The sequence below is a fragment of the [Ruminococcus] lactaris ATCC 29176 genome (genome assembly GCF_025152405.1).
Taxonomy (GTDB): Bacteria; Bacillota; Clostridia; order Lachnospirales; family Lachnospiraceae; genus Mediterraneibacter; species Mediterraneibacter lactaris.
The window spans coordinates 288,357-1,211,102 of record NZ_CP102292.1 but is presented as its reverse complement, the minus strand read 5'-3'; the positions used below and the strand labels follow the sequence as shown (position 1 = coordinate 1,211,102).

At 43.0% G+C, this 922,746-nt stretch carries 817 protein-coding genes, 24 tRNA genes, 9 rRNA genes, 2 other RNA genes, 9 pseudogenes, 1 CRISPR repeat array, 2 riboswitches and 3 other annotated features (2 of these 867 running past the window's edge); of the genes and pseudogenes, 159 read left to right on the top strand and 702 right to left on the bottom strand.

Going from position 1 to position 922,746, the window contains the following annotated elements:
- The 5 genes from NQ541_RS05675 to NQ541_RS05655 all read left to right on the top strand — a co-directional run.
- Nucleotides 1-49 carry the end of a peptidoglycan D,D-transpeptidase FtsI family protein gene (locus NQ541_RS05675; protein WP_005609970.1) on the top strand. 1,301 nt of this gene lie to the left of the window's left edge, so only the last 49 of its 1,350 coding nucleotides appear in the window; the start codon falls outside the window, past its left edge; it ends in the stop codon at nucleotides 47-49.
- A gap of 22 nt (nucleotides 50-71) precedes the next feature.
- Entirely contained in the window at nucleotides 72-425 is a 354-nt protein-coding gene (locus tag NQ541_RS05670; protein WP_023922567.1) for a hypothetical protein, read from the top strand.
- Nucleotides 422-1,375: a DUF2953 domain-containing protein gene (locus NQ541_RS05665; protein WP_005609972.1), complete on the top strand. Its 954-nt coding sequence runs from the start codon at nucleotides 422-424 to the stop codon at nucleotides 1,373-1,375. Before NQ541_RS05670 ends, NQ541_RS05665 begins: the two co-directional genes overlap by 4 nt.
- Before the next feature lie 19 nt (nucleotides 1,376-1,394).
- Nucleotides 1,395-1,796, top strand: coding sequence for a GerW family sporulation protein (locus tag NQ541_RS05660; RefSeq protein WP_023922565.1), 402 nt, complete (start codon nucleotides 1,395-1,397; stop codon nucleotides 1,794-1,796).
- Between the two features lie 97 nt (nucleotides 1,797-1,893).
- Nucleotides 1,894-2,031 (top strand): hypothetical protein, encoded by a 138-nt coding sequence (locus NQ541_RS05655; RefSeq protein ID WP_005609974.1) that lies wholly within the window; start codon nucleotides 1,894-1,896, stop codon nucleotides 2,029-2,031.
- An 85-nt stretch (nucleotides 2,032-2,116) separates the two neighbouring features.
- On the opposite strand, the gene rpmB is transcribed toward NQ541_RS05655, so the two are convergent.
- On the bottom strand, nucleotides 2,117-2,302 hold the full coding sequence (rpmB, locus tag NQ541_RS05650; protein WP_023922561.1) for a 50S ribosomal protein L28: 186 nt from the start codon (nucleotides 2,300-2,302) through the stop codon (nucleotides 2,117-2,119).
- 184 nt (nucleotides 2,303-2,486) lie between these two features.
- Between rpmB and NQ541_RS05645 the strand changes: the two genes are divergently transcribed.
- The 7 genes from NQ541_RS05645 (at nucleotide 2,487) to NQ541_RS05615 (ending at nucleotide 8,909) form a co-directional block, all read left to right on the top strand.
- Complete coding sequence (locus NQ541_RS05645) at nucleotides 2,487-2,846, top strand: Asp23/Gls24 family envelope stress response protein (RefSeq protein WP_044905490.1); 360 nt, start codon at nucleotides 2,487-2,489, stop codon at nucleotides 2,844-2,846.
- Between the two features lie 12 nt (nucleotides 2,847-2,858).
- Nucleotides 2,859-4,520 carry a DAK2 domain-containing protein gene (locus NQ541_RS05640; RefSeq protein ID WP_005609976.1) on the top strand — a complete coding sequence of 554 codons (1,662 nt, stop codon included), beginning with the start codon at nucleotides 2,859-2,861 and terminating at the stop codon, nucleotides 4,518-4,520.
- A 110-nt stretch (nucleotides 4,521-4,630) separates the two neighbouring features.
- On the top strand, nucleotides 4,631-6,691 hold the full coding sequence (gene recG, locus NQ541_RS05635) for an ATP-dependent DNA helicase RecG (protein ID WP_005609978.1): 2,061 nt from the start codon (nucleotides 4,631-4,633) through the stop codon (nucleotides 6,689-6,691).
- Between the two features lie 194 nt (nucleotides 6,692-6,885).
- Nucleotides 6,886-7,092 carry an alpha/beta-type small acid-soluble spore protein gene (locus NQ541_RS05630; RefSeq protein WP_005609981.1) on the top strand — a complete coding sequence of 69 codons (207 nt, stop codon included), beginning with the start codon at nucleotides 6,886-6,888 and terminating at the stop codon, nucleotides 7,090-7,092.
- 166 nt (nucleotides 7,093-7,258) lie between these two features.
- The gene (rsmD, locus tag NQ541_RS05625) at nucleotides 7,259-7,828 is read left to right on the top strand and encodes a 16S rRNA (guanine(966)-N(2))-methyltransferase RsmD (RefSeq protein ID WP_005609982.1); all 570 of its coding nucleotides are present in this window, start codon (nucleotides 7,259-7,261) and stop codon (nucleotides 7,826-7,828) included.
- Nucleotides 7,822-8,316 (top strand): pantetheine-phosphate adenylyltransferase, encoded by a 495-nt coding sequence (gene coaD, locus NQ541_RS05620; RefSeq protein ID WP_005609984.1) that lies wholly within the window; start codon nucleotides 7,822-7,824, stop codon nucleotides 8,314-8,316. The genes rsmD and coaD overlap by 7 nt, the downstream gene beginning before the upstream one ends.
- Nucleotides 8,316-8,909, top strand: a complete 594-nt coding sequence (locus tag NQ541_RS05615; protein ID WP_005609985.1) for an ATP synthase subunit B family protein — start codon at nucleotides 8,316-8,318, stop codon at nucleotides 8,907-8,909. The genes coaD and NQ541_RS05615 overlap by 1 nt, the downstream gene beginning before the upstream one ends.
- 35 nt (nucleotides 8,910-8,944) lie before the next feature.
- On the opposite strand, the gene NQ541_RS05610 is transcribed toward NQ541_RS05615, so the two are convergent.
- Complete coding sequence (locus NQ541_RS05610; RefSeq protein WP_005609987.1) at nucleotides 8,945-9,895, bottom strand: hypothetical protein; 951 nt, start codon at nucleotides 9,893-9,895, stop codon at nucleotides 8,945-8,947.
- 213 nt (nucleotides 9,896-10,108) lie between these two features.
- Here NQ541_RS05610 and NQ541_RS05605 point away from each other — a divergent pair, with 213 nt between their 5' ends.
- From NQ541_RS05605 to rsfS, 33 genes are all read left to right on the top strand, one after another.
- Nucleotides 10,109-10,918: a M23 family metallopeptidase gene (locus NQ541_RS05605; RefSeq protein ID WP_233417823.1), complete on the top strand. Its 810-nt coding sequence runs from the start codon at nucleotides 10,109-10,111 to the stop codon at nucleotides 10,916-10,918.
- Nucleotides 10,919-10,987: 69 nt separating this feature from the next.
- Nucleotides 10,988-12,370, top strand: coding sequence for an RsmF rRNA methyltransferase first C-terminal domain-containing protein (locus tag NQ541_RS05600; protein ID WP_044940317.1), 1,383 nt, complete (start codon nucleotides 10,988-10,990; stop codon nucleotides 12,368-12,370).
- Complete coding sequence (locus tag NQ541_RS05595) at nucleotides 12,367-13,107, top strand: pseudouridine synthase (RefSeq protein ID WP_005609996.1); 741 nt, start codon at nucleotides 12,367-12,369, stop codon at nucleotides 13,105-13,107. The genes NQ541_RS05600 and NQ541_RS05595 overlap by 4 nt, the downstream gene beginning before the upstream one ends.
- A complete protein-coding gene (locus tag NQ541_RS05590) occupies nucleotides 13,104-14,984 on the top strand; it encodes a YgiQ family radical SAM protein (protein ID WP_005609998.1) in 1,881 nt (626 codons plus the stop codon). Before NQ541_RS05595 ends, NQ541_RS05590 begins: the two co-directional genes overlap by 4 nt.
- A gap of 7 nt (nucleotides 14,985-14,991) precedes the next feature.
- Nucleotides 14,992-15,750: an SDR family NAD(P)-dependent oxidoreductase gene (locus NQ541_RS05585; protein ID WP_044940368.1), complete on the top strand. Its 759-nt coding sequence runs from the start codon at nucleotides 14,992-14,994 to the stop codon at nucleotides 15,748-15,750.
- Between the two features lie 36 nt (nucleotides 15,751-15,786).
- Nucleotides 15,787-16,365, top strand: a complete 579-nt coding sequence (locus NQ541_RS05580; RefSeq protein ID WP_005610000.1) for a hypothetical protein — start codon at nucleotides 15,787-15,789, stop codon at nucleotides 16,363-16,365.
- Between the two features lie 28 nt (nucleotides 16,366-16,393).
- Entirely contained in the window at nucleotides 16,394-17,389 is a 996-nt protein-coding gene (locus NQ541_RS05575; RefSeq protein WP_044940371.1) for an RluA family pseudouridine synthase, read from the top strand.
- A 1-nt stretch (nucleotide 17,390) separates the two neighbouring features.
- On the top strand, nucleotides 17,391-17,924 hold the full coding sequence (locus NQ541_RS05570) for a Holliday junction resolvase RecU (protein ID WP_005610002.1): 534 nt from the start codon (nucleotides 17,391-17,393) through the stop codon (nucleotides 17,922-17,924).
- Between the two features lie 81 nt (nucleotides 17,925-18,005).
- Nucleotides 18,006-19,256, top strand: coding sequence for an ATP phosphoribosyltransferase regulatory subunit (hisZ, locus tag NQ541_RS05565; protein ID WP_005610005.1), 1,251 nt, complete (start codon nucleotides 18,006-18,008; stop codon nucleotides 19,254-19,256).
- A 13-nt stretch (nucleotides 19,257-19,269) separates the two neighbouring features.
- The gene (hisG, locus tag NQ541_RS05560; RefSeq protein ID WP_005610008.1) at nucleotides 19,270-19,914 is read left to right on the top strand and encodes an ATP phosphoribosyltransferase; all 645 of its coding nucleotides are present in this window, start codon (nucleotides 19,270-19,272) and stop codon (nucleotides 19,912-19,914) included.
- Nucleotides 19,915-19,916: 2 nt separating this feature from the next.
- The gene (gene hisD, locus NQ541_RS05555) at nucleotides 19,917-21,206 is read left to right on the top strand and encodes a histidinol dehydrogenase (RefSeq protein WP_005610010.1); all 1,290 of its coding nucleotides are present in this window, start codon (nucleotides 19,917-19,919) and stop codon (nucleotides 21,204-21,206) included.
- A 16-nt stretch (nucleotides 21,207-21,222) separates the two neighbouring features.
- Nucleotides 21,223-21,816, top strand: coding sequence for an imidazoleglycerol-phosphate dehydratase HisB (gene hisB, locus NQ541_RS05550; protein WP_044940319.1), 594 nt, complete (start codon nucleotides 21,223-21,225; stop codon nucleotides 21,814-21,816).
- 52 nt (nucleotides 21,817-21,868) lie between these two features.
- Nucleotides 21,869-23,152, top strand: a complete 1,284-nt coding sequence (gene hisIE, locus NQ541_RS05545) for a bifunctional phosphoribosyl-AMP cyclohydrolase/phosphoribosyl-ATP diphosphatase HisIE (RefSeq protein WP_005610013.1) — start codon at nucleotides 21,869-21,871, stop codon at nucleotides 23,150-23,152.
- A 239-nt stretch (nucleotides 23,153-23,391) separates the two neighbouring features.
- Entirely contained in the window at nucleotides 23,392-23,721 is a 330-nt protein-coding gene (locus tag NQ541_RS05540; RefSeq protein WP_005610014.1) for a hypothetical protein, read from the top strand.
- A gap of 352 nt (nucleotides 23,722-24,073) precedes the next feature.
- Entirely contained in the window at nucleotides 24,074-24,448 is a 375-nt protein-coding gene (locus NQ541_RS05535) for a hypothetical protein (protein ID WP_005610016.1), read from the top strand.
- 86 nt (nucleotides 24,449-24,534) lie between these two features.
- Entirely contained in the window at nucleotides 24,535-26,034 is a 1,500-nt protein-coding gene (locus tag NQ541_RS05530) for a hypothetical protein (protein ID WP_044940322.1), read from the top strand.
- A 3-nt stretch (nucleotides 26,035-26,037) separates the two neighbouring features.
- Nucleotides 26,038-26,934, top strand: coding sequence for an ATP-binding cassette domain-containing protein (locus NQ541_RS05525; RefSeq protein WP_005610021.1), 897 nt, complete (start codon nucleotides 26,038-26,040; stop codon nucleotides 26,932-26,934).
- Nucleotides 26,915-29,050, top strand: a complete 2,136-nt coding sequence (locus tag NQ541_RS05520; protein WP_005610023.1) for an ABC transporter permease — start codon at nucleotides 26,915-26,917, stop codon at nucleotides 29,048-29,050. Before NQ541_RS05525 ends, NQ541_RS05520 begins: the two co-directional genes overlap by 20 nt.
- Nucleotides 29,043-30,194 carry a hypothetical protein gene (locus NQ541_RS05515; RefSeq protein WP_005610025.1) on the top strand — a complete coding sequence of 384 codons (1,152 nt, stop codon included), beginning with the start codon at nucleotides 29,043-29,045 and terminating at the stop codon, nucleotides 30,192-30,194. The genes NQ541_RS05520 and NQ541_RS05515 overlap by 8 nt, the downstream gene beginning before the upstream one ends.
- An 87-nt stretch (nucleotides 30,195-30,281) precedes the next feature.
- Entirely contained in the window at nucleotides 30,282-32,159 is a 1,878-nt protein-coding gene (locus NQ541_RS05510; protein ID WP_005610026.1) for a TIGR03960 family B12-binding radical SAM protein, read from the top strand.
- A complete protein-coding gene (locus tag NQ541_RS05505) occupies nucleotides 32,143-32,853 on the top strand; it encodes a TIGR03936 family radical SAM-associated protein (RefSeq protein WP_005610027.1) in 711 nt (236 codons plus the stop codon). The genes NQ541_RS05510 and NQ541_RS05505 overlap by 17 nt, the downstream gene beginning before the upstream one ends.
- Nucleotides 32,850-34,040: a ribonuclease E/G gene (locus NQ541_RS05500; RefSeq protein WP_259936621.1), complete on the top strand. Its 1,191-nt coding sequence runs from the start codon at nucleotides 32,850-32,852 to the stop codon at nucleotides 34,038-34,040. The genes NQ541_RS05505 and NQ541_RS05500 overlap by 4 nt, the downstream gene beginning before the upstream one ends.
- A 19-nt stretch (nucleotides 34,041-34,059) precedes the next feature.
- Entirely contained in the window at nucleotides 34,060-34,539 is a 480-nt protein-coding gene (gene ybaK / locus NQ541_RS05495; protein ID WP_023922514.1) for a Cys-tRNA(Pro) deacylase, read from the top strand.
- Nucleotides 34,540-34,801: 262 nt separating this feature from the next.
- Nucleotides 34,802-36,121 carry an aspartate kinase gene (locus NQ541_RS05490; protein ID WP_023922512.1) on the top strand — a complete coding sequence of 440 codons (1,320 nt, stop codon included), beginning with the start codon at nucleotides 34,802-34,804 and terminating at the stop codon, nucleotides 36,119-36,121.
- 72 nt (nucleotides 36,122-36,193) lie between these two features.
- Complete coding sequence (locus NQ541_RS05485; protein ID WP_005610034.1) at nucleotides 36,194-36,616, top strand: CBS domain-containing protein; 423 nt, start codon at nucleotides 36,194-36,196, stop codon at nucleotides 36,614-36,616.
- A gap of 106 nt (nucleotides 36,617-36,722) precedes the next feature.
- A complete protein-coding gene (gene rplU, locus NQ541_RS05480) occupies nucleotides 36,723-37,031 on the top strand; it encodes a 50S ribosomal protein L21 (protein ID WP_005610036.1) in 309 nt (102 codons plus the stop codon).
- An 11-nt stretch (nucleotides 37,032-37,042) separates the two neighbouring features.
- Complete coding sequence (locus tag NQ541_RS05475) at nucleotides 37,043-37,375, top strand: ribosomal-processing cysteine protease Prp (protein WP_005610038.1); 333 nt, start codon at nucleotides 37,043-37,045, stop codon at nucleotides 37,373-37,375.
- Nucleotides 37,376-37,380: 5 nt separating this feature from the next.
- Entirely contained in the window at nucleotides 37,381-37,665 is a 285-nt protein-coding gene (rpmA, locus tag NQ541_RS05470; RefSeq protein ID WP_005610039.1) for a 50S ribosomal protein L27, read from the top strand.
- Nucleotides 37,666-37,797: 132 nt separating this feature from the next.
- A complete protein-coding gene (gene obgE, locus NQ541_RS05465; protein WP_005610040.1) occupies nucleotides 37,798-39,081 on the top strand; it encodes a GTPase ObgE in 1,284 nt (427 codons plus the stop codon).
- 54 nt (nucleotides 39,082-39,135) lie between these two features.
- Nucleotides 39,136-39,426 (top strand): ribosome assembly RNA-binding protein YhbY, encoded by a 291-nt coding sequence (gene yhbY, locus NQ541_RS05460; protein ID WP_005610041.1) that lies wholly within the window; start codon nucleotides 39,136-39,138, stop codon nucleotides 39,424-39,426.
- Nucleotides 39,427-39,436: 10 nt separating this feature from the next.
- Nucleotides 39,437-40,051, top strand: a complete 615-nt coding sequence (gene nadD, locus NQ541_RS05455) for a nicotinate-nucleotide adenylyltransferase (protein ID WP_005610042.1) — start codon at nucleotides 39,437-39,439, stop codon at nucleotides 40,049-40,051.
- Nucleotides 40,052-40,657, top strand: coding sequence for a bis(5'-nucleosyl)-tetraphosphatase (symmetrical) YqeK (yqeK, locus tag NQ541_RS05450; protein WP_005610043.1), 606 nt, complete (start codon nucleotides 40,052-40,054; stop codon nucleotides 40,655-40,657).
- 35 nt (nucleotides 40,658-40,692) lie between these two features.
- On the top strand, nucleotides 40,693-41,043 hold the full coding sequence (gene rsfS / locus NQ541_RS05445; RefSeq protein ID WP_005610044.1) for a ribosome silencing factor: 351 nt from the start codon (nucleotides 40,693-40,695) through the stop codon (nucleotides 41,041-41,043).
- 101 nt (nucleotides 41,044-41,144) lie between these two features.
- On the opposite strand, the gene lexA is transcribed toward rsfS, so the two are convergent.
- A complete protein-coding gene (gene lexA / locus NQ541_RS05440) occupies nucleotides 41,145-41,762 on the bottom strand; it encodes a transcriptional repressor LexA (RefSeq protein ID WP_005610045.1) in 618 nt (205 codons plus the stop codon).
- A gap of 194 nt (nucleotides 41,763-41,956) precedes the next feature.
- Here lexA and NQ541_RS05435 point away from each other — a divergent pair, with 194 nt between their 5' ends.
- A complete protein-coding gene (locus NQ541_RS05435) occupies nucleotides 41,957-42,271 on the top strand; it encodes a LysM peptidoglycan-binding domain-containing protein (protein WP_005610046.1) in 315 nt (104 codons plus the stop codon).
- Nucleotides 42,272-42,624: 353 nt separating this feature from the next.
- Complete coding sequence (locus NQ541_RS05430) at nucleotides 42,625-43,752, top strand: tyrosine-type recombinase/integrase (RefSeq protein WP_005610047.1); 1,128 nt, start codon at nucleotides 42,625-42,627, stop codon at nucleotides 43,750-43,752.
- Between the two features lie 93 nt (nucleotides 43,753-43,845).
- Here the strand turns inward: NQ541_RS05430 and NQ541_RS05425 are convergent, their stop codons facing one another.
- From NQ541_RS05425 to NQ541_RS05395, 7 genes are all read right to left on the bottom strand, one after another.
- Nucleotides 43,846-44,493: a cytidylate kinase-like family protein gene (locus tag NQ541_RS05425; protein WP_005610048.1), complete on the bottom strand. Its 648-nt coding sequence runs from the start codon at nucleotides 44,491-44,493 to the stop codon at nucleotides 43,846-43,848.
- Nucleotides 44,494-44,655: 162 nt separating this feature from the next.
- Nucleotides 44,656-45,570 (bottom strand): RluA family pseudouridine synthase, encoded by a 915-nt coding sequence (locus tag NQ541_RS05420; protein WP_005610050.1) that lies wholly within the window; start codon nucleotides 45,568-45,570, stop codon nucleotides 44,656-44,658.
- 1 nt (nucleotide 45,571) lies between these two features.
- The gene (lspA, locus tag NQ541_RS05415; RefSeq protein WP_005610052.1) at nucleotides 45,572-46,099 is read right to left on the bottom strand and encodes a signal peptidase II; all 528 of its coding nucleotides are present in this window, start codon (nucleotides 46,097-46,099) and stop codon (nucleotides 45,572-45,574) included.
- 26 nt (nucleotides 46,100-46,125) lie between these two features.
- Nucleotides 46,126-46,938, bottom strand: coding sequence for a YlmH/Sll1252 family protein (locus NQ541_RS05410; protein ID WP_005610054.1), 813 nt, complete (start codon nucleotides 46,936-46,938; stop codon nucleotides 46,126-46,128).
- 8 nt (nucleotides 46,939-46,946) lie between these two features.
- Complete coding sequence (locus tag NQ541_RS05405; protein WP_005610057.1) at nucleotides 46,947-47,501, bottom strand: cell division protein SepF; 555 nt, start codon at nucleotides 47,499-47,501, stop codon at nucleotides 46,947-46,949.
- 74 nt (nucleotides 47,502-47,575) lie between these two features.
- Complete coding sequence (locus NQ541_RS05400; protein ID WP_005610058.1) at nucleotides 47,576-48,268, bottom strand: YggS family pyridoxal phosphate-dependent enzyme; 693 nt, start codon at nucleotides 48,266-48,268, stop codon at nucleotides 47,576-47,578.
- Nucleotides 48,269-48,298: 30 nt separating this feature from the next.
- Entirely contained in the window at nucleotides 48,299-49,693 is a 1,395-nt protein-coding gene (locus tag NQ541_RS05395; RefSeq protein WP_005610060.1) for a biotin/lipoyl attachment domain-containing protein, read from the bottom strand.
- Nucleotides 49,694-49,810: 117 nt separating this feature from the next.
- Between NQ541_RS05395 and NQ541_RS05390 the strand changes: the two genes are divergently transcribed.
- Complete coding sequence (locus NQ541_RS05390) at nucleotides 49,811-50,014, top strand: DUF378 domain-containing protein (RefSeq protein WP_005610061.1); 204 nt, start codon at nucleotides 49,811-49,813, stop codon at nucleotides 50,012-50,014.
- Nucleotides 50,015-50,078: 64 nt separating this feature from the next.
- Here the strand turns inward: NQ541_RS05390 and NQ541_RS05385 are convergent, their stop codons facing one another.
- The 27 genes from NQ541_RS05385 to NQ541_RS13130 all read right to left on the bottom strand — a co-directional run bounded on the left by NQ541_RS05385 (nucleotide 50,079) and on the right by NQ541_RS13130 (nucleotide 82,402).
- Nucleotides 50,079-51,098 (bottom strand): D-alanyl-D-alanine carboxypeptidase family protein, encoded by a 1,020-nt coding sequence (locus NQ541_RS05385; RefSeq protein ID WP_005610062.1) that lies wholly within the window; start codon nucleotides 51,096-51,098, stop codon nucleotides 50,079-50,081.
- A 2-nt stretch (nucleotides 51,099-51,100) separates the two neighbouring features.
- Nucleotides 51,101-51,496, bottom strand: coding sequence for a methylglyoxal synthase (locus tag NQ541_RS05380; RefSeq protein WP_005610063.1), 396 nt, complete (start codon nucleotides 51,494-51,496; stop codon nucleotides 51,101-51,103).
- A 16-nt stretch (nucleotides 51,497-51,512) separates the two neighbouring features.
- Nucleotides 51,513-52,622, bottom strand: coding sequence for an FtsW/RodA/SpoVE family cell cycle protein (locus NQ541_RS05375; RefSeq protein ID WP_005610064.1), 1,110 nt, complete (start codon nucleotides 52,620-52,622; stop codon nucleotides 51,513-51,515).
- Between the two features lie 17 nt (nucleotides 52,623-52,639).
- A complete protein-coding gene (locus NQ541_RS05370; protein WP_005610066.1) occupies nucleotides 52,640-52,849 on the bottom strand; it encodes a cell division topological specificity factor MinE in 210 nt (69 codons plus the stop codon).
- Nucleotides 52,850-52,861: 12 nt separating this feature from the next.
- The gene (minD, locus tag NQ541_RS05365; RefSeq protein WP_005610067.1) at nucleotides 52,862-53,653 is read right to left on the bottom strand and encodes a septum site-determining protein MinD; all 792 of its coding nucleotides are present in this window, start codon (nucleotides 53,651-53,653) and stop codon (nucleotides 52,862-52,864) included.
- Between the two features lie 34 nt (nucleotides 53,654-53,687).
- Nucleotides 53,688-54,332, bottom strand: a complete 645-nt coding sequence (locus NQ541_RS05360; protein WP_005610069.1) for a septum site-determining protein MinC — start codon at nucleotides 54,330-54,332, stop codon at nucleotides 53,688-53,690.
- 18 nt (nucleotides 54,333-54,350) lie between these two features.
- Complete coding sequence (locus NQ541_RS05355; RefSeq protein WP_207744693.1) at nucleotides 54,351-57,230, bottom strand: penicillin-binding transpeptidase domain-containing protein; 2,880 nt, start codon at nucleotides 57,228-57,230, stop codon at nucleotides 54,351-54,353.
- Nucleotides 57,223-57,756, bottom strand: coding sequence for a rod shape-determining protein MreD (gene mreD, locus NQ541_RS05350; protein WP_005610073.1), 534 nt, complete (start codon nucleotides 57,754-57,756; stop codon nucleotides 57,223-57,225). Before mreD ends, NQ541_RS05355 begins: the two co-directional genes overlap by 8 nt.
- A gap of 13 nt (nucleotides 57,757-57,769) precedes the next feature.
- On the bottom strand, nucleotides 57,770-58,639 hold the full coding sequence (mreC, locus tag NQ541_RS05345; RefSeq protein WP_005610074.1) for a rod shape-determining protein MreC: 870 nt from the start codon (nucleotides 58,637-58,639) through the stop codon (nucleotides 57,770-57,772).
- 4 nt (nucleotides 58,640-58,643) lie between these two features.
- Nucleotides 58,644-59,669 carry a rod shape-determining protein gene (locus NQ541_RS05340; RefSeq protein ID WP_005610075.1) on the bottom strand — a complete coding sequence of 342 codons (1,026 nt, stop codon included), beginning with the start codon at nucleotides 59,667-59,669 and terminating at the stop codon, nucleotides 58,644-58,646.
- Nucleotides 59,670-59,692: 23 nt separating this feature from the next.
- Entirely contained in the window at nucleotides 59,693-60,409 is a 717-nt protein-coding gene (gene radC, locus NQ541_RS05335; protein WP_005610076.1) for a RadC family protein, read from the bottom strand.
- Between the two features lie 104 nt (nucleotides 60,410-60,513).
- Entirely contained in the window at nucleotides 60,514-62,094 is a 1,581-nt protein-coding gene (locus NQ541_RS05330; protein ID WP_044940379.1) for an NAD(P)/FAD-dependent oxidoreductase, read from the bottom strand.
- A gap of 25 nt (nucleotides 62,095-62,119) precedes the next feature.
- Nucleotides 62,120-63,352, bottom strand: a complete 1,233-nt coding sequence (locus NQ541_RS05325) for a BaiN/RdsA family NAD(P)/FAD-dependent oxidoreductase (RefSeq protein WP_005610078.1) — start codon at nucleotides 63,350-63,352, stop codon at nucleotides 62,120-62,122.
- A gap of 11 nt (nucleotides 63,353-63,363) precedes the next feature.
- Entirely contained in the window at nucleotides 63,364-64,662 is a 1,299-nt protein-coding gene (locus NQ541_RS05320) for a methionine gamma-lyase family protein (RefSeq protein WP_370742243.1), read from the bottom strand.
- Between the two features lie 25 nt (nucleotides 64,663-64,687).
- A complete protein-coding gene (miaA, locus tag NQ541_RS05315) occupies nucleotides 64,688-65,692 on the bottom strand; it encodes a tRNA (adenosine(37)-N6)-dimethylallyltransferase MiaA (RefSeq protein WP_005610081.1) in 1,005 nt (334 codons plus the stop codon).
- Nucleotides 65,658-67,799: a DNA mismatch repair endonuclease MutL gene (gene mutL / locus NQ541_RS05310; protein WP_005610082.1), complete on the bottom strand. Its 2,142-nt coding sequence runs from the start codon at nucleotides 67,797-67,799 to the stop codon at nucleotides 65,658-65,660. Before mutL ends, miaA begins: the two co-directional genes overlap by 35 nt.
- Nucleotides 67,800-67,825: 26 nt before the next feature.
- Nucleotides 67,826-70,477: a DNA mismatch repair protein MutS gene (gene mutS, locus NQ541_RS05305; protein WP_330362689.1), complete on the bottom strand. Its 2,652-nt coding sequence runs from the start codon at nucleotides 70,475-70,477 to the stop codon at nucleotides 67,826-67,828.
- A gap of 156 nt (nucleotides 70,478-70,633) precedes the next feature.
- Nucleotides 70,634-72,397, bottom strand: a complete 1,764-nt coding sequence (locus NQ541_RS05300) for a 1-deoxy-D-xylulose-5-phosphate synthase (protein ID WP_005610084.1) — start codon at nucleotides 72,395-72,397, stop codon at nucleotides 70,634-70,636.
- 3 nt (nucleotides 72,398-72,400) lie between these two features.
- Nucleotides 72,401-72,790, bottom strand: a complete 390-nt coding sequence (locus NQ541_RS05295; protein ID WP_044905482.1) for a MerR family transcriptional regulator — start codon at nucleotides 72,788-72,790, stop codon at nucleotides 72,401-72,403.
- Nucleotides 72,791-72,892: 102 nt separating this feature from the next.
- Nucleotides 72,893-74,212 (bottom strand): MATE family efflux transporter, encoded by a 1,320-nt coding sequence (locus NQ541_RS05290; RefSeq protein WP_005610088.1) that lies wholly within the window; start codon nucleotides 74,210-74,212, stop codon nucleotides 72,893-72,895.
- A gap of 155 nt (nucleotides 74,213-74,367) precedes the next feature.
- Nucleotides 74,368-75,624 (bottom strand): ABC transporter permease, encoded by a 1,257-nt coding sequence (locus NQ541_RS05285; protein ID WP_005610089.1) that lies wholly within the window; start codon nucleotides 75,622-75,624, stop codon nucleotides 74,368-74,370.
- A 12-nt stretch (nucleotides 75,625-75,636) separates the two neighbouring features.
- Nucleotides 75,637-77,364, bottom strand: a complete 1,728-nt coding sequence (locus NQ541_RS05280) for an HlyD family efflux transporter periplasmic adaptor subunit (RefSeq protein WP_005610091.1) — start codon at nucleotides 77,362-77,364, stop codon at nucleotides 75,637-75,639.
- Nucleotides 77,351-78,043, bottom strand: coding sequence for an ABC transporter ATP-binding protein (locus NQ541_RS05275; RefSeq protein WP_005610092.1), 693 nt, complete (start codon nucleotides 78,041-78,043; stop codon nucleotides 77,351-77,353). The genes NQ541_RS05280 and NQ541_RS05275 overlap by 14 nt, the downstream gene beginning before the upstream one ends.
- A complete protein-coding gene (locus tag NQ541_RS05270; RefSeq protein ID WP_005610093.1) occupies nucleotides 78,043-79,368 on the bottom strand; it encodes an efflux RND transporter periplasmic adaptor subunit in 1,326 nt (441 codons plus the stop codon). The genes NQ541_RS05275 and NQ541_RS05270 overlap by 1 nt, the downstream gene beginning before the upstream one ends.
- 22 nt (nucleotides 79,369-79,390) lie before the next feature.
- Entirely contained in the window at nucleotides 79,391-79,558 is a 168-nt protein-coding gene (locus NQ541_RS05265; protein ID WP_155813739.1) for a hypothetical protein, read from the bottom strand.
- A 64-nt stretch (nucleotides 79,559-79,622) separates the two neighbouring features.
- A complete protein-coding gene (gene thrS, locus NQ541_RS05260; RefSeq protein WP_005610095.1) occupies nucleotides 79,623-81,590 on the bottom strand; it encodes a threonine--tRNA ligase in 1,968 nt (655 codons plus the stop codon).
- 629 nt (nucleotides 81,591-82,219) lie between these two features.
- Nucleotides 82,220-82,402 (bottom strand): hypothetical protein, encoded by a 183-nt coding sequence (locus NQ541_RS13130; protein WP_081442928.1) that lies wholly within the window; start codon nucleotides 82,400-82,402, stop codon nucleotides 82,220-82,222.
- Between the two features lie 35 nt (nucleotides 82,403-82,437).
- On the opposite strand from NQ541_RS13130, the gene NQ541_RS05250 reads away from it, so the two are divergent.
- The gene (locus NQ541_RS05250; protein ID WP_005610099.1) at nucleotides 82,438-83,961 is read left to right on the top strand and encodes an aminotransferase class I/II-fold pyridoxal phosphate-dependent enzyme; all 1,524 of its coding nucleotides are present in this window, start codon (nucleotides 82,438-82,440) and stop codon (nucleotides 83,959-83,961) included.
- Nucleotides 83,962-84,426: 465 nt separating this feature from the next.
- Here the strand turns inward: NQ541_RS05250 and NQ541_RS05245 are convergent, their stop codons facing one another.
- The 4 genes from NQ541_RS05245 to NQ541_RS05230 all read right to left on the bottom strand — a co-directional run bounded on the left by NQ541_RS05245 (nucleotide 84,427) and on the right by NQ541_RS05230 (nucleotide 89,386).
- The gene (locus tag NQ541_RS05245; protein ID WP_081442929.1) at nucleotides 84,427-86,163 is read right to left on the bottom strand and encodes a carbohydrate-binding domain-containing protein; all 1,737 of its coding nucleotides are present in this window, start codon (nucleotides 86,161-86,163) and stop codon (nucleotides 84,427-84,429) included.
- 51 nt (nucleotides 86,164-86,214) lie between these two features.
- Nucleotides 86,215-86,907 carry a DUF4956 domain-containing protein gene (locus NQ541_RS05240; RefSeq protein ID WP_005610105.1) on the bottom strand — a complete coding sequence of 231 codons (693 nt, stop codon included), beginning with the start codon at nucleotides 86,905-86,907 and terminating at the stop codon, nucleotides 86,215-86,217.
- Nucleotides 86,900-87,610: a polyphosphate polymerase domain-containing protein gene (locus NQ541_RS05235; RefSeq protein ID WP_005610106.1), complete on the bottom strand. Its 711-nt coding sequence runs from the start codon at nucleotides 87,608-87,610 to the stop codon at nucleotides 86,900-86,902. Before NQ541_RS05235 ends, NQ541_RS05240 begins: the two co-directional genes overlap by 8 nt.
- Before the next feature lie 291 nt (nucleotides 87,611-87,901).
- Nucleotides 87,902-89,386 carry an AAA family ATPase gene (locus NQ541_RS05230; RefSeq protein ID WP_005610107.1) on the bottom strand — a complete coding sequence of 495 codons (1,485 nt, stop codon included), beginning with the start codon at nucleotides 89,384-89,386 and terminating at the stop codon, nucleotides 87,902-87,904.
- Between the two features lie 141 nt (nucleotides 89,387-89,527).
- Between NQ541_RS05230 and NQ541_RS05225 the strand changes: the two genes are divergently transcribed.
- Nucleotides 89,528-90,067 carry a DUF4234 domain-containing protein gene (locus NQ541_RS05225; RefSeq protein WP_005610109.1) on the top strand — a complete coding sequence of 180 codons (540 nt, stop codon included), beginning with the start codon at nucleotides 89,528-89,530 and terminating at the stop codon, nucleotides 90,065-90,067.
- A 65-nt stretch (nucleotides 90,068-90,132) separates the two neighbouring features.
- Here NQ541_RS05225 and NQ541_RS05220 read toward each other — a convergent pair whose 3' ends face one another.
- The 40 genes from NQ541_RS05220 to NQ541_RS05025 all read right to left on the bottom strand — a co-directional run bounded on the left by NQ541_RS05220 (nucleotide 90,133) and on the right by NQ541_RS05025 (nucleotide 138,258).
- On the bottom strand, nucleotides 90,133-92,571 hold the full coding sequence (locus tag NQ541_RS05220; protein ID WP_044940334.1) for a cation-translocating P-type ATPase: 2,439 nt from the start codon (nucleotides 92,569-92,571) through the stop codon (nucleotides 90,133-90,135).
- Nucleotides 92,572-92,728: 157 nt separating this feature from the next.
- Entirely contained in the window at nucleotides 92,729-94,597 is a 1,869-nt protein-coding gene (ftsH, locus tag NQ541_RS05215; protein ID WP_005610111.1) for an ATP-dependent zinc metalloprotease FtsH, read from the bottom strand.
- 46 nt (nucleotides 94,598-94,643) lie between these two features.
- A complete protein-coding gene (locus NQ541_RS05210) occupies nucleotides 94,644-97,256 on the bottom strand; it encodes a cation-translocating P-type ATPase (protein WP_044940337.1) in 2,613 nt (870 codons plus the stop codon).
- 352 nt (nucleotides 97,257-97,608) lie between these two features.
- Nucleotides 97,609-98,943 carry an NADP-specific glutamate dehydrogenase gene (gdhA, locus tag NQ541_RS05205; RefSeq protein ID WP_005610115.1) on the bottom strand — a complete coding sequence of 445 codons (1,335 nt, stop codon included), beginning with the start codon at nucleotides 98,941-98,943 and terminating at the stop codon, nucleotides 97,609-97,611.
- Between the two features lie 351 nt (nucleotides 98,944-99,294).
- Nucleotides 99,295-99,471, bottom strand: a complete 177-nt coding sequence (gene rpsU, locus NQ541_RS05200; RefSeq protein ID WP_004054229.1) for a 30S ribosomal protein S21 — start codon at nucleotides 99,469-99,471, stop codon at nucleotides 99,295-99,297.
- A gap of 167 nt (nucleotides 99,472-99,638) precedes the next feature.
- Nucleotides 99,639-102,278 carry an alanine--tRNA ligase gene (alaS, locus tag NQ541_RS05195; RefSeq protein WP_005610119.1) on the bottom strand — a complete coding sequence of 880 codons (2,640 nt, stop codon included), beginning with the start codon at nucleotides 102,276-102,278 and terminating at the stop codon, nucleotides 99,639-99,641.
- 98 nt (nucleotides 102,279-102,376) lie between these two features.
- Nucleotides 102,377-104,764: a homocysteine S-methyltransferase family protein gene (locus NQ541_RS05190; protein ID WP_005610123.1), complete on the bottom strand. Its 2,388-nt coding sequence runs from the start codon at nucleotides 104,762-104,764 to the stop codon at nucleotides 102,377-102,379.
- An 85-nt stretch (nucleotides 104,765-104,849) separates the two neighbouring features.
- Entirely contained in the window at nucleotides 104,850-105,491 is a 642-nt protein-coding gene (locus tag NQ541_RS05185) for a vitamin B12 dependent-methionine synthase activation domain-containing protein (RefSeq protein ID WP_023922464.1), read from the bottom strand.
- A 25-nt stretch (nucleotides 105,492-105,516) separates the two neighbouring features.
- Nucleotides 105,517-106,386 carry a methylenetetrahydrofolate reductase [NAD(P)H] gene (gene metF / locus NQ541_RS05180; RefSeq protein ID WP_005610129.1) on the bottom strand — a complete coding sequence of 290 codons (870 nt, stop codon included), beginning with the start codon at nucleotides 106,384-106,386 and terminating at the stop codon, nucleotides 105,517-105,519.
- A 17-nt stretch (nucleotides 106,387-106,403) separates the two neighbouring features.
- The gene (gene glgA / locus NQ541_RS05175; RefSeq protein WP_044940341.1) at nucleotides 106,404-107,852 is read right to left on the bottom strand and encodes a glycogen synthase GlgA; all 1,449 of its coding nucleotides are present in this window, start codon (nucleotides 107,850-107,852) and stop codon (nucleotides 106,404-106,406) included.
- A 105-nt stretch (nucleotides 107,853-107,957) separates the two neighbouring features.
- On the bottom strand, nucleotides 107,958-108,749 hold the full coding sequence (gene spo0A, locus NQ541_RS05170) for a sporulation transcription factor Spo0A (RefSeq protein WP_005610135.1): 792 nt from the start codon (nucleotides 108,747-108,749) through the stop codon (nucleotides 107,958-107,960).
- A gap of 127 nt (nucleotides 108,750-108,876) precedes the next feature.
- Entirely contained in the window at nucleotides 108,877-109,980 is a 1,104-nt protein-coding gene (gene spoIVB, locus NQ541_RS05165; protein WP_005610138.1) for a SpoIVB peptidase, read from the bottom strand.
- Between the two features lie 89 nt (nucleotides 109,981-110,069).
- Complete coding sequence (recN, locus tag NQ541_RS05160; RefSeq protein ID WP_044940391.1) at nucleotides 110,070-111,746, bottom strand: DNA repair protein RecN; 1,677 nt, start codon at nucleotides 111,744-111,746, stop codon at nucleotides 110,070-110,072.
- Nucleotides 111,747-111,755: 9 nt separating this feature from the next.
- Nucleotides 111,756-112,214 (bottom strand): arginine repressor, encoded by a 459-nt coding sequence (locus NQ541_RS05155; RefSeq protein ID WP_005610144.1) that lies wholly within the window; start codon nucleotides 112,212-112,214, stop codon nucleotides 111,756-111,758.
- 3 nt (nucleotides 112,215-112,217) lie between these two features.
- Nucleotides 112,218-113,054 (bottom strand): NAD(+)/NADH kinase, encoded by an 837-nt coding sequence (locus tag NQ541_RS05150; protein ID WP_005610145.1) that lies wholly within the window; start codon nucleotides 113,052-113,054, stop codon nucleotides 112,218-112,220.
- Nucleotides 113,055-113,067: 13 nt separating this feature from the next.
- Nucleotides 113,068-113,874 (bottom strand): TlyA family RNA methyltransferase, encoded by an 807-nt coding sequence (locus NQ541_RS05145; RefSeq protein ID WP_005610147.1) that lies wholly within the window; start codon nucleotides 113,872-113,874, stop codon nucleotides 113,068-113,070.
- A 2-nt stretch (nucleotides 113,875-113,876) separates the two neighbouring features.
- Nucleotides 113,877-115,751 (bottom strand): 1-deoxy-D-xylulose-5-phosphate synthase, encoded by a 1,875-nt coding sequence (dxs, locus tag NQ541_RS05140; protein WP_005610149.1) that lies wholly within the window; start codon nucleotides 115,749-115,751, stop codon nucleotides 113,877-113,879.
- 14 nt (nucleotides 115,752-115,765) lie between these two features.
- A complete protein-coding gene (locus NQ541_RS05135; protein WP_005610151.1) occupies nucleotides 115,766-116,656 on the bottom strand; it encodes a polyprenyl synthetase family protein in 891 nt (296 codons plus the stop codon).
- On the bottom strand, nucleotides 116,646-116,858 hold the full coding sequence (gene xseB, locus NQ541_RS05130; RefSeq protein WP_005610153.1) for an exodeoxyribonuclease VII small subunit: 213 nt from the start codon (nucleotides 116,856-116,858) through the stop codon (nucleotides 116,646-116,648). The genes NQ541_RS05135 and xseB overlap by 11 nt, the downstream gene beginning before the upstream one ends.
- A gap of 1 nt (nucleotide 116,859) precedes the next feature.
- Nucleotides 116,860-118,065: an exodeoxyribonuclease VII large subunit gene (gene xseA, locus NQ541_RS05125; RefSeq protein ID WP_044940394.1), complete on the bottom strand. Its 1,206-nt coding sequence runs from the start codon at nucleotides 118,063-118,065 to the stop codon at nucleotides 116,860-116,862.
- A gap of 29 nt (nucleotides 118,066-118,094) precedes the next feature.
- Nucleotides 118,095-118,517: a transcription antitermination factor NusB gene (nusB, locus tag NQ541_RS05120; protein ID WP_005610157.1), complete on the bottom strand. Its 423-nt coding sequence runs from the start codon at nucleotides 118,515-118,517 to the stop codon at nucleotides 118,095-118,097.
- A 23-nt stretch (nucleotides 118,518-118,540) separates the two neighbouring features.
- Entirely contained in the window at nucleotides 118,541-118,924 is a 384-nt protein-coding gene (locus NQ541_RS05115; protein ID WP_023922457.1) for an Asp23/Gls24 family envelope stress response protein, read from the bottom strand.
- 70 nt (nucleotides 118,925-118,994) lie between these two features.
- Nucleotides 118,995-120,587, bottom strand: coding sequence for a peptide chain release factor 3 (locus NQ541_RS05110; protein WP_044940344.1), 1,593 nt, complete (start codon nucleotides 120,585-120,587; stop codon nucleotides 118,995-118,997).
- 144 nt (nucleotides 120,588-120,731) lie between these two features.
- Complete coding sequence (locus NQ541_RS05105; protein ID WP_187115609.1) at nucleotides 120,732-121,343, bottom strand: SpoIIIAH-like family protein; 612 nt, start codon at nucleotides 121,341-121,343, stop codon at nucleotides 120,732-120,734.
- Nucleotides 121,344-121,356: 13 nt separating this feature from the next.
- On the bottom strand, nucleotides 121,357-121,965 hold the full coding sequence (locus tag NQ541_RS05100) for a hypothetical protein (protein WP_005610163.1): 609 nt from the start codon (nucleotides 121,963-121,965) through the stop codon (nucleotides 121,357-121,359).
- Nucleotides 121,958-122,335 (bottom strand): stage III sporulation protein AF, encoded by a 378-nt coding sequence (locus NQ541_RS05095; RefSeq protein ID WP_005610164.1) that lies wholly within the window; start codon nucleotides 122,333-122,335, stop codon nucleotides 121,958-121,960. The genes NQ541_RS05100 and NQ541_RS05095 overlap by 8 nt, the downstream gene beginning before the upstream one ends.
- A gap of 15 nt (nucleotides 122,336-122,350) precedes the next feature.
- Nucleotides 122,351-123,490 (bottom strand): stage III sporulation protein AE, encoded by a 1,140-nt coding sequence (locus tag NQ541_RS05090; protein ID WP_233417825.1) that lies wholly within the window; start codon nucleotides 123,488-123,490, stop codon nucleotides 122,351-122,353.
- Between the two features lie 14 nt (nucleotides 123,491-123,504).
- Complete coding sequence (locus tag NQ541_RS05085) at nucleotides 123,505-123,891, bottom strand: SpoIIIAC/SpoIIIAD family protein (protein ID WP_044940347.1); 387 nt, start codon at nucleotides 123,889-123,891, stop codon at nucleotides 123,505-123,507.
- 11 nt (nucleotides 123,892-123,902) lie between these two features.
- Nucleotides 123,903-124,097: a stage III sporulation protein AC gene (gene spoIIIAC, locus NQ541_RS05080; protein ID WP_005610168.1), complete on the bottom strand. Its 195-nt coding sequence runs from the start codon at nucleotides 124,095-124,097 to the stop codon at nucleotides 123,903-123,905.
- 15 nt (nucleotides 124,098-124,112) lie between these two features.
- Complete coding sequence (locus NQ541_RS05075) at nucleotides 124,113-124,631, bottom strand: stage III sporulation protein AB (RefSeq protein WP_005610169.1); 519 nt, start codon at nucleotides 124,629-124,631, stop codon at nucleotides 124,113-124,115.
- Nucleotides 124,616-125,557: a stage III sporulation protein AA gene (gene spoIIIAA, locus NQ541_RS05070; RefSeq protein WP_005610170.1), complete on the bottom strand. Its 942-nt coding sequence runs from the start codon at nucleotides 125,555-125,557 to the stop codon at nucleotides 124,616-124,618. The genes NQ541_RS05075 and spoIIIAA overlap by 16 nt, the downstream gene beginning before the upstream one ends.
- Before the next feature lie 158 nt (nucleotides 125,558-125,715).
- On the bottom strand, nucleotides 125,716-127,803 hold the full coding sequence (locus NQ541_RS05065) for a polyribonucleotide nucleotidyltransferase (RefSeq protein WP_005610172.1): 2,088 nt from the start codon (nucleotides 127,801-127,803) through the stop codon (nucleotides 125,716-125,718).
- A gap of 309 nt (nucleotides 127,804-128,112) precedes the next feature.
- The gene (locus tag NQ541_RS05060; protein ID WP_023922444.1) at nucleotides 128,113-129,276 is read right to left on the bottom strand and encodes a phosphoglycerate dehydrogenase; all 1,164 of its coding nucleotides are present in this window, start codon (nucleotides 129,274-129,276) and stop codon (nucleotides 128,113-128,115) included.
- Between the two features lies 1 nt (nucleotide 129,277).
- A complete protein-coding gene (gene serC, locus NQ541_RS05055; RefSeq protein WP_005610174.1) occupies nucleotides 129,278-130,360 on the bottom strand; it encodes a 3-phosphoserine/phosphohydroxythreonine transaminase in 1,083 nt (360 codons plus the stop codon).
- 65 nt (nucleotides 130,361-130,425) lie between these two features.
- Nucleotides 130,426-132,111: a biosynthetic-type acetolactate synthase large subunit gene (gene ilvB, locus NQ541_RS05050; RefSeq protein ID WP_005610175.1), complete on the bottom strand. Its 1,686-nt coding sequence runs from the start codon at nucleotides 132,109-132,111 to the stop codon at nucleotides 130,426-130,428.
- Between the two features lie 24 nt (nucleotides 132,112-132,135).
- On the bottom strand, nucleotides 132,136-133,809 hold the full coding sequence (gene ilvD, locus NQ541_RS05045) for a dihydroxy-acid dehydratase (protein WP_005610177.1): 1,674 nt from the start codon (nucleotides 133,807-133,809) through the stop codon (nucleotides 132,136-132,138).
- A 38-nt stretch (nucleotides 133,810-133,847) separates the two neighbouring features.
- Nucleotides 133,848-134,933, bottom strand: coding sequence for a 3-isopropylmalate dehydrogenase (gene leuB / locus NQ541_RS05040; protein WP_005610178.1), 1,086 nt, complete (start codon nucleotides 134,931-134,933; stop codon nucleotides 133,848-133,850).
- Between the two features lie 210 nt (nucleotides 134,934-135,143).
- Nucleotides 135,144-135,419 (bottom strand): preprotein translocase subunit YajC, encoded by a 276-nt coding sequence (gene yajC, locus NQ541_RS05035; RefSeq protein ID WP_005610180.1) that lies wholly within the window; start codon nucleotides 135,417-135,419, stop codon nucleotides 135,144-135,146.
- Between the two features lie 97 nt (nucleotides 135,420-135,516).
- Entirely contained in the window at nucleotides 135,517-136,644 is a 1,128-nt protein-coding gene (gene tgt, locus NQ541_RS05030) for a tRNA guanosine(34) transglycosylase Tgt (RefSeq protein ID WP_005610181.1), read from the bottom strand.
- Between the two features lie 21 nt (nucleotides 136,645-136,665).
- Nucleotides 136,666-138,258 (bottom strand): L,D-transpeptidase family protein, encoded by a 1,593-nt coding sequence (locus tag NQ541_RS05025; RefSeq protein ID WP_005610182.1) that lies wholly within the window; start codon nucleotides 138,256-138,258, stop codon nucleotides 136,666-136,668.
- Nucleotides 138,259-138,623: 365 nt separating this feature from the next.
- Between NQ541_RS05025 and aroC the strand changes: the two genes are divergently transcribed.
- Genes aroC through NQ541_RS05005 form a run of 4 tightly spaced genes read left to right on the top strand, consistent with a single transcriptional unit; the run spans nucleotide 138,624 to nucleotide 143,484 of the window.
- Nucleotides 138,624-139,727 carry a chorismate synthase gene (aroC, locus tag NQ541_RS05020; protein WP_005610184.1) on the top strand — a complete coding sequence of 368 codons (1,104 nt, stop codon included), beginning with the start codon at nucleotides 138,624-138,626 and terminating at the stop codon, nucleotides 139,725-139,727.
- 1 nt (nucleotide 139,728) lies between these two features.
- Nucleotides 139,729-140,802, top strand: coding sequence for an ABC transporter ATP-binding protein (locus NQ541_RS05015; protein ID WP_023922430.1), 1,074 nt, complete (start codon nucleotides 139,729-139,731; stop codon nucleotides 140,800-140,802).
- Nucleotides 140,792-141,607, top strand: coding sequence for an ABC transporter permease (locus tag NQ541_RS05010; protein WP_005610187.1), 816 nt, complete (start codon nucleotides 140,792-140,794; stop codon nucleotides 141,605-141,607). Before NQ541_RS05015 ends, NQ541_RS05010 begins: the two co-directional genes overlap by 11 nt.
- On the top strand, nucleotides 141,604-143,484 hold the full coding sequence (locus tag NQ541_RS05005; RefSeq protein WP_005610188.1) for an extracellular solute-binding protein: 1,881 nt from the start codon (nucleotides 141,604-141,606) through the stop codon (nucleotides 143,482-143,484). Before NQ541_RS05010 ends, NQ541_RS05005 begins: the two co-directional genes overlap by 4 nt.
- Nucleotides 143,485-144,202: 718 nt before the next feature.
- On the opposite strand, the gene NQ541_RS05000 is transcribed toward NQ541_RS05005, so the two are convergent.
- The 17 genes from NQ541_RS05000 to NQ541_RS04920 all read right to left on the bottom strand — a co-directional run bounded on the left by NQ541_RS05000 (nucleotide 144,203) and on the right by NQ541_RS04920 (nucleotide 158,560).
- The gene (locus NQ541_RS05000; protein WP_005610189.1) at nucleotides 144,203-145,879 is read right to left on the bottom strand and encodes a nucleoside kinase; all 1,677 of its coding nucleotides are present in this window, start codon (nucleotides 145,877-145,879) and stop codon (nucleotides 144,203-144,205) included.
- A gap of 22 nt (nucleotides 145,880-145,901) precedes the next feature.
- Nucleotides 145,902-146,687: a Nif3-like dinuclear metal center hexameric protein gene (locus NQ541_RS04995; protein WP_005610191.1), complete on the bottom strand. Its 786-nt coding sequence runs from the start codon at nucleotides 146,685-146,687 to the stop codon at nucleotides 145,902-145,904.
- Nucleotides 146,677-147,477, bottom strand: a complete 801-nt coding sequence (locus NQ541_RS04990) for a tRNA (adenine(22)-N(1))-methyltransferase (protein WP_005610192.1) — start codon at nucleotides 147,475-147,477, stop codon at nucleotides 146,677-146,679. Before NQ541_RS04990 ends, NQ541_RS04995 begins: the two co-directional genes overlap by 11 nt.
- A complete protein-coding gene (rpoD, locus tag NQ541_RS04985; RefSeq protein ID WP_005610194.1) occupies nucleotides 147,477-148,595 on the bottom strand; it encodes an RNA polymerase sigma factor RpoD in 1,119 nt (372 codons plus the stop codon). The genes NQ541_RS04990 and rpoD overlap by 1 nt, the downstream gene beginning before the upstream one ends.
- 58 nt (nucleotides 148,596-148,653) lie before the next feature.
- On the bottom strand, nucleotides 148,654-150,426 hold the full coding sequence (dnaG, locus tag NQ541_RS04980; RefSeq protein WP_023922426.1) for a DNA primase: 1,773 nt from the start codon (nucleotides 150,424-150,426) through the stop codon (nucleotides 148,654-148,656).
- A 93-nt stretch (nucleotides 150,427-150,519) separates the two neighbouring features.
- Nucleotides 150,520-152,061 (bottom strand): polyphosphate:AMP phosphotransferase, encoded by a 1,542-nt coding sequence (gene pap, locus NQ541_RS04975; protein WP_044940349.1) that lies wholly within the window; start codon nucleotides 152,059-152,061, stop codon nucleotides 150,520-150,522.
- 142 nt (nucleotides 152,062-152,203) lie between these two features.
- A tRNA-Leu gene (locus tag NQ541_RS04970) sits at nucleotides 152,204-152,287 on the bottom strand.
- Between the two features lie 15 nt (nucleotides 152,288-152,302).
- Nucleotides 152,303-152,386 (bottom strand) — tRNA-Leu (locus NQ541_RS04965).
- Nucleotides 152,387-152,576: 190 nt separating this feature from the next.
- Nucleotides 152,577-152,933 (bottom strand): 50S ribosomal protein L20, encoded by a 357-nt coding sequence (rplT, locus tag NQ541_RS04960; RefSeq protein ID WP_005610199.1) that lies wholly within the window; start codon nucleotides 152,931-152,933, stop codon nucleotides 152,577-152,579.
- A 31-nt stretch (nucleotides 152,934-152,964) separates the two neighbouring features.
- Nucleotides 152,965-153,162 (bottom strand): 50S ribosomal protein L35, encoded by a 198-nt coding sequence (rpmI, locus tag NQ541_RS04955; protein ID WP_023922423.1) that lies wholly within the window; start codon nucleotides 153,160-153,162, stop codon nucleotides 152,965-152,967.
- A 58-nt stretch (nucleotides 153,163-153,220) separates the two neighbouring features.
- The gene (gene infC / locus NQ541_RS04950) at nucleotides 153,221-153,715 is read right to left on the bottom strand and encodes a translation initiation factor IF-3 (protein WP_005610202.1); all 495 of its coding nucleotides are present in this window, start codon (nucleotides 153,713-153,715) and stop codon (nucleotides 153,221-153,223) included.
- Between the two features lie 353 nt (nucleotides 153,716-154,068).
- A complete protein-coding gene (locus tag NQ541_RS04945) occupies nucleotides 154,069-154,455 on the bottom strand; it encodes a hypothetical protein (protein ID WP_005610204.1) in 387 nt (128 codons plus the stop codon).
- 67 nt (nucleotides 154,456-154,522) lie between these two features.
- Nucleotides 154,523-156,100, bottom strand: a complete 1,578-nt coding sequence (locus NQ541_RS04940) for a recombinase family protein (protein WP_005610205.1) — start codon at nucleotides 156,098-156,100, stop codon at nucleotides 154,523-154,525.
- Nucleotides 156,101-156,245: 145 nt separating this feature from the next.
- On the bottom strand, nucleotides 156,246-156,440 hold the full coding sequence (locus NQ541_RS04935; protein ID WP_002334813.1) for a hypothetical protein: 195 nt from the start codon (nucleotides 156,438-156,440) through the stop codon (nucleotides 156,246-156,248).
- Between the two features lie 71 nt (nucleotides 156,441-156,511).
- Entirely contained in the window at nucleotides 156,512-157,456 is a 945-nt protein-coding gene (gene mobV, locus NQ541_RS04930; protein WP_005610211.1) for a MobV family relaxase, read from the bottom strand.
- Nucleotides 157,457-157,639: 183 nt separating this feature from the next.
- A complete protein-coding gene (locus tag NQ541_RS04925; RefSeq protein WP_044940354.1) occupies nucleotides 157,640-158,035 on the bottom strand; it encodes a replication initiator protein A in 396 nt (131 codons plus the stop codon).
- A gap of 111 nt (nucleotides 158,036-158,146) precedes the next feature.
- A complete protein-coding gene (locus NQ541_RS04920) occupies nucleotides 158,147-158,560 on the bottom strand; it encodes a cysteine-rich VLP domain-containing protein (protein WP_044940356.1) in 414 nt (137 codons plus the stop codon).
- Nucleotides 158,561-158,912: 352 nt separating this feature from the next.
- Here NQ541_RS04920 and NQ541_RS04915 point away from each other — a divergent pair, with 352 nt between their 5' ends.
- The 4 genes from NQ541_RS04915 to NQ541_RS04900 all read left to right on the top strand — a co-directional run bounded on the left by NQ541_RS04915 (nucleotide 158,913) and on the right by NQ541_RS04900 (nucleotide 161,584).
- Nucleotides 158,913-159,470, top strand: coding sequence for a hypothetical protein (locus tag NQ541_RS04915; RefSeq protein WP_005610216.1), 558 nt, complete (start codon nucleotides 158,913-158,915; stop codon nucleotides 159,468-159,470).
- Nucleotides 159,471-159,515: 45 nt separating this feature from the next.
- Entirely contained in the window at nucleotides 159,516-160,316 is an 801-nt protein-coding gene (locus tag NQ541_RS04910) for a helix-turn-helix domain-containing protein (RefSeq protein ID WP_005610219.1), read from the top strand.
- A gap of 40 nt (nucleotides 160,317-160,356) precedes the next feature.
- The gene (locus NQ541_RS04905; RefSeq protein ID WP_005610220.1) at nucleotides 160,357-160,809 is read left to right on the top strand and encodes a hypothetical protein; all 453 of its coding nucleotides are present in this window, start codon (nucleotides 160,357-160,359) and stop codon (nucleotides 160,807-160,809) included.
- 229 nt (nucleotides 160,810-161,038) lie between these two features.
- On the top strand, nucleotides 161,039-161,584 hold the full coding sequence (locus tag NQ541_RS04900) for a P-loop nucleotide/nucleoside kinase family protein (RefSeq protein WP_002578721.1): 546 nt from the start codon (nucleotides 161,039-161,041) through the stop codon (nucleotides 161,582-161,584).
- A gap of 732 nt (nucleotides 161,585-162,316) precedes the next feature.
- Here NQ541_RS04900 and NQ541_RS04895 read toward each other — a convergent pair.
- Nucleotides 162,317-162,433, bottom strand: a pseudogene (locus NQ541_RS04895) (helix-turn-helix transcriptional regulator); the annotation flags it as partial.
- 154 nt (nucleotides 162,434-162,587) lie between these two features.
- Between NQ541_RS04895 and NQ541_RS13330 the strand changes: the two are divergent.
- A complete protein-coding gene (locus NQ541_RS13330) occupies nucleotides 162,588-162,656 on the top strand; it encodes a hypothetical protein (RefSeq protein WP_117688744.1) in 69 nt (22 codons plus the stop codon).
- Nucleotides 162,657-163,414: 758 nt separating this feature from the next.
- Here NQ541_RS13330 and NQ541_RS04890 read toward each other — a convergent pair.
- The 40 genes from NQ541_RS04890 to NQ541_RS04695 form a co-directional block, all read right to left on the bottom strand.
- Nucleotides 163,415-163,654: an RDAC family protein gene (locus NQ541_RS04890; protein ID WP_005609801.1), complete on the bottom strand. Its 240-nt coding sequence runs from the start codon at nucleotides 163,652-163,654 to the stop codon at nucleotides 163,415-163,417.
- Between the two features lie 53 nt (nucleotides 163,655-163,707).
- The gene (locus NQ541_RS04885) at nucleotides 163,708-164,433 is read right to left on the bottom strand and encodes a DNA alkylation repair protein (protein WP_005609800.1); all 726 of its coding nucleotides are present in this window, start codon (nucleotides 164,431-164,433) and stop codon (nucleotides 163,708-163,710) included.
- 98 nt (nucleotides 164,434-164,531) lie between these two features.
- The gene (locus tag NQ541_RS04880) at nucleotides 164,532-165,395 is read right to left on the bottom strand and encodes a DegV family protein (RefSeq protein WP_005609798.1); all 864 of its coding nucleotides are present in this window, start codon (nucleotides 165,393-165,395) and stop codon (nucleotides 164,532-164,534) included.
- Nucleotides 165,396-165,713: 318 nt separating this feature from the next.
- On the bottom strand, nucleotides 165,714-167,081 hold the full coding sequence (locus NQ541_RS04875; protein WP_005609796.1) for a spore germination protein: 1,368 nt from the start codon (nucleotides 167,079-167,081) through the stop codon (nucleotides 165,714-165,716).
- A gap of 69 nt (nucleotides 167,082-167,150) precedes the next feature.
- Complete coding sequence (locus tag NQ541_RS04870) at nucleotides 167,151-167,663, bottom strand: dCTP deaminase/dUTPase family protein (RefSeq protein WP_005609795.1); 513 nt, start codon at nucleotides 167,661-167,663, stop codon at nucleotides 167,151-167,153.
- Between the two features lie 30 nt (nucleotides 167,664-167,693).
- Nucleotides 167,694-168,875 (bottom strand): aminotransferase class I/II-fold pyridoxal phosphate-dependent enzyme, encoded by a 1,182-nt coding sequence (locus tag NQ541_RS04865; protein ID WP_005609794.1) that lies wholly within the window; start codon nucleotides 168,873-168,875, stop codon nucleotides 167,694-167,696.
- Between the two features lie 68 nt (nucleotides 168,876-168,943).
- The gene (locus tag NQ541_RS04860) at nucleotides 168,944-171,703 is read right to left on the bottom strand and encodes a YfhO family protein (RefSeq protein ID WP_005609793.1); all 2,760 of its coding nucleotides are present in this window, start codon (nucleotides 171,701-171,703) and stop codon (nucleotides 168,944-168,946) included.
- On the bottom strand, nucleotides 171,693-172,643 hold the full coding sequence (locus tag NQ541_RS04855; protein WP_005609792.1) for a glycosyltransferase family 2 protein: 951 nt from the start codon (nucleotides 172,641-172,643) through the stop codon (nucleotides 171,693-171,695). Before NQ541_RS04855 ends, NQ541_RS04860 begins: the two co-directional genes overlap by 11 nt.
- Nucleotides 172,644-172,729: 86 nt before the next feature.
- Nucleotides 172,730-175,222, bottom strand: a complete 2,493-nt coding sequence (locus NQ541_RS04850; protein WP_005609791.1) for an ABC transporter permease — start codon at nucleotides 175,220-175,222, stop codon at nucleotides 172,730-172,732.
- Entirely contained in the window at nucleotides 175,215-175,916 is a 702-nt protein-coding gene (locus NQ541_RS04845) for an ABC transporter ATP-binding protein (protein WP_005609790.1), read from the bottom strand. The genes NQ541_RS04850 and NQ541_RS04845 overlap by 8 nt, the downstream gene beginning before the upstream one ends.
- 100 nt (nucleotides 175,917-176,016) lie before the next feature.
- Nucleotides 176,017-176,892 (bottom strand): sensor histidine kinase, encoded by an 876-nt coding sequence (locus tag NQ541_RS04840; RefSeq protein ID WP_226969729.1) that lies wholly within the window; start codon nucleotides 176,890-176,892, stop codon nucleotides 176,017-176,019.
- Nucleotides 176,893-176,933: 41 nt separating this feature from the next.
- Nucleotides 176,934-177,602 (bottom strand): response regulator transcription factor, encoded by a 669-nt coding sequence (locus tag NQ541_RS04835; protein ID WP_044940243.1) that lies wholly within the window; start codon nucleotides 177,600-177,602, stop codon nucleotides 176,934-176,936.
- A 263-nt stretch (nucleotides 177,603-177,865) separates the two neighbouring features.
- Nucleotides 177,866-178,564 carry a transglutaminase-like domain-containing protein gene (locus NQ541_RS04830; protein ID WP_044940240.1) on the bottom strand — a complete coding sequence of 233 codons (699 nt, stop codon included), beginning with the start codon at nucleotides 178,562-178,564 and terminating at the stop codon, nucleotides 177,866-177,868.
- 283 nt (nucleotides 178,565-178,847) lie between these two features.
- The gene (locus NQ541_RS04825; protein ID WP_005609785.1) at nucleotides 178,848-179,438 is read right to left on the bottom strand and encodes a hypothetical protein; all 591 of its coding nucleotides are present in this window, start codon (nucleotides 179,436-179,438) and stop codon (nucleotides 178,848-178,850) included.
- Between the two features lie 327 nt (nucleotides 179,439-179,765).
- Nucleotides 179,766-180,164, bottom strand: coding sequence for a hypothetical protein (locus tag NQ541_RS04820; protein ID WP_005609784.1), 399 nt, complete (start codon nucleotides 180,162-180,164; stop codon nucleotides 179,766-179,768).
- A gap of 12 nt (nucleotides 180,165-180,176) precedes the next feature.
- Complete coding sequence (locus NQ541_RS04815) at nucleotides 180,177-180,698, bottom strand: hypothetical protein (protein ID WP_147644475.1); 522 nt, start codon at nucleotides 180,696-180,698, stop codon at nucleotides 180,177-180,179.
- Nucleotides 180,699-180,800: 102 nt separating this feature from the next.
- On the bottom strand, nucleotides 180,801-181,136 hold the full coding sequence (locus NQ541_RS04810) for a hypothetical protein (protein WP_005609781.1): 336 nt from the start codon (nucleotides 181,134-181,136) through the stop codon (nucleotides 180,801-180,803).
- Nucleotides 181,137-182,558: a toxin C-terminal domain-containing protein gene (locus tag NQ541_RS04805; RefSeq protein ID WP_044940234.1), complete on the bottom strand. Its 1,422-nt coding sequence runs from the start codon at nucleotides 182,556-182,558 to the stop codon at nucleotides 181,137-181,139. It lies immediately after the preceding gene.
- A 314-nt stretch (nucleotides 182,559-182,872) separates the two neighbouring features.
- Nucleotides 182,873-183,415: a hypothetical protein gene (locus tag NQ541_RS04800; protein WP_005609777.1), complete on the bottom strand. Its 543-nt coding sequence runs from the start codon at nucleotides 183,413-183,415 to the stop codon at nucleotides 182,873-182,875.
- A 54-nt stretch (nucleotides 183,416-183,469) separates the two neighbouring features.
- Nucleotides 183,470-184,156, bottom strand: a complete 687-nt coding sequence (locus NQ541_RS04795; protein ID WP_005609776.1) for a hypothetical protein — start codon at nucleotides 184,154-184,156, stop codon at nucleotides 183,470-183,472.
- Nucleotides 184,157-184,541: 385 nt separating this feature from the next.
- Nucleotides 184,542-184,712, bottom strand: a complete 171-nt coding sequence (locus NQ541_RS04790; protein ID WP_005609773.1) for a hypothetical protein — start codon at nucleotides 184,710-184,712, stop codon at nucleotides 184,542-184,544.
- Nucleotides 184,713-184,770: 58 nt separating this feature from the next.
- Complete coding sequence (locus NQ541_RS04785; RefSeq protein ID WP_005609771.1) at nucleotides 184,771-185,181, bottom strand: contact-dependent growth inhibition system immunity protein; 411 nt, start codon at nucleotides 185,179-185,181, stop codon at nucleotides 184,771-184,773.
- Entirely contained in the window at nucleotides 185,181-186,323 is a 1,143-nt protein-coding gene (locus NQ541_RS04780) for a polymorphic toxin type 28 domain-containing protein (RefSeq protein WP_233417821.1), read from the bottom strand. Before NQ541_RS04780 ends, NQ541_RS04785 begins: the two co-directional genes overlap by 1 nt.
- 34 nt (nucleotides 186,324-186,357) lie before the next feature.
- Nucleotides 186,358-186,588 carry an RHS repeat-associated core domain-containing protein gene (locus NQ541_RS04775; protein ID WP_233417822.1) on the bottom strand — a complete coding sequence of 77 codons (231 nt, stop codon included), beginning with the start codon at nucleotides 186,586-186,588 and terminating at the stop codon, nucleotides 186,358-186,360.
- Nucleotides 186,589-186,902: 314 nt separating this feature from the next.
- Entirely contained in the window at nucleotides 186,903-187,226 is a 324-nt protein-coding gene (locus NQ541_RS04770) for an integrase core domain-containing protein (RefSeq protein WP_259936580.1), read from the bottom strand.
- Complete coding sequence (locus NQ541_RS04765) at nucleotides 187,205-187,720, bottom strand: DDE-type integrase/transposase/recombinase (RefSeq protein WP_259936578.1); 516 nt, start codon at nucleotides 187,718-187,720, stop codon at nucleotides 187,205-187,207. The genes NQ541_RS04770 and NQ541_RS04765 overlap by 22 nt, the downstream gene beginning before the upstream one ends.
- A 47-nt stretch (nucleotides 187,721-187,767) precedes the next feature.
- On the bottom strand, nucleotides 187,768-188,055 hold the full coding sequence (locus NQ541_RS04760) for a transposase (RefSeq protein ID WP_259936577.1): 288 nt from the start codon (nucleotides 188,053-188,055) through the stop codon (nucleotides 187,768-187,770).
- An 86-nt stretch (nucleotides 188,056-188,141) separates the two neighbouring features.
- The gene (locus NQ541_RS04755) at nucleotides 188,142-188,588 is read right to left on the bottom strand and encodes a hypothetical protein (RefSeq protein ID WP_005609766.1); all 447 of its coding nucleotides are present in this window, start codon (nucleotides 188,586-188,588) and stop codon (nucleotides 188,142-188,144) included.
- Between the two features lie 327 nt (nucleotides 188,589-188,915).
- A complete protein-coding gene (locus NQ541_RS04750; RefSeq protein ID WP_005609763.1) occupies nucleotides 188,916-189,314 on the bottom strand; it encodes a hypothetical protein in 399 nt (132 codons plus the stop codon).
- A gap of 18 nt (nucleotides 189,315-189,332) precedes the next feature.
- Nucleotides 189,333-189,497 carry a hypothetical protein gene (locus NQ541_RS04745; RefSeq protein ID WP_167528442.1) on the bottom strand — a complete coding sequence of 55 codons (165 nt, stop codon included), beginning with the start codon at nucleotides 189,495-189,497 and terminating at the stop codon, nucleotides 189,333-189,335.
- A gap of 115 nt (nucleotides 189,498-189,612) precedes the next feature.
- Nucleotides 189,613-189,738, bottom strand: coding sequence for a hypothetical protein (locus tag NQ541_RS04740; RefSeq protein WP_005609761.1), 126 nt, complete (start codon nucleotides 189,736-189,738; stop codon nucleotides 189,613-189,615).
- A 119-nt stretch (nucleotides 189,739-189,857) separates the two neighbouring features.
- Nucleotides 189,858-190,214 carry an integrase core domain-containing protein gene (locus tag NQ541_RS04735; RefSeq protein ID WP_259936573.1) on the bottom strand — a complete coding sequence of 119 codons (357 nt, stop codon included), beginning with the start codon at nucleotides 190,212-190,214 and terminating at the stop codon, nucleotides 189,858-189,860.
- Between the two features lie 51 nt (nucleotides 190,215-190,265).
- Nucleotides 190,266-190,676, bottom strand: a complete 411-nt coding sequence (locus NQ541_RS04730) for an IS3 family transposase (protein ID WP_259936572.1) — start codon at nucleotides 190,674-190,676, stop codon at nucleotides 190,266-190,268.
- Entirely contained in the window at nucleotides 190,666-191,013 is a 348-nt protein-coding gene (locus NQ541_RS04725; RefSeq protein WP_005609354.1) for a transposase, read from the bottom strand. Before NQ541_RS04725 ends, NQ541_RS04730 begins: the two co-directional genes overlap by 11 nt.
- A gap of 140 nt (nucleotides 191,014-191,153) precedes the next feature.
- Nucleotides 191,154-191,588: a hypothetical protein gene (locus tag NQ541_RS04720; RefSeq protein WP_005609760.1), complete on the bottom strand. Its 435-nt coding sequence runs from the start codon at nucleotides 191,586-191,588 to the stop codon at nucleotides 191,154-191,156.
- A gap of 11 nt (nucleotides 191,589-191,599) precedes the next feature.
- Entirely contained in the window at nucleotides 191,600-200,971 is a 9,372-nt protein-coding gene (locus NQ541_RS04715; protein ID WP_259936570.1) for a DUF6531 domain-containing protein, read from the bottom strand.
- Entirely contained in the window at nucleotides 200,955-201,611 is a 657-nt protein-coding gene (locus tag NQ541_RS04710; RefSeq protein WP_147644477.1) for a hypothetical protein, read from the bottom strand. Before NQ541_RS04710 ends, NQ541_RS04715 begins: the two co-directional genes overlap by 17 nt.
- A gap of 8 nt (nucleotides 201,612-201,619) precedes the next feature.
- Nucleotides 201,620-202,333: a class B sortase gene (locus tag NQ541_RS04705; RefSeq protein WP_005609637.1), complete on the bottom strand. Its 714-nt coding sequence runs from the start codon at nucleotides 202,331-202,333 to the stop codon at nucleotides 201,620-201,622.
- 223 nt (nucleotides 202,334-202,556) lie between these two features.
- Nucleotides 202,557-202,889 (bottom strand): acyl-CoA thioester hydrolase/BAAT C-terminal domain-containing protein, encoded by a 333-nt coding sequence (locus NQ541_RS04700; protein ID WP_005609635.1) that lies wholly within the window; start codon nucleotides 202,887-202,889, stop codon nucleotides 202,557-202,559.
- Nucleotides 202,890-203,005: 116 nt separating this feature from the next.
- The gene (locus NQ541_RS04695) at nucleotides 203,006-203,848 is read right to left on the bottom strand and encodes a DegV family protein (RefSeq protein ID WP_005609633.1); all 843 of its coding nucleotides are present in this window, start codon (nucleotides 203,846-203,848) and stop codon (nucleotides 203,006-203,008) included.
- Nucleotides 203,849-204,066: 218 nt separating this feature from the next.
- Between NQ541_RS04695 and NQ541_RS04690 the strand changes: the two genes are divergently transcribed.
- From NQ541_RS04690 to NQ541_RS04680, 3 genes are all read left to right on the top strand, one after another.
- Complete coding sequence (locus NQ541_RS04690) at nucleotides 204,067-204,576, top strand: TetR/AcrR family transcriptional regulator (protein WP_005609628.1); 510 nt, start codon at nucleotides 204,067-204,069, stop codon at nucleotides 204,574-204,576.
- A 68-nt stretch (nucleotides 204,577-204,644) separates the two neighbouring features.
- Nucleotides 204,645-204,887, top strand: coding sequence for a hypothetical protein (locus NQ541_RS04685; protein WP_005609625.1), 243 nt, complete (start codon nucleotides 204,645-204,647; stop codon nucleotides 204,885-204,887).
- The gene (locus NQ541_RS04680; RefSeq protein WP_005609623.1) at nucleotides 204,887-205,159 is read left to right on the top strand and encodes a hypothetical protein; all 273 of its coding nucleotides are present in this window, start codon (nucleotides 204,887-204,889) and stop codon (nucleotides 205,157-205,159) included. Before NQ541_RS04685 ends, NQ541_RS04680 begins: the two co-directional genes overlap by 1 nt.
- Before the next feature lie 78 nt (nucleotides 205,160-205,237).
- Here NQ541_RS04680 and NQ541_RS04675 read toward each other — a convergent pair whose 3' ends face one another.
- From NQ541_RS04675 to NQ541_RS04655, 5 genes are all read right to left on the bottom strand, one after another.
- Nucleotides 205,238-205,459, bottom strand: coding sequence for a hypothetical protein (locus NQ541_RS04675; protein WP_005609621.1), 222 nt, complete (start codon nucleotides 205,457-205,459; stop codon nucleotides 205,238-205,240).
- A gap of 358 nt (nucleotides 205,460-205,817) precedes the next feature.
- The gene (gene metA / locus NQ541_RS04670; RefSeq protein ID WP_005609619.1) at nucleotides 205,818-206,738 is read right to left on the bottom strand and encodes a homoserine O-acetyltransferase MetA; all 921 of its coding nucleotides are present in this window, start codon (nucleotides 206,736-206,738) and stop codon (nucleotides 205,818-205,820) included.
- Nucleotides 206,716-208,095: an AI-2E family transporter gene (locus NQ541_RS04665; RefSeq protein WP_005609617.1), complete on the bottom strand. Its 1,380-nt coding sequence runs from the start codon at nucleotides 208,093-208,095 to the stop codon at nucleotides 206,716-206,718. Before NQ541_RS04665 ends, metA begins: the two co-directional genes overlap by 23 nt.
- Nucleotides 208,096-208,278: 183 nt before the next feature.
- On the bottom strand, nucleotides 208,279-208,602 hold the full coding sequence (locus tag NQ541_RS04660; protein WP_005609615.1) for a DUF1540 domain-containing protein: 324 nt from the start codon (nucleotides 208,600-208,602) through the stop codon (nucleotides 208,279-208,281).
- Nucleotides 208,603-208,672: 70 nt separating this feature from the next.
- Complete coding sequence (locus NQ541_RS04655; protein ID WP_005609613.1) at nucleotides 208,673-209,188, bottom strand: SEC-C metal-binding domain-containing protein; 516 nt, start codon at nucleotides 209,186-209,188, stop codon at nucleotides 208,673-208,675.
- A gap of 181 nt (nucleotides 209,189-209,369) precedes the next feature.
- On the opposite strand from NQ541_RS04655, the gene NQ541_RS04650 reads away from it, so the two are divergent.
- A complete protein-coding gene (locus tag NQ541_RS04650) occupies nucleotides 209,370-209,585 on the top strand; it encodes a hypothetical protein (protein ID WP_005609611.1) in 216 nt (71 codons plus the stop codon).
- Between the two features lie 3 nt (nucleotides 209,586-209,588).
- Here the strand turns inward: NQ541_RS04650 and NQ541_RS04645 are convergent, their stop codons facing one another.
- On the bottom strand, nucleotides 209,589-209,744 hold the full coding sequence (locus tag NQ541_RS04645) for a hypothetical protein (RefSeq protein ID WP_005609609.1): 156 nt from the start codon (nucleotides 209,742-209,744) through the stop codon (nucleotides 209,589-209,591).
- Between the two features lie 189 nt (nucleotides 209,745-209,933).
- Nucleotides 209,934-211,214: an adenylosuccinate synthase gene (locus NQ541_RS04640; RefSeq protein ID WP_005609608.1), complete on the bottom strand. Its 1,281-nt coding sequence runs from the start codon at nucleotides 211,212-211,214 to the stop codon at nucleotides 209,934-209,936.
- Nucleotides 211,215-211,436: 222 nt separating this feature from the next.
- Between NQ541_RS04640 and NQ541_RS04635 the strand changes: the two genes are divergently transcribed.
- On the top strand, nucleotides 211,437-211,658 hold the full coding sequence (locus NQ541_RS04635; RefSeq protein ID WP_023922340.1) for a hypothetical protein: 222 nt from the start codon (nucleotides 211,437-211,439) through the stop codon (nucleotides 211,656-211,658).
- A gap of 126 nt (nucleotides 211,659-211,784) precedes the next feature.
- On the opposite strand, the gene NQ541_RS04630 is transcribed toward NQ541_RS04635, so the two are convergent.
- From NQ541_RS04630 to NQ541_RS04615, 4 genes and pseudogenes are all read right to left on the bottom strand, one after another.
- Nucleotides 211,785-213,452, bottom strand: coding sequence for a glutamine--tRNA ligase/YqeY domain fusion protein (locus tag NQ541_RS04630; RefSeq protein ID WP_005609606.1), 1,668 nt, complete (start codon nucleotides 213,450-213,452; stop codon nucleotides 211,785-211,787).
- 56 nt (nucleotides 213,453-213,508) lie between these two features.
- On the bottom strand, nucleotides 213,509-214,240 hold the full coding sequence (locus NQ541_RS04625; RefSeq protein ID WP_005609605.1) for an NUDIX domain-containing protein: 732 nt from the start codon (nucleotides 214,238-214,240) through the stop codon (nucleotides 213,509-213,511).
- Entirely contained in the window at nucleotides 214,221-214,631 is a 411-nt protein-coding gene (locus NQ541_RS04620) for a hypothetical protein (protein ID WP_005609604.1), read from the bottom strand. Before NQ541_RS04620 ends, NQ541_RS04625 begins: the two co-directional genes overlap by 20 nt.
- 214 nt (nucleotides 214,632-214,845) lie before the next feature.
- Nucleotides 214,846-215,340 (bottom strand): annotated as a pseudogene (locus NQ541_RS04615) (transposase); the annotation flags it as partial.
- Here NQ541_RS04615 and NQ541_RS13125 point away from each other — a divergent pair.
- Nucleotides 215,272-215,772 (top strand): annotated as a pseudogene (locus NQ541_RS13125) (ATP-binding cassette domain-containing protein); the annotation flags it as partial. The pseudogenes NQ541_RS04615 and NQ541_RS13125 overlap by 69 nt on opposite strands.
- Here NQ541_RS13125 and NQ541_RS13120 read toward each other — a convergent pair.
- The 3 genes and pseudogenes from NQ541_RS13120 to NQ541_RS04595 form a co-directional block, all read right to left on the bottom strand.
- Nucleotides 215,771-216,004 (bottom strand): annotated as a pseudogene (locus NQ541_RS13120) (site-specific integrase); the annotation flags it as partial. The pseudogenes NQ541_RS13125 and NQ541_RS13120 overlap by 2 nt on opposite strands.
- A gap of 125 nt (nucleotides 216,005-216,129) precedes the next feature.
- Nucleotides 216,130-216,765: a 2-hydroxyacid dehydrogenase gene (locus NQ541_RS04600; protein ID WP_005609600.1), complete on the bottom strand. Its 636-nt coding sequence runs from the start codon at nucleotides 216,763-216,765 to the stop codon at nucleotides 216,130-216,132.
- A gap of 78 nt (nucleotides 216,766-216,843) precedes the next feature.
- Nucleotides 216,844-218,187, bottom strand: a complete 1,344-nt coding sequence (locus NQ541_RS04595) for an MATE family efflux transporter (protein WP_023922327.1) — start codon at nucleotides 218,185-218,187, stop codon at nucleotides 216,844-216,846.
- Nucleotides 218,188-218,405: 218 nt separating this feature from the next.
- Between NQ541_RS04595 and NQ541_RS04590 the strand changes: the two genes are divergently transcribed.
- Entirely contained in the window at nucleotides 218,406-218,864 is a 459-nt protein-coding gene (locus tag NQ541_RS04590) for an Lrp/AsnC family transcriptional regulator (RefSeq protein ID WP_005609597.1), read from the top strand.
- A 349-nt stretch (nucleotides 218,865-219,213) separates the two neighbouring features.
- Here NQ541_RS04590 and NQ541_RS04585 read toward each other — a convergent pair.
- From NQ541_RS04585 to NQ541_RS04495, 19 genes are all read right to left on the bottom strand, one after another.
- A tRNA-Thr gene (locus NQ541_RS04585) sits at nucleotides 219,214-219,286 on the bottom strand.
- Nucleotides 219,287-219,384: 98 nt separating this feature from the next.
- On the bottom strand, nucleotides 219,385-219,831 hold the full coding sequence (gene dtd / locus NQ541_RS04580; protein WP_005609594.1) for a D-aminoacyl-tRNA deacylase: 447 nt from the start codon (nucleotides 219,829-219,831) through the stop codon (nucleotides 219,385-219,387).
- A complete protein-coding gene (locus NQ541_RS04575; protein ID WP_005609593.1) occupies nucleotides 219,828-220,682 on the bottom strand; it encodes a CPBP family intramembrane glutamic endopeptidase in 855 nt (284 codons plus the stop codon). The genes dtd and NQ541_RS04575 overlap by 4 nt, the downstream gene beginning before the upstream one ends.
- Nucleotides 220,683-220,703: 21 nt before the next feature.
- Nucleotides 220,704-221,324, bottom strand: a complete 621-nt coding sequence (locus NQ541_RS04570) for a sigma-70 family RNA polymerase sigma factor (RefSeq protein WP_005609592.1) — start codon at nucleotides 221,322-221,324, stop codon at nucleotides 220,704-220,706.
- A 26-nt stretch (nucleotides 221,325-221,350) separates the two neighbouring features.
- Complete coding sequence (rlmB, locus tag NQ541_RS04565; RefSeq protein ID WP_044940146.1) at nucleotides 221,351-222,148, bottom strand: 23S rRNA (guanosine(2251)-2'-O)-methyltransferase RlmB; 798 nt, start codon at nucleotides 222,146-222,148, stop codon at nucleotides 221,351-221,353.
- Nucleotides 222,135-222,620, bottom strand: a complete 486-nt coding sequence (locus tag NQ541_RS04560) for a Mini-ribonuclease 3 (protein ID WP_005609589.1) — start codon at nucleotides 222,618-222,620, stop codon at nucleotides 222,135-222,137. The genes rlmB and NQ541_RS04560 overlap by 14 nt, the downstream gene beginning before the upstream one ends.
- Nucleotides 222,605-224,011 (bottom strand): cysteine--tRNA ligase, encoded by a 1,407-nt coding sequence (gene cysS, locus NQ541_RS04555; RefSeq protein WP_005609587.1) that lies wholly within the window; start codon nucleotides 224,009-224,011, stop codon nucleotides 222,605-222,607. The genes NQ541_RS04560 and cysS overlap by 16 nt, the downstream gene beginning before the upstream one ends.
- Nucleotides 223,998-224,693 carry a serine O-acetyltransferase EpsC gene (epsC, locus tag NQ541_RS04550; protein ID WP_005609586.1) on the bottom strand — a complete coding sequence of 232 codons (696 nt, stop codon included), beginning with the start codon at nucleotides 224,691-224,693 and terminating at the stop codon, nucleotides 223,998-224,000. Before epsC ends, cysS begins: the two co-directional genes overlap by 14 nt.
- Before the next feature lie 58 nt (nucleotides 224,694-224,751).
- Nucleotides 224,752-224,972, bottom strand: a binding site (T-box leader).
- A 131-nt stretch (nucleotides 224,973-225,103) separates the two neighbouring features.
- Nucleotides 225,104-226,309, bottom strand: a complete 1,206-nt coding sequence (locus NQ541_RS04545; RefSeq protein WP_005609584.1) for a GNAT family N-acetyltransferase — start codon at nucleotides 226,307-226,309, stop codon at nucleotides 225,104-225,106.
- 24 nt (nucleotides 226,310-226,333) lie between these two features.
- A complete protein-coding gene (gene ispF / locus NQ541_RS04540; RefSeq protein ID WP_005609582.1) occupies nucleotides 226,334-226,879 on the bottom strand; it encodes a 2-C-methyl-D-erythritol 2,4-cyclodiphosphate synthase in 546 nt (181 codons plus the stop codon).
- 1 nt (nucleotide 226,880) lies between these two features.
- Complete coding sequence (locus NQ541_RS04535) at nucleotides 226,881-227,393, bottom strand: hypothetical protein (RefSeq protein ID WP_005609580.1); 513 nt, start codon at nucleotides 227,391-227,393, stop codon at nucleotides 226,881-226,883.
- On the bottom strand, nucleotides 227,386-228,696 hold the full coding sequence (locus NQ541_RS04530) for an ABC transporter ATP-binding protein (RefSeq protein ID WP_005609578.1): 1,311 nt from the start codon (nucleotides 228,694-228,696) through the stop codon (nucleotides 227,386-227,388). The genes NQ541_RS04535 and NQ541_RS04530 overlap by 8 nt, the downstream gene beginning before the upstream one ends.
- An 11-nt stretch (nucleotides 228,697-228,707) precedes the next feature.
- Nucleotides 228,708-229,556: an ABC transporter permease gene (locus tag NQ541_RS04525; protein ID WP_005609576.1), complete on the bottom strand. Its 849-nt coding sequence runs from the start codon at nucleotides 229,554-229,556 to the stop codon at nucleotides 228,708-228,710.
- Between the two features lie 138 nt (nucleotides 229,557-229,694).
- A tRNA-Met gene (locus NQ541_RS04520) sits at nucleotides 229,695-229,768 on the bottom strand.
- 14 nt (nucleotides 229,769-229,782) lie between these two features.
- Nucleotides 229,783-229,855 (bottom strand) — tRNA-Val (locus NQ541_RS04515).
- 6 nt (nucleotides 229,856-229,861) lie between these two features.
- Nucleotides 229,862-229,935, bottom strand: a tRNA-Met gene (locus tag NQ541_RS04510).
- A gap of 14 nt (nucleotides 229,936-229,949) precedes the next feature.
- A tRNA-Val gene (locus tag NQ541_RS04505) sits at nucleotides 229,950-230,022 on the bottom strand.
- Nucleotides 230,023-230,266: 244 nt separating this feature from the next.
- Nucleotides 230,267-234,022, bottom strand: a complete 3,756-nt coding sequence (locus NQ541_RS04500; RefSeq protein ID WP_005609573.1) for a phosphoribosylformylglycinamidine synthase — start codon at nucleotides 234,020-234,022, stop codon at nucleotides 230,267-230,269.
- Between the two features lie 132 nt (nucleotides 234,023-234,154).
- Nucleotides 234,155-234,943, bottom strand: a complete 789-nt coding sequence (locus NQ541_RS04495) for a TIGR01906 family membrane protein (protein ID WP_005609571.1) — start codon at nucleotides 234,941-234,943, stop codon at nucleotides 234,155-234,157.
- 77 nt (nucleotides 234,944-235,020) lie between these two features.
- On the opposite strand from NQ541_RS04495, the gene NQ541_RS04490 reads away from it, so the two are divergent.
- Nucleotides 235,021-235,911 (top strand): LysR family transcriptional regulator, encoded by an 891-nt coding sequence (locus NQ541_RS04490; RefSeq protein WP_005609569.1) that lies wholly within the window; start codon nucleotides 235,021-235,023, stop codon nucleotides 235,909-235,911.
- Between the two features lie 86 nt (nucleotides 235,912-235,997).
- Here the strand turns inward: NQ541_RS04490 and NQ541_RS04485 are convergent, their stop codons facing one another.
- The 8 genes from NQ541_RS04485 to NQ541_RS04450 form a co-directional block, all read right to left on the bottom strand.
- Nucleotides 235,998-238,379, bottom strand: coding sequence for an ATP-dependent DNA helicase (locus tag NQ541_RS04485; RefSeq protein WP_005609567.1), 2,382 nt, complete (start codon nucleotides 238,377-238,379; stop codon nucleotides 235,998-236,000).
- Nucleotides 238,380-239,330, bottom strand: a complete 951-nt coding sequence (locus NQ541_RS04480; protein WP_005609565.1) for an SPFH domain-containing protein — start codon at nucleotides 239,328-239,330, stop codon at nucleotides 238,380-238,382. It lies immediately after the preceding gene.
- Nucleotides 239,321-239,779 carry an NfeD family protein gene (locus NQ541_RS04475; RefSeq protein ID WP_005609563.1) on the bottom strand — a complete coding sequence of 153 codons (459 nt, stop codon included), beginning with the start codon at nucleotides 239,777-239,779 and terminating at the stop codon, nucleotides 239,321-239,323. Before NQ541_RS04475 ends, NQ541_RS04480 begins: the two co-directional genes overlap by 10 nt.
- 204 nt (nucleotides 239,780-239,983) lie before the next feature.
- Complete coding sequence (ptsP, locus tag NQ541_RS04470) at nucleotides 239,984-241,606, bottom strand: phosphoenolpyruvate--protein phosphotransferase (RefSeq protein ID WP_005609561.1); 1,623 nt, start codon at nucleotides 241,604-241,606, stop codon at nucleotides 239,984-239,986.
- A gap of 2 nt (nucleotides 241,607-241,608) precedes the next feature.
- Nucleotides 241,609-241,866: an HPr family phosphocarrier protein gene (locus tag NQ541_RS04465; RefSeq protein WP_005609559.1), complete on the bottom strand. Its 258-nt coding sequence runs from the start codon at nucleotides 241,864-241,866 to the stop codon at nucleotides 241,609-241,611.
- A 59-nt stretch (nucleotides 241,867-241,925) separates the two neighbouring features.
- Entirely contained in the window at nucleotides 241,926-243,842 is a 1,917-nt protein-coding gene (locus NQ541_RS04460; RefSeq protein WP_005609558.1) for a PTS fructose transporter subunit IIABC, read from the bottom strand.
- Between the two features lie 12 nt (nucleotides 243,843-243,854).
- Nucleotides 243,855-244,775 (bottom strand): 1-phosphofructokinase, encoded by a 921-nt coding sequence (pfkB, locus tag NQ541_RS04455; protein WP_005609557.1) that lies wholly within the window; start codon nucleotides 244,773-244,775, stop codon nucleotides 243,855-243,857.
- Nucleotides 244,772-245,542, bottom strand: coding sequence for a DeoR/GlpR family DNA-binding transcription regulator (locus NQ541_RS04450; RefSeq protein WP_005609556.1), 771 nt, complete (start codon nucleotides 245,540-245,542; stop codon nucleotides 244,772-244,774). Before NQ541_RS04450 ends, pfkB begins: the two co-directional genes overlap by 4 nt.
- A 234-nt stretch (nucleotides 245,543-245,776) precedes the next feature.
- Here NQ541_RS04450 and NQ541_RS04445 point away from each other — a divergent pair, with 234 nt between their 5' ends.
- Nucleotides 245,777-245,974, top strand: coding sequence for a cold-shock protein (locus NQ541_RS04445; protein ID WP_005609555.1), 198 nt, complete (start codon nucleotides 245,777-245,779; stop codon nucleotides 245,972-245,974).
- A 59-nt stretch (nucleotides 245,975-246,033) separates the two neighbouring features.
- On the opposite strand, the gene NQ541_RS13115 is transcribed toward NQ541_RS04445, so the two are convergent.
- The 23 genes from NQ541_RS13115 to NQ541_RS04330 form a co-directional block, all read right to left on the bottom strand.
- Nucleotides 246,034-246,216 (bottom strand): hypothetical protein, encoded by a 183-nt coding sequence (locus NQ541_RS13115; protein WP_226969468.1) that lies wholly within the window; start codon nucleotides 246,214-246,216, stop codon nucleotides 246,034-246,036.
- Nucleotides 246,217-246,351: 135 nt separating this feature from the next.
- The gene (locus tag NQ541_RS04435; protein ID WP_005609553.1) at nucleotides 246,352-246,798 is read right to left on the bottom strand and encodes a hypothetical protein; all 447 of its coding nucleotides are present in this window, start codon (nucleotides 246,796-246,798) and stop codon (nucleotides 246,352-246,354) included.
- Between the two features lie 16 nt (nucleotides 246,799-246,814).
- Nucleotides 246,815-248,146: a phenylacetate--CoA ligase family protein gene (locus tag NQ541_RS04430; protein ID WP_005609552.1), complete on the bottom strand. Its 1,332-nt coding sequence runs from the start codon at nucleotides 248,144-248,146 to the stop codon at nucleotides 246,815-246,817.
- Between the two features lie 17 nt (nucleotides 248,147-248,163).
- Complete coding sequence (locus NQ541_RS04425) at nucleotides 248,164-248,583, bottom strand: ACT domain-containing protein (protein WP_044940143.1); 420 nt, start codon at nucleotides 248,581-248,583, stop codon at nucleotides 248,164-248,166.
- Between the two features lie 28 nt (nucleotides 248,584-248,611).
- The gene (locus NQ541_RS04420; RefSeq protein ID WP_005609549.1) at nucleotides 248,612-249,181 is read right to left on the bottom strand and encodes an indolepyruvate oxidoreductase subunit beta; all 570 of its coding nucleotides are present in this window, start codon (nucleotides 249,179-249,181) and stop codon (nucleotides 248,612-248,614) included.
- Nucleotide 249,182: 1 nt separating this feature from the next.
- Nucleotides 249,183-250,928, bottom strand: coding sequence for an indolepyruvate ferredoxin oxidoreductase subunit alpha (iorA, locus tag NQ541_RS04415; protein ID WP_044940140.1), 1,746 nt, complete (start codon nucleotides 250,926-250,928; stop codon nucleotides 249,183-249,185).
- A gap of 1 nt (nucleotide 250,929) precedes the next feature.
- Nucleotides 250,930-252,240, bottom strand: a complete 1,311-nt coding sequence (locus NQ541_RS04410; RefSeq protein WP_005609547.1) for a phenylacetate--CoA ligase family protein — start codon at nucleotides 252,238-252,240, stop codon at nucleotides 250,930-250,932.
- Nucleotides 252,241-252,314: 74 nt separating this feature from the next.
- Nucleotides 252,315-255,542 (bottom strand): AAA family ATPase, encoded by a 3,228-nt coding sequence (locus NQ541_RS04405; RefSeq protein ID WP_167528441.1) that lies wholly within the window; start codon nucleotides 255,540-255,542, stop codon nucleotides 252,315-252,317.
- A 13-nt stretch (nucleotides 255,543-255,555) separates the two neighbouring features.
- Nucleotides 255,556-256,692: an exonuclease SbcCD subunit D gene (locus NQ541_RS04400; RefSeq protein WP_044940137.1), complete on the bottom strand. Its 1,137-nt coding sequence runs from the start codon at nucleotides 256,690-256,692 to the stop codon at nucleotides 255,556-255,558.
- Nucleotides 256,693-256,751: 59 nt separating this feature from the next.
- Nucleotides 256,752-257,987 (bottom strand): serine hydroxymethyltransferase, encoded by a 1,236-nt coding sequence (glyA, locus tag NQ541_RS04395; RefSeq protein ID WP_005609544.1) that lies wholly within the window; start codon nucleotides 257,985-257,987, stop codon nucleotides 256,752-256,754.
- Nucleotides 257,988-258,051: 64 nt separating this feature from the next.
- Nucleotides 258,052-262,605, bottom strand: coding sequence for a PolC-type DNA polymerase III (locus tag NQ541_RS04390; protein ID WP_005609543.1), 4,554 nt, complete (start codon nucleotides 262,603-262,605; stop codon nucleotides 258,052-258,054).
- On the bottom strand, nucleotides 262,593-263,651 hold the full coding sequence (gene ispG, locus NQ541_RS04385; protein WP_044940155.1) for a flavodoxin-dependent (E)-4-hydroxy-3-methylbut-2-enyl-diphosphate synthase: 1,059 nt from the start codon (nucleotides 263,649-263,651) through the stop codon (nucleotides 262,593-262,595). Before ispG ends, NQ541_RS04390 begins: the two co-directional genes overlap by 13 nt.
- Before the next feature lie 30 nt (nucleotides 263,652-263,681).
- A complete protein-coding gene (locus NQ541_RS04380; RefSeq protein ID WP_005609540.1) occupies nucleotides 263,682-264,137 on the bottom strand; it encodes a hypothetical protein in 456 nt (151 codons plus the stop codon).
- 29 nt (nucleotides 264,138-264,166) lie between these two features.
- On the bottom strand, nucleotides 264,167-264,676 hold the full coding sequence (locus NQ541_RS04375; RefSeq protein WP_005609539.1) for a COG2426 family protein: 510 nt from the start codon (nucleotides 264,674-264,676) through the stop codon (nucleotides 264,167-264,169).
- A gap of 5 nt (nucleotides 264,677-264,681) precedes the next feature.
- Complete coding sequence (hisC, locus tag NQ541_RS04370; RefSeq protein WP_044940134.1) at nucleotides 264,682-265,749, bottom strand: histidinol-phosphate transaminase; 1,068 nt, start codon at nucleotides 265,747-265,749, stop codon at nucleotides 264,682-264,684.
- Between the two features lie 82 nt (nucleotides 265,750-265,831).
- A complete protein-coding gene (locus NQ541_RS04365) occupies nucleotides 265,832-267,019 on the bottom strand; it encodes a pyridoxal phosphate-dependent aminotransferase (RefSeq protein ID WP_044940152.1) in 1,188 nt (395 codons plus the stop codon).
- Nucleotides 266,958-267,095 (bottom strand): hypothetical protein, encoded by a 138-nt coding sequence (locus tag NQ541_RS04360; protein WP_155813738.1) that lies wholly within the window; start codon nucleotides 267,093-267,095, stop codon nucleotides 266,958-266,960. The genes NQ541_RS04365 and NQ541_RS04360 overlap by 62 nt, the downstream gene beginning before the upstream one ends.
- A 2-nt stretch (nucleotides 267,096-267,097) precedes the next feature.
- Complete coding sequence (gene prfA, locus NQ541_RS04355) at nucleotides 267,098-268,168, bottom strand: peptide chain release factor 1 (RefSeq protein WP_005609536.1); 1,071 nt, start codon at nucleotides 268,166-268,168, stop codon at nucleotides 267,098-267,100.
- 50 nt (nucleotides 268,169-268,218) lie between these two features.
- Nucleotides 268,219-269,139: a peptide chain release factor N(5)-glutamine methyltransferase gene (gene prmC, locus NQ541_RS04350; protein ID WP_005609534.1), complete on the bottom strand. Its 921-nt coding sequence runs from the start codon at nucleotides 269,137-269,139 to the stop codon at nucleotides 268,219-268,221.
- On the bottom strand, nucleotides 269,139-270,053 hold the full coding sequence (locus NQ541_RS04345; protein WP_005609532.1) for a DUF1385 domain-containing protein: 915 nt from the start codon (nucleotides 270,051-270,053) through the stop codon (nucleotides 269,139-269,141). The genes prmC and NQ541_RS04345 overlap by 1 nt, the downstream gene beginning before the upstream one ends.
- Nucleotides 270,054-270,154: 101 nt before the next feature.
- Entirely contained in the window at nucleotides 270,155-270,355 is a 201-nt protein-coding gene (gene rpmE / locus NQ541_RS04340; protein ID WP_005609529.1) for a 50S ribosomal protein L31, read from the bottom strand.
- A 91-nt stretch (nucleotides 270,356-270,446) separates the two neighbouring features.
- A complete protein-coding gene (gene rho / locus NQ541_RS04335) occupies nucleotides 270,447-271,796 on the bottom strand; it encodes a transcription termination factor Rho (RefSeq protein WP_005609527.1) in 1,350 nt (449 codons plus the stop codon).
- Between the two features lie 445 nt (nucleotides 271,797-272,241).
- Complete coding sequence (locus NQ541_RS04330; protein WP_005612165.1) at nucleotides 272,242-273,990, bottom strand: IS1634 family transposase; 1,749 nt, start codon at nucleotides 273,988-273,990, stop codon at nucleotides 272,242-272,244.
- Nucleotides 273,991-274,349: 359 nt separating this feature from the next.
- Between NQ541_RS04330 and NQ541_RS04325 the strand changes: the two genes are divergently transcribed.
- Genes NQ541_RS04325 through NQ541_RS04315 form a run of 3 tightly spaced genes read left to right on the top strand, consistent with a single transcriptional unit; the run spans nucleotide 274,350 to nucleotide 276,970 of the window.
- Entirely contained in the window at nucleotides 274,350-275,498 is a 1,149-nt protein-coding gene (locus NQ541_RS04325; protein WP_005609405.1) for an NAD(P)-dependent malic enzyme, read from the top strand.
- A gap of 1 nt (nucleotide 275,499) precedes the next feature.
- The gene (mnmL, locus tag NQ541_RS04320; protein ID WP_005609404.1) at nucleotides 275,500-276,465 is read left to right on the top strand and encodes a tRNA modification radical SAM protein MnmL/YtqA; all 966 of its coding nucleotides are present in this window, start codon (nucleotides 275,500-275,502) and stop codon (nucleotides 276,463-276,465) included.
- Nucleotides 276,458-276,970: a DUF4364 family protein gene (locus NQ541_RS04315; protein ID WP_005609401.1), complete on the top strand. Its 513-nt coding sequence runs from the start codon at nucleotides 276,458-276,460 to the stop codon at nucleotides 276,968-276,970. The genes mnmL and NQ541_RS04315 overlap by 8 nt, the downstream gene beginning before the upstream one ends.
- Here NQ541_RS04315 and NQ541_RS04310 read toward each other — a convergent pair.
- From NQ541_RS04310 to NQ541_RS04300, 3 genes are all read right to left on the bottom strand, one after another.
- On the bottom strand, nucleotides 276,947-278,263 hold the full coding sequence (locus tag NQ541_RS04310) for a replication-associated recombination protein A (protein ID WP_023922277.1): 1,317 nt from the start codon (nucleotides 278,261-278,263) through the stop codon (nucleotides 276,947-276,949). The two genes, NQ541_RS04315 and NQ541_RS04310, sit on opposite strands and share 24 nt — an antisense overlap.
- Nucleotides 278,264-278,340: 77 nt before the next feature.
- A complete protein-coding gene (locus NQ541_RS04305; protein WP_005609398.1) occupies nucleotides 278,341-279,045 on the bottom strand; it encodes a polysaccharide deacetylase family protein in 705 nt (234 codons plus the stop codon).
- A gap of 109 nt (nucleotides 279,046-279,154) precedes the next feature.
- Entirely contained in the window at nucleotides 279,155-280,030 is an 876-nt protein-coding gene (locus NQ541_RS04300; protein WP_023922275.1) for an AraC family transcriptional regulator, read from the bottom strand.
- Between the two features lie 184 nt (nucleotides 280,031-280,214).
- On the opposite strand from NQ541_RS04300, the gene NQ541_RS04295 reads away from it, so the two are divergent.
- Together NQ541_RS04295 and galT are read left to right on the top strand one after the other, a co-directional pair.
- A complete protein-coding gene (locus NQ541_RS04295) occupies nucleotides 280,215-281,384 on the top strand; it encodes a galactokinase (RefSeq protein WP_005609394.1) in 1,170 nt (389 codons plus the stop codon).
- A 38-nt stretch (nucleotides 281,385-281,422) separates the two neighbouring features.
- The gene (galT, locus tag NQ541_RS04290) at nucleotides 281,423-282,913 is read left to right on the top strand and encodes a UDP-glucose--hexose-1-phosphate uridylyltransferase (RefSeq protein ID WP_005609393.1); all 1,491 of its coding nucleotides are present in this window, start codon (nucleotides 281,423-281,425) and stop codon (nucleotides 282,911-282,913) included.
- A gap of 760 nt (nucleotides 282,914-283,673) precedes the next feature.
- On the opposite strand, the gene NQ541_RS04285 is transcribed toward galT, so the two are convergent.
- From NQ541_RS04285 to NQ541_RS04265, 5 genes are all read right to left on the bottom strand, one after another.
- On the bottom strand, nucleotides 283,674-285,110 hold the full coding sequence (locus NQ541_RS04285; protein ID WP_044905450.1) for a polysaccharide deacetylase family protein: 1,437 nt from the start codon (nucleotides 285,108-285,110) through the stop codon (nucleotides 283,674-283,676).
- A 176-nt stretch (nucleotides 285,111-285,286) separates the two neighbouring features.
- On the bottom strand, nucleotides 285,287-285,955 hold the full coding sequence (locus NQ541_RS04280) for a YkgJ family cysteine cluster protein (protein ID WP_044905448.1): 669 nt from the start codon (nucleotides 285,953-285,955) through the stop codon (nucleotides 285,287-285,289).
- A gap of 171 nt (nucleotides 285,956-286,126) precedes the next feature.
- Entirely contained in the window at nucleotides 286,127-287,143 is a 1,017-nt protein-coding gene (gene galE, locus NQ541_RS04275; RefSeq protein ID WP_005609166.1) for a UDP-glucose 4-epimerase GalE, read from the bottom strand.
- Between the two features lie 125 nt (nucleotides 287,144-287,268).
- Nucleotides 287,269-288,384 carry a phosphotransferase enzyme family protein gene (locus tag NQ541_RS04270; RefSeq protein ID WP_023922269.1) on the bottom strand — a complete coding sequence of 372 codons (1,116 nt, stop codon included), beginning with the start codon at nucleotides 288,382-288,384 and terminating at the stop codon, nucleotides 287,269-287,271.
- Between the two features lie 2 nt (nucleotides 288,385-288,386).
- A complete protein-coding gene (locus NQ541_RS04265) occupies nucleotides 288,387-289,313 on the bottom strand; it encodes a sugar phosphate nucleotidyltransferase (protein WP_023922267.1) in 927 nt (308 codons plus the stop codon).
- A 181-nt stretch (nucleotides 289,314-289,494) separates the two neighbouring features.
- Between NQ541_RS04265 and NQ541_RS04260 the strand changes: the two genes are divergently transcribed.
- Nucleotides 289,495-290,460 (top strand): AraC family transcriptional regulator, encoded by a 966-nt coding sequence (locus tag NQ541_RS04260; protein ID WP_005609159.1) that lies wholly within the window; start codon nucleotides 289,495-289,497, stop codon nucleotides 290,458-290,460.
- 123 nt (nucleotides 290,461-290,583) lie between these two features.
- On the opposite strand, the gene eno is transcribed toward NQ541_RS04260, so the two are convergent.
- The 4 genes from eno to NQ541_RS04240 form a co-directional block, all read right to left on the bottom strand.
- Nucleotides 290,584-291,882 (bottom strand): phosphopyruvate hydratase, encoded by a 1,299-nt coding sequence (gene eno / locus NQ541_RS04255; RefSeq protein ID WP_005609157.1) that lies wholly within the window; start codon nucleotides 291,880-291,882, stop codon nucleotides 290,584-290,586.
- A 240-nt stretch (nucleotides 291,883-292,122) separates the two neighbouring features.
- Nucleotides 292,123-293,145: a threonine aldolase family protein gene (locus tag NQ541_RS04250; protein ID WP_005609155.1), complete on the bottom strand. Its 1,023-nt coding sequence runs from the start codon at nucleotides 293,143-293,145 to the stop codon at nucleotides 292,123-292,125.
- Nucleotides 293,146-293,742 carry a flavin reductase family protein gene (locus NQ541_RS04245; protein ID WP_005609153.1) on the bottom strand — a complete coding sequence of 199 codons (597 nt, stop codon included), beginning with the start codon at nucleotides 293,740-293,742 and terminating at the stop codon, nucleotides 293,146-293,148. It abuts the gene before it with no gap.
- 16 nt (nucleotides 293,743-293,758) lie between these two features.
- The gene (locus tag NQ541_RS04240) at nucleotides 293,759-295,405 is read right to left on the bottom strand and encodes a putative manganese-dependent inorganic diphosphatase (RefSeq protein ID WP_005609151.1); all 1,647 of its coding nucleotides are present in this window, start codon (nucleotides 295,403-295,405) and stop codon (nucleotides 293,759-293,761) included.
- A gap of 174 nt (nucleotides 295,406-295,579) precedes the next feature.
- Here NQ541_RS04240 and NQ541_RS04235 point away from each other — a divergent pair, with 174 nt between their 5' ends.
- Nucleotides 295,580-296,269 carry a S1 RNA-binding domain-containing protein gene (locus NQ541_RS04235; RefSeq protein WP_005609149.1) on the top strand — a complete coding sequence of 230 codons (690 nt, stop codon included), beginning with the start codon at nucleotides 295,580-295,582 and terminating at the stop codon, nucleotides 296,267-296,269.
- A gap of 460 nt (nucleotides 296,270-296,729) precedes the next feature.
- Nucleotides 296,730-297,920: an IS630 family transposase gene (locus tag NQ541_RS04230; RefSeq protein WP_005609147.1), complete on the top strand. Its 1,191-nt coding sequence runs from the start codon at nucleotides 296,730-296,732 to the stop codon at nucleotides 297,918-297,920.
- 611 nt (nucleotides 297,921-298,531) lie between these two features.
- On the opposite strand, the gene NQ541_RS04225 is transcribed toward NQ541_RS04230, so the two are convergent.
- The 11 genes from NQ541_RS04225 to NQ541_RS04175 form a co-directional block, all read right to left on the bottom strand.
- Nucleotides 298,532-298,813 (bottom strand): DUF2325 domain-containing protein, encoded by a 282-nt coding sequence (locus NQ541_RS04225; protein ID WP_005610618.1) that lies wholly within the window; start codon nucleotides 298,811-298,813, stop codon nucleotides 298,532-298,534.
- A 297-nt stretch (nucleotides 298,814-299,110) separates the two neighbouring features.
- On the bottom strand, nucleotides 299,111-301,207 hold the full coding sequence (locus NQ541_RS04220; protein WP_005610615.1) for a heavy metal translocating P-type ATPase: 2,097 nt from the start codon (nucleotides 301,205-301,207) through the stop codon (nucleotides 299,111-299,113).
- Nucleotides 301,208-301,213: 6 nt separating this feature from the next.
- A complete protein-coding gene (locus NQ541_RS04215; RefSeq protein WP_005610612.1) occupies nucleotides 301,214-301,525 on the bottom strand; it encodes a DUF6110 family protein in 312 nt (103 codons plus the stop codon).
- A 97-nt stretch (nucleotides 301,526-301,622) separates the two neighbouring features.
- The gene (locus tag NQ541_RS04210; protein WP_005610610.1) at nucleotides 301,623-302,030 is read right to left on the bottom strand and encodes a Fur family transcriptional regulator; all 408 of its coding nucleotides are present in this window, start codon (nucleotides 302,028-302,030) and stop codon (nucleotides 301,623-301,625) included.
- A 21-nt stretch (nucleotides 302,031-302,051) separates the two neighbouring features.
- Nucleotides 302,052-302,414: a heavy-metal-associated domain-containing protein gene (locus tag NQ541_RS04205; RefSeq protein WP_005610607.1), complete on the bottom strand. Its 363-nt coding sequence runs from the start codon at nucleotides 302,412-302,414 to the stop codon at nucleotides 302,052-302,054.
- A gap of 34 nt (nucleotides 302,415-302,448) precedes the next feature.
- Complete coding sequence (locus NQ541_RS04200; RefSeq protein WP_023922261.1) at nucleotides 302,449-302,589, bottom strand: hypothetical protein; 141 nt, start codon at nucleotides 302,587-302,589, stop codon at nucleotides 302,449-302,451.
- A 14-nt stretch (nucleotides 302,590-302,603) separates the two neighbouring features.
- Nucleotides 302,604-302,780, bottom strand: a complete 177-nt coding sequence (locus NQ541_RS04195) for a FeoB-associated Cys-rich membrane protein (RefSeq protein ID WP_023922260.1) — start codon at nucleotides 302,778-302,780, stop codon at nucleotides 302,604-302,606.
- A 101-nt stretch (nucleotides 302,781-302,881) separates the two neighbouring features.
- Nucleotides 302,882-305,065: a ferrous iron transport protein B gene (gene feoB / locus NQ541_RS04190; RefSeq protein WP_005610602.1), complete on the bottom strand. Its 2,184-nt coding sequence runs from the start codon at nucleotides 305,063-305,065 to the stop codon at nucleotides 302,882-302,884.
- A gap of 51 nt (nucleotides 305,066-305,116) precedes the next feature.
- Nucleotides 305,117-305,335 (bottom strand): FeoA family protein, encoded by a 219-nt coding sequence (locus NQ541_RS04185; RefSeq protein WP_023922258.1) that lies wholly within the window; start codon nucleotides 305,333-305,335, stop codon nucleotides 305,117-305,119.
- Between the two features lie 56 nt (nucleotides 305,336-305,391).
- Nucleotides 305,392-305,601 (bottom strand): FeoA family protein, encoded by a 210-nt coding sequence (locus NQ541_RS04180; protein ID WP_005610599.1) that lies wholly within the window; start codon nucleotides 305,599-305,601, stop codon nucleotides 305,392-305,394.
- 493 nt (nucleotides 305,602-306,094) lie between these two features.
- Entirely contained in the window at nucleotides 306,095-306,526 is a 432-nt protein-coding gene (locus NQ541_RS04175; protein WP_005613052.1) for a cytidine deaminase, read from the bottom strand.
- A 223-nt stretch (nucleotides 306,527-306,749) separates the two neighbouring features.
- Between NQ541_RS04175 and NQ541_RS04170 the strand changes: the two genes are divergently transcribed.
- Nucleotides 306,750-307,121 carry a metal-dependent transcriptional regulator gene (locus tag NQ541_RS04170; RefSeq protein ID WP_005613057.1) on the top strand — a complete coding sequence of 124 codons (372 nt, stop codon included), beginning with the start codon at nucleotides 306,750-306,752 and terminating at the stop codon, nucleotides 307,119-307,121.
- Between the two features lie 72 nt (nucleotides 307,122-307,193).
- On the opposite strand, the gene NQ541_RS04165 is transcribed toward NQ541_RS04170, so the two are convergent.
- Complete coding sequence (locus tag NQ541_RS04165; protein WP_005613059.1) at nucleotides 307,194-308,132, bottom strand: L-lactate dehydrogenase; 939 nt, start codon at nucleotides 308,130-308,132, stop codon at nucleotides 307,194-307,196.
- 189 nt (nucleotides 308,133-308,321) lie between these two features.
- On the opposite strand from NQ541_RS04165, the gene NQ541_RS04160 reads away from it, so the two are divergent.
- Nucleotides 308,322-308,407, top strand: a tRNA-Ser gene (locus NQ541_RS04160).
- 592 nt (nucleotides 308,408-308,999) lie between these two features.
- Here NQ541_RS04160 and NQ541_RS04155 read toward each other — a convergent pair.
- A complete protein-coding gene (locus NQ541_RS04155; protein WP_044941218.1) occupies nucleotides 309,000-310,694 on the bottom strand; it encodes a GLUG motif-containing protein in 1,695 nt (564 codons plus the stop codon).
- A 610-nt stretch (nucleotides 310,695-311,304) separates the two neighbouring features.
- Between NQ541_RS04155 and NQ541_RS04150 the strand changes: the two genes are divergently transcribed.
- On the top strand, nucleotides 311,305-311,760 hold the full coding sequence (locus NQ541_RS04150) for a sporulation initiation factor Spo0A C-terminal domain-containing protein (protein ID WP_005613065.1): 456 nt from the start codon (nucleotides 311,305-311,307) through the stop codon (nucleotides 311,758-311,760).
- A 63-nt stretch (nucleotides 311,761-311,823) separates the two neighbouring features.
- On the opposite strand, the gene NQ541_RS04145 is transcribed toward NQ541_RS04150, so the two are convergent.
- The 8 genes from NQ541_RS04145 to NQ541_RS04110 all read right to left on the bottom strand — a co-directional run bounded on the left by NQ541_RS04145 (nucleotide 311,824) and on the right by NQ541_RS04110 (nucleotide 318,864).
- A complete protein-coding gene (locus NQ541_RS04145) occupies nucleotides 311,824-312,537 on the bottom strand; it encodes a queuosine precursor transporter (RefSeq protein WP_005613067.1) in 714 nt (237 codons plus the stop codon).
- Nucleotides 312,530-313,276, bottom strand: a complete 747-nt coding sequence (locus NQ541_RS04140; RefSeq protein ID WP_044941223.1) for a radical SAM protein — start codon at nucleotides 313,274-313,276, stop codon at nucleotides 312,530-312,532. The genes NQ541_RS04145 and NQ541_RS04140 overlap by 8 nt, the downstream gene beginning before the upstream one ends.
- Before the next feature lie 476 nt (nucleotides 313,277-313,752).
- Nucleotides 313,753-315,327 carry an ABC1 kinase family protein gene (locus tag NQ541_RS04135; RefSeq protein WP_005613074.1) on the bottom strand — a complete coding sequence of 525 codons (1,575 nt, stop codon included), beginning with the start codon at nucleotides 315,325-315,327 and terminating at the stop codon, nucleotides 313,753-313,755.
- On the bottom strand, nucleotides 315,317-315,718 hold the full coding sequence (locus NQ541_RS04130) for a phasin family protein (RefSeq protein WP_005613076.1): 402 nt from the start codon (nucleotides 315,716-315,718) through the stop codon (nucleotides 315,317-315,319). Before NQ541_RS04130 ends, NQ541_RS04135 begins: the two co-directional genes overlap by 11 nt.
- A 72-nt stretch (nucleotides 315,719-315,790) precedes the next feature.
- Nucleotides 315,791-316,177 carry a diacylglycerol kinase family protein gene (locus NQ541_RS04125; RefSeq protein WP_005613078.1) on the bottom strand — a complete coding sequence of 129 codons (387 nt, stop codon included), beginning with the start codon at nucleotides 316,175-316,177 and terminating at the stop codon, nucleotides 315,791-315,793.
- A gap of 12 nt (nucleotides 316,178-316,189) precedes the next feature.
- Nucleotides 316,190-316,963 carry a histidine phosphatase family protein gene (locus NQ541_RS04120; protein WP_044941226.1) on the bottom strand — a complete coding sequence of 258 codons (774 nt, stop codon included), beginning with the start codon at nucleotides 316,961-316,963 and terminating at the stop codon, nucleotides 316,190-316,192.
- A gap of 72 nt (nucleotides 316,964-317,035) precedes the next feature.
- Entirely contained in the window at nucleotides 317,036-318,031 is a 996-nt protein-coding gene (locus tag NQ541_RS04115) for an alpha/beta hydrolase (RefSeq protein ID WP_005613082.1), read from the bottom strand.
- Between the two features lie 2 nt (nucleotides 318,032-318,033).
- Complete coding sequence (locus NQ541_RS04110; protein WP_044941229.1) at nucleotides 318,034-318,864, bottom strand: Mrp/NBP35 family ATP-binding protein; 831 nt, start codon at nucleotides 318,862-318,864, stop codon at nucleotides 318,034-318,036.
- 190 nt (nucleotides 318,865-319,054) lie between these two features.
- Between NQ541_RS04110 and NQ541_RS04105 the strand changes: the two genes are divergently transcribed.
- The gene (locus NQ541_RS04105; RefSeq protein ID WP_005613086.1) at nucleotides 319,055-321,172 is read left to right on the top strand and encodes a glycogen debranching protein; all 2,118 of its coding nucleotides are present in this window, start codon (nucleotides 319,055-319,057) and stop codon (nucleotides 321,170-321,172) included.
- An 11-nt stretch (nucleotides 321,173-321,183) separates the two neighbouring features.
- On the opposite strand, the gene NQ541_RS13110 is transcribed toward NQ541_RS04105, so the two are convergent.
- The 23 genes from NQ541_RS13110 to NQ541_RS03990 form a co-directional block, all read right to left on the bottom strand.
- Nucleotides 321,184-321,366 (bottom strand): hypothetical protein, encoded by a 183-nt coding sequence (locus NQ541_RS13110; RefSeq protein ID WP_081442907.1) that lies wholly within the window; start codon nucleotides 321,364-321,366, stop codon nucleotides 321,184-321,186.
- Nucleotides 321,367-321,485: 119 nt separating this feature from the next.
- Complete coding sequence (dnaJ, locus tag NQ541_RS04095) at nucleotides 321,486-322,676, bottom strand: molecular chaperone DnaJ (RefSeq protein WP_005613088.1); 1,191 nt, start codon at nucleotides 322,674-322,676, stop codon at nucleotides 321,486-321,488.
- Between the two features lie 124 nt (nucleotides 322,677-322,800).
- Complete coding sequence (gene dnaK, locus NQ541_RS04090) at nucleotides 322,801-324,663, bottom strand: molecular chaperone DnaK (protein ID WP_005613090.1); 1,863 nt, start codon at nucleotides 324,661-324,663, stop codon at nucleotides 322,801-322,803.
- Nucleotides 324,664-324,710: 47 nt separating this feature from the next.
- Nucleotides 324,711-325,376: a nucleotide exchange factor GrpE gene (gene grpE, locus NQ541_RS04085; protein WP_005613092.1), complete on the bottom strand. Its 666-nt coding sequence runs from the start codon at nucleotides 325,374-325,376 to the stop codon at nucleotides 324,711-324,713.
- A gap of 27 nt (nucleotides 325,377-325,403) precedes the next feature.
- On the bottom strand, nucleotides 325,404-326,453 hold the full coding sequence (gene hrcA / locus NQ541_RS04080; protein WP_005613093.1) for a heat-inducible transcriptional repressor HrcA: 1,050 nt from the start codon (nucleotides 326,451-326,453) through the stop codon (nucleotides 325,404-325,406).
- A gap of 882 nt (nucleotides 326,454-327,335) precedes the next feature.
- Nucleotides 327,336-328,508, bottom strand: a complete 1,173-nt coding sequence (gene hemW / locus NQ541_RS04075) for a radical SAM family heme chaperone HemW (protein ID WP_005610267.1) — start codon at nucleotides 328,506-328,508, stop codon at nucleotides 327,336-327,338.
- Between the two features lie 32 nt (nucleotides 328,509-328,540).
- On the bottom strand, nucleotides 328,541-330,355 hold the full coding sequence (gene lepA, locus NQ541_RS04070) for a translation elongation factor 4 (RefSeq protein WP_005610266.1): 1,815 nt from the start codon (nucleotides 330,353-330,355) through the stop codon (nucleotides 328,541-328,543).
- A gap of 107 nt (nucleotides 330,356-330,462) precedes the next feature.
- Complete coding sequence (holA, locus tag NQ541_RS04065; protein WP_005610264.1) at nucleotides 330,463-331,449, bottom strand: DNA polymerase III subunit delta; 987 nt, start codon at nucleotides 331,447-331,449, stop codon at nucleotides 330,463-330,465.
- A gap of 64 nt (nucleotides 331,450-331,513) precedes the next feature.
- Nucleotides 331,514-333,796 carry a DNA internalization-related competence protein ComEC/Rec2 gene (locus tag NQ541_RS04060; protein WP_167528447.1) on the bottom strand — a complete coding sequence of 761 codons (2,283 nt, stop codon included), beginning with the start codon at nucleotides 333,794-333,796 and terminating at the stop codon, nucleotides 331,514-331,516.
- Between the two features lie 17 nt (nucleotides 333,797-333,813).
- A complete protein-coding gene (locus NQ541_RS04055; protein WP_005610262.1) occupies nucleotides 333,814-334,746 on the bottom strand; it encodes a GerMN domain-containing protein in 933 nt (310 codons plus the stop codon).
- 10 nt (nucleotides 334,747-334,756) lie between these two features.
- The gene (locus NQ541_RS04050) at nucleotides 334,757-336,232 is read right to left on the bottom strand and encodes a sensor histidine kinase (RefSeq protein WP_005610261.1); all 1,476 of its coding nucleotides are present in this window, start codon (nucleotides 336,230-336,232) and stop codon (nucleotides 334,757-334,759) included.
- Nucleotides 336,189-336,878 carry a response regulator transcription factor gene (locus NQ541_RS04045; protein WP_005610260.1) on the bottom strand — a complete coding sequence of 230 codons (690 nt, stop codon included), beginning with the start codon at nucleotides 336,876-336,878 and terminating at the stop codon, nucleotides 336,189-336,191. The genes NQ541_RS04050 and NQ541_RS04045 overlap by 44 nt, the downstream gene beginning before the upstream one ends.
- A 25-nt stretch (nucleotides 336,879-336,903) precedes the next feature.
- The gene (locus NQ541_RS04040) at nucleotides 336,904-337,581 is read right to left on the bottom strand and encodes a ComEA family DNA-binding protein (RefSeq protein WP_005610259.1); all 678 of its coding nucleotides are present in this window, start codon (nucleotides 337,579-337,581) and stop codon (nucleotides 336,904-336,906) included.
- Nucleotides 337,582-337,745: 164 nt separating this feature from the next.
- A complete protein-coding gene (locus NQ541_RS04035; protein ID WP_005610258.1) occupies nucleotides 337,746-338,186 on the bottom strand; it encodes a DMT family transporter in 441 nt (146 codons plus the stop codon).
- A gap of 124 nt (nucleotides 338,187-338,310) precedes the next feature.
- Nucleotides 338,311-339,492, bottom strand: a complete 1,182-nt coding sequence (locus NQ541_RS04030) for an aspartate aminotransferase family protein (RefSeq protein WP_005610257.1) — start codon at nucleotides 339,490-339,492, stop codon at nucleotides 338,311-338,313.
- A complete protein-coding gene (gene argB, locus NQ541_RS04025; RefSeq protein ID WP_005610256.1) occupies nucleotides 339,479-340,381 on the bottom strand; it encodes an acetylglutamate kinase in 903 nt (300 codons plus the stop codon). Before argB ends, NQ541_RS04030 begins: the two co-directional genes overlap by 14 nt.
- Nucleotides 340,382-340,396: 15 nt before the next feature.
- Nucleotides 340,397-341,620, bottom strand: coding sequence for a bifunctional glutamate N-acetyltransferase/amino-acid acetyltransferase ArgJ (argJ, locus tag NQ541_RS04020; RefSeq protein WP_023922227.1), 1,224 nt, complete (start codon nucleotides 341,618-341,620; stop codon nucleotides 340,397-340,399).
- Nucleotides 341,621-341,668: 48 nt separating this feature from the next.
- Complete coding sequence (locus NQ541_RS04015) at nucleotides 341,669-342,115, bottom strand: GNAT family N-acetyltransferase (RefSeq protein WP_005610254.1); 447 nt, start codon at nucleotides 342,113-342,115, stop codon at nucleotides 341,669-341,671.
- Between the two features lie 21 nt (nucleotides 342,116-342,136).
- Nucleotides 342,137-343,177 (bottom strand): N-acetyl-gamma-glutamyl-phosphate reductase, encoded by a 1,041-nt coding sequence (gene argC / locus NQ541_RS04010; protein WP_005610253.1) that lies wholly within the window; start codon nucleotides 343,175-343,177, stop codon nucleotides 342,137-342,139.
- Between the two features lie 308 nt (nucleotides 343,178-343,485).
- Nucleotides 343,486-344,736, bottom strand: a complete 1,251-nt coding sequence (locus tag NQ541_RS04005) for a glutamate-5-semialdehyde dehydrogenase (protein ID WP_044940418.1) — start codon at nucleotides 344,734-344,736, stop codon at nucleotides 343,486-343,488.
- Between the two features lie 40 nt (nucleotides 344,737-344,776).
- The gene (locus NQ541_RS04000) at nucleotides 344,777-344,989 is read right to left on the bottom strand and encodes a FeoA family protein (RefSeq protein WP_005610250.1); all 213 of its coding nucleotides are present in this window, start codon (nucleotides 344,987-344,989) and stop codon (nucleotides 344,777-344,779) included.
- A gap of 117 nt (nucleotides 344,990-345,106) precedes the next feature.
- A complete protein-coding gene (locus NQ541_RS03995) occupies nucleotides 345,107-345,631 on the bottom strand; it encodes a GNAT family N-acetyltransferase (protein ID WP_005610249.1) in 525 nt (174 codons plus the stop codon).
- A 21-nt stretch (nucleotides 345,632-345,652) separates the two neighbouring features.
- Complete coding sequence (locus NQ541_RS03990; protein ID WP_005610248.1) at nucleotides 345,653-346,927, bottom strand: chloride channel protein; 1,275 nt, start codon at nucleotides 346,925-346,927, stop codon at nucleotides 345,653-345,655.
- Between the two features lie 204 nt (nucleotides 346,928-347,131).
- Between NQ541_RS03990 and NQ541_RS03985 the strand changes: the two genes are divergently transcribed.
- On the top strand, nucleotides 347,132-348,061 hold the full coding sequence (locus tag NQ541_RS03985; protein ID WP_005610247.1) for a DUF7916 family protein: 930 nt from the start codon (nucleotides 347,132-347,134) through the stop codon (nucleotides 348,059-348,061).
- Nucleotides 348,062-348,330: 269 nt separating this feature from the next.
- Nucleotides 348,331-349,560: an argininosuccinate synthase gene (locus tag NQ541_RS03980; protein WP_005610246.1), complete on the top strand. Its 1,230-nt coding sequence runs from the start codon at nucleotides 348,331-348,333 to the stop codon at nucleotides 349,558-349,560.
- 103 nt (nucleotides 349,561-349,663) lie between these two features.
- Here NQ541_RS03980 and NQ541_RS03975 read toward each other — a convergent pair whose 3' ends face one another.
- From NQ541_RS03975 to NQ541_RS03960, 4 genes are all read right to left on the bottom strand, one after another.
- Nucleotides 349,664-349,921, bottom strand: coding sequence for a helix-turn-helix domain-containing protein (locus NQ541_RS03975; RefSeq protein WP_023922215.1), 258 nt, complete (start codon nucleotides 349,919-349,921; stop codon nucleotides 349,664-349,666).
- 18 nt (nucleotides 349,922-349,939) lie between these two features.
- Complete coding sequence (locus NQ541_RS03970) at nucleotides 349,940-350,839, bottom strand: hypothetical protein (RefSeq protein ID WP_005610244.1); 900 nt, start codon at nucleotides 350,837-350,839, stop codon at nucleotides 349,940-349,942.
- 298 nt (nucleotides 350,840-351,137) lie between these two features.
- Entirely contained in the window at nucleotides 351,138-352,400 is a 1,263-nt protein-coding gene (gene uraA / locus NQ541_RS03965; RefSeq protein ID WP_005610243.1) for a uracil permease, read from the bottom strand.
- 178 nt (nucleotides 352,401-352,578) lie between these two features.
- Nucleotides 352,579-353,550 (bottom strand): dipeptidase, encoded by a 972-nt coding sequence (locus tag NQ541_RS03960; protein ID WP_023922211.1) that lies wholly within the window; start codon nucleotides 353,548-353,550, stop codon nucleotides 352,579-352,581.
- 125 nt (nucleotides 353,551-353,675) lie between these two features.
- Here NQ541_RS03960 and NQ541_RS03955 point away from each other — a divergent pair, with 125 nt between their 5' ends.
- The 3 genes from NQ541_RS03955 (at nucleotide 353,676) to NQ541_RS03945 (ending at nucleotide 354,991) form a co-directional block, all read left to right on the top strand.
- The gene (locus NQ541_RS03955; RefSeq protein ID WP_005610240.1) at nucleotides 353,676-354,386 is read left to right on the top strand and encodes a gamma-glutamyl-gamma-aminobutyrate hydrolase family protein; all 711 of its coding nucleotides are present in this window, start codon (nucleotides 353,676-353,678) and stop codon (nucleotides 354,384-354,386) included.
- Nucleotides 354,387-354,490: 104 nt separating this feature from the next.
- Nucleotides 354,491-354,673 carry a hypothetical protein gene (locus tag NQ541_RS03950; RefSeq protein ID WP_005610239.1) on the top strand — a complete coding sequence of 61 codons (183 nt, stop codon included), beginning with the start codon at nucleotides 354,491-354,493 and terminating at the stop codon, nucleotides 354,671-354,673.
- A 69-nt stretch (nucleotides 354,674-354,742) separates the two neighbouring features.
- A complete protein-coding gene (locus tag NQ541_RS03945) occupies nucleotides 354,743-354,991 on the top strand; it encodes a spore coat protein (protein ID WP_023922209.1) in 249 nt (82 codons plus the stop codon).
- A 94-nt stretch (nucleotides 354,992-355,085) separates the two neighbouring features.
- On the opposite strand, the gene NQ541_RS03940 is transcribed toward NQ541_RS03945, so the two are convergent.
- The gene (locus NQ541_RS03940) at nucleotides 355,086-356,480 is read right to left on the bottom strand and encodes a radical SAM/SPASM domain-containing protein (RefSeq protein ID WP_044940422.1); all 1,395 of its coding nucleotides are present in this window, start codon (nucleotides 356,478-356,480) and stop codon (nucleotides 355,086-355,088) included.
- A gap of 133 nt (nucleotides 356,481-356,613) precedes the next feature.
- Entirely contained in the window at nucleotides 356,614-357,186 is a 573-nt protein-coding gene (locus tag NQ541_RS03935) for a manganese efflux pump MntP (protein WP_005610236.1), read from the bottom strand.
- Nucleotides 357,187-357,422: 236 nt separating this feature from the next.
- Between NQ541_RS03935 and NQ541_RS03930 the strand changes: the two genes are divergently transcribed.
- Nucleotides 357,423-357,998 (top strand): TetR/AcrR family transcriptional regulator C-terminal domain-containing protein, encoded by a 576-nt coding sequence (locus NQ541_RS03930; protein ID WP_005610235.1) that lies wholly within the window; start codon nucleotides 357,423-357,425, stop codon nucleotides 357,996-357,998.
- An 87-nt stretch (nucleotides 357,999-358,085) separates the two neighbouring features.
- On the opposite strand, the gene pyk is transcribed toward NQ541_RS03930, so the two are convergent.
- Both pyk and NQ541_RS03920 read right to left on the bottom strand, forming a co-directional pair.
- On the bottom strand, nucleotides 358,086-359,522 hold the full coding sequence (pyk, locus tag NQ541_RS03925) for a pyruvate kinase (RefSeq protein WP_005610234.1): 1,437 nt from the start codon (nucleotides 359,520-359,522) through the stop codon (nucleotides 358,086-358,088).
- A gap of 122 nt (nucleotides 359,523-359,644) precedes the next feature.
- The gene (locus tag NQ541_RS03920; RefSeq protein WP_023922202.1) at nucleotides 359,645-360,490 is read right to left on the bottom strand and encodes a rhomboid family intramembrane serine protease; all 846 of its coding nucleotides are present in this window, start codon (nucleotides 360,488-360,490) and stop codon (nucleotides 359,645-359,647) included.
- A gap of 270 nt (nucleotides 360,491-360,760) precedes the next feature.
- On the opposite strand from NQ541_RS03920, the gene NQ541_RS03915 reads away from it, so the two are divergent.
- The gene (locus tag NQ541_RS03915; protein ID WP_005610232.1) at nucleotides 360,761-365,008 is read left to right on the top strand and encodes a 2-hydroxyacyl-CoA dehydratase; all 4,248 of its coding nucleotides are present in this window, start codon (nucleotides 360,761-360,763) and stop codon (nucleotides 365,006-365,008) included.
- A 954-nt stretch (nucleotides 365,009-365,962) separates the two neighbouring features.
- On the opposite strand, the gene NQ541_RS03910 is transcribed toward NQ541_RS03915, so the two are convergent.
- From NQ541_RS03910 to NQ541_RS03850, 12 genes are all read right to left on the bottom strand, one after another.
- Nucleotides 365,963-366,955 carry an Rpn family recombination-promoting nuclease/putative transposase gene (locus tag NQ541_RS03910; protein ID WP_259936506.1) on the bottom strand — a complete coding sequence of 331 codons (993 nt, stop codon included), beginning with the start codon at nucleotides 366,953-366,955 and terminating at the stop codon, nucleotides 365,963-365,965.
- A gap of 1,014 nt (nucleotides 366,956-367,969) precedes the next feature.
- Entirely contained in the window at nucleotides 367,970-368,164 is a 195-nt protein-coding gene (locus NQ541_RS03905; RefSeq protein ID WP_044940544.1) for a hypothetical protein, read from the bottom strand.
- A gap of 277 nt (nucleotides 368,165-368,441) precedes the next feature.
- Complete coding sequence (locus NQ541_RS12920) at nucleotides 368,442-369,776, bottom strand: histidine phosphatase family protein (protein ID WP_005610593.1); 1,335 nt, start codon at nucleotides 369,774-369,776, stop codon at nucleotides 368,442-368,444.
- A 64-nt stretch (nucleotides 369,777-369,840) separates the two neighbouring features.
- Entirely contained in the window at nucleotides 369,841-370,062 is a 222-nt protein-coding gene (locus NQ541_RS03890; RefSeq protein WP_005610592.1) for a hypothetical protein, read from the bottom strand.
- Nucleotides 370,063-370,088: 26 nt separating this feature from the next.
- Nucleotides 370,089-372,521 carry a leucine--tRNA ligase gene (gene leuS, locus NQ541_RS03885; RefSeq protein ID WP_044940554.1) on the bottom strand — a complete coding sequence of 811 codons (2,433 nt, stop codon included), beginning with the start codon at nucleotides 372,519-372,521 and terminating at the stop codon, nucleotides 370,089-370,091.
- Nucleotides 372,522-372,620: 99 nt separating this feature from the next.
- Nucleotides 372,621-372,852: a binding site (T-box leader), on the bottom strand.
- 246 nt (nucleotides 372,853-373,098) lie between these two features.
- Entirely contained in the window at nucleotides 373,099-374,058 is a 960-nt protein-coding gene (locus tag NQ541_RS03880) for a bile acid:sodium symporter family protein (RefSeq protein WP_005610589.1), read from the bottom strand.
- 52 nt (nucleotides 374,059-374,110) lie between these two features.
- Nucleotides 374,111-374,653, bottom strand: coding sequence for an anaerobic ribonucleoside-triphosphate reductase activating protein (gene nrdG / locus NQ541_RS03875; RefSeq protein WP_005610588.1), 543 nt, complete (start codon nucleotides 374,651-374,653; stop codon nucleotides 374,111-374,113).
- Nucleotides 374,654-374,747: 94 nt separating this feature from the next.
- Nucleotides 374,748-376,907 carry an anaerobic ribonucleoside-triphosphate reductase gene (nrdD, locus tag NQ541_RS03870; protein ID WP_023922193.1) on the bottom strand — a complete coding sequence of 720 codons (2,160 nt, stop codon included), beginning with the start codon at nucleotides 376,905-376,907 and terminating at the stop codon, nucleotides 374,748-374,750.
- A 298-nt stretch (nucleotides 376,908-377,205) separates the two neighbouring features.
- Entirely contained in the window at nucleotides 377,206-378,618 is a 1,413-nt protein-coding gene (locus tag NQ541_RS03865) for an alanine/glycine:cation symporter family protein (RefSeq protein WP_005610585.1), read from the bottom strand.
- Between the two features lie 2 nt (nucleotides 378,619-378,620).
- Nucleotides 378,621-378,758: riboswitch (glycine riboswitch) on the bottom strand.
- Nucleotides 378,759-378,890: 132 nt separating this feature from the next.
- A complete protein-coding gene (locus tag NQ541_RS03860; RefSeq protein WP_005610584.1) occupies nucleotides 378,891-379,673 on the bottom strand; it encodes a ZIP family metal transporter in 783 nt (260 codons plus the stop codon).
- Nucleotides 379,674-379,837: 164 nt separating this feature from the next.
- Nucleotides 379,838-380,269, bottom strand: a complete 432-nt coding sequence (locus NQ541_RS03855; protein ID WP_023922191.1) for a flavodoxin — start codon at nucleotides 380,267-380,269, stop codon at nucleotides 379,838-379,840.
- 1 nt (nucleotide 380,270) lies between these two features.
- Complete coding sequence (locus NQ541_RS03850) at nucleotides 380,271-380,879, bottom strand: DUF3793 family protein (protein WP_044940540.1); 609 nt, start codon at nucleotides 380,877-380,879, stop codon at nucleotides 380,271-380,273.
- Nucleotides 380,880-381,122: 243 nt separating this feature from the next.
- Here NQ541_RS03850 and NQ541_RS03845 point away from each other — a divergent pair, with 243 nt between their 5' ends.
- Nucleotides 381,123-381,542, top strand: coding sequence for a P-loop NTPase family protein (locus NQ541_RS03845; protein WP_005610581.1), 420 nt, complete (start codon nucleotides 381,123-381,125; stop codon nucleotides 381,540-381,542).
- Between the two features lie 141 nt (nucleotides 381,543-381,683).
- Here the strand turns inward: NQ541_RS03845 and NQ541_RS03840 are convergent, their stop codons facing one another.
- The 4 genes from NQ541_RS03840 to NQ541_RS03825 all read right to left on the bottom strand — a co-directional run bounded on the left by NQ541_RS03840 (nucleotide 381,684) and on the right by NQ541_RS03825 (nucleotide 388,453).
- Nucleotides 381,684-383,294 (bottom strand): hypothetical protein, encoded by a 1,611-nt coding sequence (locus NQ541_RS03840; RefSeq protein ID WP_005610580.1) that lies wholly within the window; start codon nucleotides 383,292-383,294, stop codon nucleotides 381,684-381,686.
- A gap of 76 nt (nucleotides 383,295-383,370) precedes the next feature.
- Nucleotides 383,371-384,816: a TrkH family potassium uptake protein gene (locus tag NQ541_RS03835; RefSeq protein ID WP_005610578.1), complete on the bottom strand. Its 1,446-nt coding sequence runs from the start codon at nucleotides 384,814-384,816 to the stop codon at nucleotides 383,371-383,373.
- A 10-nt stretch (nucleotides 384,817-384,826) separates the two neighbouring features.
- Complete coding sequence (gene trkA / locus NQ541_RS03830; protein ID WP_023922186.1) at nucleotides 384,827-386,185, bottom strand: Trk system potassium transporter TrkA; 1,359 nt, start codon at nucleotides 386,183-386,185, stop codon at nucleotides 384,827-384,829.
- 192 nt (nucleotides 386,186-386,377) lie between these two features.
- Entirely contained in the window at nucleotides 386,378-388,453 is a 2,076-nt protein-coding gene (locus NQ541_RS03825) for an elongation factor G (protein WP_005610575.1), read from the bottom strand.
- 280 nt (nucleotides 388,454-388,733) lie between these two features.
- Between NQ541_RS03825 and NQ541_RS03820 the strand changes: the two genes are divergently transcribed.
- Both NQ541_RS03820 and aroA read left to right on the top strand, forming a co-directional pair.
- Entirely contained in the window at nucleotides 388,734-389,831 is a 1,098-nt protein-coding gene (locus NQ541_RS03820; protein ID WP_005610574.1) for a prephenate dehydrogenase, read from the top strand.
- A 54-nt stretch (nucleotides 389,832-389,885) separates the two neighbouring features.
- Nucleotides 389,886-391,184, top strand: coding sequence for a 3-phosphoshikimate 1-carboxyvinyltransferase (gene aroA, locus NQ541_RS03815; protein ID WP_023922180.1), 1,299 nt, complete (start codon nucleotides 389,886-389,888; stop codon nucleotides 391,182-391,184).
- A gap of 165 nt (nucleotides 391,185-391,349) precedes the next feature.
- Here aroA and NQ541_RS03810 read toward each other — a convergent pair whose 3' ends face one another.
- The 8 genes from NQ541_RS03810 to NQ541_RS03775 form a co-directional block, all read right to left on the bottom strand.
- Entirely contained in the window at nucleotides 391,350-392,732 is a 1,383-nt protein-coding gene (locus NQ541_RS03810; protein ID WP_005610570.1) for an NCS2 family permease, read from the bottom strand.
- A 128-nt stretch (nucleotides 392,733-392,860) separates the two neighbouring features.
- On the bottom strand, nucleotides 392,861-393,706 hold the full coding sequence (gene folK, locus NQ541_RS03805; protein ID WP_005610568.1) for a 2-amino-4-hydroxy-6-hydroxymethyldihydropteridine diphosphokinase: 846 nt from the start codon (nucleotides 393,704-393,706) through the stop codon (nucleotides 392,861-392,863).
- A 2-nt stretch (nucleotides 393,707-393,708) separates the two neighbouring features.
- Complete coding sequence (gene folP / locus NQ541_RS03800) at nucleotides 393,709-394,515, bottom strand: dihydropteroate synthase (RefSeq protein ID WP_005610566.1); 807 nt, start codon at nucleotides 394,513-394,515, stop codon at nucleotides 393,709-393,711.
- Nucleotides 394,512-395,003, bottom strand: a complete 492-nt coding sequence (locus NQ541_RS03795) for an HD domain-containing protein (protein WP_081442941.1) — start codon at nucleotides 395,001-395,003, stop codon at nucleotides 394,512-394,514. Before NQ541_RS03795 ends, folP begins: the two co-directional genes overlap by 4 nt.
- A 55-nt stretch (nucleotides 395,004-395,058) precedes the next feature.
- On the bottom strand, nucleotides 395,059-395,616 hold the full coding sequence (folE, locus tag NQ541_RS03790; protein WP_005610562.1) for a GTP cyclohydrolase I FolE: 558 nt from the start codon (nucleotides 395,614-395,616) through the stop codon (nucleotides 395,059-395,061).
- Nucleotides 395,613-396,980: a bifunctional folylpolyglutamate synthase/dihydrofolate synthase gene (locus NQ541_RS03785; protein WP_023922176.1), complete on the bottom strand. Its 1,368-nt coding sequence runs from the start codon at nucleotides 396,978-396,980 to the stop codon at nucleotides 395,613-395,615. The genes folE and NQ541_RS03785 overlap by 4 nt, the downstream gene beginning before the upstream one ends.
- A gap of 82 nt (nucleotides 396,981-397,062) precedes the next feature.
- Nucleotides 397,063-397,575, bottom strand: a complete 513-nt coding sequence (locus NQ541_RS03780) for a DNA-deoxyinosine glycosylase (protein ID WP_005610560.1) — start codon at nucleotides 397,573-397,575, stop codon at nucleotides 397,063-397,065.
- A 23-nt stretch (nucleotides 397,576-397,598) separates the two neighbouring features.
- On the bottom strand, nucleotides 397,599-398,378 hold the full coding sequence (locus tag NQ541_RS03775; protein WP_005610559.1) for a DUF6198 family protein: 780 nt from the start codon (nucleotides 398,376-398,378) through the stop codon (nucleotides 397,599-397,601).
- 165 nt (nucleotides 398,379-398,543) lie between these two features.
- On the opposite strand from NQ541_RS03775, the gene NQ541_RS03770 reads away from it, so the two are divergent.
- A complete protein-coding gene (locus NQ541_RS03770) occupies nucleotides 398,544-399,437 on the top strand; it encodes a LysR family transcriptional regulator (RefSeq protein WP_005610558.1) in 894 nt (297 codons plus the stop codon).
- Nucleotides 399,438-399,645: 208 nt separating this feature from the next.
- Here the strand turns inward: NQ541_RS03770 and NQ541_RS03765 are convergent, their stop codons facing one another.
- The 14 genes and pseudogenes from NQ541_RS03765 to cobT all read right to left on the bottom strand — a co-directional run bounded on the left by NQ541_RS03765 (nucleotide 399,646) and on the right by cobT (nucleotide 412,922).
- Nucleotides 399,646-400,275, bottom strand: coding sequence for a precorrin-8X methylmutase (locus NQ541_RS03765; protein WP_023922168.1), 630 nt, complete (start codon nucleotides 400,273-400,275; stop codon nucleotides 399,646-399,648).
- Nucleotides 400,276-400,370: 95 nt separating this feature from the next.
- Complete coding sequence (locus NQ541_RS03760; protein ID WP_005610556.1) at nucleotides 400,371-401,420, bottom strand: bifunctional adenosylcobinamide kinase/adenosylcobinamide-phosphate guanylyltransferase; 1,050 nt, start codon at nucleotides 401,418-401,420, stop codon at nucleotides 400,371-400,373.
- Nucleotides 401,417-402,217, bottom strand: coding sequence for an MBL fold metallo-hydrolase (locus NQ541_RS03755; protein ID WP_005610555.1), 801 nt, complete (start codon nucleotides 402,215-402,217; stop codon nucleotides 401,417-401,419). Before NQ541_RS03755 ends, NQ541_RS03760 begins: the two co-directional genes overlap by 4 nt.
- A 66-nt stretch (nucleotides 402,218-402,283) precedes the next feature.
- Nucleotides 402,284-402,817, bottom strand: coding sequence for a DUF3877 family protein (locus tag NQ541_RS03750; RefSeq protein ID WP_005610554.1), 534 nt, complete (start codon nucleotides 402,815-402,817; stop codon nucleotides 402,284-402,286).
- A 96-nt stretch (nucleotides 402,818-402,913) separates the two neighbouring features.
- Nucleotides 402,914-403,897, bottom strand: coding sequence for a choloylglycine hydrolase (gene bsh, locus NQ541_RS03745; RefSeq protein ID WP_005610553.1), 984 nt, complete (start codon nucleotides 403,895-403,897; stop codon nucleotides 402,914-402,916).
- Entirely contained in the window at nucleotides 403,875-404,606 is a 732-nt protein-coding gene (locus NQ541_RS03740; RefSeq protein ID WP_023922160.1) for a class I SAM-dependent methyltransferase, read from the bottom strand. Before NQ541_RS03740 ends, bsh begins: the two co-directional genes overlap by 23 nt.
- Nucleotides 404,607-404,682: 76 nt before the next feature.
- A complete protein-coding gene (locus tag NQ541_RS03735) occupies nucleotides 404,683-406,710 on the bottom strand; it encodes a beta-galactosidase (protein WP_005610551.1) in 2,028 nt (675 codons plus the stop codon).
- Nucleotides 406,711-406,727: 17 nt separating this feature from the next.
- Nucleotides 406,728-408,236, bottom strand: coding sequence for a cobyric acid synthase (locus NQ541_RS03730; RefSeq protein WP_005610550.1), 1,509 nt, complete (start codon nucleotides 408,234-408,236; stop codon nucleotides 406,728-406,730).
- A 4-nt stretch (nucleotides 408,237-408,240) separates the two neighbouring features.
- Nucleotides 408,241-409,287, bottom strand: a complete 1,047-nt coding sequence (locus NQ541_RS03725; RefSeq protein ID WP_023922156.1) for a pyridoxal phosphate-dependent aminotransferase — start codon at nucleotides 409,285-409,287, stop codon at nucleotides 408,241-408,243.
- A gap of 3 nt (nucleotides 409,288-409,290) precedes the next feature.
- A pseudogene (locus NQ541_RS03720) lies at nucleotides 409,291-409,515 on the bottom strand (N-acetyltransferase family protein); the annotation flags it as partial.
- Nucleotides 409,516-409,518: 3 nt separating this feature from the next.
- Nucleotides 409,519-410,481 carry an adenosylcobinamide-phosphate synthase CbiB gene (cbiB, locus tag NQ541_RS03715; RefSeq protein WP_005610546.1) on the bottom strand — a complete coding sequence of 321 codons (963 nt, stop codon included), beginning with the start codon at nucleotides 410,479-410,481 and terminating at the stop codon, nucleotides 409,519-409,521.
- Nucleotides 410,472-411,071, bottom strand: a complete 600-nt coding sequence (locus NQ541_RS03710; RefSeq protein ID WP_005610545.1) for a histidine phosphatase family protein — start codon at nucleotides 411,069-411,071, stop codon at nucleotides 410,472-410,474. Before NQ541_RS03710 ends, cbiB begins: the two co-directional genes overlap by 10 nt.
- Before the next feature lie 16 nt (nucleotides 411,072-411,087).
- Complete coding sequence (gene cobS, locus NQ541_RS03705; RefSeq protein WP_005610544.1) at nucleotides 411,088-411,843, bottom strand: adenosylcobinamide-GDP ribazoletransferase; 756 nt, start codon at nucleotides 411,841-411,843, stop codon at nucleotides 411,088-411,090.
- 11 nt (nucleotides 411,844-411,854) lie between these two features.
- Nucleotides 411,855-412,922, bottom strand: a complete 1,068-nt coding sequence (cobT, locus tag NQ541_RS03700) for a nicotinate-nucleotide--dimethylbenzimidazole phosphoribosyltransferase (RefSeq protein WP_005610543.1) — start codon at nucleotides 412,920-412,922, stop codon at nucleotides 411,855-411,857.
- A 322-nt stretch (nucleotides 412,923-413,244) separates the two neighbouring features.
- Between cobT and pckA the strand changes: the two genes are divergently transcribed.
- From pckA to NQ541_RS03685, 3 genes are all read left to right on the top strand, one after another.
- Nucleotides 413,245-414,849 carry a phosphoenolpyruvate carboxykinase (ATP) gene (gene pckA, locus NQ541_RS03695; protein WP_005610542.1) on the top strand — a complete coding sequence of 535 codons (1,605 nt, stop codon included), beginning with the start codon at nucleotides 413,245-413,247 and terminating at the stop codon, nucleotides 414,847-414,849.
- A gap of 219 nt (nucleotides 414,850-415,068) precedes the next feature.
- Nucleotides 415,069-416,109, top strand: a complete 1,041-nt coding sequence (locus NQ541_RS03690) for an SPFH domain-containing protein (RefSeq protein WP_005610541.1) — start codon at nucleotides 415,069-415,071, stop codon at nucleotides 416,107-416,109.
- Between the two features lie 5 nt (nucleotides 416,110-416,114).
- Entirely contained in the window at nucleotides 416,115-416,324 is a 210-nt protein-coding gene (locus tag NQ541_RS03685; protein WP_005610540.1) for a type II toxin-antitoxin system antitoxin, read from the top strand.
- A 105-nt stretch (nucleotides 416,325-416,429) separates the two neighbouring features.
- Here NQ541_RS03685 and NQ541_RS03680 read toward each other — a convergent pair whose 3' ends face one another.
- The 26 genes from NQ541_RS03680 to NQ541_RS03555 form a co-directional block, all read right to left on the bottom strand.
- Nucleotides 416,430-416,852, bottom strand: coding sequence for a hypothetical protein (locus NQ541_RS03680; RefSeq protein ID WP_005610539.1), 423 nt, complete (start codon nucleotides 416,850-416,852; stop codon nucleotides 416,430-416,432).
- Between the two features lie 29 nt (nucleotides 416,853-416,881).
- A complete protein-coding gene (locus NQ541_RS03675) occupies nucleotides 416,882-418,213 on the bottom strand; it encodes a hypothetical protein (protein WP_005610538.1) in 1,332 nt (443 codons plus the stop codon).
- Nucleotides 418,214-418,261: 48 nt separating this feature from the next.
- Complete coding sequence (locus NQ541_RS03670) at nucleotides 418,262-419,695, bottom strand: cobyrinate a,c-diamide synthase (RefSeq protein ID WP_005610537.1); 1,434 nt, start codon at nucleotides 419,693-419,695, stop codon at nucleotides 418,262-418,264.
- Nucleotides 419,692-420,969 (bottom strand): precorrin-6y C5,15-methyltransferase (decarboxylating) subunit CbiE, encoded by a 1,278-nt coding sequence (gene cbiE, locus NQ541_RS03665; protein WP_005610536.1) that lies wholly within the window; start codon nucleotides 420,967-420,969, stop codon nucleotides 419,692-419,694. Before cbiE ends, NQ541_RS03670 begins: the two co-directional genes overlap by 4 nt.
- 52 nt (nucleotides 420,970-421,021) lie before the next feature.
- Nucleotides 421,022-421,768 carry a precorrin-3B C(17)-methyltransferase gene (gene cobJ / locus NQ541_RS03660; RefSeq protein ID WP_005610535.1) on the bottom strand — a complete coding sequence of 249 codons (747 nt, stop codon included), beginning with the start codon at nucleotides 421,766-421,768 and terminating at the stop codon, nucleotides 421,022-421,024.
- Nucleotides 421,765-422,523 carry a precorrin-4 C(11)-methyltransferase gene (gene cobM, locus NQ541_RS03655; protein WP_005610534.1) on the bottom strand — a complete coding sequence of 253 codons (759 nt, stop codon included), beginning with the start codon at nucleotides 422,521-422,523 and terminating at the stop codon, nucleotides 421,765-421,767. Before cobM ends, cobJ begins: the two co-directional genes overlap by 4 nt.
- Nucleotides 422,520-423,278 (bottom strand): precorrin-2 C(20)-methyltransferase, encoded by a 759-nt coding sequence (locus NQ541_RS03650; RefSeq protein WP_005610533.1) that lies wholly within the window; start codon nucleotides 423,276-423,278, stop codon nucleotides 422,520-422,522. Before NQ541_RS03650 ends, cobM begins: the two co-directional genes overlap by 4 nt.
- The gene (gene cbiD, locus NQ541_RS03645) at nucleotides 423,275-424,441 is read right to left on the bottom strand and encodes a cobalt-precorrin-5B (C(1))-methyltransferase CbiD (protein WP_147644465.1); all 1,167 of its coding nucleotides are present in this window, start codon (nucleotides 424,439-424,441) and stop codon (nucleotides 423,275-423,277) included. Before cbiD ends, NQ541_RS03650 begins: the two co-directional genes overlap by 4 nt.
- Nucleotides 424,442-424,496: 55 nt before the next feature.
- Nucleotides 424,497-425,024 carry a cob(I)yrinic acid a,c-diamide adenosyltransferase gene (locus NQ541_RS03640; protein WP_005610531.1) on the bottom strand — a complete coding sequence of 176 codons (528 nt, stop codon included), beginning with the start codon at nucleotides 425,022-425,024 and terminating at the stop codon, nucleotides 424,497-424,499.
- Between the two features lie 7 nt (nucleotides 425,025-425,031).
- Nucleotides 425,032-425,835, bottom strand: coding sequence for a precorrin-6A reductase (gene cobK, locus NQ541_RS03635; protein ID WP_005610530.1), 804 nt, complete (start codon nucleotides 425,833-425,835; stop codon nucleotides 425,032-425,034).
- A gap of 20 nt (nucleotides 425,836-425,855) precedes the next feature.
- Nucleotides 425,856-426,962 carry a cobalt-precorrin 5A hydrolase gene (locus NQ541_RS03630; protein ID WP_005610528.1) on the bottom strand — a complete coding sequence of 369 codons (1,107 nt, stop codon included), beginning with the start codon at nucleotides 426,960-426,962 and terminating at the stop codon, nucleotides 425,856-425,858.
- Nucleotides 426,963-427,791: 829 nt separating this feature from the next.
- The gene (locus NQ541_RS03625) at nucleotides 427,792-428,820 is read right to left on the bottom strand and encodes an Rpn family recombination-promoting nuclease/putative transposase (RefSeq protein ID WP_259936499.1); all 1,029 of its coding nucleotides are present in this window, start codon (nucleotides 428,818-428,820) and stop codon (nucleotides 427,792-427,794) included.
- Between the two features lie 1,065 nt (nucleotides 428,821-429,885).
- Nucleotides 429,886-430,914 carry a tRNA preQ1(34) S-adenosylmethionine ribosyltransferase-isomerase QueA gene (queA, locus tag NQ541_RS03620; RefSeq protein ID WP_005609249.1) on the bottom strand — a complete coding sequence of 343 codons (1,029 nt, stop codon included), beginning with the start codon at nucleotides 430,912-430,914 and terminating at the stop codon, nucleotides 429,886-429,888.
- 130 nt (nucleotides 430,915-431,044) lie between these two features.
- A complete protein-coding gene (gene pheT, locus NQ541_RS03615) occupies nucleotides 431,045-433,465 on the bottom strand; it encodes a phenylalanine--tRNA ligase subunit beta (protein WP_005609250.1) in 2,421 nt (806 codons plus the stop codon).
- 94 nt (nucleotides 433,466-433,559) lie between these two features.
- Entirely contained in the window at nucleotides 433,560-434,579 is a 1,020-nt protein-coding gene (gene pheS / locus NQ541_RS03610) for a phenylalanine--tRNA ligase subunit alpha (protein ID WP_023922114.1), read from the bottom strand.
- A 73-nt stretch (nucleotides 434,580-434,652) separates the two neighbouring features.
- Nucleotides 434,653-434,880: a binding site (T-box leader), on the bottom strand.
- Nucleotides 434,881-434,914: 34 nt separating this feature from the next.
- Nucleotides 434,915-435,796 carry a YihY/virulence factor BrkB family protein gene (locus NQ541_RS03605; protein WP_005609252.1) on the bottom strand — a complete coding sequence of 294 codons (882 nt, stop codon included), beginning with the start codon at nucleotides 435,794-435,796 and terminating at the stop codon, nucleotides 434,915-434,917.
- 73 nt (nucleotides 435,797-435,869) lie between these two features.
- Nucleotides 435,870-436,052, bottom strand: a non-coding RNA gene (ssrS, locus tag NQ541_RS03600) — 6S RNA.
- Between the two features lie 114 nt (nucleotides 436,053-436,166).
- Nucleotides 436,167-442,454, bottom strand: coding sequence for an endo-alpha-N-acetylgalactosaminidase family protein (locus NQ541_RS03595; RefSeq protein WP_005609253.1), 6,288 nt, complete (start codon nucleotides 442,452-442,454; stop codon nucleotides 436,167-436,169).
- Between the two features lie 156 nt (nucleotides 442,455-442,610).
- Nucleotides 442,611-447,917 carry a discoidin domain-containing protein gene (locus NQ541_RS03590; RefSeq protein WP_005609254.1) on the bottom strand — a complete coding sequence of 1,769 codons (5,307 nt, stop codon included), beginning with the start codon at nucleotides 447,915-447,917 and terminating at the stop codon, nucleotides 442,611-442,613.
- 241 nt (nucleotides 447,918-448,158) lie between these two features.
- Nucleotides 448,159-449,646 (bottom strand): threonine synthase, encoded by a 1,488-nt coding sequence (gene thrC, locus NQ541_RS03585; protein WP_044940040.1) that lies wholly within the window; start codon nucleotides 449,644-449,646, stop codon nucleotides 448,159-448,161.
- 67 nt (nucleotides 449,647-449,713) lie between these two features.
- Nucleotides 449,714-450,994 carry a Na+/H+ antiporter NhaC family protein gene (locus NQ541_RS03580; protein WP_044905429.1) on the bottom strand — a complete coding sequence of 427 codons (1,281 nt, stop codon included), beginning with the start codon at nucleotides 450,992-450,994 and terminating at the stop codon, nucleotides 449,714-449,716.
- Nucleotides 450,995-451,069: 75 nt separating this feature from the next.
- Nucleotides 451,070-451,567: a 3-isopropylmalate dehydratase small subunit gene (gene leuD, locus NQ541_RS03575; RefSeq protein WP_005609257.1), complete on the bottom strand. Its 498-nt coding sequence runs from the start codon at nucleotides 451,565-451,567 to the stop codon at nucleotides 451,070-451,072.
- The gene (gene leuC / locus NQ541_RS03570; RefSeq protein WP_005609258.1) at nucleotides 451,567-452,841 is read right to left on the bottom strand and encodes a 3-isopropylmalate dehydratase large subunit; all 1,275 of its coding nucleotides are present in this window, start codon (nucleotides 452,839-452,841) and stop codon (nucleotides 451,567-451,569) included. The genes leuD and leuC overlap by 1 nt, the downstream gene beginning before the upstream one ends.
- Nucleotides 452,842-452,896: 55 nt before the next feature.
- A complete protein-coding gene (asd, locus tag NQ541_RS03565; protein ID WP_005609260.1) occupies nucleotides 452,897-453,982 on the bottom strand; it encodes an aspartate-semialdehyde dehydrogenase in 1,086 nt (361 codons plus the stop codon).
- Between the two features lie 48 nt (nucleotides 453,983-454,030).
- Complete coding sequence (argH, locus tag NQ541_RS03560; protein ID WP_005609263.1) at nucleotides 454,031-455,407, bottom strand: argininosuccinate lyase; 1,377 nt, start codon at nucleotides 455,405-455,407, stop codon at nucleotides 454,031-454,033.
- 188 nt (nucleotides 455,408-455,595) lie between these two features.
- On the bottom strand, nucleotides 455,596-456,234 hold the full coding sequence (locus NQ541_RS03555; RefSeq protein ID WP_005609266.1) for an epoxyqueuosine reductase QueH: 639 nt from the start codon (nucleotides 456,232-456,234) through the stop codon (nucleotides 455,596-455,598).
- 91 nt (nucleotides 456,235-456,325) lie between these two features.
- On the opposite strand from NQ541_RS03555, the gene NQ541_RS03550 reads away from it, so the two are divergent.
- The 3 genes from NQ541_RS03550 to NQ541_RS03540 all read left to right on the top strand — a co-directional run bounded on the left by NQ541_RS03550 (nucleotide 456,326) and on the right by NQ541_RS03540 (nucleotide 459,692).
- Nucleotides 456,326-457,102, top strand: a complete 777-nt coding sequence (locus tag NQ541_RS03550; RefSeq protein ID WP_005609268.1) for an ABC transporter ATP-binding protein — start codon at nucleotides 456,326-456,328, stop codon at nucleotides 457,100-457,102.
- Nucleotides 457,086-457,961, top strand: a complete 876-nt coding sequence (locus NQ541_RS03545) for an ABC transporter permease (protein WP_005609270.1) — start codon at nucleotides 457,086-457,088, stop codon at nucleotides 457,959-457,961. Before NQ541_RS03550 ends, NQ541_RS03545 begins: the two co-directional genes overlap by 17 nt.
- A gap of 468 nt (nucleotides 457,962-458,429) precedes the next feature.
- Complete coding sequence (locus NQ541_RS03540) at nucleotides 458,430-459,692, top strand: IS630 family transposase (RefSeq protein WP_005608582.1); 1,263 nt, start codon at nucleotides 458,430-458,432, stop codon at nucleotides 459,690-459,692.
- A gap of 633 nt (nucleotides 459,693-460,325) precedes the next feature.
- Here NQ541_RS03540 and NQ541_RS03535 read toward each other — a convergent pair.
- Complete coding sequence (locus NQ541_RS03535; protein ID WP_005609279.1) at nucleotides 460,326-461,696, bottom strand: sodium-dependent transporter; 1,371 nt, start codon at nucleotides 461,694-461,696, stop codon at nucleotides 460,326-460,328.
- A gap of 2 nt (nucleotides 461,697-461,698) precedes the next feature.
- Nucleotides 461,699-462,295, bottom strand: coding sequence for a TetR/AcrR family transcriptional regulator (locus NQ541_RS03530; protein WP_023922103.1), 597 nt, complete (start codon nucleotides 462,293-462,295; stop codon nucleotides 461,699-461,701).
- Nucleotides 462,296-462,538: 243 nt separating this feature from the next.
- Here NQ541_RS03530 and NQ541_RS03525 point away from each other — a divergent pair, with 243 nt between their 5' ends.
- Together NQ541_RS03525 and NQ541_RS03520 are read left to right on the top strand one after the other, a co-directional pair.
- Nucleotides 462,539-465,073 (top strand): YhgE/Pip domain-containing protein, encoded by a 2,535-nt coding sequence (locus NQ541_RS03525; RefSeq protein ID WP_005609281.1) that lies wholly within the window; start codon nucleotides 462,539-462,541, stop codon nucleotides 465,071-465,073.
- A 3-nt stretch (nucleotides 465,074-465,076) separates the two neighbouring features.
- A complete protein-coding gene (locus NQ541_RS03520; RefSeq protein ID WP_005609282.1) occupies nucleotides 465,077-467,263 on the top strand; it encodes a YhgE/Pip domain-containing protein in 2,187 nt (728 codons plus the stop codon).
- 123 nt (nucleotides 467,264-467,386) lie between these two features.
- Here NQ541_RS03520 and NQ541_RS03515 read toward each other — a convergent pair whose 3' ends face one another.
- From NQ541_RS03515 to pdxR, 3 genes are all read right to left on the bottom strand, one after another.
- Nucleotides 467,387-467,944: a GNAT family N-acetyltransferase gene (locus tag NQ541_RS03515; protein ID WP_005609283.1), complete on the bottom strand. Its 558-nt coding sequence runs from the start codon at nucleotides 467,942-467,944 to the stop codon at nucleotides 467,387-467,389.
- A 69-nt stretch (nucleotides 467,945-468,013) separates the two neighbouring features.
- Nucleotides 468,014-469,870, bottom strand: coding sequence for a glycoside hydrolase family 2 protein (locus NQ541_RS03510; RefSeq protein WP_005609284.1), 1,857 nt, complete (start codon nucleotides 469,868-469,870; stop codon nucleotides 468,014-468,016).
- Between the two features lie 15 nt (nucleotides 469,871-469,885).
- Nucleotides 469,886-471,346, bottom strand: a complete 1,461-nt coding sequence (gene pdxR, locus NQ541_RS03505) for a MocR-like pyridoxine biosynthesis transcription factor PdxR (protein WP_005609286.1) — start codon at nucleotides 471,344-471,346, stop codon at nucleotides 469,886-469,888.
- A 149-nt stretch (nucleotides 471,347-471,495) separates the two neighbouring features.
- Between pdxR and pdxS the strand changes: the two genes are divergently transcribed.
- Nucleotides 471,496-472,374: a pyridoxal 5'-phosphate synthase lyase subunit PdxS gene (pdxS, locus tag NQ541_RS03500; RefSeq protein WP_005609288.1), complete on the top strand. Its 879-nt coding sequence runs from the start codon at nucleotides 471,496-471,498 to the stop codon at nucleotides 472,372-472,374.
- A 4-nt stretch (nucleotides 472,375-472,378) separates the two neighbouring features.
- Nucleotides 472,379-472,960, top strand: coding sequence for a pyridoxal 5'-phosphate synthase glutaminase subunit PdxT (pdxT, locus tag NQ541_RS03495; RefSeq protein WP_005609289.1), 582 nt, complete (start codon nucleotides 472,379-472,381; stop codon nucleotides 472,958-472,960).
- Between the two features lie 264 nt (nucleotides 472,961-473,224).
- On the opposite strand, the gene NQ541_RS03490 is transcribed toward pdxT, so the two are convergent.
- From NQ541_RS03490 to NQ541_RS03470, 5 genes are all read right to left on the bottom strand, one after another.
- Nucleotides 473,225-478,921, bottom strand: coding sequence for an endo-alpha-N-acetylgalactosaminidase family protein (locus NQ541_RS03490; RefSeq protein WP_005609291.1), 5,697 nt, complete (start codon nucleotides 478,919-478,921; stop codon nucleotides 473,225-473,227).
- Between the two features lie 286 nt (nucleotides 478,922-479,207).
- Nucleotides 479,208-482,101, bottom strand: a 23S ribosomal RNA gene (locus tag NQ541_RS03485).
- A gap of 475 nt (nucleotides 482,102-482,576) precedes the next feature.
- Nucleotides 482,577-482,694, bottom strand: a 5S ribosomal RNA gene (gene rrf / locus NQ541_RS03480).
- A 239-nt stretch (nucleotides 482,695-482,933) separates the two neighbouring features.
- Nucleotides 482,934-484,464, bottom strand: a 16S ribosomal RNA gene (locus NQ541_RS03475).
- Together the 16S, 23S and 5S rRNA genes form the textbook arrangement of a ribosomal RNA operon.
- Nucleotides 484,465-485,243: 779 nt before the next feature.
- On the bottom strand, nucleotides 485,244-485,612 hold the full coding sequence (locus NQ541_RS03470; RefSeq protein WP_005610522.1) for a VOC family protein: 369 nt from the start codon (nucleotides 485,610-485,612) through the stop codon (nucleotides 485,244-485,246).
- A 134-nt stretch (nucleotides 485,613-485,746) separates the two neighbouring features.
- On the opposite strand from NQ541_RS03470, the gene NQ541_RS03465 reads away from it, so the two are divergent.
- Nucleotides 485,747-486,349, top strand: a complete 603-nt coding sequence (locus NQ541_RS03465) for a pseudouridine synthase (protein WP_147644468.1) — start codon at nucleotides 485,747-485,749, stop codon at nucleotides 486,347-486,349.
- 157 nt (nucleotides 486,350-486,506) lie between these two features.
- On the opposite strand, the gene malQ is transcribed toward NQ541_RS03465, so the two are convergent.
- Together malQ and NQ541_RS03455 are read right to left on the bottom strand one after the other, a co-directional pair.
- Nucleotides 486,507-488,075, bottom strand: coding sequence for a 4-alpha-glucanotransferase (gene malQ, locus NQ541_RS03460; protein WP_005610519.1), 1,569 nt, complete (start codon nucleotides 488,073-488,075; stop codon nucleotides 486,507-486,509).
- 25 nt (nucleotides 488,076-488,100) lie between these two features.
- Nucleotides 488,101-490,353, bottom strand: a complete 2,253-nt coding sequence (locus NQ541_RS03455; protein WP_044940527.1) for a glycogen/starch/alpha-glucan phosphorylase — start codon at nucleotides 490,351-490,353, stop codon at nucleotides 488,101-488,103.
- A 421-nt stretch (nucleotides 490,354-490,774) separates the two neighbouring features.
- On the opposite strand from NQ541_RS03455, the gene NQ541_RS03450 reads away from it, so the two are divergent.
- Nucleotides 490,775-491,656, top strand: coding sequence for a helix-turn-helix transcriptional regulator (locus NQ541_RS03450; RefSeq protein ID WP_005610514.1), 882 nt, complete (start codon nucleotides 490,775-490,777; stop codon nucleotides 491,654-491,656).
- 58 nt (nucleotides 491,657-491,714) lie between these two features.
- Here the strand turns inward: NQ541_RS03450 and NQ541_RS03445 are convergent, their stop codons facing one another.
- Together NQ541_RS03445 and NQ541_RS03440 are read right to left on the bottom strand one after the other, a co-directional pair.
- A complete protein-coding gene (locus NQ541_RS03445; protein ID WP_005610512.1) occupies nucleotides 491,715-492,530 on the bottom strand; it encodes a PHP domain-containing protein in 816 nt (271 codons plus the stop codon).
- Nucleotides 492,531-492,572: 42 nt separating this feature from the next.
- Nucleotides 492,573-493,622, bottom strand: a complete 1,050-nt coding sequence (locus NQ541_RS03440) for a TMEM198/TM7SF3 family protein (protein WP_147644467.1) — start codon at nucleotides 493,620-493,622, stop codon at nucleotides 492,573-492,575.
- A gap of 194 nt (nucleotides 493,623-493,816) precedes the next feature.
- Here NQ541_RS03440 and asnA point away from each other — a divergent pair, with 194 nt between their 5' ends.
- Complete coding sequence (gene asnA, locus NQ541_RS03435; RefSeq protein ID WP_005610508.1) at nucleotides 493,817-494,827, top strand: aspartate--ammonia ligase; 1,011 nt, start codon at nucleotides 493,817-493,819, stop codon at nucleotides 494,825-494,827.
- 92 nt (nucleotides 494,828-494,919) lie between these two features.
- Here asnA and NQ541_RS03430 read toward each other — a convergent pair whose 3' ends face one another.
- From NQ541_RS03430 to NQ541_RS03415, 4 genes are all read right to left on the bottom strand, one after another.
- On the bottom strand, nucleotides 494,920-495,618 hold the full coding sequence (locus NQ541_RS03430; RefSeq protein ID WP_005610505.1) for a C39 family peptidase: 699 nt from the start codon (nucleotides 495,616-495,618) through the stop codon (nucleotides 494,920-494,922).
- A 1-nt stretch (nucleotide 495,619) separates the two neighbouring features.
- Nucleotides 495,620-497,137 carry a Na+/H+ antiporter NhaC family protein gene (locus NQ541_RS03425; RefSeq protein ID WP_005610503.1) on the bottom strand — a complete coding sequence of 506 codons (1,518 nt, stop codon included), beginning with the start codon at nucleotides 497,135-497,137 and terminating at the stop codon, nucleotides 495,620-495,622.
- Between the two features lie 112 nt (nucleotides 497,138-497,249).
- Entirely contained in the window at nucleotides 497,250-497,912 is a 663-nt protein-coding gene (locus NQ541_RS03420; RefSeq protein WP_005610502.1) for an HAD family hydrolase, read from the bottom strand.
- Nucleotides 497,906-498,034, bottom strand: coding sequence for a hypothetical protein (locus NQ541_RS03415; protein ID WP_005610500.1), 129 nt, complete (start codon nucleotides 498,032-498,034; stop codon nucleotides 497,906-497,908). Before NQ541_RS03415 ends, NQ541_RS03420 begins: the two co-directional genes overlap by 7 nt.
- A 117-nt stretch (nucleotides 498,035-498,151) precedes the next feature.
- Here NQ541_RS03415 and NQ541_RS03410 point away from each other — a divergent pair, with 117 nt between their 5' ends.
- Nucleotides 498,152-499,159: a YeiH family protein gene (locus NQ541_RS03410; RefSeq protein ID WP_005610498.1), complete on the top strand. Its 1,008-nt coding sequence runs from the start codon at nucleotides 498,152-498,154 to the stop codon at nucleotides 499,157-499,159.
- Nucleotides 499,160-499,267: 108 nt separating this feature from the next.
- On the opposite strand, the gene NQ541_RS03405 is transcribed toward NQ541_RS03410, so the two are convergent.
- The 5 genes from NQ541_RS03405 to NQ541_RS03385 all read right to left on the bottom strand — a co-directional run bounded on the left by NQ541_RS03405 (nucleotide 499,268) and on the right by NQ541_RS03385 (nucleotide 507,834).
- Complete coding sequence (locus NQ541_RS03405; RefSeq protein WP_005610496.1) at nucleotides 499,268-500,554, bottom strand: aspartate aminotransferase type Ic; 1,287 nt, start codon at nucleotides 500,552-500,554, stop codon at nucleotides 499,268-499,270.
- Nucleotides 500,555-500,952: 398 nt separating this feature from the next.
- Complete coding sequence (locus NQ541_RS03400; protein WP_023923101.1) at nucleotides 500,953-502,071, bottom strand: C40 family peptidase; 1,119 nt, start codon at nucleotides 502,069-502,071, stop codon at nucleotides 500,953-500,955.
- 437 nt (nucleotides 502,072-502,508) lie between these two features.
- A complete protein-coding gene (gene sdaAA / locus NQ541_RS03395) occupies nucleotides 502,509-503,426 on the bottom strand; it encodes an L-serine ammonia-lyase, iron-sulfur-dependent, subunit alpha (protein ID WP_005610491.1) in 918 nt (305 codons plus the stop codon).
- A 2-nt stretch (nucleotides 503,427-503,428) separates the two neighbouring features.
- Entirely contained in the window at nucleotides 503,429-504,097 is a 669-nt protein-coding gene (sdaAB, locus tag NQ541_RS03390; protein ID WP_005610490.1) for an L-serine ammonia-lyase, iron-sulfur-dependent subunit beta, read from the bottom strand.
- A gap of 158 nt (nucleotides 504,098-504,255) precedes the next feature.
- On the bottom strand, nucleotides 504,256-507,834 hold the full coding sequence (locus NQ541_RS03385) for a sialidase family protein (protein ID WP_044940510.1): 3,579 nt from the start codon (nucleotides 507,832-507,834) through the stop codon (nucleotides 504,256-504,258).
- 291 nt (nucleotides 507,835-508,125) lie between these two features.
- Here NQ541_RS03385 and NQ541_RS03380 point away from each other — a divergent pair, with 291 nt between their 5' ends.
- Nucleotides 508,126-509,505 (top strand): aldehyde dehydrogenase, encoded by a 1,380-nt coding sequence (locus NQ541_RS03380; protein WP_044940507.1) that lies wholly within the window; start codon nucleotides 508,126-508,128, stop codon nucleotides 509,503-509,505.
- A 13-nt stretch (nucleotides 509,506-509,518) separates the two neighbouring features.
- On the opposite strand, the gene NQ541_RS03375 is transcribed toward NQ541_RS03380, so the two are convergent.
- From NQ541_RS03375 to NQ541_RS03345, 7 genes are all read right to left on the bottom strand, one after another.
- A complete protein-coding gene (locus NQ541_RS03375) occupies nucleotides 509,519-510,067 on the bottom strand; it encodes a CDP-alcohol phosphatidyltransferase family protein (protein WP_167528450.1) in 549 nt (182 codons plus the stop codon).
- A 60-nt stretch (nucleotides 510,068-510,127) separates the two neighbouring features.
- The gene (locus NQ541_RS03370; RefSeq protein WP_005610485.1) at nucleotides 510,128-510,973 is read right to left on the bottom strand and encodes a pyridoxamine kinase; all 846 of its coding nucleotides are present in this window, start codon (nucleotides 510,971-510,973) and stop codon (nucleotides 510,128-510,130) included.
- The gene (locus NQ541_RS03365; RefSeq protein ID WP_005610484.1) at nucleotides 510,945-512,294 is read right to left on the bottom strand and encodes a putative ABC transporter permease; all 1,350 of its coding nucleotides are present in this window, start codon (nucleotides 512,292-512,294) and stop codon (nucleotides 510,945-510,947) included. Before NQ541_RS03365 ends, NQ541_RS03370 begins: the two co-directional genes overlap by 29 nt.
- Entirely contained in the window at nucleotides 512,291-512,518 is a 228-nt protein-coding gene (locus NQ541_RS03360; RefSeq protein ID WP_005610483.1) for a diguanylate cyclase, read from the bottom strand. The genes NQ541_RS03365 and NQ541_RS03360 overlap by 4 nt, the downstream gene beginning before the upstream one ends.
- Before the next feature lie 180 nt (nucleotides 512,519-512,698).
- Entirely contained in the window at nucleotides 512,699-513,118 is a 420-nt protein-coding gene (locus tag NQ541_RS03355) for a response regulator (protein ID WP_005610481.1), read from the bottom strand.
- A 119-nt stretch (nucleotides 513,119-513,237) separates the two neighbouring features.
- The gene (locus NQ541_RS03350; RefSeq protein WP_005610479.1) at nucleotides 513,238-515,031 is read right to left on the bottom strand and encodes an oleate hydratase; all 1,794 of its coding nucleotides are present in this window, start codon (nucleotides 515,029-515,031) and stop codon (nucleotides 513,238-513,240) included.
- 169 nt (nucleotides 515,032-515,200) lie between these two features.
- Nucleotides 515,201-515,767 (bottom strand): TetR/AcrR family transcriptional regulator, encoded by a 567-nt coding sequence (locus tag NQ541_RS03345; protein WP_005610478.1) that lies wholly within the window; start codon nucleotides 515,765-515,767, stop codon nucleotides 515,201-515,203.
- Between the two features lie 258 nt (nucleotides 515,768-516,025).
- Here NQ541_RS03345 and NQ541_RS03340 point away from each other — a divergent pair, with 258 nt between their 5' ends.
- The 5 genes and pseudogenes from NQ541_RS03340 to NQ541_RS03320 all read left to right on the top strand — a co-directional run.
- Nucleotides 516,026-516,373, top strand: coding sequence for a transposase (locus NQ541_RS03340; RefSeq protein ID WP_005609354.1), 348 nt, complete (start codon nucleotides 516,026-516,028; stop codon nucleotides 516,371-516,373).
- Nucleotides 516,363-517,181 (top strand): IS3 family transposase, encoded by an 819-nt coding sequence (locus tag NQ541_RS03335; protein WP_005609355.1) that lies wholly within the window; start codon nucleotides 516,363-516,365, stop codon nucleotides 517,179-517,181. Before NQ541_RS03340 ends, NQ541_RS03335 begins: the two co-directional genes overlap by 11 nt.
- A 216-nt stretch (nucleotides 517,182-517,397) precedes the next feature.
- Nucleotides 517,398-517,640 (top strand): annotated as a pseudogene (locus NQ541_RS03330) (terminase TerL endonuclease subunit); the annotation flags it as partial.
- Nucleotides 517,641-517,754: 114 nt separating this feature from the next.
- The gene (locus NQ541_RS03325) at nucleotides 517,755-518,801 is read left to right on the top strand and encodes a Fic family protein (protein WP_005610476.1); all 1,047 of its coding nucleotides are present in this window, start codon (nucleotides 517,755-517,757) and stop codon (nucleotides 518,799-518,801) included.
- Nucleotides 518,802-518,930: 129 nt separating this feature from the next.
- Nucleotides 518,931-519,362, top strand: a pseudogene (locus tag NQ541_RS03320) (phage portal protein); the annotation flags it as partial.
- Between the two features lie 146 nt (nucleotides 519,363-519,508).
- Here the strand turns inward: NQ541_RS03320 and NQ541_RS03315 are convergent.
- From NQ541_RS03315 to pcrA, 8 genes are all read right to left on the bottom strand, one after another.
- Nucleotides 519,509-521,227: a DUF262 domain-containing protein gene (locus tag NQ541_RS03315; protein ID WP_044940519.1), complete on the bottom strand. Its 1,719-nt coding sequence runs from the start codon at nucleotides 521,225-521,227 to the stop codon at nucleotides 519,509-519,511.
- Nucleotides 521,228-521,253: 26 nt separating this feature from the next.
- Complete coding sequence (locus NQ541_RS03310; protein WP_005610472.1) at nucleotides 521,254-522,684, bottom strand: hypothetical protein; 1,431 nt, start codon at nucleotides 522,682-522,684, stop codon at nucleotides 521,254-521,256.
- A gap of 21 nt (nucleotides 522,685-522,705) precedes the next feature.
- The gene (locus NQ541_RS03305) at nucleotides 522,706-523,170 is read right to left on the bottom strand and encodes a hypothetical protein (RefSeq protein ID WP_005610471.1); all 465 of its coding nucleotides are present in this window, start codon (nucleotides 523,168-523,170) and stop codon (nucleotides 522,706-522,708) included.
- Nucleotides 523,171-523,348: 178 nt separating this feature from the next.
- The gene (locus NQ541_RS03300) at nucleotides 523,349-524,194 is read right to left on the bottom strand and encodes a KilA-N domain-containing protein (protein ID WP_044940502.1); all 846 of its coding nucleotides are present in this window, start codon (nucleotides 524,192-524,194) and stop codon (nucleotides 523,349-523,351) included.
- Between the two features lie 75 nt (nucleotides 524,195-524,269).
- Nucleotides 524,270-524,395 carry a hypothetical protein gene (locus NQ541_RS03295; RefSeq protein WP_005610468.1) on the bottom strand — a complete coding sequence of 42 codons (126 nt, stop codon included), beginning with the start codon at nucleotides 524,393-524,395 and terminating at the stop codon, nucleotides 524,270-524,272.
- A complete protein-coding gene (rlmD, locus tag NQ541_RS03290) occupies nucleotides 524,395-526,074 on the bottom strand; it encodes a 23S rRNA (uracil(1939)-C(5))-methyltransferase RlmD (RefSeq protein WP_005610467.1) in 1,680 nt (559 codons plus the stop codon). Before rlmD ends, NQ541_RS03295 begins: the two co-directional genes overlap by 1 nt.
- A 103-nt stretch (nucleotides 526,075-526,177) precedes the next feature.
- Nucleotides 526,178-526,420 carry a hypothetical protein gene (locus NQ541_RS03285; RefSeq protein WP_005610466.1) on the bottom strand — a complete coding sequence of 81 codons (243 nt, stop codon included), beginning with the start codon at nucleotides 526,418-526,420 and terminating at the stop codon, nucleotides 526,178-526,180.
- A gap of 162 nt (nucleotides 526,421-526,582) precedes the next feature.
- Entirely contained in the window at nucleotides 526,583-528,886 is a 2,304-nt protein-coding gene (gene pcrA, locus NQ541_RS03280) for a DNA helicase PcrA (RefSeq protein WP_005610465.1), read from the bottom strand.
- Between the two features lie 204 nt (nucleotides 528,887-529,090).
- Here pcrA and NQ541_RS03275 point away from each other — a divergent pair, with 204 nt between their 5' ends.
- Nucleotides 529,091-529,705 (top strand): DUF1836 domain-containing protein, encoded by a 615-nt coding sequence (locus NQ541_RS03275; RefSeq protein ID WP_005610463.1) that lies wholly within the window; start codon nucleotides 529,091-529,093, stop codon nucleotides 529,703-529,705.
- Nucleotides 529,706-529,826: 121 nt separating this feature from the next.
- On the opposite strand, the gene NQ541_RS03270 is transcribed toward NQ541_RS03275, so the two are convergent.
- Nucleotides 529,827-530,150, bottom strand: coding sequence for a YerC/YecD family TrpR-related protein (locus tag NQ541_RS03270; RefSeq protein ID WP_005610462.1), 324 nt, complete (start codon nucleotides 530,148-530,150; stop codon nucleotides 529,827-529,829).
- A 203-nt stretch (nucleotides 530,151-530,353) separates the two neighbouring features.
- Between NQ541_RS03270 and NQ541_RS03265 the strand changes: the two genes are divergently transcribed.
- The gene (locus NQ541_RS03265; RefSeq protein WP_005610461.1) at nucleotides 530,354-531,616 is read left to right on the top strand and encodes a hypothetical protein; all 1,263 of its coding nucleotides are present in this window, start codon (nucleotides 530,354-530,356) and stop codon (nucleotides 531,614-531,616) included.
- Nucleotides 531,617-531,765: 149 nt separating this feature from the next.
- Here NQ541_RS03265 and NQ541_RS03260 read toward each other — a convergent pair whose 3' ends face one another.
- Nucleotides 531,766-532,017: a hypothetical protein gene (locus NQ541_RS03260; protein WP_005610459.1), complete on the bottom strand. Its 252-nt coding sequence runs from the start codon at nucleotides 532,015-532,017 to the stop codon at nucleotides 531,766-531,768.
- A gap of 534 nt (nucleotides 532,018-532,551) precedes the next feature.
- Between NQ541_RS03260 and NQ541_RS03255 the strand changes: the two genes are divergently transcribed.
- Entirely contained in the window at nucleotides 532,552-533,844 is a 1,293-nt protein-coding gene (locus NQ541_RS03255; protein ID WP_023921410.1) for an IS110 family RNA-guided transposase, read from the top strand.
- A gap of 340 nt (nucleotides 533,845-534,184) precedes the next feature.
- Here NQ541_RS03255 and NQ541_RS03250 read toward each other — a convergent pair whose 3' ends face one another.
- From NQ541_RS03250 to metE, 5 genes are all read right to left on the bottom strand, one after another.
- On the bottom strand, nucleotides 534,185-534,445 hold the full coding sequence (locus NQ541_RS03250) for a hypothetical protein (RefSeq protein ID WP_005610455.1): 261 nt from the start codon (nucleotides 534,443-534,445) through the stop codon (nucleotides 534,185-534,187).
- A gap of 148 nt (nucleotides 534,446-534,593) precedes the next feature.
- A complete protein-coding gene (locus NQ541_RS03245; RefSeq protein WP_044940498.1) occupies nucleotides 534,594-535,043 on the bottom strand; it encodes a DUF1648 domain-containing protein in 450 nt (149 codons plus the stop codon).
- 67 nt (nucleotides 535,044-535,110) lie between these two features.
- Nucleotides 535,111-536,115, bottom strand: a complete 1,005-nt coding sequence (locus NQ541_RS03240) for a helix-turn-helix domain-containing protein (protein ID WP_044940515.1) — start codon at nucleotides 536,113-536,115, stop codon at nucleotides 535,111-535,113.
- Nucleotides 536,116-536,398: 283 nt separating this feature from the next.
- Nucleotides 536,399-536,533 (bottom strand): hypothetical protein, encoded by a 135-nt coding sequence (locus NQ541_RS03235; RefSeq protein WP_259936744.1) that lies wholly within the window; start codon nucleotides 536,531-536,533, stop codon nucleotides 536,399-536,401.
- Nucleotides 536,534-536,622: 89 nt separating this feature from the next.
- Nucleotides 536,623-538,890: a 5-methyltetrahydropteroyltriglutamate--homocysteine S-methyltransferase gene (gene metE, locus NQ541_RS03230; RefSeq protein ID WP_005613099.1), complete on the bottom strand. Its 2,268-nt coding sequence runs from the start codon at nucleotides 538,888-538,890 to the stop codon at nucleotides 536,623-536,625.
- Nucleotides 538,891-539,187: 297 nt separating this feature from the next.
- Here metE and NQ541_RS03225 point away from each other — a divergent pair, with 297 nt between their 5' ends.
- Nucleotides 539,188-540,261, top strand: coding sequence for an ABC transporter substrate-binding protein (locus NQ541_RS03225; protein WP_005613100.1), 1,074 nt, complete (start codon nucleotides 539,188-539,190; stop codon nucleotides 540,259-540,261).
- Nucleotides 540,262-540,478: 217 nt separating this feature from the next.
- Nucleotides 540,479-540,787: a hypothetical protein gene (locus NQ541_RS03220; protein WP_005613102.1), complete on the top strand. Its 309-nt coding sequence runs from the start codon at nucleotides 540,479-540,481 to the stop codon at nucleotides 540,785-540,787.
- Between the two features lie 297 nt (nucleotides 540,788-541,084).
- On the opposite strand, the gene pflA is transcribed toward NQ541_RS03220, so the two are convergent.
- Both pflA and pflB read right to left on the bottom strand, forming a co-directional pair.
- The gene (gene pflA, locus NQ541_RS03215) at nucleotides 541,085-541,834 is read right to left on the bottom strand and encodes a pyruvate formate-lyase-activating protein (RefSeq protein ID WP_005613174.1); all 750 of its coding nucleotides are present in this window, start codon (nucleotides 541,832-541,834) and stop codon (nucleotides 541,085-541,087) included.
- A 194-nt stretch (nucleotides 541,835-542,028) separates the two neighbouring features.
- Nucleotides 542,029-544,281, bottom strand: a complete 2,253-nt coding sequence (pflB, locus tag NQ541_RS03210) for a formate C-acetyltransferase (RefSeq protein WP_023923186.1) — start codon at nucleotides 544,279-544,281, stop codon at nucleotides 542,029-542,031.
- 283 nt (nucleotides 544,282-544,564) lie between these two features.
- Here pflB and NQ541_RS03205 point away from each other — a divergent pair, with 283 nt between their 5' ends.
- Complete coding sequence (locus NQ541_RS03205) at nucleotides 544,565-545,047, top strand: GNAT family N-acetyltransferase (RefSeq protein WP_005613180.1); 483 nt, start codon at nucleotides 544,565-544,567, stop codon at nucleotides 545,045-545,047.
- Between the two features lie 201 nt (nucleotides 545,048-545,248).
- Here NQ541_RS03205 and NQ541_RS03200 read toward each other — a convergent pair.
- Nucleotides 545,249-545,321: transfer RNA gene (locus NQ541_RS03200), tRNA-Thr, on the bottom strand.
- 421 nt (nucleotides 545,322-545,742) lie between these two features.
- A riboswitch (Lysine riboswitch) is annotated at nucleotides 545,743-545,915 on the top strand.
- An 80-nt stretch (nucleotides 545,916-545,995) separates the two neighbouring features.
- On the opposite strand from NQ541_RS03200, the gene dapA reads away from it, so the two are divergent.
- Complete coding sequence (dapA, locus tag NQ541_RS03195) at nucleotides 545,996-546,883, top strand: 4-hydroxy-tetrahydrodipicolinate synthase (RefSeq protein WP_005613139.1); 888 nt, start codon at nucleotides 545,996-545,998, stop codon at nucleotides 546,881-546,883.
- Nucleotides 546,884-547,092: 209 nt separating this feature from the next.
- On the opposite strand, the gene NQ541_RS03190 is transcribed toward dapA, so the two are convergent.
- From NQ541_RS03190 to NQ541_RS13105, 4 genes are all read right to left on the bottom strand, one after another.
- Nucleotides 547,093-548,862 (bottom strand): ABC transporter ATP-binding protein, encoded by a 1,770-nt coding sequence (locus NQ541_RS03190; protein ID WP_005613141.1) that lies wholly within the window; start codon nucleotides 548,860-548,862, stop codon nucleotides 547,093-547,095.
- Nucleotides 548,855-550,603, bottom strand: a complete 1,749-nt coding sequence (locus tag NQ541_RS03185) for an ABC transporter ATP-binding protein (RefSeq protein WP_005613144.1) — start codon at nucleotides 550,601-550,603, stop codon at nucleotides 548,855-548,857. The genes NQ541_RS03190 and NQ541_RS03185 overlap by 8 nt, the downstream gene beginning before the upstream one ends.
- An 80-nt stretch (nucleotides 550,604-550,683) precedes the next feature.
- Nucleotides 550,684-551,289 (bottom strand): type IV toxin-antitoxin system AbiEi family antitoxin domain-containing protein, encoded by a 606-nt coding sequence (locus NQ541_RS03180; RefSeq protein ID WP_005613147.1) that lies wholly within the window; start codon nucleotides 551,287-551,289, stop codon nucleotides 550,684-550,686.
- Between the two features lie 196 nt (nucleotides 551,290-551,485).
- Nucleotides 551,486-551,671 carry a hypothetical protein gene (locus tag NQ541_RS13105; protein ID WP_226979145.1) on the bottom strand — a complete coding sequence of 62 codons (186 nt, stop codon included), beginning with the start codon at nucleotides 551,669-551,671 and terminating at the stop codon, nucleotides 551,486-551,488.
- 38 nt (nucleotides 551,672-551,709) lie between these two features.
- Between NQ541_RS13105 and NQ541_RS03170 the strand changes: the two genes are divergently transcribed.
- The 4 genes from NQ541_RS03170 (at nucleotide 551,710) to NQ541_RS03155 (ending at nucleotide 555,433) form a co-directional block, all read left to right on the top strand.
- Entirely contained in the window at nucleotides 551,710-553,068 is a 1,359-nt protein-coding gene (locus NQ541_RS03170) for a M20 family metallopeptidase (RefSeq protein ID WP_005609336.1), read from the top strand.
- A gap of 37 nt (nucleotides 553,069-553,105) precedes the next feature.
- Complete coding sequence (locus NQ541_RS03165; protein WP_005609338.1) at nucleotides 553,106-553,963, top strand: YitT family protein; 858 nt, start codon at nucleotides 553,106-553,108, stop codon at nucleotides 553,961-553,963.
- Nucleotides 553,964-554,030: 67 nt separating this feature from the next.
- Nucleotides 554,031-554,867: a YitT family protein gene (locus NQ541_RS03160; protein WP_023923189.1), complete on the top strand. Its 837-nt coding sequence runs from the start codon at nucleotides 554,031-554,033 to the stop codon at nucleotides 554,865-554,867.
- Nucleotides 554,868-554,896: 29 nt separating this feature from the next.
- Nucleotides 554,897-555,433, top strand: a complete 537-nt coding sequence (locus NQ541_RS03155) for an LOG family protein (RefSeq protein ID WP_005609342.1) — start codon at nucleotides 554,897-554,899, stop codon at nucleotides 555,431-555,433.
- Nucleotides 555,434-555,440: 7 nt separating this feature from the next.
- On the opposite strand, the gene NQ541_RS03150 is transcribed toward NQ541_RS03155, so the two are convergent.
- The 4 genes from NQ541_RS03150 to NQ541_RS03135 form a co-directional block, all read right to left on the bottom strand.
- Nucleotides 555,441-556,208: a zinc ribbon domain-containing protein gene (locus NQ541_RS03150; protein WP_005609344.1), complete on the bottom strand. Its 768-nt coding sequence runs from the start codon at nucleotides 556,206-556,208 to the stop codon at nucleotides 555,441-555,443.
- Nucleotides 556,209-556,481: 273 nt separating this feature from the next.
- Nucleotides 556,482-556,664, bottom strand: coding sequence for a phospholipase D-like domain-containing protein (locus NQ541_RS03145; protein WP_005609347.1), 183 nt, complete (start codon nucleotides 556,662-556,664; stop codon nucleotides 556,482-556,484).
- Nucleotides 556,665-556,805: 141 nt separating this feature from the next.
- Nucleotides 556,806-559,187: a GmrSD restriction endonuclease domain-containing protein gene (locus tag NQ541_RS03140; protein ID WP_005609349.1), complete on the bottom strand. Its 2,382-nt coding sequence runs from the start codon at nucleotides 559,185-559,187 to the stop codon at nucleotides 556,806-556,808.
- A 12-nt stretch (nucleotides 559,188-559,199) separates the two neighbouring features.
- Nucleotides 559,200-560,834 (bottom strand): hypothetical protein, encoded by a 1,635-nt coding sequence (locus tag NQ541_RS03135; protein WP_005609352.1) that lies wholly within the window; start codon nucleotides 560,832-560,834, stop codon nucleotides 559,200-559,202.
- 77 nt (nucleotides 560,835-560,911) lie between these two features.
- Here NQ541_RS03135 and NQ541_RS03130 point away from each other — a divergent pair, with 77 nt between their 5' ends.
- Together NQ541_RS03130 and NQ541_RS03125 are read left to right on the top strand one after the other, a co-directional pair.
- Nucleotides 560,912-561,259, top strand: a complete 348-nt coding sequence (locus tag NQ541_RS03130; protein WP_005609354.1) for a transposase — start codon at nucleotides 560,912-560,914, stop codon at nucleotides 561,257-561,259.
- Nucleotides 561,249-562,067: an IS3 family transposase gene (locus NQ541_RS03125; protein WP_005609355.1), complete on the top strand. Its 819-nt coding sequence runs from the start codon at nucleotides 561,249-561,251 to the stop codon at nucleotides 562,065-562,067. The genes NQ541_RS03130 and NQ541_RS03125 overlap by 11 nt, the downstream gene beginning before the upstream one ends.
- A 65-nt stretch (nucleotides 562,068-562,132) precedes the next feature.
- Here the strand turns inward: NQ541_RS03125 and NQ541_RS03120 are convergent, their stop codons facing one another.
- The 10 genes from NQ541_RS03120 to NQ541_RS03065 all read right to left on the bottom strand — a co-directional run bounded on the left by NQ541_RS03120 (nucleotide 562,133) and on the right by NQ541_RS03065 (nucleotide 572,891).
- Nucleotides 562,133-562,489, bottom strand: a complete 357-nt coding sequence (locus NQ541_RS03120) for a DUF262 domain-containing protein (protein ID WP_005609357.1) — start codon at nucleotides 562,487-562,489, stop codon at nucleotides 562,133-562,135.
- Between the two features lie 556 nt (nucleotides 562,490-563,045).
- Nucleotides 563,046-564,584, bottom strand: a complete 1,539-nt coding sequence (locus tag NQ541_RS03110) for an ATP-grasp domain-containing protein (protein ID WP_005609361.1) — start codon at nucleotides 564,582-564,584, stop codon at nucleotides 563,046-563,048.
- A gap of 74 nt (nucleotides 564,585-564,658) precedes the next feature.
- On the bottom strand, nucleotides 564,659-565,192 hold the full coding sequence (locus NQ541_RS03105) for a hypothetical protein (protein WP_207635035.1): 534 nt from the start codon (nucleotides 565,190-565,192) through the stop codon (nucleotides 564,659-564,661).
- A gap of 148 nt (nucleotides 565,193-565,340) precedes the next feature.
- Complete coding sequence (locus NQ541_RS03100; RefSeq protein ID WP_044940001.1) at nucleotides 565,341-565,580, bottom strand: hypothetical protein; 240 nt, start codon at nucleotides 565,578-565,580, stop codon at nucleotides 565,341-565,343.
- A gap of 367 nt (nucleotides 565,581-565,947) precedes the next feature.
- Nucleotides 565,948-566,262 (bottom strand): hypothetical protein, encoded by a 315-nt coding sequence (locus tag NQ541_RS03095; RefSeq protein WP_044940005.1) that lies wholly within the window; start codon nucleotides 566,260-566,262, stop codon nucleotides 565,948-565,950.
- A gap of 44 nt (nucleotides 566,263-566,306) precedes the next feature.
- Nucleotides 566,307-567,815, bottom strand: coding sequence for an ATP-binding protein (locus NQ541_RS03090; RefSeq protein ID WP_044940008.1), 1,509 nt, complete (start codon nucleotides 567,813-567,815; stop codon nucleotides 566,307-566,309).
- A 116-nt stretch (nucleotides 567,816-567,931) separates the two neighbouring features.
- Nucleotides 567,932-569,704 carry a S8 family peptidase gene (locus NQ541_RS03085; protein WP_005609368.1) on the bottom strand — a complete coding sequence of 591 codons (1,773 nt, stop codon included), beginning with the start codon at nucleotides 569,702-569,704 and terminating at the stop codon, nucleotides 567,932-567,934.
- Between the two features lie 61 nt (nucleotides 569,705-569,765).
- Nucleotides 569,766-570,512, bottom strand: coding sequence for a GTP pyrophosphokinase (locus tag NQ541_RS03080; RefSeq protein ID WP_005609370.1), 747 nt, complete (start codon nucleotides 570,510-570,512; stop codon nucleotides 569,766-569,768).
- 355 nt (nucleotides 570,513-570,867) lie between these two features.
- On the bottom strand, nucleotides 570,868-571,497 hold the full coding sequence (gene rbr, locus NQ541_RS03075; RefSeq protein WP_005609372.1) for a rubrerythrin: 630 nt from the start codon (nucleotides 571,495-571,497) through the stop codon (nucleotides 570,868-570,870).
- Nucleotides 571,498-571,874: 377 nt separating this feature from the next.
- The gene (locus NQ541_RS03065; RefSeq protein ID WP_023923233.1) at nucleotides 571,875-572,891 is read right to left on the bottom strand and encodes a glycosyltransferase family 2 protein; all 1,017 of its coding nucleotides are present in this window, start codon (nucleotides 572,889-572,891) and stop codon (nucleotides 571,875-571,877) included.
- A gap of 198 nt (nucleotides 572,892-573,089) precedes the next feature.
- Between NQ541_RS03065 and NQ541_RS03060 the strand changes: the two genes are divergently transcribed.
- Complete coding sequence (locus NQ541_RS03060) at nucleotides 573,090-574,313, top strand: 6-phosphofructokinase (RefSeq protein ID WP_005609375.1); 1,224 nt, start codon at nucleotides 573,090-573,092, stop codon at nucleotides 574,311-574,313.
- An 843-nt stretch (nucleotides 574,314-575,156) separates the two neighbouring features.
- Here the strand turns inward: NQ541_RS03060 and NQ541_RS03055 are convergent.
- Together NQ541_RS03055 and NQ541_RS13095 are read right to left on the bottom strand one after the other, a co-directional pair.
- Entirely contained in the window at nucleotides 575,157-576,026 is an 870-nt protein-coding gene (locus tag NQ541_RS03055; RefSeq protein ID WP_005609376.1) for an aldose 1-epimerase family protein, read from the bottom strand.
- A gap of 41 nt (nucleotides 576,027-576,067) precedes the next feature.
- On the bottom strand, nucleotides 576,068-576,253 hold the full coding sequence (locus tag NQ541_RS13095; protein ID WP_081717135.1) for a hypothetical protein: 186 nt from the start codon (nucleotides 576,251-576,253) through the stop codon (nucleotides 576,068-576,070).
- A gap of 106 nt (nucleotides 576,254-576,359) precedes the next feature.
- Between NQ541_RS13095 and NQ541_RS03045 the strand changes: the two genes are divergently transcribed.
- Both NQ541_RS03045 and NQ541_RS03040 read left to right on the top strand, forming a co-directional pair.
- Nucleotides 576,360-577,223 carry a DegV family protein gene (locus NQ541_RS03045; RefSeq protein WP_005609704.1) on the top strand — a complete coding sequence of 288 codons (864 nt, stop codon included), beginning with the start codon at nucleotides 576,360-576,362 and terminating at the stop codon, nucleotides 577,221-577,223.
- Between the two features lie 18 nt (nucleotides 577,224-577,241).
- Nucleotides 577,242-578,339: a pyridoxal phosphate-dependent aminotransferase gene (locus NQ541_RS03040; RefSeq protein ID WP_005609705.1), complete on the top strand. Its 1,098-nt coding sequence runs from the start codon at nucleotides 577,242-577,244 to the stop codon at nucleotides 578,337-578,339.
- A gap of 40 nt (nucleotides 578,340-578,379) precedes the next feature.
- Here the strand turns inward: NQ541_RS03040 and NQ541_RS03035 are convergent, their stop codons facing one another.
- The 4 genes from NQ541_RS03035 to NQ541_RS03020 all read right to left on the bottom strand — a co-directional run bounded on the left by NQ541_RS03035 (nucleotide 578,380) and on the right by NQ541_RS03020 (nucleotide 585,013).
- Nucleotides 578,380-579,732, bottom strand: coding sequence for an MATE family efflux transporter (locus NQ541_RS03035; RefSeq protein ID WP_005609706.1), 1,353 nt, complete (start codon nucleotides 579,730-579,732; stop codon nucleotides 578,380-578,382).
- A gap of 25 nt (nucleotides 579,733-579,757) precedes the next feature.
- Nucleotides 579,758-582,025, bottom strand: coding sequence for an ATP-dependent helicase (locus tag NQ541_RS03030; protein ID WP_044940203.1), 2,268 nt, complete (start codon nucleotides 582,023-582,025; stop codon nucleotides 579,758-579,760).
- Complete coding sequence (locus tag NQ541_RS03025; protein ID WP_005609709.1) at nucleotides 582,015-584,747, bottom strand: DEAD/DEAH box helicase; 2,733 nt, start codon at nucleotides 584,745-584,747, stop codon at nucleotides 582,015-582,017. The genes NQ541_RS03030 and NQ541_RS03025 overlap by 11 nt, the downstream gene beginning before the upstream one ends.
- Nucleotides 584,748-584,824: 77 nt before the next feature.
- Nucleotides 584,825-585,013, bottom strand: coding sequence for a DUF6472 family protein (locus NQ541_RS03020; protein WP_005609710.1), 189 nt, complete (start codon nucleotides 585,011-585,013; stop codon nucleotides 584,825-584,827).
- Nucleotides 585,014-585,909: 896 nt separating this feature from the next.
- On the opposite strand from NQ541_RS03020, the gene NQ541_RS03015 reads away from it, so the two are divergent.
- Nucleotides 585,910-587,241: an MATE family efflux transporter gene (locus NQ541_RS03015; protein ID WP_005609711.1), complete on the top strand. Its 1,332-nt coding sequence runs from the start codon at nucleotides 585,910-585,912 to the stop codon at nucleotides 587,239-587,241.
- A 142-nt stretch (nucleotides 587,242-587,383) separates the two neighbouring features.
- Here the strand turns inward: NQ541_RS03015 and NQ541_RS03010 are convergent.
- Nucleotides 587,384-587,454: transfer RNA gene (locus NQ541_RS03010), tRNA-Trp, on the bottom strand.
- 211 nt (nucleotides 587,455-587,665) lie between these two features.
- Nucleotides 587,666-588,745 (bottom strand): DNA/RNA non-specific endonuclease, encoded by a 1,080-nt coding sequence (locus NQ541_RS03005; protein WP_044940206.1) that lies wholly within the window; start codon nucleotides 588,743-588,745, stop codon nucleotides 587,666-587,668.
- Between the two features lie 275 nt (nucleotides 588,746-589,020).
- Between NQ541_RS03005 and lepB the strand changes: the two genes are divergently transcribed.
- Nucleotides 589,021-589,584: a signal peptidase I gene (gene lepB, locus NQ541_RS03000; protein ID WP_044940209.1), complete on the top strand. Its 564-nt coding sequence runs from the start codon at nucleotides 589,021-589,023 to the stop codon at nucleotides 589,582-589,584.
- Nucleotides 589,585-589,617: 33 nt separating this feature from the next.
- Here the strand turns inward: lepB and NQ541_RS02995 are convergent, their stop codons facing one another.
- The 15 genes from NQ541_RS02995 to NQ541_RS02925 form a co-directional block, all read right to left on the bottom strand.
- Nucleotides 589,618-590,229 carry a 5-formyltetrahydrofolate cyclo-ligase gene (locus tag NQ541_RS02995; protein WP_044940216.1) on the bottom strand — a complete coding sequence of 204 codons (612 nt, stop codon included), beginning with the start codon at nucleotides 590,227-590,229 and terminating at the stop codon, nucleotides 589,618-589,620.
- Between the two features lie 16 nt (nucleotides 590,230-590,245).
- Complete coding sequence (locus tag NQ541_RS02990) at nucleotides 590,246-590,950, bottom strand: hypothetical protein (protein WP_044940212.1); 705 nt, start codon at nucleotides 590,948-590,950, stop codon at nucleotides 590,246-590,248.
- A gap of 87 nt (nucleotides 590,951-591,037) precedes the next feature.
- Nucleotides 591,038-591,670, bottom strand: a complete 633-nt coding sequence (locus tag NQ541_RS02985) for a cytidylate kinase-like family protein (RefSeq protein WP_005609719.1) — start codon at nucleotides 591,668-591,670, stop codon at nucleotides 591,038-591,040.
- Nucleotides 591,671-591,682: 12 nt separating this feature from the next.
- On the bottom strand, nucleotides 591,683-592,393 hold the full coding sequence (locus NQ541_RS02980) for an ABC transporter ATP-binding protein (RefSeq protein WP_023923262.1): 711 nt from the start codon (nucleotides 592,391-592,393) through the stop codon (nucleotides 591,683-591,685).
- A gap of 13 nt (nucleotides 592,394-592,406) precedes the next feature.
- A complete protein-coding gene (locus NQ541_RS02975; RefSeq protein ID WP_005609722.1) occupies nucleotides 592,407-593,168 on the bottom strand; it encodes an ABC transporter ATP-binding protein in 762 nt (253 codons plus the stop codon).
- Nucleotides 593,169-593,170: 2 nt separating this feature from the next.
- On the bottom strand, nucleotides 593,171-594,250 hold the full coding sequence (locus tag NQ541_RS02970; RefSeq protein WP_023923265.1) for a branched-chain amino acid ABC transporter permease: 1,080 nt from the start codon (nucleotides 594,248-594,250) through the stop codon (nucleotides 593,171-593,173).
- A gap of 9 nt (nucleotides 594,251-594,259) precedes the next feature.
- Nucleotides 594,260-595,144 carry a branched-chain amino acid ABC transporter permease gene (locus NQ541_RS02965; RefSeq protein ID WP_005609724.1) on the bottom strand — a complete coding sequence of 295 codons (885 nt, stop codon included), beginning with the start codon at nucleotides 595,142-595,144 and terminating at the stop codon, nucleotides 594,260-594,262.
- A gap of 147 nt (nucleotides 595,145-595,291) precedes the next feature.
- Nucleotides 595,292-596,290: a TRAP transporter substrate-binding protein gene (locus NQ541_RS02960; protein ID WP_023923269.1), complete on the bottom strand. Its 999-nt coding sequence runs from the start codon at nucleotides 596,288-596,290 to the stop codon at nucleotides 595,292-595,294.
- A 44-nt stretch (nucleotides 596,291-596,334) separates the two neighbouring features.
- Complete coding sequence (locus NQ541_RS02955; RefSeq protein ID WP_005609726.1) at nucleotides 596,335-597,624, bottom strand: TRAP transporter large permease; 1,290 nt, start codon at nucleotides 597,622-597,624, stop codon at nucleotides 596,335-596,337.
- 1 nt (nucleotide 597,625) lies between these two features.
- Nucleotides 597,626-598,117: a TRAP transporter small permease gene (locus NQ541_RS02950; RefSeq protein ID WP_005609727.1), complete on the bottom strand. Its 492-nt coding sequence runs from the start codon at nucleotides 598,115-598,117 to the stop codon at nucleotides 597,626-597,628.
- A 340-nt stretch (nucleotides 598,118-598,457) separates the two neighbouring features.
- Nucleotides 598,458-599,762 carry a GntP family permease gene (locus NQ541_RS02945; RefSeq protein WP_005609729.1) on the bottom strand — a complete coding sequence of 435 codons (1,305 nt, stop codon included), beginning with the start codon at nucleotides 599,760-599,762 and terminating at the stop codon, nucleotides 598,458-598,460.
- Between the two features lie 2 nt (nucleotides 599,763-599,764).
- Complete coding sequence (locus tag NQ541_RS02940) at nucleotides 599,765-600,754, bottom strand: alpha/beta hydrolase (RefSeq protein WP_005609730.1); 990 nt, start codon at nucleotides 600,752-600,754, stop codon at nucleotides 599,765-599,767.
- A gap of 50 nt (nucleotides 600,755-600,804) precedes the next feature.
- A complete protein-coding gene (aroD, locus tag NQ541_RS02935) occupies nucleotides 600,805-601,566 on the bottom strand; it encodes a type I 3-dehydroquinate dehydratase (RefSeq protein ID WP_023923276.1) in 762 nt (253 codons plus the stop codon).
- Between the two features lie 89 nt (nucleotides 601,567-601,655).
- Nucleotides 601,656-602,867 (bottom strand): MFS transporter, encoded by a 1,212-nt coding sequence (locus tag NQ541_RS02930; protein WP_005609734.1) that lies wholly within the window; start codon nucleotides 602,865-602,867, stop codon nucleotides 601,656-601,658.
- Between the two features lie 34 nt (nucleotides 602,868-602,901).
- Nucleotides 602,902-603,780, bottom strand: a complete 879-nt coding sequence (locus tag NQ541_RS02925; RefSeq protein WP_005609736.1) for a shikimate dehydrogenase — start codon at nucleotides 603,778-603,780, stop codon at nucleotides 602,902-602,904.
- Between the two features lie 250 nt (nucleotides 603,781-604,030).
- Between NQ541_RS02925 and NQ541_RS02920 the strand changes: the two genes are divergently transcribed.
- Nucleotides 604,031-604,915 (top strand): LysR family transcriptional regulator, encoded by an 885-nt coding sequence (locus tag NQ541_RS02920; RefSeq protein WP_005609739.1) that lies wholly within the window; start codon nucleotides 604,031-604,033, stop codon nucleotides 604,913-604,915.
- A gap of 63 nt (nucleotides 604,916-604,978) precedes the next feature.
- Here NQ541_RS02920 and NQ541_RS02915 read toward each other — a convergent pair whose 3' ends face one another.
- On the bottom strand, nucleotides 604,979-605,860 hold the full coding sequence (locus NQ541_RS02915; RefSeq protein ID WP_023923278.1) for a LysR family transcriptional regulator: 882 nt from the start codon (nucleotides 605,858-605,860) through the stop codon (nucleotides 604,979-604,981).
- A 238-nt stretch (nucleotides 605,861-606,098) separates the two neighbouring features.
- Between NQ541_RS02915 and NQ541_RS02910 the strand changes: the two genes are divergently transcribed.
- On the top strand, nucleotides 606,099-608,099 hold the full coding sequence (locus tag NQ541_RS02910) for an oxidoreductase (RefSeq protein WP_005609746.1): 2,001 nt from the start codon (nucleotides 606,099-606,101) through the stop codon (nucleotides 608,097-608,099).
- A 205-nt stretch (nucleotides 608,100-608,304) separates the two neighbouring features.
- On the opposite strand, the gene NQ541_RS02905 is transcribed toward NQ541_RS02910, so the two are convergent.
- The 69 genes from NQ541_RS02905 to NQ541_RS02565 all read right to left on the bottom strand — a co-directional run bounded on the left by NQ541_RS02905 (nucleotide 608,305) and on the right by NQ541_RS02565 (nucleotide 693,382).
- Complete coding sequence (locus NQ541_RS02905) at nucleotides 608,305-609,480, bottom strand: ABC transporter substrate-binding protein (RefSeq protein WP_005609750.1); 1,176 nt, start codon at nucleotides 609,478-609,480, stop codon at nucleotides 608,305-608,307.
- 238 nt (nucleotides 609,481-609,718) lie between these two features.
- A complete protein-coding gene (locus NQ541_RS02900) occupies nucleotides 609,719-615,514 on the bottom strand; it encodes a beta-N-acetylglucosaminidase domain-containing protein (protein WP_005609752.1) in 5,796 nt (1,931 codons plus the stop codon).
- 320 nt (nucleotides 615,515-615,834) lie between these two features.
- Nucleotides 615,835-618,728, bottom strand: a 23S ribosomal RNA gene (locus tag NQ541_RS02895).
- Between the two features lie 475 nt (nucleotides 618,729-619,203).
- Nucleotides 619,204-619,321, bottom strand: a 5S ribosomal RNA gene (gene rrf, locus NQ541_RS02890).
- 239 nt (nucleotides 619,322-619,560) lie between these two features.
- Nucleotides 619,561-621,091 (bottom strand): 16S ribosomal RNA (locus NQ541_RS02885).
- 691 nt (nucleotides 621,092-621,782) lie between these two features.
- Nucleotides 621,783-623,510, bottom strand: a complete 1,728-nt coding sequence (locus NQ541_RS02880) for an ABC transporter ATP-binding protein (protein WP_044905309.1) — start codon at nucleotides 623,508-623,510, stop codon at nucleotides 621,783-621,785.
- A gap of 8 nt (nucleotides 623,511-623,518) precedes the next feature.
- On the bottom strand, nucleotides 623,519-625,309 hold the full coding sequence (locus NQ541_RS02875) for an ABC transporter ATP-binding protein (protein ID WP_005608882.1): 1,791 nt from the start codon (nucleotides 625,307-625,309) through the stop codon (nucleotides 623,519-623,521).
- Nucleotides 625,310-625,426: 117 nt separating this feature from the next.
- Nucleotides 625,427-626,062: a TetR/AcrR family transcriptional regulator gene (locus NQ541_RS02870; RefSeq protein ID WP_005608885.1), complete on the bottom strand. Its 636-nt coding sequence runs from the start codon at nucleotides 626,060-626,062 to the stop codon at nucleotides 625,427-625,429.
- Between the two features lie 149 nt (nucleotides 626,063-626,211).
- A complete protein-coding gene (locus NQ541_RS02865; RefSeq protein ID WP_005608888.1) occupies nucleotides 626,212-628,038 on the bottom strand; it encodes an ABC transporter ATP-binding protein in 1,827 nt (608 codons plus the stop codon).
- A complete protein-coding gene (locus tag NQ541_RS02860; RefSeq protein ID WP_005608891.1) occupies nucleotides 628,031-630,277 on the bottom strand; it encodes an ABC transporter ATP-binding protein in 2,247 nt (748 codons plus the stop codon). Before NQ541_RS02860 ends, NQ541_RS02865 begins: the two co-directional genes overlap by 8 nt.
- A 1-nt stretch (nucleotide 630,278) precedes the next feature.
- The gene (locus NQ541_RS02855) at nucleotides 630,279-630,722 is read right to left on the bottom strand and encodes a MarR family winged helix-turn-helix transcriptional regulator (RefSeq protein WP_005608894.1); all 444 of its coding nucleotides are present in this window, start codon (nucleotides 630,720-630,722) and stop codon (nucleotides 630,279-630,281) included.
- Nucleotides 630,723-630,927: 205 nt separating this feature from the next.
- Nucleotides 630,928-631,620 carry an ABC-2 transporter permease gene (locus NQ541_RS02850; RefSeq protein ID WP_005608896.1) on the bottom strand — a complete coding sequence of 231 codons (693 nt, stop codon included), beginning with the start codon at nucleotides 631,618-631,620 and terminating at the stop codon, nucleotides 630,928-630,930.
- On the bottom strand, nucleotides 631,617-632,468 hold the full coding sequence (locus NQ541_RS02845) for an ATP-binding cassette domain-containing protein (RefSeq protein ID WP_005608898.1): 852 nt from the start codon (nucleotides 632,466-632,468) through the stop codon (nucleotides 631,617-631,619). Before NQ541_RS02845 ends, NQ541_RS02850 begins: the two co-directional genes overlap by 4 nt.
- Before the next feature lie 2 nt (nucleotides 632,469-632,470).
- Nucleotides 632,471-632,842 carry a GntR family transcriptional regulator gene (locus NQ541_RS02840; RefSeq protein WP_023922074.1) on the bottom strand — a complete coding sequence of 124 codons (372 nt, stop codon included), beginning with the start codon at nucleotides 632,840-632,842 and terminating at the stop codon, nucleotides 632,471-632,473.
- 323 nt (nucleotides 632,843-633,165) lie between these two features.
- The gene (radA, locus tag NQ541_RS02835) at nucleotides 633,166-634,530 is read right to left on the bottom strand and encodes a DNA repair protein RadA (protein ID WP_005608905.1); all 1,365 of its coding nucleotides are present in this window, start codon (nucleotides 634,528-634,530) and stop codon (nucleotides 633,166-633,168) included.
- Between the two features lie 33 nt (nucleotides 634,531-634,563).
- A complete protein-coding gene (locus NQ541_RS02830) occupies nucleotides 634,564-634,977 on the bottom strand; it encodes a hypothetical protein (RefSeq protein WP_005608907.1) in 414 nt (137 codons plus the stop codon).
- Nucleotides 634,978-635,106: 129 nt separating this feature from the next.
- A complete protein-coding gene (locus NQ541_RS02825; RefSeq protein ID WP_005608908.1) occupies nucleotides 635,107-637,545 on the bottom strand; it encodes an ATP-dependent Clp protease ATP-binding subunit in 2,439 nt (812 codons plus the stop codon).
- A 25-nt stretch (nucleotides 637,546-637,570) separates the two neighbouring features.
- Entirely contained in the window at nucleotides 637,571-637,939 is a 369-nt protein-coding gene (locus NQ541_RS02820; protein WP_005608910.1) for a GntR family transcriptional regulator, read from the bottom strand.
- An 87-nt stretch (nucleotides 637,940-638,026) separates the two neighbouring features.
- On the bottom strand, nucleotides 638,027-639,379 hold the full coding sequence (locus NQ541_RS02815; protein ID WP_005608912.1) for a sensor histidine kinase: 1,353 nt from the start codon (nucleotides 639,377-639,379) through the stop codon (nucleotides 638,027-638,029).
- Entirely contained in the window at nucleotides 639,379-640,050 is a 672-nt protein-coding gene (locus tag NQ541_RS02810) for a winged helix-turn-helix domain-containing protein (RefSeq protein ID WP_005608915.1), read from the bottom strand. Before NQ541_RS02810 ends, NQ541_RS02815 begins: the two co-directional genes overlap by 1 nt.
- Nucleotides 640,051-640,064: 14 nt before the next feature.
- Nucleotides 640,065-640,733, bottom strand: a complete 669-nt coding sequence (gene phoU, locus NQ541_RS02805; protein ID WP_005608916.1) for a phosphate signaling complex protein PhoU — start codon at nucleotides 640,731-640,733, stop codon at nucleotides 640,065-640,067.
- Nucleotides 640,734-640,736: 3 nt separating this feature from the next.
- Nucleotides 640,737-641,486 carry a phosphate ABC transporter ATP-binding protein PstB gene (pstB, locus tag NQ541_RS02800; protein WP_005608918.1) on the bottom strand — a complete coding sequence of 250 codons (750 nt, stop codon included), beginning with the start codon at nucleotides 641,484-641,486 and terminating at the stop codon, nucleotides 640,737-640,739.
- 13 nt (nucleotides 641,487-641,499) lie between these two features.
- On the bottom strand, nucleotides 641,500-642,372 hold the full coding sequence (pstA, locus tag NQ541_RS02795; protein ID WP_005608919.1) for a phosphate ABC transporter permease PstA: 873 nt from the start codon (nucleotides 642,370-642,372) through the stop codon (nucleotides 641,500-641,502).
- Entirely contained in the window at nucleotides 642,365-643,258 is an 894-nt protein-coding gene (gene pstC / locus NQ541_RS02790; protein WP_005608921.1) for a phosphate ABC transporter permease subunit PstC, read from the bottom strand. The genes pstA and pstC overlap by 8 nt, the downstream gene beginning before the upstream one ends.
- A 52-nt stretch (nucleotides 643,259-643,310) precedes the next feature.
- Nucleotides 643,311-644,234: a substrate-binding domain-containing protein gene (locus NQ541_RS02785; protein ID WP_005608922.1), complete on the bottom strand. Its 924-nt coding sequence runs from the start codon at nucleotides 644,232-644,234 to the stop codon at nucleotides 643,311-643,313.
- A gap of 387 nt (nucleotides 644,235-644,621) precedes the next feature.
- On the bottom strand, nucleotides 644,622-646,460 hold the full coding sequence (glmS, locus tag NQ541_RS02780; RefSeq protein WP_005608926.1) for a glutamine--fructose-6-phosphate transaminase (isomerizing): 1,839 nt from the start codon (nucleotides 646,458-646,460) through the stop codon (nucleotides 644,622-644,624).
- A 137-nt stretch (nucleotides 646,461-646,597) separates the two neighbouring features.
- Nucleotides 646,598-647,329 (bottom strand): LPXTG cell wall anchor domain-containing protein, encoded by a 732-nt coding sequence (locus NQ541_RS02775; RefSeq protein ID WP_044939927.1) that lies wholly within the window; start codon nucleotides 647,327-647,329, stop codon nucleotides 646,598-646,600.
- A gap of 133 nt (nucleotides 647,330-647,462) precedes the next feature.
- Nucleotides 647,463-648,266: a class B sortase gene (gene srtB / locus NQ541_RS02770; RefSeq protein ID WP_005608931.1), complete on the bottom strand. Its 804-nt coding sequence runs from the start codon at nucleotides 648,264-648,266 to the stop codon at nucleotides 647,463-647,465.
- On the bottom strand, nucleotides 648,266-649,777 hold the full coding sequence (locus NQ541_RS02765) for an LCP family glycopolymer transferase (RefSeq protein WP_005608932.1): 1,512 nt from the start codon (nucleotides 649,775-649,777) through the stop codon (nucleotides 648,266-648,268). Before NQ541_RS02765 ends, srtB begins: the two co-directional genes overlap by 1 nt.
- 51 nt (nucleotides 649,778-649,828) lie before the next feature.
- Nucleotides 649,829-651,277: a polysaccharide biosynthesis tyrosine autokinase gene (locus NQ541_RS02760; protein ID WP_167528439.1), complete on the bottom strand. Its 1,449-nt coding sequence runs from the start codon at nucleotides 651,275-651,277 to the stop codon at nucleotides 649,829-649,831.
- A gap of 4 nt (nucleotides 651,278-651,281) precedes the next feature.
- Nucleotides 651,282-652,691, bottom strand: a complete 1,410-nt coding sequence (locus NQ541_RS02755; RefSeq protein ID WP_044939929.1) for a polysaccharide biosynthesis tyrosine autokinase — start codon at nucleotides 652,689-652,691, stop codon at nucleotides 651,282-651,284.
- An 11-nt stretch (nucleotides 652,692-652,702) separates the two neighbouring features.
- Nucleotides 652,703-653,578 (bottom strand): hypothetical protein, encoded by an 876-nt coding sequence (locus NQ541_RS02750; RefSeq protein ID WP_005608938.1) that lies wholly within the window; start codon nucleotides 653,576-653,578, stop codon nucleotides 652,703-652,705.
- A gap of 17 nt (nucleotides 653,579-653,595) precedes the next feature.
- Nucleotides 653,596-654,318: a tyrosine-protein phosphatase gene (locus NQ541_RS02745; RefSeq protein WP_005608940.1), complete on the bottom strand. Its 723-nt coding sequence runs from the start codon at nucleotides 654,316-654,318 to the stop codon at nucleotides 653,596-653,598.
- 65 nt (nucleotides 654,319-654,383) lie between these two features.
- Nucleotides 654,384-655,529, bottom strand: a complete 1,146-nt coding sequence (locus NQ541_RS02740; RefSeq protein WP_005608942.1) for a nucleotidyltransferase domain-containing protein — start codon at nucleotides 655,527-655,529, stop codon at nucleotides 654,384-654,386.
- Nucleotides 655,530-655,542: 13 nt separating this feature from the next.
- Complete coding sequence (locus tag NQ541_RS02735; RefSeq protein WP_005608944.1) at nucleotides 655,543-656,199, bottom strand: NUDIX hydrolase; 657 nt, start codon at nucleotides 656,197-656,199, stop codon at nucleotides 655,543-655,545.
- Between the two features lie 56 nt (nucleotides 656,200-656,255).
- Entirely contained in the window at nucleotides 656,256-657,647 is a 1,392-nt protein-coding gene (locus NQ541_RS02730; protein ID WP_005608946.1) for a hypothetical protein, read from the bottom strand.
- A complete protein-coding gene (locus NQ541_RS02725) occupies nucleotides 657,644-658,504 on the bottom strand; it encodes a metallophosphoesterase (RefSeq protein WP_005608947.1) in 861 nt (286 codons plus the stop codon). The genes NQ541_RS02730 and NQ541_RS02725 overlap by 4 nt, the downstream gene beginning before the upstream one ends.
- 14 nt (nucleotides 658,505-658,518) lie before the next feature.
- Nucleotides 658,519-659,529: a dTDP-glucose 4,6-dehydratase gene (rfbB, locus tag NQ541_RS02720; RefSeq protein ID WP_023922043.1), complete on the bottom strand. Its 1,011-nt coding sequence runs from the start codon at nucleotides 659,527-659,529 to the stop codon at nucleotides 658,519-658,521.
- Between the two features lie 421 nt (nucleotides 659,530-659,950).
- Nucleotides 659,951-660,790, bottom strand: a complete 840-nt coding sequence (locus NQ541_RS02715) for an SDR family NAD(P)-dependent oxidoreductase (RefSeq protein WP_147644487.1) — start codon at nucleotides 660,788-660,790, stop codon at nucleotides 659,951-659,953.
- A gap of 451 nt (nucleotides 660,791-661,241) precedes the next feature.
- A complete protein-coding gene (locus tag NQ541_RS02710; protein ID WP_005608800.1) occupies nucleotides 661,242-663,005 on the bottom strand; it encodes a thiamine pyrophosphate-binding protein in 1,764 nt (587 codons plus the stop codon).
- A 10-nt stretch (nucleotides 663,006-663,015) separates the two neighbouring features.
- Entirely contained in the window at nucleotides 663,016-663,831 is an 816-nt protein-coding gene (locus NQ541_RS02705; RefSeq protein WP_005608802.1) for a hypothetical protein, read from the bottom strand.
- Between the two features lie 31 nt (nucleotides 663,832-663,862).
- Nucleotides 663,863-665,416 (bottom strand): oligosaccharide flippase family protein, encoded by a 1,554-nt coding sequence (locus tag NQ541_RS02700; protein ID WP_023922039.1) that lies wholly within the window; start codon nucleotides 665,414-665,416, stop codon nucleotides 663,863-663,865.
- Between the two features lie 46 nt (nucleotides 665,417-665,462).
- Nucleotides 665,463-666,584 carry a hypothetical protein gene (locus NQ541_RS02695; RefSeq protein WP_259936446.1) on the bottom strand — a complete coding sequence of 374 codons (1,122 nt, stop codon included), beginning with the start codon at nucleotides 666,582-666,584 and terminating at the stop codon, nucleotides 665,463-665,465.
- A 55-nt stretch (nucleotides 666,585-666,639) separates the two neighbouring features.
- Nucleotides 666,640-668,259, bottom strand: a complete 1,620-nt coding sequence (locus NQ541_RS02690; protein WP_005608810.1) for a lipopolysaccharide biosynthesis protein — start codon at nucleotides 668,257-668,259, stop codon at nucleotides 666,640-666,642.
- 24 nt (nucleotides 668,260-668,283) lie between these two features.
- Nucleotides 668,284-669,393 (bottom strand): polysaccharide pyruvyl transferase family protein, encoded by a 1,110-nt coding sequence (locus NQ541_RS02685; protein WP_005608812.1) that lies wholly within the window; start codon nucleotides 669,391-669,393, stop codon nucleotides 668,284-668,286.
- 21 nt (nucleotides 669,394-669,414) lie between these two features.
- Entirely contained in the window at nucleotides 669,415-670,329 is a 915-nt protein-coding gene (locus NQ541_RS02680) for a glycosyltransferase family 2 protein (RefSeq protein WP_005608814.1), read from the bottom strand.
- A 1-nt stretch (nucleotide 670,330) separates the two neighbouring features.
- Entirely contained in the window at nucleotides 670,331-671,323 is a 993-nt protein-coding gene (locus NQ541_RS02675) for an acyltransferase family protein (RefSeq protein ID WP_005608818.1), read from the bottom strand.
- A gap of 24 nt (nucleotides 671,324-671,347) precedes the next feature.
- Nucleotides 671,348-672,238, bottom strand: coding sequence for a glycosyltransferase family 2 protein (locus tag NQ541_RS02670; RefSeq protein WP_416390686.1), 891 nt, complete (start codon nucleotides 672,236-672,238; stop codon nucleotides 671,348-671,350).
- A 123-nt stretch (nucleotides 672,239-672,361) separates the two neighbouring features.
- Entirely contained in the window at nucleotides 672,362-672,916 is a 555-nt protein-coding gene (locus NQ541_RS02665; RefSeq protein WP_005608824.1) for an HAD family hydrolase, read from the bottom strand.
- A gap of 12 nt (nucleotides 672,917-672,928) precedes the next feature.
- Nucleotides 672,929-673,903: a glycosyltransferase family protein gene (locus tag NQ541_RS02660; protein ID WP_005608825.1), complete on the bottom strand. Its 975-nt coding sequence runs from the start codon at nucleotides 673,901-673,903 to the stop codon at nucleotides 672,929-672,931.
- Complete coding sequence (locus tag NQ541_RS02655) at nucleotides 673,903-674,778, bottom strand: phosphotransferase (RefSeq protein ID WP_023922029.1); 876 nt, start codon at nucleotides 674,776-674,778, stop codon at nucleotides 673,903-673,905. Before NQ541_RS02655 ends, NQ541_RS02660 begins: the two co-directional genes overlap by 1 nt.
- Before the next feature lie 22 nt (nucleotides 674,779-674,800).
- A complete protein-coding gene (locus NQ541_RS02650) occupies nucleotides 674,801-675,547 on the bottom strand; it encodes an NTP transferase domain-containing protein (RefSeq protein WP_005608829.1) in 747 nt (248 codons plus the stop codon).
- Nucleotides 675,548-675,551: 4 nt separating this feature from the next.
- A complete protein-coding gene (locus NQ541_RS02645; RefSeq protein WP_005608830.1) occupies nucleotides 675,552-676,778 on the bottom strand; it encodes a glycosyltransferase in 1,227 nt (408 codons plus the stop codon).
- Nucleotides 676,775-677,512, bottom strand: coding sequence for a glycosyltransferase family 32 protein (locus tag NQ541_RS02640; protein WP_005608832.1), 738 nt, complete (start codon nucleotides 677,510-677,512; stop codon nucleotides 676,775-676,777). The genes NQ541_RS02645 and NQ541_RS02640 overlap by 4 nt, the downstream gene beginning before the upstream one ends.
- 22 nt (nucleotides 677,513-677,534) lie before the next feature.
- Nucleotides 677,535-678,617: a non-hydrolyzing UDP-N-acetylglucosamine 2-epimerase gene (wecB, locus tag NQ541_RS02635; RefSeq protein WP_330362678.1), complete on the bottom strand. Its 1,083-nt coding sequence runs from the start codon at nucleotides 678,615-678,617 to the stop codon at nucleotides 677,535-677,537.
- A 150-nt stretch (nucleotides 678,618-678,767) separates the two neighbouring features.
- Nucleotides 678,768-679,871 carry an EpsG family protein gene (locus tag NQ541_RS02630; protein WP_005608837.1) on the bottom strand — a complete coding sequence of 368 codons (1,104 nt, stop codon included), beginning with the start codon at nucleotides 679,869-679,871 and terminating at the stop codon, nucleotides 678,768-678,770.
- On the bottom strand, nucleotides 679,868-680,674 hold the full coding sequence (locus tag NQ541_RS02625) for a glycosyltransferase family 2 protein (RefSeq protein ID WP_005608838.1): 807 nt from the start codon (nucleotides 680,672-680,674) through the stop codon (nucleotides 679,868-679,870). The genes NQ541_RS02630 and NQ541_RS02625 overlap by 4 nt, the downstream gene beginning before the upstream one ends.
- A gap of 12 nt (nucleotides 680,675-680,686) precedes the next feature.
- Nucleotides 680,687-681,829 (bottom strand): glycosyltransferase, encoded by a 1,143-nt coding sequence (locus NQ541_RS02620; protein ID WP_044939939.1) that lies wholly within the window; start codon nucleotides 681,827-681,829, stop codon nucleotides 680,687-680,689.
- A gap of 530 nt (nucleotides 681,830-682,359) precedes the next feature.
- Entirely contained in the window at nucleotides 682,360-683,646 is a 1,287-nt protein-coding gene (locus NQ541_RS02615; protein WP_005608692.1) for an IS110 family RNA-guided transposase, read from the bottom strand.
- 163 nt (nucleotides 683,647-683,809) lie between these two features.
- The gene (locus NQ541_RS02610; RefSeq protein ID WP_005608843.1) at nucleotides 683,810-684,673 is read right to left on the bottom strand and encodes a beta-1,6-N-acetylglucosaminyltransferase; all 864 of its coding nucleotides are present in this window, start codon (nucleotides 684,671-684,673) and stop codon (nucleotides 683,810-683,812) included.
- A complete protein-coding gene (locus tag NQ541_RS02605; RefSeq protein ID WP_005608846.1) occupies nucleotides 684,670-685,296 on the bottom strand; it encodes an HAD family hydrolase in 627 nt (208 codons plus the stop codon). The genes NQ541_RS02610 and NQ541_RS02605 overlap by 4 nt, the downstream gene beginning before the upstream one ends.
- 170 nt (nucleotides 685,297-685,466) lie before the next feature.
- Entirely contained in the window at nucleotides 685,467-686,438 is a 972-nt protein-coding gene (locus NQ541_RS02600; protein ID WP_005608848.1) for an ATP-grasp domain-containing protein, read from the bottom strand.
- Nucleotides 686,435-686,713 (bottom strand): PglD-related sugar-binding protein, encoded by a 279-nt coding sequence (locus NQ541_RS02595; RefSeq protein ID WP_005608851.1) that lies wholly within the window; start codon nucleotides 686,711-686,713, stop codon nucleotides 686,435-686,437. The genes NQ541_RS02600 and NQ541_RS02595 overlap by 4 nt, the downstream gene beginning before the upstream one ends.
- Nucleotides 686,714-686,719: 6 nt before the next feature.
- Nucleotides 686,720-687,403 (bottom strand): sugar transferase, encoded by a 684-nt coding sequence (locus NQ541_RS02590; protein ID WP_005608854.1) that lies wholly within the window; start codon nucleotides 687,401-687,403, stop codon nucleotides 686,720-686,722.
- A 15-nt stretch (nucleotides 687,404-687,418) separates the two neighbouring features.
- Nucleotides 687,419-688,687 carry a DegT/DnrJ/EryC1/StrS family aminotransferase gene (locus tag NQ541_RS02585; protein WP_005608856.1) on the bottom strand — a complete coding sequence of 423 codons (1,269 nt, stop codon included), beginning with the start codon at nucleotides 688,685-688,687 and terminating at the stop codon, nucleotides 687,419-687,421.
- 95 nt (nucleotides 688,688-688,782) lie between these two features.
- Nucleotides 688,783-690,927, bottom strand: a complete 2,145-nt coding sequence (locus tag NQ541_RS02580) for a polysaccharide biosynthesis protein (protein ID WP_005608861.1) — start codon at nucleotides 690,925-690,927, stop codon at nucleotides 688,783-688,785.
- Between the two features lie 407 nt (nucleotides 690,928-691,334).
- Nucleotides 691,335-691,871, bottom strand: coding sequence for a hypothetical protein (locus NQ541_RS02575; protein ID WP_005608867.1), 537 nt, complete (start codon nucleotides 691,869-691,871; stop codon nucleotides 691,335-691,337).
- The gene (locus NQ541_RS02570; RefSeq protein WP_005608869.1) at nucleotides 691,862-692,509 is read right to left on the bottom strand and encodes a DnaJ domain-containing protein; all 648 of its coding nucleotides are present in this window, start codon (nucleotides 692,507-692,509) and stop codon (nucleotides 691,862-691,864) included. Before NQ541_RS02570 ends, NQ541_RS02575 begins: the two co-directional genes overlap by 10 nt.
- The gene (locus NQ541_RS02565; protein ID WP_005608871.1) at nucleotides 692,510-693,382 is read right to left on the bottom strand and encodes a DUF5685 family protein; all 873 of its coding nucleotides are present in this window, start codon (nucleotides 693,380-693,382) and stop codon (nucleotides 692,510-692,512) included. It lies immediately after the preceding gene.
- A gap of 280 nt (nucleotides 693,383-693,662) precedes the next feature.
- Here NQ541_RS02565 and NQ541_RS02560 point away from each other — a divergent pair, with 280 nt between their 5' ends.
- Nucleotides 693,663-694,241, top strand: coding sequence for a biotin transporter BioY (locus NQ541_RS02560; RefSeq protein WP_005608873.1), 579 nt, complete (start codon nucleotides 693,663-693,665; stop codon nucleotides 694,239-694,241).
- Between the two features lie 483 nt (nucleotides 694,242-694,724).
- Here the strand turns inward: NQ541_RS02560 and NQ541_RS02555 are convergent, their stop codons facing one another.
- The 22 genes from NQ541_RS02555 to NQ541_RS02450 all read right to left on the bottom strand — a co-directional run bounded on the left by NQ541_RS02555 (nucleotide 694,725) and on the right by NQ541_RS02450 (nucleotide 717,592).
- Entirely contained in the window at nucleotides 694,725-695,741 is a 1,017-nt protein-coding gene (locus tag NQ541_RS02555; protein ID WP_259936440.1) for an Rpn family recombination-promoting nuclease/putative transposase, read from the bottom strand.
- 733 nt (nucleotides 695,742-696,474) lie between these two features.
- Nucleotides 696,475-697,242, bottom strand: a complete 768-nt coding sequence (gene trpA, locus NQ541_RS02550) for a tryptophan synthase subunit alpha (RefSeq protein ID WP_005610341.1) — start codon at nucleotides 697,240-697,242, stop codon at nucleotides 696,475-696,477.
- Complete coding sequence (gene trpB, locus NQ541_RS02545) at nucleotides 697,235-698,419, bottom strand: tryptophan synthase subunit beta (RefSeq protein WP_005610338.1); 1,185 nt, start codon at nucleotides 698,417-698,419, stop codon at nucleotides 697,235-697,237. Before trpB ends, trpA begins: the two co-directional genes overlap by 8 nt.
- 42 nt (nucleotides 698,420-698,461) lie before the next feature.
- Entirely contained in the window at nucleotides 698,462-699,172 is a 711-nt protein-coding gene (locus NQ541_RS02540) for a phosphoribosylanthranilate isomerase (protein ID WP_023921995.1), read from the bottom strand.
- A gap of 2 nt (nucleotides 699,173-699,174) precedes the next feature.
- A complete protein-coding gene (gene trpC / locus NQ541_RS02535; RefSeq protein ID WP_005610333.1) occupies nucleotides 699,175-699,978 on the bottom strand; it encodes an indole-3-glycerol phosphate synthase TrpC in 804 nt (267 codons plus the stop codon).
- Nucleotides 699,979-700,020: 42 nt separating this feature from the next.
- Nucleotides 700,021-701,031: an anthranilate phosphoribosyltransferase gene (gene trpD, locus NQ541_RS02530; RefSeq protein WP_023921994.1), complete on the bottom strand. Its 1,011-nt coding sequence runs from the start codon at nucleotides 701,029-701,031 to the stop codon at nucleotides 700,021-700,023.
- A gap of 27 nt (nucleotides 701,032-701,058) precedes the next feature.
- Entirely contained in the window at nucleotides 701,059-701,631 is a 573-nt protein-coding gene (locus tag NQ541_RS02525; protein WP_005610329.1) for an anthranilate synthase component II, read from the bottom strand.
- Entirely contained in the window at nucleotides 701,628-703,124 is a 1,497-nt protein-coding gene (trpE, locus tag NQ541_RS02520; RefSeq protein WP_005610327.1) for an anthranilate synthase component I, read from the bottom strand. Before trpE ends, NQ541_RS02525 begins: the two co-directional genes overlap by 4 nt.
- Before the next feature lie 512 nt (nucleotides 703,125-703,636).
- Nucleotides 703,637-704,782 carry a lactaldehyde reductase gene (gene fucO, locus NQ541_RS02515; RefSeq protein WP_023921992.1) on the bottom strand — a complete coding sequence of 382 codons (1,146 nt, stop codon included), beginning with the start codon at nucleotides 704,780-704,782 and terminating at the stop codon, nucleotides 703,637-703,639.
- Nucleotides 704,783-705,914: 1,132 nt separating this feature from the next.
- The gene (locus NQ541_RS02510; RefSeq protein WP_044905289.1) at nucleotides 705,915-706,532 is read right to left on the bottom strand and encodes a TetR/AcrR family transcriptional regulator C-terminal domain-containing protein; all 618 of its coding nucleotides are present in this window, start codon (nucleotides 706,530-706,532) and stop codon (nucleotides 705,915-705,917) included.
- A 13-nt stretch (nucleotides 706,533-706,545) separates the two neighbouring features.
- Nucleotides 706,546-707,202 carry a DUF4317 family protein gene (locus NQ541_RS02505; RefSeq protein ID WP_005610310.1) on the bottom strand — a complete coding sequence of 219 codons (657 nt, stop codon included), beginning with the start codon at nucleotides 707,200-707,202 and terminating at the stop codon, nucleotides 706,546-706,548.
- A gap of 3 nt (nucleotides 707,203-707,205) precedes the next feature.
- Nucleotides 707,206-707,463, bottom strand: coding sequence for a diguanylate cyclase domain-containing protein (locus NQ541_RS02500; protein ID WP_005610309.1), 258 nt, complete (start codon nucleotides 707,461-707,463; stop codon nucleotides 707,206-707,208).
- A gap of 334 nt (nucleotides 707,464-707,797) precedes the next feature.
- Complete coding sequence (locus NQ541_RS13365; RefSeq protein ID WP_465241252.1) at nucleotides 707,798-708,043, bottom strand: YodL domain-containing protein; 246 nt, start codon at nucleotides 708,041-708,043, stop codon at nucleotides 707,798-707,800.
- A gap of 119 nt (nucleotides 708,044-708,162) precedes the next feature.
- Nucleotides 708,163-708,777 carry a hypothetical protein gene (locus tag NQ541_RS02495; RefSeq protein WP_005610303.1) on the bottom strand — a complete coding sequence of 205 codons (615 nt, stop codon included), beginning with the start codon at nucleotides 708,775-708,777 and terminating at the stop codon, nucleotides 708,163-708,165.
- Nucleotides 708,761-708,955 (bottom strand): hypothetical protein, encoded by a 195-nt coding sequence (locus NQ541_RS02490; RefSeq protein WP_005610301.1) that lies wholly within the window; start codon nucleotides 708,953-708,955, stop codon nucleotides 708,761-708,763. Before NQ541_RS02490 ends, NQ541_RS02495 begins: the two co-directional genes overlap by 17 nt.
- Nucleotides 708,956-709,068: 113 nt before the next feature.
- A complete protein-coding gene (locus NQ541_RS02485; RefSeq protein ID WP_005610298.1) occupies nucleotides 709,069-709,200 on the bottom strand; it encodes a hypothetical protein in 132 nt (43 codons plus the stop codon).
- Nucleotides 709,201-709,832: 632 nt separating this feature from the next.
- Nucleotides 709,833-712,460 carry a pyruvate, phosphate dikinase gene (gene ppdK / locus NQ541_RS02480; RefSeq protein WP_005610296.1) on the bottom strand — a complete coding sequence of 876 codons (2,628 nt, stop codon included), beginning with the start codon at nucleotides 712,458-712,460 and terminating at the stop codon, nucleotides 709,833-709,835.
- 408 nt (nucleotides 712,461-712,868) lie between these two features.
- Nucleotides 712,869-713,585 (bottom strand): trimeric intracellular cation channel family protein, encoded by a 717-nt coding sequence (locus NQ541_RS02470; RefSeq protein ID WP_005612201.1) that lies wholly within the window; start codon nucleotides 713,583-713,585, stop codon nucleotides 712,869-712,871.
- A 23-nt stretch (nucleotides 713,586-713,608) separates the two neighbouring features.
- The gene (locus tag NQ541_RS02465) at nucleotides 713,609-715,006 is read right to left on the bottom strand and encodes an aminopeptidase (RefSeq protein ID WP_023921989.1); all 1,398 of its coding nucleotides are present in this window, start codon (nucleotides 715,004-715,006) and stop codon (nucleotides 713,609-713,611) included.
- A gap of 207 nt (nucleotides 715,007-715,213) precedes the next feature.
- The gene (locus tag NQ541_RS02460; RefSeq protein ID WP_044940975.1) at nucleotides 715,214-716,614 is read right to left on the bottom strand and encodes a glycine--tRNA ligase; all 1,401 of its coding nucleotides are present in this window, start codon (nucleotides 716,612-716,614) and stop codon (nucleotides 715,214-715,216) included.
- Between the two features lie 110 nt (nucleotides 716,615-716,724).
- Nucleotides 716,725-717,465, bottom strand: a complete 741-nt coding sequence (recO, locus tag NQ541_RS02455) for a DNA repair protein RecO (protein WP_226968682.1) — start codon at nucleotides 717,463-717,465, stop codon at nucleotides 716,725-716,727.
- Nucleotides 717,407-717,592 carry a hypothetical protein gene (locus tag NQ541_RS02450; protein ID WP_005612185.1) on the bottom strand — a complete coding sequence of 62 codons (186 nt, stop codon included), beginning with the start codon at nucleotides 717,590-717,592 and terminating at the stop codon, nucleotides 717,407-717,409. Before NQ541_RS02450 ends, recO begins: the two co-directional genes overlap by 59 nt.
- Before the next feature lie 344 nt (nucleotides 717,593-717,936).
- Here NQ541_RS02450 and panD point away from each other — a divergent pair, with 344 nt between their 5' ends.
- The 3 genes from panD (at nucleotide 717,937) to NQ541_RS02435 (ending at nucleotide 720,257) form a co-directional block, all read left to right on the top strand.
- On the top strand, nucleotides 717,937-718,332 hold the full coding sequence (gene panD / locus NQ541_RS02445; protein WP_005612182.1) for an aspartate 1-decarboxylase: 396 nt from the start codon (nucleotides 717,937-717,939) through the stop codon (nucleotides 718,330-718,332).
- A gap of 90 nt (nucleotides 718,333-718,422) precedes the next feature.
- On the top strand, nucleotides 718,423-719,268 hold the full coding sequence (panC, locus tag NQ541_RS02440; protein ID WP_005612178.1) for a pantoate--beta-alanine ligase: 846 nt from the start codon (nucleotides 718,423-718,425) through the stop codon (nucleotides 719,266-719,268).
- Nucleotides 719,265-720,257: a bile acid:sodium symporter family protein gene (locus NQ541_RS02435; RefSeq protein WP_005612174.1), complete on the top strand. Its 993-nt coding sequence runs from the start codon at nucleotides 719,265-719,267 to the stop codon at nucleotides 720,255-720,257. Before panC ends, NQ541_RS02435 begins: the two co-directional genes overlap by 4 nt.
- Before the next feature lie 159 nt (nucleotides 720,258-720,416).
- Here the strand turns inward: NQ541_RS02435 and NQ541_RS02430 are convergent, their stop codons facing one another.
- From NQ541_RS02430 to NQ541_RS02375, 12 genes are all read right to left on the bottom strand, one after another.
- On the bottom strand, nucleotides 720,417-720,554 hold the full coding sequence (locus tag NQ541_RS02430) for a hypothetical protein (protein WP_005612172.1): 138 nt from the start codon (nucleotides 720,552-720,554) through the stop codon (nucleotides 720,417-720,419).
- Nucleotides 720,523-721,782, bottom strand: a complete 1,260-nt coding sequence (locus NQ541_RS02425) for a thioester domain-containing protein (protein WP_005612168.1) — start codon at nucleotides 721,780-721,782, stop codon at nucleotides 720,523-720,525. Before NQ541_RS02425 ends, NQ541_RS02430 begins: the two co-directional genes overlap by 32 nt.
- Before the next feature lie 99 nt (nucleotides 721,783-721,881).
- Nucleotides 721,882-722,664: a hypothetical protein gene (locus NQ541_RS02420; protein ID WP_005612166.1), complete on the bottom strand. Its 783-nt coding sequence runs from the start codon at nucleotides 722,662-722,664 to the stop codon at nucleotides 721,882-721,884.
- Nucleotides 722,665-723,273: 609 nt separating this feature from the next.
- Entirely contained in the window at nucleotides 723,274-725,022 is a 1,749-nt protein-coding gene (locus NQ541_RS02415) for an IS1634 family transposase (RefSeq protein ID WP_005612165.1), read from the bottom strand.
- A 549-nt stretch (nucleotides 725,023-725,571) separates the two neighbouring features.
- Nucleotides 725,572-726,999: an ISLre2 family transposase gene (locus tag NQ541_RS02410; protein ID WP_167528451.1), complete on the bottom strand. Its 1,428-nt coding sequence runs from the start codon at nucleotides 726,997-726,999 to the stop codon at nucleotides 725,572-725,574.
- Between the two features lie 485 nt (nucleotides 727,000-727,484).
- On the bottom strand, nucleotides 727,485-727,715 hold the full coding sequence (locus NQ541_RS02405) for a PIN domain-containing protein (RefSeq protein ID WP_005612160.1): 231 nt from the start codon (nucleotides 727,713-727,715) through the stop codon (nucleotides 727,485-727,487).
- A gap of 6 nt (nucleotides 727,716-727,721) precedes the next feature.
- Nucleotides 727,722-728,510 carry a Fic family protein gene (locus tag NQ541_RS02400; RefSeq protein WP_005612157.1) on the bottom strand — a complete coding sequence of 263 codons (789 nt, stop codon included), beginning with the start codon at nucleotides 728,508-728,510 and terminating at the stop codon, nucleotides 727,722-727,724.
- A 4-nt stretch (nucleotides 728,511-728,514) separates the two neighbouring features.
- The gene (locus NQ541_RS02395) at nucleotides 728,515-728,796 is read right to left on the bottom strand and encodes a recombinase family protein (RefSeq protein WP_005612155.1); all 282 of its coding nucleotides are present in this window, start codon (nucleotides 728,794-728,796) and stop codon (nucleotides 728,515-728,517) included.
- Nucleotides 728,797-728,961: 165 nt separating this feature from the next.
- Nucleotides 728,962-730,059 (bottom strand): IS200/IS605 family element RNA-guided endonuclease TnpB, encoded by a 1,098-nt coding sequence (tnpB, locus tag NQ541_RS02390; RefSeq protein WP_005612153.1) that lies wholly within the window; start codon nucleotides 730,057-730,059, stop codon nucleotides 728,962-728,964.
- Nucleotides 730,059-730,481: an IS200/IS605 family transposase gene (gene tnpA / locus NQ541_RS02385; protein ID WP_044905287.1), complete on the bottom strand. Its 423-nt coding sequence runs from the start codon at nucleotides 730,479-730,481 to the stop codon at nucleotides 730,059-730,061. The genes tnpB and tnpA overlap by 1 nt, the downstream gene beginning before the upstream one ends.
- Before the next feature lie 53 nt (nucleotides 730,482-730,534).
- Nucleotides 730,535-731,224, bottom strand: a complete 690-nt coding sequence (locus NQ541_RS02380; protein ID WP_005612149.1) for a Gfo/Idh/MocA family protein — start codon at nucleotides 731,222-731,224, stop codon at nucleotides 730,535-730,537.
- A 51-nt stretch (nucleotides 731,225-731,275) separates the two neighbouring features.
- The gene (locus tag NQ541_RS02375; RefSeq protein ID WP_044940964.1) at nucleotides 731,276-732,256 is read right to left on the bottom strand and encodes an Rpn family recombination-promoting nuclease/putative transposase; all 981 of its coding nucleotides are present in this window, start codon (nucleotides 732,254-732,256) and stop codon (nucleotides 731,276-731,278) included.
- 979 nt (nucleotides 732,257-733,235) lie between these two features.
- On the opposite strand from NQ541_RS02375, the gene NQ541_RS02370 reads away from it, so the two are divergent.
- Nucleotides 733,236-733,508 carry a hypothetical protein gene (locus NQ541_RS02370; protein WP_005612145.1) on the top strand — a complete coding sequence of 91 codons (273 nt, stop codon included), beginning with the start codon at nucleotides 733,236-733,238 and terminating at the stop codon, nucleotides 733,506-733,508.
- A gap of 52 nt (nucleotides 733,509-733,560) precedes the next feature.
- Here NQ541_RS02370 and NQ541_RS02365 read toward each other — a convergent pair whose 3' ends face one another.
- From NQ541_RS02365 to NQ541_RS02355, 3 genes are all read right to left on the bottom strand, one after another.
- A complete protein-coding gene (locus tag NQ541_RS02365; protein WP_005612143.1) occupies nucleotides 733,561-734,340 on the bottom strand; it encodes a DUF2238 domain-containing protein in 780 nt (259 codons plus the stop codon).
- Between the two features lie 531 nt (nucleotides 734,341-734,871).
- Nucleotides 734,872-736,158 (bottom strand): IS110 family RNA-guided transposase, encoded by a 1,287-nt coding sequence (locus NQ541_RS02360; protein WP_005608692.1) that lies wholly within the window; start codon nucleotides 736,156-736,158, stop codon nucleotides 734,872-734,874.
- A 293-nt stretch (nucleotides 736,159-736,451) separates the two neighbouring features.
- On the bottom strand, nucleotides 736,452-740,282 hold the full coding sequence (locus NQ541_RS02355; protein WP_005612141.1) for a phosphatidylinositol-specific phospholipase C domain-containing protein: 3,831 nt from the start codon (nucleotides 740,280-740,282) through the stop codon (nucleotides 736,452-736,454).
- 229 nt (nucleotides 740,283-740,511) lie between these two features.
- Between NQ541_RS02355 and NQ541_RS02350 the strand changes: the two genes are divergently transcribed.
- Complete coding sequence (locus tag NQ541_RS02350; RefSeq protein ID WP_005612139.1) at nucleotides 740,512-741,231, top strand: LytR/AlgR family response regulator transcription factor; 720 nt, start codon at nucleotides 740,512-740,514, stop codon at nucleotides 741,229-741,231.
- The gene (locus tag NQ541_RS02345) at nucleotides 741,231-742,550 is read left to right on the top strand and encodes a sensor histidine kinase (protein ID WP_005612137.1); all 1,320 of its coding nucleotides are present in this window, start codon (nucleotides 741,231-741,233) and stop codon (nucleotides 742,548-742,550) included. Before NQ541_RS02350 ends, NQ541_RS02345 begins: the two co-directional genes overlap by 1 nt.
- Before the next feature lie 334 nt (nucleotides 742,551-742,884).
- On the opposite strand, the gene NQ541_RS02340 is transcribed toward NQ541_RS02345, so the two are convergent.
- Complete coding sequence (locus NQ541_RS02340; RefSeq protein ID WP_005612136.1) at nucleotides 742,885-743,214, bottom strand: cupin domain-containing protein; 330 nt, start codon at nucleotides 743,212-743,214, stop codon at nucleotides 742,885-742,887.
- 11 nt (nucleotides 743,215-743,225) lie between these two features.
- Entirely contained in the window at nucleotides 743,226-743,939 is a 714-nt protein-coding gene (locus NQ541_RS02335) for a 4Fe-4S binding protein (RefSeq protein ID WP_005612134.1), read from the bottom strand.
- A gap of 87 nt (nucleotides 743,940-744,026) precedes the next feature.
- On the opposite strand from NQ541_RS02335, the gene NQ541_RS02330 reads away from it, so the two are divergent.
- The gene (locus NQ541_RS02330) at nucleotides 744,027-744,674 is read left to right on the top strand and encodes a Crp/Fnr family transcriptional regulator (protein WP_005612132.1); all 648 of its coding nucleotides are present in this window, start codon (nucleotides 744,027-744,029) and stop codon (nucleotides 744,672-744,674) included.
- Between the two features lie 85 nt (nucleotides 744,675-744,759).
- Here NQ541_RS02330 and NQ541_RS02325 read toward each other — a convergent pair whose 3' ends face one another.
- From NQ541_RS02325 to NQ541_RS02295, 7 genes are all read right to left on the bottom strand, one after another.
- Entirely contained in the window at nucleotides 744,760-745,632 is an 873-nt protein-coding gene (locus NQ541_RS02325; RefSeq protein WP_023921971.1) for a phosphatidylserine decarboxylase, read from the bottom strand.
- 25 nt (nucleotides 745,633-745,657) lie between these two features.
- On the bottom strand, nucleotides 745,658-746,278 hold the full coding sequence (locus NQ541_RS02320; protein ID WP_005612128.1) for a CDP-alcohol phosphatidyltransferase family protein: 621 nt from the start codon (nucleotides 746,276-746,278) through the stop codon (nucleotides 745,658-745,660).
- On the bottom strand, nucleotides 746,262-747,311 hold the full coding sequence (locus tag NQ541_RS02315; protein WP_005612127.1) for a lysylphosphatidylglycerol synthase transmembrane domain-containing protein: 1,050 nt from the start codon (nucleotides 747,309-747,311) through the stop codon (nucleotides 746,262-746,264). The genes NQ541_RS02320 and NQ541_RS02315 overlap by 17 nt, the downstream gene beginning before the upstream one ends.
- Before the next feature lie 4 nt (nucleotides 747,312-747,315).
- A complete protein-coding gene (locus NQ541_RS02310; RefSeq protein WP_023921969.1) occupies nucleotides 747,316-748,014 on the bottom strand; it encodes a phosphatase PAP2 family protein in 699 nt (232 codons plus the stop codon).
- 80 nt (nucleotides 748,015-748,094) lie between these two features.
- Nucleotides 748,095-748,997 carry a GTPase Era gene (era, locus tag NQ541_RS02305; RefSeq protein ID WP_005612123.1) on the bottom strand — a complete coding sequence of 301 codons (903 nt, stop codon included), beginning with the start codon at nucleotides 748,995-748,997 and terminating at the stop codon, nucleotides 748,095-748,097.
- A 31-nt stretch (nucleotides 748,998-749,028) separates the two neighbouring features.
- Nucleotides 749,029-751,953 (bottom strand): insulinase family protein, encoded by a 2,925-nt coding sequence (locus NQ541_RS02300; RefSeq protein ID WP_005612121.1) that lies wholly within the window; start codon nucleotides 751,951-751,953, stop codon nucleotides 749,029-749,031.
- Nucleotides 751,954-752,148: 195 nt separating this feature from the next.
- Nucleotides 752,149-752,877, bottom strand: coding sequence for a hypothetical protein (locus NQ541_RS02295; protein WP_005612117.1), 729 nt, complete (start codon nucleotides 752,875-752,877; stop codon nucleotides 752,149-752,151).
- 276 nt (nucleotides 752,878-753,153) lie between these two features.
- Between NQ541_RS02295 and NQ541_RS02290 the strand changes: the two genes are divergently transcribed.
- Together NQ541_RS02290 and NQ541_RS02285 are read left to right on the top strand one after the other, a co-directional pair.
- Complete coding sequence (locus NQ541_RS02290) at nucleotides 753,154-753,630, top strand: MarR family winged helix-turn-helix transcriptional regulator (protein ID WP_005612115.1); 477 nt, start codon at nucleotides 753,154-753,156, stop codon at nucleotides 753,628-753,630.
- Nucleotides 753,621-754,949 (top strand): MATE family efflux transporter, encoded by a 1,329-nt coding sequence (locus tag NQ541_RS02285; protein ID WP_005612114.1) that lies wholly within the window; start codon nucleotides 753,621-753,623, stop codon nucleotides 754,947-754,949. The genes NQ541_RS02290 and NQ541_RS02285 overlap by 10 nt, the downstream gene beginning before the upstream one ends.
- Before the next feature lie 9 nt (nucleotides 754,950-754,958).
- On the opposite strand, the gene NQ541_RS02280 is transcribed toward NQ541_RS02285, so the two are convergent.
- The 15 genes from NQ541_RS02280 to NQ541_RS02210 all read right to left on the bottom strand — a co-directional run bounded on the left by NQ541_RS02280 (nucleotide 754,959) and on the right by NQ541_RS02210 (nucleotide 772,558).
- Complete coding sequence (locus NQ541_RS02280; RefSeq protein ID WP_044940961.1) at nucleotides 754,959-755,375, bottom strand: stage V sporulation protein AB; 417 nt, start codon at nucleotides 755,373-755,375, stop codon at nucleotides 754,959-754,961.
- On the bottom strand, nucleotides 755,375-756,025 hold the full coding sequence (locus NQ541_RS02275; protein WP_005612110.1) for a stage V sporulation protein AA: 651 nt from the start codon (nucleotides 756,023-756,025) through the stop codon (nucleotides 755,375-755,377). Before NQ541_RS02275 ends, NQ541_RS02280 begins: the two co-directional genes overlap by 1 nt.
- Entirely contained in the window at nucleotides 756,015-756,257 is a 243-nt protein-coding gene (locus tag NQ541_RS02270) for a hypothetical protein (protein WP_147644446.1), read from the bottom strand. Before NQ541_RS02270 ends, NQ541_RS02275 begins: the two co-directional genes overlap by 11 nt.
- A 219-nt stretch (nucleotides 756,258-756,476) precedes the next feature.
- Nucleotides 756,477-757,190 carry an RNA polymerase sporulation sigma factor SigF gene (gene sigF / locus NQ541_RS02265; RefSeq protein WP_005612103.1) on the bottom strand — a complete coding sequence of 238 codons (714 nt, stop codon included), beginning with the start codon at nucleotides 757,188-757,190 and terminating at the stop codon, nucleotides 756,477-756,479.
- Nucleotides 757,169-757,624 carry an anti-sigma F factor gene (gene spoIIAB / locus NQ541_RS02260; RefSeq protein ID WP_005612101.1) on the bottom strand — a complete coding sequence of 152 codons (456 nt, stop codon included), beginning with the start codon at nucleotides 757,622-757,624 and terminating at the stop codon, nucleotides 757,169-757,171. The genes sigF and spoIIAB overlap by 22 nt, the downstream gene beginning before the upstream one ends.
- Complete coding sequence (locus NQ541_RS02255; protein ID WP_005612100.1) at nucleotides 757,621-757,935, bottom strand: STAS domain-containing protein; 315 nt, start codon at nucleotides 757,933-757,935, stop codon at nucleotides 757,621-757,623. Before NQ541_RS02255 ends, spoIIAB begins: the two co-directional genes overlap by 4 nt.
- Before the next feature lie 77 nt (nucleotides 757,936-758,012).
- Nucleotides 758,013-759,386 carry a tetratricopeptide repeat protein gene (locus tag NQ541_RS02250; RefSeq protein ID WP_005612098.1) on the bottom strand — a complete coding sequence of 458 codons (1,374 nt, stop codon included), beginning with the start codon at nucleotides 759,384-759,386 and terminating at the stop codon, nucleotides 758,013-758,015.
- Nucleotides 759,387-759,402: 16 nt separating this feature from the next.
- Nucleotides 759,403-759,546 (bottom strand): hypothetical protein, encoded by a 144-nt coding sequence (locus NQ541_RS02245; RefSeq protein ID WP_005612096.1) that lies wholly within the window; start codon nucleotides 759,544-759,546, stop codon nucleotides 759,403-759,405.
- A gap of 76 nt (nucleotides 759,547-759,622) precedes the next feature.
- Nucleotides 759,623-760,942 (bottom strand): bifunctional folylpolyglutamate synthase/dihydrofolate synthase, encoded by a 1,320-nt coding sequence (locus NQ541_RS02240; RefSeq protein ID WP_005612094.1) that lies wholly within the window; start codon nucleotides 760,940-760,942, stop codon nucleotides 759,623-759,625.
- A gap of 76 nt (nucleotides 760,943-761,018) precedes the next feature.
- A complete protein-coding gene (locus NQ541_RS02235) occupies nucleotides 761,019-763,235 on the bottom strand; it encodes an LTA synthase family protein (RefSeq protein ID WP_005612093.1) in 2,217 nt (738 codons plus the stop codon).
- Nucleotides 763,236-763,255: 20 nt separating this feature from the next.
- Nucleotides 763,256-765,904, bottom strand: coding sequence for a valine--tRNA ligase (locus tag NQ541_RS02230; protein WP_005612092.1), 2,649 nt, complete (start codon nucleotides 765,902-765,904; stop codon nucleotides 763,256-763,258).
- A gap of 536 nt (nucleotides 765,905-766,440) precedes the next feature.
- Entirely contained in the window at nucleotides 766,441-770,373 is a 3,933-nt protein-coding gene (locus NQ541_RS02225) for an exo-alpha-sialidase (RefSeq protein WP_005612091.1), read from the bottom strand.
- Nucleotides 770,374-770,639: 266 nt separating this feature from the next.
- Nucleotides 770,640-771,356 (bottom strand): hypothetical protein, encoded by a 717-nt coding sequence (locus NQ541_RS02220; RefSeq protein ID WP_005612086.1) that lies wholly within the window; start codon nucleotides 771,354-771,356, stop codon nucleotides 770,640-770,642.
- Nucleotides 771,357-771,623 carry a PqqD family protein gene (locus tag NQ541_RS02215; protein ID WP_005612083.1) on the bottom strand — a complete coding sequence of 89 codons (267 nt, stop codon included), beginning with the start codon at nucleotides 771,621-771,623 and terminating at the stop codon, nucleotides 771,357-771,359. It lies immediately after the preceding gene.
- A gap of 116 nt (nucleotides 771,624-771,739) precedes the next feature.
- On the bottom strand, nucleotides 771,740-772,558 hold the full coding sequence (locus NQ541_RS02210) for a glucosaminidase domain-containing protein (RefSeq protein ID WP_005612077.1): 819 nt from the start codon (nucleotides 772,556-772,558) through the stop codon (nucleotides 771,740-771,742).
- Between the two features lie 344 nt (nucleotides 772,559-772,902).
- Here NQ541_RS02210 and ymfI point away from each other — a divergent pair, with 344 nt between their 5' ends.
- On the top strand, nucleotides 772,903-773,634 hold the full coding sequence (gene ymfI, locus NQ541_RS02205; protein WP_005612071.1) for an elongation factor P 5-aminopentanone reductase: 732 nt from the start codon (nucleotides 772,903-772,905) through the stop codon (nucleotides 773,632-773,634).
- Nucleotides 773,635-773,688: 54 nt separating this feature from the next.
- On the opposite strand, the gene hflX is transcribed toward ymfI, so the two are convergent.
- From hflX to NQ541_RS02180, 5 genes are all read right to left on the bottom strand, one after another.
- Nucleotides 773,689-774,930: a GTPase HflX gene (hflX, locus tag NQ541_RS02200; protein WP_005612068.1), complete on the bottom strand. Its 1,242-nt coding sequence runs from the start codon at nucleotides 774,928-774,930 to the stop codon at nucleotides 773,689-773,691.
- A 1-nt stretch (nucleotide 774,931) separates the two neighbouring features.
- The gene (locus NQ541_RS02195; protein WP_005612065.1) at nucleotides 774,932-775,495 is read right to left on the bottom strand and encodes a tetratricopeptide repeat protein; all 564 of its coding nucleotides are present in this window, start codon (nucleotides 775,493-775,495) and stop codon (nucleotides 774,932-774,934) included.
- A gap of 142 nt (nucleotides 775,496-775,637) precedes the next feature.
- On the bottom strand, nucleotides 775,638-776,411 hold the full coding sequence (locus tag NQ541_RS02190; RefSeq protein ID WP_005612059.1) for a GTP pyrophosphokinase: 774 nt from the start codon (nucleotides 776,409-776,411) through the stop codon (nucleotides 775,638-775,640).
- Between the two features lie 102 nt (nucleotides 776,412-776,513).
- Nucleotides 776,514-777,557, bottom strand: a complete 1,044-nt coding sequence (locus tag NQ541_RS02185; RefSeq protein WP_005612058.1) for a PTS sugar transporter subunit IIC — start codon at nucleotides 777,555-777,557, stop codon at nucleotides 776,514-776,516.
- A 29-nt stretch (nucleotides 777,558-777,586) separates the two neighbouring features.
- On the bottom strand, nucleotides 777,587-778,018 hold the full coding sequence (locus tag NQ541_RS02180; protein ID WP_005612057.1) for a hypothetical protein: 432 nt from the start codon (nucleotides 778,016-778,018) through the stop codon (nucleotides 777,587-777,589).
- 221 nt (nucleotides 778,019-778,239) lie between these two features.
- On the opposite strand from NQ541_RS02180, the gene NQ541_RS02175 reads away from it, so the two are divergent.
- Entirely contained in the window at nucleotides 778,240-778,503 is a 264-nt protein-coding gene (locus NQ541_RS02175) for a hypothetical protein (protein WP_005612056.1), read from the top strand.
- Nucleotides 778,504-778,644: 141 nt separating this feature from the next.
- Nucleotides 778,645-778,718: transfer RNA gene (locus NQ541_RS02170), tRNA-Arg, on the top strand.
- 142 nt (nucleotides 778,719-778,860) lie between these two features.
- Here the strand turns inward: NQ541_RS02170 and trpS are convergent.
- The 11 genes from trpS to NQ541_RS02115 all read right to left on the bottom strand — a co-directional run bounded on the left by trpS (nucleotide 778,861) and on the right by NQ541_RS02115 (nucleotide 790,099).
- Nucleotides 778,861-779,946, bottom strand: coding sequence for a tryptophan--tRNA ligase (gene trpS / locus NQ541_RS02165; protein WP_005612055.1), 1,086 nt, complete (start codon nucleotides 779,944-779,946; stop codon nucleotides 778,861-778,863).
- A gap of 119 nt (nucleotides 779,947-780,065) precedes the next feature.
- Nucleotides 780,066-780,749: a phosphatase PAP2 family protein gene (locus tag NQ541_RS02160; protein ID WP_044940958.1), complete on the bottom strand. Its 684-nt coding sequence runs from the start codon at nucleotides 780,747-780,749 to the stop codon at nucleotides 780,066-780,068.
- Nucleotides 780,750-781,125: 376 nt separating this feature from the next.
- Nucleotides 781,126-781,971, bottom strand: a complete 846-nt coding sequence (locus NQ541_RS02155) for a glycerophosphodiester phosphodiesterase family protein (protein WP_023921941.1) — start codon at nucleotides 781,969-781,971, stop codon at nucleotides 781,126-781,128.
- Nucleotides 781,972-781,986: 15 nt separating this feature from the next.
- Nucleotides 781,987-782,907: a diacylglycerol/lipid kinase family protein gene (locus NQ541_RS02150; protein WP_005612050.1), complete on the bottom strand. Its 921-nt coding sequence runs from the start codon at nucleotides 782,905-782,907 to the stop codon at nucleotides 781,987-781,989.
- Complete coding sequence (locus tag NQ541_RS02145) at nucleotides 782,907-783,524, bottom strand: TetR/AcrR family transcriptional regulator (RefSeq protein WP_005612047.1); 618 nt, start codon at nucleotides 783,522-783,524, stop codon at nucleotides 782,907-782,909. The genes NQ541_RS02150 and NQ541_RS02145 overlap by 1 nt, the downstream gene beginning before the upstream one ends.
- Before the next feature lie 208 nt (nucleotides 783,525-783,732).
- Complete coding sequence (mutY, locus tag NQ541_RS02140) at nucleotides 783,733-785,469, bottom strand: A/G-specific adenine glycosylase (RefSeq protein ID WP_005612045.1); 1,737 nt, start codon at nucleotides 785,467-785,469, stop codon at nucleotides 783,733-783,735.
- 345 nt (nucleotides 785,470-785,814) lie between these two features.
- Nucleotides 785,815-786,645: an amino acid ABC transporter ATP-binding protein gene (locus NQ541_RS02135; protein WP_117687802.1), complete on the bottom strand. Its 831-nt coding sequence runs from the start codon at nucleotides 786,643-786,645 to the stop codon at nucleotides 785,815-785,817.
- On the bottom strand, nucleotides 786,629-787,339 hold the full coding sequence (locus NQ541_RS02130; protein ID WP_005613044.1) for an amino acid ABC transporter permease: 711 nt from the start codon (nucleotides 787,337-787,339) through the stop codon (nucleotides 786,629-786,631). Before NQ541_RS02130 ends, NQ541_RS02135 begins: the two co-directional genes overlap by 17 nt.
- A gap of 118 nt (nucleotides 787,340-787,457) precedes the next feature.
- On the bottom strand, nucleotides 787,458-788,306 hold the full coding sequence (locus tag NQ541_RS02125; protein WP_005613042.1) for a transporter substrate-binding domain-containing protein: 849 nt from the start codon (nucleotides 788,304-788,306) through the stop codon (nucleotides 787,458-787,460).
- Nucleotides 788,307-788,438: 132 nt separating this feature from the next.
- Nucleotides 788,439-789,263, bottom strand: a complete 825-nt coding sequence (locus NQ541_RS02120; RefSeq protein WP_005613041.1) for an undecaprenyl-diphosphate phosphatase — start codon at nucleotides 789,261-789,263, stop codon at nucleotides 788,439-788,441.
- Nucleotides 789,257-790,099: a Cof-type HAD-IIB family hydrolase gene (locus tag NQ541_RS02115; protein WP_005613040.1), complete on the bottom strand. Its 843-nt coding sequence runs from the start codon at nucleotides 790,097-790,099 to the stop codon at nucleotides 789,257-789,259. The genes NQ541_RS02120 and NQ541_RS02115 overlap by 7 nt, the downstream gene beginning before the upstream one ends.
- Before the next feature lie 380 nt (nucleotides 790,100-790,479).
- Here NQ541_RS02115 and NQ541_RS02110 point away from each other — a divergent pair, with 380 nt between their 5' ends.
- Nucleotides 790,480-791,574, top strand: a complete 1,095-nt coding sequence (locus tag NQ541_RS02110) for a cell wall hydrolase (RefSeq protein ID WP_005613036.1) — start codon at nucleotides 790,480-790,482, stop codon at nucleotides 791,572-791,574.
- Between the two features lie 204 nt (nucleotides 791,575-791,778).
- On the opposite strand, the gene NQ541_RS02105 is transcribed toward NQ541_RS02110, so the two are convergent.
- From NQ541_RS02105 to hydF, 34 genes are all read right to left on the bottom strand, one after another.
- Nucleotides 791,779-792,534, bottom strand: a complete 756-nt coding sequence (locus NQ541_RS02105; protein ID WP_005613034.1) for an aminoglycoside phosphotransferase family protein — start codon at nucleotides 792,532-792,534, stop codon at nucleotides 791,779-791,781.
- A gap of 371 nt (nucleotides 792,535-792,905) precedes the next feature.
- Nucleotides 792,906-795,542 carry a bifunctional acetaldehyde-CoA/alcohol dehydrogenase gene (gene adhE / locus NQ541_RS02100; RefSeq protein WP_023921935.1) on the bottom strand — a complete coding sequence of 879 codons (2,637 nt, stop codon included), beginning with the start codon at nucleotides 795,540-795,542 and terminating at the stop codon, nucleotides 792,906-792,908.
- Nucleotides 795,543-795,788: 246 nt separating this feature from the next.
- Nucleotides 795,789-796,307, bottom strand: a complete 519-nt coding sequence (locus tag NQ541_RS02095) for a bL17 family ribosomal protein (RefSeq protein ID WP_005613032.1) — start codon at nucleotides 796,305-796,307, stop codon at nucleotides 795,789-795,791.
- A gap of 155 nt (nucleotides 796,308-796,462) precedes the next feature.
- On the bottom strand, nucleotides 796,463-797,422 hold the full coding sequence (locus tag NQ541_RS02090; protein WP_005613031.1) for a DNA-directed RNA polymerase subunit alpha: 960 nt from the start codon (nucleotides 797,420-797,422) through the stop codon (nucleotides 796,463-796,465).
- Between the two features lie 113 nt (nucleotides 797,423-797,535).
- Nucleotides 797,536-798,129 carry a 30S ribosomal protein S4 gene (rpsD, locus tag NQ541_RS02085; protein ID WP_044941200.1) on the bottom strand — a complete coding sequence of 198 codons (594 nt, stop codon included), beginning with the start codon at nucleotides 798,127-798,129 and terminating at the stop codon, nucleotides 797,536-797,538.
- Between the two features lie 90 nt (nucleotides 798,130-798,219).
- Nucleotides 798,220-798,615 carry a 30S ribosomal protein S11 gene (gene rpsK / locus NQ541_RS02080; protein ID WP_005613028.1) on the bottom strand — a complete coding sequence of 132 codons (396 nt, stop codon included), beginning with the start codon at nucleotides 798,613-798,615 and terminating at the stop codon, nucleotides 798,220-798,222.
- Between the two features lie 37 nt (nucleotides 798,616-798,652).
- Nucleotides 798,653-799,021, bottom strand: a complete 369-nt coding sequence (gene rpsM, locus NQ541_RS02075; protein WP_023921933.1) for a 30S ribosomal protein S13 — start codon at nucleotides 799,019-799,021, stop codon at nucleotides 798,653-798,655.
- A 417-nt stretch (nucleotides 799,022-799,438) separates the two neighbouring features.
- Nucleotides 799,439-799,552, bottom strand: a complete 114-nt coding sequence (gene rpmJ / locus NQ541_RS02070) for a 50S ribosomal protein L36 (protein WP_003497809.1) — start codon at nucleotides 799,550-799,552, stop codon at nucleotides 799,439-799,441.
- Between the two features lie 281 nt (nucleotides 799,553-799,833).
- Nucleotides 799,834-800,052 (bottom strand): translation initiation factor IF-1, encoded by a 219-nt coding sequence (infA, locus tag NQ541_RS02065; protein WP_005613024.1) that lies wholly within the window; start codon nucleotides 800,050-800,052, stop codon nucleotides 799,834-799,836.
- The gene (locus NQ541_RS02060; protein ID WP_005613022.1) at nucleotides 800,039-800,284 is read right to left on the bottom strand and encodes a KOW domain-containing RNA-binding protein; all 246 of its coding nucleotides are present in this window, start codon (nucleotides 800,282-800,284) and stop codon (nucleotides 800,039-800,041) included. The genes infA and NQ541_RS02060 overlap by 14 nt, the downstream gene beginning before the upstream one ends.
- 2 nt (nucleotides 800,285-800,286) lie before the next feature.
- Nucleotides 800,287-800,931 carry an adenylate kinase gene (locus NQ541_RS02055; protein WP_005613020.1) on the bottom strand — a complete coding sequence of 215 codons (645 nt, stop codon included), beginning with the start codon at nucleotides 800,929-800,931 and terminating at the stop codon, nucleotides 800,287-800,289.
- An 82-nt stretch (nucleotides 800,932-801,013) separates the two neighbouring features.
- Nucleotides 801,014-802,366, bottom strand: a complete 1,353-nt coding sequence (gene secY, locus NQ541_RS02050) for a preprotein translocase subunit SecY (protein ID WP_005613018.1) — start codon at nucleotides 802,364-802,366, stop codon at nucleotides 801,014-801,016.
- The gene (rplO, locus tag NQ541_RS02045; protein ID WP_005613016.1) at nucleotides 802,366-802,806 is read right to left on the bottom strand and encodes a 50S ribosomal protein L15; all 441 of its coding nucleotides are present in this window, start codon (nucleotides 802,804-802,806) and stop codon (nucleotides 802,366-802,368) included. The genes secY and rplO overlap by 1 nt, the downstream gene beginning before the upstream one ends.
- A gap of 21 nt (nucleotides 802,807-802,827) precedes the next feature.
- Complete coding sequence (gene rpmD / locus NQ541_RS02040) at nucleotides 802,828-803,010, bottom strand: 50S ribosomal protein L30 (RefSeq protein WP_005613014.1); 183 nt, start codon at nucleotides 803,008-803,010, stop codon at nucleotides 802,828-802,830.
- Nucleotides 803,011-803,053: 43 nt separating this feature from the next.
- Nucleotides 803,054-803,563: a 30S ribosomal protein S5 gene (gene rpsE, locus NQ541_RS02035; protein WP_005613012.1), complete on the bottom strand. Its 510-nt coding sequence runs from the start codon at nucleotides 803,561-803,563 to the stop codon at nucleotides 803,054-803,056.
- Nucleotides 803,564-803,578: 15 nt separating this feature from the next.
- Nucleotides 803,579-803,947 carry a 50S ribosomal protein L18 gene (gene rplR, locus NQ541_RS02030; RefSeq protein ID WP_005613011.1) on the bottom strand — a complete coding sequence of 123 codons (369 nt, stop codon included), beginning with the start codon at nucleotides 803,945-803,947 and terminating at the stop codon, nucleotides 803,579-803,581.
- Nucleotides 803,948-803,964: 17 nt separating this feature from the next.
- Complete coding sequence (gene rplF / locus NQ541_RS02025) at nucleotides 803,965-804,507, bottom strand: 50S ribosomal protein L6 (RefSeq protein ID WP_005613009.1); 543 nt, start codon at nucleotides 804,505-804,507, stop codon at nucleotides 803,965-803,967.
- 229 nt (nucleotides 804,508-804,736) lie between these two features.
- Nucleotides 804,737-805,138 (bottom strand): 30S ribosomal protein S8, encoded by a 402-nt coding sequence (gene rpsH / locus NQ541_RS02020; protein WP_023921930.1) that lies wholly within the window; start codon nucleotides 805,136-805,138, stop codon nucleotides 804,737-804,739.
- Nucleotides 805,139-805,240: 102 nt separating this feature from the next.
- On the bottom strand, nucleotides 805,241-805,426 hold the full coding sequence (locus NQ541_RS02015) for a type Z 30S ribosomal protein S14 (protein ID WP_005613006.1): 186 nt from the start codon (nucleotides 805,424-805,426) through the stop codon (nucleotides 805,241-805,243).
- A 13-nt stretch (nucleotides 805,427-805,439) separates the two neighbouring features.
- Complete coding sequence (gene rplE, locus NQ541_RS02010) at nucleotides 805,440-805,979, bottom strand: 50S ribosomal protein L5 (protein ID WP_005613003.1); 540 nt, start codon at nucleotides 805,977-805,979, stop codon at nucleotides 805,440-805,442.
- 23 nt (nucleotides 805,980-806,002) lie between these two features.
- On the bottom strand, nucleotides 806,003-806,314 hold the full coding sequence (gene rplX / locus NQ541_RS02005; RefSeq protein WP_023921928.1) for a 50S ribosomal protein L24: 312 nt from the start codon (nucleotides 806,312-806,314) through the stop codon (nucleotides 806,003-806,005).
- Between the two features lie 12 nt (nucleotides 806,315-806,326).
- On the bottom strand, nucleotides 806,327-806,695 hold the full coding sequence (gene rplN / locus NQ541_RS02000) for a 50S ribosomal protein L14 (protein ID WP_005613000.1): 369 nt from the start codon (nucleotides 806,693-806,695) through the stop codon (nucleotides 806,327-806,329).
- Nucleotides 806,696-806,718: 23 nt separating this feature from the next.
- The gene (gene rpsQ, locus NQ541_RS01995) at nucleotides 806,719-806,922 is read right to left on the bottom strand and encodes a 30S ribosomal protein S17 (RefSeq protein WP_207744695.1); all 204 of its coding nucleotides are present in this window, start codon (nucleotides 806,920-806,922) and stop codon (nucleotides 806,719-806,721) included.
- Nucleotides 806,923-807,008: 86 nt separating this feature from the next.
- A complete protein-coding gene (gene rpmC, locus NQ541_RS01990) occupies nucleotides 807,009-807,212 on the bottom strand; it encodes a 50S ribosomal protein L29 (RefSeq protein WP_023921926.1) in 204 nt (67 codons plus the stop codon).
- Nucleotides 807,202-807,639, bottom strand: a complete 438-nt coding sequence (gene rplP, locus NQ541_RS01985) for a 50S ribosomal protein L16 (RefSeq protein ID WP_005612996.1) — start codon at nucleotides 807,637-807,639, stop codon at nucleotides 807,202-807,204. The genes rpmC and rplP overlap by 11 nt, the downstream gene beginning before the upstream one ends.
- Nucleotides 807,639-808,295, bottom strand: a complete 657-nt coding sequence (gene rpsC / locus NQ541_RS01980; protein ID WP_005612995.1) for a 30S ribosomal protein S3 — start codon at nucleotides 808,293-808,295, stop codon at nucleotides 807,639-807,641. Before rpsC ends, rplP begins: the two co-directional genes overlap by 1 nt.
- Before the next feature lie 9 nt (nucleotides 808,296-808,304).
- Nucleotides 808,305-808,691, bottom strand: coding sequence for a 50S ribosomal protein L22 (gene rplV / locus NQ541_RS01975; protein WP_005612994.1), 387 nt, complete (start codon nucleotides 808,689-808,691; stop codon nucleotides 808,305-808,307).
- A 31-nt stretch (nucleotides 808,692-808,722) separates the two neighbouring features.
- Nucleotides 808,723-809,004, bottom strand: coding sequence for a 30S ribosomal protein S19 (gene rpsS / locus NQ541_RS01970; RefSeq protein ID WP_005612993.1), 282 nt, complete (start codon nucleotides 809,002-809,004; stop codon nucleotides 808,723-808,725).
- A 26-nt stretch (nucleotides 809,005-809,030) separates the two neighbouring features.
- A complete protein-coding gene (gene rplB, locus NQ541_RS01965; protein WP_023921924.1) occupies nucleotides 809,031-809,873 on the bottom strand; it encodes a 50S ribosomal protein L2 in 843 nt (280 codons plus the stop codon).
- Between the two features lie 182 nt (nucleotides 809,874-810,055).
- Nucleotides 810,056-810,355 (bottom strand): 50S ribosomal protein L23, encoded by a 300-nt coding sequence (gene rplW, locus NQ541_RS01960; RefSeq protein ID WP_005612991.1) that lies wholly within the window; start codon nucleotides 810,353-810,355, stop codon nucleotides 810,056-810,058.
- On the bottom strand, nucleotides 810,355-810,975 hold the full coding sequence (gene rplD, locus NQ541_RS01955) for a 50S ribosomal protein L4 (protein ID WP_005612990.1): 621 nt from the start codon (nucleotides 810,973-810,975) through the stop codon (nucleotides 810,355-810,357). Before rplD ends, rplW begins: the two co-directional genes overlap by 1 nt.
- A 30-nt stretch (nucleotides 810,976-811,005) precedes the next feature.
- Entirely contained in the window at nucleotides 811,006-811,689 is a 684-nt protein-coding gene (gene rplC / locus NQ541_RS01950) for a 50S ribosomal protein L3 (RefSeq protein WP_023921922.1), read from the bottom strand.
- Between the two features lie 84 nt (nucleotides 811,690-811,773).
- Nucleotides 811,774-812,091 (bottom strand): 30S ribosomal protein S10, encoded by a 318-nt coding sequence (gene rpsJ / locus NQ541_RS01945; protein WP_005612986.1) that lies wholly within the window; start codon nucleotides 812,089-812,091, stop codon nucleotides 811,774-811,776.
- A 780-nt stretch (nucleotides 812,092-812,871) separates the two neighbouring features.
- Nucleotides 812,872-814,125 (bottom strand): [FeFe] hydrogenase H-cluster maturation GTPase HydF, encoded by a 1,254-nt coding sequence (gene hydF, locus NQ541_RS01940; protein WP_005612983.1) that lies wholly within the window; start codon nucleotides 814,123-814,125, stop codon nucleotides 812,872-812,874.
- Between the two features lie 165 nt (nucleotides 814,126-814,290).
- On the opposite strand from hydF, the gene NQ541_RS01935 reads away from it, so the two are divergent.
- Nucleotides 814,291-815,553, top strand: a complete 1,263-nt coding sequence (locus NQ541_RS01935) for a dihydroorotase (protein ID WP_044941197.1) — start codon at nucleotides 814,291-814,293, stop codon at nucleotides 815,551-815,553.
- A 131-nt stretch (nucleotides 815,554-815,684) separates the two neighbouring features.
- Here NQ541_RS01935 and NQ541_RS01930 read toward each other — a convergent pair whose 3' ends face one another.
- From NQ541_RS01930 to NQ541_RS01920, 3 genes are all read right to left on the bottom strand, one after another.
- Nucleotides 815,685-816,863 (bottom strand): FprA family A-type flavoprotein, encoded by a 1,179-nt coding sequence (locus tag NQ541_RS01930; RefSeq protein ID WP_005612981.1) that lies wholly within the window; start codon nucleotides 816,861-816,863, stop codon nucleotides 815,685-815,687.
- A 65-nt stretch (nucleotides 816,864-816,928) separates the two neighbouring features.
- The gene (locus tag NQ541_RS01925) at nucleotides 816,929-817,165 is read right to left on the bottom strand and encodes a putative Se/S carrier protein (protein WP_044941193.1); all 237 of its coding nucleotides are present in this window, start codon (nucleotides 817,163-817,165) and stop codon (nucleotides 816,929-816,931) included.
- Between the two features lie 39 nt (nucleotides 817,166-817,204).
- On the bottom strand, nucleotides 817,205-818,599 hold the full coding sequence (locus NQ541_RS01920; RefSeq protein WP_005612977.1) for an alanine/glycine:cation symporter family protein: 1,395 nt from the start codon (nucleotides 818,597-818,599) through the stop codon (nucleotides 817,205-817,207).
- 268 nt (nucleotides 818,600-818,867) lie between these two features.
- Here NQ541_RS01920 and NQ541_RS01915 point away from each other — a divergent pair, with 268 nt between their 5' ends.
- Nucleotides 818,868-819,728 carry a class I SAM-dependent methyltransferase gene (locus tag NQ541_RS01915; protein ID WP_005612975.1) on the top strand — a complete coding sequence of 287 codons (861 nt, stop codon included), beginning with the start codon at nucleotides 818,868-818,870 and terminating at the stop codon, nucleotides 819,726-819,728.
- 137 nt (nucleotides 819,729-819,865) lie between these two features.
- Here NQ541_RS01915 and NQ541_RS01910 read toward each other — a convergent pair whose 3' ends face one another.
- From NQ541_RS01910 to NQ541_RS01695, 44 genes and pseudogenes are all read right to left on the bottom strand, one after another.
- Nucleotides 819,866-820,594, bottom strand: a complete 729-nt coding sequence (locus NQ541_RS01910; RefSeq protein ID WP_044941210.1) for an NAD-dependent protein deacylase — start codon at nucleotides 820,592-820,594, stop codon at nucleotides 819,866-819,868.
- Between the two features lie 78 nt (nucleotides 820,595-820,672).
- Complete coding sequence (locus tag NQ541_RS01905; protein WP_005612970.1) at nucleotides 820,673-821,326, bottom strand: DUF6465 family protein; 654 nt, start codon at nucleotides 821,324-821,326, stop codon at nucleotides 820,673-820,675.
- 147 nt (nucleotides 821,327-821,473) lie between these two features.
- The gene (locus tag NQ541_RS01900) at nucleotides 821,474-821,929 is read right to left on the bottom strand and encodes a MarR family winged helix-turn-helix transcriptional regulator (protein ID WP_005612964.1); all 456 of its coding nucleotides are present in this window, start codon (nucleotides 821,927-821,929) and stop codon (nucleotides 821,474-821,476) included.
- Nucleotides 821,930-822,086: 157 nt separating this feature from the next.
- The gene (locus NQ541_RS01895; protein WP_044941206.1) at nucleotides 822,087-823,865 is read right to left on the bottom strand and encodes an acetyl-CoA carboxylase carboxyl transferase subunit; all 1,779 of its coding nucleotides are present in this window, start codon (nucleotides 823,863-823,865) and stop codon (nucleotides 822,087-822,089) included.
- A gap of 45 nt (nucleotides 823,866-823,910) precedes the next feature.
- Entirely contained in the window at nucleotides 823,911-825,260 is a 1,350-nt protein-coding gene (locus tag NQ541_RS01890) for an acetyl-CoA carboxylase biotin carboxylase subunit (protein WP_005612954.1), read from the bottom strand.
- Nucleotides 825,261-825,298: 38 nt separating this feature from the next.
- Nucleotides 825,299-825,730, bottom strand: coding sequence for a 3-hydroxyacyl-ACP dehydratase FabZ (fabZ, locus tag NQ541_RS01885; protein WP_023921902.1), 432 nt, complete (start codon nucleotides 825,728-825,730; stop codon nucleotides 825,299-825,301).
- A gap of 22 nt (nucleotides 825,731-825,752) precedes the next feature.
- Nucleotides 825,753-826,211, bottom strand: a complete 459-nt coding sequence (gene accB, locus NQ541_RS01880; protein ID WP_005612948.1) for an acetyl-CoA carboxylase biotin carboxyl carrier protein — start codon at nucleotides 826,209-826,211, stop codon at nucleotides 825,753-825,755.
- 3 nt (nucleotides 826,212-826,214) lie between these two features.
- Nucleotides 826,215-827,453, bottom strand: coding sequence for a beta-ketoacyl-ACP synthase II (gene fabF / locus NQ541_RS01875; RefSeq protein WP_005612946.1), 1,239 nt, complete (start codon nucleotides 827,451-827,453; stop codon nucleotides 826,215-826,217).
- Nucleotides 827,454-827,471: 18 nt separating this feature from the next.
- Nucleotides 827,472-828,221 (bottom strand): 3-oxoacyl-[acyl-carrier-protein] reductase, encoded by a 750-nt coding sequence (gene fabG, locus NQ541_RS01870; protein WP_005612943.1) that lies wholly within the window; start codon nucleotides 828,219-828,221, stop codon nucleotides 827,472-827,474.
- Nucleotides 828,206-829,135, bottom strand: coding sequence for an ACP S-malonyltransferase (fabD, locus tag NQ541_RS01865; protein WP_005612941.1), 930 nt, complete (start codon nucleotides 829,133-829,135; stop codon nucleotides 828,206-828,208). Before fabD ends, fabG begins: the two co-directional genes overlap by 16 nt.
- Nucleotides 829,128-830,069, bottom strand: a pseudogene (gene fabK, locus NQ541_RS01860) (enoyl-[acyl-carrier-protein] reductase FabK); the annotation flags it as partial. The gene fabD and the pseudogene fabK, both read right to left, overlap by 8 nt.
- Nucleotides 830,070-830,082: 13 nt before the next feature.
- The gene (acpP, locus tag NQ541_RS01855; protein ID WP_005612935.1) at nucleotides 830,083-830,307 is read right to left on the bottom strand and encodes an acyl carrier protein; all 225 of its coding nucleotides are present in this window, start codon (nucleotides 830,305-830,307) and stop codon (nucleotides 830,083-830,085) included.
- 63 nt (nucleotides 830,308-830,370) lie between these two features.
- Nucleotides 830,371-831,294: a beta-ketoacyl-ACP synthase III gene (locus tag NQ541_RS01850; RefSeq protein WP_023921893.1), complete on the bottom strand. Its 924-nt coding sequence runs from the start codon at nucleotides 831,292-831,294 to the stop codon at nucleotides 830,371-830,373.
- Between the two features lie 108 nt (nucleotides 831,295-831,402).
- Nucleotides 831,403-831,741 (bottom strand): DUF3221 domain-containing protein, encoded by a 339-nt coding sequence (locus NQ541_RS01845; protein ID WP_023921891.1) that lies wholly within the window; start codon nucleotides 831,739-831,741, stop codon nucleotides 831,403-831,405.
- Between the two features lie 177 nt (nucleotides 831,742-831,918).
- Entirely contained in the window at nucleotides 831,919-832,509 is a 591-nt protein-coding gene (locus NQ541_RS01840; protein ID WP_005612926.1) for a cytidylate kinase-like family protein, read from the bottom strand.
- A gap of 13 nt (nucleotides 832,510-832,522) precedes the next feature.
- Nucleotides 832,523-833,890, bottom strand: a complete 1,368-nt coding sequence (locus tag NQ541_RS01835) for an MATE family efflux transporter (RefSeq protein ID WP_005612924.1) — start codon at nucleotides 833,888-833,890, stop codon at nucleotides 832,523-832,525.
- Between the two features lie 287 nt (nucleotides 833,891-834,177).
- On the bottom strand, nucleotides 834,178-834,711 hold the full coding sequence (locus tag NQ541_RS01830; RefSeq protein ID WP_005612922.1) for a methylated-DNA--[protein]-cysteine S-methyltransferase: 534 nt from the start codon (nucleotides 834,709-834,711) through the stop codon (nucleotides 834,178-834,180).
- 268 nt (nucleotides 834,712-834,979) lie between these two features.
- Nucleotides 834,980-835,065 (bottom strand) — tRNA-Leu (locus NQ541_RS01825).
- 27 nt (nucleotides 835,066-835,092) lie between these two features.
- Nucleotides 835,093-835,166: transfer RNA gene (locus NQ541_RS01820), tRNA-Asp, on the bottom strand.
- 54 nt (nucleotides 835,167-835,220) lie between these two features.
- Nucleotides 835,221-835,294: transfer RNA gene (locus tag NQ541_RS01815), tRNA-Ile, on the bottom strand.
- Nucleotides 835,295-835,322: 28 nt separating this feature from the next.
- A tRNA-Thr gene (locus tag NQ541_RS01810) sits at nucleotides 835,323-835,395 on the bottom strand.
- A gap of 6 nt (nucleotides 835,396-835,401) precedes the next feature.
- Nucleotides 835,402-835,473 (bottom strand) — tRNA-Glu (locus tag NQ541_RS01805).
- Between the two features lie 169 nt (nucleotides 835,474-835,642).
- Nucleotides 835,643-835,714 (bottom strand) — tRNA-Asn (locus tag NQ541_RS01800).
- Between the two features lie 76 nt (nucleotides 835,715-835,790).
- Nucleotides 835,791-838,684: ribosomal RNA gene (locus tag NQ541_RS01795) — 23S ribosomal RNA — on the bottom strand.
- A 216-nt stretch (nucleotides 838,685-838,900) separates the two neighbouring features.
- A tRNA-Ala gene (locus NQ541_RS01790) sits at nucleotides 838,901-838,973 on the bottom strand.
- A gap of 55 nt (nucleotides 838,974-839,028) precedes the next feature.
- Nucleotides 839,029-839,102, bottom strand: a tRNA-Ile gene (locus NQ541_RS01785).
- 13 nt (nucleotides 839,103-839,115) lie between these two features.
- A 5S ribosomal RNA gene (gene rrf / locus NQ541_RS01780) occupies nucleotides 839,116-839,233 on the bottom strand.
- 67 nt (nucleotides 839,234-839,300) lie between these two features.
- A 16S ribosomal RNA gene (locus NQ541_RS01775) occupies nucleotides 839,301-840,833 on the bottom strand.
- A 457-nt stretch (nucleotides 840,834-841,290) separates the two neighbouring features.
- A tRNA-Ser gene (locus NQ541_RS01770) sits at nucleotides 841,291-841,380 on the bottom strand.
- 5 nt (nucleotides 841,381-841,385) lie between these two features.
- Nucleotides 841,386-841,471, bottom strand: a tRNA-Ser gene (locus NQ541_RS01765).
- 152 nt (nucleotides 841,472-841,623) lie between these two features.
- Entirely contained in the window at nucleotides 841,624-842,334 is a 711-nt protein-coding gene (gene ispD, locus NQ541_RS01760) for a 2-C-methyl-D-erythritol 4-phosphate cytidylyltransferase (protein ID WP_005609295.1), read from the bottom strand.
- A 1-nt stretch (nucleotide 842,335) separates the two neighbouring features.
- Nucleotides 842,336-843,364, bottom strand: coding sequence for a tRNA (adenosine(37)-N6)-threonylcarbamoyltransferase complex transferase subunit TsaD (tsaD, locus tag NQ541_RS01755; RefSeq protein ID WP_044939994.1), 1,029 nt, complete (start codon nucleotides 843,362-843,364; stop codon nucleotides 842,336-842,338).
- Nucleotides 843,365-843,377: 13 nt separating this feature from the next.
- Nucleotides 843,378-844,286 carry a ribonuclease Z gene (locus tag NQ541_RS01750; RefSeq protein WP_005609300.1) on the bottom strand — a complete coding sequence of 303 codons (909 nt, stop codon included), beginning with the start codon at nucleotides 844,284-844,286 and terminating at the stop codon, nucleotides 843,378-843,380.
- A 15-nt stretch (nucleotides 844,287-844,301) separates the two neighbouring features.
- A complete protein-coding gene (locus NQ541_RS01745) occupies nucleotides 844,302-844,535 on the bottom strand; it encodes a hypothetical protein (protein ID WP_005609301.1) in 234 nt (77 codons plus the stop codon).
- A gap of 87 nt (nucleotides 844,536-844,622) precedes the next feature.
- Entirely contained in the window at nucleotides 844,623-845,801 is a 1,179-nt protein-coding gene (tsaB, locus tag NQ541_RS01740) for a tRNA (adenosine(37)-N6)-threonylcarbamoyltransferase complex dimerization subunit type 1 TsaB (RefSeq protein WP_005609303.1), read from the bottom strand.
- The gene (tsaE, locus tag NQ541_RS01735) at nucleotides 845,798-846,238 is read right to left on the bottom strand and encodes a tRNA (adenosine(37)-N6)-threonylcarbamoyltransferase complex ATPase subunit type 1 TsaE (protein WP_005609305.1); all 441 of its coding nucleotides are present in this window, start codon (nucleotides 846,236-846,238) and stop codon (nucleotides 845,798-845,800) included. The genes tsaB and tsaE overlap by 4 nt, the downstream gene beginning before the upstream one ends.
- Nucleotides 846,239-846,283: 45 nt before the next feature.
- Complete coding sequence (locus NQ541_RS01730; protein WP_005609306.1) at nucleotides 846,284-847,462, bottom strand: phosphoribosylaminoimidazolecarboxamide formyltransferase; 1,179 nt, start codon at nucleotides 847,460-847,462, stop codon at nucleotides 846,284-846,286.
- Nucleotides 847,463-847,511: 49 nt separating this feature from the next.
- Complete coding sequence (locus NQ541_RS01725) at nucleotides 847,512-848,228, bottom strand: IMP cyclohydrolase (RefSeq protein WP_005609308.1); 717 nt, start codon at nucleotides 848,226-848,228, stop codon at nucleotides 847,512-847,514.
- A 73-nt stretch (nucleotides 848,229-848,301) separates the two neighbouring features.
- A complete protein-coding gene (locus NQ541_RS01720; protein ID WP_005609310.1) occupies nucleotides 848,302-848,790 on the bottom strand; it encodes a CarD family transcriptional regulator in 489 nt (162 codons plus the stop codon).
- Nucleotides 848,791-848,828: 38 nt separating this feature from the next.
- A complete protein-coding gene (locus tag NQ541_RS13085; RefSeq protein ID WP_081442916.1) occupies nucleotides 848,829-849,014 on the bottom strand; it encodes a hypothetical protein in 186 nt (61 codons plus the stop codon).
- A 171-nt stretch (nucleotides 849,015-849,185) separates the two neighbouring features.
- The gene (locus NQ541_RS01710; protein WP_005609312.1) at nucleotides 849,186-850,742 is read right to left on the bottom strand and encodes an ABC-F family ATP-binding cassette domain-containing protein; all 1,557 of its coding nucleotides are present in this window, start codon (nucleotides 850,740-850,742) and stop codon (nucleotides 849,186-849,188) included.
- A 33-nt stretch (nucleotides 850,743-850,775) separates the two neighbouring features.
- Complete coding sequence (locus tag NQ541_RS01705; protein ID WP_147644482.1) at nucleotides 850,776-852,977, bottom strand: hypothetical protein; 2,202 nt, start codon at nucleotides 852,975-852,977, stop codon at nucleotides 850,776-850,778.
- A 22-nt stretch (nucleotides 852,978-852,999) separates the two neighbouring features.
- On the bottom strand, nucleotides 853,000-856,341 hold the full coding sequence (locus tag NQ541_RS01700) for a toll/interleukin-1 receptor domain-containing protein (RefSeq protein ID WP_005609314.1): 3,342 nt from the start codon (nucleotides 856,339-856,341) through the stop codon (nucleotides 853,000-853,002).
- A 51-nt stretch (nucleotides 856,342-856,392) separates the two neighbouring features.
- On the bottom strand, nucleotides 856,393-856,605 hold the full coding sequence (locus NQ541_RS01695) for a helix-turn-helix domain-containing protein (RefSeq protein ID WP_005609315.1): 213 nt from the start codon (nucleotides 856,603-856,605) through the stop codon (nucleotides 856,393-856,395).
- A 221-nt stretch (nucleotides 856,606-856,826) separates the two neighbouring features.
- Between NQ541_RS01695 and NQ541_RS01690 the strand changes: the two genes are divergently transcribed.
- Both NQ541_RS01690 and NQ541_RS01685 read left to right on the top strand, forming a co-directional pair.
- Nucleotides 856,827-856,898 (top strand) — tRNA-Gln (locus NQ541_RS01690).
- A gap of 34 nt (nucleotides 856,899-856,932) precedes the next feature.
- A tRNA-Pro gene (locus tag NQ541_RS01685) sits at nucleotides 856,933-857,006 on the top strand.
- A 208-nt stretch (nucleotides 857,007-857,214) separates the two neighbouring features.
- On the opposite strand, the gene dapF is transcribed toward NQ541_RS01685, so the two are convergent.
- The 10 genes from dapF to NQ541_RS13080 form a co-directional block, all read right to left on the bottom strand.
- On the bottom strand, nucleotides 857,215-858,048 hold the full coding sequence (dapF, locus tag NQ541_RS01680) for a diaminopimelate epimerase (protein ID WP_044940049.1): 834 nt from the start codon (nucleotides 858,046-858,048) through the stop codon (nucleotides 857,215-857,217).
- A gap of 62 nt (nucleotides 858,049-858,110) precedes the next feature.
- Nucleotides 858,111-858,659: an ANTAR domain-containing response regulator gene (locus NQ541_RS01675; protein ID WP_005609317.1), complete on the bottom strand. Its 549-nt coding sequence runs from the start codon at nucleotides 858,657-858,659 to the stop codon at nucleotides 858,111-858,113.
- A 91-nt stretch (nucleotides 858,660-858,750) separates the two neighbouring features.
- The gene (locus NQ541_RS01670) at nucleotides 858,751-860,085 is read right to left on the bottom strand and encodes a glutamine synthetase family protein (RefSeq protein WP_005609318.1); all 1,335 of its coding nucleotides are present in this window, start codon (nucleotides 860,083-860,085) and stop codon (nucleotides 858,751-858,753) included.
- 184 nt (nucleotides 860,086-860,269) lie between these two features.
- Entirely contained in the window at nucleotides 860,270-861,217 is a 948-nt protein-coding gene (locus NQ541_RS01665) for a TIGR03943 family putative permease subunit (RefSeq protein WP_005609321.1), read from the bottom strand.
- 30 nt (nucleotides 861,218-861,247) lie between these two features.
- Nucleotides 861,248-862,414, bottom strand: coding sequence for a CobW family GTP-binding protein (locus NQ541_RS01660; RefSeq protein ID WP_005609323.1), 1,167 nt, complete (start codon nucleotides 862,412-862,414; stop codon nucleotides 861,248-861,250).
- A 95-nt stretch (nucleotides 862,415-862,509) separates the two neighbouring features.
- On the bottom strand, nucleotides 862,510-863,262 hold the full coding sequence (locus tag NQ541_RS01655) for an exodeoxyribonuclease III (RefSeq protein ID WP_005609324.1): 753 nt from the start codon (nucleotides 863,260-863,262) through the stop codon (nucleotides 862,510-862,512).
- A gap of 1 nt (nucleotide 863,263) precedes the next feature.
- Nucleotides 863,264-864,022, bottom strand: coding sequence for a tRNA pseudouridine(38-40) synthase TruA (truA, locus tag NQ541_RS01650; protein ID WP_044940052.1), 759 nt, complete (start codon nucleotides 864,020-864,022; stop codon nucleotides 863,264-863,266).
- A gap of 69 nt (nucleotides 864,023-864,091) precedes the next feature.
- Entirely contained in the window at nucleotides 864,092-864,541 is a 450-nt protein-coding gene (nrdR, locus tag NQ541_RS01645; protein ID WP_023921854.1) for a transcriptional regulator NrdR, read from the bottom strand.
- Between the two features lie 109 nt (nucleotides 864,542-864,650).
- Nucleotides 864,651-864,905, bottom strand: coding sequence for a YlmC/YmxH family sporulation protein (locus NQ541_RS01640; protein WP_005609333.1), 255 nt, complete (start codon nucleotides 864,903-864,905; stop codon nucleotides 864,651-864,653).
- Nucleotides 864,906-865,014: 109 nt separating this feature from the next.
- Nucleotides 865,015-865,197, bottom strand: coding sequence for a hypothetical protein (locus NQ541_RS13080; RefSeq protein ID WP_081717080.1), 183 nt, complete (start codon nucleotides 865,195-865,197; stop codon nucleotides 865,015-865,017).
- Nucleotides 865,198-865,237: 40 nt separating this feature from the next.
- Here NQ541_RS13080 and NQ541_RS01630 point away from each other — a divergent pair, with 40 nt between their 5' ends.
- The 4 genes from NQ541_RS01630 to trhA all read left to right on the top strand — a co-directional run bounded on the left by NQ541_RS01630 (nucleotide 865,238) and on the right by trhA (nucleotide 869,119).
- Nucleotides 865,238-865,612: a DUF3783 domain-containing protein gene (locus NQ541_RS01630; RefSeq protein ID WP_005609648.1), complete on the top strand. Its 375-nt coding sequence runs from the start codon at nucleotides 865,238-865,240 to the stop codon at nucleotides 865,610-865,612.
- 66 nt (nucleotides 865,613-865,678) lie between these two features.
- Nucleotides 865,679-867,268: a DUF975 family protein gene (locus NQ541_RS01625; RefSeq protein ID WP_023921852.1), complete on the top strand. Its 1,590-nt coding sequence runs from the start codon at nucleotides 865,679-865,681 to the stop codon at nucleotides 867,266-867,268.
- 81 nt (nucleotides 867,269-867,349) lie between these two features.
- Complete coding sequence (arcC, locus tag NQ541_RS01620; protein WP_023921850.1) at nucleotides 867,350-868,279, top strand: carbamate kinase; 930 nt, start codon at nucleotides 867,350-867,352, stop codon at nucleotides 868,277-868,279.
- A gap of 180 nt (nucleotides 868,280-868,459) precedes the next feature.
- Nucleotides 868,460-869,119 carry a PAQR family membrane homeostasis protein TrhA gene (gene trhA, locus NQ541_RS01615; protein WP_005609651.1) on the top strand — a complete coding sequence of 220 codons (660 nt, stop codon included), beginning with the start codon at nucleotides 868,460-868,462 and terminating at the stop codon, nucleotides 869,117-869,119.
- A gap of 168 nt (nucleotides 869,120-869,287) precedes the next feature.
- On the opposite strand, the gene asnB is transcribed toward trhA, so the two are convergent.
- The 18 genes from asnB to NQ541_RS01525 form a co-directional block, all read right to left on the bottom strand.
- Complete coding sequence (gene asnB / locus NQ541_RS01610) at nucleotides 869,288-870,826, bottom strand: asparagine synthase (glutamine-hydrolyzing) (protein WP_005609652.1); 1,539 nt, start codon at nucleotides 870,824-870,826, stop codon at nucleotides 869,288-869,290.
- A 92-nt stretch (nucleotides 870,827-870,918) separates the two neighbouring features.
- Nucleotides 870,919-871,908 (bottom strand): DUF3878 family protein, encoded by a 990-nt coding sequence (locus NQ541_RS01605; RefSeq protein WP_005609654.1) that lies wholly within the window; start codon nucleotides 871,906-871,908, stop codon nucleotides 870,919-870,921.
- Entirely contained in the window at nucleotides 871,871-872,818 is a 948-nt protein-coding gene (locus tag NQ541_RS01600) for a GTP-binding protein (RefSeq protein WP_005609655.1), read from the bottom strand. The genes NQ541_RS01605 and NQ541_RS01600 overlap by 38 nt, the downstream gene beginning before the upstream one ends.
- Nucleotides 872,805-873,008 (bottom strand): hypothetical protein, encoded by a 204-nt coding sequence (locus NQ541_RS01595; protein WP_005609656.1) that lies wholly within the window; start codon nucleotides 873,006-873,008, stop codon nucleotides 872,805-872,807. The genes NQ541_RS01600 and NQ541_RS01595 overlap by 14 nt, the downstream gene beginning before the upstream one ends.
- A 17-nt stretch (nucleotides 873,009-873,025) precedes the next feature.
- Nucleotides 873,026-874,549, bottom strand: coding sequence for a Y-family DNA polymerase (locus NQ541_RS01590; protein ID WP_005609658.1), 1,524 nt, complete (start codon nucleotides 874,547-874,549; stop codon nucleotides 873,026-873,028).
- 315 nt (nucleotides 874,550-874,864) lie between these two features.
- Nucleotides 874,865-876,937, bottom strand: coding sequence for an efflux RND transporter permease subunit (locus NQ541_RS01585; RefSeq protein ID WP_005609659.1), 2,073 nt, complete (start codon nucleotides 876,935-876,937; stop codon nucleotides 874,865-874,867).
- 121 nt (nucleotides 876,938-877,058) lie between these two features.
- Entirely contained in the window at nucleotides 877,059-877,388 is a 330-nt protein-coding gene (locus NQ541_RS01580) for a YqfO family protein (RefSeq protein ID WP_005609660.1), read from the bottom strand.
- Between the two features lie 57 nt (nucleotides 877,389-877,445).
- The gene (locus tag NQ541_RS01575) at nucleotides 877,446-877,856 is read right to left on the bottom strand and encodes a peptide deformylase (RefSeq protein WP_005609662.1); all 411 of its coding nucleotides are present in this window, start codon (nucleotides 877,854-877,856) and stop codon (nucleotides 877,446-877,448) included.
- Between the two features lie 41 nt (nucleotides 877,857-877,897).
- On the bottom strand, nucleotides 877,898-878,413 hold the full coding sequence (locus tag NQ541_RS01570) for a hypothetical protein (protein WP_005609663.1): 516 nt from the start codon (nucleotides 878,411-878,413) through the stop codon (nucleotides 877,898-877,900).
- Nucleotides 878,414-878,469: 56 nt separating this feature from the next.
- On the bottom strand, nucleotides 878,470-878,628 hold the full coding sequence (locus NQ541_RS01565) for a hypothetical protein (RefSeq protein WP_005609664.1): 159 nt from the start codon (nucleotides 878,626-878,628) through the stop codon (nucleotides 878,470-878,472).
- Nucleotides 878,629-878,688: 60 nt separating this feature from the next.
- Nucleotides 878,689-878,970, bottom strand: coding sequence for a hypothetical protein (locus tag NQ541_RS01560; protein WP_005609666.1), 282 nt, complete (start codon nucleotides 878,968-878,970; stop codon nucleotides 878,689-878,691).
- A 278-nt stretch (nucleotides 878,971-879,248) separates the two neighbouring features.
- A CRISPR array of direct repeats spans nucleotides 879,249-880,467; the repeat unit is 36 nt; unit sequence GTTTGAGTACCATACATTTTTACATCATTCTCAAAC.
- Nucleotides 880,468-880,530: 63 nt separating this feature from the next.
- Entirely contained in the window at nucleotides 880,531-881,199 is a 669-nt protein-coding gene (csn2, locus tag NQ541_RS01555; protein WP_005609674.1) for a type II-A CRISPR-associated protein Csn2, read from the bottom strand.
- Nucleotides 881,196-881,501: a CRISPR-associated endonuclease Cas2 gene (gene cas2, locus NQ541_RS01550; protein WP_005609675.1), complete on the bottom strand. Its 306-nt coding sequence runs from the start codon at nucleotides 881,499-881,501 to the stop codon at nucleotides 881,196-881,198. Before cas2 ends, csn2 begins: the two co-directional genes overlap by 4 nt.
- Before the next feature lie 4 nt (nucleotides 881,502-881,505).
- Nucleotides 881,506-882,378, bottom strand: coding sequence for a type II CRISPR-associated endonuclease Cas1 (cas1, locus tag NQ541_RS01545; RefSeq protein WP_005609676.1), 873 nt, complete (start codon nucleotides 882,376-882,378; stop codon nucleotides 881,506-881,508).
- Nucleotides 882,375-886,400 carry a type II CRISPR RNA-guided endonuclease Cas9 gene (gene cas9, locus NQ541_RS01540; RefSeq protein ID WP_005609677.1) on the bottom strand — a complete coding sequence of 1,342 codons (4,026 nt, stop codon included), beginning with the start codon at nucleotides 886,398-886,400 and terminating at the stop codon, nucleotides 882,375-882,377. Before cas9 ends, cas1 begins: the two co-directional genes overlap by 4 nt.
- A 626-nt stretch (nucleotides 886,401-887,026) precedes the next feature.
- The gene (locus NQ541_RS01535; RefSeq protein WP_005609679.1) at nucleotides 887,027-888,052 is read right to left on the bottom strand and encodes an NAD(P)H-dependent amine dehydrogenase family protein; all 1,026 of its coding nucleotides are present in this window, start codon (nucleotides 888,050-888,052) and stop codon (nucleotides 887,027-887,029) included.
- A gap of 190 nt (nucleotides 888,053-888,242) precedes the next feature.
- Nucleotides 888,243-889,094, bottom strand: a complete 852-nt coding sequence (locus tag NQ541_RS01530; protein WP_005609685.1) for a MerR family transcriptional regulator — start codon at nucleotides 889,092-889,094, stop codon at nucleotides 888,243-888,245.
- 76 nt (nucleotides 889,095-889,170) lie between these two features.
- Complete coding sequence (locus NQ541_RS01525) at nucleotides 889,171-889,440, bottom strand: FmdB family zinc ribbon protein (RefSeq protein ID WP_044940183.1); 270 nt, start codon at nucleotides 889,438-889,440, stop codon at nucleotides 889,171-889,173.
- 191 nt (nucleotides 889,441-889,631) lie between these two features.
- Between NQ541_RS01525 and NQ541_RS01520 the strand changes: the two are divergent.
- Nucleotides 889,632-890,183: pseudogene (locus NQ541_RS01520) on the top strand (transposase); the annotation flags it as partial.
- 302 nt (nucleotides 890,184-890,485) lie between these two features.
- On the opposite strand, the gene NQ541_RS01515 reads toward NQ541_RS01520, so the two are convergent.
- The 7 genes from NQ541_RS01515 to NQ541_RS01485 all read right to left on the bottom strand — a co-directional run bounded on the left by NQ541_RS01515 (nucleotide 890,486) and on the right by NQ541_RS01485 (nucleotide 899,270).
- Nucleotides 890,486-890,558: transfer RNA gene (locus NQ541_RS01515), tRNA-Lys, on the bottom strand.
- A 396-nt stretch (nucleotides 890,559-890,954) separates the two neighbouring features.
- Nucleotides 890,955-892,091: a BMP family ABC transporter substrate-binding protein gene (locus tag NQ541_RS01510; protein WP_005609692.1), complete on the bottom strand. Its 1,137-nt coding sequence runs from the start codon at nucleotides 892,089-892,091 to the stop codon at nucleotides 890,955-890,957.
- Nucleotides 892,092-892,149: 58 nt separating this feature from the next.
- Entirely contained in the window at nucleotides 892,150-893,079 is a 930-nt protein-coding gene (locus NQ541_RS01505; protein ID WP_005609693.1) for an ABC transporter permease, read from the bottom strand.
- Nucleotides 893,076-894,137, bottom strand: a complete 1,062-nt coding sequence (locus tag NQ541_RS01500) for an ABC transporter permease (protein ID WP_005609694.1) — start codon at nucleotides 894,135-894,137, stop codon at nucleotides 893,076-893,078. The genes NQ541_RS01505 and NQ541_RS01500 overlap by 4 nt, the downstream gene beginning before the upstream one ends.
- Nucleotides 894,127-895,644, bottom strand: coding sequence for an ABC transporter ATP-binding protein (locus NQ541_RS01495; protein WP_005609695.1), 1,518 nt, complete (start codon nucleotides 895,642-895,644; stop codon nucleotides 894,127-894,129). The genes NQ541_RS01500 and NQ541_RS01495 overlap by 11 nt, the downstream gene beginning before the upstream one ends.
- Before the next feature lie 18 nt (nucleotides 895,645-895,662).
- A complete protein-coding gene (gene ade / locus NQ541_RS01490; protein ID WP_023921791.1) occupies nucleotides 895,663-897,408 on the bottom strand; it encodes an adenine deaminase in 1,746 nt (581 codons plus the stop codon).
- A gap of 80 nt (nucleotides 897,409-897,488) precedes the next feature.
- On the bottom strand, nucleotides 897,489-899,270 hold the full coding sequence (locus NQ541_RS01485; RefSeq protein WP_005609697.1) for an adenine deaminase: 1,782 nt from the start codon (nucleotides 899,268-899,270) through the stop codon (nucleotides 897,489-897,491).
- A gap of 744 nt (nucleotides 899,271-900,014) precedes the next feature.
- Between NQ541_RS01485 and NQ541_RS01480 the strand changes: the two genes are divergently transcribed.
- The gene (locus NQ541_RS01480; protein WP_044940191.1) at nucleotides 900,015-901,298 is read left to right on the top strand and encodes an ATP-binding protein; all 1,284 of its coding nucleotides are present in this window, start codon (nucleotides 900,015-900,017) and stop codon (nucleotides 901,296-901,298) included.
- 73 nt (nucleotides 901,299-901,371) lie between these two features.
- Here NQ541_RS01480 and NQ541_RS01475 read toward each other — a convergent pair whose 3' ends face one another.
- The 6 genes from NQ541_RS01475 to NQ541_RS13075 form a co-directional block, all read right to left on the bottom strand.
- Nucleotides 901,372-902,517 (bottom strand): PP-loop family protein, encoded by a 1,146-nt coding sequence (locus tag NQ541_RS01475; RefSeq protein ID WP_044940187.1) that lies wholly within the window; start codon nucleotides 902,515-902,517, stop codon nucleotides 901,372-901,374.
- Nucleotides 902,518-902,545: 28 nt separating this feature from the next.
- Nucleotides 902,546-903,310, bottom strand: a complete 765-nt coding sequence (locus NQ541_RS01470) for a tRNA threonylcarbamoyladenosine dehydratase (protein WP_005609701.1) — start codon at nucleotides 903,308-903,310, stop codon at nucleotides 902,546-902,548.
- Between the two features lie 185 nt (nucleotides 903,311-903,495).
- Nucleotides 903,496-904,005: a tRNA (cytidine(34)-2'-O)-methyltransferase gene (locus tag NQ541_RS01465; protein WP_005609702.1), complete on the bottom strand. Its 510-nt coding sequence runs from the start codon at nucleotides 904,003-904,005 to the stop codon at nucleotides 903,496-903,498.
- Nucleotides 903,998-905,056 (bottom strand): AIR synthase-related protein, encoded by a 1,059-nt coding sequence (locus tag NQ541_RS01460; RefSeq protein ID WP_005609703.1) that lies wholly within the window; start codon nucleotides 905,054-905,056, stop codon nucleotides 903,998-904,000. Before NQ541_RS01460 ends, NQ541_RS01465 begins: the two co-directional genes overlap by 8 nt.
- Nucleotides 905,057-905,424: 368 nt before the next feature.
- Nucleotides 905,425-907,140 (bottom strand): B12-binding domain-containing radical SAM protein, encoded by a 1,716-nt coding sequence (locus NQ541_RS01455; protein ID WP_259936387.1) that lies wholly within the window; start codon nucleotides 907,138-907,140, stop codon nucleotides 905,425-905,427.
- Nucleotides 907,141-907,169: 29 nt separating this feature from the next.
- Nucleotides 907,170-907,355, bottom strand: a complete 186-nt coding sequence (locus NQ541_RS13075; RefSeq protein ID WP_081442954.1) for a hypothetical protein — start codon at nucleotides 907,353-907,355, stop codon at nucleotides 907,170-907,172.
- A 98-nt stretch (nucleotides 907,356-907,453) separates the two neighbouring features.
- Here NQ541_RS13075 and ffs point away from each other — a divergent pair.
- An RNA gene (ffs, locus tag NQ541_RS01445) (signal recognition particle sRNA large type) lies at nucleotides 907,454-907,715 on the top strand.
- A gap of 113 nt (nucleotides 907,716-907,828) precedes the next feature.
- The gene (locus NQ541_RS01440; protein WP_044940662.1) at nucleotides 907,829-908,290 is read left to right on the top strand and encodes a DUF2798 domain-containing protein; all 462 of its coding nucleotides are present in this window, start codon (nucleotides 907,829-907,831) and stop codon (nucleotides 908,288-908,290) included.
- On the opposite strand, the gene tadA is transcribed toward NQ541_RS01440, so the two are convergent.
- Nucleotides 908,273-908,758, bottom strand: coding sequence for a tRNA adenosine(34) deaminase TadA (gene tadA, locus NQ541_RS01435; protein WP_118278807.1), 486 nt, complete (start codon nucleotides 908,756-908,758; stop codon nucleotides 908,273-908,275). The genes NQ541_RS01440 and tadA overlap by 18 nt on opposite strands.
- 172 nt (nucleotides 908,759-908,930) lie before the next feature.
- On the opposite strand from tadA, the gene NQ541_RS01430 reads away from it, so the two are divergent.
- Nucleotides 908,931-910,049 carry a DUF6128 domain-containing protein gene (locus tag NQ541_RS01430; protein ID WP_005610990.1) on the top strand — a complete coding sequence of 373 codons (1,119 nt, stop codon included), beginning with the start codon at nucleotides 908,931-908,933 and terminating at the stop codon, nucleotides 910,047-910,049.
- Here NQ541_RS01430 and NQ541_RS01425 read toward each other — a convergent pair.
- The 12 genes from NQ541_RS01425 to NQ541_RS01370 form a co-directional block, all read right to left on the bottom strand.
- The gene (locus NQ541_RS01425) at nucleotides 910,042-911,448 is read right to left on the bottom strand and encodes a deoxyguanosinetriphosphate triphosphohydrolase (protein ID WP_005610991.1); all 1,407 of its coding nucleotides are present in this window, start codon (nucleotides 911,446-911,448) and stop codon (nucleotides 910,042-910,044) included. The genes NQ541_RS01430 and NQ541_RS01425 overlap by 8 nt on opposite strands.
- A 24-nt stretch (nucleotides 911,449-911,472) precedes the next feature.
- Complete coding sequence (locus tag NQ541_RS01420) at nucleotides 911,473-912,900, bottom strand: helix-turn-helix domain-containing protein (protein ID WP_005610992.1); 1,428 nt, start codon at nucleotides 912,898-912,900, stop codon at nucleotides 911,473-911,475.
- Between the two features lie 94 nt (nucleotides 912,901-912,994).
- Complete coding sequence (locus NQ541_RS01415; RefSeq protein WP_023921767.1) at nucleotides 912,995-913,798, bottom strand: D-alanyl-D-alanine carboxypeptidase family protein; 804 nt, start codon at nucleotides 913,796-913,798, stop codon at nucleotides 912,995-912,997.
- A gap of 4 nt (nucleotides 913,799-913,802) precedes the next feature.
- On the bottom strand, nucleotides 913,803-915,422 hold the full coding sequence (locus tag NQ541_RS01410) for a bifunctional diguanylate cyclase/phosphodiesterase (RefSeq protein ID WP_023921765.1): 1,620 nt from the start codon (nucleotides 915,420-915,422) through the stop codon (nucleotides 913,803-913,805).
- A 239-nt stretch (nucleotides 915,423-915,661) separates the two neighbouring features.
- The gene (atpC, locus tag NQ541_RS01405; RefSeq protein WP_005610996.1) at nucleotides 915,662-916,078 is read right to left on the bottom strand and encodes an ATP synthase F1 subunit epsilon; all 417 of its coding nucleotides are present in this window, start codon (nucleotides 916,076-916,078) and stop codon (nucleotides 915,662-915,664) included.
- A 17-nt stretch (nucleotides 916,079-916,095) separates the two neighbouring features.
- Nucleotides 916,096-917,499, bottom strand: a complete 1,404-nt coding sequence (gene atpD, locus NQ541_RS01400; RefSeq protein WP_005610997.1) for a F0F1 ATP synthase subunit beta — start codon at nucleotides 917,497-917,499, stop codon at nucleotides 916,096-916,098.
- 40 nt (nucleotides 917,500-917,539) lie between these two features.
- Complete coding sequence (gene atpG, locus NQ541_RS01395; RefSeq protein WP_005610999.1) at nucleotides 917,540-918,430, bottom strand: ATP synthase F1 subunit gamma; 891 nt, start codon at nucleotides 918,428-918,430, stop codon at nucleotides 917,540-917,542.
- Between the two features lies 1 nt (nucleotide 918,431).
- Nucleotides 918,432-919,940: a F0F1 ATP synthase subunit alpha gene (gene atpA / locus NQ541_RS01390; RefSeq protein ID WP_023921762.1), complete on the bottom strand. Its 1,509-nt coding sequence runs from the start codon at nucleotides 919,938-919,940 to the stop codon at nucleotides 918,432-918,434.
- 5 nt (nucleotides 919,941-919,945) lie between these two features.
- The gene (gene atpH / locus NQ541_RS01385; RefSeq protein ID WP_005611001.1) at nucleotides 919,946-920,482 is read right to left on the bottom strand and encodes an ATP synthase F1 subunit delta; all 537 of its coding nucleotides are present in this window, start codon (nucleotides 920,480-920,482) and stop codon (nucleotides 919,946-919,948) included.
- Nucleotides 920,463-920,933 (bottom strand): F0F1 ATP synthase subunit B, encoded by a 471-nt coding sequence (atpF, locus tag NQ541_RS01380; RefSeq protein ID WP_005611002.1) that lies wholly within the window; start codon nucleotides 920,931-920,933, stop codon nucleotides 920,463-920,465. Before atpF ends, atpH begins: the two co-directional genes overlap by 20 nt.
- Before the next feature lie 63 nt (nucleotides 920,934-920,996).
- The gene (gene atpE / locus NQ541_RS01375; protein WP_005611003.1) at nucleotides 920,997-921,221 is read right to left on the bottom strand and encodes an ATP synthase F0 subunit C; all 225 of its coding nucleotides are present in this window, start codon (nucleotides 921,219-921,221) and stop codon (nucleotides 920,997-920,999) included.
- Nucleotides 921,222-921,301: 80 nt separating this feature from the next.
- Complete coding sequence (locus tag NQ541_RS01370; RefSeq protein WP_005611004.1) at nucleotides 921,302-921,961, bottom strand: F0F1 ATP synthase subunit A; 660 nt, start codon at nucleotides 921,959-921,961, stop codon at nucleotides 921,302-921,304.
- Nucleotides 921,962-922,368: 407 nt separating this feature from the next.
- On the opposite strand from NQ541_RS01370, the gene NQ541_RS01365 reads away from it, so the two are divergent.
- Nucleotides 922,369-922,746, top strand: partial view of a M48 family metallopeptidase gene (locus NQ541_RS01365; RefSeq protein WP_005611005.1) — the 5' portion only. Its footprint extends 195 nt past the window's final position; only the first 378 of its 573 coding nucleotides appear in the window; the start codon lies at nucleotides 922,369-922,371; the stop codon falls past the right edge of the window.

The window sequence follows — 922,746 nt, the reverse complement described above, 5'->3', positions numbered from 1 at the left end:
TAAGGCAGTATCGATTGCAGGAGAGATTTTAGATTCTTATTATAATTAGAATTAGCAGGAGGGCGGCAGGTATGCAGATTACTTTTTACTGTCATTTATATATGAACGAAAATCTGAAAAAGAAAGAAGCAAAAATTAAAAAGAAGCTGTCAGCCAATAACCTCCAGCCCTCCATTTACGTTATTGCTTTTTCTCAGAGTCCTCAGAATCAACTGGATTTTTTTTCTTCCCTGCTCTTAAAGCAGCACATTTACGAGAACACCCCTTTATTTGTGGTCGGACTGGCTGACGGATATGACAGTGCTTTGGAGCTGATTCGGCAGATTACGGAGGAAGTTTTCGCCGCTACCCAGAGTGTTGATATCCGGCATTATATCCTGCAGAAGCACAATGAATCCATAAAAGAAAACCGGAGGTGTCAATGATACATATTTTCCTTTTGATCTTAAAAATACTTGGCATGATCCTGTTAGGCATTTTAGCTCTTCTTTTGCTTGTGATATTGCTTGTGCTGTTCAATCCTTTTTCTTACCGGGCAGAGGGAACATCTGATGGATCTGTCGATTCCGCACAGGCAAAAGCAGTTTTTCACTGGCTCTTTCATCTGATCTCAGGAACAGTTTCATATAAAGAGAGCAGATTTCACTGGCATATCCGTCTTGCGTGGAAACACTTCGGGAATGATATTCCAGTCCCCTCTTCTTCTCACCAGGAAGAAGAAAGCAGTGAGAATACCGTTCCTTCCTCTTTGCATCACAAAGAGGATAGTGCTGACGATGTCATTCCCGACACATTTCACCAGGAAAAGAAGAATCGTGATACGATCGTTCCCGACGCTCCTCACCAAACGGAGAAGAAACGCATCAGCAGTTCTCCTTATCAACAACAGACTCAAGCTGATTCAGAGTCAAAAAGCCGGATAGAGCGGTGGTGGGAAAAAGTCAGGACAATAGCAGAAAAGATAAAATGTACATTTGCCCGGTTCTGTGATAAGATAAGAGCATTAAGAAAGAAAAAAGAAAAGCTGACAGCATTCCTGACCTGTGAACCACATAAAAAGTGTTTTTCAAAAGTTATTTGCGAGGGGAAGAAATTTCTTTTCAGAATCCGTCCAAAGAAATTTTTACTGAAAATACACTTTGGATTTGAAGATCCTTCCGTCACCGGATATGTTCTTGCAGGACTGAGTATGGTATATCCCCTGATTGGAGAACATACAGACATTACTCCTGACTTTGAGAACCAAGTATTACAGGGAAAGTTATCTGCCCGTGGAAAGCTCAGGATCATTCATCTCGCAGTTCTGATACTGAAGCTCCTGGCAGATAAGAATGTCCGGATCACTTATCAGCATTTTAAAAAGATCAAATTATAAATTTAAGGAGGACGCAATTATGGCAGGCTCAAATAGTTTTAAAGAAACCGTAGAATCTCTTTTTCATGGAATGGACAGTGTGATCACTTCAAAGACTGTCGTAGGAGAGGCAATCCACATCAATGGAACGATCATTCTCCCTTTGATGGATGTTTCTTTTGGAATTGGTGCCGGTTCGTTCAATGCAGACAAAAAAGAAAAAGGAATGGGTGGAATTGGTGGAAAAATGACTCCAAGTGCTGTTATTGTCATTCAGGACGGTAAGACAAAGCTTGTAAATATTAAGAATCAGGACACTGTCACGAAACTTCTTGATATGGTTCCGGATGTGATTGATCGGTTTACTTCCAAAGATGAAAAGCTCTCTGAAGACGATGTCGCTGATATTCTTGATTCGGCAGATGAATCATCCCATAGATGAATCATCTCATATGTCTGGAAACTGAAAGCTCCTGTCATTTTGGCAGGAGTTTTTTCATATATTAAATCAACCGACTTTTGAAAGCAGTAATTCTATTTTGAAAAGACTGGTTGGTTTCGCATTATTCTGGCTCTCGGTCGGCATGGTGATCATGATGTTCCTTTCTGATATTTTCTGGGGAACAGTACTGGTGATCATGTGCCTGATCCTTGCTTATTGTCTTTTTTGCAAATGAAAAAGAGCTGTATCTCAATCACTCAAGATACAACTCTTTATTCCGTGTCATTCTTAATCATCAATTCTAATGAAATGTCCTGCAATTAAGCACGCTCAACGCGTCCTGACTTCAGGCAGGATGTACATACATACATTTTCTGGGATCCGCCTTCTGTCTTAACTCTTACAGACTTAACATTTGATTTCCACATTTTTGGTGATTTTCTATGAGAGTGACTTACATTGTTTCCAAAATGAGCACCCTTTTCACAAATAGCACATTTAGCCATGACTGCACCTCCTAACAATCTGAACTGGTCATTTAGACTCATAACAATGATATTCTAACAGAACCCAACCACAAATGCAAGTATTTTTTTAAAAAATCAAAACTGTATTGTAAAACGTCAGAACAGATAGTATAATAAGTTTGTTATTTATGGTAAAAACCAATAGAACTGGAGGTAATAAATGATGAAGGGTAGTATGAGCACAGATCTTGGTATCATTACTGTTAGTCCTGATGTCATTGCGAAGTATGCCGGATCTGTAGCGATCGAATGCTTTGGTATCGTAGGTATGGCTGCTGTCAATGTAAAAGATGGGCTGGTGCATCTTTTAAAAAGAGAAAGTCTCACGAGAGGAATTAAAGTCGGAATTTCTGATGAGAATATTCTCACCCTGAATTTTCATGTGATCGTTTCATACGGTGTGAACATTCTTTCCGTTTCGGACAACCTTATGAGCAATGTTAAATATAAGGTAGAAGAGTTTACCGGCATGAAAGTTGGTAAGATCAACATCTTTGTAGAAGGTGTTAGAGTGATAGATTAAGGAGGATATATCGTGGCAGTTAAGACGATAAATACAGAGATGCTTCAGAAGATGTTCCTTGCAGGTGCAGCCAATCTTGAAGCAAAGAAGGAGATCATCAACGAACTGAACGTATTTCCTGTTCCAGACGGAGATACAGGTACAAATATGACGCTGACGATCATGTCAGCAGCAAAAGAAGTAAAAGCTTTAGAGAATCCGAATATGCTTGCCATTGCAAAAGCAATTTCATCTGGATCACTGAGAGGTGCCCGCGGAAATTCGGGTGTCATCCTTTCCCAGCTTCTTCGCGGATTCACAAAAGAGATCCGTGAACATGATGAGATTGATACATCCATTCTCGCAAGAGCATGTGAGCGTGCGACAGCCACTGCATATAAGGCAGTTATGAAGCCGAAAGAAGGAACGATCCTTACGGTTGCAAAGGGAGCTTCCCAGAAAGCGGCAGAACTCGCTGAGACGACAGACGATCTGGATACTTTCATTTCAGAGGTAATCGCTTATGCCCAGGAGGTTCTTTCCAAGACTCCTGAGATGCTGCCTGTCTTAAAAGAAGCCGGTGTGGTTGATTCCGGTGGTCAGGGACTTCTTGAGGTACTGCATGGTGCATACGATGCTTTCCTCGGAAAAGAGATTGATTATTCTGCAATCGAGGCCACTTCCGGAACTACAATGGTAAAACCAGGACAGCAGGCTGAGACAGATATTAAATTTGGATACTGCACAGAGTTTATCATTATGCTTGAGAAGGAGTTCACTTCAAAAGATGAGGCTGAATTCAAGGCATATCTTGAGTCTATCGGCGATTCTATCGTATGCGTGGCAGATGACGATGTCGTTAAGATCCATGTTCATACGAACGATCCGGGACTTGCCATCCAGAAAGCACTTACATTTGGACAGCTTTCCCGTATGAAGATCGACAATATGCGGGAAGAGCATCAGGAAAAGCTGATCAAGGACGCTGAAAAAGTTGCAGCACAGCAGGCTGAAAATAAAAAGAAAGAGCCACGTAAACCGGTTGGATTTATCACCGTATCCATCGGTGACGGTATGAACGATATTTTCAAAGAGCTTGGAGTTGACTATATTATTGAAGGTGGTCAGACAATGAATCCGAGTACCGAAGATATGCTGACAGCGATTGACCATGTGAATGCAGATCATATCTTTATTCTGCCGAACAATAAAAATATCATCCTTGCTGCAAATCAGGCTCAGTCCCTGACAGAAGATAAGGATATTATCGTAATTCCAACCAAGACAGTACCACAGGGAATTACTGCCATCATCAATTATATGCCGGAAGCTGATGTTGATACGAATATCGATGCTATGAATGAAGGCATTAAAGCTGTTAAGACAGGACAGGTAACCTATGCAGTCCGCGATACACGAATCGATGATAAAGAGATCCATGAGGGAGATATCATGGGAATCGGTGATGCCGGAATCCTTGCTGTCGGACAGTCTGTCGAAGAGACCACAAAAGAGATGCTTGCTGATCTTGTTGATGAAGATACAGAACTGATCAGCCTTTACTATGGTCAGGATGTTCTGGCTGAAGATGCAGAACGTTTTTCAGCAGAAATCGAGGAGCTTTATCCTGATGTAGACGTAGATGTTCATTCTGGCGGACAGCCGATCTATTATTACGTTCTGTCTGTTGAATAAATTTTGTCAGATCAGGCAGTTTTTGCCTGTATTATATCATTAAAAAACCGGAACACTTCTCATAGGCGAAAGTGCTCCGGTTTTTGTAATCAGAATCAGGAGAAAAAGACATGAATAAAAATGCCGGGATCAGCACGTTAAAGGGGATTGGAGAAAAAACCGAAAAATTATTCCTTAAACTTGGTGTGGCCACTGTTGATGATTTATTGCATTATTATCCGCGTACCTATGAGATCTTTGGTCCACCTGTTCCTGTCAGCGAAGTTCAGGAAGGACATATCTGCACCGTTTCCGGTGCTGTTTTCGGACGGATACAGGTGTCCGGGACAAAAAATATGCAGGTGACAACTCTTTATTTAAAAGATCTGACCGGAACTTTAAAAGTGATCTGGTTCCGTATGCCTTTTTTAAGGAATACATTAGGCAGGAGCGGCCCGGTCATTTTACGTGGCAGAGTGGTTCGTAAACGTGACGGACTGGTCATGGAACATCCACAGATCTATGATCCTGCTGCCAGATACAATGAAAAACTCCATTCCATGCAGCCGGTATACGGACTTACCGCAGGACTGACCAATAATGCCATCATCAAAGCTGTCCGTCAGGCACTGGAAAGTAATTCCATACCCGAAGATTTTCTTCCTGAAGAACTGGAAACTGCTTACAATTTCCCACCTTATGAGGCAGCACTGTATGAAATGCATTTTCCACATTCCAAAGAGACTTTTATTGAAGCAAGAAGACGCTTTGTCTTTGAAGAATTTCTCACCTTTGTCCTTTCACTGCGATATGTAAAAGAATCCGGAGAACGGATGAAAAATCACTTTACTATGAAGCAGCAGCCTGCCATCGATACATTTCTCCAGTCTCTTCCCTATGAACTGACTGCTGCCCAGATGCGGGTATGGAATGAAATCCAGAAAGAGATGACCGGAGACTATGTCATGTCCCGCCTGGTACAGGGAGATGTCGGTTCAGGTAAGACAATCGTGGCATTTTTAGGGCTTCTGCTTTCCGGACTCAACGGCTATCAGGGTGCATTAATGGCTCCGACAGAAGTGCTTGCCCGGCAGCACTACGAAAAAATTTCCGGGATGCTGGAACACTATGGCCTTCCTCTTAAAGCAGAACTTCTGACCGGATCTATGACTGCAAAGCAGAAGCGTGAAGCCTATGTCCGGATCGAATCCGGTTCTTCTTCTATTATCATTGGAACCCATGCACTGATCCAGGAAAAAGTGAACTACAGAAACCTTGCCTTAGTCATCACAGATGAGCAGCACCGCTTTGGTGTCAGACAACGGGAACAACTCGCAGGCAAAGGACTTACACCACATATTCTCGTCATGAGTGCAACACCTATTCCACGAACCCTGGGAATCATTCTTTACGGAGATCTCGATATTTCCGTGATCAATGAACTCCCTATGAACCGTCTTCCGATCAAAAACTGCGTGGTTGATACAGGCTACCGTCCAAAAGCTTACGCTTTTATCAGGCAGCAGACAGAACTGGGGCGGCAGTGCTATGTAATCTGCCCTATGGTAGAAGAAAGCGAAAATCTGGATGCTGAAAATGTTACCGATTACAGTCAGATGCTTCAGGAGATCCTTGGGCCTTCCATCCGTGTCGGCTATCTGCATGGAAAAATGAAAGAAAAAGAAAAAGATGAGATCATGACTGCTTTTGGACGGAATGAGATCCAGGTTCTTGTATCCACAACCGTTGTAGAAGTCGGTATCGATGTGCCAAATGCAACCGTCATTATGATTGAAAATGCAGAACGCTTCGGTCTTGCCCAGCTCCATCAGCTCCGCGGGCGGGTTGGCCGTGGGAAATATCAGTCCTACTGCATTTTCATGACCGCCTCCAGGTCAAAAGAGACAAAAGAACGGCTGGAGATCCTGAATCATTCCAATGATGGTTTTTATATTGCAAATGAAGATCTCCGTCTCCGCGGACCGGGAGATCTGTTCGGTATACGGCAAAGCGGGGTGCTTGATTTTAAGATTGCTGACGTTTTTCAGGACGCAGCACTGTTGCAGGAAGCAAATGCCGCTGCTGAAAGACTTCTTCTCGAAGACCCGGATCTTTCCCAGGAGCAGCACCGGAAACTGAAAGATCATTTGCAGAAGAAGCTGAAAGATCTCATGCTTGAGACAACGCTGTAACCACCAGAACTTACCAGTTTAAATTCACCGTTCCTCCACATACTAACATCGTAACAAAGGCGAACGGAACCAGTGATGTATGATGACCGGCAAAAGCATGGTACATACAGAAACTGGCCGGTCATCTTCGTTACAACAACTCAGGAAAAGCAGTCTTCAGACAGACTGCAGGATGCAAAAGGAGGAAATGGATCATGGCAAGTCGTTCATCTAACAAAGCAGCAGTGCCTGAAGCAAAAGGCGCACTCGACAAGTTCAAGTACGAGGTAGCAACAGAGCTGGGAGTACCGTTGACAGACGGATACAACGGCGACCTGACATCCAAACAGAACGGATCTGTCGGTGGATATATGGTAAAGAAAATGATCGAGCAGCAGGAAAAGCAGATGGCAGGAAAATAACCTGAAACCATCTTCCCGGCTTCTGCGGTCAGTGCAGTCGTAGCCGCGACAGACCAAATGTACGTCAAAAAATACAGCAGAAGCCAAAGAGAAAAGCACTCGGCATTGACCCGGGTGCTTTTTTCTGCTAAAATTCAGCATAGTTAATGATTGGAGGTGTCGATGAATGAGAGTAATTGCCGGCAGTGCCAGAAGTCTGAAACTGAAGACTCTGGAAGGAATAGATACAAGACCAACCACCGACAGGATCAAGGAGACCCTGTTCAATATGATCGCTCCTTATCTGTATGACTGCGAATTTCTGGATCTGTTTGCGGGAAGCGGAGGGATTGGGATCGAGGCTCTCAGCCGCGGAGCAAAAGAAGCCGTCTTTGTAGAAAAAAATCCCAAAGCAATGGAGTGTATCAAAGAAAATTTGAAGTTTACCAGGCTGGAGAAAAAGGGGATCACACTGACCAAAGATGTGCTGAATGCACTGTACCAGTTAGAAGGAGATAAGGTTTTTGATTATATTTTTATGGATCCGCCTTATGATCAGGAACTGGAAAAGCAGGTACTGAAATATCTCGCCGGTTCCTCACTCGTCTATGAAGATACCGTGATCATCGTAGAAGCCTCACTGAATACTGATTTCTCGTATATCGGGGAACTTGGCTTTTCTCTCATCAAAGAAAAAAGATATAAGACGAACAAGCACGTCTTTTTGGAAAAAGCCGGAAAGGAAGAAATATGTTAAGAGCGATTTATCCGGGAAGCTTTGACCCGGTTACATACGGACATTATGATATCATCTGCAGATCCTGTAAAATCGTGGACGAACTCATTGTCGGAGTATTGAATAATAAAGCGAAAATGCCGTTGTTTTCTGTTGAAGAACGTGTTAAAATGTTAAAGGAAGTGACAAAGGATCTGCCAAATGTCAGGATCATTCCGTTTGACGGACTTCTGGTGGATTTTGCCGAACGAATGGACGCAGACATGGTAATAAGGGGACTTCGTGCAATTACGGATTTTGAGTATGAACTTCAGATGTCTCAGACGAATCATAAACTCAGTCCGAATGTTGAAACCATGTTTCTGACGACCAGTATTGAATATTCTTACCTCAGTTCAACTACTGTACGGGAGATTGCAGCCTTTGGCGGAGATGTTACTCAGTTCGTACCACAGGCCGTTGCAGTTGAGCTTGAAAAGAAGATGAAAGAAAAAGGAGAGTGTAACTGATGAGTAGCCGCATTGAACAGATCATTGAAGAGATTGAAGAATATATTGACAGAGACTGTAAATTTCAGCCCCTGTCCCAGACCAAGATCATTGTAAATAAAGAGCATATGGATGAGTTGCTCCGTGAGCTTCGCATGAAGACTCCTGATGAGATCAAGCGTTATCAGAAGATCATCGCGAACCGGGATGCGATTTTGGCAGATGCAAAAGCAAAAGCAGATGCTATGATTGAAGAAGCACAGGTACAGACCACCGAACTGGTCAGTGAGCATGAGATCATGCAGCAGGCTTATGCACAGGCAAATGAGATTGTTACTCAGGCAACTGCCCAGGCACAGGAGATCATCGACAATGCAACCATGGATGCCAATGAAATCCGGATTGGTGCGATCCAGTATACAGATGACCTTCTTGCAAATGCGGAAAGCATCATCGGTCATACACTGGACAGCTATACAACCAAGTATGACGGTCTGATCAATTCCCTGCAGGAGTGTTATGATACAGTCCGCTCCAATCGTGCAGAACTGGATGTTCCTGAGGCTGACTCTTCTGATTATAATTATGATTCTCAGAATGGCTCAGACCAATAGGAAACAGGGATCTATTGACATCTGATGAAATGAATTTAAAAATTGAATTTCGCATACAGTATTGCGAATCCACTGGCTGCCATTGCGGTAGCCAGTTTTTGTATGATATAATCTGAAAGTTTCAGTCCTGTTCCACGGATCATCGACTGCGTCTGTGCCATAGAACAGATGCCTCCCATAGAAGTCAGCCCGATCAGCAACGGATAGGCTGTGCTTATTTCCGGGAATCTTTTCGCAATCATAAGAATCCCATTCGTAACTTCCAGTGTTGAAAGCAGGAGAGTTGCAGCGATATTTTTCTGCCCGGTCTGCTCTGCCAGTTCCAGTAATACAGAAAAAATAATCAAATATCCCCCGACTTTCACGATTGTCTCAAAGCTGTCCATCATACAACTTTCTACACTTTTCTTTTTCATAATATAGTTTCTCTGCATTCCCAATGTATTTCTGCCCCCACCTCTTTTTCTGCCACTTTTGTAAATTTTCCTGAAAGGGAAGCTCATAACAACCGGTGTTCCTAAAAGAATCACCAGGCTCGGAAGCAGAAGCTCTTTTCTGTCCAGCGTTTTCCATACAAGAAAATTCATGATGAAAATCGGACTTGTATTATTGCAGAAAGAAAGAAGATAGGTTCCTTCTTCGACACTTATGGACTGATTTCTGATTAGATCTGCCGTTATTTTTGCTCCCATGGGATACCCGCAGAGAAATCCTGCAACCACTGCAAACGAGCCTTCCCCGGAAACTCGGAATAAAATTCCGAAAGGAACAGACAGTACTTTCGAGATCATCCTGATCCCGCCGGTTGCCATCAGAAGATCTGTGATCAGCAGGAACGGGAACAGTGTCGGGAATAAGATCTGAAACCATAAAAGGAGTCCTTCACTTGCCCCGTTGAATACTTCTTTCGGGCAGCAGAGCATCAGCAGAAAAACTCCGATCATACCAATTCCTGCCAGGCTCTTTTTGGAAAGTTTCTGCTTCATACTCCACCCATTCTGTCATTCCTGTTCTTCTTTCACTATTTTATGATTTTCCTGAAAAAGTATGCAGTTATCCGGCTTCTTTGGCATATGCATTATTAACTTCTTCACTGCAAAGGAATTGAACCAATGACTGCTGTTCTTTCTTCTTTTCGGTCACATTTTCTGAAAAGGCCATGGATCCTCCTCTGTTCTGTTGTATTTTTCTGTGGACTGTTGATTCCCAGACTTTCATTTCTCGCCAGAAAGAATCTTTTAAACCCGACTACCGTTGAAAGCAATGAATTTCGAAGTCAGCCGGTATCTGAAGAACTTTTTCCGATCCTCGCATCCTCTGATGATCCCGGCAGGTTTCTTGGTCTCTACTGGCTTGAGACTCGGTTTCAGGCAGATCCTCACGCTCTTCGTACCTGTCTTACCGCTTTGAATCATTCGGATGAACCGACCGATTTTTCTGTAAAGAAATACGAACCACACTGGGAAAACCTTCCTGACTGGAACGAATACCTGAAACTCTGCCGTGCCATATGGAATGATCTCCGGTATTTTCCGGTTGCTACATCCTCCGATTGTCCTGACTACACCGTCACCTTTGAAAATTCCTGGCAATACGAAAGAACCTATGGAGGGGAACGCCATCATGAAGGTACCGACATTATGGCCTCCGTTAACCAAAGAGGTATCTATCCCATCATAAGTATGACCGATGGAACGATTCAGAACCTTGGATGGCTGGAACTTGGCGGTTACCGGATTGGAATCCTTGCCCCTGGAGGTGCTTATTTTTATTATGCACATCTTGATTCCTATGCTCCTCTTACAGAAGGACAGCAGATTCATGCCGGAGATCTGCTAGGGTATATGGGTGATACCGGATACAGTAAAACCGAGGGGACAACCGGCAGATTTCCGGTTCATTTACATCTCGGGATTTACCTGACCGTCAACGGAAGAGAAGTCAGTGTCAATTCCTATCCGGCACTTCGTCTGACAGAACAATGGAAAGTGAATGCAGTCTATGAATAACTCTTTTCTGAATATCGGTTTCGTGGTATACTGAATGTTATGGAAAATTTACTTTGTAAAGGAGTTACAATGAACTTACCAAAAGAATTTGAAGAAAAGATGAAGACTCTGCTCGGGTCTGAATATGAAGAATATACCGCCTGCTATGATGAGCCAAGGCATTATGGTCTGCGTGTCAATACAGCCAAGATCTCTGTTGAAGATTTTTTAAAGATTGCACCCTGGCCGCTGGAGCCGGTTCCGTGGATCGAGAATGGATTTTACTATGACGGAGATCATATCCAGCCTTCTAAGCACCCATATTATTTTGCAGGACTTTACTATCTGCAGGAACCAAGTGCCATGACCCCTGCCAGCCGTCTGCCGGTGGAGCCGGGAGACCGGGTACTGGATGTCTGTGCCGCACCGGGTGGAAAAGCAACGGAACTGGGAGCAAAATTACAGGGGACAGGTGTTCTTGCAGCCAACGACTTAAGCAGTTCCCGTGCCAAAGGGCTTTTAAAGAATCTGGAGCTTTTCGGTATTGGCAATGTTCTCGTATTAAGCGAAGAACCCGGTAAATTAGTTTCTTATTTTGAAGGTTATTTTGACAAGATCCTGATTGATGCTCCCTGCTCCGGTGAAGGAATGTTCCGTAAGGATAAGAAAATGGTAAAAGCATGGGAAGAGCATGGACCGTCTTTCTTTTCCAAAATCCAGAAAAGCATCATCACCCAGGCTGCACAGATGCTCCGCCCGGGAGGCATGCTGCTTTATTCAACCTGCACTTTTTCACCGGAAGAGAACGAGCAGACGATCGAATATCTGCTGCAGGAATATCCCGAATTTCAGATCTGTGAGATGGAAGGGTATGAAGGATTTGTCAATGGAATGCCACAGGTGACCGAGAACAGAAATGACGAGCTGAAAAAGACCGTTCGTATTTTTCCTCACCGGATGAAGGGGGAGGGGCATTTTCTTGCCCTTCTTCAGAAGGGAGAAGCACATCCGGCTCTTCCTTCCGGGATCGATACCGGAAAGCAAAAAAGGCTGCCCGAAGAACTCACTTCATTTTTAAGTCATGTACACCGGGAGTTTCTTCCTTCCAGAATGGAACTGCGTGGCGATAAAGTATACTATATGCCAGCCGGTCTTCCTTCCATCCGGGGAATCCGTTTTCTACGTACCGGACTGCTGCTTGGAGAACTGAAAAAGAACCGTTTTGAACCGAGTCAGGCTTTTGCCATGAATCTGAAAATGGAAGAGTACGATCAGATTCTCAATCTTCCTGTCGGTGATGAGCGGGTGATCAAATATCTCAAAGGTGATACGCTCGATGTGGAAGATCTGGTATCTCCGAAAGAGAAAGGCTGGTATCTTGTCTGTGTAGACGGATACCCGCTTGGTTTCGGTAAACTGGTCGATCAGATGCTGAAAAATAAATATCTTCCCGGATGGCGGTGGAACGGATGAAATTAAGACTGGATAAATATCTTGCGGATATGGGACTCGGGACAAGATCCCAGATAAAAAAGGACATTTCCAAAGGGCAGGTGCTTGTCAACGGAACCGTCAGCAAAGATGCCGGAACCAGGATCGATACAGAAAAGGATCAGGTCTCCTATCTTGGGCAGACTGTTACCTATGCGGAGTATGAATACTATATGCTGAACAAACCTGCAGGTGTCGTTTCCGCGACAGAAGACCGGCATGACCGAACCGTTTTAGACCTCATCGATACAAAGCAGCGGAAAGATCTTTTTCCTGTCGGAAGACTGGACAAAGATACCGAGGGGCTTCTGCTCATCACGAACGATGGGGCATTGGCTCACCGGCTTCTTTCCCCTAAGAGCCACGTCGACAAAGTCTACTTTGCCCGGATTGAGGGAAAGGTTACTGCAGAAGATGTGTTCCTTTTTCAGAAAGGTGTAGACATCGGAGAGCAGGCACTTACGCTTCCCGCACGGCTTGAAATTTTAAGCAGTGATACCGTCTCAGAGATCCGGCTGACGATCTGCGAGGGAAAGTTTCATCAGGTCAAACGGATGTTCGAGTCAGTTGGCAAGAAAGTCCTGTATCTGAAAAGGCTTTCCATGGGAACACTTATTTTGGATGACTTACTGCCACCGGGAGCTTACCGTACACTGACTGCCGGGGAGATCAGAAGCTTACAGACAATATCAAAAAAAGAAACAGGAGATAAAGAATGAATGGTGGATTTTTACCTGTCAGCAGAAAAGAAATGAAAGAACGTGGATGGGATCAGGTCGATTTTGTCTATATTTCCGGAGATGCTTATGTAGACCATCCTTCCTTTGGTCATGCCATCATCACAAGGCTGCTGGAATCCCGTGGCTACAGAGTGGGAATCATTGCACAGCCGGACTGGAAGACACCTGACAGCGTCACGGTTTTTGGCGAACCACGTCTTGGATTTCTTGTATCCGCAGGAAATATGGATTCCATGGTCAACCATTATTCCGTATCCAAAAAGCGACGGAAGACCGATGCTTACACACCCGGAGGTGTTATGGGAAAGCGGCCGGATTATGCCTGCGTTGTCTACGGGAATCTGATCCGGCAGACTTATAAGAAAACTCCGGTCATTCTGGGTGGCATCGAAGCCAGTCTGCGAAGGATGGCACATTATGATTACTGGTCTGACAAACTAAAGCGTTCCCTCCTTTTAGATTCCGGTGCGGATATTCTTTCTTACGGAATGGGAGAACACTCCATCATCGAGATTGCAGAGGCACTGGATGCCGGCATTCCGGTGGAAGAGATTACCTATATCAACGGAACTGTCGTCAAAGCAAAGAATCTCGACAGCGTCTACGATGCAGAGATCCTTCCCTCTTTTGAAGAATTGAAAGCAGACCGGCTGACTTATGCCAGAAGCTTTTATACCCAGTATCTTAATACGGATGCTTTCAACGGAAAACGACTGGTAGAGCCTTATTCTGACTACCTCTATGTGGTACAGAATCCACCTGCACTTCCACTGACCGAGATAGAAATGGATGATATCTATTCTCTGCCTTATATGAGAACGTATCATCCTTCCTACGAGGCACTTGGCGGAGTTCCTGCTATCTCCGAGATCCGGTTCAGCCTCATCAGCAACCGGGGCTGTTTTGGCGGATGCAGTTTCTGTGCATTGACCTTTCATCAGGGACGGATCATCCAGACCCGCAGCCACCAGTCACTTTTAGATGAAGCCAGACAGATCACAAAAGAAAAAGATTTTAAAGGATACATTCATGACGTAGGAGGACCGACTGCCAATTTCCGGCATCCTTCCTGTAAAAAGCAGTTAAAGTACGGTGTCTGCAAGAACCGCCAGTGTCTGTTCCCGGCACCCTGTAAAAATCTGAATGCAGACCACAGTGATTATGTCCGGCTTTTAAAAGAACTACGTGCGATTCCGAAAGTTAAAAAAGTCTTTATCCGCTCGGGAATCCGATTCGATTATCTTTTAAAAGAAGAGGACAGAACTTTTTTACGGGAACTTTGTGAATATCATGTCAGCGGGCAATTGAAGGTTGCACCGGAACATGTTGCAGCACCGGTTCTCTCCCTGATGGGAAAACCAGAACATAAAGTATATGAGCAGTTTACCGAAGAATTTTATAAAATGAACAAAAAGATCGGAAAAAAACAGTATCTTGTTCCGTACCTGATGTCATCCCATCCCGGTTCAACGCTGAAAGAAGCAGTAGAACTGGCAGAATATTGCAGGGATCTCGGTTATATGCCGGAGCAGGTGCAGGATTTTTATCCGACTCCGTCCACACTTTCCACCTGTATGTATTATACCGGTGTTGACCCCCGTACCATGAAGCCGGTCTATGTACCGAAGAGTCCACATGAGAAGGCCATGCAGCGTGCATTGATCCAGTATCGCAACCCGGAACTGTACGATCTTGTATCAGAAGCACTCCACAAGGCAGGAAGAACCGATCTCATCGGTTTCGGTCCAAAGTGTCTGATCCGGCCACGGAAATTTGCCGATCAGAAGAAAAATGAAAGAGAAAAGAACAGCAGTCAGAAGAAAAAATCCATTCGGAATGTACACCGAAAGAAATGAGGTCAGAATGAGAGTAGCGATTGTCACCGGAGCATCTTCCGGTATGGGACGTGAATTCGTCCTTCAGATCGGAGCTTTATATAAAAACCTGGACGAAATCTGGGTGATCGCAAGGAGAAAAGGAAATTTAGAGAGAGTGGCAGAGCAGTCCCGTCTGCCTTTGCGTATCTTTGACGGAGATCTTCTGAAAAAGCCTGTCTATAAAGCTTTTTGCGAGGCACTCTGTGAAGACACTCCTGATATCCGTATGCTTGTCAACGCAGCCGGATTCGGAAGATCCGGTTCTGTAGAAGAGATCAGTATGCAGCGGAGACGGATCCAGACAGACATGGTTGGCTTAAATTGCCAAGCTTTAACAAGAATGACCCTTCTCTGCCTTCCTTACATGCATCCTGGAAGCCGGATCGTCAATCTGGCATCGGCAGCAGCCTTTTGTCCACAACCGTATTTTGCGGTTTATGCGGCAACGAAATCCTATGTGCTGAGCTTTTCCCGTTCGCTCAGAGAAGAGCTTAAGACCCGCGGTATCATCGTCACAGCGGTCTGTCCCGGTCCGGTTGACACTCCCTTTTTTGATGTCAGTGGAAAGCCTCAGAACTTCTTAAAAGAACTGACTATGGCACAGCCGGGACCGGTGGTACATCAGGCACTGAAAGACAGCCGGAAAAGGAAGGAGCTGTCTATTTACGGACTTCCGATGAAACTGACCTATGCCGGCACGAAGCTGCTGCCACATAAATTGCTCCTGCGTATACAGAACCTGTAGATAATCGATCTTTTAAATGAAAAGGAAATCAATCATATGAAGAAAGTTGAAAAGGGGAAACCCGGTTATTTAAATTATAAAAAGAAAGCAGAGATTCTCCGTACAGTCATTTATTTTGCCATTGTCGCAGCCATCTTTCTGCTTGGATACACCCAGACGCATACCCGTCTCAACATAATGACTGTTGTGGCAGTTCTCGGCTGCCTTCCGGCATCCAAAGCACTGGTTGGTGTCATCACCCGCTTTCCGTACCCGTCCATTGATCCTGACAGGGCAAAGGAGATTGCAAAAATTTCCCGCCATCTGACGGTCTGCTACGATACAGTCATCACCAGCCGGGAAAAGATCATGCCGGCAGACTGCTTTGTTATTTCCGGGCATAATCTTTATGGTTATACTCATTATGAGAAAGTGAATCCAGAGGAACTTGCAAAGCACATCCGCTCGATTCTTTCCCAGAACGGTTACACCGGACTGACAGTCAAGATTTTAAACCAGTATGCACCTTTTCTTGCAAGAGTAGAAGGGCTTGATAATATTGCAGCAGTAGAACAGGAAGATACAAAGCAGACCGAACAGGAAATCCGACACCTTCTGCTGAACATTTCCATGTAAAATGGTTCTGAATTTCGGAGAAAAGACAATGAAAGAAATTATAATTAAAAAAAATGAAGCCGGACAGCGGTTCGACAAATTTCTTGCGAAATATATGAGCCAGGCTCCTAAAAGCTTTTTTTATAAAATGCTCCGCAAGAAAAATATCACCCTGAACGGGAAAAAGGCAGCAGGAAATGAAATTCTCGAATTAAATGATACCGTCCGTCTGTTCCTTTCCGATGAGACCATTCAGAAATTTTCAGGCACCATACAGCAGTCCCCCGGAGATCCCGACTGGATCCTGGCTCATGCCGGAAAAGAGCCTTCCATTATTTATGAGGATGAATCCACCATTTTCCTGAACAAACCCGCAGGGATGTTGTCCCAGAAGGCAAAACCGGACGACATCTCCATGGTAGAACACCTGATCGCTTATCTGCTGAACAGCGGTCAGATTTCCAAAGAGGAGCTGCGAACATTTCATCCTTCTGTCTGCAACCGTCTTGACCGCAATACCAGCGGACTGATCGCTGCCGGCAAGACCCTGCAGGCACTCCAGCAGTTAAGTGAAATGTTCCGTGACCGCAGCCTGAAAAAATATTATCTCTGTCTTGTCCGTGGAAAAGTTTCTTCCGACAGTCATATCAGCGGCTATCTGAAAAAAGATCCCCGGACGAACCGGGTCACTGTCAGCCGGACTCCGTCCGCAGCAGCTTCCCCGATTGAGACAGAATATCATATAATAAAGCAAACTAAAGATGTCACACTTCTAGAAGTTCATCTGATCACCGGAAAGACGCATCAGATCCGTGCCCATCTTGCATCCATCGGTCATCCCATTGCAGGAGATTATAAATATGGAAACCGGGCTTTCAATGAGACGCTGAAAAAAGAATATGGTCTTTCTTCTCAGCTTCTCCACGCATACCGGCTTAATTTTCCGAAGTGTGGCGGAGACCTTTCCCTCCTTTCGGGAAAAGAACTTCAGGCACCATTGCCTCCTCTTTTTCAGAAAATCTGTCAGGAAAAGGGTGTGATATAAAATGGCAACCTGGAATTCGAGAGGACTTCGTGGTTCGACTCTGGAAGAATTTATCAATCATACCAATACCCGCTACAGTGAAATGGGGCTTGCACTGATCCAGAAGATTCCAACCCCCATCACTCCGGTAAGGATTGATAAAGAGCATCGGCATATTACCCTTGCCTATTTTGATAAGATCAGTACCGTAGATTATATCGGTGCCGTGCAGGGCATTCCGGTCTGCTTTGATGCAAAAGAATGTAATGCTGATACATTTCCACTTCAGAATGTCCATGAACATCAGATCCGTTTTATGGAAAAATTTGAGCAGCAGGGAGGAATCGCATTTCTCCTGATCTATTATACAGCCCGTGAGGAGCTCTACTATATGCAATACCGGCAGATCCGCCGATTCTGGGACAGGGCAGAGGCAGGTGGAAGAAAAAGCTTCCGGCTGGATGAACTGGAACCGGACTGGTTTATGAAACTTCAGAATGGCTTTTTTATTCCTTATCTTGATTCCATCCAGAAGGATTTGGACACGAGGGATTGACAGAAGCAGAGAAAATCCGTATAATTACAAACAGGTTTTAACGTATTAGCAGACTAAAGTGTTTAAGAAAGGTGAATCTACATGGAACAGAAACTGCATACACCGGAAGGCGTCCGGGATATATATAATAAAGAATGTGAAATTAAACTGACATTGCAGAAGAAGCTTGGCACCGTACTTCATTCCTATGGTTATCAGGATATTCAGACTCCGACATTTGAATATTTTGACGTATTCCGTAAAGAAATCGGTTCTACTTCTGCAAGAGAAATGTATAAATTTTTTGATCGGGAGGGAAATATCCTTGCATTACGCCCGGATATCACGCCTTCCATTGCCAGAGCCGTTGCAACGCTTTTTGAGACAGAAGATTTTCCAATCCGCCTGTGCTATGCCGGCAATACTTTTATCAACCATTCCAGTTATCAGGGACGGCTGAAAGAGAACACCCAGCTTGGTGCTGAGCTGATCGGTGTCGATTCCATCGAGGCAGACGCAGAAATGCTCGCTATGGTGGTGGACGGACTGAAGAAAACCGGACTGAAAGAATTTCAGGTCAGTATCGGACATATAGACTTTATCCAGAGTCTGTTCCAGGCAGCAGGTCTTGAGGAGGATGAAGCAGAAGAGCTACGTACCCTCATCGCCAACCGTAACTTCTTTGGAGTAGAGGAAGTACTGGATCATATGGATGTTGCTGACTCTGTCAAAGAAGCATTTCATCTTCTGCCTGAACTGACCGGCGGAGCAGAGATCCTGGATCAGGCACTTTCTGTTGCCCCGGGAGAAAAAGCCGGTCAGGCGATTCATCGCTTAAAGCAGATTGATGAGCTTCTCCGCCTTTACGGAGTGGAAGATCATATCACATTTGATCTGAGCATGAGCGGAAACTACGGATACTATACCGGTATCATTTTCCGTGCTTATACTTACGGAACAGGAGATGCTGTCGTACGCGGAGGCCGTTACGATCATCTGCTTGAAAAATTCGGTAAGAATACTCCATCTATCGGTTTTGCCATCATTTTAGATGAACTGATGAATGCCCTGAACCGGCAGAACATCCAGGTAGAGACCGGCAGCCGCAATCTCCTCGTCTATACACAGGATACTGAAAAGTGGGCCATCTCCCTTGCAAGAACGTTCCGCAGTAAAGGGAAAAATATTGAAATGCTCAAGCGTAATACTGAGGATGACCGTCAGGTATACGAGGAATACGGAAAGCGATCTTCCGTCATGACCATGCTGTATCTCCGGGATGACCTGAAGATTGAGATGATCAATTTCCGCACAGGCGAAAAGAAGATCATGGACACGAAAAAGCAGAAGTAAAGGAGCAGAACCTATGAGATATTTAACATTTGCACTGACCAAAGGGCGTCTTGCCAGTAAGACTCTTGATATGCTGGAAAAGCTCGGAATTACCTGCGACGAGATGAAAGATAAAAACTCACGCAAACTGATCTTCACCAATGAGGAACTGGGACTCCGGTTCTTCCTTGCAAAAGGTCCGGATGTACCGACCTATGTAGAATACGGTGCCGCAGATATCGGTGTAGTCGGAAAGGATACCATCATTGAAGAAGGGCGAAAAGTCCATGAAGTACTTGACCTTGGATTCGGGAAATGCCGGATGTGTGTCTGCGGTCGTGAAGAGACAGCAGAGAAACTGCAGCATCATGAACTGATCCGTGTTGCCACAAAATACCCGAATATTGCGAAAGACTATTTTTATAATAAGAAGCATCAGACGGTTGAGATCGTAAAGTTAAATGGATCTATCGAGCTTGCTCCGATCGTAGGGCTTTCCGAAGTCATTGTAGATATCGTTGAAACCGGTTCTACACTGAAAGAAAACGGACTGGTCGTATTAGAAGAGGTATGCCCTCTGTCCGCCCGTATGATCGTCAATCCGGTCAGTATGCGTATGGAGAATGACCGCATTAAGGAACTCATCACAAATCTCAGAAACCTGCTCAGGGAGGAATAAAAATGCGTATTGAAAAATTAACAGAAAGTACAAAGAAAAATCTGCTGGAAGACCTTCTGAAAAGAAGTCCCAACAGCTACGGAAAATACGAAGCCAGTGTCCAGCAGATCCTCAACGATGTAAAGGAAAAAGGAGACGAAGCTCTCTTTGGTTATACAGAAAAATTTGACGGAGTAAAACTGGATGCTTCCCAGATCCTTGTCACAGATGCTGAGATTGAAGAAGCCTATACAGAAGTAGGAGAAGAGCTGCTCGGTATTATCCGGAAAGCTCTCGTCAATATCCGTACTTATCATGAAAAGCAGATGCAATACAGTTGGTTCGACAGCAAGCCGGATGGAACCATCCTCGGTCAGAAGGTCACTGCACTCCAGAGAGTCGGTGTCTATGTTCCGGGCGGAAAAGCGGCTTATCCGTCTTCCGTACTGATGAATATCATGCCTGCAAAAGTAGCCGGAGTTGATGAAATCATTATGGTAACTCCTCCGGGAAAAGATGGGAAAGTAACTCCTACCACATTAGTTGCGGCAAAGGAAGCCGGAGCAGATAAAGTCTATAAAGTCGGTGGAGCACAGGCCATCGGAGCTTTGGCATACGGAACAGAAAGTATTCCGAAAGTTGATAAGATCGTAGGACCGGGAAATATCTACGTTGCACTGGCGAAAAAATCTGTTTATGGTCATGTAAGCATTGATTCCATCGCCGGGCCAAGTGAGATCCTTGTCCTGGCAGATGAGACAGCCAACCCACGGTTTGTGGCAGCAGATCTTCTCTCCCAGGCAGAGCATGATGAACTGGCTTCCGCTATTCTGGTAACAACAAGCATGGAGCTTGCAGAGAAGGTTTCCGCACAGGCAGATGCATTTATCAAAGAGCTTTCCAGAGGAGAGATCATTCAGAAATCTCTGGATAATTACGGACATATCCTTGTTGCAGACACTTTGGAAGATGCCATTGATGCGGCAAATTCGATTGCATCCGAGCATCTTGAGATCGTGACAGCCAACCCGTTTGAAGTGATGACAAAGATCCGCAACGCAGGAGCAATCTTTATCGGAGAATACTCCAGCGAGCCGCTGGGAGACTATTTTGCAGGTCCGAACCATGTTCTGCCTACCAACGGAACTGCCAAGTTCTTCTCCCCGTTATCTGTAGATGATTTTATCAAGAAATCCAGCATCATTTCCTATTCAAAGGATGCACTGGAAAAGATCCATACAGATATCGAAAAATTTGCCGAAGCAGAACATTTAACTGCACATGCAAATTCCATTAAAGTAAGATTTGAATAAGAGGAGTTGGCAGGATATGAAAAAGAACCGCATTGCAAGCTGTAAAAGAAAGACAAAAGAAACCGATATCGAACTGACCATCAACCTGGATGGTCATGGGAAAAATCAGATTGACACCGGAATCCCTTTTTTCGATCATATGCTGGACGGCTTTGCCCGTCACGGACTTTTTGACCTGACCGTCAGCGTCAAAGGCGATACAGAAGTAGATTCCCACCATACGATCGAAGATACCGGGATCGTGCTGGGTCATGCCATTGCAGAAGCTTTAGGCGATAAAGCCGGTATTAAACGTTACGGCTATTTTATACTCCCAATGGATGAGACACTTGCACTCGGAGCTGTCGATCTTTCTGGCAGACCCTACCTGAACTTCCAGGCTGAATTTACCGTACCTTTCCTCGGAACAATGGATACCGAAATGGTTCGTGAATTTTTCTATGCCGTATCGTACAGTGCCGCTATGAATCTTCACCTGAAGATCCTGGATGCCGGAAATAACCATCACATGGCAGAAGCTCTTTTCAAGGCATTTGGAAAGGCTTTGGATCTGGCAGTATCCGAAGAACCACGGATCAGTGAAGTATGGTCCACGAAAGGCAGTTTGTAGGCTGATTTTTTGAAAGCCATCCCTTAAAAGGAAATAAAGGAGTAACCCGGACATGAGTTATAAGAGATTAACCCCATGTATTTTTATAGATAAAGGAAAGGCAGTTACATGGTTTGACGATTATTCTGTTCTGTCAGACGATGTCATTGCCCTTGCAAAACACTACAATGAAAAAGGAGCAGACGAACTGATCGTATTTGATCTGTCTGACTCGGATGAAGAACATGATGAATCCATCGAACTGATCAAGCAGATCAACCGTGTGATCAGTATTCCGATGATCGCAGGCGGTAATATCCGTCGTGCTGAAGATGTAAAAAAGATCCTCTATGCAGGTGCTAAACGTGCCATGCTGAATTTCTCAAAACCGCTTTCGATTGAACTGATCAAAGAAGTTTCCCAGCGATTCGGCAAGGAACGGATTGCAGTTTCACTGAATGATTTTGACGCACTGTTCAAGCAGCAGCATCTGATCGAGGAGTACAGTACAGAAATGATCTTTATGCACCGTCTGGATCTTAATTCTGTTGTAAATGTCACTGAGATCCAGTGTGTAGTCGTAACCGATACCATGGAAGAGAGTGAGATCCTCAATATTCTTAAAAGCGACGGTGTCAAAGGCGTTTCAGGACGCTTTATCAGTCGGCTGGATATGGATTTTAATGTATTCAAAGATATCTGCGTGAAAAATGGAATCCGCATGACAACCTTTGAAAGTCTGATGGATTTCGGTGAATTTAAACTGAACTCAGATGGACTGCTCCCGGTTGTAACACAGGACTACAAGACAAATGAAGTCCTCATGGTAGCCTATATGGATGAGGAGGCCTTTGAGCATACTGTCAAGACCGGCCGCATGACTTATTTCAGCCGCAGCAGACAAAGTCAGTGGATCAAGGGAGAAACTTCGGGACACTTCCAGTATGTAAAATCTCTTGCCATCGACTGCGATAAGGATACCCTTCTCGCAAAAGTAGAACAGATCGGAGCTGCCTGCCATACCGGCAACAGATCCTGCTTTTATACAACCATCGTCGGAGCTGACTATGATGCGAAAAATCCGCTTCAGATCTTTGAATCCGTATACAATACGATCTTGGACCGCAAGGAGCATCCAAAGGAAGGTTCTTATACTAATTACCTGTTCGATAAAGGATTAGACAAGATTCTCAAGAAAGTGGGAGAGGAGGCAACAGAAGTTGTCATTGCCGCCAAGAATCCCAACCCGGAAGAAGTAAAATATGAGCTTTCCGATTTTCTGTATCATGCAATGGTGCTTATGGCAGAAAAAGGAATTACCTGGGATGACATCACCAAGGAACTGGCAGACCGGTAGGAATCAATTAAGTCTGAAATCCAGTAAGATAAATTGAGACTGAAATCTGATAAGATAAATTGAATCGGAAATACATTTCAGATTTGAAAAGTTCTGAAAAAAGAAAGACAGACATAGGATATTGTAACTTCAGTATCCTGTGTCTTTTTATTGCCGTGCATACATCCAGAAGATCCCGTGGATCTTTTTCGTTTGCCTGCACAACGAGCCACGGGATTCTATCAGCAGGAGGACAGACTATGAATGATTCCGAACTTCGCCGCCGCGAACTCTTAAAGCAGACCCGCAGACTCTATCAGGATTCTGCTGCCATACCCGCCGTTCATCCACGCTACGGCCATATCTATCACGAACTTTATGATACCCCTGATTCCGGGGAAGGCGAACACCATTCAGGTTCTTTCTTTGCCAGGCTGATGCTGGCAGTCTTTCTCTTTTTAAGCTTTGTCTACATAGAACAGAACCATCTGAAACCGGCAGATATCAGCAGCACACAGATCGTCAACGAGATTCAGAAAGAAATTCCCGGAAATGGAATGGATTTCATCAGTCGGATCAAGCTTTACTGAAATTATGGATACATTAGTGTTCATGTTGATGTTTTGAGTTGAATATAAGGGAAACAATTCATAGCAAGAAATGTATATTTGATTCAATTATATATTTCTTGCTATTTATATTCACAGAGTATTTGTATCCATTATTTAAATCTTTATGAGAATGTTTTTGTATCCAATTTTCTGCTTATTATAAATTTTGTATATTTTTCTTTTCTTTTTTATGTATTTATCAGCACATTTTTATTATAAATCATATTTTTAAAATATAATATGTATTTTTGTATATTTTAATTGCATTTTTTCGCTTTGTATTATATACTTTTATCAAAGAACGGATTCTCTTCACAAAGGAGGATTTTATATGAAGATTAGAAAAGTACTTGTGATTTGTGGGTTATTAATCAGCGTAACAGCATCTACATTCAACGTTAGTGCCGCAACTGCACGTGCAGCTAAAGATTGTACTGGAACAATTACTCTTGCTAAAACTTCAGGAACATTTAAGGTGACTGAAAATAACACTCCATCAAATCCAGTCACTGCGAAAAAAATTAATGGTAGTTATACATCTATAGATATACTTGGTAATAAAAATACTCAGCAAGTAACCGGTTCTTTAGCTAAAGGTCAGCTTAGTATCACTAAATACGCACCATCTCATTACAGTAGTTATATGGGAACTATGGTATACTATTTAGATGGTGCAAAAGGCGGAAGTGTAACAAAGTATTATTAATTAATTTATTTTATAATTACTATTTAAATGACCCCAGCCATCTCGTGGGCTGGGGATTTTTATTTATTAATAGAGGAGAGACGTTTATGAAAAAATTAAAATATTTTTCCATCCTGCTTTTATGTTCTCTGCATTGTCTGCTGTTAAGTGGATGTTCCTTTCAAAAAAAAGAAGAGATCGTCTGGTATATTTCCAATCCCCATTTCTTTCATATTGAAGATGCAGTTCCTTATGAAGATCTGAGTTCTGAACGGTTCGACCTGTTCAACAAACGGCTGGAAGAATTGGACATTCCTGCAAAGGTTACTTTTCGGTATCTGCCGGATATGGATATGTCTTCTGATGAATCTGACAGTATCACTGATACTTATAAAAAGAGTCTTGACTTTTCTGCTCATCTTATCCGGACTCTGAAAGAGCAGGATCCTCAGGCTGACATAGTACCATTTTCTCCTATGGAATACAGGGAGTTTGTTGCTTTGGACGATTCTCTTGCATCTGAAAAAAATTCTTCCGTTTTAGATTCACTGCCTGATCCTATATGGAATGTCAACAGGATCAACGGAAAAACTTATCAGATTCCCCGTGGATCTATGCCGCTTTCTGATACTATTTACAGTTTTTCCGTCTCATTTCTTAAAGACTATAACCTGACTCTTAACGAACAGGAAATCACCTCTATGACTCCTGAAGAGGTGATTGATTTTCTGTTCCCTTATTTTGAGGATAACCGATTGCTGGACAAAAAATACTATTTAACTTCTGCCGATGATCTTTCTTTAGGCAACTGTAACTATTATAAGTATCTGCCGCTTTTGCGTGGCTTTTCGGATTCCAGTCTCGCTGTCGACCGGGAAAATGGTAAAATTGTAAATCTGCTGACTACAGAAGAAATGCTGAACAATCTTTCATTAGCACAAAGGATCTACCGTGAAGATCTGGATATCCACACAGAACTTCAGACAGCAGTGCCAGTATTTACGATTGAAACCATTCCAACTTTAGAAGAACTGACTGTATCAACTGCTTATTCCGACAGGATTCGTTTTTCTCTCGGAAAGAGATATCTGTGTCCTTCAATTGGGAATGGTGTTCTCAATACCAGCTCCAACCAACAGCTTGCCATTGAAGTTCTTGCTGCATCCATGTACGATGAGACGCTGTCCAATCTTATGATCTATGGAGTTCCGGATAAAGATTATACGCTAGAGAATGGACACGCCATCTATAAATTTAATCAGGTAATTTCAAGTGTGGGCAGTTTCAGTCCGGTAGGGAATAATCTGATAGCTTATCCGAACGAATATGAAGTAACTGATAAAGTTCTGGTTTCAGAGAAACTTTTAGAGGATGAGTCTCTCCTTCTTCCTTGCAGCAATTTTGTTCCTGATGTTGATGATACAACATGGAAACAAATATCAGAAATTGCAGCCATTAGCCATGAAGCGGTTTTCACCGCTGAAAGTGAGGAGATTTCTGATCTGAACACATTTTTGAAAGAGCAGAACCAGAAATTATATGATGCAGGAATTGAATCCGTCCTCTCCGGAATTCAGTCTCAGTTTGATGCTCAAAAGGAGGACTAAACCATGCTTTTAGAAATGAAAAATCTCTGTAAAACTTATGGTGAAACTATTGCCCTGGACAGACTTAACCTTCAGCTGACTCCAGGCATTTATGGACTTCTTGGTCCAAATGGTGCCGGAAAAAGTACCCTTATGAAATTAATCTGTATGCTGATCCAACCAACTGATGGTATTGTCTTATTTGACGGAGAGGACATCCGTATGCATCGGAACAATTTTTTGGACTGTCTTGGATATATGCCCCAGCATTCCTGTCTTTACCCGGACTTTACAGTACAGGAATATCTCTATTATGTCGGTTCATTAAAAGGCATGCATAAAAAAGAGGTAGCTCTCAGAGCAGAAGAGCTTCTTCTCCGAACCCGGCTTATAGCTATGAAAAAGGATAAAATCCAGACTCTCTCCGGTGGTATGCAGCAACGACTGATGTTTGCTCAGGCTCTTTTAAATGATCCGGAAATTCTGATTTTAGATGAACCTACCGCCGGACTTGATCCGCAAAAGCGACTTGAACTGAGGAATTTGATCGCTGAATATTCAAAAGATAAGATCATCCTGCTCGCAACGCATATCGTAAGCGACATTGAACTGATTGCATCGCAGATCTTGTTATTAAAGAAAGGAAAACTAATCAAAGTCGATCCTCCCGGTGCGTTGACCAGCCAGCTTACATCAAAGGTCTGTGAGATAAATTTTTCCCGTCCATTGAAAGAACTCGAACCGTACGGCAGAATCAGTAGTATTTACCGACGTAAAGAAGATATTTTTGTCAGACTCATATTAAATGATCCTGCCATACTTCCTCCACAGGCTTCTTTCGTTTATCCGACACTGGAAGATGTCTACCTGTACTATTTTAATGACGAAGAGGAGGTGTCCCATGAACATTTTTCTCTTTGAATGGAAAAAAGTCTGGAAAAACGGGGCAGTACTGAAAGTGGTTCTTCTTTTTCTGATGTTATCTGCTGCCATATTCTGGGCTGATGCAGCCATGGATTCTGAAATCCGTACCGCCTACCTCGACTACCATAAAACTCTGGATTCCCTTCCTGCAGATGAGGCTGCTGACCTGTTAAATGCTTTTACCTTAACCGATGAGACAGATTATATAAAAGGTCATGCTCTTGAACTCATCCATTCTGAGATGGATTCCGTAACCGGTTATGAAGATTACCGACAATCTATTCAGAACCGGTATACCCAAAGCCAGAAAATTTCTGTCTTTCAGGGAACTGCTTCCGGTCAGAATCAATATATGCAGCGAATTGCAGAACGATATAAAAAACTCACCCTGCATTTTCCGTTAACGCTTCAGCCATATCAGGGTATCCGAAAGCTGATGGAATTTTACCCTGCGGATTTATTTACAGTAATCCTGCTCATTTATCTGACCAGCATCGTATTTATACAGGAGCAGAGAAGCGGACAGTACGCCTTTTCTCTTACCACAAAAAACGGGCAGCGGCGACTGTACCCGGCAAAATTTTTAACTGTCTATTTCAGCATTATTGTCTATCTGTTATTGACTTTTTTATTTTATTTTGTTCTGTCCGGTTTTCTGTATGGCTTTCCTTCAATGACTGCTGCCATACAAAGTATTCCCGGATACCATGCTGTTCCATATGACTGGAATATTTTGACTTATTTTTGCGTCTTCCTGCTTTTGAAGAGCTTTGCATTCTTTATACTTACCAGCCTTGCTGTCTTTTTGGCACGCCGCCTTAATTCTGAAATGGCAGTTTCTTTTTTGCTTGCCGGATTTGTAGGATTCAGTTTTCTGTTGTCAGACAGGTTTCAGGGGAATGACAGTAATTCGATCCTTCGACTGTGGAATATATGGACGCTTTTGCAGGGGAAATCTTTCATTCGCAGTTATGACCTGATCCGCTTTCATGGTCTGCTTATAGAAGTATACTGGGGCATACCCCTGTTATTCGTTCTTTCTCTGCTCTGCCTGCTATTCGGGAAAAAACAGTACCAATCTGCAAAAAGAGCGAAAGTTTTTTCTTTCCATCGCAGCAACAGGGTACATGGTTTGTTTTTCTACGAATTAAAGAAAACTTTTATCTGTCAGAAAGGATTGGTTCTTTTTCTTGCCTGTATCATGATCCAGATATTCATTCTGTCACAATACAACGACTATTTCGGGACGGATGAATATTATTATCAGAATTATATTGATCAGTTTGGCGACCGGATTGATGATCAGACTGATGAAAAACTTCAGAATGAAGAACAGCGGATCGCAGCTTTATATACAGAACTCGAAACCACTGAAAACTCTGTTACTGCTTATAAATTACAGCAGGAACTGGAATGCGAAGGCGGCTTTCAACGATATGCCGACCGAGTCCGGGAACTGCGGGAAGACGGAAGATCCCCCCTTCTCCTGAAGGATGCACAATATACACTTTTATTTACCAATACACCCTTGTCGCGTTCCTGGGTCATCCTGCTTTGTATGTCTTTTGCCTTTCTTGTGATTTCGGTTTTTTACAGAGAAAAGGCAACCCATATGGAATTATTACAAAAATCCAGCCTTTTCGGCAGGAGAAAACTTTTTTATTTTAAGTTTTTGACATTACTGCTTTATTTTATTCCTTTTTGTCTGCTGGGTGCAGTTCTGCGGCTGATATGGAGCAGCAGCCATTATCGGCTTGACTGGGACGCTCCCGCCAACTGCCTGGAAATTTTCAGAGAAACCGGGATTACCTGCTCCATCCGTTCCATTTTTTTCCTTGGAACCCTTTTGCAGTGCATCTTCGTAGTCCTGGCATTGCTCCTCTTATCCAGACTTGCAGAACTGTCAAAAAGACGCTACCTGATGCCGGCTATTATTCTGGGATGTACAGTAATTCCAACACTGCTTTCCCCCTATTTTCCAGTCGCATGGCTTCAGATAGTCCACAACTTATTTTTTATATTTACAGCATCCGTTTACTTTATTTCAGGCACATTATTGATCCTTGCGGTCTGTGCCGCTTTCATCACAGAAAGGAAGATGAGGAATGAATAAAAAGAAATGTTTAATGCATCTGATACTGGTATTTTTTATCTGTCTGCTTCTGCCGGGATGTAACAGTCAGTCTTCAGACCGAAAAGACCCTGATAACCCATTTAATTCCCACGATCGCTATATTTCCATGCTCAGTTATTGCGAATCGGATCAGGGAATCTATTATATAGAATGGGAATCCGAACTGTGCAGACTTTATTTCATTGATAAAAAAAGCTCTAAAAAAACCGTATTATGTCAAAAGGTAAATTGCAGGCATGACTCTGCGGAGTGTCCCGCGGTAGAAGTCTCCCCTGATCTGATGGGATCCGTAGCCTATTGTGACGGTTTCATTTATTATATCGTTCAGGCCTTTGATTCCGGCGAACAGAACGATGTCCTGAAATTATACTCCATGAAGGAAGATGGTACAGAGAAAAAGGAACTGCACACTTTTCAATACAGAAGAGTCTATCCCAACGCTGCTGCATTTTATAAAGACAGGATCATTTTATCCGTCCAGACATTAAATGATTTTGAAGATGGAAGTGGCAGCTATACAGCCGAGCCATCGATTATCCTGTATGATCTGAAAACCGGGAAAGAAACACTGATACTGAATGGAACGGAAAACAGCGGTCTGTATACCGTTCCTGCCGGTGCTGATGAGGATCATTTATATCTTCTTCAACAACCCTTTAACGATTCTGACATTGATGGACGCTGTACCTATCTTCAATATGACCTGAAAGAGCAGACCATGGAGCCTTTGTATGAATCCAGAGTAAAAGATTCACAGATCATTGCAGACAATACTTTATATATCCAGCCGGACAACGAACACCGGCTCGTAAAATATAATCTCAAAACCCAAAAGCAGGAAGATGTTCTTGACTGGGATGCCTCTGTCGACAAAGTCTGGGTAATTGATCGGGATCTTATTCTTCTTATTAAGGAGACACGTTCCGAAGATTCCTCTAAAATACAGTATGTCAACTGGTATGACCTGAAAGAGCAGCAGTACCTTTTTGATGAATACTCTGACTACACCACCCTTGAGGTTATGGGAAAGACAGAAAAAGGATTCCTGGTCTGGAAAGAAGATGAACTGTATTTTTATACCCCGGACGATCATCATTGGGAAAAAATTGAGGAGATTTCATAATGTCAAAATTCCTAAAAGAGGTTGCTTTTTCTCTCTGTTAAAGCTATGATTATGTAAGTATTTTCAAAAGCAAACCAAGGAGTAACCATGAGAAAATTAGCATTAGATGATGATATTTTACTGAATATTGAAAAGCCCGCCCGTTATATCGGCGGTGAGGTAAATGCGGTAATGAAAGAGAAAGAACTGGAAGCCGGTGAGATTGCGGTACGCTTTGCCATGTGCTTTCCCGATGTCTATGAGATCGGAATGTCGCACCTCGGTATTCAGATCCTATATGATATGTTCAACCGCAGAGAGGATGTATGGTGTGAGCGTGTCTATTCACCATGGATGGATCTCGACAAGATCATGAGGGAGCAGGATCTCCCTCTTTTTACGCTGGAATCTCAGGATCCGGTCAGATCTTTCGATTTTCTGGGGATCACGATCCAGTTTGAGATGTGCTACACGAATATCCTTCAGATCCTGGAATTAAGCCATATTCCGCCTCATTCTTCCGATCGTACACTGGAAGATCCTTTTGTCATTGGCGGTGGTCCATGTACCTACAATCCCGAACCACTGGCTGAATTTTTTGATCTGTTCTATATCGGAGAGGGAGAAACGGTTTACGACGAATTGCTGGATGCCTACAAAGAATGGAAAGGCAGTGGCAGATCCAGAACCGAATTTCTGGAACGTGCCGCACAGATCGAGGGAATTTATGTACCGTCTTTTTATGAGGCTGAGTATCACGAGGACGGCACTTTAAAGTCTTTTACTCCGATAAATGACCACGCACCTGCAGTCGTCAGGAAACAGATTGTAATGGATGTGACGAATGCACCTTATCCGCTGAAGCCGGTCGTACCGTTTATTAAGGCCACGCAGGACCGGGTGGTTCTTGAGATCCAGCGTGGCTGTATCCGTGGATGCCGTTTCTGCCAGGCAGGAATGCTTTACCGTCCGACCCGTGAGAGGGATGTCGACCGTCTGAAAGAATATGCACATGCCATGCTGAAAAATACCGGACATGAGGAAATTTCTTTAAGTTCCTTAAGTTCCAGCGACTATTCCGAACTGAAAGAACTGGTTCTTTTCCTGATTGATGAATTTAAGGAGCAGGGGATTAATATTTCGCTGCCATCCCTGCGAATCGATGCATTTTCGCTGGACGTTATGAGCCGCGTACAGGACATCCGGAAAAGCAGTCTTACTTTTGCCCCGGAAGCCGGTTCTCAGAGAATGCGTGATGTGATCAATAAAGGTCTGACAGAAGAAGTCATCCTGAACGGTGCCGGACAGGCCTTTGAAGGCGGCTGGACCAAAGTAAAACTTTATTTTATGCTGGGACTTCCGACTGAGACGGAAGATGATATGAAAGAGATCGCCCATCTTTCCGAAAAAGTAGCCCGCAGATATTATGAAATTCCAAAGGATCAGCGGCACGGAAAATGTCAGATCACTGCAAGTTCTTCTTTCTTCGTTCCAAAGCCGTTCACTCCGTTCCAGTGGGCTCCGATGTGCAAAGCAGAAGAATATATGAGGCGGGCCCATCTCGTCAACGATGAGTTTAAGGCACAACTCAACCGGAAAAGCCTGAAATACAACTGGCATGATGCACAGGTCACCGTCCTTGAGGGCGTGATGGCACGTGGTGACCGCCGGATCGGAAAGCTGATCGAAGAGGCTTACCGTCTCGGATGTCTGTTTGATTCCTGGACAGAAAGTTTTCATAATGAACTGTGGATGCAGGCCTTTGAAAATACCGGCATTGATCTGGAGTTTTACAATCTCCGGGAACGCAGTGAAGATGAACTGTTCCCATGGGATTTCATTGATATCGGAGTCAGCCGGAAATTTCTGAGAAGAGAATGGGAACGTGCCATGAAAGAAACCGTGACCCCGAACTGCCGGATGCAGTGTTCCGGTTGTGGGGCAGCAAAATTTGGAGGAGGTGTCTGTTATGAAAGCAAGAATTAAATTCAGAAAATACGGGGCACTCCGCTTTATTGGACATCTTGATGTCATGCGTTTTTTTCAGAAGGTCATGCACCGGGCTGATATTCCGATCGCATTTACAACAGGATACAGTCCCCATATGATCATGTCATTTGCCAATCCGCTTGGCATCGGACTGACCAGCGACGGAGAATATTTTGACATAGAACTCCGGGAGGCTGTCAACAGCCTGGATGCTGTCAGGAGAATGAATGAAGCCTGCGTGGAAGGCATCGAGGTACTCAGTATCCGCCGGATTTCCGATGAGAAGAAAATGACCGGAATGACGATCCTTGCCGGTGCAGATTATCTGTCCACGCTCCGTAAAGGAGAACTCCCCTCTGACTGGAAGGATTCTTTTGTCCGGTTTATGGGACAGCCGGAAATCCGTATTCTCAAGCAGACGAAACGCAGTGAAAAAGAAGTGGATATCAAGCCTCTTATCTATGACTGGGAGATCCGGGGAGATTCTATCTATACAAAAGTGGCAGCAGGCAGTGTGGAAAACCTGAAACCTGATCTGATCCTGGAGGCTTTCTGCAGCTTCCTCGGTCTTGCTTTCGATTCTCTGAAATTTCAGCATCACAGACTGGAGATGTATACAGACCGCAGTGAAGATGGCTCTCTGATTCCACTCGAAGCAATGGGGACAGAGATGGCAGGTGACGAAGAATGAAAAGAAAAATACTGATTGAAAAAAAAGAGAAGAAAATCTGGACTTTTCTTTTAGAAAATGACAGCATTACCGAGATCCACTGTACTCCTGAAAATGATGAAAAAGCCCGTTATCAGATTGGCGATATCTACATTGGAAAGGTTCAGAATATTGTTGCAAATATCGGAGCTGCTTTTATAGAGATTGCCCCGGGAGTCAACTGTTATTTTGACCTGCAGGGAGTGCCTACAGCCCTTTTTACGTATAAGATCGGCAAAAAGCCTCTCTGTATCGGAGATGAACTTCTTGTCCAGATCAGCAGGGAGGCGGTTAAGACAAAAGCTCCCACCGTCACCGGAAATCTGAACCTGACCGGACGTTATGCAGTCCTCACGCACGGGAATACCCGGATCGGAGTTTCTTCCAAGATTCCTAAAAAAGAGCGGGATGCCTATAAGCTGCGGCTTCAGGCATATCAGAATGACCGGTTCGGGATCATTGTCCGCACCAATGCAAAGGAAGCTCCGTTTGAGGCGGTCGTAAAGGAGATTGAAGATCTGAAAAAAGAGTATGAGAGGCTGACCTCCAATGCCATGTCAAGAGTCTGCTTTTCCTGCCTGAAATCAGCACCTCCGTCCTATATTACAGATCTGAAAAATGCTTATATGGATGGAATGCAGGAGATTATTGTAAATGATCCGGATCTTTACCATACGATCTGCAGTTTTTTTGACCGGGAAATACCGGAACGTTCTTATCTCATCCGGCTGTATGATGATGCCGGCTATCCACTGGGAAAGCTCTACAGCACTCAGACTGCCATCGAAAACGCACTGAAAGAACGGGTTTGGCTGAAACACGGTGGATACCTGGTCATCCAGGTCACAGAAGCTTTAACGGTTGTGGACGTTAATTCCGGGAAAAGTATTAAAAAATCCAAAAATACACCGGATGCCCTAAAGCTGAACCTCGAAGCCGCCCGGGAAACCGCCCGGCAGATCCGGCTGCGAAATCTTTCTGGCATCATTCTGGTTGACTTTGTAAATATGGATGATCCTGAAATGGAAGAAACTTTGTTCCAGGAATTTCGTTTTTATCTTACGAAAGATCCGATTCAGACAACACTCGTTGATATTACAGCACTGGGACTGGCAGAAGTCACAAGAAAAAAAGTACGCAAACCACTCTATGAAATGATAACCGTATAAAAATCAGGAGGCGGTCATATTGAGTAAAAAAGAATTAAAAACAAATGCAATGAGGTTTCTTGACCGGAATAAGATTCCTTATGAGTATCAGACTTATGAATGTGATGAATTTATTGACGGCATTTCCGTTGCTGATAAAATCGGACTTCCTCACGAACAGGTTTATAAAACTCTCGTCACAGTCGGAAAAAGCGGTGGACATTATGTCTTTGTCATTCCGATTGCGGCAGAACTGGATCTGAAAAAAGCTGCGAAGGCCGTAGGTGAAAAATCGGTTGAGATGCTCCACGTAAAAGAGATCACCAAAGTAACCGGTTACGTCCGGGGCGGATGTACTGCCATCGGAATGAAGAAGCAGTTCCCGACTGTGATTGATGAAAGTGCATGTACTCAGAAGCTGATTTACGTCAGTGGCGGGAAGATCGGAATGCAGATCCGGCTGAAACCGGATGATCTGAAAAAGGCTGCCAATGCAGAGTATGCAGCCATCACTTTCTGACGGGAATTTCTGATGGGATTTCCGTTTTTTATTTACAACCTACCAGGAACGAGGTATAATATTGAACCGATAGGTTCTGATGCAGGGCAGTGCATATAATTCATTAATCCATTTGATTCCGGACATCAGAATCATACAGAATATCGTAGGATTGTGGGAGTGCGTAGCACGGAGCAATCCGTAGGCATCAAAGTCGGGGGCTTTTGACCCCGACATCTATCGTATGCAGAATGCACAATTTACATTTTGGAGGAAGTTAAGAATGAAGAAAGTAGTAAAGTTCGGCGGAAGTTCTCTTGCAAGTGCTGAACAATTTAAAAAAGTCGGAAATATTATCCATGCGGATTCATCCAGAAGATACGTTGTACCGTCAGCTCCGGGCAAGCGTTTCTCTGCCGACATAAAAGTAACTGATATGTTATATGACTGCTACGGAGCAGCAGAAAGAGAGGAAGATTTCACTGAAAAGCTCGCAGCGATCAAGGCAAGATATCAGGAGATTATTGATGGTCTCGGTCTGAAGTTCTCTCTTGATGCAGATTTTGAAGTGATCCAAAAGAATTTTGCGGCAAAAAGCGGTTCCGACTATGCTGCTTCCCGTGGTGAGTTCCTGAACGGTAAGGTAATGGCTGCCTACCTTGGTTACGAGTTTGTAGATGCAGCAGAAGTTGTACGATTTGAAAAAGACGGTACTTTCAACGCTGAGGTAACAAATGAGATCCTGTCTGCCCGCCTTGCAGAGCTGGAGCATGCAGTCATCCCGGGATTTTACGGTGCAACAGAAGATGGAACAGTCGTTACATTTTCAAGAGGCGGCTCTGATGTCACCGGTTCTCTCGTAGCCCAGGCAGTCCAGGCAGATCTGTATGAGAACTGGACAGATGTTTCCGGTTTCCTGATTGCCGATCCGAGAATCGTAAAAAATTCAAAATCTATCGAAACCATCACATATAAAGAACTTCGTGAGCTTTCCTACATGGGAGCCAGCGTACTCCACGAGGATGCGATCTTCCCTGTAAGAAAAGCCGGTATTCCGATCAACATCAAGAATACAAATGCACCACAGGACAAGGGAACTCTGATCGTAGAAGCAACCTGTTGTCAGCCGAAGTATACGATCACCGGTATTGCCGGAACAGACGGTTTCGCTGCTATTACGATTGAAAAAGCAATGATGAACTCTGAGATCGGTTTCTGCAGGAAAGTCCTTCAGGTATTTGAAGACAACGGAGTTTCCATTGAACATATGCCATCAGGAATCGATACCATGACAATTTTTGTTCACAAGGATGCCTTTGAAGAAAAAGAGCAGAAGATCCTTGCGGGAATCCATAAAGCCGTAAATCCGGATCATATTGAGCTTGAGTCTGATCTTGCACTTATCGCGATCGTTGGTCGTGGAATGAAGTCCACGAGAGGTACAGCAGGAAGGATCTTCTCTGCACTGGCACATGCCCATATCAACGTCAAGATGATTGATCAGGGATCCAGCGAGCTGAACATTATTGTTGGTGTACGCCATGATGAGTTCAAACATGCGATCCGTGCATTATATGACATTTTTGTTCTGACCCAGATCTAAACACAAATGTCAGGGCTGATCCTTAAAAAGATCAGCCACAGAACAGACAGCATATAAAAGGACAGGATCAAAATGAATATTTTATTTTTTCTCAAGCCAAAAAGTGAGGTTGCATTTATCTATGACCACAGTACGCTCCGACAGGTACTGGAGACAATGGAATTTCATAAATATGCTTCCATTCCCATGCTCAATAAAGCAGGAGAGTACGTCGGTACTATGACCGAGGGAGATCTCCTCTGGGGAATCAAGAAATATACTCACCTGAATGTAAAAGAAGCAGAAACAATTTTTATTCAGAACTTCCCGCGAAAGGCTGATTACGAGGCCGTGTCAGCCGATGCGGACATGGAAGATCTGATTCAGAAAGCCATGAATCAGAATTTTGTACCGGTTGTTGATGATCAGAAAAAGTTCATCGGAATCATAACAAGAAAAAGCATTATTGAATATTGTTATGAAAAATTAAAAAAAGCCAAAGAACCTATTGACTAAACCGGTATCTGTATGCTAATATACAATGGTATGCCGCACAACGAGGTTTTCAAGTTCTGTATGACAGACACCATAGTTGGCGAGTAATGATAATAGGAGGTGCCATATGTACGCAATTATAGCAACAGGTGGTAAACAGTACAAAGTAGCTGAAGGCGATATCATTAAAGTGGAGAAACTTGGTGTAGAAGCTGGAGAAACTTATACATTTGACCAGGTGCTTGCAGTGAACAACGACAAGATGGTTGTTGGTAATCCGACTGTAGAGGGAGCAACAGTTACAGCTTCCGTAATCGGTGACGGCAAAGCAAAAAAGGTTATCGTTTACAAGTATAAGAGAAAATCTGGATACCATAAAAAGAATGGTCACAGACAGCAGTATACAGCAGTTAAGATCGAAAAGATCAACGCTTAATCTGTTATCCGATGATTAAGGTAACCATTTATAAGACCGAACGGCACGAATATGTGGGATTTGATACAGAAGACCATGCCGGATACGGTGAGCAGGGACAGGATATTTTGTGTGCTGCCTGCTCCGCCCTTGTCATCAATGCACTGAACTCCATTGAGAGATTCACGGACGATGAGACAAGCTGTGTATCTGACGAGGATACCGGAAGTATTTCCTTCCGTTTTAACGGAAAGCCTTCCCATGATGCCGCATTATTGCTGGATTCCATGATTCTTGGTCTGGAAGAGATAGAAGACAGCAATGAATACGAACAATATATCGACATAATTTTCAAGGAGGTGTAATTACCATGATGAAAATGAATCTTCAGTTTTTTGCTCATAAAAAAGGAGTTGGTTCTACAAAGAACGGTCGTGACTCTGAATCAAAGAGACTGGGAGCGAAGAGAGCTGACGGTCAGTTTGTAAAGGCTGGTAACATTCTTTACAGACAGCGTGGAACAAAGATTCACCCGGGTCTTAATGTAGGACGTGGTGGAGACGATACTCTGTTTGCACTTGTAGACGGTGTTGTAAGATTTGAAAGAAAAGGAAGAGATAAGAAACAGGTTTCTATCTATCCAGTAGCTGAGTAATCGGCGTTGACTGGAAAGTTCCGACGGAATCTTTTCACTCGCACAAATGGCAACAACAGAAGCCTCAGACTTATTTCAGTCTGGGGCTTTTTATCAACTTATCATTATTTTATAAATTAAAGGAGACAAAATATGTTTGCAGACAGAGCTAAGATATTCATCCGCTCCGGTAAGGGCGGAGATGGGCATTGCAGCTTCCGAAGAGAGCTTTATGTTCCCAACGGTGGTCCCGACGGCGGAGACGGCGGCAAGGGCGGAGATCTGATCTTTGAAGTGGATGAAGGTCTCAACACACTTGTAGATTACCGTCACAAAAGAAAATATGCCGCCGGAGACGGAGAACAGGGCGGTAAACGCAGATGCCACGGCAAAGACGGGAAAGACCTTGTCCTGCGTGTACCCGAAGGTACCGTGATCAAAGAAGCTGTTTCAGGAAAAGTCATTGCCGACATGTCGGGAGACAACCGTCGCCAGATCGTTCTCAAAGGTGGTAAGGGCGGACTTGGGAATCAGCATTTTGCGACCTCTACCATGCAGGTTCCGAAATATGCCCAGCCTGGACAGCCGGCTCGCGAACTGGAAGTATATATGGAGCTGAAAGTCATTGCTGATGTAGGACTGATCGGATTCCCGAACGTAGGGAAATCCACCCTCTTATCCCGCGTAACAAATGCGGAACCGAAGATTGCCAATTATCATTTTACAACTCTCAATCCTAATTTGGGCGTTGTTGACCTGGACGGTGCCAAGGGATTTGTCATGGCCGATATCCCCGGACTGATCGAAGGTGCTTCTGAAGGAGTCGGACTGGGACATGAATTTTTACGTCATGTAGAACGTACTAAGCTGATGATCCACGTCGTTGATGCTGCTGGAACAGAGGGAAGAGATCCTGTCGATGACATTTACAAAATCAATGCCGAACTTGCTGCCTATAATCCTGAAATTGCTCAGCGTCCGCAGGTGATTGCGGCAAATAAGACCGATCTGATCTATGAACCGGAGTCCGATCCGGTACAGCGTCTGAAAGATGAATTTGAGCCAAAGGGAATCCGTGTATTTCCTATTTCAGGTGCAACAGGCAAGGGAATTTCCGAACTTCTTTACTATGTGAGCAGCCAGTTGGAACAGATGGATACAGCACCTGTCATTTTTGAGCAGGAATACTTCCCGGATGATGAACTGATCTATGAGGATCTTCCATATACGGTAGAACAGGTCGACGGAATGTATGTCGTAGAAGGTCCTAAGATTGAAAAGATGCTTGGCTATACCAACCTCGATTCTGAAAAAGGATTTGCTTTCTTCCAGAAATTCCTGAAAGATTCCGGCATCCTTGAGGATCTTGAAAATGCAGGCATCCAGGAAGGCGATACAGTCCGTATGTACGGATTACAGTTTGATTACTATAAATAAGAATCCGCACAGAAAGCGGATTCTGAATGATTTTGAAGATTAGGAGAGAAGATTATGACAACAAAGCAGAGAGCCTATTTAAAAGGGCTTGCCATGACAATGGATCCGATTTTCCAGATTGGAAAGGCAAGTATGAACCCCGGACTTACGCAGGCTGTATCTGAGGCACTGGATGCCCGCGAGCTGATCAAGATCAGTGTCCTGAACAACTGCATGGACGATCCGAGAGAACTGGCTGAAACTCTGGCTCAGAGAACCAGATCTGAAATAGTTCAGGTAATCGGAAAGAAAATTGTACTTTACAGAGAAGGTAAGGATGATAAGAAAAAAATAATCCTTCCATAAGGAGTTGCTTATGAAAGTTGGAATTATGGGAGGGACGTTCGATCCGATCCATATCGGTCACCTCCTTCTTGGTGAATTTGCATACGAAGATTTCGGACTGGACGAAATCTGGTTCGTTCCAAATGGAAATCCACCGCATAAAGAAACCAAAGATTCTGAGCAGGCTTTGAGAAACCGTGTGGAAATGGTTCGTCTTGCGATCGAACATATTCCCTACTTTAAGCTTGATCTTTCAGAAGCTGATACTACAAAACATTCTTACACGTATCAGACTATGAAGGAATTTAACCGCCTGTACCCGGATGTAGATTTTTATTTCATCCTTGGAGCTGACTCCTTATTTTCCATTGAAGAGTGGCGGTTTTTCAGGGAGATTTTTACAACCTGTACGATCCTTGCAGCAATGCGGGATGACAAGGACATTTCTGCCATGCGTGGACAGATCCTGTATCTGAAACAGACTTATGGAGCAAATATCGAACTGCTTCGTGCCCCACTGGTAGAGGTTTCCTCAACTACAATCCGAAAAAGGGCTTCTGATGGTCTTACCGTCCGTTTTATGGTTCCTGACAATGTTGCAGATTATATTCGGGAGCAAAAGCTCTACAGGGAGGAAGACAGATAAATGACAGAACAACTCAGAGAGATAAAAAAATTACTTTCCAGGCGGCTGAAAAAAGACCGTTATGAACATACTATCGGTGTCATGTATACCGCGGCAGCTCTTGCCATGAACTACGGGGAAGAAATCCAGGCTGCCCTGACAGCCGGACTGCTCCATGACTGCGGAAAATACTGCTCTGCGGAAGAACAGATCCAGCTTTGCAGGAAGAAGAATATTGCTCTTTCTGATGCGGAAGAACAGATGCCTGCACTGGTTCATGCAAAGCTTGGAGTTTATCTTGCAGAACATGAGTACGGAATCACCGATCAGAGTGTCCTTGATGCGATCCGATGGCATACCACCGGACGTCCTGACATGACACTTTTAGAAAAGATCATTTATATCGCTGACTATATCGAACCAAACCGGAAACTCATTCCCGGATTACCGGAAGTAAGAAAGCTTGCATTCCAGTCGATTGACGATGCTATCTGCCTCTGTTCCAAAAATACGGTAGAGTATCTTCGTGAAACCGGCAAGCCGGTTGATCCAATGAGTATTGAAACTTATAATTTCTATGATGCTAGCACGGAGCAATCCGTAGGCATCAAAGTCGGGGGCTTTTGACCCCGACATCTTTCTATTGTAAAAAGGAGAATAATATGAATCAGGCAAAAGAAATGGCACGTATTGCATACGAGGCTCTGAGTGAAAAAAAGGGAGAAGATATCAAGGTAATCGATATTTCCGGTATTTCTGTTCTTGCAGATTACTTTCTTATCGCTCATGGTAACAGTGACAGCCAGGTAAATGCACTTGTAGAAAATGTGGAAGAGCAGCTTCACAAAGCCGGTTATCCTCTGAAAGAAAGAGAAGGACAGGCTTCCGGAAAATGGGTTCTGATGGATTTCGGCGATGTGATCATCCACGTATTCGATAGAGAAAACCGTCTCTTCTATAATCTCGAAAGAATCTGGAAGGATGGAAAAGAAATTCCTGCAGAAGAATTATAAATTATATAAATCTGAAATCAAAACCTTTTCTGAAAATGGAAATAGAAGAGTAGTACTTCTATACAATAGAAAAAGAAGCTGGTATCTGCCAGCTTCTTTTTCTATTTAAAAAATCTCATAACTCCAATAACACGTCCCAGAATCACCACATCCTGCACAATGATCGGATCCATAAAATCATTCTCCGGCTGAAGACGGATCACACCTTCTTCTCTGTAAAAAGTCTTCACTGTAGCTCCATCCTCGATCATCGCTACAACTTTCTCTCCATTCTCTGCGGTCTTTGCCTCTTCAACCAGGACATAATCTCCATTCAGGATTCCTGCATTCACCATGCTTTCCCCTTGAACCTTTAAAAGAAAGAGCTGCTTGTTTGATACATACTCTGCAGGGAACGGAAAATAATCTTCGATGTTCTGCTGTGCCAGAATCGGTTCTCCTGCCGCCACACGTCCCACGATAGGAACCTGAACCATCTCTCTGCGAAGCAGATTGAAATCATCATCCAGGATCTCGATCGCTCTTGGCTTTGTAGGATCTCTCCGGATATATCCGTTCTTCTCCAGTGTCTCAAGGTGGGAGTGGACAGAAGAGGTAGACTTCAGATGTACTGCCTCACAGATCTCCCGGACAGCCGGTGGGAATCCTCTCTGCAGAATCTGATCTTTTATATATTGCAGAATCTCTTCCTGCTTTTTACTGATATTACCTTTTGCCATATCCAATACGCCTCCGTATACATAAAATCTTATACCTTATAGTACCATATCATTGTTTTAAAAGCAAACATTTGTTGCGAAAATATGTTCGATTTTTTATCCTTTTCTTGTTGACAAACATCTGTTCGGGCAGTATAATACATACATAAGCAAGATGAACATACGTTCTCAATATTCTAAAGGGGGATTTACTTATGAGAAAAAGAGCAAAAAAGAAGCATCACAGACAGTTTATTTTCTTTTCAGCCAGCGGACTGATTGCAGTGATTGTCTGCATTATGCTGAATGTATTTCCTGTATCAGCTGACAGCACGCATTCCCAGACAGGATCTGTCTATTATACAAGTATTGAGATCCAGCCGGGAGATACACTTTGGAACATTGCTGAAGAGACAATGACTTCCGAATACAGCTCCGTACCAGAATATGTAAAAGTTCTGAAAGAGATCAATTCCCTTGATTCAGATCAGCTGGAAGCCGGTCAGAATCTTATAATTGCTTATAATTGATAACCAAGGTATCAATATACACCCTATGTATTGATATATATACACTCCCTGAACCCGGAGAAGCATCCCTTATCCTGCGTGATATTCCAATGTTCCATCTTAAATGATAGTAAGAATACAACGGCAGGAGAACATTCTCCGGGTTCTATTTACAGAAGCCAATCTATACGACAAATACCGATTTTTCCAAAAGATGTGGTAAATTCTGACTGTATATGCTATAATTTATATGATGCCAGGGTCAAAAGGTCTAAGCCCACATGAGCTTGCTCATAGGTGGGTGAAAGACCTTTTGACCCGCATATCAGAATATCAGAGCACTTAAAAATACATGACTTAAGGAGGTTTTTCTTATGAATCAATCATCTTCAGCTAACGAAAAAAAAATCAGCTCCCCTGATTCGTCCGAGGTTTTTGACGCATCCCCTTCAAAGACTTATCACGAACAGGCTTATATCGATCAGACTTTACGTCTTCGGGAAATTCTGAAGACACTTCCTGCATTTACAAAAGATTATTTTCGTGCCGTTGAGCCGACAACCTCTGCACGCACAAGAATTTCTTATGCCTATGACATCCGGGTTTTCTTTCATTTTCTTATGGAAGTGAACCCACATTATAAAAATTATACAATCGACCAGTTTACAGTTCAGGATCTTGAACGGCTTGATCCTGTTGATATTGAAGAATATCAGGAATATCTGAAAGTCTATAAGAATGAAGAAGATCGTCAGATCACAAATACTGAAAAAGGACTTTCCCGTAAAATGTCTGCACTCCGCAGCTTCTACGGATATTATTTTAAGCGTCAGATCATTTCAAAAAATCCTACCTTACTGGTTGATATGCCAAAACTGCATGAAAAAGCGATCATACGTCTTGATACGGACGAAATCGCCATGCTTCTTGACTATGTAGAGCATGGTGGGGAGAATCTCACCGGACAGCGGCTTGCCTATTATGAGAAGACAAAAAATCGGGATCTTGCGATTCTTACTCTTCTTCTCGGAACCGGAATCCGTGTATCGGAGTGTGTCGGTCTGGATGTTCAGGATGTTGATTTTAAAAATAATGGAATAAAAGTAACCCGGAAAGGCGGGAATGAAATGGTCGTCTATTTTGGTGAAGAAGTTGAACATGCACTTAAAACTTATCTGTATACAACCAGGAAAAGTACTGTCCCGTTAAGTGGTCATGAAAATGCACTTTTTCTCTCCACTCAACGAAAACGTATGGGTGTCCAGGCAGTCGAGAATATGGTTAAAAAATATGCCCGTGAAGTCACTCCGAACAAAAAGATCACACCACATAAACTGCGAAGCACCTACGGTACTGCTCTCTATAAAGAAACCGGTGATATTTACCTTGTAGCAGATGTTCTTGGCCATAAAGACGTAAATACAACGAAAAAGCATTACGCTGCCATTGATGAAAACCGCCGCCGCAGAGCTGCCGGTGCAGTAAAATTAAGGGAAGTATAAAAGGATTCTTCTGGATAAAAAAGGACAGAGTGGGAACTCATCATTCCTTCCGGTCTGTCCTTTTTCTTTTCCGTTCCTTTTTCTGATCTTGAATTAAATCGTACGCTGCTCGTTCTGAATACTTTCTTTTAATTGAACATACTGCTCGATCGCTTTTGCAGTTCCTTCGATCCCCAGTTCTGAACTGTTCAGGCAAAGCTCATAACTGGCAGAATCTGACCATTTTTTATTTGTATAATAATTATAATAACTTGCACGCTTTTTATCTGCCTTCACGATCGTATCTTTGGCTTTTGCATCCGTCAGATTATACAGTCTTGCAATTCTTCTGATCCTTGCATCCAGATCAGCATGGATAAATACGCTGACTACATTTGGATAAGACTCCAAAGCATAATCTGCACAGCGTCCCACAAGAATACACGGACCTTCGTCTGCAATCTTCTTGATTGCATCAAACTGTGCCAGAAATACTTTATGGTTGATTGGCATATCTGTATACGTACTTCCTGAATACCCCATGGAATATGTATCCATCACCAGAGAATACAGAAAACTGTTCGTCGGTTTCTCATCATGGGTCTCAAAAATTTCCTCGCAGATTCCGCTTTCCTTTGCCGCACGTGCCAGCATCTCTTTATCATAAAGCTTGATTCCAAATGCCTCAGCAACCTTAGAACCAATCTCCCTTCCGGCACTTCCATATTGCCTTCCTATGGTAATGATCGTATTTGTCTTCATAATCGTCCACGCTCCTTCTAGCCATTCATATTCATCCAGCCATTATTTATAATAAGCAACATCAATATATGTAATTTGCATAAAAGGGAATTGTGAACTCCCTTTACATATGACTATTATATACAAATTATTCTGATAATACAATCCATATTTTCACTTTTCTTACTTCTTTTGCCGCAGTGTACTTAAAAGCTTCATAAAGTACTCCGGGAGCGGAGCATCAAATTCCATATACTCTCCGGTAGCAGGATGCGTGATCCCCAGGATCTTTGCATGCAGCGTCTGCCCCTCCAAATGAAACGGACATTTTGCCGGACCATACACATCATCCCCCAGGATCGGATGTCCGATACTTGCCATATGCACCCGGATCTGATGCGTTCTTCCTGTCTCAAGTTCACACTCGATATATGTATAATTTCCCAGACGTTCCAGCACTCTATAATGCGTTACTGCATGACGGCCGTTAAGAGCCTTTGTACTCATTTTTTTACGGTCGGTCGGATGTCTGCCTATTGAAGCATTTACAGTGCCTGTATCAGCCTTTAAAGAGCCATGAACGATTGCATGGTATCTTCGGGTGATCGAATGTTCTTTTAACTGTTCCGCAAGGATCTGATGTGCATGGTCATTCTTACAGATCAGAAGTGATCCTGTTGTATTCATATCGATCCGATGTACGATCCCCGGACGGATCACACCGTTAATCCCGGACAAATGTTCTCCGCAATGATACAGGATCGCATTGACCAGCGTATGATCCGGGTGTCCGGGAGACGGGTGTACGACCATCCCCTTGGGTTTATTCACGATCAAAATATCTTCATCTTCATACAGAATATCCAGCGGAATATTTTCTGCTGCAATATCCAGCGGTTCCGGATCCGGCACTTCCACATCAATCTGATCCCCCTCATTCAGCTTATAATTTGCTTTCACCTTTTTCCCATTCACAAGGATCAGACCGTCCTTTAAAAGTTTCTGAATATAAGAACGGGAAAGATCGTCCAGATTCTCTCCGAGAAACTTGTCGATTCTTTCCCCTTTTTTTTTAGATATGAGACTCATCTGTTCCATATTATTTATTTCCTTTTCTTTTTGAAGCTTTCAGAAAATCAAAGTCTGATTCATCCTTATAGTAAAAAAGGATCAGACACGCAAACCAGATACAGGCAATTACCACATAACAGTCTGCCACATTGAACACCGGAAAATCGATCAGACTGAAATAAAAGAAATCTACTACATAATTCAGCCGGATCCGGTCAATCATATTTCCCACTGCACCGGATGCGATCAACACCGCACAGATTCGCAGCATACGATAGTGTGATGTATACGGCATTCTTGAATACAGATATCCTATGATCCCCAGGATCAGAGCAGCGATCACTACAAAAAAGAACTGCCGGTTCTGCATGATCCCGAAAGCTGCTCCCCGGTTTTCTAAATATTGCAGTTGAAATACATTTTTAATCAGGATCACCGGACCATTTTCCCTTAAATCCATTACCGCTAAATATTTCGTAACCTGATCCAGTGCCAGGGCCAGGACGAAACCAACCAGCCCCAGCAGACAACTTATTTTTTTATTATACGATTTCATTTCGTATTCACTCCTTATTTCATTGCTCAGATATATCTTTCAATCTCCACACTCAGACGGTTCTTCTTCGTCTTCCCGCCTGTGCCGATATACCGGAATTTTCCCATTCCACGAACAGAAATCAGATCATTTTCTTTTACCTGATAGCCATTACTGGTGATCAGTTTCCCATTTACAAATACCTTTGCTCCCTCAATCAGGCCTGACAACCGGCTTCTTGAGGACGAAAATGCCAACGGGAGCAGACTGTCCAGCCGCACTGAAGAAACTGTGCCTCTGACCGCCTCTGTGCGGGGAACATATTCAACTCCCTCGAGTTCTGTCAGACGGCATTTCACCGGTGTATGCCGCACATTCGACAGTTCCCGGCTGACCAGCTCTGCAATTTCTGTCTGTGCAAAAAGATACGCCCGATGTTCTTCCAGCAGAATATCACCGGTCCTGCTCCTTTCAATCCCCAGATTTAAGATTGCTCCAAGAAAATCCCTATGCGTAAGATCCTCTGCAAACCGGATGTTCCTCGGACAGATCTCCACTGCCTGAAACGGGTATCCGAGTTCCTCCGGCAGAAGATTCTTCTTCCCGTAACGTAAAGAAAGAGCCTCAGGGATGAATGCCGCCATCTGACGCTCTGCTGATGCATACCCGCCAAAAAGGATATAACCTGTATACAGGCTATCCTTCGGCAATGTATGTAATATATTCTGTTCGTTCAGGTTCAGGAAATCTGTAAATGTAATAATGTCCCGCTGATAAGCCACTCTGGACAGATCAATCAGTCTCCTCTCTAAGAGATGAACTTCCTTCTCACTATTACCATTACTATAATTCTTCGCCATAACGGATCCTAGTATCTTCCACGGACACTTGCTGTCTCCATAGATCCTCCAAGAAGATCCTGAAGATCACCGGAAATATCAACGTTCGTCGGTGTAACAAGGAAAATATAGTTAGAAATTTTCTGAAGATTTCCATTAATTGCAAAAGTAGCACCGGAAATAAAATCAATAATTCTCTGGGCAACATCCAGATCCATGCCTTCCAGATTCAGGATTACGGTACGACCGCCAAGCAGAGTCTCCGTGATCTCTCGGGAATCATCCACTGATCCCGGCTTCACTACACAGACCTCCATATTACCGCTGCTGCTATGTCTCGCAGGTGTACGCATCTGCGTAACCTTACTCTTTGCAGGCTGAAATTCCTTTTCTTCCTCTACATCAAAATCTTTATAGCTGTCTTCCTTGCTGCTATTATTTTTCTTTCCAAAGAAACTATGACGTGGCTTTTCTTCATACTCATCATCGTCGTAGAATCCACCTTCATCATACTCATCATATTGATCATCATAATCGTCCTCATTTAACTTCATGATGTCTAAGAATTTATCAAATACGCCCATTTTTACACTCCTTATCTCATGCTCCCTCACTGTGGAACATCCTTTTATTTTGTACTTTCTTACTCAGAAACCGGTTAAACCGCATAATTTCTGGCACCAAAGATTCCTGTACCCACACGTACCATCGTCGCTCCCTCTTCTATTGCGACTTCATAATCATTGGTCATCCCCATTGAAAGTACACTCACAGTATCATTATCATGGTTTTTCTTCTTAATGTCAATATATAATTTATGTAAATCTGCAAAAATACTGCGATTTTCCTCTGGGTCTTCTACAAATGGAGCAATCGTCATCAGACCTCTTACCCGTACATGAGGAAATGCGGACACTTTTTCCACAAACGGAATCACTTCTTCCATTTTCATTCCGAATTTACTTTCCTCTTCCGCTACATTGACCTCCACCAAAATGTCAGCAATCAGATCATGCTTCGCAGCTTCCTTTTCAATCGTCTCTGCAAGCTTCAGTGAATCAACGGAATGGATCAGCTCTGCTTTATCAATGATATATTTTACTTTATTAGTCTGCAGATGCCCGATCATATGCCAGTGGATATCCTTTGGAAGTGCCTCGTATTTCGCTGTCAGTTCCTGTACTTTATTCTCGCCAAAAATCCGTACACCAAGATCATATGCCTCCTGCAGCGTCTCAACGGGCTTCGTCTTACTCACTGCGATCAGCGTTACCTCTTCTCTTTTTCTTCCTGCTCTGTCGCAGGCTGCCTGAATCCTTTTTTCCACTTCTTGCAACTGGTCTTTTAACATAATGACTCCTCCTGTAGGAAATTGATTTTCTTATTGAAATACCACTTCTTCAGAATGAACACTTGTCCCGTTCTGAATGATATGGTCATAATTGGATAAACCGCCTTTTTCACTTTCTTTTACGATATAGTATTCATCGCTTTCACAGAGGATCGTCACTCTTTTAAATACAGCATATCCTTTATTTACATTGTAAACTCCTTTTATTCCTGTCGTTTCCGTCAAAGTCAGACGTTCCTCTGAATCCGGCTGGATCAGAACCGTTCCCTGTGGAAATTCTTCCTGTGAAATGTATGCCGTCCCTTTGTCCTCATCCAGATAATAATTTTCCAGGATCGTAAACTTTCCATTTCCATTCTTATCTACAACGATCACCCCTGCTGATGTGCTGTTCGCACCGGTCGTAATGCATGTGGATGGGATCTCATAATAAGGCTTTTCCACAACTGCTGACTTTGGAATTTTCAGCCCACTTTCATCTTCAAAGATCAGTTCAATATTCAGATACCTCTCATCCGCATACCGGATCATGGAATTATCAAAATCCAGGCAGCCATAATAAGCACCGTCTTTTTCAATCACAGAAAGATCCGCCACCATCTTCTGGCTGTCCTTATCGATCCTCACCTGGATACTCGTAATTTCCTCATCCTGGATCTTCTTCGCAGTTTCCTCTTCTAACGGAACGATCACAGACCAGTTCTCACTGGTGATCAGTCGGTAGATCGAATCTCCTTTTTTTACTTTAACCTGATCTGTCAGCTCCTTTTGAGAATACTCGGTCCGGTCAAAATCTTCCGCAGTAAATGTATCTTTTGTCAGTTCTTCCATTCCATCCGTACTGAAAGTCATAATTCCATCTGCTGAAGAAGGATAGGACGATACGCTCTGCCCGCTTGCAGCGATCACTGTATCAAGTTGCTGCATCTTCGTTTCACTGACATTGCTCTGCAGATATGTATTAATCTCATCCTTCAGAGAATAAACGGTAGAAAAGTCCATCTCGGTAAAACTGTCATTAAAATTTTCGATCCTGTGCGTGATCGAGGTCTGCACTTCCGAGTTCACCGATGTTGAAGCTTTCGCACTGTCGGAAGATCCGGTCTCCAGCCTGGACGGTACCAACGCATATACATTTGCCCCTGCCTTTATTTTTGAATTATCATTAAAATAATAATAAATATATCCTGAGCCTTCTGATTTTATATCCTGCTCATCCCGGATGATCAGTCCGGTATAAGATGTATCTTTCACAATACTTCCTTCCCTCACTTCATATACAGAAGGTGTATCTTCGGACAAATACAGAACAAGCGTTACGATCAGATAAAATAATACAATAACAAAAAGAAAGATTCCTATATTAAGTTCTCTTTTTCCTTTATATTTTCTGATATTAACAGATTCGCTTTTTTTTGCAGCCAAAATAGCTCCTTTCTCTCCGTACTATTTTCATAACTAAAACAGTATACCATTATTTTATGTATAATTCCAGTATTTGCGGTAATAATAAAAGTATTGATAGGTAAAGGAGGAAAATACATGAAGTGGTTTGATAATACTTCACTGACGCTGGTAATCATCGGTGCAGTGAACTGGCTCCTGATCGGCATCTTCCGGTTTGATCTTGTTGCTTTCCTGTTCGGTAATATGAGCTGGCTCTCCAGAATCATATATACGATCGTCGGTCTGTGCGGATTATATCTGATCAGCTTATTTGGACGTATCGGTTCTATGTCAGAATAACGCAGGATTTCAAAAGATTGCGTAAATTTTCATACAATCTAAAAAAGACACTTTCTGAATGATATCATTCAGAAAGTGCTTTTTCTGCTTCTAAGAGCCTGTTCATTTCCTGATAAAGGAATGCCTTATCTTCTGCTCCCATAATCACAGAAATATAAGGATGTGCCTCCATATCTTCACTATACAGAATAACACAGCATCCCGCCTGGTCCGTCGTTCCCGTCTTACCACCAAAAACTTTGATTCCCTCCGGTGCCTCAGTCTTTCCAAGAGAATAATAATTTGTCGGAAGGACTTCCAGACTATGTGTATTTCCCGCTGCATCCCCAATACTCATTGTATAGGATGACATCGAAATAATCTCCTTAAATGTATCATTCTGAATACATGCATTAAAAATCAGATACAGATCATATGCCGTTGTATAATGATCATCCTCATGCAATCCATGTGGATTCACAAAATGCGTTCCGGTCGCTCCCAGTTCCTTTGCCTCTTCATTCATCAATTCTGCAAAAGCTTCAACACTTCCCGAGATATACTCTGCGATCGCAACACCACAGTCATTCCCCGATTTCAGGAGCAGACCGCACAGCAGATCATAAAGCTTCACCTGTCCGCCCGGATACAGTCCGCAGACCACCTCATCTATTGCAAATCCCGTCACGCTGTCTGTTACCGTCACCATATCTTCCAGCTTTCCATACTTCAGGGCAAGATATGCTGTCATAAGCTTTGTTGTGCTTGCAGGATAAAGCTTATCGTATAATCTGTATCCATATTCAACAGACCGCTCATTCAGATTAAAAAGTCCTGCCGCATGCAGGGAAGGTTCATCTGTAAACCCATCCAGTGCAACATTTTCCGCACTTACACACAGAGTTTCTGAAAATGGTTCTGCCCGATATAAGTCTGCATTATACTTTTCATCTGCATACTCTGTCAGAGGATTGCCGCTATGTTCCGCATAATACCATATTCCACCTGCCGCAGCACCTCCTGCCACAACAAGCGTCAGAACCAGTGCGATCAGTCTGCCGGCCGGATTCCTTCTTTTTCTTCGTCTTCTACGTCTTCTGCTCATAATTATTTATACATCTCCCGCCAGTCTAAGTCTCCACGGTCAAGTGCAAGGATCAGAGCCTCTGCTGTCGCAATGTTCGTTGCGATCGGAATATTATAAATATCGCATAACTTTACAATATCATTGACATCCGGTTCATGAGAATGTGGCGTCAGAGGATCACGGAAAAAAATCAACAGATCCATCTGATTATGTTCAATCTGGGAACCGAGCTGCTGCTTTCCTCCAAGATGTCCCGGAAGATACTTATGAATACTTAAATTCGTCACATTCTCTACCAGAATCCCTGTCGTCTCCGTTGCATAAAGATTATGCTTACTCAGGATTCCTCTATATGCGATACAGAAATTCTGCATCAGTTTCTTCTTTGCATCATGTGCTACCAGTCCTATGTTCATAAATGTCAACCTCTCTTTACTGATATTTATTAGGTTGTAACCCTACATTCAGTACGAACCCTATCCCCATATAAAAGCATACAATTGAGGTCAGGCCATAACTTACAAAAGGAAGGGAAAGTCCTGTATTCGGAAAGATCATCGTCGTAACACTGATATTGATAAATGTCTGAATCCCCACCAGTGATGCCACGCCTCCACAGATGATCCGTCCTCCGGTATCCTTCGCCTTTAGTCCGATCAGAATACAATCTATCACTATCAATAATAACAAAAATATAACGACACAACAACCCACAAATCCTAATTCTTCACCAATAATTGCAAAAATAAAATCTGTCTGAGGCTCTGATACAAAGTTTCCATTTTTAACGGAAGTAGCTTCATCATTATCGTATCCTTTTCCCAAAAGCTGCCCTGATCCGATTGCTTTCACTGAATTAAGCTGCTGATAGGAATCCTCATCTGTATACTTTTCAGGTTCCAGCCACGCAAGAATACGTTTCTGTTGGTAATCTTTCAGCAATGGCTGATTCGGCTGTACTGCAATCGTCAGAAAAATGATAACTGCCGGGATCAGAATCAGCAGTGCCGGTCCGACAATTTTATAACTCAGTCCTGCAATATAAAGCAATGCACAGAATAAAGCTGCAACACAGATCGTAGTTGAAAGGTTCGGCTGCATTACGATCAATGCCAGTGTTGGCAGAATCAATACCACTGCCTGCAGGATCGTCTTCGGACTTTTAATACTCTCTTCCCTGTCCATTAAAAATCTTGCAAAGAACAAAATTGTCAGAATTTTTGCAAGATCCGAAGGCTGAAACTGCACGAATCCAAGATCCAGCCAGCGGGTTGCTCCATGGGAAGATGTTCCTACCAGCAGGACGGCGATCAGCAGAATCAGATTGATTCCATAAAGCAGCCAGTAAAAATTCAGAACCCAGTTATAATCAATCAGGGAAATGACGACCATGACCGCCACTCCAAGAACCACTCCAAGGATCTGCCGCGTCATATACTCCGGTCTTGCACTTCTGACCATAAAGATTCCGATCACAGAAATAGCAAGCACCAGCACGACCAGGCTGAATTTGTAATCTCTTAAACTGTAACGTTGTTTCATATTGGAAAATAGCTTTTTCAATGATTTTCTCCTGTATATTTTATATGTATATCGTTCCTTGTAATCTCTATCGTCACTTTCTCCGGATCAAGCTCCATATACTTGGCGATTACCTGATACAGATCCTTTGAAAGCCTTTCCGTCATATCCTGTGTACATTGAATCCTGTCTGACATCAACAGATTTTTCAGTCTGTCTTTTGCAATGGCAACAGAAGGTACACTCATATGATTCCCCTCCTACCTGCGATGAAATAAACCCGAAAGTTTTTTTCTGATTCCGCTATGCCGTGAAAAATCCGTCACCGGAATCTCCTCTCCTGTCAGACGGCGGCAGATATTCTCATATCCTTTTCCTGCCGGACTTTCCTCGCCTACGACCGGTTCTCCCTGATTGGTTGCAATCACCACGGATTCGTCATCCGGAATGACTCCTAAAAGATCAATCGCAAGGATCTCCGTCACATCCTCCACTGACATCATATCTCCTTTTTTGACCATGTCCACACGCAGTCTGTTAATCACAAGCTGGTTATCCCGGATACCGGAGGCCTCCAGCAGCCCGATGATCCTGTCTGCATCGCGGATGGAGGATACTTCCGGTGTTGTCACAACGATTGCTTTATCAGCTCCTGCAATGGCATTCTGAAACCCCTGTTCAATCCCTGCCGGGCAGTCCAGAAGTACAAAATCATAGTCTTCTCTCAGATCTTCCGTCAGCTTCTTCATCTGCTCCGGTGATACACTGGATTTATCTTTTGTCTGTGCAGATGGCAGCAGATACAGATCCTGAAAACGTTTATCCTTGATGATGGCCTGCTTGGGTCTGCATTTTCCCTCGATCACATCCACCAGATTATAGACAATGCGATTCTCCAGTCCCAGAACGACATCCAGATTACGAAGTCCCAGATCCGTATCGATCACAAGCACCTTCTTTCCCAGTTTTGCCAGTCCGATTCCAATATTAGCTGTTGTCGTTGTCTTGCCGACTCCACCTTTTCCTGATGTAATAACAATTACTTCACTCATGCTGTATATTCCTCCTGCCTCTTTGTATGAGCATTTAATCTGTCAATGGATCTAAGTAAATGCGTCCCCCGTCTACTACAGCAATCTTCGGTCCTCTCACGTTCAGACTTTCCTGCGAGATCAACTGGCGTTTTGCTTCAATATCTCCAATACAAAGTCTTTTCGGCTGCATGGACAATGCGACGATATAAGCATCTCTGTTGTCATACGCTCCTGCGTGTACAGATCCGTAAAGATCTCCGACAATGACTATATTTCCCTTTGAGACCACTTTTGCTCCGGGTTCTACATCTCCCAGGATCACGATACTTGATTCACTTTCCAGTACCTGACGCTTTCTGAGCGTCCCTTTATAGAACTGACCTTCCCGCTTCTGTATATTGGAAAGCGTCTGTTCTACTATGCTTCTGTACATCAGTTCTTTCTTTTCATCCTGATCGATAATGCAGAGAAGCTCCACGCCGGTCGTCTCCGTAATCGTCTGGATCAGTATTTCTTCCTCAGTGGCAGTCAGAGTCCTTCCCGTAAAGCTGATCGCCATCCGGGCATTTTTAAAAAATCCTGCCGCATCTGTGAATTTTTCGACTACCGCCTTCTGTATCTCCTCAAAAGGAACATCCGGGTTCATGCGGAGTTCCATCCCGTATCGATTGCTTTTTATCGTCACCAGCCTGTCCATACTAAAATCCCCCTGCTCTTAATCTCCTGAACCAGCCTTTCCAAGTGATGATGCTTTTCCTGTAATCAGATCTTTCGCTGCATTGGCATCAAAGTATACTTTTGTGATATCCCGTCCGATTTCTGCCGCATAATTGGAACTGTATCCATTGGCAATACGGACTGTGATCGCGATCTGAGGATCATCCGCAGGTGCATATCCTGCAAACAGAACGTGATCCGGATGCACTTTACTCTGCTGTGCAGTACCGGTCTTTCCTCCCATCGCAATCTCCATTTTTGAAAATACCGATGAATTTTTCACCATGCTTTCCATACCGTTATGAACCAGATCCCATGTGGAGGAGCTTACTTCATCCATCTGGTTTACGACTTCCGGTTCATACTCTTTGATCAGCTTTCCATCAGCATCTGTCGTCTTTCCTACCAGAGAGAGCTTATATACGGTTCCCCGGTTTGCTACAGCCGTCACATAACGGTTAAGCTGGCTTACTGTGTAGTTGTTCGTACCCTGTCCGATTGCAGAACGAACTGCATCTGTATCAGATATCTGTGGATCGGACTCCGGGATTTCCACCCCTGAAGTCTCATCCAGTCCGAACATGCTTGCGTATTTTTCAAGTTTTTCCAGTCCGACACTGCTATCATAATTCCCATTTTCGTCCTGTCCGAGTCTGTAACCCACTTCATAGAAGAAATCATTACAGGAATGCTGAATTGCTCCCACTACATTCAGACTGCCGTGGGCACTTGGATAGATCCAGCATTTCGGACTCGGCGTGATCTTGTCAAATTCACCCGTACATGGCAGATACGTTCCACCACCGATCACACCTTCTGTCAGACCTGCTACGGAAGACATCATCTTATAGGTTGATCCGGGTGCTGTCTTTTCCTGCGTTGCCCTGTTGTAGAAAGTACGTGAAAGCCCGGTACTTAACTGTACATAATAATCTGTATCCATCACATTGGATAACCGGTTATTATCATATCCCGGATAAGAAACACATGCCAGCACTTTTCCGGTCTTCGGATCGGTAACGACTGCCCCTGCAGAACACGGCTCCAGAGCCAATTGCCCCGGTGTGATCTCCAGATTCTGAATCTTTCCTGTCAGCCAGGAAAAAGCACCGATACTGCCGCTTAAAAGACCGTTATATGCAGACTCATCCATCGGAAGTACCCCCTGTTCGTAAAGGATCGCACAAACCTGATTTCCTGTAACACTTCCTGATTTTATAAGATTTTCATAGAGAAGTTTGTCGAAACTGCTGTCATTTTTCAAATAATCCTGCAGATAGTTCAAAATCTCCTGATAAATCTCCTCTGAACTCGAATAAGAATTTTCTCCCAGCTTTGTCGTATCGATCCAGTTCTTTGAAATTGCATAATTCAGATACGTGTAAAGACTGATTACTTCATCTTTTGCCCATGAAATATAAGTATCATCATTTTTATCGATCAGATCTGAATTAAGGATGCCTGTATTTTTTGTAAGCACCGTATCACAGACATAGTCCATATAGCCCTTCATTTCATCATCCAGATCTTTGTATGCCGCTGCATCTTTGTTCTGCATCTGGGCTATGATCGCTGCGACCGCTTCTTCCCGTTTCGGCTGAAATATACTGTAAACCGCCTTTTCTGCTGTCTTTGCATCATCTTTCACAAAATGTCCTGTATCAATAATACTGTTCCCGATCAGATTATAATATGCATCCCCAACCGGAATGATCAGATTTTTGGAATCACTGACATTGGATGGATCATAGGTCAGGACATTCTGAAGTTTGGCAAGAACGATTCCCGCCACTTTTTCTTCCAACAGCTTATAAGTATTTTCCTGCAGATTCTTATCAATCGTCAGATAAACATCATTTCCTGCCTCCGGTTCTTTTCTGCTCACAGTATCCGTCACACGTCCGAGATTATCAACATAGACGGTCGTTTTTCCTTTTGTACCCTGCAGCACACTGTCAAATGTCTGCTCCAGTCCTGCCTTTCCTACAGTATCCGAAAGAGAATATCTCTTTTTATCATCCTCTGAAAGAGCATCATACTCCTCCTGGGAAATCTGCCCTGTATAACCGATGATTGATGCAAAATACTCTGCATCCGTATATTTTCTGACTGAATCTTCCGTAATATCGATTCCGGTCAGGATATCCTTGTTCTCCATGATTGCAGCCGCAGTTTCGTCACTGACATCCGATGCCAGCGTTGTATCAATGTACTGCTGAAAACTGTTCAGGTTCATTGCATACCGCATATTGATCATCTTTAAGATATAAGCCGCATCCAGGCTGGATTCATCCAGTCCATATCCATACCGCTCATCTGAACAGAGATAATGGATCACATCCGCTGCCGTCTGATTTTTCTGCTTCTTTGTCAGCTGATCGATCTTCGCTTTTCCATATACATCCGCAATAAAACGCAGTCTCTGTGTCTCACTGGTCTGTGTAAACTGATATTCCCCTGCCGAATCCAGTACGATCCCGAAACTGGAAATCACCGAATCTCCATGCTCTTCAACAATCGACAGAACTTTATCCAGGATTCGGTTGATCTCCTGATTCTTCTCGGCACGCCTTGTTGTCGTAATCGCATTCTCTACCGTGGAAAGATTGATCGTCACCGAATATGCGAGCTTGTTATATGCCAGCAGTTCCCCGTTCCGGTCATAAATATTTCCTCTTGTTCCCTGGATCGTGCTTGTACGTCGGATAGACAGCTCATAGTTCTGCAGATAATCCTCCCCCTTCACGATCTGCAGATAGAAAAGTCTGCCGATCAGAATTGAGGAACTCAAGCAGAATACCAGGATCAGCATGACCAGTCTGGAATTTAAAAGATACGCCCCCGCCTCTTTAATCCTGTCCCAAATATTTCTAAACAAATTTACTTGCACTCCTTTTCTCTTCAGCTTCCAGTTTATGATTTACCCACAGGATCAGCGGATACACGATCAGCGTAACCATGATCGTATAGATCAGTTCCGGCACAATGATCCTGCCCAGATAATACGGGAACTTAAAATCACTTTTCAGAAGGAACATCAGAAAATAGATCACGATCCCATACAGAAACTCACTCAGTGTGATCAGGAACAGCGGAAGTTTGATATCCTCATCAAAGAAAAGCTGCTCAAACAGGCCATTCAATGCTCCCACCAGCAGATAGATCAAGCCGTAAAATCCAATGATATCTCCACACTGAACATCCAGTAACAGCCCCGCTGCCAGTCCGATCCACATTCCCTCCTTCGGTCCTCTCATAAAACCAAAAGCTGCTGTAACGATCAGCAGCAGGTTTGGTTTGATCCCGGCCAATTCCAGATGAGAAAATACCGTACTCTGAAGAAGATAGGCAGCCAGCAGGATCACTGCTGTCGTGATAAATCTTTTAAACTTCAACATCTTCATTTCCGTATTCCTCCTATTTTTTTTCTCCTCCGGTCAGATCTGCTTTGGTGGATGTAATAATCAGTACCTCCTGCAGATTTTTAAAATCAACAGCCGGTGTAATATATCCGGACCGGGTCAGATTATTGGAATCAACCGTCACTTCACTGACATATCCGATCAGGATTCCCTGCAGATACTTGTCACTGATATAAGATGTAACAATCTGATCTCCAACGGAAACTGTATTATCATTATTTTCCATCTGGCTGAAACGGATCTGTCCGTCACTCATCAGTGAAAGATCTCCGCTGACCACGCACCGGTCAGATGTAGACAATACCATACCGCTCACATTGCTGGAGTCATCTACGATTGAACGGACTTTCGCCCAGGCTGGCCCTACATCTGTCACGATTCCGACCAGTCCGCTTCCTGCCATAACATTCATATCTTTTGCGATTCCGTCATTGCTTCCCTTATCAATGGTAAATGTACTGAACCAGTTGCCTGAATCATTTCCAATGACATGTGCTGCTGTCTTCTTATAATCTGAATAGCTCTGGTCTAACTGATATAACTCCTGCAGCCGTTCAAGCTCATACCGTTCCTGCTGGAGATTATTGTTCTCGATCACCAGGGAATCCACCTGCTCCTGAAGCTTTTTGTTCTCAGCCCGTACTTCTTTCAGGGTCTGGAAATTATCTTTCATATCTCCCATCCAGCTTCCGATATGGTTGATTCCTTTCTGAAGCGGAACTACCGTAACCTCCGCGATCATCTTAAAAGGTCCTTTTGTCTTTTCAGAAACTACGGATAACGTCATCATTAAAATACAAAAAACGGAAAGTCCGATCAATAAATATTTATTAAAGGCTGATGCCTGCGTCTTCTTTTTTTTCATAATCTTATCTTAACCACCTATAATTCTGATCTAACATAGAATAGCTTAATTTTTTATAATACTCCTTGTCCAGTATGATCTTCTGAAGCCCTTTCACCGCACATAATTCCGGGTCAGGTACCGTAAAAACCTTCAGTCCGGTCCTTTCTCCCAGATATGTAGGAAAGCCCTTCAGACCTGCAACACCACCGGTCAGATAGATGCCCCTGGCCTCGATCGCCCTTCTGACATCCGGCGGGGTTCGCGTGAGCATGGATCGGATTGCCTCTGCACATTCTTCCAAAGGCTCCTTGACCGCCGCACGCACAAGACTGATCTGTATCTCAGTATGTGCCGGGACACCGGAAGTCAGATCCCTGCCATAGACTCTTTTTGCATCCGCTGTTCCGTCTTCAAATACTGCAAATTCTTTTCTCAGACGTTCAGCCGTGCTTTTCCCGATCAGGAACTCCCGGTTTCTCCTGACCCGTCCGGCAATCGCTGCATCCAGCGTTTCTCCACCGGTCTTCAGCAGCCGGTTCATGACCATTCCGCCGCGGGAAAGCACCGACAATTCTGTAGTGCCGCCACCAAAGTTGGCAATAAAAATCCCGGTCTCATTCATCACATCCAGCCCCAGTCCGACGGCATCTGCCAGTCCCCGTTCCACAATCCTGACTGACTTTGCCTTTGCCTCGGAATGCATCACAAGATCGTAAAACGCTTTCTTTTCCACTTCCGTCACATCGGTCGGTACTGCGATCACATATTCCGCTCCACGGGCAAACTGATGATCTGTCTTCAGAAGACTCCCCAGTAAATACTGCATATCATCAAATCTCGCGATTACTCCGTTCTTCATCGGAAAAAGGATCTCAACATTCTCCGGTGCTTTTTCATACATCTTATACGCTTCATTTCCGACGGAAAAAATATATTTTTTATCCTTCATGGCTATCACATTTTTTTCCCGCCAGATCCGTACTTTCTTTTTATCAAAAATCTTGATCTCGTATGTCCCAAGATCCAGCCCATATATATTCCTGGCCATTCTAAAACCAACCCCTTAATTTCTTAACCCGGATTCCCGCAAAAGAAACCCTTTTCCCTCAGACTTATATAACGATTATCTCCTATGATGATATGATCCAGCAGCTCGATACCGATCAGATCTCCTGCTTTTCTCACTCTCTGCGTCAGAAGAATATCTTCCTGACTCGGAGTCGGGTCACCACTTGGATGATTATGAAGCAGAATGATGGATACTGCATTCTTCTTCAGAGCTTCAAGAAAAAGCTCCCTCGGAGATACGAGCGTTGCATTGACCGTTCCCACTGATATATCACTGGCTCCGATCAGTTTTGCTTTTGTATTCAGCAAAAGCAGCTTCATCACTTCTTTCTGACGATGCCGCATATCTTCCATATAGTAACGGGCGATCGTATTCGGAGAAGAAAAATCCAGACCCTCCAAAGCCTCTGCCTTCGCCATCCTTCTTGCAAGCTCTGCAAGGCAGCGGATCTGAATTGCTTTCACTTTGCCGATCCCCCTGACCTGCCGAAGCTGTTCCACTGTCCATTGCGGAAGGTTCACAAGACCACCCCGATCTGTCTCCGGATGCAGGATCTTCTGTGCGAGCCGGAGTGAATTCTCCCCTTTTGTTCCGGTTCGCAAAAGAACTGCCAGTAACTCTGCATCTGTCAGATTCTCTGCTCCATACTGTTCACACTTTTCATAAGGCCGCTCTTCACGGTACATCTCTTTTATCGTAACATTTTCATTTCTCTGCATCTATATCATATCACTGCGACGATAGAATACAACGACTAATTTTAGCACAGTTTCCAAAAAGTGTATAGAGATGAATCATTAAAAAAATGTGAATTTAAGAAACCTTAAGATTCATAACGACGGATGATCTCTTCCGCAACTTTGATCCCGTCCATGGCAGCAGACGTGATCCCTCCTGCATACCCGGTGCCTTCCCCACACGGGTAGATCCAGGATATTTTTTCAGAAACGCACTGTTCATTTCTCTCGATCCGCACCGGTGAAGAAGTTCTGCTTTCCACACCACTCAGCAATACATCCTCTCCGGCAAAGCCTCTGATCTTATGATCCATTGCAAGGATTCCATCCTCAAGCGACAGCGAAAGTTCCTTTGGGAAGATCTCCCGGACATTTGCCAGTGTATACGCTCCTTTGATGCAGGGACTTACTGTTCCATATTCTGTGCTGATCCGGTTCTTCCTGAAATCCTCAAATCTCTGTACCGGTACTTTTCCCTGTCCGGCTTTCCAGGCATTTTCCTCAAGCTTTCTCTGAAATGCGATTCCTGCAAGAGCATCATCTGATCCAAAATCTTCCGGTGTCACAGTTACGATCACCGCACTGTTCGCATTTTTTCCGGCCCGGTCGCTGTAGCTCATTCCATTGACCGCAAGGCGGTGTTCTTCCGAAGACGCATTGACCACATACCCTCCCGGACACATGCAGAAGGTATATACGCCCCGTCCGTTTGTAAGCTTTTCTGTCAGCTTATATGCGGCTGCCGGGAGTTCTTTTCCCCGGCTTCTTCCGTACTGCGACTGATCGATCAGTTCCTGCGGATGTTCCACCCTGACCCCCACTGCGAAAGATTTGGCACGCATCGGAAGCTGATGCCGGTTCAGCATCTCAAACGTATCTCTCGCACTGTGTCCGATTGCAAAAACTGCAACTCCTGCCGGAATTTCTTCTGTTCCATTAACCTGAAGGCAATGCTGCTCCACAAGAAGATCTGTCACCTGAGAATGAAAAGAAAATTCTCCTCCCAGGCGTAAAATTTCTTCACGCATTTTCCTGACAACTTCAATCAGGATATCGGTTCCGATATGTGGTTTCTGCACATATAAAATATCCTCTGCCGCCCCGAATTTTACAAATGTCTCCAGGACAAACCGGTTTCTTCCGTTCTTATCTTTTACAAGTGTATTCAGCTTTCCGTCCGAAAAAGTTCCGGCTCCGCCTTCACCGAACTGTACGTTGGAATCTGGATTCAAAACCCCGGTTTCCCAGAAATGATCCACATCTGACTTTCGCTTCTCCACGTCTGCCCCACGTTCCAGCACCAACGGACGATACCCCTCTTTTGCCAGTACATAAGCACAGAACAGACCTGCCGGTCCGCTTCCGACGATTACCGGTCTTCCGTTTAATTTCTCCGTTCCATGTGGCGGAACCTGATATGGACGTTCCTCTATATGCGAAACATTGCTCCCCTTTTTATGCTTTAACAGCATCGCTTCATTTTTCACTTTTACATCCACTGTATAGACATAAAAAAGCTCCGGTTTCTTTCTCGCATCCAGTGACTGTCTGCGGATCTGATAAGAGATCAGTTCCTCCGGGCGGATGTGAAGCTGTCTGACCAGCTTTTTTTCAAGCTGCTCTTTTGTATGTGGAATCGATAATTTTAACTGACTGACTCTTATCATATGATTCATTTCTCCAATCTCATTTTCACTCTTTCGTTGCTGCCGATTTTCCTGCCAGCACACCACTGGCAACTGCAAAGGAAATATTATATCCTCCGCAGATCCCGTCAACATCTACGATCTCTCCTGCAAAATACACCCCCGGAACAAGTCTGGACTCCATTGTATCTGCATGGATCTGCCGCGTATCAACACCTCCGCAACAGATCTGTGCCTGTTCAAAGGAATTAGTACCTGTGACCTGTACTTTAAATTCTTTGATCAGCCAGGTCAGGTGCCGGAGTTCTTCCTCCGTCAGAGTTCCCACTCTTTTTTCTTTCGGGATCCTGGCAAATTTCAGCCACAGACCGGAAAGCTTTTTATGAAATAATCCGGTCAGAAAATGCTCCGCGGTTTTTTCTGGTCTGTTTCGGGCTCTTTTTCTTAAAAAGTCCAGCATTTTCTCCGTAGAAAGTTCCGGCATAAAATCGATCATCGCCTCTACTTTTTTTCCTTCATACAATCCTCTCGAAGCATATCTGCTAACCTGGAATACCGGGATTCCTGAAAGTCCGTACGCAGCAAGCTGCAATTCTCCGGTATCAGAAGCCGCCTCTGTTCCATCTGTATAAAGAATGATCTTTCCGTTCACTCTTACCCCTGCAATATTTTTAAAAAACTTTCCACTGCACTGAAGCTGCACCAGTGCCGGGAGAACCGGAATCAGGCTATGCCCCATTTTTTTTGCAATATCATACCCCGATCCATCTGATCCGGTCACTGGAGCCGCCTTGGAACCGGCACATAAGATCACCCGGTCTGCCTGAAAACTTTTTCCCTCCGCACAGATCTTAAATCCATTTTTTTCTCTGCGGATCTCCAGGCAGCGGACACCGGTATGCACCTCCACACCGGTCCTCTCCAGTTCTTCCTGCAAAGTCTCTGCCACAGAAGAAGCCTGATCTGAATTGGGATAAATATAACCGTTTCTGTCCTTTGGATAAATTCCCATCTCCTGAAAAAGCTCCAGAATCTTTTCTGCCGGGAACTTCTGCATGACCTTCCACGGAAATTCCGGATCATCTGAACGGTAACACTGCGGTGTCTGCACCCGGTTCGTATAGTTGCATCTTCCGTTCCCGGTCACCAGTATCTTTTTTCCGGTCATCTCTTTCTGTTCCAGCAGCAGCACATCAGCTCCCTGCTCTGCCGCGGTAACCGCAGCAGTCATTCCCGAAACTCCGCCACCGATCACTGCGATCCGATTTTTCTTTTTCATTCTGCTCCCTCTCACGCCTGTTCAATCTGTTCCCGGCTGACTACCCCTGCATCCAGCAGACTCTGCAATGATTTCAGGATGCCAAGTTTCGCATGATACCAGGTCAGTCCTCCCTGGAAATAAACTGCATACGGAGGCTTGACCGGACCATCCGCACTTAACTCAATGGAAGATCCCTGCACAAAAGCTCCTGCTGCCATGATCACATCACTGTCATACCCCGGCATTGCCCATGGTTCCGGACTTACATAGCTGTCCACCGGAGCTGCTGCCTGGATTCCTTTACAGAAAGCGATCACACCTTCCGCAGAGCCGAGGGTCACTGCCTGAATGATATCATGACGGGATTCTTTTCCATCCGGTACTACCGGATATCCCAGTCCTTCATAAATATTGGCTGCAAAGACTGCCCCTTTCAACGCACCGCATACCACAGTCGGTGCAAGGAAAAATCCCTGATAAAATGACTGCATGACTCCGAGAGATGCCCCCACTTCTTTTCCCAGTCCCGGAGAAGTCAGCCGGTAAGCACAGTTCTCGATCAGATCTTCCCGTCCGGCAATATAGCCACCGATCGGTGCAAGGCCGCCTCCCGGATTTTTGATCAGAGAACCGACGATCATATCTGCTCCTACATCACTCGGTTCAATCCGCTCTACAAATTCTCCATAGCAGTTATCTACCATACAGATCACATCCGGTCTTCTCTCTTTAATAAAAGCAATCAGTTCTCCGATCTTTTCTACGGAATAGCTTGGTCTTGTCTGATATCCTTTGGAACGTTGGATCGTCACCAGCTTTGTCTTTTCATTCAGGGCTGCCTCAATAGCCGGATAATCGAAATATCCGTCTTCTAAAAGTTCCACCTGCCGGTAAGTAATCCCATACTCCGCAAGAGATCCCTTGGATGGACGGATACCGATCACTTCTTCCAGTGTATCATACGGCTTTCCGACCGGAGAGAGCAGTTCATCGCCCGGACGCAGATTGGCAGCCAGTGCCAGTGCCAGTGCATGCGTTCCACAGGTAATCTGTGGACGTACCAGGGCTGCCTCGGTATGAAATACCGACGCATAAACCGACTCCAGTGTATCCCTTCCAAGATCATTATACCCATAACCGCTCACATAATTAAAGCAGCCTTCACTGACCCGGTTCTCCTGCATCGCCCGGATCACTTTCATCTGGTTATATTCTGCATTTTTGTCAAATTCTTCAAACCGTTCTTTCAGCCGGCTCTCTGTCCTCTGCCCGTACTCCCATACTTCTCTGGAAATTCCAAGTCCTTCATAGATTTTTTCTGTATCCATTATTCCCATTTTCTTTCCTCTTCTTTTACCTGATTATCTCTTTTTTTCTGAGCTGATCCAGCATAAATGTGATCAGCTTGTCTTCATCTCTTCCGACAATACTTTTATCTATCCAGATCACATCCCGTTCTCTTCTGAACCACGTCAGCTGACGCTTTGCGAAATGCCTTGTATCCCGCTGGATGATCCTGACTGCCTCTTCAAACGGATATTCTCCTTCAAAATAGCCGAACAGCTCTTTATATCCAAGCCCCTGCATGGATACGTTTTCCCGTTTCAGCCCGCGTTTTCGCAGTGCCTCCACTTCTTCGGGCAGTCCCTGCTCCATCATTTTTTCCACACGGCGGTCGATCCGTTCATATAACCTTTTTCTCTCATCTGTCAGAACAAAATATGCGGACCGGTATGCAGCTTCTTTTTCCCGTTCTTTCTCATTATGCTCAGAAATTTTTGTTCCCGTCTGATGATAAAATTCCAATGCACGGATCACCCGCTTCACATTATGACAATGGATCTGGCCGGCTGATTCCGGATCTGCCTCCTGAAGCAACTTATGGAGATACTCTTCTCCTTTTTCCTCCGCGAGCTGCTCCAGTTCTTTCCGGTATGTGTGATCTGTCTCATTTTCCGTAAAATCTATATCATACAGAAGTGCCTGGATATAGAAACCTGTCCCGCCTACAACGATCGGGATATGACCACGTTCATAAATCCCCTTCATTGCCTCCTTTGCCAGTTCCTGAAAACGTACTACGTTAAACTCCTCTTCCGGTTCCAGCACATCGACCAGGTGATGAGGAACTCCTTCCATCTCTTCCGGTGTGATCTTGGCCGAACCTATGTCCATTTCTTTGTATACCTGCATGGAATCTGCTGAAATAATCTCTCCGCCTACAGCTTTTGCAAGTCCGATGGAGGCAGCAGTTTTGCCGACTGCCGTCGGACCGGTCAGAATAATCAGCGGCTTCTTTTCTTCTTTTTCCACTCTGTTCTCCTTATACGATTCGCTTAAATTTCTTTTCAAGATCATGCTTTGTCATGGCAATGATCGTCGGTCTTCCATGAGGGCAGTGATATGGATTATCCAGGGTCAGCAGTTCAGCGATCAGCTCGTCCACCTCCTGTGCAGACAATCGGTTATTTCCTTTGACTGCCGCCTTGCATGACATGGATGCCACTTTTTCATCAATCAGTTCCGGTGTCATTCCCGTGGACAGTCCGTCTGCCAGATCATCCAGCATTTCCATCAACAGTTCCTTTTTTGCAATGCTGAACAGATTGTCCGGCACTGCACGTACTGCATATTCTTCCCCGCCAAACGGTTCGATCTCAAATCCGATCCTGGTAAACCGGTCCAGATTTTCATTCAGAAGCTGTGCCTCCTGCATGGATAAAGACAAAATGATCGGAGGGCTTAAATACTGGGAAGTAAACTCTCTGGTCTTCATTCCCTGCAGTGTCCTTTCATACAGTACTCTCTCATGTGCCGCATGCTGATCGATAATATACAATTTATCCTGAAACTCAACCAGCCAGTACGTATCAAAGACCTGACCGATCAGTTTATATTCCGCACGTACTTCCCGCTTCAGGAAATTTTCTTCAAATAAATCCATCTGCTTTGGCTTTTCTTTCTGTTCCTGCACTCTTTCACTGATCCGCTCCATCTGCTCATCCTGCCGGAAGATTCCATTTTTATCCGAAACTTCCGCAGAAGATGAACGGTTATGATAAGACAGAACTCTCTCCCTCATCTTTCTGATAAAATAATCCTCATCCCTGACTGTAGCTCTTCCGGTTCCGGCATTGTCCGGCACCGGATCCGGCTGTACCTGCGTGCCTGCGGTGCTTTCCATGCTCTGTACTGCTCCGGTTCTCTCCTGATCTCCTGTCGGCTGCATGACTTCAGAATTTTCTGTATGTTCTGCCGGTTGTGCTGCCCCGGTTCTCTCCGTGGATTCTGCATCTTTCTTGGTATACGGATTCTCCCCGTAAACTGTCCGGCTTTCTCCTGCCATGGATGCAGAAGCTCTCGGACGCAGAAGAAAAGGACTTTCCTTTCTTCTCTCAGCTTTCTCTTCTGACCTGCGTTTCTCCTCTTCCATCCTGACAGCTACCGGTTCCGGTACTTCTGCCCGCTGAATCAGCTCCGGCTCAAGCAGCGTTCGATGCACTGCCTCAAAGACTGTCCCGTATACCTCCTGCTGCTTCTGAAACCGCAGTTCCATTTTTGTCGGATGAACATTGATATCGACTTCTTCCCCGTTTAAATGAAAATGAAGTACTGCAAATGGGAACTTATGCTGCATAACAAAATCCCGGTACGCATCCTCCAGTGCCTTTGAGATCATTCCGCTTTTTACATAGCGTCCGTTCACGAAAAAATTTTCAAAGTTCCGGTTTCCCCGGGTAATGACAGGCTTGCCAAGAAATCCGGTGATACGCAGTCCTCCTTTTTCATAATCCAGTTCGATCAGATTCGCAGCAACGTCTCTTCCGTAGATCTGATAGATCACATCCTTCAGCTTTCCATTCCCGGAAGTCCGTAGTTTCTCCTGTCCGTTATTAAGAAACTGCAATGCCACCTCAGGATGTGAAAGTGCAAGATGCATCAGCAGATCCTGGACATGTCCCGCTTCGGTCATCGGAGTCTTTAAAAACTTTCTTCTCGCAGGCACATTATAAAAGAGCTGATGCACAAGGAATGTCGTTCCATCCGGTGCACCTGTCTCTTCCAGGGAAACCTCTTTTCCGCCTTCAATGACATACTTTGTTCCGAGATCGCTGTCCTTCGTCTTGGTGATCACTTCGGTTCTTGTCACTGCGGCAATGCTTGACAATGCTTCTCCTCTGAACCCCAACGATGCAATATGTGACAGGTCTTCCACCGTCTCGATCTTACTGGTCGAATGCCGGAGAAATGCACTTTTCACTTCTTCTTTCGGGATTCCGCATCCGTTATCCCGGATCCTGATAAAGGAAATTCCCCCATCTTTAATCTCCACCGTCACGGATGTAGAACCTGCATCAATGGCATTTTCTACAAGCTCTTTTACAATTGAGGCCGGTCTCTCGATCACCTCTCCCGCTGCGATCTTATCGATCGTGATCTGGTCTAATACATGAATATGCGGCATCTTTTCCTCCTTTTCATCCGGTCCGGCTACCAGCGGTTCTTCAGTTTGTTCTGAAGCCGGTACAATGTATTCAGTGCATCAATCGGTGTCAGATTGGTGACATCAATCTCCTTTAATTCGTTCAGCACATCATCATCCTTTACCGTATCAAATAAAGACATCTGTGCAATATCCACTTCATCATATTTTTTGGATCTGCCCTTTTTCTTTGCTGTATGTTCCCTTGCAGCGATCTCGCTGACCCGGCTGGTAATATCTTCGTCACTTAACTCTTCCACGATCTCTTTTGCCCGGTTGATCACCAGATCCGGAACTCCTGCCAGCTTTGCCACCTGGATTCCATAACTCTTATCTGCACCGCCTTTTACAATCTTACGCAGGAAGACAATATCGTCCCCTTTTTCCTTGACTGCAATGCAGTAATTATTCACATTTTCGATCTTTCCTTCCAGCTCTGTCAGCTCATGATAATGCGTGGCAAATAACGTCTTTGCACCTAATAATTTACTGTCACTGATATATTCTACAACCGCCCATGCGATGGAAAGTCCGTCAAAGGTACTCGTTCCTCTTCCGATCTCATCCAGGATCAGAAGACTTTTCGATGTCGCATTCCGAAGAATATTCGCCACCTCTGTCATTTCCACCATGAACGTACTCTGTCCGGATGCCAGGTCATCCGATGCCCCTACACGGGTAAAGATCCGATCCGAAAGTCCGATATTCGCACTCTGTGCCGGAACAAAACAGCCCACCTGTGCCATCAGAGCGATCAGAGCTGTCTGACGCATATAAGTGGATTTTCCTGCCATATTCGGTCCCGTGATAATGGAAATCCGGTTCTTTTTATCATCCAGATACGTGTCATTTGAAATGAACATATCATTCGGGATCATTTTTTCCACAACCGGATGTCTTCCTTCTTTGATATCAATAATTCCTTTTTCATTGATCTTCGGGCGTACATAATGATTCCGTTCTGCCACAAGTGCCAGAGAGGTAAATACATCCAGTCCTGCGACCGCCTTTGCCGTCTTCTGGATCCGCTCCACCTGGGCTGCGATCGTCTCTCTGACCTCACTGTAAAGTTCATACTCCAGTGCATACAGTTTATCTTCTGCCCCCAGGATCATATCTTCAAGTTCTTTTAATTCCGGAGTAATATAACGCTCCGCATTGGCAAGCGTCTGCTTGCGGGTATAATAATCCGGTACAAGATCTTTATAGGAATTTGTGACTTCCAGATAATATCCAAATACTTTATTATACTTGATCTTGAGATTTTTAATTCCGGTCTTTTCCCGTTCATCTTCCTCCAGCTTCGCAAGCCAGTCTTTTCCATCCGACTTGGCTCTCCGCAGCTTATCTACTTCTTCATTATACCCTTCCCGGATAATATTTCCCTCTTTCATTGCGATCGGAGGCTCTTCCCGGATCGCTTTCGTCACAAGATCGCACAGATCTTCCAGTGCGTCCAGATCTTCGTAGATCTCCTGCAGCAGAGGTACTTTCATCTCCTCTAAAATATAACGGATCGGTGGCAGCATCTCAAGAGAGCTTTTAAATGCCGTCAGATCCCTCGGATTTGCCGAACCATAGGTAATCTTCGTGATCAGACGTTCCAGATCATAAACCGGGGAAAGATATTCTCTGATCTCTTCCCGTGAAATCGCCTGTTCTTTTAATTCTTCCACCGCATCCAGCCTTCGGTTGATCTCATTTTTATCAATCAGAGGCTGCTCCACGAACTTTCGCAGGGTACGTGCTCCCATGGCGGTTCTCGTCTTATCCAGCACCCACAGAAGGGAACCTCTTTTCTGCTTTTCCCGGAGTGTCTCGCACAGCTCCAGATTTCTTCTTGTCGAGCTGTCCAGCATCATATATTTTCCCGTTACGTATGGAGTCAGATGCGTCAGGTTGGAAAGGGAATTTTTCTGCGTTTCCAGCAGATAAGTAAGTAATGCCCCTGCACTGATTACACCACAGTCATAATCCTCCAGCCCCAGTCCTGCAAAACTTGAAACCTTGAAATGCTCCAGCAGTTTCTCCCTGCACATGGCATCATCAAAATACCAGGAATCCAGAGAATAAATTGTAATCCCCAGTTTCTCTTTCATCGTATCCAGATCCATACCGCTCATATAAAAAGCCTCATTGCAGATGATCTCCGATGGAGAGAATTTATAAATCTCATCCATCAGCCTGCTGCCGTCCGGAAGTTCCGTCACAAAATAATCTCCTGTAGAAATATCTGCAATGGACACTCCGTACCGGTCTGCAATATAGACAATGCACATAATATAATTATTCTTCGTCTCATCCAGTGCCTGCGTATCCAGGTTCGTTCCCGGAGTTACGATCCGCACGACCTCACGCTTTACGATTCCCTTCGCCTGCTTTGGATCTTCCACCTGCTCACAGATTGCCACTTTGTATCCTTTGGCAACCAGCCTGTTCAGATATCCTTCCACCGCATGATAAGGGACTCCGCACATTGGGGCACGTTCTTCCTGCCCACAGTTTTTCCCGGTCAGTGTGATCTCCAGTTCTCTGGATGCAGTCAGTGCATCCTCAAAGAACATTTCATAAAAATCGCCTAAGCGATAGAAGAGAATGCAGTCCTGATACTGGGACTTGGTCTCCATATACTGCTTCATCATTGGTGTTAACTCAGCCACATTCAAACTCCTTCATCTGTAAAATCTATTTTTGCATACAAAATGCGGTCCAAACCATACCAGATGGTTTTTCCTGCACAGATAGCATCATAAAGTAAAAAAACCGGAAAGAAAACCCATTAAAAAATGGGTTCTTTCCGATGTATTATAGCATTTTTATCTTTTCTGTTCAACCTGCATTACATCATCTGCAATCTGTTCTGCAGTCAGATGATTTTCCAGCAGTATCTCTTTCACGTCATACCGGTCAATGAACTCTTTTTTCAATCCGTAGTTCAGAACCTTCATGTCACTGTCGCCATAGAAACGTGCGATCTTCTCTCCAAATCCACCATTGAGGATTCCATCTTCCAGCGTGACCACGATATCATGATCTTTCTTCAGTTCTTTCAGGAGTTCTTCATCCAGCCCTGTAATATAATATGGATTGATCACTGTCGGTACAGTTCCTGTCTTTTCCCCGATCAGGTCTGCTGCCTGTCCTGCAAGTCCGTAGAATGTTCCAAGTCCGATGACCGCAACTTTTGAACCTTTTCTCGTCACTTCATACTGATCCAGTCTTCTGAAATCCTTTTTCACTTCTTTTCCGTCTGAGATCATTGCACCACCCGGAAGTTTGATCGCAACCGGATACTCTGTCTGCTCCACGCTCCAGTCCAGCATGGCAAGATACTCTTCTTTTGTTGTCGGTGCAAGATAGACTAAATTCGGAATATTTCCAAGCATCGGCATATCCTGCAAACCTAAATGAGTCACATCATTCATTCCATAAACAGAACCTGCAAAAATCACGATCGTTGCCGGATTTTTATCAATGCATAAATCCTGGGAAATCTGGTCAAAAGTTCTCTGTATAAAGGAACTGTAAACTCCATACACCGGCTTCCCTCCGTTGGCTGCGATTCCTGAAGCAAGTGCCACGGCAGTCTCCTCCGCAATTCCCACATCCACGAACTGTCTTCCGGCTTCTTTTCTTTTATCTTCTGTAAATCCCATGACTGTCGGTGTTCCTGAAGTGATCGCAACAACCGTCGGATCTTCTTTCATCTTTTTCAGAAGATAATCTCTCGTCACAGAAGAGTAATCTTCTCCGTCTGCCGGATAAAGAGGCATTCCGGTCTTCAGATCAAACGGAGCATTATAATGCCACTGCTCCTTGTGCTGCTCTGCAGGGGCATATCCCTTTCCCTTCAGCGTATTGATATGAACGACCACTGCATGGTCTGTATCTTTTGCTTTCTGAAATGCCTCGATCAGAGCGGCTGTATTATTTCCTTCGTTTACATAAATATAATCCAGTCCCATTGCCCTGAACAGATTGCAGTCTGCCTTGCCGTCTGTCTCCCGCAGAAGTTTTAAATTCTGGTAAAGCCCTCCATGGTTCTCTGCTATGGACATATCATTGTCATTGACTACAATAATCAGGTTGCCACCAAGCTCTGCAGCATAATCCAGTCCTTCCAGTGACTCTCCGCCACTCAGAGATCCGTCTCCGATGACTGCGATCACATTCCCTTTTTCGTCTTTCAGGTCTCTTCCCTTTGCAAGTCCGCAGGCAAGGCTGACCGAAGTAGAGGTATGACCTACCGTAAAGAAATCGTGTTCACTTTCACCCGGATTGGTATATCCTGATACATCATCATAATGTTCTTCATACAGATAGGCATCTTTTCTTCCCGTCAGCATCTTATGTGGATAGCTCTGGTGTGATACATCGTACACGATCTTGTCCTTTGGTGATTCAAATACATAATGCATTGCAATGGTTGCTTCTACCATACCAAAATTCGGTCCAAAATGTCCTCCATGCTTACTTGCCCTGACAAGCAGTGCCTGTCGTATTTCCTCTGCAAGAACCGGCAGTTCCTCCAATGTCAGTTTCTTTACATCAGCCGGTCCGTTGATCTTCTCAATATACATTTTCTAATTCTCCTCTTCTTTTTCCCAGGACAGGACTCCTGTCTCTACTGCTTTCTGATAACGTGATATTTTATATTTCAGCCGTTCCATCGTTGCATTGATCTGTCGCCGCTGTTCCTCCAGCACTTCATACTGTTCCTGTAAAAGATCTCTGCGTGCCTCGATCGTACTGTCCCCCATCTGGTACAGTCGCACATATTCGATCAGTGCCTCGATCTGGACACCGGCACTCCGCATACATACTGCCTGTTCTACCCAGCCCAGGTCTTTTTCCTGATAATCCCGGATTCCGCCCGGTGTACGCGGAACCGGCGGGATCAGACCGATCCTTTCATAATATCGCAGCGTATCCTGGGAAATCCCGTATTTTTCACTGACTTCCTTGATCGTCAACATCGATCACCTGCCCTTTCTTTTTTCACAAGAACTATAACACTTGGAGTCAGCTCCAGGTCAAGAGGATTTTTCTATTTTTCTTTTTTCATCCTGTTTCCTTTATATTGTCTGTTCTCTTTTTAAAAAGTTCCTATAAAATCCAACTCCGATCACAGAGGTAAGCAGCTCTGTTACCGGGAAAGTCAGCCAGAAATACTGCAAACCGAATCTTGAAAAAATATATCCCAGCGGCACAAAAAACAACACGGTTCTCACGATCGTCAGTACCGAACTCTTCACGGCATATCCGATTGCCTGGAAAAAGACCGGAAAGATCAGGGAAGTGACCATAAAAATAAAACTGATCCCGATGTAATGGAATCCGTTCGTTCCTATTGCAATCACCTCGCTGTCGCCGGAGAATACAGCCAGCATCTGTCCAGGCAGAAACTCAAAACACAAGGTACCAAGAAACATCAGACATTCTCCCATGATCAGAGAATCTTTCAATACAAGCCTGCACCTTTTTATATCCTTCGCTGCATAATTATAACTGATCACCGGAACAATGCAGGTCTGTAATGCTCCCAATGGAATAAAAAAGAAGGTCTGCCACTTATAATATAATCCCAGTGCGGTAACTGCCTGGTCTGAAAATCCCGCCAGGATCAGATTCAGTCCGAGAATGTAGAGCGTATAAGCTGACTGCATAATGATATTGGGGATTCCAAGCTGATAGATTCTTTTTATATAACCGGAATAGCAGGATCTCCTGGGCGGTCTGTACCACGCTTTTTTCATTACGATCAAGGCTGCCACGATCTGTCCTGACACCGTTGCTACTGCTGCACCGGAGATTCCCATTTCAGGCATGCCCAGCATTCCAAAGATCAGAAGCGGATCCAAAATGATATTGACGACTGCACCTGCGATCTGAGCGATCATTGGTGTCCTCATATCGCCCTCTGCCTGCAGGATCTTACTCCAGATTCCCTCCGTAAAAAGACCAATGCTGAAAAGACAGACGATCCTGCCGTATGCCACCACATCCCGGATCACTTCCGGGGAATCTGTTGACATACCGGCATATGCCGGCAGCGTAACATAGCAGACTGCTGCAAAAATAATCCACAGGATCAGTCCCAGCGGTGTACCAGTTCCCGCCACCTCTTCTGCTTTTTTCTTCTTTCCGATTCCAAGATAATACGCCATATCAGTATTGATACCGACTCCTGTTCCCACTCCCAGTGCGATCATGAGAAGCTGCACCGGATAGATGATCGACAATGCCGTAAGTCCGGTCTCCGAATACTTTCCTACAAAAAAACTGTCTACAATATTGTATAATGCCTGGATCAGTTGTGCCAGCATGACCGGTGGTGCAATTTTTAACAGGATCCTGCTGACCTTTTCTGTTCCGTAAAAATCTGATGTTTCCATAAAACCCTCTTTATTATTTAGCAAATCAAGTTTTCCTTCATTTACAATAGAATAACACAGATATTTATATTTTTAAATGTTGTGTGCGTTTTCATTTACTTTTATAAATATCTGTGTTACCAGTTGAAAGCATTTTTCAATTTTTATCTTATCTCTTATTCATACCGTAACGCGTCGATCGGGTTCATGTTGGCTGCTTTCACCGACGGAATCAGTCCGAAGATTACTCCGATCAGCGTAGAGAACAGGACTGCCACTACAATTGCTGTACCGCTGATCGCCACAGGCACAGCGGAAACTCCCGAGATAATATACGCCAGTGCGATTCCCACCGCAACACCGATGATTCCACCAAGCAGAGTCAGTACTGCTGCCTCTGTCAGGAACTGGAACAGGATTCTCTTTTTTCTTGCTCCCAGTGCCTTTTTAAGTCCGATCTCTCTTGTACGCTCTGTGACCGATACAAGCATGATATTCATAACTCCGATTCCTCCTACTAAAAGAGAAATACTGGCGATCCAGATCAACTGCTGGTTCGTCGAATTGCTGATCTCCTGGATCTGGGTTGCCTGCTTCAGCAGATCTTCCCCTTTATATTTGATGGAATCATCGGATACAGACAGATAAGAATTAAGGATCTCTGCTGCATCTTCCCCTGCTTTTGTCATATCATCCGTCGATGTGGCACGTACTACCACATTCTGTGGTTCATCATACTGATACAGGGTCGGCCATACTGTATCAGGAACGCAGACCATTCCACTTCCATCATTTGATATATAGCGATTGTAATCATCCATGGAATTGATCACCGGCTGGGATGCCGCTTTTCTGGCAATCAGACCGATCACCGTAAACGGTTCTCCTTTCATTTCAATCGTCTTTCCGATCACATTCCCGTCCGGGAACAGATTGGATGCAGAAGTCTTGTCAAGCAGTGCAACTTTTCTGTTCTCCAAAAAATCTTTCTCTGAAAATCCACGTCCTTTTGTAATCTGATAACCATATACATCCAGATAATCAGAGTCTACTCCCATGATCGTTCCGTTGGAAAGGGACTGGGAGCCGTTAAAGACGGCATCATATTCATTTCTTGTATAGTAGAGTGCTGCTGTCTCCACTGCATCAGATTCTTTTATTTCCTCCAGTACATCCTTACTGATCACCGGTACTCCGTCCGGGACATTTCCATAGCTCAGATCAATCGGCCATTCTCCCTGGTAAAGCTGGATATTCACTGCATTATTTCCTGCTCCTACCAGATTTTCCTTGATCTGTTCATTTGTTCCCTTGATTGTTGATACAATTGCAATGATCGAGCCGATTCCTATGATGATTCCAAGCATCGTCAGAGCAGATCTTAATTTGTGGTTCCAGATTCCCTGAAACGCAAGTCTGATATCTTCCAGCATAGAAATCCCCCCTTACTTATAATCATATAATGTATCTGTCGACTTTGTCTTCGCACCTTCCCGAACATCTCTTCCATATGGAAATGCAATCTCGTCATCCAGGCTCAGACCGGATACAATCTCCAGAGAACCGGATACATTTTTTCCAACTTCGACATACTGCTTTTTCAATTTCCCGTTATCACCCTTTTTATATACATAATATTGGTTTCCGTCTTCCCTGACAAACATCTGCTCAAGATAGATTTCATCCTCATCCTGGGAAGAAAGATCATCAATACTCAGATTTACTCCGTCTCCATTGGAAAGTTCCGCGTCCCCATGGATCACTGCTGTGAATGGATAATAAGAAAGATTTTCATTATTTCCGTCCGAATATCCTGTTGACGGTGAACTGCTGACTCCGCTGATCGTCGCCTCATAAGTCATCCCGCTGGTCCATGACGTAACAGTCACAGTCATTCCCTCTTTGATCTTATCAAATGCTGTCTCTGCCACACGCCCTGTCACATAAAATCCATCCTCACCTACAACACTGATGATCGGTGTATTTTCCAGTCTTGCTGTCTCTTCATCCGTCACCGATTTTACGGTTCCTTCCACTGTACTGGTTACGATCGCATTGTCTACCTTTTTTTTCAATTGCTTCAGTTCCAGTTCGGCTGTTCTCTGCTCCAGTTCCAGCTCTTTTAACCGTTCTTCCTTCTCCTGAATCTCTTTTGCCAGCTCTTCTTTTGTAGGTCCATCTGAAATTCCCGGATCATCCGGTTCAGATGGATCTTCCGGCTCGGACGGTGTATCCGGTTCGTCCGGTACATCCGGTTCAGATGGTGTGTCCGGCTGGTCTGGCTGAACTGGCTTGATGATCTGACCATTCTTTCCATCCAGTGTCCATTCATAAAGAATCCTGGTCGGATTATCCTTATCATCTACCACCTCAAATGTGCAGATTTCTCTATTTTCCAGCACTTTCAGCATAAACTGTGCATGAACCGTCACCCCAGGTGCACAGAGATACCGGTAAGGTTTTTCTTCTGTTCCGTCACCATCCTCATTGTACGGAACGGACTCTTCCGTAATCTTATCATAAATCTTTGTTCCCTTTAATTCTTCCGGGAAGGGTTTACCGGTCTCTTTTCCATCTGTCACCGTTGAATCCTGATCCGATCCTGCCGTTCCGGTATCCGTATTTCCTTCCCGAGCAGTCATATTCTGCCTCTGCACTGATGCTGTTGTCCTGCTCTTCCCTGTATCTGCGTTTACGACTGTATCTGTTCCTGCCGCACTGGTCTTCACAACTGTATTGGTCCCTGCTACATTTCCTTTTGCAACCGCTTTTGTTCCACGCAGTTGCTTCAGTTCTGCTTCAATATTCTTACGGTTTAAGGCAATTCCCTCAATCTCCATCTGCTTCATTTCTTTTTCCATCGTTGCCAGAGTTGTATCATAAGCAACCAGACGATCCCCGATCTTAACCGTATCTCCGGCTTTAACATAGACTTCTTTCACAGTAAGAGATTCATCATAATAGATATCCTGGTTCATATTCGTTGTTACAGTTCCGTAATCAGAGATTTCAGAACCGCTGGACCAGCCACCGGAATTCATATTACTGACAGGAGCTACTTTTACCGCTTTTCCGCTTCCCTGCACAGCCGCAACAATGATCCCGGTCAACAGGACTGCTGCCGCAACGCCGGAAACCGAACCGATCAGGATCTTTTTCTTATTCTTTTCCATTCTCCTGCTCCTCTCCGTCCTTCAATCTTCCATCTTTGATCATCACCATCCGGTCAGCACACCCTGCGATCTGTGCATCATGTGTGATCATCAGCACTGTCATTCCTTCCTGATTCAGTTCTGAAAATAATTCCATGATCTGCCGTCCCGAAACCGAATCCAACGCTCCCGTAGGCTCATCTGCCAGCAGAAGATCAGGGCCGGTAACGATTGCTCTTGCGATGGCCACACGCTGCTTCTGTCCTCCTGATAACTGCGTCGGTCTGAAATCCAGGCGATCCCCAAGTCCGACCCGTTCCAGTGCTGCCTTCGCCCGCTCCATCCGCTCTTTTTTGGATACATTGGAATAAAGAAGTGGCAGTGCTACATTATCCAGTGCTGTCTGTTTTGGCAGCAGATTAAATGTCTGAAAGACAAATCCAATGGAGCGGTTTCTGATCTGTGCCATTGTCCGGTCGTCAAAATCCTTCAGGTCTGTCCCGTTGAGCTGATAGACCCCGGAACTTGCCACATCAAGACATCCGATGATATTCATCAGAGTCGTCTTTCCTGAACCCGAAGGTCCCATGATCGCAACATATTCTCCGCGTTCTACCTGAAAGCAGATATCTTTCAAAACAGGGACTGTCAGTTTGTCCTGAACGTAATCTTTATATATATGTTCTAACTTCAGAAGCATTATTCGTCCTCCATTCCTCCATCTTTCTGCAGATTTTCAGATGTCCCGTCTTCCGGTTCTGCCTCTGTTCCATCTTCCGGCTCTGTTCCTGCAGTTCCATTCAGTTCATCTTCACTGATTCCACTTTCATTATTCACTGCCGTATTTTTTACAACCGCTGCACCTTTTTTGCAATCTTCGCTTGGCCACACGATATAATCCGTATTCTTCAGTCCGTCCAGTACTTCCCAGGTATCCATATCCTCATTTTTCTCACCCAGTTTGATCTCTCTCTTTTCAAGGCGGTCATTCTTGCCTGCCACCCATACATATGGAACATCAGAATCTGCATCTACGATATAGGAACTCATCAGCCACATACCAGAATCTGTCTCACTTCCTGTTCCGGGTTCAACATAGACGTGCTGTCCGAGCATCAGCCCTTCACTTTTCTCCAGTGTCACGTAAAATGGATATTTCGTTGCCTGCTGGGAACTGTCAGAACCGGAATAATAGCTGTTCTGAGAACCACTCTCCGGCTTTTCCGTATCAATAGAATCCACTGTTCCCTTCCATATCTGCGTCTCATCCACTCTTGAACGAATCGTCACTTCCATTCCCGGTGAAAGATTTCCAATATTCTGCTCGCTGATCTTTCCTTTGATCCGGTATTTTCCTGTAGAAAGAATACTCATAAACGGTTTCTTTTCTCCGGTAACATCATCATATCCCTGCTCCTCGTTAATTTCCTGAACGATTCCTGAAATCGTAGATGTCACAACAGAAGATTCCAGGTTCTTTTTCATACGGTTTACTTCCAGTTCTTTTACTTTATAATTGTATTCTTCCTGCTTCACATTGGTCTGAAGTTCCTGGATCTGAGTCGTATAAGATAACTGCTCACTGGCCGGGGCATTCTTTTTCTCCGCTGTCAGGGTCGCAATCTGGTTATTCAGGTTGCTGATACTGTTATTGATCTTATCCAGCTCCAGATTTCTCTGTTCCAGTGTCATCGCAAGCTCTTCTGTATCGAACTCATACAGCTTTGTCCCAGGCTTTACTTCCTGCCCCTTCTCCACAAAAATCTCTTTTACTTTCTGATCATCTGAAAGCGTCAGTTTCAGAGTATCCTGTGCCTCCACAACGCCGGAAAACCGGTTCTGAGTCCCCAGTCCTGTTCCCGTCAGCATACCGACGGAATCTGCATACAGCACATCTTCTCCGTTCCCGCTTCCTTTTCCGGTCACTGCCCTGATCACCAGAATCACGACCAGAAGTACTGCCAGTATGATCCCCGCTATTATCAGCATCTTTTTCTGCTTCAGGCTCAATTTCTTTTCTTTCACTTGCCTTTCCCTCCTTTTAAGATCACAGCCATTCCCAGGATCTGTTAGTTTCAGTATATCTTATCTCCCCTGTAAAATCACTTGAAGAATTTCTTAATTTTCTCCGCTGACTCTTAATTTTTTCATTGTCTGCGTAAAGATAAAAAACTCCTTCCGGAAATATCGTAACATCAGTTTCTGACATTTCCAAAAGGAGTTTCTCATCATTTACCGGACTTCCCCTCATCCGGACAATCTCTTAAAAGCAGAGCATTTTATCTCTTTTTTTCTTCCTCCGGCAGTTCTTTGCGGATCTCTTTTGTACGGATTTCTTTACAGATCGCATCAATAAATTCATCCAGGGATTTTGTTCCTTCATTTCCTGCAAACCGGCTTCTGACAGATACGGTTCCATCTGCCTCTTCCTGCTGTCCTACAACCAACATATACGGAAGTTTATCCAGTCTTGCTTCGCGGATCTTGAATCCGATCTTTTCTGAACGGTTATCTACCGTCACATCAATATCATTCTTTTTCAGTTCTGCACATACTTTATTTGCATACTCCTCATACTTTTCAGAAATAGGAAGTACACGCACCTGCTCCGGGCATAACCAGGTCGGGAACTTTCCGGCATACTTCTCGATCAGCCATGCAAGTGTTCTCTCATAGCATCCCATGGAAGTTCTGTGAATGATATACGGACGTACTTTATCTCCGTTCTGATCGATATAATACAGATCAAAGTTTTCAGCGATTGCACAGTCAAGCTGGATCGTGATCATTGTATCTTCTTTGCCATATACGTTCTTTGCCTGAATGTCGATCTTCGGACCATAGAAAGCTGCTTCTCCGTCAGCCTCTACAAATGGAACGCCCTTTTCACGCAGTACTTCACGCAGTGCTTCCTGGGTTCTGTTCCAGTAATCCTCATCCCCAAGATATTTCTTTTTATTTGCCGGATCCCATTTTGACAGACGGTAGGTCACATCATCCTGAAGTCCCAGCGTCGATAATACATAATAAGCAAGATCAAAGCAGTTCTTCAGCTCTTCCTCTGCCTGATCCGGACGGATTACATTATGTGCCTCTGTGATCGTAAACTGACGGACACGTGTCAGTCCGTGCATCTCACCTGAATCCTCGGAACGGAACAGTGTAGATGTCTCACTCATACGATATGGAAGATCACGATAGGACTTCTGCGTATTCTTATATACATAGTACTGGAATGGACAGGTCATCGGGCGGAGTGCAAAAACTTCTTTATCTTTTTCTTCATCACCAAGAACGAACATTCCTTCTTTGTAATGATCCCAGTGTCCGGAAATCTTATACAGATCTGATTTCGCCATCAATGGTGTTCTTGTACGGACATAACCCCATTCTTTATCTTCCAGATCTTCAATCCATCTCTGCAGTTTCATAATCATTTTTGTTCCCTTTGGCGGGAATAACGGAAGTCCCTGTCCGATTACATCTACTGTTGTAAAGAGTTCCATCTCACGTCCCAGCTTATTATGGTCACGACGCTTTGCATCTTCCAGTTTTTCAAGATATGCATTCAGTTCTTCCTTTTTATTAAATGCAGTTCCGTAAATTCTCTGAAGGCGTGCTTTATCGGAGTCTCCTCTCCAGTATGCCATGGATGAAGAAGTCAGCTTAAATGCCTTGATTCCTTTTGTTGTCATCAGATGAGGACCTGCACATAAATCAACAAATTCTCCCTGATCATAGAAAGAGATTTCTTCCCCTTCCGGAAGATCTTCGATCAGTTCTACTTTGAAAGGCTCATTCTTTTCCTGCATGAATTTAATTGCTTCTTCTCTTGGAAGTGTATATCTCTTCAGCTCATGTCCCTCTTTGATGATCTTCTTCATTTCCGCTTCCAGCTTATCCAGAGTCTCTCTTGAAAATGGTTCTGCCTCAAAATCATAATAAAATCCGTCTTCAATTGCCGGCCCGATTGCAATTTTTGCATCCGGAAACAGTCTCTTTACTGCCTGTGCAAGCACATGAGATGCTGTATGGCGGATCACCTTCAATCCCTCCGGATCACTTGCTGTGACAATATTCAGTTCACAGTCACTGTCAATCACTGTCCTGAGATCTACGATCTCTCCATTCACTTCTCCTGCACATGCAACTCTTGCAAGTCCGCTGCTGATATCGGCTGCAATGTCATACACCGATTTTGCTTCACTGTACTCTTTCACTGAACCGTCTTTTAATGTAATTTTCATGTTCCTGCTTCCTTTCTTTGTTCATTTTCCCGTGTCAGGGAAATTCATGGATCAGAAAACAACAACATGAAAAAATCCCTGACACTGCATCTCTACAATGTCAGGGACGATATCTTCATCTACCGTGGTTCCACCCGTCTTCATCTTTTCCTCTCCGGCACTCTGCATATCTGCTAAAGCCGGCTTATCAAAAAGAAAAGATCTCATTCATGATGATAACGGAATCACCGGACCGGATTAGGGTCACTCAGAGCTGGTCTTCACATAAGTTCCATCAAAATGCTCCCACCAAATGCACTTCTCTCTGCGACTTCTACTTATGCTACTCGTCTCTTCAACGCTTTATTCGGTGTTAATTGTAACCTCTTTTTCTGTATCTGTAAAGACCCTTTTTTTCTTTTTTTCATGTCCTTTATCACGAATTTTTTTACGGTTCTTTTTGCGAATCCGGAATTGAACTTTTCTTTTTTGAACTTTTACATTTCCCATTTTCAGTTTTTATATTGAACTTTTTTCTTTTTTATGGTATGATCTCTTCATGATTTGAACTTTTAGGTTCTGAAATTGAACTTATATTCATATCATAATTTGGATCTGTTGATCCTGCCATCATTTTAATGATGTCAGGCTCAAAAGGTCTGAAACCACGTGTGCTTGCACACTGGTGGTAGAATGACCTTGAGACCCGCCCCGATATGAGCATAAAAGTGGGGCGTAAGCACCATGATATGCGAATAGCGGGTAGGATTGTGGGAGTGCGTAGCACGAAACAATCCGTTGGCATCATTGTTGGGGGTTTTTGACCCCAACATCTTTTAATATGAATTTTTATAGAAAGGATGTTTCTATGGTTACTTTTTCTGACCGGCTAAAATCTGCAATGGAACAAAAACATCTCAAGCAGGTGGATCTCATCCGCATTGCTTCACAGCAGGGCGTGAAGCTTGGGAAAAGTCATATCAGCCAGTATGTAAGCGGGAAAACGATTCCCCGGAATGATATCCTTCATTTTCTGGCAGATACGCTGGAAGTAGATGCCGGATGGCTGAGCTGTAAAACGGCAGAAGATCCTGCTCCGACCGGTTCCATTTCACATTCCACCTCTGCTCCCGAAAAGAGTCAGCAGGAAATTCTAAATCCAGGAGGTAATAATACGATGCGAGAATTTAAAAAATCATCCAAATTGAATAATGTACTTTACGATGTCCGCGGTCCGGTCGTAGACGAGGCCGCAAAAATGGAAGAACGCGGCACCCATGTCCTGAAACTGAACATCGGTAATCCTGCTCCTTTCGGATTCCGCACACCCGATGAAATCATTTATGATATGAGTCACCAGTTATCTGACTGCGAAGGATATTCCGCTTCACAGGGACTTTTTTCTGCACGAAAGGCGATCATGCAGTATGCCCAGTTGAAAAAGCTCCCTAATGTAACGATCGATGACATTTACACCGGAAACGGGGTCAGCGAATTGATCAATTTAAGTATGTCTGCTCTTTTGGATGACGGGGATGAGATTCTGATTCCTTCTCCTGATTACCCACTTTGGACCGCCTGTGCCACACTTGCCGGCGGAAAAGCCGTCCACTATCTTTGCGATGAACAGTCCAACTGGTATCCTGATATCAGCGACATGAAAAAGAAGATCAATGACCGCACGAAAGCTCTTGTCATCATCAATCCGAATAACCCGACCGGTGCTCTTTATCCAAAAGAGGTACTTCAGCAGATCGTTGATCTGGCAAGAGAACACCATCTGATTATTTTTTCTGATGAGATCTATGACCGCCTTGTTATGGACGGACAGGAACATATTTCGATTGCATCCCTTGCACCGGATCTGTTCTGCGTGACGTTCAGCGGACTTTCCAAATCTCATATGATCGCAGGTTTCCGTATCGGATGGATGATCTTAAGCGGAAATAAATCAATCGCGGCAGATTATATTGAAGGATTAAAAATGCTTTCCAATATGCGTTTATGTTCCAACGTACCTGCACAGTCCATTGTGCAGACTGCTCTCGGCGGTCATCAGAGCGTGGAAAGTTATATCGTTCCCGGCGGTCGTATTTATGAGCAGAGAGAATATATCTACAATGCTCTGACCGATATTCCAGGTATCAGTGCCGTAAAACCACAGGCAGCATTTTATATGTTCCCGAAGATCGATACAAAGAAATTCGACATCGTAAATGATGAAAAATTTGCTCTTGATCTCCTGCGTGACAAAAAACTTCTGATCGTACATGGTGGCGGATTTAACTGGAAAGAACCGGATCACTTCCGTGTTGTATATCTTCCGAGAATTGAGATCTTAAAAGAAGCCGTCGAAAAGATCGGCGACTTTCTGAGTTACTACAGACAGTAATTTCTGTATCCGGTCGTTTCATTTTTTATTGAATACAGATTTATAAAATGCTCACTTCCCGGGCGAACCGATTTTCTGTTCATCCGGGAAGTTTTTCATACCAGGCTATTCAGGATGAGCTGCCAGCAGCAGGTTCTCTGTATACCCGGTCATCTTTATTTTCCTACTGAAATATTATTTCTCCGGCATTTTCGCTGATGTATCCCACACAGTTCATTTCCACACGCCCACAGTAAAAAAACAACTCCGGCAAACCAGTAATCTCTGTCGTAGGAACTGCTTCTTCCTGAAATTGTGATGATTCCTCTCACCAGACAGCCCACAGTCAGTGTTGCAATCCATACAACGTATAACCAATCCCAAAAGACAAAAGCGAAACTCCTCCAATTTTCAGGATTTCTCTGTATAGGAAACTGTATGCTGTCTTCAGGGCTGCTCCCTTTCCCTGATTTTCCGCATATCCGATCACGGTTGCCCATTCTGACCGTCCATTCTTGGGCCGCCCTGTCCCGGTCCCTGCATGCTCTGCCCTTCTGAATAAACCAGGCTGCTCATCGTAATTTTTTCACTTTCCAAACCGGTCGTAAGAGTATAGGCTGCCCCCTCTTCCAGTTCCTCACAACTGATCACAACAGAATTAAAATCCCTGACCGGTGTATAACTTACCAGCACCGTTCCATCGGTATCTTTCAGTGTAATTTCACCACTCTGATCTGTATCCAGATTGATGAGCATCGTTCCCTGCGTAGAATCTGATCCAAAATTCTGTGCCATTCCGCTCATGCCTGCTGCAACGACTGTTCCACCTGTGATGGTCGCTGTTCCGTCATAATCCAAAGCTCCGTTTCCGTCATCCCCGGGACCTGATACATAGATCACACCACCACTCACGCTGAAATCTCCATTACTGTCAATTCCGTCACCTTTTGCATCAATTTCAATTGTTCCGCCAAGGATATCGATATATGCATCTGAATCTTCCTGAAAAGTATTTTCACCAGGACGTCCCATACTGCTTTGATCGTTTCCTCCCGCTGCATTCAATCCGTCGTCACTGGATACAATTTTGATCGTTCCATCCTGTATCGTCACACTTTGCCCTTCAATTCCTTCATAGCAGTTCGTTATATCAATTTTCCCATCCAGTACAACGGTCTGGTCATCTGCATGGATTCCATCATCTCCCGAATTAATGGAATAAGTGCCTCCGCAGACATATACATTTCCGTTACAATGGATTCCATCATCCGCCGTGGCAAGCTGATATGTTCCATCTTTCAGAATGACATACTTTTGTGCCTTGATTCCCTTCGTACTGGTATCTGTCTCTGTGGAGCTGGTAGAAATATCAAAGCTTCCTCCGTCTGCCTGCACCACATAGGAAGAAGAAATTCCATCTCCTCCGGCAGCCAGTGTAAGAACACCTCCGGTTATATAAACAAATCCTTTTGTATCTTCATCTGTATCCTCACTGTGGATCGCATCTGTACCGGAAGTAATCGTAAATGTTCCATCTGCAATACGCACACTTTCTTTTCCTGAAAGTCCCTGCTTTTCTGACTGAATCTGATAGACTCCTCCGGTAAGAACAAGATCATCCTTTGAGACAATGCCATGGGCAGCAGAGGTGATCTTTAAAGTACCACTTCCATTCAATGTCAGATCTTCCCGCGAAAAGATTGCTCCGTCAATATTTGTATCCTCATTTCCAGTAAAAGAATTGGATACAATTTTATTTGTGCTACCATCTGCGAGGGTTATAAAGACTTTGTCTGCCTGTTCCACGCAGATTCCTGCCCCCTCTTCGTTTATAATGGATACATTTTCCAGGATCAGTTGTACTTTTTCCGTTTTATCTGTATCAACGACAACACTTCCATTACTTAGCGAACCGGTCAGAAGATACGTTCCACCTTCTGTAATCGTTACAGTCTGTCCGTCCATTTTTACTCCGTCACTGTCGCATTTTGTTTCTTCATCCGAAAGACTGATCGCAGTACATTCACTTTCATCATACTCTGTGTCTCGATCTCGTTCAGTAAACATATCCTCTGTATCTAAAATCGCAATATCACTTTCTGATATGATTGTATTTTCTGATCCGGTCGTTCCGTTTTTTGCTGAATTTGAAGTCCCCTGGGAGCATCCCGTCAGTTCCAATGCCCCTGCCATCAGTACGATAATCATATATTTTCTTTTCATAGAGTTTTCCTCCATTTCATTACAATCTGCCTGCCTCCTTCAGATATATTTTTACAGGCTTGTAGTTGTGGTTTCCTGATTTTTCACCATGATTTCCAGATTCCCATTTCTGCACCGCAAATGGTCGATCATTTCTTTTTCCTTTGAAGTATCTTTCAGGCTTAACTGATAGGTCAGTTTGAAAAGACTTCCCATATTGGTGGTCTTTACTTCTGTCAGTTCATAACGGCTCGTATACGCCTCAAGCAGATCATCAAAAACTTCCGTATAGTCCAGATCCTCCGGGATCGTGATCACCATGGTCTTCTCACTGCCTGCGTTCTTTTCCCATGCACGGATCTGCACATAGAGAGCCATGACTAGAGAAAGGATCACCGTATAAAGCACTGCATACCCCAGATAGCCCATCCCACTTACCAGACCTGCTCCCATGGCAATAAAAATCGCTCCGATCTCTTTTGCACTGCCCGGCACACTTCTGAAACGAACAAGACTGAAAGCTCCTGCCACTGCCACTCCTGTTCCTACATTTCCATTTACCATCATAATGACGATACATACAACTGCAGGAAGAATTGCCAGCGTCCTCACAAATCCTGCATTATATTTTGATTTATATGTATAGGCTGCCGCAAGCACGATTCCAAGTAGCAGTGAGACTACCACGCAAAGCAGAAACTGATATACCGGGATCACCGTCACTGTACTGCTGTCAAAAATTCCTCCAAATAAGTTACTAAACATAATTTATTTTTCCTTCTCTTAATAGTGTTCTGTATGCATTTCCGTATTTTGAATACGATGTACGGAACATTTTATTTTCTGTAAGAAAATGACTCAGCCATAAAGGAATCGCATGCCCCACTTTTATTTCCAATAATGACTGATCCTCGTCCAGCAGGCTTCTTCCATAGATCGGACTGCTCAGGTCAAGATCTTCTGTTCTCCATAAAATATTCTGATCAAATGTCATCCGCAGTTCATGATCTTCTTTTCCATAGAATGCCTCACGCTCATAGGACAGCCACATTGCCGGGCGGATTCCCTGGTAAAGTCTCAGAGCATAATCCAGTTCTTCTCCGATCTGACTTTCCCCGACAACCCGTTCGCCCCGGCAAAGATACTGGATCGCTTTTTCGTATTCCGTACAGATTCGCCTTTTGTAGACGACTTTTTTATACTTCTTCTTTAACTCGATAAATGCCTCACCTGCCGGCTCTGCTCTTCCATAGGTACGGAGCCGCACTTTTTCTTTATATACTTTGTTCTCTATGGATCTGCGGATCAACAAATACTGTGGTGTGTCAAAATACAGATTACAGATGGTACTTTTTCCATATTCATCCGGGATCATGTACTCTTCCATCACGTTCTGTAAAAGCTCTTTCTGCTCCCGGGTCAGCAGATATTTATATTCATAACGTTTAAAAACTTTTTGCACTGCCATTGTTCTTTCCTCCTTACATCCTGCATTTTATCGGTCGTACCTTAAATCAACTTTAAATTACTTTTAAAGACACAAATACTACACATATTGCATCCATACAGTCTGCACATTGGTGTAAATGCAGAATTTCCTGGCACTGGCAGCTTTTTCTGTGTGTCCGGGTATAAAAAAAAGATCTGAAAATCATTTTTATGATCTTCAGATCTTTTCCTGCCCTGCCACCCGGGTCTTTTCTTACTTTCTATTCCGGCTTGCTTTCTATTCCGGCTTGCTTTCTTTTTCTGATTTCAGTCAGTCCAGCAGCTCTTTTACCATTTCTGCATCAAATACAACTTTCTTTTTCTGTTCCACTTCAATCTGATATAACGCATTTGCCGCAATATGCTCTGCCGCCTGCTCCAGATCACGGATTCCTGTTGTATCGGAATACAATTCAATCACCTCATCCAGTGCTTCGTCTGTCATGATGCACTCTTCTTCTCTCAGGCTCATACGTTTCAGTACTTTTGGTAATGCAAATTTAGAGAATATGATCTTCTTTTCCTCCGGAGTATAGTCCGGTATATCAATCACCGCAAAACGTGACATTAGCGGTGCACTGATCTGATCCTTATCATTCGCCGTTGCGATTGGATAAACACCTACAGTCGGAATCATACACTCCATATAGTTATCCGTAAATCCAAGATTATCAAGAAGTGTCAGAAGCACATCTGCCGGATTTCCATTTCCCTTTCCTGAAGCTGCCTTATCAAGCTCATTGATAATAAACACAAGATTCGACTCACCCGCCATGGAAAAGGCCTCCATAATGATTCCTGGCTTCGCATTGGAATAAATACGGGAACTTCCTGTCAACTGTTCAGGGTCATTGATCGAACTCATATCCAATGTTGTCCACGGTAATTTTAAAATACGTGCCACCGCATAGGCAATCTGAGATTTTCCGGTTCCTGCAGGACCTACCAGCAACAGTCCGTATGCCGGCAATGTATGTGTTCTGTTGATCTGAATGATCGTCTCGATGATCCTTTGCTTTACGCGTTCCATTCCATAAAGCTCTTCATCCAGAATCCTTCTTGCCTCTTCGGGATCAATGGCTTCAAAATAATCATTTTTCCATTGAATATTCATCATAATGGATAATGCCCGCTGTGCATGACGACGTTCTTCCTGCGACACCTCATGGGAACGTGCCACAGCAAGATTTCTTCTCGCCCAGAGACGGATATTATCCGGTAGCGTCCTTCCTGCACAGGTCATGAAATCAGTAATACTCTGAATACTGGTCAGCTTCATGTCATCCCCGTTCTCTTCTCCGTCTTCATCTTCTACTTCTTCCGCAGGTGCATTGCTTGCAAAAAGTCTCTCAATCATAAACTGCAGGAATCCATCCTCCGCAGACAGCTTCGTACCGCCACCAAATGCGATCTCCCTGATACGATACACGGCATATCCGCTTTCTGTATTCTTTCCTGATAAACGCACATTGATATGATTTTCTCCCAGCCATTTCAAAAGGCTGACAAACCGTGCATCCACAAGCAGAATATCCGCACTTATCGTTCCTCCGTCTTCATCAAATTCAAAAGCAGTCTGCTTACTCTGATTCGTGAAAATCCCACAGGAATGGTGATTCCACTCCTTTTTACTGTTATCCAGGACAAGGATCGGATTTTCAATGGACGCATGATCCTCATTAGATGAGAACGTGGTATATGTACATACAACCGGCTTTTTATCATCCGGTGCATTATTAAAATCAAATACTGGCATCTTCTGTACTCCTTTTTCACTTTCATTTTTCTTATTATAGCAAGAAACTATCAGATCTGTCCAGTCAGCCGGACGTATTACTTGTATAACCGTCCTGTCTATGTTATCATTAAAACAAATTATTTTAGGAGGTCATTACATATGAAATTTTGTCCGAAATGCGGGAATCCTACTGACGATCATGCTACATTCTGCAACCAGTGTGGTGCTCCCCTTAACGATCAGCCGAATACAGACGGAACTGCTCACAGTTCTTCTGATTTTCAGGGAACCGGAGGAACACAGAACAATTATTATCAGCAGAATAACTATTACCAGTCAACCGGAGGAACACCGTTCCGTTCTTCCTACGGGATTACTCCTCGCAGCATCCCTCTTTGCATTATCCTTTCCATTGTTACCTGCGGAATTTACGGCATTTACTGGATGCTGAAGCTAAATGATGAAATCAATCTCCTCTGTGGTGATACAAATGCGACAAGTGGTGCTTTGGTTGTTATCTTTTCTCTGATCACCTGCGGTATTTACGGATTCTACTGGATGTATAAAATGGGAGAGAAATGTGATTTTATTAAGGGAGTTCAGGGAAGTTCCGGTATTCTTTATCTCCTTCTTGGAATCTTCGGACTCAGTATCGTCGATTTCTGTCTTATTCAGGATACGATCAATAAGTCTGTCTGACTTTCTTAAAAAGAACCGCCTGCAAAGTTAAGATTTTTATCTTTTCTTCGCAGACGGTTTTCTTTTTACTTTTTTTCTGCCTTTCGGCTACGTAGTCCCGAATAAAAAGAGCGGATCTTTTCTGTCAGAATCGTAAGATATCTTAATACCGGTTCCGTTGCAATGGCAAATACGATAAATAGCATGATACATTTTGTCGTCATTCCGGTAATGGCAAAAAGATCATTCAGGAAAATACTACAGAACAGAAGTCCTGCAATACATCCTGTCAGAATCGCAGTTCTCAACATATTCATCGGTGCACTGATCTTATACAGGATCATAAATCCTACGATTGCCAGCAGCATTGTCGCTGCCGTCGAAATATCTGTTTCTCCTACCCCAAAAGTTTTTCCAAAAATCACAAGTGCTCCGACCGCTACTGCATCGGTAATGGCAGCCGGAAGTGCTTTCAAGAATACATTCGTAAGGAAATGACCTTTAATGATATTCTTATTCGGTTCCAGTGCAAGGAAGAAAGCAGGGATACCGATCGTAAACATACTGATCAGGGAAACCTGCGATGGCTCCAGTGGATACGTGAACATAAATACAACTGACATCAGGCTTAATAAAAATGAGAAAATATTCTTTACAAGGAACAAACTTGCTGAACGCTGGATATTATTGACAACTCTTCTTCCTTCCAGCACAACCTCTGGCATACACGAAAAATCTGATTCCAGAAGTACCAGTTGTGATGCCTGTGCCGCTGCCTCACTTCCAGAGGCCATCGCAATACTGCAATCAGCATCCTTCAAAGCAAGAACATCATTCACTCCGTCTCCCGTCATCGCCACAGTCTTTCCGGCCTCTTTCAGTACCTGAACGAACTGCCGTTTCTGATTCGGGGTTACTCTTCCAAAGACTGTATTCTCAAGTACTGCTTTCTTTACATCATTGATGGATTTTAATTCAGAAGCATCCACGTACTGATCTGCATTTGCTATTCCGGCCTGCTTTGCAACCTTTGATACTGTAACCGGATTGTCACCTGAAATGACTTTTACCTCCACCCCTTGTTCGGTAAAATACTCAAACGTCTCTTTTGCTGCCTCTCTGATCGGATTTGCAAGCAGGATATAACCCAGCGGACAGATTGGATTTCTCAGAGCCTTTCCGTCGATCGTACCGTCATAAGTTCCAAATACCAGTACTCTTGCACCGGTCGATGCCAGACTGGTTATTTTTGCTTCATAGGCTTCATACTCATCCAGCAGTACAAATTCCGGTGCTCCAAGCACATATGCCCCTTCTTCAAAAGTAACACTGCTGTACTTGGTCGCTGAGGAAAATCCGGTCTTTGCGACCGGCTTTGCCCCTGATACAGAAGTAAAATAAGCCTTTACCGCAGCCATCGTAATATTATCCTTCGTCATAGCGGCTGCAAAATCTCCTACCAGCGTTTCAAGCGGCTTCATTGTATCCGGGTCATACTGCTGCGTTGGGATCAGTTTCTGCACCTGCATCGTATTTTCAGTAATGGTTCCGGTCTTATCCACGCAAAGTACATCAACCCTTGCCAGTGTCTCAATGCATTTCATATCATGCAGCAGCACCTTTTTCTGTGCCAGTCTGATAGAACTGACTGCCAGTGCCACACTTGCCAGCAGATACAGCCCCTCCGGGATCATTCCGATCACTGCCGCAACCATGGATGTAACACTGGATCGGAACGAGGAATTCTGAAAGAAAAATGCCTGTACAAAAAGGATGATCCCGATCGGAATAATCGCAATTCCAACGCACTTTACAAGACGATCCAGCGAACGGATCATTTCCGACTGCTCTCCCTGCTGCATCTCTTTGGCTTCCAGCGTCAGCCTTGAAATATAAGAATCCTCACCGACTTTATCAAGTCTCGCGTGGCACTGTCCTGAAACAATAAAGCTCCCTGACATCAGCTTCGATCCCTTTTTCTTTGTGATCTCGTCGGATTCTCCGGTCAGCAGTGATTCATTGACCTGAACTTCCCCTGCACAGACTTCTGCATCCGCACAGACCTGAGCTCCTGCCTTAAAAATAACAATATCATCCACAACCAATTCTTCTGCATCGATCATGGATTTTTTCCCATCTCTTACAACCATCGCATGAGGAGCATTGAGCATGGTAAGATCATCCAGTACCTTTTTCGCCCGGATTTCCTGAATAATTCCGATCAGCGTATTGGCAATGATCACCGGAAGAAATGTCAGATCCCTGAACGACCCCACCAGGCAGAGCAAAACTGCCAGTACAAGAAAGATCAGGTTGAAATACGTGAAGACATTCTCCTTTACAATCTCCTTTGTAGTCTTGGATGTTGAATCTACCGCCTGATTCGTCCAGCCATGAAGCTTATGTTCCTGCACCTGCTGACTGGTCAGTCCCTTTCTGTAGTCCGGCATATATCGCGTCGTCGGCATCCTTTTCTTTTTTTCCTCTGCCTCAACAGGCTTCCTTTTTCTTCTGGCCGCTGACATATCAATTCTCCTTTTGTATTCTTTCTGCTTCAGCAATAAAAATTGCTGCCCTGCATAAAGTAAGTATGCCCCGCGATGAAACTCGCGAGGCACGCCACATCTGATTTTATTTTACCACATTCATCCGCATTTTCCACTATGTTTAGAAAAACTTTAACTAATCTTCAGACTCTGTTCTTATTTGTTCTCCTGAAATCTCTTTACGGTTCAGGATCTGCATAAACTCTTCTCCCGTGATCGTCTCTTTTTCATAAAGATATTTTGCAAGTTCATGCAGTTTCATCTTATTTTTCTCCAGCAGATCCATCGCTGTGTCATACCCTTCCCTGACTGTCTCTACGACCATATCATCAATCGTGGCAGCCGTCTGTGGAGAACAGCTTAAGGTACTGTCACCGCCCAAATATGGATTATTCTGGGTTTCCAGTGCCACCATGCCAAAACGGTCGCTCATCCCATACCTTGTGATCATGGCACGTGCCAGTTTTGTCGCCTGTTCAATATCGTTGGATGCACCTGTCGTGATCGAATCAAAGATCAGTTTCTCGGCACATCTTCCACCTGTCAGTGTTGCAATCTTATTCACCAGCTCTTCCTTGCTCATAAGATTCCGCTCTTCCGCTTCTACCTGCATGGTATATCCCAATGCTCCTGAAGTTCTCGGAATGATCGTAATCTTTGTCACCGGTGCAGAATGGGTCTGCAATGCGGCAACCAGTGCATGTCCGATTTCATGATAAGATACAATCAGTTTTTCTTTTGCGGAAAGTACCTGATTCTTCTTCTGATATCCGGCAATAACCGTCTCAATACTCTCTTCAAGATCCGCCTGTGTTACAAACTTCCGGTTCTCACGAACCGCCCGCAATGCCGCTTCATTCACCATATTCGCCAGCTCCGCTCCGGATGCCCCGGATGCTGCTCTTGCGATCGCGTTAAAGTCAATGTCATCTCCCAGTCTGACCTTTTTCGCATGAACTTTCAGGATTTCTTCTCTTCCTTTCAGGTCAGGAAGTTCCACCGGAATCCGCCGGTCAAATCTTCCCGGTCTTAAAAGTGCCGGATCAAGACTGTCGGGACGGTTCGTTGCCGCAAGAATCACAACACCCTTGGATGCATCAAATCCATCCATCTCCGTCAAAAGCTGGTTCAGCGTCTGCTCACGCTCATCATTTCCTCCATATCCGGCATTATCTCTTTTCTTACCAATCGTATCAATCTCATCAATGAACACGATACAAGGAGCTTTTTCATTTGCCTGCTTGAAAAGATCTCTTACCTTAGAAGCACCCATACCGACGAACATTTCAACAAATTCAGAACCTGACATTGAGAAAAATGGAACATTTGCTTCTCCTGCCACCGCCTTTGCAAGCAGCGTCTTACCTGTACCGGGAGGTCCGACAAGAAGTGCACCTTTCGGGCAGACGGCTCCAATTTCCTGATATTTCTTTGGATTATGAAGAAAATCCACGATTTCTGTCAGCAGTTCTTTTGCCTCATCTTCCCCTGCAACATCGTTAAATGTAATTCCTGTCGTAGACTCAACATATACTTTGGCATTGCTTTTTCCGAACTGCATAAATGGATTTCCGGCAGTACCTCCCCCCATCTTTTTCATCAGACGCTTTGCAAGGAACTGTCCCAATACCCAGAAAATCACGATTGGCAGAACCCATACAAGCAGGAAACTGACAAGCGGATTCATCTCTTCCTGTGCAATTCTTCCAAATTCACATCCAGCTTCTTCCAGCCGGTTTACAAGATCCGGGTCTTCAAACGTCGTTGTCTCATAGTAATTTGGCTCAGCCGATTTATCCGTAAAATAAATCGTATCGCCATTTAACTCTACTTTGGACACTTCTTTTTTATCAACCATCGTAAGAAATGTACCGTAATCTACATCTTTTACTTTATGATGATTCATCAGATTGGGAAAAAGAAATGTATTAAGCAGTATCAGTATCACCAGAGCAATCAGGTAATAAAATATCAGGGGTTTTTTGGGTTTCTCTACTTTTTTCAACTTGACTCCTCCTTCGTTCTGTCATTCTATATCTGAAGATCCAGTTCTATTTCCCTGCTTTTACCCAGATTGCTTTCAATAACTGAATCACTGGTATATTCAATGCCGCAAGCCCATACACAGTAAAGAGCTGTGTGAAGCTCAGTGTCTGTACTTTAAAAATCGTATGCAGTCCAGGGATCATAACGACTGCCGTCACCAGCAGAATTCCCAGTGCAAATGCACCGATCAGATACTTATTATCTGCCACTTTCTTTGTAAATACAACCGGTTTGTTCGATTTACAGTTGAATCCATGGAACAGTCTTGCCGAACAGAGTGTTGCAAATGCCATCGTACTCGCCAGCAGTGCATTTCCATCCCTGTACCCGATCAGAAATGCCGTCATGGTTGTTGCACAGACAGATACTCCCTCCACTGCGATCCTCAGCAAAAAGTCTTTCGTAAGGATTGACTCATTCAACGGTCTTGGTTTCTCTTCCATCACAGCTTTGGAATGTGGCTCAAGTCCCAGTGCGATCGCCGGAAGACTGTCCGTCAGCAGATTGATAAAAAGTAAATGCACCGGTGCAAACGGAACAGGAAGTGCAAAAATTGACGCAACCAGTACTGCCAGGATCGCCCCGAAATTTCCTGATAATAAAAACTGAATGGCAAATTTGATATTCCTGTAAAGATTTCTTCCATTCTCAACCGCCTTCACAATCGTAGCAAAATTATCATCTGTCAGGATCATCGCTGCAGCGTCCTTGGACACTTCACTTCCGGTAATTCCCATTGCAACACCTACATCTGCCTGCTTCAATGCCGGTGCATCATTCACACCATCCCCCGTCATGGAAACGATATTTCCTTTTTCCTGCCATGCCCGCACAATCCGGATCTTATGTTCCGGTGACACTCTTGCATATACAGAAATTCCTTCTACAAAATCCTTCAGCTCCTCATCCGACATCCGGTCGATCTGAGATCCCTCACATGCTTCAGATTCTTCTTTCAAAATCCCAATCCTTTTTGCAATCGCCGCTGCTGTTACTTTATGATCTCCCGTGATCATGATTGGACGGATTCCTGCCCTCTTGCACTCGGCAACCGCAGCAGCGGACTCTTCCCTCGGTGGATCCATCATGGCAACCAGTCCCAGGAATATCAGGTGATCCTCGTCCTGAAGCGTCAGTTCCATCTCATCTGACACAACTTTATATGCAAAAGCAAGTACACGAAGTCCCTCTTCTGAATACTTCCGGTTTTGTGCCTCAATCCTTGCACGGTCCTCCCTCGTGATCTCATACACTTCATCTCCCAACTGGATCAGATCTGTCCTGTCCAGCAGCACATCCACAGCTCCTTTTACGATCATCGTCGGGATTCCGTTCAACATATGCTTGGTCGCCATCAGTTTTCGGTCGCTGTCAAACGGGTTTTCACTTTCTCTTGGATACTTTTTCCGAACCTCCTCCGGATCCATCCCCAGCCCACTTGCAAGATTTAAAAGTGCTGTCTCAGTCGGATCTCCAATCTCAATACCATCCGCATTGGTTGCATCGTTGCAGAGAATACTGCTGATCATCAGACGGCTTTGTGAACTGTCTGTCAGATCTACTGCACCGGCAGGAATACTCTTTTCATCCACGTAGTAATCTTCCACGGTCATTTTATTCTGCGTCAGTGTTCCCGTCTTATCTGAACAGATAACCGATACACTTCCAAGGCCTTCCACTGCCTGCAATTTTCTGATGATTGCATGTTCCTTTGCCATCTTCTGCGTACCGAAGGAAAGCACAATGGTCACAATCGAACTCAGAGCCTCCGGAATTGCTGCAACTGCAAGAGCTACTGCAAATAAAAATGCATCTCCGATATTATCTCCCCGCAGGATACTGATTCCGAACAAAATACCACAGAATACAAGAATCAGGATGGAAAGCTTTTGTCCGAACTGATCCAGGTTCACCTGCAATGGAGTCCGCTTTTCTGAAGTATTCTTCAGAAGTCCTGCGATCTTTCCAACCTCTGTCTCCATTCCGATCTCAGTTACAAGAAATGAACCTCTTCCATAAGTGACAAAACTGCCCGAATAAACCATATTCACCCGGTCTCCAAGTGGTACATTTTCTTCTTTTATAATCGTCGTTGTCTTTTCTACTCCCAGGCTTTCTCCTGTCAATGCACTTTCATCCACTTTCATGCTGGCACACTCTAAAAGCCTTCCGTCTGCCGGAATATAATCTCCTGCTTCCAGCATCACAATATCTCCTACTGTCACTTCTGCGGAAGGGATCTGCACAACTGCCCCGTCTCTTAGCACCTTCGCCTCCGGCCCGGAAAGCTTCTTCAGACTTGCCAGTGACTGTTCTGCCTTGATCGTCTGCACTGTCCCCAGTATTGCATTCATCGTAATCACGATCAGGATAACTGCGGCACTCTCCACATCTCCCATAAATCCTGATGCCACCGCAGCAATGATCAGAATAATGACCAGAAAGTCCTTATATTGTTCCAAAAAGATCTGTAAGATCGTCTTTTTCTTTCCCTCGACCAATTCATTCGGTCCATACTGTTCCTGATGTTCTCTCACCTGTTCATTCGTAAGCGGTTCTAAAGAGCCATTTACTTCCTGCAGCACTTCTTCACCTGACATTTGATAATATGATCTCATTTTTGCTCCTCCTGCATTTACCTCATAATTATAAGATAGCAAACCTGCCACCGATACCTGCTTCTGTATTCTCTTGTATAAAAAATGAGACTTTTATTGCACCTCGATATGCAATAAAAGTCTCACTATTTAATCACGATACGGATGCTAAATTCCATCGGTTCTGGCGACATCGCAAACACTTATTAAAAAGTGCCAGTTACTCCCTCTTATTTATTAGATATAATAAAGATTCTATTCTAAATTGTCAATAAACTTTATCCTTTTTTCATAAAGCTTTAATATCTTTTAACAAAAAGAAAAACCCGGGAAACCTGCATTTCCCGGGCGAATTGATCACTTTCTCTGAATCTTAAACGATTCCCTGAGCTGTCATTGCATCTACAACCTTTTCAAATCCGGCAATGTTAGCACCTACAACGTAGTTGCCCTTGAAGCCGTATTTCTCAGCTGCATCAGACATATTATGGCAAATATTAACCATGATATTTTTCAGCTTGCTGTCAACTTCTTCAAATGTCCAGCTCAGACGCTCACTGTTCTGTGACATCTCAAGTGCGGATGTAGCAACTCCACCAGCGTTAGCTGCTTTACCAGGTGCAAAAATCACACCATTTTTCTGCAGGTACTCTGTAGCTTCCAGAGTCGTAGGCATGTTAGCACCCTCGCAAACTGCGATGCATCCGTTCGCAACAAGTGCCTGTGCATCCTCAAGGTGCAGCTCGTTCTGTGTAGCACATGGAAGAGCGATATCAACCTTCACATTCCATACGCCTCTTCCCTCATGATACTCTGAGTTCGGACGATACTTCTTGTACTCTGTCAGTCTTGCACGGTTTACTTCCTTGATCTCTTTGAGGGCTGCAACGTCGATTCCTTCTGGATCATATACCCATCCTGTAGAATCACTTACAGTAACAACTTTTGCACCAAGCTGCTGTGCTTTTTCTGTAGCGTAAATTGCAACATTTCCTGATCCTGAAACTGCTACCGTCTTACCTACAAGCTCGATTCCATTAAGTTTCAGAAGTTCCTCTGTCAGATACAGAAGACCATATCCTGTTGCTTCTGTACGTGCAAGAGATCCACCGTATGTAAGACCTTTTCCTGTAAGAACACCTTCATACAGTCCACGGATTCTCTTGTACTGACCGAACATATATCCGATCTCTCTTGCACCTGTACCGATATCTCCTGCAGGAACATCAGTATCAGCACCAATATATTTACAGAGCTCTGTCATAAAGCTCTGGCAGAATGCCATTACTTCTCTGTCAGATTTTCCCTTAGGATCGAAATCAGATCCACCTTTACCTCCGCCGATCGGAAGTCCTGTAAGAGAGTTCTTGAAAATCTGCTCAAAACCAAGGAATTTGATAATACCAAGGTTTACGGATGGATGAAGACGAAGACCTCCTTTGTATGGTCCGATCGCACTGTTGAACTGTACACGGTATCCTGTATTAACCTGTACCTGTCCGTTATCATCTACCCACGGAACACGGAATTTGATCTGTCTTTCAGGCTCTACAAGTCTCTCAAGAAGAGCTTCTTTGCGGAATTTTTCTTCATTTGCCTCGATCACAACACGAAGAGATTCCAGTACCTCTTTTACTGCCTGATGGAATTCCGGCTCAGCCGGGTTTTTCTTTACGACTAATTCAATCACTTCATCAACGTATGACATTTCTCAACTACCTCCTAAAATAAATATAACGCGAAGACCTGTTGTCTGCCGCGTTCGCTTGAGACTTCTTTGTCTACTCGTTTATTTTAAAATCTAAATGAAAGATTGTCAACAATTTATTGCATCATTTTAAAGTTTTATCACTTTAAGCCACTGAAATTGCATAAACAATACTGACAAAATTCATCTTCCTATAATTCCTCTAATTTTTATCAGGAAAAGTTTTGACCGTCTGCAGCATTTTATTTCCCTGCATAGCTTTAAGATATCAACACCTTTTTATATCATGAAATTTTTCCCGACATATAAAAAAGCGAAGCACCATTCCGGTACTCCGCTCATCTGCACATATTAGTTATATTTACGTTTTCTAGCAGCTTCAGATTTCTTTTTACGTCTTACGCTTGGCTTTTCGTAATGCTCTCTCTTACGAATTTCCTGCTGAATGCCAGCCTTTGCACAGTTTCTTTTGAATCTGCGTAAGGCACTATCTAACGTTTCGTTTTCTTTAACGATTACATTTGACATAGTCTCACACCTAACCTCCCCTCCAGCCTTGTATTGTGCATCATACGACTGTTCGGGTATATTTATTGCACTGCTAATTATTATACCATAATTTTTTCTTCCGTCAACTCTTTTTATTCAAAAAAGTTAAGAATTTTGTATATTTTTATAAGTCAGGCTTTTGCAGCTTAATGGATCTGCTCTGCGAGGACTTCTTCTGCTTTCTCAAGTGCCTGTGCAATACCTGCCGGGTTCTTACCACCGGCCTGTGCCATATTCGGACGTCCGCCACCGCCACCACCGACAAGACCTGCGATCGCCTTCACAAGGTTACCTGCATGGGCTCCCTGTTTCATGGCACCATTTGTTACGGTTGCCATCAGACTTACTTTTCCTTCATTTCCGGATGCAAGAACAACCACGCCTTCTCCCAGTTTCTCTTTAAACTGGTCTCCCAGTTCACGAAGTTCATTCATATCAACTCCGTCAAGCTGAGCAGCAAGAAGTTTCACACCCTTCACTTCTTTTACCCGATCCAGGACATTGCCTGCTGCTTCCTGTGCCATTTTGCTCTTTAAGCTGTCCACTTCTCCCTTCAGAGCTTTATTCTCTGCCTGCAGATGTGTGATCTTCTCAGCCAGATTCTCAGGGGAAGCCTTTATAAGCTGGGCAGCTTCTTTCAGGAGATGCTCCATTTCTGCATAATACTTCATAAGACCGTCTGATGTCAGAGCCTCTATACGGCGTACACCGGCTGCCACACCACTCTCTGAGATAATCTTAAGTGCCATGATCTCAGATGTATTTTTCACATGGGTTCCTCCACAAAATTCAACTGAAAATCCACCCATGTCTACTACACGTACAACGTCACCGTACTTCTCGCCAAACAAAGCCTGAGCACCGGTCTTCCTTGCCTCTTCAATCGGCAGATTCTTTGTAACTACTTCAAGGGCATTCTGGATCTGCTCATTCACAATCTCTTCTACTTTCTTCAACTCTTCCGGAGTCACTGCGGAAAAATGAGTAAAGTCAAAACGAAGTCTGTCTTCATTTACAAAAGATCCAGCCTGCTCAACATGACTTCCAAGTACAGTACGAAGTGCTTTCTGAAGCAGATGCGTCGCACTGTGGTTTCTTTCAGTCAGAGCCCTGTTCTTTGCATTAACCTCCAATGTCACAGTATCACCGATCTTGATCATACCCTTTGTCACATGGCCGATATGTCCGACCTTTGTTCCTGCAAGGTGGATACAATCCTCTACAACAAACTCACCTTCTGCTGTCCGGATCACTCCCTTGTCAGCTTCCTGTCCACCCATCGTTGCATAGAACGGGGTCTGCTCAACAATGATCGTTCCCTTTTCTCCGTCAGACAGAGCATCCACGATCTCATCCTCTGTAGTCAGTGCGGAAACTTTTGAATCAAATGTAAGATGATCGTATCCTACAAATTCTGTTCCGATCTCTGCATCCAGTTCATCATAGACAGATACTTCTTTTCCTGTATAGGAATGAGTTCCGAATGTTCCCTCTGACTTGGCACGCTGTTCTTCCTGAGCCTTTTTGAAGCCTTCTTCATCATAAGTCAGACCTTTTTCCTCCAGGATCTCACTTGTCAGATCAATCGGGAATCCATAGGTATCATAAAGGCGGAATGCATTCTCGCCGGAGAGAACTTTCTCGCCCTTCTTCTCCATCTCAGCTTCCATATCTGCAAGGATCGCAAGTCCCTGATCGATCGTCTTATTGAAGTTCGCCTCTTCCTTTGCAATCACATTAAAGATAAACTCTTTCTTTTCTTCCAGCTCCGGATATCCGTCCTTTGATCCTTCGATCACAGTTGTAGCAAGTTCTACAAGGAACGCTCCCTCGATTCCGAGCAGCTTTCCGTGACGGCATGCACGTCTTAACAGACGACGAAGAACATATCCACGTCCGCTGTTGGATGGAAGGATTCCGTCTGAGATCATAAATGTCACGGAACGGACATGATCTGTAACGACACGCAGAGAGACATCTGTCTCGTGATCTGTTCCGTACTGTTTTCCTGAAAGGCGGCATACATGGTCACGCAGAGCCTTCATTGTATCGATATCGAACATGGAATCTACATCCTGTACGATACATGCCAGACGCTCCAGTCCCATACCTGTATCAATATTCTTCTGGATCAGATCGGTATAATTTCCATGTCCGTCATTATTAAACTGGCTGAATACGTTGTTCCAAATTTCCATATAACGGTCACATTCGCATCCGACTGTACATCCCGGTTTTCCACATCCATACTTTTCTCCACGGTCGTAATAAATCTCTGAACATGGACCACACGGGCCTGAACCATGCTCCCAGAAGTTATCTTCCTTACCGAAACGGAAAATACGCTCTGCAGGGATTCCCATCTTCTTATTCCAGATATCAAATGCTTCATCATCCTCTTCATAGACTGACGGATAAAGTCTGTCCGGGTCAAGTCCTACTACTTCTGTCAGAAATTCCCATGACCACTCGATGGCTTCATTCTTAAAATAATCCCCGAAAGAGAAATTTCCAAGCATCTCAAAAAATGTACCATGGCGTGCTGTCTTTCCTACATTTTCAATATCTCCTGTACGGATACACTTCTGGCAGGTAGTCACTCTTCTTCTCGGAGGGATCTCCTGTCCTGTAAAATATGGTTTCAGCGGAGCCATTCCTGAATTGATCAGGAGAAGACTCTTATCATTATGCGGTACTAAAGAAAAGCTCTTCATCACAAGATGTCCCTTGCTCTCAAAGAACTCCAAAAACATTTTCCTTAATTGGTTTACTCCGTATGGCTGCATACATCATCCTCCTCTTTTGCTCAAAAAGCCTAACTTAAAATATATCATAGCAGTCCACTTTTGTAAAGTGGCTCGACTGAACACCTTCTGTGCATAACTCAACTGAATACCTTCTGTGCATAATGTACGGACTGCATGGCATCTTTTCCATAAAAATCTGCTCCGATCATATCAGCATATTCCTGATTCAGCACAGCTCCTCCTACCATCACCAGGCAATCCGGGGCTTTTTCCCGCAACTGGCGGATTGTCTCTTCCATACTTACAACCGTCGTTGTCATCAGGGCACTCAGGCCAACTAAATGGACATCCTGCTCAAGAACCGTCTCAACTACCTTTTCCGGCGGAACATCTTTTCCGAGATCGATCACATCAAAACTGTAATTTTCCAGCAGGACTTTTACGATATTCTTTCCGATATCGTGGATATCTCCCTTGACTGTCGCAAGGATGACCTTTCCTTTTTTCTCCTGTACTTCCCCGCTCTGATCCATTCTTTCTTTGAGTACTGCAAATGCACTCTTTGCAGACTCTGCACTCATCAGAAGCTGTGGAAGGAATACAGTTCCTTTTTCAAATCCCTCACCTACATTGTTCAGAGCCGGGATCAGTTCTTCATTAATGATATCCAGTGCATCTTTCTGCTCTGCCAGTTCTGCCGTGATCGAACTGGCTTCTTCTTTCAGTCCTCTCTCGATCGCACTCTGCAATGTCATCGTATGCTTTCCGCCTGCTGCCTGTACCGGAGTCGTTCCCGGCTGCTGTGCATACCTTGCAATATATTTCTCACAGTTACTGTCCAGAGCCATCAGGGCATGAAATGCATACCATGCTTTCATCATATCCTCTGAACCCGGATTGATGATTCCCACGCTCAATCCATTCTGCATTGCCATGGTATAGAAAATGGAATTGACGATCGGACGGCTTGGAAGTCCGAATGAAATATTAGATACTCCCAGTACCGTGCAGACTCCAACTTCATCCCTGAGCCTTCTCAGTGTCTCCAGCGTGATCTTTGCACCTTCCGGTTCAGAACTAATGGTCATTGCCAGTGCGTCAATGACGATATCTTTCTTTTCGATCCCATACTTTGCCGCTTCTGCAATGATCTTCTTTGCAACCTGCACTCTTCCCTCGGCATCTGCCGGGATTCCGTTCTCATCCAGTGCAAGTCCGATCACGACTCCTCCGTATTTCTGGATCAGTGGAAATACTTTGTCCATAGACTCCTGCTTTCCGCTGACAGAATTGACCATCGCCTTTCCATTATAAATCCTTAACGCACCCTCCATCGCTTCCACATCAACGGTATCAATCTGAAGCGGAAGACTTGTAACGCTCTGAAGTTCCTGCACCACTTCTTTCATCAGTGCCGGTTCATCAATATCCGGGAGTCCCACATTCACATCCAGAATATGTGCCCCGTTATCCTGCTGGGTAATCCCCTCTCTTAAGATATAATCCAAGTCATGCTCTTTCAGTGCCTGCTTAAACCGCTTCTTTCCGGTCGGATTGATACGCTCACCGATGATCTTTGATCCCGTACCGAGAAAGACACTCTGTCCATAGGACGATACCATGGTAAAGTTCTTTTTTTCTACCGGCTTTATCGGGATCATACGGCAGGCATCTGCCATCGCTTTGATATGATCCGGCGTCGTTCCGCAGCATCCACCGATGACAACAGCTCCCATTTCCACAATTTTCTTCATGACTTCCGCGAACTCTTCCGGTGAAACATCATAATAAGTCTGCCCGTTCTTCTGCTTCGGAAGTCCTGCATTTGGCTTTACAATAACAGGCAGGGAAGAATATTTTGTGATCTGTTCCAGAATTGGAATCATCTGTTCTGGTCCCATTCCGCAGTTGATCCCGAATGCGTCCACCCGCAGTCCTTCCAGCAATGCCACTACTGATGGCACATCCGCACCTGTCAGAAGCTTTCCTCTTTCATCAAAGATCGTGGTCGCAAAAACAGGAAGCGACGTATTTTCTTTTGCTGCAAGAACCGCAGCCTTCAGTTCATACGTATCGCTCATCGTCTCGATATGGATCAGGTCAGCTCCTGCTTTTTCTCCATAGATCATCACTTCTTTATAAGCTTCATAAGCAGTCTCAAAATCCAAATCTCCCATTGGTTTCAAGAGCTTTCCGGTCGGACCGATATCCAGTGCAGTATAGATTCTCCGTCCATTTCCCGCCTGTTCTGCTGCAGCCTTTACATGGCCGACTGCAGCATTGACAATCTCTTCCAGAGAATATGCATCATCATGAAACTTTAATGCGTTTGCACCAAACGTATTCGTCAGTACAATGTCACTTCCAGCTTCAATATATTTTCTGTGGATCTCACGGATTTCTTCCGCGTGCAGCAGATTCCATGTCTCCGGGAGTTCTCCCGGCTGCAGTCCACGCTCCTGTAACAGCGTTCCCATTCCTCCGTCAAAATATAATAACTCTTTTCCCAGCCGTTCTCGTAACATCTGTCTTTATCCTTCCTGCCTTTTCTTTGTATCTGTTCCCGGCTTCGCCTTTCGGCTGCCTTCATATCCTTTTACTTTTGTTGCCTTACCTGCGGTATGCACAGTCCTTTTTTCCACAGGCTTCACAGCCTGAGATCGGGCATCTTTCTTTCTCTGTGCTGATCCCTATGATCGCAGTCACAGACTTCGTCGGACTCATCATATAGCTGTCTGTCATCGTAAGACCAATCTTCTTTGCACAATCCAACATCCTCATGATCGGCTCCTGGAACTCGATCGGGAAGTCCCCATATCCAGGGCTGAACCTTGGCCGAAGATACAATCCACTTTTTTCCAGCTCTGTGCTGATCTTTTTCTGCTGTTCATCACAATACTCTTCCAGCTCTGCAGCAGCACATGCCTGGAGTACAACCGCCCTTGCCATATCGGTAAGAGATACCCGGCGGATCAGCCTGTCCGCCCCGGCTCCCAGTGTCGCCCCAAACAGAACAACCTGTCCGCATCCTTTGAGGTTTCTCAACAGACTTTTACTCTGTATTTCCATTGTCCCGACCCGCAATAAGCCATCCACACTATGATCCAAATCAAAAATGCGGTAGACGAATCTCGGACTTGCTTCCCTGTTCAGATCGTCAAAAGACGCTTCGATCAGTTCATAAGTCCTTTCGTCTGCCGCATTTCGTCCGAACCCCAGATAGCGAATTGCCTCACGTCTCTTTTTGTCCATCTCACTCATCTGGTATTTCACTTTCTTAACACTTAATGATTTCAGAAATATTGCTCATGATCTTGGTTGCGACTTCCGGTTTGTTCATAGAATAAATATGGATATTTTTTACTCCATTTGCCAGAAGATCAATGATCTGATCCGTTGCATAAGCAATTCCCGCCTGCATCATTGCTTCCGGTGAACTTCCGAAACGGTCAAGCAATGCAAGAAATCTTCTTGGAAATACAGTTCCTGAAAGCTCCTGGCTTCTCTTCATCTGAGCCGCACTTGTGATCGGCATAATCCCCGGGAGAACCGGGACTGTGATCCCGGCTTCCCTGATCCTGTAAAGGAAATTATAATGGATATCATTGTCGAAGAACATCTGCGTTGTAAGGAAATCAACACCGCAGTCCACTTTCTGTTTTAAAAAGCGGATATCATCTTCCTTATGCTCATTCTCCACATGACCTTCCGGATAGCACGCTGCACCGATACAGAAATCTCCCTGTTTTCGGATCTCCTCCACCAGCTCATATGCATAATGGAAACGGTCTCCATCCGGGAACTTCATTCCCTCCGGGATGTCTCCACGCAGAGCAAGAATATTCTCTATGCCAAGCTCCTTTAAATTCCGGATCACCTCACGCACTTCTTCTTTTGTGGAAGAAGCACAGGTCAGATGTGCAAGACTGAGTACGTGCAGATCGTCCTTGATATGGGATGCGATCTTCGCTGTATTCTTACTTGTACCTCCACCTGCTCCGTACGTCACACTGATGTAAGATGGATCCAGCTTTGCGATCTCATCCGTCGCACGCTGCACATTTGCAAACCCCGCATCCGTCTTCGGTGGGAACACCTCAAAAGATATATTTATTCTGTCTTCATTCAATCTGTCAATGATCTTCATCTGGTTGTAAACTCCTTTTATTCTCCTATCAGGCTCTTGTAAAGCTCTTCATACTGTCGTGCAGAATTCTGCCATGAGAAGTCCTGGCTCATTGCACGTTCTACAATCTTATTCCAGTCTCTCTTTTTATCATAGTAAATCCGCTCTGCATAACGGACTGTATTCAACATCTCATGTGCATTATAATTCGTGAAACTGAAACCTGTTCCTGTCTTTTCAAACTCATTATAAGGCTCAACAGTATCTTTCAGTCCTCCTGTCTCTCTGACGATCGGCAGTGTACCATAACGCAGACTCATCAGCTGGCTCAGTCCACATGGTTCAAATAAAGACGGCATCAGAAATGCATCACATCCTGCATAGAACCGGTGGGAAAGATCATCCGAATAGAAAATATTCGCAGAAACCTTTCCTGAATACTTCCATGCAAAGTGGCGGAACATATTCTCATACTTTGGGTCTCCCGTACCAAGCACTGCGATCTGTACCGCATCCTGGCACATCTCATCCATCATATAATCGATCAGGTCAAATCCCTTCTGGTCTGTCAGACGGGATACAATTCCGATCAGCATCACATGGCTGTCCTGATCCAGTCCCAGTTCTTCCTGTAATGCCATCTTATTTGCCGGCTTGTTCCGCCTGAAATTGCTAATATTAAAGTTCTTTGCAAGACGGTAGTCTGTATCCGGATTCCAGTCATTATAATCCAGTCCGTTGACAATTCCCCACAGGTCATTGGCTCTGGCATTCATCAGGCCTTCCAGTCCCTCACCATAGAAAGAGGTCTTGATCTCTTCTGCATAGCTGCGGCTTACCGTTGTCACTTTATCTGCGTAAACGATACCGCCTTTCAGAAGGTTTGCATCCTTATATGCCTCCATTTTATCCGGTGCAAAATAATAATCCGGCAGCCCTGTAATTTTCTGTACTGCTTTTGTATCCCATACCCCCTGGAACTTCAGATTATGTATCGTCATGACCGTCTTGATGCCTCTGTAGTACTCTCCAAGGTATCTGAAATTGTCCAGATAAACCGGAATCAGACCGGTCTGCCAGTCATGACAGTGGATCAGCTCCGGCCGGAACCCGATCACCGGAAGGATACTCAGCACTGCCTTTGAGAAGAATGCAAACTTCTCGATATTCCACTTCGGATCGCCATCATACGGTGCAAATCCTGAAAAATAATACTCATTATCAATAAAGTAAAATGTCACACCGTCGTGTACCAGTCTGAAAATCCCCACATACTGGCTCTGTCCGGCAATATCCATGTAAAAGTTTGTAATATACTCCAGCTTTTCTTTCCATTCCTGCTTCATGCACATATATTTTGGAATGACAACCCGTACATCATACTTCTCCTTATCAAAATCCTTCGGGAGCGATCCCACAACATCTGCAAGGCCTCCGGTCTTAATAAAAGGAACACATTCTGAAGAAGCAAATAAAATATTTTTCATATTACTATCCTCCGTTTTTCGCTTACGCCGCATTTTCCGACGATGAATTACAAATATTATACCGCATTTTTTCTGTAATGCAAAGTATTTTCCAGTATTTATCCCCTATTTTCCATGCTTATATTCCAGTTGGATCGTATCCGCGATCAATGCGATAAATTCCGAATTTGTAGGTTTTCCTTTTCCTGTACTGACTGTATAACCGAACAGTTCATCCAGTGTATCTAATTTTCCACGGCTCCATGCCACCTCGATAGCATGCCGGATTGCCCGTTCGACCCGGCTTGATGTCGTCTGATATTTTTTAGCAACGGTAGGATAGAGAATCTTCGTGATCGCATTCAGGACATCCATGTCTTCCACTGCCATCATGATCGCATCCCGCAGATAATGATATCCTTTGATATGTGCCGGAATCCCGATCTCATGCAGCATATTGGTCACTCTGTTCTCCAGATTTTCTCCTCCCGGAGTCTGCCCGGTCACCAGTTCTTCCGGTCTGCGTTCTGTTCCGTGAGTCATTTTTCTTACGAATTTGATCCGTTCCAACAACATTCTGTTATTAAACGGTTTCATAATATAGTAATTTGCACCTTTATTAAAAGCATCTTCTGTAATCTTTTCCTGTCCCACCGCTGTAATAACAATAAAATATGGACGTTTACTGACACTTTTATCCTGATTGATCTGATCCATGACAGTCAGTCCGTCCATTTTCGGCATAATCAGGTCGAGAAGAACCACATCAGGATTTTTTTCTTTAATGATCCGACACATCTCCTCACCATTTTTCGCCTTTCCGACCAGATCCAGTTCCTGATCCGTCCCGATCACCTTTTCCAGCAGATCTAAGATTTTCTGATTATCGTCAGCGATGGCAACACTCAAATGATTCATTCTCTTCTCCCCTTCAGGTCATGAGAACTTCTTTTGAAAACGCCACTCGCTTATTATATTCCCCTGCACCTTGCAGAATCAAGCAGATTTTGTAGCAGTAATTCGACAGCGTTCTCGACGATTCTCGTCATTTCAACTGTTCCAGCATTGTTTCCGCAAAAATGCCGTAACCTTTTGTCGAATCCATGACAAATACGTGCGTCACCGCCCCGATCAGTTTTCCGTTCTGAAGGATCGGACTGCCGCTCATCCCCTGAATGATTCCTCCGGTTTTTTCAAGCAGTTCTTCATCCGTCACCCGGATCATCATTCCTTTATTGATCTCTGCAGTTTCCTGATCCACCTTCATCACTTCAATGTCAAATTCCCTGACTTCATCTTCCAGAAAACACCTCATCTTTGCCGGTCCTGTCACGATTTCCTCTTTTGCCGCAGTTTCAACCAGTTCTTTTTTTCCAAAAAGCTCCTCGGTTTTATCCAGTCTGCCATAAATCCCTGCATCGGTATTTTTTTCGATCGTTCCAAGCAGATTATAGCGGTTATAGACGATCATTCCTTCCATTGTTCCCGGATTTCCACTGCTTCCTTTTACCACATTCTGAATCGTTGTCCTGTAAAGCTTTCCTCCGGAAATTTCCATCAGTCCATTTGTATCTGTATCATGAATCCCATGTCCCAAAGCTCCGAACTCATTCTGTTCTGTCAGAAATGTAACAGTTCCAAGACCCTGTACATTATCCCTCACCCAGATTCCCAGCTTATATTCACCGACCGCGGTCTCCACTGCCTGCAGAACGATCTTTTCCAGTTTTCCCCCTCTCCTTACTGTCAGTTCCACCTTCTCACCGGAAAGCTTTTCCAGTTCTTTCAGCAGTTCTTTTTTTCCACAGATTTCTTTCTGATTGACTGCTTTGATATAGTCTCCGCTTTTCACCATTCCCTGTGCCGGTTCGTACATTTTCCCATCGATTCCTTTTATCTGCTGCGTATCAAGAATCAGTACTCCGTCCGTTTCCATATAAATTCCTGCCGGCATACCTCCCACAGATACTTTTTTCGTCTGCACTGCTTTCGTCTGTGCCTGGGTTTCCCTGCTTTCCGGGAAATATTCTGCCGCCGCACTTCCGACGGAAAAGCCCAGTCCCACAGCCAGAAGAAAACTGCACACCACAGTCATCCATCTGGAAAGTTTCTTTTTTATCGTCCGGTTTTTTAATTTTTTATCCCACATAAGATCACACCTCTTTCGCCAACAAAAAACGGATACATCTTCTGTATCCGCTTTTAGTATGTGATCCTGTCGTGCTTTTCACACTGGGATTATCTTTCACACTTTGCCAATTCTTTCAATTCTTTTGCACTTTCCATGACACGTTCCGTCACATTTGCTCCACCGAGAAGTCTTGCCAGTTCTTCCACGGATGCAGCTTCATCCAGCATCTCAACATCTGTCCGCACCGATGTTCCTTCTGCTTTTTTTCTGATCAGGAAATGGTGATCTGCAGTAGCTGCGATCTGCGGCAGGTGAGTAATACAGATGACCTGTCTGCTCTTTCCGATCAGTCGGAGACGATCTCCCACTTTTCCTGCCGTAATGCCGGATATTCCTGTGTCGATCTCATCAAAGATCAGTGTCGGTGTATCTTCTTCATCTGCAAGTACTGTCTTCACCGCCAGCATCACACGCGAAATCTCACCGCCAGATGCCACACTTCCCAATGGTTTCAACGGTTCTCCCGGATTCACTGAAAGATAAAATTCTGCCTCATCCTTTCCATTTGAACTGTATTTTTCTGCCTCAGAAATCCGGATCTCAAATCTCGAATCAAGAAAATTCAGTTCTTTCATCTGACCACAGATCTCTTCTGCGAACTTTTTAGCCGAACGCTGCCGAACCTGACTCAGCTTTTCCGCCATCTTTTTCATTGCGTTAAAAGCATCCTGCTGTTCTTGTTCCAGGTTCTGCATGAATGTATCATAATCTGCCAGTTCCTGTAGTCTTTGCTTTTTTTCATCACAATATGCAAGAACAGCTTCAATAGATCTTCCATATTTTGCCTTTAAATGATTTAAAAGATTCAGACGATCTTCTGTCTCACGGAATTCTTCCTCTGAAAACTCAAAACTATTTGCATATTCCGATAACTCCCGGTTAAAATCATTCAACAGTCCATCAAGCTGTGTAAGCTGCTCATACAGTCTGCTCCCCTCTTCATCAAAATCTGCTGCCTCCTGAAGGCTTCGGATTCCACGGCTGATGAGATCACTTGCATTCCCGGAAGCGGCCTCCCCTGTATAATGGTATGTCTCAGCTACTGCTTCTGTCACTTTCCTGCTCTCTGTCATTTTCCGGTAAAGTTCTTCCAGCTCTTCATCTTCTCCCACAACCAGTCCGGCTTCTTCAATCTCCTGTGCTTCAAATTCAGCAAGGGAGAGTTCTCTCCTTCTGGTTTCCTCATCCATGGTCAAGCTTTCAGTCCTCTTTTTCAGTTCATTCCATCTGCGGTACATTTCAGCCATCTTTTTCTTTAAAGGAACGATCTTTTCTTTTCCATACAGATCCAGAAGCGTCAGGTGATTTTTTTTGTGGAGCAGTGTCTGATTATCTCTTTGTCCATGGATATCAATCAGCATACTTGCAACATCTTTCAATATCCCGGTATTCACAGTCTCTCCGTTGATCTTGCTGATACTGCGACCTTCCATCAGCCGCCTGCTCAGAGTCAGAAACCCGTCTTCAGGATACAGGTTCATCTCTTCCAGATGCTTTTCGATCTGTTCATCTTCGATCTTAAAAGTCAGTTCCACAAGTCCGCTCTTTGTCCCGTTTCTGAGCATATCAGGACTGTACTTTCCGCCAAGAGCAAGATGGACTGAACCCAGCAGGAGAGACTTTCCTGCTCCTGTCTCTCCTGTCAGTATATTCAGTCCCTCACCAAACTCCACTTCCGTCTCATCGATCAATGCCAGATTTTTTACATACAGATTCTGTAACATATTCAACACCTAATCCTTCTTGGACACAATCTTTCTGATCTTGTCCATGACTGTCACTGTATCTTCTACTGTACGGATTGCACACATAATCGTATCATCGCCGGCAATGCAGCCCACCACTTCATTCCATTTCATTGCATCCACCGCAACTGCAACTGCCATTGCCATTCCTGATACCGTCTTGATGACAAGAATATTCTGTGCCATATCCATTGACATATATCCGTCTCTTAGTACCCGGATATATTTTTCGCTCATTCCATCTTCATCCTGACGATGGATCACGTATTTCTGCTTTCCTCCGTTGAGTGACACTTTCGTCAGCTTCAGATCCCGGATATCTCTCGATACCGTTGCCTGAGTCACCTTGAAGCCGGCATTATTAAGATATTCTGCCAGTTCCTCCTGCGTCTCAATGTCGTATTGGCTGATAAGTTCAATAATCTTTGCATGTCGGCTTACTTTCATTTCTTAATTTCCTTTCATTTTTTCACGCATCGTCTTCATGAAGCTTTCTTTGCTCAGTTTAATAAGCTTTGCCGTCTCCTCCGCTCTCCTGATACAGACGCGGTCTCCCGATACCAGCTTTCTCCGGACTGCACCGTCATAACACAAGGCTACTTCCTCCTGTCTGCCGTATCTTCCCGGACAGACTTCCACCTCGATCACATCTTCTGCCGAAAGCACTACACTGCTTGTATTCAACGCATGGGAGCAGATCGGAGTAATGACGATAATACTTGCCGTTGGTTCTACAACAGGACCTCCCGCTGAAAGGTTATATCCGGTACTTCCGGTGGGAGTCGAAATAATCACTCCGTCTGCAAGATAAGTATTCAAAAGCGTTCCATTGACATAGACATTAAACTGTACGATCCTGATATTTCCTTCCCTCGTCAGCACAATATCATTCACCGCAAGATCTCTTTTTTCATCTCCCGCCACACCTTCCAGCATCATCCGCAGTTCGATCGCTGCGTGTTCTTCTCCGCACAGTCTGTCGATGGCATACTGATAATCCTTCAATTCTACTTCTGCAAGATATCCCAGTGTCCCGAGGTTGATCCCAAGCAAAGGGAGTTCCTCACCTTCCAGATCCCGGATTGCACGGATCAGCGTTCCGTCGCCTCCGAGTACCAGTCCACATTCCACGTCGGACGGCACTGTCCCCGGAAGGATATGACCCTCTTCATCCTTTTTTGCAAGTGTCCATTTCTTCCCTTTCTGCTCAATATAATTGCAGATTTTATCCGTAACCGCATAGTCTTTATCTTTTAATATATTCGTTATGATATAAAATGAATCCATGCTTTATCCCCACTTATTTTGCCAACGTATCGAATGCACTGTCCACGACCGTCTCCAGATTCTGTGCCAGGATCTTTCCCGGAAGTTCCTGCGTCTTCTTCAGATGCACCAGATATTCAATATTTCCCTCCGGTCCTTTGATCGGTGAAAATTCAATCTCAAGAATATCAAATCCGATAGACGCTGCATAGGAAGTCACTTTTTCGATTACTTCATGGTGCGTGCTTTTTTCTCTCACGACTCCTTTTTTCCCGACCTTTTCACGCCCTGCTTCAAACTGTGGTTTAATCAGGGCTACGATTTCTCCGTCTTCTGTCAGATAATCCCGAATCGGCTCTAACACTTTTGTCAGCGAAATAAAGGAGACATCAATGGAGGAAAAGTCCACCGGTTCTCCGATATCTTCCGGTGTCACATAGCGGATATTGGTCTTTTCCATGCAGACTACCCTTGGATCCTGACGCAGTTTCCAGTCCAACTGCCCCCGTCCGACATCGATTGCAAACACCTTTACAGCTCCGTTCTGCAGCATACAGTCCGTAAAACCGCCAGTAGAAGATCCCACATCCGTACAGACTTTTCCTTCTACACTGACATCAAAATTTTTAATTGCTTTCTCCAGCTTCAGACCGCCTCTGCTGACATACGGCATGACATGCCCTCTCACTTCAATCTTTACATCTTCCGGGAAAGTGGTTCCTGCCTTGTCCTCTCTCTGATCTTCTACGAATACATTTCCAGACATAATGATCGCTTTTGCCTTTTCCCTGGACTCTGCAAGATTCCTTTTTACAAGTAATACATCTAAACGTTCTTTCATTTTTAATCTTCCTTTATCATCAGATAATCTTCTTTTATCTGTGCCACAATGGTCTCCTGATCCAGTCCCACTTCTTTTCGCAGAACTTCTACATTTCCGTGTTCCACATAATCATCGGAAATTCCGATCGTCCGTACCCGGGTCTTCTCACCAGTCTGCATCACATACTGGACAACCTGCTCACCGAAACCACCTGCCAGCACATTTTCCTCGATCGTCACGATCAGTTCATGATCCCTGCAAAGATCGCGGATCAGCTCTGTATCCAGTGGCTTTGCGAATCTTGCATTGATCAGGCTGCAGTGATATCCTGCTTCTTTTATTGCCTTCCATACAGACTCTCCCAGTCCTGACATATGTCCGATGAAAAGGATCGCAATCCCACTTTCGCGGCTGATCACTTCACTTTTTCCATAAAGAATCGGAGTACGGAACTCTTTCAGCCCCTCATAAGCCTCTCCTCTTGGATACCGCAATGCAACCGGGTACGGAAAATCAACAGCAAAACGGACCATATCTGCCATTTCCCATCGGTTCTTTGGTGACATGACAGTCAGATTCGGAATTTCCAGAAGAAATGACAGGTCAAATACTCCTTGGTGCGTCTCTCCGTCACTCCCTACAAGTCCTGCACGATCCACTGCTATAAAAACCGGCAGATTCTGAAGACAGACATCATGGATCGTCTGGTCAAAAGCTCTTTGCAGGAAAGAGGAATATACCGCAAAGACCGGTTTCATCCCGCCTGCTGCCAGTCCTGCCGCAAAGGTCATCGCATGCTCCTCTGCAATACCGACATCAAAAAATCTCTGTGGGAACATCTTTGCAAATCTTGCCAGTCCCGTCCCGTCTGCCATCGCCGCAGTAATTGCTACTACTTTTTCATCCTGCTTTCCGATATCTGCAAGTACTTTTGAAAATACATCTGTATAAGAATCTGTCGCTTTTTTCCCTACCGACATTCCGCTTGGGATGTCAAACGGTCCCGTCCCATGAAATCTGGACGGGTTTTCTTCAGCCGGTCCATATCCTTTTCCCTTTTTCGTCATCACATGAACCAGCACTGCATGATCAACCCGCTTCGCCTCATTTAAGATCCTTGTGAGCTTACGGATATCATGTCCGTCTACCGGACCTAAATAAGTAATCCCCATATCTTCAAAGAACATCCCCGGAACAAACAACTGCTTGATCCCGCTTTTTGTCCTTTTCATATGGCAAATGATCCGGTCTCCCTTTCCGGGGATCTTTTTCAGCGTATCTTCCACACCTTTCTTCAGCCCCGTATAAGCCTGTGCCGTACGCAGTCCGTTGAGATACTGGGACATTCCTCCCACATTTTCAGAAATGGACATATTATTATCATTGAGGACAATGATAAAATTACTTTTCAGTCTGCTCGCATTGTTCAGTGCCTCGTATGCCATTCCTCCTGTCATAGAACCATCTCCGATGATCGAAACCACACTATGGCTGCCGCCCTGAAGTTCTCTTGCCGCCACATATCCAAGTCCTGCAGAAATAGAAGTGGAACTATGCCCTGTATCAAAGGCATCACATTCGCTCTCTTTTCTTTTTGGGAATCCACTCATCCCCCCGTATTTTCTCAGTTCATCAAATCCCGCTTTTCTTCCCGTCAGTAACTTATGCGTGTACGCCTGATGTCCTACGTCCCAGATCAGCTTATCCTGTGGAAGATCAAAGACAAGATGAAGTGCCATCGTCAGTTCCACAACACCCAGATTCGATGCCAGGTGACCTCCGGTCACACTGATCTTCTCGATCAGAAACTGTCGGATCTCATCTGCAAGCATAGTAAGTTCCTCGGGACTGAGATTTTTTATATCATTTTCCTTATGGATCTTCTCAAGTACCATCAGGATTCCTCCTTTTATTTTTCCCTGTATACCAGAGATTTTAGTAATTCTTCAAGGAAATCATCCTTCGCCGGGAACTTCCGCAGCAGATCCACCGCCTCCTGCGTCAACCGTTCCACATCCTCATGTGCCTTTTCAATCCCTTTCCAGGTCACATACGTCGTTTTTTCGTTCTTTTCATCACTGTGAACCGGCTTTCCAAGCAGTTCCGTCGTACTGGTCACATCCAGAATGTCATCCTGGATCTGGAATGCCAGCCCGATCTTTCCTGCGATCTGCTCCATCCTGCTGACCTGCCCTTCCTCTGCACCTGCAAGAACTGCACCTGCCATCATAGAAGCCTCGATCAATGCACTGGTCTTCAGCCTGTAAATAAAGTCCAGTACTTCGCCTGATACAGCTTTTCCTGATTCCTGCACATCCACGACCTGTCCACCGATCATTCCGTAAATTCCTGCCTTATCCGCAAGGATCTTCAATGCTTTTCCAATCCTTAAAGCATGCTCCGACTCCTCTTCAAAAGCCCGGCAGGCAGTCTCAAATGCATAATTAAGCAACGCGTCTCCTGCAAGGATTCCCATATCTTCACCGTATACAATATGCGTTGTCTTTCTTCCGCGTCTGTATTCATCATTATCCATTGCCGGCAGATCATCATGCACCAGGGAATACGTGTGGATCATCTCAATGGCAGCCATAAACGGTTCGATTGCAGCTCCTTCTCCGCCAAACAGTCTGTAACTCTCCCACATCAGCATGGGACGGAGACGCTTTCCACCTGCCATCAGACTATACTCCATGGCCTCCATGATCGTCCTCTGATATCCTTTTTTTTCAGGAAGATACTTTTTCAGGATCTTTTCTATTTTTTCTACTCTGTCCGTATACTCTTCTTTAAAATTCATGCTTTTCTCCATTCTCATCCAGTACAAGAATCTTCTTTTCCACTTCATTGATCGTCTGGTTGCATCTCCGGATCAGCTTCATTCCCTGATCGTACAACCCAAACGCCTCCTCCAGTGAAACATCCTCTCCTTCCAAAGTACCGATTACCTGATCCAGCCGGTCAAACATTTCTTCCAAATTTTCCTTTTTCTCTGTCCCCATCTTATGTCTCCTCTTTCTCAACGCCGGTCACTTCTGCCCGGATCCGTCCATCCGTCACATAGACCGTGATCTGTTCTCCCTGCTTTACATTACTGACTGTCCTGACATTTGCCCCCGAACTGTTCTCCACATAAGCATATCCCTGACTGAGCTTTTCAAGAGGAGATAATCCTTTCAGTCGTTCTGCCATAAGTCCCAGACGGTATTTTTCCTGCTCCAGTCTCCGCATCATTTCTCTTCTCAGCCGGTTCTCAGCATCTGCGGCGAACTGTCGCTGCTCATTTAACCGCTGCTGCGGATGATATGCCCGCATCCTGAGCGAATACTGCTCCAGTTTCTGTCTCTTCCGTTCCAGTATTAACTGCATAAAATGCAGCAGCCTCTCTTCCCGCAGCTTCAGGTTCTTTTTCATCTCCATGAAATCATACACCGCCAGTTCTGCGGCAGCAGAAGGAGTCGGTGCCCGCAGATCCGCCACAAAATCAATGATCGTTGTATCGGTCTCATGTCCTACCGCTGAAATCACCGGAACAGAACAGTCAAATACTGCCCTTGCGACTGCCTCTTCATTAAATGCCCAGAGATCTTCCATGCTTCCTCCGCCACGGCCCACAATCATGACATCCACCTTTTCTGCTTCCAGTGCATGGATTCCCTTTACAATACTCTCAGAAGCACCTTCGCCCTGTACCAGTGCCGGATACAGGATGATCTGCACAAAAGGATTCCTCCGCTTCGTAATATTGATGATGTCTCTGACTGCCGCCCCGGTCGGTGCAGTCACAACTCCAAGCCGCCGGATATACTTTGGGATCTTCTGCTTGTACTCCGGTGCAAACATTCCCATTTCCTGCAGTTCTTTCTTCAGAAGTTCAAAGCGTTCATACAGAAGTCCTACACCGTCCCGCACGATTTTTCTTGCATACAACTGGTATTTTCCATCTCTTGCATAGACATCCACCGCACCGAGTACAATGATCTGCTGACCTTCCTCCATACGAAAAGAAAGCCCTGACCTTGAGCCTGCGAACATAACGCAGGCAATCGTGCCGGACTCGTCTTTCAATGAAAAATATATATGCCCTGATGTATGGTATTTCAGATTCGATACCTCACCCTTTACATAGATCCGGTTCAGCATGAAATCCTGGGCGAACATATTCTTAATATAAGAATTGACCTGTCTCACCGTATAGACATTTTTCATCCTGATATCTCCGTTCTGCATATACTGACTTACTTCGTCTCATCCCCGTCTGCAGAGCGTGCGATCTTTCCAAGTACCCCGTTGATAAAGGACGGACTGTCTCCACCGCTGAATCTCTTCGCCAGCTCTACTGCCTCATTGATGGCAACTCCGACCGGTACTTCCTCGTCCCACTTCATCTCATAGACAGCAAGTCTTAAAATGGCAAGATCTACCTTGTTCATCCGGGTAGTCTTCCATCCTTTTGCATACTGGTTGATCAGTTCATCAATCTCTGCAATATGCCCTGCAACCGCCTCATATTTTTCCTGGATATAATCTTTATCTTTATCTGCCGCATTCTCAAGCGTCATGAAATAGTATTTCAGATGCTCCTGCATATCCTCTTCCCGGTTAAATTCTTCCTGAAATAACAGCTTGAAAATATGCTCGCGAAGTTCTGTTCTAATCATATTGATTCCTTTCCTTTGTAAGCCTACTCCTGATTCTCCATCTCTACGCCGGCCACTTTGATATTCACGTCTGCAACTTCAAGTCCTGTCATGTTCTCGATCGCATTCTTAACCTTTTCCTGCACTTTTCCTGATACTTCTACTACACTGTAGTTATACTTCAGATTCAGGGTCAGGGAAACGGTAACCACGCCTTCCAGCACATCTACTTTAACTCCCTTGGAAAGATTCTTCATCCCGAGTCTGCTGATCAGCTCATTCGTGATATTGCCCGCCATGGAGGCTACGCCTTCCACTTCTGTAGCTGCCAGGGCTGCAATGATCGCAACAACTTCATCTGCAATCTTTACTTCTCCCTTTCCTGCGTCATTCTGTATCGTATAAATATTTCTTTCGTCCTTTGCCATGTTCAAAACCTCCTGCATTGTCTGATTCTTTTTCCATTATAACAAATATCGTTCCGTTTGCAAAGAGGAATTATGACCGCCCGAACTCTGACAGGATCAGTCCTTTGTTTCTTTCCTCTGTCATACGGATACTCCATTCATGTGCAAAAAGCAGCAATGGACGGTCCTTCAGATCCTTGATCTTCTTCATATCTGAAGTTCCGCTTAAGTGATCCATATCCACATCTTCGTTTTCAATCCAGCGGATATACTCGTATGGCAGATTCTCCAGCCGGATCTCCACATTATACTCGTTGTTCAGACGGTATTTCAGCACATCAAACTGAAGCACTCCGACAACTCCGACAATGATTTCTTCCATTCCGGTATTATATTCCTGAAAGATTTGGATTGCACCCTCCTGTGCGATCTGGTTGATTCCCTTGACAAACTGCTTTCTTTTCATCGTATCGACCTGACGCACACGTGCGAAATGCTCCGGTGCAAATGTCGGGATTCCCTCATAAGCGAATTTTTCCTTTGAAGTCGTAAGGGTATCTCCGATCGAAAAGATTCCCGGATCAAAAACCCCGATGATATCTCCACCATAAGCTTTGGTGATCATCTTCCGTTCACTCGCCATCATCTGCTGCGGCTGAGAAAGACGGATCTCTTTTCCTCCCTGCACGTGGTAGACATTCATTCCTGCCTCAAACTCACCGGAACAGATCCGCATAAATGCGATCCTGTCACGATGTGCCTTATTCATATTCGCCTGAATCTTAAATACAAAAGCTGAAAAATCCTTTTCTTCCATCGGATCTATCTCCCCTTTATCCGACATACGCGGCAGCGGAGATGTGGTCATCTTCAGGAAATGCTTCAGGAATGTCTCTACTCCGAAATTCGTCAGTGCTGAACCGAAAAATACCGGAGAAAGCTGCCCCTTATCTACCAGCTCCTGGTCAAATTCCGCAGAAGCTCCGTCCAGAAGTTCGATCTCATCCGCCAGAATTTTCTTTGCATCTGCACCGATCAGTTCCTCTGTCTCAGGTGCATCAATCGGAACCATCTGAACTTCTCCCATGGCCGTTCCCTTTTTTGTATCTGAGAAAAGTTCTACTTCTTTCTTTGCCCGGTCATAAACGCCTTTAAAGGCCTTTCCCGAACCGATTGGCCAGTTCACAGGACAGGTGGCGATCCCCAGTTCTTTTTCGATATCATCCAGCAGCTCAAACGTATCTCTTGCTTCACGATCCATTTTGTTAATGAAGGTAAAGATCGGGATATGACGCATCACACATACCTTGAACAATTTTCTCGTCTGTGCCTCCACACCCTTGGATGCATCGATCACCATTACCGCAGAATCTGCCGCCATCAGGGTACGGTACGTGTCCTCCGAGAAGTCCTGATGTCCCGGTGTATCCAGGATATTGATACAATATCCGCCGTAATTAAACTGCAGTACCGAAGAGGTGACCGAAATACCTCTTTCCTTTTCAATCTCCATCCAGTCCGATACTGCATGCTTTGCCGTTGCTTTTCCTTTGACAGAACCTGCCTGATTGATCGCTCCTCCATAAAGCAGAAATTTCTCCGTCAGTGTCGTCTTTCCTGCATCCGGGTGTGATATGATCGCAAAGGTTCTTCTCTTTTTTATTTCATTCGTAATATCTGACATATGCTTATCTCCTATCGTCCAGGCCCCCGCCGGTCGGTTCTTCCGTATCCGTACGGGTGGCATCCAGTAGCTAGTGTATCACAAGTACAGCCATACGGCAAATAGTTTTCCCCGAAATTACTCCGGTGATCCCTTCGTACCCATTCATTCATGAATCGGTGTGATCACAATCCCTTCTGGTGATACTTCCGTCTTTCTTGTAAGGATTTCTTCAATCTTTGCCCTGTTGGCATCTGTCAGTTCTTCTGCCTTTACCACAACATCAACAGAATCATCCCCGATGCTGACCACCGCCTCGGAAAAGCCTTTTGCTGCCATCAGCGATTCTATGTCTGCTTCCAGCTCTGCCCTTTTGGTCAGTGCCACCATCTGATCGACTGCATCCTGCTTCTGCTCATCGCTGAGATTTTTATTATCAATGATTGACTGCAATGTTTCTTTACTTTGTGCCATAACCTGTTCTCTGGACACTTTTGCCTGTGCCACAGTAGCCTCAGCGGTTGTATTGGTCAGTACTGCTTCTCCCGGAGTTCCTTCTGTCTCAGAATCATTACTTAAAATATCCTCTGATCCGGTCGCCATATCTTCTTCAGAAATATCCAGAAGTTCCTGGTTTGTCAGATCCGCACTGGTCTGCGTCGTGTCGTCTTTTTCAGTTCCAAACAGCCTTCCTGTATAATTCAGATAGCCGGCTGCCGCAATCATCACCGCCAGTGCTGCAATCATCACCTGATTCTTTTTTAATACCCGCTTCACTATGCTCCTCCTTTTATTCTGTGCCTGCCACATTGCGTTTCATTACTTTTATTTTATGTGCTTCCACCCCATATAATGCCTGAATCGCACCGGTTATATTCTGCACCACGACCGCGTTGCCACCCCCATCTGCGATCACGATCACTCCTTCTACTTCCGGGGAGAGTTTTTTGCTCACATAGGGAACCTGCGTTCCATCGGATTTCTGTTCATAAATGCTCGTTTTATCAGAGGAAGTTTCTTTTGTCGTCCGCTTTCCGCCCTGACTGTCCTCTTCTTCCACAGACTGCCCGTCACTCTGCTGATCTTTTTCGACCACATTTTCTTCCGAAGACTTCAGCGTGATCATCACTTTTACATTCCCCACCCCCTCCACACACTGCAGGGCTTCTTCTGTCTTTTGTTCAAGATACCGCTCATATGATCCACGGTTTTCTGTGGTTGTCTCTGTTCCGGTCTCCGCATCTTCCGAATCTGATTTTTTCGGAAATGGCAGCACGATCACCAGCAACAGCAGTCCGGTCAGAAATAGAAGCAGCAGTTTTTTCCGAGCCGGCAGTTCTTCCTTGTTCTCTTTTTTTCCGATCTTCTCCTTTAACCTGGCAAGCCACTCGTTATTCAATGCGAATTTCCTCCACTTCTACAGCCTGGGTTTCCGATACTTTTTTCTGGCTTTTTTCGTCTGCTCCTTCCTCTGATGTCTGATATTCCTCAGACAGAATTTCTGTCAGATCTGCCGATTCATATAATTTTTGTAATAATTCTTTTTCTGCCTGATCTTCTTTTGCCAGATTTCCCTCATAAAGTTTTGTGATCATCCCGTCTGTTCCCGTCAGTTTCAGCATCGGTTCAAGGAAAAGCAGTAACAGAACCATTCCCGAAAAAAAGCGTACATATTTTCCATAATCTTTTCCTGGAACTAAATGCAGGATTACCGCACTCAGGACCAGCCATACAGAAAGATTCTGAATCCACTGATAAACCGTTCCCATTCATCTTCCCTCCTTTCAGGAAGTCGCTCCTGCGATCACCGCCAGTGTGATCAGGAAAAAAAGTGCCGTGTAAAGGAGAATCTGCAGCAGCAGTCCATATCCTTCACTCACCCCGCCAATACACGCTGTAATCCTTTTATCCGACACTGGCTGAACCATTGCTGCTACAAATTTATATATAAAAGCAAGCAGCACCAGCCGGATCACAGGAACTGCACAGACCATAACTGCGATCACCATTCCTGCTGCCCCGATCCCGTTTTTGATCAGCACCGCACTCCCAAGTGCTACCTCTGCCACTCCTCCCGTCACATCACCGATCCACGGGATCGCTTCTACTGTCCGGTTTACTGCACTTCGCTTCACAGTATCAATGGCAGGTGCAAGAAGTCCCTGAAGCACATTGATCCCGACCACACCTGCCAGCAATGTCTTCAGACACCAGGCAATTCCTTTTCTGATCAGATCCGCAAATTCTGACAGCAGATCCTCTCCCGTCAGATTGGAAAGAACCTGTATCATAACAAATACATGCACAATCGGCATCAGAAGTTCCAGGATCACCAGCTCTACTAAATAGATGATCCACAGTACAATATTATAAAATACCAGAGCCGAGGAACTGCCTGCAGCAAATGCAACTGCAAGAAAGTAACTGGGACATAACAGCTTCATAAATTCGGTCAGATAAGAAAGCAGTTGTTCTGTATCCTGCAACGTATGCTGAAAAGTTACAAGTGACAGGGTCATAAGCAGCATATAAAGAATATAGAAGCTGACTTCCGATACCTGCCGGTTCTGAAAGACGCTTGTAAAATTGTTGAACAGGGCAGCAGCTACTGCGATCAGAATCATATACACCAGTATTTTTTTATTCGTGCCGAACTGGTAAAAAACTGTTTCTTTTATAAACTGCACCACTGTACCAGCTGTGGATCCTCCGTTTTCCGAGATCAGTTGCATAAGTATTTCCCGAAAAGAAAGCTTTTCATCCGGAAAAAGAGTTTTCATTTCCTGATCCAGTTTTGAAAAATCAAATTCTTCAAATAATGCCTCCTGCACCCGGTCTGCCTCTTTTTCTGTATTTTCCGCAGCATAAATGACCTTGCTCCCGAACAGAAAAATTAAAATGGCAAGGAATACGGGAAAAAGCATCCTGATCCCCCGCCTCATCCCAAGAACCCCGTCATGACTTCCAACAGAGTCTGAAGGATCGGAAGTCCCATCGCCAAAATCGTCAGCTTACTGAATATCTCAATCTGGGATGCGATGCTCTGATATCCTGCATCTTTGCAGATGCCTGAAGAAAATTCTGCAAGATAAGTGATCCCGATCATTTTTATCATAGTTCCGAAAAAACGCTGATCCACCTTAATATAATTCCCGATCCTGCCAAGTGAATCCACCGCATCTCTGAGCCTTTCCAGCATACAGCCAAATAAGAGCAGGCTCACAGCAACACTGATATAGACGGCATATTCTGATTTTCCACTTTTAAACTGCACTGCAAAAAGGACTCCCAGTACTCCGATCACTCCCACCTGCAACATACTCATTTTCTCCCCTCTCACAACATGAACAACTGCCGGATCGACTGAAACAGATCGTAAATATATGGAAGCACCCACGATAAGACCAGGATCAGTCCTGCAAGACTGGTCAGAAATGCCTGTTCATCTCTCCCGCTGTGCTTTAAGACCTGGCTCAGGATCGACACAAGGATTCCCACTGCCGCTATCTTAAAAATCAGATTGATATTCATATCCCCTCCCCTGTTCTACCACAGCAGAATGATCAGGAACAGCCCGCTCATTACGCCCAGCCAGTTGCCGATCTTTCTTTTTCCTGCCAGTTCTCCTCTCTGCTGCCTGATCATCAGATCCATCTGCTTCATGGAAAGTTCAATGGACCTTCCCATGGTCTCACGGTCTCCCTGTCCTAAAAATGCTCCAAAATCTCTGATCCATTCCCGGTGCTCTTTCTTCAGTCCGGCAGCTCCAAGATCCTTTTCCACGCATCCTTTCCATATTTCTGTGAAATCAGCGTCTGTTCTTTTCGCAGTCCGTCGTGCGGTATGTTCCAGCCAGCTTTTATATGGCTCTTTTATTTTCGCTGATACATCCATCAGAAGTTCCTGCAACGGTGCCCCGGTATATTCCAGTTGTCCCCGGATCATCCCGGCAATATATCGCAGATATTCCATCTGCCTGAGATAATCTTTCAGTCCTTCCCCATAAAGATAGCCTGCTCCTGCAGTTGCCGTCAGCACTAAAATGCTCCCTATAAGTTTCTGCACAACACGCTCCCCCGTTCATCATAAATTCCCAGGATCTCACCGGGTCCTTTTTCATTTCCAAGCACCACGTATCTCTGGAACATCCTCCTGCGGATCAGGTCTCCCAGTACCGGCTTGTTGGATGCTTCATCCATGTTCAGTCCATGGACGCTTGCGATCATCCGGCAGCCACACTGCATGGCATATTCAATGGCATGGATATCCTCTACCGTTCCGATCTCATCCACTGCGATCACCTGTGGTGACATGGAACGGATCAGCATAATCATCCCTTCGGCCTTCGGGCAGCAGTCCAACACATCCGTTCTTGTTCCCAGGTGATTCTGTGCAATCCCGAGATAACATCCTCCCAGTTCTGACCGTTCATCCACAACCCCCACCGAACAGCCCTTCACATATTCATTTCCGTCAGAAATCTGTCGGATCAGATCCCGGATCAACGTCGTTTTGCCGCAGCATGGAGGTGAAATGATCAGTGTATGACACACCTGCTTATTCGCCACGATATAAGGGATCAGCCGATCCGCACATCCAAGTACTTCATGCGAAACCCTGATATTTAATGATGATATGTATTGTATATTTTTCACCCTTTCTTTTTCCATAATTACTTTTCCTGCCACGCCTACCCGATGACCTCCTTCCACTGTAACAAATCCCTGTCTCAATTCATTTTCATATGCATAGAGAGAATAATGGCTGATATAGTCCATTGTCTCTCTTAATTCCTCTTTTGTTACAATGTACGGTTCTGTTCCTGATCTTAATACTATCTCTTCTTTTCCCCGTACAACCCGCAGCGGCTGTCCAAGTCTCATCCGTATTTCCTGCAATTCTTCCGGCTTTGGGACTGTATTTAAAAGTACTTTTCTGATCCCGGCTGCAAGAATGTTCAGTATTTGTTCTCTTCTTTCCTGTCGTTCCATCTTGTCCACCCCTTTAAACAATATATGTGCAGGTTGTGGAAATATGCAGCAACGTACTGGCTCTTTTAAGAAAAATCTTCTTAAAAATAAAAAAGCTACCAGATTTTTCTCTGATAGCTTTCTCTTTATTTCAATACCAATTCTTCATTCAGTACTCTTTATTCTGCCACATCTTTCATACTGAAGCTGAATCTTCCCATTTTATCTTTTCCAAGGCATACGACTTTCACAACATCGCCAAGGCTTACAACATCCTCAACCTTTTCAACTCTGTTCTTGGAAAGCTTTGAAATATGGACCATGCCTTCCTTACCCGGTGCAAATTCCACGAATGCTCCAAATTCTTTAATGCTGACAACCTTTCCCTCAAAAAGCTGTCCTGCCTCGTAATCTGTTACGATCGTATGGATATATTTTGCAGCCTTCTCCATATTTTCTTTCTCTGTACCACAGATGGATACATTTCCGTCATCATCAATATCAATCTTTACACCGGTCTCTTCGATGATTGCATTGATCGTCTTTCCACGCTGTCCTACAACATCTCCGATCTTCTGCGGATCGATCTGCATCTGGATGATCTTCGGAGCAAACTCTCCAACTTCTGCCCTAGGCTCTGCGATTGCTTTGCTCATCACTTCATCCATGATATAAGTTCTTGCTTTCTTCGTCGCTGCGATTGCTTCTTCAATGATCGGTCTTGTCAGTCCGTGGATCTTGATATCCATCTGGATCGCAGTAATACCCTTATGAGTACCTGCAACCTTAAAGTCCATATCGCCAAAGAAATCTTCCAGTCCCTGAATATCTGTCAGAACCAGATAATCATCATCCGTCTCGCCTGTTACGAGTCCTGCAGAAATACCCGCTACAGCAGACTTGATCGGCACACCTGCTGACATCAGTGACATACTGGATGCACATACACTGGCCTGGGAAGTAGAACCATTGGATTCAAACGTCTCAGATACAGTACGAATCGCATACGGGAATTCAGCCTCACTCGGAAGTACCGGGAGCAATGCTCTCTCAGCCAACGCTCCATGTCCGATCTCACGACGTCCCGGTCCTCTGGAAGGTCTTGTCTCGCCAACAGAGTAAGACGGGAAATTATAATGATGCATATATCTCTTTGTTGTCTCTGTCTCATCCAGTCCGTCCAGTCTCTGTGCCTCAGAAAGCGGTGCAAGCGTTGTAACAGTACAGATCTGTGTCTGTCCTCTCGTAAACATTGCTGAACCATGAACTCTCGAAATCAGGTCAACCTCTGCTGCCAGCGGTCTGATCTGATCGATGGCACGTCCATCCGGACGCTTATGGTCTTTCAGGATCATTTTTCTTACGGTCTTTTTCTGGTACTGATATACAGCTTCACCCAGCTTTGCAAGCCATTCTTCATTGTCGGCAAATGCCTCTTCCAGCTTCTCAGTAATGACACGGATATTTTCTTCTCTTGTCTGCTTGTCGTCTGTAAATACAGCTTCTTCCATCTCTGCCGGAGTAACGATTTCCTGGATGGCATCAAATAATTCCTGCGGAACTGCGAAACTCTGATACTCGTGCTTTTTCTTTCCGCACTCTGCAACGATCGTATCAAAGAAAGTAATCACCTTCTGGTTCAGTTCATGTGCTGCAAAGATTGCCTCGATCATCTTATCTTCAGGAACTTCCTTTGCTCCTGCTTCGATCATGATTACTTTCTCTTTTGTAGATGCAACGGTCAGTGCAAGATCCGATACAACCTTCTGTGCGGCTGTCGGGTTAAATACAAACTCTCCATCTACCAGTCCTACCTGTGTCGTAGAGATCGGACCGTCAAATGGAATATCGGAAATACTTGTTGCCAGTGCGGCTCCGAGCATTGCTGTCAGTTCCGGGCTGCAATCCTGATCAACTGCCATAACGAGATTTTCCAGTGTTACATCATTTCTGTAATCCTTCGGGAACAGCGGACGCATCGGACGGTCAATAACACGGTCTGTCAGGATCGCATTCTCTGATGCCTTTCCCTCACGCTTATTGAAGCCTCCCGGGATCTTTCCTACAGAATACATTCTCTCATTGTATTCTACACTGAGCGGGAAGAAATCAATTCCGTCTCTCGGTTTATCAGAAGCTGTCGCTGTACATAATACAGTTGTATCACCATAGTGCATCAGAACTGCACCGTTCGCCTGCTTTGCCACGCGGTCAACATCCACACGCAGTGTTCTGCCGGCAAGTTCCATTTCAAACTTTTTAAACATATACCTTCTCCTTTGATCTTATTTCATTTCACTTTCTCTGTGGTCAGTCTCTCCTCCGAAACTACTGAAAAACCCATCATCCGCTTCCGGATCATACGCTTTTCAGTGGTCTCGGTCAGTATCCCTGTCCACAATCTTTTTTATTATATCATACCGTTGTTCCATTAGCAAATTATTTCTTTTACAATCAATCTACAGAAAAATGGGACTGTCGCTTTAACGATTTTTAAATCGTGAAGCGACAGTCCCATTTCTATGTAGGCAGCGTGCCAGAGTCTGTGCCTTACATCAAATCCCGGCGACGGATGCTTATCGGATCACGCGGACTCCAAGTACTCCTGAAACTCCTTTGATCTTTGCTGCTACTTCATCTGAAACGATTCCATCTACATCGATTACTGTATAAGCATACTCTTTGCGGCTCTTATTCGTCATAAGGGCGATGTTCAGATCCTCCTGAGCAAGAAGCGTTGTGAACTGTCCGATCATATTCGGAATGTTCTTATGTAAGATCGTAATTCTTTCTGCGTCTCCTCTGACTCCTACATTGCAGTCCGGATAGTTCACAGAATGTGTGATATTTCCATTTTCAAGGAAATCCCGGATCTCTGCTACAGCCATCTTTGCACAGTTATCTTCAGATTCTTCTGTAGAAGCTCCAAGATGCGGGATCACGATTGCTCCATCTGCACCTTTGATCTCCTGTGTCGCAAAATCTGTGACATAACGATGTACTTTTCCCGATTCAAGTGCCTCAACGATATCCTTCTGATCTACAAGGACATCTCTTGCAAAGTTCAGGATCACAACGCCATCTTTCATCAGACCCATGGCATCTTTATTGATCATACCCTTTGTATCTTCCAGTGCCGGAACATGAATTGTGATATAATCACACTCTTTATAAATCTCATCAGCAGTCTTCGCATGATGAATATTTCTCGACAGTCTCCATGCAGAATCTACAGAAACATACGGATCATATCCGTAAACTTCCATTCCGAGATGCGTTGCCGCATTCGCTACAAGGACTCCGATTGCTCCAAGTCCGATCACTCCAAGCTTTTTGCCTTTCAGTTCTGTACCCGCAAATGCTTTTTTCTTTTTCTCGGCAGCCTTCGCAATATCGCCGTCTTCATCATATCCTTTTACCCAGTTGATTCCGCCGACAATATCTCTGGCTGCAAGCAGCATACCTGCGATCACCAGTTCCTTTACTCCATTCGCATTCGCTCCCGGAGTATTAAATACAACGATCCCTTCCTCTGCACAACGATCCAGCGGAATATTGTTCACACCTGCACCTGCACGTGCGATCGCTTTTAAATTCTCTCCGAACTCCATCTCATGCATTTTAGCACTGCGGACCAGGATCACGTCTGCATCTGCAGCATTTTCTGTATTTTCATAATTTGCATCCAACTGACCCATTCCGACAGGAGAGATTGGATTCAGGCAATGATATTTATACATCTTACAGATTCTCCTCTTCAAACTTCTTCATAAACTCAACCAGTGCAACCACACCTTCGTACGGCATTGCATTATAGATGCTTGCACGCATACCGCCTACTGTTCTGTGTCCTTTCAGGTTCTCAAATCCGGCTTCTTTCGCTTCTTTTACAAATTTCGCATCCAGATCCTTATCTCCTGTGACAAACGGTACATTCATCAGAGAACGGTCTTTCGGTACAACTGTCCCTTTGAACAGCTTACTCTGATCCAGATAATCATAAAGCACTTTTGCTTTCTTTTCATTACGCTCTTTCATTACTTCCAGACCGCCCATCTTCTTCAGCCATTTGAAAACTTTACCGCAGATATAAATGCCATATGCCGGTGGTGTATTATAAAGAGAACCTGCATCTGCATGTGTCTTATACTGAAGCATCGTCGGAGTTCCCGGAAGAACATCTTCTGTGATCAGATCTTCACGGATGATCACGATCACCACGCCTGCTGGTCCGATATTTTTCTGTACTCCACCATAGATCACACCATACTTTGTCACATCTACCGGCTCAGACAGAAAACAGGAGGATACATCTGCCACAAGTGTCTTTCCTTTTGTATTCGGAAGTTCTTTAAATTTTGTTCCGTAAATCGTATTGTTCTCACAGATATATACATAATCAGCATTTTCAGAGATCGGAAGATCAGAACAATCCGGAATATAAGAGAACGTCTTATCTTCAGATGAAGCAACTACATTCACCTTTCCATATTTTGCAGCTTCTTTTGCTGCTTTCTTTGCCCACTGACCTGTCACGATATAGTCAGCTTCTTTCTTCTTCATCAGGTTCATCGGAATCATTGCAAACTGCTGGGATGCTCCGCCCTGAAGGAATAACACCTTATAGTTATCTGGAATATTCATCAGATCTCTTAAATCCTGCTCTGCTGCTGTAATGATTTCTTCAAATGCCTTGGAACGGTGACTCATCTCCATAACAGACATTCCTGTTCCATTATAATCCAGCATTTCTGCTGCGGCTTCTTTGAGTACTTCCTCAGGCAGGACAGCCGGTCCAGCCGAAAAATTATACACTCTGCTCATTTTTTCTACCTCCTGTTATTCGTGTATATGCAAAAAGAGGACAAAGCCTCTTTCTGTCTCATAAATTAACGATTCTTTTCTTTCAGATCCTGCTCATCAAACGCTTCGCTGATCGCAGCCCCCGGTGCTACCATCGGCCATACTTTATCATCACAGTCGATCATACAGTCGATCAGAACCGGACGTCCCGATGCCAGTGCCTTTGCGAATGCTTCTCTGAACTCTTCCTGCGTTGTGGCACGCATTCCTTCTGCTCCCATCGCTTCTGCCAGTTTAACATAATCTACAGCATCTCTCAAGACTGTTGCGGAATATCTTTCATCGTAGAACAGATCCTGCCACTGGCGTACCATACCAAGTACATGGTTATTGATCACTACTTCAATGACCGGAACTTCATGACGTACCGCTGTCGCAAGCTCATTCATATTCATGCGGAAACAGCCGTCTCCCGCCACATTGATCACCGTCTTATCCGGGCATCCTGTCTTTGCACCGATGGCTGCTCCCAGTCCATATCCCATCGTTCCAAGTCCGCCGGATGTCAGAAGTGTTCTCGGCTTTGTATATTTGAAATACTGTGCCGCCCACATCTGATGCTGTCCGACCTCTGTTGTGATAATGGCATCTCCTTTGGTCTGACGGTAGATTTCTTCTACAACAAATGGTCCCGTCAGGACACCTTCATGATATTTCAGTGGATACTTTTCCTTATAATCCTGTATCTTTTTCATCCATTCTGCATGATCCTGCTGAGGCAGAACTTCATTTAATTTCCTGAGAACTGCCTTGATATCACCGACAACACCCTGGTCAATGATAATATTCTTATTCATCTCCGCAGGATCGATATCAATCTGAAGAATTTTTGCATTCTTTGCAAATGTCGCCGTATTTCCGGTGACACGATCACTGAATCTTGCACCTACTACCACTAACAGGTCGCACTCGCTGACTCCATAATTGGATGCCTTCGTTCCGTGCATTCCCAGCATTCCTGTATATCTTGGATCGGTTCCCGGAAATGCTCCTTTTCCCATCAGTGAATCCGTAACCGGTGCATCCGTCTTCTCAACAAACTCTTTCAGTTCTTTACTTGCTCCGGAGAGAATCGCTCCGCCACCCACAAAAATAAATGGCTTTTCAGATGCCTGGATCATTTCTGCTGCCGCAGCAACCTCTTTTTCATCTATATGCGTAAATTCACGATTATAAACTCCCGGATTTTCTTTTTCATATTCTGCCTTCTTCGCAGTTACATCCTTCGGAATATCGATCAGAACCGGACCCGGTCTTCCCATCTTCGCAATACGGAATGCCTTACGGATCGTATCTGCAAGCTGGTTTACATCTTTAACGATAAAGCTGTACTTCGTGATCGGCATTGTCACTCCGGCGATATCAATCTCCTGAAAGCTGTCCTTTCCAAGAAGCGGTACTCCTACATTACAGGTGATTGCGACAACCGGAATCGAATCCATATAAGCTGTGGCAATTCCCGTCACAAGGTTAGTTGCTCCCGGACCGCTGGTTGCCAGACATACGCCTACTTTTCCTGTTGCTCTCGCATATCCGTCTGCTGCATGGGCTGCTCCCTGTTCATGGGAGGTCAGGATATGTCTGATCTCATCACGATGCTTGTATAATTCATCATATACATTCAGGATTGCTCCGCCCGGGTATCCAAATACAGTATCCACGCCCTGTTCTTTCAGGCATTCTATTACTATCTCTGCTCCATTTAACTGCATGGTGCTTTCCTCCTGGTACTTTCTTTATTTTGCTTTCGGTACTTCCAAAATTGCACCACGGTTTCCTGAAGTAACCATAGAAGCATATCTTGCAAGATATCCCGTCTTTACTTTTGGCTCTCTCGGCTGCCATTTTGCTTTTCTTGCTGCCAGTTCTTCATCGGATACATCCAGTTCCAACTTCAGTTCCGGAATATTGATCTTGATGATATCCCCTTCTTCGACCAGTGCGATCGGGCCGCCCACGGCTGCCTCCGGTGATACATGGCCAATAGATGCTCCTCTGGAAGCTCCACTGAAACGTCCGTCTGTGATCAGGGCAACTGTTGAGCCCAGTCCATATCCTGCAATGGCTGAAGTTGGATTGAGCATTTCTCTCATTCCCGGTCCACCCTTTGGTCCCTCATAACGGATCACGATGACATCTCCCGGATTGATCCTTCCGGTCTTGATCGCCTCTGTGGCTTCTTCATCACTCTCAAAGATTCTTGCAGGTCCCTCATGAACCAGCATTTCATCGCAGACTGCAGAACGCTTTACAACGCTTCCGTCCGGTGCAAGATTTCCCTTGAGTACTGCAAGTCCGCCTGTCTGAGAATACGGATTGTCGATCGGTCTGATAACTTCAGGATTCTTGTTCACGCATCCTTCAATATTCTCACCCACTGTCTTTCCTGTTACAGTCAGGCAGTCTGTATGGAGCAGACCTTTCTTGTTCAGCTCATTCATAACTGCGTAAACTCCACCTGCCTCGTTCAGGTCTTCCATATAAGTGTGTCCTGCCGGAGCAAGGTGGCACAGATTTGGTGTCTTCTCACTGATTCCATTTGCAAAATCAATCTCAAAATCCATTCCGATCTCATGAGCGATTGCCGGAAGATGAAGCATACTGTTCGTAGAACATCCCAGTGCCATATCTACTGTCAGTGCATTCAGAATTGCATCTTCTGTCATGATATCTCTCGGACGGATATTCTTTCTCACCAGTTCCATCACCTGCATACCTGCATGCTTTGCAAGCTGAATCCTTGCGGAATATACTGCCGGAATCGTACCATTTCCTTTCAGTCCCATACCAAGTGCCTCAGTCAGGCAGTTCATGCTGTTGGCTGTATACATACCTGAACAGGAACCACAGGTAGGACATGCTTTATTTTCAAATTCACAGATATCTGCATCATCCATCTTTCCTGCAGCATAAGAACCTACTGCCTCGAACATACTGGAAAGACTCGTCTTACTTCCCTTTACATGTCCTGCAAGCATTGGTCCGCCACTGACAAAGATTGTCGGGATGTTCACACGGGCTGCTGCCATCAGAAGACCCGGCACGTTCTTGTCACAGTTCGGAATCATAACCAGTCCGTCAAACTGATGTGCCATTGCCAGGGCTTCTGTAGAATCTGCGATCAGATCTCTTGTTACAAGAGAATACTTCATACCAATATGTCCCATGGCGATTCCGTCACAAACTGCGATTGCCGGAACCATGATCGGTACTCCTCCTGCCATTGCCACTCCCATCTTGACTGCCTCTGTGATCTTATCCAGGTTCATATGCCCCGGAACGATCTCATTATAAGAACTTACGACTCCGATCAATGGCTTCTGAAGCTCCTCCTCCGTCAGTCCCAGTGCATTGAAAAGGGAACGGTGCGGTGCCTGCTGAATGCCTTTTTTTACTGTATCACTTCTCATTTTCTTATCCTCTCTTTATATATAGAAATCATCATTTATCATTTAATATAGGAGCAGATCCTGTCACCCATCTCTGCTGTACCGATCTGCTTCCTGCCATCTGACATGATATCGATCGTACGGTAACCATCTTTCAATACTGCTGCCACCGCTGCCTCAATCGCATCAGCCTCTTTGTCAAGATCAAAAGAAAATCTCAGCATCATTGCTGCGGACAGGATCGTTGCGATCGGATTGGCAATACCCTGGCCTGCAATATCCGGTGCAGAACCGCCACTTGGCTCATACAGACCGAACTTCGTATCATTCAGACTTGCACTCGCCAGCATTCCGATCGAACCCGTTACCATGCTCGCTTCATCCGACAGAATATCTCCGAACATATTTTCTGTGAGGATAACGTCAAACTGTGCCGGATCTTTTACAAGCTGCATTGCACAGTTATCAACCAGCATATGCTCTAACTCTACCTCCGGATAATCTGCTGCAACTTCCTCTACGATCTTACGCCATAATCTGGATGAGTCAAGGACATTCGCTTTATCTACGCTGGTCACCTTTTTTCTTCTCTTCATTGCAATATCAAATCCGCGTCTTGCGATTCTGCGGATCTCGTTCTCATTATAAGTCAGCTCATCCTTTGCTGTCACAACTCCGTCGATCTCTTCCGTACTTCTCTTTCCGAAATACAGACCTCCCGTCAGTTCTCTCATGATCATCAAATCAAATCCACGGTCTGCAATCTCCTCTTTCAGAGGGCATGCCCCTTTCAGTTCTTCATAAAGAACTGCCGGTCTTAGGTTTGCGAATAAGTTCAGACCCTTTCTCAACTGCAAAAGACCTGCCTCCGGACGCCTGGACGGCTCTAACTGATACCATGGGGATGTCTTTGCATCTCCACCGATGGATCCCATCAGTACTGCATCACTTGCCTTTGCTGCCGCAAGTGTCGCTTCAGTCAACGGTACTCCTGCTACATCAATGGATGCTCCTCCCATCAGAAGCTGCGTGTAGGAAATAGTATGTCCGTACACTTTTGCGACCTGATCAAGAACCTTCATCGCTTCCTCTACGATTTCCGGTCCGATTCCATCACCCTTGATTACTCCGATATTCATATCCATGTCTCACTCATCCTTCCAAATGTAAAAATACTAATTCTAATCATACCGCATTTTTGTATGTCTTTCAAGTCTTTCGCTCAAAAAACCGAGGACGCTCTAATATTTTTCATATTCTGTCTTTCGCTTATTGCATCGCAAAAAGGCATGTGAAAATGAATTTACATTTTCACATGCCTCTGTTCTTTTCTGACCCGACTTAATCCGGTCTGCTTATTCTGCTCCCGGCTTTTCGATCTGAGCGATCGCTGATTTCTGCATCGGGATTCTGCAGTTCTTATTATTACCAAATTCTACGATCACATCATCATCTGTAATATCAATGATAACTCCGTAAAATCCGCTGGTTGTCAGTGCTGTATCGCCAATCGCCATATCTGCGAGCATCGCCTGCACTCTCTTCTGTTCTTTCTTCTGTGGACGCATCAGTAAGAACCACATACCTGCGATCAATACAACATAAAATAGAATCAATCCGATTGATGACATTTTTGCTCCTCCTAACTACTTTTGATACACAATAAATCTACTATACACAAAAAAAATTATTTCTTCAAGCATTTTTACAAGATTCTATAATTTTTTCCTATTTTTGCTCCATTCCTTCCAGTTTCCGTTTCTTATATGCCTTATATTCCCCGGCATCAATCGCATCCCGGATTTCTTCCATCATTGTATTATAGAAATACAGATTATGGAGAACACATAATCTCATACCCAGCATCTCTTTTGCTTTCAGCAAGTGACGGATATAAGCACGGCTGTAGCTTCTGCATGCAGGGCAGCCACACCCCTCTTCGATCGGACGGTCATCCAGTTCATATTTTGCATTGAAAAGATTCATCTTTCCATGGTTCGTATAGACATGTCCATGTCTTCCATTTCTTGATGGATAAACACAGTCAAAGAAATCTACTCCACGGTCAACCGCTTCAAGAATATTCGCCGGTGTTCCAACTCCCATCAGATAAGTCGGCTTATTCGTCGGAAGATGCGGTACAACTTCATCCAAAATGCGGTACATTTCTTCATGGCTTTCTCCTACTGCCAGACCACCGACCGCATAACCATCCAGATCCAGTTCTGAAATCTGCTGTGCATGTTCAATACGGATATCTTCGTAAATACCTCCCTGGTTGATGCCAAACAACATCTGCTGTGGGTTGATCGTATCCGGCAGTGCATTCAGTCTTGCCATCTCATCTTTACAGCGTTTCAGCCAGCGAGTGGTACGTGCCACAGAATTTGCCATATACTTCTTATCAGCCACACTGGATGGACACTCATCAAATGCCATGGCAATCGTAGAAGCCAGATTGGACTGGATCTGCATACTCTGCTCCGGTCCCATAAAGATCTTTCTTCCATCAATATGGGAATTAAAATGAACGCCTTCCTCTTTGATTTTTCTTAATGATGCAAGTGAAAAGACCTGAAATCCGCCCGAGTCCGTAAGGATCGGCTTATCCCAGTTCATAAACTTATGAAGTCCTCCCAATTTTTTTACTACCTCATCCCCCGGTCTCACATGAAGATGATAAGTGTTGGAAAGCTCTACCTGCGTCTTGATCTGTCGCAGATCATCCGTTGATACTCCGCCTTTGATTGCAGCGGCAGTACCAACATTCATAAATACCGGAGTCTCGATCGTGCCATGCACGGTCGTCAGACGTCCACGTTTTGCCATCCCGTCTCTTTTTATTAGTTCGTACATAATTAAACCTCATTTATTCTATTACTCATGGATGATGACCGGTGTTCCGACACTCAGTTGATCATACAGACTTGCTGCCATATTCAGAGGCATATTGATGCATCCATGTGATCCCTTATTCGTCTGATAGATCGTACCGCCGAAAGCCGACTGCCAGGTTGCATCATGAAAGCCTACTCCGGTCCATGTCACACGCATCCAGTAATCAACCGGGGTCTGATAGATCGGTTTACCTGTAGCCGGGTTGATCGTACCCGTCAGAGTTTTATTTCTCTTAAGTTCCAGAATTGAATATACACCTGTCGGTGTCACACGGTCCGGTGTTGGTTTTCCTGTTACCACATCTGTCTCAAGAACAACTGCTCCATTTACAATATACCACATATGCTGGGTTGTAACATCTACTTCTGCATAAGTACTTCCCCAGTCCTGTGCATCATGGGTAGCTGCCGTCTGGACATAAGTTGGTTCTTTCTCGATCACTTCTCCCTTTTTTATGCTCTCGATCAATGCTGTGGCTTCTGTTGCCTCATCCACCGACCATCCGTAAGTTCCACCGGAAACATTCACCGTCTTGCCGGTAGGTGTCGTGATCGTTCTTGTCGAACCGACTGTATCATAAGTCTTGCCAAATTCCCGCATCCACTCTTTTACCTTATCCTCATCAAAGGTAACATTCATATTTTCATCATAAGACAGCCACTCTGAGATCAGAGTCTTGTCGACTACGACATTTTCTTTCATCTTATAAGTGATACTGGCTTTCAGATACTCATTCATCGTATCACAGGCCGCCTGGACTTCCGGTGAATCTGAAGTATACTTTGGCAGTGTATAACAACCTTCATCCAGCATATTCAGTTCGTCTTTGAACTCTGTTATGTATTCCTCAACTTTCTTTTCCAGCACTTCTGTATCTACCTGCGTACCATACACTTCCGGTTCTACAACAAAAGAAGTACCATCAAACTGCGGATGGGCAGACTGTGGCTCGGTCTGATCCTGCGTCACCGCCTGGATGGACTGGATTTCACTTTCCAAAGCGTTCTCGTCAAAACCTACCTCCACAGTAACATCCGTTGAACTCTTGGAGAAAAATGCTTTCGGCCAGAGCAGCGGATTCTGTCCGTCCAGTGCTTTCTGGATGGATCCATTCTCTTTATATTCCAAAGAAATATCCGTTCCGCGAATCACATCCGTCTGCTGGTTCTGCTCTATGATCTTAAGTTCATAACCGTCCACCTGCTCTTTGATGTATTTTTTCACAGCTTCAGCATTCTTTCCCGAAAAATCTTTTCCGTTGATTTGCGTATTCACATAAAAATGCCCTATGAAATAAGCTGAAATGCCAAGATAAATCAGCACGATACCGGCAATCACGCCACCGATGATCATCCATCCCTTCTTTCCAAGCTTCTTTCTTTCTTTTTTCTTCCTTCTTTTACGTCTTTTCCGCTTTCTGTCGCCATTCTTTTCCTTATGCTTCTTTTTCTTTTCTTCTTTCTCTTCTGACACAGATGGCTCTCCCTCTGCCTCTGTATCTGCTACTACTATATTTTCATCCGTACTTTCAAGAGTAACCGCCTCGGAAATATCTTTTTTCTTTTTACTCATCTGCCATTATTTCCTCCCTTTTCTCTTTTTCCACTAAGCTATTATATTACGAAAATATTCAAAAGTACAGACCTTCTTTTTTTCTTCATTGAATCTTAAATAGATGTCGGGGCAAAAACCCCCGACTTTGATGCCTACGGATTGCTCCGTGCTACGCACTCCCACAACCCTGGCATCTTAAATATTCTTGCACCCGGACCTTTCTTCCTATATAATATCACTATGCCCTCAGTGCAGTTCTGCGTGTTATGGACTGTATTGGGGGTATGATTCGGAATTGAGTTTTATTGCACGTTCTTCCCACCCCCTGTCTGCACAATGCTTTGCAGGGGTTTCGGGGAGGACGCAGGAAGGAGTTACTTAATATGAGCGGTTCATCATTTGGAACATTATTTCAGGTCACTACATGGGGAGAATCCCACGGACCGGGTGTCGGAGTCGTCATCGACGGCTGTCCTGCAGGCATCTCTCTTACGGAGAAAGATATTCAGACATTTCTTGACCGGAGAAAACCGGGACAGAGCAAATATACAACAAAGAGAAACGAATCCGATACCGTCGAGATCCTTTCAGGTGTATTTGAGGGACGTACTACCGGTACACCGATTTCTCTGATGGTCCGTAACCAGGATCAGCGTTCAAGGGACTACGGTGATATTGCCGTTTCCTACCGTCCGGGTCACGCGGATTTCTGTTTCCGTGAGAAATACGGTTTCAGGGATTACCGTGGGGGTGGACGTTCTTCCGGCCGTGAAACCATCGGACGGGTTGCTGCGGGTGCAGTTGCTTCCCTTCTCCTGAAAGAACTTGGAATTTCCGTCTGTGCCTATACCAAATCCATCGGTCCTTATACTATCGATGAAAAAGATTATGATTTTAATACCATCAACCAGAATCCTCTTTATATGCCAGACCAGACCATTGCCGAAAAGGCCGGTCAGTATCTCTCTGATCTTATGGCAGACTGTGATTCTTCCGGTGGTATGATTGAATGTATCGCCTCAGGACTTCCGGTCGGGCTGGGCGAACCGGTCTTCAATAAACTGGATGCCCTTCTTTCTCACGCAATAATGTCCATTGGTGCTGTAAAAGGTGTAGAAATCGGTGATGGTTTTGCTGTTTCCCACTCTGTCGGAAGCACCAACAACGATCCTTTCTGCATCAGAGATGGAAAGACGGTGAAAAAAACCAACCATTCTGGTGGTACTTTAGGCGGCATGAGTGATGGTTCTGATCTTATATTGCGTGCAGCCGTTAAACCGACTCCTTCCATTGCCGCCACGCAGCATACCGTGAATGAGGCCGGAGAAGAGATTGACATTTCCATCCACGGAAGACATGATCCTGTCATCGTCCCTCGTGCGGTTGTGGTTGTTGAAGCCATGACTGCCCTGACGCTGGCAGACCTGCTGCTTTGCAACACTGTTTCAACCATTGATAAAATTAAAAAAGTATACGAGGAAGACTGAGATGCCCAACAAACTAATCGATATCATTAATATCACAAAATCTTATGACGAGAACGTGATTCTCGATCAGTTAAATCTTTACATCCGGGAAAATGAATTTTTGACACTTCTTGGTCCCAGCGGATGCGGAAAGACTACCCTGCTCCGGATTCTCGGAGGATTTGAGACTCCCGATTCCGGTGATATCATTTTTGATGGAAAAAATATCAACAATCTGCCGCCAAACCGCAGACAGTTAAATACTGTATTTCAGAAATATGCACTTTTTTCCCATATGTCCATCGCTGAGAATATCGCATTCGGACTTAAGATCAAGGGGAAATCTAAAGGCTATATCCGGGATAAGATCCACTATGCCTTAAAACTGGTAAACCTGGAGGGTTACGGTGACCGTACCCCGGACTCCCTCAGTGGCGGACAGCAGCAGCGGATTGCCATTGCACGTGCTATCGTAAATGAGCCAAAAGTTCTTCTTCTGGATGAACCGCTCGGTGCCCTCGATCTGAAGCTGCGTCAGGATATGCAGTATGAGCTGATCCGCTTAAAAAATGAACTTGGGATCACATTTGTCTATGTTACCCATGACCAGGAAGAAGCCCTCACCATGTCCGATACCATTGTTGTCATGAACCAGGGATATATCCAGCAGATCGGCACACCGGAAGACATTTACAATGAACCACAGAATGCTTTTGTAGCTGATTTCATCGGTGACAGTAATATTCTGCCCGCTACCATGGTAGAGGATAAAGTTGTAAAAATGCTTGGGGCAGTCTGGAAATGTGTAGATGTGGGATTTGGCCGCAACAAACCGGTTGACGCGGTCATCCGCCCGGAAGATATCGACCTTGTGAAACCCGGAGAAGGGGTGATCGACGGTGTTGTTACGAACCTGATCTTTAAAGGGGTTCATTATGAGATGGAAGTGCTTGCCAATAACTACGAGCTGCTTGTCCACAGCACAGATCTCTTCCCTGTCGGTACAGAAGTCGGTATCCAGGTCGATCCTTTTGATATCCAGATCATGAAAAAACCGGAATCTGAAGATGAGGAGGCTCCTGCACTTGAAGCATAGAAAATTACTTGCCGGCCCATACCTTTTCTGGGCAGTTTCTTTCGTAATCATCCCGCTGCTCATGATCGTATATTACGGTCTGACAGATAAAGAGGGTCATTTTACATTTTCCAATCTGGGAATGATGACATCGCAGGAAAATTTGAAAGCACTTGGGCTTGCGTTGCTTCTTTCCCTGATCAGCACACTGATCTGTCTGGTTCTTGCCTATCCGCTGGCAATGATCCTTTCAGAAAAGAATATGAATCAGACGAGTTTTATCGTATTGATCTTTATTCTCCCGATGTGGATGAATTTCCTGCTCCGTACACTGGCATGGCAGACACTGCTTGAAAAGAACGGTGTCATCAATAACATACTGCATTTTCTTCATCTGCCGGAGCAGTCGCTGATCAATACTCCCGGAGCGATCGTACTTGGAATGGTTTACAACTTTCTTCCATTTATGATCCTGCCAATTTACAATGTACTTGCAAAAATTGACCGCGATGTACTTTATGCTGCAAGAGATCTTGGTGCAAATAATATGCAGACTTTTTTCAAAATCATTCTGCCTCTGAGTGTCCCGGGTGTCATCAGCGGGATCACGATGGTTTTTGTACCATCTCTGACAACCTTTGTCATCTCGGATCTCCTTGGCGGAAGTAAGATCCTTCTGATCGGAAATGTCATCGAACAGGAATTTAAGCAGGGAAGTAACTGGCATACAGGCTCAGGACTTTCACTGGTCCTGATGATCTTCATTATTGCAAGTATGGCACTGATTGCAAAATACGATAAAAATGGGGAGGGAACAGCATTTTGATAAAGAACGCAGCAAAAAGAATCTACCTGGTACTGATCTGTCTGATCCTGTATGCTCCGATCGTAACGTTGATGGTACTTTCTTTTAATAATACAAAAACCCGTTCCCGCTGGGGTGGCTTTACAGGCAAATGGTATGTCTCTCTTTTCCAGAATAAAGAGATCATGAATGCACTTTATACCACGCTGATCATTGCGTTGCTCTCAGCCCTGATCGCAACTCTGATCGGAACTCTGGCAGCACTTGGAATGCAGGTTATGCGTTCCCGGACAAGAACACTTTTTATGGGGATCACAAATATTCCCATGCTGAATGCAGATATCGTCACCGGTGTTTCCCTGATGCTGCTTTTTATTGCCTTCCGGCTTACCCTTGGCTTTAAGACGATCCTGCTGGCTCACATTACATTCAATATCCCTTATGTGATTCTGAGTGTCATGCCGAAATTAAAGCAGACAAACAAACGCACTTATGAAGCAGCACTGGACCTCGGTGCTTCTCCGCTCTATGCTTTTGTCAAGGTTGTCCTGCCTGACATCATGCCGGGAATTTTTTCAGGATTTCTTTTGGCATTCACAATGTCACTGGATGATTTTGTTATCACCCACTTTACCAAGGGGCCTGGAGTCGATACTCTTTCCACAAAAATCTACAGTGAAGTCCGAAAAGGGATCAAACCGGAAATGTATGCACTTTCAACTTTGATGTTTGTTACGGTTCTGATCTTACTGATCCTGATCAATCTCTCACCGGCAGATAAACGCAAAAAAAATGTACCTGTACGGTTTGGACGTGCAAGAAAAATCGGACGTTTCTTCTTCCAGAAGCTGATTCCGGTAGCAATGGCAGTTCTGATCGTGATTGGTGGGTTTATCTACGGACAAAAAGACGGAACCTCAAAGAATGGACAGGTGATCGTATACAACTGGGGAGAATATATTGATCCTGAGATCATAGATCTTTTTGAAGAAGAAACCGGAATTGATGTTATATATGAAGAATTTGAAACCAATGAAATCATGTACCCGAAAATTCAGTCCGGTGCGATCGCCTATGATGTTGTCTGCCCGTCAGATTACATGATTCAGCGAATGATTGAAAATGATCTGCTTGCAGAGATCAACTATGATCACATTCCAAACCTGAAGTATATCGGTGACAATTACATGAAAATGTCCCGCCAGTTCGATCCGGAAAACAAATACTCTGTTCCATATCTCTGGGGAACGGTCGGTATCCTTTATAATAAAAAAATGGTTGATGAACCTGTTGACAGTTGGGGAATCCTCTGGGATAAAAAATACGAAGACAGTATCCTCATGCAGGACAGCGTCCGCGATGCCTTTGCCGTTGCATTAAAATATCTCGGATATTCACTGAATTCCACCGACCTTGACGAACTGGAAGCGGCGAAAAATCTGCTGATCGAGCAGAAACCTCTGGTTCAGGCCTATGTCATTGACCAAGTTCGCGATAAAATGATTGGCGGCGAGGCAGCTCTTGGTGTAATCTATTCAGGTGAAGCCCTCTATTGCCAGCAGGAAAACTCTGATCTGGATTATGTAATTCCAAAAGAGGGAACAAATATCTGGATTGACTCCTGGGTAATTCCTAAAAATGCAAAGAATGTAGAAAATGCAGAGGCTTTCATTAATTTCCTTTGCAGACCTGATATTGCCAAAATGAACTTTGATTATATTACCTATTCCATTCCAAATACAGCCGGCCGCGATCTCATTGAGGACGAGTCCCTGCGTAACAGTCCGATCGCATTCCCTGATGACTCAAAGCTTGAGAACTGCGAGACATTCCGGTTCTTAGGGGATGATAATGATGCGTTGTATAACAGACTCTGGAGAGAGATTAAGTCGAAGTAAGTGTAAATTTGTAGTTGTTGGGGTGAAAATATTTCGGCAGTCAGAAAGATTTTAATAGAAGAGCATCCATATCCGCCCTTGCTGTTGCATCGCAGTGCAGGACCCGCTTTACCTCAGCCCGTTGACAACTTGTAACAGGAACGTGGAAACACTCGTGCAGAGGCACTCCTGTTTACATTCCTTAACAAGTTGGGCAAAGTGTCTTCGGAACGCTCCTTGTCAATGCACTGCTCACGCAACAGCAAGGGCGGATATTAGGCTTTTCAAATCAGAAAATTTTCCCTCATGCCAGAACAGTTTCTCCCAACAAACACGAAATTCCAATAAGAAATAAAGAGCCGGATGGCTATCAACTAAGATGAATGATTAGTCAAATATCTTAGTCAATAGCCCTCCGGCTTTTTCTATTCTTTTTAAATTTGCATTGTTGGGTGGATACGCTGTGGAGCTAAAAAACTTCTTATCGAGATGGTCAGCGGAAAGCAGGGTGTTCCTGAGCAGGTGCATTAGCAGGAGCGTTCCGAAGACACTTTGCAGCGTTTGTTAGAGAAAGTAAATCGAGTGCCATTGCACGAAGATTTCCACTTTCGAGTTACAAACGGTCAACGGGCTGAGGTAAAGCGGGCCTGCACCGCGAAGGAATATCCTGCTTTCTGCGTCCGCTTCGCCATAAAGAAGTCTTTTGCTTTACAAGCGTATCATTCCAACAACTACAAATTTACACCTGAAAGCATCCGCCCCCGATAAATTCCCTCAGCAGGGAATTAGTCGGTACACATTCGCTTCCGATTCCCACAAAATAATCAAAAAATTTCAGCAGTCGCTTTGCTTCCAGATATTCCTCCGAATTTTTATCTACTGCAAAAAGAAGCGGTTCTACATATTGCTTAAGGACTGCAAGTTCATAGCTTAAGGAGGAATTGAACATAACATCTGCCTCTTCCTGATAAGGGAAGATATTTTTTTCTTCTCCACGACGTACTGAAGGCCACATGGATATTGTCCTCGTTGCTGAGGCTCCTCGCGTTCTCGCATCACGCACCAGTCTGCGGATCAGACGACCATCTGTTGATGGAATCCGGTTATGCTCATCAATATTCAATTGAGTCAATGCACTGATGTATATCTTGAATTTATTCTCATCACACAGATTCCTTGTGAGTTCAGGATTCAGGCAATGAATCCCCTCAATCACCAGCAGATCATTCTCTTCCAGCTTTTTAGGTCTGGAACTGTATTGCCTTTTCCCGGTCTTAAAATCAAAGATTGGAAGATATACTTCCTCTCCCCGGAGCAGAGCATCCATATCCGCATTGAACTTTTCAATGTCGATTGCCTGCAGACTTTCAAAATCATAATTTCCCTCTGCATCCTTCGGCGTATGCTCTCTGTCCACAAAATAATTATCTACGGCAATCGGGTGTGGTCTTAATCCGTTCACCTTTAACTGAATCGACAACCGATGAGAAAACGTGGTCTTTCCCGAGGATGAAGGACCTGCGATCAGGACAAACTTCACATTCTTCCGGGAAGCGATCTTCTTTGCAATTTCTCCGATCTCCCGCTCCTGATGTGCCTCCTGTACCAGCACTACTTCTTTCATATCCGATGTAGTAATCCTGTCATTTAAAGCACCAACTGTATCGATCTCCTGCAGATCTCCCCAGCGTATTGCTTCATGCCGTACCTGGAATAACTTATTATATGGTTCAAACGGAGGAACAGTTTCCGGATCTTCTTTGGAAGGCATCTGGATCACTACACCATCCTCGTATGGATATAATGCAAAATATTTCAGATAACCTGTATCAGGAACCATATATCCATAAAAGTAGTCTTCAAATTCATTGATACTGTACAGATTTACCTTTGAAACCCTCCGGTACGCAAAAAGCCTTTCCTTGTCATACATTCCATACTTATGGAACAGCTCCACAGCTTCTCCAGTATCAATGCAACGCTTTTGGATTGGGATTGCCATTTTTGCAAGTTCCCGCATCCTCGCCTCTACCTTTGCAAGAAATGTCTCATCCGGCTTTTCTTTTTTGTCAACCGTACAATAAAATCCGGGACCCATCGTAAAATGTACCCTGATCCTTACCCGGTGTTTCAGATCATGCCCGGAAATATCATGGAATGCTTTAATGAAAAGGAAACACAGACTTCTTCGATATGTGTCATTTCCAATAGGATCTGCCGTTGTAAGAAAATGAATCTCGCAATCCTTTTCAACTGTCTTCCGTAACTCCCGAAGATGATAACCATCGACCATTGCCAGGACGATCTGATGTTCATAATCAGGCTGGAACTCTCTGGCTATCTCGGAATATGTCGTACCTTTCTTATATTCTTTCGTAATATTCCCTAAGGTCACTCTGCATACAGACTCTTCCATCTGCCGCCACCTCCTGCATAATTCAGACGATCTGAAATGGATGTTCTACCGGATCTGTCAACACATCCAGTACCGGTAATTTTCTGTTCAGAAACTGTTTCATGTCTTCGATAAAAATATATTCCGTTCCGTAATGTCCTGCATCAATAATTGCAAGTCCCTGCTCCACTGCGTCCAGTCCGTCATGATGTCCGATATCTCCGGTCACCAGAACATCCGCTCCCTTTGCAAGTGCCACCGGAATGCCGGACTTTCCCGATCCCGGAAGAATGGCAAGTCTTCTGACCGGACGGTTCATGTCTCCGAATACTTTCAGACTGCCTAATTCCAGTTTATGCTTTACATAAACGCAACATTCTTCCAACGTCATCGTCTCCGGCAGTTCTCCAATTCTTCCGATTCCCTTTTCTTCACCGACTTCATCAGTCTGCGTCACATCCAGTACATCCGTATGGGCAATGTCCAACACTTTTCCTGCCAGCTCTGCCATCCCCAGTACATCATAATTCGTATGCATCGCATAATAAGAAATATCATTCTGGATCAGCTTTACGATCCTCCGTGTAATAAAATCTTCGTCTGTCACTTTCTTTACGGCTGAAAAAAGTAACGGATGATGCGTGATAAGCATATCTGCTCCTGCCTCGATCGCACGTTCGATCACCCGGTCTGTTGCATCCAGTGCCAGGTAAACCCGGTTCACTTCCTTATCTGCACGTCCTGCCAGCAGCCCTACATTATCAAAATCCAGTGCTGCCGTTCTTGGATATGTCGCTTCGATCACCTGCATAATTTCTTTACACTGCATAATAATCCATCCCTTTCTGTGCTTCTTCCAGTTCTTTTTTTAATTCTGTTCTTCGCTGCTCAATACGTCTGTTCTCTTTTCCATCCAGTCCTGCCAGGATCTGCTCGCGGATCAATATCTCACGTTGCAGATACTCTCTTAGTACCGGATTGCGGTTCTGAAGAAGAAATCTGCCATATTTCAGTTCCGGCTCTGACCACATCTCTGTCCTTTTTCCAGACTTTATCTCTTTCCCGGACTTTAATTTTTCCTCTTTTCCGGAATTTGATTTCATTTCTTCCCAGGATTCTTCCTCCTTATCTGAGGTTTTCTTTAATGGACATACCTTCAGGATCGTATAGTATTTACCGTCATCCTTTACCATATTTTCGTCCAGGATATCATAGCCTTCTTCCAGCAGAAACCTTCTGACCCTTTCGATCTCCGACTGGGGCTGCAAAATACATTCTTTCAGACTTTTTGCGATCTGCTCTCCCTCCGTCAGGATTCGGATCATCAGACCTCCGCCCATTCCCGCAATGACGGCTGACTCAGCTTCTCCTTTTTTCAGTGCTGAAAAGCCATTCGACAGGCGGATCTCTATCTTCTTTTCCATTTTATTTTCTGCTATATGTTCTCCCGCCCTCTGCAGCGGTCCTTCATTAATGTCCATTGCGATTGCTCCGGGAATGCGATTCTGTTCCACCAATGCAATGGGAATATAGGCATGGTCTGTTCCAATATCCGCTAATTTATAACCGGCGGTCACAAAATCTGCGACCGCCTGTAATCTTGTTGATAATTCCATCATTAATCCAAATAATCTCTTAACTTTCTGCTTCTGCTCGGATGGCGAAGCTTTCTGAGTGCTTTTGCCTCAATCTGACGGATACGCTCTCTCGTAACGTCAAATTCACGTCCTACTTCTTCCAGAGTTCTTGCACGACCGTCATTCATACCAAAACGGAGTCTGAGTACCTTCTGTTCTCTTTCTGTTAATGTGTCCAGCACTTCATCTAACTGTTCTTTCAGTAATGTCTGAGCGGCAGCCTCTGCCGGAACAGGCACATTATCATCCTGGATAAAGTCTCCAAGATGACTGTCCTCTTCCTCTCCGATCGGAGTCTCCAGTGATACCGGCTCCTGTGAAATTTTCAGGATCTCTCGCACACGTTCCACCGGCATATCCATTTCTTTTGCAATCTCCTCCGGCAATGGCTCTCTTCCCAGCTCCTGAAGAAGCTGTCTTGATACACGGATCAGCTTATTGATCGTCTCAACCATATGAACCGGAATACGGATCGTTCTGGCCTGGTCTGCGATTGCTCTCGTGATTGCCTGACGAATCCACCACGTTGCATAAGTACTGAACTTATATCCCTTATGATAATCAAATTTCTCCACAGCCTTGATCAGTCCGAGATTTCCCTCCTGGATCAGATCCAGGAAAAGCATTCCTCTTCCCACATATCTCTTTGCAATGCTGACTACAAGTCGTAAGTTCGCTTCAGCCAGTTCTTTTTTTGCTTCCTCGTCTCCTTCTTCCATTCTCTGTGCAAGCTCGATCTCACGCTCCGCACTCAGAAGCGGAACTTTTCCGATCTCTTTCAGATACATACGCACCGGATCTTCAATGCTGACGCCCTCCGGGACAGACAGGTCGATATTCTCAACATCTACATCATCTTCATCCGATATGATAATATCAATATCTACATCCACATCGTCTTCCGTATCTTCACTGATCCGCAGAACATCAATATTGTTCGCTTCAAGATAATCGAACACTTTCTCCATCTGATCCGCATTCAGTTCCATATCATTGAAAAAATCATTGATCTCCTGAACATCAAGAATGCTCTTCTTCTTCTTTCCAAGTGCAACCAGTTCTTTGAGTCTTTCCATGAATTTCTGAGTAATATCTTCCATTGTCCATCCTTCCTTCGCTGCGTGAAAAACGCAGCCTGTCTTCTTTATTTTATCCTTCTTAAATAGAAATATGCAGTGTCCTGAGGTTCTCCAGTTTCCGCTTCTCCTCCATCAGCTTCTGAAGTCCCGCCATATCGGTGGGATCCAGATTCATCGTCTGATAATCAATTCCCGATGCTTTTACTTTCAGTATCGTTTCACGGAGAGCCTGTTCACGCTCTTCCTTTGTATGCAGTTCCCTGATCCTTGTATTGAACAGTGAGGCAACCTCCCGATGTTCTTCTTCCCCGGTAAAATGATTCAGGATCTTTGCCGGATTCAGTCCGCCCTCTTTTCTCTGCTCATACAGAAGCTCCGCCACCGTCCGGTAAAGGTCTTCCGTAAAATCTCCCGGACTTATGTAATTGCTGATCTGATCGAACAGACGCTCTTCCTCGATCATCCATGTCAGCAATGCTTTCTGCGACAGATGGATTCCGTCTTCCTTTTTCTTTTCCACGCCATCTGCACGCTTCGGTCTCACCACCGGTCTCGCCATTCCCGCACTGACTGCTGTCTTCGCGACCATCTTATCCAGACTGTCCCGGCTGATCCGGTATGCCGTGGCAACCGCTTCAATATAATTATTACGTTCCAGTTCATCTTCAAAGGTCAGAAGCCGTCTCGATACTTCTCTGAAGAACTCTGTCTTCCCCTCCGGTGAGTTCATATCAAACTCCCGTTCCAGCATCTCCAGGCTGAACATAAAGCCATTTCTTGCCGCCTGAATCCTTTTTTCATACTCCTCCGCTCCCAGATTTTTGATAAATTCATCCGGGTCTTTATACGGATCCATCCGGATCACTTTTGCTGAAATACCAGCCTCCCGCAGGATTGGCACTGCACGGAGTGCTGCCCTGGTTCCTGCATCATCACTGTCATAAGTCAGATAAACTTCCTTTACATATCTTTTGATCAGCGATGCATGCCCCGCTGTCAGTGCAGTTCCCAAAGATGCGACCGCATTCGTAAATCCTGCCTGATGCAGAGAGATCACATCCATATATCCCTCGCACAGCAGAAAATATGGTTTCCGGGATGTCCTCGCACGATTCAGACCATACAGATTCCTGCTCTTGTCAAAAACCACTGTCTCCGGTGAATTCAGATACTTCGGCTTTCCGTCTCCCATAACACGACCACCAAATCCGATCACCCGATTATTCACATCCATGATCGGGAACATGACTCTGTTCCAGAACTTATCATATACGCCCTGACGTTCATCCGTATTGATCAGTCCCGCTTTTCGGATCAGCTCCTCACTGTACCCCTTTCCTCTGAGATACTTATAAAGATCATCACTGTACGGATTGGAATATCCGAGACCAAATGCCAGTATCATTTCATCAGAAAGCTGTCTGTCTTTCAGATATCTGTACGCATGGAAACCACGTTCATTCTTCAACTGCACATAGAAATACTTTGCTGCCAGCCTGTTCATCTCCAGGATCGTCGCTTTCAGATCTGCTCTTTCCTTTGCCTCTTTTGAGTACTCCTGCTCGGGCAATTCAATGCCCGCCCGGTCTGCCAGATATTTCATCGCTTCTACAAAGGAGAAATTCTCATATTCCATCAAAAATGTAAATACATTTCCACCTGCTCCGCATCCAAAGCAATAATACATCTGCTTCTGCCGGCTCACAGAAAATGACGGGGACTTTTCATTATGGAAAGGGCAAAGCCCGAAATAAGAACTCCCCTTTTTCTGAAGCCTTACATAGCCGGATATCACATCTACTATGTCATTTCTTGATCTTACTTCTTCTATCAGCTCTTCTGAATAGTACATGTCCGCCTCCACTTAAAAGAATACTCTATTGGTTATATTCGACAAAACTTCTGACTTTCCTTTTTATTTCACAGGATTTTTTTAACTTATTTTCTACTTTTCTTTCAGACGTCGTTCCAGTGCATTTACAACCGTTTCCAGAACTTTGATCCTTGCATAGTATTTATCATTGCCTTCTACTACAATCCACGGTGCATATTCTGTCGACGTCCGAAGCAGCATCTCATTGACTGCTGCCTCATACAGATCCCACTTTTCCCGGTTACGCCAGTCTTCCTCTGTAATCTTCCACTGCTTTTCAGGATTTTGCTGACGTTCCTTAAATCTGCGTTCCTGCTCATCCTTATCAATCTGCATCCAGAATTTCAACACGACCGCACCTGCATCATACAGATCTTTTTCCATATCATTGATCTCCTGATAGGCTCTCTGCCACTCTCCGGCTGTACTGAATCCCTCGATCCGCTCTACCATCACCCTGCCATACCATGTCCTGTCAAAAATAGCAATATGCCCGTCCTTTGGCATTGCTTTCCAAAATCTCCACAGATAATGATGTGCCTTTTCCACTTCTGTCGGTGCTGCTGTAGGATTCACCACATACCCTCTTGGATCCATTTTCTCCGTCAGACGCTTGATAGCACCACCTTTTCCACCTGCATCCCATCCCTCAAATCCAATTACCACCGGAATCCTTCTCCGATACACTTCTCCGTGCAATTTCTCTATTTTCTTCTGCAGCTTCTTCAGTCTTTTTTCGTATTCTTCTTTTCCATAAGCCAGCGTCAGATCTGCCCTGGAGAGAACGGATGACTGAAGCATTTCCAGTTCCCCACCTGCCTGACGCATGATTTCTGCTGCTTCCTGCTGACCTGAAACCTGTTCTGCCGCCTTAATTGCCTGTTCCTCCATACGCCTTCTCTGTACAGCTTCTACCGCCTCAGCAAGTGCATGGATCACCGTCATATAAATCTTTACTGTCGCAAAACGCCTGTCGGTTGCCTCGATCACAGTCCACGGTGCAGATTTTGTATCACTTCTGTATAATACTTCTTCCATCATGGCTGCATACTCTGAATATTTTGCATTTCTCTCCCGGTCTCCCTGAGAAACCCGCCAAGCGGTCTCCTTCTTTTCTAAAAGCTTTTCAAACCTCTTTTTCTGCTCTTTCTGATCAATATCCAGCAGAAGCTTCACCAGGATCGTTCCACCATCCGTCAACTGCTTCTCAAACGCCTCAATCGAATGAAATGCTGTCTCAATTTCTTTTTCTCTTGTCCTTTTTTCAAACCGGTCAATCAAGACTTTCCTGTACCAACTGCCATCAAAGATAGCAATCCGCCCCGCCTCCGGGGTCTTTGTCCAGAATCTCCACAGGAACGGATGCATTCGTTCATCCTCAGTCTCTGCTTTGATCGGAAATACCTGAAATCCTCTCGGATCCATACTCTGGATCAGCTTTCCGATCTGAACTCCCTTTCCCGATGCACCAAAGCCTTCAAAAACAATCATCACCGGAATTTTCAGTTCTCTGCATTCTCTCTGCAATCTGCCAAGTTCTATTTCCATCTGCGGCATCTTCGCTTTATACTCTTCTTTAGAAATCTTTTTTGTCAAATCAACCTTTTCAAGCATTGCATCCTCCTTCAAATTCATTCGCACTGTTCCAATTCTATCCTTATTATAGCATAAACAACTTCATTTCATCCCGAAGAATACATTTTAGCAAACAAAAAAGGAAACCTTTCTTAACTTAAGGTCTCCTTTTTCAACTTAATGCGGAAGATGGGACTTGAACCCACACGACACGAATGTCACAAGATCCTTAGTCTTGCTCGTCTGCCAATTCCGACACTTCCGCTCAAACAATATATAATGCGGAAGATGGGACTTGAACCCACACGGCACGGATGCCACAAGATCCTTAGTCTTGCTCGTCTGCCAATTCCGACACTTCCGCATTTCATATGTTCTATGATCTTCACAGGATTGCTCCGTGCTGACCACGAATAGTATAATACTATGTTCAAGGTGAAATGTCAACAGTTTTTTTAATTTTTTTATTAATATCTACAATTTTGACAATTCACATAAATCAAAAGAACTGACCCCACCCGGAATCAGTCCTCTTTTCTCAGCTTTTGATAAAATTAAGCTACTTTTTCTTTTGCAAGTGCTGCAAGTGTAGCGAATCCTTCTTTATCGCTTACTGCAAGCTCTGCAAGCATCTTTCTGTTCATGTCAACGTTAGCCAGTTTCAGACCGTGCATGAATTTGCTGTAAGAAAGTCCGTTCATTCTTGCTGCTGCATTGATACGGGCGATCCAAAGCTGTCTCATCTGACGCTTACGCTGCTTTCTTCCTGCATAAGATGATGTAAGAGCTCTCATTACAGACTGCTTTGCAACTCTGTACTGCTTGGAACGTGCTCCTCTGTATCCCTTAGCCAGTTTTAATGTTCTGTTATGTTTCTTCTTAGCGTTCATTCCGCCTTTGATTCTTGCCATTTCTTAATCCTCCTTAATCAACTCTCAAATCTTACAGATATGGTAAAACCTTTTTCATGTTCTTTACATTGGTTGCATCTGTAATTGTAGCCTGTCTCAGATTTCTCTTTCTCTTTGTAGATTTCTTTGTTAAGATATGGCTCTTGTAAGCTTTATTTCTTTTCAGCTTTCCTGTACCTGTTGCTTTGAAGCGCTTTGCAGCCGCTCTATTAGTTTTGATTTTTGGCATGATAATTTCCTCCTTTATTGTGCTGCCTTTCCGGATCTTCATCCCGGGTCATATTGCTTTAACGTCTTTCAGTTAAAACCATGCTCATATTTCTGCCTTCCAGCTTTGCTGCCTTCTCAACGACTGCAACATCTTCCAGCATCTTTGCAAAATCATCCAGTATATGCTTGCTCTGCTGTACGTGAGCCATCTCACGTCCACGGAAACGCAGTGTCACCTTGACCTTATTTCCCTTGGAGATGAACTTCTTAGCATTATTCATCTTCGTATTAAGGTCATTTGTATCGATATTCGGTGATAAACGCACTTCCTTGATTTCAACAGTTCTCTGCTTCTTCTTGGCCTCTTTTTCTTTACGGGTCTGCTCATACTTATACTTTCCGTAATCAATAATCTTGCAGACTGGCGGTTTCGCTCCCGGAGCAATCTTTACAAGGTCAAGCTCCGCTTCCTGTGCAAGTTTCATAGCTTCTCTTGCTGACATGATACCTAACTGTTCTCCATCCGTGCCGATCAGTCTTACTTCTCTGTCTCTGATCTGCTCGTTAATCATTAAATCGCTAATTGTCGTATACCTCCGTCAAATGAATTTCCTTTAGGTTCTTTGCGAAAAACACAAAAAAACGAGTGAATATCATATCCACCCGACAAATATACAAACTTTCAGCAAAAGTTCTTCTTATCGATATCAGACCATCAGTCACTCATTTGTGCTGCGGTGAGAGTGGATACTCTACTTGGTTTTTTGCTTAACGCAATGTATAATTTACCACATCCCACCACTTCTGTCAACACCCTGTTTTGTAATTATTTGCAGTAATTGTATTTTGTAATTATATCTGCCCATACCAAATCATTTTCTGAGGTAATGGATCCTATCTGAAACTATGGATCAGTTTCTGAAAATTATCTTTTTCTATACGTTAATATGATACCTGTTACAAATGCAACAAAAACGAATGGAGCGATCCTTACGAACAGAAATTCAACCCCATGCAGAAATGTACCTGCAACTGCCAGTTCAGGATTGTTGAAATCCCAGTTTAAATACGCACTTTGCATCGTTCCGAGAAAAATAAAACCTGCCACTATTCCCACGCACCCGACGATCAACAACCAGCGGAATATTCTGATCCTCATTGCACTTCTTTTAGCAAGCTGAAGATTGATTGTCTCAAGTTTTTCAGAAATACTTTTTAAATTCAATTCATCATCAGGACATGGTTTTTGTATATTCTCACCTAATAAGACGCTTACCGAAGTATCCAGTTCCTCTGCCAGTGATATCAACATTCCCGAATCAGGAACTGATATCCCCGTTTCCCTTAGTTAAAGATATTGTTGGGTATCTCAAGATGTGTCATTCGATTTTGCCGATAAAGCGGTAGAAGATTTCCACTTCCTGTTCCCGGCTTCCGTCCTCACTTTTGACCGCTTCATGGACAAGGATTTTTTCAATCAGCGTATTCAGAAGTTCAGCCGTCAATTCTGTGGGATTGACATACTGTTTCATCAGACCTATCCACTTTTCAGCGTCAACCGCTGTCTGGGCGGCGACCTCCATCGCTTCGTGAAGCCGTTCAATTTTTGCGTCCAATTCTCGCTGTTCGCCCTGATACTTTTCGGACAGCATATTGAAATTGTATTCTGTAATGCGTCCGGCAGACCAGTCCTCATACATTTTTGCAAACAGGGTGTCTACTTCTGCTTTGCGCTTTTCCGCCTTTTTCAGTTCGGCTGTCTGCCGCTTCCTTGCAGTATTGCGTTCCTTGTCGCTGGCGTTAAGTAGCCGTTTCAGAAGTTTGTCCCCATCCTGCTGTACCAGCACAGACCAGTATTGCAGACGGGAAAGGACATAGGCGTAAAGCACATCATAGCGGATATAGTGCATGGAACACTGGTGCAATCCTTGCCCGTACTTGCTACAATGGTAGTGGGCATAGTGATTTTTGTTCTGGCTGTTCATACCATAGGCCAGCGACCAGCCGCAGTCCGCACATTTTACCAGCCCGGAAAATATCTGTGTTGTGCCGTTCTTCTGCCGTCTGCGCCTGTTGCAAATCTGCTCCTGTACTTGACGGAACACATCTTCGGAAATAATCGCTTCGTGGGTGTTCTCCACACGATACCATTCCTCTTTTGGCTTGCGTACTTTCTTCTTGTTTTTGAATGAAATATTGGTCTGCTTATTGTGGACGCTGTGTCCGATATAGGTTTCCTCTTTCAGAATACTTTTCACCTGCGCTATCGTCCACGCATAGGCTTTTTCCTCCGGCGCTCCGGCATAGATATTTGCGAAAGTGCCGTATCTCTGGAAATTCAGCCAGCCGGAAGTAGGTACTTTTTCTTCGACCAAAATCCGTGTAATGCTGGCGGCTCCCCGGCCATGAACGGCAAGGTCAAAAATCTTTTCGATAATCCACCTTGTTTCCGGGTCAATCAGAAGATGGCCTTTCTTATCCGGGTCTTTGACATAGCCAAGCGGAGCATAGGCTCCATAGTGTGCGCCATTTGCGAACCGTGTCCGCATGGCCGCCTTTACCTTTTTGCTGGTCTGGCGGGCGTGCATTTCATTCAGAATGTTGAGGAATGGGGCAAGCTCATTCTCTCCGTTGATGGTGTCCACATTGTCATTGACAGCGATATAGCGGACGCCTTTGCTGGGAAAGTAGATTTCCGTGTACTGGCCGGTCAGAATGTAGTTTCTGCCTAAGCGGGATAAATCCTTCGTAACAACGCAGTTGATTTTCCCGTCCTCAATGTCATCAATCATTCTCTGAAAATCCGGCCTGTCAAAGTTCGTTCCAGACCATCCATCGTCGATATATTCATCTATGACATTCAGGCCATGCTCGGCGGCATATTGCCGGAGCATCATGCGTTGTGTCTGAATACTCCCGCTTTCTCCTTGCAGTTCATCGTCCCGGCTCAATCTCATATAAAGCGCCGTGTTGTAAATCGTAGTATTGTAAGGTTGTTTCACCGTTAAAAATCCTCCTTCTAAAGAAACAACCCACGCTTACAATACTTTTGCTCTATGGCAATTATATCATAAGCGTGGGCGTGTTATCAATGATGGGCTATCAGGTTGAAGCGGCTTTTTCTGCGGTATGCCGCACCACATCTACAATCAGATCACCGAGGGGCTTCCCGCCTGCGGCGAAGTGTTCGGAGATTTTTATACGGTTGTTCCCACATACAAAATACTGCGTGCCGTTCTCTGCTTGTATGACCTGCCCTGTCCGGGGTGTAAAAATATCGCTTTCGCTTTTTGCCATCCAGTGTCCTCCATATTCAGTTTTCAAGGTACAATGCCGCACAGGAGCGGCGAAAATTTCTGCTTATACTATCACCTTTCCTTTACCGTGTGCCGCTGCTGCCGTTTCAGTTCCGCCAGTATATCCGGCGGGATACGGTCAACCAGCCGCTGTAAATTGTCCAGTTCGCTTTTCAGCTTTGCCCGTTCCATCGTATCTTTCATCTTGCCTTTTTCACTGGCCTTTGCCCTTGCTTCCAACTTCTCATTCTCCGCCAACAGGTCATTGATTGTGACCTTGTACTTTTTCAACTGCCCGGAGAAGTTCTCCATCTGCGGGAACCACTTTTTCAGCATGGAGAGGGCTTCCTCTTTTTTCTTTCCGGCGTTCAGTGGGTTAATGCCGTCAAGGGCGGCTTCAATGGCTCTGGCCTGTTTGGAGAGGGAAACCGCCTGTTTGAAAATCCGGGTGGGGATATGCTTCCGGCCTGTCTTGCTGGCACTTTCCCCACGCTCCAAGTCAGGATATTTCTCCACCATATAGGCGTGAAAATCGTCCTGCCACTTCGTCAGGTTTGCCCGGTTGCCGATAATCTCCTTTGCGCACAGGCGGTTGTCCTTTGTCAGCGGAACAAAGGTCAAATGCAGGTGGGGCGTTTTCTCATCCATGTGTACCACCGCCGACACGATATTTTCCCGTCCTACCCGGCCAATGAGGAAATCTGCCGCCCTTTGGAAGAACGCCTGTATCTCCTTTGGGGATTTCCCCTTGAAAAACTCCGGGCTGGCGGTTATCAGCGTATCGACAAACCGTGTGCTGTCTTTCCTTGTCCGGCATCCGGCCTGCTCGATACGGCTCTGAATGAAGTGGTAATAGCGTCCCTCCGGCTTGACGATATGGAAGTTGTATTTGCTCCGGCTTGTGTTAATGTCGGGATTGCTGGTATACTGTTCTTTCTGTCTTTCGTGATGGGCTTCCAGCGGCCTTGCAGGGTTGCCCTTGTGCTTCTCAAACCGCAAAATTGCGTGTTGTGCCATTCTGCTCCTTTCCCCATTCCTTTCCTATCCGGGGTTTTCTACAGGGAAAATCCCGCCGGAATTATCTCTGATACGATAAGAATGGAATGGATATAAATCAGTCATTTTAATCTTTGTATTTCTATATACCGTCCGGTTTTCATACTTCAGGAGGGCGGTTTCCGTACTTCATGGGTACGGTTTTCAGTCCTCCGGCGTACCAGAACCGGATTTCTTGAAGTCGGTGTTTGGAACCGCTTCATAGGATTTTGGGAAAATGCGGTTGGGTTTTCCACAGCCCTGCTTCTGGATTTCCACCAGTCCGGCGTATTGCAGTTCCCGCAGGGTGTTCACCGCTTTCTGCCGCCCACAATGGAGCAGGTCAACCTCTTCGCAGATAGGGTAATACAGGAAAATCCGTCCGCAGTCATCCGCCCACCCATTCTTGCGGGACAACTCTGTCCGGCGCAGGATAAAGGCGTACAGAACCTTTGCCTCGTTGGACAGGGGCCTGAATGTGGGGGCTTCAAAGAGGAAATTCGGGAGCCGGGTGAAGCTGAACGCCTTTTCCGGCTGATGGATATAGATGGTATTTGTCATAGTGCGTTTTGTGGACGGTTAGAAGCCCGTTTTCCGGGGCGGGCGATACTTTATACCACCTGCCCCGGTTTGGGGCTTGCGGAGCCTGATAAATCAAGGCTTTTTTCGCTCCTAACTGTCCACAGCAGACCTCCTTTTCCGTTCACTTTCTGTTTTCTGTCGCCTGTGAACTCTGGCGGCACAGCCGGGGCAGTATTTTGCCCGGTTGGATTTGGGGACGAACACGCCGCCGCAGACCGCACAGCGTTTCAAGTCCCTATCCCGGAAAATCTCCGCTTCCAGCGTTCCGTCCAGCGGCAAGACCGACCAGCGGAACCACTTACAGCAGACCGAGAAAGAAATCGTCTGCGGGCAGGTGCAGGTGTCCCCATCGTCAAGGACAATGCAGTTGCCGTCCTCACAGCAACAGCACTCCCGGCGTATCAGGCTGGCCGCCTGTTTCCTCTGCGCCGGTGTCATGCGGTAAAGGGAACCGTCCGGCCTGCGTTCCAGCGGCGGCAAGTCTTTATAGGGGTTATCTCTCATGCGTTCCCTCCATTTTGCTTTCCGTTGCCGTTCCTCCGAAAAGGTTTCCTGCCCCATTCCTGCGGCGTGTTCCGGCGTTGGCACGCTCCCCATACTTCGGGACATTTTGTCCCGAAGTCCGGCTCCTTGCGGTGCTTCCCCAGCCGGGGTATCCCTTTTCGGACGGTCATTCTGTTTTCAAGGTGCTGTCCATCGATGAACTACCCTAAGTCTACACCTAAATGACCGCCCGTTCCGTATATCCGAAAGGTGGGAAATCGGCTTAAGAAACAGGCTATTTCCACGCTCTCGGAATTGTGGTAAAATAATAAGTACAGAGTGACAAATTGGAATTTGTAGTGGGGCAAATAATATGATATTACACAATGATATATGTAGTATAAATATCTCCATAGATACAACATACACTGTTGAGTCAACGGATAATAAACCATATGATTTGGTGATAAATCCAAGGCACTTAAAACACAGTGATATGTATAAGGTTTTTTCTATACAAATAGATTTGTTCAGCAAAACAATCAGCATTGCAATGATAGGCGATTTTTATAGCTATGACAAAGATTGTGCTGTGCTTGAGGATAAAATTTTGACCATCTTACAAAATGACGCTATTGTTCAGTTGAACATAAATGATGGTACTATGATAAAGTTCAAAGAATTTGATTGTTTTGGCTGTAATTATGGAATATACAGAGTACAGAACGGTTATATCGTTTATGGAGAAATAGAAATAACCATGTTAGACTTTAATTTCAATAAGAAATGGTCATTTTCGGGTAAAGATATATTTGTATCTATGTCAGATAAAAAGGCATTTGAGTTATGTGAGAACTCAATTAAGCTACATGATTTTGAAGGAAATTTTTATGAAATTGATTTTTCAGGAAAGTTGATAAGTGAAGTGTAATATATAGATAAATCCTAATTTATCAGGCAGACAAGGAGGGAGAGCATGGAGTTATCCATACAGGAACGGCTAAAAGACCTGCGTGTGGAGCGTGGGCTGACATTGGAACAACTTGCGGAGCAGACCCACCTCTCCAAGTCTGCTTTGGGCAGTTATGAGGGGGACAAGTTCAAAGACATCAGCCACTATGCCCTTATTGAGTTGGCAAAGTTTTATGAAGTGACCGTTGATTATCTGCTGGGCCGCTCCCAAACAAAAAATCACCCAAACGCCGATCTTGCAGACCTGTGTTTGAGTGACGATATGATTGAACTATTGAAAAGCGGGTTGGTGGACAATTCTCTTTTGTGTGAACTGGCGACCCACCCGGAATTTCCCCGGCTCATGGCCGACCTTGAAATCTATGTGAACGGCGTAGCGGGAAAGCAGGTGCAGAGCGCAAACGCCATTGTGGACGCTGTGAGTGCAACGATTATGAAACAACACAATCCCGGATTGACCGATCCGCAGTTAAGACAGCTTATCGCCGCCCATATTGACGACGACAGCTTTTGCCGCTATGTGATACAGCAGGACATAAACAAGATAGCCCTCGACCTGCGGGAAGCCCATAAGGACGATTTTTTCAGCGTTCCGGAGGACAACCCACTGGAAGATTTCTTACAGACCGCCGAGGAAACTGCCAGTCCCGACAGCGACCCGGAACAGGCGGCTATGGCATTTATCTGTAAGCGGCTCAAGCTGAACTATGGGAAACTGTCAGAGGAAGAAAAGAAGTGGTTGAAAAAGATTGCACAGAAATCGGATTTACTGAAAAATCCAAAGCCACAACGGGGTAGAAAGTAAGGGAGCGACAAAATCCTACTTGACAAAGGAGTGCGATGATATGAAAAAAGCGATAGGTTTGATAGCCTTGCTGATTTTAATAATGGGGCTGGTCGGCTGTAACGGAGAAACGGTTAATATCGACTTTCCCTTTGAGGTTGGGGATGTTGAGAATATTGAAATGTACCACTATGCGGGAGTACCTGTATCAGCGGAAAAGAAAGTAGTCGTTGCAGAAAGTGATATAACGGGCTTGTATGATATGTTTGAGGACTTATCGTTGAAAGACAAACAAGTTGAGGAAACCACAGGGGCAGATGTGACCAGCTTTCGATTTAACCTTTCAGATGGAACAAACTACGAACTGATTTATGTCTGTAATGGAGTCAAGAACGGAAAGCTGAAATCCTCCACGGGCAATTTTGAATATTTTACAAGTTCAGATATTGGCTCTTATTGGTCTAATATTGACCTTGAAGCAGTTCCAGTTGAAGAAAGCGAATTGCCGAAGTAGCCCGACTAATTAATTTTTATCGGGGAGATAGCAAAGCCAACCGAGCCAGTCAACGGTCAAGATGAACGGCGCATAAATGCGCCGCCGTTGACAGCCCCGCCCGTCTTTGCTGATAGGCAATCAAGGCGGGAAAGCCCTAAAACGGCTTCCCGCCCATTTCAATTTTTAGAGAAAAACGCCGCAAAATCAGAAAGAGAGCGGTAAATCTGAATTGCGAGGGAGAATGTAGATGAATCAAGGAAGAATTATTGTGATTACAGGTTCGCCGGGAACAGGAAAGACAACAACTGCGTCGATTGTCGCAAAAGAATCGAACATGGATAAATCTGTGCATATGCACACAGACGACTTTTTTCATTATTTAAGCAAAGGAGCAATACCGCCGCATTTACCAGAGTCCAACGAACAAAATTTAGTTGTCATTGAAGCCTTTTTAGAAGCTGCAAAGCGCTATGCCCGCGGCGGATATGATGTAATTGTAGATGGAATTGTCGGGCCGTGGTTTTTAGAACCATGGAGAGCCCTTGTTCGAGAAGATTATGAAGTACACTATATTGTTTTAAGAGCCAGTAAAGAAGAAACTATGAAACGAGCTGTGGAACGTTCAAAATTAGACAGAAAAACAAATGTTGAATTAGTAGAAACAATGTGGGAGCAATTTTGTAATTTGGGGATATATGAATCGAATGTTATAGAAACGACAACCTATTCTATCCAAGAGGCTGTTTTTGCAGTAAAAGAAAAAATTTCAAGTGGAGCCGCATTGCTATCTTAAACGATTTCTAAAAATCGAAATTTCATTTATCAGAGAAATAGCAAAGCCAGTCAACGGTCAAGATGAACGGCGCATTTCATGCGCCGCCGTTGACCGTCCCGTCTGGCTTTGCTGATGGGCAATCAAGGCGGGAAAGCCCTAAAATGGCTTCCCGCCCATTTCAATTATGAGAAAAGAAACACTCCAAAATCAGAAAGAGAGCGGCCAAGCACTTTGAGGGATTGGTCGCCTTGTTCACCCATTCAGCGGGACGGCGGGTGGCGGTCAAGGCCGGGTGTAAGCCCCTTCATTTCAGCCTTGACGGTTGCCCGCTGTCCTGTTACTTTTCCGGGAGTGTAGCCACAACTTCGGGACACTTTGTCCACAAGTCGGAGCGTAGGACGAGGGACGGGGGCTTTCATATACGCCCAGTCTGCTGTTGAAACCAGACCTGTGCTTACGGCTCTACGCCACGCAAGCACAGCCCTGTTTTCCTGCCGCTTCAAATGCCCTTGCCCTCCCCGGCGGCAACGGCATTTTCACGGCAACGCCGACAGAGCGTATAACACACTACACTTTGCTTCGCAAAGTCGTGTGCCAAATGGGGGCGTTGCCCCTTTGGAAACCTCCACAAGAAAAGGCGGTACGCTACCCCTCCACGGGGCGCATACCGCCTTTTCTTGTTATCCAGCCCTCCGGCTGTATCGGTTGAGCAAAAGTCCGCGTGGGATTGATGTGGTATCTTTAACTTTGGGAAACTCCTCTTTCCCATTTTGATACCGTCTGCCTTACTACATTCAGCCTGACTGCCAGTTCTTCCTGTGAAATTCCTTTTGCCTTTCGCAAATTCTTAATATTTTCATTCAACATGATCTGTGCCTCCTTTATTTTGATATCCTCATTAAACATCAAAACGACCGTTGCCACAAGCAACGCAAAATAACATTGGCTTTTATCTTCTCTTTATCATAACACTACCATAGAAAATAAAGGAATACTTCTCTCCCAAATTGCCGGTTACTTCATGCTCCCCTATCTGGTGTGGATGACGTTTGCCGGATATTTGAATTATATTGTCTATTTATTAAATTAAATGGAGTAAATTTGTATTTGTTGGGGGATACGCTTGGAAAGCAGAAAACTTCTATGTGGCAGAGCGGACGCGGAAAGCAGGGATATTCCCTCGCGGTGCAGGCCCGCTTTACCTCAGCCCGTTGACCGTTTGTAACTCGAAAGTGGAAATCTTCGTGCAATGGCACTCGATTTACTTTCTCTAACAAACGCTGCAAAGTGTCTTCGGAACGCTCTTGCTAATGCACCTGCTCAGGAACACCCTGCTTTCCGCTGACCATCTCGATAAGAAGTTTTTTAGCTCCACAGCGTATCCACCCAATAATACAAATTTAAAAACGATAAAAAAGCCGGATGGCTATTGACTAAGATATTCGATCGTAAATATTAGACAGTAGATATTGTATTTACTATTTGACAAATCATTCATCTTAGTCGATAACCTTCCGGCTTTCTACTTCTTATTGAAATTTCGTATTGTTGGGAGAAACTGTTCTGGCATGAGGGAAAATTTTCTGATTTGAAAAGCCTAATATCCGCCCTTGCTGTTGCGTGAGCAGTGCATTGACAGGGAGCGTTCCGAAGACACTTTGCCCAACTTGTTAAGGAACGTAAACAGGAGTGCCTCTGCACGAGTGTTTCCACGTTCCTGTTACAAGTTGTCAACGGGCTGAGGTAAAGCGGGTCCTGCACTGCGATGCAACAACAAGAGCGGATATGAACGTTTTTTCATCAGATACTTTCTACTGCCGAGATATTTTCACCCCAACAACTACAAATTTACACTACAAAATTCATCTTCTGCTCATCATACTCCACAGAAAATCCTTTTCTTTCAAAGTATGCTTCCACCAATCCGTACATCTCATCATACTTCCCTTCACATGCACAATTTCCAAGTGGTTCGATCCAGAAGGACTGTCTTCCACAGGTGTCTCTGAGATGAATTTTAAAATTCAGACCTTTTTCTTTAAGGATTCCATTCAGTTCAATTACATCATTAAATGATACATAACCCATTTTTTATTTCCTTCTTTCTTATCTGATAAAACAGGTTCCATTCGTTCGAGAGATCATCTCAGCAGCACAGTTCTTTCTTCTCTTTTTATTTTCAGCGTCCTGAGATACTCTTTCTGTTCTGATGTGATCCGGTAACTTTCTATTGCTTTCTGAATTGTTTTATTATGCGTCCACAAATCCATTCTCCTCTCTTCCAAGAAAGGAAGAATCTGCTCATACTGCTTAGCAAGTGCTGTTGCAAAATACCATGCACGCACCATATTCACATAATACTCCTCTGAACGGATTGCAGCAACTTTTTCCGGATACTCAATTTTAAAGTTATCCCCCAGGTAATATTTCATCAGCATATTCACTCCAAAGCGGATCGTATATGGCTGATCCGATTCCATCCATCGATAAACTTCGCTAATATAAAGATCCAGATGGTTTTTCACCGTTTTCACTGCCAGCAGATCACAGGTTGCCCAGTTATCTATATATGGCAAAAACCGTTCCAGTTCTTCCACACATTTCTCATACTCTTTCATCTGCTCAATCAATAACCCATGCAGATTATTTTCTTCGTAGTACTGATGCGGTAAAATTTCAAGAAACTGCTTTGCTTCTTCTTTCTTTCCAAATTTCTTTGCATATGCCCTTAGTGCCGGAGTTCTGATTCCGATCACTTTCTCCTTGTCTACAGAAGGGATCAGTTTTGCATGAAAATCCCTGTATTTCAGATCCTGCAACACAAAAAGTTCTTTTTGGACTGTCTTTCTCACTTCTTCTTTCGTCATCTTATGTCCTGTCCTCTATTTTTGTAGTTCTGCATTGTCTGATAATTCTATTTCAAATTCAGATCATCTATCCATTCTACCTGCTATATATCTGATCCTTATCTTTTATTTCCCATAAGGAAAACCGCAACTACTCCCGGTCCAGTATGACTTCCGATCACAGTACCGATATTATTGATCAGCACTTCCGGATTTCCCAGCTTTTCTTTTACTCTTTCCGCTACATATTCTGCGTCCTCTATGCAGTCTCCATGAGTGATCATCACCATATCATTTTCCCAGCCTTCCGACTGCTCCACCGCCATATCAACAATTTTATTCAGTGATCTTTTTCTTCCCCTCTCTTTTCCGATCACCTGAAGCTTGCCATTCTCATCCATATGTATGATTGGCTTCACCTGCACCAGTGTTCCAAATACAGCAGCCGTCTTGGAAATTCTTCCTCCTCTGTGCAGATGATTCAGATCATCTACCGTAACATTATGGCAGATATGCAGTTTATTGGCTTCTACCCATTCAGCAATCTCTTCCAGAGTCTTTCCCTGATCTTTTAACTGCAACACTTTGTATAAAAGGAGTCCCTCTCCCATGCAGGCACATAACGTATCGATCACTATAATCTTTGCATCCGGATAGTCTTCTGCCAGCTCCTCCGCCGCAATCCGCATACTATTATAAGTTCCGCTCAGGCCAGAGGAAAATGCAAGATGCAGAAGATCCTTTCCTTCTTTCAGAAATGGTTCCATCATCTCTCTTGCTTCCTCAGGATTGATCTGAGAAGTTACCGACATATGCCCTTCTCTTAATTTCTGAAAAAATTCTTTTGCAGACAGTCCTTCCATATCCTGATAAGTCTGTCCGTCAATGGTATATTTTAAAGGAAGAACAGGGACATTCCTCTCTTTCAGCCATTCTTTTGGCAGATCCACCGTACTATTCACCGTAATTACAAATTCTCTCATTTTGCATCCTCCCAGTCTTTCAGGATATTCCTGACTTTTAGATATTCTTGATTTTTTAAAATATAAGCTTCCATAAATCTGTATTTTGGATCAGATCAGATAATCTTCCGCTCCCATCATATCATGTATCTTTCTGCTACGCAAAATTTTTCTGTCTTTTTAACAGGATCTTTTCAATCCTATTTTTGTTCAGTCTGTTTCCGCTTTTTGATCTATTTGGGCAACAAGCCAGAGTCTGTATCTGCTCAACACCCTGGCGACTGCCACAATAATTTAAGAATCCTTCAAAACAGATTTCTCGTAGTTTTATCCATCCCTTTAATTCAACTTTACATTCAGATAACTTCTCCCTGATAAAGTTTTATTGAAGATCAGGAAACAGAGTACCAGAATACATCCTATGATAAATCCCCACAGATTCAGCCAGGCTGTCAGAACCAGTAGCATCAGCCGCATGAACTTTAATGCATAGCCCAGTTCAAAATTAGGCTGGGTATAATTTGCCACTGCCACAAAAGCCATATACAGCATAACTTCTGAATTAAACCAGCCCGATTCTACTGAAAATTCTCCCATAACGATACCTGCGATCACACTGAGCGGTGTACTCAGCATCGTCGGCGTATTCATGGCTGCAAGCCTCAGACCGTCAATCGAAAGTTCCAGCAAGAGAAACTGCCAGATCAGTGGAATATTTACCTGATCCTGCACGACTACAAAGGAAAAGATTGACGGCAGCCATCTCAGATTCTGCATAAACAGCAGATAAAGTGGTGTAAAAAAGACTGTTGCAATCGTAATCAGCGTCCTTGATACCTTCAGATACACACCTGTGATCGTCGGAAAATAATAGTCATTCGCCTCCTCAATCATATCCAGGATCGAGGTTGGCAGAATCAATGCGGATGGCGAATTATCAACCAGTACCACTACCTTTCCTTCCAGCAGACACGCCGCTGCCGTATCCGGCCGTTCCGTATATTTAAATTTAGGAAAAGGGTTGAACCATTTTCTTTTAAAAAGTGCTTCTGCAAGACTTTGCTGATTCATCCTCAGATCTCCTACCTGTAGACTTTCAATCCGGTTTTTCAGATTTTTCAGGAGCTCCCTGTCCACCCGGTCTGACATATAGCAGACAGCAATATCTGTTCTCGATGCCTGCCCTGCCTCCGTCATCTCCATCACCAGATGTGGATCACGGATTCTTCTTCTCATCAATGCGGTATTAAATACGATCGTCTCTACAAATCCGTCTCTTGATCCCCGCAAAGACTTGTCTTTATCCGGTTCATCCACACTTCTCGCAGGATAGGTCCGGCAATCGATGCAAAGGCAGCCTTCATATCCTTCAATAAAAAGACAGGAAGTCCCCGACAGAACATTTCTCATTACCTGATCAAAGTCTGTCAGAACTTCCACTTCAACATAAGGTACCTCTTTCACAGAAAATGCCTGTGCATCTTCCGGCATATCCTCTTCTGTGACCGACAGGAACGAATCCATCAGCTTCAGCATCGCTTCGTCCTTCACAAATCCGTCAATAAAATAAAAAAAACTCTTTCTCCCGCCGATCTCCATCTCCCGCTTGATGATATCAAAGCTTTCTTTTACGGGAAGCACCTGATCCATATAAGCAATATTTTCTTCAAAAGAACTGCTTATTTTTTTCTCATCTTTTTTTATCATAAATCCGATCCTCTTTTCTTATCTGCATGATTCTCAAGGATTAGATTTACCATTTTTCTTCCAAATATACTACTTTGTCGTACTTCCAAATCCGCCATTTCTGACAGCCGATGCTTCATCATCTACAGTAATACCATACTGTACAAAAATTCCCTGCATAAATCCTTCACCGGCATGCACCGTTACAGTCTTATCTTCGTTGGAGTCATTAGTCAGTTTCGCAAAAATATGACCCTCATTGTCAGAATTATAATAGTCACTGTCAATAATTCCGACGGTATTGTTCAACTGTAATCTGTACTTGAATCCAAGACCGCTTCTCGGATAGCATTTCAGTACCCAGTCCTGCTCCATCCATACACGCACTCCTGTAGGAATCTTGATCGTCTCTCCCGGTGCAAGAACCAGATCCACCGGTGCAAAGAAATCATATCCCGCACTTCCGGCTGTTGCACGCTGCGGCAATTTTAATGTCTCATAAATCTCACGGATCTTTTCTTCGGACCGTTCCTGAAATGTATCTTTCCATGCCGCAGTAAACTGCCCGATACTCACTTTTTCAAATTTTGCAATTCTGTTCATCTGATCTCTCCCTTATTCTTCTTTCCTCAGTCAGTCTTTAAAAATTCCCGACTCATCCAGCACCCGGATGATCTCTGCGATCATCTGCTCGTCCACAACCAGTGCCATTCTCACATAACCTTCGCCTTCACTTCCAAATGCACTTCCCGGTGTCACGATCACTCCGGTACGCTCCATCAGTCTGATACAGAAATCGGCTGAAGATTCATATCCCTCCGGGATCTTCGCCCATACGAACATCGTTCCCTGGCTGTCCGGCACATTCCATCCAATCTTTCTGAGACCGCCACATAATGCACGGTTTCTTGCCTCATACTGCTGCCGCTGTTCTTCAATAAAATCATCCGGTCCGGTCAGTGCTGCGATCGCCGCATACTGGATCGGCAGGAAAATGCCATAATCGATCTGAGAGCGGAGTGTACGGAATTTCTCAATGATCTCCCGGTTTCCTACAACGAAAGAAATCCTTGCTCCTGTCAGATTATAAGACTTGGATAAGGAATAAAATTCTACTCCGACTTCTTTCGCCCCTTCAAATGATAAAAAGGATCTGCCCTGCTTTCTTGTATAAATAATATCAGAATACGCATTATCATGAAGTATCACGATCTCGTTCTTTTTTGCAAAATCGATCAGTTTCGGATAAAACTCATCCGGTGCACAGACGCAGACCGGATTCAGCGGATAAGAAACGATCATATATTTTGCACGCTTCAACGTCTCTTCAGGAATATGATCCAAATCCGGCAGATATCCATTTTCTTCTTTGATCGTATAATACTCCAGATTCGCCTTCGCCATGATCCCGCTCATCTCAAACATCGGATATCCTGGATTCGGCACAAGGATCGTATCTCCCGGATTGCAGAACACCATACCAATATGTGCCATACACTCCTGTGATCCGTACACCGACATGATCTCATCGGTCTCTACTCTGACTCCGAATCTCTTTTCATAACGGTACTGAACTGCCTTTAGAAGTTCAGGGAGATCCGCCAGTGCATACTTATAATTCTCAGGATCTTTACAGGCGTCCTGCATTGCTTTCATTACGTGCGGAGCCGGCTTGAAATCCGGTGTCCCCACAGAAAGATTATACACTTTTCTTCCCTCTTTGATCAGTTCCTCTTTTTTTTCATTCAGCGTGGCAAAAATCCCGGTCTTAAATCCATTCACCATCTCCGAAAACTGTATCTTACTCACATTCATTCCTCCCAGGTATTTATTCAATTCACATAGCCATAGGCTTCATTATAACATAATTCAGGGAAGAATAGTCACTTTTTCCTAATTAATTCCTGTCGTGCTTTTCTCCTTTGTCCGGTTGTTCTCAGAAGTATTCTCAGAAATATACCGATACCTCCCACTACAACTGCCACACCACTTAAGAGCAGTCCTGCCTGACTTCCGGCAGACTCATACCAGATCTTCACCTGATGTTTTCCCTCCTGGATGTGTATACCGAGAAAAGCGGTATTTAGCCTTTCCGGCTGTATCTCTTTTCCATCCACGGTTATGTGAAAGTTTTCATCATAGGGCAAGGATGTGACCAGCCACCCGGAATCATCTGCCTGCACCAGTCCTTCATAGCCATTGCCGGAGCTGCTTTGCGTCAACTGTACCGGATTCTGATACAGACTCCGGTTTCTGTCCTCATCCACAGATCCGGTCAGGCAGGAGATGTCTTCCAGTTCATAATCTCCTGATCCATAGATAACCGATAGTTCCCTCGTCCCTTCCGGCAGGGCAAATACATAGTGAAATGTATCGTCCCCGGTTGCATAATCTGTGTGAATACTGCTCAGCTTGTTCTTTGTCCCATTTACCGTCACGCTTACATCTTTTCCAGACTGGTTGTTTTTCACCTGGAAAGAAAGAAACAGATATTCCCCTTTCTGTGTCTCCCTCTCCATGAAAATTTTACCTGCAGCCGCCTTTTTCAATCGGATCCGGAGTTTCCCGGCTTCCGTGTAACTGACCGTCTTGTCCGAACTTTCTGTTCCGGCAAATGTAACACCACATTCTGAGAGAGAATCTTCTGCATCCTTTCTTGCGTTTTCCATTCCGGCTTTCTCCTGGCTGCTCTCCTTCTGCTCAGGCACAATGGCATACTCCAGCAGGTCGATCTGTTTCTCCTGCCATGTCAGATTCTGAAATGCTTTCTCCCCCATCGTCTGATCCGTCAAATAAAACAGAGGGGCTGCCTTCTCCTGACGGTACACCCGCGACTGACTGCCTGCTGATACTTTCTCTTTCTGATTTTCTGCATCCCCGGACAAGGGAACTTCTGTCCAGCCTTCCGGACAGTCACCGCCGATCAGATATTTCACACCCATAAACCGAAGGAACAGAGGATTTCTCTGTGCATCCAGCATCAGCCGGTTCCGGGTGGACTTCTCAAGACCGATTACCTGACGAAACCTTGTATACCATGGGTTTCCTACGGAAGAATAACAGGTGGTGAGATTCTGTCCGGCTGTCAGAATTCGATTCTGATTTGCCTTCTCATATTCCCTGTCGCCCCGCACTTCCATACGGACAGCATAAGATTCCTCTGACAGGATCGTTTCCGCCGCTATACGCACGCCAGGATCATAAAGTTCCTGGATCAATGCCCTTTCGGTATGGGTATCCCGGGATAGTACTGCAGTTCCTATACTGACTGCCAGTGCCATCATCAACGTCAGGATCGCTGTCAGTCCACCAGGTCGATCCAACCGCTTACTCTTTATTGGTCTCCCTCTTCTCATAAAAAGGGAACTCAATCCGGTACCAGTAAAAAGCAGACCGACACCGATCATCACCAGATCTAAGACCAAAAGAAACTGTTCTTCCCTGGAGGATCCAGCAGCTCCATAAAGCAGCACAGCTACAGCCGCCACAAAGCCAGTAAGAAGTTGTTTTCCGGAGAATATCCGATTCTGATCCGACAGCGTTTCGAGAAATGCTGCTGTCAGGAAACATACCAACGGCAGGAATGGCAGGAAGGCTTTGCTTCTTGCATACAGCCCGCCGTTTAAAAGCCAGGGGAATACTGGCAGGAGAAAGATCACAGCCAGGAGAAGAGCCAGTTTCCACCGTTCTTTTCCGATTTTCCTTCCTCTTATAATCCACATGCAGACTGCCATTACTGCAATGGCCGTCATGCCCAGTCCATAAGGATTGTACAGGTATTTTCCAACCGTCACATCCGGGATAAAAAGATCCGTGGCCTGGATGTCTTTCCCACCGCTCCTTCCCCCAGCCAGCGTACACAACACCGGACACAAGTAAAAAGCAGACAACACGATCCCGTAAAAAACAGGAAAGAGCTGCCACAGACAATCTTTGAAAAAAAGCAGAACGCTCTTAAGTCTGCCCGTTCCTTTTCCGGTGCTTTCTATCTTTGTACCGCACAGGACATAAATTCCAACTGCAGTAAACGCCGCAGGTGCAAAGTAGAAACTGGTCATAACTGTACACATTGCCCCTATAATCAACAAAACCTTACCCTTCGTTTTCCGGAGAGTATCCACCCCGATCAGCATGAGCAGAAGAAAGGGCAGGTAATCCACAAACATAACCTGTGCGTAGGTATGGTACACCACAGCAGAAGAACACATCAAAAACATTGCCCCGCAGATGCTGTACGGCTTCTTCAGATGGCGGTTCAGCCAAAGGAAACATAACACTCCGTCTGCCGTATACGTCAGGATTCCCATGATCTGAAACCACATTTCCATAGAAAGAAAAGGGAACGCATATGACAAAAGAACCAACGGGCTGTAAAGCCCGTAGTAAGCAAAATTGTAAATATTCTGCCCTCCGCCCAGTTCCGATGCAAACTGAGGGAAAAATTCATGGGTGCTGTAAAAACGCTGTCGGAAATATTCAGCCAGCACTGTGTGCTGACTGATCCAGTCAATCTGCGATCCTGCGATGGTATGTGACGTATTCTGTAGAAGGAACAGAATCCCCGCAGTCAGCGGAAATATCAGGATACCGTATTTTTCCGCAAACAGCATGGGCTTTTTTATTTTCCATTCCCTATCCTTCATTCTCTGTTTCCTCCTCATCCGTCTCTTTTAGCAGATAGACCGGCCGATTCTTCACCTCCAGATAAATCCGGGCCAGATATTGCCCCAGAATCCCCACGCACAGAAGCTGCACACCACTGATCAGAAGCATAGCACACATCAGAGTAGTCCAGCCCTGCACCGGGTCGTGCCAGATCAGATACCTGACAACCAAAAACAGGATTGCCAGGAACGCAGCCCCACAGAAAAAAATTCCACCGTAGGAAGACAGGGACAAAGGAAGTGTGGAAAATCCCATGATACCATCCAGCGAATACCGGAGCAGTTTCCCGAATGACCATTTCGTTTCCCCTGCCGCCCGTTCTACGTTGTGATAAGAAAGCCATTTCGTCCGAAATCCTACCCAGCTGAACAATCCCTTGGAAAAACGGTTGTATTCCCCCATCTTTAACACAGCATCTCTCATCTTCCGGGTCATCAGCCGATAATCTCTGGCACCTTCCACAAATTCAATCTTAGAGATCTTGTTGATCACTTTATAAAACATGGCAGAGAAAAATGACCGGATCCGTCTTTCCCCTGCCCGGTCTGTCCTCCTTGCTGCCACACAGTCATACTCACCAGTCTCCAGCGTCCGGTACATTTCCCCAAGGAACTTTGGCGGATCCTGCAGATCCACATCCATCAGCCCTACATAATCCCCTTTCGCATGGGTGAGTCCTGCATAAATAGCGGCTTCTTTCCCGAAGTTTCGCGTAAAAGAAAGATACCGGCATCTTCTATCCTTTTTCTTCAGTTCCTTTAACACCTTAAGAGTCCGGTCATCGGAGCCATCATCCACGAACAGAAGCTCGTATTCTGCATTTTCCAGACTGTCCAACACTTCTGTCACGGTTCTGTAAAAAATCGGGATAACTTCCTGCTCATTCAGGCAGGGAACAATGATACTGATCAGTTTCATAAGATCTGCACTTCCTTTTCTTTGTTTCTGATGTACAGTGTACGGGATGCTTCTAAACAATTCCGTAAAGATTTGTTAAACTTTTCTTAAATAATCCCTCTAATCCGCTCAACAACCGTACCACTTTTTTCCAAAACCATCCATGTAAATACAGGAACTGAAACACCGGTCAGAAAACTTACCAGCACTGCCAGCAGGATCGGCATCAGTGGAATTGAAAACGCAACTCCACGGTAATTCATTGACTGATAGAGAAAATAAGTTACTCCCATTCCTGCTGTCAATGTAACAGCCCATGCACCACATACATAGAAGAGTCCTTCCCTTATAAGCATTCCCAAAAGCTGTTTCGGAGTCATTCCAATGCTTTCCATCACCGAAAGGTATATCATCCGGTTCTGCACATTTGCGACAAAATTATTCATATAATTCATGATCCCGATCAACGCCAGGATCAGTACAATTCCCATTCCTAACTGTGGCATACTTCCCTGTGCTTTTCTGATCTCGTCTGCTTCTTCTATTTTTGATTCCCAGGAGAAATCGTTCGCATTCTCATCTTCCTGTAATAATGCCAGAAGCTTCTTCTCTGTATTTCTGTCATATTCTTTCTGGTATTTGATACTGGTCTTTAATGTAATGCACTGATCTGCAAATGACCGCACTACCCGATCACTTGTTATGATCGTAGGCGGATATCCCAAAATTGCCATATAATAGCTTTCATCCGTAATGCCTTTTATGGTAAAAGTTTTTGTCATCTGCTGATCTCCATACAGAGTACAGGTCACCTTTTTTCCTGTAAGCTCAGCATCCGTAAAATCCAGTCCATTCCGGTAAATAATACATACTTTTCCCGAAAGAAATTCTTCTTTCTTCACTGGATGCTCAAGACTTTTATTCAGATAATCAAATTCTGCTTCACCAATTCCAATCAGGGAAGACTTGAATTTTTCAGGATGATTCTGATACTCTTCCTTTTCCTTACTGTATGGAATACTCATCCATTTTGCATAAAATTCTTCCATCCACATTTCAGCGAAATCCGGTTCCCACGGAACTGTGATCTCTGTAAATATCATAGAATGAACTTTTGAAACTCCGTCTGTCTCACGGATTGATTTTATCAGAGATTCATCCAGAATATTTTTTCGTTCTGCCACATTTTCTTTTAGTGCCGTATCATTTTTGATCAGCAGATCCGTGTCCATACTATTCGACACGATTGTTCTTGCTGCCTGACTGTCCAGCATTGTCGTAATGCAGAGATATACCGATAAACTGGTGGCAAGCGACAGGATTACTACAGTAGTCCGCTTTTTGTCTTTTGTAAACTGTCCCCACGAAAGTCTCCGTATTATGTTTCCTTTTCTTCCTGCCTTTCCGCCTTTTCCGGCTGCCCGATAACCAAGTGCCTCCATCGGAGAGATATTTGCAGCCATTTTTACAGGTTTTCTGGCTGCAAGGAAAATCGTAGTTCCGACAAGCAGAACCGTTGCGATCAAAATAACCGGATGAAAGCAGATCATAACAGAACCGACATAGCTGCTTTTGATCCCCAGAGATTTTATCACTACAGGGATCAGGAAAAAGGATACCAGCACTCCCAGCAGACATCCTGTTCCCGTTCCGGCAAGGCCGAGCAGCAGCATCTGCTCCTTCATCATTCTTTTGATCTGCGTTTCTGTCATTCCAATGGTCTGAAGCAGACCATAATAACGGACTTTTCCTGCTACTGAAAGATGCATGATATTATAAATAAGCAGATACGCACACAAACACGTAACCGCACTCAGCCCGAGCAGCCCTGCCAGGATCTGTAACGATGTGCCAGGATCTTCAGTGAAAAAGAGAGACTGCTGCTTTCCCAGATTCATCCGTTCGATAAAGGCTTTCTGTTCTTTTTGTGTCATGAGTTTTTGCTTAAAATCAATAAAATAACGCCCCGAAGCAGACTGTGAAAGCTGCCAGCCTGACTGATCGTAAAATTCTTTTGAGACATAAAACTGCTTCTTTGGTCCATACCCGTCCCAGATGCCACTGATCCGGAAACTCCCTGTAGCAGTCCCGCTATATGTCCCATAGGACATAGTAAGTGTATCACCTACTGTCAGATCTTCATAACCGCATTCTTTCAAAGCTTCTTTTGTCACCATGATTTCATTGAAAGCTTTCGGATATTTTCCTTCCAGCTTTTCTCTCACCGACTCCATCATCTGTGTCCAGTATCCATCATCTGCCCAGACCAGCCCCACATTGGGTGTGGAATCTTTCTCTGTCTTTTCTACCCATCCACAGATCCCTATTGTACCGGTCAGAATAATCTCTGGAGCATTTTCACATATCTGTCTTTGTTCCTCTGTCACACCATACATGATCGCATCAAAATCAGCCCCTGACATACGGATATTCTGAAGTTTCTGAAGTTTGAAATAGGAATTTCCAACCGTAAATATTGTAAAGATCAGAAAAGAGGAAAGGAGTACTGCAAGAAACAGAGTTATGGTCTTTCTCCCATTCGCTTTCAAATTTCTCCACGCCATCCTTCGGATTACTTTATAATTCGGATTTTTAAGCATGAAGTTCACTCCCTTTCCCGGTATTGCCCACGATCTTCCCATCTTCAATATGTACAATACGGTCTGCAAGCTGTGCAATGTCCCTGTCATGCGTGATCAGGATGATCGTCTGACTGAATTGTCGGGCTGCCATCTTCAGAAGTCCAAGCACCTCATGACTGGTAGCCGAATCCAGGTTGCCGGTCGGTTCATCTGCAAGGATTATGACCGGCTTTGCCGCAACAGCCCTGGCAATCGCAACTCTCTGCTGCTGTCCGCCGGATAAATTTCCCGGGAAAGCATCCTTTTTCTTTGACAATCCTAAAAGTTCCAGTATTTCGCTTACATATTCCTCATCCACTTTTCTTCCGTCCAGTTCCACCGGAAGAACAACATTTTCATATACATTCAGATCCGGTACAAGATTATAATTCTGAAAAATAAAACCAATCTTTCTCCTTCGTAAGATCGCCAACTGCTCTTTTTTCAACCCGCTCAGAATCTTTCCATCAATCAGCACACTTCCATCTGTCGGCTCATCCAGTCCTCCCAGCATATGCAGAAGCGTGCTTTTTCCGGACCCGCTTTTCCCAATAATTGCAACAAATTCCCTGGCTTTCACGCGGAAATCAACACCATCTAATGCCTTTACTGTATTTTCACCCATCTGATAATATTTTTTCAGACTTTTTGTCTCTACAATGTATTCTTTCATTGGTCTGTCTCCCTTCCTGATATCAGACAGAATATCTTATAAAAATCACAAACCAGTCTCAATCTGCAATTATCTCAGGACTGTGACAGATGGAATTTTTTTACACTTTTCCCACCGGAAAATACAGATTAAAAGTTGCTCCCTGTCCTGCTTCGGACTGAACTTCAATATAGCCTTTCTGAATCTCCATTATCTTTCTCGCAAGATATAATCCGATTCCGGCTCCCGGTTTCTCATGCACTTCCGGTTCACGATAAAATCTTGTAAATATTTCTGCCTGTCTTTCCGCAGCGATTCCTTTTCCCGTATCAGAAATGCTGACCTTAAAAAATAACTCCTGCTTCTCTGTCTGAATACTTATTTTTCCACCAGGCTCCGTATATTTGATTGCATTATCCAGGATGTTATGAATTGCTTCCTCCGTCCATTTACTGTCATGACCGATGACTATATTTTCATCACTCTTCACATACAGATCAATGCTTTTCGATGCTGCCTCCGGTACAAGATCTGCAACTGCATGGTGGATGGTCTCATACAAATTTTTGTCTTTTTTCTGTATCTGGATAATTCCGGTTTCAAGTCTCGACATTTTTAGCATGCTCTGCATTAAGAAATCAATTTTTTCCATCTGTTCTTTAATTTTTGAAATAAATATTTTTCCATTTTGTGAGACTACTTCATCTTCAAGAAGTTCCGTATATAACTTCATATTGGCAACAGGGGTTCTTGTCTGATGTGAAATATCGGCAATCAGTCCTTTTACTATTTCTTTTTCCCTGAAGCTATCTTCTTCTTTTTGCCAAAATACAGATTCTGCTTTCTCCAACTGCGTTCCGGTTCGCCCCCAAAGACTGTCCTCCAGCTCTTCTTCTGCTTTCCATCCTCTTCCCGTTATGATCGCTTCCAGGGTATCTTCTACTTTTCCCGCAAATAGTTCTGCTTCTTTTTTTATCTGATAATTTTTCCGTATCATTATAAGTACCGCCACAGATAAAGCGATTATTATGCTCCATATCAGCCAATCCATTGATATCCCATCCCATATACATTTGAAATATATTTGTGAGTTTCATCTTCGATCTTTCCTCTCAGACGGTTAATGTTGACTGCTAGGGCATGCCTGTCTACAAACTGACTCCCGCTGTCCCATAATCGTTCTAACAGCAGATCATAGGTAAGCAGTTGTCCACGATTCAAAAGGAACTGCCGAAGCAGCCGGCACTCTGTTGGTGTCACCGAACATTCCCGACCTTTCACAGATACCTTCACATTATCCATGTCTATAGATAAATACCCATCTTCAAAGATCAGTTGACTGACCAAAACCGTCCTTTTCAGAATCACATCGATTTTCCTGGACAAAATCTTCATTGAAAATGGTTTTGTAATATAATCTTCTGCACCGGATTCATATCCCGTCAGCACATCTTCTTCCATATCTCTGGCTGTCAGATAAATAACCGGAGTTTCCTTCCTGCTTTTTATCCAACGGCAAAAAGAAAATCCTTCTCCATCGGGAAGATTCACATCCAACAACACCAGGTCAATCCGGTTTCTAAGGAACTCTGTCCGTCCGCTCTCAGCAGACTCAGCACCATAAGTTCCATATCCCGACTTTTTCAGAGAATAACAGATGGCCTGGTTCAGATCATGATCGTCCTCTACGACTAATATATTCTGCATGTCCCTTCTCATCTCCTTTTCCTGTAAAGCTCACATTGAAAACTCTATAAACCACGGTTTACATTCATCATAATCTCCACAGTATCTCTCCATAGTTTACCATAAATCATTCCCTATAACAGAGTAACCGGAAAGTATCTCCATTTTGTGATTTTAGCTGAAAACGCCAGGCACCGGAATCCCTTGAAAACCTCAAAATTTTCCATTCCAGATGCCTGACATTTTTTCTTATAAAAATTTTTTTCTTCCTGTTCCGAAACAAATTATAGGTTTCTGATTTTTTTAACATTTCTATTCATCAAATGCCTGCCCAAATGCTTATACATAAATGCTTTAACTGCTGACATTTCCTGATGATGTACTTGAAGTAAATCGTCGGGTGAATCATATATTCCGAAATCCTGAGTAATTCCCTCGCTTTGGATATATGTATTATTTCGGTTAAAGTCAATGGTCGGATTTTGAAAATCCTTAACTGCTACGCCGTATCCACAAAAAGTACCTGTGCATTTTTTGTTCTTATTTTGCAATTTTCTCAAATACATAATATCAAGAATATATCCTTCTAATTCATACCATTGGTTTTCGTGATAAACCTCAACCCAGCTATGAAATACTTTTTGTGGTGCATTTTTATATACAATCCCTGTCATTGCACCCTTTTGCAGCTTTTTATCAATCATAAATCCATGAATCCTGCAAGGAATATTGCACGCTCTCAGCAATGCCATAAACAGCGTTCCTTTTGTGTTGCACTGACCAAAACCATCAGCCAGAACTTTTGATGCAGGAAGACTGTCATCTATATTGTATCCGAACAATATTTCATCTCTTACAAAATTGTATATGTCTCTGATGCACTCAAATTCATCCAGCTCATTCCATTTTCTCTCTTTAATCAACTGCTGTATTTTTTCATTTGAATAATCCAGCATCATTGTTTCTTTCAAATATTTTTCCATATTTTTAATTTTCACCTGCCTTTGGCAATGCATATAACATTAAGAGCAATAATCTTAAGGAGTGACAAATTTATGAACGCAGTAGGTATCGATGTTTCAAAAGGTAAGAGTATGGTTGCTATTATGCGACCTTTTTCATCCATTTTCTTCTAACCATTTTCTTATTTCATTTGTTATCTTTAACTGCATCTTTCTTTATGCGGTTTCCGAAATACGCTGGACATAGCCGGAGCTACCTTGCTACCAACTGCTCCTTTTCCCTTATCGGAAGTCGCCAGTAATTTTAATTGTCATCTTTTAATTCATACCGAAAACTCTGTTTCTTAATTATTAGATAATCTTTTGTTTTATCTATTTTATAATCTGACATTTTTAAATCCAAGCTGTTCGCATCAAACATTTCATTAAAAAAAATCCAAATATCAATGTTATGTGCATTATTTAAGAGTTTATTCATATCTTCATCAAACTCAAAAATAACCTCCTTCCCAATTGCACATACAATCAATTGTTTATCAATCTGGGGCATCGCAAATGAAATAAATGATTTAATTAATTGATAATAATTATTTATATTTTCATATTTATTATTATTAAACCAAATTGTATAACAAAATCTTTTATCAACCTTTTCTATGTTTAATCCCACATACCCATCCACTGCTTTCTGCGTAATGCATACAATTTTTGTATCAAGTAGATTTTGTATATCTTCTTTAGAGCCTAACCTATGTAATCCCTCATACGCCCAATTGTTCATTGCCTCAATAGTCCTATTGCCCTGTATTTCAACCTGCTCATGAATAAATGAAAATAATATATCATTATCCAAAACAACTCTAGATATAATATTTATTTCTACTACTTCTGCCATATAGTTCCTTTCTGTTATTTACTTCTTTTCGGAATACCGTCAGACCAGTTCCAGGTATGTTCATGCAGATATGCTGGATGTGTTTTACAATTTTCATTTATATACAAAAATCCACTCAATTGCTGGCAAGTTTCCCATTGCTTTTCTTGCATACTCAAAATAATACACTGTATTAGAAATTTCATCATACAACACTTCCAAATTATACATTTTCCCGTTTTTATACATAGTAGTATAATAAATACATCGTTACATTTGAACCTCTTTCATTCATCATAAAAATCGCCCTAAAAAACTGATACTCCTTCGTAAATTCAAGTAAAAAAATCAAATTCCCTCATATAAAATATCTGCTTTCAAACATTCCGCTTTATCGCACAATCGCAATAGTCCATCAAGTATATTTAATAATTCACATTTTTTATATATTACTTTTTCGTACTTCATCTCATCTATTAAAAAATCACCTGTTAAGTTTATTTCTTCTGTTCCCAATGAAAATAACCCTCTCCACTTTTCTAATATTGTTTTAAATTTAACAAGTTCCTCATCAGATATTAAGGCCTCTCCATAATATGGTAATCCACTCTTAAGTGTTTTCCCATTCCACGATGAAACAATCCAAAAAAGGCTGTCTTTTATATAGTTAATAAAATCATCCGGAATATTAACCTTTTCAATTTTCTCTTTATTTTTGATTATACTGAAACAATGTTCCAATGCCATAGTTTTACCTCCCTATTGTTTTCCAAATGACACAATTGATCCATCTGGTGCAATATCAATATATTTTCCATTTTTCTTATAGCGAATTACCCCCTCCACTTCACCTCTAACACGGCTTTTTGTTGATCCTTTCTTTGCGTTTTTTGCAAACTCTTCTGCCTTTCTAAGATATTGTTCAGTATTTTTTGCACCAACTCCGTCACCATTTCCTTTACTACTTTCCGATTTCTGGATCCGTACATCGAACATATTCGCCAGTGCGGAACCTGAGATTGCCAATCCGGTGCCTGCAATCGCAATTCCCGATGCAGCAGCCGGAACACTGATTGCTGTACTCACACCGCCTGTCAATATCTCACTTCCGCCACCCAACAATGCTAAAATTATTCCTGCCGCCGTCGTAGCCATCCCAACTCCAAATTTGAGGCTGTCTTTCCATGTTCCAGTGTAACGGATACTGATATTCGGCAGTTTCTCTTTCAATCGTTGTAATTCCATCTTAGTTACAACCATCGCACTCATTCCTGCTATCATCGTTGCTTGTTTTCTAAATCTTCTATTAGTGGATTTTTCATTAATAATTTTCAACAACCTTTTCATTCTTGCTAATGAAAAGGTTCATCTAACTATCCCATGCTATTCCAACTCATATTCATATATTGGATTAATTAAAGATAAAACAAATACAATAGCATTATTATATCCTGACATTCTTTCTTGCTCATTGTCTCCTAGATTATGTTCATTGTCTAATTTCTCCGAAACTTTTTTTAAAATACATAAATATTTTTCAACAAACGCATCAATTGTTAACAACTCAATATCAGTTAATATTTCGCTATATGCTTCTATTTCACCCTTATTAACATACATATATTCCTTTTTATCAAAAATATTATTATTTTCTATAAAATCGATTCTAGAATAAATAATATCTCTAATTGTAATATTTTTTGTCATAGTATTTTTCATTTAATCCCCTATTCTATTCAAATTTCCATCATAAGTTCCAAGTCTTGTACTTTTACTATTTAATTCTTGTGGAGATTTTCCCATTTTCCATACCCCACCGTTATGCGGTCCACTTCCATCGGCACTCCCGATATCTTGACTTATATATGTTTTTGTCTTTTTATTGTAATAAATTGGTTCTCCATTTTTTGCTCTGTAGTTTGTTTTTTCATACCCCAACTTCTTAGCAGCTTGTTGTGATTCCTTCGAAGTCATTCTATGCCATTCAGAATTTGTACCCTCCTTATTCAATGCCTCTGATGTGTCACTACCATTCTTCCCGGATTCACTGCCTTTACTGCTTTCTGATTTCTGAATCCGTACATCAAACATATTCCTTAAAGCATCAAGTGATATAGCTAAACCTGAACCTGCAATACCAATTCCTTCTGCCGCAGCCGGAATACTGATTGCACTGGATGAACCAACGCTTGCTATTTCACTTCCACCACCCGCTAATGTTAAGAGCGGTCCTCCGCCCGTCGTAACTATACCAAGTCCCAACTGCAAACTGTCTTTCCACGTTCCTGTATAATCAATACTGATATTGATATTAGGAAGTTTCTTTTTTAACTGCTCTAATTTCATCTTGCCTATGGTTATTGCACTTATCCCGATCGCAATATTAGCAGCCTTGACAGACTTAACTGCATCTTTCTTTATACGACTTGCTGTAGTACAAAACTTTCTTACGGTTTTCTCTATTGCCTTTGTCCAGGAATTTCTGATATTTCCAGATTCTTTCATTTTTGAACTAAACCAGTTATACCTGGACTGTCCAAAGCTTTTCGCCCGTTCATAGGTCGATGGCCGATAAAAATTACTTTTACCGCTTCCTCTGCTGGATGATGAATATTTTCTGTTTCCAGCGTTACTTCCTCCACTTGAATACCTTCCCCCTGATGAAGATTTTCCGGATTTGTTTTTTTCTGATGAGCCACTACTGGATACTATATTTGTAAGTGCCTTTTTTGCATTTTGATAGGTATTGGATACCCTGTTTTTTGCCTTATTATAAGTGTTTTTCACCCATGTTTTGGCTTTATTATAGGTATTTTTTACCGTAGTTGCAACTTTCTTTGCAGCTGATTTTATCTTACTTAAGATTCCATGTCCACTCGGATCACTGTAATTCACCGGATTGTTTTCCGCATAGGTATACAGGTTCTGGCTGAGTGGTTCTAACAGACTTCCCAAATAGCTGTCCTGTGTCAGGAAGATTCCTTCCTCTAGATCATAATATCTCGCTCTCAGGTACTGGTTTCCGGTCGATGCATCGATATATTCCGCATTGTAGGTATACGGATTCTGTATCTCTGTATTTCCACTTACGGAGACATTGCCAAATGCATCATAGCTGTTCGTAATGCCGTCCGGGTTCACCACGATCCCCTCTTCTTCTGCCCTTAGGCACACAAATATAAAAACTGGAGAGTGTCTGTTATTTTTCGACCATTCTCCAGTTTTTAATTATTCAAAATCCAAGAGCCCTCTTCACATCTGATTGACAGATCCTTTTGAACTAAAAATTAAAACAGCTAAAAGCTATTAAAACGACTTAAAAATATATTCTAACACCAATGATATTATCTGTATCGAGACATTCTAACGGTTCTACTAATATATATATCCTACTTTACATGGACATGGCATGAAAAACAAATTAAACTATCCGAAGCACTTACATCGTTTAATCTTCACCAGGTAAAACTATTTACTGCTTCCATCGTCGCATCATCACATTCCTCCGATTTATCATAATTTGTTTCCTGAATAAGACAATATTTCTTTTCACCTATAATATAATATTGTGTCGTTACCGTACCATTTGATTCCGTTATAGCAAAAGTAAGCAAAGTATAACCTTGATCTGTAGTACCTGCTGTTCCTTTTAATGTTGCATTATCTAACTGTCCTATTTTACTTGACAATTGCTGTAAAATTGCTTTCTCAAACTGTTCATATTCTTCTTCTGAATAATCACTCTCACCTGAACCAACAACAAAATTATTGAACTCATCCTTATTATCCGTGCCTTTTTTCACATATACATATTTTTCATCTCTGGAATAATCACTTTCACTCCATCCCTTCATAATATCGTATTTTCCAAAAGACTTTTTCTTTGTTCCACTATCATCAGAGTTATCTACCGGATCCTTCTGCACTATACAAGCCGTACAAACAGTAATAATCCCCATTATAGTTAAAATGCATCTCAATTTTTGTCTCATGTTCATAATTCATTTTCTCCTACTTACTTATTTCTGAATATTTTTACAGTTTATCAATTTTTAGTATGACTCTTTATTTTTCATAGCTGAATTATATGCCTCCACTACAGCTTCTTCTATAGTAGCTTTCTCTTCTTCCCTTTGATTAATTGGAACATCTCCTATTCCAACTATATTTTTTCCCTCTGTCACAAAATCGTATAGAAGTTTGTACATTTCTGGTTCAGAGAAGTAATTTTCAACTCCTGTTGAAAAAGTGGTATCTGGATAGTCTATCTCAGGTAGCGTTGGCGCAGCATTCAGTATTTCTACTATAGTTTCCGTCACATCACTGGTATCTACTGTATGATCTACGTCTATCACCAATGCCAGTGTTTGATTATCCTCATCATACCTAATGTCATATCCATGTTTCTTTGCTATCTCAGCAGTCTTATTGATGAAATTCCCTTTTTTCTCAATTTCCACTAAATATTGATCATAACATCCAAAATGATATCTATTATCATACATGATTGTATGAACTTTAAATTGAATTCCCTTTTCATCTTCACATACCGCATAATAATTCCCATTATATTTATCATAAGGTTTTACTATTTGAAATGTATGCTCCGGATATGTCTTTTCCAATGACATAATAATTCTTTCCTCTCTGTTTGCTCCTGCAAACGTGTCTTTATCCGCGCATCCTAAAACACTTAATACAATGAAGCCACATAATAATATACAATATAATTTTCTCACTACTCTTTCTCCCTACTGAATCATCCAATCCGCATCACACAAGGTGGTAAAATTGCAACATCTCCTGGACATCCTTTTCATTATCATTTTTGCATCGTACAATCACATATCTTTTACCATTATAAGGAATGATTATTTTTCGTCCTTTGAATTTTACCTGTGATAATGCATTAGATAGGATTTTGCTGACCATATTCCCACCACGATCCATAAATAGCAGTCCACCCTTCCAGTAAAGAATAACCCACATATTTTTTTGAAGTACAATCGTATATACAAACATTGCGATGGCACACGCCATGAAAAACAGACTATATCCCCAGTTTTCTGATCCACTTATATACGAACCAATTGTACACAACACAAGAAATATACAGAGTACCGGTCACAGGTATCGAATAGCAATTCCCTCATAATATCCTGATACAAAATAGCGGAAATTTTCGTTCCATTCCTTTTCACTACTTTCAATCAAATCCAAAGTTTTCTTCTGCATTATCACTTCAAATGCTGTCGTTGCAGCCTGCGCAACTATCATTTGAATAAGATTTACCATTTAGTTATTCCTCCCAGCACAAAAGATTTAAACCTCTTTCAAAAAATTAATCAACTTATCACATTATTTTTTTGGATAAAGTATCTATCATATCTTTAAATTCTTCCTCTTCTCCGGCATATATCCAGTCACGTGTTTCACTTTTTACTAATGCATTCTTAATAATATTTTTTAAGTCATCTGCATAAGATATTAAAAATGAACTATCCATTTCTGATACTTTTTCAAGGAGCTCACCTTCATATAATTCGCCAACAAATACATCCTCTTTCAAAAAATTTATTGCCTTTGATACAGCAAGATTTGTAAATTCTTTTTGACGTATCATTCTTAAAACATCTTCCACAGTAATTTCTGCAATTGTTTTTTCTATTAATTGATTATACCATTTCTGCAATGGATACAATTCCTCATTAGAGGAAATAGATATACAATTATATATTTCTTTTATTTTTCTCTTGTCTTGCATCAATTTATACCTCCATAGGGATCAAACAATTCCTCTATTTTATTAATATAAGAATTTGCTTTATTCAGCCCTTCTTGCAATAATGCTCTATCTACATCAGAGAGGTTTGGATTTTTTAGTGAACCTTCTAAGGCTTTCTTAATTTTTCGTAACGATTTATAAGAATCTTGCATTTCTCCTAAATGATCAAAATATCCACCTCTGCCATTTGGAACTGGATCCCCTTGCAAGTCTCTTAATGTTCCACTAAAATCTCCATCTGTTAAATGGTCGTTAATCGTATTTTCCAACGCATTCAATCTACTTTTCTGAGCATCAGTTAATGTATTATCTACTTTCCCACTCTCACCAGTACTCTTCCCAGATTCATTTCCTTTATTACTTTCTGATTTCTGAATCCGTACATCGAACATATTCGCCAGTGCGGAACCTGAGATTGCCAATCCGGTGCCTGCAATCGCAATTCCTTCTGTTGCAACCGGAATACTGATTGCACTGGATGAACCAACGCTTGCTATTTCACTTCCACCACCCGCTAATGTTAAGAGCAGTCCTCCGCCCGTCGTAACTATACCAAGTCCCAACTGCAAACTGTCTTTCCACGTTCCTGTATAATCAATACTGATATTGATATTAGGAAGTTTCTTTTTTAACTGCTCTAATTTCATCTTGCCTATGGTTATTGCACTTATCCCGATCGCAATATTAGCAGCCTTGACAGACCTAACTGCATCTTTCTTTATACGACTTGCTGTAGTACAAAACTTTCTTACGGTTTTCTCTATTGCCTTTGTCCAGGAATTTCTGATATTTCCAGATTCTTTCATTTTTGAACTAAACCAGTTATACCTGGACTGTCCAAAGCTTTTCGCCCGTTCATAGGTCGATGGCCGATAAAAATTACTTTTACCGCTTCCTCTGCTGGATGATGAAGATTTTCTGTTTCCAGCATTACTTCCTCCACTTGAATACCTTCCCCCTGATGAAGATTTTCCGGATTTGTTTTTTTCTGATGAGCCACTACTGGATACTACATTTGTAAGTGCCTTTTTTGCATTTTGATAGGTATTGGATACCCAGTTTTTCGCCTTATTATAGGTGTTTTTCACCCATGTTTTGGCTTTATTATAGGTATTTTTCACCGTAGTTGCAACTTTCTTTGCCGCTGATTTTATCTTACTTAATTATCTTACTTAAGATTCCATGTCCACTCGGATCACTGTAATTCACCGGATTGTTTTCCGCATAGGTATACAGGTTCTGGCTGAGTGGTTCTAACAGACTTCCCAAATAGCTGTCCTGTGTCAGGAAGATTCCTTCCTCTAGATCATAATATCTCGCTCTCAGGTACTGGTTTCCGGTCGATGCATCGATATATTCCGCATTGTAGGTATACGGATTCTGTATCTCTGTATTTCCACTTACGGAGACATTGCCAAATGCATCATAGCTGTAAGCTGTCTCAAGTATTCCTTCTGTGTTTGTCAGATGATCTACCGTTTACAGTCCTATTCCTATCCTCTTTGCATCAAATTAGTAAACTACTTATTCATCAAACCAAAAGAAATGATTATATTCTTCATAATTTTTCAATAATAACAATGTATAGTGGCTCAGTTGTCAAGACAAAAATCTAAGATTTTTATAATGAACTGATATGGTTGATAAGTAACAAGGAACATGGGGAGGATAGTGGAACACTCCCCAGATCCATATATGCATTAAGCTGCATACGGCAAAAGCATTGCCGGGTAGTAACATTCAGCCGGTGTTTTGTAATCAAGGGCAGAATGGCATCTTTCAAAGTTATAGGTGTGGACATATCGTCCAATAGCAACTCTGGCATCCTTGATGTTGTTATACAGCGTCAGATAAGCTTCTTCATACTTGAAGCTGCGGAACCATCGCTCAATCATGATGTTGTCAGCCCAACGGCTTTTTCCATCCATACTCTGACGGATACCGTTTTCTTTTACAAATTCAATGTATTTCTGACTTGTGAACTGACAACCCTGATCAGAGTTCAAAATCTGTGGTTTTGACACAGCAAATGCTTTTTTAGAGCATTGATAACCATTCTGGTATCAAGGGTATCATCGACTTCCCAGCCTACGATACAACGGCTGTACCAGTCGATTACAGCTGTCAGATACAGAAATCCGTGTCTGATTGGAATATATGTAATGTCAATAGACCACGCCTGATTTGGTGCATCTATGACGGCATTTCGAAGAAGATAAGGACATCCCTTTGCCTGTTGCATCCGCTTGGAAAGATTCATCTTAGGATAGATTGGGTAAATATCCATCTCATTCATATAGCGGCGTGCTTTACGACGCCCAACATGATAACCTCTGTTTTTGAGTTGTGCAGACATTTGCCTTGCACCCCAGGTTGGATTATCCGTATGAAGATGGTCGATAATCTCTTTACAAGCCAGTTCTTCGTCTGATACAGGTGAAGTCTTGTAATAGATGCTTGTACGGTTGATATCAAGCAGTTTTGCTCCTACAGATGCCGGGATTTCTTTAGTAGTCAAAAGGTTTTGGACTAAACTTACTCTCGTAGTCAGGTCCACAAATTTCTTCAGATTTTTTTGAGCCAGTCAACCTGCATGGTTAACTGACCAACCTTTTTCGCATACTCCGCCTTTTCCTTGCGTTCTTCAGCAAGCTTGTCTTTGAGGTTTTCCTGACGCTTGTCATCGAATACTGCAGAGGCATTGTTAAGGAATTCTTTCTTCCAATTGCGGAGCAGATTTGGTTGGATGTTATTCTCGGTTGCAAGGGTGTTGAGATCTTTCTCGCCCTTAAGCAGCTCGATTACCAGGTCTGATTTAAATTTGGCACTAAAGTTTCTTCTTTGTCTGGACATAATGATGAATCCTCACTTTCATACTGATTTTAGTATATCAGATTCATTAATATTTGTCCGAAAAAGTGTCTTAATTTATGAGACCATTATAGTGCATTATTTAAGAGTTTATTCATATCTTCATCAAACTCAAAAATAACCTCCTTCCCAATTGCACACACAATCAATTGTTTACCAATCTGGAGCATCGCAAATGAAATAAATGATTTAATTAATTGATAATAATTATTTATATTTTCATATTTATTATTATTAAACCAAATTGTATAATAAAATCTTTTATCAACCTTTTCTATGTTTAATCCCACATACCCATCCACTGCTTTCTGCGTAATGCATACAATTTTTGTATCAAGTAGATTTTGTATATCTTCTTTAGAGCCTAACCTATGTAATCCCTCATACGCCCAATTGTTCATTGCCTCAATAGTCCTATTGCCCTGTATTTCAACCTGCTCATGAATAAATGAAAATAATATATCATTATCCAAAACAACTCTAGATATAATATTTATTTCTACTACTTCTGCCATATAGTTCCTTTCTGTTATTTACTTCTTTTCGGAATACCGTCAGACCAGTTCCAGGTATGTTCATGCAGATATGCTGGATGTGTTTTACAATTTTCATTTGTATACAAAAATCCACTCAATTGCTGGCAAGTTTCCCATTGCTTTTCTTGCATACTCAAAATAATACACTGTATTAGAAATTTCATCATACAACACTTCCAAATTATACATTTTCCCGTTTTTATACATAGTAGTATAATAAATACATCGTTACATTTGAACCTCTTTCATTCATCATAAAAATCGCCCTAAAAAACTGATACTCCTTCGTAAATTCAAGTAAAAAAATCAAATTCCCTCATATAAAATATCTGCTTTCAAACATTCCGCTTTATCGCACAATTGCAATAGTCCATCAAGTATATTTAATAATTCACATTTTTTATATATTACTTTTTCGTACTTCATCTCATCTATTAAAAAATCACCTGTTAAGTTTATTTCTTCTGTTCCCAATGAAAATAACCCTCTCCACTTTTCTAATATTGTTTTAAATTTAACAAGTTCCTCATCAGATATTAAGGCCTCTCCATAATATGGTAATCCACTCTTAAGTGTTTTCCCATTCCACGATGAAACAATCCAAAAAAGGCTGTCTTTTATATAGTTAATAAAATCATCCGGAATATTAACCTTTTCAATTTTCTCTTTATTTTTGATTATACTGAAACAATGTTCCAATGCCATAGTTTTACCTTCCTCGTATTATTTACTTCTTTTCGGAATACCGTCAGACCAGTTCCATGTATGTTCATGCGGATATTCTGGATGTGTTTTAGAATTTCCGTGATTAGTCATATCTACATCCCTGTATGCATTTCCATTAGAATCATACCACCGTCTTGTAATAATATTTCCCTGATCATCCAAGATATCTACACTCCTGATCATCAAGGTATTCCTTAATTAGTAATTCCATAGATATTATGAAATAATGCTAATTCAACTTTAATATGTTCTTCTTGAACATATTTCAAAAAATTAATCAACTCTTAATTTCTATTTCTGGCTCCTCTTCTGAAATAATATCAATATTATAATTCATTGTTACAATCACATCCAAATAGCCGTCTGCGATACTTTCGAGATTTTCAATCACTTCCTGATTCATTGTATAGTGGCTCAGTTGTCAAGACAAAAATCTAAGATTTTTATAATGAACTGATATGGTTGATAAGTAACAAGGAACATGGGGAGGATAGTGGAACACTCCCCAGATCCATATATGCATTAAGCTGCATACGGCAAAAGCATTGCCGGGTAGTAACATTCAGCCGGTGTTTTGTAATCAAGGGCAGAATGGCATCTTTCAAAGTTATAGGTGTGGACATATCGTCCAATAGCAACTCTGGCATCCTTGATGTTGTTATACAGCGTCAGATAAGCTTCTTCATACTTGAAGCTGCGGAACCATCGCTCAATCATGATGTTGTCAGCCCAACGGCTTTTTCCATCCATACTCTGACGGATACCGTTTTCTTTTACAAATTCAATGTATTTCTGACTTGTGAACTGACAACCCTGATCAGAGTTCAAAATCTGTGGTTTTGACACAGCAAATGCTTTTTTTAGAGCATTGATAACCATTCTGGTATCAAGGGTATCATCGACTTCCCAGCCTACGATACAACGGCTGTACTAGTCGATTACAGCTGTCAGATACAGAAATCCGTGTCTGATTGGAATATATGTAATGTCAATAGACCACGCCTGATTTGGTGCATCTATGACGGCATTTCGAAGAAGATAAGGACATCCCTTTGCCTGTTGCATCCGCTTGGAAAGATTCATCTTAGGATAGATTGGGTAAATATCCATCTCATTCATATAGCGGCGTGCTTTACGACGCCCAACATGATAACCTCTGTTTTTGAGTTGTGCAGACATTTGCCTTGCACCCCAGGTTGGATTATCCGTATGAAGATGGTCGATAATCTCTTTACAAGCCAGTTCTTCGTCTGATACAGGTGAAGTCTTGTAATAGATGCTTGTACGGTTGATATCAAGCAGTTTTGCTCCTACAGATGCCGGGATTTCTTTAGTAGTCAAAAGGTTTTGGACTAAACTTACTCTCGTAGTCAGGTCCACAAATTTCTTCAGATTTTTTTTTGAGCCAGTCAACCTGCATGGTTAACTGACCAACCTTTTTCGCATACTCCGCCTTTTCCTTGCGTTCTTCAGCAAGCTTGTCTTTGAGGTTTTCCTGACGCTTGTCATCGAATACTGCAGAGGCATTGTTAAGGAATTCTTTCTTCCAATTGCGGAGCAGATTTGGTTGGATGTTATTCTCGGTTGCAAGGGTGTTGAGATCTTTCTCGCCCTTAAGCAGCTCGATTACCAGGTCTGATTTAAATTTGGCACTAAAGTTTCTTCTTTGTCTGGACATAATGATGAATCCTCACTTTCATACTGATTTTAGTATATCAGATTCATTAATATTTGTCCGAAAAAGTGTCTTAATTTATGAGACCATTATATTGCTGTAAGTTCGCAGTTAATCCGAACGGTACGGTTTTTATCGGTCTTTTATTTTTTGTTTTTTAAAATACGATTAGCGACACAATTATCAGGTTCTATTTTTATTATTTCTCTTGCCACTGCTTCTGCTTCTTTTTCCTCAACCAGTTTTTCTGGAATATCGTGAAAAAAAATCACTTTTTCCATAGTTTCTACAGAAAAATCTATTTTTAATAATTCTCTGGTATGAAAAAGTGCCACTTCATATGCACCTTCTACAAAGCATAATGGATTAATCATTACATCTATAGTCATTTCTAATAAATATTTTGTTTTATTTTTTTCTAACATGTATCGCAAAAATCCGTATATTGCAATACTTTCTGTATCATATGCTAAATTCATGATTATATCTCTTTGTGCATTTAATGGTATTGTTAACATTACATTTTCTGCTTCGTGATAAAAACCCTCTAATACCAATTTTTTAAGTTTTGTTTCCATTATATTTCCTCCTATGGATTAATCCATGCATCTGATATTCTAACAGTTCCGTCTGACAATTTATTATAAGTAACCTCAACCTCATATCCATCTATTATCTTCTTTTTCGAGAAAACGCTTTTATATGGTCCTTCCTCTCCATTTTCCATTACATCATTAACAATATTTTTTATATCGTTCCAATTTTTATCAGGAACTAGCTTTTCCCAATTGTGGTTAGAACCTTTACTACCATTAACCATATGATCAATTTTATTTTCTGAAAAGTCATCCAACTGTTCCATGTAGTTTTGAGAAGATCCACGTATATTCTTTCCTGATTCATCACCTTTACTACTTTCCGATTTCTGAATCCGTACATCAAACATATTCCTTAAAGCATCAAATGATATAGCTAAACCTGAACCTGCAATGCCAATTCCTTCTGTTGCAACCGGAATACTGATTGCACTGGATGAACCAACGCTTGCTATTTCACTTCCACCACCCGCTAATGTTAAGAGCAGTCCTCCGCCCGTCGTAACTATACCAAGTCCCAACTGCAAACTGTCTTTCCACGTTCCCGTATAATCAATACTGATATTGATATTAGGAAGTTTCTTTTTTAACTGCTCTAATTTCATCTTGCCTATGGTTATTGCACTTATCCCGATCGCAATATTAGCAGCCTTGACAGACTTAACTGCATCTTTCTTTATACGATTTGCCGTAGTACAAAATTTTCTTACGGTTTTCTCTATTGCCTTTGTCCAGGAATTTCTGATATTTCCAGATTCTTTCATTTTTGAACTAAACCAGTTATACCTGGACTGTCCAAAGCGTTTCGCCCGTTCATAGGTCGATGGCCGATAAAAATTACTTTTACTGCTTCCTCTGCTGGATGATGAATATTTTCTGTTTCCTGCGTTACTTCCTCCACTTGAATACCTTCCCCCTGATGAAGATTTTCCGGATTTGTTTTTTTCTGATGAGCCACTACTGGATACTACATTTGTTAGTGCCTTTTTTGCATTTTGATAGGTATTGGATACCCAGTTTTTCGCCTTATTATAGGTGTTTTTCACCCATGTTTTGGCTTTATTATAGGTATTTTTTACCGTAGTTGTAACTTTTTTTGCCGCTGATTTTATCTTACTTAAGATTCCATGTCCACTCGGATCACTGTAATTCACCGGATTGTTTTCCGCATAGGTATACAGGTTCTGGCTGAGTGGTTCTAACAGACTTCCCAAATAGCTGTCCTGTGTCAGGAAGATTCCTTCCTCTAGATCATAATATCTCGCTCTCAGGTACTGGTTTCCGGTCGATGCATCGATATATTCCGCATTGTAGGTATACGGATTCTGTATCTCTGTATTTCCACTTACGGAGACATTGCCAAATGCATCATAGCTGTAAGCTGTCTCAAGTATTCCTTCTGTGTTTGTCAGATGATCTACCGAACCGGTTCCGGTATAGCCATAGTAATACGTATCTGTACCGTCACTGTAATCCAGTCTCTCATTTCCGTAGGTATAGGTCTCTCTTACCTTCCCATTCTCATCATAGGCTGTCAGCACCTGCGTATACTGCTGATTGATATCATTGACGTAGTTCCGGCTTTCAAAGTAATCATAGGTGTCTGTCACAACCTTGTATGGGATCAGTGCCTGGCTTGTCTCACTCGGATAAGTGACTTCTCCCACTCCCGGCATGTTCGTAATGCCGTCCGGGTTTACCACGATTCCCTCTTCATCCGCCCGGTCTTTCGCGATCTTTCTGTGATAAGCTGATACCAAATCTTCCCAGAGTTCTCTCCATGTCTGACCGATGGACTCTTTGGCTACCTGGAATCCCTGCAGGAAGTTCTGTCCGAATCCGTACCAGAACATAGATCCTTCTCTTCCCTGGTCAGAGGTCTTCGGAGATTTCTTTTTCTCCTTGAAGAGCTGATACTCCTTCGTATCTTCCGTGCGGTTCGCTGTGAACATCCGGTTACTGTCTCCGTCATAGAGTGCCGCCATCAGAAGTCCTTTGTCATCACGTACGGCTATCAGACGATTCTCCGTATCATAGGTATAAGTATGCGTCTTTTCATCCGCATCTAATTCCCTTACACGGTTTCCGTTCGCATCGTAGATATAGGTTGTCTCTTTTCCATCCTGCTCGCTTGACACCAGTCGGTTTGCCGCGTTGTAGGTATTCTTTGTGATAGTTTCTGTCGCCTGCTCCAATGCGTTTTCCGTACTTTGGCGGACTTCGATCTTGTTTCCTGCTCCGTCATAAGCGTACGTCACTCTCTGGATCACTTTATCTTCTGAATCCTTCATCACAATCTCGCTGAGCTGTCCCGCCGCATCGTAACCGTAATTAGATACCTTAGTCTCTTCCTTCGTTTTAATAGACTCTGTCAGGATATAGCCCGACAGGTCATAGGTATAGCGGTAGGTTGAGATTGTCTTTCCTTTTGCATCTCTGTTCTGGATCTCCGTCACCTGATGTGCGGCATCATAAGTAAGCTTTGCACTCGTTTGGTTTGCACGCAAAACTTCTGTCATATTTCCAGCCACGTCATAAGTATAACCGGTCTCTTTTCCTTCCCGATCTGTGACTTTTATCAGCCGGTCCAGTGCATCATATTCATACTGTACTTCGCTTCCGTCCGGATAGATCAGCTTCGCAAGATTTCCGTAGCTGTCATAGTTATATAAGATAACACTTCCGTCTCCCTGCTGTACGCCCGTGATCCGTCCATCCGCATCATACTGATAGGTGGAAGTTCCGGTCAGATCAGACATGGAAAGGCGTTTGCCTTCTTCATCATAAGTATACAATACCTGTCCGTCTGCTTCTTCCGAGTAATCCGTCTGAAGAAGTGCATCCAGCTTGTTATAGTCATACTGAATCGTATTTCCGTTTGGACGGGTGATCTTTTCCAGACGGTTATTCAGATTATAACTGTAGCTTTCTGTTTCTCCCAGCGCATTGGTTCTTGATGTCTGGTTGGACAACAGATCATAGGTGTAAGTCATCTTGTTGCCATTTCCGTCTGTGGTAGAAATCAGATTGCCTACTTCATCATAGGTATAAGTATTCCGATTTTCATAGCTTGCATCTCCTGCCATCGCTTCCGTCAGCCGATCAGCCAGATCGTAAGCATATCGTACCTGTCTGCCTTCTCCATCGGTAACAGATATCACATTGCCGTTTCCATCGTAAGCGACCGCTGTGGTATTCCCATTTCCGTCTGTGGAGGATAGCAACTGTCCTTTCCTATCATACTGATAGGTAGTCTTTGCTCCGACCGCATCTGTTTCCTGCACCAGACGGTTCATGTTATCATACTTTTTCGTCTCTGTTTGCCCTAACACATTGGTCAGAGAAGTCAGATTGCCATTGGCATCATACACATAGCTGGTCACACGGGTATCATTCACCGTCTTTTTCGTCAGGTTGCCAACGCTGTCGTAAGTATAGCTTTCTTTTCTTCCTGCCGGATCCAGTGTTTCCTCCAGTCTGTCCAGCTTGTCATAGCTGTACCGCATGGTATTTCCCATCGGTGATACCTGTGAAGAGAGATTTCCGTTCTCATCATAGGTATAAGCGGTTTTCTGCCCCAGTGGATTTTCTACACTTTTCAGTCTGCCCATGATGTCATATTCATAAGATATGCTCCGGTCTGACTGATCCGTCTCACGGATCAGATTGCCGGCGATATCGTAAGTATAAGACTTCTTCAGCCCCTGTGGTGCCGTCTGTCCTGTGATTCTTTCCAGCTTATCATAGGCATACGTGTATTCTGCTCCATTTGGAAGGATTTTCGATGTCACCTGTCCATGCAGGTTATTTTTATAAGAGGTTACATTTCCCAGCGGATCGGTTTCTTTACTCAGTGATCCGTTCCCGTCATATTCATAGGCATATGTTCCGCCATTCGGAAGGGTCTCTCCCACTTTCCGGTTCATGTTGTCATAGGCAGTTTCCGTTACATTTCCTTCTGCATCAGTATAACGGATCTGATTGCCCGCTGCATCGTAAGCATAACTTTCTTCTCCGCCCTCTGCGGTTGTTATTTTTGTAAGTCTCTGAAGGGCATCGTAAGTAAACAGCGTGTCATTACCATTTTTATCGGTATGTATCACCGGAAGAGACAGTGCATTATAGCCATATGTTTCTGTATTTCCATTGGCATCGGTCACACCGGTCAGATTGCCAAGTACATCATAGGTGTAACTTGTTCTCTCCCCTGCCGGATTGATTTCTTCTGTCAGCTGGTTTAGCACATTATAGCTATACTTCCAGATTCGTCCGCTGCTGTCTTCTTTCTGAGTGACATTTCCATTGGCATCATAGGTATAGGTTGTAATTTTTCCTTCTGCATCTGTGGCTTCCGTCAGATTGCCCACCTCATCATAGGTATAAGTGTTCTTAGCTCCATCTGCTTCCACGACTTTCACCAGCCGCTGATACTTATCGTAGGAATACCTCGTCTCTTCTCCGAATGCATTTGTTACAGAACTTTTATTTCCATATACATCATACTCATAAGTCTCTTCAAAGCCTTCATTGTCCCATGTATGAGTCACTCTTCCCTTGGCATCATATTCATACTCTGTCACCAGTCCGCTGCTTCTCGTCTCTTTCACCGGCTGATTTAAACGATTATATTCATATTTTACCGTTGTTCCGTCCGGCGCTGTGATTGTATCGTACAGACCTGTGGCAGTGTATGTCATCTCATAAGTGTTGCCGCCACCATCGGTCACACCGGATGGCAGACCCTTCTTGTTATAAGTATAGGTGATCTTTCCGCCCAGTGCGTCTGTCAGTTCTATGAGTTGTTCCATCTGATTGTAACGATAAGTTGTTACATTTCCCAGTGCGTCCGTCACTGTCTTCGGCTGGTTCTGCTTGCCGAACACTGTACTGCTTGTATTTCCGGCGGCGTCTGTCAGTGAAGTCTGGTTTCCGTTTCCATCGTAAGCGACTTTCGTTGTATTGCCCAGTGCGTCCGTCAGTTCCAAGAGTTTTCCATCACTGCTGTAGTGGTAAGTCGTCGTATTACCGTTGGCGTCGGTCATCTCTTTTAAGTGTCCCAGCACATCATATTTATAAGACACGGCTGTTCCATCCGGGTAAGTAGTCTTTGTCCGGTTATTCAGCTTGTCATATTTGTACGATGTAACAAGCCCGTCAGCATCCTCTGTCAGGACATTTCCATTGTCATCATAGGTGTAACGAATGGTAAGTCCTCCCTCATCTGTGTAAGAAGTTGTTCTTGCCAGTTCATCATAGGTATAGTTGTCACTGGTTCCTTGCGGATATGTGATCTGTGTCGGAAGTCCATCCTCCTGAAATGTATAGGACACCTGTTCTCCTGCGGCATCTGTGACAGAATTTACCTGATTCTGTGCATAATCATAAGTATAACTTGTTGTATTTCCATTTTCATCCGTCTGCGTCAGGATATTCCCAAGTGCATCATAGGTGTAGGTAATGGTATCTCCTGCCGCATCTGTTTCTGTCAGTTTGTTGCCTCTTACATTATAGGTATACGTCGTTGTATTCCCTTCCGCATCGGTCAGGGATGTCTGATTGCCGACTGCATCGTAGGTATAGCTGTATGTTCCTCCTGTGCCGTTGTCCGCTTTGATTTTATTTCCCATCCCGTCAAAGGCGAAAGATACGGTGTTGCCATTTCCGTCTGTAACTGCCGTCACATTTCCGGATGCGTCGAACGTATACCCTGTATGTTCTCCGTCTGCGGTTGTCTCGCCGGTCTTTCGTCCTTCTGCATCATAAGTACAGGATGTCACACCGCCCAGTGCGTCAGTTATCTCTGTCAGAAGTCCATGTGCATTGTAGCTGTAGGATGTCCTGTTTCCCTTTGCATCTGTCATCGTAATCAGCCTTGCACCGGAATAGGTGTAGGTAATGGTATTTCCATTGGCATCGGTATCTGTCAGGATTCTTCCCTGTGCATCTACGGTATAAGTATGTTGTAATTTTCCGGCAATTGTTATTGTCAGAAGATTACCTGATTTATCATAGGTATATTCTGTAGCAATTCCGTCATATCCGCTCTCACGAATGACATGATGGTTCTCGTCATAGTCCCAGGTCTTTTTCTTCCCATCAAACCGGGTCTGAATGGTTTCATTTCCTGCCTCGTCATACTGATGCCTGGTTGTATGGCCCAGTTCGTCTGTTTCACTTTCCAGCTGGTTTTCCGCATTGTATTCCATAGTACGGGTCGTGCCGTCCGGATTTTTTACTTTGACGGTCCGCATCTGATCATCGTAATAATAAACCGTCTGATTCCCATTGGCATCGGTCGCCACGGTCTGTCCATCTTTATAAGTGAGACTTGAGACTCCACCATTGGCATCGGTCTGAGTGGTCACTCTTCCCTGATCATCATACACATTTTGGACAATTCGCGTACCGTTCGCATCATACCATGCGGTCATGCGATGAGCGTCATCGTATTCATACTTTGTCACCGCTCCGTTGGCATCTGTGTAAGAGATCAGATTTCCGTTCCCGTCATAGGCATAGGACAGGGTACTGCCGTTCGGAAGCTGAATTGCGGTAATATATCCTTCTTCATTTGTTGTAAACTCGTATTTTGGTCCTGCCGGAGATGTAATCTCCCTGAGATTATAATTGTCATCATAGGTAAGGACGGTCTGGTTTCCTTTTTCATCTTCGATGGAAGTCAGCATTCCAAAGTAATTAAATGTTTTTGTTACATTCGTTTCATCTGTGATGGTGTACTGATAGACCGGATAGCTTTCTTCTCCCTCCCCAAAGTCAAACATGTTTTCTTTGATCTTCTTTCGGTTCAGTTTCAGTTCATAACCATCCGGTGCTGTATATTCCCCGTCTTTTTCAGTAAAGAGCAAAATGCTTCCATCTCCCCGGTGATAACACAGATTACCGTCTTTATCTTTTGTGATCTGTTCGGTGTAATCAAACGACCACCCACGACCGAATACACTGGCGAGTTCTGCTCTTTTGGAGTTGTAGTTCCGTTCAATCACAAAATCATCCGTGTAATCCGGAATGGACACATCGGTACGGTTCAGATAGAAATTTCCGGTATTTAAATTCACCGGTTCAAATCCAAATTCGCAGTGCAGTCCTCTTCCCATCAATGCCGCATCAATCTTTGCTTTTTCTGTATCACCCAGTGCCGGTGGATTATATGGAACGGTCGCATTCTTCTTTGGATTACGAATAAACAGAGTATTATTCTCCACCAGAAGCATATCCTGTACCCGGTTGTCGTGCATAATCTGGGCAAGCGGTATTCCATAATAATTCGCAATCTTCGGAAGCGTGTCATACTGTGTCACTTTATAAATGGTAAAGTCATCACTCTTTTTTGTCTGGCCCGTGATTCCATCCTTCGCCGCCGTCCCATTGATGTAATAAAGCACATTGAATTCCGGCTCTGTAAAAGGATATACCGTCTGCCAGTTCCCAAGTTTATCTTTATATTTCGTCGTCTCCTTAGAAAATGCACTGTCAAAACTGCTGCTGTCCGGATATTTATAGGAATAGCTTGCCAGAGAAACGCCCTGATAATCTTTTTTCTCATCATTTAAGGCATAACCTACCATAGCTCCCGGTGTTGCGATGCCATCTGCAAACACTCCCTGGAACTGCAGTTTTCCGCTCTTATCCGTCAGTACCATGCTTCTGAGTGCAACTGTCGTATCGTTAAGTCCGTAATTTAGATTCACCGGATCCGGCACACTCCAGTTAATAGTGATACTTGGGCGTTTGTCCCAGGAAAAATCCACCTGTCCGCCCGTTCCTGTAGAATATGGCGTGTAGAATGCACCTCCAAAATCCGTCTCATTCGTTGCCATAACAACCAGTCCATTGTTATCTGTAATCCCCTGTACCCAGTTATTCACCGTTTCCCTGATATCAAACTGGTGCATCCCATGTTTATGGACAGACACTGCATTCTCTCCTGAAGGTTCCAATGAAAGTCCCACAGAATTATCCCATGTAAGACTTCCTGCATTCCATGGGGAATTGATCCGGTAACATGCAAAGGTTGCATTTGTCTGCGGATAATCCACATACTGATATACATTCAGGCTGGCACTGTCAATTTTTGCTTCTGAAGGAATACTCTTCCTGAAATCGTAATTAACTGCAAAATACATTCTGCTCCGCCCAATGTCCTTTGCCCCCGGCACACCAGTCATGGCACTGGTGATGTATCCGGCATAGCCATAACCGGCTCCATGATAGGTTCCATGAACTGTACTTGTTGTGACCTCAATCAGGCTTTCTGTCGGAATCGTAACCGTCGGATCGATTTTTACAGGATAAACCCTTTCTTCTGCCTGAAGCCAGTCTTTGTCTGCACGGACTGTAATCACATAAGTATGATCATCGGATTGTTTCTCCGCTGTCATTTCAATTTTCTGAGACTGACTGCCATCAGAATCAGACATCAAAGGTGCAGACAGGACAAACAGGATGGTGTTCTTACCCTTTTCACGAATGAAGATCTGGTTATCTTTGCATTCTACATCATATCTCTCTGCATCAAAGACATAATGGAATTCATTCTGCTCTGTTTTCTCCCGTAAGATAATGTCTTCCTTCACTCCAGTCGTATCCACACTATACTGTACATCAATATTTTCCTGAACATTATTATAAAGCAGTGCATGATCTTTCGTTGTTGCATTCCCATAAGTTCCTTCCTGCGGGAAAAGTTCCAGTGTATGTTCTTTATTCGTAATTTCAATCCCACGTTCCTCTGTAACATTCGCCGGAAAACTAACATCTATGCTGCTGTCCTTTGGTTCATAGATAAGGTCCAGATTTGGGTCACGAATCTCTTCTTCTGTCGGAATTTTTACTTCCTCTTTGCCTTCTATATCCTTGGGTATTAAAGTAAGGTCAACCGGACGCATTTCCCCGGAAGTTGATTCATAGGTATTCGCTTCCGATGTAAGCAATGTAACATAATGAGTCGCATCCACCTGGAATACTTTTTCATGTTCTTTTACTTCCACTGGCTCTCCGTATAACCCTGTCAGTTCAACTTCCTTTTCATCAGTATATTTCGTAATTTCAGGCAGACGCAGTGAAACCTGTTCTTTTTCATTGAATGCACTTTCTACCAAAACTTCTGCATCTTTTAAGTTCTTTTTCAAATCATCGTTATTCTCTGCTGACTGCTCAGGCTGCACCTGTCCAACCGTTTCCTCATACTGCTTCTTATATAATTGTTCTGTCTGATATTCATCATATAGATTTGAAACTACTTTTTGAGTTTCTTCCGCTAAAACCGCCATATCAGAATCTAATAACATACATCCAGTAACAACGAATACCAAAATTCGTTTTTTCCATTTATCCCACTTTTTCATTTATATTTTTCCTCCATGCACGATTACCAAAATAGACAATCAGCCCCATCAAAAAGATACACTGACATAAAAGTGTAACTCCACTTTGAAGATTTCTCTCAGGCAAAAATGCAGGCAAAGTCATTATCACGCACAACCCAAGAAGTACTGCGATCGCTCTTTTTCCCATGAAAATATCTTCTTTCCAATTTCTTTCATAAAATTGTTCCATCAATAAGTAAATAAACCCGACACGTATCATGTTCTGACAGAATCCGGATAACAGATAGATCAGCCATTTTATCTGTTCCTGGTCCAATCTGCCTGTCTTTGCAATCCCCCATCCAATGCCTCCCATTATACAGCTAACCACTAACTGACCAATTAAATACAGCATTCCACAACGTATCATTACCGATTTACAGAATTCTGTTTCCCTGGAAATATATTTTTTGAAAAGCAGGTATAACAGGATGATCCCAACACAGAAACACACTCCTCCCAGTATCATGTGCAGTGGTCCAATACGCCGGTCATAACTCCACTGTCCCATAAAATACGGAAGTACTATAATTCCTGCTATTCCAATCGAAAACATGCAGCCAAACGCACTGCATAGAATCGTTTTTCTGTCTTTCGCATATACCATACATTCTTTCATATCGTTTCTCATTCCTCTTGATTCTTTTTCTCACATTCTACTAATATTCCCTGAACCAGACACCTCTTCTGTTTATCATTTCTCGTACATGTAGATAAAGTCAACAATGGAGGAGTAATCTCGGTTTCATCTTGTATTACTCCACCAGAATCTGCCACAAAATCAGGTATTTGCCGTAAATAATCATTTATTCCTTCTGTTGTACTAAAATCATAGGATGTCAGAATATGTTCTGCTGGATGTTCATAAGCAGCAATAATATGGTATGTTCGCTTTTCTTCCGGAGTAAATAGAAACACCTCATTATACTTTTCAAAGTAATCTCTGTCCAAATATTTATCCAGGCAACCAAACATACTGCCATCTTTCATATGATGTCCATATAGAACTGTATTCGGACTGGAAAAATCTTTTCCGTTAACTTTCTCTGTATAAATTGCCCCATAAATGTTCGACTCTTTATCAATATCGTGGCTCAGATAATATCCATCCTCGTCCCCCTGCACGACCGGATAGTCAATTTTTGTTCCCGGAATCCGAATCCACGCATATACATCCGCATTTCTGTTTTGCCAATAGTTAAAATCTATCCATTCCTCCGGCTCTGTTTCTTCACAGAATTGTTGGTATACTTTTGCAGTCTTATCCCGGATAGCTTTCCCAAAACAGAAAATGCACGTACACACAATTCCTGCAGCTATTACTTTCATGACCTTTTTCATACTTTTCCCACCAGTCTCCTTCCTCTATAGTACAACCTTAATTCTTCAAGCAACTTTCTCTCCACATTTCATATAATCAGGTTAAATATATTGTATTTTATAATTCACATCTTTTCAACCAATATTTAATCTCATGTATAAAAAATGCCAGGCACTGGAACTTCCCTGAAAATTTCAAATTTTCTCTTCCAGCCACCTGACACTTTTCACTTTTCTTTTTTTTCTAATTTTCTTCCCGCCATTCTTTTAATGCAGCCGAAAGTCTCCGGTCAATATCTTTCCTTGCTGCCTCACATTCATCCGGGTATTCCTTTGCCGCCTTGAAAATAAACCGCAGCACAAACTTAAGTCCCACAGGCAATACCATGCGGAGCATGGATTCCGGTAATACAAAATGCGTCCCATGCTCGTATACAAGCGGTACGTATTCACAGGTATGTGGGCGTTCTTTCAGCCGCCTGTCCATACGACGGATATATTTTCCTGCCTCCCAGAAGGAATCATCCTCTGCACCTACGAGGAACAACCGTCCTTTTATATTCTCAACTTTGATCATTTCCCTGCCATACGAAATCACTGGCTGTCAATCCGAAAGTCAGTGTGATCTTCAGAAAATAAGATCCTTCCTTTCACCATGAAATCGATCTGCTCTGTTAGCCTTTTATCATATCATCATGATTCCACAAATACAATTCCATAAGCCTCCGGACCGATATAAGTTGCGATTGTTGCACCAATCTCTTCCGGCTGCTTCATTTCTACTTTCAGATCTGCCTCCTGAAGGGTGGCCATGTATTCCCGGCAGTTCGTATCATCCTGAGAAAAAAGCGGGATTGCCTGAAACTCAGGATCTATTTTACATTCTTCTGCCAATACTGCCATGTCCCGCATCGCTTTTTTTGCTCCCCTTGTCTTTTTTACGACCTCAATTTCTCCTTCTTTTGTAAAAGTAATGATTGGCTTGAACTGAAGTTTATTTCCAATGGCTGCTACAGTCTTCGGCAGTCTTCCTCCTCTTGCAAGGTATTCCAGTGTATCCAGGCATGCGATCAGTCTGACTCTTGATCGGAATTTTTCCAGTTCTTCTGCAATCTCTTTTCCACTCATTCCTTTTTCACGTAACTCACAGGCATAAAATGCAATTTGCTTTTCCGCAGCAGCCGCACATTTGGAATCGATAATATAAATTCCTTCATAATCTACCATGGACTTTGCCAGCATCGCCCCCTGATAAGTTCCTGAAAATCCTGATGAAATCAGAATACACACTACTTCTTCTTTCTTATTCTTTGCTTCTTCAAAAATCTTCACAAAACATTCCGGTGACGGAAGGGATGTCTTTATATTCACCCCATCCAGAAGCATCTCCCAAAATGTTGTCATTGGTATCGTCTTATCATCAATATACGTCTTCTCGCCACATAAAAGCGGCATTGCGATCAGTCCAATCTGCTTCTCTTCCATTTCCTGCAATGTGATATCTGATGCGGAATCTGTAAAAATTCTGACACTCATTTTTCAACCTCTCTGACCGGGCTTCCCCCCGGCTCTCTTTCACTTTGTTTATATATTTTGACTTTTATCTGAAATGCAACTATAATAAATTAAATCATCATTCTATGCTCAATGCAACAAAAGTCGCAGAAAGAAATTATAAATTCATTTACCGCAAAAGGCAATAGCCTGTCCGGTATTTGCAACTTTTCCGCTCAAAAGTTGCAGAAAGGAGTTTTATGGGACAAAATGCAAAAGCTACTGACTTTTTAAAAGAATGCATGGCAGATGCATTGATCCAGAAAATGCAGGAAAAGCCATTTGAAAAGGTCACTGTAAATGAAATTGCGGATCTTGCCGGTGTGAACCGTTCAACCTGGTTTCGGAATTTTAAAACGAAAAATGATGCCCTCTCTTTTAAGATTGTCATTCTCTGGAACAGATACCGAAATGACCATGGTCTCTCATCTGAAAAATATACTTTGGATAATGCCCGGGATTTTTTCGCATTTACTTATGAGAACCGTTTCCTGTTGCAGCTTGCGTATACCGCCCAGGTTCAATCCTCTATCTATGATGGTTTCTATCAGATTATGATGTCACAATATGACGGGTCTGCCTATGAATGTTATCGTGGACGCTTTTATTCTTACGCCCTTTTCGGATTACTGGATGAATGGGTCAAGAGAGATTTTTCTGAATCGCCTGCAGATCTTTCAACAATATTTCATAAAATAATACAATCCTGAGGATTGCATTCCGCTGCCTCCATGCGTATAATACTTTATGTAATCTGTCGCAGAAAGTGGGGAACATCATGAGAACAATGGATTTTACAACCGAGCAGCCTGACTGCTGCCAGGTGGGTGATTATCTGGAAGTCGAAGAAAATCAGCTTCCCACATCCTACTGGTATATGCTCGAACATGCTTACGGTGCAAGTACAAATTATAAGAACCGTGAGCGTCTCCAGACCCGCAGAGGCAAGGTCACTAAGATATGGAAAGATGACCGCTTCAACTACATAACTTTGGAATTTGATGAAGAGGATGTAAAGTAATGTATAATAAAGATGATATTGTGTATATTTTAGAAAATGATCAGGTCGTCCGCAAGGCAAAGGTTGCCGGAAGACAGGATGATCTTTATATCGTTCAGTTGATCGGTTCCTGCGGTGCGATTCATCTGCCGGAAAGCCGGCTGTTTGAAAGTGCTGAAGCAGCAGAAGAAAACCGCCAAAAGACGAAACTGAACAGTGCCAATGTCAGAAATGACTTTATCAGTAACCGGCCTGACCCGTTCGACCGCTGGATCAACAGTCAGAAATTCTGATATTTTATCGCAGGTTGTATTTACCAAATAAGGTTAAAGAAGTTATATAGAAAAACTTCTTTAACCTTATTTTGCTCTTTATTCCTTTTTTTCTGCTTTTTCCCCTGTCTCATACGCTCTGATTCTGCGAAGCAGCTTTCTGTATAATTCATCCTGAAGCAGTTCCCTATGCTCATATGAAACAGGGTAATCATTCAGAAAGTCCGGGTGTTCTTCTATATATTTATCTCTTTCTGCCTGCCCGGCATTCAATAAATATTTCTCATAAAAATCCAAATCATCCAACTTCCTTTGATTCATGCCTACTCTCCTGACTTCAAAGTATGCCTTCTAAAGATCCACCACATTTTTCGATCTATTCACTAATCCTCATCTTAGAGTTTCTATCTGTAATTGTCAATAGAATTTGACTGGTAATATTTTCCATGTACTATACATAATTTCTATGATGTCAGGGTCAAAAGGTCTGAAACCACGTGTGCTTGCACACTGGTGATAGAATGACCTTTTGACCCCAACATCAATTTCTATCAGAATAGTAAAAATGTATCCGGGGTATCACATTTGCAGAAAATTGTTCCTATATAAAAATAGCACCCTGCATGATGCAAGGTGCCGTAAATAAGTATAACTATAAATTTTATATGTTTTTCCGCTTTTAAAACGGTGTGCCATACAGATCATACGGCGTTACCTGATATACGTAATAATTCAACCAGTTAGCATACAGATTATTTGCATGGGCTCTCCATGTCAACATCGGCTTTTTGGATGTATCATCTCCCGGATAATAATTTTTCGGAATAACCGGATTTAATCCCTTTGCCGAATCTCTTTTGTATTCTGCATCCAACGTCATCCTGTCGTACTCAGGATGTCCCATGACAAAGATCTGACGACCATTCTGTGCCATACACATATACACTCCCGCCTCGTCTGAATCAGCCAGGATTGTGATACGTTCATCTGCCTCCAAAAGATCCTGCGGAACTTCTGTATGTCTTGAATGTGGTGCAAGGAACATATCGTCAAACCCTCTCACGATCGGAATCTTACGGTTTCTTACACGATGCCAGTACAGACCGGAACGCTTTTCAGGAAGCAGTACCTTGTCAATTCCATAATGATAGTAGATCCCTGCCTGGGCTCCCCAGCACAAATGGAGCGTAGATACAACATTCGTCTTCGTCCACTCCATGATCCCTTTCAGTTCTTCCCAGTAATCCACGTCTTCAAACGGCATCTGCTCCACCGGAGCTCCTGTAATGATAAATCCGTCAAATTTTTTATTTTTAATATCTTCAAACGCTTCATAAAACTTATAAATATGACTGGTGGATGTATTCTTGGATACATGGCTTGTCACCCTCACAAATGTCACATCCACCTGCAGCGGTGTATTTGATAACGCCCGCAGAATCTGCAACTCTGTATCTTCTTTTAAAGGCATCAGGTTTAACAACCCGATACTGATAGGTCGGATATCCTGATGTGCTGCCCTGAATTCATCCATCACAAAAATATTCTCCTGCTCAAGGATCTCCTTTACAGGTAAATCATTTTGTACTCGAATCGGCATATGGCTCATCTCCCTTTTCTTTTAATATATTTTCCTCCATATGTACATAAGATCCGTCTGCCTGTACATATCCCTGCTCATCATAGCTGTCGGTATCTGTAGGAAGCTGCTTTTTTCTCAGTTTTCGATTCACAACCATACTGATGATATAATAAATCACTGCAAATGTAGGTACTCCCAGGAGCATACCCGGGATTCCAAATAATCCTCCTGCGATCAGGATAGAAAATACAACCCAGAATGCAGAAAGTCCAGTTGAATTTCCAAGGATCTTTGGTCCAAGGATATTTCCGTCAAACTGCTGAAGCAAAATAATAAAAATAACAAAATAAACTCCCTTTACCGGATCTGCAAGAAAGATCAGCAACGCACTTGGAATCGCCCCAATATAAGGTCCGAAAAATGGAATGACATTCGTCACACCTACAATTACACTGACCAACAGCGTATATGGTATATTTAAAATCGACAGCCCGATAAAGCAAAGTACTCCAATAATTGCAGAATCAATGATCTTACCAATAATAAATCCACCAAAAATCTCATTACTTTTGCTTCCGACATGCAAAATCAGGTTCGCCTTTGTCGGTCTGAAAATTGCATAAACGAGCTTCTTTGCCTGGCACATGAACTTTTCTTTACTGAAAAGGACATAAATGGACACGATCATTCCAATGATAAAATTCAGGATTTCACGTACCATCAGAATCACCCCTGCAGTAAGCTGCGTCATCCATTCATTCACTTTATCCATCAGATCTGTCCGCATCCAATTCTGGATAAAAGTCGTTGCCTCTTTCATCACATTTTCAAGGATCTTACCGACTGTGGAATCTGAGGAATGCATTTCATTAAATGCTTTTACAAAACGGTTCATCTGACTCGGTACATTGACGATCATATCCCGGATACTGGTATAAAGCTGTGGAATCATCATATTCAGCAAGGCTACAATTACCGCCACAAGCAGAACCAGTGATACTAAAATTCCCACTCCTCTTGAAAAAGTTTCTTTCCGTTTCATCTTCGGACATTTTTTTTCAAAAAACGGAACTAATTTACTGTCAATCACCTTGACGATCGGATTCAGCAGATATGCGATCGCCAGTCCGTAAATAATCGGTTTCGCAACCGATAGAAATGACTTCACTGCATACGATATCTCGCTCAGACGCAACAACGCAAAATAGAATAAAATGCATGCCGCCACCACAAAGAACATCGCCATACTTTTAATTACCTGCTCTTTAAAATTTGAAGATCTTTTCTGAGCCGAAAGTAACTGTTCCTTTGGTGAAAGCACAGTGTCCGACTTATCATATTCAGGAAATTTTTCCCCGGCTTTCTTTTCCTCCATCTTTTTCCTTCCTTTCCTTTACGCATATGTAGATTATAACGCGGCTGACCTATAAGAGTCAACCGCTGAAAAAGGGCATATGAAAAAGCAAAATTCTTTCACATACCCTTTCAGGATCACCATACACTTCATTCCATGACCGGTAATCTCTTCTGATTCATTTTATCTTTCCTTTTTCAAATATTAGCGGCACTGGAAAGTCGCACACTCTGTGCCTTCACAATGACAGGCATCACTGCCTTCCACACTGATCTTTCCTGCATGACACTGACAATCCTCATTATACATACATTCTGTTGCCTTACAGTCAACACTACAAAGATCAGAAGGAGACCGGTCTGAAACTGCTGCATTCATATAACTGCCTTCTTTTCTCTCCTGAAAGCTGTCGCAACAGGTCTCCTGTGCAGTCTTTGCAGTATCTCCTCCCACCTGAATCTTGTCCAAATCGCACAGGAACTTGTAGTTGTGCACACATGTCTGTACCGTACATTTTAAATCCGGCATACTGATTACCTCCTCTTATTTACAGAATCAGTATCAGTATGCCGGACTTTAGAACATTTTATACATTTTTTTATGCATTCTTTCCACAGCAATATTTATATTTCTTTCCACTTCCACATGGACAAGGCTCATTTCTGCCGATCTTTTTAGCCTTACGGACTGTGCCTGACTGCTTCTGCTCACGATACAGCTTTTTCTTTGTATCAGCATCAAAGATCTTATCCCACTGCGGCAGTTCATACAGCCAGTCAGCTTTTGCATCTACCATGTTCTTGTAAAGCATCTCTTTATCAAAAACTAAAGTAACATCTGTATTCTCATCCATCGTCTCGATCGGGTTCGGAACTTTCAGACTGTCATTAATTCCATCCAGGAATCCTACCATCGTCATCACGTCCTGACCATATTTCTCTGCGAGTTCCTTTACAGTTCCTCTTACTTCCTCTTCCGGATTGTCAAGAAGCTGCTCATATATTTTTTTCTCAATCGTAAAATATCTGCTCCAGAATGTCTCCAGTTCATTCTTGGAAAGATTTCTGTCATACGCCATATCACGCCACTGATCTAATAAACTTTTTTCGCTCATTGTATATTGCTCCTTTGTCTCTAAATAAATAATTCGAATTCAATCGCTTATTCATTATATAACAATTTCCGTTTGCCGTAAACTGTTTTTTTGTGTATACTGAATATAGTTGATCCTTTTATTTTCAAAAGGAATCGCTCATTACACGATAATTGATTTTTATTTTTAGAAAGGTTCTACAATGAAAAAGGCAAAACGTATTCTGGCTCTGATCGGTGTCATATTTCTTGTCGCCATGTATCTTAGTACTCTTATCTTTTCACTGATCGATTCACCGCTCGCTTCAGATCTTTTGAAAGGTTCGGTTGCAGCCACCATTCTTGTACCTGTCGTTCTTTACGGATTTGTTCTGTTCTCCCGCCTTTTCGGGAATGACCATGATGACAGAAATGATTAGCTCTCAGACATAAAAGATATCTGCCAGTTTCAATGCACTGGCAGATTTTTCTCTCCAGCCCTCCCAGACCGTCTCCGGTTGCCTTACTACTTGTCTTTTCTTCAGGTATTCTTCCATTGATATGATGTCTATCGGTTTTTCCTCACTGTTCTTACGCATCGGTCTACCTCCTCTTATCAGATTGCCGGATCAAATTCAAATCCCCGGCTTTATATTATATTTCACTCTCTATTAAAATATGATTCAAATAATGTTAGATAAAAGTTAAAACAGGGAATATCTCTGCTCTCCGGCACAGATATTCCCTGCTTTTATTATAGATTCATATGCTTTTTGTTATAGAAATTCTTATTTATTACGGTAAATAATGTCATCTCTTCCCGGTCCGTTACTGATCATCGTGATCGGATATTCAATCTCTTTCTCAATGAATTCAATATATTTACGGCAGTTTTCCGGAAGATCTTCATACTTTTTAATACCGCGGATATCTTCTTTCCATCCTGGAAGAACCTTATACACTGGTTTTGCTTTCTCAAGAAGATGTGTCACCGGAAATTCTTTTGTAACCTCTCCGTCAATTTCATAACCTACACAAACCGGAATCTCATCCAGGTAACCAAGTACATCAAGTACCGTAAATGCTACGTCTGTTGCTCCCTGCATTCTGCAGCCATACTTGGATGCAACACAGTCAAACCATCCCATTCTTCTCGGACGTCCTGTTGTAGCACCGAACTCTCCGCCGTCACCGCCGCGTCTTCTCAGCTCGTCCGCCTCATCACCAAAGATCTCACTTACAAATGCACCTGCACCTACAGCACTGGAGTATGCCTTGCAGACTGTAACAATCTGCTTGATCTCATATGGCGGGATTCCTGCACCGATTGCACCATATCCGGCCAGTGTGGAAGAAGATGTAACCATCGGGTAAATTCCATGATCCGGATCTTTCATAGATCCCAGTTGTCCTTCAAGTAAGATCGTCTTTCCTTCTTTCAGTGCCTCATGGAGGAACAGAGATACATTCGCTACATATGGCTCCACCATTTTTTTGTATTCCATCAGTTCGTTATATAACTCATCAGGATTGATCAGCGGTTTGTGATATAAATGCTCAAGCAGTACATTCTTCTGCTCTGCCACACGTACAACTTTTTCCTTCAAAAGTTCCTCATCAAACAGCTCACTTACCTGAAATCCGATCTTTGCATACTTATCTGAATAAAACGGAGCAATACCGGACTTTGTAGAGCCGAATGACTTTCCTCCAAGTCTTTCCTCCTCATATGCGTCAAAATTCTTATGATAAGACATTACCATCTGTGCTCTGTCGGATACAAGAATCTTCGGCATCGGAACGCCCTTTTCTACAACAGACTGTACTTCTGCGAAAAGACGCGGAACATCCAGTGCCACACCATTTCCAATGATGCTGGTCGTATGACCATAGAAAACTCCTGACGGCAGTGTATGCAGTGCAAATTTCCCGTAATCATTCACAATCGTATGGCCTGCATTCGCACCACCCTGAAAACGAACAATAATATCAGCCTCTCTGGCGAGCATATCTGTAATTTTGCCCTTTCCTTCATCGCCCCAGTTCGCACCAACTACTGCTTTTACCATTTCAAACCCTCCTGCGTATGTCGCTTGTCAATATTTATGAGCGGTACTTATAAATTCTACCACCTTATGAATTATACTATACTTTTGCAGGGATGTAAAATATTATTTCTCTTTTTTTTACATTTCCTCTTATTGTAATCCCTCTGAAAAAGTATTAAAATGAAAATCAGCCTGATTACAGGTCATAAAGCAGATTATCTCATCAGAAAGGAGACCCCGGAATTGAAAAAGGGATTTAAAGTATTTTTGACACTTGCAGCCATTGGTTCTTTTATCGGTTTTATTCTTGCATACTTTTGCAAGTCTTCAACCAAGCAGGATATGGAATCTCTGGAAAATGAAGAAACTGATTTTACAGAAGATTTTAGTCTTGACGGAGATCTGAAACCGGTCTCTGATCGTGGATATGTCTCCCTTACCAAAGAGACTCAGGAAGGGAACTGACAGATAAGATTCTTTGCCACCATGGTTTAAAAGGTTCACGAAACTATTTACCATTTCCCCACAATATCAAACAGCCCTGCTGTTCCGGTTCACCGGCTCGGCAGGGCTGTTTTCTACTCTTTTTATTTATTTTGGAAGTTTAAATGAACTCTTCAGTGAAACAATCCTGTTAAATACCGGATATTCTGCCGTAGAATCCTTCGCATCGATGCAGAAATATCCATTTCTTACAAACTGGAAACTGTCATAAGCCTTTGCATCTGCAAAACTTGGTTCTACATACGCATCCTTTATTACAGTAAGTGAATTCGGATTCAGATTCAGTGAACCGTCTTCTTTATTGTATACACCTTTTTCCTCATCTACAAGATTCTCATAAAGTCTTACCTCTGCTTTCTGTGCATAAGGTGCCGGAACCCAGTGGATCGTTCCCTTTACTTTACGTCCTGTGAATCCGCTTCCTGCTTTTGTCTCCGGGTCATACGTGCAGTGAATTTCCGTTATATTGCCGTTTTCATCTTTCACAAAGCTCTCACACTTAACAAAATATGCATGCATCAGACGAACTTCATTTCCCGGGAACAGACGGAAATACTTCTTCGGCGGCTCTTCCATAAAATCTTCCCGCTCAATATAAAGTTCACGACAGAACGGAACTTTTCTCTGTCCCAGTTCTTCGTTCTCAAGATTGTTCGCAACATCCAGATACTCAACCTGTCCTTCCGGATAATTGTCGATTACCAGTTTAATCGGATCAAGCACTGCCATCATACGTGGACGCTTCATCTTCAGATCCTCACGGATACAATACTCAAGCATCGCATAATCTACAGAACTCTGGCTCTTGGATACTCCACATAATTCAATAAACATTTTGATAGATTCCGAAGTAAAACCACGTCTTCTCAGAGCTGCAATAGAAACCAGCCGTGGATCATCCCATCCGTCTACGATTCCGTCTTCTACCAGTTTCTTAATATAACGCTTTCCAGTTACAACATTTGTCAGATATAACTTTGCGAACTCGATCTGCCTTGGAGGATTCTCGAATTCACACTCTCTTACGACCCAGTCATACAACGGTCTGTGATCCTCAAACTCCAGGGTACAGATAGAATGAGTAATTCCCTCGATTGCATCCTCGATCGGATGTGCAAAATCATACATCGGATAAATGCACCATTTATCTCCCGTATTATGATGCGTCATGCGGGCTACTCGATAAAGGATCGGATCACGCATATTGATATTCGGTGATGCCATATCAATCTTTGCACGGAGAACCTTTTCTCCATCCTGATATTTTCCCGCACGCATATTTTCAAATAATTCAAGGTTCTCTTCTACAGAGCGGTTACGGTATGGACTCTCTTTTCCAGGCTCTGTCAGAGTTCCACGATATTCTCTCATCTGCTCTGCTGTCAGGTCACATACGAATGCTTTTCCCTTTTTGATCAGTTTTACAGCACACTCGTACATCTGGTCAAAATAATCTGACGCAAAATACAGATGCTCTCCCCAGTCTGCCCCAAGCCACTGGATATCTTCCTTAATAGACTCAACGAACTCCGTCTTTTCCTTTGTAGGATTTGTATCATCAAAACGCATATGGAACGTTCCGCCATACTTCTGTGCAAGACCATAATTCAAAAGAATTGATTTTGCATGTCCGATATGCAGATATCCGTTCGGTTCCGGCGGGAAACGCGTACATACGTGATCGTAAACGCCTTCTGCCAGATCTTTATCTATTTCCTGCTCTATAAAATTCTTTGAAACAGCTTCGTTCTCCATCTTATCCTCCTAATAACCTATAACATTCATGAAGAATATCTTATCACAAAACCGTTCTATCCACAAGTACAAGAATTTTTTCGGATCCTCTGCCGAACCACTTCCAATGCCTGCGTAATGATCGCTGCATGATCTACTGCGACCATCCCGCCTTCTTTTACTTTATATTTCCGTTCTCTTACCAGCCCCTGCCGCTCTTCTTTGCAGATCACCGCCCCGATCTTCAGCCCTCGATCCTCATTTTCCAGTTCCAGTGAAAAATCTTCTTTTTTTATCACCGCTGCATCCGTCGTGACATCCCTCGATTCCCCTTTTTTTAATTTCACAGTAAACCATGCCGCATCCGCTGCATCATCCCCTGCTTTTACCCGCACTTCTTTTTCATTCACCAGGGAAAAATAAGCTGTCGTTATCACTCTTGCCCTCGGATCTCTCTGATAATCTCCATAACAGGCAAACTGCTCCACCGGAAGTCCTTTCACCCCGGTCTCCTCCTCCAGTTCCCTTCGTGCCGTATCTTCCAGATTCTCATACAATTCCACAAATCCGCCGGGCAATGCCCAATATCCGATACTTGGATGATTCTTCCTGCAGACCAGAAGTACTTTTAATGCATCCGTATCCGGCTTTTCACCTGCATAAGAAAATAAGACCATATCCGTCGTCGCACAGGGATTTTTATACTGATACGGATCATACTCCTTCAGAAATTCTTCCAGCGTCTGTCCTTTTTCATTCTTCTCACCTGTTCCGTAAAAGCTGGAAATATCATCCAAAAATGATGGCATTCTCCTCATCCTCTCTTTCTTCTCTCCATCTCTGATACAGTGCTTTCTCCCGCCTCTTTCTTTCATTCCGTTCAAAGAACCGGCTCATCTCTGCGATCATACCTGAGAGATAAAAGCACTCTTCCAGGTCAACTGAAGGATTATTTTCCCGGACATCATAATACTGGATCCCGATCAGTTTCCGATTTGCCTCTTTCCAGTCCCTGTCCAGGATCTCAAGCAGATACTCCACATCCTCTGCTTGCACGCATAAGAATAATTCGATATTATTCTTCATCCTGTCAAAAATCCCATAAAAATACGGTGGACTCGTCTCCATTTTCCAGATAAAATCCAGTAAATGTTCCAACGTATCCTTCAGTCCCAGCAATTCCACTTTCTCATATTCCATATTTTCCCTTTCCGAGTAACTTATGCTCTTTCAGGAAACACCTTTGATTTTCTTTAGTATAACATCCTGCCATAAAGAAAGCTATCACTATCTGCGTGTGCAACAAAATGTGAAATTTCTTTTTGCAGGTTGTGTAACCTGCTGAGCATACGCTTTCTCTCCCCGGACTCCTCCGGGGATCTGCTTATCTTATCCGGAGTTTCTGACCGACTTAACAGAAGTGACCGTTGATGTACATCTGTTGGATTGCCTGATTCGAAGCAGCATGCGTAGGCATGGAGCCATAGGCAGCCTTATAAGGATCATAGCTTTTATCAAGGTTGTTTGCCTTTGCAAAAGCCTTTAACTGTTTGATAATACGGTTTGCGTATTTTGGATTATTTTCCATAACCCATGCTTCAATGCCGGAGGTATCGAAGATTGTCATGTCAGCAAGAGCCGGATTCAGTTTTTGGCAGATCGGTTCGGTCAGATCAACAAGATGATCGAACATAGATTGTAAGTCCAATAAGAAATCCTGTTTAAAGCGAGTGAATTTTGAACCATCTGGTACAACATCAAAGCCACAGAAGTCACGCAGTTCCTGAGAGTATTTCAAGAACACAATCAGGAGCGTGTCAGCCGGAATTGAGAAAATACGCTGGAGCAGAAGTGCTTTGAGCATTGGATAAAGCTGGTGGATGTACAAAAAAGGGATAGGGAGAAAGATGCAGTCAGAGGATTCACATTCACATTTACATTTACATTTACATTTACATTTACATTTACAAATGGAGTCTATGGTTTGTTGGGGGAAAATGGAGCAGGAAAAACAACATTAATGCGGTTGATTTGCGGAATTTTACAGCCGACAAACGGAAGCATTACCTGTGATAATATCCGTATATCGGATATGGGCACAGAATATCGCCGGTTATTGGGATACTTGCCACAGGATTTTGGATATTATGGAGATTTTACCGCAGTTCGTTTTTTGAATTATATGGCGACTCTGAAAGCACTTCCGAGAGATTATGCAAAAGGAAGGGTAGAGGAATTGTTGGAATTGGTTGACTTGAAGGATGTCAAAAATAAAAAACTCAAAACATATTCTGGTGGGATGCTCCGAAGAATCGGTATTGCACAGGCTCTTTTGAATGATCTCCACCATTCAGTTTCAACTTATAAGTTACACTGTTATGACGAAAACTGTGAGATACAATCGGTGGGAGATTATAGTCCATATATTCGTCACCCGGGATTTCTTTCATTTCATCCTGCTCAGCTTTCCAGTCTACCAGCATATTTGCGACACTCTTCGGTAAGAATATCTTACGCACACTGCTTTCTGTTTTCCGTGTTTTCAGAATATGGATTGTAGCGTTCTTCTTATGAATTCTATTGTTTATGTTATTCCCGCTGTATCGGAAGAAGATATCAAAGCACTGACTTATTGATTATAATTATATTTTTTCACTCTGCAAACCCAGAAGTTATACCCTCACTTTACTGCCAGATCCTATAGACCTGATACAACATTGATCGGATTCCCTTCCATAAACTGCTTTATATTATCCGCCAGAATAGAAACCAACCGCTGTCTTGTCTCAAGTCCTTTCCAGCCCATATGTGGCGTCAAGAGGACTTGATCCATAGTATAAAGAGGGCTGTTCTCTTCAGGTGGTTCAGTTTCCTGAACATCAAGTCCGGCTCCTGCAATCGTACCATTTTCCAATGCTTCTATAAGAGCAGTCTCATCAATAAGTGCACCTCTTGAAGTATTAATGATAAATGCTGAGGGTTTCATAAGTGATAAAGACTCTTTGTTTATCATATGTTTTGTACTTTCCGTCAATGGACAGTGCATAGAAATATAATCACTATTCTTGAGTAATTCCTCAAGCGATACATAGTGGATCCCCTTCTCATCCTCTCTCGGTGTCCTTGTATATACAAGTATGTTCATATCCAAAGCCTGTGCGATCTGGATAACTTTTCTGCCAATGTGTCCTGCACCTATAACACCAAGTGTTTTTCCGTTTACCTCAACATGCGGAATCTGAAGATTTCTGGTAAAATTGTCATGATTTCCGCATGCCAGTATCATCATATACTGTAACATCAGAAGATAAAACGGAAAAATCCAACTTTCCATCAAAATTCATTTTCTTTGCATTCAATACCACACATTTGTCGTTCATACTATAAATTTCTCCTTTTAAATTAATTTAGGCTATCGGGATTGCACCTCTTTATCAGTCTGCCATGATCTCCGAAGAGCCACATAGGATATTAAAAAATTTGCAAGCCAACCTGCCGGTACAGCAAGCCAGACAAATACAATACCAAAACGCGGTGCACAAATCAAAGCAACCGACAGGCGGATTGCCAGATTCACCATATTTGCAATAAGGAACGGACGCATGATTCCAAGACCACGAAGAACCCCATCGGTTGCCATTTTGATTCCCATAAAGATGAAGAAGTAACCGATCCATCTCATATAACCCTCGGCTACCTGATAAGCCAGGGCAGTTCCATCTTTACCAAGGAATAACGAGGAAATCTGAGTATGCAATGTTTCAATAACTATAAAAGCAAGAACTGCAAAACATACATCTAACACCAGTGCAGCGTGATATCCTTTTTTGATCCGTTCAATTTTCTTTGCACCAAGATTCTGGGAAACATATGGGGAAACCGCATTGCCAATGGATACAAAAATCAATGAAAAAACATTCTCTACCCGCATCGTCGCCGCATACCCCGCAAGTGCCTGTGTACCGAAAGGATTTACAACAGCCTGTACGATCATCATACCGATAGACACTGTAGACTGCTGAAGAACCGAAGGGACAGCAATTTGAAGCATGGAATATAACTTCTGCCTGTCAAACCAATCAAAGCGACTTTTATATCGACGCATCCGGCTGAGGAAAAGAAAAAGTGAAAACACCGCAGAAATCCCCTGTGCTATAAGAGTCGCAAGGGCTGCACCAAACACACCGAGACCAAGTCCGGCCACCATCCAAATATCCATAAAAATATTTAAGATTGACGAGAATACCAAGAGTCCCAGTGGGATTTTTGATTCACCAATGGAAGTGAACATGTTGGAAAGAATGTTATACATAAACAGAAATGGAAAGCCCACAAAATAGACCCGCAGATATAACACTGCATCATTCAGTATATCACCAGGGGTTTGTAATATCCTCATCATCGAATGGGAAAAGCAAAAGCCAAAAACACCAAGGACTATGCTTAGAATTAAAAAGCTAAACAAGGACGTTGACACGATGGTCTTCATTTTTCCATATTCCCTGGCACCGAAATAGCGGCTCACGAGCACACCGGCACCGACACCGGCCCCCAGTGCCACACAAATGAAAACATTGGTCAGTGCTGCACAGGCCCCGACAGCTGCAAGTGCAGAGGAGCCAACAAATTGGCCGACGATGATAGAGTCAGCCATATTGTATATTTGCTGAAAAAAACTGCCCAAAATCATTGGCATTGCAAAAACTGTCAATGCTTTAAGAGGTGTATCTGTGATCAAATATTCATCTTTTGACATTATCATATTCCTCCACAGCCTTTATAATTTCACTTATTCTTTCCTTCACCGGAATTTATCCCATGTATTCAAAACGCAAGTCTCAAATTACATTGCGAAACAATTATATATAGTTACAGCCGCTAAGTCAAGCCAGAGTTTACTTTCAGCAACATAAATGATATGATATTTAAGAAAAATTACTATCCGGAGGATATTATTTTACAGGAGGGACACTTATGTACCTGAACGGTTTAGATGAACTGGATCAGAAGATCATCCAGTTGCTTATAGAAAATGCACGTATTTCCTACTCTGATATCGGTAAAGAAACCGGTATTTCCAGAGTGGCAGTAAAAGCCCGGATTCAGGCTCTGGAGAAAAAAGGCATAATTGAAGAATATACAACTATAATAAACCCTCAAAAGATCAGTGGTGCTGTTTCATGCTATTTTGAAATCGAGACAAAACCAGACCATCTGTCGCAGGTGACAGATATATTATATAATAATGATACCGTCACGCAGATTTACCGTGTCACAGGAAGAGACAAACTGCATGTACATGCCGTTGCTTCATCAAGTGATGAAATGGAACACTTCCTGCACACAGTTATTGATACACTTCCCGGCGTTATCAGCTGCAGCTGCAATACAATCTTATCACGTATTAAAGATATTAAAGGATTACGGCTATAGAAGCCTGCATAAAGGGCAATGAACCATTTCTGATCCATTGCCTTTTACTTTACATACGCTATACTCCATAATTCTGATTATGACAGTATTCACAACCACGCATCTCTGCTACTGGAACAGGAAGTTGATGTGGATACAATCTCACGCAGGCTCGGTCACGCTGACAGCAAAATCACAAAAGAAATCTACCTACACATCACGAAGAAAAAGCAAGAGCAGGAAAATAGTAAGATAAAAGAGATTCAGCTTCTTGCAAAGTAACCTACGGATTTCCTACGGATTGTGATTTTGAGCAAGAAAAATCCCCGGAAACACCGCATTTTCAGGCACTTCCGGGGATTAAGTTCAAAGCTGTCTAGGGGACTTGAACCCCCGACCTCCGCCTTACCAAGGCGACGCGCTACCGACTGCGCCAAGACAGCACATTGCGTCCAAAACCGAACGCAATCATAAATATACACTACTCTGAAAGAAAAGTCAAGAAAATCTCTTATAATTGTTATAATCATTTTCTTACATCTTATAATTTTTCCGAATCAAGGACAATCGTAAACGGTCCGTCATTCAGCAGACTCACTTTCATATCCGCACCAAACCGGCCGGTTTCTACCCATTCCACACTTTCTCTGCATTTTTTAATAATATATTCATACAGGGCATTCGCTTTTTCCGGAGAACCTGCCTCGATAAAACTTGGACGATTTCCTTTTTTACAGTTTGCATATAGTGTAAACTGCGACACAAGAAGCAGACTGCCTCCCACATCTTTCAACGCAAGATTCGTCTTTCCCTGCTCATCTTCAAAAATCCGCAGACCGGTCATCTTCTTTACCATCTTATCTGCGATTTCCTCCGTATCTGATTCTGCCACACCAATCAGAACCAGGTATCCTTTCTCTATCTGTCCAAGAAGTTCACCATCCACCCGGACAGCAGCCTCTGTGACTCTCTGTATTACAAATCTCATATCTTGCTCTCCTGCTTTTTATCTGTATTTACTGTCTTGATATATACAAGCACAATTCCCACAACTGTAAGCGGCACACAGAGGAAAATCAGAAGCCCCAGCATCCAGTCCGGCATAATACTTGATTCAATATCAATCAGTACAGTTCCGAAAAGATTATAGAGCAGATGCATCAGCATAGATGCAAATAGTGTTCCATAACGATACGCTACATATCCAAGTGCCAGTCCGAGAAGCCCTGCATAGATTCCCTGAACTAAATTTTGATGAAAAATGCCGAAGCAGACTGCCTGGATCACATTGGCGATCATCCAGTGCATTCCGGTTCTCCTCAGATATCCCATAATCAGTCCACGGAAGATCATTTCTTCCACCAGCGGAGGGAGAATCAGCGTGCTGACTACCCACATCAGCGAATACTCCGTAATTCCCGAACTATCAATCATTTCCGTATAAGTTTCCATTGCCTGTGGAAATAACTGGTTGATTACTGCCATCACCAGACTCGTCACATGCTGGATTGAAAATGTAAAAACCACGAGGATCAGACACCCTGTTATATCTAACTTTTTTATTTTCACGGACAGGGAATTTTCTGTACCTTTCTGATCCACAAATGCGAAATAGTACCAAAGTCCAAAAATAGCCAGCGGAATCAGATAAACCAGTACAGAATAGAAATTCATATGATCCATCAGATAATCGTAGGTCATATTCACTCCATTTGCTCCCTGAATGATTCCTCCACCGATGGACGCAGATACAGCCAATACGACCGACATTCCATTAAATACTGCCATCGTTAATCCAAATACGAGTATTGCAAAAAAACAATTTTTCCCTTTATTCATTTGTATCTCCTCTGAAAGAGCTTATTCTGATTTGTCAAGCATCTTTTCTGCCTTTGCTTTGATCCTTTGCAGGGCATTATCAATTGACTTCGGACTTTTGCCCAGAAGCTCTGCGATCGTCTTATAATCCGTTCCCATTAAATGCAGATACATCACATGGTTCTCCAAAGGACTCAAAGTATCTTTCAACTGTTCAATAAAAACTTCCGTAAATTTCTTCCCCAAATACAGCACTTCCGGGTCATTATCACGAACCGGCTCAATGGTATCGATCAGAGGGGTTCTTCTTTCCTCTCCTTCCTGACCACTGTCATCATACAGCGATACATATGAATTTAACGGTATGTGCTTTTTTCTTTTTGATGCCTCGATTGCGGAATACATCTGTCTTGACACACAAAGTTCCGCAAAACTCGCAAAAGAAGCTCCCTGATCCGGGTCATAATCCCGGACAGCTTTGATCAGTCCGATCATCCCTTCCTGGATCAGATCTTCGTTCTCCCCGCCAAACAAATACATCGCCCTGGCTTTTTTTCTTACCATTGCTTTATACTTCATCATCAGATGATCCATAATTTCCCGGTCTCCATTACGGAAATCCTTGATAAGCTGCTCATCCGTCACTTTATCATATTTTTCCATCGGTTCTTACTCAAATGCTCCTGCGTCTACTGTCCTTTTATGATTCTCTGCCTTACGATCTCATATGCAAGAACTCCTGCTGCCACCGATGCGTTCAGAGAATTGATCTGACCTTTCATCGGGATTCCTGCTACAAAATCACAGTTTTCTTTTACCAGTCTGCTGACTCCCTCTCCTTCATTTCCGATCACCAGTCCGATCGGTCCTGTCAGGTTCAGATGATACATCGGCTCACCGTCCATATCCGCACAGACAAACCAAAGCCCCTTTTCTTTCAGTTCTTCCATCGTCTTAACCAGATTCGTCACTTTGGCAACCGGAGTATAATTCAATGCCCCTGCCGAAGTCTTTGCAACAGTTGCCGTCAGCCCGACTGCCCGTCTTTTTGGAATGATCACTCCATGTGCTCCTGCAAGATTCGCCGTTCTGATAATTGCTCCAAGATTATGCGGATCTTCGATATTATCAAGGATCAGGATAAAAGGATCTTCTCCCCGTTCCTCTGCAAGTGCAAGCATATCATCAACCGTTGAATATTCATATGCTGCTGCATATGCCACAACTCCCTGATGCTTTCCGGTCTCCGAAATCTGCGACAGTCTCTCTTTTGTTACAAAATTCAACAGGGCATCATGCTTTTTTGCTTCTCTTACAATCGTTCTCACCGGACCATCCTGACATCCATCCAGTACAAATACTTTGTCGATCGGTTTCCCTGACCGGAATGCTTCCAGTACTGCATTTCTGCCTTCAATAACCAGCGTATGGGAATTATCCTGTCCCGTATGATTCTCTGCTTCATGATATCTGCTATTTTCCCGCATTCTTTGCTCCTTCATTTCTTTCTGTATCAAATTTTTCTTCCATGGCCTCCAGTCCGATCGTCACCAGTTCTGTCAGTCTTTCATATTCTTCACTCAGATAAAGATGCCCGATCAGAGCTTCAAAGCCGGTTGCTCTTCTATAGTCCGTGATCGACTGGTTTTTCGCCGGTGATACACTTCTTGCATTCCGCCCCCTCCGGTAAACTGCATGTTCCTCCTCATTCAGATGCTCCTGCATGAACCGCATCATATAGGACTGTGCCGATGCCTGGACATACCGGCTCGTCTCCTCATGAAGACGATGAACCGGCCGGTTTCCTCTTCCGACGACCATCGTCTTTACGATCAGATCAAAGACACAGTCCCCTACATATGCCAGAACCAGTGGTGAACACTGCTTCGGGTCAATCTGCTTCATCCCCGGAATTTTCCTGATAAATGGTTCCAATCCTGTACCTACGCTTTTTTCCATTGTACTCCTTCTCTTGTATCTTTTAAGATGATTCCCTTTGCCAGAAGTTCATCCCTGATCTCATCTGCTCTTGCGAAGTTCTTAGCTTTTCTTGCTGCCTGACGTTCTTCGATCAGTGCTTCAATATCAGATGCAAGGATCTCATCTTCCTTATCCACAATAATTCCCAGAACATCCGTCAGTCTTATAAGACAGTCAAACAGATTCTGCAGATATTCTTTGGAACTTGCTCCGTCAGTTGTCGTATTCATATATTTTACAAGTTCAAATACTGCTGAAATCGCATCCGCTGTATTAAAATCATCATCCATTGCTTTCTCAAAGTTCTCGACATATGCTATCGATCCGGCAAGTTTTTTTCTCTCATCCTCACTCATATCTTCCGTTCTTGCATTATTGATGAGGAATTTCAGGTTCTCTGCTGCTGTTGTAATCCTCTCCAGCCCATTTTTAGCAGCTTCCATCAGTTCTGCACTGAAGTTCAGAGGACTTCTATAATGTGCACTGAGCATAAAAAATCTCAGAACCTGTAGATCATATTTTTCAGAAATTTCTCTTACGGTAAAGAAATTTCCAAGAGATTTGGACATCTTGCGGTTGTCGATGTTCAGGAATCCATTATGCATCCAGTATTTTGCAAACTCTTTTCCATTTGCAGCTTCACTCTGTGCAATCTCATTCTCATGATGAGGAAAGATCAGATCTTCTCCACCGGCATGAATATCAATCTGCTCGCCCAGATATTTTTTAGACATCTCTGAGCATTCGATATGCCATCCCGGACGACCCTCTCCCCATGGAGATTTCCATGCCGGCTCGCCCTCTTTCTTTGGTTTCCATAATACAAAATCCAGTGAATCTTCCTTTTCATCTTCACCGCTTACAAGCAATGCACGTCCACCGGACTGCAGATCATCCAGATTTTTATGGGACAGCTTGCCGTATTCTGCAAACTTTCTTGTTCGGTAGTAAACAGTTCCGTTCTTTTCATAGGCATAACCTTTTTCAATCAGAGTCTCGATCATGCTGATCATTCCGCCAATTTCTTCTGTTGCAAGAGGATTCTTCGTTGCCGGCTGGATATTCATTCCTTCCATATCTTTCTTACACTCTTCAATATATCTTTTGGAGATTTCTTCCGCAGTAACGCCTTCTTCATTTGCCTTTTTAATGATCTTATCATCTACATCTGTGAAATTTGATACAAAATTCACATCATAATTTTTATATTCAAAATATCTTCTTACTGTATCAAATACGATCATCGGTCTTGCATTTCCTATATGAATAAAATTGTAAACCGTAGGACCGCATACATACATTTTTACTTTTCCTTCTTCCAACGGCACAAATTCTTCTTTTCTCTTTGACATCGTATTATAAATCTTCATTTGCTGCGTCTTCCTTTCTTTTCTTCTCTAAGCATTTCATATATTCTACCATATCCTCCAACTGCTTGTGAAGTTGAATATTTTCCTGTTGGAGTTCACGGATATCATTCAGTACCGGATCCGGCAGATGGATCTGATCCATATCGCTTCGCGGAACTTTCTTATTATCCATCTTTACAATTCTGCCCGGCACACCGACCACGGTACAGTTCGGAGGAACTTCTTCAAGCACAACGGATCCTGCCCCGATCTTGGAATTTTCCCCGATCGTAAAAGAACCGATTACTTTTGCCCCTGCACTGACCATAACATTATCTTTTAAAGTAGGATGTCTCTTTCCCTGTTCTTTTCCTGTACCCCCAAGTGTTACGCCCTGATACAAAGTCACATTATCTCCAATGATCGTCGTTTCTCCAATGATCACACCACTTCCATGGTCAATAAAAAGCCCTTTTCCTATTGTGGCTCCCGGATGGATTTCAATCCCGGTCTTTCGTGCAGCCCTCTGGGAGATCCATCTTGCCCAAAAGAAATGCTTTTTCAGATACAGCTTATGTGCGATCCGATAATTCAATATGACTTTAAAACTCGGATAAAGAAATACTTCCATATTCGATTTGATCGCAGGATCACGCTCCCGTATAACCTGAATTTCATCTTTCACATACGATAATATGCTCATTTTCCTCTCTCCTAACACCCTATTCAAAAGTTTAAGAACAACAAAGACTCCGTCTCAAAATAGAGACGAAGTCTTCTCCGCGGTTCCACTCTAATAAAAGAATCCTCTTCTTTCACTTAATACACTTAACGCGTGTCAACGTATCCCGCTACTTACTCTTTCGCAGGATCAACTCCCGGGGGCACTTCACAATCTTCATAACTTAAGGATGCTTCCAGCCGATGACACCCACTCTCTGGCAGCCTGAACATAGCTACTCTTCCCGTTCCTGGTCTTTTTCTTACTCACTTACATGATGTCGGGGCAAAAGCTCCCGACTTTGATGCCTACGGATTGCTCCGTGCTACGCACTCCCACAATCCTACTCACTTACATTATCTTATTCAACTTTTCAGTTTTTGTCAACCGCATTATACAATCTCATTTAAGAAAACCCGGTTCAGTTTACAGATTTTCTCCAGTTCTGCCACCAGCCGCTCTGTTGCCATTACATCCGTCCGCTCTGCGATCTCTCTGATCGGTACAGTTCCAAATAAAAGCTGGGTCAGTGCATCGATCGGAAAAACTCCCTCGGAATCTTCCGTCTCACTCACACAAAGTTTATCTTCTCCCCAGTCACTTTTCATTCTCCATACACCACTGTTCTTCTGAAGCAAAGGATCGATCACCGCAAAGGAGCAGTCTACTTTCTCTTCCTCAGGAACTTTCATCGCAGACAGGAAAGTCGGCAGATGCGTAATCCGCGCCATGATGAGAGGCTTCTCTTCCGTCCTCACGCCATGGACATTTTCCCACAATTCCCGCATTTTCTCCGTACATCCCAGGATCTTCACCAGTTCCTTTTCTCTTCGCAGTTCTTCCACCGCCTCCAGGAATGCATCCTCTTTTTCCTGCAGGATAACCGGTTCAAGGATCTCAAGAATGTCCTCTCTTGCATAAAAGAAGACACCGACTAAATCTTTTTCTTCAAAGATCAGCCGTACTCCACCGGATTCGCTCTGCTGTTCCAGAATTTTGGTCTGATAATATACGCTGTCCCTCACTGTGCAGACTGCCCATTTCGGGGATTCATTTTTTTCAAAAAACGCAGCGATCCTTTCTGCATCTCCCAGTTCGGCATCCCGTGTAACTCTTTCCTGTCTTCCCCTGTCTCTGCTTTCTTTTTCGCCGGTTTTTTTATCTCTTTTTAAGGCAAAGAAAACGTCAGAGTCCAGTTCCATCTGTTTCTGATGATATATATATCGAAAATCATACGGGCTGTAAATTGCTTCTGCTGCCGGCATAAGAAAAGTAAAAGGATGCTTTTTCTTATTTTCCTCTTCCAGTGCCGCGATCAGAAGCTGCCGCATATACCCTCTGCTCCGGTACTCCTTTTCCGTTGCGACTCCGACAATATATTCCGAATCAAAAACCGAATCTTCCAGTTTCATCCGGTATGGATTCTTTTGCAGCATGGAACGGATTGCTCCGTCTTCTTCAACTACATAGATCACATTCTCTTTTGTCCTGATAAAATAATAATAATCTACAAATGTCTGACTGTCTTCCTTGAAAATCTTTTCCCACAAAAATCGGGTCTTTCCATGTTCTGCAGATTCCAGTTTACGGATTTCCATCCTCTTTTCCTCGTCTTTCTGATCTCACTGATTGTTCATTGCACAACAGCCTCCACACCCCGCAGCCGGTGCTGCAACATCTATACTGCTATAATTGGTATATTTCTCGATTGCACAGATTGCCTGAGAAGAAATCCCCTCACCTGTTCCGGTAAAGCCCAGGCCCTCTTCTGTCGTTGCCTTGACATTGATCTGATCGGTTTCCACGCCAAGTGCCTTTGCAATATTTTCCCGCATCTGATCAATATATGGACGCATTTTCGGACGCTGGGCAATGATCGTCGCATCAATATTTTCAACCACATATCCATTTTCATCCAGTAATGCTGCTACATGTTCCAGTAATTTGATACTTGAAATGCCTTTATACTGCGGATCTATATCTGGGAAATGCTTTCCGATATCTCCCAGTGCCGCTGCTCCCAGCAGTGCATCCATGATCGCATGCAGCAGAACATCTGCATCAGAATGTCCTAAAAGTCCCTTTTCATAAGGGATCTCAACTCCGCCAAGAATCAGTTTCCGGTCTTCTGTCAGTTTATGAACATCATATCCCATGCCTACCCGCATTTTATTTCACCTTGTCCCTTTCTGCCGGATTTTCTCCTTTACCGGCTTTTGCCTCGGTCTCCGCCTTTTCTTTATCTGCCTTTTTTTCAGCCGTCACTTTTTCCTTATCTGCCCTTTCCTTATCTGCTATTTTTTCTCCGGTGTTCACCTTGTTCTCTTTTTCTGCCTCTTTTCTTTCATTCCTGTCCGGTCCTGCCTCTACCATGACTGGTCCTTTTGATTCTTTCTTCGCATGGGATATTTCTGCCTCCTGCCATTTTATTTCATTTCCATCCGCTTCTGAAACTGAAAGCTCTTCTTCGACATTCTTCTCTTTTTTCATCTCAGCAAACACTTTTTTTGCCGCAAGAAATGCATAGACCGCTCCGACAATGACAAATATACCGCCGGCTACTCCCATAAATCCTGAATTAGCCGGATTCTTCTGAACAACTTCAATAAAAATATTCACTCCAAGATAGATCAGATATACTCCTAATACGATTCTGATCACATTTCCACCTTTTTTATTCATAATTGGTCTCCTTTTTTCTTGTGTTCTTCACTTTTTGTATCTTCATTTCCGGGAACCGCAGATACCCGTATGCATTGGTACTCCATCCTGCACTGCCCGGGATTTCAATCTTAAATGCTCTGGTAATATGATCCAGTATCCGTGGTTCTCCGCCCGCTGTCTTCTGATAAAACCCAATGCTGGCATAAAAGATTCCCTTCTCAAAGAGCTGTAATGGCATGCTCATTTCCATATCCTGCTCTCCTGTCGCAGGAAAATCTACCGGCTTTGACCAGAATGTTCCCAATCCCGAATCACTGTCCGTACGCAGCGTCAGACGGAACATGACATTTTTCAAAGGCTGCGTGGTCCTGACTCTGATCCTCAAATCCAGTGTTTCTTCCCTTGCAAAAACCGGAGTGATCTTTCCCTTCATGGTCAGATGCTCCATAAAGAGTCCCTGATTCCGCTGAAGGTTCAGAATGCGGGCGGCACGCTGCTTTTCTGCCAGATCCATGTCAGTCTCATTTTCTCCAACTGCATGATCCATATACACTGCGATGGCACCCTCTACTTCGCCGTCATAGATCACTTTTCCCTGATCCAGCACAATACATCTGTCGCACAGTCTCCGGATCGTATTCATATTATGGCTTACATATAAAACCGTTCTGTTCTCCTTTTGTGCAACTTCCCGCATCTTATCCAAACACTTTTTCTGAAATGCCATATCACCGACCGCCAGCACTTCATCCATGATCATGATCTCGCTGTCAAGATGTGCTGCCACAGAAAAAGCCAGCTTTACAAACATACCGGAAGAATATCGCTTGACCGGTGTATCAATGAACTCCCTTACCTCCGAAAACTCAATGATCTGTTCCATTTTGCTTCTGATCTCCGCTTTTGACATTCCAAGAATCGTTCCGTTCATGTAAATATTTTCTCTTCCGGTCATCTCTCCATTAAAACCGGTTCCGACTTCCAGCATGGAAGTCACTCTTCCATAGAGGTCAATCTCTCCTTCTGTCGGTGCCGTCACCTGTGCCAGCAGTTTCAGCAGGGTCGATTTTCCTGCACCGTTACTTCCAATGATTCCACACATTTCACCCTGACGGATCGTAAGATCAATCCCGTTCAATGCCATAAATTTTTGTCCGACCAGCCGTTCATCCTGCCCGATTTTTACATTTGGATCTTCTCTGCCCCGCTTTCTTGCAAACCAGGACTGAAGATCTGCCTGCAAAGTTCTTCCCCCGATATTCCCAAGACGATACTCCTTTTTCACCCCTGAAATTCGGATCGCCAGATTTTCCTTTTCCATTCCGTCCTCCTTTACACCGTATCCATAAATGTTCTTTCCACTTTATTAAATACGACTATTCCTCCTAGCATTACCAGTATTGTAAAAAGAAGTGAAACTCCGATACTCACCGGAAGAATATTTCCTTCCCCCAGTAAAATATAACGGAACATTTCCATCGGAGCAGTGACCGGGTTTAATAAGATTATTTTTTTCAGGATTCCTTCAGGTAAAATGCTCATTGGATAAACCACCGGTGTGCCATACATCCATAGTGACATTCCAAAGCCCACCATTACTGAAAGATCTCTGTATTTTGTCGTCACACTGGAGATCAGAATCCCGACTCCCATCCCCATGCAGCCAAGCCATAGTAAAAGTAAAAAAATCAGAAGAAGAGCTTCCCAGTGAGGACTGACAGCCCCTTTCCATATATAATATCCGAGCAGAATCACTACCAGCAGCATTTGGATTCCAAACCGGATCACACTACAGAGAACATTGGAAATCGGAACAGTCAGTCTCGGAAAATACACTTTTCCGAACAAACGTGCATTCGATGTAAACGTTGCCACATTTCCATTCAGACAGGAGGCAAAATAACTCCATACTGCATTTCCGCTCAGATAAAATAAAAGCTGCGGAATCCCGTCCGTTCCAAGTTTCGCAATATTTCCAAATACAACCATATACATAACACTGGTCAACAATGGATTGATAAAAAGCCATAACGGACCTAAGATCGTCTGCTTATAACTTACCGTAAAATTCTTCTGCGTAAATAAAAAGATCAGATCCCGATACTGCCATACTTCGTTCAACTTCAGGTCAAACCAGTTATGTCTTGCGGAGATGTGCTTATGATACTTTCTTTCGTACAAAATATTGTTCCTCCTGATTCTCTCATCTTTTCAAGTATACACCATCCGGTATCGCAAATACAACAGTGATCATTCGGGACGGATGCAGCTTATCAGGAGGCAACAAAAAAGAAGCTCCTCAGAGCTTCTCAAACCAAGTAGCGGGAACTGGATTTGAACCAGCGACACCACGGGTATGAACCGTGTGCTCTAGCCAACTGAGCTATCCCGCCATATTAAATTGATATGGGGCCTACAGGGCTCGAACCTGTGACCCTCTGCTTGTAAGGCAGATGCTCTCCCAGCTGAGCTAAGACCCCATATAGTAGCGGGAACTGGATTTGAACCAGCGACACCACGGGTATGAACCGTGTGCTCTAGCCAACTGAGCTATCCCGCCATATTAAATTGGTATGGGGCCTACAGGGCTCGAACCTGTGACCCTCTGCTTGTAAGGCAGATGCTCTCCCAGCTGAGCTAAGACCCCATATACCTGTATCTCTTGCGGTTCTGATTACTCTTTCCCGCAACCGACTTGCTTATTATACTATCATCTCATCGCAAATGTCAACACTTTTTTCAATTTTTTTAATTATCATCTCCGACTTTTGCCGTCCTTGCCTGACTTTTACGATCCTCAACTGCAGAATTTACAGAAAGACGGTTCTAAAAGCAGAAAAGTCCAGCAATCGCTGAACTTTTCTACAATCTGCAATATTTTACCGCAATTTTTATTTAAAATATTTTACACCTGATTCAAAAATCTTCAGATCCTGTTCTCCATAAATATTGATCGCAACATGATCCCCACGACGTTCTGAATGAGCCATCTTACCAAGTACACGTCCGTCCGGGCTTGTGATACCTTCAATCGCACGATAGGAACCATTAACATTCCACTCTTCATTCATGCTGATCTTACCTTCAGGATCACAGTACTGCGTTGCAACCTGTCCGTTAGCGAAAAGCCGGTCCAGCCATTCCTCACTTGCAACGAATCTTCCTTCTCCATGGGAAGCCGGATTCGTATAGACTCCGCCAAGCTCTGCTCCCTGCAGCCATGGGGACTTATTGGTTACAACTTTCGTATAAACCATCTTAGAAATATGACGGCCGATGGTATTGTATGTCAGGGTCGGTGAATCTTCCGTCTGACCTATGATCTTACCGTATGGTACAAGCCCCAGCTTGATCAGTGCCTGGAATCCATTACAAATTCCCAGTGCCAGTCCGTCTCTTTCATTCAACAATTTCTCTACCGCTTCTTTAATCTTTGCATTCTGGAATGCTGTTGCAAAGAATTTGGCAGAACCATCCGGTTCATCTCCTGCACTGAATCCACCCGGGAACATGATCATCTGTGCCTGTCCGATGGCTTTTTCAAATTCACCAACAGATCCTCTGATATCCTCTGCGTCCAGATTACGGAATACTTTCGTAATCACCTTTGCTCCTGCCCGCTCAAATGCACGTTTACTGTCGTACTCACAGTTCGTTCCCGGGAAAACAGGAATAAAGACAGTCGGTTGTCCGATCTTATGGCTGCAGATATGGATATCTGCTGTATTAAACAACTTTTCTTCTACTTTTTTATCAGAATCTGCTGCAGACTTTGTTGCAAATACTTTTTCAAGAGTACCTGTCCATGCCTGTTCTGCCTCTTTCAGACTGATCGTTACATCCCCATATGCCAGCACTGCTTCCTCAGTTACTGCTCCGATCTCTGTATAGTCAGCCACAAGGTTCTCCACTTCTCCCGCAGGTACCTCTGCAATGAGATCACCAAATGCCGGTGCGAACAGATCCTTTTTATCCACCGTTGTCTCAAGCTGAACTCCCAGTCTGTTACCAAATGCCATCTTACTTACAGCACTGGCAATTCCATGACGATCAAGTGCATAAGCGGAAACGATTCTTCCTTTCTGAATATCTTCATGGATCTTTCCATACTGCTCCATCACTTTCTCATAAACCGGAAGATCATTTTCATCTCTCTCAATCTTAAGCCATACAAGCTTATTTCCCGCTTTTTTCAGTTCCGGTGTGATGATATCCTGCTCCAGTGCCATATCGACCGCAAAAGATACCAGTGTCGGAGGAACATCAATATCCTGGAATGTACCGGACATACTGTCCTTACCTCCGATTGACGGAAGGCCAAATCCGATCTGTGCCGCATACGCTCCGAGCAATGCAGCAAAAGGCTGGCTCCATCTCTTCGGATCTTCGGTCATTCTGCGGAAATACTCCTGGAATGTAAAACGGATCTTACTATAATCTCCACCGGCTGCCACGATCTTTGCAACTGATTCTGTCACCGCATAAACTGCTCCGTGATACGGACTCCAGCTTGACAGATACGGATCAAATCCATAACTCATCATGGATACGCTGTCCGTTGTACCATTCTGTACCGGAACTTTTGCCACCATCGCCTGCGTCTCTGTCATCTGATATTTTCCGCCATGAGGCATGAACACTGATCCGGCTCCGATGGAACCGTCAAACATTTCCACAAGACCCTTCTGAGAGCATACATTTAAATCAGAAAGAGTATTCAGCCAGGTCTCTTTTACATCTTCTACTTCTTTTTTGATAAAAAGGCTGTCTTTTCTGGACGGCATCTCTACTTCTACGTCTGTCTCCTGATGTGCCCCGTTGGTATCAAGGAATGCACGGGAAAGGTTTACAATCTCTTTTCCTCTCCATACAAGAACCAGTCTCGGATCTTCCGTAACGACTGCTACAACCGTTGCCTCAAGATTTTCCTCTTTCGCATATGCCATAAACTCATCTACATCTTTCGGATCGACAACGACTGCCATTCTTTCCTGGGATTCGGAAATCGCGATCTCTGTTCCGTCCAGTCCTGCATATTTCTTTGGCACTTTATCCAGCTCTACCCGCAGTCCGTCTGCCAGTTCTCCGATGGCAACTGAAACTCCTCCGGCACCAAAGTCATTACACTTTTTAATCAGATGGCTGACTTCTTCTCTGCGGAACAGACGCTGGATCTTACGCTCTGTCGGTGCATTTCCCTTCTGCACTTCAGCTCCGCATGTCTCGATGGACTCCTCTGTATGAACCTTGGAAGAACCTGTTGCTCCTCCGCATCCGTCACGACCGGTACGACCACCCAGCAGGATAATGATATCGCCCGGATCAGAATTTTCACGGATCACTGCACGTCTCGGTGCTGCACCAAGCACTGCTCCGATCTCCATACGCTTTGCGACATAATCCGGATGGTAAATCTCTTTTACCAGTCCGGTTGCAAGACCGATCTGGTTTCCGTAAGAACTGTATCCATGTGCAGCCTCACGCACCAGCTTTTTCTGTGGAAGCTTTCCTTTCAGTGTCTCGTTCGCTGAAACCGTCGGGTCAGCCGCTCCCGTCACACGCATCGCCTGATATACATAAGTACGTCCTGACAGCGGATCACGGATTGCACCGCCAAGGCAGGTAGCTGCTCCACCAAACGGCTCAATCTCTGTCGGATGGTTGTGCGTCTCATTTTTAAAATTGATCAGCCATTCTTCCTCGACACCGTCTACCTTGATCGGTACAACGATACTGCACGCATTGATCTCATCGGACTCTTCCTGATCTGCAAGCTTTCCTTCTTTTTTTAGACGACGCATTGCCATCAGTGCCAGATCCATCAGGCATACAAACTTATCTTCTCTTCCTTTAAAGATCTCACTGTGATCTTTCAGATACTCTTTATATGTATCCTCGATGGCATCTCTGTAATCTCCGTCATCAAATTTTACATCTTTTAATTCTGTAGAAAATGTCGTATGACGGCAGTGATCTGACCAGTAAGTATCCAGTACACGGATCTCTGTCATCGTCGGATTCCGGTCTTCCTCTCCATGATAATACTTCTGGATATGCTGGAAATCTTTAAACGTCATCGCAAGACCAAGTGAATCATACAACTCTTTCAGTTCTGCCTCCGGCATATCTTTAAATCCGTCAAATACCTTTACATCTGCCGGTTCTTCAAATACCGTTACCAGTGTCTTCGGCTTCTCTGCAGCAGCTTCTCTTGAATCTACCGGATTGATGCAGTGATTCTTGATTGCTTCAAACTCTTCCTCTGATATATTTCCCTCGATCACATAAGTTACCGCTGTACGGATCACCGGTGTCTCATCTTCTTTGATAAATCTGATACACTGTTCTGCTGAATCTGCTCTCTGGTCAAACTGTCCCGGAAGAAATTCAACTGAAAAGCACCGATCTGTCTCATTCTTTGTAAAACTTTCTCTGTAAAGGATATCGACCGGAGGCTCTGCAAACACTCCGCCACATGCTTTTTCAAATGTCTCATCTGATATATTTTCTGCGTCATACCGGATCAGAACCCGTACCCCGGTCACATCTTTAATTCCGAGATAATGACGGATCTCATGTCCAAGCCCTTTCGCTGTTACGGCAAATTCCGGCTTTTTTTCCACATACACACGCTTTACATTACTCATATACAATCTCCTTTTCCTCTTATGTGCTTATTCCTTCACACCAAATTAGAATGAACCTGTTATGCTTATCGTATCATATAATTGCACATCCGTATAATTAATAAATTTAAACTTTATCATAAGCATTTCTAATCAGTTATCCATCCGGAAAGTTTCCACGGAACTTCTCATTGTTTCTTTTCTGCTTTTCACCCATAAAAATCCTCCTGTGATAACTGCACCTGCACCGAAAATCCACATGGACCACATTGCCATATCTGAAAAAAAGCCCTCCGGCAACATTCGGATCATATAGTCTTTTTCTGCATCAAACATCCACAGCCGGTTCGTAAAAACTTTTTCATGAAACCATGTAAACCAGTAATCAAAGTTCCGGCTGACCACAAATCCGGCCACAACGCCTGCCAGTAAAATCAGCCCCGCAATATTCCGGTACACTTTCCATAAGACCTTCCACAAAATTGTTTTTTCAGCACCTGTTTTTTCACAGAAGAAGCAGATCAGCAGAAATACAAAAGAAAAACTTGCGGTCACTCCTGCCATAAACCGGACTCTCTTGCTCCAGTCAAAAATCTGCTTTACATCCTTCATATGCAGCCGATCCTGCTCATTAAAAAAATCTCTCCATATTCCATCCACCGTAGTCTCTGCTTTCAGTTCTTCACGCTCTCCATTTAAATATGCCATCATCTCACGGGTTACATAAATTGTATCTCCCATTGTCATGTTCAATTCATCTAATACCCCGTATTTTTCATATTCCGCCCGGTACAGATCAACATCCGAATAAAGTACGAGTCGGACACTCGTGACCAGCCACACCGCTAAAAAAGAAACCGTCAGGATCAGTCCCAGGATCCGGCTTAAAATCAGACTTATTTTGCTTTTCACTTTTTCAGAAGATAAGACCCGTTTTTTCACAAATTTACTCCTTTTTGTTGTATTCTTTATGTATTTATCTTATAATACTATTATTACTTATTAGGAGGTCTAATAATATGATGGATATAAATTATGAACTATATAAGGTATTTTACCATGTTGCAACTACGCTGAATTTTTCAGAGGCGTCCAAGCAGCTTTTTATTTCTCAGTCTGCTGTAAGCCAGTCGATCAAGACACTGGAGCGGAAACTGGATCAGACACTCTTTATCAGAAGCACCAAAAAAGTCCAGCTTACCCCGGAAGGTGAGATCCTGCTCCGCCATATTGAACCGGCTATGAATCTGATCCAAAAAGGAGAGGCACAGCTTCTTGATGCAGCTTCTACCGGAGGTCAGATCCGTATTGGTGCGAGTGATACAATTTGCAGATACTTTCTTGTACCATACCTTGAAAAGTTTCACAAAATGTTCCCCAATGTACATATCAAAGTGATCAATCAGACTTCTCTGCATTGTACGGAACTGCTCAAGAACGGGCTGGTAGATCTCATTGTGGTCAATTATCCCAATGCCAGCCTGAATAATATTTCCGCATCCATGAAGATCAAGAATTTCCGTGATGTATTTATCGCAGGGAATAATTACGAAGAATTAAAAGAAAAAAAGATCTCTCTTTCAGACCTTCTTGCTTATCCGATCCTCATGCTGGATAAGAACAGTACCACCAATGAATTTCTCCACCGCCTGTTCCAGCAGCATCAGTTAGACCTTGTTCCTGAGATTGAGCTGACAAGCAACGATCTTCTGATCGACCTTGCACGCATCGGACTCGGAATTGCATTTATTCCTGATTACTGTATCTCCAAAGAATCTGACGGTATCTTCACCCTGGATATGAACGAAGAGATGCCGGAGCGTTCGCTGGTCATCGCATACAATGAGCAGCTCCCGCTTTCCAAGGCAACGCAGGAATTTCTGAGTTGCTTCCATCCGGTGGAAGAGTAATCCATTGGAAGAAGAATCCGGTGAAAGAATAAGTCTCATCCCCTCCTGCATCCGGTCTGCCCGGTTTCCCGGACACATTTTCCGGATCAGGTGGGATCTTTTTTCCAAAATTCTGTCAGCAGCTCTGTCACATTTTCCATCGTACATCTTCTACAGTCCGACCATTCTCGCGGAAACATTCTCCTATAATGCGGGCTTTGGAATCTTTCATCCATCAGAAGAATTACCCCTTTATCTTTTTCCGTACGGATCACACGCCCCGCTGACTGAAGTACTTTGTTCATTCCGGGATAGAGATAGGCATAGTCAAATCCCTCTGCTCCAAAATACTGCTTCAGGATCTCCCTTTCGTTGCATACCTGCGGGATTCCTGTTCCAACGATCATGGCTCCGATCAGACGATCCTGCGTCAGGTCGATTCCTTCTGAAAAAATACCGCCCATCACGCAGAATGCTACCAATGTCCCGCCCTGCTCTTTTTCAAATTTTTTCAGAAATTCTTCCCGTTCTTCCTCATCCATATACTGCGACTGAAGCAAAACTTCACTTTTCTTCCCAAGCTCCAGGAATTTTTCATACACTGCCTCCATCAGGCGGTAAGACGGGAAAAAAGCCATATAATTTCCCGTCTTACTGTCAATCGTTTTCCCTATATATTCTGCGATCCTGCTATACATTTCTTCTCCACGGCTCGTGTACTTTGTACTGATCCCTTCTGCCAGAAGTACACTCCGGTTCGTTTCCGGGAAAGTCGATTCTGCATAGACTGCATAATCATCCTGAACTACCGATAACAGAGACTTATAATACTGTATCGGCAGCAATGTTGCGGAAAAAAAGATCGTACTGTTGCCCTGTTCCAGACATTTTTGAAGATTCTCTGCCGGGTTAACACAGAAAAGCTTTACCATAAATCTTCCATCAGACTGCATTTCGCTGTATATCACATAATTTTTATCCAGCAGATCATGGATGTTCAGAAAACTTCGTAATCCAAAGAACAATGGAAGTATCTCTTCTTCCGTTCCATCCTGCCTTCCCTGCTCTCTCTGTTCTTCTAAATAACGTTCCATTTCGGTCAGAAGATTCATCGCCTTCAGTGCAAGGACAGATACGCTGTCCAGAATCTGATAATTTTCACACTCTCTTTTCAGTTCCAGAAATGCCTTATTCATGCTCTCCAGACTTCTCGTCAGCTTTTTATCTTTTCCCTTTACAATTCTTTTCACTTCAAGAACATCTTCCTTATACAGGCTCGCACTGTACATCTCACGTCCACGTTCCACAAGGTTGTGAGCTTCGTCAACCAGAAACAGATAGTGGTTATTTCCTCCGTCTGCGAAAAACCTTTTCAGATGTGCATTTGGATCAAATACGTAATTATAATCACAGATAATCCCATCTGCCCAGACCGAAAGCTCCAATGCAAATTCAAAAGGACAGATCTGGAACTTTTGTGCCTGCTCCTCAATCTCCTTTCTTCCCATTCCGCCGCCATTTTTCAAAAGGTCATAGACCGCATCATTAACCCGGTCAAAATGTCCTTTTGCATAGGGGCAGGCCTGTGGATTACACTCTGCTTTTTCACAAAAACAAATTTTTTCTTTCGCTGTCAGGGTCACTGAACGGAACTTCAGCCCTTTTTCCTTTAAAATAAAAAAAGCCTGCTCGGCAACCGTCCTTGTGATCGTTCTTGCAGTCAGATAGAAGATCTTCTCGCCCAGACCCTCTCCCATTGCCCTGACAGCAGGATAGAGAACTGCCATCGTCTTTCCTGTCCCCGTCGGTGCCTGGATAAAAAGCTTTTTCTTTCTTGCGATCGTGCGATATACAGATGCGGCAAGATTGAACTGCCCCTCCCTGTATGGAAATGGAAATTTCAGATTGCGGATCGTCTCATCCCGCATCCGCTCCCATTCAATCTGAAGCCTGGCCCATTTTTCATATCTATGCACCAGTTCTTTAAACCAGCTTTTCAGATCTTCCAGTGTATACTCTTCTTTAAACCGTCTTATTTCTTCAGTATCCAGATGACAATATGTCATCTGGATACTGATCTTTTCCAGTTCTTTTTCTTTTCCGTAAATATATGCATAGCATTTTGCCTGTGCCAGATGTACTCCTGCCGGTTTCTGAATCTGTTCCAGATTTCTCAGGACTCCCTTAATCTCGTCCACCGTCACCTGATGCAGCTTTCCATCTGAAGTTTCATCTGCAATGATCCCATCTGCCCTGCCTTCTATCCTCAGAGTAAATTCCTGACAAGGAACAGAAATTTTCAGCGGTACTTCTGCCTGATATCCCGATCCCATACTTTTCTGGATCTTCCGGTGAAGCCGGCTTCCCATCAACATCGCATCCTTTTCCGCAGTTCCTGCCGTAATACGATTATCAATATCGCCTTCTTTTAAAATAAATTCCACGAGATTTCTGACTGAGATCCTGATGACTTTTTCTCCCGATTCCAATTAATCCACCTTTTCTGTCACATCCGGGCGTGCTACTTCTGCGATGGTCTTCGTAAGCCCTGCAATGCCTTGCAGATCAGAAGGAATAATGATCTTTGTTGCCTTGCCGTCAGCTGCTTTCGCAAATGCATCCAGACTCTTCAGTGTCAGCACTGCCTCATCCGCACCGGCTTCCTTGATGTACTCAATCCCTTCCGCAGTCGCTTTCTGTACAGTACGGATGGCTTCTGCCTGACCTTCTGCTTCTTTGATCCGCTTCTGCTTCTCAGCTTCCGCTTTCAGGATTGCTGCCTGCTTGGATGCTTCTGCTTCCAGGATCACCGACTCCTTCTCACCTTCTGCTACAAGGATCGTAGATTTCTTTTCACCTTCCGCACGGAGAATTGCCTCTCTTCGTTCACGCTCCGCCTTCATCTGCTTTTCCATGGCATCCTGAATTGCTTTCGGCGGCATAATATTTTTCAATTCTACACGGTTTACTTTAATTCCCCATTCATCTGTCGCAATATCCAGGATCGTACGCATCTTGGAGTTGATCGTCTCACGGGAAGTCAGTGTCTCATCCAGTTCCAGATCACCGATAATATTACGCAGCGTTGTTGCTGTCAGATTTTCGATCGCCGCAATCGGGCTTTCTACCCCGTATGCATACTTCTTCGGGTCAGTGATCTGATAGAATACGACGGTATCAATCTGCATCGTAACATTATCTTTTGTAATTACTGCCTGCGGTTCAAAGTCAACGACCTGTTCTTTCAGTGAGACTCTTCTCGCGACACGATCCAGGATCGGCATCTTAAAATGAAGTCCTACCCCCCAGGTTTCTTTATATCCTCCAAGTCTTTCAACTACATACGCATGTGCCTGTGGAACAATCTTGATATTGCTCACGATCAGTAAGATCGCAATTCCAAGTATGATCACCCAGACAATTAAAATAGCTAATCCCATGATTTCTTTTCCTCCTTAACCGGTCTTAAGATTAATTTTACACCGGAGATTGCCGTCACCGTTGCAAGACTGCCTGCTTTGATCTTCTGATCGTCTTTTTCTGATCTGGCAGTCCATTCCAGCCCGTTGGCAAATGCCGCACCGGTCTGTTCATAATTATCCACCTGCTCCGTTACCCTGACCGTCCTGCCGATCAGTTCATCACAATTTGTCTTTTCATGATGCCTGTTGATATATCTCGTTGCAAAAGGCCTCGTAAAAATCAGGAGCAGAACTGATACCACGATAAACGCAATACACTGCCATGCAACTGTTGCTCCGGCAAGAGCAACAAATAATGCGATCAACGCACCTCCGGCAAGCCAGATACTGGTCAGTCCGACTGTGGCAAGTTCTACAACAAGAAATAGGATCATCAGTCCAAGCCACAGAAAAACTTCTTTTTCCATATAACTCCTTTCCCTGCTTCTCTTTTGTATTCATAATATGAGCAGTCATGTTATTATTATCATAATCGTATTTTCTCTTTTATACAACTTATTTTTCTTTTAAGTTTCTAAAAAAAGTCGCGAAAAGAAAAAAAGAAGAAAACCGCCCCGGAAAGACATCTCAATCCCCCGGTTCGGTAATCTTCTTTCTGCAAAATCAATAACTTATTCGCACTCTCTGATCCTCTTTCTCAGCGGCAGCACAAGTGCCGGAGATACAGACAGCTCGTCCAGTCCCATCTTAAGAAATTCTTCCGTAAGTTCAAGATCTGCACCAAGCTCTCCACAGATACCGATCCATTTTCCCTCTGCATGTGCATTGTCTGCCGCCATTTTGATCATGGCAAGCACTGCCGGATGATGCGGATCATAAAATGTATCCAGCTTCTGGTTCTGACGGTCGATCGCCAGTGTATACTGCGTCAGGTCATTCGTTCCCACACTGAAGAAATCCACTTCCTTCGCAAGTTCACGGCTTATCATCACTGCTGCCGGTGTCTCGATCATGACACCAAGCTCTACATCCTCTTTATAAGGGATGCCCTCTGCCTTCAGTTCTGCCTGCACTTGTGCAATGATCTCTTTGATCTTCTTTACTTCACTTACAGAAATGATCATCGGGAACATAATAGACAGATTTCCATATACTGCTGCACGATAAAGGGCACGTAACTGAGTCTTGAAGATTTCCGGTCTTGTCAGACAGATACGAATTGCTCTGTATCCCAGTGCCGGGTTCTCTTCTTTGTCAAGATTAAAATAATCTACCTGCTTATCTGCTCCAATATCAAGTGTACGGATGATAACTTTCTTTCCTGCCATGCTTTCCGCAACCTGCTTGTATACTGCAAACTGCTGCTCCTCTGTAGGAAATGTGCTGTTCTCAAGATAAAGGAACTCACTTCTGAACAGACCGATTCCACCTGCATCATTTTTAAGTACTGCTCCAAGGTCGGAAACATTTCCAATGTTCGCATAAACATTGATCTTCTGACCGCTCCTGGTCACATTTTCCTTTCCCTTTAACTGATTCAGAAGCTCTTTCTGCTCCAGATCCTTTGCACGCTTCTCCTGCATTCTGGCAAGTGTCTCTTCATCTGGATCTACATAGAGGATTCCCGTAAATCCGTCAATCACTGCCATCTTTCCGTCATACTGAGATGAAAGAGTTTCTCCCAGACCGATCACTGCAGGGATATTCATGGTTCTCGCAAGGATGGCTGTATGGGAATTAGCTGAACCGTACATCGTCGCAAATCCAAGTACCTTACTCTTATCCAGCTGAACTGTCTCACTTGGAGCAAGATCATCTGCTGCAATGATACACGGCTCAGTCATCTCTTTTACTCCTGCACTGACTCCACAGAGAATATCCAGCACACGCTCCGATACATCTTTTACATCGGCTGCTCTTCCCTGCATATAAGCATCATCCATTGATGCGAACATCTGTGCAAAGTTATCCGCTGTCGTCGCAACGGCATACTCCGCATTTACTTCCTGAGAACGGATAATATTTTCAATTGATTCAAGATAATCCAGATCTTCAAGCATCATCTGATGGATCTCAAAGATCATGGCATTTGCTTCTCCCACATCTTCCAGAGCTTTCTCATAAAGCTCTTTTAACTGGTCAACTGCCTGACCTTTTGCGGCTTCAAAGCGTTTCCATTCTGCATCTGCATCACTGATATGCTCTCTTTTGATGACTTTTTCATTTCTCTTATAGAACATCAGTTTTCCAATGGAAACACCGCCAAACACGCTTTTCCCCTGAATTGTTATCATAATTATAAGTTCTCCTTGAAGAATGCCTCTAATTCTGCTGTTGCTGTCTCTTCGTCCTCTCCGTCTACCTTAATCGTAACTTCTTCGCCTGTCTTAACACCAAGCCCCATAACTCCGAAGATTCTCTTCGCATCAGCACTCTTCTCACCTTTTACGATCGTAACTGCTGACTTATATCCTGCTGCCTGCTTTACAAGGATTCCTGCAGGTCTTGCATGGATTCCTTCCGGGTCTGTTACCACATATTTAAATTCTTTCATAGTTATATCCTCCTTTTATTAAGACGTTGCGTTCATTATATAACACATCCCATCATTTTTCAATCAGCTTTCAGTGGTTTTTTCAACAAAACGATTCCTGCCATTCCCACAACTGCTCCGATCAGGATTGCTAAAAGGAACATCGGACCATGATCGATAATACCGATTACGAAAATTCCTCCGTGAGGTGCTCTTGAACCGCAGCCAAATGCCATGGAAAGGGCTCCTGCAATTGCTGAACCAACCACACATGGTGGGATGATTCTCAGCGGATCCGATGCAGCAAACGGAATCGCTCCTTCTGTGATAAAGGAAAGTCCCATAATGTAATTTGTCACGGTTGTCTGCTGTTCACTCTTTGTAAAACGGTTCTTAAAGAAAGTCGTTGCCAGAGCAATCGCGAGCGGAGGAACCATACCACCTGCCATAACTGCCGCCATCATATCGAACTGTCCGCTGGCAATTGACGCTGTGCCAAATACATAGGCTGCTTTATTGAATGGTCCTCCGAAATCGATTGCCATCATACCGCCAAGAACTGCTCCCAGTGTGATCTTACTGCCCTCTCCCATGTTCGTCAGGACATTATTAAGCCATGTATTGAATGCTCCCATCGGTGGATTTACAATAAAGATCATGATTGCTCCCATTGCTACGATCCCCAAAAACGGATACAGCAGAACCGGTTTTGTCCCCTCAAGTGCATGAGGAAGTTTTTCTAACAGTTTCTTGATCAGGACCATCAGATAACCTGCTACAAAACCCGCGATCAATGCTCCGAAAAATCCTGAAGAAACCCACTGATCTTCCGGCAGGAAAATACTTGTTCCTGCTTTTGCAAGCAGACCGCCTACAATACCGGGCATCAGTGCCGGTCTTTCCCCGATCGCCATTGCAATATATCCTGCAAGGATCGGGAACATCATTCCAAACGCTGTATTTCCGACTGTATTAAAAAACTTTGCAAGTGCAGTTCCATTTCCGAATACATCTGTTCCCGCATTTGCCCCGTCACAGATAAATGAAAGGGCGATCAGGATACCGCCACCGATAACGAACGGAAGCATATGGGATACTCCATTCATCAGTGCTTTATAAAGCTTTCTTCCAAGGCTCTCATCGCCTATGCCGGCGTTCTCTTCTCCTTTGCCATCATTATGATATACCTTTGCCCTGCCATTGATGATGTCTTCGATCAGTTCCTGTGGTTTATGGATTCCGTCTGCTACTTTCGTGACAATGACCGGCTTTCCGTCGAATCGTGCCATTCTGACTTCCTTGTCCGCTGCCACGATGATTCCGTCACAGGCAGCAATTTCTTCCGCTGTCAGGACATTTTTATCGCCACCCGAACCATTTGTCTCAACTTTGATCGTATAACCCAGCTCTTTTGCTGTATTTTCCAGACTCTCTGCCGCCATATATGTGTGGGCGATCCCGGTCGGGCATGCAGTCACTGCCAGAACACGATATCCACTGTCCGGTACATTCACTGCCTTCTCTTCCTCTGCTTCATTTTTCGCATTTTCTGCCCGATCCACAACTGCAAGGAATTCTTCTACTGTCTTTGCTTTCAGAAGATTCTGCTTAAAGGATTCATCCATTAAAAGCATGGAAAGTCTGCTCAGTACTTCAAGATGTACATTGTCTTCTGTATTCGGTGCAGCAATCAGAAATACCAGATCCACCGGCTGTCCGTCCAGTGCATCATAATCTACACCGGCAGGAATCACCATTGCTGCAAGCCCCGGTGCATTAACTGCATCGGTCTTTGCATGAGGGATTGCAATTCCTTCCCCGATTCCCGTCGTTCCTTCTTCCTCACGGGCAAAGACCCCTGCTTTATATTTTTCAACATCTGTCACATTACCGCCCTTTTCCATCAGGGCTACCATCTGTTTGATGGTCTCTTCTTTCGTCTGCGGTGTACCATTTAGTTCCACACTGCACGCCTTGAGCAAATCTGTAATCCTCATACTCATTTCCTCCTATATACCATACTCTTTTTCCGTACGTTCCAGTTTCTCTGTAATTTCTTCTCTGGTTGCAAGCCAGGATACAAAGGCTGTCGCACTTCCTGCTGCTGTCCCCAGTTCCAGTGCCTTTTCATAATCACCGGTATTCAGCCATCCTGCAAGGAATCCTGCTACCATGGAATCCCCTGCTCCAACAGAGTTGACCACCGTTCCTTTTGGTGGTTTTTTACTGCTTACAGTTCCGTCTTCCGTTACCAGGATCGCACCGTCCCCTGCCATCGATATGAGAACATTGACTGCTCCCATCTCCTGAAGTTTTTTTGCATACTCCACGATATCTGCTTCACTTTCCAGTACCTTGCCGAAGATCTCACCCAGTTCATGATTATTCGGCTTGATCAGGAACGGGTGATATTTCAGAACATTCACCAGCAGATCCTTTGTCGCATCCACCGCAATCCTGATCTCTTTTCCCTGAAGTCTTTCCATGATCCGTTCATACATATCCCCCGGAAGTGTATTCGGGATACTTCCGGCAAGTACAAGTACATCTCCTGCCGTCAGCTTATCCAGTTTCTGATAGAGTGCCTCAATCGCTGTATCTGTAATAACCGGTCCCTGTCCGTTGATCTCACTTTCCTCATTTGATTTCACTTTCACATTGATTCTGGTCAGCCCTTCTTCCAGCGGGATAAAATCCGTATAGCATCCGAATTCTTCCAGCATGGTTTCCATCTGCTCTCCGGTAAAACCGGCCTTGAATCCAAGAGCTTTGCTCTTGTGTCCCAGATTAGAAAGGATTACGGATACATTATTGCCCTTTCCACCCGGATAAATTTTTTCTGATGTTGTCCTGTTCACTTCCCCAAGTGTCAGGTCATCGACCTGAATTACATAATCAAGAGAAGGATTAAATGTTACTGTATAAATCATGCTTTCACCTCTACAATATTTTTTTCCTTTTTCAGATCCTTATCCGTAAGTTCTGTAGTGATTAATTTTGCCTGATCGAATTTTGCAAACGTAACCGGAGCGATTTGACCGATTTTACTTGAATCTGCTAGAATATAGCATGTTCTGCACCGTTCCATGGCAGCTTTTTTTATCATCGCTTCCGCAGGATCGGGCGTCGTAAACCCATGCTTTTTATCTACACCATTCGTTCCAAAAAATCCTTTTGTAAAATTATACTTTTTCAGATCCTCCACAGCCTGACTTCCGATCACCGCATCCGTTGCTCCTTTAAACATCCCTCCAACCAGATAGACAGTAATCCCTTTCTTTGTCAGGCTCTGTGCATGGGCAATCCCATTCGTCACAAATACCGCCCCACTGCCGGTCATGTATTTTAGCATCTGTGCAATACTGCTTCCCGAATCCAGATAAACAAAATCTTCTTTCTCGATCAAGGATGCCGCATACTTTCCGATCAGGGATTTTTCATCTACATTCTGTGTCATCCGCGATGTGATTTCTACATCTTTGGTTGTATAATCCATCTCCAAAGCCGTCGCCCCACCATGAACTTTCACCAGTAATCCCTTTTCCGCAAGTGCTGTCAGGTCTCTTCGGATCGTCGATTCTGAAGTTGCCAGTCTCTCCGTAAGTTCCTGCACTGTGACCGATTTTTCCTCTCCGAGCATTCTCAGAATCTCGGCAAACCGCTCTTCCGTAAGCATCTCTGCACCTCCTTCTTTCATTTCTCTGCCCTTATAATAAAATCATTTTCAGTCACAGTCAATCATTTTCAGTCATTTATTTTCACGAATAATCACTTTCGGCATTTCGCATAATTTTAGCACATTATTTTTGTGTAATTTTACAACCTCAATCAGATTTGCATTGACTTTTATTGTTAAATATGCTATTCTAAAACGGTATCGGGTTTTTGATTCCCGGTCTAACAACTTATTTTTTTATGGAGGGCAACAACAATGACAGGTACAGTAAAATGGTTTAACAACCAGAAGGGTTATGGATTCATCTCCGACTCTGAAGGAAATGACATCTTCGTTCACTATTCAGGACTGGTGATGGATGGATTCAAATCACTTGAAGAAGGTCAGGCTGTAGAGTTCGATGTAACAGAAGGAGCTAAAGGACCTCAGGCAACAAACGTAGTAAAACTTTAATCAAATATTCATTGTACCTTTTAATTATTATAGATAAGCTCAAATTTAAGATACCAGGGTCACAAGGTCTGACACCACGTGTACTCGCACACTAGTGGTAAAATGACCTTGTGACCCGCCCCAATATGAGCATAAAAGCGGGGCGTAAGCACTACGATATGCGAATGTTGGGTAGGATTGTGGGAGCACATAGTGCGTAACAATCCGTAGGTATCATAGTCGGGGGCTTTTGACCCCGACATCAAATTTAATATTAAAAGTAATACAGGAAATGAGATTAACGAAATCCCCCTGCAGATCATCAATGACCTGCAGGGGGATTTGTATTTCGTTTTTCAATTACATTTTATGGTATTTCTTCTGCTCCGGTAACCAGATCATGCTCCGCTTACATTCGACACATACGCCTGGTCTGCTTCCCAGACATCAAAGCCACTTCCTCTTAAAATATCAACAACCCTTGCCGGATCATCGGTCTTAAGAACAGCAGAAGCATCTGCCCCGTTAGCAAAAGCATACATATATTCAATATTCACATCACCTTCCACGATCTGATGCATTGCCCGGCTCAGTGAACCGGTCTCATGAGGAACTCTCAGTGCAACAACATCGGTCAGCATGGAAGTAATTCCATTTTCTTTCAATACGGCTTTTCCTTTATTCGGATCTGATACGATCATACGCAGCATTCCGTATTCGGAGGTGTCTGCAAGACTTAACGCTACGATATTGATATCATTTCCCGCCAGTACAGAAAGCACTTCATCAAGACGTCCTTCTCTGTTCTCAAGAAAAACTGATAACTGCTGAATTGTAATTCCCATTCTTCCTTTCCCCTTTCTACAGATTCCTGTTGTCGATCACACGAACTGCTTTTCCTTCGCTTCTCTGGATCGATTTCGGCTCAACCAGTTTCACTCTGACAGACACTCCAAGTGCTGTCTTCAGAATTGCTGCGATCTTATCTCTCAGTGCATCCAGTTTACGGATCTCATCTGAGAACATGCTCTCATCTACTTCCACCATAACGGTAAGTACATCCAGATTATCCTCTCTGTCTACGATCATCATATAATGTGGAGCTACCGCACCACCCATACTAAGCAGTGCTGTCTCAACCTGGGTCGGGAATACATTGACTCCACGGATCACCTTCATATCGTCTGTTCTTCCAGTGAACTTGGAAATTCTCGGAGTTGTTCTTCCGCAGGCACAACGACTGTGGTCAATGCTGGTCAGATCTTTCGTGCGGTAACGCAGAAGCGGCATTGCTTCTTTGGATAACGTTGTAAAGACAAGCTCTCCGGTTTCCCCGTCTGCACACGCTTCATTCGTTGCAGGGTTCAATACTTCAGGATAGAAATGATCCGCATTGACATGAAGTCCTGCATGATGGATACAATCCATTGCCACACCCGGTCCGGTAATCTCACATAATCCATAAATATCAAAGCAGTTGATATGAAGAATATTTTCAATTTTTTTACGCATCTCTTCTGTCCATGGTTCTGCTCCGTGGATTCCTGCCCTGATCTTCAGCCGGTCTGTCAGTCCAGCTTCCTGAATGGACTCAGCAAGATAAAGTGCATAAGATGGAGTACATGCAAATGCAGTTGCTCCAAGGTCTTCCATGACCATCATCTGACGCTTGGTATTTCCTGCTGACATCGGGATCGTCATTGCACCTAACGCTCTTGCCCCAAAATCCAGTCCAAGACCACCGGTAAAAAGTCCATATCCATAGCATACGTGCAGAATATCATCTTTTGTAAGTCCTGCCATCGTCAGACATCTTGCCACACATTCTCCCCATACTTCCACATCTTTCTGTGAATACGGTGCGATCGTCAGTTTTCCGGTAGTACCGGAAGTTCCCTGCACACGTACCACATCCGACTGCGGAATTGCAAGAAGTCCGAATGGATAATTGGCTCTCAGGTCTTCCTTCGTAGTAAAAGGAAGCTTGTTGATATCTTCAATAGAACGGATATCGCCCGGTTCTACTCCGGTCTCTTTCATTTTTTTATGGTAAAAATCCACATGGTCATATACTCTTTTTACCACATCTACAAGACGCTTGCTCTGCAGTGCTGCCATCTCGTCACTGCTCATACATTCCACTTTGGGATCCCGGATCCGTTCTTCCCAATTTTCTAATGATACTGCCGCCATCTTCGCTTCTCCTTTTTCTATAAATCTTCTTCCTCTACCAGTTTCACATCTGCCTTCTCCAGGACTTTCTGTGCCTTGTCAAAATCATCCGTATGGAATACGATCACCGGTGCTTTTCCCTCGCGGATCACAAACGAATAAATATAATTTACATTGATCTCTCCATCTGCAAGGATCGTAAGCATCCGGTTCAGGTTTCCTTTTTCATCCTTAAGCTCAGCCCCGACTACTTCCGTGATCCTTGTAACAAACCCTTTTGCTGTCAGACTTTCTTTTGCGCACTCCGGCTCATCTACTACCAGACGCATGATCCCAAATTCCGGTGTATCAAATGTGGAGATCGCACGGATATTAATATGGCTATCTGTCAATACAGAAGTCACTCTCATCATACTCCCCGGCTGGTTTTCCACAAATACTGAAAGCTGTCTGATCATCTTTTTTCTCCTTTCCCTGCACATATATTTAAAGATTAAATCCAACCTCAAATGCCTTTTTATTGATCTCAATCGTCTTCGGAGGTACAGTCTTTTCGATCACTTCATACCACTGTTCTTTTGTGAAATCCATATGCTGTGCGGCGATTCCAAGAACGATCAGGTTAAAGACTCGTGGATTTCCAAGCTTTCTGGATTCTTCTGTGGCATCTACTTTATATACTTTGTATTCCTTTTCCAGATCCTCAATGATATGATCCGGATATTCTGCATTTCCGATCACAACCGGCATCGGATCGATTCTCCAGTCATTTACGATCAGAGCCCCATCTTTTTTCAGAAAATGTGCATAACGGAGTGCCTCCAGTCTCTCAAATGCGATCAGGACATCTGCCTGTCCCTCTTCTACGATCGGCTCTGCAACCTTGTCACCATAACGGACAAATGTTACAACACTTCCGCCTCTCTGTGCCATGCCGTGTACTTCTGAAAGCTTGACATCATATCCGCCTGCGATGGTCAGCCCTCCCAGGATCCGGCTCGTAAGAAGGGTTCCCTGTCCGCCGACACCGACGATCATAATATTTTTTACTGCCATCTTATTCGCCCTCCTTTACAAGTTCTATCACATTAAATTTACACAGTTTTTCGCACAGTCCGCATCCAGTACACATCGTATCATCAATATGAACACTTCCGTCTGCATTCTTTGTCATGGCCGGACATCCCGGTTTCATGCAGAGACCGCATTTCTTACACTGATCTTCATGTGCCAGATACAATGGCTTCTTTCTCTTGTCAAGCAGAACACAAGGAGTCTTTGTGATGATAACAGATACTTCATCCCTTGCCACTTCTTCTTTAATCGTCTTCTGAAGCAATTCGATATCAAATGCATTCACTACATTGACATGCTTCACTCCGACTGCATGACATAATTCCGGAATATCAATGGCATAAGTCGGATCTCCCTGCAATGTCTTTCCGGTTGCGGAGTGATCCTGATGTCCGGTCATTCCTGTCGTGGAATTATCCATGATGATCACTGTTCCGGTCGCTTTGTTGTAAACCATATTCATCAGTGAATTAACACCTGTATGCATGAAAGTAGAATCACCGATCACGGCAACCCAGTTCTTGATATACTCTTTTCCTTTTGCCTTCTCCATTCCATGAAGTGTGGAAATACTTGATCCCATACACATCGTTGTATCGATGACACTCAGCGGTGCAACTGCACCTAATGTATAACATCCGATATCACCTGCTGCATGCATTTTCAGACGGTTCAGGACAAAGAATACACTTCTGTGCGGACATCCCGGACAGAGGATTGGCGGTCTTCCCGGTGCTTTTGCAGGCTCTTTCAGTTCCAGTTCCTGCTTCAGAATCGCTTTACGGAGCATATTGGCACTGTATTCTCCCTGTACTGTGAAGATTTCCTTGCCAATCGCCTGGATTCCCCAGGATTTTACCTGCGTCTCGATCACCGGATCCAGTTCCTCTACAATATAGAGTGTATCAACTTTTTCTGCAAAATCTTCGATCAGCTTTCTTGGAAGCGGATTCACCATTCCCAGCTTCAGTACAGACGCCTCCGGCAATGCTTCTTTTACATACTGATATGGGATTCCACTGGTAATAACTCCAATCTTGGTATCGTTCATCTCAACTCTGTTGATCGGAAGGGTATTAGCTGCCTCTGCCAGTTCCCTGTTCAGACGTTCGATCTCAATATGTCTCTGCTTTGCATTTCCCGGCATCATGACATTTTTCTGAATATTCTTTATATATTCCTTATCTTCTATATTTTCACGCTCACAAAGCTCAACCAGTCCTTGTGAATGTGCCAGTCTCGTTGTCGTTCTGAAAATAAACGGACGGTCGAATTTCTCACTGAGTTCAAAAGCTGCCTTAAAGAAATCTTTTGCCTCTGCACTGTCCGAAGGTTCGATAACCGGGATCTGTGCTGCCCTTGCAACCATTCTTGTATCCTGCTCGTTCTGAGAGCTGTAAAGTCCCGGATCATCCGCAACAACAAGAACAAGTCCACCGTTTACTCCCATATAAGATACTGAATAGAGCGGATCTGCTGCCACATTCAGTCCTACATGCTTCATACAGGCCATGGAACGCACACCTGCGATGCTTGCACCTACCGCTACCTCTGTAGCAACCTTCTCGTTCGGTGCCCATTCTTCATATACATCATCCCTGTACTGGACAAGGTATTCACTGATCTCAGTACTCGGAGTTCCCGGATATGCGGAAGAAACTTTTACTCCCGCCTCGTATGCTCCGCGGGCAATCGCTTCATTTCCGAGCATAATTACTTTTTCTGCCATTTTACAGTCCATCCTTTCGTAAATCTGTCACACGTTTTGCTTTTCCCTCAAACCGCTGCAGAGAGTTCGGTGCAACCAGCCGGATCTGTGTTGCAAGTCCAAGCTGGGACTTTAATCTTGTCTTGATCCGGTTCTCCAGTTCACTCAACTGTCCATAACTGTCCAGAAGACGGTCATCGATCAGTTCTACCGTGATAGTCATCACATCCAGACGGTTCTTACGCTCTACCAGAATTTCATAATGTGGTCCGATCTCATCAATCTTGAACAGAACTTCCTCGATCTGTCCCGGGAATACATTCACACCGCGGATCACAAGCATATCATCGGCACGTCCTGAAAGATTCTCCATCCTGACTGTCGTTCTTCCACATTTACACGGTTCGTACATCAGTCTTGTCAGATCTCCTGTGCGGTATCTTACAAGCGGAAGTGCTTCTTTTCCAAGGCAGGTCACTACCAGTTCCCCAAGTTCTCCCGGTGGAAGAACCTCCTCAGTCTCAGGATCAATGACTTCCGGGATAAACCAGTCTTCGTTAATATGCATACCACAAAGCTCCGTACATTCCCCTGCAACTCCCGGTCCGCAAAGCTCACTCATACCATAATTCTGGGTACAGACAAACTGATCGCCCCAGACTTTATGCATCTCATCACGCATCGGCTCTGTCATGCCTTCCCCGCCGAACAAACCGATATGGATCTTCAGATCCTTAGAAGGATCAATTCCCCGGTGACGCAGTTCTTCTCCTAAATGCAGTGCATACGATGGCGTTGCCACAAGAAGGGTCACCCCCATATCCTGAAGGAACATGATCTGCTTATTTGTATTGCCCGAAGACATCGGGATCACCGCCGCTCCGATCTTTTCCAGTCCACCATGAAGCCCCAGTGCTCCTGTAAATGTACCGTATCCAAATGAGATCTGTGCCACATCATCCGCAGTGGCACCGCCCATACAGGCCAGTCTTGCCACATTATTCAGCCAGATATCCAGATCATTTCTTGTATATCCGACCACAGTTGGCTTGCCGGTTGTTCCTGAACTTGCATGATAACGCACGATTTCCTTTTTATCTACCGCAAAAAGTCCATCCGGATAATGATCTCGAAAATCTGCTTTATATGTAAAAGGCAGCTTTTTCAGGTCTTCCAGCGTCTGAATATCTTCCGGTTTCACTCCGGCTGCATCCATCTTATCACGATAAGGTTTTACTCTGTCGTAAATATAGCTGACAGTCGTCTTCAGCTTATCTAACTGGATCTTTTCGATCTCTTCTCTTGGCAGAGTTTCTTCCTTTGCCCATATCATTCCTTTGTACCTCCTTTTTAAGCATTCGCTTCTCTTAAGTATATCATAATACTTTTCCGAGTTAAAGCATGAAATTATATAATTTCAATCCTGCTGCCTAATTTTTCTCCGCCCCGCTCTTTCGTCACGATTATCTTATTTTCGATCCGTTCTTTCAGTTCAGCCACATGAGAAATGATCCCCACACTGCGGTTTCCCTGCGTCAGATTTCCCAATGCCTTGATTGCCTGCTCCAGTGCTTCCTCATCCAGAGAACCGAAACCTTCATCCACGAACATTGCCTCCAGGCAGATTCCTCCCGCATTGGCCTGGATTTCATCTGACAGCCCCAGTGCCAGCGACAGAGATGCCTGGAATGACTCTCCACCGGACAGGGTTTTAACACTCCGCTCACTGCCGTTGTAGTGATCGATCACATTTAATTCCAGACCGGATTTTCCTTTTTTATCTTCCGGTGCTTTCTGTCTTTTTAACTCATACTGTCCACTGCTCATTGTCATGAAACGCAGATTTGCACGTCGTAAAATCCGGTCAAAATATGCCATCTGAATATAGGTCTCCAGTTCTACTTTCTGCTTGCCATTCAGATTGCCGCCTGCCGTATCGGCAAGTGACTTCATCCATACATACTTCTTTTCTACTTCTTCCAGCAGATCTCTCTGTACATTAACTTTATCATAGATTTCCCGGTTTCCTGAATACCTGACATAAAGTTCTTTTTTTTCTTCTGCCATCTGGCTTTTTTCTTCTGTCATCCGGCTTTTCTCTTTCAGGATTTCTTCTTCATTTACATCTTCCAGTTGTTCAAGCTGTACCCGGATTGTCTGAATCGTGGCCTCATTTTCTGCTTTTTTCTGCAGAATCTGCTCATATTCCTGCTGGTTTTTCTGCTGTAGAGCTTTCAGCTTTTTCTGTTCTTCCTGCTTCTGTAGGATCTGCTCCTTTAAGATTTCCTCTCTTTCACTCTCAGCCCCATTCTTTTCCTGCTCTTCTTTGATCCGTTCTTCTACAGATTTTTTCTCTGCCTGAAGCTGCACAGTCTTTTCTTTCTCCTGCTCCACGATTGCCCGGAGTCGCCCTTCTTCTTTTTTCAGCTCCTCCCGTCTTTGGATTTCCTGTTCTACAGCAGATTTTTTTTCTGAGATTTCTCCGGTGCAGGATTTTAACCGTTTCATTGCCGATACAGTCAGTTCCTGAACTTCACTATCTTTCAGAGAGTCAGATTTTCTCTTTTCATCTTTCTCCATTTTCCCGAGAATCTGACAGAGAATTTCTCTTGCACTGCTCTTTTGTGCCTGGGCTTCTGCCATCTTTTTTTCCTGCTCATGAAGTAACTGCTCCACCTGAAGCTGTTCTGCTTTTTTCTGTTCTTCTGCCTTTACAAGCTTCTCTCTCTGAACAAGTGTCTCCTCTGCTTTTTTCAGTTCCTCTCCACAGGTTCTGATTTCTTTCTGCAGCCGTTCTTTTACCCACTCTGCATCTTCCAAATGATAGCCTGCATCTTTTTCCATCTGCTCTGCTTTTTTCTTCAGTCGCTCCAGTTGTTCTTTCAGGCTGCCTGCCATTGCACTGTAATTTCTGACATTTTTTTCTGCCTCATCCGCTGCCGCCTTCTTCTGATCTACGCTTTCTTTGGAAATTTCCTCGCTACATTTTTCTGCAAGAACCGGATGATGAACTGAACCACAGACCGGACATGCCATTCCTTCTTTCAGCCCTTCTGCAAGAATTCCTGCCTGCGTATCCAGGAACAGACGGAACTCTCTTTCGTATGCTTCTTTTACCGGAAGATAGTTTTCTCTTGCTTTCAAATAACGTCCGGTTGTAAATTCCAGCTTTTTCTGCAACGAGCTTTGTTCTTCTTTCGCCTCGATCAGCCGTTCTGCCTGGTTCAACTGTACAGTCAGATTATTCTTTTTCTGATACAGACTCAGACGGATCTCCCCGGCATCCCCGGATTTTTCTATCTCCTCTCCCATTTTTTTGAGCATTTCCTTCCGGTTATCCAGTTCTTCCTGCAACTGCCTCATTTTTTCTGTCAGTGCAGCTTCTTTTTTCATCCTCGTGCCATATGCATCTTTTGCAGATTCCAGCCGGTCTGCCTGTTCCTGCAGATTTGCAAGCTGTCCGCAATATTTCTCTCTCACTGCCTCCAAAGCTCCAAAACGATCCAGTTCTCTTTGAAGCTGCTCTTTTTGTGCAGTATGCTCCTGACACTTTTTCTGCACTTTTTCCAGTTCTTCTCCCAGCTTTTCCGCTTTCTGCCCCAGCGTTTCAATCCTCAGGATTCTTTCCATCCGTTCCCGGATTTTACGGATTTCTCCTTCCAGCTCTTCCGCCTTCCTTTGCAGTTCCGGATTCTTTTTCCGCTCTTCTTCCGCTTTCCCGGCTGCCTGCAGGAGCGGTTCTCTCTGCTCTTCCTGCAATCGCAGAGAAGACTCCAGTTCCTGCTTCTGCATACATTTCTGTAGTCTCTTTTCTGACTCTGAAATGCTTTCTTCCAGCACTTTTTCTTTCTGTTCAAGCTGCATCAGAAATTCTTTTTCTCTCTCCGTCAGTTCCAGTAACAGCTCCAGTCCTTCCACAACTCTTCCATCAAACCCGGACTTTTTCATCTCTTCCAGTTTCTCTGTGAGTTCTTCTGCCTCCTGTCCGTAACGGATTCCGTTCAGATACTGGCTGATACTTCTTCTCAGCTCATCATACTGCTTCCATTGCATTTTCACCGCATCTTTCAGCTTCAACTGAAGGCTCTGATATAATTCTGTATGGAACAACTGCCGGAAGATCTCTCCACGCTGTGCTGTTCCTGCCAGCAGAAGCTTCTGGAAATCTCCCTGTGCGATCATGGCGATCTGCGTGAACTGCCTGTAATCCAGTCCCAGAAGTTCCGTGACTGCCCTGGTGACTTCTTTCGCTTTCGTTACCGGCAGGCGTTCATCCGGGTACACTAGCGTGGCATCGGATTTTCTTACTGTATAACCCGTTCCCCTCTTTTTTCGTGCCAGATATTCAGGATTTCGTATCACCTGATAAGATTTTCCACGCCACGAGAAAAGAAACTCCACATACGTTTCTATCTCTTCCGCAGCATACTTACTGCGGAACATGGCTGAATCTCTGACCTGACCACTTGCCTCCCCGTACAGGGCAAAGGTGATCGCATCAAAAATTGTCGTTTTTCCTGCCCCTGTATCCCCGGTGATCAGATAGATTCCCTGTCCCCCGAGCTTTGTAAAATCAATCTCTGTCCTGCCTGCATATGGTCCAAATGCACTGATGACCAGTTTCTCAGGTTTCATCTGATCTCTCCTTTCATAGTTCATTCTCCTTCAGTTTCCCGATCAGTCCACTGACAAACTCTCTCTGTTCCTGTAACATGGGATGGTTATTCTGAAGTTCAAAAAATTCTTCAAAGTATTCCAGCTCACTTTTCTCTTCTGCCACCTGTGCCTCTGTGATCTCTTTTGCTTCTCTTGTCCTCTGATTATCATATTCTAATTGCATGAGGTTTGGATAGATCGTCCGCAACTTCTGCATTCCATCGACAACATCCTCTTCATCCGTAAGAATCATCCTGACATAATCTTCTGTATTGGTATCTTCATAAAATTCCCTGGATGAAACTTCCAGATAACTTCCCCTGATACTCCTCAGATCCCGGAGCGGTAAAAGACCGATCTCCCGGATCTCGGTTGTTCCTTTTTCTTTCAGTTCCACAACCGTCACTGACTTTTTCTGTCCACACTCGGAAAAAGAATATTTCAGTGGTGTTCCGCAATATCGCATTTTTCCATTTTTAAAATTCTGCGGACTGTGGATATGTCCCAGTGCTGTATAGTCAAACTCCTGAAATGTCTCTGCTGCGATCTGATCTACACCTCCGACCGAAACTTCTTCAGAATCGCATCTTGCCGCACCGGTTACAAACTGATGTGCAAGAAGCACGTTTCTCTTTGTCGGATCAATCTGCATATGCTTCACCGCACAGGAAACCGCATCCTGATAAGAAGTAATCTCTTCCTCAGGAAATACATGACGTACCACTGCCGGCTTCAAAAATGGAAGAAGATGGATCCACACTTCCCCATATTCATCTTTCATACAATATTTCACCGGTTCTCCATCATAGACCGGTGAAAAGATTACCTGGCTTTCCATCATTAGCTGCGAACCAAATGCCAGTCTTTCTGCCGAATCATGATTTCCACTGATCAGAAAAACCGGCACTTTTTTCTGTGCCAGAGAAGTCAAAAACCCGTCCAGAACCCTCACTGCATCTGAGGGCGGAACGGGTTTATCATAAATGTCACCGCAGATCAATACTGCATCCGGTGCTTCCTTCTCTATGATGGAGGTAATCTGATCTAAAATATATCTCTGATCTTCCAGCATGGAAAACTCGTTCACTCTTTTTCCAATATGCAGATCGGATAAATGAATCAGCTTCAAACTGCTACCTCCGTATTCTTTTTATTCTCTTTTATTTGTTCTTAACAGATTCTGTCTTCTTAACAGAGCGGATATTTTGCTGTAAGCTCAGCTACCATGGCTTTCGCTTTTTCTACATTATCTTCGCTCTCGATCACCATAGCGATGATCTCTGCGATCTTATCCATATCCTCTTCCTTCATGCCACGGGTCGTAACAGCCGGAGTTCCCAGTCTCACACCACTTGTCACAAACGGAGAACGTGGATCATTCGGGATTGTATTCTTATTGGCTGTCACATGAGCATCATCCAGACGCTTCTCCAGCTCTTTTCCGCTGATATCTGTACCGGACAGATCTACCAGCATCAGATGGTTATCTGTATCACCTGATACGATCTTAACTCCTCTGCTCTTTAAGCCATTGCAAAGAGCCTTTGCATTCCTGACAACCTGCTCCATATAAGTCTTATATTCCGGCTGAAGTGCTTCTTTGAAGCATACTGCCTTTCCTGCGATCACATGCATCAGCGGACCACCCTGGATGCCTGGGAATACAGCCTTATTGAAGTTGAACTTTTTGTTCATCTCCTCACTGCACATAATCATTCCGCCTCTTGGACCACGAAGTGTCTTATGCGTTGTCGTCGTCGTTACGTGGGCATACGGGATCGGACTTGGATGAAGTCCTGTTGCTACCAGTCCTGCGATATGTGCGATATCTACCATCAGGTATGCTCCCACCTCATCAGCGATCTCACGGAAACGCTTGAAATCGATCGTTCTTGCATAAGCACTTGCTCCCGCTACGATCAGCTTCGGCTGATGCTCTTTTGCAATCCGCAGTACCTCATCATAATCAATCACACCATCTTCATTGACACCATAATGTGCCACATCAAAATACTTTCCTGACATATTAACCGGTGAACCATGAGTCAGGTGTCCGCCATGATCCAGATTCATTCCCATGATCTTGTCTCCCGGCTCAAGCATGGCGAACATAACTGCCATATTTGCCTGTGCACCGGAATGTGGCTGAACATTGACATATTCACAGCCGAACAGCTTCTTTGCTCTCTCTCTTGCAAGATCTTCCACAACATCCACGCACTGACATCCGCCATAATATCTTTTTCCCGGATATCCCTCTGCATATTTATTCGTCAAAGGACTTCCCATCGCTGCCATAACTGCTTTACTTACCCAGTTCTCTGATGCGATCAGCTCAATATGGGAGTTCTGTCTCTCCATCTCTGCTTTTATCGCATCTGCAATCTCAGGATCCGTCTTCGTAATTTCATCGAAATCGTACATTCTCTATTTCCTCCACTATACTTTACTCCGCAAAAGCGTTATGCACATTATAGCACAGCACCCTTTAAAAATCAAACAACGATAACTGATTGCTCTTCGGCAGATTTCCAAACAGTCCCAGCTCCGACATCAGATCGATCACTGTCTTGCTGACTTTTGTCCGCTGCCGGAAATCATCCAGTGACAGATACGGCCCGTCCTTTCCCGCCTCTTCGACTGCCTCCGCAGCTTTATCTCCCATGCCTTCAATGCTTGCAAAGGACGGCATCAGTTTTCCGTCCACGATCTGAAACATTTTTGCTTTCGCCTTATAAAGATCCACCGGAACAAACTCAAACCCACGGGCATACATCTCCTGCACGATCTTCATATCTTTCATCGTATCCTGCTCTTTTTTCGTCAGGGTATCACTGCGTCGCTTATAATCTTTCATATAATAATCCAGCTTCTCTCTCCCCTGACACATGATCTCATAAGAGAATGCGTCCGCACGGATACTGAAGTAAGCTGCATAATATGCCAGCGGATAATTGATCTTGCAGTATGCAATCCGGTATGCCATCATAACATAAGCTGCGGCATGAGCTTTCGGGAACATATAACTGATCTTTTTGCACGACCAGATATACCAGTCCGGCACATTCTGTGCCTTCATCGCCTCTTCCCATTCCGGTTTCAGTCCTTTTCCCTTTCGCACACTTTCCATGATCGTAAATGCGAGAGCACTTTCCACGCCCTGATTAATCAGGTAGATCATGATATCATCACGGGTACAGATTGCGGTAGAAATCGTTGCCGTCCCTGATTTGACAAGCTCCTGTGCATTTCCAAGCCATACATTTGTCCCGTGGGACAGACCGGAAATACGGATCAGGTCTGACAGGGTCTGAGGCTTGGTATCCTGCACCATCTGGATAACGAAATCTGTACCAAACTCCGGGATTCCCAGACTTCCGATCTTACATCCGTCGATATCCTCCGGTTTAATTCCCAGTACTTCTGTTCCGTGGAACAGCTCGATCACCCGCTTATCGTCCAGGGGGATCTCTGTCGCAATGAACGGATGCTCTGCATTGTACTCATTCGGCATGGCATCCGAGGTGATATAATCTTCCAGCGTTCGGATCATGGTCGGATCATCATGTCCGAGAATATCGAGCTTTAAAAGGTTATGGTCAATGGAATGATAATCAAAATGGGTCGTAGTGATCCCGCACTCCATATCATTGGCAGGATGCTGCACCGGTGTAAACTCATTGATACTGTGACCATGCGGAAGTACAACGATTCCTCCCGGATGCTGCCCGGTACTTCTGCGGATTCCGGTACACCCTTCCGTCACACGCTCAATCTCACATCTTCTTTTCCTCTGTCCACGCTCTTCATAATAATTTTTCACAAATCCGTAGGCAGTCTTGTCCGCCAGTGTTCCGATCGTTCCGGCTTTGAACGTATGTCCCTCACCAAACAATACTTCTGTATATTTATGAGCTTTTGCCTGATAATCTCCTGAAAAGTTCAGGTCGATATCCGGCTCTTTATCCCCCTTAAATCCAAGGAATGTCTCGAATGGGATGTCAAATCCCGCCTTGATCAGCTTCGCTCCGCACTTCGGACACATACGGTCAGGCATATCATATCCACAGCCTCCTGCAAAAGCACGTACTTCCTCGGAATCGAAATCACTGTAATGACATTTTTCACAATAATAATGTGGACTGAGTGGATTTACCTCCGTAATTCCTGACATCGTTGCTACAAACGAAGATCCTACTGATCCACGTGAACCAACCAGGTATCCGTCCGCATTGGACTTCCATACCAGTTTCTGTGCAATGATATACATAACGGCATATCCGTTGGAAATAATGGAATTTAATTCCTTTTCCAGTCTGGAAGAAACCTGTACCGGCAGGTCTTCCCCGTACATCTCATGAGCTTTCCTGTAACAGATATCTCTCAGTTCCTGATCCGAATCCTGAATGACCGGCGGGCATTTGTTCGGATTGACCGGCGAGATCTTTTCTATCATTTTTGCGATCTTCTGCGGGTTGTCAATGACCACTTCTCTTGCCTTTGCAGATCCAAGATAGGCAAATTCTTCCAGCATCTCATCGGTTGTCCGCAGGAACAGCGGTGGCTGGGTATCCGCATCATCAAATCCTTTTCCCGCCATGATGATCCTTCGGTAGACTTCATCTTCCGGGTCAAGGAAATGCACATCACACGTTGCCACGACCGGCTTTTTGAACTGCTCACCCAGTTCTACGATCTTCCGGTTGATCTCCTGCAGATCCTCCTCTGAATTGACATTTTTCACCTTGCTGCTCCCGATCATAAACCGGTTATTACCGATCGGCTGGATCTCATAATAATCATAAAAGTCCGCAAGTTCCGCAATGGTTTCTGCCGGCCTTTCTTCCAGGATTGCCTTATACAGCTCACCCGCTTCACATGCACTTCCGATGACCAGCCCCTCCCGATGCTCATTGAGCAGACTTTTCGGGATTCTCGGCCGTCTTCCATAATAGGTCATATGAGATTCTGAAATAAGCTGGTACAGATTGTATCTTCCGATGTCATTTTTCGCAAGAATGATGATATGATGCGTTGCCATTTTGCGGATCGCATTCACATTCCGCTCTCCAAACCGGTTGATGCCCTTAAGATCTGTAATATGATCCTTCTTCAGCATCTCTACAAATTTCACAAAAATCTCCGCTGTCGCCCCTGCATCATCTACCGCACGGTGATGGTTTTCCAGGGAAATCCCCAGTGTCTTCGCCACCAGGTTCAGCTTATATTTTGACAGCGTCGGCAAAAGAACTCTCGCCATTGCCACCGTATCCACATAAGTAAATCTGTATTCTATCTCCTGATACCGGCAGTTCTGTTCAATAAATCCCACATCGAACGAAGCATTATGGGCAACCAGGACTCCATCCCCGACAAATTCCAGGAACTGTGGAAGTACATTCTCAATCGGATCCGCTTCCAGTACCATTTCATCCGTAATACTGGTCAGATTCGTGATCTCAAACGGGATCGGACGCTGCGGATTGACAAACGTACTGAACCGGTCCACGATCTCTCCGTTTACAACTTTCACTGCCCCGATCTCAATGATCTTATCCCGGATGGCACTAAAACCGGTCGTCTCAATGTCGAACACAATATACGTGTCATCCAGCGTCTGCGTTCCTGCATGAACCGCGATCTTGGTCAGGTCATCTACTACATAGCCTTCCACCCCGTAAAGTACCTTAAACGGATCGTCCTTGTCCAGTGTCTCAATATAGTGGTTGGCATCCGGGAATGCCTGTGCTACCCCGTGATCCGTGATCGCAATAGCAGGGTGTCCCCAGTCATGAGCCCTCTTTACGATATCTTTTACTTCTGAAACACCATCCATATCACTCATTTTGGTATGGCAGTGGAGTTCCACTCTCTTTAACGGGTTCAGATCCTCTCGTTTGACCGTGAAATCACCGATTTTTTTTATTCCGGTGACAGATCCGATCGTCAGTTCCCCGTCAAACTTATCAATGGTAGTGACTCCTTTGATCTTGACAAAACCGCCTTTTTTCAGACTTCCGAGAATCTCTGCCAGTTGCTCATTTTTAATGAACATTTTCACGCTGATCGTATCTGTAAAATCACTGACCGCAAAAATGATGATCGTCCGTTCATTCTTGATCTCACGGGTATCCAGACTGATGATCTTACCATGAAAGGTAATTTCTCCCATTTCTTCCACGACCTGATCCAAGCGGATCGGCTCATCTTCAAAATTCCTGCCATAGATGAGGTTCGGATCATCTCCCAGCTTCAGTGGGCGTACATAATCTTTCTTTTTAAATTCCTTCTTCTGAAATTCTTTTCTCCTGCCTGATGGTTCCTTTCCTGCAGCAGCTTTTTCTTTTCCACCTGCTGCCTTTTCACCCGGTTCGGCCTGCCTCTTCTTTGTATCTGATCCTATTTCCTGATTTTCCGCTGCCCTCTCAGGTTCTTCACCACGCTGCCTTGCACGACGTTCAAAGATCGCATTGATTTCCTGCTGAATCCGCTGCTCATCGTACTCTCTTGTGCCTTCCTGATCCGTCTCTTTATAAGCTACCAGTAATTTTGCATCTATGCGGAACCGTTCCCGCAGAACCCGTTCCACCAGTGTGACGATTTCTTCTTTCCGTCCTTCTGATACGATCGTGTCCAGCAGTTCCAGGTGGATCAGATTTCCCTCTTCAAACCGGAGATCTGCCCTTGCAAACATATTTGCAGCAAGTACACTGGTCTGCCGCAGCTCTTCGATCAGACTTTCCCTGTACTCCGTCAGAATCGCCTGTGGCGTATAAAGCTCCGACAGTTGAAACTCTTCCACGATTTCGATCTTTACTGCGGCTCTTCCAAATAACTGTTCCTTGATCCGCTGTTCCATCAGCCAGATCTGCTTCTTCTGTATCAGATGCCTGCAAAGGATATGTATATGCAGAAAATCACGACCTGAATTAGTCGTGATCTTCTTAACTTCTACATCCGAAAAGAGCATCTGCAGTTCGTTCCCGACTTTCAGCGTCGGAAATACATTAAAAAATACTTTTTCACTTTTTACCTGTTCCAATTCAACAACTCCTGTCGCAATGTATCGAGAAGTTCCTCTTCTTTTACTTTTTTAATGACCTGTCCCTTTTTAATCAGCAGTCCTTCGCCGATTCCACCGGCAATACCGATATCTGCCTCTTTCGCTTCTCCTGGACCGTTCACCACACATCCCATAACTGCAACTTTGATATCATCCAGTGGAATGTCTGCAACCATTTTCTCCACCTCATTTGCAAGGTGAATCAGATTGATCCTGGTTCTGCCACAGGTCGGACAGGAAACGACTTCGATTCCGCCTTTCCTGAGTCCCAGAGTCTTAAGAATCAGCTTTGCTGTACGGATCTCCTCCACCGGATCTCCTGTCAGAGACACACGGATCGTATTTCCGATCCCTTCATACAGGATAATTCCCAGTCCGACAGAAGATTTTACATTCCCTGAATATACGGTACCGGATTCTGTAATTCCGACATGAAGCGGATAAGGACATTGTTCCGCAATCAGTTCATGTGCTTTGACGCACATCAGAACATCCGAAGACTTGATACTGACCACCAGATTGTCATACCCCATCTCCTCGATCATATGCACTTTATCCAAAGCACTCTCTACAATTCCCTCTGCGGTGACTCCGCCATATTTCTCAATTAACGGCTTCTCCAGTGATCCGCTGTTCACCCCGACACGAATCGGCACACCGTATTCTTTTGCCTTGTCAACTACCGCCTGAACCCGTTCTTTTGTACCGATATTTCCAGGATTGATCCGGATCTTGTCGGCTCCGTTCTCAATGGCTGCGATTGCAAGCCGGTAATCAAAATGAATATCTGCAACCAGCGGAATATGGATCTGCTTTTTGATCTCTTTTAACGCTTCCGCTGCCTCCCTTGTCGGAACAGTACACCGGATGATCTCACATCCTGCTTTTTCCAGCCTATGTATCTGCTCAACAGTACCCTTTACATCTTCGGTCCTTGTATTGGTCATAGACTGGATCGCAACCGGGTGATTCCCACCGATCACTACATCACCGATCCGAATCTCTTTTGTCTGATTTCTATACAATTTCTTCATCCTTTCAAAAGCTCTGTCCGGTCAGTCTTCTTCACGGACAAAGGTCTTCTGGCTTCCATATTCCATCTCTGTCAGTGTCAGCACCTGTTCATCCACACTGTATTCATATGTGCCTTCCATCACATCTGCGATATCTCTCAGATCCTGCTCTGTCAAATCTTTCGTTTCTTCTGCCGCTTTTTCAAGTTCTTCGTCTTTTATATGAACCGCAAACCTTTTTGTATTCCTGTCCATTGAATATTCAACAGGAATTGTCACGGTCTCTGCCTCCAGTGCCTGCGTGATCTCCATCACTCCGTCACTCTTGATATGAAGTACCATTCCGTTCTCTGTATCACTCCAGGTTCCTTCCAGTGGGTTTGCAGTAAAAAGCTTTGTCAGGAAGAAAATACCGATCAGAAGGATCAGTACTGTTGTCACTGCCATTACGACACTCCATATCGTATCTCTTCCTTTTTCATTCTGTTCCATCAGCATTGTTCGTGCCTCCTTTTCCTGCCATTAGTTTAACCAAATATTCCTCCAACGATTCCATAAGAAATGATCGTCATGATACATGCTGCAAGGCATACACCGATCACGATCGCCGGAAACGCTTTTCTGAAACGGATTCCAAGCAGGGCTGCGATCAATGCCCCTGTCCAGGCACCTGTGCCTGGAAGTGGAATACCCACAAATGCAACCAACCCCCAGAACTCATATTTTTCAATATTGGCACTCTGGCTCATCGCCTTTTTTTCAAGCTTTTCCACAACCGGCTTCAACCTCTTTGTTCCTTTCATCCAGTCAAAAATCTTTGTGATCAGAAGCAGGATAAAAGGAATCGGCAGCAGATTTCCGATGATACCGACCGGAATCGCACGCCACATCGGGATATTCAGAAATGCCGGTCCTGCCGCAAGCAGTCCCCCACGCAATTCCAGGATCGGAACCATCGAGATGATAAAAAGGATCAGCTCTTTTCCAACCTTTCCTCCGAGATTTGTTACAAACCAGTTGATCAATACATCACTCATCTAAACTATTCTCCCTTAATATATTTCGTCAGAAAATCAAATAACACCTGCATTTCTTCCCTTGTACCCACTGTAATCCTCAGATACTGGCCGATCCTTTCTGAATCCCAGTGCCTGACATAGATATCATTTGCCTTCAGTGCTTCAAAAAGTCTGCCGGCATCTGTCTGCGGATGCGTTGCAAAAATGAAATTGGCTTTTGCATCGGGAAATTCAAATCCAAGCCGGTGCAATTCTTCTTTTGCCCATTCTCTCGTCTCTATAATCTTACGAACATGCTCCTCAAAATATTCCTTATCCCGGACTGCTTCAACACCACATGCAATCGCGGTCTGATTCATTGTATAAGAATTAAAAGAATACTTGACATCATTCAGACAGCGGATCAATTCAGGATTGGAGACTGCGTAACCGATCCTCATACCAGCCATACTTCTGGCTTTTGAAAAGGTCTGCGTCACGATCAGATTATCATAACGGTCGATCAGTTCCAGTGCCGATCTTCCTGCGAAATCAATATATGCTTCATCCACGATCACGATCGAATCCCGGTTATGTTCCAGAATATCTTCTATAAAATCCAGTTCTTCATAAATTGCGGTCGGTGCATTCGGGTTCGGAAAAATGATTCCACCATTTTCCCGGTAATAATCTTCCTTTACAATGCGGAACTGTTCATCCAGTGCCGGTGTCTCATATGGAATCTTGTACAGCTCTGCCCACACTTTATAAAAAGAATAGGTAATATCCGGGAATAATACCGGTTTCCCGGAATTAAAAAATGTCAGGAAGCACATAGATAATACATCATCCGAGCCGACTCCCACAAAAACCTGATCCCGGTCTACCCCATAATACTCTGCAAGGCATCCGGTCAGTTCTTCTGCTGCTGGATCCGGATATAACCGGAATCTGTCTGTATCCATCTCACGCAACACCCGCTCCACTCCCGGAGCAGGCGGGTAAGGATTTTCATTTGTATTCAGCTTGATCACCTTATTCTGCGGCTGCTCACCCGGTACATAAGGCTCTGCCTGTCGTATATTTTTTAAAAGTTCTGCTCTTACAGCCATTCGTCTAAACCTCTGTCCTTTTCTCACTGTCAGATCATGTTCTGACTCTGTAAAGTTCCTCCATAAACCGGCAGGCTCTGCTTTATTTATACTCTTCCGCAAGTTCTTTGAATTTCGGAAGGGAATTTACGATTGTTTCATATGCAACGCAGTATGCCATACGCACATAACCCGGGCATCCAAAAGAACTTCCCGGAACAAGAAGAATATTATGCTTCTTTGCAGCATTACAGAATTTCTTTTCATCCGCTACCGGAGACTTAACAAACAGATAGAAGGCTCCCTCCGGTTTGATGCACTCAAAGCCAAGCTCTTTCAGTCCGTTGTATAAAGCTTCTCTGTTTCTGTCATAATAGGAAATATCGGTCTGCTCATTCAGGCATGCTTTCACTACCTTCTGCTGCAGGGTCGGTGCATTTACAAATCCAAGGATTCTCGTCGCCACATTTGCTGCTGCATTGAGCTTCTCACTGTCGCATACCTCATCCGGGATCACAAGATATCCGATACGCTCTCCCGGGAGAGATAAGGACTTGCTGTATGAATATCCTACGATCGTATTATCATAGTACTTTGTCAGGTATGGAACTTCTACTCCGTCATAAGCCAGCTCTCTGTATGGCTCGTCTGAGATGAGATAAATCTCCGTGCCAAACTCTTTCTGCTTTTCTTCCATGATGGCAGCCAGCTTTTTGATCGTCTCTTCCGAGTACACAACACCGGTCGGATTATTCGGTGTATTAACGATCACTGCTTTGGTCTTCGGGGAAAGTTTCTCCCTGAACTCATCCAGTTTTGGCTGGAATGTTGCTGTATCAGGAGAGATCTCCACGATCACTCCGTCATAGTTATTCGTATAACTTCTGTACTCTCCGAAATAAGGTGCAAATACTACCACTTCATCTCCCGGATTGAGCAGTGCTTTCAGGATGACATTCAATCCGCCTGCTGCTCCTACTGTCATGGTAATATTCTTTGCTGCAAAAGAAGTGCCAAAGCGTTCATTCAAAGAATCTGCAACTGCTTGTCTTACATCTTCATATCCTGCATTGCTATTGGTATAACCGTGAAGTACGATCGGATCCTCTTCATTCAGGATATCGATCATCGCCTTTTTCACTGCCTCCGGTGCCGGTACATTCGGATTGCCCAGGCTGAAGTCATAGACATTCTCCGCACCATAAATTTTTGCAAGGCGGTTTCCCTCTTCAAACATCGCACGGATTGCCGAACTGTTCGCCACCATATTTTCCATTTTCTTTGAAATCATCTCTTTCACTCCATTTCTTATCATTCTGCCGGTTCGTCCTGATCCGGCTTTTTTTTGCAGCTTTTCCTGAATCCATCTTTATTCTTCCATCTTTGCCAGCTTGGCTGTCTGATCTGCCGCGATCAGGCTGTCAATGATCTCATCCAGATCGCCGTTCAGAATACTGTCCAACTTATGCAGGGTCAGCTTGATTCTGTGGTCTGTCACGCGTCCCTGTGGGAAGTTGTAGGTTCTGATCTTCTCCGAACGGTCTCCTGTACCGATCTGACTTCTTCTCTCTGCCGCCTCAGATGCCTGCTGCTTCTCCAGTTCCAGATCATACAGCTTGGAACGCAGAAGACGGAATGCCTTTTCTTTATTCTGAAGCTGCGATTTTTCTGTCTGACTGTAAATCACGATCCCGGTCGGATAATGGGTCAGTCGTACCGCTGAATCGGTTGTATTGACACACTGTCCTCCATTTCCGGATGCACGCATCACATCAATACGGATATCTTTTTCGTCAATCACTACATCGACTTCCTCTGCCTCCGGCATCACTGCAACCGTGATCGTAGAGGTATGGATTCTTCCACCGCTTTCTGTCTCCGGCACACGCTGGACACGGTGGACACCACTTTCGTATTTCATACGGGAATATGCTCCCTGTCCTGTGACCATAAAGACACACTCTTTAAAACCGCCGATCCCGTTCTCATTCAACGAGATCATCTCTGTCTTCCATCTGCGGCTGTCCGCATAATGCACGTACATACGGTAGATCTCTGCTGCAAATAATGCCGCCTCATCTCCACCGGCACCGGCACGAATCTCCACGATGACGTTCTTATCATCATTCGGATCTTTTGGAAGAAGCAGGATCTTCAGTTCCTGTTCCAGTTCTTCAATCCTTGCTCTTGATCCGCTGAGTTCTTCCTTTGCAAGCTCCCTCATTTCCTCATCGGACTCCTCTTCAAGAAGCTGAAGGCTTTCCTCTATATTCTGCTTACAGTTTTTATACTCTTTATACGCCTCTACAATCGGAGCCAGATCACTCTGCTCCTTCATCAGTCTTCTGAACCGCTCCGGGTCATTTGCCACATCCGGTTCCTGAAGCTCACCCATTACTTCCTCATAACGGATGAGCAGGTCATCTAATCTGTCAAACATCTTTTCTATCCTTTACTCTTCTCTTTTACTCTTTTACTTCTTATATTTCTCTACTCAGTGTACACGCCACAGACGATGCGGTCAAGTCCTGCCAGATCCTTTTTTACCACAACCTGACCGTACCCCTCTTTCGTCATCAGCTCCGAAACTGCTTCTCCCTGGTCATATCCAATCTCAAAGAGGAGGACTCCATTCTTCTGCAAATATGCTCTGCTTTCTTCAATGATCTTTCTGTAAAAAAACAGACCATCTTCTTTCCCGTCCAGTGCAAGAAACGGATCATGCAGCCTGACTTCCTCCTGGAGTCCGCTGATCACAGAGGTTTTGATATACGGTGGATTGGAGACGATCATTCCAAAGGTTCCGTCCACCTGTTCAAACAAATCACTTTCCAAAAGCTCTGCCATACCTTTATTTCCGTTTTTTTCCAGCAGATCCAGATTTTCTTCTGCAATGCGTAAAGCAGCTTCTGAAATATCTGCACCGGTTCCCTGTATCTGTATTTTTTCTTTTGCTGCATAATACAGGATACTGATCAGGATACACCCCGACCCGGTACACAGGTCGAGCATCCGGACGGTCTCCTTTTCCTTCGGGACTTTTTCCTGTTCCAACAGCTTCAGTGCTTCTTCCACCAGCACTTCCGTATCCTGCCTTGGAATCAGGACATCTCCGCTGACCTGAAATTCAAGCCCCATAAATTCCTGCACTCCCGTAATATGCTGCAAAGGGATATGCTCTGTCCTTAGCTTCACTACTTTTTCATATTCCTGTGCCACGCTTTGTTCCATCCTGCGGTCCGGGTTCATATAGTAATGTGCCTTATCTACTCCTGTGACAAATTCTAGCAGATACCACGCATCCAGTCCTGCCTCTTCGATTCCCGCCTGCCGGAGCCGCTCTTCTCCTTCAGCATACATCGCTCTGAGCATCCGCATTTCGTCTTGCCCACCGGCCTTTTCCCTGCACATTACAGATTCTCCTTCTGCCAGTTCTTCCAGTCAAAGACTGCCTCAACTGCCCGGATTCCCACTTCGATCATATCATCATCCGGCTCTTTGGTCGTCATGTTCTGAACCCACATTCCCGGTCTGCTCAGTAAGTTCACAAAGGGATTTTCACTGTTTCCTGCAAGTTTAATGATCTCATAAGATACCCCGGCGATCACCGGAAGCAGTGCAAGCCGGATCAGGACTCTTGCGATCTGTGACTGGGCGGTGATAAAAAAGCAGAAAATAATACTCACGATCATGACAAAGAACAGAAAACTCGTCCCGCAGCGTTTATGCTGTCTGGAACTCTTCCGCACATTCTCCACATTCAGTTCCAGTCCATGCTCAATACAGTTAATGCATTTATGCTCTGCTCCATGATACATAAACGTTCTCTGAATATCCTTCATCCGTGAGATCAGTGCAATATATAGTAGGAATAATCCGACACGGATCAGTCCTTCGCAGACAGTCATGACCATTCTTGAATCGGTATAATGCTTTACCAGCCCACTTAAATAATAAGGAAGCACCATGAATAATCCCGCCGCTATGATCACCGAAAGAACTACGGTCAGGTTCATCATGATCTTTTCATTTTTTTCCCGTTTCTTCGCTTCAGCTTCTGTCAGAAGCTCCTCTTCTTCCTCTTCAAAAAAACTTGCTGAAAAAGTCAGCGTCTTCATTCCAAGGACAAGAGAATCCACAAAATTAAAAATGCCTCTGATAAAAGGGATCTTCAGAGGTGTCTTCCATGGAATGATACTTTTGTACTGCCGGATATCCACTTCGATATCCCCGTCCGGTTTCCTGACTGCAACAGAGTATCTTCCGCCGTTCCGCATCATGATCCCCTCCAGCACTGCCTGTCCACCTATATTCGATGATTTCATATATTTTCTCCTAACTGAAAAGATCCCATGGATCTTTTTGTCGTATGCCTGACAAAAAAAGAAGCTGAGATGATTCCACCTCAGCCTCCGATCTGTTGCTCTTATTTAATACCATATTTCTTGTTGAACTTATCAACACGGCCACGAGCCTGTGTAGCCTTCTGCTGACCTGTATAGAATGGGTGGCACTTGGAGCAGATTTCTACGTGGATGTTCTCCTTTGTAGATCCTGTTACAAAAGTGTTCCCGCAGTTGCAGGTTACAGTTGCCTGATAATAATTAGGATGGATACCTTCGCGCATGATTTTCACCTCTCTATTTTTAAATTACTTATAAATTTCTCTAAACAGCTTTCTAATTGTACCACAGACTTTTTTGTTTTGCAATACTTTTTTAGATAAACTTCTGACGGATAATCTGCTGTACCAGTTCTTCGTTATTTTTTGTTCTTGAGAACATGGTCAGAAGGTTGTCCACAGCCTCTTCTGCTTTCATACCATTCATGGCTTTCCGCATAATATAGGCAGCTTCCTGCTCCTCTTTATCCAGCAGCAGATCCTCTCTTCTCGTACCGGACTTCGGAATGTCAATCGCAGGGAACACTCTCTTTTCCTGCAGTTTACGATTCAGCATCAGCTCCATATTACCCGTTCCTTTAAATTCTTCATAGACAACATCATCCATTCTGCTTCCCGTATCGACCAGTGCAGTTGCCAGAATTGTAAGACTTCCGCCCTCTCTCATATTTCTGGCTGCTCCAAAGAAACGCTTCGGGCTGTAGAGTGCCGCCGGATCGAGACCTCCCGAAAGTGTTCTTCCTGATGGTGGTACGATCAGATTATAGGCTCTGGACAGTCGGGTAATACTGTCTAACAGAATCATAACATCCTTTCCATGCTCTACCAGACGTTTTGCTCTTGCGACCACCATCTCTGAAACTCTCTTATGATGTTCCGGAAGTTCATCAAAAGTAGAATAGATTACTTCCACATTCGGACCTTCGATTGCTTCTCTGATATCGGTCACTTCTTCCGGTCGTTCGTCGATCAGAAGAATGATCATATGCATATCCGGCTCTGTCTTCTGAACGGAAAGTGCAATTTCTTTTAATAAAGTGGTCTTTCCTGCTTTCGGAGGAGACACGATCATACCACGCTGTCCCTTCCCGATCGGTGAAATCAGATCTACGACTCTCATTGCCGTGGAACATCCCGGATTTTCCAGTCTGATCCTTTCATTTGGAAAGATTGGAGTCAGATCTTCAAAATTTTTTCTTTTCATTGCTTCTTCCGGTGGAAGTCCGTTGATCGTAGATACATACAAAAGGGCACTGAACTTCTCCCCCTGCGTCTTGATCCTTGTATTTCCTGTCAGGATATCTCCTGTCTTCAGTCCAAATCGCCTGATCTGTGACGGAGCCACATACACATCCTGCTCTCCCGGAAGATAATTATCGCTGCGGATAAAGCCATATCCGTCCTGATGGAGTTCAAAAATACCCTTTGCGGTTTTTCCGCTGTCAAGCTGCTCGATATCTGACTCTTCCTTTTTTTCTTTCATTTCCTGCCGTACTTCTTCTTTTGCTTTTTCATTTGCCTGCATCTGCTTTTCCGTCTCATCCAACTTCAACATCTCATCGATCAGAGCACTTTTTTTCAGCGTTGAAACTCCTTTCATATTTCTTGCTTTTGCCAGTTCTTTTAAGGTTGCAAGCGGCAAAGATTCATATCTTTCACGTGTCATACATCTTTTCCTTTCTTTTCATAAAATCTGACGTATTCTTCAAAAAATTAATAAATGATCCTGTCAGAAACTGTCTAACTGTCCATATTCACTCTGTCCTTAAATAATACCCCGGGATTCGCGTCAGAAATGACTTGTATCGATATCTGCATTAAAATAAATATGATGTCGGGGTCAAAAGCCCCCGACTTTGATGCCTACGGATTACTCCGTGCTACGCACTCCCCCCCTGGCATCATAAATATGGTTCGTATTATACACTACTTTCCTATAAAAAGAAAGCTTTTTTTCAAAAATGCAGATATTTGCAAAAATGCGGATATTGCATGAAATCTGCGGGAGTGTTATTATCCCATCTTTGACAGTTGGAAAGATAAAAATGGCTACAAACCCAGTAAACATGGGCTCTGTAGCCGTTTTTTATTTCGTAACGATATGTGCTATATTATGATTTTTTTGATTTAATCTGTTTCGTTTCTTTAATGATTGTTCGCATGGAGGCTTTTGTAATGAATTCATAATCCGTTCTAAAGCCGAATGTTTTGTGCAGAGAATCCGTTAATTCTGTTCTTGTGTAGGAAGGAATATAACCACTTGCTGTATTTAGTAGTGTCATTTGCATAGAACGTAATGTCCCAAGTATCTGACTGACCGTATAAGCATCTCCAAGTTTCTTTTCTAATAACCGATAAAGAAGAAGACTGATATAGCAAGTCATGAAATGAGCTTTTATTCGCTCCTCTCTTCGTACATAGACTGGTCTAGCTTCAAATTCGGTTTTCATAATTCTAAAGTTTTCTTCTATTTCCCAACGCTGTTTGTTAATCCGTATGATTTCAGAGACATCACCTTCCAGATTTGTAATAACAGCATAAAAACCATCATACATTTCTTCTTTTTGAATCTGTTCTTCATCGATATTGTATACTTGTTTATTAGCGATTTCCCCATCTGGCGTCACAGAAGTCTTCTTTACAAAACGCATTGGATCATTCTGATTTTTTCCTTTTCGTTTACGCCCAGGTGTGTTGATGATCTTTTCAGCATGTTCGATTTGGCGGTCACGAATTCTTCTTTGGTATGCTTTATATTTTGGAGAATAAGTAACAATCAGAGTTTCATCCATGTTTCCTGTAACCACGGGAACTTCTTTGTAATAAACAGTGTTATAAACTTCTTCATCAGTTTCATCAAGTGTACGCAGATCTATGAATTTTGTGCTACCGACTTTACGAAACTGCGTAGGGTTCAGAGCAATCTCACGATCTTCTTTCTTCATCTTTTTAAGAGAATGAGTGATGATGTATGCCCGGTTTCCAAGACTGTTAAATCTTCTGTTCGCAGCACTTCCAAGTCCGGAATCAGAACAATAGATGAATTCACTGCAGTTAAAGTCCTGGAGAATTTTTGATTCTAAAGGCTTTAAAGTTGTCTGTTCATTTTGATTTCCTGGATAAACATCAAAAGCAAGAGGAATACCATCAGCATCCATAAATAATCCCATAGTTACAATTGGATTCGGACGGTTTTCCTTACTTTTACCATAACGCTTAGAATCGCTTTCCTCTTCAATTTCGAAATAGTAGTTTGTGCAATCGTAATAGAGGATACGATTATTTCTTGGATAAAGGAAATTAGAATTCTTGTAAAGTTCACTTTGAATAAAATCCGATTCTTCTGCAATCACAGAAAGAGAGCGGTAAACATCCTGCAGACTGTATTTAGGTGGCTCTAACAGTGTTTGACAATAGTCATAGCTAGCCAGCTTGCTAGAAGGCGATAGGATTCGTGCATAAACTAAATCAGTCAGGATTGCTTGTAGATTATATTTATATTTGTGGCGTTCTTTGATTGTTCTACAAATCTTATCTATACGAAGTTGTGTACAAAGTTCTTGTAAAAAGAGATACCCAACATTGAAAGAACGGCGTTCATTCATCGGAATGCAAGCAGCTTTTGAAAACTCTACAGAAATCTTTCCAGTAGCTTCTTTATAGAGCTTTGTTTCTTTATCAGCCTGCTCTCTTGCCCATGCCATCATCTTATCTCTGTCACCATCGAATTGTTCTAAAAGTGTGTTATATTTTCCAAGTTTTTTATAAATACGAGATGAGGACTTACCATTTTCCTTGCGAAAAGAATGATAAATATACACATCTTTATTGTTTTCACTACCTGTAAGTGCAATATACATGATTAGAAAAAACTCCTTTTCTTTTATTATAACCCACTATTACAAACAAGTACATATAAAAACGGAAAATTTGACATAAAAAAAGCAGGTTTTATAAGGCCTGCAAGGTATTTTTCTAATATTCAACTGTCAAACTCCCGGATGTCGGGGTCAAAAGCCCCCGACTTTGATGCCTACGGATTACTCCGTGCTACGCACTCCCCCCCTGGCATCATAAATATGGTTCGTATTATACACTACTTTCCTATAAAAAGAAAGCTTTTTTTCAAAAATGCAGATATTTGCAAAAATGCGGATATTGCATGAAATCTGCGGGAGTGTTATTATTAATTACAAATTGATTCTGCGAGGTAAAAAATATGACAAATAACGAAAAAGCATTACAGATGCACAAAGAATGGAATGGAAAACTGGAAACCACGGCAAAGGCTCACGTCAATTCCCGGGAAGACCTGGCGATCGCCTATACTCCGGGTGTTGCTGAACCATGTAAAATCATCGCCAAAGACCCGGAAGCCGCCTATACTTATACAATGAAAGCCAATACAGTCGCTGTTGTCTCTGACGGAAGTGCCGTACTCGGTCTTGGAAATATCGGTGCATTGGCTGCCATGCCGGTCATGGAGGGAAAATGTGTTCTCTTTAAAGAATTTGGCGGAGTCAACGCAGTTCCGATCTGCCTGGATACGCAGGATACAGAGGAAATCATTCGCTCTGTTGTCAATATTGCACCTGCTTTTGGTGGTATCAATCTGGAGGACATCTCCGCACCACGCTGCTTTGAGATTGAGACCCGTTTAAAGGAACTTCTGAATATCCCGGTCTTCCATGATGACCAGCACGGAACTGCAATTGTTGTTCTCGCCGGCATCATCAACGCCTTAAAAGTAACCGGGAAAAAGAAAGAAGACTGCCGTGTTGTTGTAAACGGTGCAGGTTCTGCAGGTGTTGCAATCACTAAACTGCTGCTGACTTATGGATTCCCGCATATTACGATGTGTGATATCAACGGAATCATTTCCAAGGATTCACCGGATCTGAACTGGATGCAGAAAGAAATGACAAAAGTGACAAATCTTGAGGGACGGATCGGTCTTCTTGCCGATGCTCTGAAAGGTGCTGACATCTTTGTAGGTGTATCTGCCCCGAATATTGTTACCCCGGAGATGGTTGCATCCATGAACCAGGATGCAATCCTGTTTGCTATGGCGAACCCGGTACCTGAGATCATGCCGGATCTCGCAAAAGCTGCCGGTGCAAAAGTTGTCGGTACAGGACGCTCCGACTTCCCGAACCAGGTCAATAACGTTGTTGCTTTCCCTGGAATCTTCAAAGGAGCTTTAGAGGGACGTGCCACTCAGATCACCGAAGAGATGAAGCTGGCTGCCGCCAATGCGATTGCAGGTCTTGTTCCTGAAGAAGAACTTAACGAGAACAACATCCTGCCGGAGGCATTTGACCCGCGTGTAGCTGAAACTGTAAGTAAAGCAATAAAGGATCTGATCTGATATGGCAGATGGCTTTACCACAACCCGTTCTGTACCGATGCCTGTACGCTGGGGTGAAAAAAGATATCATTCCCTGGATTATGCATTAAAAAGTCAGTTTGGTGAAAAAGTCTACCGGATTGCATTAAACGGGGGGATGACCTGCCCCAACCGGGATGGAAAGATTGGCCGGGGCGGCTGTATCTTCTGTAGTGGCATGGGATCTGGCGACTTTGCCGGATCTGCCTCTTTCAGTATCTGCGAACAGCTTGCTGCCGGAAAAGCGGCTCTTCAGGCGAAACGACCGGTTCATTCCTATATTGCCTATTTCCAGGCATTTACAAATACGTATGCACCTGTCGAATACCTGGAAAAGATTTTTACCGAGGCAATCCTTGATCCCGATGTCCAGGTACTCGCCGTTGCAACGCGTCCTGACTGTCTGTCTCATGAGACCGTAGAACTTCTGAGACGCTTAAATCAGATCAAGCCGGTCTGGATCGAGCTTGGTCTTCAGACCATCCATCCGCAGACTGCCCGCTACATCCGCCGGGGATACCCGCTGGAGGTTTTTGACGATGCTGTAGTCAGACTGAAAGCGGCCGGAATCCAGGTGATCACGCATGTCATCCTTTTTCTTCCGGGAGAGACAGAAGCACAGATGCTTAAAACCATCGATTATCTGAACTGCAATCCCATTGATGGGATCAAATTGCAGCTACTCCACATTTTAAAGGGAACCGATCTTGCACGCGATTATGCACGCTCGCCTTTTCATATTCCTGACATGGACGAATATATCCGCTGCATCGGAAACTGTATCGCACATTTACGCCCTGACATCGTCATCCACCGGCTTACCGGGGACGGTCCAAAGGATCTGCTCATCGAACCACAATGGACCGGAGCAAAGCGTACTGTATTAAACCACATCCACCAATACCTGAAAAAACAGGATATCTGGCAGGGAAAGGAGTATTATGGCTGAAACTTACACGTTATATAAACTGATTGTTCTCTATATGCTGGACAAAGTGGATTTTCCACTGACTACTTCACAGATTTCCGAATTTATACTGGACAAGGGATATACGACTTATTTCCGGCTTCAGGAAACCTTATCAGAACTGACGGATTCCGAACTTCTGAAGATCGAGACAACGCACAACCGTACACTCTACCGTCTGACAGAGACCGGTGCAGACACGATCCACTTTTTCAGCAATAAGATTTCACCCGAAATCCGTACCGAAATTGATGATTTTCTGAAAGAAAAACAGTACGATCTGAAAGAAGAAGTGGCTGTCAAATCCGACTATTATCTCAAGACAGACCATCAGTTTGAAGTGCAGTGTCAGATCGTAGAAAATGGCTCCAGCCTCATTGACATGCGAATCACCGTTCCCACAGAAAAAGAAGCCAAAGCCATTGTAAATAACTGGAATCTGAAAAATCAGGAGATCTACGCATCACTGCTTTCGCAGCTTCTGTAGATGCTCTTTGATCTTTTTTTCATAACCAAGGTCGCCGGGTTCGTAGAACCTGGCGTCTTTTATTTCGTCCGGAAGATACTGCTGTTCCACATAATGTCCCGGATAATCATGTGCATATTTGTAGCCTGTTCCATGCCCCAGCTTTTCTGCTCCCTTATAGTGAGCATCCTGCAGATGTGACGGTACAGTCGTTTTATATTTTTTCACTGCTTCAGTCGCAGCAAAAATCGCATTCACTGCCGCATTGCTCTTCGGTGCAGATGCCACATAAGTCACCGCCTGGGATAAAATGATTTGGGATTCAGGCATACCGATCCTCTCAACTGCCTGTGCTGCTGCCACTGCCACGGTCAGTGCCATCGGATCTGCATTTCCTACATCTTCTGAGGCACAGATCATGATCCTTCTCGCAATAAACTTCACATCTTCTCCCGCATACAGCATTTTTGCAAGATAAAAGACTGCTGCATCCGGGTCTGACCCCCGCATACTTTTAATAAAGGCAGAAATGATATCATAATGGTTATCCCCTTTTTTATCATAGTTCACAACCCGTTTCTGAATACATTCTGATGCAACTTCCAGTGTAAGATGGATGATTCCGTCACTGCTGCGGTCTGTCGTAAGTATGCCAAGTTCCACCGCATTCAAAGCATTTCTTGCATCTCCACCGGATACATCTGCCAGAAATTCCAGTGCATCCGGGTCGATCTGTGCATGAAAACTTCCCATTCCTTTTTCTGTATCTTCTACCGCACGCACCAGAAGTTTCTTAATGTCTTCCTTCTCTAACGGCTTTAATTCAAAAATGCTGGAGCGTGAGATCAAAGCACCATTCACTTCAAAATACGGATTTTCCGTCGTTGCCCCGATCAGGATCAAAGTCCCATCCTCTACAAACGGCAGAAGATAATCCTGCTGCCCCTTATTAAACCGGTGGATCTCATCAATAAAAAGAATCGTCTTTTTACCATACATTCCCTGCAGATCCTTCGCCGCTTTCACGACCTCTTCCATATCCTTTTTTCCGGCTACTGTCGCATTGATCTGCTTAAATTCAGCACTTGTCGTATTGGCGATCACTTTTGCAAGGGTGGTCTTTCCGGTTCCCGGAGGGCCGTAAAAGATCAGGGAACTCAGCTTATCCGCCTTGATCGCCCGATATAGAAGTTTCCCTTTTCCAATGATATGCTGCTGTCCCACTACTTCTTCCAGCGTCGTCGGACGCATCCTCGAAGCCAGTGGTGATTCTTTTTCCTTTGCAGTTTCCCGCATATAATCAAATAGATCCATTTTTATTCTCTCCATTTATTTTTCTTCCAGGCTCTCTGTTCTGCACATGAGCCTCCGGTAACTCAGTCTTTTCTGCCTTAATCTGAGATCATCTGATCCACTGTAATAAATTCATATCCTTTTCCCTGCAGGGCATCTACGATCCTTAAAGCGGCCTGCACCGAACTAAGATACGAATCATGCAGTAAAATAATATCTCCCGGCTCTACTTTTTCCAATACACTTTGCGTAATTCTGGACACATCTTCGGTCATCCAGTCCAGCGGATCAACCGTCCAGCCTATATAAAACCTTTGTCGGTCAACATCGCCATTTTCCGGCACTTCTCCGTAAGGTGCCCTGGCATAGATCGGGTACTTCCCGGTAATCTTTCTGACCAGTTCATCCGTTGCATCCAGTTCTGCCTGTGCCTGTTCTGCTGACATTTTCGACAGATTTACATGATGATATGTATGATTCCCGATCAGATGTCCATCCGCACTCATTTCACGTAGGATCTGTGCATTTTCCCCCTTTTCGACATTCTCTCCAACCACAAAAAAGGTGGCACGCACGCCTCTTTTCCGCAGTCCCTCCAGTAACACAGGTGTTGAAGTTCCCGACGGCCCGTCATCAAAAGTCAGTGCCACCACCGGCTGCTCTTCTCCCTCCGATACCGTTCCGTCTGCAGGAACAAGCACTTCCTTCTGCCCAAAAGACAGCACAGGAAAACTCCACAGCAGATACACCACGATCAGAAACTGTATATAAAATTCTGTCAGATCACTGCTTTTTCTTTTCACACTGACAGCCCCCAATTCCAGGAAGTCACCTTATTATATGCTCCCCGGTTTCTTCTGATTCCAAAATCTATACAACAGCACGCTCCTGCTCCATCCTCCTGTCCCAGAATCAATCTGCCCGCCGTTCCATCCCCGTTCCTGAACCGGTATAATTTCTGTGCTTTTCTCTGTAAAGGGTCGGACTGATCTGCTTCTGCTTACGGAATGCCTTTGAAAAATAAAGATTATTCTCAAATCCAACAGAATATGCAATCGCAGAAACCGACAGATCAGTCTCCTTTAAAAGCCTGCATGCCTGCTTGATCCTGTACTGGGACAAAAATTCCTTTGGCGAACAGTTCATATAAGTCTGAAAAGAGCGGAACAGATGACTTCTGCTGATTCCTACATAGTCCGCAACATCTTCCACCGTCACAGGATAAGAATAATTCGTTTCTATATAATTTTCTGCTTTTTCCACATACATCATCCTGGCATCCCGCTCCGGAACTTCACTTTCATGATAATGCATAAAAACCGCAAGGAAACTGTACAACGCCCCCGTCATTGCAACCGCAGCTTCATAGGTATTTCCCTTGACATCATAAATCTTCTGCAGACCTTCCCTGATCTTCCTGTCCGGAATCTTTCCCGCAGGAATATATGGAATTTTCTTTGTGAAATCCGTATTTCTTATGATCGATGCCGCATCAGTTCCCATAAAACCGGCCCAGCCATATTCCCACGGCTTCTCCCGGTCCGCACAGTACCGCACTTCCACTCCCGGATACAGGATAAACGTATCTCCCTCTTTTAACCGGATCTGCTTTTCTCCGATCATATAAGAACCACTTCCCGAGAAAATATGGTGGATGCAATAATGATCTCTCACTCCCGGTCCCCACTGATACTCCGGATCGCACTTCTGATACCCTACATTGTATACCGACAGGGAATTTAACAGATTTTCTCCGACAATATAAGAATGCTTATAAGAATCTGACATAAACCAGCCTCCCGTCTTTGCTCCATCTTTTATCATTATAGACGTTTCTTCTTTTCACTGCAACATTTTTACATATGACAGCACGTATTTTTTATGGACGTTTCCGACTCTTTCATTTATAATAAAATCAGTATCCAGACATGGAAAATGTTTCGGGCAATATTGATTACAGGAGGATTGTAAAATGAAGCAGAAGTTATTTGACAAATTCGCGGAACTCTTCGGCAATTCCGACGGAGTAAATTTTTATTTTTCCCCGGGCCGTGTCAATCTCATCGGAGAACATACCGATTATAACGGAGGTCATGTATTTCCGTGTGCATTGACGCTCGGTACTTACGGAGCTGCCCGTAAAAGAGAGGACCGCAAGATTCATTTTTACTCTATGAACCTTGATTCATTCGGTGTCGTAGAAGCTTCACTGGATGATCTCACGAACAAAAAAGAATACAACTGGGCAAATTATCCACTCGGAGTTGTCTGGGCATTTGCGGAAAAAGGACATCCGATTTCCAGTGGATTTGATATGGTGATCTGGGGAAATATCCCGAATGGTTCCGGTCTTTCCTCTTCCGCTTCACTTGAAGTTCTGACCGGAGTTATTTTATCTGACCTTTTTGATATCAAAGACCTGTCCATGACAGATCTCGCCCTGATCGGACAGTATTCTGAAAATAACTTCAACGGTTGCAACTGTGGAATCATGGATCAGTTTGCTGTTGCCATGGGAAAGAAAGATCATGCGATCTTCCTGGATACAGCTACTCTGGACTATGAGTATGCACCTTGCGTGCTGGACGGTGCAAAGATCGTCATTACCAACAGCAAGGTGAAGCACAGCCTTGTAGATTCCGCTTATAACGACAGAAGAAATGAGTGTGCTGCGGCATTAAAGGCTCTTCAGACAAAGCTGGATATCCAGTCTTTAGGTGATCTCTCTATCGAAGAATTTGAAGCCAACAAAGAGCTTATCTCTGATGAGATCCAGCGGAAACGTGCAAAGCATGCCGTTTACGAAAATCAGCGTACGATCACCGCTGTACAGGCACTTAAGGACGGAAAGATCGAGGAATTTGGTAAACTGATGAACCAGTCCCACATTTCCCTGCGGGATGATTATGCTGTTTCCTGCGATGAGATCGATATTCTTGTTGATCTTGCCTGGGCGATCCCCGGTGTTCTCGGTTCCCGTATCACAGGAGGCGGATTTGGTGGATGTACTGTCAGCATCGTGAAAGATGAGGCCGTTGATACATTCATTGAAACGATTGGAAAAGCCTATGCAGAAAAAGTCGGACATGAAGCAGAATTCTATACTGTTGATATCGGAGACGGAGCTTCCAGACTTGCTTAACCACATTATATTTTTACCTTAAAGGGGGATTTATTATCATGCTTTATGAATCAATCAAAAAATTAGTACAGTACGGAATCAATACCGGGCTGACACCGGAATCTGAAAGAATCTATACAACGAACCTTCTTTTGGATCTTTTTAAAGAAAATAACTACGAAGATACAGACTGCGACCTTGACAACATCGTTCTTGAAGACGTACTTGCTGATCTTTTAAATGAGGCTGTTGCAAGAGGCATCATTGAAGACAGTATCGGATACCGTGATCTCTTTGATACAAAGATCATGAACTGTCTCATGCCACGTCCGGCTCAGGTTCAGGACGCTTTCTGGAAAAAATACGAAGAGTCTCCTGAAAAAGCAACTGCTTTCTACTACAAGCTGAGTCAGGACAGTGATTATATCCGCAGATACCGTATCAAAAAGGACCGCAAATGGACTGTTGATACAGAATATGGTACTCTGGATATCACGATCAACCTTTCCAAGCCTGAAAAAGATCCAAAAGCCATCGCTGCTGCAGGAAAAGCAAAGTCTTCTGCTTATCCAAAATGCCAGCTCTGTATGGAAAATGAAGGATATGCAGGACGCCTGGATCACCCGGCACGTGAAAACCACCGTATCATCCCGATCACGATCCAGAACGGAAAATGGGGATTCCAGTATTCTCCATATGTATATTATAACGAGCATTGTATCGTATTCAACGGACAGCACGTTCCAATGAAGATCGACCGCCATGCATTTGCAAAGCTGTTCGACTTCATCAAATTATTCCCACATTATTTCCTGGGATCTAATGCTGATCTCCCGATCGTAGGCGGATCAATCTTAAGCCACGACCACTTCCAGGGAGGTAACTATACTTTTGCTATGGCAAAGGCACCGGTGATCGAGAACTTTACAGTAGCAGGATACGAAGATGTTACAGCCGGCATTGTAAAATGGCCACTTTCTGTGATCCGTCTTCAGGGAAAAGATACAGAGCGTATCATCGACCTCGCTGAACATATCCTGAATAAATGGCGTGGTTATACAGATGAAGAAGCTTTCATCTTTGCAGAAACTGACGGAACACCACACAGCACGATCACTCCGATTGCAAGAAAACGTGGTGACCTGTATGAACTGGATCTCACACTGAGAAATAATATCACTACTGAAGAGCATCCGCTGGGTGTATATCATCCACACGCAAAGCTTCATCATATCAAAAAGGAAAATATCGGTCTGATCGAAGTAATGGGACTTGCAGTTCTTCCGGCACGTCTGAAAGGCGAAATGGAATTACTGAAAGAATATATCCTTGAAAAGAAAGATATCCGCAGCAATGAGCAGATTGCAAAGCATGCTGACTGGGTTGACGAATTTCTTCCATCCTACCCGGATGTCAATGAAAGCAATGTAGAAGAAATTCTTCAGCAGGAAGTAGGAAAAGTCTTCTGCCAGGTACTGGAAGATGCAGGCGTATACAAATGCACACCGGAAGGACTTGAGGCATTTAGAAGATTTATCAGTGTACTGTAAATTTGTAGTTGTTGGGGTGAAAATATCTCGGCAGTAGAAAGTATCTGATGAAAAAACGTTCATATCCGCCCTTGTTGTTGCATCGCAGTGCAGGACCCGCTTTACCTCAGCCCGTTGACAACTTGTAACAGGAACGTGGAAACACTCGTGCAGAGGCACTCCTGTTTACGTTCCTTAACAAGTTGGGCAAAGTGTCTTCGGAACGCTCCCTGTCAATGCACTGCTCACGCAACAGCAAGGGCGGATATTGGATTTTTCAAATCAGAATGCTTTTCTCGCACCGGGACATTTTCTCTCAACAAATACGAAATTTCAAATAAGAAGTAGAAAGCCGGAGGGCTATCGACCAGGATAAAGGATTTGTCAAGTAGTAAATATCATATCTACTGTCTAATATTTACGATCGAATATCTTAGTCAATAGCCATCCGGCTTTTTTCTATCCTTTTGAAATTTGTATTGTTGAGTGACTACGCTGTGGAGTCAGAAAAAAACTTCTTACTGTGACTACCAGCGGAAAGCAGGGTGTTCCTGAGCAGGTGCATTAGCAGGAGCGTTCCGAAGACACTTTGCAGCGTTTGTTAGAGAAAGTAAATCGAGTGCCATTGCACGAAGATTTCCACTTTCGAGTTACAAACAGTCAACGGGCTGAGGTAAAGCGGGCCTGCACCGCGAAGGAATATCTCTGATTTCCGCGTCCTCTTCGCCATAAAGAAGTCTTTTGCTTTACAAGCGTATCATTCCAACAAATACAAATTTCACTAATTATTTACCCTATGATGTGCCGCCACGGAATCTTTTGTCAGTCCTTTAAAGCTATATCCTTGTCCTCTATAATATTCTATAATCTGAGGCAATGCTTCAACAGTTGTATCTTTTGCATCCGTATCATGCATCAGAATTGTCACATGATCTGCTGAACATAATGTAGCATTTTGAACCAGTTTGCTGACTGCGACATTATTTCCACTTGCATCTGTAGAATCACAGTTCCAGTCAAAGTATTCATAACCTTTTTCATGAACCGCTTTGGTCAGCGTTGTCATTAATCCCTGCACATAGTCTGCACTGACTGTATTACTTGATCCACCCGGGAAACGGATGAGTGTAGATTTCTCTCCTGTAATCTTTTCTACAAGGTCTGAAACTTTTTGAAGATCATCGAAATATGCCTGCTCCGAAGCATAGACCGTAGCATAATCATGCGTATATGTATGCAGTCCGATGGAATTTCCTTCATCAAATGCTCTCTTGATCAGGTCATCATGCTCCCGATGGTTTCCCGTTACAAAAAATGTTCCTTTTATATTATACTGCTTTAAAATATCAAGAATTTTCCCTGTATTCTCTGATGGGCCGTCATCAAAGGTCAGATATACGATCTTCTCTTTCCACTCAGGATTTGCCTTTACGGTAATCTTTCTCTCCACCTTTGTCTCATTCCCCGAACGGTCTTTTGCGACATAAGTTACCACATATGTTCCTGGTGTATTCAGGTCTGCCTTTGTCGAATCCACGCTTAAAGACGGATCTGGATCTGCATTATCTTTTACAGTTACTCCACTGGAAAAATCCATGGTCTTTCCCTGCAAAATTTCCGTATCTTCCGCCCCTGAAATTTCAGGTGGTGTCTTATCTTCTTCCAGGATCAACTTTGACTTTCCTGTCGTCTTATTACCATAGATGTCTTTTGCCTCCACAGAAATGGAATATTCTCCCGCTTTATCCCATTTTTTAGCATTCAGAATCTTTAATGACACTTCCGATGCATCTTTCACCTTTTTCACAAAATCATCTGCAGTCACTGCTCCGCCAAGATCTACCGTATAGGAATTTTTCATCTCCAATACTGGCGGCTTCGTATCTCTTACTTTTACTGTAACCGTCTTTTTTCTTCCCCTCCAGGAATAAGTCACCCGATAATCTCCCTCTTTCGTATTATCTACCGAACCAGTGATCTTCACCTGAGAAGCTTTTCCCGCAAAGACGTAACGGATATTTTTCTTCAGATTCACTGAATCTTTCAATTCCACATCAATAACGCTGTTTTTCAATATAACCGGATTCACTCCAAAATAAATTCTTGCACCGATAATCGGAAGAAATAGCACTGCCAGAATAGCTAAGACCAGTCTTCTGCGTCTTCTCTTAAGTCCACGCAGTTTCTCTGCCTTTCTCCTTCTCCGTCTTCGTTCCATTTCCGTTTCTGCTTCTCTGTTGTCCCTTACCATGATACTCTCATCTCTTCTGTATTTTATATTCCTGCCCTTACGATAACATTCTCTTTTTCCGTTGACAAGAGGCCTCGGATAATCATAAATAATTATTAAGAAATCCTTCTTTAAAACCCAAGAATTTCTCCCCAAAAAAGGAATCAGAATCCAAGGATTTCATTCACCGAGCTTAATCTTTCAAAAAATTCTCTGTAAAATTCTTCATCTTCTTTCGCCTGAAAAGGCGTCTGATAAAACCGCTGAAGAATCAGCAACGTCAGAACCTTCTGATTCTGTTCATCCAGTTCTTTCATTCCATCTTCACTCTTATTAAGGAACTCGTGCCACCTGCTAATATAAGTTTCATAAGTTTTCAGGTTTTCAATCCCCAGCCATTTCTTTACTTTCATCTTTCCACGTGATTTTTTTCGACATTCATCAATTTGAAGAAAATAATGAAATCCATTTTTCTCATAATATCTGCCCAATGGAAAAAGCCTGCAGATTCCCGGCCTGTATGGATGGATCGAGCAGCGTCCTTCTTCATTCAGAAAGGAACAGACCTCTCTCGTTCCGTTCATACGCAGATTGGGCAAAATAATTCCATCCACAACATTCAGCTCCAGTTCTTTTTTCAGAAGTTTCTCCAACATCCTGCCTGTTCCTCGTTGCATTTTCCATATATCCATCGGATCTAAAACAACCGAAGTTCCCATATTCTGACAGCATGCAGAACACCCTGCACAATCTCCACATTCTACTTTGACCATATCATTGGCAGAATACAGCCGTCCATCAGATATTTCATTCAAATCTACATTTCTCTTCATTCCGTCACCACCTTTTCTTTTTACTGCTGCCACATCCCCTGCAGCAAAAAAGAAAAGGCTGTCACTGTAGAATCCGTCTCATTCATCTGATCCATCATCTCCGGTCAACAACCTTTTCTCTATCTTTTGATCACGCTCTGGCGATCATTTTCAGGAAAGTAATCCTGGAAATTATCCCTCGTATCCATTTGGATTCTGGCTCTGCCATCTCCATGAATCTTCGCACATCTCATCCAGTCCTCTTTCAGCTACCCAGTGCAGCTCTTCTTTTGCCTTGGATGCGTCACAATAGCATGTTGCGATATCTCCGGCACGACGAGGCTTGATCTCATACGGAATCTCTTTTCCGCATGCCTTGCTGAATGCTTTTACCATATCAAGAACAGAATATCCATTTCCTGTTCCAAGGTTGTATACGGATACTCCTGCTTTCTCTTTCAGTTTCTCTACTGCACGCACATGTCCGATCGCAAGGTCAACTACATGGATATAATCACGGACACCTGTACCGTCATGCGTATCATAGTCATCTCCGAATACTCCAAGACGCTCTAATTTACCGATAGCTACCTGAGTGATATATGGAATCAGGTTGTTCGGGATTCCCTTCGGATCTTCACCGATGAGACCGCTCTTATGTGCTCCGATCGGGTTGAAGTAACGAAGAAGTACTACATTCCACTCAGGATCTGCTGTATGAAGATCTGTCAGGATCTGCTCCAGCATCCACTTTGTCCATCCGTATGGATTTGTGCAGGTTCCTTTCGGGCATTTCTCAGTGATCGGAATAAATGCCGGATCACCATATACTGTTGCAGAAGAACTGAAGATAATATTCTTCACACCATGGTTTCTCATAACATCACAAAGCGTAATCGTTCCGCCAATATTGTTCTCATAATACTCAAGCGGCTTTGCTACAGACTCACCAACTGCTTTCAGTCCTGCAAAATGAATCACTGACTCAATTTCTTCTTTCTCAAAGATCTCATTCATAGCTTCTTTATCACGAATGTCTGCTTTGTAGAATTTCAGGTCTTTTCCTGTAATCTTTTTTACTCTTTCCAGTGACTTTTCAGATGCGTTGTATAAGTTATCTGCAACAACAACATCATATCCTGCATTCAGAAGTTCCACACAGGTATGGCTTCCAATAAATCCGGCTCCTCCGGTTACTAAAATTGACATTTTAACTCCTCCTTCAACCAATATGATCAAGTTATCTTTCCTTCAACTTACAGGTACATTATACCATAAATTCTCTGAATATACCTTGTATTTTTGGTTCATCTTATGGTAAAAATGTTGCACGATCAGCGATTATATTTTGCTACGATCTCCTGCATGATATCCCATTTCTTTTCCATATCTGCCACCAGTTTGAACTGGGTACGGCATCTGTCAAGATTGTGCTTTTCTCTGTGGATCTTGAAGTAATGATCTCCATCCAGATAATCTGTCAGGAAACGCATACCGCACTCAAAAGTCATGACTTTTGCTCCCATCGGAAGAAGTTCAACTTCTTTCTTTGTCAGCTTTCCGTCACATCCCTCAAGGAAGCCCTTTACATAGATTTCAAAAAGATCCATACTGCAGGATACTTTGCTTAAGTCTGTCTCATCCTCTGCTGCTGTACTTGCCCCAAAACGGATGGAATCACCAAAATCGTTCATTGCAAGTCCCGGCATAACTGTATCAAGATCAATAACGCAGATTCCCTTTCCGGTCTTGTCGTCGATCATAATATTGTTCAGCTTTGTATCATTGTGCGTGACACGAAGCGGAAGTTTTCCTTTGTCCTGAAGCTCCCCAAATACATTTGCCACGTCTTCATGTGCCAGTACAAAGTTGATCTCATCCTGTACTTCTGCTGCACGTCCGCATACATCCTTTGCAACGGTATCTTTAAATACCTGGAATCTTGCTCTTGTATCATGGAATCCCTTGATCGTCTCATTGAGTGTCTCTGCAGGATAATCAGCCAGCATCCGCTGGAAATGTCCAAATGCGACTGCACTTTCGTAAAAGTCTTCCGGTTTCTCTACCTGGTCATAACTGCTTGCATCCGTAATGTATACATAAGAACGCCAGTACTCACCCTTAGAATCCACATAGTAAGGCTTTCCATCCTTTGCCGGGATTACATTCAGAGTTTCACGCTCCGGATCTCCGCCGTTCTCAATGATCTTCTTACGAAGGAACGTCGTAACCCCTACTACATTCTCCATCAGTTCTACCGGATTCGTAAAAATCTCACGGTTCATACGCTGAAGGATCACTTTCAGGATTCCCATCTCTGAAATCTCATACTTTAAAAGATATGTATCATTAATATGACCGCTTCCAAAAGGCTCTTTACTTAAAAGCTTTCCCTCATAATCAAAATTTGCAATCGCTTCATTGATCTGTGCTTCAGACACTCTTCCCATCTTTAGTCTTCCTCCCATAATTTCTGCGGATACTCTCCTGCATCTTTCAATGCCTGGATTGCCTCTACAACAACCGGCTTGTCCTCTTTATATGTAACTCCATACCATTTATCTTCTGACTCAAGTACCTGCACGGTTGCTCTCTCAGACTCTAATAAGTTGCTCACAACAGATGGCAGGAAATACTCACACTTCATCGGATTCTCTTTCAGTCCTTTTTCAAGAAATGCAGGAAATTCTGCCTTGATCTCATCCAGAATACTTCTTGTAAATCCCCACATATTCATAGAAACCAGTGTCTCCGGATCTACCTCTGTCCATGTAGCTCCGTCATCCTCTGAATATGCAATTCCACCATTACGCTTCTCAATTCTTGTACGCTCATGAACTGCAACTAATTCTTTTGCATCATTCAGGTCACAGATCCCTCTTGCAACATGTCCGTTATCTGTCACCGTATTTTTCAGACGGTATCCCACCATGGTATAACGGTATTTGTCATCATCTTCATGCGTTGTCAGATAATTATAGATTACTTCAAATGCATGACGTCCATAATAATCATCTGCATTGATAACAGCAAATGGTCCATCCACTTCATCAATCGCACTCAGAACTGCATGAGCCGTTCCCCATGGCTTCACACGACCCTCCGGAACTTCAAATCCTTCCGGCAGGTTATGAAGATCCTGATATGCATATGCAACATCCATGATCTTTTCCATTCTGTTGCCGACTGCTTCCTTAAAATCAGCCTCATCCTCTTTTTTAATGATAAATACAACTTTTTCAAATCCCGCACGCTTTGCATCGAAGATTGAAAAGTCCATAATGATATGTCCTTCTTTATCGACTGGATCGATCTGCTTCAGTCCGCCATATCTGCTTCCCATTCCAGCCGCCATAATTACAAGAACCGGTTTTTTCATGATTGATTCCTCCATTTCACTTTCTATGTTACACTTCTTCTATTGTATGATAAAACCCCATAAAAATCTTTATACTATCTTATCTTTCATTTGCACAATCTGCATTTTCTCTTTGCATTTTCGGAAAATAATGCTATGATATCCTTACTAAGAACATTTTTGAAAAAGGAGGAGGCTCTGAATGCATATTGTCGCTGCAAATACAGATCATTTTTCAAATCCAAAGAAATATTATGGAATTCAGCTTCAGGATCTTTTTCATATAGAAGAGCTGTTTTCCCTTCATTATTTTGAATATATGAGTACCTTTTCTTTTCCCGGAGAATCCCATGATTTCTGGGAGTTTGTATGCGTTGATAAAGGAGAAGTGGAGATTGGTGCAGGTCCTCTTACCCATACTCTCAGACGCGGAGAAATCGCTTTTCACTACCCGGGTGAATTTCACTGGGTCAAGGCAAACGGAAAGATCGCACCGAATCTGATCGTGATCTCTTTTTCCTGCACAGATCCTGCGATGGAATTTTTCAGAGGAAAGATCCTTCACCTCGAAGAAACTGAACGTCGGCTGCTTGCCGGAATCATTGCAGAAGCAGGAAGTTTTTTGGAAGGACGTCTGGACGATCCCTATCAGACATCCCTGCAGATCAGGAAAGATACATCCCCTGTCTGTGGTCAGCTTATCCGCCTTCATTTAGAAGAACTTCTCCTCAGCCTTTACCGGCGTAATCAGAATCCTCTTCTGACCGAAGAAGTTTCCCGGACCCCACTGTCTGACCGGACACTCTCCAAAAATACAGATGCAGAATTATTCTCTCATATAAAGAACTATCTGCTCAGCCATCTGGCGGATCATTTAACGATTGAGCAGATCTGCCATGATAACCTGATCAGCCGCTCCCGTCTGCAGAAATTATTCCGGGATTCGGAAGGGACAGGAGTGATTGAATATTATTCTGCCTTAAAGATCAGTGAAGCAAAATCCATGATCCGCAGCGGACAGATGAATTTTACTCAGATTTCTGAATACCTTGGATACTCTTCCATCCACTATTTTTCCCGGCAGTTTAAGCGTTCTACCGGGATGACGCCATCAGAATATGTCTCTTCTATTCGGGCCCTTGCGGACGAAGGACATAAAAAAACATAACGCAATTTCCCTTAACACCAAAAATTCATCACAAAGCCCCCACTCATTATCAGCGAAAGCATGATAATAAGTGGGGGCTTTTGACTCCGACATCATTTTATTATCCGGCAGTATTCCTTTTACTTACTGCTGTACATTAAATGCCTTGATTCCCGGATATACTGCACTTGCTCCGAGTTCTTCCTCAATTCTTAAAAGCTGATTATATTTCGCTACACGCTCGGAACGGCTCGGTGCACCGGTCTTGATCTGGCAGGTGTTCAGTGCAACTGCAAGATCTGCGATCGTTGTATCTTCTGTCTCACCGGAACGATGGGATGCGATTGCTGTATATCCTGCCTTATGTGCCATCTTAATTGCCTCCAGTGTCTCAGATACAGAACCGATCTGATTTAATTTGATCAGGATAGAATTACCACATCCAAGCTCAATTCCTTTTGCAAGACGCTCTGTATTTGTAACGAATAAGTCATCACCGACAAGCTGTACTTTGTCTCCCAGCTCTGCTGTCAGTTTCTTCCAGCCTTCCCAGTCTTCCTCATCCAGTGCATCCTCGATGGAAATGATCGGGTATTTCTCTACAAGACTCTTCCAATGTTCGATCAACTGTTCAGATGTATACACAGTTCCTGCTTTTGGAAGTTTATATTCGCCAACCTTGCCTGTCTTCCATTCAGAAGATGCTGCATCCATGGCAATTTTAAAATCTTTTCCAGGCTCGTATCCTGCCTTTTTCACTGCCTCGAGAATCGTCTCGATCGCTTCTTCATCAGACTTCAGTGCCGGTGCAAATCCACCTTCATCTCCTACTGACGTTGCAAGTCCACGCTCTTTCAGGATACCTGCAAGTGCATGGAACACTTCTGCACACCATCTCAGGCATTCTTTAAATGAAGGAGCTCCAACCGGCATGATCATAAACTCCTGAACATCCAGTCCTGAAGATAATGCATGGCATCCACCATTTACAATGTTCATCATCGGAACCGGAAGTCTGTTACCATTGACTCCGCCAAGGAAACGGTACAGCGGAATATCCAGGGATGTGGCTGCTGCTCTCGCACTTGCAATCGATACAGCAAGGATTGCATTTGCTCCCAGCTTTGATTTATCCTTTGTTCCATCTGCCTGGATCATGGCCTTGTCAACTGCATAGACATCACTTGCATCCATTCCCTGAAGTGCATCATTGATAATTGTATTAATGTTCTCCACTGCCTTAGAAACACCTTTGCCTCCAAAACGGGCTTTATCTCCGTCTCTCAATTCAAGAGCCTCAAATTCTCCCGTTGATGCTCCACTCGGTGCTGCACCAAATCCAACAGTTCCATCTGCAAGATGTACCTCTGCCTCTACTGTCGGGTTTCCTCTTGAATCAATAATCTCTCTTCCAATCACTTTTTCAATTTCTAAATAATCCATTGCCTGTTCTTCCTTTCTTTAGGAATCCTCAAGCCCTGGATTCAGGTATTTCAGGGCAAAAGGAGCTTCCATGATTCATTCACACATAGTTAGTATTAACTAACCATATGTATCTTAGCAGATTCTGCTCCTTAATTCAAGAATTTTATTGAGAATGATTCTCATGTATTTCTTTTTCTATTCTATTTTTCCCGAATTCCACCTTTTTCATTCTTCTGAAATCAAGAATATCAGCCCCTTTTACAGCAGCTCCTGTAATTCATCGATCATTTCTTCCTGTGTCGCCCAGCTCACTGCAAAACGCACAACTGTATGCGTATCATCTGCTTTCTCCCAGAAACTGAACTTTACCTTTTTCTCAAGTTCTTTCATTTTTTCATTTTCCAGAACTACAAAAATCTGATTGGTTGGCGAATCAATATAAAACGGATATTTTTTTTCTTTAAATATCGCCTTCAGCTTTTCCGCACATTTCATCGCATGCCGCCCCAGCTCCAGATAAAGATTTTCTGTAAATAGTGTATCAAACTGGATTCCAAGCAGTCTGCCCTTTGCCAGCAGACCTCCCTGTTGCTTGATCCGGGTCAGGAAATGTGCCGGAACATTCTCTTTTGTGAAAACAACCGCCTCTCCACACAATGCACCGACTTTTGTTCCGCCAATGTAAAATACATCGCAATAATCCGCCACATCCTTTAACGTCACATCCGTATCTGCCGCCAGGGCATATCCCAGTCTTGCACCATCCAGATAAAGTGGAATATGGTATTCCAGGCAGATATCTGCCAGCTCCGCCAGCTCCCCTTTTGTATAAAGCGTTCCATACTCAGTGGGATGTGAAATATAAACCATTCCCGGGAACACCATATGTTCATGATTTCCATCCCCATAAAAGTCATTCAGATAATCTGCCAGCTCTTTCGGCTCGATCTTTCCGTCATGCTGTGGCAGTGTCAGTACTTTATGACCGGAAGATTCGATTGCACCTGCTTCATGACTGCTTACATGGCCTGTCTGTGCTGCGATCACGCCCTCATAAGGCTGAAGCATGGAACTGATCACAATCCGGTTCGTCTGCGTTCCTCCTGACAGGAAGTAGATTTCTGCCTCAGGACACCCACAGGCCTTACGGATTTTTTCTTTTGCCGATTCACAATACCGGTCATTTCCATATCCTGAAAGCTGTTCCATATTGGTCTCTATCAGCCTTTGAAGGATTTTTTCACTTGCCCCTTCAGAATAATCATTTTCAAATGAAATCATTTACTTTTTCCCTCTCTTTCGTCTCCGGTCCGCCTTCTTTTTCACACTGTATCCAAAGGTACCGATCTTCTTTCCAAGCCCTAAATACTCTCCATGAGAATAAGCCAGAAGTCCCGTCTTATTCAATTCAAACTTTCCCTTTTCATTCAGATACGCTTCGTCTGCCTGAACTGCCGTCACTTCCGCCAGGAACATATGGTGACTTCCAAGCTTCTCGATCTTCTTTACTTTGCACTCAATATTGACCGGTGCCTCTTCAATACAGGGAGCATATTCCAGCGTCTGTGCTTTCTTTGCACTCAGATGACACTCTTTCCATTTATCTACATCCCGCCCCGAACGGACACCGCAGAAATCCGTTGCCCTTGCCAGTTTCTCCGTGGTCAGATTGATCACAAATTCACCGCTTTCTTCGATCATATGATAAGAATAACGTTCCGGACGCACTGATATGTATACCATTGCAGGATTCGTACAAACAGTTCCTGTCCACGCTACCGTCAGAATATTCTGATTTCCTTTTTTATCTCCTGTACTGACCATTACCGCCGGTAATGGATAAACCATATTTCCCGGTTTCCATATCTGCTTTGCCATTTTTTCCTCCTGCTCCTTACTGCTGCAACGCACCAACCAGTGTCGGCACGAGCTGCTTCTTACGGGATACAACTCCTTTGAGCATCAGTATCTCAGCATCATCCTGCAGATCATAAGCACTGATGATTTTTTCTCTCGCCTCTGCTCCACAGCAGATCAGTTCTGAAGATTCTGTGATAATATTCGTCAGCATAAAGAAGATCATATTCAGCCCATGATTTTTACGTGCCTTCTCCATATGAGGCAGAACTCTTTCTTTGATTTCTTTCAGTTCCTCTGCACTCATGGAATTGACCTGTCCGACTCCAAACATCGTATCATTCACCGTAAACTGCTTGAAATCCAGGAATAAAATCTCTTCTGCACTCTTTCCTTTCAAATTGCTTCCTGCATTGAACATCTCCTGTGCCAGTTCTTCAATATTGATCGAAGCGATTTCTGCCAGTTTTCTCGCTGTTACCTCATCCAGTGGTGTACAGGTCGGAGAACGGAACATCAGGGTATCAGAAATGATTGCTGAACAGAGGAGTGCCGCATTGACTGCATCCACCGCAATTCCATTTTCTTCATACATCTGATATACGATCGTAGCCGTACATCCCACCGGCTGATTACGGAAATAAACCGGTCCCATCGTCTCAATACTGCTCAGGCGATGATGATCGATAATCTCCAGGACATCTGCTTCTTCCACTCCGTCGACTGCCTGATTTTTTTCATTATGGTCAACTAGGATCACCTGCTTTTTCTTCACATTCAACAGGCGTCTCCGGGATACAAGTCCTACAAACTTTCCCTGGTTGCCCAGAACCGGGAAATCACGGAATCTTTTTCTTGCCATAACTTCTTTTACGTCATCCACAAAATCCCGTATATGAAATGTAACCAGATTTTCTCTGGTCATGAAAAAACGGACCGGGATACTCTGGTTGATATGCTGTGCAGCAGTAAATGTATCATGCGGTGTACGGATCACAACGATCTGTTTTTTCTCTGCCTGACGCAGGATGTCTTCCGAGATCGGATAGCCCTGACATATGACCATACAACTTGCATCCATATCAATGGCACACTGTTGTGCATCAACCCGGTCTCCCATGATCACCAGGTCATCCTTTTCAATAAATCGGGTCATAAGATTTTTACCGGATGCTGCGATTGCGACCTTTCCTTTCTGAAAATAGCCATGCTCATTTCCTGTCTCCACTTTTCCTTCTACAGCGGCTGCAATATTCCGATACTGGGTTCTCGCCTTTGCCAGCATCGTATTATCGTAAACATCCATATAGGATTTGGCGATATCACCTTTCGTGATCACACCTTCCAGCATCCCGTCTCTTGTGATAGGAAGTGTATGCGTATTCATCTCGGTCATCTTTTCCCATGCAGTACGAATGGACAGATTTCCGTTAATCTCTTCGCTTTCCCTTAGATCCACATCTTTGATCTGCTCTCTTAAGTCCGATAAAAGTAACGGCACTTTCACTCCAAAACGTTCCAGTACATACTGAGTTTCTTCATTTAATTGACCGGCACGACGCGGTTCATGCTTGATCTGCGTCAGTTTCGTCTTTAAATTTGCATAAGCGATCGCTGTACAGATGGAATCCGTATCTGGATTCTTATGTCCGACAACGTACACTTTTCTTTTATCATTACTCATCTGTATTACTCCATTTCTCTGTTGATTCTAAAAGATTAACATTTTTTTTATTATAAGCCAACCTGATTTTAACATTCTAGAGGCAGTTTTTCCACGATTTACTGTTTTTTTTCAGATACATATGCTATACTGATTTTAGTTTTTAACAAAAAGAGAGGAACAAAGGTGACTGCTATGAGCGAACAATTAAAAGAAGAATTACAGACAAGTGAAGCAACAGAGACCATGGCTGATTATGAAGATCATTTCGATGATGCAAATCCCTGGAACCGTGTAAAAGAGTACCTGGAGAAAAAGACCGTTCTCCCTGTAAAAGTCGAGGGAGTTGTCAACGGTGGTGTTATCGTCATGGTAGAAGGATTAAGAGGATTTGTTCCTGCTTCCAGACTTTCCCTTTCCTATATTGAAGATCTTGAGACTTACCTTCTCAAGGATATTGAAGTTCAGGTGATTGATGTGGATCAGGCAAATAACCGTCTTGTCCTTTCTGCACGTGAACTGCTGAAAGAGAAAGAGAAAAAAGCCCGTGAAGCTCTGATCGCAAGTATTCAGGTTGGTTCTGTACTGAAAGGAACCGTTGAGACCCTTCAGAATTACGGTGCTTTTGTAAAGCTTGAGAATGGTCTGTCCGGTCTTGTCCATGTATCTCAGATCTCCCAGAAGCGTGTGAAACTTCCTTCCGATGTACTTGAAGTGGGACAGGAAGTAGAGGTAAAGGTTATCGGTATCAAAGACGGTAAGATCAGTCTCAGTATGAAAGCACTGGAAGAGAAAGAAGAAGAGCCGGTTGAAAAGGTTGAGATTCCAAAGAGTGAAGATATCGGCACAAGCCTTGGAGATCTTTTCAAGAATTTAAATTTGTAATTGTTGGGGTGATACGCTTGTAGATTAGAAAGCTTCTTTGTGAAGAAGCGGACGCGGAAATCAGAGATATTCCTTCGCGGTGCAGGCCCGCTTTACCTCAGCCCGTTGACCGTTTGTAACTCGAAAGTGGAAATCTTCGTGCAATAGCACTCGATTTACTTTCTCTAACAAACGCTGCAAAGTGTCTTCGGAACGCTCCTGCTAATGCACCTGCTCAGGAACATCCTGCTTTCCGCTGGTAGTCACAGTAAGAAGTTTTTTTCTGACTCCATAGCGTATTCACTCAACAATGCAAATTTAAAAAGAATAGAAAAAGCCGGATGGCTATTGACTAAGATATTCGATCGTAAATATTAGATAGTAGATATTGTATTTACTAGTACAAAAGTTTTTAAATAAATGGACTATATTTCTTTTCTGTAGTATACTGTTCTCATCAAATCAAAAGGAGCATTAAACTATGGGAAGAAAAGCATCCACTATTAATCTTAGCGAGGACGAACGTTTATATCTTGAAACTCAGATGCGTGCAAGAACAATTCAAGCCCAGACAGTAATTCGGGCAAGAATTTTACTACTCAAAGCAGAAGGTATTTCAGTTGACCATATTGCAGACAAAGTAGGAATGAATCGCAAAAGCGTCATGCTCTGTATCAATAAATACCTTGAGGGTGGTGTGGAAAATGCTCTGTTTGATGCACCCGGTCGTGGCAGGAATGCTGAAATAACCGATGATGAAAAAGCCTGGATAATAAATATCGCCTGTCAGAAGCCTGTCAATCTTGGATATTCAGCAGAAGTATGGACGCGTGCTCTTCTTACAAAACATATTAATAAATTTGCCGAAGAAGCAGGTCATACAAGGTTGTCAACAATCAGTCAGTCAAAGGTCCGCACAATACTGGAAGAAGCGGATATTAAGCCTAACAAAATAACTTATTACTGCGAAAATCGTGACCCTGATTTTGACCAGAAAATGCATAATGTTCTTCTTGTATATAAACAATTGTCTTTACAGTTTGACGAGAAGGGACAGCTCATTCCGTTTAAGGAGGATGAACAGGTTGTACATGTACTTTCCTATGATGAAAAACCCGGAATTCAGGCAATTGCCAATACCACAGAAGACCTCTTGCCGGATGAAAATCACAAGACGGTCAGCCGTGATTATGAATATAAACGTCTTGGAACTATTTCACTGCTTGCTGGAATCGACTTACAAACAGGGGAGGCAATTCCGCTTGTAAAAGATAAACACAGCAGCAAGGAATATATTGAGTTTCTAAAAATACTTGATTCAAAATATCCGGAGACTGACCGGATTCGTCTGGTATTGGATAATCTGAAAGTTCATTCTTCAGAGGAAACCCGAAAATACCTTGCGACAAAGCCGGGAAGATTTGAATTTGTGTTTACTCCCAAGCATGGTTCATGGTTGAATCTTGTTGAGGGATTCTTTAGTAAACTCACACGTCAGATGCTAAAAGGCATACGTGTAAAAACTAAGGATGAACTTGTGCAGCGTATCTATAGATACTTCGATGAAGTAAACGAACAACCTGTCGTATATCACTGGAAGTATAAGCTTGAAGAAATTAATTCAAGTGAAGAGGTGGTGGTTGATACGTTGCCAATTCAAAAGTCCAGTTAATTAATAACGGTTATACTAGATGCCAGGGTCAAAAGGTCTAAGCCCACATGAGCTTGCTCATAGGTGGGTGAAAGACCTTAGGACCCGCCCCGATATGAGCATAAAAGTGGGATGATAATCCCACGATATGCGAATATTGGGTAGGATTGTGGGAGTGCGTAGCACGGAGCAATCCGTAGGCATCAAAGTCGGGGACTTTTGACCCCGACATCTTTACTATTTGATGGAGCATTTATCTTAGTCGATAGCCATCCGGCTCTTTATTTCTTATTGGAATTTCGTGTTTGTTGGGAGAAAATGTTCCGGTGCGAGGAAAGTTATCTGACTTGAAAAGCCTAATATCCACACTTGTTGTTGCGTGAGCAGTGCATTGACAGGGAGCGTTCCGAAGACACTTTGCCCAACTTGTTAAGGAACGTAAACAGGAGTGCCTCTGCACGAGTGTTTCCACATTCCTGTTACAAGTTGTCAACGGGCTGAGGTAAAGCGGGTCCTGCACTGCGATGCAACAGCAAGGGCGGATATGGAAGCTCTTCTATTAAAATCTCTCTGACTGCCGAAACATTTTCATTCCAACAAATACAAATTTAATTTACACGAGAACTGATTGATTATGCACACACACTTCCAAGAATCTCTTCCAGTGCATTTTTACTGCTTGTATGGCACCGGATCACATCTGCATTACATCTTCCCGCCTCTTCTACCGCACACCGTACCATCTTATGTGACACTGTATTGGTAAAAAGCACGATCAGATCCGGGCTTCCGATCTGCTTACTTAAATTTGCCGACATCTGAGTAAATACTTTCGCTTTACAATTAAACTGGTTACATACTTTTTTATACTGACATACCATTCTGTCATGACCACCTATAATAACAACGCTCATTTTTCGATCCTCCTGTCTGACTCTATTGTATCTCAACGCATCGCTTCAGCTTACTTTAGTTAGTCTTTTCTAACTCATATCATATATCATACTATACATGAGAATGGTTATCAATACACTTAGTTGATATTTTTTCTCAATAGCAATCTTAACTTGCCATAAAAACAGTATCTGAAATAGCAACAAACCCTCACACTTTAAAAGCAGGGTACGCTAAAATGCATACCCTGCCTGAATTGCTTTTTTTGATCTTTTGATCTTTCTGATTTTTTAATCTTTTTAATCTTTTTATTCTTTTTATAATTCTACTTTTTCCTTTTCAGGAAGAAGATTCCTCATGCTTCTCAGACTGATCAGCAATGTAGATGTATTATGCAGTAAAGCAGACATCGTCGGCTGAATCATTCCTGTCACGCCCAGTACAATCAGACCGGAATTGATTCCGACAATACTTCTGTAGTTTCTGTGAATCCTCTTTAACATCAGATTGGAAAGCAATTTCAAAGTAACAACTTCCCTCAGATCATCTGCAGCGATCGTAATATCTGCAATTTCTCTTGCGATTTCAGCCCCATCGCTGATCGCAATTCCTGCATCTGCTGCGGAAAGTGCCGGAGAATCGTTGATTCCATCTCCGATCATGATCACTTTTCTTCCCTCAGACTTTTCTTTTTCTACAAAATTCGCTTTATCTTCCGGCAGAACTTCTGCATAATATTCATCCACACCTACACGCTTTGCGATTGCTGCTGCTGTCCGTTCACTGTCTCCTGTCATCATAACAACCTTCGTGATACCTGCAGCTTTCAGGCTCTTAACCATCTCTGCTGCTTCCTCTCTGAGAGGATCTTCAATACAGATCACGGCTGCCAGCTTATGCTCGATTGCAAGATAAAGATGGGAATACTCCGGCGGAAGTGTATCATAACGATCCTGATACTGTGGATCAATCGTACATTCCTCATCCTCAAAGACAAAATGGCTGCTTCCGATTACAACTTTTTTATCATTTATATAGGAAGAAATTCCATGTGCCACGATATATTCTACTTTAGAATGCATCTCTTCATGTGAAAGATTGCGTTCCTTTGCTGCATCGACTACAGCTTTTGCCATTGAATGTGGAAAATGCTCCTCCAGACATGCTGCAATCCTGAGTGCTTCTTCTTTTGGATACTCACCAAATACAACAACATCTTTCACTGTAGGAGTTGCCTTCGTCAGCGTTCCGGTCTTATCAAAGACGATCGTATCTGCATCTGCAACTGCCTCAAGGAATTTTCCACCCTTTACAGTAATATGATTTTCTCCCGCCTCACGGATTGCAGACAGTACCGTAATTGGCATTGCCAGCTTCAAAGCACAGGAGAAGTCTACCATCAGAACAGACAATGTCCGGGTTACATTTCTTGTAAGCAGCCACGCCGCCCCTGTACCAAGTAATGTATACGGTACAAGTCTGTCGGCCAAATGTTCTGCTTTTCCCTCTACACTGGATTTCAGTTTTTCAGAATCCTCGATCATACTGACGATTTTTTCATATCTTGTAGATCCGGTCACTGCCTTCACCCGGATCTGCAGTTCTCCTTCTTCCAGTACAGTTCCGGCATAAACACTCTGCCCCGAAACTCTTCTCACCGGCATTGCCTCTCCTGTCAGAGAAGCCTGGTTGACCATGCCTTCCCCATCGGAAACCTCACCGTCAAACGGGATCACGTTTCCTATATGGACTATGATCTCATCTCCCGGCTGTACTTCAGAAGACTTCACCAGAATTTCCTGATCTTCCCGTTTCAGCCAGACTTTCTTGACATTCAGAGACATACTTCTCGCAAGATCACCTACTGACTTTTTATGCGTCCACTCTTCAATGATCTCACCGATTCCCAGCAGGAACATAACAGAACCTGCGGTTGCAAAATCTTTTCTGAACACCGATACACTGATCGCTGTTGCATCCAGTACCGGAACTTCCAGCCTGCCATGTGCCAGACAACGAATCCCTTTCCAGATGTATTTCACTGATTTCACAGAAGTGATCACTGCCCGTACCGGCATCGGAAGAAACAGTTTACTTCCATAATGCAATACTGTCTTCGTAATCAGACGTTCCTTGTACTCTTCGTTCAACTGCCTGCCGGAACTTGATAAAACTGTCTCCGGAACTTCAGCCTTCTCATAGCTGAACTGCTTCAGAACTGTCAGTATCTCTTCCCTTTCTCCTTTGTAACAGATGACAGCATCTGCGGTGCGTTCATATACTTTTACCTCTGTCACATTTTCTTGCTCTTCAAGATACCAGGAAAGAGTATCCGCCTCCGCATACGTCATCCGGTTCTGGATGATATGTATACGGAGACGGCCTTTCATCTCATGCTTTATGCAAAATCTCATACAGGATTAAACTTCTTCCTCTTTGAAATCTTCCGCACCTGTATTTTCTTCTGTCTCTTCTACGATCTCTGCCTCTGCTGCCTCTTTTGCTGCACGCTCTTCATTGATCTGCTGTGCTTCTGCAAGAATATCCCCGGCATTCTCCTGAACAGTCGTTGCTGTCTTCATCAAAGAATCTTTTGCTCTTAATACAGCGGCTGTACAATTTGTATAAAATTTCTTTGCATCTTTACTGGAAAGAAGTTTCACACCTGCCGTTCCGAAAAGTACTCCACCTGCAAATAATCCTGCTTTTTTTACTTTTAAAATATCCCACATAATGCTTCGTCTCCTTTGTTAAATCTATTTTCAGCACAAATCATAGCTCCCACACCTGCGGCTAGTCAATTCTAACAGTAATTACTGATAAATTTTATCAACTAATTTGGCTTTGAATCTTTATTTCAGCAATCTTCTGGTCCTTTAAATACCCACACTGCTTCAAACCTTCCTGAACTACCCTGTTCCAGTTCTGATCTGTCAGATGATACGTTGTATCATCATCCAAAGTGATAATGCACCCGCCCTCCTGCCGGCATTCCTCCGGGCATTCTACCTTATACATATTCTTCCGGCTGATCGCACCGATCTCTTCCAGTGCATTAATCATCCGATATACTGTCGCTACCCCGATCTTTTCATCCGCCCTGGATGCTTTATAAAAAATCTCCTTGCAGCTTGAACAGTCATTCTCAAGAATAATATCGATCAGCATTCGCCTTTGTTTCGTAATGCGGCATCCGTTCTCTTTCAGTTTTTCTACAATCTGCTCTTTTCTGTTCACGGTGCACCTCCAGTCAGTCTCTTATGAAATACCTGTCACTTCATAACCGGCTTTCTTTACTGCATTTTTCAGATCTGCCTCATTGATCTCCCGGTCATAAGACACTTCTGCACTGTTGCTTTTTAATGTTACTTTCGCAACAACGCCATCAATCTCATTTAAAGCATTTGTCACTGCATTTACACAATGCTCACAATGCATTCCTTCAATTGTAAGCGTTTTTTTGCCGATCACCGGACCGTCAAGGAACTTCGTTTTCGCTTTTCCTGAATTCCCTGAACCGCCACCGCAGCACGGACTCTCACCCTTGAAGTGCTTCAATGAGCCTTTCAATGCAAAAAAGAGTAATATGATCACAAGTACAATAATAATTGCATCTACCATTCTCCATTCTCCTTTTTCTTTTTGAATCTTCTATCTATTTTTCTTCTATGTCATTTTCTTTCTTTTCACGCCATTTCCTGATCCAAAGGAAAATCTGGTAAATGGAAGCTCCCACCAGATACAGAATCAGGAAAGCACCGAAAGCATAGAACATCGAACCTGTCGAACTTCCCATTTTAAAATCACCTTTCAGTCTTTCTTTTTATACTTTTCTGTATGTCCTGTGCAGCCGCCACAGCTCCCACAGTTTCCGCTGCATCCGGCACAACCGGGATGCTTTCCTTCTTTCATATTCTTGCAGCCCTTATAGATCAGATAAATACAATAGGCTGCGATCAGTGTCAGTATCACAATATTGGCCATCATAATCTTTCACCCTTCTTTCTGTCATTTCCCGTTCATTTAGCTTCCATTATAACAGAAAGCCGGATACCTTTCCGCATCCAGCTTCCTTACGAATACTATCCTTATGCGTTCTGTACGGAACGTTTTGAATATACTTTCTGATTCTTATACGGATCTGGTCTGAAGAGCATAAACAGAAGGGCAATCAGGAAGATAAATCCTACTGCTGTGCCGATACCAAATGCTCCGCCTGTTACGAAAGATCCTACCTGATATACGATCAGGCAAACAATGTAAGCAAAGATGTTCTGGAACAGAATTGCAAACCAGAACCATTTCTTAGACTGCATCTGCTGTGCCATTGTAGCGATTGCTGCAAGACAAGGTGAGTCAAGAAGGTTGAAGAGCAGGAACGTAAATGCTGCGATTGTTGAAGGGAACCAGGATGCAACACCCTGTGCAACATTGACTGCGTCCTCTGTATCTCCTGCTACATTTGCAAGAACTCCCATCGTAGAAACGATTGCTTCTTTTGCTGTAAATCCTGAGATAGAAGCTGCAACCGGCTGCCACTCGCCGAATCCAAGTGGTGCGAACAGAGGAGCGATCACTCCACCGATTACTGCCATTAAGCTGTCTGCACTGTCTTCTACCATTCCAAATCCATCTGCTGTAAATCCAAATCCACCAAGGAACCACATTACTACGCATGCAAGGAACAGGATTGTTCCGGCTTTGATAATGAAGCCTTTCAGTCTCTCCCATACATGGAGAAGTACTGTCTTAGCCTGCGGAATATGATACTGTGGAAGCTCCATTACGAACGGAGCAGGTTTTCCTGAGAAAGGTTTTGTCTTCTTCAGGATGATCGCTGCTACAAGTACTGCTGCGATTCCGATGAAGTACATCAGCGGTGCGATAAAGGAGCTTTCCTGATATCCCGCTACTTCACCTGCGATTACTCCCCCCATCATGGCAATAACCGGAAGTTTTGCACCACATGGGATGAAAGTTGCTGTCATAATTGTAAGACGTCTGTCATTATCCTGCTCGATCGTCTTAGAAGCCATGATTCCCGGAATTCCACATCCTGAGGAAATCAGAAGCGGGATAAAGCTCTTTCCTGAAAGTCCAAAGTGTCTGAACACACGGTCCATGACGAATGCGATACGAACCATATATCCGCAATCTTCAAGGATTGACAGGAACAGGAACAGGATTGCCATCTGTGGTACGAAACCAAGGACAGCTCCAAGTCCACCGATGATACCATCAACTACAAGACCCTGTACAAGATCACCTGCACCGATTGCCTGAAGTCCGCTGCTTACGGCATCCTGGATTGCTACTACAAATACATCATTTGTCCAGTCTGTTACAAATGTACCAACTGTTGTTACAGAGATATAATATACAGCCCACATTACCAGGATGAAGATCGGAATACCAAGGATACGGTTTGTTACGATCCGGTCAATCTTATCAGATGTTGTCAGTTTCTGTTTTTCTTTCTGAACGGTTGTTCCAACGATCTTCTGTATGTATTTGTAACGCTCATCTGTTACAATACTTTCCATATCATCATCATGCTTCTCTTCCAGTTTCTTTCTGTGGTCAGCAACTGTTGCAGATGCTGCTCCTGAAAGTTTCACATTCTCTACGACCTTGCTGTCATTCTCAAGGAATTTTACAGCATACCATCTCTTCTTATCCTCAGAAATAGATATCGGAAGCAAATTCTTCACTTCGTCTACTGCTGCCTCAAGATCTTTGGAGAAGATCTCGCCCGGAAGTTTCACTTCCTTCTGCTTTGCAACTTTAACCGCTTCATCAATCAGATCTGTAAGACCTGTCTGCTTCAGTGCAGAAGTCTCGATGATCGGGCATCCGAGAAGCATGGAAAGACGCTTCACATCAATCTTGATTCCTCTCTTTGCAACCAGATCTGCCATGTTCAGTGCGATCACAACCGGAACACCTGTCTCGATCAACTGAGTTGTCAGATAAAGGTTACGCTCAATATTTGTTGCATCCACCAGATCAATGATGACATCCGGATTCTCATTTAAAACATAATCACGGCTGACAACCTCCTCCAGTGTATACGGGGAAAGAGAATAAATTCCCGGAAGGTCAGTTACCGTGATCTCTTCTCCCTTTGCTTTCTTGCTTTTTACTTTACCTTCTTTTTTCTCAACCGTAACTCCCGGCCAGTTACCAACATACTGGTTGGCACCTGTCAATGCGTTAAACATTGTAGTTTTTCCGCAGTTCGGGTTTCCGGCAAGTGCAATCGTAATTGCCATTCCTTTCTTACCTCCTTATAGTTTAACAGATTGGTTATGCGTGTTCAGGACTTATTTCACCTCTACACACTGGGCATCTGCCTTTCTGACAGACAGCTCATATCCACGGACTGTAATTTCCACCGGATCACCAAGCGGTGCAACCTTTCTGATATAAAGCTGGCTTCCCTTTGTGATTCCCATGTCCATAATACGACGCTTGTAGGCACTGTCTCCCGCAATCTTTGTAACTGTAACAGTACTTCCTACTTTTACATCACCTAAAGTCATAACCATTGTCTCCTTTCATAAAATATTCCTTATATATACAGCAGCACATTTCTCAATCAGATCATAATGTGACGCGCCATATCAGCATTAACTGCGACTCTGGAATCCTTGATATTCACGATCACATTGCCGCCGATTGCAGATAAAACTGTAACTTCTGCATCTACTACAAATCCAAGATTCGCAAGAAATCTTCTTGTCTCTTCATTTCCACCGACTCTTTTAATCGTATTGGTTTCACCTATATTGGCCATTGTAAGTGGCATATTCGCACGCTTCTTTCTATGTATAATTTTTGCAGATTATTCTTTAATAAATGAGATTGAAAATCATCAACAGTTGAGATTGATAATTTTTTTCATTTACTTTCTACACGTTAGTTAGTATACGCTAACGTGTATTAGTTGTCAAGGACTCTTTTTTGTATTTTTTTAGAATTATTTCAAAAAATTTTTGATGCCAGGGTCAAAAGGTCTAAGCCCACATGAGCTTGCTCATAGGTGGGTGAAAGACCTTAGGACCCGCCCCGATATGAGCATAAAAGTGGGATGATAATCCCACGATATGCGAATATTGGGTAGGATTGTGGGAGTGCGTAGCACGGAGCAATCCGTAGGCATCAAAGTCGGGGACTTTTGACCCCGACATCAATTTTTATCAATAACCTCTTTTTTCATGAACTACAAAAAGATGCTTTGCGAATTTCTCAGGTGTAAAAAAAATGCAAAGACCTGTACTCTCATACAAATCTCTGCATTTTTATTCATCCCGTTCCTGCAAATTATCCGGCCCGAAGCCAAACGGAAACAGTTCCCGTAAAGAACAGACTTTATAATTTTCCTCGTCCACCGCAAGAATAATCTGAAAAGTCTCCGGTTGACAAAATTCCATCATCACCTGCCGGCACACACCACAGGGAGCTGTATACTCCACTGCAATCCCGTTCATTCCACCAACAATACAGATTGCTGAAAATTTCCTTTCGCCCTCGCTTACAGCTTTAAAAAACGCGGTCCTTTCCGCACAATTCGACGGTGTATATGCCGCATTTTCAATATTACAGCCTGCATACACTTTTCCACCGGCTGTCAGGAGTGCCGCACCTACCTGAAAATGCGAATATGGAGCATAGGCATGGCTCATCTGCTCTTCTGCAATCCGGATCAGCCTCTGGATCTCCTCTCTTTTCATTCAACCCTCTCCCTTTAATCTTTTCTCTCTATGCCATTTCCTCACTGGTATATATAAAGAAAAAACGCTTTCTATTATTTGTTCAATTATAACATAATCTATCAATATAAAAAAGATTTGCTGTTCATATTTCATTATTTATGTTATACTGTATTTATTATTCATGCTGTGAATAGTAACTAAAGGACAAGGAAAGAATTATAAGTAATAGAGGTGTATGTCCATGCAAGTAAATGAATCTTCTGAAAATTATCTGGAAACGATACTGATGTTGAGTAAGACTCATCCGGTTGTACGATCCGTAGATATTGCAACAGAACTTAACTTCAAAAAATCCAGTGTCAGTGTTGCCATGAAAAAGCTGAGAGAAGCACATCATATTATCGTTTCTCCTGAGGGCTTCATTACACTCACCGAAACCGGAAAAGAAATTGCAGATCGTATTTATGAACGTCATACCCTGCTTTCTTCCTGGCTCACCCAGCTTGGGGTAGACCCGGAGATTGCATCAGAAGATGCCTGCAGGATGGAACATGTGATCAGTGCGGAAAGTTTTGAGGCAATCAAGGCTCATATTTCCAAGTACCAGCAGTAAATTTCAGACAATCCAAAAGCAGTTTTCTGCTTTCAGACTCTCTCCGTGTCAGTCCGACCAGAGGGAGTTTTTTCAGATCCGGGCTAATATTTTTTTCAGTTCCTCTGCCGAATGCCATAATTTCCTTTTTTCTTCTTCATTAAAATTGATTTCTAATATCTGCTCTGCACCATTTTTTCCCAGAACGGTCGGAATACTCAGACACAGATCCTGCAGTCCGTATTCTCCGTTTAAATGAACTGATACCGGTGCAACCGTATGACTGTCCCTGACCAGTGCTTCTGCAATCTTAGCCGCTGCCATTCCGATTCCATAATAAGTCGCTCCTTTTCGTTTAATGATCTCATAAGCACTGTCTCTTACACTACAGTATATTTCCTTCATTTCCTCCGAAAATCCCTTCTGCCGCCGCAGTTCTGCAAACTTTTCCACCGGGATCCCATATATATTGGCACAACTCCACACTGCAAGCTCACTGTCGCCATGTTCCCCGACAATAAAAGCATGCACATTTCTGCTGTCAATCTCCAGTTCTTCGCTGATCAGGTATTTTAATCGTGCTGTATCAAGAACAGTTCCTGAACCGATGACCCGCTCTTCAGGATAGCCCGACTCTCTCAGTGCAACCTCTGTCAGAATATCTACCGGATTCGATACGATCAGAAGTAGTCCGTCAAAAGCAGTTTTTCTGATATTTCCGATAATTGAACGCATGATACCTGCATTTTTCTGTACCAGATCCAGTCTTGTCTCCCCCTCTTTCTGATTTGCCCCTGCTGTAATAATGAGAATTGATGCATCTGCGATATCGGCATATGTTCCCGCATAAATATCCATCGCATGGGCAAATGGAAGTCCATGACTGATATCCATTGCTTCTCCCTCTGCTTTTTCCATGACTGCATCAATCAGAACCAGTTCTGAAAAAATCCCTTTCTGCATAAGCGTATAGGCTATTGATGCCCCTACAAATCCACATCCGATCACTGCTGCTTTCTGTATATTGATCACCCCGTCTGCCTCCTTTTATTTTTGTTTTGCATCCTCTGCATAGATTTTCTTTCTACATTATTTGATCTTTCCATCACTTTTATTCCACAAACCCTTTTATTTTATGGAAAAATACTGGAATAAAAGGGGTTTCTTTTTAACCTGCTTTCTGTTATAATGATTGAGTTGTATAGCATTTGACAACATTTTGGAGTTGTATCGAAGTGGTCATAACGGGGCGCACTCGAAATGCGTTTGCCCTCCGGGGCACGTGGGTTCGAATCCCACCAACTCCGTTTTTTCAAAAAGGTGCGTAATTTCAAGGATAGCGGAGAAAGCCTTTAAAATAAGGGTTCTCCGCTTTTTCTTTTACTGAAATGATTCTATTATTTTGGACTTTTTAAGCGTATTTTACAATCTTATGCAACACGAAATACGCAAAAAATATTATCGTTGCAACCATCGTAACTACCAATAAGGATGGCATATCCGAATATCTGCAAAAATCTTTTTCAACCATCAACTCAGATATTCAGAGGTTTCACAACTGGCTTATCGAGAATAATTGCTATCATGTTTGTATGGAATCCACTGGAAAGTATTGGATTCTCGGGGTAATCTCGCTTGCCTTGATGATTTCCAGCTTTGCGGAAATGTTGTTCGGATAGTCTGTCATTGTCTCGTTCTCCTTTTCGATAGATAGTGTGGGCAGTGAATAACGGTGGCACAGAAGCTCTGCTTGCAGCTCCTTTCGCATTTCCTGCAAAGCTCGTTATACTTCTTCCTGCCACGCTCATCAAGAAAGAACGCCCAAAACCGTTTCCCGCTGTATGGTTTCGGGACGATTCTGGGCGTTTTCTTTCGATATAACAATGGAACGCTATTCAATTATCTGTTGTACTTTTTCTTTCTGCTTACAACCGTTGTAGCAATGGCTGCACCGCCGCTGGTAAACAGCAGGACAATCCACAAGGCAAGGCTGCTTGTATCGCCAGTCTGCGGACACTTATCGGATGTTCCCGGTTTGGTACTGGCAGGCTTTTTCTCAAGAGCAGCAATCGCATCTTCGATAGCCTTTGCCATCTTGTCTACTTCAGATTGTTCCATAATATTTTTACCACGGACAACAGCTTTGACAGCAGCTTCTACAGCAGAGAAGTCCTTGTAGTTGTCTTTGTTCAGTGCATTTGCCTTGTCAATGGCTCCGTCGACCTTAGTGTAGTCTGCAGGTAAATAAGTCATTGCAATAGTCTGCGTATGAGTTGCTGTATCAGCCGTAATCGTAATATTGAGATTGAAAACCTCGCAATTATCTGCACTGACTTCGACAGTATAAGTACCCGTTTCCAAATCAACCGGGTTTGCTACTTCCTGACCATTCACTTTAATGACTACATTCGCCAACTCAGCAGGTGTTACAACAAAAGAAACTGCATATTTCGGTGCTGGCAAGAGGGGCGTTCCATTAGAATTAAATCGATAATTGCCGCCGGCAGTAGTAATCTCATTAAAGAAATCCTCAGTTTCCATATATTCAAGGGACTTTGCTGTACCTGCTTCCGTATACTTACTGCAAGCAGTAACATTTTCTGTTTCAATGAAATAATTGTTTTCAAAAACGGGTGTATCAGAAGAAACACCGCCGACAATACCGCCTAAACGCTTATAAGGTGTAGTGGCAGTATATTGAGATAGATCCACTTCCCCGGCGAAATAACAATGTCTTATTTCTGTTCCTGTGCCAACTGTACCTGCAATGCCGCCGAAATCCGTAGTTCCCTTACCAAGAGGAACTATTTTCCCGGTGGAATAACAATTTATGACCTTTGAGTTCTGAATCAACTGTCCAACAATTCCGCCAGTACAGGGTGTCCAAGAGGTCAGATCGCCCGTATTGGCACAATACTGTACGGTGCTGTTTTGAGCAAGACCTACGATACCGCCCATCTGAAAAGAGGTGACATCCTGCGTTATTGAAAAATCCCCCTTGTTTTGGCAGTATTCAATCGTGCTATTTATCGCATATCCGCACAAAGCCACAGTACCGTTAATATATTTGTCTGTATCCGTGAACGACACATTTGAAGCACAGTCAGAAATTTTGCTGTCTGCTGCAACGCCCGCTACCGTTCCAAAATAGACATACCCTGAATTGGACACATTCAGCTTGCCTTGAATTGTCAAACCGGAAATTTCAGCGCCGTAAACCTCACTGAAAAACCCGAAAGACGGATACTCTGTCTTTCCGTAGTTTTCGGAAAAATCCAAATTGGAAATCGTATGCCCGTTTCCGTAAAATTTGCCGCTGAAGTAATGCAGCAGAGTTCCATCAGCAGCAAATACGCTGCCAATTGGTGTCCACGCAACACCTGTTAAATCCAAATCTGCATCAAGAGATACAACCGCATCTGTTTTATCGTCATATTCGCCATTGTCCACAGCTTTTGCAAATTCCAAAAGCTCATCTACTGTTGTGATTGAGGTTTTGCTGCTTTGCTCGTTCTCTTCTGCAAACGCTGTCATCGGAACAAGTGCCATCACAAGGCACAACGCAAGCAGAAGGCTTAAAAGTTTCTTCTTCATTTTCATTCCTCCAAAATAATTCTATCCGCTATTTTCTTCCTCCGGCAAACGCAAAAAGCCGAAGCCAAGGCATAATGCACCCTGTCTCCAGCAACCGGTTCGTTATAAATTGTATGAAATAAGACTTGACACGCTGAAAAAACGGCACTATGCTCCTGCCGAGCCGAGCCGAGCCGAGCCGAGCCGAGCCGAGCCGAGCCGAGCCGACAATAATTGTCGCATTTCCGTTTGCCATAGTCAAGTCCTCCTTCCATAATTTCTAAGGCAAAAGGATATGAATTCCCTTACCCCATAGACATACAAAGGTATTTTAGCAGATTTTCCCAAAAATCTCAAGTAGTTTTCAGAATATTGCTCTCATCTTTTTCTCAAAGCATTGCCTTCTTCCATTACTCACGGAACTTTATGGCTTGACCATTATCAAAACTGGTGCAAACTCAACCTGTATAAAATTTTCAATGTTCTTTCAATTTAGCCTTGACTTTTTATTTGCAGGCTACAACATTTCCCACGAGTTCGAAAATCTTCGAAAAATTTTTGTTGCGTCTTTTTTCATCTCATTTTAACATATTATCAAGGAACGATGTTCTCATCTGAGAGGAGAAGGTTCATGAATTATAAAGAATTATTGTTTGATACACTTGAAAAGCTTGGTACTTCAAAGACAAACCTTGGTTACGATTATATTGTCTACGGCCTCCTTCTTATGGAAGAAGACCCTCACTGTATCTCTTGTATTACGAAATTTTTATACATTGATATTGCGAATCACTACGGCACAACATGGAAATGTGTCGAGAAGAATATACGAAATAGTATTCTCACTATATGGGTCTCTTCCAACGACCGTATGCTCAAAAAAGTCTTCGGCAGAAGCAGTTCTGACAACAGACCTACAAATAAAGAATTTTTTAAGCATACTTATGAATATCTTGATACAATAAAGCACCAGTGTGCTGCAGGTGCTTTACATCCCAGATTTTTTTGTCCTTCCTGTCACTCACATTGCCAGATAATGGAAAATATCTTTTCGCAAATGACTGACTTCTATGATATTGCTAACTGACTTTTTCCTGTTAGTTCGTCTTTCGCATTTCCCCTGAACTTCTGATATTATTTAATAAAATCCTTACTGCTGTCCCTCCGGGATACTGCCTTTTTCATGCATTTTTCTCGCCAGATAAACAAATGGTGTATCTGCAATACTCGTAATGATAAAGATCACATAACTCGCCAGTGCGATACTGACCAGAGTTGGGAACTGATACATTCCCCAGAATGCCCCAAAAGTATACAATAATGTATTTAGTAACTGTGAGATCAGTGTCGACCCGTTATTTCTCAGCCATAATGCTTTTCTTGAATCTCCATTGAAATGCTTTTTGGTAATCGCCCACCATTTATGATAAGCCCATACATCAAACCGCTGACAGATTGCATAAACCAGCACACTGACGATCATCAGTCTTGGTGTATTGGAAAAAATCTCTTTGATCGCCGGCTGTGCCCAGTCGCTCGCACTCGGTCTGTATAAAAGCCAGGACTGGGAAACTACGATAAAAAATACCGACGTAAAAATTCCGATATTTACTGCTTTCTGTGCTGCCTTTTTCCCGTCTACCTCACTGATGATATCCGTAACAAGAAATGTCGACGCAAAAAGGATATTCCCCAGAGTCTGCTCCATTCCGAATGCGTCCACCATGATCAGCACTTCAATATTGGCGGTAATCGTAGCGATCGCTGTAAAACAATACAATCCGCTTTTCCCAAATAATCTGTAAACTAACAGAACACTTCCATATATAACCAAAAGACTTAAAACCAATAATATCTCATTCATTTTCTTCTTTCTCCTTTTCTTCTCCTCCGACTCCAAAATCTGTATTTTGAAGCAAAATATCCACCCTTTGGTTTTCTTTATATTTCGGATAAATCTGTTCCACAAAAAGTCGGATCACTTCCTGATCCGGACGGATCGGTGTTGTATTTTCCACCATAATATTGATACAGATCCGTTCAAAATATTTTAATCCCGTTTCTATATCTTTCTGCATGGATTCTGCTGTCTGCCCACTGATTCCAAAAAGCAGACAGACTTCATCTGCCACTCCTGCGATCTCTTCCGGCATAACGCCTTCCATTCCTTTGTCAAAGACTTCTCTTCTGAACGTATCATCAAATGTCTCCACACCCATTTTAATCTTCAGCGTGATTCCCTGCTTTTTAAAATAATCCTTCCACTTCTGTACATGCTTATGATACATCCAGTGGACCTCAAACCGGAGCTGACTGATCTGCTTTTCTTTACAGACCCGCCTGATTTCTTCCATTGTCTTTTCATCAAGTTCCAGAAAACTTCCGGAATTGATTACCTCAAGACTGTGATATATGCCATTTACCTTAGAAAGTGCCTCTTTGTTGATCTTATAGTTTTCTTCTTCATTTCTGGAAGAATCCAAATGATAATCACAGAAACGACACCGCAGATAACGGCATCCGCTTCCCCGGAGCATAACAATCTCCCTTGGGTTTTTATCCGTTATAATACTATAGCGAACTGGATTTTCTGTCTGTCCCATCTTCACCCTTCTTTCTTTTTCTTTTGATGCGTGCCAACTCTGTTCCCCGGGAAAATGAAAATGAATTTTCAAGAAAAAGGAGATGCCTGACGGTACTGACCCCGAGAGACATCTCCTGTAAATCGTAACGATACCGGACTGAAAAGAGATAGGACCAGCATCTCACAGATCTTAAATTACAACTTTTATCCCTAGTTTTTTTTATAGACAGGATGGTCACGAACTGTCTTATTAATTACCTGTAGTACTCTAACAGATTTTCTTTCATTTTGCAAGTGAACTATTTCTTTTTTCCATTTCATATACAAAATCTGCAACATTCATGGTGGAATCTCTGTTGGAAACCAGTACGATCGTCTTTTCTTTTGCGGATTCCTTTAACGATTTCAGAATGCTTCAGAAATGTATACTTTCCTGCTATAAAAAAATCACCGTATAAAAAGGTTCTGTCCTTTTATACGGTGATTACTTTTTCCTTATTTTCTTGACAAAAAATGCTTGATAAATACATACATCACGATCACGAATGCCATCAGATATCCGATCGCACCAATTGCCGGGATTCCCCATAACTTTGGCTTCATATTCGTTGTACAGATGATGCTTGAACTGATCAGAAGTGCCATGACCCACAGTCCCATCACAATATTTCTCACCAGTCTTCTTAACAGCTCTGCCAGATCCTTTGATACATGAAGATCCAGGTTGACCCTCGTCTGCCCTTTCATATATCCCTGCAGTGCATCTGCTGCCAGTGACGGAATCTCGATCGTCTTATGGATCGCTCGATACAGGTTCTTTCCACCGGACTTCAATTCTTTTTTCCAGTTAAAATTCCGCAGGAAATCACCTTTGATCCTTGCTGAAGCGATCTCTACCATATTGATCTGTGGACAGATCTCAGCAAGAACACCTTCCATCTGCGTCAGACCGCGTGCCAGCATCGTCAGACCATGTGGCATAGAAATCCGGTTCGTCTTCATAACTTCCATCAGATCCTGCATTGCCTCTGCCACGTCGATATTTCCCATATCCAGCTTGCCATACTTGATCATCAAGCTGCTGATATCCTCATACAGCTTACTCTGATCCGGTTTTCCCCGAAATTCTCCCAACGCAAGAACCGCATCCTGGATCATCCCGATATCATTGATCGCAATCCCCTGGATCGCATCGGAGATCAGTTCTCTGTCTCTGTCTGAAAGCCGTCCCATCATGCCCATATCAATCCATACAATTTTCCCGTCCGAAATATGTACATTTCCCGGATGGGGATCTGCATGGAAAAAGCCATCGTCCATGACCTGCTTGATATAATGGTCAACCAGCTTTGTTCCGATCTCTTCCAGATCGTAGCCCTCTTTTTCAAGCACTTCTTTTTCATCGATAGGATATCCTTCGATATATTCCATCACCAGAACATGATGCGTTGTAAATTCCTTATATAAAACCGGCGTCCTTACATACGCAATATCTTTATTCCGTCGGGCAAACTCTTCCATGTTGGCTGCTTCCGTCAGGAAATTCATCTCTTCCTGCGTTACGACCCACAATTCATCCAGCACCATACTGAAGTCGATGGTTTCTTTGATGCTGATCGGTGGTACAAGCTTGACCGCCTTATGCAGAAGACCAATGTCTCTTGCCATCGTATCGTAAATTCCTTTTCGCTGCACCTTTACGACAACTTCTTCTCCTGTCTTCAGCGTTGCCCTGTGAACCTGTGCGATGGAAGCTGAACCTAATGTCTCCTTTTCAATTTGTGAAAAGACCTCCTGCCATGGATACCCATAGGAATCTTCGATCACTTCCTCCACTTCCGAAAATGGCATTGGAGCCACATCGGACCGCAGCTTCATCAGTTCATCACAGTACTTCTTTGGAAGTACATCTGAATGCAGTGACATGATCTGACCAATCTTAATAAAAGTAGGTCCCAGATCTTCAAGAATCAGCCGCAACTTCTCCGGTGTGATCCCCCGGGTCAGCTCATGCTTTCTTAAAACTGCGGTTATCTCTTTTAATCTGGAACCCGACTTTTCATTCTTCATCTTTCTTTTCCGGAGCTGTTTCAGCAGTTTCTTTTGTTGCTGCTTCTGCCTCTGCATTCACTCCGTCTTCTGACTCTCCGTCCACAGCTTCTGCCGTTTCCATCTTTGCGAGCTGCTCTTTTAACTGCTCTAACTGCTCCGGTGTCATCTTTCCAAGAAGCTCTGTCAGTTCTTCCGGTGAGGATGCTTTCACTGATACATTCACACTATCCTTGACCGTCTTCTTGATATTATGCTTCAGCTCTTCGTTGAGGACTTTCCCCTGCTCTACTGTCAGCTCACCCTTTTTTACAAGCTCATCCAGCACGTCCTTTGACTTCTCCGCCGTCACAGCTACTGTTCCGATTCCTGCCAATAAGATCTTTTTCAGACCATCCGTCAATCTTTCCATACTCTTCTGCTCCTTTCAAGGTTCTAAGCCTCTTTACATTATCTGATTTTATACTCTTGTTATACACTTTTTTCAAAAAAATGTAAACCATTCCATTATTTTTGGAACAAAAATAATACAACCGATCACTGCAGAAAAAAGTGCTGCGATCAGCACTGCACCGGCAGCCGTATCCTTTGCGATCTTGGCCAGCGGTTTTCTTTTCTCCGTCACCAGATCAACAACTGCCTCAACAGATGTATTCACCAGTTCCAGTGCCATGATCAGTCCGCACAAAAGCAGACAGATACACCATTCTATCTTCGAAATTTCAAAGAAAAATCCCGCCAGCACCACCAGCACTGTCATGATACAGTGCATCTTCATATTCTGCTCCTGACGAATCCCGGTCAGAATCCCTTCGATCGCATACCGGAATCCTCCATAAAATTTATGATCCTGCTTTTTCTTCTGTTCCATAAGCACACTCCTCTAATGTCTCTGATCCTCATTGCTGTATACTTCACAGAAACGGGCAGCAAAAGCCGGTTCTTCCCCTCCTGCATATAAATGGGAAATATCTCCTACTTTTGTACCGCGGAAATACGCAATTCCCTGTTCTCTCTCTTCCGTTACCACCTCGGTCACAGAAGTCGGTGCAAGCACCAGCCCATGCCATAATACAAACGGGGAAACATTCCACAAATGGGATAATAATACACAGCTGATCGCAAAATGACAGAAAAAGGTAACCGTCTCTGTACTTTCTTTTTCTACCCGGTAATGATTTCTCTCCCTCACATATCCATGCTCTGCAAGAAATGCATCAAACTCCCGGATCACCCGGTCATAAACCACTTTCATATCAGAGCATTCTGCCACCTTGGAATTTCTCCATTCCCTGCGATCCATATATTCTTCATGCTCTGTCCAGTATCCCGGTGCCATATCCCATACATTCCTTATCAGATACTTTCCGTCTGCCATTTTTGCTCCCGGATATGCCCGGCTCAATTCCGGATCTTTATTCAGATCCAGCTGTGCCGGAAATTCCCGCAGCCACTCCAGTACTTCCGCATCTTTTCCCGTCGCTTTCAGACAGGGCTGTGCCGTATCCATCGCCCTGCCAAGGGGAGACTGATAACAACTTCCCATCGCAAGCGATGATGCCCTCTTTGCCAGCAGTTCTGCCTCCCTGCGTCCTTTTTCTGTCAAGGTATCATGTTCATAATCCGGGTCTCCGTGCCGGATCAATAAAATTCTCATCCTGTTCTCCTTCCGCTTTTTCTGTTGCACTTCCTGTTATCAGCTTTGTCGTTCTCTCTTTTTCTTACTTTCCTACACATCCCATACTGCTGCAAGCCAGCACTTTGCAAGCATCCTCCATGCACCAACTTCTTTTAAAACCTTCCGCAAGTGTTCTTTCTCATCCCGACTCCATTTTTCCGGTGCAGGTCTGGAAATTCCATACTTCGCAAGCAGCTCCTCACCGGTCTTTTTCTCAAACCTGGTTTCACCTCTCAGGATTGCTTCGCCAAGCAGTCTGATCTGCTCCATCGTATAAGGTTCTCTGCCTCTTTCCTCCAGCCAGTCTTCTGTCGCTACAGACATTCCGTGAACACCATCTGAAAATACGTGATGAGCATACGGAACACCTGCTTCTTTACACGCCTTTGCAAAAAGATAACTGTTCTCTACCGGAACTGACTCATCTGTTGCTGTCTGCCACAAAAAGCAGGGTGGCGTATCTGCGGTCACATGCTTTTCAAGTGACATATAATCTAGATCCTTCTGATCCGGGTTCTCCCCGAATAAGGCGACAAAAGATCCCGGATGTGCCGCCTTTCCTGCAGTGATGACCGGATAAGCAAGAATCGCTGCATCCGGACGGTTGGACACCCGGTCATATACCGGATCCGGATCTTTTATATCCTTCCAATGCACACTTAAACTGGCACATAAATGCCCTCCTGCAGAAAATCCGCATACTGCGATCTTCTCCGGGGTGATCCGGTACTCTTCTGCTTTCCCGCGTATCATGCGGATTGCTCTTGAAATATCCTGAAGAGGCTGCATTCCCAGTGGAACTTCATCCAGCGGATTCACTGTATAGACAAGCACAAATACATTATAATCTGCCTCGTAAAAATCCATGGCAACCAGATGTGCTTCTGTCCGTGAAACCTGCCGGTATCCACCTCCCGGAACAACGATCATAGCCGGATGGATCTTATCATCCTCATGCATATAACTGACCATCACCGGAATAAATCCATGAGCTCCTTCATAAGAATATTCTTCTTTTTTCCAGATCTCTGTTCCCTGTCCTTTCATCTCTATAAGACCTCAACTTCCAGATAAGGATTCTCTGCTTCATAAAATGCTTCTTTTTCCACGACCTCTGCAAGTGCTGCATCTAACGGCATCCTGCCAAGAACCGGCACTTCCAGTTCCGCAGCGATCTCATCAATATGGCTTTCTCCGAAAATGTGGATCTTTTTTCCGCAGTCTGGACAGAGGATATAGCTATAATTTTCAACAATGCCAAGCACCGGAATATTCATCTGCTTTGCCATACCATACGCCTTTTTCACGATCATTTTGACCAGATCCTGCGGAGATGTCACGATCACGATCCCATCGACCGGAAGTGACTGGAATACGGTCAGCGGAACATCTCCCGTTCCCGGTGGCATATCCACAAACAGATAATCAAGATCTCCCCACATAACCTCTGTCCAGAACTGCTTCACAACCCCTGCGATCACCGGTCCACGCCAGATTACCGGAGCCTCCTCATCTTCAAGCAACAAGTTCACTGACATGATCTTTGTCCCGTCTTTTGCAATCCGTGGAAGGATACCTTCCTGCGTTCCCTGAGCTTTTTCATGAATACCGTACATTTTCGGAATGGAAGGTCCGGTAATATCTGCATCAAGAATCCCAACCTTGTATCCCATTTTCACCATCTGCCTTGCAAGTGAGCCGGTGACAAGAGATTTTCCGACGCCTCCTTTTCCACTGACAACTCCAATGACTTTTCCAATGGATGAATGTGCATTTGCCGGCTCGTGCAGATCCACTTTCTTACTGCTGCAGGAACCTGCCTGTGAGCAACTGGAGCAAGCCGATTCTGAACATCCTTCCGTCTTCTGTTCTTCTGTCATAATCTTACCTCTTTCTTTCATGATCCCTGTTCTTCCACTGATATTGAACAGTTCACTCTTTTTTCTCTGTTGTTACAGTATACCACTTTCATCTTGCATTTCAAAGATTCTGTTCTATAATTATCCTATAAATAGATGTCGGGGTCAAAAGCATCTTAAACCCTGTAACTTAATAGATAGAAGGAGTGAAATGATCTTGCAAAATAATCAGACCGATCTTGTTCTTGTCCCTGCCGGACAATTAAAACCCTTAGACACTATCTGCGGATTTCAGGTGCGTCCCGGATTTTTTCTTGATTTCGGTGCAACCGTGATCCCTGGTGGAGTCAACTTCACGATCCAGTCGCATAAGGCAACCTCCTGCGAACTTTTACTGTTCCACCGGGAAGCGGAAGAGCCCTTTGCCGTTCTTCCATTTCCTGATAATTACCGCATCGGATTCTGCTATTCCATGATCGTATTTGGTCTCGACATTGAAGAATTTGAATATGCTTACCGGCTGGACGGACCTTATGACGAGAAGATGGGGCTCCGCTTTGACCGTACCAAAGTCCTGCTTGACCCTTATGCCCGTGCCGTAACCGGGCAAAGCCACTGGGGCCATAAAAATAATCCGCAACATGGCTACCGGGCACGTGTCGTTCATTCTAACTTCGACTGGGGGCAGCAGCGTCACACTTCCATCCCGATGGAAGATCTCATCATTTATGAACTGCACGTCCGCGGCTACACAAAGGATGCAAGTTCAGGAGTGAAACATCCCGGTACTTTCGACGGTCTGAAAGAAAAGATTCCTTACCTGAAAGGCCTTGGGGTCAATGCCGTTGAGCTGATGCCGGTCTTTGAATTTGACGAAATGCGGGATGCACGACTTATTGATGAAAACCTGCTGCTCGACTTCTGGGGATATAACCCGGTCAGCTTTTTTGCACCAAATACCAGCTACAGCTCTTCTAAAGAGTACAACCGCGAGGGAATGGAACTGAAAAGTCTGATCAAAGAACTTCATGACCAGAACATGGAGGTGATTCTGGATGTGGTTTTTAACCATACTGCCGAGGGAAATGAATTTGGCCCATCCTTTTCTTTCAAAGGCTTTGACAACCAGATTTACTACATGCTCACTCCCGATGGACATTATTATAATTTCAGTGGCTGCGGAAATACGCTCAACTGTAATCATCCCGTAGTGCAAAATATGATCCTGGACTGTCTTCGTTACTGGGTGATCGAATACCGTGTTGACGGGTTTCGGTTCGACCTTGCTTCCATTCTCGGACGCAACGAGGACGGAACTCCTCTGCACCAGCCTCCGCTTCTCCGCAGTCTGGCTTTTGATTCCATCCTTGGAAATGTAAAACTGATCGCAGAAGCCTGGGATGCCGGCGGACTCTACCAGGTCGGATCTTTTCCCTCCTGGAAACGCTGGGCTGAGTGGAATGGACGTTACCGGGATGATATGCGTCGTTTTCTGAAAGGAGATGATTTTCTTTCCCAGGCTGCTGCCCGCCGGATCACCGGTTCACCCGATCTTTATGATCCGGTTTTCCGGGGCAGGAATGCTTCTGTTAATTTTCTGACCTGCCACGATGGATTTACGCTTTACGATCTCTACAGCTATAATGAAAAGCACAATGAAGCCAATGGCTGGGGAAATACAGACGGTGCAGATGACAACAACAGTTGGAACTGTGGTGTGGAAGGAGATACAACGGATCCTTCCGTCCTGGCTCTTCGCAGAAAAATGATGATGAATGCCTGTGCTGTCCTGATGTGCAGCCGTGGCACTCCTATGTTTCTCGCCGGAGATGAATTTGCTGATACACGCTATGGAAATAATAATCCCTACTGTCAGGATAATCTGATCTCCTGGCTGGACTGGTCACTTTTAGAGAAGAACAGAGCATTGTATGAGTTTTTCCGTTATATGATCCACTTCAGAAAAGCTCATGCCTGTATCCGCAAAGACCTTGAGCCTAGTTATCTCGGTTTTCCGTCCATGAGTCTTCATGGTCTCACTCCATGGAAACCTGACCTGCCGGAAAGCAGTCACACTGCCTGCGTTCTCTTTTCAGGTTATGATGACTCTTTGCACAAAGAAGATCTGGTCTTCCTTGCCGTGAATACACACTGGTGTTCCGCTGCTCTGACTCTGCCTCAGCTCCCGGACGGCTATACCTGGAAGATTGCCGTCAATACAGGAGACAAAAAACAGCAGACATTCACGGATTCTGAAATACCTGCTGCCGGTTCCTCCGTTCTGCTTGGAGAACGGTCTGTTATTGTATTTGTGGGGGAAAGAAATTAAAGATGTCAGGGTCAAAAGGTCTGAAACCACGTGTGCTTGCACACTGGTGGTAGAATGACCTTGAGACCCGCCCCGATATGAGCATAAAAGTGGGGCGTAAGCACCATGATATGCGAATAGCGGGTAGGATTGTGGGAGTGCGTAGCACGAAACAATCCGTTGGCATCATTGTTGGGGGCTTTTGACCCCAACATCAATTAAATATAGTATCTATTCGGGATTCCACTTAAATAATTTCAAAGAATGGCAGGGAAAATTGCTTTTCCTCTGCCATTCTTTCTGCCTGAAACCTTAACTCACTATTCAGGACTTTTTATTCTTTATCTTCAAAAACTTCTTTCACTTTTTCTTTGAAAGACTTCTTCTTTGACTTTTTGTCCTCTGCGGTTTCTGTATTTTCACTGCGTTTCAGTGTATTTCCTGTCAACTCATCAAATCTTCTGAGAGCTTCTTTTGCTTCTGCACTCAGATGATCCGGTGTCTGGATCACTACTGTAACCAGATGATCTCCTCTGACCTGTGAATTTCTCAATGACGGAACACCTTTTCCGGTTAAACGTACCTTTGTTCCGGTTTTTGTTCCCGGCTTGATCGTGCAGACTACATCTCCATCTACTGTCGGGATCTTGATCTCTCCACCAAGTGCTGCGATCGCAAAGGATATTGAAACTGTAGAGAGGATATTCATATCTACACGCTGGAATACCGGATGTCTGGATACATTTACCTCAACAAGCAGATCTCCTCTCGGACCGCCATTAACTCCCGGCTCGCCTTTTTCGCGAATACGGATACTCTGTCCGTTATCAATTCCTGCTGGAATAGTAACTTTGATCTTCTTCTTACTTGCGGTATATCCGGTTCCTGCACATTTCGGACACTTTTCTTTTACAACTTTTCCTGAACCGCCACAGGTCGGACAGGTCTGCACATTCTGTACAGTACCAAAGAAAGACTGGGATGTATAAACAATCTGACCCTTTCCACCACACTTTGGACAAGTCTCGGGAGAAGTTCCCGGCTTTGCACCTGTACCATGACAGTCTTCACATGGATCTTTCAGAACCAGCTCCAGCTCTTTTTCACATCCATGTACTGCCTCTTCAAACGTAATGCGGACACTTTTTCTGATATTGGCACCTTTCATCGGGCCATTACTTGTTCCGCCTCTTCTGGGACCTCCGAACAGATCTCCAAAGATATCTCCGAAAATGTCTCCAAAATCAGCTCCATTAAATCCGCCGCCAAATCCACCTGCACCTCCGGCACCTCCCTCAAATGCCGCGTGGCCGAACTGATCATACTGACGACGTTTGTCAGCGTCACTCAGAACGGCATAGGCTTCAGAAGCCTCTTTGAACTTTTTCTCAGCTTCTTTATCTCCCGGATTCATATCCGGATGGTACTTCTTTGCAAGCTGACGATATGCTTTTTTTATTGTAGCATCATCGGCATCCTTACTTACGCCGAGTACTTCATAATAATCTCTTTTTGCCTCTGCCATAATACAACTACTTTACCTTTCTATAACCTCAAGAAATTCTACGAAGCTATATTCCTACAGCTTCGTAGAATCCTTTATTCTTCATACTTTTCTGATGTAAATCTTTCAGATTACATGAATCAGATTAAACCTCTTTGTAATCTCCGTCTACTACATCATCATTTGCAGAACTTTCCGGTGCCGGACCTGCTCCCGGTGTAGGACCAGCCTGTGCTCCTGCTGCTGCATTCTGCTCATACATCTTTGTAAATAACTTCTGAGCACTTTCCATCAATTTCTCTTTTGCAGCTTTGATCTCTGCAACCTGAGCCTCAGATGTCTCTTCCGGTGCAGATTTTGCAAGGATATCTTTCAATGCCTGTACGTCAGCTTCTACGGCTGCCTTATCTGCTGCATCCAGTTTATCTCCGACATCCTGAATTGCTTTTTCTGTCTGGAATACCATAGCATCGGCTTCATTTCTTGTATCAATTGCTTCTTTACGTTTCTTATCCTGAGCCTCGAACTCTGCTGCTTCTTTCACAGCTTTATCGATATCGTCATCAGACATATTAGAACCTGCTGTGATCGTAATATGCTGCTCTTTACCTGTTCCAAGATCCTTCGCAGATACATTTACAATACCGTTTGCATCAATATCGAATGTAACTTCAATCTGCGGTACTCCACGTGGAGCCGGCGGGATTCCATCCAGTCTGAACTGTCCGAGTGATTTATTATCCTTGGCGAACTGTCTCTCACCCTGTACTACGTTGATATCTACAGCTGTCTGGTTATCTGCTGCCGTAGAGAAGATCTGGCTCTTCTTTGTCGGAATTGTTGTATTTCTCTCGATCAGTCTTGTAGCCACACCACCCATTGTCTCGATAGACAGTGACAGTGGAGTTACATCAAGAAGAAGGATATCGCCTGCACCTGCATCTCCTGCAAGTTTACCTCCCTGTACGGAAGCACCAAGTGCTACACACTCATCCGGGTTCAGAGATTTGCTTGGCTCTTTGCCTGTCAGTCTCTTCACTTCTTCCTGAACTGCCGGGATACGTGTTGATCCACCAACAAGAAGTACCTGACCAAGCTCGGAAGCTGTGATACCTGCATCAGAAAGTGCACGTCTTACCGGCTCCTGTGTCTTCTCTACAAGATCTCTTGTCAGTTCATCAAATTTAGCTCTTGTAAGGTTCATGTCGAAATGCTTCGGTCCTTCAGCTGTTGCTGTGATGAACGGAAGGTTGATATTGGTTGTCGTTGCACTTGAAAGTTCTTTTTTAGCTTTCTCTGCTGCTTCTCTTAATCTCTGAAGAGCCATCTTATCTGTTGAAAGATCTACACCCTCTTTTGCCTTGAAGTCTGCCAGCATATAATCTGTGATCTTCTGGTCGAAGTCATCTCCACCAAGTCTGTTGTTACCTGCTGTTGAAAGAACCTCGATAACTCCGTCACCGATTTCGATAACAGATACATCGAATGTACCACCACCAAGGTCGTATACCATGATCTTCTGCTCTTTCTCGTTGTCAAGACCATAAGCAAGAGCTGCTGCTGTAGGCTCGTTGATGATACGCTTTACATCAAGTCCTGCAATCTTACCGGCATCTTTTGTAGCCTGACGCTGAGCATCGTTGAAGTAAGCCGGAACTGTGATAACAGCTTCTGTTACTTTCTCTCCAAGATATCCTTCTGCATCCGCTTTCAATTTCTGAAGGATCATTGCTGAAATCTCCTGTGGAGAATACTTCTTTCCATCAATATCTACTTTATAATCTGTACCCATCTCTCTCTTAATGGAAGAGATCGTTCTTGCAGCGTTCGTAACTGCCTGACGTTTTGCAGGTTCTCCTACGAGACGCTCTCCTGTCTTTGTAAATGCTACAACAGACGGTGTTGTTCTTGCACCTTCTGTATTTGCGATAACTGTAGGCTGTCCACCTTCCATAACAGCTACGCAACTGTTTGTTGTACCAAGGTCAATACCAATGATTTTTCCCATGATAAATTTCCTCCTCTATTTATTCTCTGGTTTTGATAAAACTCAAATTAATTTGCTACCTTTACCATACTGTGCCTTACAACACTCTCACGGTACATGTAGCCTTTCTGAAATTCTTCAGCAACAACATTTTCGCCGAATTCTTCATCCTCCACATGCATGACTGCATTGTGGAAATCAGGATTAAACTCCTGACCAACAGCTTTGATCGGTTTCACTCCAAGTGAATCCAGTGTCGTCATAAGCTGCTTGTAGATCTTCTCCATTCCTTCTGCGAACGGAGAACCTTTTTCCTCTTCCGGTATGGAATCTAATCCACGTTCAAAATTGTCAACGACCGGAAGAATTTTTTCTATGATATCTTTCGCACCGATCTCATACATCTGGGACTTTTCCTTTTCTGATCTCTTGCGGAAGTTATCAAACTCTGCCATCTGACGAGTGATACGATCATTTAACTCTTCGATCTTCTCGTCTTTTTTGTCCTTCTTATTTTTCTTTCCGAAGAACTTTTTTTTCTCACCGGATTTTTCTTCTCCCTGATCCTCTTCAGATCCGGTTTCTTCTCCGGCTTCTGCTGTATCTTCGGCATCTTCCTTTGCTTCTGCTTCAGCAGCTTCCTCTGCCTCTGCCGTTGTAGCATTGGTTTCTTCTGCTTCAGCTTTTGCTTTCGCCTCTTCTACAGCCTCTTTCACCATATCTTCTTTGCTCATGTTCTCTGTCACCAGCTTTCTACCTTTCTATCCTTTTGGTTCTTTATTATAAATCGCATCCAACTCACTTTGCAGGGTCTTCAGCGTCTTCATGACATGTTCATAATCCATTCTTTTCGGACCGATAATTCCAATCGTTCCCTTCATGCCTTCTCCAAGTTCATATGTGGCTGTTACCACGCTGCAGTCTTTCATCGTCTTCACCGGAGCTTCATCTCCGATATAAACCTGAATCCCGTGATTTTCCTCACTGGCAAGCGTCTCTGTGACCAGATCTGCCAACTGCTGCTTTTCTTCAAAAGCACTGATGATCTCCTGTGCACTCTGCTTATCACTCAACTCCGGATACTTGAAAATATTTGTCGCACCACTTGTATAGATCTCCATATCATTATCTACATGAATAATCTCGGCAACTGCATCCAGAACGTGTCCGATCACTTCACTGTGGATTCCTGCCTGCTCTTTTAACCTGGCGATCAGTCCCAATGTGATCTGATCGATCGACAGTCCGTTCAGTGTTGTATTCAGAAGCATATTCAGCTTCAACAGGTTCTCATTACTTAAGGTTTCGCCTACTTCAATAATTTTATTCTTAATTACATTTCCACCGAGTACGATCACCGCTACGATCTGCTCTTCATCCACCTGGGAAAGCTGAATGAACTTCAAAGTATTGCGACTGTTGACCGGAGTCGAAACCATCGTTGCATAATTGGTATTGGAGGCAAGAACTTTTGCTGCCTGCTGCAATACTTTTTCTACTTTGTCAGTCTTCTCAAGAAGAGCATCCTCACGTTCACTGATCTCCTGTTCTTTTTTCTCCATCAGCAGATCCACATAGAACCGATAGCCTTTATCCGACGGTATCCTTCCTGCAGAAGTATGTGGCTGGAAAATATATCCAAGATCCTCAAGATCCGCCATCTCATTGCGAATCGTAGCTGAACTGAGCTTCAGGTCAGTGTACTTTGAAAGAGTTCTTGAACCAACCGGTTCACCGGTCTCCAGATAATTCTGAATGATAGCTTTTAATATAGTAAGTTTTCTTTCTGTCAATGCTTCATCCATTGCCATCACTCTTCCTCCCGTTCTCTGACTCTCTTTCTTTCGGCTTATTAGCACTCCCTGCTTTTGAGTGCTAACACCTTACAGGTAATAAGATAGCACCTCATTTTCCGTTTGTCAACAGTGATTCTTAAAAATTTGTATTTGTTGGGGTGAAAATATCGCGACAGCAGGAAGTGTTTCTGACAGAAATGCGTCCATATCCACACTTGTTGTTGCATCGCAGTGCAGGACCCGCTTTACCTCAGCCCGTTGACAACTTGTAACAGGAACGTGGAAACATTCGTGCAGAGGCACTCCTGTTTACGTTCCTTAACAAGTTGGGCAAAGTGTCTTCGGAACGCTCCCTGTCAATGCACTGCTCACGCAACAACAAGTGTGGATATTGGGCGTTTCAAGTCAGAAAGCTTTCCTCGCATCAGGATATTTTCTTTCAACAAATACGAAATTTCAATAAGAAATAAAGAGCCGGAAGGCTATCAACTAAGATAAATGATTAGTCAAATAGTAAATACAATATCTACTGTCTAATATTTACGATCGAATATCTTAGTCAATAGCCATCCGGCTTTTTCTATCCTTTTGAAATTTGTATTGTTGAGTGACTACGCTGTGGAGTCAGAAAAAAACTTCTTGCTGTGACTACCAGCGGAAAGCAGGGTGTTCCTGAGCAGGTGCATTAGCAGGAGCGTTCCGAAGACACTTTGCAGCGTTTGTTAGAGAAAGTAAATCGAGTGCCTTTGCACGAAGATTTCCACTTTCGAGTTACAAACGGTCAACGGGCTGAGGTAAAGCGGGCCTGCACCGCGAAGGAATATCCTGCTTTCCGCGTCCGCTCTGCCATATAGAAGTTTTCTGCTTTCCAAGCGTATCACCCCAACAAATACAAATTTATTCTCCCAGCAAAAACTCCGCCAGCACGTAATTACTTACATCCATCCCTCTGCGAGACAGAAAAATGCGATCTCCCTTACATTCTAATAAATGTTCTGCCTGGAAGTGTTCTATGACAGTTCCATATACTTCACTGATCGGTTTCTGAAAGGTTCGCTCAAATTTTTCTTTTGAAATTCCATTCACTTTCCGTAAGCCCAGATACATAAATTCTTCCATCTGAGACTCTTCTGACAAAAGTTCTTCCTCTGTTTCAATGGGTTGTTTTTCATGGATTGCTTCTATATAAGTCTTTCTGTTCCTTATATGTGAAAACCTTCTGTTTCTGAGAAGAGAGGATGCACCTGCACCAATCCCAAGATACTCCACTCTGTCCCAGTACCCCAGGTTATGCCTGCATTCCTGTCCTGTTCTTGCATAATTTGAAATTTCATAACGTTCCATTCCCGCCTTTGCAAGCCGTTCTATTGTCCATTCCCCCATCCGATATTCTTCTTCCTCCGACGGGAGTTTCCATTCACCGGAATCAAACTTTCCTTCCTGATACCAATGATAAAATCTTGTTCCCTCTTCCAGGATCAGACTGTATGCCGATATATGCTCCGGTTCAAGAGCGATCACTTTTTCCAGCGTATCTTCCCATGACTCCATCGTCTGTCCCGGAAGTTCCGACATCAGATCAATATTCCGGTTCTCAAATCCTGCCTTTTCTGTAAAGTTCCACGTAGCAAGGAAATCTTCATACGTGTGTATTCTTCCCAGTCTTTGCAGTTCTTCATTCCGGGCTGACTGTAACCCAAGACTTAGACGGTTCACACCTGCTGCTTTATACTGCTTCAGCTTTTCCAGGTTCACTGTACCAGGATTCACTTCCATCGTGATCTCAGCATCTTTCTGAATTGTAAAACTATCATACAGACTTTGAAAAAGCTCTTCTGCCTGCCTTTCTGACAGAAGGGATGGTGTTCCTCCTCCGAGAAAGACAGTCTTCACCTCATAAGAGTGAAGACTGTCTTTATAACCGCGTATTTCCTGTATCATTGCCTGCACATATGCTTCCTGCTCTTCTCTGCTTCCTGCTGCTGAGAAAAAATCACAGTAGTTGCATTTTTTTACACAGAAAGGAATGTGAAGATACAGTTCCAAATCTCTTTTTTTCATATTATTCATAAATTCATATAAACTTCAGATCAATACTTTTTTTAGTTATCGTCCAGCTTCAGGACACTCATAAATGCACTCTGCGGAATCTCAACATTTCCTACCTGACGCATTCTCTTTTTACCTTCCTTCTGCTTCTCCAGAAGTTTCTTCTTACGGGAAATATCACCGCCGTAGCACTTGGCAAGAACATCCTTTCTCATTGCTTTTACTGTCTCACGTGCTATGATCTTACTTCCGACTGCTGCCTGGATCGGGATCTCAAAGAGCTGACGTGGGATTTCTTCTTTCAGCTTCTCGCACATCTTTCTTCCACGTTCATAAGCACTTCCCTCAAAAACAATAAAGGAAAGTGCATCCACTTCTTCTTTATTGATCAGGATATCCAGTTTCACAAGTTCTGAACGCTCATATCCCAGCATTTCATAATCAAAGGATGCATAACCTCTGGAACGCGATTTCAATGCATCAAAGAAATCATAAATAATCTCATTTAATGGCAGATGATAGGTCAGCACAGCTCTTGTCTCTTCGATATATTCCATGCCCTGATAAACTCCGCGACGTTCCTGACAAAGATCCATGATGGCTCCGATATATTCAGATGTTACCATGATCTCCGCTTTTACCATCGGTTCTTCCATATATTCAATTTCTGACAGATCAGGCATATTGGTCGGATTTGTCAGGTCAATAACTTCCCCGTTTGTCTTATGGATCTTATAAATAACACTCGGTGCAGTTGTTACAAGATCCAGATTATATTCTCTCTCAAGACGCTCCTGAATGATCTCCAGATGAAGCAGTCCTAAAAATCCACAACGGAATCCAAATCCCAATGCAACAGAAGTTTCTGCCTCAAACTGCAATGCTGCATCATTGAGCTGCAGCTTTTCAAGTGCATCTCTCAGATCCGGGTATTTAGCTCCATCTGCAGGATACAGTCCACAATAAACCATAGGATTTACTTTTTTATATCCCGGCAATGGTTCAGCACATGGCCGCTCTGCATTCGTGATCGTATCTCCCACACGGGTATCTTTTACATTTTTCAGACTTGCCGTAATATATCCGACCATTCCTGCTTCCAGTTCATCGCATGGAATGAACTGTCCCGCACCAAATGTTCCGACTTCCACAACCTCAGCTCTCGCCCCGGTCGCCATCATCAGCATCGGAGTTTCCTTTCTGACCGTTCCCTCTTTGATCCTGCAGAAGACAATGACTCCTTTATAAGAATCATATTTAGAATCAAAGATCAGTGCCTGCAGTGGTGCATCCGGATCTCCTACCGGTGACGGAATCTTTTTCACAATCTGCTCCAGGACTTCATGCACGTTCAGTCCTGTCTTCGCTGAGATCAACGGTGCATCTTCCGCATCAATTCCAATGACATCCTCAATCTCTTCTTTTACACGCTCCGGCTCTGCACTTGGCAGATCAATCTTGTTGATGACCGGCATCACATCCAGATCATGATCCAGTGCCAGATATACATTTGCCAGCGTCTGAGCCTCAACCCCCTGTGCCGCATCGACTACCAGGATTGCTCCGTCACAGGCCGCCAGACTTCGCGAAACTTCATAATTAAAATCCACATGTCCCGGTGTATCAATCAAATTGAAAAGATACTCCTCTCCGTCGTCTGCCCGGTAAACTGTACGCACTGCCTGTGCCTTGATCGTGATTCCACGCTCCCTCTCAAGATCCATATTATCCAGCACCTGTGACTGCATCTCACGGCTTGTGAGCAGTCCCGTCATCTCAATGATACGGTCTGCCAGTGTGGATTTTCCATGATCGATATGTGCAATGATACAAAAGTTCCTTATATGATTCTGATCAATCGTTGACAATGTTCGCCCTCCATCTTATCTCTGTCTCTTTTATTTCTTTCTGGTTATTCCCTGTTCTGCTTACACGTTATCACGCCGTTCCGGCTACACCTCATTCTGCTCCGCTCTTATCTCTTTTCTGACTGCTTCACTATAAAAAGCTCCACCGCCAGATTTTCACTTAAAGTTCCGGTCTTCACAGCCTGTTCCAGTCCGGCACCTTCTTCCATACTCTGCCTGAGCTGTCCCATCCTGAACCGCTTACACTGTACCATACTTTTCCCGACTACAAACGGATGCAGTCCGGCTTTGGATGCAATTTCTTTTTTCCCATACCCCTGATTCATCAATGCTTTTACAAAATAAAGGCTTCGGTACTGCCTCGTCAGCATATACAAAATCCGCATCGGCGGTTCTTTCAGTGCGATCAGCTCATAATAAAGATCCAGTGCCTTTCTCTGATTCCCCGCCGCTACCGCATCCACCATATCAAAAATATGGTTGGAAAGCTGCGTTACACACACTGCATCAATCTCTTCCCTGGTAAGTGTAGCTTTGTCAATCCCATAGCATATGACTTTCTCCAGCTCTCTCTGGATATTTTCCATATCCGTTCCGACTTTTCCAAGGAAATAAGAGATGGTCGCTCCGGACATTTCTTTTCCTTCTCTGCGTAAGATCTGCCCGATCCACCTTTTCAGGACCTCTTCATCCTGCATGGTCAGTGCGGCTGCGTATCCTTTTGTATTCACAGCCTTATAAAGCTTATTCCGCTTGTCGACTTCCTCTTCTACAAAAATAAAATAGGTTGTCTCCGGCATCTCTTTGATATAATCTGCCAGTTCTGCTCCTGCCGCAGTCTTGAAAAATCCGGTATTTTCAAATACGATGAGCCTTTTTTCCGCAAAAAAAGGCATCGTCTCAGCCAGATCAATCACCTCTTTGACCGGAATATTCTTTCCCTCATAATGGGCATAATTCATCGTATCGCCCTCCGGGATCATCGCCTTGATAAACCGCTTTTTATATTGCTTCTTCAGGTATCCCTCTTCACCATATAAAAGATATACCTGCTCAAATTTTCCACTCTTAAAATCTTCATTCAACTTTTTCATAGCTCTTCTATTATATAAGATAAACAGACAGTTTGACAAGGGATATCACGCAAGATATTTTTCCTCAGTCACTGCCACCGCCACCACATTTTCTGCTGAAAAACAGTTTCTTTCCATCACTTTGGATCGTGACAGCTCCACACTGCTGTGTTGAATAAACCTGACAGTTTCTGCTTTTTAACCGTTCCAGCGTTTCTTCATGTGGATGACCATAACGGTTTCCCCGTCCTGCTGAAATTAAAACAATCTGCGGCTCAACTGCATCAAGGAACTCTTCTGTACCTGAATTTTTTGAACCGTGATGTGCTGCTTTCAGTATCCTGCATTTTCCGAGTCTTCCACTTTTGACCAGTTGTTTCTCCCCTGCTCCTTCCACATCTCCGGTCAGAAGCATTGAAAAGTTTCCATATTCTGCCTGCAGTACCATGGATGCAGCATTTCCGCTTTCGGAAAGTACCATTTCCGGGCCGATGCATCGAAGGCTCATCTTCTGTTCTCCTGTTCCGTCCACGACCTGCTCTCCGGCATGTATCTCTGCGATCCTTGTTCCATTTTCTGCCGCCAGCACAGCAAGCTCTTTTAATTTCTCATCCCAGTATTTTTCTGCCGGAAGTACTAACGTCCTGATTCCGATCCCAAGCTTCTGATCTTGCAGCAGTTCACGGATTCCGCTGATATGATCCTCATCTCCATGACTCACAAATGCATAATCAATGTTTCTGATTCCACAATAAAGGAGATATGGCTCGATCCGGTATGCTCCGACGGAACTGACATCACTGCTTCCACCATCTATCAGACAGTTCTTTCCTCCCGGCATCCGGATACAGATTCCATCTCCCTGCCCCACATCCAGTACTGTCACTGTGACCTGCCCCTGCACCTGATGCATCAGCCAGCAGCTTCCTGGCAGCAGTACACTAAGACACACCAGCAGGATTCCCGGCACCCCCACCCATCTTTCTCTCGATTTTGTTTTTCTTTGTTCCTTTTCTGTTCTTCGTTCTTTCAGCCGGTAAAACCAGATGCAGATCAATAGTATCAGCCCATAGTAAAGCACAAGCAGATACAGTGGCGGTTTTCCTGTAACCCACCGGCTGACAGGCAGCCGGGCAGCCAGTTCTCCGATTCTGTCATAGATCCACAGAATTGCTTTGCAGAGATTCAGACATCCACCACCTGCCCGTTCTGAAAACCGGAGGATTCCCAACCCCAAAAGCCCTGCTCCCATGGCAACCGGCAGGAGCGGGATTACCACCAGATTGAGAATGACCGAGTATACCGGAATCTCATAATAGAACCAGAGTACCGGTCCCATCAGTACCGTATTCACTGCAAAACTTGCTGAAAGTCCTTTCAGGAAAACCGGCTTCTTTTCCCGCTCCTTCTTTTCCTTCTCCGCTTTTTCCCCCGCATACACCGGTTCTATCAGAATTATCCCCAAAATTGCACCAAAAGAAAGTAAAAATCCCGCATCTGTCAGATACAACGGCTGTCTCAGGCAGATCCATACTGCGGCTGCTGCCAGTCCGGTCAGTGCATCGTATTCTCTTCCAGTTATTTCTGCTCCCATTCGCATTGCAAACATAATCCATGCCCTCTGACTTGCAATTCCATTCCCTGTCATCCCGGTATACAATAACAGGAAACTACTGCCCGCCATCCCCGCAGTGAAAAAGGAAGTACCGGCTTTTCGCAGAAAGGAATAGAGTCCCATTCCGATCAATGACATATGCAGGCCAGAAATCGCAAGAAGATGTCCCATTCCATTTTTCTGATACAGTTTCCGCATCTCCTCATCCAGCCCGCTCTTTTCTCCCAGTAAAATGGCACTCATCGTCCCGCCATAATAAGATCCCATCTTTGTCTGAAGCTGTCCTGAAAGTTTTTTTCTCCACTTCCACATTTCATTTTTTATCCGGTCATACAGCAAAGATTTTTCCGATTGTTTCTCCAGCGTATCCGCCCTGACCTTTACATGAATACCCTGCTTTCTGTAATACTCTTTCTGATCAAAATTACCGGGATTGCGTGCTGCATCAAAAGATTCCTTTTCCCCTTCCGCGATCACTTTATCTCCTATATTCAGTTGTTCTTTTAGCTGATCCGGTCTGATACAGACCACTAATTTCGATTCTTTCAGAATGGTTCCGGCGTATCTCACCTGATTTTTTCTGAGACAGACTGCCGTTATCTTTTCTTTTTCCCTGACCCACTCCACTGTACCACTGACGGAAACCTCTGTTCCGTCAGGAATTTCTTCTGCCAGGGTCATCTGCTGGTCTTTCGTATCTGCCAGCAGGCAGACACGAGCCAGTTGAACGGCCAGTACAAACAGACATGCCATTACTAATTTTCTTTTGATCATTCGTCGTCATTTACTGCGACCCAGTCCATATCTTTTTCCAAAGGCTGCGAAAGATCGATCTTTTCCATATAGACAGCCTTTGTCTCTCCATTGATCGTGATCTGTACCTGCGTGGCTTCTGTTCCCGCTATGATGGAGTCCACCAGAGAATAGATCGTGATCTCAGGCAGTACATCATACACACTCGTCAGAAAGGTACTGTCAAAGTTTACATAACATACATGATCCTTGATCGTAACACTCAGCAGATTCGTATCGGGATTGATCGTCGGGTACGCCCCGTTCCCCGTCGGACCCTGCATGAGCTTCTCCACGATCAGCTTTTCTTTTGGGACATTACTACTGTAACGGACATCCATCTTTTGCTCGACCAGCTTATCCCCTTTTTTATTTGCAAAATACAAAGTCAGCGTTCCACTTTGATAGGAGCTTAAAGAAGATCCGGTATTCTCTACAAAATCATCCTCATTCATCAGACCGATCACCGCTCCGTCTGCATTTTTCAACGGTTCGCCGTCTACAGAAAGACTGACTGCATTCACTCCGTCCAGTCTCAGAAGCGACTGGACGATTGCTGCACGCATCAGCTTTTCTTCCAGTGGTTTTACCGATCTGTATTCGCTATTGAAATCAACATCCAGGATACTTCCCCTGAGTTTGCAGTCCTGTACTTTGATCTTTTTGGAAATAGCCGGTGTATACCGGGTCTCGTCGGCCGGCTTCTGCATTTCCCTCAAAATGTCTTTCGCCTCTTCGACTACATCCTCCCCCTGAACCTCATAACTGACTTTCACCAGTCCGGTCTTGTCCGGATTCAGACAGTAGATATAATCATCCCCGTCCCTGACATTCGTTCTGCTTGAGCAGGCTGCCAGCAGCAGGATCATGAAGACACTCAGAATAAGAGCTTTTTTCTTTTTCCTTTTCATATATGCCCTCCTATGATGCCGCATAGATCAGAGGAATCCGCACTGTAAATGTTGTTCCCTCTCCCTCTGCACTGTACACCTTGATCGAGCCACGATGCACGATCACTGCATTTCTTGCGATTGCCAGACCCAGACCTGTTCCTCCGATTTCTCTTGAATGGGATTTATCCACGCGATAAAACCGTTCAAAAATATAAGCCTGATCTTCTTCCGGTATTCCGATCCCTGAATCTTCTACTTTTATATAAAAGAACTTATGGTCCGCATTCAGTGAGACATGCACCCAGCCATTGTCACGATTATATTTGATCGCATTTTCTACTAAATTGGAAATCGCAAGTGAGAATTTTGTCTCGTCAATCTCAGCCGTAACAGGGCGGAAACTCTCCATTACAATCTCAACATTCTTCTGCTGGGCGATCGGTCTGAGCCGTTTCAGGATCTGCTCTAACAGATTATTGATATTCATGGACTCAATATTCAGTGTCTGCCCTTTCTTGTCCATCTTTACAAGAGATAACAGATCTGTAATGATCTTATTCTCACGGTCGATTTCTTTTGCTATATCTCCCATGAACTCCTGATACATCTCTACCGGAACATTTTCCTGCTCCAGCAGAGAATCTGCCAGGACTTTCATTGAAGTCATCGGTGTCTTCAGCTCATGAGATACATTCGATACAAACTCTTCTCTTGAATCATCCAGAAGCTTCAGCCGTCCCATCATCTTATTGATCGACTCACTGATATTTTTCGTCTCTGTATAAGTATCTACATGGAGGATATCGTCACTGTACCCTGCACTGACATTCTCAATCGCTGAAGTAATCTTCCGCAATGGTCTTACTACCCTGTCTGCAAATATAACCGCAACAATCGCAAGCAGGATCATACATAATCCGATGATCAGTCCTCCCTGGGTATACAGGATATGAATAGAGTCCTCGATGCTGTCTGTAGATACACTCGCCACCATCACACCGATCGTATGTCTGCTTCCGATTTCTGTCACCGGTGCAGTCACTTCAATATAATGATTCTTTTTGTCGTAACTGTTCGTGCTTTCTCCCTTCATGCACCGGATCACATTTTCCGATACATCCATCCTGCCCTCATCCAGTCCGTAAGTATCTTTCACTACATTGAGATCTTCGTCAATCACCATAACCCGTCCGTTATAGATGTTTGTCAACTGGATCAGATCCGAATTGATCACTTCTGAAGATGTATCAGAAAAATAGTGATTCGTACTCATCTGATTCGTCACAATCGTACACTGGTTCTGGATCTCTGCTGTACGGAGGGCAACTGCACGGGTCTCATAAACCTTCACAATTCCCAGTAATGCTGCACTGCCGGGAATCAGTCCGGCAAGCATCACAACCAGGAATACCCGGAATCTCAGATTTTTAAAAATATTATCTTTTAGTCTGACCGTAAATTTACCCCTGGAAATAATAACCCACTCCCCACTTCGTATGTACATATTTCGGTTCACTTGGATTCATCTCGATCTTTTCTCTCAGGCGACGGATATGCACATCAACCGTTCTTGCATCTCCCGGATAATCATATCCCCAGATAAGATTCAGAAGATTTTCCCTGCTGTAGACCTTGTTCGGATTCATCGCCAGCAGCTCAAGTACATCAAATTCTTTCGCTGTCAGATTGATCTCTTTCTCCCCGATAAAGACTCTGCGTCCCTCGCAGTCGATCTTCATATTGCCTTTGACAAGCATCGGACTCTGAGCCGGTTCTTCTTTTCTTTTGGCGGTTCTCCGCATGATCGCCTTGATCCTTGCCTTCACCTCCAGAATATTGAACGGCTTCGTGATATAATCATCTGCTCCATATTCAAGTCCCAGGATCTTGTCCATATCTTCACTCTTTGCAGTCAGCATAACCACCGGCATATCAGAAAACTCCCGGATCTGCTGGCATACCTGAAATCCATCCAGTTTCGGAAGCATCACATCCAGCAGAACCAGATCATACTCACACTTCTTTGCGTACTCCAGTGCCTCTTCCCCGTCATATGCACAATCTACTTCCATACCTTCCTGTTCCAGGCTGAAACAGATTCCTTTCACGATCAATTTTTCATCATCTACAACTAAAATCTTCTTGCTCATATTCTTCTTTCCCGTCTTTTTGCTGCTATATTGTAATATCTTCTTTTATTTTATTAAATACTCCCTCTTTGATTCCCTCAATCTGCATCACGTCTTCAATGGAACGAAATGCACCATGCTCTTCCCGGTAACGCAGAATCTTTTCTGCTTTCGCTTCTCCGATACCGGGCAAAGTCATGAGTTCCTCTTTTCCGGCTGTATTAATATTTATCTTTCCCCTGGTATCCGCTGTTCCCGCGTTACTTTCCAACCCCTGATCCTGCAAAGAATAAGACTCTGCCTCATCCTGCTTTGGAACATAAATCCGCTCTCCGTCTGCCAGTACCCTTGCCTGGTTCAGCACTTCCGGTGCCGCCTCCTGGTTCACACCTCCGGCAAGTTCTATCGCTTCATATAATCTTGCGTCCTCTTTCAGTTCGTAAACTCCCGGAGCATTGACTGCCCCGCATACATAGACCCAGATCTTCTTCTCTGCACTTTTTTTACTCCCTGTATCCGTATCTCCTTCTGTCTGACCAGGCTTCTCCTGATCCTCACTTTTTCCCGAATCTTTCTGCGATACCTCCGGTTCCTGAGATACTTTTTCTGTCACTTCCTGCAGACCGTCCTCCTCTGACACACTGCATCCTGACACTGATAACACTGATAACAGTATCACGATCAGGCTCCATCCCCTGATCCATCTTTTCCATCCGTTCTTCATATCTGCCTCACATCCTTCTGACTGTGAGCCACCCCTTGTATGCCGGATAAAAATATTGTAACGAATTTCTGTCAGAATTACAATAGAAAATTTAAGGCTTTGTTACAGATGTATTACATTTGTTACCGATCGTAAGATCTGACAAAAGCATTTTCCTGTTTTCCTTATTTTGTACCGGAAAGCTGAAAGATCATAATTCCTGCCACCGCCAGAAGAAGTCCTCCTGCCTTTTTCCACGAGAATGGCTCCTGATCCATTCCGAAAAGTCCGAAGAGCTGGATCAGATAAGAAACCGCAAGCTGTGCAATCACAATCAATAACGCAGAACGTGCGGGTCCAAGGGCAGAAACGCTCTGAATGACTGTCCATGTGATCCCTGCCCCGATCACTCCTCCCAACAACATATAATGCGGTCTGACCTCCCATAAAGTTGAGACTGATTCCCGTCCCGTTGCCAACCAGACCACCACGCACAGTGCAAAAGCAGACAACTGTACCCAGCCGTTACTCACCCAGATCCCCGTTGATTTGGTCACCTGCGTATTAAAAATGCCCTGCACACTCATCAACGCACCTGATAAAAGTGCAATTAGAAAACCGGCCATCTTCCCATACCTCCTTTTGTATCCTTTTTGGCAAGATACTAAATAGTATGTACGACAGCCGGTTTCTTATTCGCCCTTTTCACTTCCGGGCAGATTCATTTCGGTTTCTTTTTTCTGTTTTCTTCTAAGCCAATGCCCGCTTCAGCTTTTCGATCATTTCATCAATATGCTTTTCTTCCACGATCAGTGGTGGAACAAAACGGATCACATTTCCCTGTGCCTGGATGATCAGGATTCCTTCCTCGATCGCCCTCTTATTCACTTCTGCAAGTGGCTTCGTCACTACAATTCCCTGCATCAGACCTTTGCCTTTACGCTCTGTCACGCAATCCAGTTCCTCTACCAGTTCGTCGAGTCTCTTTGTCAGATATGGTGCTACTGCATTAACATGATCCACGATATGATCCCGTTCAAAAATCTTGATCACAGTTTTGACAGCGGTACATGCCAGCGGATTTCCACCGTAAGTTGCACCGTGGTCACCCGGCTGAAGTGAATATTTTGCAACTTCTTCCGTCATTGCAAAGGCTCCTACCGGGATTCCGTTTCCGATTGCTTTTGCCATGGTCAGGATATCTGGTTTCACTCCAAATCCCTGCCATGCAAACATAGAACCTGTTCTTCCCATACCACACTGTACTTCGTCACAGATCATCAGGATTCCATTCTCATCACAGATCTTACGGATTCCCTCCATGAACTCCTGCGTGGCAAGGTTGATTCCACCTTCTCCCTGAAGCGGCTCTAAAATGATTGCACAGGTCTTATCGCTCACCAGTGCCTTTACACTGTCAAGATCATTGAACGTAGCAAATTTCACTCCGGGAACTACCGGTTCAAACGGTTCTCTGTAGGAATCGTGTCCTGTCACTGATACAGCACCGAAGCTTCTTCCATGGAAAGAATTGTTCATTGCAATAAATTCATAGCGTCCGGTCTTTTTTGTATAGGCATATCTTCTTGCAGCTTTTAATGCACCTTCATTTGCCTCTCCGCCACTGTTGGTAAAGAAAACTCTGTCCATTCCTGAAATACGGTTCAGTTCCTGTGCAGCTTCTCCGCAGCTTTCATGATAATAAAGATTGGATGTATGATATAACTTGTCAATCTGATCTTTTAATGCCTGATTCAGTTCTTTATTGTCATATCCGAGACCTGACACTGCAAATCCTGCTGCAAAATCCAGATATTCTTTTCCTTCTGTATCATAAAGATACATTCCTTCACCATGATCCAATGCAATCGGGAAACGATTGTATACATGGATCAGATTTTCTTCTGCTGCCTGTATCTTACTGTTCACCATTGTAATACCTACTTTCTTTCCTGCTCAAAATTGCTGTACCGATTCCCTTATTGGTAAAGATCTCCAGGAGGAGACAATGTGGGATTCTTCCGTCAATGATATGTACCCTTGATACTCCGCTTTCAATGGCATCGATACAGTTCTGCAGCTTCGGAAGCATGCCTCCTCCGATATATCCATCTCCGATCAGATGCTTTGCCTCTTCGACTTCCAGCTCTGAGATCAGTGTAGACGGATCTTTCGGATCTTTGTAAACGCCCTCAATGTCTGTCAGGAATGCTAGTTTCTCTACCTGCATCGCACGTGCAATGGCACATGCCGCATCATCTGCATTGATATTGTAGGTATTATAATCATCATCCATTCCGATTGGGCAGATGATCGGAAGAAAATCCTTTTCCAGAAGATCATAAAGGATCTGAGCATTGACCTGCTTGACATCTCCGACAAATCCGATATCTTCTCCATTGGAAAGCTTCTTTTCTACTTTCAGGAGTTCTCCGTCTTTTCCACTGATCCCGATTGCCCGCACACCTAAGCTCTCTACAAGCTGGACAAGGCTTTTGTTGACACGTCCCAGTACCATCTCAGCGATCTCCATGGTCTCTTCGTCTGTTACACGCAGTCCATTGATAAACTGCGGTTCCTTTCCGACTTTTCCGACCCACTTACTGATCTCTTTTCCTCCGCCATGCACAATGATCGGTTTGAATCCACAAAGCTTCAGAAGTGTCACATCTTCGATCACATGACGTTTCAGTTCTTCGTCTACCATGGCACTTCCACCATATTTCACAACAATGATCTTACGGTTAAAACGTTGGATATAGGGCAGTGCCTCAATCAGGACTTCTGCTTTCTCAAGATATTTCTGCATATTATCGTTCATTTTTTCAAATTCTCCTTAACTTCTGTAATCTGCATTAATGTCGATGTATCCATGAGTCAGGTCACATCCCCAGGCTGTTGCTTCTGCTTCCCCTGCCTTCAGATCAGCCGTTGCTGTTACCTTTTCCTGTGAAAGGATCTCTGTTGCTTTTTCCTCACTGTAGTCCACGGCTGTTCCGTCTTTGATGATCTGCAGTTTTCCGGCTGTACTCTCGAAATACAGATCTACCTTTTCCGGATCGAACTTTGCACCCGAATATCCCATTGCACATAAAATTCTTCCCCAGTTGGCATCATGTCCCGCGATCGCTGCTTTTGTCAGATTGGAGCAGACAACCGACTTTGCGAGAGTCTTGGCCTGCTCTTTCGTCTTCGCACCGACCACTTTTACTTCAAATAATGCCGTAGCACCTTCTCCGTCTCCTGCCATCATCTTTGCCAGTGTCTCATTGACATAATGAAGAGCCTCCTGGAATACCTCAAATTCCGGTGTTCCTTTTTTGATCTTCTTATTTCCTGCCATTCCGTTTGCCAGCAGAAGAGCCGTATCATTCGTGGATGTATCTCCGTCTACCGAGATCATATTATAAGTTTCTTCCACATCATTGCTCATGGCTTTCTGCAGAGCTTTTCTTGAAATAACTGCATCCGTTGTAATAAATGCAAGCATGGTACACATATTCGGATGGATCATTCCTGATCCCTTTGCCATTCCGCCGATCGTTACCGTCTTATCTCCGATCTGGAACTGCACAGCAACCTCTTTCTTCTTTGTATCCGTCGTCATGATCGCTTTTGCTGCTTCTGTTCCGCTCTCAATGCCAGCCTTTTTCACTTTTGCAAGCTCTGAGATACCTGCTTTGATCCTGTCGATCGGAAGCTGCATTCCGATCACACCGGTAGATCCGACCAGCACGCCCGCTTCTTCGATTCCGAGTACCTTTGCCGCCTCTTTTGCTGTCTCCTGGCAGTACATCATTCCCTCTACACCGGTACATGCATTGGCAATCCCTGAGTTAATGATCACTGCCTGTGATTTCTGCTTATTCTCCACGATCTGCCTGTCCCATCTGACCGGTGCAGCTTTCACTACATTCGTCGTAAATGTTCCCGCAACCTTGCATGGCTTTTCACTGTAGATCAGTGCCATGTCCGTACGTCCCTGATATTTGATCTGTGCTGCCACTGCCGCTGCCTCAAATCCTTTTGCAGCCGTCACTCCGCCTTTGATTATCTCCATCGTATCCGCTTCCTTTCTCCTCACTGCCACCTGACCGACAGACTTTTCTCACTGCTCATTAAATGCAGTTATATTTGCCTCATTCAATGTAAAATCATAATAATTCAGATCCAAACGCTCTGTCCATCCGATCGTATTCCAAAACGCATTTCCTATATCATTCTGGGTAAATGCGATCAGGGATACTTTATTGATCTTCTCGTCCTGCAATGCTTTCATGGCATATACGACCATGTCTTTTCCGATCCCATGTCTCCGGTATGCCTCATCCACACAGACATGATACAGACAGCCTCTTCTTCCATCATGTCCGCACAGGATACTTCCAACCACCTTTCCATCTTCAACGGCAACCACACTGGTCGTCGGATTTCTCTTCAGGAAACGCTCTACACCTTCTCTTGAATCATCAATACTGCGGATTCCGAATCCTTTGATCTTTTTCCACAGTGCATACACTCCGTCATAATCATCAATCGTCATTACACGTATCATCTATATACCACCTTTATCGCTTTACGGGAACATCGGAACTAATTCCAGTCCTTCATCCTCCGGAAGACCGAACAGAAGATTCATATTCTGTACTGCCTGTCCTGCCGCACCTTTCACCAGATTGTCGATCGCCCCCATCATAATGATGCGGTTCGTTCTCGGATCGATCTTAAATCCGATATCTACATAGTTGCTGCCCTCTACCCATTTCGTCTCCGGGCATACATCCCGATCCAGCACTCTGACAAATTTTTCTTTTGCATAGTACTGATCATAAACTGCCTTTACTTCTTCATATGTAACTTTCTTTTTCAGTGTTGCATACTCTGTCGCAAGGATTCCTCTGTTCATCGGCACAAGATGTGGTGTAAAGTTCAAGACCACTTTCTCACCGGATGCATAGCCAAGCTGTTCCTCGATTTCCGGTGTATGCCGGTGCGTTGCAACACCGTACGCTTTGATATTCTCATTCACTTCACAATAGAGATTCGGAAGCTTTGCACCTCTTCCTGCTCCTGAAGTTCCGGACTTCGCATCTATGATCAAAGTACTCATATCAATCAGACCTTCTTTTGCAAGCGGATAAGCTGTCAGGATCGAGCAGGTTGTATAACATCCCGGATTTGCAACAATCCTTGCGGATTTTACCAGATCCCTGTTGATCTCACAAAGTCCGTAAACTGCCTCATCAATATACTGCGGTGCTTTATGTTCGATCTTATACCACTCTTCATATACATTGACATCTTTCAGGCGGAAGTCTGCACTCAGATCAATGATCTTCGTCTTGGACAGGATCTCCTCGTTGACCAGCGATGCACAAAGTCCCTGCGGCGTTGCCGTAAAGATCACATCTACCTGATCTGCCAGCTCTTCCATATTGTCATCCATGCACTTTGCATCCACGATCTGGAACATATTCCTGTATACATCTGCATACTTCTGGTCTACATAGCTTCTGGAACCATACCATTTAATTTCTGCATCTTTATGTCCCATTAATATACGAACAAGCTCCCCGCCTGCATATCCGGTCGCTCCGATAATTCCGACTTTAATCATAATTCTTCTCAAGTCCTTTCATTTTTACTATGCTATGGTAACGTACTGCCATATGCCATATCATTTTATGATATACCACCTTTTATAGGAAGTAAAGTATTTCCATTAAAAAAACTGTCTCTAAAAATTTGCCTCTCCTTTTCAGTCCATTCTCTGCTTTCATCTGGCATATCATGCGGTTTACTTGCATAATAATACATCTTTTATGCATATTATGCAAGTAGTATTTCAAAATAAGGGTGGACAGGCTTCTGGCACACCACTTTAATGTGTCTGCCTTTTCCTGTCTCACCCTTATATTTTTTCTGCTATTTTCTTATCTGTCCATTCCCAAAAATAATATATTTGGTTGTTGTCAGTGCATTCAGTCCCATCGGACCTCTTGCATGAAGTTTCTGCGTACTGATTCCGATCTCTGCCCCGAATCCAAATTCAAAGCCATCCGTAAATCTTGTGGACGCATTCACATAAACTGCTGCCGCATCGATCTCATCCTGAAACTGCAATGCATTTGCATAATCTTTGGTAATGATCGATTCTGAATGTCCTGTATTATAACGGTTGATATGATCGATCGCCTCCCGGAGCGAATCCACTGTCTTAACTGAGATCACTGCATCCAGGTACTCTGTTCCCCAGTCTTCTTCTGAAGCCGGAATGATCTCTTTGCTCACTGTACAGGCTCTCTCGTCTCCACGTATCTCTACATTATGTGCTTTCAGCTTCTTCACGATCTCCGGCATTGCCTTTGAAAGAATACCGGAATGGATCACCAGTGACTCACAGGCATTGCACACACCCATTCTCTGCGTCTTGGCATTCTCGATGATCTCGGCTGCCATCCTGATATCCGCAGATTCATCTACATAAATATGGCAGTTTCCGGTTCCCGTCTCAATGACCGGCACGGTGCTGTTCGCAACTACGTTTGCGATCAGCCCTGCCCCGCCTCTTGGGATCAGAACATCAATCCAGCCATGCATCTTCATCATCTCATTGACAACTTTCCTGTCCGTATCCTCAACCAGAATGATCAGATCCTGGTTGAGCTTTTCTTTTCTGAGACCGTCCTTCACTGCATGGACGATCGCCTGATTGGAATAGATTGCATCACTGCCGCCTCTGAGGATCACTGAATTTCCGGTCTTGAAGCAAAGTCCAAATGCATCAGCCGTCACATTCGGTCTGGACTCATAAATGATCCCGACCACTCCCAGCGGCACTCTTTTCTGTCCGATCCTGAGACCGTTCGGTCTCGTCTTCATCGAGAGAACCTCTCCCACCGGATCATCCAGTGCTGCGATCTGCCTGAGACCTTCCGCCATATCTGCGATCCGCCGTTCTGAAAGCTCCAGTCGGTCGATCAGCGACTGCTTCACGCCCTTTTTCTTCGCTGCTTCAATATCCTTTGCATTCGCATCCAGGATCAGTTGCTGCTCTGCTACCAGCTCATCTGCTACTGCAAGCAGTCCCCGGTTCTTATCCGCTGTGCCAAGCTTCGCAGCACTTCTTGATGCATCTTTGGAACGCTTTGCCAGCATCTGCATATAACTTTCCATCATTCCGTCTCCTTTCAGTTTCTGATTGAAACCTATTTTATCATACCTGGATCCGGTCTGCAATCTCATTTCCCAGTACAAATCTCGTATCCTGTACTGCAATGATCACTCCGTCTGTCATCTTCTGGATTACCTGCACATCACATCCTTCTTCTACATGATGACTGTGCAGGAACTCCAAAACTTCCGGAAGTCCGAACATCCACTTGATCGTATAGTTCTCCCCTGCTTTTGCATCTGATAACGCCTGCATAACAATCCCTCCTTTTTTTCATTTTAGAAAAGATCCGCAGGGTTAGTCAATCGCAATCTTTGTTGCCATTTTGCAACGGAAGTTGCCTTTCTGCAACCAATCTCAATTTCAGATATTTTACAGTTCTTTCATCCAGATATCCCGCAAAAATCCACCATATTTTTCTTTTGTCAGTATTTTTTTGTATCCCTGTCTTTTCACATTCTCCCTGCTGAATTTATTTTCCGGATGAACCGTACAGAGAAGATAACGATAACCCTCTTTGTGAAGCTTTCGCTCCGCAGTCTGCATCATTTCATATTGTAAATGCATTCCTCTGTATTCAGGAAGTACCACAACCGTATCCATAATGGCACACTCATACAACTGCCTGCCCTGCATACCGATATCGTACCCCAGATTTTCTTCTTCCATCCCCGGCAGGACAACAAAAAACATTCCAGCCAGTTGTCCGCTGCTGCAATCCTTTGCCACATACAGCCATCCCTGATCTTTCCTCATCCACCGGTCAAATTCTTCCAGGCTTTCTGCCACAAACCAGCTTTTTTCTTTCATCTTTTCTTCCGTACTCTGTACCAGTCGGACCGCTTCTTCCAGCGATTCTCTGCCCGCCCGGAAGATTTTTATTTCTTTCTTTTCCATCCCCTGCTCTTCTTAGCTCCTTCACTGTCTCATTGCTTTATTTTTCTGCTTTTCCGTTGCCCCTCTTTCACTGACCGCTTCTTTCTCTCCATCCAGCTTCAGGACTGCCCGCTGCTGTGCAGTATAGATAGAACTTCCTCCATTCATAAGATACGCAAGGATACATACAACTACCAGCGGAATTGCATTTTCTGTTCCAAATACTTCCAGTCCGATCATAACCGGAGCGAGCAGTGTATTGGTCGCACTGCCAAATACAGCCGCATAGCCAAGTGCTGCACAGACCACAGGGGAAATACCGAGCAGATTTCCTGCAAGGATTCCCAATGATGCCCCGATAGAGAAAAGCGGTGTCACTTCTCCGCCCTGAAAGCCGATTGCCAGTGTCAGAACCGTAAATCCCAGCTTCAATATCCAGTCATACCCATAGATCGTTCCATTTTCAAAGGCCGCTGAAATAAGGTTCGTTCCCAGTCCACTGTATCTGCCTCCGTGAAAAAGGAACAAAAGAACTGCAAGAAATACTGCCACTGCTCCGATCCTTATGTATGGATTTTTTATGGCATTGCCCATCCGTTTTTTCATCCATTGCAGTGTTCCTGAAAAAAGTCTTCCGACCAGCCCGAACAAAATTCCAAGAACGATCAGACTCAGGATCACCTTTGTCTCTGACAGATCCAGCTTCTCACCGATCACTGCTGTAAACTTTTCCAGTCCCAGTATATGAGAGGTAAAAGCGGCTGTGTAAGCACTGATCATTGCCGGCAGTAATGCTTCATACTGCATATATCCTGAAGCGATCACCTCCATTGCAAAAAAGACTGCTGCCAGCGGGGTCTGAAAAAGTCCTCCGAAACCTGCTGCCATTCCGGCAACCAGCATAATCCTGTCATTTTCCGGGCAGCGAAATTTTTTTCCTGCCTCGTGGGATATCACAGCACCGATCTGTACTGCCACTCCTTCTCTTCCCGCACTTCCTCCAAACAGATGCGTCAGCCATGTTCCAACGATTACCAGTGGAACAAGTGCCAGTGGGATCGATTTTCTTTTTTTCTGTCCGGTTTCCAGTACCAGCGTCATTCCTTTCAGACTTTCTTCACTGAACCGGTGATACATCCACACGATCAGCAGTCCTGCAACCGGAAGAAATGGCAGCAGATATCTGTAATGAGCTGTCCTGAAATCTGACAGCCATAAAAGTCCTCTTCCGAAGATTGTATCAATGGCACCGACTGCCACTCCGGTGACCAGTGCCAGAATGCTGTACCGGATCGTGCATTTTATTTTTTCCTTCATTTTCCTGACCTCTTTTTTGCTCTTCTATAATAAGATGATGTCGGGTTCAAAAGCCCCCGACATCATCTTATCGGATTCAGATTTTTTTTGCAACGACCTTGTATTTTTCCCGGGTAATTTTATTATTTTTCCCATTCTGCATTCATCTGTTATATACTGATACTCAGATACCCAATATTTTAAAAAGAAAGAAGGATCTGTAAAATGAAAAAAAGACTGATAGACTGTACTGCCCGTGAACTGGCAGCTTATACAAAAGAGGATCTGCTCAGGGCGATCGCCGAGAGTGAGGGCCGCGTACTTGCCACTGAAACGATTGGAACGGTTACACCCATGCTTGTAAATATCACGAATGCAGAATTTGTTGCTTCGCTGGGATCCGATTTGATCATGCTCAATATCTTTGATGTGAATCACCCAATAATCCAGGGACTTCCTGATGTTGCCCCGGAGGATACGATCCGGGAAATCAAAAGACTGACCGGGAAAATGGTTGCCATCAATCTGGAGCCTGTTGCGTATGTGCCAAAATCCAGTCAGGAAGAAGAATCTGTCTGGGATCTTACTTCAGGACGCTGTGCCACGGTGGAAAATGCAAAAAAGGCGGCTGACATGGGGGTTGATATGATCATTCTGACCGGAAATCCGGGAATCGGGGTAGAAAATCAGGCCATCATTCACGCACTTACCCAGTTGAAAGAAGCAGTTGGTGACCGGGTCATCCTGACTGCCGGAAAAATGCACGCTTCCGGTATTGCTTCTGAAGCAGGTGAAAACATTCTCACACCGGAAGATGTGGATCAGTTTATTGAAGCCGGAGCTGATGTGATCCTGCTTCCGGCTCCCGGAACTGTTCCGGGCATCACTTTGGAGTATGCACGTACCCTGATCCGTCAGGCCCATGCAAAAGAAGCTCTCGCCATGACTACGATCGGTACTTCCCAGGAAGGGGCGGATGAGGCAACGATCCGTCAGATTGCTCTGATGTGCAAGATGGCAGGGGCAGACATCCATCATATCGGAGACAGCGGATATATGGGAATGGCTCTTCCTGAAAATATCACTGCCTACAGCGTTGCGATCCGCGGGAAACGCCATACTTACCGCAGAATGGCTTCTTCTTTGGTACGTTAAATCACCGGATCGTCACTCATTCCTGCATCTGTCATTCTGAATTTTATGCATATGCAGGAATATTTTTGTATTTTTATGCATATATTTGCATATTTTATGTATATTAATTGATTTTATAAATTTTCTCTTGCATAATTATAAAATCTAGTGTATAGTATTCTGTAGCTTATCGAAGCGGAGATTGACAGGACTGCGGTTTTCGCAGGATCCCCTCTCGGTATCTTACCCAGAACCAAAGAGGTATAAATTACATTCAGGAGGCATGAAAAATGAGTAAAGAAAAAGTTGTATTGGCATATTCCGGTGGTCTTGATACCACAGCGATCATTCCCTGGCTGAAAGAGACATTTAATTATGATGTTGTCTGCTGCTGCATCGACTGCGGACAGGGAGAAGAGCTTGACGGACTGGATGAAAGAGCAAAGCTTTCCGGAGCTTCTAAATTATATATTGAAAATATCGTTGATGAGTTCTGTGATGACTTCATTGTACCTTGCGTAAAAGCAGGTGCAGTTTATGAGAACAAATATCTTCTCGGAACATCCATGGCCCGTCCGGCGATTGCAAAGAAACTGGTTGAGATCGCACGAAAAGAGGGTGCGGTAGCCATCTGCCATGGTGCTACAGGAAAAGGAAATGACCAGATTCGTTTCGAGCTTGGAATTAAGGCACTTGCTCCTGATATTAAGATCATCGCTCCATGGCGTATGACAGATGTATGGACAATGCAGTCCCGTGAAGACGAGATTGAATACTGCAGGCAGCACGGCATTGATCTTCCATTTGACGTAAAGCACAGCTACAGCCGTGACCGTAACTTATGGCATATCAGCCATGAGGGGCTGGAGCTTGAAAATCCTGCCAACGAGCCAAATTATGATGACCTGCTCGTATTAAGCACGACTCCTGAGAAAGCTCCTGACAAAGATGAATACGTTACAATGACTTTTGAAGCCGGTGTTCCGAAGAGCGTCAACGGAAAAGAAATGAAAGTTTCTGATATCATCAGAGAGCTGAACGAACTTGGCGGAAAGCATGGAATCGGTATTGTTGATATCGTTGAGAACCGTGTCGTTGGAATGAAATCCCGTGGTGTCTATGAAACTCCTGGCGGAACGATCCTGATGGCTGCTCACGAACAGCTTGAAGAGCTTGTCCTTGACCGTGCTACATATGAAGTTAAAAAAGACCTTGGAAATAAATTCGCACAGATCGTATATGAGGGAAAATGGTATACACCATTGCGTGAAGCCATCCAGGCATTTGTCGATGTAACGCAGCAGTATGTGACCGGTGAAGTCAAATTCAGACTTTACAAGGGAAATATCATCCGTGCCGGCGAGACATCTCCTTATTCTCTGTACAGTGAATCTCTTGCAAGCTTCACTACAGGTGATCTGTATGACCATCATGATGCTGACGGATTTATCAATCTGTTCGGACTGCCACTGAAGGTTCGTGCAATGAAGATGCAGGAAGTTGAGACTCAGAAGAAATAATTCTTTCCGATAAATCTTACGATTATGTCGGGGGCAAAAGCCCCCGACTTTTTTTTACTTTTCATCCTTCTCACGATCTGTCCTGGCTTTTCTTCAAAGAGTTTTATCCTTTTATTTTTCCTTTTATCTCCGGGATCGTCATTTTTTCTTCTCGCATTTTCCGAATCTTATAGATCATCTCTATACTTTCTTCCCGTCTGTAACGCCGGGTCAGATTTTCCTCTGCCTGCTCAAATGGCAGCATCCCTTCTTCCGTATAAAACTTCAGTGTACTGTATCTCACACCGGTCAGCCTGACAAGCTCCCCGATTGTTACATACTCTGACTGTTCTATCACTTCCATGCTTCTCTGTCTGGACATTTTCTCACCTTTTCTTCTCTACCAGTATACCGGAACAAGATTTACGCCCTGGATCGGCACTTTATAGGATCTTCTTGTTGCCGGAAAAATACGATAATACATACCGTCTATTTTCAGGAGCGTCTCGCTGCCTGATCTGACTTCCTCAACATTATGTCCCATCTTTCTCAAAAAATCAACTGCAGCACTTCTCCGTTCTTCTACATTCGTCCCAAATACCACACAGTCAATAAAGATTGCTTTTCTTCTCTCCAGATATGGGAATGCCAGACTGACTCCCTCTAAATAAGGATTTTCAAACAGTTTACTTTTTGCCCGCAGGAAACGCCCTGTAAAGCTCTCAAAAATACTGTGAAATTCTTTTTCCCACAAGATTCTGCAATATTCGTTCTCCGCAGCCATTCCATTCACCCGTTCAAGTACCCTTTCCTGTTCCGTTGCTGAAAACAGATCATGGATACAGCCGCTTTCACGCAGGAGCCACAGGAGACTCAGACACTCCATCGTAATTTCTCCGTCATCCAGGATTTCTGCCCGCAGACATTCCCTGATCCTGAAATAAGTCTGTTCTTCACTCCGATATGATTTCAGTTCAATCCCTGATGAATAATAATTCAGATCGCACCCAAGAAGATCCGGGATCTCGCACAACAGACCTTCCTTTTCCAAAGATTCTTTCACTTTCTGCTCAATCTGACGCTCTTTCTTTTTATTCATATTCTTAGCTGCCTGTACCGCTTTCTCCGCTTCTTCAGCAAATTCAGATAAAGAACATCCTTCTTTTTCCAAAACCGGCATCAGCACTTCCGCTGCCGTGACCGCACGAAGCACCGCACTTTTTGCCACGGATCTGTGAAGGCTTTCCTGCCCTTCCAATGCTATAAGTGCATATTGCTCTGATAAGTTTAACTCTCTCATCCCCGGTCCTCCTTCTCAATTTCAATTATTTTCTCCGTAAATGATCATTCTCTTGACTTCAATCATCTACCATTACTACTTGCTACTCGCCGCTTACTACTTATTACTTACCACTTACCACTTACCACTTACTACTTACGATTTAAATATAACCTGCAAAATCTTTCCTGTCAAGTCAATAAAAAGGAACATCTCTTATGAATCTTGGTATGGTGTGCTGCCTATACCGATCCATAAAGAAATGTTCCCTTTTTTCGTCTGTATCACTGCTCTGTAGCAGTTTTCATAGAATTTCTATCTATTCACTTTCTCTGTCATTCGTCAGTTTCAGCTTATCCAGTACATAGAACATCAGTCCCATCAACATGCCGATCACACATGCCAGTACCATTCCTGATAACTGGATACTTCCAAACTGTACCGTAATGCCTGACAATCCTACTACAAAAATAACGGATGTCATTGCCATATTTCTTGACTTACCATAATCCACCTGAGATTCAACAAGAATACGGATACCCGATGTACCGATCATACCATACAGCAGGAAGGAGATTCCTCCGATCACCGGACCTGGAATGGTATTAATCAGAGTTGTCATCTTTCCGATAAAGGAACAGATAATGGACAGCACCGCTGCTCCTCCGATCACATAGACACTGTAAACCTTTGTCATTGCCATAACTCCGATATTCTCTCCGTAAGTCGTTGTCGGTACAGAACCGATCAGGCCGGAGATCATAGTCGAAAAGTTATCTGCGAATAAAGATCTGTGCAGTCCCGGATCTTTTAAAAGATCTCTTCCGACGATCTTACTTGTTACGATCTGATGTCCGATATGCTCCGATGCAATGACCAGAAGTACCGGAAGAATGATCACGATCGCCTCCCATTTGAACTTTGGTGTTGAAAAATTCGGGAGTGAAAAAAGCGGTGCTGCAGCAACTTCTGAGAAATCTACGATTCCGCAGAGCAACGCAGCAACATATCCTGCAATGATCGCAATCAGGATCGGGATCACGGCAAGGAACTTGCGGAATACAACCGATCCAAGTACTGCCGTCAGTAACGTTACTAAAAACACAATCACATTCTTACTGTCGATCACTTCATCTTTCAGTCCTGCATTTGATGCTGCTGTTCCTGCAAGTTCCAGACCGATCAGTGCTACTACCGGTCCCATGGCTGCCGGTGGAAGTACCACATCGATCCAGTCCGATCCAAACTTATAAATAATCAGAGATAAAACACATCCGCAGAATCCGACTGCAACAAAGCCTCCCAGTGCATAACTGTATCCCCATTTTGAGATAACAATTCCAGCCGGTGCAAGAAACGCGAAACTCGAACCAAGATATGCCGGTGCTCTCCCCTTCGTGATCAGGATGAATAATAAAGTCCCAAGACCGTTCATGAATAATACAACTGCCGGATTGATTCCAAATACAAATGGCACAAGTACTGAAGCACCGAACATCGCAAACATATGCTGAATACTCAATGGAACAAGCATCTTAAATGGAACTTTCTCATCAACCTGAATAATTCTTTTGTTCTCCATGTTACAATTTCCTCCTCTTCTCTCTTCTGATCCTCTTGCACAGAATATGAAAACTGCACTATCAAATCACTTTTTTTATTTTACCATATCCTTGCTTACCTGACTACTTTTTTATCATTACCAAAGGACTTTTCCTCTCACTGTATCTTCTTTTTCCCTGCATTTTTCCGCACTTTTTTCAGGATACTGATGTTTTTCCACATCCTGCCTCTATCACACGGAAAAGATTCCCATAAGCGATCTTTTCTGTCTGCCGTGACGTGATCCCCGCTTTCTGAAATGCATCCCATACCAGTTCTATCCTCTCTGCTCCTTCCAGCTTTTCCGGCAGATCTTTTCTTTCAAATCCATCAAAATCCGTTCCCAGTGCCACTGCATCTTCTCCTGCCATCCGGATCATCCGCTTTGCATGTTCTGCCAGCATTTCCAGTCCTGCCCTCTCTTTCTTTTCAGTCAGGAAAGCAGAATAAAAATTCAATCCCACAACACCGCCTTTTTCGCCCACTGCACGGAGCATCTCATCCGTCAGATTTCTCGGATGTCTGCAAAGTTCCCTGCAATTTGAGTGAGACGCTACAATAGGATCAGTACTGTACCGGATGCAGTCCCAGAATCCTCCGTCCGACAGATGGGATACGTCCACCAGCATCCCAAGTTCGTTCATTCGTCTGACCACTTCGATTCCAAATGGCTTCAGCCCCCGCTGCATGACCTCTGTATCTCTGCTGTTGGGACTGCCGATACAGTTCTCATAATTCCAGGTCAGGGTGAGTAATCTGACGCCCTGTTCATAAAGCTGTTCCACCCGTTCTGCTTTTCCGTTCAGCACACCACCTTCTTCTACCGTAAGTATCCCTGCATACTTCTTTGCCTGCTCCGCTGCTTCCAGTTCTGCCCCTGATCCTGCAACACAAAATTCTTTCGCTTCCTCTTCATGCACCGACTGGATCAGTTTTTCTGCTGCATCAAAAGCTTCTTCCCATCCCGGATATTCCGCTGCATTTACATAGCATGCGAAAAATTGTGCAACAGAATCACTTTTCTTCAATCTCTCGATATCCACACACAATTTATTTTTCCAAAGCGTTCCTTCACTTCTCTTTCTAAATAATTCACTTACTGTATCACAATGCATATCCATCCATTTCATGACACTCACCTCAGTCCTATGTATATTTTTTTCATTTCTTTCATACTCTATCATACATCATAATCCACAGTTTCATAACAGAATTTTTGCCGGACACCGGCAGTCATCAGAACAGGAGGATCTTTATGCAGCCAAAAATCGGAATCGTCATCTGCGGACTGGAGGGAAATCATCAGTTTGTCTCCAATCCTTATATCCAGTCTGTCCGGTATTCTCATGGACTTCCCCTTCTTCTGCCTCTGGTACGCTCAGAAGATCTGCTGAATCAGTATGTTTCCCTCTGTGATGGATTTCTCTTTTGCGGAGGCGGCGATATCACACCGCTCCTTTTTGGTGAATCCCCTCTTCCCGGGAACGGACGTACAAGCATCTCTACCGATATTTTTCAACTGCATCTGATGAGACAGATTCTTTCTTCCCGTAAACCTGTCTTCGCCATCTGCAGGGGAATGCAGCTTCTGAACGTTGCCTGTGGTGGGACGATCTGGCAGGATTTTTCTCTGATTCCCGGAAAGACACTGGATCATATGCAACAAACCGATGTTCGCAGTGATATCAGTCATAAAATCCGTATCGGCAGGACAGGACATTTACGGAAATGTCTCGGAACTTCTCTCTATGTCAACAGTTTCCACCATCAGGCTGTCAATCTCACCGGAAAAGGCATCATAGTCACTGCCCGTGCCTGTGACGAAACGATTGAAGCGATCGAACTGAAAGATTATCCTTTTGGTGTCGGTGTCCAATGGCATCCTGAATGTATGTTCCGCACTTCTCCTGAAATGCGGACACTTTTTAAAAATTTTGTAGAACATTGTTCTGTTTCCGGTGAATAATTTCTGCAAAATAAACCATACTATTCCCGTACCGAAAAAGATCCACCGGATCTTTTGATCGTATGCTTCGCAATTAAAACTGACTGACAAGGAGGAAGTAAACCATGGGAGAGATATCCATTCTCGATCTGCAGAATCTCCGCCATCTGATTGGCGGATATGCAACAACTTATTCAAAAATGACAGACTACGCTTCTCAGACGGAAGACCCGGAAGTCAAAAAATTATTTCAGGATGCGGCAGATTCCGCAATGAAAAATAAGCAGGAACTGATGAAATTTTTATAAGCAGCTTCAGCCCAAAACCCTAAAATTTCAACAGGGAACTCCAAAATGAAATAGAAAAGAGGAATGATCATGAACGAAAAGACAATGGTTGCCGATGCCCTCACCGGTGTCAACGGTGAATTAAAAATGTTCGGGGATATGATCCCACAGACAGAAAATAAGGAACTTAAGCAGTGTCTTAAGCAGATCCGCTCCCAGTGCGAGATGTCCCAGGAAAAGCTGTATCAGATCGCCCGTGAAAAAAGTTACTACGTTCCGGCAGAGAAAGCCACTCGTGAAGAAGTCGAACATGTAAAATCAATTCTTTCAGCAAACTGATAACAGCAAAATGGTGTGATCCCACTTTTCAGATCACACCATTTTTTATCTACCGTTTTTTCTTCTACAGCTTTCTTTTTCTGCAGCCTTCATTTCAGGCTTTTTTTTCTTCTTTCTCTGCTTTTCCTGATTTTTCCCACAGTTCATCCGCTTTCTTTTTCCATATTGATGCGTACTGTTCGCATTTTCCACAAAGATGCTCTACGCTCTCCGGTGACTGAAGATCGGTTGACTTTGCACCGGTCTCATGTACCATCTGCTGTAATTTTTCAGGATTTTCAAGCATCGGGCATGGACGGAGATGATTCTTATTAAATGGCTGGTTATTATGGTAAGCCATAAATAACGGCTGGCGTAATGCATCCAGTACACTGACTTCTTTAATATTGGCACTGGAATAATGGATGAATACACATGGCTCTGCATCTCCATTTGCATTGATATGGAAGTAATTTCTGCCTCCTGCAATACATCCTCCAACGTATTCTCCGTCGTTCTGGAAATCAAATGCAAAAATCTGCTTTCCACCGGTAAAGCCACGGATTTCTCTTACTCGGTGATACATATACTCTCTCTGCTCTTTTGTCGGAAGCAGATCTACTGCCGCATCATTTCCAACCGGCATATAATGGAAATACCATGCATAACGGCATCCTTTTTCAATGATCATATCCAAAAATTCATCGGATGTAACCGTCTCAATATTGGCTCTTGTATAGCAGATCGATGTTCCAAAGATCTGTCCATGAGCTTTCAGAAGATCCATCGCATGCATGACTTTTTCATAGACACCTTTTCCACGACGACCATCATTAACTTTCTCATATCCTTCCAGACTGATGGAAAGAGTCAGATTTCCTACCCGTTCCATCTCATTACAAAATTCTTCATCTACAAGCGTTCCATTCGTAAATGCATGGAATTCGCAGTCATTGTGCTTCTCACATAACCGGATAATATCTTTTTTTCTCACAAGCGGTTCTCCGCCGGTAAGCATATACAGATAAATACCAAGCTCCTTCCCCTGCGTGATCACACGATCCATATCTTCAAAAGACAGATTCAGCAAATGTCCGTATTCTGCTGCCCAGCATCCGGTGCATTTCAGATTACAGGCACTCGTCGGATCCATCAGGATCAGCCACGGTACATTACACTGATATTTTTCTCTTGCCTCATGCATCACTTTGGTTCCATAAAGCATTGCATCAAATCCAAGGTTCAGCGCTGTCGTCTTTAATACATTCGGGCTTACCTCATCAAATAAACGGTTCAGATACTGCATCCACTTATTTTCAGGATCCTGGATCATTTTTCTTGCTGCTTCATATGACTCCGGTTTAAACCGGTCTTTTGCGAAACTTTCCGTCAGATCTACAACCTTCAGAAGTGCTTTTGTTCTGTCGTCATTCTTATTTACATACTTTAAAACTGCATCTGCTGCCACGCTGAATGCTGCTCTCTGTGCCTGAAATTTTAAACCTGCCATTTTTTTCACCTTTTCTCCGGAAGTTCCCGGTCCTTTCTTTCGTCTTTTTTTCCTCAATTTAACCTTCTATTTTATCAGCATATACCAGCTTTCTTATAGTATCCTGATTTCTTATAGTTGTCCTTCCTGCCTCTTACGTCAGCCGGATCAGAAGTTCAATTCCTCCGATCAGAAGCAGACAGCCACCAACTGCCACAATTTTCTTTCTTGCCTGACACCCTGCCCACCATCCGGCATATAGTCCGGCAATCACACTGACCGGAGTGATCAGAAGGATCACTATAAACGTCTTAAAAAAAACTGTATCCAGGAATCCAAATCCAATTCCTGCTATAAATACATCAAGGCTGGTAATTGCCATCCACATTGCAAACTGCCTCGATTCCAGTCTTTCTGCCTTTCGCTCTTCTATTTCTTTTCCTCTTGCCGCTTTGATGATGAGATAAATGCCCAGTCCAAGAAAAATCGCAACCGATATATATTTCCAGTCATTGGCCGCATACTCTACATTTTTTGAAACAACCGGTATCTTTGCCACAAAATTTCCAGCCGTCAGGCTGATCAGATTCCAGAGCGTGAACCCGCCTCCCAGAATCACCAGACTTTTTTTGTCAACTTCACCAACTACAGCACCTCTGCATAATGCATATGCAAAAACATCCAGCGAAAGACCTGCACCGATCAAAATAATTTCAATCCATGACATAATCTTCTCCTTTCAGCTATGCCTTTTGAAATTTCCTCCTTTTCCAGTTATTCTACTCTATTTTTTTTATTTCATTAAGAATCAGCTTTTTTAAACTGTATCTCTGATCAGACATTTTTTGAGATTTGTATTGGACAGGCTACATTTTTGAAGTTTTGTATCCTTTGAACTTTCTTCCTTTTAAGTTTTATGGTATAATCTGCAAAGCAGACTTACGGAAAGGAATGGGATGACATATGGAAGATAAAAAAGAACTTACCAAAGATTTGCTGACTCTATCTTTCAGAGAACTGATCCTTAAGACTCCATTTGATAAGATAACGATCAAAATGATCACTGACGGTGCCGGTGTCATACGTCCTACTTTTTATAAGCATTTTCAGGATAAATACGGGATTCTTGAATATATTCTCCAAAAAGAGATCAGGGAAAAAATTGACGTACTCATTGAAAATCAACTGGAAAATGATATTTTTCTGCTTCTCTGTTCCTGTCTTTCTAAAGACCGGGCATTTTATAAAAAGCTGTACCTGATCGAAGGTCCAAATTCTTTTGAAGAGCAGATGTTCCAGTTTATTTATGAACTGATCTTTTTCCTGTTCAACAAATATCCTTTGAAAGCTCCTTCCCGTCTGAAGATTCTGACCAAAGAGAGTCTTGCAAGATTTTATACCTTCGGGCTGGCTGATTCTATCAAATACACCATAACTCATGATGTCGCTTATGAACCAAAAGAACTGGCTGAAGTTTATGATTATCTGATCCATAACTCTGTGCTGGATCTTGTAGAATATCCGGCACAGGGGAACTAAGAACCTATATAGCAGACAAAAACCCTTACAGCTCTTCTTTTTATTGAAGAACTGTAAGGGTTTCATTCTATCATTGTCTTCCCGAGATCAGTCGATCGTAGCAATTCGCATCATATTGCTTGTATAACTTCTTTCTTTTCCTACATTCGGAGAAGGGATTCCTGCCGTCAGGACAACTACATCCCCCTGCTCTACATACTTCTTTACTTTTGCAAGCTCCATAGCATTCTCGCAGATATCCTCCGTATTGTCATGCTCCAGAGACTTCAGCGGTCTGACTCCCCAGTATATGGACATTCTTCTTAAAGTTCTTTCGTTCGGTGTGATTCCAAGAATCTCCTGTCTCGGTCTTAAATTGGAAACCACCCTTGCAGTTGCACCCGAAACAGTTGGCGTCAGAATACACTTTGCATTCAGATTTGCAGCAGCAAGTACGGAGGAATATCCAATGGCACTGGATACACCGCTCTTTAAATGACCATACTCCTTCTCAAGCATCTCCTCATAATCTAAGTGCTGCTCTGTATTTTCAATGATATGAACCATCATCTGAAGTGCCTCCACCGGGTACTTGCCCTGTGCAGTCTCACCGGAAAGCATCACTGCATCTGTTCCGTCATAAACAGCATTGGCAACGTCTGTTACCTCGGCTCTTGTAGGACGTGGATTCCGCATCATGGAATCCAGCATCTGGGTTGCTGTAATAACTGTCTTAAAGTGACTGTTACACTTCTGAATGATCATCTTCTGCAAATATGGAACTTCCTCTGCCGGAATCTCCACACCGAGATCTCCACGGGCAACCATAACACCGTCTGCTGCACGGATAATTTCATCAATATTGTCAATTCCCTCTGAATTTTCAACTTTTGCAATGATCGGAATGAACGGTGCTCCGAGAGACTTCAGATAAGCCCTGATCTCCAGGATACACTCTGCATTTCTCACAAAGGATGCTGCGATAAAATCAATTCCCTGCTCTGCACCAAACTTGATATCTTCTTTATCCTTCTCTGTGATCGCCGGAAGACGGATCGGTACATTCGGCACATTCACACCTTTTCTCTCACCAAGCTCTCCACCGTTGATAATCTCACAGATCAGTTCTTTTTCTTTCTTCTCGACTACTTTCAGTCCGATCAGTCCGTCATCGATCAGGATTGTCTTTCCCCTGCTCACATCATTGATCAGTCCCGGATAAGAAATAGATACGATATTCTCATCTCCTGCCACCTCTTCTGTCGTAAGCGTAAATTTCTTTCCGGCCTCCAGCATGATCTTCTTTCCGTCCTTCAGCAGTCCGGTACGGATCTCCGGTCCTTTGGTATCCAGCAGGATCGCAACATTAGAATGCTCCTCCTCACGAAGCTCCTTCAGAAGATCCATACGGCTTTTCTGCTCTGCATGATCTCCGTGGGAAAAATTGAAACGTGCCACATCCATTCCATTCCGGATCAGCTTTCTCATCAGTTCTTTATCATTCGTATTGGGTCCCATCGTACATACTACTTTCGTCTTTTTCATAGAAACTCTCTCTCCTTTTCATAATTAAATTACTCTTTTATTTGTATCAGATTCTGTATCATCTTCATGGAGCCGGTTCTGACAACAGCTCAGATTTCAGCTCCATCTCTTCTGTCGGTTTCTTACTTTACATGCTCATGCGTAAAAAGATGATCCTGACAATATTCATAATTTCCATTACACTTGGAGCAGAACCGGAACTCAAGGTTCGGATCATCCAGTTCTGTCCTTCCACATACTGCACAACGGTGTCTTGCCCCATTAGAATAAGTCATATGCGGTCTGGACTGCTGCCGGAACTTTGCCTTACGTGCCTGTTCCTTCGGTCCAAATCTTTTTATATTTCTGCTGGAGCAGAAAAAGATCACAAAATTAAGTAAAGAAGCTCCGATCGCAACTTTTACTGCAAGGCTTCCTGTGAAGAAATAATACAGTGCCATTGCTGCATAGACAAGTGCCATCCACTTCATCTTAATCGGCAGAATAAAGTAAAGCATCACTTCCATATCAGGATAAATTGAAGCGAATGCCAGGAAGATCGACATCGTAATATAATTCGTGCTGATCAGTCCGATGCTGGACATCGGAAGTGCAACTCCATAAATAAGATAAAATACTCCGTATAAAATAAATACAGCGATCACAGTAAAGAAAATACCGGAAAAAATATAGACATTATACCGGAATGTCCCCCATGTCCGCTCCAGGGCTGTCCCCAGTGAATAGTACAAAAGTACTAAAAAGAAAAGCGAAAAGAGACTTCCCGTCGGTGGAATCAGTACCCATGAAATAATCCTCCAGATCTGCCCGTGCAGGATATAATACGGTTCTAGTGTAAGATATCTAAGCAGATTCGGTGCAAGATAATAAACCGCAAACCCGATGACATATCCTGCCAACAGATAAACCGTCAGGTTTGGAATCGCATAACGTCCGAATTTTCTTTCTAATTTGTCAAGCCAGTTCAATACATTAACTCCTTTTTTTACCAAAATTGTTCTTCTACCATACATCAGTCATTGTACCGTCCGGGCTTTATTTTGTCAAACCAATGTTATTATTTTCCTTAAGATTTAACAAGTTCTTTATGAATATTTCAGAATCATGAACAACAATTACAATTGTCTTTTCCCTTCGGATGTCGTATAATGTTATGTATTGCGAATCTGTAAACGCATTTAATAAGAAGTAACTCATACATATATCATAGACCATTACGAAAGATTGGGGATAGTAACATGAATTCAAAAGAACTCTATACTTTGGGAATCGATATTGGTTCCACGACCGTTAAGATTGCCATTCTGGACAACGAGAACGAAGTGCTTTTCTCTGATTATGAGCGTCACTTTGCCAATATTCAGGAAACTCTGTCAGATCTTCTCGGACGTGCCATTTACAAACTCGGACCGATTCAGGTCTCTCCTGTTATCACAGGAAGTGGCGGACTGACACTTGCCAAACATCTTGGCGTACCTTTTGTGCAGGAGGTCATTGCTGTATCTACAGCTCTGCAGGATTACGCTCCACAGACTGATGTTGCGATCGAGCTTGGCGGCGAGGATGCCAAGATCATCTATTTTGAAGGCGGAAATGTCGAGCAGCGTATGAATGGTGTCTGTGCCGGTGGTACAGGTTCCTTTATCGACCAGATGGCATCTCTCCTCCAGACCGATGCATCCGGTCTGAATGAATATGCTAAAAATTATAAGGCTCTTTATTCGATTGCTGCACGCTGTGGTGTATTTGCAAAGACAGATATCCAGCCGCTGATCAACGATGGTGCTGCCAGAGAAGACCTTGCTGCATCCATTTTCCAGGCGGTTGTCAACCAGACGATCAGCGGACTTGCCTGCGGGAAACCGATCCGTGGACATGTCGCTTTCCTGGGCGGACCGCTTCATTTCCTTTCAGAACTGAAAGAAGCTTTCATCCGTACACTGAAACTGGATGACGAGCATATTATTGCACCGAACCATTCTCATTTATTTGCTGCGATCGGTTCTGCTCTCAATTCCAAAAAGGATACTCCGATGGCTCTTCTTGAAATGCAGAAGCGTCTTGAAGGAAAGATCAAGATGGAATTTGAAGTGGAACGTCTTGATCCTCTCTTTGCAACCACGAAAGACTATGAAGAATTTTCCGCACGCCATGCACAGCATCAGGTTCCGGTAAAAGATCTTGCAACCTACAGAGGAAAGGCATTCCTTGGAATCGATGCAGGTTCTACCACCACAAAAGCTGCCCTGGTCGGAGAAGACGGTACTCTTTTGTATTCTTTTTATCATAATAATGAAGGAGATCCGCTTGGCACAACCATTTCTGCCATCAAGGATATTTATGACCAGTTGCCGGAAGGTGTGGAGATTGTCCACTCCTGCTCTACCGGTTACGGTGAGGCACTGATCAAATCCGCACTGATGCTGGATGAAGGAGAGGTGGAAACAGTATCCCATTATTATGCAGCTTCTTTCTTTGAACCGGATGTAGATTGTATCCTTGACATCGGTGGACAGGACATGAAATGTATCAAGATCAAGAACCAGACTGTAGACAGTGTCCAGCTCAACGAGGCCTGCTCTTCCGGCTGCGGTTCTTTCATTGAAACTTTCGCCAAATCCCTGAACTACTCTGTGGAAGATTTTGCTCAGGAGGCACTGTATGCCCAGAATCCGATCGACCTCGGTACACGCTGTACTGTATTTATGAATTCCAAAGTAAAGCAGGCTCAGAAAGAAGGAGCCTCTGTTGCTGATATTTCTGCCGGACTTGCCTACTCTGTTATCAAGAATGCTTTATTCAAGGTAATCAAAGTTTCTGATGCTTCTGAGCTTGGTAAGCATATCGTTGTACAGGGTGGTACTTTCTATAATAATGCGGTTCTCAGGAGCTTTGAGAAAATTGCCAACTGCGAGGCGATCCGTCCTGACATTGCAGGAATCATGGGAGCGTTCGGAGCTGCCCTGATCGCAAGAGAACGTTATACTGACTGCGAGGGAACCACCATGCTCTCCATCGATGAGATCCGTTCCCTGGAATATTCTACAACCATGACCAAATGTCGTGGATGTACCAATACCTGCCGCCTGACGATCAACCATTTCAGCGGCGGCCGTAAATTTATCACCGGAAACCGCTGTGAGAGAGGTCTTGGAAAAGAGAAATCAAAGAATCAGATGCCGAACCTTTTTGAATATAAGCTGCATCGTTACTTTGATTATACTCCTCTCGAAGAGGCAGATGCCCGCCGCGGAGTGATTGGTATCCCGCGTGTTCTGAATATGTATGAAAATTATCCGTTCTGGTTTACATTTTTCACTGAACTGGGATTCCGTGTCGTTCTTTCTCCGGCATCTACGAGAAAGATTTACGAACTTGGAATCGAATCCATCCCGAGTGAATCCGAATGTTATCCGGCCAAGCTTGCACACGGACATGTGCAGTGGCTCATCAACCAGGGAGTAAAGCACATTTTCTATCCTTCCATCCCTTATGAGAGGAAAGAATTTGCTGATTCGGACAACCATTATAACTGCCCGATCGTTACTTCCTACCCGGAAAATATTAAGAACAATATGGATCCGATCGTGCATGGAGAAGTTGATTTTATCCATCCGTTCCTGAACTTTGAAAGTGAGGATACAATCTCTTACCGTCTGATTGACGAACTCGGAAAGAAATTTTCTCTTTCTGATACAGAGATCCGTTCTGCTGTACATAAAGCATGGGAGGAGCTTGCAGCCTGCCGTCAGGATATGAGAACGAAAGGAGAGGAGACGATTCGTTTCCTGAATGAGACCGGCAACCGTGGTATCGTTTTGGCGGGACGTCCTTATCATATTGACCCTGAAGTCAACCATGGACTCCCTGAACTGATCACATCCTACAATATTGCAGTACTGACAGAGGACTCCGTCTCCCATCTTCATCAGGTAGAACGCCCTCTGAATGTCATGGATCAGTGGATGTACCATTCCAGACTTTATGCAGCCGCAAATTATGTGAAGACTACTGAGAATCTGGATCTGATCCAGCTAAATTCCTTCGGCTGTGGTCTGGATGCCGTAACGACAGATCAGGTTGCTGAGATCCTGACCAATTCAGATAAGATTTATACAACACTGAAAATTGATGAAGTCAATAACCTGGGAGCTGCAAGAATCCGTGTCCGCTCTCTCCTTGCTGCGATCCGTGTACGTGAGAAAAAGCAGGAACAGAGAACGATCCGTCCGTCTTCTATTGAAAAAGTACCGTTTACAAAAGAAATGCGGAAGACTTATACCATCCTCTGCCCACAGATGTCACCGGTTCACTTTGAACTTCTTGAGCCTGCATTCCGTGCAGCAGGATATAAGATTGAAGTACTTCCGAATGACAACAAACAGGCAGTCGACATGGGACTGAAATATGTAAATAATGATGCCTGTTATCCTTCTCTGATCGTAGTCGGACAGATCATGGATGCCCTGCTTTCAGGAAAATATGACCTGAACCAGACAGCCGTTATCATCAGTCAGACCGGTGGCGGATGCCGTGCCTCCAACTATATTGGATTTATTCGTCGTGCTTTGAAAAAAGCCGGCATGGGACATATCCCGGTCATCTCCATCAACTTAAGCGGACTGGAGGAGAATCCTGGTTTCAAGCTATCTCCGGCACTGGCTCTGCGTGGATTGTATGCTGCTGTATTTGGAGATATTTTCATGAAATGCGTTTACCGGATGCGTCCATACGAGGCCGTTCCCGGCACGACAGACCAGGTTCACCGGAAATGGGCAGAGGTCGTGAAGAAATTCGTATCGGAAGGTTATCCTTCCCGCCGGAAATTCAAAAAACTCTGCAACGAGATCATTCATGATTTTGATACCATTGAAACGCTGGATATCAAAAAGCCACGCGTCGGAATCGTAGGAGAAATTCTCGTTAAATTTCTGCCGGCTGCCAACAACCATCTTGCCGAACTGCTTGAAAGCGAAGGTGCAGAAGCTGTCGTTCCTGATCTGCTGGACTTCCTGCTTTACTGCTTTTATAATCAGAATTTCAAGGTGTCACATCTTGGCATGAAGAAATCAAAAGCAACGGTCGGTAATCTTGGCATTAAGGCACTGGAATGGTTCCGTTCCCCTGCTTCAAAGGCATTTGAGCAGAGTAAGCACTTTGATCCTCCGGCACATATTGAAGATCTTGGAAAAATGGCTTCTGAGATCGTATCACTCGGAAATCAGACCGGTGAGGGCTGGTTCTTAACCGGAGAAATGCTGGAGCTGATCCACAGCGGTGCAGGAAATATCGTTTGTACGCAGCCATTCGCCTGCCTGCCAAACCACGTAGTCGGCAAGGGCGTTATCAAAGAACTCCGCCGCAGACATCCGGAGTCCAATATCGTAGCTATTGACTTCGATCCGGGTGCAAGTGAAGTAAACCAGTTGAACAGAATCAAACTGATGCTGTCAACAGCGTTTAAGAATTTGGAGAAAGAGAACTAAATTTGTAGTTGTTGGGGTGAAAATGATTCGGTAGCAGGAAGGCTTTTTGACAGAAGAGCGTCCATATCCACACTTGTTGTTGCATCGCAGTGCAGAACCCGCTTTACCTCAGCCCGTTGACAACTTGTAACAGGAACGTGGAAACACTCGTGCAGAGGCACTCTTGTTTACGTTCCTTAACAAGTTGGGCAAAGTGTCTTCGGAACGCTCCCTGTCAATGCACTGCTCACGCAACAGCAAGTGTGGATATTGGGCGTTTCAAGTCAGAAAGCTTTCCTCACACCCGGACATTTTCTCTCAACAAACACGAAATTTCAATAAGAAATAAAGAGCCGAATGGCTATCAACTAAGATGAATGATTAGTCAAATAGTAAAGATGTCGGGGTCAAAAGCCCCCGACTTTGATGCCTACGGATTGCTCCGTGCTACGCACTCCCACAATCCTACCCAATATTCGCATATCGTGGGATTATCATCCCACTTTTATGCTCATATCGGGGCGGGTCCTAAGGTCTTTCACCCACCTATGAGCAAGCTCATGTGGGCTTAGACCTTTTGACCCTGGCATCTAGTAAATACAATATCTACTGTCTAATATTTACGATCGAATATCTTAGTCAATAGCCATCCGGCTTTTTCTATCCTTTTGAAAATTGCATTGTTGAGTGAATACGCTGTGGAGCTAAAAACTTCTTATTGAGATGGTCAGCGGAAAGCAGGGTGTTCCTGAGCAGGTGCATTAGCAGGGAGCGTTCCGAAGACACTTTGCAGCGTTTGTTAGAGAAAGTAAATCGAGTGCCATTGCACGAAGATTTCCACTTTCGAGTTACAAACGGTCAACGGGCTGAGGTAAAGCGGGCCTGCACCGCGAAGGAATATCTCTGATTTCCGCGTCCTCTTCGCCATAAAGAAGTCTTTTGCTTTACAAGCGTATCACCCCAATAACTACAAATTTATCCAACTACAGCCAGTATCCTACTGATTCCATCAACCGATTCTCTCAGTACTGCTGCGATCGCATCTAAAGAATACCCAAGCTTTTGCATTTGAAAGGCGACATCCTTCTTAAGAGCTGTTTCTCCTTCGGCAATCCCTGATTGTCTGCCCTGCTCTATTCCAACCTCCATGCCTGCTTGAACGCCATCGTTATAAATATCTTCCAGTGCTTTACACATATCCAGTTCCTCCCTTTCGTTCTTTTCTACGTTTATCTCCATAAGCTGCCGGGAATTTAAGAATGCTCCAAGTGCATGATAAGTCTCCAGATCCAGCTTTTGGAAATAGTCTTTATGATTTGCCACATATGTACGCAATGCGTATTTATCCTGACTACATTGTAGCATACCGAAGATGATTTGTAAATCACTTTGAAAAGATTCTAAATTTTTCAGTCTTCTGACATCGACGAGGTTAATGTGATAATTGGGAAGGTACTTTTTCATCAGTTCTGCATGGTTCTTTTCTGTACCAAGATCGAACATCTGATGCAGTTCCAAAGGTCCATCCCACTCCTCTGTCCCATAATAGAAGATCAAAGTAATCACCGGGATGAGTTTATCATTCTTTTGAAACCGGGAAAGAAATTCAGCCGAAGAAAGACGGGGCGGACGTTCTTTCCATTTGACCCGCACCTGTTCTGCGTATTCCATGCTGTCATAGAGCATTACTTTCAACGGTGCAGCGTAATGAATGGCAGTCTGTGATTCCACCGCCAGCAGCATCAGCACAGCCTGATCCTGCCAGTTCATGATGATATCACGGTATTGCTTTTTTACAACATTTTTCCCCTGAGCGTCCTGAAGACTGACTGCGGTTGTCTCCGGGCTGGGGTGAAGGTTCTCCGGCAGGATCACGGTTTCCCCATGAAATAAAATGGCATTGAACAGGTCTGCGAACCGTTTCGTATCCTTAAGCCAAAGATTAACATTTACATCTGCTTGTCCCATAGGCAAGTCCTCCTTAACAAAAATATAATCGTTATCATCAAAATGAAAATCTCTGACCGAAATGGTCTTGAAATATGAGATGCGTCCGTGGTAAGGTTTCAGAAATAAATCTTTAAAGGACTTTTTCAAAGGCTTTTCTTTAAAGATTGTCCTGAAATTTTCTACTTATTGGACATCAGACATAGAAAATGAAAATGAAATCTGTCTGAGATTTTGATGTGAGATGAGTATAAGATAGTGTAAGAAAAAAATCAATTAAAAGAGTTTAAAGTTTGTATGAAATAAGTATAAAATTTGTATTTGTTGAAGAGAAAATATCCCAGGAGCAGAAAGTCTTTTGACAGAAAAACGTCCATATCCACACTTGCTGTTGCATCGCAGTGCAGGACCCGCTTTACCTCAGCCCGTTGACAACTTGTAACAGGAACGTGGAAACATTCGTGCAGAGGCACTCCTGTTTACGTTCCTTAACAAGTTGGGCAAAGTGTCTTCGGAACGCTCCTTGTCAATGCACTGCTCACGCAACAGCAAGGGCGGATATTAGACTTTTCAAGTCAGAAAGAGTTCCTCGTACCGGGACATTTTCTCCCAACAAAGACGAAATTCCAATAAGAAATAAAGAGCCGGATGGCTATCAACTAAGATGAATGATTAGTCAAATATTAAAGATGTCGGGGGCAAAAGCCATCCGGCTTTTTCTATCCTTTTGAAATTTGCATTGTTGGGTGGATACGCTGTGGAGCTAAAAAACTTCTTATCGAGATGGTCAGCGGAAAGCAGGATGTTCCTGAGCAGGTGCATTAGCGTAGAGCGTTCCGAAGACACTTTGCAGCGTTTGTTAGAGAAAGTAAATCGAGTGCCATTGCACGAAGATTTCCACTTTCGAGTTACAAACGGTCAACGGGCTGAGGTAAAGCGGGCCTGCACCGCGAAGGAATATCTCTGATTTCCGCGTCCGATTCGTCACAAAGAAGTCTTTTTCTTTACAAGCGTATCACCCCAACAAATACAAATTTATTTTTTCTTCACCTTCGGAGGCTGGTAATGATACACCTCTTCATAAGACTCCAGTTCTGCGTCACTGACCGGTGCTGACGGAATCAGTCCTGTGCAATCCTGAGTGGATACTGCATTGGCCAGATAATCGCAGGCATCGATCCGTTTCTGATTTTCAATCTCCTCTGTTGTCATTCTTCTTTTTCTGCTCACTTTACTACCTCCTGATCATTTTTCTTAGTATATGCAGTAAAACAAAATAATACTAAAAAAAGTTCTGTATATAGAATTATAAAGTAAAAGCTGGCAGGATTTTACTACTGTATGGAGCCATAATCAGATCGCAGTGACTGCTTATGAGGCCTATGGTATGCATCCACAAAGATCTATCTATGAAAAAGTAATCTAAATAGAATCTCAAAACCGGAAGTGTCCTGCCAGACTTCTTACAGATCTGGCATGATACTTCCGGTTTCTCTTATTCCTTCTTTTATTTCGATGCGTAATGCGGATCTGCCTCTCTCGTCTTCTCCCCATACACTTCTTTCAATTCCGAAAAAGCCTTTTTTACTTCTTCCGGTATTTCCACATGGGCAATAAAATCTTTTCCTTTCGGTCCATATCCATTTTCATCATCCGTCAGCCTTGGAATCTCTCCCATCAGCAACTGAACATAGCGGTCCATGTCCCACATTCCATGGATCGGTCTGATATAGGATAACCTGCCTTCTTTCTGAACTACTTCCGCACGGTAGGATGCAAAATTAATAATTTTGATATCCGGTGCATATTTTTTCATTCCCGCATCCATACGATTCTGCATCGTTGCATCCTGACACAAAATAATACTCTCACATGCAAGATTATTTTCTTTCAAAAGTTCTAACAGATAAGTAATGTTATTCCCACAGTTGGTCGAATCTTTCTCCAGAAAATCCGCCTGACATCCATAAACCTCGCTGATATATCGGCTGAATACCTCTGCCTCCGAAAGATTTTCTGTCCTGATCTGCGAATATTCATTCTGTACTTTCTGCCGCAGAGTTTCCGTTGTATGACCGACACCACCTACGATCACATATCGCTTTGCTATCTTTTCCTTTATCGCTTCTGCCAGGATATCTCCACCTGCCAGAATACTGCCTCCAAACAGAACCATAACATCTGCCTGAGCAATCCCATACTTTTTTTGTAATTGTTCACTGGTCAGCCGTTCTACATCTCTTTTCCCACAGAACTTTCCTAAAATATTAATATTTTGTGCAGTTCCTGCAGGATTGATTATTTTTCTGACCTCAAATGTATCTTCTTCATATTGGAGTTGCACAATCCCACAATTTCCGATAAAGCCTGTTCCTTCCTGCCGGTAACCAACTGCCCTGAGGAAACGTCGCATTGCCATTCCATGCGTCACAATCAGAATTGTTTCTCCGGTATCTTCCCTTGCAATTTCTCTGACAGCCCCATAAATACGGTCTGTAAAAGCATCCAAATCTTCCCCACCAAACTGGACAAAATAATCTCCATAAGGATATTCCGGATTTTCACTGTTCGGTGAGGCTTCTTTTGTTCCAAGGAAAATCTCTTTCAATCCTTTTTTTCTTTCATAAGGCATCCCGGAAACCAGCCATGCTGTATCACATGCACGCTCCGCTGTAGAACTGTATACAGAATCAAAATGGATTTTCTGATTCTTAAACCACTCTTTTGCTGCCAGTGCCTGATTGATTCCGTTCTCTGTCAGCGGTGAATCGCACTGTCCCTGATTCACATCCATAACATTAAATAAAGTTTCTCCATGCCTCATTAAAAAAATCGTCTTCATACTTTCACCATCCTCACCATTTTTTTGATTGCATTCAGGTCCATCGGTTTTGAGATATGTGCATTCATTCCGGAATCATATTAATCGCATTCAGTGCATTTTCTGCCTTTCTCAGAGCCTCATCCCTTGCTTTTTCCAGTTCTGTATGTTCTTTTTGTTCCGTAATATCAACAAAGACCCCAAAGAAACAATACGGCGAACCATTCTCCGTATTTTTAATCTCTTTTCCGATTCGTTCTCTGTAGAAACAACAATGGTACAGATAACAAAAGATTACCTGTACCATTATTCATTCTTTTATTTGCAAAAACTCTACTTCATGACAATATTAATAATCTTCTTCGGCACATAGATTTCCTTGATCACATTTCCTGTCAGCTTATCTGCGATCGCTTCTCTACCTGCTGCGATTGCATCATCCTTGGAGATATCTGCCGGGATCTCAATGACAGCCTTTGTCTTGCCATTGATCTGTACCGGGATCTTGATCTCGTCATCTTTCATCTCATTTTCATCGTATTTTGGCCAGCCTGCTTTAAATACAGTATCTACATGACCTAACTGTTCCCACATCTCTTCTGCGAAATGCGGTGCAAACGGGGAAAGAAGTACTGCGATCGTCTCCAGTGTCTCTTTATCGATTCCGCCTTCCTTCTTGGCAACTTCGATGAACTTGTTGTTATACTCCATGAATCCGGAAATAACTGTATTCAGGCTGAAGCTTTCCAGTCTTGTTGTGATATCATATACCATTCTGTGACGGAGCTTGATCATCTCTTTTGTCGGCTGAATGTCTTTCTCTTTGCTTTCCATTAACATATTCCACAGGCGTTTCAGGAAACGGTTTACACCGTCAATTCCACGGTCATCCCACTCAGCATCCAGCTCCGGTGGTCCTACAAAGAGTTCATACATTCTCAGGGAATCGCATCCGTAATCACGTACAAGATCATCCGGTGATACGACATTTCCCTTGGATTTACTCATCTTGATTCCGTTCTTTCCGGTGATCATTCCCTGATTGAACAACTTGTGGAACGGCTCATCAAAATCAATCGCACCGATATCGTACAGGAATTTCGTGTAGAATCTTGAGTACAGAAGATGAAGTACTGCATGCTCTACACCACCGATATACATATCAACCGGAAGCATCTCGTCTGCTTTCTCTTTGGAAACCAGTGCCTCTGAATTATGGTTGTCTACATAACGCAGGAAATACCAGGATGATCCTGCCCACTGCGGCATGGTATTTGTCTCTCTCTTTGCATCACTTCCACATACCGGACACTTGCAGTTTACCCACTCGTCAATTGCAGCAAGCGGTGACTCACCTGTTCCTGTCGGCTCATAAGATTCTACCTCCGGCAGACGAAGCGGAAGTTCTTCTTCCGGTACCGGAACATTTCCACACTTCGGGCAGTGAACGATCGGGATCGGCTCACCCCAGTAACGCTGACGGGAGAATACCCAGTCACGCAGTTTGTAGTTGACTGTTGCACGTCCAATTCCCATTTTTTCAATAATATGTGGGGCTTCTTTCTTCAGGACAGAAGATTCCATACCATTCCAGTCACCGGAATTGATCATGGTTCCTGCAGCCTCTGTATAAGCTTCTGTCATATTCTCGATCTCTTTACCGTCTTTTGCAATAACCTGGATGATCGGGATATTGAACTTTGTTGCGAACTCAAAGTCACGGTCATCATGTGCCGGTACACACATGATCGCTCCTGTACCATAATCTGCCAGTACATAATCAGACAGCCAGATCGGAGTCTTTTTACCATTTAACGGGTTGATCGCATAACTTCCGGTGAAGACACCTGTCTTTTCTTTATCCTGCATACGGTCAACATTAGACTTCATAGAAGCATCATAAATATATTTCTCTACTGCTTCTTTTGTCTCCGGTGTTGCAAGGGAAGCTGCAAGTTCATGCTCCGGTGCAAGTACCATAAAAGTTGCTCCATGCAGTGTGTCCGGTCTTGTTGTATAAACCGTGATCTTCTCATCTCTTCCCTCTACCGGGAAATCTACCTCTGCACCGTAGGATTTACCAATCCAGTCAGCCTGCATCTTCTTAACCTTCTCCGGCCAGTCAAGCTTGTCAAGGTCATTCAACAGACGGTCTGCATACTTGGTAATACGGAGCATCCACTGACGAAGGTTCTTCTTTGTAACCTCTGCACCACAACGCTCGCATTTACCATTGACAACCTCTTCATTTGCAAGTCCTGTCTTACAGGAAGGACACCAGTTGATCGGAAATTCCTTTTCATATGCCAGACCCTCTTTGAACATCTTTACAAAGATCCACTGTGTCCATTTATAAAATTCAGGATCTGTTGTATTTACTTCCATATCCCAGTCATACAGTGCTGCAATATCATTGATCTGTCTCTTGATATTGGCAACATTGGCCGCTGTAGACTTAGCCGGGTGAACTCCCATTTTGATTGCATAGTTCTCTGCAGGAAGTCCGAATGCATCCCATCCCATCGGATGAACGATGTAGTAACCCTGCTGCAATTTATAACGACTCCACACATCAGAAATAACATACCCTCTCCAATGTCCTACATGCAGACCATTTCCTGACGGATACGGAAACATATCCAGGCAGTAATATTTCTGCTTTTTATTGCCATTCTCATCCACTCTTGGATTTACCGGCTTCTCTTCCCACTTTTCACGCCATTTTTTTTCAATCGATTTATGGTTGTATACAATCTTTGTACCCATGTACTTCTTCCTCTCTTTCATTATTACATACAGACAACCTGCCACCGGCAGTTTCTCCTGCATACTTTGGTATAAAGAAAGCCTTTTCTTCTCACAAAATCAAGAGACGAAAAGGCTTTAGTTCCGTGGTACCACTCTTATTCATCCGCCATCCGGCAGATGCACTCATCAGATTCTGTAACGGGAACTCCCGCTTCTGCCTGTCCTGGATCATCCCGGTTCAGCAGAAGAACTCCAAGGTCAGTTCAGAATCCATGATACTGCCTCTCACCACCCGGCAGCTCTCTGAAATCAGACGGATCTTCCTACTAGTCCTCTTCTTCGCTTTTGCAATATACTGATACTAGGGTGAAAAGGTATGAATCCATATGAGCCTGCTCATAAGTGGATAAAAGACCTTTGAACCCGTCCCAATCTGAGCATAAAATGGAATTGTAATCCTGAGATATGCGAATAGTGGGATGGATTATGGGAGTGCGTAGCACCGAACAATCCATAGGTATCAAAGTTAGCCAAAATTGGAGGCTTTCACCTCAACATGATTTATTATATGTAGTATGTTAAAATAAGTCAAGTCTTATTTTTTGCAACCTTTCTCTCTATTCCTGAGCCTCTTGATCAGACTTCCATAACACGCCGCCAGTACCTGCTGAAATAATGTACCGATCATTACCGGAAACATTACTTCTCCGGGAAAATAAGCTGCTGCGATCACCGCCCCCGCACTGATATTTCTCATTCCTGATCCATAGATCATAGAAATCCGGGTTTTCTCATCCTGCTTTAACAGAACAGAGATTCCCCATCCGATGGCATATCCTGCCGCTGCAAGGATCATGATACAGACTGCCACAAATACTCTCTGCAGGTTCATATGTCTTACATAAGGTGCTACTTTCGATGAATTACAGATCACACAGTATATCAGGCACAGCTTTGACCAGAATGCCAGCTTTCCCGGCCATTTTTCTTTCACTTTTCCACAACTGAACTGGTTTAAGCACATTGCCAGAAGTGCCGGCAGTGCGATCATAAAGACCAGATCTTTCATCATTTCTTCCGGATTCATCTTTACCCTGGCACCTACAAGAATCTTTAACGTCAGCGGAATGATCAATGGTGCAAGGACCGTATCAATTACCAACAGAGAGAGCGTAATGGAACTGTCCCCTTTATAGATTGACACCCACATCATTCCAACCACGGCAGCCGGTACAGAAAATTCAAGAACCATTCCTGTGATCAGCTCCCGATTTCCTGCAAAGAACATCTCTCCTACGCTCCATGCGGCACACGGCATGACCACATGCAGAACTGCCAGGATCAGCAGAAGCGGCAGCGGCTTTCTCAGGACTGCCCCGATATCCTTAAAAGAAGATTTCAACGCTCCCGTAAATGTCATAAATGCAAAGACAACCGGCACATAGGCAACACCCCTGCCGGCAATCTCCGGGAAAAGAACGCCCAGAAGAAGACAAGTTGGCGTCACAAAAGCGATCCATTTTTCAATCCATGCATTTGCTCTCTTTAATATCATCTTTCTGCCTTTCTTTTATCCTTCTTTTATTTTTTTACTTTTCTTCTATTTTTCAGTCAATTCCTCTTTTTATCGTTGGGTTCCACTCTGCAACACTTCCCTGTTCCAGACTTTTTTTTACATCAATCAGACGTTGGTTGGATGAGCCACGGAACAACAGCATGATATTCTTTTTTTCTTCCACAAAACGTCCGTCTACAAGAACATCCAGCAGTGCCAGCATCTCATCCGTCACTTCGCACCTTGCCCTGCTTTTTTTGCAGAGTTCCCGGTCAAAAAGATATCCCGTATAGCACCAGATTGTCTTCCCGGGGTAACGTTCTTTCACCTTTTTCAGAAACGGAACAAGCACTCTCTGATTCTGCGGTTCAAATGGCTCTCCTCCCAGCACTGACAGTCCGTTCACATACTCCGGTTCAAGTGCCTTCAGGATCTCCTCCTCTGTCTCCTGAGTAAATTCTTTCCCATAATCAAAATCCCACGTTGCCTCATTGAAGCAGCCTTTACAATGATGCGTACAGCCTGAAACAAAAAGAGAAACCCTGACACCTTCTCCATTGGCTATATCGCACTTCTTTATTTCTCCATACCTCATGTTCTTTCCTGCCTTTTATACGAGAAAATGTCCGGATCTGTCTGCACAGACCCGGACATCTCCCTTGTTCAACCTCAATACTTTTATCCTGCTTCTACAGATGAAGAACTCGCTCCTTGATTTCCTGGGTTCTTCCCTGATTCCAGAACTGAGTTCCGATATATCCGCAGGTACGTCTTGCAACATTCAGCGTATCCTGGTTCCGGTTGCCACAATGAGGACATTCCCACACGAGCTTTCCTTCCTCGTCTGTCACAACCTGGATCTCTCCATCAAATCCACACTCCTGACAATAATCACTCTTCGTATTCAATTCTGCATACATGATATTCTCATAAATAAACCGGATTACCTGAAGCACAGCCGGAATATTATCTTTCATATCCGGTACTTCCACATAACTGATTGCTCCGCCTGTTGAAAGAGCCTGGAACTGGGATTCAAACTTCAGTTTTGCAAAAGCGTCGATCTCTTCTCCGACAAATACATGATAACTGTTCGTAATATAACTCTTGTCCGTAATTCCCGGAATCACTCCAAATCTCTTCTGAAGACATTTTGCAAACTTGTAGGTCGTACTTTCAATCGGAGATCCGTAAATACTGAATGCAATGTTCGTCTCCTCTTTCCATTTATTACAAGCTTCATTCATATGCTTCATGACATCCAGTGCAAAAGGAGTTGCCTCAGGATCTGTATGAGACTTTCCTGTCATATACTTCACGCACTCATAAAGCCCTGCATATCCAAGCGAAATTGTTGAATATCCACCATACAAAAGCTTGTCGATCGGCTCACCTTTTTTCAGACGGGCCAAAGCTCCAAACTGCCACAGGATCGGGGCTGCATCGGAAAGCGTTCCCTTCAGACGGTTATGTCTGCACATCAACGCACGATAGCACAGCTCCAGCCGCTCATCAAAGATCTTCCAGAATTTATTCATATCGCCTCCGGAAGAAAGTGCTACATCCACCAGGTTGATCGTTACAACGCCCTGATTAAACCTGCCGTAGAACTGATAGTTTCCATTCTCATCCTTCCACGGACTTAAGCAGCTCCGGCATCCCATAACCGGGAAACAATTGCCTTCTTTTAATTCTTTCATCTTCTTCTCAGAAATATAATCCGGTACAAGACGCTTTGCAGTACACTTTGCAGCCAGCTCTGTCAGATAGAAATATTCACTTCCTTCTTCGATATTATCATCTTCAAGTACATAGATCAGCTTCGGGAATGCCGGAGTTACCCACACTCCTGCCTCATTCTTAACCCCCTGATAACGCTGACGCAGAGTCTCTTCTATGATCATCGCAAGATCCCGCTTTTCTGACTCACTCTTTGCCTCATTCAGATACATAAAGACTGTCAGGAACGGAGCCTGTCCGTTCGTCGTCATCAGAGTGATGACCTGATACTCAATCGTCTGAACTCCCTTCGTGATCTCTTTTTTCAGACGTCTCTCCACGATCTCATTCAGAATATCATCCGGGTACTCTGTTCCGACCAGCTTCATCTCTTCCAGCACTTCTGTCCGGATCTTATTCCTCGATACCTGGACAAACGGAGCAAGATGTGCCAGGGAAATGCTCTGTCCACCATACTGATTACTTGCAACCTGTGCAATGATCTGCGTCGCGATATTACATGCTGTAGAGAAACTGTGCGGCTTCTCGATCATCGTTCCGCTGATCACAGTTCCGTTCTGAAGCATATCTTCCAGATTGACCAGATCACAGTTATGCATATGCTGTGCATAGTAGTCTGAATCATGGAAATGGATGATTCCCTGTCTGTCGGCTTCCACGATATCCTCCGGCAACAGCATCCTGGTTGTCAGGTCACGGCTCACCTCACCTGCCATATAATCCCTCTGCACACTGTTCACTGCAGGGTTCTTATTGGAATTTTCCTGCTTTACATCCTCATTATTATACTCGATCAAAGAAAGGATCCTGTTATCCGTCGTATTGGCTTTACGGACAAGAGATCTCTTATAACGGTATCTGACATAGCTCTTTGCCAGTTCAAAAGCTCCTGTCGCCATGATCTGGTTCTCTACCATATCCTGGATCTCTTCTACCGATACTGCACGGTTCAGCTTATTGCATTTAAATTCAACATACTCGGCAATATCCTCGATCTGACCATCACTTAAGCTTCTCTCTTCCGAATTTATATCTGCCTTTTTTACAGCCTTAATGATCTTATTTATATCGAATACTTCCTCTGACCCGTTCCTTTTGATAATCTTCATCCCACCAGTCTCCTCACTTTCAAGATATTGTCTGAAATCTATTCTAATACAAAATATAGTATAATGCAATGGGAAAAACACACGATAGTGTATTTTCGGAATATCCTCTGTTTCCCATGATAATTATCAGTCTTCTTAAAAGTCAACCATTTTTTCATATTTTACAAAAAAAGCAGCCTGTCCCCGTCTTTTCAACGGGTCAGACTGCATTCTTCTTAAAATTGCTCAGGGGGTATATCTCATTATTTTTTAAACTGTCTGATAATTCAGACTGTATGTCTATTTAAGACTCTGATCATTAATAAGATCCTTTATGCTTTGCATGAAATTCTTTCGTTTCCTTTACAACCACACCACTTAATGCAAGCAATGCGATCAGGTTCGGAAATGCCATCAATGCATTAAAGATATCTGCGATATTCCATACTGCAGCAACTGTCATATATGGTCCGATAAATACTGCCAGAATATACAGCCAGCGGTATCCTTTTACCACTGCTTTATTGCGGTTGAACAGATATTCCACACACCGCTCTCCATAATAATCCCATCCGAGGATCGTTGTAAATGCAAAGAATACCAGACATAACATCAGTGAAAAAGTAGCAATGAATCCCGGGAACGGCAGTCCCTTCTGGAATGCATCCATTGTAATTGCAACACCTTCCAGCTTTGGATCAAGCCATGATCCTGCGATTACGATAGAAAGTCCTGTCATCGTACAGATTACAATCGTATCAATAAATGTTCCCGTCATTGAAACGAGTCCCTGACGAACCGGATCTTTTGTTCTTGCTGCTGCGGCTGCGATCGGGGCACTACCAAGACCGGATTCATTGGAAAAGATTCCTCTTGCCACACCTTTCTGCATGGCTACGATCATACTTCCCATAACTCCGCCTGCCAACGCACTTCCGTTAAATGCACTGCTGATAATTTCAGCAAATGCTCCCGGCACTGCCTTGATATTTGTAAATACAATAATCAGACAGAGTACCACATATAAAACCGCCATAAACGGTACTACAACTTCCGAAACTTTTGAAATTCTCTTAATACCACCAATAACAACCAGTCCTACAAAAACTGTCAGCAGGATTCCTGCGATCACAGTTGCGATGGAATAATCATTTCCCAATACAGTTACCGTATGTGCCATATCCGGATCAAAGAAATTCTTTACCGCTGATGCAATACTGTTCACCTGGGTAAATGTTCCGATTCCGAACAGACCTACACCTGCTCCGAAAAATGCAAAGATCTTGGCAAGCCATTTCCATTTCTTTCCCATTCCATTTTCAATATAATAGAAAGGTCCACCCAGAACATGACCGTCTTGATCGATCGTGCGGTATTTGATTGCAAGAAGACCTTCTGAATACTTTGTCGCCATTCCGAAAAATGCGGCAACAACCATCCAGAATAATGCTCCCGGGCCACCTGCTGCGATCGCAGTCGCAACACCTGCGATATTTCCCGTTCCGATGGTCGCAGACAATGCAGTACAAAGTGCTCCAAAACTGGTCACTTCTCCATGTCCGTCTTCTTCATCCTGAAACATAAATTTGAAAGCTTTTCCGAGATGCCGGACCTGAACTCCGCCAAGCCTGACTGTTAATAAGATACCTGTTACCATGATGAGGCAGATCAATGGCAGACCCCACACGGCATCATCAATTACTTTGATGAGTTCGTTGATTTGTGCAAACATTCCTTTATTCCTCCATCCTTTTGCCTGAGAGACTCGCAGTTCCTGCCCTCCCGCCCCTGCCGGGAACTTCTTTTTTCAAAGTAGCAGCACTGCTTACACCTTCGGCGCTCTTTTTAAAGAGACTCTCCTGAGTATTTCTCTTTTGTGCTTTAGCACAACAAAGTACAGTTTAGCACGATATTCTGACTATTGCAATATTTTCAGAATATCTTTGGACATTTTTCTTATAATTCTTTCTAATCGTCACTCATCAGTTTCATTTCACTGTATTTTTATCCCAGTGCCACATCCAGGATCATCATCAGGACAAATCCGGCTGCCACCCCGATCGTACTGATATTGGAGTGTTCCCCCGACTGTGCTTCTGGAATCAGTTCTTCTACCACAACATAGATCATCGCCCCTGCTGCAAATGACAGCAGATAGGGAAGAAGCGGTACAACCAGCCCCGTCAGCAAAATCGTCAAAAATGCTCCGACCGGTTCCACGATCCCGGAAAGTGTCCCGTATACAAATGCTCTGGTTTTTGAGATTTCCTGACTTTGCAGTGGCATGGAAATGATTGCCCCTTCCGGAAAATTCTGAATTGCAATACCGATCGCCAGGGCAAATGCTCCCGTCATCGACATCGTTGTATTTTCCGTCAGAACTCCTGCAAAAGTCACTCCGACCGCCATTCCCTCGGGAATATTATGCAACGTGACGGCAAGGACAAGCATGGTCGTTTTTTTTAGATGAGATGGGATTCCTTCCGGCTCATCTTCTGTAAAATGTAGATGCGGTGTGATGGTATCCAGGAGCAGCAAAAATCCCATCCCCAGAAGGAACCCCACTGATGCCGGAATCCACGCAATCGTCTTCTCCTGCTCTGCCATCTCGATCGCCGGAATCAGAAGCGACCATACTGATGCCGCGATCATAACTCCTGATGCAAATCCAAGCAACAGTTTCTGCACTTTTTCATTCATCTCTTTCCGCATAAAAAATACCATCGCCGAGCCTAATGTCGTCCCGGCAAATGGTATTAAAATTCCCGCTAAAATCATTCGATTCATCTTCTCATTCTCCCTTCATTAACAGACCTTTTCTAATAATTAGATGTCGGGGGCAAAAGCCCCCCCGACTTTGATGCCTACGGATTGCTCCGTGCTACGCACTCCCACAATCCTACCCATAATTATACTATGCAGCAGGGAGAATTTTGACTTTCTGCTTTGTTTTACGCTTTCTGTGCAAGCTCCTGACCTGCCGCTTTCAGTTCCTCCAGCATGTCATCTTCCGGTGCATCATTTGTGATAATGCCTTCCTCACGCAGTAATACTGCTCCGGCATTTTTCATGCGTTCTGCCCAGTCACGCATCCATTCTCCATCGCCCCAGCCATAAGAACCGAACAAGAGGATTGTCTTTCCTGATACCAGTGACTCGATCTCCTCAATAAACGGCTCCATCTCAGCTTCTTCCAACTGCTCTGAACCCATGGACGGGCAGCCCAGTGCGAATGCATTTCCTGCTGCAACCGTTGCTGCATCAGCATTTCCAACTTCCAGAAGTTCTGCCTCCTGACCTGCTGCTTTGATTCCCTCAGCCACTGCTTCAGCCATAGCCTGGGTATTTCCTGTTCCGCTCCAATATACAACTGATATACTCATCTTATCTTCCTCCATCTTTCTTTTTCATCGAAATCTCCCGGATACTTTTCCCTGTCAGATATTCCTGGACCGCACATTCTTTTGCACGGTCGTATTCCTTGAAGATCATTCTTGCCTGCGACAGGTTACTGTATACCTTCCAATATCCGATCATCAGATATTTTCTGCCCTCATTTTCAATGAAGCCTCGGATATCTGCTACCGGATATCCGAGAAACATCCCAATCTCATGAGGGAATCCCATTCCTTTTTCTGAAAAATCTTTCACTCTCTGTGAAAGCCGCTCCAGCATTTTTTCTGCCGGCTCTTTCTTATATCCATATTCCTGTGCAAGCTGACTGACATCTGCTTTCTTTAAATACTGTTCCAGTTCGTCAGGTCGATAAAAAAGGACAAGGCATTTTCCTTGCGAACAGGACAGGCAGTGATATTTTACATCTGTCCCCATCAGTATCTCCGGTAATCCCGGACGGAGTCTTGCATCCATAGAAATAAGGCAGGAAATTTTTATTCCCTTCAGCACCGGGGCACACTGCAATGCGACCTGAAATCCAAGCCTTACAAGCCGGTCTTCATTTTTCAGATAGTAGGATATTACTTCGGTTGGCATGATTCCTCCTTGGTTTTGAGAATGATTTTCAATCAATGTTATGATATCATACTTGAGAATGATTTTCAATATATATTTTGAGAACTTTTCTCATTTGTTTATAGTCATTCCGCATAATTTTTTTTAAATTTTTATCTCTTTTTTAGTTGTTACTCACATATCTTTAGTGTATAATAGGCTTATAAATATTTGAGCGATCATACAGTCTCAAAAATACTTACTTACATAAAGGAGAGAGTCGCCATGGTAAATTTAATAACAGGCCCGAGAGGCAGCGGAAAAACCCAGCAAATGATCGACCTTGCAAATGAAAAGGTAAAGACATCCAGCGGTAATGTCGTATTCATCAAAAGAAGTCATAAAGATACTTATTCAGTAGACTTTAATATTCGTGTCATCCGTATGGCAGATTATCCTGATATCCTTACCCTTGAAGAATTCGTCGGTTTTCTCTATGGTATGGCTGCAGGCAATCATGATATTCAGGCAGTATTCATTGACAGCATTTTAAAGCAGGCCAATATTACTTTGGAAAGTCTTCCGTCTTTCATCCAGAAGCTGATTAAGATTTCTTCTGAGAATAATATTGATTTCTATCTCAGCGTCAGTGCGGATAAGAACGAAATCCCGGATATTGATTCTCTGGAATGTACCGTTCTCTGATATCCTGATTCAACTAAAAAGTCCTGTCGGATCTTTTTGTTGTATATGGCAACTGAAAAGTCCATCGGAATCTCTCTTTTATAAGATACTCCGATGGACTTTTTTTATTCGCCGTCTTCTGTTAAATTCTGTTCTCGCTGACTATTTTGGATCCCCGGTCAGAGAAAGAACCGTATTTGCCTTTTCCCCTTCCTTATATTCAACCGTCACTTCATCGCCTACATTGTAGCGGATAATGTCAATAAAATCCACAACCGATACATCAAAAATCTCATTCGATCCTTCCAGCATCAGATAATAATGAGAATTTCCATCTACAACTCCCTGTGCGATCTTAGTGATCTTTCCTTTGATGGATTCTACGGTACGGGTATCCTTTGCTTCCGTTTTGATTCCATTTTTATACATCAGATTTGTATAGGATTCTTCACACTCGCTGACTGTATCCCCGATCGCTACAATCTGATATTTCTGCACATTGACCATGGCATATTTCTTTACCAGTCCTGCATCATCCTTCAATGCAATGAAGTAGGTCGGTTCTCCCGAAAGGTTCAGCAACAGTGGAAATGTCGCACTGTATTTCAAATTCTGTACCTGTCCCTCTGCAGATGACATCGCTGAAGTCTCTGTTGCACCTTCGATCTCATAAAATTTCGTCTCCATTGTCCGCTGATTCATCAGGACGAAACCGACATTTGACTGATCCCCGGTAATGGAAGTTACTCCCGTATAAACCCACACATCATCATCAACTGCAAGATAATTATATCCATCTGTTGTCTCAAGACAGTCCTTCTGCCCCAGTACACTGTTCAGGAATCCATGCCTCAAAGTACCATAATAATCATACAGCGAAATCAGAAGATCTGCAGAATATGCACGGTCGATCCACTGCGGTACATCCTCAATTTTATAATCTTCCATTTCCCCGGTAATGGCATTACATAATATAACACGTTCCACCGTAGCTCCGCCAAATAATCCGATGTTGTATTTTCTCACCGGACAGATCCAGTACGGAACTCCTTCTTCATCCACTTCAAAGCTCAGTTCATTAAAAATATAGGTCGGATAAGCGAATCTCAGATGCCGGTAAATATTCCGGTTGAAATGATCGCTGGTTGTATACTTCATTCCTTCTTTCAGTTTTACCAGCTCGGTATTCTGTGTTGCCATGTCAATCTTGATATATGCCGGGATTCCTTCTTTCCGGTTGGTAAACCACTTGATCAGATCTGCATATTTCAGAGGTGACACTCTCACCGGACGATCCTGATAGTTAATCTGTGAATACAGTTCATCCACTTCAAACTGAGATACCATATCCACCATACTTCCCATTTTCCGGTTTCCAAGGATCTCTGCTGAATCCTTATCCAGAAGAGGAATCTGGTCAAAAGACAATTCCTCAATATCTTTTGAAAATTCTCCGTTCTCCACAGCCATCAGCTTCTGATATTTTCCGGCATTCACAATCGGTGAAGACAGCAATGCTCCCACAGCCCATATGCCGATCACGATCAGGATCAGACTTAAGAATATTCTCATCCCTTTAGATTTTCTGATCTTATCCGGCTTTACTTTTGCAATTTTTCCATAAATTCCTGCTGCCAGTACCAGTAGGACAATCAGTAAGATCCAGAATTCCATTGAATGGATATTAAAAGCTGGAAGTGCCGCGTAATAATAAATTCCAAACACTGCCAGCACGCCGATCACACCAAGGATCTTTCCTTTTACTTTTTTCATAGTTTCTTTTTCCCTTTCCTTATAAAATCAATGCGGGATAAGCTGTCACCGACAAAATTTCCCGCATTCAAATTCATTAAAATCTTCTTCTCCACAAATCTGGTGAGAACAGTAACAGATATGGGAATATCTCCAGTCTTCCTGCCAGCATATCAAAACAGAAGACCAGCTTTGATAAAACTGAAAATTTATGGAAATTCATAACCGGTCCTACCTGTGAAATTCCCGGTCCTACATTACTCAGCGTTGTCAGAACTCCGCTGAATGAAGTTGCAAAATCAAAATTATCAATGGATACAAGCAGCGTTGATACAACCAGGATCAACACATAACACGCCAGATAAATATTTACATTTCTCAGCGTATCCTGACCGATCTTCCTTCCATTGACCCGGATCACTGTCACCGCATTCGGATGCAGGATTTTTCGTACTTCCTGACGGACAGACTTCCACAGGATAATCAGACGACTCACCTTGATCCCGCCCCCGGTAGAACTTGCACATGCTCCCACGAACATGAGCGACATCAGGATCATCTTCGACAGTTCCGGCCAGCGATCATAATCCGCAGTACAGAATCCGGTTGTCGTGATCACCGATGCCACCTGGAACGACGCATACCGGAATGCCCGGAAAATATTACCGTAAATATGGAGGATATTTCCGGTAATTGCAGCCATTGATGCACCAATGATGCCAAGATAAACCCACAATTCTTCATTTTTCAGTGCCGTCTTCCATTCTTTTAACAGGAACAGGAAATACAGATTGAAATTAATTCCAAATAAAATCATAAAGACTGTAATCACACCATCAATATATGCACTGTCAAAAAATCCTACACTTGCATTTTTATTTGAAAATCCACCGGTTCCTGCGGTACTGAACGCATGAAGCAACGCATCAAAAAAGCTCATGCCACCGGCCATCAAAAAGACAGTCTCCACTGCCGTCAGTGCAAAATACATTCCATACAGGATCTTTGCTGTACGTCTTGCCTTCGGAACAAGCTTATCTGCCTCCGGCCCCGGCACTTCCGCACGCATCAGCGGCATGGCATTATCATCGTCCAGAGAGGTGATCATCATAACAAAGACCAGCACTCCCATTCCACCGATCCAGTGCGTAAAACTTCTCCAGAACGCAATTCCTTTCGGAAGAATCTCAATCTCTGTCAAAATCGTCGATCCGGTTGTCGTAAATCCCGACACAGTCTCAAAAAATGCATCAATATAATGTGGGATACTGCCACTGATCACAAAAGGCAATGCTCCAAATGCTGACCATAACAGCCACGCAAGTCCTACGATCGCAAATCCCTCTTTACTGTAGATCCGCTTTGACTTTGGTTCTTTTCTTCCCAGTACAAAATAGATCAGGATCAGGACTGCCGATACGATCAGAAAAGAAAATCCACTTTTCTCCTGATAGAGAAGGGACACAAATGCCGGGATCAAAAGGACAATCCCCTCAACTCCCATCATTTTCCCCAAAATGTAAAAAATCATTCTTTTATTCATCGCACTGCACCTATATCATTATATCCCTGATATCTTCAATGTGCTTCTCCATCGTAATAACAACCACACTGTCACCGACTTCAATACAGTCTTCTCCACTCGGCAGAATGATCTGCCTTTTTCGTCCGATACATACGATCAGATTATTCGGCTTAAGTGCCAGATCCTTCAGAGGGATTCCTGTATATTCTGTTGCAGATTTTATTATAAATTCTAAAGCCTCTACCTTATCATCTACCAGTTGATACATCGTCTCAATATTGGCACTTGCCTGGGAATTTTTTCTTGCCCGCACATAGCTCATGATTGCATCCGCAGTTGCCGTCTTGACAGATACAATACTGTCAATTCCAAATTCTTCTACCATTCTCGCACGACGGTCTTCATTGACTTTTGCAACGATCTTGTCCACATTCTGGCTCTTTGCATACAGGGACAGGATGATATTTTCCTCATCCATCCCGGTCAGGGCAACAAAAGCATCTGCCTCCTCCACCCCTTCTTCCACAAGAAGATCATGGTCTGTTGCATCCCCATTGATGATGGTTGCCTTTGGAAGCAGTTCGCACAACTCCTCACAGCGTCTCGCATTTTCTTCAATGATCTTTACCTGCATTCCGAGAGTGGAAAGCTGGGCTGCCAGATAATATCCGACCCTTCCTCCGCCACAGATGATCACTTTCTTTATCTTCTCTCTTCTCTTACCGTTGGCTTTGAAAAACCGCTCCAGATCTTTATGAGATGCTGCAATATGGAGACGATCTCCTGCTTTCAGGACATATTCTCCATCAGGAATCCTCACATCTTCTCCACGCTCCACTGCACAGACAAGCAGACGGATCTGAAACTTTCTATACATATCAGATAACCGCATTCCTTCCAGAACTCCGTTTGCACTGACCGGAAGTTCCAGCAGTTCCATTCTCCCCTTAACAAATGTCTCGATCTGACTTGCATCCGGGAAGATCAGAAGCCGGCTGATCTCATCAGCTACGATCAGCTCCGGATTCACTGCCATGCTAAGATGAAGATCTTCCTTTAAGAGTCCGATCTGACGATAATAAATCGGGTTACGGACACGGGCGATCGTATGTCTTGCTCCAAGCTTCCTTGCGATCAGACAACTGAGCATATTGCACTCGTCCTCCGAAGTACATGCGATAGCCAGATCCGCATGGGCGATATCTGCCTGCTTTAAAACTTCTGCGTCCGCACCATTTCCCGCCACGCACGCAATATCCAGATGATCTGTTGCAAATCTCAGCTTCTTCTCATCACTGTCAATCAATACAACATCATATTTTTCGGTGGAAAGCTGCCGGGCAAGCTTATACCCTACTTTTCCGTCACCGATAATAATAATCTTCATTTCTTTTCCCTCGATATTGTCCCATTTTTCCTGCCTGCTACACATCTCCCGTGCAGTAAACAGAGCAATTATAGCACCTTTATATTGAAAGTACAACAAAATTGGCAGTTTCTTAACCTGAAAAGGAAGTATGCCCGTTCAGACACACTCCCTTTTCTTTCACTATCTCATCATCCCCTCAAAAGATCCGTTCTATTCTTCTGCTGCCCTTGCTGCAATCTCCTTCTCCTGGACATCGGACGAAGCCTGCTCATATCTTGCAAAAGTATATGCATAAGTTCCTCTTCCACCTGTCATGGAACGAAGTGTCGTGCAATAACCAAATAATCCTGTCATCGGGATATCCGCCTCGATCACCTGCTTACCGCCCGCAACCGGAGTCATTCCCAGCACACGTCCGCGTCTCTTGTTCAGATCTCCCATGACATCTCCCGTATAATCATCCGGCACTGTCACTTTCAGAGATGCGATTGGCTCAAGCAGAACCGGTGAAGCCTCCATAAATCCTTTCTTAAATGCCTGGATTGTTGCCGTCTTGAATGCCATCTCCGAGGAATCTACCGGATGGTAAGATCCATCATAAAGCGTTGCCTTCACACCCACAACCGGATAGCCTGCCAGTGGTCCTTTTACAACAGATTCCTGAAGGCCTTTTTCCACTGCAGGGAAATAATTCTTCGGAACCGCTCCTCCTACCACACACTCTTCAAATACAAATGGAATTTCCAGATCTCCTGAAGGCTCAAATTTCATCTTAACATGACCATACTGTCCATGACCTCCGCTCTGCTTTTTATATTTGGAATCCACATCTGAATTTTTGCGGATCGTCTCTCTGAAAGCAACCTTCGGAGTCTCCAGTGTGATCTCCACCTTATATCTTGATGCAAGCTTACTTGCCACAATCTCCAGATGCTGTTCGCCCATACCATACAGAAGTGATTGCCTGTTCTCGCTGTCGTTCACTGTCCTTAAGGTAACATCCTCTGCTGTCATCCTTGCAAGAGCCTGAGATACTTTATCCTCATCGCCTTTATTCTTTACACGATACTTCATATATGTATATGGCACAGAGAAATCTGTCCTTGCATACGATACCGGATTATTCTTCACTGATAAGGTATCTCCGGTTCTTGTATTCGTAAGCTTTGCGATCGCCCCGATATCTCCTGCAAAAAGTTCTGATACTTCCGATGGCTTATTTCCGCACAGAGTATATAATTTCCCCGGCTTCTCTTCTGCATCCGTATCAGCATTATAAAGAACGTCATCCCCTTTGAGTACTCCTGAGCATACTTTTACGAAAGAATATTTTCCGATAAACGGATCCACCATCGTCTTAAATACATAAGCCGTCTTTGATTTTGCGAAATCATAATTTGCTTCAAAGATCTCATTCGTTCTGCGGTTGATTCCCACGCAGCTTCTCTTATCCGGGCTTGGGAAGAAACGTACAATATCTGACAGCAGGTTCGCAACTCCCTGTGCCTGGAGATTTGATCCCATAGCTACCGGTACGATATCTCCATCCATTACCTCTGTACGCATCGCTGCACGGATCTCTTCTACGGAAAATTCATCTCCATTAAAATAACGCTCCATAAACTCTTCACTTGTCTCGGCAACAGCCTCCATCAGAGAATCTCTGAGAATCTCCAGGTTCGGTTTACAGTAATCCGGAATCTCACATTCTTCCCGCTGTCCCAGACCGGTATAACGTCTTCCTGCATTCTTAATGATATTGATATATCCGACCAGTTTTTCATTCTCACGGATCGGCTGGAAATGTGGTGCGATCTTCTTTCCGTACTTTTCTGTCAGATCTGCCACTACCTGACGGAAACTTGCATCATCCACATCCATCTCCGTTACATAGATCATCCTTGGAAGATTGTATTTATCACAGAGTTCCCATGCTTTTTCCGTTCCTACCTGAACTCCTGCCTTTCCTGATACAACGATGACTGCTGCATCTGCCGCACTGACCGCTTCTTCCACTTCACCTACAAAATCAAAATATCCCGGCGTATCAAGAATATTGATCTTTGCTTTCTCCCACTCAATCGGTATAAGGCTTGTGCCGATCGAGAAACCACGCTTCTGTTCCTCTTTATCAAAATCGCTTACAGTATTGGAATCTGCGATCTTACCCATACGGTTCGTTGCACCTGATACATACAGCATCGCCTCGACAAGACTTGTCTTGCCACTTCCGCCATGTCCAAGTAATACTACATTTCTTATTTCGTCTGTTCTGTAAACCTTCATGCTGCTGCCTCCTTGTAATGTGGTTATTCTGTATATCCTTTTTTCAACCGGATATACAAGCCATGGGTAAATTATACTAAAATATCATTATAATTACAACTATTTTATTTAATTTTCACATATTCCATATTTTTGTCATAATCAAAACTTATTTCTGGTTTTCCGGTCTTTTCTCTGCGGCAAGAATAATTTACTTTTATACTTTGACGTGTTAAAATAAGTATATTGATGCGTCATTTTCTATTGCATCAACTATGATTTACAGAAAGGACTATCTATTATGACTTCAAAAAAAATCGGATTTATCGGACTCGGACTAATCGGCGGATCGATTGCAAAAGCAATCCGCCAGTATTATCCTGAGTATGATATTATTGCTTTTGATAAAAATAAAGAATCTCTGGCACTTGCAGTACAGGAGGGAACGATCCATACTGCCTGCTCATCAATCGATGATAATTTCCGTGGCTGCACTTATATTTTCTTATGTGCACCCGTCAATTACAATGCTGCCTACCTCTCCCAGTTGAAAAGTCTGATCGACAGTGACTGTATTTTAACTGATGTCGGAAGTGTAAAGACATCCATCCACAAAGAAGTTATCCGCCTCGGTATGGAAGAATCTTTCATTGGCGGACACCCGATGGCAGGTTCTGAAAAGAGCGGATTTATGAATTCAAAAGCTCATCTCATTGAAAATGCATATTATATTCTTACACCTACTGCAAAAGTAGCCAAAGAAAAGGTCAGTGCTTATAAAGAGTTTGTGACCTCCCTGAAGGCACTCCCGGTCATTCTTGATTATAATGAGCATGATATTATTACCGGAACGATCAGTCATCTGCCGCATATTATTGCATCAACACTTGTGAATTTTGTCCATGATACCGATACAGCGGACGGACTGATGAAGGCACTCGCTGCCGGTGGATTCAAAGATATTACCCGTATCGCTTCTTCCTCACCGGTGATGTGGCAGCAGATCTGCCTGAAGAACGGGGAGAATATTTCCCACATTCTCGGTCATTATATTGAAGCCCTCACGCAGGCAAAGGAGCAGATTGATGCTGAAAATGAGACTGCGTTATATTCTATGTTCGAGGATTCAAGGGATTACCGCAACTCCATGCCGAACAGTTCCGCAGGGCCGATCAAAAAGCAGTTCGCACTGTATTGTGATATCATTGATGAGGCAGGAGGAATCGCTACGATTGCCACAATCCTTGCCAGCAATCATATCAGTATTAAAAATATTGGGATCATCCACAACCGTGAATTTGAAGAAGGGGTTCTCCGGATTGAATTTTATGATGAAGATTCTGCCGCCAACGCCTCAAAGTTACTTCAGAAATACCGCTATGTGATTTATGAAGTCTGAGTAGATCCCGTCAGATCATCTATACCAAAATATTACAGAAAGAGGATTTTTATTATGGAATTATGCAGTATGAGCGGATTAAAAGGAAAGGTTACGATACCGGGAGATAAATCGATTTCCCACCGTTGCGTGATGTTTGGTTCGATTGCCAACGGTACAACGGAAATTCACAACTTTCTCTCCGGTGCGGACTGTCTTGCTACCATCCGTTGTTTTTCAACCCTTGGAATTAAGATTGAAACAGATCTCTCCCAGTCAAAAGTGATCGTCCACGGAAAAGGACTTCACGGACTGAATGCCCCGTCTTCCATTCTGGATGTCGGAAACAGTGGAACAACTACAAGACTGATTTCCGGTATCCTTGCCGGACAGCCTTTTAACTCTGAACTTTCCGGGGACGAATCTTTAAATTCCCGTCCGATGAAGCGGATCATTGAACCACTGACCTCCATGGGAGCCAACATCGCCAGTGTGCTTCAGAATGGCTGTGCACCGTTGTATATCACTCCGGCACAGCTCCACGGAATCCACTATGATTCCCCGGTTGCCAGTGCCCAGGTCAAATCCTGTCTGCTTCTTGCCGGACTCTATGCTGACGGAGAAACTTCTGTCACAGAGCCAAGTCTTTCCCGAAACCATACCGAACTGATGCTCCGGGAATTTGGTGCTGACATCCGCTCTACTTATGAGATCGGAAGTACAAAGGCAACCGCCTCCATCCGTCCATGTACGGATCTGTACGGACAGAAGATCACCGTTCCGGGAGATATTTCTTCTGCTGCATACTTTATTGCGGCCGGACTCATCGTACCGGATTCAGAAATCCTGATTGAAAATACAGGCATCAATCCGACCCGTGCCGGAATCCTGAAAGTATGCGAAGACATGGGTGGTGATATCACTTTATTAAATGAAAGAACCGAAGGGGGAGAAAAGATCGCTGATATCCTCGTCCGCACCAGTAAACTCCACGGAACAACGATTGAAGGGGACATCATCCCGACACTCATTGATGAGATTCCTGTCATTGCAGTCATGGCAGCCGTAGCAGAAGGAACGACGGTCATCAAAGATGCAGCAGAACTGAAAGTCAAAGAGACCGACCGCATCGAAACCGTAACAGACAACCTGAAAGCAATGGGAGCTGATGTCACTCCGACAGATGACGGAATGATCATCCACGGCGGAAATCCTCTCCACGGAACTTCCATCCATACGCTGCTGGATCACCGGATTGCCATGGCCTTCAGTATCGCAGCTCTGGTTGCCGAGGGCAATACAAAGATTCTTGACAGTAAGTGCGTAGATGTATCTTATCCGACTTTCTATGATACGTTTGAAGCCCTGCTTTAGTCTGCACATGGCAACGAACCGGAGGCTTGTTCCTGTATAAGACAAGGCCCTGACACCTGCATCAGTCTCTTTCATTCCGTTCTGTGGGATTGAAAGACAAAGAGGATGTATCCCCGCCATTCCGGGGATACATCCTCTTTTTGATTTTCTTCTTCCCGATTCTTTTTACAGGAAGATATACTTCAGAATAAAGAGTACAGCAAGTACATACATCAGAACACTTACTTTTTTCTCTTTTGCCTTTCCAGTAATCAGATTGAATGCAACATAAGCAATAATTCCCATGGAAATACCCTCTGAAATGCTGTAGAAGAACGGCATTGCAATGATACAGATATAGCACGGGATTGCTTCTGACATATCACTGAAATCAATGTTCATTACATTCGTAAGCATATACAGACCCACAATGATCAGTGCCGGTGCTGTTGCAAAAGAAGGAATTGCAAGAAAGATTGGTGACAGGAACAGTGACAATCCGAAAAGGATTGCTGTTGTCACAGATGTAAGACCGGTTCTTCCTCCTTCTGATACTCCTGATGCACTTTCTACGAATGTTGTCGTTGTAGATGTTCCGAGAACTGCTCCTGCAGTTGTTGCGATCGCATCTGCAAGAAGTGCTCCTTTGATCCGCGGAAGCTTTCCATCCTTATCCAGCATATCTGCCTTAGAAGAAACTCCAACCAGCGTACCGATCGTATCAAAGAGATCTACAAACAAGAATGCAAATAAGATTACGATGAAATCCAGTGAAAAGATTCCCTTAAAATCAAGCTTGCAGAAAATCGGTGACAGGCTTGGGATTGCCAGACCATTGCTGAAATCAGGGAGCAGGCTGTAGCAGCCAACCTCTGCATTCGGAACATACAGTCCCGCAAACTGGCAGATAATACCAAGTCCCCAGGTAATCAGGATACCCCAGAGAATATTTCCTTTTACATTCTTAATAACCAGGATTCCTGTAATGATCACTCCGATAATTGCAAGAAGTACCGTAATTCCGACATCACTGAAAGCAGCCTCTACTCCATTCACCTGATTATATCCATCCAGTGAAAAAAGCTCGATCAATGTAGATCCACCGATCACAATATGAGCATTCTGCATACCAACGAAAGCGATGAAAAGTCCGATACCTACACTGACTGCTGACTTCAGGTTTCTCGGAATCGCATTGAAAATTGCTTCACGTACATTTGTCATGGAAAGTACGATAAAGATGATTCCTTCTGCAAATACGGCAGTCAGGGCATATTGCCAGCTATAGCCCATTCCGATAACGACCGTATAGGCAAAATATGCATTCAGTCCCATTCCAGGTGCAAGTGCGAACGGATAATTCGCCAATACTGCCATCAGAAGTGTTCCGACAAAAGCAGCCAGTGCCGTTGCTGTAAAGACTGCTCCTGAATCCATTCCTGCTGCGGAAAGAATACTTGGATTGACTGCCAGGATGTACGCCATCGTCATAAATGTAGTAACACCGGCAAGTACTTCCGTTTTCACGTCCGTCTTGTTCTCAGACAGTTTAAATAATTTTTCTAACATTTTGTTCCCCTTTCATTCCATTTTTGGTGCTTGTCTACTCTGTTAGAAGACAACAGAATCATCATACCATATCCGCTCTGAAAAAACAGTTTATTTTTTCTAATAACCGTTTATTATCATCTCGGTCATCACGCATCAGCGGTTTCCTGACCGGCATTCTCCAGTTCTCCCAGCATCTCCCGCACCGTCTTTCCTGTGACCGGATGCCGTTTATAGGGAGCGATTTCTTCCAGCGGCTTCAGTACAAAGCTTCTCTTATGCATCTCAATATGCGGAATACACAGATCGTCCTCCTCGCAGATCAGATCATCATAAAAAATAATATCCAGATCCAGTGTCCTTGGTCCCCAGTGTATGATCCGTTCTCTTCCGGCTTCCTGTTCAATCCGGTTCAGCTCCCGCAGCAGCTCTTCCGGATATAAAAGTGTCTGCAGCTTCAGACAGCCATTCAGAAAATCCGGCTGATCTGTCACTCCGTAAGGTGCCGTCACAAGAAAAGAAGAAACTTTTTCCACCCGGCTCGTCGGCAAATGATCCAGCTTGTCAATGGCTTCTTTCAGATAAGCTTCACTGTCCCCGATATTGGATCCAAGTGCAATATATGCCGTATGCCATTCTCTTTCAATCTCCACGCTGACCGTCTCTAGCGGCAGACCGACCGGTGCCCAGGGTTTTTTGATCTCCAGCCGGATCTTCTGAAGCCCTTTTGTCTGTAAAAGCAGTTCTTCTGCAAGACTCTCTGCCACCTTCTCCAGTAATTGAAAAGTATGTTCTTTCAGATAGCGGTCTATAAAAGCACTGACTTCTCCATAATGGATCGAAGCAGTCAGTTCATCTGTCTGTCCCGCCTTTCTTGTATCGGTATACAACACCGCACTGACGACAAATTTCTGTCCCAGTACATTTTCTTCCGGAAATACACCATGATTGGCAAACACCTCCAGGTTTTGTATTTTTATCTTATCTGCTTTCATAGTTACATCCTCATCAGAGCTTTCGTCATTTTGATCGCACGCAGATTCTTTTCCACATCATGAACCCGTACAAACGCACTGCCCTTCTGCACACCATAAACTGTTGTCACCATCGTTCCCTCTTCTCTCTGATCTACCGGAAGATCCAGCGTCAGACCGATCACCGACTTTCTTGAAGTACCAAGAAGAACCGGATATCCCAGTTCCTGAAGGATTTCAAGATGTGCAATGATCTCCAGGTTCATCTCATACGTCTTCCCAAATCCGACACCCGGATCTAAAATGATCTTTTCATCTGCGATTCCGGCCTCCTTTGCAAGACGGACACATTCTTTCATATCTTCTATAAAATCTTTTTGAAACTCTTCATACTCGGCCTTTTCACGGTTGTGCATCAGACAGCAGGCAGCATGATATTTTGCAATGACCTCTGCCATTTTTTCATCATATTTTAAGCCCCAGATATCATTTACAAGGTCTGCTCCCGCCTGAAGTGCCGCTTCTGCCACATGGCTTTTATATGTGTCGATCGAAATCGGAATATCAAACTCCTTTTTCAAAGCTTCAATCACCGGAGTCACCCTTGCGATTTCTTCTTCATCTGAAATCTGCACATGTCCCGGACGGGTCGATTCTCCACCCACATCGATCAGATCCGCACCTTCTGCGATCATCTTCTGTGCATGCCTCAGTGCCTGTTCCATTCCGTTGTATTTTCCACCGTCGGAAAAAGAATCCGGTGTCACATTCAGGATTCCCATAATATATGTATTCTTTTCTGTATCAAACTCTCTGTTGCCTATGATCATATGATTATCTCCTTGTTCTTCTCTTCATCCTTCCAGTTGCACTCTTTTTCTGCCGGGCAGGAAAAACAGGTACGGGAACGCTTGTCACTGTCATAAAAAAGTGCAGCGATCGGCTCTGCCCCGTCTTTTTTTTTCCGGTGTTCCCGGACTGCAGCCAGGATCAAGCGTCTTTCTTCCGCAGAAAATGCCAGTCCCTCCGGAAGGGTATCCAAAATCTCTGAAGCTACTTTTTCCCCGGCAATCTCATGCGGAATCCGCTCTTCATACTGAAAGGATTTTCCTATATCATGCAGGATCGCAGCCGCATAGATCACTTCCCTGTCATACCCCAGATTCCGCTCCAGATTCGTGATATAAGCGATCCTCGCCACATCCAGCAGATGAGGCATCTGATGGCGGCAGAAAATCCTGTCCTTTTCAATTTTTTCAATCTGATCGTAATACTTTCTGTAAGTCTTATGCTTTAAAATTGCATTGACACGATCCATTCTGATCCGTTCCATCCCGGTCCTTTCTGTCCTGATCTGCTTCATTCTGCCACCTTTATCGTCCCAGCATACGGAAGAATCGTTCTTCCAGCGACGGATCTGTCTCAAAAACACCTCTCCGTGCCAGCGTCACCGTCTGACTTCCTGGTTTTTTGATTCCCCGCATCGTCATACACATATGCTCCGCCTCGATCATAACCAATGCACCTTTCGGCTGCATATATTCCATCAGTGCATCTGCAATCTGTCCGGTCAGTTGTTCCTGCAACTGAAGTCTTCTTGCGAATACTTCTACCGTTCTTGCCAGCTTGCTCAGTCCCACTACCTTTCCATCCGGAATATACGCAATATGAGCTTTTCCATAAAACGGGAGCAGATGATGTTCGCAGGTAGAATAAAAAGTGATATCCTTTTCGATGACCATTTCCCTGCTTTCTACTGTAAATGTCTTCGACAGATGAATCCCCGCATCTTCTTCCATTCCGCCATAAATCTCTTCATACATCCTTGCGATCCGATCCGGTGTCTCCAGCAGACCTTCCCGGTTCACATCTTCCCCGATTCCTTCCAACAGCAGTCTTACCGCCTGCTCTATCTTTTCATGATCTATCATTTTTCTTCCTTTCCTGTACCTCTCGTCCGGGTTCCGTAACTTTTTTCAACCAGCCGGATCACATCTCCAAGATAAGATAATGAACCACATGCCAGGATCACCGGCTCTCCGTCTGCTGCTGAAGCTTCACTGTCTGCCGTCCTCTGTCCTGCTCTTTCTGCTGCTTTCATCGCTTTTTCCACGGCATCCTCTATTCTTCCTGCCGCCGCTGTCTGCCGACAGTATTTTTTTGCACACTCTGCAAGCTTTTCTGCCGGCAGTGTACGCTCCACATTCGGAAGATCAACTGTATAAACCTGCTGTGCCAGCGGGCAAAGAATCGATGCGATCTTTTCATATTCCTTGTCCTTAAATACTCCTAGAATAAGGATCAGCCGTCTTCCCGGAAAATAGCGTTCCATGGACATCCGAAGTTTCTGTGCGGCATCTTCATTATGTGCCCCGTCAACCAGAAAAACCGGATGCTCCATTAAAAACGTAAATCTGCCCGGCCATCTCGTTTCTTCCAGTCCTTTTCTCACCGCCGTCTCCGGTACGGAAATTCCCAGTGCATTCAGCGTACGGATCACTTCCAGTGCCGTTGCAAGATTTGCGATCTGACATTCTCCTGCCAGACTTCCTCTCAGATTCTTATATTCTTTATAAGAAAACCGGATTCCATGATAGTCTTCTTTTTCTACAAGAAACCGGCTCAGATCTGCCTCTCTGTAGCTACAGTCAGATGCCTCTGCCCGCTTCTTCAGAATCTCACTTACAGTTTCTTTCTGCTGTGCCGAAACGACTGCACAGCCATTTTTTATAATTCCGGCCTTCGTCTGTGCAATCTCTTCCAACGTATTGCCGATCACCCCCAGGTGATCTCTGCTGATCGTTGCAAATACAGCACAGACCGTATTTTTCACGATATTGGTCGCATCCAGTTCTCCACCGAGTCCTGTCTCCAATACAACAAAGTCACAGTTCATTTTCCTGAAATACAAAAAAGCTATTGCCGTCTCTGTCTCAAAAACTGTCGGGAGATTCTCCCCCGCAGCTTTCAGCCGGGCAATAGCTTCTTTCACTTTCTCTGTCAGTTCTGCAAACTCTTCTTCCGAGATCCATCTGCCGTTCATCTGAATCCGCTCCAGATAGGAGATTACCGTTGGTGAAACATACCGCCCGATCCTGTATCCTGCTTCACTTAAAATCGTTGAAGTGTATGCAAGCACAGATCCCTTGCCATTCGTTCCTGCAATATGTATGAACTTCAGACTCTCCTGAGGATTCCCCAGTTCACGCAACAGACCTCGAATTGTATCCAAGCCAAGTACACTTCCGTATTTCGACATCTCGTCCAAATATACCCTTGCTTCTTTATAGGTCACTTTCTTTTGTTCCCTTCTGTCTTCCTTTTTCACTCGGTCTTTTCTGACCGAACAGAACCATCATACCACCATTCGCTCTTTCTCACAAGATACATTTCCATATTTCAATCAGCTTTTCCAATGAAAAAGCTGCATTTGCCGGGCTGGTCGACGGAAGAACTGTCGCTTCGATACCGGTTCTGCTCTCCTGATATTTCTTATAATAATTTCCCGAGGCTTTCCCATTACAGAAGATTCTTTCCACCTCTGACTCTTCCAGAATCCGGTTCAGATCTGTCGGTACTACATTTTTAATACTGCTGTCGCTTGAACCGATGATGTCGCAACTGTAGATCGTATCCCACAGGGCAATGTGATTCCGATGCAGAAGTTCCTTCTTTTCTTCGATGGTCTCAGGAATCTTCTCTCCCAGGACCGCTGCCAACATCTTCCAGAACCTGTTCTGCGGATGTCCGTAAAAGAAGTTCTGTTCGCGGGATTTTACGGATGGAAGACTGCCAAGGATCAGAATTTTTGAATCAGCATCATAGAGTGCCGGAAACGGGTGGATCACATGGGTATAATTACTCTCTTTCAATCGTTTCTCCCTGCTCATAAATTCACTTTCGTACTCCCTCTTTATTTTGAAAAAATCGATACAAATCTCACTTTTTTATCCATTCCTTCCCCTATTTTACCAATTACTTTTCCCATTGTAAATGCCGCAAGCACTGTTCCGATTCCAAGTCCTCTGATCTGTCCCAGGCATACAAACGTCAGCAATGCTGTCACGGACAGACAGATCACATCATAACTGATCTTGATCCTTGAGTACGCTGCCTTCGTGATATCTGCCAGTTCCCTCGGGAAAAGATCCGTTGGGATGATCGGCATTTTACAACGGTTGGAAAGGGCAATTCCTGTACTGATCAGCAGGTATCCTGCAAAAAAGTATACAAACCGGAGCGGCAGTGTCACAGGCAGGGTATGAACCCAGGTTTCATGGATATCGATCTCGGTTCCGAATCCTGCCCCTACAATAAAGCTCAGCAGATACTGCGGCACAAATTTCTTTCTGAGGATCATCAGGCTCAAGACCAGAATTGTCTGAAAAATGTCTGTCCAGACTCCCAGTGAAACTTTGGAAAAAACTTCTGAAAATGCATACGGCACACTGGAAATTGCCGAAATCCCCGATCCTGAATACAACATCAGAACAACTCCAAGACTGTTGATCACCAGTACAATTAAAAGTGCCAGCTCTCCTCTGACTACCGGAAGTGCCTCTGTTGCAGTTGCCTTCACACGTTCTGCTTTTCCATCGGTCAGTTTGTTTCTTCCGGAATTTTTTTCTTTTCCTGCCATTCGATCTGTAGTGATCAGTTTATTTGTGGATATCGTCTTATCTGCTGATATCATTTTTATACGCTCCTTTTTATTCGCTTATTTTACCGTCGGTAAATCTATCACATGCTTTTTTATTTTACAAATAATAATCTTCTATAATTCTATAGACATTTTCTATTTTTGGAGTTAAAATTTTAACAGCATTTATTACGAAGAATCATCTGAACGGAGAAGCTTATGAACTTATATCAGCTAAGATATTTTCTTGAACTGGCGGAAAAAAGGCAGTACACCAAAGCCGCACGCCAATTAAACATCACCCAGCCCAGTCTGAGCTATGCCATTTCCCAGCTTGAAAATGAACTGGGAGTAAAATTATTTGAAAAGGATGGACGCACGATCAGCCTCACCGATTGTGGGAGAGATCTCGCCGGATGTGCTTCTGAATCCCTTGCGATCCTCGATAAAGGGATCGCCAACCTGAAGCGTAAAGCTGCCGGTGCGGGGAAGATCCGTCTTGGATTTCTACGGACACTGGGAACAGATTATATCCCGGATCTTGCCTCCCGTTATCTGAAGCAGAACCCGGACAAGGAAACAACGTTCCGTTTCCATACCGGCTCTACAGGTGCTTTGCTTGAAAGTCTGAATGCCGGAGAATATGATATTGTCTTTTCATCAGAACCGCCTGAAAGCAACGATTTTCATTATACACCGGTTATGAAACAGGATCTCGTCCTGATCGTACCGGACGGACATCCTCTGGCAGACCAGTACCGGATTCCATTGAGTGAAACACTTGCATACCCTTATATTTATTTTGATCAGAGTGCCGGTCTCCGCTATGTGACCGATCTTCTTTTCGAGCAGATCGGTCAAAAACCGGAAATCGTATATGAAACTGACGAGGATCAGGTGATTGCCGGACTTGTTGCACATGGATTCGGGATCGCCCTCGTTCCCTATATGGAGCTTCTGCTCAGACTGAATGTCCGTATCCTGCAGATTTCTTATCCTGAGTGCCAGAGAGATATCTATATGGTTACAAGCCGCAGACATGAACTTTCACCCGCAGCACATCATTTCCGTGAATTTGTCCTTACCGGACTGCTTGACACTCCCCACAGCTAAAGCAGGGGGGATTCTTGCTTCAACCACTACTGCATTGGCTGATACCATTCGGTATCTCAATGTCTTACACAGTGTCCACAAGCCTTTGTCCGACCGGTAATTTGTTATAAATATTTTCTATAATATCATTCAAAACTTTTATTTTCTGTTTTCAGATTTTTTCAGCAGATCTGCTTTCTATCTGTTCCTGCTCTGCACTTGTCACCCTCTACATCTGATAAAGCAGGGCATTGCAGATACATGCCGCGATATTGCTGCCACCTTTTCTTCCTCGTGCAACGATCGACGGAGTCTCTTTCAGGCTCAGGATCAGTTCTTTCGACTGAACTACATTCACAAATCCTACCGGTACTGCAATGATCAGTTCTGGCCGGATCTTTCCCTCTTTTATAAGCTCATACAGACGAACCAGTGCTGTCGGTGCATTTCCGACCGCAAAGATCACATCCCGGCCAAGTGCCGCTGCCTTGTCCATACTTGCTGCCGCCCTGGTCGTACCATTTGCCTTTGCTGCTGCCGCTACATCTTCATCCGACATAAAGCAGTACACTTCACTGCCAAACTCTGCAAGTTTTCTTTTATTGATCCCGGCCTTTCCCATCTGCGTATCTGTCACGATCGGTGTTCCTCTTCGGATTGCATCCATCGCATGCTCTACTGCCCCCTCAGAAAAAACCAGGTTCTCCGCATAATCAAAATCCGCACTGGTATGAATGCAGCGTTTTACGATCAGTTCTGTCCCGGGAACAAGTTTCTTATCTCCCAGTTCTTCCGTAATGATCTCAAAACTGCGTTTCTCAATTTCTGATGGCAGGACTTTTTCAATTTCCGTCAACATTTTCATTTTCCGAATCACCTTTTTCCTTCTTCCCACTTCTTATCGCCTGCGTTAGTAGTCTTTTTTCAGACATATTCCTGCCTGCGTTTCTTTCTCTACCGGAGTCTTGTTCCGATCCCGCAGACTACACGGTCTACCCGCTGTGCCTGTGCCGCAAGGTCTGTCATAAGCCTTCCATGAGCCTCTCTGTATTTCCGCTCAAATGCATCCACAGGGACTAATCCATATCCGATCTCATCGCTGATCAGAACAACCAGCCCTTTTCTTCTGTTCATCAGCAGTCCGGTCAGTTCCTCCGTCTCACGCCCATCTTCCATCCACCGGCGGACTAACAGCTCAAAATGGACAATCCCGTCAATTTCCGTCAGCTCCTTTTCAAGCTGCTCTGGCTGACATTCTGCTCCATCATACCAGCAGATCTTTGAATATAACGTTTCCGCGTACTGCAATTTTCCCTGGAATGCCCCGCCAATAATCAGATGAACGTTCTTCCTTTCCGGATCCTTTCCGGTTTTTTCATAATTTTTCATAGTATTTTCCTTATGATGATCCACAGCAGATTCCACCAGTCTTCCCGGTGTACAGTCGGCATCTTTCTTCCAGATACATGGAATCCCATAGACAACCTCTGTCACCTGATCTGCCATCCCGGCAAGATTCCGGTTAATCTCACCAAGAACCTTCTTATAGTTTTTCATTTCCACGGAATCAGGAACGGATTCTGAAAAAACCTCATTTGTAACAATGACCAGGTTTCTGCTCTGCTCCTTCAACTGCCTGATTCCTTCGGTCACAGAGCGGACAGTATCCTTTCCCGCCCCCTGCTCCATATAGAGTTCATTCGCCACCAGATTGGACATACATTCCAGCAGGATCGCACTTTCACTTAGTCTTTCTGCTCCTTCCTGTCCGGAAAATTCCTTTTCTATGCACTCTGACAGACCGGTATACCATTCCAGTGTCCTGAATCCTTTTCCGCCCCGCATCCAGCGGTGTCTCTCAATCTTGCGTTCCGTTTCACTTCCATAGGGATACATGGTCGCAATATAGTAAAGCCTGCCTGTCCCCTGCTGCAATCCGCAGATCTTCTGTTCTGCATAGGCAGATTTTCCACTGCCGCTGCCCCCTGTCACGACTTCCATCATAACTCTATCACATCCAGATCTTCTGGCACATACAGATTTCCATGATAAAATTTCCTGCCTTCTGCCAGATACATTTCCTGTCTTTTCAGAATATTTTTATCCTCGGTATGATAAAGGATCAAATTCTCTACATTCAGTCTTTCTCCCAGCTCGCATGCATCCTTCACCGTGGAATGATGCTTTTCGTATGGTTTAAACTGATCTGCCTCACCAAACAGACAGAATGCTTCATGCAGAAGCCACTGACTGTTCTGTGCATACACCTTTTCCGCTTCATTATACGGTTCATCACCGCAGCAGGTCAGCTTTTTCCCCGGTTCAAGTTCCATGGAAAATCCAAACTGCTTCGCTTTTGTGGAATGGATATCAAAAAATGTCACCGGTTTCCCTATGATCTCTCTTTCTTCTCCATCCTCTACCACAACCATATGAAGCCTTTTTCCTAAATTTTTCGTCTCTTTTTCAGACAAAACTTCTCCGGCGATCTTCTCAAGAATTGCGATCACCTCTTCATGTCCGTAGATTGTCGCCTCGCCATCATAAGTTCCCCGGTTCATATTCTGAAGGATCATCCGCATCATCCATATAATTCCCAACAGATGATCGATATGCTTATGGGTAACAAAAATATCCCTCATCTCTTTCCAGTCAAACCCGGCAGACTTCAACTGATGCAGGATCATATTTCCGCCTCCACCATCAATCATAAAATGGTTTTCCTTATTACTGATGACAAAACACGTATTATAGCACTCCGTGACTGTGGCATTTCCCGTTCCAAGAATCGTTAATTTCATCCGTTCCTCCTGATTTCGTCCTGTTCTCCTGATTCCATTTTATTTTTCCAAACTGCCTGATCCATTTTAAAATGCAAAATCTGCATAATCTTCCGGCAGGAAACGATGATAGATGATATGACAGCCTTCATCTTTAAAGCAGTAAATATAGGAATCTTCCGGATCATCTGCAAAGCTGACTCTGTAGTCAAATTCTCCGTTGTCCATCTCATGGATCTCCACCTTTTCCGAATGGGAACGGAACAGATCAAAGATTTCCTCCATCGTACAGTCATGCTTCTGCAACAGTCCGATCAGCTCTTTGATAAACTCATTTTCTTTCATCTGCTCATGCACATACTCCACGCCCTCTTCCGGGATATGAAAGCAGAACCGCTCTCCCTCATTGGTCACTTCCACCTGTCCCAGTCTCTGCTTTGTATACTCCGAAAACCAGTTCAGCTTTTCCAGCATCCCGGTCACATCTCCCTCTACCTGAAAGAAATGGTTCAGGGAACTGAGCGGATAATAAAGCCGTATCTTTTCCTTTCTGTAGCCAAGCTTTGCCTGCTCCTCCTTTATCACATCCATAATACTCTTCTCAAGTCTTGAAAAATCCATCCTGTTGTCCTCTTGCTATCTTTTTCTGTCTTCTCTTTTTCTGTCTTCTCTTTTACTTCTTTTCGTCTTCTTTTTTTCGTTCTCTGTTCTTCTATATTAATTCTGCCAGCGGATCTGTTCCCCCGTGATCAGCGGATATCTGAAAAGTTTTGTTCCGTCAAGTTCCTCCCGGTACAGATCCACAGCAGTGATCTGATGATTCTCATAGGTTGTATAATAGTAGATTCCCTTCGATGCATTACAGCAGGAAGTATACAAGGTAATCTCATACTTTCCGTCTGCCACTTCACAGCAGCCTCTCTGCTGATCCACCGAACCTAAAATATGGAAAAACTGGCTGATGCTTTCCAGTTCTGAATCTCCTGATTTTGCATTCATTTTTGTAAATGCAACTTTCGCAAAACGGGATGCCGATGACAAATCTCCCGGAAGTCCCATTGCTCCCATTCCCCGGCTGTATGCTGTCAGATTCAGCTTCTCTGAAAAATGATTTTCCGGCTGTCTCGGTGACAGATGCATGTAATTATTCAACTGAAACATCTGCTGTTCAAAAGGTGGATTGTTCGTCAGCACACCCACCGGATTTTCATGCACTTTCAGCCCGTCCTTCATCGGTTCTACCGTGATAGCTTCTTTCTCATCTGCGATGATCCAGTGAAGTTGTGCTGCCGGAAGCTGTTCACTGAACGGTGTCCCGACCAGATTCATCCGGCTTAACAGTTCTCTGACTTCTCTGACCGAAGCACACTGGCTCAGTATCCATGGAATCAATTCATACTGGCAGACATTTTCTTTTCCGTCTTCTGCCTCATCTACCTCCTGATAGACCGCATTTCCGACAAAGTTGAGTCCCGCCATGCCGACACCCTTTTCATTGACTGCATCATAATACAGCGGATAATCTTCTGCCACATAAGCCATTCCTATCATGGCATAATGGGATTCCATTTCTCCCATATACCGGAACGGGATCTTATAATTTCTCGGAGTCACCGTCACTTCATCTCCATAAGAAAATTCATAATCGAGTGTTCTTCCAAAATAAAAATCCTTCGTCTTATAAGTTGCTGCTGTACACATTCTGCTTTTCACCTCTGCTTTTTTTATTCTGTTCCCCGCCAAGTAGCTTTTCCCGCTTTACTGCACAAAAATATACGACCGATCCTCGCAGATGGAAATGCGTCACCTGATAATCCTGGGACAGTCTCAACTGCAAAGAAGTTTGGGTTTCAAAAGGTCCTTTGAACCACCCCTTTTTCATCAGAAACCATTTTACAAAACGGTCCGTCTTCCCGGATCTTCCCTCGATGTAGAAGCATCCGATCAGCCTTCCGTTTTTCTTTAATACGCGGGTCATTTCCGACAGGGCTTCTCTCTTATCTTCCACCGCATTCAGCCGGTCAATACTCAGTACGGCATCAAAACTTTCATTACGAAACGGCAGCTTCGCACAATTCCCCTTCTTTACGGTAACATGATCCAATCCGTCTCTTGCAAAACGCTTTTTTGCCAGGTCAAGCATTTCCTCGTCTTCGTCATAACAGATGATCCTCGCATCTCTCATCCATGAGTATTTCCGGTAAGTAAAAAGTCCTGTTCCTGCCGGTACATCCAGCAGTCTCCCCTTAAAATCCTCCGGAATATACTTCAGCATGGCTTTTACAATCTGCTTTTTACTTACTCCATTCCAGAAAAGCTTTCTATACAGCCTTGTCCATAATTTTTTCCCAAGAAGCACATCCTCATAAAGTTCTGTTCTGTTTTCTGACTCACTGTGCTGTTCTTTCATTTTTATTCTCCCCTGATCTGTCTCTGTATATATTCTCCCCTCAGATTCCGATTCTCCTTCTGCTTTTCCAGCAGGATCACTTTCTCTCAAATTTCAGTACCCTTGTCTGAAGCGGTGCAAGGACCTCACTGCCTGTTCCATAAATCTCCTGATATTCACCTGTCACCGGAACAACCACTTCTTTGCGGCTGAAATTCTGAATAAACAGATACTCTGCATTTTCCGACTGACGTACATTGACAGATACACCCTCCGGAACAGCCTCTGCCAGACTTTTTACACCGGCTTCTTCTGCTACGCCTTTAAATAAATCGTCATAAAATGCCTGCTCCATATCTGCCCCTACATAATAGGCATGTCCCTCACCATACGCTTTATGTGTCACAAGCGGTGATCCCGCATAAAAATCGTCTGCATAACGCATCAGGACTTCTGCATCAGAAACTTCCGACAGTTCGCAGAGATTTTTACACTCATAAACTTTCTGCAATCCCAGGCGGTTTCCATGCTCCGGTATTCCATGGTTTGATTCCCAGTCAAATAAAGCATCGATCTCTGTACTGCGGACTCCCGTCACATCCATCAGTCCATAAGGTGTACCTCCAAGGAAACATTTATCCGTCTCATCCACAAGACCTGACCAGTAGGTCAATACCAGAGTTCCTCCCTGTGCCACATACTCTCTGAGACGTTCTTCGTATTTCTCACTGAACAGATACGCCATCGGCACTGCCAGGATCTTATAATCAGAAAGTGCATGCTCCATGGAGATCACGTCCACATCCAGTCCTTCTGCCCGCAAAGCTCTGTACTGCTTCAGAACGCACTCCTGATAATGCATATCCTCGTTTCTTGGTCCCTGTGCATCCTTTAATGCCCAGTCATTCTCACGGTCATATAAAACCGCTGCCTTTGCACACGTCACACTGCCTGTCACTTCCTGAAGCTTTTCAAGTGCCTCTCCCACTTCTGTCACTTCCCTGAAGACACGGGTATCATTTCCACCGTAATGATCGATCACTGCACCATGAAACTTTTCAGATGCTCCCTGGCTCTGACGCAGTTGAAAATACAAGACACTGTCTGAACCATGGGCGATTGCCTGCAGAGACGCTGCCAGAAGCATTCCCGGTTTCTTCAGCTTATTGATCGGCTTCCAGTTCGTTGCAGATGGGCAGGATTCCATCATCAGGAACGGAGCTTTTCTGATACTTCTCATCAGATCATGCTGCATTCCTGCATCTGTTGCCGTCAGCCACTCTTCTTTTTTATGCCATCCCGGATAATTATCCCAGGATATAATATCTACATCTTCCCTGAACTTTTTATAATCCAGTCCGTCATAATCATACATCAGATTCGTCGTCACCGGGATTTCCGTTCCAGTCTCCCTGAGAGCTGCTATTTCCGCCTTCATGAAATCGACTGTCTGTTCCGTCACAAACCTCTTCCAGTCCAGCTTTAATGCGTGAAGCTCATTTTCTCCCAGTGAAGAAGGACTTTCGATCTGAGAAAAGCTCTGATACCGGTGACTCCAGAATGTCGTACACCACCGGCTGTTCAGATTCTCAATCATACCATATTTCTTTTCCAGCCACTCCCGGAACTTCTCCTGACAAAGCGGACAATGACATTCTCCACCAAATTCATTGGAGATATGCCACAGAATCACACCCGGATGCTTTCCGAACTTTTCTCCCAGCCTGCGGTCGATCTCTGCCACTTTTTCTCTGTATACCGGTGAGGTATAACAGTGATTATGTCTTCCACCGAACAGATTCTTCTCCCTCTTTTCATTCACACGCAGTACTTCCGGGTACTTATCAGAAAGCCATTTCGGTCTTGCACCGGACGGTGTGGACAAAATTGTAGAAATTCCCTCTGCGTAAAGTGAATCAATCACTTTTTCGAGCCAGTCAAACTGATAATTTCCCTCTTCCGGCTCCAGCATCGCCCAGGAGAACATTCCTACAGATACCGTATTGATCTTTGCCTCTTTAAAATACTCAATGTCCTTTTTCAATATATCCGGGCGGTCCAGCCACTGCTCCGGGTTGTAGTCTCCGCCATGTAAAAGATGTCCATATTTAATCTGTCTTCCCATATCTGCAACTCCTCCTGTTATTCCATCATTTTGTAAATTGCCTTCATATCCAGACTTTCTCTGAGTATATCGGCCAGTTGATCATATTGCTCTTCTTTATAGCTATTCCAGTCTTTTCCCTCAATCTGCAGGGTATCGTAACCTTTCTGCTTCAGTATAGCAGAAACAATTCCTTCTGACACCAGTTTTTCATCAAAAATACCATGTACATAACAGCCATAGACATTTCCGTTCTGGGCCCCATCCTCATGATATCTCTGTGGTTCTTCGTTTCCTTCTTCCCTCATTGAAACCAGCCTGTCTGATTTTGTATCCACTTCTGATCTTCCCATATGGATTTCGTATCCATTAAACCGGATTCCTTGCAGTTCTTTCAGAATACCGCCCATATCCCGGAATTTTCCTTCTACTCTCGTTCTTCTCTTTTCCTGTCCAAATACAGTGCAGACCGGAAGTAACCCCAATCCCTGTACTGTGCCTTTTTCCTCGATTCCGTCCGGATCCTGTATTTCCCTGCCGAGCATCTGATAGCCTCCGCAAATACCGAAAACCGCCCCTCCATTTCCACTGTAGCGAAGAATTTTCGCCTCCAGACCATTCTGACGCATCCACAGCAGATCACTGATCGTATTTTTACTGCCCGGAAGGATAACCAGATCCGGCTGTCCGAAATCTGCCGGAGATGAAATATACCGGACTGAAACTTCTTTGATTGCCTCCAGCGGTGCAAGATCCGTAAAATTTGAGATCCTTGGAAACCGGATCACCGCAATATCCACAAGTCCCGGCTTTTCCTTTTTATGGAATCTTTCCGTCAGGCTGTCTTCCTCGTCGAGATCCAGATAAAAATACGGCACAACACCAAGAACCGGGATATCCGTTCTGTCTTCCAGCATTTTCAGTCCCGGCTCTAAAATGGATACATCTCCCCGGAACTTATTGATCACAGTTCCTGCGATTCTCTTCCGTTCCCTTTCTTCCAACAGCATAACGGTTCCTGCAATCTGGGCAAAGACACCTCCCCGGTCAATATCTCCCACCAGCAGTACAGGTGCATCCACCAGTTCTGCCATTCCCATATTGACGATATCATCCTTTTTCAGGTTGATCTCTGCCGGACTTCCTGCACCTTCGATCACAATCACATCATACTTTTTTTCCAGTTCCCGATATGCCTCTAAAATATAAGGAATATAATCCCGCTTATGACGGTAATATTCTACTGCAGACATCACCCCGATTGGTTTTCCGTTGATGATAACCTGCGAACCTGTATCATTGGTAGGCTTTAACAGGATCGGATTCATACTCACTTCCGGTTCAATCCCTGCTGCTTCTGCCTGCATTACCTGAGCCCGCCCCATCTCAAGACCATTCTGGGTAATAAAAGAATTTAATGCCATATTCTGCGATTTGAAGGGTGCAACTTTGTATCCATCCTGCTTAAATACTCTGCAAAGTCCTGCTGCTATGGCACTTTTTCCCACATTTGACATTGTTCCCTGGATCATAATACATTTCGCCATCTTTTCAGCTCCTCTCGTTCAACACCTGCTTCATACATTCCAGTAACCGGTCATTTTCTTCCGGCAGCCGGACAGCCAGCCTGTACCAGCCATTCCCGAGTCCCCGGTAATTTGCACAGTCCCGGATCAGGATCCCCCGCTTCTTCAACTCTTCAAACCAGTTGATCTCACTGTTAAAAAGAAGAAAGTTCGCCTCCGACGGAATGTACTCTATTCTCAGATTTTCCAGTTCTTTTTCCATTCTTTCCCGCTCTGACTTTACCAGTTGCCGTGTCTGCTCTTCTCTGTGGTCTTCCTTCAATGCTGAAAGTCCCGCAGCCTGTGCCGGAGTTGATACGCTCCACGGCTGACGTACCGTCTCCATCCGTTCCAGCAATGCTTTATCAGAACTGATCCCGTACCCAAGACGGATTCCCGGAACTGCATAGATTTTTGTAAAAGCCTGCAATACGAACAGATACCTGAACCTGCCGGTCTCCAACTGCATGGATGCCTCTTCCCCTGAAGTCAGGAACTGCACAAAACATTCATCCAGCACCAGTCTGACCCGCTCTTTTTCACACTTTTCAGCTATTTTAATAAGAAACTCCTTTTCCACTGCCTGTCCCGCCGGATTCGACGGAGAGCATAAAAATAAGAAATCCAGTTCTGATGTGATTTTTTCTGTCAGATCCGTTCCCAGACGAAAATTATTTTCTTTTTTTACTTCATGATACAGGATTTCACATCCTACCGTCTTTAAAGCCTGCTCATATTCTGAAAATGCCGGTATCACGATCATTGCTTTTTGAGGTTTTTCTGCCAGTACCAGTGAAAATAAAAGATCTGCTGCTCCATTTCCGATCACAAACTGTTCTGCTGCCAGTCCCTTTTTTTCTGCCAGTGCATTTCTTAATTCCCTGCTCTGGCTGTCGGGATACTCTCCGATCCTCTGCAACGACCGGGCTGCCGCTTCAACAACTGCATCTGCAGGTCCTAATGGATTTACATTAATGGAAAAATCCAGTAAATTTTTATATGTATAAATATCTCCGCCATGTGCGTACTGCATCTCTTACTCCTGCTCTTCTCTCTGCTGCTCCAGTAACCGTTCCAGTTCTTCCCGGTATTCCCCGAACCATTTTACCGGAAGTACTTTCTGATCCGTATTGATCCTCTTTTCCATCCACACCATATTATACCATCTTCCGAACTTATAACCACAGTCATAAAATTCTCCCACAAGCCGATAGCCTGAATGGGCATGAAATTCTACGCTGTTCCTCGTCAGGTATTCATCCAACTACAGCAAACAGATCAGTAATTTGATTCCGCCAAATACAAGCAGCATCAGAACCGTCGTCACATACATCAGCCTTCCTGCTCTTGGAATGTCTTCCGCCTCGATCTTGCGGAGTGGATCTCCGATAAATTCCTTTTTGTGGATCTTGCCAAAATATACCGCATCTCCTGCCAGTTGCACATCCAATGCCCCGGCACAGACCGCTTCTGACTGTGCCGAATTAGGACTCGCATGCTTTCGGCAGTCTCTTCTGTAGATCTTCCACGCATTCTTTCCATTCAGCCCGGTCAGAAAAGACGCCAGTACCATAAACCATGCCGTCAGTCTTGCCGGAATATAATTGAAAAGATCATCCATTTTCGCAGGGATTCTTCCAAAATAAAGATACGTTTCATTTTTATACCCCAACATCGAATCCATCGTGTTCACTGCCTTATATAAAAATCCCAGTGGTGCACCTCCCAGAAGCAGATACAGAAGCGGTGCGGTCACTCCATCGGAAGTATTTTCCGCAACGGTCTCTACAGCCGCCTTCGTCACTCCTTCAAAGCTCAGATTTTCCGTATCTCTTCCGACGATCATCGAAACTGCCTTTCTCGATCCTGGCAGATCTTTTTCTTTTAACCGCTCATAAACCTTTCCGCTTTCGCTGACAAGACATCTGGCTGCAAAAATCTGATAGCACCAGAATGTCTCCAGTATGAATCCTGCTGCCGGACCCCATTTCCGTACGATCCACAAGATCCCTGCCGTCACACTATATACCACTGCAACCGTCAGAATCCATAAGATTCCTCCTGCAGCAATCTGTCTTTTTTCTCCTGTCTTTCTTCGGAGCAGCTTCTCCAGAAACGAGATCCACTTTCCGATCAGCCGTACCGGATGATACAGCCAGACAGGATCACCAAAAATAAAATCCAGTACAAATCCCGCTACACACGCACCCAGCGAAACTAATCCCATAACTTTTCCACCTTCCGCAGCTTTTTATTACCGGTTTTCCACTCTTTTTCGTCAATTATCACCCGATATCCACTACCGTTACCCACCTGCCAGTCATAAAAATTCTTCTTTTCTTCTGCAAGTTGTTCAAATACTGCCATGATCGTGCCTCCATGTACTACAAAAGCCGCCCGCTGTACCTTTTTTTCAATCAGCCATTCGATCTGCTCAATCGCACCTTCCACGCTCCTTCTGCGGAAAACGCTCTGTTCTTCCCCACCCGGAAATGGAATCGTACCATTCGATTTCAGCCATGCAATATACTTCGGTACAGACTTCAGTTCTTCATACGTCTTTCCTTCAAACTGCCCGAAATCACACTCTCTTAACCTCGGCTCGGTCTTTCGTTCCGTTCCTGGAAACATCAATTCTGCTGTCTGAATACAGCGAAGCATCGGACTACAGATCACCCGCTCCACTTCAGAATATTCTGCAGGATTTTTCAAAAAACCTTCTACTGTCTTCTCTGACAATGGTTCGTCCGTACTTCCTATATATTGTCGCTTTTCATTTCCCGGTGTCTGCAAATGTCTGATCCATATAAGTTCCATTTTTTCTCCTTATCTTTTATCCTGCAAGCATAATTCCCGCAAGCATCCCCAACTCACAAAGCTGCAGAAAATATCCTGCAAGATCTCCGGTCGTTCCACCAAAATATTTTCTGCTGAATAAATAATAATAGACATAGATTGCGATTCCCATCACCAACGCTGCAGTCCCTGCTGCAGGTGAAATTTTCAGCAGAATAAAAGCCGTCAGTACTGCCCACAGCATCATAACCACTCTGACTCTCCGCTTTGCTGCTCCATCCTGAAATGTCCGCAGCAATCCGCTGTTCTTTGCAGCTTTGAAACTGACTACTGCCAGTCCGCTCATAGCTCTGGAAAATGCGAAAATACAACAGGCGACCAGTAATTTCTTCTCGCCTATTTCACTCCATATTCCGACATTTGCCAGGAAATAGCAGCAAAGTCCAATAATGGCAAATGCTCCCGTATGCGGATCTTTTAATATTTCAAGCCGTCTTTCCCGTTCTGCATAAGAACTCATGGCATCCACTGTATCTGCAAAACCGTCAAGATGGATCCCGCCCGTGATCAGCACCGGGATCAGCGTCATAGCCACCGAAAAAAGCAATGGTTTACAATGCAGCCAATGAAGAAGTGCATACCCTGCCGCAAATTCTGCAGCTCCGATCACCACTCCCACAACCGGGAAAAAACACATCGCATATCTCATATTTTTTTCATTCCACTCTGCCTGTGGCATGGGAATTTTTGAATACATTGCAATCGCAATGATCAGTGAATTGAAGATCCACATTTTCTTAACTCCTATTTTAACTCCTGATACTGTTCTACCTGAATCTCTTCAAAGGTACTCATTTTCCGGTATACATCCAGTCCCATTTCCAGAAGCGGAACCGCTGCAACCGCACCGCTTCCCTCTCCCAGTGACAGGTCACACACGATCATGGCAGACATTCCGAGGGCATCCAGCACCCTCTTTCCTCCCGGTTCTTTTGAACAGTGGGATGCAAACAGATATTTCCCCGCAAGTGGTGCCAGCCTGACTGCACAGAGTGCTGCAACTGAGGAAATAAATCCATCAATCAGCACCGGAATCCGATAGATCGCACCACCTAAAAAAAGTCCGCACATTCCGGCAATATCATATCCTCCGACCTTTGCCACTACATCCAGCACGTCACCGGGATCAGGGCGATTTTTTTCCAGTGCCTGCCGGATCACCCGGATTTTTCTTTGCAATCCTTCCGAACTTAATCCTGCTCCTCTGCCTGTTACTTCCTCTGCCCTTTTTCCAAGCAATACGGAAGCGACTGCACTGCTGGTAGTCGTATTTCCGATTCCCATCTCACCGGTTGCCAGCAGATCATACCCCTCTGCTTTTCTCTCGCCGGCGATCTCGATCCCGGTCAGAATGGCTCTGATCGCCTGCTCCCGCGTCATCGCCGGACCGTGAGCCATATTTTCTGTCCCGTAACTGATCTTTTTGGAGGGATCGGTCAGAGAAGCAACATCGACCGCCATTCCTATATCGACCGGCAGGACATCCACACCGGCTTTTTCTGCCATAATACACACACTCGTTGCACCTTTTGTGAAGTTATCCGCAACAATCGCAGTCACTTCCTGCCCCGTCTGCGTCACACCTTCTGCCACCACTCCGTTATCCGCACAGAAGATCACCAGACCCTTTTTCTTCATTATAAAATCCGCATCTTCCCGGATACCCGCCATTCGGATCACTGCCTCTTCCAGCTTTCCCAGACTGTGCAGTGGCTTTGCAACCGTCTTCCAGCGTTCTTCCGCCTGCCTCATACTTTCCACATCCAGTGGCTTTATTTCTTCTAATTTTTGATTTAAAATTTTTTCCAGCATATTTTTCTTTTTTCAGCAAATACTATCTCTGATTTTAAGTAACTTTCTCCCGGAGAACTCTCCTTCCTGGGATTCCTCCGCTATTCTACCATAAAATAAACAATTGCGATATACTTAAAATCAAGGTTTCTTTTTCACAGGACTCCTTACTTTTTTGAAAAATTTTAGAATTTGTTTCTACTTTTTTCATTCTCTTTGTTAAAAATTTTATAGGATTCTTGTTGATTTTATCCCTATAATATGTATAATTAGAAAAGGATATTGTAACATCTGCATTTGCAGAAAGGTTCTATATTACTATAAAGAAAGAGGTACATGTAAGATGGCAAAAATTGATTTAAGTAAGTATGGCATTACCGGAACTACAGAGGTTGTATACAATCCTTCTTATGAGATGTTATTTGAAGAAGAGACGAAACCTGAGCTGGAAGGCTACGAAAAAGGTCAGGAAAGTGAACTTGGTGCAGTGAACGTAATGACAGGTGTATACACTGGTCGTTCCCCTAAAGATAAATTTATCGTTATGGATGAGAACTCCAAAGATACAGTTTGGTGGACATCTGACGAATATAAAAATGACAATCACCCGGCTACTCAGGAAGCATGGGCTGCTGTAAAAGATCTTGCAATTAAAGAGCTCTCCAATAAGAGACTTTTCGTTGTAGATGCATTCTGCGGAGCTAATAAAGATACTCGTATGGCAATCCGTTTTATCGTTGAAGTTGCATGGCAGGCACACTTCGTAACAAATATGTTCATCAAGCCTACAGCAGAAGAGCTTGAGAACTTCGAGCCAGATTTCGTTGTTTACAATGCTTCCAAGGCAAAGGTTGAGAACTACAAAGAACTCGGACTTAACTCTGAGACAGCCGTAATGTTCAACATCACAAGCAAAGAGCAGGTTATCGTAAATACATGGTACGGCGGAGAAATGAAGAAAGGTATGTTCTCCATGATGAACTACTTCCTTCCACTGAAGGGAATGGCTTCCATGCACTGCTCAGCTAATACAGACCTGAACGGTGAAAATACAGCAATCTTCTTTGGTCTGTCAGGAACAGGTAAGACTACACTTTCCACAGATCCTAAGAGACTCCTCATCGGTGATGACGAGCATGGCTGGGATGACAACGGAGTATTCAACTTTGAAGGTGGATGCTATGCTAAGGTTATCAACCTTGACAAAGAATCTGAGCCGGATATCTACAATGCAATCGTTCGTGACGCTCTTCTTGAGAATGTTACACTGGATGAGAACGGAAAGATTGATTTCGCTGACAAGAGCGTAACAGAGAATACTCGTGTATCTTACCCGATCAACCATATTAAGAATATCGTTCGTCCGATTTCTTCTGCACCGGCAGCTAAGAACGTGATCTTCCTGTCAGCAGACGCATTCGGAGTACTTCCTCCGGTATCTATCCTGACAGCAGATCAGACTCAGTACTACTTCCTGTCTGGATTTACAGCAAAACTTGCCGGAACAGAGCGTGGAATCACAGAGCCTACACCAACATTCTCAGCTTGCTTCGGACAGGCATTCCTTGAGCTGCATCCTACAAAATATGCAGAAGAGCTTGTTAAGAAGATGGAGAAGAGCGGAGCTAAGGCTTACCTTGTAAATACAGGATGGAACGGAACAGGAAAGCGTATCTCCATTAAAGATACTCGTGGAATCATCGACGCAATCCTGAACGGAGCTATCAACAATGCTCCTACAAAGACAATCCCATACTTCAACTTTGAAGTACCTACAGAGCTTGAGGGTGTTGATACAGGAATCCTTGATCCTCGCGACACATACGCTGACGCTTCTGAGTGGGATGTTAAGGCAAAAGATCTTGCTGAGAGATTTATCAAGAACTTCGCTAAATACGAAGGAAATGAAGCTGGTAAAGCACTTGTTGCTGCTGGTCCTCAGTTATAAGAATCTGGCAATAGCCTGAAATGATTCTGATCTTCTATTTTATGGATGAATAGAATATAATACGCGTAAAAGCTATGGAAATGAAAATGAGATAACCTCTCAAAATTTCATTTTCCATAGCTTTTTTAGTTTCGCTAATCAAAAGGTATTGACTTTTCCATGTAAGATGATATCATAATGATATCAAATAAATTCTTTTTATATTAAGGAGGGGTTTTTATGGAAGAAAAAATCTTAACAACCAAAAAAAATGGTATGGCAGTCCTGCTGCTTACCTCTCTGCTTTATCTTGCAGCGGTTGCAGTCTGTGTCCTGTCATCTGTCTCTATGAGCAATGACATCACACCACTCAATATAACCGGACTGGTTCTCAGCATTATCTGGTTAGCTCTTGGATGGATTCCTTTTGCCGGACTGAAAGTATTAAAGCCACAGGAAGCACTTGTCCTCACTCTTTTTGGAAAGTATATCGGCTCTCTGAAAGATTCAGGATTTTATTTTGTAAATCCATTCTCTATCGGAGTCAATCCTGCTGCAAAGACAAAATTAAGCCAGAGCGGTGATGTAGACAATCACTCTAAAAAAGATACTTCTATCGCAAGCCTCTTAGGCAGCAATAGTCTTTCCCTTTCAGATGAATCTTCTAATAAGAAAATTTCTTTGAAGATCATGACTCTGAATAATTCACGACAGAAGATCAACGACTGCCTTGGTAATCCAATCGAGATCGGAATTGCTGTTACGTGGCGTGTTGTGGATACTGCAAAAGCAGTATTCAATGTAGATAATTATAAGGAATATCTTTCTCTCCAGTGCGACGGTGCTTTACGCAATATCGTACGGATCTATCCTTATGACACAGCCCCTGATATCGATACAACCGGAGACGGGAAGGCAGACGAAGGAAGCCTTCGCGGCTCCAGCGAGATCGTAGCAGCAAGAATCCGTGATGAGATTCAGAAAAAAGTAGCCGATGCAGGACTTGAGATTATTGAAGCCCGCATCACTTACCTTGCTTATGCCCCGGAAATCGCTGCCGTAATGCTTCAGCGTCAACAGGCATCTGCGATCATTGATGCAAGAAAGATGATCGTTGACGGTGCTGTCGGAATGGTTGAAATGGCTTTAGACCAGTTAAATGAAAAGGGTGTAGTAGAACTGGATGAAGAACGAAAAGCTGCAATGGTATCCAATCTGCTCGTTGTTCTCTGCGGCAACCACGACACCCAGCCGATCATTAATTCAGGAAGTCTTTATTAATTTTTATGGCTGAAAAGGATAATAAGAAAAAGCAGATTCCGCTTCGGCTCTCTGCCCAGCTTTATAATGCCATTGCAGCCTGGGCGGAAGATGATTTTCGTTCCGTCAATGGACAGATTGAATATCTGTTGACCGAATGTGTCCGCCAGCGGAAAAAGAATGGGAAATATGTATCCGAACACTTAGATGAACCGATAGAACTGGATATCAAATAATCGGCTTAAATCCAGCCGATTATGAATCTAACTGATTATAAGCACTCCCGGATGTCTGACAGCATCCGGGAGTGCTTATAATTTCTCTTATTTACAGACTTTTCTTCATCGTCTCTTTCTTCCAATTACTCTTTTTTCTTCTGTACATCCACCAAAAAAACTCTCCAGTTCCATCGGTTCTACCGGCTCAAATTTCAGTCTGGATGTATTAACCGCTTTCTCCCCTTTACTGACTGCCAGTGTAATATGAGGAATTTTTATCTGTTCTGACATTTTCTGCAGCACCGGATCTTCACATTCCAATTTTACCTTAAGTCCTTCATTTCTCCCATCATTTCCATATCCGGTAATCCATACCCTGACCGCTGTTCCGAAAAGAGACTCCTCTACCTTGTCCGGCTTATAGGAAAACGTAATATGCGGGATTTCAATCTGCTGTTCCAAAGGATTTTTTCTATATTTTTTTACTTTTTTATAAAAATCTTCCGTAGCAAAAAAGCAGCCGATATAATGATATTTCTCCCACATAAAAAACTCTCCTTTACCTCTCTTTTCTCTTATTCTTTCAGTTTTTCTTTTTTTGAAACGAATAAACTTTTCAAAACTCCGGCCGCAGTCAGAAAAATAAGCAATATGCAGACTCCCTGGACACCATGTACTACTGCCGGACCAAACTTCAATGTTCCTCCTAAAAAGGAAGCTGAAAAATCAAAGCTGTCAATCAGAGCCGAAAAGACACTCAGGATCGAAAGAAATAACAAAGATCGATTCAGCTTTGCCTCTCTGCTTTTCTGTTCTTCCTCCGTTTCTCTTTTTCTTTCCTCGGTCAATGCACGTATTGGCTCATTGATATCTTCATACATATCTTTTAATGCAAATACATCTGTCATCCTGTCATACAGTCTTTGATACTGTGCTACTTCTGTCACACACGAAAACACAAAATCTGCCTCAAATTCATAAAGCCTTCTTCTATATTCTTCCAGAGTTTCCAGGGTATTATACCTTCCCACTCCAATTTCTGTCAGAAACATATACAGTACATACTTTTGATGCAGCAGTAAAATATACATATACAGATATTGATAATTAAAATTCCTGTAAAATGTCGTTCTGATGAATGTTCCTCTCCCCATTTCAGGACAGGTAATACAGACTGCCGCCTCCTGGGATACTCCCCAGATCATATCGTGCGAAGACTGATATATTTCTTTTTTCTCTCGCTCCTGATCTTCTGTATATAAGAACCCCTCGCTATAGCAATACCTTAGAAAAAAGAGGTCTTCTCGATAATCTTCTTTTTTCTCCATTTCAAGATAACTCAGAACATTTGCCCGCTCAGTGGAAGGATTCGCATAATAAAAATAATCAAATGTACCGATTTCTTCTACTTCTCGCATCAGCTTTTCTGCGATTTTCAAAAATGTAATCTCATTGGGATTCTGATCAGAAAAAATCTTCTCTCTTCCGACCTTTTTCAGATAATACTCTGCCGAAGCAATATAGTTGGGATCATTTTTCTCAAACTGTACCTGAAATACCATAATACATACAGAAGTACTGAAACAATAGAGCTGGATTCCGATTAATTGAAACCTGAAGCTGATCTCTGTCCCCTGAAACGGGTGCTTTTGGGTCGAAAACCAGTCTTTCAATCCTGAAAAATCTTCTCTTTTTCTGCCATTCCATTCATAATGAAAGCACAGACACTGCTCCGGTTTGCGGCTGTCCAGCTTATCTGCAACATACTTCATCATATAAATGATCTCATCATGCACCAGATCCCATGAATCACTTTCATCCAGCATCCGGGTCAAATCTTTAAACCGTTCGTATTTTTCATACTTAAACGGAACAAAAAAATAACTGGTATTTTTCATATATTCCATATTTTTTCCATTCCTCTGCTTTTCACTTTTGTCTACTCTTTTTTTACTTTACCTGCACTTTAGAAAATTTTCGATCCATGCCCGGTTCGATGGATAATATAAATGAGGATATCCCGCAAAAAGACCCGGTTCTGCATGAATACAGCTCCAGCTTCTTTTTCCATCCGGTTTCACAGCCATACAGTCTTCTCCATTTTCTGTGCTGTCCCAGTAATGAAATTCCTGTCCACGCAGGCTTGTTCCCTCCGGCAGCCACTCCTTTTTACAGGTTTCACTCATCGGAATCACATTAACATAACCGAATCTGACAAGCTTTCCTGTAGGATATGAAATTCCCCTGATCCGACCAACCATTGACCATTCTTTGCCTTCCCGATCTCTTATTTTTTCGTGAAGATACATAAATCCTCCACATTCTGCCAGGCAGGGAATCTGTTTCTCCAATGCCGCTCTTACTGACATCAACATACTTCTATTTTCCGATAACTGCTGTGCATACAACTCGGGATACCCACCTCCAAAGATCATTCCCTCTATTCCATCTGGAAGCTGCTTATCCCGCAACGGACTAAAACAGATCAGCTCACACCCCATCGACTCCAGGATTTCCAGATTTTCTTTATAATAAAAGCAGAACGCTTCATCTCTTGCAACTGCAATCCGCTTTTTTCTCTTCTCTCCACTTTCAGCCTGATCAGCAGAAAAGGATGATTTTAGAAAACAGGCATCCCTCTGCTGCCACTTCAGATCTTCCTGCTGCCATTTCAGTTCTTCTGCTCTTTCTGCAATCTCTCTGATTCCTTCCAGATCCAACGTCTCGTTTGCAATCTCTCCTGCCTGTTGCATCTGTAATTTCAATCCCTGTAATTCCTGCGGTGTCACCAGCCCCAAATGCCTGCTCTCAAGCACGAATGGATCTGCCTTCGGCAAATACCCCACAATTTTGATCTCACTGTGGTTCATCCTCTGTAAAGTCTGTTCCAGCATCTGCTTCAGTCTTGGATAGAGCATACCGGATATCTGATTTAAAATGACTCCGCAAATCCTGCTTTCCGGTACATATTCCGTCATTCCTTTCAGTACTGCCGCCAGCGTCATTGCCGCTCCACGTGCATTCACAACTAAAATAACCGGAAACTTCAGCACAGAAGCAATCTCATAAGAACTTCCCCTGACTGTATCCAGACCCATTCCATCATAATATCCCATAACGCCTTCCGCTATCACAAGGTCTGCTCCCTCCGTATGCCGGATAAAATTCTTTGTCAGTTCTTCTGCATCTGAAAAGAACAGATCCAGATTTTCAGAATCGACTCCCAGCACCTCCCTGTGGAACATTGGATCAATATAATCCGGTCCGCATTTACAGCTCCTTATATTCAGTCCCTGCTGCACATAAGCAGACATCATACCGCAGGCCGCTGCCGTCTTTCCACTGTTACTTGACACTGCTGCCAGTAAGATCCTCGGTATTTTTTTCATGTTTCTGTCGCTCTCCTTTCAGACCGGATAATATAAACCGGATTCTGACCTGTCATCATATGATAATCTCCGAGGATTCTGGAACGTGCTGCAGACAACTGAGTCACCTGAATTTCTTTTAAAAGACCATCTTTTGAAAGTTCCATCACCTCTCCAAGTGTTTCCAGTGAAATTGCATTCAATACAATCTTCACTTCCGGATTTGCAGCCGTCACCTTCTCTATGATCTGACGCAGATTTCCTGAACTTCCTCCTATAAATACATGCGTTGGCATTTCCAGGCCTTCCAGTACCTCAGGTGCATTTCCCTCAATAATCCTGATTCCATCCACACGGAATTTTTTTCTGTTCTGCCGGATCAGTTCCACTCCTTCCGGATTCTTTTCAATCGCATAGACTTTTATTTTTTCTCCTGACAATGCTATTTCCACTGAAACTGATCCGGTTCCCGCCCCTATATCATAGACAACAGCATCTTCTGTCAGTTCCATTTGTGCAACACTCACTGCCCGGATTTCTGCTTTCGTCATCGGTACTTTTCCACGTAGAAACTCTTCGTCCTTTCTATGCGGTCCTGTCGCCTTAGATGGAACTGGATTTTCAACCATCACTGCTGTTAATCCCTCAAAATCCTCCTCCTGAAAATCAGAAAGTACACCAGATCTTACGCATTCATCTGCATAAGAAAGATTTGTTCCGATATGGATCTTTACTTCATTCATCTCATACTCAAGCATTCTTTTATAAAACACTTTTCCGGCATCCGTTCCTCCAAGCAGAAGAAAGGTTTTTTCTCTTTTATCAATCGTCTGTATAAAATTTTCATTTTTTCCGTGAAGACTGATGATTGCTGCATCCTCCCATGCAATCCCGATTTTTGCACTCAGATATACAATCGAAGAAATTCCCGGGACCAGTATTACCTCATCTGCAAAACCTTCCAGTACCTTTTCCAGCTTTTTTGCTCCACTGAAAAATCCAATATCCCCTGAAAGAAGAATCCCGATTTTCCAATCTTCCTTTTCCGCTTTTATAATCTCTGCAATCTGCTCTGGACGGTATTCCACCATCATCTTTTTCTTCTCCTGCATCTCACCAGGAAGAATCCGCTTTGCACATTCCAGCATCCGCTTTGCACCGATCAGGCAGTCTGCCTGATCAATCACTTCTTTTGCCCGGGCAGTCAACATTTCCGGCATTCCCATTCCAATTCCTGTCAAAAATATCTTTCTTCTTTTTTCTCCGCTGTTCTCTCTGTTCTTATCTACTCTCATGCCTCGCTCTTCCCTGTGCTTTTTTCATTCCTTTTTGCTCATGATCTTTTTCTCATGCCTTTTCTTTTTTCATCTCTCTATATCCACGGGGAGTTACCATTTTTCCATTTAACTCCATCGTCTTTTCAGTTCCGATATAAACTGTAGTAAACATATCAACTGCCGTTTCCCTTAATATTTCCAACGGCAATATCTGATAAGTCTCCCCTTCTCTTCCGATATTTTTCACAAACCCACAAATTGTATCAGGGCGACGGTATTTCAGAAAAATATCACATGCTTTTTGCAGATAGTCTGCTCTTTTTTTACTGGATGGATTATAAAGACAGATCACAAATCCTGCTTTTGCCGCAGCCTCCAGACGTTCTTCAATCTGTTCCCACGGTGTCAGCAGATCGCTCAGACTGATCACCGCAAAATCATGCATCAGCGGTGCTCCCAATACTGCTGCTCCTCCGGTAGCCGCTGTAATTCCCGGAATAATCTCAATTTTTATCTCAGGATACTCTCTTCCCACTTCATAAATCAGCCCTGCCATTCCATACACTCCGGCATCTCCACTGCACACCATTGCAACATCCTGCCCTTTCACAGCTTCTTCAAATGCCATCTGACAGCGTTTCACTTCCTGCTTCATAGGTGTACTCAGGAACTTCTTTTCCGGGTACTGCTCTCTGACCAGATCAATATATACCGTATATCCAAGGATCACAGGACACGCCTCCAGTATCTTCTCCGCTCTGACCGTCATCTGTTCTCCTGCTCCCGGTCCAAGACCAACCACATAAACTGTACTCATACTTCTTTTCCTTTCCTGAATTCCGTCGTAAATGCCGGATCATACAATTTTGATCTTTCATATTCTGTGTTCAGTACATTTCCAACTACGATCAGTGCAGTCTTGGTGACCTTTTCCCTCTCTGCAGTTTCTGCCAGTGTTCCAACTGTACAGTGCATTACTTTTTCTTCCGGCCAGGTCGCTTTATACACGATCGCCGCCGGAGTTTCTTCCTGATATCCGCCTGCAACCAGTTCTTCTGACAGCTTCTCTAACATACCGGTACTTAAGAATAATACCATGGTCGCCTGATGTGCCGCGAAACTTCGGATTGATTCTTTTTCCGGTACAGGTGTTCTTCCTGCCATCCTTGTAATAACCACTGACTGGGAAATACCGGGCAGAGTGTATTCTGCTTTCAATGCTGCTGCCGCCCCACAAAAAGAACTGACTCCCGGACAGTCTTCAAATGGAATCTTCCGTCTGTCCAGTTCATCCATCTGTTCTTTGATTGCACCATACAGACAGGGATCTCCCGTATGCAGACGCACGACCTTTTTCCCCGAACTCTCTCCTTTGATCATGACCTCCATTACTTCTTCCAGTGTCATCTCTGCACTGTTATAAATCTCACACTCTTCTCTGCACATCTTCAGCAATGCCGGATTCACAAGTGAACCTGCATAGATCACAACGTCCGCTTCTTTCAGTTTATTCTGCCCTCTTACAGTAATCAGATCTTCTGCTCCCGGTCCCGCTCCGACAAATGTAATCATTCTTTTTCCTCCTTCATAATCAGCAAGGTATAATAGCCGGCTTCTTCAGGGATACGCTCCGCCCCCTGATAAACCGCTTCATTCTCCATTCCACAATTTTCTATCATAACGACCTTTTCTGACCGTCCCTGTAATCTTCTTTTTAATTCAGGCAATTTTCTTCCTGCTTTCATTAATATCTTCGTCCCTGAAAGTTCCAGAGCTTTCCCAATCTCATAAGAAGCCGGAATAATATGAATCTGTTCCTCTTTCTCTGCCAGTGAATCATTGATTCTCGATGCAGCCGCACAAAAAGAGGGAATTCCGGGAACCATTTCTGCTTCATAACCCATTTTCAAAATCCGTTTATGAAGATACATATAAGTTGAATAAACGGAAGGATCACCAAGCGTAAGAAAAACCAGCTTCTTACCCTCTTCCAGCAATTCACAGACCTTATCTGCATCCATATCATGAATTTTTTTCAGCCGGTCTTTTTCTTTTATCATCGGCACAGGTAAATACATTTTTAATTTCTTTTCTACCTGGGGAACTGCCTTTTTTACAATCTGATAAGCGACACATCTATTTTGATAATTGTTCAGTCCGTCCTCTTCTCTTTCATTCTCTCCTGAAAATACCGGTACTTCCAAACCTCTGTCTGACACCGGAAGAACAACTACATCACTTTCCCTGATCTTCCGGACCGCTTTCAATGTCAGAAGTTCCGGGTCTCCCGGACCGACCCCTACACCTGTCAGTTTCCCTTTCGTCATTTCTGCTTCCTTTCATTTTGAATCCGCTCCAGTAATTGTTCTGCATTCGGAGTTTTTCCCAGGATTCCATCCTCATTTGAGAACATGATTGCACCGATCTCAAATTCTCCCCCGGCTCTTCCCGATAAATAGAAATCAATCCGATCCATCACGCTTGCCATAACCGGTTCTAATATTCCAAGCTGCCGGATGATTTTCAGGGCTTCTGTCGTATTCAGGCATTGCATGATCCTGCATACACTTTCCCGATCTGCTCCCTGCATGGCTGCATGAACTGCCAGCACTTCCATCCGGCAGTCCGCCTGCCGTGAATGTGTATTCATTACACCTGCCGCCAGCTTGACCCATTTTCCTACATGACCAATAAGAAGGATTCCCTTCATACCAAGCAGTCTTGCATCTTCAATAGCCTCTCCCACATAATTACTGCACTTTACGGTAAGCTCTGCATCCAGTTCTAACTGCTCTGTCAGAAAATCCATTCCATAATTTCCCGGAACAATATAACACCTCTCATACCCACTGCTCCGAATCATTTTCATTTCCAGATAAATTGTATCTGTCAGTGCCTTTTCACTCATAGGCTCTACGATCCCACTTGTTCCAAGAACCGAAATCCCGCCTCTGATACCAAGTCTCGGATTGAACGTCTTTTTCGCTGCATCTACTCCCTCCGGAATAGAAATTTCAACAGAAAGTTCTCCCTGATATCCCTTTTGCAGACAAATTTCCTGAACTGCATCAAAAATCATTTTTCTCGGAATCTGGTTAATTGCTGCCTGTCCTACTTTCTGCTCCAGTCCTGGATGCGTGATCCGTCCAACGCCAACTCCTCCTTCCAGGCTCAGATTTCCTTCATAAAATGCAGTATCTGTTGTCTGCCGTTCCTTTTTTACTCTTGCAAAAACCAGTAATCCATTGGTCACATCCGGATCATCTCCGCTATATTTCCTTATGGCACACTCCACGAATTTTTCTGTCTGCCGAATTTTCTCTACATCCAGATAAAGTTCTATTCCCTTTGGAGTCATCAGCTTTACCTGCTGGATTGTCTCTCCTGAAAGCAGCATATAAGTTGCCGCCTTTGCTGCTGCAGCAGCACAACTTCCTGTTGTAAATCCCATTCTCAGTCCGGATTTTGTCCTTCCAATCTCATACACCACTTTCTCACCGCCTTTTCAATCTTTCAGTACCTTCTCAGTATTTCATAATGCTTTTTCAGTATTCAATCCCTTTCCTTGCATAGATTCCTCGGTCAAACGGATGCTTTCTTTTTTTGATCTCCGATACATAATCTGCCAGTTCAATCAGCCGCTCGTCCGGATTTCTCCCGGTTAATACAATTTCCATCCTTTCCGGTTTTTCTTTCAGAAAGGTAATCGCATCCTCATTTGGAATCAACCCATAATTGTATGCTGCCATAAATTCGTCCATAACAAGTACATCATATTCTTCTTTCCTTGCCTTAACCAAAATTTCTTTCCAAAGGCGAAAATACATCTCGGACATTTCTTTCTTTCCCTGTTCTGAAAGAGTTTTATAAAAGCCAAATGATTTCTTGAGATGAATCACTTCAATCCTGCTGATCTGATCCAGAATTTTCAATTCTCCCGAATCTTCCGTCTTTAAAAATCGCGTAAACAGAACCTTCATTCCATTCCCCGCTGCCCGCACTGCCAATCCGATCGCCGCTGAAGTTTTCCCTTTTCCATCGCCACAATAAATATGAATCAATCCCTTTTCCATCCACTTTTTACTCCTGTTCTTTCTTTCCAAAGTTACTTTCTATAAAATGGCAGACTTCCTGAACACTCCTTCCTCTCTCCTGTGGTCTCCCGATCACGATCAGTACAGCTCCTGCCTTTTTTGCTGCTTTCAGCTTTTCCTCAAATCCACCGGCTTTTCCGGATTCCTTCGTGACAAAATATCTTGCACGGGTCTGATGAAGCAATGCAAGATTCATTTCTTCCGAAAACGGTCCCTGCATAGCAATCAGATGCTTACCTTCAAACCCCAGCCTCACGCTTTCTTCCATCGCTGCTTTTGTCGATAACACCCTCGCAAAGCATCTTTCCTGATAATTTCCGATCTTTGTATATTCTTTCAATTCTTTGCTCCCGGTCGTAATCAGAATCTTTCCTTCTGTCGTACTTAAAAACTCGGCTGCCTCTCTGACAGATTCGAAAACTCTCACCTGCTCCTGACCTGCCAGATCTTCACTGGAAGTTTCCATCTCCCGCAGGCACCTGATATAGCCGGTCTGCGTCTCTTTGCAGGCATTCACGATATTTTCCGTGACAATTTTTGCAAATGGATGGGTCGCATCAACAACACAATCAATTTTTTTCTCTGTCAGGAATGTCTTTATTTCCTCCTCATTCATCCGCCCTGCAAGGATTATAATATCCGAGAGCTGCTCCTCCTGTAGAAGACTCTTTCCATATTCTGTGGCAGTACTTACATAGCATGCGATTCTTTTTTTCGATAAATATTCAGCCAGCATCCGCCCTTCTGTCGTTCCTGCAAAAAGTAATAATTTCCGTTCTTTTTCTCTCATTTTCCTTTTTCTTTCCTCCTTCAGAAACGGATTCTGACTGGTTCTTCCACCAGTGCAACTGTCATTTTTTCTTTTCTGTATTTTGGACAGATCAGTTTTCCATCTGGTACATAAGTTCTCACCGCACGTTCACATACATTATCCACTCCCGTAACCTTTTTCACAAAATCCGATGAATCTGATACACTTCTAATTTTCATCAACTCATCTGCATTATAAGTTACAAAAGGAATTTTATATTTTTCTGACAGTTGCAAAAGTCCGGTTTCTTCCTTTTTCAGATCAATACTGGCAAGTCCACAGAGCTGCTCCATCTCTAATCCATATTCCTTCAGTACTTCCTTAAGCCCCTGTTCCAGCACTTCCTCGGATACGCCTTTTCTGCATCCAATCCCGGCTGCAATATTACGGGTTCTCAGCAAAAGGAACCCCTCTTTTTCTGCATCCGGATTTTTCATTTTCCCCGGCTCTTCCACTTTCTCCGTTCTCTTCTCTCTGAAACTTTCCAGCTTCACCTTATACGGATATGGTTCCCATACTTCCCGGGATCTACAGATAATAAGCTCCTTTGGAATTTTTCCTTCTATTATAATATCCTGATCCTCGATCAGACATGCTATTTTTTCTCCTTCAAGTACTGCTGCTGAAATTTCTTTTGCTTTCTTCCGATCCTTAAACAACAGATGATATTTTCTGGCAAAAACATCTACTGCAAATTTCTGCTGCACATCAGTCGCTGTCGTATGAACGACTTCTGCCTCTATCCACATACCGATCTGCTCTGCAAGTTCAACCGCACCGCCTATATGACCAGACAAGATCGGAATTACATACTTTCCCTTTTCATCCATGACAAGTACCGGTGAATCTGTAAACTTATCCTTTACAAAAGGTGCGATCCAACGGACAGCTATGCCAGCCGCCCCGATAAAAATAAATCCGCTCTTTCCCCAATTTTCTCTGATAAACTCCTGTCTTTTCTGTGGAAGTGGCAGGACTCCATTTTCTGCATACCTTTCCACTGAATAGCTTTCCACCAGAATCTCATTTCTTTTACAAAATTGGTTCAGTTTCCTGTTTAACTGCGTGCCTTCTCCTGTAAAACTAAAAATTATCATCTTGTCCATTTTAGCTGCTTTCTCTGAACTTTCTTCTATTCGACCTTGCTACTTTAATATTTTAGCATGAGAGAAATAAGTTGTAAATTTGTATTTGTTGGGGTGATACGCTTGTAAATCAGAAAGCTTCTTTGTGGCGAAGCGGACGCGGAAAGCATGGATATTCCTTCGCGGTGCAGGCCCGCTTTACCTCAGCCCGTTGACCGTTTGTAACTCGAAAGTGGAAATCTTCGTGCAAAGGCACTCGATTTACTTTCTCTAACAAACGCTGCAAAGTGTCTTCGGAACGCTCTCTGCTAATGCACCTGCTCAGGAACACCCTGCTTTCCGCTGACCATCTCAATAAGAAGTTATACCGACTCCACAGCGTATTCACTCAACAATACAAGATTTAAAAGATAAAAAAGCCGGAAGGTTATTGACTAAGATATTCGATAGTAAATATTAGATGATAGATACTATATTTACTATTTGAGGGATCATTTATCTTAGTCGATAACCTTCCGGCTTTCTACTTCTTATCGAAATTTCGTATTGTTGAGAGAAAATGTCCGGGTGTGAGGAAAGCTTTCTGACTTGAAACGCCCAATATCCGCCCTTGCTGTTGCGTGAGCAGTGCATTGACAGGGAGCGTTCCGAAGACACTTTGCCCAACTTGTTAAGGAACGTAAACAGGAGTGCCTCTGCACGAGTGTTTCCACGTTCCTGTTACAAGTTGTCAACGGGCTGAGGTAAAGCGAGTCCTGCACTGCGATGCAACAACAAGTGTGGATATGGACGCTCTTCTGTCAGAAACAATTCCTGCTCCTGGGATATTTTCTCCCCAACAAATACAAATTCACCCAACCACAGAAAGAATTTTATGCACGCTATCCAGCGATTCCATCAGTACTTCTGCAATGGCATCCAAAGGATACCCAAGCTTTTGCATTTGGAAGGCGATATCGTGCTTTGTGGAAGCTTTTCCCAATTCCTTGCCCTCTGTAATACCCAGCTCTTTTCCATGAGCTTCTCCCTCGGCAATCCCCGATTGTCTGCCCTGTTCAATTCCATCCTGAACGCCGTCATTATAAATATCTTCCAGTGCTTTACACATATCCAGTTCCTCCCTTTCGTTCTTTTCTACGTTTATCTCCATAAGCTGCCGGGAATTTAAGAATGCTCCAAGTGCATGATAAGTCTCCAGATCCAGCTTTTGGAAATAGTCTTTATGATTTGCCACATATGTACGCAATGCGTATTTATCCTGACTACATTGTAGCATACCGAAGATGATTTGTAAATCACTTTGAAAAGATTCTAAATTTTTCAGTCTTCTGACATCGACGAGGTTAATGTGATAATTGGGAAGGTACTTTTTCATCAGTTCTGCATGGTTCTTTTCTGTACCAAGATCGAACATCTGATGCAGTTCCAAAGGTCCATCCCACTCCTCTGTCCCATAATAGAAGATCAAAGTAATCACCGGGATGAGTTTATCATTCTTTTGAAACCGGGAAAGAAATTCAGCCGAAGAAAGACGGGGCGGACGTTCTTTCCATTTGACCCGCACCTGTTCTGCGTATTCCATGCTGTCATAGAGCATTACTTTCAACGGTGCAGCGTAATGAATGGCAGTCTGTGATTCCACCGCCAGCAGCATCAGCACAGCCTGATCCTGCCAGTTCATGATGATATCACGGTATTGCTTTTTTACAACATTTTTCCCCTGAGCGTCCTGAAGACTGACTGCGGTTGTCTCCGGGCTGGGGTGAAGGTTCTCCGGCAGGATCACGGTTTCCCCATGAAATAAAATGGCATTGAACAGGTCTGCGAACCGTTTCGTATCCTTAAGCCAAAGATTAACATTTACATCTGCTTGTCCCATAGGCAAGTCCTCCTTAACAAAAATATAATCGTTATCATCAAAATGAAAATCTCTGACCGAAATGGTCTTGAAATACGAGATGCGTCCGTGGTAAGGTTTCAGAAATAAATCTTTAAAGGACTTTTTCAAAAGCTTTTCTTTAAAGATTGTCCTGAAATTTTCTACTTATTGGACATCAGACATAGAAAATGAAAATGAAATCTGTCTGAGATTTTGATGTGAGATGAGTATAAGATAGTGTAAGGGAAAAATCAATTAAAAGAGTTTAAAGTTTGTATGAAATAAGTATAAAATTTGTAATTGTTGGAATGAAAATGATTTGGCAGTTGGAAAGTTTTTAATAGAAGAGCGTCCATATCCACACTTGTTGTTGCATCGCAGTGCAGGACCCGCTTTACCTCAGCCCGTTGACAACTTGTTAAGGAACGTGGAAACACTCGTGCAGAGGCACTCCTGTTTACGTTCCTTAACAAGTTGGGCAAAGTGTCTTCGGAACGCTCCCTGTCAATGCACTGCTCACGCAACAGCAAGGGCGGATATTGGATTTTCAAATCAGAATGCTTTTCTCGCACCGGGACATTTTCTCTCAACAATACGAAATTTCAATAAGAAGTAGAAAGCCGGAAGGTTATCGTCTAAGATGAATGATTTGTCAAATAGTAAATACAATATTTACTGTCTAATATTTACGATCGAATATCTTAGTCAATAGCCATCCGGCTTTTTCTATCCTTTGGAAATTTGCATTGTTGAGTGAATACGCTGTGGAGTTGGAAAAACTTCTTACTGTGACTACCAGCGGAAAGCAGGGTGTTCCTGAGCAGGTGCATTAGCAAGGAGCGTTCCGAAGACACTTTGCAGCGTTTGTTAGAGAAAGTAAATCGAGTGCCATTGCACGAAGATTTCCACTTTCGAGTTACAAACGGTCAACGGGCTGAGGTAAAGCGGGCCTGCACTGCGAAGGAATATCCTGCTTTCTGCGTCCGCTTCGCCATAAAGAAGTCTTTTTCTTTACAAGCGTGTCTCCCCAACAACTACTAATTCACCCAACCACAGAAAGAATTTTTAATCTTTGATGAACATCGCATCACCAAAACTGAAGAATCTGTATCTTTCTTTTACAGCTTCTTCATATGCCGCAAGAACATGCTCCCTTCCTGCCAGTGCCGATACCAGCATTACCAGAGTTGATTCCGGCAGATGGAAATTCGTGATCAGCTCATCTAATACTTTAAACTGATATCCCGGATAGATAAAGATCTCTGTCCATCCGCTGCATGCTTTCAGCTTTCCATTTTCATCTGCGGCTGATTCGATTGTGCGACAGCTCGTTGTTCCCACACAGATGACTTTATGTCCATTTTCTTTTGCTCTGTTGATCTTGTCCGCCGCCTCTTCATCAATCATATAGAATTCCGAATGCATATGATGATTTTCCACATCATCTACTTTCACGGGACGGAACGTTCCAAGTCCTACATGGAGCGTCACCCGGGCAATATCAACACCTTTTTCTTCGATTTCTTTTAACAGTTCCGGTGTAAAATGCAGTCCCGCTGTCGGTGCCGCCGCAGAACCGGAATGAGCCGCATAAACTGTATTATACCGGTCTTTATCCTGAAGCTGATGGGTAATGTACGGAGGCAGAGGCATCTGTCCTAGCTGATCCAGAATTTCTTCAAAAATGCCATCATATTCAAAATGGATCAGACGGTTTCCTTCTTCTACGACTTCCATGACTTCTCCGACTAAAAGACCGTCTCCAAAACTGATCCTTGCTCCCGGTCTTGCTTTCTTTCCCGGTTTTACAAGCGTTTCCCATACATCATCCGCACCCCTTTTAAGCAGAAGCACTTCTATCTTAGCTCCGGTCTCCTCTTTTACACCGATCAGTCGTGCCGGGATTACTTTTGTATCATTCAGCACCAGGCAGTCTCCCGGATTCAGATAGTCTGTGATCTCCCGAAATACGTGATGTTCTGTCTTTCCGGTCTTTTTATCCAGCACAAGCAATCTGGAAGAAGAACGGTCTTCCAACGGATCCTGGGCAATCAGTTCCTCAGGCAGATCATAATAAAAATCACTTGTCTTCACTGTATTATTCCTTTCTTTCGCAGAGAATCTGCTACCGGCAGCTTCTCTTCTATATTTTTACACTTCAAGAATGCACTGCCTGCCGGTTGCAGACGATGCATTTTCTTTTTATTTTCGCGAACAATCTGAACTATTTTCTAAGCTCAATTCCAAGATCTTCAAGACCCTTCAGGATCTTATTCATGGCTGCCGTGATCTCTGCCTCTTCCAGTGTCTTATCTTTCGCACGGAATACGATAGAGTAAGCAACAGACTTAAATCCTGCTTTGATCTGTGCACCTTCGTAAAGGTCAAATAATTTGTAGCTTTCCAGGTGTGCCCCGCCATTCTTTTCGATCACTTCTTCAATCTGACCTACCAGGATCTTCTTAGGCACTACCATACTGATATCTCTTGTCACTGCAGGATATTTGGCAATTCCTGTATATTTTCTGTCAAATGTAGCATACGGTAAAATCTCCGGCATATCGATGACTGCCACGTAAGCACGCTCTCCGATACCATAAGCATCTGCTACCTCCGGATGGATCTCACCAAGATATCCTACCACTTTTCCATCATAAATGATATTGGCCTGACGTCCCGGATGAAGATAAGTCTTTCCGGCATCCGGATCGTATTTCTCTTTCTCATGCATACCGATCTTTTCGAAAAATTCTTCTACAACACCTTTCATTGTAAAGAAATCTCCATCTCCGTACATTCCAAGTGTAAACTGCATTCTCTCTTCCGGCAGTTCAGTCAGAGGAAGGGATTTCGGAAGATATACATTTCCAAGTTCATACAGTCGTACATTTTTATTTCTTCTGTTGTAGTTCGTTGCAAGAGAAGTCAGCATTCCGTTCAGGGAAGTCGTACGCATTACACTGTAGTCTTCTCCAAGCGGGTTCATGATATCTACTGTCTTACGAAGCTGTGAATCCTCCGGCAGACGCAGTTTATCGAATACTTTCGGGCTTTCAAATGAGTAGGACATTCCCTGACTGAAACCACAGAACTCTGCAATATCTCTTGCCACCTGCTCAATCCTGAGTTTAAAGGTCAGCTTACCTGTCGTTGCCTCTCCGTCAGGAAGTGTTGTCGGAATATTATCGTATCCATAGAAACGTGCAACCTCCTCTGCCAGGTCTGCGATTCTGAACAGATCGTGACGGAATGTCGGTGCGATCACTTCTTTTGTCTCGGCATCATAGCCCAGGTCAATCTTTTTGAAATAACCGATCATCTCTTCCTCCGAGATGCCTGTCCCCAGCATACGATTGATCTTTGCCGCATCAAATGGCACACGTACGGGTTCTTTCTTTTTGCTGTATACATCTACAGCTCCACCGACAACTTCTCCGGCTCCCATCTCTTCTACCAGTTGGCACGCACGGTTCAGGGCATCCATTGCATTGTTCGGATCAAGTCCTTTTTCAAATTTACCTGAAGCGTCTGTACGCAGTCCCACTCTTTTACTTGACTTACGGATATTTACACCGTCAAAGCAGGCTGCCTCAAAAAGCATTGTTGTTACATCATCTGTGATCATGGAATTTTCTCCGCCCATAATTCCGGCGATACCAACTGCTTTCTCTCCGTCACAGATCATAAGGACATCCTGATCCATCGTTCTTTCCTGTCCGTCCAGTGTCGTAAACTTTTCACCCTCTGCTGCATTCTTTACTACAATCTGATGTCCTGCAAGTGTATCCAGATCATATGCATGCATCGGCTGTCCATACTCTTCCATTACATAATTGGTAATATCTACGAGATTGTTGATCGGACGGATTCCAACGGATGCCAGTCTCCGCTGCATCCATTCCGGTGAAGGGCCGATCTTGATATTCTTTACAACTCTCGCACAATATCTTGAACAAAGGTTTGTATTTTCTACAGAAACTTTTACATAATCATTGACATCTTCATTATTTCCAGTCTCTGTTACAACCGGTGGCTTAAATTCTTTATTAAATGTAGCTGCTGCCTCTCTTGCAATTCCGACAACACTGTAGCAGTCTACACGGTTTGAAGTGATCTCATACTCAAAAACTACATCGTGCAGTCCCAGTACTTCTACCGCATCTGCTCCTACCTGGACATCATCGTGGAAAATATAGATTCCATTCTCCGGTGCTTCCGGGTACATATCTCTTGTAGAGCCAAGTTCTTCGATGGAACACATCATACCATAACTCGGTACTCCGCGGAGTTTTCCCTTTTTAATCTTAATTCCACCTGCAACACGCTGTCCCGGTTCATGACCTCCTGCAACGCGTCCGCCATCCAGTACAACCGGAACTTTTGCTCCCTCAAATACATTGGTTGCTCCTGTTACGATCTGAACTGTCTCAGTTCCCACATTCACCTGACAAATCACCAGCTTGTCTGCATCCGGGTGCTTCTCGATCTTCTCGATCTGACCAACCACGATCTTGTCAAGGTCAGCATCCAGCTTTTCAAAACCTTCTACTTTTGTTCCTGTCAATGTCATTGCATCTGTATATTCCTGTGCTGTCACATCAAGCTCCGGCACATACGCTTTTACCCATGATAATGAAGTATTCATGTTCTATCTCCTTTTCTATCTGCCTTTGCTTCTATTCCTGTATCCTCAGGACTGAAGCCTGCCCGCTTTCCCTGTAATTTCTCTTTTTCGTTCACTAAAACTGCTTCAGGAAACGGATATCATTTTCATATAATAAACGCATATCATCAATCTCATATTTCAGAAGCGCAATACGTTCGAGACCTACACCAAATGCAAATCCATTATATTCTTCCGGATCGATTCCGCACATCTCCAGCACATGTGGATGAACCATACCGCATCCAAGAATCTCGATCCAGCCTGATCCCTTACAGAAACGGCATCCTTTACCACCGCATTTGAAGCAGCTTACATCTACCTCTGCACTTGGCTCTGTAAACGGGAAATGATGCGGACGGAACTTCGTCTTCGTATCCGGTCCAAACAACTCTTTTGCAAATACTTCCAATGTACCTTTCAAATCTGCAAAGGAGATATCTTTGTCAATGACCAGTCCCTCGATCTGATGGAAGGACGGTGAATGTGTTGCGTCTACTTCATCAGAACGGAACACTCTTCCCGGTGCGATCATACGGATCGGAAGTTTCCCCTGCTCCATGACACGTGCCTGTACCGGAGAAGTCTGTGTACGCAGTACAATATCCTTATTGATATAGAAAGTATCCTGCTCATCTTTTGCCGGATGATCTGCCGGAATATTCAGTTTTTCAAAATTGTAAAGGTCATACTCTACTTCCGGTCCTTCCACTACTTCATATCCCATACCGACAAAGATCCGCTCTACTTCTTCCAGTGCGATCGTATTCGGATGACGGTGTCCTACGTTGTTCTTCTTAGACGGAAGAGTAACGTCGATCACTTCTGCTTTCATCTTCTCTTCACGGATCGCTTTTTCCATTTTTGCCTTTGATTCCTCTAAAAGTTCTTCAATGGCTGCTCTTGTATCATTTACAAGCTGTCCTACCTTCGGACGTTCCTCCGGGGCAACATCTTTCATTCCTTTCAATACGGCTGTCAGTTCTCCTTTTTTTCCAAGGAACTTAACACGTACATCATTCAGCTTTTCCGGAACGTCAGCCTCCTGAATTTTTGCGACTGCTTCCGCTTTGATCTGTTCCAGTTTTTCTTTCATCATTTACTCCTTTCTGCTCAACAGGGACGAATCTTTCTTCGATTGATTTTTTCTACAAAAAAACCCCGTCCCCCAAAGGGACGAGGTATATTACTCGCGGTACCACCCTGCTTCCTGCAACATCTGTCACAGGCACTCGTGCTTGTGTAACGTACAACATACGGCATTTTCTACTGGTCTTTCAAAAATGCAGCTCACGTGGGAAATTCGATTGCCGATTGAACTTGGGAAAACTCGCAGCCGGTGATCTTCCCTCTCTGACAGAAACCGGTTCTCTACTTTGCACGGTCTTAGCTTTTATCTCTTGTCAATAAATTAGTAAAAACTTACCTTAACTATTTTAACATACGTTTCTCTTTTGTCAACCCTTTTGTCAGGCGTTTCGTAATCCCAAGTCCCTCAAGGATCGCATTGATCTCACCTCCGAGAAGAATGATATACATACATCCATAGAGCCACAGCATAATCAGTATGATCGTCGTAAAACTGCCATACATACTTGTAAAACCTGTAAAAATATCCAGGTAGACTGAAAAGAAGAATGAAAGCAAAAGCCATCCCGATGCTGTAAAAAATGCTCCCGGAAGCTGCTTCCGCAATGTTGTCTTTCCACGGTTGGACCGGTTTGGCAGAAACTTATATACCAGATCCCAGAAAAACGTCAGCACAACCAGTGTAAGGCATGTCCTGATCCTGATGATAAAATTCATCACCTTACTCATAAAAGGGATATGCTCATAAACAACCGCGCTCAGACTGTTTCCAAATACGGACAATACCAGTGAGAGCATGATCGCAATCAGGAACAATACCGTATAAAAGCATGCCCTGAAACGCAGATAAAAATAATTTCGCGTCTCAATATTATCATAAATGCAGTTCAATCCATAGGTCACAGACAGAACGCCTTTTCCGGCCGACCACAGGGCAACCAGTAAAGTAAACGGGATGAATCCATTCGATTTTGTATAAACCTGCACGATCACGCTGCGGATCAGCGGTGCGACCGTATCAGGGAAAACCGGAAGAACCAGTTCCATCACATCATTCATCGTAACCGGTGTGTATTGTACCATCGTAATAAGCAGAAGAAAAATCGGTATCAGAGACAATACAAAAAAATAGGCTGCCTGGGCTGCATAGGCACCGGTGTGGTGCGTATTCACTGTCCGTATCATATTCAGCACCCAGTTTTTCATTTTTTCTTTTTTACTCATATAGCTGAAAATCCTTTTCACTTTTTCCGTACAAAAAGCGGCCGTACAAGACGACCGCCTTTTATCTTTCGTGAACCCCCAAAATGCCGGTCCCTGTATTTTGAGTCCTAGCCACAGCTAGGTGGGCAACCTCATCCTGCCTTTCTGTCGTCCACTGCATACATCGGAGGCCTGACATATTATACAGAAATATTGGAATCCCTTTTTAATCAATGTAGGTTCAAAATAACAGGGTTGTCGTACACCCCAGGTTGGTTCTCTTTTTTACCTAAAGCTATTATACGCTATTTACCCGGATTTTACAACCATTTACTTTATGTAAATTTTATCGGTTGATCTTATACTTTTCACTGGTACTCTGACCGGTTACTTATCTTGTCCCATCCGGGCGGTTTCTATGCTTTTTCTTTGCATTTTTCTTCTGGTCTGCTTTCATCCGAAGGACTACAACAACCACTGCTCCTGCTGCCACGATTGCAAGAACTACAAAGATTCCGATCGGTGCTCCGCTGTCTCCGGTCTTCACTACCGTTACCTGCGGAACTCCTGCTGGTTTCTTATCTGCAGAACTGTTCTGATTCTGATCTCCGGAAGGCTTCTGACCATCATTCTTATTACCTGAATCAGGTTTCTGATTGTCATCTTTATTTCCAGAATTGTTCTTGTCCTCTGCAAGAGTCTTCACTGTCAGAGCCGCTGCCTCAGAATAATTTCCTGCTGCATCATATGCTTTTACAGTGATCTGATACTCTGTTCCTGCCAGCAGATTGCTGATCATAACAGAAGTCGTATCTGCAGATACTTTTTTGATGCTTACTCCATTCAAGAAGATCTCGTATCCTTCAACTCCGACATTATCTTTTGACTTCTTCCATCTGATCTGGATGGAGTCTTTCGTAACCTCTGCCTTGCTCAGTTTACCTGGTGCAGTTGGAGCCTCTTTATCCACATCCGGCTGCTCTGCTTTTCCTTTTACAGTGACTTTGCAGGTTGCCTCTAATCCGGCTACATTGGATACTTTGATCGTTGCTGTTCCCTCTTTCAGGGCTGTAACAACACCGTTCTCATCTACTGTTGCGATTTCTTCATCAGAAGAACTCCATACAAGACCCTTGAGCATTGCACCTTCCGGTGTAGCTGACGGTGTCAGTGTTACTGTCTCTCCAACTTTCAATGTTACATTTTCTGCATCCAGAGTTACTGCGTCTGCTACTTTCTGTACTGTAAACGGAACAACTTCTGAAATTGCTGCAAATCCACCCTGTCCTTCTTCTACAAGGATCTGGATCTTTCTTGCATTCTTTGCTGTAGTATCAAACTGAGTTGATACCCATGCAGCACCGGCTCTTAAATTGTTCGGAACTGTGATATGGTCACCGCTTTCAATCACCTGATCATTTTCATCAAGGATACGATAGCTGTACTGGTACACGATTCCATTATTTGTGCTAGGTCTCTGCTGGAACTTGAATCCTCCGATATCCATGGATTTTCCAAGGTCTACTGTCAGGATTGCCGGGTTTGACTCGCTTACATTGAAGCCTGTCGTACTCCAGTTGGAATGCCAGTAAGTGCTGGAATCTCCGTCTGTTGCTGCAGAAGCTACTCCACTGCCTGTCGGTTCTCCTGTACTTTCTTCTGTATTGGCACTGGATGTGATATCCGGTGTTTCTGTTCTAGGAATATCATTTACAACTGTATCTTTTACTGTGATATCGAAAGTCAGCGTGCTGCCGTCTGCAAGTGTTCCTGTCAATGTTGCACTTCCTGCTCCGACTGCATTGATCTTATGGTTCTCTGTATCTACCGTCATCACACTGTCATCACTGGATGTAAATGTGATCTGGTCTAAGTTCTGACCTAAGATCTGTGCTGTCTCACCTTTGTACAGTTCTGTCTTTTCAACAGTTGCTGTCACGGCTGTTGCATCTTCTGTGATCGTTAAATTATCCAGGACAAAGTCTGTCTGTCCCATACTTCCGGTTCCGGCAAGTGAACCGTTCTCATAAAGACCGATCCATGTCTGTCCGGTTCCGCTTCCGATCACCTGCATACTTACATGCTGTGCTTCATCCCCGGTTGCTGCCGCCAGATAGGATGTCGGTGCAGAATAGCTGTTACCGTCACCTACGATCATCTGATATGCTGCATTTCCTGCAAGATAATCAAACTCAACATGGTATACTTTTCCGGCCTCAAAACGGAAGTTCTGAGGAATTGTATAATATACAAGACCTGTTACTGCTGCATGCTGCTTCAGTGACCACTCACCATCAATGACATCACTGATAACTCTGTTGTTCCAGCCTGCCTGTGTATACGGTGCATTCAACTGTGCCAGATGAGTCACCTGGTCTCCTGTCTGCGTAAATCCATGTACGAACGGATACATTCCTTCTACAACGGATTCAAAATCCTGATGGAAACTTCCGTCTTCCGCATAGTTGTCCAGTGTCTTCTGTACGATACGGATATCATCCCAGTAAGTACTTCCTTCACCTGCTGCTCTTGAAAGCTTCAGGTCAGCGATCGTACCTTCTGCTGTAAAGGATACAAGAATCCTCTGCATATTTGTACCGTGCTTTTCATCACTTGCAACTGTATTTCTGGAGAAAGAACGCATCGTATAATTTGATACTTCTTTACTTCCTGTATTGACACTCAGTGTCGCCTTTGCATCGCTTTCATTATCTACATAAAGCTCTGCAACATAAGCTTTTCCGGCTGTCAGTCCTGTGATCTTTGTAGATACAGTCACATCTTTTTCCGGGCTGTTCATTGCCAGTCTCTGGTCGCCTGTATTCGCATACTTCTCGACCGTCACTGCTGCATTGTCAATGTCCCCACTCCAGTCAGCAGCATCCAATGCACTGTCTGTTCCTGAGTAACCATTGAATCCCGGGTCAACCACATAGTTGTCCTCGCCGTAATCTACCTTCAGTGTCTTAGAGGATTCACCCTTAACAAGCACATAAGCGGTAGCTGCTTTTGCATCCAGAGTCACTGTTCCGTTGGATACTGCAACTGTCTTCTCATTGATACGTCCCTGATCACTCAGTTCGTACATTACAACATTTGCAAGGTTTGTCCATCCGTCAGGAAGCTCCCATGTAGATGTGCCTCCGTCCAGATTCCAGTGATACAGTTTCTGGTCGCCGTTTTCATCTGTCCAAGGAAGAAGATACTTCACATCATTCAGTACTTCTTTTCCATTCAGAGTGATCGTACGCTCGATGTAAGAATCGGATCTCTGCTCTGTATTTCTTGTAACAACAACCGTATCTCCGGTGTCGTTCTTCAGAGTGATCTGCTTCTCTGTATTTCCTGTCGGGCAGGCTTCATCCTCACCGTAGTCTTCCCAGTCAGTTACATAATAATGCTGAAGGAATCTTGTAGGCAGGTTCTCTGTAAATGTCTCTGTAATATAAGAGTTATAATCCTGATCTCCGCCCCATCCTTCAAAGCCATACAGACGATATCCGCCAAGCAGCGGGTTGTCGGCTGTTCCGCCATACCTCGGATAGTTCAGAATCTGCGTATCTCTCTGATCATTGCGGAGGAACCGGATAATCTCACTATTCCATCCCTTCAGGCCTGCTCCACCATAAGCGGCGTCAGTTGCCCAGTGTGACCAGGTAGAGTCATACTCTCCCTCGTAACCAAACTCCGTAGAGAATCTCCATCCGAGTGAGTTGATCTCTTTTGCGATCTGTCTTGTCTCCCACGCATTCTGATACCATACATCCAGATAAATGAAGTCCATATTATCTGTTCTCTTTGCTGCATCTGCTGCAATCTCACTCATAGAAGCATTCAGTGTTCCCTGAGAATCTTTGACATATTCACCCTTATCCCAGTTTCCACTGTAGAAGCTTGTACCGTTGATACGGTCATAAAGCTGTACTAATCTCTTATAACGGGCCTGACTTCCCAGATCCCATAATTTATTGATCGTAAAGGACTGATCCAGCCATCCCCAACCATTTGTGATCGGGCTTGTCAGCATTGTCTCATTGAAAGATTTTGCCTCTGGATAAGCCTCCTGTGCATTGATATGAATACCAACTTCTGTATTATACTGATGTGCGATCTTGATCAGGTTCTGGAAATCAGTAATTCCACCTTCACGCTCAGATACATCTGCATACTCGGAGTTGGCTGAGTCATGACCTTCATTTCCATATCCTTTGAGCATAACTGCCTGCGGCAGTCCATCAGTTGCAAGATATACTTTCTTGATATTATCTGCTGTCTCAAGATATGGATTCGTTGCCATACCGGCAAAGTTCATAACAATACGATAGTTTACAAGATCTTTGATATCATCTGCACCCTGTGCAATGTTCATGATATCTCTGAATGCAAGAGCTCCATCATTCCAGTCGATGTCTCCATCGCCATTTGCATCTCCTGCGATGCATACTTTTGCACACGGAAGATCACTGGTCGGATAACTATAGCTTGCAGCCTGTCCATTTTTATCTCCACGTTCGTAATACCATACAGAACTTGTAAGACTCATGGAGTCTGCACCGCTGTTCATCGTAATTCTCTTATCATCCTCGATCTCAGAGTTACTCCATACACCACCGCTTAAGCTTCCATTTGACAGGAATCCATACATATAATTTCCTGTTGTAGATGGATTGAATCCATTATCCCATGTAATATGGGAATCTCCGCTCTGGGTAGTCGTTGTAGACGGTGATACACCATCAAATGCTGCATTCTCTTCTGACATATCTGTAGAAAGAAGATTCAGTTGCGGGATCTCGATTGTAGCAATATCTGTACATCCGTCTTTCTTTTTGATGGATGTTACTTCCCAGGTCAGATCATTGTCATCTACACTGATCTTCACTTTCATAGTCAGGTCGATATTTGTTGAAGGACTCACAAGATCCATTGTATAAGTTCTGGAAGAATCATCTCCCTCGGCTGATACATTGGTCGGAGTGATCGCAGTCTTGTTGATGCTGACAGAGTTGATCTCTTCCTCCTGTCCACGGAAGAACGGAGTACCATCAACTTTCTTTGTCGCATAACGTGCAACTACCGGAAATTCCTTTCCAACATATACATCCATATAATCAGAACTGATCTTTGCATACTGGCTTAAATCCAGTTCTGCCTTTGGTGATAAGGTAACATTGAATACATTCTGTGCTGCATTTTCACTTACAGTAACCTCTTCTGTATGTGCCTGGTAGCCTGTACGGCTTGCTGCAAGATTGTATGTTCCTGTCTCGATGGCATCGAAACTGTAGTTTCCTGCATCATCTGTCTTTGCAGTATTGGAACCCAGCTTCACTGTTGCACCCTTGAGTGCTGTTCCATCTTCAGCCGTAACCTTACCGGAAACTGCTGCAACTGCTGTCGTATAAGTTTCTGTTACCTGACCGGATCTTGTAGCTGCCCATCCCCAGGTATCATCCATACAATCTGTCGTTCCGATCTTGAAGTCAGAAAATTCTACTTTTGTAGCTCCGTTCGTCTTCACTCCCGGATGTCCTTCTCCATTGATCGAATCAGAGATCGGAGTCAGTGCCTGTACAGACTGGGTCACTTTCTTGCCATCTACGATTACTGTCAGGTTCTCTCTGGAAACTGTGATGGAAATATCCATTGTCTCATTCAGCACCGGATCAGGAAGACCTGAAAGCTTTGGATAAGACTCTGTTCCATTCACTTTGTACTGGAAGTACCATTTACTTGTTGGATCATAACCGACATACAGCCAGTTATTATCATCCTTATAAGTATAGAAGATTCCCCAGTTCGTACTTGTCACCGGACGGAACTTCAAGGAAACGGTTCCTCCTACCGGTGTCGTTTTTGTCTGGTCAAGAAGAAGTGCCGGGGCAACAACACTGGCATTTCCATAGTTATGTCCATTTCCGTTGCTGCTTCCACCCTGAACGGTGATCCATTTTCTTCCTCTTGCAGTCTCCTGCGTTCCGTCATCTGTTACGGCTGCCGGATCCCAGGATCCCTTCTTGTCATTGTAGACTGTCCATCCACTGTAATCTGAATATGTAGTATCTCCGACTGCCACATCAGAAAAATAAAGATCTGTATAAGAGCTGTTTGTAGCTCCTCCAAATCCAACCTTACCTGCTACATCTTTCAGTGCAACAAAGCTGGCATTTGTCACTGAAGCTGTTCCGCTTGTTCCAGCGGTAGTATTTCTTACAGTAACATTCACTGCACTGTCTGTATAGCTGACAGACACCGTAAACATATCGTTCTGGTTAATTGCCGGAAGTCCTGCAACGCTTCCATAAGATGAAGTACCATTATTATTGTACTCATAAATCCAGTCTGTTGCTGAACCGGCACCATCATAACCGATATATGCCCAGTTACTGTCGTCCTTGTATTTCAGGACAACCCTTGCACGCGTATCTGACTGTGCACTGCCAAGTTTTAAGGTGCTGCTGAAGTCTTCATTGGTAAATGTTGCATCCGGAGATAACGCAAATGCTTCAGGCGTGGCACTGCCAAAATGACCATTACCATTCTCTGCACCTGACACGATATGTGCCATTGTCTTGCTTGCTGCAAATACATCGATCGACGGAAGATACGGCAGTGCCGTTGTTAAAACCATCGCCAATGCAAGAAATCCTGCTGCAAGCTTTCTGCTAAGCTTTTTCATAATCCCATCCTTTCTTTTACGACCGAAAGCTTTACGATCTTATTCTATTTTATTATATAATTTATACGGGAAATAAGCAAGCTCTACACGCAAAAAAGAAGAGAAGTTTTAAACTTCTCCTCTTTTTTCCTCAAACCCTCATTTGTAATGGACTGATTATCTTCTGCGTCTTCTGATTGAAATTGTACCAACAACTGCTGTACCTGCCAGCATTGCTGCAATCATCGGAAGAAGCATATTGGCTGTATCTCCGGTCTTTGCTGCTGCATTTGCTTTATTTCCAGCCGCTGTACCGTTATTACTATTATTACCCTGGTTCTTGTTATCTGTTACTCCAGACTGTCCAGGATCTTTCTTTCCGTCATCTGTTCCATTATTATTACCGTTTCCGTTGTTGTCATTTCCGTTATCATTGCCATTATCCGGGGTATCCGGCTTGTCTGGCTGATCCGGATCTGTCGGGTCTACTTTCTTCGGATTTACAGTAATATCATAGATCAGGCTTGCACCTTTATAAGTTACAGTTACCGTTTTGTCTGTGGCAGCAAGTTTTGTATCCAATGCAGGGCTGAATGTAAATTCATCTGCATTTGCTTCACTGTATGCCACTGCCTCGGTTGAATCATCATCGTAAACTACGTTGATCACCAGACCGGTTACATCCAGTGTCTCGCCTTCTGTATAAATGACTTTCTCCGGCTTTGTATTCCAGGTAATTCCTGTCATGACTTTTGCTTTCTGTGTAATCGTAAATTCATGCTCCAGAGTTCCTGTATATCCGTCAATTCCCTTAATTACAAGTTTTGCAGTTCCAAAGTCTGTATTGTTCTCGTAAGAGATCACATAATCAACTCCATAGCGAAGCGTTGTATCTCCTGCTTTTACTACAATATCAGAAAGATCGAACATGACCGGATTTTCTGCATCTGCTTTCGCAACTTCGATTGAATCCGGAGCTGTTACTGTTACTCCATTTGCTGCATCTGCAATATCTGTCTTACTCTCTGCCATACGGAGACGGATCTCAGCAGCACTCATGTATTTATCTACATTCGCTGCACTTGAACCGTAAGTATGAACGCCTGTCAGTCTTACATATTTTGCAGCAACCGGTTCTGTAAACTCTGCCAGTTTCCAGTCCTGACTGTCTTCCCAGTTTCCGGTTGAAACAGTTGTCCATGTTGAACCATCCGTGCTTACTTCTACTCTGTACTCGTTTACACGACCATTGTTCTGTCCGTCTGCTGTTCCCTGTCTTGGCAGATAACGAAGTGCATCCAGTACCGTTTCTTCTTCCAGTTCATATGTAAACCATAACTGATCGCTTGTCGCTGCCGGTGCACTCCATCTTGTATGCCATAACGTAGACTCATCTCCGTCTTTTGCATTCGATGCAGGGCCTTCAACTCCTGTTGTAGACTGCTCACTTCCTGCGGATGCTGTTAATTTTGATACCGGATAATCTCTGCTGTCGCTGTCCGGTGTTGTCTGCTCTGCTTCATTCAGTCTTACTTCATAAGTATTTCTTGTCTGATGATCTTCTGACTCAACGATGATGCGGATCACATCATTGTAAGCCGGAAGGACTGTTACAGATGCGTTATCTTTTGCTGTTGCCTCAATCTCTGCAAGAATTGCAGGTGTTGTATATACTTTGCTGTCCAGTGCTGTCTGCGGTACTTCTTTTCCATTGACTGTCAGTGTCTGCAGCTCGGCTGTCGTATTGGTTGTACGGCTTCCTGTTGCTACTTTCAGTTCAATCTCTGTGATACCTGTGCATGCCTTTGCAGTTGTTCCTGTTGCCTGAGTACTGTTCGTCAGGTGGAATTTCACAAAGGTTGCTCCAACCGGTGCGAAATCATAAGTATATGGTTTCACATTTCCCGACTCTGTTCCGATTGTCTCGGTTGTATCAAGTTTCGCCCAGTTTGTTCCGTCCGGTGATACATAGATCTCAGTTGCTCCGGCATCCGGATATCTCATGCTCCAGCTATCTCTCGCAAAATGAGTTACGATCTGTCCAAGTCTCTGTTCTGTTGCGTATTCAAAAATGATGTCCGCTGTTGTATTTCCATCCTGGGAATAATCGTAGTTACTCCATACGGTCGGATTTGCTCCACCGGATGTATTGCTTGAAATCGTTGTGCTTCCGTCCTTGATCGCATTCAGTGTATCTGACTGCTTATCTGCAGGTACGCTCTGAGTCAGGTTCAGTGCATCGGCTGAAACGCTGTCACCGATGGTGATCGTCTCCTCCTGTACTCTGACGCTTGCTGTTACAGCAATTTCTTTTCCAAGTACATTTGCTGTTCCGTTGACTGTTACTGTTCCTGCTTTATCATAAGCACTTGCAGCTTTATCTTCCCATGTTACCGGGAATGTTACGTCCATGACCGTTCCATCCTGAAGTACTGCAGGTCTGGAAGTCGGTAATACCGGTGCTACTCCTACTGCTGTATTTGTAGAATAATTCAGAAGTCCTCCGACCTCATCGATCATATTTACATTAACTGCTACAGAATATCCGCCTTTTACCGTACCCTTCACCTGGAAACTTCCTGCTGCTGCGATCTGATCTTCTGTAATCGCATCCCATGTTACAGGGAGTTCTTCACTTGTTCCATCTGTATAACGTGTCACGATCTTCTCCGGAAGTTCCGGTGTACTTCCAACTTTTACATAGTAAGTACGTGACATTTTAAAGCTGTCGATCTGCTTTTCTGTACTTCCGTTGTCCACTGCGGTTGTCGTGATCTTGACACTTGCAGAATCCAGTCCGTCTGCTGATGCAGTTACAGTGATCGTTCCTGCTTCTTTTGTGGACTTCACGATGGCAAGCACTTTACCACTGAAAGCTTTTCTGTTATCTGCCTGATAGGAGTCATGATCCGGTGAGCTTCCGTTATCCACGCCTACCAGTTCTCCGTCTCCCTCTACAGTAAACTTCACACGGTTTTCTGCATCCGGAACGATATTTCCATTTGCATCTGTTACATCTACTGTAATATAGGAAAGTGATTCTCCGTCTGCTGCAATCTTCTTATGATCTGCAGAAGCTTTCAGCTTAGAAGCTTTTCCTGTTGTCGTTACACTTGACTGTCCGACTGTATCCGTGATCTTCTGACCGTTGCTGTTATATGCAACTGCAGAAACAGTTCCGTCTGCATACGGTACATTCCATGTCAGATACAGGTTCTTGTCAGTTGTTGAGTTTTTATCAGAACCTTCATAGATCTGATAGGTATATCCTGCGTCTGTCGTCTTCTGCGTAAATGTCTTCTTTCCAAGAGAAGTCTTTGTATCACTTCCTTTTGCCTGGAAGAACAGCTCAACAGATGCTGCATCGGAATATACAACAACCGGTACATTTCCGCTGCTGTCTTTGCTTACAACGTTGTTGTTCCATGCCGGAAGAACATGTAATGTTGTCACATCATCATTCCACTGGCTCTGGTAGAAGTAGTAGCTGTCCTTTGCGAATCCCGCTGTATCAATGATTCCAAAGTAAGAGTTCTTCGGTGAAGGCCATGATCCAACCGCTCCGCTTCCGGTTCCGTTCCATGGAGTTGGCTCTCCAAGATAATCAAATCCGGTCCACACATATTCACCGGCTGCAAAATCTCTTGTCAGAACAGTGTACCATGCATTACTTGCTGTAGCACCCCAGCCTACATTAGAATTATCATAGGATGTCAACTGCTTGTCGCTCGTCTGTCCACCGCCTGTTGTACGGTAATAGATTCCACGGCTGTTGATTGCTGATGCAGTTTCTGATCCATAGAGAAGCCAGTTGGAATTACTGGAGTGATAACTGTCAAGTACCCTTCCATCTGCATAGTTAAATCCAACAGTTCCACCCTTCTCTGTGAGAAGTCTTGCAAAAGTCTTGGAAATCTGCCAGTTTGCTTTCAGCTTATTATCGCCGATGGTCATTGGTCTTGTATTATCTGCATCATATGCCCAGTTAATGAGCTTTGTAGCGGTTGCTTCATATTCCGCATCTGTTCCGCCACTGATACCTTCCATAACCTCATTTCCAAGAGACCACATGATCACTGACGGTGCATTATAGTCACGGCTGATCATGGATTCCAGATCAAACTGTGCCCATGTCTCACCATTGGTTGCTCCAAGAATTTCATTATCTGAAGCTACGGTCTGGTTAAACCATACAGAATAGTCATTGCTGTTACCATTCTTTGGTCTTGTCCATGTATCAAATGCCTCTTCAACAACCAGGATTCCCTGTTCATTGCAGGCATCGATCAGATCCTGTGCTGCCGGGTTATGTGTTACACGGATGGAATTACATCCCATCTCTTTCAGGATCTTCACCTGACGATCAATTGCACTGTCGTAAGCTGCTGCTCCGAGAGATCCCTGATCGTGATGCATACATACACCTTTCAGCTTCATATTCTCTCCATTCAGAGAGAATCCTGTATTACTGTCAAAATTGAAATAACGGAATCCATATTCTGTATCATAAGTATCCGTTACCTGTCCATCTACCAGTACTTCTGTACGAACTGTATACAGACTCGGATTCTCTACACTCCAGAGTTCCGGATTGGAAACCGGTACGGTAGCCTGGATCTCTGCTGTCGCACCTGCTGCAATACTCTGTGCATTGGTTGTTACTGTACCGATACTCTGATCTGCACTTCCGTCTTTTGGAAATACTGTATGTCTGACGGCTACACTCTTTGCAGCATCTGAATCATTTGCAACCGTTGCAGTCACATCGGTATTCACTGTACTGCCTTTTTCGGTTTCAAGATTCGGAGTTGTAACCTTTGTACCGTTCAGATCTACATGTACATCATCTGTGATCGTCAGATCTACATCTCTGTAGATACCGCTTCCTGAGTACCAGCGGCTGGATGGTGTATTATTTACCACCTTGACTGCGATCGTATTTTCCCCGTCATACTTTACATAATCTGTAATATCAAAGGAAAATGAAGTGTAACCATACGGATGAGTTCCAACTTCATGACCATTCACCCATACTGTCGCATTCATATATACGCCGTCAAAATCAATACGGACTCTCTTTCCCTGCGTATCAGAACTTAATGTAAAGTTCTTTCTGTACCAGCCTGTTCCTCCACCAAGATAGCCACTTTCTGCTTCCATGGATTTAGAGTATTCCTGGCTAATGCTGTAGTCATGCGGTAAGGAAACCTGTTCCCATTTGGAATCATCAAAGGTTGCTCCCTGTGCATTTCCTGCATCCCCAAAGTAGAATTTCCAATTACTGTTGAAATTCTGGGAACGCTGTGCAGTAGAACTGTAATTGTTCACATACACCAGCTCAGGATCTGAACTCATCTGAGTCTGGGATTCTGTTCTCACCGCCTGCTGTGCCAGTGCCGGAACTGAAACTCCTGCTGCAGTTACTGCAAGAACTGCAGCAAGTGCACCTGCTCCCACACGCGTACACCGCTTCTTCTTTTTCATGCCTGTTCCTCCTTTTTCGATTTTCCGTTCTCCACGTCGGCAGACAGTACAAATAGACGCACTGTCCCCTATTGCATATTGTACCAGAATTTTTCTTTTATTTCTTGTGTATATTCACCTGTTCTCCCCCTTTCTTTTGTCTAATTCAGAACAAAAAGGCAGATGTCCGGTCTTTCTCCTGACATCTGCCCCTGATCTCTTTTATTTTAGACTCCGCAAATATTTCCGGTTATCCTATCTTCTACACGCCGAGAATCTTTTTAACGGTCTCTTTCATTTTATCTGCATCACACTCTGTCGTATGACGGATCTCTGCATCTCTGATCTCTTCGATTGCATTCGGAATCGGGAATCCCGAAACCTTGTGCAGCTCATCAATCAACTGGAACTCATCCATCGCATCATAAGCCGGATCGATCGCAGTCATCACGCTGCGTGCAAACTTATACGGGCTTGCCGTAGAAGCAACCAGACACTTCTTCGTATCCTTACTCTCTTCCCGATACTTCTTGCATACATATGCTGCAACTGCTGTATGCGTATCCATCACATATCCGGTCTTTTTATAAGTATCATGGATCATCTCTGCGGTCTCTGCCTCCGTTGCATATCCGCCTCTGAAATCAGCCAGCTTTTCTTTCATCTCAGGGGTAATCTCATAGACACCTTTTTCCTTAAGTTCATTCATCAGCTCTGTATCCTTCTCTGCGTCCTGCCCTGCGATCGTATAAATCAGACGCTCCAGATTACTGGAAATCAGGATATCCATGGACGGAGAAGATGTCAGTACAAACTCCCGATTCCTGTTGTACACACCGGTCTGGAAGAAATCAAATAAGACTTTGTTCTCATTGGAGGCACAGATCAGCTTTGCGATCGGAACGCCCATCTGCTTCGCATAATATGCTGCAAGAATATTTCCAAAGTTTCCGGTCGGAACCGTAACATTGATCTCCTCGCCAGCCTGGATTTCTTCATTCTCAAGCAGCTTTGCATAGGCATACACATAATAAACCACCTGGGGAACAAGACGTCCGATATTGATCGAATTGGCTGAGGAGAACTGATATCCTTTTGCTGCAAGTTCTTTTTCCAGTTCTTTATCTTCAAAAAGAGCCTTCACTCCGCTCTGTGCATGATCAAAATTACCATGGATTGCGACAACAGAAGTATTCTCTCCCTTCTGCGTTACCATCTGCAGTTCCTGCACACGGCTGACGCCTCCCTTTGGATAAAAAACGATGATCTTCGTTCCCGGAACATCTGCAAATCCTGCAAGTGCCGCCTTTCCTGTATCTCCGGAGGTAGCAGTCAGGATCACGATATCATTCTTCACCTGGTTCTTTCTTGCGGAAGTGATCATCAGATGTGGCAGAATTGAAAGTGCCATATCTTTAAATGCGATCGTTGCTCCGTGGAACAGTTCCAGATGATAAGTATCTCCCACCTTCACAAGCGGAGCGATCACTTCTGTATCAAACTTGGAATCATATGCACTGTTAATGCAGTGCTTCAGTTCTTCTTCCGTAAAATCGGTAAGGAACTTTTTCATAACCTCGTAAGCAGTCTCCTGATAAGACATACTCTTCAATTCGTCCATCGTAACATCCAGTTTCGGAACAGCTACCGGTACGAACAGACCACCATCATCTGCAAGTCCTTTTAAGATTGCCTCCGAAGCTGTTACTGTCTTGTCTGCATTTCTTGTACTTTTGTATAAAAGATTCATCGCTTTGCCCTCTTTTTCATATTTTAAAACTTTTTTCTGCTTCTTTTTCTGCAAGTATATCACAACTTTACCGTTTCCTCAAGAAAATTGCACCAACTCCGCAGATTCCCATCAGAACCGGATAATAAAGGTTCGGCAAGATATCAACCGGTGTCAGGCCTGTCAGCGTCGCTGCTGATAAAAGCTGTGCCCCATAAGGGATCATTCCCTGTCCAACTGAAGTGAACATATCCAGAAGGGATGCCGAACGTTTCGGATCTACTCCATACTCTTCACTGATCTCTCTGGCGATCGGTCCTGTCATCACGATTGCAACCGTATTATTTGCCGTACATATATCCACAAATAATGCCAGCAGTGCAATTCCAAGTTCCGCTCCTTTTTTCCCTCTGATCCTGCTTTTGATCAGATCCAGAATAAACTGAATACCACCGGCTTCTTTCACCAGTGACACGATACAGGCAACCAGGATTGAGATCACAGTGATATCGTACATCGAAGTCACTCCGTCCCCGACCACTTTAAACATCTCTGTCACTGCAATATTTCCTGCTGCCACCCCGACGATCAGAGAAATAACAATTCCGCTGATCAGCACAAGAAAGACATTGATTCCCGCCAAAGCTCCCGCCAGTACGATCAGATAAGGAAAAACTTCCCACAGGTTATACTTCAGGTCTCCCTCCAGAGAATAACTGACATTTCTTGTCATGATCCAGAAGATCAGGATACTGAGGACTGCTGCCGGAAGTACCAGCAGAAAATTGGCTTTAAATTTGTCCTTCATATCGCATCCCTGTGTCTTGACTGCTGCGATCGTTGTATCGGAAATCATGGATAGATTATCCCCGAACATTGCTCCGCATACAACAGAAGCAATACAGACAGACAGTTCAAATCCTGTCTTTTCGCTGATTCCCACTGCGATCGGTGCAAGTGCGGCGATCGTTCCCATGGATGTTCCCATAGAAACTGAAATAAAACAGCCGATCACGAAAAGTCCTGCCACCGCAAAGTGGGTCGGTATCAGAGAAAGTCCCAGGTTCACTGTGCTTTCCACTCCTCCTGCTGCTGTTACCGCACCGGAAAATCCACCCGCACAGAGAAAGATCAGACTCATCGTGATAATATTTTCCTCACCGACTCCTTTTGCGATCACTTTGATCTTATCTGCAAACTTCTGTTGTCTGTTCTGCATAAAAGCCACAAATAAAGCAATCAGAAATGCAACCACAGCCGGCATGGCATAAAAGTCTCCAAAAGCAATCCCTGCTCCGAGAAAGATCAGCAGAAAAACTCCGATTGGCAAAAGTGCCGCCGCATTTCCTTTTGTCACTGTATCATTCATATCGTTTCCTTTCTTAAACTTAAAATGAGGATGCGACGATTTTACTCCCGCATCCTCTGTCTGCATCTTCTGCTTTTATTTATTTTTCTTATGATTGGTATAATTTACCAGTCCACCTGCTGCGATCAGCTTCTGCATAAACTCCGGGAACGCCTGTCCCTGATATTCTGTGCCTTTCGTGCGGTCATAGATCTTACCACTGTCGAAATCTACCTCGACTTCATCTCCGGCTTCGATCTCTTTTGCAGCCTCCGGGCATTCAATGATCGGAAGTCCGATATTGATCGCGTTTCTGTAGAAGATCCTTGCAAATGTCTCTGCAATGATACAGCTTACTCCTGCCGTCTTCAGGCAAAGTGGAGCATGCTCTCTGGATGAACCACATCCAAAGTTCTTATTGGCAACGATCAGATCTCCTTTTTTCACATTTTTTACGAAATCCGGGTCAATATCCACCATCGCATGACTTGCAAGCTCCTGTGCATCAAAAGAGTTCAGATATCTTGCCGGAATGATTACGTCCGTATCCACATTATCTCCATATTTAAATACATGTCCTAAAGCTTTTTCCATTACTTTTCACCCACTTTCTCCGGATTTGCAATGCATCCTGCGATTGCACTTGCCGCTGCCACTTCCGGTGATGCAAGATAGATCAGGGAATCCACATGTCCCATACGACCTACAAAGTTACGGTTTGTTGTAGAAACACATTTTTCTCCTGCTGCCATAACACCCATATGGCCACCCATGCAGGGACCACAGCTTGGTGTATTCACTGCACAGCCTGCATCTACAAAGATATCAAGAAGTCCTTCTTTGATACACTCTTTATAGATCTTCTGCGTTGCCGGAATAACCATAACACGTACATCCGGGTGAACAGTATGACCTTTCAGGATCGCTGCTGCCTTTCTTAAATCTTCCATTCTTCCGTTCGTGCAGGAACCGATCACAACCTGATCAATCTTAATTGGTTCCATTGCCTCAACTTCATCAATTGTCTTTGCATTTCCCGGAAGATGTGGGAAAGCAACTGTCGGGCGTACTTTAGAAAGATCTATTTCGATCACTTCATCATAAACCGCATCCTCATCAGCCTCATAAACTGTATATTCTTTCTTGCAATGCTCTGCAAGATAAGCTTTTGTCTTTTCGTCAACCGGGAAGATTCCGTTCTTTGCACCAGCCTCGATCGCCATATTTGCCATCGTAAAACGGTCATCCATCGAAAGACAGGCAATTCCGTCTCCGGTAAATTCCATTGATTTGTAAAGAGCTCCATCCACTCCGATCTGACCGATGATATGGATAATAATGTCTTTACCGCTGACATATTTGGACGGCTTTCCTGTCAGGACAAACTTGATTGCACTCGGAACTTTAAACCAGATCTCACCGGTTGCCATTCCTGTTGCCACGTCGGTTGTTCCCATACCTGTTGAAAATGCTCCCAAAGCTCCGTATGTACAGGTATGTGAATCTGCACCGATAATACATTCACCTGCTGTCACTACACCTGCCTCTGGGAGAATCGCATGTTCTACACCGGATTTTCCCTGTTCAAAATACCATTTCAGTCCCTGTGCCTTTGAGAACTCCCGGATTGCCTTGGAGTTCTCTGCTGACTTGATATCTTTGTTCGGAGTAAAATGATCCGGTACAAACACTACTTTATCCTTATCAAATACAGTATCTGACATCTGCTTTAAGATTGGCAGAGCCATCGGTCCTGTAATATCATTTGCCATAACAATATCGAGCTTCGCCTCGATGAGCTGCCCTGCCTCTACGGAATCCAGTCCGGCATGGGCTGCTAAAATTTTCTGCGTCATTGTCATTCCCATTTTGACATACCTCCTTTTTAAAACGAGATGAAATCTTATTCAATGAAATGGGATCTTATTTCTTCTCGATATATCCCTTTGCTGTCAGAGCCTCTGCACAGAGAACTGCTCCACCGGCTGCTCCTCTGACTGTATTATGGGAAAGTCCGATAAATTTATAATCGAACATAGAATCTTCTCTCAGACGTCCGATTGAAACCCCCATACCATTCTCATAATTCACATCCTCTGCTACCTGTGGACGGTTGTCCTCTTCCAGATACTGGATAAACTGCTTCGGAGCACTCGGAAGTTCTGCTTCCTGCGGGAATCCCTTGAATGTCACAAGTTTCTCGATCAGTTGTTCTTTTGTAGGCTTCTTCTCAAAGTTGATGAATACGGCTGCTGTATGTCCATTGAGAACCGGTACACGTACGCACTGGCATGTAATCTTTGGAAGTTCTGCTTTCACGATCTGTCCGTTTTCTACTTTGCCGAGTACTCGAAGCGGCTCCTGCTCGCTCTTTTCCTCTTCTCCACCGATATAAGGAATGATATTTCCTACCATCTCCGGCCAGTCTTTGAACGTCTTACCTGCTCCTGAGATTGCCTGATAGGTTGTAACAACCAGCTCTTTTGGTCCAAACTCTTTCCATGCAGCAAGGCACGGTGCATAGCTCTGGATGGAGCAGTTCGGCTTTACTGCGATGAATCCACGAGTTGTTCCAAGACGCTTTTTCTGATCTTTGATCACTTCAAAATGCTCTGCATTGATCTCCGGTACTACCATCGGTACATCCGGTGTCCAACGGTGTGCACTGTTGTTGGATACAACCGGTGTCTCCGTCTTTGCATAAGCCTCTTCAATCGCTTTGATCTCTTCTTTTGACATATCTACAGCACTGAATACGAAATCAACAGTAGATGCTACATGCTCTACATCATTTACATTCAGTACAACCAGTTTCTTTACAGCCTCCGGCATCGGAGTATCCATTTTCCAGCGGTCTCCTACTGCTTCTTCATACGTCTTTCCTGCGGAACGCGGACTTGCTGCTACCGTAACCACTTCAAACCATGGGTGGTTCTCAAGCAGAGAGATAAATCTCTGTCCTACCATTCCTGTCGCTCCAAGGATACCAACTTTTAACTTCTGTTCCATTTTCTTTCTTCCTTTCCTGTATCTTACTATTTCAATTATAGTTCTGATTTATAAATATAAATATTCTTCTTCCAGGGCAATCACCTTTTCCATTGCCGCTTTTCCCGGTGCACCGATCGTATTTCTCATCTCTACACAGGTTTTCATGCTGATCGCATCGTAAATATCTTCTTCAAATACCGGTGAAATCGCCTTGAACTCTTCCATAGTGAAATCATCCAGTGCTTTTTTATGCTCAATTCCATACAGTACCAGTTGTCCTACAATGCCATGTGCATCCCGGAACGGCATTCCATGGTTCACCAGATAATCTGCTGCATCGGTCGCATTTGTAAAGCCGTGCTTTGCACTTTCTTCCATTCTTGCATCATTGAACTTCATTGTCCTGAGCATTCCTGTAAATAATGCAAGGCAGCCCTTTGTCGTATCAATGGCATCAAATACAAGTTCTTTATCCTCCTGCATATCCTTATTATATGCCAGTGGGATTCCTTTCATCGTTGTCAGAAGTGACATCAATGCTCCGTAGACTCTTCCGGTCTTGCCACGAACAAGCTCTGCAATATCCGGATTCTTCTTCTGTGGCATAATACTGCTTCCGGTGCTGTAAGCATCATCAATCTCAACAAACTGGTACTCGTTGGAGTTCCAGATGATCACTTCTTCCGAAAACCGGCTCAGATGCATCATGATTGTAGACATCGCTGACAACAGTTCGATGAGATAATCTCTGTCTGACACAGAATCCATACTGTTCAATGTCGGTCCGTCAAATCCAAGCAGCTCTGCTGTATACTCTCTGTCCAACGGATAAGTTGTTCCCGCCAAAGCACCTGCTCCCAGCGGACAATAATTCATTCTCTTATAGATATCTTTCATGCGGAGTCTGTCACGCCTGAACATCTCAAAGTACGCTCCCATATGATGTGCCAGCGTGATCGGCTGTGCTTTCTGCAAATGCGTAAAGCCCGGCATATACGTCTCAACATTTTCCTTCATCAGTTTCAGAAGGACTTCCAGAATCTCTTTTAAAAGACTGTCCAGTTCCAGCACTTCATCTCTTGTATATAATCTCATATCCAGTGCAACCTGATCGTTCCTGCTGCGTCCGGTATGCAGTTTCTTTCCTGCATCTCCGATCCGGTCGATCAGATTCGCCTCTACAAAGCTGTGAATATCTTCGTATTTGTCTGTAATCTCGAGTTTCCCGTTTTCCACATCCTCACGGATTCCGTTCAGCCCGTCTATAATCTGCTTCTTTTCTTCTTCTGTCAAAATCCCCTGCTTTGCAAGCATGGTAACATGAGCAATACTTCCTCGGATATCCTGCTCATAGAATCTCTTGTCAAAAGAAATCGATGCATTGAAATTGTACACCAGTTGATCCGTTTCCTTTGTAAAACGACCACCCCATAACTGTGCCATTTCTCATCCTCTTTTCTATCTTATATTTTCTTTATTCCGGCAGAGGCACTCATTTTCACCTGCTTCAAACCTGCCGTTTTCACGCCGGTTCTCTACATTCGGTTTTAAAATAACCGACTGCACTCTGCTTTTTTCTACTAAGTTTATCATACTAAAGCGTCTGATGTCTACTGTATTTTTTTCTTTTTTTACTTTTCAGTCTGAGATTTTCTCGCTTTATATGAAAATTCGCAGCCACAATAGTCCTGTCTGTAAAGCCCGTAAATTGCTGAAAGTTCAATAGAACGCTTATATCCATTCTTCTTTTTAAAGTCTGACAACAGATACTCCATTCCGTATTCCGCTCCGACACTGCGTCCGATCTCATTTAATTTCTGTGCATTTTTCATTGGACTGATACTTAAAGTTGTTGTAAAGAAATCAAATCCTCCCTCTGCTGCCTTCTGTGCCGTCTTTTTTAACCGCATCTCATAACATTTCATGCAGCGTTCCCCACCTTCCTTTACTTCTTCCAATCCTTTCGCCATTTCATAAAACTGTTCCTTATCATAACTTCCTGCCAGAAAAGAAACCGAATTTTTGAAATGCATTTCACTGATCAGCTTCTGCTGCTCCAAAATCCTTTTTGTATATTCACTTTCAGGATAAATATTGGGATTATAATAAAAGACTGTGATCTTGAAATATTCAGACAGATACTCCAGCACATAACTGCTGCACGGTGCACAACAGCTATGGAGCAAAAGCGTGGGGACTTTGCCTTCTTTCCTTAAAGTATCCAGCACTTTTTCCAGTTCTTTCTGATAATTGATCTTCTGTAAATTCATCGGTATTCCTTCTCCTGTTACTACTCCTCAAATCACCTTTTCCCTGTTCCTACATACTTTAAATATAGATAGAAACGACCGGGAGGATTTTATGAAAACCATTCTTGATCTTCATAATATATATTATTCTTACCACACATCCCACGGAGAAACAAGAGCTTTATCCAATCTTTCCTTTTCTCTTGCCCCCGGAGAATTTGCTGCTGTTGTCGGTCCGTCCGGCTGCGGCAAATCTACTCTGCTCTCACTGATCTGCGGACTGATGAAACCACAGACGGGAGAAATTCTTTTAAATGGTGAGCCTGTCCTTGGAAATTCTCCGCAGATCGGATACATGCTTCAGCACGATCATCTCTTTGAGTGGCGGACTATTTACCGTAATATTTTACTTGGTCCTGAAATCAGCCACACTCTGAACAAAGAGATTCGTGAAAAAGCCAAGTCCATGCTCACTCAGTATGGACTGAAATCTTTTATCCACGCAAGACCTTCCCAGCTTTCCGGTGGAATGCGGCAGCGTGCAGCACTCATCCGCACCCTGCTCCCCGAACCGGAACTTCTTCTTTTAGATGAGCCATTTTCCGCACTGGATTATCAGACCCGGCTGACCGTCAGTGATGATATCGGACAGATTCTCCGGCATTCCGGCAAAACCGCTCTTCTCGTCACTCATGACCTCTCTGAAGCAATCAGCCTGTCTGACCGCATTATCGTTCTGTCCCGGCGTCCGGCAACCGTCTCAACGATCATCCCGGTCACTTTCTCTTTAGAACATGATACCCCATTGAACCGCAGAAATGCACCGGAATTTAAAACCTATTTCAATCAACTTTGGAAGGAGCTGAACCAAAATGAAACTCTTGCATAAACTTCCTGTTCCATTTCTTCGCATTTGGAATCATCATTCTGACTCAGAGAAGAACTCCCTTCCCGGGTACATTTCTCCTGAACAGCTTATTTTTCTGAAAAAAATACGCCATCACCGTCAGTTCGTATTCACCGCACGTATTCTTCTTCTGATCCTCTTTCTGTTACAATGGGAACTCTGTGCCAATGCCGGCATCGTAGATTCCTTTATCTTCAGCAGTCCTTCCCGGATTGCCCGCTGCTTCTGGGAAATGACTCTGGATCAAAGTATCTTTCTTCATATCGGGATCACACTTTACGAGACGCTTGCCAGTTTTGCCTGCGTTACGCTGTTCAGCCTCCTGGTCGCTGTACTTTTATGGAGCAGTCGAAAACTCTCTGAGATACTGGAACCTTATCTGGTCGTTCTGAACAGCCTGCCGAAATCTGCCCTGGCTCCTCTGCTCATTGTATGGCTCGGTGCTACTCCTACAACCATTATCGTTGCCGGAATGTCGGTGGCAGTCTTCGGAAGTATCCTGAATCTTTACACAGCTTTCATCACCGTAGATGAGGAAAAGATCCGGCTGATCTATACCCTGCATGGAAAACGGCAGCATATCCTGACCAAAGTAATACTCCCAAGTTCTATTCCCGCTGTCATAAGCAACATGAAAGTAAATATCGGGCTCTGTCTTGTAGGAGTCGTGATTGGTGAATTTCTTGCCGCAAAAAGCGGACTTGGGTATCTGATCATTTATGCAAGTCAGACATTTAAAATGACCTGGCTCCTCATGAGTATCTGCATCCTCTGTCTTATCGCCATGGCACTTTATGCTCTTATTAACGCTTTGGAAAAATGGTATCAGCGGAAATATTAGTGAAATTTGTAGTTGTTGGAATGATACGCTTGTAAAGAAAAAGACTTCTTTGTGACGAATCGGACGCGGAAATCAGGGATATTCCTTCGCAGTGCAGGCCCGCTTTACCTCAGCCCGTTGACCGTTTGTAACTCGAAAGTGGAAATCTTCGTGCAAAGGCACTCGATTTACTTTCTCTAACAAACGCTGCAAAGTGTCTTCGGAACGCTCCCTGCTAATGCACCTGCTCAGGAACACCCTGCTTTCCGCTGACCATCTCAATAAGAAGTTTTTAGCTCCACAGCGTATTCACTCAACAATGCAAATTTCAAAAGGATAGAAAAAAGCCGGATGGCTATTGACTAAGATATTCGATCGTAAATATCAGATAGTAGATATTGTATTTACTAGTATAATCCACTTTAAATAACAAACTATTTTAATTCACATTCCTATTATGGTATAATTGAACCATCGGAGGTGCCAATTATGCCTAATACAATTAAAACTATTTCTTTAACAGACGATGATAAATCTTACTTAAATAAACTGCTGACTCAGAGCACTTTGGAAATTCGCGTTTATCAACGTGCTAGGATCCTTCTGCTCAAATCTGAGGGTGCATCTAACGAAGCAATTGCTGACAAACTGGATATTGGAATCAGTGTGGTAAAACGTTGTCTTAACAAATTTAAAGAGAACGGTGTTGAAGCTTCTTTACGTGATAACAAAGGCCGTGGAAGAAAAACGGAAATCACCGATGACGATATCACCTGGGTAATCAGTAAAGCCTGCCAAAAACCGAAGGATTACGGCTATTCTGCTGAATTCTGGTATCCCATGAGTTTCAGGAAATTCATCAACTCTATAGCAGAAACGGAAGGGCATCCTCGTATGGCAACAGTAGCTGAAACAACGCTTCGGAAAATTCTGAGCAATGCAAGGATCAAACCGTTTCAGGTGTCCTATTACTGCGAAAGACGGGATCCTGAGTTTGATGCAAAAATGCATGATGTCCTTGTTATCTACAAGCAGATTGAAATGCAGTTTGACAAGGATGGAAAACTGATTCCCTTTGAGAAAGATGCCGTACATACCCTGTCTTATGATGAAAAGCCAGGAATTCAGGCAATTGCTACCACAGGTGAAGACCGTCCACCGATTCCGAATACAGATAAAAGGAATGGCTATCAGCGAGATTATGAGTATGTCAGGCTGGGAACCCTCTCCCTGCTTGCAGCGATTGATTTGCTCTCAGGAGAAGCAATTCCATTAGTAAGTGAAACTCATAAAAGTTCTGACTTTGTGACTTTTCTAAAGAAACTTGATGAAAAATATCCAAAGGGCGATATGATTCGGATTATTCTGGATAATCACTCTGCACATACCTCCAAAGAAACCCAGGAATATCTGAATACGGTTTCTGGACGTTTTGAGTTTGTATTTACACCCAAACATGGTTCCTGGTTAAACATGATTGAAGGTTTTTTCAGTAAAATGACAAAGCAGATGCTGGGTGGAATCCGTGTGGAAAGCAAGAAAGAACTCGAAGATAGAATCTACAGATACTTTGATGAAATCAACAAAGAACCTGTGCCATACAAATGGACATATAAAATGGATACCATCGATCTTTCTCAAGAAGATATTGATTCCATAGTGTATGAGGTTGTAAATGCAAAAGCTGCTTCAGCAGAAAACAAAAACAAAAAAGCACCAAAACCAATTTCACGAAAGAGAAAGTCTATCTAGAATTAGCATAAAATGCTAATTTGAAACAGGCTTCTAATTTGCGTGGATTATACTAGATGCCAGGGTCAAAAGGTCTAAGCCCACATGAGCTTGCTCATAGGTGGGTGAAAGACCTTAGAACCCGCCCCGATATGAGCATAAAAGTGGGATGATAATCCCACGATATGCGAATATTGGGTAGGATTGTGGGAGTGCGTAGCACGGAGCAATCCGTAGGCATCAAAGTCGGGGGCTTTTGACCCCGACATCTTTACTATTTGACTAATCATTTATCTTAGTTGATAGCCTTCCGGCTCTTTATTTCTTATTGAAATTTCGTATTTGTTGAAAGAAAATATCCTGATGCGAGGAAAGTTTTCTGACTTGAAAAGCCTAATATCCGCCCTTGCTGTTGCGTGAGCAGTGCATTGACAGGGAGCGTTCCGAAGACACTTTGCCCAACTTGTTAAGGAACGTAAACAGGAGTGCCTCTGCACGAGTGTTTCCACATTCCTGTTACAAGTTGTCAACGGGCTGAGGTAAAGCGGGTCCTGCACTGCGATGCAACAACAAGGGCGGATATGAACGTTTTTTCATCAGATACTTTCTACTGCCGAGATATTTTCACCCCGACAACTACAAATTTCACTCACATCATCCCACAAACTTACTCCAGTATCCCTGCACGAAGATAAAGAGTACGATCAGTGGCAGAATATAAGATACATAAATTCTTGTCCATTTCGGAAATTTGATTCCTTCTCCTGCATTTGCCTCTTCACAGAACTTCTTCCATCCCCAGCCATAGCGACTCGTACAGAATAAAAGGTAAACCAGACTGCCAAGTGGGAGCAGATTATTACTTACAATAAAATCTTCCAGATCCAGTACATTACTTCCTGCTCCAAGTGGCTGGAATCCGCTCAGTACATTAAAGCCCAGAACGCATGGCAGAGAAAGGATCACGATCGCAATCAGATTTACCACGACCGCCTTTGCTCTTGAGCAGTTGGTCAGATCCATTGCAAATGCAATGATATTTTCAAAAACTGCAATGATCGTAGATGCTGCTGCGAAAAGCATGCACAGGAAAAATAAGGTTCCCCAGATCCTTCCGCCACTCATGGAATTAAAAATATTCGGCAGTGTAATAAAAACCAGACTCGGACCACTGTCCGGTTGAACTCCAAACGCAAAGCAGGCTGGAAAGATGATCATTCCAGCGATCAGTGCCACGCATGTATCCAGTATGGTCACGCAGACCGCCTCTCCTGTCAGCCTTCTCTTCTTATCAATATAACTTCCGAAAATTGCAATCGCACCAATACCGAGACTTAATGTAAAGAAAGACTGTCCCATGGCTGCAAAAATAACTTCTTTCATTCCTGATTCTGCTGCCTTTTTAAAGTCAGGCAACAGATAGAATCTGATTCCTTCTCCCGCACCCGGAAGTGTTGCAGAACGGATTGCCAGGATCACCATCAGTGCCAGTAAAAGAAGCATCATTTTCTTGGTAATCTTTTCTACTCCCTTCTGCAATCCCATGCAGACAATCCCAAAGCAGGCTGCTACAACTACAATCATACAGATTGTCATCAGCCCCGGTTTCTCCATCAGATTTCCGAAGACACCTGCAATCTCATCTGCATTCTTTCCTTCAAACTCACCGCCTGCCATCTTAAATACATACAGCAGAATCCATCCTCCGATCGTCGTATAAAACATCATCAGGAGATAATTTCCCGCCATGCCAAACCATTTATACCAGTGCCATTTTGTTCCCAGTGGCTCCAGCCGGTCAAATGACATCGCCACGCTTGCCTGACTTGCACGTCCTACAGCAAATTCCATGACCATGATCGGCAGCCCCAAAAGCACCAGAAATACCAAATAAATCAATACAAATGCTGCTCCACCGTATTTTCCGGTAATATACGGGAACCGCCAGACATTCCCCAGACCGATGGCACAACCGGCTGAAATCAGGATAAATCCCAGCCTTGAGCCAAATTTTTCTCTTTGCATTCTTAACTTTCCTCTCTTCCTTCTTTCTTGTCATAAAATGCCTTCACCGAACTTACTACCATCCGGTAAGTCATATCAGCCGCATAATCCGGACTTTTATCCTCTCCGTCCTCAAGCCATGTCTTGACAAGACCAAGACATCCGTTCAGGCAATAAGAATAAAAATAATTCATCTCGCCTGATTTTTCCGGAAACATCTGCAGTAAAACTTCTCTCGAATTTTCTTCCAAAAGATCTTCCATCTTATGGATAAACCCAATATCTCCATAAGGTCCGATCAAAGCACATCCAATTTCCCGGTTACGGTCAAGTACCTGAAAAATATCTTTAATAAAAGAAAATGCAGAATCATTTTCCCGGTCGATTGGATGATCATGGATCGCACGCTTCATCTCATCCATCATCTCATTTTCAATCTCTCTCAAAAGTGTTGGGATATCCGAATAGTGAAGATAAAAAGTGGAACGGTTAATATCCACTTCATCTACCAGTTCTTTCACCGTGATCTCTCCGATACTTTTTTCCTTCATCAGATGTGCCAGACCTTTTCTGAGCTGACTTTTCGTCTTTCTCACCCGCCGGTCCGTCTTTTTCTGCATAATAATTCCCCCTTTATGTGACCATTTACACCTCTTTACTCCCATTTCCTGCTATCTTTTTCTCTGAGCAGCCCTGTCAGGCAAATAAATACTGGTCATTTCTCATCATTTTGTCTACTAAAAGACAGATAACTTGTTCATTGATGGTTGTAAATTAGTTTCTTCATTAATATAATACTTTTTAGCAAGAAAATCAACATTGTATCTATTACTAGAATATTTCTTTTAAAAGGAGTGTTATTTATGAAAAAAGCAATGCGAATCTTTTGTCGCGATCTGCGGCGGCTCATTCACAGTCCGGCAGCCATGCTGGTCATGGCAGGTGTTGCGATCCTGCCTTCACTCTATGCCTGGTTCAATATTGCTGCCAATATTGATCCTTATGCAAATACTTCAGCAATTCAGATTGCCGTTGCCAATAATGATCAGGATGCCTCCACCAATGACCTCACAATCAATGCCGGTGACCAGATCATGGAAAATCTGAAAGAAAATGACCAACTTGGCTGGGTTTTTACTTCTGAAGAAAAGGCGGTTGACGGAGTCCGTTCGGGAAAATATTATGCAGCCATTGTAATCCCTGAAGACTTCAGCGATTCCCTTCTCAGTGTTCTTTCCGGTACTCTTGAAACACCGGAACTGAATTACTATATTAATGAAAAGGTAAATGCCATCGCTCCAAAAATCACAGATACCGGAGCAAGTACGATCCAGACTCAGATCAACGATACGTTTTCATCTATTGCCGCTGAATCTGTATCAGAAGTGTTAAAAGAATCCATTTCGGATCTGTCCGGAACTGTAAATTCTACTAATTCTGAGATTGTCTCGCTTCTGAAAAAAGCAGATAAGAACTTAAATGAATACGAAGCACTTTTAACTGAGTTTACAGAAAAGACTTCCCAGTCCCATGATCTGATCTCAGATGCAAAAGATGCTTCTGATTCTCTTGGAAATGCAGCCGTTTCCGGATCATCTGCCCTTGAAAATGCACAGGATGCACTGAAAACAGGCCGCCAGGCAGCGGGAGATTTTTCCTCCTCACTTTCCAAATCCATTTCCGACGGAGAACAGATCCTGAACAGTGCGAATAGTTCTGTCTCTTCGGGGCTGACTTCTTTGGAAGGAAGTGCCGGAAAGATTAACCAGTCTCTCCAGCAGGCTCTGGACTCTGCCGGAAATGTAACCGCTCTGAATGCATCCCTTTTGGAAAAAATGCAGGAAATTGCTGCCTCCACACCGGTTGTCAGTGAACAGCTTTCTGCCGCTATTGCAAAATTACAGGCACAGAATCAGGAAAACCAGACTCTGCTCAACAGCTTAAGTACTGCAAATACAAGTATTAAAAACGCTTTGGATACAACCTCTCAGACCCGGCAGGATATTTCCTCGCTCACGCAGCAGAGTATCGACGGACTGCATTCTTTCAGAACGACACTGGACGAAAATCTGCTCCCACAGCTCAATGCGACGCTGGATACATTTTCCTCGCTCACCGGAGAACTGACCGGAATCCTGAATGGTGTTCCGGCAACTTCCGAACAGCTCAGGGGAATCCTGACGCAACTTGATTCTGGTCTGACCGATACAGCCAACGCACTGAACGGTACAAAAGATGCCCTTTCTACCGTTTCCGACCGGCTTGGAACTGTGCAGACGGATCTGAATGCCATTACCAGTTCGGCTACTTTCCAGACGCTCCTTTCTCTGGAAGGAATGAATGCTGATAAGATTTCCGAATTTATGTCCTCCCCGGTGGAGATTGAAACAGAAACTTTTTATTCTGTAAAAAATTACGGTTCATCCATGACTCCTTTTTACACAAACCTTGCGATCTGGGTTGGCGGAATCGTCCTGATCGCCATTTTAAAAATGGAGGTTAACCGCGATCAGACCATGCGTTCCTATGGTTCTGTCTCACTTTACTTCGGACGCTGGCTGTTATTCGTCACAGTAGGTATGATCCAGGGCTTTATTGTCTGCCTTGGAGATGTACTTCTTCCGGGAATCCAGTGCGTACATCCGGCTCAGTTTATTCTGACCGGTGTGATTTGTTCCTTTGTATACGTGAATATCATCTACGCACTTTCGCTTACTTTTAAACATATCGGGAAAGCACTGTGCGTCATTCTCGTTATTTTACAGATTCCCGGCTCTTCCGGTACTTATCCGGTTGAAATGACACCTGTATTTTTCCAGAAGCTCCATCCACTCCTTCCATTTACTTACGGAGTCGGAGCTATGAGAGAATGTATCGCAGGATTTTACGGAACAACCTTCCGAAAAGATCTTATGATCCTGCTGCTCGCCTATGTTCCACTCTCTTTACTGATCGGACTTGGACTTCGCCCGCTTCTTGCCGGACTGAACCATCTTTTTGACAAGAAACTGGCTGAGACTGAATTTATGATGTGCGAACCTCATGAAATTTCCGTCAACCGCAGTACGCAGCTTGCTCTCCTTCTGAAAGCCTCTCTTTCACAGGAAGAGCTGAAACTGACAACCGCTGCCAAGGCACAGGCTTTTGAAAAGAACTACAGAAGAATGGTACGCTATGGATTCCTTGCAATTGCGTTGATTCCTCTGATCTTCCTGATTCTGATGTTCAGCCTGGAATCGAAAATCATCTTCCTTGTACTCTGGATCATTTCGATCATTGCCATCGCATTGTTCCTGATCATTGTTGAATTTATTCACTCGAAACTGGAAGAACAGCAGCAGCTTGCCGGCATGACTTTTGATGAAATGCTGGAGACTTTCCGCAAAAAGGAGGATTAACCGATGAAAAATATCATTCAGATTTTTAAAAATGATCTACTCAGGATCCATAAAAATGTCATCGCAATGATCGTCATCATGGGAATTACCGTGATCCCGACACTCTACGCATGGTTTAATATTGCTGCGAGCTGGGATCCTTATGGAAATACCGGCAATCTGAAGGTTGCCGTGGCCAGCAACGATGAAGGGTATAAAGGGGAACTTCTTCCTGTCAATTTGAACCTTGGAGACGATGTCATCAGTGAACTGCAGGGAAATAAGCAGTTGAACTGGGTCTTCACAGATGCAAAAGATGCGAAAAAAGGGGTACAATCCGGTAAGTACTACGCTGCCATTGTCATCCCTGAAGACTTCAGCAAAGATATGATGAGTCTTTTTACTTCAGATGTTGTACATCCTGATATCACCTACTACATCAATGAAAAAGAAAATGCCATCGCCCCGAAAGTCACACAGAAAGGTGCCAGCTCTGTCCAGCACCAGGTCAATGAAACGTTCATTACCACAGTCTCCAAAACGACACTTGAGGCACTTCAGTTCGTAAATGATGTTTCCGCCAAAACCGGAGATGAGTCCCTGACTGAACATCTCGCTACTTCTCTGTCACAGATTTCCGATGACCTCGGAAATATTTCCGGTACGGTGAAAGCCTTTTCTGATATGACCGATGCCGGAGCATTAATGCTGGATACGACTACCTCTTTTCTTGAGCAATCGGGAAAAGGAACAAAAAGCAGTGTCAATGCACTGAATCAGGCAGGAAATGGAATTGATTCACTGACTTCTGCCCTGACAGGAACAACTTCTGATATCAATACCGCACTGAAGCAGAATGCTGATTTTTATTCTTCTGTATCTGCTGCCATCGACAAAGCACTCGACTCTTATTCAACTGACGCTGCATCCTGCTCCAATGCCATTCAGGCAGTCAGCGGCCGTGTGCAGAATCTGATTTCCGGTTATCAGGAATTATCAGATTCCCTGACCGCCATTGCTAATGCACACCCGGATCAGACAGCTCTCGTTCAGGCGATCAATGGACTGAACGTACAGATCCAACAGGCGATCGACCAGCAGACACAGATTAAAAATAAACTGGATGAAATTGCTGCTGCCCTTCCTTCAGCCACTGCCGATGCTTCCACTTTAAAGAAAGAACTGGATGATCTGCTTGCCCGGGGAACAGCTTCTGTCAACTCGGTAAAGACCTCTTATGAGCAGAATGTGAAAAGCAGCCTGGATGGTCTCGCCACGAATCTTGACTCCACCAATTCCTCCCTTGTGAACCTCTTAGGGCAGGTAGACAACAGTGTACAACAAATCAGTTCTGTCACCGGATCTGCATCCACAGATCTTTCCACTGTGAAAGAAGCTCTTGAACAGACCGTCAGTCTGTTGAATGAATCTTCTGAAAAATTGCAGAAAGTCTCCACCACACTTTCCACAGATGGCAGTGATGGTGTGCAGATGCTGGAAAATATTCTTGCCGAAGATCCACAGACAATCGGAGCTTTCCTTGCAGCACCGGTAAGCCTGAATGAGACAAAAATCTATCCAATTGAAAATTACGGAACTGCCATGGCTCCTTTTTATTCCACACTGGCAATCTGGGTGGGGGCTGTTGTTATGGCAGCCATGCTCAAAGTCAATGTCTCTGAATCGGTAGTTAAGAAGCTTTCCGGAGCGAAACCATATCAGCTCTACTTTGGACGTCTGCTCCTCTTTGTATGTATCGGGCTGTTACAGAGCGGATTGATCTGTCTGGGAGACCTGTATTTCCTTGGTATTCAGTGCGAACATCCTTTCCTGTTCCTGGTAACGGGCTGGTTTACAAGTTTTGTTTATGTCAATCTGATCTATGCACTGACTGTCTCCTTTGGTGATATTGGTAAAGCGGTTGCCGTTGTCCTTATGGTCATGCAGGTAGCCGGAAGTGGTGGTACATTCCCGATCCAGTGTGCTCCGAAATTTTTCCAATCTGTATATCCACTACTTCCATTTACACACAGCATGAATGCCATGCGTGAATGCGTTGCAGGCTTCTACGGTATGAACTATGTCAAAGAACTGGGGTATTTAGGAATCTTCCTGATCCTTTCACTTTTACTCGGACTGCTGCTTCGCAAACCGGTTATAAAATTAAATGATGCATTTACCGAAAAGCTGGAAAGTACACATCTGATTTAGAATCATCCCGGCTTTCCAGTAGCTGAAAAGGTCCATTGGATCTTTTGCCGCATACCTGGCAGCTAAAAAGGTGGACAGAACTCAAACTCGGGTTCTGCCCACCTTTTATCTATGCCTTTTTCCTTACGCTTTTTTAAAATTTTTCTTCACCATCAACGCCAGTGTCCGTCCGAAATATTTCCGGATCAATGCCAGAAATTCTTCATAGGATACATTTCCTCCCAGATACAGCATCTCATATTCTACGCCATACTCTCTTGTACTGTATCCTGCCTCCCGGAATCCATTTTTCAGATAAAACTCTTTTCTTTTTTTCCGTTCTTCATAATTGTCACAGTTCTCATCTACCACCTCTATATTCAAAATGATCCTGCGTGCCGTAAACCGGCGGCGTAATGCCTGCAGGATTTTGCTTCCATACCCCTGACCTCTTTCATCCGGCTCGATTGCAAGATAATACAGATAGACCACATCCTCAAAATAAACCAGATGGATAAATCCTACTAAAAGATCATCATCATATACCTGCATCAGATCTGCTGTTGATGTACGGCTTGCTTTTCTCAAAATCCAGAAGGGAATCTGTTCTTCTTTTGGAAATGCCTCATCATATAATTTTTTAATTTCATTCAGTTTCTTTTTATCATTTCTTGCATTTACAAAGCGTAACATCATTTTCATTTTTCCTTTCTACTACTGACTCCTGTTGTCTGTCCTCTCCTGCATGATTCTCATTCTTTTCTCACTCTTTCAATCAATCTTTCTGATCTTTCGGTCGTATGTATAAACTCCGTTGACTTCTTCTTCAATATCTGACCATTGTGTATAGACACTGGCACACAAACCTTCCTCTATCAGATTTTTCACCTGTTCCATTCTTTTTCTGTATCGACGGTTCAGTGCTTTTTTACTCCTGCAGATCCCATATCCATAAAGTTTTCCACAGGCACTATGTCCTTCGATCCGGTAACTGTATCCTCCAAATTCCGAAAGAACTGATGCCCTCTCCTTTTCCGGGTGGATCTTCAGCTTAAAGAAATAATTATGAAGGCTGCAAAAATCTCCTCCCCCCTGATCGAACCACCCACTGGCCTGATCGATCAGCCGGTCAGGATCTTCTTTTCTGAGAATAGCGGTCATATCTTCTGTCTGAAACTGCCCCCAGCCCTCATTAAAGATGGCCCAGGCGGCAATACTTGGATGCCCTTTTAACCGATGTACCGTCTCCTTCATTTCTTTCACAAATTCCAGGCGGCCTTCCTTTTCTTTTCTTGCCAGAAGCCCCGGATAAATATCTCTCATCCGAATCTTCCACCAGGACATCAGCGTTGCCGCATACGTCACAAACCAGTGCTTGTATTTTCCTCCGCCATTGACCATATCCTGCCATACGACCAGCCCCAGCCTGTCGCAATGATAATACCATCTCTGCGGCTCTATTTTCAAATGTTTCCGTACCATATTAAATCCGCATTTCTTCATCTGCTCCAGATCAAAGATCATAGCTTCATCTGAAGGTGCGGTATACAGTCCATCCGGCCAGTAGCCCTGATCCAGTACTCCATTCTGATACTGTACCTGATGGTTCAGGCAGATCCGCACGAATCCCTGTCCATCTTTTTCCAGTGTGAATTTTCTCATGGCAAAATAACCTGCTACCCTGTCTTTCTCCATCTCAACAGTAAAATCATAAAGATACGGTGTATCACATGTCCACATTTGCACATCCTGAACCGGAATCTCCAGCCATTCATTCGTCTTTCCATAAAATGTTCCTATGGTAGTTTCTGTTGTACTTTCCACCGGATCTGCTATTCTGCTCCCGGTCATGTCCTCCACTGGATCATCCGGTACATTTTTCTTCAGCTCTTTGTGGATCTTTGGCTTTTGCAGCACGATCTTTACAGCATATTCTGCACCAGACCGGACTATGATACGGACTTTTTCCTCATCCGGTTCAGGGAGCGTCTCCACTTCTTTTATATACTTTTCCGGGACTCTTTCCAGCCAGACAGTCTGCCAGATCCCACTTTGAGCCGTATAGAACATGCCGCCTCTTTCCAGCTTCTGCTTTCCCCTGGAATGATACGATGTATCACTCAGGTCTTTCACAGCCACAACCAGATCATTTTCTCCTGCCTGCACTGCCTCTGTGATCTCAAATTCAAAAGGCAGATACCCACCTGTATGCTTTCCGATCCGCTGTCCGTTCACCCATACAACGCACGCCTGATCCACAGCTCCAAAGTGAAGAAGCAGTCTTTCCTCTGTCAGGTCTGCTCCCATCCCGGATTCCGGATCTTCCTCTGAAAAGGATTCACCTGCTCTTTTTGTCTTATGCCCGTCAACAGAAAATGTCCGGTGATACCACAGATATTCATTCGGCATTAACTGACGGTTCACACCTGATAATGCTGCCTCCGGTGAAAAAGGAACTAAGATCTTCCCGTCAAATTCTTTCGGGCATACAAATTCCTGTGTAAATGCATAGTCCCAGTAGCCATTGAGATTCAGATAACTGTCCCTTACCATCAGCGGTCTTGGATATTCGTCAAGTACATGCTCTTTATCCAGCGTCTCTCCCCATACAGTAAAAAGCTGCTCCATATTAAACTCCTCCTTCTATGGATGAATGATCTTATAAAGCGTCTGTGCCACATATTCCAACCGGTCGCAGTTCACAAAGGAATAATTCATGACATACGTATTTTCATATCTGCTGTCTTTCTGTTCCGCATTATAAAAAGAAGACAACGTTGCCAGCCGGATTCCTTTCGCCCTTGTCTTTAAAAGAAATTCCTGCTCACTCATGGAAGTATTGACATGCATCAGGAAATGCACACCTGAATCTTCTTCACTGATCGTAATATATTTTCCCAAAGGCTCTCTGAGAAATGTACTTAAGATCAGATCCCGCTTATGCTGATAATAGTTTCTCAGCCTGTTGATATGCTTCTCAAATGCACCTGCATTCATAAATGCTGCCAGTGTATACTGTTCAAAGTTAGACACAGTACAGGAATAAAATGAAAGTTCTCTGTAATATTTCTCTGCCAGTGCTTCAGGAAGTACCATATAACTGATTCGGACAGTAGAACAGAGTGTCTTCGCAAATGTATTAATATAAATCACCTTGCCTGATACATCGATACTCTGCAGAGACGGAATCGGTTTCCCCGCAAGTCTTAACTCACTGTCATAATCATCTTCTATGATATACCGTTCCTTTTCTCTCGTAACCCATCCAAGCAGTTCATATCTCTTGCTGATCGGCATCACCATTCCGGTCGGGAAATGATGAGATGGGGAAATATGCATGATATCTACTTTTTTTTCTTCCAGTTTCTTTGCAGAAGTTCCCTCTTCATCCAGATCAATATACTCATACTTTACACCCATACTGCGGTAGATTTTTGCAATCTTTGGATAGCCCGGATTCTCCACTCCATAACAGACATTTCTCCCAAGAAGCTGGATCAGAATACTGTACAGATATTCTGTTCCTGCTCCGATAATGATCTGTTCCGGTCTTACATACATGGCACAAAATTCTTTAAGATAACTGGAAATACTTTTCCGCAGTTCCATCACACCTCCACAGGGGGGATTGATCATCATTTCCTCCTGATAATCATTCATGACTGCCCGCATGGTCTTATTCCAGATTGAAAAAGGAAATGCAGCATGCTCCGTCTGATTGCTCGTAAAATCCGCAATAAATGCATTTTCTCCTCCGGTCAGAAGTACTTTGTCCCCGGCTTTTGCAGTCCGTGAATCTGTCCCCTGCTCTTCCGCCTCATACGTTTCTGACGTATACTCTGTCTGATGTACCGGAATCCCACTCAGATCCGACACATAATACCCGCTTTTAGGAATGGAATAAATATATCCTTCTGCAAGAAGCTGACCATAGGCATTCTCTACCGTGATCACGCTTATAGCCAGATTTTTCGCAAGTGCCCGCTTGGAAGGCAGCTTCTCACCACTTAAGATTATCCCCTGTATTATGTCATTTTTGATACATTTATACAAAAATTCATACAGGGAATCTGACCCTATATTTTCAAAATTATATGTCAACATCTATTCTATTTTCTCCATTCTGACCTTTTTGATTATATCTAAATTGAATATTTTTCTATAGTCACAATGCAATTATACTAATACCTGTCGAAATTGTAAAGAATTTCCACTATATTCTAAAATACGATTCTTAAAGGGAGGATTTACCAATGAATACAAACGAAAGATATGAACTGAACAAAAATCTGGCTCAGATGTTAAAGGGTGGTGTCATCATGGATGTAACGACACCGGAGCAGGCAAAAATTGCAGAAGCAGCAGGTGCATGTGCAGTTATGGCTCTTGAACGGATTCCGGCAGATATCCGTGCAGCATGTGGTGTTTCCCGTATGAGTGACCCGAAAATGATCCGTGGAATTCAGGAGGCAGTGTCCATTCCGGTTATGGCAAAATGCAGAATCGGGCATTTCGCAGAAGCACAGGTGCTTCAGGCCATTGAGATTGATTATATCGATGAAAGTGAAGTTCTTTCCCCTGCTGATGATGTATACCATATCAACAAGCGTGACTTTGACGTTCCTTTCGTCTGCGGTGCAAAAGACCTCGGAGAAGCTTTAAGAAGAATTAATGAAGGTGCTTCTATGATCCGTACAAAGGGAGAGCCGGGAACCGGTGATATCGTCCAGGCTGTCCGTCATATGAGAATGATGAACAGTGAAATTGCCCGGATCAAAGGAATGCGTGAAGATGAGCTCTTTGAGGCAGCAAAGCAGCTTCAGGTTCCATTTGACCTTGTTCTCTATGTCCATGAAAACGGAAAACTTCCGGTCGTAAACTTCGCAGCCGGCGGTGTCGCAACTCCTGCAGATGCAGCCCTGATGATGCAGTTGGGAGCAGAAGGTGTCTTCGTCGGCTCCGGTATCTTCAAGTCCGGTAATCCGGCAAAACGTGCCGCTGCCATCGTTCAGGCTGTAACAAATTATACTGACGCAAAACTGATCGCTGAACTTTCCGCAGATCTCGGAGAAGCCATGGTCGGTATCAATGAGCAGGAAATTGCACTTCTTATGGCTGAAAGGGGGAAATAAGACTATGACGATTGCAGTTCTTGCCCTGCAGGGGGCATTCATAGAGCATGAGCATATGCTCCAGAAGCTCGGTGCAGATACCATCGAACTCAGAAAAGCTGGTGATCTGCAAAAAGACTTCGACGGTCTCATTCTTCCCGGTGGTGAAAGCACCGTCCAGGGAAAACTTCTGCATGATCTTGATATGTTTGAACCTTTAAAAGAAAAAATCTGCTCCGGTATGCCGGTTCTCGCAACCTGTGCAGGAATGATCCTGCTTGCTTCGGATATTGCCGGTCAGGAGGAATCCTACTTCGGGACTCTTCCCATGACAGTCAGACGAAATGCCTATGGACGTCAGCTCGGCAGTTTCCATACTACTGCCAACGCCAACGGAATTGGTGAAATTTCCATGACTTTCATCCGTGCACCTTATGTGGAAAGCGTTCATGCTGATGCAGCCGGAGAAAAACCGGAAGTTTTAAGTGTCGTACAGGATCGGATCGTCGGAGTAAAATATCACAATCAGATGGCATTTGCATTTCATCCGGAACTGGATCAGGATACAAAGATCCATGAAACATTTCTTGGAATGATCCATAAATAACCTGGTGAAATAAATCCACTATACACGCTCTCCATTATCCTGCTCTTTTTCTTATTATTGGCTCATCACCCACAACAAACTATAATCTGATTTTTCCAAATCGTCCTTAATCTGACACAGGTATAGTATATCTTTTAATTTTATCATTCTGCTAAAAATGATAAAATTAAAGAAGAGTCATCACACTCTCCGGTGTTCTGACTCTTCTTCATTTTCATCTGACCATCTGTTCTATTAACTTCAGATATCTGTCAGTTTCATTATTTATTTACGATTTCTGCGTCTTCTGGTCTTCTGAGCAACTGTTCCGAAGATCACTCCTGCTGCTGCAAGAATTGTTACGATCATTGCCATAAATGGTGCGGTATCTCCAGTCTTCACTGTACCTTTATTTGTCGTATTGTTCTTACCTGCTGCATTTGTATTGTTCGGTGTTCCAGGCTTATTTACATTATCACCCTTATTATTATTGCCCTGGTTATTATTTCCCTGGTTATTGTTTCCACCATTTCCATCATCTGCTTTTACAAGACCTGCATAAGCTGCTTTAAGTGCTGCAACTGCTGCATCTACATCTGCCTGAGATGCATTTTCATCAGCAAGAACTGCCATTGCCTTTTCATAAGCAGCTTTGTAAACTTTCCAACTGTCTGCTGTAAAGTTTTTCTCTTCTAATCCTGCACAATTATTGACAACTTCTGTAAGTTTGTCCTTATCAGCCGGTGTCGGTTCAGGAGTCTCCGCTGCTTCCAGCCCACTGATTGCATCTACCAGATTTGCAAGTGCAAGCTGAACATCATAGTTAGTCGCATCTGCATTATTTACAACTGCCTCTGCTGCTTCAATCTTTGTCTGAAGAACAGCCCAGCTCTCTGCAGTATAATCAGCTTCATTTAATGCTTTTGCTTCAGCAAGTGCATCTGTCAGTCCGCTCTTATCTACTACTTCTGTATCTGTCGTTGCTTCTGCTGCACTGGTGATACGGATTTCTGCTGCCATTGCCCACCAGTTATATACCTTGGCAGATTTAGCAAGCAGTTTCACATTTGTTACATTTTCAATCGGATCAAATTTTGCCATCTTCCAGGAAGAAGTATTCTCCCATGTTCCATCGCTTACCTTTACATAATCCGCTGAATCTGCTGTCTTAACATAAATCTCATAATCAGCAATTGTAACCAAGGCTCCAGCTGTAACCGGTCCTGGCAGATAACGAAGTCCGTCAACTGTATGTGCCTCCGGGAACTGAAGGTCAATCCATCCCTCTCCATTCTTGATTGTTGTAGCATATCCTGAATAAGCTGTCATCCATGCAGTTGTCACATCATTATCAAGAACATATTCTGCTTTTCCAATATTACTTCCGTATGTTCCACCGTCTTCGCTTCCTGCTGTTGCGATCACGCCTTCAACAGAAATATCATTCTTCGTACTGCTTTCTTCATTTGTATCAATCGAAGCAATATAATTAATTGCACCATTCAGTGCATAATATGCACTTTCGATTTCATCTGCTGATGTCTTATCTCTGTTCACTGCAACCTTTGCCTTGGTAAGAGCATCATCCAGCTTCTTCCAGTCAGCAGCAGTATAATCTTCTTTATTGTATCCTTCTGCCGTCGCAATCAGATCTTTCAGTGTATCAATCGTTATATTCTGCTCAACTTTTTCAATCACAAGATTGTCAAGGACCAGTTCTTTGTATCCACCAAAGTTGGCCTGTGCAGAACTTGAATTTACGCCCTGCAGATCTGGTGCTGTGCTTGTTGAGTAAATACCAAACCATGTCTGACCTGTAATATCACCAACGATTTCTCTCTCATAATGAGCGGTTGTTCCCAGTGATTTTTTCAATGTTTCCAGATTGGTTGCTCCTGTATACTCACCTGCACCTACAACAACACCGTAAGTATCGTCACTTCCTGCCTGATAATCAAAGCTTACTTTGTATGTAACACCTGGCTCAAAACGGAAGTTCTGAGGAATCGTCTGGTATGCCAGTTTGCTTCTCTGCGTCAGTCCATTAATCTTCACTGACCAGTCACCGTCCAGGACATCATCCATCAGTTTTACATCCCATCCGGCCTGAGTATATTTATCATGTCTTTCAGATAAATGGATTCTGTTATCTTCAACACCTTCAATTCCGCCAACAACAAATGGATAAATTCCCTGTACATTTGTCTCAAAATCCTGCTCAAATCTTACAACTTCACCTTTATCGTTCGTTGTAATATTATGAGAATCATTTTCTACTACACGTACATCATCAAAATAGGAATCTCCCTTTCCTGCTTCTTTTGAAAGTGTCAGTGTAACCTTACCGCTTTCCGGTGCTGTAAAGAATACATACATATTCTGGAAATAACTGCTTCCATCTACTGTTGCACTGGAATTGCTGTGCGTATAGGCTTTTACATAGTTTTTCGCAATAGAACGTGTCGTGTAATTTGTTGCAAGTACATCGTCACCGTTTTTGACTGTTATTGCCGCTTTCGCATCACTGCGGTTATCAATACCAACTAAAACCGCATACTGCTGACCTGCCTTTAAGTCTGTCAGTTCCTGTGTCATGGATACTTTTCCACTCAGTTTCAGCATTGGATTGCTGTACTGGCTCTTTGCAATAGTTGCTTCACCATCACCGGATTTCTTCCAGTTCCTTTCCAGTGAATCTGATCCGCCGTTAAAGCCTGCATCTACAATATGCATTCCTTCACTCCATGTGATTTTCAGGTTATTTTCTTCACCTTTGCATACTACGTATGGAGTTTCAGATTCTGCTTCCAGTGTAATTCTTCCATTCTTTACTGCAACTGTCTTCTCATCTGTCTTTCCAAGATCTGTCAGCTTATAAACCTTAACATTTTTCAGGTTCTCCCATCCGTCCGGAACTTCCCATGTTGTTGTTCCTCCGGCTGTATTCCAGTGATACAGCTTTTCTTTGGATGCTGCAACTTTTTCACCGCTCTCTGAATCCCAGATCCATGGAAGCAGATAACTTTCTGTTCCTTTATTTCTTCCATTCTGAATATCAGAATCGGATCTGTCTCCTCTGGAAGGTGCTCCCTGTGCGATCACTTTTCCGTTCAGGGTCATTGTTCTTTCTCGGTAGGCATCACTGCTGAAATCATTAGATCCTCTGGTCAGTACCAGTGTATCTCCATCATCATCCTTCAGAGTGATCTCCATATCCGGTACCCAGTTTGTTGCAGCTCCTGCTGTAACCGGATCTCCATCTACCCATTTTACAATCTTGTAATGCTGGATAAATTTGGTTGTCAGGTCATGAGTATAAAGATTCGTGATGTAAGTATCGTAATCATTACGTCCCTGCCATCCTTCAAAATCTTTCATATTATAACCGCCAAGCAATGGCATCATTGCTGCACCGCCATAAGACGGATAATCAGCAACCCATGAATCTTTCTGATGGTTACGGAGGAATCTCATAACCTCACTGTTCTCACCTTTCTGGTTATATCCACCATAGGTAAGGTCTGTTGCCCAGTGCTGGAATGTTGCATCATATTCATTTGCAACTCCCCATTCATTTGCCATACGCCATCCGTTATCATTGATCTCTTTGGAAAGCTTACGTGTCTGCCAGGAATCATCATTACTGCTTCCTGTATTATTTCCCCAAATATCTACATATACGAAATCCAGATTAGTTCCGACCAGTTTTTCCAGTGCATCAAATCTTGCCTCACGTTCACCTGTTGCAAGATCATAGATACTGTCCAGGCCAACTGCCTGATCCAGCCAGTTCCAGCCGTATCTGAGACTGCCATCTGCATAGCGGCGTACATTATCATCCTTAAATGCTTTTGCTTCCGGATACATTTCTCCTGCATTGACATGAATACCAAACTTGGCTCCATACTTTGCACCCTCTGTCATCAGTGTATTCATATCATCCGCTCCACCGATTCTCTTACCGATATCAGCATAGTCCGGATGTGCGGAATCATGACCTTCATTTGCATATCCCTTTAACAGAACAGACTGTCCGAGTCCATCTGTATTTAATGCAACTCGCTTGACATTATCAAGTGTTGTCAGGAATGGATTCTGAGCCTGTCCACCAAAGTTCATTGCAATACGGTAAGCAACCAGTTCCGGTACTTCTTCACTCTTATATGGATTGTTCATAATAGAACGGAATGCAACTGCACCATCCTGCCAGTCGATCTGATCGTCATCATTCATATCTCCGGCAATGATTACTTTTGCCTTTGGCATCTCTGTCTCGTCTACTACATAGCTTCTGTTCTGTGAATCAGTCACTACACGATGGTAATACCATGCAGTACTTCCAAGTCCCAGCGATACATAATCTCCTTTCTGTGTCGTAACTGCCTGAACACGTGTATTTCTTGAACCACCTGTAACAGTTGTCGCTACAGAACGTCCATCATTCTCAGAGTTACTCCACAGACCGGCACTCATCTCATCATTGGAAACAAATCCATACATATAATCCTGATTCAGAGAAGCAGCGTCTGTAACTTCTACATATTCATCTCCGCTGACTCTTGTATTGGAAGACATTGCCGCACCTTTGAAATTAGCACCGCTCTGATTACTTCTTACAGAAATCAGGCTCTGATTCGGAATTTCGATCGTCTGGATCGGATGTCCTGTCGCTGTATCCTCCAGCTTATTTTCAATTTTAGTGATATTAAAAGCCAACGTATTATCTTTTGCAACTAACTCTGCAGTGATTACTGCATCAATATCAGTGCCTTTTACAGTCATAACATAAGTTGCCTTATTATCTGCAAATGTGGCCTTTACATCATCATCTGATAATTCAACTGCAGTTCCATTGATCTTGACTGTATTGATCTTATCAGTCTGTCCGTAAAATGTCTTACCTTTCAGACTCCCTTTTTTCATTTCATACTTAACAACACTTGGGAATGTTGTTGAAGCATAAACATCCATATCAGATGTAGAAAGCTTCTTTGTAGCAACTTCTGCCTCGGCCTCAAGGACAATATCTTCTACATTAACAGCTTCTGTTCCTACTGTAACAGTCTTCTGAACCGTATTATAACCGCCCTTCATAATAGACATATTATATGTACCACTTGTAAGATTCAGCGTATAATTTCCACTCGCATCTGTTGTTACCTGCTGATCATCAACCTGTACTTTTACACCTGCGATTGCATTTCCTTCGGCATCTTTAACAACTCCGCTGACTGCATAAGTCTCTGCCTCAGCCTGCCCCGTATAATGAATATTCTTTAAATATACATTCGTTACTGCGGATGCACTTGCATAACTTCCGCCTTTGATCGCAATCTTATTTCCAAGATCTGCAATTCCACTGAAATCTTCTGCCGTAAAGACAGTAGCTCCATTAATCTCAACAGTCACCTTTTTATCAGCTGTCCATGAAAGTTTTACCTTTACTTCTGCATTCTGTGCCGGAGCTGCTACTCTGGTTCCTGAATACCATGGATTTCCTGATGCTCCATACTTCTGCCAGAACCATCCCTGGTCATCATACCCGATCATCATGCCTTTGCTATCGCCATCATAACCAAGATAGACACCAAATCGGTCACCTGCTGTGCTGGTATTTACATTTGCCGATTTCATGGTAAATTCAAAATATCCTGCTTCATCAAAATTAAATTCATTCGGGTTCACGAACATAGCCGGTTTTGTTCCCGGATTATTTCCATTTCCTGAACCTGACTTAATATGAAGCCATCCATCCTCCACAGCACACACTGCATCACTGCCGACTACACTGCTTGCTTCCTGCGTCCACTGATCATTGATCCCATCCTGCAATACAACTCTTGGTTCTGCCTGTACTGCAACATCCTCACTTTGATCCTGAGTCTCTGCACTAACTGTGTAGAAATTCACAGGAGCCATTGTAGCAACAACAGTTGATGCAAGTACCAGGCACAACAACTTTGTTACTAATTTTCTTTTCATCTTCTTCCTCCTTGTAACTTTCTAATAAAACTCTTGTTACAATTCAGTATTTTATATGCTTTTTTGCTAATTGTATTTGCACTTTTATACCATTTTTTTGTACTTTCCGCTTCAAAATGTATATTATTTTTGTCGCTTTCGGATCTTTTTATTATAATTTTTTATAAAACAAAAAAGCAATACTCACCTGAGTACTGCTTCCCTACAAAACTATCTTCTATTCTATATACTTTCAAAACTACATACAGTTAAAACCAACACCATCATCCATTTACCTATCACTGCTTTGGTTATGCCCTCGACCTATTAGTAACAGTCAGCTCCATGTGTTACCACACTTCCACCTCTGCCCTATCTACCTCGTCGTCTTCAAGGGGTCTTACTAACTTGACGTTATGAGATATCTCATCTTGAGGGGGGCTTCACGCTTAGATGCCTTCAGCGTTTATCCCTTCCCGGCTTGGCTACTCTGCTATGCCTTTGGTAAGACAACAGATACACCAGCGGCCAGTCCATCCCGGTCCTCTCGTACTAAGGACAGCTCCTCTCAAATATCTTACGCCCACGCCGGATAGGGACCGAACTGTCTCACGACGTTCTGAACCCAGCTCGCGTACCGCTTTAATGGGCGAACAGCCCAACCCTTGGGACCTACTTCAGCCCCAGGATGCGATGAGCCGACATCGAGGTGCCAAACCACTCCGTCGATGTGAACTCTTGGGAGTGATAAGCCTGTTATCCCCAGGGTAGCTTTTATCCGTTGAGCGATGGCAATCCCACTTTATACCACCGGATCACTAAGTCCTACTTTCGTACCTGCTCCACCCGTCGGTGTCGCAGTCAAGCTCCCTTCTGCCTTTGCACTCTTCGAATGGTTTCCAACCATTCTGAGGGAACCTTTGAGCGCCTCCGATACCCTTTCGGAGGCGACCGCCCCAGTCAAACTCCCCACCTGACATTGTCCCCCAGCCGGATCACGGCTGCTGGTTAGAAACCCAGTACTGCAAGGGTGGTATCCCAACAGCGGCTCCATGGCTACTGGCGTAACCACTTCAAAGCCTCCCACCTATCCTGTACATACAATACCGAATCCCAGTATCAAGCTGGAGTAAAGCTCCATGGGGTCTTTCCGTCCTGGCGCAGGTAACCAGCATCTTCACTGGTATTTCAATTTCACCGGGTGCATTGTTGAGACAGTGCCCAAATCATTACGCCTTTCGTGCGGGTCGGAACTTACCCGACAAGGAATTTCGCTACCTTAGGACCGTTATAGTTACGGCCGCCGTTTACTGGGGCTTAAGTTCAAAGCTTCGCCTTACGGCTAACCTCTCCCCTTAACCTTCCAGCACCGGGCAGGCGTCAGCCCATATACCTCACCTTTCGGTTTTGCATAGACCTGTGTTTTTGCTAAACAGTTGCTTGGGCCAATTCTCTGCGGCCATCTTACTGGCACTCCTTCTCCCGAAGTTACGGAGTCATTTTGCCGAGTTCCTTAACAATGCTTCTCCCGTCGGCCTTAGGATTCTCTCCTCATCCACCTGTGTCGGTTTACGGTACGGGTATCCTGCAAACAATAGCGGCTTTTCTTGACAGTCAGCTCACGTGCTTCCCTACTTCTTTTCGGTCCACATCACGTCTTCAGATTGAAGAGCGGATTTGCCAGCTCTTCTCCTACCTCGCTTGTACCGGTCTTTCCATTCCCGGCTCACGCTCTCTGCCTGTGTCCCCACAGTTCTGTTACAGGATAGTACAGGAATTTCAACCTGTTATCCATCGACTACGTCTTTCGACCTCGCCTTAGGCCCCGACTTACCCAGAGCAGATCAGCTTTACTCTGGAAACCTTAGATATTCGGCCGGAAGGATTCCCACCTTCCTCTCGCTACTCATTCCGGCATTCTCTCTTCTTAAAAATCCACAGCTCCTTCCGGTACTGCTTCGTCTCTTTAAGAATGCTCCTCTACCAATTGAAATTCATCAATTCCAAAGCTTCGGCAGTGTGTTTCAGCCCCGGACATTTTCGGCGCAGGACCTCTCGACTAGTGAGCTATTACGCACTCTTTGAATGGATGGCTGCTTCTGAGCCAACATCCTAGTTGTCTTCGAAATCCCACATCCTTTTCCACTTAACACACATTTTGGGGCCTTAGCTGTTGGTCTGGGCTCTTTCCCTTTTGACCACCCAACTTATCTCGGATCGTCTGACTCCCATACATCATCTACACGGCATTCGGAGTTTGATATCCCTTAGTAAGCTTTGACGCCCCCTTAGGAATTCAGTGCTCTACCTCCGCAAGACTCGTATGAGGCTAGCCCTAAAGCTATTTCGAGGAGAACCAGCTATCTCCGGGTTCGATTGGAATTTCTCCCCTATCCACACCTCATCCCCACCCTTTTCAACGGATGTGGGTTCGGTCCTCCATTGCCTTTTACGGCAACTTCAACCTGGACATGGATAGATCACCCGGTTTCGGGTCTACTCCGACTGACTCTTCGCCCTATTCAGACTTGGTTTCCCTTCGGCTCCACACCTTCAGTGCTTAACCTCGCCAGCCAGCGTAACTCGCCGGACCGTTCTACAAAAAGTACGCGGTTGAGCATATAAAGCTCTTCCACAGCTTGTAAACATATGGTTTCAGGTTCTTTTTCACTCCCCTCCCGGGGTCCTTTTCACCTTTCCTTCACAGTACTATGCACTATCGGTCACTAAGTAGTATTTAGCCTTACGGGGTGGTCCCCGCATATTCCCACAAGGTTCCACGTGTCTCGTGGTACTCTGGATCCCGCCATGTCAACTCGTCTTTCGCTTACGGGGCTTTCACCCTCTCTGGCCGGCTTTCCCAAAACCGTTCTGCTAAACTTGTTGAATCAATTCCGCGGTCCGAACCCCAGCATGCACGCACACTGGTTTGGGCTCTTCCGTTTTCGCTCGCCGCTACTCACAGAATCACATGTTGTTTTCTCTTCCTCCGGCTACTTAGATGTTTCAGTTCACCGGGTTCCCTTCCTGACGTTATGGATTGGCGTCAGGATACCTGAGGTTTGCTCAGGTAGGTTTCCCCATTCAGAAATCTCCGGATCAATGGGTATTTGCCCCTCCCCGAAGCTTTTCGCAGCTTATCACGTCTTTCATCGGCTCTTAGTGCCAAGGCATCCACCATACGCTCTTATCAGCATAACCAACTCGACCTCATCCCACGGGAATGGGATAATGTCCACACATGCATAGCGTTGCATGCGTTGGTGATAGTCAATTTTTTTTGAATCTGTTTTCTTCAGATCTTAAGTTAATGTTGTTAACATTACCTCGGATGTCTTGATTAGATATTTATCTTAATCTATTGATTTTCACTATATGCAGTTTTCAAGGTACATAAAGATGCGAGCTTCGCATCCTGACCGACTTTCATCAGTCATTACATACACAAATCTCTTTGTATATCTAATCACTGGTGAAACCAGTTATCATAACAGCACTGCCCTGCTGACTGGGTTGGCGGTGATAAGTTGTTGCTCATCTGTGCCTGTATCTATGCCTAAAGACTTCGTGCGGTCTTTTCGCACGTTAGTCGATTGGTACTTCAGAATTCTTGGTGAGGTTTTTTCGAACCTTAGTTTTCTGAAGTTTCCGTCAGACCTTGTCTTTTTCTTTTTAAATTTGGCGGCCACCTACTCTCCCACACCGTCTCCAGTGCAGTACCATCGGCCGTTCAGGTCTTTACCATCGTGTTCGGGATGGGAACGGGTGTTGCCCCTGAACGCATCGCCACCAAAAAGCTATAGGTCTTAGCGAGGTCTTTTCGAGCTTAGTCCTAAGCTTGTTCTCCGCACTTGGTGAGGTTCTTTCGAACCTAGTAAGGAGAACATCCCTCTACTTGATAACCCAACAATAGACAACAGTAAAATTCCTCTACTTCTTTCTTCCGTTCTCGTTGGATTATTCCAAATGAAAGGAAATATTTCATCCGTTTTAGTTGGATTGTTCCAGACGAAAGAAAGCATTTCTTCCTTAGAAAGGAGGTGATCCAGCCGCACCTTCCGATACGGCTACCTTGTTACGACTTCACCCCAGTTATCGGTCCCACCTTCGGCAGCTCCCTCCTTACGGTTGGGTCACTGACTTCGGGCGTTACTGACTCCCATGGTGTGACGGGCGGTGTGTACAAGACCCGGGAACGTATTCACCGCGACATTCTGATTCGCGATTACTAGCGATTCCAGCTTCATGTAGTCGAGTTGCAGACTACAATCCGAACTGAGACGTTATTTTTGGGATTTGCCCACCCTCGCGGGTTCGCTTCCCTTTGTTTACGCCATTGTAGCACGTGTGTAGCCCTGCTCATAAGGGGCATGATGATTTGACGTCATCCCCACCTTCCTCCAGGTTATCCCTGGCAGTCTCTCCAGAGTGCCCGGCCTTACCGCTGGCTACTGAAGATAGGGGTTGCGCTCGTTGCGGGACTTAACCCAACATCTCACGACACGAGCTGACGACAACCATGCACCACCTGTCACCGGTGTTCCGAAGAAAAGCAGACATTACTCTGCCGTCACCGGGATGTCAAGAGCAGGTAAGGTTCTTCGCGTTGCTTCGAATTAAACCACATGCTCCACCGCTTGTGCGGGTCCCCGTCAATTCCTTTGAGTTTCATTCTTGCGAACGTACTCCCCAGGTGGACTACTTATTGCGTTGGCTGCGGCACCGAATGGCTTTGCCACCCGACACCTAGTAGTCATCGTTTACGGCGTGGACTACCAGGGTATCTAATCCTGTTTGCTCCCCACGCTTTCGAGCCTCAACGTCAGTTACCGTCCAGTAAGCCGCCTTCGCCACTGGTGTTCCTCCTAATATCTACGCATTTCACCGCTACACTAGGAATTCCGCTTACCTCTCCGGCACTCCAGATCAACAGTTTCCAATGCAGTCCCGGGGTTGAGCCCCGGGTTTTCACATCAGACTTGCTGCTCCGTCTACGCTCCCTTTACACCCAGTAAATCCGGATAACGCTTGCCCCCTACGTATTACCGCGGCTGCTGGCACGTAGTTAGCCGGGGCTTCTTAGTCAGGTACCGTCATTTTCTTCCCTGCTGATAGAGCTTTACATACCGAAATACTTCTTCGCTCACGCGGCGTCGCTGCATCAGGGTTTCCCCCATTGTGCAATATTCCCCACTGCTGCCTCCCGTAGGAGTTTGGGCCGTGTCTCAGTCCCAATGTGGCCGGTCACCCTCTCAGGTCGGCTACTGATCGTCGCCTTGGTAGGCCGTTACCCCACCAACTAACTAATCAGACGCGGGTCCATCTCATACCACCGGAGTTTTTACCCCTGCACCATGCGGTGCTGTGGTCTTATGCGGTATTAGCAGTCATTTCTAACTGTTATCCCCCTGTATGAGGCAGGTTACCCACGCGTTACTCACCCGTCCGCCGCTCAGTCAAATAGGAAATCATCCGAAGAATCTTTCCTAAGTGCTTCGCTCGACTTGCATGTGTTAAGCACGCCGCCAGCGTTCATCCTGAGCCAGGATCAAACTCTCGTATAAAGAACTTAGGTTTTGTCTTTTAAAACCTTATGTTCGCATACGCTTCGCATGTTCTTAGTGAGGTCTCTCACAAACTTAGAACTGTCGAAGCTTCGTTTGTATCCAGTTCAGAATCAACATACTAGCTAATTCTTCCCTTTTTACTGTTGTTTGGTTTTTAACCGTTCGCTCGACTGCCTCAAGCTCAAAACTTCGTTTTTCGCTTTCGTGGCTTCGCCAATACTCACAAGCATCACTTTCTGAAAGCAAGCTTTCAAAACTGCTGCTTTGTTCGTGCAGTCTTCGCTTTTCGAAAATCTTCTCTTAAAGAAATTTTCAAGGGTTATTGTTGTCTATTGTTCAATTATCAAGGTTCTTTTCACTGTTCTTTTCAAGCGACAGCTTTTATATTTTATCAAAAGCTTTTCTCTTTGTCAAGAACTTTTTTATTTTTCTGTTTCGTTTGATTTGGAATTTTCATATCCGCCTCTAGCGACAGCTTGTCTATACTATCACATTCAGATCATTCTGTCAACAACTTTTTTTGATTGATTTTCAATCTTTCCAATCACTTCCAACCAGGAATGTCCCGCCTCCGCGTCTTCTCTGCTCTTCCGTTCTTTTGTTGCTCTCAGTGCTGTTCCTCAGCGACGAATGTTATCTTACCATGCCTGTTCTTAATTGTCAATATTTTTTATATTTTTCATGCAATTCTGAATATTCTGATAATTCGTTTTGTTTCTGCAAGACTATTTCTTTCACAATTATAACGGATACAGCTTTATATAGTAGAAAGTTTTTCAGGAGCCAAAAGAATCCGCATGCATTTGGCAGAATGCACACGGACTTTCAATTTTAAAGCATCTCGAACCTTTCTCCCAAAAATTCGGACTGACTTCAATCTCATCTGAGACAATCTTATATCCATGCTCTTTGCAATATGTATAATCTTTCTCTAACTCTTCTGACCGATATGCAATATGATCACCCCTGGTTGTCGTACCTCCCGGGAGCTGGTCTCTCTGAGACATTTCATACATCTTTCCGTCTGACGGATTCTCTAAAAAGTATACATTATGTCCACCTTTTCCCGGAAATTTTCCGGCAACTCTGAATCCAAGCATTTCTTGATACCACTTTGCATTTTTTATAAAATATTCCCTTTTCACATAATCTTATTTTGAGTATAATCATCTTTACAGCTATATTTTCAAAAATAAATGCTGATTTTTCTGCTACTTTACCAGTAATACACTTGCTTTCTCTACTTGATAGCAAGTGCATAGATTCAAGGAGTACTAATATGTTCCATTATTATATGTTCAACAAACCATTTGGCTGCGTTACTGCACGTCGCGACACTCTTTACCCAACTGTTATGGATTATTTTTCAGAACTGCACAATGACCGTCTGAATCCTGTCGGACGTTTAGACCGTGAGACAACCGGTCTTTTGCTCATTACAGATGACGGTAATTGGAATCAACAGCTCACTCATCCTGCCTATCATAAGAAAAAGACTTATCTTTTTACCGTCCTCGGAGACCTGACAGAAGATCGACGCCAGTTCCTGGAAAATGGAATTTTGCTAAAAGGATCTCCTGTTCCTACTTCTCCTGCAAAGATCACTCTTTTCAAAAAGGATACTCTTGCTAATATTCTTGATACGCTGCATCCAGAAGTGCGGAATGCAGTCCGTACTAATCTGCCTTCCCATCCGGTTACCTATGGAGAAATCACCATCAGTGAAGGACGTAAACGTCAGATCCGCCGTATGATGAAGGCTGTTCACTGCTGCGTGATCGAATTAAAGCGGATTTCTATTGATGACATTCATTTAGATGAATCCCTTGCCCCTGGAAAATGGAAAGAAATTTTCCCCTTTGAAAAAAATTCTCCTGTTTAAGAGATTCCATGGACTCAGCAAACTTTTTGTCTGTTACTCACATTAAGAAAGATCAGGAAACGAGATTGCTTTACTATGCTTTCCCGATCTCCTGATCCTTCTATTTTTTCTGCTCTTTCCTGCTCTATTCTTTTCTGATCTTTGATTCTTTCCTGCTCTATTCTTTTCTGAGCTTTTTATTCTTTCCTACTCTTTTTTCTTTACATTTCAGATTTTCCATACCTGGTTCAGGCTGCTTTTTTATCTGTTCATTCAGCCTGCCATATAACTGGGTCATCCGATATAGTTTATGAACTATCTTTTTATCAAATGCTCCCTTTTCCATCTGCCAGGTCCAGTTTCCACCCAATGTGGAAGGCATATTAATTCTTCCACTTCCGTCAATTCCCAGAATATCCTGTATCGGTGTCACGCATAATTGTGCTGCACTTCCCATTGCAAGCCGCATAAAATCCCACGTCAATGTATCATCATCCAGCCTGGAAACACCCATATATTCTTTTGCAAAATCACGGCTTTCTTTATCCAGTGTGCGATACCATCCTCTGGTCGTATCATTATCATGCGTTCCCGTATAAACCACACAATTTTCAGAATATCTGTGAGGAAGATAAACTGATTCCCCGCTTGGATCAAATGCAAACTGAAGCACCTTCATTCCCGGGAATCCACTTTCTTTCAACATCTGAAGGACACTCTCTGTCAGAAAGCCGAGATCTTCCGCAATAATTTCCGGTCTTCCAAGCTCTTTTTCAATGGCCTGAAAAAGTTTCATTCCCGGTCCGGGCATCCATGTTCCATTTTCCGCAGTCGACTCACCGTATGGAATTGCATAATATTCATCAAATCCTCTGAAATGATCGATCCTTACAACATCATAGCGCTGAAAACAGTACCGGATTCTCTGAATCCACCATGCGTACCCGGTCTTTTGATGATACTCCCAGTTATATAATGGATTTCCCCAAAGCTGTCCCGTCTTTGCAAATGCGTCCGGTGGGCATCCTGCTACTCTGATCGGATTATTTTCTTCATCAAACTGAAATAATTCAGGTGCAGCCCATGCATCTGCACTGTCAAAAGCCACATAGATCGGGATATCACCTATGATCTGAATTCCCTGTTCTTTTGCATAAGTATGCAGCTTTTTCCACTGCCGATCAAATTCATACTGCTGGAACTGATAGAAGCCGATCTCATCTTCCAGTTCTTCCTTTACTTTTTCAAGTGCAGTTTTTTCCCTTTTCTTTAAAAGCTCTTCCCATTCGCTCCAGCTTTTTCCCTCATGGGCGTCTTTAATTGCCATATACATGCAATAATCTTCCAGCCAGAATGCATTTTCTTCGAGAAATTTTTCGTACTTATCATTTTTCTGAAATCGTCTGTATGCCTTTTTCAGAATCTTAAATCTGTTCTGATATATTTTTTCATAATCAATCTTTTTCTGTTCTTTACAGCGTACTTCCTTACACTCCTTCTTTGTCAGAAGTCCCTCTTTCACCAGCGTCTTCAGATCAATAAAATACGGATTCCCGGCATAGGTAGAAAATGACTGATATGGTGAATCACCATATCCGGTCGGACCAAGCGGCAGGATCTGCCAGTAACTCTGTCCCGCCTTTTTCAGTTGATCTACAAATTTGTATGCTTCTTTTGAAAAGCACCCTATTCCATATTTTGATGGCAGCGAAAATACCGGCATCAAAACTCCACTCGCTCTTTTCATTTTATTTCCTCCAGATCTTTCGCCGTTACAGTTTCCAGATATCCTGATTATACTCTTCGATCGTTCTGTCAGAAGAAAAGTATCCGGCTTTTGCAATATTGATCAGTGCTTTCTTTGCCCATGCTTTCTGATCTGCATATGCCTCCAGTGCTTCTTCCTTCTTTTCTTTATAAGCATCAAAATCAAGCAGTGTCATAAACCAGTCTTTACTGATGATCTCATGCTGAAGTCTTTCCAGATTCTCCTTCTGTCCTACTGCAAGCACTTCCTTGCTCGTGATAAAATCAACTGCAGCTTTGATCGCAGGATTCTTTTCATAAAATTCTTTTGAAACGTAATCAGCTTTTGCATAATGTTCGATCACTTCATCACTGGAAGCTCCAAATACAAAAATGTTGTCATCTCCCACCAGTTCATGGATTTCTACATTTGCACCATCTTCCGTTCCGAGAGTCACCGCTCCGTTCAGCATAAATTTCATATTTCCTGTTCCGCTTGCCTCTTTTGATGCAAGTGAGATCTGCTCAGAAATATCACATGCCGGAATCAGTTTTTCAGCTTTCGTTACGTTATAATTTTCCACCATCACTACTTTCAGGTAAGGACTTACATCAGGATCATGGTTAATGATCTCCTGCAGACAGAGGATCAGATGGATGATATCTTTTGCAATCACATATGCCGGTGCAGCTTTTGCCCCAAAAATCGCAGTTACCGGTGCAGCCGGAATCTTGCCTGCTTTGATTTCCAGGTATTTATCAATAATATATAACGCATTTAACTGCTGACGCTTATACTCATGAAGCCTTTTGATCTGGATATCAAAGATCGTATCCGGGCTGATCTCTATATCCTGCGTTTCTTTCAGGTATCTGCACAGTGCTTTTTTATTTTCTTTTTTGATCTTCACAAGCCTTTCGAGAACCTTTTCATCATCCTGATACTTCAAAAGCTTTTCCAGTTCTGCTGCATCCTTCTTGTACCCTTCCCCGATCAGCGAATCGATCAGTTCTGTCAGAGCTGGATTGCAGTGAAGCAGCCAGCGGCGGAACGTAATACCATTGGTCTTATTATTAAATTTTTCAGGATAGATCTTATAAAAGTTATTCAGTTCCGTCTCTTTTAAAATCTCAGTATGCAGTGAAGCAACACCATTGACACTAAATCCGTAATGCAGATCTATATGTGCCATATGGACTGTATCATTCCGGTCAATGATGGATACGCTCTCATCCTCATATTTTCTTCTTACTTTATCATCCAGAACTTCAATGATCGGAACCAGTTGCGGAACAACCTTCTTCAGATATGCAACCGGCCATTTTTCTAATGCTTCTGCAAGGATCGTATGATTGGTATATGCACACGTTTCTGATACCACTTTCACTGCATCATCCATATCCATGCCACGCAGCATCAGCAGACGAATCAGTTCAGGGATCACCATAGTCGGATGTGTATCGTTGATCTGGATCACCGCATACTCCGGAAGATCATACAGCTTACAGCCTTTTGCAACACATTCATCCAAAATCATCTGTGCTCCCGCACTGACCATAAAATACTGCTGATAAATACGAAGAAGTCTTCCATTTTCATCACTGTCATCCGGATATAAGAACAGCGTCAGGTTCTTCTCAATCTCTTTTTTGTCAAAATCAATTCCATCCTCCACGATCGTCTCATCTACTGAGTCAAGATCAAAAAGATGTAATTTATTTGTCAGATTATTATATCCTGTCACTTCAATATCGTACATTCTTGCTTTGACGTCCAGACCTCTGAAGGATACCGGATATACTATATCGGTCTTTTTAAGCCACGATTTCTTCTCGATCCATGGGTTCGGAGTTTCCTTCTGCAGGTTATTCTTAAATTCCTGTCTGAACAATCCAAGATGATAATTCAGTCCGACACCATCTCCCGCAAGTCCAAGCGTTGCAATGGAATCCAGGAAGCACGCTGCAAGTCTTCCAAGCCCCCCATTTCCCAAAGACGGTTCCGGTTCTATTTCTTCGATCTCGCTTAAATTCTTTCCATGCTTTTCAAGAATTTCTTTTACTTCTTTGTAGATTCCAAGATTGATCATATTATTAGACAATAATTTTCCAATAAGAAATTCTGCCGAAATATAATATAATTTCTTTTTGCTGTCCGTACGCTCTTTTTTTGAAGCCATCTCCTGTACGATTGTCAACAGAGCATCATAAATTTCTTCATTAGATGCCTGTGAAATCTCTTTTCCCAGTATCTGATCCAGCTTTTCCTGCATATTCATAGTCTCTTCTCCTTTTTCATTCCGTTCCATTCTATGGCGATTCCACACCGCCCGTCTTTATCTTATTTTCACAATATGTATTTTAATACTATTTTTTTATCTTTTCTTGCAATATAATTTCATTTTATAGTACAATACTATCATTCTATGATGCCAGTGGCAAAAGGTCTAAGCCCACATGAGCTTGCTCATAGGTGGGTGAAAAACCTTAGGACCCGCCCCGATATGAACATAAAAGTGGGATGATAATCCCACGATATGTGAAGATTGGGTAGGATTGTGGGAGTGCGTAGCACGGAGCAATCCGTAGGCATCAAAGTCGGGGGCTTTTGACCCCGACATCATTCTATTGTATAAGCAGGCATTATGTGAGTCGATCCTGTCGCTCATCCATGAACCACTCTGAAAGGAGCAGATTTATTTGCAGATCAATAATTATCAGAATTATCACGAAACCAAGCAGCACACAACTGCAGAATTTCCATACAATACTTATCCTTGTTCCATTCCACTGGATTTTACCCGCGTCCCGCTTCACTGGCACGACGAACTGGAACTGATTGTTATAAAAAAAGGGCATGGTCTGATCTCAGTCGATTTTCAGAAAAAGATCGTCAATGCAGGAGACATCATTTTTATCCGTCCGGGCTGTCTTCATTCCATCGAACAACATGAATCCGATTCCATGGAATACGAAAATATCCTTTTACTTCCCGAACTTCTCATCTCCGGGGACAATGATCTCTGTGCCACGCAGTTTCTCCGTCCTCTTATGTCAGGTTCTGTTCCTGTAGAGATTTTTTTTACTCCTGCCGTCCCCTGCCATGGACAGCTTACTGAGTGTATTTGTCAGATTGACCTGTTATGCGAAACCCGTCCTGACGGATGGCAACTTGCATTAAAAGGTTATCTTTTTCAGTTCTTTTACATTCTGATCTCAAATCAGAAAAAAAAGGAACACGCCTCTTCTCCCCGGTTAAAATCTCTCGAAAAAATGAAGCTTGTCCTCAGATATGTAGAAGAACATTATACTGAACCAGTCTCCATTGAAGATATGGCCGCTCTCACTTATTACAGTAAATCACATTTTATGAAATTTTTTAAACTTCATATGGGAACCGGTTTTATCGAATATCTGAATGACTACCGACTTACGATTGCCGGACAGAAACTGAAAAATTCTTCCGACTCCGTTCTTACGATTGCTGAAGAATGTGGCTTTGAACACCTTTCTTACTTCAACCGGCTTTTTAAAAGAAAATATGGAACTACTCCCGGAAAATACAGAAGCGGCTTACACTGAAGCCGCTTCTGTATTTCCAGTTTTTCTGACTCTTTTATTCCTTTCCATGCGGAACGTATTACGGATGATAATATAATTCGATCGGGTCGATCGGATCAAATGGATGCTCCTCTTCCATTTTTTTATTTCTGCCATGACGCTTTAACAATTCACCACTTTTATTATAGACCCAGAATGAGTATACCAGGAATTTGTTGATCTTTCCGATCTTCTCTTTCGTCGTCTTGTTGTAAAGTACTCCACCTGTTTTTAGCGGAGTCTTTTTATGGATCAGGGAGATCAGCTCCGTCTCACAACTGACCGGTTCAGGCAGGATCGTATACCCCCGACCTACACATTCACTTTTATGGGAGTCACTTCCTCCGGTTGTCAGCTTTCCATATTTCTTTGCAAGCTTCATCGCTCCGGCATTGGACTCCGTTGTCTCACAACTGTTAAATCCCTCTACAAAATCAAAACGCTTGATAATCTCCGGTGACTGGTAGAATTTTCTTGCATGCGTAAAACTCATATACTTTTCACCGCATGGATGTGCAGGTCCAAGAACTCCGCCATTACGATGAACCAGATCGATCAACAACGCCAGCGGCATTCCCCGCATTTCCAGCAGACGGATCTTAACTCCTTCCGGCATGATCACCAGGATATGACCCGCATCACGCGTATCATATTCAATCCCTTTCAGTACAACAAAATCTGTATGCTTCTTTCCTTTGATATTCTCTTTCCAGTAACGGTATCCGTTATACGTATCATGATCCGTGATTACCATTCCCTGGAATCCCTTTTTCTTCAGAATTTCAATATACTCTTCAATCCCGACTCTGCTGTCTATTGAGCCTTCTTTTACATGACAATGCATATCAATCTTCATACGCACAGCCTCCTTTTCTGAAAGAATCCACTTCCATACCTGTTATTCTTCCCCTGATTCATCCTCGTCATAATAGTCCTCATCCTCTATTTCAGGATCTTCGTCATCCAAATAGTAATCTTCCTCTATTTCAGAATCTTCGTCATCCAAATAGTAATCTTCGTCTATTTCAGAGTCTTCCTCATCCAAATACTCGTCTTCCTCTGTCTCAGGGTCTTCCTCATCCAAATCCCCTTCTTCCTCTGTCTCAGGGGCTTCCTCATCCAAATAATAATCTTCTTCTATCGTGGAATCTTCTTCATCAAAATAATACTCCTCTTCCTCCACTTCAGATGCGTCTTCCTTTTCCATCTGGTCCTCTTCCACCATCTGGTCATCCTCTTCTACTTCATCGATCCAGTTTCTTGCTCGTTCCACATCATTTTCTGTAGAATTATTTTCACGGATCTTTTCCGCTGTCTTCAGATTGCTCTTTTTCTGCTTACCCGATTCCATGAGCATCTGAATCCACACTCCGAGTACCGCTGCCACTATGCATAATACAATATGGATCCATCTCATATTTACAGGAATCAGATAATAAATACAGCTTCCTGTAACCATACCGCCAAAAATGGAAGTGACAAAAATCGTAACAATGCTTGAAAACCAAATAAAGACTACTGCTACAAGCAGACCGACACCGATACAGACTCCCCACAGAATCACACTGTCCGGTTTCAGAAGATGGACTCCCACCAGTGCTGTCATCAGCCAGCATAACCAAAAACCGCCCACTTTTTTCTTCCATATACTTAATGCGGTCAGAATTACTCCCACTACCAGTCCCGGAATCCATATGTAATCCACAGCAAGTCCCGCGAAATATGCTGCTGCCGCTCCACCGACAGTTCCAGATACAAAGCCGAATATAACTGCCCACACTCTGACAAATTTCCACCCGGTCAGGCAGATTCCAATTCCTAACACGCCTAATACGATCAGTGAGATCAATTCTACCTGAGTCAGCACATGAGAGCTGTCATTAAACCCTGCCAGCAGTACATTAAAATCAAAATTTCCGATCGAATCCACAATCATTTTCATATTCATATACTCCACCTTCGTTCTTCTGCGATTCTTTTCCCCTTTGTTACCTCTTCTGATCTGAAGACATTCCCTGTTATATATTTTAGCAATTTTCACATTATAATACAAGATAATTGACTTATAATATCTCTCCCTTTAAAATAAAGAGGAATGCTGTTGACAATCGCAGACATTGAATCATATAAAGGAGAAATCATATGGAACAGTTAAAAATTCCTGAAGGCTATACCTCTCCGCTCACGATCCGTGAAACGGAAGTTGCCATCAAGGAAGTAAAAGATCATTTTGAACGTGCACTTGCAAAGAATCTGCATCTGACCCGCGTTTCCGCTCCTCTTTTCGTCCGTCCTGAATCCGGGCTGAACGATAACTTAAATGGAGTAGAACGTCCGGTTTCTTTTGGAATTAAAGAACAGAATGATGCTGCAGCAGAGATCGTCCATTCTCTTGCGAAATGGAAAAGATATGCACTGAAGCATTATGGATTCCACTCAGGGGAAGGACTCTATACTGATATGAGTGCCATCCGCAGAGACGAGGATACCGACAACATCCACTCTCTCTATGTAGACCAGTGGGACTGGGAGAAAGTTATCTCCAAGGAAGAACGCAACATGGAAACCCTGGAGTATACCGTCCGCAAGGTTTATGTGGCACTGAAGGATACAGAAGATTACATATCCAGAAGATACAATTACATCGAACCTCTTCTTCCGGATGATATTTTCTTCATCACCTCTCAGGAATTAGAAGATCTTTATCCTGATCTTTCCACAAAAGAACGTGAGACAAAGATTGCCAAAGAAAAGGGAGCGGTATTTATTTCCAAGATTGGCGGACTTCTTGCATCCGGTGAGAAGCACGACGGACGTGCACCGGACTATGATGACTGGGAGTTAAATGGAGATATCATCGTTTACTATCCGGTTCTCGACATGGGACTGGAACTTTCCTCTATGGGAATCCGTGTAGATGAAGTTTCCCTTAAAAACCAGTTAAAAGAAGCCAGATGTGAAGAACGTGCTGAACTGCCATTCCAGAAGGCTCTGTTGAACGGTGAACTGCCTTATACTGTAGGTGGTGGAATCGGTCAGTCACGTATCTGTATGTATTATCTGAGAAAAGCTCATATCGGAGAAGTCCAGTCTTCTCTTTGGCCGGATGACGTAGCAGAAAAAGCTGCTGCCGGCGGAATCCAGCTTTTATAAAGCAGGTGTAACTTTTGCCGATTAAAAACGGCAGTATATCTTTTTGTCGTATACCTGGCAAAAAAGCCGGGAACAGATCTACACTCTGTACTTCAGAGTGTCTCTGTTCCCGGCTTTCTCTTTTCGCAGTCATTTTCCAGGATCTTCACAACTGCAACTGCCTGCATGTGCTGTGCCTGATGCCGATCCTCCACAAGAGCCTTTGGATAACCGATCACACCATGACCATCATATGGATCATTAAAGTAATAATTTTCCTCATCCGCTCCGACCAACAGCATACAATGCTCATTGGAAATCCACGTAAAGGTCTCCCCCGTCTCTTTCAGCTTCCAGACTGGTCCGGTCTTCGGTTCACGCATATTGATACATGCCCAGAAAATGACCGGCATTCCTTTGCTGACATATCGCTCTACAAGCTGCTCTGCCGTCTTTCCCGATTCATCAACTGCACGATAATGAATATTTTTCTCCGTTTCTGTCTGCTGCTGCAACTTTTCAGCCACTGCTTTTTCTTCAAAAATCCGATTTAAAGACTCCACGATGACCGGAGCATAGCATCCATAGGATTCCGCATCATAGGGACTTCCACAAAAACAATGTCGCGGATCCGGTCCATATAGATCACCCCTGCGTTCTTCAAATGAATCCTGCTTCAGATAATCCCGGATAAACTCATCCACACTCACCCTGTAGCCAAGATACTGCAAAAGCATCACGGTCGATACGCTTTCACATCCTGTGGGATAATAATGACTCTGATCAAGGTATGGTACTTCAATTTTTATCATCTTATGCTGCCTGCCTTTTAGAAAGAACGATCTTCATTCCCATCAGGATTGCCAAAAGGATCAGTAGACTGATTCCCAGTGTCAGCCACCATATTTTCGTAAGTGCCGCAATAATATATCCAACCATACATACACCTGCCACAATCGCCGCATACTGCATCTGCGTGGATACATGATTCAGATGATTACTCTGAGCCCCTGCGGAAGACATAACCGTTGTATCTGAGATCGGTGAAACATGATCCCCGCACACTGCACCCGCAAGAACTGCTGATACAGAAATGATCATCATCTCCAGACTGGTATTTCCTGCAAACATTCCTGTTGCGATCGGAACAAGGATCGCAAATGTCCCCCAGGAGGTACCTGTTGAAAAAGACAGGAAAATCGCAACTGCAAATAATACTACCGGGATGAAAATACTTGCTGAAGCATTCTCTCCCACGATACCGCCTACAAATTCAGCCAGTCCCATTGCATCTCCGATTCCTTTCAGTGACCACGCAAAGATCAGGATCGTAATCGCCGGGATCATCAGCTTAAAGCCTTCTACCAGACTTTCCATAAACCCTTTAAAATCTACAACCTTTCTCGGAAGATACAGAAGCATCATAAAGAAGATCGTCACCATCGTTGCGAAAATCAGACTGGTTTCTGCATCACAGCCGGAAAATGCAGTGATAATGTCTTTCGCTCCGCCAAGATAACCGGTATAGATCATTGCTCCGATCGCAGAAACAATTAGCACCGCAACCGGAAGTACTAAATCCATCACTTTACCGCCCGGGTTCACTTCATCCTCAGACACCTGCTCAAATTCATCACCACCGCTGGTAAATAAGTCACCCTTCGCCGCATTTTCTTCATGCTTTTTCATCAGTCCGAAATCAAAGCCCGTAAAACAGATAAAAAATACCATCACCAGTGTAAGGATCGCATACAGGTTATACGGGATAGTACGCAAAAACAACTGAAAACCGCTGATCCCTGCATCTGCAGGCACATACGAGTTCACTGCAGCAGCCCAGCTTGAGATCGGTGCAATAATGCACACCGGAGCTGCCGTTGCATCAATGATATAGGCAAGTTTTGCTCTCGAAACTTTCTGCTGATCTGTGACCGGACGCATTACCGATCCGACTGTCAGGCAGTTAAAATAGTCATCTACAAAAATCAGGACACCCAGTCCCATCGTCGCAAGTAAGGCACTCCGCTTGGTTCTGATCTTTGTTCCCGCCCATTTTCCATAAGCAGCAGAACCTCCCGATTTTGCCATCAGTACAATGATCATTCCCAACAGTACATCAAAAATAAGAATATTCAGATTCATACTGTTCTTCATGATCTCAAAAAAATTAACAAATGAATCCCACGGGTGGAATCCACTGTAAAGGAGTGCTCCTACGGCTACTCCGATAAATAAGGAGCTGTATACCTCCTTTGTGATAAACGCAAGTATAATTGCGAGAAGCGGTGGAATCAAAGCCCACCATGTTCCAATAAACATAGACCCGTCCATTTATTTTACTCCATTCCTTTCATTTGCATCTCTTTCATTCTATAGGAAGCTTTACAGAATGACAAGCCTTTTCTATAACAAGCCTTGCAGAAGCACAACGATTTTCTCTTTTTCACATTTCAGATGCCCTGCTCCAGAACTCATTGAAATTCAACAGATCCGGCAGATAAATATCCGCATGATTCCAGATTTGTCCCAGATTTTTATCGTTCGCCTTATCATAGACTGCGACCGTCTTAAATCCCGCACTCTTTGCCGTTCTGATTGCATGCCATGCATCCTCAAAGACCCAGGTCTGCCCCGGATCTGTATCCAGTTGAAGTGCCGCTGCGAAATACAGATCCGGCTGATTCTTTCCACTTCCGATCTCTGAAGCCGTAAAAATTCCTTCAAAATAAGAAAAAACTTTCAGTCTTTTCAATGCTGCCTCTGCATTCTTCCGGTCACCGGAAGTGGCGATCACCATCGGGATCTTCCGTTCTTTCAATTCTTTCAGATATTCACGTACTCCCTCTTTCAGAGGCACTTTTTCCACATAAAACTGCTCTACTTCCTTTACAATCCCCTTTGTAACCTCTTCCACGGTCTGCTTCAGTCCGTAATGAGAAATCAGATACTCCGCTGCTTCTTTCAGACTCATTTCATATAGAATCTCACTTAAATCTTTTTCTGCCTGGATCCCGAATTTCTGTAAATAGAGTTCACCGAGATTCTCCCATACAGGCATGGAGTTCAGAAGAACTCCATCTACATCAAATATAACACCTTTTACCATAACTCTTTCTGCCCCTTTATATCATATACATCATCGCGGAAATAATTTTTGATATCTTCCGGCATAAATACTTTCCGTTCAGAATCATACCATAATTTTGTTTTTTTATAAAGAGATATCATTTCCAATTCTCATCCGGATGTGCTATAGTAATTGCTGGCTACAGTATCTGTAGACAGGAATCTATCGTTATCGCTGACTGAAGATTTTTATTACATAAAACACAGGAGGAATATTTTATGAACTTTTTTAAGAAAAATGGTGCAGGCCTGCTCTTATGCCTGCTGATTGCCATTCCATCATGGCTGCTCGGAAAGGCTGTCCCCGTTGTCGGCGGTCCGGTCTTTTCTATTCTGATCGGTATGATCGTTACCCTGATCCTGACCGATAAAACCGTCTTTTCACCGGGAATTAATTTTACATCCAAAAAGATCCTGCAGACAGCCGTTGTATTCCTTGGATTCGGAATGAATCTCACAGAAATTCTGGCAAAAGGGAAGCAGTCTCTCCCGATCATTCTTTCCACCATCACTACATCACTGGTAATTGCTTTTATTATGTATAAAATATTGCATATCAATTCCAACAGTGCAGTTCTGGTCGGTGTCGGTTCATCTATCTGCGGAGGAAGTGCCATTGCAGCTACTGCACCGGTCATCAGAGCTGATGATGAAGAGATTGCCCAGTCTATCTCCGTTATTTTCCTGTTCAACGTCATTGCCGCCCTCGTCTTTCCTTCACTCGGAGCTGCCCTTGGTCTGACAAATGAAGGATTCGGATTGTTTGCAGGAACCGCCATCAATGATACCTCTTCTGTCACTGCCGCTGCTACCGCCTGGGACGGAATCCATGCAAGCAATACACTGGAAGCTGCTGCAATCGTAAAAATGACAAGAACACTTGCGATCATCCCGATCACATTAGTCCTCGCCATTTACAAAAGCCGGAAATCCAAAAATACCGAAGGATCTTCTTTCAGTCTGAAACGTGCCTTTCCGATGTTCGTACTGTTTTTCGTTCTTGCATCGGTTGTCACAACCATCTTTCATCTTCCTGCCGGTGTAACCGCCCCGTTGAAAGAACTGAGCAAATTTCTAATCATCATGGCAATGTCCGCAATCGGTCTGAATACGAATATTGTCAAGCTCGTCAGGACCGGAATGAAACCTATTCTCACCGGATTCTGCTGCTGGATCGGCATTGCTTTTGTCAGTCTTATGATGCAGCACATTCTCGGTATCTGGTAGAATTTCACTGTCAGACAGGATTTAAAAAGTGCCACTTTCTTTTCTGGAGGATCATCCTCTGCGGATCGGAAAGCGACACTTTTCTTTTTCTTATCTGTTCTGCTTCAATTATTTTTCTTCCAGGATCTTATCAATACTTACCAGCTTCACACTCAGTACAAAAATATCTGCTGCCATCTCAAGTTCCTCCGGAGTCGGATAAGACGGAGCGATACGGATATTGCTGTCATGAGGATCTTTTCCGTAAGGGAACGTAGCTCCTGCACCGGTCAGCACTACACCCGCTTCTTTTGCCTTTGCCACGATCGCCTTTGCACATCCATCCAGTGCGTCAAAGGAGATAAAATAACCTCCCCTTGGTGCGATCCATGAACCGATCTCCAGTCCGCCAAGTTCTTTGTCCAGTACTTCCAGTACCGTTTCAAACTTCGGTCTTAAAATATCAGCATGCTTCTTCATATGCTCTACGATTCCGTGGATATCTTTAAAGAATCTTACATGACGAAGCTGGTTTACCTTGTCATGTCCGATCGTCTGTACCTTCATCATATTACGGATATCTTTCAGGTTCGCATCTGATGCAGCCATTGCTGCAATTCCTGATCCAGGAAAACTGATCTTGGATGTAGATGAGAACTTATAGACCATATCCGGATTTCCTGCTTTTTTACACTCCATCAAAATCTCCAGCAGATAATCCTGCTTGTCCTCGTACAGATGGTGAACACAGTAGGCATTGTCCCAGAAAATACGGAAATCTTCTGCTGCCGGTTTCAGATTTGCAAAACGGAAGACTGTCTCATCTGAGTACGTAATTCCCTGTGGATTAGAATATTTCGGAACACACCAGATTCCTTTTACTGCAGGATCATTATTTACCAGTTCTTCTACTAGATCCATATCTGGTCCTTCCGATGTCATCGGAATATTGATCATCTCAATTCCGAAATGCTCTGTAATTGCGAAGTGTCTGTCATATCCCGGAACAGGACAGAGGAATTTTACCTTATCAAGCTTACACCATGGTGTACTTCCCATAACTCCATGAGTCATTGCTCTTGCAACTGTATCATACATAACATTCAGACTTGAATTACCAAAAATGATCACATTATCCTTTGGTACTTCCATCATATCTGCAAGAAGCTGCTTTGCTTCATCAATTCCGTCAAGACCACCATAATTCCGACAGTCAACGCCATTGGCACAGGTCAGCTCTTCACTGCTGTTCAGTACATCCATCATCCCCATTGACAGATTCAGTTGGTCTGCAGCCGGCTTACCTCTGGACATATCCAATGAAAGACCCTTCGCCTTAATCTCTTCAAAGCGGGCTTCCAGTCCCTTCTTTAACTCTAATAACTCTTCTTTGCTCAAATCTTTGTATGCAGTCATTGCAGGATTCCTCCATTCTTTCTTGAATACTCTTGTGACATCGCCACACTAATTGCTATTGTATACAACTTTTGACATTTCGTCAATGGTTTCTTGCATTTTTGTCAGTTTAAATCGAATTTTTACGGTTCTATTTTTATCTTTTTGCATTTTCTCACCTTTTTTCATGCATTTTCTTCTTTTTATTTTTTCACTTTTCTTTTCCGTACCCAGTCCTGGTTTTTTCCCTGATTTTTTATTGAGATTCTTTTCCTTTTTCTGCTTTATGATATGATGTTGAAGACAACAGAGGAATTTATTTTATTTCTGACCCGGACGGATACTGGCTGGAAATTGTGCCTGCATAGAAAATAATCAAAAAAAGCCATCGCTTACTGCGATGACTTTTTTCTTTCCTGCTAATATCTCACATAATATACCACACGGACTTTACTGACCTTCACCGGCACACCCGTCTGCTGTGCCTCGATCATCTGACCATTTCCTATGTAGATTGCCACATGACCCGGTGTCCAGCAGATATCTCCCGGCTGCGGATCACTGACGATTGTTCCGCCTGCAAGAATCGAACCACTTGTTCTCGGGATCGACTTTCCTGCCTGTCTGTAACAATACTGAACCAGTCCTGAACAATCCAGTCCGACATATGGAGTTGTTCCACCCCATACATACGGAACACCAATCTGTGAATACGCTGCATCTACAATCGCATTTCCGGTACTTGGATTGTATGTAGCACCACTGTTGGTTGTCCCTCCGGTATTGGTCGTACCACCATTATTTGTAGTACCACCGTTGTTCGTTGTCCCTCCGGTATTCCGGTTATTATTATTCTTCTTAGCCGCCTCGGCTGCCGCAGCAGCTTCTGCCGCTTTTCTTGCTTCTTCCTGACGCTTTGCCTCTTCCTCGGCTGCTTTCTTCACAGCCTCGTCAATCTGCACATCAAGATCCTTGATCTCAGAACTCTTCTCGGTGATCGTCGTATTCAGTTCCGTCTTCTGCTCTTCATACTCCGTCTGCGTCTTCTCAAGATCATCCATCTTCGTCTCAAGCGTATCCTTCAGCTCTGCAACTTTCTCTACTGTTGCTACATACTCATTCAATTTCTTTCTGTCATAACTATGTAAATCCTGAGAATACTCTGCCTGCTTCAATGCACTTGTCGTATTACCGGAAGAAAGTACCTTTTCCACCGTTGCACTTCCGGTTCCCGCCTCGTACATATACTTGATACGACGCTTCATCGCCTGATACTGCTGCTCCTGCTCTTCCTGGGCAGCCTTCAGATCTTCCTCTGTCTGCGAAATCTCTTCACCAGTCGTGATCAGATCATTCTCCAGCTCTGAAATCTTTGTCATCAGAGAATTAAGCTGCGTCTGCAGGCTGTTCACCTGCTCCTCAGTATCCTTTTTCTGCTTCTTCAGATCACTTACCTCATCTGCAAGAATCGGAGTGACTGAAAGTGAAAAGGTCAACGCTGCTGCAACAACTACACTGCAAATCTTCTTTAATTTCATCTTTTCACCAATCCTTATTATATTATCTATGTCCCCACATATATCGTTCATGATACAACATCAGACAGCTTTTTTCAACAGATTTATACGAATCATCCTTAAAAACTATAAAAACTGCCTGAAAAAAGCGGTTGCATCTTCTGCTCTATCTTCTTTTAAAAACTTTTCTGTCAAAGACATATCCGGTCATTTTGTTCCATTCATATCAATCATTATAAGATGTCAGGGTCAAAAGTCCCCGACTTTGATGCCTACGGATTGCTCCGTGCTACGCACTCCCACAATCCTACCCAATATTCGCATATCGTGGGATTATCATCCCACTTTTATGCTCATATCGGGGCGGGTCAAAAGGTCTTTCACCCACCTATGAGCAAGCTCATGTGGGCTTAGACCTTTTGACCCTAGCATCATTATAATAAATAATCGATGAAAATTCAATCTATTTTTAACATTTCTGTAACATTTAACATTTTTTTCATAATCTTTTTTGCAGATTCCGTCACAGCAAGTCCACCCATACCGGTTTCCTTCAGACAAACAGGAAGTTCATTCCCGATTCGTCTCATACTGTCGATCGTATCATCCGGTGATATCGCACTGACTATTCCTGCCATGGCGAGCTGTGCGGCAGATATTGCATTGACTACTCCCGCAACATTCCGCTTGATACAGGGGACTTCCACCAGTCCTCCCACCGGATCACACGTCAGCCCCAACATATTTTTCAGGGCAAAGGCTGCTGCCTGCATAATCTGCCGGGTCGTACCCCCCTGTAAGAAAGTCAACGCCCCGGCTGCCATGGCCGCTGCCGTTCCGATCTCTGCCTGACATCCGCCGGATGCTCCTGCGATGGACGCATTTTCTGCAATCACTTTACCAATTCCCGCTGCAGTAAAAAGTGCCTGTACCATCCGGTCTTCTGCCGGATCATCTCCTGATTCCTCTGATTCTGCCACAACTTCCTCATAACTTATAAGTACTGCAGGGATCACTCCGCATGAACCTGCAGTCGGAGCGGCAACGATCCGCTTCATACAGGCATTGGATTCTCCCATTTTCAATGCTTTTTCCATTGCCAGAGCCATGTATCCACTGCACAGATTTTTGCCGGTCACATTAAACCGGTGCATTTTTTCTCCATCCCCGCCAGCCATACCGCTTGCCGAACGAAGCTCTGCAGCATATCCCTCATCTGCCGCTTTCATTTCATGATACATCTGACGCATTCTTTCAAAAATCTGTTTTTCTGTCTCATCTGTCTCTGTCTGCTCTGCCTTCAGTACGATCTTCCATACCGGCTTCTGTTCTGTCTTGCAAAGTTCTTCCAACTGTCTGATACTATGATATTCCATGCTTATCTTCCTCCGGCTTTCTTCAGATAGGTCACTTTGATGATTCCTTCCACTTTTTCCAGCCACTCCAGTCCGTCTTCCGGCACATCCTGATCACATTCCACAACCATGACTGCACGACCGCCTTTACCGGAGCGATATAACTGAAGCGTTGCAATATTGATCTTTTTCTGTGCAAGCATGGAAGTCACCTCTGCCACATGCCCCGGCTGATCCTGATTATGGACGATCAAGGTCGGATTTTCACCTGAAAAATTCGTTTCAATCCCATCAATCTGTGCGATATTGATCCTCCCTCCACCGATGGATTCTCCAATAATATCCAGTTTTTTCCCTGAAACTCCTTTTAATTTCAGTTCCACTGTATTGGGATGTCCTTCCTTTAATCTTGCTTCTCCGAACTCAATTCCGACTTTCTTTTCTTCTGCAATCCTCAGACTGTCAGCAATTCTTCCATCGTCAGGACTCATTCCCAGGAGTCCTGCCACAAGTGCCTTATCCGTTCCATGCCCTTTCCCGGTTGCAAGAAAGGATCCATAAAGGAGGATCCTTGCCTCTTTCACATCTTCTCCCAGCAGATTTCTTGCCACAAAACCAATTCTCGCCGCCCCTGCGGTATGAGAGCTGGACGGTCCGACCATAACCGGTCCGATAATGTCAAAAATTCCCATCTTTTCTCTCCATTTCTTTCTGTCGATACCAGACTTCTCTGACCATATTATTTCTCAAAGGGCAAAAAATTTCAACCCTTCCAATAGAAAGGGTTGAAATTAGTCTGTCTTATTTTTCAGATTTTATAATCGCTCTGATCCATTATAAATCCTGATTTTTATTTCTTTCTTTTTTCCCCAAGCAGTGTTCCGGCTGCAGCACCACCTGCAAGAAGCATGGTCATTCCCGGAAGGAGTACATTGGAAACATCTCCGGTCTTAGCTGCCTTGCTGCCTGTGACTGTTGTTCCGGCAGTTTTGTTGTCAGATGGTTTCTGATTATCGGACGGTTTCTGCGTATCAGACGGCTGATCCGGTTTTTCCAGCTTCGGAATACTTCTTGTCTGCTCTGCATCACACTTCTCGCAAACTCTCTTTTCAAGCCCCTCTTCCTCTGTTGTGGCCTCTTTTACAACAGTCCATTCTCCATAGCTGTGACCTGTTGCTGCGATCTCTGTTGCTTCTTCCAGTGTCTCATTGCAGTCTTTACAAACAAGCTTTCCTGTAGATCCCGGTTCCGTACAGGTAGGATCCTTTACTCCGACTCTTTCTGTATTTTCATGCTTACACTCTGTCACTGTCTCTGTTACAACGATCTCGTATGTCACTCCACCGATCACAACGGTTGTTGTTCCTGCTTTTTCTGCGGTAACGAAATAGCCTGTTTCCGGTGCAAATAAATACCAGTCATTGTCATTTGCAGAATAGCCGGCAACCTTTGTATTGCTGCGGCCGTAGTTGTTCAGATACTGTCCGCCATAGGAAATACCAAATCCATCAGATGCTCCATTTCCTACTGTCAGTGTCTGAGCTGTATCGCTCAGTCCTACATTACTTCCGTTAAAACTTAAATATTTTCCGTTGACATCCTGGATTGTATATCCTCCGTCAACCGCTTTCACAGTCCACATATAAGCAGACTGGTCATCCGACTCAAGGTCTGCTGCCTTCATTGCAAGTCCTGTCGGTGTTCCTGATGCAGTACTCTGGCTGTTTACCAGTACATAAGAGCTCTGACCGATCAGATATTCTTTTCCTGATACGATCTCTGTATTTTTCACATATGGAGGCTGATCGCCATTTGCTGTAAGAGAAACAATCTCCTGACCGCTTTCCTGCTGCATCAGCTTTCCAGGTGCAAGGAATTTCTCTCCGACTTTCAGTTCCACTTTCTGTACTTCATTTTTTACTACAACATAATAGGTAACTGCACCGATGGTAACAGAAGTTGTTCCTTCGCCTGTTCCCTCGAAAGTAATCTGTGTACTTCCCGGTGTTCCCTCTGTATTGGTCTTCAGCTTTCCTACATGCTCATAACGATTTGCCATAACTGCTGCAGATGGTACAACTACATATTTATTACCATTTGCATCTGCCTTTGTCACGATCAGATATTTTTCGCCACCCTGGATCTCATCAAGTGCTGTCACTTTCTGATATCCGTGTACTGCAGAATCTTCCGGTGCAGAAGCTGACTTCTTATATAATTCAAAATAGCAGTTGTCAGCAACTCTGCTGTTCCTGTCGAAATACAGCTTGGATGTATCAGTACTCCAGAACCATAAAATATTTCCTACACTTCCTGTTGCATTATCTGTCAGTGTAAACAAGCTGTCTGTATCATGCTTTGCAACTGTGATCGAAGTTTCTGTCGTACTACTTGGAACATTATTAGAACCGGCTGCTCTTGTTCCAAGGTAGACAGTCTGTCCGTCTGCTGTTGTCGCTTTCACTTTGTACCGGTTGTCTGTTCCTGTAGCTTCAAAAGTATATTCGCAGTCATCCAGATCCAGCTCTGCACCGTTAAATGTTGCGGTTGCGGTTGCTTTTACTGCGACTGTCTTTACTTCCGGTGCCTGTGGATCTTCTCCTATCATCGTCACCTTTGCCACATTTTTATCAAGTGCTGAAGTATCTGTGCTGCTGTAATTTCCGGTTGTATCTGTATAGGATTTTGTTCCTCCCATATTCAGTTCTACAACTTTGTAGTTCTCTGTATCACTGATATTCAGTTTCAGGATTCTGACATAAGAACCTGCATGAACCGTTACAGTTGCCTGCTTCAGTCCTTCTACCTGCCCTGAAGTAACTTTTAATTTTCCATTCTCATATACGGCTGTTACGGCACTCTCATCGGATGATGTAACTTCAACCGATGTCCCCTCTGCAACTCCATTGACCGCATAAGTCTTTGTCTGCGAAGATTTCATGCTGTCTGAACTGATCACATTTCCATCCTTGTCTGTCAGCCAGACACTTCCTACTGAAGCTGATCCGACAATATCTTTCAGAGCGATCTCTTTGAAAGTGATCGCAGTTCCGTTGCTTTCATACAGAAGACCGATATTTCCGTTAGCCATCTCCGAAATACAGGAATATGCATAGTATGCACTTCCATTAATACTGTAGTCATATGCCCAGTCAATACTTCCGTCATCCTGAACCAGTCCTACGTAGATCTTTCCTGCCGCACGGCTGAATGTATTGGACGGGCACGCAAAAAAGATGGCCGTCTTTCCATTGATTTTCTCAGAATATGTGGTAGCTGTAAGCTGACAGGTCGCATTATAGGAAATTCCCATTGCCTGTGGATCTGACCAGGTCTCTCCGCCATCATTAGATACATAGTAGACATTTTCACGACGTACAAACATATACAGCTTTCCGTCTGCCTCTGTGACAACTGCCTCAGAACTAAAATTCTTTGCAGATGCTCCTCTGTGCCACGTTACCCCATTATCATCAGAATAGATTGCCGCACTGTTCTTGTCACCATTTGTAAATTCATAACATGTAAATACGATTCTTCCTTTATGTTCTCCCGTAGAGATCACAATTCCGCGTCCCGGTCCTACCAGCAGACTCTGCTCGGATGCTTTCTTTACATCCAGAAGTGTCGGCTCTGACCAGGTCTCTCCGCCGTCTGTAGATTTTGTCACATAAATAAAATCTGTCGGATACGGGAAGTACGGAGAATCTCCACAGAACAGATTCGTATTGACTCCGTTTCCTGTGATATTGAAATACGCATCCACCGTATAACCGCTGACTGTATTTCCCGAAGCATCCTTCAGCAGATAATAAGAAGTGGCATTCTCATCCGGATTCTTTTCCAGATAATAAGTAAATGCTGCATTCATACGCTGTGCTGTATCAGAAGCGGCCGTCACACTGTCTGTTGCTTTTGCAAGCACAAGACGATGCTGGGAATCATATCCCGTGTGTCCTGTCTTTGGTGCATAACTTGCACTGTTCAGTGCTGTTCCGGCCGGATACAGATCCGCTGCCATATAAACAGTCCCACCATCGGTCGTCAGTGCCGGGTCAATAAATGCCGTAGAACCGTTATTATGTACATTTCCATTATCTCCTAAATAATTGGCAAAGGTATAGCTCCAGGTCTTACCATTATCCGTAGAACGGGAAACGATCGTATCCAGTCCGCCGCCGTCACCTCCGCCATTCCAGCGTGCATCACTGGATGCGACAAGAGTTCCGTCATTCAACGTAACAAGTCCCGGGATTCTGAAATTCGTACTTCCACCCGTACCTGCCAGAAATGGCTGCTTTTTTGTTGTTCCGTCTGCCGGCTTTGTTCCGTCATACGCATTATTCACAGCTCCGACCGTAGTTGGGAAACATCCAAGCGTCAGAACTCCTGCCAGCATCAGAGCAAGCACTCTTTTTTTGTTTTTCATCTTTTTCCTCCTCTTTTTCATAATACCTGCATAACTTTTCCATTTATACATAGTCCATTATATTATAATCTTTCTGTCATTTTTTCACTTGTATGATTCTACTTTTCCGCAATCTGATTTTATCTGATTCGGAACTGCCGAAACCTATTCTTTAAAGCATTGAAACCTGTTCCTTTTTTCTGTAAAATGAAACCATCCCGGTTCCGGAACGCAGAACTTTGATTCCGGCAGATTTTCTGATGCACGAAAATGATAATCCGGATTTTTATAACAGACAGTGGAGGTACTATTATGACAGAATCAGAGATCAGAAAGCTGCTTGAAAGACAGCGTACTTTTTTTTCAACAGGGAAAACTCTTCCCGTTTCCTTTCGTCTCAGACAGCTTGAAAAGCTGAAAAGATCCATCCAAAAAAATGAACCCCTTCTCCGGCATGCACTGAAAAAGGATCTTGGAAAAAGTAATATGGAAAGTTATATGTGTGAGATCGGGCTGACGCTCTCCGAGCTTTCATGGATGCAGCGTCATGTCAGATCCCTGGCAAAAAACCGGACTGTACCAACGCCTCTCTCCCAGTTTGCCGCCCACAGCTACCGTTCTCCTATCCCATATGGGACGGTTCTGATCATGAGTCCGTGGAATTATCCGCTCCTGCTGACTTTGGAGCCGCTGATCGATGCCATTGCCGCAGGAAATACCGTCATCCTGAAGCCAAGTGCCTACGCTCCTGCCTCACTTGCCATGATCAAAGAAATCATCGAAACCACTTTCCCGGCAGATTATATTTCCGTCATTGAGGGAGGACGTACAGAAAATCAGGCATTGCTCCGCCAGAAGTTTGACAAGATCTTTTTTACCGGAAGCAAGGCTGTCGGAAAGGAAGTTCTGCGGCATGCCGCAGAGAATCTGACCCCTGTTACATTGGAACTGGGTGGAAAAAGTCCTTGTATCGTTGACTCCACCGCAAAAATCCCACTTGCTGCCAGACGTATTGTTTTTGGAAAATTTTTAAACTGCGGACAGACCTGCGTTGCACCCGATTATATCCTGTGCCATCATTCGGTCCGGCAAAAATTGGTTGCTGCGATCCGGCATGAGATCCAGATTCAGTTTGGAGAGAGTCCGTTACTGAACCCGGATTATGGCAAGATCATCAATGCAAAGCATTTTCAGCGACTTTCAGAACTCCTTGATCCTGAAAAGATCGTCTGTGGAGGGAACACCGATGCGGCAACTCTTCGTATTGAACCTACTGTTATGGCCGATGTTACCTGGGAAGATGCTGTTATGGAAGAAGAACTCTTCGGACCGCTCCTTCCGATTCTGACCTATGACACTTTGGAGGAAGTAATCCGTACTGTAGAATCACATCCACATCCGCTGGCTCTTTATTTTTTCAGTGAAGATAAAACCGCACAGAAAAAGCTTCTTCGCTCCTGCCGTTTCGGTGGCGGCTGCATCAACGATACCGTAATTCATCTGGCAACCAGTTCCATGCCATTTGGCGGCATAGGTGAGAGCGGAATGGGATCTTACCATGGAAAAACCGGTTTTGAATCTTTCAGTCATTTCCGGAGTATTGTGGACAAAAAGACTTGGATGGATCTTCCGATCCGATATCAGAAATATACGCAGAAAAAAGAAAAGCTACTGCGGTTATTCCTGCAATAGCTCTCTCCTTTTTCTATCTTTTCCATATAAATTTTCTGCCTGGTTCATATTCTTTCGACAGAAGATGGATCAAAAATTCTTCTGTCGAAGCCAGCCCTGCGATCACGCATGTAATTTCACAATACCTCAGTGCAAAATCCTGCACAAGCATATACGGCAGACAGAAGACACAAAAACCTGTCGCCTTGTTCAGAATCGTATGCAGTGACGCAAACCGGTGATACCGCACAGCGGCTGTAACATAGGAGCAGGCACGGATCACCAGTACCGCACCGATACAATACCACATCCACACCGGAAGCACTTCCAGCAGAATCGGGAAAAATTTTACAATCATCACCGCATAAAAAATCAGATCTGAAATACTGTCCAACCTTGCCCCAAACTCACTGGTACTGTTCGTCGCTCTTGCGATCGTTCCATCCAGCACATCCGTTATTCCGCAGAATGTATAAAGAAGATAAAAAGGCAGTGTCAGCGGCCGGATCAGTAAAAGTCCGACAGTTCCCACGATCCTTAACATTGTGCAGATGTTCGGTGGTGTCAGTAATTTTTCTTTCATAAACCTTCTCCTCATTTCCATGTATCCTGTTCTTTACTTTCTGTCAGTATTTGATAAAATTTATTTTAACAGATACAGCAGTTCTTCAAAGCAGATCCCATCTGCCAGAGGGATCTCCAGTTCCACTGACCTCTGAATGCATTTTCCGATAAACCCGGATGCCTTTCTCACTGATTCAGTCAGCCCGGTTCCATTGACCGCATCCGCTGCAATGATCGCTGCAAAAATATCGCCGGTTCCCGAACGAGGACTTCCGATTTTTTCCGTCTGGATCATCTCATACCCTGCTCCCTTTTCGTAACAGAGATTTGCTACATGATTTTTCTTCTCAATCCCGGTGATCACTACTTTCGCCGGTCCTGAACCGGCAATCTGCTCTGCCAGCCGCTCCAGTTCTCCGCTACTCCATTCTTCCTTATATTGCGTACCGGTAAGAAGACAGGCTTCTGTCACATTCGGTACAACAATATCTGCATACTGCACAACTTCACTCATCTTCCGGCACATTTCTTCCGTATAGGTTGCATACCGCTTTCCACCGTCTCCCATAACCGGATCGACTACGACCGTTGTATCTTTTTCTTTAAAAGTGTGTATAAACTCACCGACAATCCTGATCTGCTCTTCTGAACCCAGGAACCCGGTACAGATTCCCTGAAATTTAAGTCCCAGTTTCTTCCACTCTTCAATATACGGTTCCATCTCTGCCGTATAATCTGTGCAGTAAAAAGAATCATAAGCTGTATGATCCGAGAAGATTGCTGTCGGAACAGCACAGCACTGTACTTTCATCATGGAAATAACCGGAAGCTGCACTGCGATCGAGCATCTGCCAAATCCCGTAAAATCATTGATCAGTGCAATCTTTTTCTGTTGATTATGATTCTGCTGCTTTTGATCCTGCATCTTTTTCCTCCGTCTTTCCTTTTTTGACACCCTTTGCATTCGGATAAATTTTTTTCATCTTCGCATCATCATAATGCTCATCCGTCCAATGCTCCCATCTGGTTTCTGCCCTGATCCCTTTTTCTCTTTCATCATACCGCACCAGAGCCATACAGGAAACCATGATATTGCAGCACATAAATACAAGCAGTCCCCAGGTTATGATCTTTCCAACCTTTTGTGGAATCCGTTCAATCCATTTTTCCAACGGTGGATACAGCCTTTTAAACCATACTACTGCAGCAATCCCCCAGAAGAAACAGTAAAGAAGATTGATTCTGCCACCCAGATTAAATGGGATATTGCTGTAATCCCAAAAGACTTTCCCGAAAAAAATCTCTGTAAATACACTACACAGATACTCATACGCACCACCAAGCAGTGTCCCTATAAGAAATAAAAATGTATTACTGCGGTCTTTATATTTATAGAGCAATGCCGTCACCAATGCGATTGCCAGTCCCCATACAATACTGAATGGTCCCCACACCACACTGCTCCGGCTCATCCATACCCCCATCGTGATCCGGCAGAAAATCGTCTCCGTAATATCACCTAAAAATGCACCAATAATAAAAAGTAATACAATCTTATAAAATCCACATCCGGATGCAAAGGCATCACTTTTTTCTGCTGCCTTTTTTTCGGTTTTCCGTACACGCGGGTAAGCTTTCTTCACACGCCTTTCCACCCGTTCAGAAATCCAGGAACTTAATCTTGCACTCAGCTTATCAATCTGTGCATCCGTTTCTTCCCACTGCTTCGGATTTCTGCTGATCCCTGTCAGCAGCATAAAAGAGGCAAAAACATCCACACACAGGAACAGCAGCAACACCAGGATCAATATCTTCATCACAAGCTCCGGGAGAAGATGCAGCAGATCCAGGCTCAGCACGTTGCCCCAACGGACAGCGATATACCCCAGTCCGCCCCAGGCCAGAGATGCCGGAAGACAGATATATCCATCCAGATTCCATTTCACATTGGAATAATCCCACCAGCGTTCTTTAAAGATCCGCTCCATCAGATGCCCGCCGATCCACTCTACAACCGTAGCATAAACTGCTGCAAAAAGAAAAAGCCAGAATCCCGTCAGTTCCTGCAGTCCCACAGTCATAAGAACAGCCGTAAATCCGTACATCACACAGTACGGACCATTCACAAGTCCCCGGTTTGCGAATTTTTTCTGTTTCAATGTGGCCAGAACAGTTTCCAGTATCCATCCGCCAAAAGAATACAGGAAGAAAAGCCATAATAGTTCATAGATCGTATAGTGATTCAAATCGTTCTCCTCTTTCGTTTCATTTTCTGTTTATTTTTGTACATTTTTTCATCCGCTCTCTGAAGCAGTGCGTCCAGATCACGGTCTGTCCCATCCGTCCACGCATATCCGACTGCCGCTGAAACTATCTTTCGAGGTGATGTCTCTGTACGGACGCTGAGACAGACTGCCGCAACTGCCAGGCACAATACAATCACCAGAGCTGTAGATTTCACCTTTTTCATGTTGCTTTTCCTCTTGTTCGTTGAATAAGCCACGCTTCTTCCTGCTTGCTAACGCTTATTATACCATGATCGGCACCTTTGGTGCCTGAAGCTGCTTCGCAGCGATCATGATCGCCATTCGCCGCTCACACTGAAAAAGCTGTGCTTTCTCCTGCTCGCTAATGCTCATTATATCATCTTTCATGGTTTTGGCAAATTTATTATTTCTACCGATTTTGCCACATGTTCATCCATCCCTGCAGCAAATGCTTCATTCCTGTCCTCCTCGAATGCATTCGCAGTCATGACGATCACCGGTATAGACGCTTTCTTCTGATCTCTTAACTTTCGAATCTGTCTCGTTGCATCGTACCCATTCATCCTCGGCATCTGCACATCCATTAAAATCAGATCATAATATCCATACATCCTCAATGCTTCTGCATTCATATGAACAATCCGATGACCAGGCAGAGTATACGCCATCACTCCACAGCTTTGAACATCCAGCAGTTCTTTATAATAGTCCTGTTGCAGGAGATGCTCCTTTCTGAGCGTCTGATTCATTTCTGCAAACCGCCGTTCAGCAATCTTGTCCTTGTTATCCGCTCCAATCTCCAAAAAGAAAAGCCATACTCTGCATTTCTTCTATGCAAAGTACAGCTTTTATCTGCAATAGATCTTCTTTAGGGGATGTGAAAAACTCGATTGAGTTTTTTTGCATCCCCCTTTTCTTGCTCTTACCGGAGTAATCCACTTTCCTTGAGCAAAATTTCCAGATCGGTTCCTTCCACAGCTTTTATTACTTTCTTTAAGACTACCTTTTCCTTGAGAGAAAGCGGAAGTTCATCAATCGGTTTTTTATCAACTGCGTAATATGCAGCACGCAGCAATTCACGTACATCGTACTTCGAGCCCCACACCTCCGGAACACCACGATCTACGTTCATAAGTGTGTAAACTGCTTCCATACCTGTACGGATGGAGTATTCTGTCGTAAAAATAGTGTCTCTCGGTGTCTCCGCAAACTGTCCCAGGAATGCAAAATTGACAGCACCTTCCGGAACAACAAGCGGACGATCACTTTCTTTTCTTGGCTGGAAGAAAGCATTGATGTATGGCATGAAGCAGGTTGTTGTATTGCAGCGATTTTTTGCCCAATCGTCAATCTGATCTGTCGGGACGCCAATGTGATAAAGCCACTCACGGCAAACTTCTTCACCTGTACAATCCCGCATTGCCTTCTTTACATAATTTCCTTCTTTATTCGTTGTAAGTGCATATACCCAGATCAAAACCGTATTTTTATCCTGTGCTTTAAACTGCGGCTGACGATTGATTGTCCATGAAAGATACCAGTTATCGGTACTATCCTTCACTGTCACAATTCCTCCGGTTGTTACTTTTCCTTCTCTCGGATCACGCTTGCAAATGCTGATAATCTTCTGGATAATCTCTTCATCCGAGGTTTCCACAGTTGCACTCATCCAGTTTGTTGCTTCAAAATCGTCGCAGAATTTATCCGGATTACCATACTCACCATTCTTTGCCTGTGCAGCAATATTCTTCCACAAATCCCACGATTCGCCTGTACCGTTTTTAATCAGGCTCAAATCCGGTGCTGTATTCTGATCTCCATAGCAGGAAGTATCTGTACAGCATCCATTTGTTATAAAGACCAGATCATCCTCAATCAAATCAATTGTACCCGGTTTTCCAGCCTTTTCATATATAATCTGTGTGGCAGTTTTTTTACCATTTTCATCTTTGATGACAACATTTTTGACATCCATGCCATATTCGACTGACACACCATGGCTTTCGAGATATTTTACAAGCGGAAGAATCATGCTCTCGTATTGATTGTATTTCGTAAAGCGGAGTGCGGAAAAATCCGGAAGTCCATCAATATGATGGCAGTATCTGCACAAATACCGTTTCATTTCCAGTGCAGATGACCATCTTTGAAATGCAAACATAGTCTGCCAGTATAGCCAGAAATTCGTGTCCCAGAAGGAATCCGGCAATATCTCACTGATTTTCTTATCCTCCAAATCCTTTTCCGGTGTCATAAACAACTTTGACAATGCCAGGGCTGAATCCTTATCAAGTGTAAATTTCTTATCTGTATGTGCATCCTGCCCGCATTTCTCAGAAGCCCTGCAAAGGGAGTAATTCGGATCATGCTTGTTTAACCAATAATACTCATCCAAAACAGAGACGCCCGGTGTCTCTATCGAAGGAACATCACGGAACATATCCCACATACATTCAAAATGGTTGTCCATTTCTCTTCCGCCACGCATATAGAAACCTTTTCGGACATCCTTTCTTCCATCGCAGCTGCCCCCGGCAAGATCCAGTTTCTCAAGGAGATGAATGTGCTCTCCCTTTACCTGCCCATCTCTCACCAGATAAAAAGCGGCTGAAAGCCCCGCTAATCCTGTTCCAATGATATATGCTGATTTCCGGTCAGCACCCTCCGGTTTTTCCGGTCTTGCAAATGCTTCATAAGTTCCTGCTGAATAATACATAATAAAAACCCTCCTTTTTGTTTAAACTGTGTCGTTTTCTTTGTTTCCATATGCACAGTATATCCACAAAATCTTTTTCCTACTATGCACAAAAAAAGAGAACTGTCATAGAAAGCGACAATCCTCTTACATTGCATCCATATACGACAAACCACAAGATTTGTCGTAATCAGCTCCTGTTCAGTTTTGCATTATTCAATGCATGTGCGAAAGATCCTTGAATCAATGCATTTAATCTTTCTATGATCTGTTTCGGATCCTCCTTCATTCCCTTATCAATCCATTCTAATACCAGACCAACAAACCCATATTTGTAAAAATCTGCAATGAATGCTTTATCCTCTTCCCGCACGACCATATCTGCCGCTTTTTCTTCGAGTACATTATATATTAGCTGATACGTTACTTTATACAAATAACGGTAAATATATCCTCGCGGAGCATTATGATAGATGTTGACAACAAAAGGTTCGTCCTTTTTCAGTAGATGAAATATTGCCAGAAATCCTTCCTGCCACGTATCATATGTTTTATTCTGTTTCAGAACATGATCTGCATCTGTTTCACAAATCCATTCAATCAACTCATATATATCATGAAAATGATAATAAAAAGTCTGACGGTTTATCCCACACTTTTCCGTAATGTCATTGATTGTTATTTTATCAATTGATTTTTCTAATAATAATTCCTTAAACGCAAATGCGATTGCAAACTTTGTCGTTGCCTTGCTCATGCTACCTGATCCCCCTATTCTTTACTTATATATTTTACCGTCATTGGGTGATTTTTGCAAATTCAAATTATTGTGGATTGTCTTCATGAAACAGATGATTGGACGGATCCTGAAGTCTGGAAGAAAGCCAACCCATCTCTCGGCATCACGGTTGGGATGGATAAGGTTATAATGGTCTCATAAATTAAGACACTTTTTCGGACAAATATTAATGAATCTGATATACTAAAATCAGTATGAAAGTGAGGATTCATCATTATGTCCAGACAAAGAAGAAACTTTAGTGCCAAATTTAAATCAGACCTGGTAATCGAGCTGCTTAAGGGCGAGAAAGATCTCAACACCCTTGCAACCGAGAATAACATCCAACCAAATCTGCTCCGCAATTGGAAGAAAGAATTCCTTAACAATGCCTCTGCAGTATTCGATGACAAGCGTCAGGAAAACCTCAAAGACAAGCTTGCTGAAGAACGCAAGGAAAAGGCGGAGTATGCGAAAAAGGTTGGTCAGTTAACCATGCAGGTTGACTGGCTCAAAAAAAAATCTGAAGAAATTTGTGGACCTGACTACGAGAGTAAGTTTAGTCCAAAACCTTTTGACTACTAAAGAAATCCCGGCATCTGTAGGAGCAAAACTGCTTGATATCAACCGTACAAGCATCTATTACAAGACTTCACCTGTATCAGACGAAGAACTGGCTTGTAAAGAGATTATCGACCATCTTCATACGGATAATCCAACCTGGGGTGCAAGGCAAATGTCTGCACAACTCAAAAACAGAGGTTATCATGTTGGGCGTCGTAAAGCACGCCGCTATATGAATGAGATGGATATTTACCCAATCTATCCTAAGATGAATCTTTCCAAGCGGATGCAACAGGCAAAGGGATGTCCTTATCTTCTTCGAAATGCCGTCATAGATGCACCAAATCAGGCGTGGTCTATTGACATTACATATATTCCAATCAGACACGGATTTCTGTATCTGACAGCTGTAATCGACTGGTACAGCCGTTGTATCGTAGGCTGGGAAGTCGATGATACCCTTGATACCAGAATGGTTATCAATGCTCTAAAAAAAGCATTTGCTGTGTCAAAACCACAGATTTTGAACTCTGATCAGGGTTGTCAGTTCACAAGTCAGAAATACATTGAATTTGTAAAAGAAAACGGTATCCGTCAGAGTATGGATGGAAAAAGCCGTTGGGCTGACAACATCATGATTGAGCGATGGTTCCGCAGCTTCAAGTATGAAGAAGCTTATCTGACGCTGTATAACAACATCAAGGATGCCAGAGTTGCTATTGGACGATATGTCCACACCTATAACTTTGAAAGATGCCATTCTGCCCTTGATTACAAAACACCGGCTGAATGTTACTACCCGGCAATGCTTTTGCCGTATGCAGCTTAATGCATATATGGATCTGGGGAGTGTTCCACTATCCTCCCCATGTTCCTTGTTACTTATCAACCATATCAGTTCATTATAAAAATCTTAGATTTTTGTCTTGACAACTGAGCCACTATAGGTAGAGGCCGCCTGCGAATCTGCCAAGCAGAATCCCGGTGAAGAAAATTCATTCAGACAGTTGCGACTGAACCAGTGGGTGAAGCAGGCTGTGCGCTGGATGCTATGAAGCTGACACTGGAACAAAGGCTGGCCCACAGCGGTCATCCAGTACTCCTCTGGATGATGGATAACATTTATATCCGTACTGATCCTGCTGGCAATGTAAAAGCAGACAAAGAAAAATCCACAGAAAAAATCGACGGTGCAGTTGCCACGATTATAGGACTTGACCGTGCGATCCGCTGTGGAAATAATACCGGTGCTTCTGTCTATGATGACAGAGGGATCTTATTCCTATAACCCCTGCATACTTTACCTTATAATACGCATACTATTAAGTGGAAATCCCCTTAATGTGTTGCTGTTTCCCTTATTTTGTTGTAATATTTAAGGGAAAAATCGGAGGTGAAGGAAATGAGAACTTTTAATTACTCTGAAATCAAGAAGCAAAAGTGGGATTCAGATGTTCTTAGCTTAATTGCAGCAATTTATAAAGAGGCCGGTAAACAGGAAATGTACCTGAAACAACGTCCTGAAGAATTAGAAAAACTGGTTGAGATTGCTAAAATACAAAGCACCGAGGCATCAAACGCAATTGAGGGAATTGTTACAACAAGCACTCGTATCAAGCAGATTGTAGAAGAAAAAACAACACCAAAGAACTGTGATGAGCAGGAAATTGCAGGGTATCGCGATGTTCTTAATATTATTCACGAAAGCTTTGATGCAATTCCTATCACACAGAATTATATTTTACAGCTTCACAAAATATTGTATAGCCACATGAATAATCCTATGGCCGGAAGAACTAAAAGTGTACAAAACTATATTAGTGCCACCTATCCAGATGGCCATGTAGAAACTCTGTTCACTCCACTTGCTCCATACGATACTCCACAAGCTTTAGATAGAATATGTGAGGAATATAATCGTGTCATTGGAAATATGGAAGTTGAACCCCTGATTGCAATTCCAATCTTCATTCATGACTTTCTTTGCATCCATCCGTTCAATGATGGAAATGGACGAATGAGCCGTTTGCTTACAACACTTCTGTTATACAGAAATGGCTTTTATGTTGGCAAGTATATTTCATTGGAAGCTAAGATTGCCAAGAACAAGGATCTGTATTACGACGCACTTGGTCAGGCACAGATTGGCTGGCATGAAGGGACAGAGGCCCCAGTGCCATTTATCAAGTATTTGCTTGGTACTGTTCTTGCTGCATACAAAGATTTCGAAGAACGTTTTGAACTTGTTGAAACAAAGTTGCCAGCTCTCGAAACAGTCAGACGAGCAACCTTACACAAAATAGGTCGCTTCACAAAGCAGAATATTCGTGAGCTTTGCCCTTCGCTTAGCGTCAGCTCTATAGAGGGCTCACTAAGAAAATTAGTCGCATCTGGTGAACTAAAACGTGAAGGCTCAGGAAAGAACACTTGCTATTTTAGAATAAAATAATACCATTAAGTATTTTATATTTCCCTTAAACATTTCCATTTTTTAAGGGAAAGTCACCGTGATTAAGGTTAAGCATCTGCAAATGCAGGTGCTTTTCTTTGCTCAAATTTAGGAAGGAGTGTGATTATTATGAGCATTTTAAGCGGACTATTCCGGTCAAGAGACAAGCCCACCAACAGCACTAACGGCAGCACTTACCGTTTCCTGTTTGGTGGCAGTAATTCCGGTAAAGCGGTGAATGAGCGAAGTGCCATGCAGATGACTGCCGTCTACCCTTGCGTCAGAATTCTTTCCGAGTCTATTGCTGGCCTGCCGGTTCATGTTTATCAATACACCGACTCCGTCAGCAAGGAAAAGGCTATCAAGCATCCGCTGTATCACCTGATACACGATGAACCAAATCCGGAAATGACATCCTTTGTCTTCCGGGAGACCCTGATGACGCACCTGCTTCTTTACGGAAATGCCTATGCGCAGATTATTCGAAATGGCAAGGGCGAAGTCATCGCACTCTATCCATTGATGGCCAACCGAATGAGCGTAGACCGTGACGATAAAGGCCATGGGACGAGGAAACAGTATTGATGTCAGGTTGCCCCCCCGATAGTTCTCGGGAACAAATCGACTAACCGCTTTCGTCCCGGTTATTATCATTAGTTCTCGGAAACAAATAGCAGTTTTTTAATTCTTTCAAAAGACATCTGCTATTAGTCTTTTTTAGGATACTTCCATATTGTAATTAATTCATCTGATAGCATTTCTGCTCTGGCTAAAATTTCATCTTCGCCCCATTTGCTTACAGTTGTCAAATAACTGCTAATTTTTATTGGTGTGTGTCTATATCCTATGGCATTTCCTGCCTTGTCAGTACAATCAACTTTATCCGAGAACCTCTTATTCTGATACTCAGAATTATACCCAGTTAATGTAAGATTGCCAATTGTATGGACATAGGTTTCATGAATTCGATTCGCATCTGCTCCAAGGTCAGATTTCCAATCATCAGACAGTGTTTGCGGCATAATATGTTCAATTGTATACTCCGAAGTAGGAACATACTCTTTTCTTCTATTATTCTCAAGTTTATCCAGAATTGTTTTAGTCCTGGAAGAACTTAATGAATAAATTTTTAGGGTTTTGAGCGTGTCCTTAATTTCAGTATCACTTGGCATTCTCTGTGCCCAAGTCAACGAAAAGAGATTTGCTTTAAATGATTTTAACTGATTGGTAGCATTAAGGCTCTTCAGCATAGAAATACAGACTGGTCCAGCAGTATTAGTTGGCAATGCACATATAGCTCTACGCATCCAATACGATTCCATAATTGTAAGAATTTCAACAACATCGTCATCAGCGATGAGGCCATCATTTCTGTCCGAGAGAAGTTTTAAGATTGCTGGAGTAATCTTAAACTGTCCTGTCTTCCGGACCTTAAATAAGGCTCTTTGTATACGTGTGCCTTTATCAGAAGCGGTATTCCATTCTGTATAGTACTTAGAATACTGATGGATTTGTTTTACAATTCCTTCTGTTCCAGCAGCTTTGTTCTCATAGTAGTAATTTTTGAATACATCATAATAATCTCCAACTAACTGCCGCTGCAAAACAGACGTCATATAATAATTGAAGAAACTTTCAAATTGAGAAGACTCACCAGATTCCATTCCGAGAGCTTTCTCCATAGGATGCCAATATTCCAGATACAGTTTTGTCTGCTTTGACGGCTCGACTGTCATCAGGAGAAAATTGCGAATTTTGTCAGCAGTAGAAAGCGGCAATCCTGTACTATTCACCGTCTCAAATACTAACTGTGCATTATCTTCGGGAACAAGACAGATGTCGACTAATCTCAGCTTTTTTATTCCATCATACACCAATTGAGGTTCAACATTACTGTCACAAAGAGCCTTGTAGATGATTCCATAATTCTCGAAAATCTTGCTCCTTTTAATATCATCCGGCTTAGTTCGATTTTCAAGAAGTTTCATCCATGCATAGAAGTCTTCTTCATTTAACCTTACTTTGTAATATGTATCCCCAGTCTCGTCCTCATTTGTCAGATATCTGCGAGACAATTTTTCTAATGATGTGGTTGCTTTATTATAATCAGCATCATCAACTATTTTCGCTCTTGTGTAGTCCCCAAGAGCAAGTAACACAATTGAGATTGTAGTAAGACGCTGCTGTCCGTCAATCACCAAATATTCCTTTACTGCGGAAGCATGCATCGCGTCCTGCTTTGCAAGATAGATGACAGAGCCAATAAAATGACAAGGCCTTTCATTATCTTTTGCCACCTTTAGAATGTCATCTATCAATTTTAAGCAATTATCCTTCTTCCAGCTATATTTTCGCTGATAAATAGGAACATAGTATTGAGCCTCTGCCCCTAAAAACTTTGTCAATTCTGTATCTATCGCTTTCATAGTGTGCTCCTTTATTGCCCATTCCATCACATCATGCTCTTAAGGATTACAGATGCAATGTTTTTTCCCTCACGCCAGTCACTTCCAGTCTTAGCAATCGTGGTTTTATATCGTCCATCGCCGTAATAGGTGAGTCGATAATGCTTACCTTCCTCAGTAATCTCAAAGCCCAATTCTAAAAGCTGCTGACGCATTGAAGCCGATAAGGTTTTGTAATCCTTAAACAAAATCTTCACGGTGCGTTCTCTTTCGTCTCGAATATTCTGATAATCGTTAGCATTAAGCACATCAGTCAGAGCATCCCATCTTCTTGTCTTCTCACCAAGATTTTTGAGTTTCTCAGCAATAGCGTCCAGAATCATCTCTCTGATTTCGCCTTGATAAAATTCTTCCTCTTCGCCCAAATACAGTATCGGCATATTATCTGCACTACTCATTTTAGAACGCAACCCTTGGTTCTCGTAAGTAAGGATTTCATTTGCATGGGTCAATTCTTCAACCTGTTTTTTCAGCTTTTGAATGTCCTCGTCTACAGATTCAATCAGTTCATCTGCTTCTGCTGCCACGCGGTTTTTCTCAGATTCAGCCGCCAGCAATTCTGCACCTCTCATACTCAATCGATCTCTAAGAAGTGCATTATTTACGCCTTGCCAAGTATACAGCTTATCCATCATTTGAGCGTTGCAGTACTGAATTACACTACGAATAACCTTTTCAGACAAAACAGCATCAATTCCATCGTATGCACGATATAGATACTTCTTATGACCATATGCACTATTGGGGAAGTATACACCGATAGCGCCGTTGAATTCATTTTTGTTATCACACTGCCGACGGATTCTTTCGTTCAGCCATGTACCTTCTTCAACAAGCACATGGGCAACACCTTTCAACCTTCCAGATAATTTCCAAATATCCACCGGATCTTCACCGTAGTATGTTTTGGAGATATACACAACAGGGAGTCTATACCTTGAAGTGCCATTGATTACATCCGTCAACAAGTCGACATTATCAGCTTTAATGAAAATCGGCTTGCGGAGCATTGGCAAAATTCCATCATCCTTCAAATAGCCGTGTTCTATCAGTAGAGTGATAAAATGCGGTGTAGAAAAGGTTGGGTCAACGGCCAGCGCCTCTTCCAAATAACTACGATCGAGTTGAATAGACATTCTCATGTCATTAAAATTCATAACGTAGTCGGTATCCCAGACCACACCATCTGCTTCGGTTTTTTCATAGCGAACCGCGATGATGTTCTCATTTCGGTATTCCTCGATAGCAAGCCACAGTGTCTCGGTACCATATCGGACATTTCGTTCGCCATTCCATTCGATACCTTGAATTATATTTTCTTCATGAGGACTGCCCTGATTCCACTCCAGAACCAGCTGGATAAAGGAGTCCTTTGTCATTGTATCATTGATTTCAAGTAGCGTAGAAAATAACAGCATATGACATCTTGCCTCCGTATTTTACACAGAAAGAGACATGAGATTCTTTCTCAGAGCCTGTCCCTCAATAGGAACATAGCAGGAATCTACAATAAGTTCTCTTCCCAGAATATCTTCCAGTGCAATGGTCTGCCATGTTTCCAGCAGAACCGGGTTGTTTTTCAAAATTGTGTTAATATTCTCAAGCACCAGCGGACTGCTCAGTTTATCGAGCATCGCACGACCATCGGTAATGTTTCCGGCTGAATCAACGATATTTGCATGGGCAATCTTCCAGAGTTTTTTCTCACTGAGGAGTCTAAGGATAAAGGCATCCACAAACTCTTTCTGTGCCTCTTCTTTTGTATTTTTTAAACTATTTTCTGTCACATAATTTACTTTATTATCCCAGGATTTTCTTATTTGCTCACAACTATATGTTTTTCCTTTTTCACTTTCGTAACACTGCAAATAATTCTTTCCGAATGATTTCTTAATAATAGGCATATCACCATTCTCCTCTACTCACATCACTTCTACCCAATAATCTCCATATTCTTTATATTTTATTAGCATGATGACGATATCCGAACGAAACAGCTTATACATTCCACTTATTCAACTAATTCATTCCCTGCCCTCTTAACTTTGTATTTTTTGCCTGATTTTCAAAAATTCAATCCTCCTACAAGTCCGTTCCTAACTTCGGTAAATCATTTAAACTTACTGTTTCCAATGTCTGCAACTGCTGTACAGCTAATTGCCGGAGTAATTCCATTCTCTCTTTTTGCATCTTCCCCTGATTAATCAATACTGCATTATAACTTTCCAAATTTGCAAGCACCAACAACTGATTTAGAGTTGCCACATCCCGCATATTCCCTTTTGCTGCTGAATTTTCATCTTTCCACTGTTTCGCTGTCTTACCAAACAAAACAACATTCAACATATCCGCTTCATTGGCATAGGTATATGCCACCTGCGCAGGTGTTAATTCTGGTGGAATCAAATTATCCTTAATTGCATCTGTATGTATCCTGTAATTTAGTTTAGATATTTCTCTGTTTAAGTTCCAATTCAAAGATAACCGGCTATTCTCATCTGCCTTTAATCTCCTGTAATCCTTCATGATATATAACTGGAATTCTGGAGAAATCCACGTTACAAAAGACATAGCAATATCACTATGAGCATATGTTCCGCCATAACGTCCCGCTTTTGATACAATACCAATCGCATTCGTAGTTTCTATCCATTTCTTTGGTGACATTGTAAATGCGTTTGCTCCTGCCTGCTTTCTAACCCCCTCGAATTCGAGGGGGTTAAAATCTGGATTGTGCAGCCTTTCCCATAATCCCAAAAATTCTATTACATCTCGATTTCTCATCCAATTTTGTATAACCGCTGTTGGGTCATCACTTTTATATCGAGCGATATCTGTCAATGAAATAAATTCATTTTCAAAGTCCTGCGTGTAAATTCCGATATCTATCCCATTGGCATGAATCGTTTCTTTTATTACCTTTCCCATTGCACCTCCTACAACCATGTCCAATATGTTCTTCTTGTTACTAACATCTTACTTAAAGTCTTTTACTTCTTACTTTCATCTTCCCACATCTTCTGATACTTTTCTGCTGCACACATCTTCAACCAATGGCAAATAGACACCATACGCTTCTTGATAAAGTTTACTGATTTTCTCCGCAATCTGATATGTACTTTCTTCCATCAAATCACCTCAAAATATTTAAGAGCATCCTTTATTGCCTCCACTTTCTCTTTCGGTGGATGCTTTCTCGGTTGGTTCAATTCTTCCACAGCATTAGAGGCATCATACATGGTCAGCCCCAGAGACCTTTTTACTTCTGCGATATATGCAGTATGTACCTTGAATCCATATTTCTTCTCAACATACTCCTGTATCATTTTATATGTGATTTTCGGTTTCGGCTGATATTTCTTCGCTCGTTCCGCAATTGCATTCAACGATATCTTATCATCATCTTCTCCAAATTCCACTTTCACATTAATCTTGCTATCTGGTGACTTGTGGGACAGAAGCACAATACTTTCTACATGAACGGTCTCACAGAACTGATCGACTGCCGTCATCTTCTCCACCCGGTATCCCGCCATCTGCATCATCTCAAGATCCCGTGCAAGACTGGTCATCTTGCAGGAAATATAAACGATCCTGTCCACTCCATACTCAAGAATTTTAGGCAGTGCTTTCGGATGGATACCATCTCTCGGCGGATCAAGGACGATCACATCCGGCTTCTCCTCGATCTCGTCCAGCACCTTAAATACATCGCCTGCTATGAATTTACAATTAGAAAGTCCATTGCGGAGAGCATTTTCTTTTGCAGCTTCTACTGCCTCCTCGATGATCTCCACACCAATCACTTTCTTTGCAACCGGAGCCAGCACCTGACCGATCGTTCCGGTTCCACTGAACAGATCAAAAACTGTCTTATTCTCAATATCTCCGATGTATTCCCGGACAGTCTCATACAATACCTCTGCTCCCCTGGAATTTGGCTGGAAGAAAGAAAACGGGGTGATCTTAAACTGCAGTCCGAGCAGCTTTTCATAAAAGAAATCCTGACCATAAAGGATTCTTGTCTCATCACTTTTTACAACATCTGAAAGTGAATCATTCAGGATATGAAGGATTCCTACGATCTTTCCTTCCAAAGGAAGCTCCAGTAACTGTTCTTTTAATTCTGTCAGGTCATGCTCTTCCTGCGTAGTCGTTACAAGGTTCACCAGAATCTCTCCGGTCGTATCCCCCCGTCTCAGAAGTAAATGCCGCAGATATCCGGTATGCTGCATTTTCTTATAATAGCTTACATTCCACTCCCTGAAATATGCAAGAACACAGGAAAGGATCTGATTCATATCCCGATGGACCAGTTGGCAGTCTGCTGCTGTCAGGACATCATATGTGCTTCCTTTTTTATGCAGTCCGAGAGAAAGCGGACCGTCCTTATATTCATCTCCAAAAGAAAACTCCATTTTATTACGATAATGAAACTCTTTTGGACTTTCTTTTACACTCTCAAAAATATAATCGCCCTTTACGACAGGATCCATGATCCGATGGATCTGTCCCTCTTTCATCTTTACCTGTTCTTCATAGGACATAGTCTGGTACATGCATCCACCACAGGCCGGGAAAATACTACAGACCGGCTCCCTGGTCTCCAGCGGTGATTTTTCCAGCACTTCCAGAAGTCTTCCTTCTCCATTTCCCCGCTTAAATTTATTGATCATAAAGCGGACTTTCTGACCCGGGATACCATTTTTCACCGTGACATATTTTTCTTCCTCCGGAATATAAATCATTCCCTTATTCGGGAAATCCACTCTCTCGATTATGCCTTCATAGATCTGTCCTTTTTTCATTATTTCCTCCCAACAAACAAAACAGACAGGGTGTACTCCAACCGTCACATCCTGTCTGTATTCTTCTTACTGTGCTATTACCATCTTGAACTTATACCTGAACTTATACCTGATCATCCTCATCGAAATAATCGTCAAAATCGTCATCAAAATCATCTTCAAAATCTTCCAGATAATCCGGTGTCACAAAACGGAATACCGCATATGCAATGGCTGCGATTCCTGCAATCGCACCAATAATTGCAAGTACCCATACAACCGCATTCTTCTGCTTCTCTGCCTCGTTCTTATGCAGGATTTCTTTTAATTTTGATTCAGCGATCATATCCTCTAATTTTTTATTCATATCTGCACATCCTTTCTAACCTCTCACAGGTTACGACTGATTTTTGTATATTATAACACTTAAGCTCTGTTATTACTACCGCTTTCGGAGATTTTTCCTAAAAACTCTGTCCCGGTTCTCACATCATAATCATCTTTTCTGATCGGCTGACAGTCCACAAACCTATGAAATCTTTACCAGTTTTGCGAACTTTGCAAACATCTTCCTGACTCCTGCACTGTCAAAATCCACCGTTACTTCATAATCTCTGCCACCGGACCGAATCTCAAGAACGGTTCCCTCCCCAAACTTCACATGACGCACCCGGTCTCCTTCTGCATAATCAGGACTGCCACCTGATCCTGCTGCAAGCTGGCTGCCTTTTTGAAGAGATGCCAGTCCCTGGCTGCTCTTACCCGAAGAAACTCCGCTGCTTTTTCCTGCCCCGTTGCTATAAGCCGCACCGAAAGCCCTTGCCCGGAATGCTTCTCTTGCATGTGCATATGTATTCTGCTGTACCGGCACTTCCGTCTCTGGTTCAATCCTGCGGCTTCCTGTATCCAGAAGTTCTGCCGGAATTTCCTTAATAAAACGTGAAATCTTATTATACTGGGTCTCGCCTCTGACCATCCTTCTTCTTGCACAGGTAAGCGTCAGCTCCTGCTCTGCTCTTGTAATCCCCACATAACAAAGCCGTCTTTCTTCTTCAAGATCATCTCTGTCGTCTGATGTGATCGTCATATAACTTGGAAACAAGCCATCTTCCATTCCTGCCAGATATACATGAGGGAACTCCAGCCCTTTGGCACTGTGCAGTGTCATAAGGACAACATAATCCTGTTCTTCATCCAGACTGTCAATATCCGCAACCAACGCCACTTCTTCCAGAAAAGCACTCAATGTAGCCGGTTCATCTCTATCTTCTGCTGCCTCTTCGTATGCGGCTGCCTTATTGATCAGTTCATCAATATTTTCCTTTCTCGCCTGTGCATCCTCTTTATCCTCGGAATCCAGACTCTCCATATATCCCGTCTTTTCGATCACTTCCCGCAGCAGATCCGTAATGCTCATCTGTCCGGTAAGTCCTTTAAAATATTCGATCAGAGCTGCAAAAGAATCCAGCTTTGCTGCACTTCTTCCGATTCCAGGGATCAACTCGGGAGCCATCAGCGTCTCATAAAATCCAAGCCCACGTTCTGCAGCAGACTCCTGGATCCGGTTGATCGTAGTCAGACCAATGCCCCTTTTTGGCACATTAATGATTCTTCGTACCGCAATATCATCCATTCCATTATCAATCGTCTTTAAATACGCAAGCAGATCCTTGATCTCCCGGCGGGCATAAAAGTTGACACCGCCCACAATCTTGTACGGGACATTCATCGCAACAAATTTTTCTTCCAAAAGACGGGACTGTGCATTCGTTCTGTAAAGCACCGCGTGGTCATTATATGATGCTCCTGCCCTTACTTCCTTTTTTATATCTTCTGCAATAAAATCCGCCTCATCATATCCTGTATCAAACTGCCTTAAATGAACCAGCTCTCCCTCCCCGTTGGCAGTCCATAAAGTCTTTTCTTTCCTGCCTTTATTATTGGCGATCACCCGGTTCGCTGCATTCAGGATATTGCCCGTGGAGCGGTAATTCTGCTCCAGCTTTATGACACAGGCATCTGAAAATTCATGCTCAAAATCCAGAATATTGCGGATATTCGCTCCACGAAACTTGTAGATCGACTGGTCATCATCTCCCACCACGCACAGATTCCGATACTTTCCGGCAAGCAGTCTTACAAGCTGGAACTGCACTGTATTCGTATCCTGATACTCATCGACCATAATATAGCGAAACCGCTCCTGATAATTCTCCAGCACATCCGGCTGCGTCTGCAGAAGCTGAACCGTCTTCACCAGCAGATCATCAAAATCCAGTGCATTATTCGCCTTCAGTTGTGCCTCATACTCACGGTATACTTTTGCAATCTTCAGCTTTGCAAAATCTCCTCCTGCATTCAGTTCAAACTCATCCGGAAGGATCAGTTCATTCTTGGCAGAAGAAATCGCCGACATAAGGCTTCTCTCTTTAAAAACCTTTGTATCAATGGCGACCTTTTTACAGACTTCTTTCATCAGAGTCTTCTGGTCGTCTGTATCGTAGATCGTAAAACGGTTATCATAACCAAGCCGGTCTATAAATCTTCTTAAAATCCGCACACACATCGAATGAAAAGTGCTTACCCAGATGCTTTCCGAGCCAAAACCCACCAGGGAATCCACCCTTTCTCTCATCTCTCCTGCTGCCTTGTTCGTAAACGTGATCGCCAGGATATTCCACGGATTCACATTCCGCTCTTCGATCAGATATGCGATCCTGTGCGTCAGTACCCGGGTCTTTCCCGAACCTGCACCCGCCAGGATCAACAGAGGTCCATCTGTATGATATACCGCCTCTCTCTGGGGTTCGTTCAATTTATCATAAATACTCATAAAACTGCTCTCCTATCTACTGATTATGCCTCTGCATACCCATCATTTGTATCTTCCATTATCGAACATACATTCTTGATTGTCAAGTCTATGTTATTCTTAATTTCGTCGAGATCATTCTGTTACTGTTCCTCTGCATTATTCTGAGTTTTTACTTGCCATATAGTTTTAAATACTATATAATGAGTCTATTGAGGTGATAACATGACTATAGATATGAATGATATGCTTAACAGCATTTTAAATGAACTTTCCCATCTTCAATATGTGCATCCGGGTGACATCCCGAATATTGATCTTTATATGGATCAAGTCACTACTTTTATGGATGAACAGCTCGCTTCTACCAAGCGATATAAAGAGGATAAGATCCTTACCAAGACCATGATCAACAATTATACAAAGAACAATCTTCTTCCGCCGCCTGTGAAGAAGAAGTATTCCCGGGAGCATATGCTGCTTCTCATTTTTATCTACTATTTTAAAAGTATTTTGTCGATCAAAGATATCGAAACGGTACTAAAGCCATTGACGGAAAAATATTTCTCCGGAAATGATACAATGGAACTTTCCTCTATTTATGAAGAACTCTGCCACATGGAAAAAGAACGGCTCGACTCGCTGAAAGACAGCGTATCTTCCGCTTATGATAAGGCAGGAGAAGCTTTTGACCAACTTCCTGACGGAGAAGACAGGGATACTCTCCAGAAGTTTGCTTTTATCTGTAATCTCAGTTTCGACGTATATCTGAAAAAGATGATGATCGAACGGATTATTGATGATATCGCAGCTCCTTCTTCTAAGAATAAGAAGGACTGATATTTAAAAAAAGACACGTTCCAATGGTTGCAGCCACAGGTTCGTGTCTTTTGTATTCTGCGTCCGAAGATCCCCGGCCAAAGATCCGCTCATACTTTTCTCCGAACTATCTTTCCACTTTCTATTCTTCTGCAGTTGATGAATCTTCTTCCTTTTCTGTAAGTCCGATTCTCTCAAAGACCATATCATATCCGTCATTTCCGTAGTTCAGTGAACGGTTGACTCTGCTGATCGTTGCTGTAGACGCTCCGGTCTTCTCTGCTATCTCAAGATATGTCTTTTGCTCTCTGAGCATCCTTGCCACTTCAAAACGCTGGGAAAGCGAAAGCAGTTCGTTGATCGTACAGATATCTTCAAAAAAAGTATAACATTCTTCTTTATTTTCAAGGCTTAAAATGGCATTAAAAAGATAATCAACCGCCTCAGTCCTTATTTTCTTGCTCATGAAACCAATCTCCTTTTCACCCTCGTTTAATTACTGTTACATTTTAGCACACTAAATTTGTAAAGTCTACTACTTTATTTTTTCCATTCCTCGACAGTTTCCATCTATATCTTTGATTTTTCCATTGTCCAAACTGACACAAAATGCTATAATACTTCTGTTATTAATTTTGTCATTGACAAGGAGAGGAGTACATAATTAATATGAAGTGTCCATCATGTGGTAAAGAACTTGAGCGTATGAAAAGACAAGTCGGCACAACGGAATCCGGAGATCCGATCTTCAACGAATATGCAGTCTGCCGTGACTGTAAGAAGCAGTGGAATCTCGACAGGCAGCGTGCCAGGAAAATAGCTGCAAAAAAAGAGGCTGAACAGGCAGAAGCAAAGCCAGTCGATAAAGCTGAAAGCAAAGTCGCTGTCAGACCTGCTGAATCATCCGTATCCAAGAAGGGTGCAGCAGAAGAAAGCCCGGCTGCCAAAAAGCCTCCAGTCAAAAGATCTGCTGCCGGCTCTGACGCTGAAAAAGTAAAGGAAACCGAAAAGAAAGCCGGAGCAAAACCTGCGAAAAGACGCAGACTGACAGACGCAGAAGGAAAACCTGTACGTCCGAAGGCTTCAAGACCGATCAGTAATGATGAAACTGCTGAAATTTCCGAGAAACCGGAAAAAAGACCAGTCAAAAAGAAAGTCAGACCTGCTTCTACAGAAGAACCGCTTTCCACAAAGACGCCAGGGGAGAAAAAGGCGTCCGCAAAGAAACCGGTCAAGAAGCGTCATCCTGAAGAAGCTTCTGATACTAATAAAGCTTCTGATGAGCAGAAATATGGAAATATTCCTGCAGAGCAGGTTCGTACAAAGCGTGAAAAGGCAGTACGCAAAGGATATGAAGAGATGCTTGCGACAGATCCTGACAGCAAATTTGCCAAAAAGAAGAAAAAGGACGAAGATCCTGATGAGAAGAAAGTAAAAGATACAAAGAAAAAAGAGCAGTACGACGATGAGTATGATGATGATGAGTACGAATATGATGATGTACCAAGATTCAGACCTGCCCGTATCATCCTTGGTATCCTATCACTTCTCGGTTTCGGATATCTGATGTACAGAGGATTTACACTTGGACTGAGCAGCACCTCTTCAGACGGTTCTGCTACTTCCGGTATGGTTTATGTGATTTTGGCACTCTGCATGCTGGTTTCAGCTCTGCTGTATTTCATCATGGTGAATCGTTATACGATCTTTGCATTCCTTGCACCAATGCTGTTCTATCTGGCAAGTGCCGGATTTGCATTCCTGAAACGCGGAAGCGAACTGGAACTGCTGATTGTTGCCGGTGTAAGTGCTGCTTTCGCAGTCATCTCACTGATTCTTGGTATTGCCTCCAGAGGCGGAGATTATTACTATGAAGATGACGACGAGGACGAGGATTATGAAGATCCTTTCGAAGACGAACATGATAACTGATCTTACTCAGATTGTTGAGCTCAAATAAATTACAGAATGATGATCGGGGAATATCCCCGACAAAAATCCATCAATCCGGCAGATAGTCCGATTGATGGATTTTTTATATGAGAGAGCTTTTTATATGAAAGATTTTTTTATCAGATCCATCAACATGATAATCGCTCCCCCGTTCTTTCATTTTTTATCTTCCAGCACTGAGGATCTGCCCCGTAAAAATCACCATTCGTTCCATTTGCTACTGCCGGACAACCTCTGCACCACGCTTTCAGCTCGCATTTACTACATTTTATAAATCGGTCATATTCTCTGTATTTTTCCATCTGACAGACCCATACATCCGCCAGTCTGTCCTCAAATATATTGGCAATCCTGCTGTCCGTCACTCTCCGGCACGCCATCACGTCTCCATTGGATGCATTTCTGAACATCAGACGTACAAATGGACCTACAAAAAATATTTGCAGTAAAAGTGCTGTCGGGAAACATAAACATGCAGAATACCCTCATTGCGGTAAATACAATACTTTGAATTTTAGTTTTTGGCATTTTCTTCTCTCCTGGTATGATGTAGTCATAGACCAATAAGGTCATCCACATCATATTCTCTAATCTATATCCTGGTTGGTAAGAGGATTCTCCTCCATAATCACTCCAACCATAGATACGTGTATAAGTTACATACATTTTTGTATGATTATTCACTCCTAGACTATGTCTGTTACATAAGGTATTATTTTCCATTGGATAGGGAAAAGGACGATTTTCTCCTAGGGAGCTGGCTTATGTCCAGTAATACCCGTAACTTAAGACTGTCATTCCATCAATGAAAATTTATGTTTTAGGCTGGTTGGGAGCAATTAAGCTATACCCGTATAACGCACCAGGTAGTGTATTCATTGTTTTTTATGGAACCCTATCGGAAGGAGCATATAATGCATAACAAAAACTATATTTCCGTCGGCATTGATGTCGGTTCAGCTTTTAGCTTTATGACAATTCTTGCGCCAGACGAAACAGTGATCTTGAAACCTTTCAAGATTACTCACAATAATAAGGATTCTTTGGAACGAGCTGTTTCTGAAATTAAAAAAGCAGAAGAGCTGTATTCCTTAGAAAGTCGCACCTTTCTAGAATCCACTGGGATTTATCATTTCCCGCTCTTCTGCTATCTTGTTGATTGTGGTTTTAACGCGTCCATAATCAATCCTATTATTACACATTCTACTAAGAATGGAAATATCAGAAAAGTAAAAAATGATAAAATCGATTCTAAAGGTATTGCCAAACTAGGATTATCAAAAGATATTCCTGTTTCCCAGTTCCCAGCAAAGCTGGTTCTTGAACTGCGTAGCCTTACCCGTAAGTATTACGATTTAACTGATGAGCGTTCTGCTCATATCAATAAACTTAAAGGAGACCTGCATACCGTGTTTCCTCAGTATCTTGACGTTTTCTGTGATGTTACCGGCAAGACCTCAACAATGATTCTTCGCCAGTACGGTACTCCAGACAAGATACTTCGTGGTCATAAGAAGACCATGATTGAAAAAATATCAAAAGCTTCACGAAAAGGTCTTGCCAAAGCTTCTGAAAGATATGAGAAACTCTGTGCTGCAGCTAATGCTGCAAAGACATTTGGATGTCAAATAGACAGTATCTACTTCAATATCTTTTTAACTTTGGACCTTGTTGAAAAGCTTGATTCTGCTTTGGATTCCATACTGAATCGTATTAGGCAGCTGATTACATTCAATAAAAACGAGAAGTTTATTCAGCAGATTAAACTTTTAAATACAATCCCAGGTGTTGGCTTTCTGACTGCTGTAACAATCATGTGCGAAATAGGTGATTTCTCAGCATTCCGTAATCCAAAACAACTTTTTGCTTACTTCGGATTAGATCCTGAAGTAAATGAATCTGGAAAATTCGTTGGCACTCAGTTACATATGAGCAAACGTGGCTCCAGAATCGCGCGCCGTGCTATCTTTGCAGTAGCACTCGCCTCCATTCGTACAAAACGTAATGGAGAGGGCATCAATCCATACCTCCGTAAGTATTACGAATTAAAGTCTGGACAAAAGCCTAAGATGGTTGCAATCGGTGCTGTAATGCATAAAGTCTGCAACATCGTATTTGCTGTTCTTCGTGATGAAAAGGCATTTGAGCTTCGGTCACCAGAAGAACACTGTAAGCAGTATCAAAGACCTGCTTTAGCAGCTGCATAAAGATGCAGCTATATAAAACCATAGGAGCTTCTTGACGAAAATCCAAGTGATTTACGTTTGTTAAAGTTACTCATTTTTAGGTTTCAAAACATAAAAGAAAAATATCTATTTTTTGTCTTTTAGGTATTGACTATAACTAGCTGGTCTTTACTTGTATGAATAGCCTGGAATATCTTATATATCAAAAAAGTACGCTTTCTTGACATATAAAAACGACATCAAATACATCGCAGCTATCAGACATGGGCCGCAATAATATTTAATGTCGTTATTATTTCGCTATTTCATTTTTGCACGATGCTTATTGTATCACATTTTTTTCTGAAATATAAGCAAAATTTTACTCTGCATCAAAATCTGCTTCAAATACACCTTCCGGTGCTTTCATAGTCAGAATTCCAAGATTAAACTCTTCATCTTTCACCGTAATATGGTATTCAAAAACTACATCATCCTCAAATTTTGACAGCAGAAGATACTCTCCATTTTCTTTTCCTTCGATCTGGTCACAAATATCATTATATACCTTTGCTCCTGAAATCTCTCTCGGATAGCCGGAAGCTTTTATTTTCTGCTCGATGATCTGATATAACTCGTCCATTTTTCATCCTCGTCTTTCTTCTTAAGGTCAGCCTGCTTCTTTCACTGCCTTTGATATATTATTTTTATGATGCCAGGGATTGTGGGAGTGCGTAGCACGGAGCAATCTGTAGGCATCAAAGTCGGGGGCTTTTGACCCCGACATCTTTTTACTTTGCCCGGATCATCTGTACTACTGCCACTACAATCACGATCACCATCGCACCCAGCATGATGTACATAGGCCAGACAGGGAATCTCGTTACCAGGCTGCTGACTCCTACATCGATAAATAATCCCGTAGTAAGAATCTTTATTGCTCCCAGCATTACCAGTGCTATTTTATACAGCCTTTCTTTATTCTCCTCTGTGACAGCTACCGGGAAGTTCCATATAGACGGAACTTTTTCAATCAGAGAGAGCAAAAGCAAAATGACTGTTGCCGCAATCACCTCAATCCAAAGAATTCCTTTGCCCCCATAACTATCTGCTATTCCTGCAGCGTTAAAATGAGTCGGAACTGTTCCGGGGATCCTGCTCCAGATACATACAAGAACAATAACATATGCAAGTAACATACATAAACTGACTAAATTTGAAATTCTGCGGATCATCTTCATAGCACTCCCTCCTTTTAGGGATACTATAGCACCAGTATTTTCTTTTTACAAGTATCCGCAAACATGATTATATCCTGGTCGAATCCTGTGTTCCCCAAATCCCTCTTGCAACTACTGACACTGCACCAAATAATACACCCGCTACCGGCCACAGAATCCAGGTATAATCCCACCGCACACTCAGGAAACTCCATCCAAGATAGATTGCTGTAGCAATACACCAATAAGCAGTTGAATAGATTTCAAACTTTTTCTTTACAGCCTTTTCCTTTTGGGAATATTCTCCCTCCTGAAGCAACATATCGTAACTTCCATTGATCGTACTGACACGTACAATTAAAAACACACCCACTGCAACAAGCAAAAGGAGAATTGACACATCACTTGTAATCATATACTCCGGTTGTTCCATCGCAATTCCGATCAAAAGAGGAATAACCGCCAGAATGCAGAAAACAACTCCCAGGATAATCCCTCTTGTATAAGTACCTTCATAATTCTGCTTCTTTTCTTTTACCAGTCCTTTTACTCCATAAGCAGTTTCAATCAGTTCCTTTTTCAGATACTCATATGCTTTTCCGCGAATCCCATAAGAAATAAAAATAGCAACTGCAAGGGAAACCATCACCAGTACCACCGAAACTCCAATCCCCACCGCAGTATTTTCACTCAGATTTCCACCCGTTGCACTGGAAAGACCTGTCAGAAAAATGAGCAGTGACGGACTCATGATGCAAAGAGCAACTGCCCCTGCCAGTATGACTGCATTTTTTCTCTTCCATTCCAGAAAATGATTTGCCTCTTCCATAGATACATTCCTGTAGACTGTATCTTCTGTCCTATAGTCTGATATTTTCTCAACCTCTTCTTTTCCCATTTCATCCTTTAACAGATAATCTGTACTGACCTCAAAAATTTTTGCCATGCGGAGTAATTTCTGCAAATCCGGTACAGACGATGCACTCTCCCATTTAGAAACAGCCTGCCGTGATACAGACAGCTTTTCTGCCAGTTCTTCCTGTGACCATCCATTTTTCTTTCGCTCTTCTGCGATTTTTTCCGATAAGATCATATCCATTTTCCTCCTCTTTTCAGGTTTTCATCTATATTTTATGATCTGATGCCAGGGTCAAAAGGTCTAAGCCCACATGAGCTTGCTCATAGGTGGATGAAAGACCTTAGGACCCGCTCCGATATGAGCATAAAAGTGGGATGATAATCCCACGATATGCGAATATTGGGTAGGATTGTGGGAGTGCGTAGCACGGAGCAATCCGTAGGCATCAAAGTCGGGGGCTTTTGCCCCCGACATCATGATCTTATTATATCGGATTTTCCAGTTGCAGACTACCAAATCAGGCTGAAATTCTGTCAACCGGCAGTTGCAACTGCATAAATAATCCCTGAAGTGCTGCTATCAGTGCAGCGAAAAGAATGTTTCCAATCGCAATATACCAACGGTTGACGGGTGCAACAATATTTTTATACAAACTCTTGACTTTTTTTATGAAAAGAAGGCAAACCAAATGAACAAAAAAAGCGAAAATTACTGGCTTTTAGACGCAGTCTGATGAATCCTCTAGTTCTTCCGGATTTCTTTTGCAGCCTCAACCATATTTCTAAGACTTGCATCCGTTTCCGGAACACCTCTTGTCTTTAATCCACAGTCCGGGTTTACCCATAATTTTTCACGACTGATCTTAGTAAGCATAACTTTCAGTGCCAACACAATTTCTTCAACTGATGGTACTCTAGGAGAATGAATATCATAAACTCCAGGACCAACTTCTGTCTCAAAATGATTTTCTCTCAGCGAATCCAGAATCTGCAGATCTGAACGTGATGCTTCAAATGTAATCACATCTGCATCCATATCATCAATGGCTGGGATAATATCTGTAAATTCACTGTAACACATATGCGTATGAATCTGTGTATCTGCTTTCACTCCACTATGTGTCAGACGGAAAGCCGGGATTGCAAAATCCAGATATTCTGTATACCAGTCTGATCTTCTGAGCGGCAGTTTTTCTCTCAAGGCAGCTTCGTCGATCTGTATCATCCGGATTCCATTTGCTTCAAGATCCAGTACTTCATCTCTGATTGCAAGTGCAATCTGCGAGATGGATTCCTTAATGGAAATGTCTTCTCTTGGGAATGACCAGTTCAATATCGTAACCGGGCCTGTCAGCATTCCTTTCATGATCTTATTCGTAAGTGACTGTGCATATACGGACCAATCTACCGTAATCGACTTTTCACGATATACATCGCCCCAGATGATCGGTGGTTTTACGCATCTGGTTCCGTAAGACTGTACCCAGGCTTTTTCTGTAAAAAGGAATCCTCCCAGTGCTTCGCCAAAATACTCCACCATATCATTTCTTTCATATTCTCCGTGTACCAGTACATCAAGTCCGATTTCTTCCTGCCATGCCACACATTCCGCGATCTTCTTCTTGTTGAAATCCACATATTCCTGTCTGGTAATCTCTCCCTTTCTAAAGGCAGACCGGTTTGCCTTTACATCTTTCGTCTGTGGGAAAGATCCAATCGTCGTTGTCGGGAGCTCCGGAAGTCCAAAAGCCTCTTTCTGCAGTTTCTGACGTTCACTTCTCTTTGGCTCTCTGATATAATCCGCTTCCGTTACATGTGATAGTCTGTTTTTCACTGCAACATTTTCACATTTTCTGTCTGCCGCAAAAAGATCATGGTTTTTCTTGTAAGCTTCTCTATCGAAATATTTCTTATCTTCCGCAAGATCACCCAGTTCCTTAAGTTCTGTCAATTTTTCCTCAGCAAAAGCAAAATAAGCCAGATATTCTTTGGAAAGCTTTGTCTCATGCTTTAATGTATATGGTACGTGAAGCAGTGAACAGGAAGTAGATAATACCGTCTGGATTTCTTTTTCCTGTAATTTTTCTAAGATCTTTAAAGTTTTTTCATAATGATTTTTCCAGATATTTTTTCCATTAACAAGTCCCGCAAAAAGTTTCTTTTCCTTTGGAAACCCATATGATTCAATTAATTGAAGTGTCTCTTTCCCTTCCAGAAAATCAAGACCGATTCCATCAAACGGCATCTCAATCAGATCCTGGTAAATATCTCTTACATCCCCGAAATATGTCTGTAAAAGTACCTTACAATCTTTTACTGCTGTCAGAATCGCATCATAAAGTCTGTGGAAAAGTTCGATGTCTTCTTTTTCCATATCCTGCACCAGTGCCGGTTCATCAAACTGGATCCATGCGATCTGCTCTTTTTCACACTTCTCGATCAGATCTTTATATGCATTTACAATCTCATCCACATAATCTGCTGCTGTCTTATTTCCTGTACATCTGCAAAGCTTTAATACGGTATATGCCCCGGTTACAACCGGTTTTGTCTCTATTCCAATGCTCTTTGCTTCCGCATATTCTGACCATAATTTATCTCCCGAAATTTTGATCTCTGTATCATCTTCCAGTTCCGGAACAATGTAATGATAATTCGTATTGAACCATTTTTTCATGGCAAGTGCCTTTACATCCCCAAAAGTTCCCTGATACCCACGAGCCATTGCAAAATATGTATCCAGTTCTGACAGATTCAGTTCTTTATATCGTTTTGGAACAATGCCAAGCAGTGCCGCCGTATCCAATACCATATCATAAAATGAAAAATCATTACTTGAAATATAAGTAATCCCTGCATTCTTCTGTGTCAACCAGTGTGTCTTCCTCAGTTCCTGTGCTTTCTGCAATAATTCTCCGGCTTCTATTTCCTTCTTAAAGTACTTCTCAGAAGCAAATTTTAATTCTCTTAATGTACCGATTCTTGGAAAACCTATTACTGATATCTGCATAAATCATTACCTCCAAATTTGTTATCTCTTTTATGGAAGTCATTATAGTTCTGTCTGTGCAATTTGTATAATACATAAAAGAACATGTTAACTATAGTTTCAAGTTATAGCAAACGCCCTATCATATTCCCGCAAAGATATTCTTCAGTCTGGATACCTGATAAACCCATTTAAAACTTCTCGCTCAGTTTTTCGGAACAAAACAATTTGGACAAATTAAAAGCCTGCCTGAGATTTCACCTGTTCCGTTTCTCCTGCATACTTTAAATGAGAATCTAATCTTATCTGGGAGGACTTATGAAAAAGAAATTGATATCCATACTTCTCACTTCTGTCATGACTGTCGGGCTGTTGTCTGCCTGCGGTTCTGCTCACACTGATGACAACACTAAAAATTCTAAAACAAACACAACAGAAACTGTCTCTGACATATCCAGGACAGATTCCGATTCTGCTCCCGTCTCTGTGACATTGAATGAAGTGGCTCATTCTATTTTCTACGCTCCGATGTACGCTGCGATTGAAAATGGGTACTTTGACGAGGAAGGAATTGATCTCACGCTCGTTACCGGTTTTGGGGCAGACAAAACTATGACTGCTGTTATTTCCGGTGAAGCAGATATTGGTTTCATGGGATCTGAATCTTCTATTTATACGTACAATGAAGGAGCCAATGATTATGTTATCAACTTTGCACAGCTAACCCAGCGTGCCGGAAACTTTCTTGTTGCAAGAGAAGAAATGAAGGACTTTAAATGGACTGATCTGAAAGGCAAGGATGTTCTTGGCGGTCGAAAAGGTGGTATGCCGGAAATGGTATTTGAGTATATCTTAAAACAGAATGGCATCGACCCACGGACAGATCTGAACATCAACCAGGGCATCGACTTTGGTTCAACTGCTGCTGCATTTTCAGAAGGCAGTGGAGACTTTACAGTAGAATTTGAGCCAAGTGCCACCGCCCTTGAAAGTGAGGGAAAAGGGCATGTCGTAGCATCACTCGGTACGGACAGTGGCTATGTACCGTACACTGCATACAGTGCCAAAAAGAGTTATCTTGACAAAAACCCTGATGTCATCCAGTCTTTTACCAATGCATTGCAGAAAGGTATGGATTTTGTTCAGAATCACACCCCTGAAGAAATCGCCGCTGTCATCGCTCCACAATTTCCTGAAACAGATCTAAATACGATCACAACCATTGTCACCCGCTATTATGATCAGAAGACCTGGAAAGAAGACCTGATTTTCGAAAAAGACAGCTTTGAACTTCTCCAGGATATTCTTGAAAGTGCCGGTGAACTGGATTCCCGCACTCCGTATGAATCTCTTGTCACTACAGAATTTGCAAAAGAAGCTTTAAAGAAATAAAAAAGTAATCAGTTTTTTCAAACCACTTCTTTATGCGTCAACTCTCTTGATATGATGTCGGGGTCAAAATCCCCCGACTTTGATGCTCATATCGGGGCGGGTCCTAAGGTCTTTCACCCACCTATGAGCAAGCTCATGTGGGCTTAGACCTTTTGACCCTGGCATCTTGATCTGTTATAATGAAAAAGAAGCGTTATGAAAGGAGATCCTGCCACTTATGATCGACAAAAAACTGATTCCCTACAGCGGATTAAAAAAAGAACCCTTTTCAGGGTCTCATCATGGAATGCGGTATTTCTTTCAGGGAGATGACGGAAAAAGCAGTACCACTTTCACCGTATATATTTATCCTGAACCATGGTGCTTTGAAGAGACTCCTGAAGAAGAAAAGGAGAAAAAATCTTTTCCTCTTTCCGATGAGGGCATGGACGATGCTATTGCATGGCTTTGGGATCGATTTGAGACTGAAAAATCCAAATGGCTTGATGCGGCTAAAAATACCATGCATATTGTAAATCATGCCTGAAGGCAAAAGCAGCTACAGTTTTTCCTGACTGAATGGTCTGGAAGACTGTAGCTGCTTTTTGCTGTATTTTATATTTTTATGATACCAGGGTCAAAAGGTCTGACACCACGTGTGCTCGCACACTAGTGGTAGAATGACCTTGTGACCCGCCCCAATATGAGCATAAAAGTGGGGCGTAAGCACCACGATATGCGAATGTTGGGTAGGATTGTGGGAGCACGTAGTGCATAACAATCCGTAGGTATCATAGTCGGGGGGCTTTTGACCCCGACATCTTTTACTTTAACAGTTCCATATTTATTTTTTCAGATATTTCGCTGTCTCTAAAATACGATTTGCATTTTCCACACGTTCTTTTGTAGGTGGATCAATCCCTGCAAGCGGATAATCGTATCCCAGTTCTTTCCACTTGTATTCTCCAAGCGTATGGTAAGGAAGGACTTCCACTTTCTCGACATTATCCAGCGTTTCAATAAAATCATGAAGTCTCTCAAGATATTCATCATAATCGCTTCTCTCCGGGACAAGTACGTGACGAATCCAGATCGGCTTTTTGATATCAGACAGATAACGTGCAAATTCCAAAATATTCTTATTGGAATGACCTGTCAGAATCTTATGCTGCTCGTCATCTATATGCTTGATATCCAGCATAAGCATATCTGTATATTTCATCAGTTCTTCCAGTTTACTGAAAAAAGGCTCTTCTCTTGTAAATACAGCTCCGCAGGTATCAATATTCGTATGAACCCCTTCTGCTTTTGCCTTTTTGAACAGATCGATCATAAAATCCATCTGCATCAGCGGTTCTCCTCCACTTACTGTGATCCCGCCTTCTTTTTTCCAGTAAGACCGGTAACGAAGTGCTGTTTTCAGCAGTTCATCTGTCGTCCTCTCTTCTCCGTCCTGCATCTTCCATGTATCCGGATTATGACAGAACTGGCAACGCATTGGACATCCATTTACAAAAATAATAAAACGTACTCCCGGTCCATCAACTGACCCAAAGCTCTCCGTTGAATGGATATAACCTTTCACTTCTGACATAACTTCACCTCCCGCAACTTTTCAATAAAGTTTCTCCAATATCATTTTCTGTATTCCGACTTGTTAAAAAGGACGCAGCTTATAAAATGGCTGCGTCCTGATCTAAGTCTGATTCTTCTTAGATGATACAGATTAGTTTTTCAATATCTGATCATACTATTCTTAACATCCTCGAATCTCATTTGTATCGCTGATTACATAGTCTCGTGGCATGTTCTTGCGATAACGTCGAGCTGCTGCTCACGAGTCAGGTCGATGAATTTAACAGCGTATCCTGATACACGGATCGTGAAGTTAGCATACTCAGGTTTCTCCGGATGCTCCATAGCATCTTTCAGTTTCTCAACACCGAATACATTTACGTTCAGGTGATGTGCTCCCTGATCGAAGTATCCATCCAGTACATGAGCAAGGTTCTCTTTACGCTCATCATCTGTATGTCCAAGAGCATTCGGGCTGATTGTCTGTGTATTAGAGATTCCGTCAAGTGCAAGCTCGTAAGGAAGCTTAGCAACAGAGTTAAGAGAAGCAAGAAGTCCGCTCTTCTCTGCACCGTAAGACGGGTTAGCTCCTGGTGACAGTGGTTCTCCACCCTTTCTTCCATCCGGAAGAGATCCTGTAGCCTTACCATATACAACGTTAGATGTAATTGTAAGGATAGATGTTGTCGGTACAGAATGTCTGTAAGTATGGCACTTATTCAGTTTGTGCATGAATTTCTTCAGCAGCCAGATTGCGATCTCATCTGCACGATCATCATCATTACCGTATCTTGGGAAGTCTCCCTCAATCTCGAAGTCTGTTGTGATACCGTCTTCGTCACGGATTGCTTTAACCTTTGCATACTTGATAGCACTTAAGGAGTCTACTACGTGAGAGAATCCTGCGATACCTGTTGCAAATGAACGCTTAACGTCTGTGTCGATCAGGGACATCTGTGCAGCTTCATAGTAATATTTATCATGCATGTAGTGGATCATGTTCAGTGTATCAACATACAGCTTGGACAGCCACTCCATCATCTCATCATATTTTTCCATAACTTCATCGAAGTCAAGGTACTCAGATGTGATCGGCTGATAAGCCGGTCCTACCTGAACTTTTGTCTTCTCATCAACACCACCGTTGATAGCGTAAAGAAGACACTTAGCAAGGTTTGCACGAGCTCCGAAGAACTGCATCTCTTTACCTGTCTCTGTAGCAGATACACAGCAGCAGATGCTGTAGTCATCGCCCCATACCGGACGCATAACATCATCGTTCTCATACTGGATAGAACTTGTTGTTACAGAAATCAGAGAAGCGAACTTCTTGAAGTTCTCCGGCAGTCTTGAAGAATAAAGAACTGTCAGGTTCGGCTCTGGTGAAGGTCCCATGTTATTCAGTGTATGAAGGAAACGATAGTCGTTCTTTGTTACCATAGAACGTCCATCCTGTCCCAGACCTGCTACTTCAAGTGTTGCCCATGTCGGGTCTCCTGAGAATAACTGGTTGTATGATGGGATTCTTGCGAACTTAACCATACGGAATTTCATTACCATGTGGTCAATGATCTCCTGAGCCTCTTTCTCTGTAAGTGTTCCAGCCTTCAGATCTCTCTCGATATAGATATCAAGGAATGTAGAGATACGTCCTACAGACATAGCTGCTCCATTCTGAGTCTTGATTGCTGCAAGATATCCGAAGTACAGCCACTGAGCTGCTTCATGAGCATTCTTAGCCGGCTGAGAAATATCAAATCCGTAAGCTGCTGCCATTTCTTTCATTTCTTTCAGAGCTTTGATCTGATCAGCAAGCTCTTCACGAAGACGGAAATCCTCACCTTTCATGCCATGTCTTGCATAACGCTCAAAGTCATACTGCTTTCTCTCGATCAGGAAGTCGATACCATACAGTGCAACACGACGGTAGTCACCTACGATACGTCCACGTCCGTATGTATCCGGAAGTCCTGTAATGATCTTGTTGTGGCGGGCTTTCTTCATCTCTGGTGTGTAGATGTCGAATACTCCCTGGTTATGAGTCTTATGATATTTTGTAAAGATCTCATGCAGCTTCTCGCTTGGCTGATATCCGTATGTTGTACAAGCCTGCTCAGCCATCTTGATTCCACCATAAGGCATGAATGCTCTCTTCAGCGGTTTATCTGTCTGAAGACCAACGACCTGCTCCAGATCTTTCATGCTCTCATCTATATATCCAGGACCATAAGCCGTAAGACCGGAAACAACTTCTGTCTCCATGTCAAGAACTCCGCCTTTAGCTCTTTCTTCTTTCTGAAGTTCCTGTAATTTGCCCCATAACTTGTCTGTTGCTTCTGTAGGTCCTTCAAGGAATGACTCATCACCTTCATATGGTGTATAGTTCTCCTGGATGAAATCACGTACATCTACAGAACTTTTCCAGTTTCTTCCTTCGAAGCCAGCCCACTGTTCAAAATTAGCCATCGAAAAAATCCTCCTTTTTTCTCTCCAATAATAGTTTTGTATTTGTTTTACGGGCATAGTATAACACCACGTTAAATAAAAGACAAGCGTTATTCTGAGAATACTTTTCATGAAGGCTCTTGTATTTGATTTTGTACAAAAATGGGCGTTTTCTTTCAGTTTTATAGGTACTTTCCTCGAAGATTTTCTGTCTTTTTTACTGCATTTCAGTACATTTGTAAATTGAGCAATCAGCCCTGCTTTGCTATAATTAGGTTCATATCAATCAAATGAGAGGACGATTATGGAAATTAGAAAAACCAAACCTGAAGAACTGAATATTCTCATTCGTATGTATGAGAATGCACGTATATTTATGGCAAGTCACGGAAACCCTCTGCAATGGGGGAACACCTATCCTGCACCACAGATCCTGATGGACGATATTTCCTCCGGGAACAGCTATGTCTGTGTGGAGCATGATAAGATCATTGCTACTTTTTATTATAAAGAAGGAATTGATGATACTTATGTCCGGATCTATGAAGGGCAATGGCTCAATGAGGCTCCGTACGGAGTCGTACACCGGATCACTTCCGACGGCACGATCCGCGGTGCTGCTTCCTTCTGCCTGAACTGGGCTTTTAACAAATGTGGAAATCTGAAGATTGACACGCATCGTGATAATATCGTCATGCAGCATCTGCTTGACAAGAATGGATTTAAATATTGTGGAGTTGTCTATCTTGAAAATGGAAGTGAAAGAATTGCCTACCAGAAAGTATAAGATGCCAGGGGCAAAAGGTCTAAGCCCACATGAGCTTGCTCATAGGTGGGTGAAAGACCTTAGGACCCTGGCATCAGTATAATACAGGACAAACGCAGAGCAAAATGTGCCATGCCCTCAAAGCCTCTGGCACATTCTTTATATAAAAAATCCCACAGAACACATACCCTTTCGTACGCATCCTGCGGGATTCTTCTTTTAAGCTGGAAATCGGACTTGAACCGACGACCCCTTCATTACGAGTGAAGTGCTCTACCAACTGAGCCATTCCAGCACGAATTGCCACTTCTGATAACCTTAATTATTATAACCTGTTTTTTTTCTGATTTCAACTACTTTTTTTATTTTTTCAATTTTTTACCTGTTGATCCTTATTTGCTCTCACTCACGCCGCTAATATTTTTTCATATTATAATGTAAAGATGCCAGAGTCAAAAGGTCTAAGCCTACATAAACTTGCTCATAGGTGGGTGAAAGACCTTAGGACCCGCCCCGCTATGAGCATAAAAGTGGGATGATAATCCCACGATCTGCGAATATTGGGTAGGATTGTGGGAGTGCGTAGCACGGAGCAATCCGCAGGCATCAAAGTCGGGGGCTTTTGACCCCGACATCATGTAAATGAAAAGTCAAAATAATACCCAAATCAGTTGACATCCCTATGCCCCGGTGTTATGATTTCTTTGAACATCAGAAACGTAGGTAGAGGTTGCATTTTTCATAAGTAGGATGACGGATGTGTCAGGAACAGAGGAACTCATCAGAAAGGGAAAGATGCCGAAAGGATGAGAACTCCTGAAGGCTCATTCTTGGGCATGACATTAAGAGTGGCATGACTGTCATCGCAAGATGGAGAGCTATCTGATTTATACAATGACGTATATTTTGGAACGGCGCATCTTGCCGTTTCTTTTATTGTTTCACCATTTTAAAGGAGGATAAAAAAGAATGGCAATTTTTAAAGGCGCAGGCGTAGCGATTGCTACACCAATGAAAGAAAATCTGGAAATTAATTTTGACAAACTGGATGAGATGCTGGAAGAGCAGATCGCCGGCGGAACTGATGCGATCATCATCTGTGGAACAACCGGTGAATCCGCTACCATGACAGAAGCTGAACATGCTGAGACGATCCGCTTTGCTGTGGAACGCGTCAACCACCGTATTCCGGTTATTGCAGGAACTGGTTCTAATTGCACACGTACTGCCATTGAGCTTTCCAAAGAAGCAGAAAAAGACGGTGCTGACGGACTTCTTCTTGTAACCCCTTACTATAATAAAGCAACCCAGAATGGTCTCATCAACCACTATACTGCAATCTGTAATGAGGTTAAGATTCCTGCCATCCTCTACAATGTACCAAGCCGTACAGGATGTGGATTGCAGCCACAGACAATTGCAACACTGGTAAAAAATGTAGAAAATATCGTCGGTGTCAAGGAAGCTTCAGGAAATATCAGCAATGTAGCACAGATCATGCACTTATGCGACGGAAAGATCGATCTGTACTCAGGAAATGACGATCAGGTCGTACCGCTTCTTTCCTTAGGCGGACTTGGGGTCATCTCCGTACTTTCCAATGTAGCTCCGACTTATGTCCACGAGATGTGCTATAAATTCTTCTCAGGAGATATCGCAGGAAGCTGCAAGATGCAGTTGGATGCACTTCCACTCATTGATGCATTATTCTGTGAAGTGAATCCGATTCCTGTAAAGGCTGCCCTGAACATGATGGGAAAAGAAGTCGGAACGCTTCGTGCCCCATTGACAGAAATGGAAGATGCACATAAAGAAGTCCTCAGAAAAGCCATGGCTGATCTCGGACTGATTCAATAATCTTTCTACATGGATTTTTGAACCGAACTACTATAAAAGAGGATCTGTCAACCGACAGATCCTCTTTTTGCATTTCTCATTTTCTGATAACAACAGGTCAGGTCATATCCTGGCAGCCCCGTAGCTCTGACTCATACTTCTTGACTCATGTTTCTTGACTCTTGCTCCTTGACTCTTGCTTCTTGACTCATGCTCCTTGACTCTCGCTTCTAATGTGCAAACTGACTCTCATAAAGATGTCGGTAGAAGCCCCCCTGTTCAAGCAGACTTTCATGATTTCCCTGTTCGATCACCTTTCCATCTTTCATGACAAGGATCACATCTGCCTCCCGAATCGTAGACAGACGATGAGCAACAATAAACGTGGTTCTTCCTTCCATTAATTTAGCAAATGCCTGCTGAATTTTCAGCTCAGTTCTTGTATCAATGGATGAAGTTGCTTCATCCAGAATCAACATTGGCGGACGGCACAGCATGACTCTCGCAATACATAACAACTGCTTCTGTCCCTGTGACAGACCACCACCGTCTTCTGTGATCCATGTATCGTATCCCTTTGGAAGTCTGGAAATATAACTGTGGATGTGAGATGCTTTTGCAGCCTCAATGATCTCTTCCTCTGTCGCGTCCGGTCTTCCCATCGTAATATTCTCCCGGATTGTCCCTGTCTTAAGCCACGTATCCTGAAGAACCATACCATATCCTGCACGAAGACTTTTTCTCGTCACTTCCCGAATGTCAATATTTTCTACTTTGATCTGACCTCCCGTCACATCATAGAACCGCATCAGAAGATTGATCAGAGTCGTCTTGCCGCAGCCTGTCGGCCCGACGATCGCGATCTTTTGTCCCGGCTTCACATCCAGATTAAAATCTTCGATCAGCTTCTGCTCAGGAACATAAGAAAATGATACATCTTCGATCTTGACATTTCCATCAATGTCTTTCAGAACCACTGCCTGCTCCGGTTCCGGGATCTGTGGTTCTTCCTCAATCAGTTCAAACACTCTCTGAGCACATGCGATCGCATTCTGAAATTCCGTTACGACACCTGAAATTTCATTGAATGGCTTCGTATACTGGTTCGCATAACTTAAGAAACTCGACAACTGTCCTACTGTCAGTGATCCTCTTACCACCGCAAATGCTCCGGTAATCCCGACTCCCGTATACACAAGACTGTTGATGAATCGGGTGGAAGGATTCGTGATTGAGGAAAAGAACGTTGCTCTTAACGATGCCCTGTTCAGTCTTTCATTAATCTCATCAAACCGTTCTGTTACGTCTTCCCCTCTGCCAAATACCTGCACTACTTTCTGATTTCCGATCATTTCATCAATCAGCCCTGTCTGTTCTCCTCTGGTTTCAGACTGGATCTTAAACATACTGAAAGTTCTCTTTGCGATAAAATTCGCCACGAAAAATGACAGTGGAGTAATCAGTACAACAACTACCGTAATCTTTACATTAACCGAAAGCATAAAACAGAACGTTCCAAGGATCGTTGCCACGCCGGTAAATAACTGCGTAAATCCCATCAGCAATCCATCTGAAAACTGATCCACATCTGCAATCACACGGCTGACAACTTCTCCATATGCATGTCCGTCAATATATTTCAATGGAAGGATCTCAATTTTATGAAATGCTTCATTTCTGATATCTCTTACGATCTGATATGTCATTTTATTGTTGCATACATTCATCAGCCACTGTGCCAGTGCCGTTACAAGCGTACAGATCCCGATCTGAACCATCACACGCAATACCCCCGGAAAATCTACATTTCCTCTGCTGACGATAAAGTCAACTGCATGACCTGTCAGCTTTGGGATATACAGGGTCAGAGCAACTGATACCGTTGCAAGTAAAATGGAGAAAATCAGAAAAATTCTGTATTTTCCTAACCGTTCAAATACTTTTTTCAGAGTTGCCCCCTGATTTACTTTTTTCTTATTATTTCCTGATCGATCAGCCATTTGCTACTTCCTCCTTCGGGAACTGTGAGTAATAGATTTCCTGATAAACCGGACATCCCGCAAGTAATTCTTCATGCGTACCGATTCCTGCAACTGCACCGTCATCCAGTACAATGATCTGATCTGCATACTGAATGGAAGAAGCTCGCTGGGACACGATAAAGACAGTCGGATTTTCTTTCATGTCATGGATCGCCATCCGCAATGCCGCATCTGTCGCGAAATCAAGTGCCGATGCACTGTCATCTAAAATCAGGATTTCCGGCCGGCGTACCAATGCTCTCGCAATCGTAAGCCTCTGCTTCTGTCCACCGGAAAGATTTCTTCCCCCCTGCTCGATTCCAAATTCAAGTCTTCCCACTTTATTATCAACAAATTCTTTTGCCTGAGAGATCATCAGTGCTTCGTCCATCTCCTCTTCCGTTGCATCTTCTTTTCCCCAACGCAGATTATCTGCAATCGTTCCTTTAAAAAGAACTGCTTTCTGAAGAACCATACCAATATGATCCCTTAAATTCCCGGTATCATATTCTTTGATATTTTTACCAAAGATCTTTATCTCCCCTTTTGTTGCGTCATAACATCTCGGTATCATATTCACCAGTGAAGACTTTCCTGATCCCGTTCCTCCGATGATACCAATCGTCTGTCCTGCTTTTGCAGAGAAGGTAATATCTGAAAGTGATTCTCCTGCTGCCCCTTTGTAGGTCAGGGATACATGATCAAATTCCACTGCCGGAACAGCCGGGTTATCCACATTGACACCATCATTCCACAGAAGTTTTCCACTTTCCATGGATGGTTTTTCATCAAGAATGCTTTCGATCCGGTTTCCGCAGGCAACTGCCTTTGTGACAGAAATGATCAGATTTGCCAGTTTGACCAGCTCAATCAGGATCTGTGACATATAGTTCAGAAGAGCCACAACCTGTCCCTGGGTCAGATCTCCGATATTGACTCTCATCGCTCCGATATAGATCAGGACAATGATCGCACCATTGACGATCATATAGGTAAGTGGATTCATCAGGCCTGAAATCCGTCCAACAAACTTTTGTGCGTCGGTCAGCGTCTGATTTTCTTCCTCATAACGCTGAATCTCATCCTCTTCTTTATTAAACGCACGGATTACTCTCGCCCCTGTAAGATTCTCTCTGGTCGCAAGAAGCACGCTGTCCAAATTTGACTGTACCTTCTTATATAATGGCATCGTGACCAGCATGATTCCAAATACCACGACTGATAAAAGCGGAATTGTGACAACAAAAACCAGTGCGGCCTTTGTATCTACCGTAAATGCCATAATCATTGCACCAAATACAATAAAAGGAGACCGGAGAAACAGACGCAGTACCAGATTCACACCTGACTGCACCTGATTGATATCACTGGTCATCCTTGTGATCAGTGTCGATGTTCCCAATGTATCCATCTCTGTAAATGTAAACTTCTGGATATGTTCAAATAATGCATGCCGCACACCTGTCGCAAATCCAGAGGCTGCCTTTGCCGCAAAATACTGTGCTGTGATAGAGCAGACCAGCCCGATGATTCCCAGTGCGATCAACACAAAACACATCTTTACAATATAAGGTCTGTCTTTCTGTGCGATTCCCACATCGATCACTGCTGCCATAACCAGCGGCACAAAAAGTTCAAACGACGCCTCCAGCATCTTGAACAACGGAGCCAGTACTGACTCCTTCTTATAATCTTTCAAATGTACAAGTAACGATATCATCCTTTTTTCTCTCCACCCTTTCCGAGAACCTGCATTTTTCTCCCTCTTAGTATATACCGGGAAACAGAAAAAATCGGGCTTTATTCAAGCCCGATCTGTTCAACCTGTCTGCTGATCCGCATCGCTTTTGCATATGCCATCAGACGTTCCGTAGAACGCTTATCATACTTCTTATACTTTTCAATGATCAGATCAAAAATTTCTTTTGGTATATCATTCTTAAATCTTACACAATCACACACACTTCTGTCAATATCATATACCTTATAACTGCCATATTCCGTATTGAAAACTTTCTGATCTTCCTCAAATGCTTTCTCTGAAAAATAATGTCTGCATACATCAAAATTCATCTTCATCTTGTGACGGTCACTTCTCTTCGTCGCGATCGATAAAACCTGCGGTTCCACATCAATGAGTCCCATATAATAACAGGCACTGTCTGCACAGATCACTGCATTTTCATTCACGCGGGCTACCTCTACCGCCTTATAATCTTCCGGCTTACCATACGCATCACTGTTCACCCAGTAATGACCATGTGCGATCTTTTCAAGCTTTTCCTCTGCCGTCAACAGACCGATCTGTCGATTCGTCAATCCCTCTTTCATCAGATCTTCTGTATCGATATATCCTTTATATTTTTCTGAAATATTCCTAACTTTGTCATAAATAATCTGTCTCATAGCTAATTTTCCTCACTTCATGTACGTAATACTCTAAAGATGTCCTCTTATAATGTAAGAATAATTTTCCCCATAATCCTCATTGAACGTATTGTAACATCAATTTATTTTTTTTACAAGGCATGGATTTACCATATTTCGCACTTATTTTTTAACTATTTTTTACAAGAAGTGTTATAATATTATGATGTCAGGGTCAAAAGGTCTGAAACCACGTGTGCTTGCACACTGGTGGTAGAATGACCTTGAGACCCGCCCCGATATGAGCATAAAAGTGGGGCGTAAGCACCATGATATGCGAATAGTGGGTAGAATTGTGGGAGTGCGTAGCACGAAACAATCCGTTGGCATCATTGTTGGGGGCTTTTGACCCCAACATCATATTATCAAAAATATCATTACTAGGAGGATTTTACTACAATGGACATAAAGGAGAAAATTCATTCATTATCAGAGGATCTGCTCAAAAATATTGAACGTCTTGTTGTAATCAATTCGCAGCTCGGTACACCGGCTGAAGGGATGCCGTTCGGTCCAGGACCGGCAAAGGCCTTAGATGAGGCTCTCAGCATCGCCAGAGAGCTTGGTTTTAAAACGGTTAATCTTGATCATTACTGCGGTTATGCCGAAATGGGGGAAGGAGATGATATCGTCGGTATTGCCGGACATCTCGACATTGTTCCTGCCGGAGGTGACTGGACTTATGATCCATTTGCCCTTACCCGCAAGGGAGATTATGTATATGGCCGTGGAACGACCGATGACAAAGGCCCTGTTCTCGAAGCACTCTATGCCATGAAACTGCTTCGGGATTCCGGTATCAGACTCAATAAAAGAGTTCGCCTGATCATGGGCTGCAATGAAGAAACTGGTTCAAGATGTATGCAGCATTATAATAAAGTAGCTGAAGAATTATCCTGTGGATTTACACCGGATGCCAATTTTCCCTGCATTCACGGAGAAAAAGGACAGGTGACCATGACAGCTCATTCCCAAAATACCCGGATCATCTCTATGAATGGAGGATTCGTCTTTAATGCAGTATGTGATTTTTGCACAACGGTTATTCCTGCCGAAGATGGATTAAAGGAAAAACTGGAAGCAGCATTCTCTGAATCAGGACTTATACAATATCATCTTCACGAATCCGATGGTCTCATCCAGATCGACGCAAAGGGAGTATCTGCTCATGCCAGTATGCCTGCTCTTGGTGTCAATGCAGCCGGAGTTACCTTTGCCTGCCTTGCAAAAGCCGGCTTTGAAGATGATTTTGTCAGATTTTATAACTCTCATATTGGAACTGCCTGTGATGGCTCCGGACTTGACCTGAAATTCCAGGATGCTTATGGAGATCTCACATTATGCAATGGTATTGTCAAGACAGAAAATGGAGAAATTTCCTGCACTATCGACATCCGCTTTCCTGTCACATTAAGCACAGAGCAGATCTGTACCATGTGTCAGAACAGACTGGAAGACTCGGATGGATACATCGAAATCCAGAATCTGACTGAACCATTATTCTTCCCAAGAGAATCTCCTTTGGTTGAAGCATTATACAAAGCCTATACCGATGTAACCGGAGATACAGCAAATGAACCACTCGTCATCGGTGGAGGAACTTACGCAAAATCGCTCAAAAATATCATTGCATTCGGTCCTGAAAAACCGGGGATGGATTATCATATCCACGGAGCAGATGAATTTCTTCTTGTCCCGGAAATGGAAGAAGCTGTTCTTATTTATATGGAAGCAATCAAAAATCTGCTCGCCATTTAACAAAGGCTCTATATTTCTGATCAACGGAGGCTGATTTATGTCTACAAAAGATTTAAAAGAAAAAGGAACTCATTTCCTTCTTCTGACGGGCAGCACATTACTCATGGCTGTCGGTACTTATTTTTTCAAATTTACCAATAACTTTACATTTGGCGGAATCACCGGTCTGGCAGTCCTTATTGCTAAAACCGGTGTAATGTCCGCCGGTGATTTCAACCTGATCGCAAGTATGATCCTTCTGCTCATCGGAATGATCATACTTGGCAGAAAATTTGCCGCAACAACTGCTTATTGCAGCATCCTGCTTTCCGTCACGCTCTCTCTTCTGGAACGGATCTGTCCCATGACCCAGCCGCTGACGGATCAGCCTATGCTTGAATTATGCTTTGCGATCGCACTTCCCGCACTTGGATCTGCCGTTCTTTTTAATATTGGTTCGTCCAGTGGTGGAACCGACATTATTGCCATGATCCTGAAAAAATACTCCAGCTTTGATATTGGTCATGCTCTGCTTGCATCCGATATCCTGATCACGATTGCAGGTTTCTTCGTCTTCGACATTAAGACCGGTCTGTATTCTCTGCTAGGTCTGACGGTCCGGTCTTTTATGGTCGACAGCTTTATAGAAAGTCTGAATCTTTCCAAATATTTTAACGTTGTCTGCGATCACCCGGAAGTAATCTGCGATTTTATTGTACATACATTAAACCGAAGTGCCAGTGTATGCCATGCCAGAGGAGCTTATTCAGGTCAGGATAAATATATTATTTTGACAGCATTGAACCGTGCCCAGGCAGTGCAGTTGCGAAACTTTATCCGTCAGAATGAACCGACAGCATTTATCCTTATTTCCAATACAAGTGAGATCATCGGAAAAGGATTCCACAGTATCTGATCACTGGACTTTTTCCTTGATTTATGATAGGATAACACATATTTTTTTTACAGGAGGGAAAGACAGATTGAATAAAAAATTGAAAGTATTACTCTCGTACCTCGCAATTGTCCTCGGAGCATTGATGGCCAGTTTTTCTGTTGCCTGTATTCTGCTCCCCAATGATGCCATTGACTATGGGACTGCCGGTATTGCAATTCTTATCAGCAAAATGACCGGTTATTCACTTTCTCTTTGCGTTCTTTTTGTCTTTCTTCCTTTTCTGATCGCCGGCATTATCATGCTGGGAAAATATTTTTTTGCCAAGGCATTGATCGGATTTGCAGTCTATACACTTGGGCTTGCCTATTTTGAAAAAATCCCGTTTGAATTAAATACAGAACATTTTCTTGCAGTCGCATTTGGCGGTGCGATCCTTGGTATTGGGCTTTCCCTTATTCTAAGGAACGGAGGCTGTATTGACGGCTCTGAAATCTTCGCCAATATTGTTGTTCATCAGATTTACAACAAAACCGGAAAAGACTACAGTATTTCCTACATATTGATCGGATTTAATCTCATTGTATACCTTGCAGTCTTCGTACTCATCAGCCGGGATTCCGCCATGCTGAGTCTTCTGGTATACATTATTGCCACAGCAATTATCGATCATTTTACAGATCATTTCGAAGCCATCAAGCAGATCACGATCATCACCAAAGACCCTGACAGAATTATCCGGCAGATCAAAGAAGACCTCAATAAGACCTGTACGATCATCAATTCTTCCGGTGTCATTGCCGGAGAAAATAAAACTCTGATCTGCTATGTAAATTACTTTGAACTTCAGAAAGTAAAGACAATTATCTCTGAAAATAAGGGAACTTTCAGTACTGTTTCCACAATTGAAGAGATTCTCAGATAGTCTTTTTATAACATGAAAGGATATTAATTATGAATATTACCGTTTATCTCGGAGCTTTTCCCGGAAATGATCCTTCCTTTGAACTTGCAGTAAAAGAACTCGGCACCTGGATCGGCAAAAGCCACAATGCACTCATCTATGGCGGTTCAAAATCCGGTCTTATGGGCTTGATCGCAGAAAGCACCCTTCTTGCCGGAGGGGAAGTGATCGGTGTAGAGCCACAATTTTTTATAGACAGTGAACTCCAGCACGATGGATTAACCAGGCTCATTGTCACACAAGATATGGAAGAGCGAAAAGCGAAAATGATCGAACTTGGGGATGCTTTTATTGCATTTCCCGGTGGAACAGGAACATTGGAAGAAATTGCAGAGATCATTTCAAAGGTATCCTTAAAACAGCTTGATGCCCCCTGTATCCTCTATAACCTGAACGGTTACTACGATCACCTGAAAGCTCTTCTCGCTCTTATGATCGAAAAGGGACTGTCTTCTGAAGAACGGCAGGAAGGAATCTTTTTTGCTGAGAACCTGGAAGAAATCCGGCAGATTCTCAGTGGGAAATGATCGTATCTTATCGTTTTTTGTATAGAACCAGCTCCGGGCTGGTTCTATCGGCTTCATATGTGCAAATAAGGATGAAATCCATACCTGCAAGAACACCAAAATACCTGTCTCCTTCAAATTCTGATTCTGACTGAGTACCTAAATAAGTGGTCTGATCATCCAGAAATTTCACATTTCTTCCATTTGGCAGAGTATATTCAAGATTCACATACTTTCCGACAAGTGCATTTAACCTCGTGATCTCAGGCAGACCTTCTACATGGAGAGCGTTAATTTCCTTCAGTAACTTTTTCTTAAATTTTTCAAATTCTCCATGATCACTGAGTTCATCATATCTCTTCCAATAATCCAGCTTTGGAAGCAGTTCCTTCATATAAGAGCGAGCCTGTTCTTCTGTAAAATTATCCGTTACCATATTTTTAACGCAGACATTGATCAAATCCTCCATATCACTGTAAGTATATGTGCCATCCGCATAACACCACTTACAATAATCCTCATTGATCGATCCATCCTTGTCACGTCCTATCATCTCGTCATCTTCCAGTGGCATTCCACAACACTGGCAAATAAGCTTTCTTGGTGTACCTAAAAGTGTATTAATAGAAACATCAAACTCCTTTGATAAAAGTTTCAGAGTTTCTGTATTAGGAACTGTCTCACCATTCTCCCAACGGGACACCGCCTGCCTGGTAACCATTACTTTTCTCGCCAGTGCATCCTGAGATAAGCCCTTTTTCACCCGAAGCCCATAAATAATATCCTTTACTTCCATCGTATCCACCTCCGTTATTCGTTGTTATTATCATAACAGAATGAAGTCAGATGAGAAAGCAACTTGCGGTTGCTGAAAATCTTAATTGACCGAGCAGAGCGAGGGATGCTTCTTGAACGGAAGTTCAAGAAGATGGGTGATTCGACAATTTGAATTTGAACATTCATTAAAAGACGGCAAAAAGCTTGCCAAAGAAAAAATCCGAAAAATAGAATCCAACATTGATTCTATTTTTCGGATTTTGTTCTTTCCTCTTGGAGTAATTTTTTACTTTTAAGGAAGACTTTTTTCTACGCAGAGTCCACCCGAGGATGTCAAGTCATTGTCACAAAATTCTTTCAGTATCATTCCCATCAATTCCTGTGCAACACTTTCTGATTTAATTCTTATCAGATTATCCCACACATCTACTTTTCCTAACAGATTCATTCCTCCATCTCTTACTTCATCTGTCATATTTTTATGCCCTACCTTTCTATTCTTTATATAAGGCCTTGTATTTTTCGCGATTATTCGTTGCCTTTTGACATAGGTAATTTCAATGTCTTAAGAATAATATTTTCTCGATAGCAGAAAAATATGTCAGTTCCCAATCTACTAAAGAAGTTTTTCCAAAGCGTACTTTGCATCCTCAACCGTTGAATACAAACTTTGAACACCCGATGCATCTATCACGCTAAATTTATCTTTCGCTCTTAAATATTTAATCTTCCATTTACCAGCATTTGTGGATGATGTAAGTTCAATATGACAATCTACATCTTCCCAGCCTTTTGCCTGATTATATTTCACAGAAGCATTTGGGAGTTTTTTGAGCAGACAATACAATGCGTATGAATAATACTCCTCATTCCAACCATACAATCTAGTACTTCCCATGAGGAAAATATATTTCCCTTCAAATCTTACATATCTTTCACTTGCTCTGCCGTCAGTGTATTTATGCAATGAATCCATTATTTCCGGAACTGTAATAAAATACTTTCTCCAATCAGTTATACCAGCTACATCTCTGTCACATATCTTCTGTAAACTATCTGCAATATCATTTTGGTCAAATAATGGATCCTTAATAAGACTGAAAAACATCTTTCTTCTATTCTGATATGTTCCGTTTTTCTCATTGCTCTGAATTCTTAACAGACGTTTCCAACTTATATCTCTATCATTATCTATCAAAAAGCTAGAATTACTACTGTGGAATAATGTATAGTCACCCTTACACAGAAGAGCACGTCTTAATACATTTGCAATGTTTCTATTTATACCAACGTATTTATCATTCTTTCCTGCAATTGTAAATTCACCAAAAATCGACGAAAAAATGTTAAAGTATTTTTCAAAAAGACTTCTGTACTCCTGATCCGTAGCTGCATCCCACTTATCAACACAAGCATTTTTGAATTGCTTGTCTATTCCAGAAATCTCAAACAAGAAGCCAATCTGCCCGTTAAAATACTTATTATCTTCTGCCGCTATAACTAATTTTTCCCACTCAGGACTTCTAAGAATCAGTTTGGCTTTTAGGCATTCTTCATCGAAACAGTCACCATCAAAACCATGACCACTCCTGTCAGTCAGCTTATCCAGATAAGTTAGTATATCTCCACTTTCTGGCAACATCTTTCTAACACCTTTGCTAATAGCTCGAACATAATCATCGCCACCATTATAATTAGTTTCGCGGCTCAGAGTCATAACTACTCTCATCCAGTCAATAAGCTTTTCCTTAAATACATCTGGTGTAGAGATTAACGAATTATTCTGAATTATAAAGCCTAAATATGCATCCGCTTGTATTCTTGTCGAATACGAAATTCCAGATTTATTATCTGCTTTTTCAGTATCGTTATTTTCAATAATCCACTTAAAAAGTGCTTGCTCATCAAAATACTTATTTCCCTGAGCAAAAATCACTTGATTTTTCCCTGATGTCATTAAATCAAAAAGTTCAAATATCTTTACAAAAGAATCAGCAATCTTATGCCCATCCCATTTATCATTATATCCCTGAAATCTATTAATGAAATCAAGATGAGAGTATCCAATTACTTCCCTTATTTCTGCTCTGACTGGGTCGCGTCCTGATGCCGTCATATATGCTGCATACTCATTAATCATAAAGTTTGTAAAGAAATTCATTATTTTTTCATCATAAAGCTTTGTAGAATTATCCTTAACAAACTCCCAGAATACCTCTGACCATTCTCCATCTAATTTAGCTATATAATCATCTTTAGGTGTCCCAATCTCATCTGTAATATATTTAGAAAGCTTTGCCTTGAAATTCTCATAGTTTGTAAGATCTTTTCCTCTTGCATTCAATTTAATATAGATGCTGTCACCAAGATTATATTCACCAAGATCGAGAAAATAAAAATAAATGATATAGCTATCCTCATCATCGTCCGTCAGTTTTTCAAAGAAATCTTCATAATCTTCACCCTTGAAAATCTCATGAATAGAGTCAAGCATATTAAGCATCGCTTTAATTGTGGGATCATTAAGCCAAGAAGAACTGAACCAATTGTTATTCTTGATCTCCTCACTTATGCTTTCTACATCAGTTATTTTCTTGTCATCTCTGATAACAATAGTTTCATTAGTAAGACCTTTGCAAAAATCTCTTGAAGTAGTTCTGGTTTCATAAGTGAATTTTTTTATTCTTTTATTAGAACCTTTCTCAAATTTCTTACCCAATACAAGCATCAAGTATACATGTATCAAATACAATGTTGTGAGTCTCTGCTGTCCGTCTATCGGAATAAACGTGTTACCTTTTGTACTTCCATATACAAAATTTAAATCCAACGGCTCCTCATTTTTTAATGCATCCTTTATACTATTAAGGAAATTTTTTCTGATATCATTTACATTGTCTTTATCTCTACCTTGGGCATAGTCTCTCTGAATTACTGGTATTTCAATTTTCTTTTCGTCTAATAATTCCCAGAAAGTTATTCTTTCATTGCCATCCATTCCGAATTCCTCCTACTGTTCTTTTCTTGTCCCAGACAGATAATAGAAAATTTCATCGGCCATCTTGTCAAAATAATCTTTTCTGTCATTTTTATCCCACAAATACATCTGCGATACTGTCTTTGAATAGAATTTCAGAAACACATTCTTTGTGCAAAGTGGTATAAAACTTTCAACACCGCTCTTTTCAAGAATTTTATTTCTCTTAACAGGGAAAATATGATTTCTGTATCCTCTGTTCGTCCTCTGGTCAAGCAATGTTAAGTTAGATATCTCATTTATAGGCTTATTATCTATTCCTGTTTCTCCAGAGAAAAAAGCTATTACAGAATTATACATTTCATCGTATTCTGTAGCGTGCTCATCATCATAAAACTTGTTGTCTCTCACATCCTTAGCTTTTGTATACATTTCAAAAACTTTAGGATCTGATGCCACGCTTTCAATGTAAGGCCATGCACTATCAAGCCATTCCTCGCGTTCTTTCTTATTCTGAGCTCTTTCCGTCGTCACAGAATGGATATGTTCTATATCCCATTTTTGCTTCTGATATGAGTCAAACGGAAAACGAGGATCTGAATCTGTATTATTCTGCATTGAAATAACATTGAATAGCAACAGAATATTTCTAATCTTATCTTTGTCAATTTTCTTATCAGAATAGGATAATGATTTAAGATATTCCTCAACAACCTCATGTGTAAACGAAAAGTCTGTCTTATCCTTATCTTCAAAATCGATTTCATTAATAATGCGTTCTTTCAATTTGCACACAAATTCAGACTTAGTATGTGTTCTGTATAAATCACAGAGTTCTTCAAAATATGACTCTGTCTGATTCTCTTCTTTAGCTAAAAGAACACCTATAAGATGATACCACTCTCGGTTTTCATACCAATCTATGAACATATTGTAGTAACGCTCTATCTTACCCCAGAAGCTTTCCAAAAGTTCAGAATATGGCAGTGGTTTATCTGTCTTTTCATTCTCAAGATATTCCAATTCTCTACTGAAAATAATGAATGTATATGTATCTTTATTTAATTCTTCTTCATTCTCAACATAGAACTCCGGATTATTTCTTATACGATCCTTCACAATATCTTTAGCCATTATTCTAAAGATAAGTTCCATGTGGGTTTCTGATTTACTGAACTTGCCTGAACCTGTAAGGAATCGCCACAAGTCATCCCTCTGAAGCTTGGCTTCCATATTATCCCAGGCAGTACTGATTTTTATTTGACTGACCTTTATAACATCATCATTTTCGCCTTTATAATTATCCTGTTTAAGCAATAGGGCTTTTATCAGTTCGGCATTTGTGAGCTTGATTTTTCCCATATTAATATTTGTGAATATTATTTCTGGTTTAATATCCCCCTTTACTTCATACCAAATAAAACGGGTGTATGTTCTTATTTTCTCACGTATTTCTGCACCTATTGCTTTAAGATCATTTGCCTCTTCAAGCCATGCCTTTACAGTAAGATAAGCATTGGTAATATGATATGCATCTATATCATCAGAATTAATTTGAACATCATTATTAACATCTCCTAGTTCTTCCAGCCAATCGTGCATCTGAGGCTTATTCTGATAGTTCATCTGATATAATTGGGCTTTCTCTTTATAATATAATGGTCTCATAAATTAAGACACTTTTTCGGACAAATATTAATGAATCTGATATACTAAAATCAGTATGAAAGTGAGGATTCATCATTATGTCCAGACAAAGAAGAAACTTTAGTGCCAAATTTAAATCAGACCTGGTAATCGAGCTGCTTAAGGGCGAGAAAGATCTCAACACCCTTGCAACCGAGAATAACATCCAACCAAATCTGCTCCGCAATTGGAAGAAAGAATTCCTTAACAATGCCTCTGCAGTATTCGATGACAAGCGTCAGGAAAACCTCAAAGACAAGCTTGCTGAAGAACGCAAGGAAAAGGCGGAGTATGCGAAAAAGGTTGGTCAGTTAACCATGCAGGTTGACTGGCTCAAAAAAAAATCTGAAGAAATTTGTGGACCTGACTACGAGAGTAAGTTTAGTCCAAAACCTTTTGACTACTAAAGAAATCCCGGCATCTGTAGGAGCAAAACTGCTTGATATCAACCGTACAAGCATCTATTACAAGACTTCACCTGTATCAGACGAAGAACTGGCTTGTAAAGAGATTATCGACCATCTTCATACGGATAATCCAACCTGGGGTGCAAGGCAAATGTCTGCACAACTCAAAAACAGAGGTTATCATGTTGGGCGTCGTAAAGCACGCCGCTATATGAATGAGATGGATATTTACCCAATCTATCCTAAGATGAATCTTTCCAAGCGGATGCAACAGGCAAAGGGATGTCCTTATCTTCTTCGAAATGCCGTCATAGATGCACCAAATCAGGCGTGGTCTATTGACATTACATATATTCCAATCAGACACGGATTTCTGTATCTGACAGCTGTAATCGACTGGTACAGCCGTTGTATCGTAGGCTGGGAAGTCGATGATACCCTTGATACCAGAATGGTTATCAATGCTCTAAAAAAAGCATTTGCTGTGTCAAAACCACAGATTTTGAACTCTGATCAGGGTTGTCAGTTCACAAGTCAGAAATACATTGAATTTGTAAAAGAAAACGGTATCCGTCAGAGTATGGATGGAAAAAGCCGTTGGGCTGACAACATCATGATTGAGCGATGGTTCCGCAGCTTCAAGTATGAAGAAGCTTATCTGACGCTGTATAACAACATCAAGGATGCCAGAGTTGCTATTGGACGATATGTCCACACCTATAACTTTGAAAGATGCCATTCTGCCCTTGATTACAAAACACCGGCTGAATGTTACTACCCGGCAATGCTTTTGCCGTATGCAGCTTAATGCATATATGGATCTGGGGAGTGTTCCACTATCCTCCCCATGTTCCTTGTTACTTATCAACCATATCAGTTCATTATAAAAATCTTAGATTTTTGTCTTGACAACTGAGCCACTATATAAAGCATCTTTTCTATGCAAGTCAGAATAATAAATAATGTTGTAAGTCTCTGCTGTCCATCTATTACGACCCACCCATTTTCCTTATCCTCAGTCACTACAAGTGGCTGTAAGCAATAAAACTTTTTTTCATTATTCTTTTCATAATCAAATTCTTTTATATCATTTAACAGCTGCTGAACCTGTGATTCCTTCCAACGATATCCCCTCTGATAATTAGGAACATAAAACTGCATTCCTAAAGGCATTGATTTGCTAACTAAGAGTTCCTCAACTTTCTTAGTTCCCATACTATTGTTCGCCATAGTGTTTCCTCCTACACATTATTTGTCATTCCTCTTCACATAAGTCAGTTCAATATCATAACCCAATGCTTCCATCATCTGCACAAAGGTATTATTCACCACACCATTTGGCTTCTTGATCATACGATTCACATATGACTTTGTGGTCTGAATACCCTCAGCAATCTGTGCCTAGGTTGTTCCATTCTCTATACATTTTACTTTTACATCAACTTCAATATTGTTCTTAACCATACCAAATCCTCAAATATCAAGTTTCACAAAATGAATAACTTATTGTACTATAAAAACTCGTTTTTCTCAATCAAAAAAGAAGCCAGTCAGACTCATCATCCAACCGGCTCCTGCCTTAAATCCCTATGAACTTTCTTACCTCATCCTTGAACTTCCAAACAATCATATAATTGCCAATACTCACTATTGTCATCCATTATACAATCTGGATGTTCCTCCGCGAACTTCCTAAAGAAGCCAATACGAAAAGCCCATACGACAGGTTTTCCATCTCCATTCCACATATCATGTCCAGATGGACATCCTGTATGTGCCATGCATATCACCTCTCAATCTTCACCCACCAACCACGACCATCTCTGTAACCGTATTTTTTCATAAATTCTTCAAATTGTTTTATTGTGCCAGAGTCAGGCTGACGTTCTGCAAGAAGCCCTTCTTCCTTTGCCGTAGACATTACCCTATCATCAAGCAAATCCATCATTTCTCCCCAGGCTTCAACATTATCTCTTACCCTGATATAGTCTTCTGTTCCCTCTTCATAATCATACAGATCATCTTCAATATACCAAAACTTATTGTGAACCAGCACATAAGCATCAACCAGCTCTTGAGTATTGCTGATTTGCTCAATTTCTAATTGCATCTGTTCTGCGGTCTTATCTGGCATTGGGTTCCCAGATAATATTACTGTACCTTCCGGAAAGAACTCTTCTACCGGAATACCTTCTTCCGAATCAAACGATTGATAAAACACTTTTTCATCTATCTGCTGTAGCCCTGAAACTTGACCATCGCCAAGTTCCATAATCACAAGCTCACCATCAGCTTTTCGTGCAATATCCACCGTAGCAAAGTTACTTCTTATTTTTTTAGCAATACTTTCTATCCAGCTTATTTCACTATCAGACAACTTAACATCCTCTTTTTCTGTCCAATAATTATCCATTATCAGAACTTTTCCGGCATAAACAAATACCCTATATTCCTCTGATATAGGCATTCCACTTCTCTCATGAAATCCAATTTGCTTTAGATTCTCAAACTTCCTCAGAACAATTCCTCCTACCAGTGAATCACCCTGACGTTCAACAAAATTCTTTATTACACTTGCCGTATTTGCAACATCCGCAATATTACTGATAAAACATGCATCATACCACTCGTGTTTTCTGCTCTTTACATAATCTTTTACAATATAAGAGCCGCTTAATTGTTTAGCCTTCAATAATGCATTTTCAACATTTCCTTCTGTCTCCCATACAGACTGTGCGGTCTCATCAGCAAAATCATCGTACCATCCAGGCAAAGTATGATATCTTTCATATTCCTCTGGTGTGTTGATCAGATAAATTCCCTTTTGCTCCAGTAATGTATAGAAATCTGAATACATCTCGGGTTTCATCATCCATCCACGATAAATTGTAAGACCAGAAATTTCCTCACCAAACAATGAAAGCTTACCTCTTTCCATATCTTCATAACTAAATAATGCACATGAGTGATGCAGTCCAGCCTCTTGATACTCAACTTCATAATCTTCATCAACTTTTCTTTGATACAGCGGATGATTGCAAAAAATAAAATTTATATCATTCAAGTCTTTAACAAGTATATTTCCATAAGCTTCTACGCCGTCTAACTGCTTAAACATTAATCCAAGAGGCATATCCTCAAAAGATTTTCCTTCCGCTATTATGCCTCTGAACATTTCTATTCCACTGACCTCAAATCTATTTCCTCTGAGATCTAAAAGGACATCTCCTATGTGAATGATGCAACCCTTGCTAATTTTTACGGTATAAACAACACCACGACCTGTTATTCTAAATCTATCTAAAATCCTTAATACGTCACCCATAATATACAAAATGATTATCCGATCAGCCGGAAGCTGATCTTTACCATTCGTCGCACCTCTACTTTTCTTCTATCTTATATTTCTTCTTCAATCGCTTCTTCTATTTTTCCTGCTTCATAAAGTTCTTCACCTACTGCACAGCGAAAACCATTCCCGTCATCATACGTCCAGTCAAACATTTCCAAAACTTTGTTACAAAACTCCATACGTTTTTCGTATTCACCTGCATTTCCCAGCTCCATTTCCATATCCTGGAGCCATGCCTCCACCGGATATTCATAATCCTGTGATTCCATCACTTCACTGATACTCATTTTTCGCTCTGCAGTCTCCATAATTTGCTGAAACAAAGCCCATGCATCCCACCAGCAGGAAATCATCTGCTTTTCATCCTGTTGATTCTGGACTTCATAACCGCGCTGCACCAGTTCATCCCAATCATCCCACTCAGTAATTATTTTATGTGTATCTTCAAAATCAATACTCTGCTGAACCATTTCAGCCAATGCATTCGTATACCTCTTTTCATCATATGACTGCTTTTCTTTCATCACATCATAAATCTCTGTCAGTGCTACCGCACCGATTTTTTCTTTCGCTTCCCGCATAGAATAGCCTGCATCAAGCAGTTTTTGGTATGCTTCTTTTGCTGCCGGCGGATCATTGTCCCGTAATTGATTATCTACCACATCTAATAATATTTTTTTAATCTTAAATTCTTCATACTTGTTTCTCCCATTTATCCTCTGCGTTTTATCAGAAAAAACAAGTCATTTTAAATACCTTCTGTCCGGTTACCAAATTTTTCTCATATAGCCCTGCACTTCTTAACAGTTCCATATCAGTCATATTTTTCCATACATGATTTTTGTTTTTATTAACCGCCATTTGTCTGGTTTTTCCAATCAACTCCATACATAAATCATCTTCTACTGCATACGGAAACATCTTCCGTTCACTATAAGTTGATGATTTACGGTTTGAAATATTTGCCATAAGATCGGCTGGCGTAGATACATCCTGGTCAGCATCTCCATTTCTGTCAAAAATTTTGTTATTGCAAAACTGTATCCGAGAACTTACCGGTATATATACCCACCATAGCGATTGGAAAAAGGACAAACTGCTTCAAGTACGCTACTGTTTAATCTGTAAATGGTAAAATAAAAATACACATTTGTTCTGTAATTCAGCAGATATTGTCTGCTGAATGCTATCTTGCATGTTTCTCATGCATATTTTCCCCAGGCAAACTATTCCTAACACACAATGCCCCTAGGATGTCAAGTCATTGCTACAAACTTTTTTGCTTTTCTCGCTTGAAAAAGCCTATAAAACCGTTGTTTTCTTTGTTTTTCCCCTATTATCTATTAAGTATTAACTCTACTGCTTCGACCAACTCATTACTGAATCCCTCAAGATCCTTTACCGTAACTACCTCATCATGAATTAATCGTACAATATCCCATATCATTGACGATTTTCGCACTTCAATGAGAACTCCCGGCTTTTTCTTATCATTTTTAATCCGATTCTCCAATTCCCAAAACTTATCTGATGCTGGTAGATTTTCCTGTAAATACTCCACATATTTCTGCACAAGTTTTTCCATATATGCTTCCTGCCAGTCACCAATTCGTTCTCTGTACAGTTTCCAATCCTTTTTCGTAGGTTCCATATTCTTCCCTCCCACTTTTGTTTTGAGACCAATGAAACTAACCACTACATTTCCTTTAAAATATACTTTCCCTTTCCTTTTCCTTCTACAGGAATTGCGATGTTCAATACTTGCATGGCCTCTATTGCTTTTCCTGCTTTATAATCACCATATCCAAGTTCTTTTTTTACTTCCTTACGACCAAAAATCTGATTCATGTCAAAAGCCTCAACAATTTCTTTCACATTTTCCGAAATGGTAGGAGTCAAAATCTTATTGCAGACTGCATCGTCAATAACTTGAAACAGTGGTTTTTTATCAACCAAACCGTGGTTTTCTTCTCCAAACCGTGGTTTTTTATCAACCAAACCGTGGTTTTCTTCTCCAAACCGTGGTTTTTTATCAGTTAAAGTACTGTTTCTGATTGTTGTCTGGAGCATAAAAGCATTCAGTCTATATTCAGGATCTTGTAAACCTACCGCTTCTAACTCTTTGCACATACGGTCAACACCCTCGCCATATTCCTTTACAAAGCTATATACTTTCAAAAATTCTGCAATCTTTGGATTCCTAGAAAAATGTGTATGTCGGATATTGTCTGTTTTCACAAGTCCCGGTAACTTTCCCGGACTTTCCACAACAATCCTATCATCAAACATTTTTATCTGAATATCAGTTCCTCTAATACTGTAATCTCGATGTGTAACAGCATTTACAATAATTTCCTGTCGGACAAACTTCGGATATTCTTCTTCTGTTACAAATAACCCATCCTCGCCCAGATAAGTTTTTTCCTTAATTTGTGTATCTAGGTATGCAACTGCATCTGTTATCATCTTCAGTATATTTCCTTCAAAAATGACATCCTTGATAACATTCATCTGTGTTCCGACACGTTCTTCTGTCCCTTCATAACGAATAAAACGTACACGTGCTCTTGGGAAATATAACTGCGGATTTTTACCGAATAACAATATTGCCGCAGAACTTATCTGCACTTTCCCATTTTTTTCTTTTATAAATCCTTTATTTTCCCTCAAATATTCCATTGCTGTCTTGGAATAGCCGATTTGAGCAATATATTTTTCTACAAAAGCTAAATCAATATCCTCTATATCAGTTTCCGGAACCGGTTTATCTTCAAAAAATCGTTCTCCTTTATCATACATCAACTGCATTCGTTCTTCAAAAGCGAGCTTTTTTGATTTATCTCCAACACGCATAAACACTTCATCTGCCTGATTCGCATGTACTTCCATACTTGGTTCAATATGCATAAGAAGAACATGATTCTCTCTTCCTTTAAAATCAATACACTGGACTTTTTCTATTTCTACTTTCACAGTCGGAACACAAAAATCAAACGGTACCCGAAGAAGTTCATTCAACTTTTGGATGTCATAATCGACACCTTCTATCCTGCGTGTCTTGTCAGATATTCCAATGGCAACTGTGCCACCATCAGCATTTGCAAATGCAATAATTGGTATTGCCAATACTTTGGGAGCAATATTGACACTTTTCCTGTCAAATACCTGCATTTCTTCGACTGCCAATACTTCTTCTATCGTCATTTTACCGCTCCTCTCCATTCACGTCTTTTACCTTTAACTATAACTATTTTTCATGCTTATCGCAATACATATTATACTCACTTCATGATTCCGCATTATATATTTCTAAAATCATTTCACCCCGGCAGACTATCCCGGACACACAGCACACCATACCCCATCTCACCATTCGGCCACCGACCATACCCCGGCAGTTCCCTCGCCCCGCGTCTTAAATAAGCTTTCACTTTCTCACCATACAGATATAAATCCTGTCCTTTCACAATTCCCCATTCCATCAGAAGTGCCGCACTGCCCGTCACAAACGGTGTGGCAAAAGAAGTTCCTGTAAATTCTGCGTAGCCTCCCCCTGTCGCAGGTGCTGTCACCCGCACTCCGGGTGCGGCAAGATCAGGTTTCGGGACTCCTCCTCCTTCATACATCTGTGCCGGTCCCCGTCCCGAAAAATCTGCATAGGAAAATGTCAGTGCATCGTACGCTGCCACTGTTATGACCAGCGATGCCGTAGAAGGAATCGTAAGCGTTGTTGCACTGTCCGGCTTAAGAAATGCTGTTCCTACATTCAATGCACTTTGTGCCGGAAGCCACATCTGCCAGGATTTATCCACAATCTTTCCCGGCACCAGACGTATTGTCCACACTCCCGGGGTAATAAAATTACTCTCCGGAAGAAATGTAATATAGATTTCCTGCCGCACAGAATAGGGTTTCGGTTCGCCATAGTAGATCAGAAGTTCTGTCTCTCCTACTGTAATCCTCTGTATACCCGTTCTTTCGTCGATCCGCCCGGAAGCATTGCCCGATGGATCAATCAGCATGATTGCCACTTCATCCACATAGGATTTCCAGATCTGAAGATTTAACGACACCTCTCTTTCCTGCACAGCCAGTTGAACTTCTGTCGTCATTCTGCTCTCCAGTTCACCGGCCGCATGACCTGCTGTCGTTCCTTCGTTGCCGCTTCCGACACAGATTACATTTTTCCACCGTTCAGACACGGTATTCAGATACCGCTCAAGTAAGCTGGTTCCATCATGAGATCCATAAGTATTGCCAAAACTGATATTGACTGCTACCGGCTTTTTTAATTCCTCTGCTTTCCTTATAATATAGTCCACTCCCCGCATCAACTGAGTCGTTCTTGGAAATCCATACTCTCCCGGTATCCCCATCTTCACAATAAGCAGTTCTGCTTCCGGTGCAACACCTCTGTATCGTCCGCCCTGACTCCCTCGTCCATTTCCTGCTGCAATTCCTGCCACAGCAGTTCCATGACCACTGATATCACGGCTGGGAACAAGACGGAAACGTTCTTCATGCCCTGCTGTCTGAAGTGCCGCATTGATCTGCTGAGATGTAAATTCTGTTCCTACATTATAGCCCGCAGGAGGCAGTCCGGTTTCCACTGTCTGATCCCATAGTGCTGCAATTCTCGTTGTCCCATCCGCATTTCTGAAATCAGGATTTTCATAGTCAATCCCACTGTCTACAATTCCAATCAGCACTCCTTCTCCACTTTCCTTGCCTATATCCTGCCCTGCTGAAAAAAAAGAAGACGCAGCCTGTACTTCGTCAATACAGGATACACGTCTTCCATTTTCCACCTGAAAATACAAATTTTTCGGTTTTTCTATAAACTCAACTTCAGGAAGTGCTGCCAGTTCTTCAATCCGGCTTTCCTTAATCTGAATAATTACATAACCCCCGGTCAGCTCAGTTACATACACCGCAAGTTCTCTTACCGGCTCCAGTGATCCCGAATATTTCAGGATCAGCTCCCATTCATTTTCTTCTTCGTCATAGCCTACGTTCAGGCTTCTGCTCCTCTGTCGTTCTGCCTCTGTTGCATCCAGGGCGAGATTTAACTGGTTTTCAATTTTCTGACTCATAAGATTTCCATAAAGGTTTTCTTTTCATTTCTATGAGAAATTTTATTCATTCATTCCAACTTTACTCATTCTTATTCCATCCGATCACATCCCGGATTCCCTGCATCCGCTCATCCAGCTTTGCACTCTGTTCTGCACAGTCGTACAGTTCCTCCTGAAGAAATTTCACCTGTGATTCAGGGATATCCTTTTTATATCTCATTTTATGTTCAAGACTTGCCCAGAAATCCATCGCGATCGTCCTGAACTGAACCTCCACATTGACAAACTTCTTTGTATTCTGCAAAAAGATCGGAACCTGAACAATCAGATGAAGGCTGCGGTATCCGCTCGGCTTGGGATTTTTTATGTAATCTTTCCGCTCGATCAGTTCGATATCATCCTGCTTAAGAAAGCTTTCTTCCAACGCATAAATATCATCCTGAAAAGAACAGATCACTCTCACGCCCGCTATATCTTTAATATTTTCCTCGATTGCCTCCATCGTAATTGGTATATCTTTTTTACGGATCTTTTTCAAAATGCTTTCATAGGACTTCACTCTTGTCTTAATACTTTCAATCGGATTGCGGTCATACTCCAGTGAATGTTCCTGATTCAGAACCTTGAATTTCGTTTCCACTTCCATAATTGCACATTCGTAATAGCACATCAGAAGATCAAATGGCTTTTTATTCCGCTGAATCAGATCCAGAAATTCATCCGACAAAAGACTCTGACGTACAAAATTATCTCTTCGTTCTTCTATCCGCATTTTCCCCTGCTTTTTCAATTCAGCCAGACTTTCTAAATTTCTCATTTCCCACATTCTCCTCCATATTCACTCAGGTATTCCCAAAATGTTCCTGCTGCTGCCGACAGATTTTTCTTATTTCGGCATTCCTATTCTGCGGAATGCCGGATTTTGACCCCGACATCTATTCATATATGTATTATATGCCATTTTAAATCTAATACAAGGATATTTTGTTCCATCTTCAATTACTTGCGTAAATTCGATGGAAGTGTCTTATATCCCCATAGCTAAAGCAAGGGGGTTTACGACACACTGGATAAACGGTTAATGCTCCAGTAAAGTCATTTTTACAACTGACCGGTGCATTCCTGCTCCTGGCAGGCTCAGTGCTGTCAGAAATTTCCGGCAGCACCGCAGTCTCTGCATCTTAATCCTTCTTTGATCCTGAAAAATCACACTCCCCAAAAACATAGCACGCCAGTTCATAAGGCAGGAAATATCCCCTGTCGTGCCGGCAGACAGGGCATACTGCCGGAGCCTGCCGCCCCTCATGAACATGACCACAGTTGGTACAGATCCATTTTCCGGTTTCACATCTCTCAAAAAATGTATGATCTTTCAGCAGTTCGGCAAGCTTCTGAAATCTGCATCTATGCATTGCCTCAATCTCTGCAATCTGCATAAATGTAGATGCTGCCTCGTAAAAACCTTCTTCTTTGGCTATTCTCGCAAAAGCCGGATACACATCCACCGCCTCTTCATTTTCATTGTGGGCTGCCGCCTGCAACAAATCCTGAACACTCCCCGGCTCATCCACCGGATAACTACCATCAATAAAAATTGTCGTCCCCGTTTCCGGTTTTAACAATTCGTAAAATCTCCGTGCATGTGCCAGCTCCTGATCTGCCGTATACAGAAAAATGCCTCCGATCGACTGCATTCCCTCTCTTCTGCACTGCTCTGCCGCAAAGGTATACCGATTTCTTGCCTGGCTCTCCCCGGCAAATGCCCGCATCAGATTCTCTTTCGTCTTACTTTCGGAAAAATTAACAGCCATGTCATATACTTCCTTTCCAATCCTCTGGTTTTTTCTAATCCATAGGATTCATACTAGTATATGTACTTTTTTTTCTAATATTCCTTTTACCTTTTCTACTTCTTTACAAACCACACGATACTGTTTTCCATCAGATGAACTTATATACAACTGACAATGCATATTATCTGCCATAAATCTTGGACCACCAAACAATGTATGCCCGCTATGAACACGGTGCTAATGAACTTCCCATTCGTCATCTTATAAGACTATGTCAATATTATCATGTATCTGCAGATTACTTTCTCGGATTATCAAAATGCAAAGACATAAAAAAATAAGTACACCTTTTCAACTTTGAAAATCAGTGTACTTATTTTTCTATGTCTGCCATTTTAATTAAATCCGATCAGTCTCCGTGCAACGCTATAAGCTAACGAGGAAACCTTTCTTCCCGAACGTCCCGGCAGATTCATCGTCTGTCCGAGGATTCCATACCGGATCTTTACATAAGTCTTATAATCCTTCTTTTTCAGATAAGCCCACAGTTCTTTCTTTTTAACAAGATTCTCCTGCTTTTTAGAACGGATACAGAGGATCGATGAAACCGTCATCATGATTGCAAGATAATTGATCATATATTTTCTGAGCTTTTTGCTCGTGATCATGCGAAGCTCATACATCTCGATCATCCGCTTCGTTACAAATAACTGCTGATCGATCCGGCCGATCATTACCTTCTCATTCACCGACTGATCTTCTCTTCCTATAAAATATCTGTAGAAATCCACATTCAGATAATACAATGTCCTGACATGCGGCAGTGGATAATACACATAAATATTATCTACATAGAATGTATGCTTCGGCAGCTCCAGCTGACAGAGCTTCAGCATCTCGGTTCTGTAGATCACCGAATGCATCAGAATGTACTGATCCAGCCGGAAACGTCCGATGTCATCCCAACGGAAAACCTGGTTCTGCGGAAGGACATTATCATAACGGATCACCTTCTTATGCTTCATCCCGACTTTCTCATATACATAATTGGAGATCACCATATCCACCGGTGAATCTGCATCCACAAATCCTTTGACTGCATCAAGGATTTTCTTTAATGCCTCCTTATCTACCCAGTCATCACTGTCCACAACTTTAAAATACTTTCCTGTCGCATGTGCAAGACCACAGTTTACTGCATCACCATGTCCACCGTTCTCCTTTTCCACTGCTTTTACAATGGTCGGATACTTCTCCTGGTACCGTTCAGCGATCTTCTGCGTGCCATCCTTTGATCCATCATTGACAACAATGATCTCTACATCCTCTCCTCCGACAAGTATCGAATTGATTGCCTTTTCCATATATGCTTCTGAATTATAGCATGGAATAGCAAATGAAATATATTTCATATATCGCTCCTCCTGAATCATACCCCTTAAGTTATCATTTTATTTTTACAGCTATTGTTTTTACATTATAACATTGAATGAATGATATTGTAAAATCTATTTTTTTCCTATATAGTAGAAGTGTATGTGCTGTTGTTCCTCACAAAGGGGAAAATACAGCAAATCTGTACATCAATTATACTAAGGAGGCATTTTTCAATGAAAAAAAATGTAATCGTAGGACAATCTGGCGGACCGACCGCCGTTATCAATGCCAGTCTGTATGGTGTTGTATATGAAGCACTCATGCAGAAAGAACAGATTGGAACTGTATATGGCATGATCAATGGAATTGAGGGATTTCTTGCAGATACTATCATGGACATGAATTCCGTCGAACAGTCCGGTGAACTGGAACTGATCAAAACAACCCCCGGCTCTTTCCTTGGCTCCTGTCGCTATAAACTGCCGGAAGATCTGAAGGATGACGTTTATCCGCTCCTCTTTAAAAAATTTGAAGAATACAGCATCGGTTACTTTTTCTATATCGGCGGAAATGACTCCATGGATACTGTAAGTAAACTTTCCCGTTATGCTGCCATAAGTGGCAGTGAGATCTGCTTTATCGGGATTCCAAAGACCATCGACAATGACCTGGTTCTCACAGATCATACACCGGGATTCGGAAGTGCTGCAAAATATGTTGCCTCCACTGTCCGTGAAATTGCCATCGATGCCTCCGTTTATGATAATAAAAAGTCCGTCACCATCGTTGAGATCATGGGACGCCATGCAGGATGGCTCACAGCAGCCAGTGTTCTTGCAAGAAAATTCGAGAATGACAATCCGGTCCTGATCTACCTACCTGAATCTGCATTTAATACAGACACTTTCATTGAAGATGTCAAAAAGGCACTGGAACATACTTCCAACCTTGTTGTATGCGTATCCGAGGGAATTAATGATGGAAACGGTACATTTATCTGCGAACTTGCAAGTGATGTCGGTGTCGATACTTTTGGACATAAAATGCTCACCGGTTCAGGAAAATACCTTGAAAATCTTGTCAAAGAAAAACTAGGCGTAAAAGTCCGCTCGATTGAACTGAATGTAAATCAGCGTTGTTCCTCTTCCATGATCTCTGCTACCGATCAGGAAGAAGCAATCCAGGCCGGAATTTCCGGTGTACACTTTGCACTTGATGGTATAACCGGCAAGATGATCGCCTTCCACCGCACAGAAGGAGCTGATTATAGTATTAATTATGTTCCTGAAGATGTGAATCTCATTTGCAATCAGGAGAAGACCGTACCGCCTGAGTGGATCACCGGAAACGGTTCTGATATCGGACAGGCTTTCATCGACTATGCACTCCCACTCATTCAGGGGATTGTAAACGTGCCGGAAGAAAACAGACTGCCGAAATTCGCATATCGAAAGTAAATTTTACTGTAAATTTGTATTTGTTGGGGTGAAAATATCGCGACAGCAGGAAGGGTTTCTGACAGAAGAGCGTCCATATCCACACTTGTTGTTGCATCGCAGTGCAGGACCCGCTTTACCTCAGCCCGTTGACAACTTGTAACAGGAACGTGGAAACACTCGTGCAGAGGCACTCCTGTTTACGTTTCTTAACAAGTTGGGCAAAGTGTCTTCGGAACGCTCCTTGTCAATGCACTGCTCACGCAACAGCAAGGGCGGATATTAGGCTTTTCAAATCAGAAAATTTTCCCTCATGCCAGAACATTTTCTCCCAACAAACACGAAATTCCAATAAGAAATAAAGAGCCGGATGGCTATCAACTAAGATAAACGCTCCATCAAATAGTAAATACAATATCTACTGTCTAATATTTACGATCGAATATCTTAGTCAATAGCCATCCGGCTTTTTTCTATTCTTTTTAAATTTGCATTGTTGAGTGACTACGCTGTGGAGTCAGAAAAAAACTTCTTACTGTGACTACCAGCGGAAAGCAGGGTGTTCCTGAGCAGGTGCATTAGCAGGAGCGTTCCGAAGACACTTTGCAGCGTTTGTTAGAGAAAGTAAATCGAGTGCCATTGCACGAAGATTTCCACTTTCGAGTTACAAACGGTCAACGGGCTGAGGTAAAGCGGGCCTGCACTGCGAAGGAATATCCCTGCTTTCCGCGTCCGATTCGTCACAAAGAAGTCTTTTTCTTTACAAGTGTATCACCCCAACAACTACAAATTTTCCCCTTAATACTCTTGAAAAGTCACCTTTTGTCGCAGAGTATTTCACTCTGCGACACTTTTTTGCTTTCATTAACCTACAATGATCTGATAACTCTTTTCAAATGTTCCACCGCTCTCAACGCTATTAATTCCCGGCTTTTCGGAAATATCTCCCTCAAATCCCACATCATCACATCTTCCCATCCATGGTTCAAGACATACGAATGGGGCATCTTTTACCGACCATATTCCAAAGTTTGGAAAACCTTCGCATTTCATTCCCACATACGGTGTTCCGTCCTTATGACTGATCCATACTTCTTCAATCTGATTCTCGTCAAAAATCAGGGCATCTCTCTCGAATAATTCTTCTGTCAGCGGATAATATCCGTCCTCCAGTTTCATCTCATAGACTTTTTTCGGATCTGCACCACCTTCTGCAATATCAACCAAAATATAGTTCAGATGATCTTTTTCCGGGAAATAAAGCCGGTAATCTGCCTTGGTTTCATTTTCTTTTGCAAAGTGAATGGCCGGATGCCCGCCAATGGTAAAGTAAATCGTTTCTTCCGACTGGTTTTTAATTTCCCATTCCACCTCTATCACATTTTTCTTAAGACGATAGCTAATGTATAATTCAAAATCAAACGGATAAACTTCTTTCATCTCATCTGTTGAAGTGAGCAAAAATTTCACCTCTTCTTTCCCTGCATGAATACATTTGAAATCATGATCTCTTGCAAATCCATGCTGGGATGTCGGATACTGTTCTCCCTGAATCTTCACTACATTATGCCAGGTTTTTCCTACATTCGGGAACAAAACCGGCGAATGTCTTTTCCAAAACTTTGGATCTGCATTCCATAAGATCTCTGCCCCCGTCTTTTTATTATAGATTCTTGTCAGTTCAGCTCCATGTTCTACCATTTCCACATAAAGTATTTCATTTTCCAGTTTCATGTTCTCCTCCTGTTTACCTTAATCATTTTATGATGTCAGGGTCAAAAGGTCTGAAACCACGTGTGCTTGCACACTGGTGGTAGAATGACCTTGAGCCCCGCCCCGATATGAGCATAAAAGTGGGGCGTAAGCACCATGATATGCGAATAGCAGGTAGGATTGTGGGAGTGCGTAGCACGAAACAATCCGTTGGCATCATTGTTGGGGGCTTTTGACCCCAACATCATTTTATTCTATCCAACTTCTTCAACAATGTAAAGTCCCAGCCACCTTGTCATTGACCGGAAATTAGTGTTATAATTTAAGAAAATCAGATTTACGGAGGAAAATAGAATGGAAAAGGAATCTGCAAAAATCATCTTAAGTGCTGATAGTACCTGTGATCTTGATACCGAGTTAAAAGAGCGTTACCATGTGCATTACTTTCCGCTCCATATCATCCTGGACGGTCATGACTATAAGGACGGCATCGACATCACTCTGGAAGAGATTTTCCAGAAATATTATGATGAAAAGATTCTTCCCAAGACGGCTGCTGTAAACGTTGCAGAATATATTGACCATTTTGAGCCATGGGTCAGAGCCGGTTACGAAGTCATTCATATCAATCTCGGCAGTTCCCTCTCCAGTGCCTATCAGAATTGCTGTATTGCGGCTGAAGAACTCGGACATGTCCATGTCATTGACAGTTGCTCTCTTTCCAGCGGAACAGGACTCCTTGTCCGTGATGCCGGAGAAATGATCCGTCAGGGAATGTCCGCTGATGCAATCGCCGATGTTCTCCGACAGCGTACAGAGAAGTGTCATGCCAGCTTTATTCTGGATACCCTTACTTTTCTTCATGCCGGCGGGCGTTGCTCCTCCGTAGCTGCACTGGGTGCCAACGTACTAAAGTTAAAGCCGTGTATTGAGGTAAATAATGCCGACGGCAGTATGAAAGTCGGTAAAAAATATCGGGGTTCACTGGATAAGGTTCTCGTAAAATATGTAAAAGATCAACTGGCCGCACATCCAGATATCGATCCGTCTTTTATCTTCATTACACATTCGGGAATTGCTGCAGAATATATCCATCTTGTAAAAGAAGCCCTCAAAGCTGAAAAAGACTTCGCTGAGATCCATGTGACAACTGCCTGTTGTACGATTTCAAGCCACTGCGGTCCAAATACCCTTGGTATTTTATTTGAGACAAAATAATTTTTAGGAGCATAAATCATGAATAATCAGACAACCAACCCCGTATTTCACGGAAGTGACATTGAAAAGATCAGTGCCTGTTACCATATAAAAAAAGAAGCTATCGTCAACTTTGCCGGAAATGTAAATCCGCTTGGACTTCCTGCCTCTGTAAAAGAAGCGGTCGCCACCCATGCAGATTTATTTTCCAGTTATCCTGACCGCGAGTATCTGTCTCTGCGTAATGTTCTTTCTAATTATTGTGATGTTCCTGCCGATTATATTCTTCCGGGAAATGGCTCCAGTGAACTGATTGCTTTGCTGATCGAAGCTCGTGCCCCAAAGCATACTCTGATTCTCGGTCCTACTTATTCAGAATATTCCAGAGAACTCACCTTTTCCGGAAGTACTCAGGATTATTACCATTTGCAGGAGACTTCTGACTTCAGACCAGATCTGGAGGATCTTTTCCATACTCTCTCGGATGGATATGATTTTCTCATTATCTGCAATCCAAATAACCCGACTTCTTCCGCTATTTTTCGGGATGAATTAAAAGAATTACTTGCATTTTGTAAACGGAAAAATATCTTTGTAATGATAGATGAAACTTATGTTGAATTTGCACCGGATATTTCAGCAATTACTGCTGTTCCTCTTACGAAGCAATTTTCCAATCTGATGGTACTCCGGGGAGTTTCCAAATTCTATGCCGCCCCGGGAATGCGGTTCGGATATGGAATCACCGGGAACAGTGAATTTCTGAAGACCATGCGTGAAAAACAGATTCCATGGTCACTGAACAGCCTCGGTGCTTTCGCCGGAGAAATGCTTTTTCAGGATCACGACTATTATCAGCAGACCCGAAACCTGATTCTTTCCGAACGTCAGAAGATGTACGAAACCATAAAAAAACTCCCGACTTTCAAAATCTATCCGGCCTATGCCAACTTCCTGCTGGTAAAGATTCTGAAAGACGGGATTACCTCTTTCGATGTATTTGAACGTTGCATTCAAAAGGGACTTATGATCCGGGACTGCTCTTCTTTCCAGTGCCTGGAGGGTGAATATGTACGGTTCTGTATTCAGATGCCGGAAGAGAACCAGCGTCTGCTCGATCTTTTGCAAACAATCTGACTCAATGGCTGGATCTGTGATTAAGGCTTTATAATTGCTTTTAAATCACATGATGATTCAGCCATTTACGATTTCTGAACCGGATCGTAAAGATCACTCCTCTCAATGCCCAGTCACTGAACATACCGATCCATACTGCGATTGGTCCAAAGCCAAAGACTCTGGCAAGAACAATCGAGAGTGTCACCCGGCATAACCACATCGTAAGCATTGAAACTGTCATTGTAAACTTCACATCCCCGGCTGCCCTGAATCCATATGCCGGAACAAAAGCCATGACCCAGATCAATGGCTTTATAATGGTTATGCACGTTACCATAAAAATACACATTTTTGCACTTTCAGGCTCCATACCTCCAAAATAGGTAATCGGACGAACTAAAGCATACAAAAGCAGACAGGATGCAATGATCACTACTTCGGAAACAATACATAATTTCTTTACATAATAAACGGCCTCCTCCTTTCTTCCTGCTCCAAGAGTTTCCCCCACAACGGTCATAAGACCGATTCCTATTCCGATTCCCATAATTCCGTTCAAATTTTCAATGATACTCGCCATTCCCTGTGCAGCGATAGCCGCAGTTCCCATCAGCGATACAGTCGACTGAATCGCAAGCTTTCCAAACTGGAACATACTGTTCTCCACCCCCGACGGCACACCAATCCTCAGGATTCTTTTAATCTCATCCCAGTCAGGCCGGATGGTAAAATACTTTCTCAACTGGATCTCCAACTGTGGATTCCTCAGTTTTACCAGCACTGTAACCATACTGAACATACGTGCCAGCATCGTTGCAGTTGCCGAACCTGCAACACCCCAATGGAACACCCATACAAATAACAGATTCAGAATAATATTCAGGATATTTGAAATAACCGAGATCAGCATCGGCAAACGACTGTTCTCCTGTGCCCTCAGGATGCACGATCCATCATCATATAATGCGATAAATGGATACGAGATTGCAGAAAAGAAAAAATACTTTTTGGCATTCACCATAACCGCACTCTCTACTTTTCCAAAGATCAGTGCCAACATCGGACCATTGAATAAAAGACACATTCCAGCAATCATCACCGACAATACGAACGTAATGAAAACCAACTGTCTTGCTGCCTCCTGTGCATGCTCCTTTTTTCCACATCCAAGGTAATGGGAACACACAACTGTTCCACCTGATGCCAGTGCAAAGAAAGCCTGAACAATCAGGATATTGATCGAATCTACCAGTGAAACTGCTGAAATCGCTGCTGAGCCAAGATTACTGACTACCAGTGTATCCACAGTTCCCATAAATGAATTAAGGAGCTGATCTACTGCCAGTGGAATTAGAAGTGCAGCCAGTTTTTTATTGTCAAATAAACGATTTTGTTGCGTGGCTTCATTCATTTTACTCACTTCCTTTGTATTTCACTCATCCTATTATCTCGACTTCACCAAATGCTTTCAGGAACTGCTTCACTCCGTATCCGTCAAACTCTGCCTCAACCATCAGATCATCTTCCGATCTTAACACTCCGACACCATACTTCGGATGCCTTACCTGCACCACCGCCTGTATGCCAGCCCGCATGTCAGCCTGTTCCTGTTGATCTTCCAGTTTTACTTCCTGCCGAAGTTCTGTCCGAAGTTCTTTCTGCTCTTTTTCCTGAACTTCTTTCTGAGCTTTTTCCTGAACTTTTTCCTGAGCTTTTTCCTGAACTTTTTCCTGAGCTTTTTCCTGAGCTTTTTCCTGAACTTTTTCCTGAGCTTTTTCCTGAACTTCCTTCTTTAACTGCTGCAGGTTAGCCCATCTTTCTTTTTCATCCGGCATTCCCTCCAACAGCTCCTGCGGAATCATTTTCAGATAACGGCTTTCCTCACCCGCTATCCCCGGTTCACCCGGATTCGTATACCAGGAAAGTTCCAAGCGGTTCTTTGCACGGGTAATCCCCACAAAAAACAACCGTCGTTCCTCTTCTTCCTGTTCATAATTTTTTGAATGAAGCGGGATCAGACCGGGATTCACACCAATCAGAAAGACCGTATCAAATTCCAGACCTTTGGATGCATGCAGCGTCATAAGCTGTACTGCATCTTTCCGGTCTTCAGGATTCATTTCTGCTCCTACTTCTTTTTCTCCTGCTTCCATCTTTAATCCATAAAGCTCTGAACTATTCAGAAATTCCCTCAGATGCCCCCGGAAATCAATCGAACCGCAATATGAACATAACTGCTTTAAAAAGCTCTTTATTTTTTTGACATTTTCAGTATAGCTCTCCACCGTAGGACGCAGGAACTCTTTTAAGTGAAAATATTCAAAGATTTTCTGCTCTTTTTCACCTTCTTTCATGAATTTCCCAAAGTTATCCACTACCCATGCCTGAAATCCGGTCATCTGTTCATAAAGCAGACTCTCGGACAGCTTTTTCTCTTTTATGATTTTTTCTGCCTTTTTCCGCGTCATTCCAAACTCGCCAAATTCTTTATCTGCGACTGCTGCAATCCCGGACTGCTCATCCAATGGATTTACACAGAATCTCAATACTCTGACAAACCAGTTCAATACCGGAATATCATGTAGGCTCTTTTTTACGGAAACTTCATATGGAATCCCCTGACGTTCAAACACTTTTGCAAGCACATCCACCTGACGCTGTAACCGATAAAACACCGCCATCTCCCGATATGTCAGTCCCTGCTCCTTCAGCTCTCTTATCCGCAACTCAAGTTCCTCTGCCTCCTGAAAAGGATCATAATAATTAACAATTTTGATCTTCTCGCCTTTTTCTCTGCTCGCCCGGATCTGACTGCCAAACTGAAGGAAATGATTCGCTGCTCCCAGGATCAATGCATTAGAACGGTAATTCACCGGGAGAGAATATTCTTTCGCCTCAAATCGGTGCTTTAATAAAAAGAACATATTCTCTCCTGTCCCACGCCAGCTATAAATCACCTGATTCGGATCTCCTACTGCAAACAGCTTCGTCTCCCTGCCTTTCAAAGCCTCCAGAAATTCCATCTGCATCTTATCACTGTCCTGCACTTCATCGACAATGATCCACTTAGGGATAAAAGCATCCTGCTCTTTCAATAAAAGCGTACTGACACGCAGCAAATCCGAAAAAGTCATCTTATTCTGCTTCTTTTTTTCGGATTCAATTATTGGATACAATTTGAACAAATCATCTTTGTATCTCGGTATCGGTCGTCCTTCAAGATACCATTGATATTCCTGCTCCAGCCGCTTCTTCAGGCGGTTCTTATATTTTATTTTCAATCCGTATTCTGCGGTCAGAGTTAATGCAAGATCTTCTTCTTCATCCGGTGCCATGACAGTAAAATCTTTTCTCCATCCAGCTTTTTCAACTTCCAGCTTTTCTCTCAGCATCCATAGAGCTACACTATGAAATGTACCAAATCCGTCCAGCCTTGGTTCTTCGTCATTTTTTTCTTTTTTTAAAAACTTTTCTTTTGCTATGAGTCGTTCTTTTATCTCATCTGCTGCTTTATTCGTAAAAGTCAGAACAATCATTTCTTCCGGCTGTATCTGCTTCACCTGATATAAATACAGTATCTTTGCGATCAGAACAGTTGTCTTTCCGCTTCCGACATTTGCATTCACAACACATGCCGGACTCTCATCAAGAACTGCTGTCATCTGATAGGGATTCAGGAAACTCCATTCTTCTTCAAATTTCATCGTTTCCATACCTTCGATTTAATTTTCCACGGATCTTTTTCACCCGCTCCCAGTCTGTCTCTGACTGAATCTCAATCCTCATATCTGCCGGACAGATCACATACGAACGGAGCAGACGCTCTACTTCCCGCAGATTCTCCCATTCCTGCAGCCATCCTTCATAAAATGAATTTTCAACCTGCAGGAGCAGACGCTCCTCTTTTACTTCCACTTTCTTTACCATACTTAAAAACGCAGCTCCCGATTCTCCGCTCCTTTTTAACTTCTCACAGAACTCATCCCATTTTTCTTCCAGCATTTCAAATGAATATTCTTTCTTTATTCCCGGTCTGTTCATCTCTGCCAATTCTGACTGCTTTGATATAGATACCGGAGATTCACTCTCTTCTATAAAATTCTTCAGCCCCCACAGCACTGTCTTTTTATCCAGTGTATAATTTCCTACGCAGACCGGACATCCGTCCTTACACGGACAATGTTCAACCTGCTCGATTGCCTGATGAATGATCTGTTCCATCAGATCATAAATTTTCTCAGCATAACCAAGACCGCCTTCATACTTATCATAAATAAATAAGGATACCTTTCGTCCTCTTTCTGCTCCGGGAATCAACGCATTATTTGAAAGAATCACTCCGATGTCATCTTTTTCTGTCATTGTCACCATCATAGCTGCATTCTTGATTGCATAGGAAATTCCCTCAAAATGATTATTCAGAACAAGTTCTCCTCTTTGATCTGGCACAAGGAGCCTCTGGTATGTATCCACAATATTCTCCGGGATTTCAATCCAGGTACTCTCTGTATCGTAATCTTTCTGTAATGGCCTCGTCAGCGACACATATCCCAGATTCTGATGATTATGAAACTGAAGTTTCTTATACATCGAAATCACTTCATTTACGTTTATGTCACCAAAACATTTCTTTATTCTTTTAAAAGTTTCTTTTTGGAAGGTCTGCAAAATTCTTGTATCCTCTGTGCCGGATGGAACTGTATAATAATTTCCATAAAATGGTACTGCCAGTGCAGTTCTTGAAACCAGATCCAGCTTCAGCACCTCATACTGCTCACCGTCATGCAGATACACCGCTCCCGGGTGCAGCTCATGAAAAGCCTGCGACTCGTCCATCTCAGTAATTTCCTTTCCGTTAAAAAGAGAGCCTTTCCTTTTCTCCTGCACATTTCTCAGATGCTCCATACTTGGATATATGATCAGCTTGTATCTCGTCCTGTCCATATTCCTGAGACTGTAATCTCCGGCAGGGAATGCCGGCCCTGCCCATGAAAAACGTCCCGCCAGACTTTTCAGTTCCTGTGCATTTAAAAGAACCGGGATGATCTCTCCCAAATCCGGGAACAACGCAACATCATCCAGAGACAGTGGCATCTCCGCTGCTGCCGCACGTATATGTGCAAGCTCGATCAGCAGATTATCCGGATCTACGATTGCATTTTCACTTCTGCCTTCAAAAAGCCAGTCAGGTGAAATTGCAATATACTGATCGAACGGCTGATTCTCCAAAATCAGATAATTGACACACCTCCTGCCACATCTTCCCGCCCGTCCTGTCTGCTGCCAAAAAGAAGCTCTTGTCCCCGGATATCCTACCAGCACTGTACAATCCAGTTTTCCAATATCAATTCCCAGTTCCAGTGCATTCGTACAGATCAGGCCTGTCAGCTCTCCTGCCATCATCTTTCGCTCGATCTCACGCCGCTCCAATGGAGTATAACCTCCACGATACCCGGCGATTTTGTCCGTCTGCCCCTTTTCTCCCAAAAATCCGGCGTCTTCCAACCGGTCTCTCGATTCCTTTAAAATAACTTCCACCGCTCTTCGACTATGTGTAAATACAAGAAACTGTTCTCCCTTTTCCACAAGCTTCGGGATCAGCTCTTTCACCACACTTGAAGCCGAATATCTTCCATATACTTTATCATTCGCTCCTTTTATCTCCGGTGGCTGCAGGATCTTGTATACCTTTTCCGGTGCCGGTGAGCCATCTCGCTCGATCAGCCCCGGGGTTATTCCACAAATCTTCTCTGCCAGCTCCACCGGATTTGCAATCGTCGCTGAACTGCATAAAAATTGTGGATCGGAATGATAATATCCGCAGATCCGTTTCATTCTGCGGAAAATATTGGCAAGATGCCCGCCAAATGCTCCTCTGTAGCTATGCAATTCATCAATCACGATATAATTCAGATTGGCAAATATAAAATCAAATCCATATTTACTGTGGTTAGGCAAGAAAGCTGCATTCAGCATCTCAGGATTCGTCAGAATAATATTCGCACTCTTCCTGACCCGGCTGCGTTCTGCAGGCATCGTATCTCCATCATAGACCCCTGCCGATATACGCCCCTCTCCAAAATACTCCAGTACAGGAGCCAATACCCGATACTGATCACTTGCAAGTGCTTTCGTCGGATAAATAAAAATCGCACGCGTCAGCGGATTCTCTAAAATCTGCTGCAATACCGGCAGCAAAAAGCTCAAAGTTTTGCCACTTGCTGTCGCTGTCGTGATGACCAGGCTTTCTCCTTCACCGGCCCTTACGAACATCTCCGCCTGATGACTGTAAAGCCGGGAAATCCCCTGCGATCTGAGATAATCGCCAATCTCCGGTCTCATAGACTCTGGAAATGATACATACTCTGCTCCATGTGCCGGAATTACCTTTTCATATACAATAGAATCATTCTCTTTTTTTATCATTTCTTCATGCCGCCTTTACGAATGTATGTTCGTATTCATCATACCACAGATTTCTTTTCCATACAATCAGCAGAATGCTACATCTGCTTACGGACAACTGCATATTCATCACCATTTCTGTAAAATGGACACTGGAAATAACGATCTGTCATCAGACGGATATATTCATCTTCATCCATATTTTTATCACATACATAACTTTCATAGTCTTCATCATAAATATAATAAGTACAGCTCTCACAACTGACTCTCTCATTTCTGCTCATCTTTTTATTGCCTCCCTTTTCTATCCTTTAGTATAAGGACAAGGTTCTAAAAAATCCAGTCGCATACTGCCCAGTTTCAGTTCTGTATATTTTTTATATTTTCATTTATTTTCTGTTAATTTAAATTACTTTTATTTTTTATCAGATTTTCTATTGACAAAACGTGTTTTGAGAGTTAATATATAGTCAACAAAAGAAAACGAACACCAAATAAAAGAAAAGGAGGTACGGACCACCAAAAACTTAAACTTAATCCAATAATCTAATGAAAGAGGTATAGACCAATGGGACATTAATTTTAATCCAGAACAAAATTTACGAAAGGGGTACAATCCAATGGGATAAAAAGTCTTTAACTTTAATCTGATATGAATTTTATGAAAGAGCTACAGACCGATGGGATGTTAATTTAATTCTAATTAAGAACATAAGAACGAATTTTATGAAAGAGGTACAATCCAATGGGACGTTAATTTTTAAATAAAATTTCACTATTTGAGATAATAGTTTTAAATAGATATTAATTGAAGAAGGAGGATATTCCAATGGATGGAATAAATTGAAAGATCCACTGTATGACTTGTAGAAGCGTATGGTGGATTTTTCGTATGCTCTTTTTGCGATTATTCATGGATTTTTTGTATACCCGTTTATCCTTGACACTTCCGTATTTCAGCGATATAATTAGTTTCTAAAACTGATGTGGATTTTTGGAGTATCACGATGAATGACGGGCAAATGGTTTCCGGCATAATGTGATACTACTTTTCGCCACATGACTACTTTTCCTGGCAGTCATGTGGTTTTTTTATGTCATAACTTATTAATACTAAAAAAGATCCATTGGATCTTTGTCGTATGCTTAACAACTGAGAAATCCCGAAAGGAGTCTGAAAATGGAACAAACTTATATGAAAGAACAACCAATCCTGAACCTTCTGTTAAAAATGTCATTACCAATGGTTGTGTCTATGCTCGTAAATTCACTTTATAATATCGTTGACAGCTTTTTTGTTGCTAAGATCAGTGAAAATGCAATGACCGCACTTTCTTTGGTATTCCCTGTTCAAAATCTGATCAATGCAGTTATGATCGGTTTTGGAATCGGGATTAATGCCGTCATTTCCTTTTATCTGGGAGCAGCAGATCAGAAAAAGGCAGCTCAGGCAGCAAGTCAGGGAATGCTCCTCGGAACATTTCACGGTATTCTCTTGATGATTATCTGCCTTGTAGTTATCCACCCTTTTCTCAGTCTCTTTACCAACGATACAGAAATTATCACTTTAGGGCTTCGTTATTCAAAAATCGTATTTTTATTTTCTGTATTTTTTGCATGGGAACTGGTATTTGAAAAGGTTTTTCAAGCTGTTGGTAAAATGAATGTCTCCATGATCTGTCTGATGAGCGGATGCCTTGTCAACATTTTTCTCGATCCGGTCCTGATCTTTGGACTTGGACCATTTCCTTCACTTGGGATCGAAGGTGCAGCACTCGCAACAGGCCTCGGACAGACATTCAGTGCGATCCTTTATCTTATTTTTTACATAGTCGATCCAATCTCTGTAAAATTCAGAAGAGCTTATTTTAAACCGGATGCTTCACTTTGTAAAAAAATGTACTCCATCGGGATTCCTGCAAGTCTGAACATGGCACTTCCTTCCCTGCTTATTTCATCATTAAATGTAATCCTGGCAGGCTTCGGTCAATCTTATGTCTTTGTGCTTGGAGTCTATTACAAATTACAGACCTTCTTATACCTTCCTGCTAACGGAGTCATCCAGGGGATGCGGCCACTGATCGGATATAATTATGGTGCAAAGGAACATCATCGTGTAAATAAGATTTATCAGACTTCTTTGATCCTTGTTCTGGCAATCATGGCAATTGGAACTGTCCTGTGCTTATGCATTCCCGGAACTCTGATCCATCTGTTCACAACTACACCTGCAACCATAAAGATTGGTTCCTCTGCTCTTCGTATTATCTGCCTCGGATTCCTTGTATCTTCTATTTCAGTTACAAGTTCGGGAGCTTTAGAAGGACTTGGAATGGGATTACCATCCCTCATTATCTCGCTCTGCCGTTATACGCTGATCATCATTCCACTGGCTTTTCTTTTAAGCCTGCTGCAGGGGGCATCCGGCGTCTGGCACGCATTTTGGATCACTGAGGCAATTACTGCAATTATTTCTTACTGGATCTACCATAAGAAAGTAAGAGCTTTGTAAACTTTTTTGACCCCGACATCTATAAAACAGTATAACATAAAACGATTCCTATTTGACTACATACTTGACTACATTGGAATTATCCAGAAAATGAAAAAAGCCAGAAGCCTTGAAAATTCAAGGTTTCTGACTCTTCAGTCAACAGGGGATGAGAGAATCGAACTCCCACCAAAGGTTTTGGAGACCCCTATCATACCATTTGACCAATCCCCTATTCAGTTGTCACTTTCGTCAAGCGACTTATTAAGTATACTTTACATGTATTAATTTGTCAATAATTTTTTAAATATTTTACAATATTTTATCACTTTGAAAAATTTGAATATGAATTTGTAAGGGAAACCGGAGTACGCGTTATCATCGGTAAGGGTGGAATGAATGTTATAATGATCCGAACATCTTTCTGACCCAAAGATTGCAATGACTAAGGATTACAATTTCCACAGGGTTCATATCCTTCATCGATCAACGTCTGTCTTGAACCCGTATATTCACCTTTATTTTTAGCCTTGATCTTCTTTGCACCAGAACATTCCGGTTTATGAAATTTCTTTGTATTCTTATTGAGAATATACGTCTGCTCCTTCGTATCTTTTGCCTCTGCCTTTGACGTTGCCGCAGAATCTGTCTTTGCATTTATCTTTGAATCTGATTTTGAATCTGATTTTGAATCTGAAGGATCTGCTTCTGTACCGTCTGCCCATTTTCCTTCTGGCTCTGCAATCTCATCACCTTCCCAGTTTTCTCCGGTTTTATAATCAATCACTACATACGGCTGTACATTATATACATATACATTAAAGCTGATTCCCACTCCATCATCTTCTACTGACTCTGCCTGCATCTGTACTCCTGAGGCAACCAGGTCATCCCCCTCAAAAACCGGTGTCACACGGTACATCACATGATTGTCGGTTTCTTTGATATACGCTGCCACCTCATCCTCGAAAGGCAGCATACCTTCTACATTCATATAGCGTGTTCCTGTGATCAGATTCTCTTCATTTGCATTCTCACCTGTCAACTGGAATCCGATCAGGTGACAACGGTTATACACATATCCACCATCCACGGTATCATAGGATTTATTCTTCCAGCCGGTCGGCTTCACACTGCTGATACTCTCCCTCGTTTCTGTCGGCATCAGATCCTGTCCGATGCACGCTTCTGCCGACTGACATCTTCCAAGCTCATCCAGTTCACTGTATTCCTCATAGGATACTGTCGTAAGCTCTTCTTCCGTAAACTCCGGCTGATTATCATTTACCTCCACATATGGCTCTCCTGAATATGCCGGAACATCATCAACCGTCACATAGGATTCACTGTCTGAACCCTTTTCTTCGGCAGAATGATCTTCCGCAGCCACTTTCGTGCCTGACTGAGTATTGCTGTCTTTCCCTGAATCTGTCTGCCCCTGGTTACCGCAGGAAGTCAGACATACTGACAGGATCAGCAGCAATCCGGTCAGAAAACCATAAGTTCTTCTCTTTTTATCTTTCATATTCGTCTCCCTATTCATCCGTACTGATCTATACGATCATTCTTTTTTATCCCCCGGTCTTGGAAATCTTCTTTCTATAAGAAATAAAGATTCTTCCGGGAAGCTTTCGCATCTTTCATTAAATGAACAAATCTATTATATAACACGAATATATGTTCTTTCAATCTTTTCTGCAATCTTTTTACAGCCAAAAGTTCTTTTTCTTTGTATTTTCAAGCCGGGATTTTTATGCTATGATTACAGAGTCAGCTTCTGACAGAAATGAGGTATCATTTATGAATATACGGCATAAAAGAAAAGAGAAAGAAGAGTCAGTTTCCACAGCAAGAGAATTATTTCAGTGGGTAGCCGCCATTGTTGCTGCTGTTCTGATTGCACTGGCTATAGATAATTTCGTTATTGTAAATGCTCAGATTCCTTCCGGATCTATGGAAAATACGATTATGACCGGTGACCGCGTCATTGGGAACCGGTTTGCATACAGTTTCAGCGATCCGCAGCGGTTTGATATTATTATTTTCCGCTATCCGGATGACGAAAGTCAGTTATTCATCAAAAGGATCATCGGACTTCCCGGAGAAACGGTTGAGATCCGGGATGGAAAGATCTATCTGAATGGTTCTGATGAACCACTTGAGGATGTGCAGACGAAAGAAACCATGGTCGGATCTTTCGGTCCGTATACAGTACCGGAGAACAGTTATTTTGTCATGGGAGACAACCGCAATGACTCCAAAGATTCTCGCTACTGGACCAATACTTTTGTTACAAAAGATGAGATTCTCGGAAAGGCGATCTTCCGCTACTGGCCGATTTCTGAATTTAAAATTCTTGAATAAGATTTTATCAAAAAAGGTGTGCGAAAATGAAAATCATATTTCGCACACCTCTTTTTTTATTCTGATAATCCCGTTTTCTGATATCACCAGATCCATCCGCTCATCATGTTCCTCTGTTGGAATTTCATCACACATCAGACTTTCTCTGCACAGAATTGCTTTTTCACAGTCTTCCGGCATTTTCTCAAGATAACGGTCATAATACCCCCCGCCATGTCCGAGCCGTTCACCCTTCCGGTTACAGGAAATACATGGGATGATCGCAAACTGGATTTCTGTCGGATCAAGGATGATATCACATTCTTCTCCCGGCTCCAGGATTCCGTAGGATCCAATTTTTAACTGTTCTAAATTCTGAATTTCATAGGCATCCATTATTCCTTTTCCGGTACATTTAGGAACACCCAGTCTTTTTCCACTGTCCAGTATTTCCTGCAAAAGCGGAATGGTATTAATTTCTTTTTCTGTACTGACATAACAGAAAATTGTGTCGGCATTTTTATATTCTGCAAGAGATTTTATCTGATGCAGGATTTTTTTATCCGACTCTTCAGTTTCTCGTCTGGATAGTTTAGATATTTTTTCCTTTACTTTAGTTCTTAATTCTTTCTTTTGTTCTTTTATTATTTCATTTTTTGTATCCATTTTGCACATTTCCTTTTTAAGCTGAATTTTTTCCTGCATTTTCTACCAGAAGTTGATCCAGCTTCCTGCGGTCTTTTTCCCGGATCTCATATGCTCCGTCCTCTCCCTTTTCGACATGGAGCTTCAGTTTCTTCTTATCCCCATACCGAATCCCTTCCTGCAAAGCTTCGTTCAATACATCATAATAAATCTGATATACCTGTCCCTGCATCTCTTCTTCCGATGGAATTTCCATTCCTTTCATTACCTTGTTGGTAATTGATTGTGCATACTCTTCTGCCTTGCTTTGAAATGTCTCATATGTATCAGAAAACAGTGTGACCGGTCTGATCTCAAGTTCAACTATATAACTTCCGTCTTTCTGCTTTTCACTTTCTCCGATCTGATAATTAACCTGCCTGACGATCTGTGTAAAAAGTATCCTGTACTTCTTTTCCAATTCCTCCGAAATAGCTGATGAATGGAATTTCTCCATGGTTACATCCAGATTTTTTTCAAAGACAGCCTCCGCTTCTTTTCTGGAAGTTCCCGTCATTTTACTGTACTCCTCAGTTTCTTCTTTATAAGAAACATCCAGCACAGCCTGCACATAACGGACAGGATCAAAGCGATTCATATAAAAATAAATTCCCGCTGCCGTAGCCACCATGATAATCACAGTCAAAATACATCCCAGGATTTTCTTGTTCTTCCACTTATTCTTTTTATTCTTTTCATCCATAAAAAATCCTCCTCTTTTCATAATGATCTGCATCAGTATAGCACTTTATCATCATGAAAAAAGGAGAATCCTGTCGCATTTTTTCTTTTAATTTTTGTCATTAAATCGTATCTTAATATACGATTTAATTTCTTCTACGCACTTTTGGAATCCAAGTTTTCCACTGTTAAGACATAAATCATAATTCCTTGCATCTGCCCATTCATTTCCGGTATGATATCTGTAGAAATCACCTCTGAACCGATCCGTCTTTTCAATATATTTCTGCATCTCTTTTTCTGTCATGCTGTTACGCTCTAAAGCACGCTCCAGGCAGAACTTCTTATCTGCATGTATAAAGACACTGACTACATTCGGATTTTCTTTCAGGACATAATCTGCACATCTTCCTACGATTACACAGGATTCCTTTTCTGCCAGATCCCGGATCACCTTTGCCTGATAATTGAACAGGTTATCATCTGATACAAAATCTCTGTCTTCAGGAGTAAGAAGCTCTCCGTCATACGGACGGTTCAGAATCTTAAACCATGGAGCTTTCTTGATCTTTTCATCTGACATCCCGAATAAGCCTTCATTAATTCCGCTTTCCTCTGAAGCCATCTTAAGGATCTCCCTGCTATAACAGTTGATTCCCAGCTCCTTTGCAAGCATTGCACCTATCGTCTTTCCACCACTACCATACTGCCTGGCGATCGTAATTACAATATTCTCACCCATGAGATATCCCTCCTATTCACCTAAGTATGCCTTTTTAACGGCTTCATCCTCCAACAGATCTTTCGCCTTGCCGGACATCGTGATCGTTCCTGTCTCAAGCACATAAGCCCTGTCTGAAATAGAAAGTGCTTTCTTCGCATTCTGCTCTACCAGAAGAACCGTTGTTCCACTCTCACTTACCGCACGGATAATATCAAAGATTTCATTTACAAAGATCGGTGAAAGTCCCATGGACGGTTCATCCATCAGGATGATCTTCGGCTTTGACATCAATGCACGCCCCATTGCAAGCATCTGCTGTTCTCCACCACTCAGAGTTCCTGCCATCTGGTTTTTCCGTTCTTCCAGACGCGGGAATCTTTTGTATACATTTGCAAGACTTTCTTCAATCTCTTTCTTATCTTTCCTTGTATATGCTCCCATTTTCAGGTTCTCATATACACTTAACTCCGCGAAAACACGTCTTCCTTCAGGGACATGTGCCATTCCCATGGATACGATCTTATGAGCAGGTACTTTCGTGATATCTTTTCCTTCAAATAAAACCGATCCTGACTTTGGTGCAAGCAGTCCTGTGATCGTATGCAGAGTTGTCGTCTTTCCTGCACCATTTGCTCCGATCAGAGCAATAACTTCCCCCTGATTTACGTCGAAGGAGATGCCTTTGATCGCATGGATCATTCCATAATATACCTGTAAGTCTCTGACTTCAAGCATTGCCATAGCTTTTTCCTCCTTACTCTCCAAGATATGCCGTAATGACTTTCGGGTCATTGAGTACATCACTCGTCTTTCCCTGTGCAAGAACTTCACCGAAATTAAGAACTGTCAGTTCCTCGCAGATTCCGCTTACAAGTTTCATATCATGCTCGATCAGCAAAATCGTCATATGAAATTCATCTCTGACGAAACGGATCATATCCATCAGTTCTCCGGTCTCATTCGGGTTCATACCTGCTGCCGGCTCATCCAGAAGCAACAGCTTCGGGTCTGTAGCGAGGGCTCTTGCGATCTCAAGCTTTCTCTGCTGTCCATACGGAAGATTGGCAGCCTGATGATCTGCATATTTTTCAAGATCAAATACTTTCAACAGTTCCATAGCTCTGTCGTCCATCTCTTTTTCCACCTTCCTGTAACTCGGAAGACGTAAGATTCCACTCAGAGTCGAATACGGATGATGATTATGCAGTCCTGCTTTTACATTGTCCAGGACACTCAGTTGCTTGAAAAGACGGATATTCTGAAACGTTCTCGCAATCCCTGCTTTACTGATCTCAATATTCCGTTCACCGGTAATATCTTTTCCGTCAAGTATCACCTTTCCTGCATCCGGCTTATAAACTCCGGTCAGAAGGTTAAATACGGTCGTCTTTCCTGCACCATTTGGTCCGATCAGACCATAAAGCTGTTCTTTCTGAATCGTAAGATCAAATTCATTTACAGCACGGAGACCACCGAAAGAGATTCCCAGATTTTTTACATCCAACAAGATACTCATTCTTATTCAACCTCCTTTGCTTTTTTCCCGAAACTAAAATGCTTCTTTCTCCAGTCATTGAGTTTTTCTCTCCACTCAATCGCTTTTGGAGACCAGTTAAAGAGCATCATGACGATCAGCACGATCGCATAGATCAGCATACGGTAGTCCTTCATTCCACGGAGAAGCTCCGGCAGAAGCGTCAGGATCACTGCCGCAATGATTGAGCCGCGGATATTTCCGATTCCGCCAAGTACTACAAATACCAGGATTGTAATGGACATATTGTATCCAAAGTTGTTCGTATTCGCTGTCAGCGTAGATATATTATGTGCATACAGGACACCTGCTGCCCCTGCCATTGCCGCAGAGATGGTAAATGCCATCAGCTTATATTTCGTAATGTTGATTCCGATTGATTCTGCCGCAATACGGTTATCACGAATCGCCATGATCGCACGTCCATCTCTTGAATTGATCAGGTTCTGCACGATAAACAATGTCAGCAGGATCAGGATAAAGCCGATCACAAATGTAGAGTTCTTCGGTGTTCCCGTAATTCCCTGTGGTCCGTTCAGGATCACCGTTCCATCAGCATCCATATTCAATGCCATAACATCCTTTGTCGTCACATGGAACCCCTTGGAATCTTTTCCGATATAAAGTACATTCACCATATTTTTGATAATCTCACCAAATGCCAGCGTTACAATGGCAAGGTAATCACCTTTCAGTCTCAGTACCGGGATTCCGATCAGCATACCGAAAATCGCTGCTGTCACGATTCCGATCAGAAGTGCCAGAAAAAACCGCAGACCATCTGAAGCGATCACATCTCTTGTACATTTTGAAAAGAAGGCACTTGTAAATGCACCAACGCACATAAAACCTGCATGACCAAGACTCAGCTCTCCCAGGATACCAACAACCAGGTTCAGTGAAACTGCAAGAATAATATAGGTGCATAACGGTACCATCAGCCCCTGAAGAAGGCTCGAAATACTTCCTGCACTGATCAATATCTGCATGATCACAAATGCGAGGATCACCATAGCGTACGTGATCAGGTTATTTTTTGTCGTCTTATTCATCTTTTTTAACATCCCATCCACCTACACTTTCTCCTGAATCTGCTTACCTAAAAGTCCGGTAGGTTTCACCAGCAGCACAACGATCAGTACTGCAAACACGATTGCATCTGCCATCTGGGAAGAAATATATGCCTTACTGAAAATTTCGATCAGTCCCAGCAGGATTCCTCCGATAAACGCTCCCGGGATCGATCCGATTCCACCAAATACTGCTGCAACAAACGCTTTGATTCCCGGCATTGCTCCTGTATACGGTGTGAGACTCGGATACGTGGAACAAAGAAGAACCCCGGCAACTGCCGCCAGTCCTGAACCGATTGCAAATGTAAGGGCGATCGTTCCGTTTACATTGATTCCCATTAACTGTGCCGCACCTCTGTCCTCTGATACTGCACGCATCGCCTGTCCCGGCTTTGTCTTCTGCACAAATGCCATCAGCACGACCATAATCACCACGCACACGACGATCGTGACGATCGTCTCTCCTGAAATCTTCAGTTCTCCTCCTGCAACAGAAATGCCTTTCCATTTGATCACTGAAGGAAATGTCTTCGCATTCGCTCCAAAGATCAGAAGTGCCACATTCTGTAACAGATAGCTGACACCGATCGCTGTGATCAGTACTGCCAGGGAAGAGGATGCGTTCCTCAATGGTTTATAAGCAATCCGCTCCATCACAACTCCCAGGACTGTACACACAACAATCGAGATCAATACTGCAGCCGGAACCGGCATCCCTGCCTGATTCATGCTGACGAGAGCAACATATGCACCGATCATGATCACATCACCATGAGCAAAATTCAGCATCTTGGCAATTCCATATACCATCGTATAACCAAGAGCAATGAGTGCATAAACGCTGCCCAGACTAAGTCCGTTTACCAAATACGATATAAAACTCATATTCCTTTTCCTCTCATCCTATTTTATTGTAGTTTGCTTTTTTCATTATATCACATCACAAAATCAGCCGCAAGAAAAATAGAATGCACTCTGTCTTTGCTTTCATTTTTCCTGCGGCCTTCTTTGGCTTTTGACCCCGACATCTATTTATCTTCCTGTATAAAGATGAAATAATTCCGGATCTGTCACTTTTTCAATTTGGTCATACACCGGAGTACTCGCCTCTTTCATCTGCTCTCTTGTCTCTTCATCAGGCGTTATAATCTTGGTTCCGCTCTCCTCGATCTCACGGATCTTCTCACTGATTCTCTCATCTGACTTCTCTCTTGCATATTCCTTGGCAATCTCTTCTGCCTCACGCAGGATCTTCTGATCCTCTTCTGAAAGCTTTTTATAAAAATCTTCACTCACGATCAATGAAATCAGATGCGGTACATGATTCGTTTCAATAATGTAATCCTGCTGCTCATACAACCGGTTTGAAACGATCACTTCGTATGGATTTTCCTGTGCATCAATCGTATGCTGCTGCAATCCGATATACACCTCACTGAAGCTCATGGGAGTCGGATTTGCTTTCAGCTTTTTCCAGAAGCTCAACTGGTACGGATCTTCCATTGTACGGATCTTCTGTCCTTTAAAATCTGAAAAACTGCTGACCTCCTTATTGCTGGACATGACGCGGAATCCCTGATCTGCATATCCCAGCAGTTCATATCCCGCATCCCGGTATGACTCCTGCATCCGGCTCAGGAACTCCGGCTGATCTACCTTATCTCTCAGCTCTTCAATATCATCAAACACACACGGTGCATCAAAGATTGCTGTATCATCAATAAAATTAACCTGTGGTGCTGTATTCTGTACTACAAATGGGATATCTCCGTCATAGCAGCTCTCCAGCAGTTCTCTGTCCCCGCCAAGTACACTGTTCGGATATACTGTGATCTTGATCCTTCCGTCACTGAGTCTGTCCGCTTCTTCTGCGAATTTTTCCGCATAGATCTGCGTCACTGTATCCTCAGGGCTGGCTGTTCCGAGCGGATATGCATACCGCTGTTCTGTACTTTCTTTTCCGGCACACCCCGTAAGCAGCCCCAGGAAGGCAACGCTCACCATCACGCCTGTCAGTCTTCTATATTTCATATCTGTATCTGTCTCCTTCCATGTCATTTCCTGTAACAGCATTTCTACAATAACGCAAGACTTACTGCCGGCACAAAGGTAACGATCAGCAATGCAGCAAAGAAATAGAGGATCATCGGCATCGCTTTCTTTGCGATCTCCATCACCGGTACATCTGTCAGTGAACTTGCCACAAATAAATTCACTCCGATCGGCGGTGTTACAAATCCGATTGCCAGATTGACAACCATGACAATACCAAAGTGGATCGGATGGATCCCCACTGCCTCAACGATCGGGAGCAGGATCGGTGTCAGGATCAGGATTGCCGGAGTTGTATCCATCACCATTCCAACGATCAGTAAAAATACGTTGAGTACAAGAAGTAAGACAATCTTATTCGTAAAATGTGCAAGGATCCATGCACTGATTTCCTGCGGCACCTGCATCAGTGTCAGTACTCTTGAAAATGCAATGGATGCAGCAAGAATAAAAAGGATCGGTGCATACGTCCTGATTGCTTCTACCATAATGGTCCAGATATCTCTGATCTTAATACTTTTATAGACAAATAAACTGATGATCAGTGCGTAAAAAACCGAAATAACTGCTGCCTCTGTCGGAGATGCCACACCGGTATAAATACATCCAAGAATGATCACCGGACTGAGCAGTGCAAAAGCACTGTCCTTTAACACCCTTAAAAGCCCCTTATCATGCAGCTTTCCGACCATTGCCAGCTTCTTTTCCTGATCTTCCCCATGCTTTTTACAATAGTAGATCGCGTACACCATCAGAAGACCGCCGATCATTACCCCCGGAATGATCCCTGCAATGAAGAGGTCACTGACTGATGCACCGGATGCCGTTCCATACATGATAAACGGAATACTTGGCGGAATAATAACACCCAGGCCGCCTGCAACCGCCACAAGAGCTGTCGAAAACTTCTTATCATATCCCATCTCCATAAGGATCGGGATCGTCATACTTCCTACTGCGGCTACCGTAGCCGGTGCTGATCCCGAAATCGCTCCGTAAAACAGACAGGTCACAACCACTGCACATGGCATCCCGGCGGTTCTCTTTCCCATAAAATAAGCAAATACATCAAATAATTTTCTTGAAATCCCACCCCGTGCCATGATAATTCCTGAAAGTACGAACATCGGAACTGCAAGCAAAGGGAAACTGTCGATTCCTCCAAGCATAGAACGGATGACATAAGTTCCGCTTGCTGTAAAGGACGGATCTACCGCTCCCGGAAGTACCGATGCAATTCCGAGAGATATGGATACCGGAATCGCAAGGATCAGACAGATCACAAAAATCAAAAATACAACCACCGCCGGCATATCATTCTCCTCCCTTCCTGAATACTCTCTTCCACTCAATGATCCATCTCTGGAATACCCGGATCGCTGACAGGATAAATCCCATCAACGGTGCTGCCTGCACATAGTACATCGGGATTCCCATTGCCGGGCTTGTCTGTCCATTTGCGATTGCAGACAACAGATATTTCCATGCAAACGGGATCAGATAAAGAAATAAGATCAGTTCAAATGTATGATTCACTCCTTTGAAAATGGCTTTTCCCCTCTTTGGGAACATCGCCACAAACTGCTCGATCTTGATAGAAATACATTTTTTCGTACAATAACTCACACTCAGGAATCCTGCCCAGATAAATATATACCGGGTCAGTTCTTCCGACCAGGAAAGTGAAGCTCCGAATATATATCTTGCAATGACCTGTATTCCCATGATCACTGCCATGGCTGCAAGTGCAATGACCAGTAATACTTCTTCCAGGTTCTCATCTAACCATTGTAATGCTTTTTTCATCTCATCACCTTTTCCTTAATTTTCATCATATCTTTTTCGTTAAAAAAAGACTATATCAAAAAATATATCATTTTTTATTTTTTCTGTCCATCCTCTCAATTTCTTCTGCCACCATAACTAAAAAGGATTCCCCGGATCTTTTTGTCGTATACTTCACACAAAAAAACTGATACCTCAGACTCCATCGATAACTCCCCCGAATTGATCCAAACTATCAGTTTTCTTTTTATTTTTCTAAATTCACTTATAAAGATGTCGGGGTCAAAAGCCCCCAACTTTGATGCCTACGGATTGCTCTCCGTGCTACGCACTCCCACAACCCTGGCATCTTATAAATCCATTAATAGATGATCATAGCTACAATTACTGCTGCCAGTGAACCGATCATTGGAGCAAGTACGGATGTCATAAATACATACCAGTAACTTTCTGCCAGTGACAGTTTCATCCAGCGGAGCTGTGCAACCATTCCACCTGCATTTGGCAGTGTATTCATACCGGTTGCACATGCCGGTGCCAGTCTGTGAAGTGCTCCTGCACTTGCACCCTTTGCAAGCAGACCGTCTGACAAATGTTCAAAGAACATGGCGATGGAAGAGGTTCCGCTTCCAAGGATACCGGCAAGGATATTCAGTCCGAAGAACTCTGTCAGATACGGGTTCATCTTCAGACCCATTACAAAGTTGATAATGGACTGGAATCCCGGACAGGACTGAAGTACGCCTGAAAATCCAAGAATCGCTGCTGCCATTACAGTTGCTCCGATTCCATTATTTACACCCTTTTCAAGAATCTTTGCCACACTTCCGACCTGTTTATGACAGAACAGAACAATCACAACAGAACCAACAAACATACTCAGTACAACGATTGCATTTGTATTCATATCTGTCAGGTTAGAAAGAGCAAGTACCAGTACTACAACCAGGATAAACGGGATCAGTGCTACCCAGAAAGACGGAAGATCATCTCTTGTCGGCTGGATCTTAACTGGCTGGGATTCATCGATTGCTGTTCCCTCTTTGATCGCTGCTTTTTTTGCTGCATGAACCATGTAAAAATATCCCACTGCAAAAGATACCACGAAAGCGACCCATCCAAGGATCGGTGCTGATCCCATGGAAGTTCCGAGATACTGTGCCGGCATGATGTTTGTAATATTGATGGCATACGGGATCATTGCTGAGCAGGTTGCTCCGATAAAGATGATTCCCGGAATCATACGGTATGGGTATCCTGCCTGCTTCATCATGATCGTTGCGATCGGTGCCAGTACGAAAAGTACTACAAATCCTGATACTCCCACATATACGAATACCGTTGTGATCAGTGCGATAGACAGGATAACTCGTTTTGCACCCATTTTTTCTGTAACTACATTTGCAATGGATTCAGCACAACCTGATGCTGCCATCAGTTCCCCAAACACTGCTCCGATTACAAGTACAAATACATTGTTCTGAATAAATCCTACATACCCCTCTGCATAAGAACTCAGTGATGTCCACCAGTCCATCCAGCTTGTCAGGATAATGATAAATGAAACCAGAATCGTAGATGTAAATACATCAAGTCCCTTCCAGATTGCTACTACAAAGATGATTGCTGCCAGCAATAATCCGATGACTGATATTGTTGTTGCCATAATTATTTGTCCTCATTCTCACCCACGATCCGAATCTTGCCAAGCGGCTTCCGGTATGGGTTCTTTCCTTCGTAAAAATGTTTATCAAGAAAGTCGATACACTTCTCAATATTCTGATCTGCCTTGATTACCTGAGAACCATGCGGTTCATTTTCAAAGAGATCCAGCTCCACGCGGTCTTCTCCGCAGACAGCTTTTACCTTTTCTGCCATGTAGACAGACTGATGATAGTCGATGACCAGGTCATTTGTTCCATGCTGAATCAGCATTGGCGGACAACTTTCCTTTACATGACTGATCGGGCTTACCTTACTTGTACGTTCCGGATAATACAGTGGATTATATCCCAGCAGCATCGTAAACATTGAGTCATTTGATTCTCCGTCACCCGGCATCATTCCCTTGCCTGCACCGGTCTGCTTACGCACTTCATAAATGTCTGTTCCGAACTGCTCTGCAGAACAAAGCTCACTGATCGTATACCATGCAATGGCACAGTCGATCTTTGAAGATGCTTTTACTCCGACATTCAGATCATCCATGTCTTCCTCGTCTGCTGTCACTGCCAGAAGCTGCGTCACTGTACCGCCTGCTGAATTTCCCCATACTGCAAACCGATCCGGGTCTAAATTCAGTTTCTCTGCATTGGCACGCAGATAGCGGATTGCTGCTTTTCCGTCGATTAGCTGTGCCGGCCATTTTGCTTCCTGTAAAAGACGATACTCTACCGTTGCAACTGCGTATCCCTGTGTCACAGGCAGACACATTGACTTAATGTAATGTGTCCTCTTGTGTCCCGCCGCAAAAGCTCCACCATGGAATACGATCACCAGCGGATATGGGCCTTCTCCGTCTTCCGGATAAAAAACATCCAGAATCTGGTTCGGTGACTCATCTGCATAGACAAGATCCAGTTCGGTCTTTGCAAACTGCGTGATATCCATCTCCGGCTCTGTCTTCAGAAATGTCTCTCTGTTGTTCATCCCTGTCATTTTCTCTCCTCCCAGTAATAATTCGAATGCTGTTTTATAAATCCTGATCCTTACAGACTCTTATGAAGCAGGCCAAGAACTGTTGTCAAATCTTCAATTCCCATCTGTCCCGGAGCGGATACTTTTCCAACTGCTCCAAATGTCAGTGCTGAACCGAATACTTCACCGCAAAGACGACTGATCACACCGGTTCCTGACATGGACATTGTAATGATCGGACGGTCTGCATATTCTGATGCCATTTCCTCTGTAGCAGAAAGAAGTGTCAGAACATCTTTCTTATTCTGAGGCATTACAGCGATCTTTGGAATATCTGCTCCTAATTCCTGCATTTTTCTTAAACGGGATACGATTTCGTCCTTTGCAGGAGTCTTATGGAAATCGTGATTAGAAGCAATGACTTTTACACCATTTGCATGTGCTGTCTCAACAACTGCTTTCACCGCATCATCTCCTGTAAACGCTTCTACGTCTACAAGGTCAACCAGTCCTGTTTTTGCCGCATTCTGATTCAGTTCTACATAAGTTTCTGTCTCAATGGATTTCTCTCCGCCTTCTTTGGATGTACGGAATGTGAACAGGATCGGAGTCTCACCAAGTACCTCACGAAGAGCTTTCATTGTCTCTTCTGTCTTTGCAAAATCGAAAATATCTTCATACCAGTCTACACGCCACTCAACAACATCGGCCTTTGTAGATTTGATAGTTTCTGCTGCTGCAAGGATTTCTTCTCTTGTTACCCCAACGATCGGTACACAGATTTTCGGGATTCCTGCACCAATTTCAATATTTCTTACTTTTACAGTATTCATAATACTATTCCTTTCTATGACTTCTTTGGAGGGGAACCCGCACCGGTCGTTCTGCTCCGGTACAGGTTTCATTTTTACAATTTTCTTATTTATGCTTCCTCTGCATTTTTCAGAAGTACACCATATCTTACATTTACAAAAAGTCCCAGTGCCACGCCTACTGCTGTAAGAACAATGTTCATTACCATAACCTGGGATGGCTGCATCTTTGCTGCTGCTGTAAGGATCGTGTAGTTACAAAGTGAGGATGCGATCATAATCAGAGCTGTGATCGTTCCCTTGATCTTCGGGAAAAGCATATTGCATACAGAAGTTGCGATCTGAAGCAGTCCGCCTGCTCCTGCCCATCCGATGATAAATGCTCCTGCGATCATCAGCGGCTTGCTCTGTCCTACCAGTACAACGATCAGTGTTGCCAGGCAGATCACCGGATATGCCACGATAAAACGTACATCTTTGATCTTTCTTGTCAGCAGTGCTGTCACAACCAGTGCGATCAGTGTTCCTGCTGAATAATATGTCTGCATGATGGACGGATCAGCCCAGCCTACATTCTCTTTTGCAAAGTTCTGTGCACAGTTAAGCCATAACTGGAATGTTCCCGTGCAGGTAAATCCGATCAGGATCATAGCTACAGACTCGATAGAGAAATGAGTATGTTTTAAGCTGTCGATCAGACCTTCCTTCTTTCCTGCTGCTTTCTGATCTGCATCAGGAAGTGGGAAAAGCATAACCAGTACAAGCAGTACTACATAAATAACACCGCAGATATAAAACAGCATATTATAGGAAACCAGTCCTGTAGCTGTTGTAGCAACAGTTGCTCCCAATACAAACGGAAGGATCATCTGTGCGATGGCAATGAAAAATTTAATTCCCATTGTAGCAACACCCGGTGCTTTGTAGATGATCTCTGCAACTGCCGGATAAATTCCTGTATCCAGGAAGGAGTTTGCAATACCTCCGATGATCGCACATACATAAGCGATCGTATATCCACCATTTGTTCCTGCATTAAATGCAAGTGCAAGACCGATCAGGTAGATTGCATAAGAACCACTTCCGATTGCAGTAGAAATGCGGCGTCCCAGTTTGTCAGATAACGGACCTGCAAACGGCAGGGCGATCAGACGTCCGAGTCCTAATGCCGCTGAGATTGCAGTGATCGCCATTGCCTCTACACCCCAGGATGCGGCAAGAGCTTCTTTTATAACAGCCTGTCCCAGAATGGAACAGCCAATACCATGGATAAAATAATTTAAATACAAAATCAATGCACTTGGCATATATTTCTTATTCATAATGATGATTCCCTCTCAATTCTCTTTCTGATCCTTAGTCATCATATCTGATGTTCAGGACTTCCTTCATGTGGTCGATCGGCATCTCTTTTCCTGTCCAGAGCTTGAATGCAGCAGCTCCCTGGAACAGCATCATTCCAAGTCCGTTCATTGTCTTGCATCCAGCTTCTTTTGCCATCTTACGCATCTTTGTCTCAAGTGGAGAATATGGTACATCAACAACGATCAGTTCCGGACGGAAGAATGACTTGTCAGGAACAACTGACAGATCCTCTAACGGCTTCATTCCAACACCTGTTCCGTTTACAAACAGGTAAGAAGAATCCATCTCTTCTTTTAATTTCTCTTTATCATCTAAATCATATAATGTAGCTTTGCACTCTGTCTTTTCATTGATCTTCTTTACAGTCTCTACTGCATTATCCCAGAACTTATCATGGATATTGAAGATGGAGATTTCTTTTACTCCGTCAAGTGCTGCCTGGATTTCGATTGCTGTTGCAGCTCCGCCTGCTCCGCAGATCGTCATTTTCTTTCCGATCACATCAATATCATTATCCTTTAATGCCTGCATAAATCCGATTCCGTCTGTGATATGTCCGATCAGTTTTCCGTTATCATTTACGATTGTATTAACTGCTCCACACATCTCTGCTGCCGGTGACAGTTCGTCCAGATACTGTCCAACTACTGTCTTATTTGGCATAGAAACGTTAGATCCTACCATCTTTAAAGCACGAAGTCCTTTGATCGCATCTTCCAGTGTGCTGTTGTCAACTTCAAATGCAAGGTAAGCATAATCAAGACCAAGTGTTGCAAATGCTTCATTATGCATTGCCGGTGAACTTGAATGTCTGATCGGGTAAGCCATAAGTCCGATTAATTCTGTGTGTCCTGTGATTCTCTCTGCCATGATTTTTCTCTCCTTTTAAATCTGATAGCCCTCTGCCATCTTTTAATATTAATATGAATGATAATTTTTTCACCGCTTCCTGCGGTATGTAGTTTGTTAATTATCAAACAACCTCTCTGCCTCCTATTATACGAGCATTTTTCCAATACTTCTAATATATCTTTTTTTTATTTTTAATAGCTTTTTGCTATCAGTTATAGTATACTTCTACTAACAGACCACTACTGTATGAAAAGAAAGGAGACTCCCTATGACACTCAATCAGATTCTCTATTTTCAGACCGTTGCCCGCCACCAGCACTTCCGCCTGGCTGCAGCCGAGCTGTCTATTTCACAGCCCAGCTTAAGCCGTTCCATCGCAGTACTGGAAGAGGAGCTTGGTATCATCCTCTTTGAACGAAAGGGGCGTACCGTCACCCTTACCAAATATGGGAAACTTTTTTTAGAGCATGCCGACCGGATTCTTGATGAAGTCCGGCTTGCCCAGAAGCATATGAAGAAACTGTCCGGGAATGCCGGTCATGTGGATATCGGTTATGTCTTTCCGCTTGCCGCACACTATATTCCCCATACAGTACGCAGATTTCTCAGTACACAGAAAAATAAAGACGTAACCTTTAATTTCCATCAGAGCCATACCGGAGAGATGATCCGTGGATTAAAAAATGAAAAGTATGATGTCATTTTCGGATCTTATGTAGAAGATGAACCAGACATCCAGTTCGTCCCTATCCTGAACCAGGAAATGATCATCATCACCCCTGTTGGCCACCCGCTTTCAAAAAAAGAGCAGGTTTCCATCCATGATCTGGAACATTACCCGCTCATCGGTTATGATCGTACTTCCGGTCTTGGACGCTTTACCAGCCGGACTTATACTTCCTATACACTCCATCCGAATATCATCTGTGAATCCCCGGATGAAAACGCCATTGCCTCTCTTGTTGCAGAAGATTTTGGGATTGCCCTTGTTGCGGATGTTGCGATCCTGGATCACTTCAAATTAGAAAAGCTGCATTTAAGTGATGTCACACTCCATCATACTGTATATCTCGCCTACCTGCGGGGGCATTATCAGATCCCTGCTGTCCGCAATTTTATTTCCTTTATAAAAAAAGAAGGAACTTCTCTGTGAGGTTCCTTCCCTTCTTCCAACGATCTATTCTCTGATATTTTTCCAGGATGCCCTGGGATTTTCTTACATTCCCCGCCTTTTTACATACTCTGCAAACTTTTGTACCAGCGGTGGATGGTACTTTTCCTTCCCCTGTGCCATATAAATATAGCGTTGCTGATCCTGGTTACGCAAAGGAACAACATCCACGTCCAACTGGGATAAGATGGGGATCTCCGGCATAATGGCAATCCCGAAATTCTCTGCCACAAGTCCTGCCATAGAACCGTCTTCTTCAATTTCATAAGCAATCTTGGGATTCAGCTTTGCCTGCTCAAACATCCGGTCCACCACTGGTCTCAATCCGCTGTTCGGTGTATAAAAAATCTGTGGATATGTGGCAGCCTGCTCCAGATCTACAGCTCTTTCATAAGAAAGAGGATGCCCCTTTGGTACAACAACCACTAATTTTTCTCTCCCCACCGGAGTAAAACCAATCTCCCCTTCCCGCTCTGCCATGGAACAGAAACCAATATCAAACCGGTCTTCTTTTAATCCCTGGATGATCTCTGAAGTATTTCCTACTGTAAACCGGAATTTTACTTTCAGCTCCTCATGAGTTCGCAGGAAATCTCCTACCAGCCTCGGTACAAATCCACTGCCAAGGGTATAAATATAAGCCAGCTCCACCACACCTTCTGTCTGTCCGGTCATGCTCTGTACTTTTTTCACCCCGGTATCCAGCGAATGGATTGCCTCATCTACATATTCTTTAAAGATCTTCCCATACTTTGTCAGAACCACACCACGTCCCTGCTTTTCAAATAGCTTTGTTCCGATCTCTTTCTCAAGAGAACTGACCGCATGACTCAGACTCGGCTGTGAAATAGACAGTTCTTCTGCTGCCTTTGTATAATGTTCTACTTCTGCAAGTTTGGCAAAATAATGCAACTGATTCAGATTCATTTCCGTATTTCCTCCGTCTTCCTGATTTTCCCTCTTTGTATAAAATATCACAATTCATAGATAATATCTATTAATTTTGCCGAAAATATGTATTTGTTTTATATTTTATTTTTTTCTATAATACAGGTTGTAAAACAGATTGTTAAGCAAATGTCAAGCAACCTCTCATGGCAGTTTACAATCAACATTTATAACAAGATTTATTCATTCACTATTTTAATTCAGGAGATTACTAATTATGAAAAAAGAGTATCAGCATATCTTTGAACCTTTTACAGTTCGCCGTATGACAATGAAGAACCGTATCATGATGACTCCAATGGGAACGAACTACGGAGAATCCAGTGGAGAAATGAGTTTCCTCCATATTAATTATTATGAACAGAGAGCCAAAGGCGGTGTAGGACTTATTATGGTAGAAAATGCCAGCGTCGATTCTCCGGAAGGTTCTAACGGAACCACTCAGCTCCGTATCGACCACGATAATTACCTGCCTCGTCTTTTCAAACTGACAGAGACGGTTCACAAGCATGGTGCATGTATCGGTATCCAGATCAATCACGCAGGAGCTTCCGCACAGTCTGCAAGAACAAATATGCAGCCGGTATCCGCTTCTGATATTCCGTCCAAAGCCGGTGGAGAGATTCCTCGTCCACTTTCTAAAGATGAGATCATGCGAATCGTAAAGAAATATGGGGAAGCAGCAAAGCGGGCTCAGATCGCCGGATTTGATACTGTAGAGATCCACGGAGGACATTCTTATCTGTTAAGCCAGTTCCTCTCACCGATCACAAATAAGAGAACAGACGAATTTGGCGGTTCTCTTGAAAACCGTGCAAGATTCGCACGCCTGGTCATTGAAGAAGTAAGAAGACAGGTCGGACCATTCTTCCCAATCTTCCTCCGTATCAGTGCTGACGAATTTATGGAAGGTGGAAATACACTGGAAGATTCTTTGGAATATCTGAAATATCTTGAAAAAGAAGTAGACGTAATCGATGTATCCTGTGGCCTGAACGGTTCAATTCAGTATCAGATCGATGCCAACCACTTCCCGGATGGATGGCGTTCTTACATGGCAAAGGCTGTAAAAGAGCGTTTCGGAAAACCATGTGTAACAATGGGAAATATTCGTGACCCACATGTTGCTGAAGATATTCTTGCAAGAGGTGATGCTGATCTGATCGGTATGGGACGTGGACTGATCGCTGATCCTGACTGGGTAAATAAAGTAGAATTTGGGGATGTTTGTGATATCCGTAAATGTATTTCCTGTAATATCGGATGTGCCGGAAACCGTATCGGAATCAACCGTCCGATCCGCTGTACTGTAAATCCGAATGTACCGGACGGAGAAGGATATAAGAAATTAAAAGTTAATAAACCTTGTAACGTAGTTGTTATCGGTGGTGGAACTGCCGGAATGGAAGCTGCCTGCACAGCCGCTGAAGTCGGATGTACAACCTTCCTTCTCGAGAAGAAACCATACCTTGGCGGTCTTGCAGCAGAGATCTCAAAGATTCCGGACAAGAAACGTCTTGCTGACTTCCCGAATTATATGATCCACCGCACAAATAACCTGAAAAATCTCTTTGCATTTACAAATACAGATGCAAATGTTGACTTTATCAAGAACCTGAAGCCAAATATCATTGTCAACGCAACCGGTTCTTCACCGCTGCTCCCACCAATCCCGGGACTGCATGAGAACATTGACAAAGAAGGCGGAAAAGTTGCTTCTATCCTGACCATGATCAATCATGTCAACGACTATCCGACTGACCTGACAGGAAAGAAAGTGGTTGTTATCGGTGGTGGAGCTGTCGGTCTTGATGTTGTTGAATTTTTCGCTCCACGCGGAGCAGATGTCAGCATCGTAGAGATGATGCCGATCATCGGAAATGGAATTGATCCGGTATCCAAAGTTGATATGGGTACATTAATGAAGAAATACGGCGTACATCAGATGCCGAATACAGCACTGAAAGAAGTCCGTCCGGACAACTTCCTTGTAGAAGCCGACGGAGAACTGAAAGAACTTCCATTTGATTATGGATTTGTCTGCCTGGGTATGAAAGCCGAGAATCCGGTTCTCCAGCAGGTAAAAAATGCCTTTGAAGATGATCAGAATATCGAGATCGTCAATATCGGAGACAGCGTAAGAGCAAGACGAATCATCGAAGGTACAGAAGAAGGACGTAACATCCTGAATACTCTTGAGAAGAGAGGATATCTGTAAGATCAGAATGAATATCAGAAGTTAAGTTATCCTTTGAGCCTCTCCATACAGAAGACCTGCCAGTTGGCAGGTCTTCTTGCATATCTGGGTATAAAAAGAGGAGGCAGGAGAACAATCAATCGTTCTCCCACCTTCTCTTTTTCGTTCATTTTTCTATGATCTGTCTACGGCTTTTTCCTGCCGACAACCTTCTCTTACTGATCTTTTATTTTGCCTCGAGTACCTGATACTCTCCGTTCTGTACTACAACAACGGTTGGATCTTTTGTAGGCTCTCCGTCCTCGCTCCAGGTGATACTCTTTCCTGTAAGACCATCATAAGTGATCTCTGTCATGCCTTTTTTCAGTGCATCACAAATATCAGAAGCACTCATATCCGGTGTAATATTCTCTTTCTCTGCTGCTGCCTTGATTGCATAAACACAGTCATAAGCATCTGCTGCAAACTGGATTGGTGTATCACCAAATGCGTCCTTGAAATCAGCCACGAACTTCTGAGTTGCATCATCTGTAGCATTGGCTGTAAATGGTGTCAGGAACATCAGGTTCTCTGCCAGTGAAGCATCAAATCCTTCAAGATCCAGAATACCGTCCATTCCGTCACATCCGAACCACTTCGGTGAAAAACCTGCTTTATTTGCCTGTGCAAGGATCAGGGATGCCTCCTGATAATAGATCGGAAGGAATACCAGCTCTGCTCCGGCATCTTTTGCCTTCTGAATCTGTACTGAGAAATCAGTCTTATTATCTGCTGTAAATGCCTTTGCTGCTACTACTTCAAGGCCTTTTTTCTCTGCCTCTGTAACAAAGTTCTGATAGATTCCTGAAGAATAAGTATCGGAACTGTTGTAGATAACTGCTACCTTTTTAGCCAGGTTATTATCAGCAATATAGTCGGCTGATGCACTACCCTGGTTCGGGTCTGAGAAGCACATACGGAATGCATTATCATACTGGATACTCTCTACTGCTGTAGCAGACGGTGTCAACTGGAACAGATTATCGTTATGTGACTCTTCAACTACTGCTGTACAAGGTGTAGATGTTGTCGTACCGATCAGCATCTGCATACCCCAGTCTTTCAGAGTATTGTAAGCATTGACAGATTTTTCAGCATCGGACTGGTCATCCTCAAACTTATACTCAATCTGCTTTCCATTAATTCCTCCTGCTGCATTAATCTCGTCTACTGCAAGCTGGATTCCGTTCTTTACCGCTGTTCCGTAAATTGCATTATCTCCTGTTGTAGGTCCGATTCCACCAATCTTAAATGTATCAGTATCTGCTGATGAACCTTTGTCATTACTACTTCCGCAGGCTGCCAGTGAAACAACCATTGCTGATGCAAGTACAATACTTGCTGCTTTTTTCAGCATTTTCATAAATAATCCCTCCTAAAAATAAATTTTCTCCATGGATATATTAGCTCTTATTCTCTGTATTTGTCAAGTAAAAAATGGATCGCACTCTATTTTTTTCTTACAATAGTTATTTCCATTGACTTTATTGAACCACATAAGCTTAAAGTTCCCCGGCAGCACCCCCAAGCCGTCAAAAAAACAGCAGCGGGATTTTTCCCGCCACTGCCTTTTCTGTGCATTTCTTAAATTTTCTGCTGCTTTATCTGTTTTTCTCTTTTTTCTTCAGATAAATTCCTGCACAACCCATTGCAAGACTCAGAAGCATCAATTCCGCATACACACCGGAACTGCTGTCTCCGGTCTTCACTGCTGTATTTTTCTGTCCTGCATCTCCCTTACCGGAAGTCTGAGCATCATTTCCGGTTGTTCCATTGGACGGAACATCTGCAGCCGGCTGATCTGATCCCGGATCATTTTTTCCCGGATCATTCTTGCCTGGATCATTTTTATCCGGATCGTTCTTGCCCGGATCATTTTTACCAGGATCGTCTTTGCCCGAATCGTCTTTGCCTGAATTGTCTTTTACTTTCAATCCCTCTTTTGCCGCCTGCAATGCTGCAAGTGCCTGATCTACTGCTGCCTGATCTGCACTCTCATCTGCCAGCACTGCCTCTGCTGTCTGTAACGCTGCCTGCAATGCCGCAACGGACTCTTCTGTATATCCTGACAGATCTTTTTCTTCCAGTGCTTCCAGTACTGTTCTGAGTGTTTCTTTATTGACTACCACTTCTTCGCCTGTTCCAACTTTTACAGTCACTTCCGCCGGAAGTTCTGCTGCCTCTGCAATCGTTCCCTGCGTTACAAGTGTTCCCTGAAGTGTATAGGTTGCATCCTTTTCACCGGAATATGCTGAAAGATCCCACTGAACCGGAAGGACTACATCAACTGGTTCGGTTACTCCGTCTACTGTTACTTTTACAGTGACCGTTGCCGGAAGCTGATCACGGATCTCCTCTGCTGTCGTTCCTTTCGCTACTTCAATCTGATTCAGTGCCGGAACTCCTGTCACTGCTGCTGTCTCATTGATCTTTCTTCCTTCTACTGTGATCTCATTGATTCCGATGCCGTCACCATAAGCTTCACTGTTCAGTTCTGTAAAATAAAATCTTACATATCTGCCGGCTACCGGCTGCTCAAATTCAACCACATCCGTCTGTCCGGTCAGTCCTGCTTCTTTAGAAAGAGCTTTTACGGTTGTCCAGTTTTCATTATCATCTGATACCTGGATCTCATACTGCGTTGGATAAACTTTATTAAAGTATTTTGCAGTGATCTTATCGATCAGGTTTGCTGAATCCTCTCCCAGGTCGATCACTACCCATGCTTTCGTATCGGTAGCGTTACTTCCTTTGATCAGATTGCTGTCCCACTTCGTACTGTCATCCCCGTCTACACAGTTCTCTTTTCTTCCGTTAGTCGTTCCCGAAACCGTTACCGGCTTATTAAGGGAAAGATTTTCTTTTTCTGTCGTAATCTTTAATAATAATGCATCTTTCTTTGCGAGCAGAGCCTCTTTTGCCTCATCAATCGCAGCCTGATCTGCATCTTCTGACTCATTGACGGCTACTGCACTCTCATAAGCTGCTACAAATTCTGCTGCCGTAGTCTTTGTATAAAGTGTCCGGTCAATTTCTTCTGCTGCCGCGATTGCTGCCGCAAGCTCTGTCTTATCCGGTGCTGCCTGTCCGCTTCCTACTGTCACGGCAACCTGTACCTTTACATCCGCAGTGTTCTGAACTGTTCCATTTAATGAAATGATTCCTTCCAGTGTATAGACACCATCTGCCGCTGCATTATAATTCTCTGTATTCCATACAACCGGCATCTGCACTGTCTTTGCAGTTTCAGAGCCGTTACGCTTCAACTGTACACTGACAAGTTTCGGAAGATTCAGATCTGCTGCTTCTGTTCCTTTGTCTACCGTAATTCCCTCTACAGCTTCTGCTGCCTCAACCTGATACTTTGCTTCGCTCTGAATACCATAAATCTCAAACTCTTTCAGACCGATCGCATTTCCTGCTGCCTGGCTGTTGATTTCAGTAAAGAGAAGTCTGACATATCTGACAGACAATGGTGTCTCTGTCTCATAAGTATCTGTCTGGTTTGTAAGTCCTGCATTCTTTGACAGAAATTTTACTGTGATCCAGTTTTCATGATCGTTAGAAACCTGGATCTGAGAAGCTGTCGGATAAACTTTATTAAAATATTTCATGGTCATGCTGTTGATGATGCTGGTCTTTGTCTCACCCAGATCTACATAAACCCATGCAGTTGCCCCTGCAGGAGCATTAGATCCTTTCAGCACATTACTGTCCCATTTGGTACTCTCATTTCCGTCTACACAGGCTGATGGTACTACACTTGCAGTTTCTGTACCTGAAACGGTCACTGTCTTATTCAGTGCAATATTGGACTCCGTCTCTTCTTCGTCTCCATCTAAAATGATATGCGGTACATATTCACCGATGTCATCGGTATCCTTTCCTGCTTTGTCTGTAAAGATCTCATAGATAGATGGCTGCCTGCCTGCTGTCCACTCCAGACGGATTGCAAAGATATTCTCATCTTCTGAAACATCGAATTTCTTAGCACTCTTATCAAATGTTCCTACTTTCTCATAACCATCTTTTGTCAGTACTTTCACTGTTGCATCAGATATATTTGCCGCATCCTGAAGGATTGAGAAAGAACGAAGCTTTGTATTCTCTGTCAGTCTGTATTCCAGATAATCACCATCCACAGTTGCCGCTGATGCTGTAAATACACTGGAAATATCTCCGTCCACGCATTTTTCTGCATTTCCGCTGATACTGCTGACTACTTCACTTGCCTCTCCCGCATCCTGGCTGACTTCTTTATTGATCTCTACTTCATGGATCTTCAGATAATATCCGCTGTTGCCGGTCAGACGGATCCGGATATATTTTGCATCTGCTCCCTGTGCATTTCCCTTAAGGAAACGATACGGTACAACAAATTCTGAATTATCGTTCGCTACTGAACCGATCTGCGTCCAGTTCGTCTTATCTTTTGAATATTCAAGTACTGCATTATAAAATCTCGGATTTCCATCTCCTGTCACCACATTGACATCATACAAAGCAACTGTCGCACCGAGATCAATGATAAGATAATCTCCGTTCTGTTGTGCTTCATTCGTCCATGCATAAGTGGAACGATCTCCGTCAAAAAGATTATCCCATTTTCCCTCTTTCAGTGCATTCGTAAAACTATGCTCTAGAACACTCGGATTCATCTTCAGATTTTCTGCTGTCACTCCCAGTTTTTCAAGATCACAGGTCACTGCACTGTCTGTATTGTTCACAATTCTTATGTATCTGAGAACTGCAGGTGCTGTAAAATCAGCCTGTCCGCTCCACTGTACCCCATTTGTGGAATACTGGACAGCTAACTGATCCAGCCCGGTTCCTTCTGCAGTAATCGCAGAGGCAGAGGTCAGAGCTGTCATTTTAATTCCAACATACTCTCCTGCATTCAGGGTAAGATCTGTAAGATTTCTTACACTGTACTCTTTTCCCTGCACAGTCAGTGCTGTCTGCTTCAGGGAATCCACATTTGTATAAATCCGCTCTCCCTGTACTTCTTTTTTATTGACTGTAAACTCTCTGACATGTGTCCAGTAGTCCGCCTTGGAAGATGTTCCTGTCGCTGCAAGACGAAGTCTGACATATCTTGCAGTAATATCCAGATCACTCCGCTCAATTTTTAAAGTATCATTATACTGTTCACCAATCTGCGTCCAGTCTTCTCCGTTCTCGGAATATTCCAAAATGGCTTTATGGAAATAATCATGGTCTGTATCATTGGATCCCTGAAGGATAGAAATATCCGTCACATTCAGTACACGTCCCATATCTACACCATAATAATCATTTGTCTTCTGAACGGTATTCCATAATCCTGCCGTAGTCTCATCCCCATCAAAAATCTTCGCTGACTGGGCATCATCTGTTCTCTTTGTTCCACCAAGTACTGCATAGAACTTTGGTGTAAAGTCTGTATTGGATGAATCCATTAACGGGGTCAGATTATTTTTTACATAAGCCGTAACTTCTGATAAAAATGGCTGAAGACGCTTGCTTCCCGCCTCTGCCTTTGTTGTTCCGTCACCTGTATTATAAGTGTTCCACATATTCAATGCTTTTGCTGCTGTACCGAAATTCGTCCATGCCTCTTCTGCATCATTTTCCTGAAGTGCCTGTGCGGACTTCAGAATCGCCTTAATTCCTGTAGCAACATCATTCAGAGAACTGAGCCATGGATTCAGTTCCTGAACCAGCTTTGTATTTGTACAGTTTTCTTTAAAATCTGCTACTGCTGCAACAATCTTATCCATTTCTGAAATAAGACTTTCAACTTCAGAATCATTTTTCAGTGCAGCACCGCTGTTGATCTTATTCAGAACACTTGCCAGTGTATCCTTCAGATATTTTGACTCCGGGAATCCATTGCCAATACGGCTGGAATGCGGGCAGTTGGATACATTGCTTGCAATTTTAAAATAGGAATCCTCTACTTCCGGCTCAAGATAACGGAAAGCATCTTCCCAAACAGTCTGAGCATTTTCAGAATAGTTTTTGTTATTCCAGAATAACGCTGCCAACTGGAATAAGCCGACTTTATTACTCTCAGCGAATCGGGATGGATTGGATACCGCACCTGCCATTCCCGTTACACCATCTCTTGCATAATAAGTAATATCGCCAAGATAGATTCCTGACTTGGCATGTTCGTTGACCGGATAATTGATCCAGAAACATGCTTCATGCCCTGACTTTTCTTTCACGTAGTCAATCGTACTCTGCGTAATCGGCGAGTTTACATCTGCTCCTGTCCAGTAAATACTGATAGAAGGATCCAGCCCCTTTAATGTCTCCAACTCTGATGCATTGGATGACCATTTTGACCACACCTCATTATACCCCTGTGGACAGTACGTCAGTGGTTTACATCCTTTTGGCTCAATAAACTCTTTTGTAAGTTTGTTCAGAAGTGCAACTACATCCGCATGAGAACCCTTTCCAAAATCATCATTCAGAATATCAAACTTACGGACTCCCGCATCATACAACTGCTGGAATTTTGCTGTAAGCTGATTATAACGGGTATTGTACGCCTCTTCATTCGATGTATCTAATCCATTAAAGAATCCGGAAAGATGTACAGACCATGCATAATAACACTTCGTCTCCTTTCCTACTTCTACCAGTTCCTTGATCTGATCAATGTCAGACTGTGGATACAGTTCATTCCATTTTGATGTATGATATACATCTGTCTTTGATGCGTAAACATAATTGTTCATCTTCACATCTCTTGCAAAACGCATCAGACTCGCACGGGATGCATAATCCCATCCGCCATAAAATCCTTCGATAAATCCACGGAATGCGACACCAGCATAGTCCTCAATCTGAACATCCAGAATTTTTCCTTCCTTATTATTAAAAGAAGAAAGCATCATCTGTAATGTTGCAATTCCATAAAAAGTGCAGTCTGTATCTTTTCCTACGATTGCAATGACTTCATTTCCGTCACTGTCTGTATCTGCACTTAAAAGATACGGATCATTTTTTTCAAATAAATCTGCTGTCCCTCTTGTGATATGATCCGCAACATACGTATCTGCTACCCCGCCTGATTCTTTTACTCCGAGAAGAATATTTGTCTTACCGGAAACTATATCTTCTGATAGATTCATAGTCCGGTCATTCTTCTCAAGTACTTCCTTCAGGAAGTTGACAGTGTACTTGTCAATCCCTTCTTCTGCAACAACATTCACATCCTCTGACATGATAAAGCTACTATTTCCATATGTCACAGATTGCGGAATTGGGTAAATTTTGTACTGATCTGCTTCTTTTGCGAAAGCTCCTGCTGACTTTGCTGCAAAAACTCCACTTCCCATTGAAAGGATCAATGTGAAGATCAGCAGACTGCTCAGCAGTTTCCTGTACTTTCTCACCTTTTTCATCTTTTTTCCCCTTTACTAAAAATATTTGTAGCTCATTATATTATAGCAAATAAAAGGCTTGTTTCACTTGTTAAATCTGTATCAGACAAATGGTATTTTTATATGATTCGGAACTATATTAAATTCGATCACTGATATAAAACTGCTGTTCTTACTCCCCGGCAAATTGCATCTCGTGCAGGCACTGATGCCGTTTGTCAGGTTTGTGCAACAAAAAAACAGTGCTTTCGCACTGCTCCTCATTCCTATCCATATTTTATATACTTTCAAAACTACATACAGCTAAAACCAACACCATCATCCATTTACCTATCACTGCTTTGGTTATGCCCTCGACCTATTAGTAACAGTCAGCTCCATGTGTTACCACACTTCCACCTCTGCCCTATCTACCTCGTCGTCTTCAAGGGGTCTTACTAACTTGACGTTATGAGATATCTCATCTTGAGGGGGGCTTCACGCTTAGATGCCTTCAGCGTTTATCCCTTCCCGGCTTGGCTACTCTGCTATGCCTTTGGTAAGACAACAGATACACCAGCGGCCAGTCCATCCCGGTCCTCTCGTACTAAGGACAGCTCCTCTCAAATATCTTACGCCCACGCCGGATAGGGACCGAACTGTCTCACGACGTTCTGAACCCAGCTCGCGTACCGCTTTAATGGGCGAACAGCCCAACCCTTGGGACCTACTTCAGCCCCAGGATGCGATGAGCCGACATCGAGGTGCCAAACCACTCCGTCGATGTGAACTCTTGGGAGTGATAAGCCTGTTATCCCCAGGGTAGCTTTTATCCGTTGAGCGATGGCAATCCCACTTTATACCACCGGATCACTAAGTCCTACTTTCGTACCTGCTCCACCCGTCGGTGTCGCAGTCAAGCTCCCTTCTGCCTTTGCACTCTTCGAATGGTTTCCAACCATTCTGAGGGAACCTTTGAGCGCCTCCGATACCCTTTCGGAGGCGACCGCCCCAGTCAAACTCCCCACCTGACATTGTCCCCCAGCCGGATCACGGCTGCTGGTTAGAAACCCAGTACTGCAAGGGTGGTATCCCAACAGCGGCTCCATGGCTACTGGCGTAACCACTTCAAAGCCTCCCACCTATCCTGTACATACAATACCGAATCCCAGTATCAAGCTGGAGTAAAGCTCCATGGGGTCTTTCCGTCCTGGCGCAGGTAACCAGCATCTTCACTGGTATTTCAATTTCACCGGGTGCATTGTTGAGACAGTGCCCAAATCATTACGCCTTTCGTGCGGGTCGGAACTTACCCGACAAGGAATTTCGCTACCTTAGGACCGTTATAGTTACGGCCGCCGTTTACTGGGGCTTAAGTTCAAAGCTTCGCCTTACGGCTAACCTCTCCCCTTAACCTTCCAGCACCGGGCAGGCGTCAGCCCATATACCTCACCTTTCGGTTTTGCATAGACCTGTGTTTTTGCTAAACAGTTGCTTGGGCCAATTCTCTGCGGCCATCTTACTGGCACTCCTTCTCCCGAAGTTACGGAGTCATTTTGCCGAGTTCCTTAACAATGCTTCTCCCGTCGGCCTTAGGATTCTCTCCTCATCCACCTGTGTCGGTTTACGGTACGGGTATCCTGCAAACAATAGCGGCTTTTCTTGACAGTCAGCTCACGTGCTTCCCTACTTCTTTTCGGTCCACATCACGTCTTCAGATTGAAGAGCGGATTTGCCAGCTCTTCTCCTACCTCGCTTGTACCGGTCTTTCCATTCCCGGCTCACGCTCTCTGCCTGTGTCCCCACAGTTCTGTTACAGGATAGTACAGGAATTTCAACCTGTTATCCATCGACTACGTCTTTCGACCTCGCCTTAGGCCCCGACTTACCCAGAGCAGATCAGCTTTACTCTGGAAACCTTAGATATTCGGCCGGAAGGATTCCCACCTTCCTCTCGCTACTCATTCCGGCATTCTCTCTTCTTAAAAATCCACAGCTCCTTCCGGTACTGCTTCGTCTCTTTAAGAATGCTCCTCTACCAATTGAAATTCATCAATTCCAAAGCTTCGGCAGTGTGTTTCAGCCCCGGACATTTTCGGCGCAGGACCTCTCGACTAGTGAGCTATTACGCACTCTTTGAATGGATGGCTGCTTCTGAGCCAACATCCTAGTTGTCTTCGAAATCCCACATCCTTTTCCACTTAACACACATTTTGGGGCCTTAGCTGTTGGTCTGGGCTCTTTCCCTTTTGACCACCCAACTTATCTCGGATCGTCTGACTCCCATACATCATCTACACGGCATTCGGAGTTTGATATCCCTTAGTAAGCTTTGACGCCCCCTTAGGAATTCAGTGCTCTACCTCCGCAAGACTCGTATGAGGCTAGCCCTAAAGCTATTTCGAGGAGAACCAGCTATCTCCGGGTTCGATTGGAATTTCTCCCCTATCCACACCTCATCCCCACCCTTTTCAACGGATGTGGGTTCGGTCCTCCATTGCCTTTTACGGCAACTTCAACCTGGACATGGATAGATCACCCGGTTTCGGGTCTACTCCGACTGACTCTTCGCCCTATTCAGACTTGGTTTCCCTTCGGCTCCACACCTTCAGTGCTTAACCTCGCCAGCCAGCGTAACTCGCCGGACCGTTCTACAAAAAGTACGCGGTTGAGCATATAAAGCTCTTCCACAGCTTGTAAACATATGGTTTCAGGTTCTTTTTCACTCCCCTCCCGGGGTCCTTTTCACCTTTCCTTCACAGTACTATGCACTATCGGTCACTAAGTAGTATTTAGCCTTACGGGGTGGTCCCCGCATATTCCCACAAGGTTCCACGTGTCTCGTGGTACTCTGGATCCCGCCATGTCAACTCGTCTTTCGCTTACGGGGCTTTCACCCTCTCTGGCCGGCTTTCCCAAAACCGTTCTGCTAAACTTGTTGAATCAATTCCGCGGTCCGAACCCCAGCATGCACGCACACTGGTTTGGGCTCTTCCGTTTTCGCTCGCCGCTACTCACAGAATCACATGTTGTTTTCTCTTCCTCCGGCTACTTAGATGTTTCAGTTCACCGGGTTCCCTTCCTGACGTTATGGATTGGCGTCAGGATACCTGAGGTTTGCTCAGGTAGGTTTCCCCATTCAGAAATCTCCGGATCAATGGGTATTTGCCCCTCCCCGAAGCTTTTCGCAGCTTATCACGTCTTTCATCGGCTCTTAGTGCCAAGGCATCCACCATACGCTCTTATCAGCATAACCAACTCGACCTCATCCCACGGGAATGGGATAATGTCCACACATGCATAGCGTTGCATGCGTTGGTGATAGTCAATTTTTTTTGAATCTGTTTTCTTCAGATCTTAAGTTAATGTTGTTAACATTACCTCGGATGTCTTGATTAGATATTTATCTTAATCTATTGATTTTCACTATATGCAGTTTTCAAGGTACATAAAGATGCGAGCTTCGCATCCTGACCGACTTTCATCAGTCATTACATACACAAATCTCTTTGTATATCTAATCACTGGTGAAACCAGTTATCATAACAGCACTGCCCTGCTGACTGGGTTGGCGGTGATAAGTTGTTGCTCATCTGTGCCTGTATCTATGCCTAAAGACTTCGTGCGGTCTTTTCGCACGTTAGTCGATTGGTACTTCAGAATTCTTGGTGAGGTTTTTTCGAACCTTAGTTTTCTGAAGTTTCCGTCAGACCTTGTCTTTTTCTTTTTAAATTTGGCGGCCACCTACTCTCCCACACCGTCTCCAGTGCAGTACCATCGGCCGTTCAGGTCTTTACCATCGTGTTCGGGATGGGAACGGGTGTTGCCCCTGAACGCATCGCCACCAAAAAGCTATAGGTCTTAGCGAGGTCTTTTCGAGCTTAGTCCTAAGCTTGTTCTCCGCACTTGGTGAGGTTCTTTCGAACCTAGTAAGGAGAACATCCCTCTACTTGATAACCCAACAATAGACAACAGTAAAATTCCTCTACTTCTTTCTTCCGTTCTCGTTGGATTATTCCAAATGAAAGGAAATATTTCATCCGTTTTAGTTGGATTGTTCCAGACGAAAGAAAGCATTTCTTCCTTAGAAAGGAGGTGATCCAGCCGCACCTTCCGATACGGCTACCTTGTTACGACTTCACCCCAGTTATCGGTCCCACCTTCGGCAGCTCCCTCCTTACGGTTGGGTCACTGACTTCGGGCGTTACTGACTCCCATGGTGTGACGGGCGGTGTGTACAAGACCCGGGAACGTATTCACCGCGACATTCTGATTCGCGATTACTAGCGATTCCAGCTTCATGTAGTCGAGTTGCAGACTACAATCCGAACTGAGACGTTATTTTTGGGATTTGCCCACCCTCGCGGGTTCGCTTCCCTTTGTTTACGCCATTGTAGCACGTGTGTAGCCCTGCTCATAAGGGGCATGATGATTTGACGTCATCCCCACCTTCCTCCAGGTTATCCCTGGCAGTCTCTCCAGAGTGCCCGGCCTTACCGCTGGCTACTGAAGATAGGGGTTGCGCTCGTTGCGGGACTTAACCCAACATCTCACGACACGAGCTGACGACAACCATGCACCACCTGTCACCGGTGTTCCGAAGAAAAGCAGACATTACTCTGCCGTCACCGGGATGTCAAGAGCAGGTAAGGTTCTTCGCGTTGCTTCGAATTAAACCACATGCTCCACCGCTTGTGCGGGTCCCCGTCAATTCCTTTGAGTTTCATTCTTGCGAACGTACTCCCCAGGTGGACTACTTATTGCGTTGGCTGCGGCACCGAATGGCTTTGCCACCCGACACCTAGTAGTCATCGTTTACGGCGTGGACTACCAGGGTATCTAATCCTGTTTGCTCCCCACGCTTTCGAGCCTCAACGTCAGTTACCGTCCAGTAAGCCGCCTTCGCCACTGGTGTTCCTCCTAATATCTACGCATTTCACCGCTACACTAGGAATTCCGCTTACCTCTCCGGCACTCCAGATCAACAGTTTCCAATGCAGTCCCGGGGTTGAGCCCCGGGTTTTCACATCAGACTTGCTGCTCCGTCTACGCTCCCTTTACACCCAGTAAATCCGGATAACGCTTGCCCCCTACGTATTACCGCGGCTGCTGGCACGTAGTTAGCCGGGGCTTCTTAGTCAGGTACCGTCATTTTCTTCCCTGCTGATAGAGCTTTACATACCGAAATACTTCTTCGCTCACGCGGCGTCGCTGCATCAGGGTTTCCCCCATTGTGCAATATTCCCCACTGCTGCCTCCCGTAGGAGTTTGGGCCGTGTCTCAGTCCCAATGTGGCCGGTCACCCTCTCAGGTCGGCTACTGATCGTCGCCTTGGTAGGCCGTTACCCCACCAACTAACTAATCAGACGCGGGTCCATCTCATACCACCGGAGTTTTTACCCCTGCACCATGCGGTGCTGTGGTCTTATGCGGTATTAGCAGTCATTTCTAACTGTTATCCCCCTGTATGAGGCAGGTTACCCACGCGTTACTCACCCGTCCGCCGCTCAGTCAAATAGGAAATCCTCCGAAGAATCTTTCCTAAGTGCTTCGCTCGACTTGCATGTGTTAAGCACGCCGCCAGCGTTCATCCTGAGCCAGGATCAAACTCTCGTTAAAAGTGTTTGTATCCAGTTCAGAATCAACATACTAGCTAATTCTTCCCTTTTTACTGTTGTTTGGTTTGTTTAAAACCATTCTTAAAAATCTTCTCTTAAAGAAATTTTCAAGGGTTATTGTTGTCTATTGTTCAATTATCAAGGTTCTTTTTGCTGTTCTTTTCAAGCGACAGCTTTTATATTTTATCAAAAGCTTTTCTCTTTGTCAAGAACTTTTTTATTTTTTTTGCTGCTCGTGAGTTGCTCAATGGCTTCTCTCTGACAGCTCATTTATGTTATCACATCCGAACTTCTCTGTCAACCACTTTTTAATGATTCTTATAAGTTGTTATTAATTTCTCTTATGAATCATTCTATTGAACTACCTCTCGATCAGGGACTGTCCGTTTCCACGCCTTCCTCTTTATCAGAAGTTGTTCTATGATTTTCAGTGCCGTTCTCAGCGACGAAGATTATCCTATCATAGCGGCTTCTAATTGTCAATGTTTTTTATATATTTCATGCAATTCTGAATATTCTGAAAATTTTGGTTGTTTATCTGACTTTATTTTTATTTAACTGTTCTGGGTCTGCATAAATAAAAGCTGCTCATTTTCAGAACAGCCTTTATCATATACGGGTACTTCTTTAATTAAAAACATCTCATTAATAACAGATATTTTCTTCTATGCTTTCTGACTCTTTAATAGAATTTATAAACTCCAGCCAGTTGCAAGAAGCTGCGTCTTTACCATATTACTGTAAATTCCATTTTTCTTTTCCAGTTCGGCCGGACTTCCACTCTCTGCAACAACACCATCTTTCAGTACAACAATCTTATCTGCATCCGCTACTGTTCTCATCCTGTGGGCAATAATCATAACTGTCTTATCTTTAATCAGACGTGACAGCGATTCCTGGATCATCGTTTCGTTATCTGCATCCAATGATGCCGTGGCTTCATCCAGCAATATGATCGGTGCATTTTTCAGAAATGCTCTTGCAATAGAAATCCTCTGCCGCTCACCGCCTGAAAGTTCCGAACCATTCTCTCCGATCATTGTATTCCATCCGTCAGAAAGTTTTTCCGCAAATTCATCGCAATGTGCAAGTTTCGCTGCTGCAATCACTTCTTCATCTGTAGCATCCATCTTTCCGATTCTGATATTTTCCATAATTGTATTATTGAATAATGTAACATCCTGAAATACGATCGAATAAAGTGACATCAATGTCTCCGGGTCAACTTTTGAAATATCCATTCCACCTACTGTGATCTTTCCATGATCTACGTCCCAGAATCTTGACGCCAGACGTGAGACGGTTGTCTTTCCTCCACCGGACGGTCCGATCAGTGCAGTTACTTCCCCCTGCTTTGCCACAAATGAAACATCTTTCAATACAGTTTCTCCTGAATCATAAGAGAAACCAACGTTGGAAAATTCAATATCATATCCTTTACGATCCATTTTTTCTGAACCTTCCTGCACCTCATGCGACAGGATTTCATCCAGTCTTGCACTCTGTACTTCAGAAGATATGATTGCCGCAAGATTTTGAAGAGATACCTGCATTGGATCATAAATCCTGGATACAACCAGCAGAAACATAAAGAATGTAAGCACACTGATCTCCCCTTTTGCCAGCAGAGTTCCCCCAACCAGTGCAACCGTGGCAATTCCGAGCTTTAAGATCATCTGAGCACTTCCCACAAAAACTGCTGTTCCAAGTTCTGTAACAACAGCATGCTTCTCTACGGCTTTTATCTTCACATCCAGACCTCTCATATAATCATCCTCTGCATTATATGCATGAAGATCTCTTGCACTTTCCAGGCACTCCTGAATCCCGTCCGCACATGCCATTTTTAATTCCATCTGCTTCTGATTCAGACTTTTCTGAACTTTTCCCGAACAACCTACAATAAGAAATGAAACCGGAAGCACCCAAAGAGCTGCCAATGCCATTCTCCAGTTGAAAAAGAACATTCCCACTGCAACGATTGCTGTAGAAATGCATGCTCCCACCAGTTCCGGAATAAAATGAGAAGACGCAGTTTCCATCTGTGCACAATCCGCCATGATCGTACTCGTCAAATCTGACAGATCTTTTTTGCCAAAGAATGACAACGGAATCTTTCTCAGCTTTTCTGCAAGCGTGATTCTCCGCACACCACTTTCTACATAAGTTGATAAAAATGTTGCATTATATTGTATATAAGTTGTAATTGCGATCAGGGCAAGTGTCACGATAATGCCGGCAATATAAAATCCACCTTTTCCCTGAAGTGTTCCTTCCATATAATCTTTCACTATAAAATACAGCAGCGAAACCGGAATCATCAAAACCAGATCTGATACCGTAACTGACACAAAGGCTTTGAGCATATCCGATGCACCTTGCGGAGAAAGAGCATATTTATGCATCAGTTTTTCTTTTATTTTCATACTTATGCACCTACCTTCCAACAAACCGATTGATTGTACTCTTTCCACATATGTGCATAGAGTCCGTCTGCTTTTTCAAGTTCCTTATGAGTACCACTCTGGCAGATTTCTCCGTCTCTGAGTACAAAGATCCGGTCTGCATCAATGACCGATGAAAGTCTGTGGGCGATCATGATCACAGTTTTTCCCTGAGAAAGTCTGCTGAATGCAGCCTGCACCTTTGCCTCATTATCCGGATCTGCAAATGCTGTTGCTTCATCCAGGATCAGAATCGGAGCATTTTTGATCATCGCTCTTGCGATTGAAATCCGCTGAGCTTCTCCGCCTGACAGATACGTACCTTTTGAGCCGATCACTGTGTCAATCCCGTCCGGAAGTTTCGCTATGATATCCTCACATTGAGCATTCTTTAATGCCTTCACCACCTCTTCACGGGTGGCATTTTTCTTTCCCATGCGTACATTTTCGTAAATAGACATTTTCAGAAGCCGGCTGTCCTGAAATACAAATGATACCATATCCATCAGAGCTTTCTGGTGGATTTCCTTTACATTTGCTCCGCCAATCCTGATCTCACCCTGAGACGCATCTGCAAACCTTGCAACCAGTCTCGCCAGCGTTGTCTTTCCTCCACCGGATGGTCCGACAAAAGCGATATGCTCTCCCGGACGGATCTGAAGACTGATATCGTGCAGGGCATCTTTTTCTGCCCCGTCATACCGGAAAGATACATGTTCAAACTCGATAGAAACATCTTCGGGACTCTTTTCCTCTGCTGCCTGCGGCAATGGTTTTCTTTCTATAATATTGTCAATTCTTGCAAGTGCATCTTCCACAACCATTGTATTCTCACCTGCATACATCATCTTTGTCAATGTAACGGTAATGATCGGGGTGATAATAATATAGAATAACAGGTTTAATAAAAACTCAGGATCTGCAGTTCCGCTTTTCACTCCGCCCAGCAGATAAACCGCTGCGATCAGAATTGCGAAAACTGAATTAATTGCAACCGTATATCCCATCATTGGAAGTCTTAAATCTTTTGTATAGGAAATCGTCCATTTTTCATATTTTTTGATTGAATCCCTGAATCTTTTAAAAGAAAAGACCGACTGTCCAAATGTTTTTACAACCGGAATCCCTCTGACATATTCCACTGCCTCGCCGGACATTTCTTCCAGTGCATTCTGATATTCTTCCATTTTTTTCTTCATGTTCTCTCCCATCATGGCACCCATGACCAGGAAAGCTACAACAACCGGGATAAGACATAAAAGCCCCAGTTTCCAGTCAAAAACCAGCAGAAGTGCCGCCAGGCCGACCGGGGTTGCCGTTGCTACATATTTATCCGGCAACTGATGTGCAAGATAAGTTTCTGTCGCTGCACTGGACTCATTTACAATCTTTCGGATCTTTCCACTTCCCTCATCATCCATAAATCCAATCGGCAGAGATAAGATATGTCGCATCAGTCTTGACCTCATATTTGCCTGCACTCGGAATGCTGCCAAATGAGAACAGATCAATGCCCCGATATAGATCAGCATAGACAGGATTGCAAAACCGACTGCACTCCAGCCATAGGTAGACAGATTCTGTGCCGCACCATAATCCGGTGCAACCCGTAACACCTCTTTTATCAGCCGCCAGATAAAATAGAACGGAACAAGTGCCACAAAGGCACTGACAGCCGCAAGAACCCAGGACGCAACTGCCAGGTATTGAAAACTTCCGGCATACTCCATCAGCCGGCTGACCGGTGTCTGCTTTTTTTCTTTTTGTTTAGCCATTGCTAACCCTCCTTGACATTTTTATTATTAATTAGCCCTTTAGAACTTTTATAAGTTCCAACTAACCAGCATCAAAAGGAAAACGCGATGAAATTTTCCTTTTCATTCATCGCGTTATCAGTCATTGATTGAACAGCATTCTCCGTAGATAATATTCCATCCGGCACTGTGATACTTTTCAAGCATTTCTATATATTCCCATGCTTCCTCTTCTGACATATCATGCCGGATCACTTCAAAAAAGCTCTCAAAAAGTGCTTTATTCATTATGTGCATGAAATTCTTTGTCAGTGGCTTTCCATCCTTAAATCTCAGACCGATCGCCTCCATGAACTTATAAGTATAATCTGTCTCAAGTTCTACAAGATGTTCCACAAAATCCTGAAATCTTGTACCATAAGAGCTTTTCACCAGGATCTGAAATTCTTCCAGATGAGCGTACATATACTTCACAAGCTGCTTCATTCCGTCTTCCGCATAATCATCCAGACTCACTGCCTGCCGATCCGATTCTATCGCATGAAATTTTTCCTGAACTCCGATAAATATCCCTGTAAACTCTTTTGCCACCGGTTCTACGATTGCTGAAAAAAGTCCTTCTTTTCCACCATATCGGGAATAGATCGTTCCGGTCGTCGTTCCCGCCTCCGCAGCAATCGTCCGCAGTGATGCATCTACATAGCCTTTTTCAAGGAACTCTTTCTTTGCACATAATTCTACTTTTTCTGAAATACCTTCTACCTGCTTAGCCACTGACTCCTCCTAGCTTATAACAGTGTCATGTAACACTGTTATAAGTTTAAATCTTAATCTTTTTTCTGTCAATAGTTACCAATGTATCTCTTGCATTACTGATAGATTTTATCACTATCCCTCATTACATCTCAAGACTGATCTGATCTTTATGCACATTCTCCGGCATTTTCAAACTGGGAATTATAAAGATCTGCATAAAATCCACCCTTTGCAAGAAGTTCTTCATGATTTCCCTGCTCCACGATATCTCCGTCTTTCATAACAAGAATCAGATCCGCATCACGGATCGTAGACAGACGGTGTGCGATCACAAAGCTCGTTCTTCCCTTCATCAGATTATCCATCGCTTTCTGAATCAGTACTTCTGTTCTTGTATCGACAGAGCTTGTCGCCTCATCCAGGATCAGGATCTTTGGATCTGCAAGGATTGCACGTGCAATCGTCAGAAGCTGCTTCTGTCCCTGGGAAACGTTGCTTGCTTCTTCGTTCAGTTCCATATCATATCCACCTGGAAGTGTCTTTACAAATCGATGCACATGTGCTGCCTTTGCAGCCTGGATCACTTCTTCATCTGTAGCATCCAGTTTACCATAACGGATATTTTCACGGATGGAGCCATGGAACAGCCATGTATCCTGAAGCACCATTCCGAACATTTCTCTTAATTCACTGCGGTTGAAATCCCGGATATCGTGTCCATCTATTTTTATCGAACCATCATTTACATCATAAAATCTCATTAGCAGCTTGATCATTGTCGTCTTTCCTGCTCCGGTCGGACCAACGATCGCAATCTTCTGTCCTTCTTTTACTTTCGCAGAAAAATCATTGATGATGATCTTATCCGGGTTATATCCGAAATGAACATGGTCAAACTCTACATTTCCTTTCAGATTTTCTACGGACACAGGATGTTCCACTGTCTGATCTTCTTCTTTTTCTTCAAGAAATTCAAAAACCCTCTCGGATGCTGCTGCCGTAGACTGCAACATATTTGCTACCTGTGCCATCTGCTGGATCGGCTGGGTGAAATTACGGACATACTGAATAAATGACTGAATATCTCCGACCTCGATCACATTTTTGATCGTCAGGAATCCTCCAAGGACTGCCACACCTACATAACCAAGATTGCCGATAAACTGCATGACCGGCATCATCATTCCTGAGAAAAACTGAGATTTCCACGCAGAATCATAAAGCTTTCCGTTGGTCTCATTAAATTCTCTGATCACCGCTTCTTCTTTATTAAATGCCTTGATGATATTATGTCCGCTGTAGATTTCCTCTACCTGTCCGTTGACATTTCCAAGATATTCCTGCTGTCCTACGAAATATTTCTGTGAATGTTTCATTACAAATGACAACAGCAGCATGGACAATGGAAGAATCAGCAGTGCTACCAGTGTCATCAGCGGACTGATGGAAAGCATCATCACCAGCACACCGATGATGGTTGTGACCGATGTGATCAACTGAGTTGCACTCTGGTTCAGACTCTGTCCGAGAGTATCCACATCATTTGTCACTCTTGAAAGAACTTCTCCGACCGGTTTCGTATCGAAATAATTCATCGGCATCCGGTTGATCTTCTGTGAGATTTCTTTTCTTAATTTATAAGTTGTCTTCTGCGATACACCTGTCATCAGGAATCCCTGGATCAGGCTGCACGCTGCACTGATCAGATACAGACTCAATGCTGTCGCCAGAATCGTTCCGATTTTTCCAAAATCCATGCCTGATCCGCCTGAAACCTTACTGACAAGACCATTGAAGATTTCTGTTGTCGCCTTTCCGAGAATCTTTGGTCCGGCAATATTAAAAATCGTTCCGCAAATTGCAAAGACTGCTACGAAAAAAATCTGTATTTTAAATGAAGCCATATAGCGGATCAGCTTTTTCATTGTTCCTTTGAAATCTTTTGCCTTTTCGGTCGGTGCAACACCTCGCCCCATTCTACCTCTTCTAGCCATGGATCTTCTCCTCCTTTCCATCTGTCTGAACGGCAGATTCCAGTTCTGCCCTGGAAAGCTGGGACTCTGCGATTTCCCGATATACTTCACAATTTTTCAGCAGTTCTGCATGTGTACCTTTTCCGACAATCTTTCCATCATCCAGGACAAGGATCTGCTCTGCATGCAGAATGGTACTGATTCTCTGTGCTACGATCAAAACTGTACTTTCCCTCGTCTTCTCTGCAAGGGCATGACGCAATGTCACATCCGTCTTATAGTCAAGAGCCGAAAAACTGTCATCAAAAATAAATACCTGTGGATGCTTTGCAATCGCTCTTGCAATCGAAAGTCTCTGCTTCTGACCACCGGATACATTGGAACCGCCCTGAGCGATCGGACTTTCATAGCCTTCCGGTTTAGTCTCGATAAATTCTGTAGCCTGTGCGATCTCTGCCGCTTCTTTCATTTCCTCTTCTGTTCCATCCTGATTTCCGAACATGATATTAGAAGCAATATTTCCTGAGAACAGGACTCCTTTCTGCGGAACATATCCCAGCTTTTCTCTGAGATCATGCTGCTTTATGTCACGGATATCAATTCCATCCAGCGTGATCTTTCCTTCTGTCACATCATAAAACCGTGGGATCAAATTGACCAGTGTTGATTTTCCACTTCCTGTACTTCCAATAATCGCCGTGGTCTGTCCCGGCCGGGCTGTAAATGTGATATCCTGCAGCACATCTTCGTCTGCTCCCGGATATTTAAATGATACATGATCAAAGGAAAGAACTCCTTCTCCCTGCTCCGGCAGTACTTCCGGCCGTTCCGGATCACAGATGATCGTCTCACTCTTCAGCACTTCTTCCACACGGTCAGCCGCTACAGCCGCACGCGGAAGCATGATCGAGATCATGCAAAGCATCAGGAATCCCATGATGATCTGCATGGTATACTGAATAAATGCCATCATATCTCCCACCTGCATCTGACCATCGCTGATTCCATGTGCTCCGGTCCATACAATCAGAACAGAGACTCCGTTCATGACCAGCATCATTGCCGGCATCATAAATGTCATCGCACGATTGACAAAAAGATTCGTCTTTGTCAGTTCTACATTTGCGTCATCAAATCGTTTCTCTTCATGCTTTTCTGTACTAAATGCACGGATAACCGACAGTCCTGTCAGAATTTCTCTGGTCACAAGGTTCAGCTTATCCACAAGCTTCTGAAGCATCTTAAATTTCGGCATTGCCACAACAAAGAGTAATAATACCATGCATGCAATGATGATCACCGCAAGTCCGATGATCCAGGACATCGACACATTTGTCTTCATTACCTGGAATACTCCTCCGATCGCCAGGATTGGTGCATAAAGTACCATTCTCAAAAGCATAACAATCAACATCTGGATCTGCTGGATATCATTCGTACTCCTCGTAATCAGTGAGGCTGTTGAAAACTGGTTGAACTCATGATTGGAAAAGCCCACAACCTTATGGAATACTCTGCCTCTTAAGTCACGTCCTGCTGACGCACCTACTCTTGAAGCCAGGAATCCGACCAGTACACTTGCTGCCATTCCGAGGAATGCCAGTGCAATCATCATTCCCCCGGTCTTTGCAAGATATCCTGTCTGAATCTTTTCCATGTCCATGCCCAGATCCTGATAGACCGATTTGCAATAGCTGACCGCTGCCTGATCCAGAATCGTATCCGGAAGATCATCCATCTGTTCTCCCATCTTTTCCACCATGGCAGTTCTCTGTTCTCCCGGAAGCATCTTCATAATATCAAAGATGGTTGTATCCTCTGAAACTGTCCCATCCGGAAGACTCGACTTTAACTGAGACTCAACTTCTTTCGTCATATCACTGCCGGACTCAAAACCAGTCGTCATCATCATCGGGAGCTTCAGAATATCCTGAAGTTCCTTCATCTGTTCCTCATCCCCGGATACGGATTCTTTCAGGACATACGCATCTTTTTCATAAGATTCCGTATCTTCCTCATAAGCATCCATTACTTTCTGCCCGTCTTCTTCTGATACAAAAAGTAATAATTTATCCATCTCTTCCCGGGCGATCTGCTCCGGTATCTCATCTTCAATACCACCCTGCTGGATTCCAACATTGACAATGTTGGAAGTATATGCAGGTAAAGACAGATCACAGTAAGCCTGAACGAAGAGAATTAACATGATTGCTATCATCGCTTTCCAGTACGATGCAGCGTATTTGAATAAATTCTTCATTTTATCTGTTCCTTTCCTTTTCTACATTTTCACAAATCTGAAATAAAATTCTTCTCAGAAGCATTTTTTCCTCTGGACTGATCCCTGTAAAAGCAATTTCATCCATCTTTTCTGCAATTGCTTTTACATGCTCAATACATGCCTGCCCTTTCTCTGTCAGATCCAGCCGCATCATTCTCTGATCTTTTTCATCAACATTCCTCACGATATATCCCGACTTCTCCATCTTCTGGATCATCGATGTGATCGAAGGTGCACTTACATTCAGCTTCTGTGCCAGTTCTTTCTGTGATATTCTTCCATCTCTGTGAAGCTGAAATAAAATCATTGACTGACTTTTATTCAGATCATATTCAGCATACATAGTCTGTGCCAGCTTTCCGATCTTATGGGCTGTCATCCCAAGAATCCCAAGTGTCGGCATCTCCTGTCCTTTACACGACATAAATACTCTCCTTCCATTAGTTAGTTAATTAACTAATGGAAAATATAGTATAATTCCACTTGTAAGTCAACCTTTAAACTTCTTATTTCACATTTTTTTAATACTTTTTGCACAATTTTTAGTTAATTACTTAAGCAAATCCAAAAACTAAGCCGCTACATAGAAAATTTCCCATGTAACGGCTTTTTGTCCCTTTATTCTACTTTCAATATTCTTTCTTCTCCAGTATTTTTATGCTGCATTGATACGAAACAGTCAGACCGATAACGAGTATCATCATTCCTGCTCCTAGCAGTTGTCCTGCACTCAGTGAAACAATTTTTTGAAATATCCCTGTAGGATTCACGCCCAGTCTTCCGCACATCTTTCCTGTCAACACTCCTGCTCCCCCAAGAAACAATACAATTACCGCTATAATAAGTCTTCCTTTTTCACCGTCAAATTTTAATCGTACCGGTATGTTCAATGCAATAAGAACGACTCCTGCCATCATCCCCCAGGACATTATCATTACCAATTTTTTCAGATCCGTTCCGTAATTTCCTATCATTGAAACTACGGTTGTTATTGTCAGACCAAGTAACCAGACTGCTGCATCCAGAGAAATGCTGAAAATATATTTTTCTCTGACATAATCCTTTTTCGTGACCGGCAACGAAAAAAGATACTGAAACCCATGATCCATTTCATCATATGCAAGCATATTTGCAACATAAATTGCCATCGTGACAGTAATATATATTCCAAAACACGCTGCACTTTCTTCCCGGTCTATCACTGAATTATTCAAGGCTCCAACCATTAAGGCTGCTCCTCCGATCATCACATAAATAATCCCTTTTCCCTGACTTTTTAAAAGTCCCCAATCTTTTAATAACAATCCCTTTTCTGTTCTCATACCGTTTCCCCCTGAATCATCATAACGATCACTTCATCCAGGCTGCCATTTTCAACTGCAACACCCGGATGATTTTCCATATAATATCTCTTTTCTTTTGTCAGACAGGCATATCCATAACTTTCTTTTTTCTTTTTTAATAAGTAAGATTTGTCCAGTTTTTTCCACTGTTCCTCCGTCACTTTAATCACTCCATAATCATTCAGGATCGTATCCATCGTTTCATGCAGGATGATCTTACCCTCGTGGATCATATAAATATCATCACACAGGCCTTCCAGATCTGAAGAAATATGGGAACTGATCACGATACTTCTTCCATCCACTTCGGTCATATACTCCCGCAGTAGATCCAGTACCTGCTCCCGTGCTGTCACATCAAGACCTGCTGTCGGTTCGTCAAGTATCAGGAAAGGAGCCTGGTGTGACACTGCGATCAGTACATTCAGCTTTGCCTTCATTCCGGTGGAAAATTCTTTTAGCTTCTTATCAAGTGAAAGGTTCAATTTTTTGCATGATCCGAGAAACTTTTCTTTTTCAAAAGACGGATATACATTGCTCAAAACCGGAACAATATCTTTAATTCTTAAATATTCATTGAATCCTGCATTTGTAAATGCTACTCCAATCTTCTCTTTATCCTCTCTCGTCAGTTGCTGTGGTTCTTTTCCAAAAAGTGTAATCCGACCGGAATCTCCCTTTACCAGTCCTAAAATTGCTTTAAAAAGCGTACTCTTTCCTGCTCCATTTGCCCCGACGATTCCTGTGATCTGTCCCGGTTCAACGCTCATGGTACAGTCCAATTCAAAATCATCATACCGCTTCCTGAAATTTTCTATTGATAACATAACTACTCCTCCATGATCAGCTCAAATAATTCCTTCAGTTCCTCATCTGTCATTCCGTTCCTTCTGCCTTTCATCACTGCAGCTTCGAGATCCGCTTCTACTTCTCTGCGACGTTCTTCCAGCATAAGTTCCTTATTCGAAGCTGTCACATACGTGCCTTTCCCATGCACGGTTCTCGTCATTCCTTCTTCTTCCAGGTTGTCATACGCCTTTTTCACCGTCAATGCACTGATCTTCAACTCTTTTGCCATCGCCCTTACAGATGGAAGAAGATCACCTTCCTTTAATTCACCGGAAATGACCTGTGCTTTGATCTGCTCCATGATCTGCTCGTAGATCGGCACCATAGATGAATGGTTAATTATAATCTTCATGACCTGCCTCCTTTATGCAAACAGTATATAACAGTGTTAAACTGTTGTCAACTGTTATATACTGTTCATATAAATAAAAAATGCAGAAACTGTCTTTTTTACAATTTCTGCACATTTAATCATTATATGATGTCGGGGACAAAAGCCCCCGACTTTGATGCCTACGGATTGCTCCGTGCTACGCACTCCCACAATCCTACCCAATATTCGCATATCGTGGGATTATCATCCCACTTTTATGCTCATATCGGGGCGGGTTCTAAGGTCTTTCACCCACCTATGAGCAAGCTCATGTGGGCTTAGACCTTTTGACCCTGGCATCATTATATGATTCCAACTGCTTCATTCACAGTCTTCACACCAACAAGCCGTATTCCCTGAATTTCCTTTACCATCTTCAGTGAAACTTCGGGCAAGATACATGTCTCAAACCCAAGCTTCTTCGCCTCTGCCACACGCTGTTCCGGCATATTCACAGCACGTACTTCTCCACTTAAACCAACCTCTCCAAAGACAATCGTCTTCTCATCAATGGGACGGTTTCGATAACTGGACACCAGTGCCATCACAATCCCAAGATCGATCGCCGGCTCGTTCATCTTGATACCGCCTGCAATATTCACATATGCATCGCAGTTTCCAAGTGACATTCCCAACCTCTTTTCAAGCACTGCCATCAGAAGGTTGACCCGGTTATAATCGGTTCCTGCTGCTGTTCTTCTCGGCATTCCGAAATTTGTTCTGCAGACCAGTGCCTGTATTTCCAAAAGGATCGGTCTTGTTCCTTCCATGGAGCATGCAACAACGGACCCGGAAGCATTCTCCGGTTTCCCACTGAGCATATACTCCGATGGATTTTCCACTTCCACCAACCCACTCTGCCGCATTTCAAAGACACCAATCTCATTCGTCGAGCCAAAACGGTTCTTCACAGCTCTCAATATCCGGTAAGACGCATGCCGGTCTCCTTCAAAATAAAGTACTGTATCTACCATATGCTCCAATACCCGCGGACCTGCTACCGTTCCCTCTTTCGTTACATGTCCGACAATAAAAATTGGAATGCACAGTCCTTTCGCCAACTGCATAAAAACATTGGTTGACTCCCGCACCTGGGAAACACTTCCCGGTGCCGAAGTTACATCCTCGCTGTACATTGTCTGAATAGAATCAATAACGACCAGTTCCGGTCGCTCTTTTTCTATCACACTGCGGATGATCCCCAGGTTTGTCTCGCAAAGCAGCAGAAGGCCAGACGTAAAATTTCCCATCCGGTTCGCACGCAGCTTAATCTGTGCCTGCGACTCCTCTCCGGAAATATACAGGATCTTTTTCATCTGTGCCATTCTTTGGCATACCTGTAATAAAAGTGTTGACTTTCCAATTCCCGGATCGCCTCCGACCAGTACCAGTGATCCCGGTACAATCCCGCCTCCGAGAACCCGGTCCAGCTCTTTGATCCCGGTCTCACTCCGTGTATCATCATCTGCGGTCACTTCGGTCAAAGGAACGACCTTTGCCTCGTGAACTGCTCTCGCTGCAACGGTCGTTCCCTTTGTGATCCCACTGTCTATCCGCTCTTCTACAAATGTATTCCACTCTTTACATGCAGGGCATTGACCAAGCCATTTTGCTTCTTCATGCCCGCAATTCTGACAGAAAAATATACTTTTCTTTCCTTTTGCCATCTAGCTTCTCCCAACACTGTACGGATCAGCAGATCAGCACTTTACTACTTTGATCGCTGCACTCTGATCTGCTGAAAGTTCTACACTTACACTGAGCTTTCCGCTCAAATTTGTATTCATCTTTCCTGCAGACTCCCCATCGATCAGTACTTCATACTCACTCTCCGGCTCCAGTTCCAGTGTGAACTGTACATCCTCCGGTGCAGATACTGTAAAAGTAACCTCAGCATCGGTCTCTTTAAAATTTTCAACCGTACTTCCCGGTACAGACTCGTAAACGAACATACCGTTCTTCTCAAGTTTCGTAATCTCTGCAAATGTCTTTACTTTATAAATATCTCCCTCAAATTCAAAGTTATCCTTCTTCGTCTTAGTTGGAAGTGTATAATCTCCAAAACTCAGTGTTCCGTCATTTTCTGCACGCAATAATTCTTTTACTGTTGCCATTTCTTTTTCCTCCTGGGTATTTCAGAATATCTCTTATATAAGATGTTGGGATAAATTGCCCAACTATGATATCTTTGTATCATTATATAATAAATCCATTTCTTTTTCTATACTAATTCCGCTTTCATCCTATGAACTTTTTATGAAAAAATGAATTTCTTTTTTGGATGCTCCTGCCTCCACATGATCTCCCGGCCGGATGTCACCGTTCAGGATCGCATCTGCCAGTTTATCTTCCAGTTCCGTCTGTAATGCACGACGTAGTGGTCTTGCACCATATTTCGTATCAGTTCCCTTTTCAACGATCAGCTCTTTTGCAGAGTTTCTCAGTTTCAGATGAATATTCATCTGCTTCTCAAGCCGTCCGGTAAACTCATTGCACAACAAAGAAACTATTTTCTTCATATTTTCTTTGTCCAGTGTATGGAATACGATCATCTCATCAATTCGGTTCAGAAATTCCGGCCGGAAGATCTGCTTGACCTCTTCCATAACACCCTGCTTCATTTTCTTATAATCTCCGGCTTTATCTTCTTTTGCAGCAAAGCCCAGCTTTTTCGGATCAATGATCGCTTTTGCACCTGCATTCGACGTCATGATGATCACGGTATTGGAAAAATCTACCTTTCTTCCCTGTGAATCCGTAATATGTCCATCATCCAGAACCTGCAGCAGAACATTGAATACATCCGGATGTGCCTTTTCAATTTCATCAAAAAGGAGAACAGAATACGGATGTGTCCTGACCTGGTCACTGAGCTGTCCACCTTCTTCATGACCGACATATCCCGGAGGGGAACCGATCATCTTTGATACAGAATGCTTTTCCATATACTCCGACATATCAACACGGATCATTGCCTCCTCTTTTCCAAATAAAGCTTCAGCAAGTGCCTTGGAAAGCTCCGTCTTTCCAACTCCGGTCGGACCTAAGAATAAAAACGAACCGATCGGCCGCTTCGGATCTTTCAGACCGACTCTTCCACGTTTCACTGCTCTTGCCACAGCACTGACCGCTTCGTCCTGTCCGATGACTCTCTTCTGAAGAATTTTTTCCAGGTTCTTTAATCTTTCTGTATCACTTTCCGTCAGTTTGCTTACCGGAACTTTTGTCCAGACTGATACTACCTCTGCAACTTCATTTTCCGTAACAGATGGATGAAGTCCCGCCTGCTTTTTATCAAACCGCTTTTTCAGAGCTGACAATTTCTTTCTTGCTTCGTCCTGCTCCTTCTGGATCAGGGATGCCTCTGCGAAATCTCCTGCTACGATGCTATCCTCTTTCTGTTTCTCGAGGTCTTTGATCAGATCTTCCAGACTTCGGAAATTTTCCGGGACTTTGTAGCCTTTCAGACTCACTTTTGAACACGCTTCGTCCAGCACGTCGATCGCCTTATCCGGCAGATGACGATCCGTAATATAACGTTCTGACATAAGTACTGCTGCCTCAAGTGCTTTCTCTTCGATCACTACTTTATGGTGTGTCTCATACTTTTCTTTCAGACCTTCAAGAATTTTCCGGCACTGTTCCTGCGTTGGTTCTTCCACAGAAACAGGCTGGAAACGCCGTTCCAGGGCTGCATCTTTCTCTATATATTTCCTGTATTCTGCAATCGTAGTTGCACCGATCAGTTGCAATTCTCCTCTGGACAGCGACGGCTTCAGGATACTTGAGGCATCAATCGCACCTTCTGCACCTCCCGCACCGATCATCGTATGGATCTCATCCAGGAAAAGAATGATATTCCCCGCTGCCTTTACCTCTGCAACCAGTCCTTTTATTCGCTCTTCAAACTCTCCACGATATTTTGAACCTGCGATCAGTCCTGGAAGATCCAGCGTATAGATCCTCTTTCCTTTCATCTTTTCAGGTACTAACCCGGATGCGATCTGCTGTGCCAGTCCTTCGATAATGGCAGTCTTTCCAACTCCAGGCTCTCCTACCAGACAGGGGTTATTCTTCGTCCTTCTGCTCAGGATCTCCATCAGACGATACATTTCCTGCTCCCTTCCGATGACCGGGTCCAGTTTTCCCTTTTCTGCACGGGCTGTCATATCGGTACAGAACTGTTCCACCATTGCCCCGCCTCCATGAGGCTCATCCTGAAGGCTGTCCTGATATTCTTTGGGATCGATCCCTACTGCGAACATAATATCCTGAAATAACTTCTGAAGATTCACATTCAATGTGATCAGGATCCGCGTCGCTACACAGTCAACATCCCGGATCATTGCCAGCAGCAGATGCTCCGTTCCGACATATTCTGTATGCAGTCTGCCACACTCCTGTTCGCTGCTCTTCAAAAGGAACTGGAATCTCGGACTCTGCTCCGGTCTTGTACTGACCTTCACCTCTTCATCCGGTGCTACCAGTTCATCGATCAGGCGTGAGATCTTTTCTGCATCCACACCGTTCTTTGCAAGCACCTGTCCGGCTACTCCTGAATACTCTTTCCGAAGTGCAAGCAGAAGATGCTCTGTTCCTATATAAGGATGCTTTCTCTCTCTTGCTATTTTACCGGCCTGCTTTATCACATTCTCCATCGGCTTTGTATAAGGTATCTGCATCTTTACCTCCTCAACTTACTCTTAATCACTCATAATCATCAAATATCTCATCTACCAGCTCATGCACTTCACTTCTTGAGATATTCTTACAACAGCCACGGGCAAGTACAATCCGAAGCTGTCTCCGCATCTCCTCCAACTGCTCCAGCTTATCCACGTCCAGTGCGATCACCGCTCCTCTTCTTTTATCCAGACTGATATAGCCTTCCCTTTTCAGGACGTTATACGCTTTATTCACCGTATGCATATTGACACCGACTGTATCTGCAAGCTGCCTGACTGACGGCAATGAATCTCCTTCATGTATCACCGAGGTAGCAATCCCCATGATGATCTGGTTACAAAGCTGGATATAAATTGCTTCATCACTGTTAAAATCTATTTCTAATATCATGCCGCTTCCCCTTCCTCTGTTGTGTTATATCCATACTAGCACAATCTCCTGTTTTCATCAAGTGCAAAGAAAAAAGGCAAAAGCCCGTTAAAGAACTTCTGCCTTTTTCATTTTTTCCTCTTTCGGGAACCGGATCTCAATCTTTGTTCCCTTGCCCGGTTCACTGTTCACAGTAACCTTCGCTCCATGCAGGATCGCTCCGTGCTTCACAATAGACAAGCCCAGTCCTGTACCGCCACGCTCTTTTGAATGGCTCTTATCCACCCGGTAGAATCGTTCAAAGATCCGTTCCTGATGTTCCTCCGGGATTCCGATCCCCGTATCGCTCACACTAATCTTTGGCCCGTCCAGCGTATTTCCGACCCAGACCGAAACACTTCCACCATCACGGTTATACTTGATCGCATTCTCAGTAATATTATAGATCATCTCATCCAGAATCTGCCGGATTCCATGACAGAATACCGGTTCTCCACTCAAAGCCACTGAAATTTTCTTCTCTGAACACTGCGGGGAAAGACGGCTGACGATCTCACGGGTCAGCTCATAAAGCTCCACATCTTCTTTTTCCAGTTCTACTGATTCTTCATCCAGTTTCGATAATTTAATGATATCTTCCACCAATGTGATCAGCCGACGTGCTTCCTTATAGATCCTTTTTGAAAATCCAGGGATGTCCTCTGCACGTACCAGCCCGTTCATCATGATCTCTGCGTAACCGGAAATCGATGTCAGCGGTGTCTTCAGCTCATGGGAAACATTTGCCGAAAATTCCTTTCTCATATTCGCGACCGCTTCTTTTTCTTTATTCTGCCGGTCGATGGCTTCCAGAAGCGGTACCATTTCAGGATAGATCACATTGTCCAGAGGATGCTCCAGATCCAGATGCATCACCGGTTCCATCAGACGCTTCGTCTGCCAGTTTGCAAGGAACAACGCCAGTGCGATACCGATCACAGATAAGACCAGCATAACCGGAAGGATATTCCATGCGGTTCGGATCAGGCTGTCCATCGGTCTGGCAAGCCGCAGCACACTTCCATCATCCAGGCGGATCGCACAGTAGTATAATTCTTTTCCTACCGTATCCGACATACGGATATCCTCCCCCTGTCCTTCCGCCAGTGCCTGCTTTACTTCAGCTCTCGACTTATGGTTCTCTAGCTTTTTACTGCTGTCCGAATCATACAGAACATCTCCACTCTGGGAAATAAATGTAAGACGGGTGTCCTCATCCGCCTTTATCATTGGTTCTAATTTTTTCAGATATTCTTCTCCTGCGACATCCACACCGCTGCTGAGATAGACCGCTTCCTGCTGTACTTCCTTTTCCAGGATTCCGAGATTCTGATTATACAGAATCACTGTCATGATGACATAGAAAGGAAATAATGTCACCAGCAAGATCAGCATCATACTTTTCTGGATTTTCTGCTTCATTATTCTCCTCCCACACGATAACCTACTCCGCGTACCGTCTGGATCAGATCACCCTTTTCCCCCAGCTTCTGCCGGAGCGTACGCACATGGACATCCACGGTTCTTGTCTCACCGTCAAAATCATATCCCCAGATCTCAGTCAGAAGCTGGTCGCGTGTCAGGACGATTCCCTTATTCAACATCATCTTTTCAAGCAGTTCAAACTCCTTTAATGTGAGAGCTACTTCCTTTCCATTCACCGTAACTTCATGCTTTTTGATATTCATGCAGATTCCGGAAAGCTCAATCTGTGATTTTTCTTCCGTCTTTCTGCTTCTTCTCAGGACTGCCTTGATCCTGGATACAAGCTCCATCATCCCGAATGGTTTCGTCACGTAATCATCCGCTCCCGAATCCAGTCCCATCACCTTGTCATACTCCGAACCTTTCGCAGTCACCATGATCACAGGAATATCCTTTGTCTTTGAAGAAGATTTCAGCTTCTTTAAAAGCACCATTCCATCATCCCCGGGCAGCATAATATCCAGCAGGACCAGCTCCGGTGTATCAAATGCCAGAGCTTCCATAAAAGCAGCTCCGTCCGCAAACCCTTTTGCTTTGAGTCCGGTCGTCTCCAAAGTATAAATTACCAGCTCTCTGATATTATCATCGTCTTCCACGCAATAAATCATCTCAGTACTCTCCTTTAGCTTTCATGCAGTGCAGCACTGTCCTTATGAACACCTGTAATAGAAAATTCCACCCACTCTGCAATATTCGTGGCATGATCTCCGATCCGCTCCAGATATTTTGTCACCATGATCAGATCAAAGATCCGGTTTCCCTGTTCTCCATGCTCTGCTTTGATATAGGCAATCATCTTATCGCGGATCTCATCAAAATACGCATCAATCTTATCATCCGAAGCCATCACTTTCCTTGCAAGCTCCAGATCTTTTTCCACATATGCCACTACACTGTCTCTGACCATCGTACTGACTCCGGTTGCCATTGCACCGATTAAATCAATATCCTGTGCCACATTCTCATATTTTGCAGAAATAATGATCTCTGCGATATCGGAAGTCTGATCCCCGATCCGCTCCATATCTGTGATCATTTTCAGTGCCGCAGAAATTCTTCTTAAATCTTTTGCCACCGGCTGCTGCTGGAGCAGAAGCTTCAGACACAGACGCTCAATCTCTTTCTCCATCTGATCGATCTCTTCATCTTCCGCTACTACGATCCTTGCCTGTCCGGCACTTCCCTCTTTCAGTGCCTGGGTTACCTTTGAAATTGCAATCTCACATAATTCTCCCATATGGGTAAGCTGTTCATCCAGATGATGCAACTGCTGATCAAATCTATTACGCATAATTTAACCGAACCTCCCTGTAATATAATCCTCTGTCTTTTTATTCGCCGGAACGGAGAATAAAGTCTCTGTATTATTATATTCAATGACTTCTCCCAGAAGGAAAAACGCCGTATTGTCAGAGATACGGACTGCCTGCTGCATATTGTGCGTAACCATGACAATAGTATAATCTTTTTTCAGTTCCATCGCAAGGTCTTCAATCTTGGATGTAGAAATCGGATCCAGTGCGGATGTCGGTTCATCCATCAGCAGAACTTCCGGTTCTACCGCCAATGCACGGGCGATACACAGTCTCTGCTGCTGTCCCCCCGACATTCCCAATGCACTCTTTTTCAGACGATCCTTACATTCTTCCCAGATTGCCGCATTTCTCAGTGACTTTTCTACAATATCATCCAGCTTTGCTTTTGACCGGATTCCATGTGTTCTTGGTCCATAAGCAATGTTGTCATAAATGCTCATTGGAAATGGATTTGGCTTCTGGAAAACCATTCCGACTCTTTTTCTGAGCAGATTGACATCCATTCCTTTGAAGATATTCTGTCCGTCAAGAAGAATTTCCCCGTTAATACGACATCCCTCCACAAGGTCATTCATACGGTTGATCGACTTTAACAATGTAGATTTACCACATCCGCTAGGGCCGATAAAAGCAGTGATCTTATTCGCCTCGATTTCGAGATTCACATTCTTGAGAGCTTTAAAATCACCATAATATAAATCCAGATTTTTGATACTTAACTTCGACATTCTTTTTTCCTCTCTATTTTTTCGTCAGCCGCTTTGCGATCATGCCCGATAAAGTATTGATCACGACAACCAGGATCAGCAGGATCACTGCCGTTGCATACGCCTGGTTCATATACAGACCTTCACTGGAAAGCATATACATATGCACTGCCAGCGTACGACCCGACCCAAACGCATTTTTCGGGATCTGTGCTACCGTTCCCGCCGTATAGATCAAGGCTGCTGTCTCTCCCACGATCCTTCCGATGGCAAGGATGACACCTGCCAGGATTCCCGGAACTGCACTTGGAAGTACGATCTTAAATACCGTCCTCAGCTTGCCTGCTCCCAGTCCGAAACTTCCTTCCCGGTAGGAGTCCGGAACCGATTTTAAAGCTTCTTCCGTTGTTCTCATAATTAATGGAAGAATCATAATGGATAAGGTAAACGCTCCTGCCAGGATTGAAAATCCCCAGTGCAGTGCATTCACAAAGAACAACATACCGAACAGGCCATATACGATTGACGGGATTCCCGACAGAGTTTCCGTTGTCAGACGGATCACGTCAATAAATTTGTTTCCTCTTCCTGCATATTCCACCAGAAAAACGGCTGAGAAGATTCCAAACGGAACTGCAATAAGCAAGGAAAGCAGGGTCATCACTACCGTATTAACTAACGCCGGAATAACCGAAGCGTTCTCCGATGTATAATGTAACGAGAACAGGGACGGTTTCATATACGGCAGACCGTTGACCAGAATATAGATAATCAGAAAGATCAGCACTGCAAATGTCACCAAGGCTGCCAGCATGACCAGAAGCATTAGGACGAATGATCCCGGATGCTTCAGGTACGAACGCATCTTGTCGCGTGCCGACAAACAGTTCACAGCATTCTCATTCATGTTCACCCCTCCTCTTCAACAATGCCACACTAAAGTTAATAATCAGGATAAAGACAAATAAGACAACCCCGGTAGCAATCAGTGCTTCTCTGTGCAATCCGGTTGCATAGCCCATTTCAATGACGATATTTCCGGTCAGTGTACGCATTCCCAAAAGCATATTTGAAACCAGTCTCGGCTGATTTCCAACAATCATGATCACTGCCATCGTCTCTCCGATCGCACGTCCGATTCCCAGCACAATTCCTGCGATCACTCCTGATTTTGCGGCCGGGATGATCACGGTAAAAATACTTCTCTCATGCGTTGCTCCCAGAGCCAATGCACCTTCATAATACTGCTCCGGTACAGCCCGCATGGCACTTTCTGTTGTTCCGATGATCGTTGGAAGAATCATCATGCCTAGTATGATCGAAGTTGTCAGCACGCCTTTTCCATCCCCTGATTTCTCTACCAGTCCCATCATTTTCATCCATTTTCCAAAATCGCGGATCATCGGAACTATTACGACCAGTCCGAAAAAACCGTAGACAACCGATGGGATTCCTGCCAGCAGCTCTGTTGCCGCTTTCAGTGGTTTATAAATTTTCTTTGGACAATACATTGCCATAAATACCGAGGTAAGGATTCCGATCGGAACTCCGAAAATGATCGCTCCCGCTGTCACGTAAATACTTCCGATGATCATCGGAAAAATTCCGAACAGCTTATTTCCCGGACGCCAAATATCTCCGGTGATAAATTTTACAAATCCAATTTCTCTGATCGCAGGGATTCCATTTGCAAAAAGAAAGATGCAAATAAGAGCTACCGCCAGCACCGAAGTACAGGCGGCGATAAAGAAGACTCCCTGCATGACCTTCTCAGTCACTGCTTTTGATTTCATTCTTTTTTCCTCTTAATCTGTCAAGATCGTATCAAATTACTTTCTTTGTCAATTATTTTGTAATCTCATCCCATGTAGATACATTTCCCACATAAATATCTTTTACCTGATCGGCTGACAGCTCATCCAGCGGATTTGCATTGTTTACGACTACTGCGATTCCGTCTGTAGCAATCACTGTAGGCTCAAGCTCTGCTGCTTCTTCCTCTTTCAGTTCTCTGGATGCCATACCGATATCATAACTTCCCTCAATCGTAGAAGTCATACCTGTTGTAGAATCGGATGTCTGAAGCTCGATACTTGCATTCGGGTTGACAGCTTTGTAAGCCTCGATCAGTTTCTCCATCAGAGGGGATACAGAAGAAGAACCACCAACTACACAGCTTCCTGAAGGCTTTGTTCCTGCATAATCTTTTACATCTGCAACAGCAATATACTTCTCATCTGCTACTACTTTCTGTCCTTCTGTACTCATGATAAAGCTCATAAAGTCTTTTGCGACTTTGTTATTAAGATCTTTCTTTACTGCGATATTAAACGGTCTGGATACTTTGTATGAACCGTTCTCGATATTCTCTGCAGTTGCTTCTGCTCCGTCAATCTTCAGTGCTTTTACACTGTCATTCAGAGAACCAAGTGACACATAACCGATCGCATACTCATTGTCTGCAACTGTTGTCAGCATAACAGAAGTATTATTTGTGATCTGTGCATCTGTTGTTGTCATGTCAACCTTTGTTCCGTCATCCTGCTTCTCTTCAATTCCGAACAACTCAATGAAGGCTCCTCTTGTACCTGAACCATCCTCACGGGAAACGATCGTAACATCACTTGTCTCATCCCAGTCGGAAGTTGCATCTGACTGATTTGCGTCTGCACCTTTTGTATCTGTGCCATTGCTACTTCCACATCCAACTGCTGTTACTGCTACCATACTTACCATCATTACCGCTGCGGCAATTTTTTTCATTTTCATTTTTTAATCTCCTTTTTCATATCGGACTCTTTTCGTCCCAATCTCTTTTCTGGTCTTTTGGTACTTTTTCATTTTCCCCCTGACCACGATATTTATGATAAAAGACGATTGTTAAATGTAAAATCGGGCGATTGTTAAATCTGGGTAAAGCATGACAGACACGATCCAGCCTTTCAAAAGCAAAGCATGACAGACACGATTCAACTTTTCAAAAAGTAAGAAAGACCACAGATATGGACTCTTCTCTGCTATACATCCTCTTTCCCGGACATCCGGTAAAGGAAGTACTATCACTCCACATCTGCGGTCTTTTTTAAACTCTTTATTTATCTGCCCTGCCATAACAGGGAATTTTTTTATTCGCCTTTGCCGTCACTCTGAAAATTGTCATTCAACCGTAACAGACTTTGCGAGATTTCTCGGCTTATCAACGTCCAGTCCTTTTGCCACACTGACGTAATAACCCATTAGCTGCAACGGTACGATTGCAAGACTGGTTGCAAAGAATGATTCGGTCTGCGGTACATAAACTGCGAAATCTGCCGTATCTTCAATATTATAATTTCCATAGGTCGTCAGCCCCATCAGATAAGCTCCACGGCTCTTGACCTCCACCATATTGCTGATCGTCTTTTCAAAAAGAGCTGCCTGCGTCGCAACACCGACTACCAGGATACCATCCTCGATCAGACTGATCGTTCCATGCTTCAGCTCTCCTGCTGCGTAAGCCTCCGAATGAATATAACTGATCTCCTTCATCTTCAGGCTGCCTTCCATACTGATGGCATAATCAATTCCTCTTCCGATAAAGAAAACATCCTTTGCATTTGCATACTTGCTTGCGAACCACTGGATACGCTCCTTGTCATCCAACGTCTTCTGTATCTTCTCAGGGAGTGTGCCAAGCTCTTCGATCAGGGCTGCATACCGTTCCTCCGAGATCACATCCTTCACCTTTGCCGCCTGGATCGCCAGCAGATACATTGCGATCAACTGGGTACTGTATGCCTTTGTCGTGGCAACCGAGATCTCAGGGCCTGCATAAGTATAAAGAATATAATCACTTTCTCTCGCAATGCTGGAACCCACTACGTTCACGATACCAAGTACCGGAATCTTGCGTTCTTTCGCAAGGCGGAGTGCTGCAAGGCTGTCTGCCGTCTCACCGGACTGAGAGACGATCACAACCAGTGAATTTTTCACAAGCTTTGGATTCCGGTAACGAAATTCTGATGCAAGATCAACTTCCACCGGAATATCTGCCAGTTCTTCAATCACATATTTTCCTACCATGCCAACATGATAAGCAGAACCACACGCGACAATATAGATTCTCTCTATCTCCTGCAGCTTTTCATCGGTAAGTCCGGTTTCGGAAAGATCGATCTTTCCATCCTTCACATATGCACCAATCGTATCACGGACTGCTCTCGGCTGCTCATGGATCTCTTTCAGCATAAAATGCTCATATCCGCCCTTTTCTGCCGACTCCGCATCCCACTTGATCTCAACCTGTTCCTTCTGGATCTCTTCTCTGTCGATATTATAAAAATGGATCTCATCCTGAGAAAGCTCCGCAATCTCATGGTTTCCGATATAGTATACATTCCTTGTCTTATCAAGAATTGCCGGAACATCCGATGCGATGAGACATCCGGTCTGACTCTTTCCAATAATCAACGGACTGTCTTTTCTTGCTGCAAATATCTTCCCCGGATGATCATGGAACATAATCCCAAAAGCATAAGATCCTCTGATTCGCAGCATTGCTCTGGAAATCGCCTCCAGCGGAGTCCCTGTCTTCCTATAATAATAATCGACCAGCTTCACCGCAATCTCCGTATCAGTCTGGGAATAAAATGCATATCCCGACTTAATCAGCTTATCTTTTAATTCCTGATAATTTTCAATAATACCATTATGAACAAGTACCACCGACTTGTCATCTGTGCAATGCGGATGGGCATTGTTCTCTGATGGTTCTCCGTGCGTTGCCCAGCGAGTATGGCCGATACCACACGTTCCCGGTACTGCGTGACCCTCATTCGTCTTTTCAGATAAAATTTTCAGGCGGCCCTTAGCTTTGACTACAGTTATATCTCCTGTATCCTCGTTGCGAATGGCAATTCCTGCGGAGTCATATCCGCGGTATTCCAGTTTCGACAACCCTGCAAGCAAAATTGGTGCCGCCTGTTCTGTTCCTACATATCCAACTATTCCACACATCTTGAGAATCCTCCTCTAAAATAAATTAAGATTAAAGATTCCCCCCTGATTCCCTGTCTCAATCCATAGAACTAACTATTTAAATTAATAATAGAAAAGCTGTCAATGACAGCCTTTCTTTTCTTCTTATTCAGATCTTAAATTTCTTTTCTGCTTCTTACTACAGCAAATGCACCGATACCAAGAAGAACTACTGCCATACCTGCAACCGGGATCATAGAGTTCTGTCCTGTCTTCGGAGAAACTGCAGTACCATTTCCTTTGGATGTACCAGTTGTTGTGTTACCATTATTATCATTTCCACCATTTGCAGCCGCCAGCTTATAAATCAAAGATACCGGAGTCCCTGCTGAAACTGAGTGGAAGTACGCCGCTACCTGGTTTCCGCTGACTCTCACACCTTTAACCACTTCCCAGCCATGCTCTGCACAATAATAAAGAATATCAACAATCATACCATCTGTCATATTGTTCGCAACAAATGTAACCTTTACAAGGTTGCCCGCTGATGCCTGCACACCTGTCACTCCGAGGTTCATTACCGGAGACAGGAACTTGTATCCTGAAATATCATATCCTTTTACTTCAAGACCTTTCTCCGTATAGTAAGCCAGTGATGACGGAAGATTTCCATCAAATGCCGCTTTAACACTTGCACTTGACTTTGCATCATTTATCTCATCTACGACCTTCTGAAGGTCATCATCATAAGCTCCCGGTGCAACCGGTTCTAATGAAATCGTTCCTTTATCAGTACTTGCATTCGGCATATCAATAGTGCCTACAATGCTTCCTGCAGCCAACGCACTTACACTCATTGCCAATGCGGTAACAGCAGCAACAACCCCCGTCATAAATCTCTTTTTCATTATTTTCCTCCTAGTCTTCCTCATAAAATCCGTTATTGGTATATACATATGTATGAATTATATCATGTGCCTTATAAAACTTCAATTACTCACTTTAAATTTTTTGTCATTTTTCATCAATAAAAGTTAGATTTCATTCCATTTTTTCTACAAGATAGGCCTGCACTACATAACGGTAAGCATCTCCTGCCCGATCGCAGGTTGATAACGTAAGTATCTTACTTTCCGTACTCACCGGAGCCGACTGGTCAAGCATCGCTCCCATTGTCCTCTGATTCAGGATATCATTCAGATACGCCTGCCGGTTATAGTCTTCCGCTCCCAAGTTATAATACAGGAGTATATGCCGGTCATCTGTACGGTAAGCCGCAAAAATCTTATATTTCAAGATTGCATCCGGCGTATAAATCACCAGATCCTTATGGTCATTAAAATATGTATCTTCTTCATATTTATGAAGTCCGGCAAACATTGATCCATCTTTCATATTATGTCCATACAAAAGAGTAATCGGATCATCAAAATTTTTCTTATTATAATTTTCAGAATAAATTGCTCCACTTACACTGTCTGTCTTTTCTGCTGAATGATTCAGATAATAAGCGTTATCTTCACTGCTTTGTACAATCGGATAATCAATTACTGTATCCGGAATCGTGATCCACGCATAAATATCAGGATTCTCTTTCTGCAACGAATCAAAATCTACCGGGATATCTATCTTCTTTTCCTCTTCCGGAACTTTCTGTCTCTTCTCTGCATTTTTTTCCTGCATCGCCAGATACTCTTGTTCGGCCTTTTTTTCCATCCACCATGTTCCCGCAATAAATCCGATCAGCAGTATCGCTGCCGCAAAAGCACAGACTGCAAGAATCATCCACTTTTTCTTATTATTTTTTCTGTCCTGCTTTGCATTTTCCTTTCCGGTCTCCTGCATCACTCTGTATCCTCCCCGGCTGACACTTCATTGTAAAATGTATTCAGGATCAGCTCATAAAGTGCCTGATCGTCCACATACATCTCATCATACACGGTTCCTCTTTGGGCATCTGCCTGCAAGGTAACAATATCGTCTTCACTAAATGACATTGATAATCCTTTTGTTGCAAGATAAACAGCATCATTCAGATCAATATCGGTCACCATCTTACCGGAAAGCTCATGATACAATCTTGCCGGCAGCCCCATATCTGATTTCATCTTTTCAATCGCAGTCTGTGCAAAATTCAGCAGATAGGTCTTCTGACGTGCCATTCGCAGATTATTGCTGAAATCAATCGCTGTATCTCTGGATCTGACAAAACTTAAAGCCTGTTTTCCATTCAACGTCACTGTACTGCCCGCACTGAATTGATTTGGCATCATCTGTGCAAGATCCTCCGGAATCGTCACGGTGACTCCGCCAACTGCATCATTCAACTGCTCAACAGCTTCCATATTCAATGCCACATATGAATTAATAGGGATTCCATAAAAGAGATTGGAAACTGCATCAACCATATACTGACAACTCGTCTCTTTTCCATCTCCGAATGCATAGGCAAGTCCAAGATGATTTTCTGCATCTCCCACATAATTTCCCTTATAATCAAATGTCTTGATCGGTGTCATCGTATCTCTCGACATACCAATAATCCGCACCTTGTTCTTACTTTCATCCATCACCAGAAGGAAAATGGAATCTGCCTGTCCACTTTCACCGGAAATTCCTTCAATCTGCTGAATTTCTTCACTGTTCTGATCGATTCCCATCACAAGGATCGTAATCACATTTTCATTGTACTGATAAGCTTTCCCATTATACCAGATCAGTCCTGAATCATCGGTCTGTATCCGGTTCTCCACCTCACTGATATTATCCTTTGCATTGAGCTTACCACTGACACGCAGGACATGATAAACTCCAAAAGCACAAATTCCTGCAAGTAGAATCAGTGCAAGCAGGATCATGATTCCACGGATGATATAACGAACCGGCTTATTCTTCTTTGCAAGCAGCCGCCATAATACTACAGATGCCGCTCCAATCAACGTCCAGGGAATATTCAGTAGAAAATGCCTGATATCAAACATTCCTTCCAACAATACCATCTGTACGGTCTGCGTACACAGACTCAGCATCACCGCCGCTCCGGCTGCTTTAAAAATCATCTTTTTCCCAATACACTGCCATGCAAAAAGGATTCCGACCGGCAGGAACAAAAATCCATAAAAAGAATTACAGATGAGAACCGTTCCACTATACAAAACAATCACGCACCATGCACAGACTCTTCTGACCAGAATCTTCCTTCTTTCCGTAATCTTCAATCTTGAAATCACAATTCCATAAAATGCCAGTAAAACGATGCTCAAAATCCCGGCAATCCCATATCCTTCAAACGGAATATGAGCATATGCCTCCGATAACGGCTCAAGGAATTTCCCTATACTGCTCACTTCATTCATTTATCTACTCCCTCGTACTTCCTGAAAACCGAGGCTCTTCGCCAGATACTTTTACAATGTATCTTCGGTATTCATCGTTTCTTCATCCAGTTCTGCATATTTTCTGTATTTCTGATATTTACCATATCTTCCATAGCCATATCCGCTCTGAGAAATATATCCGCCCGTATCACGGTTGATCACATAACCAATCAGCTTCTCTTTTTCTTCAAAAGAATTCATTCCCACCCGGATCTCTTTTGCATCTGCCTTATCAACTCTTACTACATACAAAACTTTATCTGCATAGGATGACAGGATCATCGCATCCGAAAATACATAAGAAGGAGCCGCATCCATCAGGATCACATCATATTCTTTTCTTAATTTTTCCAACAGACTGTTCATTTTTTCCTCATCGATCAGTCCTGAAACCTTTCCCTTTTTCTGACCTGCACGGAAAAATGTTACCCCGTCCTTCACGACCTGAATCTCCTCCGGCGTACTTTCACCTCTGAAATATTCTGTCAATCCTGGTCCTTCCGGGAGCTTCATCAGTTCACTTACGGACGGTTTTCTCAGATCACCGTCAAGCAATGCAACTTTCATCCCTTCCTGTGCAAATGCAAGTGCCATATTCACAGAAGTCATTGTCTTTCCTTCTGCAGGGATCGTACTCGTAATCAGCAGGACCTTATCACCTGTACGTCTCATGATCTGCTGCAATCTTGACTGGATCATCAGAATTGACTGCTTAAATCCCCAGTCAATTCTCTTATTTGTGATCAAAAGCTTTAATTTTTTATTATTAGAACGCTTCTTCGGTACAACTTCCGGAATGCAATTGATACATCTCGCAGAAGTGATCCGCTTCATATCACTCTCTTTTCGTACTGTCCTTACACTAAGAAGATACACGGTAGCCAATGCAAAGCATACCACCAGTCCCGCCAGAAATCCTTTTGCAAAAATTGCTGCCAGCGAATTGACATTTACAGGTCTGCCGGAAGATGCCGTCTTATCTACAATCTGCAGTTCCACCGTTCCGGTTGTCTTAGAGACCCATTTCGGATAAACTTTCTGAAATGCCTCAAGCAGCGGATTTACACTTTCATAATCATTCGTTGATATTGTTACAGAAAAGAAATTGGATTCATCCGTATTGCTTGAAACAATTGAAAATCCTCTAGATACTTCCCCATCCACCGCTGAAAGAAGATCCTTTTTAAACTCATCATTCGCAGTCAGTACCGGTATACTCTTGCTCAGCCGCTTCGCAACCGCGGAATTGACTGTCATATATTCGGTTCCTGATGCCGCATATGTAATCTTTGCAGAATAAACCGGTTCATAAGTAAATTCAAAATAAGATACAACAATTCCTGCCACGATCACAAAGATCAGCAAAAACTGCAGCCAGAACTTTTTCAGGCAGCTCAGGTAATCCTGCAGCCAGCTCACAAGATCTATCTTTTCCATCTCTTCCGCTTCTGTAATATTCCTTTGTTCCTCTGTCTGCATCTGCTTACTCCCCTGCATTTTCTATCTTTGCATTTTCATTATAATACTTCCTGTAACCATCCCGGTCTTTACTGGTATCACGTTCTCCCTTTGTCATGTTCAGTACACCGCCAATCACTGTCACACCATTTTCTTCCAACAGATCCACCGTATCATTGACAGCGACTGCATGCACCTCATCCTGACGCATGACCATCAACATCGCATCTGCTGTCTCTGATATGATCTCAGCATCACGGATCAGTTCCAATGGCGGAGTGTCCATAACAACATAATCAAACTGCTCTTTCAACTGATTGATCAGCGAAATAAACCGCTCTGATCCTAACAGACGATACGGCTTTGCGACCGCCTTTTTTTGCCAGATACAATCCATCGGATGTGCCTGCACTTCCGTCTGCTTCAGCACTTGATCCAGTTCACATTTTCCAAGCAGATATTCAGAAAACTGCTCTTTTGGATCTACCGTTGCATCAAAAATCTTTGCCAGGGACGGATGCCGCATATCACAGTCAACCAAAACTACTTTCTTTCCTCTTCGTGCAAGATTCAGGGCAATATTAGCTGTCACTGTACTCTTGCCATCATTTTCTTTAATACTTCCAACCATTAAAGTCTTATAACCTTCTGCCGACATCTCTGATCTGATCGATGTTACAATCCGGTCTACTGCTTCTTCATACACATGATCCGTATCCTGGTCTGAGATCAGCAGTGCTTTCTGCCCCGACTTCTTTTTTACATAATCCAAAGAACCGATCATCGGAATATCCAGCAGACGCTTTGCCTGCTCCATACTGTGAATCTTATCTGTAAAAATACATAAGCATACAGTTGCTCCAATGCCTCCTGCCAGCACCAGCAAAATCAAAAGCAACGAATATCTTAAAGTTGCTTTTTCTGTCTTCTGCACATTATTCGCTGAAATACTGCTCAATGGCTGCAATACATACCCTGATTCAAAATAATCCGAAAGCTCCGGATACTGCTGCAATGCTCCTTTCAGCAGTTTATAAGCACTCTCCGCATTCGTTCCCGACGCACTCATTCTGATAATATTTGTATCGGCAACAACTGACGCACTCAGGTTTCCCTTTACACGACTGCTACCGGAAGCTTTCATGATCTGATCTCTCATCGTATCACTGTTCAGAACATTCACACTTCTCTCAAGTGCATTCTCTATATTCGTCTCAGCAAGTTTTTCGCTCGTATTATCCCTCGGAATTACACACAGGTTCACACTCACTGTATAAGTATCCTTCAGGCTGTGATCCAGAATCACATAGGAAAACATTCCCGTCAAACACACACACATCAAAATAAAAACCGCATTTTTCTTAAGGGTTCTGAAAATATATCTCAGATCAATCTGTGAATCTAAACTCTGACTCTTATAACTTTCCTGACTCATATTTCCTCCCCTCACTCAACAACCACGATCAGTTTTGCGGTACAATCCAAACCGCTGGCCGGTGACGTATAAAGATAACTTACTGTATAAACTCCCGGTGTATAGATATCTACTCCTGACTCAACGTAGATCTGTGTAATTGAGATCTGATTATCCGGATCTGCCACATTCTCCGAAAATACAACCTGCTTTACCTTATCGTATTCTTTGATCTGAGTCAGATAACTATTAGGATCAAACTCAGATCCCGCCTGCAGATACACCAGATAGGAACTCAGATTGATCTGCGGACGTGCCGCATTTCCATCGTATACCTCCACCTGAATCGGAAGTGTTACTGTATCGCCTACACTGTTCGTCACACTCACTGTGCAATCATAAAATCCCTGCTGCGGCTTCTTATCAAGAACCGCTGTATCTCCACCGATTGAAATAAAAGGAGTAATATTCCCGTCAATACAATCTGTTGCTGAAAAATAGGACAAAAGATTAATCTGCTTGCCCGCCGGAAACCTCAAAGCATCTGATAATTCAAATTTCGGTGATTCATAATCTGTATAATGAAGGGTCCGCGTCAGCTTTCCAAGATTACTGGAATGGTCGAACCCTACATAAGTAATATCAAAATCACCGCTTCCATCTTCTTTCTTTTTGATATGATCAATCATCACACTCCCAGATACATTGCCATCCTTTTTATCCACTGCAACCACACCGTTCTTGAGTTCCTCATCTGTTGCCTCGATTGATGCTGTCACTTCGGCCTTTTCTGCACTTAATACCGACGGTGTAGTATCCTTCTGGTATGCGGATATAAAGGCATAAGCCCCTCCACCAACCAGAGAAGCTGCACAGAGTGCCAATGCAACAATCTTACTTTCTTTCATCCTTTAACTCCTTCACTTTATCTTAACCGGATCGTCGGATTTCCTTTTAATATCCTGCTCGGATTTTCCGACAGCCACATTTTTATCTCCATGGAAGTATACCTCTGCTCCAGATAATGGATCAGCTCATCCATCTGAGGTGTCCGATGCAGACTGTCATGTGCATCCGACGCAATCACCTGTACAATCCCGTCATCCACCATCCGGATCGCCATCTCTCTGCATTTCTTTCCAAATTCCCCCAGAATACTTCCCTTATTCACCTGCAGCACACAACCTCTTTCTGCCAGATAATATGCCAGTTCCGGGTCCTCCTGAATAAAGGTGTATCTTTCAGGGTGTGCCAATATGATATTATACTTCATTTGTTGTAAGTCCGCAACCATTCTGCAAACTCTTTCAGGCGATTCCCGAAAGTCAAATTCGATCATCAGATACCTTGTATGATTAATAAAAAGAAGCTCCCGATCCCGGATCAGTTGCATTGCCCTTTCGTTCATAAAAATCTCCATAGATGGGAAAATTTTTACCGGAATCTGCTGCCGATCCAACTCTTTCTGAAGCAAACGAAACTTTCTTACATACTCCTGTACCGTATAGTCATAATAATTTCCATGAGAAGAAGCTGCAATATAATTCACTCCGCCTGCTGCTGCCTGACGTGCCATCCGTATCGATTCTTCCATCGAACTGGCACCATCGTCCAGTCCTGGCAAAATATGCATATGCAGATCGACCATTTTCTTCCCCCTCTTCCCTTTATTTACCGAAACCTATTGCTATTAACGTAAGCACTTACTTTCTATTATCTTAACCCCAATTTCTTCATCATGCCTTCAACATCACTCAATTCTTGTCCCTTCGCATTCGCCTTCAGTTCCTGCACACTCCGATTCCAGCGTCCATCTGCGATCATCTTAAAGAATCTCTTTGCCTCATAATACGGCTGAATATATCTTTTCCCCTCTAACGACGGATAGGACCAACATAATTCTTCATACGGAAGCCATATTCTGCGTATGACACTTTTCAATTTCCCCTGATTCCGAACTTTCTGCACAATTGCCCAGTTTTCAACACTTCCATATACACCTCCGCCAGCCAGAATAAACCGTTCCACCTGATGCGTTAATTCTGTATGCTCTGCCTTTCCGAACCAGACTTCTGTCACCGATCTGACTGCATATTCAAATTCTGCCAGTCCACAACGTTCCAGTTTTTCCTCTCTTTTTTTCTCCTGCTTATCTTTCACAGAATGATTCAAGATCCAGAGATCCAGGAAGAAACGGATTCCACAACCACCTGTCGTAAAATGCTGCTTCATATGCTCCAGATGAAATGCATAGAAATCTGCATCTGACATCCTGCACTCATATCCCGTTCTTTCTACATGCGTCCAGATATACTCCGGGGAAAATTCTACCGTCTGCCCGTCTTTGATAAGATTTAAATGCAACTCCAGATGCACATGTTCATCTCTGTAGAAATTTGCATTTTTCTTATCTTTTGACTCATACAAAAATCCACATTCTTCTGTCAGAAATTTCTTTGCCTTTTCATAGTCCTCATCTCTGATCAAAATGTCAATATCACTGCTCGTCCTCATCCATGCTTCCGGATAAAAATCCCGGATCACCGCTCCTTTTAAAGGAAGGAAAAAAATCTTCTGCTGCTCAAAAACAGTTCGAATCTCTTCCAATGCCAACTCCTGACACGTATACCGATAGATTGCCAGATTTTCCTGCTGCCGAAACTTCTTCCGATACTTCTCTGATATGATATTGTTCTCACCATTTCCAACTGCTGCTGAGATCAAATGTGCCATATCCTGAGCCAGACTCATCTGATAAAATTTTTCCTGCTCTGTCTCCGACATTGCAATCAGCGGAACATCTTCTCCACAGATCACATTTCGCAGACATTGCAGCAGATTTTGTACTGTCTTTTCCACTTTTCTATCCTCATTATTTCTGTAAACTCATCTTTGCATATGCTGCCAGAGTAAAACTATCCGTAATTTTTCCATCCCGGATCCATTCGCCCAACTGCTCCCAATCCAATGCAATATGTCCTACTATTTCTTCTTCCTGTATCACCTGTGGAGCTTCATTCAACTCTGCCAGAAATACATCTGCCTTTGAACTCATTGCACCACTGTCCGGCACAATTTTTCCGAAACCTTTCCATTTTTCTGCCTGCACACCAAGTTCTTCCCATAATTCTTTTCCCGCATTCTCCTTTGCAGAAATTCCTTCTTCTCCAAAACCTCTTGGGAAACCGTACTGATATTCCCTGAGAGCATGACGATACTGCCGCAGTAAAATATACTTTCCATTATAATATGGAACGATAACAACCGCACCTCTCATAACGCGGTTCATCAGTCTTTCATATGCAAACAGACTTCCATTTTTTGCACGCACAACATCCACAACCATTAAATGGTAATGGCTCTCGTATACAATTCCGATTCTTCTGCCACTTTTTTGTGCAAATGCATACAGTTCCTTCGGGTCAAGTACCAGCGGAAGTTCCTCAGACTGGGCAAAAAGTTCCGGACACGTCCGACTTAATTCCAGATATTTTTCAATCGAATCCATTTCTGTTCCTTTTATTTCCATTCCCTTTCATCCCTATTTCTTACCAACTGCTTGTGAGCAGGTTTTCATTTTTTATTTCAGCCTTTTTCAACTTTCAGGCGTTCCCGACATTTTCTTACGATTTTCAGATCCGCCCACGTTCTTGTCAATTCCTCAATACTGTCTAAAATATCACAACTTGTCCACCAACGGGATATCATACCCGAAACCCATGAACTCAGAATACCAAAAGCTATCACCTGCAAGACCGCCCATCCTATGGTCGCAGCCAATGAAAGCTCCCCTTCTACAGACACAATATCCTGTAGATAGTTCATTCCCAGCTCAATTCCTACAAAGATCACCACCCCAATTAGTGCATCTATGATATTTCTTTTTATTCCTTTATGTATACTTTTATCCCACTCTTTCAGCTCTTCCTCCATCCCCACTTCATAACGGCTTCCCGTCTGTAATTTTTCATTTTCAAGAGCCGGTTTCAGTTCCAGCGTTTCCTGCACATTTTTCATCTGCAAAATCCGAATAGCACAACTCCAGTCCGGGAGTTTTCCTTGATAAAGTTCCCATGTTGTACTATCCTTTGCAGGAAAAACATGGCTCGGAGCAATATCCTTCTCCCAGTAATCCTTCAATTTGCTTTTGAACCATTCACGGCAGGATTCTATATCTTCCGGATCATAATGCCTGGAAATTCCATAAATACTGTCTTCCATTGTAAGATTATAACATAGATCGAGCACCGCTTCTGCATATTCTGCCTTTTCTCCTTTCTCATTTTCGTGGAGATAAATATGCCAGGCACTCCGATATTCCTGACGATTCTGTAAACTTAAATCTTCCTCAACTCTTTTCAGAATTTCTACTGTATCCTGATCAGTAAGCGGATATGCAATTTCATGAAGATATTCTGTCAGTTTCTTTTGCTTTACCTTTTTAGGTGGATTCAAGGAAAATGCATTGACACTCAATGCCAGCAACGTCTTCACATAGCGGATCAAATATTCTATCTTTTCTTCACTATAATTTTCTTCATTATAACCAGATAATTCCCTCAGACACTCCGGGTCACTATAACGCAATGCTTTCAACAACTGTCTCAGCATCACAGCATCATCATGTGCAACGGGAACCCCTGAATAAATAAATGCACTCTTTTCAGACTCGGTTTTCTCTGCCTTCTTCAGAAATTCTTCTATCTTTCCCTGAAAATATTGCGACGGAGTACGCAACGTCCCATACTGCGAAATTCGGATCACCCCCATCTGACATAACTCAAAAAATGGTTCAAATGTATTTTCATTTTCAATCGCAGCAAGAAATGCACGAGAATCCGCTAACTGATTCATGGTCAGGATCACCTGGTTCCCATTCAGTATAATTTCCCGGAACATCCGTTCCTGTGCATATTGAATCTCTTCTTTTGAATTTCTTACAGAATCCAGTTCATATAAATAGACACTCTTATTCATTTCAGTTCCACCTCTACAATTTCAGGAATATTATTAAATCGTGGAATTACTTCTGTATTACTTCCTAATCCTCTCGACAAAATCACCTGCGTATGCCCCTTCTCATAGACACCTGATAATCTTCCCGGGAAATATCCCATATCCGGTGCGTAAAGACCTCCAACAAAGGGAAGGATTGCCTGTCCACCATGCGCATGCCCCGTAAAAATCAGATCAAGATCAAAAGTTGCCGCAGTATCGTAATACATCCACGTATTTGGAATATGGGACAACAGGATTTTATATCGCTCTGTATCTTCCATTTCCTTTAAAAACTCTGCCTGTTCTTTTGCATTACCCCATTCATGTACTTCATAATCTTCCGGTATATACACCGTATACAGTCCACCAATCCTGAATTTTTGTCCTTTGACAGTCACATCGACAAATTTTTCTTCTAACACCTTTGCCCCGGCTTTCTCCAACTTTTCTGTAAGATCAATTCCCGTACGCTTTTCATATTCTATCTCATGGTTTCCCAAGGAAAAATAGATTGGTGCAATCTCCCGTAATTTTTTTATCAAATCTAACATCGGACTAATCTCATTTTCATCCGAATTAATCAGATCTCCCGTGATAAAGATCAGATCCGGTTCACACTCCTTTAGTTTCTTTAACAGTCGTTGGTTTTCTTTTCCAAACTCTGCATTATGAATATCTGAAAGCTGTACCAGCTTCACTGATTCCTGAATTTTCTCGTTTTCAAACTCATAATCTGAAACCTCAAGGGAGTAATAAGACGGTATGATCCCTGCTCCCAGGGCAAAGATCACCAAAGCAAAAACTCCCAGAAAAATTCTCTTAATTACCTTTTTCATATCGCTCCTCAATATTAAAATGATGTTGGTGAATATTCCTGATACTCTCCATTGATAATCTTTTCCCACCAATCACGATGCTCCAGATACCATCGGATCGTCTTCTTAATACCATCTTCAAATTTTGTCTCCGGCAGCCAGCCAAGTTCATTATAGATCTTTGTCGGGTCGATCGCATATCGCATATCATGACCTTTGCGGTCTGCAACATAAGTGATCAGGCTTTCCGGTTTGCCAAGCTCTTTGCAGATCATCTTTACAATGTCAATATTCCGCATCTCATTGTGACCGCCAACATTATAAACCTCTCCCACTCTGCCTTTGTGAATGATCAGGTCTATTGCCCTGCAATGATCTTCTACATACAGCCAGTCTCTCACATTCAGACCTTCTCCATAAACCGGAAGTGGTTTATCTGCCAGTGCATTTGCAATCATAAGCGGAATCAATTTCTCCGGGAAGTGATATGGGCCATAGTTATTGGAACAACGGCTGATCGTCACAGGCAGTCCATAGGTTCTGTAATATGCCAGCACCAGAAGATCTGCCGATGCTTTAGAACTGCTGTAGGGAGAACTGGTGTGGATCGGAGTCTCTTCTGTAAAGAAAAGATCCGGGCGATCCAATGGCAGATCTCCATATACCTCATCTGTGGATACCTGATGATATCTCGTGATACCATATTTTCTGCAGGCATCCATCAAGACAGCCGTTCCCATGATATTTGTCTCAAGGAAAATCCCCGGATTTTCAATGGAACGATCCACATGACTTTCCGCAGCAAAATTTACTATGATATCAGGCTGCTCTTCCTCAAACAACTGATTAACTGCCTCTCTGTCACAAATATCTGCCTTAACAAAACGGAATTTAGGATGATCCATTACCGGTGCAAGCGTAGACAGATTGCCCGCATATGTCAGCTTATCCAGGCAAACGATCCTGTAGTCAGGATACTTGTCCAGCATATGAAATATAAAGTTGCTTCCTATAAATCCGGCTCCACCGGTTACGATGATCGTCATATGTAATTTCCTCCTGGAAAATAAGTCGATTTTCAGCTACTCTCATTAAATGTTCTCCATATGGAGACTTTCCATACATCCTTGCTGATTGAATCAATTCCTCTTTGGTAATCCATTTTTCATAAAATGCAATTTCCTCTGGAGCTGAGATCACAACTCCCTGCCTGTTCTGTACCGTCTGAACAAATTCTGCTGCCTGCATCAGACTCTCCACTGTCCCTGTGTCCAACCATGCAAATCCTCTTTCAAGTATCTGGACTTTCAGATCTTCCTCATAGCCAAAAATTGTTGCTTTTCCTGCTTCTGCAAGATTCTTTCTGAACTATACAGCGTTTACGATACACAATAGGTGGAATCCAGATATAGATTTATTGCATGCATTATTTTCCGCTTACTAAATTAACAAAACTCTGGTCTTGATTTACCAATGCGAAATGTATCTTCCTTGATCGCAAGCGATAATCTCACCAGAAATACAATTTGACACATCTGACAGCAAGAAGTTTACTACTTCTGCTACTTCCTCTGGCAAAAAGAAACGGTTAGATGGTTGCCAATTTGCATACATATTACCATTTCTATCAACGCCAGTCATATCAGAAGCGGTTACACCCGGAGCAACACCATTCACTCTGATGCCTTCACTTATAACTTTAGATGCAAAGCATTCAATAAAACTATTAGAAGCAGCCTTTGTCAAACCATATGGAATATCATCAGACCTTCTGGATCGTTCTGAAGTAATAACTACCACATTTCCATTTTTATCATCTAAGCTTTCTAAATACTCAATATATGCCTTAACCATAAAGTAATTTCCCTTCAGATTAATGTTCATCTGGGAATCCCAACCCTCTTCTGTAACATTTCTAAAATTACCCTCATGAAGAGAGATTCCTGCATTACTTACAAGACCATGTATTTTACCACCAAATATGTGAGATACTTGCTTAATAAATTCACTCATATGAGATACATCAGCAGAATCAAATACCAAATAACTGCATTTTTTTCCTAATTCTAATGCAGCTTTCTTTAGCTTATCCTCATTGCGCCCTGTAATAAGGATCTTTGCACCTTCAGCAATAGATCTTTTTGCAATATAATATCCCAATCCAGAACCACCTCCGGTAACTATTATATTCTTACCAGCAAGCTGATGGCTCGGTGCTGATTCTTTAACTTCCACAGTAATGTGATATTCAGGTACACCATTAATCACATATCTAACCATTCTTTTTAAATAATTTGCTATTCCCACGGATTTTTTAACCTCTTTTCTATTCTGTAATATATGCTCACCAGAACACCTGTAGATACAAAAACAAGTACGCAATAAAGCATCGGATATAAACTCGCATATACTTTATAGCAATTCAACACAACAGCATGAAAAATATAATATACAAAGCTTTTATCCCCTATCTGTTTAAATAACTGAACCGATACTTCCTTTCTGATGGAAATTATATAAATTAAGATGCACATAACCATTGCCACTAAAAGCTGCACTGGTCATCAAAAATCCTAATACAGCAATCGTAAATGAATTATACCTGCTTCATTATGCATATGATGCAACATAATAACAAGTATTGCAAAACCCTTTAATGCAGATGATGTATCTCGATTCATACACTGACCTGATTTATTATCTCTTACCTGAAGAACCAGTGCCACCATTAATATTCAAAATAAAACATCTATAAAACTCATTTCTTAAACATCTCACGAATCGCATAAGCCTTATTGCCAAGTATATTTCTGACAATCTGTTTTACTCTTGCCTTACCACTAAGCTTCATGCCTGGAATTTCCTGACGGTTTGTCATCCAGTATGACTTCAAAATTTTTGCATCCTTATCCGCATCAGTAAATACTTCTAACAGTATTGGTTTCTCTGATTCAGTATTTAATATCGTCAATGCTTCTCTAACTTCTTCCATATTGGTTGCTGCCAAGTATTTAAATTGAGAATTGATACAGCAGTTTGCAATTTTCACTCTATGGCCGGCAGCAATATGTTTATTCAACGTAGGAATCCTATCAAGACCAAAGTTTTTATGGAATTCAGCTCCAGAATAGTTGTTTATAACAACTATTCTTATATTGTGAGGAAGTTTCTGAAGTAAGGCATTCATATCGTACATCAGACTGAGATCACCAATCAGAAGATAAACTGGTTTTTCTTCACTTTCACCCTGACCCAAATAAGTTGATAATGCACCATCAATACCATCCGCGCCAATATTGGCAAAGCATCGTATGGATGGCTTCATTTCTACATAGTTTGACATTCTGATGCTGTCAAGAACTGTAGTATGAAGAAGTGAATTATCTGGAATTGTCTTGCAGAACTCCTTTATTACAGCGAGATTAGTAAATCCAAGTTCTGGAAAATGCACAATATCCATTCTCTTCTTCCAGCGAACTGCATATTCGCCATTATTTACAGTATCAGCATATACATTAACTCGCTCAAAGAACTCCTCTGGTTTCATTTCAAACACATTCTTCAAGCAATGATATCCATCATTTATCATACCATCAATACAAATCTGCCAATGCTCTGTAGTGTTTGAGTACACTGGCATAAAGTACTTGATTGTAGAATAGTAAACCGCACCAAATGAGATGATAAGATCCGGTGCCAGATATTTCACTTGATCTGCTGTGATTGTATCTCCCAATGCTTTTGGGTTAAATATTTTATCGTTATCACTATATATATTGGCATAGGTATCAGCAATAACCACAGCATTATATTTCTCTGTAAAGGTGTTGATTGCTCTTCTTAGTTTCCCATCTTCTGTAAACTCTGAACCACCAACAACCATAATACGTTTCTTACTCGAAAGCATGTTAGCGAACTCTGCGAAATCCGCATTTATTTCATATCTATCAATTTTTCTGGTAACAGGAAGCTCCTCTACATCATAGGTAGAAATCTCATTCAGATCATAAGACATATGATAATTGATTTGAATCGGCCCTTTGCCATGATGGTCAAGTTCTAAAAAAGCTTCGTTCATTCTACGGTTGCAATACCAGTAATCAGCATCATTCATTACCTTTGGTACATCCACAGCAAGTTTCACATATCCATGGAACATATCCACCTGATCAATACACTGATCCTCCATATGAAACATTTCATATGGATTCTGATCTGCAGTAAGTGCAACCAGCTGAATATTTCTCTCATAAGCTTCCTTCATCGCCGGTAGATAATTACATGTAGCTGTTGCTGCTGTGCAGGATACACAAACCGGTTCATCCAATGCTTCAGAAAGTCCAAGTGCAAAATACCCTGCGCTTCTCTCATCTACAATCGAATAACAGTGAAAAAATGGATCATTTTCAATGCTTCCAGCCAGAGCTGTATTTCTTGTTCCGGGAGATAATACAACATGGCTGATATTAAATTGTTTTAACAGCGAGATTAAAATCTGTACGCCTTTAATGTGTGTATACATATTATTCTCCTTACCTTACTATAAGTACTCCCTGAGTTTTATCTTCTATAAGCCAGTTAACCGCTGTTGTCTCATCTTTAGATACAACCTCGCACCACCATCCATTGCCTGCAATCCAGCTCTTAGCATCTATCTTCTCAAGGTTTCCATCGTCAAAAAGTATGATTTTCATATTGCCATTTGCATATCTGGTTCTAAAAACATTAGCATCTATCAAAAAGCATTCGGATGTGCAAAGGAGATAACCGACATTTACTGCCACAGACATACCTATGTATTTTGAAATCACACCATACTTATCTTTAGAAGGAATATTAATGATACCATCAGACTGTATTGCATTATAGCATCTGATTTTAGCATTCCCTTCTTTCTGTCGTATTGCATCAATCCATTTTCTGTAATCAAAAGATGTTTCATCATCTTTCACACCAACAATATTGATCAGTACCGGTCCATTCATGCCACAGCAAGACTCTATTTCATCAATAGAATCATCTATCTCATCTGCTCCAATAGTCATAGACTTTACTATGCATCTATCTATCCACGCTGTACTTACTTCTGAAAGCTTGTCATAAAAAGCAAAAACTACTACATTTACCTTTTGAAACCATGCTTCTGTTATAGCTGTGTATGTACTGGCAAGATATGCTCCCGGAAGAGCCAGTCCCACGGTGGTCTTTTCCTTCATTGTACGCCCCATGGCAAAAAATGCTGCACTTCTGGCATCATGATATATTTTTTCGTTTTCTAAACTGATAGGTGCTACCGTTACAAACGAATCAAGAAACGGAAGCTTCTCTTTTAAAGTATTAAATGTCATAGACAACTCCTTTCCAATAAATAAGTGCAAATTATTTTATCCGCTTATTAAGCTTAAATTTCCCTCTCGTAACACGATCAATAATACCAATTGCCCTTTTAAATTCTTCACTCTTTCTAAATAGCAGATAAAATACAATCAGTGTAATCCCACCGCTAATCAAAGCATTTACTACTATCGCCGCTATTCCAGACGGACGAAGCAGTGTGCAAATACAGATTGAGACAACTACAACAGCACCTGTTGCTCCGATGTATTTACCGAGCGGTATCAAATACTGTCCAAGCATCTGTTTTTCAAAAATTGTACTGAACAGGTTCTTTAAAAGCCAAGGCATTCCGACAAGCAGCATAGATAATACTGTTGAAAGCAAAATACCATAAATCCCCCAGAACTGCACCATAATCAGGTTCAGACACAAATTAACGATTGCCGTAACAAGAGGTCTAAATCGATCCTCATGCCAGATACCCGCAGCATCCTTATAGGCATTCAGCAATGTATTAACTTCCACAATAAAGAAATAAACGCTAAAGCATATGACTGCTGGATATGCAAACATCAGTTCTTCCTTTTTTACCCACAGCTTCATAAATGGCTGATAGATTGTCAGCAGGCATGTAGTGCAAAAACATGCCATTCCGGAGATGATAAATGTAAATGTCTTCAGATCAGCAAAGTTCTTCTCTTTTGTTTCTGTAATGATGCTATTACCAATTCCTGAAATGCAAGAGAATATCAAAATATTTACTATGCTAAGCAATGCGGTGATAATATAATAATAATTCTGATATACCGCCAGCACCGTCAAGCCTAAGAATGCTGAAACCACTATGGTGTCAACAGAATTGACAATTACAGAACCAATCTTCGATGTAAAAAGATCCCGTATTCTGCCATTGATTACCTTCTTCTGTTCGTCTGGTATTGATCCTTCCGGCTTTAAATGCGGATATATCTTTTCAGCTACAACAGCTGTTGCAATATTTATTCCTGCCTGTGATACCAACGTAACAATCAGATACATATAATAATCATGCTGGAAGAAAAGAATTACAAACTGTGCTGCATAGCGAATGGTATTTACTACCATGGTTACCTTACTGACTACATCTGCCCTCTGATAAGCCTGTAGAATGCTGTTCTTATAGGCAAAAAGCCAATATGATAAAACAGTTGCTCCTAGATTCAAAAGAAATAGAATATATACATTCATTCCTGCCGGAAGCTCATCCGAAATCAACTTTGGAATGAATGGACATAAAATCAATCCGCCAACAAGCACCACGAGCCCTATGACTCTGTAATAAATCTTATACAGCTTCATCAATGCACAAATTGTAGTTCTATCATCTTCTGCTACCGGCTTGTACATGGAATAAACCATAGCACTGCCGACTCCAAGCTCTGCTAAGTTTAGTACAGAAAGAACCGATATGAAAAGTCCATCTAATCCCAAATACTCTACGCCCAGCCAGTAAATCATGGCTGTTCGCATAGCAAAAGGTACAATCAGCTGATATATTCTTTGAAGTAATCCAAATATTATATTTCGCAATGCATTTTTTGTTCTATCAAATTTCATCCCGCATTCTCCCATATTATAATGGCAAATGCAGGTTTATCCCCTTTTACTTCTGGATGATGTGCTTTATACCATCATAAAACTTATTCCCCAAAATGCGTCTGCCATATATCTTCATTGTATGAACTGTTTTATAGGTGAATACTTCCATTTTACCAGGCATCTGAACTCCATGAGAAATCAGGAAATCGACATTATCTGTTGCAAACCCTTCCTTCTTATAAGAAGCCATAATCATCACTTTGTTTTTATGTGAATTCTTTCTGTATACATCTAGATCAAACACTTCCGAGAACTCGTCCAGCTTTCCCATTGCCTCCAGCGGCATCAAAGTTCTCATACATTTTGAGCAGCAAGAACAGTTATGTACACCATTTTCCGGAACAATACATACATTTAAGTGCTTCTGTGCAATATCCCAACCTGCAATATTGGCTGTCTTTTCACTTCTCTTGTATTGTGCACCGTCTAAAACCATTTCCGTATTCTCGGTCTGAATTAGTGGTACAAGATAAGATTCTGTATACTCTGCCATATCGAAATCATGTGACTGATTATGGAATTCCATCAGCTCATCATAGCTATATGAGCTTGCAAGATAGTATTTCTTAATATTATTTCCCATGCTTAAGATACAAGAGTAAATAGCGAAATAGCCAAGCTTCTGCTCTGCTATCTTGTGTGTAAACGCATGTAAATTAGAATTCACCTGATAAATTGGAAGATTCATATCTTCAGCAGCAGTTTTATTGAGCTCATAGCGATCAATAAATCTCTGCTGTGTTTTACTATTTTCATAATCTCCATGTGTTCCACAGTTAAAGATAAAGAGACTGTTCAGTTTATAATCTGCATCTTGCTCTTTAGCAAAACGGTCATAGATTGTCGATAAAGAGTCTACTCCACAGGAAATACCTGTTCCGATTAATTTCTTTTCAGATATATTTCCTTCTGTAAATCCTTCCACTTCAACCTCTGTAAAATCAAGGTCTGGCGAAAAGTTCTTCAAAATCTGCTGACCATAATCCATCATATTGCGATAAAGCTTTCTTGATACTTTACCTTCAATTTTTACTTTAGCGTGATAGAACATTCCAAGATAGAGTGGCACTAAGAAAAAGGCATTATAACTGTCTTTTGAGAGCATATCCTTATTTTCTTCCTTCATTGCAAACCACATTGTTTCTTCTTGGAATGGAGATGTCATTCCTTCTACATTGAAATCACAGGTAAGATAACTCCACCCCCCCCCGAATTTCTGTTCTAATATTAGAAACAGTAAAGCACTTTTGATTCATATTACTCATTGATTTTCTCCTCTTGCTTTTTCTTTTTATAATTCCCATTCCAAACGCAAATGCTTCCTTAAATTCTGCATTCTTAAAGTTGAATGCCAAAAGCAGTAGGTTTGGAATAATAATGCAAGCAAATGCTTTGATTGCCATTCCTATAATGCCATTACCTACAGGTGATACACAAATCCAGGTAATACCGCAGCATACCAGGCATTTTACAAACCATATAAATACGTCTCTTAAAAACCGCAGCCATAGCTTATTGGAATTGAAATAATGTTTAAACAGCACTCTTGATCCAAATGGAGTGTTTACACAAATTGCACTGATTATCGTCGAAATAATGATACCCGGTAAACCGATAATCTGGACAAGACTGATATTCAATACCAGATTAACCATTGATGAGATAAGGGGAATGTATTTTCCCTGCCACCATAGTCCAATCGCTTCCTTATAAACATAAGACATATCCCCCATCTTATATACAAAGAAATACCAAGTCATAAGCACCGCAATCTCAATTCCAAGCATATTCTCTGTTCCTTGCCACATTCCTATGAATGGCTGAAACAGGACTAACAAGCATACTGAGCACCATGATACAATCCACATATATATATATTGAAACTTACTGAAATCCTTATAGTTCTTCTCTTTGCTTTCCTTCGCAATACTGCTACCAACGGAAGGAATCAATGTCTGTTGGATAATATAAAGGAATCCCATTAAGGTAGATATTACATAAAAATAACCATTATAAATTCCTAAAATTCTAAGTCCCAAAAAGGATGATATAACAATAGCATCTACATTACAAAGCACAATGTTTCCGATCTTCTGGCAAAGCAGTCCTCCTACTTTCTCAGCAATCACTTTGATTTCTTCCTTGCCAATCATACCTTTGCATATATACTGAGGGTAATGCTCTTTCGTGACATAAGCAATCCATAAATTGCTGACACAGGTTGAAACCGGAAGAATGATAATAAATGCATAGTAGCTTCTGAATATAAGTAAAGCCGCTATCTGAAGCACATTCAAGAAAAATGATACAATCAGATTTACTTTGCTCACAAGATCAATTCTCTGGGATGCTATCAAAATTGACTGTTTATATGCAAACAGGAAATATCCAACTGCATTATTAAACAGATAAATAAGAAACAGCACATATATGTTGGTGTCACTTGGAACATCACCCGTTATAAACTTATCCAAAAAAGGAAGTATAACTAAGCCGCATCCAACAATTATCGTTCCAATTACGATGTAACATCTTCTGTAAAATGCAAGCAAAGCACAGACCTTATCATCATCTCCGTCAGCTATCGGCTTGTACATGCTAAAAACAAGTGCACTACCGATACCAAGTTCGGCAAAACTCAGCATTGAAAGAATTGATGCAAAAAGACTATTCAATCCGATATATTCCATTCCAAGAACATATATCATAATCGTTCTTGAAACGAATGGTATCAATACGCTGACAATCTTCTGGATAAATCCCCATATTAAATTTCTCTTGGCATTATCAGTTCTGCCCATAAAAACACCTCTTCATATTGCTCACTACTTTCCTCTCTCAAACGCTTCATCCAGATACTTTCTAAACTTCTTCTGCTCTGCTTCAAGGCAATGCTTGTCATAATGTACCTCAAGCAAATTATCCAATGAAGAATCCTTTGTAATATATGTCTTTTCTGAAAGCTGCAACTTATCCAATAGATTTACAAGTCTTGAATTCATAGATACATTACCATCTACTCTTCCAAATATTCTAAATGGCTTATCATAAATGTACGACAGTACAGAACCATGGAAGGAATCTGTTAAAATAAGCTCAGCGTGTTTTATCATCCACACAAACTCAGCGGGACCACAGGTATAGTATCTGCTATTTTTATCTAAAACATCGATTACTTCCAGATTATACCTATCGGAAATTACAGCTATGCTTCCTTTGTACTCTTCAGTCAAATTCCCCAAAAAATATAGAAGTACATATTTCTTATTCTCATCATGGAATACCGGCTTTTTAATTATCTGATCCCACTCTTCTTTTGACAGCATAAGAGTTGGATCCACCAATGTAGTACACTCTCTGCCTACTATTGACTCAATCAGCTTTGAGCCCTGTTCTTCTCTGCAGGATAATGCTTTATAATCTGATAAATATCTTATAAATTCCTGCATCTGATCGTCGGTCAATGTTTCTACTGAAACAGATGGCGATACCGCTACCTTCTTCTCACTTGATGCAAAACCAAGCATATTAATATACATCTTATAAAAATTCGGATTCCACACCTGATCTGAACCCGCTACGAAGTAATCATACTTTGCATTTAGTGTTTCATAATCGGTCTTTGGTGTGATCTCATCCTGATCTATAATATACTTATTAAATTCTAAAAAATTCTTTTCTCTTTCCTTTGCTAAAAGGTACTGATTGTGATTAGTGAGGCTGCTCTTTATACTTAATGCCATGTGATACGGGACTCTCAAAATATTCTTTACCAGTGACGGCTTGTAACAATCTCCATCCTTCACACCGCCACTTCCATAAAATCTTACAATGTTATAAGTCTCATCATACTTAGACAGGATAGTATACATGGCATAATTTTGCAGACGATTTCCCAAATTGGAATAATCATTTATGGTAACAATTCCTATCATACGGTACTCCTTCCCTATTTTTTAAAAGCCGATACATACAACAATGGCATATACCTTAAATTTTTTTGATATGTAATCTGCCTTCAGGAATCCTCCGATGTTCTTCCTAGTGATACTTCTCATATACTTCAACTGGTTCTTATTTTTATAGCAGCACTGACGGGCTTCAAATAATCCAAATACAGCAGCACTTGTAAGACTGATTCTTGCATATTTCAGATATTCAGGATAAATAGCTGATGTATCCGCATTGATTTTCTCCCACATAGAAATTGCTGAATACTTTTTTTCTGAATAGGACAGATGCGAAATGCTGTTCTCGTCCGGCACATGATGATAAAGTATCTCATTTGTCACTATCATGCTATTTGTATTTTGAAGTACCTGCCAGAGAAACTCTGCATCTTCACCGTAACCAGTCTTCGGATTAAACCTACATCCATCAGTAAGACTTCTTTTAATCAGCTTATTCCAAAGCATACCTGACATAATTTTGTGTCTTAAAAACTCATAGATAATCTTATCTTTATTCCAGATTTCCTTTGTAATCCCTATAATTTTTTTTACAGACTCCGGTGAAACAGCATTATCGTTCCCACAAAACACTATATCCGCATTAGCCGAAAGTTCCACCATACGCTCGACCATGTTATTTTCAATCCAGTCATCCGAATCCACGTAGAGAATGTAATCTCCAGTAGCATTATCCAATCCGGTATTTCTAGCTGCTGCTACTCCCTTGTTCTCCTGATTTACAACCTTAATTCTTGTATCCCTTAAAGCATAATTCTCTAAAATTTTTAACGACTGATCGTTTGAGCCGTCATTAACCAACACAATTTCCAAGTCCTTATAGGTCTGATTCAATATACTATCCAGACATCTATCAATATATTTTTCGGAATTGTACACCGGTACAATAATTGAAATCATCATTTTATCCTTTCAATAGCTTTGGAAGAAGTTTTATTCCATCTAATATTTTTCTATATATCACAGCTCCAACTAAACTTAAAACAACCAACCATACATACATCAAAAGCCGCGGTTTTACCAGAAGCATCACAGGCTGAAAGATGTCTTTGACATAAGTCGCAAAGAATACAGCGTGGAAGAACCACATTCCCGTAGAGTATTTTCCTAAAACATCAAATACCTTAGTAAACTTAACCGGTACGCCCTCAAAAAACTTTGCGGCTCCAATCACAAATACAGGTGCATAGAAAACATCTGTGTTAAATCCAAACATATTAATATGTCCCAACATCACTCTTAAGACAATAGCTCCTATCATGCATAAAAGTCCCAAAAACCACGTCATTTGTAACTTCTTAATCAAATTATATTTTGCCATCAAATATCCTGCTAAGAATACACCGAAGTAAAGCATACAACTAAACATTACCTGTAGTATAGTTATCTCCTGATAATTAGGAACAAGTTCATGTATGACCACTTCAATCACAAAAGGCACACCGACTGCCATTCCTATATTTATGACAGGATGAAACTTAAAAATCTTGCTTACGAATGGCATTACCAGCACGCAAAAGATGAAGAAGTAAACATACCACGCATTCCAATTAAGATTTGGACCCAATGCAAAAAGATTAATAACCAAACTCTTTATAGTGAGTTTCCACCCTCCCTCCACCATAGCGAAAGGAATAAATAATGTAAACAAGCTAATCCAATATTCCTGGAGCAATCCCCAACTTTTTTTCAGACCATATGTAAGAGTTTTCTCCTTTGCAAAAAAGTAGCCGTAGCCAGAAAGCACTGCATAAATTCCTACGCAGATTTTAAAGTTTGATCCAATGCCAACCCAGGCATTTGAAAAATCTGCTCCAAAATCATACACTAGAAAATGGTGTGCAATCATAATCAGAATTGCGATCCCTTTTATCTTTTGGGTTGTTTTCTTTGTCATCTTATCTATTCTCCAAGTTTATTATCATTTTGATCTGTTTAATATTTTATACATTGTCTTTGCCAAATTTAAATCAGCAATGCAAAGACTGGCAAATATCTTGTCCTTCTTACTTTCCAAACTCTTTATTCCAATTGTTCCTGTCTGACGCATGATGCATTGAACTGTTTTCATGGATTCCTTATCATCATAGTCATCTTTAAACATTAGTTTCAAATCGCCGTATAACCATTTAAACCGTGCAACTGTTGCATTGCGACTATGTTCCTCCATGCCAGCGTCTGAACAATCTTCGACAATTTTATTCCAAACCTTAAGGCTAGAATAAATACGATTAGGACTATATTTTTTTGCACACATGCTTTCAGGATGCACATAAAAATTGTATTTAGCCTCATTGAATCGAACCACTCTATTAACTCGCTTCATAATTTTCCAAACAACCGCTAAATCTTCCCAGTACCACAGCGTCTTATCAAATTCAATTCCATCAAATAATTCTCTGCGAATCAGTTTATTCCACAAAACACCATTTAATTTTTTGTGCTCCAGAAATGCATCTATTGCACCATCTTTATCCCAAACCTGAACCTCAAAGGGATTATAATCTATTATCTTGCCTGGAATTTGTGACCTGCACACAGCTATATCTGCGTTATATCTTGTTAAAAAATCCATTAAAGATTCTAGACAGTCTGGTTCAAACCAATCATCAGAATCGCAGTATGCAATATAATCTCCTGTGGCATTTTTTAATCCAGTATCTCTTGACCCTGCTGGTCCCTGATTATTCTGGTGAATCACTATAATACGATCATCTTTATCGGCTAGTTTATTAGCAATTTCCTTTGTAGAATCTTCCGAGCCATTGTCTACCACAATCACTTCAATATTATTATAGGTTCCTTTTGTAATCCCTAAAATACATCTCTCTATTGTTGTCTCACAGTGATAAGCAGGTATAATAATACTTATCTTGCTTGCTTAGAAATTGTCATATTTACTTTACTCATCATCAATCCCTTTCTTTAAATAAAATCAATTAAATCTATACGTCTTATAATAAAATGCTCCACTTCTTTCTGCCGCTTCAAGCCCCACTGTGGAATCTTCGAAGATGATAGTATCTTCTGGTTTTGCACCAAAATACTCCATTGCCTTTAAAAATCCTTCCGGATCCGGCTTAGATTTTGTGATATCATCATGTGTTAGAACCAAATCAAATAAACCTGCAATTTCAAATTGATTGAGGATATCCCAACAGTTCTCTTTTGATGCAGTCGTTACCACAGCTGTCTTGTATTCTCCACGCATCAACCTAATGATATCTACCAAGCCTTTATTCAATACAGCTTTATCTAAATGATTTTTATAAGCAATCTTCTTAGCCTTGTGCATGGCAGAAAGAATTTCACTATCTGTCGTTGTTACCTGCGGCAAAAAATCAAGATAATGTCTTCCATTACAAAACTCACAATAATATTTATAATCCATATCATATCCATAAGGTGCAATTGCCTCTTTGTAAGCATGATAATTTACATCTTTTGTATCAAAAAGTGTTCCGTCTAAATCTACAATAATCAGTTTCAATTTGTAATCCCCTTATAGTTCTATAACCTTTCTCTCTAATTCCTCATCCGAAGCAATAAGCTCTTTTCTTTCAGAATATGGACAACCATATATAATCTTGATAAAAGATAATCCTGCTTCCTGCAAAATATTCAATGCTGAAATCTTAAATTCCTCATTCTCCACTGTGTAACCTATAAAGGATGCCCCTCTATTTTGCAACACTTCCAATTTCTCTTTATTGCTTTCTGTTAAGATACCATCCGAACCTAAGATATTATCCAAATCAATGAAATACAACGTATAGTCTCGCTGCATATCCTTCCAAAGACGTTCATCTCCCCAATTTTCATAAGCAATAGAATTAACATATCGGAATACCCGTCCAGAATAACCAATTAGATAGGAAATCACATGACTTACATAAAGTTTTGAAATCGGATAACTGGCATCATTTAAATGTTCGTACGCTTTTACAAAATCTGCTGCTCTCTTGAATCCATACAGTCCAAGGCAAATCACATCAGAACGAACTCGTTTCTCTATAATATCTAAAAGATTTCCCTGCTCATTTACAATTAAGAAACTTTTATTTCTAAGATTATGAACATCTCGTTCCCAGGTATTTAGATCGAGACCTGCTACAAAATTCCCCTGTGGCACTTCTTCCGTTTTTAAATAATTGTCTGCATCTTTAACCACAACCTGTTCCGTCACATTAGCCTTTTGAATTGCCTGATATACCGTTTCCGCCGGACCGGAAGTCATTTGATCCAAAAGCACAAATTCAAGCGGATAACCTTTCACCTCTTGAACGATAATCGATTCTGCGTCAAAATGCTCTGTATCCTCCTTTAACAGAACAATCAAAACCCTCCGGTATTTATCAGAAAAAACACCTTCTATGCTTCGCTCAATCAGCAATTTCCCATTTGGATGGCGGTTTAAGTACTGTGGAATTCCATTCATAATTTTTCGTCCTACACAAGGAACAATCAATGTACTCATTACACACCCTCCCTTACTCTTGTTTCTAATGCATGAATATCTGCTAATACAAGTGCTGTTTTTTCATTCAGATAATTGTAAGTTAGTTCATCCTTCGTATATGGATAAATACGAATCAATTTTTGTAACAAGGAATAATAAATCTCAAGAACATAGTCTGGATTTACTTTTCGTATTTCATCCAATAGCAAATCACGGAAGACAATCAATCGTAAAACCGTATTCATGTTGACATCTTTCTCAAATCGATAAGACCACATAACCTGAACATCCTGCAAAAGTGTGCCGATATCTAAGAACCATGAATCGTAAAAAGAATCCAAAAAGTCAATAAAATATAATCGGTCATCCTTGACGATGATATTTTCCAATGTCATATCACCATGACATTGAGAATTGGTTAATTTATGCCAATCATGTCTTTCTAACAAGTCCAATGATTGATTGATTACTGCGTTATTTTTATCTTTCAATTTTCCTCGCAAATCCAAAAGCTTTTTTCTAAAAATCTCTTCAACAGGTACTGCACTTTCCAGAACAGTAATCGGTTTGTTCGGTACAATGCTACTAACTAATGATTCAACAATTCCTTTTACCTTGCCAATTTCCATAGTTTTAATGTATTCCGCAAGAGTAACACCTTGAACATACTCCATATCAAAGAAGAACAGACCATCATCTGTATACCCATGGTCTAGCACGCGAGGTGCTCTAATCGGATCACCCGAAAAGGATGCTTGCTTTTTACTTTGAACTTCTAATCTTTCATTATAATCTACATCTTTTGAAATCTTGCGAACAAAAACTTGTCCATCATCATCTTCCATCAAAAAGATCTGGCAACCAGAATGGCCGCCTAAATTGTAGCTATTCATACCTAATCCTCTGCTGTCTTTCTTATTTTAACACTTCAAAGTATTCTGAATTCTGTGCCTGTTCATATTCGATTGGTGTACCAAATGGAACATGGAAATCAGTGGTATAATTTCTTACTTCAAGACCTTTTTTACACATTACATTATAAATACCACTCACAAAAAATTCGCTGTAATTACAATTTTGCAGATATTCATCCGCCATTTCACGAAACATCTGTGCATTGCGGACCATATATGCACCACAAATTGCATGATTGCTGACAACCTTTTTTTCTACGGTTCCAACAATTCGTCCGTTCTCATACTGAACATAACTGAACTGCGGCTCATTAGATTCAAAAGTTAGTAACGCTCCATCATAATTCCAATTTTCAGAATTCATATCCTCTGCAAACCTATCGCATGCAAACATGTGGTCACAGTCATTGAATAAAATAGGTTGATCATCATTAATATTCTTTAGTCCTGCCAAACAAGTCATAACCGGTCCAGCCTTAACCTCTTCAAAGTCCACTGCTTCAATTTGGGCCTCCGGAAAATATTCCAGAATTACTTCATCAATCTGGAATTCTGCAATATGCTGCTTCAGTACAACAAATGTGATATCTGCCAGATCCACATATTTTTCAATCGATTTTGTTGCCCAATACAAGAACGGTTTACCACTAATTTCAATCAATGGCTTTGGCATAACAAATCCATTTTTGAAAAAACGCGAACCTGCTCCGCCCATAGGCATTATTAAATGTAACTTTTTCTTTTCCATTTTATTATCCTTTCTGAGCAAGCCAAATTCTCTGCTGCTCTTCTAAGTCGTGCAGCAACGTTTCAGCAACCGCATCTCCATTGAAATGGGTACGAACATAGTCGTATCCGGTCCTAGCTATTCTTTCCAATTCTTCCTGGTGCTCATCCATCTGGTAATACTCGATAACTCTCTTGAGATCCTCTTTTGTACCATCGTAGGTAATGTAATGAATTCCAGGCACTAATCCCCAGTCTCTATATGCTGGCGAATCTATACCTATATAAGCACACCCGCAGGCCATACCTTCTACAAAACCAATACCTGGGATACCAAGGATTTCCTCACCAACAATACACATTTTATATGAATTGAATGCCTCTACCATGTCGAAAGAAAAATATTTTTTTTGCTTTCCGGTAAACAAGCGATTGTAGATCTTTTTATATAACTTTATCAAAACAAAATCATTATCTTTAATTGGTTTTCCTGCATTATCTTCGAGATAGTCGCTACTTGTGCAATAGACTGTGTCTTTAAAAAACTCTGGATTGTCTTTGATTTGTTTTCTTGATGGTTGATCACAAGAATCACCATATGTATCCAAAAACTCTTTATGAACCTTATAAGTAATAGTCCCAGTAGCAAATGCCATATTCTTTCTTTCATTGAATGGTTTTCTATTTTGAAATCTTTCAGCAAAAACAAACGGATGTATAATCCATGGTTTATCTATGTGATAATACTTTCTATATAATTCACAATTAGTCTTAAGATTCACTTCATTAAAAAAACAATTAATATTGGCATTTTTTATTAATTCATCCTCTTCTTCTCGCCCGTGAAAATGTAGCATACTTAAAGCTTTAAAAGCTTTTACATCTCCCATACCAATATAACTCGCAGTTTTAACATTATACAAAACGATCAGGTCATCTTTTTTTAATTCATTCGCATTTTTAATAACTACTATTTGACCTTTTTTAATACCATTTTGGTGCATAATCCACTCATTTTCTTTTATACCTATAGGTCGAAGTATTCTCTGTAATTTATCTGATCCCCTTTGATATAAAGAAAAACAGTTTGAATTCAAATAAGTACAAACTTCATACTTATCTATGTTGTGCAACAAATAATCCAACAGGTATTTGTGTTTTAACGCAACAGAATTTTTTAATAAAATAACATCGGTAACTTTAAGCATCATCCAATTAGTGTGCAAATTTACAAACACAATTCTTTTTTTCATTTGTTTTTTCCTTTACTTAATATTTTGTTGATCATATTCAAACCTTTCTCCCTTCCAAATAATGGCAAGAATATCTTAGTTCGAATAAATCTCAAAACATGTGTTTTCTGAGGAGTCCAAGATAATGTATGCCAGTGAATAGCATAAGTATTCTTTGTAATATTTTTTGTGCCTTTCATTAAACTTATAGCATGGAAATAATCGTCCGGAAATATTTCTATACCTTCCGCTAATCTTTGATACTTATTTTCTTTTACAAACCCTAGTTTTTTTAAGGAATCCTCAATATAGACATTATTAACAACCTGATTAAAACTTCCATCATCTCTAACAAAAGAAATCTCATCATACATTCTTAAAAGTTTTCCCCAAAGTTCAAAATTCTTTTCAGACCCCATTAAAGCAGTTAACGCACCATCTTCATCGGTCCCTAGTAGCAACTTATTACCTGTAAAGTCTGTAAGAGGTTTTAAAACTTCAACATCTGTGTCCAAGTAAAAACCACCATAATTATATAGAGCATACACTCTTACATAATCAGAGACAAAAGCCCATTTTTTATTTTCATACGCTTCTTTTGTAAACCTAACAGAATTCACATCAAATGTTTCTTCGTTCCATAACATAAATTCATAATCTGGCAAATACTTATGCCAGCTATCAATACAATGCTGGATCTTTTCAGAATATGAATTTCCTCCAAACCATATATAATGAACTATCTTTGGTATCATATTTTGTCTCCTACCATTTTCTTTATTTTTCTAATATATCTGCTATACGAATACTTGCTTTTCCATCTCCATATGGATTGATTGCCCTAGACATCTGATTGTAATAATCTTTACTATCTAATAATTTACCTGTTTCAGATATGATTCTGTCATAATCTGTTCCGACCAGTTTAACTGTTCCCGAATCAACTGCTTCTGGGCACTCTGTTGTATTTCTCATAACCAGTACTGGTTTACCTAATCCCGGAGCCTCTTCCTGTACTCCGCCGCTATCTGTCAATAATACCGTTGCCTTACTCATTACATAAACAAACTCTAAATATTCTAATGGTTCAATAAAAAATATATTGTCATATGCATTCAGGTTAGCTCCAAAAATCTCGTGTATTGGCTTCCTTACATTGGGATTTAAATGCATAGGATATAAAAAATCTATATCTTTATATGTTTCAGATAATTTTTTTATAGCAGAACAGATATTCAAAAAACCATCTCCAAAGTTTTCTCTTCTATGTCCTGTAATCAATACCAATTTTTTATTATATGTTCTTGTAATATCATAACCCAATGATAATAATTTCCTAGTAATTTCATTTGCAAGGTTCGTATCAGAATCAATTCTATTAACAACCTGATGCAGTGCATCAATTACACTGTTTCCCGTTACAAAAATCGACTTTTCATCAACACCTTCACCTACCAAATTATTGAAACTATTCTTAGTTGGCACAAAATTATACGTAGCTATTCTACCCGTCAACTGCCTATTCATTTCTTCTGGCCACGGACTATAAATATCATATGTTCTAAGTCCAGCTTCTACATGTCCCACCGGTATCTGCATATAAAAAGCTGCAAGTGCAGCAGCCATGCTTGTTGTTGTATCACCGTGAACCAAAACAACATCCGGCATACCATCGTTTAAGACTTCCCGCATTCCAACAAGAACTCTGCTGGTTACATCATACAAGTCCTGCCCCTGTTTCATGATATTAAGATCATAATCCGGTTTAATTTCAAATATTTTCAAGACTTGATCTAACATTTCCCTGTGCTGACCAGTAACGCAAACTAATGTTTCAAATGATTCTGGTCTATTCCTCAACTCTCCTATAACTGGTGCATTTTTATTGCTTCCGGTCTAGTTCCAAATACTAATAAAACTTTTTTCATATTCAGTTAATCTCCTTGTTTTAGAAATAAAAAACACATCCAGATATATCTGTGCTTTTAATCACGAAAATGTATATTGCATTTAATTAAAGAATGTATACGGATAATACGCCCCGTCTCCATGTAGAAGTAATGCAACCATATAACTAAAATATAAAATCAAAATAAAAAGCTTTCCTATACGCCTATCTGTAAATATATCTATCAATTTCGGAATAAATATAACTAAACTTCCGCAAAAATAACTAGATACTCTCGCGAAAATCCAGTATCTCATACTCAATAGCATAAAAAGAGCACCATATAGAACCATAGCTAATTCAACATCAATATTCTTGTATTTTTCACGAAGTATATTTTTATAAAAAAATCCAAGAACAAAAGGCAACATCGCCACAATCACTCTCAATAATCCTGACCCATGACCCGTACCTGCTTCTGCATAATCATTGGCCATTTTTACCTGCCCAATCGCTGTGAAAAATTGAATTATATATGGCCAAATCTGCCACACAAATAAATATAAAACAACTATTGCAGCTGCACTCCATCGTACAATCTTGCTACTAAATCCACATAAAGAAAAAAGCAAGAATGGCACTACCAATATTACGCTAGAATGAACGCTAAATGCAACAAGAATTAAAATCGCAAACTTAAGATATTTTTTTTCTAATAAATAATTAAAATAGGCATACACTACAAAACTCATTGCAATTCCTTGACGCATCCCATTAAATCCTGAGTAAAACTGAAGTGTAAATATAAACAGTAGCAATGATGTGGTTACATCATTTGAGTTCTTTTTAACAACACTTATTATTGGTAGATATGTTAAAATAGCCACTACAACTTGAAACCAAATCCAATTACCTTGAAAAAATTTTGCACAAAAGAATTCTAAAGTTGCAAAAAAAACATCTCTCTCATAAGTAATAAAGTTAGAATATGTCATATTATCGCTAAATATCCTACGATAAACAGCATAATATCCAGATGTATCGCTACCCACACTAAGGCCTCTATACGCAAATACAAAACACCAAACTATTAGAATTGCAATAGTATATAGATTACTCCAGTAATATATCTTTCTATCATTCTCCGTAATCGTATAACTCCTCCGTCCGCTCCCTACTGAGCTAATAATTGCAGTTAATAAAATAGCAACTAAATATACAGTCATTTAATTTTCCCCTTCAATATATGTAATACTTTATAAACAGATCTCGGCAACAACCCTACTAAAATTGGCCGCAAGCATAATACATAATTAATAGGGGAAAGTTTCAACTTCTTTACCGCAGATGCTCCCACTCTTGCCTCATTTAATCTATACTTCATTTTTCTTCTACTGATTGCATTCCTATCATCTCTCATTGCATAAAGATACTCATCTAACATGAAACCCTTGAATCCTTTTTCGTACATGCGAATCCACAAATCCCAATCTTCAACTCTAAGCCGATTATCAGCTACTGCATATCCATGTACTGCTTCGTAAGCTTCTCTCCTAACTAAACAAGGAGCATGACAAAATGGAGTTTTCCTTACCATAGACTCCAAAGTTGGTTCTCCAGTTTCTTTTCCCAACATGAATTCGCCATTTTCGTCAAAATAGATCATAGGACAACTAACAACAGCATACTTTGGATGCGAATCCAAGAACTCCACTTCCTTTTCCAGTCTCGTTGGTAAAGAAATATCATCACCATCCATACGTGCTACATATTCTGTATCTGCATACTTAAGACAATGATTCAATGTGTAATTAAGTCCTCTATTCCTATCATTCATAATTAAGATAATCTGATCCGAATATTTCTTCTGATATCGCTCTGCAAGTTTATATGTATTATCTTCGGAACCATCATCACACATTATGAGTTTCCAATCCATATACGTCTGTGAAAGGATAGAATCAATAGCTTCTGCCAAAGTACTCTCACAGTTATAAATTCCCATAATAATCGATACTCTTGCAAACATCTTCTCTCACCCTTACTTCAACAATCTTTTTCTATCTTCCAAAATCTTTTCAAACAACTTCTTCTGCTCGAATTTAGTCCGTACCAGTTCTTCTCCAGCTACACCAAATTGTTTACACATCTGCGGATTATCTTGCATAATCTTCATTGCCTTAGTTAGCCCAACTACATCTTTTTTCACAACAACTAATCCAGTCTCATTTTCTTTCATTGCATCCACGGGACCTGGAATAGATGTAACTATCACTGGAACTCCCATAGCCTCTGCTTCTACTACTCCCATACCAAAACCTTCTCTGTAACTTGGTAAAATATACGTATCCATTGCAGACAGATATTGTTCTACGATATCTGTAAATCCTGTATATATCACGTGTTCACATTTTTTTGACCACAAAAATAACGATTCATCAACTGTATCATCCTTCTCTGTTGCACCTACCATCATTAAATACACATTAGAATTAGATTCATATATCTGCTTAAAAGCAGCAAGCAATTCATTAATACCCTTATCTTTTGTAATTCTTCCTACAAAGCCATAGACAAAACTAGCTTCTGGGAAATTATACTTCTCGCGAATATCCTTCCGATATTTAATTTTTTGAGAAATATCAAATTTTTCTAGATTGATACCACATGCACTTCCATTCCATATAACTGATCCCTTTGTTTGTGGATATAAATTTTCTTCATGTGCAAAATTTAAATTACTTACACTGTCTGGTTCAATCCATGTTGACAGTTTACATACTATCTTTTCAATAGCTTTAAACACCTGTCGTTTTATTCCTTCAAATCCAACATAAACCATTCCCCATTGGCAATACAGCCTAACTGGTATTCCAGCTAACTTTCCTGCAAGTGCCGCATAAAGAGAAGCATTCGGGGTTGAGTACTGTATTAAATCAAATTTTTCTTTTACAAAAATTTTTTTCATTTGCATCATTGATTTTATTCCGGAGATACTAATTCCTCTTTCCATTGGAACCGGAAAATAATGTATAAATTCGGGTAACTCTGAAGCAAATTCTTCATCTTCACTACAAATAAAACTAATATCCCAATCTGTATTCTCATGTAGATATATCGCCGTCTTTAACACAAATGTTCTAAGTGTTAATGGTATCGTACTTATAAAACAAATTCTTTTCATAAAACGCCTCCCTATATAGTCAAGTCTTTTTTCCTTATTTTTCAAGGGATTTTTAGTTCCATATCTCAGATGAATGAGCCAAGAAGATGGACATTTCTCTGTATCTGGTACGAAAATAGAGGGGTTGGGGTACACAAAATAAAACGTCATCATTTTCGTTCTACATGGCCTTGTGTATACCCTCCCATCTACGGCAGCGAACCTCCCGTGTCTACCAGGATCACCCGCATTTCTGCCGGGTCCTAACTTCCTTCGTCCCGCCTGTCCATAACCAGGGTGTCAGCTTAGCTCCTCTACAGGGTCATGCCCTATGGTGATTATTCCTGCCGACTACTGGCTCATTCTTTTTTGTTTTAAGTCTTACTGACCTGTTTAAGTATCAATACCTCACGGCACCTTACGGCGGACGTTTTCCCGACTCGGTCTTCATACTTCTCAGCCTTCCTGTCACAGCTGAATTCAACTCTCCGCAGCTATTTCTGAAAGTTCAATTCAACTGTGACAGAACATTACCTGTTTGTCTCTGCTTACTACGCTGCCTGCAACTGTGGCCTTCTGATATCACTCATCAGTTTCATTGGGTCATAATCCACACCCTTTGTCAGGATTGTGTAGAATACCCTAATAATCTTACATGCCACTGCTACTACTGACTGCATCTTCTTTAACGGGTTTTCTTTACGGGTTCGATAATACTCATGTATTTCCTTAAACTCAGCATTCTTCCCCACCAGTGATATCGCAGCTTCATACAGCACATATCTCAGCCGTTTTCTGCCTCTGTAGCTGATCCGGCTCTCTCCATTGTGCTTTCCGGAATCATTTGCCACGATTGCATATCCCGCCAGCTTCTGCAGCTGCTTCGGATTATCAAAACGTCCAATGTCACCTACTTCTGCAATAAATCCGCTGACTGTAATCAATCCGATTCCTTTGATTTCCATCAGTTTATCAACATATGGAATCGTCTTCAGTTTTTCCTCTATAGTTTGGAGCAGTTCCTCCATCCTTGACACATATACATCCATGTCATTCAGCAGATTCTTCAATTCAATCCTTGCCGCTTCCGGTGCTTCCTTACTTCCAACGCTATGCTCTGCAGCTGATACCAGGATCTTTGCCCTCTTCATTCCAGTGCCTCGCAGCTTCGCGTTTCTCCAAATCTGGTTTACACCGTTCACTCCAAGTATTCTGATATCCTCCGGCAATGGAGCTTCCTTGAGTATCATTCGTCCGCTGACTGCCATTAAATCCCCATAAACGTCTTTATATTCAGGAAAATAAATGGCAAACCATCTAGCGATTCGATTCTTGATTCTTGTTAGCTCTTCCTGCGTCTGGAAACGAAGATTCGATAAGCTCCTGATCTCCGCATAAATACCGGTTGGTATGTAGGGATAAGAGAAGCGTCCTTCATTGACCAGTGCCGCAATCGTCTTTGGATCCTTACGGTCATTCTTATTGGGATTGTTGTCATCCAGCTCTTTCGACTTCTTGACATGGTGCGGATTCACATGTACAGGCTTCATCCCGCTGTCCTGCAGGAATTTCCCCAGTGCAAACCAGTAATGACCGGTCGGCTCCATTCCGGGAATTACAGCTGTTTTACCTTGCTTTTCTGCGATATCTTCCACCCATGCCTTGAACATCATGAAACCCGCCTCAGTATTACTGAATTCCAGCGGCTTCTTTGTATATTCATAGTTCCGCCAATCAAATGCCCTGGCAAAATGAGTTTCACTGCCGACATCAATTCCAACAATCAAAGTTTTTTCAGTTATGGATGCAATTTTTGCGTTCTGTGTGTTACAATTCATTATAGATACCTCACTGTTTTAATAAGATTTTTTACTAACCGTCCAAAGTCAGTAATCTTATTTTACTCTGAGGTATTTCTTTTTCTCAACCTTCTTTCTTGGAATTCCCTATATTTGAATTATACAGGAAGCTTCTTTAACTTTTAAATAATACAGTTACTTTTCATTTCAATAGTTGATACAACTTATCAACCACTTCATATTCATCCTCTTCAAACTTTCTTGCAAATACTTTATTTTTTGCATTTATTAACAAATCAAAATCTTCTACTTTAAATACATATGGAGAATTCCCATTCCGACGATTCCAGTCAATTAATCTTGCATTACTGTATCGTTCATCGTTATAATATAACCTATCTCTAAATTTTGAATTATAAATTTCTGTTTGTAAAAAGACCTCATCTGCCGCCAAACAATATCTATATCTCTTTTTAATATCTTTTTCCTTACTAAGAATATATTTTGCACACTCATCTGTAATAGAACACAATGCAGAACCATGAAACAACTCTCTATCGTGACGATTAATCCTAAAAAACTTCTGTATTTTTACAAATGAATGGTTTAAAATTTTGAGTCCTTTACTTGTTCTATACCTCGGATAATTTACAAACATATGCCAATAATCACACTTATATTTTGCAAATTCATAATTGCCCGGTTCATAATCAATAAATTCACATCCTCGGTTTATCTCAAAAAAGTGCTCGATTTCTTCTTTTGTTTTTATAGGAAAATCTGCTCCTTGCATAAAATGATAATAATCATATCTCCCCGTAGATGCTCGCCTTAACAAATTTAGTTCTGCTTCAATTAGACTTGCCCCACCCCAATTTATTTTTAAAGATTCCAATTCTATGACTTTAGAATTCTTTGGGATATATGTACATACCTTTTCCAAACATGTATTTATCTTTTTATCTATCAAAACATAAAAATCTGTGCCTTTTTGATCCAATACTTTCATGAATTGCTCTAATATCCGAAAATTTTTATGAACAGTAATTAAATATGCATGTCTCATTGCTTTTCTCCACTATATAAACCATCTGGATTTCTAAACCAGATGCACTTCATTCCCAACATCTCCGGTGCGATAAAATCCTTATGAATATTATCTCCGATGTAACACATCCGGTTATATTCCTCTCTAAATTTTTCTGCTAAAATCTGAAATGCTCTAGGATTCGGTTTGCGGAAATCAATCCCACCCAGTTCATCTGTAATAATGATTTCATCAAAATATTTACCTAATCTCAACGCCTTAATTTTGGCTTTCTGACCTTCTGGTCGTCCATCCGTAATTAAACCTAATTTATAATTTTGTTTCAGCCTTTCTAACATCTCCCTTACACCATCATATAAACAAATATCCGGTTTTTGGAAGCGATATGCTTCTAAACATTCCGCTTTTTTATCCTTGCAATTCATTTCGTTCAAAAGCTCATCAATGGCTGGCTTTCCTTTTTCAAAATACTTCCAAAATTTATCTGCAAAAATTTCATTACCCAGTCGTTTCGACACCGCCTTATATCCACTTCTAACATATTGCTTTTCAGAATATAAGGTATCATCCAAATCAAAAATCACACCTGTTATCCCATCAAGATGTTGTTCAACTTCTAAAATATTCGTTATTATTACCATCTACATTTTCTCTTTCTAAAATACATATAACTTTCTTCAGCTTTTTAGTTTTTCTTTAAAATCAGCACATATTCTAAATGTTTCTATCATTGTCAGATATATTGGTTTCACTTGAAAAAGCCTGTTCAATAGTTTTCTTTCATTTATAGTCCCTTCTAATGTTTTTAATTTCACTTTACCCTTACGCTTTGGTCATAACGACTATAAATAGCTCCATCTATAGCAGCTCTTTCTATATAAGAAAGTTTATCCCCTCTCAACATCCTAAGAATTGCACTTGCACTGTCTGCTCCAGCTTTCATACTAAGCGGTGCTCCACCTCCGAAACGAGGATTAATTTCAATATAATAATCATCGCCTGTGACATCCTCGCGAATTAATTGAACTGTAATTTGACCACAAGGTCTATAATCTGCAATCAATCTCCGCATTTCCGCAATCATTGTATCATCCTGCGTAATTCTTGATTTTAATACCTCTCCGGAGCGAACTGCCAGACGTTCTCTCGGCGTAATGTAAACAGGATTTCCTTCATAATCACAGAAAATATCTATTGTGTATTCCCTGCCACTAATAAACGGCTGAATGATATAATCTTCAATTTTTTCTGCATAAAGTCTCAAATCTTCAAGATTTTCCACCTTATAGGCATTGATACTTGAACTACCATCTTTCGGTTTAATAAATGCCGGAAAACTGACTTTTCCACGTTTCAATGCTTCTTCATATTTTTCTACACTGTTGACAGGCAGAGGGGATTTCAACCCAAGAGAAACAAAGTAATCTGCAGTATAGTTTTTATCCCTGCACAATTTTATTTTATCCACTGCTGAAATCAGTACCTTTGTCCCGATTGCTTCAAACTTTTCCTTGTTCTCCGCAAGTAACAAGAGGTCTGTATCAATAGTAGGAATCAGACAATCCACTTTTTCTTTTTCACAGATAGAAAGAAGCTGTGGAATATATTCTTTTTCTTGTATTTTGCACACAAGTCGCCTTTCATCACAGAAAAAAAGTGCCGGAGCACTTTTCGTAATATCTGCTCCCATAACCGTCAGTGCAATGTCCAATTTTTCTGCTGCTGCCCGAAAAGCCTGCAACAACTCTACACGCCTTCCCACACTGGTAAATAATATCTTCATGCTGCCATCCTCCTAGCCATCACAACGATTCCTTTTCCAATCTCCAACTGTTCCTGTATCTTTTGTCTGATTTCGGGATTTCCGATTGCTACAATAAACTTTGCACCCGGATATTCTTTTGCACCTTTTACTTTTCCGATAACCGGATATCCCATACATTCTCTTATATTGGGGTTATCATCCAAAAATGCAATATCGGTATATCCACATCGGGCAGCTATGTCTGCAATTACTTTACCATGACCACTAGCACCAATAATAATCAATCTACTCATACACTTTTACCTATTACTTTTCTTTTTTGATGAATCTACATTCTCGGCAGTTCCAGTGAACATTTCCATGGTTGCCGCCGTTTCTGAACTGATACCGTCACGCTTTAACACCGTCATTACTGTCTGGAAAATAATCTTCCAGTCCATCAAAAAACTTATATGATCCACATAATAAACATCCATATCAAACTTTTCTTCCCATGTCACACTGTTTCTTCCATGTACCTGTGCATAACCGGTAAGTCCCGGTCTTACCTCATGTCTCCTGCTCTGCTGTTCATTGTAAAGTGGTAAATACGAAACAAGGAGGGGTCTGGGCCCGCAAATTGCAAGCTCGCCCTTAGCTATACAGAACAGTTCCGGCAATTCATCCAAACTGGTACTTCTCAGCTTTTTACCAAAATTTGTAAGGCGTTCTTCATCCGGCAATAAATTACCTGCTTCATCCCGCTTATCTGTCATTGTACGAAACTTATACATATTAAATATTTTGCCATTTAATCCCGGACGCTGTTGTTTAAAAAGGACCGGAGAGCCTAGCTTGATTCTTACCAGCACAGCTATCAAAACTAAGACAGGAGATAAGACAATGATCGCTATGACCGAAAGAATAAAGTCCTGCGGACGTTTTATGTATTTTTCATAAATTCCCGGCTTATGTGGAATCAACTCTCTTTTCTTTTTGTCCACTATTCCACCTCTTTCTTACTGAAAACAACTTTTAACAATTTCAATAATTATATTCTGCTGTTCCGCAGTCATTTTATTATCACTTGGCAAGCATAATCCTCTGTAAAAAATATCCATTCCCTTGTCAAAAGGACATCCATCGCAATCTTTTTCACTACCCGCTATATAAGCATTTGTTCTTGCTCTGCCGTCTCCGTCTCTGGTCACAAAACCATTCATCCGATAAATCGGCTGCATATGCATTGGTTTCCAGATTGGTCTGCCCTCCGCATTATATTCGGCAAGTTTTTCCAGAATCTCCGTCGGACAACTCTTTCCATGTTCAGGTACATAGAGTGCATCTTTTTCTCCTCTAACCTGTTTACACATTGCCTCCTCGTTAACCAGAATACAACTCAGCCAAAAATTAGGTTCTGACTTCTCACTGTCATACGGATTCATTTGTACCGGCAAATCTTTAAAGCCTTCCTTATATCTGTCATAAATTGCTTTTTTCTGTGCAATATGCTCCTCAAGATGTGGAATCTGACCACGTACAACACCTGCGATTACATTACTCATTCGATAATTGTAGCCTAATTCTTCATGCTGATACCACGGTGCATTTTCTCTCGATTGTGTAGACCATTTTCTTACTTTTTCTGCTGCTTCTTTATCATCTGTCAGCAGCATGCCACCCGAAAATCCGGTAATGATTTTGTTTCCGTTAAATGAAATTGCATTATACTTTCCAAAAGTCCCTGTCTGCAGACCTTTATAGGTTGCTCCCATGGACTCTGCTGCATCCTCTATAATAACCGCTCCATGCTTTTCGCAAATATCTCTCAGTTCGTCTACTTTTCCCGGTGTTCCATAAAGATGTGCAATAACTACTACTTTTACATCTGGATATAATTCAAATGCCTTTTCTAATGCCTCCGGATCCATATTCCAGGTATCATATTCCGTATCAATAAAGACCGGAACACCACCTTCGTATACGATTGGATTTACTGTTGCACTGAATGTCATATCAGAACAGAAAACTTTCTCTCCGGGTTTTACTCCTGCCAGCTTTACTGCCATATGAAGAGCTGCCGTTCCTGCAGACAATCCGACTGCATACTTGCATCCAATCTTTTTGCATACCAGTCGTTCTACTTCATTGATATTCGCCCCAACCGTAGACATCCAGTTTGTCTCATATGCCTCCTGGACATATTTTATTTCTTCTCCATGCATCGTCGGACTGCTCAGCCACACCTTTGGTTCAAATTTTTCTATCTGCTCACTTTCTTTGAACATATGCTTCTCCTCTTCATTTCAGCTTCTGTATATTGCCTAAAAAGCGTGCAAAAATGCACGCTTCCTCCAGACCAGACCGCCTGGCCTGATCTCAACTATTCTTGCCTTTTCTTATTTTCTTCTCCTGTCGGATGTTCTCCTACCGGATGAAATGTTGTCACAATCTGCTCTACAAGCTCTACAATATGATCAGAATTGTTATAGCATGTATCAGCAAGTTCTTTTAATTGTTCAAAGAATACCTCTGTATCGAACGGAATCGGCTTTCCAATATGAATCAGTTCATTATCTGTCCGCATGATTCCTTCTTCTGCCATCAGCTTTTCTTCAAATAATTTTTCTCCTGGCCGAAGACCTGAATACTCGATCTTGATATCTACATCCGGTTCATATCCTGACAACTTGATCAGGTTTCTTGCCAGTGTATCAATCTTCACCGGTTCTCCCATATCAAGGACAAAGATCTCTCCCCCCCAGGCAAATGTTCCCGCCTGAAGCACCAGACTCACCGCCTCCGGGATCGTCATAAAATAGCGGATGATATCCGGGTGCGTAACTGTAACCGGTCCACCTGCCTCGATCTGCTTCTTAAATAGTGGAATCACCGATCCATTACTTCCCAGTACATTTCCAAATCGTACCGCAACGAACTGAGTTCCTGTTCTCTCACGATTCTTGATACTTTCAATTTTCAGTCTGGCAGTATTTCCCATAGTTTCTGAGTCTTTGCCGTCCGTCTGCTCTTTTTCTGCCTTTTTCAGACAGATTTCTGCCTGCTTTGCCAGCTCTTCTGCATTGTCTCTGTGGCCATGCAGTAATGGAAGTAAATCCATTCTGCCACTTTTGCTGACTGCATCCATGCTCTGGATTACCATCTCACACAGTCGCTTGCTTGCACCCATGATATTCGTTGGATTTACAGCTTTATCTGTACTGATCAGAACAAACCGCTTTACTCCATTCTGCATTGCCGCATAGGCAGTTTTGTATGTTCCGATTACATTATTTTTAATCGCTTCATTCGGGCTTGTCTCCATCAGAGGAACATGCTTATGTGCAGCCGCATGATATACGATGTCCGGCTTATATTTTTTAAAAACCTGATTCAGCCTTCTGCTGTCACGTACGGAACCAATCAGAGTCACCAGATTCAGTTCCGAATGATTTCTGCGAAGCTCCTGTTCGATGGCATATGCATTATTCTCATAAATATCAAATAGGATCAACTGCTTTGGCTCATGGGACGCAATCTGACGGCACAGTTCGCTTCCGATTGAGCCTCCGCCTCCCGTCACCAGAATCGTCTTTCCCTTTATGTACTGAAAAATCTGTTCCATATCCACTTGAATCGTATCCCTTCCAAGCAGATCCTCTACCGTAACATCTTTAATCTGTGCCAGCGATACTTCTCCCTGCACAAACTGATACGCTCCCGGAAGTATCTTCAGTTCACACTTTGTCTCTTTACACAGGTTCAGGATCTCTCTTTTTGCCTCTGCACTTGCTGTCGGAATTGCAAAAAGGATCGTACTGATCTGATACTTTTCAACTGCTGAAAAGATAGATGCTCTTCCCCCTACGATCGGTACATCTTCAATATTTCTGCCCCATTTATTTCTGTTGTCATCAATAATGCATTGCGGCGTACCATTGATCCGTCTGGAAGTCTTCAATTCACGTACAAGGTTCTTTCCCGCATCACCAGCTCCGATCACCATAATATTCCGGCCATTTGTATGGTTCTGCTCTTTTCTCACCTGTGCCATCCTGGTTCTCTCAAGAGTAATATAGCGATATCCGAACCGAATCCCTGTAATCAGGCAAAACTGCATGACTGCTCCTACTATATAATAAGAAGCCGGCATTCTCTTACAAAGCATCGTAATTCCTACATTAAAAAGGGTTGTAATAATGCTTGCAAGTAAAATATGGTTCAGCTCTGTATAACTGGCAAATGCCCACAAACTATTATATAATTTAAGTACCCAAAATACAGCCAGACAGAACACCGTATAAATCGGTGCAAATCTGAGCATTGCATGGATATATTCTGTTGGAATCTTTGTGAAACTGAAATCAAATCTTAGAAGTAACCCCAGAAAATAAGAAAAATTCACTGCGAATATGTCATATATGACCAGATAGGCGGCTATAATCTGCCAATGTTCGAATCTTTTTTCCTTCCCCTTTACGTCATTCTCTCCTCGTTCCGCTCTCTTTTTTAATTCTTTTTCCCTCATTGTATAACTATACCTTTAAAACTCCATCTTATGCCTCTGCACCTTTCGATGCACCCTCTGTTTGTCATGCACAATGATAGCATTTTCCCCCTTTATTTTCAACATAATTCAGTATATTTCACTACCCCCCCCCCTAATTTTTAATATTTTTTTAATATTCCCTTAATTTTTTACATATTTTTCCAGCAAAATCTGTCATTATTATTACACATTTACAAGATTTATCTGCTCCTTTATTTTCTTTTCTTTTTTCAAGAACTTTGTAGATTTTCATATTCCATTCAAACAATCATCACACAATTTTCACAAATTATTTCTATACTATAATTGTTCTTAACAAAGAACACTTTTTCATAAACTTTTTCCCCTTGAGTCACAGAAATGTGGCTCTTCCTTTTTGCCCTTTTTTACTCAGAAAAAAGCCGGTTTCTTATCTTTCCCCAGATCTGCAACTGTACATAGTCATATGCCTTATCATAAAGTGCAAAAATCACCTGTCCTGCCAGAACAGAACTGTAACGAAGCCACTCCGATATTTCTCCTCCGAAAAATAATTCTCCATATCCCAAAATCAATGGCAGATAGAGTCCGTTAAAAAGGATCACTTTTGCCAGCCGATACCACTGCATTTTCCGCTTTACTCCGGCAGAACGCTCCAGGATTTTCCAGATAAATTCTCTTCCCCAAATATAAAATCCCATTCCGGCAAAAGTAATAACATAGAGTTTATTCGGTGCCAGAAGAAACCCAAGCAACACTGCTGAAAGATAAAAAGCAAGTCCAGTCATCTGACCGAACTCTCTGAATACGACACCCACAAAAAAGGACGCTGCCGCCAATAAAAATAATGTATTTGTCTCTATCACACTTCCTAAAAACATAAAGATGACAGTCATCGCAAGCAGCAATCCACCAAACGCTGCCCTTTTCGCTTTTAAATGCATGTACAAAGATCTCCTCCCATACATTCACAGAGTGAATCCGCAATCCACAGGTCACAGCAGAGATTTCCTGTACCACAGGAATTACTGCTCCCCGGTGCATACCCTCCACCATATGGACTGTTGCTATAGCGGTTACTTCCAAATTCCAACTGATTCAGTAACTGCCGGTACTGCGGATTTCCAGGCTCCATGTTTACAGCCTGTGCTGCATGATCTCTCGCCAGAATATTATTTCCACAGCCTGCATTGGCACAACTGCTGAGATAATACCACATTCCACTCCTCTCATTTACCTGATCCAATGTATTTAACGCTTCTCTGTACCTGCGGCTGTTGATATAATTGGCCGCTGCCTGGAGCCTTGGATCAATCTGTCCGCCTGTATAACCATTTCCGTAGCTGTTCCCGTAACCACTACCATAACCATAACTATAACCTGATCCACTTGTCCGCTCTCTCATAATCGTATCATAAGCTTCCTGAACTTCTTTAAATTTTTCCGCTGCAAGATCTGCCAGTGGATTATTTATATTCGCATCCGGGTGATATTTCCTGCTCAATTCCCTGTATGCTTTCTTTATCTCATCATCCGATGCACTCGGAGACACCCCAAGTACCTCATACGGATTTTTCCTCATCTATTTCTTTTCCTCACTTTTCTTACTTTTTTTCATTTGTGCCTGATTCTGCTCCTGAATCCGACTCTGAATCTGATTATACCGATTCCAGACTCCATCATACAGGATATTCCTTAAAATGTCCACATCTACCAGACACGGGAGCTGCTCAAACCGTGCCGTACTTTCTGCGATCATCATTCGCAGGATCTGAACCATCCGTTCTTCATAATCTTCCTTTTCCGAGATCTGCTTTAACGGATTATAGCGATTTTTCTTTTTATCTTCAGAAAGATCCTCATAAGCATCCATGATATAAATAAACTTTCCTAAATAGAATCCCATCTTCCGGAGCGTCTTTTCCCAGATATCTTCCTTATAAAGCAGAAGTTCTGCCATCAGACGTCCGAAACACCACGCTGCCCGGTCAATATCCTGACAATTCTCCTTTTCACACTCTGAAAGTTCTTTTAAAGAGTCTCTGATCACTCTGCTCTGTCTTGGATACGCTTCAATGATCTTCTTCACTTTTCCTTCCATCATACTTTTTGCCAAAAGGCTTGTCACCTTCCGCTCATCCTGCCAGTCATCTTCCATATGATAATAAGCCAGCAAAACATTCATTGCTGCTGCATATGATGTGATCTCGTTCCGCAGCATCATCTGCTTCTTTACTGGATGGATCTTGCAGCGGTGCTTCTCCAGTTCTGGAATCCTCTCATACAATGAGGACAGCAGGATCACTGCAAACGTCATATCATATGTCAGCGTCATCTGCCCCATAAATCCATAATCTTCTTTTAAAGTACGACACAGCCCACAATAATATGCTCTGTATTTTTTCAGATCTTTTACCTTCAGTTCCGGTTCACACACCGTCACATAACCAAACATATCCTTCCTCTTTTCATTAAAATCTTATTTTTTATTATAGCATGGCTGTATCTTTTATAGGAATAGCTGCAATTATTAAATTAGCATTAAATCACCTGAAACTGGTACTGTCGATTTACAGTTTCACCTTTCTCTCACCTTTTCTCGCATTCACATTGTTAACCTCGAAGCAGTTCGATTGTTAACCTCGAATCAGAATTGGTTGACAAATGTTTTTTTGTGCTTTATACTTGCGTAGGACATCAAAAAATTTAATCAAGATATTTGAAAGGAGTCACTCATGACTAATCAGCAACCAAACGGACAGACAACCTCTCTTACTCAAAATTCAAGAACCAGACAGATTACTCTGATTGGACTGATGACTGCGATCACCTGCATTCTTGCACCGCTGTCAATTCCGCTTCCATTCAGTCCGGTACCGATTTCTCTCACAAATCTGGTTATCTTTATTTCCGTATTTATTTTGGGAATGAAAGATGCTACGATCAGCTTTTTAATTTATCTGCTTCTCGGTTCAGTAGGACTTCCGGTTTTTGCCTCCTTCCATGCAGGTCTCAGTGTACTTGCAGGACCGACAGGCGGTTATCTGATCGGCTTTATTTTTCTTGCACTGATCCAGGGCTTTGCAATGAAATATTTTGACCGTAAGCTGATCCCAACGATCATCGGTATGCTCATTGGTATGGCTGTATGCTATATCTTCGGAACAGTCTGGCTCGCAAAACTGATGAGCCTTTCCTTCAAAGAAGGACTTTTCATGGGCGTTATCCCGTATCTCCCGGGAGATGCTGTTAAGATCATTATTGCAGTAATCGTAGGACCAAAACTGTATGCAGCAACGAAAAAAGTAAGATAAATAGAATTAAATTTGTATTTGTTGGAATGATACGCTTGTAAAGAAAAAGACTTCTTTGTGACGAATCGGACGCGGAAATCAGGGATATTCCTTCGCAGTGCAGGCCCGCTTTACCTCAGCCCGTTGACCGTTTGTAACTCGAAAGTGGAAATCTTCGTGCAATGGCACTCGATTTACTTTCTCTAACAAACGCTGCAAAGTGTCTTCGGAACGCTCCTGCTAATGCACCTGCTCAGGAACATCCTGCTTTCCGCTGACCATCTCGATAAGAAGTTTTTAGCTCCACAGCGTATTCACTCAACAATGCAAATTTAAAAAGAATAGAAAAAAAGCCGGATGGCTATCGACTAAGATATTGTATTTACTATTTGATGGAGCGTTTATCTTAGTTGATAGCCATCCGGCTCTTTATTTCTTATTGGAATTTCGTCTTTGTTGGGAGAAAATGTTCTGGCATGAGGGAAAGTTTTCTCCCCGACAAATTTATCCAACTACAGCCAGTATCTTGCTGATTCCATCAACCGATTCTCTTAGTACTGCTGCAATTGCATCCAAAGAATAACCAAGCTTTTGCATTTGCCGGGCTACATCTTTTTTGTGGGAAGCTTTACCTTCAGCAATGCCAAGTTCTTTTCCATGAGCTTCTCCCTCGGCAATCCCCGATTGTCTGCCCTGTTCAATTCCAGCCTGAACGCCGTCATTATAAATATCTTCCAGTGCTTTACACATATCCAGTTCCTCCCTTTCTTCCTGTTCTACGTTTATCTCCATAAGCTGCCGGGAATTTAAGAATGCTCCAAGTGCATGATAAGTCTCCAGATCCAGCTTTTGGAAATAGTCTTTATGATTTGCCACATATGTACGCAATGCGTATTTATCCTGACTACATTGTAGCATACCGAAGATGATTTGTAAATCACTTTGAAAAGATTCTAAATTTTTCAGTCTTCTGACATCGACGAGGTTAATGTGATAATTGGGAAGGTACTTTTTCATCAGTTCCGCATGGTTCTTTTCTGTACCAAGATCGAACATCTGATGCAGTTCCAAAGGTCCATCCCATTCCTCTGTCCCATAATAGAAGATCAAAGTAATCACCGGGATGAGCTTATCATTTTTTTGAAACCGGGAAAGAAATTCCGCCGAAGAAAGACGGGGCGGACGTTCTTTCCATTTGACCCGCACCTGTTCCGCATATTCCATGCTGTCATAGAGCATTACTTTCAACGGTGCAGCGTAATGAATGGCAGTCTGTGATTCCACCGCCAGCAGCATCAGCACAGCCTGATCCTGCCAGTTCATGATGATATCACGGTATAGCTTTTTTACAACATTTTTCCCCTGAGCGTCCTGAAGACTGACTGCGGTTGTCTCCGGGCTGGGGTGAAGGTTCTCCGGCAGGATCACGGTTTCTCCATGAAATAAAATGGCGTTGAACAGGTCTGCGAACCGTTTCGTATCCTTAAGCCAAAGATTAACATTTACATCTGCTTGTCCCATAGGCAAGTCCTCCTAAAAATAAAATATTGTTATCATCAAAATGAAAATCTCTGACCGAAATGGTCTTGAAATATGAAATGCTCTCCATACTGGACATCAGACGTAGAAAATGGGAATTGGATCTGTCTGAGATTTTGATGTGAGATGAGTATAAGATAGTGTAAGAAAAAAATCAATTAAAAGAATTTAAAGTTTGTATGAAATAAGTATAAAATTTGTAGTTGTTGGGGGGGATACGCTTGGAAAGCAGAAAACTTCTATGTGGCAGAGCGGACGCGGCAAGCAGGATATTCACTCAACAATGCAAATTTAAAAATAAGAAGAAGAGCCGGAAGGTTATCGACTAAGATATCAAATCCTGCAGTTTGCAGATTGCTTATCCTGGTCGATAGCCATCCGGCTCTTTATTTCTTATTGGAATTTCGTGCTTGTTGGGAGAAAATGTTCTGGCATGAGGGAAAATTTTCTGATTTGAAAAGCCTAATATCCGCCCTTGCTGTTGCGTGAGCAGTGCATTGACAGGGAGCGTTCCGAAGACACTTTGCCCAACTTGTTAAGGAACGTAAACAGGAGTGCCTCTGCACGAGTGTTTCCACGTTCCTGTTACAAGTTGTCAACGGGCTGAGGTAAAGCGGGTCCTGCACTGCGATGCAACAACAAGTGTGGATATGGACGCTCTTCTGTCAGAAACACTTCCTGCTGTCGCGATATTTTCACCCCAACAAATACAAATTTATATCGCTCCCACCATACTTTTCACGTATTCTTCCACTTTCTCCACGCAGTCTTTTCCATACTCCGCACAGATTTTTACAATCGCACTGCCTACGATTGCCCCATCTGCACTTTCGCACATTTTAGCTGCCTGCTCTGGTGTGGAAATTCCAAATCCAACCGCACACGGAACATCTGTCACTTCTTTTACCAGTCCGACCATTGCTCCGATATCTGTTGTAATGGCACTTCTAGTACCTGTAACTCCCAATGATGATACACAGTAAATGAAACCGGAAGCTTCTTTTGCGATCATACGGATGCGGTCGTGAGAAGTCGGTGCGATCAATGAGATCAGATCTAACCCATACTCTCTGCATACCCTGTCAAATTCTTCTTTTTCTTCAAACGGAACATCTGGCAGGATCAGACCGTCCATCCCGATTTCCGCTGCTCTCTTAATGAACCGCTCTGTTCCATATGAAAAGACTACATTTGCATATGTCATAAATACCAGTGGAATTGCTGTATTTTTTCTTATTTTTACAACCAGGTCAAAAATCTTGTCTGTCGTAACACCACCGGAAAGTGCTCTCAGATTTGCTCCCTGGATCACCGGACCTTCTGCTGTCGGATCTGAAAATGGGATTCCCAGTTCAATCAGCGATGCACCTGCCCGTTCCATCGCATAGACAAGCTGCTCCGTTGTCTCTAAATTTGGATCACCGCATGTAATAAATGGTATAAATGCTTTTTTTCCTTCAAATGCTTTCTGAATCTTACTCATGGATATCCTCCCCTCTGTAACGTGCAATTGCTGCACAGTCCTTATCTCCACGACCGGAAATATTGATAACAATAATCTGATCTTTTTTCATTGTCGGTGCCAGTTTCCTTGCATATGCCACTGCATGGGCACTCTCGATGGCTGGAATGATTCCTTCTGTTCTTGAAAGATATTCAAACGCATCAACTGCCTCATCATCTGTGATTGCTACATATTCTGCTCTGCCTTTATCATACAGATCTGCATGTTCTGGTCCGATTCCCGGATAATCAAGCCCTGCTGAAATAGAATAGACTGGTGCAATCTGTCCATATTCATCCTGACAGAAATAGGATTTCATTCCGTGGAAGATTCCTAATTTTCCTGTAGCGATCGTTGCGGCTGTTTCCGCAGTATTAATTCCTCTTCCTGCTGCCTCACAACCGATCAGTCGTACACTCTCATCTTCGATAAAATTGTAAAATGCACCGATTGCATTGGATCCGCCTCCCACGCAGGCAAGCACTGCATCCGGGAGTTTTCCTTCTTTTTCCATCAACTGTTCCTTGATCTCTTTTGAAATCACAGCCTGAAAATCACGCACAATCTGTGGGAATGGATGTGGTCCCATGCAAGAACCGAGTACATAATGTGTATCTTCTATTCTCTTCGTCCACTCTCTCATCGTCTCCGATACAGCATCTTTTAAAGTTGCTGTTCCGGTTGTGACTGCATGTACTTTTGCACCTAAAAGTCTCATTCTGTAAACATTCAATGCCTGACGTTCTGTATCTTCTTTTCCCATAAAGATTTCACATTCCATATCCATCAGTGCTGCTGCTGTCGCTGTTGCCACTCCATGCTGACCTGCACCGGTTTCTGCAATAACCCTGGTCTTTCCCATTTTCTTTGCAAGAAGAACCTGACCAAGTACATTATTGATCTTATGTGCTCCGGTATGATTCAAGTCTTCTCTTTTCAAATAAATCTTTGCACCGCCCAGATCTTCCGTCATTCTTTTGGCATAATACAGCCGGGATGGTCTTCCCGCATATTCATTTAAAAGTGTATTCAGCTCATCGTTAAATTCTTTGTCGTTTTTATAATGGTTATAAGCTTCTTCAAGCTCGATCACTGCATTCATCAGCGTTTCAGGAATATACTGTCCGCCATGAATCCCATATCTTCCTTTTGTCATTTTTTAACTCCTTCTTTTTTATTTTCTTTTGTTCTCTTGTTTCTATATTGTTTTCCCGGTATCCCGCACTGCTTTTACTGCTGCCAGTATTTTTTTCCGGTCTTTTTTTCCATCGGTTTCTACAGAACTGCTCAGATCGATCACTGCAGGATGATAGATCTGGATCGCTTCTTTTATATTTTCTGTTCCGAGTCCTCCTGCCAGGAAATATCGATGATCCGGCACTGCTTTTAAAATGCTCCAGTCAAATGTTTTTCCTGTTCCTTTTCCATGATCTAACAGCACTTCATCTGCAACAGTATCAAAAGCTTTTTTTACCTCTTCTTCCGTACTGACCTTCACCGCTTTGATCAACGGTTTCGCTGTCAGTTTTTTCAGATTTGCTATATAAGTTTCATCTTCATTTCCATGAAGCTGAGCAAGATCGATCAGATCTTCATTTAGCAGCTTCGCAACCGATTCAGCAGGTGCATCTACAAAAACTCCGACTGCTTTCATCTCTTTTCTAAGTATTTTCTTCAGTTCTGCAAGCTGGTCCACAGAAATATTTCTTTTGCTCGGCGGGTAATTAATAATAAATCCACAATAATCCGGGCATGCCTCGTTGACCGCCTCAATATCTTCCATTCTGCTCAGCCCACAGATTTTAATCTTTGTTTTTGGAATCTTTGATCCTGGGGGCTGTGATTTCTGAATCTGCGATTTCAAAATCCGGGCTTTTGGGATTCCGGGATCTTTATTTTCTTCTGACATTTTCAACATCCTTTCCGGGTTTCCATCCGCAGTTCTGCGAGCTTCTTTTTCCGGTCTTCCGCCCGCATCAGCAACTCCCCGATCAGCACTGCATCTGTTCCATTTTTATAAAGGGCTTTCATATCTTCTCCCCCTTTAATTCCGCTTTCTGACACGAAAACGGTCTTTGGATCTACCAGTTCCCGCAACCGGATACTGTTGTTGATATCTACCGTGAAATCTTTCAGATTCCGATTATTGACTCCTATGATTTTTGCTCCGATCCTGTCTGCCGTCAAAATCTCCTCTTCACTGTGAGTTTCCACTAATGCAGAAATTCCAAGCTCTTCCGCCAGTTGATGATATGCTTTTAACTGCCCTTCATCCAGACAGGAACAGATCAGAAGCACTGCGGCAGCTCCCATCGCTTTTGCCTGATAGATCATATATTCATCACAGGTAAAATCTTTTCGGAGTACCGGAATGGATACTTTCTGTACGATCTCTTCCAGATAGCGGTCACTTCCCTGAAACCAGAATGGCTCTGTCAGACATGAAATTGCTGCCGCACCGCCAGCTTCATAATCCTGTGCTATCTGCACATATGGAAAATCCGGTGCAATCAGTCCTTTAGAAGGAGATGCCTTTTTTGCCTCGCAGATAAAGGAAAGTCCCTCTGCACGAAGTGCCTGCTCAAATGCAAATTTTGTTGTATCGGAACTGGCTTTTTCTTCTGCCTTTTTTCTTATTTCATTTATGGGAATTTGCTTTTTTTCTCCTCTGATCCGTTCTTTTGTTCTTTCCGTGATCGTCTCAAGAATGTTCATACCTGCTGTTTCCTTCCTGTTTTTGTTGTTCTCTTACATTTATTACTTCTGGCTTTCTTCTCTGAACTGTTCCAGCTTCTTCAAAGCAAGACCTTCATCAATGATCTGCTCTGCTTTTCTTATTCCTGCTTCAATCGTATCTGCCTTGCCTGCAATATAGATCGCGGCTCCGGCATTCAGGCACACTGCCTGACGTTTCGGTCCTTTGTCTGCCCCTGACAGAATCTCCATCGTGATCTTTGCATTTTCTTCCGGTGTTCCTCCGGTCAACGCACCTTTTTCACAGCGTTCATATCCAAATTGTTCCGGTGTGATCTCGTATGAAATGAATTTTCCATCTTTAATCTCACATACAGATGTTGCCGCACACATGGAAATTTCATCCAGCTTATCCTGTCCGTAAACGACCATTCCACGGACAACTCCCAGATTCGCCATTACCTGTGCCAGTGGTTCAACAAGACTCTGATCATATACACCCATCAATTCCATATTTGCACCGGCCGGATTGGAGAGTGGTCCGAGAATATTGAAAACTGTACGGATTCCCAGTTCTTTACGGATCGGTCCGACATATTTCATTGCGATATGATAATTCTGTGCGAACAAGAAACAAATCTGTATCTTATTCAATAATTCTGTGCTTTTCTCCGGTGGAACATCAATTTTAACGCCCAATGCTTCAAGTACATCTGCTGCACCGGACTTTGAAGATGCTGCACGATTTCCATGCTTTGCTACTGGGATTCCTGCTGCCGCAATAACCATGGAAGAGGTCGTTGAAATGTTAAAGGAATTGGATCCGTCTCCACCTGTTCCTACAATTTCAAGTACATCCATATCATGAAGCAGTTTGATGCAGTGTGCCCGCATACCGGATGCTGATGCTGTAATCTCATCGATCGTTTCACCTTTCATGGAAAGAGCTGTCAGATATGCGGATTTCTGTACATCTGTCGCTTTCCCCTCCATGATCTCATTCATGACCTGCTCTGCTTCTGCATATGTCAGATCTTCTTTTTTGGCCAGTTTGATAATTGCTTCTTTAATCATTTTCTGCTCCTCCTGTGTCTGCATAATTTACTGCTTTTCTATAAAGTTTTTTATCATCGTAAATCCTTTCGGTGTCATAACTGACTCCGGGTGAAACTGTACACCATAGATTGGATATTTTTCATGCTCCATTGCCATCACTTCTCCGTCTTTGCTTCTTGCAGTCACCTTAAGTTCTTTCGGAAGTGTATCTTCTTCCACTGCAAGGGAGTGATAGCGTGCCACCTGCACCGGCTTTTCAAGTCCTCGGAATAAAAGACTGTCTGTATCCACATCCTCAAGGAGTGACGTTTTTCCATGCATCAGATGCTTTGCATATCCTACGGTTGCTCCAAATGCTTCTGCGATTGCCTGATGTCCCAGGCACACTCCGAGAATCGGGATCTTTCCTTTTAATTCCCGGATCACATGGATACATTCTCCCGCCTCAGACGGTTTTCCCGGACCTGGCGAGATTACAATCTTATCCGGATTCATTTTCAGGATTTCTTCTGAAGTGATCTCATCATTTCGCACAACCTTTACATCCGGTTCAATTTCTGCAATAAACTGATACAGGTTATATACAAAACTGTCATAATTATCAATTAAAAGTATCATTCCAGACCTCCTTCTGCAATCTTAATTGCCTGCAATACTGCTCCTGCCTTGTTCAGACATTCCTGAAATTCATTTTCCGGAATACTGTCCGCTACGATTCCTGCACCGGACTGTACCCGGACACTTCCATTTTTCTTATATGCCAGACGGATGGAAATACAGGTATCTACATTTCCGGCAAAATCAAGATATCCGACTGCTCCTCCATAAATTCCTCTTTTTTCCTTTTCCAGTTCTGCGATAATCTCGCATGCCCGGATTTTTGGTGCTCCTGAAAGAGTTCCGGCAGGAAGAATCGCATCCACTACATCAAGAGCATCTTTTTCCTCACTGATCGTTCCGGTTACAGTAGAACCTATATGCATAACATGGGAAAATCTCTGGATTTCCATATATTTATCTACTTTAACACTTCCCGGCCGGCTGATCTTTCCGACATCATTTCTTCCCAGATCTACAAGCATGTTATGTTCTGCCAGTTCTTTTTCATCTGCCAGCAGTTCTCGTTCCAGCCTCTGATCTTCCTCCTCCGTCTTTCCACGGGGTCTTGTTCCTGCCAGCGGGAAGGTGCAGACCGTTCCATTTTCAAGCTTCGCAAGCGTTTCCGGCGAAGCTCCTGCCACTTCGATATCGTCACTTGAGAAGTAGAACATATAAGGTGACGGATTCGATGTCCGCAGTACCCGGTAAGTATCAAAAAGACTTCCTTTTGCCTTTGCCGTAAGTGGATTAGAAAGAACCACCTGGAAAATATCACCTTCCCGGATATATTCTTTTGCTTTTTCCACCATTCTGCAATACTCTGCTTTTTCTGCTCCCGGCTGAAATTCTTCTTCCAGTTTCAACGGTTTAAATACTGCCTTTGCACCACTGCGGATCAGTCGCTCCATTTCTTCCAGTTCTCTTTGTGCATTTTCGTAATTTTCTTCCAGGTCTCCATCCAGCCGGACTCCGGTGATCAGGATCAGCTTCTGTCTGTAGTTATCAAAGACGATAACCCTGTCAAATAACATCAGATCCGCATCCCGGAAATCATTTTCTGACGCTCCATTTAAAATCGGTTTCAGTGATGGTTCCCCATATTTGATGTAATCATATGAAAAATATCCCACCAGACCACCTGTATATGGCGGTAATCCGGGAACAACCGGGCTTTTATAGTCTTTTAAAATCTCCCGGAGAATTTTCCCCGGATGATCCGTCTGGACTTCTCTTTTTATCTTCTCATCCTCTTCATTTCCTTCAAGGATGACTACTTTTCCATCCATACACGTAATTTCCATTGTCGGTGCATAGCCCAGGAAGGAATACCTTCCCCACTGTTGTCGGTCCTCCGCACTTTCCAGCAGATAGCAGTGTCTGCTGGCCGCCCGAAGGGTTCTCATAACGCTGATCGGTGTAAATGCATCAGCATAGAGTTCTCTGCTGACCGGAACTCTTTTATATTTTCCTGATGCAGCATAATTTTGAATCATTTCCAGTGTCTCATTCATCTGTAGTCCTCCTTTTATGTCGAAATTTTATTCCGGCAGGGACAAAATAAAAAAGTCCCTGACAGAATATTTCTACTCTGTCAAGGACGGTAAGTCTAATTTATTTCCGCGGTGCCACCTTGATTCATGGAATTTTCCATGCACTTTGCGAGATACAATCATATCTCCGGCAACTGACGTATGCCTCCACGTCACAGAATACTCAGAATTATAAATCAATATCCAATCTGAAATTTTGCAGACCTCTTTTATAAATTCCTTTGACTGTACCCTCAGCGGTCCATTTGGCAGACTGCGTTTCAATCCGGCTCTCAGCCTCCCGGACTCTCTGTATGTGCACGACTACTTTGATCTCCGCTTCAACGGTTTATTTTTCTTAAATTTGGTGACATTTTACTACTTTAGTGCGGTGATGTCAAGATATATTTTCAATTACTTACGAAATAACCTACGAAATCAGTTCCTTTTGTACTGAAACTCTATTTTCCTATATCTCCTGAAGTTATCTTGAATTACATCAGCTTTCTGAACAGATCTTTCAGATCTTCAACGCTCGCATCTTTCGGGTTACCCGGTGCACATGCATCTGCGTGAGCTGACTCTGCAAGGAACTGCAGATCTTCTTCTTTTAATGCTTCAAGCTTTGTCGGGATTCCAACATCTACAGAAAGTTTCTGAACTGCATCTACTGCGGCTTTTCTGTATTCTTCCACAGACATTTCATCAACGCCCTTTACTCCCATGGCTCTTGCGATCTCACGGTATTTTTCACCTGTGCAGTCAGCATTATATTCCATAACGATCGGAAGCATCATAGCACATGCAACACCATGTGGAGTATCATAAACTGCTCCTAATGTATGGGCCATAGAATGTGCGATTCCAAGACCTACATTGGAGAATCCCATTCCTGCGATGTACTGTCCAAGAGCCATTCCCTCACGACCTTCTTTTTCATTGGCAACAGCACTTCTTAAAGACCTGGAAATAATCTCGATTGCTTTCAAATGGAACATATCAGTCATCTCCCAGGCTGCCTTTGTTGTATATCCTTCGATTGCGTGAGTCAGGGCATCCATTCCGGTAGATGCTGTCAGTCCTTTTGGCATAGAAGACATCATTTCCGGGTCAACCACTGCGATTACCGGCATATCATGTGAATCTACACATACAAATTTTCTCTTTTTCTCTACGTCTGTAATAACGTAATTGATCGTTACTTCTGCTGCTGTACCGGCTGTTGTTGGAACTGCAATAATCGGAACGCAAGGGTTCTTTGTCGGTGCAACACCTTCCAGACTTCTTACATCTTCAAATTCCGGATTTGCAATAATGATACCAATTGCCTTGGCTGTATCCATGGATGATCCTCCACCGATTGCAATAATATAATCTGCTTCTGCATCTTTAAATGCCTGAACGCCATGCTGCACATTCTCGATGGTCGGGTTTGCTTTAATATCAGAATAAATTTCATAAGCAAGTCCTGAATGATCAAGGACATCTGTCACTTTTCCTGTCACTCCAAATTTAATCAGATCTGGATCAGAACATACAAATGCTTTTTTGAATGCTCTTGCCTTTGCTTCATTTGCGATTTCCTGAATCGCACCTGCTCCATGATAAGATGTCTCATTTAACATAATTCTGTTAGCCATTGTAATCATTCTCCTTTTTTCAACAGATTCTTCCGGCAGACTATCCTGTCCGGTTTTTATGTCTTTATTTTAACAATTTGTTTTTCAAAATGGAAGTTACAATTTAGTATATCTGTAACATTTTCACAATTTTTTTACACTTTTCACTTTTTCTTTATACTATGTGAACGATAAATTTGTAGTTGTTGGGGTGATACGCTTGTAAATCAGAAAGCTTCTTTGTGGCGAAGCGGACGCGGAAATCAGAGATATTCCTTCGCAGTGCAGGCCCGCTTTACCTCAGCCCGTTGACCGTTTGTAACTCGAAAGTGGAAATCTTCGTGCAATGGCACTCGATTTACTTTCTCTAACAAACGCTGCAAAGTGTCTTCGGAACGCTCCTGCTAATGCACCTGCTCAGGAACACCCTGCTTTCCGCTGACCATCTCAATAAGAAGTTATACCGACTCCACAGCGTATTCATTCACCAATGCAAATTTAAAAAGGATAGAAAAAGCCAGATGGCTATTGACTAAGATATTCGATCGTAAATATTAGACAGTAGATATTGTATTTACTAGATGCCAGGGTCAAAAGGTCTAAGCCCACATGAGCTTGCTCATAGGTGGGTGAAAGACCTTAGGACCCGCCCCGATATGAGCATAAAAGTGGGATGATAATCCCACGATATGCGAATATTCGGTAGGATTGTGGGAGTGCGTAGCACGGAGCAATCCGTAGGCATCAAAGTCGGGGGCTTTTGACCCCGACATCTTTACTATTGGACAGATCATTTATCTTAGTTGATAGCCATCCGGCTCTTTATTTCTTATTGGAATTTCGTCTTTGTTGGAAGAAAATGTTCTGGCATGAGGGAAAATTTTCTGATTTGAAAAGCCTAATATCCGCCCTTGCTGTTGCGTGAGCAGTGCATTGACAAGGAGCGTTCCGAAGACACTTTGCCCAACTTGTTAAGGAACGTAAACAGGAGTGCCTCTGCACGAGTGTTTCCACGTTCCTGTTACAAGTTGTCAACGGGCTGAGGTAAAGCGGGTCCTGCACTGCGATGCAACAAACAAGTGTGGATATGGACGCTCTTCTGTCAGAAACACTTCCTGCTGTCGCGATATTTTCACCCCAACAACTACAAATTTCACAACATCTCCAGCTCCCGAAATACTTTTGCCAATTCTTCCGGCATGGACTGTGCCAGTGCATGTGCAAGATTTTCCGGACTTTCTTTCATCTCTCCCAAAACCCATTGTACCGTCATATAAATTGACCCCTGACAATACATTTCTAATTGAAATTGCAGATGCTCCGACATGGTTTTTCCTGATTTTTCTTCAATCTGATTTTTATAAAATTCCCTGATCAGTTCAAAATCATGATCTCTCAGACAGTTCTGAGTATCATTTTTAAATGCTGCTTTGAAAAACAGCTTTTCTTCCTGTATGTAATGGAATTTATTTACCAGTGCCTCATACACGGTCTTTCCTTCTCCCATGTGGGCAAATGATTCTATCAAAATCTTATCAAAATACCAGTTGATCAGATCATATTTATCCTGAAAATTTCTGTAAAATGTCTGCCGTGTCACACCACACTCTTCCGTGATCTCCTTAACTGTGATTTTCTCCACCGGTGCTTTTTTCATGCAGGATTTCATGGCATCTGCAAGTCTGTATTTTACTTTTTCGCCCGATTTATGCCATTCTTCCGAATGCCGCACTTCTTTCAATTCATTTTTAGCCACTTCATTTTTAAGCATTTTTCCCATGACCTCACCTCCTGTTGTCCACTGGTCTGCATCCAAGCAATTCTTTCAGCTCTGTATGCGGATTTTTTGTATTTTTCTGATAAATATCCACGCAGTTTAATGCTGCTCCCCCATCCAAAAATGCAGGAAAAAGGAATCCACATTCTGGCTCTCCAGGTTCATATTCATTTTCTAACGGACAAATCACACAGATCAGATATTCATACACATTTTCTGATTCTCCCAGCCTTTCATGATCTTTTCCCTTTGCAGGAATATCATATCTGTCATGAAATACATAGATTGCATAAGAACTGTCCGTCTGATATTTTTCTCCAATCACTTCATAAAAAGTATCCATCAATGCATCATTTTTGAGGCCACAGTTTCTCATCCCTATCAGAAGCTGCCGCATAGGATTCACTGTCGCTTTTCCATTCTGATCTTTTTCAGATTCAAAACAGTATTCTTTCAGATTTTTATTGGTTTCAGAAAAAGGAACTGCTTTTGCCAGTGCAAGATTCTTCTCCCTTTCTGCCGGACTCAGATTCTGAAAATGAGTATTAAATGTTCCTTCACTAAATCCTTCTTCATCCATATAACTTCCTGCAATTCTGGTAATGGATGTTCTTTTTACTGTCATTCGCCTTGTCAATGCCAGCATATCTTCTCTGTTGATCATATTCTACAATTCCTTATTTTCTAAATGATATTTTTTCTTCTCAGTATACATGATATTATCTGCCTCTTTTAACATGGTAACTATGTCATTTTCATTCTCTCTCCATAAAACACCAATAGAAAAGTTCTCTTTTCTTTTTTCCATTTCCCTGCGAAGCTCATCTAATTTTTGAAAAAACTGTGCCTTAACAATCCCCGTCTCAATAATTACAAATTCGTCTCCACCAACCCGGAATGCATTTCCCGGGAAAATATTCTCCATTGCAGTTGCTGCCTTTCTTTTCTTTCTATACTATTAATAATAAAAGATGTCAGGGGCAAAAGGTCTAAGCCCACATGAGCTTGCACACTGGTGGTAGAATGACCTTGAGACCCGCCCCGATATGAGCATAAAAGTGGGGCGTAAGCACCATGATATGCGAATAGCGGGTAGGATTGTGGGGGTGCGTAGCACGAAACAATCCGTTGGCATCATTGTTGGGGGCTTTTGACCCCAACATCTTTTTATTATAGCATGTATTTTACTGAGTTGTCATGATGTTACTAATAGATCTATATCTTTTCCGCTTCTTTCTCATCATGTATTTTACTCCATATTATAACTGTATCGCAATGCAATTCATTCTTTTTAATGTGTAATGCAAACTACTGTGGAGGTGAATTACAATGCAGGACATAAAACAAAATCTTGCCGATGCAGTGCGAGAAGCTCGCACAAAACTCGGACTATCACAGGAACAATGTCCCTTGTAATCTGCTAGGTGGTCTATATTGAATTTTTCATAAACCGCTTCCAGCGTTTCCCCCTGTGTCTGTCCCTGCAACTCGGATAATTCTCCCACATAGTTATGATTTCCTTTCTTCTAAACGCAAAAATACCGCTCTGTAAATTCACAAGACGGTATCTGAAAACTAAAAAAGGTGTATGGATTTTAATATTTTCCATACACCTGTCTCTATGTTACTTTAAAATTTTTAATAACTGAATCAACTCATGTGGTTCATGACTGGCTGATTCCGATAATCTGCTGTCAAACTGCTGAAAACCTTTCCCTTGATAAAAAGACAGCAATTTTTCTTCATTTAATGTTTCGAGAAAAACTACCATACCACCAGCTAAATACTGTAACTGCTGTAACTGCTTAATTGCCAGTCCAAGCAATTCCTCCCCGGTAATTCGGTCATTTGCACCATTGTTATAGTTTTTGCCAAGCTGTGCTATCAAGTAAGCTGCCATATTATATGTATGATTCTGCTCATTCAGCTCACTTACTCTGGCTAGTTTTTTCTTTATTGTATTACTAAATGACTCTGCATTTACCGTTATTGGCTTTATGGTAATTGCAAAATATCCCACAAGTTCCGCATCTTCTGTTGAAAACACCAGATAGGTGACGGATTGCTGCTTTTTGGCAAATTCTATTGACTGTTCTTTTGCAAATCTTTCAACATCCGGATTTTTCTCACATGAAAACTCGGAAAGAACCTGTCGTAAATCGTCCTCTCCGAGTTCTTCATTGTTTCCATTCAAATACTCACGAATGTTGAAAACCGTGTATTTACTTACTTCCTGCATTCGCTTTCTTCCTTTTTTGCATAAATTTCGCTATATCTTTCGGATCTGTTAAAAAAGTAGCATTAACTTTAATGGAAGGTGTCTGATCGTTGGCAGATGCTTCAATCGCATCAGCAAACATCTCAACCTGCCTTTGACCTGATATAACAAAATTCTTAGTAATACTTGAAGTTGCCATATAAACACCTCCTTCATTAGTATGGCTTATCTTCGCTTAATCATACTTTTCTATTTTTATTGTATTCGGTAACTGCAAAATTTGCAATAACATAGTTGTGAATTTTTTTAAAATCAGCGAACCTCCTCTTTCTCCTTTACTTTTTCATGCTTATCCATTCCGGCTACTTTCTGCTTCATATTTTCCAGCCTTTCCTTTAATGACACCCTTGTCACTGGCTTATCCGTAACACTCTCCTTTGTCATGTAGTTATGTTATGAAATGTCAACGATGAAATATTATCTTGATTTTTAATCAGTTCCTCTTTTCTCTATTGTTTTCGTATAATAATATTGTAGCCTATTACTACCAATAATGGACTATGACTCTACATACAACAGAAAAAAGAGGTGATATAAATGGATATTCTCAATATTAATTGGAAACCGAATAACACATTGGAAATCTTACTTTCAACTGGTTCTGTTATTACCTTTACAGATGTTTCTTTTTCCAACCACTTAATTTTGTCTAATAATCCCACATTACTCGACAAAATTATACTTTCTAAGAAGCATACTCTCTAAGAAGGCATTAAGAAATTCATTTACTAAGTAACAAGGTAAGTAATTACAAATTTTTCTAAAACAAAAAAGACTCCTGAAACCTTAGATTATTTCTCTAAAGTTCCAAGAGTCTTAGTTTATGCTTGGACATTTAACTTGATTAAATACTCAAGTTAATTTCATATCACAGGACGGTTCTTTTTATCTGTACTCTGGTACAATTTGGGGGCTGATTTTCTAGTCAGTTAGCTATGTGTTTAGCTGTGTGTACTGGATAGAAGTTTTGCCCTAAAACTGGATAATTGGGTTTGCCCTGTGATATTACCAACAGTTTATTTCTTCTGGTTGATAGCTGCCTGTGCTGCTGCAAGACGAGCGATCGGTACACGGAATGGTGAGCAGGATACATAGTCAAGTCCAATGCTGTTGCAGAACTCTACAGAGCTTGGATCTCCACCATGCTCTCCACAGATACCAACGTGGAGTGTCGGGTTAACCGGTTTTCCGAGTTCGATAGCCATCTTCATGAGCTTACCAACACCAACCTGATCCAGTTTAGCGAATGGATCGTTCTCGAAGATCTTAGCGTCATAGTAAGCATCAAGGAACTTACCAGCGTCATCACGGGAGAATCCGTATGTCATCTGTGTAAGGTCGTTTGTTCCGAAGCAGAAGAAGTCAGCTTCTTTTGCGATATCGTCAGCTGTAAGAGCAGCTCTTGGGATCTCGATCATTGTACCAACCTCGTACTCAAGGTCGCTTCCAGCTGCTGCGATCTCAGCGTCAGCTGTCTCTACAACGAATTTCTTAACGTATTTAAGCTCTTTGATATCTCCAACAAGTGGGATCATGATCTCTGGTTTAACGTTCCAATCTGGATGAGCTTTCTTTACATTGATTGCTGCACGGATAACAGCACTTGTCTGCATCTTAGCAATCTCTGGATATGTAACTGCAAGACGGCATCCACGGTGTCCCATCATTGGGTTGAACTCGTGCAGGCTGTCGATAATAGCTTTGATCTGGTCAACTGTCTTGCCCTGAGCGTCAGCCAGTTTCTTGATGTCCTCTTCCTCTGTAGGAACGAACTCATGAAGCGGTGGGTCAAGGAAACGAATTGTAACCGGGTTACCTTCAAGAGCTTCATACAGTTTCTCGAAGTCTCCCTGCTGCTCCGGAAGGATCTTAGCAAGTGCTGCTTCTCTTTCTTCCACTGTCTCTGCACAGATCATCTCACGGAATGCGTCGATTCTGTTGCCTTCAAAGAACATATGCTCTGTACGGCAAAGTCCGATACCTTCTGCACCAAGCTCACGAGCTTTCTTAGCGTCAGCCGGTGTATCAGCATTTGTACGAACCTTCATAGTTCTGTACTTGTCAGCCCATCCCATGATTCTTCCGAACTCACCAGCGATTGTAGCGTCTACAGTCGGGATGATTCCGTCATAGATAGCACCTGTGGATCCATCAAGTGAGATTGAATCTCCCTCGTGGAATTCTTTTCCTGCAAGTGTAAATTTCTTATTAGCTTCGTCCATTGTGATGTCACCACAACCAGATACACAGCATGTACCCATTCCACGTGCAACTACGGCTGCATGGGATGTCATACCACCACGAACTGTCAGGATACCCTGAGCTGACTTCATACCTGTGATATCTTCTGGTGATGTCTCAAGACGAACAAGGATAACTTTCTCTCCTCTTGCAGCCCACTCTACAGCGTCATCAGCTGTGAATACGACTTTACCACAAGCAGCTCCTGGAGATGCTCCAAGTGCTTTAGCCATTGGTGTAGCAGCTTTCAGTGCTGCAGCGTCGAACTGTGGGTGAAGCAGAGTATCGAGGTTACGAGGGTCGATCATTGCAACAGCCTCTTCCTCTGTTCTCATTCCTTCATCTACAAGATCACAAGCGATCTTAAGAGCAGCCTGAGCTGTTCTCTTACCATTACGTGTCTGAAGCATATACAGTTTACCATGCTCTACAGTAAACTCCATATCCTGCATATCTCTGTAGTGCTTCTCCAGAGTATTGCATACTTCTTTAAACTGCTTGAATGCTTCCGGGAACTTCTGCTCCATCTCGGAAATGTGCATTGGTGTACGAACACCGGCAACAACGTCCTCGCCCTGTGCATTTGTCAGGAACTCTCCGAACAGACCGTTCTCTCCTGTAGCAGGGTCACGAGTGAAGGCAACACCTGTACCACAGTCATCTCCCATGTTACCGAATGCCATCATCTGTACGTTAACTGCTGTTCCCCATGAATACGGGATATCATTATCACGACGGTAAACGTTAGCTCTCGGGTTGTCCCATGAACGGAATACAGCCTTAACAGCCTCCATCAACTGCTCTTTCGGATCTGAAGGGAAGTCTGAACCGATCTTGGACTTGTACTCTGCCTTGAACTGCTCAGCCAGCTTCTTCAGGTCATCAGCGTCAAGATCAACGTCCTGCTTAACACCTTTTTCTTCTTTCATCTTGTCGATAAGTTCTTCAAAATACTTCTTACCAACTTCCATAACTACATCAGAGAACATCTGGATAAATCTTCTGTAGCAGTCCCAAGCCCAACGTGGGTTGCCTGAAGCTTCTGCCAGTGTCTCAACAACTTCTTCATTCAGTCCAAGGTTCAGGATCGTATCCATCATACCTGGCATGGAAGCTCTTGCTCCAGAACGAACGGAAACGAGAAGCGGATTCTGCTTGTCTCCGAATTTCTTTCCTGTGATGCCTTCCATTTTATCGATAGCTTCCATGATCTGACCCATAATTTCGTCGTTGATCTGTCTGCCATCCTCATAGTACTGTGTACAAGCCTCAGTTGTTACTGTGAATCCCTGTGGTACCGGGAGTCCCAGGTTTGTCATCTCTGCAAGGTTTGCGCCTTTTCCACCGAGAAGATTTCTCATGTCGGCGTTACCTTCAGTGAACATATAAACCCATTTTGCCATGTTCAATGACCTCCTAAAATAATTTTTTACAAATAAATTTACATTAATTCGCATATAATATTTTAATAGTTTTACATGGTTGAGTCAAGCGTTTTGTTCGTAATTATGTACAATCTTTACAATGCTTTTTTGTTCATTTATGCCTCATTCAGATTCGTTACTGCACACCATGTCGAATATTATAGCTTTTCTGTCTGATCTGTCCTTTATTTATGCTGTCAGGGTCAAAAGGTCTGAAACCACGTGTGCTTGCACACTGGTGGTAGAATGACCTTGAGACCCACCCCGATATGAGCATAAAAGTGGGGCGTAAGCGCCATGATATGCGAATAGCGGGTAGGATTGCGGGAGTGCGTAGCACGAAACAATCCGTTGGCATCATTGTTGGGGGCTTTTGACCCCAACATCTTATTTATTTATCATCGGCATATCCTTTTCTGCTTTGTCTGTCCCCGGCTCATTTATACTGCTCCGTCCCTCCTCCAGTTTCACACAGGGAAGATTCCAACGGTAATGTGCAGCTGCAAGCCGGATCAGCAACGTCACTGCTGTTCCGGTGATCAGGGACGGAATCTGCCCATACCGACGGTAAACCAGTACACTGCAGACCGCCCCGGCAATCGATGCACAGGCATAGACATGCTTTACGAAAATATAGGGTGGAACCCCTGCCATCATATCCCGCAGCAGACCACCTCCAACACCGGTCAGCGTTCCGAGGAAGCAGAGAAAAAACATATTTTTTTCATATCCTGCTCCCACACCCGTTGAAACCCCCATTGCCGTGAAAATCCCCAGTCCCAGTGAATCCATCAGAAAAATAATCTTTGTATACACTATCTGGTATCTGCTGTGGAGCAGCTTTTTATTCACATACAGCAATACAAACGGAATGACCGCAGACACCACTGCCGCCTCTACATAAACCGGTTTAGTAAAGGCTCCCGGTATCTGTCCGAGGAACACATCCCGCATCATTCCGCCACCGACTGCTGTTACAACTCCAAGCACGATCACTCCGAAAATATCCATCTGCTTCCGCATTCCGACCATAGCTCCCGAAACTGAAAATGCCACCGTTCCAATCAGCTCTATGATCAGTACGATCCATGTCTGTAGTTCCATAATACCTCCGGCACTATTCTGCTTTACATTTCTTCAATGAATGCCCTGTATCCTTTATATGCCTCATATACATCGGCTTTGCTCGTCACTTCCCATGGAGCATGCATGCTCAGCACGGCAACTCCGCTGTCAATGACTTCCATTCCGTAATTTGCCATGATATAGGCGATCGTTCCTCCACCGCCCGCATCTACTTTTCCAAGTTCTGCAAACTGATATGCCACCGCCTGTGCATCCATTGCATTTCTGATCTTTGCAAGATACTCTGCATTTGCATCATTCGATCCGCTCTTTCCACGTGATCCTGTAAATTTATTAAATACAAGACCTTTTCCGAAGAATGCCGCACTACGCTTTTCAAAGACTTCCGCATACATCGGATCATATGCTGCACTGACATCAGAAGAGAGCATTCTGGAATTCATCAGGGTTCTTCTGACTTTCAGTTCTGACTCACCTTCCGTCAGTGCCACCAGCTCTGCAACTGTATTTTCAAAGAAACGGGAATGCATACCTGTCGCACCAACGCTTCCGATCTCTTCTTTATCCACTAAAATACAGCAGGCTGTATGCTCCACGGCTTCTACATCCAGCATTGCAAAAAGAGATGTGAAAGCACACACACGGTCATCCTGTCCGTATGCAAGCACCATGCTGCGATCCAGACCACAATCACGTGCTTTTCCTGCCGGAACAATCTCCAGTTCTGCAGAAAGAAAATCTTCCTCTTCCATCTCATAATACTCTTTCAGCAGCTTCATTACATTTGCCTTGACAGCTTCTTTTTCTTTCTCTTCCAGACTCTCATCCTGTTCGATCGGACGACTTCCGATCAGCAGGTCCAGCTTTTCTCCTTCAACAACTGTGGACGCTTTCTTTTCCATCTGCTTTGCTGCAAGATGGATCAGCAGATCTGTAATAACGAAAACTGGATCATCTTCCTTTTCTCCAATGCTGACATTTACAACTGTTCCATCCTTTTTTGCGATCACTCCGTGCAGTGCCAGCGGAAGTGTAACCCACTGATACTTCTTAATTCCGCCATAATAATGTGTATCAAGATAAGCAAATTCATCATTTTCATAAAGTGGGTTCTGCTTTACATCAATGCGTGGGGAATCTATATGGGCTCCGAGAAGATTCATTCCCTCTTCCAGTGGCTTTGTTCCCATATGGAACATTGCGATGGTCTTGTCCATGCATACTGCGTATACCTTATCTCCTGCCTGTACTTTTTCACCGTTTCGGATGACCTCTTTCAGGTTCTTATACCCTTCTTTTTCAATTCTTTCAATCGTAAGACGTACACATTCCCGCTCTGTCTTTCCGGCATCCAGGCAGGCCTTATAATCCTCATTTACTGCCTCAAGACGGCTCAGTTCCTCTGCACTGTACTGACTCCATGCATTTTTTCTCTCCATTGAAATCTCCTCCTTATTTTCTTCTGATCTGTTTCCATCTGATCTGTATGGTACTGCTCTCTCCACAGATACTCACAAAATCTTCTCACATCTAAAAGAGTCTTTTTCTAACCGAAAAGCCGGTCATCTCTCGTATGAGATCTGATCCGGCTTTCCATAATTCCCCGAAAGACTGCACAACTTTCGTTCCGGAGAAAGGCAAATATTCTACCACTCAAATTTCTTTTCAAAATATGCTTTCAGATCTTCGATCTTCACTCTTTCCTGCTCCATCGTATCGCGGTCACGTACTGTAACTGCTCCGTCTTCTTCAGAATCAAAGTCATAAGTTACGCAGAATGGAGTACCGATCTCATCCTGACGACGGTAACGCTTACCGATATTTCCACGATCATCGAACTCGCAGTTATAATACTTACATAACTCAGTATATACCTTTTCTGCTCCTTCATTCAGCTTTTTGGAAAGTGGAAGGACACCGATCTTAACCGGAGCAAGTGCCGGATGGAAATGCAATACGGTACGCATATCCGGCTTCTCTTCTGTTCCGATGTTCTCTTCATCATAAGCACTGCACAGGAACGCAAGTACCATACGGTCTGCTCCCAGTGATGGTTCAATTACATATGGGATATATTTTTCTTTTGTCTCATCATCAAAGTATGTGAGATCCTGTCCTGATACATTCTGATGCTGCGTCAGGTCATAATCTGTACGGTCTGCAATTCCCCACAGCTCGCCCCATCCAAACGGGAAAAGGAACTCTACGTCTGTAGTTGCCTTACTGTAGAAAGAAAGCTCTTCCTTATCATGGTCACGATAACGCACTTCATCCTCTTTCAGGCCAAGAGATGACAGCCAGTTCAGGCAGAAATTCTTCCAGTAGTCAAACCACTCCAGATCTGTATCCGGTTTGCAGAAGAACTCCAGCTCCATCTGCTCAAACTCTCTGGTACGGAATGTAAAGTTACCCGGTGTGATCTCATTACGGAAAGACTTTCCGATCTGACCGATACCAAATGGAAGTTTCTTTCTGGATGTACGCTGTACATTCTTAAAGTTTACAAAGATCCCCTGTGCTGTCTCAGGACGAAGGTAAACTGTATTCTTTGCATCTTCTGTAACACCCTGGAATGTCTTGAACATCAGATTAAACTGACGGATATCTGTAAAATCATGCTTTCCACAGGTCGGGCATGGAATCTGATGTTCTTCAATAAATGAACTCATCTCTTCCTGAGACCATGCATCTACAGAACCTTCAATCTCAATTCCTTTTTCTGCACAGAAATCTTCGATGATCTTATCTGCACGGAAACGCTCATGACACTGCTTACAGTCCATCAGCGGATCACTGAATCCTCCAAGATGTCCGGATGCGATCCATGTCTGTGGATTCATAAGGATGGCACAGTCTACACCCACATTATACGCGTTCTCCTGAACGAATTTCTTCCACCAGGCCTTTTTTACATTATTCTTAAGCTCTACACCGAGATTTCCATAATCCCATGTATTCGCAAGTCCACCGTAGATCTCTGAACCCGGATATACAAATCCTCTCGATTTCGCAAGTGCTACGATCTTGTCCATTGTCTTTTCAACCATTTTATGTTCCTCGCATTCTTTTTCATTTTCCATCATTTGATACACGCTGAAACGCCCACCGCATCAATGTTTTCTATTGTAGCGGTTTACGGACTATTTTGCAAGACCTCTTACAGCAACGTTTCCAGAATTTCCAGCGACTTAAACTTCCGATCCACGTAAAGTCCCATAAGCCGTTCTGTCACTTTTGAAAGCTGCTGCAAAATCTCCGGCTTCACGTTAAAGGTATACAAATGTTCTACTTTACTGCTTTCTATGTATTGCATGCTATATAATGTGGAAGAAGCCAGTCTGATACCGTCCCGCACTTCACCGGCACATGTTTCACAGACCAGTCCTCCTCTGCCGGCACTGAAGACTGCTGTTTCTGCCTTATTCCCACAATTCACGCACTGAAAGACCTGCGGTCCCTGTCCGTTGATCGTCAGGATCTTCAGTTCATAAATGCACCGGATCAGGGCATCCGGAATATGCGGATTCGTCAACGCCCGCATCGTCTGATACAAAAGCTTCAGCATCTCGAGTTCGTCGTTAAATTCTCTCGCATAATAATTCGCAACCTCAAGAAAATAAAAACCATAATACGCTCCCAGCACATCCTCCCGGAGTTCCGAAAAATAATTGATCACCTTTGCCGACTGGATCGTATAAGAACTTCTTCCCTCATACATGGTAAATTCACCGAATGTAAACGGGTTCACTACTCCGACAAGCGGACTGTTCGGTCTTCTCGAGCCTTTGGCAAATGCCGATACTTTTCCCTGTTCTTTTGTAAGCAAAACGACCCGGCGGTCATATTCCCCCACCGGAGTCGTCGAAAGCACCATCCCTGTCAATACGATCTGGTTCACGTTGTTCCTTCTTTCTGCCGTCATCTTCCCATTCTGAAGACTGACCGTCTGCAATACAATTTTTATAACTAAGATAATCCTTGATCTTTCCGCTGTGCAGAAACTGATCCCAGTACATTTTCTCCATCAGGCCACCTCATCCTAAGTCTGCTTCTTTCTCTGGAATTAGGTTCCCCGGATTGACTTCATTTTATCATAGTGTGCATAAATAGGCAAACATTCCCATCCCTCATTGACATTTATCGCTTCCTTTTTTATAATCATCTGCGGAGATAGTATCTGTCGATACAGAACTATACTCTGACTGAATCACTGAAATCTCATCTGAAACCAGAGATCATTGCAAAAGTGCAAGAGCTTATATTTTTAGGAAATAAGACTCAGAACCTTCGAAAAAGTCTAACATTCTATTTTATCAAAGATTTTTTCATCATTGGAAACTGAAGTCTTTCCAGAAGGAAAGGATAAAAAATGACAATTGAAATGTTAAAAGGAAAGATCCACCGGGCAACTGTCATTCAGGCAGAACTGGATTATGTCGGAAGCATCACGGTAGATGAAGAACTGCTTGAGGCAGCCGGTATTCTGGAATATGAAAAAGTCCAGATCGTCGATGTCAATAATGGCAGTCGTTTTGAAACATACACGATCAGCGGAGAACGCGGGAGCGGCATGATCTGTCTGAACGGTGCTGCTGCACGTTGTGTCAGCACAGGTGATAAGATCATCATTATGGCATATGGACAGTATTCATCCGAAGAAGCTGCATCACATAAACCTGCGGTTGTATTCGTAGATGAAAAGAATCAGATCAGCCGCGTGACGAACTACGAACGCCACGGGCTTCTCAAAGATATGGACACATAAAAAGTTCCACTATCATCCAAATAGTTTTCCGAGACAACAGTGACTTCAGAAAAGAGCCTATCTCCGAATCTTAAAAAGAGGAGAAAAAACATGCAGGTAACAACAACTATCAATGAAACGAAAGAACTGATTAAGAAATGGAAGAAAGACGGAAAATCTATCGGACTCGTCCCGACAATGGGCTTTCTGCACGAAGGTCATGCAAGCCTGATCCAGAAATGCCGGGAGGAAAATGATATCGTCGTTGTGTCCGACTTTGTAAATCCGACGCAGTTCGGACCAAATGAAGATCTTGAGGCATATCCGAGAGATTTTGAACGGGACAGCCAGCTTTGCGAACGGATCGGTGCAGATCTTATTTTCTGTCCGTCACCGGAAGAAATGTACCATGACCCACACGCATTTGTCAGCATTGATCTGCTTTCCGAAACGCTTTGTGGAAAGACAAGGCCCATTCATTTCAAAGGCGTATGCACCGTTGTGTCAAAACTTTTCAACATCGTGACACCGGATCGTGCTTACTTCGGACAGAAGGATGCCCAGCAGCTTGCGATCATCCGCAAGATGGTACTGGATCTGAATTTTGATATCGAGATCATCGGATGCCCGATCATCCGGGAGGAAGACGGACTTGCGAAATCTTCCAGAAATACTTATTTAAATACTCAGGAAAGATCTGCCGCACTCTGCCTCTCAAGAGCAGTCAGGACAGGGCAGCAGATCATTCAGACAGGCATGGACGCAGAACAGGTACTGGCTGCCATGCGTGCTGTAATTGAAGCAGAACCACTGGCAAAGATTGATTATATTTCCATGGTAGATGCACTGACAATGCAGCCGGTAGAGCGTGTTGACCGGAATGTGCTTGTAGCAATGGCTGTCTACATCGGGAAGACCCGGCTGATCGATAATTTTAGCTACGAGGTTTCATTATGAGCAGACTCTTACATACACTTGAAAAAATTGCATCCCTGCTCACAAAATATATCGGACTGATCATTATCTGCTTTTCCGTTCTTGCCTTTTTCTGGCGTGACGGATTTGCGTGGACGACCACTTATACTTCTGTATTTTTGGGTGTTGCCATGTTCGGCATGGGGCTGACTATTCATATGGGAGATTTTAAAGTTGTCTTTACCAGACCGAAAGAAGTGATCCTTGGTTTTATTGCTCAATATACACTTATGCCGGTCATTGCCTGGCTTCTCGCAACGGCATTTCACCTTCCGGCTGATCTTGCACTGGGAGTGATCCTGGTTGGCTGCTGCCCGGGTGGAACTGCAAGTAATGTCATCACTTATATTGCCGGTGGTGATGTTGCTCTCTCAGTCGGGATGACCATTGCCTCCACGCTTGCCGCACCGCTGATGACACCGCTGCTGGTATACCTTCTTGCCGGTGCATGGGTGGAAGTTTCCTTCTTCAGTATGGTAATTTCGGTGGTAAAGGTCGTTCTGATCCCGGTACTCCTGGGCATTTTTCTGCGATGGATCATCGGCAGGCAGATTGAAAAAATTTCCGGCATTCTGCCTCTTATTTCCGTTGTATCGATCGTCATGATCATCAGCGGCATCGTAGCTGTCAATGCAGAAAAGATCCTGACATCCGGTTTTGCGGTTCTCGGAATTGTAATGCTTCACAATCTTGCAGGCATGGGGCTTGGACTTGGAGCTTCCAGACTTTTTCGTGTGGAATATACAAAAGCTACTGCCATTGCGATCGAAGTCGGGATGCAGAACAGCGGTCTTGCGATCACACTTGCCACTGCCAATTTTGCAGCCAATCCATTTGCAACGCTCCCGGGAGCAATCTTCAGCGTATGGCATAATATTTCCGGATCTGTTTTCGCAAGTATACGTCGTAACGGATATCACCAGGAAAACGCCCCGGAAACTCGGAGCGTCTTAAGCGAAACTTCTTCATAAATATAGAACCTGGTTTTTCACACCCCCGCTGTATTTGCAAAGAGTTTTTCACCAAATTCACCCCTGCTCTGTGGAATTTCTGTCTTTTCCACAAAGCAGGGGTGTTTACATCGAATCATTCACCAATATTCTGATCGGTGCGTTTTGCCCTCAATGGTTTCATTCAAACCGCAGATGTCCGACTTTTTCTTTCGCTGTCAGACGCTCTTCCTCTTCTTCCGGGATCGACACATACATTTTGAATATCTTCTTTTCACGATCGGGATCAAATTGCGGATCGATAATACGTTCCTTCATTGACTGAGATCGGATTGGATACACCGTTCGTTCCAGTAGTCAACGTACCTACTTTTGTAGTACAGGCCGAGTTGGAATATACCCCATAGACTGCATTTCCAAGACTGTAGCAGCTATTATTGTCCGTCATTGCTGTATTAGCCGATGTCTTGGTCAGATACATGGTTCCGGTTGGTGCGTACGTCCAATATCCTAAATGCTGGGTATTTGAACCCGTACTTACCGCATAGGCTTTAAAGGAAGATGGTACGGAAGCCTTATGTGCTTCGACAAAGTTATAAAAAGCTGTAAATCCGGTACTCTGTGCATTTCCACTGGTTGCACTTGAAAACGGAGACTGTCCACTGTAGTAGTAGCTGCTCAGTGTGGCCGTGACCAGAACGGCCTGAGAGGTGCTGCTGAAATTATACTGTGCTGCAGCCGGTCCAGTGTAGCCATAATACATGGCAGCTTTTACTCCGGAATTTGTAATCTCGGTTGGTGTTCCCGTTGCCGTCCCTGCTGGTGGGGTTGTCTTTGCGTACTCCAAGCAAAAGGCCAGCTTTCCGTCTACCGCAAACTCTGCAGAGGAAATATTGTTGTAAGTAATTTTGTTATAAAGAGTTACGGCTCTTGACATTTTAGGATTCGTAATACTGTTGCGAATCAATGGCACTACACCACTTTCTGTTAATTCCAGATCACTCTTTCCGGCAAAGTAGCCATCATCCAGCCATCCCTCTTCATCCAGCCAGTCTTCCATGCCTAATGCCTTTGCAAGCTGTAACCGTTGTTGGTATTCCTTCTCATCCGGAAGTTCCCATTCTTCTGTCTGCGTTACCTCCTGCTTTGGTTCTTCCGTTTCTTCGGCAGCCTGCTCTTTTTCTTTCAGGATTACCTGCAGCAAGCTGTCTTTTTCCGGCATAGAAAAGGTAACGGTTCCATCTGCAAGATCCATCTGCTCTTCATTGACACGGACTTCCTTTATTTCCTTTCCGTCCGCAGGAACAACGCTTGCTACTACCTCACTTCGCACTTCAATCTGATAAGTTGATGCAGTCTTCTGCTCAACATGATCACCTTTTACGGTTACTGTACTATCTTCTGCATCTACGGTCAGAAGATAGGTACTTTTTGCTTCTTCCGGCTGTTGATCTGCCGTAGTTTCTTCGGCAAAACCAGTCACATTACTGGTCAGAATCAATATCGCTGCCAGGAAGAAAGCGGTTAGTCTTTTTCCTACTTTCATGACTTTTTCCTTTCTTTTTTGTATTTAGGGTATGAAAAAAAGACTCTGCATCTGCAAAGTCTTTCCCTAGCTTATTTCTCTATTTTCTTTTCTGCTTTTTTATTTTGTCGCTCCACATCCACTACATTTATATCCAGTAGTAACAGTCTCTGTCCATGCTGCGGAATCCTGCACCCATTTCTGTTCATTATGACCAGTGGCTTCGTGATGGACTGTTCCAGTCTTTACATCATCCACATAATATCCTTGATGACAACCTTCATCAGTATGTTGCAGCCATGCCTCAACTGAATCAAACACTGCTCCACAATTACAGATCACCTTTGTTGCATAAACATCTTCATCCCAAGCTGCGGAATCTTCCACCCACTTATTTTCGTAGTGTCCGGTTGCTTCATGGTAGACATTTTTCGTCTGGGCTACCCAGGTATGCGTATGCTGCGGCTTGCTGCTATTGGAAGAACTGGAGTTATTTGCTTTTGTCTCTGTCTTCTTCGTGCTGGAACTGCTGGATGACTTACTGGAGGAAGCTTTCGCTTCATCTTTTTTGGTTGTAGCCGTAGCGGATGCAGTACCGGTTTTCTTGGTATCATCCTTTTTTTCTGTCTTTTCTTCTTTTTTTGCCTCTTCTTTGGTCTCCGTTTTTTCTTCAGAGACATCCTCTTTCGCAGCATCCTCTTTTTTTACTTCTGTATCAGAACTTTTTTCCTCTGTTACAGTGTCTTTTTTTTCATCTGTTACAGATGCTTCCTGTTCCTTCTGATCTGATCCATTTCTTGAACCGCTGAATGCGACCCCACAGCCGATCAGGACCAGGACAAGAAGAAAAATCCCTGCCAATCCGATGGTTGCTACCTTCTTATGTTCCTTGAACCATTTCATAGTCTTTCCCCCTCTTTTTTAAAGTATGAGTCCCGTTAATTAGAGTATAGTAAATTTCTGGCAAAAAGCAAGCTTACATTTTCTCAAAGACCACACATTGTAAAATGCAATCCTGCTCCTTTACAATCTGCTACAGTTTTTCTATCGCAGTACCTGCAACTGCGTTGAGATCCAAGGGTGCTATAAATAGCACCTATTTTGGTATCATAATTAATTGTGATACCATTATGAAGTCTCCAATTCTCTATTCAGTTTTGAATCGATGGTTGGAAATTAATAGAGCAGCCGTTTGGCTGCTCCGGATACAAAAGAAAAATGTTCGCAACCATCATTTTTCAATGTAATGTGAAAAATGTGGGAGTAACATTTTCTGTGCCGTGGTTACGGCACAGGATGAAAAAGGGATAAAAAAGTATACTTTTTTGTTCCAGGAAAAAAATTAAATATTTTCAATGTTTTTTGCTGAAAAATGATAACTTTTAAAGAAATACTTGAAAATATAGCTCAAGTATGATCCCATCTTTGACAGTTGGAAAGATAAAAATGGCTACAAACCCAGTAAACATGGGCTCTGTAGCCGTTTTTTATTTCGTAACGATATGTGCTATATTATGATTTTTTTGATTTAATCTGTTTCGTTTCTTTAATGATTGTTCGCATGGAGGCTTTTGTAATGAATTCATAATCCGTTCTAAAGCCGAATGTTTTGTGCAGAGAATCCGTTAATTCTGTTCTTGTGTAGGAAGGAATATAACCACTTGCTGTATTTAGTAGTGTCATTTGCATAGAACGTAATGTCCCAAGTATCTGACTGACCGTATAAGCATCTCCAAGTTTCTTTTCTAATAACCGATAAAGAAGAAGACTGATATAGCAAGTCATGAAATGAGCTTTTATTCGCTCCTCTCTTCGTACATAGACTGGTCTAGCTTCAAATTCGGTTTTCATAATTCTAAAGTTTTCTTCTATTTCCCAACGCTGTTTGTTAATCCGTATGATTTCAGAGACATCACCTTCCAGATTTGTAATAACAGCATAAAAACCATCATACATTTCTTCTTTTTGAATCTGTTCTTCATCGATATTGTATACTTGTTTATTAGCGATTTCCCCATCTGGCGTCACAGAAGTCTTCTTTACAAAACGCATTGGATCATTCTGATTTTTTCCTTTTCGTTTACGCCCAGGTGTGTTGATGATCTTTTCAGCATGTTCGATTTGGCGGTCACGAATTCTTCTTTGGTATGCTTTATATTTTGGAGAATAAGTAACAATCAGAGTTTCATCCATGTTTCCTGTAACCACGGGAACTTCTTTGTAATAAACAGTGTTATAAACTTCTTCATCAGTTTCATCAAGTGTACGCAGATCTATGAATTTTGTGCTACCGACTTTACGAAACTGCGTAGGGTTCAGAGCAATCTCACGATCTTCTTTCTTCATCTTTTTAAGAGAATGAGTGATGATGTATGCCCGGTTTCCAAGACTGTTAAATCTTCTGTTCGCAGCACTTCCAAGTCCGGAATCAGAACAATAGATGAATTCACTGCAGTTAAAGTCCTGGAGAATTTTTGATTCTAAAGGCTTTAAAGTTGTCTGTTCATTTTGATTTCCTGGATAAACATCAAAAGCAAGAGGAATACCATCAGCATCCATAAATAATCCCATAGTTACAATTGGATTCGGACGGTTTTCCTTACTTTTACCATAACGCTTAGAATCGCTTTCCTCTTCAATTTCGAAATAGTAGTTTGTGCAATCGTAATAGAGGATACGATTATTTCTTGGATAAAGGAAATTAGAATTCTTGTAAAGTTCACTTTGAATAAAATCCGATTCTTCTGCAATCACAGAAAGAGAGCGGTAAACATCCTGCAGACTGTATTTAGGTGGCTCTAACAGTGTTTGACAATAGTCATAGCTAGCCAGCTTGCTAGAAGGCGATAGGATTCGTGCATAAACTAAATCAGTCAGGATTGCTTGTAGATTATATTTATATTTGTGGCGTTCTTTGATTGTTCTACAAATCTTATCTATACGAAGTTGTGTACAAAGTTCTTGTAAAAAGAGATACCCAACATTGAAAGAACGGCGTTCATTCATCGGAATGCAAGCAGCTTTTGAAAACTCTACAGAAATCTTTCCAGTAGCTTCTTTATAGAGCTTTGTTTCTTTATCAGCCTGCTCTCTTGCCCATGCCATCATCTTATCTCTGTCACCATCGAATTGTTCTAAAAGTGTGTTATATTTTCCAAGTTTTTTATAAATACGAGATGAGGACTTACCATTTTCCTTGCGAAAAGAATGATAAATATACACATCTTTATTGTTTTCACTACCTGTAAGTGCAATATACATGATTAGAAAAAACTCCTTTTCTTTTATTATAACACACTATTACAAACAAGTACATATAAAAACGGAAAATTTGACATAAAAAAAGCAGGTTTTATAAGGCCTGCAAGGTATTTTTCTAATATTCAACTGTCAAACTCCCGCGTTTGGCTGCTCCGGATATAGAAGAAAAATGTTCGCAACCATCATTTTTCAATGTAATGTGAAAAACGTGGGAGTAACATTTTCTGTGCCGGGTTTACGGCACAGGATGAAAAAGGGATAAAAAAGTATACTTTTTTGTTCCCTGAAAAAAATTAAATATTTTCAATGTTTTTTACTGAAAAATGATAACTTTTAAAGAAATACTTGAAAATATAGCTCAAGTATGATAGAAAAAAGAAGGACAAAAAAGTATACTCTTCTGTCCTTCGGTATCAGTGTATCTTAGATTGTCATATATTTCAAGATATTTTTTTCTTTACTGTTATGTATGTTACTGTCAAGTAATCGTTGGCAACTTTCTTTTTGATTTATCTTTTTGTTGAAATAGTCCTGTTTCTACACTAATTTCTAATATCCAGCCATGTGTAGCAATCGCTTTCTCTCCCCCTGTATCTTTCCGTCCAGTCCGACCACATGACCCATCACCGGATATTCGTATCCTTTTTCTTCTTTCTTCGGTGCTTTCGCCGACATCAGGATCTCTCCATATAATTCTTCTACTTTTTCTTCTTCAAATACTGGGCTTCTCAGACGTTCCGTTACTTCATACAGTTTCCCACTGCATTTCTTCGCCAGAATTTTTGCCAGATGATTCCCACCCCTCCGGCTCCAACTCCTGTGCCCGTGTTTCATCCGCTTTGCAATTACACTCCACACATGGTTCTCCATTGTTCCCATGTTCCGGTATTCCAGCCCTTCTGGTGGTTCCGGCAGGTCAAGTCCCTGCGACTGGTATGGCAGGAGCCCTTCCCGGTTATTCTCGTAATACCGGATCAGTTCTTCCACGTCCTGAATCTCATCATCGTCACTCAGACTGTTCCGGTAAATCTCCAGATACCGGAATACTTCTTCGATCTCTTCTTCCCTCAGAAGTTCTAAAACAGCTTCCCGCGCTGTCCTTTCATGGATCTTTTCTTTTACCGCTTTGTTCCGATGGAACGGGTCTAACTGGAAGCACGTACTCTTATCTTTTACTTTCTTAATCCACGATGCCCCCTCTGCATTTAAGATCCTCTGGCTTACTTCATCCAGATTGAACTCCTGTGCGATCACTGCCTCCCGGTATTCCTGGAATTCTTTTGCTTTTGAAAAACCAGCAACTACTACTTTATTTTCCAGGGCATAACGCTCCGGACCGGTTTTTCTCCAGCCATCATAAGCGATCCCTATCTTGATCTCTGCCTTATCCTGCTTTTCCTTTTTTCTGTCTTTGCCCTGCAGTTTGATATAAACTCCATCTGCTTCTTCAAACAGGACAGGAACTTCTTTTTCCCCTTTTACATGACCTTTCTTATATTCTTCTGTCAGCGTTGCTTCTTCATTGTAGACCTTTTCCCCTAACGCCTGGATGACGTTCCATACTCCCATTGCACTGATGGTCTGTCCTGTCATCTCGCTGACTTTCGTGGCACATTCCCTGTAAGACAGCTCCGTGATCCCTTTTACCAGCAATTCTGCCATGTTTGTTGAAATCAGCCCCACATGGTCCAGTTCCAGTGTTTCATCCAAAAGATACACAAAACGTTTGGTGCCATCTTCCTCTATTACCTCATAGACCATTCTCTGATAAGTCACTTCACCATACACGGTTTTTACGGTTGTCTGTCTGGCACCTTTATTCCGGTACTTCTTCTTGTCCCTGTCCTCCATCAGCATCCGGTCATACCGTTCCAGGAATTCTTTTGTGAACTCTCTTCCGATCTGGCAGACCCATGCATAAATATTTTTCTCTAACTCCTTGAATGTTACACCATTTTCCTTTATCATTGAATTCATCATACAGACTCCTTATGTTTTTTCTCGTCAATTAAACAATAAGATAAATCTGTATGATTGGGAAGAGGTTTCGATCTCTTCCCTTTATTTTTGCCAATGATAATTATACTCTAAGTTTAAGGGGAGTTTTTTTACAGCCTCCTCACATTTTTAATAACGGAAATTTTCATATTTGCATAACAGGAACGGTAGTATAAAAGAACTGTTTTAAAGAAAAAAATCCCCGCTTTGCTAAAGCGGGTTAGAGCGGTTTCTTTAATTCAGAAAAGCCTGCGGACTTTCCTCTTTTTTCTCCCTGAGACGGGCAGGGAAAAGGAGATTCGGAATGGATCGGAAAAGGGTGGGAATGGTACACGAAAAAGGAAGATTTCCCTTTGAAAGAAAATTTTTGTTCTGATCTCCTTTTCACATGGTATCAAAATTAATTTTGATACCATGTGAAAAAAGGGACGATTCCGAAGAATCATCCCTTCCAACTAATTTGCCTAATTTTCAACTTTCAATGATTTTACCCGATCAAATTCTTTTGTATTATTTGTAACAACCGTATATCCTAATGACTGTGCATGACCGGCAATCATCATGTCCAATGGACCGATTGGTGTTCCTGCTTTTTCTAAATCAGCCCGGATCTTTCCATAACTTTCCGCAGCCAAACTGTCAAAATCCAGAATCTCAATGTTGGCCAGTAATAAGTCAGATTTTTTAAATGTCAAGAGTGTTCACCACTCAAATTGTTCTCCCTTATTAATATCTAAGCTCTTTTTTAGGGAAATATCCAACTGTGTAATTCTGCTAATAGCTTCTTCCTGAGCTTTTCCTATAATATGCACAATACTGGATGTATCTTTATTTCTATCATAAATCCGGAATGCCTGCCTATATTTTCCTTTAGCACTAAATGTAACAGGGAGTAACCCATTATTAATCAACTGCTGATTCAAAATCATACGTCCAACCCTTCCATTCCCATCTTTGAAAGGATGAATCCGTTCAAATTGAATATGAGTCAATGCTATCTTTTCTAAACTTTCTTTTACTGAAGTTCCTTCAAAATTAGCACTTTTCAAAAACGTATCCATCAATTCTGGAACGTTATCTGCATTTGGTGAATAGTAAACAGCTTCTACTAAATTCCCTATATATACCGATCCTGTTCTATAGTTTCCATCCGTTTCTATAATTTCCCCATTTGCTTCTTTGATCCAAGCTTCTGTAATCTCTCTTTTTTGCAATGGAAGCATTTCCTTTTTAATTGCTTTATACAAATTTTTCGCTTCCTGATATTCCGTGTATGTATGACCCGATCTTACTTCATCATAATCAATCAAACAGATTGTTTCATCAAGAGACAGCGTGTTTCCTTCCAAAGCATTACTGGACCAGCAAAAGCGATAAGCAAAATCCTTAATAAATGGCTTCATAATTACTGGCTGTTCTTTTGCAGCTTTTATCAGTTCTAATTTTTTTTCTATATTTTCATATAATTTTTCATTATCAATTAATGCCATATATTCATTTTTTCCCTTTCAAATATTTCTTTTTATAGCTCTGCAGCGTTCCTTTTGATATATTAAGACTTTCTGCAAATTCCTTATCCGTTACATTCTTTCCCTTCTGATCCCACTTATTCAGAAATTCTTCCTGAGTCATTTTGACTGGTCTTCCCAGTTTATCCCATTCTCCTCTTGCTTTCAGGGCTTCGTATCCTTCCCTCTGCCTCTTCTCACGTTTCTCCATCTCAAACTCGGCACAAGCTGCAAATACTTCCAATAGCAGATTATTAATCATATCCATCTTGACACTCCCCACAGCTAAAGCAGGGGGATTCTTGCTTCAACCACTACTGCATTGTCTGATACCATTCGGTATCTCAATGTCTTACACAGTGTCCACAAGCTAGATTATACTGTTCCCGTATGCCCTACGGTGCAGTTCATAGGTTCTATTGTTTTATGTTTACTATGCTGACTGCATTTGCAGTCCTTTATCCAGTATGTTGATACTTGCGTTGGTATCCCTATCATGCTTTGTATGGCACTCCGGACACTCCCATTTACGGATTGCAAGATTCTTTACAAGTGGATTTTTAAATCCACAACAGGAACATGTTTGGCTGCTTGGGTACATTGTAGGCACTTTTACAATGTCATTCCCATACCAAATAGATTTATAGGACAACATATCAAAAAACTTAGACCACGATGCAGAACCTATATGCTGTGCTAATTTGTGATTACGCATCATATTTTTTACTTTTAAATCCTCTATGCAGATCGTTTGGTTTTCTCGAATCAGCATAGTGGATTGTTTTTGTAAAAAATCGTTTCTCTGATTCGTAATCTTTTCATGTACTAAGGCAACCTTAACACGCTGTTTATTGCGATTGGTTGAACCTTTTTCTTTGCGTGACAATTTCCGTTGTTCACGTATGAGCTTACGCATTGATTTTTCAAGGTATTTCGGGTTGTATACTACATTTCCGTTACTGTCGGAATAGAACTCTTTAATCCCCACATCAATGCCAATCTTACCACCTTTATTACTCATTGGCTGTGGTTCAAATTTCACATTCAGAACAGCAAAATATTTATTCGTCGGTGTACGCTCAATGGTTACGTTATTGATTTTCTCCACCCCCATAGTTTGACGGATTTTCACAAATCCTGACTTGGGAAGTTTTATATATTTTCCCACAATGCGAATGTTATCGCCCTGATTGATTGTTCTGTAGGACTGGTGGTGATTCTGTTTACTTTTAAATGTCGGATGGGATGCACGTTTCTGAAAGAAGTTTACAAAACCTCTGTCAAGGTCACGCAAGGACTGTTGTAAAGCAATAGAATCTACCGCTTTAAGAAATGCAAAATCATCACTTTTCTTTAAGTCTGTCAGCATTGCAGAAGTCTGTGAATAGCCAATTTTATTGCCATTCTGATAGGCTTCATTACGCATAGCAAGACCTTTGTTGTAGATTAATCTGCAACAACCTAACGTCTGATTGATGATAGTTTGCTGTTCCTTATTCGGATAGATTCTAAATTTAACACCTTTTTGCATTATCCTAATTTATCCTTTTGTCTTTGCGATGTTTTCTGATTTTCGATATATTGCTTGATTACATCAAGCGGAGCACCACCAACAGTTGATACAAAATAGCTGTTTGTCCACAGTGATGGTATTTTTGTTTTCAATGACGGATATTCACTTCTCAAAACTTTGGAAGTATATCCTTTTAATGATTTAACTGCTTTGTGAATACCAAACTGAGGGGCTACTTCCATGAGTATGTGTACATGGTCCGGCATGATTTCCATTTCCATGATGTCTACAGAAATATTTGCAGCATATTCAAGGAGAAGTTCCTTTAATCTGGTATCTATTCCATTTGTTAAGATTTTGCGTCTATACTTAGGACACCAAACAACATGGTATTTACAAGAATAGATTACATTGTTATTGGATTTATATGTAATATTCATATATGTATTATATGCCATTTTTAAATCTATTACGAGGATATTTTGTTCCATCTTCAATTACTTGCGTAAATTCGATGGAAGTGTCTTATATCCCCATAGCTAAAGCAAGGGGTTTTACGACACGCTGGATAATCCTGCATATCCGCCACCTCATACTGAGGTGCCTTTGCTGACTCTCCTGCCTCGATCACTTCGGTCTTTCCACTTTCTGTATAAGTGATCGTTGCCTTTGCCGCTCTTGGATAATCATAGATTTCGATAAATCCTTTTTCGCCTGCCACTACGCCACGCTTTGGCTGTTTTGCACGCATTGTCAGTGCCATGACTGCCATCTCTCCATCCGGGTTTTTCAGAAGGATTTCGCTTGTCTCATCTACTCCGGTCTCAAAATAATTGGCTGTCGTCAGTACAACGTCCGGCTTGCTCTTCATAAAATATCTTGCGAAAGAAGTCGCATACACTCCGATATCAAGCAATGCTCCGCCTGCCAGTTCTTTTGAAAAGAAACGGTTCTTTACATCATATTCCTTGCAGCTTCCCAAATTGACCTGTACCATTTTCACATCACCGATCGCGCCTTCTGCAATCTTCTTTTTCAGTTCTTTATACAATGGCATATGAAGCAAGGTCATTCCGTCACAGATCACAAGCCCTTTCTCCTGTGCGATTGCCACGCACTCTTCCAGTTGTCTGCTGTTGACCGTGATTGATTTTTCACAGAAAACATGCTTTCCGCTGACCATCTCGATAAGAAGTTTTTTAGCTCCACAGCGTATTCACTCAACAATGCAAATTTATCCAACTACAGCCAGTATCTGGCTGATTCCATCAACCGATTCTCTCAGTACTGCTGCGATTGCATCCAAAGAATAGCCAAGCTTTTGCATTTGAAAGGCAACTTCCTTTTTGTGGGAGGCTTCGCCCTCCGCAATTCCCGATCGTCTGCCCTGTTCCATACCATCCTGAACGCCATCATTATAAATGTCTTCCAGTGCTTTACACATATCCAGTTCCTCCCTTTCGTTCTTTTCTACGTTTATCTCCATAAGCTGCCGGGAATTTAAGAATGCTCCAAGTGCATGATAAGTCTCCAAATCCAGCTTTTGGAAATAGTCTTTATGATTTGCCACATATGTACGCAATGCGTATTTATCCTGACTATATTGTAGCATACCGAAGATGATTTGTAAATCACTTTGAAAAGATTCTAAATTTTTCAGTCTTCTGACATCGACGAGGTTAATGTGATAATTGGGAAGATACTTTTTCATCAGTTCCGCATGCTTCTTTTCTGTCCCAAGATCGAACATCTGATGCAGTTCCAAAGGTCCATCCCACTCCTCTGTCCCATAATAGAAGATCAAAGTAATCACCGGGATGAGTTTATCATTCTTTTGAAACCGGGAAAGAAATTCAGCCGAAGAAAGACGGGGCGGACGTTCTTTCCATTTGACCCGCACCTGTTCTGCGTATTCCATGCTGTCATAGAGCATTACTTTCAACGGTGCAGCGTAATGAATGGCAGTCTGTGATTCCACCGCCAGCAGCATCAGCAGAGCCTGATCCTGCCAGTTCATGATGATATCGCGGTATTGCTTTTTTACAACATTTTTCCCCTGAGTGTCCTGAAGACTGACTGCGGTTGTCTCCGGGCTGGGGTAAAGGTTCTCCGGCAGGATTACGGCTTTTCCCTGAAATAAAATGGCGTTGAACAGATCTGCGAACCGTTTCGTATCCTTAAGCCAAAGATTAACATTTACATCTGCTTGTCCCATAGGCAAGTCCTCCTTAATAAAAATATAATCGTTATCATCAAAATGAAAATCTCTGACCGAAATGGTCTTGAAATATGAAATGCTCTCCATACTGGACATCAGACATAGAAAATGGGAATTGGATCTGTCTGAGATTTTGATGTGAAATGAGTATAAGATAGTGTAAGAAAAAAATCAATTAAAAGAGTTTAAAGTTTGTATGAAATAAGTATAAAATTTGTAGTTGTTGGGGAGAAAATATCTCGGCAGTAGAAAGTATCTGATGAAAAAACGTTCATATCCGCCCTTGTTGTTGCATCGCAGTGCAGGACCCGCTTTACCTCAGCCCGTTGACAACTTGTAACAGGAACGTGGAAACACTCGTGCAGAGGCACTCCTGTTTACGTTCCTTAACAAGTTGGGCAAAGTGTCTTCGGAACGCTCCCTGTCAATGCACTGCTCACGCAACAGCAAGGGCGGATATTGGATTTTTCAAATCAGAATGCTTTTCTCGCACCGGGACATTTTTTCTCAACAAACACGAAATTTCAAATAAGAAGTAGAAAGCCGGATGGCTATCGACCAGGATAAAGGATTTGTCAAATAGTAAATATCATATTTACTGTCTAATATTTACTATCGAATATCTTAGTCAATAGCCATCCGGCTTTTTTCTATTCTTTTTAAATTTGCATTGTTGAGTGAATACGCTGTGAAGTCAGAAAAAAACTTCTTATCGAGATGGTCAGCGGAAAGCAGGGTGTTCCTGAGCAGGTGCATTAGCAGGAGCGTTCCGAAGACACTTTGCAGCGTTTGTTAGAGAAAGTAAATCGAGTGCCATTGCACGAAGATTTCCACTTTCGAGTTACAAACGGTCAACGGGCTGAGGTAAAGCGGGCCTGCACCGCGAAGGAATATCTCTGATTTCCGCGTCCGCTTCGCCATAAAGAAGTCTTTTGCTTTACAAGTGTATCATTCCAACAACTACAAACTTTTATGGATGATCCTAAAACGAACCAAAGCACCCCAGATTCTTTCCGGCGATATTGTCGCAATGACTTTCATTGGCAAACTGGTTTCTGTATTCGTCACAATCTACACGATCTTCGTTGTTGCAATCGTGACAGGTGTTGTGGTCAATTATTACGGACAGATCGTAGAGATGCAACGTCGTGAAACAGCAATGATGTTCCTGGATAAATTAGAACGTCTCCCGGAACTTTCCAAAGAAGACCTGGAAGACATCTCAAAAAGAGTACAAAAATTCCGCTGAGTGTTCACTCAACGGAATTTTTGCTTTCCACTTTTTCTTATCTTTATGTCTTCTATTTCTCGGATACTTCTGAGTTTGTATCTCTCACCTGCGGAATTAATGAAGCTGCCAGTTTCCCTTTTCCACGATGTGTCAGATATAAAATTCCAATTACAGAAAATACAACAGCTCCGACAAAATTCACCATAAGATCTTTCATTGTATCTACGATTCCAATGTCTAAATATCCGCCCAGATTCCAAGTCTCACCGTTGATCACAACGGACTGAACATCTACATTGATCGGGATATTTGCTCCTGTCGGATTCAGCTTTACTGAATTGATTGCCGGAACAATCCAGTCTTTCTGCATATCCATTCCGAAGAACCAATCCATACTGAATTCAAAGAACTCCCACAAAACACCAACTGTCATTGAAAAACAAAATGCAAAAAATGCCACAAAATATGGGGACATCTTAATTGAGAATCGATCACTTCGGTTGAATAAATCAATCAGTGCAAACCCGATGGCTGCCATCAAAAATCCATTCGTTGTATGCAAAATGGTATCCCATACCGGAATCTTTACATAAAATGCATTGATTTCTCCAAGTATCTCTGCCGAAAAGATAAAGATCAGAATCACCGTTTCCAAACCAACCGGAATTGTCACTCCAAGTTTCTTATCAATAAACTGTGGCACCATAAATAAAATCAATGTTAGAATCCCAAGAAACATATTGTGATAGTTCCCAAGAAAGAATTGTCTGATAATTGAGACAATAACCAACATTGTCAGTATCATCTGGACTCTTGTTCTATTTCTTGCTTTTTTACTTAATTCGCTCATTTCTTCCCCTCCCTATATAGTCAAGTCTTTTTTCCTTATTTTTCAAGGGATTTTTAGTTCCATATCTCAGATGAATGAGCCAAGAAGATGGACATTTCTCTGTATCTGGTACGAAAATAGAGGGGTTGGGGTACACAAAATAAAACGTCATCATTTTCGTTCTACATGGCCTTGTGTATACCCTCCCATCTACGGCAGCGAACCTCCCGTGTCTACCAGGATCACCCGCATTTCTGCCGGGTCCTAACTTCCTTCGTCCCGCCTGTCCATAACCAGGGTGTCAGCTTAGCTCCTCTACAGGGTCATGCCCTATGGTGATTATTCCTGCCGACTACTGGCTCATTCTTTTTTGTTTTAAGTCTTACTGACCTGTTTAAGTATCAATACCTCACGGCACCTTACGGCGGACGTTTTCCCGACTCGGTCTTCATACTTCTCAGCCTTCCTGTCACAGCTGAATTCAACTCTCCGCAGCTATTTCTGAAAGTTCAATTCAACTGTGACAGAACATTACCTGTTTGTCTCTGCTTACTACGCTGCCTGCAACTGTGGCCTTCTGATATCACTCATCAGTTTCATTGGGTCATAATCCACACCCTTTGTCAGGATTGTGTAGAATACCCTAATAATCTTACATGCCACTGCTACTACTGACTGCATCTTCTTTAACGGGTTTTCTTTACGGGTTCGATAATACTCATGTATTTCCTTAAACTCAGCATTCTTCCCCACCAGTGATATCGCAGCTTCATACAGCACATATCTCAGCCGTTTTCTGCCTCTGTAGCTGATCCGGCTCTCTCCATTGTGCTTTCCGGAATCATTTGCCACGATTGCATATCCCGCCAGCTTCTGCAGCTGCTTCGGATTATCAAAACGTCCAATGTCACCTACTTCTGCAATAAATCCGCTGACTGTAATCAATCCGATTCCTTTGATTTCCATCAGTTTATCAACATATGGAATCGTCTTCAGTTTTTCCTCTATAGTTTGGAGCAGTTCCTCCATCCTTGACACATATACATCCATGTCATTCAGCAGATTCTTCAATTCAATCCTTGCCGCTTCCGGTGCTTCCTTACTTCCAACGCTATGCTCTGCAGCTGATACCAGGATCTTTGCCCTCTTCATTCCAGTGCCTCGCAGCTTCGCGTTTCTCCAAATCTGGTTTACACCGTTCACTCCAAGTATTCTGATATCCTCCGGCAATGGAGCTTCCTTGAGTATCATTCGTCCGCTGACTGCCATTAAATCCCCATAAACGTCTTTATATTCAGGAAAATAAATGGCAAACCATCTAGCGATTCGATTCTTGATTCTTGTTAGCTCTTCCTGCGTCTGGAAACGAAGATTCGATAAGCTCCTGATCTCCGCATAAATACCGGTTGGTATGTAGGGATAAGAGAAGCGTCCTTCATTGACCAGTGCCGCAATCGTCTTTGGATCCTTACGGTCATTCTTATTGGGATTGTTGTCATCCAGCTCTTTCGACTTCTTGACATGGTGCGGATTCACATGTACAGGCTTCATCCCGCTGTCCTGCAGGAATTTCCCCAGTGCAAACCAGTAATGACCGGTCGGCTCCATTCCGGGAATTACAGCTGTTTTACCTTGCTTTTCTGCGATATCTTCCACCCATGCCTTGAACATCATGAAACCCGCCTCAGTATTACTGAATTCCAGCGGCTTCTTTGTATATTCATAGTTCCGCCAATCAAATGCCCTGGCAAAATGAGTTTCACTGCCGACATCAATTCCAACAATCAAAGTTTTTTCAGTTATGGATGCAATTTTTGCGTTCTGTGTGTTACAATTCATTATAGATACCTCACTGTTTTAATAAGATTTTTTACTAACCGTCCAAAGTCAGTAATCTTATTTTACTCTGAGGTATTTCTTTTTCTCAACCTTCTTTCTTGGAATTCCCTATATTTGAATTATACAGGAAGCTCCTTTTTCTCTCAACACATGCGGTCAAAAACACTTTTTATTGCATATTTAGGATATACCGCATCTTTTTTCAACAAAAGGTGTCAGGCCGAAGTTTAAAATAACAGTTTCCACATATGCCTGACACCTTTCTATCTATCGTTTATAGATTCACTTTTATTTTACTTCTGTTTTCTTCTTCTAATAACATAAATCATTCCACCGATCACTGCGATTGATCCTGCAATCATCAGAATCCAGATGTAGCTGATGCTGTCTCCTGTCTTTGCTGTTTTCACCTGTTTTCCTGACACTGAAGTTCCTGTTGGTTTCTTTCCGGCAGTACCTGTCGATGTTTCCTTCGAATCGGTTGGATTCTTTGTTTCTTCTTTCTTCACGATCTGATACTCTATCTGATAGTCTGTATCCTCTCCGTGAAGCACATAATTATCACTCTGTTCGCCGATCATTCCGACAATAGTGGCTGTATATGTTCCGGTCTTGATTTCATTTCCACCTTCTACAACCGCCTTGCAGTCATCTTCGAACAATACCCCTGTAAATTCTGCAGACACATTTGCTTCTTTCCCTGTATCAATCACAGTTCCGTCCGTATTCCATGCAACGCCCAGTGGTTTTGGCTGTACCTGCAGCGTTCCTGGTTTAAACAGTACTGTGTAATTCACATTATCTGCTGTCAACGGAGTTTTTTCTGTAATATCATAAAGACCGACCTTACAGTTTTCTTTTTCTGCATTTCCTGCTGTCAATGTGACATTTATTTTCAAATCCTCTAACTGATCATCCCCTGCCAGACTTCCATCACTGATTGACCAGGTATACTCTGTAATTGTCTGTCCGTATTCTTTCTCTGTTCGCTCCGGACTGATTGTAAGCTTTCTCGGCAATACAGTTACAGGAACTGATGACGTAACTGTTTTATAATTCGGATTAAATGGAGTGAAGATCATCTCCTGCTCACTCTGGTTCTCTGCTACCGTAAGCATTGCAGTATTATCTGCAAAACGAAATACACCATTACCTGACTGACCTGTACGAACTGCCTTTCTCAAGCTATCTCCATAAGTCACTTCTACTGTAGGGAAAGTCACTTCCGGATCTGCCGGAAGGATCTCATATTTCCATACACACACACGTCTCATGCCGGAAAAGATATAATTCGCATTTGTCAGTCCTATTGCAAGTGCTTTATAAGAGCCGACTTCTGTACGCTGTGCATTCAGCAGTCTCTTAATCTCACAGCTGTCATTTTCTAAAAGGCTGTCTGCTTTCACGTTTGCTTCTATTCCACATGCATTTCCTGTATATGTATACTGTGTTGCCGCATTCCATTCTATCTCTGCTTCCTTTTGTGATACATTAAGGAATGCTGGACGAACTACAACATCATAATTACTATTTGATGCATTATCTTTCAGAATAACATATTTTCCTGCATTTCCATAAGCACCAAGAATGTCATCTCCATCTTCATCTGTTGTACTTCCTGACAAAATATCTTCCTGTACGATTGTTGTTGCTTTCAGTGTCAGTCCAAGACTATCAACTGTATCTCCCGGAAGAAGTTTCTCCTTTTCTGAATCACTGATCGTAAATGTAAGATCTTCACTCGTCAATATCTCTCCGTATGTCTTTGCTTTCTTTTCTGCATTGACAACAATTCTCCGTGCACTGCTGCTTTCATCAATCGCTTCACTTTGCAACTGTTCTATCTCCTGGATTTCCATTTCATCTGTTGCATTTGCTGAAACGACTTCCGACTTTTTCACTGTTTTTACCGGAACGCAGATAGTAACACTTTTGTATTTTTTATTATCTGCCGGCTGAAAGATCAGTTCAAATTTTGTCTGATCTGTCACTTCCTGATCTGTCACAACATGATCTGCATCTTTGAATACCCATGCCCCTGCCGGTGCATCTTCAATCCCTTTTAATATAGCTTCTGCCAGTGTCTGACCATATTCAACTTCTACTTCCGGTGTCGGAAGCTTTGGTTCAAATATCAGGTTGCTGTTTGTCTCATAGATCAACCGTGCCATTGGATCATCAATAAAGTTAAGCATTACTGTTCCAAGGAATCGGTTGTCAATACAATTGCCTTCGTCTTTAAATAATCTCGGATTAATTTCCCGTGTCAATCCTAACGGTGCTCCTCGTGAGCAAGAAGTATAATTAAATACCCAAGAATTGTACTCGATCGGATGGCTTGTATCCTGTCCTGTTGTTTGCTTCATTGTTTCTAATATATACGGCCACTTCTCACTTCCATATGTATTATATGCATCCTGAATATACACATGATTTTTTCCATCATCATATAATTTATACGCATATTTATAATCTTTATATTTTATGTCATCCCAATTCGCAAGGTTAAATCCCATCGCACGTTCAACCGAACTTTCGTAGTTCTTGGTTAGATTAAATCTTCGAAGAAATATGATTTTTCCCCTTGCTTCCTTCATTGATGGGATATTCCCTCCACTGTAGACCTTGTCCTTATTTTTTTCAATAAATTCAGCTACCGCATGCTCTAATCCAATTGTAGAACCGGCATCTGATTTTACTGTAAGAATGACTGTTTCTGACTTATGCTTCTCTAAAAAACCGAGGGAGGTATTGAGGATTGACTGTAATGTAAGATCACTTCCGTTTTTTTCCTGACACTGCCATAATTCGCCTCCATGTACTATCTTTACGTCTGCCACAGAAGCATCATCTTTTGTCGCATTTGCACGGATATCAAAGCTGCGTGCTCCCATATTTAACTGTTCATCATAATAAAGATTCTGACATGATGTAATGGATACCTGTGGTATATCATCCTCTACAACTCCTGCTGTTCCTGTATCATGTGTTGCCGGAATATTTACAGATGATAAAAGTGCATCATCCGGAATATTTGCCATCCAGTTTTCTGCATAATAGTACTTCGTCTTCTCTGTGTTTCCTGCCAAAATAGACAGATCTATTTTCGTTCCTTGTTCTCCAAGCTTTAATCCATTAACAGTCTCCAGAATGTACAAACCACTTCTTGCATTCTGAATCAGGTATGTTCCATCCGATTGTTTGAAAAAACGCCAAAGCTGGCTTGTATTTTGATTATGATCAAATTCTTCTTCTACCCACAAATTAATAGTGGTATTCATTCTTCCCGATTCTGATTGCACATCAAGAGCAAGTCCTGTATCTTTTTCTCCTTCTGAAATGCTTTCGATTTGATAAGCATTATAATCCTTAACCCAGGTCAGCTTCCATTTACTTGTTGTTCCCATTGTATAAAAATGAGGAAGTGCACCAGGAACCAGACTATCCGCCCTTCTGTTTAAAGCTGCCAGTTCTCCGGCTTTGTGAATCTCACAGACGGCTGTTTTATCATCTTTGTGCAGTACCTGACTTTCCTTTCCCGTAAACGGAACCACGGATTTTGTAATCAACCAGACTTTTCTATTTTTCTCATCTGTCTGAATGATCTTTGGATTGTTATTATTCAGTTCTCCTTCATATCCGATCCATTTTCCACTGTTTCTATTTTTAATATAGTACCTCGCATTTCCATTTGCATCATTACCAATATAGTAAAATGCAAACTGACGGTGATTGTTTCCCTTTACTTTACTGTCTGAAGACTCCCATAAATGAAGTACTGCACCGTTGTTTTTACTTTTACCATCTACATCTGCAAAACGGTCCGTTCCATCAACTTTAATATGTTTAATTCCATACCATTCATTTTCTATATGATCTAACCGAAAACGACAATTATCTCCTCCTGAAGTATCCAAATGAACTACACTGTTTTTTTCTGCACTATCGTTTACATTCCAGCGATATCTCGTATTTTCCTCAAGTGTAATAAATAATTCATTTCCTGTCTCCATTGTCTGTACACTTTTTCCACCGGAATTCTCTGCATTTACACTGACTGGTATTCCTGTAAGTGTGATTGTCATACATATGAGTACTGCCATTATTCTTTTGATTTTTTTCATGTATTTCTCTCCTCCTCATTGTATTTAGGCAACTACATTTCTTTTTATTATATTTTTGATATCTTTTTTTACAATATTTCTGACACGAATTGCCCGAAAATGGCACGAATTGTCATTCTGTGGTATACTTGTTTTAGATTTTAACTTAACTATCTGTTTGTTATCGGTCATGTGTAGTGTGTAAAGTAATATTTGTTTCAGGCAGATACAACTCTGGGAGGATTTTCATATGACAATCGCTATTGTTGATGATATTAAGGAAGAACGTGTTCTGCTGCGAACACGGTTAGAAAAGATTTTTCATCAGAAAGATATGGGATTTCATTGCTGTGAGTATGAGAATGGGGAGGCATTTCTTGAAGCTTCGAAGGATCAGGACATCACAGTTTTATTTTTGGACATTTATATGGATGGTGCAAATGGGATTGAAATTGCAAAGGAATTCAGGAAATCGAATAAAGACTGTCTGCTGATCTTTACAACAACATCCTCGGATCATGCGTTGGAAGGTTTTCAGGTTCGTGCCATGCACTATCTTGTAAAGCCATATACCGAAGATGAACTTTCTTCTTTAACTGATGAGATTTTGTCCAGAATCCCCACTCCCGAGAAAACACTTCCATTGAAAGTAAATGGGAGTGAATTTCAAGTACCGTTTAAAACGATCGTCCATGCAGATCATTTTTCTCATATGATCCACATTCATACAACTGCAAAAAAAGAACTTGTCATCCGACAATCCTTCAGTTCTTTTACTGCTCCATTAAAAGAAGATTCCCGCTTTTTTGTCTGCAACAGGGGAACGATCATTAATATGGAACATGCAGTTGATTTTGATGGAACGATGTTTCTATTGGATGACGGAAGCAAGATTGCTGTCAGTCGAGAACTAAGCAAACTGGCACGACAACACTTTATGGATTATTTATTTCAAAGGGGGGATTTCTAATGCGTACAATAATTTTTCAGGCTTTGGAATTTACAGTTCTGATTCCGGGCATGTTGCTTGCATATCTCCCTGTGAACTCATCTTTAAAGCAAAAACCTAAGAAAATGATTGCCTGGATGCTTCCTCTTCTTGTCATAATTTCTTTTTTGAGTGGATTTGTATGCAACAGATTTCATTTATCAACAAGAATGATTCTTCTGCCGCTTCTGTTTCTTACGTTTATCCTGTATCAGGCAACACTGCGAATCTCACTATGGAAATCCGTCAGCATCTATCTTGCTGTCTGTGCAGTTTTTTCTTGCTTTAACAGTCTCGCAAGAGCAACGTCTGCTATGCTTAGCTTTAATTCTGAAGAACAGGCTTTTTCTGGATTCTCCGTATTTGCTGTCCTATATAACATTTTCTGTATCCTTTTTGTTATATTGATCTGGCATCCGGCTTCTCACGTTGTCAAGGACATGGTCGAGGATGAAAATCTTGCCCAGACATGGTATGTATTCTGGGTACTTCCGGTTCTTATCATCGGATTGAACCTTGTTCTCATTTCAAAATATAATACGATTCTGCACACACAGCGTTTCTTGCACGGATACATTGTGATTGTTTACGCCCTTCTTCTTATTCTCGCACTGTTTTACACAATGTTTCTGATGATGGCTAACATTTTGAATAAAAACCAAAAACTGCAGCAGGAAAATCTGTTTCTTTCTGTACAGCAGGAGCGATATGAGAATTTAAGATCTGCAATCGAAGAAGCAAGACAGGCACGACATGATATTCGTCATCATTTCGTTCAATTATCTGTCCTGGCCGAAGATGGCAATCTCGAGAAGATAAAGGACTATCTGCAGAACGCAATGGATAAAATTCCTGGCTTTGATTTTCATTTCTGTGAAAATCAGTCTGTTGATAATGTGATCGGATATTATTATGCGTTGGCTCAGAAAGAAGAGATTCCGTTTGATGCACGTGTCGATCTGCCTCAGGAGCTTTCTGTAGATGAAATGGATCTGTGTCTTATCCTTTCAAACCTTCTTGAAAATGCATTGGAAGCCAGCCGCAAGACTACAATGTCACGGCAGCAGATTTTGCTTGAGATCCGCCAGCATTCAGCTTCTCTTCTTTTAATTCGGGTTGAGAATAATTTTGATGGAATCATCAAAGAAAAGAACCATCTGCTCCATTCTACCAAACGGAAAGGTCTGGGGATTGGTACCCAGTCTGTCCGCAGAATGGCAGAAAAGAACGATGGTTCTTGTAATTTCACTTATGAAAATGGAGTCTTCACTGCAAAGATCATGCTTCGTGCTACTCTTTAGGTTGCTCCTCTTTAATATGTAAAGCGAAGGGCTTTTGATCAGTCTTTCGCTACTTCGAGTTTCTTTTTCCCAGAAAGCATTTTATGTCCTGAATAAATAGCCATCCGGCTTCTTCCTATTATTTTTAAATTTGTATTATTGAGTGGATACGCTGTGGAGTCAGAAAAAACTTCTTACTGCGACTGCCAGCGGAAAGCAGCGTGTTCCTGAGCAGGTGCATTAGCAGGGCTCTAAAGCGGGCCTGCACTGCGAAGGAATATCTCTGTTTTTCGCATCCGATTCGCCACAAAGAAGCTTTCTGATTTACAAGCGTATCTCTCCAACAACTACAAATTTAAAATACAACCACCAGCAGCATTTTAAATTGTTCTTGTCCATAAACTGCATGTGGATGTTTTGCCGGCATTACAATCGATTCTCCTTCATGAAGAATATATTCTTCTCCATCAATCGTAATCTTTCCCACTCCGTCCAGGCAGGTTACAAATGCGTCTCCACCGGATTCATGTGTGCTGATCTCTTCATCTTTATCAAACGCAAATAAGGTTACACTGAGATGCTCGTTCTGTGCCATCGTCTTGGAAACGACCTGGCCTTTCTGATAATCGATCTGCTCCTTTAATGTTACTACTTCTGCTTTTTCAAAATTTTTAATTCCTGCCATCTTTTTTCCCCTTATAAAATTCTTCCGTCAATCGAGATCGTTACGACCTGCCATGGAAGAAATTTTCCACTATTTTTTAAAGCTTTTACTGCTGCATTCTCCAATCCGCCACAGCATGGTACTTCCATTCTGAGTACCGTCACACTTTTTATATTATTCTCTGCAATGATCTGTGTCAACTTTTCACTGTAATCAATTTGATCTAATTTAGGACATCCGATCAATGTTATTTTTCCTTTCATGAACTCCTCATGCATATTTGCATAAGCATATGCAGTACAATCTGCAGCAATCAGTAATTTTACATCTTCAAAATATGGTGCATTAACAGGAACAAGTTTAATCTGACACGGCCACTGCTGAAGCTGGGACTGCACCGTCTCCCGAGATACCTCTTCCTGTAAACCACGCCTGTTAAATTCGCGGATTGCCTGTCCAGGGCAACGATGCACAGCGGAATGAAGTTGATCTGCTTTATGGGTTTCTTTTCTTTCCATATTAGCTTTTACTGCTGCCTCATCATATGCCGCAGCTTCTCTTTCTATAAAACTGATCGCACCGGTCGGACAATTTGGAAGGCAATCTCCCAGTCCGTCGCAATAATCATCACGCATCAGTCTTGCCTTTCCGTCAACCATACCGATTGCCCCTTCATGACAGGCGGTCACGCATATTCCACAGCCATTACATTTTTCTTCATCTATCTGAATCACTCTTCTTATCATATTATATCTTCTCCCTTCAATTTCTATTGCAATTATATTATAATAAATTTAATATTTATGTGGTTATAACCACGAAAGGAGATTTTTATGAAACTTTTCCACACTCCGCTTTTCCTTGGAATCACAGAATCCGAATTTGAGACCATGAAAGAATTACATTCCATGCGTTCTTCTTTTTTCTTTAAAAATGGAACTATCTTTCATACCGGGGATCTGATCCACGAAATCGGAATCATTGAATCCGGTAGCGTAAATATTGAAAATATTGATCTTTTAGGCAATAAAAGTATTTTAAGCAATATTTCACAGGGGCAGATTTTTGCCGAAACTTATGCAATCTGCCATGAACCGATGCTGGTCGATGTCGTTGCTATAGAGGATACACAAGTTCTCTTCGCTGATCTTGATATTCTCCTTAGCAATCGGTATGCTTCTCAGCCATGGCACGCAAAAATCATGCAAAATATCCTGAAGCTTTCGGTACAGAAAAATCTGGTTTTATCGAATCGTATTTTCTGTACTTCTGCTAAAACGATCCGCTCCCGCCTTTTAACTTATCTGTCCATGGAATCTGTCAAAGCCGGGAATACTACCTTTCAGATCCCCTTTGACCGACAGCAGCTCGCTGACTATCTAAATGTAGATCGTACTGCCCTTTCCAAAGAACTTGGGAAAATGCGGACTGATGGGATTCTCGATTTTTATAAAAATAAGTTTACGCTGCGGTCTTTCTGAATCCCTGACTGACCGCTGCATAAACTTTTCCTTTGTTTTTTCCTCTTCCGGGATACATTCCCGGCTATTTTTTAATCTTATATGTTCAGACTTTTATCTTTCTGCCCACTTGTTCTCCCAGCTTCACCAGCGTCTCATACCCGGCTTCTGTATTCCGGATCAGATCTTCATCCGGCTGTACTTTGCCCGGTTCTGTCATCAGGATCACAGTTGATCCCCCAAACTCAAACATTCCCTTTTCTGTTCCACGGCAGACCCTGCAGTTTCTCTGCTCATGATTTTTGATCTTTCCTACCATCAAAGCACCAACTTCCATCATCAGCACCGTTCCAAGAGTTTCTGTCTTTAACAGACAGTATTCCCTTGCATTCATTTTGTAGATCGGACAGGCATCATTCGCCACCGGATTAACTGTATGAAGGATTCCTTTTATCTTCTTCTGCGAAGACTTTATTCCATCTGCCACATAGCAATAGCGATGATAATCATCCACCGTCAACCGCAGGATATAGATCCAGCCACCATAATAATGCTTTGCCAGATGTGCGTCCTGAAGTAATTGCTCTGCTGTATAAGCCGTATGCTTGATCTCAAATTTTCCTTTTTCACAGATCGGATATACACTCACTTTTCCGTCACACGGACTGATCAGCACTTCTTCATCCATTTCCACCGGACGTTCTTCTGCTTTGATCTTTCTTGTGAAAAATTCATTATAAGAAGCAAACTCCTGCTTTTCATATTGACTGAGATTGATCTGATTCTTTTCAACAAATGGACGGATTGCCACTGCAGAAAGTCTTGTACTCAGAAACGTTCCGCCAAGCTTTGATACCCAGGGACTGAGAAAAGGACGGATCAGAAGTCTTGTCGCGGTATGCGTATAAATAAACTTCAGCAGCCTGTCCTGTCCCGTTGTTCCCTTTGTTCGGTTTCCATTTCTATCTACATAAATCATCGTTTTCTTTCCTCTGTATCCTGCCTTACTGACATACATGTAAAATTTTAAGTACTGCGGCTGCCACTATTACTACCAGCACTACCAGTGTTGCATTTTTCGGCTTTCTCAATTTAAAATCAGTAATAAATAAAAGTCCGACTACGAGTACCGCTGCATGAAGTGCTACCATAAACTCTTTTCCAAGCAATGGGCGGAACACTACAACCAATGGAAGAATGATCGCCATGGATGTAATCGGAAGTCCCTGATAACATGCACGCTTCTCATCGGTCTCTTTCTGTCTGCACTCTTCCGTCACATTAAACCATGCCAGACGGATCAGTCCTGCAAGGACATAGAACATCAAGATCACCATTCCGATCGGGCCTCTCATCCCAATACAATAACAGATGATCGCCGGTCCTACCCCGAAACAGACGATATCACACAACGAATCAATCTGGATTCCAAAGCATTTTTCTTCTTCGGTACGATCCTTTTTCGTCCGTGCGATCTTCCCGTCAAACATATCACACAATCCCGAAATTGCCAGACAAAGCACGGCCAGATTCAGATGTCCGTTTACTGACAGCATCATTCCCCCGATGGATACCATCAGACTTACATATGTAAGCACTACCGTATAATCATAAATTCCCAACATTTTCTCTCACCTTTTTCCCTTTTCCTATAGTAAAATTAGCCACGATCGTAAGTACTGCACTTACAAGCAGCTCTGTATAATATCCAAGTCCTCTGCTTAAAATCATTCCCGGAAGAAGCAGCCCCGTTCCAAAGATTGGTGCAAAGATAACCAGGAACAGCTTTTCGCTGATTCCCATTCCGCCCGGAAGTGGCAACATATCCACTGAAACCGAGATGGTTGACTGAAGCAGAATAATCAGCCACGCACTCTGACCTGACAATCCAAATGCCTTATATACAAACCATGTAGCTGTAAAAAGTGCAAATCTCTGAAACAACGTAATTCCAAATACATTTACCAGCACTTTTACATGATTCTTCAGATACACTGCCGTTTCCCGGTACTGATCCATGGAGGCATTGAGCCTGTCAAGCCTGGACTGCTTCCTTTTCATCAGATGCATCCGCTCAAGAAGTGCCATTCCTTTTACAAGGATTGTTCTTGCAAGTACCGGATGAAACACAAGGATCAGCATTGTCACCACGCAGAAAACGTTCAGCCCCGTTCCAAGATAAAAAACGTATCTGACATCATAAAGATATTTATGTATAAATCCCTGCCCGAAAAAAGTCACCACAACTCCGATGACAACCAGCACCAGCTTATACGTGATCGTTACGATCATAAGCACCAGTGTTGACACCGGAATCGGGATCTTTTCCTTTTTCATATAATAAATCTGTGCAGGCTGTCCCCCCGAAGCAGACGGCGTAATACAACTAAAGAAAAATCCAACAGACGAAAACAAAAAGCAGGTCCACTTTTTTCTTTTGATTCCAAGAGTTCTCATCATATAATAGATAATGATGGATTCTCCCCATATAAATACGATCACGCATATAAATCCGGGAATGAGCCACAGCAGATTCACGGTCTTCAATATCCTCGCAATCTCTCCAAGATCTTCCCCGTGGAAGACTCCATAAATTGTACCGGCGAATACAAGGATCAGAAATACCACATTAAACGCCATCTTTTTCTTATTTTCCATGATTTTATCGTCCTAATCTTCTGCTTATACCGACAGATATCTTTTCATTCAGTCTCTGATATGTCTTCCAGCCATTCGTCCGGTTGCTGATAAACCAGGTCAGCTCAGCTACCCCGATGCCTCCTGCCACATCCCATAATACATGCTGTCTCGTTGCAAGCGTAGAAATGAAGACCGATATTGCAATCAGTACTGACATCAGCTTATACCACTCAGGAATCTCCTTACACTTTCTAAGACCGATACAGCAGAACCAGCTCGCCATACAATGAATCGACGGAAACAGGTTTACCGGCTTATCAACGGTATATAAAAATCGCATTGCCCGAATAAAAATCCCATTTCCCGTAAGTTCCGGCCTCGTATTTGTCGTCGGAAAAAACACAAAAAATGCAAGACAGATCAGCCGTGCGTAAAAATCTGCCGTGTAAAATCTGTATTTATTCTCATCTTCATAAAACGCTACCATCAGATAATTGACTACCCAGAAAATGTAACAGCCAAAATAAATAATGATAAATGCAGGCATAAACGGAACCAGTTCGTCCAGGCCGCCGGACAGGTTATGCGATCTTCCCGTCCCCACGATCAAAGGTGCTCCCCAATAAACCAGTGAATTTACCACAAAGGTAAATAACGGTGGTAAAACGATCTTACATAATTCTTCTGAATTTTTTCCTTTAAGTAACTTTAATTTTCCCATGTTTTCCATTTTAGACGATAATTTTAAAATAACAACTATCTTTCGTATTTCTTAAAGAAAAACGTATGATTCTTTAAGATTTACGACATATCATCCTCCCTGTATCCAAAGTTTTTCATCATATAATCACTGTCACGCCAGTTTTTCTGCACTTTTACCCAAAGTTTCAGATTCACTTTGCAGTCTAAAAGCCGTTCAATCTCATACCGTGCTGTGCTTCCGATCTTTTTCAGCATACTTCCCTGCTTTCCGATAATAATTCCCTTATGTGAATCCCGTTCGCAGATAATCGTTGCATCAATATGGCATACTTTCTTATTCATCTTCATCTGATCGATCGCCACTGCAATTCCATGCGGAATTTCTTCATTCAGACAATGTAATGCCTTCTCACGGATCAATTCTGCAACAATCTGTCGCTCCGGCTGATCTGTGACCGTATCTTCATCATAAAACTGCGGACCGTACGGCAGATAATTCAAAATGACTTTTACAAGCTCATCCGTATTATCTCCTGTCCTTGCAGAAACCGGAACGATCTCTGCAAAATCATATTCTTTTCTATACGTATCAATAAAAGCCAGAATTTCTTCTCTTTTTACCATATCGATCTTATTGATAACAAGAATAACCGGTGTCTTTACCTTCTTCAACTGCTCAATGATATGCTTTTCTCCCGCTCCGATAAAATTAGATGGTTCAACAAGCCAAAGCACTACATCTACTTCATTTAAAGAACGCTCTGCAATATTCACCATATATTCGCCCAGTTTATTTTTTGCCTTATGGATTCCCGGAGTGTCCACAAACACAATCTGCCCCTCCTCCGTTGTAAGCACTGTCTGGATGCGGTTTCTTGTCGTCTGCGGTTTATTTGACGTAATTGCGATCTTCTGTCCGATCAGATGGTTCATCAAGGTTGACTTTCCCACATTCGGTCTTCCGATCAAAGTTACAAATCCTGACTTAAAGTTTTCTTTCATCTCTGCTCCTTCTTCTTTTCATCCCAGTATTTTAAAGTGTCCTGATCTCTCCAAACATTTCCTTCGCGTCTTCGATCTTCTCCTCGCTTCCGATCACACACAATTCTCCGGCTGCCAATACCGCCTCCAGTACTGTTGCCAGTCCACGGATATCCTCCTGCTGTGCATCCAGGATCTGTTCTCTTTCCCTGCGGATCATCTCTTCTGTAATCCGGTTCATATACAGATTCAATGAGCGGCTGCCCTTTGCCGCCGGATTCATCGGACGGTCTAAATTACTGATCGTACCGATAATAAACTTATTCATATCTCTGTCATCTATATCAAAATTCTTCAGATAATCTACGACTCCTTCGTAAATTTCCATCGTCTTTTCAAGATTCGGATCTCTGTAAGAAACTAAATACCCCTCTCCGATCCGGTTAAAGCCGCTCATACAGCCATACGCTCCTCCTTTTACACGTACATTCTGCCACAGATAATCATAACTTAAAATGACTTTCAGAATCTGCAATGCACCCGTATATTCTGCTCCACCATCAATAAAGTTACCGGTCCTTGCCACATACTGGACTTTGGAGGAAGTTCTGAAGCCCTCATTTCTCTTCTTACAGTGGATGATGCACTGTCCGTGGCTCTCTTTTTCTCCCGTATGAAGTGAATCTGCAAACTGTGGCACTGCTTTTTCCAGTACTGCAAGTCCCTCCTGTGCGGAAGTATAACTGAGCATAAGATTCTCTTTTCTGAAAATACGTCCTGCGATCTTTTTCAAATTTTCGATCAACAGTTCTTTTCTTTCTTCAAAATTCTCTTCCAGATCTTTTACAACTTCATAAAATCCAATTCCACTGGTAATATCCCTGAATCTTGCGATCGGAGAAGTGTAGGAAAGTGAACGCAGTACTGCTGTCGTATGTCCGGCTGAAAGGAAAGAGGTCTGAAGTCTTGTCTTCAGCATGGATAAAATTTCTTTCAGACGCTTTTCATCTCCCAGCTTCGACTCCATCAGGATCTCACGCATCATGGCAAAAAGTACATCCAGCTTCGGATAAAGTGCTTTTCCTTTGATTTCAAACGTTGCACGGAACTCTTTTTCTTTCACTTTTGTCACATCTGTATACAGCTCCAGTGAAGTTCCGATTCCACCGGTATGCACATTGATCTCATTGAAAAGTTCTCCGTATCCATAATGCTCTGTATCAATGATGCCGAGAACACTCTGCAGGATTCCTGCATATGGAAGCAGTTCTTCTTCGATTTCCGAAAGATCGAACAGAGCTGTCACATATCCGATCCCATTCGTCTCCACATCGTGATAAAGCAATTTCACTCCGTCTGTCTGACGCTCTTCATTATAAATTGGTGCAATCTCCCTTGAAATATCTTCCCGTCCGAGAACCGGTATCTTTGCAAGATCTTCCGGTGCAGACTCTTCTTCCTGATACGCTTCCAGCTCCTTCGTTGCTTTTACAAGAGCCGCGATTTCTTCTGCTGAAAGGCCCTCTTTATACGCCTGCAGACGATCTGCCAGTTCCTTATCCATACGTGCCGTCATCCCCTGTTCCGGTCTGATGATCACGATTGAACCATGCGGATTGTCTAAAATGTATTCACGGATCAGCTCTTCAAAATATCCTGTCTCAACCTGCTCTTTCAGGAACTCAAAGGTCGGGATTGCTTTCATATGGATAAAAGGCTTTTCTTCATCATATAACCAACTGTCAAATAACTGGAGTCCATACATCAGTCCCCGCGGATAACTTCCGAAATCTGCCTCCCGGAAACGGAATTCATGATAATTAATTCCCGCCCGGAGTGCCTTTTTATCGATTCCTTCTTCAGCAATTTTTCTCAGTGTATCCTCAATCGTACTGATAAATGCCTCTTTCTGCTCCACGTTGGCATTCTTTGCAACAATGGAGAATACCGGCTGATAGATTCCACTGTCAAAAGAACCGGATACATCCTTTCCGATTCCTGCATCGATCAGAGCTTTCTTAAGCGGTGCTCCCGGTGCAGACAGCAGTGCATAATCCAGAATCTCAAATGCCAGATATAATTTCTCATCCAGTGACGTTCCCACTACTTTATTATAAGAAAGATAAGTATTATCTTCTTCACTTTCTTCACTCGTAATCGAATAATTCTGAACTACTTCTCTCATCTCAGTAAATGGCTTTTGCAGATGGATCTCTGAATCAACCGGTTCATTTTCAAAGTGAGAAAGATATTTTTCATCCAGCCATCTCAGTTTCTCTTCCATATCCATATCGCCATACAGATAAATATAACTGTTGGATGGGTGGTAATACTTTCTGTGGAAGTCCAAAAACTGCTCATAAGTCAACTGTGGGATCACCTCAGGATCTCCACCTGAATCAACTGCATAAGTCGTATCCGTAAAAAGCGAACTCTGGATCACGCGGTCCAGCACACCTTCCGGTGAAGAGTACGCTCCTTTCATCTCGTTATATACAACTCCGCTGATCGTCAGTTCCCCATCCGGATCATCCAGTTTATAGCTCCAGCCTTCCTGGCGGAAAGTCTTATCCTGCTTGTAGATATCCGGATAAAATACCGCATCCATATACACATGCATCAGATTCTGAAAATCCTTATCATTGCAGCTTGCAACCGGATAAACCGTCTTGTCAGGATACGTCATTGCGTTCAGAAATGTATTCAAAGATCCCTTTACCAGCTCGACAAAAGGATCTTTCACCGGAAATTCTCTCGATCCGCACAGAACTGAATGTTCCATAATATGCGGAACTCCCGTGCTGTCGGACGGAGGCGTACGGAAACCGATCGTAAAGACCTTATTTTCATCATCATTCTCCATCAGAAGTACTCTCGCACCACTCTTTTTATGCTTCAGAAGCGTTCCTTTGGACTTCAAATCAGATAAATCTTCCTGCTGAAGTACTTCATATGCTGTCAGATCATATATGCTCATTTTTTCTCTCCTCGTTCTTCTTTCTGTTATGTGAAATACATAGAATGCCAGAAATCCTATCACTGTTCAATATTCCTAGTATATCCGATTTTCATGACAAATACAAGAAAAGCCACACGTATATCAGGCATCGGGATACAAAAAGGACCGGTAAACTGCCCCGATCCTTTATACCTTCTGAACATTTTCAGTATTTCATTTTATATATTCTTTTACGAAATCAACAACGTCTAAATTCTTTTTCTTTATATTGTCATCTTTTTCCATCTCATCTATTGTCATCCAGTAATAATGCCTTCCACTTATTTCAAAATTATCTTTTCTAAATTCATCAGGAATATTATTAAAATACATCTCATATAACCTGTGATTATAAACTCTCGTCTCCTGATGGCTGACAGAGTATTTCTCCTGTACCCTTGATGTTACGTAATTACACGTTATATCGCCACTATTCAAATTCAGATCAACTGACACCTGTTCCTTCAACGCTGCTTCATTATTTCCATTCTGAGTTTTATAATTTAAAAATAATTTGCAATCCCATCTTTCATCATAGTATACAAGATAACGCTTTTCTTCACCCACTTGATTTTTTATTGCAATAAGAGAATGATTATGCTGAATCATATTCAAATGCTCAATATCCTGCAGCAGTACTTCATGATCATACTTATTTTTTACCATTTCTGAAACATCTTTCACAATTTTCAGGCAATAAACAATTCCAATCATACAAAAGATCGTCTTTAAAGCGATTCCTGCTCCACGAATCCCCAGTAAATCATCATAACTGGCTGTAAAAACTGAAAGTAAAAAAGAAATTCCAGCAATAATTGTATCAATAGTTACTTTATTTCCTATAAGATCTCTTTTCTTTTCTAAGAGTAGTGCCAACTCTTTTTCATCTATCAATAATCTCATAATCTGCTATTTTCTTCCCTCACTTTCATTTTCAATATGAAACAGTTTAACATATCCCCAACAACCGCACAAGTATTCTTTGCGTGCTTTTATCTTCACACAAAATATTGTTTCTTACTCAACTCTCTCGTTCAAATCCGTTGTCTCCGTAACAGGAATACACCAATCCCTCTTGACAAAATCCGAAATCGGATATACAATCAGCCATACTAATCCGATTTCGGATATACACTGAACCATTTTTTCAGATTTACATTTTTTGACTGGAGGTATCTCATGACTATACAAAAGACTCTGCAAAAGGACTCCGTCCTCATCGGACAACTGGAACTCTATAACCGGCTTTGGAAAGAACAGGATGATATCTGGCAGAAAGCTGCCCGCAAATCCAGTCTTCCACGCACTTCTTACTGGATTTTATATACGATTGTCGTAACTTCACCGGCACCGCTGAGTCAGGCAGATCTTTGTGAAAAATGGTATTTTCCACGTCAGACCGTAAATTCAGCCGTGAAAAAACTGGTTTCCGATGGACTGGTCTCACTTTTCACGCAAAAAGGATCTGGAAATATCAAATACCTCCGGCTCACACCAAAGGGAGAAGAACTTGCCGCAGCTTATGTTGCCCCACTGGTACAGGCAGACATCCACTCTTTTTCTGCTTTTTCAGCGGAGGAACGCAGCCTTCTCCTGAAGCTCATGCAGCAACAACTCACCTCATTAAAGGAGTATTCTGAACAATTATGGAACTGAAACTTTCTGAACATTTTACTTATAAAAAACTGATCCTCTATGTCCTCCCCTGCGTTGCCATGATGATCCTGACTTCTGTTTACAGTATTGTTGACGGATTCTTCGTATCAAATTATGCCGGCAAGAATGCATTTGCAGCAGTAAATCTGATCATGCCTGTCCTGATGGGCGTTTCTTCTCTGGGATTTATGATCGGAACAGGTGGCAGTGCATTGGTAGCCTTTTATCTTGGTCTGAAAAATCCTAAAAAAGCAAATGAAGTCTTTTCCATGCTCATAGAACTTATTCTTCTCGGGGCATCCATCATCGCTTTTTTGGGCTTTATCTTTATGCCGCAGATCGTTTCTCTGCTTGGTGCAAGCGATCTGATCCGGGAAGATGCAATCCTGTATGGACGGATTCTTCTTCTTTCTGAACCATTTTTTATGCTTCAGAACAGTTTCCAGAGTTTCCTCGCCACTGCCGGGAAACAAAAACTCGGACTTCGGATCTCGATCCTTGCAGGACTCACCAATGTTATACTTGACTTTACACTGGTCGGGATCTTAAAGTTTGGAATTACCGGTGCTGCAGTTGCAACCTGTGCCAGCGAATTTGTCGGAGGCTTTATCCCGCTGATCTATTTTCTTCATAAAAATAACAGCGGACTGCTTCTGCGTCCCGCTGCCTTTGACTGGAAAAGTATCCGCAAAGCCTGTGGAAATGGATCTTCGGAAATGTTATCCAACCTGTCCACCTCCCTGGTATCGGTGATCTATAACTTCCAACTGATGCATGCTGCTGCCGAAAATGGAATCGCTGCCTACGGAGTGGTCATGTATGCCTCTTTTATCGCAACTTCCATCTACCTTGGATATGCTATCGGGATCAATCCCATCGTCGGATATCATTACGGGGCAGATAATAAGTCTGAACTCCATAATCTGCTGACAAAGAGTCTGCGGATCACAGGAGTTACTGCACTTTCCATTACACTGCTTTCCGAACTGCTGGCTCTTCCGATCGCCCGTCTGTTCGTAGGATATGATCTTGTTCTGTGCAAAATGACACGGACCGGCTTTATGCTTTATGCAATTTCCTATCTGTTCAGCGGATTTAATATTTTCGGATCAGCATTTTTCACCGGACTGAATAATGGGAAAATTTCTGCGATCATTTCCACCCTACGTACTTTGGTGATCCAGACACTCGCACTGCTGATCCTCCCGATATTTTTCGGTCTCAACGGTATCTGGTGTGCAATTACGGCAGCAGAATTTCTCACGCTGATCGTAACTGGCTCTTTCCTGCTTCAGGAAAAGAAAAAGTATCATTATTAAGCTTTCTTATTACCAACCTTTCCAGAAAAAGAGTCCTGCACCGATTCCTTTTCCCAGTGCCAGCATCAGAATAAAGACTGCTGCATACCGGACGATCCTGGCACGTCTCATAAAGATTGGAAATACATTCAGGATCTCTGCAAGTGCCATCGACCAGCAGCCGACAAAAATCCCGGCAAATAGTCCGAAAAATGCCAACAGCACGGACTGTCCGGGAATTCCAATCCGAAAGATCTGAAAGACATTTCCAAGGATTGCCCCGGCTGAAACCGCATCCTCATAAAGCAGGATGCGGTTTGCAGTATGGGTGCGGTCTGCAAAATCCGAAATCACCCCGAGTTCTACAATAAAAGAAAATAAGCCTCCTGCCACGACAACGCCTGCACTCATCCCCAGAATACCGAGAAAAATCTGCCCTGCCCACATCATTTTCCTCCTCCATTTTCCAGGTCAATTTCCTTCTTTCTTCTCGCAGCATCTTCCACCAGCGTCGTCTGAATATCATTCTCATACTGACGCATCTGTACTTCCATGGGAGTCGGATCTACCGTAAACCGTTTTTTTCCGAAATGATTAAAGAAAATAAGGATTCCAACTACCAGTCCGACGGAATACATGATCTCCAGGATCGTAAAGCCATTCGATTCTTTTCCTATAACCAGTTCATAGATCTGTCCGAACAGTTTCGATACATCCACATCATTGTTAAATGCCATGATTGAAAATGCTGATCCGCAAAAAATAATGACTGTTACCACTGCGGTTTTCAGAAGATGCCAGATCATTGGTGATGTCTTCTGATTTTCATATGTTACGATCACGTCACTCTCTCCAAGATTCCGTATTTCTACTTTCGGATACCGCTCATGGATGAGATCTATGATTTTTAAAAGAGAGATTACAAAACGCTGTTCCTTTTCTTCTCGGATCCTGAGAATTTTCAAAACCCGGATTTTGGACTGCAGCAGCTTATCTGCACATTCAATTTCCAGAATATCTCCCAGTGTCACATCCTGCTTTGTCACTTCTACATTCCGGTCACCTTTCAGATAAACGGTCACAGATTCAGATGCCATATCCGGTCACCCCATTCCTCGTTTGTTCTGATTGCAATTCTTCTGATCGTAACTCTCCTAAGTGCAGTTTTCCTGTTCCCGGCTCTCCTGACTCCATCTGCTCTGCCCGAATTAAAAATCCTTCTTCATCCGGTTCCTTTGCTGCAGTCGTATAATATAAAAGTCCGATCACCACTGCGGCCAGAACCAGTATCAGCAGACAGATCCATACTTTTCCATGTCCATTTTCCATTTTGCTCACCATACCTTTCCGTCTTTTTCTATGGTAGTATTCCATTCCGGTGGAAAGATATACCTGGCAACTCGTATTTCTGATTTTCTTATTCCTGATTTTCGTATTTGCTATTTTCTTATTTGTGATCTACTTATCTGCGATTTTCTTTCTCCTTGATTTTTTCGGTCTCTTCTTTTTTTATTTTTTCTCTCTTTCTCTTTTGGATTTATAACCGGCTCACATCTGCTTTCTCATCCGCTCCAGTATTTTCTTTTCCATTCTCGACACCTGAACCTGTGAAATCCCCAGAATCTCCCCCACTGCTGCCTGTGTCTTTTCCTGAAAATACCTCAGATAGATCAACTGTCGTTCCTCCTTGTCCAGTCCGTCTAAAATCTGAGACAGCATCATCCGGTTCAGAAGATGTTCTTCCGGTCTGCTTTTTTCTTCCAGCCTGTCCAGAATGCTCAGTTGCGAATCTCCCTCCTGATGGATCGGCCTGTAGATCGACTCTACCTCCGTTGCCGCCTCCATTGCCTGGACAAGTTCTTCTTTTTCCGTCCCAAGCGATGTCGCCAGTTCCTCCATCGTTGGTTCTCTTCCCATCCGCTCAGTCAGTTCTTCCTTTTTCTTTCCACATTTATACGAAAGTTTCTTTAAAGAACGACTCACTTTTATCATTCCGTCATCCCTTAAAAACCGGCGGATCTCTCCTGATATCATAGGTACTGCATACGTCGAAAACTGAACATCATAAGAAAGATCAAATTTATCGATCGCTTTTAACAGTCCGATGCTCCCGATCTGAAATAAATCTTCCGGCTCTGCACCTCTCCCATAAAATCTCTTTACCACACACCACACCAGACCTACATTTTCTTTTACCAGTTGTTCTCTCGCTTCTTTATCCCCATGGTGAGATTTTCTGATCAGAGAGATTGTGTGGTCCATAGTTCCCGTCCTTTTCCGATGATCTTTTTCATCCTGACGCACGTTCCTTTTTCCGGTTCCGATTTTACTTTCACCTCATCCATAAATGCTTCCATAAACGCAAATCCCATCCCGGAACGATCTTCTTCCGGTTTTGTCGTATACATAGGCTGCATCGCCTCTTCAACATTCAGGATTCCTTTTCCTTTGTCTGATACTTCCATAAAAAATTGATTTTCCAAGATCCGACAGAAAATACGGATCTTTCCCTTCCGCTTTTCATATCCGTGAATGATGGCATTGGTCACTGCCTCCGAAACTGCCGTCTTTACATCCGCAACTTCCTCCACCGTCGGATTCATCTGTGTCAGAAATGCTGCGACTGCCACTCTCGCAAATCCTTCATTGCAGGATTTACTGTCAAACTGAATCTCCATTTCATTTGTGTCCCTCATACCCGTTCCTCCTCGTAGATCTGCATAATTTTTGTAACCCCCGATAATGTGAGGATCTTCCTGATCCTTTCATTTGTATGTACTGCCCATACTTCTCCTCCGATCAGACTGATGGTCTTATATCTTCCCATGATGACTCCGATCCCTGAACTGTCCATAAAATCGGTTCTGTCAAAATCAAAAATCACATATTTGATATGATTTCTGTCGATCACCGCATCTGCCTCTGCTTTGATCTCCTCTGCATTATGATGATCTACTTCTCTCGGAAGATAGATCGTCAGACAATTTTCCTGCACCTGATATTTCATACTTTTCCCGCTCCTTCTAATTGATAACAAAGAAAAAAGGATATGCTTCTCCGCATATCCTCTTAAGTATCTTTATTTTATTCACCTGTAGTGCCATTCTCTCCGGTATTTCCGTCTGCTGCCGTTCCACCTCCCAGTGCATTCAGTTGCTCCTGAGCATCATCGGCATAACGGTACTCTGAATAGCTGTCCAGATACATCTGGTAGTATTTTTTTGCATTCTCCGTATCCTGCTTACCCTGATATGCCTGTGCGATCAGGTAGATTGCCTTGCCGTCATTGTAACTGGAATCCATTGTGAGAACTTTGGTCAGCTCTGCGATTGCATCATCATACGCTCCTGAATCCAGCGAATTTTCAGCATTGGCAGTCTTTCTCTTGCATGCAGCCGGGAAAATATCCCCGGAAATACTGTCGTAAAGATTCTTTCCATTATCACTCATGGAATCTTTATTGATTTCCAGCAGAGCATCTGCCAGTTCCGAACTGTTCACCGACTCTGCCCGGTACTGATCGTACACACTTAAAAGCTTTTCATAACTTGCAGTTGTGGCATTCGCCTTGTCCACTGCAGTCTGTGCCTCTTCACCTGCGGCACGATACTGCTCCAGTGTCTTCGACTGAGCACTGATCTGTGCATCCAATGTACCGATCTGCTCACTGTACGCCCGCATCTGATCATTGAGCTTCTCTGATCTGGACTGGTTCACTGCCGGTGCAACCAGAAACCAGATGATTGCTGCTCCGATCACTGCTCCGATAAAGATATTCAGAACTGCCAGTCTTCCCGCCAGCTCCCTTACCGGAGAACGCTTCGGCTGAATGATCGTCTCATTGCCAAGGCTGTATTCCACTGCTTCATCCTTCTTTTTCTTTTTGCGATCCACATCTTTTCCATGTCTTCCACGCTGTCTCGTGATCTCCCGCAGATAATTCAACGTCGTTGTATTTGAAACATCCAGTTTTCTCGCTGTCAGAAGAAGCTGCCTTGCCTTTGTATTCTGATTCGTCTGAATATAGATCAATGCCAGCAGTTGATAAGCCTTCAGGAAAGTCGGATGTGCCGCGATCACCTGCTTTAACTGGATCGTCGCCAGATCTTCTCCGTTCTGCTTACAATACCCGAGACATTGATTATACTTTTTGATCGCCTGATTAATACTCTCCAGTTCATTCGCAGAGTCCTGAACATTCCGTATGTAGGAATCAGCTATATTGTCACGCGGCTTCAGGTTCTTACTGATGATCCACTCTACCAGTGCCTCTGCCACTTCCCCTATTCCATAATATACCAGTCCCAGAAGATTTCTCGCTGCAATATTCTCCCTGTTGTACTGCAGGCTCTGACGCAGGGCGATGATCGCTCCGTTCATATCTCTCTCCTGAGCCTTCTTCAGACCATCATTATACCAGTAGTTGGACTGGTACATGATCTTCTTAGCATAATCCATTTATACCCACCATTTTCTATTTCTTCTTTTTCTTCTTTTCCATGACTTCTTTCAGAAGATCCTGCATATCTGTCAGATCTTCCTCATAAACCGCATCCTCGATATCTTCTACTTCGAGACTCGGTTTAAACTTTCTGATCTCCTCTTCATAGTTCAGCATCTGCCTGTAACCTCCCACATGTCTGCTGCTCTTTCTGTCTGTTGCTGCTTCCAGCTTCTGCTTTTCCTGCTGCCCTTCAGTTTTTTCTCCTCCGGCTTTCGTCTGCTTTTTCTTTTCGCATCCGCTCTACCGTCTCCTTGACCATCCCGGTCAGATAAAGTGATCCCAGACAATACACAGTCCTTTTTTTCTGATGCTCCAGGACATATTCTAAAGCCTTCTGCACCGATTCAATAACGACGACCGGACGGTCTGTATACTTTTCAAATAACTTTCCAAGTAGCTCTGCATCTGTTGCACGCTCCCCGTCAATCAGCGTAACCACGTAAAATTCTGCCGGAACACTGTCACACAAATGTGCGATCATCTCTTCGTACTCTTTATCCTTCACAGCAGAAAACAAGAAAATATTTCCTTCTGCTGTCTCCGGCACACTCTTCACAAATGCATCAATGGCACTCACATTATGGGCTCCATCTACATAAACCGACGGGAGGATCTCCTCCATCCGCCCCTGCCACTTCACCTGTGCCAGTGCCTCTCTCCAACGGTCCACATGCCCTTTTTCCCGGAACAGGTACTGCATCACTTCCATGGCAAGCAGGGCATTTCCCGGCTGATAACTTCCTATATTATTCAGTTTCCACGTGGTAGTTCCATAATAAGCATTCGTGCAGGAAAAAGCAATATGTTTGTCTTCGATTCCAAGAATTTCGTACGCATCTTTCCCGATTTTTTTACAGGAACTTCCCTGCTGTGCTGCCGTCTTTTCAATGACTCTGTCACTTTCTTCTGCACTCTGTGCATAAAAGACCGGAACACCGGGACGGATGATCCCGGCTTTCTCACCGGCAATCTGCTCCACGGTATCCCCCAGATATTCCATGTGATCCAGTCCAATGGAAGTAATCACACACACTTCCGGATCTTCTGTGGCACTGGTTGCATCCAGCCTTCCGCCAAGTCCTGTCTCCAGGATCACATACTCTGCTTCTGCCTGGGAAAATGCCAGCATTCCCATTCCAAACAGAAATTCAAAAAAGGTCGGATGCTCCAGTCCCTCCGCCTCCATCTGCTTTACCGCCCCAAGTGTTTGTGTAAAAACTTCACTGAAAACTTCGTCACTCACCGGAACACCATCGATCATGATCCGCTCATTCATCTTTACCAGATGAGGGGAAATGAACAGTCCTGTCCTTTTCCCCTCGGAACGCAGCATTGCATCCAGGTACGCACATACAGAGCCTTTTCCATTCGTTCCCGCCACATGGAGAATCTTCATTTTCCCCTGCGGGATCTGAAGAATTTCAAGAAACCGCTTCGTATGGGAAAGGCTGTGCTTTTTTGTAAACTTCGGAATCTCCGATATATATCTTTCTATTTCCTGATATGTCATTTCTTACTTTCTTCCTGATCTGACGACCTTGATCCTGCCAGCCCTTTTCTTCTCTGATCTGCTGACCTTGATCCTGTCAGTCCTTTTTCTCTTCCTGATCTGTAAACGCCTGTCGTCCATTTTCTACTGAATCATCAGTCTCCACTATTTCTGACAGTTTTCCATCCTTGTATTCATACGTTTTTGAGGTTCTGAAGATGGTATTACTTGATCCCACCTGTGCCACCATGATCGTATCTCCGTCTTTCAATTCCGAATCTTTCAGGTCCAGCCGTGTATTATTCATGAACTTGGTATCCTGCTTTTCATCATTGATATACACTTTACTCTGCTTCGTAAAGTTTGCCCCGTAGATACTGTAATCGCCGTTGAGCTGCGTTACCACATCCTTGATCTCGGCATCCTTGACTCCCATGACCATATGACCTTCTGTGATCGGTGCACCATTTTTTTCATAAGCATACTGCTTTCCATACATGATATCATACTGAAGCAGTTCCAGATCTGACAGATAATGCTTTGTCTTATTTCTCTGCTGATGGTAATTGAAGATCGTACCGGAATGAATATCCAACCGGTCAAAAACTTCTGCCATGATCTGATATGCCGCTATATTTCCATCTTTTTTCTGCAATCCGATATTATCCCAGATGACATAGTTCGTATTATAAAGATACTTGCTCTTTAAATCCTTTGCCTCCAGTCCAAGCGTCGGCAGATGATCTCCGTAAAATACGACAACTGACGGTTCATTCCTTGCCTCCACAGCCTCGATCAACTGGGCGACAAATTTATCCATCTCATGGACTTCATTCACATAATATTCCCATGCATTTCTCTTGCCTTCATCCTCAACTCCGGTCACTTTGATCTCCGGATTCTCCAGTGTCGGCTCAGTCGGATAATCTCCATGTCCCTGCACGCTGACCGTAAATACGAAATCCTGTCCCGCTGTCGTATCCATAGACTCCATAATATTCGGAACTAAAATATCATCGGTCGCCCATCCTTTCGGAGTAGTCTTCAGAATATTCATAAATTCCTTACTCGTATAATGGTCAAAGCCCATATCATTGAATACCTTTGCACGGCTGTAGAAATTGCCACCGTTATTGTGCAGTGCCTCTGCACCATATCCAAGAGATGTCAGTGCTGTCGCCGCACTTTCGAGTACATGGGTTTTCACATAGGTTTTATACGGATATTCTCCAGGTCCGAAGAATCTCATACTCATTCCTGTCAGGACTTCAAATTCTGTATTTGCCGTACCTGCCCCTACTGACGGTACTTTAAAATATCCACTGGAATACTCTTTATACAGCTTTCTTAAATTGGGGATCGGGTCTTCCGAAAAGCGAAGCCATTCTACTTCTGTCGGATCAAAATAAGATTCTAACTGGACAAAAATAATATTCGGACGCTCTTCTGACGGAAGTGAAGTCTCACTTGTTGTCAATGCTCCGTCATTACTGATCTCCTTCATGGTCTCCTCACTGTAACTTGACGGCTGATTGATCCCTGTATTGAACAGACTTGCCGCAAAACAGTAAGGGAATCCATAATCTTCATAAGCAAATGCAATATTACCAAAATAATTGGAGATCACCCGATTCTCGATCGCTACATTGGTAAGTCCCATATAGCCCATAATTCCGGCTGCAATCCCTGCAACCGCAAGCAGGCGGTGCATCTTTCCGGTATACTGTCCGCCACGTCTCCACATGGAAATGATCCAGAGGATCACCGCTACAATTCCTACCGAAAGCATTACGATCTCGAATGCATTAAAATAGTTGCTGGTCAGTTCCAGGGCATCTGACAATACTTTCAGATCCTGTGCATTAAACGGCGTTACCCTTTTTAAAAGCAGATAGCCGTTGCACGTACCGAGGAACAACCAGAATACGCTAAGTAAAATCCTGACAAATACACGCCTTTTAAATAAGTATACGATCATAAATGTCGCAAAGATCAAAAATGCATTAAACAGGAACACCAGCGGAGTCCCTGTCATATAATTCCATGCCTGAAAAAGTGAGTGTCTGGAAATCACCTCAATAAAGAAATTGATCACGCACGCCAGCAGATACTGCAGCGGCAATGAAAGCCGGTTCATCCATTTATATACAGGCTGCATTTTCTTTGCAAATTTGCTGTTCCGGCGTTCTTCCAGGATTTTCTGACGCCGCTCTTTTCTCGCCTTATAGTGTTCCTTAATATCTTTAAACTTCAGATTTCTGACTTTAACAGAAAGCCCTTTTATATCGGGCTTTCTGATATGAATTTTTTTCATACATGACCTCACATCAGATCTTATTTTCCAAGACCTTCCATTCTTTCTTTCACCTGAGCAAGCATTTCTGTATATTTTTCCAGCTTATCCCGCTCAGCCTGAACCTTGTCTGCCGGTGCCTTACTTACAAATCTTTCGTTCGCAAGCATCCCCTCTGCTCTCTTGATCTCCTTATTCAGTCTGTCTTCCTCTTTTTTCAGTCTCTCAAGCTCCTGCTCAAAATCAACCAGATCTTCCAGCGGAAGATATACAACTGCATCCGGTACGACAACCGATACTGCATTGTCCGCAACTCCCTCTTTCGTCTGTTCGATGATGATCTCATTTGCATTCATCAGTGGCTTGACTGACTCTGTCATTCCCTCAATTCCATTGCAGAGTGCCTCATCCTGGCAGACTACATAAACTTTTGTCTTTCTGCTGTTCGGAACATCCATCTCTGCACGCACGTTACGGATGCCCTTTGTGATCGCTTTGATATGCTCCATCACATTCTCGTCTGCCGGGAAGTTCCACTCCTCTTTATATACCGGCCAACTGGACATCATCAGAGACTCTTCTTCCGGTACAAGTGCCAGGTAAATCTCTTCTGTAATAAACGGCATAAACGGATGTAACAGCTTCAATGCCTGTCCGAGAACCGTCTTCAGTACCCACAGAACACAGTTTGCTGCAGCCTGATCCTCTTCTGCGTGCCAGATCCGGTATTTTGCAAGCTCTACATACCAGTCACAGAACTCATCCCAGATAAAGTCATAGACCTTCTGGACCGCGATTCCAAGCTCAAACTTATCCATATTTTCTGTTACATCTTTTGCAAGTGTATTGACTGCGGATAAAATCCATCTGTCAGCCGGTGTCAGCAGTGCATCTTCCGGTTTCTCAACCACATTTTCCTTCATGTTCATCAGGATAAAACGGGATGCATTCCATACTTTATTTGCAAAGTTTCTGCTTGCTTCTACACGCTCGTTGTAGAAACGCATATCATTTCCCGGTGCATTTCCGGTAATCAGTGTCAGTCTCAGTGCATCTGCTCCATACTGATCGATGATTTCCAGCGGATCGATTCCATTTCCAAGAGATTTACTCATCTTACGTCCCTGTGAATCTCTTACAAGACCGTGGATCAATACTGTATTGAACGGTGCTTTTCCTGTATGTGCATAGCCTGAAAATACCATACGGATCACCCAGAAGAAAATGATATCATAACCAGTTACAAGTACATCTGTCGGATAGAAATAATCCAGGTCTTCTGTCTTGTCCGGCCAGCCAAGTGTGGAGAACGGCCACAGTGCGGAAGAGAACCATGTATCCAGTGTATCCTCGTCCTGCGTGAAATGTGTGCATCCACAATGCGGGCATTTTTCCGGCATCTCTCTTGCCACAACAAATTCACCGCACTCATCACAGTAGTAAGCCGGAATCCGATGTCCCCACCAGATCTGACGGGAAATACACCAGTCCTTGATATTCTCGAGCCAGTGCAGATAAATCTTGTCAAAACGCTCCGGTACAAACCGCAGCTCTCCTGTCTTCAGTGCATTGATCGCCGGTTTTGCAAGCTCATCCATCTTGACAAACCACTGCTGTTTGATCAATGGCTCTACTGTTGTACCACACCGGTCATGAGTTCCTACAGCATGCATATGTGGAACAACTTTTACAAGGTATCCCTGCTCATCCAGATCTGCCACGATTGCTTTTCTTGCCTCATAGCGATCCATTCCTGCATATTTTCCACCCTTTTCATTGATCGTTGCATCATCGTTCATGATGTTGATCTCAGGAAGGTTATGACGCTTTCCAACCTCGAAATCGTTCGGATCATGTGCCGGAGTGATCTTAACAGCACCTGTTCCAAACTCTTTGTCTACATAATAATCAGCAACGATCGGAATCTCACGGTTTACAAGTGGAAGGATTGCCATCTTTCCTACAATATCCTTATATCGCTCATCATCCGGGTGTACGGCGATCGCAGTATCTCCCAGCAATGTCTCCGGACGGGTCGTTGCAATTTCAAGGAAACGGTCCGTTCCGGCAATCGGATATTTGATATGCCAGAAATGTCCGTCCTGATCCTCATGCTCCACCTCGGCATCAGACAGCGAAGTCTTACATTTCGGACACCAGTTGATGATTCTTGATCCTTTATAAATATAACCTTTTTCATAAAGGCTGATAAATACTTCTTCTACCGCTTTGGAACATCCCTCATCCATGGTGAAACGCTCTCTGTCCCAGTCACAGGAAATACCAAGCTTCTTTAACTGATTCTCAATCGTTCCCGCATACTCTTCTTTCCACTGCCAGGTTCTCTCAAGGAATCCCTCACGGCCAAGTTCCTTTTTGTCAATTCCCTCTTCTTTTAACTGGTTCGTAACCTTGACCTCGGTAGAAATAGCCGCATGGTCTGTTCCCGGAATCCACAGTGCATTGTATCCTTCCATTCTCTTATAACGGATCAGGATATCCTGCAGTGTATTATCCAGTGCATGACCCATGTGCAGCTTTCCTGTGATATTCGGAGGCGGCATCACCGTCGTAAAAGGCTTCTTACTTCTATCTACTTCTGCGTGAAAATACTTATTCTCACACCATTTTTCATACATCTTCTCTTCGATCTGCTTCGGATCGTAAGTCTTTGCAAGCTCCTTGCTCATTCTATCTCTCCTTTACTTTTCTAATTGTCTATAATATAAATAACGCCCTTTACTAATGTAAAGGGCGAAAATCTCGCGGTACCACCTTATCTTACAGACAATTTTCTGTATCTCTTAAGTTCTTTAACGGAAACCACTCCGGGACATCCTACCTGCCCTGCCTCTGCATTCTGAAATCCTGAATCCAGGAACTTCCACAGACTTTACAGCCCTTCAGATATCCGGTTCAGAAGCTACCTTCCATCATCCCTCTCCGAAACCGTCTTTCAGCCGGGTGATCTTCTCTCCCAACCGGTCTGACCGGCAGCTTTGCTCCTCTCCCCGAACGGTTCTCTCTGACGGCAGTAACGATGTACTCCTCTTCCTCAGCACCTTTAATTCTTTACTAAATTGTTAAATATTTTTTAACTACAAATACTATAGCGGTCATGTGCTGATTTGTCAAGGGATTTCAGGTGGTTTAGAGAATCTTAAGAATGCATCTGCTTCCGCTTTCTAATCTTTTTCTTCTGTATTTCTTTTAACGAATCAGACTCTTATTTCATCCATTTTCTTCTGAAAAGGACTCCTGCCACTACTGCACCTGCAAGCAGCATCACTGCTGCAGGGAATACAACGTTTGTCATATCTCCTGTCTTAGCTGCTTTATTTACTGTACTATTCTGATTCTTGTCGGTTGTAGTGTTCTTGTTATCTGACGGCTTGTTATTTCCGGCATTTCCATTATTACCATTGTTGTTATTTCCGCCGTTATTGTTATTACCGCCATTGTTGTCATTTCCGCCATTATTGTCGTCTTTATTTTCAGACTTCGTTGTTACGCTGAGTGCTGCTGCCGCATACTCTGTTGCATGCTCGTCTGTTCCGACTGCAACAACCTGGATCTGATAAGTCTCTCCTGCCTTCAGACCGGAAAGTGTATATCCTACTGCATCTTTGGAAATATCGGCTGCATATACGGCTCCGTTGACATAGATCTTATATCCTGCGATTCCTTCTGTTGCTGCCGGTGCATCCCAGGTGATCTTAATGGAATCTTTTGTCACTTCACTGCTCGCTACATTTTCCGGTGCTGACGGTGTTGCCGGCTGATCCGGGTCTTCTTTATCCGGAAGTTTTGCGATGGTCTCTGTCTCTTTTGTCTGGCATACAGAGCAGGTTCTTTCTTTCGATCCTTCTTCAGTTGTCGTAGGTTCTTTGACTGTTACCCACTCACCAAAAGTATGTCCTTTTGCTGCGATTTCCTGTGCTTCCTGTACAACTGTTCCACAATCCACGCAAACTACTTCGCCTGTAGATCCTTTTTCTGTACAGGTTGCTTCTTTTGCATCAAGAACAACTGTTGTAGAATGTGTACACTCAACTGCGTCATCGGTTACGATCACATAGTAAACTACGTCACCGATCTGTACGGATGTTGTTCCTGCCGCAACTCCTGTAAAATTGATCGTTGTGCTGGCTTCTGCGGCAGGATTCCGGTAAATCGTATTTGTAACCTTGGCAACATGTCTGAAGTTTGAATGATCCAGTGTCGGGTTCATCACATAGTATGTTCCGTCAACCTCTGCCGCGATCAGATACTGTCCTCCATCTTCAATCGCTGATGCTCCGGTGATCTTCTCATATCCCTTGATCGGTGAATCGGCTGAAGCTGTTGCGGACTTTTTAAACAGTTCAAATGCACATGCTGTTGTATCAAGTGTTCTCTGTCTGTCATAATGAAGTTTGGATGCATCCCTCCAGAAATACAGGTAACGTGAAGCTGATCCGTCATACAGAGATACCTTGCCATTAGAATTTGTAACATCAGCAACTGTAATATTGGCTTTTGCTGTTTTGTTCGGGATTCCTACTGTTCCCATTGTTACAAATGTGGTTGCTCCATCTGCTGTATGTCCTGAAATTGCATAAACTCCATTGCTGATCTTCTTGAATGTATACTGACACTCTGAAAGTCCCCTTACATTCGTATCCCCAAATACTGCGGTACTTGTTCCCGGATATGCTGCTTCCTCTGTAGCCGCTGCTGTCTGCTTTACCAGTTTTGCCACATGATTATACTTCTGACTTCCTGTAGTAGAAAGCAGAATATATCTGTTACCCTGTGCATCTGCTTTTGTCACAATCAGCACGCTGACTCCGGCTTTCAGTTCTTTTTCACTTGTTATTTTCTTAAATCCATTGATTAAGTCATAATCTTCCGCTGATGTGGACGGTGTATATAACTCAAACCAGCAGTTATCATCTGCCACATTCTGTCTGTCGAAATGAAGTTTTGTCGCATCGGTACTGTGGAAATACAAATACTTTCCACCGCCGCCTGATGAATTATCCATAATACTGAACATCGCATCAGAAGGATTTTTTTCAAAGGTAATATTGGCTGCTGTTGTTACATTCGGAATACCGGGAGTAGAAGATGCCTTTGGTCCAAGGTAAATCCCGTTTCCATTTGCAGCCGTAGCTTTTACTTTATAAGTGTAGCTGTCACTTCCTGATTCTAATGTATACATACATTTGCTCAGATCTACAGTTGCACCATCAAACGTTGCCATCGCTGTGGCAATCTGTGCCACCGTCTTTTCATATGTATCCTGTACATCCTTACCTGTTACGGTAACTCCCGCTACTGCTGTATCAACAGAAGATGTATCGGCATCTGCATAGTTTCCGTCTTTTACTGTCAATGTCCTGGTCTCATCTTTTTCAAGGCTGACCACTTTGTACTTTTCTGCATCTGTAATCGTCACATTCATAATAAAAGATTCTTCACCTGCTTTAACAGTTACTTTCACCTGTTTCAGACCGGTTACATTCCCCTTGGATGTCAATGTCAGTCTTCCATCTGCATAAGTTGCATCCAACACTGCTCTGTTAGATGAAGAAACCGTAATGTCAGCATCTGCATCAAGGCATCTTACAACATAAGAAGCCGTTGCATCTGTATTGATCACAGAAGAATTAACTACAGCACCGTTATCATTTTCAACCCATACGCCACTGGTCGCTGCACCATTTACGATATCATCAATTGCAATTTTATCAAACTCAAGCTGCTCATCTTCATCTTCATACAAAAGACCGATCTGTGCATCTGATGTCTCTGTAATACAGGAGTATGCATAATGCGTACCATCATTGACTACATACGGATTATCCAGCCACTGAAGGCTTCCGTCATCCTGTACCAGACCAACCCAGATACGTCCTGAATTACGTGCTGATGTATCAGATGGACCTGCAAAAAGAATTGCAGTCTTTCCGTTTACTTTCTTTGAATATGTAATGGCACTTAACTGGCAATTGTTATTATACTTAAAACCTGTCTCTTTTGGTTCTGACCATGTAAGTCCATCATCCTCAGATATATAATAGGCATTGGACATACGCACAAACAGATACAATCTTCCATCTGCTTCTGTAATAACTGCTTCAGAGCTGTTGCCTGATACAGTAGCTCCGCGATGCCAGGTTATTCCCTCATCATCAGAATAGATTGTAGATGTTCTCTGAACTCCACTTGTATACTGATAGCACGGGAAGATCAGTCTTCCCGTAGAAGTTGTAATTCCTCGTCCCGGTCCGATCAGAAATACCTGCTCGGATTCATTCTTGGCATCTACAAGCTGCGGTGCTGACCATGTGGCTCCGTTGTCCGTTGATTTTGTAATATAAAGAAAATCCGTTGGAAACTGGAAGTACGGTGTATCTCCACAGAACAGGTTTGTATCTACTGCTCCGTCTGCACTCTTAATGTTAAAATGATCATCGATCGTATAGTCTCCGTCTACAACTTCACTGGTACTGTTATTCTTGATTTCATAACAGGACTCAGATGTCGCATCGGCTTTTTTTTCCAGATGATAATCATAACTTGCAGCAGCACGTGCTGTTGAACTGGAAAGACCATTTACACTGGTTGTACTGAGTGCAAGAAGCAGATTTCCATTTGTATCATAACCTGTACTTCCTGCCTTCGCCGGATATCTTGCTGCATTTGCAACTGCCAGACCTGCCGGCAACAAATCACATGCGAGGTAGATTGTATCTCCGTCAGCAAGCAATGCAGGATCAATAAATGCTGTTGAATCACGATTAAACCGGTTTCCGTTATCTCCCAGATAATTAGCTACCGTATAAGACCAGGTTGCTCCATTATCTGTGGATCTTGATACTGCCGTATCCAATCCTGCTCCGTCTCCGCAAATATCCCATCGGATGTCTGTTGCTGCAATTAATGCTCCATTACCTGCAGTTACCAAGGCAGGAATACGGAATCTTGTAAATCCTTTGGATGAATTATGTTCCTCCAAAAACAACGTTTTCGGGAACGGCTGCTCCACTGTTGTTCCATCTGCCGGCTTTGTTCCGTCCTTTGAGTTATTCGTTGCTCCGGCTGTCACCGGAAAGCACCCCAAAGTAAGAACACCTGCCAGCAGAAATGATAATACTTTTTTTCTGTTCTTCATTTTTCTCCCTCTTTTCTCAAAACTTTTTCATGCTTATCAAAATATTGAGATGCCAGGGTCAAAAGGTCTAAGCCCACATGAGCTTGCTCATAGGTGGGTGAAAGACCTTAGAACCCGCCCTGCTATGAGCATAAAAGTGGGATGATAATCCCACGATATGCGAATATTGGGTAGGATTGTGGGAGTGCGTAGCACGGAGCAATCCGTAGGCATCAAAGTCGGGGGCTTTTGACCCCGACATCATTTTATTTCATTACAGGTCGTTCTTACGGCTTCATCCTCTCCCATGCCATAACTGCTGCCTCCTCCGATATCGTACAATGCATCTCATATAGCGGAAGTCTTTCTGCCATCTGTTTAATCATCGAAAGTGTCTTTAACATCTTGTCCTTTTCACCGGGACGGTAAGTCTGCTTATACAGATCCGGATATCCATCTATTGCAGAAATTTTTCTGATCATATTTTCTTCTCCTCTTCTCAAAATACAGATCCCCTGCACCGGCACTTCCACGTTTGTCTGCAATCCATGCTTCCCGCACCACGGAGTTCCACATACATAAATTCCATCATCTTTTATCCGAAGAATCGGTTTATCGTCATTAACCATCACTGCCCTGCCGCCGAAATGCTGTCTCCACATCCTTGTATGCGTGGATTTTCCTGTTCCGCTTGCAGCCGTAAACAAGTATGCTTTTCCATCCACAGCAACAGCAGAGCAATGAAACAGGACACAATTTCTGTCCAGTATTTTTTCACACAATTTTCTGTAAATTGCCAATGACTCAATAATTCCTTTTGATGCCCCCGGTTCACTTTTCTTTTTTTCTCTTTCAACTTCCTCGTCTGTAACTTCAATTACAAAATCTGGTTTGCCCTCTGCCTTCACTTCATAATCCCGGCATATTATTTCTGTATAATTTTCTGTAAATGCAATTTCAATTTCCGCATCTGCAATCCGATATCTTTTTCTTTTTTCCATCATTCACCGTTCCAAAATACCATTTTTTTCAAGGGTTTCTGTAAAACTTCTTATATCTTTTCGTGCTGTTGCACTGTCAATATCATAAGCCTCTGTCACCGCTTCCACCAGTTTTTCTTCCTCAATTTCTTCTGACAGCTTCTCCCAAAGAAATGCACCTATCTCATTTAATTTAATCATCTCCGAAAAGTCATTTTCCCCGCATTTCAGAGAAATTGCTACTTTCTGATCTCCTATTTCATCTAAAATATATCCTTCTTTAATTTTCATTCCCTGATCTCCCAATTTTTCTTTTAGTATATAATTTTTTGTTTATAAAAGCAACAAACTGAAGTGAATCGTCCCGTCGCAGTATAAGTGACTCTTTAAAAAAAGAGAGCAGTGCATCAGGTTTCACTGCCCTCCCTCATTTTCTTTATCATTTCCACGATATCATATCCGTAATTCTTTCCAGTCGCCCAGCCTGTTCCCTGTGGATTTTCCTGCTGCCCCAGCCACTGTACATACGGAGCTGCCGCTTTCTTTACATATTCATACCGCTCATCTACACACGCTTCATTCAATGGTTCCGTTGTTGCATATGCTTTCAGATGCTGAACCTGTGCCAGTATTCCTGTCCGCACATCCGCATATGAATTTCCCGGCACTCCATTTCCGGTTGTTCCGATCCCTGCGAAATTATACTGTTCAATGGATGCATCTCCTCCATATTGAAGAAAACCGGTTTCTTTCATTGCCTGTACATAGGCAACTTCCGGTCGGACTCCTTCTGCAGTTGCCTCTTCATAATAAATCTGGCAAAATGTCTCGATAGAATCCGCCCCTCCTGCTGCCAGTGCTGCAGCCGGATAAGTTCGTCCTGATCTGTTAAAATAATCGACCATTTCCTGTACGGATACATCGCTTTTTCCCATAATGGGATATTGGGCAGCAGAAGCAGCCACTGCAACGCTTTCCATATCAGATCCACTTTCATTTTTCCCGGTATCCCCGGAATTTTTCTCTGTACCCGTTGTCTCCGAATCTGTATTCTCCGTATTTCCTTTTTCTTTACTTTCGTTCTCTTTCCCTGAATCAGCCTGAACCTGTATCTCCTGACTCTTCACAACCGGAATCTTTCCTGACTGTCCTGCTGCCAGAAGCGTTATGACAAGCAGCAATGCCATTCCGGCTTCTATGATCCGTTCTCTTTTTCTATTTTCCATATTTCTGCTCCACTATTTTCATTCCCTCTCACAGCTTATTCATGCTATACTGAGTCTATACTAAAAAAGATCGGATGGATCTTTTGTCATACGCCTGCAACTGAAAACTGACTACTATTTTATATGATGCCAGGGTCAAAAGTTCTAAGCCCACATGAGCTTGCTCATAGGTGGGTGAAAGACCTTAGGACCCGCCCCGATATGAGCATAAAAGTGGGATGATAATCCCACGATATGCGAAGATTGGGTAGGATTGTTGGAGTGCGTAGCACGGAGCAATCCGTAGGCATCAAAGTCGGGGGCTTTTGACCCTGACATCTTTATATATGAGGTGACAAATTATTATGAATAAAAAATCTGTATTGGTAACTGGTTCTTCCCGCGGTATCGGAAGAGCCTGTGCGATTGCTTTTGCAAAAGCCGGATATCATGTATTTATCAACTGCCGTCAAAATATCGCCCTTCTTCATTCTTTACAGGATGAGATTCTTTCCTGTGGCGGTACCTGTACCCTTCTTCCCGGAGATGTCGGTGATCCGTCCCAGGTAAAATCTATGTTCTGTCAGATTGAAAAAGAAACCGGCGGTATCGACATTCTGGTCAATAACGCCGGCATTGCCTGGTTTGGTCTGCTTACCGATATGACAGACGAAGACTGGTCTTCTCTTCTTCAGACGAATCTTTCTTCCGTCTTCTATTGCTGCCGTGCCGCCATTCCACATATGGTCTCTGTGAAATGTGGACGGATCATCAACATTTCTTCCATGTGGGGAACTGCCGGTGCTTCCTGCGAAGCTGCCTATTCCGCAACCAAATCCGGCATTCATGGTCTGACAAAGGCTCTTGCCAAAGAACTTGCTCCCAGTAATATCCAGGTCAATGCCATCGCCTGCGGTGTCATTGATACGGAAATGAATGCACGGCTGAACGAAGAAGAACGTGCCGCCCTTGCAGAGGAAATCCCTTCCGGCAGATTTTCATCCCCGGAAGAAGTCGCTGAACTGGTTCTGCTCCTTTGCAGTTCCCCGTCCTATATGACCGGGCAGATCATCGGAATGGATGGCGGCTTTATCTGATAAAGCTGTCATTCATTTTCACCGCTCCGGTCATTTTTACAAAATGTATTTCATTTAAAGTTTCCCGTAAACATCCTGCGGAACATACGCTTTGATCTGAATCCCTTCCGGCAGATACTCTTCTGACAGAAGCTGTCCTTTGCTCCGGATCATCTGTATCTTACCGGCATCTGCAAAAGGATACAGACGTTCCACATAGATCTGATCCCGTCGGATGATCTCCAGCAATGCTGCCTTCAGTTTGTCCAGCCCCTGTCCGGTCTTAGCCGATGTGGCAATCGAGTAATCTGCCTGAAAATCTTTATGACTTTCTTCTTTTTCCAGCCGATCCTGCTTATTGAACAGTGTGATCACCGGTTTTCCTTCCGCTCCCATCTGACGTAATGTATCATAGACCACATACATCTGCTCGTCCATCCTCGGATTCGATACATCTACAACGTGGATAATGATATCGGCATATTTTGCCTCTTCCAGTGTACTTTTAAAAGCTTCTATAAGATGATGTGGGAGCTTTCTGATAAATCCGACCGTGTCCGTCAGAAGAATCTCCTGCGTACCGTCAAGCTGCAAAGCTCTTGTCGTTGTATCCAGCGTAGAAAAAAGCATGGCATCTTCTAAAATCCCTGCATTTGTCAACGCATTTTCAATACTGCTTTTTCCTGCTGACGTATATCCTACCAGTGCTGCCACTTTCATTCCTGACTGATTCCGCTGACTGCGGAGCAATTCTCTGTGCCGCTCCACATCTGCCAGTTCTTTTTTCAGACGACTGATCCGCTCCCGGATAAGACGGCGATCCATTTCCAGCTTTTTTTCTCCCGGACCTCTTGTACCGATTCCGCCGCCCAGTCTTGACAGTGATCTTCCCAGTCCCGACAGACGGGATGCCCGGTATCTGAGCTGAGCCAGTTCTACCTGGATCTTTCCCTCTCCCGATACAGCTCTTGCGGCAAAAATATCCAGGATCAGAAGCGTTCTGTCCAGTACTTTGCAATCCAGTTCTTCTTCCAGATTGCCAAGCTGGGTACTGCTCAGTTCATCATCACAGATGATCCCTGTTGCCTCAGTTTCCCACAACAGTTCTTTTAATTCGATCAGTTTTCCACGCCCGATATAGGTTGCCGGGTGTACGCACTCCCTGGTCTGGATCAGTCTGCCAGTCACCTCAGCCCCTGCTGTAGCCGCAAGCTCTGCCAGTTCATCCAATGACCGTTCTGCAGTCTCACCGCCTTCTGTATCCACGCCCACCAGGATGACGCGTTCTCTGATATCATCCATATTATACATCTGCATTTTACCTCGTCTGCAAAAATTCTGCTTCTTTCGCTACTGATTCATCCTCTGGATAAGCCGCCTGATATTCTGACATTTTTTCTTTTGCCATTTCCCAGTCTGCGGTCTTTTCCAGACAGATGATCTCATTATATTTCATCTCCTGAAGCAACGTCTCCTGCTTCTTATCTTCCTGCTTCTTATTTCCCTGCTTTTCTTCTGCCAGTGCGATTCCCTCCTGGATATACTCCAGGGCTTTTGCATAATCCTCCTTGCAAAGAGCTGACGTTCCGGCAAGATTACACAGCTCTGCCGTCTTTACTGTCCCATTATCAAAAGCCTTTTCCAGCATCTCCAGTGCCTGATCATACTGCTTCTGCTCATAGTATGTCATTCCAAGTCCACAATATCCTTCTGCTGCTTCTTCTTTATCATCACTTCCTGCTGCCTCTTCAAAAGAAGCGATCGCAGTATCATAATCTCCCTGCTCCAATGCCTCTGTTCCATCTTTTACTGTATTTCCGCATCCTGCCATCATGCACATTGCACTGACAGCCATCACTAATACCATTCTCTTCTTTTTCATTTTCTGCTCTCCCGTTAAAATTAAACAAAAAACCGGATACAGGAAATGTACCTGAGCAAATCATCTTCCCCTATCCGGTTTCTCTCCTTATTCAGTTTTTATTTCGGCTTTTATAAAGCACTAATCTTTTCTGCTGACTTTTTCAGCCTTTTTGATCTTCTTTTTTAGGGTCTTCTGCTGCAGACTCCGCTGACATCAGCTTCTGTTCTTCTCTGCTTCCGATTACATCCCGGCAGACTCCTTCCAGCCGTTCCCGATCTGATTCTTTTAAAATGCACTCCTGGATTGCTTCATTCAACTGAAGCATCTTCTCATCCAGCTCTGAAACCATCTTCGCACACTCTCTTAAATCACGGCTTATGTAATCCGGTGCATTTCCCTCGAACTTATAATAAATCTTATGCTCCAGGCTTGCCCAGAAATCCATGGCGATCGTACGGATCTGAATCTCGACCTTCGTATCTACCACACTGTCTGAAAGAAAGATTGGTACGGAAACCAGCATATGATAACTCTTGTATCCGCTTTCTTTCGGATTCTTGATATAATCTTTAATTGATAATACTTTCAGGTCACTCTGATTCCCGATCATCTCTGCCAGCCGGTATATATCGGAGGTAAAAGAGCAGATCAGCCTGACACCTGCTATATCATTGATATACCGGACCATATTCTCGATCGAGGTCTCATAACCGTAACGCTTTAATTTCTTCACGATACTTTCCGGTGTCTTAATTCTGGTCTTGATATGCTCAATGGGATTATACTGATGCACATGCTGAAATTCATCATTCAGGATCTCAAGCTTGGTGCCGACTTCTTTCAGTGCCGCATTATATAAAAATATCACGGTCTTCCAACTGTCAACATCCTCATAGCTCTTAACTGCAGCTTCAACCTGTTGTTCACTTTTCATCGTGGACATCTCCTATTTGGTTGTTATTTCTTTCTTTAGTATACCATGGATTCTTCACAGTGTCACACGATTGCTGATATCCTTTATATATTTTTAAGGATTTTAAAGTTCCAGTTTCATGTCTCCCGGATGAATCCATTTTTTCTTTCTCATCAGTTCTGAAATTCCAAGTGTCACAACAGCCGGAAGGACAAACTGGATTGTAATCATTTTAACCAGAACGATCATTGGATCTTCTGAAGCCGTCATGACCTGCCATGTCATCAAAGGCCCTACCAGTCCGGCTGTTCCCATTCCTGAACCCGTAGCATTATTGGTCATATGAAGCAGCATCGTGCTGACCGGCCCAAGGATCGCACTTGACAGGATCGGCGGAATCCATATCTGAGGATGCCGTATGATATTCGGCATCTGAAGCATGGACGTTCCGATTCCCTGTGCCACAAAGCCACCCAGTTTATTTTCACGATAACTTGCGACTGCAAATCCGATCATATTACAGCAGCAGCCAACTGTCGCAGCTCCCGCTGCCAGTCCCGACAGATTCAGAATCACCCCGATCGCTGCGGAACTGATCGGCAGTGTCAGAAAGATTCCCATCAGAACCGATACTACAATGCCCATCAGAAACGGCTGCTGTTCTGTTCCCCAGTTGATCAGTGACCCGAGCCATGCCATAAATTTTGAAATCGGCGGCCCTGCAACCAGTCCCACTACAGATCCCGTACCGATACATACCAATGGGGTAAGAATAATATCCAGTTTTGTCTTTCCTGTCACTAAAATTCCAATTTCAATTGCAAGATAAGCAGCAATGAACGCTCCCAGCGGCTCTCCCGGCCCTGCCAGCACCAGATTGCCATCGACGATCAGTTGTCCTGCCAGCAGTTTTGACGCAAATGCACCGATCATTCCGGCTACTGCAGCCGAAACCGTCACTAACTGCTGTGCCTCCAGCTTTCTCGCCACACCGACACCAATTCCTGCTCCGGTCAGGCCTGCAGCCACTTTTCCGATCATATAGATCAGATTCCCATAATCACCGCCCACAAATAAGCCGATCTGCTGTATGATCGTTCCTATAATGAGCGTTGCAAATAAGCCCTGTGCCATACCGCTCAGACCATCAATAAATATTCTCTTCATTTCTTCTCTCCAATTTTACTTCCTTTTACCTATTTCAGCAGAATACCCCAGCCTTTTTCAACTGCTCCGCTGCATTCCTCGTCGGACTCCAGCGGCTGCCCCTCCTGATCCAGAAGTTCCGGCATGGCAGCTGCCTTTTCCTGCCGGTAATCTGTCAGAAGCCAGCTTATAACATTTACATTATCCGGTCTTCCTGCCACCACTTCCGGCACCTGCATGGAAACAATCTGCTCCAGGAAATCAATATCCACCTGATTCTCCTTACAGTAAACCAGCAGATTCTTATAAATGCAAAGATATACCCCCTTGCATACGCCTTCTTCAAAATCTCCGTAAACACTCTGGTCTGCCTGCTCAAAGCCATTTTTTTCTATCAGTGACAGAATTACTTTTCCATATACTTCTTCCTTTAAATATACTTCTAAAGTCTCCAAATCTGATGCTTTGCATTCTCTGATCATTTCTTTATCCCCATTTCACTTTTCCGTCTGTTTTCTGTTACCTTATCTACTATAACAAAATCCATTCCCTCAGGCAACGGGATTTTTCAATCGGGATTTTTTTCTGTCTTATTGGATTTTTATCTTCAATATGATAGAATAACCGGAGATAACTTTCTGAAATGTGACTGTTAAGTCTGATCTTTGCTGATCTTGGACTTTTAAATGAAAGAGGTAGACATATGTTCCGTTTATGGGGAAAAGAATTTAAAGATAACCGAATGTTAAAGGATCTCGTCATTTGTGATGAATCCGATGATACCCGTACGCATAAAATTTTTCATGCCCTGGATGAAATCTGCTATGAATTTGATCTGAGTAAACCTCTGTGGCTGGATTCTACGATCAATGAATTTAAACGCCATTCACGTGCCAGATTTTATCAGGATTCTTTCATTGATGAAATTGATTTTGATTATCTTGAAATTCAGATCATTGAGGAATAATTACGGAATCATTATAAGATGTTGGGGGGCAAAAGCCCCCAACAATGAGGATTTTAAATTTTTTCATTTTTTTAATTTTGGGTGTTGACAATTTTCAATTCATCCTATATAATTAAATTCGCTGTTGAGGAACAGTGATATGTGCGATTAGCTCAGCTGGATAGAGCGTCTGACTACGGATCAGAAGGCCGGGAGTTCGAATCTTCTATCGCACGTCAAAAGAGATTGCAGATTGCAATCTCTTTTTTGTTGCCCATCCAGACATCAGATGCAATGATACAGACATAACAAGATGTCGGGGGCAAAAGCCCCCGACTCATTCATGCGAGCAACAAACCAAAGTCTGTGCCTGCTTTTTTATTTTGCAAACTTCTCTATCTGAGATGCGATCAATGCCTGATCTTCAAAGTAGTTGATCTTCATGGCTGCCTTTACTTCTTTCAAGGTCTGTGCAGCAACTGCTTCTGCTTTCTCACTTCCGGTCTTCAGAATTTCATAAACTGCCGGAATATCCTTCTGCCACTCTTTTCTGCGGTTACGGATCGGCTCTAATTCAGCCTGAAGTACATTATTCAGGAAACGCTTCACTTTCATATCTCCCAGTCCGCCACGCTGATAATGCTCTTTTAATTCATCCAGATTCTTATACTCCGGCAAAAATTCCGGGAAATACTCCGGTCTGCAGAATGCATCCAGATAAGTAAATACAGTATTTCCCTCCAGACTTCCCGGATCTTCAATACGAATATGGTTCGGATCAGTAAACATACTGAATACCTTTTTCTTGATCTCATCCGGCTCTTCTGAAAGATATATACAGTTTCCGAGGGACTTGCTCATCTTTGCCTTTCCGTCAATACCCGGAAGACGCAGGCACGCTTCATTCTCCGGGAGCAGAATCTTCGGATCTACCAGAGTCTCACCGTACACAGAATTAAACTTATGTACGATCTCTTTTGTCTGCTCCAGCATCGGCATCTGATCTTCCCCGACAGGAACGGTCGTTGCCTTGAATGCTGTGATATCTGCTGCCTGGCTGATCGGATAAGTAAAGAATCCAACCGGAATGCTTGCCTCAAAATTTCTCATCTGAATCTCTGACTTGACAGTTGGATTCCGCTGAAGTCTGGATACTGTCACCAGGTTCATATAATAAAATGAAAGTTCACATAACTCCGGTATCTGGGACTGGATAAATAAAGTTGACTTTGCAGGATCCAGACCGCATGCAAGGTAATCCAAGGCTACCTCTATAATATTCTGCCGGATCTTTTCCGGATTATCCGCATTATCCGTCAACGCCTGTGCATCTGCGATCATAATAAATATATCATCAAAATCTCCCGTATTCTGAAGCTCTACCCGACGCCTCAACGATCCAACATAATGTCCCACATGGAGCTTTCCTGTCGGACGATCACCGGTAAGCATAATCTTTTTCATATTCTTCCGTCTCCTTCTGATTTTCTCGTATTGTTCTTAATTATAACACTAATATTCTTCCTTTTCTACTAGATTTCTTCTAAAAAGCCAGGGTACATTCCACACCCTGGCCTGAAAATTTATTTATTCTCCTGTAATACGGCACGCTTCATATATCCCGGCACCCGCTTTTTTCCCGGTGCATATACGATCTGATAAAGAACAAATGCCATCACCGCTGCTCCTATGACATCAAGTACTGAATGCTGCTTCAGAAACATCGTCGCAAGTATGATCAGTCCCGCCAGCACATACGCTGAAATGCAGACTGCCTTATGCGTTCTCACTTTCTCACTCTCATGGATCGCTATACATGCACATAAGGAATTAAACACATGCAGGCTCGGAAATACATTGGTACAGGTATCTGTCCTGTAGAGAACCCTCACCGCATCCACAAACATATTCTCCCGTTCAAATACCACCGGTCTGAGATCCTGTCCGTTCGGGAAAAAGGTACAGATAATCAGGAAAATCGTCATCCCGGCAAATGAGATTGCTGCCAGCTTATAAAATCCTTGCACATCCGTAAAGAAAAAGTACAGAAATACAACAGCAATAAACGCAAACCACATCAGATACGGTACGATAAAGTACTCAATAAAAGGAATCCTTTCATCCAGTGCCGTCTGCATCACATGATACTTTGTCGTAACATGCTTCTCCAAAAATAAAAACCACGGCATATAAATAAACGCATACAAAAATACCCACATATGCTTATACTTTTTAAAAAATGCCCCTGCCTTTGCTCTCCACTTCATACACGACACTCCCTCTGCCATCCGCGTGGACTTCCGAACAAACCACTCTGTCCCAACTGTTCTTTTCTGAATCCTTTCTTTGTAACACGCCCGATTATAGCACGATTTATTTTAAACCTCAACCAACTTCATAAGTTTTTAACATTTCTTTCAGAAATCTTAGGTTTTATCCACATCCGGTTACCGACTTATTCCTCTGCTTCTAATTTAATGATGCCAGGGTCAAAAGGTCTAAGCCCACATGAGCTTGCTCATAGGTTGGCGAAAGACCTTAGGACCCGCCCCGATATGAGCATAAAAGTGGGATGATAATCCCACGATATGCGAATATTGGGTAGGATTGTGGGAGTGTGTAGCACGGAGCAATCCGCAGGCATCAAAGTCGGGGGTTTTTGCCCCCGACATCATTTAATTCAAAAATATACATATCAAAAGATCTTTTTGCTGCCCTCAGATCTTTCTCACCGTGCAGTGTCCACGCTGCCACCGGTGCATGAAACAGCTTTTTATTTACCAAAAATCCCGGATTTTTCCGGTCTGCCCATTTATAAGAAATAAAATCCGGTCTGCACATACAGTTGCTCAGTAAATATTTTACGCAGAATCTTAATGCATAATGCGTTGTATCCGGCTTCCTGGTAAGATTTTCAGAAAGCTGTCCGCGGGGAATCTCATTTCTGTGCTTTTTCATCCACCGCAGCACCAGACTGTTAAAAGACTGGACCATATATTTCCCTCTGTATCCCTGCAGTTCTTCATCCAGCCTCCGGCAGACTTCTGTATCTGCACTCGGGAGCTTTACTTCTATCAGAAGAGGAACTTTTCCATCAACCAGCCGAAGAACTTCTGAAAGAAGCGGGATCTTTTCCCCGGTTCTGCTTAACCGGTAAGTTCTCATACGGGCATAATCCGTCTCTTCCACTTTTCCTTTTTCTCCGCATATTCTTCTGAAATCATCATCATGAAAGACAACCAGCTTTCCATCTTTTGTAAGATGCACATCCAGCTCAATCCCATAGCCGGCTTCTATCGCCGCCTGAAACGCCGGGATCGAATTTTCCGGGATTCCCTTTTTTATGTCATGCAGCCCCCGATGAGCCCATTTCACTCCAAAAAAGGGATGTACCCTGCGTCTCCCCGACAATCTCGGTGCGAGCAAATACAGCAGAATTACATTTCCCAAAAGTAAAACCAACAGAACGATCAAGATCCCTTTCATCATAACCACCATTACTCCTTATTCTGTAATGAATCTTATTTTTTCTTCCATCAACCGTACTTTCATTTCATTTCTTAAAAAGATCGGCTCACCGTCTGTATGTATCGGCAGTGTACTGCCTGTAGAAACTTCTGCACTGCGACATTGAAGGATCGTAACGCCACGGAACTTTGTATGCTTTCCAAAGAATGCCGTCGGCAACAGACACAGAATCTTCTTTTTGGAGAGATCTGCTGCCACCATGATATCCAGCTTTCCGTCAGACGGAGATGCCTCCGGGCAGAATTTAAATCCGCCACCTTCATATTTCTGATTCATAAATGCCGCAAAATATGCACGTTCAAACCGATGCACACTTCCGTCATCCAGCCGGATCTCCATCCTCACCGGCTGATCCTTCAGCAGCCGGTTGAGTGCAACCACTGCATAACTCAGCTTTCCAAGCTTTAAGCGGTTTAAGATCTTCTTCCATTTTGAGATGCACACTTCATGGCACACTGCCGCATCAAATCCCATCCCCGCACTGACCAGGAATCGTCTTCTTTTCCCACCAAGTACCAGCTCTCCCACATCCAGTTTCTCAATCTTTTCCGAGTTCAGGATCAACTCCAGTGCCTTTTTTGCATCTTTCGGGATCCCCATGCCTCTTGCAAAATCATTACTCGATCCGGTAGGAATATATCCAAGCGTTACTTTAGACGGATTTTTAATTCCATTGATCACTTCATTCAGTGAACCATCCCCGCCAAGCACAATCATCGTATGCTCTTCCTCATCTGCTGTGATCTCAGTTGCGATCCTTTCCGCATCTTTTTTTCTGCCGGTCATTCTGACTTCATAGGAGACCCGCCTTTTTTTCAGTTCCGGCTCAAGCTGACTCCACAGCAGCTCTCCCTGTCCTGTTCTTGATTTTGGATTTACAATAAAAATGTAGTCCATCAATTTTTCTCCACTTCGCACAATGTACTTTCCAGATATTTTCCAAGCGAACGGCTCATATTTCCTTCAAAATCAGCTTCTCCGTTTCTCAGGCACCACTCAAATACATTTCCGATCACGATCATTCTGATATCGGTCGTAAACTCTTCAATGCTGACATTCAGCTTTACCACTCCTGCTTCGATCGCCTTCTCCACATACGTCTGCACTGTCACGATCGGATAGGGACGCTCTGTTCTGATTGCTGCATTCAATGCCTGGTTCTTCGTATCGTAATACCCCGACATAAATTCCACGCCCAGTTCCCGGCAATACTTCACATAATTCATGTAGACCTGAATGATTCCCTGCTCTACACCACCTGCATTCTCCGGGATTTCCAGCAGATCCGGGTTGATCGTCGGCTGTTCCTCAATATAGTAAGACAGCAGATCATCTTTTGTCTTGAAATGATGATAAAAGCTGCCATTGGAAACTCCGGCCTCCTCACAGATATTTTTAATAGAAAGTTCTTCATACCCTTTTTTCTGAAGGATTTTCTTTGCTGCCTGAAAGATCTTTTCTCTCGTTTCCTGCGATTTACGCTGCTGCCTGGAAAGTTCTACTTTTTCACTCATTAAAATTTACACTCCTGTATGGATTAAAAAGAAATTCCAGTTTACGACTATCCTCAACTTCTACTTTGAATTTCTTCTTATGATGCACTCAGTATAGCACAAATACCGATTGGTTTCAAGAAAACCGAGTATACTCTGTATTCTACATGCAAACTGTCCTTACCTATTGCTTTTACACACTGCACCCAGGTATTTCTCCTGCAAGCCTTTATAACTGATATGCTGCAAATGCAGATGGCATCGGATACTTCTTTTCCAGCTCTTCTTTTTCTGCAAATATCACCTGCTCACTCCATATCTTCTGATCCAGTTCTCTTTCCAGCTCATCCACGATCACTTCGTATCCTTTCATCTGCCATTCTACATGACTGAAAATATGCTTTGCATCCGGGAGCTTTTTCACCCGCACCGGAGTCAGTCCCAGTGACTTGGCATATTCGATCACTTCCTTCTGCTTCAGATGTCCTTCTACATTTGGAAATTCATATAAGCCGGCAAGCAGACCTGTATCCGGTCTTTTCCGGATTGCCACTTCTTCATTATCACAGAATCTCAGGATCGTCTTTTTTTCAACTCTTCTTTCTTTTGCTTTTTTCTTTACCGGATACTCCAGTTCACATCCATCCCGGTGTGCAAGGCATAAATGACTGACCGGACAGATCTCACACTTCGGTTCTCCTCCCGGCAGACATACGATTGCCCCCAGTTCGATCAGTCCCTGATTAAAATCTCCCGGTGATTCCTTTGGGATCACCTCTTCCAGTAAACTTTCCACTTTTTTCCTTGTTGATGCTTTCAGAATATCATCCGCATCTTCCAGAATCCGGGACACAACCCGGAATACATTTCCATCTACTGCAGGCTTTTGCAGATCATAGACAAAAGAGCCGATCGCTCCTGCCGTATAATTGCCAATCCCTTTCAGTTCCCGGATTTTCTCATAAGTTTCAGGAAATTTTCCGCCATACTGTTCCATGATCTGTTGTGCAGCAAGCTTCAGATTTCTTGCCCGGTTATAATATCCCAGCCCTTCCCAGAGCTTGAGCAGCTTATCCTCTTCCACATTTGCCAGTGTTTCTATATCTGGCAGTTCTGAAAGGAATCTTTCATAATAAGGCTTTACTGCCTCCACCCTGGTCTGCTGAAGCATGATCTCCGAGATCCACACCCGGTACGCATTGATATTTTTTCTCCACGGCAGATCTCTGCGGTTTTTCCTGTACCATTCCACGATCAGCGGTACCGTTTCTTTCATTTGCGGACTCTCCAGCACTACATCCACCGGATCACAGATCCTGATCTCATCTTTACTGACTTCACAGTCGTACGCCAAGATCTTCACACCGGCCGCCTTTGCTCTTTTCAATGCCTCTGCAAACTCCGGCTGTGTCTTTTGATTTGGAGTAAAATAACGAACTTCCTTCATCTGGATCACGAAAAAGAGGATTGCCTCATAGCCTTCTTTTTTTGCTTTGATCAGTTCTTCTATATGCCTGACGGCTCTCTCACTCGGTGCATCCGGAAACAGACAGACTCCGTCTTCTTCCAGTGTCACCCCTTTCACTTCTATAAAAGCTTTTTTCCCCTCCCCCTCTGCATAAAGATCTAATCTTGAATCTCCATAGGTTATCTCCGGACGGATACACTGGATTTCTTTGAACAGATTGCCGGTTTGCAGCCATTCTTCCACGCACCTGTTCGGAATCTGTGAATCCAGATTGACCAGCCTTTCTCCTTTTTTCACCGCGATCAGATCCCACAGGGTGGCACGCTTTTCATTTTCACTTTTCTGCAAATATACTTCTGCCCCGGGAATCAGCAGTTCTTCACACCGGCCTGTATTTTTCACATGAACTTTTTCTCTTTTTCCTTCCAGCTCCACATAAGCAACAAACCGGTTTTCCCGCTCAAGAAAGACAGCTTTTTCTATCCGTTCGTATTTCATTTTATTCTCCTCTTACTGAAAAAGATCCTTTGAATTTTTTCGTATGCCCGGCAGCTCAAAACTTTGGCACTTTCCATTATATGTCTGGCAACAAAAAATATCTGCTCCGTATTATATCACAGAACAGATATTTTATCATTTTCTATAAAATGATGTCGGGGGGGCAAAAGCCCCCGACTTTGATGCCTACGGATTGCTCCGTGCTACGCACTCCCACAATCCTACCCAATCTTCGCATATCGTGGGATTATCATCCCACTTTTATGCTCATATCGGGGCGGGTCCTAAGGTCTTTCACCCACCTATGAGCAAGCTCATGTGGGCTTAGACCTTTTGACCCTGGCATCATAAAATTTTTGAAAGAAATTCCTTCAGTCGTGCATCCTTTGGATGTTCAAAAAACTCCTGCGGACCGGCTTCTTCTTTAATCTGACCGTCATCCATGAAAAGGACCCTCGATGCCACTTCTCTCGCAAACCCCATCTCATGGGTTACAACCACCATCGTCATGCCTTCCTGTGCCAGCTCTTTCATCAGTTCCAGAACTTCTCCGACCATCTCCGGATCAAGTGCTGAAGTCGGCTCGTCAAAAAGGATCACATCCGGATTCATCGCAAGAGAGCGGATGATCGCAACTCTCTGCTTCTGACCGCCTGATAAAGTGGACGGATAGACATCTGCCTTATCCTCCAGTCCGATCCTGGTAAGAAGCTTCATGGCATTTCCCCTGACTTCTTTTTTGATCTGTTCCTTTGTCGTAGTGATCGGAACAAGAGCTTCTTTCTTATCTTTTCCTCTGAAAACATTTTTGAACTGAATCCTGCGGTTCGCTCTTTTTGCTTTCTTCAGATCCCTGCACTGCAGATATTCCGGTGCCATCATCACATTCTGCAGAACCGTCTTATTGTTAAAAAGATTGAAATGCTGGAATACCATTCCCATATGGCGGCGATGAACATTAATATCTACTTTCATATCTGCAATATCAACACCGTTAAAAATGATATTTCCGCCTGTCGGATCTTCCATACAGTTTAAGCACCGCAGGAAAGTACTCTTACCGGAGCCGGATGGTCCGAGTACAGCAACGATATCACCTTTGTTGATCGTGACATTAATTCCCTTCAGGATCTCTTTGTCCCCGAAGCTTTTTCTAAGATTAATTACGTCTATCACTCTTCTTCAGGCTCCTTTCCAAGATTTTTACAAGCAGCGTTATGATCAGTACAAGTGCGATATAGATCAATGCCATCACAAGATAAGGTACCATAAATTCATAACTGTTACTTCCGATATAATTAAACGCAACATAAAGATCTGCTGCTCCGACGAAACTGACAACAGAAGTCTCTTTTACAAGCGAAATAAACTCATTTCCAAGTGTCGGAAGAATATTCTTGACAGCCTGTGGAATCACGATCTTTGTCATACTTGTCCCAAAGCTCAGACCCACGGCACGTCCTGCCTCCATCTGTCCCGGATCTACTGACTGAATACCACTTCGCATGATCTCTGAAATATAAGCTCCGCTGTTCAGACCAAATACAACCATTGCGACCTGCACACCGGTAATTTTTACTCCAATGATCGGAAGCAATACATAATAAAATACCAGTAGCTGTACTACCATAGGTGTTCCTCTGAAGAGTGCCACATAAAAACTGCAGATATGATTCAGCACCTTTGGCAGTGTCTTGTATTTCGGGATCACCCTTACTGTTGCGATCAGAGTTCCGATCACAATACCGATAATGAGACCGCAGATTGCGATCATCAATGTATTCTGCAAACCCTGCAGTACTTTTACATAGCCGTTCTGATCCAGAAAAATTTCTATAAATTTATCTACTTTCTGACTGAAATTGCCCATAAGTTTCCTTTCTTAAAAAAGGAAAATGCCGCAGCATACGTTGCCTGCATTTCCCTTTCTCTTCTCTTTCCTTCAACAGTACTGCACTGTGGCAGATCACTGTCCCGTTTCCCTGATCCTACTGAACCTCGTTGATTGCTGTTGTGATTGCAGATGCAGGAGCGGCATCAATGATAACATAATTGATATTTCCATTGAGCATATCCTGTACTGCCAGAGAACCACTCTTATAAGTTACGCATTTTGCCGGAAGTCCCGGGAAATCCCATTCTTCGCTTCCTTCAACATAATACTGTCCTGTTGTTCCCTGCTGAACACCGATCTTATCAGACTCTTTCAGTTCTGCAAGTTTCGCTGCCACATCATCTGCACTCTTGCAGTCATCGAATGCTGTATCGTTGCTTGGTACGATCAGACGCTGGGATGCTGAATAGTAAGAATCTGTAAAGGTTACATACTTTTCTCTCTCTTCATTGATCGTCAGACCTGCCATTGCAATATCACACTTCTGCTGGCTTACAGACAGACATACTGCATCAAAATCCATATTCTCGATTACAAGTTCTTTTCCAAGCTTCTCTGCAAGAAGGGATGCGATCTCCATATCGATTCCATAATAATCTTCACCCTTTGTATACTCGAAAGGCTCAAATGCTGCATTTGTTGCAACAACGAGCTGATCCTTTGTGGTATCAAGCTTTGCTGACTTTACTGCCTCCGGCTCTCCATCTGAGAAATACTTATTGCAGATCTCATCCAGTGTACCGTCCTCTTTGATTGATGCAATAAAATCATTCACTTCGTCAAGAAGTTCCGGCTGCTCTTTATCAACACCAAATGCATACTCTTCATTCGTAAGGTCGATATCGATTACTTTTGCAGTCACTTTTTCATTGTTTCCACCGCATCCAACCAGCATACTGGCGGCAAGTGCTGCTGACAGACATACTGCTAAAAATTTTTTCATGTCTCTTTCCTCCTGATTTATCCATTATTTTTCTGCATAAACATACAGATTATCTTAATAATTTTAACATACTTTTCACATAATGCAAGTAAATCGCCCTACATTTTCTGTTCTCTGATCTACTTTTATGTATTACAGTAATGCTGAAATTCCAAAGTAAAGGAATACGATGATTCCAAGTACGATCCGGTAATATCCAAATACTTTGAAATCATTGTTTCTGATATACTTCATCAGGAACTTGATTGCAATAATCGATACTCCAAACGATACAAGCATTCCAAGCAGCAATAAAAACACCTGCATTGGTGTAAATGCGAGTCCAAACTTGAATAACTTCAATGCACTTGCACCGAACATAACCGGAATTGCAAGGAAGAATGTAAATTCTGCTGCTACTCCACGGGATACTCCCAGTGCCAAAGCACCTACGATCGTTGCTCCTGACCGGGATGTTCCGGGGATCATCGCCATCATCTGGAAGACTCCGATCAGAAGAACTGTCGGAACAGACAACTGGGACAGCTTCGTCACCCTCGGTTCTCTTTTTGCATTAATATTCTCTATGACAATGAATAAAATACCATACAGGATCAGCATAAATGCAACCACATACGCATTGCTCATCTTTGCCTCTATCCAGTCATTCAATAACAGTCCCACGATCATTGCCGGGAGCGTTCCGATAATCACTTTGATCCACAACTGGATCGTCATCATCTTTTGCTTCTGCGTCTTCGTTGGTGAAAATGGATTCAGCTTATGGAAATAAATCACCACTACTGCCATGATCGATCCAAACTGGATCACTACATTGAACATATTTTTGAATGCATCATTCTGCTGGAGCTTAATCAGTTCTTCCACCAGGATCAGATGCCCGGTACTGCTGATCGGGAGCCACTCCGTGATTCCCTGCACAATACCAAGAATAATTACTTTTAATGCCTCTAACATACTTCTCCTCCTTCTAGTACAAACCGTTCGATTGCCTTCGCTACTCCATCTTCTTCATTACTTCCTGTAATATAATCTGCCGTTGCCTTTACTTTCTCTTCGGCATTCGCCATCGCCACTCCAAAACCGGCTTCCCTCAGCATCGGCTCATCATTATCGCCATCACCAAACGCCATGATCTCTTCTCTTTCAATCCCGAGCCTCTTCCCCAGTTCCACCAGACCGCTTCCCTTGTTCACTCCGGCTGCATTTACTTCTATATTATATTTTAATGAACCGACAATCTCCACTTCTTCCAGTGTCTCCAGTTCTTTCCATGCCCTTGCCCGTTCATCCAGATCAGCGAACAACGCCTGCACTTTATCCAGACTGCGGGATTCCCGATCGACCAGACCAAAAATATCCTCTGTCGGAATACGGGTTGTTCTTATATATTCCCACATATTCGGATTATGATGATACCGTTCCACATGAAGCATCTTTTCTGCCTCCGCATATCCCTGACCATCAAAATATACCTCTTGTAGGGTATCATATTTCGCACAGATTTCCAATATCTTTTTCGCCTTATCCCGACTCAGAAGCTGCTCCATAAGAACGCTCCCATCCTGCGTACGGACAATCCTTGCTCCATTCGATGTCAGTGCATAATCCATTCCCGGAAAACTTTTCAGGAACTCCGGCACTCCCATCCACGGGCGTCCTGTTGCAACAAGAACTGTAACGCCCTGACGGATTGCCTCTTCCATCACCTGCCTTGTATAAGGTGTCAGCTCCTTTTTATCATTCAATAATGTACCATCCAGATCAAGTCCGATCATCTTAATCTTTTGCATGCTTTTCTGCTCCTCCTGATTTATTATAACTCTATTTATTACGAAACTTTTAAATATATTAAGTATATCTTGTAAATTATTTCTAAAATAATTCTAACAGAGTTTGCCTTATAACGCAATTTATTGTATAATAGGTACTCGACAAATTAAATGATGCCAGGGTCAAAAGGTCTAAGCCCACATGAGCTTGCTCATAGGTGGGTGAAAGACCTTAGAACCCGCCCCGATATGAGCATAAAAGTGGGATGATAATCCCACGATATGCGAATATTGGGTAGGATTGTGGGAGTTCGTAGCACGGAGCAATCCGTAGGCATCAAAGTCGGGGGCTTTTGCCCCCGACATCATTAAATGTCGTTATATAGAAAGGATTCGAGATTATGGAAATCTACAAAAATCGCAGGATGCTTACGGGAGCTGCTCTCCTTTGCACCTTTGCATTAACTCTTTCTGTTCTTCCGGTTCATGCCACAGACAGTATTGAGAGTCTGGAAAGCCAAACCTCCGCCCTTGAAAATGAACTTGCAGGGATCAACCAGGATATTCTGGATTTGAGCAACCAGATTTCTGATACTGAGATGCAGATTGAGATCCTCAACAGCAGTATAGACAAGACGCAGGACGATCTGCTTGATGCCGAGGAAAAAGAGAATAAGCAGTATGAAGATATGAAGACCCGTATCAAATATATGTATGAGAACGGGAATGCATCACTTCTGGAGATGCTTTTTTCAGCCAAAAATATGACTGACTTTCTGAACAAAGCTGATTTTATTGAAAATCTCAGTGATTACGACCGTCAGGCTCTGACCCAGCTTCAGGATATCCACCAGGAGATCGCAGATCAGAAGGAAGATCTGGAAAACCAGCAGGCTTCCATGCAGTCTCTGAGTGAACAGTTAAAATCCAAGCAGACAGAGCTTCAGGCAAAAGCAGTGGCTACTTCTACCGACCTGGACACTGTCAATGCCAAACTGAAAAAGGCAAAAGAGGAAGAGGCAGCACGTCTCGCTGAAGAAGCACGCCAGAGAGCTGCTGCAGAGGCAGCAGCTAAAAAGGACAATGCCGGACAGGTAGACGGTACCGGCGGCGGTACGATTACGACCGATGGTACGACGGTTTCTGCGGATGATCTTACTTTACTTGCAGCGATTATCCAATGTGAGGCTCATTATAATTATGAATCCATGCTCGCAGTTGCAACCGTGATCATGAACCGTGTGGAAAGCAGTCGTTTCCCGAACAGTATTTCCGGTGTTGTCTATGCAAACGGACAGTTTGCACCGGTATGGACAGGCAGCCTGAAGCGTGTACTTTCCCAGGGCCCTGGCACTCTTTCCAGACAGGTTGCCCAGGATGCCATCAATGGTTCAAGACTGGCAGCCGTATCGGATTGTTACTTTTTCCTTTACGCACCATCTACCAGCAGATCCGGTGTCGTTATTGGTGACAATGTCTTCTTTACAAGCTGGTAATAAATAAAAGAACCGGAATCAGTCCCGACTCCCAATCGTTAGACCTCAGGTCTGACTTTCAGGAGCGGTTCAAATCCCGGTTCTTTTTTAGAAGGATAAAATGTAATGACAAAAATAATTCTATTTCAATCATCTGATCTCAGTAATCTCAGTGATCTCTGCTTTCTGAGCTGACCTTTCTGGTCCAATCTCAACAATCTGATTCTACTGATAATCTATAACGTCGATCCATTTCATAAGGAAATCTTTTTCCAGTTCATTATCTTTTGAAAGCTGTGCTGCCGCTACGATTGGGAGCCACTGCTGTACATACTGCTTTGCTGTATCACTCTTCTTGCAGAATGTATTAAGATACAGATCTGCAACTTCCTGATCTTTCAATGCAAATAAGAGATAAGTCATCGCTGCATCTGCACTTGCATTTCCCTGTGTAGCATGTGCCCAGTCAACAACTGTCATCTTTCCATTCTTTCCTACGATTACGTTACTCGGATTGAAATCACCGTGGCAGATCTTATTATGCTTCGGCATACTCTCAAGACGTGTCATCAGTTCATAACGGGTTGTAGCATCCAGGTCTTTCAGTCCGTTAATCTGACGTGCCAGTTTATCTTTCATGCCCTTCAGCAACGGAGAGTGCTTGCTCTGTACTTCGAGCTGCAATGCTACAAAATCATCCATATATTTTGCAAGATTCTTCTTATCGGATTCCATCATTTCTTCCAGTGTCTTGCCTTCTTTATATTCAATCACGATTGCCCATTTACCATCGATCTGGGATACTTCTTTTACCTTTGGAATATCCAGTCCTGCCTCTTCCACACGTGCTGTATTCAATGCCTCATTAAATACATCTGACTTTGGATGAGTCTCTGCAAATACTTTTACGATACTGTCGTCACACTTATATACTGTCTTATATGGACGCTTTACGATGATATTTTTTTCTTCTAATTTCATGATGTAGCCCTCCTTGTTGTTCGTCAGCTTTTTGCTGCTTTCCTTTTGATGACCACATTATAACCTATAAATTTTTAAAATGTAACCCCTCCAGGACAACTTTGTGCAGTTTTTAACGATTTTTTTCTTCTCTTTTATATTGTTATTTTTTTAACATATCATTATTATTGTTTTACCTTTATACAAACTGCAGACATATTGGATTTTTCTTATTACTGCCAAAAGAGCCACTGTGTATCTTTTTGTATAGCCAATAACAAAAACAACGGTATATCTTGCATTTTCTGCTGGATATACCGTTGCGGGATTTAATTCATTCTATTCAATTCTGACAGTTCTTTTGGAATGTGCTAATGACGTCTGACGTCATCTTATTTTCCATAGTAGCACTTCAGATACAGATCTTTAATCTCCTGAATGAGTGGGTATCTTGGGTTAGCACCTGTACACTGATCGTTGAATGCCTGCTCTGACATCTCATCCAGTGTATCAAGGAAGTACTTCTCATCAATACCGTAATCTTTGATTGTCTTCTTGATTCCGATGATTTCTTTAAGTTCTTCAAGTTTTGCGATGAAGTTCTCAAATACTTCTTTATCATCTTTACCTGTGCATCCTGCGAAACGTCCGAGTTCTGCGTATCTTGCAAGTGCATGTGGGTACTGATACTGTGAGAATGTTCCCATCTTTGTCGGAACTTCTGCTGCGTTGTATCTCATAACCTCTGTCAGGATTACTGCGTTAGCAACACCGTGTGGCAGGTGGTGGAAAGCACCAAGCTTATGAGCCATAGAGTGGTTAACACCAAGGAATGCATTTGCGAATGCCATACCAGCCATACAGGAAGCGTTTGCCATTTCTTCACGAGCCTTCGGATCGTTTGCTCCGTTCTCGTATGCAGATGGAAGGTTCTCGAATACAAGCTTAACAGCCTTCATAGCAAGACCATCTGTGTAATCTGTAGCCATAATAGATACATATGCCTCGATTGCATGTGTCATAACGTCGATACCTGAAGCACTTGTCAGTCCTTTCGGCTGTGTCATCATGTTGTCTACGTCTACGATTGCCATGTTTGGAAGCAGAGCGTAGTCAGCGATTGGCCATTTAACACCTGTGTCAGCGTCTGTGATGATTGCGAATGGTGTTACCTCAGAACCTGTTCCTGAAGATGTTGGGATAGCTACGAAGTAAGCTTTCTCTCCCATCTTAGGGAATGTAAATACTCTCTTACGGATGTCCATGAAGTCCATAGCCATATCTTCAAAGTTTGCTTCTGGATGCTCATACATGATCCACATGATCTTACCAGCGTCCATTGCAGATCCACCACCAAGAGCGATGATTGTATCTGGCTCGAACTGTCTCATCTGATCAACACCCTTACGAGCACACTGAAGTGTCGGGTCTGGAGCAACCTCAAAGAAGCATGTATGCTGGATTCCCATCTCGTCCAGTTTCTTTTCGATCGGAGCTACATATCCATTCTTGTACAGGAAAGAGTCTGTTACGATGAATGCTTTCTTCTTGTGCATTACTGTACCAAGTTCATCCAGTGCAACCGGCATAGAACCTTTCTTAAAGTATACCTTTTCAGGTGTTCTGAACCACAGCATATTCTCTCTCCTCTCAGCTACTGTCTTGATATTAAGAAGATGTTTCACTCCTACGTTCTCGGAAACTGAGTTTCCACCCCAAGAACCGCATCCAAGTGTCAGAGACGGAGCCATCTTGAAGTTGTAAAGATCTCCGATTCCACCGTGAGAAGAAGGTGTATTGATCAGAACACGGCAAGTCTTCATTGCTGCTGCATGCTTAGCGATCTTCTCTGTCTCAGCCGGATGAACATAAAGAGATGATGTATGTCCGTATCCACCGTCTGCTACAAGCTGAGCTGCTTTCTCAAGTGCCTCATCAAATGTCTTAGCTTTATACATACCAAGTACCGGAGATAATTTTTCATGTGCAAACTCTTCTGAGATATCTACAGACTCAACTTCACCGATAAGGATCTTTGTCTCCTTCGGAACATCTACGCCAGCCATCTTAGCGATCTCGTAAGCTGACTTTCCAGGGATCTTGCTGTTCAATGCACCGTTGATGATGATTGTCTTCCGAACTTTGTCAAGCTCCTCACCTGGTTTCAGGAAGTAGCATCCTCTGTACTGGAATTCTTTCTTAGCTTCCTCATATACGCTTTCAAGAACAGTTACGGACTGCTCTGAAGCACAGATCATACCATTATCAAATGTCTTAGAATGAATGATAGAGTTTACTGCCATTCTTACATCTGCTGTATCGTCGATGATAACCGGTGTATTACCAGCTCCAACTCCGAGTGCCGGTTTTCCTGAAGAGTAAGCTGCTTTAACCATTCCAGGACCACCTGTTGCAAGGATGATATCAGCATCTCTCATTACTGTATTTGTCAGTTCCAGTGACGGAGCATCGATCCATCCGATGATTCCTTCCGGAGCTCCGGCTTTCACTGCTGCATCCAGAACAACCTTAGCTGCTGCAATTGTAGATGCCTTTGCAGCCGGATGTGGGCTGATGATGATTGCATTTCTTGTCTTTAAGCAGATCAGAGTCTTAAAGATTGCTGTTGATGTCGGGTTTGTTGTCGGGATAACTGCTGCAACAAGTCCGATTGGCTCTGCGATCTTCTTAATTCCGTATGCCTTATCTTCCTCGATCACACCACATGTCTTTGTATCTTTATATGCATTGTAGATGTACTCTGCTGCGTAATGATTTTTGATGACCTTATCCTCGAGAATACCTCTCTGAGTCTCTTCTACTGCCTGTCTTGCAAGCGGGATACGTGCCTTGTTGGCAGCCATAGCAGCTTCGTAGAAGATCTTATCTACCTGCTCCTGAGTAAAAGTAGCGAATACTTTCTGTGCCTCACGCATCTCTTTCATTTTCGCCTCAAGGGCCTCTACATTGTCAATGAATCCGGTATTAACTGTCTTCTCTACAGTCTTTGCGGTTTCTTTCTTAGCCATTAGATTATTCCTCCTGTACTTGAATGAATCATTTCCTATCAGGTCATTCCTGATCACAGATATTAGTATAACTCGTTCGTTAATAAATTGTCAATGTCGCTTTTGTTAATAATTTAACACATTTTTTTGGTGTTTTTTTGTGCATTTTCACCAAATCCATGCTTTTTTTCAAATATATGCTAAAAATCCTCTGCAGGATTATCTCATCCTACAGAGGATCATAGAATTTTAAATATCTAATATAGATTATACAAGCTCAATCAGAACTTCCATAGCTGCGTCACCTTTACGCTGACCAATCTTTACGATTCTTGTATAACCACCGTTACGGTCTGCATACTTCGGTGCGATCTCATCAAAGAGCTTTGCAACCATATCTACTTCTTTCATGTTCTTCTTCTCGCCTTCTTTAACCGGGAAGAGAACTTTGAGCATCTGACGTCTTGCGTGCAGTCTGCTTGGCTTATCTTTCTTAATTGTCTTTTCTACTTCATCGTATACAGTAACTTTCTTTCCGTCAACGACTTCTTTTACACGCTTGCCATCAGCATCTTTACGTGCAACTTTAGCCTTTACTGTAACTTCTTCGTAGTTATCTTTTTCTTTTACAGCGAGAGCGATCAGGCTTTCTACCTGCTTACGGATCTCTTTTGCCTTAGCTTCTGTAGTAACGATCTTTCCGTTGCTAAGAAGTGCTGTTACCTGGTTTCTCAGTAAAGCTTTTCTCTGGCTGGCTGTTCTGCCGAGCTTTCTATACTTTGCCATTTTTTATTCCTCCATTCATTCACATTTGGTTATGCATCTTCGGGCTTATTAATCAAATGCTCCTGCCGAACTCTTCGGGCTTACCGACAGGATATTCAATCACTGCCGAACATCTCAAACGATGCTTCGGTTTCTTCTGTCTTTGCGACAGGATCTTACTCTTCACTATGGTTCAGTTCAAGATTAAGTTCTTTCAGCTTAGCAAGTACTTCCTCAAGGGATTTACGTCCGAGATTACGAACTTTCATCATATCTTCAGGAGTCTTATTTGTAAGTTCTTCAACGGTATTGATACCGGCTCTCTTCAGACAGTTATAAGAACGAACTGAAAGTTCAAGCTCATCAATGCTCATCTCAAGAACCTTTTCTTTTTCATCATCTTCTTTTTCGATCATAACTTCTGCCTGCTGTGCAACTTCAGAAAGATCGATAAAGAGCTTCAGGTGCTCACTTAAAACTTTTGCGGCAAGGCTGACTGCTTCATCAGGAGCCATTGTACCTTTTGTCCACACATCCAATGTCAGCTTGTCATAATCTGTGATCTGACCAACACGGGTATTCTGTACTGTCAGATTTACACGATCGATCGGAGTGTAAATAGAATCAATCGGAAGTACACCGATCGGCATATCTTCTGTCTTATTCTTATCTGAACTTACATATCCTCTTCCTTTTGTAATCGTGAGTTCCATATAGAGCTTGCTGTCCTTGCCACCGCTTAATGTAGCAATTACCTGCTCCGGATTTACGATCTCAATATCGGAATCAGCCTGGATATCAGCACCGGTTACAACACCTTCTCCTTCGTATTCGATATAAGCTGTCTTTACTTCATCAGACTCAGAAGTGTTCTTGATTGCCAGGGATTTCAGGTTCATGATAATCTCTGTCACATCTTCTTTAACACCCGGGATGGAACTGAACTCGTGCAGTACACCGTCGATTTTTACTGAACTGATCGCTGCTCCCGGAAGAGAAGAAAGCATAATTCTTCTCAGGGAATTTCCCAGCGTAGTTCCGTATCCTCTCTCCAGCGGTTCTACGACAAATCTTCCGTATTTCTTGTCATCTGAAACATCTGTAATTTCAATATTAGGTTTATTAAAATCAAACACTACACAGACCCTCCTTATGGGCTTAATCTACGTTGAGGGGGTACAAAACTGTATCTATGATACTTCGGATCAGTCTGCAGATCTTTTGCAGATGATCCGAATTTGTGATTCTATTATTTAGAATACAGCTCGACGATTAACATCTCATCAACTGGAACATCGATGGCTTCTCTTGCCGGAAGCTCTTTTACTGTACCTTTCAGATTCTCAGCGTCTGCTTCAAGCCACTCCGGAACCATATTTCCTGCTGTAGCTTCAAGAATCTCTTTGTATCTCTGTGAGCCTTTTTTATTCTCTTTGATCTCGATTGTATCTCCGGCTTTTACAAGGTAAGATGGGATATTTACCTGCTTGCCGTTTACGAGTACATGCTTGTGATCAACGATCTGTCTTGCTTCTTTTCTTGTTCTTGCAAGTCCAAGACGGAATACTACGTTGTCCAGTCTTGACTCAAGAATGATCATCAGGTTCGCACCTGTCATACCTTCCATCTGCTTAGCTTTTGCATAGTAGTTTCTGAAAGGTTTCTCAAGCACACCATAGATGAATTTAGCTTTCTGCTTCTCGCGAAGCTGAAGACCATACTCGCTCATCTTTCTGTTTGCTCTTTTTAACTGTCTGTTAGATTTCTTATTGATTCCGAGATAAATCGGATCCATTCCTAATGAACGGCATCTTTTAAGAACAGGAACTCTATTTACTGCCATTTCTATCCTCCTAATTTATATACACGTCAGCGGTACGCTCCGCTGCATCAACATTTGCTATATTGCTTTTCTTACGTAGCAGAATTCTAATTAGACTCTTCTACGCTTCGGTGGACGGCATCCGTTGTGCGGTACCGGAGTTACGTCTTTGATACTTACTACATCGATTCCGCATGCCTGAAGTGCACGGATTGCTGCTTCTCTTCCTGATCCTGGTCCTTTTACAAATACATCTACTGATTTAAGACCATGTACTAATGCTGCCTTTGCTGCTGTCTCAGCCGCCATCTGTGCTGCATATGGAGTAGATTTTCTTGAACCTCTAAATCCCAGACCGCCTGCACTTGCCCATGAAAGAGCATTTCCCTGAGTATCCGTCAGTGTAACAATTGTATTGTTAAAGGATGACTGGATATGTGCCTGTCCGCGTTCAACGTTTTTCTTGACACGCTTTTTTGTTACTTTTTTCGCAACTTTCTTAGCCATTTAAACTAACCTACTTTCTTCTATTTTATACGTTTAATTATTTCTTCTTATTTGCTACAGTTCTCTTAGGACCTTTGCAAGTTCTTGCATTAGTCTTTGTCTTCTGACCACGTACCGGAAGTCCTTTTCTGTGACGGATTCCACGGTAGCATCCGATTTCTTTCAGTCTCTTGATGTTCAGCTGGATCTCTCTTCTGAGGTCTCCTTCTACTACCTGAGTCTCATCAATTACTGCACTGATCTTCTTTACTTCTTCACTTGTAAGATCTCTTACACGGGTATCAGGATTTACTCCTGCATCCTTTAAGATACGATCTGCACTTGTTCTACCAATTCCGTAGATATAAGTAAGACCGATTTCTACACGTTTGTCTCTTGGTAAGTCTACACCTGCAATACGAGCCATGTGTCTTTCCTCCATTTTCTTTTCTGGTTTTCTTGTTCATTGTCCCTAACTGAGGCTGTGAATGCGAATCAGATATCTTCTATATAATATAGAAAGAATGGTGTCATCTGTTCATGCTGCATCCTACCGGAATGTATCGTTCCAATATCCCAGCCCAGGCATGTACGGAAACTACATACCCTTTCCCGGCACGGATCATACTTTCATCCGCCAATGCAAATGCCGGGTATTATAAGCAATATACAATAGCATACAACTCTTGTCCTTTACCGGACAGCAAACGTTCGAGTGATGCCCAGACCACACGCTCTGTCGGTACCTGCGAACAGCAGCGGTGTATCCTCACTGTATATTAAACAGTCCCACGCCTCCTGGCGTGTCCGACTGTCAGCCGCTTTAACTTGCACAAAACATCAGTTAGCCCTGACGCTGCTTGTGCTTCGGGTTCTCACAGATTACTCTGATACTACCTTTTCTTTTAATGATTTTGCATTTTTCACAAATTGGTTTTACTGATGATCTAACCTTCATGTTAAATCCTCCTTCCCTATTTTGCTCTGCCTATATATATTCTGGTATTTTTGGGCACACCTATCCAAAAATGACCATTTCATATTGTATCACCAACACTTATGTAAAGTCAAGCATCTTTTTTCAACTTTCTCAAAACTTTCTCAAAACTTTTTCAGCTTTCTCAAAATCTTTTTTGATCTTCTAAAAAAGACCTCTGAAAAATTCCAGGTTTTACCCTTTCTATCTTTCAGAGGTCTTCTGCTTATTGAGCTGATCTTCTTATTAAGAAGCAGTGTTGTTTATTTATCTCTCCAGACAATTCTTCCCTTGCTCAGATCATATGGCGACATCTCTAAGGTCACCTTATCTCCCGGCAGAATCTTGATGAAATTCATACGCAGCTTTCCGCTAATATGTGCCAGCACAATGTGGCCGTTCTCCAGTTCTACTTTGAACATCGCGTTAGGAAGTTTTTCAACTACAACTCCTTCAATTTCAATCACGTCAGTTTTTGACATTTTTAATCCTCCTGCATAAACTCCTGATGGCCTCATCTGCCGATATATCTTCTGCATATTCAGATAATATCGGTTGAAGATGTCTTACATTCTTTTTTTTCATCTGATTTAAAGGTTTTAAATCACCATCAGACAGATATAAATAATTCTTTTCGACACGGATAATGACATATACATGGTCTTTATCGTGTCCGGCTTTTGATCTTACGATCATTCCGGGTTTGTAATTCATGATTATTCTCCCAGAATCTTAACGATCTCAGCAAATACATCATTGATATCGATTGTTCCGTCAACCTCTTTTAATATTCCGGCTTCTGTATAATAATCGATCAATGGCTGAGTCTGCTCATGATATACACCCAGTCTTTTCAGAACTGTCTCCGGCTTATCATCATCTCTGAGGATGAGTCCGCCACCACATTTGTCACAAATTCCTTCTTTGGAAGTTGGTGCATACGCAATATGGTATGTTGCTCCACAGTCAACGCATGCTCTTCTTCCGGACATACGGTTGACAATATTTTCATCCGGTACTTCTACATTGATTGCATAATCAATCTTCTGTCCCAGTTCCTTAAGTGCTTTATCAAGTGCCTCTGCCTGCGGGATCGTACGCGGAAATCCATCCAGCACGTATCCATTCACACAGTCATCCTGATTTACTCTGTCCACAACCAGGTCAACAACCAGTTCATCCGGTACAAGGAGTCCCTGATCCATATAAGTCTTTGCCTTCTGACCAAGTTCTGTTCCGTTCTTGATGTTGGCTCTGAAAATATCTCCTGTAGAAATATGAGGAATACTGTATTTTTCTGCAATTTTCTTTGCCTGAGTTCCTTTTCCGGCTCCCGGAGCTCCCAACATGATGATCTTCATAGTCTCATCCTCCTTTATATAACTTTAACTCGCTTCGTTCTGTCCTCTTTCAAGGACAGAATCGGGGCGAGCTAAATGTCTTCTAATATCCAAGGTAGCTGTTCTTCATATTGCTTCCCTTATTATTTAAAAATCCTGTGTAATTTCTTACAAGCATCTGTGATTCAATCTTCTTGATTGTCTCAAGGACAACTCCTACGATGATGATCAGGGATGTTCCTCCAAAGGAAACATTCGCACCGAATACACCGTTAAAGAAGTATGGGATCACCTGAACGATGATCAGACCGCATGCTCCGATAAAGATGATATAGTTCAGAATCTTTGTCAGATAATCTACAGTCGGTTTTCCAGGACGGATTCCTGGGATAAATCCACCGCTCTTTTTCATATTATTTGCAATCTCCATCGGATTAAATGTAATCGATGTGTAGAAATATGCAAAGAATATTGTAAGTAAAATGTAAACCACGAGTCCGATCGAATAAATCGGATTCTCAGGATCACACCAGTTATTTGAGTTCAGACCTGCAAGGATCTTGCTTCCGATACCTGTTCCATTTCCCTTTCCAAGGAACTGAGCGATAACGATCGGAGTCTGCATCAATGAAGATGAAAAGATAACCGGGATAACGCCGGCTGTATTCACTTTAAGAGGGATATGACTTGACTGACCGCCATATGTCTTTCTTCCCTGAACTTTCTTGGAATACTGTACCGCAATTCTTCTCTCACCATCCTGAAGAATGATAACAAATACGATTACTACCAGTAAGATAGCAAGAATAATAATTCCGGCAAGTCCTGCCTTGGCAAGCTTCTTTCCACTCATGAACTGTGTATACAATGTTACAAGGTCATCCGGTACACGGGAAATGATATTGATAAGAAGAACGATTGAGATACCGTTTCCAACACCCTTCTCCGTAATACGCTCACCGATCCACATCAGGAATGCACTTCCTGCAGTCAGTGTACACACAACGATTGCACAGTTTACGAAATTATAATCAACGAGAAGTCCCTGACGTCCGAATCCGATTGACATAGCGATAGACTCGATCAAAGCAAGTCCAACTGTCACATATCTTGTGATTGCAGCAATCTTCTTTCTTCCGTCTTCTCCATCTTTCTGCATTTCTTCAAGCTTCGGAATTGCAATCGTCAGCAGCTGCATGATGATGGATGATGTGATATACGGTGTAATACTCAGAGCAAACACCGACATTCTTGTAAAGGATCCCCCCGTAAATGCCTCAAAGAAATTGAACGCATCACCGGTCTGCTGTGCAAAGAAATTCTGGATAAAGGTTGGATCAACTCCCGGTGTCGGGAGCTGAGATCCAAATCTTACAACTACGAGCATAAGCAGTGTATACAGTAATCTTTTCCTTATATCCTCAACCTTAAACGCATTACGCACGGTTTTAAGCATTAGATCACCTCTGCTTTTCCACCAAGAGCTTCAATCTTCTCTGCAGCTTTTGCACTGAATGCATTAGCCTGAACTGTAAGCTTCTTAGTTAACTCTCCATTTCCAAGAATTTTAACGCCATCTCTCGGATTTTTAACGATACCGGCCTCGATCAGTGTGTCAACTGATACTGTAGCTCCATCTTCAAATCTCTCAAGTACGTCTAAATTGATTCCTACGATTGTCTTAGAGTTTCTGCATGTGAAACCTCTCTTAGGAATTCTTCTGTATAAAGGCATCTGACCGCCTTCAAAACCAGGTCTTGTAGCTCCTGAACGAGCCTTCTGTCCTTTATGGCCCTTTCCGGCTGTCTTTCCGTTTCCTGAACCATGACCACGGCCTCTTCTGAAATTATCACTCTGTTTAGAACCGTCTGCCGGTCTTAAGTTTGATAAGTCCATGACATTACCTCCTTATCTTAATTAAGCCTCTTCTTCAACTTTAACTAAATGTCTAACCTGCTGTACCATACCTCTGGTAGCTGCATTATCCGGCAATACAACTGTCTTGTTGAGTTTCTTGAGTCCAAGAGCCTCAACAGTCTTTTTGTGCTTTGGTACGGCGCCGATTGTAGACTTTACTAATGTAACTTTTAAATTTGCCATTTCAATCTAACCTCCTGTGCGCTTGATCGGGCTATTCTTCTGATTAGCCTAAGATCTCTTCAACTGATTTGCCGCGAAGTCTTGCAACATCTTCCGGTGTCTTAACACCTCTAAGTCCTTCGATAGTAGCAAGTACAACATTCTGTTTGTTGTTGGATCCTAAAGATTTTGTACGGATGTTCTTAATTCCTGCCATCTCAATAACGGCACGAGCCGGACCACCGGCGATAACTCCAGTACCTTCCGGAGCTTTCTTAAGAAGTACGGAAGCACTTCCGAACTTACCGATTACATCATGTGTAACACTTGCATTCTCGTCAAGTGAAACGCTGATCATTTTCTTCATAGCATCTTCTTTTGCTTTGCGGATTGCTTCTGGAATCTCAGTAGCCTTTCCCAAACCTGCACCAACGTGACCGTTTCCATCACCAACTACAACCAAAGCTGTGAATCTCATGTTACGACCACCTTTTACGACCTTAGTAACACGTTTGATTGATACCAACTTATCTAATAATTCCAGCTGACTAGCATCAATACGTTCCTGTCTCATGTGTGTTCTCCCTTCTTAGAAATTCAGCCCAGCTTCTCTTGCTGCGTCTGCCAGTGCTTTGATCTTACCCTGGTAAATAAAGCCTCCTCTGTCGAAGACAACTTCTGTAATTCCTTTTTCGATTGCTCTCTCAGCAATTACTTTTCCAAGATATGCAGCTGCATTTACATCGTTTGTTTTCTCAAGCTCTGCTTTCACTTCTTTCTGAAGAGTGGAAGCTGAAACAAGAGTATTTCCAACAGTGTCATCGATGATCTGTGCATACATATGATTGTTACTTCTGAACACAGCTAAACGCGGTCTCTGCGTAGTTCCGCTGAAACGGTTGCGTAATTTCAGGTGTTTTTTTCTACGAATTTCGCTTCTTGATTTCTTACTAACCATTTTCACACTCTCCTTATTTATTTCTTACCAGTCTTACCAACTTTACGTCTGATTACTTCATCAGCATACTTGATTCCCTTGCCCTTATATGGCTCCGGTCTTCTCTTATCTCTGATCTCAGCCGCAAACTGTCCAACTTTCTCTTTGTCGATACCTTTAACAGTAATCTTGTTCTGTCCGTCAAGTACAGTCTCGATTCCTTCTGGATCGATCATCTCTACTGGATGAGAATAACCAAGGTTCAGTGTCAGTTTATTTCCTGATTTGGCAGCTCTGTAACCTACTCCGTTGACTTCAAGAACTTTCTCATATCCGTCTGTAACACCTACAACCATGTTGTTGATGAGTGTTCTTGTCAGACCATGAAGAGATTTCATTTTCTTTAAGTCGTTCGGTCTTGTAACGATTACTTCTTCGCCTTCAACTTTGATTTCCATTTCTACCGGAAGCTCTTTTGTAAGAGTTCCCTTAGGACCTTTTACAGTCACTACATTGTTCTCAGCAACTTCTACAGTTACTCCTGCAGGAATTGCTACAGGCAGTCTTCCTATACGTGACATACCATTTTCCTCCTTAACTTAGATTCTCGGAGCGGATGCTTTGCCCGCTCTGTTTTCAGTTACTTTATAAAAAGGAAGTTCTTTTTGCCAGATGAGATAGACTCACCGGCTCAAAGAATTCGCTTTTTTAAATTGGTTCATCCACTCAACCAGGCTCGAAAAGACCTCGCCAAGTTTCGGGACGGACTTTCGTACTAAGCTCGATAAAACCTCGCCAAGTACTCAATGCCTACCAAACGAAGCAAAGAACTTCTCCGCCTACGCCGAGCTTTCTGGCTTCTTTGTCTGTTACAACACCTTTATTTGTAGAAAGGATTGCGATTCCAAGTCCACCAAGTACTCTCGGAATATCTTCTGTATTAGCATATACGCGAAGTCCCGGCTTGGAGATTCTCTTAATTCCTGAGATAACTTTCTCATTTTTGTCTACACCATATTTCAGTGTAATATGAAGAGTCTTGAAACTTCCATCTTCTACAAGGTCATATTTTGCGATATATCCTTCATCTACAAGAATGTCAGCAATAGCAATTTTCATCTTGGATGCAGGTACATCTACTGTATCATGTTTTGCAGTATTTGCATTACGGATTCTTGTAAGCATATCTGCAATTGGATCGCTCATAGTCATGTGTGTGATTCCTCCTATATTATTGCACAGTATATCGTCTGCTGTGGGCTGCCGGACTGACCATGCAGCCATGTGCAGGTCTGTACCGGTCTTTTATAAAGCCTACCAGCTTGCTTTCTTAACACCCGGGATCTGTCCTTTGTATGCCAGTTCGCGGAAGCAGATACGGCAGATACCATATTTTCTTAAATATGCATGTGGACGTCCACAAATTCTGCAACGGCTGTATTCTCTTGTAGAGAACTTTGGAGCACGCTGCTGTTTGATTTTCATTGATGTCTTAGCCATGAATTTCCCTCCCTTACTTTGCGAATGGCATATTGAACTGAGTCAATAATTCACGAGCTTCTTCGTCAGTCTTAGCTGTTGTAACGAAAATTACATCCATACCTCTGACTTTGTCAATCTTATCGTATTCGATCTCCGGGAAAATCAGCTGCTCTTTAATTCCGAGTGCATAGTTTCCTCTTCCGTCAAATGCGTTCGGGTTTACTCCTCTGAAGTCACGTACACGAGGAAGTGCAAGGTTGATCAGACGATCAACAAACTCATACATCTTTTCTCCTCTTAAAGTAACTTTGCATCCGATCGGCATGCCCTCTCTGATCTTGAAGTTAGCTACTGAATTTTTTGCTCTGGTTACAACCGCTTTCTGTCCTGCGATCTTCTCCATATCTGCAATAGCTGACTCCAGAAGTTTTGCGTTATCTTTTGCCTCGCCTACACCCATGTTGATTACAACCTTGTCAAGCTTCGGCACTTCCATGATATTTTTATATCCAAATTTTTTGATCATTGCATCAACGATCTCATTCTGATACTGATCTTTCAGTCTACTCAAAGTCCTGGACCTCCTTCCTTGAATTAATCAATAACTTCGCCTGTTGACTTCGCAACACGAACCTTCTTGTCGCCGTCCATCTTGAAGCCTACTCTTGTTGCTTTTCCTTTATGAACATACATAACGTTGGACGCATCAATGTAACCTTCCTGATGTACGATACCGCCATTCTGATTTGCAGCACTTGGTTTTGTGTGCTTTGTCAGCATATTGACGCCTTCAACCAGGACTTTACCGTCTTTTTTATCTACGGCAATAACTTTGCCTTCTTTGTCTTTATCTTTACCGGCGATAACCTTAACCATATCACCTTTTTTAATCTTCATAGTTGACATCTAGGCACCTCCCTACAGTACTTCCGGAGCTAAGGAAACGATCTTCATAAAGTGTTTCTCTCTGAGCTCTCTGGCTACTGGTCCAAAAATACGTGTTCCACGTGGGTTCAAATCGTCTTTTATAATAACAGCAGCATTTTCATCGAATCTGATGTAGGAACCGTCTTTACGACGAGCACCTCTTACAGAACGGACAACTACAGCTTTAACAACATCGCCTTTTTTAACAACGCCGCCTGGTGTTGCATCTTTAACAGTTGCAACGATCACATCTCCGATGCTGGCATATCTTCTTGTAGAACCACCAAGCACACGGATACACAGTAACTCTTTAGCACCTGTATTGTCTGCTACTTTAAGTCTGCTTTCTTGCTGTATCATGCAGGTAAACCTCCTTCAAATAATTATTTCGCTTTCTCCATGATTTCCACAAGTCTCCATCTCTTATCTTTAGACAGCGGTCTTGTTTCCATTACTTTAACTGTATCTCCAACTTTGCACTCATTGTTCTCATCATGAGCTTTCAGTTTATAAGTTCTCTTTACGATCTTCTTGTAAAGTGGATGTTTAACGTGGTCTTCAACGGCAACAACAATTGTCTTATCCATCTTGTCGCTGACAACCTTACCCGTACGGGTTTTTCTTAAATTTCTCTCTTCCACGGTTTTTCTCCTTCCTGGGATTAATACGGTAGTTAAGCTCTCTTAGCCTCTGTAATCAGAGTCTGAATACGGGCAATATTCTTTCTAACTTCTTTGATTCTGCTTGTATTATCCAACTGATTTGTTGCATTCTGGAATCTCAGGTTAAAGAGTTCCTTCTTAGCAGCTACTAATTCTTCATTTAATTCCTCTACGGATTTTCCTCTTAACTCGTTTACAAATGTATTAATTTTCACTGTTATCACCGCCTTCTAAGTCTGCGCGAGAAACGATTTTGCATTTGCAAGGTAATTTATGCATTGCAAGTCGAAGTGCCTCTCTAGCTGTTTCCTCTGGTACTCCTGCAATCTCAAACATTACACGGCCCGGTTTAACTACTGCTGCCCAATACTCAACAGTACCTTTACCACTACCCATACGAGTCTCAGCCGGTTTTGCTGTGATCGGCTTGTCTGGGAAGATCTTGATCCAAACCTTACCACCACGCTTGATGTAACGTGTCATGGCAACACGGGCTGCCTCGATCTGGTTAGAACGAATCCAGCATGGTTCCATTGCTACGATACCATATTCACCGTAAGAAATCTTATTACCTCTAAGAGCCTTACCTTTCATAGTACCACGGAACTGTTTACGACGTTTTACTCTTTTTGGCATTAACATTATCTATCTCTCCCTTCCTTATCTGATTTAGTCGGAAGAACCTCGCCTTTGTAAATCCAAACCTTTACACCGACTTTTCCGTAAGTTGTATCAGCTTCTGCGAATCCATAATCGATGTCAGCACGAAGTGTCTGCAGCGGAATTGTTCCCTCACTGTAGAACTCTGTACGAGCCATATCAGCACCGCCAAGACGTCCGGATACGGAAGTCTTAACTCCGAGTGCTCCAGCCTTCATTGTTCTGGACATGCAGGATTTCATAGCACGTCTGAAAGAGATACGGTTCTCAAGCTGCTGAGCAATGTTCTCAGCTACAAGCTGTGCATCTTTGTCCGGTCTCTTAACTTCTTTGATGTCAACGATGAGCTTCTTGTCTGTAAACTGAGCAAGCTCTGCTTTCACCTTTTCGATCTCGGAACCACCCTTGCCGATTACGACACCAGGCTTAGCTGTATAAACAATGATCTTAACGCGATCGGAAGCTCTTTCGATCTCAATCTTGGAGATTCCGGCACTGTATAATCTCTTCTTTAAAAACTTTCTGATCTCGTGGTCTTCAACCAGATTATCAGCGAAATCTTTCTCTGCGTACCATTTGGAGTCCCAGTCTTTGATAACGCCAACTCTCAAGCCATGAGGATTAACTTTCTGTCCCATATTGTCCTCCTATCTTTCATTCAGCACGATTGTAATGTGGCTCATTCTCTTTTCGATTCTGTAAGCTCTACCCTGTGCTCTCGGTCTGATTCTCTTCATTGTCGGTCCTTTATTTGCGTAGCATTCCTCGATGTAGAGGTTTTCAACGCTCATACCGTTGTTATTCTCAGCATTTGCGATTGCTGATTTCAGTAACTTCTCTATAACGCTTGAAGCATATCTTGGATTGTATGCTAAAATACCAAGTGCTGTCTGTACATCCTTGCCTCTGATGGCATCAAGAACGAAACATGCCTTCTGAACAGATACTCTTGCGTAAGAAATCTTAGCTGAAGGTCTTGTATCTTTCTGTGCGTTTCTTTCTCTTTTGATCTGGGATCTATGTCCTTTAGCCATGGATGAACCCTCCTTTCAAACTGTATGAAAATTATCTAACTTTTGATTTCTTCTCGTCTTTGCCGTGTCCTCTGTAAGTTCTTGTTGCAACGAACTCACCGAGTTTGTGGCCAACCATGTCCTCCGTAACATATACAGGCACATGTCTTCTTCCGTCATGTACGGCAAATGTATGACCAACAAATGACGGGAAGATTGTAGAACGGCGTGACCATGTCTTTATAACTGATTTATCACCTGCAGCGTTCATTGCGTCTACTTTTTTCAGTAAGCTTGCGTCTGCAAATGGTCCTTTTTTAAGTGAGCGAGCCATAGGTTCTAACCTCCTTGTGAATCTGATTATTTAATCGCTTTACCATCTCTTCTTCTTACGATCAGCTTGTTAGAAGCTTTGTTCTTCTTACGAGTCTTAAGACCGAGTGCCGGTTTACCCCAAGGTGTACATGGACCTGGACGACCGATACTTGTCTTACCTTCTCCACCACCATGTGGATGGTCATTCGGGTTCATTACGGAACCGCGGACTGTAGGTCTGATACCCATATGACGTTTACGTCCGGCTTTACCGATATTAATCAGGTTATGATCTCCGTTACCAACAACACCGATAGATGCACGGCAGATGATCGGAACCATTCTCATTTCTCCTGAAGGAAGTCTCAGTGTAGCATACTTTCCTTCTTTAGCCATAAGCTGTGCACTGTTACCAGCGGAACGAACAAGCTGTCCGCCTTTTCCCGGGTGCATCTCAATGTTATGGATCTGAGTACCAACTGGGATCTCAGAAAGTGGCAGGCAGTTCCCTACTCTTACTTCTGCTTCAGCACCGTTCATAACTGTCATGCCGTCTGTCAGACCTTCTGGAGCAAGGATATAAGCTTTCTCGCCGTCTGCATAGCAGATCAGTGCGATGTTAGCACTTCTGTTCGGATCGTACTCGATACCGATAACCTTTGCTGCAATACCATCTTTATTTCTCTTGAAATCTACGATTCTATATTTCTTCTTAGCTCCGCCGCCACGATGTCTTACTGTGATCTTACCCTGTGCGTTACGGCCAGCTTTTCTCTTCTTGGAATCCAGGAGGGATTTCTCTGGAGTCGTCTTTGTGATCTCTGAGAAATCAGAACCTGTCATCTGTCTTCTGGAAGGTGTATATGGGTTATAAGTTTTGATTCCCATTACTGTCTCTCCTTTCGTTTGCTCTGATTATTAGTTTCACGGGTTTGCACCGTATAATGATCGATTTAGTCTCATCAATTTTTAGCTTGTTCGGTTCACTAAGCTCGGAAATACCTCGCTAACCTCACCGAACGGGGTTCGACTAAGCCTCAGCCTTCGCTATCGCTTGCCTTCGTCAAGTCTTATAACCCCTCGAAAATCTCGATATCAGCACTGTCCTCTGTCAATGCTACTACAGCCTTCTTTGTCTTAGCTGTCTTTCCGAAAGTCATTCCACGTCTCTTATTCTTACCATCAAGGTTCATAGTGTTGACGCTTTTTACTTTTGTACCGTTGAACATTTTTTCAACAGCTTCTTTGATCTGAGATTTTGTAGCCTCTGTGTGAACAAGGAATGTATATTTCTTGTCAGCCATAAGCTCCATGCTCTTCTCAGTTACAACTGGTTTAAGGATTACATCATAATACTGAATATTTGCCATTATGCGTACACCTCCTCGATTGCTGCAACAACAGCTTTCGTAGCGATTACTGTGTTGTATTTCAGGATGTCATATACGTTGATCGTATTTACACGAGCTGTCTTAACATCCGGGATGTTCTTAGCAGAGATCTCAGCGTTCTTATCTCCTTCTTCAAGAACAACAAGTGCTTTGTTCACGTTCAGGTTGTTCAGAACTGTCTGGAATTTCTTTGTCTTGATCTCGTCAAATTTCATTTCATCAACTACGATGAACTTATTCTCTTCTACTCTGGAAGTAAGTGCAGACTTAAGAGCTGCTCTCTTCTCTTTCTTATTCATTTTGAAGGAGTAGTCTCTCGGAACCGGAGCAAATACAACTCCACCGCCTGTCCACTGAGGTGATCTTGTTGATCCCTGTCTTGCGTGACCTGTTCCTTTCTGTCTCCATGGTTTTCTTCCGCCGCCGGAAACTTCAGAACGAGTTTTGGCTTTCTGTGTTCCCTGACGATTGTTTGCAAGCTGATTTACAACTGCCATGTGTACGAGGTGCTCATTTACTTCTACACCGAATACAGCATCGTTCAGTTCGATTGTATCAACTTCTTTACCTTCGATATTGTAAACAGATACTTTTGCCATCTGTATGTTCCTCCTTTCTTAACTGTCAGACTAGTTAGCTTTCACTGTCTCTTTGATTGTTACCAGGCATTTCTTCGGTCCCGGTACAGATCCCTTAACGAGGAGCAGGTTGTTCTCTGCATCAACTCTTACAACTTCGAGATTCTGAACAGTGATCTTCTTGTTACCCATCTGTCCTGGCATCTTCTTACCTTTGAATACCTTACTTGGATCAGATGCAGCACCGTTTGAACCAGCATGACGATGGAACTTGGAACCGTGTGTCATAGGTCCTCTGCTCTGGCCATGACGCTTAATCGCACCCTGGAAACCTTTACCTTTGGAAATAGCAGTTGCGTCAATCTTGTCGCCTGCTGCAAAGATATCAGCTTTAATTTCCTGAGCAAGTGTATACTCTTCAGCATTTTCAAATCTGAATTCTTTTACATATCTCTTTCCGGATACGCCTGCTTTATCAAAATGACCTTTTTCAGCTTTTGTCACACCGTTTCTGTGAGCGATGGACTTCTTACCACTGTTGTCTTTTGTGACAATCTTTTCTTTCTTGTCAACATATCCAACCTGTACTGCACTGTAGCCGTCATTCTCAACTGTCTTAACCTGTGTAACTACACAAGGGCCAGCCTGCAGAACTGTTACCGGAATCAGAACTCCGTCTTCTTCATTGAAGATCTGAGTCATTCCAACTTTTGTAGCTAAAATAGCTTTCTTCATTATAATTACCTCCTGTGATTTACAGCGGAACACTTTCGTGCTCATCCTAAATTTTAGGAATACTGTTCTAATTTAGATTTCGTCTTATTTAGACTTCATCTTGATGTCGATAAATACACCAGCCGGCATTTCCAGTCTGGAAAGTGCATCAACAGTTTTCTGTGTTGGTGTGATGATATCGATCAGTCTTTTATGAGTTCTCTGCTCGAACTGCTCTCTGGAATCTTTGTACTTGTGTACAGCTCTCAGAATTGTTACAACTTCCTTCTTAGTCGGAAGTGGTACCGGTCCACTCACCTGTGACCCGTTCTTTTTTACAGTTTCGATGATTTTCTTTGCGGATGCATCAACGAGCTGATGATCATACGCCTTTAATGTGATTCTCATTACTTGACTTGCCATAAAAAAAGTCGCCTCCTTTTCGTACTTTTGACTTCAGTACGACAAGCGGTGACTGTACACTCTCCCGTGTGTGTCGTGAGAAACTCACACGTTGTTTCATACTACTACCTTATGGTATGGTAAACAGTAATCAGTTGTGATTCGTACAGTGACTTGTCGCCAGTTTCCTAACTTGACATTCGCTCCACGGAAAACCTGCCCTTGCTTATCTTTTTTTTTGCAGGACAGCAACCTCACGCTTCATTGCTATCATGTCACAGCTCTCTTAGTATAAATGATACTTTCCTTTATTTCAAGTCTTTTTTTTTATTTATTGTATTTTTTTTCGTACATTGCAGATTCTTGACATATACCAATTAGAATGGTATATTATATCTGACTTGTAGAAGAACCAAAGGCGGTTTTCCCTGTAGGGAGATCGTCTTTTTTTTTGCAGGTCAGATCCTTGGTCATCGTGCAGTATTGCAGTATGCCAGAGCCGGACGTTTCCCCCAAGAATGTCCCTGCCGCGGCAAAATCTCCTTCTGCATTTATATCCTCTTTGCAGGGATTCCCCAGTTAATATGCAGATGTTCTGCCCGATGGCTCAAGAATCCTCTCAATTACATACCATGAAAATAACGCTGCTGTCCGGAGTTGCAGATCCGGATGTGCAGCGTTATTTTCGTTTTCTGTATAAAATTTCTATCCGGCATTCTCTGCCTGATTCCTGTGTGACATTTTCTTCCCACTGTCATTTATCATTTTCTTCCTATTATAATAGGAAAGAACTCTTTCAGTTTACAGAATCTTTCCGGTAAAACTTTCTCTTCTGAACAGTTCAGCGATCTCCGGGAATATTTCCACGCTTCTTTTTAATATTCCATGCGTATATGCGATCAGTATCCCATAATTTGTCATTGGTACTTTCTGCCCTTTTGACCTCTCCAGCCGAATCTGCATTTCCCGTTCATTAAGCATACATCCTCCACAATGTACAACCATTTTATAAGGACTCAGATCTGCAGGGAACTCTGTTCCTGATGTAGTTTCAAAAAGAAGCTCTTTTCCGGTATACTCCCTGATCCATTTCGGGATCTTTACCGTTCCGATATCTCCGCACTGCCGATGGTGAGTGCATCCCTCGCTGATCAGGATTTTATCTCCGTTTTTCAGCTTATCCAACATCATAACTCCTTCTATATTCGTTCTGAGATTTCCCTTATAGCGTGCAAACAGAATCGAGAATGATGTTAATTTTATCTCTTTTAATACATTGCATGCTACTTTCTCAAACACTTGACTGTCTGTAATCACAAGCTTTGGCGGTATTTTCAGATTTTCAATGGTTTCTTTCACTCTGTCCTCTTTGGTAACGACTGAAATTGCTCCCGATTCCAGAATGTCCCGGATCGTCTGCTGTTGAGGAAGGATCAGCCGCCCTTTTGGTGCAGATTCATCAATCGGGATGACAAGCACAACAACATCTCCCGATTCCAGCAGATCTCCCACGATTCTTTTTTTATTTTTCTCTGTGCAGATGCTTTCCCCGATTCTTTTCTTTAATTCACGGATTCCTTCTCCTGTCTCCGCACTTACATAAATCAGGCTCTCTTCCGGCACTTTTCCCCTGCCCTTTGACTGTATCCGGTGTTCTTTTAAAAGATCGCTTTTATTTACAGCAATGATAAAAGGCACCTTTCTTTTTTCTATTTCCTTCAGCAGGGCAAAATCTTCTTTCTTTATGCCTGTCCCTCCATCAATCACTACGATAGCCAGATCCGTCCGATTCAGCATCTGATAGCTTTTTTCTACCCGCAGCTTTCCAAGTTCCCCGTCATCATCAATTCCCGGCGTATCGATCATTACAACCGGGCCGGCCGGAAGAAGTTCCATCGCTTTTACGACCGGATCTGTTGTTGTTCCCTTTACGTTGGAGACTACAGCCAGATTTTGTCCTGTCACCGCATTGACGATACTTGATTTTCCTGCATTACGGCAGCCAAAAAATCCAATATGTGGCCTTTCTGCTGCCGGAGTCTGATTCAGATTCATTCTCCTGTCCTTTCCTGTTCCTATTTTTATCCGTCCATGTTTCAGATAGATTGCCTTAACGGCAAGTTACTTTTCTTTATCTTTCATTCTATTATACACAATTCATCGCAAATACGTTATACTGATATTACCTATAATTATGATTTTTTACAGGAGGATTTATTTATGCTTATAAAAAATGGTTATATAATTGATCCCGCTTCTGGCAGAGCGGAATTTGCTGATCTTCAGATTTCTGATGGGAAAATTTTTTCAATCGGACAGCATCTTTCAGTTTCCCCGTCAGAAGAGATCATTGATGCTTCCGGACTGACCATCGCTCCGGGACTGATCGACACCCACGTTCATTTTCGTGATCCTGGCTTCACCTATAAGGAAGATATTCATACAGGTGCTTCTGCCTCCGCTGCCGGCGGATTCACTTCCGTGATCTGTATGGCAAATACCAGTCCTGTCGTTGACTCAGTTTCTGTATTTTCCGGCCTCGCTGCCCGCGAAAAAGAAGAAGCTATTCACATTTATCAGGCTGCTGCCGTTTCCCATGATCTCAAAGGGACAGAACTGACTGACATGAAAGCTCTTGCCGCTGCCGGTGCGTGCGGATTTACTGATGACGGCATTCCGTTAAAAGATGCTGCATTCCTTCTGAAAGCCATGGAGCTTGCCGCACAACTAAACCTCCCAATCAGTCTTCATGAGGAGGACCCGTCTTTCATTGAAATAAATGGAATCAACCACGGAGCTGCTTCTGATTTTCTTGGGATCTACGGTTCTCCTTCGATTGCTGAGGAATCCCTTGTCGCCCGTGACTGTATGCTCGCCCTGAAATCCGGTGCAGATGTCGTGATCCAGCATATCAGTTCCGGAACTTCCGTGGAACTGGTGCGTACTTTTAAAGCTCTTGGAGCAAAGTTGCATGCAGAGGCAACTCCTCATCATTTTACGCTGACTGATGAGGCAGTAATAAAATATGGTTCTCTTGCAAAAATGAATCCACCGCTTCGTACAGAAAAGGACCGTCTTGCCATCATACAGGGACTTTGCGACGGAACCATCGACATCATTGCCACTGACCATGCCCCGCACAGTGCAGAGGAAAAGAGCCGTCCGATTCCATCGGCTCCAAGCGGGATCATCGGGCTTGAGACTTCACTTGCACTTGGCATCACTTCTCTTGTACGTCCGGGTCATCTGACTCTGAATCAGTTACTCGAGAAAATGACAGTTAATCCGGCTCATCTGTATCATCTTCCTTCAGGAAAACTGGAACCGGGGGCTCCTGCTGACCTGGTACTTTTTGATCCGAACGAAAAATGGATTCCGACAGAGTACCATTCCAAATCTTGCAACTCTCCATTTACCGGTTGGGAATTATATGGAAAGGTAAAGCGGACTATCTGTGCAGGAAAGACAGTTTACACTGATTGATCTAAATCGATTTGATTTAATCCCTCAATAAAAATACCGGCTATACAGATCCTGCATCCTGTTCAGGTCCGCTATAGCCGGCATTTTTATCCACTCTTTTATATTGCAGCTTTTCTTTTATATCTCTGCTTTTATTTCATAAGTTCTTCTGCCATCTCATCCAGCTCTTTCAGGTTCTCTTCACTCAGAGAGGACATAATCTTCACTGGTTTCTCCAGCATTGTAATATTTTTGCTCTTCTCCAACATTCCTGCAATCACTTTTCCTGCAGTAGATGCCCAGGAACCATTTTCAATCAGACCGATCGTCCGGTTCTGATAATTCCGTTCTTTCAGATGTTCGATGAAAGTTCTCATAAACGGGAAGATATCTCCATTATAAGTGATTGTGGCAAGCACCAGCTTTCCATAACGGAATGCATCCTCTACCGCTTCTGCCATATCCTCGCGGGCAAGATCACATACCACAACTTTCGGGCAGCCTTTTTCCTTCAGTTTTTCTCCCAACAGCTCTGCAGCCTTTTTGGTATTTCCATAAACAGAAGTATAAGCGATCATAACACCTTCTGACTCAACGCCGTAAGAAGACCAGGTCTGATACTGTCCCAGATAATGCTCCAGATTTTCGCTTAAAACCGGTCCATGCAGAGGACAGATCTTTTCGATTTCAAGTGCAGATGCAGCCTTCAGAAGATTCTGAACCTGGACACCATACTTTCCAACGATTCCAAAATAGTAACGGCGTGCCTCACAGTCCCAGTCTTCCTCTACATCCAATGCACCGAACTTTCCAAATCCATCCGCTGAGAACAACACCTTATCCGTACTGTCATAAGTCACCATAACTTCCGGCCAGTGTACCATCGGGGCGAAGACAAACGTAAGGATATGCTTTCCAAGTTCCAACTTCTCCTGGTTCTTAACTACGACTTTCTTTCCCTCTAAATCCAGGTTGCGGAAAAAGTTGGATATCATAGTAAAGGTCTTCGCATTGCCCACAATCTTTGTATCCGGGTATACTTCCATGAACTTCTCAATATTGGCTGAATGATCCGGTTCCATATGCTGGATGATCAGATACTCCGGTTTCGCTCCGTCCAGTGCATTCTTTACATTCTCCAGCCATTCTTCTCCAAATGCCTCATCAACTGTATCCATAACTGCGATCTTTTCATCCCGGATCACATAAGAATTATAAGCCATTCCATTCGGAACAATATACTGCCCCTCAAATAAATCGATATCATGATCGTTCACGCCTACATAAATAATTTCATCCGTTACCTTCATCTTCTCTGCCCTTTCTTTCATGATGTATTTTATTCACCTTGAGTATAACGCAATTAAAAATATATGGCAATCCCGTCTTTTCAGGATTAAACCATACATTCATTCACTCCCGCTCTGTTAATTTCTCTTTCAGCCAAAATCTTTTCTATCAGCTCTTTGTCCTCAGGCGGTGCGGCCCACGCCAGCCCACACCCTGCGGACAGAATCCGGGGAACCGGGATCAGCCGTCCCGATATTCCCTTTTCTTTACAGATCCTTTCCATTGCCATCGCATCTGCTGTCGTATGAAAGGTTACAACAATTTTTAATTCCTTTTTTCGCATGAGACCACTGCCCCTTCTCATTGCACCCAAAACTGCAACTTATTTTTTCCCTTCGTTTTCAAAGTATTCTTTTACAAGCTTCACAACAACCCCTGATAACAGAAACACTGCAATCAGGTTCGGGATTGCCATCAGTCCGTTAAATGTCTCCGCAATACTCCACATCAGACCAAGATCCATCGTAGCACCGACGATCGCTACCAGCGAATAAAATACCATAAATGGTTTATTGACTTTTGAACCAAACAAAAATTCAATACATCTTGTTCCATATAAGCCCCATCCAAGGATTGTGGAAAATGCAAAACAACACATGGCAACTGCGGTAAAAATAGAAACCCAGTTTCCATAAGTAGAAGTAAACCCGTTGATCGTAAGCTCTGCACCTGCAGCCTCACCATAACCAATGGAAACGCCACTGCAAAGAATAACCAGTGCTGTCATTGTGCAGATCACGATCGTATCTACGAACACCTCAAAAATTCCAAAAAATCCCTGCTTGACCGGTTTCTGCGTATCAGCACATGCATGGGCGATCGAACCTGTACCAAGACCTGCTTCATTAGAAAAAATTCCTCTTGATACACCTTTTTTCATACTCATAAAGAAACTTCCCACTGCACCGCCTGTAACAGAAGCCGGAGAAAATGCACCTTCAAAAATTGATGCAAATACACCCGGAACATTCTTGATATTCAACAGGATCACGCCCAGTGCCAGCAGAATATAAACGACTGCCATAAACGGGACCAGCTTCTCTGTAACCCGGCCGATCCTCTTAATCCCTCCTAAAAGGATCAGGGCGATCAAAGCGGCAAGAACAATTCCGATGATCAGGTTCAATGTTCCTGACTTTCCTGCTTCAATGACTCCATAATTGATCAATGCTGAATCGATCGCTGTCGTGATCGTATTGACCTGAGTTGCATTTCCTGTTCCGAATACAGTCAGCACACCAAACGCTGCAAAAAGATATGCCAGCCAGTGCCAGTTCTTCTTCAGTCCATTTTTTATGTAGTACATTGGTCCGCCTACAAGATCTCCATCTGCATTCTTTTCACGGAAATGAACTGCAAGCGTTACTTCGGAAAACTTTGTACACATTCCAAGGATTGCAGAGATCCACATCCAGAAGACCGCCCCCGGACCTCCGATAGCGATCGCACCGGCCACACCGGCTATATTTCCCGTTCCTACCGTAGCTGCCAGTGCCGTACATACTGCCTGAAACGGGGTCAACGCTCCGTCCGATGCATCCCTCTTCCTGAGCATTCGTCCGATCGTCACCTTCATCGCATACGGGAATTTGCGGATCTGTAAAAATCTCGTTCTGAAGCTCAGCAGCAGACCAACTCCAATGATGCAGATCATTGCCGGCACACCCCATATAAAGTTGTTGACAACATTATTTACTGATTCAATCGTAGATAACATTCTTTCATTCCTTTCTCATCTGAAACTGCGGCATCCTTTCTCCAAGTCAGCTTCCCCAAAAACTGTCATTTTACATCAACGCCGCTTTACCTTGCCAAACCGCAGTTTAACTGTTGAATTATAGCATATTTTCACCTTAAAGTACAGAATTTACATAAGATTCTTCTCTTGAGTGGCAGCTCTTTCCTGTGCTATAATCATAAGGTCATATAAAGCAGCATTTTATTTTGCGTGAAATGCTTACAGATCAGAAAGGACTTTTATATCTATGTGGATTGCAGATAATTGGAAAGACTATGAAATTATTGACTGTTCAAAGGGGGAAAAGCTGGAACGCTGGGGCAAATATCTTCTCGTCCGTCCTGATCCCCAGGTCATCTGGGACACCCCGAAGACCGACCGTGGCTGGAAAAATATGAACGGTCACTACCATCGCAGCAAAAAAGGCGGTGGTGAATGGGAATTTTTTAAGCTTCCTCAGCAGTGGCAGATCCATTACGGTTCGCTTACTTTTAATCTCAAGCCGTTCAGTTTTAAGCATACCGGTCTTTTTCCTGAACAGGCAACCAACTGGGACTGGTTTTCAGAAAAGATCCGCAACGCCGGCCGACCTGTCAAAGTACTGAATCTCTTTGCCTATACCGGAGGAGCTACCCTCGCAGCCGCGGCTGCAGGTGCAACTGTCACTCATGTTGATGCCTCCAAGGGAATGGTCACCTGGGCAAAGGAGAATGCTGTATCTTCCGGGTTGAAAGATGCTCCGATCCGCTGGCTTGTAGATGATTGTGTGAAGTTTGTAGAACGTGAGATCCGCCGTGGCAACACCTACGATGCCATTATCATGGATCCGCCTTCTTACGGACGCGGCCCAAAAGGTGAGATCTGGAAGATTGAAGACATGATCCATCCGTTGATCCGGCTCTGTGCAAAAATTCTGTCCAAAGATGCATTATTTTTCCTGGTCAACTCCTATACAACGGGTCTTGCACCTGCAGTACTGACTTACATGATCTCCACCGAATTAAAATCCTGGAACGGTCATGTTGATTCTCAGGAGATCGGACTCCCTGTTACAAATTCAGGACTGGTTCTTCCCTGCGGTGCTTCCGGCAGATGGGAATCCCGTTAATTTTTCTAATACTGGTTGCCTTTTTACATTGCAAATCATATGAAAAAAGCATCGGAATAAGGAATCTCTTCCAAGAGTTTTCTTTCCGGTGCTTTTCCTTTGCTTTTCTTTACTTCTCTTTTTTCCGGCTTTCTGATTCATCTTACCTGGATTGACCCAAGAATCTCCCCAATAGGTGCTGCAATGTTCAGTTCTGCCCGGACTGCTTTCTCCGTGCTGGATTTATTGATAACAACCAGGTGCTTTCCCCGAAAATAATCAATAAACCCTGCTGCCGGATATACAACCAGCGATGTGCCTCCGATGATCAGTGTATCTGCTGAACCGATTGCCCGGACGGCACCATCCATTGTCTTTGCATCCAGTCCTTCTTCATATAGTACCACATCCGGCTTGATCTCGCCGCCACAAGAACAGTGCGGTACACCTTCCGATTTTTTTACATACTCTGCGTCATAAAATTTTCCGCATTTCATACAATAATTTCTATGGATACTTCCATGAAGTTCATATACTTTTTTACTGCCTGCCGACTGATGAAGACCATCAATATTCTGCGTCACAACTGCCTGAAGCTTTCCTGCTGCCTCAAGCTCTGCCAGCTTCAGATGTGCCGGGTTCGGCTTTGCATCCAACATCATCATCTTCTCTTTATAAAATTCATAAAATGCTTCCGGATATTTTATAAAGAAACTATGACTGACAACCTGCTCAGGAGAGTACTTGTATTTCTGATGATAGATTCCGTCTGCACTTCTGAAATCCGGAATCCCGCTTTCAGTTGAGACTCCTGCTCCTCCGAAAAATACGATCCTGCTGCTCTCATCTATAATCTTCTGAAGTTCCGCTATTTCCTTTTCATACATCTTTTCTTTCCTCACCACATACAGTAAATGCGGTACATACTTCATGTACCGCATCTCCTGGAAATAATTTTATGTATCTTACAGATCTACTCTTCCGGTTGTATCGCCATTGACAACATAATATGCTGCTGACTCTTCCGGTTTCAGATAAATCTTGACATCCTTCATCTCTCCGACTTTTCTCTTAAGATTCTTTGTCCAGATCTCTTTCACTTTCTGAAGGATCTCTTTTTCTGTATATTCCTTACCTGCAAACTGAAGGAACATCTCCGTCTTAAGCTCTGCCTTTTTGGCTGTTGACTTCTTCGCTGCTGTCTTCTTTGCTGCAGTCTTTTTCACTGCTTTATCTGCTGCCTTTGCAGTAGCTTTTACAGCTTTTTCCGCTGTCTCTGCAGTAGCTTTTACAGCTTTTTCCGCTGTCTCTGCAACTTTCTTTACGGCTTTCTTCGCTGTCTCTTTTGCTGCAGTCTCTTCTGTCTGAACTTCCGGTGTATCCACTAATACTGCTGCCTTTGTCTCGAGCTTCATTGTAGAATCTTTCTTAGTCTCAATCGCTTTTGCAGCTTCTGTCTCTTTCTTATCGGCCTTTTTTTCCGGCTTTGCAACCGGAGTCTTTGCTGCTTTCTCTTCTGCTTTCACTGCTTTTGCTTCAACGGCTTCTTTAACGGCTGCTTTCTCTTCTGCTTTGGCTGCTGTTACTTTTACTGTTGAATTTGCTTTCTTTGATACCATAATCTCGTTTCCCTCCTAAATTATACACCCAAGTACAATGGATTTTTCCTGCTTTGTACTTGTGAATAAATTCACAGTTCTATCAGATTGTACCGCATTTTTCCCAAAACGTCAAATTCAAGAATTTTTCCTTTATTTTTCTTCCTCTCATGACCGATCCTGATTGTCAGAATAACTCCTGAAAAAAGTATCCAGTCCTCTCAGAGTCTTTAACAGTACCGGAATTTCCGTCTCGTCCAGTTCCTCGATCACAGCATTCGTCATCTGTTCATGAAACTTTGCATGATGCCTGTAAGCCCGCTGCCCCTTTTCTGTCAGCCAGATATAGACCACCCTCCTGTCCTTCTCACCACGTTCCCTCAAAACGTACTTTTTATTGACCAGTGCATTCATTGCCGTCGTAAGTGAGCCTGCTGTGATCTTCATTTTTTTTGCCACCACAGACATCGTCGTCTTTCCGGTCAGACCGATTGCCTCGATAATATGCATATCATTGTTCGTAATATCCTTAAACTCTTCCGTTATGATCGCATTTTTTTCCAGTTCCCATATTTCATTAAATAAATGTACCAGAATATCATTGATCGTCTCATAGGTTTTCATTCCTGATTTCCCTCCTCCGCCTTATCATCCCGGTGCATTTATCCGTCATTTACAGCTTTCTGAAACGCCTGCCGTTATCTGTCCGCTACAGCTTTCCGAAACGCTCGCCCCATCCTGTCCGCTACAGCTTTCTGAAACGCTCGCCCCATCCTGTCCGCTACAGCTTTCTGAAACGCTCATATCTTCCTTCCAGCAAGTCTTTCGTTTCCAGCTTCTGGTATTTTGTCAGAAACTCTGCCAGACCTGCCCGCAGCAGTTCTGCAGTTGGTTTCATCGTCAAAACACTGAAGTTTTGTGGTTCCGGGAATACTCTCTCGATCACCCCCAGTTTCTTCAGATCGGCTGCTGTCAGTTTCATCATCTTTGCTGCTTCAACCGACCGGCTGCTGTCCTTCCATAAAATGCTTGCAAACCCTTCCGGCGAAAGGACAGAATAGACACTGTTCTCCAGCATCCACACTTCATCTGCCACCGCCAGTGCCAATGCACCACCACTTCCGCCTTCACCGATCACAACAGAAAGTACCGGCACTTTCAATCCCGACAATTCAAATAAATTTCTTGCGATTGCTTCTCCTTGCCCGCGTTCTTCCGCCTCCATTCCGCAAAATGCACCCGGAGTATCTACAAAATTGATGACCGGACGATGGAATTTTTCTGCCTGCTTCATCAGCCGCCGTGCTTTTCTGTACCCTTCCGGGGAAGGCATGGCAAAATTCCGTTCCAGATTTTCTTTTGTCGTCCTGCCTTTTGCCTGTGCGATCACCGTCACACAGATTCCCTGAAAATATGCAATTCCTCCAATGATCGCCGGATCATCTCTGTAATATCTGTCTCCATGTAATTCTACAAAATCTTCAAACAAAATGTCAATATAATCCTTGCCGACCGGACGCTCTTTTGAACGGGATCGGCAGACCCGCTCCCATGCCGTAAGAGATTTTTCAGACCATGGTTCCTGTTCTGCTGCTTTCTTTCCTGCTTTTTTTTCTGTCATTCCTGCCTTTGGGACCGGTTCTGTTCTGTCGGATTTTCTGACCTCTTTTCCCTTTCTGCAATCCGGGTGGACATGATCATGCATTTTCAGGATCCTTCCCAAAACCGGCTTCATATTTTCCCGCTTTACAATCTGATCTACAAATCCATGTTCCAAAAGAAATTCTGCCCGTTGAAATCCTTCCGGCAGTTTCTCCCCAATCGTCTGCTCGATCACCCGCGGGCCTGCAAACCCAATCAATGCCTGTGGTTCTGCTATTATAATATCTCCCAACATGGCAAAGCTGGCTGTCACGCCGCCTGTCGTCGGATCTGTCAGTACCGTCACATATAACAGTCCTGCATCGCTATGACGTTTTAATGCCGCTGAAGTCTTTTCCATCTGCATCAGCGAAATAATCCCTTCCTGCATCCTCGCTCCACCGGAACAGGTAAATAAGATCACAGGAAGTTTTTCATTTGTGGCACGTTCCACCGCCCGGGTGATCTTCTCGCCGACTGCATACCCCATGCTTGCCATCATAAAACGCCCGTCACAGACTCCGATCACTGCCTGCGTGCCGTTGATTTTTACACGCCCGGTCACAACAGCTTCTTTTAATCCCGTCTGTTCCCTGAGTTTCTTTATCTTTTCAGAATATCCTTTAAATTGCAGCGGGTCAGGCGGACCGTCCATTCCATCTAGATCCATATCCCACTCTTCAAAACTTCCTTCATCTGCGATCATCTCAATCCTTTTGTATGCAGGAACTCTGAAATACCCATGACATTTCGGGCAAATATATGCTCCATTGATCACTTCTTCCGACAGGATTGCCGCACCACATTTATTGCATTTTTTCAAAAGCCCTTCCGGTGCTTCCGGTCTTCTTCTTAAACGCCCCTTTCGTACAGGATTCTCTCTTTCCCCTGTCTTTTTAAACATATTCTGAAGTCTCATTTTTACTCCCTTCTTCCGTCCCTGCATCACGAAATTCCTGCTTCTTTATGCCAAAAGTCCTTTTGCCTCTGTAACAAATTCCACATCAATATTTCCTGAAATAAAATCAGGGTGATTTAAGATCGAATACTGATAATCTATATTCGTTTCAACACCTTTGATGATTACTTCTCCTAATGCACTTTTCATTTTATGGATTGCTTCTTCCCTGCTGTCTCCATGAACGATCAGCTTTGCCAGCATAGAATCATAACAGGGCGGTACCTGATAACCTGTATAAACCGCAGTATCTACACGGATTCCTTCCCCTCCCGGGAAATGCACATCTGTGATCGTGCCTGGTGATGGTCTGAAATTCTTCATCGGATTTTCTGCATTGATCCTGCACTCAATGGCATGTCCGCTGATACGCACTTCTTTCTGCTTCATGCCAAGTTTCTGACCATCTGCAATCCTGATCTGCTCTTTAATCAGATCCACCCCCGTCACCCATTCCGTGACCGGATGCTCCACCTGAATCCTGGTATTCATTTCCATAAAATAAAATGCTCCGCTCTTTTCAAGAAGAAATTCGATCGTACCGGCATTCCTGTAGCCTGCTGCCTTTGCAGCCCGGACAGCTGCCTCTCCCATTTTCTTACGCAGACCGGCACTCAGTGCAACCGATGGAGATTCTTCGATCATTTTCTGATGGTTTCTCTGGATAGAACAGTCACGTTCTCCTAAATGGATTACATTCCCATAGTTGTCTGCAAGAATCTGAAACTCGATGTGCCTCGGATGCTTTACAAAATGTTCAATATACATCGTTTCATCTCCAAAAGCGATCCCGGCTTCTTTCCGTGCTGTCTGGAAACTCTGCTCAAATTCTTCCGGGTTCTGTGCCACACGCATTCCCTTTCCGCCACCACCGAGTGCTGCCTTGATAATAACCGGATAACCGATTTTTTTTGCGATCTTTGCCCCTTCCTTCACATCATAAACTGCCTCTTTACTCCCAGGAATGACCGGGACTCCTGCTTTTATCATGGTATTCCTTGCCTCAGATTTATTTCCGAGCCGGCTGATCACGTCCGATGGTGGTCCGATATAGACAATATTACACTGCTCGCACAACCGGGCAAACCGGCTGTTCTCTGAAAGGAATCCAAATCCCGGATGGATTGCATCCGCACCGGATACCAGCGTCGCACTGATGATGTTCTGCATATTCAGATAACTGTCTGTGGAAGGTGCCGGACCTATACATACTGCTTCATCCGCAAGCTGTGTATGCAGAGCATCCCTGTCTGCCTCTGAATATACTGCAACGGTACGGATTCCCATCTCTCTGCACGCCCGGATGATCCTTACCGCAATTTCACCTCTGTTGGCAATCAGTATCTTTTCGATCATATCTTACTCTCCCATCTGAAACTTACTAATGCTAAAAGCTATTCGCCTACCATAAAGGTAAGCTCTGCTGTCACTACCGTCTTTCCATCTACTGATGCTGTCGCTTCACCGACCCCGACCGGACCTTTTCTTTTGATGATCCTCGTTTCCAGACGCAGCCTGTCTCCCGGCAAAACCATTCCCTTAAACCGGCACTTCTGAACGCCTCCGAAAAATGCAATCTTTCCACGATTTTCCGGCAGACTTAGAATCGCAACTGCACCGGTCTGTGCCAGTGCCTCTAAAATCAGCACACCCGGCATCACTGCTTTCTGTGGGAAATGCCCCCGGAAGAAATCTTCATGATAGGAAACACCCTTGTATCCCACGGCATATTCTCCAGGCACGTAATCCTCAATCTGATCGATCAGAAGAAAAGGATGTCTGTGCGGAATAATCTGCTGAATCTGTTCTGTATTTAAACTGTGCATCGTTCTGTCCTGACCTTTCCTGTTATCCAACTGCAAAAAGTGGCTGTCCATATTCTACGGACTGACCATTCTCTACAAAAACTTCTGTCACTGTTCCTGCAAAATCTGATTCAATCTCATTCATCAGTTTCATCGCCTCAATGATCGCTACGATCTGACCTTTTTCCACTCGCTCCCCGACTTTCACAAACGGTTCTTCATCTTCTGCCGGAGCAGCATAGAACGTTCCTACCAGTGGTGCTGTCACAATTTTTCCCTTTTTCTTCTCCGATCCGTCTGCTTCATTTTTATTTAATGCGGCTTTCTGCTGCACAATTTCTTCCGTACATGACACCTCTTCTATCTGCTGTCCAGACTGAATAGGCTGTAGTTTCTTTTTCAAAGAGATTTCTGCATTTTCATCTTTATATTCAAGCTCTGTAAGGTCCGACTCTGATACTGCATCGATCAACTGCAGCAGTTCTTCCATTTTCATACTCATGCTCTACTCCTCATAGCGTTTTACGATCAGTGACACATTATGACCGCCAAATCCCAGGGAATTTGACATTGCATAATCAATTTTCTTTTCCACCGGAGAACCAACTGCATAATTCAGTCCACATTCTGGATCTATATGCTCTGTCCCTATGGTCTGATGGATAAACTGATCCTCAATACTCTTTACACATACAATCACCTCAACAGCACCGGCTGCACCCAGCATATGGCCGACCATTGATTTGGTAGAATTGATCACTACCGTTTCTGCCGCCTTTCCCAGTGCATAACGGATCGCTCTTGACTCAAACAGATCATTATGATGCGTACTTGTTCCGTGTGCATTAATATAGTCAACCTGCTCTGGCTGTATTCCTGCTTCTTTCATGGCAAACTTCATCGCCATGCCTGCTCCGGATCCGTCTTCTGCAGGGGAAGTAATATGATAGGCATCACCGGTTGATCCGTATCCTGCCATCTCCGCATAGATTCTGGCACCTCTCGCCTTGGCATGCTCCAGTTCCTCCAATACAACAATTCCGGCTCCCTCTCCGATCACAAATCCATCCCTGTCTTTATCAAATGGCCGGGATGCTGATGCCGGATCCGGATTACAGGACAATGCTGTCAAAGCTGTAAATCCCGCTACACCGGAAGGACAGATACTTGCTTCTGTTCCTCCCGCCACACAGACATCAAGATCTCCATACTGGATTGCCCGCATAGCATCTCCGATGCTGTTTGCCCCTGAAGCACAGGCAGTCACTACATCTGTACATTTTCCTTTCAGTCCAAGCTGGATTGATACATTTCCTGCTGCCATATTGGAGATCATTAACGGAATCATCAATGGATTCACGCGTCCCGGACCACGCTCCTGCAGTTTTTTATAATTTTTTTCATGACACTCCAGTCCACCAATTCCTGAGCCAATGATTGTCCCGATACGGTAGGGATCTTCCTCTGCCATATCCAGTCCTGCATCTTCAAATGCTTCTTTTGCTGCCGCCACTGCATACTGGGAAAAAGATTCCATTCTTTTTGCCGCTTTAAAGTCCATTCGTTCTTTTGCGACAAAATTCTTTACTTCTGCTGCAAGTTTTACTTTATATTCTGATGCATCAAAATGTGTGATGGGAGCGATTCCTGATTTTCCTGACCGGATTCCATCCCAAAATTCCTCTATGGTATTCCCGATCGGTGTCACTGCACCCATTCCTGTTATAACTACTCTGCGTTTCATTTCTTTTCCTGCCTCCTTCTACATTGCCATGCCACCGTCGACATGGATCGTCTGTCCTGTTATATACCGGGCAGAATCAGATGCAAGAAATGCGACTGCTTCTGCAACATCTTCCGCTGTTCCAAAGGCTCCCATCGGGATCTGTGCCACAGCGGATTCCCTGACTTTTTCCGTAAGAACTGCTGTCATTTCTGTCTCAATAAATCCCGGAGCGACTGCATTGACAGTAATTCCTCTGGATGCAAGTTCTCTTGCAGCACTTTTGGTCAGTCCTATCACGCCTGCTTTGGATGCCGAGTAATTTGCCTGTCCTGCATTCCCAAGGATTCCTGAAACTGATGACAGATTGATAATTCTTCCGCCTCTTTGTCTGAGCATCTGCCTTGCAGCAAACCGGATACAATGGAATGTCCCTTTCAGATTGGTATCGAGGACTGTATCGTAATCTTCTTCTGACATTTTCATCAGCAGACCATCTCTCGTGATTCCTGCGTTATTGACCAGAATATCCAGTCTTCCAAAGTCATCCGTTACTTTTCTGATCATTGCTTCTGTGGCCTGATAATCTGCTACATTACACTGCATGATCTCTGCAATTCCTCCGTCAGATTCAATTTCTGCTTTCACTTCCTTGGCTTTCTCCATTGAACCATGGTAATTGATCACAACTGCTGCCCCCTCTGCTGCCAGCTTCAAAGCAATCGCTCTTCCAATTCCCCGGGAGGCTCCTGTCACTAATGCAACTTTTCCTGTCAATGTATTTTGCATAACTCATTTACCACCTTTTTCAGATCTTCGACTGTACTGATATTATATGTCCGAACTTCTCTGCTGATCTTTCTCATAAATCCGGTCAGTGTTCTTCCCGGACCGATCTCTATAAAAGTATCTACACCCTGACTGAGCATTTTTTCTATACTCTGCTGCCATCTGACCGATGCCGCCACCTGCTTTGCAAGAAGGGCTTTTGTCTGATCGATTTCTGAGACATATTCCGCTGTAACATTTGTCACATAGGGAATTTGTAATTCTGAGAGTTCCACACTTTTCAATTCTTCTCCCAGCTCTTTTCCTGCTTCTTTTAATAATGGAGAATGGAATGGCCCACTGACTTTCAACGGAAGAATTCTTTTTGCTCCTGCTGCTTTCAGCCGTTCTGCTGCCTTTTCCACCGCATCGTTCCAACCGGTAATCACGATTTGTCCGGGACAGTTATAATTTGCAACACTCACACCTTCCATCGATGCCACCGTCTTTTCGACGATTTCTCCTGAAAGACCTAACACTGCCGCCATTGCACCTTGTCCATCCGGAATTGCATTCTGCATCAGAAGTCCTCTTTTTCTTGTGATTCGGATTGCATCCTTCAGCTTCATTCCTCCGGCTGTTACGATCGCACAATATTCACCCAGACTCAGTCCTGCTGTGACATCTGCCACAAGACCTTCTTCCTCAGCAACACGCTCCATCGCCATGCAGACTGTCACGAGTGCTGCCTGTGTATATTCTGTCTGATCCAATCTGTCATTTTCTTCAAAACAAAGCTTTTTCATGTCGATGCCAAGCAATTCGGTTGCCTGGTCAAAAACCTTCGCAGCCGTTTTGTACTGGTCATAAAAATCTTTTCCCATCCCCGCTTTCTGTACGCCCTGTCCGGGGAAAATAAATGCAACTTTACTCATAAATTTCTGTTCCTCCAAGCAATGCATCTGTCTCCTGCACCAGCTTTTCGATTACCTCTTTGCAGGACATTTTTTCTTTAATCATCCCTGCGATCTGACCTGCCATGACACTTCCATTTTGAACATCCCCATCAACAACCACTTTTTTCAGTCCACCAAGCGTCAGTAACTCCAGCTCTTCAAACGCAGCACCTTCCTGCTCTTTCTGTAAATATGTCTTTGTCATCTGATTGCGGAGGGCTCGTACCGGATGTCCGGTAGAACGTCCCGTAACCCTGGAATCAATATCCCTTGCTTTCAGAATACAGTTCTTGTAATTTTCATGTACCTGTGCTTCTTCTGTTGCAACAAAGCGGGTTCCCAACTGAACTCCCTTCGCTCCCAGCATGAATACCGCTGCAACACCTCTTCCATCTGCAATCCCACCAGCTGCAATAACCGGAATCTGAACTGCATCCGCAACTTGTGGAACAAGAACCATCGTTGTATTTTCTCCGATATGGCCTCCTGCCTCCGTTCCCTCTGCAACAACAGCATCTGCTCCACACCGTTCCATTCTCTTTGCGAGGGCAACCGATGCAACTACCGGAATCACTTTCACTCCGGCTGCTTTCCACATTTTCATATATTTTTCCGGAGATCCTGCACCGGTTGTCACCATCGGCACAGCTTCTTCAACAATTACTTTTGCTACTTCATCTGCATGAGGACTCATCAACATAATATTCACACCAAAAGGCTTCTTCGTAAGCTCTTTTACCTTCTGTATCTGTTCCCGTACCCATTCAGCAGGAGCATTTGCTGCCCCGATCAGACCAAGTCCCCCTGCCTCCGATACAGCCGCAGCCAAATGATATTCTGCAACCCATGCCATGCCTCCCTGTATAATGGGATATTCAATTCCAAGCAGTTTTGTTATTGATGTCTTCATTTTGAATTCCTCTTTCTTATTTGTGACTTTCTACATAAGAAACCACGTCTCCGACCGTTTTGATTTCTTCCAGATCTTCACTCGGTATTTCAATTTCAAATGCTTCTTCAAACGCCATAACCAGCTCAAAAAGATCCAGTGAATCTGCTCCAAGATCCTCCTTGAATGAAGTATCTGTTGTAAGTGTATCTGCCTCCACATTTAATGACTCTGCTACAATTTCCTTAATCTGCTCTAACATTTTTATTTCCTCTCTTTTCTTTTCATTTTTTCTATGTAATAAGGAAAAGTATCCTTTTCCTGACTACCATTCAAATAAGCACCCTGCCCAGGTCAGTCCCGCACCGAATCCTGCCAAAAGCATGCTCTGCCCTTGCTTTAAAATTTTCATCCGGTTCATTTCATCCAACAAAACAGGGATCGAAGCTGCCGAAGTATTTGCATATTTGTCCAAATTCACCGGAAATTTTGAATCTTTCAGGTTCAATCTTCTGGCAACAGCTTCTATAATCCTTTGATTCGCCTGATGCAACACAATATGATCTATCTCTTCCGGCCTGATCCCGGCCTCCCCGGTAAGTTCTAAAATCAATTCCGGCACTTTGCGTACTGCAAATTTAAAGACTTCCTGACCATTCATTTTAAGGAACGACTTTGTGCTTCCCACAAGAGCTTCGCCCTTTGTCCCGTCAGAATGTGCTGCCATATGGCAATACCCCTTCTCTTCTGCTTTTACCACAACTGCCCCCGCTCCATCTCCAAATAAGATACACGTTCCCCGATCCGACCAGTCAACCATCCTGCTCATCCGTTCTGCCCCAATGACCAGCACCGTTCTGCATATACCGGAATGGATATACGCCTGTGCTGTATGAAAGGCAATCACAAATCCAGAACATGCCGCATTCACATCATATCCCACTGCATTGACTGCACCGGTCATTTTTTGGACTTCACATGCCGTACATGGATAAACCGTTTCTGATGAGGAAGTTGCCACAAGGATCATATCAATCTCCTCCGGTTCTGTCCCGGCATTTTCCAAAGCCTTCAGAGCCGCCATTGAAGCCATATAAGACGTGGTCTCTTTCTTTGCTATATGACGCTGCCTGATTCCTGTCCGCTCCTGAATCCATTCATCACTGGTGTCTACAGATTCTGCCAATTTAAAATTATCTATGATATAGTCCGGCAGATATGATCCTGTTCCACATATTTTTCCAATCATTTTTTTCTCCAACTCTTTCAAAATAATTTGAGTCTTAAATACTTTGACTTTCAAAGTATATCACAATAAAAAAATATGTCAACAAATTTTTTTCATTTTTATATCCACTTAATCCACAGAATTTTTTAATGTAATACCATATACAGTATTTATTTGCAACGGATCACTTTCTGCAATTTTCCCGTCATAATATACTACAACTTCATCACCGACAGATACCTCTGCATAGTTGTCCCGATTTTTTTCATTTAACGATACTTTACACCTCGTTCCATCAGGATACCCTTCCTTATTAATTTCAAGCAGAATAGAATTATCCTGTACTTCCAGGACAGTTCCCGTAATATCAGGCTTATTTTGCAGATTTCTATTCACATTCCGATTGCTGCAGCCTGCCAGATTCAACGCAATAATTAATATTAAAATGAATGATGTCCACTTTTTCAAACTTTTCTCCTCCTCCCGGTAGCCCTTACGAACTCTGATATCGGAAATACAAAGGTGCAGGACATCCGGTGGATGTCCGCTTTGCACCGACCGCAGCGGCAGCGGCGATCCCCAAAATCTGATAACACATTATAACACAAAATTATTCATAAGTGAAAGCAGAGTATCCTGCTGTTCTTATAATTTTGCACAATCTATTATAATTTTCTGACACAGATCATACCCTAACACAGAACTGTTCAAAGACATGGTATAGTTCTCTGCCATTCCCCATTTCTGTTCGGTATAAAAATTATAGTTTGTTCTGCGTCTTTTATCTATATCGTTTATCATTTTTATAGCATCCACTTCTGTAACATTATATAAGCTGCAGATACGCCGGACTTTTTCCGGTATGCTTCCATGTATAAAAACATTTAATACATCTTTTCTGTCCTTTAAAATGAAATCTGCATTTCGCCCTATGATTACGCAGTTTTCTTTTTCAGCGATTTCCATAATTACTTTTCTTTGTGCTTCATACACCATATCTTCTACTGATTTTCCCGTAATATCACGACCAGAAAAAGCATACGCAAACCATCCTTTCTTCGGAGATAACTCAGCATTTTCCCGAACATACTCCGATGATAACCCTGCCTGTTCTGCAATCTGTCCGATCATTTCTTTATCATAATAGGCAATACCAAGCTTTTTTGCCACTTCTTCACCAATAAAACGGCCACCACTTCCGAATTCCCTGCTGATTGTAATAATTCTCTTTGCCATAACTGTCTCCTCCTTAACTTAATCTTTCCACTTTGTTCTTTCGGATTTTCTTTAAAAATACATATCCCACCAGACAAGCAATAAGCTCAGTAATTGGGAATGCCCACCAGATCAATGAAATCCCCATCTGTCCGTTTCTGACAAAAGTGGAGAAAATGCCCGCCAGTGGTAATATGACTATTAACTGTCTGAGTAATGAAATCACCAGCGATTCTATACCACCATCCAATGCCTGATAAATTCCCTGATATGCTACATTAATTCCGGCAAAAATAAAGCTGACAGAGATAATTCTCATGGCTCCGATAAAATATTCTCTGGACTGTCCTGCATTAAATAAAGTAGCGAAAGCCCCCGGGAAAATTTCTGTAATCGCTACACCAACAATCATAAGTACAATCGTATAGATCAATCCATACATAATTCCATCCTGAACTCTCTTTTTGCTGTGCATTCCATATGCAAAAGCAATAATCGGTGTAATCGCATCTCTCAGCCCAAAGGCAAGGAATAATACAAACTGCTGCACTTTATAGAACAACCCATAGGCTGTCTGTGCCGATGGACTGAACTTCAATATCAGATTCATTGCATAAACCATAATAGACATAAGTGCCTGTGCAATAATTGCCGGAAGTCCGATGGCATAGATTTCCCGGATAATTCCACCATCCGGTTTCATATACTTTACATTATGCTCAAATTCTTTATTCATCTTTATATGGAATACAAACAACAATACCGCGGACACCACCTGCCCGATTACCGTTGCATACGCAGCACCTTCCACTCCCATTTCAGGAATCGGTCCTATTCCATAGATCATAATTGGATCAAGAATAATATTTATCACTGCTCCCACAACCTGACCAATTGTTGAATAAAGAGAACGTCCGGTTGCCTGTAGCAGTTTTTCAAATAATGAGAAGGAAATAATTCCAAATGAAATGATACAACATATTCTCAGATAGCTCGTTCCCATTGAAACAACCTCCGGATCAACTGTCTGTGATGAGATGTATGCTTTTACTCCAAAAATTCCAAATAACAAGCATATTGCATAAATGATTATTCCTAAAAATAAGCTGTTTCCTGCAACTTTTGCAGCCTTTTTCTCATTTCCCTGTCCCAGGGTTCTCGCAAGAAGTGCATTAGTCCCCACACCAGTTCCAATTCCAACCGCCACCATTAGCATCTGAACAGGGAACACAAGTGTAAGTGCATTAAGTGCAGCCTCACTTCCTCTTCTCATGTTTCCTACAAACGCACTGTCTACAATATTGTAAACAGCCTGCAATGCCATTGATAAGATCATCGGTATTCCCATCTGTACCATGAGCTTATTTACCGACATTTCTCTCATTTTGTTACCTTCAGCCATCTTAACTAAATCCTCCTTTTCTGCATAAAAAAAGTGTGAACTTATCTGATAAGCCGGACTTACGCTGATAAGCTACACACTTTCGATGATATTATATATTTTAATAATGTGCGACATCAGTTGCACAAAAAAACGAGTAGCAAAACTGGATTTACGCTAATCTGCTACTCGTTCAAAAATCATTATATTTTCTTTTTAGTGAAAAGTCAAACAAAAATTGTCACAAAAACTATTCTCACATAAAAACTATTCTTTATTATACATAACAAAATATCATACAATATCTTCTACAACGCAGTTCCTTTCTTTGGAATAAATAGATGGCTCATATCTGCATGTTCCAGATTAAGCAGTGAAATTTTTTTATCAATTCCACCTCCATATCCTGTCAGACTTCCGTTTGTACCTACTACACGATGACATGGAATAATAATGGAAATCTCATTATGTCCAACGGCTCCTCCGACTGCCTGGGCAGACATACGGGGAACTTTTTTCACTTCAGCCATCCGGCGAGCAATCTCTCCATATGTGATCGTCTGCCCATAGGGAATCTGCAATAGGAGCTGCCACACTGCCTGTCTGAATGTTGATCCTGCTGGATGCAGAGGTGGCGTAAATGGGGGTTCTTCTCCGGTAAAATACAAATCCAACCATTTTTTTGCTTCTCTGAGAATCTCCGTTTCCTGTAAAATTCTTTCATCTGGAAGTGTATTTGCAAAATATTTCTGTCCTTCGAACCACAAACCAGTAAGTCCTTCTTCATCAGAAGCTAAAAGGATATTACCAATCGGGGATTTGTATCTACTGGCATATATCATATTTATTCCTCAAAAATTATACCTAAGAAATATATCAGAGTCTTGAATTACTTATTGTACCCGTCTGTTCTTTTTATCATCATTATATCGTAATTCACTTTATTATACCGCATTTTATCTCCTATGCATATCAAATTATATTCCTCATAATAAAATATTGTCACTGAAACAGGAGTTTATCATAAAGTGTTCAAAGGTGTTCAAACTTTTTCCTTTAAAAAAATAAGAGAAACGCTGTAAATTCAACGTTTCTCCCATTTTTTACTAATGCCGCAGACCGGAATCGAACCGGTACGGGTATCACTACCCACGGGATTTTAAGTCCCGGGCGTCTGCCAGTTCCGCCACTGCGGCATTTGTCAAGATGATCAACATCTTGAACGACCCAGAAGAGACTCGAACTCTCGACCTTCGCCGTGACAGGGCGACGCTCTAACCAACTGAGCCACTGGGCCAAATATTAAATTATAAGCTTCGCTACCCCTACTCTTCCAAGTAGTCTAGCTAAGTGGACCTTCGGGGACTCGAACCCAGGACCGACCGGTTATGAGCCGGTTGCTCTAACCAACTGAGCTAAAGGTCCAAATTGATTAGTGTTCCCTCAGGAACAAAGCCGATGATCGGACTCGAACCGATAACCTGCTGATTACAAATCAGCTGCTCTGCCAATTGAGCCACATCGGCAATGAATGACCCCGACGGGAATCGAACCCGTGTTACCGCCGTGAAAGGGCGATGTCTTAACCGCTTGACCACGGGGCCAAAATGCTGCTAACATCCTCAACAGCGATTTTAATCATATCATAAAATTATATATTTGGCAAGCTTTTTTATATATAAAATCTTTTTTTTGATTCTTATCTTCGTTTTCTAAATTCTTCTTTAGAATAAAGTTATAAAAAAAATCTTGCACTTAAGCAAGATCTTTTAACTCCCCGAGTTGGGCTCGAACCAACAACCCCACGGTTAACAGCCGTGTGCTCTACCATTGAGCTATCGAGGAATATTCAATTTTTGTATACCTTGAAAACTACATACAGTTAAAAACCAACACCATCATCCATTTACCTATCACTGCTTTGGTTATGCCCTCGACCTATTAGTAACAGTCAGCTCCATGTGTTACCACACTTCCACCTCTGCCCTATCTACCTCGTCGTCTTCAAGGGGTCTTACTAACTTGACGTTATGAGATATCTCATCTTGAGGGGGGCTTCACGCTTAGATGCCTTCAGCGTTTATCCCTTCCCGGCTTGGCTACTCTGCTATGCCTTTGGTAAGACAACAGATACACCAGCGGCCAGTCCATCCCGGTCCTCTCGTACTAAGGACAGCTCCTCTCAAATATCTTACGCCCACGCCGGATAGGGACCGAACTGTCTCACGACGTTCTGAACCCAGCTCGCGTACCGCTTTAATGGGCGAACAGCCCAACCCTTGGGACCTACTTCAGCCCCAGGATGCGATGAGCCGACATCGAGGTGCCAAACCACTCCGTCGATGTGAACTCTTGGGAGTGATAAGCCTGTTATCCCCAGGGTAGCTTTTATCCGTTGAGCGATGGCAATCCCACTTTATACCACCGGATCACTAAGTCCTACTTTCGTACCTGCTCCACCCGTCGGTGTCGCAGTCAAGCTCCCTTCTGCCTTTGCACTCTTCGAATGGTTTCCAACCATTCTGAGGGAACCTTTGAGCGCCTCCGATACCCTTTCGGAGGCGACCGCCCCAGTCAAACTCCCCACCTGACATTGTCCCCCAGCCGGATCACGGCTGCTGGTTAGAAACCCAGTACTGCAAGGGTGGTATCCCAACAGCGGCTCCATGGCTACTGGCGTAACCACTTCAAAGCCTCCCACCTATCCTGTACATACAATACCGAATCCCAGTATCAAGCTGGAGTAAAGCTCCATGGGGTCTTTCCGTCCTGGCGCAGGTAACCAGCATCTTCACTGGTATTTCAATTTCACCGGGTGCATTGTTGAGACAGTGCCCAAATCATTACGCCTTTCGTGCGGGTCGGAACTTACCCGACAAGGAATTTCGCTACCTTAGGACCGTTATAGTTACGGCCGCCGTTTACTGGGGCTTAAGTTCAAAGCTTCGCCTTACGGCTAACCTCTCCCCTTAACCTTCCAGCACCGGGCAGGCGTCAGCCCATATACCTCACCTTTCGGTTTTGCATAGACCTGTGTTTTTGCTAAACAGTTGCTTGGGCCAATTCTCTGCGGCCATCTTACTGGCACTCCTTCTCCCGAAGTTACGGAGTCATTTTGCCGAGTTCCTTAACAATGCTTCTCCCGTCGGCCTTAGGATTCTCTCCTCATCCACCTGTGTCGGTTTACGGTACGGGTATCCTGCAAACAATAGCGGCTTTTCTTGACAGTCAGCTCACGTGCTTCCCTACTTCTTTTCGGTCCACATCACGTCTTCAGATTGAAGAGCGGATTTGCCAGCTCTTCTCCTACCTCGCTTGTACCGGTCTTTCCATTCCCGGCTCACGCTCTCTGCCTGTGTCCCCACAGTTCTGTTACAGGATAGTACAGGAATTTCAACCTGTTATCCATCGACTACGTCTTTCGACCTCGCCTTAGGCCCCGACTTACCCAGAGCAGATCAGCTTTACTCTGGAAACCTTAGATATTCGGCCGGAAGGATTCCCACCTTCCTCTCGCTACTCATTCCGGCATTCTCTCTTCTTAAAAATCCACAGCTCCTTCCGGTACTGCTTCGTCTCTTTAAGAATGCTCCTCTACCAATTGAAATTCATCAATTCCAAAGCTTCGGCAGTGTGTTTCAGCCCCGGACATTTTCGGCGCAGGACCTCTCGACTAGTGAGCTATTACGCACTCTTTGAATGGATGGCTGCTTCTGAGCCAACATCCTAGTTGTCTTCGAAATCCCACATCCTTTTCCACTTAACACACATTTTGGGGCCTTAGCTGTTGGTCTGGGCTCTTTCCCTTTTGACCACCCAACTTATCTCGGATCGTCTGACTCCCATACATCATCTACACGGCATTCGGAGTTTGATATCCCTTAGTAAGCTTTGACGCCCCCTTAGGAATTCAGTGCTCTACCTCCGCAAGACTCGTATGAGGCTAGCCCTAAAGCTATTTCGAGGAGAACCAGCTATCTCCGGGTTCGATTGGAATTTCTCCCCTATCCACACCTCATCCCCACCCTTTTCAACGGATGTGGGTTCGGTCCTCCATTGCCTTTTACGGCAACTTCAACCTGGACATGGATAGATCACCCGGTTTCGGGTCTACTCCGACTGACTCTTCGCCCTATTCAGACTTGGTTTCCCTTCGGCTCCACACCTTCAGTGCTTAACCTCGCCAGCCAGCGTAACTCGCCGGACCGTTCTACAAAAAGTACGCGGTTGAGCATATAAAGCTCTTCCACAGCTTGTAAACATATGGTTTCAGGTTCTTTTTCACTCCCCTCCCGGGGTCCTTTTCACCTTTCCTTCACAGTACTATGCACTATCGGTCACTAAGTAGTATTTAGCCTTACGGGGTGGTCCCCGCATATTCCCACAAGGTTCCACGTGTCTCGTGGTACTCTGGATCCCGCCATGTCAACTCGTCTTTCGCTTACGGGGCTTTCACCCTCTCTGGCCGGCTTTCCCAAAACCGTTCTGCTAAACTTGTTGAATCAATTCCGCGGTCCGAACCCCAGCATGCACGCACACTGGTTTGGGCTCTTCCGTTTTCGCTCGCCGCTACTCACAGAATCACATGTTGTTTTCTCTTCCTCCGGCTACTTAGATGTTTCAGTTCACCGGGTTCCCTTCCTGACGTTATGGATTGGCGTCAGGATACCTGAGGTTTGCTCAGGTAGGTTTCCCCATTCAGAAATCTCCGGATCAATGGGTATTTGCCCCTCCCCGAAGCTTTTCGCAGCTTATCACGTCTTTCATCGGCTCTTAGTGCCAAGGCATCCACCATACGCTCTTATCAGCATAACCAACTCGACCTCATCCCACGGGAATGGGATAATGTCCACACATGCATAGCGTTGCATGCGTTGGTGATAGTCAATTTTTTTTGAATCTGTTTTCTTCAGATCTTAAGTTAATGTTGTTAACATTACCTCGGATGTCTTGATTAGATATTTATCTTAATCTATTGATTTTCACTATATGCAGTTTTCAAGGTACACTATTGACTCCTTCCGGAATCAGTGGAGAATACGAGAGTCGAACTCGTGACCTCCTGCTTGCAAGGCAGGCGCTCTCCCAACTGAGCTAATCCCCCATAATACTACTTACACATACTTTCTTTTCTCATTTATAAAGTTTACATAAGTAAGTGGGCTTAAGTGGACTCGAACCACCGACCTCACGCTTATCAGGCGTGCGCTCTAACCAGCTGAGCTATAAGCCCATATTCTTTTTTAATTTGGCGGCCACCTACTCTCCCACACCGTCTCCAGTGCAGTACCATCGGCCGTTCAGGTCTTTACCATCGTGTTCGGGATGGGAACGGGTGTTTCCCCTGAACGCATCGCCACCAAAAACTTTAGGTTACTTGATAACCCAACAATAGACAACAGTAAAATTCCTCTACTTTTTTCTTCCTTAGAAAGGAGGTGATCCAGCCGCACCTTCCGATACGGCTACCTTGTTACGACTTCACCCCAGTTATCGGTCCCACCTTCGGCAGCTCCCTCCTTACGGTTGGGTCACTGACTTCGGGCGTTACTGACTCCCATGGTGTGACGGGCGGTGTGTACAAGACCCGGGAACGTATTCACCGCGACATTCTGATTCGCGATTACTAGCGATTCCAGCTTCATGTAGTCGAGTTGCAGACTACAATCCGAACTGAGACGTTATTTTTGGGATTTGCCCACCCTCGCGGGTTCGCTTCCCTTTGTTTACGCCATTGTAGCACGTGTGTAGCCCTGCTCATAAGGGGCATGATGATTTGACGTCATCCCCACCTTCCTCCAGGTTATCCCTGGCAGTCTCTCCAGAGTGCCCGGCCTTACCGCTGGCTACTGAAGATAGGGGTTGCGCTCGTTGCGGGACTTAACCCAACATCTCACGACACGAGCTGACGACAACCATGCACCACCTGTCACCGGTGTTCCGAAGAAAAGCAGACATTACTCTGCCGTCACCGGGATGTCAAGAGCAGGTAAGGTTCTTCGCGTTGCTTCGAATTAAACCACATGCTCCACCGCTTGTGCGGGTCCCCGTCAATTCCTTTGAGTTTCATTCTTGCGAACGTACTCCCCAGGTGGACTACTTATTGCGTTGGCTGCGGCACCGAATGGCTTTGCCACCCGACACCTAGTAGTCATCGTTTACGGCGTGGACTACCAGGGTATCTAATCCTGTTTGCTCCCCACGCTTTCGAGCCTCAACGTCAGTTACCGTCCAGTAAGCCGCCTTCGCCACTGGTGTTCCTCCTAATATCTACGCATTTCACCGCTACACTAGGAATTCCGCTTACCTCTCCGGCACTCCAGATCAACAGTTTCCAATGCAGTCCCGGGGTTGAGCCCCGGGTTTTCACATCAGACTTGCTGCTCCGTCTACGCTCCCTTTACACCCAGTAAATCCGGATAACGCTTGCCCCCTACGTATTACCGCGGCTGCTGGCACGTAGTTAGCCGGGGCTTCTTAGTCAGGTACCGTCATTTTCTTCCCTGCTGATAGAGCTTTACATACCGAAATACTTCTTCGCTCACGCGGCGTCGCTGCATCAGGGTTTCCCCCATTGTGCAATATTCCCCACTGCTGCCTCCCGTAGGAGTTTGGGCCGTGTCTCAGTCCCAATGTGGCCGGTCACCCTCTCAGGTCGGCTACTGATCGTCGCCTTGGTAGGCCGTTACCCCACCAACTAACTAATCAGACGCGGGTCCATCTCATACCACCGGAGTTTTTACCCCTGCACCATGCGGTGCTGTGGTCTTATGCGGTATTAGCAGTCATTTCTAACTGTTATCCCCCTGTATGAGGCAGGTTACCCACGCGTTACTCACCCGTCCGCCGCTCAGTCACTAAGCTCTTCATCCCGAAGAAATCAAAGCAAAGTGCTTCGCTCGACTTGCATGTGTTAAGCACGCCGCCAGCGTTCATCCTGAGCCAGGATCAAACTCTCGTTAAAAGTGTTTGTATCCAGTTCAGAACCAACTTGCTAGCTAATTCTTCCCTTTTTACTGTTGTTTTGGTTTGTTTCAAACCGTTCTTTGAATTTTTCTCTTAAAGAAATTTTCAAGGGTTGTTGTTGTCTATTGTTCAGTTATCAAGGTTCTTTTCTGCTGTTCTTTTCAAGCGACAGCTTTTATATTTTATCAAAAGCCTTTCTCTTTGTCAAGAACTTTTTTAACTTTTTTCAAAGCTATTTGGTTGCTTTTCAGCAACAAGCTTATTTATATTATCATAAGCTTTTTCATTTGTCAAGATTTTTTTCAATTCTTTTTCTTTGCCGTTTCTCACGAATCAGCCTTAACAGTTTATCATTTTCGCTTTCACTTGTCAAGAACTTTTTCATCCTTTTTCGGCATTTCAGCGTTGTTTTCCAACTGGTGAAAATCCCTTTTCTAAACTCAGTCTTAAACAAACGGAGAAGGAGGGATTTGAACCCTCGCGCCGCTACTAACGACCTACTCCCTTTCCAGGGGAGCCCCTTCGGCCAGCTTGGGTACTTCTCCAAGAGCGGAGAGGGTGGGATTCGAACCCACGCGCCCTTTCGGACAAACGGTTTTCAAGACCGCCTCGTTATGACCACTTCGATACCTCTCCAAGATACCTAATTGCCGATTTCAGCAAACTATTAAGTTGTATCGCATTTGCGACGTTGATTATTCTATCATAGTACTTTACGAAATGTCAACACTTTTTTACTATTTTTTTCGCTATTTTTTTATATTCTTGCAGTTTATTAAAAATATGTATTATTTACCTAAAAAAGCTTCTGCAATCACCAGATCCTCTGGGGTTGTAATCTTAATATTTTCATATTTTCCCGTAAAAACCTGCACTTCATGATTAAGCATCTTCTCTACTACCATCGCATCATCCGTTACCTGGATCCAATTCTGCTTCATCAATTTCCCGTATGCCTTTAAAAGAAGATCTGCTAAAAAAACCTGTGGTGTCTGTATTGCCCACAATGTTGCCCGATCCGGTGTAGACTCCACCCGTTGTCTTTCATTTACAATTTTAATTGTATCTTTCACCGGCATTCCCGCGATACAGGCATCAGACTTGCAGACACACTCATACGCTCTTTCTATGATACCTTCATCTATAAACGGTCTTGCACCATCATGAATATATACATATCCCTTTCTTTTTATTACCTGCAAACCATTCCATACCGAATTGAACCGTTCAGCTCCACCTTCAACAATCCTGCTGACTTTTGTAAAGCCATACTGGTCTACGATCTCTTTCCTGCAATATTCCTGCTCATCTTTTCCTGTAACCAGTATAATCTCATCTATAAACTCCGACTCCTGAAAAGTGCGTAACGAATAAAAAAGGACAGGATGCCCTCCCATAAGTAAATACTGCTTATGTGTAGTTGTTCCCATTCTTTTTCCACTGCCCGCCGCCAGTACGATAGCCGTACAATATGATTTTTCCATTTTATCCTTATTCATCTCAGCGTTCTCCCAATTTCAGGTTCGGAACTGCGTTCAGATCCAGTCCTGCTCTTGCTCCTGAAATATATTCATAGTAAGCTGCTGCCCCGATCATTGCTGCATTATCCGTACAAAGAATCGGAGACGGACGATAGAATTTCATTTTTCTTTTTTCACATGCCTCGATCATTGCCGCACGCAAAGCTGAATTTGAAGCCACTCCGCCTGCGATTGCGAATTTTGAGATCCCCAGTTCTTCTGCTGCTTTCATTGAATTTCCTACCAGCACTTCTACAACTGCTTTCTGGAATGACGCAGCCAGATCCGCCGGATCAAAGCTCTCACCTTTCATTTTACAGCCATTAATATAATTCAGCACTGCTGATTTCAGTCCACTGAAGCTAAAGTCATATTCTGCCCCGTCAACCTTTGCTTTCGGGAATTTCACTGCATCCGGATTTCCTTCTTTTGCAATCCTGTCAATTTTCGGTCCACCCGGATATCCAAGTCCGATTGCACGTGCCACCTTATCATACGCCTCACCCGCCGCATCATCTCTGGTCCGTCCAAGAATTTCATATTTTCCATAATCTTCTACCTTTACAAGGTGCGTATGTCCTCCTGATGCCACCAAACAAAGAAACGGTGGTTCAAGATCCGGATGTTCAATATAGTTTGCTGAAATATGCCCTTCGATATGATGAACTCCGACCAATGGGATTTTTCTCGCCCAGGCAATCGCCTTCGCCGCTGCCACACCAACAAGAAGTGCACCAACAAGACCGGGACCATATGTCACCCCGATCGCATCTATATCATCTAACGTCTTACCGGCTTCTTTCAAAGCCTCTTCTATCACCTGATTAATTTTCTCAATATGCTTTCTTGATGCAATTTCAGGGACAACACCACCATAAAGCTTATGCAGATCAATCTGTGAAGAAATCACATTTGAAAGGACTTCCCTTCCATTCCGTACAACTGCTGCTGCAGTTTCATCACAGGAACTTTCAATCGCCAGTATTGTTACATCTTTACTTTCCTTCATTTTTTCACGCCTCTCATTCTTCAAACATAAGATCTACTGATTTTCCGTCTTTTCCGGCTTTTGCATTTGGGAAAATCTTTCTTACGTCTTCCATATAAGGTTCCGGTCTGGTCAGTGACGGGCTGTAATGCGTAAGCCACAGCTCTTTCACCCGCGTCTCTTTCGCCAGTTCAGCCGCTTCATAAAAGGTCATATGCTTATATTCCACTGCTTTTGCTGCCTTTTCTTTTTCACCGTACATTCCTTCGCAAATGAAGAGATCGGAATCCTTCGCATTCTTCCGTATAGAATCAGTGGGTCTGGTATCTGTCGTATAAGTCAATTTGATTCCCTTCCTCGGCGGTCCAAGAACCATCTCAGGGGTGAAATGTCCTTCCTCTGCATCCACACATTCTCCCCGTTGGAGAACACTCCAGTATTTTTGAGGAATATTCTGTTCTTTCGCTCTTACAGGATCAAATTTTCCTGACCGGTCAATCTCGATGGTATATCCGTAACAAAGCACATTATGGTTTACACGAAATGCCTTCAAACGATATCCATTCATTTCAAAACATTGTTCCGCTCCTTCAATTTCTTTGTAAATGATCGGAAACGGCAGCTCCGGTGCGATGACCCTCAGGCAGCCTACTACCCGCTCAAGTCCCTTAGGCCCTATCAGCGTCAACGGTTCTTTACGGTCCGCATTTCCCATGGTAAGAAGCAGTCCCGGAAGTCCACTGATATGGTCCCCATGATAATGAGTAAAGCAGATCACATCAATCGGTTTAAAACTCCATCCTTTTTCCTTTACAGCAACCTGTGTTCCTTCTCCACAGTCAATCAGGAGACTGCTCCCGTTATAACGGGTCATCAATGCTGTCAGAAAACGATAAGGAAGCGGCATCATGCCTCCGCTTCCAAGTAAACATACATCTAACATATTTTTCCTCTATTCTTATTTTTCAATTTCAGCCGGAATGAGGAACCCCTTCAATAACCGGTCATAACACTCCTCACATAAGTCAAATTGATGATGCTCCCCGTCCTTTTCAGAAAAATAGCCCCAGGTATGCTCCACACAAAGAACTTCTTCCTCCGGTCTTCCATTTATGACACTGATCTCTCTTCCGCACTGATTACAAATGATCTTTGAAATTTCTTTCGTCTTTTTTAATTGATACTGGTGCATACAATCTCCTCCTGCGTAACTGTCATTTTCTTTATCACGCTTTCATTATAGCGAGCGTATGCCTCTATGCCTACTGGAAAGTGATGGTTATCCGCTGATCTGCATACTCATCAACACAGCATCTTCTTCCGGTTCAGTATAAAACCTCTTTCTGATCCCATCCTCTTTAAATCCAATTTTTTCATAAAATGCCTGTGCCATATGATTTTTTTCGCGTACATCAAGAAGGATCTTTCCAGCCTTTCGCTGCGTTCCCTCTTCCTGAAGTTTCTTCATCAGTGCAGTACCTACCCCCTGACGTTTTACTTCTTCCACAACGGCAACTCTTGCAATCTCAATCTCGTCCGCCGCCTGGTATGCAAGCAGATATCCGACCCGTCTTCCGGCCTTCTCTGCCACAAGACAGAGAGCTGTCGGCTGTCTGAGCGTTTCCAGAACCGCTTTTTCACTCCACGCATCTGAAAAACTCTGATGCTCCATCTCTGCTACCGCCGCACCATCTTCTATCGTCATACCACGGACTTCCGGCTTTGCATTTTTTTCTTTTTCTGCACGTTCCCGTTCTGCCTGTGATATCCGCAGGTAATCTGGTTTATGCTCTGCTGCTGTCTCGAATTTACCTTCACGGTAATAGCAGATTCCAAGAGATCCAACCACGGCTGCTCTCTGCCTGTTCATATATGCCGGTGCAAAAGAATACGGAACTTCCATACCCGCTTCTATCATTTCTTCATAGACCGGCACACCATCTCCAAGGAATACAACCGGACGTCCATAACGGTTCAGTTTCCGAATCAGTTCTTCCACCGGAAGTGCCATCTGCTTTTCCATCACCTGAAATTCCGGTTCTTCAAGTCCTTTCCTGCTGTCCTTTCCCTTTACGAAAGTATAAAGACCCGTATATACCTGCTTTCTTCTTGCATCCATAATCGGACAGATCACATCTGTGCATCCATAAACATTATAAGCCAGTGCATCCACAGTCGGTACATGGATCAACGGTTTGTTCAGTGCCAGTCCAAGTCCCTTTGCAGTTGCCGATCCGATCCTCAGTCCTGTAAATGATCCGGGGCCTCCTGCCACCGCGATCGCATCCAGGGTAGAAAGATCCAGATCTACCATTCTTGTCATCTCATCGATCATTGGAAGAAGAGTCTGAGAATGCGTCTTTTTATAATTCACAGTATATTCCGCAATGGTCTGCGTATCTTCAACGATCCCTACGGTCGCAGTTAAACCCGAACTGTCTATTGCCAATACTCTCATACGTTACTCTTCCTTCTTTCCTCTATTGTGATCCTTCGGAAGTCGAATCCCTGTTCCAGATCTTTCTCAATGGTAATGTTCACCCGGTTCTCCGGCAGGATCTCCTCGATCAGATTTGCCCACTCGATCAGTGAGACGCCCTCACCCGACACATATTCATCAAATCCTACTTCATCCATCTCTTCAACATCGCCGATCCGGTAAACATCAAAATGATAAAAGGGCAGACGCCCTCCTTCATATACCTGGACAATCGTAAACGTAGGGCTATTCACCGGCTCTTCAATCCCAAGCCCTTTTGCAAGCCCCTGCGTAAATACGGTTTTTCCCACACCAAGATCTCCGGTCAGGGTAATCACCTGACCGGGATATGCTTTTTCACCAAGACTTTTTCCGACCTGAAATGTCTCTTCAGGACTTCTTGTCTCTATTATCATAGTTTCTGCCTCTTTTCTGTACCCGGAATCTCACGGTCTGCCCGATTAATGATGGAACAGACGAATACCTGTAAATGCCATCGCCATCTGATATTTATTGCATGTTGCGATCACATTATCATCTCTCACAGAGCCGCCCGGCTGTGCAATATATTTTACGCCGCTCTTATTGGCACGTTCGATATTATCTCCAAATGGGAAGAACGCATCAGAGCCAAGTGCTACATCTGTCATCTGATCCAGCCATGCACGCTTCTCTTCTCTTGTAAACACTTCCGGTTTTACCTTAAATGTATTTTCCCATACTCCGTCCGCAAGAATATCCATATATTCCTCTCCAATATAAAGATCAATTGCATTATCACGGTCTGCCCGTCCTATTCCATCCTTAAACTGTAAATCCAGGACTTTTGGATTCTGACGAAGCCACCAGTTATCTGCTTTCTGTCCCGCAAGGCGTGTACAATGGATTCTGGACTGCTGTCCTGCTCCGATTCCGATTGCCTGTCCGTCCTTTACATAGCATACAGAATTAGACTGTGTATATTTTAAAGTGATCATTGAAATCGCAAGATCGATTTTTGCTGCATCCGGAATCACTTTATTCTCAGTCACAACATTGGAGAAGAAATCTTTATCAATATGAAGTTCATTCCTTCCCTGTTCAAAAGTAATTCCGAAGACCTCTTTATGCTCAAGCGGAGCCGGGACATAATCCGGGTCGATCTGAATGATATTATAATTTCCTTTTTTCTTCTGCTTCAGAAGTTCCAGAGCTTCCGGTTCATATCCAGGTGCGATCACTCCATCTGAAACTTCTCTCTTGATCAGTCTTGCCGTATCTACATCACATACATCTGACAAAGAAATGAAATCTCCAAAAGAAGACATTCTGTCCGCACCTCTGGCACGTGCATAAGCACTTGCCAATGGAGAAAGGTCTCCCAGATCATCCACCCAGTAAATTTTTGCCAGGGTCTCTGTCAGCGGAAGTCCTACGGCTGCCCCTGCCGGAGATACGTGCTTAAAAGAAGTAGCTGCCGGAAGGCCGGTTGCCTTTTTAAGCTCTGATACCAGTTGCCATCCATTAAAAGCATCTAAAAAATTAATATAACCTGGTCGTCCGCATAAAACTTTGATCGGCAGTTCACTTCCATCATTCATATAAATTCTTGACGGTTTCTGATTCGGGTTACATCCATATTTCAGTTCTAATTCGTTCATTCTTCTTCTCCATTCTTTCGTGATCTGATCTGTCTGGTTACCGTTCTTTCTATTTCTGATTTTTATTTACGATCTTTGTCTCGTACTTACCTGTCTCAATATCAATATAACGTACAAAAAGAGAAACTTTATTTTCCTGATTCAAACTGTTCCAGAGAAGTTCTGTAAATTCTTCCATACTGTCAGGTACCTGGATCAGCTTCGGCTCTCCTTCAAAACTTGGGAGTGGATCACTATCGCACATATAAGTATGGATAAAATGTCCCTCTCCTGCTGCCGGGTTCTCATAGGCAAATGTATAGCGGTTGCAGCTCTCCGGGTTGCCATTATTACTCTTCAAGATGGACATTGCGTAATTGTATCTTCCATTTTCAATGTGCATCACACCTGAAATACGTGGTGTATAATTTGGAGCATCCGGTTCAAATTCCCTGCTTCTGAGAGACTGCTCAAATGTAAGCTGTCTATCCATTCCTTCGTAGATCGTATCCGTCTGGTCTCCGTTGGTCACGATCGTCTTATTCCCAAGAACTCTTACAGGTGCATAAATGATCAGACTCGGGTCAGTCAGCTTTGACGGATCAAACGCCTGTGTATGAATCCCTTCTCCCTCTTCCACAAATACGCGATTCCGGCTATTTTCACTCCGTCCCATAATGAAATAGGCAGTGACAGCCTTTTTTCCATCAGGGGTCTTTCCGATAATGATCCCTCTTCCCGGATAAGAATTGTTCTTCAGTTCCTGCTCGATCGACAGCATCTTCATTCGTCTTTTCTCCTTTCAGTTTCCAGTAAAAACTTCTCCTAAATTTACATTCAGGAGAAGTATATCATGTGCATTATATTTTCGCAAGATTTGATGTAAGCAGCCTGGACAGCTCTGCTGCCGAAATTCCAAGAACATACTGCATTTCACTGTACAGGGCATGCTCCAGCAGCATCTGATATTTCTTGTCCATACTTGTCATACTGCCACGCCGCTTTGTCCTTGTATAGAGAGTTCTCAGGACTCTCACCCAGTTCTCCGGTTTAAAATCCGAAATACAATCTTTATACTCCTGTTCCCGGAACTTTTCATTTTTTACGCTCAGCACTTCGATCTTATCTACGCAGTCCAGTAAATGCTTTGCCTCTTCAAAGCTCACCGGCCGACGGATATTTTTTTCATCATCTGTAGGTACATAAGCCTTATCCTTTGCATCTTCTATGGACTGTAACGTATAATACTTCTTTTTACTGTCCGCAAATGAAAAATCCAGCGTACCAATTTCTTCCACTTTATACATTCCTCTGCATTTATAAACTACCGCATCTCCTCTGCTGAGCATTTCAAATCCTCCTTTTCCTGAATCTTATGATGTCAGGGTCAAAAGGTCTGAAACCACGTGTGCTTGCACACTGGTGGTAAAATGACCTTGAGACCCGCCCCGATATGAGCATAAAAGTGGGGCGTAAACGCCATGATATGCGAATAGCGGGTAGGATTGTGGGAGTGCGTAGCACGAAACAATCCGTTGGCATCATTGTTGGGGGCTTTTGACCCCAACATCATCTTATACTTCAATTATTGCCAATAATACAGAGACCTTTCATTCATATTCTCTATTAACAGACTATCCTTGTATATTTTATCATTATTTCAGGTTAAATTTAAGGATTTTTCTAATTTTCAAACATTTTCGTTATTTTTCTACAATTAACTCATATTTGCATTTGTGCAATTTTAGAAGATTTTGGTCGTCCACTGGCTCATATCCCAGACTTCATCCACCACATCCTCATAAAACTCCGGTTCATGACAGATCAGAAGGATGCTTCCCCGGTATTCCTGCAAAGCTTTCTTCAGAGAATCTTTTGCATCAACATCCAGATGGTTCGTCGGTTCATCCAGCAGAAGAAGATTCGTATCCCGGTTCAAAAGCTTGCACAGGCGTACCTTTGCCTGCTCGCCACCACTCAGGACCCTGACCTGACTTTCTATGTGCTTTGTCGTCAGTCCACATTTTGCCAGTGCAGAGCGGATTTCATACTGGGTACAGGACGGAAACTCCTGCCACAGCTCTTCTATACATGTATTTTTATTTTCACCTTTTACTTCCTGTTCAAAGTAACCGACCTCCAGATTATCTCCAAGTTCACAGTTCCCTTCCAGTGCCGGGATCAGCCCCAGGATACTTTTCAGCAATGTCGTCTTCCCGATTCCGTTCGTTCCAACCAGTGCGACCTTCTGTCCTCGTTCCATAGAGAAATTCAGAGGTTTTGACAGCGGCTCGTCATATCCCGTCACAAGATCCTTTGTCTCGAAGAGCATTTTTCCCGGAGTTCTTCCATACCGGAAATGAAATTCCGGCTTTGGCCGTTCCCCTGCCAATTCGATCAGATCCATCTTGTCCAGCTTTTTTTGTCTGGACATCGCCATATTTCTTGTAGAAACTCTCGCTTTATTTCTTGCCACGAAATCTTTCAGTTCACTGATCTCCTGCTGTTGTCTGCGGTATGCTGCCTCCAGTTGTGCTTTTTTCACAGCATAAACTTCCTGGAAATGATTGTAATCTCCCACGTAACGGTTCAATTCCTGATTTTCCATATGATAAATGATATTAACCACTTCATTTAGGAACGGAATATCATGTGAAATCAGGATAAATGCGTTTTCATAATCTAAAAGATATCTTTTCAGCCATGCAATATGCTCTTCATCCAGATAATTCGTTGGCTCGTCCAGCAAAAGAATGTCCGGCTTTTCCAACAGGAGTTTTGCCAGCAGTACTTTGGTTCGCTGTCCACCACTCAGATCAGTTACATCCCGGTCCAGGCCAAGATCAAGAAGTCCTAAGGCTCTTGCAACCTCTTCCACTTTTGCATCAATGGTATAAAAATCATGCAACGTCAGCTCATCCTGTATCGTTCCCAGTTCTTCCATCAGAAGATTCATTTCTTCCTCATCTGCAGTTCCTAACAGATCGCAGATCTCGTTCATTCTTATTTCTTTTTGCAGAAGCGGGTCAAAAGCTGATTTCAGAACTTCCCTGATCGTCATCCCCTGCTTTAACACGGCATGCTGATCCAGATACCCTGCATGGACATTCTTCGACCACTCTACCTTTCCCTCATCCGGCATAAGCTTTCCCGTGACAATATTCATAAAAGTGGACTTTCCTTCTCCATTTGCTCCGACCAGCCCGATATGCTCTCCCTTCAACAGACGGAATGACACGTCTGTGAAGATTGCCCTGTCTCCAAAACCGTGCGTCAGATGTTCAACATTTAGTATACTCATTCAAGACTCCCTTCTATTTTCTTCTTTCATTATTTACAGACTAATTTTCCCATTTCTGCACCGCATCATTTCATATTGCAATGCCAGCCTTTTCTCCAAACTCATTTTGGCTTCCTCTCTCTTTAAAATTTCTGTATCGTACTGCAGGATTTCTCCAAGATCTGCGATGATCCATTCATTTGCCTGAACCACTCTTCCATTGAGAACAATCCCTTCTTCACCGCACCATTCCCCGGAAACTATTTCGCCAATATGATCGACTACTTCCTCGTCAGATTCTACATAACGCGGTTCATATTCAAGCCCTAATTTCTTATTCACTTGAACAATCATATCATCTACCTGCTGAAGTGTTGCAATCTGTGGATCATCACTTTCCAGCGGAATCAGAGCCGGATGCAGTTTATCTGGATAATTCTGATTTTTGAATACCTGACAATACTGTTCGTAACATTCCCTGATGTCATCTATATTTTTGCCACCTTCTGTTGCAAGACTCCAGCCCTCTGCCCGGACATACGCCATCCAGCGATCATGCTCCAGACTATAACAGGTTTTTCTTATATTTTCGGTTCTTTCTTCATAGTTTACCGGATGGACAAATTTTTGAAACAGTTTCTTTTCACACTCATTTTCAGGTACTCTTATAATTCCAAGTCCCATTTCCCAAAGCTTTGAACTAATATGCATTCCACCTGCAATACTCGACCTGCGATTATACTGTCTGCTATAATAACCTTTTATTACTTCTCTTCGAGTTTCCCGGTTATCTTCTTTCTTCAGTCTGCAGTAATGTGCATGAATACCCAGTCCAAGATATTCGATCAATAATGCTTCACTGCCTTGCTGACTTTGATAGATTCCACCATTTCCGAAAGGTACAATATCATAATAATATTTTTCTTTTGTCCTGGTTGTCTCATTCAGATTCCGGATTGCTTCTCTTTTCTTTCTACTCTCCACATAAACGCTGATCACCGGCTGAACCTTTTTATATCTGCGATAAAAATATCCCCGAAGGGCCAGTGCCGCCCTGAGACTTTTTTCATCTTCACCAAGAGATACCATACAATAGTTGATATCTTTCAGTTCATTCAGATACAGCTCTATTTTTTTACTGAAAATATTTCCCTTATGGATGTCAATCTGATAATCAGAATCTTCCTGCAGCAGTTCCGGGCATCTTGCACTTAATGATTTTCTCCGAAGATTTCCTTTCAGATCAATCATATAAATCTCAAGATCCAAACTCTTCATCTGTCCCATCCATACCGTAGCTTTTAAAAATTCTGTACCGATTTTCCCACCTCCGACGATCAGAACGGACAACTTTCCATTTTCCTCTGTACTGTTCTGATTTGCATAGAGTGGATAACGATATAAATGCTCATAGACAGAATCCCTGATCTCATCGATCAAAATTACTCTGAGATTTCTTTTATCTTTTGCATCCAGCAAAATTTCCTTTTCATCTCCTGAAGCAAAGCAGTAAATGGTAATATTCTGTTCCGTAGCCCCATATTTTTTGAGATTCTTTTCGGTCATCCGGTCAATCATTGCTAACGTGCAATCCAGGTTTTTTTCTTCATCATCCGAGATCTGAAAATAGGTAAGATACCTTTTTTTATTCTTCAGATGCAACCGGGAGGCCTCCTGTGGGACAAGAATCGCACCGATCACTCTTGCCTTTTCTTCCAGCTCTACATTTTCATCATCTTTGGCATTTGAATTACAAAATAAAATCGCAGATTTCTTTTTTTCATCCTTTTCCACGAGATTTGTGGCAACTTCAAGTGACTTCTCTGTTAGATCTGAAAAGATGTAAAGATTTTTTCTGCTACTGAAAAAAATTCTCAGCCTCTCAAAAAAGTTAGAAAAATACCGCAGCACTACGCTCAATGTAAAGACCGGGCCAAGCAAATATAATATGCATACGACAATTTTATAAGGAATATAAATACTCCCAAGAGCATCTTGCTGCAAGACATCCAGAATATCCGACGTTCCCGTATCAATCACAAACATTCTGATGCTCTGTGAAATGCTCATCGCCAGTGCAAATCCATCATTTTCAGTCAGATGCATGACCGGAAAGCAGATGGATACTGCAGACAGGAAAACTCCACCGCCTAAATATCTCACTCCGCCTTTTCCATGATATCGCTTATAAAAGAACATCACTGCCCCTGCTGCCAGAAAGATCAGTGACATTGCAAAGCAAATTTTCCAGATCATCTCTTTTTCCTCATTCTCTCTTTTATTCCGAAATAAAGTAGCGGTTTTTATCTGCATCACTCAGACTTTTACCGGCCATTTCTTTCTCCGCACGCTTCCTCAATTCACTGAAACTATAAAATGGGCTATACCATCCCTCACCGGAAGCCACACAAATTTCTTTGCCCGTATAATCCGCATACCCTGCCGGAATATATGCATACTTATAAAATTTTCCTTCTTTATCAATCGAATACAGCATCAGTTCGGAAGTATAAAATCCCTCATCACCAAGTGTATATCCATAAAATCCGACTCCGAAATACCATCCACTTCCATTTGTATATAAACTTTCAATTGATGTTTTACTGTCGTATTCTTCCTTCATCAGTATTTTTCCTTCGGAAATATCCCACAATGTAATCATTTCTGAGTCATCATATGTGACCAGATACTGATTATTTGCACAGAATCCCATCTGGATCTTTTTATAATTTCCACACTTGAGTGTCTGGGCTTCTGTTCCTTTTTCCAGATCAAATACATGAATCATTCCATCCTGAGTATAAGTTGCCAGCAAATTCTTTTCTGCACCGATCGACATACTATTCCTCTTATCTCTCGCATCTAAAACCAGAAGTTCTGTCTGTCCGTCATAAGACTCCCATTTTTCCTTTTCCACATTCCAGACTTTCAGGCAATATGTATCATCCTTATTATCTATGTGAAAAAGCACATACCTGTCGTCTGCGGTTATAGAAACCCAATTAACCCCCCGACCCTCTTCTGTCACTTGATGGGACTTTGCCTTTTTGCTAAACTGAATCCCTTTTTCTGTCAGACTTCCCGTCATGAAACTTATTTCTTTATTAGCTGCCGTAAAATCTTCATTACCATACATGACTGCAAGACCTTTATTTCCAACCTCTACTGCTGATACAGAATCAAACTGATTTTCGACCTCGTCTTCCGTCTGCTCGGAACAGATTTTTCCACTGTTAAGATCTGCTGTCACATATTTGGATTCATACCTTTTTCCCAACTCATTGCTTTCATATTTTTCTATTACTTTAAACGACAGCCCCGGATTTCCATCTATATCAGAGAATTTCACTTCCGAAATCATTCCGCCTGCGGTCTTACACTCATACTGAAAAATAAGATCCGATGTCCCTGTTCTGTATACTCTGACTCCTTCTTTTAAATCTGTCTGCAAACCGTTATATTCAATGATGCGATAATTTTGTTCTTTTCCCTTCTGATCTGTCCATGTAGTGTATTTCACAGAATCCACATCATTTTCTTTTTCCAGATTTACCGACTTCATCTGTTGATCTGTCTGCTTTTCCCCAAAAACAAGCCTTTTTCCAGATTTCATTGTCCAGATGACCTGCTGATGCTCCGGACTGAATGTGAAATCTAATATTTTTCCCGAAACACTGCCAACTTCCATATTGGCTGACATATCTTCGACTGTTCCAATCATCACACTTCCATCTGACAGACCCACGAGCAATCTTCTCTTATCTGCCTGGACAACATTTACAATATCTTCCCGGAAGATTCCTTCCCGTATTACAGTACCGTTCTCTGCATCAATGAGCTGAATCCTGTCTTTCACACTGACAACCAGCACTTTTTTAAGTTCCCCATTAATTTCCATGTCCCGAAGCAAAAGCGTTTCCGGTATGGTATAACCCGAAACAGTATACGGCACACTACTCCACTGCTTTTTTCCCTCCTCTGTATCATATAAAGTAATCCAGTACTTTGCCTGGACAGCACTCATTCCACCATGATCAATTACCTCATCCTCATTGATGCATTCCATATGCAGCACAGCCATCTGGTTTTCACTTACTGCACATATCTTTTTCGCTTTTTCTGTTGCGACCCGAGATTTTTCTCCTGTAGAAATCCGGATTTTCAACACACTCTCTTTGCTTTCTGATGCAGAAGGCTCAGCATATTCCAATTCTTTTCCCAACGCAAGAAATACATTTTCTGCCTTTTCATCAAACGCAATCGCATTCGCCTGATCTGAACTATATTTCTCCTGGTCATACTGACTCTGGAGCTGACATTCTCCACTCTCCAGGTCATACACCCACAAATAGTGTCCGTTGGCAATCGCCAGATTCGTTCCCGATACAGTGCAGCATGCCCCGTCCCGATCCCGTTCGGACAAGAAATCTTCTTCGGCGTCATTTTTCATCTCTCTTATCAGTTGCTGCTTTTTCCAGTCAATATAAAAAATGCCTTTCTTTGTAATCAATACTGCCTTCTCGTCTTTTACAGGAAGAATCTTCCGAAATCCATTCGTCTCTTTTGTCTCCCATTCACCCGGAGCAATCTTCCAGATACAGCTTCCATCCTCTACATTCAGCACATAGGCATTGCCAAGCTGATCCACACAGAAATAAGTTTGTCCGTCCTCACTCAGCATTCCCGAACTCTGTGACTGTGAAGAATAAGTATTTCCACTCATTTCATATTTATACAACGGTTTGTAATTGAGGTGCTCCTCATGCTCGTAAGAATGCAGTGCTTCATTCAATGCATACATCTGCTCTTCTGCTACCGGTTCATCTGAATCGGAGTCTTCAGGCACAACTGCAAGTGCTGTCAGCAGGGCATTTTCTCTGTCTCCTCCATCTAAAAGATCGGTTGAAATCTGTGAAAGATATCTGGCCTGATTTCTTCTGGATTCCTGATAACGTTCATTGATCTTTGCGGACTGGTGAAATGCATATATCGTAAAAACCACTGCCACACCGGCAACACCACCCAGAACCGCCATCATTCTGTGAAGTGCATATTCCCTGTGCCGCTGTCGCAATGTATCATAAGTACACCCCAGCATCTTTGCCAGAATCCTGAGGCTTTCCTGCTCGATCTTCTTTTTGATCTCACTCTTATCTTTCCCCCTGATATCTGCAGCCATCGGTTCAATTTTGACCTTTACCGTCTGCTCCGTTCCATCTTCCGATTCTACCTTTCTTTCTTCATAACAGAGAACTTCCGGAAATACTTTCTCCGGTTCTCCCTCTAACAAAACGGTCAGAACCTGCTCTTTGCTATGACTTTTCAGGAATGTCTCCACTTCTCTTTGAACCCACTCTGATTTGATCGAATTGGGGGAACACATCAGGATCAAAAATTCTGACTGATCCAGTGCTTCCTGAATATTACTGGCAAGGTTAAAAGAAATCGGCATTTCCTCCCGATCCCGAAATACTCTTTCAATCTTCTTTTTTCCCGAACTCTGCTGTATTCTTTTGGGAATATGATAATGTTCTAATGTCTTATGAAGCTGTTCTGCCGCAAAAGCATCCTTTTCATTATGACTATAGCTGATAAACGCGTCATATGTATACTTCTTCATAAATATCTCCCTTCAGATATGCCCATATCTTTTATAGCCCGTCAGCCATTGCTACTCTTCAATGTCTTCTTTTCCAAGCTTTTTGATCAGTTCTTCATACTTTAACTGATATGCAATCAGACGCGGGATGTATTCCGGCGGTGTCCTTTTTCCTTTTTCCCAGTCCTCTACTGTCCGTACCGGAATCCCCAGATGATCCGAAAATGCCTTTCTCGTCATTCCGGTCTTATCTCTCAATCCTTTAATAATCTCTGCTGCCTCCATATCCTATGCCTCCCTTTTCTTTTAAGAATATCATATTCCCCCACTAAATGTAAAACCCTGTGCTATTTCCTTTGAATAATTTTCTGAATTTTCTGATTTTTAAGCTTTTTTCTCCAAAAATTCTAACGTGATTTTTTCAAAAAAGGGGTTGCATTTTTCTGATAGTCTGATATAATAACCTTGTTGCGTCGGACAAGACAAGACGAAATAAACTAAGATGATGCGGAATGGTGTAATTGGCAGCACAGCAGACTCTGACTCTGTTAGTAGGGGTTCAAGTCCCTTTTCCGTAGCTGGGAATTTGCAGTTGCAAGTTCCCTATTTTATCGGAGTGTGGCTCAGCTTGGTAGAGCGCTACGTTCGGGACGTAGAGGTCGCAGGTTCGAATCCTGTCACTCCGATGTCAAAGGATTACAGATTTCTGTAGTCCTTTTTCTTTGCTCCGAAACATTCAGCAGATTTCTCCCGTCCCTATGACAAATTTTTAATCCATCTTTTTCGTCTGCCTGGTAAATCTCATCTCATACGAGCCTGCAGGGGTATGTGCAACAAAAAGAAGTATCTTTCAGAACTTTTTGCATCCTGAAAGATACTTCTCTTTTTCTCTTTTTATTCTTCCCATACTCCGTCAAAAACTACTTTCGCCGGACCAGTCATAAAGACTTTATTTTTCTCACGATCCCACTCAATTTCCAGATCTCCTCCGAGAAGCTTTACTGTAACTTTCTCTTCTGTCAACCCGTTCAGAATACAGGCAACGGCTGTTGCACAGGCTCCGGTTCCGCATGCCAGTGTCTCTCCTGATCCGCGTTCCCACACCCGCATCTCTACAGTATTCCGATCAAGTACTTTTACAAACTCTGTATTCACGCGGTTTGGAAATCTTTCATGCTTTTCAAATAATGGACCAATTTTTTCAATCGGAAGATTCTTCACATCATCCACATACACGATCGCATGCGGATTTCCCATGGAAATGCAGGTCATCCGGTACTCTGTCCCGTCCACAACGATCGGCTCATCTACTGCACGTTCTCCTTCCGCTACCACAGGGATCTCTGCCGGTGTGAGAATCGGACTTCCCATATCAACCTTTACTTTTGCGACCTTTCCATTTTCTATGAAAAACTGTAGATATTTAATCCCGGCAAGCGTCTCTACGGAAATTGCCTCCTTATCTGTCAGCCCATAATCATACATATATTTTCCAACACAACGGATTCCATTTCCACACATCTCTCCGCGTGAACCATCCGCATTATACATTTCCATCTCACAATCTGCCACTTTCGATGGGTTGATCAGGATCAGACCATCCGATCCGACCCCGAAATGGCGGTCACTGATCCTGACCGCCAGTGCTGATGGATCTTCTATCTTTTCTTTAAAGCAATTTACATATACATAATCATTTCCCAGTCCCTGCATTTTTGTAAATTTCATCTTTTTCTCCATTCCGCTGCCTGTTGCAGCCTTTTAAGTATCTTTTCAGTTTAAGACGTATCCTACTCATTCAGGATCGTCAGGATCATCTGTGCAGTCTCCGTCAGATTGGTTCCACTGTCCATACTGCTTTTCTGCAAGTACCGGTGTGCTTCATCCTCAGACATATTATTTCGTTCCATCAGTAATGCTTTCGCCTGGTCAACCAGCTTCTTTTCTGCATCATTTCTTTTCCGGCTTCTTTCTTTCCGCTTCTTTCTTTCTCTTTCCTGTGACTGCTGAAGCATTTCCACTGTACTGACAAGATCGTAGACCTTGATCGGCAGTGGCAGTCCCACAACACCCTCCGGCAGTTCATCCATCCATTTTGATGGGGGTGCGACCAGAAGCATATCAAATGAAAACGGCAGTGCTTCCCTTAGTTCCGTATATTGCATATCCTGAAGATGATATCCACATACCACGATTCCATCGCTCCAGTTATCCACATATTGCAGAACTTTTGCACCGGTCAGACAAACCGCAGATACTTCCATCCCCGCACGTACAAGTACATTACGGATATTTACTGCGTTATCTCTTCTCGGAAATACCACAATAATATGGCTCATATCTGCTCACCTCCAGTTGCCTTTTTGATCCTCTCTTCACACCATCTTAAAAATTGACATTCAAAGTTCAATTTCCTGCGTTGTATCTGTCCTACAGTCTGTGGAGATAATGTGCGATCTCCCAGTCAGTCACCTGCATACAGTACTCCTTATATTCTTTCTTGTTGGCCTTGATGATCTTCTTAGCCAGTTCTCCCCCCAATACATCGATCAGAAACTGATCTTTCTCCAGTTCCGCCGTGGCATCCCCAAGATTTCTCGGGAGTTCTTCCACATGAAGTTCATCTCTTCTTTCCTGCGTCATCTTCTGGATATTCTCATCTATATTCGCAGGAGGCATAATTTTATTCTTAATTCCGTCAAGTCCTGCTTTCAGAAGAACTGCCAGTGCCAGATACGGATTTGCCGTTGCATCCGGACTTCGCAGCTCCAGCCTGGATTTTCTTTCTTTATCTGCCGATACACGAATCAATGGTCCTCTTGTCTTTGCCGACCATCCCATATATACCGGTGCTTCATATCCCGGCACAAAACGCTTGTAAGAATTTACTGTCGGATTTGTGATACACGTGATCGCCTTCATATGCTTCATCAGACCACCGATAAAATAGTATCCTTCTTCACTCAGACCATTTACGTCCTCCGCATTATAGAGGACATTCATTCCATCTCTTCCATAAAGGGAAAGATTGATATGCATTCCCGAACCGTAGGTCTCACTCTTTGGCTTTGGCATAAACGTAGCATGCAGTCCATGTCTTTTTGCAATGGTCTTAACCACCATCTTAAATGTCATCAGATTATCTGCCGTAACCATCGCCTCATCATAATGAAAGTCTATTTCATGCTGAGCCGGTGCGATCTCATGGTGAGAAGAAATGATCTCAAATCCCATTTCCGCCAGTGTAAGGATCATATCTCTCCTTGCATTTTCTCCCAGATCCAATGGCCCGATATCAAAATATCCGCCTTTTTCATGAGTAACTGTTGTCGGCAGTCCATCTTCATCTGTATGAAACAGAAAGAACTCACACTCCGGTCCGACATTCATGGAATATCCCATCTCTTCCGCTTCGGCAACTGCTTTCCGCAGAACATAACGTGGATCCCCTTCATACGGAGTTCCATCTTTACGATAGACATCACAGATCAGTCTTGCTACTTTTCCCTGCTGCGGCCGCCACGGGAAAATCTCAAAGGTACTCAGATCCGGATACAGATACATATCGCAATCCTCTTCTCCTTCGATTCCCTCCAGCGACGACACATCAAACATACATTTATTATTCAGTGCTTTTTCAAGCTGTCCTACTGTTACAGCCATATTCTTCAACGTTCCAAAAATATCTGTAAACTGCAGACGGATAAAGGCAACATCTTCTTCCTCCACAATACGGATGATGTCTTCCCTTGTATAGTTATGCATATAACAACCTCCTTTTTCATACCGTTTCCAGTTTTTTCATCCTAATACAGAAAATCTGCCATCAGCAGCTCCCCACGCACTCCGGTATATATTGATAAAGGGCGATCTCCACCCATACTGGAAACGCCCTTGTCTCTGTGCCTTATTATATCGGCTTGATTTTCTCTTGTCAATCAACCTTTTTCTAGTTAAAATATACCATTTCTTCGATCGGTTCTGCCGGTTCAATATTCTCCGCATCCAATACCGGACCCTCGCCTCTGTATACAGAGAGATTTTTAAAGCTGACTTTTGCTCTTACTTTTACCCAGTCACCCGGTTTCAGCTTTGGTGCGTATGGACTTCTGCAGACATAACCAAGGAAAGAGGTATCATCTGCACAACAGGTCATTGCTGTACGTCCCGGAAGAAATACCTTTGACGGAAAAGCCCGTGGCTTCATCACCTTTGCCACAAACTCTACTACTTTTCCCTTATACCGGTCTGGATTTTCCATCATATCCACATACCAGATTCCATAGTCTTCCCTGCGGATCTCAATCACCGGAGCATTTAAATCATACGGAACCTCATCCTCAAAAATATTGTCGACTTCTCCGTTCTCATCTTCAAAAATAACTTCTGCCTGTGGGCTGACCACCTTGACACTTCTTCTGTATCCCGCCAGCGGACCTCTGTCCTCACAGCGGTTAAAAAGAACCAGTTCCGCCCCTTTTACCATTTCAACAAATAATGGCTTCAGATTTGTAAGGTACATCTGAAAAGTACTTGCATCAACCGTTGCGATCTTCTGTTCGATCTTCCAGCCTGCCGGAAGTGCCAGTTTCTCAAAATCACTGACCGGCCACATACCATTGTATTCAACTACAACTCTCTCCGGTTTATGCTTCCGGTTCATCTCCTCAAGCCATGCTTCTGTCAGGTCCTCTTTATCTTCCACTTTTTCGATCACAACACCATACTTCAGCATTTCCTTTGGATCATACTCTTCCTCTCCTTCCTCACAGAGGATCAGAAGCGTCTTCCCCTGGATCTGAAAATAATCCTGCTCCAACGTAAATGTCAGAAACTGGGTCTTTCCGCTGTCCAGGAATCCTGTCATCAGATATACCATAACATCCGATTGTCTCATTTTTCTTTCTCACTTTCTTTTTCTTTCAGACTATTTCACCTGAAATAATTCCGCCAGTTTGTCTTCTTTAATCTCTGCACCGATCACACAGATACGTCCTGTATATTCAGGTGCTCCGGTTCTTACTTCATGCTCACCCGGAACCATGTCGAAATAGATCCATTCTCCATCAGCACCTGCAACCATACCTTTTGCACGAAGGATATTGCCATAAGATCCATCTTCCTCCAGGGTCTTGAGGATATTTCCGATCTCTTCTTTTGTATAAGTACGGATTGTCTCTTTTCCCCAACTTGTAAATACATCATCGGCATGATGGTGTCCCTCATGATCGTGATGGTGGTGTCCACAGCCGCAGCCACATTCATGATCATGGTCGTGATGATGTTCATGCTCTTCATGATCATGGTCGTGATGATGCTCATGCTCCTCATGGTCATGGTCGTGATGATGCTCATGCTCCTCGTGGTCATGGTCGTGATGATGCTCATGCTCCCCGTGGTCATGGTCATGATGATGCTCATGCTCCTCGTGGTCATGGTCGTGATGATGTTCATGGGCTTCGTGAGCAACTTCTGCAAGCAGTTCTTCTTCCAGAGACTTGCTGGATTCCATTGCCTCCAAAATCTTTTCACCCGGGAGCTGCTCGATCGGTGTTGTGATGATCGGAGCTTTTTCATTTAACTCTCTCAGCAGAGCAACACTTTCCTGAATCTTCTCCGGCTTTGCCTTATCTGTACGGCTTAAGATCACTGCTCCTGCATACTCGATCTGATTACTGAAAAATTCGCCAAAATTTTTGCGGTAGATCTTGCACTTTGTCACATCTACCACGGTGGTAAAGCTGTTCAGCTCCGCATCAATCTCATCCTGCACATCCTGCACTGCCTTGATAACATCCGACAGTTTTCCGACACCGGAAGGCTCGATCAGAATACGGTCAGGGTGATACGTGTCTACTACCTCATGAAGAGACTTTCCAAAATCTCCTACCAGTGAACAGCAAATACAACCTGAGTTCATCTCACGGATCTCGATTCCCGCCTCTTTCAGGAATCCACCGTCGATTCCAATCTCTCCGAACTCATTCTCGATCAATACAACCTGCTCTCCCTTAAAACCTTCTGAAAGAAGCTTTTTGATCAATGTCGTCTTACCGGCTCCAAGAAAACCGGAAATAATATCTATTTTTGTCATTTTAAAGACCTCCTATCTTACTGCCTTTTTCTATCTTATCTCTTTTCTTTCCTCTCTGTCAATTCAGATCCATTCCCTCCGGACAGTAACCGTATTTATTTCAGATCCAGCTCGATCGGACAATGATCTGATCCCATTACTTCTGTCAGAATCTTTGCATCTGCCAATCTGTCCTTCAGGCATTCTGACACGCAGAAATAGTCAATCCGCCAGCCTGCATTCTTCGCTCTTGCACTGAACCGGTACGACCACCATGAATAAATCCCCTCCTGATCGGGATAAAAATACCGGAAAGTATCAATGAAACCTGCATCAAGAAGCTCTGTGAACTTTCCACGCTCTTCATCTGTAAATCCTGCATTTTTCCGGTTTGTCTTCGGATTTTTAAGGTCGATCTCTTTATGTGCAACATTCAGATCACCGGTTACGATCACCGGCTTCTTTTTCTCCAGCTTCTTAAGATATGCACGGAAATCATCTTCCCATTTCATCCTGTAATCCAGTCTTGCAAGCTCACTTTGGGAATTTGGTGTATAAACTGTCACAAAATAGAAATCCTCAAACTCACAGGTGATCACGCGTCCCTCCTGGTCATGCTCTTCAATCCCCAGTCCATAGGATACCGATAATGGTTCTTTTTTGGTAAATACTGCTGTTCCGGAATAGCCTTTCTTCACAGCATAATTCCAGTACTGATGATACCTTTCCAGTTCCAGATTCAACTGTCCTTCCTGCATCTTCGTCTCCTGAATACAGAAAATATCCGCATCTGCCTCATGAAAGAAATCCAGGAATCCTTTCTGAACGCATGCCCGGATACCATTTACATTCCACGATATTAGCTTCAATCTATTCCTCCTTCCAGGACTTCTCCTTATAATAGACTTCGTCAAGGAATAATCCTCTTGCCGGAGCCAGAAATCCAACCTTTGTTCTATCCTTTGCCTCTAAAGCTATCGTCACGCTTTCGATCCTGCGTGTCCCCATTCCAACTTCGAGCAAAGTTCCTGTCAGAATCCTTACCATATGATAAAGAAATCCCGTTCCCTCATATTGGATGTTGATCCTGCCACCTTGTCCGCCAACCATTATAGCATAAATTGTCCGCTTTGTGGACGTTTCATCTTTTTTATCCGTATAAGCTGCAAACTCATGCGTGCCGGTCAAAAGTTCCGCTGCCTGCTGCATCGCTGCAATATCAAGTTTCTTCGGGAAATGATACGTGTAACGCCGGTCAAATACATCCGGCTTTTCATCAGTATCAATCTGATACACATACCTTTTTCCTACAGCACTCTTTCTCGCATGAAACCCATTTTTTTCAAGTCCGGCTTCTCTGATCCGGATATCCGGAGGCAGCAGCTTATTTACCTTCTCTGTGAAAAATCCGTCCTCCGCTTTCCCGTGAAGCACCACACTGGCTGTCTGTCCGCGGGCATGCACGCCTGCATCCGTCCTTCCTGATCCATTTACTTCCACCGCATATCCGGCTGCCTTTGAAATACAGGATTCCAAAATCCCCTGAATGGTCATCTCTGTATTGGCCTGTCTCTGCCATCCCTGGTATGCTGTCCCATCATAAGCGATCACCAGCCTGTACGTCCGCATTTTTTCATCTCCTCTTTCAAAAAGAAAACCGGTCATACTTCCGCTTCAGGTATAACCGGTTTGTTCTTCCTATTTTAAAAACTTTTTCAGCTCATCCATAAATGTATTTGCATCTTTAAACTCTCTGTATACTGATGCGAACCTCACATATGCCACCGGATCAAGATCTTTTAACTTATCCATAACAATCTCTCCAATCTCACTGCTCGGGATCTCTTTTTCTTCCCGGTTAAAGATCTCCAGCTCGATCGCCTCGATCGTCTTCTGGATCTGATCTGCAGGAACAGGACGCTTATAACACGCACTCAGCACACCATTCTCAATCTTTGACCGTTGATACTGCTCCCGGTTGTTGTCCTTCTTGATCACGATCAGAGGAATCGTCTCTACTTTTTCATAAGTTGTAAAACGTTTCCCGCACTCGTCACAGGAACGCCTTCTGCGAATCGAACTCTTATCCTCTGCCGGTCTGGAATCGATCACTCTTGTATCAGGGTTTCCACAATATGGACATCTCATTCGTCTGTTCCGCCTTTCCGCATATACAATCCACCACACACTCCCTGCGGCATTTATTTTCAATCCGTCTGTGAAACGAATTTGTTTCCGTCCTCATTATACACAATGTCTAGTATTTTTGCAAAAACTTTTCTTCTTTTATTTCCACTAATACTGCATCCGGTCCGATTTTTTTTACACAACTGTACGGAATCACATATTCACAGTCCGTTCCGAAAAATCCGCAAAATTTTCCCGGTCCCGGTACAACAATCGATTCAATCTTCCCGGAACAGGTATCAAGCTCCAGGTCCACAACACAGCCCAACTGCTTTCCTGTACAGATATTAACTACTTCTTTTTCCCGCATTTCACAAAATCTCATCGTTCTCTCCCCGTACCGGAATCTTACAACTATTTTATTCCGGCATCGGACAGATCGTGACATTTCTGTATTTCTTTTTTTCGGTACATATATTACAATGATGTCAGGGTCAAAAGGTCTGAAACCACATGTGCTTGCACACTGGTGGTAGAATGACCTTGAGACCCGCCCCGATATGAGCATAAAAGTGGGGCGTAATCGCCATGATATGCGAATAGCGGGTAGGATTGTGGGAGTGCGTAGCACGAAACAATCCGTTGGCATCATTGTTGGGGGCTTTTGATCCCAACATCTTACAATAGATTCATCATGATCCTAAAGGAGAGTTTGTTATGAATGAAACTTTACTGCTGTTCCATGCACCTTCCAGGCCCGAGCTTTTGAAGATCCAGCGTGCCTTGCTTCCGTTGCATATCCGGCTGCGTTGCATCTCACAGAAAGACTATCTGCAACCGCTCGGATTTCTCGCCGGAATGAAAAATTTTTCCCCCACCACTGAGGTTTATGACGGAGAAGAACTTTCTGCCCCACTGTTCCTTTTCTGCTTTTTTCAGAATAACCGACTTGATCAGGCACTTGCTGCCCTCAGACGCTGCGGTGCTGGTCCATTTCCTTATAAAGCGATCCTCACACCAACAAATTGTGAATGGAATGCTCTCACCTGCTTCAACGAAGTAAAGAAAGAACATGAGCAGATGCATAAATAGACATTGAAAAGTTTACCATGCTCAACTATAATGATGATACCATCAGAGAGACGGGAGAAAAGTACTATGTGGAAAAGAAAAGAATTAAAAAAGAATGCTCGCAGATCGATCCGACAAAATTACTGGCGTATGGTATCCGTCTGCTTTCTTATCGCTCTTCTCACAGCTTCCTATCCCCTGGCAACCGCTTTTCTGGGAGTGCATCCGTTATCTCATATTGACACGATTTCCAATCTGCATCAGACTTTTGAGACCGAAACTACATCGCAGATCCTGGAAGAGACTGCCACAAGGCTTTTTCATAATACTGACATTGAGAATCTATATCAAAATCCTTCTGCTACTTATACCAATCTTCTTGTGGATCTGTATGCAGACAGTACCTCTACTTTTTTTGCAGTCCTGAAGATCTTCAATACTTTCTTGGATGAACATTTCGACTTTATCGTCTTCATCCTTGGAATCAGTGCGATCCTGGCTTTTCTCTATCGCATTTTTGTAAATAATATTCTGATCATCGGCGAGAAACGTTTCTTTTTAGAATCGAAAAATTATAAAGATACCCGGATTTCCAAAATCTTTTTTCTTTATAAGCTACATTATATCCGCAGGCCTGCTTTTACCATGTTCTTCCGCAGTCTCTACCAGTTTCTGTGGAATTTTACAGTCATCGGTGGAATCTACAAGCATTATGAGTATTGGATGATTCCATATATCCTGGCAGAAAATCCCAGGATCAGTAAAAAAAATGCTTTCTTCCTTTCCCGCCAGCTCAGCAATCATAATAAGAAAAAGCTTTTACTGCTGGATCTGTCTTTTCTGGGATGGAAGATGCTCTCCCTGCTCAGTCTGGGACTTGTCGATTTCTTATATGTGAACCCTTATATGGCAACCTGCAAAGCTGAATTATATCTGACACTCCGCAGAAATTATGTGCTTTCACGTTCTCCCGGCTATGAATACCTGGATGATTCCTATCTGGAACATATTCCTTCCGAAGATGAGCTTCTGATCAGTAAGGCACTTTATGATGACTCGGAAGGTCCTTATACACAGACCTCTTATTTTGCACCTGACCAGTATCCGGTTTTCCTTTTTTCTGTACAGCCGCCATTTTCTGCTGTAAGATCACCGGTCAACCCGGTTCGTAAATACGATCTCTGGTCCTGCATTTTTCTTTTTCATGCTTTTTCTATTTTTGGATGGATCGTAGAGAACCTGATACATCTTTTAAAGACAGGAGAATTTTCTTTTGATGGAGCAGTTTTCTTTCCATGGGCTCCTATGTATGGGATTTTCGGCATATTACTTTTACTGTTTATGAAGAAACTCATTCCCAAACCAGAGCTTGTGTTTTTTCTGAATTTTGCAGTCTACACATTGATCGAATATCTCGCAAGCTGGATTCTTGAACTCGGATACAGCCTGAAAGTAACTGCCTACAGTGACTATCTTTTCACACTGAACGAACATACATACATCGGAGGTTCCGCAGTCTTTGCACTGCTTGGATGTGCTTTCCTTTACTATCTTGCCCCTAAATGGACAGAAGCTTTTTCCCATTTAAAGAAGAACATCCGCATTGTACTCTGTATTCTCCTCAGCCTTATCTTTCTTGGCTTTGTTTTTAAAATAAGTCTTCCATATATTTGGTGAGAAATATTGATTTCATATAAAAAAAATAGTAAAATTTAATTAGTTATTGACTTGAAAATTTGAAACGAAAGGAAAATTATTATGAAAAAAAGAGTTGTTGTTGCACTGGGACACCGTGCACTTGGTACTACACTTCCAGAACAGAAGACCGCAGTAAAGCATACTGCCAAATGTATCGCAGACCTTATTGAGGAAGGCTATCAGGTTGCGATCACGCACAGCAATGCACCTCAGCTTGGCATGATCCACACAGCCATGAATGAATTTGCAAAAGCTCATAAAGACTATACACCGGCTCCTATGTCTGTCTGCTCAGCCATGAGCCAGGGATATATCGGTTATGACCTTCAGAATGGAATCCGTGAGGAACTTCTTAATCGTGGAATCTACAGAACTGTCAGTACTGTTCTCACTCAGGTAATTGTCGATCCATATGATGAAGCTTTCTATACACCGACCAAAGTTCTCGGACGTTATATGAATGCACAGGAAGCAAATGAAGAGCGTAAAAAAGGAAATTATGTGATTGAAGAGCCAGGCAAAGGGTTCCGTCGTGTCGTATCCGCACCAAATCCTGTAAAAATCGTCGAGCTGGATGCCGTCAAGGCACTTCTTGATGCTAATCAGGTTGTAATTGCTGCCGGAGGCGGTGGAATCCCGGTGCTGGAGCAGGACAACCATCTCCGAGGTGCAAGTGCCGTCATCGAAAAAGATCTTGCAGCCGGAAAGCTTGCAGAGGGAATTGACGCTGAAATGCTCATCATCCTTACAAATGTCGAAAAAGTCTGCATTAATCTCGGACAGAAAGATGAAGAACCGCTGGGAGAGATCACAACAGAACAGGCTAAGACATATATGGAGGAAGGACATTTCGGAATTTACAATATGCTTCCTAAATTCCGTGCTTCTGTTGATTTCGTAGAAGAATGCGAAGGACGCAGTGCTTACATTACTTCTTTCGATAAAGTAACGGATGCATTAAAAGGCAAGACAGGCACTGTCATTCGATAGTTTTCCTGTGGATTCCCGTAGATATTCAAAAGTCAGGTACAACATTTGTATCTGACTTTTTTCATATTCCTTTTAATCTCCTCTTGATTTTTCATGAATACATGCTATTATATATGCATACGTTAAATGTAGTATTGAAAACTACTTGTTGTTTTATCAATATATCGGAGGTGTGTTATTATGGAAAAAAGACATCATATTAAAGATCCCGGAAGTGCGATCACTCATTTTATCGGCATGCTCATGGCAATCTTTGCGGCAGTACCGCTCCTTATCAAGGCTGCACATGAACCAAGCCGGATCTACATTGGATCTCTTACAGTCTATGCGATCAGTCTGATTTTATTATATGCTGCAAGTACAACGTATCATACTTTTGATATCTCGCCAAAAGTAAATACTATCTTGAAAAAAATCGATCATATGATGATCTCCGTTCTGATCGCAGGAAGCTATACACCGGTATGCCTCCTTGTAGTAAAAGGGACTCGTGGCATCACGCTTCTTTGTATTGTATGGGCATTTGCGATTGCCGGCATATTGATCAAGGCATTCTGGGTGTTTTGTCCGAAATGGATCTCCTCTGTCCTCTACATTGGTATGGGATGGACCTGTGTTCTGGCTTTTTCTCAGATCCTCAATAATATGTCCTCTGCCGCTTTTGCATGGCTTCTTACCGGAGGAATTATTTATACTGTAGGTGGAGTGATCTATGCATTGAAACTTCCTATATTCAACAGCCGTCATAAAAATTTCGGCAGCCATGAGATCTTTCATCTCTTCGTAATGGGCGGAAGTATGTGCCACTTTGTTGTTATGTATGCCTTTCTTCTTCCATGATCTGAAGAAGATATTTGAGAAAAAACTGCCGGGGATATGTCTAAAAAATCAGTAGATTTTTCAGACATATCCCCGGCAACTATAATGAACTAACGAAACCGCAGAAGTCTCATTTTACTTCTGCGGTTTCCTTTTTATCTCTGCAACGTTCTACACTTTGCTGCCAGCTTATCTCTTTATAAAATACTCCTCATACCATACAAGGAATGTATAGATCGTCCATACCTTTCTCCAGTTATCAGAATTTCCACCAACATAGTCTGCAAAAATTTCATTGATTGCCTCCACATCAAAAAATTTCTCTGCAATCTCACTGTTGAACAACCGTCTTACATCCTGATTATATCTGTCGTCAGCCATCCAAATACGAATCGGAACAATAAATCCAAGTTTCTTGCGGAAAGCAATCTCTTCCGGCAATACCTTCGCTGCGGCTGTACGGAACGCCACCTTATTCTGCTCTTCATTCACTTTATATCTTGAAGGCATACGGGACGCAATGTCAAAAATCCTTCTGTCTGTCAGTGGCATACGGATCTCCAGTCCTGCTGCCTTACTCATCTTATCAACGTTCAGATAAATATCTCCCTCCAGCCAGATCTGAATATCTACATCTGACATCTTTGACAGCGGATCGAGTCCTTCTGTCTCTTCGTAAATTTCTCTTGCCACTTCGATCGGGAGTACATCCGGGTCATACTTTTTCAGAATCTTCTTTTTCTCATCTTCTTTCATGATGTTCGTATTTCCAACATAGAACGTCTTCAGATTCTCCCCATAACGTTCTGCATTACGGTACATATTATATCCACCAAAAAATTCATCCGCACCCTCTCCGGAATAGCAGATTTTTGTATGCTCTGCCGTTGCATTACATCCAAGCGTAAATACAATCGCAGATGCATCACCTAACGGCTGCTCCATATTATACATCACATATGGTACTATATCAAAGAACTGCTCCGGTGTGATCAGACTCCTTGAGAACTTTCTTCCAAGAATCCTTGCAGTCTTTTCCGCAAGAACAGATTCATCAAATCTCTCCTCTTCATATCCACATCCGTCAGCCTGCTCTGCATCAGACATTGCAAGTACATAGGAAGAATCTACACCACCTGAAAGGAAAGACTCTACTTTCTCATCCGCAGTCTTCACTTCCGGCATGATCTCCTGGATCGTGGAATGAATCTCATCTGCCCAGTCTTCAAGAGATTTACTCTCATCCGGATGAAATTCAGGCTTCCAGTATCTTTTAATTGTAAGTCTGCCATTCTGCCAGATCAGATAACGTCCCGGCATCAGCTTCTTCAGACCTCTGAAAAACGTATTCTCACCGGCTACATATGTAAGACTCAGATATAACTGCAGCATTTCCTCATTCAATTCTTTCACAAAACCAGGCTGCTTCATAATATCACGGATCATTGTACCGTACAGAAGCTGTCCATCCTCTGTCTCATAATAATAGAATGGCTTTGTGCCAAACTGATCTCTCAGACAGAACAGCTTCTTCTCTTCATCATCCCAAAGAGCAAATGCAAACATTCCATACATATGGTCTGCCATCTCATAGCCCCATGTCTGATACGCTTTGATCAGAATTTCTTTTTCCCGCTCTTCTCTTGAAAGAGACAGATCAATTCCCAATCTTTCACAAAGTTCTTCCCAGTTACGAATATGTCCTCTGTATTCTTTTACTGTTATCATACGTGTATCCTCTCTTTAATAAAAATCCAATCTTTATCTTAAGTCACGATCTGACCACTGCTTATTATACTCCATCCGTCTTCAGATAACAATTAAATGATCTCTTCAATTCTTACTTTTCTATTAAAAGTTCCTCTTTTCCAGATCATAAGATATACTTTAAGATCAACCGAATCCCTGACCGCTTCAAATGGTTCTTCGCAGAAGATCGTTGCCCTGATCCCCCGCGACTCCAGTTCATTTTTTCTCATTTCCGCTTTTTTTAGCAGCTTCTCATACCGCACTTTTTCATCTGTCTGCAATCTTCTCTGCGGATACGTCTTTGCAGCTTCTACGATCATTTCCTGCAAAAGATCAACAATCTTATCATGCGAACTCCTGTGGAACATCCTTGCCATATAGCGTGCCAATACCTTATATGGGTGTCTCCGGTAAAGTCTCAATATTCTGAGCATTCTCCGGTCATCTACTTTTCCCAGCAGTTCTTCCATGACATCCATTGCCTCTTCAGACGGACTCCACGGATCATCCCGGTAAAAAATATACTGCTCTGAAACTGACGGATAACAGCAATAATTCAAAGGTGGAAAATCTGCAAGCTCTGCAAGTTTCAGTTCCGTCTCATTACAGAAATCATTTCCGAGATATTCTCTTTTATCTCTGATGATTGATGCTTTATACTCAATCTGCCTCAGATACTCATAACCACCGATCCAGAAATGCCCAATTTCTCCATAGTTATAAAGCCGGGTTTCTACTGTCAGATTTCTGAAGAAAAGAGTAAATACATTTTCTGCCTGCCTGATGATTAACCCGTATTCCTGCTGATCTTTCATCAAATGCAGTTCTGCTTCGATTTCACCTTCAAAATCCTTTTTATACTTTCCCTTCATCCTTGCCTGTTCAAATGCAAGAAAACTTTCCGCTGCATCATTCATCATATAGATCAGACGAATTTTCCCCTGCTTCAGATCATCAGGATAAATCAATTCAAACTGCCCCTGATCTGTCAATTCCAACAGTCTTTCAAATGCGACCGGATCACTATCTGGCAGGAGTTCCAAAGTATTTTGCAAGTGCATCCTCCTCCAATCCTTCACCGATCACAATCAGTACATTCTGTCCCTCCCCGACCGGGTTCATCTGAATTTCATACTGCGTCGCATTTAGCTCGATCCACTTTTCATTCTCATCCTGCATAAATCCTTTAATTCGGAAAAGCTTTCCACAGGCCGGATCTTTCAATGCCTCTTTCATCTTTTCTTTCAATTCTTCTTTCTTTATCTGAAGATTCATATAATACAAAGACTGAAAGCCCTGATCTTCCCTGTATTCCGGCTTTCTGTAACTCTCTGTACAGTAGCCGCCATTCAAGACCTGTTCAAATTCCCTTTCTGTCCATTCATTCCATGGAGATCTTAACACCTCATCCCCTTTTATCTGCCGTCTGCAGCCGAGCTTCACCAGAGACCGGTTCAGATGCTCTATGGTCGCATCCTGCTTCGTCACAGGCACTTCCTGACTTCTGCTCAGAATAATACTTCCGGCATCTGCAACTTCCGATGCAAGAAGAAATTCTGCCTGATCTGATAATGTCTCTTCCAGACCTGCATTTACTACTGCAATCACATTGCCAATCTCATACCAGTGATCCAATGGTTCGTCCCGGAGCACATCAAAAAATTCATCAATATCATAAATTCCTGACGGTTCGACCAGAACCCTGTCATACCCACACATTCCCATTGAAATAAGCTTGGTCCGGAATCTTCGTCTGTGCGTCTCTGCATCGCAGCCTCCTGAAATCATCTCCAGTTCGCACTGATCTCCTCTTAGTTCCTGCAATAACATCATATCTACATTGACTGCACCATGGTCATTTTCCAAAATACCTATATTCAAGCCTTTTCTCATCAGATACGTGGCATATTTTTTTATAAATGTAGTCTTACCTGATCCAAGGAATCCCGTTATCAAATCAATCTTTACCATATTCGTTCTCCACTTCCTCTTCCATTCTTTTTATACATTCATCTACGGCCTCCTCATAACCTGTCAGTGCCGCAAACGGTGCAAACTGGGCTGCCCTGTCAATCGTTGCCATTCTCGGATGCACATCTGACACGTGGTGCGGCAAATAGAGAAGTTCCTCATAGTCACTTCCAGTTCCAGCGTCTTTCATCTTCGATTCTCCTCCCTTTATGCCTTATGTCCACCGATCTGCCGGTTCCTCGCAACGGCTGTCGCACCTTCAATCAGATTCATTCCTTTTAATACCGCATTCTTCCCGTACTTCTTTTTTATATCCAAAACCGCTTTCTGAACACTTTTTTCCCGGTTTCTCTCTTCCTGCACTTCTTTTTTCTTTACTTCCAGTGCTGCATAATCCGTAAACAGATCCAACTGTTCAAAACTCTGACCCACAGTAACATCTTTTTCACTGACCACCTTATTGGCAGTAAGTGAAATCCGTCGCACAAATAAAAGCGGATTTACAATTTCTTCATACAGTCCGGTAACCGCCTCAAGAATCTCCTTTGTAGAGGAAGTTGCTGTCGGCAGGTTGGCTGTCCCATGTGCATGCTTCGGTACCATCCTGCCATAATGATCTTTTTTTACTTCGCCATGATATCTGCCACGTATAGACGGATCTCTCAGATTTTCAATATCATATCCAACCGTAAGTACAACCTGATCTGTCACCAGTTCTTTGTCCACCAGTTCCAGTGCAAGCTGGTCTGCCATTTCTCTGACAACCAACCGTGCCTTCTCATAAGGATACGGACACTGCAGCACCTGACCTGAACCCAAACTGTTCGCAGAGGGCTTATACTCTTTTATCTCCTGCATTGTGCATGACTCCCATCCCCATGCATGATCGATCAGCAGTTCTGCATTCACTCCAAAAAGCCGATAAAGAAGAGCTTCATTATAAAAATCTTCCGGAGTTCCCACGGAACACCTCGCAATATCTCCCATCGTATAAAGACCGTTCTCTTCCAGCTTTTTCATATAACCTCTTCCGACTCTCCAAAAATCTGTCAGTGGACGATGATCCCATAACTGCTTTCGATAACTCAGTTCATCCAGCGAGGCAATCCTCACACCATTCTTATCCGGCTGTACCCGCTTCGCCATAATATCCATCGCAATCTTACATAAATACAGATTCGTACCAATCCCCGCAGCAGCCGTAATCCCGGTCTGCTCCAGCACGTCCCGGATCATCTTCGCAGCCAGTTCTTTCGCTGTCATCCCATAAGTTCTCAGATAGGCAGTTGCATCAATAAATACCTCATCAATAGAATACACATGAATGTCTTCCGGTGCAACATACTTCAGATAAATCCTGTAAATTCTGACGCTGTATTCTATATACAAAGCCATCCTCGGTGTAGCTGCAATATATTGCAACTCCAGCTCCGGATTTTCCGCCAGTTCCCTTTCATCTGTCGATTCTCCCGTGAACTCTCTTTTCTGAATCTTCTGCCTCCGCTCTATATTCACTTCCCGGACTTTCTGCTCCACTTCAAAAAGTCTTGCTCTCCCCGGAATCCCATATGCTTTCAAAGAGGGAGACACTGCAAGACAGATTGTCTTCGCAGTACGGGATGTATCTGCCACTACAAGATTTGTCGTCAGTGGATCTAAGCCCCTCTCTGCACACTCCACGGATGCATAAAATGACTTCAGATCAATCGCAATATAAGTTCTCTCTTTCATCCCACAGTTCCTCCCCGAATGTGCATCATACCAACATTTGATCCTCTAAATCCCCTTTGCCAGCTCCCTGGTGATCCAAAAATTCTAATCTGCATCATCTTATATATTATTATATAGAACGTATGTTCTTTTTTCAAGTGGAAATATTTAGATTCCACAAATTTATATATATTTCATAAATTTCCATAATAAAAAAGAGCTTTTGGATTTTTGTCGTATTTCTGATAACCAAAAAAATCCCTGACTGCAAATCACCTTATTTTTTTGCAGTCAGGGTTGCTCTTTTCATTTTATATGATCTCTAAAAGAACTGAATCATCCTTCTTTCGGTAAAAATCCTTTACTTGTCTTTACTATGATTTTATCAAATACCATAAACATCGATGGCAATACAAAAATAACCACTACCATACTGATCAATGCACCTCTCGCCATCAGGATACACAGGGAACTGATCATATCAATATTGGAATAAAGACCTACACCGATCGTTGCAGCAAAAAAGCTTAATGCACTGACCATGATCGACTGGGCAGATGCACGATGTGCTGTCGTGATCGCATTATATTTATCTGCTCCATGATTTCTTTCTCTTTTATATCTTGTTGTCATCAAAATAGCATAGTCAACCGTCGAACCAAGCTGAATCGTACCGATTACAATAGACGCAACAAATGGGAGTTTCGTTCCCGTATAATATGGGATCCCCATATTGACAAAAATTGCAAATTCAATAACACCTACTAAAATAAACGGCAGTGATACTGATTTAAATAAGAGTAAAATGATAACAAATATAATTCCAATCGATACAGCACTTACCGTCTTAAAATCTGTATCCGTTATGTCGATCAGATCAGCAGTCAGCGGTCCTTCGCCGATCAACATTCCACCTTTATCATATGTATGAAGAATCTTATTCAGTTCTTTGATCTGTGCATTGATTTCATCTGTCGCTACTTTATATTCTGAATTGACAAGTACAAGCTGGTACTTATCATTTTTCAACATTCCTGTGACAGACTCAGGAATCATACTTTGCGGAATAGCCGGACCGATCAGGGAATCTAATCCCAATGCCCATTTTACACCATCCACTTTTTCCATTTTATTCAGCAGCTTTGCTACATCCGCTGATTCTGTAGAACTGTCAACAAGGATCATATGCGTTGTATTCATATCATAATCTTCCTTCAGCTTTTCATTGGCAATAATGCTCGGAAGATCCTTCGGAAGTGTCTCATCCAGATTATAATAAACAGAGGTATGATTATTTCCATAAATCGCCGGGAATAAAAGCACCAGGAAAATCACTACATATACGAGATATCTTTTTGTAACTTTATCCGAAAGCTTCCCGATATCCGGCAAAAACGGCTTATGCTTCGTCTTAACAATGAGCTTATCACAGCACAAAATCATGGACGGCAAAATGGTAACGCACGCCAACACTCCAAAAATAACACCTTTTACCATGACCACTCCGATATCCATTCCCAGAGTAAATGTCATAAAGCACAATGCAATAAATCCCGCTACCGTCGTAACCGAACTTCCGATAACTGAAGAAAATGTCTGCGAAATCGCATGTGCCATCGCTCTTTCTTTATCTCCATCATACCGGATCTGCTGTTCTTCATAACTATGCATCAGGAAAATAGAATAATCCAATGTCACACCTAACTGCAACACTGCTGCCAGTGCTTTGGTAATATATGAAATCTCTCCCAGAAAATAGTTGCTGCCAAGATTATATACGATCGCCATACCAATACTAAGCATAAAAAGTAACGGAACGAAAAATGATTCCATGGTAATACCTAATACGAATATCGCCAAAAGAACCGCAATCAGTACATAGACCGGAGTTTCTTTTTCTGCCAGATTTTTTGTATCCGTAACAATCGCAGACATTCCGCTCAGAAAACACTGCTTTCCTGCCAGTTCACGGATTTCCCCGATTGCCTCCATTGTTCCATCTGACGAAGTTCCTTCATCAAAAAAGATTGCCATCATTGTACCCGTATCTGAATTGAATACTTCATACAACTTTTCAGGGAGCATACTCTTTGGCATACTTATATCTGCCAATGAATCATACCATAAGACCTTGCTGACATGATCGACATTCTCAATCTTTGTCTTCAGTGCCGAGACATCTTTATCCTCCATCCCATCCACTATAAACATAGAAAATGCTCCTGTTCCAAAATCCTTTACCAGAATATCCTGTCCCTGCATCGTTTCAATATCTTCCGGCAAATATGTCAATACATCGTAATTTACTCTGGTATTAATATATCCCAGAGTTGCCGGTATCAACAGTAAAATACTGATAATAATAATCGGTATACGAAACTTCACCACTTTCTTTCCAAATTTAACCATTTCACAAACTCCTTCCTTTATGACTTTTAGTCATTTTCATCTTAAAAGCACTATACAGTAAAAATGACCAACAGTCAATATGTTCTTGACTGTTGGTCATTTTAATTGTCTATTTCTTTTTTTAAAAACTTGTCCGCCAAATCGGAATTACATTTATAACCGGTTCTTCATACGGATGAACTTTTTTGACCACCTCAATTGTCTCATCCACTTTTTCTTTAAATACTGTTACCTCTGCTTTTATTTCCGGTTCACAACTAATCTCCCCGGCTTTTCCTATATATGGAGCAGTCCCTTCTAATGGTCTCCAATAACTGGTAAGCCTTAAACAGGACACACATGAGTCATAATTTCCTATATGCCCTGCATCTACAGACTGCAAAGCCTTCTGAAGTTCCGGGAAATTTTCTTCCGGTATAAAAATTTCTAATTTGCAATATTTAAAATCCATTTTTTCCTCACAATTCAATTTATTTTAAGACTTCTACAAAATAATAGTATTTTAACATTAAATCACAATCCCCTTACAATGGTCAATCTCATGCTGTATGATCTGTGCTGTCCAGCCACTATACTTTCCATGACAGAATTGAAAATTGCTGTCCAGATAATCTACCTCTATTTCTTCATATCTTGTGCATAATCTGGTTCCCTCCAAAGAAAGGCATCCTTCTTCTGTCTTATATTCTCCTGACATCTTAGTTATCACAGGATTAATCATTGCAAACTGAAATGGTCCCACTGCCACAGCAATGATCGATTTATTAATGCCGATCATATTTGCCGCCATTCCAACGCATATTTCTCGATTGGCACGCAATGTATCTAAAAGATCTGTTACAATTTCCTGGTCTGCTTCCGTTGCCGGTTTTGCTTTTCTCCCAAAAATCTTTTTGCCCTTTATAATATTTCTAACCATGACTTTTCTCCTGTGAACTTATTTATTCGTATTCTCTTGTATTATTTTATTCTTGCTTCCCATCTATATCTGGGGTTTTTATGATTTGGTTTTCTTCTTATCAATTGTTCTGATTCTATTAAATACTCCAGTTCAATTTCTATATCCAATGATAAATCCTTAGTCACAAGTTCTTTATAGCCTAGATATGGATTATGCGCTATTTCTTTTTTTATTATTTCTTTTACTGGTTTCCAGTTAACACGGTTCATTTCACTCGCATATCTGCTGCAGCAAATCATTTTATAATCCATAACCTTGCATATACCCGCAATTTCCCCAAGCCATTCCCTATAAATAAAATCTATTGATCGACAGCCCTGTTCCAGCTCGTTATCAACATGATCAACATATTTCATAACATCTAAAGAAATTTCTTTCTCTATTTCTTGCATAAATGAGTTATCAATTATTTCTTGCCTTAAAAGAACTAACTCCTTCATTTTCAAACAGAGAAATCTTTCAATATAATTACAATAATCTCTTTTGAAATAGTCGTCAAATAGTTCCATATTCATTATCTCTCCCAGCAAAAATGCTACAACAAGTTAAAACTTAGAAATTTCTTCCATTTTTAACTACCATACATTTTTACATCATTCTCAAACATTTTCATATTCATCAATCTGTTCAGCCACGTTTGAGTACCATACATTTTTACATCATTCTCAAACGCATATCCTGCATGGCCATCTACCGTCAGGCCAAGCGGTGTAATATTTACCGCAATCAAACTGCATCACCTCCTAAAAAAGAGTATAAAAATACCACCGACCATTTTTGAGCAGTGGTATCACTCTTTAATTATTTTGGATTTTCCATCTCTTAAATCTACCTCGACCGTTAATATCCTATCCGGGAAATTGTCTTCATTCACCGTAATCCCATCACTTGTATCAGTTACTGGCACTGAATTTATTTCTTTATGGTATTTGTCAAAATCAACTATTAATTTTCCACACTTTTTCTCCCACATAATTCCAATATGGTTCTTGTATTTTTCAACATAAGCACGTCCATATTTTTCAATCAGCCTTTGGCCAGCTATATTCGTTGCCTTTTTCTCGCTTATCATAACCTGTCACTCCTAATATCTCATTGATCCAATCCTGGGTGCTTGCAGTAAACTCTTTTGTATTACCTTTCAAATCTATTATAATACTTTTTTCTTGCCAGGTAAATAGCTTTAACGTCTCTCGATCTTCCGGTGACGCAATTATTTTCGTCATTGTCGGATGGGAATGAGCTGTCCACTCGTAATGATTTTCTTTTATAATTTTCCATGCATCATGCGGAATATGCCACGTTTTTGAAGTTCCATGTATAAGAATCTTTGATGATTTCCCTGTGCTTAGTTTGAGTACCATACATTTTTACATCATTCTCAAACTTACACTGCTGCCCGATATCTGCCACCGCAGTTTGAGTACCATACATTTTTACATCATTCTCAAACCGGATCATACGATTCCATTGAAGAAGATGAGTTTGAGTACCATACATTTTTACATCATTCTCAAACAGAAAATATGTCAAGAGATGCAAAGATTGGTTTGAGTACCATACATTTTTACATCATTCTCAAACATATTGCAGATGAGGAATGTAGCCACTATGGTTTGAGTACCATACATTTTTACATCATTCTCAAACGGCGAAAGAATGTCCAGGACCATGCATCCAGTTTGAGTACCATACATTTTTACATCATTCTCAAACCGCTGGTTTAAAATTCCCGAGAATTTTGTGTTTGAGTACCATACATTTTTACATCATTCTCAAACATTCTGTATCATTTCTGATTCATTGATTGGTTTGAGTACCATACATTTTTACATCATTCTCAAACAACCCGTCCCTGCTCTTCTTCTTTGACCACGTTTGAGTACCATACATTTTTACATCATTCTCAAACCCTGTCTCTGCATCCACAGCTTTCCCGTCGTTTGAGTACCATACATTTTTACATCATTCTCAAACAGCTTGTATCAGATGCGAATGGATCGGTTGGTTTGAGTACCATACATTTTTACATCATTCTCAAACGATGGGAGATTCTTTGTTCCTGTCAAAACTGTTTGAGTACCATACATTTTTACATCATTCTCAAACTACCGTGTGGAGTGATTGTATGGCTTTATTGTTTGAGTACCATACATTTTTACATCATTCTCAAACGAAGATACGGTTGAGAACATGGCAAAAGAGTTTGAGTACCATACATTTTTACATCATTCTCAAACACCGCATACAGTTCATGTGCGTTCTGCTTCGTTTGAGTACCATACATTTTTACATCATTCTCAAACACTACTATACTTCTGTAACATCCACTGCATGTTTGAGTACCATACATTTTTACATCATTCTCAAACAGAATCGGAGTTACAGGCATTATTGGATAGTTTGAGTACCATACATTTTTACATCATTCTCAAACGTGGAAAGTAAAACCTGTTGCAAGGATTCTGTTTGAGTACCATACATTTTTACATCATTCTCAAACAAAGATTGACAAGGGGCAATCATCACAAGTGTTTGAGTACCATACATTTTTACATCATTCTCAAACCTCAAATTCAAAAATGAAATGCCATCATTCGCATAAAATACAGGTACTCAAACTGTTAGGATGTTATATTTCACATCCATCTTTATCTATAATATACCTTGTTACACCCTCAATGCAATCTCTCGCACAGGTTTCAATCAATAAAAGCTGAATTTCCTGATACGTCGCTTCTTTTATTAATTCATCAATCTGCTGATTTGATAAATAACTTCGCAAATTAACAAATACAAAAAGCTTTTTCTTTAATAATCGTTCCACTATTCGCATATATCTCACAAGACGTTCTAAGAAGTTTTCTTCCAGTACCTCATATTTAATACCAAAAGCTTTAAATAATGAGGCAAAATCTATTTCATCCGCAAGATCAAGGATATAGTCTGTCTCCTGTTCAAGCTGTAATAAATACTCTTGCAGATATTGCTTCATTTCCTGGGTTTTCACATAGAATCGTTCGTCCGCAGTAAGCTTTTCCAATTCCATATAAAGTTTGCTGATCAGTTTTCTTTCATTTATATCTAATGCAAAAATATTAAAGATCAGCTCTACATTTTTAGAAATATCAACTTCTTTTTCATTATCTGATAATACGAATCTGCCTTCTTTTCCTTCCACCTGCCCTGCTAATTCCATTACATATTCTGAAAAGTATTCGGGTGATTCTATTACCCATTCTGTGCAATTAATTGCATCGACAAGAATACCTTCATTCAGGTTGATATGTACCAGCTTCATAGAATCACCAGCCTTTCATCTGTATCTAATACTTCACTTTTTGTCTCACCTATTACAATATCCATCTTTGCATACTGCTTTTCAGTTACCGTCAGCAGCTGGATCAAACCTTTTTCCGGTTTGTTCTTATGGACATTATCTACAATCGCCTTAACTGCAGTTCCATTTAATGCAAGTTTACAGTACACTGATTCCTGCAGCATAAGAAATCCATTCTTTAGAAGATATTTTCTGAATTTTCTATAGGCTCTTTTATTTTCACCCGTTATTACCGGAAGATCAAAAAATACTAATACCCTCATAAATCTATAACTCAATTTTATAAAATCGAACCAATGCACTGTCATCCTCATTCAATGCGTCAAATACACTTTTGCAATAAATTTTTATTGCATTACTCACATACTGGATTTTTCCGTCAATCTGTACTTCCTGATTCAGGATATCAACCAGCCACATTTTTTCTTCATGTTCAAACTGCTCCAGTTTCATTCCCAGAACACATTTATCCACTAGCGGTCTGAACGGTTCCATCAGATCTGAAGCCAGATTAAACTGATTAAACATATTATCATGAAAAAGTCCCAGTTGAGTTATATATCCATTTGCTACAATTTCCCTTGTAAAGGACGATAAAATAATTGAATATCCATAATTCAAAGCTGCATTGATAAGATTATCCTCTGTTCTGGTGAAATCAAGCCCGAATAATGCATTAAAATATACTTTTGCGGCATGTCCTTCCCTGTTGGTTTCATCATTCCATGCGATCTGCTGTAAATAAGATGACAGAAGCTCAGCTTCTTCCTTTCCCAATAATTCTAATAATTCTTTTTGCTTTCTGATTTTTTCAGATACAATTTCCGTCCAGACAGCTTCTTTTGTATTTTGTCTCCACGCAATCTGCTTACGAATCTTATTACTGGTATCATGACTTCCATAATAGCTGACCAGTTCTGATGACGGATTTCTTTTTTCATCACAAAAGATAACTTTAACCTTTCTTTTCGTCAGTTCTGCCAACAGACTGGTCGTGAGCGAGACTGCTGTAGATTCTATCAATACTACAGCAATCTCATTCAACGCTACTTTCGTCGTATGTTCCCCTCTCACCACCATAAATCCAAGTTGTAAATCTAATTTAGCTCTTTTGGTAATGACGATCGTCCGCCAGCTCATACTCTTAAAAGATCAATCTCTTTTTCATAAATTCCTGTAGGAGACTGATTGACAATAGAAATATTTTTACATTTACTGATATTATTATTCATGACCAGGATTCCTGCACTTGCCGGACCTCCGATCATTTTCAGATTTGCTGCTCCACTCTGACACTGGAATAAATGCAGAATTTCATACAACACCTGACACTTTGCTTCAACGGAGAGATCAATAAATTTCTCTTTTCCATTGACCAGCGTTTTTTCCTGTGAAGAGAGTCGCGCCCCATAAATACTGTGCCGGATCTTATCTAAAAATGTCTCATAAAGCTTCAGCAACTCTTCTTCTGTTATTCCATCACGCATACTGATCTTTACATTCTTATCTTCTTTCTGTCTCTGAATATATTTCACTACTTTTTTTAAAGTTTTCATATCCTCTTTTGATAAAATCAGTTGATTTGCACCTTTAAAAATCAACTGATTACTAGTTCTTCCAGAAAGCCACATATAAAATCCATCGACTTTAAATAAAGTATCAATTTTAATCTTTTTGATCAGTATTTTCGGCTCTCTCAATCCACGTTCTTCCATCAGATAGTTTCTGGCACTTTCCATATCTTTTTCCACTCTGTCTTTTAGATAAATTGGTACGAACTCAATCGTTCTCTGCTCTTTTCCTTTCTTATCTTTTGAGCTTACAAGCATAAAATAAACTCCTGCTGCCTTATTATATCCTCCGTATTTTCCGATATCCCGCAATCGTTCATCACTTTCTTTGACCGGCACCTGCCCCTTTCCTTTTTTCAGAATCTGCTGATCAAATAATCCACCTTTTACTTCATAGGATCGACGCGTCACAAGAATATGATTCTTCTCCATCATGGCTCTGACCTGAACAATAGAGCCACTCTTTCCCGCTTTCCAGGCGATTTCTCCATCTCTCGCGACATCCCATATAAACATTTTTTCAAGATTATATGTTCGCCCCGGATTTTCTTTCACAAACCATGCTGCATTTTTTGTAAATTTTACAAAATAAACATTTCCTACAACAATATTCAGGTAAGCATCTTTTGCATGATGAAGATCATTCATGTCCCTCACTTTAATAAAATCAAAATCCTGCCTGAATTTTGAAACTGTCTTTGCTTTCACATAAACAATTTCCGTATCAGGAAGAATTTTCTTTAAAATTTCAGCAACAGCTTTTGTACTCTGTCGCGTTTCAACGATCTGACGCTCAATAAATCCTGCCAGTTCATTGGCATCCAGAGGATTATTCCGAACCAGGCGGTCATATTTTTCTTTTGGAATAAATCCTCCTGTCAAAAGGGATTTCCAAAATGGCATCATTTTCTTTTGAATGTCTGCTGCGATCGGATAAGTATCTGATTTTTTGGCATTGTATTCTTTTTTTACCAGTACCCGGTTCTTCAGACTATCATCCATCGTTTTAGACTGTGGGTAAATATGATCAATATCATACTTTGTATTATCCCATAAATCTTCCAGATCGATCGGCTCACCGGAATACATACATCTGCCTTTCTGTGTATAATATAAATATAATTTATCACTTCTTAACTGGTGTTCTTCATGCTTCTCAAGACTTGTACATAAAGCTTCTATCCATTCCGGCTCTTCCTTTTTACATTTTGTGTACAGATCTGACAGCGTCTTTTTTCTTGATTCCGTCCTCTTATTTTCCTGCTTTTCTCTTGCCATCTCAACAAAGACTCTTTTTGGCTTTTCTCCCATAACTTTTTCAATTTCCTGAATGATCTGTAATGTCTGCCAGATCTGTCTTTTCACAGCAGGTGAAACATACAGATCTTCTATTGTCTGATACGACACTTCCGGATCCGCCTTTTCCTCATTAAACTCCTCTATCCTGTCGGAAAATTGATATTCTTTGCTCAACAGTTGCATGAAATTATCATTCGTCTCCCACAATGCCGTTATGATATTCCATACCTCTCCAGTTTCCGGTGCAGGCACAGTCACTTCTTCCAATAGTTTTTTTGACAATCTTCCCCATCCTTTATATGAAAGTGCAGTGACTGTATTAATCTGCTTTTCGGTAAGTTGCGGAAATTTTTTCTTTAGTCTTTGCTTTAAAAGCTTCTTATCATCACCAAACAGCACAATATTTAATATGATCTCTTCTTTTTCTTTCTGCGTAAGTTCCACATCGATCAGCTTTTCTTTAAAATCATGATACGCTGTCAATGAGCCTTTAAAATCTCCATCTATCCCCGTCAGTTCTACATTTTTCCCGGCGATTCCCTCTCTGATCAGATAAGATTTCAGTTTTTTCTGAGTCACTTTACGGCTTCTGCAAAAAACGTCTCTATAAATCTTCTGCTTCAATTCTACAGATATTTTCTGTCCATCCAGCCGAAGATTATTTAACTCGTTCAGAACCATAAATTTACTGTAAAGCAATGAATCTTTCGGCAATACATCTTCTCCGATCAGATAAGTGCATTTATTCGTCATACGACGGATAAAATTTTCTGCACTCTGCTCCACATCAATTACATTTTCAAAATTCCACGGATAGATTTTCTCAGTACTTTTTCGCTCTGCCCACGCAAATTTGGAATTTTCTCCATTGCCTGTCCTAAGTGGTCCCACATAATATGGAATCCTGAAACTAAATAATTTTTCTATTTTTTCTGCATTTTCTTTTAAAAATGGAATTTTATCGCCCAGATTATCTAAAATCTTCTTCAGTTCATATTTATGCACCTGGTACGGAATAACACCATTATCCTTATTTACCTGCTTTGGCAGAAAAGAATCCTTTTCAAGCTCACTTTGCAGATACATTTTAGCTTCTTCATCCGGCAGCTTTACAACAATATTCTTTTTCAAGAAATCCATAAATTCTTCCCTGCTGCACCGTTTCCCCTCAAGCGATACCTTTTTTCCGTTCTTCTTCGTCATGCCAATATACGCCGGATAATTGTTCAACTTATCCGAACTTTCCACAAATACAGCATTATAAACTTCTTTCGGAAAATACTCTTTTACGACAGCTTTCAAATACTTCAGATCTGCTTTGTGCTTTTCATACGCTCTGACTTTCGCATCAGAAACAGACGTACTTCCTCCCAAAATATCTGAAAGAATCGCCCAGTCATACACGGCTTTTGCAGACTCCACGATATAGTACAGCTCACCAAGTTCCATTTCAACGACAGCCGCATATTCCTCATATCCATTATCCGCAAAAGAAATCTTTGGTCTCTCTCCTTCATTCAGTTCTTCCATTCCAAACAGATCACTCAGTTTTACTGTTCCACCTGAAAGCAATGTCAAAAACGCTTTATCCCGGACATTTTTTGCATTTAATCCTTTTACCAGTTTCGACTTTTTCGCTGAACGGGTAAGATTTTTATCTTTTAACGTTTCCTCAATCATCTGAACCGCACTTTCATCCAGTTCAATTTCAAAATCCATCTCTTCATTTCTGATATTCTCAATAAACTGATTGAATGTATTTTTAAATTCCGTGACCTGACTGATATCACCGGAAAGAAGAAAATGTCCCCGATGCTTCATCATATGATGCAGTGCCAGATAAACAAGTCGCATATCCGGAGTATCTTCCGTCTCCATCAGCATCTTTCTTAAATGATAAATTGTCGGATACTTTTTATGAAAATCCTTATCCGTAAAAGTCTTGTCCACAAAAAGTGTATACGGAAGTTCCGGGCAATTTCCCTGTATATCTCTTTTATCTTCCGGATAATATTTACTCTCTTTCATTCTCAGGAAAAATCCAGGATCAACCCGGCTGATCTCTTCTGCAAAAATCTCCTGCAAAATTTCAATCCTCCATCCCCGTCTGTCCAGTCTTCTCCTTCCTGTTCTGAACATTCTCCGCTCTTCCGCAGTCTTAGCACTTTCAAAAAGTCTTACGCCCCACATTGCTTTTCCGTGACGTCTGAGGATTTGATAGCTTTCATCTGTTACAGCCCATCCAACTGATCCAGTTCCCATATCAAGTCCTACATAATACCCTTTTCCCATAAACTTCCTCCTTCGTTCCTTTTTCTTTCTTTTCTTTGGCTTCTTTTTCTTTGCACTCTTTTCTTTAATCTAGCTATTGACATTTATCTTTTTCACTCTTATACTAAAACTGTATTAGTACCATACTAATTTACATCATAAGTTCAAATAAGAATTTTTTCAAATCGTCACATATGTGACCCACAGAGTGTGGATGAGCCTGTTATACAGGCTCTTTTTTTATCTATTTTTATTTTCACCTACTAAAAAAGGTAATAAAACCCCTGAAAGTAAATCGTTCAAAATCTTATCACCACTTTTTCATTTTATCATGAACGCCTCTTTTTTATCAACCGTGAAAAGATTCCTGCCACCATTCTGCTGTTTCCGTCCTTATTTTACAACAAATGCTGTACAATAAAGTTCCCTTCTGCATGATAATTGATTTTATGGTTACTGTTCACTGAACAGTAACTCAGGATCAGATTATTCGCCTTTCTCTCCCTGCATCACTTTATATTTACTTAGATATTATGCAGGAATCTCGCAATAGGTAGCAAAAAGACCCTGCTTAAAAAAGCAGGATCTCATTTTTAATCTTATTTTCTTTCTATTCTTTTCATCTGTAGAATACAGTCTGCATCTGACTACAGATAAAATTCCATCGGATAGGTCGGATATGCAATTTCCTCCAGCTGATCCATCGTTACCAGTCCTGCCGGAGCAAGAAGCACTGCCGGGATTCTGTTAACGATCGTTGCACAGGTATGTTCCACTGTTGCCGGTTTTACAACATGAAACTCTGTGTCCGGTTCTCCCGTAATCTTCCAGTCACACATATCTCCATCGTCTGCTCCGTACACCTTTCCGATACACTGCGTCTCGATGACCGGTCCCTGGAATGTCTCCGTTGTAACAACTGCTGCCATACCGATACAATTTCCCTTTGGAATCGTCGCATCCAAAGTAGATGAATACAGATCTGTATCATGAAAATATGGCACACATTTCTGCGTCTGGCTCTTGATCGTCCATCCCATCTTTGAAGCAAGTGCCTCATTGGAATTCCATACATAAGATGGCTCTATCTCTTCCGGATGTGCAATCTGCTTTTCAAACTCTTCCGGCGTCAGACCTACACCATGTGCTTTGGCAAGTGCCAGTCCATAATCCTCTACATTATAACTTACTGCACCTTCAATCTTCTCGATCTTATGGCATCCACCGGCTACCATGCCAACCATATTTACCCAGAAAATATCTTCCATACCACTTCCGACAAATGTACAGCCATTCTCTTTCGCCGTCACATCCAGAATATTCGCTCTGACAGGATCTGTCGTCCAACAGTAAGTTGCCTCCTCACAAGTTGTGATAACGCTGATTCCTCTGCTCAGGCACTTCATATAGTGAGGGAAACATTCACTTACAAGACTAAATAAAGTAACAACTGCAATGTCTGCATCTGTATTGTCCAGAACTTCATCGGCATTATCACTTATCAAGATTCCGGTCTTTACACCCAGCCCTGCATAATCGCCAATGTCCATTCCGACGATTGCAGGATTACAGTCAATCGCACCAACGATCTGGCATCCGGTTTCATAAAGATAACGTAATGTATACTTACTCATCTTGCCGCATCCATACTGAATTACTTTAATTTTCTCCATACTGACCTTCCTCTCTGTACTGCTTTCATCGCCCTGACAGACACCGGATCAAGCAGTACCGAAATACCAGTTTCTGTCTTAACAAATTCCTTTTATCTTCCTTTTCATTTGTTAAATTTTTATCTAAGTTCAGTATAAAGTCTGAAGTAACTTGAGAGTCAATCATCTTTTGTCACAGAAATCCGACAAATTATTTGTTCATTTTTACAGGAATCTGGAGCCGCAAATACATGGCTCTTTTCCGTTCATTAAAAATATGCATTTCCATGATCTCTTCACAGATATAATCTCCACAGATTTCATAGTGGTTCTTTTTACAATATTCCAACAGCCTTGCAGCACACTCCTGTTCTTCATCAAAATCTTCCGTATAAATACATGCATACATTCCATTTTCAATCTTCTGTACCCTGTCCTGAAGCGGAAAATTATCATCTACGAAAATAAAAATCTCATTAGAATAAAAAATCTGCTCTTCAAACCTTCTCCGGCTCATCAACGTTCCCGCATTACAATAGTAGACCTGTGGAATGTCGCATTCCATCAGCTTATTTTTCAGTTGCTTCAGAATCAGTTCGTATGTATCAATATTGTAATCATAAAAATTCTTATCCACCGTCATGGAATAAATGGTACGATCCGGAATGTACTCCAACGTAATAGTTCCACTTGCAGGGGATTTTTTGTAACGCTTGATCGATGCCACAGTCCGGTCGATCGCCTCCATTTTAAATTTCAGCTCCTCCATCTCCTGCAGTGTCTGCTCTCTTTTCTGCATCAGTACATCTTCTATCAGATCCAGATCTTTCCGGTCAAGGATACTCTTAATCTCTTTTAATTCCATTCCCAGCTCTTTCATATACTGAATCATGTCCAATCTGGCATTCTGCTTGATATCATAATACCGATAATGCGTCTTTTCATCCACATAACATGGGGTAAGCAGCTTCATTGAGTCATACAGCCTCAATGTCGGCACAGTTGTCCGGTTCATCTTCGCCATCTCTCCGATGCTGATATACCCTGTCCTTTTTTCGTCCATTTCTGCCTCCTGAAAATCCTCATACTCTTTTTAGCTTATGTATAGCTCATCAGGAACTCTAATGTAACATGAGAGTTTAAATCCAGCTTTCATCCCCTCCGGTGATCGCAAGGCTTAAAAGAGTATCCATCTTTTCAACCTCTTCTTCTCCTTCGATCTTCTCCAGCAATTCTGCTGTATCAATGACATTTTCCATTGATTCATCCGGTCCGATTTCATAATCAATCTCTGACTCACAATCAGGACACGCAATCTTTTTCATCGTCTGCAAAGACAGAAAACGATAACCACACTTTTTACATTCATAATAACCGCACTCTTTCGTGCCGTTCGGTACAAAATACATAATTTTTCTCCTTACTCTTACATTATTCATTTAGGCGTTTGCGAAACGCCAAAAGCCGCATAAATACGGCATTTTTTGTTGTTAAAATAAAATATCTCCTCAAGATTTATGGTAAAATAGAGTTGCGAGAAAGTATCAACCAATCCACCTAAAGGAGATATAGCTACATGATAACACATAAGTAGCTCTCTTTGGCAGAAGTTTTTGATGATTGCCAAAATAAATTCGACAACAACAAATACCAGTTCCTTTCACTTCTTGATGAAACCATTAACCTTGATGAAATTGTTCTTGTTTCTTTTGTTACTCATTTCCACGCTTCAACCGGAAGACCTCGAAAGCACCAACTTTATCCAATGCTTAAGGCTTTTCTGATTCAGCGTATATTCTCAATCCCGACTGATACGCTCCTGATTGTTTTCTTGAAATACTCTCAGGAATTACGTGATTTCTGTGGCTTTGATGTTGTTCCTGATGCCTCAAAATTCACCCGTTTCAAACAAGATTTCCTGATGGACTTACAATCTATGTTCGATCACATGGTTGATATTACCGAACCGATCTGCCAAAAACTTGACCCTCATCTGGCGACTATGACTATCTTCGATACCTCTGGCATTGAAGCCCGGGTCACTGAAAATAATCCAAAATACGCAAACCGTATTATCAAACAGTTAAAGGCTTTTGCAAAGGCAAACAACCTTGATAAAAGCTATGATCCTTATAAGGCTGCCTATGGCTCATCCGGATATCGTTGTGGAAAAGAATCTTCGTGCCTATCCCGGAGTTGAACGAGGTTCGACAGAATGGGAAGAAACTTATAAAATCCGTGTAAACGTTGAAAAGTCCATCAACCACTTTAAAGAAGTCTATCCTTGTTTTCAATCAAGATTGCGAACTTGTTTCGCAATTACCTGGTAATACCGTTCTTTGATTTCCATTTTATCGTTATTTTTCACAATTTTCCAGCGATATTCTTATTTTTTCAGGCACAAAAAATCACCGTCCCCACAGCTCCTACGTCTGCAAAAACGATGATCACTAGTGCGCGATCAGGGGTTCGAACCCTGGACACCCTGATTAAGAGTCAGGTGCTCTACCAACTGAGCTAATCGCGCTTCTCTTAAGTTGTATGTCCTTTCCTTAAGACAAGAGTTATTATATAATAGTTCTTTCAGGAATGCAAGCACTTTTTTTATTTTTTTCAAAAAAATATTTTTTTTGAATTATATCTACAATTTGCTAAAAAGACCTGCTGAATCTCTGATGTGTATCCCCGACAAAACAGAGACTCTTTCCTTTATCGGCATCTCTGCATATTCTGGTAGTCAAATCTCCAAGACTTCTTTCAGAGAGATCTCGAACGGATCCTTTACCAGCATCTCTGCATATTCTGATAGTCAAAGGGCAGACGATCCAGTCGAACCGTCTGCCCTTTGATTTTCTGATCTTTTCTGATTTTTTCAGTCTTTTATTCTGACTCTGTTTCTTCTTAAATGTCCACCTGGGAGTTATTATTTCTTTCCACCGATAACATTATCTACAAAGAAGTCCTGTGCAAGGATATCATCATCAGACATTACTTCTCCGTCTTTTACAAGTACATTTCCCTGATCGTCTTTCAGTTCTCCGGCATAAACCTGTACGTCACCATTGTTGATCTTCTCACGGAGTTCTTCAACTTTATCCTGGATTTCCTGTGGAACAAGGTCTTTATTGAACGGAGCCAGTGCAGCACACTCGCCTCCTTCATAATAGTTTGCTGAAATATCGATTGTTCCATCTGCTGTCTTTTTCATGATATCCTCAAAGATCGGAGCCCAGTTCCATACAAAAGATGTAAGAACTGCCTTCGGAGCTGATGCCTGCATATCTACGTTATAACCGATACAGAATGCACCATTCTCTTCACAGGTCTGCGGAACAGCAGGTGAAGAAGCTTCCATTCCCATATATTTGATTCCATTGTCAATCAGTGTCTTGGCATTCTGAGATTCTACATCAAGATCATACCAACTGTCAGCCCAGAGTACCTGAACTTTGGCATCCGGATTTGCATATTTTGCGCCAAGTGCATAAGCATTGATTGCTGTACGGACAGATGCCTCATCCATACTTGCACAGAAGCCAAGCTGATTAGATCCTTCATTCATCAGTGCTGATAAGTAACCTGTCAGGAAATCTCCCTCATATCCACGGATCTGGAACTCAATGATGTTATCATAAACATCGTTACTCTGCTGTGCAAAGATAACATCCGGGTATTCCTGCTGAAGCTCTGCAAGGATTGCCGAATATCCCGCAGAACATCCGAAGATAATGTCTGCACCTTCATCTACAAGCTCTTCCACTGTAGACTCGATCAGGGATGTATCTTCCTCTGAGATCTCTTCCATTGTCAGAAGATTTGTCTTTGTATCGATTCCAAGATCCTCACAGGCTTTTACAAGACCTTCATGCATAGACTGAGCCCAGCCGCCATCATCAATAACGGAATATTCGATCTCACCGATCACCAGCTCCGATACATCTTTGGTTTCTCTGTCTGAACCGGATGATTTATCTTTTGAATCTCCATTAGATCCACATCCTGCCACAAGACTTGCTGTCAGGGCTGTTACCATTAATAAGCTAAGTAATTTCTTTTTCATTTTGTCCTCCTCTTTTTCCGGTTTTTATCAATCTTTTTATTTTTCTTTTCAGATCTTTTTACCGGCTTTCACGATCATAAGGTTTTGCAAGAGCTGCCGGCTCTGCGGTATGCTTCTTTCTGAAGTTTCCTGTTGAAAGTATAAATACGATCACAGTTGCAATGTACGGAAGCATACTGTATACCTCCGTTGGAACAGACGGCAGATAAATCTGCAGATTACTTCCGAGACAACTGATAAATCCGAAGAGCAATGCTCCCCACATCAGCATGACCGGATTCCAGGATGAAAATGCAACCAGTGCAAATGCGATCCAGCCTTTTCCGGCTGTCATTCCGCTGTTCCAGAAGTTTGTATTTGCCAGCGAAACGCACGCCCCGCTGATCGACATCATCATGCATCCGAAGATGATATAACCATAACGCATCGCAAATACATTTTCTCCCGCTGCGTCCAGTGCTGCCGGATTTTCCCCCAACGCACGCAGCTTCAGTCCATATCTTGTCCTGTAAATATAGAACATAGATAATGGAATGATAAAGTACATTGCATATGTCAGAAGATTCTGTTTAAAGAAAATATCTCCAAGCACAGGAATCTTAGAAAGTACAGGAATTGCGATCTTTTCAAACTTCAGATTGGCAGCCACACCGGAAACATCTTTTCCAATAAATCCACTCAATCCTGTTCCAAATATCAGCATTGCCATACCACATACAGTCTGATCTGACTGCAGCGTTACGGTAAGGAATGCAAATGCAAGACCTAATGCAGCTCCGGTCAAAAGCACGACCAGAAATGATAAAAACAGATTCTGTGTGTGAACTGCAGTGATATAACCACTGACTGCTCCCATCAGCATCACCCCTTCAACGCCAAGATTCATGATACCTGCACGCTCTGAGAAGGTTTCACCGATCCCGGCATACATGACGGAAACTGCATAGACGATTGCTCCCGAACATAATGAAATGATTAATGCGATCATGCTTTCACCTCCTTATTTACAACAATCTTATAACGCTGGAAGAAATCTCCCGCAATCACAAAGATCATAACTGCTCCCTGGATCATTGTCGCGATCTGCGTCGGCACACCCAGGATCTGCACCGTAGCACTGCTGTTCTGCAGTCCCGCAAATAAAATTGACACGATCACGATCACCAGCGGATTCAGGCGGCTCAGATAAGCGATGACGATTCCGGTATATCCGGCATTGTTCGGCATCTGCTCCATGATGCGGTGTGAAACTCCCGCATACTGTACATAGCCGGCAAGTCCGGCAAGTCCTCCACTGATCACCAGTGCAAGAATGATATTTCTTTTAATATTGATTCCGGCATATCTTGCAGAGTTCTGACTGCTGCGGATCACTGATAACTGATATCCGTCTGTTGTATACTTATATGCAAGGAAGATTACAACCGCTGCCACGATTCCAAGAATGATTCCGGCACTGATTCCATTGATCTCAGGGATCTCAAGTCCAACCGGGATCCTCTTCGTCTGACCTACATTCTGTCCCGGCATTTTCCATGGACCAAGAACAAGGTAACTTAAGATAATCAGCGCAATGTAGTTGAGCATCAGAGTTGTAATACTCTCATTTACATTCCAGTATGCTTTCGGGATCGCACAGAGCAAGGCCCAGAATGCTCCTCCGAGGAAACACATCACTGCCAGGATGATTCCTCCTCCGATTCCACGGATCTCTGGTCCGTAAAGTACAAAAGCTCCACCGAAAATCGCTCCCATGGCATACTGTCCTTCTGCACCGATATTATTCAGATTCATTTTAAACGTCAGTGCCACACCAAGTCCGCAGAACATCAGTGGCAGGCTGGCATTGAACATTTTGCGGATTCCTTTTCCTGAAAGGAATACTTTATTGAGCATCTTCCCGTAAACTTCCAGCGGATTGAACCCTACTGATGCAATGATAATTCCACAAAATGCAAATGCGATCAATGTAAAAAGGATGGACGTAAGTACGATACGAATCGTACTTACTGATTCTCTTTTTTCTAAACGTAGTTTATTTCTCATAGTGTTCACCTGACATCAGCCTTCCTATCGTATCGTAATCTGCTTCTTTGCGGTCGATGACTGCCATCATCTCACCGGAACAGAGTACTCCGATCCGGTCCGACATCTGAAACAGTTCATCCAGTTCCTCTGAAATAAGAAGCACAGCAACACCTTTCCTGCACTGTTCCAGAAGAATCTCATGAATGGCTTCTGCCGCACCGATATCCAGTCCTCTTGACGGATAGACTGCGATCAGAAGAACCGGATCTCCTCCGATTTCTCTCGCAACTAACAGCTTCTGCTGATTTCCTCCTGACATCAGGGACACCGGACTTTTATCTCCGGCAGTCTTGATATCGTACCGTTTAATTTCTTCCTGTACGGTATCGTGGATCACTTTTTTCTTTAAAATATGATGTCTGCTGAATTTCGGCAGATCAAATTCTTTCAGAATACGGTTTTCTTCCATATTCATTCCCGGAACCAGTCCCATGCTCAGTCTGTCTTCCGGAATGAAGCCTACTCTTTTCTTCACGCGTGCTTTTGCACCCTGTGTTGTCACGTCTTCCCCGTGAATGGTGATGGTTCCGCCTACTACTTTTCTCAGTCCGGCAACAGCCTCTGCCAGTTCTTTCTGACCATTTCCTGCAACCCCTGCGATTCCAAGAATTTCTCCTGCATGGATATCCAGTGACACATTTTTGATTGCCATCAGATCTCTGTCATTTTTTACAGACAGATTTTCCAATTTCAGTACAACTTCCTCTCTGCATGTGCCACCTTCATTTTTATGAGGCTTTAATTCACGTTCTCCTACAACTGCTTTTGTCAGGCGTTCTACAGTTGCTTCTGATGCCGGCATGGTATCTTCCACCTCACCGCCTTTTAATACGGTGATGCGGTCAGCAAATTCCATAACTTCATTCATTTTATGGGAAATAACCACTACGCTCTTTCCACTGTCTGCCATCCGACGCAGCACACGGAACATTTCCTTTGCTTCCTGTGCGGTCAGAACTGCGGACGGCTCATCAAGAATCAGGATCTCTGCCCCACGACAGAGCAGTTTGACGATTTCAACTCTCTGCTGCTCTCCGACAGACAACTGCCAGATCAACGCAGACGGGTCTACATTCAGATGAAACTCAGAAGACCATTTTCCGATCTGTTCTTCCATTTCTTTTTTATTGAGGATCAGCTTACAGTCCGGCATATACAGAAATACATTTTCTGCTGCCGTCAGAGTCGGGATCAGGCGGAAATGCTGATGTACCATTCCGATTCCCATATCGACTGCATGCCTCGGTGAACGAATGGAAACTTTCTTGCCTTTATAATAGATTTTTCCATGGTTCGGCTTGTAGATTCCATTCAAAATATTCATCAGGGTACTTTTACCTGCACCATTTTCCCCGAGGAGTGCATGAATCTCCCCGGGATACAGTGTCAGATCTACATCTTTGTTGGCGGTCACACTTCCGAATTTCTTTGTGATCCCACGCATTTCAAGAATAGGTTCTTTCATTTGTTCTTTCTCCAATGCTTATGCTTCAACCGGTATAAATGAAAATGTCGTTACATCAAATAATCCCATATCTGTCAGTTTTACTTCCGGGATTACTGCAAGAGACATAAAGCAAAGAGTCATAACCGGCTCTACATCTCCGGCGATCCCAAGCTCTTCATATGCTTTTGCATGGATCGCTGTCAGCTTTTCATCGACCCATTCTCCGCTCTGGTCGCTCATCAGACCTGCGATCGGCATTGGCATGCTTTCCAGTACTTTTCCTTCTCTTACAAGAACCATTCCACCCTCCTGGGCGATCAGGCTGTTCACCGCAAATTCCATCTCTTCGTCACTGACTCCGACAACAATGATGTTGTGAGAATCATGAGCGATAGACAGGGCAACTGCTCCGGCTTTGATTCCGTAACCTTTCAGGAATCCACAAGCTACATTTCCTGTTCCCTGGTGTCTTTCCACTACGGCTACCTTTACGATATCTTCTTCCGGATTTCTTACAAATTCACCATTCTCATCCAGTTGGATCTCTGCTGTATCTTTGGCAGTTACTACACCACCCGGAAGGATCTTGATGACATTCACTTTATTAGATTTTAAATGCATTTTGAATTTCTCTGCTGAGAAATCTTTTACAATCACACTTCCCTTTACTGTGGAGATATCATAACGTTTGATCTCCGGGAGATACTTTCCTTCCTCTGCGACCAACGCACCCTGGATGAATACACGGTTCACATGGAAATCTTTCAGATCATCCAGAAGAACTACGTCTGCACGGTATCCCGGTGCAATGGCTCCTCTGTCTTTCAAGTCAAAGCACTCTGCTGCATTCAGCGTTGCCATACGGATCGCTGTCACTGCATCCAGACCTTCTTCCACGCAGATACGCAGATGATTGTCAAGATGTCCTTCATGAAGGATCGTCTTCGGCTGACGATCATCGGAGCAGAGCAGACATCTTCTGCTGTTCTCAGGTGTCACGCCTTTAATCAGTGTACGAAGATTATGGCAGGCAGAACCCTGACGGAGCAGGATATACATACCACGGTCAAGACGGTCATTCATCTCTTCTACAGTAGAGCATTCATGATCTGCTGCAATTCTTGCTGCGGCATAAGCATTCAGGTCTTTTCCTGCAATTCCAGGTCCATGTCCGTCAACGAATTTTCCTTCTCTTTTTGCTACGATGATCTTATCAAGATCACTGTCTGCTGCATTGATCACACCTGGGAAATTCATGAACTCACCGAGTCCTGCGATTCCTTCTCTTGTAATAGGCTCTTTCATTGCCTCTGCATCAATAACTGCTCCTGAATGTTCCCATGGAGTTGCCGGTACACAGGATGGTAATTCATACTTCACATCCAGCACTGTATTCTCGGCTGCCTTCATCATATAATCCAAACCTGCGATTCCACATACATTTACGATTTCATGTGGATCTGCCATGATCGTTGTTCCACCATGTGGTACAAGGAGACGTCCGATCTCCTCCGGACATACATAGGAAGACTCGATATGGATATGGCTGTCAATAAATCCCGGTGCGGCATATCTTCCCTCTGCATCGATCACTTCTTTTCCTTCGTACTCTCCGATTCCTGCGATCTGATCTCCTGAAAATGCAATATCACCTTCCTGGATCTTGCCTGAAAATACATTTACGACCTTACAGTTCTTGATAACAAGGTCAGCCGGGATTCTTCCTGCTGCCGTGTCGATCAGTTTTTTTAATTCTGCTTTCATTGTTGCTGCATCTTTCATAATTAAACAGCCTCCTCCTTCTCTCTTTTTATTTTCCCTCCCGGATGCTCCCACACCCGGTCGGGACTTCATAATTATAATTACTTTTCACGTACTGCAAGTACCGGCTCAAACGTTGTCAGATTTACATAATCAACCGGTCCTACATCTGTGATCGCATAATCCGGGATTGCTGTAATCGGCAGGAAGAACATATACATCATCGGATTCGGCAGATCTGAACCAAGGCTTCTTGCTGCCTGGTCGATCTTTTCTTCCTGTGCCCTGATCTCTTCCGGTTCAGCATCACTTACGATTCCTCCAACCGGAAGCGGAAGGAACTCTACGATCTCGCCATCTGCAACAACGACCTGTCCGCCGCCCTGCTCGATCACATAGTTTGCTGCGATAGACATATCTTCTGCACTGACTCCCATAACAACCAGGTTGTTATCATCCGGTGCTGCTGAAGAAGCCATTGCTCCTTTTTTCAGTTTCCAGCCTGAACAAAATGCAAGAGATTTATTTCCATTTCTTCCGAAACGCTCCAGTACGGATACCATTGCAACATCCTGTTCCGGATCCGGCTGTACGATACCGTCTTTTACCTGAAGGACAACATCTCTTCTCTTGCGGACAAATGGTCCTTTGACATCCATTGCAAGGACATCTGCCTCACCGTTCTGGATACTTGTCTTATATTCAAAATCTTCTTTTGTCGTAAGCTTACACTTTAATGCACCTTTTAATACGCTGCTTCTTGCCGGTGCTTTCAGGTCATAAGTCAGCTTGTGGTCTTCCGCTACCATCTTACCATTTGTCATGACTTTGCATACTTCAAATTCTTCAATGCTTTTTACGAACAGGATATCTGCGATTCTTCCCGGGCAGATGGAACCGATCAGATGATCGATACGGTAAGCCTCGGCACTGTTGATCGTTGCCATCTGAATGGCTGTCATCGGCTCAACACCTGCCTTGATCGCAAGACGTACTACATTATCAAGATGTCCTTTTTCAAGGATATCTGTTGCGGTTACGTCATCTGTACAGAAGCTGACTCTTCTTGCAAAAGCTGGATTTACTTCTGTCACCGCTTTGATATTTTCCTCAAGGAAATGTGTTACACATGACTCACGGATCAGCATGTGCATTCCCTTTCTCATTTTCTCTACTACTTCTTCGTGTGTGTAGCTCTCATGGTCAAGACGAACACCTCCACAAAGATAACCATTCAGATCATTACCTACTGCCATTGGTGCACATCCAAAGACCGGAAGACGGTTCTTAGAAGCTTCTACGATTGCTCCAAGTGTATCTTCATCTTCCTCCTGCAGGAACTCACGTACCGTTTCCCATACTCCATAGCACTCCGGCCATTTCTGTACTTCTTTGTGAACTTCTTCTGTGAAGTTAAATGCAACGGTTGATTTCGGGATCGTGTATGGTGTCTTATAAGGAGCACCCCAGAACACTTTCAGCGGACTCTGCTTCATCTCGGCAAGTACTTCCTGAAGTCCCTCCAGTCCTGAAACAGAAATGTATTCGTCCAGTCCTGAGATCATGCTGGTTGTTCCTCTCGGTACAACTGCCTTTGCATAACTTGTAATACTCATCTTGCTGCACTCACTGTGGATATGTCCGTCGATCATACCCGGTGTCAGATAATATCCTGTAGCATCAATGATCTCTGTCTCTGGTCCAATGTAATCTTCTACATCACCTACTGCTACGATCATATCATTATATACTGCAACATCTGCAGGATAGATCTCGCTTGACATTACATTTACCAGTTGTCCGCCTTTGATCACTTTGTGAGCCGGAACTTTTGCACGGCCTGCACGAATCAGTTCTTTGAGTGTCTCTTTTGTCCTTTCCATACCGGGACCTCCTTATACTTTTGAAAATATGAGAAGCACGCTTTACGGGTTTCTCAGGTTATCGTGGCACCTGCCAGGGTCTTGCTCAGACACAGACTCTGATCTGTCGCTCACGTAAATAAAAAAGATACATTGACCGAATCATCGGCTGAACAGGTTTCCCGTCCTGCAATGCATCTTTGAAGAATTTTCAACTTTATATAATTAGAGCCGGCAATGATCCCTGAAGATCATAACCTACAATGTAGATAATAAGCATATTTCCGGCTCTTGTAAATAAATTCATTGATTATATTTTCTTCGTTACATTGATAAGTGGGGCTAATAATTTTTATGATGCCAGGGTCAAAAGGTCTAAGCCCACATGAGCTTGCTCATAGGTGGGTGAAAGACCTTTTGACCCGCCCCGATATGAGCATAAAAGTGGGATGATAATCCCACGATATGCGAATATTGGGTAGGATTGTGGGAGTGCGTAGCACGGAGCAATCCGTAGGCATCAAAGTCGGGGGCTTTTGACCCCGACATCATTTTATTCGACAATTTTCTGCTTTTAAAGTATTACAGGAAAGCAGACAGGAATAATTTTTATCATATTTGTATATATTATTTATAGCCGTCTTTCTTAATAGACAATAATATTCTAATAGTGTCTTGTGAATAAGACACTATTTATAATAATTTGTCTTGTGGAGGAAAATAATTTAATATATAATGGTCTTATATGATGGAGGTGACAATATTATGAACAGAGATACCCTGAAGCAGATCATGATCGATCAAAAAGAAATTTATCTCAACAATCCTATGATACCAAGACACTATTCACTGGAAGATAATGTAAACTATTGCTTTGTCGGTATCCGGAGAACCGGAAAATCTTATATGATGTATCAACAGATAAAACGGTTGGAAGCAAATGGTGTTCCATTGTCCCAAATTGTTTACGTGAACTTTGAAGATGAACGTCTTCTGGAAATGACAGCAGATGATCTGAATACCATTTTAGAAATCGGACTGGAAATTTCCGGGACAGATACAAAGCCTTATCTGTTTCTTGACGAAATTCAGAATATCAATGGATGGGAGAAGTTTGTCCGCAGAATTGCAGACATGAAATATCGAATTAATATTACTGGAAGCAACAGTAAGATGCTTAGCAGCGAGATAGCTTCTACTTTAGGTGGACGATTTGTAATCCTGAATGTCTATCCATATTCTTTTTCCGAATACCTCATTGCAAATCATATGGAAAAGAATTACCTGGATGCAATCAGTACCAAAGACCGGGCTGACGTCCTGAACCGATATAATGAATATGTAACTTATGGGGCTTTCCCTGAATTAGTCGAAATCAGAAATAAAAGAACTTTTTTGAACAGCATCTATCAGACCGTATACCTTGGAGACATTATCACAAGAAATAAAATTACCAATGACTTTGCTGTGAGACTCATTCTAAAGAAGATCGCTGAATCCATTACAAAACCTCTGTCTTTTAACAGGCTGACGAACATCTTAAAAAGTACCGGAACTTCGATTGCCAAACAGACTGTGATTAATTATGTAGGATATATGACTGATTCTTACCTGCTTTTTACTCTGCAAAATTATGCAGCAAAACTGGTAGAAAAAGAAACTTCTCCCAAATACTATTTTATGGATACCGGTCCCCTTGGACTCGTCCTGCTGGACTGTAAGTCTGCCCAACTGGAAAATCTTGTCGCCATCGAACTGATCAGACGTTACGGTACTGAAAATGTATATTTCTTTGAAAATAATGTCGAAATAGACTTCTACGTTCCATCAGAAAAACTTGCGATCCAGGTCAGTATGCAGGTTCTTGACAATATCGATACCAAAGAACGCGAAACCCGGGCATTTGTTAAGTTAAATAATTTCATACCTGATTCAAAATGTATTCTTATAACCAATAGCGAGGAAGCCACTTTGAATTGCGATGGTATTGAAATCGATGTTGTTCCTGTCTGGAAATGGCTGTTGGAGGGGGAAGGGAAGAGAAAATAAAACGGGGCTGTCGCTTTAATCGTGATATGCTCCCTCTTCACAGCTCTTTTCATTCTTTTATAATCCACTTTTTCTACCGATCATATTCATCCAGGAAATGGTGTTTCACTCCCTTTTGCTTATACGCTACGATCGTATCCAGATTCACGTTCTCCACACTCTTGAAAATATTTCCCTCTACATATGGATTCACTTTTTTCAGTCTTGCGATCAATTCTTTTGTCTCCATCCTCTTGGACTGATTTTCTTCATTATTACATGTCGTACAGGTATCTGTAAATTTACATGCACACTGAATGAAATGCAGATCATTATAATCTCTCCATGCCTTGATGGCATCTTCCCGGACGAGATACAATGGACGGATCAGTTCCATTCCCTCAAAATTTGTACTATGCAGCTTCGGCATCATCGTCTGAAACTGTGCGGAATAAAGCATTCCCATCAGGATCGTCTCAATCACATCATCATAATGATGTCCCAGTGCGATCTTATTGCATCCCATTTTCTGTGCATGACTGTAAAGATAACCACGCCTCATTCTTGCACATAAATAACATGGGGATTTTTCTACATTGTATACAGATTCAAAAATATCTGACTCAAAAATCTCGATCGGAATCTCCAGTCTTTTCGCATTTTCCTCGATTACCTGTCGGTTTGCCGGACTGTAGCCCGGATCCATAACAAGAAATTTCACTTCAAAATCAAACTTATTGTGTCTCTTTAACTCCTGGAAAAGCTTTGCCATAAGCATAGAATCTTTTCCACCGGAAATACAGACTGCGATCTTATCTCCCGGCTTCACCAGTTCGTATTCATTGATCGCTTTTGTGAATTTGCACCAGATACTTTTGCGGAATTTCTTCCTTAAGCTCTGCTCTACGTCCTTTGCAAAACTGCCTTCTCCGGCTTTTTCAGCAGCTTCTTTCTGCTTCATATTGTCAATCAGCCAGGCTATATATCCGCCTTCAAGGCTCTCCGCATCGATTCCTTTTTCACTCAGTTCCTCTGCTACATCTACACTGTATTTTCCTCTGCTGCAGCAGATCACCAGCTTTTTGGAGAAATCTATTTTCTCATTTCCCTCAATCTCCTCTGTTGCCACAGCAACTGCTCCCGGAATCGCTCCGTGACCGATCTCCGTCTCATCTCTGATATCAATAATCTGATAACTGTCCGGATTCATCCTGTTCAGTTCTTCTATTGAAATACTCATCTCTTTCTCCTGTCTTCTTAACCGTATCTTATTTTTTTGATACCTGTGCAAGATCTTTGATCACTTCACCTGCAATGATCAGCCCTGCAACCGATGGTACAAATGCCACACTTCCTGGAATATCTCTTCGCTCTGTACACTTATGTTTCGCTCCCGGCGGGCAGATACAGTTTGTCCGACAACTGATCGACATATCCTCCAGCGGTCTTGTCGGCTGCTCCTCTGAGTAAACGACTTTCAATTTCTTCACGCCACGCTTTTTCAGCTCCCGACGCATCACTTTCGCCAGTGGGCAGACTTTCGTTTTGTAAATATCTGCTACACGGAATGCACTCGCATCCAGCTTATTTCCTGCTCCCATACTGCTGATGATCGGAACATTTTTCTCTTTGCACTTCATGACCAGTTCGATCTTTGCCGTCACAGTGTCCACTGCGTCAACCACATAATCATATTCTTCAAACGGAAACTCCTCGGCATTTTCCGGCAAAAAGAAACACTTGTGCATCGTCACTTCTGCCTTTGGATTAATCTCCAGGATTCGTTCTTTCATCACATCCGTCTTGTATTTTCCAATTGTCTTTCTTGTCGCTATGATCTGACGGTTCAGATTCGTCAGGCAGACCTTATCATCATCGATCAGATCAAATGCTCCGACTCCGCTCCTCACCAGTGCTTCACAGACATAACCGCCTACTCCGCCTATTCCAAAAACCGCAACCTTTGCATTTGCCAGTCTGTCCATTGCTTCTTTTCCGAGAAGAAGTTCTGTTCTTGAAAACTGCGTCAACATATTTTGTTACTCCTCATCCTGTCCTGTTAATTTTTTTCTTCTATAATTAAATATCTTTTTTCTTCACACCTTAAAAGCAGGCTGTATTATATACCAGACTGATAGGTTTGTCAATGATATGCATCTTCTCTCGAACCATCTGATCCTGCCGCTGTTTACAAACTTCCGTATTGAACAACGACCTGTTATTCACCGGTCTCTGATTTCCAACTCAGTTCATGGAGATGCCCGTTCAGATTCATTCCCTCAAATCCGTTCTGTCTTAATGCCTCATATAATACGATCGCCACTGAATTTCCAAGATTCAGTGAACGGATATCCCCGATCATGGGAATCCTCATACAGTCTTCTTCATGATCTACAAGAATCTCTTCCGGGATTCCCGCACTTTCCTTTCCGAACATAATATAACAATCCTGTTCGTAATCCACTTCTGTATAGACCTTATGTGCCTTTGTCGTTGCCATATAGATCTTTGCTCCCGGATTTTTATCCAGGAAATCCTGATAATTAATATAAGTTGTTACATCTAAATCTTTCCAGTAATCCATCCCCGCACGCTTCAGGGATTTTTCATTAATTCGGAATCCAAGCGGCTCGATCAGATGCAGTCTTGTACCTGTCGCCACACACGTTCTTCCGATATTTCCTGTATTTGCCGGGATCTCCGGCTCAAAAAGTACGATATTAAGCATGTTCTTTCCACCACCTTGCCAGTTCATCTGCTGCCGGTCTGTCTAGATACCGGGTTTCTTCTCCATTTTTTATCACTCTTGCATTCTGATCTTTCATGCATCCCAGCCGTACTGCTGATACACCCTGCTCTGCAAGACATGCGATCACTTCTTCACTCTGCCCTGTTACAAGTAAAAAACTTCCGGCTGAAGTCATCAGATAGGGATTCAACTGATAAAATTCGCAGATTTCTACCGTTTCCTGCTTCAGTGCAATCTTTGAAAAATCAATATCAAATCCGGTCTGCAATTCTTCGCCCAGCTCCCATAATGCTGCCAGGATTCCGCCACTTCCGATCTGCCTGATGTCGGAAACCTGTTCTTTTACAGAGAGGATCTGATCCGGGAGAACCAGCTTTTCCCGCAGAAGTTTCGCCTTTTCCAGGAAAACCGGAACAAATCTTGTCCCCAGTTCCTCCTCTGACTCATCTAAAATACGCAGCGTCCCTTCCAGTCCGGCATAACCACAGAGAAGAAGCTCCTCTCCTGCCACAGTCATTTCCTGCTCTCTAATCGCAGTCGATTTTTTTTCCCCGACCGCAGTTGCCGTTACTACCATCTGCGTCACGAAAGAACTCGTTTCCACCTGTATCTGACAGATTTCAAGATTCATTTTTTTGCAAAGCTCTCCTACTGTATCTGTCAGATGCTTTACATCTTCTTCCTGCATCTGCTCCGGCAGGATTGCATGAATGGAAACGCCTTCTGCCATAACTTTCTGTGAAGCAAGCTCACCTGCTGCTTTTATGACTGCGTATGCTCCGACGTTCGCATTTTTCCCACCGGCAGATGCTGTACTCCACACAGTCATCCGTCCTGTTTCGATCTTCTGATCTTGTTCTGTCTTCTGATCTTGTTCTGTCTTCTGACTTTGCTCCGTCCTCTGGATCTGCTGTTCCAGTTCTGCACATTTCTGTTCCCATGCCATTTTTCCAACGGTACACTGCTTTTTTTTCAGCGGTTTTCTCACGGAACGATTCCATGCTGCCTGCGTAATCTTTCCTAATCTCATTTTCCTGCCTCTTCCTATATAAGATACGGAATCACCATGGTCGCAACCATAGCAAGAATCACTACAAGAATAATTACTGAGATCAGTCTTCTTACTTTCTTATCATAAAAATTCATTTTTATTTCCTTTCCATGTTCACTAAAATATTTCTCATTATACCATTATCTTATTCATGATGCCAGGGTCAAAAGGTCTAAGCCCACATGAGCTTGCTCATAGGTGGGCGAAAGACCTTAGGACCCGCCCCAATATGAGCATAAAAGTGGGATGATAATCCCACGATATGCGAAGATTGGGCAGGATTGTGGGAGTGCGTAGCACGGAGCAATCCGTAGGCATCAAAGTCGGGGGCTTTTGACCCCGACATCTTATTCATTAGAAAAGCATACTTCATAAGTTGCCGCATTCTGACTCAGCCGGCTTCTATTCCTGTAATCAAAGAGAAGATATTTTCCGTCAATTTTTTCAAGATGCGTCATCTTGCGGAGCTGCCTTGCATCAAAGCCGTCATATTCTTTCAAGTATCTGTGGGTTTCTGTCTCTTCCCTGTAAAATGCAGTCATCTCTTCTTTCGTGACCTGGTTCTCCCCTGCAAATGCCGGACGATTTTTTACATTTTCCCGCAAATACAGATCCAGCGTCAGCCACTCTCTGTAGCTGTCTGCACGATCCGGAATCTGCGTCCTGATAAACTGCCACAGATTTTCATACCGTGCCAGCCGGGAATGGTTGATCCCGAACAGTCCATTTTTTTCATAATATTCCCCCAGCTCCACATACAGATCAAACGGAGACGGGAACTCCTTCACAAGATGCTCCATCGTATTCGCAAACTGCCCGCTGTTATAGTGTACTTCCACCATCTCTTCTACTTTTTTCAGACGGATCACATCCCCATACGGGAGCCAGTCGGTAAACAGTACTTCATAAGGCGGACGATCCTGCCACACCAGTCCATACGCTTCTGCATTATCATACATAAAAGAACCGTGAAGTACTTTCAGGAATCCAAGCTGCAACTGATCCGGATGCATTGCATAGACCTCATTAAATGAATGTCCGAAACTCTCATAATTCTCATAAGGAAGTCCTGCAATCAGATCCAGATGCTGATGCACATTTCCTTTTTCTCTGATCCGCTCTACTTTCGCACGTACCTTTTTCAGATCCATTGTTCTGTGAATCTCCCGGATCGTCTCCGGGTTGGCAGACTGGATTCCGATCTCCAGCTGGATCAGTCCCGGACGCATCCTGCGGATCAGTTCGATTTCCTCCTCATTCAGAAGATCTGCTGCCACCTCAAAATGAAAATTTGTAATGCCTTTATCATGCTCCGTTATATACTTCCAGATCGCCATGGCATGGTCATGCTTACAGTTAAATGTCCTGTCCACAAATTTCACCTGCGGCACTTCATGATCGATAAAAAACTGCAATTCTTTTTTTACCAGTTCTATCTTTCTGAACCTGAGACATTTATCTATGGAAGAAAGACAGTAACTGCAGGAAAATGGACATCCTCTGCTGGACTCATAGTAAATGATCCTGTTCTGAAAATCTTCGATATGTTCATATACAAAGGGTACGGTACTCAGATCCAGGATCGGACGGTTCTCAGTTTCAATTATTTCCCCATTCTCATCCCGGAACATCAGACCCTCAATATCTCTGAGCTGCTTGCTTTCCTTTAATTTCCCATAATATGCAACCAGTTCTGTAAAAGACTCTTCGCCCTCGCCTTTCATGATCCCCTGCACCATCGGATAGTTTTCCAGCACCTCCCTGGCATTGTAGGAGACTTCCGGGCCTCCCAGCCAGATGGCAGTCTTCGGAAGGATCTTTGCGGTCTCCCGGAGGATCTGTCCCACCTCCGTTATATTCCACAGATAACAGGACAGGCAGAGTACATCCGGGTTTCTCCGGTAAAGATCCGTCAGGATCTCATCAAACGGCTGATTGATCGTATATTCCGCAATGGCAATCTCACTTTCAGGATACCTTTCTTTTGCATAAGCTCTCAGACAGTATACCGCTAAATTGGAATGAATATATTTTGCATTGACTGCAGCAAGTAAAACTTTCACTCTCTTCCTCCCATTTGTAGATACCAGGGTCAAAAGGTCTGACACCACATGTGCTCGCACACTAGTGGTAGAATGACTTTGTGACCCGCCCCAATATGAGCATAAAAGTGGGGCGTAAGCACCACGATATGCGAATGTTGGGTAGGATTGTGGGAGCACGTAGTGCGTAACAATCCGTAGGTATCATAGTCGGGGGCTTTTGACCCCGACATCATTTGTATATTTTATCAACAGTACCCTATTATACTATTTTTTTGTTCAAAAATCATCCATATCCGTTGACATTTTTCTAAATATCCTGTAAAATATTGATTCGTGCAGCCGGGGTGGTAGCGGTACCTTGAACCTGCAATCCGCTATAGCAGGGGTGATATTGTGCAGAGGGCGAAAGCTGGCAGAGCTGCCCCCGATAAGTGACGTTGATGTCCGGGTCTTACGCGACGGGAATCTGTGAACCGTGTCAGGTCGGGAACGGAGCAGCACTAAGCAGAACCTTCCGGGTGCCGTAAGGGTGCCTGGGCTGAGTCAACTGTCGGGGTAACGTCTGTTGGTCCAGTTCGAAGCACAATGCACTTTTAGTAACAATGAATGGAATAGAATATTGGTTATATTGGAAACGATACATTCCCCCGGAATGATGAACGAACAACACGATTCTGTTACGCTTATTATCTCAGGAGGTTTTTTTATGCCCAAAAATAAGTTTCAAGATGTAATTTTTACGATTATCATGGTATTTGTCATGGTTTATGTGATGATCTGCTACAATATCGCACTGAACATCGGCGGTATGAAGAACGAAGTATTTTTAAGTGCTTTCCACGAACTTCTCATCATGGGACCACTTGCATTTATCCTTGATTTCTTTCTTGTAGGACCATTTGCCAAAAAGAAAGCTTTTTCGATCGTAAATCCAGAAAGAGACAACCCGTTTATGATCGTGCTTGCAATTTCTGTCGTATCGATCATCGGTATGTGTCCGCTGATGAGTCTGGCTGCGACCCTGCTTTTCAAAAATGCAGGAAGTCAGTTTATTGCCGTATGGCTTGAGACGACCGCATTGAATTTCCCAATGGCATTCTTCTGGCAGCTTTGCTTTGCCGGTCCATTTGTCAGAAAGGTATTCGGACTCTTATTCAGAGAGAAGTGATTTCTTTTTCATTTTCTGCTTCGCACGAAGCTCTCTGAAAAATTGCTTCATCATCAGGCTGCATTCTTCTTCTAAGACTTTGGTCTTTACTTCAGCCTGGTGATTGAATGCCTGCACATCCAAAAGATTCAGCACCGATCCGGCACAGCCTGCCTTTGGATTCATGCAGCCCACCACCACTCTTGGAATCCGGGACTGGATGATCGCACCGGCACACATCTGACATGGCTCCAGTGTCACATAAAGAGTACATTCTTCCAGCCGCCAGTCACCCAGCTTTTTGCTGGCTTTTTTTATTGCGGAAATTTCTGCATGAGCAAGCGGACTTTTATCTGTATTGCGGCGGTTGTATCCACGGGCAATGATTTTTCCCTCATGGACGATCACGCATCCGATGGGGGTTTCTTCTAAGGCATATGCTTTTTTGGCCTGCTTCAACGCTTCTTTCATATATTTTTCATCCCGCATTTCAGCTTCTGATTGATTTTGTAATTCAGTTTCTGATTCATTCTTTAATTGTTCCATAACGGCTTCTCCTCTCACTCCATTCTTTCATAACATTCCCGGCTTTTATTTCTCTGTTCTTTTTTCTGCTCCTTTTGAATACATTATACGAAAAAGACAAGATGAAAGGTATTTTATGAACCAGGGTATTTATTATCTCTATGAATATGAAACCGGGCAGCGAAAAAGGAATCTTGGATTTTTACAGATTTCCCATCAGTACCGCTCCTGTATGATGACACTTCATCTGAAAAGTCTGCCACTCTCTCCCGGAACGGCACTGGAACTCCATGGATTTTATAACAAAGATAAGGATCTCATCCATGCTCCCTGTGCAATCCTGAACTATTCCGGTGGAAGTATTGCGACCCGGTTATCTATATCTGAGTCATTATTTCCCTGCGGGAAATCTTTTTCCGAACTTGAAGGCTTTCTTCTTTTGCCGGAAGGGAAAGCAGAACCACTCTTCTGGGCTGCCTCAGTTAATGCACTTCCTGTTGGTTTTTCACTGATTTCTGCCGAAGAACTGTCCCGGCCACCTGAAGAAGTTTCTCCTGTGGAATCGCCTCCGTCACCTGAAGAAGTTTCTCCTGTGGAACCGTCTCCGTCACCTGAAGAAGTTTCTCCTGTGGAATCGTCTCCGTCACCTGAAGAAGTCTCCGTTCATGCCGCAGAAATCAAACCGGAGGGAAACAAGACAGTCGAAACTACTGTATCTGAAACTGCGGAGACCAGTTCTGAAACTGTCACTTCCGCTCCTACGACTGAGTCCGTGAAATCTGACATTGATTCTGCGGAGTCTGCCGGGACTCAGCCTGTTACTTCCACAAAGACAGTCAGATCTGTTGATCCCGGTGATTCTGTCCATCTTGCTACTACAGCTACAGCCGGAACCAAGAATGCCGCCCCAGTTTCTGATTCCGATGACACGAAACATACCACATCCTCTGTTACAGCACGCAAGATCACGCGGGCAGAGTTATCCACACTCCCGAGGAAATTCTGGTCACTTGCCAACAATAGTTTTCTTTTACATGGTTATTATAATTATAACCACCTCCTTCTGGTCGAAGAAGATGGTCATATATGGCTTGGCGTTCCCGGCATTTATGATGCCCGTGAGGCTCGTGCTGCGGATCTGTTCGGTTTTCCTCAATTTACCAGTTCTTATGTATCCGTTCTTGAACTGGGAGATGATGAGCGGAACAACGATGCACTTTTCGGACACTGGTGCCGGTATCTCGCCACTAAATAATCCCGTTCATTTCCTGATACAGACGCTTTGCATAGCTGTCTGTCATTCCGCAGACATAATCTGTCACCAGAAGCAGGCGGAGATATAATTTCTCTGTCCTGCTTTTTCCCTGTGACTGCAGCCTGTAGGCGGTCTTATAATTATCAGAAATAAAGGATACCATACGGCTGTCCAGTGAATCCTGTTCGCTGTCCGTATTGTAATACAACACAGAACTTACAAGACGGTTCATCAGGAAATCCAGGATCGTATATTCTGCAAGCTCCATTTTATAAATCTGTCTGGATGAAAAAACTTTCCGGTAAGCAAGATCTCCGAGCAGATTCATCAGCTTTTCTGCAAATGTCCCATAAAAAAGATCCTGTCCGAATGTTCCGGCCATAATAGCTTCATAATTAGAAGTAAATCCATAGGTCACACAATTTAGTACAAATCCCTGCACACTGATGATCCAGTTCTTCACTGCATATGCTTCAGGACTGCTGACCTGCTTCTCCACACCCCTCTGATATAACTTCCGGAGTTTTGTCGCCGGTTTGAACGGAGAATCTTCCGTTTCCTTTTCCAGCACTGCAAGCTCACTCTCAAGCTGATGATACGAAATAAATCCTTTCACAAAAGCATCCTCAATATCTGCCGTCTTATAAGCGATATCGTCTGCCGCCTCCAAAATATATGTCAGCGGATGACGGTTATTTCCCGCTCCTGTCGCTTTCGTGATCCTGTGGAACAATTCTTCATCTGCAAGATAATATCCCATCTTTTTGTCCTTGATATTTCCACTCTCTTTATCGATCCCGGTGGATGGAACAGGATATTTGATCATGGTATTCAGTAACGCATAGGTCAGATTCATTCCATGTTCGTCAACCAGATAGTGCAGCTTTGATACAAGCCTCAGTGCCTGTGCATTTCCTTCAAAATGATAGAAATCCTGCTTCATCTGTTCTGTCAGAAGATCTTCTACTCTTTCACCTTCAAATTTCAGTTCCGGCAGATTTCGTATAAACCACTCCCGGATGGCAGATTCTCCAAAATGGCCGAACGGTGGATTCCCTATATCATGGATCAGTCCCGCACACTGAAGGATATGTGAGATATCTTCCTTCATCTGCGGGGTAAATCCACTGTCTTTTTTATATTTTAAAATACTCTCTCCAATATTCTGTCCCAATGACTTTCCAAGAGAAGATACTTCCAGCGAATGTGTCAGTCTTGTCCTTATAAAATCACTTTTATCCAGTGGAAATACCTGCGTCTTATCCTGAAGTCTGCGAAAAGACGCACTTCCTATGATCCGGTGGTAATCTTTTTCAAATTCACTCCGCAGATCACTGGACCTGTATTTTTCACTGCTTTCCCGCTCTCTTCGCGGTGATAATAATGTACTCCATTCCATATCCTGTATCTCCCCGGCCTGATTTTAGTCTAAATAAATCGGTGGCTCGTATGCCTTTCCAAGCAGCACTTTCTTCCGCTCCTGGTATCCGAGGAATGCCCATTCCGTCATATCTGTCCATTTATGAATCGTTCTGTCGTAAACCTGAACATATCCGATCCTTGTCGGATGCATACGCACACTGTTGGACTGATATTCTTTTCCGGTATATGGATTCACATCTCCAAGCTCACGGTCTTCCTCTTCATCAGCATGCGGGATCACCGGCTGGAACTCAGCCTCTCCCTGCTGATATTCGGCATCGCCCTGTTCATATTCCGGCTCATATCCGGTATTTTCATATGCTGCCTCCTGATATCCTTCAGATGCATATTCCGGCTGTCCGTATTCTTCCTGCTCTTCATAGGAACTGTATCCTTCATCTGCAGCATTATTTTCCTCTGCACGATACGGTTCTTTTTCCTCTTCTGCATAAGTCTGAGTTGCTTCTACCGGTGCAGGCTCTTCTTCCACTGCCTTTTTCTTTCTTGAAAAGAAATTCAATCCTCTGAATTTTTCTTTCTTAGGCTTCTCCAGTTCTTTCTTGATTTCTTCGACCGGCTCTCCTGCCCTTACATTTTCTTCCAGATCTGAAAGTTCCTTATGGATATCATACAACTCGCCGATTGTCATATCACGCTCATCCTCACCCATTGTTTCAGGATGCAGCGGCTCCACCTGGATTGCAGGTGTTCTGTCTGCATAAATCTGTTCTGTTTCATAGTCTGAATCAGACTCCGCATCTGTTGAATAAGCTGAAACCTGCTCTGCGTCTGTTGAATAAGCTGACTCTTCTGCCGCTGAATATACCGGAGCTTCTTCCTCTGGAGAATATGCCGTCTCTTCCTCATAAACCGGGGCTTCCTCTGTATCTGCTGTCTCTTCCTCTACAGGTTCTGCTGCAATCTCCTGAGCCATAACTGCCTCTTCTGATTCTTCCGGCTCTGACGCAACTTCCTGAACCATAACTGCCTCTTCTGATTCTTCCGGCTCTGACGCAACTTCCTGTGCCACAGTTGTCTCTTCTGCCTCTGTTGATTCTGTCGGCTCTGCTTCATCCGGATCTTTATCAAAGAACAGATCCAGTTCTAACTGTTCCGGCACTCCCTCATCGGAAATGTGCTTCTTATGAGCCTTTGGTTTCTGCTCATATCTTACAACAGTTTCGCCCTGCGTCTCTTCGCTCTCTCCTTCAGCTACCATAATACTTAAATGAAACTGACATCCCAGAATCTGTGCGATCATTCTCATATCCTGCTCCTGGAAATTATCTCTTCCAAGCCGCTGCGTCAGATTCTGACGGGACATCTTCTTTCCTGTCTCTTTTTCGATCGTCTCTGCCAGTTCTTTGATCGTCATTCCTTTTCTTCCAAGAATAATCTTGACCTGTTCACCAAATGTTAAGTCTTCCATTTTGCTCCTCCTTATGTACTCCTCTTATACTCCTCAGTCTTTTATTTCCCATTGGTATCGACAGTCTTATTTTCGCCTGCCCCCTGTTTATCCATCAATCAGCCTGAAGATATTCTTCCAAGGTGATCCCCTGCTCAGTTATCTTTTTGGCCGCTTCTTTTCCTACATATCGATAATGCCACGGTTCATAAACAATCCCCGTTACATTGGATTTATCTTTTGGAAACCGCAGAATAAATCCATATTCCTGACAATGTGCCATCAGCCATTCCTGCTCGGCTGTATCTCCCTGCTTATCATCCAATCCGGTATACTGTCCGGAAATAATGTCCACCGCAAGTCCTGTCGCATGTTCACTGGTACCCGGAACTGCCACAGATTTCTTCGTCTCATCATAAGCATCCAGTGGACTGTATCCTTTACTGATCCAGTCTTTCATTGTCGTATCAAACACTTCCCGCTGGCGATCATAAGACCGGTATGCTGATGTCACATATAAATTCAGCCCCGCCTGTCTCGCATCTGCGATCATCTGCTCCAGCTCTCCGTAAATTCTTGTATCCACTGAGCACTTCTCATCCAGCTTTGTCAGAGATGCCGGTGTATAGTCTTTCGCCAGCGGATACTCTTCATTTACAAGTGCAAGCATCCAGTTCTCTGAATCTTCCTTCAGCCGGACTGCGGGTGCTTCTTTTATTTCTTTTGCAATCTTCCAGTTATTTAAATCTTTTTCAAGTCTTTCGTTCTCTTCTGTCAGCTTCTGATTTTCAGAAAGGAGTTTCTGATTCTGCTGTTCCGTGCTTTCCATCTGCCCTGCCACTGCAATTCCCATCAGGACTATCAATCCCACTGCCGCACACAACATCGAAAAAGATCGTCTGAAACTCTCATTTTTCATTTCTCTACTCTTTTAAATATCTTACTTCAAATGTCTCGATCGTAATCGCCTTATTAAAGAATGATCCCTGTGCATAATCACATCCCAGTTCTTCCAGTACATTCACCTGATCCTGCGTCTCCACACCGGATGCCATGACCACGGCACCAAGCTGACGGCAGATATCGATCACCGCTTTTGCAACAAGCCTGCTTCTCCGGTTTCCGACTAAATTTGAAATCACACTTTTATCCAGCTTCAATCCATCAAATTCCATCAGTGAAAGAATGGAAAAGCTGGAATTTTTTGACCCGAAATGATCCAGGATCACCCGGACATTCGCCTTCCGGATCTTACTGCTGGTCTCTGCCAGCATCTCCTGATTCATGTCGGCATAAGATTCGGATACCTCTACTTCGAGATATTCACAACGGACACGATACCGATCTATAAGCTTCTCCATCTCTTCGATTAGATTGTCCTGTCTTAATGTCGTGCCTGCAAAATTGACAGAAACCGGAATCATCGGGAGATTGTCCAGCTCCCATCTGTGCAGGGTCTTGCAGACCTCCTCAAAAACATACAGATCCAGATAATGGGACAGTCTTGTCTCTTCCAGAAGATTAATATATCTTCCCGGTTCCATGATTCCAAGATCCTTGTGGTGGTAGCGTACGACTGCCTCTGCTCCTGCCACATTGCCGGTCGCCACATCAATCTTCGGAACAAGACATACGATAAATCTGCCTTCCTCAATATCCTCCAGAAGATCCTGCTTGATGATCGGTTCATGATGACCCTTCCGCAGATTCTTATAATACTTTTTCTTCTCTTCACGCATCATGTTCTCGGCACTTAAAACCAGTGCATCCACATCAATGTCGATCTTCTCCCATGCACAGCCAAGAGAAGCAAGTCCGAGACTGATATTATCCAGCTTCGTATACGTGCCGTGTACCTGCTTCATAAACTCTTCGTATGTGATATTTTCCACCAGAACCAGGTACTCATCCCCGGTCATACGATATACATTTGCAGTATGGAAATACTCTTCCAGCACTTCCCCGACACGGATCACTACTTCATCTCCGTAATCTCTTCCAAATTCCTTATTAAAATTCTTAAGACCGTTAATATCTACCGATACTGCACCTAATGAATTTAACTCATCGGGATTTATATCCGTTGTATAAGAAACAAAACTGTTTCTATTGTATAGTCCCGTAAGCTTGTCATGATAACTCAGATACTCCTGCTGCTTCTGAAGCTTCTGTAAAGTAATGGCCTCCGGAAGATACGCCAGAACGCTCCGCAGCAGATCCACTTCGCATCCTCCACGGTGAACCCCTACTGCTGCAAGAATTGCCACAGTATTCTCATCCAGTCTCCTGAAGACACTGTAGCTGTCCTCCGTGGTGTCCGTAATCTCCTGTTCCATCCAGCGTGGCCGTTGATCCTTCGGCAGCATCTTGATCTTATCCCTCTGCCATGGCACATGCTTGGCACACCACTCATAAATCACATCAATATCTTCATATTCTTTTTCAATATAATATACATACTCGGAGTCATAATGTTCACGTACCGTACTCAGTACATCATTCATAATCTCTACGAGAGAACGCGGATTATCTCTATCACTCATACAAATATCTCCCCTTGTCTCTATTACTATGGTTCTTCTGCCCATACTCAGACATAATTAATTGTAGTATAATCCATACGAAAACGCAATAAAAAAGATTCCTTTATCACAAAAAAGGGATCCCAGGCAGGCTGACACCTGCCTGGGTTTGTACGACAAAAGAGATGTACATTGCAGACCTTTGTCCTTCCATGCACATCTCTTCCATTAAGAAATATAATCTTATATTTTCACTTTGCTTACAAGTTCCATTTTTTATCCTGCGACAGACGCAGTCGGTTCATTGCTCTTGCCAGCGAAGCCTGCGTATGATAATACTGCTGAATACTCTGCTTCTGACGAAGCTGTTCTTCTGCCCGCTCTTTCTGCTCTCTTGCACGACGTACATCAATATCTTCCGGCTTCTCCGCTGTATCTACGATCAGAGTTACACGGTTATTTACAATCTCCGCAAATCCTGTTCCTACAGCAATCTCTTTCCATTCCGTCCCGTCAACGTTCATCCGGGCAATCCCGACTGTCACCGCGATCACCATATTCTCATGATGGGCAAGGATTCCTTTCTCACCATCCGGTGCCGGAATAGTCAGTTTCTGACATCTTCCTGCATAGAACACTCCGTCACTCGCTATGATTTTAAGACCAAATGTATCCATATGCACTCACCCCGTTATTATGCCTGTGCCTCTTCTGCTTCAGCTTTTGCCTTTGCAATGACATCGTCGATCGTTCCAACATTAAAGAATGCACTTTCCGGATATTCATCCATCTCTCCGTCAATGATCATCTTGAATCCACGGATCGTTTCTTTCAGCGGTACATATTTTCCCGGGATTCCCGTAAATGTCTCCGCTACAAAGAACGGCTGAGAAAGGAATCTCTGAATCTTTCTTGCACGCATAACAGTTGCCTTATCCTCATCTGATAACTCTTCCATACCAAGGATGGCAATGATATCCTGCAATTCTTTATATTTCTGAAGAATTGCGATTACTTTATTTGCAACCTCATAATGTTCTTCTCCAACTACATCTGCTTCCAGAATACGGGAACTGGACTCCAGCGGATCTACTGCCGGATAAATTCCCTGCTCAACGATCTTTCTTGAAAGTACAGTTGTCGCATCCAGATGGGCAAATGTTGTTGCCGGGGCCGGGTCAGTCAGGTCATCGGCAGGTACATAGACCGCCTGAACGGATGTAACTGAACCGTTCTTTGTTGATGCGATACGCTCCTGAAGCTCACCCATCTCGGTAGCCAGTGTCGGCTGATAACCAACGGCTGAAGGCATACGGCCAAGAAGTGCGGATACCTCAGATCCTGCCTGTGTAAAACGGAAAATATTGTCAATGAAGAGAAGCACGTTCTGATGCTGCTCATCACGGAAATATTCTGCCATCGTCAGTCCTGTCTCAGCGACACGCATACGTGCTCCAGGTGGCTCATTCATCTGTCCGAATACCAGTGCTGTCTTATCCAGTACTCCTGATGCCTTCATTTCTGTCCAGAGGTCATTTCCCTCACGGGAACGCTCTCCGACTCCTGTAAAGATGGAATATCCGCCATGCTCCGTGGCAATGTTACGGATCAGCTCCTGAATCAATACAGTCTTACCTACACCGGCTCCACCGAACAGACCGATCTTACCACCTTTTGCATAAGGTGCAAGAAGGTCGATAACCTTGATTCCTGTCTCAAGAATCTCTACAACCGGACTTTGCTCTTCAAATGTTGGTGGCTCTCTGTGGATGACCCATTTTTTTGAATCAGTGATCGGCTCGCCATTGTCGATTGTCTCACCGAGTACATTGAACAGTCTGCCCAGTGTCTGCTCACCGACAGGTACCTGAATACCCGCTCCGGTCGCTGTGACTTCCATATCCTTGCAAAGTCCTTCGCTGGCGGCAAGCATCAGGCAGCGTACCTCATTATTTCCGAGGTGCTGTGCAACCTCCATGATGCATTTCTTTCCGTTATTTTCAACTTCAAGAGCATCTTTGATAAAAGGAAGGTCGCCGTTCTCAAATACTACGTCAACGACAGGTCCCATAACCTGTACAATTCGTCCTTTATTCATGTCTCTATCTCGCTTTCTGTATCTGTCCTAAACAGTTACCTTAACTCTTCTTCTGCTGTGCTCTCGCACCACTGCAGACTTCCGTGATCTCCTGCGTAATGGCTGCCTGCCTTGCTCTGTTATAGAGGATCGACAGTTCCTTGATCAGCTCCTGGGCACTGTCCGTTGCCGATTTCATCGCCATCATACGTGCATTGTGTTCACTTGCATATGCCTCTACCAGACAACCATAGATCATACCGTTGATATAGCTTGGTACAATACTGTTCATGACCGCCATCGGTGATGGATTCAGTTCGATTTCCTCACGGTACATATTCAGTGGCATCTTCATCTCACCGAAATCACTTCTCTCCAAAGGAAGCAGTTTCATGACTTCCGCTTCAGCCTGCACCGAATTTTCCATTCTCGTGTAAACCACGTAAACCTCATCCAGCTCCCTGTTGCGGAACTGCTCCAGGATCACTCCCGAAATGTCCCTCGCACGATGCATGGTCGGTCTCTGAACTGTATATTTAAAGTTTGTATCAATCTCTACATCACGTTTGGCAAAATAATGTCTTCCGAGTTCTCCGACAATGAACAGCTTATGCTGTCCCGGCTTCGCCAGGATTTCTTCTTCCAACTTTACAATGTTATGGTTGTAAGCTCCGGCGAGACCCTTATCCGCCGTGATCACGATCGATCCGATCTTTCGTTCTTCTGCCGGGATCTCTTCTCTCTGATTGAAATAACTGTGATGCAGTTCCGGCATATGACGGAGAATACGGCTGATCTCACCCTGAAGTGCATAGAAATACGGCTCTGTATCTGCCAGCTTTTTCCTTGCCTGCGTCAGCTTTGAAGAAGAGATCATATACATTGCATTGGTAATCTTCATCGTGTCCTTGACACTGTTGATCCTGCTCTGTATCTCTCTGATATTTGCCATATTAACACCTGCTCTTCTTAAATTCCTTTGCCGTCTCTACGATCTTTGTGATCAATTCCTCTGACAATACTTTCTTGTCCTCGATCTCCTGACCGATCTCCGGATGCTCTGTATCAAAATAACGAAGCATATCTGCCTGGAATGATTTGATCTTTGTCTTTTCTACTCCAAGAAGTACTTTATGCGTTGCTGCACAGAGTGTGATTACCTTCTCATGCAGTGAAAGCGGATGATATAATGGCTGCTTCAGAAGTTCCATCAGACCACTTCCATATTCCAGTTGTTCCTTGGTTGCCGCATCCAGATCAGAACTGAACTGCGTAAACACTTCCATTTCACGATACTGTGCAAGATCGATACGGATACTTCCTGATGCCTTTTTCATTGCTTTCGTCTGTGCCGCACCACCTACACGGGATACAGAAAGTCCGACATTAACCGCCGGTCTCATTCCTGATGCGAAAAGTCCGCTCTCCAGGAAGATCTGTCCGTCTGTAATGGAAATTACGTTGGTCGGGATGTATGCAGATACATCTCCTGCCTGCGTTTCAATAATTGGAAGTGCCGTAATAGAACCTCCTCCAAGTTCCTCACTCAGGCGGCTGGATCTCTCCAGAAGTCTTGAATGAAGATAAAAGACATCTCCCGGATATGCCTCACGTCCCGGAGAACGTCCAAGCAACAGGGATAAAGCACGATAAGCAACTGCGTGCTTGGAAAGATCATCATAAATGATCAGGGCATCTTTTCCCTTGTGCATGAAATATTCAGCCATTGCTGTTCCTGCATATGGTGCAATGTACTGAAGTGGGGCACAGTCGCTTGCTGTGGAAGATACGATAATCGTATAATCCATCGCTCCATGCGTCTGCAATGTATTTACAACTTTGGCAACTGTCGATGCTTTCTGTCCGATTGCAACATAGACACAGATTACATCTTTGCCTTTCTGATTCAGAATTGTGTCCAAAGCAATGGATGTCTTTCCCGTCTGACGGTCTCCAATGATCAGCTCACGCTGTCCACGACCGATCGGAAACATTGCATCGATGGAAAGAATACCGGTTTCCATCGGGACACTGACTGATTTACGATCTACGATTCCCGGTGCTTCATTCTCGATCGGGCGGTAATCGTCTGATGCAATCTCACCTTTTCCGTCGATCGGTTCACCGAGTGCATTTACAACTCTTCCTACATAAGCATCGCCAACCGGAACGCCTGCCTTCTTTCCTGTACGGGCTACCTTCGTGCCTTCGCGGATGCCTGTATCGCTTCCGAAAAGAATACATCCGATTTCATTCTTACGGATATCCTGTACCATTCCTTTCAGGCCTGTCTCGAAGGTAACGATCTCCCCGTACATGGCGTGATCAATCCCATAAATCGTGGCGATTCCGTCACCTACAGCAACAACAGTACCAACTTCACTGTCCTTGCTCAGTGTATCAAAATTTTCTATCTCCTCTTTCAGGATAGAAATAATCTCATCTGAATTGATTGAACTCACCTTGTTCACCTCCAGGTCAATCTTTGTTCTAATCTGTTCAGGCGTCCTTTCATACTCCAGTCATACTCATCACTGCCAACGCGGAGAATAAAACCGCCAAGCAGTGCCTGATCCTGGCATACTTCAATCTTTGCTTTTTTAGCTCCATACTTTTTGCAAAGGAACGCCTCCATTCCTTTTTTCTGTTCCTCACTCGGAGGTACAGTACATGTCAGGACAGCATTCAGAACCTGGTTCTGTTCATCGCAGTACCTGTCATATGCGGCGAAAATATCCTCGATCAGATCCATTCGCTGATATTTGCAAACCACTTTAAGGAAATTTCTGATCTCCTCCGGAAATACCTTATCTATCACTGTCATTTTTTTCTTAAGATCAATGGTAGGGTTCACGAAAATATCGTGAAGCTGCGGTACTTCACTGAAGATCTCTCGTGTCTTCTGCACAGCTTCTGCCGGGACATTGACTTCATACAGCACCCGTGCATATCTGACTGCTGCCACAGGGCAGTAAATCTGACTTTTACTTGTCTGTATCTTCATCTGTCCCACCTACTTCTCCCAAAAACTGGTCATAAATGTTCTGCTCTTTGTCACCCACGATCTTCTCTGCGGAAGCGATCGCAAGTCCTGCGATCTGGGACTGAAGCTCTTTCATTGTTTGTTCACGCTCGATACGCACATTTTCTTTTGCATTCTCAATGATATTGCCCGCCTTCGCTCCGGCTTCACCAACAATGCGGTCATACTCTGCCCTGGCATCGATCCGTGCTTTGTCAACAATCTCTGCGGATTCTTTCTTTGCTCCGCTCAGTGCTTCCTCATATTCCGCTTTTAACCGGTTCGCTTCGTCCTGCGTATCCTGTGCGTTCTGAAGACCATCTGCGATCAGCTTTCTACGCTGCTCCATGATATTACTTACCGGATTGATCAGGAAATGTCTCAACAGAAGAAAGAGAACAATAAGGTTGATAATGGTCCAAACAAGTCCCATATTTATTGAAAGCACCTTTTACACCTGCCTTTCCTGTTATCTGCCTCCATCTCTTTTCTGCTCTTATTTCAGGAAGAAGATGATCAGGATACCGATGATGAAACCGTAAATAGCTGTTGCCTCTGCAAGTGCACATCCAAGGATCAGGTTCTTACTGATCTTTCCTTCTGCTTCCGGCTGTCTTGCGATCGCTTCTACAGCCTTTCCTGTAGCATGTCCGATACCAATACCTGCTCCAATACCTGTAAATACTGCAATAGCTGCTCCAATAGCAATAAGTGTTGACATAATCTTAATCTCCTTTTCTTAATTAAAAATTGTTCACGTGATCCGGATTTTCCCCGTCTGATACTCCAGGCGGATCACATTTACTCCATCTCTTCCATCATGAATAAAGATGTCAGGAATACAAATACGTACGCCTGAAGAAGGCCATCGAAAATATCGAAATAAAAACTGACCGGAATCGGTACAATCAGTGGAACTACAGCTTTCAGAAGCTCCATTACCACAAATCCTGCCAGCATATTTCCAAATAATCGCATACAAAGCGACAATGGCCGGATGACGATCTCCAAAATCATAATCGGTGCTACGATCGGAATAGGCTCAGCAAAGTGTTTTACCCAGTGCTTCATTCCATTCTTCTTAATGCCCGAAAACTCGATCAGGCACATACTCATGATCGCAAGTGCTGCCGTTACGTTCAGATCTTTCGTCGGCGGCTTAAAGCCAAATAACGGTGCAAGCGTATTAGAACAAGCCAGATAAAGAAGTACCGTGATCAGATACGGTATATATCCCTTGTTCTCTTTTCCTAAAATTCCCTCAAAGAAATCCTCTGCCCAGCCGATACCGGCCTCCAGAGCAAGCTGCACCTTTCCGGGATTTTCTACTTTCAGGTTTCTTACCAGGATGATCGATGCAAGAACAAGCACCGCCATAATAATCCAGGTAACAACAACTGATTCTGAAATCCCACCTACTATCGGAAGAGTGAACACCGTTTCACAGTTCAGTTCTTCCATCAAAGTGTCTGCCAGATTTCCCGTATTGCTCCCTCCTTTTCTTCTTATTTAATGGAATAGTACTCCCGAAAAATTCTTTTGTCAACATTTTACAAACCTCGCAGAAAAATACCGAGACCACTCTATTTTTACTTCAATTTGCTCTTTTTTTATTCTACGTTCTGTCCATTTTTTATCGCTTTTTCAGGTGGTTTTCGTTAAATAAATAACGATTGTATTTTTTCACAAACAATTTATACAATTTTCCGCACTTTAATTTCTCTACTTTTGTAGTTCTTCCTATAGGAACAATTTCGCTTATTTGTATCCTTTGTATAGAAACAATAAATTTTTCTCATTTTTCATCTCTGTCTTTTGAGTTATAATAAATGCAGACCTAATCATTACAGACCGGAGGTACAATAAGTATGAGTTTTCCCATTTCTTACGAAATTATCTACAGTAAGCGGAAATCCGTTGCAATTCAGATCCGTCCTGACGGACAGGTCATCGTGCGTGCTCCCTATGGTTGTCCCCGTTCCTTTATCAATTCTTTCATCCATCAGAAAGCTGACTGGATCGTAAAACATTCTGCCGAAAATAAGCAGCGTTACGAAAAACAGGTACAACTAAAAAAAGACCGCCCCACGCTCTCAGATGCACAACGCAGACGGTATATTGAGACTGCCCGTTCTATTTTTACGCAAAAGGCTGCTTACTACGCAAGACTTATGGGCGTTACTTACGGCCGGATCTCTATCCGGGAGCAGAAGACCCGCTGGGGAAGCTGCAGCAGCAAGGGAAAC

Coding starts and splice junctions, on each gene's coding strand:
- NQ541_RS05670 (WP_023922567.1), top strand. CDS start 72: ATGCAGATTACTTTTTACTGTCATTTATATATGAACGAAAATCTGAAA.
- NQ541_RS05665 (WP_005609972.1), top strand. CDS start 422: ATGATACATATTTTCCTTTTGATCTTAAAAATACTTGGCATGATCCTG.
- NQ541_RS05660 (WP_023922565.1), top strand. CDS start 1,395: ATGGCAGGCTCAAATAGTTTTAAAGAAACCGTAGAATCTCTTTTTCAT.
- rpmB (WP_023922561.1), bottom strand. CDS start 2,302: ATGGCTAAATGTGCTATTTGTGAAAAGGGTGCTCATTTTGGAAACAAT.
- NQ541_RS05645 (WP_044905490.1), top strand. CDS start 2,487: ATGAAGGGTAGTATGAGCACAGATCTTGGTATCATTACTGTTAGTCCT.
- recG (WP_005609978.1), top strand. CDS start 4,631: ATGAATAAAAATGCCGGGATCAGCACGTTAAAGGGGATTGGAGAAAAA.
- NQ541_RS05630 (WP_005609981.1), top strand. CDS start 6,886: ATGGCAAGTCGTTCATCTAACAAAGCAGCAGTGCCTGAAGCAAAAGGC.
- rsmD (WP_005609982.1), top strand. CDS start 7,259: ATGAGAGTAATTGCCGGCAGTGCCAGAAGTCTGAAACTGAAGACTCTG.
- coaD (WP_005609984.1), top strand. CDS start 7,822: ATGTTAAGAGCGATTTATCCGGGAAGCTTTGACCCGGTTACATACGGA.
- NQ541_RS05615 (WP_005609985.1), top strand. CDS start 8,316: ATGAGTAGCCGCATTGAACAGATCATTGAAGAGATTGAAGAATATATT.
- NQ541_RS05610 (WP_005609987.1), bottom strand. CDS start 9,895: ATGAAGCAGAAACTTTCCAAAAAGAGCCTGGCAGGAATTGGTATGATC.
- NQ541_RS05600 (WP_044940317.1), top strand. CDS start 10,988: ATGAACTTACCAAAAGAATTTGAAGAAAAGATGAAGACTCTGCTCGGG.
- NQ541_RS05595 (WP_005609996.1), top strand. CDS start 12,367: ATGAAATTAAGACTGGATAAATATCTTGCGGATATGGGACTCGGGACA.
- NQ541_RS05590 (WP_005609998.1), top strand. CDS start 13,104: ATGAATGGTGGATTTTTACCTGTCAGCAGAAAAGAAATGAAAGAACGT.
- NQ541_RS05585 (WP_044940368.1), top strand. CDS start 14,992: ATGAGAGTAGCGATTGTCACCGGAGCATCTTCCGGTATGGGACGTGAA.
- NQ541_RS05580 (WP_005610000.1), top strand. CDS start 15,787: ATGAAGAAAGTTGAAAAGGGGAAACCCGGTTATTTAAATTATAAAAAG.
- NQ541_RS05575 (WP_044940371.1), top strand. CDS start 16,394: ATGAAAGAAATTATAATTAAAAAAAATGAAGCCGGACAGCGGTTCGAC.
- NQ541_RS05570 (WP_005610002.1), top strand. CDS start 17,391: ATGGCAACCTGGAATTCGAGAGGACTTCGTGGTTCGACTCTGGAAGAA.
- hisZ (WP_005610005.1), top strand. CDS start 18,006: ATGGAACAGAAACTGCATACACCGGAAGGCGTCCGGGATATATATAAT.
- hisG (WP_005610008.1), top strand. CDS start 19,270: ATGAGATATTTAACATTTGCACTGACCAAAGGGCGTCTTGCCAGTAAG.
- hisD (WP_005610010.1), top strand. CDS start 19,917: ATGCGTATTGAAAAATTAACAGAAAGTACAAAGAAAAATCTGCTGGAA.
- hisB (WP_044940319.1), top strand. CDS start 21,223: ATGAAAAAGAACCGCATTGCAAGCTGTAAAAGAAAGACAAAAGAAACC.
- hisIE (WP_005610013.1), top strand. CDS start 21,869: ATGAGTTATAAGAGATTAACCCCATGTATTTTTATAGATAAAGGAAAG.
- NQ541_RS05540 (WP_005610014.1), top strand. CDS start 23,392: ATGAATGATTCCGAACTTCGCCGCCGCGAACTCTTAAAGCAGACCCGC.
- NQ541_RS05535 (WP_005610016.1), top strand. CDS start 24,074: ATGAAGATTAGAAAAGTACTTGTGATTTGTGGGTTATTAATCAGCGTA.
- NQ541_RS05530 (WP_044940322.1), top strand. CDS start 24,535: ATGAAAAAATTAAAATATTTTTCCATCCTGCTTTTATGTTCTCTGCAT.
- NQ541_RS05525 (WP_005610021.1), top strand. CDS start 26,038: ATGCTTTTAGAAATGAAAAATCTCTGTAAAACTTATGGTGAAACTATT.
- NQ541_RS05520 (WP_005610023.1), top strand. CDS start 26,915: ATGAACATTTTTCTCTTTGAATGGAAAAAAGTCTGGAAAAACGGGGCA.
- NQ541_RS05515 (WP_005610025.1), top strand. CDS start 29,043: ATGAATAAAAAGAAATGTTTAATGCATCTGATACTGGTATTTTTTATC.
- NQ541_RS05510 (WP_005610026.1), top strand. CDS start 30,282: ATGAGAAAATTAGCATTAGATGATGATATTTTACTGAATATTGAAAAG.
- NQ541_RS05505 (WP_005610027.1), top strand. CDS start 32,143: ATGAAAGCAAGAATTAAATTCAGAAAATACGGGGCACTCCGCTTTATT.
- NQ541_RS05500 (WP_259936621.1), top strand. CDS start 32,850: ATGAAAAGAAAAATACTGATTGAAAAAAAAGAGAAGAAAATCTGGACT.
- NQ541_RS05490 (WP_023922512.1), top strand. CDS start 34,802: ATGAAGAAAGTAGTAAAGTTCGGCGGAAGTTCTCTTGCAAGTGCTGAA.
- NQ541_RS05485 (WP_005610034.1), top strand. CDS start 36,194: ATGAATATTTTATTTTTTCTCAAGCCAAAAAGTGAGGTTGCATTTATC.
- rplU (WP_005610036.1), top strand. CDS start 36,723: ATGTACGCAATTATAGCAACAGGTGGTAAACAGTACAAAGTAGCTGAA.
- NQ541_RS05475 (WP_005610038.1), top strand. CDS start 37,043: ATGATTAAGGTAACCATTTATAAGACCGAACGGCACGAATATGTGGGA.
- rpmA (WP_005610039.1), top strand. CDS start 37,381: ATGATGAAAATGAATCTTCAGTTTTTTGCTCATAAAAAAGGAGTTGGT.
- obgE (WP_005610040.1), top strand. CDS start 37,798: ATGTTTGCAGACAGAGCTAAGATATTCATCCGCTCCGGTAAGGGCGGA.
- yhbY (WP_005610041.1), top strand. CDS start 39,136: ATGACAACAAAGCAGAGAGCCTATTTAAAAGGGCTTGCCATGACAATG.
- nadD (WP_005610042.1), top strand. CDS start 39,437: ATGAAAGTTGGAATTATGGGAGGGACGTTCGATCCGATCCATATCGGT.
- yqeK (WP_005610043.1), top strand. CDS start 40,052: ATGACAGAACAACTCAGAGAGATAAAAAAATTACTTTCCAGGCGGCTG.
- rsfS (WP_005610044.1), top strand. CDS start 40,693: ATGAATCAGGCAAAAGAAATGGCACGTATTGCATACGAGGCTCTGAGT.
- lexA (WP_005610045.1), bottom strand. CDS start 41,762: ATGGCAAAAGGTAATATCAGTAAAAAGCAGGAAGAGATTCTGCAATAT.
- NQ541_RS05435 (WP_005610046.1), top strand. CDS start 41,957: ATGAGAAAAAGAGCAAAAAAGAAGCATCACAGACAGTTTATTTTCTTT.
- NQ541_RS05430 (WP_005610047.1), top strand. CDS start 42,625: ATGAATCAATCATCTTCAGCTAACGAAAAAAAAATCAGCTCCCCTGAT.
- NQ541_RS05425 (WP_005610048.1), bottom strand. CDS start 44,493: ATGAAGACAAATACGATCATTACCATAGGAAGGCAATATGGAAGTGCC.
- NQ541_RS05420 (WP_005610050.1), bottom strand. CDS start 45,570: ATGGAACAGATGAGTCTCATATCTAAAAAAAAAGGGGAAAGAATCGAC.
- lspA (WP_005610052.1), bottom strand. CDS start 46,099: ATGAAATCGTATAATAAAAAAATAAGTTGTCTGCTGGGGCTGGTTGGT.
- NQ541_RS05410 (WP_005610054.1), bottom strand. CDS start 46,938: ATGGCGAAGAATTATAGTAATGGTAATAGTGAGAAGGAAGTTCATCTC.
- NQ541_RS05405 (WP_005610057.1), bottom strand. CDS start 47,501: ATGGGCGTATTTGATAAATTCTTAGACATCATGAAGTTAAATGAGGAC.
- NQ541_RS05400 (WP_005610058.1), bottom strand. CDS start 48,268: ATGTTAAAAGACCAGTTGCAAGAAGTGGAAAAAAGGATTCAGGCAGCC.
- NQ541_RS05390 (WP_005610061.1), top strand. CDS start 49,811: ATGAAGTGGTTTGATAATACTTCACTGACGCTGGTAATCATCGGTGCA.
- NQ541_RS05385 (WP_005610062.1), bottom strand. CDS start 51,098: ATGAGCAGAAGACGTAGAAGACGAAGAAAAAGAAGGAATCCGGCCGGC.
- NQ541_RS05380 (WP_005610063.1), bottom strand. CDS start 51,496: ATGAACATAGGACTGGTAGCACATGATGCAAAGAAGAAACTGATGCAG.
- NQ541_RS05375 (WP_005610064.1), bottom strand. CDS start 52,622: ATGAAACAACGTTACAGTTTAAGAGATTACAAATTCAGCCTGGTCGTG.
- NQ541_RS05370 (WP_005610066.1), bottom strand. CDS start 52,849: ATGAGTGTACCTTCTGTTGCCATTGCAAAAGACAGACTGAAAAATCTG.
- minD (WP_005610067.1), bottom strand. CDS start 53,653: ATGAGTGAAGTAATTGTTATTACATCAGGAAAAGGTGGAGTCGGCAAG.
- NQ541_RS05360 (WP_005610069.1), bottom strand. CDS start 54,332: ATGGACAGGCTGGTGACGATAAAAAGCAATCGATACGGGATGGAACTC.
- mreD (WP_005610073.1), bottom strand. CDS start 57,756: ATGAAGATGTTGAAGTTTAAAAGATTTATCACGACAGCAGTGATCCTG.
- mreC (WP_005610074.1), bottom strand. CDS start 58,639: ATGAAAAAAAAGAAGACGCAGGCATCAGCCTTTAATAAATATTTATTG.
- NQ541_RS05340 (WP_005610075.1), bottom strand. CDS start 59,669: ATGGCCAGGAATATATATGGGCTGGATCTTGGGACATACGAGATCAAG.
- radC (WP_005610076.1), bottom strand. CDS start 60,409: ATGCAGAGAAATGAAAATGTTACGATAAAAGAGATGTACCGTGAAGAG.
- NQ541_RS05330 (WP_044940379.1), bottom strand. CDS start 62,094: ATGATAAGAGTCAGTCAGTTAAAATTATCGATTCCACATACAAAAGAG.
- NQ541_RS05325 (WP_005610078.1), bottom strand. CDS start 63,352: ATGAAAAAGAAAAATCGGATCGCAGTGATCGGTGGCGGAGTTTCGGGA.
- NQ541_RS05320 (WP_370742243.1), bottom strand. CDS start 64,662: ATGGATACAGAAAAAATCTATGAAGGACTTGGAATTTCCAGAGAAGTA.
- miaA (WP_005610081.1), bottom strand. CDS start 65,692: ATGATCTTGAAAAGAAATTTAAGCGAATCGTATAAGGAGAACAGAGTG.
- mutL (WP_005610082.1), bottom strand. CDS start 67,799: ATGCCGCATATTCATGTATTAGACCAGATCACGATCGATAAGATCGCA.
- NQ541_RS05300 (WP_005610084.1), bottom strand. CDS start 72,397: ATGTATATTGAGAAGATCAACGGACCGGCTGATGTAAAGAAACTGACA.
- NQ541_RS05290 (WP_005610088.1), bottom strand. CDS start 74,212: ATGGAAACATCAGATTTTTACGGAACAGAAAAGGTCAGCAGGATCCTG.
- NQ541_RS05285 (WP_005610089.1), bottom strand. CDS start 75,624: ATGCTGGAAGATATCAGACTTGCGTTTCAGGGAATCTGGAACCACAAA.
- NQ541_RS05280 (WP_005610091.1), bottom strand. CDS start 77,364: ATGGAAAAGAATAAGAAAAAGATCCTGATCGGTTCGGTTTCCGGCGTT.
- NQ541_RS05275 (WP_005610092.1), bottom strand. CDS start 78,043: ATGCTTCTGAAGTTAGAACATATATATAAAGATTACGTTCAGGACAAA.
- thrS (WP_005610095.1), bottom strand. CDS start 81,590: ATGAAAATTACATTAAAAGACGGTTCAGTGAAAGAGTACAGTGAAGCA.
- NQ541_RS13130 (WP_081442928.1), bottom strand. CDS start 82,402: ATGTTGGGGTCAAAAACCCCCAACAATGATGCCAACGGATTGTTTCGT.
- NQ541_RS05250 (WP_005610099.1), top strand. CDS start 82,438: ATGGTTACTTTTTCTGACCGGCTAAAATCTGCAATGGAACAAAAACAT.
- NQ541_RS05245 (WP_081442929.1), bottom strand. CDS start 86,163: ATGAAAAGAAAATATATGATTATCGTACTGATGGCAGGGGCATTGGAA.
- NQ541_RS05240 (WP_005610105.1), bottom strand. CDS start 86,907: ATGTTTAGTAACTTATTTGGAGGAATTTTTGACAGCAGTACAGTGACG.
- NQ541_RS05235 (WP_005610106.1), bottom strand. CDS start 87,610: ATGGCAGTGCAAAAAGTTTTTAAACGTTATGAATATAAATATCTGCTG.
- NQ541_RS05230 (WP_005610107.1), bottom strand. CDS start 89,386: ATGCCAGTATTTGATTTTAATAATGCACCGGATGATAAAAAGCCGGTT.
- NQ541_RS05225 (WP_005610109.1), top strand. CDS start 89,528: ATGAAATTTTGTCCGAAATGCGGGAATCCTACTGACGATCATGCTACA.
- NQ541_RS05220 (WP_044940334.1), bottom strand. CDS start 92,571: ATGTCAGCGGCCAGAAGAAAAAGGAAGCCTGTTGAGGCAGAGGAAAAA.
- NQ541_RS05210 (WP_044940337.1), bottom strand. CDS start 97,256: ATGAGATCATATTATCAAATGTCAGGTGAAGAAGTGCTGCAGGAAGTA.
- gdhA (WP_005610115.1), bottom strand. CDS start 98,943: ATGTCATACGTTGATGAAGTGATTGAATTAGTCGTAAAGAAAAACCCG.
- rpsU (WP_004054229.1), bottom strand. CDS start 99,471: ATGTCAAATGTAATCGTTAAAGAAAACGAAACGTTAGATAGTGCCTTA.
- alaS (WP_005610119.1), bottom strand. CDS start 102,278: ATGCAGCCATACGGAGTAAACCAATTAAGGAAAATGTTTTTGGAGTTC.
- NQ541_RS05190 (WP_005610123.1), bottom strand. CDS start 104,764: ATGTTACGAGAACGGCTGGGAAAAGAGTTATTATATTTTGACGGAGGA.
- NQ541_RS05185 (WP_023922464.1), bottom strand. CDS start 105,491: ATGGACAAAAAGAGACGTGAGGCAATTCGCTATCTGGGGTTCGGACGA.
- metF (WP_005610129.1), bottom strand. CDS start 106,386: ATGAAGATCATTGACAGATTGAATGAAGACAGAATAAATATATCTTTT.
- glgA (WP_044940341.1), bottom strand. CDS start 107,852: ATGAAAAATATTTTATTTGCTTCTTCAGAATGTGTTCCTTTTATTAAG.
- spo0A (WP_005610135.1), bottom strand. CDS start 108,749: ATGAATCATTTGAGTGTTGCCATCGCTGACGATAATCAGAAAATCTTA.
- spoIVB (WP_005610138.1), bottom strand. CDS start 109,980: ATGTGGGATAAAAAATTAAAAAACCGGACGATAAAAAAGAAACTTTCC.
- recN (WP_044940391.1), bottom strand. CDS start 111,746: ATGTTACAGAATCTGTATGTAAAAAATCTGGCATTGATCGATGAGACG.
- NQ541_RS05155 (WP_005610144.1), bottom strand. CDS start 112,214: ATGAAAGTAAGCCGACATGCAAAGATTATTGAACTTATCAGCCAATAC.
- NQ541_RS05150 (WP_005610145.1), bottom strand. CDS start 113,054: ATGGATTCATTTTATATCATAACGAATATATTAAAAGATAAAGACTAT.
- NQ541_RS05145 (WP_005610147.1), bottom strand. CDS start 113,874: ATGAAAGAACGTTTAGATGTATTACTTGTAAAAAGGAATCTTGCAGAG.
- dxs (WP_005610149.1), bottom strand. CDS start 115,751: ATGGTACTTGAGAAGATCCATAAGGAAAATGATATAAAAAATCTCAGT.
- NQ541_RS05135 (WP_005610151.1), bottom strand. CDS start 116,656: ATGAATTTTAAAGAAGAGTATACGGACAGAGTAGAAAAAATAGAAAAG.
- xseB (WP_005610153.1), bottom strand. CDS start 116,858: ATGGGGACAGAGAAAAAGGAAAATTTGGAAGAAATGTTTGACCGGCTG.
- xseA (WP_044940394.1), bottom strand. CDS start 118,065: ATGAAAAATGTCTATACGGTGAGACAGGTCAATTCTTATATTAAGAAT.
- nusB (WP_005610157.1), bottom strand. CDS start 118,517: ATGATTAGAACAGAACTTCGCGAGCATATTTTCAAGCTGTTATTTCAG.
- NQ541_RS05115 (WP_023922457.1), bottom strand. CDS start 118,924: ATGGCAAAGGACGAAAGAAATATTTATACGATACAGAATGACGCAGGA.
- NQ541_RS05110 (WP_044940344.1), bottom strand. CDS start 120,587: ATGTCAGATATTACGAATGAAATAAAAAAGAGAAGAACCTTTGCGATC.
- NQ541_RS05095 (WP_005610164.1), bottom strand. CDS start 122,335: ATGGGAACGGTTTATCAGTGGATTCAGAATCTTTCTGTATGGCTGGTC.
- NQ541_RS05090 (WP_233417825.1), bottom strand. CDS start 123,490: ATGCTTTTTCCCGTATTCCTTGCCATTTTAATTTTTCTGTTCGGGAGC.
- NQ541_RS05085 (WP_044940347.1), bottom strand. CDS start 123,891: ATGAGTATGTTGCAGGTGGGAGTGATCGGAGTACTGGGAGTCCTTTTT.
- spoIIIAC (WP_005610168.1), bottom strand. CDS start 124,097: ATGAATATCAATCTGATTTTTAAGATAGCGGCAGTGGGAATCCTTGTG.
- spoIIIAA (WP_005610170.1), bottom strand. CDS start 125,557: ATGGAACGACAGGAAAGAAGAGAACAAATACTGAACATTCTTGCAGCC.
- NQ541_RS05065 (WP_005610172.1), bottom strand. CDS start 127,803: ATGTTTAAAAAGTTTGAAATGGAACTTGCCGGCAGAACACTGCGTGTG.
- NQ541_RS05060 (WP_023922444.1), bottom strand. CDS start 129,276: ATGTATAAATATCATTGCCTGAATCCAATCTCTCCTGTCGGAATGGGT.
- serC (WP_005610174.1), bottom strand. CDS start 130,360: ATGAGCAGAGTGTATAATTTTTCGGCTGGACCGGCTGTCCTGCCTGAG.
- ilvB (WP_005610175.1), bottom strand. CDS start 132,111: ATGCAGTTAAATGGAGCAGAGATAGTAATAGAATGCCTGAAAGAACAG.
- ilvD (WP_005610177.1), bottom strand. CDS start 133,809: ATGAGAAGTGATACAGTAAAAAAAGGCATTCAGCAGGCACCGCACCGT.
- leuB (WP_005610178.1), bottom strand. CDS start 134,933: ATGGATATGAATATCGGAGTAATCAAGGGTGATGGAATCGGACCGGAA.
- yajC (WP_005610180.1), bottom strand. CDS start 135,419: ATGTCATCAATCGGATTGATTCTATTTTATGTTGTATTGATCGCAGGT.
- tgt (WP_005610181.1), bottom strand. CDS start 136,644: ATGTACGAACTAATAAAAAGAGACGGGATGGCAAAACGTGGACGTCTG.
- NQ541_RS05025 (WP_005610182.1), bottom strand. CDS start 138,258: ATGAGTAAAAAGAAAAAAGATATTTCCGAGGCGGTTACTCTTGAAAGT.
- aroC (WP_005610184.1), top strand. CDS start 138,624: ATGAGCGGTTCATCATTTGGAACATTATTTCAGGTCACTACATGGGGA.
- NQ541_RS05015 (WP_023922430.1), top strand. CDS start 139,729: ATGCCCAACAAACTAATCGATATCATTAATATCACAAAATCTTATGAC.
- NQ541_RS05000 (WP_005610189.1), bottom strand. CDS start 145,879: ATGGAAGAGTCTGTATGCAGAGTGACCTTAGGGAATATTACGAAAGAA.
- NQ541_RS04995 (WP_005610191.1), bottom strand. CDS start 146,687: ATGCAGTGTAAAGAAATTATGCAGGTGATCGAAGCGACATATCCAAGA.
- NQ541_RS04990 (WP_005610192.1), bottom strand. CDS start 147,477: ATGATGGAATTATCAACAAGATTACAGGCGGTCGCAGATTTTGTGACC.
- rpoD (WP_005610194.1), bottom strand. CDS start 148,595: ATGGAAGATATTACTCAGAAATTCATGGAAAGACTCAAAGAACTGGTT.
- dnaG (WP_023922426.1), bottom strand. CDS start 150,426: ATGTACTATTCAGAAGAGCTGATAGAAGAAGTAAGATCAAGAAATGAC.
- pap (WP_044940349.1), bottom strand. CDS start 152,061: ATGCTTGAAAAGGTTGATTTGACAAAAAAGATTTCTAAAGAAGAGTAT.
- rplT (WP_005610199.1), bottom strand. CDS start 152,933: ATGGCAAGAATCAAAGGCGGAATGAACGCTAAGAAGAAACATAACAGA.
- rpmI (WP_023922423.1), bottom strand. CDS start 153,162: ATGCCAAAAATCAAAACTAATAGAGCGGCTGCAAAGCGCTTCAAAGCA.
- infC (WP_005610202.1), bottom strand. CDS start 153,715: ATGATTAACGAGCAGATCAGAGACAGAGAAGTAAGACTGATCGGCACG.
- NQ541_RS04945 (WP_005610204.1), bottom strand. CDS start 154,455: ATGTTGATATCACTGGCAGAGGAACTGGATACTTCGGTAAGCGTCTTA.
- NQ541_RS04940 (WP_005610205.1), bottom strand. CDS start 156,100: ATGAGATTGAGCCGGGACGATGAACTGCAAGGAGAAAGCGGGAGTATT.
- NQ541_RS04935 (WP_002334813.1), bottom strand. CDS start 156,440: ATGGCAAAAAGCGAAAGCGATATTTTTACACCCCGGACAGGGCAGGTC.
- mobV (WP_005610211.1), bottom strand. CDS start 157,456: ATGGCACAACACGCAATTTTGCGGTTTGAGAAGCACAAGGGCAACCCT.
- NQ541_RS04925 (WP_044940354.1), bottom strand. CDS start 158,035: ATGACAAATACCATCTATATCCATCAGCCGGAAAAGGCGTTCAGCTTC.
- NQ541_RS04920 (WP_044940356.1), bottom strand. CDS start 158,560: ATGAGAGATAACCCCTATAAAGACTTGCCGCCGCTGGAACGCAGGCCG.
- NQ541_RS04915 (WP_005610216.1), top strand. CDS start 158,913: ATGATATTACACAATGATATATGTAGTATAAATATCTCCATAGATACA.
- NQ541_RS04910 (WP_005610219.1), top strand. CDS start 159,516: ATGGAGTTATCCATACAGGAACGGCTAAAAGACCTGCGTGTGGAGCGT.
- NQ541_RS04905 (WP_005610220.1), top strand. CDS start 160,357: ATGAAAAAAGCGATAGGTTTGATAGCCTTGCTGATTTTAATAATGGGG.
- NQ541_RS04900 (WP_002578721.1), top strand. CDS start 161,039: ATGAATCAAGGAAGAATTATTGTGATTACAGGTTCGCCGGGAACAGGA.
- NQ541_RS04890 (WP_005609801.1), bottom strand. CDS start 163,654: ATGGGTTATGTATCATTTAATGATGTAATTGAACTGAATGGAATCCTT.
- NQ541_RS04885 (WP_005609800.1), bottom strand. CDS start 164,433: ATGACGAAAGAAGAAGTGAGAAAGACAGTCCAAAAAGAACTTTTTGTG.
- NQ541_RS04880 (WP_005609798.1), bottom strand. CDS start 165,395: ATGAGAGAATTTGTAATTACGGTGAATAGTACGGTGGATCTGCCAAAA.
- NQ541_RS04875 (WP_005609796.1), bottom strand. CDS start 167,081: ATGATAAAAAAAGATGAGAAAAAAATAAGCAGTTCTTTTGAAGAAAAT.
- NQ541_RS04870 (WP_005609795.1), bottom strand. CDS start 167,663: ATGAACAGAATTGCAAAATTTGAAAAAGTGAGTATCGGGCAGTTTACT.
- NQ541_RS04865 (WP_005609794.1), bottom strand. CDS start 168,875: ATGAATGTGAGTAAGATACAGTTTTCGGAGATGGTGAATGGATTTAAG.
- NQ541_RS04860 (WP_005609793.1), bottom strand. CDS start 171,703: ATGAAGGATAGGGAATGGAAAATAAAAAAGCCCATGCTGTTTGCGGAA.
- NQ541_RS04855 (WP_005609792.1), bottom strand. CDS start 172,643: ATGAAACTGATCAGTATCATTGTTCCCTGCCTGAATGAGCAGGAAGTT.
- NQ541_RS04850 (WP_005609791.1), bottom strand. CDS start 175,222: ATGCTTAAAAATCCGAATTATAAAGTAATCCGAAGGATGGCGTGGAGA.
- NQ541_RS04845 (WP_005609790.1), bottom strand. CDS start 175,916: ATGAAAGAATACATTGTAGAGACAAAAAGTCTGAAAAAATATTATCAG.
- NQ541_RS04840 (WP_226969729.1), bottom strand. CDS start 176,892: ATGATACGGAAAAATTATCAGATAAAAAAAGAAGCAGAACTATTTGCG.
- NQ541_RS04835 (WP_044940243.1), bottom strand. CDS start 177,602: ATGCAGAATATATTAGTCGTAGAGGACGATCATGATCTGAACCAGGCC.
- NQ541_RS04830 (WP_044940240.1), bottom strand. CDS start 178,564: ATGGAAAAATATTTGAAAGAAACAATGATGCTGGATTATTCAAATGAA.
- NQ541_RS04825 (WP_005609785.1), bottom strand. CDS start 179,438: ATGGCAGAAGTAGTAGAAATAAATATTATATCTAGAGTTGTTTTGGAT.
- NQ541_RS04820 (WP_005609784.1), bottom strand. CDS start 180,164: ATGGCATTGGAACATTGTTTCAGTATAATCAAAAATAAAGAGAAAATT.
- NQ541_RS04815 (WP_147644475.1), bottom strand. CDS start 180,698: ATGATAGCAGGAATGAGTGCGATGGTTGTAACTAAGATGGAATTACAA.
- NQ541_RS04810 (WP_005609781.1), bottom strand. CDS start 181,136: ATGAAAAATACTATGACAAAAAATATTACAATTAGAGATATTATTTAT.
- NQ541_RS04800 (WP_005609777.1), bottom strand. CDS start 183,415: ATGAACATGAGACAAAAATTGAGATGCATTTTAACTATAATGGGGATT.
- NQ541_RS04790 (WP_005609773.1), bottom strand. CDS start 184,712: ATGGTAAATCTTATTCAAATGATAGTTGCGCAGGCTGCAACGACAGCA.
- NQ541_RS04785 (WP_005609771.1), bottom strand. CDS start 185,181: ATGCAAGACAAGAGAAAAATAAAAGAAATATATAATTGTATATCTATT.
- NQ541_RS04760 (WP_259936577.1), bottom strand. CDS start 188,055: ATGTCCAGACAAAGAAGAAACTTTAGTGCCAAATTTAAATCAGACCTG.
- NQ541_RS04755 (WP_005609766.1), bottom strand. CDS start 188,588: ATGGCAGAAGTAGTAGAAATAAATATTATATCTAGAGTTGTTTTGGAT.
- NQ541_RS04750 (WP_005609763.1), bottom strand. CDS start 189,314: ATGGCATTGGAACATTGTTTCAGTATAATCAAAAATAAAGAGAAAATT.
- NQ541_RS04740 (WP_005609761.1), bottom strand. CDS start 189,738: ATGAATCAGGAAGTGATTGAAAATCTCGAAAGTATCGCAGACGGCTAT.
- NQ541_RS04735 (WP_259936573.1), bottom strand. CDS start 190,214: ATGGTTATCAATGCTCTAAAAAAAGCATTTGCTGTGTCAAAACCACAG.
- NQ541_RS04725 (WP_005609354.1), bottom strand. CDS start 191,013: ATGTCCAGACAAAGAAGAAACTTTAGTGCCAAATTTAAATCAGACCTG.
- NQ541_RS04720 (WP_005609760.1), bottom strand. CDS start 191,588: ATGGAAACAAAACTTAAAAAATTGGTATTAGAGGGTTTTTATCACGAA.
- NQ541_RS04715 (WP_259936570.1), bottom strand. CDS start 200,971: ATGAAAAAGTGGGATAAATGGAAAAAACGAATTTTGGTATTCGTTGTT.
- NQ541_RS04710 (WP_147644477.1), bottom strand. CDS start 201,611: ATGAAAGAATGTATGGTATATGCGAAAGACAGAAAAACGATTCTATGC.
- NQ541_RS04705 (WP_005609637.1), bottom strand. CDS start 202,333: ATGAAAAAGGTCATGAAAGTAATAGCTGCAGGAATTGTGTGTACGTGC.
- NQ541_RS04700 (WP_005609635.1), bottom strand. CDS start 202,889: ATGATCAAAGTTGAGAATATAAAAGGACGGTTGTTCCTCGTAGGTGCA.
- NQ541_RS04695 (WP_005609633.1), bottom strand. CDS start 203,848: ATGAGTGTCAGAATTTTTACAGATTCCGCATCAGATATCACATTGCAG.
- NQ541_RS04690 (WP_005609628.1), top strand. CDS start 204,067: ATGGGACAAAATGCAAAAGCTACTGACTTTTTAAAAGAATGCATGGCA.
- NQ541_RS04685 (WP_005609625.1), top strand. CDS start 204,645: ATGAGAACAATGGATTTTACAACCGAGCAGCCTGACTGCTGCCAGGTG.
- NQ541_RS04680 (WP_005609623.1), top strand. CDS start 204,887: ATGTATAATAAAGATGATATTGTGTATATTTTAGAAAATGATCAGGTC.
- NQ541_RS04675 (WP_005609621.1), bottom strand. CDS start 205,459: ATGAATCAAAGGAAGTTGGATGATTTGGATTTTTATGAGAAATATTTA.
- metA (WP_005609619.1), bottom strand. CDS start 206,738: ATGCCGATTCGAGTACAAAATGATTTACCTGTAAAGGAGATCCTTGAG.
- NQ541_RS04665 (WP_005609617.1), bottom strand. CDS start 208,095: ATGGAGGAAAAGAAAGCCGGGGAAAAATTTCCTGAATATGATAAGTCG.
- NQ541_RS04660 (WP_005609615.1), bottom strand. CDS start 208,602: ATGCCGGATTTAAAATGTACGGTACAGACATGTGTGCACAACTACAAG.
- NQ541_RS04655 (WP_005609613.1), bottom strand. CDS start 209,188: ATGAGCGAAAAAAGTTTATTAGATCAGTGGCGTGATATGGCGTATGAC.
- NQ541_RS04650 (WP_005609611.1), top strand. CDS start 209,370: ATGAAAAAGGCAAAACGTATTCTGGCTCTGATCGGTGTCATATTTCTT.
- NQ541_RS04645 (WP_005609609.1), bottom strand. CDS start 209,744: ATGCGTAAGAACAGTGAGGAAAAACCGATAGACATCATATCAATGGAA.
- NQ541_RS04640 (WP_005609608.1), bottom strand. CDS start 211,214: ATGGTAAAAGCAGTAGTTGGTGCGAACTGGGGCGATGAAGGAAAGGGC.
- NQ541_RS04630 (WP_005609606.1), bottom strand. CDS start 213,452: ATGGAGAACGAAGCTGTTTCAAAGAATTTTATAGAGCAGGAAATAGAT.
- NQ541_RS04625 (WP_005609605.1), bottom strand. CDS start 214,240: ATGCCATCATTTTTGGATGATATTTCCAGCTTTTACGGAACAGGTGAG.
- NQ541_RS04620 (WP_005609604.1), bottom strand. CDS start 214,631: ATGGAATATGAGAAAGTGGAATTGCTGGGACTGAAGGATACGTTGGAA.
- NQ541_RS04600 (WP_005609600.1), bottom strand. CDS start 216,765: ATGGAAAGTTGGATTTTTCCGTTTTATCTTCTGATGTTACAGTATATG.
- NQ541_RS04595 (WP_023922327.1), bottom strand. CDS start 218,187: ATGTCAAAAGATGAATATTTGATCACAGATACACCTCTTAAAGCATTG.
- NQ541_RS04590 (WP_005609597.1), top strand. CDS start 218,406: ATGTACCTGAACGGTTTAGATGAACTGGATCAGAAGATCATCCAGTTG.
- dtd (WP_005609594.1), bottom strand. CDS start 219,831: ATGAGATTTGTAATACAGAGAGTCACAGAGGCTGCTGTCCGGGTGGAT.
- NQ541_RS04575 (WP_005609593.1), bottom strand. CDS start 220,682: ATGAATAAAGGGAAAAATTGTTTTTTTGCAATACTCGTATTTGGATTA.
- NQ541_RS04570 (WP_005609592.1), bottom strand. CDS start 221,324: ATGGAAAAATATGATAAAGTGACGGATGAGCAGCTTATCAAGGATTTC.
- rlmB (WP_044940146.1), bottom strand. CDS start 222,148: ATGCGGGAAAATAGCAGATATCATGAAGCAGAGAATCATACGGGACAG.
- NQ541_RS04560 (WP_005609589.1), bottom strand. CDS start 222,620: ATGGAAAAAAGCGTAGGTACAGGATTGGAACCATTTATCAGGAAAATT.
- cysS (WP_005609587.1), bottom strand. CDS start 224,011: ATGAAGATTTATAATACGATGTCAAAGAGAAAAGAAGAATTTGTGCCG.
- epsC (WP_005609586.1), bottom strand. CDS start 224,693: ATGAGCATATTATCGTATGTGAAAGATGAAATTCAGGTTATACGGGAG.
- NQ541_RS04545 (WP_005609584.1), bottom strand. CDS start 226,309: ATGGAAATCCGTAAACTGGAATCTGCAGAACATGGAAAGACCCGATTT.
- ispF (WP_005609582.1), bottom strand. CDS start 226,879: ATGCGGGTAGGCATGGGATATGATGTTCATAAACTGACAGAAGACCGG.
- NQ541_RS04535 (WP_005609580.1), bottom strand. CDS start 227,393: ATGAATAAAAAAGGTGGAAATGTGATCAGAATCGTATTAGGAGTATAT.
- NQ541_RS04530 (WP_005609578.1), bottom strand. CDS start 228,696: ATGGAAAAGGAAAATCTGGCGATCCGAATTTCAGGGGTGAAAAAGGAG.
- NQ541_RS04500 (WP_005609573.1), bottom strand. CDS start 234,022: ATGAGTAATGTAAAGCGTGTGTATGTGGAAAAAAAGCCGGAATTTGCC.
- NQ541_RS04490 (WP_005609569.1), top strand. CDS start 235,021: ATGATGGATATAAATTATGAACTATATAAGGTATTTTACCATGTTGCA.
- NQ541_RS04480 (WP_005609565.1), bottom strand. CDS start 239,330: ATGGGATTAGCTATTTTAATTGTCTGGGTGATCATACTTGGAATTGCG.
- NQ541_RS04475 (WP_005609563.1), bottom strand. CDS start 239,779: ATGGAAAAAGAAGTTTTTCTGTGGCTTGGACTGATGATCCTATTTCTT.
- ptsP (WP_005609561.1), bottom strand. CDS start 241,606: ATGATAACAATTCAGGGGAAAAGCGTGTTTGGCGGTGTTTCCATTGGA.
- NQ541_RS04465 (WP_005609559.1), bottom strand. CDS start 241,866: ATGAAAGAATTTAAATATGTGGTAACAGACCCGGAAGGAATCCATGCA.
- NQ541_RS04460 (WP_005609558.1), bottom strand. CDS start 243,842: ATGAGGATTACAGATTTGCTCAAGGCGTGCAGTGTGGAACTAAATGGT.
- pfkB (WP_005609557.1), bottom strand. CDS start 244,775: ATGATTTATACAGTAACATTTAATCCTTCTCTTGATTATGTAATTCAG.
- NQ541_RS04450 (WP_005609556.1), bottom strand. CDS start 245,542: ATGAAAGAAGGAGGTGCAGAGATGCTTACGGAAGAGCGGTTTGCCGAG.
- NQ541_RS04445 (WP_005609555.1), top strand. CDS start 245,777: ATGACAGGTACAGTAAAATGGTTTAACAACCAGAAGGGTTATGGATTC.
- NQ541_RS13115 (WP_226969468.1), bottom strand. CDS start 246,216: ATGTCGGGGTCAAAAGCCCCCGACTATGATACCTACGGATTGTTACGC.
- NQ541_RS04435 (WP_005609553.1), bottom strand. CDS start 246,798: ATGGGAATTACAATTCAGCAGTTATCAGTTTTTCTTGAGAACAGAGAA.
- NQ541_RS04430 (WP_005609552.1), bottom strand. CDS start 248,146: ATGGCGGCAGTATCATTAGAAAATTGGGAAGAACGGATCCGGGATCCC.
- NQ541_RS04425 (WP_044940143.1), bottom strand. CDS start 248,583: ATGATCAGACAGCTTTCAGTATTTGTGGAAAACCAGCCGGGGAGTATG.
- NQ541_RS04420 (WP_005609549.1), bottom strand. CDS start 249,181: ATGGCAGTAAAAAATATTATGATCGTCGGTGTCGGCGGACAGGGAACC.
- iorA (WP_044940140.1), bottom strand. CDS start 250,928: ATGGCAGAAAAAGTAATTATGCTCGGAAATGAAGCGATTGCCCGCGGA.
- NQ541_RS04410 (WP_005609547.1), bottom strand. CDS start 252,240: ATGATATGGGCAAAGGAAGAAACTCTGCCAAGAGAAGAGATCGAAAAG.
- NQ541_RS04405 (WP_167528441.1), bottom strand. CDS start 255,542: ATGAAACCTGAGAAACTGGTCATCAGTGCATTTGGACCATATGCAGGC.
- glyA (WP_005609544.1), bottom strand. CDS start 257,987: ATGTACGATTTCGATGAAATTACGAAGACGGATCCTGAGATTGCAGAT.
- NQ541_RS04380 (WP_005609540.1), bottom strand. CDS start 264,137: ATGCTGATGGAACAGAATGAAAAAGGAAGAGATACGATATGGAGTGTC.
- NQ541_RS04375 (WP_005609539.1), bottom strand. CDS start 264,676: ATGAGTGATGTATTGATCAACTGGTTTGTAACAAATCTCGGAGGAAAG.
- hisC (WP_044940134.1), bottom strand. CDS start 265,749: ATGGCTGTAAGAGCAGAACTTTTAAAAAATATACGACAGGCAGAGCCT.
- NQ541_RS04365 (WP_044940152.1), bottom strand. CDS start 267,019: ATGATTTCAAAGAAAATGGAAAATATGGTGGCGAACAGTTCGGCAATC.
- NQ541_RS04360 (WP_155813738.1), bottom strand. CDS start 267,095: ATGGATTCAGGAAAAGCTGCAAAAAAAAGCCGGATCAGGACGAACCGG.
- prfA (WP_005609536.1), bottom strand. CDS start 268,168: ATGTTTGACAGATTAGATGACCTGCTCATCCGTTATGAGGAAGTAATG.
- prmC (WP_005609534.1), bottom strand. CDS start 269,139: ATGTGCAGGGAAAAGGCCGGTGGGCAAGACGAAATGCGGATGCTCAGA.
- NQ541_RS04345 (WP_005609532.1), bottom strand. CDS start 270,053: ATGAAATCATCGAATATAGGTGGACAGGCAGTGCTGGAGGGGATCATG.
- rpmE (WP_005609529.1), bottom strand. CDS start 270,355: ATGCGCGAAGGTATCCATCCTAATTATTATCAGGCAACTGTAACCTGC.
- rho (WP_005609527.1), bottom strand. CDS start 271,796: ATGACACGTGAAAGATATGAATCTTTGCCGCTTGCAACCTTAAAAGAA.
- NQ541_RS04330 (WP_005612165.1), bottom strand. CDS start 273,990: ATGTATATTGCACTTACAGGTAGTGAAAACAATAAAGATGTGTATATT.
- NQ541_RS04325 (WP_005609405.1), top strand. CDS start 274,350: ATGACAAATAACGAAAAAGCATTACAGATGCACAAAGAATGGAATGGA.
- mnmL (WP_005609404.1), top strand. CDS start 275,500: ATGGCAGATGGCTTTACCACAACCCGTTCTGTACCGATGCCTGTACGC.
- NQ541_RS04315 (WP_005609401.1), top strand. CDS start 276,458: ATGGCTGAAACTTACACGTTATATAAACTGATTGTTCTCTATATGCTG.
- NQ541_RS04310 (WP_023922277.1), bottom strand. CDS start 278,263: ATGGATCTATTTGATTATATGCGGGAAACTGCAAAGGAAAAAGAATCA.
- NQ541_RS04300 (WP_023922275.1), bottom strand. CDS start 280,030: ATGTCAGATTCTTATAAGCATTCTTATATTGTCGGAGAAAATCTGTTA.
- NQ541_RS04295 (WP_005609394.1), top strand. CDS start 280,215: ATGAAGCAGAAGTTATTTGACAAATTCGCGGAACTCTTCGGCAATTCC.
- galT (WP_005609393.1), top strand. CDS start 281,423: ATGCTTTATGAATCAATCAAAAAATTAGTACAGTACGGAATCAATACC.
- NQ541_RS04285 (WP_044905450.1), bottom strand. CDS start 285,110: ATGGAACGAAGACGGAGAAGGAGAAAGGCAGAGAAACTGCGTGGACTT.
- NQ541_RS04280 (WP_044905448.1), bottom strand. CDS start 285,955: ATGAAGAGAAATGTAGATTTGAATGAAATATCTGATGGACGGCTGTAT.
- galE (WP_005609166.1), bottom strand. CDS start 287,143: ATGTCAATTTTAGTAACCGGAGGAGCCGGATTTATTGGAAGCCATACC.
- NQ541_RS04270 (WP_023922269.1), bottom strand. CDS start 288,384: ATGGGAAGAGTGTCTGAAGCACAGATCAATGAAGCGATTGCAAATTTT.
- NQ541_RS04265 (WP_023922267.1), bottom strand. CDS start 289,313: ATGAAAAAACCGGTTCTTGTAATTATGGCGGCTGGAATGGGAAGCAGA.
- NQ541_RS04260 (WP_005609159.1), top strand. CDS start 289,495: ATGCATATTGTCGCTGCAAATACAGATCATTTTTCAAATCCAAAGAAA.
- eno (WP_005609157.1), bottom strand. CDS start 291,882: ATGGATTATTTAGAAATTGAAAAAGTGATTGGAAGAGAGATTATTGAT.
- NQ541_RS04250 (WP_005609155.1), bottom strand. CDS start 293,145: ATGATTTCATTTGAAAATGATTATTCTGAAGGGGCAAGTGAAAAAATC.
- NQ541_RS04245 (WP_005609153.1), bottom strand. CDS start 293,742: ATGGCAAAGCAGATATGGAAACCGGGAAATATGGTTTATCCATTACCG.
- NQ541_RS04240 (WP_005609151.1), bottom strand. CDS start 295,405: ATGAGTAATGATAAAAGAAAAGTGTACGTTGTCGGACATAAGAATCCA.
- NQ541_RS04235 (WP_005609149.1), top strand. CDS start 295,580: ATGAGCGAACAATTAAAAGAAGAATTACAGACAAGTGAAGCAACAGAG.
- NQ541_RS04230 (WP_005609147.1), top strand. CDS start 296,730: ATGGGAAGAAAAGCATCCACTATTAATCTTAGCGAGGACGAACGTTTA.
- NQ541_RS04225 (WP_005610618.1), bottom strand. CDS start 298,813: ATGAGCGTTGTTATTATAGGTGGTCATGACAGAATGGTATGTCAGTAT.
- NQ541_RS04220 (WP_005610615.1), bottom strand. CDS start 301,207: ATGAGATTTTGCATAAAGCATGAGATGAAAGGCCGTCTCCGTATACAT.
- NQ541_RS04215 (WP_005610612.1), bottom strand. CDS start 301,525: ATGTGGGATATTTTAAAAGTAAAAAAAGCAGGATTATTTGCAGGTGGA.
- NQ541_RS04205 (WP_005610607.1), bottom strand. CDS start 302,414: ATGGTAGATGCAATTATTATTGTACTTGTGATCATATTACTCTTTTTT.
- NQ541_RS04200 (WP_023922261.1), bottom strand. CDS start 302,589: ATGGGAAGTTCGACAGGTTCGATGTTCTATGCTTTCGGTGCTTTCCTG.
- NQ541_RS04195 (WP_023922260.1), bottom strand. CDS start 302,780: ATGATGGCCAATATTGTGATACTGACACTGATCGCAGCCTATTGTATT.
- feoB (WP_005610602.1), bottom strand. CDS start 305,065: ATGGCAATTACGATTGCACTTGCCGGAAACCCGAACTGCGGAAAAACT.
- NQ541_RS04185 (WP_023922258.1), bottom strand. CDS start 305,335: ATGACTTTAGGTGATGTAAAAGTAGGAAGTACTGTTACAGTTACAAAG.
- NQ541_RS04180 (WP_005610599.1), bottom strand. CDS start 305,601: ATGCCACTTACAATGGCCAATATAGGTGAAACCAATACGATTAAAAGA.
- NQ541_RS04175 (WP_005613052.1), bottom strand. CDS start 306,526: ATGAAAAGAGAGGAGATCCAGAGGCTGATCCGGATTGCAGAAGAGCAG.
- NQ541_RS04170 (WP_005613057.1), top strand. CDS start 306,750: ATGCAAGTAAATGAATCTTCTGAAAATTATCTGGAAACGATACTGATG.
- NQ541_RS04155 (WP_044941218.1), bottom strand. CDS start 310,694: ATGAAGAAGAAACTTTTAAGCCTTCTGCTTGCGTTGTGCCTTGTGATG.
- NQ541_RS04150 (WP_005613065.1), top strand. CDS start 311,305: ATGAATTATAAAGAATTATTGTTTGATACACTTGAAAAGCTTGGTACT.
- NQ541_RS04145 (WP_005613067.1), bottom strand. CDS start 312,537: ATGAATGAGATATTATTGGTTTTAAGTCTTTTGGTTATATATGGAAGT.
- NQ541_RS04140 (WP_044941223.1), bottom strand. CDS start 313,276: ATGGGACAGACAGAAAATCCAGTTCGCTATAGTATTATAACGGATAAA.
- NQ541_RS04135 (WP_005613074.1), bottom strand. CDS start 315,327: ATGAAGAATGAAAAGTCGGGTTCCAGATTAAAAGAGATAACCGCAGTT.
- NQ541_RS04130 (WP_005613076.1), bottom strand. CDS start 315,718: ATGGAAAGATTGACGGATGGTCTGAAAAAGATCTTATTGGCAGGAATC.
- NQ541_RS04125 (WP_005613078.1), bottom strand. CDS start 316,177: ATGGAACAGAAGAAAAAGCAGGATCATAAATTTTATGGAGGATTCCGG.
- NQ541_RS04120 (WP_044941226.1), bottom strand. CDS start 316,963: ATGAGAATTTTATTGATCCGGCACGGAGACCCGGATTATGAACATGAT.
- NQ541_RS04115 (WP_005613082.1), bottom strand. CDS start 318,031: ATGAAAGGACAGGGAACAGAGATCTGGAAAAAAGAAGAATATTCTTAT.
- NQ541_RS04110 (WP_044941229.1), bottom strand. CDS start 318,864: ATGACAGAAGAACAGAAGACGGAAGGATGTTCAGAATCGGCTTGCTCC.
- NQ541_RS04105 (WP_005613086.1), top strand. CDS start 319,055: ATGATCTTGCAAAATAATCAGACCGATCTTGTTCTTGTCCCTGCCGGA.
- NQ541_RS13110 (WP_081442907.1), bottom strand. CDS start 321,366: ATGTTGGGGTCAAAAGCCCCCAACAATGATGCCAACGGATTGTTTCGT.
- dnaJ (WP_005613088.1), bottom strand. CDS start 322,676: ATGGCAGAGGCAAAAAGAGATTATTATGAAGTACTCGGCGTAAGTAAG.
- dnaK (WP_005613090.1), bottom strand. CDS start 324,663: ATGGGAAAAATCATTGGTATTGACCTTGGTACAACAAACAGTTGCGTA.
- grpE (WP_005613092.1), bottom strand. CDS start 325,376: ATGAGCAAAGAAGATATGGTGAAAGAGGCTGTAGAAGAGGCGAAAGCA.
- hrcA (WP_005613093.1), bottom strand. CDS start 326,453: ATGGCAATGGATGAAGCATTGACAGAAAGAAAACTTACTATATTAAAA.
- hemW (WP_005610267.1), bottom strand. CDS start 328,508: ATGAATAATATGAAAAAAAGAGATTTGGAACTGTATCTTCACATTCCT.
- holA (WP_005610264.1), bottom strand. CDS start 331,449: ATGAAAAAGTTGAATGAAGATTTTAAGAGTGGAAAATTTGAGCAGGTA.
- NQ541_RS04060 (WP_167528447.1), bottom strand. CDS start 333,796: ATGGCATGTCTGTTTGTACTGGCCGTTCAACTGGCTCGTGTCTGCCTG.
- NQ541_RS04055 (WP_005610262.1), bottom strand. CDS start 334,746: ATGAAAAGGAAAAAGAAAAAAGCTCTTATTCTGAGTGTCTTCATGATC.
- NQ541_RS04050 (WP_005610261.1), bottom strand. CDS start 336,232: ATGTACATACGAAGTGGGGAGTGGGTTATTATTTCCAGGGGTAAATTT.
- NQ541_RS04045 (WP_005610260.1), bottom strand. CDS start 336,878: ATGAGCAAGAAGATTTTAGTTGTAGATGATGAAAAATTGATCGTGAAA.
- NQ541_RS04040 (WP_005610259.1), bottom strand. CDS start 337,581: ATGAAGAACGGATGGAAAAGATGGATCAGGGGATGGAGCCTGATCGTG.
- NQ541_RS04035 (WP_005610258.1), bottom strand. CDS start 338,186: ATGGCCGGTTTTCTAATTGCACTTTTATCAGGTGCGTTGATGAGTGTG.
- NQ541_RS04030 (WP_005610257.1), bottom strand. CDS start 339,492: ATGGTGAACAGTAAGATACAGGCAGCAGAAGAAAATCTGATCCATGTA.
- argB (WP_005610256.1), bottom strand. CDS start 340,381: ATGAACGATAATATGCAGAAATATCTTGAGAAAGCAGAAGTCCTGATT.
- argJ (WP_023922227.1), bottom strand. CDS start 341,620: ATGGAGATAATCAAAGGCGGAGTGACGGCTGCAAAAGGATTTGAGGCA.
- NQ541_RS04015 (WP_005610254.1), bottom strand. CDS start 342,115: ATGATACGTGTAATGACGATTGATGATTATGACGGAGTGTATGCACTG.
- argC (WP_005610253.1), bottom strand. CDS start 343,177: ATGATTAAAGTCGGAATTATCGGAGCGACCGGATATGCAGGCGGGGAG.
- NQ541_RS04005 (WP_044940418.1), bottom strand. CDS start 344,736: ATGGAAAGTTATATGCAGATGCTGGCAAAGCGTTCCAAAGATGCATCA.
- NQ541_RS04000 (WP_005610250.1), bottom strand. CDS start 344,989: ATGCAGGCGTTATCAGATGCAAAAGCAGGGGAGAACTATACGATCAAG.
- NQ541_RS03995 (WP_005610249.1), bottom strand. CDS start 345,631: ATGGAAAAGAAAGAAATAAAAATCTTCCGGGCGGGCAGAGAATCGCTG.
- NQ541_RS03990 (WP_005610248.1), bottom strand. CDS start 346,927: ATGAAGGAAAAAATAAAATGCACGATCCGGTACAGCATTCTGGCACTG.
- NQ541_RS03985 (WP_005610247.1), top strand. CDS start 347,132: ATGAAAAAAAGACTGATAGACTGTACTGCCCGTGAACTGGCAGCTTAT.
- NQ541_RS03980 (WP_005610246.1), top strand. CDS start 348,331: ATGAGTAAAGAAAAAGTTGTATTGGCATATTCCGGTGGTCTTGATACC.
- NQ541_RS03975 (WP_023922215.1), bottom strand. CDS start 349,921: ATGTCCAGACAGAGAAGCATGGAAGTGATAGAACAGTCAGAGTATGTA.
- NQ541_RS03970 (WP_005610244.1), bottom strand. CDS start 350,839: ATGAGAGAGTTAAACTTATCAGAGCAATATGCACTTATAGCATTGGAA.
- uraA (WP_005610243.1), bottom strand. CDS start 352,400: ATGGAGAACAAAAGAATTATTCAGGTTGATGAGAAAGTTCCATTTAAG.
- NQ541_RS03960 (WP_023922211.1), bottom strand. CDS start 353,550: ATGAAATGGATGGATATGCATTGTGATACAGTAAGTGAATTATTTAGA.
- NQ541_RS03955 (WP_005610240.1), top strand. CDS start 353,676: ATGCAGCCAAAAATCGGAATCGTCATCTGCGGACTGGAGGGAAATCAT.
- NQ541_RS03950 (WP_005610239.1), top strand. CDS start 354,491: ATGGGAGAGATATCCATTCTCGATCTGCAGAATCTCCGCCATCTGATT.
- NQ541_RS03945 (WP_023922209.1), top strand. CDS start 354,743: ATGAACGAAAAGACAATGGTTGCCGATGCCCTCACCGGTGTCAACGGT.
- NQ541_RS03940 (WP_044940422.1), bottom strand. CDS start 356,480: ATGGCAGGTTTAAAATTTCAGGCACAGAGAGCAGCATTCAGCGTGGCA.
- NQ541_RS03935 (WP_005610236.1), bottom strand. CDS start 357,186: ATGTCATGGATTGAAATTATTTTGATCGGTGCAGGTCTTTCGCTGGAT.
- NQ541_RS03930 (WP_005610235.1), top strand. CDS start 357,423: ATGGAAGATAAAAAAGAACTTACCAAAGATTTGCTGACTCTATCTTTC.
- pyk (WP_005610234.1), bottom strand. CDS start 359,522: ATGAAAAAGACGAAAGTAGTATGTACGATGGGACCCAATACGAATGAT.
- NQ541_RS03915 (WP_005610232.1), top strand. CDS start 360,761: ATGAATTCAAAAGAACTCTATACTTTGGGAATCGATATTGGTTCCACG.
- NQ541_RS03910 (WP_259936506.1), bottom strand. CDS start 366,955: ATGGGACAAGCAGATGTAAATGTTAATCTTTGGCTTAAGGATACGAAA.
- NQ541_RS12920 (WP_005610593.1), bottom strand. CDS start 369,776: ATGAAGACGATTTTTTTAATGAGGCATGGAGAAACTTTATTTAATGTT.
- NQ541_RS03890 (WP_005610592.1), bottom strand. CDS start 370,062: ATGGTACAGGTAATCTTTTGTTATCTGTACCATTGTTGTTTCTACAGA.
- leuS (WP_044940554.1), bottom strand. CDS start 372,521: ATGGGTACAAAGATTGTATACAACCATAAATCGATTGAAAAAAAATGG.
- NQ541_RS03880 (WP_005610589.1), bottom strand. CDS start 374,058: ATGATATTAAAGAGAGCAAATGCATGGATTGAAAAATGGATCGCTTTT.
- nrdG (WP_005610588.1), bottom strand. CDS start 374,653: ATGAGGTATGGAGAAATAAAGAAGTGCGATATAGCCAATGGAGAAGGT.
- nrdD (WP_023922193.1), bottom strand. CDS start 376,907: ATGAAGATTATCAAAAGGAACGGGTCAGAGGAAGTATTCGATATAAAT.
- NQ541_RS03865 (WP_005610585.1), bottom strand. CDS start 378,618: ATGTTTGCACAAATCAACGAACTCATCAAAGTAATTGATGATGCCGTG.
- NQ541_RS03860 (WP_005610584.1), bottom strand. CDS start 379,673: ATGAATCGAATGATTTTAGCGGGAATTTTAATACCATTTGCCGGGACG.
- NQ541_RS03855 (WP_023922191.1), bottom strand. CDS start 380,269: ATGAGTATATCAGTTGTATATTGGAGCGGAACAGGAAATACCCAGGCT.
- NQ541_RS03850 (WP_044940540.1), bottom strand. CDS start 380,879: ATGCCAACCGAAGTAATATCCTACTATCTGAAAAATGAAGACCGGCTT.
- NQ541_RS03845 (WP_005610581.1), top strand. CDS start 381,123: ATGGTAAATTTAATAACAGGCCCGAGAGGCAGCGGAAAAACCCAGCAA.
- NQ541_RS03840 (WP_005610580.1), bottom strand. CDS start 383,294: ATGAAAAAAGTAAAAGGAAAGATCCTTGGTGTGATCGGCGTGCTGGCA.
- NQ541_RS03835 (WP_005610578.1), bottom strand. CDS start 384,816: ATGAATAAAAGAATGATTTTTTACATTTTGGGGAAAATGATGGGAGTT.
- trkA (WP_023922186.1), bottom strand. CDS start 386,185: ATGAAGATTATTATTATCGGTGACGGAAAAGTAGGGTATAAGCTTGCC.
- NQ541_RS03825 (WP_005610575.1), bottom strand. CDS start 388,453: ATGAAGGTTTACAGAACAGACGAAATAAGAAATGTAGTATTACTTGGA.
- NQ541_RS03820 (WP_005610574.1), top strand. CDS start 388,734: ATGACTTCAAAAAAAATCGGATTTATCGGACTCGGACTAATCGGCGGA.
- aroA (WP_023922180.1), top strand. CDS start 389,886: ATGGAATTATGCAGTATGAGCGGATTAAAAGGAAAGGTTACGATACCG.
- NQ541_RS03810 (WP_005610570.1), bottom strand. CDS start 392,732: ATGTTAGAAAAATTATTTAAACTGTCTGAGAACAAGACGGACGTGAAA.
- folK (WP_005610568.1), bottom strand. CDS start 393,706: ATGAAAGCAGATAAGATAAAAATACAAAACCTGGAGGTGTTTGCCAAT.
- folP (WP_005610566.1), bottom strand. CDS start 394,515: ATGATCATAGGCAACAGAGAGTTTGATACAGAAAAGAATACATATATT.
- NQ541_RS03795 (WP_081442941.1), bottom strand. CDS start 395,003: ATGGATCGTGTCAATGCAATTTTAAAGCATAAGACTTACAGAAAGTAT.
- folE (WP_005610562.1), bottom strand. CDS start 395,616: ATGATAGATCATGAAAAGATAGAGCAGGCGGTAAGACTGCTGTTGGAA.
- NQ541_RS03780 (WP_005610560.1), bottom strand. CDS start 397,575: ATGAGCAGGGAGAAACGATTGAAAGAGAGTAATTATACCCATGTGATC.
- NQ541_RS03775 (WP_005610559.1), bottom strand. CDS start 398,378: ATGATATCAGCAGATAAGACGATATCCACAAATAAACTGATCACTACA.
- NQ541_RS03770 (WP_005610558.1), top strand. CDS start 398,544: ATGAACTTATATCAGCTAAGATATTTTCTTGAACTGGCGGAAAAAAGG.
- NQ541_RS03765 (WP_023922168.1), bottom strand. CDS start 400,275: ATGTTGACGGAAATTGAAAAAGTCCTGCCATCAGAAATTGAGAAACGC.
- NQ541_RS03760 (WP_005610556.1), bottom strand. CDS start 401,420: ATGATGGAAGTCGTGACAGGGGGCAGCGGCAGTGGAAAATCTGCCTAT.
- NQ541_RS03755 (WP_005610555.1), bottom strand. CDS start 402,217: ATGAAATTAACGATTCTTGGAACGGGAAATGCCACAGTCACGGAGTGC.
- NQ541_RS03750 (WP_005610554.1), bottom strand. CDS start 402,817: ATGGATTTTTCAAGACTTGAGAAGAGTATTATGGATGTGATAAAGGAG.
- bsh (WP_005610553.1), bottom strand. CDS start 403,897: ATGTGTACAGCAGCAACTTATAAGACGAAGGATTTTTATTTTGGAAGA.
- NQ541_RS03740 (WP_023922160.1), bottom strand. CDS start 404,606: ATGAAAGAACAGCACAGTGAGTCAGAAAACAGAACAGAACTTTATGAG.
- NQ541_RS03735 (WP_005610551.1), bottom strand. CDS start 406,710: ATGGGAAGACAGATTAAATATGGACATCTTTTACATGGCGGAGACTAC.
- NQ541_RS03730 (WP_005610550.1), bottom strand. CDS start 408,236: ATGGCGAAATGTATTATGATCCAGGGAACAATGTCAAATGTGGGAAAA.
- NQ541_RS03725 (WP_023922156.1), bottom strand. CDS start 409,287: ATGCAGTACGCACATGGCGGAGATATTTATACATATAAAAATTTACTG.
- cbiB (WP_005610546.1), bottom strand. CDS start 410,481: ATGGGATTAGTTTCGCTGGGTGCGTGTGTAGCGGGATTTGTACTGGAT.
- NQ541_RS03710 (WP_005610545.1), bottom strand. CDS start 411,071: ATGGAACTTATATGGATCAGACATTTGCAGACACCGGGAAATGAAAAG.
- cobS (WP_005610544.1), bottom strand. CDS start 411,843: ATGTGGATCTTCAATTCACTGATCATTGCGATTGCAATGTATTCAAAA.
- cobT (WP_005610543.1), bottom strand. CDS start 412,922: ATGCTGGAAAAAATTTTAAATCAAAAATTAGAAGAAATAAAGCCACTG.
- pckA (WP_005610542.1), top strand. CDS start 413,245: ATGGCAAAAATTGATTTAAGTAAGTATGGCATTACCGGAACTACAGAG.
- NQ541_RS03690 (WP_005610541.1), top strand. CDS start 415,069: ATGGAAGAAAAAATCTTAACAACCAAAAAAAATGGTATGGCAGTCCTG.
- NQ541_RS03685 (WP_005610540.1), top strand. CDS start 416,115: ATGGCTGAAAAGGATAATAAGAAAAAGCAGATTCCGCTTCGGCTCTCT.
- NQ541_RS03680 (WP_005610539.1), bottom strand. CDS start 416,852: ATGTGGGAGAAATATCATTATATCGGCTGCTTTTTTGCTACGGAAGAT.
- NQ541_RS03675 (WP_005610538.1), bottom strand. CDS start 418,213: ATGGAATATATGAAAAATACCAGTTATTTTTTTGTTCCGTTTAAGTAT.
- NQ541_RS03670 (WP_005610537.1), bottom strand. CDS start 419,695: ATGAAAAAAATACCGAGGATCTTACTGGCAGCAGTGTCAAGTAACAGT.
- cbiE (WP_005610536.1), bottom strand. CDS start 420,969: ATGAGAGTAGATAAGAACAGAGAGAACAGCGGAGAAAAAAGAAGAAAG.
- cobJ (WP_005610535.1), bottom strand. CDS start 421,768: ATGAGTACAGTTTATGTGGTTGGTCTTGGACCGGGAGCAGGAGAACAG.
- cobM (WP_005610534.1), bottom strand. CDS start 422,523: ATGATTACATTTGTCGGAGCGGGACCGGGAGCAGAAGATCTGATTACT.
- NQ541_RS03650 (WP_005610533.1), bottom strand. CDS start 423,278: ATGACGAAAGGGAAACTGACAGGTGTAGGGGTCGGTCCGGGAGACCCG.
- NQ541_RS03640 (WP_005610531.1), bottom strand. CDS start 425,024: ATGGAAAAGGGATTGATTCATATTTATTGTGGCGATGGAAAAGGGAAA.
- cobK (WP_005610530.1), bottom strand. CDS start 425,835: ATGAGAGAAAAAGAACGGAAATTATTACTTTTTGCAGGAACGACAGAA.
- NQ541_RS03630 (WP_005610528.1), bottom strand. CDS start 426,962: ATGGACAAGATGATAATTTTTAGTTTTACAGGAGAAGGCACGCAGTTA.
- NQ541_RS03625 (WP_259936499.1), bottom strand. CDS start 428,820: ATGGGACAAGCAGATGTAAATGTTAATCTTTGGCTTAAGGATACGAAA.
- pheT (WP_005609250.1), bottom strand. CDS start 433,465: ATGAATACTTCATTATCATGGGTAAAAGCGTATGTGCCGGAGCTTGAT.
- pheS (WP_023922114.1), bottom strand. CDS start 434,579: ATGAAAGAAAAACTGGAACAGATCAAAGCGGAAGCAGTCGCAAAAATT.
- NQ541_RS03605 (WP_005609252.1), bottom strand. CDS start 435,796: ATGAGTAAAAAAGAAAAAATGAAAAACTGGGTGCTGAATATGATACGG.
- NQ541_RS03595 (WP_005609253.1), bottom strand. CDS start 442,454: ATGAAAAAGCTTAGCAGAAAGCTTGCAGCAGGATTTCTTGCATTGGCG.
- NQ541_RS03590 (WP_005609254.1), bottom strand. CDS start 447,917: ATGAAAAAGAAGAAGCGGTGTACGCGTGTGGGAGCAGGTGCACTTGCT.
- thrC (WP_044940040.1), bottom strand. CDS start 449,646: ATGAATCTTTTATACAAAAGTACAAGAAATGCAGACAAGACAGTAACA.
- NQ541_RS03580 (WP_044905429.1), bottom strand. CDS start 450,994: ATGAATGATACAGTGACAAAAGGAAATGCGGCGGCACTTTTGCCAATC.
- leuD (WP_005609257.1), bottom strand. CDS start 451,567: ATGGAAAAAGCTTTAGGACATGTATTTAAATATGGAGATAATGTGGAT.
- leuC (WP_005609258.1), bottom strand. CDS start 452,841: ATGGGAATGACAATGACGCAGAAAATTTTAGCAGCCCATGCCGGACTG.
- asd (WP_005609260.1), bottom strand. CDS start 453,982: ATGGAACAGAAGTTAAAAGTTGGTATCCTTGGAGCGACAGGAATGGTA.
- argH (WP_005609263.1), bottom strand. CDS start 455,407: ATGGCACAGTTATGGGGTGGTCGTTTTACAAAGGAAACGGATCAACTG.
- NQ541_RS03555 (WP_005609266.1), bottom strand. CDS start 456,234: ATGAATTTACAGAAGATCAATTATCAGAAAGAACTGGAAAAAGTGCTG.
- NQ541_RS03550 (WP_005609268.1), top strand. CDS start 456,326: ATGAAAACCATTCTTGATCTTCATAATATATATTATTCTTACCACACA.
- NQ541_RS03545 (WP_005609270.1), top strand. CDS start 457,086: ATGAAACTCTTGCATAAACTTCCTGTTCCATTTCTTCGCATTTGGAAT.
- NQ541_RS03540 (WP_005608582.1), top strand. CDS start 458,430: ATGCCTAATACAATTAAAACTATTTCTTTAACAGACGATGATAAATCT.
- NQ541_RS03535 (WP_005609279.1), bottom strand. CDS start 461,696: ATGCAAAGAGAAAAATTTGGCTCAAGGCTGGGATTTATCCTGATTTCA.
- NQ541_RS03530 (WP_023922103.1), bottom strand. CDS start 462,295: ATGCAGAAAAAGACGGACCGGCGGGTGAGAAAGACGAAAAGTCAGCTC.
- NQ541_RS03525 (WP_005609281.1), top strand. CDS start 462,539: ATGAAAAAAGCAATGCGAATCTTTTGTCGCGATCTGCGGCGGCTCATT.
- NQ541_RS03520 (WP_005609282.1), top strand. CDS start 465,077: ATGAAAAATATCATTCAGATTTTTAAAAATGATCTACTCAGGATCCAT.
- NQ541_RS03515 (WP_005609283.1), bottom strand. CDS start 467,944: ATGAAAATGATGTTACGCTTTGTAAATGCAAGAAATGATAAAAAGAAA.
- NQ541_RS03510 (WP_005609284.1), bottom strand. CDS start 469,870: ATGGAGCAGCTTTTTACTGTATGGGGAGAGACGCTGGATAAAGAGCAT.
- pdxR (WP_005609286.1), bottom strand. CDS start 471,346: ATGTTGACATATAATTTTGAAAATATAGGGTCAGATTCCCTGTATGAA.
- pdxS (WP_005609288.1), top strand. CDS start 471,496: ATGAATACAAACGAAAGATATGAACTGAACAAAAATCTGGCTCAGATG.
- pdxT (WP_005609289.1), top strand. CDS start 472,379: ATGACGATTGCAGTTCTTGCCCTGCAGGGGGCATTCATAGAGCATGAG.
- NQ541_RS03490 (WP_005609291.1), bottom strand. CDS start 478,921: ATGAAAAGAAAATTAGTAACAAAGTTGTTGTGCCTGGTACTTGCATCA.
- NQ541_RS03465 (WP_147644468.1), top strand. CDS start 485,747: ATGTTCCATTATTATATGTTCAACAAACCATTTGGCTGCGTTACTGCA.
- malQ (WP_005610519.1), bottom strand. CDS start 488,075: ATGAAAAGAGCGAGTGGAGTTTTGATGCCGGTATTTTCGCTGCCATCA.
- NQ541_RS03455 (WP_044940527.1), bottom strand. CDS start 490,353: ATGAATATGCAGGAAAAGCTGGATCAGATACTGGGAAAAGAGATTTCA.
- NQ541_RS03445 (WP_005610512.1), bottom strand. CDS start 492,530: ATGAAGATTGATATGCATTGTCATGTAAAAGAAGGCTCAATAGACAGC.
- NQ541_RS03440 (WP_147644467.1), bottom strand. CDS start 493,622: ATGAATATGAAAATGATTGTGGATTCGATCGGAAATTTTGATTTTAAT.
- asnA (WP_005610508.1), top strand. CDS start 493,817: ATGGAACAGTTAAAAATTCCTGAAGGCTATACCTCTCCGCTCACGATC.
- NQ541_RS03430 (WP_005610505.1), bottom strand. CDS start 495,618: ATGATAAAAATTGAAGTACCATACCTTGATCAGAGTCATTATTATCCC.
- NQ541_RS03425 (WP_005610503.1), bottom strand. CDS start 497,137: ATGGACGGGTCTATGTTTATTGGAACATGGTGGGCTTTGATTCCACCG.
- NQ541_RS03420 (WP_005610502.1), bottom strand. CDS start 497,912: ATGGTAAAAGGTGTTATATTTGATGTAGATGGAGTTCTTCTGAACTCC.
- NQ541_RS03415 (WP_005610500.1), bottom strand. CDS start 498,034: ATGATATCTCTTTATAAAAAAACAAAATTATGGTATGATTCTGAACGG.
- NQ541_RS03410 (WP_005610498.1), top strand. CDS start 498,152: ATGAACTTTTTTAAGAAAAATGGTGCAGGCCTGCTCTTATGCCTGCTG.
- NQ541_RS03405 (WP_005610496.1), bottom strand. CDS start 500,554: ATGACTGCATACAAAGATTTGAGCAAAGAAGAGTTATTAGAGTTAAAG.
- NQ541_RS03400 (WP_023923101.1), bottom strand. CDS start 502,071: ATGAAATTAAAGAAGATTTGCAGTGTAGTTGTTGCAGCAGCGTTGACC.
- sdaAA (WP_005610491.1), bottom strand. CDS start 503,426: ATGGAATATCATAGTATCAGACAGTTGGAAGAACTTTGCAAGACAGAA.
- sdaAB (WP_005610490.1), bottom strand. CDS start 504,097: ATGGGAATTTTTGACATTATCGGACCGGTTATGGTCGGACCGTCCAGC.
- NQ541_RS03385 (WP_044940510.1), bottom strand. CDS start 507,834: ATGAAAAACAAAAAAAGAGTGCTTGCTCTGATGCTGGCAGGAGTTCTG.
- NQ541_RS03380 (WP_044940507.1), top strand. CDS start 508,126: ATGACAGAATCAGAGATCAGAAAGCTGCTTGAAAGACAGCGTACTTTT.
- NQ541_RS03375 (WP_167528450.1), bottom strand. CDS start 510,067: ATGAAAGAAAAATTACTGACACCACCGAACATCTGCACAATGTTAAGG.
- NQ541_RS03370 (WP_005610485.1), bottom strand. CDS start 510,973: ATGCAGGATCAAAAGCAGCAGAATCATAATCAACAGAAAAAGATTGCA.
- NQ541_RS03360 (WP_005610483.1), bottom strand. CDS start 512,518: ATGAAAAAGGTGAAATCTACAGCTCTGGTGATTGTATTGTGCCTGGCA.
- NQ541_RS03350 (WP_005610479.1), bottom strand. CDS start 515,031: ATGTATTATTCAGCAGGAACTTATGAAGCATTTGCAAGACCGGAAAAA.
- NQ541_RS03345 (WP_005610478.1), bottom strand. CDS start 515,767: ATGAGCAAGGCAACGACAAAGTTTGCAATCGCATTTGCGTTTAAGGAA.
- NQ541_RS03340 (WP_005609354.1), top strand. CDS start 516,026: ATGTCCAGACAAAGAAGAAACTTTAGTGCCAAATTTAAATCAGACCTG.
- NQ541_RS03325 (WP_005610476.1), top strand. CDS start 517,755: ATGAGAACTTTTAATTACTCTGAAATCAAGAAGCAAAAGTGGGATTCA.
- NQ541_RS03315 (WP_044940519.1), bottom strand. CDS start 521,227: ATGAAAGCGATAGATACAGAATTGACAAAGTTTTTAGGGGCAGAGGCT.
- NQ541_RS03310 (WP_005610472.1), bottom strand. CDS start 522,684: ATGCTGTTATTTTCTACGCTACTTGAAATCAATGATACAATGACAAAG.
- NQ541_RS03305 (WP_005610471.1), bottom strand. CDS start 523,170: ATGCCTATTATTAAGAAATCATTCGGAAAGAATTATTTGCAGTGTTAC.
- NQ541_RS03300 (WP_044940502.1), bottom strand. CDS start 524,194: ATGGGAAAGGTAATAAAAGAAACGATTCATGCCAATGGGATAGATATC.
- NQ541_RS03295 (WP_005610468.1), bottom strand. CDS start 524,395: ATGGAAGAAAGTACATATCAGATTGCGGAGAAAATCAGTAAACTTTAT.
- rlmD (WP_005610467.1), bottom strand. CDS start 526,074: ATGAAAAAAGGACAGATCTATGAAGGCATAATCGAGAGAGTGGATTTC.
- NQ541_RS03285 (WP_005610466.1), bottom strand. CDS start 526,420: ATGAATAAAAAATTAGAGGATATGATCGCTGAATCAAAATTAAAAGAA.
- pcrA (WP_005610465.1), bottom strand. CDS start 528,886: ATGAGTATTTATGATAAATTGAACGAACCCCAGAGAGAGGCGGTATAT.
- NQ541_RS03275 (WP_005610463.1), top strand. CDS start 529,091: ATGACTATAGATATGAATGATATGCTTAACAGCATTTTAAATGAACTT.
- NQ541_RS03270 (WP_005610462.1), bottom strand. CDS start 530,150: ATGAGCAAGAAAATAAGGACTGAGGCGGTTGATTATCTTTTTAATGCC.
- NQ541_RS03265 (WP_005610461.1), top strand. CDS start 530,354: ATGAAGTGTCCATCATGTGGTAAAGAACTTGAGCGTATGAAAAGACAA.
- NQ541_RS03260 (WP_005610459.1), bottom strand. CDS start 532,017: ATGGCGTGCCGGAGAGTGACGGACAGCAGGATTGCCAATATATTTGAG.
- NQ541_RS03255 (WP_023921410.1), top strand. CDS start 532,552: ATGCATAACAAAAACTATATTTCCGTCGGCATTGATGTCGGTTCAGCT.
- NQ541_RS03250 (WP_005610455.1), bottom strand. CDS start 534,445: ATGGACGAGTTATATCAGATCATCGAGCAGAAAATAAAAGCTTCCGGC.
- NQ541_RS03245 (WP_044940498.1), bottom strand. CDS start 535,043: ATGAAGATGATCCGCAGAATTTCAAATTTAGTCAGTTTATGTATGTTA.
- NQ541_RS03240 (WP_044940515.1), bottom strand. CDS start 536,115: ATGATCTTATCGGAAAAAATCGCAGAAGAGCGAAAGAAAAATGGATGG.
- metE (WP_005613099.1), bottom strand. CDS start 538,890: ATGCAGATATCAGTAATAGGTTTTCCAAGAATCGGTACATTAAGAGAA.
- NQ541_RS03225 (WP_005613100.1), top strand. CDS start 539,188: ATGAAAAAGAAATTGATATCCATACTTCTCACTTCTGTCATGACTGTC.
- NQ541_RS03220 (WP_005613102.1), top strand. CDS start 540,479: ATGATCGACAAAAAACTGATTCCCTACAGCGGATTAAAAAAAGAACCC.
- pflA (WP_005613174.1), bottom strand. CDS start 541,834: ATGTCAGAAGTGAAAGGTTATATCCATTCAACGGAGAGCTTTGGGTCA.
- pflB (WP_023923186.1), bottom strand. CDS start 544,281: ATGGCTAATTTTGAACAGTGGGCTGGCTTCGAAGGAAGAAACTGGAAA.
- NQ541_RS03205 (WP_005613180.1), top strand. CDS start 544,565: ATGGAAATTAGAAAAACCAAACCTGAAGAACTGAATATTCTCATTCGT.
- dapA (WP_005613139.1), top strand. CDS start 545,996: ATGGCAATTTTTAAAGGCGCAGGCGTAGCGATTGCTACACCAATGAAA.
- NQ541_RS03190 (WP_005613141.1), bottom strand. CDS start 548,862: ATGGCTGATCGATCAGGAAATAATAAGAAAAAAGTAAATCAGGGGGCA.
- NQ541_RS03185 (WP_005613144.1), bottom strand. CDS start 550,603: ATGATATCGTTACTTGTACATTTGAAAGATTATAAGAAGGAGTCAGTA.
- NQ541_RS03180 (WP_005613147.1), bottom strand. CDS start 551,289: ATGAGACAGATTATTTATGACAAAGTTAGGAATATTTCAGAAAAATAT.
- NQ541_RS13105 (WP_226979145.1), bottom strand. CDS start 551,671: ATGATGTTGGGGTCAAAAGCCCCCAACAATGATGCCAACGGATTGTTT.
- NQ541_RS03170 (WP_005609336.1), top strand. CDS start 551,710: ATGGACATAAAGGAGAAAATTCATTCATTATCAGAGGATCTGCTCAAA.
- NQ541_RS03165 (WP_005609338.1), top strand. CDS start 553,106: ATGTCTACAAAAGATTTAAAAGAAAAAGGAACTCATTTCCTTCTTCTG.
- NQ541_RS03155 (WP_005609342.1), top strand. CDS start 554,897: ATGAATATTACCGTTTATCTCGGAGCTTTTCCCGGAAATGATCCTTCC.
- NQ541_RS03150 (WP_005609344.1), bottom strand. CDS start 556,208: ATGGAAGTAAAGGATATTATTTATGGGCTTCGGGTGAAAAAGGGCTTA.
- NQ541_RS03145 (WP_005609347.1), bottom strand. CDS start 556,664: ATGACAGATGAAGTAAGAGATGGAGGAATGAATCTGTTAGGAAAAGTA.
- NQ541_RS03140 (WP_005609349.1), bottom strand. CDS start 559,187: ATGGATGGCAATGAAAGAATAACTTTCTGGGAATTATTAGACGAAAAG.
- NQ541_RS03135 (WP_005609352.1), bottom strand. CDS start 560,834: ATGAGACCATTATATTATAAAGAGAAAGCCCAATTATATCAGATGAAC.
- NQ541_RS03130 (WP_005609354.1), top strand. CDS start 560,912: ATGTCCAGACAAAGAAGAAACTTTAGTGCCAAATTTAAATCAGACCTG.
- NQ541_RS03120 (WP_005609357.1), bottom strand. CDS start 562,489: ATGGCGAACAATAGTATGGGAACTAAGAAAGTTGAGGAACTCTTAGTT.
- NQ541_RS03110 (WP_005609361.1), bottom strand. CDS start 564,584: ATGGGTGACGTATTAAGGATTTTAGATAGATTTAGAATAACAGGTCGT.
- NQ541_RS03105 (WP_207635035.1), bottom strand. CDS start 565,192: ATGCGGGAAGCGAAAGAAAAAATCGGTGCGGTAGCACTGACAGAGATT.
- NQ541_RS03100 (WP_044940001.1), bottom strand. CDS start 565,580: ATGGCAAATATTTCAAACCGTAAATCATCAACTTATAGTGAACGGAAG.
- NQ541_RS03095 (WP_044940005.1), bottom strand. CDS start 566,262: ATGGAACCTACGAAAAAGGATTGGAAACTGTACAGAGAACGAATTGGT.
- NQ541_RS03090 (WP_044940008.1), bottom strand. CDS start 567,815: ATGACGATAGAAGAAGTATTGGCAGTCGAAGAAATGCAGGTATTTGAC.
- NQ541_RS03085 (WP_005609368.1), bottom strand. CDS start 569,704: ATGAGTCAGAAAATTGAAAACCAGTTAAATCTCGCCCTGGATGCAACA.
- NQ541_RS03080 (WP_005609370.1), bottom strand. CDS start 570,512: ATGTGGGAAATGAGAAATTTAGAAAGTCTGGCTGAATTGAAAAAGCAG.
- rbr (WP_005609372.1), bottom strand. CDS start 571,497: ATGGCTGTTAATTTTTCCGAAAGTAAGACGAAAGAGAATCTGATGCGG.
- NQ541_RS03065 (WP_023923233.1), bottom strand. CDS start 572,891: ATGAAATATATTTCATTTGCTATTCCATGCTATAATTCAGAAGCATAT.
- NQ541_RS03060 (WP_005609375.1), top strand. CDS start 573,090: ATGAAAAAAAATGTAATCGTAGGACAATCTGGCGGACCGACCGCCGTT.
- NQ541_RS03055 (WP_005609376.1), bottom strand. CDS start 576,026: ATGAAACTGGAAAATGAAATACTTTATGTGGAAATGGTAGAACATGGA.
- NQ541_RS13095 (WP_081717135.1), bottom strand. CDS start 576,253: ATGATGTTGGGGTCAAAAGCCCCCAACAATGATGCCAACGGATTGTTT.
- NQ541_RS03045 (WP_005609704.1), top strand. CDS start 576,360: ATGGAAAAGGAATCTGCAAAAATCATCTTAAGTGCTGATAGTACCTGT.
- NQ541_RS03040 (WP_005609705.1), top strand. CDS start 577,242: ATGAATAATCAGACAACCAACCCCGTATTTCACGGAAGTGACATTGAA.
- NQ541_RS03035 (WP_005609706.1), bottom strand. CDS start 579,732: ATGAATGAAGCCACGCAACAAAATCGTTTATTTGACAATAAAAAACTG.
- NQ541_RS03030 (WP_044940203.1), bottom strand. CDS start 582,025: ATGAAATTTGAAGAAGAATGGAGTTTCCTGAATCCCTATCAGATGACA.
- NQ541_RS03025 (WP_005609709.1), bottom strand. CDS start 584,747: ATGATAAAAAAAGAGAATGATTCTATTGTATATGAAAAGGTAATTCCG.
- NQ541_RS03020 (WP_005609710.1), bottom strand. CDS start 585,013: ATGAGCAGAAATGAGAGAGTCAGTTGTGAGAGCTGTACTTATTATATT.
- NQ541_RS03015 (WP_005609711.1), top strand. CDS start 585,910: ATGGAACAAACTTATATGAAAGAACAACCAATCCTGAACCTTCTGTTA.
- NQ541_RS03005 (WP_044940206.1), bottom strand. CDS start 588,745: ATGAAAGATAAAAAGAGAAGAACTTATGGTTTTCTGACCGGATTGCTG.
- lepB (WP_044940209.1), top strand. CDS start 589,021: ATGAATATACGGCATAAAAGAAAAGAGAAAGAAGAGTCAGTTTCCACA.
- NQ541_RS02995 (WP_044940216.1), bottom strand. CDS start 590,229: ATGGATACAAAAAATGAAATAATAAAAGAACAAAAGAAAGAATTAAGA.
- NQ541_RS02990 (WP_044940212.1), bottom strand. CDS start 590,950: ATGGATGAAAAGAATAAAAAGAATAAGTGGAAGAACAAGAAAATCCTG.
- NQ541_RS02985 (WP_005609719.1), bottom strand. CDS start 591,670: ATGGGTGAGAATATTGTAATTACGATCGCCAGGCAGTATGGTAGTGGT.
- NQ541_RS02980 (WP_023923262.1), bottom strand. CDS start 592,393: ATGGCAATGCTTGAAGTCAGAGACTTACAGGTATATTATGGAATGATC.
- NQ541_RS02975 (WP_005609722.1), bottom strand. CDS start 593,168: ATGAGTATCTTGTTGGATGTAAAAAATCTGGGAATCTCTTTCGGTGGT.
- NQ541_RS02970 (WP_023923265.1), bottom strand. CDS start 594,250: ATGTTAAAAAAGATGAATAAGACGACAAAAAATAACCTGATCACGTAC.
- NQ541_RS02965 (WP_005609724.1), bottom strand. CDS start 595,144: ATGAGTTTTATATCGTATTTGGTAAACGGACTTAGTCTGGGCAGCGTT.
- NQ541_RS02960 (WP_023923269.1), bottom strand. CDS start 596,290: ATGAAATATAGAAGACTGACAGGCGTGATGGTGAGCGTTGCCTTCCTG.
- NQ541_RS02955 (WP_005609726.1), bottom strand. CDS start 597,624: ATGCCGGCGGTGGTTGTATTTTTGATTTTTGTGATCTGTCTGATCCTT.
- NQ541_RS02950 (WP_005609727.1), bottom strand. CDS start 598,117: ATGAAAAAAGCATTACAATGGTTAGATGAGAACCTGGAAGAAGTATTA.
- NQ541_RS02945 (WP_005609729.1), bottom strand. CDS start 599,762: ATGGCAACAACAATATCAGTCATCGGATTATTGCTGGCAGCAATCATC.
- NQ541_RS02940 (WP_005609730.1), bottom strand. CDS start 600,754: ATGACAGGGATGAACAACAGAGAGACATTTCTGAAGACAGAGCCGGAG.
- aroD (WP_023923276.1), bottom strand. CDS start 601,566: ATGAATACTGTAAAAGTAAGAAATATTGAAATTGGTGCAGGAATCCCG.
- NQ541_RS02930 (WP_005609734.1), bottom strand. CDS start 602,867: ATGAATAAGAAATATATGCCAAGTGCATTGATTTTGTATTTAAATTAT.
- NQ541_RS02925 (WP_005609736.1), bottom strand. CDS start 603,780: ATGGCAGAGAGAATCACAGGACACACAGAATTAATCGGACTTATGGCT.
- NQ541_RS02920 (WP_005609739.1), top strand. CDS start 604,031: ATGACACTCAATCAGATTCTCTATTTTCAGACCGTTGCCCGCCACCAG.
- NQ541_RS02915 (WP_023923278.1), bottom strand. CDS start 605,860: ATGAATCTGAATCAGTTGCATTATTTTGCCAAACTTGCAGAAGTAGAA.
- NQ541_RS02910 (WP_005609746.1), top strand. CDS start 606,099: ATGAAAAAAGAGTATCAGCATATCTTTGAACCTTTTACAGTTCGCCGT.
- NQ541_RS02905 (WP_005609750.1), bottom strand. CDS start 609,480: ATGAAAATGCTGAAAAAAGCAGCAAGTATTGTACTTGCATCAGCAATG.
- NQ541_RS02900 (WP_005609752.1), bottom strand. CDS start 615,514: ATGAAAAAGGTGAGAAAGTACAGGAAACTGCTGAGCAGTCTGCTGATC.
- NQ541_RS02875 (WP_005608882.1), bottom strand. CDS start 625,309: ATGGCTAAACAAAAAGAAAAAAAGCAGACACCGGTCAGCCGGCTGATG.
- NQ541_RS02865 (WP_005608888.1), bottom strand. CDS start 628,038: ATGGCTAGAAGAGGTAGAATGGGGCGAGGTGTTGCACCGACCGAAAAG.
- NQ541_RS02860 (WP_005608891.1), bottom strand. CDS start 630,277: ATGAAGAATTTATTCAAATACGCTGCATCGTACTGGAAAGCGATGATA.
- NQ541_RS02855 (WP_005608894.1), bottom strand. CDS start 630,722: ATGTCGTGTAAAGGACAGGAGATGCCGACACTTGGGATTCTTGGGATG.
- NQ541_RS02850 (WP_005608896.1), bottom strand. CDS start 631,620: ATGAGAACAGAAAAGGGATTGTTATTAAAAGATTGGGGACTTTTAAAA.
- NQ541_RS02845 (WP_005608898.1), bottom strand. CDS start 632,468: ATGTTATCAATAGAAAATTTCAGGAAGCGGTATGATGATTTTGAATTG.
- NQ541_RS02840 (WP_023922074.1), bottom strand. CDS start 632,842: ATGAAGATTATAATTAACCATTCATCTATGGTGCCGATCTACGAGCAG.
- radA (WP_005608905.1), bottom strand. CDS start 634,530: ATGGCAAAAGGAAAGAAAAGTATATTTTTCTGTCAGAATTGCGGGCAT.
- NQ541_RS02830 (WP_005608907.1), bottom strand. CDS start 634,977: ATGGCAACAGTAAAAGAATTATTGCGTGCAGAAAATGACGGAACACTG.
- NQ541_RS02825 (WP_005608908.1), bottom strand. CDS start 637,545: ATGCAGATACCTTATACAAAGCCGATGGAGAATGTGATAAAGCAGGCC.
- NQ541_RS02820 (WP_005608910.1), bottom strand. CDS start 637,939: ATGATATTAGAAATAGATTTTAACAGTGATGAAGCAATTTATATCCAG.
- NQ541_RS02815 (WP_005608912.1), bottom strand. CDS start 639,379: ATGAAGCAGAAAATCCAGAAAAGTATGATGCTGATCTTGCTGGTGACA.
- NQ541_RS02810 (WP_005608915.1), bottom strand. CDS start 640,050: ATGATTTATTGCGTGGAAGACGATGATAATATCAGAGAGCTGGTAATT.
- phoU (WP_005608916.1), bottom strand. CDS start 640,733: ATGCGTAATAGATTTGATCAGCAGTTGCATCATCTGGATGAACAGCTT.
- pstB (WP_005608918.1), bottom strand. CDS start 641,486: ATGTCGAAGTTAAGTATCAAAAATCTGGATTTATATTATGGTGATTTT.
- pstA (WP_005608919.1), bottom strand. CDS start 642,372: ATGAATGAGAATGCTGTGAACTGTTTGTCGGCACGCGACAAGATGCGT.
- pstC (WP_005608921.1), bottom strand. CDS start 643,258: ATGAAATCAAAAGCAGTGACTGAGAAGGTCATGCAGGGAGTCTTCTTT.
- NQ541_RS02785 (WP_005608922.1), bottom strand. CDS start 644,234: ATGAAAATGAAAAAAATTGCCGCAGCGGTAATGATGGTAAGTATGGTA.
- glmS (WP_005608926.1), bottom strand. CDS start 646,460: ATGTGTGGAATAGTTGGATATGTAGGAACAGAACAGGCGGCACCAATT.
- NQ541_RS02775 (WP_044939927.1), bottom strand. CDS start 647,329: ATGAAAAAGAGATTTATGACGGGGGTTGTTGCTGCTGTTACCGCATTG.
- srtB (WP_005608931.1), bottom strand. CDS start 648,266: ATGCAGGAGACCGGAAAGGAAAATGCAAAGCAGGACAGAAAAAATAAT.
- NQ541_RS02765 (WP_005608932.1), bottom strand. CDS start 649,777: ATGAATGAAGTGAGCAGTATAGGGAAATTCCTTGAGCCGTTATCGGAG.
- NQ541_RS02760 (WP_167528439.1), bottom strand. CDS start 651,277: ATGCAGACAGAGGAACAAAGGAATATTACAGAAGCGGAAGAGATGGAA.
- NQ541_RS02755 (WP_044939929.1), bottom strand. CDS start 652,691: ATGAGTCAGGAAAGTTATAAGAGTCAGAGTTTAGATTCACAGATTGAT.
- NQ541_RS02750 (WP_005608938.1), bottom strand. CDS start 653,578: ATGAAAGAAAGTAAGATTGTTGCATTGGCACTCTGTGCAGCTTCTCTG.
- NQ541_RS02745 (WP_005608940.1), bottom strand. CDS start 654,318: ATGGTCGATCTGCATATGCATATTTTGCCAGGACTGGACGATGGTGCC.
- NQ541_RS02735 (WP_005608944.1), bottom strand. CDS start 656,199: ATGGAAATAAAAGGAACAGAAATGGATTCGATTGAAAAATATCTGGAA.
- NQ541_RS02730 (WP_005608946.1), bottom strand. CDS start 657,647: ATGAATAAGAGTGTCTATTTATATGAACTGGATTCTGTAAGAAATTCA.
- NQ541_RS02725 (WP_005608947.1), bottom strand. CDS start 658,504: ATGAAAAAGGTAATTAAGAGAATTTTTCTGGGAGTTTTTGCTTTGGTG.
- rfbB (WP_023922043.1), bottom strand. CDS start 659,529: ATGACGATCATCGTAACCGGTGGAGCCGGATTTATAGGAAGCAACTTT.
- NQ541_RS02710 (WP_005608800.1), bottom strand. CDS start 663,005: ATGTATACACACATTAAAGGCGTACAGATTTTAATCTCGCTGTTAAAA.
- NQ541_RS02705 (WP_005608802.1), bottom strand. CDS start 663,831: ATGACATTTAATACTTTAAAAGAGAAGCTTCCGTTTCTTGATTCGTTT.
- NQ541_RS02700 (WP_023922039.1), bottom strand. CDS start 665,416: ATGAAATTTGATAGAACAAAAAATGCATTGCGAAATATAATATTTGGA.
- NQ541_RS02695 (WP_259936446.1), bottom strand. CDS start 666,584: ATGAAGGAAGAAAATAAGGATATGCTCTCAAAAGACAGTTATAATGCC.
- NQ541_RS02690 (WP_005608810.1), bottom strand. CDS start 668,259: ATGGGCAGAACTGATAATGCCAAGAGAAATTTAATATGGGGATTTATC.
- NQ541_RS02685 (WP_005608812.1), bottom strand. CDS start 669,393: ATGATAGGAATTGTTACCATAAATGATTATTCCAATTTGGGAAATCGT.
- NQ541_RS02680 (WP_005608814.1), bottom strand. CDS start 670,329: ATGATGATTTCAATTATTGTACCGGTGTACAATTCCGAAAAATATATT.
- NQ541_RS02675 (WP_005608818.1), bottom strand. CDS start 671,323: ATGACAAAGAAAACAACCCAAAAGATAAAAGGGATCGCAATTCTGATT.
- NQ541_RS02660 (WP_005608825.1), bottom strand. CDS start 673,903: ATGAGTACATTGATTGTTCCTTGTGTAGGACGAAAAATTATGAATGGA.
- NQ541_RS02655 (WP_023922029.1), bottom strand. CDS start 674,778: ATGAATAGCTACAATTTAGGCGGCCATTCTGGTTGCCAGATCTTTTTG.
- NQ541_RS02650 (WP_005608829.1), bottom strand. CDS start 675,547: ATGGAAAAGAAAAAGTTACATTTAATAATGCCTATGGGCGGAGCAGGT.
- NQ541_RS02645 (WP_005608830.1), bottom strand. CDS start 676,778: ATGAAAAAAAGAATTGTGTTTGTAAATTTGCACACTAATTGGATGATG.
- NQ541_RS02640 (WP_005608832.1), bottom strand. CDS start 677,512: ATGATACCAAAGATAGTTCATTATATATGGTTTGGAGGAAATTCATAT.
- NQ541_RS02630 (WP_005608837.1), bottom strand. CDS start 679,871: ATGACTGTATATTTAGTTGCTATTTTATTAACTGCAATTATTAGCTCA.
- NQ541_RS02625 (WP_005608838.1), bottom strand. CDS start 680,674: ATGTTTGCAAGAGTATCGATTATTATGGGAATTTATAACTGTGAGAGT.
- NQ541_RS02620 (WP_044939939.1), bottom strand. CDS start 681,829: ATGAAAAGAATTTGTTTTATAAGTACGATACCATTAACACTTAGAACA.
- NQ541_RS02615 (WP_005608692.1), bottom strand. CDS start 683,646: ATGAATTGTAACACACAGAACGCAAAAATTGCATCCATAACTGAAAAA.
- NQ541_RS02610 (WP_005608843.1), bottom strand. CDS start 684,673: ATGAGACATGCATATTTAATTACTGTTCATAAAAATTTTCGGATATTA.
- NQ541_RS02605 (WP_005608846.1), bottom strand. CDS start 685,296: ATGGTAATAATAACGAATATTTTAGAAGTTGAACAACATCTTGATGGG.
- NQ541_RS02600 (WP_005608848.1), bottom strand. CDS start 686,438: ATGAAGATATTATTTACCAGTGTGGGAAGGCGTGTAGAGTTGTTGCAG.
- NQ541_RS02595 (WP_005608851.1), bottom strand. CDS start 686,713: ATGAGTAGATTGATTATTATTGGTGCTAGTGGTCATGGTAAAGTAATT.
- NQ541_RS02585 (WP_005608856.1), bottom strand. CDS start 688,687: ATGTTCAAAGAAAGTGAGCAGATAGAAAAATTTGAACCAAAGGTGTGG.
- NQ541_RS02580 (WP_005608861.1), bottom strand. CDS start 690,927: ATGAGGGAAAAAGAATTAAAAAAGAGAGCGGAACGAGGAGAGAATGAC.
- NQ541_RS02575 (WP_005608867.1), bottom strand. CDS start 691,871: ATGCATTTAAAAGCGAAAAGGGCAGCGTTTGGTGGATTGCTGCTTGCG.
- NQ541_RS02570 (WP_005608869.1), bottom strand. CDS start 692,509: ATGAGGAAAAATCCGTATGAGGTACTTGGGGTGTCTCCGAGTGCATCG.
- NQ541_RS02565 (WP_005608871.1), bottom strand. CDS start 693,382: ATGTTTGGTTATGTGACGGTGTGTGAACCGGAACTGAAGGTAAAAGAT.
- NQ541_RS02560 (WP_005608873.1), top strand. CDS start 693,663: ATGACTAATCAGCAACCAAACGGACAGACAACCTCTCTTACTCAAAAT.
- NQ541_RS02555 (WP_259936440.1), bottom strand. CDS start 695,741: ATGGGACAAGCAGATGTAAATGTTAATCTTTGGCTTAAGGATACGAAA.
- trpA (WP_005610341.1), bottom strand. CDS start 697,242: ATGAGTAAGATTCAGAAAGCATTTGAAGGAAAAAAAGCATTTATACCA.
- trpB (WP_005610338.1), bottom strand. CDS start 698,419: ATGACAAAAGGAAGATATGGGATTCATGGCGGACAGTATATTCCTGAA.
- NQ541_RS02540 (WP_023921995.1), bottom strand. CDS start 699,172: ATGTCAGAAGAAAATAAAGATCCCGGAATCCCAAAAGCCCGGATTTTG.
- trpC (WP_005610333.1), bottom strand. CDS start 699,978: ATGAACATTCTTGAGACGATCACGGAAAGAACAAAAGAACGGATCAGA.
- trpD (WP_023921994.1), bottom strand. CDS start 701,031: ATGATTAAAGAAGCAATTATCAAACTGGCCAAAAAAGAAGATCTGACA.
- NQ541_RS02525 (WP_005610329.1), bottom strand. CDS start 701,631: ATGATACTTTTAATTGATAATTATGACAGTTTTGTATATAACCTGTAT.
- trpE (WP_005610327.1), bottom strand. CDS start 703,124: ATGAATGAGACACTGGAAATGATTCAAAATTATGCTGCATCAGGAAAA.
- fucO (WP_023921992.1), bottom strand. CDS start 704,782: ATGGCTAACAGAATTATGTTAAATGAGACATCTTATCATGGAGCAGGT.
- NQ541_RS02510 (WP_044905289.1), bottom strand. CDS start 706,532: ATGCTTAAAAATGAAGTGGCTAAAAATGAATTGAAAGAAGTGCGGCAT.
- NQ541_RS02505 (WP_005610310.1), bottom strand. CDS start 707,202: ATGATCAACAGAGAAGATATGCTGGCATTGACAAGGCGAATGACAGTA.
- NQ541_RS02500 (WP_005610309.1), bottom strand. CDS start 707,463: ATGGAGAATATTTTCCCGGGAAATGCATTCCGGGTTGGTGGAGACGAA.
- NQ541_RS02495 (WP_005610303.1), bottom strand. CDS start 708,777: ATGCAGGAAGTAAGTAAATACACGGTTTTCAACATTCGTGAGTATTTG.
- NQ541_RS02490 (WP_005610301.1), bottom strand. CDS start 708,955: ATGGCAACTTCAAGTATTACTAAGAATTTTGTTATATCAGGTCAAAGG.
- NQ541_RS02485 (WP_005610298.1), bottom strand. CDS start 709,200: ATGACAAAGGAGAGTGTTACGGATAAGCCAGTGACAAGGGTGTCATTA.
- ppdK (WP_005610296.1), bottom strand. CDS start 712,460: ATGGCAAAATGGGTTTATATGTTCACTGAAGGTAACGCCGACATGAGA.
- NQ541_RS02470 (WP_005612201.1), bottom strand. CDS start 713,585: ATGGAACTACAGACATGGATCGTACTGATCATAGAGCTGATTGGAACG.
- NQ541_RS02465 (WP_023921989.1), bottom strand. CDS start 715,006: ATGGAGAGAAAAAATGCATGGAGTCAGTACAGTGCAGAGGAACTGAGC.
- NQ541_RS02460 (WP_044940975.1), bottom strand. CDS start 716,614: ATGGTTGAAAAGACAATGGACAAGATCGTAGCACTTGCGAAATCGAGA.
- NQ541_RS02450 (WP_005612185.1), bottom strand. CDS start 717,592: ATGGAGAAAATGTACTGGGATCAGTTTCTGCACAGCGGAAAGATCAAG.
- panD (WP_005612182.1), top strand. CDS start 717,937: ATGACAATTGAAATGTTAAAAGGAAAGATCCACCGGGCAACTGTCATT.
- panC (WP_005612178.1), top strand. CDS start 718,423: ATGCAGGTAACAACAACTATCAATGAAACGAAAGAACTGATTAAGAAA.
- NQ541_RS02435 (WP_005612174.1), top strand. CDS start 719,265: ATGAGCAGACTCTTACATACACTTGAAAAAATTGCATCCCTGCTCACA.
- NQ541_RS02430 (WP_005612172.1), bottom strand. CDS start 720,554: ATGAAGGAACGTATTATCGATCCGCAATTTGATCCCGATCGTGAAAAG.
- NQ541_RS02425 (WP_005612168.1), bottom strand. CDS start 721,782: ATGAAAGTAGGAAAAAGACTAACCGCTTTCTTCCTGGCAGCGATATTG.
- NQ541_RS02420 (WP_005612166.1), bottom strand. CDS start 722,664: ATGAAATGGTTCAAGGAACATAAGAAGGTAGCAACCATCGGATTGGCA.
- NQ541_RS02415 (WP_005612165.1), bottom strand. CDS start 725,022: ATGTATATTGCACTTACAGGTAGTGAAAACAATAAAGATGTGTATATT.
- NQ541_RS02410 (WP_167528451.1), bottom strand. CDS start 726,999: ATGAATTCAATGATAAAGGAAAATGGTGTAACATTCAAGGAGTTAGAG.
- NQ541_RS02400 (WP_005612157.1), bottom strand. CDS start 728,510: ATGGCATTAATTGATAATGAAAAATTATATGAAAATATAGAAAAAAAA.
- NQ541_RS02395 (WP_005612155.1), bottom strand. CDS start 728,796: ATGGATATGATTAATAATCTGCTATTGGAAGTATTTGCAGCTTGTGCC.
- tnpB (WP_005612153.1), bottom strand. CDS start 730,059: ATGCAAAAAGGTGTTAAATTTAGAATCTATCCGAATAAGGAACAGCAA.
- tnpA (WP_044905287.1), bottom strand. CDS start 730,481: ATGAATATTACATATAAATCCAATAACAATGTAATCTATTCTTGTAAA.
- NQ541_RS02380 (WP_005612149.1), bottom strand. CDS start 731,224: ATGGTCAGCGGAAAGCATGTTTTCTGTGAAAAATCAATCACGGTCAAC.
- NQ541_RS02375 (WP_044940964.1), bottom strand. CDS start 732,256: ATGGGACAAGCAGATGTAAATGTTAATCTTTGGCTTAAGGATACGAAA.
- NQ541_RS02370 (WP_005612145.1), top strand. CDS start 733,236: ATGATCCTAAAACGAACCAAAGCACCCCAGATTCTTTCCGGCGATATT.
- NQ541_RS02365 (WP_005612143.1), bottom strand. CDS start 734,340: ATGAGCGAATTAAGTAAAAAAGCAAGAAATAGAACAAGAGTCCAGATG.
- NQ541_RS02360 (WP_005608692.1), bottom strand. CDS start 736,158: ATGAATTGTAACACACAGAACGCAAAAATTGCATCCATAACTGAAAAA.
- NQ541_RS02355 (WP_005612141.1), bottom strand. CDS start 740,282: ATGAAAAAAATCAAAAGAATAATGGCAGTACTCATATGTATGACAATC.
- NQ541_RS02350 (WP_005612139.1), top strand. CDS start 740,512: ATGACAATCGCTATTGTTGATGATATTAAGGAAGAACGTGTTCTGCTG.
- NQ541_RS02345 (WP_005612137.1), top strand. CDS start 741,231: ATGCGTACAATAATTTTTCAGGCTTTGGAATTTACAGTTCTGATTCCG.
- NQ541_RS02340 (WP_005612136.1), bottom strand. CDS start 743,214: ATGGCAGGAATTAAAAATTTTGAAAAAGCAGAAGTAGTAACATTAAAG.
- NQ541_RS02335 (WP_005612134.1), bottom strand. CDS start 743,939: ATGATAAGAAGAGTGATTCAGATAGATGAAGAAAAATGTAATGGCTGT.
- NQ541_RS02330 (WP_005612132.1), top strand. CDS start 744,027: ATGAAACTTTTCCACACTCCGCTTTTCCTTGGAATCACAGAATCCGAA.
- NQ541_RS02325 (WP_023921971.1), bottom strand. CDS start 745,632: ATGATTTATGTAGATAGAAATGGAAACCGAACAAAGGGAACAACGGGA.
- NQ541_RS02320 (WP_005612128.1), bottom strand. CDS start 746,278: ATGTTGGGAATTTATGATTATACGGTAGTGCTTACATATGTAAGTCTG.
- NQ541_RS02315 (WP_005612127.1), bottom strand. CDS start 747,311: ATGGAAAATAAGAAAAAGATGGCGTTTAATGTGGTATTTCTGATCCTT.
- NQ541_RS02310 (WP_023921969.1), bottom strand. CDS start 748,014: ATGGGAAAATTAAAGTTACTTAAAGGAAAAAATTCAGAAGAATTATGT.
- era (WP_005612123.1), bottom strand. CDS start 748,997: ATGAAAGAAAACTTTAAGTCAGGATTTGTAACTTTGATCGGAAGACCG.
- NQ541_RS02300 (WP_005612121.1), bottom strand. CDS start 751,953: ATGAGCATATATGATCTGACAGCATATGAAGTACTTCAGCAGGAAGAT.
- NQ541_RS02295 (WP_005612117.1), bottom strand. CDS start 752,877: ATGAGATTATTGATAGATGAAAAAGAGTTGGCACTACTCTTAGAAAAG.
- NQ541_RS02290 (WP_005612115.1), top strand. CDS start 753,154: ATGACTATACAAAAGACTCTGCAAAAGGACTCCGTCCTCATCGGACAA.
- NQ541_RS02285 (WP_005612114.1), top strand. CDS start 753,621: ATGGAACTGAAACTTTCTGAACATTTTACTTATAAAAAACTGATCCTC.
- NQ541_RS02280 (WP_044940961.1), bottom strand. CDS start 755,375: ATGTGGGCAGGGCAGATTTTTCTCGGTATTCTGGGGATGAGTGCAGGC.
- NQ541_RS02275 (WP_005612110.1), bottom strand. CDS start 756,025: ATGGCATCTGAATCTGTGACCGTTTATCTGAAAGGTGACCGGAATGTA.
- NQ541_RS02270 (WP_147644446.1), bottom strand. CDS start 756,257: ATGGAAAATGGACATGGAAAAGTATGGATCTGTCTGCTGATACTGGTT.
- sigF (WP_005612103.1), bottom strand. CDS start 757,190: ATGGACCACACAATCTCTCTGATCAGAAAATCTCACCATGGGGATAAA.
- spoIIAB (WP_005612101.1), bottom strand. CDS start 757,624: ATGAGGGACACAAATGAAATGGAGATTCAGTTTGACAGTAAATCCTGC.
- NQ541_RS02255 (WP_005612100.1), bottom strand. CDS start 757,935: ATGAAATATCAGGTGCAGGAAAATTGTCTGACGATCTATCTTCCGAGA.
- NQ541_RS02250 (WP_005612098.1), bottom strand. CDS start 759,386: ATGGATTATGCTAAGAAGATCATGTACCAGTCCAACTACTGGTATAAT.
- NQ541_RS02245 (WP_005612096.1), bottom strand. CDS start 759,546: ATGCTGAACTATGAAGAGGAGATCAGAAAGTTTAAACCGAGTCTCGAA.
- NQ541_RS02240 (WP_005612094.1), bottom strand. CDS start 760,942: ATGACATATCAGGAAATAGAAAGATATATATCGGAGATTCCGAAGTTT.
- NQ541_RS02235 (WP_005612093.1), bottom strand. CDS start 763,235: ATGAAAAAAATTCATATCAGAAAGCCCGATATAAAAGGGCTTTCTGTT.
- NQ541_RS02230 (WP_005612092.1), bottom strand. CDS start 765,904: ATGAGCAAGGAGCTTGCAAAGACTTACGATCCGAAGCAGATCGAAGAG.
- NQ541_RS02225 (WP_005612091.1), bottom strand. CDS start 770,373: ATGAAGAACAGAAAAAAAGTATTATCATTTCTGCTGGCAGGTGTTCTT.
- NQ541_RS02220 (WP_005612086.1), bottom strand. CDS start 771,356: ATGATGGAAAAAAGAAAAAGATATCGGATTGCAGATGCGGAAATTGAA.
- NQ541_RS02215 (WP_005612083.1), bottom strand. CDS start 771,623: ATGAAAATTAAAGAAGGATATATTTTAGATGAAATAGGAGATCAGAAA.
- NQ541_RS02210 (WP_005612077.1), bottom strand. CDS start 772,558: ATGGAAAATAGAAAAAGAGAACGGATCATAGAAGCCGGAATGGCATTG.
- ymfI (WP_005612071.1), top strand. CDS start 772,903: ATGAATAAAAAATCTGTATTGGTAACTGGTTCTTCCCGCGGTATCGGA.
- hflX (WP_005612068.1), bottom strand. CDS start 774,930: ATGCAGATGTATAATATGGATGATATCAGAGAACGCGTCATCCTGGTG.
- NQ541_RS02195 (WP_005612065.1), bottom strand. CDS start 775,495: ATGAAAAAGAAGAGAATGGTATTAGTGATGGCTGTCAGTGCAATGTGC.
- NQ541_RS02190 (WP_005612059.1), bottom strand. CDS start 776,411: ATGAAAAGTGAACAACAGGTTGAAGCTGCAGTTAAGAGCTATGAGGAT.
- NQ541_RS02185 (WP_005612058.1), bottom strand. CDS start 777,557: ATGAAGAGAATATTTATTGATGGTCTGAGCGGTATGGCACAGGGCTTA.
- NQ541_RS02180 (WP_005612057.1), bottom strand. CDS start 778,018: ATGATCAGAGAATGCAAAGCATCAGATTTGGAGACTTTAGAAGTATAT.
- NQ541_RS02175 (WP_005612056.1), top strand. CDS start 778,240: ATGTTCCGTTTATGGGGAAAAGAATTTAAAGATAACCGAATGTTAAAG.
- trpS (WP_005612055.1), bottom strand. CDS start 779,946: ATGAAAAAGATTATGCTTACCGGTGATCGTCCGACAGGAAAGCTCCAT.
- NQ541_RS02160 (WP_044940958.1), bottom strand. CDS start 780,749: ATGAAGTGGAGAGCAAAGGCAGGGGCATTTTTTAAAAAGTATAAGCAT.
- NQ541_RS02155 (WP_023921941.1), bottom strand. CDS start 781,971: ATGATGAAAGGGATCTTGATCGTTCTGTTGGTTTTACTTTTGGGAAAT.
- NQ541_RS02150 (WP_005612050.1), bottom strand. CDS start 782,907: ATGGACTACATTTTTATTGTAAATCCAAAATCAAGAACAGGACAGGGA.
- NQ541_RS02145 (WP_005612047.1), bottom strand. CDS start 783,524: ATGAGTGAAAAAGTAGAACTTTCCAGGCAGCAGCGTAAATCGCAGGAA.
- mutY (WP_005612045.1), bottom strand. CDS start 785,469: ATGAAATACGAACGGATAGAAAAAGCTGTCTTTCTTGAGCGGGAAAAC.
- NQ541_RS02130 (WP_005613044.1), bottom strand. CDS start 787,339: ATGGGCAATTTCAGTCAGAAAGTAGATAAATTTATAGAAATTTTTCTG.
- NQ541_RS02125 (WP_005613042.1), bottom strand. CDS start 788,306: ATGAAAAAATTTTTAGCAGTATGTCTGTCAGCAGCACTTGCCGCCAGT.
- NQ541_RS02120 (WP_005613041.1), bottom strand. CDS start 789,263: ATGTTAGAGGCATTAAAAGTAATTATTCTTGGTATTGTGCAGGGAATC.
- NQ541_RS02115 (WP_005613040.1), bottom strand. CDS start 790,099: ATGCAAAAGATTAAGATGATCGGACTTGATCTGGATGGTACATTATTG.
- NQ541_RS02110 (WP_005613036.1), top strand. CDS start 790,480: ATGGAAATCTACAAAAATCGCAGGATGCTTACGGGAGCTGCTCTCCTT.
- NQ541_RS02105 (WP_005613034.1), bottom strand. CDS start 792,534: ATGAAATTAGAAGAAAAAAATATCATCGTAAAGCGTCCATATAAGACA.
- adhE (WP_023921935.1), bottom strand. CDS start 795,542: ATGGCTAAGAAAGAAACCGCAAAGACTGTAGAGAAGACAGTTAATACC.
- NQ541_RS02095 (WP_005613032.1), bottom strand. CDS start 796,307: ATGGCAAAGTATAGAAAGCTCGGCAGAACAGCCAGCCAGAGAAAAGCT.
- rpsD (WP_044941200.1), bottom strand. CDS start 798,129: ATGGCAGTAAATAGAGTTCCTGTTCTTAAAAGATGCCGTTCATTAGGA.
- rpsK (WP_005613028.1), bottom strand. CDS start 798,615: ATGGCTAAGAAAGTTGCGAAAAAAGTAACAAAAAAGCGTGTCAAGAAA.
- rpsM (WP_023921933.1), bottom strand. CDS start 799,021: ATGGCTCGTATTGCAGGTGTAGACTTACCAAGAGACAAACGTGTAGAA.
- rpmJ (WP_003497809.1), bottom strand. CDS start 799,552: ATGAAGGTTAGATCATCAGTAAAACCAATTTGTGAAAAATGCAAAATC.
- infA (WP_005613024.1), bottom strand. CDS start 800,052: ATGTCAAAAACTGACGTGATTGAAATTGAAGGAGTTGTAGTTGAAAAA.
- NQ541_RS02060 (WP_005613022.1), bottom strand. CDS start 800,284: ATGAATTACAAACCCGGAATGATCGTAAGATCAAAAGCCGGACACGAT.
- NQ541_RS02055 (WP_005613020.1), bottom strand. CDS start 800,931: ATGAAGATCATCATGTTGGGAGCTCCGGGAGCCGGAAAAGGAACTCAG.
- secY (WP_005613018.1), bottom strand. CDS start 802,366: ATGCTTAAAACCGTGCGTAATGCGTTTAAGGTTGAGGATATAAGGAAA.
- rplO (WP_005613016.1), bottom strand. CDS start 802,806: ATGGACTTATCAAACTTAAGACCGGCAGACGGTTCTAAACAGAGTGAT.
- rpmD (WP_005613014.1), bottom strand. CDS start 803,010: ATGGCAAATTTAAAAGTTACATTAGTAAAGTCTACAATCGGCGCCGTA.
- rpsE (WP_005613012.1), bottom strand. CDS start 803,563: ATGAGACAGGAACGTATTGATGCTAGTCAGCTGGAATTATTAGATAAG.
- rplR (WP_005613011.1), bottom strand. CDS start 803,947: ATGGTTAGTAAGAAATCAAGAAGCGAAATTCGTAGAAAAAAACACCTG.
- rplF (WP_005613009.1), bottom strand. CDS start 804,507: ATGTCACGTATAGGAAGACTGCCTGTAGCAATTCCTGCAGGAGTAACT.
- rpsH (WP_023921930.1), bottom strand. CDS start 805,138: ATGACTATGAGCGATCCAATTGCAGATATGCTTACAAGAATCCGTAAT.
- NQ541_RS02015 (WP_005613006.1), bottom strand. CDS start 805,426: ATGGCTAAGACATCAATGAAAATCAAACAGCAGCGTGCTCCAAAGTTC.
- rplX (WP_023921928.1), bottom strand. CDS start 806,314: ATGTCAACTATGAAGATTAAAAAAGGTGATATGGTTAAGGTTATCGCC.
- rplN (WP_005613000.1), bottom strand. CDS start 806,695: ATGATACAGCAAGAAAGCAGACTTAAAGTAGCAGACAATACAGGTGCT.
- rpsQ (WP_207744695.1), bottom strand. CDS start 806,922: ATGGATAAGACAATTGTTGTTGCCGTTGAAGACCACGTTAAACATCCA.
- rplP (WP_005612996.1), bottom strand. CDS start 807,639: ATGTTAATGCCAAAAAGAGTAAAACGTCGTAAACAGTTCCGTGGTACT.
- rpsC (WP_005612995.1), bottom strand. CDS start 808,295: ATGGGACAGAAAGTTAATCCTCATGGCTTGAGAGTTGGCGTTATCAAA.
- rplV (WP_005612994.1), bottom strand. CDS start 808,691: ATGGCTAAAGGACATAGATCCCAGATCAAAAGAGAAAGAAACGCACAG.
- rpsS (WP_005612993.1), bottom strand. CDS start 809,004: ATGGCTCGCTCACTTAAAAAAGGACCATTTGCAGACGCAAGCTTACTG.
- rplB (WP_023921924.1), bottom strand. CDS start 809,873: ATGGGAATCAAAACTTATAACCCATATACACCTTCCAGAAGACAGATG.
- rplW (WP_005612991.1), bottom strand. CDS start 810,355: ATGGCAAATATTCAGTATTATGATGTAATCCTTAAACCAGTTGTAACT.
- rplD (WP_005612990.1), bottom strand. CDS start 810,975: ATGGCAAAAGTATCTGTTTACAATATCGAAGGTAAAGAAGTTGATACA.
- rplC (WP_023921922.1), bottom strand. CDS start 811,689: ATGAAGAAAGCTATTTTAGCTACAAAAGTTGGAATGACTCAGATCTTC.
- rpsJ (WP_005612986.1), bottom strand. CDS start 812,091: ATGGCAAGTCAAGTAATGAGAATCACATTAAAGGCGTATGATCATCAG.
- hydF (WP_005612983.1), bottom strand. CDS start 814,125: ATGAATCTGAATCAGACTCCGGCAGCAGAAAGGCCACATATTGGATTT.
- NQ541_RS01935 (WP_044941197.1), top strand. CDS start 814,291: ATGCTTATAAAAAATGGTTATATAATTGATCCCGCTTCTGGCAGAGCG.
- NQ541_RS01930 (WP_005612981.1), bottom strand. CDS start 816,863: ATGAAAGAAAGGGCAGAGAAGATGAAGGTAACGGATGAAATTATTTAT.
- NQ541_RS01925 (WP_044941193.1), bottom strand. CDS start 817,165: ATGCGAAAAAAGGAATTAAAAATTGTTGTAACCTTTCATACGACAGCA.
- NQ541_RS01920 (WP_005612977.1), bottom strand. CDS start 818,599: ATGTTATCTACGATTGAATCAGTAAATAATGTTGTCAACAACTTTATA.
- NQ541_RS01915 (WP_005612975.1), top strand. CDS start 818,868: ATGTGGATTGCAGATAATTGGAAAGACTATGAAATTATTGACTGTTCA.
- NQ541_RS01910 (WP_044941210.1), bottom strand. CDS start 820,594: ATGTATGAAAAGGAAATAGCGGAACTTCAGAAGATTATAGATGAGAGC.
- NQ541_RS01905 (WP_005612970.1), bottom strand. CDS start 821,326: ATGGTATCAAAGAAAGCAAATTCAACAGTAAAAGTAACAGCAGCCAAA.
- NQ541_RS01900 (WP_005612964.1), bottom strand. CDS start 821,929: ATGAAAACCTATGAGACGATCAATGATATTCTGGTACATTTATTTAAT.
- NQ541_RS01895 (WP_044941206.1), bottom strand. CDS start 823,865: ATGAGACTTCAGAATATGTTTAAAAAGACAGGGGAAAGAGAGAATCCT.
- NQ541_RS01890 (WP_005612954.1), bottom strand. CDS start 825,260: ATGATCGAAAAGATACTGATTGCCAACAGAGGTGAAATTGCGGTAAGG.
- fabZ (WP_023921902.1), bottom strand. CDS start 825,730: ATGCACAGTTTAAATACAGAACAGATTCAGCAGATTATTCCGCACAGA.
- accB (WP_005612948.1), bottom strand. CDS start 826,211: ATGAGTATGAAAATGGAAGAACTGCTGCAGTTGATCGATGCAGTATCA.
- fabF (WP_005612946.1), bottom strand. CDS start 827,453: ATGAAACGCAGAGTAGTTATAACAGGAATGGGTGCAGTGACACCGATC.
- fabG (WP_005612943.1), bottom strand. CDS start 828,221: ATGCAAAATACATTGACAGGAAAAGTTGCATTAGTGACAGGAGCCTCC.
- fabD (WP_005612941.1), bottom strand. CDS start 829,135: ATGAGTAAAGTTGCATTTATTTTCCCCGGACAGGGCGTACAGAAAGCG.
- acpP (WP_005612935.1), bottom strand. CDS start 830,307: ATGTTAGAGCAGATTAAGGAAATTGTAGCAGAGTCATTAAATGTGGAG.
- NQ541_RS01850 (WP_023921893.1), bottom strand. CDS start 831,294: ATGATTGGAAAAATATGTGGAACAGGATCATATCTGCCGGACTATATC.
- NQ541_RS01840 (WP_005612926.1), bottom strand. CDS start 832,509: ATGGCAAAGAGAATTATTACAATCAGCAGGGAATTCGGAAGTGGTGGC.
- NQ541_RS01835 (WP_005612924.1), bottom strand. CDS start 833,890: ATGGCTGAAGGTAACAAAATGAGAGAAATGTCGGTAAATAAGCTCATG.
- NQ541_RS01830 (WP_005612922.1), bottom strand. CDS start 834,711: ATGATATATGCCAGTAGATACAAATCCCCGATTGGTAATATCCTTTTA.
- ispD (WP_005609295.1), bottom strand. CDS start 842,334: ATGAATAAGGATAAAATGGAAAAATCATATTGTACGGCTATCGTACTG.
- tsaD (WP_044939994.1), bottom strand. CDS start 843,364: ATGAAGGAAAGTAAAGATGTAACAATACTGGCGATTGAAAGTTCCTGT.
- NQ541_RS01750 (WP_005609300.1), bottom strand. CDS start 844,286: ATGTTAGATGTATGTTTACTTGGAAGCGGAGGCATGATGCCGCTTCCT.
- NQ541_RS01745 (WP_005609301.1), bottom strand. CDS start 844,535: ATGCACCAGTATCAATTAAAAAAGACGAAAGAAATTTCAAAGATCATT.
- tsaB (WP_005609303.1), bottom strand. CDS start 845,801: ATGAGAGTATTGGCAATAGACAGTTCGGGTTTAACTGCGACCGTAGGG.
- tsaE (WP_005609305.1), bottom strand. CDS start 846,238: ATGATAATAGAGACAAGAAGTCCTGAAGAGACATTTCAGGTCGGAAAA.
- NQ541_RS01730 (WP_005609306.1), bottom strand. CDS start 847,462: ATGAACGAATTAGAACTGAAATATGGATGTAACCCGAATCAGAAACCG.
- NQ541_RS01725 (WP_005609308.1), bottom strand. CDS start 848,228: ATGAAGATGCTGTCGATCGAGCAGGAACTGAAGAACAATTCTTATCCG.
- NQ541_RS01720 (WP_005609310.1), bottom strand. CDS start 848,790: ATGCTCAGCAGAGGAGATGCGGTAGTTTATAAATGCAGAGGAATGTAT.
- NQ541_RS13085 (WP_081442916.1), bottom strand. CDS start 849,014: ATGATGTTGGGGTCAAAAGCCCCCAACAATGATGCCAACGGATTGTTT.
- NQ541_RS01710 (WP_005609312.1), bottom strand. CDS start 850,742: ATGAGTATACTAAATGTTGAACATCTGACGCACGGTTTTGGAGACAGG.
- NQ541_RS01705 (WP_147644482.1), bottom strand. CDS start 852,977: ATGATCTGGAAAATTTGCTTTGCAATGTCACTGATCTTTCTGGCAGCA.
- NQ541_RS01700 (WP_005609314.1), bottom strand. CDS start 856,341: ATGAAGAAGTATACATATGACGCGTTTATCAGCTATAGTCATAATGAA.
- NQ541_RS01695 (WP_005609315.1), bottom strand. CDS start 856,605: ATGGAGGCAGCAGAGATTATTAAAGGATTGAGAGATAAGACCGGAATG.
- dapF (WP_044940049.1), bottom strand. CDS start 858,048: ATGAAATTTACAAAAATGCAGGGACTGGGAAATGATTATGTATATGTA.
- NQ541_RS01675 (WP_005609317.1), bottom strand. CDS start 858,659: ATGAGCCATATTATTGTGGTATTTCCGAGAAGAGATAACGCAGTAAAT.
- NQ541_RS01670 (WP_005609318.1), bottom strand. CDS start 860,085: ATGCATAACTATACAAGGGAAGACATCATCCGTATTGTGGAGGAAGAA.
- NQ541_RS01665 (WP_005609321.1), bottom strand. CDS start 861,217: ATGAGACAATCGGATGTTATGGTATATCTGATGACAGGATTCCTGGAC.
- NQ541_RS01660 (WP_005609323.1), bottom strand. CDS start 862,414: ATGACAAAAATAGATATTATTTCCGGTTTTCTTGGAGCCGGTAAGACG.
- truA (WP_044940052.1), bottom strand. CDS start 864,022: ATGCGGACGTACAGGCTGGTGATCGCTTATGATGGGACAGCATACCAG.
- nrdR (WP_023921854.1), bottom strand. CDS start 864,541: ATGAGATGTCCATATTGTGGAAACCCTGATACAAGAGTGATCGATTCC.
- NQ541_RS01640 (WP_005609333.1), bottom strand. CDS start 864,905: ATGAGATTTTGTGAAATGCGGGAAAAAGAAGTAGTTAATATCTGTACA.
- NQ541_RS13080 (WP_081717080.1), bottom strand. CDS start 865,197: ATGTTGGGATCAAAAGCCCCCAACAATGATGCCAACGGATTGTTTCGT.
- NQ541_RS01630 (WP_005609648.1), top strand. CDS start 865,238: ATGAATGAAACTTTACTGCTGTTCCATGCACCTTCCAGGCCCGAGCTT.
- NQ541_RS01625 (WP_023921852.1), top strand. CDS start 865,679: ATGTGGAAAAGAAAAGAATTAAAAAAGAATGCTCGCAGATCGATCCGA.
- arcC (WP_023921850.1), top strand. CDS start 867,350: ATGAAAAAAAGAGTTGTTGTTGCACTGGGACACCGTGCACTTGGTACT.
- trhA (WP_005609651.1), top strand. CDS start 868,460: ATGGAAAAAAGACATCATATTAAAGATCCCGGAAGTGCGATCACTCAT.
- asnB (WP_005609652.1), bottom strand. CDS start 870,826: ATGATAACAGTAAAAGAATACAGAGGACATATTCGTAACTGGGAAGAA.
- NQ541_RS01605 (WP_005609654.1), bottom strand. CDS start 871,908: ATGCACTTGCAAAATACTTTGGAACTCCTGCCAGATAGTGATCCGGTC.
- NQ541_RS01600 (WP_005609655.1), bottom strand. CDS start 872,818: ATGGTAAAGATTGATTTGATAACGGGATTCCTTGGATCAGGTAAGACT.
- NQ541_RS01595 (WP_005609656.1), bottom strand. CDS start 873,008: ATGAAAGACGCTGGAACTGGAAGTGACTATGAGGAACTTCTCTATTTG.
- NQ541_RS01590 (WP_005609658.1), bottom strand. CDS start 874,549: ATGAAAGAGAGAACTTATATTGCGATTGATCTGAAGTCATTTTATGCA.
- NQ541_RS01585 (WP_005609659.1), bottom strand. CDS start 876,937: ATGGTTAAATTTGGAAAGAAAGTGGTGAAGTTTCGTATACCGATTATT.
- NQ541_RS01580 (WP_005609660.1), bottom strand. CDS start 877,388: ATGGATTTTAAATATTGCAAATTAGAAATTTTTATACCGGAAGAAAAT.
- NQ541_RS01575 (WP_005609662.1), bottom strand. CDS start 877,856: ATGGTTAGAAATATTATAAAGGGCAAAAAGATTTTTGGGAGAAAAGCA.
- NQ541_RS01570 (WP_005609663.1), bottom strand. CDS start 878,413: ATGAATATGGAACTATTTGACGACTATTTCAAAAGAGATTATTGTAAT.
- NQ541_RS01560 (WP_005609666.1), bottom strand. CDS start 878,970: ATGATAAGCGAGAAAAAGGCAACGAATATAGCTGGCCAAAGGCTGATT.
- csn2 (WP_005609674.1), bottom strand. CDS start 881,199: ATGAAGCTGGTACATATCAACCTGAATGAAGGTATTCTTGTCGATGCA.
- cas2 (WP_005609675.1), bottom strand. CDS start 881,501: ATGAGGGTATTAGTATTTTTTGATCTTCCGGTAATAACGGGTGAAAAT.
- cas1 (WP_005609676.1), bottom strand. CDS start 882,378: ATGAGCTGGCGGACGATCGTCATTACCAAAAGAGCTAAATTAGATTTA.
- cas9 (WP_005609677.1), bottom strand. CDS start 886,400: ATGGGAAAAGGGTATTATGTAGGACTTGATATGGGAACTGGATCAGTT.
- NQ541_RS01535 (WP_005609679.1), bottom strand. CDS start 888,052: ATGGAGAAAATTAAAGTAATTCAGTATGGATGCGGCAAGATGAGTAAG.
- NQ541_RS01530 (WP_005609685.1), bottom strand. CDS start 889,094: ATGGACGAAAAAAGGACAGGGTATATCAGCATCGGAGAGATGGCGAAG.
- NQ541_RS01525 (WP_044940183.1), bottom strand. CDS start 889,440: ATGTATTTTGTACCGAACGGCACGAAAGAGTGCGGTTATTATGAATGT.
- NQ541_RS01510 (WP_005609692.1), bottom strand. CDS start 892,091: ATGAAAAAGAAATTACTTAGCTTATTAATGGTAACAGCCCTGACAGCA.
- NQ541_RS01505 (WP_005609693.1), bottom strand. CDS start 893,079: ATGATCGCATTAATCATTTCATTATGTTCGGGAGCAATCGTCTATGCA.
- NQ541_RS01500 (WP_005609694.1), bottom strand. CDS start 894,137: ATGAGAAATAAACTACGTTTAGAAAAAAGAGAATCAGTAAGTACGATT.
- NQ541_RS01495 (WP_005609695.1), bottom strand. CDS start 895,644: ATGAAAGAACCTATTCTTGAAATGCGTGGGATCACAAAGAAATTCGGA.
- ade (WP_023921791.1), bottom strand. CDS start 897,408: ATGAAAGATGCAGCAACAATGAAAGCAGAATTAAAAAAACTGATCGAC.
- NQ541_RS01485 (WP_005609697.1), bottom strand. CDS start 899,270: ATGGAAAGGACAAAAGAGACACTCAAAGAACTGATTCGTGCAGGCCGT.
- NQ541_RS01480 (WP_044940191.1), top strand. CDS start 900,015: ATGAACAGAGATACCCTGAAGCAGATCATGATCGATCAAAAAGAAATT.
- NQ541_RS01475 (WP_044940187.1), bottom strand. CDS start 902,517: ATGAGTATTTCAATAGAAGAACTGAACAGGATGAATCCGGACAGTTAT.
- NQ541_RS01470 (WP_005609701.1), bottom strand. CDS start 903,310: ATGTTGACGCAGTTTTCAAGAACAGAACTTCTTCTCGGAAAAGAAGCA.
- NQ541_RS01465 (WP_005609702.1), bottom strand. CDS start 904,005: ATGCTTAATATCGTACTTTTTGAGCCGGAGATCCCGGCAAATACAGGA.
- NQ541_RS01460 (WP_005609703.1), bottom strand. CDS start 905,056: ATGAGATTAGGAAAGATTACGCAGGCAGCATGGAATCGTTCCGTGAGA.
- NQ541_RS13075 (WP_081442954.1), bottom strand. CDS start 907,355: ATGATGTCGGGGTCAAAAGCCCCCGACTATGATACCTACGGATTGTTA.
- NQ541_RS01440 (WP_044940662.1), top strand. CDS start 907,829: ATGCCCAAAAATAAGTTTCAAGATGTAATTTTTACGATTATCATGGTA.
- tadA (WP_118278807.1), bottom strand. CDS start 908,758: ATGCGGGATGAAAAATATATGAAAGAAGCGTTGAAGCAGGCCAAAAAA.
- NQ541_RS01430 (WP_005610990.1), top strand. CDS start 908,931: ATGAACCAGGGTATTTATTATCTCTATGAATATGAAACCGGGCAGCGA.
- NQ541_RS01425 (WP_005610991.1), bottom strand. CDS start 911,448: ATGGAATGGAGTACATTATTATCACCGCGAAGAGAGCGGGAAAGCAGT.
- NQ541_RS01420 (WP_005610992.1), bottom strand. CDS start 912,900: ATGGAAGACTTAACATTTGGTGAACAGGTCAAGATTATTCTTGGAAGA.
- NQ541_RS01415 (WP_023921767.1), bottom strand. CDS start 913,798: ATGAAAAATGAGAGTTTCAGACGATCTTTTTCGATGTTGTGTGCGGCA.
- NQ541_RS01410 (WP_023921765.1), bottom strand. CDS start 915,422: ATGAGTGATAGAGATAATCCGCGTTCTCTCGTAGAGATTATGAATGAT.
- atpC (WP_005610996.1), bottom strand. CDS start 916,078: ATGGATACATTTGGTCTTAAAATCATAGCGAGTGACGGAGTGTTCTAT.
- atpD (WP_005610997.1), bottom strand. CDS start 917,499: ATGAATAAAGGACGAATTGTACAGGTTATGGGACCTGTCGTTGACGTA.
- atpG (WP_005610999.1), bottom strand. CDS start 918,430: ATGGCAAATATCAGAGAGATACAGAGCAGGATCAACAGTGTCAAGGAC.
- atpH (WP_005611001.1), bottom strand. CDS start 920,482: ATGAAGATACAGACAAGTAAAAGTCAGATTTACTGCCCTGTGGCAGCA.
- atpF (WP_005611002.1), bottom strand. CDS start 920,933: ATGGGACTTGTTTGGACCATTATCAACCTTATTGTTCTCTTTCTTCTG.
- atpE (WP_005611003.1), bottom strand. CDS start 921,221: ATGTCAACACTTATTGCTATTGGAGCAGCTATTGCAGTATTTACAGGT.
- NQ541_RS01370 (WP_005611004.1), bottom strand. CDS start 921,961: ATGGAAGAACTGAACTGTGAAACGGTGTTCACTCTTCCGATAGTAGGT.